The sequence below is a fragment of the Acinetobacter equi genome, assembly GCF_001307195.1.
In the GTDB taxonomy this organism is placed as follows: Bacteria; Pseudomonadota; Gammaproteobacteria; order Pseudomonadales; family Moraxellaceae; genus Acinetobacter; species Acinetobacter equi.
The window spans coordinates 1,557,129-2,479,874 of sequence record NZ_CP012808.1; the positions used below are offsets into that span (position 1 = coordinate 1,557,129).

The window sequence follows — 922,746 nt, forward strand, 5'->3', positions numbered from 1 at the left end:
TTAAAGATGAAAAAGATTAATTTTTTATGTTTAAATGGTGATATTCGTGCAGATGTAATATTGGGTTAGGGTATAAATGTTTGATGTATCTATATTAAGAGAGTTATTGGTTTCTTGTGTTCAATTTCTCCAGCTCTCTTTAGAAGCCATATCCGTTATCTGTGTCGTAATTGGTTTAATCAAAACACTCATTGTTTTAATACAATTTAAATCTGGGCGAACCGCACGTTATTGTTTTGGGGATTGGTTAGCAACAGCATTAGAGTTTCAATTGGCTGCTGATATTTTAGCGACAACTGTCGACCCAGACTTAGATAGTCTCATTAAATTAGCCATTATTGCTTTGATTCGAACATTCCTAAATTATTTCTTAGCAAAAGAATTGGAACATAAACCAGAATTAGAACAGAAGAAAAGCTAAAATTAATCATGATAGTGAAAAATAAAAAACCCTTTAAAAAGGGTTTTTTATTGAGGAATTATTTTCAATGGCTATGAGCAATACCTTCTTCATGTGCAACCATATGAGCATGTTCTTCTTCTGTCATCCCATGAGTATTAGCTGAATTTTTTGCAATTTCTTCACGTTTTAGCTTATCTTCTTGTGCTTTTTGAATCGCGTCAGCAGACATTGTTGGTGCTTCTTTAAATGCATGTTGCTGTGTGTCATGCTTACGTTGCTGGCTTGGCATGTAATCTGCTTCAGAATTCACAGCTAAGTAAATGAAACCTAAGAAAATAGCACCAATAACACATGCAATAATAAGTGCTTTCCAGCCCCAAGGTGTGCTTTCAGGTGTAGGAAGATCAGCCATAATTGATATACCAATAACAGACGATAAAATAAAGTTGGAAGATGTTATATCACAAAAAAAGAGCAACGAATAAAAAACCCATGAAAAAATCATGGGTTTTTTAATAACTTAAATTATTAATGATAGCCATGTAATTGGCGATAAAGCCCTGGAGTTACACCAGTCCACTTTTTAAATGCACGATGAAATGTGCTTGTTTCACTAAAACCAACTTGTTGTGCAACATCTTCTAAGGTGAGTTGTGGATTTAATAATAAATGGATTGCAGCATCTCGACGTAATGCATCTTTCACACCTTGGTAGCTTTTGCCCTCAGCAGCTAAACGACGACGTAGCGTTTGTGGAGATAAGTAAAGCATAGATGCCACATCGTTAAGTGTAGGCATTTCCTCACCAATTTGGCTTTTTAATACTTCACGAATGCGAGAAGTTAAAGAATTTGTATTTTTAAATTTAACTAACAACTGAGCTGGCGCAACTTTTAAGAATTCTTCTAATGTTTCTTCTGTTTGGCGAATAGGTAAATCTAAATAATCTGCTGCAAATGTAATTTCGGTACGTGGTGTATCGAATTGCATAACAGGTGCAAAAAATAATGCATCATATTCATCGGCGTGATTCGGGCGTTCATAGCCAAAATGAACACGTTCTAAAGGAAGTCTGCGATCAATAAGCCATGATGCTAGACCGTGCCAAATCATTAGCATACTTTCGGTAATGTAATGATCTGGATCCATTGATTGTGGAATAAGTGGAACTAGACGAGCTTCGTGTTTATCTCGCTCCAAAGTAACACACCATTCGTCACCGAAGAGTTTATAAAATTGAGTAGAGAGCTCTAGAGCATCACCCAAGGTTTTTGCATGTATGATCAATTGACACATGATAGCAAATGTACCTAAGCGACGTGGCTGAGCATCAAAACCAATATGCTCATCTTGGGTCACCATCCATAACATTTTTACGAAACGGGTATATTGTTCTGGTGAAATACGAGCTTTGGGTTGACGCAATAATTCAGCTTCAATTCCGACATGAGACAAAAGTGTTTCGACATCCATGCCTAGGCGTTTAACACCTGTAAGAGCAGCATTGACGAAATGGATACTAATCGTATCTCTACTCATAATTAATCCTTCTGTCTCTTTAAAGTTTGCGTTCACGTATTTTGACCCAAATGACCTAAAAATTTTAATTTGACAACTTATCTAGAATAACTTTTGCCAATGTATAACATGGTAAATTGCCGAAACTATCAAGGTAAATGGCTTAAGATGACATTGTTTTTATCATTTCATGTCTATTTTTTATTTCAATAAATATATAAATAGAGTAAAAACTCGAAATGTAAGTTTTAAAAAGATATTGAAAAAACTCATTTTTTATTTATATATGTGTTTTTTATATACAGTTTAAATGTCTATACAGTGAGTGGCGAAGTAGTGTCTATTGAACTAGCTAAACATAATTATTTAATGATAAAAAATAGAAAATTCTGTTTATAAAAAAATAAGATAAAGATCTTACAAATTATATAAATGCTATAAATAAGTACAAAAATAGCAGGTAAGCCTTTCTACTCAAGTCTTTGAGTAATGCTTATCAATAAAATCGCTATGAAATATGTAAAAAACGCATTTTCTTGATAGTTGAAATCTCGTTATCCTTAGATGGTTATAATAGAAACTACTAGCTGTACGCCATGTATTTATATACTGATTTCGATCAGCAACTGATTAATGAACGTGTTGCACAGTTCCGTGATCAAACGGAACGTTATTTAGCGGGCAAATTGACTGAAGATGAGTATCGTCCGCTTCGTCTCCAAAATGGTCTTTACGTACAACGTTATGCGCCAATGTTACGTATTGCAGTCCCTTATGGCTTGATGAACTCTAAGCAATTGCGCAAAGTTGCTGAATTGGCGAAAGAGTATGATCGTGGTTATGCCCATGTTTCAACTCGTCAGAATATTCAGTTTAACTGGCCAGCTTTAGAAAATGTTCCAGAAATGCTTGCAGAATTGGCAACAGTTCAAATGCATGCAATTCAAACCTCTGGTAACTGTATTCGTAATACAACGACTGACCAATATGCAGGTGTGGTTGCAGGTGAAATTGCAGATCCGCGACCAACATGTGAATTGATTCGTCAATGGTCAACATTCCATCCAGAATTTGCATTCTTACCACGTAAGTTCAAAATTGCAGTATCTGCACTTGAAGAAATTGACCGTGCTGCAACTTCATTCCACGATATTGGTGTATATATTGTGAAAAATGAAGCAGGTGAGGTTGGTTATAAAATTAAAGTGGGTGGTGGTTTAGGTCGTACACCTGTCATTGGTAGCTTTATTCGTGAGTTTTTACCACGTGAAGATTTAATTGCTTATTTAGAAGCAGTTCTTCGTGTATATAACTTGCATGGTCGTCGTGACAATAAATATAAAGCACGTATCAAAATTTTGGTGAAAGCATTAACACCAGAAGTATTTGCAGAGAAGGTTGAAGCCGAATTTGCACATACAATTCAGACCTTAAAAATTCAGCCTGAAATTTTGAAAAAATTAGACGAAGAATTTACACCGTTTGACTATCAAGATTATGCAGATGAAGATTTCACTGCACAATTTGCTGAATATCCAAAATTCAAACAATGGTTCAATATCAATACTAATGCGCATAAAGTAAAAGGTTATCGCATTGTGACGATTTCACTGAAACGTGCGGGTATTGCACCGGGTGATATGACCACTGAAGAAATGAATTTAATTGCTGATTTAGCAGATAAATATACATTTGGTGAATTACGTACAACACATGAGCAAAATATTGCGCTTGTTGATGTGCCGCAAAAAGATTTATTTGAGCTTTGGACAATTCTTGAAAAGAATAATCTTGCACGTGCTCATATTGGTTTCTTAACCGATATTATCTGTTGTCCTGGTGGTGATTTCTGTTCATTAGCGAATGCGAAATCTATTCCAATTTCAGAGGCAATTTCACGTCGTTTTGATGATCTAGATACCATTTATAATTTAGGTAAATTGGATCTAAATATCTCGGGTTGTATGAATGCTTGTGGTCATCACCATGTTGGTAATATTGGTATTTTAGGTGTTGATAAAAAAGGCGCTGAATTCTACCAAATTACATTAGGTGGTAATGCCGATCATGATGCGTCAATTGGTGATATTTTAGGACCATCATTTGCTGCTGATAAAGTACCTGATGTAGTTGAAGAAATTCTAAATACCTATCTTGATCTTCGTGAAGAAGGTGAAGAGTTTGTAGAAACATATCGTCGTGTAGGTATTAAACCATTTAAGGAGCGTGCATATGCTTAATACAGCACTACAAGTACTCTTTAAAGATGGCTCAATTGCAGACAATAGCTATCAATTGATTGGTGAAGATGGAATTTTACCGCAAGGTGATGTGGTTTTAACTGTTGAGCAGTTAGATCAACTTGCCAATGTAACTGGTAAAAAAGCGCTTTATTTAACAGTAGATGCTTCACCTGAAACTCATGAATTTCCTTTAGATCAGTTAGATGCAATTTTTATTGAATTTGCAGGTTTTAATGATGGTCGTGGTTATTCATTTGCAGCATTGCTTCGTCGTCAAGGTTTTGAAGGTGAACTTCGTGCAACAGGTGATGTATTTAAAGATGTTTTAAACTATATGAAGCGTTCAGGTTTTGATAGTTTTGTCATTAAAGAAGGTAAGGATATTACCGAAGCGGCAGCAGGTTTGGGTGACTTTACTCATCCATATCAAGCTTCTACAGCAGTTAAAGAAGCACATTATCAAACAGGTGCATAATCTGTTTTAATTGGTGTTATTAATTTAAAAAGCTGGATATTCATATCCAGCTTTTTTATATGATCTAAAAAATAGGGTAAAGGAATGCTGACATAGAGTTTTGAACGCTCTCTTGTTTAGCAATTTCGACAATTTTTTAGCACAAGTATTTTTAGAGAAAAATATTGACTTGGCAGGATGGGCTGGTAGTGGATTTATTGTAGTTGGTTTAGCTATTATTGCTCAGTTTTCTAATATAGATATCTAAAAATATTAATATTTTTGAGAAATTTTATTATTTTGAATTGCACAAAAATCTATAAAGTATAAAAAGATTTTTGTGCAAAATAAATCATGATTATAGCAACTCAATCGCCATAGCAGTTGCTTCACCACCACCAATACAAAGGCTGGCAATCCCTTTTTTACCGCCAGTACGTTTGAGTGCATGAATAAGCGTTAAGATAATACGAGAACCAGTTGAACCTACAGGATGTCCTAAAGCACAAGCACCGCCATGAATATTTACTTTTTCTGGGTCAAGTTTAAACTCATCAATAGGACACATTGTTACCATAGCGAAAGCTTCATTAATTTCCCATAGATCAACTTCGGAAGCCTGCCAATCAGCTTTATCTAAAACTTTTTGAATTGCTCCAACAGGCGCAATTGTAAATTCTGAAGGATGTTGTGAATTTGAGGCATAAGCAATAATTTTCGCTAATGGTTTTAAACCTTTATTACTTGCAACATCGCTAGATGTGATGACAAGTGCTGAAGCACCATCCGAAATTGAGCTTGCATTAGCAGCTGTAATCGTACCATCTTTAGAAAATGCGGGACGTAAAGTTGGAATTTTATCTATATTGGCATTAAAAGGTTGTTCATCTTTATCGACAATGACATCACCTTTACGAGTAGAAACTGTTACAGGCACAATTTCATCAGCAAAATAACCTTCAGTAATTGCTGTTTGGGCACGTTTTAAAGAACGAATTGCAAAATCATCCATTTGTTCACGTGTATAGCCTTTTATATTTGCCATATCTTGAGCAAATGATCCCATAAGTCGACCTGTTTCAGCATCCTCAAGGCCATCAAAGAACATATGGTCTTTTAGTTCACCATGCCCCATACGATAACCACTACGTGCTTTAGGTAGGATATAAGGAGCATTTGTCATTGACTCCATACCACCTGCAATAATGATTTGAGCAGAACCCGCCTTAATACTATCAGCTGCTTGCATCACAGCTTTCATGCCTGAACCACATAACTTATTAATGGTGATAGCACCTGTTGAATCAGGTAATCCTGCTTTACGCATGGCTTGACGTGCTGGACCTTGTTTTAAACCCGCAGGTAAAACACAGCCCATAATGACTTCTTCTATATCGTTGGGGTGTAAATTAGATCGAGCAATTGCCTCTTTAATTGTGATTGCACCTAACTCGGGAGCAGTTACATTTGTTAAGCTTCCTTGAAAACCACCCATTGCAGTACGTGCACCATTCACAATGACGATATCGGCCATTTATATTTCTCCAATTTATTGTCTGTAATTTTTCCACCTTTTAGCAGTATATTGGAAATTGACAATCAATAAATAGAAAAAGATCTAATGCTTTAGACTGATAAGTCTAACAATTGTCTAGTGTTTCTGTTCGTACATGTCCCATCTTACTTAGAATAATTTTATGATAGATTGCATGAGTATGATTGCAGTAATAAAAACTGCCATTATATCCAATGGGTAAACCTAACTCTTGATTAAATATAATATTTGGTGAGTTGAGAGCTGCTTTCCATGAAAGTTGACCATATTTTAATTGAAGTGATTCTGTTTTTAGAACAACATCATGATGATCAATTTTGCGATTAGCATTTGAGTCGAGAAATGCTATAATCTTGTTATTCCAATTATTATTTTCACACTGTTCATAATTAGATGATGAGCAAATTACGATACGAGCATGACGAACAGAAGCTTCATTTTTAGCACTCTTGAGAAAGCCATTAAGGGTTCTTATTGTCTGAATTGCTTCTTGTTTAGCAAAAAAAATATGGAAATAGGGCACTGAAATGCTAGCTATTATTGCTAATATGGTTATTATGGCTAATGTTTCGACTAAACTAAAGCCTGAGTTTTTGTTATAAGGCATCATGAAAATATAGAAATAGCTTATCAGGAAAAATTTAAAAAATATTTTTTGCTTACAGGCTAATAAAAAATGTTAGTATTATTTCAATGTGAAGGATAAGCTATTTACTGTTAAAAAATTAGTTTTATTTACTCAATTACAACGGAAATTGTAAGTAATTTTGTCAATAATTTGCGTGATTAAAATTATCAAGCACTTGGAAAACTTTAAAAGTGTTTGTATGATTCACAGTAACTAGCTTAAAAGAACTGGGGTAAAGCCTATCTCAGGATAGAATTAATTTAGGCTTGGACTTGAACAATAATGTTATCTCTGGAGGATAAATCCATGAAAATGAGTCGTATTGCTTTAGCAATGCTCGTAGCTGCTCCATTAGCTGCTGCAAACGCTGGTGTAACTGTAACTCCGTTACTACTAGGTTATACTTTTCAAGACTCTTTAAAAGATTATAACAACAAGCACGCTGGCCAAACTGGTCAAGAATTAAAGCTTAAAGACGACGTATTTGTTGGTGCAGCACTTGGTGTTGAATTGACTCCATGGTTAGGTTTTGAAGCTGAATATAGCCAAGTTAAAGGTGATTTAGAAACTCGTGCTGCTGGTACTGGTGCTGATTTCCAAAAAAATGGTAAATACAAGCAAAGTAACATCGCAGGTAACTTCTATGTTACTTCTGATTTAATCACTAAAAACTACGATAGCAAAATCAAGCCTTATGTATTGTTAGGTGCTGGTCATGTTAAAGTTAAAGGTGAAGACGGCGCAGCTTTCAATAAAGAAGAAGGTACTTTAGCGAATGCTGGTCTTGGTGCTTTCTGGCGCTTAAACGACGCTTTATCTTTACGTACTGAAGCGCGTGCTACTTATAACGAAGCAGTTAAAAACTGGGATTACACAGCTTTAGCTGGTCTTAATGTAGTTCTTGGTGGTCACTTGAAACCTGCTGCTCCAGTAGTAGTAGTTGAGCCAGTTATTGTTGAAGAGCCAGTTATTGTTGAAGAGCCAGTTGTAGTAGCTCCAGTTGAAGTTGAAGATCTTCAAATGGAACTTCGTGTGTTCTTTGATACTAACAAATCAAACATCAAACCACAGTACCAACCAGAAATCGCTAAAGTTGCTGAGAAGTTAGTTGAATTCCCTAACGCAACTGCACGTATTGATGGTCACACAGATAACACTGGTCCATTAGCATTGAACGAACGTTTATCTTTAGCTCGTGCTAACTCTGTTAAGTCTGCTCTTGTTAATGAATACAACATCGATCCTGCTCGTTTAACTACGAAAGGTTTTGCTTGGTTCCAACCAATTGCTGACAACAACACTAAAGAAGGCCGTGCTATGAACCGTCGTGTATTCGCGACTATTTCTGGTAGCCGTGTTGTAGCTGAATAATTAAATAATTTTAATTATTTGCAAAAAAACGACCTTCTATAAGGTCGTTTTTTTTATTTATAAAATTGTGATACAATCGACAAAAATTATTATAGAGAAGATGTTCATATGATTAAAATAATAGGTCTAACAAGTATATTGGCATTGTCATTGGCAATGGTGGGTTGTACATCAGCAGTAAAAACTACCAATGTGGTTGATCAGAAAACTGCAAGTGTTATGTCCGCTTTACAAAATGGCGTATCTTTATATTTTGATACAGGTTCTAGCTATGTAGAGCCTAAATATGATTTTTACTTAAAGACAGCAGCACATATGTTAGCAGCGCAACCAAATTTAGTTATTGGATTAGAAGGTCATGCTGATAATGTTGGTCAAACTGGTGTGAATCATCGAATTTCAAATGAGCGTGCAGAAGCTGTGAAAAATAAGCTGGTGACGGAATATAATGTAAATTCAGATCAAATTATGACTATTGGTTTTGGTTCAGCAGAACCAATTAAAGATAATAGTACTGCTGAAGGGCGAGCTCAAAATCGTCGTGTAACCATTAAAATTTATTCAAAATAATAAAAAATATGTAAAAAAAAACAGCCGATTGGCTGTTTTTTTGTCTCACAATTTAAATTAATCTTGATCAATATTCATTGGTTTCACATCCATTTCTTGATATGAAATTAGTTTGGTTTTGTATTTAAACTTATAAACTAGCCAAATAACTAAGAATAAAAGAATACCGATATATGTAGAAACCACATCAAGCCAATTACCATCCAAAACAGCTTGATAATTTTGACCTAAAACAACGATCGCACAAAGCGTAAAAGCAAACCAAGGTGCAAATGGGAAAAACTTTGCTCGGTAGGCTAAATCACTAACTTGATAACCTTGAGCTAAATATCCTTTACGGAAACGGTAGTGAGAAATAGCAATGCCAAGCCAAACAATAAATCCACACATACCAGACATATTGAGAAGCCAGTTAAATACTTCTTTTTCACCAAAGAATGTAGTTAAGAAGCAAAGTGCAGCAATTGCAGTAGTTGCATATAGCGCATTCATTGGTACGCCACGAGGATCTAAGTGACCAAAGACTTTAGGAGCACTTCCTTTACGTGCCATATCAAATAGCATACGTGTCGAAGAGTACATTCCTGAATTACCAGCAGAAAGAATAGCAGTTAAAATGACAGCATTCATGATACTTGCTGCGAATGCAAAACCTGCTTTTTCATAAAGTAATGTAAATGGCGATAAGGCAATATTTTCAGTTTCTGCCGCTTGTAATAACAATGGATCATTATAAGCAATGAGTGTACCAATGATGAAAATACACACAATATAGAATAATAAGATACGCCAGAAAATTTGTTTAATTGCAACAGGAATTGTTTTCTTCGGATCTTTTGATTCGCCAGCCGCAACCCCAACCATTTCTGTACCTTGGAAAGAGAATCCGGCAATCATTGCAACACCAATTAATGCCGATAAACCACCTACGAAGGGGGCTTCACCAATGGTCCAATTACCAAATGTTGCAATGCCAGGTGTCATCATTGTTTTTACAATCATGGCAATACCAATAATAATAAAGACAATAATGGCGAGTACTTTAACTAAAGAGAAGAAGAATTCACTTTCACCAAAGCCTTTGACTGTAAGTGCATTTATGCCAAAAATAATGGCAAGGAATATAGCACTCCAATAGAAACCTGGAATATCTGGAAACCAAAATTTCATAATAAATTGAACTGCAACGAGTTCAAATGCAACGGTAATTGCCCAGTTGTACCAATAGTTCCAACCAAGTGCAAATCCAAAGCCTTTTTCTACATATTTGCTTCCATACGTGAAGAAAGCTCCCGACGTGGGATTATGCGTTGCCAATTCACCTAAGCTTGTCATTAAGAAATAAATCATTATTCCAATAAGACAGTAGGCAAGTAGCGCACCACCAGGTCCCGCATTTGCAATCGTGGCACCAGACGCAAGAAAAAGACCAGTACCGATTGAACCACCAATGGCGATCATATTCAAATGACGAGCACCAAGCTTACGCTTTAGGTGAGCTTGTTGAGTTTCGCTCATGGTGTTTCCTTATTTATATGATTAAACAGAGGCATAAAGCACCTTAAAACCATTTTGATCTGTTACAACCTTGCACTGACCAAAATTTTGTTCAATTAAAATTGGGTAGTTGAGGAAGCGATTTGCCACAATCCATAATTCACCTTTCGATTTCAGATGGCGCTTTGCTAATTTACAAAGACCTTCGCTCGCATCGTAATTTGTATGAATGCCTTGATGGAAAGGAGGATTACTCACAATAGCATCAAGCTCGGTTGGAGCATCACTAAAGTTTGCAACAGGGAGAATGTTAAACTGAGCAGGATCAATTCCATTATGTTCAAATGTAAGCCTTGTTGAATGTAATGCAAAAGCATCTACATCTAAAGCATAAACACAATTTTCGGGATTAAGTTTTGCTAAGTAGCAAGCAATAACACCAGCACCGCAACCAAAGTCCGCAATTTTACCTGATTTTACCTGTTGTAGGTATGGTAAAAGTACAGCAGTTCCAATATCAAGTTTTGCTTGGCTAAAAACTCCCGGTAATGCATAAATTTTAACTATTTGATCATTTATTTGTATTTCATAATTTTTAGTCCATTTCTCTAGCGAAGTTGCTTTTTTTATTATCCCTAAGCTCATTTGCCAAAATTGGCAATGACGAGCACTATCGAGTTTAATACACTTTCCAAACTCTTGTAATTGTTTCGCAGCACGTTCAACCCCACTTTTTTTCTCGCCAACGAGGAAAATTTGAGTATTTAATTGAAACTTACTTACAATACAATCAAGGATATAATTGAGAAGTTCTTTGGATTTTGGAACAAAGACAACAACTTGGTCAAAACTTTCTGTTGGTAATTCTGTACCAAAGTGAACTTTATAATTATTTTTTTCAAATGAAATAAAATCGGCATAATTCCAAGTCCAGATGTAACTATCTATGTCAGAACTTAAATTACTTATTAATTGGTCATTTGGGGCATTAATAAATAGCACTCGACCTTGAAGATGATCTTCTTGTCGTATGACGACTTCACTTCTGGGATCCATATTAAACTCACATGAAAAAACACTACTCAAGAAAATTGAGTAGTGTCTTAGTATAAATCAAATTACTTATTTGTTTCAGGCAGAACAATATTTAGAATTAATGCGGCAATACCACCTGTCGCTACACCAGAACTGAAAATATTACGGAATAATTCAGGAAGATGTTCTAAAATTTGAGGAACTTGTGCTACACCAAGACCTAATGCTAAAGAAATCGCAATAATTAGAAGTGCACGACGATCAAGATGAATACCAGATAAGATATTAATTCCTGACGCGGCTACAGCACCAAACATCACCATTACAGCACCACCAAGTACAGCTTGAGGAACAGCTTGAATTACACCAGCAACAGCAGGAAGTAGTCCTAGTATTACCAATAGAGCAGCAATCCAAATACCAACATAACGGCTAGCAACGCCTGTAAGTTGGATCACACCATTATTTTGTGCAAATACTGAACTTGGGAAAGTATTAAAAATACCTGCTAGGAATGAGTTTGCACCATTAACAAGTACACCACCTTTAATGCGTTGCATCCACGATGCACCATCTACAGGTTGGTTGGAAAGTTTAGATGTTGCAGTGATATCACCAATGGCTTCTAGTGAAGTTACTAAATAAATAAACGCCATTGGAATAAATAGACTCCAAGAAAAGTCTAAACCAAAATGCATAGGTGTTGGAATTTGTACAAGAGGAGTCTCTTGAAGACCTGAGAAATCTAAATGTCCCATAAAACCAGCAAGAATATAGCCAGCTACGAGCGCAATTAAAATTGCAGAACTTTTTACCCAAGTAATACGAACACGGTTAAGTAAAATAATTAAAGCTAAAACTGTACAAGACATAATAAGGTTATCGGCATTAGCAAAGGTTTTATCTCCCATTGCTTGATAACCACCGCCCATACTAATCAGACCTTCTTTAATTAAGGTCAAACCAATGAGTAAAACCACAATACCTGTAACTAATGGCGTAATTAATTTTTTTACCCAAGGTAGAATGCGAGAAACACCCATTTCAATAAATGAGCCAGCAATTACAACCCCAAAAATTGCTGCCATAACAGATTCAACAGGAGTTCCTGCTGCAACCATAGCAGAACCAATACCAATAATTGGACCAATAAAGTTAAAACTTGTTCCTTGAACAATGAGAAGCCCGGCACCAAAAGGTCCTACTTTTTTACATTGTAAAAAGGTTGCGATACCTGAAATGACCAATGACATGGACAAAATCATATTGGTATCTTCTTTAGATACACCTAATGCCAAACAAATGAGCAAGCCAGGCGTTACGATTGGAACGATAATGGCAAGAAGATGTTGAAAGGCGGCTAAAAAGGCGATAAAAGGAGAAGGGCGATCGTTAAGTCCATAGACAAGATCAAGTTGATCTTTCTGATTTGGAGATTGATTTAAATCTGACATGAATGACGCAAATTGTGGCTAGGTGGTGGTATTCTAATCTGATTAAATGATTTATAAAATGAAAAGCGTACAACTCGAATAAAAAAATCGATATTGTCAATAAACAGTCACTACTAAAAGTTAAGTTTTTTCTGTATAATTTGCCCTCAAATTTAAAGCGTATCGAATTATACATGTCAGATATTAAAACTCTCCGTAACATTGCCATTATTGCGCACGTCGATCATGGTAAAACGACTCTTGTAGACAAACTTTTACAGCAATCAGGTGCTCTTGGCGATCGCGCGGGCGAGATCGAACGTGTCATGGATTCAGGCGCTATTGAAAGTGAACGTGGTATTACCATTCTTGCAAAAAACACTGCAATTAAATGGTTAGACAAACGTACTGATACTGAATACCGTATTAACATCGTGGACACCCCGGGACACGCCGACTTCGGTGGTGAAGTTGAACGTGTAATGTCTATGGTTGACTGTGTACTGCTTCTTGTTGACTCTCAAGAAGGTCCAATGCCGCAAACTCGTTTCGTAACGCAAAAAGCGTTCGCACGTGGTTTGAAGCCAATCGTAATTATCAATAAAGTAGACAAGCCAAGTGCTCGTCCTGATTGGGTAATCGACCAAGTATTCGATTTATTTGATAATCTTGGTGGTACTGACGAACAGTTAGACTTCCCTGTGGTATATGCATCTGGTCTTCGTGGTGTAGCTGGTCCTTCTCCAGAAGAACTTGCTGAAGATATGACTCCATTGTTCCAAACAATCGTAGATATCGTTGAGCCACCAGCAGTTGACGTTGATGGTCCATTCCAAATGCAAGTGTCTTCACTTGACTATAACAGCTTCGTTGGTGTTATCGGTGTAGGCCGTATTCAACGTGGTTCTGTGAAGTTAAACACACCTGTAACTGTGATTGATAAAGACGGTAAAACACGTAACGGTCGTATCTTGAAAATCATGGGTTACCATGGCTTAGATCGCGTTGATGTTGAAAGTGCATCAGCTGGTGATATCGTTTGTGTAACTGGTATTGATGAACTTCATATTTCTGACACAATTTGTGATCCGAAAAATGTTGAAGCATTACCTGCACTTTCTGTAGACGAACCTACAGTATCTATGACATTCCAGGTAAACAACTCACCGTTTGCTGGTAAAGAAGGTAAATTTGTAACTTCACGTAACATCCGTGAACGTCTTGACCGCGAATTAATTCACAACGTAGCACTTCGTGTTGAAGACACTGATAGTCCAGACCGTTTCAAAGTATCTGGCCGTGGTGAACTTCATCTTTCAGTATTAATTGAAAACATGCGTCGTGAAGGCTTCGAGATGGGTGTATCTCGTCCGCAAGTAATCTTGAAAGAGATTGATGGCGTAATGCAAGAACCGTACGAAAACGTAACTTTTGACGTTGAAGAACAGCACCAAGGTTCTGTAATGGAGCAAATGGGGCATCGTAAAGGCGAAATGACTAATATGGAAGTTGACGGTAAAGGCCGTATCCGTATTGAAGCAACTGTTCCTTCACGTGGCTTAATCGGTTTCCGTTCAGAATTCCTTACAATGACTTCTGGTACTGGTATCATGACGTCTAGCTTCTCTCATTATGGTCCTATGAAACAAGGTACTGTTGCGAAGCGTCAAAACGGTGTGTTGATTTCTATGGTTCAAGGTACTTGCTTGGGCTATGCATTGTTCAGCTTACAAGACCGTGGTCGTCTATTTGCTAAACCACAGTTAGAAGTTTACGAAGGTATGATCGTAGGTATCAACTCTCGTTCAGACGATATGGTTGTTAACCCAACTAAAGCGAAACAATTAACAAACGTTCGTGCTTCTGGTACTGATGATGCATTAACATTAGTTCCACATCTTGAATACACGCTTGAACAAGCACTTGAATTCATTGAAGATGATGAATTGGTTGAAGTAACACCTAAATCAATCCGTATTCGTAAGCGTTGGTTGACTGAAAACGAACGTAAACGTAACAAATCTTAATTTTTAAATTAAGATGGGAAAAACCGTTAACTTAAAGTTAGCGGTTTTTTTGTATTATTTAGTTGAAAAGTATTTAGTAATAAAATTAAACCTAGTAAATTACTGGGTATTAATGTAGCACTTTTCTACGTTGGAATTTTCTACTATAAATACTGGAGAAAACATGAGTATTATTCAAGAATTTAAAGAGTTTGCTGTCAAAGGCAACGTCATGGATTTGGCCGTTGGTGTCATTATTGGTGGAGCATTTGGTAAAATTATTGATTCAGTCGTTGCTGATTTAATTATGCCTTTGGTTTCTTGGATACTTGGTGGAAAAGTTGATTATTCAAATTGGTTTGTTATTTTAGGCGATAATCCTGAAAATATAACAAATCTTGCAGCTGCAAAAGAAGCGGGTTTGAATGTCTTTGCTTATGGTAATTTTATTACGATTTTAATTAATTTTATTTTATTAGCTTGGGTTGTTTTTTGGTTAGTTAAAGTCATGAATAAATTACGTCGTGAAAAAGCAGTAGAGCCAGCTGCACCTGCTCCAACGCCTGAGGATATTACTTTATTGCGTGAAATTCGTGATGAGTTGAAAAAGAAATAGAAATATATTAAGTTTTATAACGGTATAATATATGCCGTTATAAAGCTTATAATCAGAATTATTTGAATGAAAAAAATATTAAAATTTATATTTTTTATTTCTACTATTTTAATTGTAGATGCTTGTAGTTGGATTAATACGAAACCACTTGTTGATCAGCAATTTGTAAATGCATTAACTTTAGATTATGCACAAAAATTAGATAAATTCTGTCAAAAATATGATGGGAATGATCTTGGTTAAAGTATTTATTATCATCGTGATTTTTTAGAAACGAATATATTTTTAGGTTTAAAAGATCATAATTTTGAAATTTTAACTTTTAGAGATTTTAAAGATCCTACTTTAAAATACATGAATAATATTTATGAACAAGAAGGTATTTATACAAAAGAGGCGAATAAATTTATTTTTAAAGTCGAAAATCAAAAAAGAAAAACAGATGATAGAAGTAATATCTTTAATATACATGATGCAACTTTAATAAATATTAGAAACAATAAATACTTAATTACTAATTTAGATGCAGTAGCTCATTCTTTATCTTGGTCAAATCAACTTGGTGGTTTACCGGTCTATTTTGAAAAAATTTCATGTACATATAATGAACTGAAAAACTTAATAAATATTGAAGATATGAGCACATTGTCTTTCCAAGATTTACCTAGTATTTTAAAAGAGAAAGTTTTAGAAAGACCATTACATTTAAAAATTAATCATGTAGAAGATATCACTCAACAAATTAAAGGACATGATGATCCTGAAACGCCTATAGTACAAAATGTTAAACTGAATACCGATATATCTAAATTGTTTAAAGATCAGTCAATATGTTTTTTTCAACAATCTGGCGCACGATGGGATGGAGCAATTATAGAACCAAATGTTCCCAATACTATTGCTGAAGTTTATATTTATCAATTAGATGAAGGAGTTGAATATATTGCGATGAAAGAAGGCGATATGGCAACAACATCAGAGCTAGAATGTGAGGATGAACAAATAAAATTATTTGATAATTAGGTGTATTCTTCCTCTTTTTTGGGAGGAAGAATTTGCAGTGTTAGAAATCCATACGGAATTTAATTTCTAATAAATGCCATCCAAACTGACTTTTAATTGGGCCATGAAGTTCACGTTCTGCTAAAGTGAAAACTGCTTTATCAATAGGGGCAACAAGTTGTCCTTTTTTAATATCACCAAGTTCACCCCCTTTTTTAGCAGATGGACAAGTTGAATGCTGCTTTGCAATTTTAGCGAAATCAGCACCATCTTTAATTTTCTTTTTCAATTGTTCACAAAGATCTTTATCTTTAACTAAAATATGGCGGACGATAGCAGACTTCATACAGATGTTCCTTTTACAACTTTCTTGGACGTTGTTTTGACCTTTTTAAGGGGTTGGCATTCAGGGCAGAAGACAGATGCACGTTGTCCTAATTTTATATTTTCTAAAATTGTTTCGCAGTTCACACACATTTCGCCTACACGTCCATAAGCCAATAGTGTCTGTTGAAAATAACCATTTTCACCCATTGCATTACTAAAATCACGTAATGTCGATCCACCTAAATCAATCGCTTGCTTTAATATTCGTTTAATTTCGACCACTAATTTTTCAATTTGAATTGGATTTAAATCTTTTGCTGGTTGTGCAGGATGAATACCTAAATTGAATAAGCTTTCAGTAGCATAAATATTTCCAACACCAACAACGATATGATTATCCATAATTGCAACTTTAATAGCAGTATTTTTATTTTTTAATTTCTGCGCTAAATAGTCAGCATTAAAGTCATCACTTAATGGTTCAGGACCTAATGTGTCAATCAATTTATTGTGAGACAGTTCATCTAACCATAAAATACAACCAAAACGACGTGGATCATGGTAACGCAATTGTTGATCTTCAAATTGAATAATTAAATGATCATGTTTACGTAATTCTTCCGAGTTTGTACAAATACGAAAGCTTCCAGACATGCCTAGATGCCAAAGCATCGTATCATTTTCAAATTTAGCCAAAATATATTTTGAACGTCTAGAGAGACCAATAAGTTTTTGCCCGACTAATTTTTGAATGTCATTAGGAATGGGCCAACGTAAGCTGGCTTGTTTTACTTGAACATCAAGAACAGTTTCATTTAAAAGAGGGAGTAAACTCGTTTTTGTTGTTTCAACTTCAGGTAATTCTGGCATGAGGATAATCAATATGAAAGCAAGAATAGACACAATATCGGGTTGTTTATAAAGAATTACAAGATTTTTTGGTGAATATTTGACTATTTCACATATTTGGATAAATAATAGATTTTTATATTAATTAATAAATTATGGTTCAGTATTTTTTATTTTTAAGTGTGTGTTTTTAAGTTATTGATTTAAAGTAAAAAGTATTTAAAATTCTTTTGGGTCTATTTAAGTGTTAAATTTTTTTATAAATAAAAGTTTAGTATTTAATAAAGAAAAGAAAGATAAAAGTTATAAGAAATACTGTATTTTTTAGCAGGTAAATGTGAATAGTGTATCTAATTCACATCGCTCTCTATATTTTAGGTTCATGTGTTATGAATAAGTTTGCTTTAGCCTTTTTTCCAATATCATTTTTATTTTCTTCTGGCATGTTGTTTGCTCAAGATATTTTTGATCCTAAAGGGCAGTATATGCTTGGCGATTGGGATGGAAAAAGAAATGAATTAGCTCAGAAAGGAATTAAGTTTGAGGCAAATCTATTGGCAGATGCAGCATATTTAGCAGATGGTGGAAGAAATCCACATGCTGACCCAACTGTAGCAAGTCAATTATGGCTTGGCTCAGCATTTGACATGGAAAAGTTAGCAGGTTGGAACGGAGTAAATATTCGTTTTGTTATGACTGCTCGACAAGGACAAAGTACATCAATTCGAGATATTCAGGATGCAAACGCACCAGAATTAGCAAATGTTCAAGGTGCATATGGTCGAGGGAATCAAGATAGCCGTTTGACAGAGTTATCAATTGAAAAGAACTTTAAAGAACAAGGGATTAGTGTAAAAGTTGGTCGTTTAGGGCTTGGCATGGACTTTAATGTTATGGCCTGTGATTTTGTGAGTACTGCATTTTGTGCAGCACAAATGGGAAAATGGCAGGGTAATATTTGGATGAACACGCCTGTAGCACAATGGGCAGGACGCATAAAATATCAGATTAATCCTGAAATTTTTACACAAATAGGTGTGTATGAATTCAATCCAGACAATGGTAATGGTCAAGCAGAAGGTCAAGGCTGGAGCTTGGATATGGATAATGCTGATGGTGTGACAATTCCAGTAGAGGTCGTGTGGCAACCTAAGTCGTTTGTTAATGGTCTAGCAGGAAGCTATCGTTTAGGTGGTATGTACAATACTGCCGATGATCAAATTAACCAAAAAGATGTTGTGACAGGTAAAGTTAAAAATCGTACATTTGCAGGCTGGTTAGCCATAGAGCAGCAGCTATTATCAACAGGTGAAGGTAAGCGTGGTCTGCACAGTTTTGCAAACTTTACTTGGCATGATCGAGTAACGAATAAAATTGATAATTCACAACAGCTTGGGATCAAATATATTGGATTATTAGATCAACATCCAAATGATATTTTAGGTCTAGGCGTAAACCGCATTCATGTGAACAATAGACTTAATAATCCTAACTTAGATGCAAGCGCAGAATATAATATTGAATTAAATTATGCTTATAATGCAACACCATGGTTAATGTTACGTCCAAACATTCAATATGTGATTAATCCAGGTTCTTCAAATAATGTAGATAATGCATTTGTATTAGGGTTAAGCTCACGAATCATTTTCTAAGAATATTTGCAAATTTAGGAAGGTGGTAGGTTATGTCTATCACCTTTTTTTATGGATAAAAATTGATTAGATTCTAAAAATGATCAAATTATAAGAATATATAAATCATATTTTATATGAATATTATTAGTTATTTTGTGATACATATTAGGTCATAATAAATGTTAAATATCATTTTATGAGAACATTTATATTAATTGACTATTATTAAAGTGATATCTGAAGAGGACAAAATGGCATTATTATTTCAGCCAATTCAATTCGGAGAATTGAAGTTATCAAATAAGATTGTAATTGCACCAATGTGTCAATATTCTGCAAATGAAAAAGGCGAGCCTACATTTTGGCATGAACAACAATGGGCACAGTATGCTTTATCTGGAGCGGGATTGTGTATTGTTGAAGCAACAGCAGTTCAGCCAGAGGGGCGTATTAGTTATGCCGATTTAGGATTATGGAATAATCAGCAGGCTGAAAAAATAAAAGATATTTTATTAAAAGTTAAAAAAATATCACCGATGCCGATTGCAGTTCAACTTGCACATGCAGGACGAAAGGCATCTAGTAATTTACCATGGAAAGGTGGTCGCCAAATTTCAGCAAATGATGATTTAGGTTGGCAGACTGTATCGGCAAGCCATTTACCTTTTCATCCTGAAGATATGGTGCCAACAGCTTTAGATGAGAATGGGATTAGTCTGCTTATTCAAGATTTTACTCAAGCCGCGAAACGGGCGGTAAATGCTGGATTTGATCTTATTGAAATTCATGCTGCACATGGCTATTTACTGCATCAATTTTTATCCCCATTATCCAATCAAAGGACGGATGAGTATGGTGGAAATCTTGAAAATAGAATGCGTTTAACTCTAGACGTTTTTAAAGCAATAAAAGAAAGTGTACCTAAAAAGTATCCAATTGGTATTCGAATTTCTGCAACAGATTGGGTGGAAAATGGCTGGGATATTGAATCATCTAAAATTCTTGCTCAAAAATTAGAAGACTTAGGTGCTGCTTATATTCATGTTTCTACAGCAGGTTTACATATTGATCAATCTATTCAAATAAAAGAAAACTACCAAGTTCCATTTGCTGAAGAAATCAAAAAAACTGTTAAAATTCCTGTGATTGCTGTTGGAATGATTTCAGATGCAGATCAAGCTGAAGAAATTTTACAAAATCATCAGGCCGATGCAATTGGTATTGCTAGAGCGATCCTTTATAATCCTCATTGGCCTTGGCATGCTGCAGCAAAGCTAGGTGAAAAGATTCAAGTATCTCCCCAATATTTACGAAGTCAGCCTCATGGGCTAAAAGACTTGTTCATTTCTTTTTAAATTCTCTTAAGTGAAGGCATTGGGTTGTGGTGCAGCTTAATGCTTTTTAAAAGGACATAATCATTATGGTTTTGGCCGTTATTGTTCCAATATTTTTATTACTTATATTGGGATATTTATCTGTAAAATTATCTTTATTAAGTAATATTCAAATCGCTGCACTTGGTGCATTTGTGATTAAAATTGCACTACCCGCATTATTTTTACAATCATTGGCATCTAAAAACTTGTCGGAAATATGGTTTCCTGAGTATTTTGGGGTCTATACAACAATCACATTTAGTTTATATGCTTTAGCTTTTGCGGTGATGTATAACGTATTTAAAAATAATGCAGCAGAAACCTCTGTATTGGCCTTAGGAGCCTCAATGTCTAATACAGGACTGATAGGAACAGCCGTATTAACTTTGATTATGGGACAAAAAGCAATGATGTATACATCATTGATTATAATTATAGAAAGTGTTCTTCTTGTTCCATTTGTTTTAATTTTGGCTGAAATAAGTAATCAGAAGAATACGAATATTCTTAAAATTTTAAAAAATACATTTTTTACATTATTAAAAAATCCTCTATTTATGGGAGTGATTTTAGGAATTATCTTTGCTGTTTTTAAAGTCAATATTCCTGAATATTTAGATGATATATTGTTTTTATTAGGACAGACTGCTTCACCTTTGGCTTTATTTGCAATAGGTGGGGGGATTGTGGGTATGACTTTAAAATACTTAAATATTCAAACTTGTTATTTGGTATTTTCAAGCAATATTCTCATGCCAATTCTAGTGTTTTTAGGGCTGAATTATTTAACAGATGTCAGTAAAGAAATGGTGTATGCAGGAACGATTGTTGCTGCATTACCAATGCCAACGATATTTGTGATGCTCGGGCAGGTGTATGGGTTGAATCAAAAAACCCTAACACCTTTACTTCTGAGTACTATTATTGGATTTGTTGTTGTCAGTGGGCTCATAACACTGTGGTGGGCATAGTTTTTTAATTTTACCAAGACCCCGATCACCTCTACCATCTGATCGATCACCAGAGTCTCTTTGATTTAAAGGTGCGCTTGATGGTGAGTTGGAGCTAGAAGAAGAAGTATAATTTGAAGAACTATTTATGGATGATGATGTTGATTTTCTATTTTGTGCAAGAACATGACCATTGATTGATATTTCAATATATTTTAGATTTATCATTTTTAGAATTGGATTGAATCGAGAGGGAATAAACTCATTAAACCAAATTTTCATTTTAGGTAGATATAATTCATAAAATTGAGAAGCTAAGAAAAAAAGAGAAAAATCAATAATAATGAAAAATATTGGAGCAAATAAGAAATAGAGTGAAAATATGATAAGTGTATAACTATCCGAAATTACTCCACTTAATGATTTTTATATTTGGCTACATTTTTATACTGAAATTTTTAGAATGGTTTCTGCTATGTGTTCTATAAATTTTATTCTTTTTACAATCTAAAAGCCTCCAATAAGGAGGCTCTATTTTTGTTAAGATTGATCAGGAATTGCTACTTTAACTTTCACATTTGCTTCACGTGCAAGGAAGTAGTAAAAGCTTAAGCCAAGAGTAGCACCGATAAACCAGTTAAATGGTGCTAAATGTTGCAAAGAAGGTATAAGCGTTAAAACTAGTCCTACGATTACAGCTGGAATAAGTGCTGCAATAGCTTTAGGGTTGTAACCATTTTTATACCAATAAGCACCTGTATTTTTGTCATTAAATAAATCATCTATTTCAACTTTTTGTTTTTTAATTAAATAAAAGTCAGCAATTAGAATTCCAAATAATGGACCAATAAATGCAGCTAAAACATCTAAAGTATAGTGAATTAATTCTGGGGAGTTAAATAAATTCCAAGGTGTAATTAATACTGAGCCAATTGCTGCAATCATACCACCTGAGCGAAAGCTAAGTTTTTGTGGGAAGATGTTTGAAAAATCGAAACCAGCCGAAACGAAATTAGCAACAATGTTAATACCAATAGTTGCTGTAAGCACAGTTAATAGTCCTAAAACTACAGCAAATGTATTGTCAATCATGGCAACTGTTTCTAGTGGATCAGTCACTATTTTTCCGAATAAGCTATATGTACCAGAGACTGTGATAACCGTAATTAAAGAGAAGAATACAAAGTTAAATGGAAGTCCCCAAAAGTTCCCTTTTTTAACTTGTTTCATTGATTTTCCATAACGAGAAAAATCACCAAAATTTAACAGAGGTCCTGAAAAATATGAAACAACTAAAGCAATAGCAACGAGTGTTTGTGCAAATTGTTCTGATGCTGTTAAGGTTTTACCGCCTAAATTAAATGAAATATTTGACCAACCTACTTGAGAAATAAGCCAAGCAGCTAGCGCAAACATAACGACATAAACTAGAGGTCCAGCCCAGTCAATAAAAACCTTAATGGCATTCATTCCTTTCCAAAAGACCAATGCCTGTAAAATCCACATAATACCAAAGCAGATCCAACCTATTGCTGAAAGCCCTGCGAAACTAGATTCAGTAAGTGGGCTTAAACTAGGATAAAATTTTAATACAATGAGCATTAATGCATTTGATGCAAGCCATGTTTGAATGCCATACCAAGATACTGCAATTAAGCCACGAATAAGTGCAGGAATATTGGCACCATATACACCAAATGATTGTCGAGCAATAACAGCATAAGGAACACCTGATACTTGACTTGGCTTAGCAACTAAATTTGCGGCAATTTGAACAATCACGATACCCACAATGAGAGCAACAAACACCTGCCAGCTTGCAAGACCTAATGCAAATAAGCTAGCTGCTACAATATAGCCACCCATACTGTGTACATCTGACATCCAAAATGAAAAAATGTTATACCAAGACCAATCTTTCTTAGCTGGTGCTAAATCTTCATTAGTCAGCTTAGGGCTATAATTTTCTTTGTGCATGTTCATCCACTTTTATTTAATTTTGTGTGGAATGAGCAGAAAGTATGCCAACCTAAAAGAATATTTTAATAAGCATATGAAATATAAAATAAAAAATATTTATATTATGGTGCGAATTTTGCATGTAAATGCATTAAATGTGATCAAAAAATCACTTTTATCTAAAAAATCTTAAATAAAGAATAGCGTGAGTACAATGAGTGTAAGAATTCAGGTCATAAATCCAAATACATGTATCGAAATGACGCAAGCGATTGGCAAAGCTGCGGAAAAAGTAGCTTCACCAAATACTCAAATTACTGCAGTATCACCTCAGAACGGGGTTTCATCTATTGAAGGGCACTATGATGAAGCAATTTCAGCTATTGGTATTTTAGAATTAGTGAAGCAAGGAAAAGATAATCAGGTTGATGGTCATATTATTGCTTGTTTTGGAGATCCAGCTTTACATGCGGCTAGGGAAGTCGCAAGTGCACCAGTCATTGGAATTGCAGAAGCAGCCTTTCATATGGCGACATTAGTAGCAACAAAATTTTCAATTGTAACGACATTGTCTAGAACAAAAATTATTGCAGAACATTTGTTACAACAATATGGTTTTTCAGCACATTGTGCTCAAATTAGATGTATTGATTTGCCTGTACTTGCACTCGAAAATGATAAAGAAGTTGCATATATTAAACTACTGGAATGTTGCCGAATGGCAAAAGAACAAGATGGAATTGGTGTCATTGTTCTTGGTTGTGGTGGTATGGCAGAGATGGCAGAACAGGTTAGTGATGAATTAGGAATTCCTGTTATTGATGGAGTGAGAGCAGCTGTAAAACTTATAGAAGGTTTACACGGAATGGGGTTAAAAACGAGTAAATGGGGGGATTATAATTACCCTATTGAAAAATAAATAATTGAGATAGGATAATGAATTTCATTCAATGATAGTTATAAATTCTATTTGTTTTAAATAGAGAATAGGGCTTTTTATTTAAAACCCTATTCAAGTTTATATTACGATTGCGGTCTAGCAACATCACCATTTAAATGTTCAGGTAAATTTAGGACTACTAGTTGTAATTCAGTAATAGCTTCTGGTTTAGCGACTACAAGTGCTTTATATCCACCATGAATAGAAATACTGTTTACAACTTCTACATCTTTACTTAATCGGGTAGCAGAATTTGGTGCATCTCCACTTCCTTGAACTAGATGTAACCAATGTTTTGGCTTTGCTTTAAACCAAAGACGAGCCACAATTTCTTGCCCTAAATAGCAGCCTTTGTCGTAATGAACACCTTCACGCTGGTGTAATCGTAATTCTTGTGGTTGAAATTCTTGTGAAGTTGCTGTTTCAATCCAAGCTTGACCTTGTTCAATTGCTTGTAATTTCCAAGATTGAATATCAGTTTCACTAGTAGAGAAGGTTGTATAAAGACCTTCAATTGTTGGATAAACTACACCTGCATCCTCAAGTTTCATTTTTGAGAAAGCGCCAAATTTTTTAATATGTTTTGCTAGTTCTTCTGCTTGGTCTGATGTTGTAATTAGCTCAAAATTTTCAGCATTGATTTTTTTAATCCATAAACCAAATTGTAAGCGACCTTTTAAATTACAAATACCTGTATAACGAGTTTCGCCTTCCGCCAATTTTTCTACATTTAATGTCACTTGACCCTGTAGAAATTTTTGTGCGTCTACACCGTTTAATGTAAATGAAGAGAATGCTAGATTATTCATATTAAGAACCCAAGATATATAGAGCCATTGTAAAACTCTTCTTAGAAATGAACAATCGAGCAAATTATAAAATCGTATATTAGAAGCGTAATTTTAAAATGGATAAATCTCTAGATTATTGAATGACTGATGATAAAGTATAGTTTGCTTGAGCTATAGGATTTAATTGATCATCCATTTCATAAAAAGTGACTAAATATTGACTATTTTGCCAACCCTCAGCAGGAACAGCACTTACCCAATTTTGCTGTGAATTTTCTTGTATATATTTAGGCGTAAATAGGACAACATCTTGAGTATCTAGATTTATCCATTTAACAAAAATTTGAGTGTTGGGTGGGGAACTTCCAAAAGTATTTAAATGAGCATATATAAATTGTTGTGCATGAATATTATTAAGAGGTTGATGATCCATTTGTAACGATGCTGATGTTGAAAACACGATTTCTCCTGAAAGCTTTTTGGAGGAGGTTTTATTCTGATTTAATTCTTCAATTAATCGTTTAGAAAATTGTTTTTTATCTTTTATATATTGTAAATCTTGTTCTGGAAATGCACGTTTTAAATAGTTTTCGAGCTGATCAGAGGGAACATCTTGAAGTAATGTTAAGAGTTTTTCTTGATTTATTTTACTTAACGAAATATTAGGAGTTTCGGAGTTCACTAATGGAATATTAAAGTTTTCAGAAATTTGATTCGTTTGTTTTTCTGAAGTTTGTTGTTCTAAGTGAGATGAATATGTCTGATTTTCATAAGTCGATTTAAGATTTGAAATAACATATCCAACAATAAACGCAATTAAAGCAATAAAAATAGGAAATATTTTTGACATAGGCTGAATAAATATAATCAAAAAATAAAATTATTCATCCTTTATTATGAGTTGAAATAAAGGATGAATCATAATAATGAGAGCGGTTTAATTATTTTAAACACAGTTTAGTTTTTTATTATTTATTGTAAGTGAATTACCTGTAAAGGTACTTCCTTTAGAGCTTACATCAGTCGCTGTATGATCAGTTCCTGAAAGTATTTTAATTGTATTACCTTGGCAAATTGCTGTTTGATTTGATGTGCCTGATGTATAGATACAACCTGCTGTACTGATAGAAACATTATTGTCAACATCAGTGCATTGAGCTGTAATTTTTGTTGCTTGAACTGGAGTAGGAGTGTTTGTTTCAGTATTTCCTGTTCCGTTATTGCTTGAGTTAGATGAACCTGATGAGTTAGATGAACCACCACAAGCAGTAAGCATAATAGTGAGTACCATTAGACCAAGTAATTGAGTTTTTTTAGTCATTGTTTTTCTCTTATTGAACCGAAGTTATTATTTTGGGATATATATTTTGGTTTTAGATTAACCGATTATTTTTGTAAATAAAATATCTTTTTTTAAAAAATATGAAAAACAAATCATTATTTTTTTCTTTCAAATTAAAATAATACAGAAAAAAATACATATTTCACCTTTCATGAGGCTGTATTTAATACTTAAGTCTGAAGTGAAAACAATCTATTTGGGAAATGGTATTTTTGCAGTGTAGTATCGAAACCGTAAATAAGGTATGCATGAAATAAGTTAAATAAAAAGTATCGATCACAGGCAGGAAAGCTATGAATAACAACTATCGTAAACCGCTGCAAAATACCCAGCTAGAGTATTATGATGCTCGAAATGCAATCAATGATATTCAGCAAGATGCTTATGAAAAACTTCCTTTTACTTCTAAAGTATTGGCAGAACAATTGGTACGTCGTTGTGATCCAAAAATCTTAGAACAATCACTTAAAGAGCTAATTTATAGAAAACAGGATCATGATTTTCCATGGTACCCAGCTAGGGTTATTTGTCATGATATTTTGGGGCAGACAGCATTAGTTGATTTAGCTGGTTTACGAGATGCAATTGCAGATCAAGGTGGAGATCCTGCAAAAGTTAATCCTGTTGTTCCGACGCAGCTTATTGTTGACCATTCATTGGCAGTTGAATATGGTGGTTTCGATCCTGAAGCTTTTGAAAAAAATCGTGCAGTAGAAGATCGCCGTAATGAAGACCGCTTTCATTTTATTGAATGGACTAAAACAGCTTTTGAAAATGTTGATGTTATTCCTGCGGGGAATGGCATTATGCATCAAATTAATTTAGAAAAAATGTCACCTGTGGTGCAAAACAGAGATGGTATTGCATTTCCTGATACTTGTGTTGGAACCGATTCACATACTCCACATACTGATGCTTTAGGTGTGATTTCTATTGGTGTTGGTGGTCTTGAAGCTGAAAATGTCATGCTTGGTCGTGCATCGTGGATGAGATTACCTGACATTATTGGTGTAGAACTTATTGGGCAACGTCAAGCAGGCATTACTGCAACAGATATTGTTTTAGCATTAACTGAATTTTTACGTAAGGAGCGTGTTGTTGGTGCATATCTTGAGTTTTTTGGTGAAGGTGCAGACAGTATGTCTATTGGGGACCGTGCCACAATTTCTAATATGACACCAGAGTATGGTGCAACGGCTGCAATGTTCTATATTGATCAAAATACAATTGATTATTTAACTTTAACAGGTCGTGAACCTGAGCAAGTCAGACTTGTAGAAACTTATGCAAAAACCATTGGGCTATGGGCTTCAGATATGAAGCAAGCAGAATATCCAAGAGTGTTATGTTTTGATTTATCAACTGTAACACGTAATATTGCAGGTCCATCGAATCCACATGCACGTGTCTCTACATCTGATTTAAAAGAAAAAGGTATCGCAGGTATTGTAGATAATCGTGATGATGGTTTAATGCCTGATGGTGCAATCATTATTGCAGCAATTACATCATGTACAAATACATCTAATCCAAGAAATACGGTTGCAGCAGGATTACTTGCACGTAAAGCCAATGAGTTAGGGTTAACACGTAAGCCTTGGGTAAAATCTTCATTTGCACCTGGTTCCAAAGCAGCAGCTTTATATCTAGAAGAAGCGGGTGTGTTAAAAGATTTAGAACAACTTGGTTTTGGTATTGTGGCTTATGCATGTACAACATGTAATGGAATGTCTGGGGCATTAGATCCAAAAATTCAGCAAGAGATTATTGACCGTGATTTATATGCAACAGCAGTACTTTCGGGTAATCGCAACTTTGATGGACGAATTCATCCTTATGCGAAACAAGCATTTTTAGCTTCGCCTCCATTGGTTGTCGCATATGCACTTGCGGGTACAATTCGAGTCGATATTGAAAAAGATGTACTTGGTCATGACAAAAATGGACATCCAATTTACTTAAAAGATATTTGGCCATCTGATGCCGAAATTGATGCTTTGGTAAAAACATCGGTTAAACCTGAGCAATTCCGACAAGTGTATATTCCAATGTTTGATTTGGGACAAACTGAAAAATCTGAAAGCCCTTTATATGATTGGCGCCCAAAAAGTACATATATTCGTCGTCCTCCATATTGGGAGGGTGCTTTAGCAGCACCAAGAACTTTGGCGAATATGCGTCCGCTCGCAATTTTGGGCGATAACATTACAACCGATCATTTATCTCCATCAAATGCGATTGTGTTGGATTCGGCAGCAGGTGAGTATTTGGCGAAAATGGGCTTGCCTGAAGAAGATTTCAACTCGTATGCAACACACCGAGGTGACCATTTAACGGCACAACGTGCGACTTTGGCGAACCCAAAATTGTTTAATGAAATGGTGGTTCGTTCTGATGGCACAATTAAGCAAGGTTCAAAAGCGCGTGTTGAGCCTGAGGGTGAAGTGATGCGCATGTGGGAAGCCATTGAAACCTACATGAATCGTAAACAGCCATTAATTGTGATTGCTGGGAAAGATTACGGTCAGGGTTCAAGTCGTGATTGGGCTGCTAAAGGTGTACGTTTAGCAGGTGTGGAAGCGATTGTTGCTGAAGGATTTGAGCGTATTCATCGAACGAACTTAGTTGGAATGGGCGTGTTACCACTTGAGTTTAAGGTCGGAGTTGACCGCAAAACATTAAAACTTGATGGTACAGAGTTATATAGTGTGATTGGAAATATTGCACCACGTTCGACTTTAACTTTGGTGATTGAACGTTCTACTGATGATGGAAAAAATCAAGTTATTGAAGTTCCTGTGACCTGTCGTTTGGATACCGAAGAAGAAGTTTCTGTGTATGAAGCGGGTGGGGTGTTGCAACGCTTTGCGCAGGATTTTTTAGAAGGGGATATGGCTTAGAGTTTAAGTTAAAATAGTATTGATAATGTGTGAAAAATACCCTACTTTTGAGTGGGGTTCTTTACAAAAATATAGGGGAAGCTATGTCTTGTGATTTAGCATTAACAAAAAATATGCAGTTTTACAAAATAAAGAGTTCACTGGACGATAATCTCCTTTCCGAAGTATTGGATCAAGCAGTGTCAAATAAAGAACTGGGGGCAGATTTTATACTGGATATTTATCGAGATATTAGATCTATTAATAATTTAGAGTATAAAGTTACTATAAAAGTTTTTCCTACTGAAAGGCGAGTGTACTTTCTTAAAGATATTGATTTAAAAGACAGAATATTTGCTTATGTTGTGTTAATTGAGCTAAAAAATTACTTAATTGTAATGAGCAAAAGCTGTGCAAATTTTTCACAAATATTAAATAAAAATTTTGATCTAGTTTTAACTCAAGAACTGAGTAAGCTATTTGGTAAAAATGTTGAATTTCAAAAGTTATCCCTTAGAAATATGACAATATCTGATAAAGCTATCCGTAACCGATCTTATGAAGCAGTTAATTTAAAAGGGACATTGTCGACTCACGCAGCTGGTCGTTCAATCCCTTCACATATAAAAGTAAGAGATGGGAGTCATTTAAAATCTATATCCAGCACAGGTAGAGTAGTAGAGTCTTCATCAAGACAGTCTCTCGAGGAAATGGTTACATGGATGCATGAACAAATTAAACTTTTAGAAACAGCTAGTTCAAATGAATTTTTAAATCTATTTGCTAGAAAAGTTTAATTATCAGATGTACTGAAAGTTACAAAGCCTGCTGCACTACTTATTGATGTTCCCTTTATTGAAGATGAATTATTGAGTGAAAATATTAAAATAAAATGGCAAACTTCTAAAAGAATCAAAGGTAATAGAAAGAACAAAATAATTGAGAAATATATAAAAGAGAATACAAAAAACCTTTTGCTAGATGAACTTAGAAAAGTATATGAAATTGATGAAAAGCATATTATTCGGGGAGCAAAAAAAATATCAAAGATAAAAATTAACTCTAAAAGTTTGTCAATTTCAACTAAAGCTTTTGCAAAATTTAAAATTGAAGAAAATAATAAAACAATAAGTTTAATGAAATATATAAATAATAAGGGCTTATACAGCATTACCTTTGATAATCCTAAGTATATGTATTTTATGAATAATTGTTTTGAGGATAGGTCTGGGATTTCAGAGATCGAGAGTATTCTTGAAATGTTTGAACCACAAAGTGGAATTGAAACAGTTATATCGGAAAAAGGATCGTTTATTAATACACAAACAACTTTTAATTCTAATTCTATGTTTGGTTTTGTTGAAAGTATTTGTGTTAATGAGGACTACATTTTTTGTGATGATTTAGGTGATGAATGGGCGGATCATATAACATTAAATTTAAAGGATTCTAGTATTAGTTTTATTCACTCTAAACATGGAGAGGAATCAACATCCGCTAGTAACTTACATGATGTAGTCGGTCAAGGTATAAAAAATTTAGGAAATATGTTCTTTTCAAAAGATCAAATTGATCAAAAAGTTAAAACATCTTTATGTAAACAATATAAGAGTGGGAATGGGGTTCAAACTCAAATAGAGCGAATTAGGAAAACCACACCGAATTTAAGTTCGGATATAGATTCTTTATTAAGAAATCATAGGTTATATAGGAAATGTATTTTAAGTTGCAGCTTTATTTCTAAGTCTAAAATAGAGGCTGAATTTAATGATATTAAGCAAGAAAAAAAGGTTAGAGGTCATATAATTCAATTATTGTGGATACTATCGTCTTTCGCTCACGCAGCTAAAGAAGCCAATGTTATTCCGATAATATATTGCGCAGCATAAGGTGTTAGCATTAGAAGTAGTTTGAAATAGCGACTACTGAACTAGGGCAGTTTTATATCCTTCGCTTTTCTGCCATCATCATTAGACTAAATGGCTAATTGAAAATCATACAAATCAGATTATACTATTTTTACCATTTCTAAAACACAAGGAGAACAAAAATGGTAACTGCTGGCGAACAACCCGGAACAGGCTTCTATTTTTGTGTTAAATGCGGACACCGCACCTACTTAGAAATTGGTACAGACCGTTTACCACCGTGTACCAAATGTCTTGGCACCCAATATAACGATAAGGTTGCTTAAGCTACACGAAAAAAACAGAAGATCTCTGTTTTAAACAAAAACCCCATTACCCAATGGGGTTTTTAGTATAAAAATGATGAAAAAAAATTAATATCATGCTTTTTAGAAATGTTTAATTTGTTATCAGTAATAAAATAAAATCTAAGTATAGGAATATAAAGCTAAATGAAATTGTGTTTAATAATTTTTTCTATAATAGTGCTTAGTTTTAGTTCTATCACATTGGCTCATGGGCTTAGCCCTCAAGAAATTCAATTACAGCAAGATAAAAAGAAATACAAAGCTTATATTCCTAAAAACTATGTGCTTTTTGAAGCAATTCAAGGTGATTTAAATAAAGATGGTTTGGATGATCTCGTACTCATTATTAAAGCAACAGATCCTCAAGCATGGGTATATGATGAATATAAAGGAAAATTAGATCGTAATCGTAGAGGCATTATTATTTTGTTACGTGAAAATAGTGGTTATAAAAAAATAGTGCAAAATTTATCTGCTTTTAGTTCTGAAAATGAAGATGGCGGTGTTTATTTTGCACCTGAGTTCACTATAGAGATTAAAAATAATCGATTAAATATATTTTATGGGCATGGGCGTTATGGTTGGTGGGAATATCGCTTTAGATTGGAAAAGAATGATTTTCGCTTAATTGGATATGAAAGTTCAGATAATCATGGACCTTATATAGATAAACAGGTCAGTATTAATTTTTTAACGAATAAAAAGTTAATACGTAACAATATAAATTTAGATGATAGAGATAAACCAGAATACTTTAAAGAACGTTGGGTGGATGTTAATTTCCCTTCAATTTTTCTTTCAGAAATTAAACAGTTTGATGAATTGTATTTTGATGAGTAGCTGTAAGATTTTGAAAAAAATAATTTAAATATTTACTTATGAGATTTTTATCATAATTTATTAAACTTAAATAAAATGAATCGGTTGCTTTTTTAAATTGGATTCAGTTTATTTATTTGGCTTAAAAATTGCTTATTTCTTATTATAAAATATTTAAATAAGGCAATTATTATGGAATTATCTGGAAAGGTTGTAGCTGAAAAAGAGCATCAAGAAACTCTAGCTAAGAGTGTACATTTAATGGCCGCTTGGCCATTTTTGCTTATTTTTATTGGTGGTGTAATAGGTGGAATATTAGCCTTAATTGCTTATTTGATTAATTTGCAAATTTATAAATCACACTTGTCCAAACTTAATAAAATTTTAGCTAATTTATTGTGTGGAATGTCTGCTATAAGTTTATGGTGGTTTATTGGGACATGGGTGCAAAACTACCTATAGATATGTATCTATACAAAGATAATAATTCTTATTTTATAGTCTATTTTTGATGAAAAGTTATAGATAAAAACAAAATATGAAATAATTTTTCATTAAATTAGATTTATTTGATAATTTTTTTTATAAAAATAAAAAAAATAGAGATCTTAGGAAATTAATTTCAACACTATTTTTCTATTATATATCTCAAGGGTGTGACGGGAATCGGAAAGAGTAGCATGCTGTGAGTGGCGCAAAATGCGAGTGCAGTACTTACCCAAAAGGTCTCGATTCGGCTTAGGACGCTATAGATCAAAAGTTTATAGGCTATAAGATCATGACTTACAAAGCATGATAGTTGAAGTAAACAACATTGAAGTTTTTCCCAACATCCTAAAAAATTCTTCAACTTCAATAAAAAAGATAAAATAAGAATTAAATTTTAATTCAATTTGACACAACATCACCCAATTGATATTTTCCCATTTTTCCTACCAATGCTGTAAGTTTCATGCCTTTAGATGACAATTTTGTTTATATGCCACCTCAAGAACCATTAGTTATTGTTTATGAGGATGATGATTTAGTTGTCATTGAAAAACCAGCAGGATTATTGTCTGTTCCAGGGCGTTTACCAGAACACCATGATAGTGCTTATTTACGTGTTTTAGAAAAATATCCATCTGCAAAAATTACCCACCGTTTAGATATGGCAACGTCAGGCATTTTAATGTTTGCTAAGCATCGTAATGCAGAAGTTGCAGTAAGTAAAATGTTTCAGGCACGTACGGTCACTAAAAATTACATTGCGTTGGTACAAGGAAAGTTAGAAGGTGTGGGTGAAGTTGATGTGCCTTTAATCACAGATTGGGAAAATCGACCAAGACAAATGGTTCATTATGAGTTAGGGAAACCAGCAAGAACACTATATCGAGCTTTAGATTATGATACTGCTTTAGATATTACACGTGTCTTACTTACACCAATTACAGGACGATCGCATCAATTACGTGTACATATGATGCATATTGGTCATCCAATTACGGGTGATAAAATTTATCATCCAGAACCTAAAAAAAGTTTACTGAATAGAATGGCATTACATGCAAGTTATTTAGCATTTCAGCATCCTTTAAGTGGTATAAATGTTGAAATCAAAGGAAATGTTCCATTTTGATGAAAGAATGTTGATAGGTCATTTTTATTTTTATATAAAGCTTATATGCGATGTCATATTTTATTGCATTTTAGCTTTGTGCTTTTTAGTAATTTTTACCAAAATGATAACGTTTTAGGCTAATCTAAGATAAGTAAAATGGAATCTAAAATAAGGAAAACCAATGGCTCGTGATTATCAACAATTTCCAGATGATGACAATGGTAATGTACTTTGGCAAATGTATGAAGATGGAGATGATTTAACAGAAGCACATGAAATTGAATTTTCCCTTGCTTTTCAAAGTCAAGAAAATGCGGAAGCTTGTGCATTATCCTTATTGAAAGAAGAGCAAAAAATCACCCTTTTTCAAGATGAGGACACCAATGAATGGTTTATTACCATTTATGTTTATATGGAACCTGATTATTCCGATATTGTCGATTTAGAAGATTGGTTTACTAAAATTGCAACACAATATCATGGTGAATATGATGGATGGGGGTGTATGGCATATGTATATGATGATGATTTAGATGAGGATACTCAGCCCATTTAATCTCATATTTAAGTTGAATCATGATTTAACTTATTCTGATTACAAAAGACCTATCATTTATAGGTCTTTTCTTTAAATTTACAATTAATGTTATAGTTCAATCTTTAATTTTCTATTTTGCCTTTTTTGAGGTTTTTTATGTCTTTACCAAATTGTCCAAAATGCCAATCAGAATATACATACGAAGATGGTGAATTATTGATTTGTCCAGAATGCTCTTATGAATGGAAAGAGGGAGAAGTTTCAGAACAAGATGTTGAAACGATTATTAAAGATACAAATGGTAATGTTTTAGTTGATGGTGATACTGTTACAGTAATCAAAGACTTAAAAGTGAAAGGTTCTTCATCTGTAGTAAAAGTGGGGACAAAAGTTAAAAATATTCGTTTATTAACAGATTCTGCTGATGGACATGATATCGATTGTAAAATTGATGGCTTTGGTGCAATGAAATTAAAGTCTGAATATGTCAAAAAAGTATAAAAATTTAACATGATTTTTAAATTTAAGCTTTGAATAAGGGGGCAGGTTATAGTTATTTAAAGTTATAGCCTGTTTGCCTACATTTTAATAAGATCGAGCTATTTAAGCTTACTGCAAAACCTGTCATATGGTATAACAAAGAAAAATTAAGGAATTTGTTATGCCTCATATCCATGTTGAATATTCAGATAATATTGAAAATTTTGAAGCAAAACCTTTACTCACTGCACTTAATCAATGTTTAGTTGTCGGAGAATATGCAACTGCTGTTGATATAAAAAGTAGAGCAATGTGCCAAAAGGATTATGTTATTGGTATTAATGAACAAAGCCAAGGCTATGTTCATGTTAAAATTTCTTTATTAACTGGACGCTCACTAGAAATTCGACAAGCAATTTCGGAAAAAGCTTTAGGTGTTTTAATTGAATATTTACCTAAGCAATCGAAAGTTGAAATTCAAGCATGTATTGAAATTATAGAAATGCCAAAAGAAACATATAGTAAAAAAATTATACAAGTGTATTAATTTTATCTTGATAAAGGAGTATATATCTTTATATTTCTTTATCAATTTAATTAATATTTATATTATAATGTTAAATATTCGATGTATTTATTTAGTAAAAAATAATTTAACATATCTAAATATTAGCAAAAATTAATTTTGGTTTGATACAAGATTTAACCGAACGCATAATTTTTTCCCATAAAATAAAGTTCGAGCATGCGAAGACATGTCTTTATTTTTAATTATTTTAGATGTTAATTTATGAAAAAGTTTATAACGGTCATTATTTTATTATTTAGTATTGTTTTAATATCTTGGATTGGTTCTGCTTACTGGTCTTTATATCAAATTATGCAGGCAGTTGAGAATAATCAGCCTGAAAAATTGCATAAATATATTAATTTTCCTCGAGTTCAACAAAGTTTAACTTTACAAATTGAAGAAAAATTTGTTGAAGCAATGGGGTTTGATAATGTAAGCAATCGTTATACAGTGTTAGGTAAAAAAATTAATTCTCTAATTTCTCATCAGCTTGTAGAAAATTTAGTCACACCTGAATCCATTTGCTCTTTAATGCAAGGGAATTTGTTACACGATAGTTACCTAAAGGAGCTAAATTATCTCATAGAATCTCATAATTCGATAAATCTACTAAATGGTAAAAAAAATACTAACTTAGATAAGCAGATTGTCACAAATACGGATAAAAAAATATTAAAGATTAGTATCTTAGCATGGAATAAGTTTATTGTTTATTTTGACTTAAAAAATAAATATACAACAAAAGTGACTTTACAGCCATTTGATTGGACCTGGAAAGTTGTTGATATATCAATACCTATCATCAAATATTAGCTTACAAAACAAAGTGTGAATTGATTCACACAAATATGTTATTGTAATGTATATTTATTGTTTCAGTTGGGTGATTGATCAATGTTGACTAGTTCCCGCTGAAAGTTACAAATTTTATGAATTAAATCTGGGAATGACTATGTCAGTCGTATTTGTTGGTGATGAGCATTTAGCACAGGAAGTACTGTTTAAAATCAAGCAATGGGATGATGCTATTGCAAAGTTAGATTTACATGCGATTACCGATATATGTGAGCAAGATATGAAAGTATTTGATGTTAGCTCACAAATTGAGGGTGTAGTGGAGTTTAAGTGTTTGTGGGAGCGCTATAACCCATTTTTTGTAGAAAATATCAAAGTATATAGAAAAGAAGTACAAATATTTGCTCAATCTAATTTAGCATTTATGCATTGTTATTCTAAAATTGACCATAAAGAGCCTGATAAAATTTTAAACTTACCATGGTGCAGGACAACATTATGTTTCCAAAAAAATAAAGGACAGTGGAAAATAGCACATCAACATATTTCAATGCCGAAAAGTATAGAATAATATTAAAAATAATTTAAATGATATAATAAATACAGTATAACTTGAGTAAGCAATATGACTTTTCATGATTTATATAGATTAAGTTCGCATGCTGTAATTTTGAATGAAAATAATCAGGTATTATTATTAAAAGCAACTTATTCAGATTTGGCTTGGGGTTTACCTGGAGGCGCTTTGGATTTAGGTGAAACTATACATCAGGCATTAATAAGAGAATGTTTAGAAGAATTGGGTTCTAATATTAAAATAGAATATTTATCTGGTGTGTATTTTCATTCTTCTGTTAATTCACATGCTTTTATTTTTAAATGTTATCTTGAGAGTTCGATCATTCAGTTGAGTGACGAACATTCTGAATTTAAATGGTTCAATTTAAGTGAGCTGAGTGAAATTCAAAAAATTAGGGTTCAAGATTGTCTTTACTATAATGGTGAAGTTAAAAGTCGAAGTTTTTAATTAAATAATGGATAAAAAGCTCACTTGTAGTGAGCTTTAATGTTCAAAATTTTAAGCTACTTGAACAGGGATACAGTTTGCTGTGTGGTTTACAGTGTTATCCGGATTTGCATATACTAAGCGAGGTTTATGTACATCAGCTTCAGCTTCTGTGAAATCACCAAATGTTGCAATAATCATTAAATCGCCAACATCTGCTTGAAGAGCTGCACCACCATTAACAGAGATAATGCCAGAGTTTTCTTCACCGCGAATAGCATAGGTTGTGAAACGTTTACCGTTAGTCACATTCCACATATGTATTTCTTCGTATTCACGAATACCAGCTAAATCTAATAAAACGCCATCAATTGCACATGAGCCTTCATAGTGAAGTTCTGCTTGTGTTACAACACAACGGTGAATTTTTGCTTTGAGTAAACGAGATAGCATGGTTTTGCGTCTCCTTAGTTGACCTAAGATATTTTATCTTGTGTTAAATCAATTGCTTCTTTTAATTTGAATTTAGAAGAATTGCATTTTGATCTGTAAGTTAGAGGATAGCAAGTATAAATATTGACTATTCAAACTACATGATCAGTTTGGTTTATATGCATTAATTTGATTCATGGCTTGTTGAATATCACCATTTACCAAAAGTTTAATGCGAGATAATGCATGATGAATTGCCTCATCCATTAAATTTTGTTCATTACTTGGTGCTTTACTAAGTACATGACCAGATACGCGTTCTTTAGAGCCTGGATGACCAATACCTATACGTAAACGATGGAAATTAGGTCCAGTATGTGGAACGATATCTCGTAAACCGTTATGCCCACCATGACCACCACCTGTTTTTAGGCGAATGATACCAGGGTTCATATCAAGTTCATCATGAGCAATGAGTATTGCTTCAGGAGGGATATTATAGAATTTTGCGAAAGGGACAACACTTTTTCCGACTAGGTTCATAAATGTTGTTGGCAATAGTAGACGAATGTCTTGACCTTCAATATTACCACGACCACTAATTCCATTGAATTTAGGGTCAGCTTTGAGGGATATGCCATATTGTTCTGCAAGGCGTTCTACAAACCAAAAGCCTGCATTATGGCGAGTTTGGGCATACTCTTTACCAGGGTTGCCCAAACCTACAATCAGTGAAATATTTGACACTAATTTACACCAATAAACACTTATGCGCGTTTGAAGTCAGCGTGCATAGGTGTGTTTTTAGATGGGTGACGTTGTAAAGCTTGGATTTTAACGCTTTCAACTTTACCATCGATGTTGATATCAATAACTTCTTCAAAGAAAGTATTGCTTTCTAAAGCTTTAACAAGCTCACGAAGTTCAAGAGTGATTGCAACAGGAGCAGCTTCACCACCATAGATGATTGCTGGAACTTTAGCTTGAAGACGAAGGCGGCGGCTCGCACCTTTCCCTTGTACTGCTTCTTCACGTGCTACGGCATTTAATACGAAGTTTGCCATGATAGACATCCTTAAATTTAAGTTTTAATTAAACTAGACTTGCGACCAGTCTAGTGAGACAAAGCCCCACCATAGGGCAGGGCTTTAAAATTCAGCGCTCTATTATAGATAAGAATCGAACATTGCGCTAATAGATTCTTCGTTATTAATACGACGAATTGTTTCAGCAACCATACTTGCCACTGAAACTTGGCGAATCTTGCCAATTTCTTGAGCTTCTTCTGAAAGAGGAATGGTGTCACAGACAACCAATTCATCAATTACAGAATTCTTTAAGTTTTCAAGTGCCTTACCTGATAATACTGGGTGAGTTGCATATGCAACTACACGACGAGCACCAAATGTTTTAAGCGCATCAGCAGCTTTACATAAGGTACCAGCAGTATCTACCATGTCATCAACAATTACACAGTCACGACCTTTAACATCACCAATCAAATGCATCACTTGTGATTCATTCGCTTTTTGACGACGTTTATCGATGATTGCAAGATCGATATCACCCATTTGTTTAGCAACAGCACGAGCACGTACTACGCCACCAACGTCAGGAGAAACAACCATTAAGTTGTCATGAGACTGTTGGCGTAAATCAGCAAGTAATGCTGGAGTACCGTAAATGTTGTCTACAGGGATATCAAAGAAACCTTGAATCTGGTCTGCATGAAGGTCAATCATCACCACACGGTCAATACCTACGGTAGTAAGCATATCTGCTACAACTTTAGCAGTAATTGGTACACGTGTAGAACGAGGACGACGATCTTGACGAGCATAACCGAAGTAAGGAATAACGGCAGTAATACGACCAGCACTTGCGCGACGCAAAGCATCGGCCATTACTAAGATTTCCATTAGGTTATCATTAGTAGGGGCACAAGTAGGTTGTACGATAAATACGTCTTTACCACGAACATTTTCAGTGATCTCTACTGCAATTTCACCATCAGAGAAGGTAGAAACAGAAGCAGCACCTAAAGGAATGTGCAAATGGCTAACGACTTTTTGAGCGAATTGTGGATGCGCGGTTCCACTAAAAACGACAAGATTGGGCATGAAGCACCCTTGGCGGTTGGTAATGTATGGAAAAATATGGCAGGGGTAGCTGGATTCGAACCAACGGATGCCGAGATCAAAACCCGGTGCCTTACCACTTGGCGATACCCCTAATGCGGCAGAACTTTAATATTTTTACAGCGTTTTGTCAAGTTGAATTAAACTTGTAAAGCGTAAAAGGTGTATTCTGTCTTGTACTAAGAAATGGCAGGGGCGGCTGGATTCGAACCAACGGATGCCGAGATCAAAACCCGGTGCCTTACCACTTGGCGACGCCCCTAATTCGATGTTGTAAGATGGCAGGGGTAGCTGGATTCGAACCAACGGATGCCGAGATCAAAACCCGGTGCCTTACCACTTGGCGATACCCCTAATACAAACATCTACAGGTGAAAATGGCAGGGGTAGCTGGATTCGAACCAACGGATGCCGAGATCAAAACCCGGTGCCTTACCACTTGGCGATACCCCTATTAAACTTCTAAATGAATGAGTGGTGATTCACTTAAACTATTTACCAAGTATGATTTACATGGTGAATATTTTAAAATTTCATCAATATTCATTTGTTCATTTATTTCAATAAAAACACAAGCACCTGTACCTGTAAGCTTTGCAGTACCGAACTGATCTAAGTACTTCATTGCTTCATCTACTTCAGGATATAAACTTCTCGCTAGATGCTCGAAATTATTTCCAAAATCAGATGGCTTTAACTGATAGGCGCAAAATTTAGTAGGCTTCGTGTCTCTTGTCAATGTTTTTTGTGAAAAAAGTAATTGAGTGCTGATAAAACAATCAGGTTTAAGGATAATGAATTTTTTTTGATCTAATTTAATGAAGCTAAGTATTTCTCCAACACCTTCTGCCCATGCATTTTTACCGTGAACAAATATCGGAACATCTGCACCAAGTTGTAGTCCTAATTGAGCAAGTTGTTCTGTTTTTAATCCACATTGCCATATTTGATTGAGAACAATAAGCGTAGTTGCAGCATTCGATGAACCGCCTCCTAAGCCTGCACCCATCGGAATATTTTTCTCAATGTTGATTTTTAAACCGGTTTGCTTTTGAGCAAACGGTTTAAGTATCTGTGCGGCTTTGTAAATTAAATTATTTTGTAGATCTACGCTGGCTAATCCATCAATCAAAACTTTTTTAGATGTAGTAGGATAAAACTCCATCCAATCGCATAAATCAATCAATTGAAAAATGCTTTGTAATTCGTGGTAGCCATTTTCACGACGACCTGTAATATGTAAGAACAGATTAAGTTTGGCAGGTGATGGTACACGAATCATAAATATCGATCATCTTCTGAGTTAACGATTTTGGATAATCATTGTAATACGGTTTTCTTGATTTGAATCAAGTGCTTGTTTTAAAACAAGGCGATTAGGGAGTACAGCTTCGTCTTTGTAGCTAAGATCAACCGTCCAACCATCTTCAATAAACTGAATTGGACGTTGCATGTTATCTTTTAATATTTCTGTTTCTAAGGTTGCTGGACGTGCTTGCACCCAATCAATGATATGAGTAATAGGTGCGTTCCATCCAGTTGCTAGTAATAGCAGTTCTTCAGGGCTTTCTGCACTAATGAGACCTGTTCTTGAACTATTGAGTTCAACTTTTCCAGGCTCTCCTGTAATTTGTGTTTTTCCAATGCCTAGAATGCCACTGAGTTCAATATCAAATTGTTCTTCTTGTTGAATCCATGTGAAAAAGGCACTACCAGATTGTTGAGGGGTTTTTACCCCGATTTTTCCTTGTAAGCTAAATTGATTATAAGACACTGTTTGAGAATCATTATTACCAATGTTGGGCGAAGATGTTTTTGATGCAAGAGAAGGTGTTTGACAGCCAGTTAGCATTAACATACTTGTGATGAATATGGCTAAGCATGATCTAGAATGAAATGGCATGTGAATTTAGCTCTCATTTGTTTGTTTATTGAGTAGAAGTGAATTGAGTGTGTCTAGTTCTGGGTTGTTTGGAAAACTTGATTTTAGTTGTCCAAGTATTTGATTAAATTTATCAATCTCACCTAGCATGTATAAAGATTGTGCATAACGAATACCAATTTTAATACTATTGCTTTGAGCATATGCTTTTTCTAAGGCCTGACTAGATGCTTCAAAGTCATTTTGTAAAAATGCAATGAGCCCTAATGTATCTAAAATAGAAGCCTGTTCAGGTGCAAGCTCTAAAGCTAATTCAACAGACTTTCTTGCTTCTTTTAGATTTCTATTTTGTAAGGCTAGTGTATAGGCATAAGCATTTAGATATGCAGGATTATTGGGTTCGATTTCAAGAAGTGTTTCTAATCGATCATTGAGTTTTTCTCGATCTGCATGAGCATCTAAGAGTAATACTTCGGTATAAACCAATTCAGGATCATCGGGTAAGTTTTGAATGGCTTCATCTAATAAGCGAATTGCTGCCTTTTTATTATTCATTTGAATTAAGATGTTGGCTTGCATTTGATATAAAAAACTTGAATATTGAGGGTAGTTTACACGTTCTTGGGTAAGAAATCGTAAGGCTTCATTAAGTTGATTTTGTTGATTAAAAATCGTAATCATATTTTTACGTGAAACAGGGTAGAGGCTACCATCTACTAAGCGATAATATGCTTTTGCTGTTTCGAAATGCTCTTTTCGTTCAGCATTAACTGCTAAATAATAATAAGCTTCATTTTGATATTGTGCTGAAGTTCTTAATTCAACAAGATGTGTCTCTGCATCTTCATATTTTTTTAAATCAATACTAGTTAAACCTGCAATAAAGAGTGCTTCTTCATTATTTGGCCATTGTTTTAAAATATTTTCTAATTTTTCTAGAGCATCTTCAGCAAGATTGTTTTTAATTAAAAATTTTGCTTCTGCGAGTTGAATATCAATATTGTTTTTATTTTTTTTACTAGACTTTTTATACCACTTTATTGTCTCTTTTATGTCCCCTAAAGCATTGAGTATACTTGCTTTCATAAGAATATAGCTTGCTGTTTTAGGTCGAATTTTTAGGGCTTGATTGATTGTTGAAAGTGCTTTTTCTAATTGACCATTTTGTGCTTCAAGTGCTGCAATAAGTACTAAAATAGAAGGATTATTTTGCTCTTTACTTGCTTGTAATGCATTAATTAAGTAATCCCGATCTTCAGCAGTTTCAGGTGAAATCCCTGCTAAAATTTTTTCTAAATCGGCATTTGGATCGAGATTTAGAATTTTATCTAACGTTTCTGCAGCTAATTCGTACTCATGTGCTTTTAATGCAATATGTGATAAATAGAATAAAGCAGGGACATCTTTGGGTTCTTGTTTTACCCAATTAGTGACAATATTGAGTGCTGATGGAATATTTTCTAAGTCAATTGCAATATTTAATGCACGTTGCTTAACCATGGTTGAATTAGTTTGGGTTGCAAGTGTTGTGTAGTTGTTGAGTGCTGTATTTGGATCACGATAAGCGAGAGCAAATTCTGCAATCATGCTCAACTCTATTGATTTATTTTTCACATTATTATATGTATAAGAATCTGATCCAGCTGCTGTAATTTGAGCGCTAGATGATATGCTACCAACCAGTAAGAATGTGGTAGAATAATGTTTAATTGTCGAACTAATTGTTAGTCGGCTAATCGTTTGACGCAATTTTTCTTAATCCAAGTAATGCTTTTTATGACACCGATGTTGCACAATAGCATAAATTTAGCTAAATGATGATCTGATATGTCTTTCTTTGCATTGGGTGTCAACCATCAAACAGCCTCAGTAGAGTTGCGAGAGCAAATTGCGTTTAACCCTGAAAAGTTAACGGAACTGCTTCAACAACAAAGTCATCATCAAATTTTAAATGATTTGGTGGTGGTGTCTACTTGTAATCGTACTGAAGTTTACGCGATGTCTGAAAATGTAGATATCGTGTTGCATTGGCTCGCCCATGTAAATGGTATTGATGTAAAACAATTGTCAAATCATGTGTATCGTTATGAGAATGCTCAAGCGGTAGCACATTTGATGCGTGTAGCAAGTGGTCTAGATTCTTTAATGCTGGGCGAACCTCAAATTTTGGGTCAAGTCAAAACAGCATTATCTTTAGCAAAAGATGCAGATACGGTTTCTTCCGAGCTGAATAAAATTTTTGAATATGCATTTTATGCAGCAAAGCGTGTTCGTTCGGAGACAGCGGTTGGAAGTCATGCAGTTTCCATGGGATATGCTGTTGCACAGTTGGCATTACAAGTATTTAGTAAGCCAGAGACATTAACCATTATGGTGGTTGCAGCGGGCGAAATGAATAGCTTAGTTGCAAAGCATTTGGCTGAAATGGGTGTTGGTAAAGTTTTAATCTGTAACAGAACACGTGCGCGTTCAGAAAATTTAGCGCAAGAAATTGCACATAGAGTTGATGTTGAGATTATTGAGTTTGATCAACTTGCTGAAAATTTACACCGTGCTGACGTTATTTCAAGTTGTACGGGAAGCTTACACCAGGTTATTCATTATCAAGATGTAAAAGCAGCGCTAAAAAAACGACGTTATCAACAAATGTTGTTAGTTGATTTGGCTGTACCTCGTGATATTGACTCTAAAGTTGAATCATTAGATGGTGTTTATTTATACGGGGTCGATGACTTACAAACAGTTATTGAAGAAAATCTTGCTCAACGACGACAGGCTGCTGTTGAAGCAGAAGTAATGGTAAATCAGCTTGCAACTGAGTTAATGACGCATCAACGTGTGAAAGGTGCAGGGCAAACCATTCATGCTTATCGTGCAGAGGGTGAGGTTTTAGCACAAGAAGAATTGTCTTTAGCTTTGTCTCAACTCGATAGCGGTGAAAATGCAGAAGATATTATTCGCTCTTTAACACATCGATTAACACAAAAATTATTACATCCTACTTCAATTTTATTAAGAGAGGCAGCGAAGGTTGAAGATCCCGCATATTTAGAAATGATGCAGCAAAGCCTTAAAGATATTGCTGAGAATAGAAGAAAAGTAAAGAAATAGAAAAATAATAAAAGAGCGTTGATTTGAAAACGCTTTTTTTTATGGATAAAAATCTAAAATAACTAACTATCTAACAAGGTTAAAGAACGCTTTTTATCTATTTCATAGAGTTGATGTTTTAGATTTTTCATTTCAGCAATGCTAGAAAATTTATTTGAACGCATTTTTAACTTTAAAAAATCATATTGCAATTTGATTGAAAAATCTTGTGCAAGTTTGTCAACTTTTTCAGGTGATGTTGTGTAATCGCTTACATTTGCTTGTTGTAAAATACGTTGTAATTCAAAATGAAAAGGTGCGCATGCGCCTAAAACATAATATTTAGCTTGTTCAGGATCATCGGGTAAATTTTCAAAAATATCATTAAAAATATTAAGAATTTTATGTAAAAGCTGCTCCGGTGGAATTAACGCACGTAAAGGTTCAAAATGAATATATAAATATGGATGATGAATAAGAATTGCAATGACATATTCTTCAGCATCAATTTTTGTACTAAAGCTTAGGGATGCATCATTATTAGTATAAGGCTGCCATTTACGGTTGAAGCCGAGTTTTTCTTTAAAAAACTGCTGTAATAAATATCGATATGATCCAACTTTAGGGAGTAATTCTGTTAATTGGCGTAGTTCTGCCATCACCTGGCTTTTACCCTCAGGTGTCGCAATATTATGATTTTGTGTAATATGAGCGAAAATAAAATCTGAAAGTAAAGGAGAATCTTTTAGTAGCTTTTGAAAGTTTTCAATGCCTTCACGACGAATTAATGAATCTGGATCATGATTATTTGGTAGAACAAAGAACTTGAGTTCACGACCATCATTTAACAAGGGGAGTGCAATTTCTAAAGTGCGTCGAGCGGCTTTTTGCCCTGCTAAGTCACCATCAAATGCAATAGTAATACGATGATTTTGTTTAAATAAGATATTAAGGTGTTCAGTGTTACTTGCTGTTCCTAAGGTTGCGACAGCACCATAGATACCATATTGCTGTAAAGCAATGACATCCATATAGCCTTCGACCATAAGCCAATCTTGGGCTTTTTGTTTGCGTCCTTCATATAAACCGTACAGCAGTTGATTTTTATGAAAAATTTCGGAATCTGGTGAGTTGATGTATTTGGGTTTAATTTCATCGTTGAGTGCACGTCCACCGAATCCAACGACACGACCTTTACTATCTCGGATGGGGAAAATAACGCGATCACGTAGTAAATCAAAATCTCGACCACTATCACTGGTTCGAATCAAACCAAGAAGTTTTAAACCTTCAATATCTTGAGGGAATGCTTTTTCTAAATGTTGCCAATCTTCTGGTGCGTAACCTAAACGCCAAAATTGAATCGTTTGCGCTGTTAAGCCACGTTGCTTAAAGTATTGCTGTGCAGACTGACTTTGTGGAAGCTGTTTTTCATAAAACTGAGCTACATTTTCCAATAAATCAAATAAGTTACCTTCTTGTATGGCATCTTCTTGAAAAGTTGGAGCATGATCAAACTCTAAAAAAGGATCATCTGCATTTTGAAATTCTTCAAATGGATCAAAATGTTGAGCTGATTCATTTGTTTTAGATGGCTTAGATGTCGTAACAGGTACTTCTGCTGGGATAGGTTTTTTAGTTTCTCGTTTATAAACGAGTTTTTTAGATTCCTGATTATCTTTAGGAAGCTCAATGCCTGTTTGGCTGGAAAGATCCTTCATAACCTCGACAAAATTACGATGATCTATATCCATTAAAAAACGAATGGCATTACCGTTCGCTTGGCATCCAAAACAATGATAGTACTGCTTATCTCTATAGACATGAAAAGAAGGAGATTTCTCCTGATGAAATGGGCAACAGCCAGAATAGGTACGACCAGACTTTTTTAACTTCACACGTTGACCAATCAGATCGACAATATCTGTGCGATCTAAAATTTGATCTATCGTATGTTGAGGAATAGCCATAATTCAGTCAATTCTAGTTTAATTTAACAGGGGTCTATAAAAATATAACAATCTTATTTGTGTATTATTTCAACACAATTTAGCGATTGATTTGAAATTTGTCTACTTTTTCAACTGACTTTCATCAATAAGATAACAAAGGGCAAGTATGATAACTTGCCCTTTAAGAAATTGCGAATACAAAACTATTTTAAGTTGAGTATATGGTGGTTCTATAATTAATTTTCAGACTTTTCTGCATCTTCGGGTTTGTCGAGTAAGCCTAAGCTTAAACGATTTGACCAGCTACGCTTTTGTGTATTTTCAGGTGCAGGTACTGAAGCAGAAGCCTTATTTGAATCACCAAATAAACCTAGTGTTGCTTTATTGAGCCAGCTTGCTTCTTTTTGAGCAGCTTTTAAATTTACAGAACCATTCGCTTTCACTAAATTAGGATAGTTTAGTTTTAGTACGTCAATATATTGCTGAGCTGTTGTTTGATCGCCTAATTTATCATAACTATAAGCAATAATTGCCAATGCTTCAGGAACTTGTGCTGTGTTTGGGTGATGTTCCATTACCCATTGAGCACGTTCAATAGCAGCAACCCAAGCTTTACGTTTCACATTAAAACGTGCAATATTAATTTCAGATTCAGCAAGTTCAGTATTGATATACTGCATACGTTGAGCAGCATCTACAGCATAAGGGCTTGATGGATAACGACGAATAAAATCTACGAAGTTTTGATAAGCAACTTTTAGATAACTTACATCACGATGAGATTGCTTTAATGATGTATAGCGCATTAAACCATCATAGTTCTGTTCCATATTCGCCACACCACGAATATAGTACGCATAATCTACATTTGGAGCTTGTGGATTAAGACGAATAAAGCGATCAGCAAGTGTTACTGTACTTTCATATTCTTTCTGCTGAAATTTAGCATACATCAATTCTAGCTGAGCTTGTTGAGCATATTCTCCAGTAGGGAAATATGTTTCAATTGCTTCTAAGTGTTTTGTTGCATCTATATAATGTCCACTCGCTAGCGCTTTTTCTGCTTTTTCGATATAAACTTCTTCACTAGACTGCGGACCCTTATCGACCACTTCTTTTTTTGGATTACTGCTACATCCAGCGATAATCGTTGTTAAACCAACCGCTAGAGCAAGCATTGTAATTTTATAACGTGGTAGCGACATAAAAATTCCTCTGTTATTACGGGCAATGAGCTACAATTGCGCTATTAAACCACTTTTTTTTGAATGATCAAATGACCCAAGCACAATCTTCTAATTCAAACATCCCTGAAACTGATATCCATTTATTTGAAGATTCTGAGGATGCAGATAATCATACTTCAGACTCTACTGCAACACGTTTATCGTTGCAATTTCAGTTGGATGATACATATTTAGGACAACGTATTGACCAAGTCGCAGCATTAATCTGGAATGATTATTCGCGCGAAAAGTTAAAACAATGGCTTAAAGATGGTCATCTACTGGTAAATGGTAATAGTGTAAAGCCTAAATATAAGTGTGAAGGCACTGAGCTTCTGACATTAAATGTCGAGTTAGAAGCACAAACAACCAGTCAACCCGAAAACATTCCATTAAATATTGTTTACGAAGATGACGATATTATCATCATTAATAAGCCTGTTGGAATGGTTGTACACCCTGGAGCAGGAAATTCTTCAGGAACTTTGGTAAATGCGCTGTTATATCATTATCCAAAATCTTCAGAATTAGCAAGAGCAGGCTTAGTTCATCGTATTGATAAAGATACGAGTGGCTTATTGGTTGTTGCTAAAAACCTAGAAGCTCAGTTTTCTTTAAGTAAGCAATTGGCTAAAAAATCTGTTTATCGTGTTTATGATTTAATTGTTTACGGCAATATTATTGCTGGTGGTACAATTGATGAGCCAATTAAGCGTCATCCTGTAGATCGTGTGAAAATGACAGTTTTACCAGGTGGGAAAGATGCGGTAACACATTACAATGTTAAAGAGCGGTTTCAACATTTTACGCGCGTACAAGCACGTTTAGAAACAGGACGTACTCATCAGATTCGTGTGCATTTTAGTTATATTGGTCATGGTTTGGTTGGTGATCAAGTTTATATGCCACGTGTTCGCGTACCTGCTGGTGCAAGTGAAACATTAAACGATGTATTGCGTGGATTTAAACGCCAAGCATTACATGCTGTTCAGTTGGGATTACAGCATCCTAGAACAGGTGAGGAAATGATGTTTGATGCGCCGTGGCCAGCTGATTTTTCAGCTTTGGTTGATATGTTACGTGCTGAAAATGCAGCTTATTAATTTATAGAGGATAGGGAAATTAACATGCAATTCGTAGAAGGGTTACCAGCAGGAATTTATGTTGGTCAAACCACAATTCATCACGAAAAAATGGAACCTTCGCAAAAAGCGGAATTAGCTGGTTTTAATTTGGCATTGCATGTTAATGATGATCCTGCACGTGTTCAGCAACACCGAATGAATCTTTTGGAAGATTTTAGATCATTTGGTGTGAATAAAATGACATGGATGACACAAACGCATAGCACAATTTGCCATACCATCAATGAAGAGCTTCCATTCCTTGCTTTAGAGGGAGATGGTTTAGTGACTCAAAAAGCAGGTCATGCACTTATGATGATGACTGCAGATTGTTTGCCTATAGTTCTAGGAAATGAGGATGGAACTGAAGTTGCTAATTTGCATGCAGGGTGGCGTGGTTTGGCAAATGGTATTGTTGAAAATACTATTTCTGAAATGAAAACTCAGCCAACTTGGGCATGGATGGGTGCTGCAATTAGCCAGTCTTGTTTTGAGATTGGTGAAGAAGTAAAAGATACGTTTTGCCATAAATATGCTGAATTAGAGATTGCTTTTAAAGCAGGGGAAAAAGCTGGAAAGTTTTATGCCGACTTATATGAAATTGCACGTTATATTTTAAATCTTCAAGGTGTAACGTTGGTTTTGGGTGGAGATCAATGCTCATATACGCAGGCAGATCAATATTTTTCTTACCGCCGTGAAGCAAAAACAGGAAGAATGGCAACATTCGTTTTTATACGTTCAAGATGTTAAACTTGAGTAAATCTCTTGGTTTTTAGTTGTTATGTCAGTGTCTGCTTCATCTCTTGCGATTGTTTATCATAGTCCTTATGGACACACTCAAAAAGTTGCCGAATGGATTGCTCAAGGTGCTTTAACGTCTTTACAGCGCGTTGTTGTGATGAATGTTGAAAGCGTTGATTGGGATTATTTAGATGTGGCTGATGCGATAGTATTTGGTTGCCCAACTTATATGGGGAGCTTGAGTGCAGCGATGAAGCTCTTTATGGAACAATCTTCTAAGCGTTGGTTAGCAAGAACTTGGCAAGGGAAGTTGGCAGCTGGATTTACCAATGGTGGTGGATTAAGCGGAGATAAATTAGCCGTATTACAACAAATTAATTTATTTGCGATGCAACATGGCATGCTTTGGACGGGTTTGCCTATTATGCCAACTGGGCGTAGTGTGACTGATTTAAACCGTATGTCTAGCTTCTTGGGGTTAATGACTCAATCTGATAATGCTCCTGTGGACGTAACGCCACCAAAAGGTGATTTAGAAACGGCTTTTTACTTTGGTGAGCATATCGCACAAACTATTGTACGAATTAAATAATATTTATCTCTCCCTTTTTAGTAATTTGAAAGATGTTTACTAAAAGGGGATTTTTATAATAAAAATATTTTATTAACTGAACTGATGTTTTTGTTGGGTTAAATATAAAATTGAAAAAATATTGATCTATAAAAATAAGTGAATAAACAAAAAATGATTAGAGATGATGATGACTCAAATTTATTATTTTTTACTTTGAAATCGCATGTCATCGATTAGGTAAATTTATTTAACATTCTAGACTAGGTTATCTTTTCAAAAGGATTTACAATCCATTTTTTATTTATGGAGAGGATGTGTTTTGCACAACGAGGCTCCCAAACTTCAGCGAGTTTTAAAAAACCGCCATATCCAATTGATTGCCATGGGTGGTGCAATTGGTACGGGACTGTTTTTAGGTTCTGCGCATATTATTCAATCAGCTGGTCCTTCTATTTTGTTGGGATACGCAATCGGTGGTTTAATTGCTTTTTTGATTATGCGTCAACTTGGTGAAATGATTGTTCATGAACCAGTGACAGGTTCATTTAGTTATTTCGCTTTTAAATACTGGGGTAAATTCTCTGGTTTTTTAACAGGTTGGAATTACTGGATTTTGTATATTCTAGTAGCAATGACTGAGTTGACAGCCATAGGTAAATATATAAATTGGTGGTGGCCACATATTCCTGCATGGAGCTCGGTACTATTTTTCTTCGTCATTGTTACGATTTTAAATTTGGCTAATGTTCGAATTTATGGTGAGTCAGAGTTTTGGTTATCTATGATCAAGGTTTTGGCTATTGTTGCTATGATTGTCTTTGGTCTTTATTTAATTGTTACCGCTGGTGCAGATTCAACAATATCAATCAGTAATTTGTGGTCACATGGTGGCTTTTTCCCGAATGGCTTTTCAGGTTTATTCTACATGCTTGCATTTATGATGTTTGCATTTGGTGGTATTGAACTGATTAGTATGGCTGCTGCTGAAACGGAAAATCCTGAAAAAAATATTCCAAAAGCTGTTAATCAAACAGTGATTCGAATTTTCCTTTTCTATATTTGTTCTTTAGCGATTTTATTATCTCTTGTACCTTGGAATCAGTTAGATTTAGGTGATTTAGAACATAGTCCATTTGTTATGATCTTTAATAAGATTGGCATTGAGTGGGCTGCACATTTGCTTAATTTCATTATTTTGACAGCATCATTGTCTGTTTGTAATAGTGGGATGTATGCCAATAGTCGTATGTTACTTGGTTTGGCAGAACAAGGTAATGCGCCAAAAGTATTTAAGAAAGTCAATAAACAAGGCGTTCCAGTTAATGCAGCTTTGTTCTCAGCATTTTTAATTTTTGGTTGTGTATTGTTAAATTATTTTGTGCCTGAAAAAGCATTAAGTTATTTAATTTATATTGTTGTTGGTGCTGCTGTTTTAAATTGGATGATGATTAGCTTAATTCATCTTAAATTTAAACGTGCAATGAAACATGAAGGCACACAAACTAAGTTCCCTGCATTATTTTCACCGATAAGTAATTATCTTGTACTCGCATTTATGTGTGTGATTTTATACATTATGTGGTATCAAGGTTTTATGATTTCTGTGTTAATTCTACCTGTGTGGATTCTTCTATTGTTTATCTTATATATAGTGCTTGGTATTCAAAAAGAAAAATAAGAACATGTGCTTAAGTAAAAACCCCGATTTTATATCGGGGTTTTTGTATTTGATTTAGGACTAAGTTTAAGAGCACTTAAATAATAAAATTACTTATGGAATATACGTGCTTTATCGCGTTGCCAATCGCGATCTTTTTCTGTGGCACGTTTATCGTGAAGTTGTTTTCCTTTAACTAAAGCAATTTCAAGTTTTGCCAAACGTCCTTTCCAATAACAAGCTAAAGGAACACATGCATAACCTTTTTGGTTAACTGCACCTAATAGTTTTTCAATTTGGCGACGGTTTAAAAGTAATTTACGCGTTCTACGTGCTTCTGGAACAACGTGAGTTGATGCGCTGAGTAAAGGTTGAATTTGAGCACCAAATAAATATGCCTCACCATTTTTAAAAGTAATATAACTTTCCGTGAGCGTCATACGACCTGCACGTAAAGATTTAACTTCCCAACCTTCTAAAGAAAGACCTGCTTCAAATTTTTCTTCAATAAAAAAATCATGACGTGCGCGTTTATTTTGCGCAATCGTGCTGCTGGTATTTTTTTTAACTACTATTGCCTTTGCCATAATGAAATACTTCCAAAGTTAGGCATATTGTGCCCCAAATTGTACTTTAAAGACAATTACTAAATGGAATGAAGATAATAATTAAGAAAATTGCATTATTTATAGATAAATTTGTGAGTATTATTCACTAAAAAAACAACTTTTTGTTAAAATGCACGTCTACAAAATAAACTAGAGTAAAACGGATGTCTAAAACTCGCGTGATTTACCCAGGTACTTTTGATCCAATTACCAATGGTCATGTTGATTTAGTTACACGTGCAGCAAAAATGTTTGATGAGGTTGTTGTTGCAATTGCGATTGGGCATCATAAAAATCCAGTTTTTACTTTAGATGAACGTGTAGCACTAGCTAAATCATCTTTAAAACATTTGCCAAATGTTGAATTTGTTGGTTTTGATGGTTTGTTAGTTAATTTGTTTCAAGAACAAAAAGCAACAGCAGTGTTGCGTGGATTGCGTGCAGTCTCTGATTTTGAGTATGAATTTCAGTTGGCAAATATGAATCGTCAGTTAGATTCACAGTTTGAAGCTGTATTCCTTACACCTTCAGAACAGTATTCATTCATTTCGTCGACTTTGGTACGTGAAATTGCACGTCTAAAAGGCGATGTCACAAAATTTGTTCCATCTGCAGTTGTTGCTGCATTTGAGACTAAACATCAACAAGGTTGGTAGAGTGTCATTATATATTACAGATGAATGTATCAATTGTGATGTTTGTGAACCAGTGTGTCCAAACGAAGCAATTTATATGGGTGAGTTGATTTATGAAATTCATCCAGATTTATGCACAGAGTGTGTAGGTCATTATGATAAACCACAGTGTCAAATTTTTTGTCCAGTGGACTGTATTCCGTTAGATCCTAACCATGTAGAAACTCAGGATCAGTTAATGGAAAAGTATAAAAATCTAATTGCTCAAAAAAGCACAAGCAATTAGTTTCATTTTTTGTTAATATGCGCGACGGAGTGAGCTAGACGATCGCTGCTGTGGAGGTCTCCGTGACTAAAGCAGGGGAGGAAAGTCCGGGCTTCATAGGGCAAGGTGCCAGGTAACGCCTGGGCGGTGTAAACCGACGGCAAGTGCAGCAGAGAGAAGACCGCCTTCATTATGTGTCTAAGTAATTAGACTCGAAGGTAAGGGTGAAAGGGTGCGGTAAGAGCGCACCGCATGGCTGGTAACAGTTCATGGCGAGGTAAACCCCACCGGAAGCAAGACCAAATAGGAATCCATTAGGCATGGCCCATGCTGGATTCGGGTAGGTCGCTTGAGCGTATGAGTGATTGTGCGCCTAGAGGAATGATCGTTCTCGACAGAACCCGGCTTATCGGCTCACTTCATCAAATTTTGTACAAACAGTGCATGAAGGGTCTTGACGTTAGTTTAAATACGGAAGATAATGCGCGCACAGTTTACGGCTATGTAGCTCAGTTGGTTAGAGCACCGCACTCATAATGCGGGGGTCACAAGTTCAAGTCTCGTCATAGCCACCATTTTTATAGACCACATTCCTAAATGTGGTCTTTTTTTTCTAGATTTTTAGTGGTTAAGTTATTTTTGAATTACATCTAAATTAAATAAACTTACATAAGAAGAACTTGGATTGAATAATAGTTGATGGAGGTTTGGACGTATCTATAAATCATAATTTTTTGATTCATTTAGATGCGCGAGACCAAAATGATGAGTAGTTATAAATTGGACTTGATTGATTTTGAATGATTGAATAATGTCTGGATATTGTTGAATCTCTTTTAACTAATACTTGTTTATCTTCTGTTGTTTTAATTGTGTTTGAGTTATCTGCATGAATAATCAGGATGTTAGATTGATATAACTGATCATTAAAAAATGCTGATTTTGCTGAATTTGTAAATTTTTAACATTTGGAATTATTATGTTTTCTACGGTATCTTGGCTTTGGTAAAAGTTATAAGTATTTCAGATAAAGACTAAAGTTGCTATTCTTCCAAAAATATAAAAATGATATTTCAAATGGGGCGCTGCATTCCTTGAATTTTTTTTAATACTTGTGTCTGTAATGGTAAATCGTGAAATGATTGTTGCGTATGTTGATTAAAAATAATGAAATATATATTAATTAATACAATGTTAATGAAAAGGGAGTATAAAAAACAGTAAAAAATGGAACTATAAAAAGAAGTTTTTAATAAGGGATGTAAGCATAATGATAATACATGCACGTAGAAATGATGTAGTGAGCTTGATTGATTGTGCTTGTAAAGATGCTACTCTGATTCTACAAAGTAATTTTCCAATTGTTTTACCTTGATTTAATTGACTATTAAATATTGCAAAATAAAAAAGGCAAAATAGTATGCCGAATAAATTGAATATTAGTGTGTTAGAAATATATTCATGTAAATTTTTAGTTATAAATGCACAAATGGTGATTAAAACGATATTTTCAATAATAAAAGAAAATATTCTTTGAAAACAAAGAATAATATATTGTTTTTTTGCATAGTTGAATCATCTTTATCTGATTTTAATGTTTAAAAGTATTACTAAGTGAAATTGTTGTTGGTTAAGTATGTGACTATTGATTTTAATTTAAATCACATTATTTTTAAATATTGTGACTTGTTTTAATTTTAACTTGATAGTTAGTTTAAATTTTCATTTTATCGATTAAAGTGTGAACATTTGAATTGTAAAGTTCTTGACGTCCGGTCTTGAAATCTAGATAATGCGAACACAGTTTATGGCTATGTAGCTCAGTTGGTTAGAGCACCGCACTCATAATGCGGGGGTCACAAGTTCAAGTCTCGTCATAGCCACCATTTTTATAGACCACATTCCTAAATGTGGTCTTTTTTTATCTGTGCTTTTTTATTTACAGATTTTCTTCTTACTTAACTTATTAGAGCACTCCGAATAATATAAGAAACCTTTATCTAAAATGAGTAAAATGACATGGCATTTTTATAGGGATGAATGTTGTGAAAATTTTATTGATTACAGGTTGGGGTGGTGGTACTCAGCTATTATCGGCACTAAAACAAAATTTAGAACAACAAGCAGATCAAGTTGAATTAATCAATATTTTTAATATTCTTGATCCTGAAGTATTGCAAAAACATGTTCAGCAAGCACAAGCCTTTGATGTCATTATGGGTTGGTCTTTGGGTGGGCAATTGGCAACAATTCTGGTGAATCAAATACAACAACAATATCAACAACATAAGATTTTGATTACATTGGGCTCAAATCCATGTTTTGTTCAAAATAGTGATTGGCAATATGCAATGTCTGAATCGACATTCGAACAATTCAAAATGTCCTTTTATGCAGATGCGATTACAACACTTAAAAAATTTGGTTTTATGGTATGCCAAGGTGTACAAACTGCTAAAGAAGATTTTAAAAAATTACAAAGTTTAATACGAGCTCAAAATATTGAACTTTTAAAACAAGGTTTGGATGAACTAGAACAGTTGAATAATGTAAATATCTTAAAACAATATACTGGAAATCAATATCATATTTTTTCGAAGCAAGATTATTTAGTTAGTTACAAAATTGCTGAAAAACTACAGAATTTAGATGCAAAGTTTTTAGAAGTGGATTTAATTCATGGCTCACATGGTTTCCCATTATTTTTTGCTGAAGAAGTAAGTTGTAAAATATTCCAATATTTAAAAAAAATCCAACAAAGAAGTGAATAAGTGGTTTTTATCGCAATTACTTTTTTTTTTAAGCAAGGTTAAGCTCTTTATATATTGTTTAATCTAGCTTGGAGTGCAGGATGATCAATTTATCAGATCAGCAATTTGATCAAGAACATCTTTGGCATCCTTATACATCAATGATTGATCCTTTACCGACATTTAAGGTAAAGCGAGCATTTGGTGTAACAATAGAGTTAGATGATGGTCAGCAACTAATTGATGGAATGTCATCTTGGTGGTGTGTGATTCATGGTTATAACCACCCTGAATTAAATCATGCAATCACATCTCAATTAGAACAAATGTCTCATGTGATGTTTGGTGGTTTAACACATCAACCAGCAATTGATTTGGGGCGACTTCTTTTAGAAATTACACCAAAGAATTTAACTAAAATTTTCTATGCAGATTCAGGTTCAGTTGCTGTGGAAGTTGCGCTGAAAATGGCTGTGCAATATTGGTCTGCATTAGGAAAAACAAAAAAAACTAATTTTATTACAACACATTCAGGTTATCACGGTGATACGTGGAATGCGATGTCTATATGCGATCCTGTTACAGGCATGCACCAAGTTTTTGGAAAAAGTTTACCAAATCGAATTTTTGTTGAAGCACCGAAAACAAAATTTAATGAGGATTGGAATCCTGAAGATATTTTATCTTTGGAAAAAGAATTAGAAGCATCATATGAGAATATTGCTGCACTGATTATTGAGCCTATTGTTCAAGGTGCTGGAGGCATGCGGTTTTATCATCCTGAGTATTTGCGACAAGCAAAAAAACTTTGTGAAAAATATAATGTTTTATGTATTTTTGATGAAATTGCTACAGGATTTGGTCGCACAGGAAAATTATTTGCTTGGGAATATGCACAAGTTGAACCAGATATTATGTGCATAGGTAAGGCGCTAACAGGTGGGTATATGACTTTGTCAGCGACATTGACGACTTCACATATTGCTGAAACTATAAGCCAAGGTGAGGCTAGTGTATTTATGCATGGACCTACTTTTATGGCAAATCCACTTGCATGTGCGGTTGCTTTAAAAAGTACACAAATGCTTTTAGCACAAAATTGGCAAGAAAAAGTTTTATTCATAGAACAACAATTACAGCAATATTTAAGCCCATTACAGAAATTATCATCAGTTTCTGATGTTCGTGTTTTGGGTGCTATTGGTGTTGTTGAATTAACATTTGCTGTTGATTTAAGAAGTTTACAATCACAATTTGTGCAGCATGGAATTTGGCTTAGACCTTTTGGAAAATTAATTTATGTAATGCCACCTTATGTAATTTCAGAAATAGAATTAACTAAATTGTTAACTGAAATGGTTAATGTAATTCAATCATTACAGGAGCCTGAAGCATGAGTTTATTGGAGAGTTTTGAGCGAGAGCTCCATGTTTTAAAAGCAAGTGGAAATTTGCGTCAATTTCAATCTAATCAACAAGAAGATAAGTGGATTCAAATTGATCAGCATAAAATGCTAAATTGTTCTTCAAATGATTATTTGGGTTTAGCAGCAGATCTTGATTTAAGAGCAGGATTTTTTGATCAATTACCGAATAAATTAAAAATAATGGGGAGTTCTTCTTCGCGGTTATTAACTGGAAATTTTCCTGAATATGAAGCCTTAGAATTTCAATTAAGTCAGGCATTTTTAGGGCGATCTGCTTTGGTTTTTAATAGCGGTTATCACATGAATATTGGTATTTTACCTGCATTAAGTGATAGTAAAACCCTGATTCTTGCAGATAAACTCATACATGCAAGTATGATTGATGGTATTCGTTTATCTACTGCAAAATATATAAGATACCGACATAATGATTTAGAGCATTTAACACAGTTATTAGAAAAATATCATGATGATCAGCAGTTTGAAAAAATTATTGTTGTAACTGAATCTATATTTAGTATGGATGGTGATGAAGCTGATTTAAAGCAGTTAGTTCAGATTAAATATCAATTTTCAAAGCTTATGTTGTATGTAGATGAAGCACACGCGGTCGGTGTTCGTGGACAAAAAGGATTGGGCTGCGCTGAACAGTATAATATTATTCAAGACATTGATTTCTTGGTTGGAACATTTGGTAAAGCACTTGCTTCAGTTGGTGGATATTTGATTTGTCATCCAATTATTCGTGAATATTTAATTAATAAAATGCGTCCACTTATTTTTAGTACAGCTCAACCTCCATTGAATATGGCATGGACAACATATATTTTTAAGCATATGCAGAATTTACATATTGTAAGAGATGAATTTTCCTTAAGATGCCATAAATTTAGAAATGAAGTGATGAATAAGCAATTTGATTGTCCATCAAGTTCTCATCTTGTTCCTATTATTATTGGTGATTCTGCAAAAACAATAATGTACGCACAAAAATTACAGCATGAAGGTTTTTATATTATGCCTGTACGACCGCCAACAGTTCCAAAGCATTCTTCACGATTACGAATTTCTTTAAATGCAATGCTAGGTGAGGCGGAATTGAGTAGATTGGTTTCAGTATTATGAATATTTCTATTAATAAGCAAAAGGTTGCTCAAAGGTTTGCTCAGGCTCAGCAAAATTATGATCAACATGCTTGGGTACAGCAAAAAGTTTGTCAGCAGTTATCTAAGCTTATTCATTGCTATTTGCCACACCAATCTTTTGATTCTGTATTGGATATTGGTTGTGGAACAGGGCAGTTAACTCAGTTATTAATGCAAAAATTAGAGATGGATCAAATTTATTTGAATGACTTGTATCCTGAAATTCAATCAAATTTTGAGGAAAATGAAAATACTCATTTTTTGATAGGTGATATTGAAACTGTTGCGCTAAATAACGTATTTGATTTAGTTGTTTCTAGTTCTGCATTACAGTGGGTTCGAGATTTAGAGCAGGTTATTCAAAAAATAAAACATCATTTAAAGATGGATCATTTATTTTGTTTTTCTACTTTTGGTACGCAAAATTTAGAAGAAATGAAGCAATTAACAGGTTGTGGTCTAGATTATTTCAATATTATTGAATTGCGCCAAATATTGGAAAAGCATGGTTTTGAAATTTTATATTTAGCTGAAGATTTAGAAAAAATCTATTTTAGGCATCCGAAACAAGTATTAGAGCATTTAAAAGCAACAGGTGTAACTGCAACGGAAGAAAGATTTAGGTGGACGAAAACGACATTAAATCAGTTCTATGAAGGATATGAGGCATTTGCAATGGAGAGACAGGTGTATATGAGATATCCATTAACTTATCATCCAATTTATTGTATTGCACGGAAGGTACTGTGATGGCTAAAGTGTATTTTATTAGTGGGATTGATACAGGTATTGGCAAAACCTATACAACTGGCTATTTAGCAAGGCAATGGAATGAACAGGGTATTTCCACAATCACACAAAAATTAGTTCAAACTGGAAATATCGAAATATCGGAAGATATTGAAATACATCGTCAAATTATGGGTACAGATTTACTTGAAGTTGATTTAGAAAAGTTAACGATGCCTGAAATTTTTAGTTATCCTGCATCACCTCATTTAGCAACTGAAATTGATGGACGTGAAATTGATTTTTCTAAAATCAATCAAGCGACTGAACAATTAAAAGAAAAATATCAAGTTGTATTGTTGGAAGGCGCAGGCGGTTTAATGGTTCCTTTAACACGTAATTTATTAACTCTTGATTATATAGAGCAACAAAAATTTCCTGTTATTTTAGTGAGTTCAGGAAGGTTGGGAAGTATTAATCATACTTTACTTAGCTTGGAAGCTTTAAAGCATAGATGTATTGAGCTTTATGCATTGGCTTATAATTTAAATGATGAATCACAGGATGAAATCATTTCTAAAGATACCGCAATGTATTTGAAAAATTATTTGAGTTGTCATTTTCCTCAAGCACAGTGGATTGATATTCCATGTCTTTCTGATCATTAAAAAAAACCGCTCATTAGAGCGGTTTTTTTTAAGCTTTAATTTTAGAACTTTTTAAAGCCTTTATTCATGCCGTATGGTTTGCGAGGAGTATGTTCATTGCGACGCTCACGATTACCAAAATTATCATCACGACGTTCGCGATTACCTATATTGTCATCACGACGTTCACGATTACTGAAATTTTCATCTGCTTGAGAGAACTGAGGAGCGCCTTCGGTGTCACGACGTTGTTGACGTAAGTATCCACCACGACGAGCTGCCATAGGTTTTTCTTGCATACGTTCGTTGCGACGTTTTGCCATGCCAAATAAGCCAGTACCTTGACGTGGTTTAAGTTCAACACTTTTTGCTAAATTATCAATATCTTGCTTATCTAATTCCATCCAACGACCTGTGCGTAATTCACGTGGTAAAATAACAGTACCATAGCGTGTACGTAGTAAGCGACTTACTTTTAAGCCTTGAGATTCAAATATACGACGAACTTCACGATTACGCCCTTCTTTTACAACGACTTGGTACCAACGGTTAATACCATCTCCACCAATTTCAGAGAAAGATTCAAATTTTGCTGGACCATCATCTAAAACAACACCCTTAAGCATATTGTTTTTAAGCTGAGGTGTAACCTCACCCATAACACGTACAGCATATTCACGTTCAATTTCATTTGACGGATGCATTAAGCGGTTAGCAAGTTCACCATCATTTGTGAAAAGTAATAATCCTGTAGAGTTAATATCTAGGCGTCCTACCATTACCCAGCGGTCATTTGCGATAGGAGGGAGGTTGTCAAAAACAGTTGGGCGGCTTTCAGGGTCGTTACGAGAACAGATTTCGCCTTCGGGTTTGTAATAAATTAAAACACGGCGACGAATTTCATCTTCAATTTGGAACTGTACTTTGCGACCATCGATGCGAAGCTCATCACCTGGCTCGATACGTTCACCCACTTGGGCTACTTGACCGTTGACGCTTACACGACCAGCAGCAATGACTTCTTCCATATAACGGCGAGAACCCAAACCAACGCGTGCAAGCACCTTTTGCAATTTTTCACTCATGACAGTATAACCTTAGAAATTATCATAACAGTCCACCTATTTATGACTTTGGTGCATTTGCATCGAGAGTCATAAAAGCTTCCTTGGCATTCTGTAGGGGAGGCAATTGACCTAATGAAGTTAGGCCAAAAGCATTCAAAAACTGAGGCGTTGTAACTAACAACGCAGGTCTTCCTGGGAGTTCACGGAAACCAGATTCTTTAATCCAATTCCATTCAAACAATGTACGTAGTATTTGACTATTGTTTGTTACTCCACGAATTTGTTCAATATCAGACCGCGTCACGGGTTGGTGGTAAGCAATCACCGATAGGGTCTCAAGAAGAGATGGCGATAAACGAGTTGGTCGTTCAGGCCATGTTTCAGCAATAATATTACGATATTTTGCACGTACTTGAAACCGAAAACCTTGTGCAGTTTCAATTAGTTCTATTGATCGACCATGTTGTAACATGGAAAGTTGTTGTACAAATTGCCGTAATTGTTGTTTGCTGTATGTGTCTTTAAAAGCTTCTTTTAAACGAGCTAATGAAACAGGAGCATCACTTACGTAGATAATCGCTTCAATTTGCATGAGTATTTCATGTAAATTTTCTTGAGTATTTTCTAAAGTTTGAACATCTTCAAACATCATACTTTCGCTCCTTGAATTGCAAGCGGTGCTTCAATACCTGTTGAAATGATTTCAATTTTTTGTTGGCGAGTGAGTTCAAGTACAGCCATGAAGGTGACCACCATTCCCATGCGACCTTGGCTAGGTTTGAGTAGTTCTTCAAATTTTAAGACTTCGCCTGATTCAATTTTGCTTTCAATATATGCAATACGTTCTTCTAGAAGAACAGGTTCTTGTAGAATTTGATGTGTAATTGGTTCAGGTCTATTAAAAATACAGAATAAAGCATCACGTAGCAAATTAACGTCATGTCCAGTATTTTCAATATGAATTTGCCCAAGAGATACATGAGTTGTAAATGTATCACGTTCAAGCACAGGCATTTTTCCTAAGCGCTCGGCAGCTTGTTTAATGCGTAAATAAGTTTCTAAACGATCTATCAGTTCTTGTTTTGGATCTTTTTCAGTGGTAGAAATTGATGTAGGTTTTGGAAGTAATAATCGAGATTTTAAATCTGCTAATAATGCAGCCATTACCATATAATCAGCAGTAAGTTCAAAATTTAAGGTTTTCATAGCATCCATATATGAAAGATATTGAGATGCAATGGGAGCAATATCTAATTGCAATAAATCGAAACCATTTTTTTGAATAAGGTAAATTAAAAAGTCAAGTGGACCTTCGAAATGCTCTAAGAGAATTTCAAATGCAGCGGGAGGAATGTATAAATCCTCTGGGAGTGTATCCTGCCATTCATCCAATACACGAATGGTTTGAGGATTGTCCATTGCATCATGGATAATTTGATTCATTGCAATTATAAGCCACGCGAATTTTCAAAGGCATGAATGCTATTTGGTTGACTTGAGAAGAAAAACCCGATCAATAGCAAAAGAATTAAAAGCTAGTCTAGTCTAATGGAAATTTGAAGTTAAATAAATCAAATTGGTAAGAAGATTGAATAAAAAATTTAAAATAAATACATGATATTTATTTACGTGATAGTTTAAGTGAGAAGATAATTAACTTTTAGTCTTTTTATACGAAATATGCGGAACATATTATTGACTATTCAAATTGATATTTAATAGTTGTTACATAGAAACTGATATAAGTTATTCTAATTATTGCTCATGGATTAGAAAAATGGAAAAAGTATATAAGAAAATTGAATATAATCAGTTTAATCAGCCAGTTGGCTCCTTTGTGGATGAACGTGTAGAGTTTAGTTTTGACACAAAAACATTATATGGAAGTTCGGTTACCTTATATGTATTGAATGAACAAGAAAAACGACCTGCATTATGGAAGTCAAAAATTTGGAAAACAGTTTCTACTGAACAAGATTTAAGCTGTTGGACGTATTTGCCTTATTTAGGTTTCACATCAGAAAAAGAATTAGTTGAAAATATAGAACGAAATTTTAATTTTCAAGGCACGACACATTATCTAATAGAGATGAGTGGAGATATTGTTGGATGGATTGCTTTGATGAATCAACGTACAGATCATCGAGTTGTAGAAATAGGAAATGTATATTTTTCCCATTTAATGAAGCGTTCTAAAGCTGCTACAGAGGTTATTTATTTGTTATTGAAAACTTGTTTTGAGCAAGGTTTTCGACGTGTGGAATGGAAATGCGATGATTTGAATGTGCCTTCAAAGAAAGCAGCTTTGCGCTTTGGGTTCTGTTTTGAGGGAATATTTCGTCAAGATCGTATAAGTAAAGGAAGAAATAGAAATACCGCTTGGTTTTCAATTTTAGATGAAGAATGGATAGCGTTGAAAAAAGCCTATGAAGCTTGGTTATCTGCTGATAATTTTGATGAAAAGAATGCACAAAAAGTACGTTTAGAAGAATTTAAACGACAGTATACTTAAATGTTTTTTGAAAATATAAAAATATAGATGTAGTCCATTATTCAAATGGACTAACATCACCAACACCACGACGAATAATTTCAGGATTATTTCCTGATAAATCAACAATACTTGTGGTAGAAAGAGTACCTAATCCACCATCAACTAAAACATCAATACGATTACCTATTTGTAGTTCAATTTCATATGGATCATCTAAAGGTTCAGTTTGATTTGGTAAAATGAGTGTACTTGTTAATAAAGGTTCCCCTAATTCTTTTAATAGCATTCTACAGATTGGATTGCTTGGAATACGCAAACCGATCGTTTTCTTTTTAGGATGCATTAAACGACGAGGAACTTCACTTGTTGCAGGTAAAATAAATGTTGTAACAGCAGGAGTATTGTTTTTAAGTAAACGGTACATTGCATTATCTACTTTTGCATATGTTGCAATGTCAGATAAATCTGCGCAGATAATTGCATATTGATGCTTTGGTCCTAAACCTCGAATTTGTGAAATACGTTCCATTGCACTTTTATTACCAATTTGGCAACCAATAGCGTAAGCAGCATCTGTTGGATAAACGATAACATCGCCTGCACGAATTCGTTCAACAGCCTGACTAATTAAACGTGATTGTGGATTTTCAGGATGTATTCGTAAATGCAGCATTTTTTTATCCTTTTCTGTATTGCATTGCTTATTATGTGTTCGTCTGACTATAAGATGCAATCTTTTAACATATTTAAAACTGTAATTTAGCCGAGCATTTCTCGATTAAATTCATCGGAATGTAACATTTTGCCATCTCTAGTACAGAAGCAAATACAAGAAATAAAGTGCTGTGCATCTCGAGGAAGGTGATCTTCGCCACTAAAATATCGTTGTACTTGGGCGTATACATTATCTTTAAATGTACAGCCATCACCACCATCACCAGTCAGATTATCTAAAGAAACACGAAATTTTCGTCCAAATGCTTGAGCAAATAACCATTCAATAGCCTGAGGTTTGATTTCAACTTGCTCAAATAGAGCTTGCTGTTCAGCTGTACGACCATCTGGTGCATACCAATAGCCTAAGTCTGGTAATAAACGTCTTTTATCGCCTGCAATCGTCCAATGGCTAATTTCATGTAATGCACTATTGAAAAAACCATGTGCAAATTGAATACGTGCAGGAAGATTATTTTCAGCAGGAAAATATTCTGGTTCAAACTCCCCACGAATTAAAGTTACATTTAAATGAGCAAACCAATGATTAAAGTGTAAAATTAACCAATCTACTTGATCTGGTTCTCTTTGTAAATTTGTCCAAGTCGATAGTTGCACTTCTAATGGTGAGCTGTCAGAATTAGAACAAGGAAGTGTGCTAGCAAGTGATGAAATATTCACTTCTGTTTGCGGCTGCAACAGATGCATATTTTAATTTACCCAATTGGTCTGTCTTAATAAGTACAAAATTGTATCTTAATCTTTGACAGAGTACTTATGAATTTGTAGAATTGCCGCCTTAATTATGTCAGCAAATACCTTTCCGGCACAGATTGAGCCGTTTAAATGGGCTGAGCAAGGCTTTACATGGTCAGGAACACTACCATTGTCAAGCTTTCCTCGTATTGCCCGTGAAGCTGTTGGGTCAATTGATAATCAATTGGTCAATATAGACTGTAAACTATCAATGGATGCATATCATCGCGTTGTTTGGTTAGATGGTCACGTTGAAACACAAGTTCCAATGGAATGTCAACGTTGTTTAAATGTTGTTGAAATTGAACTAGTTTCAGATTTTCATCTAGCTCTTGTGGATGATGAGTCACTGATAGAGCGCTTGGATGAGGATGCTGATTTCATCGTCTTAGGTGAGAGTGAAGCGACCACGAAAGGTGATTATGATGCACCTGCAATGGCCAATTTACTTGCACTAATAGAAGATGAAGTGTTACTGCTGTTGCCTTTGTCTCCTAAGCATGAGTCTTGTGAGCATAAGCATCAACCAGTCATTGAAGAGATTGCTGAAGAAAAACGGGATAATCCGTTTGATGTTTTGGCATCTTTAAAGGGTAAACTTAACTAATTTTTGTGTTATACTCATAGGTATAAGACAATCAAATTTGTTCTGATCCATTTTTTCGATATTTGTAAGGAGCCATCATGGCCGTTCAGCAAAACCGTAAAAGTCGCTCTCGCCGTGACATGCGCCGTTCACATGACGCTTTAACCGAGAATGCATTAACAGTAGATCAAACTACTGGTGAAACTCACCGTCGCCACCATGTATCTAAAGATGGTATCTATCGTGGTCGTCAATTATTCGCTAAAGCAGCTGATGCTGAATAATTTGCGGTGATGCATTAGGCTTAAAGCTTAGTGGAAAAAATGGGAGCGAAAGCTCCCTTTTTTTGTTGTATTTGGCAATTACTAAAAACAAAATTAAATGATAAATTGCGCTCCAAGAAATAAGCTTGTACGAAAGCTAGTTGATATTCGGTCTTTATAAAACGAAATCGACATATCTTAATTAAAGGATTTATTTATGTCTGCTAAACAACTAGAGCAAGCAACTCAGGCAACAAAAACAGCTTTTGTATTCCCAGGTCAAGGCTCACAAAAAGCTGGTATGTTGGCTGAACTTGCGGAACATTTTGTTGGTATTCGTGAAACTTTTACAGAAGCTTCAGAGGCTGTAGGTTTTGATTTGTGGAATATTGCGCAAATTGGCGAAGAGCTGAATCAGACTGAATTTACTCAGCCAGTGCTATTAACTGCAAGTATCGCATTATGGCGTGTTTGGTTGGAGCTTGGTGGTGTTGTACCGAAATATTTAGCAGGACATTCTTTAGGTGAATACAGTGCCTTGGTTGCAGCTGGGGCAATGAGTTTAGCTGATGCTGTTAAGCTGGTTAATTTACGCGGTAAATTAATGCAAACTGCTGTACCTCAAGGTCAAGGCGCAATGGCAGCCATCTTAGGTCTAGATGATGCCAAAGTTGTTGAACTTTGTGCAGATGTAACTGCGAACAGTGATGGTTCTGTAGATGCTGCTAACTATAATGCCAATGGACAAGTTGTTATTGCAGGTGATAAAGCGCTTGTAGAATTGGTGATGACAGCTGCAAAAGAAAATGGTGGTAAGGCAATAGGTCTTCCTGTATCAGTACCATCTCATTGTGCATTAATGAAGCCTGCAGCAGAACAGTTTGCTGAAGCTTTGGAACAAACTGCCATTGAGCTACCACGTATTCCTGTAATACAAAATGTAAACGCTGGAATTGCGTCTGATGTGGTTGGATTACGCACGGCATTGACCGAACAGTTGTATCAATCTGTTCAGTGGACAAAAACAATGGATTTCCTTCAAAACGAAGGAATCGAATACATTGTTGAATGTGGTCCAGGCAATGTTCTTGCAAATTTAGCAAAACGTCTACCAAAAATTGAAAAAGCGTTACCACTCGATTCAAAAAATCGTTTGGATGATGCACTAAATGCCATTCTAGTGGCTGAAGGAAAGATTGCATGACACAAGAACGCAAAGTTGCATTAGTAACAGGTGCGAGTAGAGGAATTGGCGCAGCCATTGCTCAACAACTCATACAAGATGGTTTTTTTGTTGTAGGGACAGCAACTTCAGAAGCAGGTGCTGAAAAACTTTCTACTTCATTTGCTCAAAATGGTGTGGGTAAAGTTTTAGATGTACGTGACGGTACTGCTATTGATGCGTTAATTACAGATATTGAACAAAACTACGGTTTTGTATTGGTATTGGTAAATAATGCCGGTATTACAAAAGATAATTTATTATTACGCATGTCTGAAGATGATTGGGACGATATTTTAAATATTCATTTAAAAGCGGTATATCGTTTATCTAAGCGTGTGTTAAAAGGTATGACGAAAGCTCGCTTTGGTCGCATCATTAATATTAGTTCAGTGGTTGCACATTTTGCCAACCCTGGACAAGCGAACTATTCTGCTGCAAAAGCAGGGATTGAGGCATTTAGCCGCAGTCTTGCAAAAGAAATGGGTAGTCGCCAGATTACGGTGAACTCTGTAGCACCTGGTTTTATTGCAACAGAAATGACGGAACAGCTTAGCGAAGAAATTCGTAAAAAAATGAGCGATCAAGTGGCATTAAATCGTTTAGGCGATCCACAAGATATTGCAAATGCTGTAAGTTTCTTAGCATCAGATAAAGCAAGTTACATTACGGGTACAGTGTTACATGTAAATGGTGGTTTATACATGAGCTAATAAGCTTAAGTATAAACTTTCAAAAAGTTAAAGATTCAATTAAACTAACGGCATTAAAAACGCCACAAGCAATGAGGAGAATTCCTGTGAGCGATATCGAACAACGCGTTAAACAAGCGGTTGCAGAACAACTTGGTCTTAAAGCAGAAGAGATTAAAAACGAAGCATCTTTCATGGATGACTTAGGTGCAGACTCTCTTGATCTAGTAGAATTAGTAATGTCTTTCGAAAACGATTTCGACATCACTATTCCTGATGAAGATTCTAACGAAATCACAACTGTTCAATCTGCTATTGACTACGTTTCTAAGAAACTTGGTTAATTGTTGATTTTCAGCTTTGCTGAATAAAAAAGACCACCTTTATGGTGGTTTTTTTATGCTATTGGCTTCTAAATGGAGATTTTATAGTGAACACTTCATATCAATCTGCAATGTATATCGATTTTTTTCAAGTGATTGCACTTATACCCTGTGGAAAAGTAGCGACTTATGGACAGATTGCAAAAATGGCTGGTTGGCCAAAACATGCAAGACATGTGGGCTTTGCATTAAAAAATCTAGATGGGCAATCCAATTTGCCTTGGTATAGAGTCATTAACTCTCAAGGAAAAATTCGCTTAATGAAAGAAAATGAACAAGGAGAAAATATTCAAATAATAAAATTACAAGAAGAAGGTATTGTTGTTTTGAATGGAAAAATAAATTTGAAACAATATTTGTGGGATGTAAATAAATGAAATCTCCTATTATTAAAATAAGAGATTTCTGGGCTTGGACAAGAACAATAAGGTTAATTTTTACGAACAATAAGAACAGGTGTTGTGCCTTCAGTTAATACGCTTTGAGCAACACTGCCTAAAAGAAGTTTTTTGAGCCCTGTACGACCATGAGAACCCATAATAATAAGGTCGGCTTTAATGTCTTCAGCAGCTTGTGAAATTTCTCTATGTACCAATTGACCTTCTAACAGACGCGTTTCAATTTCAATGCCATTTTCAGCAAATTTAGCTTTGGCATCTTCGAGTGATTTTTGAATATAGCCTTTAGCACGTTCAATTAATTCATTTGTTTGAGAAGCAGTAATATATTCTGCAGCAATATAAGGATCTAATGTAAGTACTTGAACAACAGTAATTTTACTTCCACATGTTTTTGCAAAATCTGCTGCTTTTTGTACCGCAGCATATGAAGTTTCTGAGCCATCAATAGGCACTAGAATATTTTGAAATGACATGTTGTTGCTCCTTATCTTATTAAAATCAATTTTAAAAATATTATATTTAAATTTTATCTTCACTTTCATTCTAACTGAAAAAGTAAAGGAAGCAAGTAGATGAAGAAGATATTTCACTAAAAAGATTGTGAGATAAAACAGACATTTATTTTGTGATAAATATGGCGTATTTCATAGGTTTTAAGCTGAAATCTATGTGCGTCATGACATAGATTTCATTTATAAATAATTGATTTTATTTAATCAGTGAAATGAATTGGCATCCACTGATAGCTTTTACCATCTTGTGAATAAATGTGACCTATACCAGGAAAAGGTAAATGTGGCGCAGCAATGGTTTGTCCATTTTGAGCATAATCTGCAAATTGTTTTAGGCGTGTTTGTACCGCTTGTTCAGGATCAATATCATATTCAATTGCCGTTTCAGGGCGATCAAATTGAATAGTATGAGAGTGAACAATATCACCAATAAAAATAACATCTTTTTGAGGTGTTTTAAGCTTGTAGCTAAAGTGTCCAGGTGTATGACCAGCGGTACTGATTACTTCAAAGCCGTTGATTTGATCACCTAATTTAAATGTTTTAAATTGCTGTTTTGCTTGATAAGGCGCAAGTGCAGTTTTAATTTTATCGGTAGTTGCTAAATAACCAGATTGTTTTTCTTTTGGAATAGATTTAAGCGATTTGGGGTTTAACCAATAGTTGGCTTCATCTTCAGCAACGTAAATTGTAGCGTTTGGAAAGTTGGCTACGCCATTTTTACTGACACCACATGAATGGTCGGGGTGTAAGTGGGTAAGTAAAATGGTATCTACTTGTTCAGGTTGATAACCTGCTGCTTTTAAGTTCGTACTTACAGAGCCTAAATGAGCACCAAAACAGTCGGCTGTACCGCTGTCGACTAATGTTAGCGTATTGCTATTCTTCACTAAGAATGCATTTACAGAAGTTTGAATGCCTTTAGCTTGATCTGCATAATATTTTTTTAAGATGTTTTGAATTTCTTCATTTGATAAATTTTTAAATAGTGATGGAGAAATAAAATTTGTACCATCAAGTAAAGCAGTAATTTGTACACCATCCATTTGATAATGATAGTAACCAGCGACTTGTTTTTGTTGTGGTTGGATACTTTGGTAGTTAGTTGCTTGAGCCGTAGTTATGGTCATAGTGCTAAGGCTAAGCGCAAGGAAGAGGGGTTTTAGGTTTTTCATGATTGGCGCCATTGAATATAAAATGATTAGTTTTTAGCATAAAAAACTTAAATCATGTTACTTTCTTAAAAGTTAAAAACTTTTATTATTAGAGTTTTAATCTATAAGAATTTGTATTTTTTATTTTAAAAAGAGAAAAATAATGTTGTTGAAAAAAGTATTAATGATTGGTTGTTTATTATTTATGTCAACAACTTACGCTAAAGATATGATATTGGTTAAAGCTGGTGATGTTCAGATTATTCAACAAAATTGTAATGAAAACACCTATGAATGTGATTATGTTAAAAAATACAAAGGTAAATCAGAGCTATTGATTGAAAAATGGAGTAAGACAGTAATTCCATATCAATTTAGCCCTAATTTAATTGGTTTGCGTTTGGGAGCAACTGGATCTAATCATATATTAGAAATTTATGATTCAAATGACAAAAAATCTATTTTTTATAATGTAATTATGGTTGATGAACAAAATAAATGTTTTTTAAATCAAGAGAATGATGGTAAAAAACATCAGAAAATTGCTTTTTATAGACTTCCTAGCCTTCAAGTGTTTTTTGAAATAAGTTCGAAAAATAAAGATTTTAGAAATTTTAAAGATATTTCTTCAAAATATATTGATGAAGAGGATAACTCATTTAATTTTGATTACTCAAGAATGATGGATAATGAGGTATATTTCCAACAAGTAAAAATTTTAGATGTATGTGGTCGCATGCCAAAAATAATTCAAGAAGATATAGATGATAGCAGTGAGTAATAAATTTTATATTTAATTTTTAAATAATATTAGAGTATAGAATTAATTTACTGAGAGCGTATTAATTTTCGCCATTCTAATAATGTACAAATAATTGTAGTAGGTAATATTAGGAAAAGTTGTATGTACAATATTTTGATATATCCTAAATTGGTAAACCATAGAAATAAAAATAAAAGAATAGGCAACCACATAAAACCTAAGAGGTAGCCATAAATAAATACTTTTAGAAAATTAGCTTTATAGATTTTCTTTTTGAAGAAAATATGAAAAATTCTATCTGTAATAAATGCTGGTAATATCCCGATTAAGAAACTAAAAGGTGTTAATAATAAAAGATATGCTAACATTGGAAAAATAATAGATGGTGTTACAAGACCTTTAATAAATCTTAACGGTTCATAAAAGAAAATATGACTGTGAAAGACAATGGTAATACAAAGTAAACCGATAAATGGCCCTAAGAGAATAAATAAAGAAGATCTGATGGGTTTTATTTTATTATTCATTTTTATTAATTTATAAAGTTTTGAAAAATTAGTATATATACAAGCCAGTTTATAAAATCTGAATATATATCTAAACGATGACTTATTTTATAGCAAAATTTTATATGAAGTTAAAAATTATGCCAAATAATATTTAAAAATATATTCAGTATATAAATAATTTTTTATTTTTCATGCTTTAGTATTTCATCAAAGTCTACTAATTCAAACTCTTGAAGGTCACAATTAGCAAGTTCACAACGAGTTTGTTGATATTCCTCAGCGCCCATAGAAGCTTTTGCTTTATTTTCCCAGAACTCAGCTTTTTGAATATCTTGTTTTTCATTTGGTAGTCTAAAACTATATTCATCGACTAAAACTCGTTGTGCAAGAGGTGACCCTTGGTGACCAGCTTTTTCAAGCATTGCTATGTATTTTTCAGTATTTGAACTTGATTCATAAAATTGTGCTAATAGATATGAGGCATATGCATTATTCTCATTTGAAAGCTTTTCGATAGGTGTTAAATCTATCTGATCTAATAAATCATATTCTCGAAAAAAGAAAGAATATTCTAAAAGTGCCATTGATGCAGAAGTATCACCTTTTTTAGAAAATTCTATTAATTTTGCTATGAAATTTTCTTTTTTTTGATCAATATAATGAGTAATTTTATATTCATCGTTTTCATCTAAAAGAGTTTTCAGTTGAATATCTATATTGGAATTAGTTTCATCATCTAGTGAAAAGGTATTAAGCAAGTTTTGAAATTGAGATTTTTGATTTTGCACCTGAGGGCTAAATGTATAAGTGACTTCATTGATACTTGCATGAGAAAGCATAGGAGTTAAGAAATAAGTGAATAGAATTATTAAATATTTATACATTTTTTATCCTGATAATTAATTTTTATAAGAAAAAGGCTTCTTTCGAAGCCTTTTTTTTGTCAGTTAAGACACTTTATCACCCGGTTTAGCGCCAGATTCAGGTGAAATTACCCAAACACCATCGCCATTACCCGCAGCTAAAACCATACCGTTTGAAATACCAAAACGCATCTTACGTGGTGCAAGATTCGCAACCATTACCACCAATTTGCCTTTTAAGTCTTCAGGTTGGTAAAACTCACGAATACCACTAAATACATTACGTGGTTCAGCTTCACCTACATTTAAAGTCAATTGAAGAAGTTTGTCAGAACCTTCAACTGTAGCAGCTTCTAAAACTTCTGCCACACGTAGGTCAACTTTCATAAAGTCTTCAATACCAATGATTTCAGCTTCACCTACTTTTGGTTCAGCTTTTTTCTCTTTGGCTTTTTCTTTTTTCTTTTCAGCTTTTGGTGCTTCAGCAGGAGCAGCTAAAGAATCTTTAGAAGCATCCACCATTGCAGCTACAGCTTTAGGGTCAACACGTTGCATAAGTGGTTGGAACAATGCAATTTCATGACCAACTAAAACTTCAGTACGTGAAGCAAAGTCGAAAGAAGCAAGTTTTAAGAAGTCTTGAACTTGAGCAGCCAAAGTTGGAAGAACAGGTGCTAGGTAAATTGCCAATTGACGGAATAAGTTAATACCCACAGAACACACGTCATGAACTTGTTGTTCTTCACCTTCAATTTTTGCAAGTGCCCAAGGCTTTTTCTCATCAATATACTGATTCGCTTTGTCTGCAAGCGCCATAATCTCACGAATTGCTGTAGAGAATTCACGTGCTTCGTATGCTTTAGCAATAGAATCACCCGCATCAATAAAGCTTTGAACCAATTCAGGCTCTGCACATGTTGCAGACAATTTATTGTCAAATTTCGTGTTAATGAATTTTGCACAACGACTTGCAATATTTACGACTTTACCCACCAAGTCAGAATTCACTTTTTGAACGAAATCATCAAGGTTTAAGTCAGAATCTTCAACTTTGTCAGAAAGTTTAGATGCAAAGTAGTAACGTAAATATTCAGGATTTAAGTGGTCTAAATAAGTTTCAGCTTTAATGAATGTACCACGTGATTTAGACATTTTTTGACCATTGACAGTCAAGAAACCATTTACGAATAAACCACTTGGAGTACGGTAGTTTGCACCTTCAAGCATTGCAGGCCAAAATAATGCATGGAAATACACGATGTCTTTACCAATGAAGTGATAAACCTCATTTTTAGAATCTTTTTTCCAATAATCATCAAAGTTTAAATCTGGACGTTTAGTTTTAATGTAGTTTTCAAAACTAGACATATAACCAATAGGCGCATCTACCCAAACATAGAAATATTTGTTTGGTGCATCTGGAATTTCAAAACCAAAATATGGTGCATCACGTGAAATATCCCAATCTGCTAAGCCAGCATCAAACCATTCATCAAGTTTGTTGGCAATTGAAACAGGCAGGCGACCTTCGTCACGTGTCCATTTTTGTAAGTATTCTGCAAAATTTGGCAGTTTAAAGAAGTAGTGATCTGAAGACTTTTCTACAGGTGCAGCACCACTTAAAGTAGATTTTGGATTTAAAAGTTCAGTTGCATTATAAGTTGTACCGCAAACTTCACATGAATCGCCATACTGATCTTCAGCTTTACATTTTGGGCATGTGCCTTTAATGAAACGATCAGACAAGAACATGCCTTTTTCAGGGTCAAATAATTGTGTTACTGGACGAACAGCAATATTGCCTGCTTCACGGTTTTTAATATAAATTTCTTGTGAACGTGCTTTATTCGCATCGCTATTGGTTGAATCATAATGATCGAAATGAACACCAAAGCCATCAAAATCACGCATATGCTCTTTCTGAACATTGGCAATTTGTGCTTCTGGTGAAATGCCATTTGCTTCAGCACGAAGCATAATCGCTGTACCATGAGCATCATCTGCACATACATAAGTCACTTGATGACCCATTGCACGCATGGCACGAACCCAAATATCAGCTTGGATATAACCAAGTAAATGACCCATATGGATCGGGCCATTGGCGTAAGGAAGGGCATTGGTGACTAAAATATTACGCACGGATATAACTCTCTCATTCGTATTTTATGTAAGGCTAACGATTTTACATGAGATAGCACAGACTTGCACAATGGAAAGTGCGAAATCTTTTTAAATATGATTTTATTCTGAAAAAAGTCAAAGAAATTTAAATAAAATTGAAGTGAGGTATTGCAAAAATATCTCATCTTTTTTGTTAAAAGATGAGATATTGATTGGAAAAAAATTACTTTAATAGAATCCAAGCATCTTCCCAGTTTGAACCTGTTCCAGGAACATAATGGTGAGAAGAAATAGTACACCATCCACTAAATGGATGAGGTTTACACTGATAAACTTGTTTATCTGATGCTAATACCTTAGTTCCTGCTTTATATTGGCTAATATTATTTGGATAAACATAATCATATGAACCCGGTTGTGCTGGAATTTTATCTATAGCAACTTCTACTTGTAAAATATTACTGTCTTTATGTCCATAAATAATGTTTATACCTGGAGCTGGAATAATTTGGTTTGATGAGTTTTTTACACCTGCTTTTAAGGATGTATGTTCATTATTAATTTTTTGAGCTAATAATTTTGGCCATTCATTACGCTGACCTTGTTCTTTTGTTTTAATTACGAGTACAGTTTCTAAATTTTTGTTTTCTCCATTTTTGTCAAATACACGCGTTCTAGCTCGCTCATTAGGTTTTAAGTCCTCAACAGGATTAATTGTTCCAACTTGATTCCATGTTGCTGTTATAACTGGTGGTTTTTCAGGATCGACAGGTTGTGTTGGTGTGCCTGATCCAATTTGAGCATCAATGACTTGATAGAATGAGTTAGATGTATCGCCAATATCCCAAATAGCAAGAATCACATGATAACCACTTCTATTTTTAGGGATAGAACATTGATGTGAAACTTGTTTTGGTGGTGTTTGAAATTTTCCATCTACAGTACAAAAAGGTGAGAGTTCAAAAGAAGTTCTAGCTAGTGGTAAAGAAGGATTCCATCCTTGTTTAGTGATGAAGTATCGATAGCCTTTTGTAACATGTGGAGCTGTATGATACCAAGTAAAGTTATTTACTCCTGTTGGCATGATGTTTTTCATCCAACGTGTTGGAGACTGCTGATTTAATTGAGAAAAGCGAGAGATACCTGCGCTTGGAATTGTTCCATCTACTGGACCAAATTGAGGAAAGCCATTTGGCCCTTCAATACTTTGAGGTTCATATTGAACATCACCACATTTACTATTTTTATATACTTGACAAGCATATGCTCGCGATTCTGGCTTTTGGACATATCCATGTGCAGATGCAAATGTGGGAAAATAGGCAGCAATAATACCTAGTATTAAAAAATAATTTCTATTCATTTAAATATTACCTTTATTTTTACATATTTTTTGAATTAAAAGGAGTGCATAAATTAATGAGGAAGGTAGTTGAAATCAATCAATGAATGTATTTTGTGTGTAATTATCTGTCATTTTTTTTATTAATAATTGGTTAATTAGTATTCTTTTATTTTGAAATAAATGGTAGATATATAAAATTAATAATTTATTTATTTTTTATTATATAAGAAAATTAACTTAACTGAACAAAAGTAATATTGAAATTTATTTAATTTTTTATTTTAATTTATTTTAAATGTATAATTATCACATATTTAATTTTACTAATATTTCATTATAATAAGAATATGGAAACTATTTTACAGGTGAATTATGTAATTTAAGTATTTTTTTTAGAATAAGTTTATAATTTTTTTAATTTCTGATTTGTTGATGAGTTGTTTATAAACAAGGAATAGAGATTTTTTGGTGGTTTATATTTTTGTTGAATTAAAATATTTATTTATATCTATGTGTTTATAAAAATATATCAAAGTTTTGGTATTAGTAAATATTTTTTAAATAAATAGCTTATGTGTTTTTGTAATGATCTAAAAAAAATTGAAATTTGTAGATAGTAAATTCTTTAATCAGGGCTAGAGTTTGTAAATTTGGTGATTTAATTTTACTAATGACTCTAGTCCTTCTATTTTAAAGTGAGTTTTTATCCTTAATTTATCCGATTCCAAGCATCTCGCCAGTTTGATCCTGTCCCTGGAACATAATGATGAGAAGAAATACCACACCATCCACTATATGGATAAGGTTTGCATTGGTATAACTGTCCATCACTTCCTAAAACTTTTGTACCTGCTTTATAGCGTTGAATATTTTGAGGATAAACATATTGATAAGCAGATGATGATACAGAAGAATTTTCTCTTGTAGCAGAATTAGCCCGTTCAATGGTCACTTCTGTACGAACAATCGTACTGTGGGGGGTAATATAAACATTATTTTTCCCTAGAGCTGGCTGGATATTACCATGATGATTTTTCGTTCTAGCACGAAGTGCATTGTGCTCTTGATTGATTTTCTGAGCCAAAGCATGTGTCCAATATTGTTTTTGCCTTTGATGTGCAGATTGAATCGTTAATTGGGTCTGTAAATTAAGATTCTCGCCATTTTTCTCAAATACGCGCAATTTGACACGATCATTTGGTTGTAAGTCATCTACTGGATTAATTTCTCCAATATTTTTCCAATGAGATTCATGTTGTGTTGAAACAGGTGGTTTTGGAGGTGTTGGTAAAGCAGGGAAGCCTTCACCAAGATGAACATCAATCACGTTATAGAATGAATTGGTTGTATCGCCAATATCCCAAACTGCTAAAATAACATGATAGCCTTTATGGTCTGATGGAATTGAACAACGATGGGTGACACGGCTTTGCGGTCGTTGATATAAGCCATCAACAGTACAAAATGGACGTAATTCAAAAGATTGACGAGTTAAAGGAGCATTTGGGTTCCAATTGGGTTTAGTAATAAAATAGCGCCAACCTTTAGTGACGTGAGGGGCTGTAAATTGCCATGTGAAATTATTTTCACCTGTCGGCATACGTCTTTTAACCCAACGTGTTTGTGATTGGCTATTGAGTTCTGAAAACTGAGCAAGTCCTGCACTGGCAATTTTTCCATTGGCAGGTCCTGACTGTGGAAAGTTATTTGTTCCTTCTAAACTTTGTGGCTCCCAAATAATGCTACCACATTGGTAGTTGGTTTGGAGTTTACATGCATAAGCTCTAGATTCAGGTTGCAACATATAACCATGTGCAAATAGCTGAGTAGAGGAAAACATTGATGTAAGCATGCCAAGAGTCATGATATAGGGTTTTAAAGTGCTATTATTTTTCATTTTATGTAGCCTTATTTAAGATATTTTCTGAGTTGAATATACATATTCAAAACAACAGCTGAAAAATAACCGAGAGCTTAGTAAGGGTCTGTAATGAACTGTGGTGATGTTGATACGATTGTTACAGCCATTTGTATAGAAAAAGAATGACAAAAACTTTAAAGATTTGTTTCAAATATAAATAATGAAAATGAGTTATCTTTTGCTTGAATACAATAGATAATAGTCTTTTGATTCGACGAAAGTGAAAGACTATGATTGATGATGGTTTTGATGATCAACCAATTACCCGTATTCCACAGAATGAACAGGGTATGCTATTTGGTAAACGTATTTTGCTTGAAGCGAATGATTATTTAGAAGCGATTTCGGAAAAAGAGCATCATTTTCTAATTTCAACTTTACGTGATTTAGCAGCAGAAGAAGATTATTTTAAAGTTTTGGCAGATGAGTTAGATCAACCTGTTGGTCATAAGATTGCAAATGATGCTTTAAATCTTATTCATTTTTGGCAATTAATTCATCAATATGAAAATATTTCAGAGTTTAATTTACTTGAAATTATTCATTCTGAAAAATTTCAAAAAGACTTATTAACGGCATTGGATGCATTGATGATTGGCGAGCATCAGGAACAACGCCGTAAAGTGATATTAGAAGCTTTAAAATTATATAAATTAAAATGTTATGCAGGTTGTATTGCTATTTTATATGCACAAATTGAAGGTTTATTAACAGACGTCTTGGTTGAGCATGGTTATTTAAAACAAAATCAAACCAAATATTTAGATGTTTATAAAATTGTTCCTGGTCTAAAAGGAAATGAAATTAAGAGCTTATGGCATAAGTCAAAAATTGCATGTGAGCTAAATCCATATTTTGCAGAGCTTGCTGCATATAAGATGGATAGTAGCTCAACAGTGACTATGACACGTCATAATATTTTACATGGCACTGATTTAAATCATTTTAATCAAGGTCGTACCTTTGTTTTATTCTTATGGCTATTTTCTGTGGTGAGTTTTATGAGCACCTTAAAGAAATAAGTTTATTTATTATCAAGAATCAGTTGTCGAATTTTAATGGCTTTTTCAAAGTGATCGAGTTGGTGGGTTTTAATCCACCACTTTGCCATTTGCATCAGTAAATCTGGATCAGTATTTTTATTGGAAAAAAAGGCATAAAAGGAAAGTCCTACATTTTCGCCTTTCTTTTCAATTTTTTCATTGCAAATTCTAATTATTTTTTCTCTAAAGATGGGATTCATTCTTAAACTAGTCAAATTAAAAAAAGTAGCTTAAATTAAATTTTAACCAATGTCAGTTATAAATATATTAAGTCGAGATTCTTAATATTTATAAAACCAACTTATTTACTAAGATTTTTTTAAAACTCTCGTTGAACTTGCTTAACCTTGGTGGAAATTATCGTTAAACTATAGCATCAGTATTTTGCTGTATTCCCGTTTGGAGTAAATATATGTCGTGGCTTTCTTCTCTTAAATCCGTCTTTTCACCCTCTAAAGAAGTCAATGAAGAAGAAATCCAAAAAGTATTGCAGGCATATATTTTGCCAAATTCTGCCAATGCTTTAAAAGATCGTATTACTCAGATTAATGTGCAGGGGCAAATTTTACAAATCACAATTAATACTTTTCCATCTGAAGCTGATGATTTGCAAAAAATTCATGATGATTTAGCAGATGCCTTAGAAAAATGTGGTATTACTGAATTGAATATGCATGTGATTCAGCAAAAAACAGCACATAAAAAAGAAGGTGGCTGTGGTCATCATCATAAAGAAGGTGAAAGTTGTTCAAGCCAAGAAAAAGAAGAAAAATCAAAATTACCACCAGTTGTGGATGCTTCGGCAGAAGTAACACAAAAAGCTGTGGAAGAAGTCGATCCAAATAATCCTCCTATAGCAAAAGCAGCACCTCAACAGCGTGATGTGCCAAAGCATCCACGTATTCAAAATGTTATTTTGGTTTCTTCAGGGAAAGGCGGTGTAGGTAAATCGACCACAACTGTAAATTTAGCTTTGGCTTTACAAGCTTTAGGTTTAAAAGTTGGTGTGTTAGATGCAGATATTTACGGACCAAGTATTCCAACAATGTTGGGAAATGCAGGTCGTACACCCATGATTGAATCGGAAAATTTTGTTCCTCTTGAAGCATATGGAATGGCAGTTTTATCTATTGGACATTTAACGGGTGATAATAATACGCCAGTTGCTTGGCGTGGTCCAAAAGCAACGGGTGCATTGATGCAACTGTTTAATCAAACACTTTGGCCTGATTTAGATGTACTAATGATTGATATGCCACCAGGTACAGGTGATATTCAATTGACTTTGGCACAGCGTATTCCTGTGACAGGCGCAGTTATTGTGACAACTCCTCAAAATGTAGCATTGCTTGATGCAACGAAAGGCATTGAGTTGTTTAATCGTGTGCAAATTCCAGTAATGGGTGTTGTTGAAAATATGTCGACTCATATTTGTTCAAACTGTGGATTTGAGGAACAAATTTTTGGTACAGGTGGTGGTGATAAACTTGCTGAACAATACGATATTCCACTTTTAGGGCGTTTGCCTCTAAATGTGAAAATTCGTGAAAATGCAGATGCTGGTAAACCATCTGTAATTGCAGGTGATGATGCGGCTGAAAGTTATATGGTAATTGCACAAAAAATTGCGAATAGACTGCCAAAAGAAGAAAAAGATAAGTCTCGTATTTTTTAAATAGAAAGTTAATAAATATGAATTAAAAAGCCCAAAATATTTTGGGCTTTTTTTACGTATAATTGAATCCTATTAAATGGTAAGTTCTATTTTGGGATTTTGCTTTTTAGCATTTATGATATTAATAGATATAGCAATAATAACCATAAAAATACCAATAATATCTGTAATCGTTTCAGGAATAATCATACATAGTGCACCCGCACCTAAAAATAGTCTCCAGAACCAAGGTAAGGCTGTTTTAAAGTAACCTTCAACAGCTGCACCTAATGCGAGAATACCAATAATAGATGTTACACAAATACTGATAATTGTTGTCCATGCAGGGAATGCAAATTCACGTGCATTAACGGCAACATTTGCAGTATCAATCATTAACATTGCGGGGTTGTAGACAAATAAGAATGGAACGATAAAGCCTGCAAGTGAAAGTTTGAGTGCCTGAAAGCCTGTACGCATTGGATCTCCACCTGCAATACCAGCACCAGCAAAGGCGGCTAAGGCGACAGGAGGGGTGATGTTGGCAAATAATCCAAAATAAAATACAAACATATGTGCAACAAGTGTTGGAATGTCAAAGTTTGCTAATGCTGGAGCAGCCATTGTTGCTGTGATGATATATGCCGGAATTGAAGGTAAGCCCATGCCTAAAATCATTGAGGCAATCATGGTAAAAAAGAGTGTTAAAAATAAGCTGCCTGCGCCAATACTCATAATAGAAGAGGTCATGACTGAACCAAAACTTGTTAAGCTCACAACACCAATAATAATACCCACTAAAGCACAGGCTGCCATGACGGATAATGATTGCTTAGCACCATCTTCTAAGGCTTCTAAAATTTCTTTTAAGCCCATACGAGTCGTTTTCTTAAACGCTGCAACAACAATTGTTAATAAAATGGTATAAACCGCTGCGTAACTGACAGGAATAGACTGAAATAAGAAAAATACCAGTGCAATAATGGGAATGAGTAAGTGTCCACGTTCCTTTAAAACTTCTTTAACTTTTGGTAGGTCTGATTTTGGGACACCTTTTAGGTTGTCTCGACCTGCACGAAAGTGAACTTGTGCCATTACACCTAAGTAATATAGTAATGCAGGTAATGTTGCAGCAAGTGCAATTGTACCGTAGCTTACACCAGTTGTTTCAGCCATGATAAAAGCACTTGCACCCATAACAGGAGGTAGAATTTGTCCGCCAACAGATGCGCTTGCTTCAACTGCACCAGCAAAATTTTTGTGATAACCAATTTTTTTCATAAGGGGAATGGTAAATGAACCGGTACCAACGACATTGGCGACAGCTGTGCCATTGATACTACCCATAAAACCACTTGAAATTACAGCAACTTTTGCAGGACCACCTTGCTTATGTCCAGCTAATGCCATTGCTAAATCATTAAAGAGTTTCCCCATACCAGATTTTGCTAAGAAGGCACCAAATAAAATAAATAAGAAAATAAAAGTAACAGAGGCACCTATTGCTGAAGAATATAACCCTTCAGTTTTTAAATACATTTGACCAAAAATATCGCTGACTGTAAATGGGCGTGTTAATAAGCGATCAGGCATCCAATCAAAATGACTAATAAATGGATAGGCTAAAAAGATCATTCCTAAAATTGGGAGCATCCACCCCATAACACGTCGTGCACCTTCAATCACTAAAATGACCGTCATAATAGAAAAGGCAATATCAAGCGTATTGGGGATACCGCCACGAGTCGTGACAATATCTTGATATTCAATCCAAAGATATAAAAATGAAGACAATGATGCGGAAGCTAAGATCCAATCTGACCAAGAAATGGTTTGTCTTGAAGTCGAACTTCTTGCTGGATAAAGTAGAAAAACTAATGCCAAGCCAATTGCAACATGGGCAGAACGTTGAATCAATTCTGGCAAGGGATTAAACGTAATAAATAAATGAAATAAAGAGTAAAAAATAGCAATTGTAGCAATAAACCATTTAACTGATTTATTTACTGGCTGTCGTGTCACAGATTCACGATCAAACTTTTCTAAAATTGCTTGCTGTTCTTTTTCATCTAATTGTTCAATGACAACTTTTTGATCTGTGGTGGTCATAAGCATTCTCCCAACCACAATACCGTCCAAAATGGTTGTTGCTGAATAGAAATATTGATGAGGCTATAGTTAGGATAATCTTCATAAATACGCCATTCTTGGTGATTAAATTTAATTACACCTTGCATATTTTTAGAAATTGTCCAATTAATCTCTTTTAACATTTGATTCACTTCCATACGAATCCAACCATCTTTTTGAAAAATTATAAGATTACTTATTGGTGTACCTGCACCAAAAGAAATAAAGTCCGTGTACTGAAGTACAAAATTATTATTTTTTATTTGATAATGTTCTAGCCAATTTGTTTTTTCAACAGAATGTTTCCATTGTAAATCAAAAGATTGAGATGGAATCTTGCAAATATTCTGATTGACTTGTACCTGCGTGTAAGATACAGGAAGAAGAAAAGTAAGACCAAAACATAGACCAAATAAAAGTGTAGTGATAACTACACTTTTATGTTTTATCATTATTTTTTCGCTACTTCATCGTAATAGCGTTTAGCACCAGGATGTAGCGGTGCAACTAAACCATTCTGAGCGTTTTCTAAAGTAATTTCAGTCGCTGCTTGATGTGAATTGGCTAATGTTTTTAGGCTGTCGAAGAATGTTTTAGTTAGTTTGTAAACATCATCATCAGAGAGGTCGGACTTAACAACTAAAGCATTCATAATGGCAGCTGTTGGGATATCTTCTGTATTTCCATAGGTTCCTTTAGGAATAGTCAGGGCTAGAAAATAAGATTGATCTTTAGCAATATCTTTAATTTTTTCCGAATTGATAGCAACGAGTTGTAAATCAAAACCTTGTTGTAGTTCCATTAAAGATGAGTTTGGAATACCGCTGGTTAAAAATGCTGCATCAATTTTTCCACCTTTTAATGCATCTGCTGCTTCTGCATATCCTAGATAATCAACTTTTACGTCATCATATGTAATGCCAAATCCATTTAATAATGTGCGGGCATTTACTTCTACGCCTGAATTTTGAGCACCAACAGCAATACGTTTTCCTTTCAAATCTTCAATATTTTTAATACCCGATTTTTTTGATGCGACAATTTGTACATAGTTTGGATAAAGTGCAGCAATTTGCTGAACATTTTCGACTTTACCATTATTAAAAACGCCAGTACCTTTTAATGCATCGGTCAGACTGTCACTCATGACAAAAGCCATTTCAACTTTATTTTGCTTAAGTAAGTTTAGATTTTCTACAGAAGCACCTGTTGTTTGGGTTTTAGAATTAACCCCATAAGTTTTATTATAAATTTCAGCCAAGCTTGTTCCAATTACATTGTATGGGCCTGAGGCACCACCTGTTGCAATACTAACAAATTTGCTTGAAAGCTTATCTGGAGCTGATGTGGATGTTGCTGGTTCTTTATTTTGTACCGTTTTATTGTCATTTGAGCATGCATACATACCTGATATTGATAAGCATAAAATTGATAAGGTTAAAAATTTTGTCATAAACTACTCCATAGTTTTTTTATTTTCTCAAGTCATTTGAGTTTGTTCTTTAGCTTTGCTATAAGCTGTTTAAAAAATAACTTATTTAAATACGCTTGAATATAGTTTTGATATAAAACTTAACAATATAAGTTAGTTAGTTGTTTTTTAATAATAATTTAATTCTAGCTTATTTCTTTTAGTTTTTTTGTTAAAAGGATTTTTAATTTTAAAGTGACTAATTGGTTTTTTAATGTATTTAATTTGTTAAATATATGAAAATATTGTTAATTTTTATTATTTTTTTTGAAATTATATTTCCTCTTACAATTTTTACTTTGCTAAATCATAGAGTGCTCAATTATCCTTCAGTTATTCATAGTTGAGGTCGAATAAATGATTTCATTATTATTTATTGGCTTGGTTATTTCTATTTTATTAACACCTGGTCCAACAAATACATTATTAGCCTCTTCAGGGATTCAGGTTGGGATTCGAAAATCATTTCGTTTAATCCCTTCTGAAGCATTTGGTTACATGATTGCAATCTCTATTTGGGGATTTTTGATTGGCAAAGTATCTGCACAATTTCCACTATTACCCACAATTTTAAAATTATTTAGTGCCAGTTATATTGTTTTTTTAGCGATTAAACTTTGGCGTACTGCAGATGTTGACGTGAGTTTTAATCAACCTACAATTCGTGCTCGTGAATTATTCATTGCAACATTATTGAATCCAAAAGCATTGTTATTTGCTTCTGCTATTTTTCCAGCAATTGTATGGAAAAATATGAATTATTATGTCAGTCATATGTTGATATTCTTATTTTTACTTATTCCAATTGCTTTTTTATGGACGTGTATTGGTTCATATTTAGCTTCAAATAAGATTCGTTGGTTAAATCAGTCTAATTTGCAAAAAACAGCTTCCATTATTTTATTAAGCTTTTCAGTACCTTTAAGCTACTCTGCTTTATTAAGTTTTTAATTATCTCACTATTTTATAGGTAGTGAAATGTAGCGGAAGCAGAGACGCTTATTTTCATTATGTGCGATTTAAGTTAAAGTACGTCGCAGTAAATTATTTAGCACTATTTGGATAATACAATGGCAATTAAGTCTGATCGTTGGATTCGTGAAATGAGCGAAAAGCACGGTATGATTGAACCGTATGCAGAGAACCAAGTTCGTTTAGATGAAAATGGTCAAAAACTCATTTCTTATGGCGTATCAAGTTACGGTTATGATGTGCGTTGTGCACGTGAGTTTAAAGTATTTACAAATGTTCATTCAGCAATTGTAGATCCGAAAAACTTTGATGAAAAATGTTTTGTCGATATTGAAGCTGACGTTTGTATTATTCCACCAAACTCATTTGCTTTAGCTCGTACAGTTGAATATTTCCGTATTCCACGTAATGTATTGACAGTATGCTTAGGTAAATCAACTTATGCACGTTGCGGTATTATTGTAAACGTTACTCCGCTTGAGCCAGAGTGGGAAGGTCACGTGACTTTAGAATTTTCAAATACAACAAATTTACCAGCATATATTTATGCAGGTGAGGGTGTTGCTCAGATGTTATTCTTCGAATCTGATGAAGTATGTGAAACATCTTATAAAGATCGTGGTGGTAAATACCAAGGTCAACAAGGTGTTACACTTCCGAAAGCTTAATTTTGTAAGCAATAAAAAATCCCGCATTACGCGGGATTTTTTTATATAGTCAAATTATTTAACAATTTTTGCTAGTAATTCTTCTTTACTTAAGTTTACAGACTCAGCATCACGACGGCCTTTATATTCAAAAGTACCCGCATCTAAACCTTTTTCACCAATAACAATACGGTGAGGAATACCCGTAAGTTCTAAGTCAGAGAATTTAACACCTGGACGTTCATTACGATCATCAAGTAATACATCATAACCCGCTGCTTGGAGTTCTTCATAAAGCGCTTCAGCCGCTTCTAAAGTACGAGGTGATTTATGTGCATTCATTGGAACAATCGCAATTTCAAAAGGTGCAATTGCTGAAGGCCAGATAATACCTTTTTCATCGTAGTTTTGTTCAATAGCAGAAGCAACTACACGAGTTACGCCAATACCATAACAACCCATAGTTACAACAAGTGGTTTGCCATCTTCGCCAAGAACTTTACAGCCTAAAGCTTCTGAGTATTTTTGACCTAATTGGAAAATATGACCGACTTCAATACCACGTTTAATTTGAAGTGTACCTTTGCCATCTGGAGAAGGATCACCTTCAACAACATTACGTAAGTCATAAACTTCTGTGAAGTTAGCATCACGTTCCCAGTTTACGCCTGTAGCATGTTTATCTGCTTCATTTGCACCTGCAACAAAGTCAGAAAGAACAGAAGCTGCACGATCAATAATAACGGTTAAACCTTTTTCAGTTAAACCTTGTGGACCAATGAAACCAGCAGTTAAACCTAGTTCAGTAATTTGTTCTTCTGTTGCAAATGTAAGTGGAGATGCAATTAAAGGATGTTTTTCAGCTTTAATTTCATTGAGTTCGTGATCGCCACGTAAGAATAGCGCAACAACAGGTGTTTTACCTTCTTCAGTTACAACACCTTGTACCAATAATGCTTTTACAGATTGAGCAGGATCTGACTTTAAGAATGCTGAAACATCTGCGATTGTTTTTTGATTTGGAGTATCAACAATTGTTAATGCTTGAGTTGGTGTAGCACGTTTGCCAACTAAAACAGCTTCAGCCATTTCAATATTTGCTGCATAATCAGATTCTGTAGAGAATGCGATATCATCTTCACCACTTGATGCCAATACATGGAATTCATGTGAACCTGAACCACCAATAGAACCAGTATCTGCTTGTACTGGACGGAAATTCAAACCTAAACGTGTGAAAATTTTGCAGTATGCATCGTACATAATGTCATACGTTTCTTGTAAAGATTCTTGATTCACATGGAATGAATAAGCATCTTTCATAATGAATTCACGTGAACGCATTACACCAAAACGTGGACGAATTTCATCACGGAATTTAGTTTGAACTTGATAGAAGTTCGCAGGAAGTTGTTTATAACTTTTGAGTTCCGTACGTGCTAAATCTGTAATCACTTCTTCATGCGTTGGTCCAAGCACGAAATCATTCATATGACGATCTTTAAATCGAAGTAATTCAGGGCCGTATTGAACATAACGACCAGACTCTTCCCATAATGAAGCAGGTTGAGTAACAGGCATAAGTACTTCAAGTGAGCCTGCGCGGTTCATTTCTTCACGCACAATCGCTTCAACTTTATTTAATACGCGAACGCCCATTGGTAACCAAGTATATAAACCTGAAGCCAATTTACGAATCATCCCCGCACGTAACATGAGCTGGTGTGAGATTACTTCAGCATCATTTGGGGTTTCTCTTAACGTTGCAAATAAAAAGCGACTCGCGCGCATGGAAACTGTCCTAATATGAATTTCGTTAAAGTGAGTGATTATACAATAAAATTAAGCGTAGCATTGAACATCAATTTGAAGACATGAATTAATCTAATATAAAATGCAGAATAAAATTTTTATTGAAAGCTGTATGAATTAAACAAGTGCTACTGAAAGTACCTTATTCATTTTTTTGTAAACGAAAAATAAGTTGATTGTATTCAAGATTTGTATTGTGATAAGTGTCTTTAAGATGAATGATATTCTGTTTGACTTGAGTAATGTTATATGAGTTTTGCTGAAGTTTTACTTTGATATTATTTAATATTTTGTGATCAGCACGAATTAATTTCATTTCTTCATTTAATAAAATTTTTCGTTCATTTTGTAAGGTCTCTAGCTGTTTCTTTTGAAAGCTCACTTGCTTTTTTAGTGTTGCTAAAGCTGTTTCTTTTTTTGAATTGCATTTTGACTTGTCATATATGCTTGTTTTAACCGAGCATCATCTTTCTTTTGCTTAATAGCATTTTGAAGACTTTTTTCATCTAGCAGGCTTTTTTCTACATTAAATGCAGAATGTTTCTGTATTACCTGCATGTTTTGATTGAGTGCTTCATAGCCATAATAAATATGGTTAGCTGTAATATTTGTACTTATATTTGCAACTCCATTTTTATCATAATAACGATATATGATTTCTGAAGATGTTTTTTGAGAAGTTTTAGCCAAGACTAAATTTGAGTGGACTGATAGTATAAAAAAGAAAAATATCTTTATTTTTTTGATACTGTAAAAGTTCATATTTAAGCCCCTAAGTAATTCTAAAATATAGTTTTATATTGTTGTTTTAGTTTATGTTATAGTAAATAAATCCTGTAAGAAAAAAAATGTATTTTAATTTATATTTAATTTTCTAAATCTTTGAAATAAAAAATATTTTTTTTGTAATTATTGTAGGTTTTTGCTGAACTCTATATCCATATAATATTTATGGGATTTGATGTATGATATAGATACTGCTTAAAAATGTTTAAAAAACTCATTTGTTTAAGTGAAATGAGAAAGGTAAAAATAAATGAGCGAAGTTTTAAAAAATTTAAAAGTTCTAGTAGTTGATCATTCACATATTATTAGACGTACAACAGAGACATTTTTGCAAAGAGAGGGGTGCGTTATTCAAACAATGGAAGATGGCTTTGAATCTTTAGCTCATTTATCTACATTTAATCCAGATATCATATTAATTGACGTGATGCTTGAAAGATTAAATGGTTACCAAGTTTGCGCATTAATTAAAAATACAAAAGATTTTCAAAATACGCCTATTATTATGTTGTCTACACAAGATAGTTTGTTTGATCAAGCGAAAGGACAAGTGGTTGGTGCGAATGCGAGCTTGATGAAACCATTTAGTAAAGATGAACTATTAAATGCAATTCGTCAACATATAAAGGTATAATTGAAGTGTAGCTTTGGGGAAAATAATGGCTAGAATTTTAATTGTAGATGATTCACCAACTGAAACATTTCGGTTTAAAGAAATTTTAAATCAGCATGGTTTTGATGTTATTGAAGCGACGAATGGTGCTGATGGTGTCACAATGGCACAAGCAGAATTACCAGATTTAGTTCTTATGGATGTTGTGATGCCAGGTGTAAATGGTTTTCAGGCAACACGCCAACTTTCTCGTGATGATGTAACTAAGCATATTCCGATTGTTATTGTGAGTACCAAAGATCAAGAAACTGATCGTGCATGGGGAAAACTTCAAGGTGCTTGCGATTATTTAACAAAACCAATTGATGAAAACTTATTAATTCAAACTGTAAAACATTATTTAAATGAGAAATAAGTTCATTTCATTTTATATAAAAAAGGAACTCTATTGAGTTCCTTTTTTTACTTATGCTAAAAGATTTTCTAGAATTTGCTCATAAATTTCAGCAAGTGGCTCTAAATCTGAAACATCAACATGTTCATTAATTTGATGGATTGTTGCATTTAATACACCAAGTTCAAGAACCTGTGCACCTGTTGGCGCAATAAAACGACCATCTGATGTGCCACCACTTGTTGAAAGTTCGGCTTTAATGCCAGTGACATTGTGAATAGCATTTTTAGCCGCATTCACTAGTTCACCAACAGGTGTCAAGAATGGTAAACCTGAAAGAGTCCATTGAATATCATAATCAACTTGATGACGATCTAAAATTTCTATAGCACGAACTTTAAGTTCTTCAGCTGTAACTTCCGTAGAATAACGCCAATTAATTAGCAAGTTCATAGAACCTGGAACAACATTTGTTGCACCTGTACCAGCATTAATATTTGAAATTTGGAAAGATGTGGCAGGGAAGTATTCATTTCCTTCATCCCATACTGTTTCACATAATTCAGCAATTGCTTTTGAGGCTGTATGAATTGGATTAATCGCTAAATGAGGATAAGCAACATGACCTTGCTTACCTTTAATTGTTAGATTTGCGTTTAAAGAACCACGACGACCATTTTTAATAATATCACCAAGTTTATTTGTACTTGATGGCTCACCTACTAAGCACCAGTCCATTTTTTCATTGCGTGCTTCCAATGTCTCAATGACTTTAACTGTTCCATTAATAGATGGACCTTCTTCATCAGATGTGATGAGAAAAGCAATTGAACCTTTGTGGTTGGGATGCTTTGCCACGAAACGTTCAGAAGCAATCACCATTGCTGCAAGTGCTGTTTTCATATCAGCACTACCACGACCATAAAGTTTTCCATCACGAATTTCAGGAACAAATGGATCAGAATTCCAAGCATCTAAATGACCTGTTGGAACAACATCTGTATGACCAGCAAAACAAAAAACAGGAGATTCTGTGCCTTTACGAGCCCATAAATTATCAACATCGTCGAAACGCATGTTTTCAATATTAAAACCAATTTTTTCTAGGCGCTTGGCCATGATTTCTTGGCAAGTATGATCAATAGGAGTTACAGAGGGTTGGCGTAATAATTGTAAGCTAAGCTCAAGAGTTTCTGACGAAATCATACCAATAAGTCATGTCTAAAAAGTCACCCTATAATAGGCGAAACTCTAAAATAAGGGGAGTTCCAAATGAAAAAAACCTTATCTAAGATAAGGTTTTTAAGAGGGGGCTTTTAGATATTATTTATTTTTAATTTCATTGGACGTTTTTTCAGCAGTATCTGTGACAACGCTTCCAACTTTAGAAACATCTTGTCCAACGCCTTTAACAGTATTACATCCAACTAATACAAAACTTAGTGCCAAAGCAGAAAATAGAACTTTTTTCATTAATATCACCCTTTTGATTTACTAAAATAAATATCCTTCAATTTCAGACTAAAAGAAAATAACCGTGATAAGTGTATAAAGTTTGTTCTATTCAGTAAGAGAATGTATTTATACAAGAAGATAGTTTAGATTAAATAGGGTAATGACGGTGATCTATACATATAATAATGAGAGGAGTCTGAATTAAAATATAATCCATCTGTCCACCATTTATTATGAGAAGAACTTGCATTATTGTGAGGGCATAACCATTCATGTCGGCTTAGGCGATGATGTTTTTTTGCATGTTTAGGAAAACATGTTCCCCAATTTCCTAAACGACGATCTAGATTGATCCATGTAGGTATTTCTAATGAGTTCTGATACAAAGGTAAATAAAGTTGACCTTTGATTACGGCAAATTTCTCATTAATTTCTAAATCTAATACATGAGAAAATTGGAATTGTTTTTGAGAGAAATGATACATCTTTTTAAATAATGTATCACTACGATTAAGTCCATACCAATTTTTTAGTGTTAAATCACTTTCCCCTAAATAATATTTTAAAGCGACTTCCCAATGTTCAATTTGATTGTTCTCAGTATTCTTAACAACAAAGTCTAATTCACCAACAGTTTTAGGTCCCTGAATGATCTGTAAACCATGTGCCAATACTTCATAAGGGTGATAATTTGAATCGAGTAACCAAAACCAAATGAGCATTTCAAAGCGTAGCCCTAAACGTGTACTTTTAAGCTTGTTTAAAAAGTTTTGTAATTCATTAGGATTTTGATCTAAAAACTCTAAACGAGGCTTGTATTGTGTGTAAAAATTTTGCCATTTTTGACTGTCATGTAATTGAAATGGGTAAAAGACTTCAAGTTCTTGTGGAATTTTCTGAATAATATTTGGACTGAGTAAGGCAAAAGCAAGTTGCCTAACAACTGGCGTTTTATAAAATAACCAATATTCATTTTGTATGTTGTTTAACAGAGAAGACATGGCTTAAGCACATTTAATAGATAAATTGATGAGATTGGCGACTAAAACAATTTATACTACAAAATAACTATTTATAGGAAAATTATATGAAAACGTTGTTTTGGCGGGCTTTAGTTGTGATATTTGTCACATTAGGCTTTATTGGTGCATTGCTTCCAGGTATGCCAACAACTGTATTCTTAATTTTAGCTGCATGGGCTGCTTCAAAAGGATGGCCACAAGTAGATGAGTGGTTAATGCAACATCCAAAATATGGACCGACACTTAAAGCTTGGCGAGAGCATGGAACTGTTCCTAGAAAAGCGAAATGGGTTGCTAGTATTATGATGCTCATTAGTGGAATAATAATGGTATTTACAAATGCACCATTGGCCGTCAAAATTTTTACGGATGTAACAATGTTGATTGTCGCAATTTGGCTTTGGTTGCGTCCAGAGCCTAAACATAATTAAAAAGGTATGCTATGAAATACACATTAAATCAAGCCGATATTTTAGTAGATCTAGCAGAGCAAACTTTATTTTTACCAAAACATAACAAGCTCTATATTATTTCTACAGGGAAAAATGGCATTGGAGAGTTTGAAAATAGTGGTAAAACTCCAAGGGGATGGCATAAAGTTGCATTAAAATTTGGTCATAATGCACCTAAAAATACAGTATTTATAGCAAGACAAGAAACGGGTGAAATTTATTCACAAGATTTAGCTGAAGAATTTCCAGAACGTGATTGGATTTTATCTAGAATATTATGGTTAAGTGGGTTGGAGCCTAATTTTAATTCAGGTACAGGTTGCGATACATTTAATAGATATATTTATATACATGGCACTCCTGATACTGAGCCTATGGGTATTCCTATGTCACATGGATGTATTCGAATGAAAAATACCGATATTATTGAATTATTTGATCTGATTCCTGAAGAATCTCTAGTTTATATTTCTGAAAAAAGTCTTGTAAAAGTATTCGAGTAAAATTTTAAATGTATAAAATGAATAATTAAAATATAAAATTATAGAAATACAGTGTTTTTTGTACAATGTAATATGTCTTTTAGAGCATTAAAAAAATTGTAGACTACAGAATTTTTTAATTTTTTTATGGAAATGGAACTTTAAAAATACAAAATATAAAATATATTGGTCACTAACATGTGAAATTTGCATATTTTTATAGCAAATAACCTATTTTTTAATCATTCGATAAGGAAAAGTTAAAAACAAGTAGAAAAGCGTTTGACAGGTTCACAGGATTCTCTATAATGCACCTCACAAACGATGAAGACGTTGAGGGCGCTTAGCTCAGTTGGTAGAGCGTCTGCCTTACAAGCAGAATGTCGGCGGTTCGATCCCGTCAGCGCCCACCAAGCCTTTACGTTAAGATTTATAGTGCAGCGGTAGTTCAGTTGGTTAGAATATCGGCCTGTCACGCCGAGGGTCGCGGGTTCGAGTCCCGTCCGCTGCGCCACTTAAATTCTTAACATTGTTTGTGCCACAATCGTGAAATTGTGTAATTGCAGCGGTAGTTCAGTTGGTTAGAATATCGGCCTGTCACGCCGAGGGTCGCGGGTTCGAGTCCCGTCCGCTGCGCCATTTACATAATAGAGCTTTTGAGGGCGCTTAGCTCAGTTGGTAGAGCGTCTGCCTTACAAGCAGAATGTCGGCGGTTCGATCCCGTCAGCGCCCACCAGATTTTTTTACGATGCAGCGGTAGTTCAGTTGGTTAGAATATCGGCCTGTCACGCCGAGGGTCGCGGGTTCGAGTCCCGTCCGCTGCGCCATTTAAAAATCAAAAAAGTTTGACCCTATAAGGGCGCTTAGCTCAGTTGGTAGAGCGTCTGCCTTACAAGCAGAATGTCGGCGGTTCGATCCCGTCAGCGCCCACCATATCTTCGGATATAGCAGTAAGCATGCAGCGGTAGTTCAGTTGGTTAGAATATCGGCCTGTCACGCCGAGGGTCGCGGGTTCGAGTCCCGTCCGCTGCGCCATTTACTCGAAAGTTTGACCCTATAAGGGCGCTTAGCTCAGTTGGTAGAGCGTCTGCCTTACAAGCAGAATGTCGGCGGTTCGATCCCGTCAGCGCCCACCATATCTTCGGATATAGCAGTAAGCATGCAGCGGTAGTTCAGTTGGTTAGAATATCGGCCTGTCACGCCGAGGGTCGCGGGTTCGAGTCCCGTCCGCTGCGCCATTTACTCGAAAGTTTGACCCTATAAGGGCGCTTAGCTCAGTTGGTAGAGCGTCTGCCTTACAAGCAGAATGTCGGCGGTTCGATCCCGTCAGCGCCCACCAAATTTTTTAAAATAAAATGCACTCTATATGAGTGATTTTTTGTTTTTGAAAGATAAAAATATAATTAAAAATGATCTACTTATCTCAAATCTCAAATCTCAAATCTCAAATCTCAAATCTCAAATCTCAAATCTTAATATTCGCTTAATATAAAACCTGATAAGTAAGCAAAATATTCACGTAACCATGAGTTGTAGCGTAAATAGAGAGGAGTGGGTGCACTGAGGTTAATAATATTTTGATAACCTTGATGTTCTGCAATTGCTTTGGCACGCATACTATGAAAGTCACTGGTGATAATTGTGATTGGATCAGTTAATTGTATATTTGATGCTTGAAGGATAGGGTGTGAATTGGCGAGATTAAGCTCTGTACTTGTGCTTTTATCTTCAAGTTTTATAAGATTATGTAATTCTGGATATTGTTCTTTAACGTATTGTGCCATGACTTCTGCTTCAGTACGCTGTGCTTTAAAACCTAAACCTCCTGTCATGATGATGATTGCTTGAGGATGATCTTTTGCATATTGTGCAGCAGTATCTAAACGATTTTTTAAAGTAGGCGATGGTTTTCCATTTTCTATGCCACTTCCTAGTACTAATATTGCTTTACTTGGTTTGTTGGAGTCATTGCTATTAATTGAATGCTGGATAAATACAAAAAAGGTAGCAACAGAAAATAGCCAAAGAAAAAATCCAGTCCATAAGAATTTATAAACTCGTATTTTATAATTTGTTTGTTGGAACCATTGATAAATCGTATTAAAAAAGAATGCATAGCAAAGTAAAATTAGTCCAATAATTAAAGGTAAAATAGTACCTAAATGCATTTTTTTAAGTAACGTCAGCCAAATACCATCTATAGTTAAGATTAAGCCAAATATAAAACTGAGTATGCGCTTTAGTTTATGATGCATTATATATCTCAAAATATTTATGTATTTTTGATTGTAAATTTAGTGGCTATGAAATGAATTATATAAAAAACCGAGCACGATGGCTCGGTTTAGTTATTTTACACACTATTTAGTAGACATCGCGTTTATAACGACCTTCTTGACGTAATTGGTCTACTGTCGATGTACCTAGAATATCATTTAAGGCTTGATCTACATCGCTAGCCATCCCTTGGATGCTACCGCAAACATAAATCACAGCACCATTTGCAATCCATGCTTTGAGTTCATCTGCATTGTGAGTCAATTTATGATGAACATAAATTTTCTCAGCTTGGTCTCGAGAGAAAGCAAGATCAAGTTTCTTTAACATTCCCATACGTTGCCAAACTTCAATGGTTTCTTGAAAGAAGAAATCATGTGCTTGTTGACGCTCACCAAAAATGAGCCAGTTTTGTTCATAATTATGGCGAACACGGGTTTGTAATAAACTGAGTAGACCTGCTATGCCTGTACCGTTACCAATACAGATAATTGGACGATTATCATTGATTAAATGGAATGATTCATTTTTACGAATACGTAATGCAATGTGTGCATTTAGTGGGGCATATTGCGTGAGCCAACCTGATCCTAAACCAAGTTCACCATTGGCATCAGATTGCTGACGCACAACTAAACGAAGAACTTGTTGGCTAGGAATACTTGCAATTGAGTATTCACGAGATGGCAAGTCGGAAAGTTGCTCAAATAGATGTTCCATATTGGCGAATGGTTCAATTTCTGTGCTGAGGTTTTTATCCCAAAGCGCTGTTTGAATGTTTACACCTAAATGTTCAACAAATGTATTTTCAGCAATTTGATACTGTTTTAAGAAGTTTTTAATGCGTTCAGCGCTATTACCTGGCTGAATTTCTGCAATATCACCAGCTTCCCATACAATATCGAGTGGAGTGGTTAGCTCAATATTAAAGGCAGGTGCGCCTAAACTATTTGGGTTAAGCAGGGTACGTTTTGATAATATCCATGTATCAAAAGTTTTATCTAGCTTTTTAGCTTGTAAATCTAAGTGTGTTGCTTTTGCTAAGGCATCATTCCAAGCTTGAATATCTTTAGGATTTGCATTATCTACCTCAATTAAGTTGAACAAAGATTTTGCATGATTTGCTTGTAACCATTGATCAATTTGATGACCAAAACTACAGTAACTCTCAGGATATTCTTGAGAACCTAATGCCAAAACTGCATATTCAAGATGAGATAAATCAACTTGTGTACTGAGTATTTTCTTAGCAAAAACATTGGCTAAGTCTGGTGCTTCACCAGTACCATAGGTACTTGCAATGAATAAAATTTGCTCAGCTTGTTGAATATCATCTAAAGTTAAATCTTGTACTGGTTTAACAGTCGTAGGTTGATGAGCTTCTTGAAGGCTAGTTGCTGTATTCCATGCGAGTTGTTCAGAAACACCTGTTTGTGTCGCATAAGCAATTAACCAAGGTTTTGCATTTGGGTCAATGCTTATATTAGATACTGAGTTCTTGGCAGCTAAAGTAAGTTTTTTTTGCTTACGACGTTTTAAATAAAGCATCCATCCTGTGACAAAAAATAGAGGCATAGCTAAAGAAGCAAGCATTGCAAAGAACTGATAGACAGGACCAAAAAAACTTCCTCTATGAACAGGTAACATACTGCTCATAATTTTTTCATTCAGTTTTTTATCTTCATATAATTCTAAAGTAGTGACTTCAGAGGTTTGATAATTATAAATTGCTTTATTTCGTGCACGTTCATGCTGAGGCGTGGCATCAACAAAACTTAACTCAATTTCATTATTATTCTTTTTAGGGATATTGAATGTGAGTGATGAGTAATCACGGCCAATTTTTTCATTAAAATTAGACCAAGATTGATTTAGAGCAATATGAATGGTTTCTACAGATAGTTCTTTATTTTCTCGTTTCTTATCGTGATTTTCAGGTGCTGAGTGTTCAGAATTTACTTTTTGAGTACGTTCAGTATTTCCTTGGTGTTCAGGCTTATGCTCATTTTGCCCACCTTTAGGTATCGATCCAGTTATTTGCATTTGTGCTTGAGGACGTTCTACTCCAAGTACTTTGAACATTCCACTACGCCACCAATCATATGACCAATAGAGACCTGTACATGCAAGAATCAGATAGAAAATAATAACCCAAGTTCCTACAACGGCATGTAAGTCCCAAAGGAAATTGCGACCTTTTAATTGAGGTTTAATAGCCAGCCATTGTTTGATTGTATGTTTTTTAGGCCAGCGTAAATATAGACCACTTAATACAAAGAAAATTAGAATTAATGCACAAGCGCCTGTAATCTGCTTACCAACTGGTCCAATCGTTAAGTTACGGTGTAATTGTTGAATGAATTGGAAAAATTCTTGGCCCTTTATTTCAGGCAAAATTTCTGCTGAATATGGGTTAATCATGATATTTTTACCACGACGAGCACCTTCTTTTACAATATTGACTGAAGATGAGGCGCTGGCATCATGTGCAATTGTAATGCTATTGATTTTATATTCAGGTGTATTTTCTTGAAAATGCTGAAAAATTTGAGCAGGTGTGAGTTTTGGTTTATTTTCGATGTGAACAACATAGCTGTCTTGATTCATCCATTTGAGGATTTGTTGTTCATAAGAGTAAATTGCACCAGTAACTCCCATTAAAGCAAGTATTAAACCTGCTGAAATGCCAAGAAACCAATGTAGTTGGAAAAATATTTTTTTGACCATGGTTATAGACTAGTTGGATTATGCTGGCGCTATTATAAAAGAATATTTTAGAAATAATATGTAGATTATAAATAATATTAATTCTTATTACGATTTAGGCGTTATTAATAGTATAAAAAAACCTCCTATTAGAAGGAGGTTTTTTAAAACTCTAAATTAGACTAATTTAGCCGAACCTACGGTTTCATTTAAATGTGTACGAATCGTTTTAAATGAGAAATTTTTAGTATCTAAACGCTTCGGTAGGATATAAGCACCTTGCTGACCTTTTACTTTGAAGTTAACTAACATGAATTCAGGTGTGTCATACCATTCATAAATGTCTTTCCAAGAAATTGCACCCACACCTTCTTGTTGTCCCATTTGTTGACGCATAACAAGACCATGAGGTTGCACACCTAGGCGAATACCTTTAATTTCTTGAACAGGATATTCATTCATTTTACGTTTTACATACCATTCAAGACCGAATTTACGGATAAGGTAGTAAAGGACAACACATGAAATGGCAACCCAACAAAATGCAGTTGAATAACCTTTTAATAAGATAATACCTAAAATTGAAAGTGCTATGACAGCACCCATAATTAACCAAGCCTTAGTGCCAATTTTATTGGTACTGCGCCAAATGACAAGTTGAGCATGGCGTTGTTCAGCCTCAGAAATTTCATAATTTATAGGCTGTAAAGTGTAAGCGTAAACGTTTTTAGCGGTCATAATGAAAATAACAAATTGAAACTAGAAAAAGTGTAGCATTATTTAAACCATTACAGGAGTACATTGTCGTAAATTCATCCTATTTATAATGAGGCAAGTTCAGTTGAGTTTCGATCTTGCTCATGGCTTAAGCTCTGCTTTAGGTGGCTAATTTGATTTAACATGCTAAGCATTAATGAGATTTGTTGTAAAATAATAAGAGACTTTTGATCGTCATCACTATTTAAACTTAATCTCTGACGAATGGTGTGTAGCATATTTTGAGAGCTAAGATCAGGAACCTCATCTCTTAATAAGGCGCCTTGAATATCATCAAAAGCTTTATCTAACACAATTAATATTTCAGCATCTTCAATTTTTTCTCTATGAGCACCTAATGCAGCAATATAACTGAGTAATGTATGATTTAAGCATAAAAACTCAAAGGCTTGTGCTTTTTGAGATGGCTCAAAGTCTGGCTCTGTAGCAAGTGTTGAAATAAGAGAAGCCACGTCTGCATCTGTATTGTGAGCAGCACGACGTACAATGCGATAATTTAAGCCATTATTGCGTCCCGTTTTATACTGTTGAATAACTTCTGCTAAATAATTGCATTGAGCATTGAGTGAGCGTGAAATGGTTCTTGGTAAACGTCTGAATTTCCAATCTGGAAAAATATACGTTACACCTAACCATGCAAGCCCACAACCGATGAGCGTATCAATCATTCGAGGAATGGCGGCCTCAAACCCTAATCCATCTAAATTAAAATTTATAAGTGCTAAGATAGTAATAAAGGCAGTGGCTTGAGCATATTGCTTACTGCGTAAATCAAAAAATAGTACGCCACTGATAATAAGTAAGAGTAATTGCCCTTCAATAGATGGAATAAAAAATAGAATGGCATAACCAATAATAATACCGATCAGGGTTCCTACTACACGTAATCTCAGGCGTCGCTTTGTCGCATTAAAGTTAGGTTGAATCACAAATAATGCGGTGAGTAAAATCCAGTAACCATATTGAATGTCTGTTAACTGGACGAAAATATAAGCTACAAGTAAAACTAAAGATAAGCGAATTGCGTGACGAAATAATACAGATTCTGGTGTTAAATTTTGCTTAATACGAATGACAATATCATCCCAACCTTTTAAGTCATCATCCTTTAATTGATTTTCCATGTGCTTGGCTTTATCAAACTTGATATTTCGCTCTGTTTCTAGGTTACGTAATTGAGCATCAATTGATTTTAAGTTTTGATATAGCGCTGCAAGTGCATTGACCCAAACAATATCGTATTTATTTTCAGAGCGAAGTTTTTCAATTGATGTTTTTAAATTCTGAAAAGCATGTTTAAAGCGTGTGTTATGTTTATAGGTTTCACGTTTTAAAATGCTATCTGCTAAATCTTTACAGGCCTTTCCTTGCAATGACAATATCCGCTGAAAGCGAAATAAGATGTCACTATGTTCAAAAATTTTAGCAAGTTTAGGATAGTCAATATGTGCGGAGTCTGCTCGTTCATGTATATCTTGAGCAACAAAATAATATTGTAAGCTACGTCGTGTATCTTTTTGCCCACGATCACCTTTTAAGCGAGTGAGCAATGCTGTTTTCATATTATTAAAAATGGTAATAAGTTTTCCATTTTCTAAAGATAAATCGATCATACTTTGTTGATAGCTTTTTTGTGTCATATCAACATCAAAAAAATTTGACTTAGAAAATAGAAAATTACCTAAAGATGAATAGCATAATGACAGACGATCTTGAACCTCTCTGACAGGAAAAAGTAAGAAACTAATCGTAGAAATTAAGCCATACCAAGCAGCGCCAATGACAAGTAATGATGGTTGGATATACCATTCTTCAAATAAGTTTACACCTAACATGGAATAAACAGAGACGACTAAGCATCCATATGAAATTGTAGTATATCGTCGACCTAAAGAACCTAATAAGATTAAACCAATACAAGAAATAATGAGCCCACATGCAAATAAAATAGGATGAGGGAATAAAAGTTGTATGGATGTTGCTGTAATAAAAAAACCAATATAAGTATAAAGTTGATTTAAAATTCGGACAGAAAAACGATCATCAATATCACTAATTCCTGCTGCAACAACACCTAATGTTAAAGGAATCGTTGCAAGTTGATTGCCAAGAAAATAAGGAACAAAAGCTGTACCAGCAAATGCAATAATCATTCGACAGTTGTACATAAATGTCGTGTTATATGTAACTTGCTGTAGACGTTTAAGCCAAGATTTCAAAATCAATCCTTAATTGTTATAGCTGTAATTAAGTTATCTGTGCGAATCATACTATGACATCAAATTCTTGTCTTTAAGCGATCGTTACATTATTTAGATTTTCAAGCAATTTTTTGTGTTTGACTACTTTTGATCTAAAAAGGATTATATACATAATTGAATAAAATGTATGATGTAGAGTGAGCACTAAATCTTTTAATATATAGAGAATTGTTGCATGATGGCTTTGTGTATTAGAAAGAAAAGTTTAAAGTTTTTTTGATATTAATTAACCTTTTTGATACAAAGAACAAAAAATATACACTTGAATGTTATTTTATTATTTTTATAAAAAATAATGATATAAAAATAAAGATAAGTAAAATTGATATTTTATTATAAATAATTCAAGAAAAATGATTTTCATATTGAAAGGAACTTGATAGATTAAGCAGGTATTCAGATATTTTATTACAAAATAATATCGAGTATATGTGAATATCACATGTGTGATAACAATCTGTGTTTTAAAGCAATGTGTAGCTGTAAGTTACTTTGAACTTGGAATAAGAGCTAGCTTAAGGGACTAAATACACGGATGCATTTTAAAAATTGGAGAATTTAATGAGTCAATTTCTTACTGGGAAATTTTTAGCAAAAAGCTTGGCGGTTACCATTTCAGCATTAATGTTTAGTGTGACTGCAAGTGCAGCAACATCTGAACAGCAACAAATTCAAGAGTTACGTAAAGAAATTGAAGCGCTTAAAGCGCTTGTATTACAACAACAGCAAGTACAAAAAACTCAAGCAGTGCAAATTGAGCAAGTAAAAGCTAAACCTGCTGCGACATCATCTTCTATTCCTACTGCGCTTACTTCAAAAGGTGGTGCTGAAGTTAAAGTTTACGGTTTCGTTCGTGGTGATGCAAACTACATTATTGATGGTGCAGATGATGACTTCAATAATGTTGCACGTACAACTGATGCAAATACTGTTAAAGATAAATTACGTGCTACTGCAAAAACAACACGTTTAGGCTTAGATTTTAAAACTAAGGTTGAAGGTGCTGATGTAGGTGGTAAAGTTGAAATGGACTTTGCAGGTTCTAATGATACTGTACGTTTACGTCATGCCTATTTAACTTATAATAATTGGTTGGTAGGCCAAACAACATCAAACTTCTTATCTAACCATGCACCATTTATGATTGACTTTGGTACAAACGTAGGTGGTGGTACAGCTCGTATTCCTCAAGTTCGTTATGGTGTAAATCTTGCACCTACCACTAAACTTTTCTTTGCTGCTGAAGAAGGTGATAGCTCAGGTGAATATGGTACAAAATATCGTGTGCCTGTTGTAACAGCAAAATTGGTACAAGAGTTTGCTGAAGGTAAAGGTAATGCATCTGCACGTGCTTTAGTTGAATATTATAAATCAGATACAATTGATAAGAGTAAAGCAGGTTGGGGCTTAGCGGGTGGTGTAACTTATCAGGTTATCGATCCGTTAAAATTAACTGCTGATGTATCTTATGTAAAAGGTGATAATAAATATTTATATGGTACAAATGCTTCAAATGCATATGTTGTAGATGGAGATAGTATTGAGCAAAATGAAATTTGGGCAGTACAAACAGGCTTAACTTATAGCATTTTACCTAATTTAAAATCAACCATCGGTTATGGTGCATTATTTGCTGATGATGACAGTAAATATGCAGAGTTAAATCGTAATAATGATTTAGCGAATAAAAAAGTGCAACAAGCTTGGGTTAATGTAGTTTATTCTCCAGTTAAACCACTTGAATTTGGTATTGAATATGTTAATGGTGAACGTAAAAACTTTGCCGGTAAAAAATATGATGATGACCGTATTGGTTTAATGGCTAAATACAGCTTCTAATATTTAGTTGAGTTCATAAACTAAAAAGCAGAGTGTAAACTCTGCTTTTTTATATATGTGATGTTTGTTTTTATATATGTGATGTTTGTTTTGATATGGGTTATGGAGTTTTTATATTGTGTAATGTTAAATAAGAATTAAAAAGAATATTCTAACAATATAATTTTAATCATATTAATTGGCTTTTAATAAGTAAATACAAATGTTTTTTTGTGATTTTGTTTGTGTTTTTTGTAAAAAATATATATCTCGTGAATCTTCATAAATTACACTACAAGATTGGATACAGAGTGTTCTTGTAATACAAAAATTAGCTTTTAGTCTCTATAAGGACAAATTCTATGGAATTTACTTTTAACGCCTATTACACATTAATCGCGGCGGTTATTGTTTTATTATTAGGACGCTTTTTGGTCAATAAAATTGATTTTTTAAAGCGATATAATATTCCTGAGCCAGTTGCGGGTGGTTTAGTAGCAGCAATTTTGTCACTCGTGGTGCATCAGTTTTGGGGATATAGCATTACAACGAGTAGTGAATTGCAAACAAGTTTCATGCTTATTTTCTTTGCATCAATTGGTTTAAGTGCAAATTTTGCAAAATTAAAAGAAGGTGGAATAGCTTTAGTTATTTTCTTAATAGCTGTTTCTGCATTCATTATGGTGCAAAACTTTGTTGGTATGAGTCTTGCGACTGTGTTGGGGCTTGATCCTCTTATAGGTTTAATTGCTGGTTCGATTACGTTGACTGGTGGTCACGGTACTGCTGGTGCTTGGGGGGAAATATTTGAGGTTAATTATGGTATTCAAGGGGCAGTTGCTTTAGGTATGGCAAGTGCAACATTTGGTTTAATCATTGGTGGTATTATAGGTGGTCCATTAGCAAAATTATTGATTAATCGCTATTCATTATCAACACCAAGAACGAATGATCAAATAGAAAAACAAGATAATACACCTGAAGATATTAGCTCGACTGAATATGTACCATTCGAATATCCACATCGTGTGCGTTTAATTACAGCGGATAATGCAATTACAACGTTAGGCTTATTTGCAATTTGTTTAGCATTTGCAGACGTCATGACTGTCCAAATGAAAGGCTCAATGTTGGAGCTTCCAACATTTGTTTGGGCATTGGCTGGTGGTGTTATTATTCGTAATGTTTTAGAAGGTGTATTTAAAATCCAAATTTTTGATCGTGCGATTGATGTATTTGGTAATGCTTCGCTCTCTTTATATCTAGCTATGGCACTGTTATCTTTAAAACTATGGCAATTAGCAGATTTGGCAGGTCCGTTGGTTGTTATTTTGGGTGCTCAAACTATTACAATGGCATTGTATGCAGCATTTGTGACTTTCCGAGTAATGGGCAAAGATTATGATGCAGCTGTATTAACTGCTGGTCATTGTGGTTTCGGTATGGGTGCAACACCAACAGCAGTAGCTAACATGCAAGCAATTACAAACATGTATGGTCCTTCGCATAAAGCATTCTTGATTGTACCTTTATGTGGAGCATTCTTCGTAGATTTAATTAATGCGACTGTAATTCAAGTTATTCTTAAATTCTTTGCCTAGATTCATCTTTTGAAAAATAAAAAAGCCCAATATGCCTATTGGGCTTTTTTATGATCTGATTTAAGTGTTTAAAATTATGTAATATTTCTGTTTGAATAATGTATTTTAAAAAAAATTAGGTATCCATTAAATATTAAACACAGTAATATTTAAGTAGAGTAGATGATCTTTATTTGATAATTTTTATATGAATCGTTAAGGTAAAGTTAATTTTAACTAAACTTTTTTCATTAAAATGTAGTGTAAATTTATAGGTTTTGGTGTAGAGAAATTATGAGAAGTTTTAAATATTTAATTTTATCTTCTTTATGTATTTCCTTTGGGGTAGCTGGGTGCCAAAGTTTACTACCTATTGAAAATGCATCATTATCTCAGGTACAGAATATACACTTAGCTCTACCAGAAGAAAAATTAAATCAGATTGATTTTAGAAAATTAAAATTTAAACATCAAAGACCGATTGTTGCTTTAGTTTTGGGTAGTGGTGGTGCTAGAGGATATGCACATATTGGCGTGATTGATGTTTTAGAAAAGAATGGCATAAAGCCTGATTTTATTGTAGGAACGAGTGCAGGTAGTATAGTTGGTTCTATTTATGCAAGTGGGAAATCAGCAGAAGAGTTGAAAGATATTGCATTAAATTTACAACCCAATGATGTACGTGATTTAACGATAAGATTAAAAGGTTTTTTTGTTGGTGAAAAAGTAGAAAGTTATATCAATAAGCAGGTTGAGTATAAGCAGCTTCAAGAATTAAAAATTCCTATGTATGTTGTTGCAACAGAATTAAAAGAAGGCAGAAAGGCAATATTTAATTATGGGAATACAGGGCAAGCTGTACGAGCATCTATTTCAATACCTAGTATGTTTATACCAGCTAAAATAGGTGAAGAAGAATTTGTAGATGGTGGATTGGTTAGTCCTGTCCCTGTTGAAATTGCACGTGATTTGGGTGCAGATATTGTAATAGCAGTAGATATCTTAGCTCAGCCTGTATATACAGAGACCTCTAATGTGTGGGGGTTATTTAATCAAAATATTAATATCATGCAACAAAATATTGCGCTTTCAGAATTAAAGGATGCAGATATTATTATTCGTCCTGACTTAAGAGAAAAGAATCATATTTTTGATGTAAAGGGTAGAGAAAAAACGATTCAAGAAGGTGTGGATGCTGCGACTAAACAATTATCTTCAATTTTTGAAGTGTTTGAGGTTAAAAAACAGCATTTTAAGAAAACTTTAGATGAAAATCATTACGCCTATTATTAATTCACGTGAATATTAAAATAATAAATTGAGTTGGATTTCCATATAAGCCAATAGTTATAAACTCTGAGTAAACTCATTGGCTTGTATTTATCGATTGTTCAATTTTAATTATACTTAAAAATGATAAAGAAAACTCACTTTGTCGGGACACATAATAAATTGGGTAGAGTATGAAAAAAATTGAATTAGGTGATCATGTTGTTTTGGCAACAATTGAAAATATTACTTTTAAAATTGTTGCAGAAAATACTGATGGTAGTTATGAAATAGAAGCCAAAATTAGTGATGATCAAATTTTAAGATATGGAAATATTTCTAAAGAAATGTTAAGAATTTTAGATTAATTGATTGATTAATTATAAAAGAATTAATGCTAAGACCTTTATAAGTAACTTACTAATGGTTTTAGCATTATTATGTAATTCTTTTTTTAATAATTTATTTTATAATAAAAATATAGTCCTTTGAACTGGACAAGTGATGCAAAATAAAGTGAATTTTTTTAATATTTAATTTCAAATGTTATTTAAAGTACTCTTTTTTTCAAAAACTCAAATTAAAAGCAATTTTATAGAATAATATGCATTTAATAAAATGATAGTGGAATAATTATAAAAAATAATGATGTATTTTTTTTGATTTTAAACAGCTATATCTTAAAAAAAAAGATATAATTTTAACCTTATATCTTATCGTCTTTAAAAGAGTCTAGAGAACATAATGTCCCCATTAGATCAAATTTTACCAATTATGGAAGATCAGTCTGAATTAAACATGTCTGTATTAATGACACCAGATATGGCGAATTTTTCAGGTAATGTCCACGGTGGTACAATTCTGAAGTTATTAGACCAAGCTGCATATGCTTGTGCCAGTCGTTACTCAGGTAGTTATGTCGTTACTCTTTCTGTCGATAAAGTAACATTTAAAGAACCTATTCATGTTGGTGAATTAGTGACATTTCTTGCGAGTGTAAACCATGTTGGTCGTACTTCAATGGAAATAGGTATTCGTGTTGAAGCACAAAATATTCAAAAAAGAACAGTTCGTCATACAAATAGTTGCTATTTCACTATGGTTGCTGTGGATGAAAACGGGAAACCAAAACAAATTCCACCACTTAATTTAGATAATGATTGGAAACGTTGTCGATTTGAGGCTGCTGAACAGCGTAAAGTTGCACGTTTACAAGAAAATCATCATCCATCTTGTAGCATCTATAAAAAGTCATCTACATAAAGAAAAGACCTCATATGAGGTCTTTTTTTTATTGGCGGTGGAGCACTTTGTTATCAACAATCATGCTCCATGTACCATCTGAATTTTGTGTAGGGGCTTGTGATACAACAAATTCGGTAGTAAATGGACCAATACCTGCACTAAAGTTTGCTCCCGAAAATTCACTAATAGGTGCATCAAGTGATGTAGAACGATTGGGTTCTTTATTCTTATAGTCTAGACGACCATCTTGTGAAATAATTAAAGTTGTATTGAAATCTTCAGACTGCCAAGTGCCAATAAAGTTTAATTTATCTTGTGGGATAGGTTTACTACAAGCGACAAGAAACGTTGCAATGAAAAGTATGAAACTAAATTTCTTTAACATGATAGAATCTCTTTTATTTGTCATAGTATTTAGAAAATAAACTCATTATTTTGTTAATTATTGATAGGTAATTTGAACATTTTAAAAGCCAATCTAAGAAAAATAAAAAACTATATATTTTTGAGTTAAATGATTTAAAGATCATAGATAAATTTTATAAAAGAAAAAGTGGATTTTTGTATTTTTATTGATATGTACTTATTTTTTTAAATTATGTGTAGATCTGAATATAAGACCTATGTCTAAGATAATTAAATAAAAAACTTTTGATATTTACTTTAAAATGAAACGATACGTATCGTTTTGTTTGTTGGTGGGGAAATGGAAGATAAATGTTCTAGACGACAGGAAGTGATACTTAAAACGGTTATAGAAATTTTAGAAACAACAGAATATCGTAAATTAACGATTGAAGAAGTCGCTTCAAAAGCAGGGGTAGGGAAATCTACAATTTATCGTTGGTGGGGGCATAAATCTGATTTAGTTTTTGAAGCGTTTAAACAGCAGACAACTTCTGTTTTTAATTTGGATTTCGAAGAAAGTTTAGAGCAAAACTTAATTCAGCAATTATTAAAATTAAATGATGTTCTGCGTCAAGGGGTAGGACGGGCATTACTCGTTGCTATGGCAGAACGTCGTGAAGCAGCTGGTTTGTTTTTTCAGCAATATTTATTGCCACGACGAGAACAAACTAGAAAATTAATTCAAATAGCGATCCAACGAAAAGAAATTAAGGCGGAATATCCCTTTGAGTTAATGCTCGATACGCTTTATGCCCCAATTCATTATCACATTATATTTTTTAATCAAACTCCAAGTGAGCGTTATATCCATGACCTTGTTCAAATGGTCTTAGCTTCTGTGCGCTTTTCTGAATGAAAACCTATTTAAGATGCCAAAATTATGTCAATAATCACTGTAGAATCAAATCGTTTGTGGAATAGAACATTTATTTTATGTGTTTTTAATAATTTGTTTTTATTCACTTATTATTTTGCATTGCTTGCAGTTTTACCTATTTATATCATGAAAGATTTAGGTGGAACTGTCGAACAAGCTGGCTGGGCACTCACGCTATTCTTAATTTCATCAATTGCGATAAGACCATTTTCTGGCTTAATTATCCAAAAAATTGGAAAAAGATTAAGTTTTAGAGGTTCTGAATTTTTCTTTGTACTTTTTGCTTTAAGCTATCTATGGATTGATAGCATGTGGTCTTTATTACTCATTCGGTTTTTACATGGCATATGGTTTAGTGTTTTAACAACAGTTGCCGTTCCAATAGCAAATGACTTTATTCCTGAGCATCGTAAGGGTGAGGGAATGGGCTATTATGTGATGTCTACTAATTTAGGGGTGGTATTTGGTCCATTATTGGCTTTAACTGTTATTCAGTTTGCAAGTTTTAGTACACTATTTGTTGTATTGTCTGGATTAATGGCAATTGGATTAATTTTTTGTTTATGTATTAATGTTAAAGACAGTCCTAAAAATGTTGAACAAGTACAAAGTAAAAAAATAAATTTACACGATATTATTGAAACTAAAGCAATTCCTGTTGGTTTTGTAGCTTTACTGACAGCTTTTGCATATTCAAGTGTAATGAGTTTTATTACGGCTTATAGTGAAGTTAAGCACTTGCTTGCATACACAGGTATTTTCTTCATTGTTTTTGCAGTTTCTATGATTCTTGTGCGTCCTTTGGTTGGGCGTATGTATGATCGAAAAGGTCCTAGCTCTGTTATTTATCCATCATTTATTTTTTTCGCAATTGGTCTTGTCATTGTGAGTTTCTTAAGTAATCAGTGGGTAATGTGGGGATCTGCAATATTTATTGGCATTGGATATGGTTCATTATTTCCGTGCTTACAAACAATAGCGATTCAGTCTGTTTCAAAAGAAAGAATGGGACATTCTATTTCGACCTTTTTTACTTTGTTTGATTTAGGTCTTGCTGTTGGTTCTATTATTATGGGGCTATTTATAGCATGGATGGGCTTTCAAATGACTTATATGATTTGTGCCTTAATTGTTTTATTCACCTTATTATTTTATAAAGTGATGGTTGCTCCAGCATTGGTTAAAAACTAAGTGGTTGAGAAAAAAGCATGGAATTACGACATTTACGCTACTTTATTGCTGTTGCTGAAGAGCTAAATTTTACAAAAGCTGCTCAACGTATGTTTACGGTACAACCTTCATTAAGTCAACAAATTAAAGATTTAGAAACAGAAGTCGGTGTTCAGTTATTAATTCGTTCAAATCGTAAAGTTGAATTAACTCCAGAAGGACATGCTTTCTTAAAACAAGCAAGATTGTCTTTGGAATATGCAGATAAAGCAGTGAGTGATGCAAGATTAGTCGCACAGTCAAATCGTAGTCATTTGAATATTGGTTTTGTACCAGTTGCTGAAATGAAAGTATTTCCTTATATCATGCCTAAAATTCGTGCTCAGTTTCCAGAAATAAAGATTAGTTTTCATAGTTTGACAGATTCAGAGCAGTTCAAAGCATTGAAAAAAGGCGAGGTTGATATTGCTTTTACTCGTTATGTTGATCAGTCTAAAGATATTGAAACAATACAAGTTTTTGATGAGCCATTAACTTTGATTGTACCTAAAGATTCTTTAGAAGCTGATTTGCCTCATATTAGTATTAAAATGTTTAACCAACAAAAATTTGTGATTAGTGATGAATTAGCTTCTCCTCAATTAAATAAGTTAATTCAAGATTATTTTAAGCAATATAAGCTGAACCTCAATATTGTTCAATATTCGACAAATATTTTATTGAATGTGAATTTAGTGGGTATGGGGGTGGGATGGAGTATTGTTCCTGCTTATGTTATTCCACTTTTAGGCGATAAAATCGTGGCAAAAAATACAGTGGAACCTTTGCCAATGATTGGCTTATATGCAAGCTATCGTAAAGACCAAAAAACTGAAGCTATTGATCTTATTTTAAAGGTCTTAAAAGAACAGTTTTATATGGGATTCTTTAACTCTTAATACATATTTTATTTAGTAAAAAATAAGGAAGCCACGATAAATCGTGGCTTCCTTATTAGTAAACTATTAAAGTTTAATTTGCATGTAATTTAGCAAATAATTGATTGCTTACCGTATCCAATGTTTGTGGAATAGCAAGGGCAGCAACAAAGCGGTCTGGACGAAGAATAACAACAGATTCTGAGGTTTTACCGAACCAGCTACGAATGTCTGTGCCTATATCACCAATTGTAATCACATGTTCATGTTGAATGCGGTTCTCATTGTTGAGCTGAACAGCAGGGATTACATTGATAAATTTAACACCTAAATTTTTCCATTTTGCGATATTTTCTTGGCTTAAACCCCATTTAGGATCTACACCCCAAGCAATAATTGCAAAGTCATTACCAATCACTTCATCGAGTAATACTGTTTCACCAGATTCTAATTTTACTTCTGGTTGAATAAACATTTTACCAACAGGTGATTCTTTGTCGCTAGTTAAAACTAATGCACCATCATGATATTTAGGCATTGGCTTAAAGCGCATTTCAAGAAGGTACTGTTTGATTGGTTTTATGTAGTTCAAAACATAGGCAATGCTGTCACGAACAAAACCTTGCCATTTTTTAGGTGGTGCAAGTACATGACCTGCCATAACAGATAAGTCAATCATGGCTTTTGCATGATCTTTACGTTCAATTTGATATGTATCTAACAATGCAGGAGACGCTTTACTTTGAACAACTAAAGCAACTTTCCATGCTAAGTTGAATGCATCTCGCATACCACTGTTATAACCTTGACCTTGCCATACAGGCATGATGTGTGCAGCATCACCAGCAAGTAAAATACGGTCTACACGGAATTTGTCTGCAATACGTGCATTATGTGTATACACACGCTCACGAATGACTTCAATTCCATCAGTTGTAGGTAAAACTTTTGAAAGCAATTTTGCAATATTTTCTGGTTTGCTTAGTTCTTCTTGAGTTTCGCCAGGCATCACCATGAATTCGAAACGACGTATACCGTGAGGAAGTGCTGCTGAAACATAAGGGCGAACAGGATCACAACATAAGTAAATATGAGGTGTTGCCAAAGGATCATTTTCAATATCCACTACAATCCATTGGTTCGGTGCAGTCTTACCATCAAAGCCAATATTCAATGTACGACGTACAATTGAGTTGCCGCCATCACAAGCAATTAAATATTGCGCACGAATAGTTTCTTTGTTTTTATCTTTTGTTTCGATATGCAATGTTACGCCATTTGAATCTTGGTTAAATTCTGTCAACTGGCGAGAAAATAATACTTGAGTATTTTTATATTGTTTTAATCCTTCAAGTAAAACGTTATCTACTTGAGGTTGAATAAATGCATTACGACGTGGGAAACCAAATTCACGAGTCATTGGTTGAATATCTGCAAAACAACGACCTTTTGGCGTTAAAAAACGCATCGCATGGTTAGGTGTTGTATGCGGCAGAACTTTTTCAATTAACCCTAATGATTGAATAGTTCTTAATGATTCATCATCAATACCGATAGCTCTAGGATAATCAATGAGTGTATCAAGCTGTTCAATAATAGTGACTTGAATTCCTTGTTTACTTAAATAATTCGCAATTGTTAAGCCAACTGGTCCGGCACCTAAAATAGCAACTTCAGTTGTGAAATTTGTGGTATTAGTCATAGCGAATGTCCATTTATCAATTCACGTTTAATCGTATTAACGTTGAGAATTGATATTTAGACAAGCTAGTCTATAGTTTAAAGTAATACTAATAATAACTTTTAAAAGTGATTTTAATAATATAAGGTATTGAAATATATTGTTATATGTTTTTTTGTGCTATTTCTATTAGTAATGCAATGATCATTAATTTCTATGATGAATAATTGCTTCGAAAGAAAACTGAATTACCTTGGTAATTCAGTTTTAGGCTTTGGACTTAAGGGGGGGAGATTTATCAATAAATTTATAGATTAATTATTTTTTCTTGGTCTCTTCCTCATATTTATATTTAATTGCATCTGGTTTCAAAAGAACAGTCTCTGTAGTCCCTTCTTTTGTTGTATGAGATTTATGTGTGGTTTCAGTTTGAGGTTTTATTGCTGGCTTTTCAGTAGTTGTTGTAGTTTTTACTTCTGTTGTGACTGATGGTAAAACTTTTGGAGTTTCTTCTGCTGCAAATAATGTATTCGCAGAAACCGTAAGTAAAGCTGTTGTTAAAATTTGAGATAATTTCATTATTGTGCATCCTAATATTTATAAAGTTAATTTCATACTGTTCATCACATCAGCATGAAGATATTTATCGTACGTAGCGAAAATATATAGGGCAATATGGTTCACAAAGAGAAACAGTTTTGATTACTTTCAAAATACAAAAAGCAGAATAATGTCAATTTTTGTTAGGCAAAATATAATATTTTAAAGAAAAGATAATATAAAAAATGAGAATATCTGGTTTGAAAGAAATTTTGATATACAAAGAAATAACATTTGAATTAATTCGGATATATATTATGAGGTTTTATATAAAATAAAATGTAATTAAATATTTCATATATTGCAAATATAAATAGATAATAAAAATTTGGAAATTATATTTAATTTTCCTGTTATTTATTATTGGCATGATTTAAAAAATCAAATTCTATTCATATTCTATAGTTTTAAAATGAGAAGATTAAGCTGAATTGCTGATGCAATTCAGCCTTTATTTAAATGAATATTGATATATAAAATAATTATTTTGTATGTGGTGTAGTTTCTACAGTTGCTTCAGAAGCAGGCATTTCAGTTGCTGCTGAGCTTGCAGTAGATTCTTCATTAATTGTCACAACAGTTTCTGGTGTCGCAGAAATAATTACTTCTTCTTCAGAAAGCACAGGAACTTGAGCAGTTGTTTTTTCAGTGTTTGCAAATGTTGTAGCAGCGGCAGTTGCGATTGTTGAAGCAAGTAAAATTTGTGCAAATTTCATAGTAGCATCCTTCATTAATAATAAAAGTTCATATTTATCATCACTTAAACATGAACGGACTCATCCTAGATAATTTTTAGTTTAATATGCAATTAAAATCACAAAGTAAAACGATTTAGTTACATAGAGCTTACATAATTGTTTTTAATGTAATAATTTTGTGATATTTGATGTAATATTCATCATTATTTGTATCAAAATATATATTATATTTTCTTTGTATCGTTTAATTTTTATTCTAAATTAAAAGTATAGTATCAAATATATACTCTAAATATTTTAAAACACGGTCAAAATAGCTAATTTTAGAATTAATTCTTCTCGTTATTTTATTTCAAATTAGATTGAATATCATAAAAATATTGATAGCATAGAAATAAGATTTAAGTAAAGATGAAAAGTTGTTGTGAAAATATCGCCAATACAACGTATTCCCACTCATATTATTTCAGGGTTTCTTGGAGCAGGGAAAACAACCCTTCTTAAATCTTTATTAACTCAAAAGCCTGAAAATGAAGTTTGGGCAGTAGTCATGAATGAGTTTGGTCAAATAGGCGTAGATCAGCTTCTATTGGTAAATGAAGATGGTTATGCCATTCGAGAATTGCTTGGTGGTTGTTTATGTTGTAGTAGTCAACTCAGTATGCAAGTGACATTATCTCGTTTATTGAGTGATACAAAACCACATCGTATCTTTATAGAGCCTACTGGGTTAGGACATCCTGCACAAATTATTGAACAGTTGACTGAGCCACATTGGCAGACTCGTTTAGATGTTAGAAGTCCAGTAACAGTGGTTGATGGTTCTCGTTTGCATGAGAGTGAATGGGTACAGCAAAATTTGTATCAAGATCAATTAAAAGCAGCACAAATTATTGTGGTATCTCATCAAGATTTAATGAATGAGCAAGATATTAATTCACTTGAGTTACTAAAAGTAGAATATCAAGCCTATGCTCAAGAATGGCTTATGGCTTCTCAAGGGAATATTCAATTACAGGATATTGATTTTTCTTTTAAAGGTACTCAACGCAAAATTCAACCATTATTGAGTATTCAAAAAACATTCGCTTCAGATCAAATTGTTCCTGAAATAAAGCAATTGCCTTATCACTATATTGAAACAGCACAAGGTTATAGTGTGGCAGGGTGGAAATTTTCAAAACGACTTCAGTTTCATTTTTATGATGTTTTAGATTTATTATGTGAGCAGCAAGATTGGTTAAGAATTAAAGCAATTTTCTATACAGATCAGGGATGGAAAGCATTTAATTTTAATCCAGAGCAATTTAATTATCAGACCACAGATGAAAGTATTGATAATCGGGTTGAAATTATTTATCGCGGTGAACGAGATTGGAGTGAATTTGAAGCACAGCTTTTGTCTTATCAAATATCTAAGTCTTAAAAGTGTGATTAGAATTTAGAAAAAATAGCGATAAAATCAGGTATGCTAGGCGCCAAGTTTGAGGAACATTTTATGGCGTTAAAAGCGACAATTTATAAGGCAGATTTGAATATAGCCAATATGGATAGTCATCAATATGGTGATTATCAATTTACAATGGCATTACATCCATCAGAAACGATTGAACGCTTAATGGTGCGTGTTTTAGCTTATGCAAAATATGCCGATGAAGCATTAGAATTCACGAAAGATTTATTTGAAACTGATGAACCTGCGCTTTGGGAAAAAGATTTAACTGGTCAATTGGTAAAATGGATTGAAGTAGGTTGTCCAGATGAAGATAAAGTGAAAAAAGCGGCTGCACGTTGTAAGCAAGTAGCCGTGATTACTTATGGTTCATCTGTAAATGAATGGTATAAACGCAGCAGCAAGTTAAAAACATTGAAAAATGTTGAAGTTTGGCAATTATCTGAAGCGACAACAAATGCAATTCAGGCATTGTGTGAGCGTACAATGCAGTTGCAATTGAATGTGATGGATGGTGAGTGGACACTCATTGGCGATCAAGCACAAGCAACAATTGAGTGGACTCAATTACAGTAATTTTGAAAGATAGTGAAGAGTTTTTATTATGACTACTGAATTAGAAATTATCGACTTAAAAATAGGTGAAGGTAAAGAAGCAGTAAAAGGTGCTTTAATTACGACACATTATACAGGTTGGTTAGAAGATGGTACGAAGTTCGACTCTTCAATTGATCGTGGTAATTATTTTGAATGTGTAATTGGTACTGGCCGAGTAATTAAAGGTTGGGATCAAGGTATTATGGGAATGAAAGTTGGCGGTAAGCGTAAACTGATTGTTCCTGCACATTTGGCTTATGGTAGCCGTAAGATGGGGAATATTATTCCTGCCAATTCAAATTTAATTTTTGAAATTGAATTATTTGATGTAAAAACAAGAGATTAATCATTGTAAATAAGATTAATCAAGTGTTTAAAGAGCTTCTTCTAAATGTTTAGATGAAGCTCTTTTTTAATGAAAAATAGTGAAATAAGTCCCTATAAAACAAACTGTATTGTTTTAATTTTGAACAAATTTTAATTTAAGCTATACTGATGAAATCGGCCGTGAATACTCATATGTGAGGGCTTATGGTTAAAGTTTTATTGGTTGTTATTTTAATTATCGCGATATATGTTTGTTATAAAATTTATCAAAAATATAAAATAAGTCATCAATTTTTTAGAGATCGAGTAAAAAGAAATCATAAAAAAAATGTGGCTGTTTCTTTCGCACAGCATGAAGAACAAGAGATCTTAGCTTATGATATTGATCTAGATGAACAGCGTCTGTTTGATGATGTTGCAACTTTATTTATGTCTGAAAAAATATACCTGATTGAAAAAATTCAAGCCTGTAAAATTCAAGCAAATGTATTAAAAAAAATGCCATTAGCAACAAGAGCAGTGATTCAAAATCATGATTTAGAAGATTGGTCGATTTATTGGGCATTACAAAATCAATCTTTAGAATATTTTGTGAGTCGCTATGGTGTGTTTATTACTCATGTTGATCGTGATGGAAATGAAAATAAAGACAGTCACTTACATGAACAAAATAAAATGAGATTTAGTTCAGGAAGACATCAATCATCTTATTTTGAATTGTAATGATATTGGATAGAAACAAAGCCTTTCGATTTTATTACAAATCTGAGTTGTGATTTATTAAAAAGTTTCCATAATCAGCTTTTTATATTTTACTGCCCTTCATGAGTATATTAGAGATTATTTCGGTCATTATTAGCGTTATTGCTGTTGTACTGACCATTAAACGTCATATTTGGTGCTGGTTTTTTAATTTTATTGCATGTGTGTTATATGCGATTTTATTTTTCCAATTTAAGTTATATGGCGAAACAATTCTACAAGTCTTTTTTATGGTGATGGCTGTATATGGTTATATACAGTGGAAAAAAGGTGCGGTAGAACACCATATTTTAGGTATTTCAAATCTTTCATTGATCAAAACCATACAGCAGTTAATAGGCGGATGTATTGTTGGTATTGGTTTTGGTGCAGTATTAGCAAATTTTACTGAAGCATCAGTTCCTTGGTTGGATGCTCAATTAGCTGCTTTTAGTTTGTTGGCAACTTATTGGAGTAGCCAAAAGTATTTAAATACTTGGCGCCTTTGGGTTGTTGTTGACATCATCTATATTGCTATGTTTATTTATAAATCGTTATATCTGACAGCAGGGCTTTACGCTGTATTTGTAATACTTGCAGCGATGGGATGGATGCAATGGCAGAAGATTTATACACAACAAAAATAGTAGGATGCTAGTTATATATTATGGATGAAGCTACACCTATATGATTATCAATTTTACTGCGTATCAACTTAAAAAATTTGAAGATATTGCTAAAAAAATAAAACAATTTCCTGAGCAATATTTGAATTTTGATTCGGTATCCGATTTTTATAAAGCAGCTTGGTTGGAGGAATTTCCTCAAGGAACAACATGGATTGCCACTGGTTTAGATAATGGAGCAGAAGACTTTTATGCCTTGATTGAATATAAATATTATTTTATTAAAATTCAGAAAAATCATTTGGTGCGAGTAGAATATGGAATGAGATGACGGTCTCAAATAAAATCAAAAGGAATGATGATGGGAACAATTTTAGCGGTTGCGCAAAAAGGTGAATAAATACTGAAATTAAAAGCCTCCGATGTTTCATCAAATGAATTTGGTTCGGCATGGTTATACGGTTTAGCAGAAGCAATGCAGTCCACGATGTTGGCACGAAATGGTGTGGGTATTGCAGCGCCTCAAGTGTATGTATCAAAACGAGTGATTATTGTTGCATCAAAGGCAAATTTACGTTATCCAGATGCGCCTGAAATGACACCAATTGTGATGGTTAATCCTCAAATTTTGGCAAGGTCTGAGCAAAATAATTTAGGGGAAGAAGGGTGCTTAAGCGTACCAAATGAACGAGGTCAAGTTCCTAGAACAAATGAAATTTTCATTCGATATTTTGATTTAGAAGGTCAGCAAATAGAATTAATGTTGGCTGGATTTCCTGCACGTATTGTGCAACATGAAATTGATCATCTAAATGGTATTTTATTTGTTGAAAGATTATGAATGAAGCATGACTGAACAAATTAAAAGTTAAAAAAGCCACAATAAATGTGGCTTTTTCTTTTTTATATTATTGTCTTATTTGTTCAAATTTAGATTTAAAAATAAATGCGGTAATCAGTGTAACTAAGCAAATCAGCCAAATATAATAAATTGCGCCAATTGGACTAAATAAGCTTAGCCACTGTACAAATGGAAAAGTTAATCCACCTGCAATGGCATAAGCAACATTATAAGAAAATGAAATGCCAGTAAATCGGATTTGTGCAGGGAACATTTTCACCATCATATAAGACACGATACCAACTGTACCTGAGAATAATCCCACTGCCATATATAGGAAAAATATGGTTTGATTTGATTGTTGACCAAGACTATAGAAGAAAATAGAAGAGATGAGTGCAACTAAAGTGACGCCAATAGCCATGATTTTTCCGCCACCAAATTTATCAGCCAAAAGTCCCACACTAATACAGCCAATCATTTGCATCACAATCGCAGAACTTTGCATTTTAAATGCTTCAGCTCGTTCAAAGCCAAATGTTGTTGTTAAAAGTGTTGGCATAGATAATATTAAGACAAGGATGCATCCAGTAAGAAACCAAGTAAAAACCATGCCAAGAATAGTTGCTACTTTATGTTCTGCTAATACTTGTTTAACGGGTAATTCTTTAGCAAGTTCTTTACGTTTTTGCATTGCTTTAAAAACAGGAGTTTCTTTTAAATAGCTTCTTAAATAAAGTGTAATAAACCCAAAAATACCACCTAAAATGAAAGGAATACGCCATGCCCAATCTTGAATTTCTTGTGATGTAAACTTCAAAGAAATAAATAGAGACATCAATGAACCAAGTAAAATTCCTAAAGATAAGCCAGCAGTGAGTAGTCCATTAGCAAAGCCAACACGTTGCTCTTGAACATGTTCAGAAACAAATGTCCATGCAGCAGGAATTTCTCCACCAATTGCAATACCTTGTAAAATACGCATAAATAATAAGAGTAAAGGTGCAGCATAGCCAATATTTTCAAAAGTTGGCATGATACCAATACATAAAGTGGGTAATGCCATTAATAAAATGGATAGAGTAAATAACCTTTTTCGTCCGACTAAATCCCCAAAGTGAGCCATGATAATGCCACCTAAAGGTCGGAAAAAATATCCTGCTGCAAAAATTCCATAAGTATTTAACATTGCCCAAAATGGGCTTAGAGTACTTGGGAAAAATAATTCAGAAATGAGCTTTGCATAAAAGACAAAGATAACAAAATCATAAAATTCTAAAGCTCCCCTAAAGAGGATAGTCCTAATGTTCTTTTATCTTCGCGTGTGAGTGTAGCATTGTTATTCCGATTCACTGTTAGATCCGTGTACGTGATGCATAAAATGCCATATTTTAATCATAAATGAGATAAATTAGATTATTATTCAGGATAAAGTGCTACTTTTTTTAAGATAATAGGATGTAGTCATATAAAAAAAGCCACTATGAATAGCGGCTTTTGGTATTTTTAAATTACTGTACTGGTAGGTCAAACCAAATAAATTGACTATTTTTTAATGCTTTTAATGGACCGTTATCGGTACTAATTAATGCATCACCTGCACGACCAATTTGACCATTGAACTCAACTTCACCTTCTATAATATGAATATAATTCACACCATATTTTGATTGAACATCAAGTTGTTTATCTTCATTTAAAACAGCAGTTTTAACTTCAGTTTGCTGGCGAATATGCATTGGTGCATCTGCTTCAGGTCCCGCAATTAAGTGCCATTCATTTGGTTGATCTTGAGGATTACGCTGGATTTGTTGATAGGTCGGTTCAGCATTTCTAATATTTGGAATAATCCAAATTTGTAATAGGTGAACAGTTTCATCCCCCTCATTGATTTCACTGTGTTGTACACCTGTGCCAGCACTCATTAGCTGCCATTCACCAGCAGAAATTTTTCCAGCATTTCCCATGCTATCTTTATGTGAAATAGCACCCTTCAAAACGCAGGTTAAAATTTCCATATTGTCATGTGGATGTGTGCCAAATCCATTATGACCATTAATTAAGTCATCATTAATAACACGCAATGCACTTACACCCATATATTTAGGGTTATACCAGTTGCCAAATGAAAAACTGTGCTTGGACTCTAGCCATCCTATTTTAACGTGACCACGGTTTTCACTATGATGAATTAATGTATTCATGTGCGTATGCCTATGATTATTTTTAAGTTAAGAGCATTGTATTTGATTTATTTATTAGAATATATTGTGAATAACTAAAGCTGTGTTCTATTTGTAGAACGATTGTATTTTTAAGTAAATTGCCTGCTTATAATTTTTCTATTTATGGTGAAGTATTCGGTTTTAAAATAAAAAGGTGCCAAATATGGCACCTTTTTATATGCTATAAAATTATTCTAAAAATTTAACAGTAACACCAGATTTTACTTTTTTACCTAAGTCATTTGCATCCCAGTTGGTCAAGCGAATGCAACCATGTGAAGCAGTTTTTGAAATAGATGATGGATTTGGTGTTCCATGAATACCGAAAGATTTCTTACTTAAACCAATCCAAATATTACCTACAGGACCATTAGGACCAGGTGGTAATGAAAGTGGTTTTAAGTTTTTACCTTGAACAAAGTTACTTGGAGAATAGCTATACCAAGGATTTGGTGCTACGCCTGTAATTTTGTATGTACCTGTTGGTGATGGTGTTGCTGAACTACCAATCGTCGCAGGAAATGAACCTATCATTTGATTTTTGCTGTTAAACAAATAAAGTTGTTTAGCACCTTTATGAGCAACAATTAAATGAATATCTTCAGGTAATTCATTGCGAATGTTCGTCACAATAATTTTTTGCCCGACTTTATTGAAGTTGGCATTTGGATTTAATTTCTTTAAGAAATCTTCATCCATATGGAATTTTTCACCTAGCATCTCAGACACGCGAGTGTAGTATAAGCCAGGCATTTTTGCTTGTTCTGCGTAATCATGTGGAATTGATTTTGCATATGGACCCTTTAAGTCCGCTGCTGTAATCGTGTATTCAATAAATGCAGGTTTATTTCCTTGTTTTGCTACAAGTGCATCCCAAGTTTCTTTGGTTAAAACACCTGTTGGCTCAAGACCATTCATTTGTTGGAATGATGAAATCGCTTTAAGTGTATTTTTACCACTTGTACCATCAATTGCACCAGGTGAAGCATGAGCATTGTTTAGCATAACGTGTGCACGTGCATAAACAGGGAACTGACCTTTGCCTATATTTTCATACCAAGTGACTTTATTTAAGCCATCAAGGGTCCATGTTCCTTTAGATGCAGGTGTCTCAACTTGAACAGTTGGAGCGCTTCCGATATCTGCAGTCTTATCTTCTTTAGTTTGAAGATTATTCAAGGTTGCAGACGCTTGGTTAAGATCTTGTTGTTCTTGTTCTGTAATCTGAGCTTCAGATGCAGCTTTGGCTGGCACTTGTACTTCAGATGCAGCTTTTTGTGTACTAACCGCTAAAGGATTAATAGGATCTTCTACAGCAATATCTGTAATTGTTTGTCCTGAATGAGTGGTAGCAAATGCAGTACCAGCAAAAATGCAACTTAAACTCATTGCGAGCAATGTGCGAACGAACATGTAATTCAACCTTAAGAATTATTCATTAACATTGTGATAAATCGCTATAAGTATTACAGAAAAGAAAATCTGTTGCAGTAATTCTTTTGTTTAAATATCAGTTTTATCATTTATCTGTATCGAATTTTAACATGATGCTGAGTTATTCAAATCAGAACCTTTTTGTTATGATGTGGCCAAGATTAAAATTTAGATAGGAAAGTAAATGACAGCTTTAAAGAATGATCGTTTTCTACGTGCTTTATTGCGAGAACCTGTAGATACAACACCAGTATGGATGATGAGACAAGCAGGACGTTATTTACCTGAATATAGAGAAACTCGTGCTAAAGCAGGTGATTTTTTATCACTCTGCAAAAATACAGAATTTGCTTGTGAAGTTACATTACAGCCTTTGCGCCGTTATGATTTAGATGCTGCAATTTTATTTTCAGATATTTTAACTGTACCTGATGCTTTAGGTTTAGGTTTGTATTTTGAAGTTGGTGAAGGCCCTAAATTCCATAAAACAGTTCGTACTGAACAAGATGTTGCGAATTTACCAAAATTTAATGCTAAGTCAGATTTAGACTATGTAATGAATGCTGTTTCTACCATTCGTTCTGCATTGGGTGGACAAGTTCCTCTTATTGGTTTCTCTGGTAGCCCTTGGACTTTAGCAACATATATGGTTGAAGGTGGATCGAGTAAAGATTTCCGTTTTACTAAACAAATGATGTATGCACAGCCAGAAGTATTACATGCACTTTTAGACCGTCTAGCTGATGCAGTGATTGATTATTTAAATGCTCAAATTGATGCTGGTGCACAAGCTGTACAAATTTTTGATAGTTGGGGTGGGGCATTAGCACACCGTGAATATCTTGAGTTTTCATTAAAATACATGCAAAAAATTGTTGCAGGTTTACAGCGTGAAAAAGATGGACGTAAAGTTCCAGTCATTTTATTTACCAAAGGTGGTGGTCAATGGTTAGAGCCAATGATTGCAACAGGTGCTGATGCTTTTGGTTTAGATTGGACAACGCCATTAAATGTTGCTCGTCAAACTGTTAATGGACGTGCTGCACTTCAAGGTAATTTAGATCCTGCAACTTTATATGCTTCACCTGAAAATATTGCCAAAGCAACGAAAGCAATGTTAGATGATGCTTATGCAAATGGTGAAAAAACGGGTTATGTAGCGAATTTAGGACATGGCATTACGCAATGGGTCGATCCTGCCAATCCGAAGGCATTTATTGATACTGTACATGAATACAGTGCGAAATATTTATAGGATAGTTCAGTGATATTTTTCCTAAAATCTTTAGGTGAATTCTCTTTTAAGGCAGCTTCGGCTGCCTTATTTGGGATATTGCTATTGATTGCTTTTGTTGTCACATCAGATATGGGGGAACATCGTTATTACGGTTTTTTCCGATATGATTATTTATTGTTTTATGCATTAATTATTCAAGCATGTTTGCTCTATAGCAAAATGGAGTCTTGGGCAGAAGCGAAAGTCATTGCTTTATTTCATATCATGGCAATGGTGATGGAAATATTCCTTACACATCCTGCTATTGCTTCATGGCAATATCCACAACCTGCCGTATTTAAAATTTGTACTGTTCCATTATTTGCAGGGTTTATGTACTCGGCAGTAGGTAGTTTTTTTGCACGATCTTTACGTTTATATCATGTGCATTTTCAATATTTACCTAGCTTTAGCAATATGATGGCTTTGGCAATTTTGTCTTATGCCAATTTTATGACGAAATTTTTTATTCCAGATATTCGCAACTTTTTATTTATATGGAGTGTTGTGATTTTTTGGAAAACAAAAGTAGGTTTTGTGATTCAACAACGCCAATTTAAAGTACCAATGTTACCTGTACTTTTTATTCTCGCTTGTATTATTTGGATTGCAGAAAATATTAGTACTTTCTATAAAATTTGGTTATACCCAAGTCAGGTGGATGCATGGCATATGGTAGGCTGGGGTAAGCTAGGTTCTTGGTATTTATTGCTTTTACTTAGTTTGGTTTTAGTTCTTAGAATTTTAGGACAGCGTAAACCGAATGGTTTGTGGAAGCTGAATTAACTTTATATATTTTTCTTCATTTATAAAAGAGATGATATAAACCCCCGAATGTTTCGGGGGGGTATTTTTCTAACTTTCAACAATGACATAGTATTTTTTAACGTGTTCAATTACTTCAAAAGTACCTTTAAATGATGGTGGAATAACACCAGCATCACCTGCACGGACTTCAATAAATTGCCCAGTCATATCGTGTAAACGAACAATTCCTTCAATGATTTGAAAAAATTCTTGTTTATTTGATGCAAACTCAATATTCCAAGCACCTACTTCACATTCCCAAATTCCACAGTTCATATGAGGATGTTCGTACAGTTCGGTCGTTAATCTTTTCGGATTTCCTTGAACAAGGCGATCTGGGCGAGGAAAATCAACAGAGATATTATTTTCAGTTAAACCGTGCCCAGCTAAAAAAATTGATGGCATTATGTTTAATCCTCATGATCAATAGAAGTTGAGAAATGAAATTAAAATGATTGGCTTAAAAATTGAGTTAAAAAAAAGCCTCAATATTTATTGAGGCTTTTCAAATATTAGTAACTTTCTGGTACGGCACTTAAAAATTCACGACGTTCTTCTTTATTGGTTTTGAAATCACCAATGAAAGAGACTGTACGTGTCGTGGATTCTTGTTTTCCTACACCGCGCATCATCATACACATATGTGCTGAATCAATGACAACGGCAACGCCACGAGCACCTGTAACTTCAGCAACAGCTTCAGCAATTTGCTGTGTCAAATTTTCTTGAATTTGCAAACGACGTGCAAACATTTCTGTAATACGAGCAAATTTAGATAAGCCTAAAACATTGCCTTCTGGTAGATATGCAATATGAACACGACCATAAAATGGCAATAAATGATGTTCGCATAAAGAGTAGAATTCAATATTTTTAACTAAAACCATTTCACGGTTGTCAGAAGGGAAAACCGCATTGTTGGTGACTTCTGCTAATGACTGGTTATATCCTGAAGTCAAATATGAAAAAGCTTTAGCAGCACGCATAGGCGTATCTTTAAGACCAGGACGATTCAGATCTTCGCCAACGGCAGTTAGGATATTTGCGTAGGATTGCTGCATAGACATAAGACGTGTTCACTTACACTTGAGAGATTGAACAAGGACGGCATTGTAGCAGAAAACTACCATAATGCCTCCTTTTGAATAAAATTTGGATTACTGTTTAAATTTTGGATTTTTTTCAGCGCGTTTCAAAAGAACGAGAACAGCTCCAGTACCGCCTTGTTTTTCAGGAGCACTGACAAATGCTAAAACATCGCGATGTTGACGTAACCAGCTATTCACATAAGTTTTTAAAATTGCTTCAGGGCCTTTGCCATGTACAATTTTAATCACATTTTGGTTTTCATCTTTGGCAATTTGAATGATTTGTAAAACGGCAGTACGAGCATCTTCAATGGTACAACCATGTAAATCTACTGCTTCGAACCAGCGTAAATTACCCGCTTTTAAATCTTCAAAGACTTTATGCTGTAAAGTTGCAATACGATAACTTAATGCAACTTGGCTTTCAACAGGGTTTAGCATGGCATGTGTATCTGATAACTCAGCATGATCTGCTTCCATAGGACCCATTGCAGCAGCACGTTTTGCTAAAGTTTGAGCATCGGGTTTTTTCTTGATAGATTTTTCTAATTTCGCAGTATTGCCATGCGCCATTTTTTGCACACCTTGCATTTGTTTGCGAAATAAATCGAAATCATCTTCTTCTTTAGGTGCATCGACAGCTTGAGTATTGACTTCAGTCTGTTTTGCAATTGCAGAAGAATGAGGATGAGTGATTTGCTTTTTAAAGGCTTTCAATAAATTGAATTGATCTTTAGAAAGAGAAGAATCATGCTTACTCATAAGTTAAAGGAACATCGAGCTCAAAGAATTTGTGAGTAATTATAGTCTGAAATGCAAATGATTTGAAATGAATTGAATTCACAGAGTTTTGAAATTATTTTCAAATTAAATTTTTAATACTTAAAACATTAAAAAATAGATTTAAAGTCATTTTTATGAGATTTTTATCTTTAAAATAGTGCCAATTATTAATTTTATTCAAAATATATTTAAGTATATACAGGGGAAAGGATGTGCTTACACAGTCCGATTTAATTTTTAATCAGGAATTAGCAGCTTGGGTTCAGGCAATTGGATCTGTTTTTGCAATTTTTGTTGCAATTAGTATTCCTTTATATCTTAATTATTTACAAAGAAAGAATATGCAACAAGCAATGGAAATACAAAAACAAAAATATTTTGTGATTTTATTTCCTAGTTTGTATCGTATTCGACGTTATAGTTTTGATTTTTTAAATCACATAGAAAATCATGAAAATAATATTGAAAATATAATGCATACCTTAGACAGTTTATATTTAGATTTAATTCCAGTATTTTCTAAAGAATTGCATATTTTTGTACATAGTCAGATTTATGATGAAGATTTAAATCAACTTGCATTTGAGTTTTTCTTTTGTGAGGAAGTTTTACATCAACATTTAAATCAGCCTATGGATCAAAAAAAGAAATATCATCAAGATTTAATTGTGCAGCATACGCAAAAAGCATATGCACTTTGTGAAAAAATTATTAAGAAAAATGAAAAAAATTATTTGGATGTTGAAATTGATCAAAGCAAAATTTAATAGCTTTTATGAATCTTGATAAAAAAAGCCCAATTCTTTGAATTGGGCTTTTTTTATTAGCGTTAATTAAATAGCTTTTGGCATGCCAAATAATTCATTAAAAGCATGATCAGGGCGAGGTTGTTTCATAAAACTTTCTCCCACTAAGAATGCATGAATATCATGTTCTTGCATCATTGCTACATCGGCAGGCGTTGCAATACCACTTTCAGTTACTAATAGACGAGAAGGATCTAATAATTTTTTCAAACGAAGTGATGTATGTAGATTAACATCAAATGTTTTTAAATTACGGTTATTTACACCTAATAAGCAACGATCTGAAAGTTGAAGTGCACGTTCTAGTTCATCTTCATCATGAACTTCGACTAAAACATCTAAATTTTGCTCAAATGCAGTTTTAGACATTTCTTCGAGTTGTTGATCGGATAAACACGCAACAATGAGAAGAATACAATCTGCATGTAAAGCACGTGCTTCAATAACGCCATAAGGATCGATTAAAAAATCTTTACGTAATGCAGGCAATGAACAGTGGGAGCGAGCAATTGCAATGTTTTCATCATTACCTTGGAAAAAATCGATATCAGTTAAGACCGATAAACATGCAGCACCCGCAGATTCATATTGTTCTGCAATTTCAGCAGGATTAAAGTTTTCACGAATAATACCTTTAGAAGGAGATGCTTTTTTAATTTCAGCAATAACACCAGGACGTTTGCTTAATAATGCTTGGGCAAAACCACGAACAGGAGTAGCTGCTTGGGCAAGCTCTTCAACATCTTTATAGCTATGCTGTTTTAGACGTGCGGTAAATTCTTCTTTTTTGCGATCAACAATTTTACCTAAGATCGTATTTGCAATATCAACCATGACAATGTTCCTTAAATCTTAAGCTTCGTATTGTTTAAGCGTTTTAGTGAATTCTGATAGCACATCCATTTTTTCAAGTGCTTGCCCACCATAAATAATGTCATGTGCGAGAGCAACACCCTGTTTATAGCTATTGGTTAGACCTGAAACATAAATACCTGCACCTGCATTAAGCGCAATGATATTGGCAGCTTTATCACCTATTTCAGATTTTTTCTTCGCCAATGCAGCTTTAATTAAAGCAAGACTTTCTGCGGGGCTATCAATGGTTAATCCTGTTAATGTTTGTGATTCAATATCAACATCTTCAGGTGTAATCATCCATTCAGTGACTTCACCATCTTTTAATTCAGCCACATAAGTTGGAGACGCTAAGCTGATTTCATCTAAACCATCTTTAGAGTGAACAACCATTACATGTTCTGCGCCCAATTGTTTTAAAACTTCAGCCATTGGACGACATAATTCATTTGAAAATACGCCTATCACAAAACGTTTTACTCCAGCCGGATTCGTAAGCGGACCGAGTAAATTAAATATTGAACGGAAACCAAGCTCTTTACGTGGTCCAGCAGCATATTTCATTGCTTTATGATGGTTTGGTGCAAATAAGAAACCTACACCAATATCACGGATGCAACGTTCGGTTTGTTTCATATTAAGTTCAAGACTAATACCTGCTTGTTCAAGTAAATCTGAAGAGCCTGATTTACCTGAAACACCACGACCACCATGTTTTGCAATATTTGCACCTGCTGCTGCAATGACAAAGGCAGAAGCTGTTGAAACGTTAAATAGGTTTTGACCATCGCCACCAGTACCCACAATATCAACGAGGTATGGAAGGTCACTGACGTCAATTTTTGTTGCGAACTCACGCATGACACGTGCAGCAGCAGTCATTTCATCAATACTTTCACCTTTTAAACGAAGTCCCATCATCAGTGCACCAATTTGCGCATCTGTTGCTTCGCCAGACATAATGCCACGCATTACATCTTCCATTTGTGTTTGAGTAAGGTGAATATTTTTTGTGATATGACTTAAAGCTTGTTGAATATTCATATTGTCCACTTATGCATAAATTTCTAAGAAGTTTTTAAAGATTTGATGACCATGTTCGCTCAGAATTGATTCAGGATGGAACTGCACACCTTCAATAGGTAATGTCTTATGTTTAACACCCATGATTTCTTCCATTGAGCCATCATTTTCATTGGTCCAGCAGGTAACCTCTAAACATTCTGGCAAGGTTGCTTGATCAATCACTAAGGAATGATAGCGTGTTGCAGAAAAAGGAGAGGGTAAATTACTGAAAATGCCCTTGTCGCTGTGGTACATGTCAGATAAACGACCATGCATCACTTTTTTGGCACGAACAATATTTCCGCCAAAAGCTTGTCCAATACTTTGATGCCCTAAGCAAACACCTAGTAGTGGAATTTTTCCTCCAAAATGCTGAATTGCAGGAATAGAAATACCTGCTTCAGATGGAGAACAAGGACCAGGACCAATCACTAAATACTTCGGTTGCCATCGCTCAATATCGTCCAATGTTACGGCATCATTACGAATCACTTTTACTTCTTGATTTAACTCGCCAAAATATTGAACGATGTTGTAGGTAAAAGAGTCATAGTTGTCGATCATTAAAAGCATTTTGAGCTTAACCTTTTGATTTAATTTACATATAAGTGAGATTTTTTCGCTGATAATTTACAGTGTTACTCACGAATTAAAAGTGCAACTTTTTTTATTTCCATTTAAAAGTAGCTCATTTAAGTGGTTACTTTAGCAGATTTTTTAGTGTTTGTTATAGCTTCATTGATATTGTTGTTTAAGCAAAAGTTAAGTTTTCTATTTTTTGTAAGGGTTTTATAGACGTAGTAATTAAAACTTTTATATTTTCTTCAATTTTATTGAAATAAGAAAGTTTTATGAATGAAAATATTATAGCTTTTGATCCTAGATGATATTTAAATGATTTTTATAATAAAAATTTGATTCAATTATGAAATATTCTAAAAGATCTATTATTTAGACAAACTTAATGCTAATTTATTTGCAAATATGTAATTAAGTGTGATGTAAAACACATATGCAACTTTCAAAAACATTAAGTCAATTGACTGCGGTATTAAAACAAGAAAATCGCGTATTGAGTTTGTCTTTTCCAAATTCGGATGTTCCATGTGCATTTAATATGGTGGTAAATCATATTGATGCTCAAGAAAAATTCAACCAAGATTTTGAATTTAAACTAGAAATAATTTCTGATTTACCCGATTTACCACTTGATGATGCTATTGGGAAAATGGCAAGTGTTGCATGTAAACGTCATGATGGTTCTTTGCGTTATTTTAATGGGTTTATTTTTAGTTTTAGGCTAATTCGTAATGATGGAAGCTTTAGTACATATGAAATGATACTCAAGCCTTGGTTAGCTTTTCTAAAATATAAAGAGAATTGTAAGATTTTTCAGAATATTAATATGAAAGATCGTACTCAAGAAATTTTGAGTGAACTATTTTATAAACCTACAAATTGGATGATTCGTGGAGAAGATCCAGAGGAAACTTTTTCAGTTCAATACAATGAATCTGATTATAACTATTTGCACAGAATGTTAGAGCGTAGAGGTTGGATCTATTGGTATGAGCATACCGAAGTAGATCATACCCTATGTATTGCTGATCAAAGCTTAGATACTCAACCTATTTTCAGTCCTGGGCAAGCATTGATTTGGCGGGGGCAAAATCCACATAATAATTTAGTGGGTATTTTAGGGTATCAGCAAGCATCTAAAATAGGGTTTACTAAATTTGCTTCAGCCTCTTTTGACTTTAAAAGTCCAATAGCCATTCAAACTGATGTTAAAGCTAAAAATACACCAGAACAAAAAGTTGATTTAGAGCGTTTTAATTATGCTGGTACTTACGGTTTTAAAGATGAAGATATTGGTCGGAATCAGTTAGATCAGAAAAGATTAGCTCAAGAGTCTGCCGCAGATTACAATAAAATGATTTGTAATAATGCCTATGCTGAAGTAGGTAAATGGTTCAAGTTAACTGAATTTGAAGCAAATAATAGTGGTGAGCAAGAATTTCTTATTGTTGGTATGCACCATAAAGCAGGCAATAACTATTTGCAAAATAAAAATCGTATGGCGTCTTATGAGGCTGAACTTTTAAGCATTATGCGAGAAACACCTTGGAAGCCAGAGCTATATTTAAATAGTTTAGATACACGTATTTATGGTATGCAAACAGCGCTTGTTGTAGGGCCTCCAGACGAGGAAATTTATACCGATAAATATGGACGTATTAAAGTACAGTTCCATTGGGATAGGTATGGTAAACAAGATGATCTTTCATCTGCATGGGTTCGTGTTGCGAGTGCTTGGGCAGGATCTAATTTTGGGATGGTGAGTATTCCTCGAATTGGGCAAGAAGTGATTGTTCAGTTCTTAGAGGGGAATCCTGATCGTCCATTGGTAACAGGAAGCGTTTATAACGAAGATAATTTACCTCCTTGGGATTTACCTGATAATGCTACGCAATCAGGTATTTTAAGTCGTTCGAGTAAAGGGGCAACTCCTGATAATGCCAATGCGATTCGCTTTGAAGATAAAAAAGGCGAAGAAGAAGTTTGGATTCATGCAGAAAAAGACCAAAGAATAGAAGTAGAAAATAATGAATCACATTCAGTTGGTGTAGATCGTTCTAAAACTGTGGGTAGTAATGAAACTGTCAGTATTGGCGTAGATCGGACAGAAACAGTAGGTAAAAATGAAACGATTAATATTGGTGTAGATCGAACAGAGACTGTTGGTAATAACGAAATAATTAATATTGGTGTAAATAGAACAGAAACTGTGGGGAATAATGAAACCATAACCATTCAGCAAAATAGAACAAAAACAGTTGTTGCGAATGAAAAAGTGACGGTACAGCAAAACCAAGTCGTTTCTGTTGGTTTAAATAAAATGGAAACCGTATCTATTGCAAAAGCGTTAAATGTAGGAGCAGGTTATGCCGTCACTGTAGGTGCAGGACATGCTTTAACCGTTGTTGGAGCTATGAATACAGCAGTAGGTTTAGCGCAGTTTGAACAAGTGGGATTAAATAAAAGTATTTATGTTGGAAAAAGCTTCAATATTGATGTGGCAGATAGTTTTGAAGTTCGAGTAGGAAGTTCTAGTTTTCAAATGAAGTCAGATGGAACAATTGTTTTATCTGGTGTGAAAATTCGTATTGAAGCTGACAGCTTAGTACAGATTGACGGCAAAGACGTCGAAATTAACTAAGAGGAGATTAGTGAACAATGGAACTTATCAATAAAACTCCATTTCCAGCTTTGATGTATTCAGCAGCCGATGCACATCGTGATGAACATCGTATTGTTGTAATGAAAGTCAGTTATAAAATTATTCGTAAAGCTCAAGATGAGTGGGGACTAGAACTGATACAAGATGGTTCAATACCATTATGTTTAGCCGATGAATTCTGGGGAGAGGTAGGACAAAGTAGTGTCAAAATTGAAAGTGATTTAGCACCCTATAAGCCAAAGTGTGATGTGATTGTAAATGGTTCTGCTCATAGTCCAAATGGCAAAGAAATGGAAGCAATTGCAGTTCGCTTAAAGCTAAGTGTGCCAGAAAAAAAAGAGCAATTAAAAGAGCCACAGGCACCTCAAGCACTTAATCCTAATATGCCTTTAACACAAACACAAATGCAGCAATGGAAAAAAGAACAAGAACATTATCAGGCTGCATTAAAAGCTCAGAAGCCACCAAGCTATCAGGTTCAATTAGAAAAAACGCTAAGTGTTCTTGGCGAATCAGTATTTAAACCTAACGTTATGATGCCAGGTTGGAAAAGAAGTTCTATAACTGTCTTTAAACAGCAACCAATTCGTTGGGAATATGCATTTGGTGGTCATCATTTCTTAAAGTTAAATGAACAAGACAGTGACGCATTTTATAGCAATATGTGTTACAGCAATCCTCTTGGTATGGGATGGGTGGCACAAGATTATTTTGAACAATGTGAAAAGCTGAATGCTCGGAAAAAACAGCAAGTTTGTAGTCATTATAAAACGATTCATGCACCACAAATTGAATATCATTTACAGCGTCAGCCTAAGCCAGCAATTGTCAAACAAGCTCAAATTAAAACTGAAGTGACGGCTAAAGATTTAGCAAAACTTGCACAAAAATATCCTTATAAACCTGCAGGATTTGGTTTTGTTGGGCGTTCATGGGTACCACGAATTGCTTATGCAGGGACTTATGATCAGAAATGGCTAGATGAACAGCATCCTTATCCACCTTTAGATATGAATTATGCCTATTGGAATGGTGCGCCTGAAGATCAGCAAATTGATTTTTTTTATCCACGTTCACGTTTAGAACTATGGAATTTAACAGCGCCTGAACATGCCAAAAATGGTTATTTGAAAGTAGATTTTTTAGGGCATCGTCCTTTTATTGTGATGCATTTTCAAGAAGGTGGAGCCGTACCATTTCCAATGATTACGGAAACGCTACTCATTGATACTGATGCTATGACTATTAGCTTAACGCATAAGGCATGGATTCGTTCAGATACAGCACCACTGGCATATGTAGAAGCACATTTTAGTGATCAAGCAGAAGGTGAGTTGTTCAAATTTGAACATACTCTAACTGAATAGATTTTTAGAAGTACAAGATTAAGAAGAATAAGCAGGAACGAAGATGGCAGATAATTTAATGTTACGCAAAGAATCGGGTTGGATGGTCGTTTGTACCATGCCTGATGTGTGTAAAACACCGCCGTGTATTCCTGTTCCTTATCCTGTTGTTGCTTTTCTTAATGATTCTGAAAAAACACAAACGAATGTTAAAGCCAATAACCATCCTTTTGTTTTACATGATAAGTCTTATGTGTCACCGACATGGGGTGATCAACTTGGAATATTAAAAGGCATAAAAAGTCAGACAGTTGGAGCAAAATGTTTTCCAATTGATAAAAGTGCTTCATTTAAAGTTAATGGTAAATGGACTGTTCGTGTAGATGATGCCTTTTGGATGAATGGACAGGGAAATTCAGGTAATACTCGCGGTCGTGTCGTAAAGATGCCTCCATTGAGCGAAATGATTGATAGCGCTTTAGATGGTTTACAAGTTGCATTAGATATTGCTGGTTTAATTCCCGGAATTGGTGAAATTGCCGATGGTATAAACTGTGTTATATGTTTAGCACGTGGCGACTATGAAGGTGCAGCTTTATCTGCTGCTGCAATGATTCCATTTGCAGGCTCAGCTGCAACAGCAACAAAATTAGGTAAAAAAGTCACCAAAGCGGTGAGTGCAGCAACCAATGCTGCGACTAAAGCCATTAAAAAAACAGCTAAAAAGCATTTGGGTAAAGTTGGGGCTAGATTTAAAGGTTCAGGCAAAAAATGTAAATCGGGTAAGTGCCAACCTAAAGTAGGTAAGCCAGTAAATCCTTTATATGGTTGTAAGATTTTAACTGGAGATCAAGATACTGACTTTAGTTTAAATTCAGCGTTACCATTTACATGGCAACGTAGTTATGCAAGTGACAGTCTCATCGGTACAGCGGAGTATCCTATTTCTTGGTATGGGCAAGGTTGGGACAATCCTTATGGCATGCAAATTAAAGTTTTTCCTGCGCATCAAAAAATTAAATTATTACTACCTTTAGGTGATGAAATTGAGTTGCCTTATTTAGAGCCTGAAGATGCTTTTTATCATTTAGGAAAAGATTTAACTTTAATTCGTGAAGCAGTTGCTGAAGGGCAAGAAAGTAAAGACTTTAAATTTTGTATAGCAATTGGTACAGAACAAGCAGCTAGCGTATTTTATGAATTTCATCATCAAGTTAATCATGCTAATACTAAGCCTGAATATTTAGTACTTTGCACAGGATTAGAAGATCTATATAGCAATCGTATTAGCTTAGAATATTTATATACAGATGAAATTTTAAAGCATTATCCAAGCCATATTGTAGATAGTATTCAACGTGTCATGAGTCTAGAGTTTATTGAAATTCAGGGACAGGTTCGTTTAAAGCAAATACAATATTTACAAGGTTTAAATCCTGTTGACCCTCTTAGTGTCACGAAAGAACACTTATATGATTCTTTGCCTGATCGTTTATTCACCGCTCAGCAAAATGCCAATATACATTTACTAGATTTACACGATTATTTAAAAGCAAAAACTTTAGTGAGCTATGCCTATTCAGATCAGGCTGATTTAATTCATGTGTATATAGATGATAGTTCTGTTACTGCAAAAGAAGCACACGAATATAAATTACGTTTAAGCCGTAAATTTGAGTGGAATAATCACATCATGACAGCACATCATGAAGTGGGTGGCATCAGCAGTTATTATGAATATGATCGCTATGATCCAAGTGGCAAAGTTATACGTCATTGGATGAATACGGGTGAAGAATTCTTATTTGAATATCATATGGGAATGACTCATGTTGTATTCGCACCAAAAACAACATTAGAAAAACGTGAAACTTATTATTTTGATAAGTATAAATTCTTAACAGCCTATGTGAATGCAATGGGTGAAAAAGAAACGTATCATTATAATGATAAGCAACAACTCATTGAAAAAAAGGATGCCGATGGAGGTATCACACAATATCAATATAGCGGTTCGGAATTAACAAAAATTCAAAGTCTAATTCGCTATGATGAAACATCTAAATTACCTGTTTGGCGAGAAATATGCCTAAATTGGAAAAATGGACGTTTAACGCAAGTTACAGATCCATTGGGTCATAGTGAAACCACAGCTTATGATTTTGCAGGACAACCACTTAGCATTAGTAATGCTTTAGGGCAACAAACCCAAATCAAATACAGCCCAGTTGGTATGGCATATCAAGTGACCGATGCCCAAGGTGGGCATAAGCGTATGCTGTGGGATATGTATGGCAATCTAAAAAACTATCAAGATTGTAGCGGTAAACAAACTCATTATGCCTATGATGCATATGGACGCGTGATTGAAGTTAAAGATGCAATGGGGCAAATTACTCATTTAAAATACCACGCCCATCAGCAACAACCATGTGAAATTACTTATCCAGATCAAAGCCAAGAATATTTCAAATATGATGCTTTAGAGCGTTTAGTTGAATATCGAGATGCCTTAGGTCGTGCCACAAGCTATGAATACAGTGCAGATGATTTGCCGATACAACGAAAAGACAGTGCCAATGGTGTAGTGCATTATCAATATGATGCATTGCGTCGCTTTGTTGGTTTAATCAATGAAAATGGGCAAACATGGCAAATAGAATATGATGTGAATGATCAGGTGATTGCGGAAACCACTTTTGATGGTATTCGTACAGAATATGAATACAGCTCTGCGGGTCATTTAGTACAGCATCGTCAACTCACTGAACAACAAAAAATTCGCTATAGCACTTATTTTAAACGTGATTTATTGGGTCAATTACTTGAACAATATATTATTGATCATCAAGATTTAACAGAGAAAAAACGTACCCGATATGCCTATGATTTGGCAGGTCAATTGCTTGAAGCCCGTAATGCCGATAGCCATGTATCTTTAAGTTATGATGCCATTGGACAATTAACGCAAGAACAATTAGTTGCCCATTGGTTTAATGAACATACACAACAACATAGTCAGCGCAGCCATTGTTTAACTCATCGTTATGATGCGTTGGGAAATCGTATTGAAACTACGTTACCTGATGGTCGTAAGTTAAAAACCATGTACTATGGATCGGGGCATGCTTGGCACTATGCTTTGGAAGATCAAAGTGGTGTTCATGAAATTAGTCAGCTACAGCGGGATGATCTACATCAGGAGATACAACGTAGTCAGGGCGATTTAAATAGTCAGTTTAAGCTTGATAGCATGGGGCGTTTAGTTGAACAACAGGTATGTTGGCAAGGACAAAGCTCATACAAACGCTTAGAACGAGAATATCGTTATGATCAGGCAGGGCAATTACAAGAGATTTTAGACAAGCGTTATCATGATCCTTTTCATCATAATAAAAGTCATGTATTGCATGGTGGTGAAGCAAGAGTTTGGCATAAACGACAAAGTTATCAATATGATGTTTTGTCACGTTTAACAGGCAGTGAACTTAGTTCACAAGGTCAAAACGATAATTATATTCAAATACGAGAACAATTTGCTTTTGACCCTGCTAGTAATATTTTACCGATAGCATTCGCTGAAAAGAGCAAAGAAAAATTACAAGATAATCGGGTCAAATATTTAGAACAAGACCATCAAAGCGTACATTATGCTTATGATGATTTGGGGCGTGTAATTCAGAAGCGAATATATATTAAAGATCAGCATGCTTTTGGGCATATTCGACAAAATAACTTATCGCAGCATACATTGCCAAACACCGCTATATTGCAACAATTTAGCCAACGTCAGATTGACTTAGAGTGGGATGAGCAAAGCCAATTAAAAGCATCAACCTCGACCAAACCCGATGGACGTGGTGGGCAAGAAATTATAAAAACCCAATATTATTATGATCCTTTTGGGCGACGAATTGCCAAGCAAAGTCAGATTTATCATAAGTCGATTGTTCAGCAACAGTTGAAGAAAAAGTTGGCGTCTTATTCTGTACCTTCTGCATCAAGTACAAGCTCATCGAATCAATTAGGTTCATCAATGAATCTGAGTTTAGGAGGCACAGAATCATCACCAAATCGTATTCCAAAACATACACTATCACCACAGAAAGTAAAACGAGAACAAACTCAATTTATTTCTAAACATGCCGTGTGGAATGTATGGGATGGTAATCGTATTTTACAGGATTATAACGGACGACATGTTTTTACCACGGTATATGAAGCTGATAGTTTTGTGCCTTTGGCACGTGTGGTTTGGCTAGACGAACAGTTAAGTTGTGCAGCTAATGATGCACCAAATGCTGAACAGCTGGAGACACTTAATAATTTACAACAATTGACTTTAAGCAATTTAGAAGGCTTTGAAAGTTTGGATGCCGATGCATTTAAACTTCCTCATGCACAAAATGATGAAGCACACGAACACAGTTCACACCAAATTTACTGGTATCAAAATGACCATTTAGGTACGCCTCGTGAATTAACAGAACAAGGTGGTGAGATTGCATGGGAAGCGGTGTATCAAGCATGGGGCAATACGGTTACGGTGGAATGGGAAGAAAGGGCTCAGCCGAACCCAATTCAACTGAATACTTTAGAACAAATGTATTTATTACAACCACATCGTTTTCAGGGACAGATTTATGATGTAGAAACAGGTTTACATTATAACCGCTTCCGTTATTATGACCCTGATTGTGGGCGTTTTATAAGTCATGATCCAATTGGATTATTAGGTGGAGATAATCACTTTCAGTATGCGCCGAATCCTGTGGAGTGGGTGGATCCGCTTGGTCTTAATGCTGTAGCAAATATAGGGAGACTAGGCGGAAAAAGTGTGTCTAATATTATTAAAATAATTACCAGTAAGGGATTTGTTCGATCTAATCCTGTGACTAATCTATCAAATTTACACTATTCACATCCAGATGGCTCAAGAATATGGATTCATCAACATGGTGACCAAAGAACAGGAGATTTTAAAACAGGAAATAATGCTCATGTTCATAAATATGATCCTTGTGGTAACAAATTAGATGATAATGGGTTACTATCCAATAATCCAAACGAATACCATATTGGAATTAAAAACCCTAAAGATTTACCTATAGTAAGAAATCGACCACACGGAGCTGGCAATAGATGAGTTGTGAATATATATTAAAATTTCATAATACAGATGATATATTTATTTTTAAATCTAGACTTGAAAGGCTAGATAGTTATGTAATTGAAAGTGATACAATTAGTGTAAAACTTAAATCACTTTTATCAAACCATAATTGGGATCATGATGCTATTTTCTTCTTTGATAAAACAGCTCTAAATAGTGTTGATCTTCAACTAAGTAATGATAATACATATATATATAATGATGTTAAATCTTGTCTATTAGGTATTATTTTTAATATAAAAGATGAAGATGGTATTTGCTATTCATTAGAAGATATTTTTAATATAAAGTGAATATAGCCAATTCAAAGCATCAAACCCGATGGACGTGGTGGGCAAGAAATTATAAAAACCCAATATTATTATGATCCTTTTGGGCGACGAATTGCCAAGCAAAGTCAGATTTATCATAAGTCGATTGTTCAGCAACAGTTGAAGAAAAAGTTGGCGTCTTATTCTGTACCTTCTGCATCAAGTACAAGCTCATCGAATCAATTAGGTTCATCAATGAATCTGAGTTTAGGAGGCACAGAATCATCACCAAATCGTATTCCAAAACATACACTATCACCACAGAAAGTAAAACGAGAACAAACTCAATTTATTTCTAAACATGCCGTGTGGAATGTATGGGATGGTAATCGTATTTTACAGGATTATAACGGACGACATGTTTTTACCACGGTATATGAAGCTGATAGTTTTGTGCCTTTGGCACGTGTGGTTTGGCTAGACGAACAGTTAAGTTGTGCAGCTAATGATGCACCAAATGCTGAACAGCTGGAGACACTTAATAATTTACAACAATTGACTTTAAGCAATTTAGAAGGCTTTGAAAGTTTGGATGCCGATGCATTTAAACTTCCTCATGCACAAAATGATGAAGCACACGAACACAGTTCACACCAAATTTACTGGTATCAAAATGACCATTTAGGTACGCCTCGTGAATTAACAGAACAAGGTGGTGAGATTGCATGGGAAGCGGTGTATCAAGCATGGGGCAATACGGTTACGGTGGAATGGGAAGAAAGGGCTCAGCCGAACCCAATTCAACTGAATACTTTAGAACAAATGTATTTATTACAACCACATCGTTTTCAGGGACAGATTTATGATGTAGAAACAGGTTTACATTATAACCGCTTCCGTTATTATGACCCTGATTGTGGGCGTTTTATAAGTCATGATCCAATTGGATTATTAGGTGGAGATAATCACTTTCAGTATGCGCCGAATCCTGTGGAGTGGGTGGATCCTTGGGGGTTGAGCTGTTGTAGTAGTTTACAGATGTTGATTGGACTAATCATGGGAATAAACATGTTCCAGCAAATCTAAAATGGGATAAAATTGTGGAGTCAACAAAAAGAGGGCCAGCTAAATATTTACCAGGTACAAATATTCAAGCATTAGAAAGAAATATTTGGGCAAAGGGTATCGAAATAGCAACACCTAGGGGGAAAAATACGAAATGGAAAATTCAAGATTTAGGTGAAATAATTGGTGCTAGTGAAGGTAAAGAAACGAAATATATGAGGGTAGAGTGTTCTCAAGGAGTTATTCATGGGCATCCTATTTCCAAAGCTGAATTTACAAAATTAATGAAGAGAGTATTATAAGGTGAGTTTAGAGAAAAAAATTGAATTAAAGGATGGGATTATTTCATTCGATAATTTAACTTGGTTAAAAGATAATAATCAAGTAAAAATGAATGTTGATTTTTTAACGGAAGATTTACTACAAATCAATTTTTTTTGTGATCGGTTTATAATTGATGTAGGGTGGTATCCTTCTACTTCAAAAAAAGGCTGTTTTACTATCATGCTTATAAAAAATCAAGATTGGACTAAACCACTTTTTATAAGTAACACAAGGAATTTATTTGATGTTTATAAGTATATAAATATATGTATTAAAATAATATATAAAAAAAATCACTTATAAGGTGGTGTTGTTGTAAATAGCCTAGAATATATAAGTGTTTAGACTCATTAGGAAAATTTAAGAGACTAGTTTGAAAAATTTAGAAAAAATATATATAGTTGATAAAAATATGGTGGTGTTTCAAAAAGTATGCTGAAGAAAAACAGATTGGATTTTGATAAAATAGAGAAATGCAAATAACTCTAGCAATCAAATGTCCAACCTGCCTCAGTGACAGTATAAAGAAAAATGGTATCAAAGTAGATGGGAAACAAAACTATCAGTGCAAAGACTGTAAACGTCAGTTTATTGGTGATCATGCACTGAGCTATCTAGGATGTAAGTCAGGTATTACTCGTAAAATATTACAGTTGATGGTCAGAGGCAGTGGTATACGAGATATTGCTGAAGTTGAGCGCATCAGTATCGGTAAAGTTTTACGGACTTTAACTGAATCAACCTATAAAATTTAGCCTCAGCAAAGTCATTATGAATCTCTTGAGGTGGATGAGTTCTGGACGTTTGTTAGAAATAAAAAGAATAAACAATGGCTTATTTACGCCTATCATCGAGAAACAGGTGAAATTGTTGCTTATGTTTGGGGTAAACGAGATTTAGCAACAGTCCAGCAATTGAAGATAAAGCTGAAACAATTAGGTATTCACTACACTCGAATTGCAAGTGATCATTGGGACAGCTTCATCAGTGCTTTTAAAAATTGTAAGCAAAGTATTGGTAAATTTTTTATTGTAGGTATTGAAGGCAATAATTGCAAAATAAGACATAGAATGAGTCGTAGCTTCAGAAGAAGCTGTAATTTTTCGAAAAAGCTTGAAAACCATTTTAAAGCTTTCGATTTAGCCTTCTTTTACATCAATAATGGCTTTATTTAATGTCAGCATACTTTTTGAAACACAACCTTGGTTTAAAATAATAAGGTTATTGGTTTTTGTCCTTTTATTGAACAATTGAAGTGTTGGCAAGGACAAGCCAACATAAATGTTTAGAACGAGAATATCGTTATGATCAGGCAGGGCAATTACAAGAGATTTCAGACAAGCGTTATCATCATAGACTTCATCATAATAAAAATCACGTACTGTATGGTGGTGAAATAAAAGTTTGGCATAGTTGATCAAACAATTTATTGCACATTCCATGAATTGAATAAAAGTAAATTTTTAGAACTATTAGATAAGAAATGTGCAAGAAACATGATATTGATTTTATCAAAATTCATATTTGAATTGAAAATGTCTAATTATTGTAGTGCAAATATCTTTTATATGATGAAAGCAAAGGATTGTGAAATACACTTTAGTTTATGAGAAATATTTTTGATATTTATATATTTTTATTATAAATTAATGTTTTGCATTTAATTTTTATCAAATCTATTGAAATCATATTTTTGTTTTAAAAAGAGAGTTACATCAAATTTTTTTATGAATATTCCTAGATAAATATAATCTAAAAATTCTATTTGCACTAAAATGGTGCTCCTGTAAAATCTTTTTTAATTATTATGTTTAAGAATGAGTGAATGTGGTGCATTTCTTGGCATAGACAGTATAATAGCAAAAATGTAAAAGCTATATTGCGTGTTTTCTGATAAGGAATTCAGTATTTTAACTTAGCTTTGACATAGTTGGTATGGTATTTGCTTGATATCAGTCAACTACTAACACGCACTCTGTGAGTGCAACAAAAAAACATCGGAGCAAAATGAGCATGGCGAACAAGGTCCTTCAACTCATCCAAGAAAGTGGCGCAAAATGGGTCGATTTTCGCTTTACTGATACTAAGGGTAAAGAGCAGCATGTAACTTACCCTGCAGATACGATCGACGAAGATACATTTGAAGACGGCAAAATGTTTGACGGCTCTTCAATTGCAGGTTGGAAAGGTATTGAAGCTTCTGACATGATCTTACGTCCAGATGCTGAAACAGGTTTCATCGACCCGTTCTTTGCTGAGCCAACTGTAGTTGTGACTTGTGACGTAATTGAGCCATCTACTGGTCAAGGTTACGAACGTGATCCACGCTCTATTGCTCGTCGTGCTGAAGAATACCTAAAATCTACAGGTATTGGTGATACTGCATTCTTTGGTCCAGAACCAGAATTCTTCGTTTTTGACGAAGTAAAATGGGATATCGATATGTCTGGCGCACGCCATACATTAATCGCTGAAGAAGCTGCATGGTCTACAGGTAAAGATTACGAAGCTGGTAACTCAGGTCACCGTCCACGTGTAAAAGGTGGTTACTTCCCAGTTCCTCCTGTTGATTCTTCACAAGATATGCGTGCAGATATGTGTGCAAAAATTGAAGACATCATGGGTCCAGGTCGTGTAGAAGTACATCACCACGAAGTTGCATCTTGCCAATTAGAAATTGGTGTAAGCTTCAACACAATGGTACGTAAAGCAGACGAAGTACAACAGTTTAAATATGCTGTTTGGAACGTTGCACATCAATATGCAAAAACAGCAACATTTATGCCTAAACCAATGGTAGGCGATAATGGTTCTGGTATGCATGTTCATATGTCTATCTCTAAAGATGGTAAGAACTTATTTGCTGGTGATGAATATGCAGGCCTTTCAGAAATGGCATTGTATTTCATTGGCGGTATTATTAAGCATGCTCGTTCATTAAATGCGTTAACAAACCCTTCTACAAACTCGTATAAGCGTTTGGTTCCACATTTTGAAGCGCCAATTATGCTTGCTTATTCAGCACGTAACCGTTCTGCATCTATTCGTATTCCTTATGTTTCAAGCCCTAAAGGCAAACGTATTGAAGCACGTTTCCCAGATCCAATGATGAACCCGTACTTAGGTTTTGCTGCATTGTTAATGGCTGGTCTTGATGGTATTCAAAATAAAATCCATCCAGGCGAAGCTGCTGATAAGAACTTATATGATCTTCCTCCTGAAGAAGAAGCAAAAATTCCTACAGTTGCGCACAGCTTAGATATGGCTTTAGAAGCATTAGCTGCTGATCACGACTACCTATTAAAAGGTGGCGTATTCACTAAAGAAATGATCGATGCTTATATTGAACTTAAAACTGAAGATGTACGTCGTTTAAATACAACAACTCACCCAGTTGAGTTTGATATGTACTACAGCTTGTAATTCTATACAGAATTTAGCTTAGAAAAACCCGCGTTCATCGCGGGTTTTTTGTATGATAGGCAAAGATAAATTAAAAAATTTTGAGTAAGTATTTATGGCAAAGCCACGTAAAAAACATACAGGTTTTTTTCCTTGGAATGATCCTAAAGATCAAGCAAAGGGATTTAAACTTAATTTTTCTGAAGTAACATATATGGAAGTAGGGCGTACTTTAGAAGGATATAAACAGGCTCAATTTGTTGAGCTTAGAAATCCTGAATTGGCTTTAGATTTTGATTATCCTGAAATTTTTTATATTAGTGCTGAAGGCTTTATTCTTATTCAGCACAATAATGGAAAATATGAAGTGATTGCAAAATCAGATAATACCTAATATTTAACTTAGTCATTTAGCTGATATTTTTTTAAATTTTCAGTTGCATAAGGTGCATCTTCTGCTGGATAACGTAAATTGGGAATTTTTTTAGATTTGGCAATAGACCAAATAATACTTTCTCCAGCAGGAATGTTTTGACTAAATTCATTATAAATAGGATCGTTGAAAGCTTCACTTGCACTTACAAAGTTCCATTTATTATTTTTAAATGCTGTAATCACATCATTTAAAAAAGCAGCATTGATGTCATTTGTATGTAAGAGTAGAACGTGTTTAGGTGACCGACCAATTGTTTGAATCGCTAAATGGCTTTGTTGCATAAACCTAGCCTAGAAGGTCTATTTAATCCTATAATTTCAAAATGAATAAACCTGCCCCTAAAACCTATCGTACAACCAATTGGTCATCCTATAACCGAGCTTTAATTAACCGAGGTAATATTTCCATTTGGTTTGATCCAAAGACTCAGTGGTATGCACAATCACAAGGTAAGCAAGGTCGAAATCAAATCTACTCCGATACAGCGATTCAATGCTGCTTAATGATCAAGTCACTATTTCGACTCTCTTTACGTATGGTGATGGTGACAGGTTTTGTCCAAAGTCTGATTAAGCTTTGTAGATTAGATTGGACAGCTCCAGATTACACTACGCTTTGTAGAAGACAAAAGCATATTGATATTGCGATTAGCTATCAAAAAAGTAGTGATGGTCTCCATCTACTCATGGACTCTACTGGTTTGAAGTTTCTAGGTGAAGGTGAATGGAAGTGTAAGAAACATGGGGCTGAATATCGTCGCCAATGGCGTAAGCTGCATATTGCTATAGATGCTGAAACTCTTCAAATACGTGCAGTTCAGCTTACAACGAATAATGTCAGTGATTCGCAAGTGCTCGAAGATTTACTTGCTCAAATTCCCTTGGATGAACAAATTGATTCTGTTTATACAGATGGTGCTTATGACACAAAGCATTGCCGACAAGTCATTTTAGATCGAGATGCACATGCTGTGATTCCTCCAAGGAAGAATGCAAAGCCTTGGAAAGATCAGCAAGCGAGGTCTATGGAACGGAACGAGTTATTGAAAACAGTCAAACGGCTGGGAAGGTCACTTTGGAAAAAGTGGTCTGGTTATCATCGTCGTAGTTTGGTGGAAACCAAGATACATTGCATCAAATTATTAGGCGATAAATTAACAGCAAGGAGCTTTCCGAGTCAGGTGAATGAGATTCATGCACGCGTAGCAGTATTGAATAAACTCACAGAATTAGGTCGCCCGCATACCCAAGTTGTCTCTTAAATTTGGAATACTAGGGATAGTTCTATCTCTCAAATCTCTATGCAACAAAGCCGTTTTAAATACATTGTAGAGGTTAAGCCTTTTATTTTGCATTGATCATACGGTGTATGAAAAATAAAGTTTATAAAAATTGGTAACTATAATAAATACTGATGATAAATATTTATAACCGTGTATTTAATGAAATCATTTATTGAGTTAGGTACACTAAAGCCGATTTTTAAAGGCATTGGAATTATGAATTGCAAACATATCCGAATTAAGCAGGAGAAACAAATGCATCCTGAGTTAAAGAAATGGTTGTTTGCTTCAGGTTCATTGACTCGCCAACTTACAGATTTAGCGGGTGGGATATTTAAGGTTCAGCCGATAAATGAAAGTTTTAAACGACTTACATTTATTGATGCGAAGTGGATGAAAATGCCTCATCATCATACCTCTTGGGTAAGAGAGGCATACTTATATGGTTGTGAGAATCAACCATGGGTGAAGGCAAAAAGTATTTTTCCTATATTGAGTGTGCAAAAAAAAGCACGAATTTTTCAACATATTGGTAAAAAACCGATAGGTTTTTATTTATTCCAACGTACAAACCCTATTTGTGAGCGTCGTGTTCTTTTACTAGAAGATGGTTGGACTAGACAGAGCTGTTATACTTGGCATGGTTGTAAATTTATTGTTCAGGAAACATTTCTTCCTGAATTTGAAAAATTTATTCAAAACCACCATTCAGTGTAATTCAGTAAAGGACAGGCATGGCAACTGTGCAGCAAATTACTTGGCGTGAACGTTTAGAAGCGTATTATTATTTATGCCGATTTGATAAACCTATTGGTACGGAACTTGTATTTTGGCCAACCATGTGGGCATTGTGGTTAGCAAATCAGGGAATGCCAGCACTTTCTATCTTAATTCCAATGATTTTGGGCACGATTTTTATGCGTGCAGCAGGATGTGCAATTAATGACTTTGCAGACCGAAAAGTAGATGCACATGTAGAAAGAACAAAAACACGTCCATTGGCAACAGGCATTATTCAAGCTAAAGAAGCTATTTATGTATTTTTAGTATTGGTGCTGGCAAGTGCATGCATGTTGTTTTTTCTGCCTATAGAAACATTTTATTGTTCATTTGGTGCTTTGATTCTTGCTTTTATTTATCCATTTATGAAGCGTTATACTTATTTACCCCAGGTATTTTTGGGCGCTGCATTTTCATGGTCAATTCCTATGGCATATACAGCGGTAGGGCATCCTTTAGATTTAAGTTGTTGGTTACTTTATTTTGGTAATCTTGCTTGGACCGTAGCATACGATACTCAATATGCGATTACAGACCGCGAATATGATTTAAAAATTGGTGTGAAATCTACAGCAATTTTATTTGGACGTTATGACATCGAAATTATTTCTTTGCTTCAAGCTGTAAGTGTTATTTTGATTGGATTGGCTTTATATATACAAAATGCTCTTATTCCATTTGTATTTTGTGCTTTAGTTCTAGTAATTGCAGACTTTATATATCAATGGACAAAAACAAAGAATCGAGATCCACAACTTTGCTTTTGGGCATTTAGACATAATAGATGGATAGGATTATTGATATTTGCAGGAATTTTTTTACAATTCTAAGAATCTATAATCAATGATATAAAAGGCTCTATTGTATAGAGTCTTTTTTGTCATGAAGATGTCATCTTTATATTTTATCTTATAGAATATTATTTCTTTACTGTTATTGTTGTTGTGTAGCGTATTATGGGGCAGTCATCTTCTTCTAAAATAAGTACGAAAAAAGTTTTATTTTTCGCAACATTAGGTCTGTGTGTACCTATTTTTTTAGTTTCTATGGGAATGCTTGCTGTTCGAAGTGATGCAAAGAATCAAGAGCTTTATAAACAACAACAAGCTGAAATGATTAAACGTATTAAAGAGCGTGAAGCAGCAGAAGAGCAATTTAAACAAAACTCAACTAATGATGTGACAACAAATTAAGAGTTATCCTGTGAGGGTATTCAAAAAGGATTTTGATTTGTTGGGCATAATATCCTTTCTAAGTACTTGAACAGAAGGGATTTCTGTATAACGATAAACAATATATCCTGCTTCAAAAAGCATAGCATCGCGCTCTGCATCTTCTTTTTCTTTTCCAATATGACTCGGATCATCTAATTCAACAATTGCAATCACATTAGTATGCCGATCGATAATAACAAAGTCTGTTACTTTACGATTGAACTTCGCTCTAACTTTATAGTTTTTATTAGTAATTAATGCACTAAAAGCAACTTGAGCAAGCACATCATATTCTGGAAAGCTTTGTTTTAAGCGAGTAAACATTTTTGCTTCATATGCAGTAATGATACGTTTGGGATAAAATTGTTGTCTAGAAGAAAAGTATTGTCTAAAAATAAGAAAAAGAAGGGCTAGGCTTGCAATGCAGCCAACACTAAAAAACAATGTAGAAATGAAGTTTGGCACAGGCGGACTAAATCTGAATAAATAAAAAACCCACTCAATTAGAGTGGGTCTTTTGAATCTTGGCTCTCCCACCTGGGCTCGAACCAGGGACCTGCGGATTAACAGTCCGTCGCTCTACCGACTGAGCTATGGGAGAATCTGAGTGGCATTGTATGTGGCAAAGAACAATTGGTCAAGCATGAATATGAGGAAATATGCTTGATATTATATTAAATGGAAAAAAAATGAGCACTTTTAGTATTTTGAATTAAAAAATAAACAAAAATAATAATATACAAACATTTTAATAGCCTTAATTTTTTATAGATAGAAGATTTTAAAATAAATAGTAAGTAATAAAATCGATTAATTAATAGTTTATTTTTATAATTGCTTAAATCTATTATTGATATTTGAATAATAAATAGTCATTAAAAGTCAGTATGTTACTAAATATAATGTAAATTAATTTTTAGATTCCTTACTAGTCAGTTATATAAAATAGAAGTAAAATTGCACTATTCTTTCTTAATTAAATATTTCTCCCATGAGCAATCTGTCTACTACATTGTGGTCACACATTCGTACTGTCCAAGATTTTCCAAAACCTGGTATTTGCTTTTTTGATTTGACTCCTTTGTTCATGAAGAATATCGGTTTATTAACAGATGCATTAATTGAGAGTATCCCTGCTGATAAATTAGCTGAAGTAGATAGTTTTATTGCTGTTGAAGCTCGTGGTTTTGTGTTGGCAAGTTTGTTGGCTCAGCGTTTAGGTAAAGGTTTAATCCTTGTTCGTAAAGCAGGAAAATTACCACCACCAGTTGTAGGTGTTGGCTATAGTTTAGAATATGGTTTAGATCGTTTAGAAATGTCAGCTGAAGTAGAAGCACAAAAAGTCATTATTGTTGATGATGTACTTGCAACAGGTGGAACATTAAAAGCAGTTCAAAAACTTGCTGAAAAATGTAATCATAATGTGCTTGGTGCAAGTATTTTCTTAGACTTGCCTGATTTACATCAAAATTTAGGTTTAGAAGTTTGGACGGTATTAGATGATAAATCTAAACCAGAAGAAAGCGCTGCTTAAAATTTGCATGATTTTAAAAGAAAAGCCGTAAGTTTATTTACGGCTTTTTTATTTAAGCAAATAGGCTTGTTCAATTTGTTGAATAAGTAAATTAATATTCTCAGGAAATTGTAATTGGTGGTGACCACTATTAATAGTTGAAAGTGGCATATAATTTTCTAGTTGTTCTTTAATTTCATACATATTTAATAGTTCATCTCCCAATTCTAAATAGCCAAATTGCGGAATATCGTGATTCAGATCTTGATCTGATATAGCAGGGTAGTCGGAACGAAAGTCTGGACAAAGATTTGGATTTGCAATGACACAGGGCATTTGATGAATCTGTGACATCTTTAAAGCCCAGTAGCCACCAATACAGTGACCGACAATTATATCTGGTATAAACGTTTGAATAATATTGTCGTAAAAGTCAGCAACACTTTGAAAAGATAGATGTCGATAGTCAACATTTATACATATTTTTTGATCTGCTTTAATTGAATGAAATTTTGTAGACTCTCGTGAAGAATCTAGACCGTGAAAATATAATACTTTCATAATGATAGAATTCAGTGTTGGTTTATTTTAGTTGGTGATCAATAAATGTTGAATATTATTGTAGTTTGAATAAGCGTTATGAAAAGTTATCATTTGGTCTAATTCTTTTGTAAAATAAAGACTTTAGTCGTAATCTGAGTTTGTTTTGAGAGTATTTATAAAATTAAAATAAAAAGATTTTATATTGGTGTTTAATTTTTTCAATGCGTTTTGTTCTGTAAATCTGCTATGCTATGCAACTTCCGTTTTTTATTACTATCGAGGCAGAGATGACGCAACATAACGCTCAATCGACTTCTGAACAGCACATTTCCGAAAACGATTTAATTGCACAGCGTCATGCCAAGTTAAAGCAAATTCAAGACCATGCTCAAGAAACTGGTGTTAGCCCTTGGCCAAACACATTTAAACGTGAGCATTATGCACAAGATTTACAAGACCAGTTTGCAGAAGTATCTAAAGAAGAAATCGAAGCTGGTGAAAAGGTTTATGTAAAAGTTGCAGGTCGTGTGATGTTGAACCGTGGTTCATTCATCGTAATTCAAGACATGACAGGTCGTATTCAGCTTTATGTTGCACGTAAAGAATTATCTCCTGAAGTTTTAGAAACGATTAAAAGTCTAGACTTAGGCGATATTATTGCAATTGAAGGTTATATTGGTCGTTCGGGTAAAGGCGATTTGTACGTTCATATTGAACAATTTGAACTATTAACAAAATCACTTCGTCCACTTCCAGATAAATTTCATGGTTTAACTGATACTGAAGTCAAGTATCGTAAACGTTACTTAGATTTAATTGTGAATGAAGAAACACGTAAAACTTTTGAGATTCGTGCAAAAGTAGTGTCAGGCATTCGTAACTATTTAACTAATGAACGTTTCATGGAAGTTGAAACACCAATGATGCATGTGATTCCAGGTGGTGCTTCGGCACGTCCTTTTGAAACACATCATAATGCGTTGGATATGCCATTATTCTTACGTATTGCACCAGAGCTTTACTTAAAGCGTTTAGTTGTTGGTGGTTTTGAACGTGTGTTTGAAATTAATCGTAACTTCCGTAATGAAGGTGTTTCTACACGTCATAACCCAGAATTTACAATGATCGAATTCTACCAAGCATATGCAGACTATAAAGACCTTATGGCTTTAACTGAAAACATGCTTGAGAAATTAGCAATCGACATTTTAGGTTCTACAGATGTTCCTTATGGTGAAGAAGTATATAGCTTCAAAGGTCCATTCAAAAAAATCTCAATGTTTGATGCGATTCTTGAACACAATCCGCAATTTACGCCTGAAAATGTAAGCGATCGTGATTTCTTAGCGGATTTCGTTAAAAATGAATTGAAAGAGCAAGTGAAACCTGGATTTGGTTTGGGCAAGCTTCAAACAATAGTATTTGAAGAAACAGTTGAAACAAAACTTCGTCAACCTACATTTATTACTGAATATCCAGCGGAAACTTCTCCATTGGCGCGTCGTAATGATGATAACCCGCATATTACTGATCGTTTTGAGTTTTTTATTGGTGGTCGTGAGTTAGCAAATGGTTTCTCAGAGTTAAATGATCCAATTGACCAAGCGGAACGTTTCCAAGCACAAGTAGCTGAAAAAGACGCTGGTGATGATGAAGCAATGCATTTTGATGCAGACTTTATTGAAGCACTTGAATACGGTTTACCTCCAACAGCAGGTGAAGGTATCGGTATTGATCGTTTAGTAATGTTATTTGCCAATGCGCCAAGTATCCGTGATGTAATTTTATTCCCGCATATGCGCCATAAAAATGCATAAATGTGATATTTAAGCAAAAAGCCCGCATATGCGGGCTTTTTTTTATCTTGGTGATGAAGCGTATTAATGAGAAAAAATACTTGAAGTTATAAAACACCTTATATTTGTTATTTTATTTAAAACTACTCTGTATTTTATTTTAAATATAATATGAAGTATAAGAATAATATTAAGAAATTATTTTAGAATTTTATGAAAATACAGAAATATTCAATGAAAGATTATTTAATATGCAAAAAATAACTATTAAAAATAGGCTTTCTTATTTAAAAAGAAGCTTGATTTGATTGTTTATTGATCAATTAAATGAAAAAAGAAAAATAATTTTGTTTTTTACAAAACTTTACATACGGGTGTTTTTAAATGTGAGGTAAACAATGAGAATTATTATGCATTTTTTTAATTAATTGTGATGTGTGTCACATTAGTGCAGGGTGGTAAGATAATGCTTTTTTCAAACATACTTAATAATATACTTTATGTGAAAAATATCAACATTTTAATTGAATATTGTCTATTTTATACAAAAAAACTAAAAAATTATTGTCACTTAAATTTATTACAATTTCTGAATTTAAATAAATCGAATGGAATAGTTATAAATCACCATAAATGTGAAATTTATTAAACGGAACTTAATAATTGAAACTTACATCAATATTTATTCAAAAAAGTGTGACTTGATTAATATTTTTAATTTGATATTCTGCACACACCAAATGCGAAACAGCGTACAACACACAGTTTTCTGGGTGACAAAGTTTTGTGAATAGTTTTTTAAGTAGTTTTATTTATTTAGTTTTAATAAGAGAGAAAATCATGAAAAAGTCAATCATTGCAATGGCACTTTTGGGTACAATTTCAGCTTCTGCTATGGCTAACCAAGGAAGTGGTCGTATCAACTTTACTGGCGAAATTATCGCTGCTCCATGTTCAATCACTGCAGAAACTATGGATCAAACTGTAAGCCTTGGTCAAATTTCTAACGTAGCTCTTACTCAAGGTGGCGCGTCTCCAGTTCATAACTTCAACATCACTTTATCTGAATGTAACTTCACTACTGAAGAGTATGATCGTACAGCTCAAATTACTTTTAATGGTACTACAGTTGGTCAAGCTACAGCTGACGCAGATGAGCTTCTTGGTGAATACTTAGCAATGACTGGTTTTAATGACTCTGAAGCTGCTAACTTCTACAACGTAGCTATCGAAATCCGTCAAGCTGGTACAGACGCTCTTGTTGACTTAAGCGGATCTACTCCAGTTGATGTTACTGATCTTCAAAATGGTAACAACGATCTTCCATTCAGCGCTAACGTACGTGGTGCTTCTACAGCAACTGCAGATGATATCCCATTAGGTAACTTCAGCGCTCTTGCTAACTTCGCTATCTCTTATAACTAAGTTATTAGATAGTTGAGGAGGGATTCATAAATATAGTGTATATGAGCCCAAGAATAAAATAATGTCTTTATGACATTATTTTATTCCCTCCTCTTAGTTGATGATGGAGGGAGTGAAAGTGAAAAAATCGCAAATTATTGTATTTAATCTACTTCTAACTTCAAGCATGTTTTCTTTGGTATCTGCTCAAGACAATATCCAAAGAGGTTTAGTAAATATGCGAGGAGAAATTCTAGAAAGTGCTTGCACTATAGATATTAACTCCGTAGATCAAACCATTGATATGGGAAATATTCCGGTAAGTTCAGTCCGGGATAATAATGAAAATAATATAAAAGAATTTGAACTAAAACTCATAGATTGCCGATGGGGTGAAGAAACCCGAAATAATTTAACCAGTGTTGATATCAGTTTTTCTGGTCAATCTGAAGCAGATTACTTTTTACTAGAAGGTGATGCTCGCGGAATTAAATTAGGTTTAGAGTCTATTTCTGGAGAAAAAATAATCCCAAGTGAAACCATTGTTTTTGAACATGATTTTACTCGAGAGATTGCTTCAAGATATCGTTTTAGATTGGTTCCTGATGGGAATCCTGTTGAGTCTGGTTCCTTCAACACAATTGTCCATTTCAATATTAGTTATAAATAAATAGCAGCATTTTGCTGTAGACGAGATAGGTTATGCACGTAAATCATCCAATAAGTAAATTATGCTTAATGATATTGTCGAGTATGTCAGCTTACTCTGCGTCTGCGCATGCTGATGATTTGCAATTCAATACTGACCTTTTAGATGTATCTGATAAAAAGAATATTGAACTTGGTTTATTCTCAAAACCAGGTTACATCATGCCTGGTGATTACTTATTCAAAGTTAATTTAAATAACCAGTATTTAACAGAAAAAAGAATTACATTCTCAACATCAAAAGAAAATGAAAAAGATACAGTTGCATGTATTACTGAAGATTTAGTCCAAAAATTTGGTTTAACTAAAGAAATTCAGAAAAAATTACAGTGGGATCCTGAAACGGATTGTTTAATTCCTGAAAGTCTAGAAGGAATGACTGTTAAGGGTGATTTACCACGTGCAATTGCAAATATTAATATTCCACAAGCATATTTAGAATATCGCAGTGAAAACTGGGATCCTGCTGCCATGTGGGATGATGGTATTAGTGGTGCTGTACTTGATTATAACATTGCTGCAAATACAACTTTTAGTCATTTAGAAGGCGAAGGGAATAGCACATTTATTGGTGCAAATGGTGTTGCAGGATTAAACTTTGGTGCGTGGAGATTACGTGCAGATTGGCAATCGTCATATCAAAAAGTTGATAATAACCCACAAGGTGACCAAATAGATTTTAATTGGAATAGGTTTTATGCATATACAGCATTACCATCTATTAAGTCACAACTTGTTTTAGGGGAAAATTACCTTAGCTCGGATTTATTTGATAGCTTCCGGTTTACTGGTGCTAGCTTAGCATCTGATACTAATATGTTACCACCAAACTTACGTGGTTATGCACCACAAGTTACAGGTGTTGCGCAAACTAACGCTCGTGTGGTAATTAGTCAGTTAGGACGTGTTATCTATCAAACACAAGTTCCTGCAGGTCCTTTTAAAATTCAGGATTTGAATGACAGTGTGAGCGGTACTTTAAACGTACGCGTTGAAGAAGAAGATGGTACAGTCCGTGAATTTGATGTAGATACTGCATCGATTCCATTCTTAACTCGTCCTGGTTCATTACGTTATAGAACAGCAGTTGGTCGCCCATCAACATTTGATCATAAATTTCAAGGAGATTACTTCTTTAGTGGAGAGTTTTCATGGGGTGTATCAAATGGTTGGTCATTATTTGGTGGTACTTTAAATAGTAAAGACTATAACTCTTTATCTGTTGGTGTGGGTCGTGACTTATTAGCACTTGGTGCAATCTCATTCGATATCACACAATCATTTGCTAATTTAGAAAATGAACAAAATTTAGAAGGTCGTTCTTATCGTATTAACTATGCGAAACGATTTGAAGAAATGAATAGTTCGATTCAGTTCGCTGGCTACCGTTTCTCTGAACGTGACTTCTTAAGTATGAATGACTTTTTGGCGTTGAATGGTGAAGTGCCAACACGTCGCGGTCGTAGTAAAGAAATGTATAACGTTTCTTTAAGCCAAAATATTCCTTCATGGAAAACATCAATAAGTTTGAACTTAAACCATCAAACTTATTGGGATGCTGATGCTCGTGATTATTATAATGTTTCGATCAATAAAACATTAAGTATGGGTTCAATTAAAAATGCGAACTTATCATTAACGGGTTATCAAAACAAAGCAGATACTCGTGATACAGGTGCATTCTTATCATTGAGTTTGCCATTAGATACAGGTGCTCGTGTAAGTTATTCTGTTGCACACGATGACAATGATACACGTCATCAAGTGAGTTATTTTGATCGCCTTAATAATACAACAAGCTATCAAGTTAACTCAAACTTCTCTAATGCGGCTAATTCAGCTGGCGCATTTGTATCTCATACTGGTGGTCGCGTTCAAGTCACTGCTAACGTAAGCCATGTTCAAAGCAGATATACGTCAATTGGTGGTAGTTCTCAAGGGGGAATTACATTGACGGCTCGCGGTGTTGATTTCCATCGTACGAATAGTATGGGTGGCACACGTGTAATGCTAGATACCGATAAAATTTCAGGTATTCCTATTAGTGGTAATGGTGTTGCAACCAAGTCAAACTATTTTGGTAAAGCTGTTGTTACAGATGTTGCAAACTATACGCGTAATAAGATCAACGTTGATGTTAATAAACTGCCAAAAAATGCAGAAGTTGTAGATTCAGTTTTACAAACAAGCTTAACGCAAGGTGCAATTGGTTATCACCAGCTCAATATTATTGCTGGTGAGAAAAAGATGGTGACTTTAGCTCTAAGTGATGGTGGCTATGTTCCATTTGGTACACCAGTTATGGATAGTCGTGGTCGTAGTGTTGGTATGGTTGATGATAGTGGTATGGCATATCTAGGTGGTATTAACTTAGGTACGAAAATGACTGCTCAATTGGGCAATGGTCAAGATTGTACGATCACATTTACTGAAAGTAACTTGGCAAAAGATGAAAATGATGCGTTATTATGTGAAATTAATAGTAATTAAGGGGTAATTTAATGAAACAGATGAATGGTAAAGGTCAAGTGAAAAGTTTATTGGCAAAAGTAACTATGCTGGGGTTAGCATGTGTAACTACATTTGCACATAGTGCTGTTGCATTAGATCGAACACGTATTATTTTTAATGGCTCGAATAATTCAGTGTCATTATCGGTCAGTAATAAAAATGCAAATCTACCGTATTTGGCACAAGCATGGTTGGAAAATGAAAATTTAGAAAAAGCAACTACTCCATTTGCTGTGTTACCGCCATTACAACGTTTAGAGCCATCTCAAACAAGTCAGATTCGTGTTGAAGCAGTAGAAAGTCGAATTGCATCTTTGCCACAAGATCGTGAAAGTTTGTTCTATTTTAATTTACGTGAAGTACCACCAAAAAGCGATAAACCAAACGTTTTACAAATTGCTTTACAAAGTAAAATTAAATTATTTTATCGTCCAAAAGGTATTGAGTTAACACCAACTGAAATTAGCAATACGCCTTGGCAAGAAAAACTTATATTGCTTAAGCGTGGTGAGCAAGTTATTGCACAAAACCCAACGCCTTACTATACAACGATTATTTCAGTGAAAAAATCAAGAGATGCAAAACCAATTGATGATACTGATGCCATTATGATTGCACCATTTTCTGAAGCAAAATTTCCGATAACAGCAAAAGAAATGGGTAATTCTCCAGTATTAACTTATATCAATGATTACGGTGGTACACCAAAATTGCAATATCAATGCCAAGCAGATAGCTGCCAACTGGTTAAAAAAGCGAAAGAGTGATTAAAAAAATGAATAATGAACATGTGTTTAAAAAGTGTGCAGGAATGCTGCTTGCACTAAGTCTGTGTAGTTCTGTTTATGCAAGTCAATCTAGCAGTGTAGTGAACGGTATTGCCGGTAATGTGGGTAAACTGCATGTTCATGGTTCATTGACTGAAAGTACCTGTAGTATTGAAATGGAATCTTTAGATCAATCTATTAATGTAGGTAATGTTGAAACAGCGGAATTTCAAAATATTGGTGACCGTGCAACACCTACAGCATTTCAAATTCGATTAAAAGATTGTATGTCTGATAGCACTGAAATGATTGATTTTAAAACAGGTCTTCTGACTTGGAGTACAACTCAACCAGGTGTTAAAGTCCGCTTTTTAGCTGAAAGTGATGTGCTTAATCCAAATATTGTTCGTGTAAATGGTGCAAAAGGTTTGGGTTTAGAAATTACTGATTTAAATGGTGAATCTGTTGATTTAGGTCAATTGAGTCGGCCAATTTTAATACCTACACAACAAAGTGTTTTAACGTATTATGTGACGCCAGTCAAAACTGCTTCATTAGAACCAAATGCGTTTGATGCCCTTATTTCTTTTGAATTGGTTTATGAGTAATTTGTAAAGTTGAGAATAATCATGAAGAAATTACAGCGGATGAAGTCTATATCTTTATTGAGTTGTGGGATTAGTCTTGCTTTAGGCTTATGTTTATCCTCAACTACTCAAGCAAATGATCGTGTTATTAATGTTGTTGGTTTGCTCGTTGCAAAACCTTGTGAAATTATTAACACAGAAATTGACGTTAATTTTGATGCGGTGAATACACCTCAGTTAATGAGTGATTCAGCACCAACAAAAGACTTCCAAATTCGTTTAAATAACTGCCCAAGTTCAAATATTCGTACTAAGTTTGTAGGTGAGGGTGTCGATAACAATCAACTTTTAGGTTTGAGTACTGGTAGTACCGCTCAAGGTGTTGGAATTCGCTTATATGATGAACAAAATCGAGTGATTCCAATTGGTCAAGACACCGTTGGTGTAAGTGGTGTACCAGGTGTTGTGCATGTACTAAATTTTCATGCGCAAGTTGCTAAATTATCTGATGCAACAACGGCAGATTTAGTCAGTGGGGCTTTTACAGCAACAGCGACCTATGAAGTTAGTTATGATTAAAAAATTGGGGTAAGTGATGAAATTATTTTTAAAGTTATGTTTTTGTATACTTGCAGTAGTTCAATTTACGAAAGCATATGCAATAGATCCAGGTATTTACTGTCTTGATAATGCAACAGGGGAGTGGAATCGATTAACTAATAGTACACCACAAATGACACGATTTGTGAACGTTGGTGGACAAATATTTCCTTCTGCTGGTATTGATAATAATAATAGGAATGACAGATTTTATAGCCTGACTCCAGCATTTGTACAATGTCGTAATTCCATGGAAGATAATGCCGATTATCAACTACAATTAACGCAAGTTGCTAGATTAAATAATGCTCAAGATTATAGCCCAGCATTTTTATCTGCTACGAATGCTGTCGCATATGTATATAGAAATAATCGTAATTCTGATACATTCGATCCGAGATCTAACGGTGCTGGTGCTGGCGGTCCAATTGTATTTCAGATGCAATTACCACCTCGAAATAGTTTAGGTACAGTTCTTATTACTCCAGCACTTGCAATTTATCAAGTGGTAAATTCTCAAGTTGTTCCTGCTGGTACATATCTTGGAAATATCACATTTAGTGTGTTAAGAAATGGCGTGGTTCAAGCTAATCAACAATTAGTAGTACGATTAGTTACGACGAATGACTTAATTTTTCAACCAGAAACTTGTGTTGTGAATAATGGTCAGCCATTAGAAGTGGACTTAGGTACAATTGCTGAAGTGGAAATTCCTGTGGGAAGTGGCTTAAACAGTAATTTGACACGAACAATTGATTTAAATTACCAGTGTGATACTAATATCACCTCAGCTATGCGTGTTCAATTGGTTGGTGAGCCATCAGATTTTTCGACTACTGCAGTTGAAACACGAACAGGAAATGTCTACGGAACAGGTGAAACTATTCAGCATTTAGGTATTGAATTTTATAAAGATACAATAGTACTAGCACCAAACTCGGCAAATGGTTTTATGACTCAAATTACCAATGGTGTAGGTAGTGATACTTTAACAATTGCACCAGTTAAAAGTGCTCAAGCAAACTCAGTAAATTTACCATCAGGATATTTTAATGCGACAGCAACGCTAGTATTTACTACACCATAAAAATCGTAGTTTATTAAAAGTGGATTAAGAATTGATTCTTAATCCACTTTTTTATATTTAATGTGAAATGATTGATTATACAAAAGATATATTTTGAGTATGTGTTTATAAGATATTAGTGGAATTTATGACCGAACTGTTTGAATATAAAAGAGATAATAGAAGTATATTTATAAAAATAAGTAGACATAAAAAATGATACATAAATTTTAAGTTTTATTTAGAAGAATTGAATTAAATCAGTAGCTAAAACAAACATTTTTTGGGATATATATAAGCAATTTTTAAATAATGCTTTGTGTGGAAATACGTCCCATTAAGATATTGATTGAATAGTTACCCATGATTCACACAATAAAAAAATATTTAATTAACCTGAATCGCGGATAAGAAAAAGACTCGGCTTTAAAAGTCCGTCAGGTATTATGGCAACAACATGGTGTTGCACTTCAAATGCTAATTTAAGAACAAAAAATGAGCTTTATTTAACTCGCAATGATAAAGATTCCTCAAGATCAAGGATTATATTTCCTTGAGCAGGATTAGGGTTAAATAATATAAAATAGTATTTTAATGCTAAAAAAAACAGCCAAATATATTGGCTGTTTTAATAAAAATTATTTTAACTTATGCATCATGTTTTGGTTTTAGGCTTTGAGTTAAACCATTAATATCGCCACCTTGAATACCCAGCTCATTCATTAAACTATCAATAAGCGGTGCTTGAGAGCGGTAGCGTAGAGCACTATTTACAACTTGATCAGATAAAGCAACTTGACCTTGTTCAGAAGAAGCTTCTGAATTTCCTGATGAAACACCACCTAAGCCATTAACCTGTAATATTTTAATATCATCAATGTTTTCCATTGGTTTAACACTTTCACGAATAATTTCAGGTAAGTATTTCAGCATTGCCAAACGAATTTGCATTTCAACTTGTTCAGATGATAGAACGTTATTTGCTTCATTGACAGCACGTGTACCTTCAGCATCAACTTGGTATTGTTTTTCCATTGCTTCAGCCAGTAATAATTTAGCATCTGCTTCACCTTTTGCCTTTAAGCGAACTTGTTCAGCTTCGGCTTGTGCTGCAATACGAATTGCTTCTGCCTCATCTGCTGCTGCTTGTTTGCCAGCTTCAGCAGCAACAGTAATTGCAATAGCATCTTTTTCAGCTTTTTCTTTTGCAGAAACAAGTTCAACTGCTTTTTGACGTTCAGCTTGTTGAATTTGTCTAACAGTTACAACTTCTTCTTCTGCTTTAACTGCTTGTGCACGAGCTAAATCTGCTTGAGCTTTTGCCTCAGATTCGGCACGTGATTTTTCAGCAATAGCAATTGCACGATCTTGTTCAGCAAGTTCAATAGTTTTCTTTTGTTCAACTTGTGCTTTTTGAATAAGCTGTGATTTTTGAATATTTTCATTCTCAACATCACGTGCAGCTGCAATGCGCTTTAAGTCAACTTCACGATCTGCAGCAATTCTTGCTTCTTCAGCTTCACGTTTTTTAGCGGCTTCTTGTGCTGCAATTTCAGCTAATTGTTCTGCACGACGAATAGAAATTTCACGTTCTTGTTGAAGCTTTGCATATTCTTCTTCACGAATAATTTGTAATTTTGCTTGTTCTGCTTCTAAATTTTTAGTCTTAATCGCTAAATCAGCATCTTGTTCAATATGATTACGTTTACGACGACGGTCTTCAATGGTTTCAGTAAGCTTTGTTAAACCTTCAGCATCGAAAGCATTTTGTGGGTTAAAGTATTTAAAACCAGTTTGATCAAGACCTGTTAATGAAACAGTTTCTAATTCAAGACCATTTTTATGTAAGTCTTCAGAAACGACTTGCTGTACCTTTTGAACGAAATCAACACGTTTTTCATGTAATTCTTCCATTGCCATTTCCGCAGCTACAGCGCGCAATGAGTCAACAAACTTACCTTCCACTAAGTTTTTTAGCTCATTAGGAGACATTGTTTTTTGTCCTAATGTTTGTGCTGCAGTTGCAATGGAGTCCGCTGTTGGTTTTACACGAACATAGAATTCAGCCATTACATCTACACGCATACGATCACGTGTAATCAATGCTTGATCATCTGCACGACGAACTTCTAAACGAAGTGTGTTCATGTTTACAGGAATAGTTTCGTGAAGGATAGGAAGTACAATTGCACCGCCACCTAAAATGACTTTTTCCCCACCAAAACCTGTACGAACAAAAGAAATTTCTTTACTTGAACGTCGGTAAAGACGTGCTAAAATAAAGCCTATAATAAGTAATGCAATAAAAATTGCAACAGCACTGACTAAAATGCTGTTAGATAAAAAATTAATCATTGGACTTGTCTCTGTTTTTTGTATTAATAAAACTGTATAAAAGTAGTTTAGTAACCAGGTGCTTTCGCTTGATAACCAACGCTGGTTCTTTGGGTTAAAATGACTGCTTGTCCTTCAATAAATACTTCATCTATTTCAGGTTCTACAAGTACATAATGTGTTAGACCATGTATATCTTTTACTTTTGCTTGTGCAGGATAAGATTGGCGTGCTTCACCTAAAATAATAATGCCTGTTAAGCCTATTAAATCGTCGCTGTGAATTGCGGTTGTTTCATCTTGGGGGAGAATTTTAGTGATTATTTTTGCACTTTGCCTCACAAGCGGCATACATAAAAAAAAGCAAATAGGAGAAATTATCCAGCCGCTTAACATTGTATGTGTCAGATTAAAAATAATGCCTTGAATAAAAAATCCACTAAGACTATAAACAGTTAAAAAAATGATGAGCCATACAAATAGGGGAACTTTACCTAAATAAAGCCAATCAAATACTTTAGCAATATAGCTATAATCTGAATCTAAATTAATTTCGGCTTGATGACCTACATTATCAGGAAGGAACTGATCTAAAAAACCTTGAGAGCCACCACCAAGAAGGGTCATACAAATTTCAAATATACCAAATAGCAACATTAGACACAGACTGATGCTAAAAATGATATTCGAAGGGTGTAAAAATAACTCCCACATGTTTGTTTGTCTCTATAATTTTGTTTTATATGGATATATATAATCTTTGATTATTTTGAATATCATACAAAGATAATATTTATTTGTGCAGATATTATAATCAATAACATACTAAAAATGTAAAGATTATATTAATAATTATGCATGTTTTTAACGATTTTTTAGGTTTAGTGTGAGTGTGATAAATAAAATAACTCTTATTTTAGAATTATTTTAAAGAATATATTAATAATTAAATTGAATTTTATGTTTAAAGTAAACTTGTTTGTATGCGTACTTTCATCTCTAATGATTGTTGAATAATAAATGATTTCATCCAAAAGATTTGTTCACCCATTGGATTAATTTTAATCGCGGTATTTAAAAACTCCATTGAAGGAAGATTAAATAATTGTTTTTCAATCGCAAGTTGTAATTGATCTGTTGTTGCTGCTAGAGGCATCTCAATTGTGTGAAATGCTTTTGGAAAATTATAAAATGCATAAAGTAAGTTAAACGCACGTTGATCGCCTTTTAAATTTCCAGCACCAATTTCATAGCTACGATCTTGATTGCTATGTGTAACTCCAATCATAAACTGCCATTGATTATCCGAAAGTCGTAGACCAAATTGAAGACCTAATTGATCTGAGCTGTAATCATGTTGAATAAAATTATTTAGTGCTGAGCCAGCATCATTGAATGCTTCTTGTAATACCAGCATGTGTTGCTGATGTTGATAGATAAAACCTGCCAAGCCTGATTGTTCAAGAAGCTTTTTTAGGGTTTCAATATCAAAATGGCTATATGGCATAACGAGCTAACTTAATAGATGATTTATATTATGACTTTAAACACGAAATTTGGTTTTTAATAGAGTTTTTTCATATAAATTTACGATGAACTTATCTATTTTATTTATGTCTATAATAGAAGAATATTCGCAATATAAAACAATATTATGATTATAAAAATATGAGTCAATTTAGCTCATAAGGAATATCAAAAAACCTTTATATGATGAAATTGCATATCAATATAATAAAACAAGCAATAGTGTGGATAACTAAATCACTATAATGAATATTAATTTTCAAAAGTGTCATAAGTACACGTAATTTCTAAGCTGGTGTTGTCCATGTCGTTAAATGAGGAAAGACTTACTCATCTTAAACAGCTAGAAGCTGAGAGTATTCATATTATTCGCGAAGTTGCTGCTGAATTTGAAAATCCAGTCATGCTATATTCAATTGGTAAAGATTCGGCAGTGATGCTACATCTTGCGTTGAAAGCTTTCTATCCTGCAAAACTTCCATTTCCATTGCTGCATGTAGATACGGGCTGGAAATTTAAGGACATGATCAAGTTTCGCGATAACATGGCGAAAGAACACGGTTTTGATTTGATTGTGCATCAAAATAAAGAAGGCAAGGATGCAGGTGTAAATCCATTTGATTATGGTAGCTCTAAATATACTGACATCATGAAAACTCAAGGCTTAAAGCAAGCCTTAGATAAATATCAGTTCGATGCTGCTTTTGGTGGCGCACGTCGTGATGAAGAAAAATCTCGTGCAAAAGAACGTGTTTATTCTTTCCGTGATTCAAAACATCGTTGGGATCCAAAAAACCAACGCCCAGAACTTTGGAATCTTTATAACGGTAAAGTGAACAAAGGTGAAAGTATTCGTGTGTTCCCACTATCAAACTGGACTGAGCTTGATATTTGGCAATACATTTACTTAGAAAATATTAAACTTGTTCCTTTGTATTTAGCTGCTGAACGTCCAGTAGTTGAACGTAACGGTACACTGATCATGGTTGATGATGAGCGTATGCGTTTAAATGAAGGTGAAGTACCACAAATGAAATCGGTACGTTTCCGTACTTTAGGCTGTTATCCATTGACAGGTGCTGTTGAATCTACAGCGAACACCTTGCCAGAAATCATCCAAGAAATGTTGCTTGCAACAACTTCTGAACGTCAAGGTCGTATGATTGACCATGATGAAGCTGGGTCGATGGAAAAGAAAAAGCAGGAAGGTTACTTCTAAATTTATTTTTAATCTCTCCCTTGCGCAGCAGTGCTACTCATCTTTGATAAAGAGAGGAGAAATCCCTGAAATAAAAAGGGTGTGAAGTCCCTCTTAGTAAAAGAGGGATTTAGGGAGATTAGAACAGACCGATTTCAAAAGAATATGTGGAGCTTTGAGCAATGTCTCATCAATCAGATTTAATTAGCCAAGATATCTTGGCGTATTTAAAACAACATGAAAATAAAGACTTATTGCGTTTCCTTACTTGCGGTAACGTAGATGATGGTAAGTCAACTTTAATTGGTCGTTTACTTTACGATTCAAAGTTGATTTATGAAGATCAACTACAAGCAGTGACACGTGACTCGAAAAAAGTAGGTACAACAGGTGATGCACCTGATTTGGCTTTACTTGTAGATGGCTTACAAGCTGAACGTGAACAAGGTATTACGATTGATGTAGCTTACCGTTATTTCTCTACTGAAAAACGTAAGTTCATTATTGCCGATACTCCGGGACATGAACAATATACACGTAACATGGCAACAGGTGCTTCAACAGCAGACTTAGCTATTATCTTAATTGATGCTCGTTACGGTGTTCAAACTCAAACACGTCGTCACTCATTTATTGCAAGCCTTTTAGGTATTCGTAATATTGTTGTTGCTGTAAATAAAATGGATTTGGTTGAATTCTCTGAACCTCGTTTCAATGAAATTCAAGCTGAATACAATGAGTTCGTAAACCAACTTGGTGATCGTAAACCTGCCAACATCATTTTTACGCCAATTTCTGCGTTAAATGGTGACAACGTTGTAAATAAATCTCCAAATACACCTTGGTACAAAGGTGAGACTTTAATGGAGACGTTAGAAAGCGTTGAGATTACTCGCAATTCAAATAAAGATGAATTACGTTTCCCAGTTCAATATGTTAACCGTCCTAACTTAGATTTCCGTGGTTTCTGCGGTACGATTGCGCTTGGTGAAGTGAAAGTTGGTGATGAAATTGTTGCTTTACCATCAGGTAAGAAATCAACAATTAAAGAAATCGTAACTTTTGATGGCAACTTAGAACATGCTGTTGCAGGTCAAGCGGTTACTTTAACCTTAAACGATGAAATTGATATTTCACGTGGTAACGTATTGGTTAAAGCAGGTGAGCAACCGCTAATTTCACGTTCTGCACGTGCATCTGTGGTTTGGATGAATGATCAACCATTAGTGATTGGCAAACTTTATAACGTGAAGTTTGGTACACAAACCATTCCTGCAAAAGTAGCGAAAATTAACTACCGTACCAATGTGAATACATTGGAAAAACTGGAAGTTGAACAGCTTGAGCTTAATGCGATTGCAGATGTATTAATTGAGTTTGATGCTCCTGTTGTATTTGATCGTTATCAAGACAGTCGTTATACGGGTTCATTCATCTTTATTGATCGTTTGAGTAACGTGACTGTTGGTGCAGGTATGGTTGAAGCTGCAGTTGAATGGACTGCACATAATGAACCTGTTACTGCTGAAACACGTGCTGCACGTTTAGGTCAAAAACCTGCTGCGGTAACTGTCACTGCTAAAGCTCTTGAAAATGCGCAAGCACTTGAGAGTCTACTCATTCAACAAGGTGTAGTGGCAATTGCTAAAGCTGGTTTAGATGCGACTCAAGTTGCACTTGTTCGTGAAACTGGTGTGGTTGTTATTACTGACCTTACAGCAGGTACAGATGTGACATTTACCGTTGAAACAGCGGAAGAAGTTGCTGAGAAAATTATTGAGTTAGTTCGTCTGTAATAGATTGAGCTGATTTAAATAAACCCGCTGAAAGGCGGGTTTTTTATTATTAATTTTAGGTATTTCGTTTTAGTTTATTTTTTAGTTTATTTATATATTTTTTAAATGGCCATGTGAATTGTTTTATAAAACTATTAGGAATTTTATAGCCGACAGTGCCGTATATACTAGCAAGATGATTTGGCATATAGAGGGTTTTAAAAATGACATCATAGAGTGGAATGAAAGCAGCATAGTTTTTATCTATGGCAGGTTTTTCAGATGAATGATGCCAGTGATGGAACTCAGGTGTTGCAATTATCCAACGCAGATACGGAAATCTAAATCGAACATTTGAGTGAATGAAAATTGCATGGAATGAAATAAAAATGAGATAAGCAAAAACGGCAGATGTATGAAAGCCTAATAGAAATATTGGTAAGGTTGCAATGAGGCGAGTAATGAGTACTTCAACAATATGTAAACGAGATGATGCTAACCAATCCATTTGTTCTGTTGAGTGATGTATTGCATGAAATCTCCATAAAAAATTAATTTCGTGTAATGCACGATGAATCCAATAAGTTGTGAAATCAACAACAACTAGTAGTTCAATAAATTGAAGCCATATAGGTTGCATTTGAATATATGGCACTACTGGATTATTTGGAATATGCGTAATCCAATATTGAATTGGCATCACCGTTAAAAATGAAAAAAGTTGTATACCAATATGGCTAAACATGAAATATTTCATGTCAGTTACCCATCCTGTACGCAACAGTTTTTGTTCATTGTTTTTGGCGAAAAAACCTTCAAGTGGGATAAATACAAGTGCAAGAATAATGAGGGTAATGACGAAATAATCAAAACCAGCATAAAATGGTAGAGTAGGGAGAGTAGGTGTTTTAATTAGACCACAACCGAGAACAACAGCAATTATGCTAAAGCAAAGCCCATAAAATCCATATTTATTTTGTTTGAGAATTGCACTATAAGCACCAAAACATGCACTAATAAAAATGCCTATAAGGAGAGCATAATAAAAAATATCATAATATTTAGAATAGAAGGGTCTAAGTTCAGGTGTTGTGAGTAAGCTTGGAAATAAAAAACAAAGTGCTGAAAATATGGCTAATAAACCTAATGAAACGGATAAAAATGCACTAATTTTACCTTTGCCTGCATTCAATTCAATATTTTCAAATTTTTTACGAAGTTGATCTGTCATAGTTGATTAATATTTATTTATTTTAAATATATTTAAACATTACTTCATAGATAAATCGAGAACAGAATATTTATAAATTAAAGGAAAAGTGGGTAGCATTATATAAATTTATTATATTATTGATTATTTTGGTTTTTATATTATTTATACATTGAGAAATTTTATTATGAGTGCATAGTTATAAAAAATATCACAAATAAATTAAAAAATACTATTCAAAAGCTAAAATCTTCACTAAGATATATCTTAGTTATGCAAAATTCCGAAATTATTGCAGAAATTGAAGGTACAAATAAGCCTAGAAAGCGCTTGTTTGAAGCAGGAGAAATGAAGCTTTTAGTCCTGTATTTCATTTCGCAAAATCCAAAATATAGCTATGACATTATTAAAGATGTATCTGCACTTGTAGGTGGAAACTATAAACCAAGTACAGGCACAATCTGTCCAACTATTAACTATTTAGAAGAACAGCAATATAGCGAAGTCCATTTTGTTGAAGATGAACGTAAGCAATACCATATTACGCAAAAAGGTATAATGCATCTTCAAGAGCAGCAACAGATTTTAGATAAAGTTTTAAACCGTTTTAATACACGTAACCAAATACAAAACAATGTTGACTATCTTGCAATAAAAACTGCAATGGAAAATTTAAAAGCAGCATTACGTCAAAATATTCAAAATGAACAATTAAGTTCTGAATCTATAACAGAAATTGCCCAAAAGATTGATCAAGCAGCGGTTGAAATTATGCAATTAGCTCAGCAAAAGGTGAATAAATGAATACATTAAAATTTCATCCTAAACATTTGTCATGGTTAATGCCGTTATTTTTATCTGGCATTATGAGTGCATCTATTTCATGTTTTAATTTATTTATTAATCGTGGATTTGTTGATGGCTTTTTTTATATTTGGCTAAAAGCATGGTCATTGTCATGGCTGATTGCTTTTCCACTAATTTTGATTGTTTTACCTGTGGTTAGACGCTTTTTAATGAAGTTTGTGCATACGCAAAATAATTTATAGAACTAATGTATATTCAAAGTAAAAGTGCTTCATGAGAGAAGCACTTAAATTTTTTATTCAGCTTGTTTAGTTCTCATATATTCAATCGCAACATCTAAAGCATAATCTTGTACGGCTTTTCCTGTATTAGAATCATACTTTCCATTATTGGTAATATTGTTTGATAAAACACGAATTCCAAGAAATGGAACATTAAATTGGCTAGCAATTTGAGCAACTGATGCGCCTTCCATTTCTTCAGCAGAAACACCATAATTTTTATGGAAAAAGGCAATTCGGTCTAACTCATTATTCCAAACATCGGCAGAACCTAAAGTTCCTTCTACAACTTTACCTTTTGTATAAAGATGCTTAACACGATGTGCCGCAGCTAATAAATCTTGATCTGCTGCAAATTTACGAATGGCAATAGGTTCAGGGTCAGATTCATCTTCAGGTAAGACATCAAAGGCTTCTGTCCATGCTAAGGAGTTAGAACCTGCACCTTCGGGTAAAACAGGAGTTTTAAATGCATTAATATTGGTGGTGTATTTACCAAGAACCACATCAAAAACTTTTAAGTTTGGATCATGCCCACCCGATGTTCCTTGATTAATAATAGCAATTGGCTTGTATCGTTCAATTGCGAGTGCTGTAGCAGCAGCCGAGTTGGACATGCCCATACGTGTTTTTGAAATAATGACAGGAAAACCCTGATATGTACCTTTCCAAAAAGTCCATCCTCCCAAAGTTTCTATACTTGGATTAGTTAATTTTTTAGCCAATCGATCTGTCTCAATAGGTAAAGCACCTTGAATAACAATAGGCTGTAATTTTTTTATAAGATGTGATGGATCAGATTTTTCTGTTGGTGTGGTACAAGCAGTTAAAAAAACGAGGCCTAAAAGGGCTGTGGAATATATTATTTTTTTAAGATTCATTGAAATACCATATCACAAAATTTTAAGACTTGAATAAATGGTATCTTGAGTGAATATGGCGTGAAATCATTTCATTTTATATATTTGTATATGAATCGTCTCAAGAATTTATATTTAAAATAGAATTTTACGTAATAGATGAGAAATAAATTCGGCATAAGCTATGTTTTTTATATTGAAAATATTATGCTCAAAGATAGATTGAAATAGTGAAATTTAACGTAACAGGGAAATATTCAATGTCGCAAGAAATGCAACAAATCATTATTACTGAACCAGGTGGAATTGAAAAATTAGCTTATGAAGCTGTTTCTATTCCTGTAGCGAAGGCAGATGAAGTTTTAGTTAAGGTTCATGCTTTTGGTATTAATCGTCCAGATATTTTACAACGCCAAGGTTTATACCCAATGCCAAAAGGTGTTACACCTGTACCAGGTTTAGAGGTTGCAGGTGAGGTGGTTGCTGTAGGTAATGATGTTACAGGCTTTAAAATAGGTGATAAAGTTTGTGGCTTAACCAATGGTGGTGGCTATGCTGAGTATTGTGTTGTGCCTGAAAGCCAAACAATACATATTCCAGCAGGTGTAAGTTTTGTGCAAGCAGCAGCAATTCCTGAAACATTTTTTACAGTTTGGGCAAATGTGTTTCAAATGGCACATGCTAAAGTAGGTGAAACAGTTTTAGTTCATGGTGGTGCAAGTGGTATTGGTACAACTGCACTTATGCTATGTAAGTCATTAGGTTTAAAAAGTTTTGCCACTGTTGGTTCTGATGAGAAAGTACAAGCTATTTCACATTTAACACATGCAATTAATTACAAAACTCAAGACTTTGAACAAGTGATTAATGAAGTTACTGAAAATGCTGGTGTAGATGTTGTTTTAGATATGGTGGGTGCACCATATTTAGATAAAAATTTAAGCTTATTACGCCGTGATGGTCGTTTGGTTTACATTGCATTTTTAGGTGGCGCAAAAGCAAAAGAAGTTAAACTTGGTCAAATTATGATGAAACGTTTGACGATTACTGGTTCAACAATGCGAGCACGAAATACCGAAGAAAAAGCTGAAATTTCAAAAGGTTTACAGCAGCATGTTGCTCCTTTATGGGCAAAAGGTGAATGTTTACCTATGATTTATAAAACATTTAAGTTTGACCAAATTCAAGATGCACATGCATGTATGGATACTGGTGAGCATATTGGTAAAGTCGTTGTAGAAGTTATTTAAGATGTTTATTTCCATCTTTCTTATGAGAAGAAAGATGGAAAATTAAAATATAGATTTCATATAAAAAGATAAAATAATGATATTGTGATGGCTAATTTATTTCATCATGAAGTTGTACATATATTTCCATTCTAAATTATGCGAAAATAGTTCTTTGTAATTGTACCTCCGAGCTATAGGCTTTTTATGACTGAACAATCTCCTGCAATGTTAAGCGATATTGAAATTCTAGATATTTTAAACTCTATGAAAAATGATGAGCTTAATCGTGAAGCCAAAGACATTATTCGTAATGGTGGAAAAGCAGGTCGTCAAGAAGCGCATAGAGATGCATTGGTTTCGTTAAATCAAACATTTGAGAATAATTTTGTAGAAGCTGTGACTTTAGCTTTAGGTCTTAATGAAGGTCAGGCGAAAAAAATTCGTTATAAAAAAGACCGTATCCGTATTTTGAAAGCACGCGGTATTGATTATTTAGCAATTGATGGTGCAGAAACAGCACAAGTTCTTTCACAGATTGCACAAGCGATTACACGTGAAGATGCGATTGTGACACGTGATTTACACAATATTTTCCCATTTTGGAAAGAAGGCTGGCCAATGGTTCAGTTTGATAATGCCTACAAAATTTTAGAAGATGATATTAGTATTCACTATCAAGCTGTTTTAGATGAGTTACTAAAAAAGCATAACTAAAATATAGCTAAAAAAAGCACCAATATTTTGGTGCTTTTTTTATGTGAAAATCTTTATAAAGATTTTTATTCATATCTACTCAGAGACAGAATAAAGTGGAAACATGCCAAAAGTAAGTGATGCTATAAGCATAACTATGCACGTAATTATAGCCCATTTAATGGTAAATTTCTGATGCTGACCAAACTCAATCCCTGCAAGCCCACATAATAAATAAGTTGAGGGTACTAGCGGAGAAAGAAGATGAACCGGTTGACCAACAATTGAAGCTCGTGCAATTTCAATTGGTTCAATGCCGTAATGTACCGCTGCTTCGGATAGAACAGGCAATACACCAAAATAAAAAGCATCATTAGACATAAAGAATGTTAGAGGCATACTCATAATTGCAGTAATAGGTGCAAGATAAGGCCCTAAGCTTTCAGGAATAATAGCGACAAGTTCTTTTGACATAGACTCAACCATGCCAGTTCCTGTCAATATTCCTGTAAAAATGCCAGCAGCAAAAATAATACCAACAACATTAAGTACGCTACTTGCATGATTTGCAATTAATTTCTTTTGTAATTCAATATCTTTATAATTCACAACTAATGCAACACACAGCGCAATCATAAAAAGAATAGGCATAGGAAGAAGACTTAGAATAAGACTAACCATTAGCCCCAGTGTTAATAAGCCATTAAACCAACGTAAATGTGCACGATTAGCTTCAGGATTATTTGAAATTTGGATTTGATCACCATGGCTAATATCAAGTTCAATAATGCCTAAACGCTTGCGTTCCATTCGACCATACATAAATCCAAGGAAATATAACCAAAGAATAGCGAAGAGCATTGGCAATATCATTGGAATAAATAAGTCACTTGGATCGACATGTAATGCACTGGCTGCTCGTGCTGTAGGTCCACCCCAAGGTGTTAGGTTCATAATGCCACTCGAAAGAAGCATCAGACATGCCATAATAAGAGGGCTCATACCTAAGCGTTTATAGAGTGGAAGCATAGCAGCAACACAGATCATGTAGGTCGTTGAACCATCTCCATCTAATGAAACAATTAAAGTTAATGTAATTGTGCCTAAAACAACTTTAAGTGGATCACCTTTAACGAGGCGAAGAATCCATTTAACAGAAGGATCAAATAATCCTGTATCAATCATGATTGCAAAGTAGAGAATAGCAAATAGAAGCATGATGCCTGTTGGTGCAAGTTTTTTTACACCATTGAGCATCATTTCACCTAAACTATTTAATTCTATATGTGATAGTCCTTCAATAAAGTAGCCAAGCCCCCATGCAATAAGAGCAAATAGAACTGGAATAATAGTTAGTGCAACAAGTGGTACTAGTCGTTTGGACATAATTAAATACATAAAGCATAAAATCATGCTCAAACCTAAAGTTGTTAACATAAAATCAGTCCTTGATTTAAAAATATAATTGAATTTTTTTATAAAATTTAGAAATGGAATATTAATTAAAAAAATACTAATGTTTTTATGCAAATTGTAATGTTATGTTGGTTTAGTGAATTTATTAATATAATAAAATTCATTTACTTATGGTTATTTTTTGTGGATTTTTCTTGTTTAAAAAATAGGAATTTATATATTCTGGTAAAATATAAACTCCTAATTTGTATATGAATTTAAAAAATAACACTCGTACTCATGAGATAATGAATAATGTTATTCTTCTTCTTTATAAGTGGGTTGTTCTGAAGATAAACGTGTAACAAGTAGCTGATCAATTTTGAAATGATCTACATCTACAACTTCAAATTTATAATCACCAAAGACAACAGTATCAGCAGGGCGTGGAATTTTTCTTAGACGATACATCATAAAACCAGCTAAAGTTTCATAGCTTTCTTCGTCCGGCATTTCATCAATTTCAAGTGCATGTTTCATATCTTCAATTGGTGTACTGCCTTCAATGAGCCAAGAATTATTATCACGTTTAATGATTTGTTGATCTTCTTCTATTGGAGTAACCCAATCACCCATCACCGTAATCATAATGTCAGAAAGCGTAATGACACCAACAACTAATGCATATTCATTAATGACAACAGCAAATTTTTCTTTGCTTGAACGAAAGCGATCAAGTAATTCAGATAATGTAAGTGTATCTGGAATAATTAAAACATTGCGAATAGTTGATTCATTTAATTGTAATAATGATTGATTATTTAAAATACGAACTAAAATGTCTTTGGCATCTACATAACCAATGACATCATCAATATTTTTGCTACAAACTAAAAATTTTGAATATGGATATTCTGCAAGTTTTTGACGAATACTGGCTTCTGATTCATTTAATGTAAAATAAACGACATTTTCACGCGTAGTCATACTTGAAGGAACATTTCGCTCCTCTAATTCAAATACATTTTCAATAAAATGATGTTCTTGCTTTTGTAAAACACCCGCTTGTGCACCTGCATCCATTACTGCTGAAATATCATCAAAAGTAATGTTGTCATCACGTTTTGTATTAACTTTAAATAGTTTAAAAATTAAGTTGGCAATTGCGTTAATAAAAAGTGCAAGTGGACGACAAAATATAATAAATATTTGAATAGGATTAATAACTGCAATTGCAATTTTTTCTGGTGCAATCATTGCCAAACGCTTTGGCATTAAATCTGCGAAAAGAATAAAAAGTGATGTCACCAAAGTAAAGGAAAGTGCGAAACCAATAGACTGAGTCCAAGGGCCATCATAAAAACGATCGACTAAAGTTACAAAATAGGGGCGAAAGGCCGCTTCACCTAAAATCCCGCCTAAAATGGCAATAGCATTCATGCCAATTTGAGATGCTGCAAAAAAGTCAGCAGAATTAACTTGAAGGTCTAATACTTTTTGTGCTCGCTCTTCTCCAGACTCGGCAAGTATTTTGAGTTTGACTTTACGAGCACCAGCGAGAGCAATTTCAGTTAAAGATAAAAAACCGCCGCCAATAATTAATAATATAATAATGACGATATTTTGAAAAAGGCTCACGAATCCACCTGTGGATTTATCATTTTATTAAATACTTTTAAAACAAATAACTTGAGGAAGCAAATGGTTTCCACAAGTTATTGTATTGGAATAAATTATAAAAATTAAGTAAATTTGGAATTAGAAATGTGAAATTTGAGAGTTGTTGAGTAAGAACTCTCGATTTTCTTCTTCAATCATTTGACGTGCAACATATAAAATAAGTTGACGTAACCAACGATGCGCTGGATGATGATGTAATAAAGGGCACCATGCCATTTTTAATTCAAATTCAGGAATATAAAATGGCGGATCTTTAATGAGTAAGTTTTGACTCTGTGCTTGCAAGCGTGCAATTCGGCTTGGCAGTGTTGCGATTAAATCAACATTGGATGCCAATAAAGCAGGCATTTGGTAGTGACGAGTAAAAACAGAAATTTTACGTTTTTGACCAATACGTTCGAGTGCTTGATCAATCCAACCAAGACCTGCTTGTTTTTCAGGATTAACACCAAAACCAACACCCATACCTGTTTTAGAAACCCAAATATGTTGTGCATCTAAATAACTTTTTAAATTTAGGTTTGGAGCAGCAGGGTGTTTACTATTAAGTAAACAAGAAAAACTATCTCGCCATACTAAAACTTGATGAAAACTCTGAGGAATTTCATTAAAACGATTAATTGCTAAATCGACTTTCCCTTGTTCCATATCTCGGTAAGAAACATCACTAGGCGTTAAAAAGTCGAGTACAACATTTGGTGCTTCTGAGCGCAATGCTTTAACTAAGCGTGGCACTAATGTAGCTTCAGCATAATCAGAAGTCATGATGCGGAAAACGCGATTTGAGGTATATGGACGAAACTCAGTACGTGGCTCTAAAATCATAGATAGATCAGCAAGAGCATCGCGAATACGTGGTTGAAGTTCCAAAGCACGTTCTGTTGGCGTCATACCTTCTGATGAGCGAATCAGGAGAGGGTCGTTAAATAGATTTCGTAATCTACGCAGGATATTACTCATAGCAGGTTGAGTGACACCTAATTGTTCTGCTGCACGAGTTACATTTTTTTCACGTAACAGAACATCTAAATATATCAGTAGATTAAGATCGACACGCTCCAGATTCATAAAATAAATACCGAGAATAAAATTAGTGAATTATTTCAATTATGCCATAAGCAGTTTTGCTTGTGTAGAAAATACGATGAAAAAAAATGCCTATTTGTAGCATAAAAGTTAATGATATAATGAACTTATGAGATTTTTTGCATATTAAAGTTGATCATATATATAAATCAAAAATGGAATAAATCTAGATAAGTCTTAATACTTAAAATGAAAATGTAATCATCAATGTAAATGAAAATATGATCATTAAAATAATATAGAGCTTAATTTTATTTTTCCTAAATTTCATAAATGATGGGATGTAAATTTTCTATTTTATGCTTGCTTGTATTTTCGTCAAAAAATGCTTTTTTTATTTATGAAAAGTATGTTTCGACTTTAGTATAGTACTTATAAAATATACAAATTGTACTTAATTTGATCGCTTGTTGGTTTTTTAAAATCGATATAAATCAAATATTTGCAAATTATTATATAAAAAACATTACGACTTTAATCTACGTATTTTTTAAATAAATGATGAAGATTCTTTGGGGATATTGGATTTATTTTTCTACACGCTCTAATCTGTATTCATCAAAACGAAATGATCGAAATCTGAACAATTATTTGAGGGTTATGATTCGAATCATTCGTAGGGAAAATCCTAATATTATTACAGGAAAATATCATGACTACATACCAAACAGCGATTGATGCAATCCGTGAATTAAAAGCAAAATTCGGTAACACTTGGGCAGACATCTCTCCTGAAGATGCTGCGCGTATGCAACTTCAAAACCGTTTTAAAACAGGTTTGGATATCGCAAAATATACAGCTGCGATTATGCGTCGTGATATGGCTGCTTATGATGCTGATTCTAGCAAATATACTCAATCATTAGGTTGCTGGCACGGTTTCATAGCACAACAAAAAATGATTGCAAATAAAAAATATTTCGGTACAACTGAACGTCGATATATTTATCTTTCTGGTTGGATGGTTGCTGCTCTTCGTTCAGAATTCGGTCCACTTCCTGACCAATCTATGCATGAAAAAACTTCAGTTCCTGCATTGATTGAAGAAATCTATACATTCTTACGTCAAGCTGATGCAAAAGAATTAAACGATCTTTTCCGTGCACTTAAAAAAGCACAAGAAGCGGGTGATACTGTTAAAGCAGCTGAAATCACTTCACAAATTGACAATTTCCAAACACATGTTGTGCCAATAATTGCGGATATCGATGCTGGTTTTGGTAATGAAGAAGCAACTTACCTTTTAGCGAAGAAAATGATCGAAGCAGGTGCATGTGCACTTCAAATCGAAAACCAAGTATCTGATGCTAAACAATGTGGTCATCAAGCAGGTAAAGTAACAGTTCCACACGAAGACTTTATTGCGAAAATCCATGCTCTTCGCTATGCATTCTTAGAAATGGGTCTTGATGATGGTATTATTGTTGCACGTACTGACTCTGAAGGTGCAGATTTAACGCAAAAAATTCCAGTGGTTAAAGAGCCAGGTGACATCGCTTCACAATACATTAGCTACTTAGACACTCAAGAGATTGATATTTCAGAAGCGCAAGAAGATGAAATCCTAATCAAGCGTGATGGTAAACTTCACCGTCCTAAGCGTTTAGCTTCTGGCTTGTATCAATTCCGTGAAGGTACTCAAATCGATCGAGTTGTACTTGACTGTGTAACAAGTCTTCAAAACGGTGCTGATCTTCTTTGGATCGAAACTGCGACTCCAAACGTAGCTGAAATCGCTCACATGGTTAACCGCGTACGTGAAGTTGTGCCAAATGCGAAACTTGTTTACAACAACTCACCTTCGTTCAACTGGACTTTAAACTTCCGTCAACAGGCGTACGATCGTTGGGTTGCTGAAGGTAAAGATGTTTCTGCTTATGATCGCGCTAAATTAATGAGCGCTGAGTATGATGCGACTGAATTAGCTGCCGAAGCTGACGAAAAAGTCCGTACATTCCAAGCAGATGCTGCTCGTGAAGCAGGTGTGTTCCATCACTTGATTACACTTCCAACTTACCACACAGCTGCACTTTCTACGCATGAGCTTGCTCAAGGTTACTTCGGTTCTGAAGGTATGTTGGCTTATGTTGCTGGTGTACAACGTAAAGAAATCCGCGGTGGTATCGCTTGTGTGAAACATCAAGCAATGGCGGGATCAGATATCGGTGATGATCACAAAGAAATCTTCGCTGGTGACAATGCACTTAAAGCTGGTGATGATGCGAAAAATACAATGAACCAATTCTCTGCATAAAAACGGTGAGTTGATTAGAAAAAACCCTGCAATTGCAGGGTTTTTTCTGTGAGTAATGTAAATAAGGAAAATTAGTTTTCTTTAGTTAATTTATATTGATCTGCAAGTGGACCAGTAATTGCATCACCAGTTTCAGCGGCACGGAATTCAACATAATTTTCGCCTACAAATAATTTACGATTATCTGCTATAGAATCTAAAGTAATGATAGATGGATTTTTAGGATCAAATGTAAAAGTTCCCTTAATATCTAATTTTGTATCTACATCTTTAGCACCAATATATTCTTGAGTAAGCTCATAAGTCTTATTACTTTTGAGTTCAAGTTCTGTTTTAATGCCATCACAGTTAGCACAAGGAATTGTACCTTTGTAATCACCAGCCCAATCTAATGAAGTTTCAGCAGTATCACCAGTCGGTGCAATTTCAGATGCTACTGTAGCTGTCATTGGTGCAGATGCTTCCGATGCCACTGGTTGATCTTCTGTTTTTGGTTTACTACATGCTGCTAAAGAAATAGCTAAGATGCTTAAAATAAGTGCACTTTTTTTCATAATTTCACCAAAATTTAAAATATTAGAAAAGTCGAATTGCTTTGACTAATTTATCATATAAATATTCGCTGAATATAAATAGAAAATTCATGTAATAAAATCGTGCAACTTTATACACTTTTTAGTAAATATATAGAGCTATAATATGTGAATATATTCAAACAATTATAACATTAAGTTGATTGTGTTGTATTTATTTTTCACCATTATGTAAACCACCTAAATTTTGGCAAGCTTCTTTGTAAATTGTAAATTGCTGTTCTATGACTTCTGATAATGGAATATCAAATATTTCATCTCCATTTTTATAATTTTCTATATACTCTTGTGCTTTTTGTTTTGATCCATACAGTGATCTTTCGTGATAAGACGTAATAGATGTATGCACCATTGCAGAACTTTCAATATTGGCACAACTAAACTGCTCTAATATTTTTTCTGCTTTTTTTATCTCATTGGAGTTTGAAAACATACAGCCACTAAAAAGGGTTGTACTGAGTAAAACTACATAAAATTTCATGAGATGTGGAGTAATTTCTAGAGGTGATGCATCTATTGTATAAATATTTATGCATCACATTTCATCTCATATCAGTTAATTGATTAAAAAATAAGTAAATAGAAAGAATTACTTATTTTAAAAATTAACCTTTAACAAGTCCACCATCGACAATTAGATTTTGTCCCGTAATTGCATGAGAATATGGGGATAAAAAGATCATCATTGCTGAAGAAAATTCTTCAGGTGTTATCACTCTTTTTAAGGGTGTTGAAGATGCAATAAGATCAAAAACAAAATCTGGAGTTGCTTTACTGGCATCTGTTGTTTGTAGCAATCCACCTGAGAGCATATTGACGTTAATTCCATATTGCCCTAAATCCTGAGATGCAGTCCGTGTAAATGCCAATAATGCTGCTTTTGCTGCGGTATAGTCGTGATATGGTACAACAGGATTTTGTACAAGATTGGTTCCAACATTAATAATACGACCAAATTGTGCTTTTTTCATATCTTCTAAACCAGCTTGCGTCGTATTTAGAGCAGCTAAAACTGAACCATTAAATTGTGATGTCATTGTTTGTGTGGTGAGATCTTCAATTTTTGGTCGAGCATCACCATTAAATTCAAAGTGAATTAATGCATTGTTAATAATTGAAGTAATTGCAGAGCCAAAATATTCCTTAGCGGCATTAAACATAACTTTGACTTGATCTTTATTGGTGACATCAGCTTGATAGGTGAAGACCTGCTTAGGATACTGTTTTGCTAGCTTTTTTGCTTGAGTCTCACTGGAAAAGTAATTTACAACAACACGAGCACCTTCAGAAATTAAAGTTTGTGTAATTGCTAAGCCTAATCCACGTGCACCACCAGTCACGAGAACAATTTGATCACGAATTTGCATGTAATAGATCTTAAAACTGAAATAATGAAAACATAGCAAGCTTTCGTAAAATGCCAAAGTAAAATTTATGTAAAAAAGTGGTGCAGTTTTTGCTTTATTCACCAAGAGATAGAAAATGATCAGTGAATGATGAAATTGAACCAAGCCTTTAATGACTATGATCGCATTCATCCTAAATATTGGTTTGCAAAATTAGAAATGGGCTTTATTGGTGAAAAAAATCGCACCATTTTAGCGCACAGGAAACACTTTGGTCCTGTTCGGGTGCAGAAGATGCTTTGGCCTGAAAAGACAGGGGTATGCCACGCAATTATTGTTCATCCACCTGCGGGGATCGCAGGAGGTGATCATCTTACATTTATTATGTGTGCAGAGCAGCAGGCACATGCTTTAGTGACAACACCTGGGGCAGGGAAGTGGTACAAAACAAATCAAAAGCAAGCCTTTCAACATATTGATATTACAGTGAAAGATACTTCAGTGTTTGAATGGCTTCCACAAGAAACAATGCTCTTTAATGGTGCGAATGCAAATTCAGAAATGACTATATCACTAGACCAGCAAGCAAGTTTTATTGGTTGGGATATGTTTGTGATTGGTCGGCAAGCCCGAGAAGAGTATTTTTCTGAAGGAAAGTATCAGAATAAGTTTCAGTTATTTCAGAATAATAAATTGTTAGTGACTGATTTTTTAAGGTTTGAAGGAAATGATCGCTGGTTAACATCTTGTTTGGGAATGAATGGCTGTGCTGTCATGGCAAGTTTTTGGGCAGTACCACCTGAAAAATTTAGATCTAAATTTTTTTTAGATCAACATGTTGATCAAATTCGTGAACTCATTATGCGAATGAATATTAATGTGACATTGACCTTGCTAGATACAGTCGTTTCAGCACGTTATTTAGGTAATGATGTCAGAGAATGTCATGATGCATTTGCCGCAATTCGAGCGAAATTACGTCATTATTGGTTTAATTTAGAAGAAGAATTTCCAAGAATTTGGAGGACATAATGATGCTTCCTATCTAGGTCTTCTCTCTAAAATAGGAGAGGGAAATACCTGTTGATTAGAGAAGATTTTCTGGGGATCTCTACAGTCCTTTATTTCTTTAGTTTTGTTTTAAAGTATTGCTTTAAAACTCACTTAGAGATGATTTGAGTAAATATTTTGCATTTAAAAGATTGAATAACTTTAGGAAAGGAATATGGAACTTAATCCAACTGAAAAAGATAAATTACTTATTTTTACAGCAGGTTTAGTGGCTGAGCGTCGCAAAGCACGGGGTCTTAAGCTGAACTATCCTGAAGCAATTGCATTTATTTCGGCTGCACTACTAGAAGGTGCTCGTGATGGGATGACGGTGAGTGAACTGATGCATTATGGAACGACATTATTAAAACGAGAAGATGTGATGGATGGTATACCTGAAATGATTGCTGAAGTTCAAGTGGAAGCGACTTTTCCTGATGGTTCAAAACTTGTCACTGTTCATCAACCGATTGTGTAGGAGTAGCATATGATTCCTGGAGAGGTACTTACCCCGAATTTAGATATTGAAATGAATGTTGGTCGTAAAACTTTAAAAATGATGGTAAGTAATCTTGGTGATCGACCGATTCAAGTGGGATCTCATTTTCATTTTTATGAGGCAAATGATGCTTTGCAATTTGATCGGGAGGCAGCAAAAGGATTCCGTTTAAATATTGCCGCAGGGACAGCTGTTCGTTTTGAACCTGGTCAAAGTCGTAATATTGAATTGGTTGAATTGGTTGGGAAACGTGAAGTATATGGGTTTGCTGGTCGCATAATGGGTAAGTTGGACTAAGGAAGAAATAAAATGAAAATGTCACGCCGTGCATATGCAGAAATGTTTGGTCCAACAGTTGGTGACCGAGTTAGATTAGCAGATACAGAACTTTTTATTGAGGTTGAACAGGATTTAACAACGTATGGTGAAGAAGTTAAATTTGGTGGTGGTAAGGTCATTCGTGATGGAATGGGACAGTCACAATTACTTGCAGATGAAGTAGCAGATACAGTAATTACCAATGCGTTAATTGTTGATTGGTGGGGAATTATTAAAGCCGATGTTGGGGTGAAAAATGGGAGAATTTGGAAAATTGGTAAAGCTGGAAATCCTGATATTCAACCCAATATCACAATTCCATTGGGTGCTGCAACTGAAGTAATTGCTGGAGAAGGGCAAATTTTAACGGCAGGTGGTGTTGATACACATATTCACTGGATTTGTCCACAGCAGGTTGACACTGCACTTATGTCTGGTATTACAACTATGATTGGCGGGGGTACAGGACCTGCAGCAGGAACATCAGCAACTACAGTTACCCCAGGTCCATGGCATATTTCAACGATGTTGCAGGCAATTGATGATTTACCTATGAATATTGGTTTATTGGGTAAAGGAAATTTGAGCCAACCTGAACCAATTGCGGAACAAATTAAAGCTGGTGTAGTAGGATTAAAGTTACATGAAGATTGGGGATCTACGCCTGCTGCAATTGATAATTGCTTAAGTGTTGCAGATCAGTTCGATGTACAAGTTGCAATTCATACAGATACTTTAAATGAAAGTGGATTTTTAGAAGAAACATTAGCAGCTTTTAAAAATAGAACAATTCATACGTATCATACTGAAGGTGCAGGTGGTGGGCATGCACCAGATATTTTAAAAGCAATTGGTCAGCCAAATGTATTGCCATCTTCAACAAATCCAACAAGACCATATACGATTAATACGATTGATGAACACTTGGATATGTTGATGGTTTGTCATCATTTAGATCCTGCAATTTCAGAAGATGTTGCATTTGCAGAAAGTCGTATACGACGTGAAACCATTGCGGCAGAAGATATTTTGCAGGATTTGGGTGCAATTGCCATGATGTCCTCGGATTCCCAAGCAATGGGACGTGTGGGTGAAGTTGTAATTCGAACATGGCAAACTGCACATAAAATGAAAGTACAGCGAGGATATTTAGAAGGTGATAATGCCACACATGATAATAATCGAGTAAAGCGTTATATTGCAAAATATACGATTAATCCTGCTATTACGCATGGTCTAAGTCATGAAATTGGCTCAGTCGAAGAAGGGAAATTAGCTGATTTAGTATTGTGGAAACCAGCTTTTTTTGGCGTGAAACCTTCTATGATTATTAAAGGTGGAATGATTGCAGCAGCACCGATGGGTGATATTAATGCATCAATTCCAACTCCTCAACCTGTGCATTATCGTCCGATGTTTGGAGCAAATGCACGTGGTGTACATAACACCTGTATTACATTTTTATCTCAAATCGCAATTGATGAAGGTGTACATCAAAAGCTTGAACTTAAAAAGCTGATCAGTCCGTGTAAAAGCACACGGAATATTCAGAAGAAAGATATGAAGTTGAATACTTACTGTCCTGTGATGGAAGTTGATCCTGAAATTTATGAAGTACGGGCAGATGGAAAATTACTGACTTGTGAGCCAGCGGAAGTTCTACCAATGGCGCAACGTTACTTTTTATTTTAAATGATCGATGATTAAAAAAACCTTCTTTCATAGAAGGTTTTTTAATTTGTAAAGTAAATTTAATATCATTATAGATATTTGATGATGCAAAACTATGGATTATGTTTAATCGATAAGAAAGATAGATTTCTATCTATTATGGGGCATTAAATTTTTAAAGCTAAGCTGATGTGATTATATTATTTGGCTTGCGTTATCAAATATAGGTATATTTATTTCAATGTTGATATTGAAAGTCGTCTAATTTAGAAGTGATTTTCTGTCTGATTAAATATCATTTGGTAATAAAAGAATAAAACTTGCTTAGGTATTGCCTAGCTAGGCTATTAGTATAACATTATTTATCATAAAAAATTAAGCCAATGATTAAATATATTAAACATTGGCTTAAGAGTTTATGCAATTTTAAACTTTAACTAATTAAAGCATTTTCAAAATATTCTTGCTTTAAATTTTCTCTAAAAGTTGGTTGGTAGTCTTCATCTACATGGAGTTTTTTAAATTGATTGTATTTGTCATAATAAACATCAAATACAATTTCTTCATCATCAATAACTGCACCAAATTCAAACATAATGCCTTCTGATAACTCAACAACACCATTTATTTTAAGATTATATTCAGACATCAGATTAGAAATTGATGGTGAGATTAAATTAATTTTTTGACTGCGAGTGTGAAAAACCATTTCCTGATTCTCCCTAAGTGCTAGTATTTAATACCATTAACACTACATTAATATTATGAAAGTTTTTTGACAATCATTTTATCTTTAAAAATAATTATTGATTTGTATAGTTTATATGAAAAAGTCTTGTTATTTGTGAGATATGCCCCAATTTAGATCGATAAGGTGTTATATATTGGATCATAATAAATACAATATATGTTTTATAAATATGTTAATCTCTTTATTAAATGATAAAAAATAATATTGACTATTAACTTTTGGGTATCTGATTACATTTTATTTTTAATTAGTCATTTGCTTTTTCAAGTTTTAAAATCAAGCGACTAATATTGTATTAGCAGATAAATATATGGTAATCAGTTGGATTTTTTTTACTCTCATGGCTGCATTTATGCAGGCATGGCGTAATGCATTTCAAAAACAATTAAGTACAACAGTAGATATTTGGGGAGTAACACTTGCTCGTTTTATTTTTGGCTTACCTTTAGCAATTATTTATCTTCAATGTTTATATATTTACTTGCCTATCGGAAATGATGTTCATTTTAGCACCTCATATTGGATTTATATTATTATTGCAGCAATAGCTCAGATATTAGCAACAGCATTAATGGTGCAATTATTTAAACAAAAAAATTATGCAATTGGTGTGGGGCTTGCAAAAAGTGAAGCTATTTTAGCAGCAATTATTGGTGTTGTTTTTTTATCAGATCAATTGTCTTTATTTGCATGGTTTGGGGTTCTATTGGGAGGTATTGCAGTATTTTTACTTAGCCGAGGATATCAATTTTCGGGATTTTCTCCAAAGACTTTAATTATCGGTGTTGGAAGTGGGCTATGTTTTGCGATTACTTCAATTTTAGTACGTGAAGCGAGTTTAGAACTATCTATGTTACCTACAATTCATCGAGCTTCATGGGTGTTGTTGTCAGTTATTAGTGTGCAATGTTTATTTATGATGTTTTATTTAGGATTATTTAGTCGTCAAACACTTGTTGCGCTTTGGAATAGATTAGGGCTCACGTTCAAGGTGAGTTTATGTAGCTTTATGGCATCATTAGGATGGTTTACTGCTATGAGTATGATTAGTGTGCCGATTGTGAAAACATTAGGACAAATTGAAATTATTTTTAGCTTATTAATTTCAGCGTATTTCTTTAAAGAAAAATTAGTAAAATCAGAATATTGGGGATTGGGCTTAGTAGTTTTAGCTGCAATATTAGTTATTTGGGCATAAATATAAAGTGATAGATTTACTTTAAATCTTATTAGAAAGCAATATGCACCAATAAAACTCATTTATTGGCATGAAAAATGCTTACTTTTGATGCGTTAATTTATAGATGTTTTTAACTTCTACGAAGCGAGAAAAGAAACATCTTCGTGACAAAAGGAAAAGCATGAAAATCTACACTCAAAGAATAGAAAACATTTCAGAGGGAAGTAATTTTGAAACTGTTGAACTGAGTTTCGACACCCGTCAAAAGAGCCGATTTCGTGCAACATTAAGTAATGGAGCAGATATTGGTGCAGATTTACCACGCACTGGTATTTTGCGCAGTGGTTCATTTATTGCAACAGAACAAGGTGATTTACTTCGAGTTGATGCAAAGCCTGAAAGTTTAATGCAGGTCACTGCTCAAACAGAATTTGATTTACTCAAAGCTGCATATCATTTAGGCAATCGTCATGTGCCACTTATGTTGACACCAACTGTATTATATTTTGAACCTGATCATGTTTTAGCGGAAATGGTTATTGGGCTGGGTCTTGCAGTCAATGAAATTGAGCATCCATTTGAGCCAGAAAGTGGTGCATATGCGCAACATAGCCATGATCATCGCTTAAGCCCAATTAAAGCGATTCATTCCCATGCGCATCACTAATGCTGCACATCTGCTTAAGTTATTAATGCTATCTTCAACAGCGTTGCCAGTAGGTGCATACTGTTATTCGCAAGGCGTAGAAAGTGCAATTGATCAAGGCATAATTCATGATGAAGATACAAGTATTGCATATTTCGAAGAAGTATTAGAAATGCTTTTAGTACGTTTTGAATTGCCTATTTTAAAACGTCTTATGCATTATTATGATCAAGATGAAATGTTTGATTATTGGGCTAATATTTATCGTGCTAGTCGTGAAAGTCGGGAGTTGTTGGCAGAATCACAACAACTTGCTTTTTCACTGAATGCATGGATAAAAGATGTTTTGAAACTTCCTGTTCCGATCAAAAAACAATTTGGTTTTGTACCTGTTTATGCACAACTTTGCGGAAGATTAGTGTTAAATGAAGCTGATGTTTTAACTGCATATACGTTTACAGTACTCGAAAATCAAGTTTTAGGTGCTGTAAAAACAGTTCCGTTGGGGCAAATGAGCGGACAACGTATTTTATGGCATTTATATGAACTTGTACCTGCAGCGGTTGAAAAAGCGCTAATGCTTGAAGATCTTCAGATGAGTAGTGCATTACCACGTTATGCCATGTTGAGTATGGCACATGAAACACAATATTCGAGATTATTTAGATCTTAATAATGCCTTCCAGTCCTGCTTTTTTAATGAGGATTGTATGGGGGCTTAAAAAATTGAAATTATGGGGGCTTAGTTTCTCCCCAATTCTCTCTTGAAAAAAGAGAGAGCTAATGAAGGAAATATAAAATGACAGAACGTTCCCCATTACGGGTTGGAATTGGTGGACCAGTCGGGTCTGGTAAAACTGCTTTAACATTGAATTTGTGCCATGAGTTGCGTGAAAAATATAACATGGCAGTTGTAACAAATGATATTTATACTAAAGAAGATTCAAACTTTTTAACACGGCATGAAGCAATGAATCCTGAACGTATTGTTGGTGTTGAAACTGGGGGGTGTCCACATACAGCAATTCGTGAAGATGCTTCAATTAATTTAGCAGCGATTGATGATTTATGTGAAAAATTCGAAGGTCTAGAGCTAATTATTATTGAAAGTGGTGGTGATAATCTTGCTGCAACTTTTAGCCCTGAGCTATCCGATTTAACGTTATATGTAATTGATGTTGCGGGTGGAGAGAAAATTCCGCGTAAAGGTGGGCCTGGAATTACTAAGTCTGATTTATTGATCATTAATAAAACTGATCTTGCACCCATGGTTGGCGCAAATTTAGATGTAATGGATCAAGATGCAAAACGTATGCGAGGTGACAAACCATTTTTATTTTCAAATATGAAAACGAAAGATGGGTTAAATGAAATCATCGAATTTATTGAGAAACAGGGTTTGTTTAAGGCGTAATGGAAATGAAAAATTTAATTCAACGATTAACTTCAATTAGTTTACTTTTTGTTCCAATATTTGCCTATGCTCATCCAGGGCATTATCATGAACATGAAGCGGGTTTTTGGACAGGGTTCATACATCCATTTACAGGTCTAGATCATTTAATGATGGCTTTAGCATTTGGTGTATTGATGTGGACAGCGAGTAAACAATGGAAGCTAACAGGTGCACTAAGCTTAATTGTAGCATTGGTTGTTGGTTTTGTTTTAGGTGCTAAGACAACTGTGTTTACAGACTTTGCGGAATATGGAATCGTTGCTTCACTGATCATTCTTACTGTCGCTTTATGGATGAAATCTAGAGTGATATTTCCTATTGCAGTAGCATTTTTAGCGACATTTCATGGTGTTGCACATGGTACAGAACTTGCGAACCAAGGACATTGGCTGTTACAAATTTTAGGAATGTTGTGTGCAATGAGTGCACTTTATATTTTGGGTCTAATTTTGGGCAAGTTTATCATCAGTTATATTCCTTATGGGAAAAAAATTGTAGGAACATTGGCAGCAATTGTTGCAATTATTGGTTTAGCTTAAAAATAAATACATGAATAATAAATAAATTCAAGGTAGCATATATGTGCTACCTTTTTTCGTCGTTAGGCAATGAAAAAATATATTTTTTTAATCATATTAGGTTTCTTTAATTCTCTTGCATTGGCAGATGAGTATGTCGATGAAGAAAATTTTGCTAAGCCGACTATTTTTGACATTCAAGCAAAAGAAGAAAAGGAACAGTTTGATGCACTAGTTGAGGAAACTCAAGATTACAGTGTTATGAATAATAAGCTATATGAAAATGATAGAATTAAAATTTATAACAATACTTTATATGAGTTTAGTCCTCTAGACCAAAAGATGGATACCACTCAAATTGTGCCTAATATTGCAAATGATTTAAAATTTTCCATTGGTTATGGCATGGAATATAAGATAGATAAATATCGTAAAGTTGGTTATGAGTATGTATCAAATTTTCCATATGATCGTGGACAAATGATTCGTTTTTTTTGGTCTAAGGATTTTTAAATATAATATTATTAGCTGATTATGAACGTACTAACAGTGAGAAATATACCAGAAGCAAATAATAAACTAAGCACAATTTTATTAAATTGTTGAGCTGAAATTTTATAAAATAATTTAGCACCCCAGATAGCAGGCAGACTAACAGCAATTATGAGTACTGCAAAATAAGGTAGAAGATGGCTTTGCAAATTACCCTGTATGGTATAGCTGAGGATTGCACAGATTTGAATAGCAAAATTAAAGTGGCGCATAATATAACGTTGTTTATCTTTAGGCATGTTTTTAAGCATGACCCATGCAGATGGAATAGCCCCACTAAAACCACCTAATCCACCTAAAATTCCACCAACAAATCCAATAAAAATATCTGCGATTCCTCCAGCATTTTCTATGATTTTAATTTGGGGTCTGAACAACATTAATGGGCTCCAAACCATTAGAAATGTCCCTAGAATAAATTTAAATGTTGAAGCATTAACGTGTTCAAGCAACCAAGTTCCTAAAGGAACTCCGATTAAACCTGCAAAAATATAGGGTAGAATAAGTGATTTATGGAACTGGAATAAGTTTTTTTCGCTACTCAGAGAAATAATATGCCCCCATAGGGAAGCAAATACGACTAAAGGTGCTGCAAGTTGAGGAGCTAAAATCCATACCCAAAATGACATGGCAACAAGTCCAAATGCGAAACCTGTTAAACCTTGAATAAAACCAGCAACAATTGCACCAAAAATAAAAATGAGCCAGGCCATAAAAAGATCGCAAGTGTTTTGAAAGAGTATTATCTATGTAAGTTATTAAAATATAAATGGTTTATTTATATGAATATCAGCTGGTATATTGAAGATAAAAGATAAGAAATATTATTTTAAATTAACTATGAATAAATAATGAATGGGACTCTACAAGATGAAACGTAAGATTCTTTAGGAATGCGTATTTAGATTAAATAATGTGCACAATAAAATGAGGATGGAAATAGAATGAAAACACTATTTTTGCTTTCTAGTTGTGTATTATTTTTGACTGGATGTATGATTACACCGAGCGATGATTATTATAGTAGTATGGGCTATTATTCAAGCCCTGTTTATTATAACTATTCATCATCTTATCGAAACTATCATACGGTAAAACCTGTAAGACAGGATATACATGCGGTACGGCATTCTAGTTCGCCTAAATATAATCAAAATTTAAATAAACCGAATAAACCATCATTGGGTAAGGAGCAATATCGTCCTATTCGACCTGAAAATAGTCAACAACGACCTACTAGACCACAACAGCAAAGTCGCCCTCAAAGTTCAAAACCCAAAGATCAGCATCAAAATAAACGGCCAATAAAAAATGATACAAGCGCTACTAGACCGAATGAAGAGCGAAAAGTTAAACAGTCAAGACAATAAAAAAAGGATGCCTAAGCATCCTTTTTTTAAATTGTTTTTTTAAATAAGCCAGCTCTTACACTACCAGCCTTTGTTTCTTTAATTTGTTGCCATGATGAAGGTAATTGTAGTTGTCCAATATCTTGATCGGCTTCAACATAAATAAGTCCACCTATTTTAATTAATGGATCTGCCAAAGTAGCTAATTCTGTCCATAAATTTAAGCTGTAAGGTGGGTCTAGAAAAACTAAATCAAATTGTTCTTTCAAGCTTGGTAATGTTTGTTGTGCTGTGCCAATTTTAAGTTTTGCACGCTGATTTGTTACTTTTAGAAGTTCAAGATTATCTTTTAAAAATTTGGTTTGAGATGTATTTGGCTCAATCATAACCACTTGGCTTGCACCTCGTGATAAAGACTCAAATGCTAGTGCTCCAGAACCTGCACAAATATCTAATACATTTGTATTTTGAATATCCCACATGAGCCAGTTGAAAAGCGTTTCACGAACACGATCAGGCGTTGGGCGTAAACCGTCAATACTCGCAAAAGGAAGTTGACGTCTTTTCCAATCACCACCAATGATGCGGAGTTGATTTTTCATATATTAATCTCGTTCTACTATTGCTTGGCTTGCTGGTGTAGCGGCAGATGCTTCTCTTTGAGGGGGATTCGTTGCATTTGGATCAGCGGATAAGATTTGATTACCACTTGGTAATTCACTTGGTTTGATACCAGCAGTCATTAAGCCACCACTAATATGTGTTCCTTTTGGAATAATTGGATTTTTCTTACGGGTTAATAGCCAATAGTCAAACATTGGTTTGGCAAGTTGGGCAGCAGAACCACCGTGGCGACCATTTTCCCAAACGACAGCAATTGCAATCTCTGGATTTTCTGCTGGAGCAAAACCAACAAATAAACCATGGTCAAGTTGACGCTCTGTAAGTAAAGATTCATTATATTTTTTACCCTGAGCAATACTTTTTACCTGCGCAGTACCTGTTTTACCTGCGATTGAATACATTGGCGTACGAATACCACGTCCTGTACCAGAGTTAACAACATCGACCATTGCCTCACGCATTTTTATCCAATCTTCAGGTTGTCCATTAAATTGGATTTGACCATCTGAAGCATTATGTACTTTATATGGTTTAGCACCTTTACTCTCACGTAAAACATGAGGTGTGATGTGAGCACCTTGGTTTGCTGTAATAGCAGTTGCCATAGCAAGTTGTAATGGTGTTGAAGTAAATGCACCCTGACCAATACTGACCGAAATAGTTTCACCTTTTAACCATTTTGCATTACGAGTACGTAATTTCCATTCAGGACTAGGGTATAAGCCCGTACTTTCACTAGGTAGATCAATGCCAGTTTTTGCACCAAAACCGAATTGGCGCATCCAAGCATTCATCTTTTCAATTCCCATTCTATAAGAAAGAATATAGAAGTAGGTATCACATGAAACAACTTGAGCTTTATGTAAATCTACAGCACCGTGTCCTGTTTTTTTATGGTCACGGAAACGATGGCTATCACCAGGTAATGTAAAATAACCATGGTCGGAAATTTGGGTTTTCCAATCAATATATCCGTAATGAATTCCACCTAAGCCGAACATAGGCTTAATGGTTGAACCTGGAGGATAAGCTCCCTGAACAGCACGGTTGTAAAGTGGTTGGTCTAAATTATCACGTAATTGCGAATAATCAGTATTGCTAATTCCTGTCACAAATAGATTAGGATTAAAACTAGGACTTGAAACTAAGGCTAGAATTTCACCTGTACGAGGATCCAAAGCAACAATAGCACCACGACGACCAGCTAATTGTTCGCTTGCAATCACTTGTAGACCATAATCGAGAGATAGATATAAATCATTTCCACGAATTGGATCTTTTTTACCTAAATGGCGTAGAACATTACCATGCGCATCGGCTTCAATAGATTCATTTCCAGGTACGCCATGTAGGAGTTGTTCATATGATTTTTCAACACCAATTTTTCCAATTAGGTTTGTTCCTGCATAGGCATCTTTATCAATTTCTTTGAGTTCTTTATCATTAATTCTTCCAACGTATCCAATCACATGAGCAAATAGTTCCCCATGTGGATAATAGCGTGTCATTTGGAGTTCAATATTTACGCCAGGAAATAAAAATTTCACTTCACTAAAACGAGCAATATCTGTTTCATTTAGATTGAGTTTAATAGAAACACGTTCAGTTTTTCGAGCTGTTTTTATACGGCTTTTAAAGCGCTCAATATCTTCTTCTGTAAGTGATAATACAGGACTAAGGCGACGAATAGTATCATCTATATCATCTACATCAGCACGGCTAATTGTGGCATTAAAAACAGGTAGATTATCTGCCAATAAAATACCATTACGATCATAAATGTAACCACGTGCTGGTGCTAAGGGTTGTAGACGAATACGGTTTTTATCTGATGCTGTACTAAATTCATCAAAACTAGTGATTTGTAAATATGCATAACGAACCACAAGAATTAGCAAGAAAAAAGTAATAATACCAATAGATATGAAGACACGATTGCGAAATATGCGCTTTTCTTGCTGCACATTTTTAAGTGGAAAATTCGGTTTCATATGTTCTTGGCTGTATCTGCTGAAAAAATAGAGAATTCTGCCTATTCTAACGTAATTTTAGAAATGATTGTGTAGATGAGATTGGCAAAATGTTTGCCTACTACAATTTTTTGACTTTCTAGACATGAAAAAAGAAAATTTATGTATATAAGCCTATAAAATTATCTGATAGAGTCATGAGGCTAAAATTTACAGTAACTTAAAAAGGTATAGCTCAATTCATTAGCATATGACATTAAAAGAAAATTTAAAAATAATATGATGATTTATAACAAGGATTTAAATATTATTTTGGAAGCTTAAATAAATGGAATATGAATAAAAACTCTTTTAAAATTAAAGTAATTTACCATTGAGAAGCTTTCGTATAATTCATCAAAAAAGGTTATTATATTGAAGACTTGTAATTCATGGTCTTTTTACGAAAAAAGTAGATTGTTATGATTCAGTTTGTTTTATAAATTTTCAAATGAATCTGATTCATTTTATTGTTTATATTAATTGAGCTATTGATTTGCCATTTTCATTTGCTACAAATGAAAATATGAAATCATATTGTTTTTTCATTTTTGAAGACACTCTTGAAAAGAGTGAACTTGAAATTCAACCGCAGTAATTAGAAAGAAATACGGAAAAATTCATGCTTGAGTACCTTCATCAGTTGTTGCTAGCATTTCTGAATCGCCCAGACTTATGGGCTGTGCTCAGTATCGTTCCAGTGACAACTTTTGTGACATGGGCACATGTATGGATGGCACTGAAAATGGTATTTTTCCCTATTCATTTTTGGGGATTTCATATTGGTTCTATTCCAATAGGTTGGCAGGGTATTGTTCCTAGGAAAGCTGGACGAATCTCAGGAATTATTACAGACAATACGTTATCGAAATTAGGTTCGTTGAGTGAATTTCTCGAGGCTATGGATCCCGATGATATGGCACGTATTATTGGTGAACAAGTGACACATGAACTTGATAATTTAATTGATGAAGTGATGTTGGAGCGTAATGCTATTCTTTGGGAAAATCTGCCATATTCAATTAAAAGACGTATTTATGCGCAATCACATAAACAATTGCCTGCAGTTTTAAAAGATTTAGTAACAGATTTAATTTTGAATGTTGAATCTTTGGTAAATATGCGTGAAATGGTGGTCAGCCAAATGGAAGGTGATCGTCGTTTAATGGTTCGTATGTTCCTCAAAGTAGGACAAAAAGAAATTAATTTTATTTGGCACATGAGTGCACTTATTGGAATGTGTTTTGGTTTTGTCCAAATGATTATTTGGTTAATTGTACCATGGCATTGGACCGTTCCTTTTTGGGCAGCAATTTGGGGATTTTTAACAAACTGGATTGCAATTTGGATGGTGTTTAATCCACTTTATCCACATCCAGTGAAATATCCTAAATTCTTTACACGTGTAAAAGGTCACAAATTTCCTTGGATTAAACCTGTGTTACCACATATGAGTACCTATAATATTCAAGGGGCATTTATGAAACGACAAGAAGAAGTTTCAGATGTCTTTGCAAGTGTTGTAACAGAAGATTTAATTACGTTAAAGACCATTATGACTGAGATGATGTATGGTCATAAAAAGGATAAAACGCGCCGTATAGTCAAAAAACATATTAATAAAATCATGGAAACACCTTTAGTTCGTACAACATTACAGCTATCTTTAGGTCCAACAGAGTATGCAAAACTCAAGTCGGACTTGATCGATCGCTCAATTGAAATTACGATGGTGCCTGTAAGCGATCCAGCGTTTAACGCAAGCCGTGCACAAAAGATCTATCAAATGTTCCGTGATCGTATTCGAGATTTAACTCCTAAAGAGTTCCAAAACCTATTACGTCCTGCATTTCAGGAAGACGAATGGATTTTGATTTTACTGGGGGGCGTAACTGGGTTTTTAGCCGGGTTAATACATTTATTTGTCGCTTTCTTATAATTCGATATTTAATGATGAGTGAATTAAACGGTTCATCATATTAAATATTATATACATTGTTAAAATGAGGATGTTTCATTATGCGCATTATCTTACTAGGACCACCTGGAGCAGGTAAAGGTACACAAGCTCAGTTGATCTGTAAGCGCTACAATGTCCCACAAATTTCAACCGGTGATATGCTCCGTGCTGCAATTCGTGAAGGTACTGAATTAGGTCTTAAAGCTAAGAGTGTGATGGAAAGCGGTGGTCTGGTATCTGATGAGTTAATCATTGGTCTTGTGAAAGAGCGCATTGCTCAACCAGATTGTGTGAATGGATGTATTTTTGACGGTTTCCCTCGCACAATTCCACAAGCAGAAGCTTTGGAAAAAGAAGGTATTAATATTGATCACGTGATCGAAATTGATGTGCCTGATGAAGAAATTGTTCAACGTTTATCTGGTCGTCGTCAACACCCAGCTTCAGGTCGTGTTTATCACATTGTGTATAACCCACCAAAAGTTGAAGGTAAAGATGATGAAACAGGTGAAGATTTAGTTCAGCGTCCTGATGATCAAGAAGAAACTATTCGTAAACGTTTAGGTTCATATCATACTGAAACTGAACAACTCGTTGGTTTCTACCAAGGTCGTGCAACAGCTGGTGAAAATGCACCAACCTACAACAAATTGAACGGTTTACGTCCAATTGAAGAAGTTCAAACAGATTTGTTTGCAATTTTAGATCAATCTAAATAATAGAATTTGATTTTAAAATTTTGACAAGAAAAGAGTCCTAAGTCATATTAGGGCTCTTTTTTATATCTTTAATTTGAGGATATTCCTTTGCAGAATATTGCTGTTATTGTTTTACTAATAATTTGTTTCGTTGTTTTAGTCGCATTATTTGTGATTAGTTATAAAATGTTGATTAAAGTACGCACAGAAGAAAGAGCAGAAAATGTAGGTAAAGCACCCCAGCGTCGGTTGCATCCGAAATTAAAAGAATTAGAGCGTGAAAAACAGGCTCAAGAACAGCAAGAAAAATAATTCAGAAATTTAAATGATTATGAAAGCTGAACATTAATGTTCAGCTGTTGAAATATTTGTTGTTGGAATACGAGCTGCACCAAACTCAAATCGATCAGGCCAATTACATACATCTGATACAATACATTCATTGCATTTTGGTTTACGTGCAATGCAGCAATAGCGTCCATGTAAAATAAGCCAATGATGAGAATCTATAATAAATTCCTTTGGAATAACCTTAACTAATCGGTGTTCAACTTCAAGTACATTTTTACCGATTGCTAAACCAGTACGATTACCTAAACGAAATATATGGGTATCTACAGCCATAGTTGGCTGACCAAATGCAGTATTTAAAACAACATTTGCTGTTTTACGTCCAACACCAGGTAATGCTTCTAAATCGGCACGGTTATTTGGCACAATACTATTATGCTTTTCTATTAGTATTTTGCATGCTTTAATCACGTTTTCTGCTTTTGAATTATATAAACCAATGGTTTTTATATATTCTTTTAGACCATCTACACCTAATGCATAAATGGCTTCAGGTGTATTGGCTATAGGAAATAATTTATCAGTCGCTTTATTTACACTGACATCGGTAGCTTGGGCAGAGAGCGTCACCGCTACTAATAATTCAAAAGGGCTTGAATAGTTGAGTTCAGTCTTTGGATTAGGACGTTGTTCACGTAAGCGTTCAAAAAAGGTTTGAATCTGCTTTTTTGTCATGTTTTTTACTGCCATGAACTTATGCTCCTAAGTCAGCCATTTTTTGTATCAACTCTTCAAGTTGATTACGTTTAGTTTGATCTTCACGGACACTTAATTGTTTTTCTAATTTCTTAATTTGAGTACGAATTTTTGCGAGCTCAATTGTTGTTTTAGCATCCTGTTGCACAGCCATTGGTTTTGGCTTTTCGAGTACTTTAATTGCTGGAACTGCATCAGATTGTGCTGAAAATTGTGCGAATAACTCGGTATCAATTTCTGCACGGACTACAGGTCCTTTACGATTTAATCGACGTTTTTCTTCACGTTGAATATGTGCATAGTACCGCTGGCGTAAATCATTTTGTTCTTGAATCCGAGTGTCACTATTTAATATAGGTTGTAAATCTTCGACTAAATCAATGCAATCTACAGGACAGGGAGGAATACATAATTCACAGCCAGTACATAGATCTGTTAGGACGGTATGCATAAGTTTTCCAGAACCAATAATGGCATCTACAGGACAAGCACTAATACATTTTGTACAGCCAATACATTCATCTTCTCGAATAATTGCTTTCATACGCTGAGGACGACCATCTGCTTGGATAGGCCATACGCTTTCTTCTGCAACTAATTGTTGTCGATCTAATAAATTTGCAAGTGCATCTGCTACGGGTTGCCCGCCTGGAACGCACTTATTGGCTTCTTCACCTTCAACTATAGATTTTGCATAGGGCAAACAACCATCACGATGACCACATAAACCACATTGAGTTTGGGGAAGTAAAGCATCAATTTTTTGGATGAGTGCGATTTGCGAATTCATTGGAAATACCACAACTACAAAAAATGCAGTAGAAATAAGGAGATTTAGATTAGGGTGCTGATTTTAGCATGAAATATCCGAATTATCTTGTGATCTATATTGGTTCACTATATGCTTTATAATTGTGCGTTAATTGTGGTTTTATTTGTTATTTTGATTTATAAATAACCAATAGTTATTTGTATATAATAAATATAAATAATTGTTATTTATAATTTAATTAAAATTCATTTAAAAAACCATTGTAGATTTTTTACAAAAGGTATTAAATGTTTTGCGCCAAAATATATCATTGATTGAAATTTTGACCAATTTTGATCCATTTCTGCTGAGGATTAAGCGTTGAAATATAACACCCTTAACGACTTCCTAGACTACGTTAAAACACGTGATTCACATCAACCAGAATTTCTTCAAGCTGTTGAAGAAGTAATGACAAGCCTTTGGCCTTTCATTGCAAAAAATCCACAATATGCTGACCATGGTTTACTTGAGCGTTTAGTTGAACCTGAACGTGCAATTCAATTCCGTGTCTCTTGGGTAGATGATCAAGGTCAAACACATGTTAACCGTGCTTTCCGTGTTCAATACAACTCAGCAATCGGTCCATTTAAAGGTGGTATGCGTTTCCATCCATCGGTGAACCTTTCAATTCTTAAATTTTTAGGTTTTGAACAAACTTTTAAAAATGCTTTAACTACACTTCCTATGGGTGGTGGTAAAGGCGGTTCAGACTTTGATCCTAAAGGAAAGTCTGAAGGTGAAATCATGCGTTTCTGCCAAGCATTAATGATTGAGTTATATCGTCATTTAGGTTCAAACACAGATATTCCTGCTGGTGATATCGGTGTAGGCGGTCGTGAAGTTGGTTACATGGCTGGTATGATGAAAAAACTCAGCAATGACACTTCATGTGTATTCACTGGTAAAGGTTTAACTTTTGGTGGCTCTTTAGCTCGTCCAGAAGCAACTGGTTTCGGGACTGTGTATTTCGCTGAGGAAATGCTTAAGACTCGTGGTGAAAACTTTAAAGATAAAGTTGTGGCAATTTCTGGTTCTGGTAACGTTGCGCAATATGCTGCTGAAAAAGCAATGTTCCTTGGTGCTAAAGTTGTTTCATTGTCAGATTCAAATGGTACAGTTTACGTTAAAGATGGTTTCACCGATGAACTTCTTCTTGAAGTGATGGAGCTTAAAAATGTAAAACGTGGACGTATTTCTGAATTTGCAGCAAAACATGGTTTTGAATATTTAGAAGGTCAACGTCCTTGGTCAATTAAATGTGATATCGCATTGCCATGTGCAACTCAAAATGAGTTAGATGGCAATGATGCAGCAACACTTCTTGCAAATGGTGTTATTTGTGTTGCTGAGGGTGCAAACATGCCTTCAACTTTAGACGCTGTTGAGAAATTTGTTGAAGCAAATATTCTTTATGCACCAGGTAAAGCATCAAATGCTGGTGGTGTAGCAACTTCTGGTCTTGAAATGTCTCAAAATGCTTTACGTTTAGGATGGACTTTTGAAGAAGTTGATGAGCGTTTACATGCAATCATGAAAGAAATTCATCGTAACTGTGTTAAATACGGTACGAAAGAAGATGGTACTGTTAACTATGTTGATGGTGCGAATATTGCAGGTTTTGTAAAAGTTGCTGATGCAATGCTTGCTCAAGGTGTTTACTAATTAACTAGTAAATTACTGCATAAAAAACCGATGAATTTTCATCGGTTTTTTTATTTCAAAAAGCTTTTATTACGGAAGTGTTTTTTTTGTTTCTTTACTTTCGACCGTCATATCATAAATATAAGCATATTTAGATTGATCTGCGGCAGGATTTTTTATTTCATAGCGCTTTAAGCGAATAATTTGCTGTAAATCATTACGGTGTGCGAAGTTTTCAATTGGGCTATAAAATAAAGACCAATCTTTATCTATGTGTGTTCTTAAGCCTTTTTCATCATATTTAATTTCTCGTACAAGTAAGCATTTTTGTGGAGTAACACCTGCACAGTCTTTCATTTCAGGAGAAATCTCTAAAAAAATAGTTTCAGCTTGTATTTGATACTTCGCTTCAGGGGTCATTTTGCCTGTAAAAGTAATAGCTGATCCTTGTGCTGAGGTCAATGTTAATGTTGGTGCATCAATATTCTTTAAATCAATAGAAAAAGGAATTTTTTGATTGGTTAATAGTTGTGCTGCAAATTGCTCTTGTTTTGTTGCTTCAGTGTCACAGGCCATGAGTGTGCCCATACCACTTCCTAGTTCTAGTTGGTTTTTATTTACTTTCCATGAACTACCTAAAGTATTACAGCTTGTAGAAATACTTAAACGATTTGATGGATTAAAATTTAAAATAATAGGTTTAAGGTTAGGGCTTGTGATTGTTTCCCATTGATAATTGGTTAAAACTTTGTCAAGCTTTTGAGTTGATGTTGTATAGTTTGTTGAAATTACACCAGTCGATTGACAAGCGGCTAATGCCAAAGGCAAAAAAGCTAAAGTCATTAATTTAAATTTCATTTTTAACCAATTCAATCATTAAATGGATGTTGAATAGAATAAATGAATAGGGTTGTAAAATGATGGATACATTTGAAACTTTTGAGTATCAAAATGTATCCAAAAGAAGCAATTGTGAATGATCTTACAACTTTAATCGAAGCGATAAATATCCATTCCTAATGCACCCATCGTAAAGCTACTATGCACAACATTGAAGAGTTGACCTGTACCCATTGAAAAAAATAAAGGTTCTAAATGTTCAATAGTCGGATGATTACGTTGAACAAAAGGAAGATTTTCCCAATGTAAAACGGCGTCAAAATCACGATGGTTAAGCTTATTTACGACATAATTGCGGAAAGTAGAAGCCCACTCAGGAATGGCATTTGAGCCCCCATCCCATGATAATTCACGTAAATTATGGGTAATACTTCCAGAACCAATAATCAGAATTTGTTGCTCTCTAAAGATTGCTAAACTTTGACCTATTTTATATATATCTTGTGCGGACATTGTAGTTGGAAGTGATATTTCAATGACTGGAATATCTGCTTTTGGATACATGTGTAGCAGGGGCATCCACACACCATGATCACGAGGACGAGAGCTATTTGCATGCGCTGCAAATCCGGCATCGGCTAAGATATTTAAAATTTTTTCAGCCAGTTCTGGATGACCAGGAGCAGGATAGCGTAGTTCATATAGTTCTTGAGGGAAGCCTCTAAAATCATGCCAAGTCTCAGGTCTAGTTCCAGTATTTACTTCTAAAGACTCACTTTCCCAATGAGCAGACATGACGATTATCGCTTGAGGTTTAGGTAAATTTAAGCTGAGGCGTTCTAATGCAGGACCAACTTGTTCTGGATTCAGTGCAAGCATAGGCGATCCATGAGAGATGAATAACCCAGGAAGCGTTTGTAAATTCATGATGATACGCCAAAGTTTAAAGATGAAATGATTTTGCCTTAAAAATGGTTTAAAAAGAACTTGATACAAATAACAGATCGTTCTAAAAATAAGACAATTATAATTTATCCTGCACGATGATAAGGATGATTGTGATTAATGCTCATAGCACGGTATAGTTGCTCAATTAACATGACTCGAACAAGAGGATGAGGAAGTGTTAATTTTGATAAAGACCAATGCCATGCCGCAGCTTTACGAACAGCTTCAGAGTGACCATCTGGACCACCAATAGCAAGCGCAACATCATGACCTTCTAGCATCCATGATTTCATAGTGTCGGCAAGTTTTTCAGTACTAAATTCACGACCACCTACTTCTAAGGCAATCAAAATTTCATTTTGCTTTAATGCATTTAGAATACTATCACCTTCAATTTGACGGTATTTTAAAATATCAGCTTCTGAGTCATTTTTACCTCGTTTTGCCATAGGTAATTCAATAATTTGTGTTTGAACAAAAGGTTGAATGCGTTTGAAATAATCTTCAAAACCAGTGAGAACCCATGCAGGCATTTTTTGACCAATTGTCAAGATGCGTATTTTCATAAAAAAGCATATAGAAATAAAAGAATATTATACCCTTGAAAACTTATTTTGTTTATTAGATCACAAAATGAACTTGCTTTTAATTGAGTTCAATTGTTCTAATAGTGATAAAAATGACCATAAAATTGGAATACAATAAATGAGTTTTCATATTTTTAAAAAAATTCTATCTTCTACTATTTTTGTATTGATTATTTTATTAACTTCAAATAATTATGCTGAAACTGTTACAAAAGCCAATCCAGCTTATTTAAAAATGTATATGAATAATATTGTTGGTGGGAAAGATGCTTATCGAAATTATAGAAATATTGCTGAATTAAACCGAGTTGCTGCATGGATTAAAGGGCAAATGAAGCAATTTGGAATTGAATGTTCATATCAAAATTACTCAGTCGATCGACAGACTTACCGAAATGTTGTTTGTCCTTTGAATTTAAATCAAACAAAAAAAATAATTGTAGGTGCTCATTATGATGTTTTTGGTGAGCAAGATGGTGCAGATGATAATGCTTCAGGAGTTGCTGGTGTTCTAGAAACTGCACGACTAATGGCACAAAATAAAAATCAGCTAAAGTATAATATTGAGTTTGTTTTTTATACATTGGAAGAGCCACCATATTTTAGAACTGAGCATATGGGAAGTTATATTCATGCTAAATCTGTAGAAAAAAGTAAGCATGAAATATTTGGTGTCTATATTCTTGAGATGATTGGCTATTACAGTGAAAGGGATATTCAAACTTATCCAACAGGACTAGGTTTGTTTTATCCAAGTCATGGAGATTTCATTGCAGCAATTAGCAATTATAGTTCACGGAGTCTAAGTGCTAATTTTTGTCATCAAATGTCATCTTTAGATAAGCTTCAATGTGAAAGATTAATAGCACCTTCATTTATTGAGGGGGTAGATTTTTCAGACCATGGAAATTATTGGAAATATGATATTCCTGCAATTATGATTACTGATACAGCATTTTTTAGGAATCCACATTATCATTTAAAAACAGACCAAATGAGTCAATTAAATTTTATCAAAATGGCAGACGTTGTTGATGGCTTAGTGCGCAGTATGGTAAATCAAAAATAAAAAAACGTAGCTCTCAAAAGGTATGTGAGCTACGATAAAAAGTGGTCATTTATCTGGAGAGTTCAATGACCATTTGTGATAAAAGGAACATACAGCGTAATGTATCTCTTACTATATTACATAAGGGCAATAAAAATAAATTCAAGTTTAAAATGAAAAAAAGAGAGAATAATCTCTCTTTTTTTATGTGTTTTGATTAGTGTCGTGCAGCTTTGTTTTCATTTACAGCTTTAACGATTGGTGTTTTTACCAATGGTTTAGGTTCAGAAACTAGCGCTAAAGGTAAAATCTCATCAATAGATTTAACCGCTTTAATTTCTAAGCCTTCTTTAACATTTTCTGGGATTTCAGCTAAGTCACGTACGTTATCTTGTGGAATAAATACAAGTTTTACACCACCACGATGAGCAGCTAAAAGTTTTTCTTTTAGACCACCAATACGCATTGCACGACCACTTAAACTTGTTTCACCTGTCATTGCAATATCAGGACGAATCGCAATTTTAGTGAAAGCAGAAACCAGTGCTAAAGTTAAAGCTAAACCAGCAGATGGACCATCTTTTGGTGTTGCACCTTCAGGTAAATGAACATGAACGTCAGTTTCTTCAAAACGAGAAGCTTCGATTCCTAATTCATCTGCACGTGTACGAACAACTGTCATTGCTGCTGTAATTGATTCTTTCATTACATCGCCTAATGAGCCTGTTGTAATAAATTTACCTTTACCAGGAACAGCCGCAACTTCAATAGTGAGCAATTCACCACCAACAGATGTCCAAGCAAGACCATTTACACGACCCACTTGAGCTTCTTCTTCAGCCATACCGAAGTCGAATTTATGTGGTCCTAAATAATCAGGTAGGTTCTCTGAAGTTACATCAATTTGAAGATTTTTCGCTTTTTTGCTGACAGCTTCTTTTACTACTTTACGTGCAATTTTAGAAACTTCACGTTCTAAGCTACGAACACCAGCTTCACGCGTATAACGTTGAACGATGTCGCGAATAGCTTCTTCATGAACTGTTAATTCTTTAGCACGTAAACCATTATTCTTAATTGCTTTAGGAACAAGATAGCGTTCTGCAATATTTACTTTTTCATCTTCTGTATAACCCGGTAGACGAATGACTTCCATACGGTCAAGTAATGCTTCAGGAATATTCATGCTATTTGCTGTACAGATGAACATGACTTCAGATAAATCAAGATCAAGGTCTAAATAATGATCGTTGAATTTACTATTTTGTGATGGATCAAGCACTTCAAGCAATGCAGAAGCTGGATCGCCACGATAATCTTGCGCCATTTTGTCAATTTCATCGAGTAAGAAAAGTGGGTTTTTAACACCAACTTTCGATAAAGATTGAACAATTTTACCAGGCATAGCACCAATATATGTACGACGATGACCACGAATTTCAGCTTCATCACGGACACCACCAAGTGCCATGCGAACAAATTCACGCCCTGTTGCTTTTGCTACAGATTCACCAAGTGAGGTTTTACCAACACCAGGAGGACCAACCAAACATAAAATAGGGCCACGTAATTTTTTCACACGTGATTGAACTGCTAGATACTCAACAATACGATCTTTTACATCATCTAAACCATAATGATCTGCATCAAGAATATCTTGTGCTTTCGCTAGGTTAATGCTGACTTTGCTTGCTTTGTTCCACGGTGTATCTAGAATAACTTCTAAATAGTTACGAACGACAGCAGCTTCACTTGAAGCAGGTTGCATTGATTTAAGTTTGCGGAATTCAGCTTCAGCTTTTTTGCGAACGTGTTCTGGTAAATCTGCTTCTGCTAAACGTCTTTCAATTTCTGCAACGTCATCTTCAGCACCGCCATTCATATCGGAAAGTTCACGCTGAATAACTTTCATTTTTTCATTTAAGAAGTATTCGCGTTGATTCTTTTCCATTTGACGTTTTACAGAGTCATGAAGCGTTTGCTCAATCTGTTGTTCTTCAGATTGTTGCAATAAATAGCTCATGAGTTCTTGTAAATGTGCTTCAAACTCATCGTGCTCTAAGAATTTTTGTTTAATATCAATATTCAGAGGTGCACGTGTTGCAACAAAGAACATTAATTGAAGTAAATCATCAATTTTATTTGAGGCAGCAATGAGTTCACGTGCATTACGCAATTTTGCTTCAGCATATTGAGCAAATAATGCGCGTAGTTCTTCTACACGTTTTACTTGTGTCTCAGCATCAATACTCACTGTCATTGCACTTAACGAATGTTCAGCCGAAAGGTATTCGTCATTATTATCAAAAATATTGACGAGTTTTGAGCGGTATAAACCTTCAATCAAAACCTTAATGCAGTTTTCATCATTTTCATGATTCACAACTTGCACAATCTTCGCGACAGTACCATATTGATATAAGTTGTCGTGATCAATTTCTTCTGTTAGCGAATCTTTTTGTGCAACTACAAATACGAGATTGTCACTGTTACGAGCCACATCAACTGCATTGATCGATTTTTCACGACCTACAAAAAGCGCAATTTGCATGTGTGGATACACCACAACATCACGTAGCGCTAAAAGCGGTAATACACTTGGAACCTGAGGCTCTAAGATTTCTTCATTCATATTAATTTCAGACATGGGCACTCCTAATGAGTGACAACAATGTTGCCATGCTTTTATAGTGCTTACGATTTTTAAAATTACAAGGGTAATTGCAAATAAATTGTATAAAAATGCCTTAAAATTTAGTGTTTTTCAGTAAACTGATACGTCATTTTTAATAAATTATCTTTTAAATCTTAGTGATTTAGTTGGTGTTGTGAGCTCATCTAAAGGTTGATCCCATTTTTTTCTTAAAATAGGTATATTGGTAAGTTGAAATGTATGTGCCAATCCAAGTCGATATGGTTTAAATTTCGCAGATGCTAATGTACGATCATAAAAACCACCTCCCATACCGAGACGAGTACCGGAATAATCACAGGCTAATAATGGCATAAGTAGTAGATCTAATTTTGATACATGTAAACCACGTGATTGCATGGGTTCTTGCATGCCTAATCGATGCATGGAAAAACGTTTATTTTGATATTGATTGCGAGATATACGAACCCAAACTAAGTGTTGATTCATATTGCAAATCATAGGTAAATATATTTTTTTATGTTTCGATAGTGCGTAATCAATAATTAATTTAGTTTGAATTTCACCAAAGGCATGTAAGTACATACCAATATGTTGGGCAGACTGAAATTTAGGGGAGCGAATTAGGCGATGAAAAACTTGCTTTTCACTTTGCTGCTGCTGAAAATGATTTAATTGTCTACGTTGTTTTCTGAGTTGACGTCTTAAATCTTGCATAAAATTTTCATTATATGGTCAAAAGTATCGAGATAAATTGTACGTGATTTAACTTTAAAATAAAGGTTTGGATAGATAATCGAGTGCAATTTTATTTTGGCTGAGTTTAATCATGTTTTACAGAAAAAACTTGCTTGTTGTATTGTGATTTTTGTCTTAATTGGAAGTTCTTAAGTCAAGATAGTCGACTATGCAATATATGTTGTTTATTTAATAAACTTGATGGAAAAATGGTAATCTGCTAACTTACAAAAAGTAAGCTTATTAGCATTTAGAGAGAAATAATGAATACTTATGCAACAAGTAAATTGCTTGGTCAGGTTTTAGCAAAAGACTGTCCATCTCGTGAAATTTTGGAACATTTAACCAATAAATGGTCGGTGCTTGTACTTCGTTGCTTAAGAGATGGTGTACATCGTTTTAGTGAGCTTAAGCAACGTATAGAGGGTGTGAGTGAAAAAATGTTAGCTCAGACTTTAAAAATGTTGGAAAAAGATGGTTTTATTTTACGTACCGTTTATCCAGTTGTTCCTCCAAAAGTGGAATATCAACTCACGATTTTAGGCTCACAAGCAGCAGCACAATTAAGTTACTTAATAGACTGGATTGAAAAGAGCCTGCCTGAGATTGTTGAAAATAAGGCCAAAACTAAATAGACAGTTGAAAAACTTTAATTGCATTTCCTCTTGTAATTAATGCATGTTGTTCATGCTGTTTCTGTTTTTGATGTACTGAGTTTTTTTCTACTATTTGCTGTAATTTTAAAGCGATTAATTCTTTTGCTAAACGTTTATTTGCATGTTGGCTGCGTTCAGACATAACCTTTACACTAATTCCGCTAGCAATATGAGTTGCATGGACGGCAGAATCTGTTGTATTGATATGTTGACCACCTGAGCCAGATGCACGGCAAGCTTTGAAAATAATCGTATCATCGTTCGGTAAGTTGGTGTTAGATGGAAATAATTGAATACCAATAAACCAATTTTTTCGTTTATGATTAGGTCTAAATGGGCTTTTAAAGACCCATTGAATTGTACCAAGCCAAGACCGAATCCATCTGTTAGCATCATCTGCAATACGAAGTAATATGGATGAAAAACCATATTGGGTTTTATTTTCTTCAATGATTTGAATATTAATTTGATGCTTTTTTGCATCTTTTAACAGTGCTTCAAAAGTATGTTTTACAGCAAGTTCACACTCTGCTGGTCCAAGTGCAGCACTAATTTGAACAATAGACAATAATAAATTTCCTTTTAGGATAAAAAAATAAAGAGTTATTACTTAAAAAAGATAAGAAGAGCCAATGTCGTGAGTTGTTTTAATTTTTCTTCTTATATCTTTATTTAAAAAAGAGCCGTAATTTTAAGCAGAATGGTAGATAAATACAAAGTATTATTTTTGACTAAAAAAGACCAAACCCTCGTCAATATTGACTTTAAAGACAATTTTTGAATGTGAAATATCGTGATAAAAAATAATATTGAAAATTAATCTATAAATTTAACGAAAAGCTGAATAAATCTATTCGAGAAATTCTTTAAAATATGGCAGAATATGCGGTTTTAAAGTTTTTAGAGGATTGGCATTATGCGCTTTGTTGATGAAGCAGTCATTACCGTAGAGGCTGGCGACGGTGGCAATGGCGTAGCCAGTTTTCGCCGTGAAAAATTCGTACCATTTGGTGGCCCAGATGGTGGTGATGGTGGTCGTGGTGGCAGCGTTTATATTCAAGCTGATGACGACACTAGTACACTCGTAGATTATCGTTATACCCGTAAGTTTCGTGCAGAACGAGCAAAAAATGGGCGTGGTGCGAACTGTGCAGGTCGAGGCGGTGAAGATACGATATTGTTAGTTCCAGTAGGAACAACAATTGTTGATACAGATTCTGGCGATATTATTGGCGATTTGATTGAAGATGGTCAAAGAATACTTGTTGCTAAAGGTGGTGATGGTGGTTTGGGTAATACCCATTTTAAGTCATCAACAAATCGTTCACCTCGTAAATGTACACATGGTTTTAAAGGTGAATTTCGTGAAATTCGTTTAGAGTTAAAAGTACTTGCAGATGTTGGCTTACTTGGTATGCCAAATGCTGGGAAATCGACTTTTATTCGTGCAGTTTCAGCAGCAAAACCAAAAGTTGCAGATTATCCATTTACCACAATGGTTCCAAACCTAGGTGTGGTTGATGCTGATCGTTATCGTTCATTTGTGATGGCTGATATTCCAGGACTGATTGAAGGTGCAGCTGAAGGTGCAGGTTTAGGTATTCGTTTCCTTAAACATTTAGCACGTACACGTATTTTATTGCACATTGTGGATGTTCAGCCTATTGATGGTTCAGATCCTGTATACAATGCGAAAGCAATACTTAATGAATTACATAAATTCTCACCAACACTTTCTAAGTTGCCTGTTGTTTTAGTGTTGAATAAAGTAGATCAACTATCTGCTGAAACACGTGAAGAGTGGTGTAACCATATTCTTGAAGAATTGAAGTGGGATGGTCCAGTATTTAAAACTTCTGGTCTTACTGCTGAAGGCACAAAAGATGTTGTGTATTATTTGATGGATCAAATTGAGCAGCAACGTGAACGCGAAGTTGAAGATCCTGATTATGCAGCAGAAATGAAAGTATTCCGTGATCAGTTAGAAGCTGAAACACGTGAACAAACGATCGCAGCGAAAGAAGCATATCGTGAAATGCGTCGTCAGCAACGTCTTGCAGGAATTATGCTAGAAGAAGACGATGATTTTGATGATGAAGATGACGACAGCGAAGTTGAAACTTATTACGTACGTTAAGCTCTTAGGATAAGAGTACTGAGGACAAGATGATTGAAGTGGTAGATGGGCAACGTCAACTTAAGGGTTGCAAACGAATCGTTGTTAAGATCGGATCATCTTTACTCACAGCAAATGGGCAAGGTTTAGATTTAAATGCAATTTCGCATTGGGCGAAACAAATTGCAGATCTACATAATGCAGGGCATGAGATTATTCTTGTGTCATCAGGTGCTGTGGCTGAAGGTATGGTTCGAATGAAACTCGACAACCGACCCACAGATCTACCCAGTCTTCAGGCGTGCGCTGCCATTGGTCAAATGGGATTAATTCAGACTTGGTCAAGCGTACTTGAGAAATTAGGTATTCAAACGGCTCAGGTTTTATTAACCCATGATGACTTAGCGGATCGTCGACGTTATTTAAACTCATGTGATGCTTTGCAACATTTAATTGATTGGCGAGTAATTCCTGTCATCAATGAAAATGATACGGTATCAACTGATGAAATTCGCTTTGGTGATAACGATACTTTAGCTGCTATGGTGGCAGGTCAGGTACATGGCGATTTGCTCATTATCTTGACTGACCAACAAGGCATGTTCGATTCAGACCCACGCTCTAATCCAAATGCAAAACTGTTCCATACTGTTCGTGCTTTAGATGAAAGTCTATTTGATATGGCAGGTGGTGGTGGTAAGTTTGGTCGTGGCGGTATGTTAACGAAAGTTCGTGCGGCACGTTTAGCAGCTAAATCTGGTTGTCCAACTTTAATTGCAAGTGGCGATAGTGATCATGTTTTATCTCGTTTAATGGCGGGAGAAATGTTAGGTACATTATTTGTGACTGATAGTGATCGAATCACAGCGCATCAGCAGTGGTTAGCAGCACATTTACAAACAGCAGGGCGTTTGGTGATTGATGATGGTGCAGTAAAAGCCATTAAAGAAAATCATCGTAGCTTGTTGCCAGTTGGTGTTAAAGCTGTTGAAGGTCATTTTGAACGTGGTGATGTGGTGGAATGTGTCGATCGACAAGGACATCGTATTGCTGTAGGGCGTGTGAACTTTAGTTCTCGTTCGGCTGAAATTGTGAAAGGTTTAGCTTCAGATAAAGTTCATCAGGTTTTAGGCGAAGCGCGTTCATTGGAAATGATTCATCGAAATCACATGGCAATATATTAGCAGTTGCCTATCATAAGAAGCATAACGTTAAGGCTTGATTCTAAAAGGGATTGAGCCTTTTTCTTGTGTGGTTTAATAATATACAATAGGAAGCGAAATAAGTAAGAACTTAGAAAAAGTTTTTGTTTGATATATAAAGCGATTAATCAAGTGATGTGTGCTGAAAAAAACGGAGACTTTAACTTGGTAAACTACACATACTCATCAGGAGTTTACCATGAGCAAAAAACAAAAGATTTATACAGCAGAATTCAAAGCTGAAGCAATCAAAGCTATTGATTCAAACAATGGCAATGTTTCAGAAACAGCACGACTGCTTGGCATTTCAATGCAAACCCTTTCAAATTGGTACAACAAAGCAAAAGCTGGAAAATTAGTAGGCACACAACAATATTCACCTGATCTCGTTGCTCTTCTCGAGGAAAATAAAAAACTGAAGCAGCAACTTAAAACCGCTGAAATGGAAAGAGAATTTCTAAAAAAAGCAGCAGCGTACTTTGCCAAAGAAAGTCAGTAAAGTACGCACATATGAAACAGCAAAAACATGCATACTCAGTCACTATGATGGCTCGGTTACTCCACGTTTCAGTTTCTGGATTTTATGAATGGTTAAAATATGGCTTAAGTAAGCGGGTTATTCAGAGAAATCATCAAACAATATTGGTTAAAATTGCTCACCAAGAAACCAATGAAAGCTATGGTTATATTCGTTTAACCAAGTACTTACAGGCACAAGGAATAGAAATTAGCGAGTATGCAGTTCGTTGTATTAAAAAACTTAATCAGCTGTATTGTAAGCGGCATAGGCGTTTCAAAAAAACAACTCATAGCGACCATCAACGTACGGTTTACAATAATTTGTTAGAGCAAAATTTTACAGTGACTGCTCCAAACATTGCATGGGTAAGTGACATTACATACGTGTGGACAGCTGAAGGATGGCTGTATTTAGCGGCTTTAAAAGATCTTTGCAGCAAACAAGTAGTTGGGTATAGCTTGAGTGAACGGATGACGTCACAGCTCGTTTGCAATGCACTGAGCATGGCGATTCGAAATCATAAACCCTCTCAAGACTTGATTATTCACTCTGACAGGGGCAGCCAATACTGTAGTCATGAATATCGAAAGATACTTGAAAAATATGGATTTCAGGGATCAATGAGTAAACGCGGTGATTGCTTCGATAATGCTCCTATTGAGAGCTTCTGGAGAATATTAAAAAATGAATTGGTTCATCATCGCAATTATAAAACAAGGGAAGAAGCTAAAGCAGATATTACAAAATACATAGAGCTATTTTATAATCAGCAGAGAATTCAGAAAGGATTGGACTTTAAGACACCAAATCAAATGGCAGAAGACTTTTACAGGATGGCTGCCTAGAATTTCCCAAGTAGAAGTGTCCTGTTATTTCAGCACACATCAAATAGCACCAAGTACAATTTTGGCTTGATCATCATTAAATGAATTTTGATGATGTTTAAATATTTTCCTGCAAATGCAGAACAGGCTAATAGAATAAATATGCCCCAGAATGTAATTACTGAACTTGATAAATATCCATTTAAAAGTTGCTGTATCCACGCCATATTCTAGCCTTTGATAGAATTTGAATTACGTATTTTAATAGAGCAACATTATGTTTTTTATGGCTAAAGTTCAAGCGTAAGAATGAATAAATTAAAAATGAACTTCATCAATATGACTATTTACGATATTAAGCCAAGCACGTGTAGCAGGATTCATCACTACAGTTGTATTCCACGCCATATTTAAAGTCCAATTCAAATTTGGATGAGTCAATAAAGAAACATTATATTTAGAGGAATCTAATCGGTCGCAATAAATTTGCGGTAATAGTGCAATACCTACATTAGACTCGACCATTTTGGCAATAAAGTCCCATTGGCTACTCTTACACACAACTTGTGGCTCAAAACCAACATAATGGCAGGCTTGTATAATGATATTATTTAAGGTGAAGGTATCATTATATAGTAAAAAAGCCTCATGTCTGAGTTCATTTAGTGAGATTTGTTGACGTTTATGCCATTGCGAGTGTTTTGGAGAAAGCACACATAATGGTGAGTCCATGACTTGAATTCCGCTGAGTTGCGGTTTTAAATGACCTAAGATAATACCAACATCAATTCGCTTTTCTAAAATAGCAGCTTCAATACCAGAAGCTCCAACCTCTAAGAAACTAAGTTCAACATCAGGGTATTTTTTATGAAATTTTGCAATTAATGTACTGAGTAAAACAGATGCTAAAGGGGGAAGCCCTAAAATTAATTTACCTTGTTTTAACGTTTTAACTTGTAGAATAGTCTCAGCCATGCGCTGTTGTTCACTGAGAATAACAAGAGCATGTTGATATATTTTTTCACCTATAAAAGTAAGTGTAGCATCACGTTTACGGCCAGCAAAACCTTTGTGAAAAAGAGCGACTTCGATTTCTTCTTCTAATTGTCGAATGATTTTACTCAGTGTAGGTTGCGTTACACAAAGTTCTTCAGCAGCTAAACTAAAGCTTTTTTTCTGCACAATTTTCACAAAAGCATTAAGTGCTTTAATATCCATTTAGATTATTCCAAATTGGCATAATTATTATTTTATTATTCATAATTTATAGATGAGTTCAATCTTAAAATAGCATTAATCCAATTAAATTAGTCAGCTATGTCTATTCAGATTAAATCGAATAAATTTTTCAATACAGTAAAAGTATTTGCTCAGATTGGTTTACTTATGCTGATTTGGTGGGTCAGTGCATTTATTCAACACACTTTTTCTTTGCCAGTTTCGGCAGGTGTGATTGGTTTATTGATTTTATTATTCGCTTTAATGACAGGGCTTTTTAAACTGAAATGGATTAAACAAGGTTCCGATTTAATTTTGGCTGAATTGGTTTTATTTTTTGTACCTTGTGTGATTGGTATTGTGAAATATCAAGAGTTATTACTTGCTCAAGGTTTACAGTTGGTTGCTTCAGTTGTGATAGGAACATTTTGTGTCATGATTGTGACCGCATATATGGTTCATTTAGGATTTAAGTTTGAATCGTATTTAAAAAATAAAAATAAGTTCAAGCAAAATGTTGGAGATATAAAATGAATAATATCGCCATTATCTGCTTTGTGTTGACTTTAATTGCCTATGTGCTGGTTAAAAAACTTTATAAAAAATATCCATATATGCTGCTATCTCCAGCGCTATTTGTACCTTTTTTAATGATTGTTTTTATGATGAGTTTTCAAGTGTCATATGAAACATATATGGAAAAAAGTCAGTGGATTATGTGGATGTTGGGACCTGCAACAGTTGCATTTGCGATTCCTATTTATGAGTATCGACAGGTTATTCGTAGCCATCTTATTTCAATGAGTTTGGGTATTATTTTAGGAATGGTAAGTGGTGTGGTGAGTGCTTTTTATTTAGCGCAATTTTTTAGTTTTAATCAAGAAACAACATATAGTTTAATGGCACGTTCAATTTCTACCCCATTTGCTATGGAGTTAACGCAAAATATTGGTGGTTCTGTAGAACTGGTAATTTTATTTACCATGATTACGGGTATTGCAGGTGTTGCAATTGGTGATGTCGTTTTGGCAGGTTTGAAACTTCATTCTAAATTTGCACAGGGCGCTGCATTAGGAAACTCTGCACATGGATTTGGTACAAGTAAAGCTTTTATACGACACAAAGAAGAGGGTGTTGTTGCTTGTTTAAGTATGGTTTTAGCAGGTGTATTTATGGTGTTATTTGGGCCACAAATTATTCATTTGGTTATTTGGTTTTTATAGTCAGTATGTAGTGCATAAAAAAACCGCTTCGATAGCGGTTTTAAAATAAGCAAAATTAATTTATTTAATGAAGCCTTTTTGAATAAGCTTGTTAAATATTTGATGATAAATGCTCAAAATAAAATGCATAATTTTATCCTGATATTTATTCCAAAGTCCTAATCCAAAATAATTGACGATGAATGCTAACAAGAAGCCACCTAAAATATCCATTGGAAAATGGACACCAACAAATATACGAGACCAACCCACAAGCCACGCAACAAAAATTAAAGCGATACCTAATTTTTTAAAAGGTGAAAATAAATAGGAAAAGGCAATACTGCTAAAAATAAACATATGATTACTTGGAAAAGCACCATTAGCAGTATGTTCAATTAAAGGGAAACCTAAGTTAAGTACAAAGGGGCGTGGTAAATCAAAAATATAAGAAATGAGTTGACTAATACAGCCACCAATTAGGGTAAAAAGAAATGCCTTCATTAAATAGCGTTTAACAACCTCATTTCCCCACAACCAAAATATAATAAATATAATCGTTGTAATATAGAGCAGGTCTTTTGCAATAAATATACCAAATTGATTTAAGGTATTTGAAAGTTGATTGCCTGAGTTAATATATAAAAAAAGATTTTGGTTAAGATCTGACAAGGTCATAAGAAAATTCAAAAATAATAATGGTCATATAATGTTTATAATTATACGAAGTTAAAATAGGAAAAAGACAACAGATTTGTTGTCTTTTTAATGCTTTTAAAGTTTGATATTTAACGTATAAATCAAAAATGATGCTGTACTTTAAAAGAACTATTTAAATTGAATAGTTCCATTAGCATTGACCACAATTTTAGTTTCACCACTTGCCACATTTTGTTCTGGAATGCTATCCGTAGCAAACTTAGCACTTGCAGCACGCATAACAATTGGTGCTTGATATTGTGTATTGGTATTTAAATTAATATTCACAAGATGATAGCCATTTTTATTCCAAGCTTCTGCAAGTGATTGAGCACGTTGTTGGAAGTTTTTAGATGCTTCAACAAGTAATTCATTTTCTACTTTTTTACGCTGATTTTCTGATACAGAAAAATTAATTGATTGCGTTTGAAAGTTTTTTTGTAACTCGCTAATTAATTGACTAGTGGCTTGAAAGTCTGTGCTTTTAATTTGAATTTCAGCACGACTACGCCATTCTTTTAACTTTTTATTGTCATTGTCGTAAACTGGGTAAGAGCTTTGTGAGCCTGTATTTGTTTTAACCGAAGGATATTTTTGAGCTGTGGTTAGTGCTTTATTCATTAATGAATTAATTTGACTAGCCAATTGAGCAGGTTGCTTATTAGATTGCTCAATATATAACACAGCATACATTTCATCATTTGAAACATCACGTGATGATTCTGATTGAATATTAGCAATATTATAATTAATAGTATCTGAAGCATGGGTGAATATAGTAGTACCCATAAATATACTAAATATAATAGGCAGTTTTGTAATATTATACATAATGAAGTCCCCGAGATGATTTTTGTATACTAGGAATAGCATATTTTTTATTTGTGGTGCTTTTAGGTAGAAATTGTGGCATGAATGTAAAAAACACGCAAAACAATAAATAACGAATTAATATGTAAAAAATATTATAAATTAGTGATTTGTGCTGATTTTTTTATGAAAAAAAGATATGGAAAATATTGATGAAAAAAAATTAAAAAATAGTGTTTTCTTATGCTTGTCACATAGTAAGATGATAATTCAATCTAATGATGGGCTTGATGTATATTTTCGATAAAATTTAAATACTTTTAGTGATTAAAGGTGTTTATTTTCTATAAAAATTAGGTATCATCGCGCTCCTAGTTATTTAATACATCAAAATCTAACTAGATTCTATAAAGCACCGAGTCAAAGGACCGCAAGTCACCCGACTTATTTCTATCAACCCATATCAGAGATGGTAATTCGATATGAGCGTTACTTCTGTAAACCCTGCCACCAATTCCACAAACGAATACTACTTGACTCGCCAAAGTCAGATGGAATCGAATGTTCGTAGTTATCCACGTAAATTACCGTTAGCGATAGCGAAAGCACAAGGTTGCTGGGTTACCGATGTTGAAGGTACAACGTACCTCGATTGTTTAGCTGGGGCAGGAACATTGGCTTTGGGCCATAACCATCCTGCGGTAATTCAAAGTATTCAAGACACTATTGCAAGTGGTCTACCTTTACATACTTTGGATTTAACAACTCCTTTAAAAGATGCATTTACTGAAGCACTTCTTTCTTACCTGCCAGGTGGAAAAGAAGAATATTGCTTACAGTTCTGTGGTCCTTCTGGTGCTGATGCAACAGAAGCGGCTATTAAACTTGCAAAGACGTATACAGGTCGTAGCTCTGTGATTAGTTTCTCAGGTGGCTATCACGGTATGACTCACGGCTCTTTAGCTATGACAGGTAACTTGTCTGCTAAAAATGCCGTAAATGGTTTAATGCCAGGCGTTCAATTTATGCCTTATCCGCATGAATACCGTTGCCCACTTGGTTTAGGTGGTGAAGCGGGTGTTGACGCATTAACGTATTTCTTTGAAAACTTTATTGAAGACGTTGAAAGTGGTGTAACTAAGCCTGCTGCTGTGATTCTTGAAGCAATTCAAGGTGAAGGTGGTGTAGTTACAGCACCAACCAAATGGTTGAAAAAAATTCGTGAAGTAACTGAAAAACACAATATCGTGTTAATTCTTGATGAAGTTCAAGCAGGCTTTGCGCGTTCAGGTAAAATGTTTGCATTTGAACATGCAGGTATTGAACCAGATGTTGTTGTAATGTCTAAAGCTGTAGGTGGTAGCTTACCACTTGCTGTATTAGGTATTAAACGTAAGTTTGATGCTTGGCAACCAGCAGGTCACACGGGTACTTTCCGTGGTAACCAATTGGCAATGGGTACAGGTCTTGCAACTTTGAATACAATCAAAGAGCAAAACTTAGCTCAAAATGCACAAGATCGTGGTGATTTCTTACAAGCTGAAATTAAAAAATTAGCTGCTGAATTCCCATGTATTGGTAACGTGCGTGGCCGTGGTTTAATGATTGGTGTTGAAATCGTTGATGAGCGTCAAAAAGCTGATCATATGGGTTCTTTGCCAGGTGATTCTCAACTTGCAGCAGCAATTCAAGCAGCTTGTTTCGACAATAAATTATTGCTCGAAAAAGGTGGTCGTAACGGTACAGTAATTCGTTTACTTTGCCCGTTGATCATCAGTCAAGATGAATGTGTAGAAGTAATTGCTCGCTTTAAGAAAGCAGTTGCTGAAGCTCTTGTTGCAGTTCGAGGCGCGTAATAATGGTTGATTTTGCAGAACATCGTAAAGCGTTATTCTGCAATGATGCACAATCCATTGCTGACTATCAGTCAGCAATGGGCGAAGCGGTTAAAGCCGTTTCTGCATGGTTGCAAAATGACAAAATGTACACCGGCGGCAGCATTAAAGATCTTCGCAGTGCAATTGCTTTCAATCCATCTAAAGATGGTATTGGTGTGCAAAAATCATTAGACCGTATGGTTGAGCTTTTCTTAAATAAAAGCTTAAAAGTACATCATCCACATTCTCTAGCGCATTTGCATTGCCCAACAATGGTGACAAGTCAAATCGCAGAAGTATTAATCAATGCAACAAACCAATCTATGGATTCATGGGATCAAAGCCCAGCGGGTTCATTGATGGAAGTTCAGTTAATTGATTGGTTACGTCAAAAAGTAGGTTATGGTGCAGGTCAAGCAGGTGTATTTACCTCTGGCGGTACACAGTCTAATTTGATGGGTGTACTTCTTGCGCGTGATGCTTGTATCGCGAAAAACTGGAAAGACGAAAACGGCAATCCGTGGTCTGTTCAGCGTGATGGCGTGCCTAACGAAGCAATGCGTAATGTTAAAGTTATCTGTTCTGAAAATGCACACTTCTCTGTGCAAAAGAACATGGCAATGATGGGCATGGGCTTCCAGTCTGTTGTGACTGTTCCTGTGAACGACAATGCTCAGATGGATGTTGATGCACTTGAAAAAACCATGGCTCACCTTCAAGCTGAAGGTAAGATTGTGGCATGTGTTGTTGCAACTGCAGGTACAACTGATGCTGGTGCGATTGATCCATTAAAAGAAATTCGTGAAATCACCAATAAATATGGCACGTGGATGCATATTGACGCAGCTTGGGGTGGTGCACTGATTCTTTCTAATGATTATCGTTCTATGTTGGACGGTATTGAGCTTTCTGATTCAGTAACGCTTGATTTCCATAAGCATTATTTCCAAACGATTTCATGTGGTGCGTTCTTACTTAAAGATGAAGCGAATTATCGTTTCATGCATTATGAAGCTGAGTATTTAAACTCTGCTTATGATGAAGAACATGGCGTACCAAACCTAGTATCTAAATCACTACAAACAACTCGTCGTTTTGATGCGTTGAAATTGTGGATGACAGTAGAAGCACTAGGTGAAGAGCTTTACGGTTCTATGATTGATCATGGTGTTGGTTTAACACGTGATGTTGCAGCTTATATTGATGCAACTGACGGTTTAGAAATGTTGGTTGATCCACAATTTGCTTCTGTATTGTTCCGTGTAATTCCTGAAGGTTATCCAACAGAATTACTTGATACATTAAACCAAAATGTAGCAGATGAATTGTTTGCACGTGGTGAAGCGAATATTGGTGTGACTAAAGTTGGTCAAGTTCAATCATTGAAAATGACAACTTTAAGCCCTGTTGCAACTTTAGATAACGTGAAGAACTTACTTGCACTTGTGCTTGCAGAAGCTGATCGTATTAAAGATTCGATTGCAAATGGTACATATACACCACCAATTGATTAATTAATTGTTTGTGTAAAGGAAGGAGCTCTAATGAGCTCCTTTTTATATACCTTTAATATAAGAGAACCGAGGTTTTTCTTTTTAGATTGGTTTTGATATGTAACAAAGCATTAGATAAGCGCCAAAAAATATTTTCATAAATATAAGACGTATCACTTTTTTATTATTAAAGTGAGGTGAATTACAAAAAAAGTTATAGTGAGGCTGAGTATAATAAATAATTCCAAGATAGATAACTAATTGAATTTTATGAGCATTATTTATTTTAAAGTAACTCTATCGAATATCATAAAACCGTCATTAGTCTGTAACTTCCTTGTCATATTCTGAACTCAAAATGAAAGCATCTAAAAAGTACAGCACAACAGGTTAGTGGCGTACTTTTGAGTTTAAGCTTCATAAAAGAGAGAAGAAAATGCGCCTAAAAACGATTGCGTTGATGTTTACAGCTTCTGGAGTGCTTGTAAGTACAGCCGCAAATGCAGCACGTGATACTATTCAAATTGCTGGCTCATCAACAGTTTTACCTTATGCAAGTATTGTTGCTGAAGAGTTTGGTAATACATTTCCTCAGTTTAAATCACCTGTTGTTGGTTCTGGTGGTTCATCTGGTGGCTTAAAACAGTTTTGTAATGGTGTTGGTGATAACACAATAGATATCGCCAATTCATCTCGTAAAATTAAAGATACAGAATTAGCTGCTTGTAAAAAGGCTGGTGTAAATCAAGTTTTAGAAGTAAAAATTGGCTATGACGGCATTGTATTTGCCTCAAATGCAAAAAAATCTGCTTATAAATTACGCCCACAACATGTTTATGCAGCATTAGCAGCAGAATTACCATCAAATGGCAAAATGGTTCCGAACCCATATACACATTGGAATCAGATTGATAAAGCATTACCAAATGAACCAATTACCTTAGTCATTCCAGCATCAAACCATGGAACACGTGAAGTTTTCCAAGAAAAAATGGTTGATGCAGGATGTGAAACTTATGCTGCGATTAAAGCATTAGATAAAGATGCTCAAAAGAAAGCATGCTCAACATTTCGTAAAGATGGACGTGTTATTGAAATCTCAGGTGATTACACTGAAACTTTGGCACGTTTAAAAACATCACCAAGTGCTGTGGGTGTATTTGGTTTAGGTTTCTATAATCAAAATAAAGATAAATTACGTGTCGCAACAGTAAATAATGTTGCACCTTCAGAACAGACTATTTTAAATGGGTCATATCCTGTATCACGTCCATTGTACTTTTATGTCAAAGGTGAGCACTTAAAATCAATTAAAGGTTTACCACAATTTACTGAATACTTTTTAAGTAAAAAAGTTTCAGGTAAAGGTTCGAAATTAGATAAAGCAGGTTTAATTTCTTTATCAGATAAAGAACGTGCACAAATTTTAGCAAACTTTAAAGCTGGCAAAGCAGTAAAGTAAAAAGATGAACTCGCCAATGATGAATTGATTTGATCATTGGTGAGTTTTCAATATGAGTTTTTTTAAACAATATCATTGTTGAAAAACAGTGGAGAATGCATGAATCTGCTACTCATAGGTGTTCTACTGGCATTGATTGCCATTGCCTATCAAATTGGTTTAGCAACAAGCCGTAAATTAGCAGGCAAGGGAAATAATTCTGCAATGTTGCATTCACGCCCAGGTTATTATGGTGCGTTGGTTGCCTTGTGGTGTGGTCTTCCTGCTATTTTGATTTTATTGGTTTGGAATATTGTTGAACCAATGATTTTACAACAGGTCATACTTAATCATGTGCCTGAAGCTATTATGGCAAGCTTAGATCAAGCAGATAAAGAAGTTTTAATTGATCGAGTTGAAGCTATTGCTTCAGGTTTTGGTGTGACTGATACACCTGCTGTTTATGAAATATCTGCGGCAAATCAACTTTCTCAATTGGCAATGATTACCTCATTTGCCAAATTTGCTATTGTGATTTGCGCTTCATTATTAGGTTTAGTTTGGGCAAAGAAAAAAGTAGAAAAACAATATCGTGCCCGTAATCAAGTTGAAAAAATAATTAATGTGGCTTTAGCACTATGTTCAGGAGTGGCAATTTTGACCACGATTGGCATTGTGATGTCTATGTTTAGTGAAGCCTTAAGATTTTTTAGTTTTGTTAGCCCTTTAGATTTCTTCTTTGGTACAGAGTGGAATCCTGGTTTTAGTACCTCAGGAAATGCAGAAGGGAGTTATGGGTTACTTCCGTTACTTTGGGGAACACTCATGGTCAGTGGAATAGCACTTTTAGTGGCTGTTCCAGTTGGACTTATGATTGCCATTTATTTAGCAGAATACGCATCACCTAAATTTCGTTCTTGGGCAAAACCTGCTATTGAAGTATTAGCGGGTATTCCAACAATTGTATATGGCGTATTTGCTTTAATGATTATTGGCCCATTTCTAAAAATGTTGGGTGCTCTTGTTGGAATTGATATTAATGCGACAAGTGCTTTAACTGCGGGTTTAGTCATGGGAATTATGATTATTCCATTTGTATCTTCATTATCTGATGACATTATTACCCAAGTTCCTCGTGCATTAAGAGATGGCTCTTTGGGCTTGGGTGCAACAAAATCTGAAACAATTCGACAAGTCGTATTACCAGCGGCTTTACCAGGAATTATTGGTGCATTTTTATTGGCAGCATCACGTGCAATTGGTGAAACCATGATTGTGGTGTTAGCGGCAGGAAATAGCCCATTACTTCATGTAAATCCATTAGAAGCGGTTTCAACAGTAACGATTACGATTGTGAATCAATTAACTGGAGATACAGATTTTGCAAGCCCGCAAGCATTGGTGGCATTTGCTTTAGGATTGACCTTATTTGTAATTACCTTGGGTCTAAACATTGTGGCACTTTATATTGTGCGTAAATACCGTGAGCAATATGACTAATGAGTACGAGTAATACAAATTCATTGGATCAGATTGATCCAGAGATTGCAGCTAGATTAAGAGATGAGCGTAAGCGAAAAATTGAAAGCTCATTAGCAAAGCGCCATAGAAAAGAAAAAACATTTAAATGGTTTGGTTTTTCTGCGGTAATTGCAGGGCTACTTTTTGTAGTATTACTTTTCGGTAGTATTTTAGCGAAAGGTTTACCCGCATTTTGGCAATATAGTGTCACGGTGCCAGTTTATTTTGATCCAAATGTTATTCAAATCAGTGGAAAACCACAGCAAAAAGAAGGTGAATCACCTGTACATTTTGAAGAGCGAATGATTGCTTGGCAAACTGAGCTTGGAATGGTGGATTGGGATTTATTATTAAGTCAGGCTATTGTTAAACAAGACCCGAAAATTGCCAATCAACAAGATGAATTATCGTCACTTTATACCAGTTCAGAAACTTATAAATTGCGTGACATGGTAATGGCAGATCCATCTCTGATTGGTCAAGTCAAAGAAGTGACAGCATTGGTTGATGCAAATGTTGATGTTTGGTTGTCGGGAAATATTGATCGTACATTAGCAGATGAGCAACAACAATTAAGCCCTGAAATTCGTCAATTAGCAGATGAATTAAAGGCACAAGGTATTATTGAAAAAACATTTAATACTAATTTATTTGTGAATCCAGATTCACGTAGTTCACCAGCAACATCAGGTTTAGCAGGTGCATTTATGGGGTCTTTATTTATGATGCTAATTGTCATCATAATTTCGATTCCAATTGGTGTTGCATCGGCAATTTATTTAGAAGAGTTTGCACCTAAAAATATTCTGACCGATATTATTGAAGTGAACATCAATAATCTTGCAGCAGTTCCCTCAATTGTATTTGGTTTATTAGGGGCAGCTATTTTTATCGGTTGGATGCATATGCCTCTATCTGCTCCATTGGTTGGTGGTTTAGTTTTGAGTTTAATGACATTACCTACAGTGATTATTACCACTCGAGCATCGTTAAAAGCAGTTCCACCATCAATTCGTCAAGCTGCATTGGGCTTAGGTGCATCACGTTTACAAACAGTTTTTCATCATGTTTTACCTTTGGCTTTGCCCGGTATTCTTACTGGTGCAATTATTGGTGTTGCACAGGCTTTGGGTGAAACAGCTCCTTTATTATTGATTGGTATGAGTGCATTTGTTGCAAATGTACCTGCTACACCACTTGATCAGTCTACGGCATTACCTGTGCAAATTTTCTTATGGCAGGGAAATGAATTACGTAACTTCTTTGAAGGTCGTACCGCAGCTGCAATTATTGTCTTACTGGCATTAATGATTAGTTTAAATAGTTTTGCAATTTGGTTGCGTAAAAAATTTGAAGTTCGTTGGTAGGGCATAAGAAATGAATATGGTAACTGCAACAGAAACAAATTCCTTAAAACAGGATAAATCAGTGAATTCAGAAAAAATACAGTCAAGCTCTGCTGAATCTGAGAAAATGGCATCAACATCATTTATTTCTCAATTTGATACACAGCCAGCAATGAAAAAAGATATACCTACTTCAAATATCAAATTAAGTACTTCAGATGTGCATGTTTATTATGGGGAGTCTGAAGCGATTAAAGGCATAGATTTAAATATCTATGAAAATGAAGTGATTGCTTTTATTGGTCCATCAGGCTGTGGTAAATCAACATTTTTAAGAACATTGAATCGCATGAATGATACGATCGATTCATGTCGTGTGACTGGGAAAGTTTTGTTAGATCAACAAGATATATATGATCCTAATTTAGATGTAGTCTTGTTACGTGCTCAAGTAGGCATGGTTTTCCAAAAGCCAAATCCTTTTCCTAAGTCTATTTTTGATAATGTAGCTTATGGTCCAAAATTACATGGATTGGCACGTGATAAATATGATTTAGAAGAAATTGTTGAAAATAGTCTTCGTAAAGCGGGGCTATGGGATGAAGTAAAATATCGTTTAAATCAGCCAGGAACAGGACTTTCAGGTGGGCAGCAACAACGACTATGTATTGCACGTACAATTGCAGTGAGCCCTGAAGTAATTTTAATGGATGAGCCGTGCTCGGCATTAGATCCTATTGCAACAGCTAAAGTTGAAGAGCTAATTTCTGAACTTTCTACGCAATATACAATCGCAATTGTAACTCACTCAATGCAACAAGCAGCACGTGTTTCTGATCGAACTGCATATTTTCATTTAGGGGATTTAATTGAAGTAAATGCAACAGAAAAAGTATTTACTCAGCCAGATCATCAGCTTACGGAAGCCTATATTACGGGGCGCTTTGGTTAATTTTATTTAAATGTAAAAAAGAGTCATTTGACTCTTTTTTTATGTAGTTAATATTTGTTGTTTTGTGAATATTATTGTATTTATCTCATAAATATATAAAAATTTAAGAAATACATATTTGTAAAAAATGGTTAGTTTTATCTCATTATATTTATATAATGATAATTGGATTATAAAAATTAGATCCATAAATCCGTTTTTATTTTATTTTGGATGATTATTTTGGATTGGCTCTATATTTGGAGTGTTTGGCCGCAATTTTATGCTGCGACTATAACAACCCTACAAATTTCTCTTATCAGTATTTTTCTATCCACTTTATTGGGGCTGATTTTTAGTATTATTTTGACTTATAAGGTTTTTATTTTAGATAAATTGGTTGGTTGTTATATTGAGTTATCAAGAAATACCCCGTTATTGATACAACTTTTATTTTTGTATTATGGATTACCTAAAATTGGTATTACTTTAGATGGTTTTACTTGTGGGGTTATTGGTCTTACATTTTTAGGCGCAAGCTATATGGCAGAAGTATTTAGAGCTGGTTTGCAATCGGTTTCTAAAGGGCAAATAGATTCTGCAAAAAGTATTGGCTTAAATTCATTACAAATTTTCCGTTACGTTACTTTTCCTCAAGCAATGGCAATTTCAATTCCTGCAATTGGGGCAAATTGTCTATTCTTAATTAAAGAAAGTTCAGTATTGAGTGCAATTGCGATTGCAGAGCTTTTGTTTGTGACAAAAGATTTGATTGGTTTGGATTATAAAACAACAGAAGCACTCTTTTTATTAATTTGTGCATATCTGATTATTCTTCTTCCTGTATCCGCTTTAACGAGCTATTTAGAATATAAAAGTCGGAAGGTGAGTCATGGAATTTGAATTTTTATTTCAGCCTAGTCACCTTGAACGATTAATGCTCGGGCTTTGGGTTACGATTAAAATCGCCTTATTTTCGGTAGTACTTTCCGCAATTTTAGGTACGATTTTTGGTGTCATCATGACATCTAAAAATACAGTAATTAAAGTCCTATCTCGTCTTTATTTAGAGATTATTCGCGTTACACCTATTTTGGTTTTACTGTTTGTTTTCTATTTTGGGTTTGCTACATGGTTTAACTGGCAGTTCTCTGCCTTTTGGGTATGTATCTTTGTTTTTGTACTCTGGGGTACAGCTGAAATGGGGGACTTGGTTCGTGCAGGCATTAGTTCTATAGATAAACATCAGCGCGATACAGCACTTGCTTTGGGTCTAAATCAAACTCAAGTTCTTACTTTTGTTGTTTTTCCACAAAGCTTAAAACGAATTACACCCGGTGCAATTAACTTATTTACCCGAATGGTAAAAACAAGTTCATTGGCTGTATTGATTGGTGTTGTCGAGGTTTTAAAAGTTGGACAACAAATCATAGAAAATTCGTTGCTTATTGAACCGAATGCATCTTTATGGATTTATGGATTGATCTTTATTTTATATTTCATTATTTGTTATCCATTGTCTTTGATATCACGCTATTTAGAAAAAGTTTGGGAATAAATCATGTCTTTACTTGAGATTAAAAATTTAAAAAAGTCATTTGGTGATACCCAAATTTTAAAAAATATTAATTTGGATGTGACTGAAGGTGAAGTTGTTGTAATTTTAGGACCTTCAGGTTGTGGCAAAAGTACATTATTACGTTGTATTAATGGGCTAGAACCGATTCAGTCTGGTGAGATCAAACTCAACGGTTTAGGCATTTTAGGTCAAGACACGCAATGGACTGAGGTTCGTCAAGAAATTGGTATGGTATTCCAAAATTATGAATTATTTGGACATATGAATATTATTGATAATATTTTATTAGGACCACTTAAGGCACAAAAAAGAACTCGAGCAGAAGCTGAAAAAGTTGCTGATGAGTTACTGAAACGAGTAGGTTTGTTTGATAGAAAGCTAGATTATCCACGTAATTTATCGGGTGGGCAAAAACAACGAATAGCTATTGTTCGTTCACTTGTTATGCAACCTAAAGTAATGTTGATGGATGAAATTACCGCAGCTTTAGATCCTGAAATGGTGAGAGAAGTATTGGATGTTGTACTTAGCTTAGCAAATGAAGGGATGACGATGTTAATTGTAACTCATGAAATGGGATTTGCTCAGAAAGTTGCTGATCGAATTATTTTTATGGATCAGGGCAATATTATTGAGGAAGCTGCGCCAGATCAATTTTTTAATCAACCGAAAACTGAACGTGCAAAAGCATTTTTAAATATTTTAAGTTATTAATTTAAAGTTAATTAAGGAAAATAAAATGGAATTAAAAAAATCTCTCCTATTGGCAGTTGGTATTGGTATTTCTGCGTTAGGTTTAACAGCTTGTAATAAAAACTCAGATGCTCAACAACAAACATCTTCAATTGAACAAATTAAAAAGAATGATGTACTTCGTGTAGCAGTATTTGCAGATAATCCTCCTTTTGGTTATGTCAACAGTAAAGGTGAGCATCAAGGATTTGATGTTGAAATTGCTAAAAAAGTCGCAAAAGATTTATTGGGTGATGAAAAGAAAATTGAATACGTGGTGACTGAGGCTGCAAACCGTGTGGAGTTCCTTAAGTCAGGTAAGGTTGATGTTGTTTTAGCAAGTTTTTCTGTAACACCAGAACGTAAAACCGTTGTCGACTTTGCAGAACCTTATTTAAAAGCATCTTTAGGTATTGTGTCTCCTAAAAGTAAACCAATTAACTCAGTTACAGATTTAGAAAATAAAACGTTAATTGTGAATAGAGGTTCTAGTTCAGATAGTTTCTTTACGAAAAATTATCCAAAAGTAAAATTACTTAAATTTGAACAAAATACAGATGCATTTAATGCATTAAAAGATGGTCGTGGTGATGCAATTTCACAAGATTCGACTTATGCTTTAGCCTGGGCTGCTGAGAATCCAAACTATACCGTTGGTATTCCTCAAATTGGTAATGAAGACTTTATCGCACCTGCGGTAAAAAAAGGAAATGTTGAATTGCTTAATTGGTTGAATACAGAAATGAAGCAATTGAGAGAAACAGGTGAAATCCAAAAAATTTATAATCAAACATTACGACCAATTTATGGTGATGCTGTAGATGCTCAAATATTTTTAGATGTGAATGGTAAATAAGCACTAAAATATTTATATATCATAGGTTTCTTTTTTCAGTATTTTGATTTTTGGGTTTAATCTTTTTGTATATAAAGAGATGAATATCAAAAGTGCATACTGTGAAAAGAAGCCTATTGTTTTGAAGTGAATTTTGTAAATTATTCAGCAAATTATAAAAATACTATTGAAAAAAATACAGATTGACCTAATGATAGTGATATGCACAGAATAATCTGAGAATTCACATCTTATGCTATTTCATACTACTAAATTTCCTGCAGAAATTCGTATTCATCATTTAAATACTCGAATTAATGATCAACGAAAAAAAATAGCACAATCAACCGCAAGCAAATTTGAACTTTTACAATTGACACAACAATTATCAAAAGAATCACGTCTACGTAAAAAATTAAATCAAAAAATTTATGTACTCGATTTTAAGGGTGATACAGCAGCATCTGCTGTGGCACAATTAAGAGAAGAAATTACACTTATTTTGGCAACCGCAAAAGCAGGTAAAGATAAAGTCGTAGTACGTTTAGAAAGTCCTGGTGGCATGGTACATGGCTATGGTCTAGCGGCAGCTCAACTTGTGCGTTTACGTGAAGCGGGTTTTCATCTCACCATTTGTGTAGATAAAGTTGCTGCAAGTGGCGGTTATATGATGGCATGCATCGGTTCTGAAATTTTAGCTGCACCGTTTGCAATTGTTGGCTCTATTGGTGTAGTTGCTCAGGTTCCAAATTTTAATCGTTTATTAAAACAAAATAATATTGATTTTGAGTTATATACTGCAGGTCAATATAAACGTACCGTTACTATGTTTGGTGAAAATACCGAAGAAGGTAAGGAAAAGTTTGAAGAAGAACTTCAACAAACTCATCATTTGTTTAAAAGTTTTGTAGAAAAATATCGTCCACAATTAAATGTTGAAAAAGTAGCGACTGGTGAACACTGGTATGGACACGATGCACAAGAGTTAAACTTAGTAGATCGTATTCAAACATCTGATGAATATATTTTAGGTTTATTAGCACAGCATGATGTTTATGTGATTGAAACACGTAAAAAGCCAACTTTAGGTGAGAAACTAGGTATACAAGCCGCTCAAATTGCAGATCATATTATACCTGTTGTAATGAATAAGTTGGTGGAAACTGTATTGAAAACCAATTCAGATGTTGTGCAATTAAGAGATCCAAAACTATAACTTCTAAGTTAAAAAAGCACTCATTTGAGTGCTTTTTTCTTGTCTTGATAAAGCATAAAAGCTCCTGTAATCATAGAGCCGATTGTTGCTACTAGAATATCTTTATGTGCATCCCAAATATCACCTTGTTGACCATTATAATTTTCAGCTTCTTCAGGAGATAAACCTATTGCAATTAACCATTCAATCCATTCATAAATCAAACTTGTTGCCATAACAAATTGCACAACCAGCCAAAAGCGTTGAGTGGATGAAATTTGCGGAAACCAAACTTGAAATAAGCGATAAAAGAAAGGATAAAGAAATAAACCATAAGAAATATGGACTAAACGGTCATACATATTACGTGTCCAGCCCATACTTTGATCTAAGTTAAAACCAAATAAATGCATGGACCAATCACTATAAGGAACATAGGAATATAAATAATGTGCACCTAAAATATGGATTAAAAGAAATAAGATATACAAACAGAATGCATTAAAACTTAGTCCAACTTTTTTAAAACACATGATTAAAACCATAAGCATGAGTACGGTGCCAATTTGATGTAATCCATATGATGTATATTCAAGTGGGTTAATACTGGCAATTAATGCAACAAATAGGAGTACGCCAAAAACAATAAAATGTTTAGAAGTAAATTGAGATTCATTCATAAAAATTATTTTAAAATTTAGTCATTTTTAATTAAGTTAATATTGGATGTAATGTACTTGAATCATTTTAATAAAGCTAGAACAGCTATATTTTATACATCATTATAGATAAATTGAGTGCATAAAAAAACGAAGCCGAAGCTTCGTTTTTTGTGAAAAATTTGATTAGATTTTAGAAATTAAATCTTTAATTTGTTTTGCTTGAGTTGCTGCATTACCAGTATAAGTTGCTGGTGTCATTTCTGCTAAACGTGCACGATCTTCAGCAGGAACAGCTGCAAGTTCATCACCATTTACGAAGTTCACCATCATTTCACGTGTCATTGCTTGACCACGAGTAAGTGCTTTTAATTTTTCGTATGGTTTTTCAACGGCATAACGACGCATAACAGTTTGAATTGGTTCAGCTAAAACTTCTTGAGCGTGGTCTAAATCTTCAAGAATACGTTGAGCATTCAATTCAAGTTTACCAATACCTTTAGAACAAGCTTCAAATGCGATTAAGCTTTGTGCAAAACCAACACCCATGTTACGAAGCACAGTAGAGTCAGTTAAATCACGCTGCCAGCGAGATACAGGAAGTTTTTCACCAAGGTGTGCAAGTACTGCATTTGCAATACCTAAGTTACCTTCAGAGTTTTCAAAGTCAATTGGGTTAACTTTGTGAGGCATTGTTGAAGAACCAACTTCACCTTCTTTCAAGCGTTGTTTGAAGAAACCTAAAGAGATATAACCCCATACATCACGGTTAAAGTCGATTAAAATTGTATTAAAACGACGAAGTGCATCAAAAAGTTCCGCCATGTAGTCATGTGGTTCAATTTGAGTTGTATATGGGTTGAATTGTAAACCTAAAGATTCAACAAATGCTTGTGAGTGAGCAGGCCAATTAATTTCTGGATACGCAGAATAGTGTGCATTGTAGTTACCTACAGCACCATTAATTTTACCTAAAAGTTCTACTTGCTTGAATTGTTTGATTTGACGTGCAAGGCGGTAAGCCACGTTCGCCATTTCTTTACCTAAAGTTGTTGGGCTTGCAGTTTGACCATGTGTACGAGATAACATTGGTTGTTCTGCATGCTGTTCAGATAATGCAACAATTGAGTCAATGATTTGTTGCATAGCAGCAACTAAAACTTCACGACCATTTTTTAACATTAAAGCATGAGACAAGTTGTTAATATCTTCAGAAGTACAAGCAAAGTGAATAAATTCACCTGCATTTTTAAGCTCATCAATATGTGCAATTTGTTCTTTAAGGAAGTATTCAACAGCCTTAACGTCATGGTTTGTTGTACGTTCAATTTCTTTAATGCGGTTGGCATTTTCTTCAGAGAAATTCGCAACAATTGCATCTAAAGCAGCATTTGTTTCACTTGAAAAAGCAGGCACTTCTGTAATTTCTGGACGGTTTGCAAGCGCTTGTAACCAACGCACTTCAACTGTCACACGAGCATGGATTAAACCAAACTCAGAGAGGAAAGGGCGTAAAGCATCACATTTGCTAGCGTAACGTCCATCTAATGGAGAAAGTGCGGTTAAAGCGTTCATATCGATTCCCTAAACTTTGGAATTAAACGTAAAACTGAGAAGCTCAATTGCATGGATTAAACCAATTGATACTGCAATCGAGCAAGATTTTGAATATCTTGAAGCAATTTGCGTTTGCTAAAAATAAGTCCCCACGAGCTACCACCTATCTGGCGCCACAAGTGAGCAAGCTGTAAACCTGTAAAAAGAGATGCACGGATTCGATTGGTATGCGATGGGTCTTTAAATGCCTCTGCATTTCCTCTTACTAAAATACGTGGATTTATTTGTCCTGCTGTTTCAATATAGGTTTGAGCTAAATTGGCAATAATGCTTGGGTGTAAATAATTATTATCAAAAAAAGAAAGTTGTCTAAGTATTTTTTGTTGCGATTGTTCAATGATTTCTACAAATTTAGGATTGCTATACACTTTTTTTTCTAATTGTAAAAGTGCCATAGCATACGACATTGGTAGTTTAGTATTACTAAATTTTGGAAGTTTTGATTTTGGTGTTGTACTAAACGGTTGAGTAATACAATTTTCTAATGTCTTTAAACCTAATGAAATATCAGTTAATTGATTAAAAAAATCTAAAGTTTGGCAGTTATTATTAATACTTGGTCGAATATTTAGGCTGGCTTTAATGAGTTGTTCGAAATAAAAGTTACCGTTATCACCAATACTCTGTCGCCCAGTCAATGCTGTCATATGAGTAAGCTGAGTGGCTTGAAATACTCCCGCCAAAGCCAAAGCTCGGTTTTGACGATCATTCAGAGCTTGAGATTGTTGAAACGGTAACTCTGTCATGCTGAATTTATCCCTAAATAAAGTCAGGTTTTGGGGCATTCGTATGATGAATTACTCCACCACCTAAACAAATTTCCCCAGTGTAAAATACGACACTTTGTCCTGGAGTGACTGCGCGTTGTGGTTCATCAAATTCTACACGAACGCCATTTGGTGCATCTGAGTCTTTAAATAATATGCATGCTTGGTCAGATTGGCGATAACGCGTTTTCGCTGTACAGCGGAAACCAGTTTCAGGAATTTCTTGTTCTCCTGCTACCCAGTCAATTGCTTCACTCCAAAGTATTGTACTTTGCATGAGTGGATGTTCATGACCTTGACCCACAACAAGACGATTACCTTCGATATCTTTATGAAGTACAAACCAAGCACCTTCTTCGGCACCTTTCATACCACCAATACCAATACCACCACGTTGACCGAGCGTATAGTACATTAAGCCGTGATGATCACCAATCTCTTTTCCATCTTCTAAAACAATTTTTCCAGGTTGTGCTGGTAAATATTGTTTTAAGAAATCATTAAAACGACGCTCACCAATAAAACAAATACCAGTTGAATCTTTCTTTTTTGCTGTAATTAAACCTAATTCTTCCGCAATTTTTCGTACTTGAGGTTTTTCAATTTCACCTACTGGGAAGAGTGTTTTATTAATTTCACGACCATGAACGGCATGTAAGAAGTAAGTTTGATCTTTGTTTTGATCTAGACCACGTAATAATGGTGCATATTGTTCACCTTTAGAATTGGTTAGTGTTTCGCCACGACGACAATAATGTCCAGTTGCAATAAAGTCGGCGCCTAAATGAATTGCATGATCTAGGAAAGCACGAAATTTAATTTCTTTATTACATAAAATATCTGGGTTTGGTGTACGACCAGCTTTATATTCTGCAAGAAAGTGTTCAAATACACGATCCCAATATTCCATTGCAAAGTTGGCAGTATGAAGTTTAATACCAATTTTGTCACAAACGGCTTGAGCATCAGCAAGATCATCCATTGCTGTACAATATTCCGTACCGTCATCTTCTTCCCAGTTTTTCATGAAAAGTCCTTCAACTTGATAACCTTGTTGAAGAAGTAATGCGGCAGAAACAGAAGAATCTACACCACCAGACATACCGACGATGACACGTTGTTGCATAGGATTAGGCATCCAAATTTGAAAATAAAGGAGAGTTTTGGTGCTCAAATATGAGCGATAAAGGGAATTTTTGACCTTTTAAAGCATCTTCTATCGCTTTAATTACCAATGGGCTACGTGCTCGAGCAGAAATTTGAAGCTCATCTAGAGTCATCCAAACAGCACCAACAATACCTGTATCAAGTTTTGCTTCAGGATGATATTGGGTTTCTTTTGCAAGGAAGCAAAAGCGATAGTAGGTTCGATCTGGAAACATTGGTGGGGTATATGTATAAATACCGAGTAAATCCTGTATTTCAACTTCATAACCTGTTTCTTCCAATGTCTCACGAACTGCTGCTTCAATGAGTGTTTCATTGCATTCGACATGACCTGCTGGCTGATTAAATACAGTATGTGTTACGCCTTCTGTATATTCTTCAACAAACAGAAATTTACCATCTTTTTCAACGATGGTTGCAACAGTAACATGAGCAGTCCAAGCGGTCATAAAGCAGCACCAGAGGAAGGGAACTACTATTCTACAAAATTTAAGGCGTGGTGGCTATGGTAGAAAGTAATTTCTTTATTATTGCTGTTTTTATCTATATGAATTTGTATGCTTTCTTTAATTTTTATTAGGAGTGAATAAGTTGGTTTGTAAATTCTCTAAATTAACAAGATAAAGAGAATTTACAATAGGAAACTAAGTTTATTATTTAAATGGTGTCTAAATAATTATTCGCAACTTTTACATAATGTTTTGCTGAATAAGGTAGGAATTCTATTTCTTTCTTGGTGAGTGGGCGAATTTTTTGTACAGGGCTACCCACATAAAGATAGCCACTTTCAAGTGTTTTTCGAGGTGGTACTAATGAGCCTGCACCAATCATGACATCATCCTCTACAATCACATCATCTAAAATAATAGTACCAATACCAACAAGAACACGATTTCCAATTTGACAGCCATGAAGTTTGACATGGTGACCAATCGTAACATCTTCCCCAATAATTAATGGTGAGCCTTCAGGTTTGTCAGCTTTTTTATGGCTGACATGTAACATTGCATGGTCTTGTACATTACTGTTTTTGCCAATATGGATATGATTTACATCTCCACGAATGACAGCGAAAGGCCATACAGAAACATTTTCAGCAAGTGATACTTCACCAATTACGACTGACATTTCATCAATATAACAAGTCACGTCAATTTTTGGATGCTGACCTAAATAAGGGCGAATATTTTTTTTCATTTGGTTTTTTAACGTATTGAGTGAGAGACAGTATAAATAAAAAAGCATTCATATCGAAATATGAATGCTTTAAAAGGATTAAAATCCTATTTTATGAAAAAAGATTCATAAAGAATTGTTTAATATGATCAATCATACGAGAGAAGAAACCAGCTTCTTCGACAGCTTCTAATGCAACAAGTGGTTTTTCTGCAATTACTTTACCATCAAGTGTTGCAACAAATTTACCAACAACCTGTCCTTTTTGAAGAGGTGCAGTTAATTTTGGTTGTACGACAAGCTGAGTTTTAATCTCATTTGCTTTGCCTTTAGGCATAGTGACATTAAAGTTTTCCGCTAAACCAATTTTTACGCTATTTTCTTGCCCAAAAAGTACTTTTGATGTTGCAAGTACTTGGTTTGCGCGCTGAACATTTTTAGTTTCAAAATTAGCAAAACCCCATGCTAATAATTCACGTGTTTGAGATGCGCGTTCATTCATATTCGGCGCACCAAATATGACTGAAATAAGGCGCATTGGACCACGCTTTGCAGAAGTTGTTAAGCAATATCCAGCTTCATTAGTATGACCTGTTTTTAAACCATCAACACTTGGGTCTGTATACAGAAGTGCATTTCGGTTTCCTTGTTTAATACCATTAAAGGTAAAGTCTTTTTCAGAATAGATTGGATAGTATTTTGAACTATCATGGATAATATGTTCAGCAAGAATAGCCATATCTTTTGCTGTTGAGTAATGACCTTCAGCAGGCATACCTGTTGCATTCATGAACTGAGTATTTGCCATGCCAATACGTTTAGCTTCTTCATTCATCATATGAACGAAAGTGCCTTCATTGCCAGCAATATGTTCAGCCATTGCTTTTGAAGCATCATTCCCAGATTGAACAATAATACCGCGAAGCATTTCAAGTACAGTTGCAGTACCATTTAATGGAACATACATACATGATTCAGCACTTGAGCCACGACACCAAGCTGACTCGTTCATACGAACTTTTTCACCTTCGGTTAGTTCGCCATTGAGAAGCTTTTGTTCAATAATATAACTAGTCATCATTTTCGTCATTGAAGCTGGTGCTAGTTTTTCATTTTCATTTTTAGCAGCAAGAATTTGCCCTGTTTCATAATCCATCAAAACATAAGCTTTATTATTGAGTTCAGGTGGAGTTGATAAAACAGTCGCTGCATAGCTAAAGCTTGGTACTAATAATAATGCAGCTAGGGCGCTTTTATGGGTCATTCTAGGTGGTTCCAATGGTTTTATAGGCACAACGAGTTTTGCATTTTAGGACAAACACTGATGGACTTCTATGGGAAAAATCAGCTAATTTGAAAAAAGTATTGTAACTAAATTCAATTACTTGGTATAAACCACCAATTCTTCACAAATTGCTTTATTTTTTTCTTCGCCTGCTTGTTGTGCATCAGATCTTGCTTCTTCTAAAATTAATTTAAAATCATCTGTTTGAGTAATTTTATTTAAAGCTTCCATTGGTTTTTGTTCATTTGGTAAATATTCTTTGGTGAGTTTTTCTAAACCAGAAGAAAATTTTTCTTTATCACTTACTATTGCTGGACACACTTCTGAAATAACATAAATAGCTGCAAGTTCTTGCTTGGTTACTTGTTGGTCTGGTGTAACTTCAATATTTCCATCATTTGCTTGAGTTACTTGAGCCATTGTTAGACCAATAAATAAAGAAGAGGCTAAACTTAAATTACGCATATTCATAATAACCTTAAGACCTTGCTTATATAATAATATGATTATCATACTACGAAGAGTGATGATATTTAATATTGTAAAGTGCTGCTATGTATGAAAGATGTAGATAATAAGGATTAAAAGTAAAGAAAAATTATATTAGATAAGTTTTATTTTTCTACGTGTTGAAGGTTTTTGAAATTTAGAGAAGAATAAGCCTTAATTTAAAATATATTGTCCTATATTTAGTATTGGTAGCCAAATTACTAATTGATCAAACTATTTAAATGGATGATGGAAAAGAAATAGTAAATATATATAATATCTTAAGTTATTTTAGTACTTCTGTACTAACAATTTATCTAAAAGAGCATGCAGTGAATATTTTAATTTCGAATGATGATGGTGTATTGGCACCTGGCATTCAAGCTTTAGTACAGGCATTAAAACCTCTGGGTAGAATTATTGTTGTTGCGCCAGATAGTGAACGTAGTGGATTCTCAAGTGCATTAACATTAGACCGCCCATTAAAACCAACAGAAATAGAAAAAGATATTTGGGCTGTAAATGGAACACCAGCTGATTGTGTATTTATTGCTACAAATGGATTATTTGATTTTGAATTCGATTTGGTTGTTAGCGGTATTAATAGCGGTGCTAATTTAGGAGATGACATTTTATATTCAGGCACTGTAGGAGCAGCATTTGAGGGCAGGTTAATGCATAAACCTGCCTTAGCTATCTCATTGGCTGGTGAACATGTCAAATCTTATAATAGTCCTGAACAATATAAGATTGCAGCACAATGGGTGCATGATTTTATTTTAAAAGGATTACCTAGTTTACCAGAGCAACATATTTTAAATATTAATATTCCCGATATAGTTCAATTAAAAGGGATACAAGTAACTTACCAAGGCTGTAAAAAGCTTAAGCAGCCTTTAACTCACTTTACTGATCCTAGAGGACGAAAAGTCTGTTGGATTGGTTTAAAAGGAGAAGAAGAGTCTATCAATGGGTCTAATACAAAACGTAAATCTGATTTTTTAGCAATTTCTGAGGGCTATGTTAGTATCACACCTATTCAGATGGATCGAACAAATCATACTGTCCTAAGTTCATTAGATGAACAATTGAGAGTATAATTGTTATAAAATTGTGAAAAAAAAGATGTTCTGAAAGAAAATGATCTACTTGTTGACCAAATCTAGTTAAAGTATTTGGATTCATTATTTGAGTGAGGATAATAAATGCACTTGGTGTCAAATTTGCGAGGTAATACAATGCCTTTGAAACTTATAAAAACAATATTAATTTCTTCAGCTATTGTTTCTCTTGCTGCAATCACAGGATGTGCATCAAAACCTCAGGTAGGCTCAAGTGCAAATCGTTATGCAACTGCTCCTACATATTACACCGTACGTTCTGGTGATACCTTAAGTGGAATTGCAAGTCGTTATGGTATGAATTATATAAAAATTGCAGAGTTTAATGATATTGCACCACCATATCGTATTTATGTCGGTCAATCTTTGAAATTAAAAGGTGTAAGTAGTAGTTCAGTACAAACAGTACAAACAAAGCCAGTGAGTCAGCCAGCACAAATTCAGCGTCAGAAAATAGCCACTCCAACACAGACTCCAGTGCAAACCAATAAGAGTACTACTATTGTAACGCCTATTGTGACTGAAAACCCAAATGCTATAAAATGGGTGAGACCAACAAATGCATCACTATTAGAGCGTTTTAATTTGGCATCTAATGTTAAAGGTGTTCGTTTTGCTGGTAATGTTGGTGATCCAATTTATGCCGCAGCAGATGGTCAAGTTGTTTATGCTGCAGATGGTTTAAAAGAGTACGGTAATTTAGTTTTAATTAAGCATTCGGGTGGTTATATCACTGCATATGCGCACAATAGTAAATTATTAGTAAACAGTGGGCAAAATGTGAACGCGGGTCAAAAGATTGCAGAAATGGGATCTACAGGCGCAAACCGCACTATGCTTGAGTTTCAGGTAAGATTGGATGGTAAACCTATTAACCCTGAAAATATTTTATTAATTAATTAAATTTGACGAATACAAACGATAAATTTCACCGTATAATACAATGAGTTGCTTTTTTGATAGAAAAGCACTCATAAGTTCAGAGGGAAATTTATGTTAGATCAACTCCGTGCAATGGGCGTATTTGCCTGCGTAGTTGAAAAAAGCTCGTTTAGTGGCGCTGCGCGTGAACTAGGTATCACAACAAGTGCAGTCAGTCAGCAAATTCGTTCTTTAGAAAATGAAATGGAAGTAACGCTTCTACATCGTTCGACAAGAAAGTTGAGTTTAACTGAAGCAGGACAAGCCTTTTTTCATAGTTGTCAAGAAATGTTAGCAGCCGCAGAACGTGGCAAAATACGTATTAATGAACTACGTGATGATCTAGTTGGCGATTTACGTATAGCAACTACTCCAGAATTGGCTTCAAGTCAGGTTATACCTGCATTATCTCATTGGATGTCAGCTCATAAGGGCTTAGCTGTACATATTGAAGCAGATAATCAATATGTCGATTTAATCGAAGGACGTATTGATATTGCGGTTAGAATGGGACAGAAGGTTGAAGATCAAAACTTTTTGGTTACGCCGTTAGCTTGTGTTGAAAGAGTATTGGTTGCAGCACCAAGTTACTTAAATCAATCTATGCCAATTACGCGCCCTGAAGATTTGAAAAATCACGATTTAATTCCTATTAGTCGAGTAAAAAATTCGACTAACTTCTCATTTAAAAATATGGGAAGTCGTGAAGTGATTGATATTGAACTCACATCTCGTTTTTCAACCAATAATGTGGTTGTTGCAAAAGCGTTTTGTAAAATGGGACATGGCATTGCTCATCTCTCATATTTAGATGTTCAAAAAGAATTAATGACGGGTGCTTTAGTTGAAGTAATGCCAGAATGGAAGTTATCTCCATTCCATTTATACGCATTGATTTCAAAACGTGAACAGCAGCCAATGAAGATTAATCGTTGTTTAGATGCTTTAAAACAATATTTTGCTCAGCTCCCAGCAGGTAGAATTTATCAAGAAGCTTCTTAATTTATCGTCATATAAAATAAAAGCCGCAAATTGCGGCTTTTATTTTATTTATATTTTCTTATGCAAGAAAGTTTTTAACTAAACTTACAATACGAGAAATAAGTTCGTCTGCTTGTTCTTTTGTAATATTTAAGGTTGGTAATAGACGAATGACTGAACCCGCAGTAACATTAAGAATCAAATGATGTTCATCACGTGCAACGTTTACAAGTTCACCACAGGCTTTTGGTAATTCGATACCAATCATTAAGCCAAAACCACGAATAATTACATTTTGATCAGCAAGTTGTTGTTTAAATTGGTCAACAATATATGCACCCATTGTTGCAGCATTTTCAACTAAATTTTCTTTTTGAATCGTATCAATAACAGTATAAACAACACGTGAACCTAAAGCTGTACCACTATAAGTAGAACCATGGTTTCCTGCTGTTAATACGCCTACACCACGACCTTGAGTCATTACAGCACCAATAGGGAAGCCATTACCTAGACCTTTTGCTGTAGTAATAACATCTGGAATGATACTGGTGTGTTGGTAAGCAAAATATTTACCTGTACGACCATTACCCGTTTGAACTTCATCTAACATCATTAACCAATTATGTTGGTTACAAATTTGACGAATTTCTTCTAAATAGCTAAATCCTTGAGGTGCAGTATTTACACCACCTTCACCTTGGATAGGTTCAACAAGAATAGCTACAATATCAGGATGATTGATAGCAGCTTCTTCAATAGCTTCAATATCACCAAATGGAACGCGAATGAAGCCTTCAACTAATGGTGCAAAGCCATCTTGAACTTTTTTATTACCTGTTGCGGATAGTGTTGCTAGTGTACGACCGTGGAAAGAGTGAGCGGCAACAATAATTTTTGGATTTGCAACACCTTGTAAATGTCCAAATTTACGTGCAATTTTAATTGCACCTTCATTTGATTCAGCACCACTATTTGAAAAGAAAACTTCTTCCATACCTGCAACTTCAGCAAGCTTTTGTGCAGCAGCAGTTTGCCAAGGCACTTCAAATAAATTACTGGTATGAATAAGTGTTGCAGCTTGTTCTGCAATTGCCTCAGTTACAGCAGGATGAGAGTGTCCAAGACCACATACAGCAATTCCTGTAAGTGCATCTAAATATTCAGTTCCATCTTCTGTGTAAAGATAAGCACCTCGACCTCGAACAAAGCTGATCGGCTGACGACCAAAAACAGGCATCAAATGAGATGGTTGATCAGTTTGCACGGGAGCAAGGGTAATATTATTCATGACTAACTCTTATTTGTTAGGGGATTGAAAATGAGTATTTTGATGTTTAATAAAAACATCAAGTATTCTATATAAGCAAAATCTCATTAAAATTTAAAGCCCGAATGCAAATAAAACTAGAAAAATTACTTTTGACATACTGTTTTGTTGAGATTTGGGTATAATGCGAATCAGATTAGTTGAGGATTGATCAATGACTGAACAAGCACGCGATACTGAAGCGTTAATTCGTGACCAAATTGCAAAACATGCAGTTCTTCTTTACATGAAAGGCACTCCACAATTTCCACAATGTGGTTTTTCTGCACGTGCAGTAGAGGCGCTTAGTCAAATTGGTCGCCCATTTGCATATGTAAATATTTTGGAAAACCCTGATATTCGCGCTACTTTGCCACAAATTGCAAATTGGCCAACATTCCCACAATTGTGGATCAATGGCGAATTGATCGGTGGTAGTGACATTATGTTAGATATGTTCCAAAAAGGTGAATTAAAATCTTTAGTTGAGCAATATAGCCCAGCTCCTGAAGCATAATTCAGAGTTGAAAAAAAGCGCCAATCATGGCGCTTTTTTTATTTCACATTAAAAATTTAACTTTCAGATGAAGTTTCTTCCGAATTTGAAGATTCTTCAGTTGTCACTGTTTCTGTCACTTTTGCTTTTTTCTTATCTTTTTTCTTCTTCTTTTTTTTCTTTTTCTTCGGTTCTTCCTCTTCTAAGATTTCACCATCTTCAATCGCTTGCCAATATTCAAGTTGTTCCATAACTGCGGCATAAATTGAATTTTTGCTATAACGACCTTTTTTATCTAATGTTCCCACAGGGCGAGCCATTAAAATTTCAAGGGCTTGATCAATGGTATCAATGGCATGAATATGGAATTGACCTTGAGTAACAGCTTCAATGACATCTTTACGTAACATTAAATGTTGCATATTTTGGCGTGGAATAATAACGCCTTGTTTGCCTGTTAGTCCTTGTAATTTACAAGCATCAAAGAAGCCTTCAATTTTTGCATTTACACCACCAATAGGCTGAACTTGTCCAAGTTGGTTCATAGAGCCTGTAATTGCCCAAGACTGGTCAATTGGAAGTTGGCTAATAGCGGAGATTAGGGCAGATAATTCGGCAACAGTTGCACTATCACCATCAACTTGACCATAGCTTTGTTCAAAGGCAAGAGCAGCTGAGAAGTGAAGAGTTTGTTCACGACCAAAATGTGCTTTTAAGAAACTCGACATTAACAGCACACCTTTGGCATGTAATGAGCCACCGAGTTCCACACTGCGTTCAATATCGAGAATATCTCCACCACCTTGATAAACAGAAGCGGTTAAGCGAGATGGTAAACCAAATTCAACATCTGCATATTGAATAACAGAAAGAGCATTCACTTGTCCGAGGCGATGTCCACGAGTTTCGATAAGCTGTGTACCACGAGAGAGATCTTGCCAATAGAGTTCTCTTAAATAGCCTAAGCGATATTTGCGATGATCTAGTGCCATGCTGATATGAGCGTCAGTCACTGTTTTTGCATCGGCTTTTATTGCATGGTGATGCGCTTCACGAATTAAATCACCTAAAGTAAGCGCATGTAATGAAAGAGAGCTTTGGTCTTCTGCTTGGCGACTTGAATCCGTTAAAAGAGATGCTAGGGCACTACGATCAAAAGGAAGTAATTTGTCAGATTGAACATAGTCTGCAATTAATTGCATGTAAGCTTGTTCATTGGCTTCATTACGTTGGAGTGTATCGGTAAAATCTGCACGGATTTTAAAAATGCTGCCTAGCTCTGGTTCAAGCTCTAAAATATCGTAGTAAATATCAGGTTCAGCCAATAAAACGACTTTAATATTTAAAGGAATAGATGCAGGTTCAATTGAAATACTGCCAGTTAAGGTAAGCATATGTTCTAAAGACGATAGCTTTAACTGCCCAGATTTAAGAGCACGTTTTAAACCTTGCCATGCATATGGTTGTTCAAGTAACTGTTCTGCTTCTAAAATTAAGAAACCACCATTTGCACGGTGTAAGGTGCCTGAGCGAATAAGCGTGAAATCTGTGGTGATGGTGCCATTTTGAGTTAACTGTTCAACATGACCTAATAAATTATAGTGTGTTGGGAAATCTTCAAAAATGACAGGTGCACCACTATTTGGCTTATGTGTTACAACAATATTGGCTTGATAGCGTGCAGGAACACGACTAAATAAACCAGGAGTGAAATCATCTTCTTCTTGTTCTAATACAATTTCAACATTATGAATAATATCTTCAGCGTATGCTTTTAAATATTCTTCAAAGCCTTGAACTTCAGAAAATTTATTAAATAATAGTTCAACTCGCGGTAAAACGACTTGTTTTGCAATTTCTCTGTTAAGGAGTTGAACTTGATCACGAGCATCATCTTCTAAATCGCCAAGATGTAGTCCAAGACGCTCAAGTTTTTTATCCATATAACGCATATTAGATGAAATTTCAGAGCGCTCTTTAGCATTGAGTGCATGAATATCATCTTGCGTCATTTCTTGAATTTTATTGTCTTTAATGTGAACAGGAACAAAGCAATGTTCATCATTTTTGGTTACTAATTTTAAATCTAAATCTTCGCCTTCTTTAGTCAGTTCAATAAGGGCTTGATGTTGTTCATCACCTGTTTGCTGACGAATGAGTTCTATACGATTGTGATAGGTTTCAGCGGTAAACTTTCGTTCTAATTGTTTAAGAATAGTTTGCCATGTCTGATGCAGTAATGTTTGGAATTTTCCAGCTTGACCACTTGGTAGTTTTAAAGCAATAGGTTGGCGTGATTGTTGGAAGTTGTTGACATATACCCAGTCATTTGGAGTTTGCATGGTTTTAGCATGTTGTTGGAGTAAACGTCGAATCATTGTACGTTTACCAAGTCCAGCTGTGCCCACTGCAAAAATATTATAGCCAGAATATGGCAGAGAAATTCCTGCTTCAACGGATGCACGTGCACGATCTTGCCCTAAAAAATCATTCAGTGCTTTAATTTTACGTGTAGACGCTGGTATTTTTTTTAAATCTGGAATATGCGTCAGTTGTTCAGATTTAAGCTGTGTATTCATTAATGTATTTTGTATGCCTAATTGCTCAAATGCTGAAATTAAGTTGCTATTTTGGTTTGGCTGGTTTTGATTTGTAGTGTTTGCTGATAAAGAGGAATTAACTTGATCGAGTTTTTGCGTCACTGTGAAATCCAAAACAAAAATATTAATGATAGGTTTTTAAGGTATACAGGTTTACATAGAAAATTCAAGCCAGAATAAAGATTTTATCTAGAATTTTTTATATAGTTTTGGCAATTATTGTTGAAAGAATTCTCATTAAGGGGTTGAATAGCAGACATTCATATTGCCGAAAACAACTAGAGTAATGACAACGTCTTCACAAGGCTGGAAAGCCGCCTTTACTGCATTTTTAGATCGCCGTGCGCTGATCATGTTATTTCTGGGTTTTTCAGCCGGAATTCCTATTTTACTTATTTTCTCAAGCTTGTCTCTGTGGTTAGGAGAAGCAGGTATTGAAAAGAGTGCAGTGACATTTTTTAGTTGGGCAGCTTTAGGTTATTCCTTTAAATTTGTTTGGGCACCATTGATTGATGAATTACCTGTTCCATTTTTAACAAAAACTTTAGGGCGTCGACGCGCATGGTTGCTTATTGCACAAATTTTAATTATTGGTGCAATATCAATTATGGCATTTTCTGATCCATCATTGGGGCAGGCTCATCTGTATCAAATGGCGGTTGGAGCAGTATTATTAGGTTTTTCTGCGGCGACTCAAGATATTGTGATTGATGCTTATCGTATTGAATTAGCTGAAACACAAATGCAGACTATTTTGGCATCTACATATAATGCTGGTTATAGAATCGGGATGATTGTTGCAGGCGCAGGCGCATTATTTTTAGCAGCGTATCTTGGTACAGCAAAAGGAAATTATATTTATGATGCTTGGAAATATACTTATTTAGCAATGGCCGGGGTGATGGTTATTGGTGTTATTACAACACTAATTGTGCGTGAGCCTCAGGTCGATAGAGTTAAAAAATCATATAAAAAATCAGATTATTATCGATTAGTTATTGTATTTTTCTTTGCAGTATTAGGTTTCGTTTGTTCTTATATTTATGGTGATAATCTTGTTTCTATAATAAAAACATCCTTAGGTATTAAAGATTCTTTTGCATTATTTGGTTTAGAAGCTTTACGTTTTATTGGTTCAGGTGCAATCGCATTGTTACTTGGCTCTGTGCTTGTAAAAATGGGTGCCGTTAATAAGCAGATGGCTTATGAAACGTGGGTCAATCCAATTGCAGATTTCTTTAGACGTTATGGGGTTAAATTAGCACTTGTTCTATTGCTACTGATTGGTTTTTATCGTATTTCAGACATTATTTCAGGTGTTATTTCAAATGTCTTTTATCAAGATTTAAACTTTACTAAAGAGCAAATTGCTGAAGCTGTAAAAGTATATGGTGTTATCTTTAGCTTGATTGGCGGTTTCTTAGGTGGATTGCTTGCACAACGTATGAACATTATGAAATTAATGTTTGTCGGGGCAGTGCTAGCAAGCGCAACAAATTTAGTGTTTATTGGTTTAGTGAAATCGGGGCATTCATTAGGTGATGTTGTTGTTCAGGTTGGTTCTGAACAATATGTCGCACAGCCAGATGAAGTGGGACAGTGGACAGTACAAGTTCCATCTCAAGTGTTAGCACAAGATCATCAAATTAATGTTCATACTTATTATGCCGATGATAAATCAACTCAAAGAGATATTCAGTTACCGTATTTGATAGAGCAAAATCAGCCACAAATTCATTTATTGCCAATTACTTCAGATGATCATATTTCTGCAAAAGAAGCTAAGCAAAGTATTGTTGTTAAAGGTCAGCTAACAGGTATTACTGTTGATCAGTTAGAGGCTGACAAGCCAGTGATTTTAAAGTTAGATGGTCAAGAATTTACGGCTAAAGTTGATTCAAATAATATTTTTAGTGGAGCAATAGATGGTAAGGTTTTACAAGCATCATCAACCAAGAAAATTACAGCAATTGCTCAGTTAAAAGAAAATACCCAAGTATTACAAGCTCAACGACCGTATCAATTGGTGAGTGAAAAACAAAGTTTAGATGTTGATATTCAGCCAATTATGCCGATAAAAGCAGATCAAGGTGATGTTGAAATTAAAGGTAAGGTCATTAAAGAATATAGTTCTTTATGGCTTTATTTTGCGATTGTGGTTGATAATTTAGCTGCTGGTTTAGCAGGAGCAGCATTTATTGCATTTTTATCAAGTTTAACGAGTGTTTCTTTTACTGCTGTGCAATATGCTATTTTTAGTTCACTTATGACATTAACACCTAAAATTTTAGGTGGTTATTCAGGTACTATAGTAACTAAAATTGGTTATCCAGATTTCTTTTTAATGACAACCTTAATTGGTATTCCAATTTTATTCTTAGTTGTATGGGTTGGAAAGTTATTGAAAGAACATCAAAAATTGTAAATGAAATAGAAAAGGATGATAGACAATGCGTATGCTCCATACCATGTTACGTGTAGGCAATTTAGAACAATCTTTAAAGTTCTATACTGAAGTGCTCGGTATGCAATTGTTACGTAAACGCGACTATGAAGAAGGGCGTTTTACCTTAGCATTTGTAGGTTACGGTGATGAAGACTCGACAACTGTTCTTGAATTAACGCATAACTGGGATACAGAAAAATATGACTTAGGTAATGCTTATGGTCATATTGCGATTGCTGTTGATGATGCTTATAAGGCATGTGAAGAAATTAAAGCTCGCGGTGGTAATGTTGTTCGTGAAGCAGGTCCTATGAAAGGTGGTGTAACTGTTATTGCCTTTGTTGAAGATCCAGATGGTTATAAAATTGAATTGATTCAGCAAGACGTAAATGCAAAAAATAATTAAGTTGCATACACATATAAAATAGTGAACATTTCTTGAAAATGGTCGCTTTTTTTAGAAAGCCCAGTAAGATGTTTATCAAATGATAAATTAACCTTATTGGGTTTTTTATCGGATTGAGAAAAGGATGATAGGGATATGTTGAAGTTTTTAGCACTGGATCGATTTACAATTTTAATTTTTGTAATGGTATTGTTGGCGACGTTTTTACCAGTGTCAGGACAAGCGGCAGATATTTTTGGTATTTTAACTATTATTGCAATTGCAATATTATTCTTTTTACATGGGGCTAAACTTTCTCGAGAAGCAGTGATTCAAGGTATAAAACATTGGAAATTACATGTCCTTGTTTTTACATTTACTTTCGCCTTATTTCCAATTTTAGGTTTACTTGCTAAACCTGTATTAGTACCAATGCTAAGACAAGAGCTTTATTGGGGCTTTTTGTTTATGTGCTGCTTACCATCAACGGTACAGTCATCTATTGCGTTTACTTCAGTTGCAAAAGGGAATGTCGCGAGTGCGGTATGTAGTGCATCATTTTCAAATATTATAGGGATGTTTATTACGCCAATTTTGGTGAGTTTATTTATTTTTGGACAAGCACAAAATGATTATGATGCAACATCTTCCATTTTAAATATTCTTTTGTTGCTACTTGTGCCTTTTATTTTAGGGCAAATTTTAAGACCTTATGTTTTTCCGAAAATGCAAAAAATTCCAAGCATTGTGAAAGCATTTGATCAGGGTAGTATTTTAATGGTGGTTTACGGTGCTTTCAGTAGTGCAGTTGTTGCAGGTCTATGGCATGAAGTAGATGGTAATACATTATTTTTATTGATTTTGGTATGTTCAATTTTATTAACAATTGTCATGCTACTTGCACATTATGTTCCTAAATGGTTAGGTTTTAATGTTCCAGACCAAAAAGCAATTTTCTTTTGTGCATCTAAAAAAACACTTGCAAGTGGTGTACCTATGGCGCAAGTTTTATTTATTGGTCAGCCTTTAGGAATGATTGTATTACCTATTATGATTTTTCATCAAATTCAACTAATGGTCTGTGGCATTATTGCTAATTATTGGGCAAATCGCACCTCATCGGAACCTTTAGAATAATTAGCAAATCTTTAAAGATTCACGTATAATATTGCCCAACTTGTTGTGCTTAGCCCTGACGGTATCCGTTTCGGTGGGCCAAAAGAATGGTCTGTTATGGTGTTGATCTGCTATGTAATTTATTACATGCCTTTTCCTCATTACGAGAGTGGTCAATTGCGATGACAGCGGAACCTTCTTTAATTTAATGGAGTAATCGACGATGCGCGCCGATATTCACCCAAAATATGAAACATTAGTTGCTACTTGCTCTTGCGGTAACGTAATTGAAACTCGTTCAGCTCTTGGTAAAGAAACTATTTACCTTGACGTATGTTCAGCTTGCCACCCATTTTACACTGGTAAGCAAAAGAACGTTGATACTGGCGGTCGTATTGACAAGTTCAAACAACGTTTTGCTGGTATGTCACGCTCTGTTAAGCGTTAATACCCAAAGTAAAAAAACGAGCGAAAGCTCGTTTTTTTATGTCTAAAAAATACTAAAAATGATTTATTTTAATGAGTCCCATAAATCTTGATTTTTAACTTCATTGAGTTGCTTTTGAATAAAACTATTTAAAATAGGTTTCTGTTGTTCATTTAATAATTCAAAATCAAAACAAGTAAAGCTTTGTGTTATCAGTTTTGGTTTTGCCAAGTAAACTTTAAGCTCTTGATTTTTTAGGTGTAATAAAATTGTTTGCTTTTCATTAATTATATTCATGCCAGACACAACAAGGTGCGTAGAAACTTCGCCTAATTGTGTGGTTTGCATGAGCAAGGCAGGATGATAGATACTTTGTTCATTTGCTTGTAGGTGAATAGCACATGGTGCAATATCTTGAGCTAGAATTTCCAAGCCCATTTCAATACTTTTTTCACTTGATTGTTTAATCCAACGAATAACTCCACCACGCCATGGGCTTTGAGAATTTTCTTGAACAAGAATAAATTCACCTGTTTTGAGTGTTTTTGGTGTTTCACCTGTCCATTTTATACGATAGCCATTTACACTAATATCGAGTACATCAACTTGATAGATTTTTTTAGTTTCACGATCTAGAGATCTTAATTTCTTATTTGCAATAGGGCTCTCGAGTGTAACAAAAGATGGTTCATAATCACTATCATCATAGTGATTTAAATCAAGTGTTTCGTTAAAGTCTTTGTTTTTAGATAAATAGAAGTGAGCGACGTTTAAACCAAAACAAATTTTAATTTTTGCAGAGTATTCATAACGTTCATGACGACGTTCTGCATTTGTTGTTAATAAATTATGAATATGGAAATGTAATGCCGGTGTTAAAAATTTCTTTTCATTTTCTGAAAGATTATTTTTATTTCTACCTTCATTTGCACTGAGATATTCAAGTAAATTTTGAGTTGCAATAAAGATGTTAGGAATAAATTTTAGATCTTGGTGTGTATTATAGATAGGTGCTAAATCTTTTTTAGAATCAACAATGTAACGGGTAAATAAATTTTCTTTTTGCGTAATTTGAACAAGTGAAGCCCAATCGAAAGTACATAAATACAAACCTTGAATTTCAGATGGTCGAATCTGATTATTATTGAAAATATCTAATAATAAGAGTTGAGCATATGCTTGAGTGATGGTTTGAATTTGATATTGTGTGCCCTGTAGAAAATTAATATTAGCAGTATGATAATTATTCATCATTGCAAAATTCATTAACTGATGGGCAATTAACCACTGATTAGGAAAAGGGGTGCTATATAAAACTTGTTGCTGATACAGTAATAAACTTAACTGTTGTAAAGCATAGTAACTAGCAACGATACGTGCTGTTTGAAAGTTTTTCTTAATTTTATATGAAAAAATTGAAAATGATTGTTTGAATAGAATTTCATGACTATGTAAAGCAATACTAATATAAATATTTGTGAATTGGGTTCTTAATAAAAGAGCCAATTCAATAATTTGTTCATGACGATCACTCGTAATGAGTGACTGATTAAAATAGTTTTTTTCTAAACTATTTAATGTACTTTCAATGGCAGGATGAATTGCCTGAATCAAATCGAAACGTAGTGTTTCCTGACATTTTAATTTTGAAATTTCAATGATCGCATTGAACAACGCTTTTGAGAGGCTTCCTAGTGGAAGCGTATTCAAACTATTTGCCCACTCTTGAATACTTTTGACTGAGCTTTTACAAAAACTAAGCTGATCTAGTGTTAATTCATTAGGTGTGAGTAAAATTTTTGATGTTTTCATCGCTGTTATGTCACCACATGGTCAATACGTTGTAACTCCAAAAAGCGGTGTTTTATTTTGCTCACCTGCAATTTCTCTTACTAATTTAGGTACTAAATACCCTGGTAAATTGGCTAAAACGTCTTTATAAATTTGATCAATCACTTTGGGGTTAAGATCGAAATGATGCGCACCTTTTACTTTATCTAATACATGTAAATAGTAAGGCATAATACCCGCATCAAATAAGCGGTAACTTAAGTTACACAATGCTTGTACCGAATCATTAACACCTTTGAGTAAAACTGCTTGATTCAGAACAGTGATATTTTCCTTTACAAGTGAATTAATTTTAGCGCATGTAAAATCATCTAATTCATTTGCATGATTGGAGTGTACCACCAGAATAATACGTAGCCTACTATTTTTAAAGATAGAAATAAGCTCGTCATCAATTCGATTTGGAATCACAATTGGAACACGTGAATGAACGCGGAGATATTTTAGTTGGTTGACTGTTTCTAAACGATCAATCCATAATTTAAGTTTGCGATTGGATAAAGTTAACGGATCACCACCACTAAGAATTACCTCATTAATATTTGATTGAGTTTCTATATAGTTTTTAATGTTTATCCAATCATCATTTTTAGGTAAATTTTCTTGATAAGGAAAGTGGCGACGAAAACAATATCGACAATGAACAGCACAAGCACCAGTTAATGTCAGTAAAAATCGTGATTTATATTTATGTAAAACACCAGGTTGTTGGTTTGCTTGTTCCTCACCCAATGGATCTGTGACAAAATCTGCATGATCTTCTAATTCTAAATGATGTGGTAATACTTGTAATAATAATGGATCAAAAATATTTGATTTTTCTATTTTATTTGCAAATGCACGGGGCACACGTAATTTGAATTGTTCAGATGCTAAAATAGCACCAGATAATAATTGATCAGGAGCAAGTTTTAATATTTCTAAAAGCTCTAAAGGATCTGTAATAAGGTCACTTAGTTGAGTTTGCCAGTTTTGCTCTTGGTACAAATAGTTTATCATGTTGGTTGTTTGAACATAATGCGAAGTGCGCGAGTTATAGCGAGCTAAACTCGGAGACTTATATTGTGGAAGATAGAATAAGCTGTGCAAACTAGAGAATGGTCTATCCATTGTCAAGTCAGCGTGATGATATTTCAAAATTTTACAACGAAAATATGCCAAATAAGCGGTATGTTGGGTTATCCGGGTAATAGATAAACAGTAAAACTACTGACTATCTAAATTTTACATTGATTCGCTATGTATTGCTCATTTAAAATGCTGATCATGAAAATGCATATATTGCATACAATTGATTAAAATTGTTGTAATACTCAATCTTAATGTCCAGTATTCTGCGCATTATATAATTTAAGTTAGTAAGTTTGGAGTGTGCCAGTCATGGCCTATTATTCTACGAATGATTTCAAGTCAGGCCTAAAGGTTATGCTTGATGGTAACCCATGTTCAATCATGGAAAACGAATATGTTAAGCCGGGTAAAGGGCAAGCTTTTAACCGTGTAAAACTACGTAACTTACGTTCTGGTAAAGTTTTAGAAAAAACATTTAAATCAGGTGATTCATTAGAAGCCGCTGACATTGTTGAAGTAGAAATGGACTACTTATATAACGATGGTGAAATGTGGAACTTCATGGATCCTGTAACATTTGAGCAAATCGCTGCAGATAAAGTTGCAATGGGCGATGCTGCAAAATGGTTAAAAGATGATTCAAATGAAAAATGTACAATTATGTTATTTAATGGTGTTCCATTAAACGTAAGTGCGCCTAATTTCGTTGTATTGAAAATTGTTGAAACTGATCCAGGTGTTCGTGGTGATACATCTGGCGGTGGTGGTAAACCAGCTAAACTTGAAACAGGTGCAGTTGTACGTGTTCCATTATTTGTTCAACAAGAAGAAAGCGTTCGTGTAGATACTCGAACTGGTGAATATTTAGAACGTGCATAATGGTTGAATAATAGACTATTATGATAAGGGATGATGTAAATCATCCCTTTTTTAATGCCAAAGTATTAGAGTAAATGATAATAATAGGAGTAAAGTCGCATAAATAGAAATCACAGTGCCTCATATCAATAAAATTGTGCTGATTAATTTAAATATGTAAGTTAGAGGGATTGACATGGACTCAGTTCAACAGAAGTCATCAATGGCTTCAAAAATAATATGGCTACTTGTCGCTATATTAGGTGCCGTATCATTTGGAATACTAGCGATTAGCCGAGGAGAGCATGTAAATGCCGTTTGGTTAATTTTAGCTGCAGCTTGTGTTTATAGTATTGCTTATCGGTTCTATAGTTTATTTATTGCCAATAAAGTTTTTGAATTAAATGAACGTCGTTTAACACCAGCCCATCGTATGAATGATGGTTTAGATTATGTTCCAACAAATAAAAGTGTTTTATTTGGGCACCACTTTGCCGCTATTGCAGGTGCTGGTCCCTTGGTTGGTCCAATTTTAGCTGCACAAATGGGTTATTTGCCTGGAACAATCTGGCTGTTGGTTGGTGTTGTTTTAGCAGGTGCAGTTCAAGACTTTTTAGTTCTTTTTATTTCGACTCGTCGAGATGGTCGTTCATTAGGTGAAATGGCAAAACAAGAGCTAGGTTCTTTTGCTGGAATTATCGTTATGCTTGGTGCACTAGGCGTGATGATTATCATTTTAGCGGTACTTGCACTTGTGGTTGTAAAGGCATTAACAAATAGCCCGTGGGGTGTATTTAGTATTGCAGCAACAGTACCAATTGCAATTTTTATGGGCATTTATATGCGATATATTCGCCCAGGTCGAATTGCAGAAGTTTCTATCATTGGTTTCGTTCTGATGATGGCAGGTATTATTTACGGTGGAGATGTAGCACAACATCCTTACTGGGGACCATTCTTTACATTATCAGGTACAGAGTTAACTTGGTGGTTAATTGGATATGGTTTCGTTGCATCAGTATTACCCGTTTGGTTGTTATTGGCTCCGCGTGATTACTTATCTACATTCTTAAAAATTGGTGTCATTGCGGGTCTTGCAATTGGTATTTTATTTGCAATGCCAGAAATGAAAATGCCAGCCATTACTCAATTTGTGGATGGTACAGGTCCTGTTTTTGCTGGTTCATTATTCCCATTCTTATTTATTACAATTGCCTGTGGTGCTATTTCAGGTTTCCACGCCTTGGTTTCTTCTGGAACAACGCCAAAACTTGTGAATAACGAAAAAGATATTCGCATGATTGGTTATGGCGGTATGTTAATGGAATCTTTTGTTGCAATTATGGCTTTAGTCTGTGCAACAATTTTAGATCCAGGTGTATATTTTGCGATTAACTCCCCAGCAGCATTATTAGGTACAACCGTTGAGTCTGCAGCAGAAGCGGTAAGAAATTTAGGTTTTGTAGTAACACCTGAAGCATTAACTTTACTTGCCCAAGAGGTTGGTGAAAACTCAATTTTATCTCGTACTGGTGGTGCACCGACCTTTGCAATTGGTATGGCGCATATCATTACTGAGATATTTAACAGCCGTGAAATGATGGCATTTTGGTACCACTTTGCCATTTTATTTGAAGCATTATTTATTTTAACAGCTGTAGATGCTGGTACTCGTGCATGCCGTTTTATGGTGCAAGATACTGTTGGTATTGTGATTCCTGCTGTAAAAAATTCACATAACCTTTTTGGTAATATGTTGGGTACAGCTGTAGCAGTTGCTGGATGGGGCTTCTTTGTTTATCAAGGTGTGGTTGATCCATTAGGCGGTATTAATAGCTTATGGCCACTCTTTGGTATTGGTAACCAAATTCTTGCAGCAATGGCATTGATTTTGGGTACAGTAATTCTATTCAAAATGAAAAAGCAGAAATATGTTTGGGTTACTATTATTCCGACAGTATTCTTATTTATTACTTCAATGACAGCGGGTTGGCAGAAAATTTTCCACGAAAATCCAAAAATTGGTTTCTTAGCACAAGCAGATCGTTTCTCTGATGCTATTGCTCGTGGTGAAATTTTGAAACCAGCAACTTCAATGGCCGAAATGCAAAATATTGTATTATCAAATCAAATTAATGCAGCATTATGTGCATTCTTTATGATTGTAGCTGTAGTTATGCTAATTGCTGCAATTGGAGTTATTCGCCGTGCACTTGCAAATCCTGAACCATCAGTAAATGAAGCAGAAGCTATTTATGTTGATCCTGCTGAATTAGAGCCACCAAAAGCAGCTCATTAAAAGGGGATATGAAATGAACCTTAAGTTTGCAAAAAATGGAAAGGCTGTAATTTATAAAATCATTAAGATGACCATTATGTCGCAAAAAGACCTAATTCTAAATCCAAAGAATTGGTCTAGAATTGCAACATTGTGGCAACGACTACAGCAAAGTTTTCGTTTAATGGTTGGTGTTCCTGATTATCAAAATTATTTGGAACATATGAAAAAACATCATCCTGACTTAGAAGCAATGGATGCAAAAACATTCTATCGTTATTGCGTGGATAGTCGTTATCCAAGTGCAGGCAGTAGTATGAAAAAATGTCCATGCTAAGTGTGAAAATATAAGTTTTTAATTCAAAAAGCCAGATGAAATATCTGGCTTTTTTATTCAATGATCTTGAATTAATTTAAAAAGAATATGCAATCCCAGCTTTAGCAACGGGATGCCATTTAAAAAAGAAATTATCATTTAATTCATAATGTGTGAATTTTGGATCTGCTTTTACTTCATTGTTATTAATATGAGTTAAGCGAACAGTAGGTGAGCCTGTATAATATATGCCAATTTCAAAGAAGCCACTCCAATTCAAATTAAATTTTGGTGACAGTCCTACACCTAAATAAGGTGCAATGGGGTTTCCATAATCCAATAATCCTTTTGCATCAATCTCAAAGTTTTTAGGAATAAATTTATTTAATTGACTAGGGCGTGCTTCTCCAACTTTAAAATTTTGATGAATATCATAATTATCACCAATGTACCCAATTCCTATAGTGGTATGAAAAGCCTGTAACCAGTTATTGGGACTATATGTCCATGGTCGAAAAGTTGTGTTGATATATGTTCTATTATTATTCATTTCAATGTTATAGCGAATTCCATTAATTTTTATATTATTTTTCCAGTTTACCTGACCACCATTATAACCTAGAGCAAGACTTATATAAGGATTAACATTATAGATAATGGCTCCACCATAACCAGATAAACCACCTTCAGTTCGAATAGAAAAATCTGTTGTAGCATAAGCTAATGTCGATGAAACAGTTAGTAAGTTTGTTACGCAAATGAGTAGGATGCTTTTCATTATTGAGCCTTATCAATGTTTATATGTTATAAAGTTTGAGTTTTAAATTTTTATTATTAATTTTGATAATTTAAGACACTAATATATTAGTAACATTAATAATTGTTAAGATTGTAAGATATTGTTTTTAAAATTATTTTTAAATGTAAAAGATTAAGGGTACTCGCATGATATTTAAATATAAATTACATAAAAAATCACATAAATATAACAGATATTAAATTTTGTTCTAAAAAGTAAAAAAGAAAATAATAGAGTCTTTCATAAGTTACTTTTTAATCTAATAAGAATCATAGAACTTGAATCAAAAGACAAGAAGTATAAGACTTAGAGCCCTTTACTGATTAATAAGAATACAATTATGAAAGAGGGGCAGTATATTATTTACTTTATGGAGTGAATTTCTTTAAATGTGTTTAAAATAAGATCAATGACAAGGATGCTAAAAAATCTAGGAAAAAGCACTTGTTTTACATCTTAAAATTGAATATGATTCTGCACACTTTAGGTGTATAGCTCAGTTGGTTAGAGCGCTACGTTGACATCGTAGAGGTCTCCAGTTCGAATCTGGATATACCTACCAAGATTCAAAGCCAGAAATGGTAAGGGTTTTAAGCGAAATCAGTAGCTTAAAGCCCTTTTTTTATGTCTATAATAATATATGTTAATATCTGCCTATTCGGCTTAAAGGGCGAATTAAGCCGATTCTGCCGAATAATTTACGTCAAATTTACGTCAAGAATTTTGAGTTTTACGTCATGAAAATACCAAAACCTAGAAAGCGTGGTGAAGCTTATTACATCGAGATCATGATTGATGGAAAACGCTCATCTGCAACTCGTGACACAGCCAAAGAATGTGAACAATGGGCAGCACAAAAAATACTTGAAGCTAAAGCAAATAAATTGGCAGAAGACCAAGGTGTAAAACAGCATTACCCATTTAAAACACTTTTTTATAAATACTACGATGAAGTGGGTAAAAAGCTTCGCGGTTCAATTTATGTAAAAGAACAATTAAAACCATTTGAAGAAAAGTTTGGTGCACTGGCAGAAATGTCGATTCATGAAATTACACCAAAGCATTTAACTGCCTGGAGAAACAAACGAGCAAAAGAAGTGGGAGCGAATACCTTACTTCGTGAAATGGCTTTATATAGTTCTGTTTTTAGTTATGCAGTAAAGGAGCTATTTTTGCTTGATGTGAATCCGTGGACCAATGTCAAAAAACCAGTAAAGCCTAAAGCTCGTCATCGTCGTATTCGAGATAATGAAATACAGTTAATTCTTGAATCATTAAATTACAGTGAAGGGCAGACACCAACTGAACCAGATCATTATGTTGCATGGGCATTTTTATTTGCACTTGAAACAGCAATGCGTCGTGGTGAAATTCTTGGTATTCAAATGACAGATATTTTTGATCGTCATGTACATTTACCAAAAACAAAAAATGGTGATGCTCGTAATGTGCCATTAACTAAAAAGGCATTAGCTCTTTTAGATCTGATTGAACATGATGGACCTAAACTTATTCCACAGTCAGAAAATGCATTTAGATTAATGTGGGAAAGAAGAAAGGCGAAAGTAGGATTAGAAGATATTCATTTTCATGATGCACGACATGAAGCGATTACAAGATTTGTGAATAATCAAAAATTGCCTGTTGAGGTATTAGCGAAAGTGACAGGGCATAAGAACATTAAAGTGTTAGTGAATACTTATTACAATCCTGATGTGAATGATATTGCAGATATGTTGGATGCGTAAAATAAGGGGTATACATAAAATGTACCCCCTTTGATTTAATTCTTTCTTGGTCGTCTATTTTTTGATGTCTTCTGCCCTAAAATTAAATGAGCTTCATCAGGTTTGTATTTACATTTTCGCCCAACACCACGATTAATAGATACAAGTCTATCTCGAACAGTATCTTCACTAATTCCATACTTAACAGCTAATTCCTGTGGCGATACAAATTCAGGACTTACATCTTTAATGGCCACAACTTTTGCACCACCAGCAACTTCAGCACCAATAAAAAGTTGAGGTACATCACCAGTGACAGTAATTTGATACACTCCCATCAACAAACCTCCTTCAAACGTTCCACCTTTATAAATGTCATCCAATGTGTATTGGCACGTTTTCCACTAATGTGGCCAAACAAAGGTTTTTGATCTGTTAGCTTTAAAATTTCAGAAACCTTAATTTGAGTTTCATTCCATTTAAAAATCAAAACACCATCAGTGGCCAACACACGGAAACATTCTGAAAAGCCTTTTCTTAAATCTTCACGCCAATCATTTTCAAGCTTTCCATATTTCAGGGCCAACCAAGATTGCTTGCCTGCACGTACTAAGTGTGGCGGATCAAAAACGACTAATTTAAATTGGCCATCATCAAAAGGCATATTACGAAAGTCCATTTCAACATCTGGACTAACTTCTAATGAGCGACCATCACAAAGAATATGGTTTTCAGTTCTAATATCGCCAAAAACAACATTTTCATTTTGAGAGTTTAAAACCCAGGTTGATGCTGTAAAAGCGATTGCCGAAGAATACAAAGGCAAAATGGCTCACAACGACAAAATTACAGCTGAAGCAAAAGCCCAAGCTGATGATGCCTTAACAAAACTGAATGAAACTAAAAGCCAGTTGCAAGATTTGGCTCAAAAAATGTCACGTCGACAAAATGATGGTGATCCTGAAGTTAAATCAGGTGGTCGTGAATTTGTTGAAAGTGCTGAATATAAAGCTGCAGCTGAATCGGAATTTAAAGGTATTACTCGTCGTGAGCTTAAAAATACGATTGGTACCACTGAAGTGGCAGGGAATATTCAACCAACTAATCTTGGTTTGATTTTACCAAATCAACAGCGTTTAACAATTCGTGATCTGCTTGCTGGTGGGAAAATGTCTGGCAACTCTCTTGAATATGTTCAGGAAGCTGGCTTTACCAATAATGCAGCAGTGGTAGCTGAAAAAGGCAATAAACCTGAATCTGCAATCACTTTTGAAGACAAAGACGCAAAAGCTGTTGTAATTGCTCATTGGTTAAAGGTCACTACTCAGATGCTGAGTGACGCTCCTGCGCTTGAGTCATACATTAACAACCGTTTACGTCATGGACTTGATATTAAACTTGAAAATCAAATCCTTAAAGGTGATGGGACATCAGGGAATATCGCAGGTCTTCTAACACAAGCCACTGAATACGCTCCTCCTGCTGGTGTCACTGGTGCCAATATGTTTGATGTGTTGCGCTACGCGATGCTTCAAGTTGTTTTAGCGGATGATTATGCAAATGGTCATGTTCTTAACCCTATCGATTGGGCAATCATGGAGACCACTAAAGATGAAAATGGACGCTATTTGATTGGTGATCCTCAATCTAAAGCAGTTCCTACGCTTTGGGGCTTGCCAGTGGTCCAAACTCAAGCGATGGATGCTGGTAGTTTCTTGACAGGAGCATTTAATACTGCTGCTCAATACTTTGAGCGTTGGGGAGCGTCTGTGCAGCTAGGATTGACTGGTGATGATTTCACATCAAACAAACGTACAATCCTTGCTGAAACTCGTGGTGCATTAGCTGTGTATCGTCCTGAATCATTAATCTATGGTTCTTATGTTCCTAGTCCTTAATTGCTGATTGAAAGAGCAGGCATATGTCTGCTCTTTCGGAGTACTAATCATGAAATACATAGTGAAGCGTCCGCATTTTGGTGATAAAGACTTCAAAGTGGGTGATATTCGCGAAGCCAAACCTAATGAAGTTGCACACCTGGTAAAAAATGGAATTTTAAAAGAATTACCAGAAGAAGTAACAGAAACAAAGCAGATAAAACCCCGTTCAACAAAGGCGAAATCAGAATGATTGACCTCGATCGAGCTAAATTGCATTGTCGTGTAGATCATGATGATGAAGATGAAATATTTCGAGACTTAATTGCTGAAGCGGATGAAGTTATTGAAAATGATTTAGATCGTAAAATCATCATAAATGAAGCCGATCGAAGCAATGATTGTGATTTATTGGATAATAAATGGTTGGATTCAGCTCGGCTTATATATATTCAATATCGCTATAGTCGTAGCCTAGAAGATAAGCCTCAAGCGTATTTAAGTTTGTTGCAAAAATTTCGCATCATGGGAGTTTAGATGGTGGATTTATCAGAAAAACTACCTCACCGCATCCGAATAGAATCATTCGTTGAAACCCAAGACCAAAAAACAGGTCACATCACTGAAGAATGGTCAGAATTTACAACTGTTTGGGGAAAACATGAAGGTTTATCCACAAAAGATATTCTTCAAGCTCAAGCTATTAATTCAACTATGTCGGCACGTTGCAAGATTCGCTATAGCAAGAAAGCAATTCAGATTGATTCGACTATGCGAGTGTTGTTCCGTGGCAAATATTGGAAAATTGATGGTGATCCAATGCCCGATAATGAAAGCGGTCTTGAGTGGATTACTTTGAACCTTGCTGAAGGTGAAGCATCATGGCAACCTCAGACTTAAAAATTGATGGTCTTGATGAATTCAACAAAAAAATTGCAGAACTCACCGATATTAAAAAAGTAAGATCAAGAGCTAATTCATCTGCTCGTAAAGCAATGCAACTTGTTCAAATGGTTGCAATGATTGGTGCATCTCGAATTGATGACCCTGCAACAAGAGAAGCGATTCAAGAAAATATTGTAGTTCGTGCAGGAAAAACACGAAGTATTAATGAAATTCGTATGCGAGTTGGTGTGTTGGGTGGTGCTGCGGTAAATGGTAGATCAGATAGAGCTAAACTTTCAGCTTTACCAGGTGGTGAAACGGTTTACTGGCGTTATTTAGAGTTTGGCACATCCAAGATGCCAGCAGTACCATTTATGCGACCAGCTTTGTCTGAAAACATTCAAAAAGTTACAGATGAATTTGCAAAGACATTTATGAAGTCCATCGAGACTGCAATAGCGAAAGGCAAAATATCATGACAGCACCAATCTTTGAATTGCTTAATGCAGATGATGAAGTTAAGTCATTTTTGAAGTCAGGCAATATTTTAAGAGCTTATGAATTTGGCTTAGCACCTGATAAACCTAAAACACCATATTTGGTGTGGCAAGATATTTCAGGTAACCCACAAAATAATCTTGATTGTCCTGCATTAACTGATCATATCTCTATTCAAATTGATATTTACACACATGATGTTCGTGATTTAGCAATGATAAAAAACGCTGCACGACGAGCATTAGAACAAGATAATTCATGCACGATTACAGGTTTACGTGGCAATAGTCGTGAACATGATACAAAGCTTTATCGAACTGGTTTTGATAGCAACTGGTTTGTTGATCGTTAATTAAATAATTTTCATATAGCACCCAATCGGGTGCTTTTTTTATGCCTATTTATTATTCCAAATGCATTCAATAAATAGGTTAACCACAACTCAAGGAGTTAAACATGAATGCAAAAATTGAAGTTTTAAAAATTGTTGATGTTGAGAATGGTGTTCCAAAAACCACAACTATGCAAATAGCATTAGGGTTGGGAATTCAGCATAAATCTGTCATTCAGTTGGTACGAAGTTACAAATCTGATTTTTCAGAGTTTGGCCCATTGGCATTTGAAATGCGGATGGGTGCTCCATTGCCCCAAGGTGGTTATGGGCATTCTTTGCAATATGCAGTTCTAAATGAACAGCAAGCAACTTTACTTCTAATCTATATGCGTAATAGTCCAAGAGTTCGTGAGTTTAAAAAAGCATTAGTAAAAGCATTCTTTGAAGCACGTACATTATTACAAACAGATTATTTTGCACTTATTCAACAACGAGAAGCACTAAACGCAAAACTTGAATGTGAAAAAGATATTGCTAGTGCATGTGGTCGTGGCTTGGCAGGATGGAAAAAACAACGTGATTGTTTAACAACAGCAATAGCCAATGTAGATCGACAAATTCAACCATGCTTATTTGAATAAATAAATTTTATTAAACCCATACCTCCTTAACGGAGGTTTTTTTATGCCTAAAAAGAGGAGTAGCTACTCATGGCACGTATTAAAGCGCAAGGTACACAGGTATTTGCGGTAGTTGATGGCGCAGTGGTGCGTTTCTCATGTCCTAAAGCATTTTCATTTGGTGAGGATGCATTCACAAAAATTGATGCTACTTGTCTAGATGCTGATACCAAAGATTATGAACGTGGTTTACGTGATCCGGGTGAAGGTTCAATTCAAATTGATTTGGATGATGAAAATGCAAGTCATCTACAGTTAATTGAATTAGCGGATTCAGGTGAAAAAATTGAATGGTATGTTGGCTCAAGTCACTCAAAAGCACCTCCAACTTATGAAGCTGTTTCGGGTATTGAGTTACCAGAAGATCGTATTTGGTGGTCATTCAAAGGTTATTTAAATCCATCTGCACCAACAACAGAACAGGATACTTTAGTAAGTTATACATTCACTTTAGTTCGCACATCTAAAGTTGTGACAACTCCACGTACGGTGACTTCATAATGGCTAAAAAGAAAGAAATTAAACAGGTTGAAGCGCCTATTAAGCTTGCTATCAATGACTTTTTAAAGTTATCAAATGATGCTGTATCTGAGCTTGTGGAAAAGGAGGTTTTCTTTTTCCATGAAGATAAAGAATATAGTGTGGATGTAGGTATTAAGATTTTGTCATATGATGAAGTTGTTAACTTGATGCGTGGAAAAGATGCTCAAAAAACACTTATGTCTGATTTAATTAAATCTCGTATCGCAGCATCAATTTTTAATAAAGAAACTAAAAAGCCTCTTTTCTCCAATAATGATGTTGGAAAAATTCTCCCTAGTCTTATGGATGCTTTACACAAAGCATCTGATGAGGTGAATGATTTTTCGGGAAAGTATCTGATGGAAAAATTGATGAAGAAGAATTCTGGTGTGAACTCGTCATCAACGGAATCGGTGGAAGAACAATCACAGAAGCCAAGCGAAGAATAAGTAATACGGAATTTCAAATTTGGAGAGCTTATCGTGAAAAACGAGGCTCTCTTTTTACTGCAAGACGTATTGAACAATCGATTGGTGGATTATCGGCACTTTATGTATCTTTAAAAGGTGTAAAAGATGTTGATCCATATAGCTTCATGCCACATGAGCAAAAACCACAACAGGTTGAAATGTCGCTTGAGGAATATATGATGCAGCAGTTTGGGGAAGGGAATTAACTTAGGTTAGTTTCTTTTTCAACTAATATTTAGTATTTTAAGGTCATTCTTAAAGGATGATTTTATGAAAAAAATATTAGGGTTGTGTTTTGTGGTTGGTTTAGTTGGGTGTACATCAATTCAAGTGAATAATGCTACTGGGTTTAATCCAAATAGTATAAGACAAGTTTGTATTGTTAATAATCCAAAAGTAATTATTAAAGATTTTGATAGTTTGGTTGAGAAAAGTTTCGCTCGTTATGACATAGGTACAAAAGTTATTAAAGATTCTGATGATATGAGCCTATGCCAAACAATCCTAAACTATACAGCTTTAAGATCATGGGATATGGCACCTTACATGGTTTCTGCTCAGTTCAATTTAATTCAAAATGGAAAACAAGTTTCTGAAGCATCGTTTAGATTAAAAGGTAATGGTGGGTTAGCACCAAATAAATGGCGTAGCACTGAAACCAAGATCAATGAATTGGTAGATCAGTTACTTGAAAAAACTCCTAAGAAGTGAGTAGTGGGATAGTCATGAAAAAAATTATTATTGGATTGTGTTTTGCTTTAAGTTTTCAGCTAACAAATGCTAGTACCATGCCTATAGAAGAACAAGAGGAAAAGTTGGGTTTTTGCAAAGAAGTCTTAGGTGCAGCTATATTTAATAGTGTGTTGGAAACGGTGTGTGATTTTGATGGGGGTGTCAAAGATAAGTTGAAAAATATCTATGATTCAGCTGATTGTAGAGAGATTGTTCCACAGGAAACGGTTGAAAATTTATCAAGAGATGTATTGCAAGACTCAAGAGATAGATACAAGGTTTTTGGGGAAAAGAAATTTTGCGAGGATAATTTAAGAGGTTATTCTGATTTAATGGATTAAAGAGAATCAATTAATTATTACCGCCCTTTAGGCGGTTTTTTTACGCCTAGAGGTTTATATGAGTACAAAACTCGGAACATTAACGCTTGATTTAGTTGCAAAAATCAGCAACTTTTCAGAACCAATGAAAAAAGCAGGTGATACTGCTCAAAAAGAATCTAAACGTATTGAATCAAGTATTAACTCTGCAACAAAAGCTATTACTGCTTTGGGTGCTACAGCATTAGCTGGCTTAACTGTGGGTGCTGTAATTGAAAGTGCAGATGCTTACGGTCAAATGGCTGCACGAATTAGAAATGCAACAAAAGATACAGAAGAGTATGATTTAGTACAAAAAAGACTGCTAAATACAGCGAATGGAACATATCGCGCCTTAGGTGAGGCTCAAGAAGTTTATTTGGGTCTTTCAGGGGGGTTAAAAGAATTAGGATATAACACTCAACAGGTTTTGGATATTTCTGATTCTTTATCTTATTCATTTGTACACAATGCTACTTCTGCTGATAAAGCACAATCTGCAATGAGTGCGTACGGTAAGGTTTTAGATAAGGGTAAGGTTGAGGCTGATTCTTGGTTCTCAATCATGGCAGCAGTACCAAATATTCTAGATGATGTTGCCAAGGCAACTAATAAACTGCCTTCCGAAATTCGTAAACTAGGAGCTGAAGGAAAATTAGCTGCTGAAGACTTAAATAAAGGTTTTCTACTATCAAGAGATGCAAACCAAGCATTAGCTGATGCAATGGAAAACTCGCTTGCTGATGGTATGTTTGCTTTAAAGAATGGATTTAGTGTTCTTGTTGGTGAGGCAAATATGGCTACAGGTGCCACAAGCACATTAGCCGCAGGATTGGCAACAGTTGGTGATGTTTTAGTATTAGCCTCTGATAATTTAGATGTTCTTGCTGTTGCTGGCGGTACTGCTGCGGCTGTTTTAGCACTAAAAATGACACCTGCAATTTGGTTGAGTGGAAAGGCTTTTGTGTCATCTTCTATTGATGCCTTAAAATACCAAGTAGCTGTTACTCGCTTGTCTGCACAAATATCGATAACATCTACAACCATGACAATCATGGGTGGTGCTGCTCGTGGTGCGTTGGCTGTTTTGGGTGGTCCAGTAGGATTAGTCTTAACTGTTGCAACCGTTGCTGCAAGTTATGCTTTATTTCGTGATAAAACAAAAGATTCAACAGTTTCTTTGCGTGAAAACAATGAAACCGTGGAAGAAGCAATTAAGAAATATACTGAGTTAGATAAGATTAAACGAGCAGGGCAATTAGTTGAAGAACGTGAAAAGTTAGAAGAATTAACTGATGCATATGGAAATGCAAATAATGCATTAATCTCATATGCATGGAGAATGACACGCAGCACTGATATGACCACAACACAAGCTAGGGAATTTAATAGCTTGGTTGGTAAGTATAAGTCTGGTGAGATTACACTTGAACAATTATCTGATGCAGTGGGTAAAAATACCAATTTTACTCAAAAGCAAAAAGATGAGTTCATTAAACATGCTTCTAGTCTTCGCAGTTCTTCTGATGCGATGAATACCCAAAAAGGATTTGTTGAAAAGCTAATTGATTTAAATCCAAAATTAGCAAAGTCTCATGATGGAATTACAAGTGCAATTGATCGCCAAAAAAATGCATATGCATCTTTATCTGAACAGCAAAAGAAAGTGTATGACAGCATAGATAAGCAGTTACAGCGTGAGAAATATATTCAACTAAATGTTTCAAATGGAACAATGAGTCGTGAACAAGCGGAATATTTTGCAGATAAACGCATTGAGGCTGGCATACCTTTTAATGAAAAATTATCTAAAGTTATGTACACGCAAATTGAAGCAGGGCGTACTTTAGAAAAGCAAAATGAAGCAAGATTAGAGTCTGAGAAAAAGTCTTTAGAAGCCCAAAAGAAAAAGGCTGAGTTTGCTGAAAAGAATTATTCTTACAGCAAGTCAGATTTACAAATTCTTGAAAGAGTTTCTAAATTAAATGCAGAGCATAGCTTAAATAAAATCAGTGCAAAGCAAGGTGTACCTGATAATTTGGTTGCTGCAATAATAGCGCAAGAGTCTGGTGGGTTAATTAATGCTAAAAGCCCAACAGGTGCTATTGGACCAGGACAAACGACTAGTATCTTTAGAAAGCAATATGGCTTGTCTGTAGCTGATTCTTATGATGTTAAAAAGGTTGCCGAAGCTATAACAACGGATTTAGCAAAGTCCTTTGAGGTTTTTGGAAATTGGAAAGACGCAGTTACAGCCTATAACGCTGGTGTGGCTGGTACAAAAAGCTTAAATGCAAAAGGTTTTACAGGTTCTGCCGCAAAAACAAAAGAAGCAAGAAATTATGCGCCATCGGTTGATAAGTTTTTTGCTGGTTTAAATGGCTCATCTTCAAAAAGTTTAGGGTTTTCTTCTCAGGAAGCGGTTTTAAGCATTAAAGAGCTTGGTGAATACTGGGAAAATGTTGAAGCAGAAAAAGCAAAATCTCTAGCTCGACAAAAAACGGTAATGCAGGCTTATTATTCTGAAGAGGAGGCAATGGCTGAAGCTCATGAACAGGCTAAAGTTGAAATTGAAAAGGCTTTTGCTGGTAATAAAGAGTTAATAGCTGAATATTTAGCAAAGCAAGAAAAAGCCTATCAAAAAGATGTGAATGCTTTTAAAGAAGCTCAACATCAAAAAGCTATTTCAGCTTATGAGGCAGTTTATAACCCTTTAGCTAATATGCAAAGCATTGGCATGAATGCAACTGCTATGGCTACTTTAAGTCCTGCAGAGTATCAAAAATGGGAGTTAAATAACCAACATCAAGCAGGGTATTCGCAGTTAGCTGATAGTTTTTCTCTTACTCAGCAAGCAATTAATGACAGTGAATATATTTCTGAGACAGAGAAATATGCACAGCTTGAAGCAATTTATGAGCAGTATCTTCAAAATAAAGCTTCACTTGCTGAGCAGTATGCAGTTGAAGAGCAAAAGCTTATTCAAAGTCAACATGATGCTCAAATGGGTATTTGGCAAGATTTGCTTACCAGAACAGGTACCGTATTTAGCCAAATGGCTGAAATGGTAAAAAACACCTCTGGCGAATCAAGCGCAGCATATAAGGCAATGTTTTTAACCAATCAAGCTATTTCAATGGCTCAAGCTTTGATTAATACCGAGGTTGCAGCAACAAAAGCCATGGCGGAAGGTGGGATGATTGCAGGTATTCCAATGGCAACAGCAATTCGAGCTTTAGGTTATGCTTCTGTTGGAATGATTGGTGCACAAACTATTGCAGGTATGGCTCACGATGGTATCGACAACGTACCAAAAGAAGGCACATGGCTGTTAGATAAAGGTGAGCGAGTTGTTGATAGCCGAACCAACTCTGATTTGAAAAACTATCTTTCTAATCAGAAACAACAAGCTCCACAAATCACAATCAATAATAATGCTAACGCTGATGTTCAGACTCGTCAGAACTCAGATGGCAGTATTGATATTGATTTAGTTGAAAGACAGCTCGCTAACAGATTAAGTAATGCAAACAGTGTTATTTCCAAATCACTTAAACAGAATACAACAGCGTCACGGAGACGATAATGCACAAATTATTGTACTGCTCGACTCAATCAGGCTATTCAGCCCAAATTGGTGATGGTGTTATTTCTCAAGATTTGGAAGGTGGTGCACCACGATTTAGACGAGCCTTAAAAGGCACATATCACACAGCATCGGTGCAATGGGTTGTTAAAGAAAAAGGCTATCAATATTTGATGGCTTTTTATCGTGTGTGGGCAAGAAACCCAAATCAACGATTTTTAGCAAAACTTTGTATTGATAATGCGACTGTTGAAGACTACCAGTGTTATTTTTCAGGAACTCCAAAGCTAAATAATAAAGATGGTGGTGTTTATACGGTTTCGGCTGAACTTCGAGTTAAACCACTCAATATCAATCCTGATATGGATGATTTAATCGTCAGTGCTGGTGATGAAGGTGTGGATCTAAATGAACTTTGGAATCCGCTTGAAAAACTAGTCAATGAAAGCCTACCTGATGCATTGGAGAAACTATGACGGATTACACAGCATTTTTTCTTAATAATTCAGGTGGGGTTGTTCAACTTGAATGCCTTGAAATATCACACCCAAGTTTTTCTAAAACCTTTCGTTATATTCGGAATGATGAAGATGGGATGATTATTGGTGGTCTTTCCTATAAGTACCAACCTATGTCAATCAAACGATCTAATGTGACGAATGATTTAGAGCAACGGTTATCTATTACGCTTGCTGATATGGAAGATGAATTTATGAATGCGATTGAAAACATTCGTACTTCATCTAGTCCAAGAGTAAAACCAAAGATTGTTTTTAAAATCTATCGTGATGATGATTTATCAGCACCAATGATTGAAATGCAAACTTTGGAAGTTCCAACAATATCTAAAGACAGCACAGGGCTTGTGACATTTGATGCTCAAGCACCTGAATTGAACGCAGTTAGAACAGGTCGCCTTTATACCTTTGAAGATTATCCGTTATTACGTGGAATTTAAGGCAAAAAAAACCCACTGTATGCTCTCATATACAATGGGTCGTGTAAGAATCTTAACTATTCTTGGGGGTGTTAAGATTGAATTAAATCTTAGCAATAACCATGGAAGAATTTATGTAGGTAATATTGCTGAATTGTTTATTCATGTAATTTTCAAGTGAAAAATATTATGTCTATCGACAACTTATTAGATCGTACATGGTCCAAAGGCTACACATGTAATGAATTTGCTTGTGAAGCGTGGAAGCAAATTACAGGTAAAGACTTAAGCAAACGGATTTATAAAGTATTAAACGGTAAAGGTCGATTTAAAAGACTGGAAGAACCTATTTCGCCTTGTTTGGTTTTATTTAAAAACGATGATCGAAGCCCTACTCATGTAGGGCTTTTTTATTGCGACAAACTTTTGCATTTAACGCCTCGTGGTGTGCAATTCATACCACTTGAAGTGGTAGCTATGCACTTTAAAGAAGTGAGATATTACACATGAAAAAAGTCATCATCATACGTGATCAGTTTGCTAAAGATAAAATCGAAGCTTATGTTGATGATGTGTGTAAGTATTTGGCTGAACAGTTTGATGTATTCCCTGAAAATGCACAGATTTATCATAATCAGATTTCTGAACAAACAAATATCACACCTAAAACAGAAGCAGATATTGAGCGTTTAAAACAATTAGATGGTGTATTTTGGGTTGTGATTCACCCTGCTTGGTGGATGGTTGTCTTTTGGGTGGTTACCGCTGTTATGGCGGCATATAGCGTATATATGATCGCTACAATGCCCAAACAAAATGGACAAGGTTCTGTCGGCTCATCAAATAACGAACTGGCAAATCGATCTAATAAAGCGCGAGTTAAAAGTCGGATCCCTGATATTTTTGGTACTGTTCTTTCATTCCCTGATCTGATTGCGGAAATCTATACCTATTATGAAAATGGCATTGAAATTGAAGAATGTCTAATGGTTATTGGCCGTGGATATTATGATGTTCATGAATGTAAAGATGGCGATACTGCAATTGAGGGAATTGAAGGTGCTTCAATCAGTGTTTATGATCCGAATGTATCAATCACTAGCAACACAACAATTTATCGTACAGGCACAGCATTCACTACGGCACCAAGAGCTGTAAGAAAATCAGATGCCATCAATGGTCAATCTTTAGTACAGCCAAATGATTTAAGCCTTGAGTCCAGTTCATTATATTTTATGACTGGTGGTGTGATTAGAAGCACAGCAAATATCGATTTCACTACTTATTTTAAAGTAGGTGATGGCATTGCAATTACTGGTGCTGCTTTCGGGATTAATGATGCTTCACTTTCAGGTACGGCTGTATTAACGCCTGATTTTAAAGTTATTGTGCAAAGTAGTGTTGATATTGAGGCTTATGATGCCTACAAGGGATTATTACTCAATGGTGCCTTATTTGAATATATTGTTGAAGAAACTACTATTGATCCTGAAACAGAAGAATCTACAACTGTTGTGGTAGAGCGAGCAACTCGTGATGCATCTGGTCAGTATGAAGTGAGTAGTGTGACTCGAATTCAAAGTGGTTCGATTTATACCTACACAATTCAATTATCTAATCCAAAACAAGTAAATTACAGTTGGAATGATATTTCTGAAAATCAAACGATTAGTGCAGGTATTACACTTAATCTAAATGCTAATTCCATGACACTTGATGATATTTACTCTATCAGTGCGATTAGCTCAACTCAAATTACTCTTGCAAATGCTGCTACCGTAAATGCCGAATGGTTGAAACTTCCAACAATGTTTAATGGTAGTACACAAGGCAGACAAGCCAATGTTGATTTAGAAATTGTGGCCAATAAATGGGTTGGTTGGTTTAACTTAGATTTTGATCAAGCTACACAAGCTGTATTTAATGTGTATGCACCGCAAGGGATGTATGCAACAACAGATTCAGGTGGTGAGCGAGAAGCTGGTTGTACAATCACGGTGCAATATCAAATGCTTGATGAAAATAAAAATCCAGTGGGTGAAATTGTCACAAGGGAATGGGAGATTTGGAATAAAACCAAATCAAGTTTTGGGCGTACAGCTCGTTATGATTTACCAAGTAAAGGTAGCTTTCGTTTTCGACTTGCTAAGACTTATGCAAAGCAAAATAACCGACCTGTTACCGAAGTAAAAATTAAAAGTGTTTATGCAACTTATGCTTCTTCAAAACGTAATTATCCTGATGTGACTGTTTTACGTTTAAAAACGGTTGCAACTGATGGGGCATTATCAGTTAAAGAACGTAAATTAAATTGTCTTGTTACTCGTAAACTTAAAACAGATGGTACTGGTGCTTTAGTTGCTACGCGTGATGCAGGGCAAGCACTGATTAATATGGCTTTGGATCAATATGTTGGGAGACGTTCTAGCTCTGAATTAGATATTGCTCAAATTAAGTCTGAAATTCAAAAGGTGAAGAATTACTTTGGTTCTGATGTTGCAACTGAATTCAACTATACCTTTGATGATGACAACTTAAGTTTTGAAGAAATGGCAGGAATGGTTGCTTCAGCATGTTTTTGTGAGACTTATCGCTATGGCAATAAGTTACGAATGAAGTTTGAAGGACCACAAGATAATTCAGTTCTTTTATTCAATCATCGTAATAAAGTACCCGGTAGTGAAAAGCGTACTTTTAGTATCGGTATTGATAAAGATTATGATGGTGTTGAGCTTGAATACACATCACCAGATGATGATCTTAAAACAACTTATTCAATCCCTGAAGATGGTTCAGCACGTAATCCTTTAAAGATTACAACTTCGGGCATTCGCAATCATGCAGTTGCTAAAACAAGGGCGTGGAGAGAATGGAATAAGCTTTTATATCAGAATTTGAGTTGTGAGTTTGATGCGCTTGACGAATCTAATTTATTGGTTAGAAATGATCGTATTTTAGTTGCTGATAATACAGAGCTTAAAACTCGTGATGGTCAGGTGGAGTATGTTGATGGATTAACATTGAAGTTATCTCAATTTATTGAAGATCCTTATTCAAAACAATTTGGCAATGTTGAGATAATGGAAGGCAAGACCTATTACATCTACTTGCAAATGCAAAATGCAACAATAGATATGATTAGTTGTGTTGCTGGTAATGAGCCAGATGAAGTTATTTTGAGTCGTGCACCTCTTCAATCTCTTGTTATTGATGAGGATCGCTATATCAAGACAACCTATTTACTAGTCGAAGCTCAAGAAGCAGATAAACAAGCATTCTTACTCACCGAAGCTAGTCCTAATGATGAGATGACGAATAAGCTGACATGCATTAACTACGATTCTCGTTATTACGAAAAAGATAAAGCATTTATTTAAAATTTAAACCTTATAAGGCACTCGAAAGAGTGCTTTTTTTATGCCTGGAGAAAAGCAATGGGGATTGTTACGGTCGATAAACTAGAGAATGCTGATAAAGATGCAGATGCTCTTGATACGTTTATCAATGGTGCAGACACAGCGACAGTCACAACACGTAAAAGTAAGAAATATCCAACACTTGCCAACGCTGTAAAACAAGTAATTGAAACTGGTGGATTTGAACCATTTGCTACTGAAACAGCTTTGCTTGCAAGCAGACCAACTATTACCAAGAAAGCAGCCAAGGCTTTAGATACTAAAAAAGTTTGGTTGTGGGATGGCACTCAATGGAATGATACTGGGTTGAGTGAATATGATTTGGCTAAGAGAGATATAAACAAAGTATCTCAAAAAGTGGATACCAAGCTAACCATCAAGTACGACTTTCATTCGATAGAAAACACACCATCATTTGTTGTTATCAATGAGGATTTAAAAGTAATTAATACATTAGCACCTAATATTGTTATGGATTTTCATTCAGATGCTAGCGAATCCGATCTTTTTTTTGCGGATGAAAATTTAAAAGAACTTAAGCCCCAACAAGAAGGTTCAGGGTTGGATGTTGAAAACATTCCAAACAACGAACAAGGACTTGGAGAACCTTATGTTGATAATCATTATTTAAAAGTATCTCGTAAAGATTATCCAAACTATTACTTCAACACATCGCAATCAGTAATCACGCATGCTGATGATGTGTACGCTTTTTATGACAACTTAATGTCACAGAATCCTGATTACATCACAAAGACCACACTAGGTGCAGACACAGAAGGATACCCGATTTACGGATACACTTTCACGCCACCACCAAAACTGTATTGGGGTGGTCATACTGCTGAAAGTGTTCAACCACCTGAAATTGTAATAACTTCTGGTGTGCATGGTGCTGAAAAAATGGGAATCATTGCAGGAATGTCTTTCTTTGATAATCTGGTGAATTACTGGAATACGGAAGAGTATTACGACAAGTTGCGCTTCTCTTGTAAATTTACAATTTACCCAGCTTGTAACCCTTACGGTATTCGCTCAAATACTCGTGGTAATGTAAACGGTGTTGATTTAAATCGTAACTTTGATGTGAATTGGGATGGCGCTGGAAGTACAGATCCATCTGATGTGAACTATAAAGGTTCGGCACCTTTTTCTGAAATAGAGACGCAATTATTAGCAACAATTCCCGACTTACACCCAAATGCAAATCTATTTATGGACTTACATCAGCAAGGTGAAGTGTATTTATTTTGGTTTGGGACAATCTTAGATCAAACAATTACAACAGTTGTTGAGTCTTTGAATGATATGACAACGTATCTCTACAAGCATATAAAACCTGAATCAGACTTACAACAAACGCTATGTCGTCTTGCATACAATGGTGAAGGCACACTTGCTCGATATTTTCAGCTTGTAAAAAACAAAGCAACTATCTTGATTGAAATGTCGTCATCAAACCACCCAATGCTGACAGGGAAATGGGTTGATGCTCGAAAAGTTGCAGAAAAATCTATCGTAACAGTCGTTAAAAACTTCATAAAAAATGTTTAGGAATTAAAAAATGATTACATATCAAATTATTGAAGGCGCAAAGGCAAGTAAGAATGCTAAGAAATTCACACCAAGTCCAGAAGGTGTTGCAATGGCGAATATTCCTGGTTGGGAATTGCTGATCGATCCTGATCATGTAACCAGTAGCACAGTTCAAAATCGCTGTATCCGTAATACTTTTTGTGAGTTGGTATCAGGGAGTATCAACCTTGGAACATTTGCAAATGGTCAAAAAGCTTTTAATCCAACCGATGCTCTACCAATTCGTATTAACCCGAATTTAGAATTTCCAATTGATGCATGGTCACTTATTTTTGTAGCTAAGCCTGATGTAAAAACTGGTGTTGATTTAAACACCATTATCACAGCTAATACTTATACAGCAGATAAGATCACACCAAGTGTGGCTTTTTCAGCATCAACCACAACCTTCCGCATCATGAAAGGTGGTGCATTGTCTGATTTAGAGAGACGATTAACATACACACCAAGTGTTCCATTATCGGAAAAAGTGAGTGTTTATATTGTTACAGGTTCAATTGCAAATGGTTTAGCAATCTATCAAGATGGGGTGCTTGTAGCAAGCAACTCAAATAAGGACTTGATAAATGATCAATGGCAAGCTGGTGAATGGAATATATTGCGTGGAGCGCGTGGTTTATTCGGCATGATTGGTTTACTTTCTATTGATCTGAATGACCCTTTAAATGCTGAATACAGGAATCAGATGAATGATTTTTTAATGCAAAAATACGCCATCGTATAAATCAGCAAGCTTTAGATACCCCTAGCTTAAAGCTAGGGTATATAAAGTAATAATTATTATTTTGAATAATAATAAGTGTTTTTATATTGGAAGTTAAATATAAAAAAATGATAGGCTATTGATATTATTATTTATATTAGATGGCTTTATGTACACGGAAATTATTCGAGATATTCAAAAAGATAAACTATCCCCTTTATCAATGAAAGACTCCACAGCTTCGCATCTATATGGTTTTTATCAGGCTTGTAAGGAATTGGGGTTAGAATATGAGAAACATAAAAATCATTTTTTAATTAAAAGCCCATATAACGATTCATATATTGGTGGCGTTTCAGGCATGGTGAGTAGTTTTGTATCTAGTTTTGCATTGCGTGTCTGTGGGGATAAAGAATTAACTCATAAAATTTTGGCTGCAAATGACATTCAAGTACCTAAACAATATTCTTTTTCTAAAAATGATTTAGATGGTGCTATTGAGTGCTTTAAAAAATATAATTTAACAGTTGTAAAGCCTTCGGATGGCTCTGGCGGTAAAGGTATTACAATTGGAGTAAATGGTATTGATGAGTTTAAAAAAGCATTTCAATATGCGGTTGAAAATACAGGTCAAAACGGACGAGTATTAGTTGAGGAAAAAATTGATGGCTTTGATATAAGGGTTATTGTTGTTAATGGAAAATTTGATTGTGCTATTTGTCGAATTCCAGCACATGTAATTGGTGATGGGGTTAAAACAGTGGCTCAACTTGTGAGTGAAAAAAATGAGGCAAGAAGCAAGCATCCTCATCATAAGGCTTTTCCAATAATAATTAAGCCCTCTCTAGATGAGAGAATTGTCCCTCACGAAGGTGAGATATTATTTTTAAGTAGTGCGGCTAATATTCATCAAGGTGGAGAAGCATTGGATGTTACTGAATATGTAGGTAATGATATTCGAAATTTATCTATAAAGGTTGCTAAGTCTGTACGTGGTTTAAATGTTGTAGGAATTGATTTCTATCTGAAGGATTTCAAAGATCCTACAGCCGCTTATGTTTTAGAACTAAATACAGCAGCTAATTTTTCTATACATTATTTCCCTTATTATGGGAAAAAAAGAAATCCTGCTTTAGCTATTGTTAAAGATATGTTGGCTATGTAAAAAATTAACCCAACAAATCCAAACACACCCCGACTTTTAATAAAGATCGGGGTTTTTTATTACCAAAATTTTAGGAAAAACGATGTCTGAAAAAGTTCATTTATTCGCGGAAACTTCTGCAGCAGCAATTGGCTCTAAAGCTTCATTTGGTGGAGGTGCTGCAAGTTTTGTTGCCTTCTTTGCTGGTATTAATTGGATTGGTTGGTTATCGCTTGGAATTGCAATTTTAGGTTTGATTATTAATGCCTATTTTTCTTGTCAGCGCAATCACCGTGAAAAAGAAATCCATCGCTTAAAAGTAAAACAATTAAAGGATCAGTGTGATGCAAAACAAGACTAAATATTTAGCAGTAGTTTTAACCGCTTCACTTGGTTTCTTTGTCGGCTTAGAAAAATACGAAGGCTTTTCTGCTAAACCATATAAAGATACTGGTGGAGTGGTCACACAAGGTATTGGCTCAACAGTCAAGCCTGATGGCTCAAAAATCAAAATGACCGACAAGCCGATTGACCGTAAAACTGCACAGGAATGGGCGAAAGCTCATGTATCGAAAGATGAGACAGCATTTAAAAAGTCATTACAAGGCGTGAAACTATCCCAGACTGAATATGACGTTTATCTCGATTTTACATACAACTTTGGGCAAGCAAATTGGAATAAGTCTGCAATGCTTACTAATTTAAAATTAGGGCGATATGAGCAGGCTTGTAAGTCTCTTTTACTCTATAGATATGTTAAGAAAAAAGATTGTTCAATCCGATCCAATAACTGTTGGGGTGTTTGGGTGCGTCAGAAAGAACGCTACGACAATTGTATGGGGGCGCAATGAAAATAATCATTCAAGAATTTATAGCGAAGTTCTACCAGGTAATCATTTTAATTTTATTAGCCATAATTTTAGTTCTATCCATTTTTGGAGGTGTTCAGACTTGGCGAGCATCTTCATTAAAAACCGATTACCAATTGCTGAATGCTAAATACAAAACCGAAGTTGCCGAAGCAAAAGCATTAACCGAACAAGCTAAAGCCGAAGCTAGAACTAAAGAAAAAGAATGGTCCGATAAACTTTTAGAAGTAGAGAAAGCTCACAATGCAAAAATGCAAGAAATCATTATTGATGTTAATAATGCTAAGTCCGCTGTTGATGGCATGTCAAAGCAACTCGATACAGCCACAAAGCGTATGTCCACAGCTTCCAAAGAAACCATTATTGAGTACGCCAATACCAACAGTGACGTACTCAAAGAATGCATTGGACAATATCAATACGTGGCAGAACAAGCAGATAAACACGCAGCTGATGCAAAACGATTAAGTGATGCTTGGCCTAAGTAGAAATAAAAGGATAACAGAAATGTTAATTTGTATTTTTATTTGAAGCTTTAAACCACCTATAGAAACCAAAGGCTGAAAGAGCAGATAGTATAATTACACATACAATTGTCAAAGTTAACCAAAAGTTTCTTAATTTAAGCTGAAGATTAGTTAATTTTTCTGATTCTTCAGCTTGGATTTTTAATAGATCTATTTCTTTATGTATAGAATCTAGATTTTCAATATTATCAAAATAATGTTTGATTTCTGACATTTGAAGTTGAGGATCTCTATTATTTGTTCTTACAAGAGTGTCAAACCTATCGTTTCTTAAGCTATTTACTTCAGAATATCTTTTAACTGCTGTACCAAATATAGCAATATCTTTATCTAATTTGATTAGCATGATTTCAGCTTTTTCATAGTTTTTAAGACAAATATCAGCCACATACACCATGGCGACAATACCACCAATCGCTAAAAATTTATTTAAGGAGTCTGTTGGTATTGTTAGAGACACTTTTCTCAATCCATAATATTATTCAAATTCTGAAACATTCTACCAAAAACTCAAGGGATACAGATTCTAAGTTTCAATGATATAATAGCTTTACACGGCTAATTGCAGACTGTGGATAAACTTGCATTTACGTCAAACTTACGTCATATTAATATAACTAACTGATTTTATTTAAAAGATACTACGTTGACATCGTAGAGGTCAGCAGTTCGAGTCTGCTTATACCTACCAAAATTCAAAGCTATATATAGTAAGGGTTTTAAGCAAAAACAGAGGCTTAAAGCCCTTTTTTTATGCCTATAATAAGATATGTTAATATCAGCCTATTCGGCTTAAATGGTCGAATAAGTCATTAATGAATAGTGGTTATGCATGTAATTTACTGCTACAAAATATATATTTATAGCTTTGTAATAATTAAATTCGATTCAAATAATAATCTTAGTTATAGATTATAATAGGTAAAATTTTCAGAAGCTTAGAATAAATGACATCATTTAGCACTTTTGGCAGTCTTATATTGTTAAGCTTGTCACTTTCTTTGTCTGCTGCACCGCTAAATCAACAATACTTATCTTAGCCATTAACTGGGAATGGTGGTGAACCTGTTACTTTAATTCGTAAAGGAGTGGGTAAAGATAGAGTTGTACAAGGGCTTGCTATTGACCCTACACATAAATTTATCTATAGCAGTAATGTGACCGGTAATCCAGAAAAAGGGGTAATTAATCGGTTTCATATGAAAAGTTCACATGTTCTATATGCTTATAGATGCACAGCTTCCATTTGCATATATTGGACATCAAGGGATTACTGTTGATGCGGATTCAGGGACTTTATATACATCCACTGGTTCTGCAGTAAAAAATCATGGATGGTACATAACAAAATTTACCTATAATAAAAATGAGATACCAACTGATTTTAAAGTAATACGAATATTTGATAATTCTTATAGCAAAAAAATTAGTGCTATGCCTTCAATATCACCAGACAATAAAATATTAGCGATTCGAGCTAGAAAAAATCAAAAAAACTATGTCCGAATTTATGACTTTAATGAATTCAAGAAAAATGAAGATCAAGCAGATAAGCTTCCCTATAATGAATGGATTGTTGATGATGGATTGACTAAAGATAATTATCCATTTCAAGCAATTACTACAGATGGAAAATATATTTATTTAATGAGTGGTAAATCAGATAAACTTCCTAAAAGACTGTATATTTATGACCTGAAAGGGAAAATTGTTCAAAAAATAGATAATCTCAGAATAGGTTATGATGATGCATTTGATTTTAGTCAATCTGGTGCTTGGGAACCCGAAGGTCTAGCTATAGACAATAAAAGTAAGGAGTTACTACTTTTCTTTGCATTAGGAGATGCAGGTAGTCGCATTGGTCGTATCTTTAGAATGAAAATACAGGATTAAATTAAAATTTATATTAGATTTCTTCCATCAATTATGTTGAATGAAAGAAATCTAATAATTTATAGTTTAAGCGATTTTTGATGAAAGTACTCGATTGTTATCGCTAGAAATTTTTCGATAACTTGCGGCTCTATGATGGTCGGACAAAAGAGGACCGTGACCGAATAGTTTTTCACGTAAAGTTCCATCTTTATAATCAGTTTGGTAAACACCTCTACGTTGTAATTCAGGAACAATAAACTCAACAATATCTTCAAATGATTGATGCGCTAAAATATATGCTAGATTGAAACCATCAATGCCCGTTTCTTCAACCCACTCTTGTAAACGGTCTGCTACCGTAGCTGGTGAGCCAACTATAACAGGTCCATTTCCACCAACACTTGTCCAATTTGCTACCTCTTCAATAGTCCAAATTTTCTCTGGATCTGCATCTACATAAGATTGAAGCATAGATTGAATTGCGTTAGTTTGAATGTATTCAACTTGATCTGTTGGCTTAAATTGAGAGAAATCTACACCAGACCAACCAGATGCTAAGGTTAAGCCACCATCATAACTTCCATATTGTTGATATTCTTTAAATTTAGCTTGAGCTTTTTCATCAGTTTCATCAACAACAATAGCTAACATGGTATAAATAAGTACAGAGTTTGAATCTTTTCCTTCTTGAATTAAATTTTGTCTTATACCCTGAGCCAGTTTTTTAACTGCAATTTTTGTTGGTGCGGAAATAAAAACACATTCAGCATTTTGGCTTGCAAACTTTTGACCGCGAGAAGATGCTCCAGCTTGATATAGAACAGGAGTACGCTGTGGAGAAGGTTCACAAATATGAATACCAGGTACTGAAAAATATCTACCTTCATGGTGAATTGGGTGAATTTTTGTATGATCTGCAAAAATCCCTTTCTCCTTATCACGTAGGACAGCATCAGATTCCCAAGACCCTTCCCAAAGTTTATAGAGAACTTCTAAGTATTCATCAGCAATGTCATAACGCTCATCATGACTGACTTGAGTTTTTAAGCCTAAATTTTTAGAGCCACTTTCAAGATAAGATGTCACAATATTCCAACCGACACGTCCTTTGGTTAAATGGTCTAAAGTACTCATACGACGTGCAAAAGGGTAAGGGTGCTCAAAAGAAATAGAGGTTGTTACACCAAATCCAAGATGTTTTGTCACGGCAGCCATTGCGGGCACAATTTGTAATGGGTCATTGACAGGAACTTGTACAGCACCAGTTAATGCATGCTCAGCAGAGCCATGATAAATATCATAAATACCTAAAACATCAGCAATAAAGATACCATCGAATTTTCCACGTTCTAAAATTTTCGCTAAATCTGTCCAATATTCTAAATCTTTATATTCTGTAGAACGATCTGAAGGGTGGCGCCATAATCCTGGAGATTGATGTGCAACGCAATTCATTTCAAAAGCATTAAATCTAATTTGTTTAGTCATAAGATTCTTTAAAATATGAGAAATAGTTTTTGATTATCTTACCGATCAAAATCAATAATTTTTAATAATAAAAAAAACAATATTTAGCAGATATGATATTTATGAAAATAAATTATTAACTTATAAAAAACATAACTTAGCATTCATTTAATATTTAAGATCTTATTTTGTAAGCGATAAATAGAACGTTATTGTGATTTTTTATTTGATAAATTCTTAGCTATAAAAGAAAAAGCAAAATATTATTCTATTCAAAGAGTAGTCCTAGATATTACTTTTTCTTTTATGTCAAAGCTTTGTAATGGAGCTTTGATTTATTAGTTTAATTTACCAATACTGGTGAATTTATCTGGAACAATCACCATTGTATTGAGTGTTCCTTGTTCAGCAGCTTTAAGCAGTGCTTCAGCCTTTGTTTTCTCAGCTTCAGCACGAAGAAGATCAACATATTTATCTGATGCATTTTCTGCTAAAACTCTTTTAATTTCAGTTTCAACTCGAGCTGTTTCAAGCTCATTTTGTTTGGTCTTCAACGCATTTTGTGAATTTACAATTGCTAAAGATGAATCTAGGATAGATTTTGGTGGAGACACTTTTAAAATGTTAATTTCATTAACTTTAACAAAGCGGTCTTTACCTTGGACTTTTAATTTTAGGTTAATACTATTTTTGATTTCTGTTTCAATTGTTGCACGATTATCATTAACTGCAAGTGCTTTATATTTACTTACTACATCGTTAATAGCTGAATTTGCGACATATTGAACATATTGTCCAAGTAGATAAACATCACCATCCTCCGTGACAATGTGTTGTGCTTTTTCAGTTTTATATGCAATAGCTGCATTTTCAGGAACAATACCGTAATTCACTTTGAGTTGAAAATCTTGCATAGGAATTTTCTCTACGACAATCGGTTGAGAATCAACGTTTAATACAAGATTTCTTTTAGAAACTTTAATGACGTCACCAATCAATGTTTGGTGTAAGCCTTGTCCCAAAACAGTATCTTCAATTTCACCACTAAATGTTTGACGAATGCCTGTGTCTGCATCAGTGATACGAATAAAGCTACGAGATAGTATTATTAAAAAAATAATAAGTAATAAAACTGAAATGGTCAAAAATATAGTAGTTTGGCTTATTTTGATTTGTTGCATATAGGAAAAACCTTGATAAAAATAAAGTTTTGTTTGTATTTAAATGTGATCAATTTGTTCTTAATGAGTAATTAAGCCAATTTTCTTTATATTATAGCTTTGATTTTTATTAGAAGGCTAATTTTATAAGATCGATATAGTTAAATAATCGGTTTTTACTTTGATAGTAATTATAAAGCGATTCATCAAGTTTCGAGTACATCAATAAGAAAGGCTATAACGCACTTTCTTATTGAGTTGTATATTAATGAAAATTAAGGTGCAGGATTCGGTTGTTGTTTGTGAATTTTTGCAATCTCATCTAAAATTTCCTGATTTAGATTAATTTCAAAAGCATCAATATTTTCTTTAAGTTGATCTAAATTTGTGGCACCAATAATTGTTGATGTCACGAAAAATTGTTGCTTAATAAATGCTAGTGCTAATTGTGTAAGACTTAAATTATATTTTTCAGCGAGTAGCGCGTATTGCTCAGTGGCCCATTCACTTTCAGGATTAGAATAACGACTAAATCGTGAAAATAGAGTGACTCGAGCATTTGCAGGACGAGCCCCATTTCTGAATTTTCCTGTTAAATAACCAAATGCTAAAGGTGAATATGCTAATAAGCCAACACCTTCATATTTTGCAATTTCCGCCATTCCAATTTCGTAAGTGCGATTTAATAGGCTATATGGATTTTGCACACTTACGAATTTTTCTAAACCAAGTTTTTCAGCAAGGTGTAAAAATTTCATTGTGCCCCAAGGTGTTTCATTTGATAAACCAATGTAACGAATACGACCATTTTTAATTTCATTTGAAAGAGCAGCCAATGTTTCTTCTAATGCTGTAATTTCATGATCATTCTTAGCGTCATTATTGCTATAACCTAATTTCCCAAAGAAATTTGTTGGGCGTTGAGGCCAGTGTAATTGGTATAAATCGATATAATCTGTTTGTAAGCGTTGAAGTGATTGATCAATTGCAGATTCAATCTCACTTGCAATAAATTTTGTTTTTCCATCTCGAATATGTGCACCGCCTTGTGATGGACCTGCAATTTTAGATGCTAGAAATAATTTGTCTCGACCGCCATGTTTTGCAATCCAATTACCAATAATAGTTTCTGTTGAACCTTGTGTTTCAGGCTTAGGTGGAACAGGATACATTTCTGCAGTATCCCAAAAAAATAATCCACGTTCTAAAGCATAATCAAGCTGTTGAAATGCCTCATTTTGTGTGTTTTGTTCGCCAAAAGTCATTGTGCCTAAACAAATTTCAGGAACCAAAATTCCTGTATTAGATAGGGGCTTAAATTGCATGCTAATGTCCTATAAAAACAATGGAGTTTATTTACTATGGAATAAGCTAAATGATTAGAGAATATAATTGAAATCACAAATTATGAGATCGTTCTAATTTTTATAAAAATACAAACATAAAAAAAGCAAATCCTAAGATTTGCTTTTTATCACTCATTTATGCAATTTTATTCAACATCATTTGTGAATTCAGGCTCTTCATGAGATTCTAAAGATGCATCAAAAATTAAAATTGCTTTACCATCAGTTTCAATCATACCTTGTTCTTCAAGCGCTTTAAGAACACGGCCAACCATTTCACGTGAGCAGCCTACAATTCGACCAATTTCTTGGCGTGTAATACGAATTTGACGGCCATTTGGTAAAATCATTGCTTCAGGTTGAGTCGATAAGTCGATTAAACAACGTGCGATACGACCAGAAACATCGATGAATGCTAAGTCTGTTACTTTACGAGTTGTATTTTTAAGACGACGTACAAGCTGAGCGAATACAGCGTAGCTTAAGTCAGGATATTGCTTGCTTAAATCATGGAAGTTTTCATAAGTAATTTCAGCAATCTCACATACTTCACGAGTACGTACTTCAGCAGTACGTTGTGGATTTGCTTCAAAAAGACCCATTTCCCCAAAGAAATCACCAGGATTCAAATAAGCTACAACGATCTCACGGTCATCATCTTCACGAAGAATGATAGATACAGAACCTTTTAAGATTAAGTATAAAGACTTAGAGTCTGAACCTGGATCGATAATTGTTGTACGTTTTGGATAACGATTAATATAAGCGCGTTTTAATAATGCTTTTACTGACTCTGGTAATTGACCCGGAGATAGTGCATCAGTGCTAAGTTGTGAAAAGTTTGAAGTCATGCTAACGGTTCCGAATTGGATAAATAATAGATCGCACAAGACCTAGTATGAACTTGTCACACAGAAGAGATGAAAATTCTTTTCAACTCAATCGATGAAATTCCTTATCAGCTCAAATTATGTTAGTGTACAGGTACCATGTAAATTTATAGCTTTTTTTAGGGACTTGCAATGCAAACGAGTGTTCATTGGCTAGAGAATGTTGCTTTTGAGGCAAAATCAGAGAGCGGGCATAGCATAATTATGGATGGATCTCCTGAATATGGCGGTGAAAACCGTGGTCCACGTCCTATGGAAATGATATTAATGGGACTTGGTGGTTGTGCTTCGTTTGATATTGTGACGATATTAAAGAAATCTAGACAAGACGTGACAAGTGTTGAGTGTTTTATTAAAGCTGATCGTGCTGATACAATTCCTGCAGTATTTACTAAAATTCATCTCCATTTTGTCGTGAAAGGCAACTCTGTCAAAGAAAAGCAAGTTTCTAAAGCTGTTGAACTTTCAGCCGAAAAGTACTGTTCAGCGAGCAAAATGTTAGCGGATGGTGGGGTTAATATTTCACATGATTTTGAGATTGTGGAATTAAGTTAAAATAATTGTAATAAAATGTAAAAATCACCAAGGTCGGATTGAATCCGACCTGTTTTTTTAGAATTAAAAGATAATTTTGAATACTCATTCGTTGTTTATTGTAATGATAAGTGGAATTTTTGAATGTTTGAGTAACAGAAGAGGTGAATAAAATATAGAAGATTAGACTTGACTTGAAAAAAATAAATTAGCACGCATATTACAACCAAAATCCAACGATTTTAATTAGAATAACTATATGAAAAATATATGAATAATTTCTTGAAAAAAATAAATAGCTCCCATATATTGATTAAGTTAAAAAATTGGTTGTGAGGAATAAGAAGAATGCGTTTTGAAAAATTTACAAATCGCCTGCAACAAACTCTCTCCGATGCTCAGTCTTTAGCAATGAGTAAAGACCATACAGCAATTGAAGGGATTCATATTTTAAGTACGTTGTTAGATGAAGCATCAAACATTAGCTTGTTACAACAAGCTGGAGCAAATTTAAGAGATTTACAAGTAAAGTTGAATCAAGCTTTACAAGATGCTCCAACAATCGCAAATCCGACAGGTGATATTCATTTAAGTCCAGATGCAGTAAAAGCATTAAATCTTGCAGATAGTTTTGCGCAAAAGGCAGGGGACGAGTTTTTATCTACAGACTGGGTCATGCTCGGATTGGCAGAAGTTGGTGCAACGAAAGCAATTTTAAGTAGTATCGGTTTAACATCAGAGCAATTAAAAACAGCGATTAATAAAGTTCGAGGTGATGAAAAAGTGATGAGCAATAATCATGAAGATCAACGTGATTCACTCAATAAATACACGATTGATTTAACAGAACGTGCTGCTGCAGGAAAACTTGATCCTGTTATTGGCCGTGATGATGAAATTCGTCGTACGATTCAAGTTTTATCACGTCGTACTAAAAATAATCCTGTGTTAATTGGTGAGCCAGGTGTTGGTAAAACCGCAATTGTTGAAGGTTTAGCACAGCGTATTATTAATCGTGAAGTACCTGAAAGTTTACAGGGTAAACGTGTTTTATCTTTAGATTTAGGTTCATTGCTTGCTGGTGCTAAATATCGTGGTGAATTTGAAGAGCGTCTAAAAGCGGTCTTAAATGATTTAGCAAAACAAGATGGTCAAGTGATTCTCTTTATTGATGAGCTTCATACATTGGTTGGCGCAGGTAAGGGCGATGGCGCAATGGATGCTGGTAATATGCTTAAACCAGCGCTTGCACGTGGTGAATTACGCTGTGTTGGTGCAACGACTTTAGATGAGTATCGTCAATATATTGAAAAAGATGCTGCTTTAGAACGTCGTTTCCAAAAAGTACAGGTTGATGAACCAAGTGTTGAAGATACCATTGCAATTTTACGTGGTTTGAAAGAACGTTATGAAGTACATCATGGTGTGAAAATTTTAGACTCTGCGATTATTGCAGCAGCAAAAATGTCACATCGTTATATCACTGATCGTCAATTACCAGATAAAGCAATTGATTTGATTGATGAGGCAGCTTCACGTATCAAAATGGAACTGGATTCTAAACCAGAGCCATTAGATAAACTTGAACGTCGTTTAATTCAATTGAAACTTCAATTGGAAGCAGTGAAAAAAGATGAAGATGCAGGCAGTAAAGCTGAAGTCGATCATCTTGAGAGTCAAATTTCTGAAGTTGAAAGAGAATATAGTGATTTAGAAGAGATCTGGATTGCTGAAAAACGTTTAGTACAAGGTGATCAACAAACTCAGGCTGAATTAGATCAAGCACGTATAGCAATGCAAAAAGCGCAACGTGAAAATGATTTAGCTGAAATGGCACGTTTGCAATATGGGATTATTCCAGAACTAGAAAAACGTTTAAGTGAAGAAGAGGTTGCTGAAGAAAAAGCAGAACCAAAACTTTTACGTAATAAAGTAACGGATAATGAAATTGCAGAAGTAGTGAGTGCCGCAACAGGTATTCCTGTAGCGAAAATGATGCAAGGTGAGCGTGAGAAACTACTTCATATGGAAGATTTCTTACATAACCGTGTTGTTGGTCAAGATGAGGCAGTTGTTGCAGTATCGAATGCTGTGCGTCGTTCACGTGCAGGTTTATCAGATCCAAATCGTCCGAGTGGTTCATTCTTGTTCCTAGGACCAACTGGGGTAGGTAAAACTGAATTAACGAAAGCATTAGCGAATTTCTTATTTGACAGTGATGATGCGATGATTCGTATTGATATGTCAGAGTTTATGGAAAAGCATTCGGTGAGTCGTTTAGTTGGTGCACCTCCAGGCTATGTAGGCTATGAAGAAGGTGGTTTATTAACTGAAGCTGTACGTCGTAAACCTTATAGCGTTGTGTTATTTGATGAAGTTGAAAAAGCACATCCTGATGTTTTCAATATCTTATTACAAGTGTTGGATGATGGGCGTTTAACAGACTCGCAAGGTCGTGTAGTTGACTTTAAGAATACTGTAATTGTGATGACATCTAACTTAGGTTCACAAGATGTACGTGAATTAGGTGAAGGTGCAACAGAAGATGAAGTTCGTACAGTTGTGATGAATGCTGTAGGACAACACTTCCGTCCTGAATTTGTGAACCGTATTGATGAATTGGTCATCTTCCATTCACTTCAAAAAGCACAAATTCGCGGTATTGCAGATATTCAATTAGATCGTTTACGTTCACGTTTAAGCGAAAAAGATATGCGCTTAACGATTGATGATACGGCATTTGATCAATTGATTGATGCAGGTTTTGATCCAGTTTACGGTGCTCGTCCATTAAAACGTGCAATTCAACAACAAGTTGAAAATACGTTAGCTCAGAAAATATTAGCGGGTGATTTTATACCTGGTGATAATATTCTGATTAAATCAGAGAATGGTCATTTGGTCTTTGATAAAGTGAAATTAAGCTAAATCAAACGGCACAATAAAAAAACCTAGCTTCGGCTAGGTTTTTTTATTGCTTAAATGATTGAAATAATCAACCAATATTAAACAGGGTGGTGGGTGATTTTCCAAGCACGGTGAATTTTTTGATTACGTTTGAAATCAGGACCAATGGTTTCATTACTGATTTCTTTAACATCAAACATCGCTTCAATTTCTTCATCCATCTCAAAACCACGGTAGTTATTTGAGAAATACAAAGTACCTTCAGTTGTTAAGCGGTTCATTGCACGTTTAAGTAATGAAACATGATCACGTTGTACGTCAAAAGTACCGTAGAACTTTTTAGAGTTAGAGAATGTTGGTGGATCAATAAAGATTAAGTCATATTGTTCATGACCTTCTTTCAACCATTCAAAGCAATCACTCGCAAAGAATTGATGCTGTTCATCGGCATGATCTACAGTTAAACCATTGAGCACAAAGTTTTCTTTTGACCAGTTTAAGTAGGTATTTGATAAATCGACACTTGTTGTACTTGCTGCACCACCTAAAGCTGCATGTAAGCTCGCTGTAGAGGTATAACTATATAGATTAAGGAAATGCTTACCTTTTGCTTCTGCTGCAATGCGTAGACGCATTTGGCGGTGATCTAGGAATAGACCTGTATCTAAATAGTCAGTTAAGTTAACTAAAATTTTAGCTTTGCCTTCTTGAACGATAAAACGTTTAGATGCAGTACTTTGTTTTGCGTACTGTGTTTTACCTTCTTGACGAGCACGTGTTTTAATAAAAATTGCATCACGTCCTAAACCTGTTACAGCACGAATACTTGCAAGTGCTAAATTAAAGCGTTTTTTTGCTTTTTCAGGATCAATCGTTTTAGGTGGTGCATATTCTTGAACATGTAAACGATCACCATACAAATCTACTGCAACATTGAAGTCGGGTAAATCTGCATCGTATAAACGTAAACAATAAACACCATCTTTTACAGCCCACTTTTTCAATGTTTGCATATTTTTTTGCAGACGATTGGTAAAGTCTTCAGCACCTTCAATTGCTTCGAACTGCTGTGGTTGCCAATTTTCTAAGAATGGGCGAACAACAGAGGCAGGTTTTATTTTACCAACACGTGTATAGATTGGTAATTTACCATTCATTAAACGTAAGGTTTGTGTTTCATTGAATGCAAGGACATCAGCTTGTTCAATTTGAGCAGCAATAACCGCAGCAGTTTGATTTGGGAAATGCTTTTGCAATAAAGCTGATAAACCTAAGTAAAAAGCACGATTTGATGCTTTATCACCTAAACGTTCACCATATGGAGGGTTTGTTACGATAAATGATTTTTTGCCTTCAGCTTGGAAGTTTGGCCAATCTGCTAAAGTACGTTCTTCAATTTGAATTTGGTCAAGTATAGATTCAAAACCAGCGGCAATAATATTTTGCTTAGTGGCTTTAATTGCTTCCCAATCTGCATCAAAAGCATAAAATTTAGGAAGTGGTTGAGTAAGTGCTGTTTGATGTCGCTCTGCTGCTTCAGCTTTAATATTCATCCATAATTCATTGTCATGACCATTCCAACCATTAAAACCGAAACGTCGTACGAGACCTGGTGCACGATCCGTTAAAATCATTAAAGATTCGATAATAAACGTACCAGAACCACACATTGGATCTAAAATAATATCTGGCTGAATATCATTGATTTTAGCTTTTTGTAAAATTGCAGCAGCTAAGTTTTCTTTAATCGGTGCATCTGTCATAAAGCGACGGTAGCCACGTTTATGTAATGAATCACCTGATAAATCCAAGCAATAAGTATGTTCTTTTTTACCAGCAAGAATGAACATGGTAATTTCAGGTTGTTTGGTATCAATACTTGGACGCTTACCAACAGCTTCCATGAATGAGTCAACAACACCATCCTTAGCACGAAGCGTCGCGAATTGTGTATTTACTTTAATATCACGTTCTACGTGTAAACGAATTGCAAAAGTACTTTGTGGTGCAAATATAAGTGACCAATCAAAGCTAATTGCACCTTCATAAAGCTCTTCAGCGACATCACGAGCATCATGAGAAAACTCAATTTCATGAACATGAATTGGCATGAGTACACGAGAAGCCAAACGTGACCACATACAGATGCGGTACGCATCTTCGAGTTGACCTTTGAAAACCAAACGACCAGGCAAAACTTCAATGTCTTGGATGCCTAAACCTTGTAATTCTTCTTGAAGTAGGGTTTCAAGTCCAACTGCACAGGTTACCCAATACGTAGAAAGACGTGGTTTTGATGTCATGTAGATTTTCCAAAAGCGATAATGCAATCGGGTATTTTAACGTATTTTGAGTGATTTGGGCGTAAGAAGTTTTATACAGATGCATTAAGTTGCAAATTGATTTGTCTTTTAAATCCTATAAATGGATAAATTGGCAAATATCAATATAAATAACTTTAAAATCAAGAGAAAAATTGTCTGTATAAAAAGAGTGGTATGTAATTTGCTTAATAAAATATGCCTTCAAATAAAAAATTAAGATAGATGACAGATCTTGGCGATGTGAAAACCACGAATAAAGATAGAAATAAAATGGCAAATAAAAATGTATCTGATTAAGAAGAATAAATGGATACATGGAAAAGAATTAGGCTTTGAATTATGGGGGATTCAAAGCCTAACTTTTTCATCATTTTACGCAGGGTAGTTCACAGTTGAACTGCCTTTTTTTTAAGAATGGATAGGATAAGTCTTTGCTGTAGGTTGAGTAGTTGCACCAAACGAAAATAAGTTTGAAAACCACATAATAATACGTTCAAAAAAGCTAGCTTCAGCAATATTGACATTTTGCTCAATAGGAATTGCTTTGAGCAATTGATTGTTTTGGTAAACATTAACAGTAACAAGATTCATCATTTGAGCGAGTGGAGCTACAAGTTCTTTTTGATTAAATTGGATATCAATATTTGTTTGAGTATTTTTGAGAGGCTCTATGGTGGCGATTTGATGATTAAGATTCGTCATAATACGCTGTGATGCCACATTGTAGTCGAGTAAATTAATTGGTGTAGATGTCCCATAAAGAGAAGTAGTTACAATTTTAGGTTGATTACTTTCTACTTTAAACATTTTTAATGTTGATTGAATTACTGGAAGTTCAGCAATAATTTGATGATTTTTAATTACAACTTCATCACGTGTGTATACATATGCTAAATCTAGGAGTTTATGCGCGACCTCTGCACGTTTTTGAGCATTTTTAGAACCCATAACTACTACAATTAAACGGCGTTCAGGAAGTTCTGCATTACCTGTCGGACGATGTGCTGTAAGTGCTAAGTTATAACCAGCTGCTTTGGTAAATCCAGTTTTTAAACCATCAACACTAGGATCAAATTTTAATGCTAAATTTGTCGCTCTATGAAAGCGTTGATTATAGCTAAAACTTGGCATAACAGAATAATGTAAATATTCAGGTGTTTCTATAGTGACAGCTTGACCAAGCAAAGCCATATCGTGTGCTGAAGAGAAATGGTCATCCATTGTGACACCCGCTGGATTAGAAAAATGTGAATTTTTCATTCCAAGCGCTTTTGCTTCTTGATTCATTCTTTTTAAAAATGCTGGAACACTACCTGAAATACGCTCTGCTAATGTAACAGCTGCATCATTTGCAGACATAACAATTAAGCCTGCGAGCAGCTGGTCTACTGAAATTTTTTCTCCAGGTTTTAGATACATTTGAGATTCATCCCATTGCACTGTATTAACCACAGGAGTTGCAGTGATAATTTCATCCTTAGATAAACGACCCGCTTCAATTTCTTTTAAAGCGATATACGCGACCATCATTTTCGTCATTGATGCAGGAGCACGTTGAACATGACTATTATGTTCAGCAATGATCTGACCAGACTGCGGATCTAGAATAGTCCAAGCTTCAGCTTCAACGGATTCAGGGACGATATTAAATAGGGCAGCATGGCTAAGATGACTTAGAAATAAACAGAATGCTGCAATAACGTAGATGAAGGCTTTCAAAGGGGTTCCTTGGTGTTGTCAAGTCATGACAATGTAATGCGATAATGCTGCGAATCGTATGCCTTTTTTTATTTAATGACTAGTCAAAGTTGATGACTTTTAAAGCAGTTCGGCAAAGCAAGTAAAAAAAATGATAAGCTATCTCTTAAGTTCTATTTTTATATTTTTGTATTGCCTATTATGTTGCATTATCAAATCGAATTCGACGATTATCGTCAGCATCTTATTCACGTGACTTTACGCTTTTTAGCAGATCCAACACAGGTACTTTCATTGCCGACTTGGATTCCTGGAAGTTATTTAATTCGTGAATTTTCTAAGCATATCGAAAGTGTAAAAGCATATGATGAAGCTGGTCGTGTTTTAAAGATTCATAAATTTGAAAAGAATAAATGGCGCTTATTCAATACAGATCATGAACTGATTACGGTTGAATATGACGTTTATGCGTATGATCTTTCAGTTCGTGGTGCATACGTAGATCAAAATCGTTTATATGTAAATCCTGCATGTGCGTGTTTAGGTTTAGAAGGTCAAGAATCTAAAGCAATTGAAGTTGAAGTTTTCTTACCTGATGAATTAAAGCACTTCCAAATTGCGACAGGACTTAAAACGAAAAGTTTGGTGAAAGGTCGTTATACGTTATATGCAGATAATTATGCTGAATTAATTGATGCACCATTTGAGTTAGCTGAACAGACACGCTTTAGTTTTGAAGCAAATGGTATTGCACATGAGTTTGTTGTATCTGGTCAGCATGCGATGAATGAACAGCGTATGAAACAAGATATTGAAAGAATCTGTGCAACAGAAATTTCAATGTTTGGTTCAGCACCATTTAATGACTATACCTTTATGACAATGGCAACTGGTAATAGTTATGGTGGTTTGGAACATCCAAATAGTACAAGTTTAATTACACCACGTAGTGATTTGCCAAAAGCTAATGAACCTGAAGAACCTTCTGAAGATTATCAACGCTTTTTAGGTTTATGTAGTCATGAATATTTTCATTCATGGTTAGTGAAATTTATTCGTCCAGAAAACTTTGTGAATTATGATTTAAATAAAGAAGGCTATACGTCTTTACTTTGGATTTTTGAAGGATTCACATCTTATTATGATGATTTAATTTTGTTAAGAAGTGGTGTGATTGATCAAGCTTCTTATTTGAAATTATTAAAAGCACAAATTGATCGCTATTTACAAAATCCAGGTCGTTTCGTTCAAACTGTTGCCGAATCAAGTTTTGATGCTTGGGTAAAGTTTTATCGTCAAGATGAAAACTCAAATAATGCTGGTACAAGCTATTACAACAAAGGCTGTTTAGTGGCTTTATGTTTAGATTTAGGCTTACGTTTACGTGGTTCTAGCTTAGATGAATTAATGCGTAAATTGTATGAAAATGCACAGAAAGGTATTCAAGTACATGAGCGTACAATTTATGAATTATGCCAAGAGTTAACAGGTGATAATTGGATTGAGCAAGTTAATCATTTGATTAATACAACAGATGAATTGCCACTTGATCAATTACTACCAGAATTTGGTATTCAGTATCAAATTAAGGATGAAAAATCACTTCCTTTTGGTTTAAAAGTTATTGAAAAACCAGAAGGTGTTTTAGTACAACAAGCACGCCGTGATGGTTCAGCAACACTTGCAGGTTTGTCTGCGAATGATGTGATTATTGCAATTGATGGCGTTAAGGCAACAAGCAAATTATTAGAGACATATGCACAAACTGAAGGCACGTATACAATTTTTGCTTTCCGTCGTGATGAATTAATGCAGTTTGAAGTGAATGCTGGAAAAGTTGGCTTAGCTTCAGTGGTATTAAATGTTGAAGATCAAGCGAAAGCTGAGCGTTGGCTAAATGCATAAATAATATTTTAGATGCCTTTCATTGAGATGGAAGGCATCTTTTTAATCAAAAATAAAAAATTAATTTTCTGAAATTAATTGAATAGATACATCATATTTATTAAATTCTTTAAGTATCTCTAAAATCAATTGCTGAGTTTTTTCTTCTTGTAAATTAAGTATAACTTCTTGATTTAATATGCCATTAAAGGCTTCGATATTTAAAATTTCCCAGCAATTTTCCGTATTTGTTGCTTGAATAACTAAACGTCGAATTTGGATTTCTTGATCGGCTTGTCGTGGAATAACATGAGTAATGGCGAGAATATGAGTTAAATCATCTTTAGTGCTGACAAATGTAATGACCCAGTTTCCGACTTTACTCAGTTGTGTTGGCTGGTCGAATGGTTCAAATTTTAAGTAAAGCATGATCTGGACATAGATAATAAAAAGACATTTATTTATATACGTAAATAGAGAATAAAGAAAATGAGCTAAAGTCGGATAAAATTGGTAAATATTTCTGTAAATATTAAACCTTTATAAATAAATTATAAAAATCAATATTATGTAATTATTTTAAATGTCAATAATAAAAAAATGATCTAAAAAATGACTAAATTAAACGTTTATTTATATAAAAGATTTCTTTCACTTATTTTTCTAGTATGAAAATAAGTGAAAGAAATTATGAGAGTAGACTATAACGTTGAAATAGCAGTATTTTCTAATGCTTTACGTAAATATGGGTCAAGCTCATCTTGGCGTAGTAACCATTGAACATAATCTTGTGGTAAATCTACAATTAATGTTCCTTTGTGTTTTCCAAAATTTACAGTACGTGGAATACGTGCATCTTCTGATGCTTCATATAATGCTTCAATATTATTAATTTTTAAGTGATGCACGATATGCATCAAAATATTTGCCGTTAAAATAATGTCCATATCTGCACGGTGTGCTTTACGAATCATTTCACGTGCTTTTTCACTTCCTTTACTGATCATATAAATTAAAGCAGAAATATTATGTGCTTCAGCATCAGGCCAAACTTTACGAGCTAGGGCAAGGGTACAAATCGCTTTAATTGAAGATGTATCTACACCACATTTTTGAATAGCACGAATATCGTAATCAATGTTATGACCAATAATATATTGTGTTTCTGCTGGGAGTTTAAATGTTGTGTAATGAGGCTGGTCTGCTAAGTCTGTTTCTAGAATATGATGAACAGCCATTGCAGCATAAGAAATAGGCTCATCTGCTTGATACAACTGATCAAAAAGTTGAGATTTATCTAATGTAATTTTAGCGTCATTAATTTCAATAGGGGCGTAAGCAATTTCGATAGGTTGACCATTTAATGTATGGGTTTCTGTATCTAAAATGATTGCGTGCATAACCTATGCCAATAAGCGAAAGAAATTTAATTTACCATTATCAAATCTATAGAACAAATATTTTCAGAAATAAGTATTTTATATTGATTTTTTTAGACCATTTAGATGAAATTAGAAAAAATGAATCATTATATTATCCTATGGTATTTAAAATTAAAATAAATATTAAAAATGAGAATGTTAGAAACCATATTGAATCACAGCAGACGTTTTGAATAAAGGTCTGCTGTTATTTATAATCATATTTCAGCGTAGTTTTGGTTGGCTAAATTGAATAGGTATACTTACATTGTCTTCTGGAAAAATTTTTAGTAACTGATTATATGCATTTAATGTTTGAGAAAAGTTCTTGAATTTTATGTGAACTATTTTCATATGATCATAATATTCGATAGAATCAGATAAAGAAAGAATATGCGATGCTTGTGTTTTAAATTTATTTTGAGAAACCTCAGTAATAATAACAACTGTCTCACCGATGCCAACAGCGCCTTGATCATTAATTAAATAAATTTGATCAGGTATGTTTGAGGGAATTATGTCATAAATTTCTTGATTCAATTTGATTTTTGAACTTTTAAGTTGTGCATGTTCCTTTTTAGTTAATAGTTGTCCTATAGATAGTTGTGTTTGTGCATAGCTATATGCAGGCATTAAAAAAAGAATCGATATTAAATTGATTTTAGCTAAATTTATAATTTTCATATCCATTTCCTTAAGATGATGTTTTTGGAATCACTCGATATTCGACTTTAAGTGGATCTTGTGCACTAACCTCTGATGTACAAGTACCTTTATCACCACTTATAGCAAAAATCTCCCATTGCCCATTTGCTTTTTCATCGTGGAATGCATAGCTACCCAAACTATAATTCTGAACTTTTGATATGCCTGATTTATAATAAATATTGTAGGGGATAGAGAGCGTTGAAATAATACCAGATGGTGATTTCACAAATATTCCTACACTTCCAGCACAAATTGGCCCCGATAACCTTAACTGAAATTGATCAATTGTATTTCCTTGATTCATTGAAATAATACCTAAGCGGGTGACTTGACCATAATTCAAATGATGTATGTTAGGAAAAGCATTTGAAAATTGTGGAATTTGTAATCTAGATGGCAAAGTGCCAGCTTTATATGTTTTTGCGAGTTCTACAGCAGCAGTAGCATCAACTAAACCAAAGCCATACCAGTTAGAATATTGAGAGCCAGCATTATTTGTTTGCCAACCAAATTCTAAAGATACTTGAGTAGCACCATCTTTGATGTCATTTTTAGTACCCGTTGAATTTAAAAGTAGCCCTGTTTTTAAGTCGACTAAGCGATTTGCCTGACTTCTTGAAACATAATTAAGATCAATTTTGCGTGAGGTTCTTTTTAATATTTCACGAACATCGCGCCAAGTTAAATTAGGATTTACTTGTAAGATTAATGCCGTGACTGCGCTTACTGAAGGGGTTGCAGCAGATGTACCATTCATTTGTGAGTAATCACATTTGGCATTATTGAGTATTCTATTAAGTTTAGATAATCCTCGAGAAAAGAGATTATCAGTTGAATCACTGCGACTATAGCCATATACACAACCTTGTAAATCTGTTGAAAATATTGATGGACCTTGAGTCTTATGGTTCTGTAAAAGGAAGTGTCGGAGTCTAGCTACACCCTCACCATATTCACCACCTAAACCTGATTCACCTGCTAAGCCTGTCACCCAATTCACAGCCCCTGCATTTGAATAACTTGCTTTTATTCCTTTCGTATTTGCAGCTGCAATAATTATTGTTGTTGGTTCTAGTGTTTGAATTTCATGAGCAGGATTTTCACAACTTAATATATTTTGAAACTGCGGAAGACAATCGCGGATAGCAGATGTAGATTGAGTGTCAGCAATGAACTCATTACCTGCTGCTTTTAAAAGGATAGCTCCTTTATTTTGTCGCAGATATTGTAAGTTCCTTAGAACTAATAACTCTATGTTTCTATCATTATAAGAAGGAGGAGTTATTGGATTTCGACCAAAAGAAGCATTGAAAATATCAACATTTTGAGAAAATGGAGCCCCTCCATAAGCAGCGATAGTGTCTTTTAATGTATTTGTTGAAATATAATTGGCACCCCCTAAATTGGCCCTAGATGCTATCCCCATTATTCCTTTTCCATTTTGAGCAGCAGCAATAATTCCAGCAACATTAGTTCCATGAGCATCATTTTTATTTTCATCTAGTAATGGTGGTGTTGGATCATTGCTTCGATTTTGGAAATTATAAGTCATATCAAGCTTAATATTTGAGCTTAAATCTTCATGCTTAATATCAATACCGTCATCTAAAATAATAATATTAATTCCTTGTCCTTTAATTCCTTGTCTGTGCAGATTTTCTACATTTAAATCGTAATTTTGAGGATCTGCATCATTCTTCCAAATACTTTTAAATTTTTTAAAGAAGCTTTCTTGATAATTTAGAGCCCATTGGAAAGTATAAAGAGGCTCTGTTCGACCTGTTTTACAAGCATATGCTCCAGTTTCGATACAGTTTATATTAGTGACTTCTCTATTCGAATTGTTAGATGATTGACTTGCATTTGTAACGGGATTGTTTTTTGCCTGATCTTGTGATGAACCGCCACATGCAGATAACATAATACTTGCAATTGTATAAGTGAGTAATTTTATTTTCATAATAATATCCTTGTAAAAATAATTACAATTTTTATTAAAAATATTATTGTTTTTATTTTTATTTAATTCATTGGTAATTATTTATTGTTATTTGGTGGGTTTTGTTAAATAGGGGAAGTTGATAAAGTATTTTTGAAGTTTTAAATAAATAATTTTTTATTAAGGTGTTTTATGTAAGTGTATGATTGTATATTTGTTTAATTTTTTTTCAAAAATACTTTTATTGAATTATAGAGTTTTAAAAAAAAATAAAATTGTGATGATTTTTACATTATCCTTTTTTTTGAAAACAAATATAAAACTATTTTTTTAAATAAACTATTTAGTATTTATTTCTCTCATTAATAAATAGTAGAGGTGCTATTATGAAAAATATAATAGCCATGACTATGTGTTCATTAGTTCTATTAATAGGATGTAAATCTGAAAATAGAAATAACCAATTAAATGGGCGTCAGCCTGCTAATGTTTTACAAAATAGCCCCCCAACACAAGTAATTAGTAACCAGCAAAGAGATGCTTTAGTAAATAATGAACAGATTACCTACAAGATTGAGAATCCTGTAGTTTCTGTCTCATCTTATGCAAATATTAGTGATGATCTTGTACTTGCTCCTGTTAGCTCGGAAAGAACATTACTCACCTATAAAATGTCAGGTGTAAATGGAAAAGAAACAACAGCAACTACATTAGTATTTGTACCAAAGGGTACTGTTCCAAAAGAAGGTTGGTCTACAGTTGTTTGGGCTCACGGAACTACAGGAGTTGCTGATAAATGTGCTCCTAGTAAACAGGGTTTAAAAGGGACTGAGGTTTTTATTGCAATGCTCTTGGCAGCTGGATACGTTGTTGTTGCTCCAGATTATGAAGGATTAGGTAGTCCTGGGAATCATCCTTACTTAAATTTAAAAAGCGAAGCATATTCGATTACAGATGCAGTTGTAGCAACACATACCTATTTAACTAGGAATGGAGGAAAGCTTTCTAAAAAATGGTTGAGTATTGGGCATTCGCAGGGAGGTCATGCAGTTCTTGGTGCGGCTCAGTATGCATCACGAGCTAATCTAGATTATAAAGGTACAATTGCGATTGCACCCGCATCTAATTTAGAGAAAATATTGATTGATAAGACAAAACTTGCTCAAGGTCAGCTGCCAGTAATGCAAATTCCTATTTATGCAAGTTTAGATTCCTTCACTTCATTAATTGCAGCTGGAACACAGGGGCATCACAATACAATTTCATATGGTGAAATATTTAAATCACATCTAGCTGATGTTGCACCTATAGCAGAGCGAGAATGTGTGGCAGAAATAATGGCTGAGATGAGCTCTAAAATGACGCAACATGCTACACTTAATCTAAATTCTTTAGCTGGGTATGGGCGTTTACAAGATAACTTTTTCAAAAATTTAAAAATTAGGCAATTTATAGATAAAGATTTACAGCCTTTAACTGTGAAAGTGGATACGCCTATTATTTTGTATCATGGTGGGGTAGACACAATTATTCCTATTGCAGCAACGGATTTACTTTATGCCAATGCTACAAAATTAGGAACAAGAGTAAGTTATAAAAAATCCATGATTTGGGATCATTTTACTGTATATACCAATAATCACTTAGTTTTCTTACAAGATGTAAAAACATTAATGCCAATTCAATAAGTTGATTTTACTCAGGATGCTCATTTTTTTATAAACATGAGCATTTTTTATCGCAAACTGTGTAAAGTTTACGCTCAAAATAAGATAACTTCATGTTACAATACGCGCCAATCTTAGCACGGCTTAAAAGCCCTAAATTTATAGGACCTCGCTAATGTTTGCCAACATCTCTATTGCTGAATTTGACCCAGAATTAGCTCAAGCAATTTCAAATGAAGATGCTCGTCAAGAAGCTCATATTGAGTTAATTGCTTCAGAAAACTACTGTTCTCCAGCAGTTATGGAAGCTCAAGGATCAAAACTCACTAACAAATATGCGGAAGGCTATCCAGGCAAACGCTACTATGGCGGTTGTGAATATGTTGATATTATTGAACAAGTCGCAATTGACCGTGCTAAAGAACTCTTTGGCGCAGATTATGCAAACGTTCAGCCACACGCTGGTTCACAAGCAAACTCAGCAGTTTACTTAGCTTTACTTAATCCAGGCGATACTGTTCTTGGAATGAGCTTAGCACATGGTGGTCATTTGACTCATGGTGCTAAAGTAAGTTTCTCTGGTAAAACATATAATGCGATTCAATACGGTTTAAATCCTGAAACAGGTGAAATCGATTATGAAGAAGTTGAGCGTTTAGCGATTGAACATAAGCCACGTATGATTGTTGCTGGTTTTTCTGCTTATAGTCAAATTGTTGATTGGCAACGTTTCCGTGAAATTGCGGATAAAGTTGGCGCTTACTTATTTGTAGATATGGCTCACGTTGCTGGTCTTGTTGCTGCTGGTGTTTACCCAAGTCCAGTTCAAATTGCTGACGTAACAACAACGACTACTCATAAAACACTTCGTGGACCACGTTCTGGTTTAATCCTTGCAAAAGCAAACGAAGAAATTGAGAAAAAATTACAGTCAGCTGTATTCCCTGGTAACCAAGGTGGTCCTTTAGTTCACGCTGTTGCTGCTAAAGCAATTTGCTTTAAAGAAGCAATGGCTCCAGAATATAAAGAATATCAGCAACAAGTTGTTAAGAACGCTCAAGCAATGGCTGAAGTTCTTATTGCTCGTGGTTATGATATTGTTTCTGGCGGTACAAAAAACCATTTATTCTTATTATCTTTAATTAAACAAGATATTACGGGTAAAGAAGCTGATGCATGGTTAGGTGCTGCTCACATTACTGTAAACAAAAATTCTGTTCCAAATGATCCACGCTCTCCATTTGTAACTTCTGGTATCCGTATTGGTACACCAGCAGTAACAACACGTGGTTTTGGTGAAGCAGAAGTTCGTGAACTTGCAGGCTGGATCGCAGATATTCTAGATGCAAAAGGTGATGAAGCTGTTATTAATACTGTTAAGGCAAAAGTTGAAGCGGTATGTGCTAAATTCCCAGTTTATGCAAAATAAATAAACTCTGATTGAGAAAGCCTCCTCTCAAGGAGGCTTTTTTTATACTGTGAAATGTTTAAATATTCATGTACATTTACAAGATAATTTAATTTAAAACACGAAGTTAAAAGTTGAATAATAATTCAATGAGCATACTCATAAATTAAGGATTTTCTGTATGACTAAACCAAATATTATTGTTTCAGAACAAGACTTGAATCGTTTAGAGACAATGCTTGAACATCAAAAGGTATTAACAGATACCATGAAGCACCTAGAAGATGAGTTGGCACGTGCGGATGTTGTTGGAGCAAAAGATGTTCCATCGAATGTTGTGACGATGAATGCAAAAGTTGAAATTACCATTGCACCATCAACTGAATCTACTGAGGTGACATTGGTTTATCCTCATGATTTTACAGGTGATAAAGGACAGGTCAATATTTTAGCTCCAGTTGGTGCTGCAATTCTAGGGTTGGCAGAGGGTCAAGATATTGAATGGCCACAACCAGATGGTCATATCATGAAGGTTCGCATTGAAAAAGTAATTTATCAGCCAGAGCGTGAGGGAAATTACTTATAAAAGTCTTATTTATATAGGTATTTTTAGAGTATGTAATATAAAGGAAGTCCTGACGAGGGCTTCTTTTTATAAAAATAAAATTGATAATATTGGGTATAAGATTACATCAGTTCTAAAGTTATTATTCAAAATAATGATATCGTTTCAAAAAGCTACTCGAACATGATGATAAAATACGTAATATAAGAATGATTCTATTGGATTATTTAAGATATGCCACAAATGATTGTTTTGATACCAATTAAAGATATTATGCTTGATCGCGAAAAAATATTAGTGATTCAGCGTGATGATTTATTGTTAGTATTAAATGATCAATATCATTTGAATCATTATGCAGATCATATTGTTCAGGCTCAAGCACAGCGTTTGAGTGGAGTAGATCCTTATCTAACTAATCAACTTAGTCAAACAATTGAGCAATTAATACAAGTTTTATCTGATTCAAAAAAATATCTAAAAGTTAGGAAGTTTAATGCACTTCAAAAATGGTTGGGTATTGATATTGAATATGGAGCAGGTCAAATTGAGTATTATAAAAAGCTAGAATTTTTATTGGCAAAAGCGAATCAACTGAGTCAAAAATTACAAATAGAAATAGAGAAATCAAGAAAAAGAATTGAGGAAATACATTTATATCGTGATGAAATGGCTCATTATATTAGTGCTGCTGAAAGTTTTTTAAATGAATATCCAAAATTTGTTAAAGATATTCATCCATTAGATAATTTTAGTGAGCGACTATCTAAAAAAATAATGAGTTTGATGACTTTACAGGCAAATAATGATATTGCTATTACTCAAATGCAACTGTCAGAACAAATAGCATTTACTTTATTAGACCGTTTTAATGAAGCACAGCAAATTCTTATTCCAGCATGGCAATACTATGTAAAGCAAAGTCATCAGAGTGTATCAAAAACTGATTTAGAAAAATTAGATCATACTCGTCAAGATTTAATTTCGACTTTGAAAAAGTCTTTAGAAAAAATAACATAATTCATCATAAAGGTAGCATATGGTTAATACTGAAAAGTACGATATTGTGGCAACTGAATTTTCAGTTGAACAAAGTAAAGAAAAATTTAATCAACTCAATTTAAAAGAAATTGGGCTAAATGAACATGATTTTGAAAAAGTTATGGCTGCTCGTAAAGATTTACAGGATTTAAATTATCATGCAATTGCAGAGTATGGAAAAAACATTGCTCAACAAACGGCAACATATACTGATGAATTGTTAGGGCTTGTTCAAAATAAAGATTTAGAAGAAACAGGACAAAAACTGAATGAAGTGGTACAAGTTGCGCAACAGTTAAATACGTCAAGTATTTTAAATCAGAAAAAAAATTCGAGCTTTTTAGGTAAAATAATGAATAAAATCAAAGGTGCTAAAAACAACTTTGATATGGCATTTAATACAACAAAAGAACAATTAGATGTTCTAGTGAAAGAAATTGAAACCTCTCAGTCGGGATTAAAAGCTCGAGTAGAAACATTAGATAAAATGTTTATTGGGGTGGAAAATGAATATAAAGAGCTTGGTATTTATATTGCAGCAGGGAAAATTAAGCAGCAAGAGATTCAAGCTGAAATTAGTCAACTGACAGCACTAGAACAAGACCAAACAATTGTTCAAAAAATTTATGATTTAAATCATTTGGCAAATAATTTGGAAAAAAGAGTAAGTGATTTTCAAATTTTACAGCATTCAGCAATGCAATCATTACCAATGATTCGTATTATTCAATCAAATAATTTAATGCTGGTAGATAAGTTTTATGCCATTAAAAATATTACTATTCCAGCATGGAAAAACCAAATTAGTTTAGCTATCTCGTTAAATGAGCAGAAAAATAGCGTGCAACTTGCGAATAATATCGATGATGCAACCAATGAAATTTTACGTCGAAATGCAGATTTACTACACCAAAACTCTGTAGATACAGCACGTGCGAATCAGCGTTCAGTGATTGATATTGAAACTTTAGAGCATGTACAAAATACGTTAATCAATACAGTAAATGATGTGATTCAAATTCAAAAAGAAGGTATGCAAAAGCGTTTTGAGGCAACAGAACGTCTAAAAACTTTACAGAATAATTTGAATCAATTAATCATTGAGTCAAATGTTAAAAAATCTTAAGTGAAATTAAGGAGCTATCATTGTCGCTAGAAAAATATGCAATTGATCCAATCAAAATTGAAAGTGGTATTGTTCAAATAAAAAAACGGACTCAACGACTCGATATTTATATGATTTGTACGGGTACTATTTTTTTAGCTTCAATGGTTGCTTTATTTTTACAGCAAGATTTTGTTTATGGATTCTTTGGTTTAACAATAGAGCTAAAACAACTTCATATTCCTGTTAGTGCAGATGGTAATTTAGCAAATTTACATGCACAACCAGACTATTTTATGAATTTATTATCTTGGTTTGGTTGGTTTATTCTTAAGTTATTTGTTTCATTTATTGGCTCTTTTTTTATTATACGTTTTATAAAAAGATTCCAGTTTTTTGCACGTCGTTTTAAATCTTTTATCTTAAAATTTGTTGCATGGTTAATTGCATTTATTTTGCTGTGGTCAGTGCTTACTTATATTCAATATGAGCGTAAAGATAAAGACCTTCAAGCATATGCAAAAGTAATCGCTTATGACCAAGATTTACAACAAAGTGAATTAGCACAATATTTAAAAACAACAACTTTGGATTCTACTGTTCAGGCTTACTTACTCGCTCAAGTAGCTTTATTACATCAACCTGTAGATAAAGATGCTGCTATTCCATATATTTTAGATTTGATTAATTCAGAAAAAAATAATTCTGAATTTTTTCAGTATGGATTTAAACCAGAACAATTGTGGACTATGCAATATCAGACCTATGGTAAAGCCTTAACTCCAATGGCAGAAACTGTGGAAAAACAAGTGTTACAAGCCAATCGCATAAGTAAATTGGTACAGTATTTTATCATTGTTATTGGCATTTTTTCTGTGGGATTAACCATTTTAATATTTTTATTATCATGGAATTTAAAGAAACGGATAGGTAGAATAGAGAAAAATTTATTTTAAATGAGAAGTTTTATTTAAAAAACCGATTGTAAGTATAAAAACAAACTGTTTTACCTGTGTTTATAAATTGCTTAACATAGCATCATTCAATAAATACTTACTCCTTTGGAGATGTTAGCAATGTTAGATCAAAATACTTCAGCTCAATTAAAAGCTCTTTTAGAACGCCTTGAAGGTCCTATCGAATTAGTTGCAACTTTAGATGCATCAGACAAATCTACAAAAATTAAAGAACTTGTAGAAGAAATTGCTGCACTTTCAAATTTAGTAACTGCTCGTTTTGATGGTAAAAATAAACGTGCACCAAGCTTTGGTGTTGCAAAAGCAGGTGAAGAACCACGTGTATTCTTTGCAGGCTTACCAATGGGGCATGAATTTACATCTTTGATCTTAGCATTGTTACAAACTTCTGGTTATGCACCTAAAGTATCTGATGAAGTATTAGCTTCTATCAAAGGCTTAGGCATTAAATCTGATTTTGATGTATTTGTATCTTTAAGCTGCCATAACTGTCCAGATGTTGTACAAGCATTAAACTTAATTGCAATTTATAACCCTGGTACAACTGCAACTATGATTGATGGTGCATTCTTCCAAGATGAAGTTGAAGAACGCAAAATCATGGCTGTACCAATGGTATTCCAAGACAATGAACACATTGGTCAAGGTCGTATGACTTTGGAAGAGATTGTTGCAAAATTAGATACTAATTCTGCTGCTAAAGATGCTGAAAAGTTAAATGCAAAAGAAGCATTTGATGTACTTGTGATTGGTGGTGGACCTGCAGGGAATACTTCTGCAATCTATGCTGCACGTAAAGGTATCCGTACAGGTATCGTTGCTGAGCGCATGGGTGGTCAAGTTATGGATACTATGGATATCGAAAACTTCACATCGGTGCAGAAGACTCAAGGTCCTAAATTTGCTGCTGAAATGGAAGCACACGTACGTGAATACGGCGTAGATATCATGAACTTACAACGTGTATCTGATATTAAGGGTGCAGATCAAACAGCAAATGGTTTGGTAGAAGTAACTTTAGAAAATGGTGCGAAACTAGAATCTAAGACAGTTATTCTTTCAACTGGTGCTCGTTGGAGAGAAATGAATGTTCCTGGTGAGCAAGAATACCGTACACGTGGTGTTGCATACTGCCCACACTGTGATGGTCCATTGTTCAAAGGTAAACGTGTTGCTGTAATTGGTGGTGGTAACTCTGGTGTTGAAGCTGCAATTGACCTTGCTGGTATTGTTGAGCATGTAACATTGGTTGAGTTTGATACTAAATTACGTGCTGACCAAGTTCTTCAAGATAAATTGAATAGCTTACCAAACACAACTGTAATCAAAAATGCATTATCTACAGAAGTGGTTGGTGATGGTTCACAAGTAACAGCACTTAAATATAAAGATCGTGCAACTGATGAAATTAAATCAATTGAACTTGCTGGTATCTTTGTCCAAATTGGTTTGTTACCAAACACTGATTTCTTAAAAGAAACAGCAGTTGAGCTTTCAAACCGTGGTGAGATTGTAATCAATGAACGTAATGAAACAAATGTAAAAGGTGTATTTGCAGCAGGTGACTGTACAACAGTTCCTTATAAACAAATCATCATTGCAACAGGTGAAGGCGCTAAAGCATCACTTTCAGCATTTGATTACATTATCCGTTCAGGTCAATAATCTATAGGGGCTACAGATTATGTAGTCCTTGGTATTTTTAAAAATTTACGTTTTATAGGAGTTTGGGTGCTAACCCCAAGCTCCTTTTTTGTTTTTGCATAATTTTAAATGTCTTATGGAGATATTCTTTTTCTCTTGGCTATGTTGTTTGATCTATCCTAAATTATAAAATTTTCAAATTGATGTTTAGAAGTAATAAAAAGCCCTCTATTTAGAGGGCTTTTTATTTTAAATATTCAAATTAAGCTTCAATCGTTTGAACCGCAATTTTTTTAGCCGGATCAGTTTTACGGCGTACTGCTGGTACAGGTTCACCATAGTATTGACGATCAGCAAAGTAACTTGAACGTACCATTGGTGCAGCCCAAATGTTACGGAAACCAAGCTTTTGACCATGTGCTGTATAACGCTCAAATTCTTCAGGAGATACAAAGCGGTCAATTGGTGCATGTTCTTTAGAAGGTTGTAAGTATTGACCAATCGTTACATAGTCAACACCATGTGCATGCAGATCATCAAGTAATGAAATCACTTCTTCTTCAGTTTCACCAATACCAACCATTAAGCCACATTTTGTTGGCACATCTGGGCAGTATTCTTTAAACATTTTTAACAAGTTTAAAGAGTGTTGGTAATCAGAACCTGGACGCATTGCTTTGTATAAACGTGGCACTGTTTCAATATTATGGTTGAATACATCTGGAGGGCATTCAGTCATAATACGAAGTGCGATATCCATACGACCACGGAAGTCAGGCACTAAAATTTCTAATAATGTTTTAGGGCTGAGTTCACGTGCTTCTTTAATGCAGTCAACAAAATGCTGTGCACCACCATCTGCTAAATCATCACGGTCAACAGAAGTGATTACTGCATACTTTAAGTTTAGATTTGCAATGGTTTCAGCCATATGGCGAGGTTCATCTGGATCTAATGCATTTGGACGACCATGTGCAACATCACAGAAAGGACAACGGCGTGTACAGATATCACCCATAATCATGAAGGTTGCTGTACCACCACCAAAGCATTCTGGGAGGTTAGGACAAGCTGCTTCTTCACAAACAGTATGAAGTTTTTGTGCACGTAGGGTTGTTTTAATACGTTGCACTTCTTCCGGTGCAGACATTTTCACGCGAATCCAATCTGGCTTGCGTGGTGTTTCAACCGTAGGAACAACTTTTACAGGAATACGAGCGACTTTTTCTGCGCCACGAAGTTTAACGCCCTGTTCAGGTTTACGGTTTTCTGACATATTTAACTTTTCCACTGTTTTGACGGGGGAGTACATAGATATATTCTAATAGATATTATAACTGAGAACGCGAAAAATTGGGAAAATAAGAGTATTCATATAAAAAATGTGGATATCACCTAATATATACTAGGTAAATACAGCAAATTAGTATGATTTGAGTCATAATATAACTAAGGCAGATGATTGAAATAAAATTGAGGAGCGTTGAATGCCACGTAAAAAAGAGGTCGTTGGTGGAGCGTTCGTAAAATACGATGCGGTAGTTCTTGGTTCTGGTCCTGCGGGTGAAGGTGCAGCAATGAAACTTGCCAAATCAGGTAAGCGAGTTGCAATTGTTGATATGCGAGAGCAGTTGGGTGGTAACTGTACACATGTAGGTACAATTCCAAGTAAAGCTTTACGTCAAACTGTTTCAAGTATTATTCGCTATCAACGTGATCCAATGTTCCAGAAAGTGGGAGAATGGAAGCACTTTACAATGAAACAAGTGTTGCGTAATGCGCACAAAGTGATTCAGCAACAAGTCGATACGCATTCACGATTCTATGATCGTAATAAGATTGATATCTATCATGGTCGTGCATACATTCAAGACAAAAATACAGTTCTCGTTTTTAGTCCAGATGGAATTAAAGAAACTTTAATCTTTAAGCAACTTGTTATTGCAACAGGTTCACGTCCTTATCGTCCTGAAATTTTAGATTTTAATCATCCACGCGTATTTGATTCAGATAAAATTTTAGATCTAGATTTCACAATCCGTAAAATTATTATTTACGGTGCAGGTGTAATTGGATGTGAATATGCATCTATCTTTATTGGTCTAGATCATAAAGTTGATTTAATTAATACTCAGCCTAAATTACTGAGCTATTTAGATGATGAAATTTCTGATGCATTGTCTTATCACTTACGTGAACAGGGTGTATTAATTCGCCATAATGAACAAATTGATCATTTAGAGACTTTTGATGATCATGTTGTTCTACATTTGCAAAGTGGTAAGAAAATTAAAGCAGATGCGATTCTTTGGTGTAATGGCCGTTCAGGCAACACAGATGGTCTAGGTCTTGAAAATGTAGGCTTAAAACCAAATAGTCGTGGGCAATTGGCTGTAAATGATCAATATCAAACAGAAATAGACAATATCTATGCTGCTGGTGATGTAATTGGTTGGCCATCGCTTGCTTCTGCTGCATATGACCAAGGCCGTTGTGCAGGTGCAAATATGAGTGGTGAAGTAGATGTTGCACCAGTAACAGATATTCCTACTGGTATTTATACCATTCCAGAAATTTCTTCAATTGGTAAAACTGAACAGCAATTAACGGAAGAAAAAATTCCGTATGAAGTTGGTCAGTCATCTTTCCGTTATTTAGCGCGTGCGCAAATTACGGGTGATACAGTGGGTGAATTAAAAATTTTATTCCATCGTGAAACCTTAGAAATTTTAGGCGTTCATTGTTTTGGTAATAATGCTTCAGAAATTATCCATATTGGTCAGGCTGTTATGAATAGCCCGAACAATACAATTAAGTATTTTGTTGAAACAACATTTAACTATCCAACGATGGCGGAAGCTTATCGTGTAGCGACTTTAAATGGCATGAACCGTTTATTCTAAGTTTAAATATATATTGAAAAAGCCCGTAATAGTACGGGCTTTTTTATGATCAAAATAATTGTTAATTCGCTGATTGTATTTATGTTAGATACACTATAGTATGTATAAAAAATAACTAAACAAAAGATAAAAGGGTTCTAAAATGTTTTTATACAATAGTCATGGATTTCATGTTGCTAATTTTTTAAATCAATCTTTATATACACCTGTAGGCGAGTGCTTAGGAAGTTATGTTTCACAGCTCAATATATTTGTTGATCTTAATGGAAATTATTTAGGTGAAGTTGTTGAAGATCATTATTTAATTAGCAAAATGGATTCGCCTTATTTAAATATGAAAATTGGCGTGACAGATCACAAAGTATCTATCAACGCATATGCAGCTCCAATTTTAGCAAATAAACTCCCAAGTTTAGGCTTTGACAGAGATGTAGTTTTTTCTTCTTAATATTATAAGAATAGAGCATAAATGAGTCCTGTATATTTATATACAGGACTTTTAAATTGGATCATGGAAATGATTAAAATGGTATTCCACCGGCCAAACTAATTCTTTTTAATAGGCATTTTTGTTTGGAAGGAAATGGATGACGAGAATGTAGTGTAATTTTATTACCCCAAAATACAATATCTACTTTTTCCCGTTTATATTTATATTGAAATTTTAGTTGATGTTTAAAAATTAAAATAAGATATTCAGCAAGTATTTATTTAAGTTGTAAATAGTTTATTCTGATTGAGCTTTCTTTGTATCTAATCTGGTTGACATTGCACCTAAAGCTTCATTTTGAAAGGAATCATCTGAATTTCATGTGCATTCTGAAATTGTTTAAGTTGATGCCAAAGATTAGCATTATGAATCGCTTGAGAAAGTTGAATGAGATTCATCATTATTTTGATTGAATTATTGTTTCGAAATTAATTTATGAAAAGATAAATATCATTATGAAGTTGTTAAATTAAAAACGCTTATTTAAATATGATATTTTTATGACAAAAAGAATAGTTTAGTGTGCACAGAAAGCTTGATTAAAATATTCAAACAAGTCAGGCGTTTGAAACCATAGAAAAGTGGAAAAGACTAAAAGTATAAAAATACTTAGATATAAACATACTTTAAATAATGATATTGAATTAGTCATGAACCACTGCCTTTTCATTGACAAAGAAGTGAACAAGAACACCTAATAGGCTAAGAGCAATGGAAATCATCCAAACTGCATCATAATTACCTGTTATATCATGGTTGAGACCACCAAGCCATCCACCTAGGAATGAACCGATTTGGTGTGTAAAGAAAACAATACCACTGAGCATTGTGAGATATTTAACCCCGAACATATTGGCGACAATGCCATTTGTTAATGGTACGGTAGATAACCAAAGTAATCCCATTACAATGCCAAAAGCATAAACACTGAAAGTGGTCAGTGGAAATAATAAAAAGGCAATAATAGCGATACCACGTAAGCCATATAAGCCCATGAGTAAATGAGGCTTGGAGTATTTTCCACCTAACCATCCTGCACCATATGTGCCAATAATATTAAATAAACCAACGAGTGCTAAAAAGATTGTACCTGTCGTTGCATTAAAGCCATGATCAATTAAATAGCCTGGTAAATGTATACCGATAAATACAACTTGGAAACCACAAACAAAAAAGCCCAATGATAAAAACCAAAAAGGTTTATGCTTTTTGGCAATCATTAAAATTTGTCTAAACGTGAGATTTTGTTTTTGCTGTGTGGATGCTTGAGATTCAACATACATAGGTGCTTTAAGTGTCCAGGCGAGTGGAACGAGTAAAGCAATTAAAATAGCACTGACAATAAGTGCACCTTTCCAACCTACATTTTGTAAAAGTAGAAGAGTAGTTGGCAGCATAATAAACTGACCAAATGATCCTGCTGCACTCGCAATTCCCATTGCCATGCTTCGTTTGGATGGGTGAGCAGCACGACCAACAGCAGATAGTAATACGGGAAATGATGTGGCAGATAAGGCAAGACCTAAAATTAAACCTGCACTTAAATTAAGAAGTAATCCTGTGGAGCTCATTGCCATTAGTATTAAACCTAAGCAATATAAAACTCCACCTGTTGCAACGACAATTTTACTGCCATATTTATCAGCAAATGCACCTGTAATTGGCTGAACAGTACCCCAAATTAAATTTTGCATTGCAATGGCTAGGCTAAAAACATTATGTCCCCAGCCAAATTCGTGACTCATAGGTACTAAATAAAGACCAAATGCATGACGAACACCTAAAGAAAGTGCCAATATCACTGCACTTCCAATAAGCATATAAATAAGCGGTTTAGAGAATTTTTCTTCGGACATTATTCATTTAGCCATGGTCAATGGAGCTATATAGTAAGCGAAGCGTATGATTTTTATCATTCATTTAAATTTTTTTATCAATAAAAATTAGTTATAAAAAGGCAAATTCTATTGAATTTGCCTTTTGACTTTATTAAAAGATTAGAAACGATAACCTACGCCAACATAAGTCATAAATGGGTCCATTTTAATTTTGGTTTTGGCTGTTCCTAGTACTTTAAAGGTTTTTTCATCGCGAATAGTAATTTCAGCTGTATTATTAAATTTTGCATAAGATACAGATGCAACAGCAAACCAATTCTGATCAAAATCATATGTTGCACCTAGTGTTAGCATAGGAGCAAGTTTACTATTGGTATCCATACTTACTCTTGGATCTGCTGATGATGTTGCACCTTCTAATGCAGCACCTGCTTTTTGATCCATTAAATTTTTTACAACATGACCAACTTTAATAAAATCTTTCTCGACACCTTTATCTAGTTTTACACCACTAAAGTGTGAGAGCATAATGCCAGCACCAACATAGGGTCTAAATTTATTAACACCTGCTTTACCAAACTGATATTGCATTTCAATTGCAGGTAACCAAGCTCGCATATTGGCAGCTGTTTGGTGTTTTTCTAAATTAGAAACAGGTATACGACCATTTAAAGGCATACTACGTACAGCATTTATGTCACTGTTTACAAAAAATGCATTTCTAGGATTTTTTGATTTTCCCTGAAGTAAGGAAAAGCCTTCTATTGGCATGTTTATTTGCCCAACACCTTCAAGTTTTACTTGAGATGGCGAGTTAAGTCGTAAGGCAACCGAAATATTTTCTGTTAAATGATAATTTAACATTACGCCTAAAGCATCAAAATCTTTTGCCTTAAAACCAGAATTAGGATTCGTCCAATTTTCTAAACTATTGATTTGTGTAATGCCACTAATATCAGATGTTAGGACATTATTCGGAAAAGTATAAAAAGCATTAGGTTGCTTTGTTTCATCTATTAATTTTTTATAACGCTGACGTGCTACGTCTCCTTCTTTTGTTTTGGCAATATAATTTGGAATCGTATTGGTTTTAATATTATTATTTTTATAATTAGTTCCTGTTGCAGCTGTAGACATTTGGACAGGATTTGGTTTGCCATGAGGACTTCCATGTAACCAACCTGCTGAGATAGAAAAGCGTTTAAAGTTGTCATCTTCTACTGAAAAATAATTTGAATCTGCATAACTTAAAGTAGGTAGTCCTAACATTAAACTAGTGATGGGTACGATCAATTTTTTCATTGAGAATTGCTCCGAATTCTTATTTTAATTTAGGTGAATTTCTTCAAATGGTTATAGTCTTTATTTTTAGAAACGATAACCAATACCCATGTAAGTGATTAAAGGATCAATATTAATTTTGGTGGTAGATTTTTGTAATTCTTTGCCTGTTTTTCTATCTGTAAGAGTAATGATGGATTTATTACTCATTTTTGAATAAGAAACAGAAGCAACAGCGTACCACTTATCATTAAAATCATAAGTTGCACCAAGTGTAATTACAGGTGCGAATGCATCAGTCGCTTTGACTTTTACAACAGGATCTGCAGATGATTTTTGCTTTTCCATAGCTGCACCTGCACGATTATTCAATGTGTTGCTAATATTGTGCCCAGCAGCAATAAGGTCTCTTTCAATCCCTTTGTTAAGTTTGACATGTGTAAAATGTGCATAAACGATACCAACACCAATATAAGGTCTAAATTTATTCACACCAGATTTTCCAAATTGATATTGAATTTCAGTAGCGGGTAACCATGCTCGTGCAGTAGCTGCAATTTTACTTTGTTGTAAGTTGGTAATAGGTATAGTGGTATCTATAGGAAGAGGTCCAGCGCTATTAATTTCTTCATTTGCAATAGATCTGCTTGTTCTCCCTTCTGGTAGAGCTAGACCTTTAATTGGAGCATTAATTTGTCCTATCCCCGCAATATCTACTTTTGGTGGGATACCCCCTTTGAATTGAATAGACCAATTATCTGTAATATGGTAATTCATGAGTAAGCCAACAGTATTAACACTTTGAGCTTTTAATCCTGTATTGGGATTAGACCATGCCTCTAAACTATCAATTTGCGTATAACCACTTACAGTTTGTGGAATGATATTATCAGCGAATGCACCTTGACGTTTCCCTTGAGAAATTAGTGCTTCGAAACCTTTTCTAGCAGTTTCACCTTCAGGGGTTTTTGCAATACTATTTCTTACAGTATCAATTTTGATGGGACCTATTTCATATTTACCCTTCTTAACAGCTGTATTTACTTGAACTGGATTGGCTTTGCCTGTTGGATTTGAATAAAGCCATCCAGCAGAAACAGAAAAGCGTTTAAATCCATCACCTTCGCTAAATAAATCATTAAAGAATGATGATTCTGCGTGGCAAATAATAGGGAAACAAAAAAAAGCGACAGATAAGTATAATGGTGATTTTTTCATTTTACGACTCCATGTCGTGTACAGTTTTTATTTTATTACCGATTTTTATTGCAAATCATGCAGGGATCATTATGGAAATAAAAAAAAGCACATTCGTTATTGTTATTTTATGGAATAGTGTTTTTACGTAAGGCTTTTATAGAAATGTAATGTTAAAAGTTTTATCTGTTTTTATTCTGTAATTTCTATAAGAATTTCGAATCAAATGTTTAAGAAATGAAATTTTATTTTTTTGTAACTGTCTAACAATAAAGAAGAAATTTTAAAATTTTAAATGCTAAGCAAGAGATTTTTTAGTGTTAAGGAATATTTATCAAGAAAAGAATACCATTTCAAAATTTTAGAATCTGAGCTGTAGTATTTCAGTACGGGGTAGAGTTGTATAAAAAATATGATAATTTTTAAATTATTATGACTGTTAAAATTTGTATTGGACCTACAAAATTTTGTTGTATTGCATGCAGTGATAATTTCAATATTATTTTTATTTTCACTTCTTGAGTGAGGTATCATATGCAAATGCAATTTGCACTCCTATTTTAAGCCAATTGCTATGTAATTCGGCTTATTTCGTAAATTTAGTTTAATCATCTTATATGTTCATGGTGACATATAAATATATTTAGGTGCCAGCATGGAAATTAAGGTTAATTATCTTGACAATCTTCGACTTGAAGCAAAGTTCGATGATTTTACGGTAATCGCTGACCAACCTATCCGTTATAAAGGCGATGGCTCTGCACCAGGACCATTTGATTATTTTCTTGCATCATCAGCAATGTGTGCTGCATATTTTGTTAAGGTCTATTGTTTAGCTCGCGATATTCCTACAGATAACATTCGTTTATCACAAAATAATATTGTAGATCCTGAAGATCGTTATAAACAAATTTTTAAAATTCAAGTTGAACTCCCAGCTGATATTTCAGAAAAAGATCGCCAAGGTATTTTGCGTTCTATCGACCGTTGTACTGTTAAAAAAGTAGTACAAACGGGTCCAGAATTTGTGATTGAAGAAGTTGAAAGCATTGATGCAGATTCACAAGCACTGTTAATGCCGAATTTAGCTTCTGAAAATTTAACGCATATTGCTGGAAAAGATTTACCGTTAGAGCAAACAATTGCCAATATGTCTAAATTACTTTCAGATTTGGGCATGAAAATTGAAATTGCATCATGGCGTAATATTGTTCCAAATGTTTGGTCATTACATATTCGTGATGCTCATTCACCAATGTGTTTTACCAATGGTAAAGGTGCAACAAAAGAAAGTGCATTAGCATCTGCATTAGGCGAATTTATTGAACGTTTAAACTGTAACTTTTTCTATAATGATCAATTTTGGGGTGAGGAAATTGCGAATGCAGACTTTGTTCACTATCCAGAAGAGAAATGGTTCCAGCCAGGTCCAAATGGTGAATTACCACCTGAAATTTTAGATGAATATTGTTTAGAAATTTATAATCCAGATGATGAGTTATTAGGTACACATCTATATGATACCAACTCAGGAAATACGGCACGTGGCATTTGTTCATTGCCATATGTACGTCAATCTGATGGTGAAACAGTGTATTTCCCAACAAACCTCATTGAAAACTTGTATTTAAGTAATGGGATGAGTGCAGGAAATACATTAGCTGAAGCACAAGTACAATGTTTATCTGAAATTTTTGAACGTGCAGTAAAACGTGAAATTATTGAAGGTGAAATTGCTTTACCAGATGTTCCTGAAGAGATTCTTGCGAAATATCCAGGTATTGTTGAAGGCATTAAAGGTTTAGAAGAGCAAGGATTCCCTATTCTTGTTAAAGATGCATCTCTTGGTGGTCAATTCCCAGTGATGTGTGTGACGCTCATGAATCCTCGTACTGGTGGAGTATTTGCTTCTTTTGGTGCACATCCCAATATGCAAGTTGCAATTGAGCGAAGCTTAACGGAGCTGATGCAAGGTCGAAGCTTTGAAGGTTTAAATGATCTTCCAAAACCAACCTTTAGTACCAATGCTGTAACAGAACCGAATAATTTTGTTGAGCACTTTATTGATTCAAGTGGTGTGGTGTCTTGGCGCTTCTTTAGTGCTAAATCTGATTATGATTTTGTTGAATGGGATTTCACTCATAAAGGTGAAAATGCCAACGAAAAAGATGCTGAAAAGCTCTTTTCAATTCTGGCAGATATGGATAAAGAAGTTTATATGGCGGTGTATCAGCATTTAGGTGCAACAGCATGCCGTATTTTGGTTCCAGACTATTCTGAAGTTTATGAAATAGAAGATCTTGTTTGGGACAATACAAATAAAGCGTTATTGTTCCGTGAAGATATCTTGAACTTACATCGCTTAGATGATGAACAGCTTGAAGCATTAGTTGAACGTTTGGAGGAAAGTGAGCTTGATGATTACACTGATATTCAAACACTCATTGGTATAGATTTTGATGACAATACTGTATGGGGACAACTGACCATTCTAGAGCTTAAGCTACTTGTTTATATCGTATTAAAGCAGTTTGAAGAAGCTAAAGATCTAGTAGAAGCATTCTTGCAATACAATACAAATACCGTTGAACGTGGATTATTCTATCAATGTATGAATGTCGTACTTGCCGTGATATTAGACGATGAAATGGAATTAGACGATTATGTCGGAAATTTCCGCCGTATGTTTGGTGATGAGCGTCTAGATGCTGTACTGGGTTCTATTGAAGGCAATGTTCGTTTTTACGGTCTGACTCCAACAAGTTTGAAGCTTGAAGGCTTAGATCGTCATCAGCGTTTACTAGATAGTTATCATAAATTGCATGCTGCAAGAGCAAAATCTGTGAGTTAAATGGATTAATAGGCAACATATAAAAGGGTCTTAGGTTAAATCTAAGGCCTTTTTTATGGCTATATGAATAAAAAAACTAGTATTTAAACCCAATTATATATTCTTTGATCTTGATAAATCTTCATCAGTTTGAGCGAAAGAAATCTAATATTTGTTTTTAAAGTCTAAAAAATATGCAGAAAATTGCTCTTATTGTATGCTTTTAAAGCAAAATTCTTACCCATGATTCATGGTTATTTAAATTATTATATATGGTATTTATAAAAGAACATTGAAATATTTTTATATCGTAAAAATTAATAAATATAATCGGTATTATTTGTTAATAAATAATTTAATGAAAATTTTAGTAAATGTGACTTAAATCACAATTTTTAATAATAATGATATGTATTATTTTTTAATTAATTTGTGACTTTTTTCATATTATTTGTAAGTAACAAATAAATTAATCGCATTCTTATTTTTTTCTGTTGCAATTAATTTAAGATCTACGAGTGTTGTTTCATAGTTTGAAATAAAGTTATTTAACTTTTCTATGGAAAGATTTTGATCATCTAAAATACTTGTATCTATAAGTTTTTCTTCATTAACTATAGCTCTACATGTATTAATGTTTTGCGCAAAAATAAGACAAGCTGGTTCGATAATTGATCCTGTAAATGATAAATCAATCGGTTGGCTATGAACTAGAGTGCTAATAAAAATATATAAAAAAATAAGGCTAGTTTTTATCATAATTATTCTCCTTAAAATAATTTATATAGAAATTTATAAATTATTTGTTAATAAGTAATATATTTATTTATATCTTTTATATTTGAAATTACAAGTGTATTGTTATTCTTTTGTATACTTTTTAATATTTTTTTGTTTATAAATTGTTTTAGGGTTAAATGTTAATCAAAATGAATTTTTATATGTTGAAATACTAAGCAATATTTATTTAAAAGAAATATAAATTATAAATACATAGAATTAAAAATCATAACCATATGAAATATAAAGATAAAGATTATTTTTTGCTCTTTGTGTGTTTATATTTAACTTTTTTTTAAAAAATATAGACTATATTTAATTTTTTTTTAAAAATAATTTTTTTCTTAATTAAACATATATTATTTAATTTTTATTGTTTATTTACCTATTTATTTATCTGTTTATTTATCTGTTTATTTATTTATCTATTTATCTATTTATCTATTTATCTATTTATCTATTTATCTATTTATCTATCTATTTATTTATCTATTTATTTATTTATTTATTTATTTATTTATCTATTTATTTATCTATTTATTTATCTATTTATTTATCTATTTATTTATCTATTTATTTATTGCTAATAATTTTCATTTGTATTTTAATTTTGATTAAATTGGAGTATTTGTTCTAAAATTTATTTTTAAATTTAATTAAATATTTAAATATGCATAAGTTTATGAATTTTATATTTATTTTATTTTTTTATTGTTTGTTTATAGTTCTTTATTGATTAAAGATATTATAAAAATAGAGTATTTGTTTTAAAAAATATTTTGTTTTTTTTAGGTTGATTTTTATAAAAGTAAGTGTATTATTCGCAGAATCTTAACCAAGGTGATATTAATTAATTTATTTAATGGTTAGTTATGGTAACTATATTATATTGATTAATATGGTTAACTGTTTTTGATTAATTAATGTGATTTTTAATATAAAATGGTTAATAAGGGTAATTATATATTTATTTAACATTAGAGGATCTAATGAAGAGCACTATCAAATTTCTAGCAACAAGCGTATTTATTTTTACGATGAATCAATCAGCAATAGCTGCTGATACTGGCTCTGGTAGTGTGACATTCAAAGGTAAAATTTTGAATGCAGCTTGTAATATTTCAATTGACGGTAAAGCTGATGGTGAAGTGAAATTAGGTGAATGGCCTACATCAACATTTAAAGCCGTAGGTGATAAGTCAATTCCACAACCATTTGATATTGCAGTGAGTGATTGTTTACCAGGAAGCTTTAGCTTTAACTTCACCGGAACCAGCGATGTAACAAACACAAACTTATTACAAGTAAATGGTGCAAAAGGTGTAGGTATTGCAATTGCGAACATTGATGCCTTAAACAATATTGTAAAAATCAATACAAACTCAGGCACGCAATCAAATGCATTGTTGACAATTGCAGAAAGTGAAACGACTGGAAAATTGCCATTACAAGCTTATTACCAATCAACTTTAGAGACAGTAGTAGCTGGCGAAGCAAATGCAACTGTACGTGTAACATTGCAACAAAAATAATTGACAGAGAATTGCCATGCGCTTGAAATCATTAATAATCAGTACAATGCTCGTTACTTATTGTGTGACGAGTACTGCTCATAGTGCTATTCAGGCAATGGCTAGTCGAGTGATTTATAACAGTGGAAATAAAGCATCGACTTTAGCTTTAAAAAATAATGCTTCAAAAGCATATATGGTTCAAGCTTGGTTAGAGAATGGTGAAAATAACAAAGGAGAGGCAATTCCTTTTGTTGTGACACCTCCACTTATTAAAATTGAGTCACAAAAAGAAGCTGCTTTACGATTTATCTATGCTGGTCAAGGGCTTCCGACTGATAGAGAAAGTCAATTCTGGATCAATATTCAGGAAATCCCACCAAAGTCAGATAATGAGAACGTACTTCAACTCGCAATTCGTTCGAAAATTAAATTATTTTATCGACCTTCTCAAATTGATATGAGACTCGAGGATGTAGTTAAACGTTTGCATTGGTATATCAAGGACCAAACTTTATATTTAGAAAATGATAGTCCACTTTATGTAACTATTGGTGATTTAAAGCTTAATGATCAAAGTGCATTCGTAAAGAATATGAATCAAGATATGGTTGCACCTTATAGTACGATCCAAGTTTTAAAAGATCTCACCTATCCTGTGAAAACGTTAGAGTTTACATACATTAATGATTATGGTGGCAATGAGAAAATGCCAATTGTTAAACTAAAATGATTCACTAATCTATCTTTAAGTTTTTAATTTTAAATATTATTTTGTAAGGGTATTCAATTGCCTAGGATCTTTTCATCCTTATATTTCATTCTGTTTAGTTCTGCATGCACAGTTTCTCGTGCAGACACAGAAGAGTTTAATACAGATTTTTTATTAGATTTAACAGACCAAATTTCAGTTGAAGCTGTAAAAAAGGGCTATGCTATTTCACCTGGAATTTATAAATTTACAGTTAATTTGAATAACTCAACATCAAATATTAATACGATTCGATTATATAAAAATGATGATCAAGATATTGTGCCATGTTTAGATCAAGAATTTATTGATCAGTATAAAATTAGAATTAATGATGAATATAAAATAGTGGATATAGACGGATGCTATGATCTTACAGCAATTCCACAAGCATCAATTTATTTAGACGCAGCACAACAAAAGCTTAATCTTTCTATTCCTCAAGTCAATTTAGATAAAGTGCCAAAAGATTATATTTCTCCAAAATTGTTTGATGAAGGAATTAATGCTTTTTTATTTAATTATCAAATAAATAGTTATTATAACCATCGCAAAGATCATCAACATGAATACAATACAACTTTTCTTTTGAATAGTGGTTTTAATTACGGCGCATGGCGTTATCGTAACCAAAGTATGTATGCAAAATATACAGGTGGTCAACAATGGCAAACAACATCAAATAAGTTAGAACGTAATATTTTACAGTATCAAGCACGTTTGGAACTCGGAGATACATCAACTGGAAGTGAGGTCTTTGATAGCTATAACTTTCGAGGTATTCAATTAAGTAGTGATGAGGCCCAAATTGCCAATACTTTACAACGATACGCACCAGTTATTCGAGGAATTGCACAAAGCAATGCAGTCGTAGAGATTAGACAAAATGGCTATTTAATTTATAGCACGAACGTTTCAGCTGGGGAATTTGTCATTGATGATTTGTATGCTGCTAATGAAAGTGGTGATTTAGAAATTACAGTGAATGAAAGTAATGGGCGTGTCGAAAAATTTACACAAGCTTATTCTACTGTACCGAATATGATTCGTCCAAATCAGCATAAATACCAATTTGCTATGGGGCAATATAGAAGTGGAAATGGTAATTCATATAATCCATATATAGGGCAATTTACATATGCTTATGGTTTCAGTAATTGGATTTCACCTTATGGTGGAATATTAGTTGCTGATGATTACTATGCCATTTCTACAGGAACAGCATGGTCATTAGGAGTATTAGGAGCATTTTCATTAGATGCAACTTTTGCACGAAATCAACTGTCTAATGGTATTAAAAAAGAGGGAGCTAGCTTTAGATTCTTATATGCTAAATCTTTAAATCAAGTTGGTACAAGTTTACGTTTGATTGGTTATCGTTATTCAACATCGGGCTATTATAGCTTGGCAGATGCTGTTGAGGAAAAATCCATACAAACTAAAGATGGTTATAAATATATAGTGAATACAGGTAATTCTGATAGTGTGGTGGAGGTTAATGGCGGACAAGAATCAAATCAAACTTACTTTTCCTCTACTTACTATAATAAAAAGAATCAATCTCAAGTTTCGTTAAACCAAAATTTAGATCGATTTGGACAATTATATTTTAATTTTAATAAAATTGATTATTGGCAAAAAAAATTAAATAGCCAAAGTTGGCAAATGGGTTACAACAATAATTACAAAAATCTAAGTTATAGTGTCTATTACCAAAGAGAAAAGAGTCTTTTTCAAGCTTCTCAATATATTGTAGGTATGTCTTTAAGTCTACTATTGGATCAGCCTAGAGTATTCCAAAAGCATGCTGCCTTAGCGAGCACAAGTTATCAATATACACCAAGTATTGGAAATACTGTACAAACAAGCTTATCAGCTGGTTTTTTAGATGAACAAAAACTTGGTGTGCAATTACAACTTGCTCAATCTCAAGCAGGGCAACAAAACATTGCGGTTAGTTCGAATTATGTAGGATCAAAACAAAACTCAAATTTTAGTTATATTTATAATAAGAATAGTCAAAGAATTATGGCAGGTATGAGTGGTGGACTTTTAATTCATTCAGATGGTGTGGTCATGGGTAAATCAATTAATACACCTGTATTAATTGAGGCTAAAGGTGCTGAGGGTGTACGTATAGAAAATCAACCAGGTCTTGTAATTGATGACTCGGGTTACGCAATTATTAGTAATAGCAGTGCATATTCAAAAAATAGAGTGGCATTAAAAGGTGAAGATCTAGGACAAAATGTCATTGTTGATCATTCCGTAATTAACGACATTATTCCAACTAAAATGGCCATCATTAAAGTGAAATTTGATATTAAAAGCGGTCACAGCATTTTAGTTACGTTGAAAGATCACAATGGACCTTTAATTACAGGTGCAATGATTCTTGATGCTGAAACTAACGATTATGTGGGGATGGTTGGATTAAATGGTCAAGCTTATTTAGCTGCAGTTCAATCTGGACATAAATTACTTGCTAAATGGGGGGAAGAAAAACATCAGCAGTGTAAATTTGAATTACCGACTTTGGCAGATCGTGAATTTGGTTATGAAGAAATAAGCTTAAATTGTAATAAAAGTGAGAAAGACTAAGTGAAAAATATTATGACAAGAATTCTTCAAATAATCATATTTATATTGATCTGTTTTACAACAATAAAAAGTAGTTGGGCATTACGTTGTTTAGAAGGTAATAAACCTTCGAGTTCATTTGATATTTCTAGAGCAACAAATACAAGCCATATCATATCTATTGGAACTATTCGTGTTACAAGTTCTAGCCAAGCAGCTGGTACACTATTGTGGGAGTCAGAGCAAATGAGCACGACATTCACTTGTTATGATGACTATAAAACAAACCAATCTGAAAATGCATATCTATATTTAGATGATGAAAGTGATACTTTGGAAATGCTTTTTAGAAATTCAAATTTGACGATCGGTGTTCGTTACAATGGTCGTGAATATCCTATTGGTTCAACGGATCGAATCAATTTAGGAAAATTGGCTTTAAGTACTCAGTCAAATAGAACTAGAGCTTTAAGCAATTGTAGTTTTATTAAGAAGGGAGTGGATTATTGTGCTGATCCAGAAACAATAACTGTAAATTATTCAATCTATATTAAAGCGAAAGGTTCGGGTAGTAATCTATCAAGTTTAAGTGGGAAAACGTTTCAAGTATTTCAACTTGATGGGCAAGGTGGTCGTAATATCAATGGAAATTTTCAGGAAAAAGTAAGTAATATGACAGTAAATTATGTTGAATGTACACCTATTGTTTCAGCTCAAGATGTTGATTTAGGGACATATTCATCATTAGAAACTTTAAATAAAATAATTAAAAAAACAGCATTTACAATTAATATTAAAACAGAAGGAAAAAGTTGTGCCCAATATCCTTTTGTTGGTAAATTTACTTCAAATCAAAAATATAATGAAACTACTTTAACTGCTTCTGAAGTAAATATGAAAGATGTTGTTGGAATTAAAATTTTTAATGAAAATTCAAATACACCTTTGAATTTGGATACAAATATTGACTTTGGTTATAGTAATGGAAAAAATTTAATTAAAACATTTGAAGCAGGATTTTTATTGTTAAAAAAACCGACTGTAGGAGGTGTTTTTACTTCCACGTTAAATTATGAGGTTTATTATAAGTGAACAATATTTAATAAATTAAAATGTATTTTTATTTGATTTAAATATTTTGTTAATATGTTTTTTAATGTAATTAATGTAAGTTTTATTTTTTGTTTTCTATTTTTTAAGCTTTTAAATTAAATAAATATTTAAGAAAAAATGTTCAAAATAAAAAAATAAATTGTAAAATTATCTCTTTATATTTTCTTTGTTTGAGTTGAATTTGAATTATTAATCTGTATTATGCACTCCTCTATTTTTGGAGAGCACTATTTTATATGAAATGTTAATTAAAATAGTGAGTGTATCTAAGTAGCTATTTTATTTTCTTAGATATCATTTTTAATTGATTTATATTTGAGATTTAAATGAAAAAATTAATGAATTTTTTTGTATCAAGTGGCATTATTTTTTTAATTTCACATTCTTCAAATGCTGCAAATTCAAGCATAGGAAATATTGTATTCAAAGGAAAAATTTTAAATGCGGCCTGTAATATTTCGATTGATGGTAAAGTCGATAGTGAGGTGAAATTGGGGCAGTGGCCTACATCAACATTTAAAATGGTTGGTGATACATCAATTCCTCAGCCATTTAATATTGTAGTTACAGACTGTTTACCTGGTAGTTTCAGCTTTAATTTTACAGGCCTAAGTGATTCAATTAACTCTAACTTATTGCAAGTTAGTGGTGCTAAAGGTGTAGGTATAGCAATTGCTAATGCTGACTCACTAACGAATGTTGTAAAAATTAATACAAATACAGGAATGCAATCAAATGCATTATTGACTATAGCAGATAATGCAACAGGTGGAACACTACCTTTACAAGCTTATTATCAATCAACTTTAGAACAAGTAGAGGCTGGAGAGGCTAATGCAACTGTTCGTGTAACCGTCCAGCAAAAATAATTGGAAGGGAGTTGCTATGCGCTTGAAAGCATCGGTTGTTAGCACTATTTTTATGATTGGCTTGAGTTTTACGAATATTGCACAATGCGCTATTCAAGCGATGGCAAGTCGAGTAATTTATGATGGGGCAAATAAGGCAGCCACTTTAGGTTTAAAAAATAATTCTCAATATACTTATATGATTCAGGCTTGGTTAGAGCCAGGAACATTAAATAAAGATGAGGAGGTTCCATTTGTTGTTACGCCTCCTTTGATTAAAATTGAATCTCAAAAAGAGGCGACATTAAGATTCATTTATGCTGGTCAAGGGCTTCCTACAGATCGTGAAAGCCAATTTTGGATTAGTATTCAAGAAATCCCACCAAAACCAAATCAGGACAACATATTGCAATTGGCGATTCGTTCAAAGATAAAATTATTTTACAGACCAACACAAATTGATATTTCGTTAGAAGATGCTGTAAAAGAATTGAAATGGTATGTAAAAGATCAAAGTTTGTATTTGGAGAACAATAGCCCACTTCATGTGACTATTGGCGATTTAAAACTCAATGATCAGGCTGCTTTTATTGAGAATATTAATCAGGATATGGTTGCTCCTTATAGCAGTATTCAAGTTTTAAAAGATATTTCTTTTCCTCTCAAAAATATAGAATTTACTTATATAAATGAATTCGGTAGTAATAAGAAAATGCCTATTATTCATTTTAAGTAATATTACTATTTAAATCTTAATTTATTTTAAATCTTTCTAATAGGGTATTAAATTGCCTAGGATTAAATCATCCCTTTATTTTTTACTATTAAACATGGTGTGTACATTTTTATATGCAGCATCAGAAGAGTTTAATACAGATTTTTTGTTAGATTTAACAGATAAGATTACTGTTGAAGTGGTACGAAAAGGTTATGTGATTTCACCGGGAGTTTATAGTTTTACCGTGAATTTAAATAATGTAATATCAAATAGTCATGTGATTCGATTTTATCAAAATATAGATAATGCAGTTGAACCATGTTTTGATCAAAATTTTATTGATCACTATCAGATTGTATTTGATAAAGAGGAATATATAAAAGTAGATAATGAGGGGTGTTATGATCTTAAGGTAATTCCCAAATTATCTATGGATGTTGATGCTGCTCAGCAAAAAATAAACTTATCTATTCCTCAGGTTAATTTAGTAAAAAATCCTAAAGATTATATTCCGCCTGAGCTTTTTGATGAGGGAATTAATGCATTTATATTAAATTATAATATCAATAGTTATTATATTTTGCGTCAAAATAAACAGCATGAAAATAATATTATGCTATTTTTGAATGGTGGATTCAATTATGGTGCATGGCGTTATAGAAATCAAAGTGTATTAAATCAATATACACATGGCCATCAGTATCAAACCATATCAAATAAATTCGAAAGAAATATTATTGCTTATCAAGCTCGTTTAGAACTTGGCGATACAGCAACGAATAGTGATGTATTTGATAGTTTTAATTTTCGAGGTGTGCAATTTAGTACTGATGAAGCACAAATAAATAGTCGCTCACAGCGTTATGCACCAGTTATTCGTGGAATAGCATTAAGTAATGCTGTCGTTGAAGTCAGACAGAATGGTTACTTAATTTATAGTACGCAAGTTTCAGCGGGTAAGTTTACCATTGATGATTTATATGCTGCCAATGAAAGTGGTGATTTAGAAATTACGATTAATGAAAGTGATGGTCGTGTCGAAAAGTTTACGCAAGCTTATTCATCTGTACCTAATATGATTCGCCCAAGTCAGTATAAATATCAAATGACCATTGGGCAGTATAGAAGTGGTAATACTCAACGTTATAACCCATATTTAGCGCAAATGACCTATTCATATGGTTTAAATAATTGGATTTCACCCTATGGTGGTATTTTGATGTTGCATAAATATTCTGCATTATTATCTGGGGTAGCTTGGTCATTAGGTAAATTAGGTGCTGTTTCATTAGATATGACATTTGCCCAAAATAAGTTAATAAAGGGAATGAAAAAGAATGGAACGAGTTTTAAGTTTTTATATTCAAAATCTTTAAACGAATTAGGAACTAATTTACGTTTAATAGGATATCGCTATTCAACTTCAAATTATTCGAATTTGGCGGATGCTATAGAAGAGAAATTAATGTATGGAGATCATTTTGTTGATACAAATATCATAAAAGTTGAGGATAATAATTATTCTTCTATTTATTCTCAAAAAAAGAACCAAGCGCAAATTTCACTCAATCAAAATTTAGATCGGTTTGGTCAGTGTTTTTTTAATTTCTCACAAGTACGCTATTGGCAAAAACATTTTAATAGTCAAAATTGGCAGATGGGCTATAGCAACAATTTTAAGAATTTAAGTTATAGCTTGTATTATCAAAAAGAGAAAAGCAAATTCTCCTCTTCAAATTATATTGCGGGTTTTTCTTTTAGTTTTCTATTTGATACACCAAAAATATTACAGCAGCATTCGACATCTATGAGTGAAAATTATCAGTATTCTCCAAATGTTGGAAATAGTATACAAACATCATTATCAGGAAGTTTTTTAACTGATCAGAGATTAGGTGTGCAGTTACAAGTTGCTCAATTTCAAAATGGTCAAAATGATTTCTCCATAAGTTCTAATTACATGGGGTCCAAACAAAATTTAAATTTTAGTTATACCTATAATTCTAATTATCAAAAAATTATGGGTGGAATAAGTGGTGGTGTATTAGTTTATAAAAATAGAATTGTATTTGGTAAATCTATGTATAACAGTCCAATCTTAATTGAAGCAAAAGGGGCTGAAGATGTTCGTATAGAAAATCAGCAAGGACTGAAAATAGATAAATCAGGGTATGCAATCATTAGCAATGTGAGTCCTTATATAAAGAATCGAATTGCGTTAAATGGAGAAGATTTAGGGCAAGATGTTATTGTCGCGCAATCGGTCATTAATGATGTTATTCCAACTAAAATGGCAATTATAAAAGTAAAGTTTGACATTCAACGAGGAAAAAGCATTTTAGCGCATTTGAATTATCAAAATTATCCATTGGTTACAGGAGCATTCATTATTGATGATTCTAAGCGCTACGTTGGAACTGTTGGATTAAATGGTCAAGCTTATTTGGCAGCCGTGCAGGATGGGCAACACTTTATTGCAAAATGGGGAGAGAGTGAGCATCAACAATGTACGTTTGTACTACCTAAATTACAAGATCGTATATTTGGCTATGAAGAAATAAATTTGGAATGTATTAAGTTGGAGAAAAACTAAGATGGAGCGTTTATCTCTAGGTTTAATACAAACAGTATTACTGTTCATATTGAGTATGATTACACTGCAAAATTGTTGGGCATTGGCGTGTTTAGAAGGAACGAAAGAGAGGAGAGGTTTTGATATTACTAGGATACAGTCTGGATTACATACAACATCAATTGGTGTTATTCGTATATCTAGTTCTAGTCAAGCTCAAGAGACATTACTTTGGGAATCAAATCAAATTACGACTACATTTACTTGTTATGATGATTCAAGACTTAACAAATCAGAGAATGTATTTTTATATTTAGATGATAAAAAATCGACAATCAAGAACCGCTTTCAGTCGAGTAATCTGGTGATTGGTATTCGGTATAATGGACGAGAATATCCTATTGATTCAACATATCGTATTGATACTGGAAAGTTAGCCATAAAAACTCAGCCAAATAGGGCTCAAGCTATACAAAATTGTCATTTCATTCGAAAAGGAAATAGTCTTTGTGCCGATCCTCAAACGATTACTTTAACTTATTCTATATATATAAAATCCAATCCAAGAATGAAAAAAAAAGTAAATTTAACAAAAGGTATCTTTGAGATTTTTCAGGTTAGTGGACGTGGAGGACGAAGAACTGCAACTAATTTTTATGGAAAAATAAGCCACTTAACGACGAACTATATTGAATGTACATTAAAACTTGCTACTGAAAATGTTGATTTAGGTAGTTATTCATCATTTGAAGAAACTCAGCAGGTAATAAGAAAAACGCCTTTTGCTATACATGTGCAGATAGAAGGTAATAATTGTGCCAAATATCCATTTTCTGGTAAATTTACATCAAATCAAAAATATGATGATCATACAATAACAGCAATAGAGCCGAGTATGAAGAATCTTGTCGGTATTCAAATTTTTCCTAAAAACTCAAAAAAAGCACTTAATTTAGATCAAAAAATTGATTTTGGATTAAGTCATGGAGGAAATTTAATTAAAGAGTTTGATGCAGGTGTAATTTTTCTTAGAAAACCAACTGTTGGTGGTGTATTTACATCTACTTTAAAATATGAAGTTTATTTTAAGTAATTTTTTGATGATTGATATTTATTTTCCATAGATTGAATGGTGAGATTAGTTAACATCTTATTAATCAAACTTATAAAAAAGTATTAATGTTATAGTAAATTTATCACTAAGTGACTCTTGAGGAGAATATTTGTGCAACTAAATAATCCCAGTTTACTAAAACAGCAATCATATATTGACGGTTTTTGGGTAGATGCAAATGATCATTCAACATTTGCTGTCATTAATCCTGCAACGGGTCAAACAATAGCAAAAGTCCCAAATCTGTCTGTTGAACAGGTTGAACAAGCGGTTGTATCTGCTCATCAAGCATTCACTACATGGAAAACTAAAACAGCCAAAGAACGTTCTATTTTATTGCGTAAATGGTTTGATCTCATTGTTGAAAATCAAGATGATTTGGCAGTCATTTTAAGCACAGAACAAGGAAAACCATTTACTGAAAGTCGCGGTGAAATTATCTATGGTGCAAGCTTTATAGAATGGTTTGCTGAAGAAGCAAAGCGTATCTATGGTGATATTATTCCGCATGATAAACAAGGACGACGTTTAGCTGTGATTAAGCAGCCTATAGGTGTTGTTGCTGCGATTACACCGTGGAATTTCCCGAATGCAATGATTACTCGTAAAGTTGGGCCTGCACTGGCAGCAGGTTGTACTGTGGTTATTAAGCCTGCATCAGAAACCCCATTATCGGCATTGGCTTTAGTGGCATTAGCTGAACAAGCAGGGATTCCTAAAGGTGTGATTAATGTTGTCACTGGAAGTGCTCGTGAAATCGGTGAAGTACTTACGACTCATCCAATTGTTAAAAAAGTTTCTTTTACAGGTTCAACGCAAGTTGGAAAGCTGTTAATGGCACAATGTTCATCAACTATGAAAAAAGTAAGCATGGAGCTTGGCGGAAATGCCCCATTTATTGTGTTTGATGATGCTGATTTAGATCGAGCTGTTGAAGGGGCAGTTGCATCTAAGTTTAGAAATAGTGGTCAAACCTGTGTATGCACAAATCGCTTTTTAGTGCATGAGCGTATTCATGATGTATTTGTTGAAAAGTTTGCAGCTGTCGTTAAAAAAATGAAAGTTGCTTCTGCGTTTGAAGATGGTGCAGAGCAAGGTCCTTTGATTAATGAAAAATCAGTGGCAAAAGTTGAAAAGCATATTTCCGATGCAGTTGCTAAAGGTGCTCAAATTGTTGTAGGTGGAAAACGCCATGAATTAGGGCATACATTTTTTGAACCCACAATTTTAATTAATGCAACACAAGAGATGTTGGTTGCTAAGGAGGAAACTTTTGCACCACTTGCTCCAATTTTTAAATTTAGCTCAAATGAGCAGGCTGTGGAGATGGCAAATGCCACAGAATTTGGTTTAGCTTCTTATATTTATACTGAAAGTTTGAGTCGTGCTTGGAAAATAAGTGAAGCACTTGAATACGGTATGGTTGGCGTGAATGAAGGTTTAATTTCAACAGAAGTTGCACCTTTTGGTGGTATCAAGGAATCAGGCACAGGACGAGAAGGATCTAAATATGGAATTGAAGACTATTTAGAAATTAAATACATGTGTATGGGAATATAAAAATTTCAAAGTATTGTTCATGAACAATACTAAATAGATGGCTATTATTTTTAATAGCCATCTATTTTGATGATCTTTCTTATAGAATTGGGAAGATCATAATTGATTCAAAATAAAAATTATTTTTGGAAGCGAGATAAATCTTCTTCAGGACGAGCAGTGAGTACTTCTAAACCATTTTTCGTTACTAAAATAGTGTGTTCATACTGTGCAGAAAGGCTATGGTCTTTTGTTACTACAGTCCATTTATCACCTAAGGTTTTTGTACGCCAATCGCCTGCATTCACCATAGGTTCAATTGTAAATGTCATGCCTTCTTCTAGAATCATACCGCTATTTGCTTGTCCATAATGTAGAACTTGTGGTTCATCATGGAAAACTGTACCAATACCATGACCGCAATATTCACGAACAACACCAAAACGTTCAGATTCGACATATTGTTGAATGGCATGACCAATATCACCAATAGTTGCACCAGGTTTAACTACTTCCATACCGCGATACATGGCTTCTTGTGCAACTTTACATAAACGGTTAGCCAGAATTGATGTTTCATCACCTACGATGTACATCATGTTTGTATCTCCGTGGAAACCATCTTTAATAACAGTCACGTCAATATTTAAAATATCGCCTTTTTTCAGTTTTTTCGCATCAGAAGGAATACCGTGACAAACCACATGGTTTACAGAAGTACAAATAACGTGTTGGAAAGCTGGACGTCCTGGGGCTGCACCGTAACCTAAACATGCAGGAATAGCATCTTGTTTATTTACGATATAGTCATGACAAATCGTATCAAGCTCAAGCGTTGTAACACCTGGTTTGATATGCGGTTTGATCATATCCAAGACTTCAGCCGCGAGTCGTCCTGCGATTCGCATCTTCTCGATATCGTCAGCAGATTTGATTAAACGACGGGGAGCTTCGTAAGTACTGTTCATGATCTTTAAAAACTTTTGGAAATTTGTATGTGACTATGGTATAAATAGCCGCCCATTTTATCAAATGCTTTTTCGTGATTCTTTTTCACGGGCTTTGTGCGATGGGGCAATAAAATCCGCACATATATCGACACATCTCTCTGGGTGCCCAATAGGGTGGAGGATGCGGGTATATGGAGGCCTAACCCAAACTTTAAGGTAAAGAAAATGGCAGATTACAACGTAAGCATGCGCGACCTTCTTCAAGCTGGCGCTCACTTCGGTCACCAAACACGTTTTTGGAATCCAAAAATGCGCGAGTACATCTTCGGTGCGCGCAACAAAATTCACATCATTAACCTTGAGCACACTGTTCCAGCGTTAAATGATGCTTTGAACTTTGCTAACCAATTAGCTAGCAAAAAGAACAAAGTTTTGTTTGTTGGTACTAAACGTGCTGCTTCTGCAATCATCCGTGAACAAGCTCAACGCGCTGGTCAACCATATGTAGACCACCGTTGGTTAGGCGGTATGTTGACAAACTGGAAAACTCTTCGCCAGTCTATCAATCGTTTAAAAGATCTTCAAACTCAATCTCAAGACGGTACTTTTGCTAAGCTTACTAAACGTGAAGCTTTAGAACGTACTCGTGAGATGGAAAAACTTGAACGCGCTCTTGGCGGTGTGAAAAACATGGGCGGTTTACCAGACGCTTTATTTGTAATTGACGTAGATCACGAAGCAATTGCAATTAAAGAAGCTAAAAACCTTGGTATTCCTGTAATCGGTATCGTTGATACAAACTCTAACCCAGACAACGTAGATTACGTTATTCCTGGTAACGATGATGCGATCCGTGCAGTTACACTTTATGCTTCTGCTATGGCTGATGCGATTATTGCTGGTAAAGAATACGCTCAAACTCAAGCAAATGCACAAGCTAAAGGTGAAGAAGCTCCTGCTTCTGAGGCTTAATGCGTTAGACGCTAGCTTGTCATTTTTGCGACATGTGATCGTGGCAAAGTAAGCGTCATGTATGCAGGCGGCCCATGAGTATCCTCTGGGCCGTTTCTGTTCTATAAAGAATTCATTTTCTACCGAATTTAGGAGACAAACATGACTGCTGTTACTGCAAGCATGGTTAAAGAGTTGCGCGATCGTACTGGTCTAGCAATGATGGAATGTAAAAAAGCTTTGACAGAAGCTGGTGGTGATATCGAATTAGCGATTGACAACCTACGTAAATCTGGTCAAGCAAAAGCAGCTAAAAAAGCTGGTAACATTGCTGCTGATGGTGCAATCACTATCGCTCAAGAAGGCAACAAAGCTATTCTTTTAGAAGTAAACTGTCAAACTGACTTCGTTGCTAAAGACGAAAACTTTGCTGGTTTTTCTGCTAAAGTTGCTGCTGCTGCTCTTGCTGCAAATGAAATTGATGCTGCTAAAATTGCTGAATTAAAACTTGAAGATGGCGTTACTGTTGAAGAAGCGCGTATTGCTCTTGTTCAAAAAATCGGTGAAAACATCCAAGTTCGTCGTGCGCAAATTGTTGAAGGTGAAAACCTTGCAGTTTACAAACACGGTTTAAAAATTGGTGTTGTAGTTGCATATGCTGGTGATGCTGAAACTGGTAAAGGTTTAGCAATGCACATTGCTGCGTTCAACCCGATTGCTGTTACTGCTGAACAAGTTCCTGCTGATCTTATTGCTAAAGAAAAAGAAATTGCTGAAGCTAAAGCAATTGAATCTGGCAAACCAGCAAACATCGTTGAGAAAATGGTAACTGGTTCAGTTGAAAAATACTTGAACGAAGTTGTTCTTGAGCGTCAACAATACGTAATTGACAACGAGAAAAAAGTTGCTGATGTATTGAAAGCTGCTGGTACAACTGTTGCTCAATTCGTTCGTTTCGAAGTGGGTGAAGGTATTGAGAAAAAAGCTGAACTTTCTTTCGCTGAAGAAGTTGCTGCTGCTCAAGCTGCTGCAAAATAATTGAATAAATTATTTTGAGTTAAAAAAGCCTCTAGTTTACGCTAGGGGCTTTTTTGTAGAATAAGAAAAAATTTAGGATGAATTTTTTATGTCTAAAAAAATAAATTATAGAATTGGAATTGCTGTACTTATTTTGGTTGCAATATATTTTGCTTTAGATGGTATAGAAAAAAATAAAAATCTTGAATCTACACAGAATAATCAAATTCAACAAGATGTACGTGGATTAGCGATTATTGAGCATGCTTATAAAAATAAATTAGAAAGTATTCAAGTTCAATCAGTTGGTACCGTAAAGGTATTATTACCTGATGATAATAAGGGAAGTCGACACCAAAAATTTATTTTAGAGCTAGATAATGGACAAACAGTTTTGGTTGCACATAATATTGATTTAGCTCCGAGAATACCGAATTTAAGTAGAGGTGATCGTGTTGATTTTTATGGTGAATATGAATATAGCTCAAAAGGTGGTGTAATTCATTGGACTCATCATGATTCGAAAGGAAGTCATATTGACGGTTGGTTGAAACATAATAATTTAATTTATAAATAGCAATTTTATTCTATCATTTTGCAAAATAAAAATTCATTTTGGTAGATAAATAGATTGAAAAATTATGGATAATCAAATTTATGGAGATAGTTGAGTATAGACATTTACATGAGTTAAAAGGCTTAGAATTTCTGAGTGCTTCATTTCATAATACGCAATTTTCTAAGCATACACATGAAGGATATTGTATTGGTATTATTGAAGATGGTGCTCAATCATTTTTAAGAACACATGATCAATTTATTGCACCTAAAGGTGATATCATTATTATTAATGCAGATGAGGTGCATACAGGTTCATCTGCTGTTGAAACAGGCTGGTGTTATCGATCCATTTATCCAACACCTGAAATGTTTCAAGAAATTAGTGTTGATTTTTTTAATGAGCAAGGTGTTATTCCGTGGTTTTCCAAAGCAGTCATTCATGATGAAGGCTTAGCAGCTCAATTAAAGATATTATTTGATATTTTATTATCTAAAAATAATGGTTTATTTAAAGAAAGTCTTTTTATTTCAACGATGGCATTGTTATTACAACGGCATAGCAAAGTTCAAAAAGAATTAAAAATGTTATCACGATCGGATTCAAAAATTTTAAAAGTAAAAGATATACTTTATTTTGAGCCTGAAAAAGATCATCAACTATCTGATTTAGCTAAAATGGTTGGTCTAAGTCCATGGCATTTGTTAAGGCAGTTTAAGTATGCTACTGGATTTCCGCCTCATGCGTGGTTGATACAAGCAAGATTGAGAAAATCATTAGCCTTACTTAAAAAAGGTGTTGGTATTGCCTTGACGGCACAGCTTTGTGGTTTTTCTGATCAAAGCCACTTCAACCGTCATTTTAAGCGTAGTTTGGGATGCACACCAGTACAATATATTGCTAATCATCGATATTAAATTCAGCAAATTTATACAATTAAATATGTACTTGGATGAGTAAGTTTATATTTTTATAGCTGATATTCTTATTATGTTAAAGCATCCAATTAAAATTATGAACTTCCGAAAAGGCATCAAAGATATGTTGCCTTTATCTGTTGCGGTTATTCCTTGGGCAATTATGGTGGGTTCACTCGCAATTAGTGCTGGCTTAAATATAACAGAGGCAATTGCAATGTCTGTTTTGGTTTTTGCTGGAGCAGCGCAGATTATGAGCTTAACGATGTTAATGGCTGACACGTCATCCTTTGTTATTTTAGTGATGATATTTTTCATGACTACACAGCATTATATTTATGGATTAAGTCTTCGGGTAGATATTTCAAAGATGAGTTTACTACAGCGTATAAGTTTGGGTTTTTTATTGACTGATGAATTGTATGCTGTATCAAAATTACATCCCGAACGTTCATATTCATACTTATTAGGTGCAGGATTTAGTTTTTATATATTTTGGGTGATTTTTAGTGTTGTTGGTATCTTTTCTACATTTATGATTAAGGATATTACGGCAATATATTTAGATTATTCAATTGTAGCAATTTTTTTGGTAATGAGTATATTGATCATCAAAAATATGATTGGCATTATCGCTGTTTTAGTCTCTTTTACTACGATGTTTATATTGACATGGGTTGAGTTTCAATTTGCATTAATTTTTTCAAGCTTAGTTGGAATGATGATAGCAGCCTTATTAGATAAGGAGAAATCATGATTTGGTTGCTGATTTTAGGGTTAAGCTCAATTGTTTTTTTTAATCGCTATGTATTTTTGGAACCAACTATTAGATTTCATCTTCCAAAATTTTTAACAAAAATGCTGAATTATGCTGCGCCTTGTTTAATGGTCTCATTATGTATCCCAATTATTTTTTATCAATCTTCTCAGTTTCGAGGAGTGATTGATAATATTTATTTATACAGTGCGATATTTACGATTTTATTTGTTCTTATTACACGGCATTTATTGATGAGCGTAGTATTTAGTTTGATGTTTTTTTATTTTCTTTTATACATTTTATAAGAGGATATTATTAAATTAGATATATTTTATTGATTGTATCTATATCGCGCTCAGTGCGTGTCAGTAGATTTTTAGATTTTAAAGGGTAGGGTAGCTTGATAAAGCATTTAAATTTTGATTTGTGAGCAAATAAGGCGTATTAAAAAAGCCACTTTGTAGTGGCTTCTTTATATTTTCTTAATTTTAGTTAAATATTTGATTAAGAATTTGGACCAGCAACACGTTCAATACTTACTTTTGCTGTTCCTTGATTCGTAATACCAAGCTGTTTAGCTGCACCATAAGATAAGTCAACTACTCGATTTCCATGGAATGGACCACGATCATTCACTTTTACAACAACACTTTTGCCATTTGTATTATTTGTTACACGAATATAGCAGTTAAGCGGTAGTGTGCGATGAGCAGCTGTTAAGCCGTTCATATCGAAAGTTTCTCCACTTGCAGTAGGGCGACCATGAAATTGACGACCATACCAAGAAGCAACACCAGTTTGGCTGAATTTACGAACAGTATTTGACGCAACAGTGTTTAACTTTTCAATCACAGAAGGCTCTTCTGCTGGAATTTCGATTTTCGCTGCAATTGTTTGACGACGAATTTTATCGCCAGAACGTTCAGTGATTGAAAGGCTATTGAGGTTGGATAAGTGTGAATTAAAGCTTTGAGCTTCTTTGTTTAAAACACGGGCAGCAAGGCTAGAGTTCTCTGCATCATTCGTTAATGATGAAGATTGAACCATTTCTGCTTGCGACTGGTTGAGTGTAAACAAGACCGTCGAGACAGTAAGCAAGGCTTTTATCGAGGGGTGCATTATTGATTTAACTCCAAGGCTTTCATAAATATTAGTGTAAACAGCTGATATTTATAAATAAACACCTATATATTTTCACTTTTGCAACTGGATTTAATGTTTTTCAACACTCAGGATAATATTCATCCTACTATAATTGTGTCTATAGGTGTTCTTAAAATAGTCACAAAAAAGTAGAATAACGCATTTCTTTTGATTAAAATATAATCAATATTGTAACAAATAATATAATTTGATTATATTTTAATCTTTTATCTATAAAAAAATCTTGCTTTTTTTATAGATTTGTAAAAATTGACTATCGACTGGTGACTTCAGTGCCTAAAAGCCAAAGAGCAGTAGCATACATACGACTTCTGTTATATGTTGTAATTACTTGAAAATTTGGATACGTAATATAGTAAATAGGTCCAGATTTTTCTTGTAGCTGAATAACATTCACCATATCTAAATCATCAATTTTTACTAATGGGTTTACTGGTGTAATGCCTTTTGTTTTAAGTATTCCATAAGGAATGGGCTGTGTTAAATCTTTGGCAATGACATCGTCAGGATTATTACCACTATAAGTCGCAGCAAATGCAATAGGCTGATTACGTTGCCAGCCATGTTCTGCAAGATAATTTGCAATTGAACCAATTGCATCTATTGCAGAATTTCTTAAATCGACATGACCATTACCATCATAATCTACGCCATATTTAGGAATATTACTTGGCATAAATTGAGGAAAGCCTACAGCACCAGCATATGAACCAACAATTGAGTTTGTGGGAACACCATCTTTATATGACCATGCAATCAGTGCAGCAAGCTCATCTTGGAAATATTCAGCACGACGTTCATATCCAAAACCTAACGTGGCTAAGGCATCTCGAGTAACAAAAGAGCCTTTATTTGCACCATATCCAGTTTCAACACCAAGTATTCCTAAAATAACAGATTGAGGAACACCATATTGTTGCTCAGCACGATTTAAAGTATCAGCATATTGATCACGGAAGCGTAGACCACGTTGGATGGTACCTTCTGCCAAGAAGTTCGTTTTATATTCATACCAAGGCTTACTTTCACCTGGTCGATTCATAATGTTGATAATATTCGGTAGATTTTTTGAACCATCCATTGCCCAATCAATTTGTGCTTCTGTTAAACCATAAGTCTGCATCATTTTTTGTTTAAATTGGCTATAAGCTGGATGATTTTTAAAATCGTTAGCATGACAGAAACTTGTCATTGAAATAGCTGCTAAAATAAGTGGTAAACGTTTAATATTGTTATAAAGATTTTGCATAGACATAAAATTTAATTTCCAAAAGCATTTATTTGTGCGTGTGAATTGACATCACAATGCCAAAAGAAGCCATTAAGGTAATAATTGCTGTTCCACCATAACTCATAAAAGGAAGTGGAATACCTGTAACGGGTAATATACCGCTAACCATGCCAGCATTGACAAAAACATAGACGAAAAAGGCTAATCCTAAGCCGCCTGAGAGTAATTTGCCATAATTATGAAAGCATTGCATACTAATTTGTAAAGTTCTGATGATAATTGCAAAATATAAGAACATTAAGATTGCAACACCAATAAAACCGAATTCCTCAGAATACGCTGCAATAATGAAGTCAGTATGTCCTTCCGGTAAAAAATGTAAATGTGATTGTGTACCAGAGAGAAACCCTTTTCCTGATGTTCCACCAGAGCCAATTGCAATTTTAGATTGAATAATATTCCAACCTGAACCTAGTGCATCTGCTTCTGGGTCAAATAATGTAAGTACACGTTGCTTTTGATAATCTTTTAATAAAAACTCCCAAAGTAAAGGAATTAAAACTGCAGCTGCTGTCATTGCACCACCAATGAGCCACCAAGGTAATCCACTTAAAAATAAAACAAAAATTCCACTTGCTAAAACGAGTGCAGATGTACCTAAATCAGGTTGTTTTGCAATCATTAAAAATGGAATGAGAATTAAAAATAATGACGAAATAATATGTAATAGTGTGGGAGGGAGTCGTTGTAAAGATAAATACCATGCGACCATCATGGGCATGGCAATTTTCATAAACTCACTGGGTTGAACACTCCCTACACCAGGTAAACTAATCCAACGTTGAGCCCCTAATCGGATTTCACCAATAAAAAATACTGCAATAAGCCCAAGTAAACCAAAAGCATAAAAAAATGGTGATAATGATTGATAAAATTTAGGAGGTATTTGAGCTAATATGAACATGATGATTAACCCAATTCCAAAACTCATTAATTGTTTTGAAACCATCAGCAAATCTTGCCCAGAAGCACTATATAAAGTGATAAGACCTAAAAATGAAGTAATTGAAATAAAAAGTAAAAGCCAAGGATCTAAATGGAGACGTTGGAATAAATAAAACTTATTATTTATCGTTCGTCCATCACGTGGAGAATAACGTAAAAATTTACTTTGGATGTCTAGAGACATAGTATTTTAAATATAAAAAATCAAATAATTACTATGCTAACACGCGCTTTGTTTAAGTTTGATAAATGACAAAATTTTAATACAAAAAAAACCTAAGAAACTTAGGTTTTTTTTAATAAATCATTAAATGAATAATATTATTTATGAAAAAGTGTATCGTGATATTCAGCTAAGATGAATAATTCTTCACGACTTAAATTTGGAATAATATGATCAATCGCAACATGTGTTGCTTTAATGACTGCCATTGAACCTAAATCTGCAGCTTTACGTTTAATCATTCCTAAGTCCAAGGTGCGATTAAAATCATTCATGAAATGATGTACAGTGGCATCAGCAAACTGTTTATAAAGTTCACAAAAGAAGGTTTTATTAATGTCATTGCCAGATTGAATTTCTGAATAATATTGCTTTAATTGAGAGACCAAGTGAGAATCTAGTTCTACGCCCACACGTTGTTGGTTATTTTCATCTAAGAAAATACTTTTTCTAGAAAACTCAATTGATTGCTTCACAACATCATTTGAAGACTTACTAAATAACTGTTTTAGTAAAATGGCAACAGTAGATTTAATATAACCAGCAAGTTTTTCAGCAGTTTCTCGTTTATCACTGTGAGGAAAACGATGAACTAACTCAGTTAAAATCGCATCAATAATTTCATCATTGATGAGCAGTGCAGTTTTATCTCTTAGTGGATAAAGTGTCTCATTGGAGTCTTCTTTTTCCACAGCAATGTGAATTGTTGTGAGCAATTCTTCAGATGGAATAAATCCAAAAAATGACATTAATATAAACCTCCATATTATTTTATTGACGCGCCAAACGAATAGGTTGAGGCATCCATGCTAAATCAGATACGCGACAAGGGTTAATGTCTAAACCACCACGACGTGTATAAGTTGCGTATACCATCAATTTTTCAGGTTGAAGAATTTGCCAAATATCCGCATAGATTTGTTCAACACATTGCTCATGAAAACCATTATGTTGGCGGTAAGAAATAATATAAGCCAAAATACTTTGATAACAAGGTTTTTTACCTTGGTAGCGTATAAAAACTGTACCCCAGTCAGGTTGTCCTGTTACAGGGCAGTTACTTCTCAAAAGATGAGAATAAAGTTCGACTTCAACCTGATTTTCATCATTCAAAGTGCTGTCATCTAGCTTTAATAAACTACTGTCTGGATGGTTCTCTAAGCGTTCAGGCTGTAAATTATCTATACATAGACCTTTAGGTTGAGAAATAGCTAAATCATCTACTTGATACAAATCTAAGCTTACAGGTGCTTTTGCTGCAGCTGAAAGATCTTTTTCTACTGTTGCAATAAAAGCATCTTTAGAATCAAACTGGGTAAAGTTCATACTATTAAAGTAGAGCTTTAGTGATTTAGATTCGATGAGATTTTCTGATGTAGCAGGTAAGGTGATACGTCCAATAGCAACTTGGGGAATGCCTTGTGCATTTAACCAAGAAATTTCAAACACATGCCACCAATCTTTACCTTGGCGGATGCCTTCAACATGGCTGTATTTTTCACGTGCTTGTTCACGAGAAATAGGAAATAGAATATCGGGCTGATATTCTGTTGGATAGTTGGTATCTTTACCTAAAAGAGAATGTTCAACACTCATTATTCACGCATTCCTGAACCACGAGAAAGTAAATGGTAAGCTATACCGTAAAATACAGCACAGCACAAAGTTATAACGACTAAAGATATTGTAACGTTTACATCACTTTGACCAAGAATTCCGTAACGGAATGCATTGACCATATATACAATAGGGTTAATTAACGATAAATTTTGCCAAAATGGGCTTAATGCAGAAATTGCATAAAACACACCGCCTAAATAAGTCAGTGGTGTTAATACAAATGTAGGAATGATGGAAATATCATCGAAAGATTTAGCGTACACTGCATTAATGAATCCGCCAAGTGCAAATAAAAAAGAAGTAATAAGTACAGTATAAATGGTCACAAACCAATTGGTAATATATAAGTCAGTAAAAAATAGGCTCATTGTTGTGACAATAATACCGACTAAAACACCACGGCAAACACCACCGAGTACATATCCACATAAAATTGCATGAAGAGGCACAGGGCTCATAATAAGTTCTTCAATACTTTTTTGAAATTTAGCACTAAAAAAACTTGAAGACACATTGGCATAGCTATTTGTAATTACGGCCATCATAATTAAACCAGGTACAATAAATTGCATATAACTAAAGCCACCCATTTCACCAATGCGTGAACCAACTAAATTGCCAAAAATCACAAAATATAAGCTCATTGTGATTGCTGGTGGTAATAATGTTTGTGGCCAAATTCGCATAAAGCGACGAATTTCTTTACGGACTAAAGTGGAAAGCGCAATATAAAGTTGATTAAAATTCATTGTGCTTCTCCATTTAGATTTTTTTCGACCATTTTGACAAATAACTCTTCTAAACGATTTGATTTATTACGCATGCTTTTAACTTGAATGCCTTGTGCTTCTAAAAGTTGGAAAAGTTCATTCAGTGTATGTACTTTATCCATTGTGACTTCTAAAGTGACAGGATCAATCAAATTAAACTCAACGCCTAAAATATCAATATTGAATGGCTGTATTGGGTTTGCTAAATCAAAAATGAAAGACTCCTCGTTCAGCTGATTGAGGAAAGATTTCATCGATGTATCTTCTTTGATGACACCTCGGTCGATGATTGCAATACGTCGACAAAGCATTTCTGCTTCTTCTAGATAGTGAGTCGTTAAAATAATAGATGTACCTTTATTGTTCATTTCAATAAGGAAATCCCACATTGAACGACGAAGCTCAATATCGACGCCGGCAGTCGGTTCATCTAAAATTAAAAGTTTAGGTTCATGCATCATGGCACGAGCAATCATTAAGCGACGTTTCATACCACCAGATAGCATTCGAGCTTGTACACCGCGTTTTTCCCATAAGCCTAATTTTTCAAGGTATTCTTCAGCACGTTGTTCAGCTTCTTTTTTTGCAATACCATAGTAACCTGCTTGAGTTACTAAAATATCAAATGTTTTTTCAAAATGACCAAAATTAAACTCTTGGGGGACGATACCAAGACATTGCTTGGCTTGAGATGGGTGAGTATCGAGATTGTGACCAAAAATTTCGACTGAGCCAGATGTTTTTTTAGTTAATGAACTGATAATGCTAATCGTTGTAGATTTACCGGCACCATTAGGACCTAAAAGCGCATAGAATTCACCTTCAGGAACATTTAGATTAATGCCTTTTAAGGCTTGAAAACCATTTTTATATGTTTTGGATAAATCCCTTAACACCAATGCATCAGTCATGAAATTCTCACAGACAAAATATTTAGGCTGTATTGTGGGTGAACTTTTGCTTTAAACCAAGTCATTTAGTAGATAAACTGCGTTGCAAATATAGGATGTTGATTAAAGCGTAAGCAGTAATTTCTGAGTTATGTAGATAGTTGCTTTACCTTGTGGTTTTTTTTGTTATGATGTGCATCGCGCGCTCATAGCTCAACTGGATAGAGTACAGGTCTCCGAAGCCTGTGGCGTGGGTTCGAGTCCCGCTGAGCGCACCAACTCTATAAACAAATATAACAAAATATAGTTCAAAACCCTTGATATATAAGCATTTCACTTAAACAACATGCCAAAATATACAATAATAAATAAGGATACAGTTGCAAATAATAAGGATATATATGAGGATATATTGGATTCGATAAACTTTTGTATCCTTATTCGCTATGGCAAAACATATTACCCCTCTAACAGATTCTAAGTGCTCAAGTGCAAAACCACTTGATAAAGACTATTCTTTATACGATGGGAACGGTTTAATTTTGTTTGTTCGTAAATCGAGCAAAAAGGTATGGCGATATAAATATAAAAAAGCCAATGGTAAAGATGGCTTGATGACTTTGGGTAACTTTCCCTCACTTACTCTAAAACAGGCAAGGGATAAACGCCGTGAATATGAGAAGTTAATTGCACAGAATATTGACCCTATCGAATACGAAGCCATCCAAAAGGTTAAAAAAAGTAATGCGTTTAGCTTTGAATCAGTTGCTAGAGATTGGCACGGCGAATATACAAAGACAGGTCAATGGGTAGAGCATACTTCTATTAAAGCACTTAGAGTTTTAGAAACTTATGTTTTCCCTTTAATCGGACAGATTGCTATTGATGAAGTGAAGTCAAAAGACTTAGTAACTGTTTTGCGTTCTATAGAGGAAAAAGGACTATCAGAAGTATTAAAGAAAACTAGACAGCGATTTAATGCAATTTTTGCTTATGCAATCTCAAGAGGTTTAATAGAAGAAAACCCAGCATATTTTTTAAAAGATGTATTTGTACTCACTAAGAAAGTTAAACACTATCCACAATTGCCACTGGAGCGACTGCCTGAGCTATTACAAAAGTTAAAAGGTGATAATGGTTATCCACTAACAAGATTATGCACGGCATTTACTTTGCATGTATTCGCTCGATCTAGCGAGATTCGTTTTGCACGTTGGACTGAGTTTGATTTTAAAAGTTGTATATGGACCATACCACCAGTACGAGAGTTAATTGAGGGGCAAAGATTTTCTGATAGAGGTGCAAAGATGAAAACTGAGCACTTGATACCTTTATCACCTCAAGTCATTTCAATTCTAAAAGAGATACAGGCATACAGTGGCATGACTAAAAATGTATTCCCTAAGAATGGTGACCCTCAAGGCTTTATATGCGACAAAGTTGTGAATGATACCTTGCGCCGTATTGGTTACGATACTGAAAAGGATGTATGTGGGCATGGTTTTAGGGGTATGGCTTGTTCTGCATTGGTACAAAGCACATTGTTTCAAAAGGAAGCAGTAGAAAAACAAATGAGCCATCAAGAGCGAGACCAGGTTCGTTTGGCATATACACATCGTGCAGAATATCTAGAAGAACGAAAGGCTATGCTTAATTGGTGGAGTGATTACCTAGAAGCGAACCAAGAAGGCTATATAAGTCCGTATGACTTCACACAGCAACTATTACAAAATGATGTTATTAATTTTAAATATGCTAAGTTGGGAAAGTGACATAACTTGTCGTATTACTAAGCAAAATATGCACGGATTTAAGCATATATAAGGTATATTGGTTTTGCTAAGTCTAGGCTGATCCCCGAAAGTCGAATACCCAATTCGATTGGCTTAGCTCCTATTCTATTGGGCCTGCCGTGGGAGGCAAAATGAAACAAATCCATCTCGATTCCTTGGAAGAAGAGCTTAATTTCTGGTCACCTATTATGGAATTACAGTCTCTTATGGTTGAAGCACGTGACTTCTACTTAAAGGAGTTATTCCCTTATGAAAAAACTGAAAAAAATATACCGGAAGATGAATATATAAAAGATATGAATATTCTATTCACTAAACACTTTACTGGTAGGCACAGCGACCCAAATCGCCCGACGGGAATACAGGCTGAAGAGGAGTTTTTTAGCTCAATACTTGATAATGAAACTGACGAAGAATTAAAGAAAGAGAACCTGAATTCAGCTTTGTACCAACTTTTGAATATTGTTTGCATGTATATATGTGATGCTGCAGAAGTCTTAAAGAATATAAAAAAAGAATTTAATGACGGAGAGGCAATAATAGTAGAAAACTCATTAATTACAGATAATAAAATTTTTTATTATCTGTGTAAGGCTAATTATTTTATCGGTCTTTGCAAAGCAACCCATGCTGGTAATCTGGGCTCAAAAGTACAACTCAGAGAGAAAATGATCAAATTAGCCGAAAAAAGGAATAAACCATTACGCAAAAAATTGGATGATGACTTATTAGTAACAAAGAAAATATGGGAAGGAAACAATTGGGCCACTTATACTCAATGTGCTGAGCATATTTTTGAAAAAAAACTTGTAGATAGGCCATATCGAAAAATTTATGAATTAGTTTCATTAGCTGCAAAAAATAAATAATTACATAGTGCGACGTAATATGTACATCTTTCGACTAAGAGTGTACATCAACGTCGCACTAGGTTTTAAATCATAAAAACAATAATTTAATTTACAACCATGTTTTACAAATACATGGTTGTAACTATGCTTCAAATAACACCAATTCGAATTCAATTCAGCACTGTATGCCAGTTGCTAGATGTTACACGTGAGTCTCTGCGTCACACTATTCGTAAAGATCCTACGTTTCCAAAGCCTATGAAAATGGGCACCACAAAACAAGCTCCTGTTTTCTTCGACTATCAAGAGCTTGTTGAGTGGCATAACAGCAAAAAAAATATTGCTGAAATGGGGGCATGATCATGAATACTTTTAATCTTTTATTAAAAACATATCAGATGCTTAGTTCGGAAATAGCAGAACTTGTTCAGTCAGAACAACGTGCAGTAAATTTGTCTATTGAACGGCTTGCTAAACGTGGAGTTATTCAACTTCCACCATTGATGAAAGTTGAAAATAAACAGTCAGTTAGTCCTAATAGATTTTCAAATGTATATGTATTTTCAGGAGAACAGGGAAAACTTGATTCAATTACTGTTGTTGCTCAACTTTGTCCTGAATTCACTGCAGCAATAGTAAAACGCTGGTATGAGCTTGAGCAAAAAATGCCGGTATTTGATATCAGTAATCCTCAGCACCTTTTACAAGCAATTGAAGTCCAAGCAAAACAGAATCTACAGCTGAGTGCAGAAAACAAAGCTTTGTCCGTAGCTATCGAAACTATTACTCAAACAGAACATGGCGTTAAGTTCCAACAGGCCTGTAAAATTTTAAATGCTAAACAGCGTGATTTAGCAAAATGGTTACGTGAACATAGTTGGGATCGCTATCTAAATGATGCTAGGGCTTCAACTTATTACAGTGAAAGCAAAGGCTATTGTGAAACTAAGTATTCTCATAAAGAAGGTGTTAAAGCTTCCGGTCAACCTTATAGCTACACACAAACTGAATTCTTTATTTTACCAAAAGGTATGGCTCTTTTAGCTAAACACTTTGGAGAGGCTGTATGAAATTTAAAAATATTTTCTTCAGAGATCTTCTCAAACTTAAATGTTTCAGTTATATTATTATTGTTCGATGCAAAATCATTGAATTAGCTTTGACAGGCTATAACGTAAAAGGCGCATACAGTCCGCTTCGGGCTTTTTTTATGCGTAATTTCTCTATGCATCTGCATCGTTATGTGGAGCTTGGGAGGGACACTTTCGAGTGTGCTGGTTACCTTTTACGCCAGTCTGTCAACCCTTTCAGGCTTCACACCAATCATTTGACAGTGATTAGTGAAGCTCCTCAACTTGTAAAAGGAGCGCATTCATCATGAACGCTAAAGTAAATTTTCAAATTCCAGAACAATCTATTTCTTTATATAATACAGCTCATTTACGTGATATTTATACACTCGCTGTAAATATTTCAGCTCATACTCAAACTCTTTTGAGTCGCATAAATAAAGCTACTTTGCAATTAAAGCAACATGCAAAAAATTTAAATACTAATTCTTATCACTTTGATGAAGTTGAAGACTTAATCTCTATCACATCTCTTTTAGTTGAAGATAGACTTAATTCATTTGATGTAGAACGTGAAAAATACGAGAATGAATTACAGTCAATAAGTCTACCATATACTCCTGAGGACCTTTTTGATACAAGTTCTTTGATTTATGAAGCTATTGGCTGGATTCAAACGATGCTGTATCAAATCAAAGAAGAAGCTTCATTAGCTAAAAATCAAATAGAAAAAAGCATTCACTGTCTAGTATTTTCTGATCTTGAAAATTTGATATATATCGCTATCCACCTAATAAAAGCACATGGTTATACATTTTATATTGACGGCGAAAAATATAAAGCTGAAATGGAGGAGTAACTATGTGCAAACCTCCTTTGGCTTCATCTCAAAATATAAATCATCTTAATAAATCTCAATCAGCTCAAGAAAGTAAATCTTCGGTATACGTTGAATCTGTCCGTATCACTCCAGAACGCTTAATAAAAATTTTGGAAGATGCGTACAGAAAAGGAGGGGCTGATGAGCATTGACGCAACCCGTCGAGCTTGGAGTGCTCTGGTTAAGAACTCCTCACAACGACTTATTCTACTTTCAATTGCAGATCGAGCAGGCGAAAATCATACAGCCTGGCCAAGTATTGAAAGATTGGCAGCAGATACAGTTTTAGATAAAAAAACTGTTCAAAAAGTCATTCTAGAGCTTATTGAATTAGGTTTAATTTCTGATACGGGCGAGCGTGTTGGAGCCACAAAACGAGTTCGTGTGCTTAAAATTAACGGAGTCAAAGGACGTGAAGAATATACCCATAATTGGGATGATTTAGGTTTAAAAAATGATGCTAAATCCAAAGTAAATACACCCAAAAATGGGAATATTAAACAACCCCAAAAACGGAATGATTCCAATAGTGGAAATAATCCCGAAAAAGGTACTTTGAATGATCCCAAAACAGGGGTGCAGAACTTATCAGGGAATTTGCCATTGAATCTCTCTCAAGAGCATGAGTGGATTCCTGACTTTGATCAGCTGAGAACAAAAATAAAAATGGCAGGTCATGGTAACAACATAGATCTGATACTTGGTCTACCTAGTTTTGAATTTGAACTGAGTGCATTCAACTCTTATTTTGATAATGGAGGATTATCTGATAGTAAAAAACTTCATAAGTTCACGGCTTGGATTGTAGACAAGTTTGATCGTTATAAAAAGCAGAATCCTGAATATGGCATCCAAACTTCATCTGAACAACAAGTTAATACTGATCGACCATGCTTCAATTTGCCGAATAAGCCTAAAAGCTTATTAGGAGATCTACGATGAATACACCTATTCACAATCTACAAATTGAACAAGCTGTTCTCGCTGCACTAATGACGGTAGCAGGCTCTTATGCTCAAGTTGAAAGCTTGTTGACTGAACAAGATTTTCATGCAACACGCCATAAACTGATTTTTAACGCAATTGTAGACCTTGGTAGCAAGAACTTCCCATACGATGCTGTACTCGTCAATCAATGGCTGGAAATGCGTAATTACGGCGAAGCGTCAGGCGGAGAGAAATATCTCATGCAGTTAATGAGTGATGCTCCTTCCAGCTTCTACAATCTGCAATCGTATGCAGAAAAATTGAAAGATTTTACAGCATGCCGTCAGGTTGAAGCTGAAGCACTGAAAATCATTCAACAAGCCCGAAATCTTACTGTGAGCCGTGGTGAGCTTGCGCAATATGCACAAGCTGCTTTTGCAGATCTAAATACTGAATCAGGAAGTGAATCTCTATTCCATATTCATGATGCTGCATCAAATACGTTTCTTGAAATCAGCCGTAAGATGGAAGCAATGATTGCTGGTGAAACGATGATTAAAGGGATCCAAACTGGTATCTATGACCTAGACAAGAAACTAGGTGATATTGAGCCAGGCTGTCTTATGGTAGTTGCTGCACGACCAGCGATGGGTAAGACAACTATGCTTCAGCTTATTGCAAACAATGTGGCAGTAATACAGAAAAAACCAACCCTTATAATGTCAGGAGAAATGCCTAAAGAGCAGATCGCAATGCGTTTATGCTGTGCTATCGCTCCAGCTGATATTGGGGGAGTGCGTAATTCCCCACACTTACTCCCAAAAGATGAATTTACAGCTTATACAAACGCCGTGGTGATGCTTCAAAACGTACCGATGATGATCAATGATACCTCTCGACCATCAATCGCGAATGTACGCGAATCTATGCGGAAAATTAAGCACAAATATGGAAGTGTTGGCGCTGTATTTGTTGATTATCTACAGATCATGAAAACTACAAAGCAATTTGCACGTGAAGATTTAAAGATTGCTTATTTCACTGGTGAACTTAAAGCATTAGCTAAAGAGTTCGATTGTGTCGTTGTTTTACTGTCACAGCTTAATCGTGAACTTGAGAAAAGACCAAATAAAAGACCAATGATGTCTGATCTACGTGAGTCGGGAGCAATTGAACAAGATGCTGACCAAATTATTTTCCTGTATCGAGATGAAGTTTATAACAAAGAATCTCAATATCGGGGTATTGCTGAAGCCATTATTGGTAAAAATAGACACGGTGAACAAGGTACTGCTTATATGCATTCACAGCTGAAGTACTGTCAATTTACTAATCTAGATAACGATGCATTAAGTCAAATTCAAGGGAATATATAATAATGTCTACAATATATACAGACTCTTTAAGTAACTCAAAGCCTGTTCAAGAACGTTTTATTAATTTAAGACAGCAAAAAAAAATTAAAGAATTTCTTTTAAGGCAGCGTGGTTATAAACGACCAGATTTTAATAGAATACTTTTAGATTTGGGTCGGTTGGGTTGGACTCACGAAAAGATTGCTTTTCTTCTTCCAGTTGCAGGAGCATCTACTGTAAGCGAGTGGGCGCGAGGAGGTACTCCAAATTTTGAAAATGGAGAAGCACTTATTGAATTGTGGAAAGCTGAAACAGGTGTAGAAAGATTTCCTCGGGATGGTGAATGGAGTACATACAAATATGAAATTGGGCAGTTAAAACTACTCTAAAATAGTTTTGATAATTAGCATTTTATTCCATTTATGACGTAACAAAGGTCATTCAATAACCGTATTATGACGTAACAAGGATTACTAAGTAAGCGGATTATGACGTAACAATGATTGAATTAAATACAGATTATGACGTAACAAAAATATCCGATGAAAAAGCTACGGTGAGTAACGGTAGTCTTGTATTTTATTTAATCAATAAAGTTAAGAGAGCATAAATTTTAAATATGCTCTTTTGACGGAATACTTATTGGCTTTTTTTATCATTTTTAAATTAGGCTATGCATAGCCTTTGCTGAAATTTATTTGTGATATTGGGTGGTCTTGTATCACTTGGAGTGGTTGCCAGTAGGGCATAAAAGTTAAAAGGATTTAGATTTTTTAGACAAAAAAACAATCATATGCATGAAATTTTTATATATCATCAGCTTAATAATATTTAGAATTTAGCTAAGTCAAGCTTCATATATTAAAAAATCATTAAAATGATTTTTATATGCTTTGATAAAAAAGAATTCCTGTATAAATCGCTAAAAATATGCAAACAATAATTGAAATACCAATATTTGACATGATTTTATTATATCGTTTATCTACATCATTTTTTACACGTTGGATATTAGTCTTTTCTTCTTCAAATTTTGCTTCTAATGCTGTAAAAACTGTCGTGTATTCATTATTCATTTGAGTAATGGTACTTCGTTGCCCCCAAATATTTAAAATCATAATTAATACCATACAAAGCACAGTCATTAATACAAAAAAATTTTTAGTAAAAAGATAATGAATCGGCTCACCTATTACTTTCATTTGGGCTGTTGCAAACCAGATACCTGCTGGAATAGCAAACATTTTGGTTGCTACAGAATCAAAGGTATCATTAAGTTTTTTAATGTATTCTGTTTTCTTTTCATTATATTCTTTTCTAACTTTATCAAAGGTATAATCCTCCACATAGCTTTGATAACTATGATTGATATTTGTAATCAAAGGATTAATATTGCGAATCAAGTAACTAAATCGAATTTCTTCAATTTCATTCTTAACAAAAGCCGTTACTTCTTTACACATGAGATGAATAATAGCCTCTCGGTGCATGTCTTTATCTTTAAATTTTTCTAGGCTTTTAATATCAATGGAATAATTTAAATCATTTTCATCAGCTTTAATTTTAAACTTATAACTTCGATTATAAAAAATACAATCTTTATCAGCGTTAGATGCGTCAGATAAAAATTTTATAAATGAATATAGTTTCCCTATAGCTAGATAATTTTTATATTTGTTATCAGTTGAATCAATGTCGAAATAGCTTTCTAGATCTGTGAGAAAAATATTTTTGATAGAATTTTTAATATGAAGGTCATATTTAAGAACAGTATTCCAGTTATCACAAACAATGAAATCATGTCCAAAATTAATATTGGTTTTATTTAATCGTACTTCAAAAATATATTGATCATTAAAATGTTTATCTTTAATTTTCTCTAGAACTACACCAGATGTTGATAGTTTACCATTAACTTTGACATTTAGACTTCCAACAGCTAATGAATGTGAATTCAATATTTGTAAGGCTGAAAGTTTAATTGCATCTAGCTCCATCCAGCTTACAAATTGGTCGCGATCTACCTCTCTGTCTGGCATAGACAGAAATATATCACGATATATTTGTGCTGGATTCATGGTAATACCTATTTGTCTTAATCATTTTTAGCTGATGCAGCCTTAAGCTCTGCAACTAAATTATCCGATAATAGAGAGCTATCTATTTTAAGTATATCATCTTCAAAATTAATTTGATTGTGTAGAAGCTCTCTTGAAAAGGTAATTGAAAGGCCTTTTCGCTTACTACTTAGCTTCATGAAACCTTTTAATTCTGTAGTGTTGATTTTAATGATGCCTGATAAGTTATGCCCTACACTGGCAAACTCAAAAAACACATCACTAACTTCAGGGAAAATGCTTTTAGATATATTTTCTAAAATGACATCATCACCTTTTCTTATACACTCATTAATATACCCATAAGCTTTTGATAAATGCTGATCTACCTCTTCTTGAGGAAGCATTAGCTGCTCACTAGCAAATTTTTCAATTGCTTCCCTTAGTTTTTTTGTTTCTTCAACTGCAGCTTCCGTATCTATCTCACAACCAATAAATTTTTGGAAGTAATCAGTAACATGTTCTGACTGGCCATTTTTGAAACGAATGTATCTCTCAGCAAATTCATCACGCCATCCTGTAATATTAATTGTTGCGCCTAAATGCAATTTGTCTAAATCCAAAATCTCTCTAGCAATAAAATCAAGATCAGGATTAATATCTGTTGCATTAGATTTATTAATGACAGCAATAGCTAATTTAGTATGTTCATCTCCTTTAAACTCAAAAATAACAAGGAAACCACCTGAAATACTCTTATTTACATCAAGAAAATTTTGAAAGAAGGTTGCTAATTCTCGTGTCATTTCAACAAAATCTAAGCAGCTATCTTCATTGTAAAATTTATCTAATACTTGCTCAAATACAGGTTGCTTATCTGTATCATTTCCAATAGAAAACTGTCCAACCATTAAACCAGTACTAGAAAAAAGTTTTAATAATTGCACTTTTAACTCAGTGCTTAATGAGCTTAAGTCATTTTCTTTATCTTTAATGTTGATGATTAAATTTTCTGTACTCTTTTTATCTTCTTTAATCCGTCTTATTTCATGGACAATGATGTGTTGGATCGACATAAATACAGCTCTAGAAAAATGATTAAATTTGGTGAAAGGTCTTTTAATCAATAGCAGGAATAAATTGCATACTCAGATGTTTAATTTAAAGTAACTATTATAAGATTTTTCAGAAATATTTAACTTCCCTTAAAACCTTATAAATTCCTTATATCAGCATTAGATATTGATGATATTTTCACACAGAAAACATATTCTATTCACTTGCGAATAAATTTCAATTAGTTAATACAAAAATATGAACTCATGTTGATAATTTTGTGTATTCTCCCACTAGAGCAAATACAACATATTATTTTTTAGTAAAATATCAGTCTTTTATGCTGTAAATTCTCAATATCTAGGTAGGAGATATTGGTGGCGATTTTTTTGATATGAGGTCTGACATAAACATTCCCAATTTCGGTATCATTCCGTTTTTGGAAATATTCCCAATTTCGGTGTTTTGAACATACCCAATTTTGGGATTTTGAATGATCCCAATTTTGGGATGCAGAACCTATCAATGAAACAATCATAGAAACAATCATTCTCTTCTGAAAAAAATTAATTCATTTCATGTTTTAAATTACATTGTTAAAAAGTTAGATAAAAATATAAGAATTGGAATTAAACATCATGGGTTGGATTTAGGAATAGCTCTAAATCATCACAGAATCGTTTTATTAAGTGTTTATTTAAAAAAAGAACAAAAGGGTGCTATTGATTCAAATCAGAGCTTAAAACGTAAATTAGACGTTTATATGTGATTTGTACTTGATTGCTAAAGAACAGATGATTTTATTAAATTGATTAAAAAAATTATAGAAAAATAAGTGTTTTGCACTCTCCCGCGCGCGCGCGCGCGTTTTGTTAAAAAATTACCCATTTTTTTCTTGTCTAAGCTGCTACTTAATAAATAAAAAATATGGGGGTAGTTATGAGCGAATATGCCGAATTAAATTGTTTAAGTATTAGTTCTAATATTCTTTTGTCTAAAAATCTTATTGAGTATAACTCTCCAGATTATGGTGAAATTTTACTAATACTTAGAGCAGAGTTTGGTTTAACTCATGAACAAATCGCTTTTCTTCTTCCTGTCTCCGGCTCCTCCACTATATCGGAATGGACGCGTGGTAGTGCCCCCAATTTTGAAAATGGTTTCCATTTGATAGAGCTTTGGAAGTTATTAACAGATAAAACCGAAGCAGAAGTACCAAGAAAAAATCGTTATTTGTTTATTTAGGAAGGTATGTTGATGGGTAGTAAGAAGAAAATATACGAACCTTTGGTTGGTCCACATATGGAACAAGCATTAGTTTTGTGTGATGAAATTATGACAGGGATGAAAAAGTTTAAAAAAGATATTCATTTTTTGGATTCTAACCAACTGTTTGAGAATAAATATTCTAAGGCTTTACTGCTGATTGCTAACAAAATAGATGAATTAAATTTTCATATTAGACAGCTTATGGACCCTAAAAGTATTTACTTTAATATACTTCGATTAGCTCTCTTATCTATTGGTAACCTTCCTAATATTTTTATTATTACGGCGCATTATATTGATCCTAAACAAAAGCATAAAAGACTCTTAAATCAAAATGCTTTTGCGTATGAATATGCTGTTGCTAAACAAAATATTCAATATACGAGTGAAATCTTAAATAACGTTACAAATGGCGATCCAAGTTGTAGATGTTTGATAAAACCAACTCTTGGTCGAAAGCTGCGTTAATTATTTTTTAGGGGACATAATGTCCCTTTTTTTGATCGAGAAAATACCCATTTTTTTTGTGTTGCTTAAAACCTAAATTATAAAAATTAGATAATTTATGGGTAATTAAAATGGCTAGAATTCCTATGGGTAATTTTGGTAATGCTATGCCACAGGTACAGCGTATTCAAATGCCACAACAACATGATTTATCGGGTGCATTGAATAGTGTTGCTGAAACTGTTGGGCAATTTGCATTAGATAAACAAAGAAAAGAACAACAAGAACAAGAGCAAAAAGATAAAGCTGATTTTGCTTTGCAATCATCAAAAGTTGGTGCAGATATTAGTATTATTGATGATGAATTATTACTAAAAATGCAGGCTGGGGAGATTGATTATACAACTGCCGTAACTGCAAGACAAAAGAGCTTAGAAACAATTAAGGGACAGTACAAAGGTGCGGTTCCTAAACAGTATGAGCAAAACTTTAATAATTATTTTGAACAGCATTCTTATCAAAGTGCTGCCAAGTATTTGCCTATTGCTCAAAAAGCAGATCAACAACAGGCAATTGTTCAACTCAAAGACATGACAGAAAATTATTTAAAAAGTACTAATGCTACAGAGGAAGAAGTACAAAAAGGTTTACAAACTTTTGCTCAATCCAAAGGGCTGCCACAAGCATTTGTTGATGAAAAAATTATTGAATATAAGAATAAACGATCATCTAATGATGTAAATGAATTTTTTACAGGCTATAAAGCAGATAACGAAAAGCTTGCAGAGCTGTCAACGCCTGAAGCTGTAATTAAAAGTCACCCAAACTTAACTCAAGAGCAAGCAATTTATTGGAGTGGACGCATTGCCACTCAAATGGATCAAAATCAGAAAGTATATGAACGTGAACAAAAAGAATTAGAAGCTGCAGCAAAAGAAGCAGTAAGTGATATGCGTTCAGATATTGAAACAGGTTTTGTTCCAACTGAATCAGCAATTAAATCTCGCTTAGAGCTTGTTAAAGGGACGCCGTACGAAAAAGAATTTATTCAATATTCTGGTGCTTTGGTTGAAGTACAGAAATTTATGCGTTTAGGTCCAGATCAGCGAGAAGCATATTTAAGTAAAGAGAGAGCTAAAGCTCAAAATCATGTACAAGATAATCCACAAGATATGAGCTGGAGATTAAATCTTTTAGCGAAAACACATGACAATATGCTTGGTTATGAAAAGAATAATTCAACTTTAGCTTATTCAATTAAGACAGGACAAGAATTAACACCAATTCCAACCACATCGATTATTACTGGAGACCCAAAAGCAATTGCAGCCCTTACTAAAAATATTAAGGCAGTACATGCTAATAACATAATTGATGGGGTTAATGGATCACTAAACCCTTTATCTAAGCAACAACAAGCTGAATTGAAAGACTATTGGGGAAAGTCTAAGCCAGGTGACAAACTTGCACTTTTAACTAATTTATTTACTGCTAGTGCAGGAAATGCAAATGCTTCAAGGGACATCATTAGCAGTATTGCAGGAAATAGCGGTGCTTATCGATTAGCAGCTTCCCTTGGTAAGAGAGGTTTAAATAATGTTGCTGGTCAAATTGTTACTGGTCAGGATTTACTAGAGAAGCATTTGGTTAAAGTTGATGATGATGCATTAAGAGCAAGTACGGCTAGTTATTTAACAGGCATAACTACACCAGGAAAACCTGATTTTGAAATTTATTTAGCATCGGTTAAGGCTAACTACGCATATTTATTGCAAAAGTCGGAAAGAGTAGCCGATACAAAGGGGAGTATTTTAAATAAATCGATTGATGATGATTTATTTAACCAAGCTGTTAGAAATGTTACAGGTGGGAAATATAAGTCAGGAGGATTTTTTGGCTCAAAATCAGTTGTATTAAGACCGCATACAGTTGGTGAACAATCATTTGAAGATCAATTAAAAAGTTTTAACTCTAGAAATTCCAGAGATTATGGAGGTTCGGATCAAGATTTTTTTCTAGATTTACCTTTAGAGCAAGATCCAAATAATCCATATAAATATTATTTTAAAAATGGAACGAAATACATTATGGATAGAAACGATAAAACAAGAAAAACACGTTTAACTTTTACTGTTCGATGAGGTGAACTATGGATTTTTTAACAGATGATGAATTGATATTAAACCAAGATGACCCTCGTTTTAAACCTAAAAGTCAGCGTGGAAATTTTGCAGATGGGTTGCTAGGTACTGCTTCTGGTATTGCCATGGGGACGATTGAAGCAGCAACGGCCCCAGACTCACTACTCCGAGGTGATAAGAAAGCTGCCGCATTAAGAGCTCAGAATTTGGCAATATTTAAGCCTGATGATTTAGGTACTGCAGGTGAGTTTACTTATGGTCTGACTAAGGATTTTACACGTATTGGATGGAATGCTGTAACAACCCTTGGTACTGGTGGTGTACCAGGTTTAGCACTGAATTCTGGATTGTTTGGGTACCAAACCTTTGAAGCGGAGAAGTCAGACTTACTTAATAAAGGGGCAGATATAAAAACTGCCCGAACAGGTGGAGCTATTAAAGGCGTAACAGATACTTTGGGTTTTGCTATTCCTACCCATGGTGTTGCTAAATCAGTAGTAGCTGATGCTGTTGCCACTACTGCATTGGCTACTGGAGCTGGTGTAGCTGGTGATTATATAGAGGGGTCATTTCTTGAAAACAATGAAAATAAGAAGATCGCTCAATACGGTGAAGTATTAAAAGAAAATGCATTAAGTCCGTCTACTTTGGCAACGAATGGTGGAATGGCTTTATTGCTAAATTTATGGGCGAACAAAGGGCGATTAAGACCAGAGCAAAGTAAAGAACATAAAAATATTGATACGCTTAATGATGCTTCTCATGTACAAGCAAATGTCGAATTTACTGAGGGTTTAAACCCATTTAATCCAACCTCACCTAAAGAAGCGAATGCTCATTTTGATGCATTAGATAGTGCAATGGAGAGTGCATTAAATGATGAGTTGGTCAGCTTAAAAGCACCAGTGGGTGGAGCACCTAAAATAGCAGTAACAAGAACACCAAAAGCTATTGCTATCAATACTGATGAGCATAAAACACCAGTAATAGCGAGGGCTTTGACTAACCCTATATTTGATAAAAAACCTTGGACAAAAACGATTGTTCAAGAAGCCTCTAAACGAGGTATTAATCCAGTGGATGCCTTGATCATATCTCACTTGGAAACAGGCGGTACTTTCAGCACTTCAGTTCAGCCAAAAGATAGAAATGGCAAGATACTTTCATCTGCTACTGGGTTGTTTCAAACTTTGGATAGTACCTTTGCACGGATGGGAGGTAAGAATAAGTTTGATGGTAATGATCAAATTAAAGCAGGCCTGAATTACTACGAGCATAACTCCAAAATTTTCCGTAGTCACTTTAATCGAGACCCTAATGGTTTAGAACTTTATTACCTACATTTCTTTGGTGATGGCGGAGGACCAGTATTTTTAAAGGCTAAAGATAATGAACTTTTCGTTGATGTTGCTACACGCTGGAGCAAGGGCAATAAGAAACAGACTGCAAGACAGATTGCTGAAGGTATTACATCTTCTCATAAATTTAATGGCATGACCGTTGGACAGGTTAAAGCTAAGTATCAAAAAAGATGGGATGAAGTCGCCAGACAATATGAAGGTATTGGAACACTGTCAGATGACAGTAGATCTATAGCTGTTAGAGGAAGTGAATCAGAGTTCCCGCAGTTTGAATCGGATATAGCAGCACCACCTGTTTATAAATCTCAATCTGATGTTGAAATTGAGGCTATGCCTTTTGTATTGAAATCAGATGAACATAGCATTAAGTCATTACAAGAGGAGTTTGAGGCTTTATCTTCGCCATTAACAAAAGAGGATTTAGAGTATTTAAAGGCCACGGCGCATTACCAATATTCTGAGGGTATTCCTCATCGTGCACCATATGTCGAACCACAGGTTGATTTAATAGGTCCAAGTAATAGTGCTAACCGTAATCTAGATAACCTTGATGCAGATCTATATCAACTCGAAACCCAACGAGTAATTGATTCAACTGCAGTTAATCCTCTGAGCATGAACTCTAAAGGATTGGATCAAAATCTTGAGCAAAACTCAATTATTGCAGGGGTTGATAATTGGGTTCCTACGAGATCTGATAACTATCTTAAACGTGAAAGAGCTATTGATGGTGGTGTGGTTCAAGAACTTCATAACAAAACATCAAATACAACTTTCCAACGCCAAATTAATCAGGATGGAACAATCAGTCCTGTAAAGGCTTCTCGTAATGGAGAGGACTTATTTGCTCACCCAAATAATAAAAATGCTGATAGTCCTGACTTAATAGCTGTACAAAATAAGGCTAGTCAAGCTTTAGAGCGTGAATTTTGGAAGCCAAGCAATAAATCGAGTATTGATGGTACACCTGATTTCAACAAGCCTAATAAGAGTACATATGGCTCATTTACCGAGACGGCAGATGGAAGAGAAGCTGTATCAATTTTAGAGGCTGATCTTGATATGGAAGTTACCTTTACCCGTGTTGATGGAAATGGAGGGGAGGAGGTTGTAACAATGTCATCTCGTGATTTGTTGGACTATGTAAAAGAGCAAGAAGAAATTGCAAAAGATGAAATTCAGGCAGTAAAGGCTTTAGCAAGTTGTGCATTAAAATTTGGGAGTGAAGCAGCATGAGAGCTGAATGTAGAGAACAAGTAGCCAAGGCATTAGGCAAAAGAAAGTTAAGCGCGGCAGATAGTAATCGTATTTCATCCCTTTACATGCGTGCACAAAACACATTGGCTAGAATTGATCCTGATTGGATTTTTAAGAGCCCAGCAGAACGTGCAGAAGCAATTGCTCAAAAGACAGCTTCCGATCTCGCCGTGCAGATTGCCAAGAACAATCAAAACATTGCACGAGATGCAATTTTGAAAGCTCAAATACAAAATGAAATTTACAATCACTCGAAATTAAACCCTTTGCAATCATTGATGAGAAAGATTGCATATTTTTCTGATCAAAGTGGTATCCAGTCTATCGAGAAGCAAGCACAGTCTTTACATAGTCGGTGGATGTCTTTAGTTGCTGATGTATTTACCAAAACACAAGAGCGCTTCGGTATGTCAGTCAATAAAGAAATGACCGATGACATTATCCGGGTCATGTTTGGCGGTAAGTCAGATAATCCTGAAATTACAGCAATGGCCAAAGATGTAAGTGATGTGCTCGAGGAGATGCGTTTAGCTTTTAATCGTGCTGGAGGCAATATCAAGAAGCTAGATAATCATGGCTTTATGACTTCACATGATCAAAAGAAAGTGGCTCTTACAGATCAAGCTGAATGGGTAAATGATGTTTTAGTAGGTTTAGACCGTAAGCAATATGTCAAAGAGACTGGTGAGCTCATGGATGAGTTAGAGCTGAAGTCTGTACTTGAGGATATATATAAGACCATTTCTACAAATGGTGCTAATAAAGACTTATTAGTTTTGAGTAAACAAGGTACATCTCCTGTAGGTGGTCGCTCTAAGATGGCCAATCGTCACCAGGAAGCAAGAGCATTACATTTTAAAGATGGTGATGCATGGCTTGAATATCAGAAAAAGTATGGCACTTACAATGAATCAGGCTTTCATGAAATATTAAAAAATCATACTCAACGGATGAGTACTGAAGTGGCAATGATGCAAAACCTTGGGTCTAATCCTCGTCATACATTTGAATCATTGTTAGAAGAAGCAAAGACTAAATTAAAAGCTGACCCACAAAATGGAGTGAAGCACGGCGAAATCGATAAACAAGCTCATAGAGCGATGTCGCTATATAACACTTTAGATGCAAATACGAGAGCGATTGACTCAACTTTAGGTAATGTCATGGGTGGGTTACGTGCATTGATGGTAGCATCTAAGCTAGGTGGTACTACATTAACCACCTTTGGCGACCATGCTAGTATGAAAAAGGTGGCCAATATGCTCGGTCTGTCTTATACCAAATCAATTTTACCCGAATATATCAAGCAACTAAAACAAGGCACATCAAGAGATGAAGCATTACGTTTTGGGCTTGGGATTACTGAGATGGTTGGTGGTATGTCTCGCTTTGGAGATGCTGATGTGGTGAGTAGTGCGACTAGATCAGGTCGATTTAATGCACGTATGCAAGCCTTTGCCTCTACAACTATGAAACTATCAGGCTTGAATGCCGTCACTGCAGGAGCGAAAAGGGCACTTAATCTGGTGCATATGAATAAGCTTGCTGAAATGACCCGTAAAACGGAGTGGAAAGATCTTGGTGCTGATGATCTAAAAATTTTAGAAGGTAATGGAGTCAATGAGCGTGACTGGCAGTTATGGCAACAGCTAGAACCAAGTAAGCGTGAAGATGGAACAATAGTACTTACTCAGAATGATTTCTTTGATGCACCAGATGATGTATTTGTTAATTTTGCATCACCTGAGTTAAAAGCTCTTAAAGATGAAATTGAGGATCAAATATCTGAATTGAACCGCCGTAATTCTGAGGATGATTTACGCATAGAAAAAAGGGAAAAGAAACTTGAAGATATTAAACGCAGTCTCTCTTTAAGACTTGCTGATTATGCCAATAAGAAAGATGCTAAAGCCCAACTAGAAAAGCAAGCCTTGCAAGATCGCATTGATTTAATTGATGCTCAAAAAGAAGCAGCTGCTATTCAAAGTGATATTAATAGATATCTCCAAGTAGAGAAGCAATCAAGTCGAATTCAAGACTTTTTACAACAGGTAGAAGATGGGCGACACTCTGATCAGGCTTCAGTTTTAGCGAGAGGTAATATTGAGCGTAATGCACGTCAATATGGGAATGGAGCAGAATCATTAGGCTATAGATTAGGTAATGCTGAGCGTAGAATGACTGAGCTACGCGCAAAAATCCGTGCAGCAGATAGTAATGCAAATAAAGCAATTCAAGCAAAGTTTAACGATTTAGATAAGCGTGTAAATGCATTAGATGCTGAGTTTGTTGAATATCAAGCCAAAGTATCTGAGCGCCAAGAGAAACGTTTAAAAGTAATGGATAAATTAGATCAGTCTATTACTCCAAGGCAGAGAGAATTATTGGCTGATGCTCGTTATAAGGCTGCCATGAAGTATCAGACTCATATCTTCAATGAAGAATCAGTTGCTATTATTGAGGCTGGTGTACGTGAGCGTAGCATTATTAATTTAGGGGAAGCTGGTACCATCCAAGGTGAGCTAGGTAGGACTTTATTTCAATTTAAAGGCTTTCCATTAGCTTATATGATGCGTATAGGACATCGAGCTTTTGCTCAGGGTGATATAAAGAGTAGAGTGACATTCTTAGCTTCTCTATTAGCATATCAAACATTAGCAGGAGCACTTATAGTCCAAACCCAAAATTTAGCAAATGGGAAGAATCCTGAGCCTGTATTCACTATAGATTTCTTTGGTAAGTCAATTCTTAAAGGTGGAGGGCTTTCTTTCTTGGGCGACATTATGTCTGCACTTTCAGATCCAACAGGTCGAAGTGCATCAGATTTTGTCAGTGGTCCATTATTAGGTCAAAGCATGAAGTTGGGTATGTTACTAACTGGAATGGGTAATAACATTATTGAGGGTAAGGAATCTACTCGAATGATGGAAATAGCGAATACACTTAAGAGTAATATACCTTTGCAAAACCTTTGGTACAGCAAGTTGGTTGTTGATCGTATGCTTTATTCAAAGCTTCAAAATATGATTGATCCTGATTACTTACCAAGGACTCAGCAACGGCTTGAAAATCTAGGTAATAGCTATTGGTGGGATTTATCAGAATAAAATTAGGAGCTTCGGCTCCTTTTTTTGTATTATCAGTAGCACTTTAGGAAATTTATATTGTAAAAATGAAAAAATATATTTTAGGGTTTATATTGCTTATTGTGGGGTTGTCTGCAAATGCAGGGCAAAATAAGAATGAGATTAAATTACCTCACGGATATCAAAAAGAATATGTTAATTCAATTAAGAAACAAGCCTATTTCATTGATCAAGAAGAAGTAAGGGGCAACCCCAGTGTTATATTTACCTTTGTTTCTGATACAACTAAAAACGATATGTGGTTTACGACCTGCCAACATAGTTTGGATAAAGGACTTCCAGTATTCACATGCTTTACTCAACAAGGTCAGTTTGGCATTGATATTACATCAAGTGGATATAATGTTATCTTTAGGTTTGAGAAACCGAAAGAGATTCTGAGTACTCAAATTAATTATAAAATTGATAACAATAAAATTATGACCTTGCCTGTAAGTGCGATAACCTCTGGTATTGCTGCAGAGACTTTTATTAGACAGCTAAAGGAAGCTTCTGTATTAAATTTTTCTTGGAAAGAAGGTTCACAGTACAAGGCAGAAAAAATTAATTTGAATGGTTTGGCTGAATCATTATTTTTTGCTCAAAAAATGATTGAAGTAAATAATTAGGAAGTAATCAAATGAAAAAACTACTTTCAGGAATGCTTGTTTCCCTATTTAGCTCTCTTGCTATAGCAACACCTATTACCCTACAACACGCTAGTACTACCTATGCAAATGCAGGTATTTGCTCAGCAGCGATCGATATAACTATTCATGATTTCCTTGAGGCAAAAGACAAGCTATATCTTGATTTGATTGTTACAAATAACACCGGAGTAGTACAAGGTTCTTCTAAGGATGTAATAACTTCTAACGATGTAGATAACTTACAAGGTAAAGCTTTTGGTAGGGTTTTTATTGAATCTGAAAATATGTGTGCTGCCGATCAAACATGGACTGTAAAAGTTAAACGCGCCGTATTGGTTTTGAATGGAAAACAACAAGATTTATTGAAGACAAATGAAGTGTATGTTGATGATTTTCAACCGATGAGGTTTAAAGTGAATTAAGAAAAATCAGAGAAACCCTTTAATCTAAAAGTATAACGGTTTTTAATTTATTTTGTGATACCAGGTAATTTGGTATCACAAATAACTTTAAACAAAGATCGTATTTTTTCATGTCTGATAAACTGAACAAAAAATAATGATTATTTTCTATTCATATCTACCGTTACTCAGACTGATAACTGATGTTACATGTAAAATATCACTGTTTTTTAAGTGCATTACATAACAAAAAAATGACTGTTTCATACATTAAAACTGACCGTTTCATCCATAAAAGAAAAGCATTACTCAGCCTGAATGAATGTTGTTACATGCTAATCATTCTCAATGGTTTGGAGTGTACAAAATACTGTTTGGCTTCCATCAAATGGTGGAGCGCAAATTTTCGTTCATACCTCCCCAACTTTGGGGGAAGCTCTCTATCTATCAACCATCATGGAAATCATGATAGTTGTAAATGATGGTGAAAAATATCTTGCATCGTTACTACACTTAAAAGGTAGTCAAATAAAACGAGCTTTAAGCATTCATTTTGAATGGTCATTATCACCATGCAGATGAATAGCCATTACCTAAATAGAATAACTTAATTAGCATTTTTTCATTTTTATATTTCGAGAGCCATTAACACTAAAAACTCTATAGTGGTCAAAATGAGTTGAATTAAACATATCTAAGTAATTAAGAGAAACAATAAAATCTATATGGGATGGCTCTGGTGTTTTATCGGTTTGATAAGTATTCTGAATGTTAATCTGTATTGTATGTGTTTCACCTTTTTTAAATGAAGGTTTCATATCACCAAAGATTCCAATGTTAATATCATTACTTCCTAAGTTTTCTTTAAGGGTCATGCTAAAACTTGTAGCCTCATGACCATAATTAGTAATACTTAGATAGAGGAAAGAAAAAGAATCTCTTTCTGTTGAATTTTGACTATCTTTTAATAACAAGTCGTCAGCTATAAAAAATACAGGTTGTTGAGACTCCCTTTGCGAATTGTATAGCCAAATTGCAAATGCAATTGAAGCAATGGTCCCAACAGAGCCAATAAATGAAAATGTAAGAGTCAAAGCTTTTTCAAAATATAACTCTACATCTAAGCTTTTGTAGATACATATTGATATGGCCAAAAATAGCAGACTTATTACACTAGAAATTCCAAAAAAATATTTAATTTTCATCCTTGACCATCCACACCATTAAAGCATATCCAAAATTGAATATCTCCTCAGTATGATGGAAATCATAACAAGCTCCAATAGGGCATTATCTATATTCAAACCTGAATAACCTTATCGTCAAAAAAGACGATAACCTCAAATTGAGGATAACTCTCACTGGGGGCGATGCTCAGATATGAGCAATGTTGCTCATATTAAAAGATATGCTCAAACTTGAGTAGATTTAAAAACTCACCAAGTTTAAAAGTGAGGTTCTGAATAACAGGTTTTAACTTTCAGATACTAAGTTTTAAGGGATTTGCTTTAAACGTACGCCTTGTACTTGCTCACTTTTAAAATGCAACCAAGTACCCGACAGCATTTAAAATGCTATTCCGTTAAAAATACAGTAAACCGCGACACTAGTGATGATCTGATTTAAGAACAAAAGGCGTGAGCGTGCGAGGGATTAGGGGTTTTCTATTGTTTGCATAAAGCCTAGTCCAGTTTTTGTATCTTGAATGTATAGGTCGAATGTAGACGTAATTGATTCATCAAAAGATTGTTGTCTTTTATAAAATGCTTTGATTAGATCAACGTGATAATTAAAGAAATCTATAAAATTTTTAAAAGTATTAACTTTCTTTAAGGCATCTACAAATTGTTGATAAATGGGGTCGTCAGGTGTGCCAGCAAATAATGAAAAATGTGCATGCATAGGTAAAACGGTTTCATACTCAATTACTGTTTTTCTTATTGATAGATGAATTAATTCGACTTTATCCAAATTAAATAATGAAAAAAAAGCACAACCTGTTGCATGATCTATAGGTTTATCATCTTGAAGATATAAAACTCTAGCAAGCCTAGCAGTATTTAAAAAATCCCATTTTGGAGTTTTATGTCGAGCATGAGCTTCAAGTTCCTCATGAAAGTACTGCATGAGCAATACATCCCCTGAAACTGTAATACCTCCATGAGTCCATTGTTTAATTTTTTTATAATTATCTATAATTGTTTTTGCTGGTAAATTGGTAAAAGGCTCACACTCAATGGTAAGCCTTTGATCTCCTGTAAGAATGACATAGTCATCTAAATTAATAGCAATAGTTAGTGTCATTTTGTGTTTGATTTTGCATATTTAGCTATATATATTAACCAAAATACGTAAATTAAAAAATGAGAATTATTATATGGGTGGTAAGTTTGAAGTAAAAGCTGGACAGCATCAGTTTAAAACAGGTGAAAAAGTTGTTTCTCACTTTCCAATTTTGCCAGAAATAAACAATGGCATCTTTAATTTAAGCATTCAGCTTACTAATAATGAAAATATGCCTTATTGCAATAAAGCATATTTTGCGGTTACAGAGTCAGGGAAAAGATTTGAAGGTGTTACTGATGATAACGGATACACACAAAGAATTTATACAGAAAGAGAAGAGTTAGTATATTTTCATCTTCTTGAAAACCATGATTATCCCGATCAAATTCAAAGTGAAGATGAATAATTATGACTACTTGTTACGCACAATTAAGATTAAAAGGCTTATCTGATTTTTCAAACTTTTCTTTTACTGCTTTATTTATTTCACAAGATACTGGAAGAAAATTTGAAACAAATAAATTAAAAATACATTCAACTGGAATATCTGTGGAAGCACAATTTCCATTAAAAAAAAATGAAAATGCAAAAAACTGTAGTGTACGATTTAATGTATTCCTACCTACTGGCAGATTACTTGAACCTAAACCATTTATGGGGATAACTTATACAAAAGAAAATGGTAGTAGAGTAAAGCATACTGAACATGAGGTAAAGTTAGTAGCTCACACTACAAGTTCAAGCCAAAACCATAATGTTAATCAAGTTCAAATAGCTCACACGGTTCCAGCACCAGATGGATTAATCATGGTTGCTTATTATAATTATGCTATTAACGAATCTGGACGAAAGTATGGAGTGGATCCTCAGGCAATTGGATCGATAGTATTTCAAGAGAAGTTCTTTTCAGTTGCCGCTGTTGGCAAAAATGTCTTAGCTTACGTTGTATTTGATAGATTTGGTGTTAAAGAAACACGTAGTTATGGATTAGGAGAAATGCAGTTGGGGTTAGCTGCAGATCTTCTTGATTATCCAAAAAATGATAAAGATAGACTTAGAAAAGCATTTGATTTAATTACTAATAATCCTCAAATTGCAACAGATTTAGTGGCTAAAAATATATCTCTCAAGCAGAAAAAGATAGGAAGGAAGTTGTCACCAAGAGAAGCAACTATTTTACATAATGCAGGAGAAAAATTTTTAGATTCTTATTTGTCGCCCAATTCAAATAAAGCAGAATTTGATAGTAATAAATTTGTTTATAACCGTTCTAGAAATTGGCAAGGATCAATTAAAGAAGCTTTAAAAGGAATAATTTATTCTAAACCAGATAATTGTAAAACATGTGAAGCATCTCCTCGTACATTGAGTAAGTATTGGAAACCAGGTGAGGGGTATACGGGGATATGAAAATTAAGCTATTAATGATTGTTTTCTTAATGTTCTCAGGCTTCATGGCCTATATTTTCGAAGCTTATTCAAAAGGTTTTGTGATATATGCCCCTTATGGAGAGTATGTCTATATGAAGGATATACAAGGTTCTATCAGCGATGGGGGAATGGCAATTGGTTCTTTTGGAATAATTTGTCTTATAATTAGTAGTATTTTAATTTTTATTAAAAATACTAAATATATATTACGAATAGGCTTTTCTGTTTTCTTATTTTTTCTTTTGGCTTTAATGATGATAGAAGGAGATTCCATTGATCAACTAATCATAAATACGATTAAATATGATCATAATATTTACTTAATTTTATGGTGTATTTCTCTTACATTATATACATTTCTTCTAACAATTTTTTATATAAAAAATAAATAACCCTATTAAAAACAAAGAGCCTGTAAATTATTGATGAGATTACGATTCACACACTGTATCGATACGTTTTCAAACCTCTAAATGGGGTGGTTATTTTGACCATCCCCCTATACCTATATCTAAATGATTGAGCTACTGGGGAGTAATTTCTATTTAGAATCCCTCAGCGTGCATCGAACCAACGACACAAGATTCGGAAAGTAAGAGTTAAAAGGGCAATTTAAGGATATAACAGGGGTGGATTTGAAAATGAGGATACAAATGAGGATACGTTTTAATGTGTTTGTTTGTAAAGTTTATATAAAACAGTAATTTATATATTGGATTCGCTCTCCGCTGAGCGCACCACTTATATGTTTTAATATGTTTCGAAATAACCGCAAACCCTTATAAATAAAGTATTATAGCCTTTCTTGAAATTCCTTTTGTTTCTTAATGTACCGCACTGAACCGCTGTTTTAGCAGTACTTTTAGCAGTACATTAAAATTTAACTATAAAATGTACTGCTAAAATGGCTAGAACTGTAGTAAGTCTTAATGACTCAAAAATAAAATCAGCAATTGCTAAACATAAAAAATCACCTGAAACAGCTGTTCGTCTTTCTGATGGCGGTGGATTATTTTTATTACTAGATAAAAAAGGTGGTACATACTGGCGTTTTGATTATTTCAAACCAATAACAAAAAAACGTACAACAATTGGTCTTGGTGTCTATCCAGAATTATCTTTAGCAGAGGCGAGAAGACTTAGAGATGAATATCGTGAACTTCTTGTTCAGGGCATTGATCCAGCCACACATAAGAATCATTTAGAAGAGCAAGCACGTTTTGCACTTAAAAATACATTTGAAGCTGTTGCAAAAGAATTTATGCAAACAGAAGTTGTTGCTGAATCTACTCGGCATAGAAATGAATTTATCTACCAGTATTTATTTGATGCAATCGGTAAAAAACCAATTCATGAAATTACAGCTCGACAATTACTAGATGTTTGTCAGATTTACGAGAAGCAAGGTAAATCAGAAACTGCTCGCCGTATGAGATCGAAAGCAGGGCAGGTATTTAAATATGGTCTAGTTCTTGGTTTGTGTGACCGAAATGTCGCTTTAGATATTAAAGGCTTATTAAAACCACATAAAAAGTCACATCATGCTGCAGTAACTAATCCTAAATTACTCGGTGAACTATTAGCTGCTATAGACAACTATACAAAACGCGGTTCAGTGGTTATGTGTTATGCATTAAGAATATTGCCTCATGTATTTGTTCGACCAGGTGAGCTTAGACATGCGAAATGGTCTGATGTTAATTTAGAAAATAGAACATGGGCTTATACACCATCTAAAACTGAAAATGCCTTAGGCACTGAATTAATTGTTCCATTATCAACTCAAGTTGTTGAGCTATTTAAAGAGCTTCGTGTTATTACTGGCCACAATGATTATTGTTTTGCAAACTATTGGGGTAAAACTAAATTGCTTTCTGATAGTTCTATAAATAAAGCATTAAAAAATTTAGGTTGGGAAAATGGTGAAACGACTGGTCATGGCTTTCGAGCAACTGCACGTACTTTGCTAGATGAAGTACTTAAATTCCCAATTGAGCGTATTGAACAGCAATTAGGACATCAGGTTCGAGATATGCATGGTCGTGCATACAATAGAACAAAATATTTAGAAGAACGTATGGTAATGATGCAAGCATGGTCTGATTACTTGGACTCATTAAAAGAAAAAGCCCTTAATTCATAAGGGCTTTAATTTGTTCAGCGTATGCTTTGGCTAGATGATCGGGCAGTTTAACTCTTGCTGAGCGACCTACCTCAATTTTTTCCAATTCTCCACGGTTAAACATTCGATAAACCGTAGTTCTACCAATGTTTAGTAACTTACAAGTTTGAGCAATTGTTAGTACCATATCAACAAACCTCCTTTAAACGTTCCACCACACTTTTATCTAAAGTCACTTGTTCAACGACCTCACCACAATCAGGGCATTTCATATTTTTAGAATCATTAGTCCAAGAGCTACAAGAACAAATATATTTAAAACTTTCTGTATTTTGATTTTTAGAATTATTCATATTGTTAATCGCCTTTATATCTTGCACTTGAGTAAATTGGACTATGTTGAATTGGTTGGGTAGGAGCCGTATCAGCTCTATATTCAGGATCATCAATCGGAAGTCCCTTTGTGATTCTCCATGTTTTATATATCGCCTTCATGAAAGTATCTCGATACATGAGACGCTCATTTTTAGAGAAATCACCACTGAGGGTGTAAGATTTCAGAAGGGACTCAAATTCATATTGGTCATGTGTAATATGGTTAAAACTTACGAGTGATATAGGGGTAATGATTTCACCAGTATCAAGGGCTGTATAAATACCATTTGTTCTAATGACTTCAATTTTGGAACCATCGTTTAATTTAGCTAGATATGTCGTCATGATTATCACCATCCCATCTGATCACGTTTGGCTTTAATGCTTGCCTGTATTTGTTGCTCGTAAGGCGTACCTTTAAAAGTATTCCAAATCGTGATGAGTACATTTTTGTTGTTCGCATTTTGAATATCTCTAAATGCTTGCTGGGTGTTTAGTGGAGGGGCATTTGTTTTTTGATTATTGGTCGGTTGGTTGTTCGCTTTAGTTTGATTATGAAATTCATCTGAATCAGGGTCTTTAGAATCATCAATCAGGAATAAGCCATTTAGTGCATATTTACGAGCGTAAGAGCTGGATGCACCAAATGTTTGAGCAATATCCATTCCTTTCTTATTTACTTCAACACCAGCTTCTGCTTGAACAATCGTCTCATTTCCTTTGCTGTCGGTAAATTTAGCAATGGCTGTAATTACAGGAATACCGCAAAGTTCTTTTGATTCATCTAATAAAACTAATGAGCAGTTATATTTTTTGAGTAGGGGTTTTACTGCTTCTAAAATAGATTCACATGAACGGTAATGGTATTTACCAAAAGAATTAAACTTATCTTTAGGTGCTTTAAGTTCTTGCTGAATACTGACTAAATCATGAGTCATCGTGATTTGAGTTGTATGGACTTGAGCATTCATGATGATCTCCTTTAGGCAGCAATTTGAGCTGAGAGTTTTATTGTTTTTTGACGTTCTGTTTCAATAATTCGAGTTGTCCAAGTTCTATATTCAGAGTCGGAAAGGTCACCACGTTGGTAAGCGTATTCAACAGCAACTTCGATTGATTCAGGGAATAATGATTGGAGTCTTATTAGTAATTCTTGAGTATTCATTGAGATACCTCACTTACTACTGATTCTTGAGGTAGTTCACTTGTAAACGTTTCAAAATACATAAGTGAAAGGAAAGAGAAGATCGCAATGATGGCTAAATATCCGAGAATGTCTCGAGTAAGCTTTAGAAATTGATTATGATTTTGGCGTATAACTTTGAGTTCTTGACCGTTTAGGTTGTTTTGATTCATACTTATCTCGCTATGTAGCAAAAGTACACTGAGAGTTAAGGGGTTCAGTGTGCTTTTTTATTGGGTGTGAGATAAATATAGTAATTCCGATATTGTATGTCAATAGTTATTCCGCTATTTTATTGGAAAACCGATATTTTTGTTTTTTCTGCTTTATAATAGACAAAAGAAAACCCACACTGGTGGGTCAGATAAAGTTTTTTAAAGTGAAGAAAATATATTGTATAGCCTTCTTATTTCAAATAATTGCTCTCATTACCTATATTTTTCTGCTTGATACTCTAATGTATATATCTGTATTTTCGCTTTGGCTTAGTAGTGTTTTATTGGGTATGGGACTAAAAAAAGTCAGTTTACTCAAAACAAGTAGTTTTTAATTATTTTATAAGTTGAATAGTACCTGTTATAGCTGCAATTAATGCCAAGACAATAGTGGTGTAATCAACCCAACTGTGTATTGATGGTTTTTCAATTTGCCTAACTATTAGCTCACTATTAATTAATTGAATAGTTGCATCTGTTAACTGATCTCCAAATAACTCACCAGTTAACAACCTTGATAATTCTAAATCTGAAAGTTTTTTAATTTCAGAAACTTTGAAACTTAAGGGCCTTGCACTAATTTCATTTAACCTCGATTGTAAATCATAGGTAGGTGTCGGACTTCTGTATTGAGAATCTTTCTGATACGATTGAATGTCTTTAAGTAATTTTTGTAGAATTTCCACCTCCTCTTCATTAGGGGGGTATTTTTCATTTATATCAACTTTCATGCCTCTTCCTATCTAAACCAAAAAACCACAAAGTGGGGTGGTGTTATTCAATCAAGACTTAGAATATTTTTCTAAAAACTCATCAATCCATCCTTGTGCTGTATCAAGATTAGTTATGTCTGATAGCTTTAGATTGATGCCTTCTGCCTCATTAAAACCCTCAATAATAGCTTCAAAGATGTTTAGCTCGTTTATGGTTTCATTTGCCATTTCCGCAGCGTCATAGCTCTGTTTTGCCTTCTTGAGTGAAGTAATTTGCTTATCAATTCCTGCGCTAATTTTTCTAGTGCTAATTTAAATTCTTGACGATTAATCGTTAGCGCAGTTTTAGATTTATTAAGTGTTGCGATCATTTAGGGTTCCTTTTTTAAATGTTGTGCTTGATTGTTTTTGATCTGCGTTTTGATTTATATATGTACCGAATACAATCAACTACCTCGCCAACAAAATTACAGTCTTCATCCAGTGGAATAATATTTGGTTTCAATTCAGGGTTTAAAGCTTGAAGGTATTTAGTTCCATCTGTTTCTATTACTAATTTTTTGAAAGTAGCATCGTCAAACTTTCTAACTACAACCATATCTCCAGATCGCATATCATCAAACTGAACACACGGGTCAACTAAAATATAATCATTCTCTTGAAATGTAGGGAAATTACTTAGACCTTGAACTTTTAAGTAAAAACATTCCTCACATTCATCTGGTAATGGTAGCCACTCTTCAACTTGAGACATATCAACAGCCTCAACATTAGTGAATACACCAGCCTGAACCCATGAAAGAACAGGAGCCATTCTAGGTTTTACAATCTCAATATTAGATAATTTACTTTCATCGATAATGCCTTTTTTTAACTCCTCAGCAGAAACACCAAGGGCGGCAGCTAATTCCAAAATCGAACCAGTAGTTTTGGCATTACCAGTTTCTAAATCTGAAATAACAGACTGTTTGACACCTGATTTTTGAGCTAAATTTTTTTGAGTCATTTTTTTAGCTTTACGAATTTTTTTTAGATTTTCACCTAAAGTTGCCATAACTGTGTCCTTAAATACCGCTATCGGAATTGTGATACAAATCTTTATCGGTTTGGCTATTGTAGTGATATCGGAAAACCTATATATTTATAGGGGATATAGAAGATATAGGAGTCCTCTATGAATAGATGGCAGAAAATGATTGTTGATCTCAAGGAAAAAGGATTAACACAAACTCAAATTGCCAATGCAATGGGTTGTTCACAAAACTACGTTAGCAATCTTGAAAATGGCTTATGTGGTAAGCGCCTTGGGTATGAAAAAGGTGAAAGCCTTACAAAATTATGGATTGAGAATTGCTCAACTTTACAAGTTGCATAGGAAAATCCCCCATGACCAGACGTAAAACCAAAAAGGACGCATCCGTAACAATACATATGCCGCAGTTTAGAAAAGACCAATTAACTGGTTTAGCAGAACAGCAAAGAGCTGGGCAGGGTGCTAGTGAATTTATTTTCGAGACGATTGTCATGCCTTATCTCCAAAAAGTTGAACATGAGACAAAGGTTAGACAAAAGATATTCGGATTAACAGAGAACTATAAAAACGATGAGCACCGTACAGATTTATCCGACCGCTAGAAATTTAGGCATTAAAAAACCACTTTCAGCGGGAACTGAAAGTGGTTCGGGGAATTCAAATACTTGGAGCAAATGAATGAAATCAAATTTAGCACAAGAACAACAAAGCTATCAAGGCGAAGTTGTTCAATTTCCAAAGCAAGAGCGACAAGCTATGTCGGAGAAATTCTTACAAGGCTATGTTCAATCAAGCCAGTTATACAGAAAAGAGGTTTACCCTTTTTTAAGCGATGCAGCTCGTCATGTTTATTTTGAATTAGAAAGTAGAATTCATGGATTTCAAAAAGAATCTGATTTTGTTAGTTACAGTCAATTACAAGGTGGAAGCTTGCTAGGCTCAAAAAAGGTAAGCACAGCGACAATTAGAAAAGGGCTTAAAGAACTAATTGATCTTAAAGTTATCTCTATAATTAGTGAAAACAGTCGAAAAGGAAATGAATATCGAATTAATGAGGTTTCATTGGTCGAGCACTTTAAAAATCAAAGTACCACTTTAGAAACTAAAGCGCCAGCACTTTAGTAATGAAAGCGCTAGCACTTTAGAATCTAAAGATACAAAAGATAATTTCAAAGAAAATATTAAAGAAATACACACACAAGAAAACGCGCCTGAAAAAAATGATTTTGACGAGCAGTGGAATCCTAATTTTGGTTTCTTAAAAACAATTCTCGCTCAAACAAAATTTAGTCAACGGGTAGATGAAATTTTATCAATGGCGGATTTCCAATTTCACTTAGGAAATTTTAATTCTCACTGGGAAAACAAACCACCACTCACTGAAAACCAAAAGCATCGCAGATTTGCAATGTGGTTGCTTCAGGAGTTCGAGAAAGCAGAGCGTAGCGTGAAAGCTCGTACTTTTGGAAAACAAAATAATTTCCAAGACAAACCAAAATCTGCTCTCCAAGCAACAAAAGACCTGTGGGCACAAGAGCGTTTTGAACGTCAACAGCAAGCACAAGCATCACAAATTATTGATGTGAACAGCCAAGTGTTAATCAGAGGTGGTTATGAACATTTTTGAACAACGTGCAAATATTTTAGTGACAACTTTGCAAGCACTGTACGGCAATTTATTTCTTGACTCGATGAAAGGCTTAACGCTTGGTCAAGTTGAAATGGTTGCTACTGGTGTGATGACAACACTCTCTGATGATCAATTTAATCGCGGTATGGCAATGCTGAATACGAAAGCTGGTCAAGGTGGTTATTGCCCAACAATCGCAGAATTTAAAACATGGTGCATGGCTGGTAGTTGGTGGACAGCTGAAGAAGCATGGGCGCGAGTTTGTGATTATACAGTTAAGAAATCAGTAAAACTCACAACTCTCACTAAATACGCTTTTGATCAAGTGGCATATCAGATTACGAGTGGAAATATGAAAGGCGCACAACGTCAATTTAAAGCAGTCTATGTTGATCTTTTATCCAAGGCTCAACTCAAAGGTGAATCACAGCAGTGGTATGAAGCGCCAAAACAGATTGCAATAAAACTTCAAGAGCAAGGTAAGTCGATTGCCGAAGAAAAGACAACAGCTCAAAAAGTTGGTCTTAATTCAGAACAGCAACAGATTATGGATTTAACAAAGCGTTTTGTTGAACAAGGTAAGACTTGGAAAGATGCGTTTGATTTAGCTCAAATCGAAGTTCGTGGGATTATTAAAAAGCCTTGGGGAGCAGTGGCATGAAGGATGAAAACGATAATAAAACTATTGATTGTGTTGCTGAACCAAAACCCAAACTAATCGAAACGGAACTAGGTATTGAAAAACTTTGTTTGTGTTGTGATGATTATTACCCGATGGATGATGAGTTCTTTTATCCAAAACGGAGAAAAACAGCATCAGGTGTTAAATATGAATACGAAGCTGTATGTAAGGCGTGTTATCCGATCCACTACAACAAGCAAACGAGTAGGCGGTACAAAGCGAAGTCTAAGCATGAAATGGCTGCATGATTGGAGGTATGTATGGGAATGGTGATTAATTCAGATGCATTGATAAAAGAATCTCAAATACGGTTTATCCAGCAAAGAAGTAAAAAGACGGTTAAAGAGTTTTTATTAAAGTTGAGAGGGTATAAACGACCTGATTTTAATAGAATGATTTTGGATCTACATAAACTCGGTTGGACACATGAAAAGATTGCAGATGTGTTGCCAGTGTCGGGAGCTTCGACTGTTTCAGAATGGGCGAGAGGTGGTATTCCTAATTATGAGAATGGTGATGCGTTTATTTTATTGTGGCAGATGGAGACAGGTGTAAAGCGTTACCCACGAGAGGGTGAGTGGGCAACGTATCAATATAATGTGGGGCAGTTGGATATGTTTAACTAATTATCTGTTTTTATTAATGATAATGGTTCTTGTTGTTTGTAACTAAATTATACAATTCATTCAAATTTAATTAGTATTTTTAACTTAAGATAAAGCTACACCAATATTTTTGAAAGAATTTTTATGAAAAAACAATTTAAAGTAGCTTTGTTATTTGGATTTTTTACATTAGTGTTTACTGGTTGTACTAGTTTAAGTAAGCCTACAGTTACTGCTGGTGGAGCTGGGACCGGTGCTGCAATTGGACATAAAACTAATGGAACTACAGGGGCTGCTGTGGGTGGTGCTATTGGTGGGGCAACAGCAAGTAAATTAAATGATGGTTCTAATGCAAATGCCGCAGCAAGTGCTGTAGGTGGTGCAGTAGGCGGAGCTCTTGGTAGTAAAATTGGTGGAACAAGCGGTGCTGCAATTGGTGGTGCTGTTGGAGCTGGAGCTGCATCAAGTTTAGAAAGCAATCGCTAAAAATTATTAGTTAAAGTTCAATAAGCCTTATCCCTGAGATAGGGCTTTTTTTATTGTCATTGACGCCAAATCTCACAAAAAAATGAGCATAGCGTTGTATTGAGTCTTTAGTATTTTGCTTTTGTATAACTCTATTATGTTAAATAGTAGACAAATTCTATTGAAAATAAGATGAATTTTATCTAAAATAAAAGTGAACAATGTTCATTTTTATTTTGTTATATTACAAACATAATCAATTCACATTATTTAAGGTATTATAGGTATGAAATTAGTTAAATTAGCTTTTGCAGGAACAGCACTTGTAGCATCATTAAATGTCTTTGCTGTTGAGGCTCCAGCAAGTGAGGTTGTTGCTGAAGTTGTAGCGAGTGAAGCTATTGTTACTGAGACTCCAGCAAGTGAAGTTGTTGTTAATGACAATAGTGAGAAATAATTAACTAATTTGTATAGTTAAGTAGCCTCTTAATGAGGCTATTTTTTATTAATTTGATTTTCTTTGGTTTCTATGGATATTGCTAAACGTACACGAAGCTTAAGTCGTGAGAAAACAGATGCTACAAAAAAATCAATACTAGATGCTGCTTTAACGTTATTTCTTGAAAATGGTTTTTCAAAAACAACTATTAGAGATATTTCAAGTTCTTCTAATTGTAGTGTTGGAACCATTTACCGTTATTTTTCAAGAAAAGAAGATATTTTTGAAGAAATAGCCCATATGATGATTAATGAAAGTCATATGGTTTTTCATGCTGGTATGTTAGCTAATAATCAAAATGTTTATGATTTTTTATTGAATCATTTTGATAAAGTCATTGATTCTTTTTCCACTTCTAGACGTGAAGGTATAGCTCAATTAATTTTAAGAGAAAGTCAACATAATCCAGAATTAAGAAAAATTTATTTTAATGTGATGTTTTTGCCTTATACAACAGAATTAGAAAAATTAATTTCAATAGCCAGTGAAAGAAAAGAAATTAACTTAATGTGCACTACTTTTGAGTTTACTTTACTGATCTTATCTCCAATATGGATGGCTATGATTTATAACAGTAATTTAAGTGAGGGAAATATTGTTCCTATTAAGAATCTTTTCAACTTAAATTTATATGTCCTATTTAATACAAAAAAATGAAAATTACCATCAAATTAACATAATACACCTTATACAAAATTTCAATTATCTCATTTTTAAATTAAGGTAAGCTGAGTATGCAACTTATCTTTATAAAGTCATGCAGTTGGATGGCTTTAAGTAATCAAACCTTTACTACATGAGTAACGTTAGCTTTAGTATATGTAAAAGGATAAAGTAATTGTCGGTGATGTGTTGGTTTTGGTTGATGACTAAATGCTTTCATTTTAAACTAATTGAAAGAAGTGATGTACTCTATTTCTTTAAAACCATAAGTTAGAACAAATAAATATTAATTAAGTAAAGGAAAAGCAATGTCAAAATCAGCTCTATTAGTTATTGATTTACAAAATGAATATCTACCTACGGGAAAATTACCATTGGTAAATATTGAACAAGTATCAGCTAATGCAGTGAAAGTAATTGCGAAGGCTCGTCAGGATGGTATTCAAATACTTCATGTTCAACATATTGCTAATGCTGAATCACCTATATTTGAACCTAATTCAAATGGTATTGAATTTCAGGATGCAGTTAAGCCACAAGAAGATGAAACTATTATTATCAAAAATAATATTAATGCATTCTTAAATACTTCTCTTAAAAAAGTTTTAGATACTAATAACATAATGGAAATTGTTGTAATTGGTGCCATGAGCCATATGTGTATTGATGCTGTTGTTCGTGCTGCATCTGATTTTGGTTATAAAGTGACGGTAATCCATGATGCTTGTGCAACACTTGACCTAGAGTTTAATGGTGTTAAAGTGCCTGCTGAACATGTACATGCAACATTAATGGCGGCTTTTGAATTTGCATATGCTCAGGTTATTTCAACTAAAGATTATATTAATTAAAATCCTTCAATATTAGTCCTATTTTAGAGATAGGACTTCTTGTGATTCGGTGATGGTTTTATATATTAAGGCTCAAAAAAAGATCAGAGATCTTAAAAGAATTTAGAAGAAGACTAAACCTTGACACTAAACCTCACAAATACAGCAGAGTGTCCAATTTGGATACCTCAAGGTTCGAATATTATGATTTTGTATAAGACTCATGGTATTAAATGGGGCGGATTTATTTAATCCGCTTACCATTATTATTGATGATGATTTCACCATCCTCTTTGCTAAAAGCTTTTAGTTGAGATGCAGATAAAATATCTAAAACGAGTTCAGATGGTCTACAGAGTCTTATACCGATCTCAGTGACTACAAATGGACGATTAATTAAAGTTGGATACTCAACCATAAAATTAATGAGTTGTTCATCGGTCCAATGAGGTTGATCTAATTTAAGCGTTTCGAAAGGCTCTACATTTTTACGAATGGCTTCACGTACGGAAAGACCTGCTTTTTCAATTAAATGAATCAGTTCAATTTTGCTTGGAGGATTAATAAGGTACTCAATAATTTCAGGTTCTTCTCCTGTATTTTGAATTAGAGCTAGTGTATTTCTTGATGTTCCGCAAGCTGGGTTGTGATAGATCTTAACTTTTGATGACATTGGATAGACCTAGAGTTGAGTGTAGTGTTGCACTTATATATGGATATGCGTATATTTGCAATACCATATATATGAATGCAGGTAGATCATGGACCAAGCAGATTTCTTTAAATGCCTATCTGACTCGACTCGTTTGGATATATTAAAAATAATTTTAGAAAGACATAACGTATGTGTTTGTGAAATCACAGAGATATTACAGCTGAGCCAACCTAAGATTTCTCGCCACTTAGCTTTACTTCGTAACCTTTTAATTGTGCTAGATGAACGTAAAGGGCAATGGGTATATTACCGTTTAAATCCCGATTTACCAGAGTGGGCAACTTCTATACTTAATGTTTTAAAGGATGAGGTACTGAGCACACCTTCGAACAACTTATCTATCTCTATACAGTGCGAGTAGTCGAATGTCTGTATCAAAGCTTTCATTTTTAGATCGAAACTTAACCCTATGGATTTTTATTGCCATGGCATTAGGGGTAAGCATCGGTATATTTTTTCCTAAAGTATCGATCGCTTTAGATCAACTGAGTATAAATTCAGTAAATATTCCTATTGCGATAGGACTTATTTTGATGATGTATCCACCACTAGCTAAAGTAGACTATGCAACTTTGCCAAAAGTATTTGAGGATAAGCGTACTTTAACATTATCTCTTGTCCAAAACTGGCTTATAGCACCAAGTTTGATGTTTATTCTAGCCATCGTTTTTTTACATTCCTATCCGGAATATATGACAGGGTTAATTTTAATTGGATTAGCCCGATGTATTGCTATGGTTTTGGTGTGGAATGAACTAGCTTGTGGTGATAATCAATATGTAGCAGCATTGGTTGCTTTTAATAGTGTTTTTCAAATTTTATTTTTTAGTAGTTATGCTTGGCTTTTTTTGACTTATTTGCCACCTTATTTTGGTGTAGAAGCACAAGTTATTGATGTGGGATTTTGGACTATTACCCATGCTGTGCTTATTTATCTAGGAATTCCATTTTTACTTGGTTTTTTGACTCGATTAATTTTAGTTAGACAAAAAGGTTTAGATTGGTACCAAACTAACTTTATTCCTAAAGTTAGTCCGATTAGCCTAGTTGCTCTTTTATTTACTATTGTTGCAATGTTTAGCCTCAAAGGTGGTGAAGTAGTTAGCCTTCCTTTGGATGTAATTAGAATCGCTATACCTTTAATAATCTATTTTGTTGTGATGTTCTTTATTAGCTTCTTTATGAGTAAGTGGATAGGAAATGATTATCCTAAGACAACAGCTATTTCTTTTACTGCAGCTGGAAATAATTTTGAACTAGCGCTTGCTGTTGCTATTGCTACTTTTGGATTGGCTTCACCAGTAGCATTTACTACGATTATTGGTCCTCTTGTTGAAGTACCTGTACTTATTGCTTTAGTGACAGTGTCATTATGGCTTAGAAAAAAAATTTATAAAGAGGAGTGAACTTTAAATGCAATTACCTAATATTGATTTAAATCTTCTTGAACAACCTACGTTAGACAAAGTTCAAGCCAAAGAACTAGAACATCCACCAAGAATATTACTTTTGTATGGTTCAAATCGTGAAAGGTCGTATAGCCGTTTAGCGATTCAGGAAGCGGGCAGAATTTTAGAATATTTGGGTGCAGAAGTTAAAATTTTCCATCCTAAAGGATTACCTCTTCCCGAGGATAGTGATATGGAACATCCTAAGGTAAAAGAGTTACATGAACTTTTAGCATGGTCTGAGGGGATGGTATGGTGTTCGCCTGAACGTCATGGTGCAATGAGCTCTATTCTTAAAGCTCAAATTGATTGGATTCCATTGGCAGCAGGTGCAATACGTGCAACACAAGGTAAAACTTTGGCTGTAATGCAAGTTTGTGGTGGATCACAATCTTTTAATGTTGTGAATCAGTTAAGAATACTAGGACGATGGATGCGTATGATTACGATCCCAAATCAGTCATCCGTCCCTAAAGCATTCTTAGAGTTTGAGGAGGATGGACGTATGAAGTCTTCTTCTTATTACAATAGGATTGTTGATGTTATGGAGGAGCTTTACAAGTTTACTCTTCTCACAAGAGGGCAGTCAGGATATTTAACTAATCGTTACTCTGAACGTGTAGAAAGTGCTGAAGAACTTTCAAAGCGTGTAAACCAAAAGAGTCTTTAGATAATCTTCTATGTGAAACCACCCAACAAACCTCAACACCATTTGATCCACAATAGCCTTATCTCTGTGATAGGGCTTTTTTTATATGACAAAACATGACTTAAGTAGTTTACGCGACGCAATTAATGATTGTCGTGATGCACAAGAAAAAGAATTACTTCAACAGCAATGGCTGGAGATACACCAGAAATTAGAAGAGAGACAGTTCTGGGATGATGAAAATTGAGAATTGTGGTGGGCTCATTAAACTTAATAAGTGTGAGGGGATTAGATGAATATTGCAGTACAAGAAAGAACGACAAATTTGGAATGGTTAGGGCAGCAAATGAGAGCAAAAACTACAAACTATGAAACCACTCAAAAAGGTACCAACTTAAACCCTATAACATGGGAGGACCGTTGCGGAGCCATTGCATCAATTGAAGATAAGGCTACTAAGGCTTATTGTGAAATCCTAGTTTGGGGTGACTATCGAGATACAACAATGGCATATAATACGTTGCATTGTTATTTAGCTACGGCACTGTATGAAGCTTTAGTAAAGGATGTTCAACGAGTAAGATTTGATCTGAAATCATTCGCGCTCAAAGTTGCTAAGATGGCTTTGTTTTTTAAATTAAGGGGATTACAAGGCTTCACCGTACAGGACAAGCTTAAATTCTCAGGAATCATCGAAATGAAAGCTGATACTTATCGCAGACATTATATTTATCTTGAAAATATGGTCGAAATTATGTTGTCAGATATGCAAGATGAGATTGATTACTATGTTGATATTTACCGTAAAAATCTAAAAAAAGCTTAATTGACAAAATAACGGCATATAAGGTAATATTTTTATATTGTAGTCGTATTACAGTTTATCTGGGACGAATATATTGTTTTGATGATTAAATATATAATCAATAAAAACACCTTCTCTACAAAAAGGCTCACCATTTGGTGGGCTTTTTTGTTTTTGTGCTAAAGTGTTTGCATTAATAAATTACTAGGTAAATAAATTGAATATATGCATTGGCGGTGATTTGGATGGTCAAGTTTTTGACTTTGATAAAAAACGATTCAGTGCTAAGGAGATTGATGAAAGCCATTCATCAACGTATTACAAGCAAAAATATATTATTGATAGTGATTTATTTTGTTTTTGGGTATTAGATAGTTTGGATTTGGGTGACGCGACTAAAAAGGTTGAGTTGTTGCTTAGAAAACCAAAATGTTGAATAAAAGATTCACTTATTAGTTGGCTTTTTTGTTGCTGAGTTAGATTAATATTTAATTAATTTAAATAAAGTTTGCTTTACTGAGCTTTACTACGTATAACGTATCTTCATTGATGCGGGATGGAGCAGTCTGGTAGCTCGTCGGGCTCATAACCCGAAGGTCGTTGGTTCAAATCCAGCTCCCGCTACCAATGAAAAAATTTAAATTTTACATATCTAAAATGGCACAACCTTTTAGGTATTTATAATTAAAAAAATAATATATATTTTGTGGTCGAAATTTATAAATAATTAATGTGCGCTAACCTCACTGCCAACTTTAAGGTTGGTGGTTTTACACTGCATAGGTGTGTACCCATTTAATGAAAATTTAAATGGGTTTTTTTATGTTTTTATTTTATTGAAAAGTACTGTTAAATTTTATCTGAAAGTCTTTAAGAATAAACTTTTTGATGAAAATAAGTGGCTAATATTAAAGTAAAATTAAACTAATGTTTTTATTTGTTTTTTAAATGTATTGTTTTTGTTTTGTTTTAGAGATATAAGGTAATTATAAAAATAAACATTAGGGGAAATATGGGGAAAATTAATTATGCCTTTTGTTGTGGGTGTATTACTTTAGTAATATGTATATTTACGTTATTAGTGATCACTAATATTCATCGAAATGAAAGTAAAAGTTACGATCAGAGAATAATATTTGAATTAAAGACTACAAAAAAATAGTTTTATAGGGGTTAAATTTTACATAGCTATCTATTTATTAGAATGGCTCAACTAAGCAAAAACCCCACCGATAAGATAATTATTTGGTGGGTTTATATTTAGATGGACTGTACTAATTGGTTTTTTAATAAATATTTAAAATGTATTTTTTAACTATTTACAGTAGTATGCTTTTAATACTTTCTGGTAAATTAATTATGCCCACAACATATAAATATTTATATACTTATTTTGGGATATTTGGATCATTGCCAACACATAAAATATTTTTAAATTTAAAAGATAGTAATAAGTCAAAATTTATCTTTGCAGATAATACATTTATTTATGGTATTGTTTCTGATTGGGTTATTAGAAACTCAGATTTCGATACGAGAGCATCAACATGGGATGAAGAAAAAAAATATTTTATAGATAATGAAACAAGATTATTGAATAAGTATAGGAAATCACATCCTTTATTTAAAACTGAAGCAGTTAATAATATTTAAATTAGGTTTAGATTGAAAAGGGTGCTATAGTGGCTTTGATCGAATCCGTAGGCGAAACGGAAGTGTTTGAGTTGTTCTTGGAATTGCGTATTCCCTTTAGTAAATTTATTTTATGAATTCAAGCAGTTAACGCAGAGCATGATATCGCTACATGCCGATCTTAAAAAGTCCACGGCTTTGTGGACTTTTTAACTATTAAAGCACAGTGCTTTTTAAATACATTGCTAATGTAAAATGTAAATTTTAATTGTAGGCAAAGCCTCTTCTATCAGATTTTAAATCCTCTCTATCTAATCTTTGTAGTTAATATTACGTGGTTTTACAAAAGCTCAATGAAATGAGTTAAAATGAATATATCAAATGGCTGGATGAATGCCTCTGCTGTAAATGGCGATCAAATACGTGTAAAAGTGATTCCTTTTATGCGTCAACAAAATAATATGCTTGGAATAACTTGGGTTGAAGTAAGTAAGCAAATAGAGTTTGAAACTGGGGAAATTTTTTCATTAAATTTAGATGGAAAATCTTTTTATACAGGTCTAAATAAATTATATAAATTAGTTTGAGAAAAAAACGTTTAATGCTTGATCATCATCAGAATAAATCTGGAAAATTTCAATGGGCTTTTTTACTCCCTAAATATTGGACTACTTGGTTTTTATTACCTTTTATTTTTATATTGGCAGTTTTACCATGGTTCATTCAGTGGCGTATAGCTAAATTATTAGTTAATCCTGCATGGAAATATTTAAAGCGTAGAAAAAACATTACCATTCGAAATATAGAAGTTTGTTTTTCTGATAAAAGTCCTGAAGAAATAGAAAAAGCAGGTAAAGATGTATTTTTTAATATGTTAATAGGCTTTTTTGAAGCGTTAAATGCGTGGTATAGCCCGAATTGGTTTAATAATAGGGTTAGTATTAAGGGGCTAGAACATATTGAAGCAGTAAAAGATAAAGGAATTTTATTACTGAGTACTCATACAACTTTATTAGATGCTGGCGGTTATATTTCTAGTCTCTTTTTTGAATTGGATGTGGTATATAGACCACAAAATAACGCTTTTTTAGATTGGTTAATTTATTGTAGTAGAAAGAGAGTTTATAAAAATCAGATTTCTAAGAATGATATGAGGCAATTGGTTAGAAGTCTAAAAGATGGTCGAGCTGTTTGGTATAGTCCTGATCAAGACTTTGGTTTAAAGCAAGGTGTCATGGCTCCATTTTTTGGTATTTATGCGGCTACGTTAACGGCACATAGACGTATTATGCAGATGTCTAATGCAGTTGCTATCCCTTTATATTTTTACAGAAAAGGGGATATTAGAAACCCTCATTATCATATTTTGATAGAGCCAATACTGAATCAATTTCCGAGTAATGATGAAGTTTCTGATGCTATAAGAGTTAACAATATTCTTGAAAACCAGATCCGTATAGAACCTATGCAGTATATGTGGGTTCATCGTAGATTTAAAACGAGACCTGAAGGTTTTACATCAATTTATTTAAAATAAATAGCATTCTTTTTTAGGCTGATTCACGTAAATATAAATTTAATAATTAACTATTTCGTTACTGCTTTTAGTTATTATTAATTTATTGAATCTAAGCAGAGCTCTATCAGTATATCGATAGGGCTTTTTTATTACTTAGGATTTGAAGGAGAAAATATATGGCGAACCTCACAAAACTTAATATTGCAGAAGCTATTCAATATGAATAGAAAAATAAAGCTTCATATCCACTATATGAAACTTTATTTTTCTCCTAAATTAAATCAGTTATATCCTACTTTTTATTGGGTACATTGTGATCAGGTTGAACCCCCTTATCTTTTTGATCAACCTTAGGGGGTGATGGGGTATTTGGTTGAGGTGTATGTTCTTTCACTTGTTCGTTAGTTTGAGTGTTTGATTTTTGAAGACTGGCTTTATTTGAAAAATCTTTAAAATCTGACATTTTAATCTTCTTTACTTTGTGAAGGAGTATTCACCTTACAGATTTGATGACACTTACACTAAGGTAGTTTAGAGAGGGGGGAGTAGATATTTGTTATTCAGTAAGTGTTTATATCGACATGATATTTCACTAAGAAAATTAACTATATATTAATTGTTGATTTAGATTGCTTTAACTAGGTTCATAGAGTCCTATGAATTCAAGTAAAGCTACATAATTAAGACAAATGTGTGAATATATAATTTTGATGTAAGAGTAAAGCTGAAACAGGGCAGACCATTAGCAATAATGAATTGGCTTTTATCCAATTAACACTATTGATGAACCATAGTTTATTTGATGAGTTACATAATACGGTGGCTTGATATGGTCAACAAAATAGAAGCAACAAAGAATCTTAAAAACAAATAACGAAACTAAAAAATGAAGGAATAATATGAATAATTCAATTTCCCCTCCTATAAAAAAGATCAATACAAGTGATTTAATTCCATACGTGAATAATTCACGTATTCATAGTGAAGAGCAGGTTTTACAAATTGCTGCATCCATTAAAGAGTTTGGCTTTTTAAATCCAATTATTATTGATGGTCACAATGGCATTATTGCTGGTCATGGTCGTGTCATGGCTGCAAAAAAACTCAAAATTAAAGAATTACCCTGTATTGATGCGTCACATTTAAGTGAGGCTCAAAATGGATCTCCATTTATTCCACCTATAGATAAACCTTGGTGCCGAATTTCAATTGATTATCACAGTACTCAGTTTTCAGGCTTTGGTAACCGGGCGAAGTTTAGAGATTTTGGCATGATTTCAATTCAATGCTTTGTACCTAAAAATACAGGGACCTTAGTTTTAATGAGGGTATGTCAGGAGTGGCGTGATTTACTAGAAGGAAAAAGCATTGAACACTTGGAGGTTTATATAGTCCATGCGCCACAAAATATTGATGATGATAATTTCTATGGAAAAATCATGAGAGCTGAGTTTCGAGTGAACTAGCGATATTACCCAACAAACCGTTACAAGCCCTGATCTTTAATTGGATTGGGGTTTTTTTATGCCTGAAATATGGCAACCACTGGCTAGGGTAGCTCCCGAAACAAAGATGGTCTTATGACTACTCATCATCTTTCGCCAGTGTTTTCTTTTTTATAAATATCTGTTTTTAAAGGTTAACGCAAAGTTGCGTCAATAAGTTTTGCCATACAGATGTGTTTCGTTACCACATGTCTGTGTGGCTTTTTTATTTGGTAACGAGGTAAACGAAATGAATGCATTAGTAAATATTGAAAATCAAACTCCATTTATTGAGGTTGAATTAAACGGAAAAATTCAATTAGGTGTGAATGCTCGTGATTTGCACAAAATGCTAGAAGTTAAAGCTGATTTTTCACATTGGATTAAACGACGAATCACCCAATGTAAATTTGAAGAAAATTATGACTTTATTAAGCTCGTCAAAAAAAACGAGCTTTCCAAGACTGGTCAATGGGTGACTGATTACATCATTTCAGTAGATATGACCAAGCACCTTGGAATGATGGAGCGTAATGAAAAAGGGCACGAAATTCGCAAGTATTACATTGAACAAGAAGAAGTAGCTCGTCAGCTTAAAGATGGTTTGCAAATTAAAATCGGCAATATTTCAGCACAATTTGAAATGATTACAAATTCCCTTTCTGATGCCGCAAGATTTCTTGTAGTACATGGTAAGCAAACGAAGCCACTAGTGGGAAGTCTTGTTTCTTTTTTAGCAAAAAAGGGAGTGATTGATATTAATGAATATATTGAGTTTACGGAACAAACCAAAAAATCAATTACAACTGACAGTGAAGCACTAAATGAGAGAATTGAAATTTATTTTAATTCACACATTAATGATTTAAGAAAGCCTGCATAAGTGATCTAAATAAATGAGCAACCAAAAATTTACATGGTGCCAAGATTTAGAATCAAACTCACAAACCTCATCATTTAATGTTTTAAGCAGTAAATTTGGTGATGGTTATGAGCAAAATACTTCAGTTGGCATCAACAACAAGTCAAGCACTTGGAGCTATACAAAAACAGCAGAAAAGGCTTTGATCTTAGAGATTAAAGCCTTTTTTGATGCCCATAAGGGGGCAGATTCTTTTCTTTGGGATTCACCAATGGATGGCGAAGTCCGTGTCAAAACAGGTGAATATAACCCAGTGTGTTTAGGTGGTGATATTTGGCGAATTTCAACTACATTCACTCAGGTTTTTTATCCATGAGGTTTTAAATGGCTTTAAATAGCGACTTTCAGAAGCTTTATGTTGATGGCTTAATTCAACTGTTTGAACTGGATGCCAGTGCCTTAGGTGCTGGCATTCTTCGTTTTCATGGTCATATTGCTTATCGAGATTGGGAGAAAATTTATCTCACTGTTGATAATACCAATATCTCCATTGATAGTGAGCAAATTACCGCTGATCAAACTGCATTGATGAGCAGAACATTTGGACCACTAACGATTGATAATACGTGGATTTCAATTGATAAAAATAATTACTCCATTGACCAAGATCAGCATTTTACTCAACAAGAGAATGTCACCACAGGTGAGCTTGCTTGGTATCGAGATATTGTTTGGCAAGGTGAAACATTTGAACCAATCGCATTGCAATGTGATGGCTTAGAAATGCGTTCTGATGGTAAAGCATCAGCACCAACCTTGACGCTAGCGAATAACTTTCGGGGAGTTCAAGGTGCCATATCTGCCTATTGTTTGCAGTTTAAAGATTTTGTTGGGATGAAATTAAAAGTCATTACCACATTGGCCAAATATCTTGATGCTGAGAATTTCACTACAGGTAATTCTTCTGCCCAAAATGAAGCCAAGGAACAACTTTGGTATATCGAACAAAAGACTTCAGAGAATGCTCAAGCTGTGACTTTTGAACTTTCAAATCCGATTGATTTTGAGGGCTTAAAAATACCGGTTCGACAGATTTCAAATTACTGTCAATGGGAGTATCGCTCTGAAGAATGTGGTTATACCGGTGCAGAATTATTTACCCACAAAGATGAACCGACAGATCGACTTTTATTAGACCAATGCTCAAAACGCTTATCAGGATGTGAGTGCCGATTTAAAAAAGGCAATGTTCTACGTTTTGGTGGTTTCCCAGCGAGTTCGTTATTATGAAATTAACAACTAAAATGAAGAAAGCGATTTTACAGGATGCCGCACAATGTTTTCCTCAAGAATGCTGTGGCGTGATTGTTGATGGTACTTATATTGCTTGCCGTAATCTTTCAGAACATCACGATCAATTTGAAATTCATCCTGAAGATTTGGCCAAAGTTGAGGATTTAGGTGAAATACAAGCTTATGTACATTCGCATCCGAATGCCACAGCAAGAGCTTCGGAATTAGATCGACATCAAATCGAACTGCATCAAAAGCCTTGGGTAATTTGTGCGTATCCAGATGTTGAGTTTCAAGTTCATCAACCTTTTGGATATAAAGCACCTTTGGTCGGGCGTGATTATTATCATGGCTGGCAAGATTGTTATTCGATTGTTCGAGATTTTTATCAGCGTGAATTCGGTCTTCAATTGATTGATTTTGAACGTCAAGATCGTTGGTGGGAATCGAAAGATCATGAATCTTTATATTTAAATGGATTTAAACAGGCAGGTTTTGTTGAGGTGGATCATGTGCAATATGGCGATGTTTTATTGTGTAAAGTTGGTCGAACAGAGCATGTAAATCATGCGGTGATTTATTTAGACCATCAGCCCAATTTAAAATCAGAAGTAACCAGTTCCTTAGTCGGTGGTCCTTTTATTTTGCATCATCCCTATCAACGAAAGTCAGTCCGTGAAATCTACGGTTCACAGTGGCAAGAACGTGTTGCTAAGGTCGTACGTCATGTTAAAAACAATTAAGTTATATGGTGTGTTAGCCAAGAAATTTGGCAAAGAATTTAAATTAGATGTCGCAAACACAAGAGAAGCGGTCAAAGCTTTATCGATTCAGTTACCCGGTTTTGAACAGTTTATGCTAAATGCACATGAGCGCGGTTTAACATTTGCAATTTGGCAAGATGCTCACAATATTGCTGAAGATCAAATAGATTTTGATACCAGTGCCAAAGTCATCAAGATTGTACCGAAAGTGATTGGGGCAGGTGGAGATGGGGTTTTAAGTACCATTCTCGGTGCTGTTTTAATTGTCGTGGGTGTTGTGGTAACAGGTTTATCTTTTGGTAGTGCTGCTCCTATTGGTGGAGCATTAATTGGTGCTGGTATTGGAATGATGGTCGGTGGTATTGCTCAAATGCTGATGCCAAAAACAGAGACCAATGATGAGAATCAAGATGGCAATAAAGCCAATAAAGGTTTTGGTGGTGCAGTCACTACCATTGCTCAAGGTAATCCGGTTCCTGTGCTGTATGGTCAGCGAGAAGTGGGAGGCTTTATTGTCAGTGCTGCTCAATATCCTGAAGATTTACTTTAATTTATTTCAAAACTTGGACGCTTGAAGCGTCTTTTTTTATGTCTGAGAAAATGATGAATACAGCAAAAATTAAAGGCGCAAAAGGGGGGTCAAGTAGTACCAAAAGAGCCACGATTGCACCGGATTCAGCCCAATCAAAAACTTACATTAAAATTTTATATGGTTTATCGGAAGGTGAAGTTGAAGGATTAGCGAATGGTTTGCAATCAGTCTATTTGGAAAATACCCCCTTACAAAATCCAAGCCTTGAAGATAATTTTGAAAATGTGATTTGTGACTTCCGATACGGAACGCTTGATCAAGATTATATTGAAGGTTATCCAGATATTTCATCAGAAGTGGCAGTGAATGTTGAACTTAAATCAGATACACCTTGGGTAAGGGCACTTTCAAATCAAGATCTTGATGCCATTAATATTCGCTTAAAGTGGGGACCTATTCGCCAGACCAATCCGGATAATGGTGATGTATATGGTTATACCATCAAATACGCCATAGATTTACAAACGGATGGTGGGACATGGGTTGAGGTTTTAAATGCACAATTATCGGCTCAACAATAGCCGCTGCCTTAACAGGTGGCGGTTTTTTAATATCTGGCGTAAGTGAACAACAGCTTCAAGCCACGATGGCCAAAGAGGGATTTAGCTCAAAACCAATCATACCAGTGAAAGGTGATGTGCCGACGATTGGTCCCGGTATTACGGTTTATCCAGATGGTACTCGAGTCAAAATGACGGATCCACCGATTACAAGAAAGCAGGGTCTTGAATACCTAAAAGCGCATATGGATCAGGAGGCTCAGCGATTTAATAAAACGCTTTTAAATATTCCAATTTCGCAACAGGAATATGACCTCTATATGGATTTCACCTATCAATATGGCATAGGTACTTGGTCTAATTCATCAATGCTTCGCCATTTAAAGCAGGGTAATTATCAACAAGCCTGCGAATCACTTCTTAAATATAAATATGTGGCTAAGCGTGATTGCTCTATCCGATCTAACAACTGCTATGGCGTATGGACCCGACAAAAAGAACGTTATGACAATTGTATGGGGGCGCAATAAATGTATCGAATTTATACCATCATTGCTTTAGTTGTTTTATCTCTTATTCAATTTGGCTGTTATTCAAATATGAAGAAAGACCGGGATGCAATTGAAGCCAAGACTGTTCAAAAGTATGAAGAAAAACAAGTAAAAGAAGCCAAAGCTTATCAAGAAGCCTTAGCTAAACAGCAAACTACAATTAATAAGTTGAGCGCAGACTATGAAACCGAAAAAGCCAAATATAAAGTCAAAGTTGAAACAGTCACAAAGTACGTCGATAAAATTGTTGAGCGTGATGTTTATCGGAATGTCTGCATTGATGACGACGGCATGCACTCCATCAACTCGCTTATTCAAAGTCGAGGTACCAGCTAATTTAATGCAACCTTGCCCACAACTTCAAGAATTGTCAGGTACCACTGGTAAAGATTGGATGAAATGGGGAGTGGATACGGTTGATAAGTACAATCAATGTGCAATGCAAGTTGATGCTTGGATAGAGGTGGGGAAGCTTTTAAAACAGAAATAATATTAATACGATTTATATAGGTTATCTCTATATGCGAGACTAACATCAAATGAGTGTAATGGCATATGTTTGGTTTTTCGACCACTCATACGTTTACGCCAAAGTTTAAAGTTAGTAGATTTTAAATTATTACGCATTAGAGTAATTACTGCTGATTCATTTAGATTATATTGTTGTTGTATAGCATCAAAAGGGGTTTTATTTTCCCAAGCCATTTCAATAATACGCGATAAATCGGCTGTTGATAAAAGATTGGTGATTTTCATAATTAGCAACTATATATTTATGAGAGAATGAATTTTTTAATGAATTTATTCTGTCGAATTAATAATGTTATATTGAGTTTTATATTACTCTGTAAATTTTACCTGAAAACTTGCTTTTAAAAAGTAAATCAAAGCTTGGTTTTATATCTTCATTTTTTATTGTTAAAAAACAGATGTTAGTTGGTGTTTTTGTGTTGATTGATATATTATCTTCATATGTGGCGATAACATAATATATTTTATTAAATTGATCCTTGACTATTATTTCAAAAAATTTCATAATAAACCCTTTTTAAATAATTTTTTTAAAGAAAATATAAAATTCATATACTAAATGTTTCTTTTAATTTTAATTCGAATCAAGATAAAAGAATAAAAATTGTATTTTTCTATATTGGTTGTCATTATTATTTTTAAACCTTTAGTTGAATTTATTAATATGTTTTTCATAATTATGGCCTGAAGTTGAATTTGTGTATATGATCCATTATTAACCATATGTGATTGTTTATATTTACTTTATTTCCTCTTAAAATATGAATGTCTTTTCCGAAAAAATCCGTAATATTTATAAGACAGTCATCTTTATCATAGTTTGCCCAAAGACATCTATAATTTTGTGTTTGATTATTATATAAAGTAATTATTTTTCTAGATTTCACTAGATTTGTATTCATTTTTATACTCCTTAATTTAAATTAAAGGGATTATATCCCTTTAATTTTAAAAATTAATATTTTAAATTAATATGATTATTTTGGAATTTCAGTATGTTCTTTAAGAATTTCCGCACTAGAATCTTTAATTTCAACATCCTCATTTTTATTTTCTTTAACAGTGTGATTTGTGTTTTTGATATCCTCCTTTTTAATTTCTTTGTTAGTTGTTTTAGGGGTGCAGCAATTAAGATTTTTTCTAAAATTAAACATAATTTTTACTCTGTTTGTCATTATTATTGATGACAACCTTAGAATGTTCCTTTTTTTGATTAATAGATATAATGTATATGTATCAATATATATGTATCAGAGATTGTTATTGATTTTTTGAAGTATTTTTATTATTATTATTTTTTATTTTGTAAGTTAAGATTTTGTGATTTTTGTTTATAAGTTGATTTTAGTTTATATTGGATTTAATAATGACTTAAAATAGATATCTACCTGATATAATATCTTAAATAACCCGAATCCTGCTTAAGCCAATGATTCCATAATGTGAATTATTGGCTTATTTGAATGCGTAATTTGATATGCACATAACGATGTGTAAATCCCGCTTAGAAATCCATGAATACTACGTGCTTTACTCGTGACCAAATTGTATTTCCCTTTTAATAAGCTGAATAACGTTTCTATCTTGTTACGTTGTCTTAAGTGATATTCATCTGATGCAGTAAGCTGAATTGTCTGCATGTTTTTCCGATGATAGGTAATCAAATCAACACTTTTCTTTTTTAATCTGATTTTTAAATCTTGGCTAATGTAGCCACGATCCGCATAAATCTTCGCTTCTAAACCGTAAACCAATTGCTCAACCATTTTAATGTCAGCAACATGGCCATTTGATAAAGCTGAACATGCTATTTCACCCAATTGATTCATCGCAATATGTAATTTACAGCCATAAAACCAGCCCATCGAACTTTTACCACGAGTTGCTATTTTAGCTAGAGATTTATGGCGCTGAATCCGTTGATTTTACAGACTGGTAGTGTTGTTGAATCAATCCATAAATATTGTTTATCTTGAGCTTTCATCAGTGATACATGCAAAGCATGTAGGGCGAGTTGGTGCATATTGATCAGATAAATCATACGTTGATAGCAAGGTAAGTACTTAAATAAATGACTTTTGTCTTCTTTTAACCATGCGAAAAAGGCTTTGAAATTATTGAAATAAGAACACTTGTACCAAATAGCAATAAAGCAGATCTCTGAAATTGTGAGTTGAGCAGTTCTGATTCTTAAGGAATCACGATTTTGTTTGAGAAACTGCCAATAAATTGCTTCAAATTTAAGAAAGAAATCATCAATTATGCAGAATAATTCGGTACTATTGAACATTAGGACTAGAGCTTTAAGTTAGGTGTGGTAACTCAACTGATGGTTCTAGTCCTTTTATTTTTCAAGTCAATTTCTTATCCGCGATTCGGGTTAAATATGCAATTTCGTGGCAGAACAAGAAGACAAACACACAACTGATGCAAAACGATTTAGTGATGCTTAGGTTTAATGAAATTGATGGTACCTTTATTAATGAGGGTACCAAAAACTCAAGGGATACAGATTCTAAGTTTCAATGATATAATTACACAAAAGAAGGACTCGAACCCGAGACCAAAAATAGAAAAACAGCAGGGACTTTTTATTTTAGCAGTACATTTAGAAGTACATTGAAAACCGTGTTCAAATAAATTCAGTATAAACAATAGTTTAAGTTGTTATTCTTATGCACGCTGAGCGCACCAATTACTATAAATTACTTTTATTGTATGCTTTTAAAACAAAATCCTTATCCGTGATTTAGGTTAAATTAGGGGATATATTAATTTAAATTTATTAAAAAAGTTTGTATTATTTACATTTAACCTGTATAACGTATTTTCATTGATGCGGGATGGAGCAGTCTGGTAGCTCGTCGGGCTCATAACCCGAAGGTCGTTGGTTCAAATCCAGCTCCCGCTACCAATGAAAAAACATATAGTTTTCATAGCTTAATCTATATATTAGATTAAGCTTTTTTTTATAATTTTATTTTCATCGAAATAAATAAAATTAGGTTAAATATTCCGATGAGTGTTATAGTGAATTGAATTAATTCCGTAAGTTGAAATGGGAAAGTATTTAGATCTATACAGAGATTATATTCACTTGTTAATTTTTTATTTGATAAGTGTTAAATTATTATTGTTATCTCACATTACTTTATTCGCGTTGAAGTTTTATAGTGTTGTGAGTTTTTAAGAATATAAAATGCATAATGCTTTTATATTTATTATATTGCTAATGTAAAATGTAAATTTTAATTGTAGGCGTGAGCCTCTTGCTATCAGATTTAAATTCTCTCCATAATCTTTTTAGTTTTAATATTACTGTGTTTTACAAAAGCTCAAATAAATGAGTGAAAATGAATATATCTAATGGTTGGATGAATGCATCCGCAGTAAATGGTGATCAAATTCGTGTAAAAGTTATTCCTTTTATGCGACAACAAAATAATCAAATTGGAAAAACGTGGGTTGAAGTAAGTAAGCAAATCGAATTTGAGTCTGGGGAGGTTTTCTCTTTAAATCTTGATGGTAAATCATTTTATGCGGGTTTAAATAAGCTCTATAAATTAATTTTTTAATACTATCTTTCATATTATAAACAGGTTATAGTGTTTTCTTAGAAAAATATTTTTATTATGTTTACTAATTTTACCTTGTTGTTTTATAGCATCATTTTATTAAAAGTTTATATTTAAAGATTATTGACTATAATATTAATTATTCAGGAATATAAAATATGTCAAATTTAACGACTGGTACAGTAAAATGGTTTAATGATGCAAAAGGATTCGGTTTTATCTCTTCAGATAATGGTGATGATGTATTTGCACATTTTAGTGAAATTCAATCTGGTGGTTTTAAAACTCTAGTGGAAGGACAACGTGTCCAATTTACTACTTCAAATGGGAAAAAGGGTATTCAAGCAAGTAGTATTACTATAATTTAATCTCTTATTTGGTTTGAATAAAGAACTAACTAAATAATAGTTAGTTGTTCAATAAAATAAGGAATTTTATGAATACTTGCTTAATAGATGTGAAAGACCAGTTTGGTACACAATATTCAATTATTGCTACATTATTAACATCCAAGTTGAATTTAGGCATATTAAATGAAAATATCCAATTTATTACTGTGAATGCTGAAGAAATTAGACCAAGTATAGATATGTATTTTCAAAGTTTAGATTCAAATAAAATCTTTAAAATAGTTTAATATCAGTTTATAACCTAATTTAATTAATTTAAATTAGGTTTTTTTAATTTTTAATTTTTAATTTTTAATTTTTAATTTTTAATTTTTAATTTTTAATTTTTAATTTTTAATGTTGAATCTATGATGATTCATAATAATGTGGGATAAATCTTTTTAATGAGTAATGATGATTCTCGTGTAACGATTACTAAAAATAATCATCACCTGACAGTAAAACTAATCGATGCTGATTTAACTATTGAAAAGCCTTATGTAAGTATAGTGAATAGACGTAAACAAAAAGTACAAAACAGTGAGCCAATTAATATTGGTGCATGGCTTATTACAGTTTTTATTTTTTTAATTATATTATTTTTTACATTTGGCTGATTTATATTAAGTAAGGAAAAATCCCGATTAATATCGAGATTTTTATATATTTAATTATTTGATAAATATTTCTTATTGCAATCACTAAAATTGCACATGTAATTAGTGTATTTCGGTTAGATCGATATAAAAAACTTAAAATAAACATTATTTTTGATGAGAATATTCATCATGATCCAGTGCATGTTCAACAGCAAATACTGCTGCTTGTACACGACTATTTAATTCTAATTTTCTGAGAATATTTTGCACATGTACTTTAACAGTAGATTCTGCAACATTCATTTCTCTTGCAATGACTTTATTGCTTGCACCTTTGGCTAACCAGTGTAAGGTTTCTTTTTCGCGTAAAGTAAGAATTGATAATAAATCTTCTTTTTTTTCTGCGGCAGGATTTCTTAATTGAGAAATAAGTTTAGTTGTCATTTCAGGTGAAAGAATACTATCTCCTTCCATTGCTTTACGAATACTTTCAAGTAAGAAATTTGTTTCAATATTTTTGAGTAAATATCCTCTAGCGCCCAAACGCATACATTCAGTTAAATCTTCTGCATCTTCTGATACAGTTAAGATAATGACCACTAAATTAGGATAGCTATTTAATAATTGTGGAAGTGCTTCACGGCCACTCATAATAGGCATATCTAGATCAAGTAGGACCAAATCTGGGCGTAATTGTTCTGCTAGTTTAATACCGGTTAAGCCATCAGTTGCTTCGCCGATAACATTAAAGTTTTCTTCTTGCTCTAGCAAAAAGCGTATACCTGTTCTAAAAAGCATATGGTCATCAATTAACAAAATATTTGTAATTGTCATGAATTTCCCCTAACGTGACGAGCGCTGAATTGAAACTTCAATACGTGTGCCTTGATTTATTGTTGATTCTATTTGAAATAGCCCATTCACTTGTTGAATACGTTCTTGCATGATGGCTAGACCAATATGATGTCCTTGATCTGCTTTTTTACTTTTATAATCAAAGCCGATTCCATTATCTTGAATGCATAAATATATTTTTTCAACATTATTTTTAAAGTGAATAGTAACGTAAGTGGCTTGTGCATGTTTTCGAATATTTGATAATGCTTCTTGTAGAATAAAAATAAATTGAATGTGTTGTTGAGGCGTTAGATCAACACCTGTAGATTGGTAATTTAATTTTACTTCGATTTGAGTTTGATTTTTAAAACGATCGATAATAGAGAGTAAGACATCTTCGAATGATTGCTGTGAGAGTTTTAATCTAAAATTATTTAGTAGTTCTCGAACATCATCATAGCATTGCTTAATTCCTGTATTTAAAAAATCAAGGTGCTGCGTTATTTTTCGATGATCTTGTTTTTGAATAGCTTGGTTGAGCATTTGTAGTTGTAAATTCATAAAGGATAAGGATTGGGCAATGCTGTCATGTAGACCTTGAGAAATCATATTACGTTCTTCTAGAACTGCGAGTTGTTTTTCTTTTAAAATTAATCGATGGTTTTCAATTGTTGTGGCAAGTTGACCACATAATAGCTGTATAAGAGATTGATTTGAAATAGCCTCAGATGATTTTTGTTCAAAGTAAAGAGTTAATAATCCCAATGTTTGGTCTCTGAGGCGAATTTTATAAATCATTAAATGATTTAGACCAAATTTTCTGCATAAAAATTCATGATTTTCTTTAAGTTGAATATTAATCTCTGTATTGCTCTGGCAAAGTGTTTTACCACATAGGCAAGCTTCAGTTTGGTTACAAGCTTCGTTGTTTAATAACTCTTCCGGCAAATTAATATGATGAGCTGTCCACATTTGTAGACCTTGCTGATTAAGCAAGCGAATACTACCGGCTTTTGCAAATGATATGGCCATCATTTTTTGTAAAAACATATCTAATGTTTGGTCATTGAGGGGCATTTTATGCAAATTATCGGTAATTGCATAAAGGGTTGCTAGTTCATGATTTGTCCGTTCAAGATCATGCGTTTTTTGTTGTACTTTATCTTCTAAATGCTGATATAAATTTTCAAGACTATTTGCCATTTGATTGAAGCCATCAGAAACCTGATGAAATTCATCATTTGTTTTTAAATTTAGTCGAACATTAAGTTCACCTTGTGTAATTTGTTGTAATCCTTGATTAATAAGTGATAGCGGACGAATGACTAAGCGATTTAATAAATAGAGTGAGAGTAATGCGGATATAAAAGCCATAAACATAAGGAGAATCTGTGCAAGACGCATGATATAAATATTATGGGTATTTTGCGATTCAATGCTTTTGACTAATTGGTTTATTATTTCAATGAATACTGGTGTTTCACGAATCAGTTTACGATGTATTTCAGAATTATATTGTGCTTCAATAAATTGTGGTTTTAGTTTTTCAAACTCTTGTTGAATATGTTTAAGTTGTTCAATATTTTCGGTTTTATTTAAGAGAGAAAGATATTTAATTTTTTCTTCAAAAACTTTAATTTCATGCTTAAGCAATGTTTCTTGATGTGATTGGGTTAAAATAACAAGATAAAATACCTGCTTACGTAAACTGCCTGCTTCATTAATTGCTACACCTCGATCCTCTAATTTCCATGTGATATTTAAAGTTAATCCAACAAAAAATAATGCACCAATAAGCCATAAAACAATGGCTAAGAAAAGTTTATGAGATAGGGTATTTAGTTTAAAAATATTCATTTTAAAATTTGGCAACTTAATTTTTTCTCCACTGACCCGAGCGGCCACCAGATTTATGAATAAGTTGAATATCAGAAATTCTCATATTTTTATCAATTGCTTTTAGCATGTCATAGATTGTGAGAAGCCCTATATTTACAGCACATAGTGCTTCCATTTCAACACCAGTTTGGCCTACATTTTCAGTACTCACCTCAATAGAAATTCGATGTTCATTTTCATGTAATTTAAATTCGACAGAAACATGAGTCAGTGAAATTGGATGACATAGTGGAATTAGAAAAGCTGTTTGCTTACTCGCTTGAATAGCTGCAATACGCGCAATTGCAAGAACATCTCCTTTTTTATTATTTCCAGACTGAACACATATAAAAGCCTCTTCTGAAACAAAAATACTTCCTTCAGCAGTAGCCTTTCGTTTAGTCGATTCTTTTTGACCAACATCGACCATATGGGCTTGACCATCTTGATTAAAATGCGTCAGATTTTGATGAGAAGTCATATATATTCCTTTTATTTTTTTCAATTTTACTCCACGAAAGGGGGAGTTGAATATCGGTCAAAGTGATTATTGTTGAATCATTTTTAGAAGTCTAAGCTATAAAAAAATGCTTAGTATGAGTTTGAATTTATGATTTATATACAATATTTTGGGCCATTGGCGACAGAATTAGGAACTCGAGCAGAAACTTTACCATGGAATAATGGGGGAACAACAGAAACATTATTAACAGTACTTCGTTCACGTAATGAGCGCTGGAAAAAGGCTTTAGCTGAAGAGAAAATTTTTAAATTAGTTGTAGAAAAAAGAATTTGTCACGATCTTGTGAATATTCCTGATGGTGCGGAAGTTGCCATTTTACCTCCCGTTACTGGAGGTTGAGCATGAATATTCTCATTCAAATTGAAAATGAAGCATTAAATTTCAATAAATATTACACGTTTGTAGATTCATTGAATGAGGATTTTGGAGCACAAGTCATTTTTACAGGATTTGTGCGCAAAAATGATTATGCAGAACCTATTACACACTTATATATCGAGCATTATCCACAAGTTACAGAAGATGAAATTAGAAAAATTGTAGAAAAAGCGGCAGAAAAATGGCAACTAGAAACGGCTGTTGTTGCTCATCGTGTCGGAAAAATTGCAGTTGGAGAAGCTATTGTTTGGGTGATGACGCAAAGTAAACATCGATTAGATGCATATGCGGCAAATGAATTTATTATGGACTATTTAAAAATATCAGCGCCATTTTGGAAAAAAGAACATTTTCAAAATGGTCAAGAAAACTGGGTTGCGGCTAAGCAAAGTGATCAAGAGAAATCTCAAATATGGCTATAGTTCAGTATTCTCAATTGGGGGCATTAATTTTAGCAGGTGGCTTAGGTAGCCGTATGGGATATCAAAATAAAGGTTTAATTAAATTTGGTAGATATCATTTAATTGATCCAGTTCTGAATATCTTAAAACAGCATTGTGCTTATGTTGCGATTAGTGCGAATCAAGATATTGAACAATACAGTAATAAAAATGTAGATGTTTGGGCAGATCAAACTCCTTGGAAAGGTTTAGGACCATTGGCAGGTGTAAATAGCAGTGTTCCTTATTTTCCTGAAAATATTCAATATATCCAGGTTGTACCTTGTGATTCACCATTTATAAATTCAAATGTTATTCAAAAATTATTTGAAAAGTTAAAAACTAGTGATGCTTTGGCTGTATATGCACAAACATCATCGCAAATTTATCCTGTAATTTTTCAATTTAAACGTGCCGCATTAATACAACTTTCAGAATATTTAATGGCATCGAACAAACATAGTATTCGCCGTTGGTTAAGTGAAATTGGAGCTATTGCTGTCAATTTTGAAGATGATGACATCTTTATCAATATGAATGATATGCAGACACTAAATCAATATTTACCCATGAGGGAAAAGCTATGTCACTAATTCCTTATGCACAAGCATTTGATAAATTAATACAGCAACTTAATGCTCAAAATAAAACTGAATTGGTTGCAATTGAAGAAGTACAAGGAAGAGTTTTAGCTGCATCCATTGAAGCACAGTTCGATTCACCTATTTTTGATAATAGTGCTATGGATGGCTATGCCATATGTGGTATTGAACAAGAGAGTTGGACATTAATTGATTATGTTGCGGCAGGTGATTCAACACAGCATATTCATTTAAAATCAGGGCAAGCTGTCAGAATTTTTACAGGTTCAGCAGTCCCTTTGGGTACAGATGCTGTAATACCTCAGGAAAATATAAGTATTCAAAATCATATTATTATGAGTTTGGAACCAATTAAAGAAAAACAGCATATTCGATTTAAAGCTGAAGAATTTACTGAAAATGATATTTTAGTTGGAAAAAATCAAATAATTACAGCAACACATATTGGTGTTTTTGCAAGTCAAGGTTTAACAGAAGTATTGTGTTATGCACCGCTAAAGGTCACAGTTTTTTCGAGTGGAAATGAACTTCAGTCGTTAGGAAAGGAACTACTTGAAAACCAAATTTATGATAGCAATCGTTTAATGTTGCTTAGTTTATTAAAAAATTATTCGTTTATTCAATATTTTGATGGCGGTGTATTACCAGATGATGAGCTCATTATCGAGGAACAATTGAGTCGTGCGGAAAAGCAAAGTGATGTCATTTTGATTTCGGGAGGTGCTTCAGTTGGTGATAAAGATTATACCAAACAAGTTCTTGAAAAAATTGGTGAAGTTCAACATTGGAAACTCGCAATTAAACCAGGAAAGCCTTTTGCTTGGGGTAAAATTAATAATACTAAAGTGTTTGTGCTACCGGGTAATCCCGTTGCATGTTGGGTGACATATTTAATTTTAGTTTTACCCGCATTAAAAGTTTTGTCGGGCATACAGCCAAACTTAGTTTTGCCTAAAAAAATACAAGCTAAAGCACAATTTAATACACATAAGGCACAAAGTAGATTGCAATTTTTACGGGGCAATATAGCAATTGTTGAAGGTCAAGTTCAGGCATTTATACATGCATTACAAAGTAGTGCAATGCTTGCCAATTGTGCAAATAGCAATGCCTTAGTCATGATTCCTGAAAATGAAACTGTCCAACATGGGCAAATGATCGAATTAATATATTTAGATGAAATATAAGAGGTTGAAATGGAAACAATAAAAATTGGTTTAGTGTCTGTAAGTGATCGTGCATTTAATGGGGTTTACCAAGATCAGGGAATTCCTGCACTAAAAGATTGGTTAACAATGGCATTGAAAAATCCATTTATTTGTATAGAAAAACTTATTCCAGATGAACAAGATTTAATTGAAAAAGTTTTAATGGATTTAGTTGATATTCAAAAATGTGATTTGATTTTAACGACAGGTGGAACAGGGCCTTATCCACGAGATGTTACACCTGATGCAACTTTGAATATTGCTGATCGTATTATTCCTGGGTTTGGGGAACAAATGCGTCAAGTGAGTTTACATTTTGTTCCTACAGCTATTCTTTCTCGTCAAGTTGGAGTAATTCGAGGAAATTGTCTTATTTTAAATTTACCAGGACGTCCTAAAGCCATTGCTGAAACATTATCTGGTGTAAAAACGGTAGATGGTCAAATTAAAGTTCATGGAATTTTTGCTGCTGTACCTTTGTGTATTGATGCAATTGGTGGACCTTATATTGAAACGCATCATCAAATTTCTGAAACATTTAGACCGAAAAATTTTGATTAGTTTTAGGAGTATGAGGATGCATAAAAATATTGTATTAGGATTGGTATTATTGCTGTGGCAAACATCAATTTGTGCGGCTGAAATTACAGTTGCTGCTGCTTCAAGTTTAACCGATGCTTTTAAAGTAATTGCGCAAGATTTTGAAAAAAAATATCCAAAGACGAAAGTAAATTTAACGTTTGCATCATCAGGTATTTTATTACAACAATTACGACATGGTGCTCCGATTGATGTATTTGCAACAGCAGATCAACAAACCATGAATGAAGCACAAGCATTGTCATTGATTCAAAATCAAACACGTGTAAATTTTACATCTAATCAATTGGTTTTAATTGCACCTAAAAATAGTACGCTTAAAATTCAAAATTTAATTGATTTAAATCAGGCATCCATTAAACGGATTGCAATTGGTAATCCTGCTTATACGCCAGCAGGACGATATGCACAAGCCGTATTAGAAAAGCAAAATTTGTGGAATCCTGTTCAATCTAAATTAATTAAAACTCAAAATGTACGTCATGCACTTGATTATGTAGCGCGTAGTGAAACACAACTTGGATTTGTTTTTTCTTCGGATGTTTTGAATCAAGCCAATAAAGTCAAAGTTGTTATGAATGTACCGACTTTAGAACCCATTCAATATCCGATTGCAATTACAAAGAACACTACAAATAAATTAGAAGCAGATCAATTTCTAAAATATGTACAAAGTGGAGCAGGGAAGCAAGTTTTACAACGTTATGGTTTTAAACCCTAATGCAAATGATATTGATGGAACAAATAGAGCCAATTGTAATTGCACTTTGGCTCTCGTTGAAAGTTGCATTTTTTGCCACACTCATTAATTTTGTTTGTGGCATTTTATGTGCAGCATTTCTATTTAAATATAAAAATCGTTGGACCAGCTTACTTGAAAGTTTTTTAACATTACCAATGGTATTACCACCTACAGTACTTGGCTATTATCTATTAGTTTGCTTTGGTAGTCAGAGTTTCATTGGAGAATGGTTAGCATCTTATGGTATTCAGCTTATTTTTACTTTAAAAGGCGCCATTATTGCAGCCGCAGTTGTTACTTTTCCCTTGGTCTTAAAACCGATACAAGCTTCATTTGAACAAATTCCTCAAGCAATTTTAGATGCTTCTAAAATCATAGGTTTAAATGAATGGCAGCGATTGATTATTATTATTTTACCTATGGCATGGGAATCTGTATTAGCAGGATTATTACTTGGTTTTGCACGAAGTTTAGGAGAGTTTGGTGCAACATTAATGATTGCTGGAAGTATTCCAGGTAAAACTCAAACAATTTCTATTAGTATATGGGAAGCAGTTCAGGCAGGAAATGATCAACTTGCTTTTGCCTTGGTGGTGATTATTTCTATGGTATGTATTTTGATTTTATGGCTAGTAAAAGTGCTCAATTTACGGCATTGGAAACAATAAAATGAATATGTTCAAAGAAAAATACTGTAGATCGAATAATACAGATTGCCTTTATGATATCGCATTAAAAAAATATGCTCAGAAAGGTATTGAGTTATTGAATTGTGAAATGAAATCAAATGCACAATCAATTGTCATTATGGGAGCTTCTGGGGCTGGGAAAACTTTATTTTTAAAAAGTTTAGCAGGATTATTACCTATAGATTTAGGTTATATTTATTTTCAAGATCATATTTTTTTAGACACAAATAATAAAATAAATATGCCAATAAAAAGTAGACGAGTTTCATATTTATTTCAGGAGTTTGCTTTATTTCCACATTTAACGGTGGCACAAAATATTGCTTTGGCTCAGACCAAGTCAATTTTTAGTTTAAGAGAAAATCAGGCGAAAAAAATTGCTGAAAAATGGTTAGATATTGTCGATTTATCTAGCTTTTCATCAAGCTATCCTCAGCAATTATCTGGTGGTCAGAAGCAGCGTGTTGCATTGGCTAGAGCATTAGCTGTAGAGCCGCAGCTATTATTGTTAGATGAACCTTTTTCTGCATTAGATCAGCATTTACGTGCTGAGATGCGTGAATGGGTAAAAGATATAGTTCAACAGCAAAACATCCCAATGATTTTGGTCACACATGATATTGATGATGCTGATTATTTTGCAGATGAATTATGGATAATGGAACAAGGGTGTTTAAAAAAGAAATGAATTTTAAAATTTAATAATAAATTGCAACAAAACAAAAGTGTGATTCAATTTTATAAAAAATGTAAATGTGTTAAAATTAACCAAATTAATCATCTCATTATAAAATAACAAATGCTGAATAATATTTTAATGGTCTTAGACAAGATTGGTTTAGGTACACAAAAACGTGCCTTGCATATTCAATTTTCTAATGCAGCACTGAATCAACAAGTCATGCTACAACGCATTGATGGAGAACATGCCATTAATGAAGGCTTGTCTGCGGAACTGATTTGCCTATCGACCAATCCCTATCTCGCGTTAAAAGAATTTATTGGCAGCCAAGTAGCAGTGGATCAGGTGACTGATGCCAGTCAATTGATTAGAACAACGGGGATCATTACAGAAGCCTCATTGGGTCAATCAGACGGTGCTTTAACGCTGTATCGTCTAAAAATGCAAGATGCAACAGCACTGTGGCATCAACGACGTAACAGTCGTGTGTTTATGAATAAAACCGTGGTTGAAATTGTCGAAACCATTTTTAAAGAATGGCAGAGTAAAAGCCCACTTTTTGCAGCCAGTCTACAATTCGATTTAATTGGTCTGAAGAATACTTATGACACTCGACCATTTTCCATGCAATCAAATGAGAGCGATGCGGCATATGTAAAACGGTTGTTAGCTTCTGAAAACATTACATATTTTATTGATGAAGCCAACTATATTGTTGCTAGTCAAAACCAAGGGATCGAAGCACAAAAACTTCGCTTGATTGATGACAATGCCCAATTCCAAGCCCTAAGTCGTCGTAGTATTCGTTATCATCGTTCCAATGCCACTGAAAAAACCGACAGTATTACCAGTCTGATTGCTCAACGTCAGCTACAACCAACGGCAATTCATGTGCAACGTTGGCAAGCGGATGCACTTTCACAAGAAGAAGGTGCTGGCTCAGTTTTAAGTTCACACAAACATAGTCAAGTCCAAGACAATGCGAGTTTAAGCCTCGAACAGGCATGGACCATTTCACCGGCATGGATCAGTGATTTAAAAGGTGAAGACCAAGCCACCAAATCTAGCAATGCACAAATTGAAAAACTCAATACCCAGTTAAACCAATACCAAGCCTTACAATCGAAATATTTCACAGCACACAGCAGTGTTCGTGATACTCAAGTCGGTTATTGGTTCCAACTGAATGACCATCCAGAATTAGATCAAAACCACAGTGGCAGTGATAAAGAACTTTTAATTCTCCGCAAACGTTTTTATAACCAAAACAATTTACCGAAAGATTTAAAAGACCAACTCGAACGTCTACTCCAACAAAGCCATTGGTCAAGCAGTAAAGACAGTGATCAAGAACGCCAAGCCAATGAACTGACTTTAATCCGTCGTAGTATTGCGGTTGTTCCTGAATATGATCCTCTACAGCATAGACCAACCGCCCATGTGCAACGTGCCAAAGTGGTGGGTGTGGAAGGTGAAGAAATTCATGTCGATGAATGGGGACGCATTAAAGTCCGTTTCTTATTTACCCGTGCAGAAGATCATAGCCATGATAGTGGTGCAGGAGCAAATGACAATGACACCGACTCTGCTTGGGTGGATGTCTTAACCCCTTGGGCAGGTGAAGGCTATGGTGCACGCTTCCTGCCACGTGTGGGTGAGATTGTGGTGATTGATTTCTTTGATGGTGATGTGGATCGCCCTTTTGTGGCAGGACGTATTCATGAAGCACAGAGAAGTCCGACCAAGTTTGATGTTAAAGGACAATTGCCTGATACCAAGAAACTCAGTGGTATTCGCTCTAAAGAAGTCGGTGGAGAAGGCTTTAACCAACTACGCTTTGATGATACGACAGGACAAATTAGTGCCCAACTGCATAGTAGTCATGGGGCTACCCAGCTTAACCTTGGAAATCTCAGTCATCCGAAAGAACAAGCGGAGAGTGATGGACGAGGAGAAGGTTTTGAGCTGAGAACGGATCAGTGGGGAGCGTTACGTGCTGGACAAGGCTTGTTGATTTCAACACGTGGACAAAATTTAGCTGAAAAATGCATATTAAATTTTAGCCAAGTGATTAAAGATCTTACAAAGAGCCTTGAAGCATTGCAGACAATTTCAGAGAGTGCTAAATATCATCATGCAGAAGGAATGAAAGCAATAGAAGATATTGAGCAATGGCTGGATAATTTTAATCAAGATGAAAAAAATAAAAAATCTCCAATAAGTAAATATGGTCAACCATTTATATTTTTAGAATCAGTAGATCATATCGGAGTTTCATCTCAGAAAAGTATTATTATGCAGGCAAAAAACAATATTAGCCTTAATAGTATAAAAAATACTGAAATTTGCGCAAATGAAGAAGTTAATATTTCTGCGGCTGAAAAAATTAGCATTTTTGCGCATAAATTAGGTATGAAACTAATTTCAGTTATGGAAAAAATTGAAATTCAATCTCAAGCAAATAATATTGAAATTTCAGCAGATAAGTTGGTAAATATAAGCTCAGTGAGTTCAGATATTAATATACAGGCCAAAGGAAATATTACTATACAAACGGGTAATTCATTAATCAAGCTCACACCTTCAAATATTACTTTAGAAACGAGCGGAAAAATTGAATATAAAGCTGGACAGCATGTATTTATGAATGGGAATCCAGTTCAGAAAGGATTACCTGTATTTTCAACAAAAGACTTAGAACTGGATAATAACGGTAATTTTTGGTTTTCAGGATAAAAAATGAAGTTTATATACCCACCTATAAAAAATTTAAACCCATCACCAAATACAAAAAGTTTAACTTTTGATAATCTTTTAACAAATTCTAATTATTCTAGTGATCTAGGATCTTTTATTATAGGAAAAAATAAAGTATTCCATGGGGGGATTAATTTAGTTATACCAAATGAGCATGGATTACAAGCAGTAGCAGATGGACATATTATTGCATATAGAGTATCAAAAGAATGTCAAAGCATTGAACATGTAGATAAGAAGCAAAATACAAAATTAGAATTTTCTAATAACTTTATTTTAGTTGAACATGATTTTGATCAATTTCAATATATAAAATGTTTAGATGACAGTTTGATAGCAAACCCATATGCAGGTTATAAATTTTATACACTTTATATGCACATCATGCCTCTAGAAGAATGTATTAATCAGAAAATATTACCTGATTGGTTGGTTTTAGATAAAAAAAGTAATCCCGCGCTTATACGCGGTGAAAAGTTAAAACCAAAAGTCTTAAGTTTTACAAAAGGATTTACAGTAGCAAGGACTGAACTAAGTGATAAGATCATTAAAATATCTGAAAAAGATATAGTAAATATTAATGGTGAAAATTATTTGAATAAAATGCTTGATATGTATGATACATCGGACACACCAGTTATAGTGTTAGATAAGTTTTTTTCAACGAATGATGTTGTTGTACTGGATGATCAGACAAAAATTTCCGTTAAAACGGGAGAGTTATTAGGCTATGCTGGAAAAAGTCAAGCGAGTAGTATTGATCAAAGTCAAGTAAATTTTATGCATTTTGAAATATGGTTAGACAGTATAGATTTTTTAACAAACAATATAATTAATCAATATGCAAGCTATATTAGTAATAATCTGAATTCTACTATGCCAAGAAATATAGTATTTAATAATTTAGATATAAGGTCACTAGGATATAGCTATATAAAAAGTAATAATAGGTATCTAACATTTGAATCGCTTTGCTTTGTTGAGGAACCTACTACTACTGACATTTGCGCTAGAATAAAAGGGAGTTTAGATGCTCAAAAAGGTTCAATAAATCAGTTTTTAACCAGTGTATTAAATAATCAAAAGGAGACTTTGTATACAGATGCAGATTGGTTAACTAATCCTGCCAATAAATGGAAAATATATAGGCAATCTGATTTTTTTAATATAGATGGTTCTATAAAAGAAAGTGATTTTAAAAATAAATATTCAAATTTTAAAGATTGGAAAAAGTTACAAGATAGGGCAATTATTAAATTAGAATATTCTGAATGGGATAAAAAGTATTTTGATCAAAAATATAATTTTTTATTAACAAAAAAGAGCAAGTTTTTTTCAAAAATTGATGAGAATACATTTCAAACTTTAAAAAAATATCAAGAGTCCGTTAGTTTTTTAGATAAAACAGCAGGTTCTGGAATAGTACCAGAAATACATAGCTTATATGCTGTAAATCCTGTTGAGTTTTTGGTGCAAATGAAAAGATGTATGTTTCCGGGACCTCCCACAGCAAATACACATCTAGTCAAAAGGTTAATACAGTATGCTTTGGACGAAAATGTTTATTTAGTCAAAAAATTATTAAAAAAGCTGGATAAATGGATTGCTGGTGGAAAAGATCGTGATTTAGATGGAAAATTCACAATATGGTTTGGATATAGGCGAGGTGTTGTTACAACAACGGCAGCAACTTCAATTGTTTATGAAAATGGGATAATACCACCAAATGTCACAGATTTTAAAATTGCTCAAAAAGTTGTGCGTGAATATTACAAGCATGCTTTAGAAGTTTTAGAGAATTTAAATTGTGAAAGATTGTGCTTTGCATGGGGGCAAGAAACAGGGGCTTTTGTATATCCATTTGATTTAAATAAAAATATTCATTTAGGGCTTCAAATTTTTTATCTTACATCTGTAAATGTTACTAATCAAGTTAATATGCATGAAGACTTTAATATACCTACCTTTAGACGAGATCTTAATGGTGAAGTTGGATTTGTAAATTTATTTTTACATGAGGTTTTACATTTTGTGATAAAAAATAGTGATGTCACAGATCAATCATTGCTATCTAGTATGCTTGAATATGAAGATGATTCTGATTATAAGTATTTAAATGATATTCATGTTGAATATTATAATATGTATAATACTTTTGTTCGTTTTTCAGCTTATGGCATAAGTGAGTGTTTGCAATTAGCTAAAGATATACCTTCTGCAACTTTATGTAATTCTGATAGTTATGCTGAGTTTTTTGCAGATGTAATGGAACTAATTAGACCTACTATGCAATATAGAGGTATTTAATATTGAAATATCTTTTATTAATTCTAATATGGAGTCTTATGATGATTGAATCATATGCAAATGAATATATTTATTCTAAGGATAAACAGTTTTTACCAGAAAAAATTGAAATAAGTGATCAAAAGTTTCAAAATGATATTTTTTCATATTTTAATAAAAATAATATTTTAAATGTAAATGATAGTTATCATAATTTTAAACCAGTAATAGCCTCTAAAATTTCTGTTAATCAAATAGATCCATTTAATTTAAAAGTAAATGTAACTTTAATAAACAATAATAGAGATTGGTATATACCTAGATTTGAAGAAAAATCAATTTATAGTGAGAAAAAAATAATTATAATTGAAAAAAATGATAAATTTAGATTAATTTACCCAGAATGGTGGCCAAGAAGAGAGAGAAGTAAAAACTCTCCGATAGTATATATACTAAAGAAAGATAATATTAGTTTACTGGCCAAATTTAATAAAGGTGATACTTATAAAATAGAATATATAATAAAGATTCCTACTATTGATGAGTCACAGTCTGAATTTAGTATACACTTTCTAGATGGGAAAATCCCTATAGAAATTTTTAATCGATATAGAAAAATAAATAATAATATTCTGCCAAACTTGGTCACTAAATCAAATATTGTGCAGGTTATTTGCAAAAGATTAAGTGATCATAAAGAAGATGGTTATACTTGTGAATTTAGGGAATAATAAAATTTGAAAAATATTATTTTAATTATATTTCTAAGTTTATTTAGCTATAATGTTGTTGCAAAAAAATATATATATTCTAGTACAATTCAAGTTGTTCCTAATAAAATTGAATTAAATGACGAAAATTTTCAAAATGATATTTTTTCATATTTTAATCAAAATAATATTTTAAATGTAAGTGATGATTATTATAATTTTAAATCAGTATTAGTCTCTAAGATTTCTGTTAATCAAATAGATCCATCTAATTTAAAAGTAAATGTAACTTTAATAAATAATAATAGAGATTGGTATATACCTAGATTTGAAGAAAAGTCTGTTTATAGTGAAAAAAAATCTATTTAATAAGTGATAAGAAGGAAATTATGAATGTATATCCAGAGTGGTGGCCTCGAAGAAAGAATGGAGCTAATTCACCGAGTACATATATTCTTCGACCTGAGCATGTAGGATTATTTGCCAAATTAAAGAAAGGAGACAGTTATAATCTAGAATATATAATAGAAATTCCAAATAGCAATGAGAATTACTTTTATTTTAATCTATTTTATCAAGATTATTCTATGCCTTATGTTGAAGTCCATAAAAAATATCGAAAATTAAATGAAAGTTTTTTTCCATTATTAATAACGAAATCAAATATAATAAAAGTTAGTTGCAGAAGAATAAGTGATTATAAAGAAGATGGTTATACTTGTGAATTTAGGGAATAGAAAAATGAAAAATATTATTTTAATTATATTTCTAAGTTTGTCTAGCTACACTATTGTTGCAAAAGTGATGTGTGCTGAAATAACAGGACACTTCTACTTGGGAAATTCTAGGCAGCCATCCTGTAAAAGTCTTCTGCCATTTGATTTGGTGTCTTAAAGTCCAATCCTTTCTGAATTCTCTGCTGATTATAAAATAGCTCTATGTATTTTGTAATATCTGCTTTAGCTTCTTCCCTTGTTTTATAATTGCGATGATGAACCAATTCATTTTTTAATATTCTCCAGAAGCTCTCAATAGGAGCATTATCGAAGCAATCACCGCGTTTACTCATTGATCCCTGAAATCCATATTTTTCAAGTATCTTTCGATATTCATGACTACAGTATTGGCTGCCCCTGTCAGAGTGAATAATCAAGTCTTGAGAGGGTTTATGATTTCGAATCGCCATGCTCAGTGCATTGCAAACGAGCTGTGACGTCATCCGTTCACTCAAGCTATACCCAACTACTTGTTTGCTGCAAAGATCTTTTAAAGCCGCTAAATACAGCCATCCTTCAGCTGTCCACACGTATGTAATGTCACTTACCCATGCAATGTTTGGAGCAGTCACTGTAAAATTTTGCTCTAACAAATTATTGTAAACCGTACGTTGATGGTCGCTATGAGTTGTTTTTTTGAAACGCCTATGCCGCTTACAATACAGCTGATTAAGTTTTTTAATACAACGAACTGCATACTCGCTAATTTCTATTCCTTGTGCCTGTAAGTACTTGGTTAAACGAATATAACCATAGCTTTCATTGGTTTCTTGGTGAGCAATTTTAACCAATATTGTTTGATGATTTCTCTGAATAACCCGCTTACTTAAGCCATATTTTAACCATTCATAAAATCCAGAAACTGAAACGTGGAGTAACCGAGCCATCATAGTGACTGAGTATGCATGTTTTTGCTGTTTCATATGTGCGTACTTTACTGACTTTCTTTGGCAAAGTACGCTGCTGCTTTTTTTAGAAATTCTCTTTCCATTTCAGCGGTTTTAAGTTGCTGCTTCAGTTTTTTATTTTCCTCGAGAAGAGCAACGAGATCAGGTGAATATTGTTGTGTGCCTACTAATTTTCCAGCTTTTGCTTTGTTGTACCAATTTGAAAGGGTTTGCATTGAAATGCCAAGCAGTCGTGCTGTTTCTGAAACATTGCCATTGTTTGAATCAATAGCTTTGATTGCTTCAGCTTTGAATTCTGCTGTATAAATCTTTTGTTTTTTGCTCATGGTAAACTCCTGATAAGTATGTGTAGTTTACCAAGTTAAAGTCTCCGTTTTTTTCAGCACACATCAATCAAATGTTGTGCAGGTTATTTGCAAAAGATTAAGTGATCATAAAGAAGATGGTTATACTTGTGAATTTAGGGAATAATAATTTATATAAAAGCTGTCATTACTAAATTGAAATTTTACTTAATTAATTTAAAAATATATTATCCACCAGTCATAGACATGACCCGAATGAGTTTTTTAGGTTTTTCAATAAACTCATGCTTAAGTGGTTTAAGTTGAATAGCATGTTTAATTGCTTGTTGTAAGTCTTGGTCGGTTACTTGTGCTTTAAGTAGTGGTGTAAGCGCATATTGATATTCATGACCCAAGCACATATATAAAGTACCATCTACCGATAGTCGAACACGATTACAGGTTTGGCAAAAATGTTGTGATAATGGTGTGATATATCCCATTAAAAAGGTTTCTTCTTTATTTTGCCAATAACGTGCTGGACCACCGCCATACGTTTGTTCTGTGGGGTGTAATTGAAAGGTTTTACTTAGTTTTTCAATAATAGGTTGTAGATTTAAGTATTGATGACGTTGTGCAGTAGAACCCATTGGCATAAGTTCAATTAAGCGTAAGATAAATGAATTTTCTATACAAAAAGCGACCATTCTTTCTATTTCGTGTTCATTAATACCAGCTAATGCGACCATGTTGATTTTAGTTTTTTTAAAGCCTGCATTTTTAGCAGCTTTTAAACCTCTCATGATTTTAGCTTGAGCATCTGAACCAGTTATTTTATGTAAATTATCTTGTGAAAGAGAGTCTAAACTGATGTTTAGGCGGTCTAATCCTGCTTGTTTCAAATCATATGCATAGTGTTCTAATTGTGTGGCATTGGTACTGAGAGATAAATCTTCAACGCCATCTATAGCTTTTAAACGCTGAACTAGATTTACTATATTTTTACGTAAAAGAGGTTCACCCCCAGTAAGGCGAAAACGTTTTGTGCCTAATGCAGCGAATTGTGTTACGACACGTTCTATTTCATCAAAATTTAGCCAGTGTGATGGTTTTTCAAATTCGGTAAATCCTTTAGGAATACAATAGGTGCAACGTAAGTCACAACGATCCGTAATGGAAATTCGTAGATAATCTACTGTACGACCATAAGTATCTTGTAGCATGACTTATCTCTTTTTAGTAATTCTAGAGTCATTATAATATTGATGATGGTAGATAGCTTTTCATCAAAAGGTGAAAATGATCTAGTTATAAAGACGTATTTGAAACTAAAAAAGAAGTATAACTGTCAAAGATTAAAGAGATATTGTTCATCAATTAGTAAGAAAAATTTACTTTATTTTTGAACTTAAATTTATTTTTTAATGATCTGAATGTTTATCTAAATATTTAGGGTAAATACTGAGATTAATTAAGTTAATAATAGGTACTTCTTTCATGATGTTATTACATTGTTCTTTAAGGATGATCAATAAAGAAATTAGTCATAAATCATGAAAGAAGCAGGAGATTATTCTCTTTGAATAAAAGATCATAAATAATTAACGAGTTTTACAGGTATTAATACCTATTAAGGTATACAGTGGGCAGAAGGAGAATAATGCTGAAAGTAAAGGAACGATACCAATCCATCCCCAAGCTCCGATTGTGCCAGACAATGTGAGGGCAATAAGTAAAATACCAATAATCGCTCGAAGTAGACGGTCAATATTTCCAACGTTTTTTTTCATGAGATATTTCTCTTATTTAAGTAAAATTTATGTATTTAATAAAAATATAATTACGAATAATTTAATGAAATTTAGGCTTAAATTTCATTTGAATTAAGTAATTTAGATGTAAATGTTTAAACTCTAATAATGTGAATCTTCTAACAAATCCTATCTCTGATAAGACTTTGCGTCAATTCCTATTTTTGCAAATAAATGAGTATTTTTTATCATTTTTATTTATATACCAATATTCATTAAATATATGGCAATGTATTTTAAAATTTCTTATAGAATTTGATCTTTTAATTATTTAGAAAAATAAGAATGGAGGCTGTTGCTAGAAGAGCAGACTGGGCAATGTGGATTTTTTTCTAGTGCAAGATGATAAGTTGAAAAATCTATTCCTTCAAATTGCACCATTTTTCCAGCAGAAGACGTGCCAAAACCAATAATAAGTTTCATTACTTCAGCTGCTTGAGCAGCACCAATTTGATGGACAAGAGGTGAAAATACACCATTTTGAGAACAGCTTTTATCTTCAGTATTTAATTCAGGAAATAAACAAGCATAGCAAGGTGAATTTGCAAGACGTGAATCAAACACGGCTAGTTGACCGCTAAATTGAATAACGGATGCACTGACTAAAGGAATATTATATTTTACAGCAGCTTGATTGATTAAATGACGGGTTTTTGAATTGTCTGTACAGTCAACGATTACATCGCACTTGGGAACATATTTTTCAAGTAATTCTGTATTAATATAAGCATTAATAGGGGTAATATTTAGATCGGAATTTCGCTGATGTAAGTAATGAGCAATGACATCCACTTTAGTATGGTGAATATCTTTAGGGGTAAAGGCAAATTGTCGCTGTAGATTGCTGTATTCAATTACATCATGATCACACAGAATTAAATGACCAATTCCAGCGCCAGCCAAAATAGGAATACAGGCATTACCTAGACCACCACAACCAATAATCATGACCGTTGCTTGTTGTAATTTTTCTTGTCCGTCTAAGTCAATTTCATTTAAGAAAATATGGCGGCTATAACGAAGTAATTCATTGTCATTCATAACTTAATTCACACTATTTGTATTATTCATTATAGATAGGCTTCTTCTGTATCAACGCTAATGGACGTGATGATAAGAAGAAGCCTACAAGTCTTTAAGATTTTAACGACGACGTACTAATTGTGGTGTACGACGTAAATAACTCAAGATACCAAATCCACTCCAAATATGAACCAAGCGAGTAAATGGGAAAATCACGAAGAGTGTCATACCCATAAATAAATGTGCTTTAAAGACCCAGTTGGCATGTACAATATAGCTTGCTGCATCTGCTTTAAATGTCACAATATGCTGTGCCCAAGTCATAAGAGCAACCATTTCTTCGCCATCTGCATGGTGTGCAGAAACGCCAATGGTAGATAAGCCAAGTAATAGGGTAATTAGAATCCACACTAATACTAGTTTATCTCGCCAAGTCGTATTGGTACTTAAACGATCTGAACTAAAGCGGCGAATAATTAAAATAAGTAAGCCTAATAGACAGATGAGCCCCATAATACCACCTGCCGCCATAGCAAACATTTGCTTTTGACCGTGTGTGATACCAATATAATCCCAGAATGCGACAGGGGTTAGAAGCCCAACTAAATGCCCAAAGAACAGCCCTAAAATACCAATGTGAAATAAGATATTTCCTAAGCGAAGTTGTCCTCTGTAAAGCAACTGACTTGATTCAGTTTTCCAGCTATATTGTTCTCGATCAAAGCGAAGCAAACTCCCAAAAAAGAATATAGATAAAGCAATATATGGATAAATTCCAAAAATAAATTGATGTAAGTAGCTCATAATATTGCTCCTATACGCTCAGTGGTTTTGAACGAGGCTGAATTTGGACAATTTGTACATCGCTTGGTTTTTTATTTAATAATGGTTCTGTTCCATCCATGAGTGGACCGAAAGTTTCTAAAGCTTCGTCCATATCATGAATAGGCGCGACTTTTAATTCTTCTGGTTCTACTGGAGATAAGTGAATTAATAAATCAATGACATTGGCATATAGGGAATCATTTTTACTTAAATTTTTTCCGATATAAGCAATGACATGAATCGCTTCAGCAAGAAGATGACTTGCATGCTGTTCGGTTTGTAATGATAAAAACTCTAAAAATAATGGTAAATAATCGGGTAATTCATAACCTTGAGGTTCAAAACCTTGGGCTTGATATTCTTGAAGCAAATTAACCATTGCATCACCGCGATCACGGTTTTCGCCATGTAAATGTTCAAATAAATGTAATGAATGATTTGGATTACGATCAAAAGTTGCAACGTAGTCTTCTTGTAATGTAATTAAATCAGTTTCACTTAAGTGTTGAAGTAATGGAGATAAAAGATCAAACCACTTAGGAAATTTTTTTAAATCCGAGCAGATATCTGCTATCACAGCTTCTTGTAAATCTATGCTCGGATAGCTCAGTAAAGCAGAAGAAAGTTTGAATGGATTCATTATTTTTTCCCTCCGCGATTGCTAAAGAAAATGTTTGGTGAAGCTTTGCGTTGTCCAAACAAGCTTGCAGATGACGTACCATCTGAACAGCCGTTGCCAAAGCTAAAGCCACAAGCGCCTTTATCTTTAAACGTGTCTTCAGCATATTCTTTATGTGAGCTTGGAATGACGAAACGATCTTCATAGTTGGCAATTGCCATAATTTGATACATTTCTTCAATTTGTTTCGCAGATAGATGTGTTTTTTCTAAAACTTCAGTCATGCTGATATCTGCTTGCGGCACATGTTTTTGGCGCATATAGCGACGCATTGTGAGCATGGTTTCAAGAGCATCTAAAACAGGCTCTTCTTTTCCTGCAGTCAGTAAGTTTGCAAGATACTGTAATGGGATTCGTAAATCTTTAACTTCAGGAATTAAGCCATGTTTTCCAATCATGCCACTTTCAATGGCAGATTGAATTGGAGATAGCGGTGGAATGTACCAAACCATTGGTAAAGTACGATATTCAGGATGCAGAGGGAAGGCAACCTTCCACTCAATAGCCATACGATAAATAGGTGATGTTTTGGCTGCATCCACCCATGCTTGTGGAATACCTTGTTTGAGTGCTTCTGCTTGAACAGCTGGATCATTCGGATCTAAGAATAGATCGAGTTGTGATTGATATAAATCTTGTTCATCGCTTGTAGATGCGGCTTGTTCAATTTTATCGGCATCATATAAAAGCACACCTAAATAACGAATACGCCCAACGCAGCTTTCTGAACATACGGTTGGTTGACCTGCTTCAATACGTGGATAGCAGAAAATACATTTTTCAGCTTTACCACTTGTCCAGTTATAGTAGATTTTTTTGTATGGACAACCAGAGACGCACATCCGCCAACCACGACATTTATCTTGATCTACCAGAACAACGCCGTCTTCTTCACGTTTATAAATCGAACCAGAAGGGCAAGATGCTACGCATGCTGGATTTAAACAATGCTCACATAAACGTGGTAAGTACATCATGAAGGTATTTTCAAAAGTAGAATACATTTCCTTTTGAATACCTTCAAACAACTGATCTTTTGAACGTTGGTGGAATTCACCTCCTAGGTCATCCTCCCAGTTTGGTCCCCAATTAATTTTATCCATTTTCTTACCTGTTAAGACTGAAACAGGTCGAGCTGTAGGAGGGGTTTTCATTTCAGGTGCATTTTGTAAATGCTCATAATCATAAGTAAAGGGTTCGTAGTATTCATCAATACTTGGCAAGTTTGGGTTTGCAAAAATATTTGAAATAATTTTAAGTTTGCTACCTTGTTTTAATTCTAACTTGCCATTGTTTTTACGAACCCATCCACCTTTATGAATCTCTTGGTTTTCCCACTGTTTTGGATAACCAATACCAGGTTTAGTTTCAACGTTATTGAACCATGCGTATTCAACACCATCGCGACTGGTCCAGACATTTTTACAAGTAATTGAACAAGTATGGCAACCGATACATTTGTCGAGGTTTAGCACCATACCAATTTGTGCTCTAATTTTCATTTTATTTTCCTTATACCTTCGCCATTTATTTCGCTTGTTCAGCAGGAGTATCTAACCAATCGACATTTTTCATTTTACGAACAATGACAAACTCATCGCGGTTCGTTCCAACAGTGCCGTAGTAGTTAAAGCCCCATGAAAGCTGTGCATAGCCACCAATCATATGTGTTGGTTTTAAGACAGTTTTGGTTACAGAGTTATGAATACCACCGCGCATTTTGGAAACTTCAGCACCTGGAACATTGACAATTTTTTCTTGAGCGTGATACATCAAAATCATGGTTTCAGGAACACGTTGACTGACGACAACACGGGCGGCAATGGTGCCGTTAATGTTAAAGACCTCAACCCAATCGTTATCGACAATACCTGCTTTTTGCGCATCGACTTCAGAGATCCAAACATGTGGACCACCACGAGATAAGCTCAACATTCTTAAATTGTCTGAATAGGTACTGTGAATACCCCATTTTTGATGTGGTGTAATAAAGTTCAGAACAATTTCAGTTTCGCCATTTGAATGTTGACCTAACATTTTGGCTGTTGTTTTTAAATCGACTGCAGGTTTATAGACACAGAATCCTTCACCAAATGCACGCATCCATTGATGGTCTTGATAAAACTGTTGACGACCAGTCAATGTACGCCAAGGAATTAACTCATGAACGTTGGTATAACCTGCGTTATAGCTCACTTCTTCACTTTCTAAACCTGACCATGTTGGTGATGAAATAATTTTACGTGGCTGTGCTTGTACATCACGGAAACGAATAGAATCATGCTCACGTGGTGTTGCTAAATAAGTATGATCAATACCTGTATTTTTAGATAATGCACCCCATGCTTTCACTGCAACATGACCATTGGTTTCTGGTGCTAAAGTTAAAATCATTTCTGCAGCATCAATTGCTGTATTGAGTTTTGGCTGACCTTGAGCAATACCTTCTTTTTGGGTCTGGTTAATGCCTCTTAAAATTTCAACTTCATGTTTAGTATCCCAACTAATGCCTTTACCGCCATTACCTAGTTTTTCAAGAAGTGGTCCAACAGAGGTAAATTTGTCATAAATAGCACCATAATTACGTTCTACAACGGTCATGGCTGGCATTGTTTTTCCAGGAATTGGATCACATTCACCTTTTTTCCAATCTTTGGCATCAAAGGGTTGCCCAAGTTCTTGAGGGCTATCGTGCATGAGTGGTGTGAGGACTAAGTCTTGTTGTGTACCTAAGTAGTGCTTACTCATCTCTGAGAATTTTTTAGCTAAGCCTTTATAAATTTCCCAGTCTGTTTTACTTTCCCAAAGTGGTTGAACTGCTTCACTCAGTGGATGAATAAACGGATGCATATCTGAGGTATTTAAGTCATCTTTTTCATACCAAGTTGCTGTTGGTAATACGATATCTGCATATAAACAAGTGGTTGACATACGGAAATCAAGTACAGTCAGTAAATCTAATTTACCTTCAACAGCAGGACGTACTTTAATTTCTTTTGGTTTAATACAGTCATCTTCATTACTCATCACGGCATTTTGTGTACCGAGTAAGTATTTTAAGAAATACTCATGTCCTTTGCCTGATGAACCAAGAATATTTGAACGCCATACAAATAAATTACGTGGGAAGTTTGCAGGATTGTCTGGATCATTACATGCCATATCAATCGTGCCATTTTTTAGCCCGTTAACTGTATATTCAATTGGATCTTGTTCAAGTGTTTTTGCATCTTGCGTCACTTTCAGCGGGTTAATGGAGAGTTGTGGAGCTGATGGTAACCAACCCATACGTTCTGCTTTGGCGTTATAGTCAATCATCGACATATTTGTAAGTTCATGACCTTGAGTTGGTGCTAGAACCTCATCCATGCCTAATTTTTCATGACGCCATTGACTTGTATGTGCATAGAAGAATGATGTGCCATTCATTTGACGTGCAGGACGTTGCCAATCAAGTGCAAAGGCAAGTGGTGCCCAGCCTGTTTGTGGTCGTAATTTTTCTTGTCCTACATAGTGACACCAACCACCACCAGATTGACCAATACAGCCACACATCATGAGCATATTAATAATGCCGCGATATGACATGTCCATGTGATACCAATGGTTAATCGCTGCACCAATAATCACCATAGATTTACCATGTGAATCGTGGGCATTTTGTGCAAATTCACGTGCAACTTGAATGACTTTTTCAGCAGGTACGCCTGTGTGCTTTTCTTGCCATGTTGGTGTATATGGAATGTCATCTTCATAACTTGATGCGACATTTTCACCACCTAAACCACGATCAATACCATAGTTGGCAATGGATAAATCGAAGACCGTTGCGATGTAGCAAGTTGAGCCATCTGCTAATTGAAGTTTTTTAACAGGGACTTTGCGTAACATGACGTCAGTTGCATCTTTTCCACCAAAATAGTCAAATGCGACATCAATCAATTCATCATGATTTTCAATAAGGCTAAGTTGTGCTTTGATTTCTTGGCTAGCACTATTTTCTGCTTTTAAGTTCCATTTACCTTGTTCACCCCAACGGAAACCAACAGATCCTTTCGGTGCGGCTAAGTCACCTGTATTTTCATCAATAACTAAAGTTTTCCATTCAGGATTATTTTGTTCATTGAATTGATCATTGAGTTGGCTAGCACGTAAATAATAGCTTGGAGTGAATTGACCATTTTCTTCTTTTAATGTGACTAATACAGGCATGTCGGTTAAACGACGACAATAGTCTTGGAAGTAGTCAGATGGATTGTCTAGATGAAACTCTTTTAAAATAACGTGACCCATTGCCATAGCAAGCGCAGCATCTGTTCCTTGCTTTGGCGCAAGCCACATATCAGAGAATTTCACCATTTCGCCGTAATCGGAAGATACCGCAACGGTTTTTGTACCTTTATAACGAACTTCGGTATAGAAATGGGCATCTGGCGTACGCGTCATTGGTACGTTTGAACCCCAAACCATTAAGAATGTTGAGTTATACCAATCTGCTGATTCTGCAACATCTGTTTGTTCACCCCAAATTTGTGGGCTAGATGGAGGTAAATCACAGTACCAATCGTAGAAAGATAACGATGCACCACCAATGAGGCTCAAATATCGTGAACCTGCGGCATAGCTGACCATAGACATTGCAGGAATAGGGGAGAAACCTAAAATACGGTCTGGACCATAATTTTTAATGGTATAGGCATTGGCTGCTGCAATAATTTCATAAGCTTCATCCCAATTACTACGAACAAAACCACCTAATCCACGTTTAGACTTATATGATTTAGCAATTTCAGGGGTAGTTGTAATGTATTGCCAAGCTTCAATAGGATCTTTTGTTTTACGAATGTCACGCCAGAGTTTAGCTAAATGTCCACGTAACATTGGATATTTAACACGTTGAGCAGAATAAACATACCAACTATAAGATGCACCACGTGGGCAACCACGAGGTTCATGATTCGGTAAATCTGGACGAGTACGAGGATAATCTGTTTGTTGTAATTCCCACGTGATCAATCCATTTTTAACAAAAACTTTCCAGCTACAAGAACCTGTACAGTTAACACCATGGGTTGAGCGAACAACTTTATCGTGGCTCCATCGGCTTCGATAAGCATTCTCCCAATCACGGTTTTCGTTTGTCACACTTCCATGCTGATTTGAATATGTTTCTGTGGTTCGATTTAAAAAATTTAAACGATCTAAAAAATGACTCATAGAGTTCTCCGTCTAACACGGCTATGTAATAGTACTGATCTTGATTCTACAGAGCAGATAAAAGGGTCACTATTGGTCAGAGGTACTGAAAAAATGAGATAAAACTAGTCACTTTGGGGGAGGGAGAATTAAGTCGTTTAGATGTTAAAAAAGTGAGTGTACTTAGTATAAAAAATCCCCTTATCATTTTAGATAAAGGGATTGGTTGAGATATAAAAATGGGAACTTTATTATATTAGCTATAAAGCCTTTAACATTTTACCTCTGCTTGATCACGTGAATAGAACCACCAGTTAATTAAAATACAAGTTAAATAAAAGATAATAAATCCAATGAGTGCAGGAACTGTACTTCCAGTCAGATCTAGAGATGTACCAAAGCTTTTTGGAATAAAGAAACCGCCATAAGCACCAATTGCCCCCATAAAGCCAACTACAGCCGCAGATTCTTTGGCAGCTTCCGCATCGGCTTGTTGGTCGTTTAATGAAAGACGTGCTGCATTGCGACGATATAATGTAGAGAAAATTCTAGGTGCTTGAGCAAAAGTTGATGCATTACCAATACCTGTTGCTGCAAATAGAATCATAAAACTAATAAAGAAACCTAAAAATGAGCCATGTGATGTTTCATTTGGCAAACTTAAAATAACACCCACAACAGCAAGTACCATAAGGATAAAACTTACTTGAGTTACTTTTGATGCTGCAAATTTATCGGATAGCCATCCACCTACCACACGCATTAAAGCACCAACCAATGGCCCTAAAAATGCATATTTAATAGGATCGACCGTTGGAAATACATGTTTAGTGAGTAAGGCAAAACCTGCTGAAAAGCCAATAAATGAACCAAATGTTCCAATATATAGCCAGCACATTAACCAATTATGTTTACGTTTAAAAATAACAGCTTGTTCTTTAAATGACGCTTTTGCAGAGTCAATGTCATTCATTCCAAACCAAGCAAAAATGGTTGAAAGGAGAATAAATGGAACCCAGACAAATCCAGCATTTTGTAACCAAATTTGGTGACTAGAGCCATCTGCTTGCGTAATTATTTGAGGATCACCACCTAAAAAACCAAATAGTGCAAAGGTAATGACAATAGGGACAACAAATTGAACAGTTGAAACCCCAAGATTACCTAAACCAGCATTAATTCCCATAGCACTTCCTTTTTCTGACTTAGGAAAAAAGAAGCTAATATTTGACATAGATGAACTAAAGTTTGCACCACCAAATCCGCACAGTAGCGCAAGAATGACCATGGTGATGTAACTAGTTTCAGGATTCTGCACTGCAAATCCTAAACCTAGTGCAGGAATGAGTAAGCTTGCTGTAGAGATTGCAGTCCAACGACGCCCACCAAAAATAGGTACAACAAAGGAGTAAAAGATACGTAATGTTGCACCTGAAAGCGCAGGTAATGCTGCTAACCAAAATAATTGGTTTTTTGTGTAGTTAAATCCAATAGAGGGTAATTGTACGACTGCAACGCTCCAAACTTGCCAAATAGCAAATGCTAGAAGTAGTGCAGGGACAGATATCCATAAATTTCTTTTGGCAATTTTTCGACCAGTATCTTTCCAAAAATTGGGATCTTCTGGTTGCCAGACCGATAAGTTCTTAGCCATACGAATACCTTTAATTTTCTTTTAAAATTTCTTTCTTTTGTAATGGTTTAAATGAGAAATGCATCCAAATTAAACTGATACATACGCAACCATAGAGCAACATAAATGAGCTAGATCGAATACCTGTAAAGTCAACGAGCATTCCAAACATGATGGGTAATAAGAAACCGCCTAATCCACCCGCTAAGCCAACAACTCCAGATACTGTTCCCATATCATTAGGAAAATCATCTGCAATAAATTTAAAAACAGATGCTTTACCAATTGCCATCGCAATACCTACGATGAAAAGTAAAATTGTAAAGATTGTGGCATTGATACCAATGTGAAATTGAGCAGATCCATTGACAGTTTGAATACTCATATCTGTAGATGGATACGATAAAATGAAGAAGGCAACCCAGCAGACCCACATAACAGCCCATGTGACTTTATAAGCACCATATTTGTCAGATAGCCATCCACCTAGTGCACGAAGTACACCACCAGGTAAGGAGAAGCAGGCAGCTAAAAATGCCGCTTGAGTGAGGCTAAAATGATATTCTTGAACGTAATAACTCACCATCCAAAGTGCTAAACCAACATATCCGCCAAATACGACAGAGTAATATTGGCTATATCGTAAAACTGCTGGATTTTTCATCAGTTTTAGTTGGTCAGATAATTTGACGGATGATGCAACTTGATGTTTAGGATCACTATATGTGGTAAACCAGAAAATAAGTGCGCAAACCAATAAAATGACAGAATAAACAGTTGGAACAAATGTCCAGCCAAATAAAATAATAAGTGTTGGGGCGATAAGTTTATTTAAGGCACTACCAGCATTTCCTGCACCAAAAACCCCCATTGCAAAGCCTTGATGTTTACGATCAAACCATTTTGCAACATAAGGTGTTCCTACAGAAAAAGAGCCTCCAATTAATCCCATCCATAAGCCAAGTGCTAAGAATTGCCAATATTGACTTGCATATTGCAAAAGAAATACGGGTGGAATGCAAAAAAGCATAAGAACAAAAAATACAATTCGACCGCCGTAGCGATCTGTCCATATGCCAAGTGGAACACGAATAAGAGAGCCTGAAAGAACAGGCATTGCAGCCAATATGCCAAATTGAGTTTCGGTTAATCCGAGTTGTTCTTTTATAGGAATGCCGAGAACAGCAAAGACCATCCAGATCATAAAGCAGATGGTGAATGATAGTGTACTTGAAATTAATATACTGTTTGCTTTGTAGCGATGAGATTTCATAAGTAATTCCCTGACCATATGCCAGATTTATATGATTAGAGTAGAACTTTATGAAAAGTGGCTGTATTCATCTAAGGGGCAAGAGCCCTAAAGCATTTGGCTAATAAGGAACTAGTTATTTTGGGGAATAAAATGGAAATACAAAGTGAAACTTTATTTTTAGATGGCTTTGTTGCGCAAACCTAGCCTAGCATGTTTATCCAACCATATAATTTCAAAATGAATAAATTTGTCCCTGAAACCTATCGCACAATCAATTGGTCTTCCTACAATAGAGCCTTAATTAACCGAGGTAATATTTCCATTTGGTTTGATTAGAAGACTCAGTAGGATGTACAAGCACAAGACAGATAAGCTCGAAATCAAACCTACTCCGATACAGCGATTCAATATTGCTTAATGATCAAATCTTTATTTCGACTCTCTTTATGCATGGTCACAGGTTTTATTCAAATACATGTAGAACTCACAAAAAATAATGTCAGTGACGCACAACTACTCGAAGATTTACTTGTTTAAATTCTCTTAGCTAAGCAAATTAATTCTATTTATACAGTTGGTACTAAGTGTTGCAGACAAGTTATTTTAGATTGAGATGCATATGCGATCATTCTATTCAGAAAGAATGTAATGCCTTAGAAAGATCAGCAAGTCAGGTCTATAGAGCGAAATGAGTTATTAAAATTAGTTAAATGACTAGGAAGGTCACTTTGGAAAAAGTGGTCTGGTTATCATCGTCGAAGTTTGGTGGAAACCAAGATGTATTGTATCAAATTATTAGGCGATAAATTAAAAGCAAGGAGTTTTTCTAGTCAGGTGAATAATATTTACGTACGTGTAGCAGTTTTAAATAAATTCACAGAATTAGGTTGATCTCATACCTAAGTTGTATCTTAAATTTGGATCACTTAAGGGAGTGCAGCCTTTAAACCTTTGTACAATAAAGATGTGCGTTACTTAAAAAATATAACAAGTAACATAATAAAAAATAAAGAAACAAATTAGTTACATTAATTTGTTGGAAATTTCAATAATAATCAGCGGGGAAATGTCAGTTAAACCATTGATGTTTAATAAGAGGGAATATTGTCATTATTTACGTTTAATGTTCACTCTTTATTTAGAGATTTATTTTTATTAATAAATACTAGTAATTTTGTGTGTAAATAATTTTGATAAAAATGAAGTTTGATGTGGGAAATTGGGGTTCGGTACAACAAATGGTTTTAAAAAATTATCAGGAAAGTAGAATTAATTTTTTAACAAATAGTCATGTTGGAGAGCCTAAGAAAATTGGATTGATATTTTTTTCCATTTTGTTATTGAGTCAGCAAAGCTATGCACAAGTTGATGATATAGGTGGAATGTCAAATAAAGTAAAAACATTTGCAGGTCAATTATTTGTTACAAAGCCTAAAGTAGATTTCACCCAAATTAATATTCAGCAGTTAAGTACATTTCCTATTGATGTTTCAGCAAGTACAGAAAATACACTAGAAAGTATTGATGATCAAAATAAGATGTTTAATGATGGAATAATAACTAAAGAAAATACGATGGAGGTAAATCGTGCTGTTTATATTGCATTACAAAGAAGACCCGAAATCACACAAAGTGTAGCATTGGTTGCTGAAAAAAATTCCAATATAGATGTTGCAGAAGCTGCATATTTCCCACAAATTTCAGGCGGTTTTTCACTTGGGGATTTGACTAAAAGTGGAAATAGAGGAACTCAAATTTATAGTATTAATGCGACACAAATGCTCTATGATTTTGGCCAAATTAAAGCAAATGTAACAAGTGAAAAAGTAAATCTATTTATTTCACAAATTCAAACTTTAGATAAAATTGATAGTATCGCCTATGATGTTGTTGATGCAATTTTAAATATTAATCGTTATAAAAATATGATGAGAATTGCACAAAAACAATCAGATGGTATTGCTAAAATTGAGGAGATTGCAAAATTAAGGGCAAGAGCTGGAATTAGTAGCCAAGCAGATTCGATTCAAGCAGAGTCTAATTTTGAAGCTGCACAAGCAGGTCTTATTGAGCAAGAAAACTTTTTACAACAATATCAACAAAAATTAAGAACTTATTTAGGTTTTAGCGTAAAAAATATAGAGTTTAAAATACCTGAAGATTTAGTTGTTGAGTCGAATTTATATGAAAATATAAATTATGAAACTATTCCAAGCATGATGGAAGCAGCTGCAAAAGTTGAACTGTCAATATTACTAAAAGAACGAGTAAAGCTATCTAACTACCCAACAGTAAATTTGAAAGGAACGCTTAGTCAGGCTGTAAATGGAATTAATCCAAGTAACAATCAGAACAATGGTACTGAAAGTGCTTTAACTGTTGAAGTATCCATGCCTATTTATGAGGGCGGAGCTCGATCCGCTAAAGCAAAATCTGCGAATTTTGCAGAAGATGCATCTAAAGCACAAGTGAATGCTGTGTATTTGAATTTAGTCGAACAAATTCGAATTTTACGTGAACAAGTTGATAACACTCAAAAGCAAATTCGAATTTTAGTGAAAAGAAAAGAAACTGCAATGAAAACAAGAGAGCTTTATCAAGAGCAATATAAATTGGGGACACGTTCTATTGTCGATTTGTTGAGTGCTGAGCAAGCAATTCATAGTGCAGCACAAGAAATTGAAACAGCTAAATATAGAATTTATTCAGCCATTGTTCAGTATATACGGCATACAGGACAAACTCGTAATGTGTATGACTTAAATAATATTTCAATTCAAGGGTTTAAGATTCAACCATGAGTATAGATACAGTTAATTATAAGCCTTGGTTAAAGTCAATTTTAGAAATTGCAAAGCATTATGGGATAGAGCCATCAGAAGAGCAGATTAGTCTTCAGTTAGATTGGAGTGAAAACAAGAATTCAGATCAAATATTATCTATTATTTCAAGACAGATCGGTTTAAAAATTCAAAAAGCAGATTTTAGTACAGAATGGTTGAATACTTGGCGCTTGCCACTCTTATTGGAGTTTAAAGATGGTCAAGTAGGTGTGTTACATAAGATTGATCGCCTAGGGAATATCAGTATTTCATTTAGTGGGGAAAATGGACTATCTCAAACTATAAAGATAGAAGATATCGTTGAAAGTGCATTAAATATATACATTATTCGCCCTGATCGTACTGTACCTGATGCACGTGTAGATGATTATATCCGTCCTTATACAAAAGGGTGGTTTTGGTCTTTAGTATTAAAAGATTGGAAACGTCATACTGATGTTTTTGTCGCATCATTATTGGCAAATGTGTTGGCACTTGCATCTATTGTTTTTTCAATGAATGTATATGACCGAGTAATTCCAGCGCAAGCCATTCCAACACTTTGGGTGTTGGCTATAGGTGTGCTGATTGCTGCTATTTTTGAGTTTGTATTTAGAATTTCACGTATTTATATTTCAGACTTAATTGGAAAACGAGCAGATTTACGGATTTCAGATCAAGTTTTTGGTCATGCATTACGAATTAAAAACAAGATGCGATCCAAATCTACAGGTTCTTTCATTTCTCAAATTCGAGAACTGGAGGGTGTTCGGGAATTAGTGACATCTACCACAATTACCGTTTTAGCAGATTTACCATTTTTCTTACTTTTCCTCTTTATCTTTTGGTTTATTGGTGGAAATTTAGTTTGGATTATTCTTGCTGTTGTTCCAATTATGTTAATTCCTGGAATTTTTGTACAAAAAAAATTAGCCAAATTGGCACAAGAAGGTATGCGAGAAAGTGCCATTCGAAATGCATTATTGATTGAATCTGTTCAAGGTATTGAAGAAATTAAGTTATTGCGTGCGGAAGCAAGATTTCAAAATCAATGGAATCACATGAATGAAGTTTCTGCTGATATTAGTATGCAACAACGAAAAATTGTGGGTTGGTTGACGACATGGACACAAAAAGTCCAAGGTCTTACTTTTGTTGCAGTTGTATTGGTTGGTGCATTTGCTGTTATGGATGGTGAGCTGACAACAGGAGCATTAGTTGCTTGTTCTATTTTATCTTCCAGAATGCTAATGCCAATTTCTCAAGTTTCTGGAATTTTTGGTCGTATTCAACAAGCGATTGTGGCAAAAGAAGGTTTGGATTCATTAATGGATAAACCTGTCGATCAGCCATTAAATGCTAATTTTATTAAACAACCTGTACTTTATGGTGCATATGAATTAAATGGCATTCAATTTAAATATGATAAGGCTGATCCTCAATTAAATATTGATATTCAAAGTTTAAATATTAAAGCTGGTGAGAAGATTGCAATTTTGGGACGCAATGGTGCAGGTAAGTCGAGTTTGTTGCAAATTTTATCAGGTATGCAAGAGCCTTTAGCGGGGCAAATGTTACTCGATGGCTTTGATTTCAAAATGTTAGATCCATCTGATGTACGTCGAGAAGTAGGGCTATTGAATCAAAATGCACCATTATTTTTTGGAACAATTCGTGAAAATTTAAAGCTAGGTGCACCATTAGCAACTGATGATGATTTGATTCGGGTTTTAAAAATGACCGGTGCATTGAAATTTATTCAGGAGAAAAAAGAAGGATTAGATTCAACTATTATGGAAGGTGGGGTTGGTTTTTCTGGGGGGCAAAAGCAGACTTTATTGCTTTCAAGGCTGTTATTAAAAAATCCTAATATCTTATTGCTCGATGAACCAACAGCCGCTTTAGATGATGTAAGTGAACGTCATTTAATTTCTGAGTTAAAAAGTTGGATGGGAAATCGGACATTAATCGTCGCAACACATCGTTTGGGTGTTTTAGATTTGGTTGACAGAATTATTGTTATAAATAATGGCAAGATTGTTATGGATGGTTCAAAGGAGCAAGTTTTATCACAAAAACAAACACGGTAAAGCATTTTTTAAAGTAAGAAGCGTGATTGAATATGTGATGAAATGAGAAATATATCATGAGAAAAAAAGTTAAAGATTTGAGCCAGATTAATGATCTTGAACCAGTATTACCGAAATCTACAATTTTAATTTGGACTGTATTTTTGTGTTTCTTGGCTTTTTTTATTTGGGCATATGTATTTAAGTTAGAAGAGGTTTCTACAGGTACGGGAAAGGTTGTTTCTTCATCTAAAGAGCAAGTTATTCAGTCTTTAGAAGGGGGAATTCTTACAAAATTATATGTTAAAGAAGGTCAGATTGTAGAAAAAGGTCAAATTCTGGCTCAGCTAGATCCAACACGTCAAGAATCTACAGTGAAAGAGAGCCAATCCTTACTTTTGGCATCTAAAGCTACAGTTGCACGTTTAAATGCTGAAGTGAATGGAAAATCTCTTTCTTTTCCAGATGATGTGCGTAAATTTCCAGAATTGGTTAAGGAAGAAAGTGCTCTTTATTATTCGCGTAGAGCTAATCTAGAAGAATCAATCTCAGGTTTAAAGGATGCATTAAGTTTAGTTGAACAAGAGCTTCGTATGACTGAACCATTAGTTGCCAAAGGGGCGGCTAGTGATGTAGAAATTTTAAGATTGAGACGTGAGGCAAATGATTTACGTAATCAAATGAATGACATTAGAAATAAATATAGTGTCCAAGCTCGCGAAGAGCTCGCAAAAGCGAATACTGATGTTCAAACTCAATCTCAAGTGGTTGCTGGTAAGTCAGACACATTAAAACGAACTATTTTTAAGTCACCTGTTAAAGGGATTGTAAAAGAAATTGATGTTATGACTATTGGTGGTGTTATTGGTCAAAATGGTAAATTGATGACTATTGTACCTCTAAATGAAAAATTACTAATTGAAGCAAGAATTTCACCAAGAGATATTGCATTTGTACATCCAGATCAAAAGGCTTTGGTAAAAGTTACAGCTTATGATTATTCAATATATGGTGGTTTAGATGGGGTGGTTACAGTTATATCGCCAGATACAATTCGAGATGAGGTGAAGCAAGATCAGTTTTATTATCGTGTATATATTAGAACAAATAATGATAAATTAGAAAATAAAAAAGGACAGAGTTTTTATATTACTCCAGGAATGGTTGCAACTGTTGATATTAAAACAGGAGAAAAAAGTGTTTTGGATTATCTTCTAAAACCATTTAATAAGGCTGGTGAAGCTTTACGTGAAAGATAATAAACAGTTAAAACGATCTGTGATTTTGTTAATTAATATATTTTTTATTAATTAATTTGTCACGGATTATTTTTTTTCCTTATATTGTTTAATTGGGTTTTAATATATTGAATATTGAGTCACACTTTTTATTATGAGAATAAAAATCATAAATATATCAATTTTTAAATAGTATTTCTATTTATTTTTAATGATTTATTTGTTTATTGTAATAACTTTAAGTAACAAAAATATCGTATTTTATGTGATTTTTCATCTGATACCATCTTACTGACTTATCTATAAATATTATTTCAATATTTAATATATGAATGATTTGATAAGAAAATTATTTAAAAAAATATATTAAATATTGATTTTCAGGGTGGTGGTGTAAAATGAATGTAGAATTAATATCGAAAAAAACGCATGAGATATTAAATAATGGTGATGCGAAAAATATATCATTAACTGAAGCTACAGTTGTTATTGTTTATGTTGCTAAAAATAATGTTAAGGCAATAGAGAAAGTAAATAAAAATGTAGTTATTATATTAATGTCTGGTGAGAAGATAATAATAGAAAACTTCTTTAAAGATGATAGTAATAAGTCAGATAATACTCTTGTGCTAGAAAATGATGATACTCGAGAATTATTATGGGTAAAAATAGTTGGGGAAAATGGCGAACTTTTAAATCCTATTTCATATAACCCTATTCAAAGTATTGAACCATTTTTATATGAACAAACAGATTATTTAAACTTTGTTGTGCCTTTACTTGCAGGTGGTGCTGCAATAGCAGCTTTTGATCATCAAAATAAAGATGACGCTCAGACAGATACTTATATACCACCAGTTGTTGTTCCTGAAAAACCAGATGTTCCAAAAGGTTATGAAGATAATGTAGGGGATTTACAAGGCACCTTCCCAGGTGGGACAACGACTGATGACAATACACCAGGCATTGTGGTGGTTGTTCCGGAAGGAGATACACCGAATCTGATTGTGAATGGAGAAGAAGTTCCCTCGATTTATGACAAAGATAAAGGCACACTAACGCCAGTTGATCCATTACCTGAGGGTGATAACGAAATCAGCTATACGGTGACGAATCCAGCAGGTAATACCAGTGAGCCAAGTGACAGTATTACGATCACAGTAGATACAAGTCCAGTTGAAAAACCAGATGCACCATCAGGTTATGAAGATAACGTGGGTGATGTTCAAGGTACCTTCCCAGGTGGGACAACGACTGATGATAACCGTCCTGGTATTCTTGTGAATGTCCCTGAAGGAGATACACCACAATTAATCGTAGATGGAGAAGAAGTTCCCTCGATTTATGACAAAGATAAAGGCACACTAACGCCAATCAATCCATTACCAGACGGTGATCATGAAATCAGCTATACGGTGACAAATCCAGCAGGTAATACCAGTGAGCCAAGTGACAGTATTACGATCACAGTAGATACAAGTCCAGTTGAAAAACCAGATGCACCATCAGGTTATGAAGATAACGTGGGTGATGTTCAAGGTACCTTCCCAGGTGGGACAACGACTGATGATAACCGTCCTGGTATTCTTGTGAATGTCCCTGAAGGAGATACACCACAATTAATCGTAGATGGAGAAGAAGTTCCCTCAATTTATGACAAAGATAAAGGCACACTAACGCCAGTTGATCCATTGCCAGATGGTGATCATGAAATCAGCTATACGGTGACAAATCCAGCAGGTAATACCAGTGAGCCAAGTGATAGTATTATAATTACAGTCGATGCTTCAGGTATCGTACGTCCAGATGCCCCTGAAGGTTATTACGATAATGTGGGGGATCTACAAGGAAAATTTGAGTCAGGTACAACAACGGATGACAGTACACCAAGTTTGATTATCCCAACACCACCTGAAGGTAGTACACCAACACTATTGGTTGACGGTGAAGTTGTAGAATCGACGTATGATGCCGAAAATGGCTATTTAACGCCACTTGTTGCATTGCCGGATGGTTCTCATAAGTTAAGTTACACCTTAACCAATGCTGCTGGTAATGTTAGTGAGCCAAGTGACAGTATTACGATCACAGTAGATACACGTCCAGTTGAAAAACCAGATGCACCATCAGGTTATGAAGATAACGTGGGTGATGTCCAAGGCACCTTCCCAGGTGGGACAACGACTGATGACAATACACCAGGCATTGTGGTGGTTGTTCCGGAAGGAGATACACCGAATCTGATTGTGAATGGAGAAGAAGTTCCCTCGATTTATGACAAAGATAAAGGCACACTAACGCCAGTTGATCCATTACCTGAGGGTGATAACGAAATCAGCTATACGGTGACGAATCCAGCAGGTAATACCAGTGAGCCAAGTGACAGTATTACGATCACAGTAGATACACGTCCAGTTGAAAAACCAGATGCACCATCAGGTTATGAAGATAACGTGGGTGATGTCCAAGGCACCTTCCCAGGAGGGACAACGACTGATGACAATACACCAGGCATTGTGGTGGTTGTTCCGGAAGGAGATACACCGAATCTGATTGTGAATGGAGAAGAAGTTCCCTCGATTTATGACAAAGATAAAGGCACACTAACGCCAGTTGATCCATTACCTGAGGGTGATAACGAAATCAGCTATACGGTGACGAATCCAGCAGGTAATACCAGTGAGCCAAGTGACAGTATTACGATCACAGTAGATACAAGTCCAGTTGAAAAACCAGATGCACCATCAGGTTATGAAGATAACGTGGGTGATGTTCAAGGTACCTTCCCAGGTGGGACAACGACTGATGATAACCGTCCTGGTATTCTTGTGAATGTCCCTGAAGGAGATACACCACAATTAATCGTAGATGGAGAAGAAGTTCCCTCAATTTATGACAAAGATAAAGGCACACTAACGCCAGTTGATCCATTGCCAGATGGTGATCATGAAATCAGCTATACGGTGACAAATCCAGCAGGTAATACCAGTGAGCCAAGTGATAGTATTATAATTACAGTCGATGCTTCAGGTATCGTACGTCCAGATGCCCCTGAAGGTTATTACGATAATGTGGGGGATCTACAAGGAAAATTTGAGTCAGGTACAACAACGGATGACAGTACACCAAGTTTGATTATCCCAACACCACCTGAAGGTAGTACACCAACACTATTGGTCGACGGTGAAGTTGTAGAATCGACGTATGATGCCGAAAATGGCTATTTAACGCCACTTGTTGCATTGCCGGATGGTTCTTATAAGTTAAGTTACACCTTAACCAATGCTGCTGGTAATGTTAGTGAGCCAAGTGACAGTATTACGATCACAGTAGATACAAGTCCAGTTGAAAAACCAGATGCACCATCAGGTTATGAAGATAACGTGGGTGATGTTCAAGGTACCTTCCCAGGTGGGACAACGACTGATGATAACCGTCCTGGTATTCTTGTGAATGTCCCTGAAGGAGATACACCACAATTAATCGTAGATGGAGAAGAAGTTCCCTCAATTTATGACAAAGATAAAGGCACACTAACGCCAGTTGATCCATTGCCAGATGGTGATCATGAAATCAGCTATACGGTGACAAATCCAGCAGGTAATACCAGTGAGCCAAGTGATAGTATTATAATTACAGTCGATGCTTCAGGTATCGTACGTCCAGATGCCCCTGAAGGTTATTACGATAATGTGGGGGATCTACAAGGAAAATTTGAGTCAGGTACAACAACGGATGACAGTACACCAAGTTTGATTATCCCAACACCACCTGAAGGTAGTACACCAACACTATTGGTTGACGGTGAAGTTGTAGAATCGACGTATGATGCCGAAAATGGCTATTTAACGCCACTTGTTGCATTGCCGGATGGTTCTCATAAGTTAAGTTACACCTTAACCAATGCTGCTGGTAATGTTAGTGAGCCAAGTGACAGTATTACGATCACAGTAGATACACGTCCAGTTGAAAAACCAGATGCACCATCAGGTTATGAAGATAACGTGGGTGATGTCCAAGGCACCTTCCCAGGTGGGACAACGACTGATGACAATACACCAGGCATTGTGGTGGTTGTTCCGGAAGGAGATACACCGAATCTGATTGTGAATGGAGAAGAAGTTCCCTCGATTTATGACAAAGATAAAGGCACACTAACGCCAGTTGATCCATTACCTGAGGGTGATAACGAAATCAGCTATACGGTGACGAATCCAGCAGGTAATACCAGTGAGCCAAGTGACAGTATTACGATCACAGTAGATACACGTCCAGTTGAAAAACCAGATGCACCATCAGGTTATGAAGATAACGTGGGTGATGTCCAAGGCACCTTCCCAGGAGGGACAACGACTGATGACAATACACCAGGCATTGTGGTGGTTGTTCCGGAAGGAGATACACCGAATCTGATTGTGAATGGAGAAGAAGTTCCCTCGATTTATGACAAAGATAAAGGCACACTAACGCCAGTTGATCCATTACCTGAGGGTGATAACGAAATCAGCTATACGGTGACGAATCCAGCAGGTAATACCAGTGAGCCAAGTGACAGTATTACGATCACAGTAGATACACGTCCAGTTGAAAAACCAGATGCACCATCAGGTTATGAAGATAACGTGGGTGATGTTCAAGGTACCTTCCCAGGTGGGACAACGACTGATGATAACCGTCCTGGTATTCTTGTGAATGTCCCTGAAGGAGATACACCACAATTAATCGTAGATGGAGAAGAAGTTCCCTCAATTTATGACAAAGATAAAGGCACACTAACGCCAGTTGATCCATTGCCAGATGGTGATCATGAAATCAGCTATACGGTGACAAATCCAGCAGGTAATACCAGTGAGCCAAGTGATAGTATTATAATTACAGTCGATGCTTCAGGTATCGTACGTCCAGATGCCCCTGAAGGTTATTACGATAATGTGGGGGATCTACAAGGAAAATTTGAGTCAGGTACAACAACGGATGACAGTACACCAAGTTTGATTATCCCAACACCACCTGAAGGTAGTACACCAACACTATTGGTCGACGGTGAAGTTGTAGAATCGACGTATGATGCCGAAAATGGCTATTTAACGCCACTTGTTGCATTGCCGGATGGTTCTTATAAGTTAAGTTACACCTTAACCAATGCTGCTGGTAATGTTAGTGAGCCAAGTGACAGTATTACGATCACAGTAGATACACGTCCAGTTGAAAAACCAGATGCACCATCAGGTTATGAAGATAACGTGGGTGATGTCCAAGGCACCTTCCCAGGTGGGACAACGACTGATGACAATACACCAGGCATTGTGGTGGTTGTTCCGGAAGGAGATACACCGAATCTGATTGTGAATGGAGAAGAAGTTCCCTCGATTTATGACAAAGATAAAGGCACACTAACGCCAGTTGATCCATTACCTGAGGGTGATAACGAAATCAGCTATACGGTGACGAATCCAGCAGGTAATACCAGTGAGCCAAGTGACAGTATTACGATCACAGTAGATACAAGTCCAGTTGAAAAACCAGATGCACCATCAGGTTATGAAGATAACGTGGGTGATGTCCAAGGCACCTTCCCAGGTGGGACAACGACTGATGACAATACACCAGGCATTGTGGTGGTTGTTCCGGAAGGAGATACACCGAATCTGATTGTGAATGGAGAAGAAGTTCCCTCGATTTATGACAAAGATAAAGGCACACTAACGCCAGTTGATCCATTACCTGAGGGTGATAACGAAATCAGCTATACGGTGACGAATCCAGCAGGTAATACCAGTGAGCCAAGTGACAGTATTACGATCACAGTAGATACACGTCCAGTTGAAAAACCAGATGCACCATCAGGTTATGAAGATAACGTGGGTGATGTCCAAGGCACCTTCCCAGGAGGGACAACGACTGATGACAATACACCAGGCATTGTGGTGGTTGTTCCGGAAGGAGATACACCGAATCTGATTGTGAATGGAGAAGAAGTTCCCTCGATTTATGACAAAGATAAAGGCACACTAACGCCAGTTGATCCATTACCTGAGGGTGATAACGAAATCAGCTATACGGTGACGAATCCAGCAGGTAATACCAGTGAGCCAAGTGACAGTATTACGATCACAGTAGATACACGTCCAGTTGAAAAACCAGATGCACCATCAGGTTATGAAGATAACGTGGGTGATGTCCAAGGCACCTTCCCAGGTGGGACAACGACTGATGACAATACACCAGGCATTGTGGTGGTTGTTCCGGAAGGAGATACACCGAATCTGATTGTGAATGGAGAAGAAGTTCCCTCGATTTATGACAAAGATAAAGGCACACTAACGCCAGTTGATCCATTACCTGAGGGTGATAACGAAATCAGCTATACGGTGACGAATCCAGCAGGTAATACCAGTGAGCCAAGTGACAGTATTACGATCACAGTAGATACACGTCCAGTTGAAAAACCAGATGCACCATCAGGTTATGAAGATAACGTGGGTGATGTCCAAGGCACCTTCCCAGGAGGGACAACGACTGATGACAATACACCAGGCATTGTGGTGGTTGTTCCGGAAGGAGATACACCGAATCTGATTGTGAATGGAGAAGAAGTTCCCTCGATTTATGACAAAGATAAAGGCACACTAACGCCAGTTGATCCATTACCTGAGGGTGATAACGAAATCAGCTATACGGTGACGAATCCAGCAGGTAATACCAGTGAGCCAAGTGACAGTATTACGATCACAGTAGATACAAGTCCAGTTGAAAAACCAGATGCACCATCAGGTTATGAAGATAACGTGGGTGATGTTCAAGGTACCTTCCCAGGTGGGACAACGACTGATGATAACCGTCCTGGTATTCTTGTGAATGTCCCTGAAGGAGATACACCACAATTAATCGTAGATGGAGAAGAAGTTCCCTCAATTTATGACAAAGATAAAGGCACACTAACGCCAGTTGATCCATTGCCAGATGGTGATCATGAAATCAGCTATACGGTGACAAATCCATCAGGTAATACCAGTGAGCCAAGTGATAGTATTATAATTACAGTCGATGCTTCAGGTATCGTACGTCCAGATGCCCCTGAAGGTTATTACGATAATGTGGGGGATCTACAAGGAAAATTTGAGTCAGGTACAACAACGGATGACAGTACACCAAGTTTGATTATCCCAACACCACCTGAAGGTAGTACACCAACACTATTGGTTGACGGTGAAGTTGTAGAATCGACGTATGATGCCGAAAATGGCTATTTAACGCCACTTGTTGCATTGCCGGATGGTTCTCATAAGTTAAGTTACACCTTAACCAATGCTGCTGGTAATGTTAGTGAGCCAAGTGACAGTATTACGATCACAGTAGATACACGTCCAGTTGAAAAACCAGATGCACCATCAGGTTATGAAGATAACGTGGGTGATGTCCAAGGCACCTTCCCAGGTGGGACAACGACTGATGACAATACACCAGGCATTGTGGTGGTTGTTCCGGAAGGAGATACACCGAATCTGATTGTGAATGGAGAAGAAGTTCCCTCGATTTATGACAAAGATAAAGGCACACTAACGCCAGTTGATCCATTACCTGAGGGTGATAACGAAATCAGCTATACGGTGACGAATCCAGCAGGTAATACCAGTGAGCCAAGTGACAGTATTACGATCACAGTAGATACAAGCCCCGTTGAAAAACCAGATGTACCATCAGGTTATGAAGATAACGTGGGTGATGTCCAAGGCACCTTCCCAGGTGGGACAACGACTGATGACAATACACCAGGCATTGTGGTGGTTGTTCCAGAAGGAGATACACCGAATCTGATTGTAAATGGAGAAGAAGTTCCTTCGATTTATGACAAAGATAAAGGCACACTAACGCCAGTTGATCCATTACCTGAGGGTGATAACGAAATCAGCTATACGGTGACAAATCCAGCAGGTAATACCAGTGAGCCAAGTGACAGTATTACGATCACAGTAGATACAAGCCCCGTTGAAAAACCAGATGTACCATCAGGTTATGAAGATAACGTGGGTGATGTCCAAGGCACCTTCCCAGGTGGGACAACGACTGATGACAATACACCAGGCATTGTGGTGGTTGTTCCGGAAGGAGATACACCGAATCTGATTGTGAATGGAGAAGAAGTTCCCTCGATTTATGACAAAGATAAAGGCACACTAACGCCAGTTGATCCATTACCTGAGGGTGATAACGAAATCAGCTATACGGTGACGAATCCAGCAGGTAATACCAGTGAGCCAAGTGACAGTATTACGATCACAGTAGATACAAGTCCAGTTGAAAAACCAGATGCACCATCAGGTTATGAAGATAACGTGGGTGATGTCCAAGGCACCTTCCCAGGTGGGACAACGACTGATGACAATACACCAGGCATTGTGGTGGTTGTTCCGGAAGGAGATACACCGAATCTGATTGTGAATGGAGAAGAAGTTCCCTCGATTTATGACAAAGATAAAGGCACACTAACGCCAGTTGATCCATTACCTGAGGGTGATAACGAAATCAGCTATACGGTGACGAATCCAGCAGGTAATACCAGTGAGCCAAGTGACAGTATTACGATCACAGTAGATACAAGTCCAGTTGAAAAACCAGATGCACCATCAGGTTATGAAGATAACGTGGGTGATGTCCAAGGCACCTTCCCAGGTGGGACAACGACTGATGACAATACACCAGGCATTGTGGTGGTTGTTCCGGAAGGAGATACACCGAATCTGATTGTAAATGGAGAAGAAGTTCCCTCGATTTATGACAAAGATAAAGGCACACTAACGCCAGTTGATCCATTACCTGAGGGTGATAACGAAATCAGCTATACGGTGACAAATCCAGCAGGTAATACCAGTGAGCCAAGTGATAGTATTATCATTACAGTTGATACGATTCCTCCATCTGTAGAAGGTATTACAAATGAAGTTCATATTGATATCGATACAGCAAATGGGGTTCCTGAATCTGGATTTACTGATACGATTACAGCAAGAAATGATGACTTAATCACACGTGATTCTAATCCAAGCCTCATATCTGGGTCTTTAAATATAGCGCTAAAAGCTGGTGAAACAATTCAATTATCTTTTGATGGTGGTGAGACGTGGAACACTGTTACGACTTTCGAAAATCAAAAAGATTGGACATATCAGTTTGATAAAACATATGAAAATGATACTGAAATAAATATCAATTTTAGAGTTGTAAATAGTATTGGTAACTCATCAAGACTCGAGGGGCAAGATGCCAAAATTATTATTGATTTAACATCACCAACAGGTATTGCTTTTGCTCCAGAGGTAAGCAGTTTAACTGATGTGACTGAAATTTTCACATTTGATAGTGAAAAATATGGTCTTCTAGAGGCAGGTGCAACAATTGCTTTAGTTAATGATGTGAATAACAACACTATGTGGCAAGAAGGCATTGATACTGTAATTGCATCAGCTGTAGTAAATGCCGATGGAGCATGGTCAATTGAAACAACTTTACCAGCTGGTGCTTTAAATCTTGCATTCTTGGTATGGGATAAAGCAGGAAATATTTCTGAAATGAGTACAATTACTCATACAGGTGTTTCATCAAGTGATACGGGTAGTGAGTCTGTTGAGGCAACATGGGGTGGAACAACAGATGCAGGTGGCCGAGGAATTAATGCCGCGGCTGCAACGATTAGTAAAGATGGTACATGGTCATTCTTCCAAAGTGTACGTGCCGCAACGGGAACAGGAGCTGCTAACGCAGGTCGTGTATATACACAAGAAGGTGATCTTGAAGACTATACTTCTGCATATTTAGCACAGCCAAGTACGACTAATGGCGCAGGCTATAATTTAAATGGTGGTGGTTATGGACATTTTGTTAATGCTGCCGTTTTTGCGGATATCAATCGTGATGGCTTAGTCGATGTGATGTCACAAGTAAGTGACTATGGTAATAGTGGTCGTACCGCATATTGGATGCAACAGGAAGATGGATCGTGGTTACCACAAGTTGTTAACCAAGGTACATTGAACCATCTTGGTGGTGTAATTGCCTATGACCGTACGGGTGATGGGTATCTTGATTTTGTTTTAGCAGATTCAGCTCCAGATTCAATTTCATTCTTGAAAAATGAGGAAGGTGTTTTAAGCCCTGAAAATAATGGTAACGAAGTCGGTCGTCCACCATCTTCTGCAACAACTGTTATGAATGGTTTAGGTACTGCAGGTGTTACTGGTGTTAGTCTAGATGGACTTGCAGGTGGTAACCTTAGCGTGATGCATGAAATTGGAGCTGTAGATATTGATAATAATGGTACTGTAGATATTACAGCTCATATCGACCGTAGCGGTACAGGTACAGGTGGTCGAAATAATGGCCAAAATATGGGTATGCTTTATAATACGGGTACTGAAGAAGGTTTTACCTTCATTCAGAAAGAGTATATTTTTGCGCCAGATGCGGGTGATGATTATGGTAACTTATCACAATCTATGACTTGGGCTGATTTTAATGGCGATGGTTGGTTAGATTTATACTTAAACCGTGGTGCTGATAAAACAACTCAAACACGTGCGAGTAGTGAAAGTCGAATTTATTTAAATGATGGCACAGGACAACTTAAGACTGATATTGCTGATACAATCTGGTTCGGTGATGAGTATAAAGGTGCAACATCATTTGCGGTTGACTGGAACTTTGATGGTTTGGTTGATGTGATTGAAGTGCCTGCACAAGTTAATAACTCAAACTTCTCACCATTCTCACCAATGTTGTATACGAATAATGGAACGAATGAATGGGGAGCAAATGCAATATCCTTAACAGGGGATGTAACATATTCAAATGTTACAGGTGCAGTCGTTGTAGACTATGACTGGGATGGTTCACTAGATTTATTGTTATATCATTCAGGTACAAATGCTGCTGTTGTTTCAACGGATAATAGCGCACCAACAACAATTGTACGTAACACTAATATCGCAGCTGATGGTACAAGTCTAAATATTCGTATTGTTGATGGTCATGGTATTAATACCTACTATAGTAATACCGTTAAACTCTATAACTCAGCAGGTGAACTAGTTTCTACACAATTGATTAATCCTCAATCGTCAGGTTCTAGTAACAGCATGGGCTTAGTGAGTTTCTATGGCTTAAGTGCAACAGAAAGCTATTCAATTCAGTTATTACGTGTAACGAATGGTGTGACTGATCATGTAGGTGGTGTCGCGAATTTAGGTGGTTATAATAATGCAACAATTAATAGTAGCTGGACTGGTTTAACGACAAGTAAAGCAAACGAAGCATATGTGCTAACTGCAGAAGCAGATACAGCAATTAATGATAGTAATAATAATTCTGTTGGTATTGTCGGTACGGGGTATAACGATCATTTCTACGGTACTCTAGGTAATGATCACTACAATGGTGGTGGTGGTTGGATCATTAATGAAAATGGTAATCAATGGGTGGCTCAAGGTGGTCAAGATATTCTTGATTACAGTTTATTGAATGCCAAAATTTCTATTAATGTAAGTACGAAAACTGTAATTAAAAATGTGGATGGCACTGTTTATACAGATACTTTTGAAAATATTGAAAAATTCATTACAGGAAGTGGAGATACAGTTTTCACAGGTGGTGATGAAGGTGATCATTATTTTGTAGGTGGACAAGGTGACGATACGTATAATTTAGGTGAAAACCATACAGGAAATGATACTTTATACTTCACTCTTCTAGATGCAGATGATGCAACTGGTGGTAATGGAACAGATATTGTAAATGGGTTTAAAATAGGTCAGGATATTATTGATATTCATGAACTATTAACAGATTACACTGAAACAGTTGGTCTGTATGAGGATTTAAACGGTGATTATAAGCTCGATGTGTCTTCAGAAAAACTTTTACAATATGTGAAAGTATCAAATGAAGATGGAAATACTTTCGTTGCTATTGACCGTGATGGTGAAGGCACAAACTATAACTTTACAACAGTATTAACAATTACTAATCTTGAAACAGATCTGATAACATTATTGCAAAATAATCAATTAGTTGTGTAATGGGATTAGCGGAATTATAATTTTTTAGCAACAGACGCTGTTATGATTTAGATCATAACAGCGTTTTTATTTAAGTTTTAAATTTAAATATATAAAAATTCACAATAAAAGATGCTGATTTTAAAAATAAAAAAGTACAATAGATTTCTTTCATAAATCAAAAAATAATCTATCTTTTTCTGTTTATTTGTGCCCAAGAAATTAAAATATTCAGGCATATTCTTTGAATGAAATACATCTATTTAAAGAAGCTTTCTGAAACATAGTTTAAGTGATATGCCGGCATCTCATGGTCAACATTTTATTTTAATAGTTGAGCAATTGCAGAAGCATATTCCAGCGAAAGGCATGAATATAGAGGATCAGATTCTTTTATGTTTAAGCTATTGATGTGAATATCGGACATTGATTGGCATGCTGTGATCGTGGATGTCGCAGAAATTCCAATACAAAGACCTAAAAAACAGAAGAAAATTTACAGTGGTAAGAAGAAGACTCATACTTTCAAAGTTCAGGCTATAGTTCACTATCAAACACAAAAAAATTTGAGTTATGTACCGGTCGAGGAGCTATACATGATTTTGAACTCTTTAAAAGTAACTTTAATCAGATTTCTGAGGGTGCCTTTATACTTACAGATAAAGGTTATCGATGGATTTACAAAGTGTATTCGAATAGCCTATTACCCTTAAAAGCGAAAAAGCATTGTAAATTAGATCCTGAGCTAAAACTTTATAATCAATAAATCAATAAATCAATAAATCAATAAATCAATAAATCAATAAATCAATAAATCAATAAATCAATAAATCAATAAATCAATAAAAGAAGAATAGGTATTGAGCATATATTTTGTCGCTTAAAAACCTTCAAAATTCTTGCGGAGCGTTATAGGCATAGAGGAAAAAGGCTTGGCTTGAGATTCTGTTTAAGTGCTGGAATTTATAACTTGGAGCTGAGTGAAAAATGATTTATGAAAGAAGTCTATTGAAAGATCAATATAATTTGATGACAAGTAGAGCTAGAAGTATTGCAATTTTTTTAAGTGGGATTTATGTATCGCTATGTACATACCAATTAACTCAGCAGAATAAGCTAATAATTCAAATTATGAAGTCATTGGTTTAAATAGGATTCGGGTTATAATATGATGAGTTTAGTATAAAATTACATGGAATGATATGTTTGTAGACTATTTTAGGGGAATATTAAATGTCAGTATTTTTTTTATTTCTTGTGATATCTTTATTCTAAATACGTATGCAAATCAAACCAATTATTCTTTCAATGATTCTAATTATATAAACTTAGCTGATACAAAAAATGCTAAAAATTTAATTTATGTACAAGATAAAAATATTTTAAAAGAGAATACAAGATTATCTGATTCATTTTATCAAAGAAAAGTACTGGTAAATAATAATAAAATAATTTCTACCAGAAACCTAGGTGCAATAAAGTTTTTAAAAAAAGATACAGATATATTTGAGTGGGTAAGACAAGAGGCGGAAAAAGGTAATAGTGACGCACAAAATCAATTAGGTTGGTTATATAGCCAAGGACAAGGAACTTCTCAAAATTACCAACTTGCTTATCAATGGTTTTATTTGGCTGCTAAAAAAAATAATCCTGAAGCTCAAAATAATTTGGGTTGGTTATATCAGCAAGGCATAGGTGTACAAAAAAATAATCAAAATGCTTTAAACTGGTATTTAAAAGCAGCTCAACAAAATCATTTAGAAGCTCAAAATAACTTAGGTCTTTTATTTATAGAAGGACAAAATATACCGAATCATTATCAAAAAGCATTTGAATGGTTAAGTAAAGCAGCTCATCAGAACAATGCTAAAGCGCAGTTTAATTTAGCTTTAATTTATGATTTAGGTTTAGGGGTTCCTATTGATTTAGAACAAGCCTTTAAATGGTATTTAAAAGCGGCTGAAAATGGACATGTTGAAGCACAATTTAATGTAGGTTGGATGTATAACCAAGGGAAAGGTACTAAGAAAAATTACCAAAATGCTTTCATTTGGTATAGTAGAGCTGCGCATAATGGTAGTCCAGAAGCCCAAAATACATTGGGGTGGATGTATAAAAATGGGCAAGGAATTTTTAAGAGTGATGAAAAAGCCATTGAATGGTATGAGCGAGCAGCACAGCAAAATTATGCTCGAGCACAATTTAATTTAGCTGTTATTTACGATTTAGGTCTAGGGGTCGAAAAGAATAAACAACGAGCATTTGAGTGGTATAGCAAAGCTGCAAATTTAGGGAATGAATCGGCACAAAATAATTTAGCTTGGATTTACTTACATGGTGAAGGTATCGCAAAAGATGAGCAGCTAGGAATAGATTGGTATAAAAAAGCTGCAAATTTAGGCAATGCACAGGCACAATTTAACTTAGGTTTAATTTATGATCTAGGTCTTTTATTATCAGGAGATAAGCAAAAAGCATTTTATTGGTATAGCAAAGCTGCAGCACAAAATTATAAAGATGCTGAAAATAATTTAGGAATACTTTACAAAGAAGGTAAAGGTATAGAGAAGAATGATAAAAAAGCATTTGAGTTATTTTATAAATCGGCACATTCGGGAAATGCACAAGCACAATTTAACTTGGCTTTGATGTATGAACAAGGTGAAACTATTCCACAAAGCAAGGAATTAACTTTATTTTGGATTCAAAAATCGGCTCAACAAGGATATCCAGAGGCGCAAAATAATCTTGGATGGATTTATAGTCAGCAAGAGAATATAGGAAAAAATGATGAAATTGCATTTCAATGGTTTCAAAAAGCAGCTGAGCAAGGAAATGTCCAATCACAATTTAATTTAGGATTAATGTATGAGCAAGGAATTGGCATCAAGAAAGATAAAGAAAAAGCATTAGAATGGTATGAAAAAGCAGCTTTACAAGAAGATATTGAAGCACAAAATATCTTAGGAATCATGTTTATGAATGGTATTGGTGCGCGTAAAAATGCCAAAAAAGCTTTTGAATGGTGGTTTAAAGCAGCTGAAAAAGGGCATCATCAAGCACAATTAAATATAGGATTAATGTATAGTATGGGGCAAGGTGTAGCTAAAAATAATACTGAGGCATTGAAATGGTTGTTTTTATCTAAAAATAACGGTAATGTGAATGCACAAAAAATTTTACAAGAAATACGACCATGATATGTATTTAAATCATTTTAAAAATTATAGCTTTAATAAATTTTTTATTAAAAATAGTCTTGAATGATATTAGATCTATTTCATAAGTCAAAAAACGATCTATATTTTACTGTTTATTTGTACCAAAGAAATTAAAATATTTAAGCATAATCTTTGGATGAAATACATCGATTCAAAAAAGCGTTATGAAACACAATTTAAGTGATATACAGGTATTTAATGGTTGAGTAATTGAAGAAGAATATTTTTGTGAAAGGCAGACCATCCAAATTGGGTACTGTTACAAATAGCGGCAAATATTAAACTAAGTTGTCTTTTAACTAAAGGTTCAGTAGATGAACTCCTTCCATGGTCGTCATTTTTAGGGTGAAAGCATTCTTCGGGCTGTCTTTCAATGGTTATTACCTCAATTAAAAGCCAAATATGATGAAAAGCAGATTTTTTTATATCAATGAGTCAGGCATCAACAGTAATGAAACTGCAGAATATGATTGGGTTAAGAAGGGAAAATGTTACTATGCTTTAAAGCTAGGTGGGCATGGCGTTTGATTGAGCCTCATCACATCAGTGCAGTTCGATCAAGTTCACCTTTTAAATTTGTGATGCCTTTTGTTTTTCAAGGCTTATGTAATCGTCGTATTTTTACTGGATAGCTTGAATATTTACTTGGTGATTTAGCTCAAAATGAATCTGAATCCAAGAAAAAGTATCTATTCATTTTAGATTTAGATATTGCTTCAATTCACAAGGGTTAGGAAATTGAAAAATTAGCAACTCGATATAACACAAGAGCTCTTTATGTAATGGTCATGCCTTATGAGAAATGTATCTAGTGAATCAAATTTTCGGAATTTAAGCATCATTCAAACAAAAATTACAGCTCATTTTCCTATTTGCAACAGTGCCCTTTAAAATGCATAATTTTGATAAAAAGGTCTCAATTTTTTTTTAAAATGTTATATTTTTCAGAAGATAAAAAAAATATTGTATGCTTTTTATTTATCTTTAATAAAAATAATATTTTTTAGTTAATATTAGATAGTTAAGTAAACTTTTAGCTATCTGAAATAGAATATGAATCATAAATTAAAGTGCAAATTATATATTTATTTATCAATTATTATTGTTCTTTTGATAATTGTATACATTTTTGTTCATACCGTTTTGATGAAAAGCATTGTGAGTGTTCAGAATTTAGGACATAAATTATCTGTAGATAATATTTTAAATAAAAATAATACGAGGTCTGAGCATTTAGAAGAAAAAAATAATGAGATAAAAAAAGTAGAAAATGAAGATAAAAATCTCGAACTTATTAAATTAAAAGACTTTTCTATTACGCTTGATTCATTAACACGTAAAAAACATGATGCTAAGAATGATCACGAAGTATTGGTAAATGGTGCTGAAGTTGAAGTACATAGTGGAACAGGGCTAAATATTTATTCTAATCATGCGGAAGATATAGATATTGCATTGGTAGAAGAGTCATTGGAGGTTGAACAGAAAAGTACGGTGGTGGTATCTGAAAAAAATGATACAGAAAAAACTCAAAAAGAATATCCATCATTAGAAATAGTTCATGAAAGTCAATATATTGTTGCAAATGAGTTATTTGATAATGAAAATCAAAAAGCAATTGAACACATCAAAGAAGAAATAGTGAATGAAAATTCTGCATTAAATCCTACAAAGGATATTATTATGAAATTAAATACAGCTGATAGTATAGATACGATTATTGATAAAGTGGCTAATCCAAGTATAGGCTTAATCTCTACTGAGAGCATACTAGTACCTGAAATTGTTTTAACGAATAATAACAATGATATTACAGAAATAAATCCGCTCTCAAACTTAATTGCTACTGAAACGAATGATTTTTTATCAATAGTATTTCCTTCATGTGAAAGAAAAGAAGAACAAATAGATTTACAGTCCGAACTTATTTCAAGAAAAATTGAAGCTCTAGAAAAAACATTGGCTTTTGATAATCATCTGAATGAAAATGTATTGAAGCATGCAGATTTAGCAGAGATTGAAATTATTTCACCTTCAAGCGCTAAAAAGCTATATGCAATGCAAGCGACAGATAAAAGTGCAAACTTTAAAAAGGTTGTTGCGACTTATCAAAAAGTATCTGATTTATATAAATAAATTTATTCTACTTTTTAATTTAAACGTGGATAAAAAATTGAATTCTAAGAATAAATATATGCCATAAATTTTTAAAAGTGATTTTATGTATGTGAATAGGTGTAGATATAAAGAAAGTTGTTATTAAGGATAAAAATAAGTACTCCGAAGATGCCGCTGCATGTCGTTACCCTGAACCCGAAGAAGTTCAAGGTGGACGCGACGCATACTTGCTGGGTTTCCTACTCGAAGGTAGGCATACACTCTAAATATGCAGAACACAATCCGTAGATTTAAGTATCGGCAGGGATATAGACCCGCTGGCGAACACCTCAGAGATAGCCACAGTATAACGAATAAATGAAACATGTAAAATCCTTACAAGTAAAACTCTGTAAGGATAAGTATCATTTGAATATTCTTTAAACGCTAAATTTTTAAATTAATTAAATTCTTGTACGTCTTCTAAAATTGTTTCTAACAAACGTTCGCAATGCTCATATTCTTGAATTGATCTATTCATGGACAGTACTTCTTGCATTAAATCTAGAGCAACCATAATAATGAGTTTACTGGGTTCCATACGTGGTGCTTTTCTACGTAATTCATCATAGCGTTGGTTAACTAATTCTGCTGCTCGTTCAAGATCAGGCGAAGCCTCTTTTGTTGTCGCTAAACGGAAGCTATGTCCAAGAACTTTTAATTCAATAGGAATTTGTTCGCTCATTTATGCATCCTCATTATTTTCAGCAGGGTGAGCTAATTGTTGAATTTCTTGTGTATAAGAATCTTGTGTAGTTCCTAAAATACTTAGGCGCTGAATAATAGCTTCAACTTTTGCTTTTGCATGATCATTTTTTTGTAGTAAACGATCTCGCTCATTTTGTAGATTTTGAATCTCATGTTGAGCATGACGCTGATCATTATGGAATTTTTCTTTTAAAATTCGTAATTCATTTCGTTCTGCCAATATTTCTTGGAAACGATTCTTTAAATCAGTACAACTTTTCTCTAAACGATTGTAGCGATCTGCAAGTGCTGTTGCATCTTCATTCAATTGTTTTAATTTAGAGTTCGCATTTTCAAGTTTTTCAACCAATTGCTCACATTCTTTTTCTTTTTGGTTGATGATACTTGTTTTTAAGTCAATCTGAACCTTATGCTGTTGATTAGAATGAGCTTTTTCATTTTCTAAGGCTTTGTTGTTAGACTCGTATTGAGCCAAACGAGATTTTAGCGCAGTAATATGCGCTTGCAGACGCTGTAATTCTTCTAACATATCGTAGTCGCACAGTATCGTAAACAAGGGTAATATATAAGAAGTATAGAGATTGGATAGACGAATGCAAGACGATATTTCAGGTTGGTCAGATTGGGACCTAAATTTTTCAGCAATTGAAGAAATTTCAAGCCCTAGCGAACTTCATGGATTGCTTACAGGTATTATTTGTGTCACACAGGCACCCACACGTGAAGAGTGGTTAAAAATTCTTGAAACTTTAGATGTAACAGAAATTAATGAAGAGGCAATTGCGATCTTAGCTGATGAAGGTGAAGACATAGCACATGCTTTAACTGAAGATGATCTAGATTATTTACCTATATTACCTGATGATGAGCACTCATTATCAGAACGTGTTCAAGCGTTAGCAGATTGGTGTGCTGGCGTTGTATTAGGATTTGGTTTGGCATCTGGGCATTTACGTGCCGATGAGAAAGAATTGATTGAACATTTACAAGATGTTGCATCTGTAGAGTTTGATGACTCTGACAACGATGAAGAAGGCGAAGAAAGCTATCAGGAATTATATGAATTCGTTCGCTTAATTCCAGTAAGTTTATCTATGGGACGTAAAAAAGTACCATTAGAAGAAACACCATTATTGAAAATTGTACCTGTGAAAAAAGCAGATACTTCAATGAATGTTGTTGAGATGTTTACACCCCATAGACCTAGCTAAGATTTAATCTACCATTGAATGGAAATTCTAGGGTCTGTTGAATATTCACAGACCCTTAATTTATATCAGAAGTGAAGAAGTAATATTTATATGAAGAAATTAACTCAAGCTTATTTTGCAGAACGTCGTGACCATCTTGCGGCAGAAATTGGATTACGTAGCATTGCAATTATTGCAACGAGTCCTGAAGTTATGCGTAATAACGATGCAGATTATAAATATAGAGCAGACAGTAGTTTCTTTTACTTAACAGGTTTTGCAGAACCTGAAGCAGTTGCTGTTATTGAAACTTTTGATTCCGAAGAAGAAGGTTATTGTTATACCTTATTTTGTCGTGAACGTGACCGGGGTATGGAAATTTGGAATGGTTATCGTGCAGGACTAGATGGCGCTTTAAATGATTATGAAGCAGATGAAGCATATGCCATTGATACATTAGATGAAGAAATTATTGCTAAATTGGTAAATAAAGATAAAGTTTTTTATCGGATTGGGCATCAAGAAGAATTTGATACTCGTGTAACTCAGTGGCTCAAGCAAGCTGAAAAAAATTATCGTAATGCACATATTCCAGCACAGATTATTCAGCTTAATCGTATTGTAAATGAAATGCGTTTATATAAATCCTCTGAAGAAATTGAATTAATGCAGATCGCATCTGACATTAGTGCTCAAGCACATACACGGGCAATGCAAACTGTTGAACCCGGAATGATGGAATATGCTTTAGAAGCAGAGCTAAACTATATTTTTGGAAAAAATGGCTGTGTACCATCATATAACAGCATTGTTGGCGGTGGTGAAAATGCATGTATCCTACATTATGTTGAAAATAATAAAGAACTCAAAGATGGTGATTTAGTTTTAATTGATGCTGCTTGTGAATATGAGTTTTATGCATCAGATATTACAAGAACCTTTCCAGTAAATGGGAAGTTTAGTGAAGAACAGAAAGCTTTATATAATGTAGTATTAAAAGCTCAGATTGCCGCGATTGATCAAGTCCGTATTGGTCATTCATATCAAGCACCACATCATGCTGCAGTTAAAATTCTTGTAGAAGGATTACTTGATTTAGGAATCATGAAAGGGAAAGCAGAAGACATTATTAAAGATGAAAGTTATCGTCAATTTTATATGCATGGTACAGGTCACTGGTTAGGAATGGATGTACATGATGTTGGTGCATATACCATAGATGGAAAATGGCGTAATTATGAAGATGGAATGGTGGTTACAGTCGAACCAGGATTATATATTGCACCAGATGATGAAAGTGTAGATTTAAAATGGCGTGGTATTGGTATAAGAATTGAAGATGATGTTGTTGTTACGAAAAAAGGTCCTTTGATTTTGACTAAAAATGTAGTGAAAACGATTGAAGATATTGAAAAGTTAATGGCTCAAAGCTAAATAGCTTACGGTCAATAGATAAGTATAAATAGCGCTTACTCTCTTAGATAAGGGCTATTTTTTATTTAAAATATTGATATTTAAGTATTTTAAAAATATTTCGTTTTAATAATATAACTTTATATATTCATTTCTTATTAAAGTCAGACGAAATAAAGAATATTAAGAATTACTATAAAGAATGAAATGTTTAACAGTTAAGATATTATTTATAATGAAAAAGATGTATTAGTTTTGTTTAAAAAAATAGTGTCAGTATTAAGTTAATATTACTATATTGCTAAAGTGTTATTTAAACTGTCTTATAAGATAAATAAAAGAAATTTATTATATATCAAGCATTTAAAAATTTACTAATAGTTCGTTTATTAGGAAAAAATCCAATAAAGTTTTGATTATATTTAACTTTGTAAATTTATTAAAAATTTCAAATCAAAGCAGTTTAAATAAATTTTTTAAAATTAAATATTGAGTGATTAAACACATGAAGGTTAATAAGTTTTATTTTATTGTTGGAGCATTAGTAATGGGTGCTCTATTTGGATATATTTTTTTGAAAATTTCGAATCCATCTACAGCGCAAAGTATTATTAGTGGCAATGGAAGAATAGAAGCAACAGAAATTAATATATCGAGTAAAACGGCAGGTCAATTAGAAGATGTACTTGTGAAAGAGGGGCAATTTGTTGAATCTGGGCAAGTTCTTGCAAAAATAAAAGTATTAACTCTTGAGGCAAAGTTGAGAGAAGCGAATGCTCAATTACGACAAGCTGAGGATGCAGTTATCAATGCAGAAGCTCAAGTAATGATGAGAATGAGTGAGCGTGACGTAGCGAAAGCTATGGTAGAACAGCGACAAACAGAATTATCAGTGATTCAAAAACGCTTAACACGTTCAGAAATGTTAGCTCAAGATGGCGCTGTTTCAAAACAACAATTAGATGATGAAAGAGCAGGTTTGCAAAGTGCAATTGCGGTATTAACTTCAGCGCAATCACAAGTGAGAAGTGCAGAAAGTGCGATTATTGCTGCTCATAGTCAGGTTTCTAGTGCAAAATCACAAGTTGAAGCGGTTAAAGCAACTATTGATAGTTTAAGTTATGACATTGAGGATGCTCAATTAAAGGCACCGTTGAATGCAAGAGTCCAATTTCAAACAGCACAAATTGGAGAGATGATTAATACTGGTGGTCGAGTTATGAATCTTATTGATCTCTCAGATGTTTATATGACTTTCTTTTTACCAGAAACAATGGCTGGTCGAATTTCAATTGGTTCAGAAGTCAGAATTGTTTTAGATGCAAAGAAAAATAGAGTTATTCCTGCAAAAGTATCATTTATTGCAGATCGTGCGCAGTTTACACCTAAATCAGTAGAAACAGAAAATGAACGTCAAAAATTGATGTTTAGAATTAGAGCGAATATAGATCCCAAATTATTAGAAAAATATATTCATAAGGTTAAAACAGGTTTACCGGGAATGGCATATATCAAAATTGATGATGATGCAGAGTGGCCAGAATTTTTAAGCAATCAGGTTCAATTATGATACAACAATCTGCTTCAAGACCGATTGTTGCTGAAGTTAAGCATGTCAGCCTTAACTATGGAAAAACTAAAGCTTTAAAGGATATATCAATTGATTTTCCTGCGGGAGTCATGATCGGTTTAATTGGTCCTGATGGTGTTGGTAAATCTAGCTTACTTGGTTTGTTATCTGGAGCAAAAGTAATCCAGTCAGGTAGTGTCAAAGTGCTGGGTGGAGATCTTGCAGATAAAAAGCACAGAAAGAAGATCTGTTTACATATTGCTTATATGCCGCAAGGGCTAGGTTCAAACTTATATAAAACGCTTTCAATTGAAGAAAATTTACAGTTTATTGCTCGCTTATATGGTCATAATGCGGCAGAACGTCGCAAGCGAATTGATGAATTAACGCAAAGTACAGGATTATATGAATTTTTAGATCGTCCTGCTGGTAAGCTTTCTGGAGGAATGAAACAAAAACTGAGTTTATGTTGTGCTTTAATTCATGATCCAGATTTTCTGATTTTAGATGAACCAACAACAGGTGTGGCACCATTAGCACGAGCCCAATTTTGGGAGCTGATTAATCAAATACGTTTAGCGCGTCCAAATATGAGTGTGATTGTTGCCACTGCATATATGGATGAAGCTCAAAAATTTGATTGGCTTGCCATGATGAATGATGGTGAAATTTTAAAGACAGGAACTCCTACAGAATTATTAGCACTTACCAACAGTCGAACTTTAGAAGAATCTTTTATCAAATTACTTCCTGAAGAAAAGAAGCAGGGATATAAACCAATTGTTATTCCACCATTGCCAGAAAATTATTTAAATGATTATGTGATTGAAGCACAGAATCTTACGGTTAATTTTGGTGATTTTAAGGCGGTAGATAATGTTAATTTCAGAATCAGGCGTGGTGAAATTTTTGGATTTTTAGGCTCAAATGGTTGTGGTAAATCAACAACCATGAAAGTTCTAACGGGATTGTTAGAGGCTAGTGAAGGGAAAGCATGGTTATTTGGTAATTTAGTGGATGGAGAAAATATTCAAACACGACGACGTATTGGGTATATGTCACAAGCATTTTCACTTTATACAGAGTTAAGTATTCTTCAAAATTTAGTCTTACATGCTCAGCTGTTTCACGTATCTCCTGATCAAATTAATCCGCGTGTTCAAGACATGTTGAAGCGCTTTGATTTAGTAGATGTACAAAATAAGTTACCTAATGATTTACCGATAGGATTAAGACAGCGTTTATCACTCGCTGTTGCTTTGGTTCATAATCCTGAAATTTTAATTTTAGATGAACCAACGTCTGGTGTAGATCCTATTGCACGAGATAGTTTTTGGCACTATCTAATTCAGTTATCACGTGAAGATGGCGTAACGATTTTCATATCAACGCACTTTATGAATGAAGCTGAACGTTGTGATCGTGTTTCATTGATGCATTCAGGCTGTGTTTTAGATAGTGACTTACCATCTGAACTTATGAGAAAAAAGCAAAAAGAAACATTAGAAGATGCTTTTATTGAATATTTATTGGAAGCTGGTGCTGGAACGATTATTTCTTACAATTCGAGTTCTGGGCAAAATATTGGAAAACTGGAGTCTATAGCGAAAAAAGATGAGACAAAAATTTTTAGTTTCCTAAGATTATTTAGTTATGCATGGCGAGAATTTTTAGAGTTAGCACGAGATCCTATTCGTGCAACCATGGCATTATTAGGTTCAATCTTATTACTTTTTGTAATGAGTTACGGCATTAATTTAGATGTTGAAAATCTTAATTTTGCAGTACTTGATCGTGATCAAACACAGCTTAGTGAGAATTATGCAATGGGAATAGCCAATTCCCATTACTTTGTCGAAAAAAAACCATTGCAAAATTATGATGATATTGACCAACGGATGAAAAGTGGTGATATTGCCTTAGCCATAGAAATTCCTCCGAATTTTGCTAGAGATATTGCACGCGGAGAAAATGTACAAATTGCTGCATGGATTGATGGTGCAATGCCATCAAGAGCTGAAACGATACAAGGGTATGTTAGAGGCATACATGCACATTGGTTGCTAGAAAGAACTTTAGCACAAACAGGTATATCAACAAGTAATAATGTTGATATAGAAACACGCTTTCGTTATAACCCTGATATTAAAAGCCTTCCTGCAATAGCGACGGGTATTTTACCATTATTGTTGTTACTTATTCCTGCGACCTTAACAGCCTTGTCTGTGGTACGTGAAAAAGAGTTAGGTTCGATAGTTAATTTATACGTAACGCCTGTTACTCGCAGTGAATTTTTAATTGGAAAACAAATTCCTTATGTCATGTTAGCCATGCTGAATTATTTCTTCATGTGCATCATTATTGTTTTCATATTTGATGTCCCAATGAAGGGTGAATTTCTAACCTTAACAATTGCTGCCTTTTTATTTTCTATATTTGCAACAGGTACAGGAATGTTGGCATCAACAATTACAAATAGTCAGGCAGCAGCTTTATTTTTGGTACTTATAGGAACATTGATTCCTGTGACTCAATTTGCTGGCTTGATTAATCCTGTTTCATCACTTGAAGGTTTGGGCAGATGGTTTGGTGAAATTTATCCTGCAACATATATGATTAATATAAGCCGAGGAATCTTTAACAAAGGTTTAGGTTTTGATGAGTTAGAGTTGTATTTAAGCATTTTGCTTATTTCGGGCCCCATTATTTTGTTGACAGCAATTACATTATTAAAAAAACAGGAGCCCTAAGATGTTTAAAACTACGATTCAAAATATTTTTCAATTAGGGCTTAAGGAATTATGGAGTCTATGGCGAGACCCTATGATGCTCATTTTAATTGTATATACCTTTACAGCTTCTGTTTATATTGCTGCAACTTCTATTTCAGATACTTTGCATCAAGTACCTGTTGCAATTGTAGATGAAGATAAAACAATGTTATCTGAACGTATTTCATCTGCGTTATATCTTCCATATTTTTTAACTCAAAAGGTTGATATTCAACAGATGGATGATGGAATGGATCAAGGTGAATTTGCTTTTGCGATCAATATTCCTCCTAATTTTCATAAAGATGTTATGGGAGGAAACGATACAAGAATTCAGGTGAATGTTGATGCTACTCGTATGAGCCAAGCTTTATCTGGCGCTGGATATTTACAAGAAATTATTCAATCTGAAGTTAGTGAATATGTGCAGCGAAATAAAGTAGAAGCTAAAACATTAGCTGAATTGGAATTAAGAACAAGGTATAACCCAACTTTAGATTATTCATGGTTTGGTAGTGTGCGACAAGTAATTGATAATGTAGCAATGTTATCCATTATTTTGACAGGGGCTGCATTAATTCGTGAACGTGAACATGGCACGATTGAACATCTCATGGTTATGCCAATTACCGTTTTTGAAATTATGATGGCTAAAGTCTGGTCAATGAGTTTAGTGGTTTTATTGGCTGCTTTTATTGGAATAAAAGTCATTGTACAAATAGTATTAAAGGTACCAATAGAGGGCAATTTATGGATTTTCTTTTTTGGTGCTTTATTGACATTGCTTGCAACGACATCTTTAGGAATTTATTTAGCTACATTGTCTAAGTCTATGCCTCAATTTGGATTATTAACAATGCTTATTATTATTCCATTATTGATGTTATCTGGAGGTTCAACTCCTACCGAAAGCATGCCTGAAATTGTACAAAATATTATGAAAATTGCACCAACGACTCATTTTGTTTCTTTAGCGAAAGCAATTTTATATCGTAATGCAGGATTTGATGTTGTATGGTCATCTTTTTTATGGTTAATCGCAATTGCATGTACATTTTTTTATATTTCTTTAAAGCGCTTTAAAAATACCATTCATACAATGGCGTAATAAAATGAGAAAGGTAAATGGTTTGTAGGAGCATGGAGCTTTATATAAACCATTTATATTTTAAGAGTTTCAATAAATTCAAAATCAAATTGTATTTAAATCATAATGTTAAATTAGCTTTATTTTAGATGGTTTTTTTAATAAATAATGCTGTAAAAGAAAAAAGAATTTTATAAATAGTCGTTATGATTTAAACAAAATTAATGAAAAATATTCAATGCGTAAAAGGTCATTATTATGGAAATCAACAAACTAATATCCATCATCATCTTATGCATTGTATTTCCTGCGTGTAGTAATGAAGTCCAAACGAGGGCTTTAGAAGAGCATCGTATGATGTCTATAGAAAATTTTAAGGATAGCGATTCTTATCTTTTTGCAATTTATAATATGATTAAAAAACATGGTATTAAAAGTGAAATTGAAAAAGAAGAGTTCTTAAAAGAACAAAATCATTGGTTAAGAGAAAGAAATTTTTTTTGTAAATTGACAGAGCTTGAAAATATAAGTTCATTAAGTGAACAGTGTTTGATTCAAAAAAACATTGGAAGAATTGATTATTTGCAAAATAATTATTTTAATTTTGAGCGCCTAGAAAAACACATTATCAATCCATTTTTATATCAGAATAATAAAAAAATTATTGATGTGGGTGGATGTTTTTGTAGTGAAAATTCGATCAAAATTTTAAACAATAAAATGTATATTTTTCAAACGTGTGATCAGATGATAGAGAATCCAATTTCTTTAAATATTATTTCTAAAAAAATCAATATGATTGATGCTGAATATGATTTAGATATTGATCAAGATAACATTGCTGATATTAATGTGAAATTCACAGCAATTGGAAAAAATGCATGGAAAATTTCGCTATATTATGATGATGAAAATAGCATAATTAATATTAATACTAAGCATGCGTATACTACAGATTCAAATTTAGAGATGTATGAAGGTGATTGTGGTGATTTCGATGGATAAGAGCTATTTTAATGAAACAATTTTTTTTAATAAAATTTTATGAATTTCATTATATTTTAGTTAAATTGTGGAAGTCCACTGTTCTGAAAAATTAAACTTAGTGACAAAATTTGTATTTATTCACAGCAAGTAAACAGAAGAGTAAGAGTTTAAATGTCAAAACGATGAACCTTCATGTAATATAAAACTATTCAATATTATAAGGATCTGTCGTGATACAGATATCACAATAGAGAGGATACAAGCATGCAGCAAGACATCATTATTGTTGGCGGTGGTATGGTTGGGCTAAGCCTAGCTTTAATGTTGGCAAAAGCAAAGATTGGGGTAAAGCTTCTAGAAGCCATAAAATACCCAAATTATGATGATGCAAATCTTGCGCCGTATCATTCCAGTTTTGATGCTAGAAATAGTGCACTATCACGTCGTAGTGTACAAATTTATCAAGAATTAGGCTTATGGGATGCCTTACAAGAACATGCTACACCTATTTTACAGGTAGATATCACGGAACAAGGTAGTTTTGGTAAAGCACGTTTAAGAGCAGAACAAGAAAAAGTCGAAAGCTTTGGTCAGGTCATTGAAAATGCATGGTTAGGTCGAGTGCTTTTAACACAAGTGCGTCAACAACCTTTAATTGACTTGATAGATGGTGTTCAAGTTACAGCTTTAACTCAAAATGAAGATTTTGCATCTATTGAAGCTATTCGTGGTGAAGAGACACTTACTTTAAATGCCAAATTAGTGATTGCCGCAGATGGTCGTGATTCATTCTGTCGCAAAGCTTTAGGCATTGGTGCTTCTGTCCATGATTATGATCAAGTCGCAATAGTGACTACGGTGCAAACATCTAAACCACATGGTCATGTTGGTTTTGAGCGATTTAGTCATTTAGGACCTTTAGCACTATTACCATTACCGGGTGAATATCGTCGTTCAGTGGTATGGCCTGTGAAGAAAGGTACCGAGGATGAATGGTTAGGTGAAGAAAATGATCAACATTTCTTGGATGCATTACAAGAAACTTATGGTGATCGTGCAGGAAAATTCCAAAAAACAGGTAAAAGATTCTGTTTTCCACTATCTCAAGTATTAGCAGAAAAGCAAGCTATTGGACGTGTGGTTCTTATGGGGAATGCTGCGCATACCATTCATCCTGTTGCTGGACAAGGCTTTAATTTATGCATGCGAGATGCATATGTATTGTTGCGTTACTTAACAGAGCAACAGGCAAAAAATGCAGATTTGGGCGATGCTGAAATGTTATTAGAATACGAAAAGTCACGTTTGAAAGATCAACAACGTGTCATTAAATTCTGCGATTCAGTTGTACGTGGTTTTAGTAATCAGAATCCATTTTTGAAGATCATTCGTAATACTGGATTACTTGCTTTTGAAACTATTCCTGGTATTAAACCACTCGTTGCAAATTATGCTATGGGGTTAAAGGCATGACAGACAATAATGATCAAGTTTTAGATGCTGTCATTATTGGTGGTGGCTTAGTTGGTGGTTTAACAGCATTGTTACTTGCACAAGGTGGTGTTCAAGCAACTGTTTTAGATGCAGCTCCAATTTTAGATCAAGAAAAAACATTAGCAATTGCCAATCCGCGTGTTTTGGCATTGAGCCAAGCAACAATACATTTATTAAAAACGATAGATGTTTGGGATTCTATTGCACGTCAAATGCCATATAGTGGTATGCAAGTATGGAATAAAAATGGTTATGGCGAAATTAATTTTGGTGAGCCATCTGAAAAAGCACCATCTGTTGGACATGCTTTAGGTTCAATGGTTGAACCAAGCTTGTTGAATTTAGCTATTCAGCAAAAAATGCTGAAAGAGTTAAATGATTATAGAACACAAGTTAAAGTTGTCCGAGTTGAGGAAGGAGTCAATGTTTGGCACATCCATCTTGCGGATGGTACACGTTTAACAACGAAACTGTTGATTGGTGCTGATGGTGCTAATTCATTTGTACGTGATCAAGCATTTATCAGTTTTGATATTTTGGATTATAAACAAGCAGGTGTGAGTTGTGCCATTCGTACGGCAAAACCACATCAACATGTCGCTAGACAAATTTTCTTAGAAACAGGACCATTGGCATTTTTGCCTATGGCAAGTTTAATTGCAGGGCAAGATGGGCATTGGCAATCAATCGTGTGGACGTTGCCAGATGATTATGCAGATGAATATGTTGCATTATCTGATCATGAATTTACACAACTTTTGACACGTGAAAGTCATCATATGTTAGGCGAGGTTTTAGAAGCAACGCCTAGAGCAAAGTTTCCCTTAAAGGCTCGAGCTGCAAATCAATATGTAAAAGCAGGGCTTGCATTAATTGGTGATGCTGCACATGTTATTCATCCACTTGCAGGTCAAGGTGTAAATATTGGGTGTCTTGATGCAGCAATTTTATGTGATGCTTTATTACATGATAAGCAGCGTGGAGTTTGGGCTCATGAACAAACGTTGCGTCGTTATGAGCATTGCCGAAAAGGGCAAAATGATACGATGATGCACAGTATGTCTGCAATTGGTTGGTTAGAAACAACAACATTGTATCCTGTCATCTGGGTACGTAATTTTGGACTTAAACAAGTTGAAAAGCAGAATATGTTGAAAGATGCTTTTATGGCTCAAGCAAATGGTCTCAATATTTTAAAAGATACCTTATATTCTGTTTAAATTTGGTCTAGATTATTTTTTGATCTGTTGTTAAGATTTTTTATGAAATTGGTTAGAAAGTAATCATTTTTTAGGTATTGACTACTATGCTAAATTCATAGAGATTGCTAAATTTCTTCATAATTCAAAACCAAATATTTAGATCAGTTAATGAACACCATTTGTAGGGAGCTTTAATATGACAGATATGAATGATTACGATGAAGTTGATGATTCAGTTGTCGATGAAGATGAAGCTAAAGCAGCAGAAAAAGGGGCATCTGATGGTGAGGAATCATCAAATGATGGTGATGTTGCTGAAGCAGAAACTTTGACTGTCACAGCAAAATTAAAACAACGCCAAGCACTTGAAGATGAGATTGCTGCCTTTCTTGCACGTGGTGGTCGAATCACAGAAGTTCCTCCCGACGAAGCCGCAAAGTAACTTGCAAAGAAAAACACCACATTATTGTGGTGTTTTTTTATTAAAAATTAAAAGAAAAGGAAAAATACAAAAATGGAAAATAAGGAGCAGGAATGTATTTTTTATAAAAGCAATAATATCAGGTGGTGCATGTAAAAAAATAGAAAAGGCAATAAATGCTTGAAAAATTAAAATGCCACTAATAATGTAATAACTTAAAACAGGATATTTTTCATTAATATTTAAAATTTCTAAGACGGAATAACCGAAAAAATAAAGCGAAAATAATGAGCAAGGAAAGAGTACATAATATTGTTGTTCCATATAAAGAATATGACAACAACCAATGAGCCAAAGAGAGAAGAATATCGTATTATTTTTTTTCATTTTAATAAAATAGAATTAGAAAGTAGTTCAAAGTTATATTCACTTTAGCTTTTAGAAAAGCTAAAGTGAAATGAATAAGGTTAATCTTGCTGTGTGAGTTCTAGCGCACGTTGGTAAGCTATTTTCTTTTTAATTCCCGTTAAATCTGCTGCGAGTTGTGATGCAGCTTTAACAGATAAATCCTGTAAAAGACGAGTAAGTAATTGATCTAATTTTTCTTGCTCCATATCTTTTTCTTGGATTGAACCACCAACGACTAAAACAATTTCACCTTTTTGCTGGTTATGATCATTTTCGATAAAATCTACCAGCTCACCGAGCGTCATTTTTTTAATTGTTTCGAAAGTTTTTGTGATTTCGCGTGCAAAACCGACAGGACGATCTGCTCCAAAAACGTGTGTCATATCTTTTACAGAATCTAAAATACGATGTGGAGCTTCATAAAAGATCATGGTTTGTGTTTCATCTTTTAGCTTTTCTAAGCCAATAATTCGTTGTGAAGACTTAGAAGGTAAAAAGCCTTCAAAACTAAAACGGTCACTAGGTAAACCAACGGCACTTAATGCAGCAATTGCTGCGCATGCACCAGGAACTGGAATAACACGAATATTTTTTTCTTGCGCTGCACGTACAAGTTTAAAGCCAGGATCACTAATCAGTGGTGTACCAGCATCACTAATTAATGCCATATCTTCGCCATTGAGCAAGCGTTCAATCAACTGATCTATTTTATTGCTTTCATTGTGCTCATGACAGGCTGTTAATGGTGTTGAAATATTAAAGTGTTTTAATAATTGTGCTGATGTACGGGTATCTTCAGCAGCAATAATTTTCACTGATTTTAAAACATCAATTGCACGATAGCTGATATCGTCTAAATGCCCGATTGGCGTAGCAACAACAAATAATTGGGCACCCATAACATTCTCCACGCGTGCTGATTAAGGCAAAAGAACTATTTTACCTGAATTCATCGGTTGAATGTGATCTTGGTCTGATTTAATCTTGATGATGTATGATTGATGAACAATCTCTTTAGACAATAAAAAGAAGATAAAAATGAAAGTAGATCAAAAAATGGGAGCTTGGGCAGAGCAGCATGCTTTAATATATTTGCAAAATTTAGGATATATACTGGTTGCAAGAAATTATTATTGTAGATATGGTGAAATTGATCTTATTGTAAAAAATGATTCTGACTTAGTATTTATTGAAGTTAAAGCACGGTCAAAAACAAAATATGGGCAAGCGATTGAGGTTATTTCATTTTCAAAGCAGAAAAAGATTATGAGGACAGCCTTACATTTCTTGAATAAAAATTTACAATTTTCTCATTATTTCTGCAGATTTGATGTTATTTGTTTTGATTTTAAGCATAATTTTTCAAAAAATGTACAGCAAAGATTTGATGACTATGTCTATGATTTAAATTGGATTGAAAATGCTTTTACTTTTGAGGCAGAGTTTATTAATCTTTAATTAAATGCAAAGTAAATTTGATTTTAGTTATTGGTAAATTAAAAAATTAAATAATGTAATGAAGGAGTTCACCTGAGTGTTTAATCGTATCGCTGTGACTTTGCTTTGTGTGGCAAGTTTATCTGGTTGTGCTAGTTTTATTGCTGGTGGGACGGGAACTGCACCTGTCGGTACTGAAAGTGGTTCGCGCACTTTAGGTCAAGTTTTTATAGACAATTCAATTGAACGTACAGCAAAAATTAATATGTATAAATTGGATTCTCGCTTCAAGCAATCTCGTGTAAATATAGAAAGTTTTCATAGTAATGTGTTGTTGACTGGTCAAGTTCCAGATCAGCATTTAAAACAATTGGCTGAAGATAATATTCGTGCAATGAGTGATGTTAAATCAGTTCATAACTACATTACAGTTGGAGACAAAATCGGTTATGGTACGATTATGCAAGATACGACCGTAACGGCAAATACAAAAGGTTTAATTGCAAGAGCACCTGTTATTTCTGGTAGTAAAATTCACATACATACTGAAGATGGTGTTTTGTATGTAATGGGGAGGTTAAATACAGCTGAAATAGCAGATTTAAATCAAGTGCTTGGTCAGGTCGGTAATGTAACTAAAATTGTAATGTTGGTTGATAATTTAGATAATCAAAATGCAGCAATTCAGGCAACTCAATCGAGTGTAGTAACACCTACTGCGATTGAAGTAGATCAAATTGAGCCAACGAATGTTCAATAATTTAAATAAGATAGTTGGGTTAGCAAATCAAAAGTTTACAGTTTTAAAAGAATATAGTGAAAATTTTAGACTATATAATGTTGGAAGTTTTGCTGTAAATCGGTTGGTTTCTAATAAAGGATTTAAAAAGATTATTGATATTCCTTATGGCGAAAATGAGCGCCATAAGTTTGATTTATATCGTACAGAGGTTCCAAAACCTGAGCGACCTTTGATCGTTTTTGTTCATGGCGGTGCGTGGAATGCTGGTGATAAAAAGGACTATCACTTCCTTGGACATGCATTTGTAACAGAAGGCTATGACGTTGCAATTATTAATTATCGATTAGCACCTGAAAATATTTTTCCTGCTTATGTTGATGATTTAGTACTTGCTTTAGAATATTTAACAGATCAGCAGACTGAGTTCGGAATTGAATGTAAGAATATCATTTTACTTGGACATTCAGCAGGTGCATTTAATATTATGTCTGCGATCTATTATCCTCATCATATGGGAGGATATAAGCAACAAGAAAATATTAAAGCCATTATTGGATTGGCCGGACCATATCATTTTGATTATAAAGATGATCCTTTATGTGCAAATGCTTTTGACCAAAGTGTTTCTTATAAGCAGGTTATGCCATATTATTTTGTTGAAAAGAATCATATCCACCACTATTTATTGATGGCTGATCGTGATCAGATTGTGGCTGACTGGAATGCTGTAGATCTAAATGAAAAGCTAAATGAACAGCAAAACCACTCGAAAATTATTGTAGTTCCTAAGACAGGGCACATCACTATCATGGGTTCAGTGTCTAGTTTATTCAGTCCATTTTTTCAAACTAAGGCTGAAATATTAAGTGCAATCGATGAGGCTTTAAATAAAGTTTAAAGCCACTTTTTTGTATCATCTGCCACTGGTGTACCTGCTACAATATGCATAATCATGGCATGAGCAATACTGCCTTTAAATGGGATTTGTGGGAGTTGATCAAATGTAAAAAAATCAGCATCGCTGATTTCATCTTCTTGTAATTGAAGTTCACCGAATTCATATTCAGCCTTAAATGCGATCATTAAATTACTTGGAAATGGCCAAGGTTGACTGGCTAAATATTGAATATTTTTAACTTTAATTCCAACTTCTTCTAATGTTTCTCTACGTACAGCTTCTTCTAATGTTTCTCCAACTTCAACAAAACCTGCAATTAAACCATACATATTATTTTTATTACGGGCATTTTTTGCAAGAAGGATTTGATTTTGGCCTTTAGTAATTACAGTAATAACGCAAGGTTGGATGCGAGGATATTGATGATAGCGACAAGAAGGACAAGTCATCGCATATTCTGAAGTATGAATTTCGGTTTTATGACCACAATGGCTGCAAAATTTATGATTTCTACGCCATTCTAAAAGTTGTATTGCCTTACTGGCTTGTTCAAATTGTGAAGTAGTCCAATACTGTAATAATTGACGAATAGGAACAAGTTTTAATCCATCAGGAATGGGTTCATTTTCAAGTAGATCACGAGCAATTATTTGTTGATCTGAAATACATAAATCACTTGCTAAGCGTTCTACTTTTGGAAGTTGAAATTGATCATCTACAAGTAATTGTTGTTGATGAAAAATATAAGCAATAGAAATATTTGAGGTCATTATGCTGCCGATCTAAGTGTTTTACTACTCTCTAATGCTACCGTAAAGATTGTGAGAGGAATAGCTTGATTTTGCATTAAATGTTCAAGATAAAGTTCTGCACTTGCTAAACTATGTAAGAGTAGTTTTATTTGCTCTTTTTCTAGTAAATCTTGTTGCTTCAACTGTTGTTCAATAAATTGTTTATTTAAATTAAGTATTTGATAAGCAATAGGTTGTTCTAAATATAAAAATGTATAAGCAACCTTTTTGAAGTAGTATGGAAGTTTTTCAAGGGATTTAACATTTTGCGCATTAAGATGAAAATAAATTTCATTAACTGCTGTAGATATTAATTTTTGTGTTTCAACTAATAAATCTGAAAAAGCATCATCTAAAAACTGTATAGATAAGTATGGATTATGGACTTGGAATTGTATTTGAGAAGAAAAATGCTGGCGCTTTTTTATTTCTATATCATTTTTGATTTTAAAAATCAAAGTGTTTAGTTGCGTAAATGAATCATGAGATAGTGAATCTACAGAACTTAAAAAACTCATTTCATTTTGTAATTCAATAAATTCTGATTCCATATTTAATTTTTTAAAAGAACCCTCTAATTGATGTAAATTAGATTTGAATAGATTTAAAATTTCCAAACTATTTTCTTTTGAATCAATTTGATATAGGTTTTTAAATATCAAATTAGAGTATGAATTGAGTTCATCTACAGTAGGTTGATGAATTAAAGAATGGATGTGTTCTAATTCATTATCATTTAAAAAATTGTCGCTTAGATTTAACTTTTTACAAAGTTTAAGTGAAAGTTCATCATTTAGTGAAATACAAAGATAAACAATATCAGCAAAAAGCTTATCAGGAATAAGATATGAGTTTGGGGAATTTAAAAAATGATAAATACTAGATTCAATTTCAATAAGAGTTTGTAATACAGCGCTAGAAATGTTTATTTTATTAAAATTAAAAAAAATGTGATTGAGTAGTTGCCAGAAATTTTGACTTGGTTTTTTCCAAGACAAATATGCCATATGTATAGAAACATCTTTAAATTGATCAAAGTTTAATTTTTTATCTTTACTATTAAATAAGTTATTAAGGCCTAATTTATACAAAAAATGAATGTAATGAGATGGTTCAACATGTTTTGTTGAAGTAATGATTGGGATAAGTTCATTGGCTTTATTAGAAAGATTTAAATATTCTGCAAATGTTGTTATTGGTTTTTTTAGTACAATTTCTATTTGATTTAAATCAGGTAGCAATAATTCTGGCATTCTTTTTTTTAATAAATTCGTAATTTCAATATGCTTTTTAAGAGATGTTAAGCTTATATGTAATTGTTTAATTGCTTGATTTTTTGTTGCTAGATTAGAGTCGTTATCTACAATTTTTATTATTAATTCCTGAATGCGTTGAGTAAATTTTGCTAAATATGAGTAATCTAATAAACTAAAAATATTCGAAATATCATTAATTTTTTTAAAAATTTGCTTACTCTCATTTTCTGATATTGTTCGTGAAGAAAAATGGCGACCTAAATTTTGAATGTGATTGATAAGTGTGGTTATTTCTTTGGAGATGATAAGTAATGAATTAGAAGAATAATCAGTCATATGTTGAACATTCACTTGTCAGGTTTAGTCAGATAAACACATAGTTATTATTTGTCGATTAATTTTAAATAAAAATTAATAATTGTGGTCAATACTTAAATAAAAATATACATGATTATTTCTTCTTTTGAAAGCAATATGATGGTGATATGCAGTATTAACGCAATAAGTCTTAGAAAAAATATTTTATAATGGGTGCTAATATTAAATTAGAGCGCGTAATTTTTGATATTTAATAAATCATAAAAATGTTCAAAATATATGATGAAATTTTTATAAAAGCACTTAAAAAGTTAAAATTTAATCTCATTTTGTGTGTTTATTGAACACTTGATATGTCGATTAGTTTAAAGTTTGTAGTAAAAATAAACAATTGAGCTTAAAGAAAAATAGTCAAAAGTGTGATTATTTAACATATTAATTTATTTGAAAATTCATCTAACAATTAACAAATAGAAATAAATTTTCACAAATAGAAACATATTCTGCAAAATTATAATCTAAAATGCATAAAAATCACGAGAAGTGTGCACTATTTCACATTATTTTTATTATTGAAGTTTGATTTTGAATTGTACTTTTAAGTATTTAATTAAATGGAGCTAGTGGAATTTTGTTTTAGTAATGCATTGCTTTTCACATTAATAAAAAAGATTAAAAAAATAATTTCTGAGTACATGTTTTGTTGTTTGTACTTCAGGTGTCTTATTGAGTGTTTGTAGCATTCAATCTGCCATTTTTCATTTTTTAGAATTAGCGGTTTGAAGTGAGATATTTTTATTTTTAATCGCTATGTTTGTGGTAAATGTCATACTAACTAAAAAGTAGGTAATAATGAAAGATAAACAAAACTTAATGAAATTGAATCCGTTAGCAGTATCGGTTCTTATGGCTCTTCCTGTTGTTGCAAGTGCAGCAGATATTAGCATTTCTAATGGTAGTATCAGCACAGCAAATGGCGTGCCTGTTATTAATATTAATCAAGCTAACGGTAACGGTATTTCTCACAATATTTATGATCGTTTAAATGTTGGTCGAGAAGGTGTAGTTTTTAATAACAGCCAAAATGGTGCAAACTCTGTTTTAGCTGGTCAAATTGCAGGTAATAGCAATTTAGCATCTGGTACTGCAAATGTTATTTTGAATGAAGTAACTTCACGTAATGCAAGTACTTTAAACGGTATGATGGAAGTAGCTGGCGATAAAGCTCAGCTCATCATTGCTAACCCAAATGGTATTACTTGTAATGATTGTGGTTTTATCAATAGTGATAAAGTAACGCTTACAACTGGTTCACCAAGCATGGTAAATGGTGAGTTACAAGGATTCTCTGTTAGTGGTGGAACAATTACGACTAATGGTTTAACAAGTGACTCTCCAACTGCAATTTTAGCGCGTTCAATTGTTGTAAATGGTGAAATTCGTACAACAAATAACAGCGACTTAACTTTAATTGCTGGTAATAATGTTATTGATAATGATAATAATATTACTGGCACAGTGCGTGCAACTGGTAGCCGTAATACTTATGCAATTGATGTTGCTCGTTTAGGCGGTATGTATGCGAATAAAATCAATTTAGTCAGCACGGAAAATGGTGTTGGTGTACGTAACTTAGGTGTAATTGCTGCAGGTCAAGAAGGCTTACAAATTACATCTAATGGGCGCTTATTAAACAGTAATGCTCAAATGTTATCTGCAGGTGCAATTGGTATTAAAACTAATGGTGCTCTAGAGAATACAACTGGTCAAATTGCTGGTATTGGTGATATTTCAATAGATACGACTAAAGGTGCTATTACAAATACACGTGCTGGTAATATTTCATCAGCTTCAAATGTATTTGTTAATAGTGGTCGTGTAGACAATACAAACGGTAAAATTGCAGCAACAGGTATGGTTGCAATTAATACGAATAATACTGAGTTAACAAACTCAGGTAAGGGTAATACAGTTGGTATTGAGGCTGGTATTGTTGCATTAGAAACGGGTACTTTGAATAACCGTAATGGTCAAATTCAAGGTGGTTATATTGGTGCACAATCAACGAATGTAAACAATAATGGCGGTATGATTCAATCTGCTGGTGATATTGATATCTCAAGCACAAATAATATTGATAATACAAGCGGTTTAATTCGTAGTGGTAATGGTCAAATTCGTTTAGCAGCAGCAAATCGAATCACAAACCGTAATACTCGTACTGCTGATACTACAGGTAATGATGCACTTGGTATCATTTCTACTAAGCAAGGTGTTCAATTGTCTGCTGCGACTGTTGATAACTCAAATGGTCAAGTATCAACAACTGGTACGGTTGGAATTCAAGCGACTACTGTAAATAATAGTAGTGGTCAAATCCAAACTGAATCAAATGTGGCAATTAAAGCTGGTACAGTAAATAACAGTCAATCTAGTATTACTGGTAAAACAGGCGTTGATATTGAATTAACAGGTGATTTAACAAATTCACTTGCATTTATTTCGGCTGAAGAAGGAACAATTAATGTTCAAGCACGTAATATTGCCAATACTGGTGGTGTTATGGTTGCTGAAAATATTAGCCTAAATGCAACAAATAATGTAAATAACGCTCCTGGTCTTATTGCGGCAACTGAGAAATTAACAGTAAATGCTGGTAATACAGTAACAAATACAAATTCTGATAACTTTGGAAGTCGTTACGGTGCTTATCTAGGTATGGGACAGCAACCTGGTGGCATGATTGGTAATGCTGGTGTTGAAATTAATGCTCGTACGTTAAATAACAATAGCAGTCGTATTGTTGCTGAAAATGGTACTTTAAATTTAACTGCGACAGGTACATTCAGTAATGATCGTAGCTTATTAGTTGCGGGTGTTGGTGAGTCAACTATTACTGCGAATTCATTAAGTAGTAACTACTCTACAATCTATTCAGCAGGTGATTTAGCTATTAACGCTGGTAGCATGTCGTTATATTCTAGTGGTTCATTAATTGATAATAATGCTACAGGTATTGTTGCAGCTGATGGCTCATTAGCAATTAATGTTGCTGGTAACTTCACAAACTATGGTTGGATTACTGGGCAAGAAAGCGTAACAGTTAACTCAACTCGTGCTTTACAAAACCGCGGTACTATTTATTCTCAAAATGAAACAACTGTATCAGGAACTACAAGTGTAACGAATAATGGCGACATTGTTGGTGACGCAAAAGTAACTGTAACTTCAAATGGTACTATTGCTAACGCTGGAAACATGTTCAGCGAAGGTCAAGCAGATATCAACGGTAACCGAGTACAAAATACAAATCGTAATGCTGTATTAGGTGGTCGTCAAGGTCTTGAACTTCACGGTAATACTGTAACTGGTAACGGTTCAGTAATTGGACTGTAATTAACGATGTTTGAGGGCAGTAGCAGCAATGCTACTGCTCTTATTCAGAGCTAAATGTTATGAAAAGCACAATTAAACCATTGTTGATACTTTTGTCATTAGGTGCAGCAAAGCAAACACTTGCTGACTTTGATCCAAATAGACTTGCGAAAGCTCAACAAGAATTAGATAAGAATATTCGACAAGAAAGTAAACTCGATAAAAAAGATGTTTATTCGGAGGTTGAGGCATTCAAAATCAATAATATTGAATTTCCTGTTGAGGAAGAATGTTTTGATTTTGAAGAATTAATTCTTAATGATGATTTTTTAAATGATCGTAATATTAAAAAGATTAAAGCAGATGTAGCAGGTCGTTGTTTAGGGTCTCAAGGTATATCTAAGCTTGCAAGTACTTTGCAGGATTATTATATCAATTCTGGATATGTCACAACTCGAATTGAGATTCCAGAACAAGACCTATTGACAAAAAAAATAACATTGGTTGTTCTTCCAGGTCGAATCGAAGAAATTATTATAGAAGATAATGATGTACGCGATTGGATTTTGCCATTTAAAGTCGGTCAAATTTTAAATGTAAGAGATCTTGAACAAGGTTTGGAAACCTTGCAGAAAGTTCCAGGTCTGAATGTGAAAATTAATATTGCACCAGGTCAAAACAATGGTTTTAGCAATGTTGTGATTAATACAGGTCGAACTAAAAATTGGAACGTACGGACATGGGCAAATAACTGGGGTGATGAAGGTACTGGTAAAAATCTAATCGGTGCTGCTGCTTATGCATATAACTTAACTAAAATGAATGATGTGTTATATGTGTCAGGCACAACAAATGCTGAGCGAGAAGATGGTGGATATGACAGTGTTAGTGCCTATTACTCATTGCCATATGGTTATTGGGATTTGGAAGCATTTTATAGCAAAAGTAAAACAAAGCAGCCAATTAATCTTGGAACATTAAACTTTAATTATTTTGGTGATACAGAATATTCGAGCTTAAAGGCATCTCGCACTATTTATCGAGATGTAGATAAAAAAATCACACTTAGTAGTGAAATCACACGTAGAAAAGTTACGAATAGTCTTGAAGATATTGAATTAGTTTTACAAAAACGAGATATGACTAATCTGCGTTTTGGAGTCAATTTAAAGAAAAATCTGACGGGTGCATTTTTAGATACAACCTTGTCATATCAGCGCTTTGTTCCATGGTTAGGAGCGGTGGAAACACCTGATATGCAATCTGGTGATGTAAGTAAACAAAGTCATGTTTTTAACTTTGATGCTGATTATACGAAAGCAATGAAAGTTGCTAAATATGATGGTTATTACAATCTACGTGTAGGTGCACAATATGCACCAAGCCCACTGACTTTACAGGATCGACTGACTGTTGGTGATCGTTGGAGTGTTCGTGGATTTGAAAACAGTGCTGGCTTAGATGGCGACAAAGGTTTTTATGCACAAAATACGATCAATGTAATGACGGGTGTGCGGAATCTCGAGTGGTTCTTTGGTACGGACTACGGTGTAATTTTCAAAGATGATGAATTACATAAAAGAGATAAACATTTATTGGGTGCAACAACAGGGTTTAGAGGAAGCTTTAAGTCATTAGGTTATGGTTTTTCTGTATCAAAACCGTTGAGGTATCCGCAAGCAATGACTCCAGATGAGTTTAGCTTTAATTTCAATTTTTATTATCAACTATAAAAACTGGGTAATAGTTATGTTTGTTGGGACAGATATAGTTGAAATTGAACGTATTAAAACAGCAATTTTACGTTCAGGAGAAACATTCTTAAAGAGAATGTTGACCGATACTGAAATATTAAAAGTTGGTGACGAAGAACTAGACTTCGAAAGAATCTCTGGTTTTTGGGCGGCAAAAGAATCAATTGTAAAAGCAATTGGTTTAGGTTTTAGAGATGGAATTTTATTTCACGATGCTGAAATTATTCATAATGAATATGGCGCTCCATCATTTTTATTACATGGGCGCTTAAAAGAGATTCTTGATCAAAAAGGAATTTCAAAAATTTCATTAAGTATTTCGCACTGTCGGACGCATGCAGTTGCGGTCACAATAATGGCTTAATTATTAATTAATTGAAGAATATTTATGTATAAATACAATGATTTGGTAAATAAAAATGTTTTGGTCACTGGTGCAAGTGGCGACATTGGTTTGGGAATTTGTGCGGCATATTTAGAGCAAGAATGTCATGTTTATGCACTCTATAAGTCAAACTCATCAGATTTACAGCAACTAAAAGAGACACATCTTAATGGTAAAAATTTGGACATCATTCAATGTGATATTTCTGATAAAGAATCATTAGCACAACTTGCTAAATATTTAGAAGAAAAAGCACAAAAGCTTGATGTTCTTGTAAATAATGCTGGAATTGTACGTGATAGTTTATTTTCGGCAATGAGTTGTGAAGATTTTAATGCTGTTATTGATACAAATTTATTGAGCACATTTGCAATTACCAAAGAAGTTTTACTTTTATTAAGAGCAGCTGAAAGTGCTGCGATTGTAAATGTTGCTTCTATTGCAGCAATTGTTCCAAGTGTTGGACAAACAAATTATAGCGCGTCAAAAGGTGCATTACTTGCATTTACAAGAACGCTTGCTGCTGAACTAGCACCAAGAGGTGTACGTGTAAACGCAGTAGCTCCTGGAATGATCGAATCAAAAATGGTGAAAAAGGTGTCACGCACAGTTGTACGTGACGTACTTTCTTCTATTCCATTAAAACGCTTAGGTAAATGTGAAGAAGTTGCAAATACGATTGTGTATTTAAGCTCATCAGCTTCTAGCTATATCGTTGGTCAAACCATCGTAATTGATGGTGGCATGGTGATGAGGTAAGTATGTCTAAATATTCTATTCCTTCAAGAGTCTTTTTAGAGATGGGGGGTTGGAGACAACCACTCGTAATGGTAGACCGCATTGACGATTATAAATATGGCGAAAATGGTTATATCAAAGTCGTTAAGCATGTGACTTATAACGAACCATATATGGTTGGTCATTTCCCTGAAGATCCAATTATGCCAGGTGCATTGATCTCAGAAATCTTTGGTCAAGCCAGTGAATATTTATCTTTCTTAACTGATGTATGTGATATCTACCAAGAAGCCCATCAGCATGAAATGCGTTCTTTACGTGATATTCATGAAAAAATTACAACAGAAGAAATGCGTTCAATTATCCGCACTAGACGTTCTCAAGTACGCGGTGTGTTAGCTTCACAAAATTTAAAATTTAAAGAAATTGCTTGGCCAGGCGATACGATTGAAGTCGTAAGTAAACTTTCATTTTCAGATAGTCATGGCTTTAAACATTATGCAGTAACAGCACATGTTGGCAAAAAACTCATTAGCCAAGGTGTAATTATTAACTTTCGCGATGTAAAACAATCTTAAGTACGGAGAAAAATAATGAGTACGATGCAAGAAAATATTGATGAACGTAAAGACGTTTTATTTACGATTAAAACAGAAATTATTCAGCGTTTACATATTCAAAAAAATGAAGCGCAAATTGATGATGATACTGCATTATTTGGTAATGGTTTAAAACTAGATTCGGTTGATGCAACTGAAATTATGGTGCTTTTAGATAAAGTTTTTGGCATCAAAGTAAGTGAAAGTGATGATCCTTCATATATGCGAAGCATCAATAACTTGGCATCTTTTGTAATTAATAAACGTAAAAAATCTTAATTTTAAACAATAACTTAAATAGGGCTATAAAAATGAGCGCTCTCAATAATATTCATATTAAAAATAATGCAAAAATGGGTGTTTTTAATGGTAAAGAAGTGCCTGCTTCTTATCATGATTCAAATGTAGTTTATAAAGCAGTACGTGAAAATGCAGTACTTGTTGACTACTCTCATATGTCAATTGTCAGTGTTGTTGGTGAAGATGCTTGGTCATTAATGAACTATATGGCATCTGCTGATATTTCTATCATTCGTGATGAACAAGGCATTTATACACTTATTTTGAATGAGGATGGTTCAATTTGGGGCGATGCCTACATTTTATGTACCGAAGATGGTTACTATATTCTTTCAGAAACACTTTCAGCTGAAGCAATTATTGAACGTTTAAATCAAATTTTAGCTGATCACAGTGATGACTTAGATATCCAAGAAAATCCTGAAATTAGTTCAATGGAAAGCGCTGATTGGGGTGCAATTCTTTTAGAAGGTCCTTATTCATGGGAACTGTTATCTGAAATTTATGGTTTCGATATAATTGGATTACCATACCATGAATATATGAATACGGATGATGGTTTATTAACATTCCGCTGTGGTAAACATGGTGAATTTGCTTATTTAGTCGTTGGTGAAAAAGAACAACTGGCACAAGTATGGGAACAATTACTTGAAAAAGGTGATAAATATCAATTAAAGACTGGCGGTCTAGATTATCAAGATGTGATTCGTGTTGAAAATCCATGTTGGGATGAATCTGTTTATCAAAATTATTCACGTAATCCTGTTGAATTACAGTTACAGTGGGCTATTCAATACGATAAAGAAGGCTTTACTGGTAAAGATGAAATTGAAGCAATTTCTGAAGCAGGCGCAGCTCGAAAATTATTGGGTATTAAACCAGTAGCTGAATGTGCTGGTATTGCACCAGATGATAAAGTCTTAGTTGATGGTGCTGAAGTTGGTACTATTGTGAAAAGTGTTTATTCACCTGCAAGCCAATCGTATATCGCACTTGCATTAATTAATAGTGATTATGCATGGTCAGATATTGAAGGCTTCCATATAAAAACAAGTCAAGGCGAAGTTGCAGCAAAAACGCATAACCTTCCATTCCTTTATAACTTCAGTATGTTGGTAAATCCAACAGAGCATAGTTATGTCGATGCTTCGAAGCCAAAAAGCGCTTTGTAATTAAAAATTGAAGATTTAAAGCAGAGAAAAGGGTAAGCATTTAACAATAGCGTTAAGAAAAAAAATTACTGGAAAAGCAATGAAAACTAACAGAAAAAGAGTAGTAATTACCGGGATGGGAATATTGTCATCACTCGCTGACAATATTGTAGATTTTAAGCAGGCATTGCTGAATAAAACATGTGGTGTTAAAGATAGCGCACGCTTTTCAGAATGGTTTGAAAATGCACGTGCAGCAGAAATCTTACATGAGATTGATTATTCTGATATCCCAGAAGATATTTTGAAGTCTCAAGATAATGCAGCTTTATGGGCTTATAAGGTAAGTAAAGATGCATTAACTCAAGCGGGTCTTATTAATGATCAAGCCAGCTTAGATGATACTGGTTTAGTTGTTGGTGTTTCATCTGCAGGAACTGAAGCTTTTTTACCATTATTTGAGCAGCGAATTAAAGATTTTTCGTTGAAAAAAGCAATGTACTCGGGTGGTTTTTCTTCTTGTTGTTCTAGCGTTTCAACGCTATTAGGACTTAAAGGCGGTACAGAGCTTGTTGCAACTGCATGTACTGCAAGTCCTAATGCAATTGGTATTGCTTATGACTTTATCCAAAATGGTAAGGGCACAACAATGTTGGCAGTTGGTACTGAGCCAATTTATTTACCAACATTTGCTGGTTTCTATGCTTTAAATGTAATGCATGAGGAATCATGTACGCCATTTTCGGGCACATCAGGTATGTCTATTGGTGAAGGGGCCGGTGCAATTGTCCTGGAAGAATATGAACATGCGATTGCCCGTGGTGCGACAATTTATGGTGAAATTCTTTCATATGCTACGTCATGTGATGCTTATCATGAAACTGGTCCAGATCCACGTGCAAATGGTGCTGTTCAAGTGATGAATAAAGCAATGGAGAATGCAGGTATTACTCCAGAGCAAATTGATTATGTCAACGTACATGGTACGGGTACAGAAGCAAATGACCGTATTGAAACTATGGCAATGAAAAAAGTATTTGAAAATACTGATAAGTTGCAAGTAAGTTCAACAAAATCATTCTTCGGACATAATATTGGTGCAGCGGGTATTGTTGAGTTAATTAGCTGTTTAGTGACTTTACCTGAAAAGCATTTATTGCCTACTTTAAACTTTACAGTTCCTCGTCCAAATTGTGATTTGGATTATGTGCCGAATGAGTTTAAAGAGAAAGAAGTTAATATTTTCATGAAAAACAATTATGCATTTGGTGGTAATAACTGCTGCATTATTGTGAGTACAAAGCCAGGTACAACACCAGTAAGCTCATATAATCCTAAGCGTGTTGCAATTTCAGGATTAGGTGCTGTTTCTGCTATTGGTCATACTGTAAATGAAATTTTAGACCATATTTGGAACAATAATTCTGCACCTGATTTGGGTTCCGTTGAGTTTTATGAAGACACATTGGAAGAAGCGAAAGAATTATTAGAAGTTCTTGATACTACAGGTCAGTTTAAAGAATTGTTGGGTGATGACTACACTGTTGCAAATGTCTTACCTCAAAATGAACCGAACTTTAAAACATTCCAAGTCCAAAACTTGGAGCCGCGTAAACATTTACGTCGTTTTGATGCACGTAAAGCAACACGTGGTGGTACTTTTGCACTTATTTCTTTAGCTGAAACATTAAATTTAGCTCAACGTAAAATTAAGCGTGATGGTCATGAGTTAGGTCTTGTGATGGGTATGTCTCGTGGTCCGCAAGAAACGACTTATAAGTATTTACAAAGCTTAAAACCAGATCCAAGAAAAGTTCGCACTTCAGAGTTTCCAGGTTCGTTGATGAACTCAATTGCAACATTTTGTGGAATTTCAGAGGGCATTAAAGGTTATACGACAACGCTTGCAACTGGGCAAAATGCAGCATTAGGTGCATTAGCTTATGGTTATGAAATTGTTCGTCAACAATTGCAATCACAAGTATTGGTTGGTGGTGCAGATGAGTACTTCCCATCAATGGCACTGTATATGGATGCTGTAACACAGAAAATCCAAATGAGTCCAAAAGCTGAAGACTATCAAATCTATAGTGATAAGGCTCAGGGCTATATGTCTGGTGAAGGTGCATGCATGTTGTTACTAGAAGATCTAGAATCAACACAGGCGCGTAATGTTGAAATTCAGGCTGAAATTGTCGGGTACGGTAAGTCAAACAGTACGACTTATTTCGATGCTTCCCAAATTGATGAAAAATCTGAAGCAATGTCTTTAGCAATACAACGTGCATTAAAAGATGCAGGCTTGACCACAAAAGATATTGGTTTGGTATGTGGTACATCAAATGGTGCAGTTGATTCTGTGAAAATTGAATTAGGTGCAATTCACCGTATATTTAAAGATGAAAATGCTCAAGTTCCAGTTGTGAATTACAATGGTTATTTTGGTTTTGTTGAATCATGTGCAGGTTTGTTGAATTTAGCAATGATTATTGATTGTCTGAAAAAGCAAGCAATTCCAGCGATCCCTTATACAGAAAATTTCTGTGATGGTCGAATTAATTTTGTACGTACACCATTGAAAGCAGAAATTAAGCATGCGCTTTTAGTAGGTGCTAACGAAGGTGGTAACTACTACGCATTTATTATAAAAGGATAATATTTTGGACCATTCCGCTATTATCTCAGGCTACAGTTCATATCTCGCATTTGCTGAGAGTACTGAAGATTTAATCCAATCTTTAAAGCAAGCTAAGCAAGTTGCTCAAGAAAACTGGTTTAAATCTGAAAGTATTGCAGAAAAATGTGGAATCACTGGCAATAAACGTGTTGCCAAATTGAAGCCAAATAATAAAAGTATGTTTGAGCACATCTGCGATCAGGTTCAATTTTCTCTTAATCAAGCAATGCTCGATGAGCATTGCTTGGCTGAGGAAAATGTTCGTGTATATTTGACTGGACTGGGTCCTCGAGTTGATGTTATTGATTATTCAGCTTTTTATGATCATAACGATATTGAAGATGTGACATTAACGAAGCCTGTTCAAAACTTACATATGGCTAAAAAATCTCAGGATGATTTAGCATATAAAATCGCAAAAAAATTTAAATTAAAATATAACCCGCCAAATTTTCAATGTACGAGTAATTCTTCATTATCAGCGGTACATCTTGCAATTAAGGCAATAGAAAGTGGTGATATAGACTTAGTTCTGATCATCAATTGTTCTTTAATGACAACGCAAGATATTAAGTTTTTAGCAAATCAATCAATGTTAGATAGTGCGATTGTGCAACCCTTTGGTGAAGAGAGTAAGAGTGTACTATTTGCTGAAGGTTATTGTTCAATAATTTTGGAAAGTGAAAAGCATCGTATAAATCGAGGTTTAAATTCTGGTGTTTGTTTAACTTCAAATTATGCACAAATTAGTTCAGGTCGAGGAAATGATGCTGCTCAATTAAGTGCAAGTTTAGTAAAAGTCATGACCAAGGCACTCGAGCAAGCGAATGTCGAACTAGACCAACTGTGCGCCATTATTCCCCATGGAAATGGATCAGAGGTTACAGATAAAGCCGAGGCTCAGGCAATTATGACATTATTACCAGAACAACCATTACCTGTTTTGGCATATAAAGGTCAAATTGGTTATACCACAACGGGTTCAGGCATTATTGATTTAATTATTGGACATTATTCTTTATGTCATGGTGAGCTTGTATCTCCAACAGGTACTGCAGAAATACGTGAGAAATTTAATCAATACGTATTGCTGAATAAAGGGACGGTTAAACACGATAAACATCATTTGTTAAAAATGGGTTTAGGTGTTGATGGTTCTATTATTGCTATTGTGATGTCAAATCGCGATAAATTTGTCGGTGAAGGGGATGAAAAATGATGTATTTATCTTCATTTGCAATGACTGAACCACAAGATAAAATTCATTTATATTATCCGTGCTGGCTAAACGTGTGGGAATCTCATATGTATAACTTAGCGCTTAAATCCACTAAATCACATGCTTGGGGATTTAAACGTTTCGGTACCAGTATTGATGGTTATACGCGTGAAATGATCCGAACACCGCGTTATAAAGATTATATTGATGCGATGGAACAAGCTTCAGATTTAGCTTTACAACAACTTTCTGCGAAACAACGTATGCAGTTATTTAAATCGCGTACAGCATTTATTTATGTAGATAGTTGGGGGGAGTCTGGTCCTTTTGAAAATATTTCGAGTGCATTACATACAGCAATTATTGATACTTTACCGAAAAATCTAGTAAAAAAATTCTCAGTGAAAGATTTCACTTGTAAAATTCGTGGTGAAAAACAATCTTTAGTTCAAGCAATGAAAGTTGCTGAAGATTATTTAAATTGGGATCTTTTTGACTATGTTGTGATTTGTGCAGCATATAGAGCAATACCTGTGCTGGTATTTTCTGAGGAAGATATTGGTGTAAATAAGAAAGAAAAAAAACGTTCAGATGATTTTAAAATGAATTTATCTGTTGAGCGTGTAGGGTGTTTTATTTTTAGTCGACAAGAAAGCCCAATAAAAGTTAAGTGTGGGCACTATGTAATACCTGAAGATGATCAACAGTTATTGACCGACATTATAGAAAAAGAATCAGATATTAATGTATTTGCTTTTTCTGGAATGAGAAAAATGGCTTCTGAGCAAACATTGCTAAAAAATGAAAATAACTCGCCATTTAAAGCAATTAATCTTACAGATAAATATGGCAATAGTGGATGCCTTTCACCTGCATTGAGCTGGATTTATCTAGAACAGCAAGCAAGCGATTATGGAAAAATGAGAACAATTGTTCCAGATAACTTTGGTGGTTATAGCTGGTTTGATACTTGGTATTCATAAATAAGTGCAGGAATAGAAAATGGCAAATCTAATTAAAGAACTACCAGCCATCCTATTGATTGATATTTTCAAAAGTTATGGTGCAGGAGAAAACAGAGTTGATGCGCTTAAAAATATCAATTTAGAAATTAAAAAAGGTGAGTTTCTTGCTTTATGTGGTCCATCAGGTAGTGGGAAAAGTACTTTATTAAATATTTTATCGGGTATTGATCGACCAACATTTGGTACAACACTATTTTTAGATAAAGCATTGAATAATTTAGATGAAAATCAGCTTTCTTTGATTCGTAGTAAACATCTTGGTTTTATCTTTCAGTTTTTTAATTTAATTCCAGTTTTAAGTGCTTTTGATAATGTTTATTATCCATTGATTTTAAATGAAAATTATTCAAAAAAAGCAGCAAGTGAATTGGCTCTACATTATTTAGAGCGTGTCGGATTATATGAATTACGTGATCGAAAACCAGGTCAATTGTCTGGTGGACAACAACAACGTGTCGCAATTGCAAGAGCTTTGGCAAATAACCCAGAAATTGTTGTCGCAGACGAACCAACAGGAAATCTTGATTTAGCAACGGGTGAAGCAATTTTAGATCTGTTAATGCAAATTAATCAGGATATTGGAACGACATTTATTATTTCAACGCATTCAACTCAATTAAAGGATAGAGCGAATCGTGTTATAGAAATCAAAGATGGAGAGTTAGTCAGTGACTCCGCTATATAAAAATATATTATTTTGGGGAATGGGTTTATTTATTTCTATCCAAAGTAATGCAACTCCAGTACAAGTTGAAAATATTGTTAAACAAGGTTTTTCAAATAATACAGATAAGTTACTTATAACAAGTCAGGCATTATTTAAAGAATATGAACGCGAAAATAACATTACATCATTAATTTTTTATTCATATGCCATGTTACGTTTGGCGAATAACTATAAAGCTGTCAATGATTATGTAAATGCATCTGAATATGCAAAATTAGGTTTTTTTTATTTAGATGAAGCTGCTGATTTAAATGAAGATAATTGGCGGGTTCGTTATTTGCGAGCAAGAATTGATGCATATGTAGCTGCAGATCTAGGTCGTTGTGTTGTTGCTTTAAATGATACCAATGCTTTATTAAATGAGCGTCAAAAATTTGATATAGACATCCTTGCTAGAGTGAACCATATGCGTTATCGCGCTTTGGAAAGTTGTAACGATCCGCGAACAAAAGCATTTTTACAGCAAATAAAAAAAGGGCATCCTACGCAAATTAAACTTTTGGCTTTAGATAAAAATAGTGCGCCTGAGTGGGATGTAAATGAGGTTTCTCAGATTTTAATGCCTTTGATGAAAGGTGAATAAATGAATATTGGAATCATACTCACGAGTATTGCGTTACTGGCGATTTTAGGCTTTTTAACCTATAGCATTATCTTTTCTGGAACAGATGCAAAGTTTGCATTCTTAAATTTATTCAGACATAAGCGCCGTTCATTTTCGACAATTTTTGCCATTATTTTAGGTGGTGTTGCTATTTTTCTTTATGGTGGCTTCATTAATTATTCATTTTGGATTTTGAAGCAACAAACAGTACGTACGAATATTGGTCATGTGCAAATTTACGATAAGACTTACTTTGAAACGTCCAATAAAAGTAAAAGTATTATTCAAGATTATCAAAATTTAAAAGAGAGTATTCTGCAAGATAAAGAATTATCACCTTATATTTCTACAATTTCAGGTCAATTAGAATTTACTGGTGTAATTTCACAGTATGAAAATGAAACCTCAAGTTACTTTGCTGCACTTGGTGTCGAGCCATTGGCGGCTTTAAAGTTGGGCTCATTTGATCGACTTATTTCAGGTAGTGATTTATCTCGTGTAAAAACAGATGAAATTACAGTGGGTAGTGGTTTAGCAAAAACATTAAATGCTAAATATTCAGACTGGGTCGATTTACTTTTGGTGAATAGCCAAGGTGGTCAAGGTGCTTTATCGCTTAAAGTGCGTGGTATTTTTTCTTCAGGAATTAAAGATTACGACGATACCGCAATCAAAATGCCTTTAGGAACAGCGCAACAATTAATGGATACCAGTGGTGTTAGTAAAATCGTAATTTTATTAAAAGATGACCATGATCTGGATGTTTTTACCACAAAATTAGAAAAATTTATTTCAACACAAAAGCAACCATTAATGATTAAAGACTGGAAAACATTATCAATCTTTTATCAACAAGTAGAAGGTATGTTATCTGGAATTTACTTCTTCATTAAGGTGATTGTGGCATTAATTGTTATTTTCATGATTAGCAATTCTATGCGTATGAATGTCATGGAAAGAACACGTGAAATTACCACATTAAGAGCAATTGGATTACGACCTACTCATGTAACAAGACTGTTTTTGTTGGAAGGGATCTTTATTGGTGTTATTGGTGCAGTGGGCAGTTTAGTTATCGGTTTTGCTTTAGCTGGAATTATTAATCTGCAAGGCATTACGATGCCACCATCACCAGGTCAAACAGAAGGCTATACCGCATTTATTCAAACACATAGTTTTGATTTGATTTGGATTACATTGGTTTTACCAATTTTGACAGCATCTCTTGCTTCAATTTTACCTGCAATAAGTGCATCTAAATTGAATATTGCTGATGCTTTTAAATCAGTTTAGGAAAAATCATATGAAAGTTTATGCTTCATTATCATTGCTCTCAGTTTTGTTAATTCCAACACTGAGTTGGTCAAATGCATCGCAACCAAATGCAACTGAAATTATTCGTAAGGCAGATGATATTCGATCTCCGAATAAACCATTTCGTTATACAGTGACAATTTCAGAATTTAAATCTGGTTCAACGAAAGCTGTAAATAAACAAATTCTTGATGTTTCAATGCGTTTTTTAAAACCGGAGGGTAATAATCAAGCTGATGCAAAATCTTTGGTTAGATTTGTATATCCTGCTAAGGATAAGGGCAAAATCATGTTGTCCGATTGGTATGATTTATGGTTTTACACACCTGAGTTAAGACGCCCGATCCCAATTTCACGTCAACAGCGTTTATTAGGACAAATTTCAAATGGTGATGTGATTGTAACCAATTTTGAATATTCTTATAACGCTAAAGTTGTGGATGAGCAAACATGTGGCAATAAAACATGTTATCGCTTGGCATTACAACGTAAGTCACCCGAAGTAACTTGGCCAAAAGTAACTTATTTAGTTGAAAAGGGAACTTATAGACCTTTTAAAGCTTCATATTTGTCCCAAGATGATAAAATCATGAAAGAAGTGACTTACCATGAATATAAGCAATTACTTGGTCGTGAGCGTCCTTCAAAAATTATTGTGAAAGATACGAGACAAGGCAATGGCTATTCAGTCATGGAATACAGTGATTTAAAATTTGAATCGCTTCCTGTTTCTAATTTTACAAAAGAATATATACAGAGAAGGGCAAAGTAATGTTGCCCTATCGCTGGCTTGCACTTTCTACTATTCTGTTTCCTACAGAAAAAGCCATTTCGTGTGTATTTGATGCTGACATAGAATTATATGGACAAGTATCTTATGTACATAAAAAAGCATCATCTTGGGAAATAGGTGGGGAAGATCCTTATAGCTCAGATAATAGTTACAATGATGTTGCACTTAAATATCAGAACCGCTGTGAATTAATAGAAAATAAACTGAATTTAAATATTAATGCTTATGGTTTAGCTTATTCATCTTACAAAGATACGGGTAATTTTGAACAAGATAATCAACATGTTAAATTATTATTGAATCAGTTTAGTCTTTCTTATCAACTCTCTGATACTTTAAGTCTAGATACAGGAAAACTCAAAAATAATGATGGTTTATTCTATTTAAAGTCTCCTACAGCGTTATTAAATAACTATTATGCAGGCTTTAAGCCAACTCGTATTCATGATTCGGCAATGGATCAAATTTATTCAGAGTCATTTTGGGGAATCTCACTTACCCAAGATACTGAAGATTATTCTTTGGCAATAACTGTTGCACCTAAATTAACAGAGATCGATGAAAGATATGTCTCTTCTAGTAATTGGTCTTCTCTGGAGCGGTCGAATAGTCGTGAGCGATATTTATTTAGATATACCGATTACCATTTTAAAGATCATACACCTACGGTAAGTTTAGGTTTAGGTGATGCAGTATCTATTGCATTTTCAAATAGTTATAATATCACTCAGCAATTAACTATGAATGCTGAAATTGCTTGGCATAATAAACAGCAATGGCACCATTTAAATCGAGAGAATGCTCAGTTAGTTCAGAATTATTTATTTCCAAATGATTTATATCAAATTAAGAAAAAAGATGGTTTTGAAATTGCTTTAGGTATGCAATACACCTCAGATCGATTCAGCCAATTTGGTTTTGAATATTATTATCAAAGTGAGGGTTACTCTAAACAGCAATGGAATGAGCAAAAGAATTTAATTCAGTTTTTAAATCGAACAACAAATTTTGAACCATTAGATAGTGCATTTGATTCATATAAATATTTAATGGCTTCCGAAATCTATAACACATCAAGTCAAGGTAATTTGACAGGAAAACATTACATCAACAGTTATGCCAGCATTTTAATGGCAGATCAATCAACAATTAAACCCTATGTTGTCATGAATTTAGTAGATAAAAGTACTGTTTCAGGAATTACTTATACAAAACCATTCAATATAAGAACACAACAAGTAGATATTTATACAGGTATTTATGCCGCATTGGGTCGCAATGATTCTGAATTTGGTCTGTTTGGTGAAACTGTAGGAACTTACGTCGGTTTTAACTATCATTTTTAAGGTTATTGTTATGAAAATTAATCAATTACAACCCACTGCATTTTTATTTGCAGGTCAAGGTAATCCTGTCATTGGAATGGGATCAGATTTATGGGATCTCAATGAGACGACACGTAAAATTTGGGATTGTGCGAGTGATATTTCGCAAACAGATATTAGACGCTTATGTTTAAAAGGACCAATGACAAAATTGGTTCAAACGACAAATCAGCAAATTGCAGTGACGGCAATTAATACCACACTTTATGAATTATGTTTGGAAAAACAAAATTTTGAAAACGTGGTGGGTTTTTGTGGTCATAGTGTTGGTGAATATGCAGCTTTATATGCAGCGAAAGCAATCACGCTTGAAAATTTATTCAAAATGATTCAATTCCGTGCACAACTCATGAACGATTTAAGCAAGGTGAATAAAGGCTTAATGTATGCAGTAAAAGGCATTGATTATTCAACATTAGTTCGTTTAATTGAGCAAAGTGGCATAGAAATCGATGTGAGTTGTGATAATAGCCATCAACAACAAGTCATTGGTGGAACTTCATCTGCATTATCAGAGTTTTCACGGTTACTTTTAAGTGAAGGATATGAATCTACAAAGCTGGGTGTAAGTGGTGCTTGGCATACGCGTTTAATGCAAGATGGCGTTCGACAAATGCGAGATTTTTTAGCAACAATAGAAATAAAAAGTCCAGAACATGATGTTTTTATGAATGTGACTGGTAAGCCTGAAGCAGATCCAAATATGATTAAAGAAAACCTATCTTTACATTTAACTCATACCGTTAAATGGACGAGTTCAATGGAATCTTTAATTCAACATCCAACACAACCAGTTTTATTAGAAGTGAGTAATAAAGCTTATTTAGGGCATATGCTAAATGATTTTAAAGGTTTTACACCTGAAAAAACCGTGCATTGTAGAAATCTTATTGGTGCGATATGAATCCGAATTATTTAGATTTTATTCGATTCCAAGATAAAAGAATTATTCCTTTCATCTACGGTATTTTATTTATTGTTCTTGGATTTTATTGGAAAAATAATAACTATAGTCTGACTCAACAAGATGTATGGATTGTGGGTGGAATACTCGCAATTATGCTTTTTAATTTTATCTATGAGTTAAAAGCATATTGGGCTTATAGCTATTTGCTTGGGCGTGTTGATTTTCATGACTTGAAAGAAAGATCATCTTTTTTTGTAGATAAATCAATATTATTTAGACCTACAACAGTCAGTGTGTTTTCAGTTTTACTATTCGCACTCATTGTTTATTGTAGCACCATAATAATGCCCCCAATATACAGTACAATCCTTTTATATCTGATTGCACCCTTTATTATTTATCTTATTTTAAGATGTTTAAGACCGATTTATATTCAACAATTATTGAATTCTGTTTCTTCAGGAATTCGCTATAAAAATCTTTATCATCATGTAATTTATTCTGTTTTATTGATTTTTTTATTGAATATCTTATCCATTAGTCCTTTGGCTAAAAATGCAGATTTTTCTTTAGCTGATGGATTTTTTTCAGCTCGACTAATTATTGCGATGACTATTTTATGTAGCATAGTTTTGGTGATTAATCTCATATTTTTAAAAGCATCGAAAAGATATATTTTTTTAGGAAGAATTTTTTTAAAAGAATTTGATTTTAATTTTCCTGAGCAAATTCCATTTATAAATTTTCATGCAAAACCAATTGTGATTCGGTTATTACTTTTATTATTGGTATTATTTGTATGGATTATGTGCGTAAGTACAGTACTTAGTTTTTTACAGTGGTCTGTGATATTTGAAGTTTATTTTATTCTTTGTTTTTTGCCTTGCCTTGTTTATTATTTTTTACAGACTTATTGGCACTGGCATACTGAGCTAATGATGGCGTGTGATATGTATTTCCGCTATGAGGAAATTAAAAAGCGTAAAGAAGCAAATTAAAATAATACTAAAAAAAGAGCCTGTTTTCAGGCTCTTTTTTAGCATTATGTATTTTCTTGTTCAAATAAGCATGGACTACCATGTTTATCTGCATAAAGTTTCATCCACTTTTCATGTTCTTCTAGTTCTTCACTAGATGGTAAAATAATAGGTAGATCTACATTAATTTCACGTTTTCCGGAAGAATTTTGCTGGTCTAATGATTGGGAGAGAGCATCAATATCAAATGATACTTGCCCACCTGTCATTGCTAAATAAACATCTGCTAAGATTTCAGCGTCGAGTAATGCACCATGGAACGTACGATCACGTGCTGGAATTTCATAACGTCTTACTAAGGCATCTAATGAATTTTTTTGTCCTGGATGTTTATTTTTTGCCATGACCAATGTATCGGTCACGTCACAAACATTTGAAAGTTTTCCTAAGCCAACGCGTTCGAACTCCATATCTAAGAAGTTCATATCGAAGGTTGCATTATGGGCAATAATTTCAGCGCCTTTTAAATATTCAAATAAAATATCTGAAATTTCTGCATATTTAGGTTTATCTTTTAAAAATTCATCACTAATACCATGGACATTTTCTGAGTCACCTACAGGTTTTTCAGGGTTGATATAAATATGAATTGAGCTACCTGTCAACTTTCGGTTAATCATTTCAATAGCACCGACTTCAATAATTCGGTCGCCATCGTTAAAGTAAAAACCAGTTGTTTCCGTATCTAGAATAAGCTGGCGTGGACCAATTGCATCAACAGTAGCAGGAGTAATAACAATTTGAGGGTGATCTGTTGTCGTTACATTAATGTTAGAGCCATGAGTTGTAGTATTTAAACTTTCATCTTGTGCTGTATCATCACGTTGAGCAGATAAAGCGGTCTCTTGTTCAAATTCATCTTGATTTTCTTCTGAATCTTCATCAAATTCTAAACCAAAAGGATCATTTAGCAACCAGTCAGATTCAGCTTTTTTTTTAGGGTCAGTTGAATTTTCTTGAGCAGCTATTTGGTCTGCCCCTTGATTTGCGAGTTGGTCTGCCATTTCATTACCTTCATGACCTGCGTGACCTTTAATCCAATTCCATTCTATTTCACGATCTTGGCAAGTCGCATCTAGCTTTTTCCATAAATCAGGATTTTTAACATCTTTCCAGCTTTTCTTTTTCCAACCTTCAATCCATTCAGTAATTCCACGTTTTACGTAATTCGAATCCGTCCAAATAATTAATTTCGCATCTTTAGGGCAAAACAGAATTCCTTCAATGGCCGCAGTAAGTTCCATTCGGTTATTTGTTGTATGTAATTCACCACCACAAATTTTATGTTCTTCTTGTTCCGTAATAATATATGCACCCCAACCGCCTAAACCAGGATTACCACGGCAAGCACCGTCTACGTAAAGCGTGATTGTTTGAGACATAGGTGAAAATTCCAAAAAAAATTACTGAAAACTTGCCTATTGTATAACGCAATTTGATTAAATGAGTTGTTTATATCTTATTTTTTTAATTTCTTGTAACATTTATATGGTATTGGTATTCGATTATTGCCTTGTTTCCCCACGGTGCTACTCTACAATAGCGATATTAAAAATAAATTGTATACGAGTTGTTTGGACTTCTTATGTATAAATCAACCACACACATGTGGCAGCCGACATTACCATCATTATTTAAAATTACAGTATTAGGAACAGCATTAATTGCATTAGGTGCTACGACGGGTTGTACTTCTACACCAACAAGTTCAACTGTCACAAAAACACAAAGTCCAAAGGGCGTGAAAAGCTCTCTGAGTGGATATTTAGATACTGATAGTCTTGATTCTCTAGAAGGTCTTCTTTCTGCAACAGATATGCGCGCAGTCGAGGGTGATCGTTTATTAATTTTAAAACACGGTGATGTTTGGAAGCGTATGCGTGTAGGCTTCAAAATGGATACCGAAGTTTGGAATCCACGAATAGATGCTCAGCGTAGTTGGTTTGTATCTCGTCAGCCTTATATTGATCGACTAAGTGCACGAGCTTCGCGTTATTTATACCATACAGTGAAAGAGGCTGAACGTCGTGGAATACCAACGGAATTAGCACTATTACCTGTAATTGAAAGTTCATATGATCCAGCAGCAACAAGTAGTGCAGCAGCAGCAGGTTTGTGGCAATTTATTCCAAGTACAGGGAAAATTTATGGTTTGCGCCAAAACTCATTGTATGATGGGCGACGTGACGTTGTTGAATCAACGCGCGCAGCTTATGAGTTTTTAGGTAGTTTATATAATCAGTTTGGATCTTGGGAGCTCGCTTTAGCTGCATATAATGCAGGTCCAGGGCGAATTCAACAAGCGATTAACCGTAATAAAGCAGCTGGTTTACCTACAGATTATTGGTCATTAAAATTACCACAAGAAACAATGAACTATGTGCCACGCTTCATTGCAGTTGCACAAATCATTAAAAATCCAGATGAATATGGTGTTTCATTACCACCAATTGCGAATAGACCTCACTTTAGAGAAGTTTCAGTTGGGACTGCAAATTTAAATGATATTGCTGCTGTTACAGGCTTAAGCCGTGCAGAAATTTATGCATTAAATCCTGGTCATCGTGGGGATTTTATTGGTGCAGATAGTCCAATGAAGATTTTAATTCCTGCAGATTTGAGCCCTACGATTGATGCTAAGTTAAAAAAACTTTCGACTACCAGTTCTTCTACACTTTTAGCAAGCTCACAAACTCAAATGCCTGAGCTAGCTTCCTCAACTACATTAAGTCGTACATCAACGACAAATCAACCATCGACAACAGTAGTAAGTCCTCCAAAACCTGTTGTGAATTTAGGTGTTACAGCAAAAAATCCAACAATTAAGGATACTCGTGTAAATACGCCAAATGGATCATCCGCATTAGCAAGTTTTGCAGCTAACTCAGATATTCCAAGTGCTCCACGTATTCCAGTTGCTGTTGTTCAAGCGAATAATGTAAAGCCTATTTCTATTGAACCCCCAATTTCTGATGCAGAAAAAACACAAATTTTACGTGCTGTAGAAGCAGATGGTAGCAAAGCGACTGTAAAAGAAGTTTTACAACCTATTGCATCTAAAGCTGAACAAGAGCAAGTTGTTGCCGAAATTCAAAAAATTGCTCCGCAAGGAACAGAAATTGTTGATCCTTATGACGGTAAAATTAAGTTAACTGCAATTCAAACAAGTTTATCTGTAGCAGAACAACAGGGTAAAGAATTGAAAAAAGAATTCGCTTACCCACGATCTGTGGCAAATAATACGAGTGAAAGTTCAGATGAGGCTCGTCGCAATCAGGGCAAAAATGTTATTCAAACAGATTCTGATGTTATCGTAACTGTACCAAAAGGGAAACGTACACTTTATACCGTTGTTCCTGGTGATACATTAGCAATTATTGCTGCGAAAAATGGAGTGAATTGGAGAGATGTTGCCCAGTGGAACCAGATTAATCCAACAGGGACTTTATATGCAGGTGCAACACTGTATTTGTATGATGCAAAGCCCCAAGTTGAAGCTGAAAAGTCAAAAGCTAAACTAGAAACATATATTGTTCAACCGAACGACTCCTTAACCAATGTAGCTGCTCAGTTTGGTTTATCAGTTAAACAACTGGCAGATTATAATGGTTTAAATTCAACGAGTAATTTAATTGTTGGACAAAAAATTTCATTAATTGATAAGACAAACGGAAAATCTCAATTAGCGATTGAAAAGAAAAATGATCGTGCAACTAAAAAAATTGCAACCAAAACGTATATGGTTAAGCGTGGCGAATATTTAAAACTTATTGCTGATCGTTATGCTTTATCTGTTCAAGAACTAGTTGACTTAACGCCAAATTTAAATGCGGATAGTAGTTTGATTGTAGGGCAAAAAATTAATGTGCCTGCAATAGATGTTGCTGAGTCATCGACGACTAACAAAAAAGAATCTAAAACTGAGCCTTCAACTCCTGTAGAAGATTATACTGTTCAGCGAGGTGATACTTTATATAACATTGCAACTGGTGCTAAAATTACTGTAGCAGAACTTGCTACTTTAAATAATTTTACAACAAACTCTACGTTGCAAGCAGGTCAAAAAATTAAGGTTCCTATGAGTGCTGTAACTAAAGCACCTATAAATTATACAGTTCAATCTGGTGATACGTTGTCAGGAATTGCTGTTAAATATAATATCGATATGGATGATCTTGCGAGTTTAAATGGCATTGGTAAAAATGCGAATTTAAATGTTGGGCAAAAGTTAAAGCTTGTTGGTGAGTCAAAATCTGCTACTAAAAATGTGTCACAGACTGAGAAAAAACCAGATATGCATGTGGTGCGTTCTGGAGAAACTTTGGCAAGTATTGCACGTAAATATGAGCTTAAAATTGAAGACTTGACAGGATTAAATAACTTATCTTCTGCATCAAATATTAAAGTGGGTCAAAAGCTAAAGCTTGAAGGTGAAGTGAAAAAGCAAGCAGATAAAACATCAACGAAAAAGGCGACTAACAGTAAAAAAACTGAGAACTATACTGTGAAGTCTGGTGAATCTTTACATATTATTGCGAATCGAGTTGGAATATCAGTTGCTGAACTTGCTTCATTAAATGATCTAAATCAAAAAGCAGGATTAAAAGTAGGACAAACGATTTTAATTCCTAAAGTAATTACGACTTATAAAGTAAAGCGTGGCGATACTTTAATTGGTTTAGCTGGTCGTTATGGTATAGATGTTTCAGAATTAGCTGAACTCAATGGCATAAAAACAAGTGCACAGTTGAAAATTGGTGAAGAGATTAAAGTTCCAAATCTTTAATTTGAAAACTGTACATAAGGATATGTCTAAATATGCCTAAAACTTTTGCAAAAACTTTATGTATTGCCTTAAGTTTTTCTTGTTTATCATCAATGACGTGGTCTGCATTGCAGACCACGCCATATATTTCCTTATATGGCATACCTAAATATATAGGTTTAAAGGCAATGCCTTATGCCAATCCCCAAGCACCTAAAGGTGGATATTTCAGTACATCTGAATCAGGAACATTTGATAATTTAAATACCATGAATGGTAAGGGCACACCAACGTCTGGAAATAAATATCTATATGATACGTTAATGACGAAATCTCTAGATGAGCCTGCGGTGATGTATCCCTTATTGGCTGAGAAAGTCACGTATGATCCGAAACAGCCTAAATTTGTTATTTTTCATTTAAATCCAAAAGCAAAATTTAGTGATGGAACATCACTTACGGCAGAAGATGTAAAATTTAGTTTCGATACTTTTAAAACCAAATCTAACCCTGGATTACAAACTTATTTATCTGACTTAGATCAAACTGTTGTTTTATCTAAGCATCAGGTTAAGATGATATTTAAATCAAATAATAATATTGAGTTGCCAATGATCTTGGCTGAAATGCCAATTTATTCAAAAAAAGATTGGCAGAATAAAGATTTCACACGTATTACCATGAAGCCAATTTTGGGGTCTGGTCCATATGTGATTGATCATATTGATTCTGGACGAAGCATTCGTTATAAACGAAATCCAAATTATTGGGGTAAAGACTTAGCAATTAATAAAGGCAAATATAATTTCGATACAATTAAATATGTATATTATCGGAGTATAGATGTTGCTTTTGAAGGTTTTAAGTCAGGTCAATATACTTTTCGTGAGGAAAATACAGCCCGAAAATGGGTAAATGAATACAACTTTCCTGCTGTAAAACAAGGTTTAATTAAACAAATTGAGTTTAAACATCAGAATCCTGCACCTACTCAAAGTTTTGTGTTTAATACGCGACGTGCGCCATTGAACGATATTCGATTTAGACAAGCGGTTAGTTATGCGTATGATTTTGAATGGCAAAACAGAGCCTTGTTTTATGGGAAATATCAAAGATTACAAAGTTATTTTAGTAATAGTGAGTTAGAAGCGAAAGGTTTGCCTAGTGCAGCAGAAATGGCAATTTTAAAGCCATATTTAGCAAAGCTTGATCCTATTCAGCGAGCAGGTGTACTGTCAAATTGGAAAAGTCCAGTGTCTGATGGTGGTGGATTTAATCGGGCAGGATTATTAAAAGCTCGTGAACTATTGATCAAGGCAGGCTATCGCTATAAAAATGGGCAGTTGATAGATCAAAAAGGTCAACCTATTAAAATTGAGTTTTTAATTCATCAAGACGGATTACAACGGACATTAATGCCTTTTATTCGTAATATGAAAAAATTAGGTATAACAGTCACAATTCGCCATGTTGATGTACCACAATATATCGAGCGTAAATATAGTTATGATTTTGATATGACTACAGATGTTATGCCGCAATCCCTAACACCTGGTAATGAGCAGGCACAGTTCTGGGGAAGTGCCGCAGCAGATGAAGTCCGAAATTATAATTATGCAGGTATTAAAAACCCAGTGATTGATGATGCCATTCAGGGGGTAATTCGTGCTCCCACTAGACAAGAATTAGTTTTAAGAACACATGTGTTAGATCGACTATTAAAATCTGGTTATTATCAGATACTCACTTATGGTAAAAGTGAAAATTGGTATGCGTATTGGAATATGTATAAGCAACCAGCTGTGAAACCAAAATTAGATATTGGTATTGATTATTGGTGGTTTGATGCTACCGAAGCTAAAAAAGTCGCTCAATATTTACGTAAGTAATAGCTCAATGTGGAAGGATTGTCTCATGGGCACATATATTTTAAAAAGACTTTTACTGATTATTCCAACGCTATTTTTTATTTTGCTTATTAATTTTGTTGTGGTTCAAATTGCTCCTGGTGGTCCAGTAGAGCAAGCGATTCAGCAAATTGAACAAGCGAGAGGAATGGGTGTTTCTGGTGGAGAGACTGCATCTATGAATGCAGTACAATATCAGGGAGCACAGGGCTTAAGTGAGGAAATGGTTAAAAAAATTGAAGCACAATATGGCTTTGATAAACCTGCAACAGAACGTTTTTGGTTAATGTTAAAAGGTTATTTAACTTTAGATTTTGGCACCAGTTTTTTTAAAGATAAACCTGTTACACAGCTTTTGGTTGAGCGATTACCTGTCTCTATTTCCTTAGGGTTATGGAGCACTTTGCTAATTTATTTAATTTCAATTCCATTAGGTATTAAAAAAGCACGAGCACATGGTTTAACTTTTGATAAAGCGACGTCTTTAGTTTTAGCAATTGGCTATGCAATACCCGCTTTTGCTTTGGCAATTGTGCTTATTGTATTTTTTGCTGGTGGTTCATATTGGCAGTGGTTTCCATTGCAAGGCTTAGTATCTGAAAATTTTGCACAATTAAGTTTATTTGGAAAAATTAAAGATTATTTTTGGCATATGGCTTTACCACTTTTTGCCATGGTGATTGGTGGGTTTGCGGGTTTAACGTATTTAACAAAATATTCTTTTATGGAAGAGCTAAATAAGCAATACGTACTTGCCGCTCGTTCCAAAGGGCTTTCTGAAAATAGAGTGTTGTATGGGCATGTTTTTCGTAATGCGATGCTCATTGTAATTGCGGGGTTACCTGAAGCGTTAATAGGAATTTTCTTTGTTGGTAACTTATTTATTGAAGTTATTTTTAATTTAGATGGTTTAGGCTTACTCGGTTTTGAAGCCATCACGCAACGAGATTATCCTGTTATTTTTGGTACATTATTTATTTTCACTTTAATTGGTTTGGTTTTAAGGCTTATTAGTGATGTGATGTATCAGTTGATTGATCCTCGAATTAATTTTGATTCTAGAGGGGCAAAATAATGTCTCCTATTTTAAAAGCACGCCTGCAACGATTTAAACAAAATAAATTAGGTTATGTCTGTTTTATTATTTTTAGCGTTATTTTTGCATTGTCATTGGCGGCTGAATTTATTGCCAATGATAAACCTTTGATAGTGAAATATGATCAATCATATTATTTTCCTGTTTTAAGAACATATCCTGAAACGGCTTTTGGTGGTGTTTTTGAAACAGAAGCAGATTATAAAGATCCAGCTGTACAAACTTTAATTCATGATAAAGGTTGGGCAGTTTGGCCTATTATTCCATTTTCCTATCAAACACCAAATTTAGATTTAGCCGTACCTGTTCCATCACCACCAACAGCACAAAATTGGTTAGGAACAGATGATCAAGGACGAGATGTTCTAGCCCGAATTTTATATGGTTTACGTATTTCACTCTTATTTGGCTTTGCTTTAACATTTGCCTCGGCATTTTTGGGCATTATTGTTGGAGCGATACAAGGTTACTATGGTGGTTGGATCGATCTGATTGGTCAACGTGTGTTGGAAGTATGGGGGGATTACCTATGCTTTTCATGGTGATGATATTGGTCAGTATGTTTACGCCTAGCGTGTATTGGCTGTTTGTTATTATGCTCCTTTTTGGTTGGACGACATTGGTAGGGCTTGTTCGGGCTGAATTTTTACGTGCACGTAATTTTGATTATGTTCGTGCGGCACGTGGTTTAGGTGTTTCTGATCGTAAGATTATGTTTAGGCATATTTTACCTAATGCAATGAGCTCAAGCCTATCTCAATTACCATTTATATTAACTGCCAATATTACAGCACTAACTGCTTTGGACTTTTTAGGATATGGCTTACCACCTGATGCTGCATCATTAGGTGAATTGTTGGCACAAGGTCGAGAAAACTTAACAGCGCCTTGGCTTGCGATTTCTGGATTTGTGACTTTAGCAGTGGTTTTATCTTTATTGATTTATATTGGGGAGGCGACACGTGATGCATTCGATCCAAGACGTCAATAAAGCATTACTGCTAAATGTAGAGCATTTACATATTCAAAGTCAGCAACAGACTTTGGTTGATGATTTAAGTTTTAAACTACATGCTTCGGAAACTTTGGCCATTGTTGGTGAAAGTGGTTCTGGAAAATCGATTAGTAGTTTGGCGCTTCTGGGATTATTACCAAGTGAATTAAAAATTTTAGGTTTAGCAACATTTGAAGGTCAGGATTTACTTCATCTGAATACTATTCAGCAGCATCAAATACGTGGTGCTAAAATTGCTATGATTTTTCAAGAACCGATGACTGCATTAAATCCATTGCATTGTGTTGAAAAAATTATTGGAGAAAGTTTGTGGCTGAATGGTTGGTCAAAAGCAAAGGCACGTGAAAGAATTATTCAACTTTTAAAAGATGTCGGTATTCCTGAACCTGAAGAAAAATTAAAGCGTTATCCGCATGAGTTATCGGGTGGGCAACGACAGCGTGTCATGATTGCAATGGCATTGGCTTTAGACCCTGATATTTTAATTGCAGATGAACCAACCACAGCATTAGATGTGACCTTACAAGAGCAAATTTTAAATCTTCTACAATCTTTGCAACAACAAAGAAATATGGCGATGATTTTGATTAGCCATGATTTAAACCTAGTTAAAAAATATGCAAATCACGTTATTGTGATGCAAAAAGGACAGGTCGTTGAGCAGGGAAATGTTGAAATGATTTTTAACTCACCGCAAAATAATTACACTAAAAATTTATTAGACCATGATTTTGGTACAGCACTGAAACCAATAGATGGTACTGAATTATTGGTGTTAAATAATTTAGACGTTAAATTTCCAATTAAACAAGGCTTATTTAATCGAATTAAAGACTACTTTGTGGCGATTGAGCCGTTAGATTTATCTTTAAAACAAGGTGAATCAATTGGTATTGTGGGGGAAAGTGGCTCAGGTAAAACCTCTTTAGCATTAGCTGTTGCTCGACTAATTGAAAGTCATGGCAAAATTATTTTAAATGATGTTGATCTTAATCAGCTTTCAGAGAAAAAACTTAGACCTTTTAGATCTGATTTTCAAATTGTTTTTCAAGATCCATTTAGTAGCTTAAACCCTCGTTTAAATGTAGAGCAAACCATTGCTGAAGGGTTACATTTACAGAATTTATCTAAAACTGAAATACAATTGCGTGTAGAGCAAGTTTTAGAAAAAGTTGAACTGCCGATTTATTTTAAACATAGGTATCCACATGAGTTATCGGGTGGGCAACGTCAGCGAGTTGCTTTGGCACGGGCATTTATTTTACAACCTAAATTATTAATATTAGATGAACCCACTTCAGCATTAGATCGGACAACACAACGGGCAATAGTAAAATTATTAAGACGTTTACAAGAAGAGTATTTAATTAGTTATTTGTTTATTAGCCATGATTTACAAGTTGTAAAAGCATTATGTCAAAAGGTATTGGTGCTTAGACATGCAAAAGTAATTGAATTTCAGGAAACATCATTATTATTTAGTCAGCCTCAAACAGAATATACACGTAAATTAATTGCTGCGAGTCAATATTAATGATGATATATAAATTCATTTCATGTCATAAAAACTATATATTTTTTAAAGTAAAAATAAAATTTTATAGTAAGAAGTGAATTTAATTATCTAATTTTATTATTAATGTGATATTTATCATATTCTATTGTTTTAAAAGTATTAAAAGAAATAAATAGTTGTTGTGTTGGTTTTTAGATGAAATATAAAATTATATCTGTCATCAGACATACATAAAATTTGATCATTTAAATTCGAATTTTATTATTATAAATGAGGAGAATAATTGTGAAGTTGATTCCTGCATCAATTGCATTAGCATTGGTAATGACAATGAGTGGTTGTGCATTAGCACCAACTCAGCCATTAACATTTAACCAATTAGGTGAATTTTCTGCTTATCCATTGAGCAAAGAATCTTTCCGTATTGCTTATAAAGCACGTGATAGTATTAGTTATTCTCAAGCTCAAAATATTACTTTGGTTAAAGCTGCTCAAACAGCTGTACTAAATGGTTATCAATATTTTACGATTTTAAATGGTCCAACAACTGTAAATAGAAAACCACAGACTGAAGTTGTTTATCCAAATGCTGGATGGGCTCCAGGACCTTGGGGACCAATGGGTGGAATGGGGCCAGGATGGAGTGATCCGTTTTATGGTATGCCACAAACTGTGACAACAGGTCCTGCGGAAATCGCTTACAACATTGAATGTTATAAAAATGAGCAAGATGCACCAACAAAAGCATATGATGCTAGATTGATCTTGCAATCTATTGGTTCTCAATATGGTGTAACACCAACAGGGCAAGTTTTAACTCCACAAGCTCCAGTGTCAAAATAAAAGAGACTTATTATGTAAAAAACGTCACAAATGTGGCGTTTTTTATTTGTATACCGTATTGTATATAAGTAAATAAAATTAAAATATTAACTAAGTTTATATAAATAATAGGGCTTTAAAAGAATGGTAAAGAAGTTAAGACAATTGGTATTCATTCTAGTTGGTCTCTTTTATCTATTTATTCAGTTGAGTTGGGCTGGAGAAAATTTATAAACAGGCGACATTATTTTTCATGTATCGAAATCACAACAGAGTTTAGCAATTCAAAAAGCAACGGAGTCTCCTTATAGTTATATGGGGCTTATTGTAAATAAAAATGGCTCAGTGATGGTATTAGAAGCAGTTCAACCTGTGAAATATACACCTTTAATACAGTGGATTAATCGTGGCGAAAAGCAACACTATGTCGTTAAGCGTTATAAAGATAACCTAACAAAAGAGCAGAAAGAGAAATTGGTTAAAAGTGCTGAACAATATTTAGGGAAGCCATATGACCTTTATTTTAATTGGAATGATCAAGCTATTTATTGTTCAGAATTGGTGTGGAAAGCTTATGAGCAAGCTTTAGGAATAAAATTGTCACCATTAGAAACATTAAAGCAGTTTAATTTGAATGAACCTAGAGTAAAACAATTAATGAAACAACGTTATGGTGAAAGTACTCCATGGAATGAAATAGTCATTTCTCCAAAATCAATTTATGATTCAGAGTTGTTAAAAGAAGTGGTAAAAAATTAGGTTCTGTTGATATTTGCTATTCAAAAAATAGTAAGAAAATAAAACTCAATTGCCACACTAATTAAGAATCAATATAAGTCTATAGCCTTTCTAGACATTAAAAAGCCCAAGTCATAATGCTTGGGCTTTTTAATGAAATTTTAAGATTTCGAATATGGCGTCCCTACGGGGATTCGAACCCCGGTTACCGCCGTGAAAGGGCGATGTCCTAGGCCTCTAGACGATAGGGACAAATAAGTAAGTTTTAACCCACATATTTTCTTCAAAATATATGGCGTCCCTACGGGGATTCGAACCCCGGTTACCGCCGTGAAAGGGCGATGTCCTAGGCCTCTAGACGATAGGGACGTAAGAAGTAAAAGAATTTAAAACCATATAATCTACTAGAAATTTAATGGCGTCCCTACGGGGATTCGAACCCCGGTTACCGCCGTGAAAGGGCGATGTCCTAGGCCTCTAGACGATAGGGACTTAATAAATTTTTACTTCTGAAATTGGCGTCCCTACGGGGATTCGAACCCCGGTTACCGCCGTGAAAGGGCGATGTCCTAGGCCTCTAGACGATAGGGACGTTTCAGAGGTGGGCGTATATTAGGGTGAAAATAGGAGGGTGTCAAACGATTTTATATAGAAGATATAAATGTTTTGTTTTGTTTGAATAAAAATAAAACAAAATAATGAAAATTGGATAATAAACTAACAAAATGATCACTATATAATTTTAATTTTTGCATATTTATATAAATTTTAAGTTGTGCGAAATGATGAAAAATGGAAATTAATTCTAAAGATTTATTGCATAAAAAGTCAAAAATAAATGGATCGTATAATTTAAAAATTAAGAAAGTTAACACTTCATTGCATTTTTGTACTTTATTCAATGCTATATTGAGTCTTTTATCCCTCAACAATTATATAGAGAAAAGAATTGAAAGGTTGGATACTTGCTTGTAGCTTAAGTTTAATGGCTTCATCTTCCTTTGCAGATACAAATCCATTTTCTTATGTACCTAAATTTGAGGTGCCAGAAATTGCAAGTGGTGTTGGATTTTTAGATAAACAACGCGAAGCACAAATTGGTACAAAGGTGTATCGCGAAGTTTATCGTGTAATGCCTGTAATTCAAGATCCTTGGTTGGAAGATCAACTATTTTCAACTTTTTCTCAGCTACTTACTCAAACTCAGTTAGGTAAGCCAGTTGGGCTCTTACTCATTAATGATCGACAAATTAATGCTTTTGCTGTGCCAGGTGGATTATTTGCTTTAAATGCAGGGCTTATTACGCATGCTCGTAATTTAGATGAAGTTGTAGGGGTTATGGCACATGAGGTTGCACATGTCTCACAGCGTCATTATAGTCGCTCGCAGGAAGCATTTAAGGGTCAAGGACTTCTCGCTTTGGCTGGTATTCTTGTTGGAGCACTTGTAGCCACCCAAGGCAGTGGTGATGCGGGAACAGCATTAATGTTGGGTTCACAAGCTGCAATTATGGATAAACAGCTAAACTATAGCCGTAACCAAGAGCGAGAAGCTGATCGTATTGGTATGCAATATATGTATGCACTTGGATATAACCCTCAAAGTATGGCAGATTTTTTTGAAGTGATGCACAGAGAAACAAGCCGTGTGAGTTTTTTACCTGATTTTTGGCTAACACATCCTTTGACAAGTCAACGTATGAGTGAAGCTAGATTACGTGCTAATCAGTTACCTAAAATTCATAAGCCTAGAAATCAAGAAGATTTTGACATACTTAAATTATATACTGCTGTTATTTCTCAACAGGCAAGTGAGCAAAAATTATTGTCTTTAGCAAAACAAAATAATTTTGCAGGACAACTGGCACTTGCGGCATATTATCAAAAGTCTGGTGATTATTCGAAAGCGCAAGATACATTGAATACAGTGAAATTGCATAATAAACAACATAATCTTATTTCAATAATACAAACAGATATTTATTTAGGACAAAATCATCCTGATTTGGCTTTAAATACAATTCAGTCGATAGCTAAAATTACGCCAGAAAATCGTGCTTTAAATTACAAATTAGCAGAAACATATATTCGCTTAAATCAACCAAATGAAGCTCAAAAAATTGTGCAAAAATTTGTGCAGAAAAACCCTCAAGATGTTTTAGGGTGGGAACTTATGTATTATGCTGCAAATGAAGATAAAGCTAATCCATTACAGGCAGTTGATGTTTTGCGTTATCGTGCTGAAGCTCAATTTTGGTCTGGATTGGAGCAAGAAGCAGTTAAATCACTTTTACAAGCAGAAAGATTAAGTAAAGATAATCAATCAATGTCAGCTAAATTAAAAAAACGTATTCGTGAAATGCAGCAAGAAATTACAGCTAAAATTTAATTGATGAATGCAATAAGGATGTTGTTATGATCAAAGGACAATGTTTATGTGGAACTGTTCGGTATGAGTATAATGATGTGATTGAAAAATCAATTGTTTGTTTTTGCCGAGACTGTCAGCAAGCACAAGGTGCATTTGGAGGATGGAATAGTCCAATTGATCAAAAAAAATTTAGAATTTTGTCTGGTGAACAAAGTTTAACTGAATATTTTCACACAAAACTAAAGGCTCGGGTTTTTTGTAATAAATGTGGTAGCCCAATTTATTCATATCGGAAAGATTTGCTGAATATTATACGATTGCGTTTAGGCACGATTACAAAAGGAGATGTTCCTAAACCAAGAGATCTCGCATATCTACAAGATAAGCCTGATTTTTTATGTATTGAATAAAAATTAAATAGATTGAACTGTTTTTAAAAAAGACAGTTCAACGTAATTTTGATTTAGATGAAATTAAGCAAGCTTTGCTTTAATTTTTGCAGAAACTTGAGCAGGATCGGCGCGCCCGGCTATGAGCGGACGCAGAGAGTTCATCACCTTACCCATATCTTTCATGCTAGTAGCTTCTTGCGCAGCAATAGTTTGCGCAATGATGGAATCAAGCTCTTCCTCAGTCATAGCTTCTGGTAGAAATTGAGATAAAACATCAACTTCAGCTTGTTCCTTACTAGCTAAATCTTCACGACCAGCACCTTCAAAGGCTTTGATCGATTCTTTACGTTGTTTTATTTGCTTTTCAATGACCGCAAGAACTTGTTGATCATTAAGTTCAATACGATCATCGACTTCAATTTGCTTAATTGCCGCTTGCAGACTACGTATGACCGTCAACTTATCCATTTCTTTAGCACGCATTGTTGCTTTTAAAACTTCAGTTATTTGGTTTTTTAAAGTAGTCATTATTTATTCCAAGCAGTCAATCACAAATTAATCTTAGTAAAGGCGTGTAGTACGAATTGATTCGCGAGCCAATTTCTTTTGGTAACGTTTAACAGCAGCAGCTTTTTTACGTTTACGCTCTTGAGTTGGTTTTTCGTAGAATTCACGTTTACGAACGTCAGCTAAAACACCTGCTTTTTCGCAAGAACGTTTAAAACGACGGATAGCTACGTCTACTGGTTCGCCTTCTTTCAATTTAACTTGTGGCATGAAGAATCCTCATTAAGTTATGGATAAGATCTCAGGCGAAATTGCCTTCGATCACAAGTGAAGGTCAGTATTTTACTCATTTACATCTCATACCACAAGTCTATAATAGTAAGTGCATAAAATTGATATAGGTTATAGGCAGTTTAATGATCGTTTTGGGCTTAGAAACTTCGTGTGATGAGACTGGACTTGCATTGTATGACAGTGAGCAAGGGTTGCGCGGACAAGTACTGTACAGCCAGATTAAACTGCATGCAGAATATGGTGGTGTAGTTCCTGAATTAGCATCACGAGATCATGTTCGTAAGTTAATTCCATTAATTAATCAACTACTTGAGCAAAGTGGTGTGAAGAAATCTGAAATTGATGCAGTGGCGTATACACGCGGACCAGGCTTAATGGGTGCATTAATGACAGGTGCTTTATTTGGGCGCACTTTAGCTTTTGCGTTAAATAAGCCAGCGATTGGGGTACATCATATGGAAGGACATATGCTGGCACCACTTTTATCAAAAACTCCTCCAAAATTTCCATTTGTTGCTCTTTTAGTCTCAGGTGGACACTCTCAACTCATGGCAGCTTATGGAATTGGTCAATATGAGTTATTGGGTGAGTCGATTGATGATGCGGCAGGAGAAGCATTTGATAAAGTAGCAAAAATGATGGGACTTCCATATCCAGGTGGTCCAAATATTTCTAAACTTGCAGAAAATGGCGATCCTAATGCATTTGCATTTCCCCGTCCAATGCTACATCAAGATTTAACTTTTTCATTTAGTGGATTGAAAACAGCAGTTTCTGTACAAATGAAAAAACTAAATGGTGAGAATCGTGATGCAGATATTGCGGCTAGTTTCCAAGAAGCAATTGTAGATACTTTAGTTAAAAAATCTGTAAAAGCACTGAAACAAACTGGTTTAAAACGCTTAGTTATTGCTGGTGGTGTGAGTGCAAATAAACGTTTACGTGAACGTTTAGAAGCAGATTTAGCTAAAATTAAAGCAACTGTTTATTATGCAGAGCCTGCGCTTTGTACAGATAATGGAGCGATGATTGCTTTTGCTGGTTATCAGCGTTTAAAAGCAGGTCAACATGATGGTTTAGCTGTTACAACGACACCACGGTGGCCAATGACAGAATTGAAAAATCCAAATGAAATTGAATCAGCTTAGTTTTTGAATGATTTAGTTTGATTAAAAAAGAGGCTTAATGCCTCTTTTTTTTATGTAAATTTTAATCAATAGATATTCATTAAAAAGATATCTAAAAAAGTTAATAACTAAGCATTTTTGTTTTCTTTTGATTTTATAAAATTAAAAATAATCTGTTTGCTATTCATATGTATATTTTTAAATATTGAGGGCATACGATGACTGTATTTATTGATCCAAGTCAAAATAAAATTAATCGAAAGTATGATTATATTCAAAGCCAAGAGTTTATAGATTTTCTTAATTTTTTGGAAGAAGATGCTGCTGAAAGGCAAAGAGGTGGTGGTGCTGCACCGTATAAGGCAGTTGAATATATAAAAAAAATCAAATTAGGTGCATTACGTTTGCCAGTGGAATTAGGTGGTAAGGGACTAAGTATTGAAGAGTTATTTAAAGTTTTTATTGAAATAGCACAATTTGATAATGACATTCCACAAATTTTACGTTCACATTTTCAGTTTGTAGAAGATCTTTTACGTTCAAATCATGAAGAATTTCAGAGCTATTGGATTGAAAAAATTTTGCAAGGTCAAATTATTGGCAATGCTTTCACTGAGCCTGTGAGTGCAGCTGTTGTTGGCAATGGTGAATATCACACTAAGTTGGTTCAAGTAAATGGCAACTATGAAGTTTCTGGAACTAAAATATTTTCAACAGGCACATTGTATGCAGATTATGTCTCGATTCGTGTTAATGATGAGCAAGGTCAATCTTTATCGGTAATTGTTCCTACAGACCGTGAAGGTGTAACACGATTAGATGATTGGGATGGAATTGGACAAAAATTTACAGCCAGTGGAACAACAACCTTTGAACATGTAAAAGTATATAAGCATGAAATTTATAGTGTTTTAGCAGAACAAGTAAAATTTAAACCATTCACACAATTGCTATTACATTCAATTGTTGCGGGAATTGTAAAAGCAATTTCGCGAGAAGCCATAGAGTTGGTACAAAAAAGACAACGAACATTTGTTTATGCTGTGAGTCAAGCACCGCAGAAAGATCCTTTATTATTGGAAACAGTAGGGGAAATTGCAGCATCTGCTTATATTATTGAGAATGCTGTATTAAATGCAGCACATGCACAAGATTGCGCATTTAAAAGTACAGTCAATGGTGTGACAGATTATGCCTTAAGTCATCAGGCAGCATTAGAAGCTTCTCTGGTCAAAATTGCGATTGAGCCTTTAGCATTAAAAGCAGCAGGTCAGTTGTTTGATGTTACAGGTGCTTCATCTACACGATTAAAATATGATTTAGACCGTCATTGGCGCAATATTCGTACATTGGCCTCTCATAATCCTGCTCAATTTAAAGCATATGCTGTTGGGAATTTATTAGTAAATCAAGTCGATTTACCAAATAATGTATATTTTTGATGATAAATAGCGTATTTAAAAAATTATGATCGATTTCCTCTCTAATTGTAGCGAGGAAATTGAGAAAATTTGATATTCTAAAGTTTGATTGTTGATAACGTTACAATGTGAAAATATTTAAAGAGAAAATTATTTATCCACAAATAAAAAACCACCCGAAGGTGGTTGGATTAAACATATTTTTATTTTTTTAGTAAACGCATAAGGGTGAGATTAATCAAAATTCCAAATTGCAGTAATAAAAAACTAGCACCTAAAAACTTCCAAAGCTGTTGAGGAATTTGCTTAAAAACATCTAAAAACAAAGCAATAAAAGCAACAATAATCAATGCTAAAATAGTTGAGTGAATATATTTATTAGGTGCTGCTTTATGTGCAAGAAAATAACCTATCACGACAAATCCAGTAAAAAATGTAGGATTAATAATCGCTTCAAGCTGTTGTTTATCTAAAAATTGATAACCAATCATGGTCATAGCAAAGACCACAAGAATCATTGCAAAAAGTAAGCTGATGCCAAAGGCAAAATATTTAAAATTCATAAGTCATACAAGCTACGTAATTAAAGAGACTGTAAGGGAAAGGTGCATATTTGCAAAGTATTTTTAGCCTAGCCACTAAAATTTAGGCTAGGCAAACTGATTTAAGCTTTTAATTGCTCTTTTAAAGCATAGAGCTGTTCTAGAGCTTGTCTTGGCGTTAAGTTGTCAACATCAATTGATTTTAATAACTCTAATGCAGCTGAAGGTTTTTCAACTTCAATAATGTGTTCTATAACATCAGGTTCCTGATTTGAAAACAAATCATTTTGAACAGCAGTATTTACATTTTTGTGCTGTTGTTTTTCTAAAATTTTTAAACGATTTTGTGCATCTTTAATGACGTTGGCTGGAATGCCTGCAAGTTTAGCAACTTGTAAACCATGACTCTGACTTGCAGGTCCAGCTTGAACTTTATGCAACAAAATTAGATTGCCATTGAGTTCTTTTGCCGTCACATGATAATTATCAATTCCTACTTCCTTACCTAACTCTGTAAGTTCAAAGTAGTGTGTTGCAAATAAGCATAAGCATTTAATGCGTTTTGCTAAATCAAGTACACATGCCCAAGCTAAAGATAAGCCATCATAAGTACTTGTACCTCGTCCAACTTCATCCATTAATACGAGAGATTGATTGGTTGCATGATGAAGAATTTGTGATGTTTCAGTCATTTCAACCATGAAGGTTGATTTACCTGTAGATAAATCATCGGCAGAACCAATACGGGTAAAGATACGATCAATTGGTCCAATGGTTGCTGTTTGAGCTGGCACAAAACTGCCGCAATATGCCAATAATGTGATGAGCGCTGTTTGTCTCATGAACGTTGATTTACCTCCCATGTTTGGCCCAGTCACAATGGCTAAACGATGGTTAAAGTCGAGGGTCGTATCATTGGGTGTAAATGCAGACTTACTTAACGATTCTACAACGGGATGACGACCTGCTTGAATTTTTACACCAATTTCAGGGCTAAATTCAGGACGTGCCCAATTTTTAAGGCGAGCTTGATGGGCAAAGTTAGCAATTAAGTCAATTTGTGCAATCGCGCTACTCATCATTTGTAAGTTTGCGATATCGGTGCGTAGCTCATCAAGAAGCATTTCAAAGAGCATTTTTTCACGTGCTAAAGCACGAGATTCACTTGATAATACTTTATCTTCAAAAGATTTTAATTCAGGTGTGATATAGCGTTCAGCATTTTTAAGCGTCTGTCTACGAATGTAATGATCAGGTGCCTGAGCAGCTTGTCCACGTGTAAGCTCAATATAGTAGCCACTCACACGGTTATAGCCAATTTTTAAGGTATTAATACCTGTTGCTTCACGCTCTTGAATTTCTAAATCAATTAAAAATTGTCCAGCATGATCACGAATTTTACGTAGTTCATCAAGTTCTGTATCGAAACCTTCTGCAATTACATTACCATCACGTAAAAGCACAGGTGGATTTTCAACAATCGCTGACATTAAGCGTTGATGCAGACCGTTAAAATCGCCTAATTCTTCATTCAGTTGCTGAATTAAATCAACGGATTCATTTTGAAGAATAGGTTGAAGTGCATGACGTAAATATGGAATTTGAGCACAAGCTTGACGAAGCTGGACTAAATCACGCGGACGAGCACTGCCTAATGCTACACGGCTCAACACACGTTCAATATCGCCAATTTCTTTAAGGACTAAGCGAATAGGTGATTCATGGTAACCTTTGACCATGCTCTGAATAGCATCTAAACGGGCATCTAAAATTTTAGTATCACGTAATGGTTGCATGAGCGTACGACTCAGTAAACGACTACCCATTGCAGTTTGGCAATCATTAATCAGCTGAAATAAAGATGTGCCATGCTCAAATAGAGGATCAATAAGTTCAAGATTACGACGAGTAACAGGATCTAATGCAATAAAGTCTGTGCTTTGTTCTAATTGTATTGAGCGAATATGGGGAAGGGCTGTTTTTTGGGTTTCTTTTGCATAATGAATAAGTGATGCAGCAGCAGCTTTGGCTAAAGGAAGGTGGTCTATACCAAAACCAGAAAGAGTAGAAACTGAAAGCTGATCACATAAAGTTTTTTGTGCGTTATTTAAGTTAAAGTCAACGTTTGGGCGTTTCGTGACAGGACATTCAATTTGTCTTTTGATTTGCTCAATAATATTTTGATCAACAATATCTTCATCAATTAAAATTTCGCTTGGCATAAGTCGTGCCAATTCAATCATTAATTGTTCAGGTTGATAATCTTGTTGTTGGACCTTGAAAATACTCGCACTTAAATCGAGTAGTGCAATACCGATTTGATTTTGTTGAATGCATAAAGCAACTAAATTTGAAGTTTGGTGTGCATTGAGTAAGGCATCATCGGTTAATGTACCTGGTGTAATAATACGAACAACACCACGTTCAACAGGTCCTTTTCCTGTTACTTCCCCTAGTTGCTCACAGATAACAACAGTTTCCCCTTTTTTCACAAGGCGTGCTAAATAACCTTCTGCTGCATGAAAAGGTACACCTGCCATTGGAATAGGTTCACCATTGGCTTTACCACGATGTGTTAAGGTAATACCTAAAAGTTTTGCTGCTTTATGAGCATCTTCAAAAAATAGTTCATAGAAATCTCCCATACGATAAAACATCAAAGAATGAGGATGTTGTACTTTTACGGACATGTACTGTTGCATCATTGGCGTAAGTGTTGAGAAGTCAGTCATGTTTGCCGCAAGGTTCATGTATGGGGAGTCCTGTATATTCGTCAATTATAAAAATCAAAGTTGAATTATAAGTAAATGTAAATTAGGCGTGCAATTCATCTTCGTGTGTAATTTTAGCAAAAAACCAAAACAGAAAGATAAGTTATTCTTTAAATTCTTATTTGCTTAATTACTAGAAGTTATCAGTATGCATTGAATAATATTACTTAAAGGTAAATTATGAGTAATTAGTTTAGACGGTTCTAAAGGATGATACATTTTTTTAAATTTACATATTTTTTTGTGATTTATTTTTTAAAAAAATAAAATATATTAAAAAAAATTACAATAAATATTAAATATTAAATTAAATTTACTAAAATTAACATTTATGTGATAAATGTATTGTTTTTGTGTTGAAATTTATATTTAATGGTCGCGTGGATAATTTTCACGCCAAACAATTAGGAAAATATGAATATGAAAAAATTAGTACTTTTAGCGACTGTTTTTGGTGCTTTTTCAGCGGCTCATGCTGATCAATATATTTCAGCAAAATTAGGTGCTTCAATTGTTAAGTCTGATTTAAGTGTTTATTCTGAGGAATATGATCTTGAAGCTCCTGCATTGCTGGGTAATGCATATGCATCTGATAAAGAAAAAGATACTGTAATCAATGCTTCAATTGCTTATGGTTGGGCACTTGAGTCACTACCGGTACGTGCAGAATTAGAATATACATTCCGTGGCAAAGCTGATGCTAATGGCACAACAAATCGTGCGTATTTTAATGGTTTGGGTGATGTGTATACATACGGTACTGCAGATGCTACAGTTAAATCGCAAAGCTTAATGGCAAATGTATATTACGATTTTAAAAATACATCTGATTTTACACCATACGTATCAGCAGGGGTTGGTGCGGCTTTCAATAAATTAGATGTAACTGAATATCAAACTGGCTTAGATGGCTCTGCATCTGCTAATGATAAAAAAACTGATTTCGCTTGGTCGATTGGTGCAGGCGTAAGTTATGCTCTAGATAAAGATTTGGCTCTTGATCTTGGATACCGTTATGTAGACTTAGGTAAAGTGAATGCTTTAACGGTAGCGCCTTGGTATAGTTCTTATGATGGTGGTGTTACAAGTTTTGTTGGTGCAACAGCATCTGATTACGAAGCAAAATTAAAAAGCCATGACTTTTCTATCGGTCTTCGTTACAAATTCTAATTTTGATATTTAAAGAAAAATTAAAAAAGCCAAGTTATCTTGGCTTTTTTATATATTAAGGTTTGAAATTTTTATTTGGACTTTAATTTTAATTCATCTAAATGCAAATGAAGAATACGTCTTAACTCAAGAACAGCTTCAGGTGTTTCTTGAATAGAATGACCACCATGAATAATTTTTTCAGACAAAGCATTATCTAAATGAGCGCTTGTGTAGGGAACAATACCATCTGTTATCACGGATGGATCTGAACTTTTTGTGATATTTCCCATAATGCTATGAAATTTTAGTTCTTTGTAAGGCTGAATATCTTTTGTTATTTTTGTGAAGTCTGAGTTTTTACTTAAATCACTTGGACCATTTTGAATGAGACCATGATTAATATCTTTACTTAGATCTTTAATGTTAATTTCACCTTGTAAAGTATCTGCAAATGCACTTAAAAAAGCACCTGGTAATCGAATGATTTTTCGTAGTGCAAGCGTAAACCATCTGTCTGCATAAGATGTACCACGATGAGGTGCTGAAAGAAAGATCGCACGGCTAAAATTTGGAATGGGCTCCATATTTAAGCGTGCCTGAAATAAAGGATCTGTCTCAATTTGTGCTTCATATTTTTTATTATTCACCACTTCAATCGCTTTATTTTTAATATCGGCTTTACTCACAAGTAAACGAGCAATAATACCCCCCATACTATGACCTACCAATACAGCATCTTTGTAAGCTGAATCTTGGGGATCTACTAATTCAAATCCTTGTTGAATGATGGCATTGATTTGATAACGACTTTCCAAAATAGGCATATTAGTTGAATAAAAAACTTGCCATATTTGATAATGATCACGCAAAATGCTATCCCCCATAATATCATTCGTAAGGCGAATCCAAGCTTCAGGGCTACTTGCTAAACCATGAACTAAAACAACAACTTTTTTATTTGGGTTGTATGGTTCTAGCATATATAAATGAGGCATGGTGAGATTTTGATCTCGATCAATGAGTGATAAATATGCTGCTTTATTAAGGTTATTTGCAGCTAACCATGAACCATAAGGTGCGGAAAAGTTAGCAGCAAGTGGGTAGGTTTTATTTTCAATCTCTGTTTGATCGTATAAATATGGATTAAAAATTTTTAATTGAAATTCAGTTTGATTTAAAACATCTTCTTTTGTTGCGGGTTTTGAAGGTTCAGCAGTAATGGTTGTTGCTAAATATCGTGCTGTATGTAAGTTTGGATTTATGCCTTCAGGATATTGGTAATTTAAAGGATCGACAATATACTTTGTTTTTTCACCTAAATCATTTTTTTTATCATCTGAAAGCTCAAATAAAAATTCAGAACCAAAACCATCACGGCGTGTAATTGAGCGTAAACCTGAAAAATTAAGATTATAGCTTGGGGCTAGTTGTTCAATTGATTCTCCAGTTTTGGATTTCAGCATATGTGAATTTTCATAATTCACTTTATAGACACTGTCACCCATTTTAAGCTCGTGAATTGTCTCTTTAGGGCTATGGCGCTCAGTATAAGATTGTACAAGTTTAGCAATCGCTTGATTGTAAAAATCACGAATTTGTACTTGTCTGTTATCAAAAATTCGATCTTCAGGTTTTCGTTCAGTTTTAAATAAGTAGGCATAACTATAGCGAATACTTTTGTCTAGCATAGAAAGTTGTTCATCTAAGCATTTTTGATAGTTTTCTAATTCTAATGCTTGTTTTTCTTGTGATCTATGGCTGATTAATAAACTTTTCTTGCAGCTTGAAGTGTCAGCCAATGCTTGTGCTTTTGCAAGATATAGTTCACTTGCTGTAGATAAAAGTATTTCATCTTGAATTTCAGGTATTTGATGAAGATCTGTTACGCATTCATTGGGATTATCTGTGCAAAATTTAGGATCTTTTCCAGCCATTGATAGCACATTTAGACTTGCTTCACTGAGTTTATTCCGTGAAATAATGCTTTCACGCTCATTTGCGATACTGACATTTAAAGCTTGTTGTTTAACACTAACGACTTGGCATCCAGTATTAAATAATGCAGTACTTAACATACTAAATATTGCTAGATTCTTTAATGGATTAGTCATGGTAATGTCTGAAAGAGATGCTTGAATTCATAATACGGTGATTCTTTGATATTTCAATTGTAGAAATGAAAAAAAGATCATGTAATGATCTTTTTTTCATATAACAATAAAAATTTATCGTTATTTTTGTGGCAATATTTGCCAAACATTCCAACGATTTTTTGTTTGAATTTCTTTGGTTAAACGATCAACGACTTGTGCTTCTTGTGGATATTTTACTTTGTAATTGTTGAGCATTTGAATAGCACTTTTCTTTTGCTCTAAAGCTAAATAATTATTTACAGATACAAGATAAGCTTCCTGAACTCCACCTTTCATTGCTTTCTCTAAATAAGGAATAGCTTCTTTTTGTCCACCGCCTTCAGATAAGCCAAAACCAAACCAAAAGTTTGTTTCTGGGTCATTTTTATCCATTTTTAGTAAGCGCTGAGCATAAGTCATCGATTTTGTTGTATATGCTGATCCTAAATCTAGATTTCGACCAAGTACACTTGCTTTAAATGCGCGAATTAACACATCAAAAGAGGCGTTATCATTTGCAGCTAAGCCATCAAGTTGTGTGCTGACTTGTCTAAGTTTACGTTCTAATCCACGGCGTTCTTGGCGATTTGTATAACGAGGTGGGTAGTGTCGAGCTTGCCCTTCAATTGTTTGCAATAATGCATCAATTTCAGTGACATCTAATTCATTATTACCAGCAGATGTTGCATATTTTAATGAACGAGATTTGCTATTCACTGTTGGAATAATTAAAAGATTTTTTGCAGAAGAGTTCTTTGCTTGAGATGCTGCTTGGATTAAATCAACTTCAAAAACTGGTGGAGCAGTATAGTCAAATGGATTATATGAATAGAACGGTGCTGATAAAGCAGGTTCAGTAAATATAATAGGATCCTTTTTAGAAACTGTTGTTGATGGCTTTTTTATTTCCTGAGTAACGCAGGCAGATAAAATTGAAGCGCTAAGTATGGCCATTGCCCAAGGCTTAAACATGATGTTGGTCTTCCATTAATTTTTTTTCAATACAATGTCGTGCATGTTAGTCAGTCTAGGAAATGTCTGACTAACATGCAAGTGAAAGGATGTTAAATCAAGTGAAATATAGCTTATGCTTTTGATTGTTGGCTTTGAGCTTCACATTCACGTCTTACATCTTCGATGATCTTTAGTTCTTCTTGGCTAAAAGGTTGTTCTTTAAGCTGTTGTTTCTTAAATGTAGGGTCAAGCAACGATAAGCGTTGGCAAAGCGTATTCATACGTTTTTCATTGTGCTGAATACGATCTAGTAGCACACGCATGCCATCTAACACTGGATCTGATTGATCTTGTGTTGCAGCATAAGGTTGGAAGCCAATACTTTCAGCATAATCACGAAGACGTTCTTCCTCATCTTTAGGTTTATCTTTTGTGATAAAGCGTGCAGCACTGCCTACTGCAGTTGTATTTGGGGGAACTTCTTTAGTTACAACTGCATTTGAACCAATTTTAGAATTTTTACCAACGGTAAATGGACCTAAAATTTTAGCACCAGCTCCGACAATAACACCATCTTCAAGTGTTGGATGGCGTTTACCTTTATTCCATGTGGTGCCACCAAGCGTTACGCCATGATAAAGCGTAACATCATCACCGATTTCAGCAGTTTCCCCAATAACAACGCCCATGCCATGATCGATAAAGAAGCGTTTGCCGATTTTTGCACCAGGATGAATTTCAATGCCTGTTGCAAAACGACTGAAAGAGGATAATAAGCGAGCAGATCCTTTACAGTCCTTTTTCCATAATTCATGAGCAAAACGATGCATAATTAGTGCATGAATGCCAGGATAAGTTGTTAGGACTTCAAGAGTGTTTCGTGCAGCGGGATCGCGCGCGAAGACAGCTTGGATATCTTCTTTGAGCTGTTTAAGCATTACTGAGGATCCTTTTCCTGATCAATTTTTTCAGTTTTTTTCCATGAGCCGTTATTCAGTGCCTGTACACGACTAAAAATACCACGAAGTAGATGATATTCCATACGATCTAATTGTATACGTCCAAATAGACGACGCAAGCGTAATGGTAATAATCTTGGGTTTTGGGGATCTAAAAATTCAATATCAGCTAACATTTTTTCAATATGAGGATAAAACTGTTCCATTTGTTCGTGCGTGACAAGAGGCTCATCCCATTGCATGTCTTCAGTTTCAGTCACGTGCATTGTTGCATTAGGATCAACTTCTTTGCCAACAAGATCCATTGCTGCCATACGCATTTCGTAACAAATCACTTGAATCGCTTGAGCAACATTAAGTACGCCATAATCACTATTTACAGGAATAGTGACATGATAGTTTGCTAGAGCAAGCTCTTCATTGGTTAATCCACGATCTTCACGGCCAAAGACAATGGCAATTTCTTGTTGATGATTCACAACAGCATCTAAAGATTTTTCAGCTGCAGGGCGAGCATCAAGCAAAGGCCAAGGAATTGTACGACTACGCGCACTTGTTCCAAAAACAAGATGACAATCTTTAATGGCTTCTTCAAGTGTTTCAACGATTTGGATTTTTTCGATTAAATCCGTTGCACCAGCTGCTAGGGCATCAATATCTGGGTGAGGGTAGGTTTTAGGCGCAACCAAAACTAACTGAGATAATCCCATCGTTTTCATTGCACGTAATGCACTACCAATATTTGCTGGTAAAGTGGTATTCACCATGACAATACGCACATGGGAGAGATGTGCCGATACCGTAGCATTGTCAACTTGACTCATAATTTGTCCAAAGTTTAATTTTAAATTAAGAATATTGATTAATATTCGTCTGATATAAGTCCATGGCATCATCCATAGACACACCTTCAGGAGGTGGTGGGATGTAAGCAGGTTTTGCTTCGTTGTAACTTACGGCTTTTGCTGCTTTAGATTTTACATGGTATTCGATGTAAATCGCTTCTTTACCAAAGTAATCGCGTAATTTTATGAGTACTTCATCGAGTGGAGCAACTTTCCAAGCTAGACCTAAATGAATTTCTGTTGTTGCATAAGGGAAATCAGCATGTAAATGAACAGGGATATGTGTACTCATATCAACATTGGTATAAGGCTGTAATATTGTAGCTAAATCTTTAGCCAATGTTTTATTCATGTGTTCATTTGATAGCTTAATTTGAATGCTATTTGCTCTTTTTTGGCGAATTTCATTAATACTAAAAGCTTTGGTTAAGCGACCTAGAGGGCGGTCAAAACCTTCACGTTCATAAATTTCACCTTCAATAACAATAACTTCTTCATTTTTAATAATGTCTTTAAAACGTTGGAATCGCTCATGATTAGACGAAACTTCAATACGCGCAGTACCATCATCTAAAGTGATCATCATTCGGTTAGGGAAGTTTGCGACATCAACCACCAAGCCTGCAAATACAGTTGTGACACCACGACGTGTAGGTGTTAACTCATTAATACGATGGGGAATAAATGATTTTAATTCAGGACGATAAACATCAATAGGATGTCCTGTTAAATATAAACCTAAAGTATCTTTTTCACCTTTTAAACGAACTTCATCTGCCCAAGGCTTTACAGGTTTAGCAGGTTTGCGTTGAAGCTCTTCAACTTCACCAAATAAATCCATAATTCCTGTTTCACGGTTTTGACGTGCTTGATCAGCCGCTTGTACGGCTTCAGGTAATTGAGCCATTAAGTCAGCACGTTCAATACCTAAACAATCGAGAGCGCCTGCACGAATAAGTGCTTCTAAAGTTCGCTTATTAATTTTCTTTAAATCGATTCTATGACAGAAATCAAATAAATCACGGTATGGACCATCTTTTTGACGTGACTCAATGACAGACTGCATTGCGGCTTCACCCACACCTTTAATGGCACCCAGACCATACACAATCGTTTTTGGATCACTTGCATGGAATTGATACAAAGACATGTTGACTGAAGGAGGTAATACTTCAATGTTATTATTACGACAGTCATCAATTAAAAATACTACGTTATCGGTATTTTGCATTTCCGATGACATAACTGCTGACAAAAATTCAGCAGGATAATGCGCTTTAAGCCAAGCTGTTTGGTAAGCAACTAAAGCATAGGCAGCAGCATGTGATTTGTTAAAACCATAGCCTGCAAACTTTTCCATATAGTCAAAAATATGGTTAGCTGTAGCTTCATCAATATCTTTTTTAGCAGCACCTTCAATGAAAATTTGACGCTGCTTGACCATTTCTTCTGGTTTTTTCTTACCCATTGCACGACGGAGTAAGTCTGCGCCACCGAGCGTGTATCCAGCACAGAATTGTGCAGATTGCATTACCTGTTCTTGGTAAACCATAATTCCGTAAGTAGGTTCTAATACTTTTTCAAGTAATGGATGTAAATATTCGAACGCGCCACCGTGCATACGATGAATAAAGTCAGGAATAAGATCCATTGGACCTGGACGATATAATGATACAAAGGCAATAATTTCTTCGAATTTACTTGGGCGTGCTTCTTTCAGCATTTTTTTCATGCCCACGGATTCAAACTGGAAGACCGCCGTGGTATTTGCTGATGCGAAAATATCGTATGCAGCAGGATCATCTAGTGGAATATATGAAATATTAACGGGTTCTGAAACATCTTGACGTGCATTAATATGTTTAATGGCATCTTCAATTACCGTTAAGTTACGCAAGCCTAAGAAGTCGAATTTAACCAGACCTGCTGATTCGACATCATCTTTGTCAAATTGCGCAACACGTGCTGTACCATCGGCATCACACATGACTGCTGAATAGTCTGTAAGTTTTGTTGGTGCAATAACAACACCACCAGCATGTTTACCTGTGTTTCGTGTAATCCCTTCAAGTTTAAGTGCCATTTCCCAAATTTCAGCGGCATCATCATTATCAGGGTTAGATGGGTTGGTAACGATATCTTTAAGTTGTGGTTCAGCTTCAATGGATTCTTCCAAACTTAAACCCAATGGTTTTGTTGGAATCATTTTAGAAATACGATCAGCTAAACCATAAGATTTACCTAGAACACGTGCAACATCTCGAATTGCACCTTTTGCAGCCATGGTTCCAAATGTTGCAATTTGCGATACTGCATCACGACCATATGTTCGTGCTACGTAATCAATAACACGGTCACGACCTGCGATACAGAAATCGACGTCGAAATCGGGCATTGATACACGTTCAGGGTTTAAGAAACGTTCGAAGAGTAAGTCGTAACGTAATGGATCAAGATCGGTGATTTTTAAACTGTATGCAACTAAAGAACCTGCACCAGAACCACGACCAGGTCCAACAGGGACACCGTTACCTTTTGACCACTGAATGAAGTCCATGACAATTAAGAAATAGCCGGGGAATCCCATGTCAAGAATAATTTTAATCTCAAATGCGAGACGTTCATCATAAGGTTTACGAATGTCTGCCCAATCATCGCCACGTTTGGCAACTGGATATAAAAAGTTTAGACGTTCTTCTAAGCCTTCTTCACATAAATGAGCGAAGTAGGTGTCAATGGTATGACCTTCAGGAATTGGATAATCGGGAAGATCATGGAAACCTAAACGAAGTGTGACATTACAACGTTTGGCAATATGGTAAGTGTTTTCAATAGCAGTAGGAATGTCTTTGAAAAGCTCAGACATTTCTTCGCCTGTCTTGAAATATTGTTCAGGACTATAGTGTTTTGGACGACGGCTATCACCTAAAACATAACCATCTGCAATACATACACGTGCTTCGTGAGCTTCATAATCATCACGTTTAATAAAGTGCACATCGTTATGTGCAACAACACCAATATTATATTTTTTAGCTAATAAAACAGCTTCATGGATAAAGTCTTCTTCACCAGGACGATCAGTTCGTGTAAGGGCTAAATAAACACGATTACCAAATTTTTCGATCCATTCTTCAAGTAGAGGTTCGGCTTTTTGTGGATTTGACGAGCAAAGCATTTTCCCGACATCGCTATGCATACCAAGAAGAATAATAAGATCCTGATTTCTTTCTAAAACCCATTTCTTTTTAACACAAGGAATATCTAATTGTTGACCACTGATATAACCTTCAGATACTAACTCTGTCAGGTTTCTCCAGCCTTTATTCGTCATAGATAATAAAGTTGCTCGATGCTCAGCGTCATTAAGACGAATTGTTGCACCTAGAATAGGTTTAATTCCTTTATCTAATGCTTTTTTATAAAACTTTACGGCAGCATGGAGGTTAGACAAGTCTGTTAAGGCCAGAGCGGGCATTGCTTCATTTGCAGCAGCTTTAATTAAATCAGGTATCCTTACGATAGATTCCGTAATTGAAAATTCTGTTTGAATACCAAGATGAACAAAGTGCATAAATGAGTCCCTGCAAAAACCATTGGCTAGTTTAACATGGCAAATGTCAAAGGGGATGTAATTGATATCATTTGATGAATATTTATCAATGAATATTGAATTCTATTTTATCTATGTTTGAATAAAAAAGAAAAAATGTGAATTTTATTGAAGGTAAACTTTGAGGAGAACGTATTTTATTTGAGTCTTTAAGTAAACTGTAAATTTATTTCAAACTATAAATTGTGTTTTAGTTAGACAGTGGATACATGAAAAATGTATCCACTGTTTAGTCATGTCATGAAAGTAAAAAGCTACTCTGAATGTGGTATTTGAGGAACTTTTTGTTGAATTAAACCTAAAAGATATTGAGCTTCTGCTGTATCTAAATTACTTCCGAAAGAATAAGTTTTAAAGCCAACCTCAATGAGAATTGAGCTAGAAATACCATTTTCATTATTGTTCAATGAAAGTTTATTAATTTGATTCAATCCAAAGCGTATTTTTTTTCCAATACCTAAAGTTGAGTCTTGTAAAGTCATTTCATAGTTGGAGATGGAAAATTTTTCTTGCCCAAACAAAGACCAGAGAACAATTTTTATTGCATATAATCCACCAATAGTCCAACCCACCAACCAAGCAATGAGGAAAAAATTATCAAAACTTTCTAATTTTTTCACTTCATTAATGGCAGACACTTCTCCGAAGTACCATCCGCCTAACCATGTACATAAAAATAAGATGGAGAAAAAGTTTTTATTAGATGGAATAGAAATTTTTAGACCATTGAAGTCTTGTTTGATTTTAGCTTTGCCGTTGTTATACATTTTATAATGTTTTCTTTTAAGATAATTTACAATTATAGAAATAACGAATAAAAAATTAAGCCCAATGATGGGCTTAATGATTATAATTGGTAGACCAACTTATCGCATTCTTGATAACCATTCACCAAGCATTTGTACAATCTGTACCAATACCAATAAAACAATAACAGTTAAAATAACGACACTTGTATCAAAACGCTGATAACCATAAGAAATTGCAAGGTCACCAATACCACCCGCACCTACAGCACCTGCCATAGCAGTTGCACCAATGAGGCTAATTGTTGCTGTTGTTAAATTCAGAATTAAAGAGCTACGTGCTTCAGGAATAATAAATTTAAAAATAATCTGAAGTGGAGTTGCACCCATTGCTTGAGCAGATTCAATAATCCCTTCATTGACTTCTAAAAGTGATGTTTCAACTAAACGACCAATGTATGGTCCAACATAAATTGTTAAAGGAACAATAGCAGCCCATGTGCCAATTGATGTGCCTACAATGAATTTAGTTAAAGGAATTACAGCAATTAATAAAATAATGAAGGGTAGAGAACGTAACGCATTCACAATTGGATTTAAGCCATAATAAATCACTTTATTTGGTAAAATACCTTGTGGACGTGTAACCACTAAAATGATGCCCTGAACAATTCCCCAAATACAGCCGAATAGCATTGCAAAGAAAACCATATTGAAGGTTTCTTGTAATGCAGTGACGAATTGTTCTATAGATAGAGAACTTGTCCAATACGGTGCTGTAAGTTGAGTCAGCCACTGAACAATTAAATCTTTCATTATTGTGCAACTCCAGATTGTTCAACAGAAACACCATTTTCTTGTAAGAAGTGAATGGCTTGTTCAATTATTGAAGAATCACCTAATAATTGAATAAACATTTGACCTATTACTGTGCCATTAATTTCAGTCATATTTGCAAATAAAATATTTAAGCTGATATCAAATTTCTTAATTACAGCTTGTATGACAGTTTCTTGTGCAGAATTTCCTAAGAATTTTAAGCAATAAATACTATTATGATTTTGATTCTCTAAATTGCTTAAAATATTAATTGGTAATTGCTGTTGTAATACAGTTTGAATAAATGTTTTCGTCGTTGGGTGTTGAGGCTGACTGAAAATTTCAAGTGTTGAGCCTGATTCAATAACTTTGCCTTGTTCCATGACAGCAACATAATCGCAAACTGATTCAATAACATCCATTTCATGAGTCACCATGACAATGGTAATGCCTTGCTCTTTATTAATTTTCTTTAATAAAGCTAAAACAGATTTTGTTGTTTGTGGATCAAGCGCAGAGGTAGCTTCATCACATAGTAAAATTTTTGGATGATTTGCAAGTGCACGAGCAATACCAACACGTTGCTTTTGACCACCTGAAAGCTCATCAGGGTAGGCGTTACGCTTATGCTTTAAGTCAATAAATTCAAGTAATTCTTCTAGGCGTTTTTCTCTTTCAGCTTTACTAAAACCTAAAAGTTTAAGCGGCATTTCAATATTTGCAGCAACTGTTTTTGTTGCTAATAAATTGAAGTGCTGAAAAATCATACCAATATTGGCACGCTCTTTACGCAATTGACTTGCACTTAGTGAAGTGAAATCCGTTTGATTAATAATTACTTGACCTTGATTAGGACGTTCTAATAAATTAATCAAACGAATTAAAGTACTTTTACCTGCACCGCTATAACCAATAATTCCAAAAATGCTGCCATCTGGAATTTCAAGGTTAATATTATCAAGAGCACGGATCGTCTGACCGTTCAATTGGTAATGTTTAGAAATGTTTTTAAATTCAATCATAACGTCAAAACTAACCAAAATTAAAAAAACAGGTAAATGCCTTCACCTGTTTTAAAGATAATGACAATTCTATCTTACTCTTTAGATGGTGTTAAAGAGTTAAATTTTTTATTTATTACAACTTTAGCTATTGGGAAATTTTATTATAAACAGTATTTGTGATTTTAGCTTGCGGTAGGGTTTTAAATTGTTTTCAATATGAGTAGGTTATCAGTTGATTTTGTGTTGAAATATTTATTTTCTAATTTTTTCAATATCGCTTGTGATAAAAAAGCCCACTAGAGAGCAGGCTTTTTAATTGGCTAGAAAATCATGAAAGATTATTTAGCGTTAGTAAATTCACTTACAGGTTTATTAACGGCAACTTTAGTTCCATCAAATTTTTCAGTAATAAATTGCTGAACTTTAGGTAAATGATAAAGTTCACCTAATTTAGCTAAAGTAGGGTCATTTTTATTTGCTTCACTTACACCAAGTAAGTTCACATAAAGCGCTGTACTTTGGTCAATAGGCTCACGGAAAACAGAATCTTTTAATACATTTAAGCCGCCTTCAAGCGCTAATGTATTACCAAGAACAATAGCATCTACGTCATCTTTAACACGAACAGCAGTTGTCATTTGAACTGGCTTAAGCTTTAAGTTTTTAGGATTTTCAACGATATCGTTCGTTGTACCGCTACCTAAATTGAAATCTGGTTTTAGTTTAATTAAACCAGCAGATTGTAATAATGAAAGTGCACGTGCTTCATTTGCAGTGTCATTTGGAATTGCAATTGTTGCGCCATTAGGGAATTGGTCAACCGATTTAATTTTATCGTTTGCGTAAATACCCATTGGTTCTAAGTATGTTGTCGCAATTGCATGAATTTGATCTTTATTTGATTCATTGTATGCAGCTAAATAGTTAAATGATTGGAATGCATTTACATCCATTTCACCACTTGCGACAGATGTGTTAAGCACCACATAGTCATTTAAAGTTTTTACATCTAAATCAATACCTGCTTCTTTTGTTTCAGGTAAAGATGCAATGTATTTCCAAATATCAACGTCAGGACCAGTAGATGCTAAGCGGACTTTACGTAATTCTGATGATGAAGCGGTATCTTGTGTGGCTTCTTGAGCTGGTTGTTTTGAACAGGCACTAAGAAGAACAACAAAAAACGCTAAGCCTAAACCAAGTAGTTTTTTCATGAAACATCCTATGTAAATTTGCAATAATTTACAGTCACGGGTTATTTGAGAGAATAGGGCTAAACGGTATTCATTAAAACGTGAATACACGAATTATATGGGCAGTGAGTCAAAACAAAATTTTGTTTTTAGTCACTATTTGTTGTATGCATCATAACAATAAATAGTTATTCGATATAGTGAATAAAATATGATTTCTTTTCACAATTATACATAAGTAATATTTTATGTATTTTATAATACATTGATAAATAATATATTATTAAATTGTGCGATTTAAAAAGAGAGGAACTTTTATGAGGATATATGCTTATAAGAATTTTTCTTATTTAAATATAAAAAATAGATATAAATGAAAATAGCCAATTTGACTATGATAAAAAACCCGCATTAAGCGGGTTTTTTATGAATACATTTATAACGACTTAAGCATTTTCACGAGCAATTGCGCGGTAACCAATATCTTTGCGATATTGAACACCATCGAAAGTTACTTTTTCACATAACTCTAATGCTTTTGCTTGAGCCTCACCAATTGTATTGCCAAGTGCTGTTACGCAAAGTACACGACCACCAGCAGTCACAATGTCACCATTTTCACGAGCTTTGGTTCCTGCATGGAAAACTTTAGCATCGGTCATTTGTGTATCTAAACCAGAAATGATATCACCATTACTTGAAGTCTCAGGGTAGCCACGAGATGCAAGTACAATACCTACAGTTTTACGCCCATCCCACTCAGCTTCAGTTGGTAATTTACCTTCTAAGCCAGCTTGAACTAAATCAACTAAAGATGATTTTAAGCGCATCATAATCGGCTGCGTTTCTGGATCACCAAAACGACAGTTAAATTCGATTACTTTTGGTTGACCTTGTTCATCAATCATCAAGCCTGCATATAAGAAACCGGTATATACATGACCGTCTTTTTTCATACCTTCAACGGTAGGACGCATCACTTCATTCATTGTTTTTTCAAAAACATCTGAAGTTACAACAGGAGCAGGAGAGTATGCGCCCATACCACCCGTGTTTGGACCTTGATCACCTTCAAAAATACGTTTATGGTCTTGTGACGTTGCCATTGGTAAAATGTTGTCGCCATCAATCATACAAATAAATGATGCTTCTTCACCTGCAAGGAACTCTTCGATCACAACACGAGAACCAGCATTACCAAATTTATTGCCTGCAAGCATATCGTCAATTGCATCAAATGCTTCTTGATTCGTCATTGCAACAATAACGCCTTTACCTGCTGCAAGACCATCTGCCTTAATAACGATAGGTGCACCATTTTTTTCAACAAATGCTTTGGCTGCATTTACTTCTGTAAATACATCATAGAAAGCAGTTGGAATATTGTGGCGTTTTAAGAAATGTTTAGCGAAAGCTTTTGAGCCTTCTAATTGTGCAGCAAATTGAGTTGGTCCCCAAACTTTGACACCTGCTTCACGACATGCATCTACAACACCATTTACAAGAGGTGCTTCTGGACCAACAATAATTAAATCAACCGCATTGTTTTTTGCAAAATTAATAATGGCAGGGTTATCTAAAATATTTAAAGCGACATTTTCACATTTATCTTCGGTTGCAGTGCCTGCATTACCTGGGGCGACAAATACTTTTGCGACTTGATCGTCTTGTGCGATTTTCCATGCAAATGCATGTTCACGGCCGCCATTACCTAAAACTAAAATGTTCATCTTTAGAAAATCCCTCGAAAATGAAATTCCACAAACCCAATGAGGCTTAAATTTTTACATCAAAATAAATGATGCTAAGACGTTTTGAACGTAACATACCCTCCTTTGAAAGGAGGGCATGTTTATATTTTATAAATTAGTGGCGGAAGTGACGCATGCCAGTGAAGACCATTGCGATACCAGCTTCATCAGCAGCAGCAATTGTTTCTTCATCACGCATAGAACCACCTGGTTGGATAATACATTTAATACCTGCTTTAGCAGCATTATCAATACCATCACGGAATGGGAAGAATGCGTCAGATGCCATTACTGCACCTTCCACAACAAGACCTGCATGTTCTGCTTTAATTGCTGCAATACGAGCAGAGTTTACGCGGCTCATTTGACCTGCGCCTACACCAATTGTTTGACGGTTTTTCGCATAAACAATCGCGTTAGACTTCACGTATTTTGCAACTTTCCAAGCAAAAATCATGTCGTCAATTTCTTGTTCAGTTGGAGCACGTTTAGTCACAACTTTAAGGTCGTCTTTAGTGATCATGCCTAAGTCTTGATCTTGAACAAGTAAACCACCGTTTACGCGTTTGTAATCAAGTTGAGCTGCACGTGCATCAATTGCTGGAAGTTCACCACATACAAGTACGCGGACATTTTTCTTCGCGCCAGTCACTTCAAGTACACCTTCAGCAATACTTGGTGCAATGATGACTTCTACAAATTGACGATCTACAATTGCTTGAGCAGTTTCGACATCTAATTCACGGTTAAATGCAATGATGCCACCAAATGCAGATTCAGGATCTGTTGCATAAGCAAGATCATAAGCAGCTTTAATGCCGTCTAGAGAAACAGCAACACCACATGGATTTGCATGTTTAACAATTACACAGGCAGGTTTTGCAAAAGATTTTACACATTCAAGTGCTGCATCTGTATCTGCAATATTGTTGTAAGATAATTCCTTACCTTGTAATTGTTTTGCAGTTGAAACAGATGCTTCAGTTGCAGTTGATTCTACATAGAATGCAGCAGATTGATGCGGGTTTTCACCGTAACGTAAATCTTGAACTTTATTTAATTGTGTATTGAATGTACGTGCAAATTTGTCAGCTTGACCTTCTTCTTTACCTACACGAGCGCCTAAGTAAGATGCGATCATACCGTCATATTGAGCAGTGTGTTCAAATGCTTTAACAGCTAGGTCAAAACGTGTTTCGTAAGACAATGCACCATTTGCTTTTAATTCATCAATAACTGTTGCATAGTCAGATGCATTTACCACAATCCCTACAGATGCATGGTTTTTTGCAGCAGCGCGAACCATTGTCGGACCACCGATGTCGATATTTTCAATCGCATCAGCAAGTGAACAGTTTGGTTTAGCAACTGTTGCAGCAAAAGGGTATAAGTTAACAATAACTAAATCGATTGCATCAATATTGTGCTCAGCCATTACTTGTTCGTCTAGACCACGACGAGCAAGGATTCCTCCATGAATTTTTGGATGAAGCGTTTTTACACGGCCGTCCATCATCTCTGGAAAACCTGTATGCTCAGAAACTTCAACTACAGCAACATTATTGTCTTTCAACAATTTGTATGTGCCGCCAGTAGATAAGATTTCTACCCCAAGAGCAACAAGGTTTTGGGCGAATTCGACAATACCAGTTTTGTCTGATACAGAGATTAAAGCGCGTTTAATAGTCATGATCTTTGTCACAGTCACAGTTATTAACAGATAAAAACAATTTTGGCAAAAATTGCAGGTTAAAAAAAATGCCTGCGGAAGCCGCAAGCATTTTATCATTTATTCACTCATTAAACCGTGAGCTTTTAACTTTTTACGTAAAGTTCCACGGTTCAGTCCGAGAATCTCGGCAGCGCGTGTTTGATTACCACGCGTATATTCTAGAACGACAGATAAAAGAGGTTTCTCCATTTCTGCTAGCACCATATCGTACACTTGTGATGGTTGCTCGCCTTGCAATTGTGCAAAGTAATGGCGAACTGCGCGATCTACGTGAATACGAAGAGCAACATCAGATTGTGCAGTAAAAATAGGAGATTTGCTATTCATGCGAATTAATCCGAAATCAGATATCACTAGGGTAAAGTGATATATCAATGTGGTCTATGAAATAAATGAACACCGCGTTTTAGATCCTAAAACTGGCGCTCTAAAACTGGTATATAGCTTGCCACATATCTTAGCATTGATCAAAAAATAAGCGTAACAATAGTTAAATATTTGTTACAGACCTATTTCAAACAAAAAAATCTACTTGATACGCTTTAATAATAAAGCGCATTGAGCGGATAAATTTTATTGTGAAATTAGCGAAGAGTTTGCAGCGTGAAGCTTTCGTGGCGCGTATGATACCATTCTTCAAGAAAAAGTGAGCAAGAAAAGTTCATTTTTTTTAATTTTTTTTAATTTTTTTAATAGGTTTTTCCAATCTTTATGGACGAATAATTTGTAAATCATAATGATCGAAGTTTTTTTCAGGCAAAGGAAGTGAAATGTCAAACATAAAAGGAGTATTAATGGGGATTCGTTTAATATTTTGTAAGCTAGGAATAAGGTATTCATCGGAAGTATAAATACGACTAAATACAATTTCTTTATTTTTAGTGAGGGTGAGTAATAATAATGGCATTGGCAAGCTACGATCATTTTGATTAATCAGTTCACCTATCAAATTTATGTTTGTATCCTCTTCGGAGTGTGTTTTTAGGCTACGGATGTTGATATAACTATATTGTTGTTCTAAGTCGGAGCAATTAATTAATCCGCAGAATTTAGTGAAAATTTGGTGAACAGAAGGGTTATCACTTAAAAATTTAGGGTTAAACATTAAGAGTTGAAAAAATAAGATTGAAATAAGAACTGAAGTTGTAAGTCCCCAAGTAATATAATAAGTCCTCTTAGCGGTCTGTTGACTTAGATTTAATTTTTCTTCTGCTAAATTTAGTGTGGGGATACTAGGAATTGCCTCTGTACTAAAATAGCTTAAATTATTTAAATAAGTTTCTAAGTCAATATTGGAGTGTTCTACTTTTTCATTAAAAATTTTTAAAAAATCTGAAGATGTTGTAATAATTTCTTGATTTGTATGTTTTATATGAATGTGTTGAGTATCGGGTAAATCAGTTTTTTGAGGTGTTGATAATTGAATTAAATGTAATAGCGCATTAAATTCACATAAGCATTTGGGACAACAAACCATGCCCTGGGCTACTGTAAGTTGAGCTACAGAAACTTTATAGATGCTTGAGCATTTAGGGCATTGGGTTGGTCTGTCTATCATATTTTAAATGAACTATTAATATTGTTGGCGCTTACCAGAAACTCGGCACCAATATTCATCGTGTTTAGTAATATCTAATATATCAAAAAACTCAGAATATACTTGAGAAACTTCATCAACTTGTTCGTTAATGATACCAGCAAGTGCAAATTCACCTTCAGGTTTGATGAGTGTGGCAAATTGTGGAGCAAGCATCATAAGAGGTCCTGCTAGGATGTTTGCAACAAATACATCTGCCTTTTGGTTTTGTAATGTTTCATAAAATTCATCAGGTAAACCAACATATAAATTTTCTGCAACGCCATTTAATGCTGCATTTTGTTCAGTGGCCAATACGGCTTGAGGATCAATATCTGTTGCGTATACTTTTTTAGCACCAAGTAATAATGCTGCAACAGCTAAAATTCCCGAACCACAGCCATAGTCAATGACGATTTTATCTTTCACATCAGTTTGACCAAGCCATTGTAGGCAAAGGAAAGTAGAAGCATGGTTACCTGTACCAAATGCAAGACCTGGATCAAGTTTTAAATTAACAGCATCAGCTTCTGGTGCTTCCATCCATTCAGGAACAATCCAAAATTTTTCGCTAATTTTAATGGGTTCATATGCATCCATCCAAGTGCGTTCCCATTCTTGGTCTTCAATGAACTCAAATTTTAATGGTACTTCAGGCATTTGAAGTTGAATAAATGTGATGATTGCATCGACATCAATTTCTTCATCGTCTTCTTGAGCATAAATACCAGTAACAATAACTTTGTTCCACAGCGGTGTTTCACCTGGAAGCGGTTCTAATAAATCCTGATTTTCAGCATCATCTAAAGTTACACTTACTGCACCTAAAGAGTTAAGTAGTGTTTCAGTAAAATCGACTTGAGCCTGATCAACAGTAATATGTATTTGTAACCACTTCACGAAAATAACCTAATCATTTTTTATTAAACGAGTATTGTAGCTGATCTATGCTCAAACATGGCAATTTTATTGGCAAATATCATGAATGATTTTTGAAAGTTATAAATTAATTTTATTTATTAAAATGATATTTATTTCATGAAATATAAGCATAAGCCATTAAAGTTATAGAAATTATAGGTGATGATTCATTTCATCACCTATAATTCAGTACTATTTAGGTGCAGGAGCCATGTAACCAAGACCACACTTACCTTTAAAATCAATACCTTTTAGATTAATAGCTTTACTTGCAGGATTGATTTTACAAACGCTATTTAATTCTTTTGCAAAACGTTCAAAAATTTCTGTTTTTTGTGTCGGGAAGAATTGAGTTTCACATGTACCATTCCAAAGAACGCCTTTGTAGCGAAAATTTGTTTCTGCACCTACAGATTTACCCTGGCAAGCTTTTTGATATAAATCTGGTGTATAGAAATTATCAACAGCATTATTTGCTTGAAGATTAAGTGGAGCTAAAAATACACAAGCTAAAGCAATAGAAGATAAAATATGCTTTTTCATTAAGCTTTCCTTTTATAAGTTTGATATGAATCATGTTTTTTAAAAATTATGCAATTAAAGTATATTTAAGTTGAAAAATAATTCAAGTTTAATTTAATAATTCAATATAAATAATGTAGAAAAACTTAATTTTGTTGGGGTTGTAGTGAGGTTCTTTGCTAGTTATATAAGGATATTTATATACAATGAGTAAAATCTTCATTGTATATGGATGTAATTTTAATAATTTAAAAATATCAAATTGTATTTATAAATGAAAAGATAGATCAGTTGATTTTTTGAAGAAAAAGTTGTGAGCTTGAATTGTTGTGAAGATGAAAGAAGGGGGAGGATATTCCCCCGTGAATAAAATATTAAAAATGGAGTCTTAAGGTGCTGGAGCAGTAAAGGCTAAGGCACATTTACCTACATATTCTTTACCTTCGATATTCATTGCTTTTGATTTCATATCTGATTTACAAATACTTGTTAATTCAGTTTCATTACCTTTAATGTTTTTATAATTACCAGACGGGATAAACTGAGCTTGGCAAGTGCCATTCCAAATGATGCCATGAGCAGCATAACTTACAGCATCTCCTAGCGACTTACCTTTACAAACTTGTTGGTATTTTTGAGGATTATATGTGTTTGAAACTTTATCATTTGCTTGTACATAAAGTGGAGCTAAAATTAAACATGATAAAACAGCAGACAACATAAACTTAGTTTTCATGAAGATATTCCTTTGCTTGTTAATGTAATGTTCAATTTAAAATGTAATAAATAATTGTATAATAAACACTCAAATGTTTGTGGTAAAAACGTAGTGATACATACTGTATATATAACGAAATGAAACAAAAATATATAAAGTAGACAGTGGATTTTAAAATTTGCATAGAAAAATATAAAATTGACTTAATCTGTCAACTTATTGCTGAATTTTTGCTACAATATAGAGTCATTTCTTTAATCTCTCTTTTACCATTATGCATTATCCTAAAGTTTACGATGTCATTGTTATCGGCGGCGGTCACGCGGGTACTGAAGCAGCATTAGCTGCAGCACGTATGGGTCGACAGACTTTACTCCTCACTCATAATATTGAAACTTTAGGGCAGATGAGTTGTAACCCAGCCATCGGTGGTATTGGTAAGTCGCATCTTGTACGTGAAATTGATGCTCTTGGCGGTGCAATGGCACTTGCTGCGGATAAAGGCGGTATTCAATTCCGTATTTTAAACTCACGTAAAGGAGCAGCAGTTCGTGCGACACGTGCGCAGGCTGATCGTGTTCGTTATAAAGCAGCAATTCGCCATACTTTAGAAAATCAAGCAAATTTAGATATTTTTCAACAAGCAGCTGATGACTTAATTGTTGAAGGCGATACCGTTAAAGGTGTTGTAACGCAAATGGGTATTCGCTTTGATGCGAAAACTGTTGTACTTACAGCGGGTACATTCCTGGGCGGTGTGATTCACATTGGTTTAAATAATGCTTCTGGCGGTCGTGCAGGTGATCCACCATCAATTTCATTGGCACATCGTTTACGCGAATTACAACTTCCTGTAGGTCGTTTAAAAACTGGCACACCACCACGTATTGATGCGCGTTCAGTTGATTTTTCTGTAATGACACCACAGCCGGGTGATTTCCCATCTCCGACAATGTCATTTATGGGTGATGCTTCAATGCATCCTGAACAAGTAAATTGCTACATTACACATACCAATGAACGTACACACGATATTATTCGTGGTGGTTTAGATCGTTCACCAATGTACACAGGTGTCATTGAAGGTGTAGGTCCACGTTACTGCCCATCAATTGAAGATAAAATTCATAAATTTGCTGATAAAGACTCACATCAAGTATTCTTAGAGCCTGAAGGCTTAGATACACATGAGCTTTATCCAAATGGTATTTCAACATCTTTACCATTTGATGTTCAGTTTGAATTAGTACGTTCAATTCGTGGTATGGAGAATGCGCACATTCTTCGTCCGGGTTATGCAATTGAATACGATTATTTTAATCCACAAGCATTGAAGTTTACTTTAGAAACTAAAGCGATTAATAACTTGTATTTTGCTGGTCAAATTAACGGTACTACAGGTTATGAAGAAGCTGGTGCACAAGGTTTACTTGCAGGCTTGAACGCTGCGCGCCGTGCGTGGGATCAAGAACAATGGACACCGAAACGTGATGAAGCGTATATGGGTGTACTTGTAGATGACTTAATTACTTTAGGTACTAAAGAACCGTACCGTATGTTTACATCACGTGCGGAATATCGTTTGATGCTTCGTGAAGATAATGCAGATCAACGTTTGACACCAATTGGTCGTGAAATGGGTCTTGTAGATGATGAACGTTGGGCTACTTACTGTGAAAAAATGGAAGCAGTAGAAAAAGAAACAGGTCGTTTACAACATTTATGGGCTGCGCCAAACAATCCAATGGGTAAAAAATTCGTTGAAATGACAGGTGCAGATCTTTCTAAAGAATGTTCTGCTGTTGATTTATTAAAACGTCCTAACATTACATTTGCTCAAATTGCAGAACTTACGGGTTCTGAAGTTTCTCCGCAAGTGGGTGATCAAATTGAAATTGCAGTGAAATACGAAGGTTATATTAACCGTCAGCATCAAGATGTTGCGCAAATGAAACGTCTTGAAGAAACGAAGATTCCTGCCGATTTTGATTATGATGTTGTATCTGGTTTGTCACGTGAAATTACGCTTAAATTGAAAGATGTGCGTCCTGAAACATTAGCTCAAGCAAGTCGTATTCCGGGTGTTACACCTGCGGCAGTACAATTGGTGATGATTACAATTCGTAAAAATGCCCAAGCAAAAAAATCTGCTTAAGATTTTGATGTAACAAAAAGCCCGCTTAATGCGGGCTTTTTATTTGGGTGGTGAAATTGAACCATGTAGAATTGGCTTAAAACAAAGAAGGTTAAGAATAAAATGATAGATAGAAATCAAAGAATACGTGGAGCAATATATGGGTTGCTCATTGGAGATGCTGTTGGTGTGCCTTACGAATTTAACTCACCAGATGAATTACTGTCTATTGATCTGATTGATATGGTTCCGCCACAGAATTTTTCACGAACTTATCCACATGTGCCAATAGGAACATGGTCTGACGATGGTGCTCAAGCTCTGTGTTTATTAGCCTCTCTAATTCATTGTAATGAATTCGATGATCATGATTTTATGAATCGAATTTGTAATTGGTATAAATATGGCTATATGGCTGTTGATTCAAAAATCTTTGATGTGGGTATACAAACTTCAGATGCAATACAAGGTTATTTAACAGGTGTACCTCTTTCTGATGTAGCAAAAGATGATGAACGTAGTAACGGTAATGGTGCATTGATGCGAGTATTACCCTTAGCATTATGGCATCAAGGAAGTAATGAAGAACTAATTAAAGATGCCTATGCTCAGTCTCATATTACTCATGCACATATACGTTCGAAATTATGCTGTGCCATTTATTTCTATGGGCTAGAAATATTTTGCAGGGTGAAGGGATTAACCAAGCATGGGAGCATGCAAAGCAATATATGTTTAATTATTGTCAGGGAAAATCTAAAGAGCTTATTGAGTTAGAAAAAAATATTTATGTAGAACATTTAGAAAAATCGAAAGGTACAGGCTATGTTGTTGATTGTTTAAATTCTGCATATTACGTACTACAAGCTGATGGATATAAAGACATCATTAAAAAGGCAATTTCATTAGGACATGATACAGATACTACGGCTTGTGTAGCGGGTGGTATAGCAGGTTTGTATTATGGTTTTGATGGTATTCCAAATGATTGGATACAACAGTTACGAGAGCAGGAAAAAGTAGAAGATATATTTAGAAAATGGTTAAAAACTTCATAAATTATGTTTTTAGTTTGATGATAGTTAAATATTATCAAACAATAGCTTTTGGTTATTTATTAAATAAGCCTTTGAATAGCATGTGATATATTTAGGCTATGTTTCTTTTTATATGAAAATAATCATTGAAATACTCAGTTTTCTTCTCGATTCAGCTATTTCAGAAAATTAATCCCGACTATTGTAGTGGTATATTTTCTTAGAATTAAATCTGAAAATGGTTTTACAAATTAGATCTCGTAATTTGTTTACTATGGATGGAGTTCAACAATGGCACAAATACAGTCAGGAAAAATACAAAAGTTTTTAATCGTATTTTTATGTTTCTGGGTCGCATTCTTTGAAGGTTTTGATTTGCAAGCCCCTGGTATTGCAGCAAAAGGCATTGCAGAAACATTTTCACTGGATCAAGTACAGATGGGCTATGTCTTTAGCTTAGGTGTATTTGGTATGCTATTTGGTGCATTTTTTGGTGGACGAGTTGCTGATTATTTAGGGCAAAAGAAAGTATTAATGTTGTCCATTGCAGTTTTTGGCGTATTTTTTAGCTTAACAGCAATTACAACCCAATTAGAAATTTTATATGTTGCTCGCTTTTTAACAGGTCTAGGTTTAGGGGCAGCTATGCCAACCATGATTTCTGTTGTTGGTGATGAGGCGACTGAGAAAAACCGCGGTAAATTAAACAGTTTAATGTATTGTGGTTTACCTGTAGGTGCGATCTTTGTTGCTGGTTTAGCTATCTTTTTTCAAGATATTGCATGGCAAACGCTATTTTTAATTGGTGGTATTACGCCATTAATTCTTATTCCATTTATGGCATTTATTTTAAAAGATAAACCAAAAGTGGCTGTGGTAGAAAATACTGCACAAGTACCATCAATGGGTAATATTTTATTTGCTGAACAGCGTTATAAAAATACGATTCCATTATGGGTAAGTTTCTTTTTTACTTTAATGATTAACTATATTTTAATTAGTTGGTTACCTAATCTATTAATGGAACAAGGTTTAGAAAAACAACAAGCATTTATGATTATGTTGGTATTCCAAGTGGGTGCTGTTGTTGGAACATTAGGTCTTGGTTACTTATTAGATCGTTTAAAATTATGGCAAATGTCTGTCATTATTTATACGGGATTATTGGTTTCAGTCGTAATTTTATTCACTACAACATCTATTCCAATGCTTATTTTAGCAGGGGTGATGGGTGGGATTTTTTCTACAGGTGGACAATCAATTTTATACGGTATTTCACCAATATTTTATAATGGTGTAGGTAAAGTAACAGGTGTTGGAAGTGCTATTTCATTAGGCCGTTTAGGTGCAATGACAGGGCCATTGTTGACAGGGAAAATTTTAGCGCTAGGTTTAGGCACGACAGGTATTTTAATTGCGAGTGCACCGGGCATTATTTTATCTGCTATTGCAGTAACAGCATTGTCAAAATATAAGTCAGAAAAAAGTAAATCATAATATTGATAAAATAAATGAAAAGGCGATCAATAGATCGCCTTTTTTTATGAGAATATATCGTATTAATGTATTTACAGCATTTTTTTAATTGCCATTAAACGTTCGAAGTTATTAATACGTTTTTCAGTATCATAAATATCACAAGTGAAAATAAACTCATCTACATCATATTGTTTAAGTAGATTTTCTAAGCCTACTTTAACCGTATGCTGACTACCAATCTGAGCCATTGCATAAAAATTATCGACAGACATTTTTTCAGCAGGTGACCATAAATGATCCATAGATTCTACAGGTGCTTTAAGTTTTAAGCTTTGTCCACGCATTAAACCAAGTACACGTTGATAAGCACTCGTTGCTAAAAGCTGAGCTTCCTGATCTGTTTCAGCAACTACCGTTGGAACCCCCATAGACACATAAGGTCGATCTAAATATTCTGAAGCTTGAAAGTTATCACGATAAAGCTGAATGGCGTGACTAAGCATACGTGGAGCAAAATGAGATGCAAAAGAATAAGGCAAACCTAAGCGAGCTGCGAGTTGCGCACTAAACAGGCTTGAACCTAATAACCATACAGGTACATGAGTGCTTTGACCTGGTGTGGCAATAATTTTTTGTGCAGGCTGTGGGTCATCAAAATAACTTAATATTTCTAAGACATCTTGTGGAAATTGATCTTCAGTTTCTTGGCGACCACGGCGTAGTGCACGCATGGTAACTTGGTCTGTACCGGGAGCACGACCTAAACCAAGTTCAACACGTTGAGGATAAAGCGTTGCCAAAGTACCAAATTGCTCAGCAACAACCAAAGGTGCATGGTTAGGAAGCATAATACCGCCAGAGCCTACTTTTAATGTAGAGGTATTTGCTAATACATAACCTAATAATACTGCGGTTGCAGAACTGGCAATGCCATCCATATTGTGATGTTCTGCAAGCCAAAAACGTGAATAGCCTAAGCGTTCAGCAGATTGAGCAAGTTCTAAGACATGTTTGAGTGAAAATTCAATAGATTTATCATCTCGAACAGGAGCGAGTTCTAAAATCGAAAACTGAGTATCTTGTAAAGATCGCATTACGACTCTCATTAAATAAGTATTGATAACAGAATACGACGATAATAAATGTTTGTATATCGAAAAAAAACGATATTAAAAATTAGATGTTCTATATCAATTAAATGTTAATAAAAATAACTTTAAATATAGACTATAACAATCTGAATTAAATATAAAAAAGCATCCGAAGATGCTTTGAATTTAAAAAAAATACAATGATTTTATATTTGATTAACGGTGTCTACGTTTGTATTTTTTAGGTTTAGATGATACCGCTTTATCTTTTGAAATTTTATTACCAAGTGCTGCACCACCAGCAGCACCTAATGCAGAACCAATGTATCCGCCATTTTTACCGCCCATACTATTACCTACAGCTTGACCAGCACCACCACCAATAGCACCACCAATAGCAGATTCTGTACGATTACGTTTATCACTTGCGATTGCCGCACCACCAGCACCACCTAAAGCAGCACCAATTGTTGCACCAGTATTACCGCCCATATTTCGTCCAATTGCTGTGCCTGCGACACTGCCTAAAGCACTTGCGGCAGCAACACGAGTTGTACTATCTGCATAAGCATTTACAGCCAGTAAAGAGGAAAGAAGTGTTGTACTCAACAAAAATGCTTTAAGTTTCATTTTAGCTCCATGCCGTGAATTGACAATGTGTGTTAAAGAATAAATCCGACTGTATCAGTTTGATTTAAAGAAACTATGAAGAGCAGCTGGACGCTTATGAAACGAAATATTATTCATATGTAACAGTATGTAATTTATGTAATGTTTATAATTCTAAAACAGGAAAATATGCCGAATTGTGAAGAAAAAAATAAAATGAATATTTATGAATTAAGTAATTCATTTAAAAAGCTTAAAGAATAAATATGTCATTTAATCACTATAATCGGTAAACTATGTGCAATTTTTTGATGTTTGCTTTACAAGCTAAAGCGTTTGAATAGAGATATTTTATAAAATGAAAGAATCGTTGCGTTTACGATTAGATCAGCTTTCTGACCGTCACGAAGAACTTACTGCGTTGCTTGCAGATGTTGAAGTCATTTCAGATAACAAGCGTTTCCGTCAGCTTTCACGTGAACATAATGATTTGACAGAAATCACTGAAGTTTGGTCAAAGTATAAGCAAGCTGAAGAAGACATTGAAACAGCAGAAGCAATGTTGTCTGACCCTGACTTTAAAGAAATGGCTCAGGAAGAAATCAAAGAAAATAAATCTATTATTGAGCAATTAGAATCCGATCTCAATATTCTTATGATTCCTAAAGATCCAAATGATGCAAACTCGGCATATTTGGAAATTCGTGCAGGAACTGGTGGTGATGAAGCTGCAATTTTCTCAGGCGATTTATATCGTATGTATAGTAAATATGCAGAATCACAAGGCTGGCGCTTAGAAATCCTTTCTGAAAATGAAGGGGAACATGGTGGATATAAAGAGGTCATCTGTTTAATTAACGGTGAAGGCGTTTATGGTCGCTTGAAGTTTGAGAGTGGTGCACATCGGGTTCAGCGTGTTCCTGCAACCGAATCTCAAGGTCGCGTACATACATCTGCATGTACCGTTGCTATTTTACCTGAAGTAGATGTAGATACTTCGGTAGAAATTAATGCATCAGACTTACGTATTGATACTTATCGTGCATCAGGTGCAGGTGGTCAGCATATTAACAAAACAGATTCTGCTGTACGTATTACCCATATTCCAACAGGAACAGTTGTTGAATGTCAGGATGAACGTTCACAGCATAAAAACAAAGCCAAAGCGATGGCATTGTTAGCATCTCGTTTAGAAAATGCAAAACGTGCAGCAGCAGATGCAGCAACTTCTGAAATGCGTCGTGATTTAGTTGGTTCGGGTGACCGTTCAGAGCGGATTCGTACTTATAACTATCCGCAAGGTCGTATGACCGATCATCGTATTAACTTAACGCTATATAAGTTAGATGCAGTTATGGAAGGTGATTTAACCGAGTTACTTGATAGTTTACATCGTGAATATCAAGCTGATCAGTTAGCACTTCTAGCACAGCAAAATGGTGGTTAATGAATATTGCACAAGCCTTGGCGTTTCGTGGTGATATTGATAGTTACGAACGTCAAGAAAGTGTGTGGTTATTAGAGCATTTCTTAAAGCTAACTTCTTTGGAGTTAAAATATAAGAGTGAGCAAGAATTAACTGCACAGCAAGAACAAGATTTTTTAGATGCTATTCAGCGCATTGAAGCAGGAGAGCCTTTAGCTTATATTACTGGCTCTCAACCTTTTTGGACATTAGATTTAAAAGTGACAAAAGACACTTTAGTTCCACGTCCAGATACTGAAATTTTAGTAGAAACTGTACTGCATTTGTCATTACAAAGTCATGCCAAAGTGTTGGATATGGGAACTGGAACGGGTGCAATCGCATTATCTTTAGCATCTGAACGTCCAAATTGGGATGTAACAGCAACAGATATTTATTTGCCAACTTTAGAGGTTGCCAAAGAAAATGCATCTGTACATGGTTTAACACAAGTGAAATTTCAGCTAGGTTCATGGTTTGATGCTTTAGAAATGAATGCAGAACCGATCTTTGACCTTATTGTGTCTAATCCACCTTATATTGATGCTGTAGATGATCATATGCAGCATTTAGCAACTGAACCTGAGCGAGCATTGGTTGCAGATCATCATGGATTAGCAGATTTAGAAACTATTATTTCTCAAGCAATAGATTGGTTAAAACCAAATGGATGGGTGGTTTTAGAGCATGGTTATGATCAAGCTAAAGCTGTTCAAGACATTTTTGCTGCGTATCATTTTATAGAAATACGTACTGTGAAAGATTATGGTGGAAATGATCGAGTTACATTGGCTCGAATTTCAGCTTAATTTTGAAAAGAAAAGCGACTGATTAATCAGTCGCTTTTTTATTTAAATAGGGTAGTCTTCTAAATTAGAAAAGACGTTGAGTTCATATAAAATATCGACTTTATCTACAAGATAATGTGCAACTTCTTTGGCTATTGTTTTAATTTGAGTTGAAGATGCTGTTGAAATGTCATCAATATTAATATTTAAATGTTTTGCAATTTCAGTTGCATCTGTATGTGAAAAAAAGTCTTCAATAAATTGTTGTGGTTCAATTTGTGATGACTGAAAAATACAAGAAATTAAGACATGATCAGTATTTTCAAATTGTGGTAAAAATAAATTTTGGATATGGTCTAAAAATTGCCTTTCAATAGTATAGATAGATTTAGACATAGGGAGAACCTCAATAATACACTCTAATAATAATTCTTTATTGATTAAAAAATAGACCTTATTGAGATACTATTCAATGAATATATATGAATGCCTAGTCAGTTATTCTGCTATGTATTTTGAGTATTTTAAGGATTAATTAGGTATAGTGAGGGGTGTATGTTTTACAGGGACTAATTAAGTCCTAAACATTACAATATTATTTTGAACATCAATAAAGCTTCTTAATGAAGTAGGCAAAAGAGAAAAAATATATCAAAATCTACAAAAGAAATAATGATCTGTTTGATGTTTAGCTTATTGTAATTCATTATAAAAATGTGATTTATTTGAGCTTTTAATTTATTTAAAAATCTGCATCAATTAAATAGATAAATCAGGAGAATAGGGATTTATTTATAAAATTAAAGAGATTCATATGATAAAAAGTGACTTCAAAAGGTCACTTTTTATCGTGTTGGATGATGTATTTAGTGATAGTTCGTTAATGTTTTTGGAAATAGGAATAAACACATTAAGGCAGAAATAAATGCACATATCAGCATAATACTAATTAAGCCAATACTTCCTGAAGAAGCATAAATACCTGTTACGGTTGTAATGATTGCACCAAAACCAAACTGTAAAGAACCTAATAAGGCAGATGCTGTACCTGCCAATTTATGTTGGAACATTAATGAGAGTTGACTGCCTGTTGGCATAATGAAACCAAGCAAGGTGACACTGAAGAACATCCCTAAACATAAAATGAATAATTTGTTTAGTCCAAGAATAAAGCAAATAAAAAGTAAGCCAATAACTAAAAGAAAGCCAGTATTGAAAATTTTATAAGCATTAAGTGGTCCAAACTTTTCATGGATTTTAGGATTAAAAATTGCAGCAGCAATAAGTCCAAATGCATTTACAGCAAATAGAAGACTAAATTGTGTTGAACTTAAATGATATTCGGAAATAAAAACGCTTGCTGAACCTGCGATATAAGCAAAGAATCCTGCTTGAGCAATACATAATGTGAGTGCAAAAATAATAAATTTTTTATCTGTAATGATATTTAAATAGTGATAAAAGGTTTGCGAAAGTTTAAAGTCTTTACGAAGTTCAGTTTGACGTGTTTCAGGTAAAAAAATAGCTGCTGTTATTAGAACAATTGCACTATATACTGCAAGAAAAACAAAGATATTTCTCCAAGATCCCAATGCTTGTAAACCATCGCCAATTAATGGAGCTATCACAGGAGAAAGCCCTAAAATAGCTAAAACCATTGACATCATTTTACCCATAGCAGGACCATGGAACTTATCTTTAATAATGGCAAATGCCATAGCCATACCAATAGAACCACCTAAACCTTGTATAAAGCGAATCCATTGTAATTGCTCGACTGTTTGTGCCAATGCACAACCGATAGAACCTAAAACAAAAATTGATAAACCTAAGTAAATAAGAGGCTTACGTCCAAATTTGTCAGACAATGGACCATATATCAGTTGTCCTAGCATTAATCCGACAAAAAATGTCATCAAACTCAGTTGTATGGCACCTTCAGAACTTCCTAATGAAATTGCCATTGCAGGAATACTTGGAAGGTACATATCAATACCTATGGGGCCAATTGTTGCAAGTGATGCAATTAGTATTGGCATTGCACGAGAGGTTGAAGATGTCATAATAATCTATTGAATAATTGAGAAGCGGTGCATTATGAAACTTGTAGGTTTCCTAAGTCAAGGATTTAAAAAATGGCAAAATTAGGTCGACCATTGGCAATGTCTGTAGATGAACGCCGTAAAGAAATTTTTATCATTGCTGAAAAATTATTTGGTGATCAAGGTTATGACAGTGTCACGATGGCAGATATTGCAACATCGGTAGGAATGTCAAAAAAAACCTTATATGTTTATTTTAAAGATAAAAAAGAATTGTTTAGAGAGTTAGTATCATCATCATATATTTGGTCTGATGATGCATTTCATGAGCAAAATTTAACAGCAATTCAGCAACTAAAAAACAGATTAAAAGTCTGTGCAGAGCATGTATTATCTGAGCGTCATATAAAATTATGTCGACTGATTGTTTCTGAGCATCGAAGTGAACCAGAAATTACGGCGACATTTTATGAAATGGGCATATCTACAAGTCGAAATCATTTGATTGATGCAGTTAAAAAGATCGAGCAACAACATTATGTTTTAAAGCTAGATCCAGAGGTTTTGGCAGATATGCTTTTTGGTGCGTCAATTGCTAAACCATTTGTAGATGTATTAATGGCAAATCAGCAAATTAATTTTTCTGAAATTTTTGATACGATTGCCAAAACAGTAGATGCTTTATTTGTTGAACATCTAAAATCTTGTGAATAAAACTGAGGATTATGTTTGACAATGGAATTTGAATTAAGTGATGCAGAAATGCAGCTATATGCTCGACAAATTTTATTAGATGGTTGGGATATTGACGCACAAGAAAAGTTAAAACTTGCAAATGTTTTAATTGTTGGCTGTGGGGGAATTAGTTGTACTACAGTGGAATTATTAGCACGGGCAGGTGTTGGACAAATTAGTTTAATAGATCCAGATACTGTTGAGATAAGTAATCTACAACGACAAATTGCTTTTACATCGCAAGATTTAGGTTTTTATAAAGCAGAAGTCTTAAAGAAGCGATTACAGCAAATTAATCCTTATATTCAGGTGAATAGCTATACGCAATGTTTAGATGAACAAAATGCCGATGCATTAATTTCTACACAAGATTTGGTGCTAGATGGTTGTGATAACTTTAGTACACGTTATTTGGTGAATAAGCTTTGTGTAAAATATTCTGTACCTCTAATTAGTGCCTCAGCAATTGGTTTTGTAGGTCAACTTTTTATGGTTGAAGGTGATTCTGCATGCTATGAATGTCTTTTTCCTAAAGAACAATTGGAAAATGAAAGTTTAAGATGTGCAGATTCTGGCGTACTTGCAACCACACCAAATGTAATGGCAAGTTTGCAGGCTCATCATGCATTGTTATATTTGGGTTTGGCAAAAATGCCATTAAAGCAAAAATTATTAGTATGGAATGGGATGACGATGAGTCAAAAAATTTTAAACTTTGATAAAGATCTCGAATGTCCTGTTTGTCAGGCAAGATAAAAGCTACAACTTAATCAAATTTTGTTAAACTCTGAATAAATGAATTGATTCAAATCTATGATGAAAAATAATATCTGGTTAGATGGATTACGCTCCGTACGTCGTATGGGGGAAACTGCGGTCGTTGCTGCAAAAGCGGGCATTAAATATGCGATTGAAAAGCCAAGTAATGCGCGACTTATGCGAGAAACTTTTGAAGATTTAGGATCGACTTATATTAAATTAGGTCAATTTATTGCTAGTACACCTTCATTATTTCCAAGAGAATTTGTTGAAGAGTTTCAAGGATGTTTAGATCAAACACCAAAACTTCCATTTAGTTATATCCAAGAAGTTTTAGAGTCAGAATTTGCTGGACGTGATCTTGGTGATATTTTTGCATCAATTGATGAAATTCCTTTAGCTTCTGCTTCTATTGCACAGGTCCATGCAGCTACTTTAGTGACTGGTGAAGATGTTGTGATTAAAGTCCAAAAGCCTGGTGTGGAAACTATTTTATATACAGATTTAAATGTCTTACATTGGTCTACAAAATTATTAGAAAAAGCAGTTCCAAAAGTAAAATTTGCATCATTAGCCGATATTGTTGAAGAAATTAAAACACGTATGGTACGTGAAGTAGACTTTATTGAAGAAGCAAAAAATATTGATGATTTTGTGAATTATTTAAATATTACTCACAATAAAGCTGCAACTGCGCCAAAAGTGTATCATCAGTATTCAACACGCCGTATATTGACCATGCAGCGTTTACATGGTGTATCACTGACAGACTTTGAAGTCGTTAAAAAATTTACCAAAGATCCATCACAAGTATTAATCACAGCAATGAATACGTGGTTTGGTAGTTTAATGATGTGCGAAAGTTTCCATGCAGATTTACATGCAGGTAACCTCATGTTGTTAGATGATGGGCGTGTTGGATTTATTGATTTTGGTATAGTCGGGCAGTTAAATCCTGAAGTTTGGACTGCATCTATTGCATTTATGGATGCATTACAAAAAACAGATTTTCCATTAATGGCTGAAAACATGCTGAAAATGGGAATGACAGATCAAAAAATTGATACCAAAATTTTGGCACAAGATTTAGAGCGATTATTTACTGGTGTTTTGTCGGCAGATCCGCAACAAATCTTATCGTCAAACCCTGCTGATTTAAATGACATTATGATGGATATGGTGGGTGTTGGCGAAAGACACGGTATTCGTTTCCCCCGTGATTTTGCATTGCTATTTAAACAAATGCTTTATTTCGATCGCTTTATGCGCATACTTGCACCATATACGGATATTTATGCAGACCAGCGTCTGCAAATGATTCAAACTATGGATCCAAATATATTGCTAAAACATTAATATATGATTTTGATTCATGATTTTTATAATTTACTTTATAAGAATCATGATCTATCAAATTACAGTTTGAATATTTGTTTAGGATGAAACTATGGATTCAATCATCATTGAAGGTTTAAAAGTTGATACGGTTGTTGGCTGTTTTAATTGGGAACGACAGATTATTCAACCTTTAATGTTAGATTTAACATTAATGACCAACCTTGAACAGGCATCTTTTTCGGATGAACTAAGTGATACGATGAATTATGCTGAAATTTGTGAAATTTCAGCGCAAGTGATTCAAAAAGCACAACCTAAATTAATTGAACATGCAGCAAAATTAGTAATCAATGCATTATTTACTACATATCCTGCTATTGATTCGATTATAATTACAGTCCGTAAGCCTGCTATTATTCCGCAAGCCAATTCTGTAGGAATTCGTCTTGAACGTCACCGAAAAGATTTTCGCCCTAGCACTAGCGAGTAATTTCGAACCCCAATTAAATTTTGATACTGCTTATCGACAAATTCAGTCTTTAGGAGAAACTCATTTTTCTAATATTTATCTAATTCCATGCCGAGATGGTGTAGGAGAAGATTATTGGAATTCAGCTTGTTTGTTAAAAAGTCATTTAAATGAGCATGAAATGCTGAATTTATTAAAAAAAATTGAGGAAGAGTCGGGAAGAGTTCGACCTTCACATAAAATTTCATTAGATATAGATTTAATTGCTTGGGGAGAGCAATTAAGCAATATGCAGTTTAATACCAAGAAATTACCTCTTGCATTAGATGTTAAAATTCCATTATGCGAAATTTGGCAACATTCTATGTTTGAGGGAATATCTTTGAATCAGTATCCAGTAATTTAAAAAGCTAAAAATAATCCAAAAATATAGATATTTACCCTTTATGTTCAGTAAGACTAAAAGGGTAAATATCATTAAAATATTAATATTAATAGCGCTTAACTATTACCAGTTTCCGTTTCTGAAGTTAATTGCTCAGCCATTTCTTTGGTTTTTCTCAGACCTGGCATACGGTATTCAGTATGACCATAATCTTGGATTGATTTCCAACGTCCGCCCCATGTTAAACCAACAGATTCAGCTACTTCACCATAAAGTTGGTAACCACGCATTGCCCAAGGATCGCGCTCTGAAATTACAACTTTACCATCGCGTTTAAATGCGACATCGGCTGCTAAACCAAATTGGTGATAACTTTGATAGGCTTTAGCCAAAGTTGTATTTTTATTGCCTGATAAGCGATTTTGACGCTCTGGACTACGATAACCTTCAAGTAATACAAGTTCATAGCCATGGCGTTCTTTCATGATTTTGAAGACCATCAATAAACGTTGTTTATAGCGAGGATTCATCTTATTCCACTTACGGTCAATTACAGCATGATCACGTTGTTGCAATAATTCCAAGTTATGTTCAGCAGAATGCGCTGCATTTGTGCTATCTGGATTTTGGCTATTTAAGATCATCGCCGCCGTAATAGCCTCTTCAACAAGCTTTTCATCCACCTCAGGGGGTGGTGTAAGCATTTCACCATTAAGTAAAGCATAAATTTGAGGGTCAGATTTCCTTAAATAATCAGCTTCAATTTCAGTAGGGCTAATGGGACGTGTAAATGCAAAAATGATAATACTTGCAAAAAGTAATAATCCCGCAACGAGAATCCACCATTGCTGTAAATGCCAATGTGATTGTGTCTGATTGAGTGATGAAGATGAGTTTAATTCATGTGCGAATTTTTTTGCTTGAAACAGTTTCTCTTTATTAAAAATAGATTGAAATTTTTCGGCAACAAAGTCCCTAAGCTCGTATGAGCTTAGAAAAATTAAAAAACCAATAAATACAACGAAGAATAGTACAATAAAGATAATCATAATCTTATAACATCATTTATGTAATGTTGCATTTGAAGTTGTATCTGATGAAACTGGTACATCTAATTCAAGTAAAATAATGGCATCCATCGAATCAATCTTAAATGGTTGATCTAAGCGTTTTTGAGCTGCAGGAGATGCATCACTTTTTGCTTTAGTGCTCGGCACATTTTTGATTGTTGTTGGTACTTGTTCAGATTGTATTGGTAATTTTTTAGGTATTTCTACAGCTAATGCTTTCTTATTAGTAGGTTCAGTTTTATCTTTTTCTACAATTTTTTGTTTGTTTAGTAAAACGGAATTGTCTTCTTTTGAAGATAATTTATCCTGAGCTATTTTGAACAGCTGGTCAATACTATTTTCAGACTGATCACTTTTTGAGTCTAAGTGAACACCTTGGAAATCTTGAATATCATCTTTAATTGAATGTGATTTTATAACGTCATTTTCAGAATGTACAGAAACAGAATCATCTTTCATTAAATAGAAGAGAGAGAAGCTAAAAGTAAGTAAAATGGCGATTACAAGTAAGCTTAATATTAAAAATCGTTTTCGTTTTTGCCATTTAGACTGATTTTTAAGTATTTTAATTGAATTTTGGCTCATAGACATCTTACTTTATGGGAGATGAATTGTAATATTTGCTTGTTCTGTTGGTGCACTAATAATGTTTGAATAATTTGCTAAAGATGATTTAGCTTCATGCTTCAAAGCAAGATTAAGCCCCGTAAATGTTAAAAGTGCAAAGATAATGAGACATAAAAAAATCCACACAAATGGTAAGTCTGTGTGTAATACATTTTTAATTTTATCTGGAATAGCCCAAAATGGAGAAAAAGCAGTTTTTTTACCTTTGAGATAATCAATTTCATCACCAACACGTGCGACCAAATGATTCAGTGATTCAACTGATTCAAGACGATATTTACCTTGATAGCCTAAAAGTAGGCAATAATGAAATACTTCTAATGATGCAAGATTCACTTTTCCTTTTGCACGTAAATCTTCTAATTTATCAAAAAAGTGATTACCAGCTAGTTGAGAACCAAATAAACTCAATTGAAGCGGATTTAGTAACCATGTGTTTTGTAAGTTGAAAAATTTCTCATTGCTTTGAATTGCGATGGTTTCATCAAGTAAAGCACAGTATGCATATTTTGAATTTTTAATATCTTCAGGTGTAAAGTGAAGTTTTTGTGCTTGATGTTCAAAGCGACTCAGTAAATCTAAGATTTTTTCTCTAAAATTGATTGGGTTTTGAGGCACGTATTGGTTTTTTAATAAGAAAACAATATAAAAACCATCGTAAAGCAAATCAATCAAATTGCTAGAGTTTACAATTTTAGGCTGATTAATTGTGTTATTACTACCAATTTGACCATCATCAAATAGAGAAGGAGCTTTATTTTGTTGATTCATTTTTTAATTCCTATCCATTTACAATTGCTATAAGTTCTAAGCGAATATCTTTAAAGCCAGATGGTATATAAATACAGATTGATTCTGATTCAAGCATTGCATGATAAAGTTCATGCTGTGCTTCAATTTCGAAATAGCTAACACCTGAGCGAACAGGAATAGCAGAAGGAACTTGAGCAAGATGATGAATAGGGACTGCAGGTAATGCAGCAACCACGCGTTTTTCAACATCAACTGTGCTACCAACTTTAAAGCGTAATGGAACAATTGGAATAAGCTCATGAGTTGGCATTGCATCGCTAGAAACAGCAAGATATAAACGTGATTCACGATTAATTTTATCTGTTTCAAGACCACCAACCCAATATGATGGACGAATTTCTTTCAGTGGAATTGTGATGTATCGATTTGAAATAATTGTATCTAATAAATCACGAAGTATTTGGTCTAAAGACTCAAATGATTTCTGTAAATCATGATGATCATAAGTCGGTAATTGATCAATTTCATATGCTGTTGAAAATGTCAGTAAAGATCCTGTTACGCGCAATAATTCAGAGAATAAACGTTCAGGATGTATTTGAGGGTGTTTTGCAATATGATGTAACATTGCATGTGCAGTATTTAGAGAGTTCACTAGCCAAAAAGAAACGATATCGCCTGAACGGAATTCAATTAAATTTTGTTCACTTTCACGGCTATTTTTTTGAATTGTTTTAATTTTTGCTTTAATGATATTGAGTGTACGTTTAAGATTATTTGTTAAAGTTTCAGACGACTCAATATGTAAAAGTGGTGGAATAAATTTATGGTCAATTTCAAAATTACCAGAACTTTGACGTTTAATTTTCCCTACTGGTAAATATAAAAAACCATCCAATTCATGATTTGGTTGCTCATGAATTTCTAAAAGTTTAAATTCAGCACGTCTTCTTAGTAATGTAATGTCTGCTGAGGAAGCATCTGTAAATAAATCATGTGTTTCAATTAAATATGAGTGATAGCGACTTGGTTGGGTATTCTCATCATGAGACACATTACGTTTATTGGGTTGTAAAATTGGTAATGCTAGATAAATCAGCATTTCATTACGCAAATTTAAGTTATCAAGCTGAATCGGTTCTGGTAATAAATCTTGTGCTGGTGCCGAAAAAATTTCTCCATCTTGCCATAATACAGTACCTTGTTCGAGAGCAAGCACATGTAATGAAAGCTGAGATTCATCAAAACGAATATTTTGAACCCCATATGCAAAAGGAATCGTTGCACGAATTGTTTGATTTAAACGTTGCTCATGATACATATCTTGCACTTGAAAGTGTTGAGGGCGTAAAAATAAGCCTTCACCCCATAAAATTTTCTCAGCTTTAAACATTTTTATTACCAGTTATTTGATTCATTAGATTCTTGTTTCACACCAAGCAGTTCTTGGACATTCTCAAGTGGATTATCATTTTTAATGACTTGTGATAACCACTCATGAAGCGGCATTTGGCTCCATTTAATTGTTTTTTCCAACATGTAACTGACAGGGCTATGTGGTTCATTTTCTTTAAAATATTGAGCTATTTGCTCTAAAACAACTAAAGCTTGCTCACGATTTTGAATGTGACTTTGAGGAGACACATTAAAAGAATATTGGCTTTGATTTATCATATTAGGTGCCATATCTTGTGAGGATGTATTTGTAACTGAAGGTTCTTGTGAGGAACTTACCTCTTGGTTTAGATTTTGTTGAGGTAAAATCGTATCAATTTTATAGATTTTTTTTAATGAAGTGCGAATATCGGTTAATTGAGAATCAATACTCGCGAAACTTGGGGCTTCAAGTCCCATTAACATGTCTAAAACTTGTTTAATACTTTCCCAATGTGTAAAAATTTTTTCAAAATCTTGATAGTTGTTAAGTTGAAAATTTTTACTTGTTGCAGAAATTGCTTGATCAAATTCATCCATTATATTTGATTTTTCATGAAAATCAGAGTCTTCACTAGACTTACGTAATGTATTTTGTTGATAAAGTCGTCTTTCGTATTCTGAAAGAGAATAGAATGGTTGTGCTGTAGTTAATGGAACTTTTTTAATAAGGGCGGGGAGTTGAGTAATCAATCCTTGAAGTAGTCCAAGACGTTGATCAAGATCATCATCCTCAATGATAGGATGAATAGTTAACCAATATTGTTCTAGAATTCTATGTGAAAGTTCTAGGCCCTTTTCAATGCCTTGAAAACCATAAAGATTTGCCCATGCTTCGGTAGCCCAAGTTAATAAGCGAATATCTTTAGTTTTAGTTCGTAGTAGTTCAGAAGACTTTTTAGCGACAAAAGACCAATCAGCTTGTTTGGGTTCAGTGACCCAATCACCCTGATCTAATAAAGGATCATCTTGGGTTTTAGCCTGCTTTATTTCATGAAATTCATTAGAAAAAGATAAATCTTCTCCACATTGTTGAATATCGGAAATAGGTTGTAAAAAATCTTCGACTACAATATTCACATTAAACCTCAAATTATTCTGTTACCGGTACATCTTTTTTCGGTTTTTTCTTAGGTGTTTTTTTTACAGGATCTAATTGGTAAATGATCTCATCATCTTGAGTATCAATCACAATAAGTTTTGGTAATTTTTGGTTACTTAATGCGACTAAAATTTCAGTTGCAAGCGCAGGTAAAACAGATGAACTTAAAATATTGTCGACATTACGTGCACCACTATCAACTTCAGTACAACGACTGAGTAATAATTCAACTAAGTTATCACTATACTCTACTTTTGTATTGTATTGTTTTTCTAGACGCATCGTAATTTTGTTTAATTTATGCTTGATGATACGCACAAGTAAGTCATCATGTAAAGGAAAGTAAGGGACAACGCGCATACGACCTAAAAAAGCAGGTTTAAATTGTTTATATAAACTTGGTTTTAATACATCGATAAGATCTTCCGCTGAAGGCCATTCTTCTACTGGTTGGTTTAAACAAGCTTGCATAATTGCACTTGAACCAGCATTTGATGTAAGTAAGATCGTGGTGTTTTTGAAGTCAATCATACGACCTTCACCATCTTCTAACATGCCTTTATCAAAAACTTGGTAGAATAATTCTTGAACATCGCTATGTGCTTTTTCAATTTCATCTAAAAGTACTACACTGTATGGATTACGTCTAACAGCTTCAGTTAAAACACCACCTTGTCCGTAACCCACATAACCAGGAGGAGCTCCTTTAAGTGAGGATACGGTATGTGCTTCTTGATATTCAGACATGTTGATTGTGATGAGATGTGATTCTCCACCATAAAGCTCATTTGCAAGTGCATAAGCAGTTTCAGTTTTACCTACACCACTCGGACCAACAAGCATAAATACACCTTGTGGTTTATTTGGGTCTTCAAGTTTAGCTTTGGATGTTTTAATACCTTGTACAAGTTGATGAAGTGCATAGTCTTGACCCATTACACGTTCTTCAAGTTTAGTTTCTAAGTTAAGTATTTGCTTAATCTCATCCGTCATCATTTTTCCAACAGGAATGCCTGTCCAGTCAGAAATAATTTCATTGATGATTTGAGAATTTACACGTTCAAAAACAAGAGGGGTATGACCTTGTATTGCAGATAATTCCTGACGCAATTTATTTACTTTTGAATTAATATCATCATTTTGATCTTGTGATAATAATTCAGAAATTTGTGTGACAAGGGCTAATTCTTTTTGCCATTGTTCTTTTGTTTTCTCGATTTCTTGCTCTAGATCACTGATAGTCGTTTTTAAAATTTCAAGACGTTCATGATGTATCTGACTTTGACGATGTTCATCCTCTAAAATCTGAAGTTCAAGATTAAGATTGTGTAATTGTGCAATTAATTGATCAAGCTTTACAGGTTGTGCATTTTGAGTCAGTGCAACACGTGCAGCAGCAGTGTCTAAGACACTGACAGCTTTGTCTGGAAGTTGGCGACCACTAATATAACGATGTGATGAATGGACAGCTGTCACAATTGCCTCATCATCGATTTGTAAATTAAAATGATTTGCCATAACTGGAATCATAGCGCGAAGCATATCAATAGCAACTTCTTCAGTTGGTTCTTCAACTTTAACAACTTGAAAGCGACGGCTTAAAGCAGCATCTTTTTCAAAATATTGTTTATATTCAGCCCACGTTGTGGCTGCAATTGTTCTTAATTCACCACGTGCTAGTGCAGGTTTTAGTAAGTTTGCCGCATCATTCTGTCCTGCTTGTCCGCCTGCACCAATCATAGTATGTGCTTCATCTATGAATAAAATAATTGGGTGAGGTGAGCTTTGGACTTCTTTAATTACTTGTTTTAAACGGTTTTCAAATTCACCTTTTACACTTGCCCCTGCTTGAAGAAGTCCCATATCAAGTGAGTGTAATTGTACATTTTTTAAGGCATCTGGTACTAAATTATCTGCAATTTTAAGTGCTAAGCCTTCAACAACAGCAGTTTTACCAACACCGGGTTCACCAGTTAAAATAGGGTTGTTTTGGCGACGACGCATTAAAATATCAAGCATTAAGCGAATTTCATGTTCACGTCCAATAACGGGATCAATTTTTCCAGCTAAAGCTTTTTCAGTTAAGTTAATTGTATATTGATCTAAAGCAGGTGTTTTAATTTGAGAAGATGACTCTTGCTCGATAACTTCTTCATTAGAATGTTTTTCTGTTACTTCTAAGGTTTCAGCTTCTTCACTATTTTCACAAATTTCAAGAAACTTATGCTTCATCGTATCAATTGGAAATAACTCAAATAAACTAGAAGCTCGAACGGCAATTTGGTAAAGATCAGGAGCAGTTAATAATGCAACAAGTAAATGACCACTCCGTATAACTGGATTTTTGTCGGCAGATGCAAGTAACCAAGCTTGTTCTAATAAACGAACAATCGATTTAGAAAAAATAGGAGTACGAGCATTTCCTTTTTGCAATTGGGAAATTGTTTCACTTAAGTCATCAATAAGTGCATCTTTTGAAATTTTATATTTCCCCAATAGAATAGTGAAATCATTTTTAGTATTTTTGTTTAAAATTTCTAAAAAAAAGTGTTCAATTTCAATTTCATAGTTTTGATTTGAGATACATGAATTTGCCGATTTTTCAAGCGCTGTACGAGTGGTATTGGACAGCTTTTTAACTAAAACTTTTAAATTGTTCATTATTTTTCTCAGACGATGTATTGATCATTTTTTAAATAAAATTTTTAAAATGATCAAGTTTATAGCATAAAATTAATGTTATTTATTGCTACATGTTGGATTTTTCAAAAAATATAGGAATTATTCTACAAAAAAAAACTAAAATTTGGAACTAGAAAAACAAGTAAAAACTAATATTTTTGAAATATTTTGATAGAAAATAATTATTAAATTTTAGTACAACAAAATTAAAATTGTGTTTAAATATTGAGAAGTAGTTGCCATACTGTGTATTTTTATTGTTTAATTATACTCAAATGTATTTAAAAAGTTTTTTGTGATTGAATTTGTTCAATAAAAAGTAAAGAGAACATAATTCATCATAATAATGAGAAAAATGAGGTTGCTTTGAAAAAAATATTTATTGTTTTTGCTATTTTGGGAGGGGTACTTTCTACTCAGTCAATTTTGGCTAGTGATAAGACTCTTTCAAGAAGTTGTTTGAAAAGTAATCCGTTGGCTGTGGGTGAGACGGATGCAAACTTAATTGAAATTTATGATGCTTACTGTGATAAGAAAAATAAAGATGTGAAATATTCTTATTTGGCTAAAGCAGCTCAAAGATTTCAACAATTAGGTAAAAACTGGAAAGCACTTCAACTGGTGAATGAGCTTGAGTCTTTAAATTTAAGAGGGAATACGATTACTGATGTCAAATTTCTTGCTTCTGCAAATTTAGCAAATGAAGCATTAAATCAAATGCGTACAACTGAAAATCGTTATTTAACTACAGATATTACATATCCAACTGCAAAAGTTTTATCTGAGAATATAAATTCAGCAAAATCAACCATTATTTTGCAGTTAGAAAAGCCTGTTAAAAAGCCAAATTCTGGAAGTACGACTGGGCGAACTACAGGTGGTGGTAAAGGGACTGGGAAAGGAAAGGTTGGGACTAGCAATAAAGGTAATACTGGTTCTGTAACTCAAGGGACTTCAAATAGTGGGAAGATAAATCCATCACCTGCTCCTACGAGTGGCAATCCTTTTGATTTTACAAATAGATAGAATAACAGGGTAATATAATGGCTAAAAGAGAAAGCGTTCAAAAGAAATTACAAAGAATTCGTCCACCTCGTGTGCAATTGACATATGACGTTGAAGTCGGTGATGCGAAAGAGGTCAAGGAGCTTCCTTTTGTTGTAGGTGTTTTAGGTGATTTTTCTGCGGGTTCTAAATTAGAAAAAGCAAAATTAAAAGATAAAAAATTCGTTAATGTTGATTTGGAAAATATTGATGAAGTGATGGAGTCTTTAGCACCAGGAGCATCTTTTCAAGTGCAGAATACCTTAACTGAAGAGGGTGGTCGAATGGGGGTGGATTTAACATTTAACTCAATGGAAGATTTTAGACCAGAGAATGTTGTCCAGCAAGTTGAGCCACTTAAAAAATTGGTTGAAGCACGTGAGCGTTTAACTGATCTTAGAAATAAAATTTCAAACAGTGAACGTTTAGAAGATCTATTGGATGATGTTTTAAAAAGCACAGAACAAATTCGTCAATTAAGTAAAGAGGCGGGTGTTGATAATGAGTAATTTACAAGCATCAGAAGCATCATCGAATGCAACAACACAAGAAGAATATAACTTACTAGATTCTATTGTTGAACAAAGCCGTATTGCTCGAAATGATGAAGAACATGTACGAGCGAAAAGTTTAATAGGTGAATTAGCTAAAGAAGTTATGGCTGGAACAATTACTGTTTCAGACAATATGACACTTTCTTTAGATAAACGTATTGCTGAAATTGATGAACTAATTTCAACTCAGTTAAGTAAAATTATGCACCATGAAGAATTTCAAAAAGTTGAGTCTACGTGGCGTGGTTTATATTATTTTTGTCAAGAAACACCATCGAATCCTTTAATTAAGATTCGTATGTTTAATACAACCAAAAAAGAATTAATTAAAGATTTTCAAAGTGCTACTGATTTCGATCAAAGTACTTTATTTAAAAAGATTTATGAAGAAGAATACGGCTCATTTGGTGGTGCACCATATGCAACATTAATTGGTGATTTTGAGTTTGATCGTACTCCTTCTGATATGTACTTACTTGAACAAATTTCACATGTCGCAGCAGCTTCTCATGCTCCATTTATCTCAGCAGCTGATCCAAATATCTTAGGTTTAGAATCATTTACAGATATTGATCGTCCACGTGATGTTGCTAAGATTTTCGAAACAGCAGAATACGTACAGTGGCGTTCATTCCGTGAAAGTGAAGATTCACGTTATGTTGGTTTAACAATGCCTCGAGTATTGGGGCGTCTACCGTATCATCCTAAAGAAGGCACTCAAACTGAAGGTTTTAACTTCGTTGAGGAAGTTTCAGGTGAAAACCATAATGAATATTTATGGATGAATGCTGCATATGCATTTGGCACACGTATGACGAATGCATTTGATATGCATGGTTGGTGTGCAGCAATTCGCGGTGTTGAGGGTGGTGGTATGGTTGAAGGTTTGCCTGTTCACACATTTAAGACAAGTGATGGTGAAGTAGCATTTAAATGTCCAACTGAAATTGCTATTACAGATCGACGTGAGAAAGAGCTTAGCGATTTAGGTTTTATTCCACTCGTCCATTGTAAAAATACAGATTATGCTGCATTTTTTGGTGCACAATCGACACAAAAGCCTAAAAAATATAATACAGATTCAGCGAATGCTAATGCAGCTCTATCAAGTCAAATTCAATACATTATGGCGGTTTCAAGAATTGCACATTATTTGAAAGCAATGATGCGTGATAAGGTTGGTAGTTTTGCCTCAGCTGGAAATGTAGAAGCATTTTTAAACGAATGGTTAGCTCAATATGTCTTATTAGATGATGGAGCTTCTCAAGAGGCTAAAGCGCAGTTCCCACTGCGTGAAGCTTCGGTAAAAGTTGTAGAAAACCCAGCTGCGCCTGGACACTACAAATCTGTGGTCTTTTTAAGACCGCATTTCCAGCTGGATGAGTTGTCTGTTTCTTTACGACTTGTCACTGAGTTACCTCAATCTTCGAATTAACTTAGAACAGCTAAATAATAAACTTAATAATATTAGGATAAGACAATGAAAGACATTTATGTCGAATTTCGTGGTAAATATAAAGTTGATGGTGAGTCTCGTGATACCGAGCATAAAGGTTGGATCGAAGTAAATTCTTGGGCGCATAACATCCGCCAACCAAAATCAGCAACTTCTTCAAGTGTTGGTGGTCACACAGCAGAACGTGTTGAACACTCTGACATGGTTTTTGTTAAAGACTTAGATGCAACTAGCCCTAAACTTTGGGAGGCTTGTTCAGCTGGTTATACTTTTGATGAAGTTCAAATCGATTACTATCGTGCGAATGGTGACAAACGTATTAAGTATCTACAAATTAAATTGAAACATGTTTTAGTTTCAAGCGTAACTCCAACAGTTAATGCTGAAGGTGTTCCAACTGAATCATTCGGTCTTAAATATGCTGCTGTAGAGTGGACATATAATCAACAAGACATCGATGGTACAGCAAAAGGCGCTGTTACTAAGAAATGGTCACTTTCAAATAATACAGCTTCATACGCTGCATAATTTTGAAGTGAATTTCAGAATAGAGGGTGATTTTATCATCCTCTATTTTTAGTCATTAAAAAGATATAAAAATGAATTTAGATCACTTATATCCATATGGATTTAGATCTACGCTATTTGATCGTTTAGTACCAGAAAATGAGCAAATTAATGGATTAACTGTTCAGGAGTTAAGGAACTCTGTTGCTCGAGATTTGGAGGAACTTCTAAATAGCAGAATGATTAATTTGAATCATATTATTGATGATTATCCATTAGCTAAACGCTCTATCGTACAGTTTGGTATTATTGATTTTGTTGGATTATCGACTGCTAATCCATTAGATCGTGCGAAAATTTGTCATTCGATTGAACAATCAATATCAGCGCACGAACCTAGATTGAAACAAGTAAAAGTAGAAATGTTATTAGATGGTCATAATATGGGGGCATTGTGTCTATCTATTCAAGCGTATTTAAATTTACATCCTCTATATGAACCTGTCGTTTTTGATGCATTACTAAAACCAGCAACTCAACAATATGTTATCTCTGCTAGATCATAGGGTTGGAGAAAAAGAATGATTGAAGAGCTTTTGCCATTTTATGAGAAACAGTTACAAGAGTTTGGGGTACAATCTCGTGAATTTGCGCAAAAATATCCTAAAATTGCACAAAGATTATCGTTAAACCAAGAGCAGATTGATGATCCTCATATTGAGCGCTTAATTCAATCATTTTCTTTAATTGCAGCGAAAATAGATAAAAAATTAGCTGATAGTTATGATGTTTTTACACGTGCACTATTTGAGGTTATGTTTCCTCAATATTTGAAACATTTCCCATCGTGTACGATTGTTAGTTTTGAAGATATTAATAAGCAAAAGCAGCTTTTAAATAAGCACATTATTCCGAAAGAAACGTATTTAAAATCTAGAAGTTTTAAAGGCATTCAATGTATTTTTAAGACAAGTTCAGAAGTTGCACTATTACCAATTCAATTAAATGATGTATCTTTTAAAACTAATCCTAGTTCATTGATGCATTTAAATAAAAATGCAACGTTGAGCTTTAAATTTGAAATTTTTAATCATGCTCAAAAATGGTTAAAGGTTGAAAAGTTACCTATATATTTGGATGCGATCGCAAATTTTCCATTACAAGTTCTAGATAGTATTTTTAAAGAAGAGAGTAGTTTTAGTCTTGTTGTAAATCATCAAAAAATTAATATTAAAAATCCATTCTATGTGAAGGGTTTTGATGAGTCTGAGTCTTTGTTACCGCGTGATAATCATACTCATCATGCTTATAGATTGCTGATTGAGTATTTTTGTTTTCCTGAAAAGTTTAATTATCTAGATTTGGATTTAGGTTTTTTAAAACACTTGAAAGATCAACAAACTGAATTTGAATTGCAGATTCACTTGAAATTGAATTTGAATGATCAATCTGTTATTCGTAACTATTCCGAATTAAATACTGCGAACTTTAAGCTTTTTACATCACCGGCTGTTAATTTATTTGAAAAGAAAGCTGAACCACAAAAAATTAATCATAAGCAATTAGAATATCCACTTGTGACAGATGCACATCATCCTGAGTTTTTTCAAGTCTATTCAATTTTAGAAATGAATATGATTCGTGAAAAAAATGAAGAAAATCAAGTTTCTTATCCAGTAGTTCCTTTTTTTGCCATGAGCCATTATTATGGTGAAGATGTTAAATTTTTCTATGCTTTAAATCCGATATTGTATAAAAGTAAATATATTGATACAGGCTATACAATCATTTCTAAGAATTTAGAGCCTCATCAGTTAAAATCAGATTTTATTAGCACTAATTTGCTTTGTTCTAATGGGGATTTACCTCATGAAGCATTAAGTATTACAAATAATGTTTTAAGTTTAAATGATACAACTATTGCTCGTCGTGCACTTGTCTTAAAAAGACCAACGGTACCAGCATTTTTTGAACAAAATAAAAAAGAGCAGTGGCGGATTATTTCTCATTTATCTTTAAATGCTCTAGCATTGATGAATGACGATGCAATTAGTCATATCAAAGAGTTATTAGAACTTTATAATTTAACAAAAGTTAAAGAAAATCATTTAGTCATAGACTCAATTAAAGATATTAAATTTGATTTAACGCATAAAATGGTTGATGCAAAACCATTTCCAATGTTTATAAGAGGACTTAAAGTCTATATTAAAATTAATCCTCAAGTATTTAGAGGACATAGTTTATACACTTTTAGTACATTACTTAGCCGTGTTTTTAACTTAAAAGTTCAGATGAATAGCTTTGTTGATGTGTCTATTATTGATTCACAAACTGATGAGGAGGTTTACCAATGCGTGCAGAACGTTGGTGGAAAGAAGCTTCTGTAATAGATGATCTAGCTCAGCATCCTCAAAGTTATGAGTTTATTCAGTCTGTACGATTGTTAAGACATGCACCATCAGCAGTTGCTAAAATGAAGTGGCATGAGGACTTTCTATTTGAAAGTTCTTTCAATTTAAACTTTCCAATTTCAGAAATTGAGTCACTTGAGATTGGAGAAAAAAAGAATTCCATTACTAATTTAATTACTGGATTAACTGGAATACAAGGTGTCTTACCCTACGTTTATACAAATAAGGTACGATTACTTTCAAGACAACAAAAGCAAGAAATTAAAGATTTTATAAATTTATTTAATCACAAATTAGTTGCTCAGTATGTAGAGTCCAGTCTTTCATATAATTTGCCAGTTTTATATGAAATTAGTTCTGAAAATTATTATTTAAAGTTTTTACATTCCTTAAATGGTTATGTTTCTGAACATCATAATGATCATGATTTAGATGATTATTTTGCTGAGTTTGCTGGTTTGATGCAAGGGCAAAATAATAATGCTCATGCGGTTAGAACAATTCTTAATTCAATTTTTTCACAAAAAATTGAAATAGAAGAGTTTGTTGAAGAAAAATTTCATTTAGATAATTCACAACGTACAAGCTTAGGAAGTGGAAGTTCTTTACTTGGTGTAAATACATTTTGTGGAACAACGATTAAGCAAATTAATGGGAAAATAAACTTAAAAATTGGACCATTAAAAACGAAAGATTATTTAAATTTTTTACCACATCAAAAAGAAAGCATAAAACTAAAACGAATTTTACAAAAGTGGTGTGATCCAACTTTAGTGATTGATGTATGTTTAATTTTAGATAAAAGTGAAATTAATGCTTGTCAGTTAAGTTCAAATGCAAAAGTTGGTTTGGCACAAGGAGCATTTCTTTTGCCTAAAAAGAAAAAGCATAACGAAGAAACACGTTATACATTGATGGGATAGATGACGATGCTAAAAGTAACACTCGGAACACTAACAACTATCTTTTGCATTGTCGCTTTAATTGTTGTGTTTTATTGGCGCGATATTGGCTTTGAACCATCTTCAAAAGATTTAGCCATATTTTTTATTGCACTGCCCATTTTATTGACTGTTTGTATTTTATCGCCATTATATATTATGAAATGGCTTGAGCATCGTAAAATTAAAGCAGAAGAAGCTCAAGAGCAAGCAATTCAAGAGGAAAGTGGTGTAACACCTATTCCAGAAATAGATCCTACATGTATTGAACTTCAAATATACTCAAGTCATTGTATTCATACATTTGGGGAAGATGCAGAAATCAAACAGGCTATTCAAGAATTTTCTGGTCCTGAATTAGATCAAAATTTAACGAATCAATATGGATTGCCTATTGTCTCATACAGAATTCAGGATTTAGAATTAATTGATGTAGATGAAGATATTTATGCTTCAGAATTACAGCAAAGATTATTATCTTTGATTAAAGGGCAGTTTGATTACTATTATTCAGAAATTATTTCAATTATAGAGCATATTAAGAAGTCGACACTTTTCTATGATCGTCAACTTGCGTATGAGTATAAAATACATCCAGCTTGGATTAATCCGAATAATCAATCTATGGTTGAGGATGTTGAAGAAGAAGTATTAGAAGAGGTAACCAAACTTTCTTATTTTAACATTCATATCATTTTGTCTGAATCACATGTACATAGCTTTGATGAGGTGATGACAAAGGAATTACTTGAAGAAGAGTTATTTAATTTAGGTATTCTTCGTCAGCAAGTACGAGTTTATTTTCACTATTGGGATCAAAAATTAGCTTATCAAAATTGGCTGGAACAATTAAAAGCTTCAGCTAAAATTGAGGATGAAATTTGTTGTTTTATTGTTGTGGATTCTGATATTAACCAAGAAATATTGGATGAAAAATCATATATTAGAGAAAACTATATTCCTTCAGAGTTTGCATGTAGTTGTTTGGTTGGATCATCTAAATTAATAGTAGAAGATCTTGTGCCTGATAAATTAGTTTATATTATTGAAAATGAAAAAAGTTTAAAAAATAGCTTAAGCTTATTAAAACTTGAAGAATCATCTCAATTTGAATCAGAACAACCATTTGTAATGATATTGGATTCAATTGAAGGTGCAAAAGTTTCAAAACAACTTAATCAATTTTTTAGTGAAACCTTAATTGAGACACAGCATTTTTTATTAATTAAACAGAGTTTAGGGCATACACAAACATTATCTGATGTTTGGGGAAGTATTTTAGGTATGCAAACTTCTGAAGATAAATTTAGCTTAGTATTTGGTCTTAAATATCCGCAAATACAATTATTTATTTTGCCAAAAGAGTTGGAAAACTCTTTGGCACCAAATTAAGAATTTAAAGAAAATGGGAAAATAATGTACACGATTTTAAGTTATATTTGGCAGTATGTAACGAATCCTAAAGCAATTATTGCTTTATCTTTATTCGTTGCATTAATTTCGACGTACAACGTCATACCTAGAAATATTTTTTGGGCATTACTTGCTACGTATATTCTGGGTTTAATTTGCTACAGTATCTTTGCTTTAATTCAACGTAAAAAGCACCTTAAAAATGCTGAGGCGCTTGAAGAGGGAATTGAAAGTACTATTTCTACATCAGACAAAAAAGAAGAAAAAAATAAAGAAGAATTACAGCTGATTAATCAGCAAATGAAAGAATCTATTCAGTTAATTAAAAAGTCAAAACTGGGGAATAAGAAGGGAAATGCTGCGTTATATGAATTACCTTGGTATATGGTGATTGGTAATCCAGCGGCGGGTAAAAGCTCAGCCATTTATAATTCAGGTTTAAACTTTCCTTTTGAAGATACGCATCAAAAAATGGTATCAGCAGGTTTAAGTGGTACACGAAACTGTGATTGGTTTTTTTCAACTGAAGGTGTTTTATTAGATACGGCTGGTCGTTATTCAGTTTATGAACATGATCATTCTGAATGGTTAAGTTTTTTAGGTTTGTTAAAAAAGAATCGTTCAAAAGCACCTATTAATGGTGTTATTCTAGTTGTTAATATTGCTGAGTTAATTAGTCAAAGTCCAGAAAGTTCATTAAAGCTTGCAAAAAATTTACGTGCACGAATTCAGGATTTAACAGAACAATTAGAAATTTTTGCACCTGTCTATTTAATTTTTACAAAAATGGATTTAGTCGCAGGATTTACAGAGTTCTTTGATTATTATGAGCAGGATGAATTTGACCAAGTCTGGGGAGCAACACTTCCTTATAATCCTGAATCATCTCAAAAAGCGATTGAATTATTCGAAGATCATTACAATATTTTATATGATGGTTTAAAAAGCGTAAGTACAACTCATTTAAGCCGTAGACATGCGCAAAATATCTCACCTAGTGTAATGACATTCCCATTAGAGTTTAAAACTTTAAAACCAATTTTAAAGTCGTTTATTGGTGCTTTGTTTGAGGAAAATCCATATCAATTTAAACCTGTATTCCGTGGATTCTATTTTACGAGTGCTTTACAAGAAGGAACAATTGAAAGTCCAATGACTGAGCTTTTAGCTCAAGAGTTTGAACTTGCGAAGAATGGTACTAATGAAGATATACATAAAAAGAGTGGACAGAATCACGGTTACTTCTTAAAAGGATTATTTTCAGATGTCATTTTAAAAGATAAAAATTTAGTTAAACAGCATATTAATCCTGCAAATAAACGGAAACGTTTTCTTGCCTTTATTGCATCATTACTTGCCGTTTCAATTATTTTAGGTGGTTGGTTATGGTCTTATCGTAATAATCAACAATTAATTGCTGATGTTCAGGCAGATTTAAACAAAGTTGTGCAAATGGAAGGTCAATCGCAGAGTTTGACTACACAGCTTGATGCGTTACTCATTTTACAGAATCGTTTAAAACAGTTAGAAGATTTAGATAATAAGCATTTTTTTAAATTTGGATTAGGCTTATATCAAGGCGATGAGCTTTATGAAAAATTAAAAGCTGAATATTTGAATGGTGTTAAACAAATTATTTTATTACCAGCTCAAAATGAAATGTCGAGTTATTTACAGGCTGTACAGCAAAATGCCGAAAAGCTAAGAGAAAACCATACAAATGTTGAAATTAAACAAGTTTCAGCAACGCAACAATATTCAGCACCATCTGATACAAATCCTCAAGATGCTTATAATGCATTGAAAGCATATTTGATGTTGAGTAATCCACAATATCGTGAGTCTAGTCATTTAGCTGATCAAATTACACGTTTCTGGCGTTCAAATTTGGATAGTTCTCAGCCTGAAAATATTCAAAAAGCAGAGCAAATTCTTTCTTATTCGATGGGCTTTGCAAATGACCAAGTTTTTCCATTGTTAGAATCTGACTCGCAACTTGTTGATAAAACACGTCAAGTTTTATTAACAGTTGTAAGAGGAATGGCTGCACGTGATCGTGTCTATAATGAAATAAAAATGCGTGCTGCTGTCAGATTTCCAGCTTTAACAGTTGCGCAAATTGTAGGTGAACGAGATCGTAATATTGTTCTTGGCTCACATGCAGTTCCTGGTATGTTTACACAGCAAGCATGGGATGAATACGTAAAACAGGCGATTGAAGAAGCAGCTGATAATCGTACTGAAACTACAGATTGGGTGTTGAATAGCCGTCAGACTGATGATTTAACGTTTAGTGGCAGTCCTGATCAAATTCGCAAACAATTAATTCAATTGTATAAGCAAGATTATATTAAAGAATGGAAACAGTTCCTTAATGGTGTGCATTATGCGAAAGGTGCTGATTTCAATAATCAAGTGAAAATTATTGATGTATTAGGAGATGCTCAAAACTCCCCAATTCGTACACTAGTTGAACGAGTAGCAAAAGAAACCAATTGGGATAATCCAGTTGTACAAGCAGAATTAGCTGCTCCTCAAAAGGGTTTTATTGCTTGGTTTAAACGTAAAGTTCTTAGACAAGGTTCTGATACAACAGTTCGAAATGCAGCAACACAAGCACAAGGTGAATTGTCAAAACAGTTCCAAATTTTCTATCAATTAGTTCGTAAACGTGATGATTTACAAGATAAATCATTACTTGATGAATACTTAACTCAAATGGCAGCTGTAAGAAGTAAATTAGGTGAACTTAAGAATTCAGGTGATATTGGCCCAAGTGCGGTAGCTCTTGTTAAATTAACAATTAATGAGCAAACCTCGGTATTTAACCAAACAGATAAAGTTGTGAATGAAAAGTTGGTTTCTGGTTCTACAGATACTGATCGCCAGTTAATTCAAAAACTATTGATTAGTCCTGTATTAACTACATTCAATAGCTTAATTGGTCCTGCACAAGATGAGTTGAATAAATTATGGGTAACTCAGGCATATCAGCCATTTAATCAAACTTTAGCAAATAAATATCCATTTACTTCTTCTGCTTCTATTCAAGCTACAACAACTGATATTGGGCAGATATTTGGTGAAAGTGGAAGTATTGCAAATTATGTTAAGGAAACTTTAGATCCATTTATTATTCGTCGTGGATATTTATTAACGTCTAAAACATGGAAAGATTTAGGGATTAGTTTAAATCCACAGTTTGCCTTGAATTTCCAAACTTATGTTGCGCCTTTAAATGGTGTTGCTACAGGGACTTTAAATCAGCCTAGTCAGTCAGCAAGTCAGTCGAACTTCCAATTTTATCCACATGAGAACCCTAATTTAGTTGCTTATACAATCGATATTGATGGGCAACGATTAAATTACGAAAATGGTGTCCAACAGTGGGTGAACTTTATTTGGCCGAATCCACAAGCGATTCCAGGTGCTAGAATTACAGTTGTAGATCGTAATGGTGAAACTCATACGATTTTTGATGCGCCAGGTGAATATGGTATTAATCGTTTAACTGGCTCTGCAACACGTACAGATCTAGGAAATGGAATTTTTGAAATGAAATGGACCAGTCAGCAAGATCCAAATTTATTTGTAAAAGTAAAATTCCGTTTAATTAGTGGTGGGGCTGCAGGTTCTAGGGGGGATGGGTTTAATAACTTGAAACTAGTTGAGCAAGTGGCTACAAGTAATGCGGGTGTGCGCATTGTAGCGGCAGAATCAACAGGCAATGCAGCAAAACCTAATGTTGCCAATGGTGTTCAGCAATGATAATCCTACAAATGATGAGGAGATTGTCATGGATATTTTGAAATCATCCTCCTTTTATTATGGGAAAACGCCATGTCATGGCGATTTCCTTAAATCAAAAGGTCAATCAGCATTAATTCAGTTATTTGATCAATGGATTTCTGAAGCACTAGAGCAAGCGATGAAATCGCCTGATTTTCAGGATAGATATTCAACAAGTTCGGCATTTGATTTTTTTATTACCAATCCACAAGAATCAATGTTTGTGATCGCAAATTTAATTCCAAGTCAGGATTATTCTAATCGCCATTTCCCAATGCTTTTAGGATATATATTGGATATTGATAAGCCTCTAGAGAATTTATTATTTGCCCCATCACGTTACAAATCAGTTTTAATTAATTTGTTATTGAAAAATAAAGCAATTTATCAGCTTTCTTCTACAGATAAATTGCTTGAAAAATTAGATGAATTACAAACTGAAATTACAGTGCCTTCATTAATCGAAAGTAAATCTATTTTTGATAATCATACAATGTATTCTTTTGCAAAACTGATGGATATTTCAGTTTTTGAATTAGCACAAAGTATGATTGGATTAGGTTTATTATTACAGCCAATATCAGAAAAAGGTGTGCAACAATTAAATAAAGTGCTCACGATTCCAATGAATGAGCGTTATCGTACTGAAATAGCGACATTTTGGGTAAATTTAATTGGAAGTTTTTTATCTAAGCATCATGTTGAAGTTCTGATGGGAATTATTCATAGTCCTAAACCAAAATTAATTTTTGGTTTCCAAGGTGCAGCAATTACGACGCTTAGAGATATTTTTCTTCAAGATTATGAGAATGATCATTGGGTTCAGATGACTCAGTCACAATGGGTAGATGAGTATTTACAGGAAAATGCTAGTCTCGCTTGGTTAGAGCAAACATTGTGTGAACGACAATTAAGTTTAAATCAAGGAATTCGTTTATTTAGACAATATTTTATAGATGGCTCATTATGAAAAATAATATTAAAAAAGATGTACATATAGTAAAAAAGCTGAGTATTTTATTTGGAATGTTGATAACTACACAAAGTTTCGCAAATCCAATAGTGATAGAAGGTGTAGTTCCTGATCAGGCATCAAAGACACAGATTATCAATAAATTGAAAGAAACATATGGTGATACTCAAATTGTAGATAAGATTTTAGTCAGACCTGTTGTTATGCCTAAAGGATGGATAGAAACAGTTACTCAATCAATTAATCCTGATTTGAAAAAGGTTTCACAGGGTAAATTAGTGGTTCAAGGCACGCAGGTTAAGCTATCTGGCAAAGTTAGTAATGAAATAGATAAAACGAGTACTGAAGCTACTATAAAAAATGGAATTCAACCGACTTATCGTTTTTCATCGACGTTATCACTTAATTTAGCTGAGCAGAAAATTTTAGATGATGCATTAAAAAATCGGATTATTGAATTCGAATCTGGTAGTGCAGTATTAACAGCAGCGGGTCAACAAATTTTGAATGAAATGGCTGCTGCATTGAATAAAGTAAAGGGTAAAAATATTAAAATTATTGGTCATACAGATAGCTCTGGTGATCCAAAGAAAAATATTATTTTAAGTCAGCAACGCGCTGATGCAGTGAAGCAGTATTTAATTGAAAAACAAATACCATCCGATAAATTGGCAACGGAAGGTTTAGGTGCGCAAAAGCCAGTAGCTGATAACACGACTGCTGAAGGGCGTAAAAAGAATAGACGAATAGAATTCGAAGTGTTGTGATAAGGAGAATACAATGGCAACACCTTATATCACGGTTGGTTGTCCAACCACTGGTGGTGGTCAAGTAATATCAGGTAATAGTTCTTTTTTGGTTGATGGGATCGCTGTTGCTTGTGTTGGAGATAAAGCCACATGTCCTTTACATAAAACGACGGCTACAATTGTTGCAGGTGATCCTAATGCTCAGGTTATGGGTAAATCTATGGCACGTGTAAATGATCCCTTATCTTGTGGTTGTAAGTTGCTGCCGAAACAAACACGTGTAGTTAGAGGTTAAAATATAATTATTTAAACTAAACGTTATTGATAATAAAAATTGCATTGATCTATGTTATATCTATTAAAATAGCATGGGTCAATTTTATAAAGTTTTTAAAAATAAGAATGCTTTTTATTGTATATGATTTATAAAAAGGAATAAAAATGAGAAAAATATTGTTATATCTTAGTTTTGTATGTCTTTCGTTCCACACTTTCTCTAAAGATGTAAAAGATAATTTCAATAAAAATATAATCGGGACATGGTCTTGTTCTACGAGTTATAAGGATGAGGCAGGTTTTGAATTTATTGATCAGTTTAAAGAAACTTTTTTTCAAGATGGTTCGGTGAAAGTTTCAGGAGATGTTCAATATTTCGATAGCTTGGAGAAAGCCAAGGTAAAATATAAATATAATGCGAAATGGAAAAATGAAAATAATGAATTAATATTTACAGATTTTACGACCCAGCATTATGAAGTGGATAATAAAAAATTTGAAGTCGAGCACGAACTTAAACCTTTGTTTGAATTTTCAGCACAAGATATAGAAATAGCTTCAATTAAACGGTTAACATCAAAAAATTTAGATTATCAGCTACAAACTGAAGATGAAGAATATTACAAAATACAATGCAATAGGTAGTTTAGTGGTGAGAAAAGCCTAGAGATCTTTCTTATCAATACATTATGAAATTGATAAATAAATTCACAATAAATATAAATAATTTATGGAGATATACAAAATGAAATTATTATTAATGGTACTCGGAATATGTTTTTCTATGTCTAGTTTTGCTCAATTTGGGGAAGTTAATAAACAAAATTTAATAGGGAATTGGTCTTGTAGTGCTTCATTTAAAGCTGGTGATTTAGATATCATTGAAGTATCAAAGCTTTCTTTTCAAGAAGATGGAAGTTCTTTACAGGTAGGTATTGGATACTATAAAAATATGAATGATGAGGCTAAATTACAATATGACATTGCTTCATCTTGGAGTTTAAATGACAAAGTTTTAAAGTTTTATAAATCAAGAATTAATAATCATTCTTTTGATAATGCTGCATTTAATAAGACATATCAAATTACCGAAAATTTGTTGAAAAGCCTTGATAAAGACCATGATTTTATAGTTCATGATTTAACTGAAAATTTATTGGTTATTATTCCTAAAGGATATAATTTTGCAGAGGTATGCCATAGGTTATAATTATAAAGTCATTTTCTATAAAAAAAACCGAGATAAAAATCTCGGTCTTTTCTATTTTAGAAATTTATTTTTCTACAAATGCACGCTCAATAACATAATCGCCAAGAACACCCATACGAGGAGATTCTTTTAAACCATGTTGGTCAAGAAGCGCTGCAACATCATCTAAGAATGCAGGGCTACCGCAAAGCATTGCACGGTCTGTTTCAGGGTTAAAACGTGGTAAACCGATTTTTTCAAATAAAGCACCAGTTTCAATAGCTGTAGTTACACGACCTTGAGTATGAAAGTCTTCACGAGTCACTGTTGGGTAATAAACTAATTTTTCTTTCGCACCTAATTCGCCAAAGAATTCATGATTTGGAATTTCATTTTCAATTAAGTCTTGATAAGCCAATTCAGAAATATAACGAGTACCATGAACAACAATGATTTTCTCAAAGCGTTCATAAGTTTCAGGATCACGAATAACTGAAAGGAAAGGAGCAAGTCCTGTACCAGAAGAAAGGAGATATAAGTTTTTACCAGGATTTAAATCATCAAGCACTAAAGTTCCTGTTGGTTTTTTTGAAACAAGAATTTCATCACCCACTTTTACTTTTTGTAGAATTGAAGTTAAAGGACCATCTGGTACTTTAATTGAGAAGAATTCTAATTCTTCTTCATAGTTTGCACTAGCAATAGAATAGGCGCGCATTAAAGGCTTACCATTCACTTCAAGACCAATCATCACAAATTGACCATTTTTAAAACGTAATGCAACATCACGAGTCGTTTTAAAAGAGAATAAAGTGTCATTCCAGTGGTGAACGTGAGTAATCTTTTCGACGTTGAAAGCAGCCATTAAAGGTCTCAATATAAATTATCAAATTAGAACAGTTTACTATTCTAATCTAAAATCATTCTCGATAAACTGAATATATTTAATTGAACTTATCAGAAAAAGTGATTATGACTGTTGTAAATCTACCAATTATTGGTTATATGCATTCTCCTTACCGTGAAAAATTTGGAATTCCTCGTCAGCCAAATTTAGTTCAGGTCGAATCTTATATTGAAATGGTAGAACCTTATAATGATTTACTTGCATTTGAAGGTATTGAGCAATTTAGTCATTTATGGTTAATTTGGCAGTTTCATGATAATAAAAATCAAGATCAATCTAATAAATTTAGACCACAAGTTCGACCACCACGTTTAGGTGGAAATAAAAAAATAGGTGTTTTTGCAACACGAAGTATGTATAGACCATCGCCTATTGGATTATCTGTGGTAAAGCTTAAAGAAGTTAAAAAAGAAGGAAAAAATATTCGTGTATATGTCACAGGAAGTGATTTATTAGATGGCACGCCAATTTTAGATATAAAACCTTATATTGAATATTCAGATGCTGTTTTGAATGCACAAAGTAGCTATGCACAAGATGAGCCGATAAAAAAAGCGGTGATTTGGCATGAGAATGCTGAAATTTTATTAAAAAAATTAGTTCAAAATAATGAAATTAATACACGTATGATTGATGAATTAGAACAAGTTCTTTCATTTGATCCAAAACCAGCCTATCAAAATGATGATACGCGTATATATGGATTCAGATTTGCAGATTTTAATATTCAATTTAAATCATTAGCTGATCATATATTAATTTTAAATATCTCTCGCTATGTTTGAAATTTATTAAATTTGTCACTATTTTAATAGATTGATTGATTTTTTTAGCATAAAAATCAGTTGCATATGTTTTCTCTATGTTTATAATTTTAAATGTGTAAAAAACACATAATTAAATAAAAGATAGAGAAAATAATTATGAAAAAAATAAATAAAAAGGTTTTGGGGCTTACTATTCAGATGTCCATACTTACCTGTATGGTTGCTCAAGCTCATATGGCTTATGCAGGTTCTGTTATGGTTTGTGATGGAACACAAACTGGATCAGGATATTCAAGCAATAATATATATCCTTCAGAATTTTGTCCAAATGCAACTGGTGCAGGTATTTTTGCATTAAATGGCAGTCCATTTAGTTCAACTTCTGCTTCAATTGGTGTTGGGATAGATGCTAATGGGATAAATGTTAGTACAATTTCACTTTATGGAACAAATGTCGCTGTAAAAGCACAAATGGATATGGAAAGTCACCAAATTAAAAATTTAGCGAATGGTGTAGCTACTACCGATGCGGTCAATTTAGGGCAATTAAATACAGCAAAAGCTGATGCAATTGCTACAAGCAATACCTATACCGATACAGCAAAAGCTGATGCAATAGCACAAAGTAAGACATATACCGATACAGCAAAAGCTGATGCAATAGCACAAAGTAAGACATATACTGATACAGCAAAAGCTGATGCAATTGCTACAAGTAATACCTATACGGATGCAGCAAAAGCAGAAGCAATTGCTACAAGTAATGCTTATACCGATACAGCAAAAGCAGAAGCGATTACTACAAGTAATACCTATACGGATGCAGCAAAAGCTGATGCAATTGCTACAAGTAATGCGTATACGGATGTAGCAAAAGCAGAAGCAATTGCTACAAGTAATGCGTATACGGATGTAGCAAAAGCAGAAGCAATTAGTACAAGTAATGCATATATGGATGTAGCAAAAGCAGAAGCAATAGCGACGAGTAATACTTACACGGATGCAGCGAAGGCAGAAAGTAAAACGTATACGGATACAGCAAAAGCAGAAGCAATTGCTACAAGTAATGCGTATACGGATGTAGCAAAAGCAGAAGCGATTACTACAAGTAATGCCTATACGGATGTGGCAAAAGCAGAAGCAATTAGTACAAGTAATGCATATACGGATGTAGCAAAAGCAGAAGCAATAGCGACGAGCAATACTTATACGGATGCAGCGAAGGTAGAAAGTAAAACGTATACGGATGTAGCAAAAGCAGATGCAATTTCAACAAGTAATGCTTATACAGATAGTGCGACAGCGAATACGATAGGGATGTTAAATTCAACTAATCAAAGTTTAACTGAGTTTTTAGGTGCTGGAGCATCTTATGATACAACCACGCAAAATTTTAGTGGTCCACAATTTCAGGTGGGAGGGGCTACATATTATAATGTTGGTGATGCGGTAGAAGCACTTGATTCAAGAATTGATGGTGTATCAGATCAAGTCAATCATTTAGAAGAAAAATTGGAGGAAGGCTTGGCTATGTCAGCTGCTATGGCAGGTTTGTTCCAGCCTTATAATGTAGGTAAATTTAATGTTTCTGTTGCAGGAGGTGGTTATGGTAGTCAGGGCGCAATTGCAGTGGGTTCAGGATTCCGTTTTAATGAGAATGTCGCTGTAAAAGCTGGGCTTGCGAGCATTCCTGGTAAAGGTAAAGCAAGTTATAATGTTGGTATGAATTTTGAGTGGTAATTTAATAAAAATAATTTAAAAAATTATAATTATTTTTCACTATCTTATAAAAGCCAAAAGTATTTTATGACTTTTGGCTTTTTATATTTTTAATCGATAAATTTTTTAAATTGATATAAAGAAAACATACTTTTCGTAATCTTGCATGATGACACAAATGTATAACTTAAAGGTTATTTTGTTACAGCAATGAGTGGTTAACAGTATGAGAGTTTAGAGATCGTACAAGGAATATTTATGAAACAAATAAATAAAAAAACTTGGGATCTTGATTTGAAAATTTTATTTTTTATATTATTGATAACATGGAGTAATTATGTATTTTCTGGTTCTGTGATGATATGTGATAATCCAAATTCGGTAATGCCTAATTTGTCAAGCAATACGATATATCCCAATCCAAGTTTTTATTGTCCCACAGCATTTAGCATAGGTATTTTTGAATCAAATTCTGAACCATTTAATTCAAATGGTGCTTCAATTGGTTTAGGAATGGATGCAAAAGGGAGAAATGCAGGTACTCTATCATTTTATGGCAGTAACATTGCTGTAAAAGCGCAAATAGATATGGAAAATCATCAAATTAAAAATTTAGCAAATGGTGTTGCTATCAGAGATGCGGTGAATTTAGGACAGTTAAATACGGCAAAAGCGGATGCAATTTCAACAAGTAATACATATACAGATGTAGCGAAAGCGGATGCAATTTCAACAAGTAATGCATATACAGATGTAGCAAAAGCGGATGCAATTTCAACAAGTAATGCATATACAAATGCAGCGAAAGCAGAAGCAATTACTACAAGTAATGCCTATACAGATGTAGCAAAAGCAGATGCGATTACACAAGGTAGAGCTTATACAGATGTAGCGAAAGCAGAAGCAATTACTACAAGTAATGCCCATACCGATGTAGCAAAAGCAGACGCGATTACACAAGGTAGAGCTTATACAGATGTAGCGAAAGCAGAAGCAATTACTACAAGTAATGCCTATACAGATGTAGCGAAAGCGGATGCAATTTCAACAAGTAATGCATATACAGATGTAGCAAAAGCAGAAGCAATTACTACAAGTAATGCCTATACAGATGTAGCGAAAGCAGAAGCAATTACTACAAGTAATGCCCATACCGATGTAGCAAAAGCAGACGCGATTACACAAGGTAGAGCTTATACAGATGTAGCAAAAGAGGATGCAATTTCAACAAGTAAAGCATATACAGATGTAGCGAAAGCAGATGCGATTACACAAGGTAGAGCTTATACAGATGTAGCGAAAGCGGATGCAATTTCAACAAGTAATACATATACAGATACTGTCAAAACCGATGTAATTCAAACTTCGGTGGAAGCAAGTAATGCTTATACAAATCAAGTCAAGGCAGAAATGATTTCAACAATTAATAACGTAAGAGATAGGAGTATAAATGCAAATTCTACAGATATGATAAATAGTGCTCAATTGAATTTGATTAATCAGAATTTAGCAGATTTTTTTGGTGCAGGAGCTATTTATAATACAACGACACAAAACTTTAGAGGTCCAATATTCCAAGTTAATGGTGAAAATTATTATAATGTGAGTGATGCCTTAAAAGCACTTGATTCAAGAATTGATGGAGTATCTAAGCAAGTTACTCATTTGCAGGATCAATTAGAAGAAGGCTTGGCAATGTCTGCTGCTATGGCAGGTTTGTTCCAGCCTTATCATGTGGGAAAATTTAATGTTTCTGTTGCTGGTGGTGGTTATGGTCGACAAGGTGCAGTTGCTGTAGGTTCTGGATTTCGCTTTAGCCAAAATATTGCAATTAAAGCTGGACTAGCTAGCATTCTAGGTAGGGGAAAAGCAAGCTATAACGTTGGTATGAATTTTGAGTGGTAATCTAAGGGTTTAAAAAATATAATTATTTTTACTATCTTAGAAAAGCCAAAAGTACTTGTGGGTTTTGGCTTTTGTATATATGTTTCATGAAAGTTATTAATATTTTATTCATTTCAGTTATTGTTAGATTTTTATGTGAATATAAAAATAAATTAAAGAGAATAAATTTTTAAATCTTAAGATTCACTTCATCTTTGTTTGTTTTAATATCTATATCGAAAAGAAGCATGATATTAAAGAGGTATAAGATGAAGAATATTTCTAAAGCAATTTTAATGGCTACCGTATTAGGTTCATCGACTGTAGCAACAGTTGCAATTGCAAAAGAACCAATTGTAAATCAAGGTGCATTCCATCGTACAGTAACAGTTAAAGAAGCATTAACATTACGTGATGACACAAATGTACAACTTAAAGGTTATATCGTAAAAGCAATTGGTGATGAAAAGTATGAGTTTAAAGATCGTACTGGTAGTATTACTGTAGATATTGATGATGATTTATGGTACGGAAGAACAATTTCAGCAAAAACACCAGTAACTATTATCGGTGAAGTGGATGTTGATTATAAGCCAATGAAACGCGTTGAAATTGATGTGGATGCGGTAATAATTGATGAATAGTTCGTGTTTAGCTTTCTAAATTAAATAAAAGGCTGCATCATGTATATGCGGTCTTTTTTTATAAGTGAAATTTAAATTTAGAGACGATGTTATAAATATGAGAATACTAATTGTAGAAGATGATGCATCACAAGCAGAAAGTATTAAAAGTTGGTTAGAGTTAGACGGCTACAATGTAGATTGGGTTGATCAAGGTGATCATGCTTTGCTTGCTATTGAACAGCATAAATATGATTGTATTTTATTAGATCGTGGATTACCGAAGTTATCTGGTGATGAAGTCATTCAGATTTTACGATTGAAGAAAAATGATACAGCTGTCATATTTATTACTGCAAAAGATAGCGTATATGATCGTGTTGAAGGATTAGATTTAGGCGCGAATGATTATTTAGTTAAGCCTTTTAATTTAGAAGAATTATCTGCAAGAATTCGTGCACAACTCAGACAAAAACAAGAACAACATTCTGATCAAATTCAATTTTCAAATATTATGTTGAATATTCAGGCAAAACAGGTATTTGTAGATGAAAAATCAATTAATTTGACGGCTAAAGAATTTCAAATATTATATAAATTAATGCAAAAACCAGAGCATATAGTCACTCGAGAACAATTAGAAGAATCTTTATATGCATGGGGGGAAGAAATAGAAAGCAATGCGATAGAGGTTTATATTTATCAACTAAGAAAAAAAATTGGATCAAAGTCAATCAAGACGATACGCGGTTTAGGTTATAAAATGAGTCGTGAAATATGAGTGCTAAACAAACGATTTCATTGCGAAAAAAATTAGTTAAAAGCTCGGTTTTGAGTTCTGTTCTTGCAGGTTGTGCTGCGTTCATTTTATTGATGGTTATTAGTTCATATCAGACGATGTCAATTAATGATGAAATCATGGATGAAATTACAGATATGTTGCTTACCTCTGATATTACAATGAACACAGGCTTACATATTGATGAATTAAGTGATGAGTTTGATGTGGAATATCAATTGATTTTTAATAATGAAGTTATGACATCATCTGAAAAATTCCCAGCTCAGGTCGATTTGAGAAAATATACCGATAAAGGATATTCCTATATTTTATATGATCACCAATTATGGCGAACATATATAAATTATGAAGATGATCCTAACTTTTATGTTATCTCACTACAACCGATAAAGATTCGTTTTGAAGAGATTGTTCAGACACTTGCTGTCTATTTATTCGTGGTGATTGTACTTTGGTTTTTACAATGGGGCTTTATTCATTTTGCAATTAAAAAACAATTTAAAAATATTTCACTTTTGTCAGATAAAATTTCGAGACGTAATGCTACAAATTTAGAACCAATTGTTCAAAAGCCAATAGAAATCGTTGAATTTAGACCTATAGTTTCGCAGTTAAATCATTTATTAGAACGTTTAAAAGCATCAATGCTTGCTGAACAACGTTTTACAGCGGATGCATCTCATGAACTAAGATCTCCATTATCTGCAATTCAAATGCGTTTGCAATTATTACAACGGAAATACAAAGAGTATCCTGACTTTCAAAGTGACATTCAGCAAATTCAAATTGATGTAAATAGAAATCAACATGTATTAGAAAATTTATTGCTATTAGCTCGATTAGATCCTGCTGAAGCAAATAAATTGCCTAAATCGAGCTTCGATATTGATTTAACTATTATGGAGGTTTTGGGAAGCCTACAGCCATTTATTGAAGAGAAGCATATTCAATGTAACGTTAAAGAAGAAAATCATTATTTATTAGCAAATCCGGAGTTGATTTATACATGTATTCGCAATTTAGTTGATAATGCAATTCGTTATGAAAAGTATGAAGGTAATATTAATATATCTAGTCGAAAATCAGAGCATATGTTAGAAATTATTATAGAAGATTCTGGTGATAAATTAGATGATGGAACTTTACAACATTTAGGAGAGCGATTCTATAGAGCTTTAGGCACAAAAACGAAAGGATCTGGCTTAGGGTTATCAATTTGTAAAAAAATTATTGAATTACATGGTGGTTTAATTCAATTTTCAAGATCAAGTTATGGTGGTTTGAAAGCAGTTATTCAATTACCACAAGAATAAAAATATGATTACAAAATTGAATAAATAAAGAACCCAATAGACTTTTGAATTTACTCTGTTAGGTTCTTTAAAAGTAGTATTTAGACTACTTGTGCCCACGATTATTGTTTTTTGCGCTGATTATTATTTTGTTAGAATCAAACGATTATTACGGGTAAGTCTTAAACGATATTCTTCTCCAGCATGCATAATGCGGATTTCTCTGCCTAATGCGAATAAATTATTTGAATGTAACATTGGTAATGAATGTGTTGTGTCGTTTCGTGTAAATAAGCTAAATGGTGCGTTCATTCCTTCGACTCCGTGGTGTATTTGAGTGTTTTAAATGATAATCATTATCGAATAGACCTGTCAATGATTTATTAATAGATTTTATAAAAAATGTATTTGGCTTACACTTAGGATATTCGTGAGCTTATGGAAGAATTATGGCTAAACCAGATATACATGTTTCAATTGCAATTTTATTCCATCAAAATAAAGTATTGGTTGGATGGAGAGAAGCAAACCAACATCAAGGAAATAAACATGAATTTCCAGGTGGAAAAGTTGAAACAGGTGAATCTCCTTTAAATGCTTGCCACAGAGAAGTATTGGAAGAAGTTGGTTTGGAAATTGATCATTATTTTAATTTTGATTTTATTCGACATACTTATGAAGATGTTATTGTGAATTTACATTTCTTTTTTGCGAATGTGAGCGATGCTGAAGCACAGAAAATAAAAGAGCCATGGTCTTGGTATCGCCGTGATGAATTGCAAGATTTAAATTTTCCTAAAGCAAATAAAAATATTATTAAGCGACTAAATTTGCTTAGAAAAATAAAAATATCAGATGATTTAGCAAACTTAAATACATTGTCGGATGATCAATATTTTTATTGGCGCCCTGAACAAAATATAAAATATAGTGAAGCTTTAGCACAGATCAATCCAAATTTTTTACCGCGTCTCATTGTTAATATTAGCATTTGGAATGCACTCTCTGAATTACAACAGAAAATGATTAATATTGTTCAACTTAAGCATGATCAATTAATGAAAGTGAAAAGGGGTGAACTACAATCTGGTTTAACTTATATCGCTTCATGCCATGAAGATGAAAGTTTGATGCACGCACAAGCTATTGGTTGTGAAGCTGCATTTTTAAGTCCTGTTCATCAGACTGATTCTCACCCTGATATAGAAGGTATGGGGTGGAAAGCATTTTCAGATTTAGCAAAACAATCTAATTTAGCAATTTATGCATTAGGTGGAGTAAAATCTATAGATTTATCTTTGGCACTCCAACATTTTGCTTACGGTGTTGCTGGCATTAGAGATATGTAAAGATTTGGGTAGAAAATTAATTAGAAATATAATGAATAAATTTAAAATCTACATCTGTAAACATGCTGAAAATTTACAGATGTAGCTACATTTTATTTACTTTGCTGAATGATTTGATTTAATTGATTTTTTACACTGTCACTTTGAGCATAACTTAAACCACGTTGTGCTAAAGCTTGTGCATTTGCTTTATCATTTTTTGCTAATGCAATTTTGGATAGCATGACATAAGTTTGAGCAGATTGTGGAGCAAGTCGCTGAGCTTGTAACATGAGACTTTCTGATTGAGAAATTTGATTTTGCTTAAGTGCAGTTTCCGCTTTTTGAACTAAATTTTTATACGCAGGTAATTCACTACCATCATTGAATGTTTTGTTATTTTGTTGCTGTTGGGGAACAATGACTGTTGGTGCAGGGAGTGGTTTGCGTTGAATTTCTTCACGGTCATAGGGTTTTATGACAACACCAGTAGGCGTGTGAATTTCTTTGGGAGGGATAGTTTCTGCTTTTTGAGTCACCACCTTTGTTGGTTTTTCAGGTGTTGGCTGAGATTGATTTTGACAGCCAATTAAAGCAAGTATGGTAAAAGAAGTTATTGTCAGTCTTAGCATAATATCCCTTACATCATGTAGTTATATGGTAAATATTGATTAATTCTAAGAATAAACTAAAGACGTTTAATTAAGCAAACTGATATGATATTTCACATCAGTTTGCTATTAAAAATGAAAAAGAGTTAAAGAACTTAATTATTCTTCATTTTCATTAAGATACATTTCAATTGAATCTGGCTGATTGTATTCATCAGGTGATAATGCTTCCGATGCTGCCTCAACTTGATAATGTGGTAAACCGCACTCTGTTGCGTGACGAGGAACCTGATTTTGTCGTAATGGAATACGAATAGCACCTTCACAGCCTTGGCCTGATAGATAACCTGAATAGGTATCAATCCAGTGCCATTGAACATTGTCTGGTTGACGTAATGCTACAGGTTTCTGTCTTAATTGCTTCATGATATTGCTCCAAACAGGTAGTGCACCTGATGAGCCTGTAAGCCCTGTTACAGCATTATTATCTAAACCTAACCAAACAACGGAAACATAGTTACCAGAATAACCAGCAAACCATGAATCTCGAGTATCATTTGTTGTTCCAGATTTACCTGCTAGATTAAGACTTGCTGGTAATGTGTTATATGCAGAGCGTCCAGTACCTGCAGACATTACTTGTTGTAAGCCATAGTTTAAAATATATGCAGATGAAGGGTCGATTGTTTGTTGAACTGTTAATCCATAATGATCTAAAACACGACCATTAGAATCTACAACTGAACGAATAGCTTTAATTGGATATTTGAAACCACCTGTCGCAAAGTTACCATAAATACCTGCCATTTCAATCGGTGTTAAATCAACAGCACCTAAGAAAATAGATGGATAATTAGGGATATTGTCACTATTGGCTCCAAGTTTAATGAGTTGATTTTTAAAAGCTAATAAACCAAATTCTTGACCTAAGCGAACAGCAGATAAGTTATATGAATTTGCTAAGGCTTGAACCATTGGAACCATGCCATATTCACGACCACTATAATTTTTTGGTGTCCAGTTTCTACCGCCAGAAGGAATAGAGATGGTTGTATCAGAAATTAGTGATGCCCAAGTATATCGATCTGATTCAATCGCATTTAGATAAATGACAGGTTTTAATAAAGAGCCTACTTGACGACGAGCATCTAAGGCACGGTTAAATCCTGTAAAGTCTTGAGAAGAACCAACAACAGAAATTAATTCACCATTTTCAGGGTGAATAATCACAACAGCACCTTGTAAATCTTTTAATCGTTTAGGATTTGCTTTTGCTAATCGTTCAACTGAAGATTTAAATGAATTTTGCACTTTAATTTGAGATACAGGATCTAGGGTTGTAAAAATTCGTAGACCTTGATTCGTTAAATCACTTTCTTGATATTCACTTTTTAATTGACGACGTACAACATCTAAAAAATCTGGGAAACGTGCAGCACCAATTGAAGGTTTTGCCACAACACCAAGAGGGCGTGCTGATTCAGTTTCATATTGTTCAGGCGTTAAAAAGCCCATTACGACCATATTATTTAAAACAATATTACGACGTTTAAGAGCACTTTCAGGATTTCTCCATGGATTATATAGGGAAGGTCCTTGAACTAAACCAACTAAATAAGCCTGTTGAGCAATATTAAGTTCTTGCAGAGGTAAGCCAAAATAGAATTGTGCTGCTAATCCATAACCATTAATAGAATAACTACCGCTTTGACCTAAATTCACTTCATTGAGATAAGCTTCTAAAATTTCATTTTTAGAATAATGGAAATCAACTAAAACTGACATCAAAGCTTCATTGACTTTACGTTTGAATGTTCTTTCTGGGGTCAAATAAAAGTTTTTTACTAATTGTTGAGTGAGTGTTGAACCACCTTGGCGTTTTCCACCTGTAACATTACTTACAATTGCACGAGCGGTACCTCGAATAGAAATACCGTGATGTTTATAGAAATTTCTATCTTCTGTTGCAATTAATGCTTCAATCAGTGGTTTAGGAACTTTGTTTAATTTAATCAGAACACGGTCTTCATTATGCTGAGGATAAATTCCACCTACAAGCAGAGGTTCTAAACGGGCAATTCCAGTAGATGAGGGTTTTGTTGCGCTGACATCTGCAATACGATCTTGTGCAAATATCACTTTTAAAATTTGTTCAGGTTCAACACTATCGCCAAAGTCAAAACCGCGTGTATGAACATAAACTGTTTCACCATTAACTAAATAATGACCTGTTTTTGTATAATTGTCAGAGTTTTTATAACCGAGTAATTTTAATTCTTCTAGGAAATCTGCTTTGCTCACAGGGGCATTATTAAAAATTTCTAATGGGCGAGCAAAAACTTTGGCAGGAATATCCCAACGTTTACCTTCAAATTTTTCACGTACGACGTTATCCATCCGAATAAGATAGACACTAAAAGCAATAAATGCACCGATGATAATGACGCAAAAAAGAAGTGCGAAAAGACCTATACCACGTTCATACTTCATATAAATTATTTAATTCCTAACTATATTTGTTAATCATGCGAAGCTTTTCAGCTTTTTGCAATATTTAATCTGTGAAAATTTAAAGTATAAAATTTAAAAATATTCACTTTGTCATATTTTAAAAATTATTAAAAAGTTCTTGGTTAATGTTATTATATGTGTCGAATCGTATGGGAGCGATATCGCTGGTGCAAATTTCACATAAGAATTTTCGAAACATTGGACTTATTGGTCGTCCTGGCAAATCTTCTGTCGTTGAAACGCTAAACCTTATTCATGATCATATCCTAAGTATAGGTTTACATCCAATTTTTGATTCGGAAACGGCAGAATTAGTTCCCTATAAGAATACGCAAACAGTTAGTAGATCACTACTTGGTGAAGTTGTTGATTTAGTGATAGTGGTTGGTGGTGATGGCTCATTGCTTCATGCTGCGCGTGCATTGGTTAAATATAATACGCCTGTGATAGGAATAAACCGTGGTCGTCTAGGTTTTTTAACAGATATTAAGCCGACCGAAGTTTTATTTAAGCTTGATCAAGTTTTACAGGGACAATTTCAGTTGGATCGCCGTTTTTTATTGGAAATGGAAATTCGTTCTAAAGGTGAATCGATCTATGAAGCCATTGCACTGAACGATGTTGTCTTACATTCAGGTAAATCAGTTCATATGATTGATTTTGATTTACATATTGATGGCCAATATGTTTATAGACAACATAGTGATGGATTAATAGTATCTACCCCGACGGGCTCAACAGCTTATGCGCTATCGGGCGGGGGTCCAATTTTACATCCAAGTATGGATGCGATTGCTTTAGTCCCAATGCACCCACATACTTTGTCATCTCGTCCAATTGTAGTTGGTGGGCAAAGTGAAATTAAAATTGAAATTAAAGAAAATCGTGTGTTACCTATGGTTAGTGCAGATGGTCAACATAGTGTTTCATTAAGTATTGGCGATAGTTTGCATATCCGCAAGCACCCTTATAAACTGAACTTACTTCATCCACCTGGCTATGATTTTTATATGGCATGCCGTACAAAGTTAGGCTGGAATCAAGATTTTGAATCTTTACAACTACAGGATTAATCATGAATATTGAACAAATGCTAGCAGTGCTCGATCCTGAAATTGTTAGCCGTTTAAAAACTGCAATTGAAATTGGTAAATGGCCTAATGGTGTAGTATTAACCCAAGAACAGCGTCATACATGTATGCAAGCGGTTTATGCTTGGGAAGCTAAACATTTGCCTGAAACAGAGCGTAGTGGTTATATTGATCGTGGAACAAAAGAAGAAGATGAACATTGTGATTCACATGTAGAAGAACCAGAATTTAAACCAATTCGTTTTGTTTAAGTTTTGTTGTAATAAAAAGCCGACTATAATTTAGTCGGTTTTTTGTTTGAAAAATTAACAAATAAGGCGAGTTTCCCACAGTTGTTTTGCTTTTGTGATGGCCTCTTGATAGGTTGTGCAAACATTCATTGTGTATAAAGCAATACCTATTGTTTCAATGGTTGCAAGCTCACCATAGGAATGAGTTTGTTTGCCCTCCCAAACAGCTTTAAATATATCTAAATCTAACTCTTCTTCAATTGGACTACGATTATCTGTGAGTTTCGGTAATTCAAGCTCATAGAGCTCACCATGTTTGATGCCACAAATCAGGGTTTTTGCATCTGGATTACGTTCAAATTCACCACCTTCACCCTTAATTACAGCGCTGTTTTGATAGCCTAATTGGAACGCAGCTTGTTGATGTGAAGAACGATAAGCGGGATGGAAAATTGCTTGTAATGTCGCTTTTGCATTAAATGGGTTAATGAGTCGTGCTAGTGTATGAACAGGGGAGCGTAAACCCATAATATTACGTAGTGAGATAAGTTCATCTAATATCGGTGAAATCACTGTTAAAGGTAAATATGCAAAGTTATTCTGTTTAAGTTGGTCAATAACGTCTTGTTCATTTTGACAAATAGAATGGCCTAAAAACTCTAAAACTTGTTCAGTATAAATTCGGTTAATAGTATGTCCAGAAGCACCATGCATGACGATTTTAAAGCCATGTTTTGCTAATGTGAGAGCAGATAAAATGAACCAAGGAAAATGTTTTCTTTTTCCAGCATAAGAAGACCAATCTAAATCGATGGTTAAATTCTGGAAAGATAATTGATCTTTTGTTGCTTGGACAAAACCTGTTAGCTCATCTACTGATTCTTCTTTCACACGTAATAGCATTAAAAAAGCACCCAACTGAACATCTAAAACTTCATTATTTAAAATCATGGAAAAAGCTTGATAAGCTTCATCGTAAGTTAAAGAGCGAGCCCCATTTTTACCTTTACCAATAATCCGTACAAATTGAGCAAAAGGATGTTCAAAGTCTTTATAAAGATTACGTTGCTGAGTAGTCATTTCTTCATCATGTATTCATGTTAACCTAGATAATATGCCATAAAATATAAATAAGAAAAGGAAGCATATCGCTTCCTTTTATATAAGGTATATCTATTCACTGACAATTTTGGGTATTTGTGTCTGATTTTTCATAGTTTGATCAAATGTGTCCTTATTTAATGCTTTATCCCATTTAGCAACAACAACAACAGCACATGCGTTACCGACTAAATTGGTCAAAGCACGACATTCAGACATAAAACGATCAATACCTAAAATAAGTGCCATACCTGCGACAGGTACAGTAGGAACAACGGATAAGGTTGCAGCAAGAGTAATAAAGCCCGCACCTGTTACACCAGCGGCACCTTTGGAGCTAATCATAGCGACAAGTAAAAGGGTAATCTGTTGACCGATCGTTAAATCAATATTACAGGCTTGAGCAATAAATAATGCGGCCATTGTCATGTAAATATTAGTTCCATCAAGGTTAAATGAATAACCAGTAGGAATCACCATCCCAACGACAGATTTTTCACAACCTGCTTGTTCCATTTTTCGCATTAAACTTGGTAATGCGGCTTCAGAAGAGCTCGTTCCAAGTACAAGCCATAGTTCATCTTTAATATAACGAATAAGATCAAGAATGGAGAAGCCGTTATAACGAGCAACTAAACCTAAAACGACCAATACAAAAAGTAAAGATGTAATGTAAAAGGTTGCAATCAGGAACATAAGATTCCCGATACTTGAAATACCATATTTACCAATGGTGAAAGCCATTGCACCGAAAGCTCCAATTGGAGCAAACTTCATTAACATGCCCACTAATTTAAAGACAGGTGTAGTTAAATTATTAAGTAATTCAACAATTGGTTGACCTTTGTCACCAGTTGCAGCAAGTGCTAGACCAAATATGACGGAAATGAATAAAACTTGAAGAATTTCGCCTGAGACAAAAGGACTCATAAGAGTTGTTGGAAGAATGTTAAGTAAAAAATCAACAATCGACATGTCTTGCGCTTTTTGAGAATATTCTGCAACTTTCCCAGCTTTGTCTTGTAAGCTATTCACATCAATATTAAGTCCTGCGCCAGGCTTAATAACATTTCCTACAATCATGCCAATGATGAGTGCAATGGTTGAGAATGTAATAAAATAGAGCATGGCTTTGCCAGCAACACGACCAACTTCAGCCATATGCTTCATGCCAGAAATACCAGTAACCACTGTTAAAAAGATAACAGGAGCAATAATCATTTTCACAAGTTTGATAAATGCATCGCCTAATGGCTTTAGGCTTGCACCATAATCAGGATAAAAATGACCAAGTAGAATACCAAGCGAAATTGCGAAGATCACTTGTACATAGAGAATCTGATAAATTTTTTGTTTTTGAGGCGGTGGAGCATTTGATTCGACCTGAATATCCATATAATTCCTTGTATTATTTACACAGCAGCATAATTTTTATTAAATTTGTTCGGTTCACTACATTTATTGTTTAAAAAAACTTAAATATTTAATCTGATTACTTTAAATATATTTCTAATAAAAACAAATATTGATTTTGAATTAATGATTATAGAAGTTTACTTTTATTATTCTCTTAAAATAATAGGTATTATTTTGATCATATAGTTAATTATGCCATGGTATCTGTTTAGTATTTATATATTTGTTTGAATTAGTGGTTTTTGATATTCTAATTTTTTATTTCAATTATTATTAAAAAAAATTAATTATATTATTGGTGAAAAATATCAATCATTCAAAAATGACGAAAGATATGAAATAAAAAAATAGGTTTAACTTTTAGCTACAGTTATTAATAATTTTCTAAGGTGCGAGGAAATATTAAATTTATTATATTTTAACCTGAATCGCGGATAAGAAATTGACTTGAAAAATAAAAGGACTAGAGCCATCAGTTGAGTTACCACACAAAACCTACAACTTTAGTATTTATGTGAAATTTAAATAATAGATCTCTTTCATGATTGTATTTTTATTAATCAGTAAAAGGCTCTAAGCCTTATACCTCTTGTCTTTTGATTCAAGTTCTATGATTCTAAATTGATTTATAAAGAACTCTAATAAACTTTTATGTACTTTGTTTTTAAGAGATAAAATAGCGATATGATTAACCGAATATTTCATCCAGTAGATTTGTACTGTTGATGCAGATTCTATCAATTAAATTTTAAGGATTCATAAATGCTTTTCAATATACAAAACCTTATATTTAACTGAAGATAGCACCATAAATAACGTTAATGCAGAATTGCTGAATAATTCAACTGCGTAATTTTCAATCTTTAAAAGACAAAGTTGTATTGCGTAACAATTCAAAGCTAACTATTGTTATACTGTTGAAAACATGTTTATAAGGGCAACATAACAATGATCAACGACGATCAAAAGACAACTTCTCTTGACCTCACTCAAATTCGTGAGGATATAGACTCTGTAGATCAGCAAATTCAGCAATTAATTAATCGTCGTGCAAAATTGGCGGAAGCTGTTGCTAAAGCAAAATTTGCAGCAGAAGAGAATCCATTGTTTTACCGTCCTGAGCGTGAAGCACAAGTTTTACGTAATGTTATGGAGCGTAATGACGGACCATTATCTGATGCAACAATGGCACGTTTATTCCGTGAAATTATGTCAGCTTGCCTAGCTTTAGAAGCACCGCAAAGTATTGCATTTTTAGGACCTGTGGGAACTTATACACATTCAGCTGTATTAAAACAATTTGGACAAGATGCAGTTATTCGTCCTCTTCCAACAATTGATGAAGTTTTCCGTGAAGTTGAAGCGGGAAGTGCTCATTATGGTTTAGTGCCTGTAGAAAACTCATCTGAAGGCGTGGTTAACCATACTTTAGATTGCTTTAAAACGTCTCATTTAAATGTGATTGGTGAAGTTGAATTACGTATTCATCATCAATTCCTCATTTCTGAAAATACGCGTAAAGACAGTATTAAACAGATTTATGCACATCAACAAACATTGGCGCAATGTCGTGGTTGGTTAGATGCGCATTATCCTGGTGTTGAACGTGTTGCAATGAGCTCAAATGCAGAAGCTGCACGTCGTATTCGTAATGAATGGCATTCTGCGGCTATTGCTTCAGAAGTAGCGGCAAATATCTATAATTTAGAAACTTTACATAGCAATATTGAAGATAATCCTGAAAACACAACACGTTTCTTGGTGATTGGTCGTGAAAAAGTGCCACAAAGCGGTAATGATAAAACATCATTATTAATTTCTGCACATGATCGTGCAGGTGCATTATTAGAAATTTTAGCACCATTTGCGAAACATCAAATTAGTTTAACCAGTATTGAAACTCGTCCTGCGCTTCCTGAAAAATGGGCTTATGTTTTCTTTATTGATCTTGAAGGTCATATTGAACAAGAAAATGTAAAAGCAGCGATTGAAGAAATTCGTCCATTGGTAAAAGAAGTTCGAGTATTAGGTTCTTACCCAATTGCTGTTCTTTAAATTAATCAAAATAGTGGTTCATTTCAGATGAGCCACTTTCATCACTTGAAATAACTGGAAGTGTAAAATGACGTTTGTCCCAGCCAATGAAGGCATCGCACAATTAAAACCGTATCAACCAGGTAAACCGATTAGTGAGCTTGAGCGTGAGTTAGGCATTACAGATATTGTAAAACTTGCATCAAATGAAAATCCACTTGGTTGTTCAGATAAAGTGAAAGAGGCAGTTGCTGCTGAACTTGCTGAAATTGGGCGATATCCAGACGGTGGTGGTTTTATTTTAAAAGATCAAATTCATTCGCAATTTGGTTTTGAGCATAACCAAATTACTTTAGGTAATGGTTCAAACGATTTATTAGAAATTTTTGCACGTGCATTTGTTTCAGAACATGATTCTGTTGTTTATAGTCAGCATGCTTTTGCTGTTTATGGACTGGTGACTCAAGCTATTGGCGCTCAAGCAATTGAAGTACCTGCAAAAGGTTTTTCGCATGATTTACCTGCAATGGCAGCTGCAATTCAAGAACATACGAAATTAGTATTTATTGCAAATCCAAATAACCCAACAGGGACTTGGTTTGAAGAAGCAGAATTTGAAGCATTTATGCAAAAAGTTCCTGCTCATGTGGTTGTTGTGCTTGATGAAGCATATGTGGAATATTTCCCTGAAAACTTCAATAGCTTAAAATTCTTAAAACAATATCCAAATTTAATTGTTAGCCGTACCATGTCTAAGTGTTATGGTTTAGCTGCATTACGTGTTGGCTTTGCATTAGCTTCAGTTGAAGTGACTGATTTCCTTAACCGTATTCGTCAGCCATTTAACGTTAATCATTTAGCAATGGTTGCTGCTGTTGCTGCGTTAAAAGATGAAGCGTTTATTGAGGAATCTCGTTTAGTAAATAAAGCAGGTATGGCACAACTTGAAGCAGGTTTTAATGCTCTAGGTTTAAGTTATGTACCATCACGCGCAAACTTTATTTTAGTTGATGTACAAGCAGACCCTGCTCAAACATTTAATGCATTACTTAAAGAAGGCGTTATCGTGCGTCCTGTAGGTATTGCAAATCATCTTCGTGTATCTATTGGTACTGAAGCAGAAAATGCAAAATTCTTGGCAGCACTTGCTAAGGTTTTAGGTTTAGAGGCTAAAGCTTAAGACATGTCTCCAGCAAAGTTTGAAAAAGTTGCTTTTATTGGGCTTGGGCTAATTGGCTCAAGTCTTGCTCGTGTGATTGTTGCTGAAAATTTGGCAAAAGAAATAGTCGCATCAACACGTTCTGAAAAAACACTTGAAGATGCTAAAACTTTAGGTCTAATTAAAGAAGGGTATACTAACCCGATTGATGCCGTTCAAGGTGCAGATTTGGTTGTTTTAGCGTTGCCTGTTCGTGCAACACAGAAAGTGTTAGAAACCATTCGTCCTTATTTGTCTGAACGTGCAATTATCACTGATGTGGGAAGCACTAAAGCAAATGTGGTTGACGCTGCAAAAGCAGTTTATGGTGATGAATTACCTGTAGGTTTTGTACCAGGACATCCAATTGCAGGATCTGAGCATACTGGTGTCCATGCAGGTAAAGTCGACTTATTTGCCAATCATAAAGTGATTTTAACACCGTTACCAACGAGTGCGGATTGGGCAATAGAAAAACTGATTCAACTTTGGCAAGCTGCAAAAGCGGAAGTGATTTGTATGGATGTAGATAAGCATGATGAAGTGCTTGCACATACAAGTCATCTTCCACATTTAATGGCTTTTAACTTGGTTGAGCAATTAGCAAACCGAGAAGATAATTTAGACATTTTTCGTTATGCTGCAGGCGGTTTTCGTGATTTCTCACGTATTGCAGCAAGCGATCCACAAATGTGGCATGACATATTTTTTGCAAATAAAAAAGCAATTTTAAATGCAGTTGATGGTTTTGAAAATCAACTGGCAATTATTCGTAAATTAATTGAAGATGAAGACTCGCAAGCCTTAATGGGCTTGTTAGGACATGCGCAAGCTGCGCGTCAGCATTTTAATCATATGTTGGCAAAAAGACCGTTAATGGAGAACAATAAAGTGACCACTCAGCAATTTACAATTTCACCAGGTAAGAAAAAATTCCAAGGTAAATTTAGTGTACCAGGTGATAAATCTGTGTCACATCGTTCAATTATGTTTGGTGCTATTGCTGAGGGAACTACACATGTTACAGGTTTTCTTGAAGGTGAAGATGCTTTAGCAACACTGCAAGCTTTCCGTGATATGGGTGTAAGTATTGAAGGTCCTAAGAATGGTGAAGTGACTATTCATGGTGTGGGCGTAAATGGTTTGAAAGCACCAAAATCTGAGTTGTATATGGGGAACTCAGGTACATCTATGCGCTTGCTTTCAGGCATGCTTGCAGCACAGAAATTTGATTCTGTAATGACAGGTGACGCATCTTTAACAAAACGCCCGATGGAACGTATTGCAAAGCCATTACGTGAAATGGGTGCGCATATTCAAACGACAGGTGAACGTGGTACGCCACCTATTTCAATTACGGGGAATCAACCACTTCAAGGTATTCATTACGACTTACCAATGGCATCTGCGCAAGTAAAATCAGGTATCTTACTTGCAGGTCTTTGGGCGAAAGGAGAAACTTCTGTTGTTGAGCCAGAGCCAACACGTGATCATACTGAGCGTATGCTTCGTGCTTTTGGATATGATGTAAAAACTGAAGGTAATCGAATTTCACTACAAGGTGGTGGAAAATTAGTTGCTACAGAAATTCAAGTCCCATCTGATATTTCTTCAGCTGCATTCTTTATGGTTGGTGCGGCAATTACTGAAGGTTCTGACGTTACTTTAGAAGCTGTAGGCATTAATCCAACACGTACAGGTGTGATTGAAATTTTAAAACAGATGGGTGCTGATCTAACTGTTGAAAATGAACGTATTGCAGGTGGTGAGCCAATTGCTGATATTCGTATCAAAGGATCACGCACTTTAAAAGGCATTCATATGCCTGAAGACCAAGTGCCATTAGCGATTGATGAATTCCCTGCATTATTTATTGCTGCGGCATGTGCTGAAGGTCGTACTGTATTAACAGGTGCAGCTGAACTTCGAGTTAAAGAATCTGACCGTATTCAAGTGATGGCAGATGGCTTGAAGATCATGGGTATTGATTGTACACCAACAGATGATGGCATCATTATTGAAGGTAAAGGTCAACCGGGTGAATGGGGCGCAATTTTTGCAGGTGGTGAAATTGAGTCACATCATGATCATCGTATTGCAATGAGTTTCTCAATGGCGGGTTTACGTTCATCAGGTGAAATTAAAATTGTAGGGACAGAAACAGTGGCAACGAGTTTCCCAACATTTACAGAATTGGCAAATCAAGCAGGATTAGATATTCAAGTGAGTGAATAATTTGATCTAAATAAAAGATAGCTTGCTTTGGCAGGCTATTTTTTTAAGTATTTATTGGAAATAAAATAACTGATTAAAAATAGATAAATTTACTTGGCTGATTGCTGTTTATTGCTTATGCTAAAACCATACAAAAATAATGTCTATAGGTCATATTATGCGTACACTGAAATTTGTAGCCAATAGTGAAATACAGAGTGAAAAGAAAAATAATCAAGAAGTTCAAGGCTATGTAGCTCAGTTATTAACAGAAAAGCTCTCTGCACATGGTTTTGAGACGCTAGCTCAGAGTGGTGCTCAGGTTGCAGTAAGTGTGGATGATCATGCTTTGCCTTTAGCAGTTCGTTGTGAAACACCAAATGAAGATGGTTATTTAGTATGTGAAATTTCATCATATCCAGATGAAGAACAAGACTGGTTAGAGCGCATTACAGAACAAAGCCTACTAAATCAGTTAGCTCAAGCGGTTGAAAATACATTAAAAGAAGATGAAAGATTAAGTCAGTTTAAGTGGGAAGAACATTAATTTTACCAAAATAAAAAGCAAAGGAATGCAATGTATTTACCTCATGATTTTAAGGAAACAAGATCGGATATTTTGTTAAAAATTATTCAAGACAATGCTTTAGGTAGTTTAATTACTTATTCAGATCAAGGTTTAGACGCCAATCATTTACCTTTTGAATATGATGAGAAAACTCATTCACTTTGGGCACATATTGCAAAAGAGAATGATCTTGTACAACTTTTACAGCAAGAACAAGATGTTTTAGTGATCTTTAAAGTCAATGACGCTTATGTGTCACCCAATTGGTATTTAGGAAAATTGGAGCATCATCGCGCAGTTCCAACATGGAATTATGCGGTGGTACATGTGAATGGTATCGCTTCTTTAGTAGAAGATGACAAAGTATTAAGAGGTGTATTGGCTAGATTAACAAGACGTCATGAAGCCAAGCAAATAAAGCCTTGGAGAATGTCTGATGCACCTACTACAGATTACATTCAAGAGCAACTGAATAAAATTGTTGCAGTTCAGATCAAAATTACAAATTTAGTTGGAAAATTGAAATTAAGTCAAAATAAATCTGAAGTAGATCAAAAAGCAGTTGCAGATGCTTTTAAGGAAGGAGGAGTATCTGATTTATCTACAATGATGTATCAAGAATTAAATAACAAATAAAATAGTATTTATAGTTTTCTGATGAATAATTTTTCATTTTATAAATAGAAAATCCCTACAATAATATGTAGGGATGAATTAATAAAAATTAACCAACAGCTAAAAAACGAGACATTGCAATACGCAATTGTTTTAAGTATCCCGTAAAGAAATGATTCGCGCCTGGTAAGGTCGTAATCAGATGACGTTGAGGTCTTGCCCAATGAATCATATCAGATAACAATGTAATATCATCTGCTTCACCATGAATAAATAAAATATCACCCTTAACTTCAGGGGTAACATAATGGCGAATACCTGCTACCGTGGCAGTAGGTAAACCACATAAAATCATTTGTTTAGCTTGAAGTTCTTCTGGTAAACTCGCATAGCTTTTTGCCATAACATGAGCGCCAAAACTGAAGCCACCCGCATAAAATGGTAAGCCAAGATGTTGAGCGCGAGCAAATTGAATGACTTTTAAAATATCATCAGTTTCACCATGACCTTCATCATGAACACCAGCACTTTGACCAGAACCACGGAAACTTGGACGATAAACAACACAACCACGCTCTAAGTACATTTGTGCCAAAAGTACAGGAATTTTGTGGTGTGGGGTGCCTCCTTGCAATGGATGAGGATGACAAACAACAGCGAATCCTTTCACTTCACCCTGTGGATAATCAACGAAAACTTCAATTTTACCAACTGAACCTTCAATGAAAATTTGCTCAGACATAGCTTAAAAAATGAATAGCAGGAGGAGGCGCGTATTCTACCGATAATGCTTAGTAAAAACATGAATTGGCGTTAAAATAAGTCTACTGTTATAGTTTGATTAATCACTTTTTAACCAGGTTCGTTATGCTTGCTCTTATCTCACCCGCAAAAACATTAGATTATGAAACAAATTTGCCAACAGACCTCTTCACTCAAGCTCGTCTTTTAGAGCAATCGGCATTATTAATTCAAGATTGTCAAAAATTATCTGCAACGGATATTGCAGGTCTTATGAGTGTAAGTGAAAAAATTGCAAAATTAAATGTAGAACGCTTCCGTGACTGGCAACCAGAATTTAATTTTTCGAATGCACGCCAAGCTATTTTTGCATTTAAAGGCGATGTTTATACAGGATTAGATGCATATAATTTAAGTGAAGAATCAATTCAATTTGCACAAGATCATTTAAGAATGTTATCGGGTTTATATGGCTTGCTTCGTCCACTTGATTTAATGATGCCATATCGCTTAGAAATGGGCACAAAATTGGCAAATATTCGTGGTCATAATTTATATGAGTTCTGGGGAAGTATGATTACAGATTTAATCAATACAGATTTAGAGCAAAATAATGCTGAATTTTTAGTGAATCTAGCTTCTGATGAATATTATAAATCGGTAAAAGAAAGCAAAATTAAAGCTGAAATTGTTAAGCCTGTGTTCTTAGATCAAAAAAATGGTAAATATAAAGTCATTAGTTTTTATGCTAAAAAAGCACGTGGTTTAATGGCTCGTTATATGATTGAAAATAAATTAGATCATGCTGAAGATCTAAAATCTTTTAATGTAGATGGTTATTATTTTGATGCAGAAAGTTCATTAAAAGGTGAATTAGTCTTTAAGCGTGATGAGCAAGCGCATAGTTAAATTTATATTTCCATAAGTGATTAAAAAATCTTAGAAGTTTGTTATAACAGACTTCTAAGATTGAAAGAAAATTAAAATAATGATGAATAATTTAGATATTTGGATAGAGGCTTTACAGCGACATTGGTTTAGATTTTCAGAATGTTTAGCAATTTCCGCTGAACAAAAAGATAACTTATTCCAAATTTTACTCAAAGCCTATAGCGAACCGCAGCGGTTTTATCATACTGCACAGCATATTGTTGAATGTTTAGATTTATATCTTCAAATTCAATACTTACTGAAAGAACCTCACTTGGTGGAGCTTGCAATTTGGTTTCATGATGTTATTTATGATCCAAAATCGAATCAAAATGAGCAGAATAGTGCTGATTTAATGCAGGATTTATGTCATACATTTTTAGATAAATTTGCATTAAAAAAAGTTTATCTTTGGATTCTTGCAACCAAAGAGCATGTAGCATCATTAGATCATGATTTAAATTATTTGATTGATATTGATTTGGCTATTTTAGGTGCTGATGCATCACGATTTTTACAGTACGAACAACAAATACAACAGGAATATTCATGGGTAAGTGCTGAAATATATAAAGTGAAGCGTGCAGAAGTACTGCAAAACTTTTTGAATCAACCTTCAATTTATATCACACTTACTTTTCAACAAAGCTTAGAACAACAAGCTAAATTAAATTTAGAAAAGCTACTGGCGTAAAACAAAGATAAATATTATAAGAGTCTGTATAGCGATAATGATGTATACAGACTCAAAAATTAAATGAACAAGAACGTTTATATATGACTACGATATAGCTTTAAATGCTTCTAAAGCTCGAACTCGACTTTGCTTTAAATCTACAATAGGTTTTGGATAATTTAATACCATATTAGGATTCTTTGCATAAGGTTCATGAATGGTTTTTGCATCTAAATGTGCTAATTCAGGAACCCATTTTCGAATATAGTTTCCTTCAGTATCAAATTTTTGAGACTGGCTGATTGGATTAAAAATTCTAAAATAAGGCACGGCATCTGTACCTGTGGATGCACACCACTGCCAACCGCCATTATTTGCTGCTAAATCGCCATCAATTAAATTTTGCATAAACCACTGTTCACCTAAACGCCAATCAATGAGTAGATTTTTGGTGAGGAACATTGCAACAATCATACGCACACGATTATGCATCCAACCTGTATGAATCAGTTGACGCATACCTGCATCTACAATAGGAATACCTGTTTGACCATATTTCCATGCTTCTAAATCTTCAGGAGCTTTACGCCATACTATTTTTTGCGTATTGAGTTTAAAGGGCTCATGTTTAGATAAACGTGGGAAATCGAATAAAATATGTTGATAAAATTCACGCCAGATGAGTTCATTGAGCCAAGTTTGCTGCCCATCATTTTCAATTTGAAAATACCCATTTGAAGATTGGAAAATAGCGGCCAAACATTGGCGAACAGATAAAATACCACAATTCAAATAAGTTGAAAGTTTGCTTGTTGAGTCTATATTTGGAAAGTCTCTTTCTAAAAGATAGTTAGAAATGTCATCTTTAATAAATTCTTCAAGTTTATTTTGAGCGATATCTTCTCCAACAGGCCATAAATGAATATCTGCTTTTGAAATAGGAATATTTAATTCAGCACAAGATGGTATAGAGGAATTAAACTTTTCCAACAGCGGAATAGAGGATTGTACCTCTGGAATAGGAAACGGCTGAGGAATGGAGATCACCAATTGTTCAATACATTTTTTCTTGAAGGCACTAAAAACTTGATAAGGTTGATTTGAATTATTTCGTATAGAACCAACAGGAAAGATAGTACGGTCGTGATACAAAATTAAATCTTTTTGAATTAAATTAAGTTTTTTTTGAACCTGTGCATCACGTTTAAGTTCATTCCACCCTAAATCAATATTGGCATAAACATGCTCAATCTGATGTTTTTGGCTAAATTCTGTAATAAAGATGGGAATATCTTTCCACAAGGGAATAATTTCAATGTGCAGAGGAATATTTAAGAGATCTAATTGCTTTTTTAATTCCGACAACTGTCTTAAGTAAAAGGCAATTTTGATTGGTGCATCATCATGTTTTTTCCACTGTTCTGGAGAGAGTATAACAAGTGCAATGGTGGAATTGGCTTGAGTGGCGTACCATAAAGCGGTGTTATCTGAAATTCGTAAGTCTTGTCTAAACCAGAGCAAAGATTTGATATGCATAATTTACTTAATAATTCACAAAACTATTAATATATATTTTATAAAGAATTGAAGAGTAAGTCTGTTGATTTTTAATGAACTTATATTGAATTTTATAAAATATAGTTTTTAGATATAAAAAAGGCTAAGTATTTACTTAGCCTCTCTGATCTCGTGAGATCTTAGTGGTGATGACCACCTGCACCGTGAACGTGACCGTGCTCTAACTCTTCAGCAGAAGCATCACGAATTTCTACGATTTCAACTTCAAAAGTTAAATCTTGACCAGCAAGTGGGAAGTTAGCATCAACAACTACGTTGTCGCCTTCAACAGCTTTAACTGTAACTACTTGAACGCCGTCATCAGTTTGAGCTTGGAATTGCATACCAGGTTGAATGTTTTCAACACCTTGGAACATTTGAGCTGGAACTTCTTGAACAAGTTCAGGGTTATATTCGCCATAAGCTTCAGCAGCTGGAACTGTAATCGTGAATTTTTCACCAACAGTTTTACCAGCTAACGCATTTTCAAGACCAGGAATGATGTTACTAGCACCATGCAAATATGCAAGTGGTTCACCTTGAGATTGGTCGAGAGTTTGACCCTCTGCGTTAGTCAATGTGTAGTGGAATGAAACCACGTGGTTATTTGCAATAGCAGTCATGTTTTGATCCATTTCAATTCTAAGTTGACATCATAAAGCTAAAAGCTAGATTTGTAGAGTTCATTTAAAAAAAACTTGCTACAAATTTCTGATGTTTTACCATTTATGGGGATGGTATACATTAATTCAATATCTTCCAAACTTTTTTGATTATTTTTTAGTAAACTTTTTTCTATTGTTCATTTTATATCAATTGAAAGCTTAAGTGATCAGTATTTTTAGATAGAATCGTTATAGTGTGTTGTTGAGAAGTAAAGGAAATATTTTTATGAAGATGTATCAGGTAGATGCGTTTACTAAAGAGTTATTTAAAGGAAATCCTGCGGCTGTTTTAGTGCTTGATGATTGGTTAGATGTTGAAGTAATGCAAAATATTGCGGCTGAAAATAATTTATCAGAAACAGCATTTGTTAAAAAAATAGACGATCAAAACTTTGAAATTCGCTGGTTTACACCTACAACAGAAGTTGATTTTTGCGGTCATGCAACTTTAGCGAGTAGTTTTGTATTATTTAAAGATTATACTCAGGTTAAAAAGATACAGTTTCATGTTAAAAAATTAGGAATATTTATTGTTATTCAAGCGGAAGATGGAAAAATTACAATGAATTTTCCTGTTCGCTCTGCAAAGTTAGTAGAAGAGTGTCCTGCAATTTTAAGACAAGCTTTAAGTAAGCCTTTTAAAAATGTTTATTTAAATGAGCAGGCTTATATTATTGAATATGAAACAGTTCAAGATGTATTAGATGAAGTTCCTAATCTAGAGTTACTTCAAAAACTAGGGAAAATTAGAACAGCAATTACTGCAAATGCAACAAGTTTGGATTTAGCAATTACAGCGACATCTGAAAATTATGACTGCGTTTCGCGTTATTTTGCTCCAGCAAATGGAATTAATGAAGATCCTGTTACTGGATCGATTCATACAGGAATTGTTCCATTATGGGCAGAAAAATTGGCTAAAAATACGATATTGGCTTATCAAGCATCTTCACGAGGAGGTGAGCTGTATTGTCAGATTTTGGATCAAAATCGTATTGAAATATCAGGTTATGGAAAATTATATTTAGAAGGCGAAATTTATATTTAGGCAAGTTTTAAAATCCTTTAATGATTAGAAATTAAAGGATTTTTATATGATTTATAAGTCAATAATTTGTAAATTAATGTAGTTGAAAATATAAATACGACAATTGATTTGGTATTTTAATTCATATTGATGTCTTGTATTTTAGGTAATTAACACGGAACATTTTATTTACCTAAAATAAAATTTTTTTCTAAAAAATAATAAAAGATTAATTAATTATTTATACTTTCTTCATTTTTATGGGGCATGTTGTTATAGATAAAAATTAATCTTTTGGAGTTCTTATGATATTAAGATTTAATCGGTTTACTGTTTCACTATTTATTTTAGGTATGAGTGCAACAGCATTTGCTCAACCTCTTTTGGTTAAATCTGAACATAAGATTGAAGAATATAAGTTAGATAATGGTTTTCGTGTCATTCTTGCACCCAATGACAAAGAAAATAAGGTTTATATGAACACCGTGTATTTTACGGGTTCTTTAAATGATCCACAGGGGAAAAGTGGTTTAGCTCATTTACTTGAACATTTAGCTTTTAAAGGTACGAAGAATATACCGGGTGAAGAATTCCAAAGACGTTTAGATCAATATACGCTTTCAAATAATGCAAGTACGGATTATCACGCAACTAAATATATTAATACGATTCGTCCAGAACCAAATGCTATTAATCAATTGATTCATTTAGAAGCAGAACGTATGGATAAATTGGTTTTGCAAGAAAAATTTGTACCATCAGAAATTGATATTGTAAAACGTGAACGTGAAGTCCGTATGGATCAGCCTTTTGCAGTTTTAATGAATCAAGTTTGGCAATCTGCATATGGTAATCAATACTTTGGTCGCTTGCCAATTGGTGAGTTGGATGAATTGCAATCGATTAATATGCAAGAGTTAAATCATTTTTATAAAACTTGGTATGCCCCAAATAATGCAGTTATGATTATTGCAGGTAAGTTTAATAAAGATGAAGTATTAAAAGAAGTTGAGCAGCAATTTGGTCAAATTCAAGCTAGACCCGTTCCTAAACAAGTCCAAGTTCCAGCTATAGATATGTCTAAAGTACAGGAGCGAGAGTTTAGTGTACAAAAGGGAAGTGATTTAGCAAAATTTAATATTTATTTAAATGCTCCAAATCCAGCAGTAAAAACAACACTTGCAGTAGCACCATCACTTTATACTTTACAGCCAAGTGGTCATTTATATCAAAATATTGTTGAAACAGGCATTGCGACAAATGTATTTGCTTCGACATATTTAGATCAAAATTTTGATATGTTATTCGTTGGTGCTGTATATGGACCAAATGATAATGAAAAAAATGTTTCAAACGCTTTAATTTCCAAAGTGGAGCAATCGAAGAACTTTGATAAAACTGAATTAACACGTGTTCAGAACTTAATTAAAAACTCGCAAGAGAGCATGTTTGTAAATTCATCGGCAGTAGGTTCTATGCTCAGTGATTATGTTGTCAGTGAAAATGGGAATTGGGCGAAATATTTTGAACATCAAAAAGACTTACAAAGCTTAACACCAGACCAAGTAAATCAACGATTAAAGACGTTTGTGCAACCTCAAAATCGTATGAGTGGTCATATTCTTCCAACACCGGAAGATCAGAAACAAGCATTATCTTTAGAGCCTAAAGCTCCAGCTAAAACACTGGATCAAGTGAATGAAGTTGTTGAACCTTTAAAAGATATTAGTACATATCAATCAGAAATTACGAAAAATGTAAAAGTATCTAAAGCATATTTAGAAAATACGGAACAAAAAATTCAACGTGGGCAATTAAAGAATGGAATGCAATATGCGCTATTTCCAACGAGAACACGTGATGACAAAGTTTATGCAACGATTCATATTAATTTTGGTACAGCAGAATCGTTAATGAATAAATCGGAGATTATAGATTTAACATCTTATTTACTATTAAGGGCATCAAATCAATATAGTTTACAAGATATTGCTGATAAAATGATCGAAGCTAATGGTGGTGCATCAGCTTCTGCAAGTGGTAATGGAATGGATATTGAAATTGTTGCGAAACAAGATAAATTTGATGATTTCTTTAAGTTCATTGTAGATGTGATGAAAAATCCTAAATTTGAACAATCTCAATTTGATCTTATTCAATCTCAAGCATTATCAAGTTTAGATCGTCCATATACAGAGCCAGAGGTGGTTGCAGGTTTAACCATGTCTAGACTTGTTGAAACACATCAACCAGGTGATATTCGTTACCACTTTGAACCAGAATTGGCAATTAAGCAATTACAAGCAGTAGACAATACACAAGTTAAACAACTTTATAAGCAGTTTTTTGCAATGAATCATGCACAAGTTTCTATTACAGGTGATTTTGATGCGAAAAAAATGAAAAAGCTGTTAAATAAAGAATTTGGTTCATGGTCAAATAATGAAAAGTATGAGCAATTAGATACGCCATATTATGATTATAAAGCCCAAAAAGTTCATGCTTTAGCAGAGCAACGTGAATTTGGTAGTTATGCGAGTATTCTAGCTTTTCCTTTAGGTTCAGAACATCCAGATGCTCCAGCCATGATAGTCTTGACAAATATTTTGGGTGATTCACAATTATCTTCTAGATTAGCGAAGGAATTACGAGAAAAAAATGCACTCGTTTATGGTTTCAGTAGTTCAATGAAATTGAGTGATTACCAAGAGTCTGGTGCATTGGGCATTAATGCTCAATATACGGCAGGAAAAGCTGATGAGGTTTCTCAAGCAGTTCATAAAGTGCTTAAAGAATTAATTGAAAATGGCGTCACTGAGCAAGAAGTCGCAGCTGCAAAAGCAGATATTATGAAAAAGCGTGTGACAGCATTAGAGGATGAACGCCGTATCCATCGTATGCTGAATTCTCAATTAAAACGCGATAAGACCATGCTTTCACGTAAGCAACGCGATCAAGATTTTGAAAAATTAACAAAAGCTGATATTGATGCTGTCATCAAAAAATATATTAAATTGGATGGTCTTGTTGAGGTAATGGCAGACCAATACGGAAAGCCTCAATCTTAATTTAGATGCTTATTTATTTTAATTAATCAAAAAAATCCCTCAAGTGAGGGATTTTTTATATTCAAGAGAAAGTAAGATTTTACTTATTTCTTAATGACCGTGGTCATGATCATGTTTATTGGCGTGAAACTCTTCATTGTGACGGAAACGAAGATAGTTTTCGAATTGTTCACAATATTCGTCATAGTTATCTTCAAGCATCATTTGGAATTGCTGAAGAATATAAGACATTACTTGGTCTTTCGCATCACGCATTTCATTGCCATCTTTAAAGTTGTTGGCAGCAACCCATGTATTGAAGCGTGCAGTCGCAAATAGCATTGCGGCACTTACTTGACCGCGTTTTTCAGATGGCTTTTCTTGCGTACCTTTTTCTACGCGACAAAACTCATTTGCTTGTTTGATAAATTCATCCGCACGTTCAAAAAAAGCAGCATTCAAAGCTTCTTCTTCGGTAACATCAGTAGCTTCAATCTTTTGAACCATGAACTTTTCCTAACATAAAAATCTAGTCCGTATTATAGGCAAAGCCTTGCCGAAACTAAACCTTTGCTTTAATCTAAAATAGCCTAAGCATAAATTTGGATTCACTCATGCAAGATGCAATTGCTATTCAAAGTCTAAAAAGTGATATTGCACTTCTACGTCAAAATATTTGGCCGCCTGCAAATTTAGCCAATGTAGAAGGGTTGCCAATTTATTATGGTGTGAAATCTGAGGTAGATGAATATTATAAGCAATGGTTGGGATTGATTGAACGTGCACAAGACTTATTTCAGCCTTTTATGGAGGATGAGGTATTAGATGCGATTCATTTGCCGAGTCATTTAAATTTACCATTATTTTATTTTCATGTAGATCGCATACGTATTAATAAAACGCGTGCTAAAGAATCAAAATCTTTTAGAGGTATTGCCAGTTTAATTGAAAAATGTGGTCAATTTGAAGCAGATGAAATTGCAAAAATGAGTCAATGGTTAAATCATGATGATACAGCGGCACTTGTGGCACATCGTGAGTTTATTGATTTAAGAACGTATGTGTTTCAACATGGGCAAAGTGATTACACAAGAACGCGATTTTATGTGAATGGAATTATTTTAAGTGTAGAAGATGATTTTAAACTGATAGATGCACGCGATAAACCACGTAAACAACGAAATGATAGTTATAGTGATCCATTAGCAGATAATCAGACTTGGAAAGTATTTGGTAAATATCGTTAGTTTTAAATGTTTGTATAAAATAAAAAGGCACTATCATGATGAAAGATAGTGCCTAATTTTCATATTATTTTATGAATTTACGACTTACCATAAATTGTTCAGTCGCTTCCAATAATTTCTCTGCATAAACTTCTTGTTTTGCAGTTAACCAACCTAAAACAAACCAGTCACTTGCTTCTAATTCTGTTTGTTGAATATAAACAGCAGAACTAGAAAGAATTTGATATTCCTTTGCAGCAAGTTGGGCATCATTTAAAGCCTTACTATATTTCTGTAAATTTTTTACATCATAAATAGAAGTCAGAATTGGGAAGGAAAATTTTAGTTCTTTAATTAAATTAGATAAATTATCTAAACTTTCAAAGTCATGACTATTCGTTTGGCTTAAACAGTCTTGCAATTGTTTATATTGCTTTTGTAATGTTGCTTGAGCATAGCCTTTTAAATCTACACTTTGTTGTGCTTGAGATGAGTTTAAGCTAAACATTAACAATTCTAAAAAATGATGGACATTTAATGTCGATTTAACTAAGTTATTTAGTTTTTCTTTAGCATATAAAATATCTTTTTCTAAAGCCAATTGAGTATTTGGATTTTGTAAAAAAGCACCTAAAGTATCTTTCATATGTTGAAAGTGTTTTAAATTTTCAAATTGCTGCTTAAATGCCTGCAGTTGATATCCCCATTTATCTGAAATATCTAAACTCCAATCTTGGAATAAATGGGTGGTTAAATATAAATGTTCCAAAGCAAGTTCAGCTTGATCAATATGATTTTGTTCAGCGACACCTGCAGATATTGCAGCAATATTTGGTAGTAAATGCTGTAATTGTTGAGCGATGAGTAGACGAATATTTTTATCAGCAGAGTCTTTTTTAATAAGTTGAAATTCTTTAGCTAATGTCGCAGGGCTAACAGTTAAATTTGATGCCATTAAATTGCCAATTTCAGCTTTGCTACGGACATCTAACCATAATTGATACTTCTTCACCCATTCAAAGCAAAATGCTAATAAGTTTTGAATATTACCTTGCTTGAGTTCAAATTCAACTTCATGAACTTCTGTTTCTTGTGTGGATGTACGAATAAATCCGATATCTAAACTAATTTCAATTTCTGTATCATCAATTATAAAGACCCGTAAGGTTCTTTGAATATCAGTTTCAAATTGCAAATGAAGTTGTGAAAAATCAGCATTTAATGCATTGCTAAGAATTTGTTTTGCTTCAGGTTCAGTGTCATAGATAGATAAATCTAAATGAGGTGCTTGTTCCAGCTCACCTAAATCATAATTGTGCTCAAAACGCTCAATATGACTTTTTCCAGCAGCTTTTAAAGTTTGTATCCAACGAGTGCCTTCAAGGCGTTGACGAAGTGCAATACCATGATTGCCCAATAGGCGATCAGGAGTATCAAAATATTGAGCCTTAAGTTGAATTTTTTCTGATTTTTTCGGATCTAATGCTTTAAGTAAGGCATTGCGTCGCGCTTCAGGAATTTGAAATTTTAATTCAACTTCAACCATGGGTGTTGTCCTAATTTAAATGAATAAGAAAATCAAAATAATCAATGTTTGGCCTTGATAGTGAATTGGTCTTCATTTGATTTTTCTTGGAAAGAAGGTCTAAAACAAAAATATTTTATGACATGCATGATTGTAGCGAAAATCAAGATTGATGTAAGACTTGACGTGATGAGTTTTTTATAAAAATGCTTTTTATTTGGACACAGTTGTGAGTAGATTGTTGATTTTATATTAAGATAGGCTGTAGTGATAATAATGTTTATATATATTTTATGTTTAAATATAATATAGTTACATAAAGATGTTTAAAAAAATAAATATGTTTAAATATGCATTTTAAATGCGAAATCAGTCAGCTTTAGAATATTAACTTTAAGTGATTGCTATAATTTTAAACGAACTATCTGATATTTTTGTTTTGTTGAGTAAAAATTTAAGAATAAAAAGATTTTATAACTAAAATCATGTAGAGTAATAGATCTTCAATTTTAAATTGAACCTCATTTATTCGTTTTCCAAGCCTAGAGTGACCTTTCTCTGGGCTTTTTTTATGGGAAAAATATTTCATTTTTTAGCTTTTCAAACTTTAAAAACAGATTTCTAATGCTGTCCTATGAGATAATTTATTTAAGAAAGAATTTGAGCGGTTGTTATGCGCGGTTTATATTTAATTACCAACGATGATCCAATTGAGCTTTTGTTGGCAAAACTTGAAGGTGCGATGGCAACTTATGAAGTCGCTGTTTTACAGTACCGTCGTAAAAAAGTGGTCGATAAGGAAGCCAGAGCTTACGAAATTGGTTACATGAAGCATTTGTGCGAACAATATAAAGTACCCTTCGTAATTAATGATGATTTAGATGCAGCTGTAGAATATGGTGTGGGTGTACATTTAGGTCAGGATGATGGCTCTATTGTTGAAGCAGTTGAACGTTTACCTAAAAATGTGTTGATTGGTCGTAGCTGTAACAATTCTCTTGAATTAGCTGAGCAGGCAATTGCAGATGGTGCAAATTACGTTGCATTTGGTGCTATTTATGCGACTGATACAAAACCTGAAGCGGGTAATATTGGTCTTGAAACCTTAAAACAAGCGAAAGCAAAATTGAATGTCCCAATTTGTGCAATTGGTGGGTTAACCGTTGAAAATAGTAAAGAAGTGATTGAGGCAGGTGCTGATCTTTGTGCTGTAATTAGTGATGTCTTAGGTCGTTCAATGTCTACGGTTGGTCAACGTGTGTATGATTGGTCAGAATTATTTGCTGAACAAGCTTAATTTTTTATTTATTTTTTGAGTTGAGTGATTTTCATGAGTTTATCTCCAAAGCAAGAGCAATTATTTAAACAAGCGAGCAAACATATCCCAGGTGGTGTGAATTCACCTGTTCGTGCATTTAATGGTGTCGGTGGAACGCCAGTTTTTATTGAAAAAGCACAAGGTGCTTATTTGTACGATGTTGATGGTAAACGCTATGTTGATTATGTAGGTTCTTGGGGACCAATGATTTTGGGTCACGCACATCCTGCCATTATTAAAGCAGTACAAGAAGCGGCTATAGATGGTTTAAGTTTTGGTGCACCAACTGTTCATGAAACAACTTTAGCTGATGTGATTTGTGAAATCATGCCATCAATTGAACTTGTTCGTATGACAAACTCTGGTACAGAAGCGACGATGACAGCAATTCGTTTAGCTCGTGGTTACACAGGTCGTGACAAAATTGTTAAGTTTGAAGGTTGTTATCATGGTCATTCAGATTCACTTTTAGTGAAGGCTGGTTCTGGCTTGTTAACGAGCGGTGAAGGTGAAGCAACTTCAGCAGGTGTGCCAGCAGATTTTGCTAAACATACATTAACATTGCCATATAACGATATTGCGACATTAAAAGAATGTTTTGCTAAATTTGGTAAAGATATTGCTGGGGTAATTGTTGAACCTGTTGCAGGTAACATGAATTTAGTAAAACCAGTTGATGGTTTCTTACAAGCAATTCGTGATGTGTGTGATGAGCACGGTTCGGTATTTATTATTGATGAAGTAATGACAGGTTTCCGTGTTGGTTTAGGTGGTGCACAAGCGCATTATGGCGTAACACCAGATTTAACGACTCTCGGTAAAATCATTGGCGCAGGCTTACCTGTAGGTGCATTTGGTGGTAAACGTGAAGTGATGGAATGCATCGCACCATTAGGTAAAGTTTACCAAGCAGGGACATTATCAGGTAACCCACTTGCAATGCGTGCAGGTATAGAAATGTTTAAACATTTACGCCAAGATGGTTTCTATGAAAAATTAACAGCACAGCTTGAAAAACTACTTCAAGGTTTACAAGCAGCAGCTGATGAAGCAGGTATTCCATTTAAAACACAACAAGTTGGTGGAATGTTTGGTTTGTATTTTACAGACCAAGAAGATATTACAAGTTTTGACTCTATGCTGAAGTGTGATGTTGCAGCATTCCGTCAATTCTTCCATGGTATGTTAGATCGTGGTGTAAATTTAGCACCATCTGCATTTGAAGCAGGCTTTATTTCTGCGGCACATTCAGATGAAGATATTGCATTTACAATTCAAGCAGCTAAAGAAACCTTTGCTGAAATGAAAAAAACTGCATAATTTGTAAAATAAATTAAAAGCCTGTAGTTTATCTACGGGCTTTTTTATGTATTAAATCTAAGGAAAGAGTAATGAAAACCAAACATTATTTGACACTTCAAGATGCAGAATTAATTTTAGATTATGCTTATCAATATGCGTTGGAGCATCAGTTTAATGTCAGCATTGCGATTGTTGATGAAACTGGATGTTTGTTGGCGATGAAGCGCATGGATGGAGCATCTCCAATGACAGCAAATTTATGTTTGGAAAAAGCCAAATGTTCTGCAATTAGCCGAAAACCATCGAAGCTCTTTGAAGATATTATCCGTGGCGGTCAAATGGGTTTTTTAACCTTAGATTCTCTTCATGGCATGCTGGAGGGTGGAGAACCTATTGTATATGAAGGGCAATTGGTTGGTGCGGTTGGTGTCTCAGGTGTAAAATCATTTCAAGATGCTGAAATTGCTCAATATGCAATAAATCAATTTATGATGCTTGTGAATACACCATAGATTGTTACAGATATACTTAATTTGAGAACTTAGATTAACCCATAAATAAAGAGTGATGATGCTTTATCCTTTACCTAAAAAAATTCAGCTTCTTTCTAGTCAAGCAAAATGGTCATTAAATGCAACTGAATGTGTTTTAGCTTTGGTTGGTTTAGATGCATTACACTCATTAGATGAATGGGGCGAGTCGGAATTATATTTAAATGTACGTCAAATTATAAATAAAGCGAAGTCACTTGAAATATCTATTATTCATATTAATCAGAATGATGTGATTCAAGGCATGATGTTATTGGGAGAGCAACTCAGTCAGAAAAAACAATTAATTGTTGCAGGATCGGTTTCTGCTCAAACTAAACAATTATTAGAATATTTAACTTCGGTGACCGAGCAAATTTGCATTGTGAATGATGCTATTTATTTAAATAGCCAAGATGAACATGTGCAATGGATAAACTCTATTTCACAGCAAAAATGGCATCATATGAATAGCTATTCATTAATGCGGTTATGGTCTTTAAGTGCACCTAAAGATTTTATTTTATCTGCGAAAGGTATTTTATTTGCGGTTGCAGAGCATCTTGATCTAGAGCCATTAGAGATAGATCCAACCATTGATTTACGACTTTTGGGGCTAGATTCTGTTGCAATGGTTGAGTTGGTATCTTTGTGGCATGTAAATGGTGCGAAAATTACATATGATTTATTTGATAAAAATTGCTCAATTAAGCAACTGATGCAATGTTTAGCATCAGAAATGAATTAATCAAAAATTTGTTGTACTGCTTGAAATGGTAGTGTTACGACATCAAATGCGACAGCGAATGGAAATAAAACAAGTTTTCCAAAGGTTTTGTTTCCAGTATTTGAATAATCTTTCACTTGAAAAGTCGTATAAATACTCACTTCATAAGGTTTACTTAGCGATTTTAATGAACCAATGTTATTCGCCATAGGATAAACGACTCCAGCAAGTTTTAAATCGAAACAGAAGCGTTGAGCATTAAGTTTTTGGTCACTAGAAGTTGTACATTCTTGAGCATTATTTTTAATAAAAAATAATCGATCTTCTTTTGTGACATCTTCGGCTAATTTGACATATGAAAGTGGTAATGAACCCGTAAATTGTCCATCATTTTTTTCTGAAAAAAAGGTAAGTTCACGTTTAATTTGAATGAATTTTGGATCTAAAGATGAAATAACAGAGAGAAAATGAGCTCCACCTTGAGTTAGAATATAATTATGTTTTTGTCCAACAATAACAATACTATCTGTAGGTAAATTTGCAATCGGTTGAGCAGGTTTGCCAAAAGAAACAACTTGATCATTCACGAGAGTTGTTTTGATGTTTTTAGTCCTAACACCGCTATCTTTTTCGAGTAATGTTGCTGTCGCACAACCTGTCATTAGGGGGACTATACACAATGGGAGCAGATAAATTGATGCTTTAATATTATTAAACATTATGTTTCCTATTTATATTATTAACTTATTAGTCGTAAAAATTGAAAATTAAGAATCATTAATCTAAGTTAAAATATAATTTTAAGCAAATAGGTGTGTAAATATGCAGAAATTGATAATTTTATTTAATTAAATCGGAAAATTCATCAGATATTCTGTATTTAAAGATTGTAATTCTAGGCTAAGGTTTTTATCATTGCCGCCTTGTTTTCGCGATCTGCCTGGAAGTGAACTGTGAGTAATTTTCTAACTGAACATCTCATACATCGTGATGATGATTTTATTGTCATTCATAAACCAGCAGGAATATTAACTGTTCCAGGGAAGACAGAAGACTTACAAGATTGTGTAATTAATCGATTATTAAAAATTGAACCGAAAACTCTACTTATTCATCGATTAGATCGAGATACTTCAGGTATTTTAGTTTTTGCATTATCTAAATTTGGACAAAACCGAATTTCACGTCAATTCCAAGAAAGACAAACAGATAAAACCTATCAGGCAATTGTTGTTGGAACTCTAGAGGGCGAAGGCACTGTTGATGTTCCTGTGGTTTATGATCCAACACGTCCCCCTTTACATATTGCAAATCCAACATTTAATAAGCCAGCTTTAACACACTGGCAAGCGATCGAACATTTTCAAATACAAGGACAAGCTGTTACTCGTGTGAAACTTACACCAATAACAGGGCGTTCTCATCAACTTCGTGTGCATATGCAATATTTAGGTCATCCTATTGTGGGCGATACATTGTATGCTTCTGAAACCGAGCAAACTTTAATGCCACGCTTATGCTTACATGCTGAAAATTTGAGTTTTTATCATCCTAAAACAGAACAATCTGTGCAATTTCATTGTCCAGTACCGTTTTAAGTGAAAAAGTTCAATTAGTTTTAAAAATGCTCACTTTTTGGTGAGCTTTATGTCAAAATATCTTGCTTAAAGATGTGATTTTTTGTTCAAATATGAATAGATGTATTTAGCAAGAAATCGATCATAACTTCGAAATAAAGGTGGAAAAATTGCAGCAGTACGCTATTGGTCAACGTTGGCTATCAGATACAGAAACAGAGCTAGGTTTAGGAGTTCTAATTGATGTAAATGAGCGATCAGTCAGCATTCTATTCCCCAAAAGTGATGAAACGCGTGTATACGCACGTAGCAATGCACCTTTATCCCGTATTGTTTTCAATGTTTCTGATGAACTACAAGACCAAGAAGGTAAAACTTGGACCGTAGAATCGTTTGAAGACCGCAATGGCGTTATTCGTTATAACGTTATTCGTACTTTAGAAGATGGGACTGAAGAACGTAAATCTTTAAATGAAACACGTATTGGTGCAACAATTCAGTTGTCCAAACCATTAGATCGTTTACTTGCAAGCCAAATTGATTATAAAGAATGGTATGACTTGCGTATTGAAGCAATGCAAATGCAAGCCAATATGCAAACTAGCCCATTACGTGGTTTGATTGGCTCACGTGTCGGTCTAATTCCACATCAGCTTTATATTGCACACGAAGTTGGTAAGCGTTTTGCTCCACGTGTTTTACTTGCAGATGAAGTGGGTCTAGGTAAAACAATTGAAGCTGGATTAATTATTCATCAACAATTAAAAACAGGTCGTTCAGAACGTATTTTAATTTTGGTGCCAGATTCATTGCAATATCAATGGATGATTGAAATGCGCCGTCGTTTCAATCTTGAATTTTCTTTATTTGATTTAACACGTACTGCATCAATTAAAGAACATGATCCTGATCTAAATCCATTCTTAACAGAACAACGTATTATTGCATCGGTTGATTTAATGATTGACCATGATGATTTACGTGAACAAGCACTTGAAGCAGGTTTTGATTTACTGGTTGTCGATGAAGCACATCACTTAATGTGGAGTGAAGAAGAAGGCGGTAATGATCGTTATGATTTAGTAGAAGAATTGGCTGAACAAACAGCTGGTGTTTTATTACTTACTGCAACGCCTGAACAATTAGGCGTGGAAAGTCATTTTGCACGGTTACGTTTGCTTGATCCACAGCGTTTTAGTTTGCTGGACCGTTTCTTGGAAGAAGAAGAGCAATACCAACAAACAGCGAAAATTGCTGAAGTATTAATGTCTGATATTCCTTTAGAAGAAGGGCATATTACTGCACTTGAAGGTTTATTAGGGCATCGTATTGAAGATGAGCCAGAACAACGTTTCCGTGCCATTCATGAATTATTAGATCGTCATGGTACAGGGCGTATTTTATTCCGTAATACACGTGAAGCAATTCAAGGTTTTCCAGGACGTGATTGCCAACCAGCACCTTTAATTGCACCAGAAAACTGGCCAAAAGAAGGTAAATTACGTGAACAAATGTGGCCAGAAGAAGCACAACTTGACGGTGCTTGGATGGAAACAGATCCACGTGTAATGTGGTTGATGGAACGTTTACGTACAGATTTAAAACATAAAAAAGTGTTATTGATTGCACGTAGTGGACCTGTTGTTGAAGCATTAGAAAATGTTTTACGTTTGCATGCTGGTATTCGTACGGCAATGTTCCATGAAGGAATGAGCTTGCTTGAGCGTGACCAAGCTGCTGCTTACTTTGCTGAAGACTCTTATGGTGCACAAATTTTATTGTGTTCTGAAATTGGTTCAGAAGGTCGTAACTTCCAATTTGCATCAGACTTAGTATTGTTTGATTTACCTGCAAACCCAGATGTATTGGAACAGCGTATTGGTCGTTTGGATCGTATTGGTCAAGAAAACCGTATTCAAATTCATGTACCATATTTACAAGGAACAGCTCAAGAGCGCATGTTCCGTTGGTATAACGAAGCACTGAATATTTTCACTAATATTTCTCCAACAGCACAAACTTTACAAGAAAACTTTATTGTTGATTTGAAAGATTGTTTACTTGCTGACTTAGGTCAAAAGTTTGAAGAATTACTTGAAGAAGTAAGTGTTCAACGAGAAGCATTAGAAGCTGAATTGCAAGAAGGTCGTGATCGTTTACTTGAATATAATTCTTGTCGTCCAATTGTGGCTCAAGAAATTGTTCAAGCTTTAGAAGATTATGATGACAATACTTTGTTGCCAATGTTTATGAAGCGTTTCATGGCATCGACAAATATTGATTTTGATGAACAAAGTAATGGCACAGTTATTATTAAACCTACAGACCAAATGCAGGTTCAAGGTTTAACTTTAGATGAAGAGGGTATGACAGCAACCTTCTATCGTGACCAAGCGCAAATTCGTGAAGATGCACAATACTTAACTTTGGAACATCCATTTACTGAAAGTATAATGGAAATGATTAATACCCAAGGTTTTGGTAGTACCAATGTTGCTTTACTTAAATCTGCTGCATTACCACAAGGTTCTGTATTGGTTGAAGTATGGTTTAAGGTAGATGTTGTAGCACCAAAAGCATTGAATTTACCAGCAAGTTTGCCACAACAACTTGTTCGTGTAATTTTAAGTGAAAAGGGTCAAGACTTATCAACTAAAATTGCACCAGAAATTTTAAAACCGTATTTACATCATTTAGACAGCAATAGTTGTCGTCAAGTGGTTAAAGCACGTCGTGACATTATTGAGCAACGTTATTCTCAAGCATTAGAAATTGCAAAATCATCATTGCCAGGTTTTAAACAGCAAGCCAAAGAAATTTATGCAGGCAAATGGCAATATGAAATTGATCGCTTAACTTACTTAAAGCAATTTAATCCAAGTATTCGTGAAGATGAAATTACACGCTTACAAAAATTGCAAAAAGAAGGGGTGCATTTACTTGATGACTTATCAGTAACGCCTGAAGCAATTCAAGTTATGGTGGTTGTTAAACCTTAAATAGATGAAAAAATAAAAAAGCACCTTAGGGTGCTTTTTTATTTTTGAGCATATAAAATAGTTACTTTTATAAAATACATAATAATCATGATTTATAAACTAATGTGTGTGGGCTTGTTTTTTTGTATGCTTAGTGCCTGTAGTAAAGCTAGTGACAATAAAGAGATTCAATCTCAAAATAATGAAGTTATCGAAAATCAGTCATTAGAAAATAAGCAATTATCTGAAAATGATTTAAAAATAATTGATAAGTATAATCAGGTATTTACTTTGATGTCGGAAGGAGAATATGATCAATTTAAACAAGAATTAGAAAGGTTGTTACCTGAAATTGTGCAAATAAAAAATAAGAAAGAACGAGAAAAAAATTTGATGACAAGTTATTTGCAGTTAGAAATGTTTGAGGAAGCATATGAATTAAATCAGCAACGTATTATAGAAAATCCATCATTAGAATCATTTCAATGTTTACTCATGAAACAATTGAAACGTTCAAAAAGAGATATAGAGAAATGTAATCAAAATGTGGCGAACCATATATTAATGGAATTAAGCAACTCTTCAGATTTAAATGAGGAGGAAAGAGCGACAATGAAAGGAATATATTATTTATATATGGTTGAAGCAGGTCATGAAAATTATTTAGTAAAATTTAAGGCATATATCAAAATAATTTCTAATGAAAGTGTACAAACTCAACTAGAGAATATGAGTGAAATGATGTCTTTAGATCAGCCGTTTACACCATGATTTTAATTATATGATAAGTGAAATTTAGATTTATTTCTCAATGTATTTATTTGAATACATTGAGTTTTTGTATGAAACACAACATATGAATGATTGTTTAAGAAATAAACTCTTCAAATGCTTGCCAAATTTTATCGGCAACAGATACTGCTCGTTTTTCATTTGGCTTAAGAGACAATGTATCTTCTATATAAAGGAGTAGTTCTACAATCTGTGTTTGAGAAGCATTTTCTTCCGCAAAAATATCTAAAAGATCTTCAATATATGAGTCATATTCATCTTCAAATTCAGGTTTTTTCTGAATATTTTTGGGATCCCAATCTTTGAGTAAAATTTCATGCAGTTGGTGGATAAAAAAATCACTTTTATCTTCAGTATTCATGAGATAGATCCTGCATTATAAAAAGGGAGAGTATTGAATAAGTTTAATGAATTCTTGCTTTATCTAAGTGACGAGCACCTTCTAAAATCATACGAATCATAATCATGGTTTGTTCAGCCATTTCTTTACGTTCATTCATATTCAAATCTATGACATTTGCACCCATATTAAATACGAGTTGCGTAATGGCTTTTGAAACTAAATCTGGGCGAGCTAACTTACTATTGTTTAGTTTTTCTAAACGAATTAAGTCTTCTTTCAATTCTTGTTGGAAGAAATTAAGCTGATTTTCTACCGCTTTTTTATAAGATTTTGAACCAGTGTAGCCTTCACGTAATAATAAACTTAAATTACCTTCATCTGCATTTAACTGTTCAATAAATACTTCAACAGAAGTACGAATAATACTACTTTGTTTCGATGCTTTAATACGTGCTTCGTGCAAAATTTGACGTAATACAAGACCTGAACGATCAATCAGTTCAATAGCAAGTTCATCAATATCTTTAAAATGTCGGTAAAAACTATTTGGAGCAATACCAGCTTCACGTGCAACTTCACGTAGGCTTAGCGATGCGATACTTTTTTCAGGACCAATTAAGTTAAGAGCAGCTTGGAAAAGTTCTTCTTTTGTAATTGTTGCTTTTCGACCAACTGTCCGTGCTGGGGTTATTTCATGAACTTCTGATGTTTCACTGAAATTAGCATCATTGCTTGTTTGCATCGATATAGGGTTCATATGGGATATTGTGTATTAGCTTAACAGTATTATAGCGACAAGAGCTCATTATTGAAATGTTTAGAAACAATACAAGTGTATATACAAATATATATACATGTGTATAATAATTAAAACTTCTACTACGTGGTATTCAATAATGCACGTCATCGAAAAGTCTAAATCTCCTATTTCATCTTTAGTTGATGCGGTTATTGATGAAAACTCAGTAAACTTTTGGCTACAAAAAGTTAATCCTTTATGGTCTGTAAATCAGGCATTAGGAAAAATTATTCATAAAGAAACTGTTGCAAAAGATACAGTAAGCTTAACGATTCAATTTAACCGTAAATTTAATGTAGGAAAGGCAGGTCAGCATCATCCTGTATTTGTTGTAATTGATGGAATTCGTTACGAGAGAACTTATAGTTTGACGCAATTAAGTGATCAAAAAGCATTATTGACGGCTAAAAAAGTAGAACAAGGTAAAGTAAGTTCTTGGTTGGTAGATCAATCTAAGGTAGGCGATATTCTTGAATTTGGTCAGCCTTATGGCGATATGTTAATTCCTGAACAAAAATCGGTTATTTTATTGGCGGCTGGTAGTGGAATTACGCCAATGTATAGCTTAATTTCAGCGATGGTTAAATCTGGTGAAATTCAGCATACGCAAGTTCAACTTTTATATTGGATGAAAACACAAGAAGATTTTGCTTTTAAGAAACAATTTGATGATTGGGTTTCTCAATTTGAAAATTTTACATTTGACGTTTTCTTTACTCAAGAAGAACAGGCAGATTTGAGACTAAATCAAACACATGTGCATGATTTAGAACATCTTGAAAATAGTGCTGTTTATGCATGTGGACCATCTGGTTTTGCAGCTGAAGTAGGGAAGCTGTTTGCAAATGCTCAAGTTTTAAAAACTGAAGCATTCAGTATGAGTCCTTTGCTAAATGATGAAGTAGGTTTTGTCAACATTACATTAGCACAATCAAATAAAGTAATTGCAATTCCTAAGGGACAATCAATTTTAGAAGGTTTAGAGCAACAGAATATTAAACCTACTTATGGTTGCCGTATGGGTATTTGTAATAAATGTGTTTGTAATAAAGCAGAAGGTTCAACTAAGAATTTAGTCAATGGTGCACAAAATAGTGAGCCAGGAAATCTGTTAAAAATTTGTGTAAATTCAGCTCAAACTGATCTGATTATTGATTTATAAGCGAGTCAAAATAATGAATATGCCAGTAAACATTCAATTTTATAAAAATCCTAAAAACCGTGAATTAAGTCAAACAGAATTAGATGAGCTTGCACGTGAATTAGATGAAATTAAGCAAGAAGTTTTAGATGACTTAGGTGAAAAAGACGCGAAATATATTCGTCGTGTTTATTCTACAATTCGTTATTCATCTATTGCTGGTCGTGCACTGTTATTTGCAGGATGGTTTCCACCAGCATGGTTATTAGGCACAGGTCTGCTTGGTTTTGCCAAAATCATGGAAAACATGGAACTGGGTCATAATGTCATGCATGGTCAATATGATTGGATGAATGATCCGAAATTTGATGGGCCATCATATGAGTGGGATATTGTTGGTACAGCAGATAATTGGAGACAGACACATAATTATAAACATCATACTTATACTAATATTCGTGGTATGGATGATGATATTGGTTATGGCCTAGTTCGTTTATTTCCAGAGCAACGTTGGAAACCTTTCTATTTATTCCAACCAATTTATAGCATTCCATTCTGTCTACTTTTCCAATGGGGCGTTGCAATTCAAAATCTTGAGTTGGGGAAAGTGTGGAAAGGACGTAAATCTAAAGAGCAAGCTAAAGAAGAATGGCGTCCAATGCAGAAAAAAATTGGCAAGCAATTGTTTAAGGATTATGTATTCTTTCCATTAATTGCTGGACCAGCTGCTTTGCCTGTACTTACAGGTAATATGGTTGCAAATGGTATTCGTAATATTTGGACATTTAGTATTATTTTCTGTGGTCATTTTACGAAAGATGTAGAAGTTTTTCCAAAATCTGTACTTGAGAATGAAAGCCGTGGTCATTGGTATATGCGCCAAATTCGTGGTTCTTCAAACTTAACAGGTTCTGAAGCGTTTCATATTTTGACAGGGCACTTGAGCCATCAAATTGAACATCATTTATATCCAGATATTCCTGCACGTCGCTATCGCCAAATGGCACCAAAAGTTGAAGCTGTATGTAAGAAATATGGTTTAAATTACAATAATGCGAGTTTGTTTAAGCAATATGGTAGCGTGATTAAACGTATTGCAAAATATGCATTTCCATTTAAAAAATAAGTTTAGATAACAGATGCCACTCAATAGAGTGGTATTTTTTTATGACGAAAATGTTTTAGCTATTTAAAAGGGGGGTAATGGTTTTTGCTCTGTTGTTAAATAAGGAAAATCTGCCAAAGAAAGTAGGTAGAAATCTTCTTCACTATTACCATAAGCATAAATTGCCTGATAGTGATCTAATTGGTATTGTTCTAATACTCTAATTTTCTTTTGTTCATTGCTACAATCAGGACTACTATATTGACCTGTATAATGATTTGACTGAATTTCAGTGGTTGTACAAATTAGATGAATGCCTAACTCTTTACAAATATGCTTTAGATAAATATCAATGGAGGCTGAAACTAAAACAATCTCATCACCTTGTTTTTGGTGTTGCTTAAGTTGGTTGTAAAGCTCAGGATTTAGATATTTTTCTAGTAAAAGTTTTGCATATTTTTTAGCAAAGACCTCAATTTTATCTTGAGATTGAGCTTTAAATAAAGTTGAAAAAAGTTTTGGTCGCATTAAATGTGCAGGATAGATTTTTAAATAATATGCACTAATCCAAGGTGAAATTATAATACCTTTCTTATAAATTTCAAATTTAGGCAATGCAAAAAAGATAAACTTTGTGAAGCTATCAATACGACACAAAGTTCCATCAAAATCAAAAAGTGCTAAATTTTTATGCGTCTTGCTTTTTGCATGCATGTTTCATATCGACCGTTAACACGTGTAGCAAACCAATTTGTGTTGTAGTCACGACTGAGTTTTGGTCCAGTAATAACAACTTCAGGCATAATTGCATATATTGGATCTTTACCAGTTTTTTTTGTATAAAGTTTTGTCACAGCACGATAAGTCGCTGTATCTTCAAAATCTTCCTCTTTTTCTTGTTTGAGATCTGAACGAATTTGTCGCGGAGTAACTAAAATATTATTTCGCGCAAAGACTGCAATAAGCTCTCGTTCAGATTGACTTTGAGTTGATTTTGGAGAGCCATCTTTACTATATAAAAGTAAGTCACCATCTAAAGATAACTTATTATCTGTGAGTTCGTTGATCATGCTTTGGAATGCAGCATTACGACTTGAATACATACCAGAGTTATAATCTGCAAAACGATAAATAGGCTTATCGTAAGTTGCAGGGTACATCATTAAACGATGGATACCATAATAAAGACCACCAAATTGGCTATATAAATCTGTTCTTAAATCAGCAATGCTTCCACTTTGGCGTTTATGATCTTTTGCATATGAAATATGAACTTGCATAGAGCCTAAAGTGGTAATGGGATTTAATTTTTCTCCAAAATCTTGCCCAACTAATTTGGCTGCACCCGTCAATGCACTAACATGATAGTGCTTAGACATATAATCAAAAATTTCTCGGTATAATTCATCTAGTTGTCGTTCAGTTTTTACACGACGCATTTGGCTTAAATAGTTATCTTCAGGGCTTGGTTGAGTTTTTAGAACTTCTTGGAAATAGTCAGCTAAAGATCTACCGATTGTATCTCCTAATTTATCAGTGAATTTTTCATTTAAGCGTTCTTCAACTTCTTTTACTGCTTTTGCACCTAAGCCGGCAACTTCAGGATCAGCATGAAAATTAGATTCTTGATCTACAACAGCAATAATACTGCACATATTTTGCTTAGTTTGGGGAATACCTAATTGTTTTGCAATGTCGTAAATATCATCTGACCAGGATTGTTTATTATTCACACGAGAAGGTAGTAGACGCTTAATTTGTTTTGCATCTAGTTGAGGTTCGTCGTTATTAGACCACCATGATCCGTTACCACATGCAACTAAGCTGAGTGATAATGTAAGTAATGTAAAAGGTTTAAGCATGGAAGATACAAAAGCTTGTTTCATAAACAAAAAAACCTGAACCGAAGAGAAAAATCCCTGAATGGATTAGATATTATACAACGGCTATCATGAAAAATTGGAATATATATGTATATTATGCTTCATATAAAACTTAAATTTATTTGATTTTTAACTTAAATGAAAGTGTTTTTACATAAATGAGCAGATCAGAATAGCAATCATTGATATATTGAAACCAACAGAATGTAGTAATGAAAAAAATTGTTGTTAAAGTTGTTTTATTTTATTGATAAATATAGGGATATATAAATGATTGATGTTGGAATACTTTTGTTTGATGAAGTAGAAGTTTTAGATTTTGCTGGTCCATTTGAAGTTTTCTCCATTACAACAAATGAAAAAGAGCAGAAATTATTTAATGTTTTTACAATCGCAGAAAAAAGACAAATTTATGCAAGAAATGGCTTAGAAGTTAATGCAAAGTATTTGTTAGATAATATTCCCAATATAGATATTTTGGTTATCCCTGGTGGGCATGGGGCTGAAATGATAGAGCTATATAATACAAAATTACTTCAATGGGTGAAAGAGCAGTATAAAACCACAAAAATTATATTTTCTGTGTGCACAGGTGCTTTTATTTTGGCTGAGGCTGGGTTGTTAGATCGTTTAAATGCGACAACACATTGGATGGATATGGAGCGATTAGCAAAGGATTATCCTAAAGTACATGTAATTAAAAATGTTAGATATGTAGATGAAAATAAAATTATTACATCTGCAGGTATTTCTTCAGGTATTCATACTTCTTTGTATTTAGTTGCAAAAATGTTTGGGCGTGGTATAGCACTGAAAACAGCTAAACGAATGGAATTTGATACAGTGTTATAAGAGCATTTTAAGTCATTTTATAAAAGTTACTAGCCTATATTATTTGATATTTTTTATTGATAAGAGAATAAAAAAATAATGATAAAAATCATTTAAAAAGATTCATGCTTTTTGAGTGTTTGTAAAATATGTTGAAATATTTCATTAGATAGCCAATGTGTATTTGTGATTGTAAAACACCGTGAAGCAAAGTCTTGAGCATTCGGTGTTTTATAATTAAGATGTGTTAAATTTGGATATTCTGGAATTGCTCGGACAAAAAGTTTTGTAATACCTAGACCACTTTGCCACAAGTCATCTAAAATTTTTTGGCAGCGCATAGGATGATCAACTAAAATTATTAAAAAAGGGAATGTTGCGTGAGTATTTTCTTGAGCTTCAAATACATATAAATATGAAATTAATTGTAGTTGTTTGATACGAGTTTCAGCTTGTTCTCTTAAAAAATTCCAATAGTCTGTTAGTCGAATGCTAGCTTTTGCAGCAACTTTACTACGCCATTTTCCTAAAGAATGTATTGGAATATCATCTAGACTAAAATTATCTCCAACAGCTGAAATTTCATCATTTTTTTGTAAATTTTTTCTTAATTGTTGACCGTAGAAATAAGATAGAAATTGTGGTCGATAGAAAAAATAATAACCCCATAATTCAATACAGCGCTGAATTTCCCATTTATTTATTGTAGGAAGTTGTGATGCTTTTTGATGTATACGCAGATGAATTTCAGGATGCTTACTAAAAGCTAAACCACCTTCTGCACTTGTTAAACCTTTACCAAAAGCGAGGCTGAAAAAACCAATGTCTCCACGTAAGCCGACACTTTGATTTTTATTGAATGCGCCCATTGCCTGAGCAGAATCTTCTATAAGAAAACAGTCATATTCACGAGCTAAAATTTCACAATTTTGGAATGAGTTAACTAATCCTCCATAATGCGTAATGACAATAGCTAGAGTTGAATCATTGATTAGTTGTTGTAAAGATAATGGATCTAACGTGAGCGCATTAATATTTAAATCACATATTTTAGGAATTAAGCCAATTTTTTCGATTGCAAGTATAACTAAGGGACAAGTCCAAGCAGGAACTATAATTTGATTTTTATTAGGTTTTAACTCATATAAAACTTCTAAGCTTAAAATAAATGCAACTGTTCCAGAGCAAGTTTCAGCAGGTGTTGGAATTTGAAGAAGTTTTGCAATTTCGTCACCTAAACGCAAATTTTTATGATGAATAAAGTCTTGCCAAATTAAAGCTAAACCTGCTGTAGGAGGAATTTCAGTTTGCATTAATTCTGTTTTCATATTTAAGCAGTTGATTTAATTTTTTCATCATCATCCTCTTGTTTTGCTAAAAAGAGAACACCCGCAATAATCAGTGTAGCTCCAATGACTTTGGGAATGGTAAGTGGTTCATTAAATAGCCAAATTGAAAATAAAGTCACACTAATTAATTCTAAATGCGATGCTGCGAAAGAGGGGCCAACAGGTGCATATTTAAGCAATGTCATCCATGTAAAAAAAGCACCAATATAGCCAACAAAGGCACCATAAATCCAAGGTTGACTAAAAATACGTGTTAACCATGCAATATCAAATGTAACTGGTAATGCATAAATTGAGGCATATTTAAAACTGATTTGAGCCAATGTATCAAAGCTTAATAAGGCTAAGAATCCAATAATATAAAATGATCTCATGTACCAACTCCCACAACCATGACACCTAAAGTAATGAGAACAACGCCAATAAGTCTATTTTTAGAAAGTTTTTCTTTAAAAAATAAGCGACCAGCAATCATAATGACCACAATATTAATACTACCAAGCATTACGCCTTCAGAAAGTGGCACAAAAGATAAGAATGCAAGCCAAACAATAAATTCAAATATATAGCTTAAAATACCTAACCATAGCCAAGGTCTTTTAAGCATAAATTTCCAATGTTTGAAGCCATCTAAATTTTTATTTTCAGTTGCAGCAGCTTTAAATGCAAGTTGTCCGACTGTATCTACAACAATTGTGATGATCCACACTAGAATAACAATAGGGCTCATTGATTTGTAACTTGTATTGGTTGAGTATATTCATTTATAAATTGTATTGACTCTTGAATAACTTGCTTTCTGTCATTATCAATTGTGATCATATGATAACTATTATATAACCAGATTAGTTTTTTATCGCCAGAAACTCTAGTGTATATAAGCTCGCTATTACGACGGTGAGCAATGTCATCATCATAAGCATGTAGGCATAAACATGGTGCAGTAATTTTATTTAAATTTTGTCGCACATTGTAAGAAAGTTTACGTAACTCATTGAGAGAAAACCATGGGTTTCCTGGTAAACCAGCTTCGCTACTATTGCCACTATTCATTGCGTGAATAATACGATGTCTTAATTGTTCATTGTGAATGCCATAGGGTTCAGCTTCATCAAAAGTATGATGTTTGAAATAACTAGTTTTTGAAACGATCGGTAAGGCAATCGGTGCAATGAGTTTAGACCATAACGGAATGCTCCAACCATCATATTTAAATGTTGGAGCATAACTAATAATACCATTTGTCTGATGTTCAGAAGCATATTTAAGTGCCAAAAGTGCACCCATAGATAATCCTGCAATAAAAAAATAATCGGTTGATGCCTTTAATTTTTTTGCAGCATGGCAAACACTTTCATACCAGTCTTCCCACTTTGTTTGAATCAAATCGTCAATATTGCCACAATGTCCTGCTAGTTGAACACCGTAAACACTGAAGCCAGATTGATTAAAAGTACGAGCAATTCCTCGAACTTCATTTGGGGTACCTGTTAGACCATGAATGAGCAAAATACCAATTCGGTTGCCTTCTAAATAAAAGGTATTATCTTGAATCATGCTTTGACCATATTTAAGTGGATGAGTTTCTGTAATTGTGGAATTGAATCTGAAATTTGATGAATAGGTTTGAATGGTAGGTTTTGTTCTTCGCAATAATTAATTAATGAAGATTTAGCAAAAATAAATTGCACTTGGTGAGCTAAACAAAAATCTGAACGACCATCACCAATTAAAATGATAGTAGGTTTATTGGATTGGTCAGCAATTTTACATTTACATGTTCCATTTTCTTTGATGCAAAATGGACTGGCATTTGGGAATTCAAGCGACCATGTTTTTTCAGAACGTTGGATGAGTTTATTCGCAACAATTGTAACGTTATAAATATTGTATTTATTTAATAGATAGTGAATGGCTAAATCTAAACCATCGCTGACAATTGTAATAGGAATAGAAAAATCAGAACAAAACGATAATAGTTCTATAAAACTGAGATCAAGTTCCATCTGATCTAAACAATTATAAAACTCACTTTTTGACATATCTAAAAGTTCAATCTGATTTTGCATACAATGCTGAGAACCAATAAGACCATTTTCCCATTGATTCTCTATTTCTTCCCAGCCTTCTTTTGCATAATGATTAAGTAATAAATCCGTAGTATCATTTAAACTTATTGTGCCATCAAAATCACATAAAATATGAATAGAGTGTGATAAAAATATATTTTGGTCATAATTAAGCATAAATACTCACGAAAATTTAATATTGAACTTACATAAATGAACGTGTGCATTCTATAAAGAAAATATAATAATAGTGTAAAGTTATTTTAATTTTTACAAAAATATCACATTGTATAGCTTTGTTAATTTATATATCTTTTTATTAAAATATAAATTTATAATTACAGTAAAATAAGCATCAATTTTTTAATATAAGAAATTGTTTGTTTATATTTTTAAATTATTTTTTTTGGTTTATTATTTTTAATAAAATATATGCCATTGAAGTGTTAACTGGATTTAAATGGATTTTCTGTGAAAGATATAATAAAAGATAAAATAGTATATTTGAAAATTAATATATTTTCTTTTGTCTTGGTATCATTAATTTATTCAATATCGTATGCAAAGGATAATCCAAGTTTATCAGTTGGAGGAATGCTTGATTTAAATATTTCTCCATATCAATTTGTTGAAAAAAAATATAATTTTGGTTTCAAGCCTGTTGTTTTTTATGATGATGATACATTTTATTCTGAAGGTGATGAGGTTGGTGTTTATTTGTACCAAGATGATCAAAATGAGTTCAGAATTAATGCATATTATGATGGATTAGAGTTTGTACCTACTGATGAATATCAAAATTTAAATAAAAGAAAGTGGTCAATTCTAGCAGGTGCAAGCTATATGAGAATTACATCTTATGGTGGATTTAAGCTTCAGATCGCAAAGGATATATTATCTAGACATAATGGAATGGTTTTAACAACATCATATTTAGCAGAAATTAAAAGTAATTTATGGACTTTTTATCCTGAGTTTGGCTTAAAGAGAAATGATCAAAAATATAATGAATACTATTATGGTATTTATGGGGGAGGTGAAAATAATGTTGGAAATTATAATCCAGAGTCTTCTGTTAATCCATATATGTCATTAAATGGTATTTATTTTGTTAATAATAAGTGGAATATTATTTTTGGTTTTGAGTTTAATTATTTAACAAATCAGTTGTTTGAAAGTCCTATTGTGAATAAAAGGTTGGAGTATGACTTTTCTTTAGGGGCTTTATATAGTTTTTAAACAATATTATATTTAATTTAATAAAGTGGGTTATTTATAAGTTTAAATAAATGTTTTTAGATATTTGTTTAAATATATTTGGATAGCTTTAATTTAATTTAGGATGTGATTTTATGTCGATTAATGAAAAACAGCTTTTAGAAGATGAGGCTAGATATTGTTCATATGGTGATACAGTTCATTATGTGAATCCACCAAAAATATTTACAAATTGTCAGGGTAGCTATGTTTATGATGATGCTGGAATAGAATATTTAGATTTACAGATGTGGTATTCCGCTGTCAATTTTGGATATAAAAATCCTCGTTTAGATCAAGCATTGATTGAGCAAATTCATACACTCCCTCAAATTGCTAGTCAGTATTTGCACCCAACTAAAATTCAATTAAGTAAAGTCATTGCAGAAGACTTATTGAAAAAAACAGGTGTAAAAGGACGTATTCATTATAACGTTGGTGGTTCGCAGGCAATTGAAGATTCATTAAAAATTGTTCGTAATTTTTGCAAAGGTAAAAGTCGGATGTTTGCCTTTGAGGGGGGATATCATGGACGAACATTAGGTGCTTCTTCAATTACCTCTAGTTATCGCTATCGTCGTCGTTATGGTCATTTTGGTGATCGTGCACAATTCATTCCTTTTCCATATCCATTTCGTCGTCCTAAAGGTATGACTGCTGAAGAATATGCAGATAAATTAATTGTTGAATTTGCACGTTTATTTGAAAATGAGTATCACGGTGTTTGGGATCCTAAAGTACGTGAAAGCGAATTTTCTGCATTTTATATTGAAACCATTCAGGGAACTGGTGGTTATGTTATTCCACCGAAAAATTTCTATACTGGATTAAAGAAAGTTCTAGATGATCACGGTATTTTATTAGTTATTGATGAAATTCAGATGGGATTTTACCGTACAGGCAAATTATGGTCATTTGAACATTTTAATATTACTCCTGATGTTCTTGTGTTCGGAAAAGCATTAACAAATGGTCTTAATCCACTTGCAGGTTTATGGGCTAAAGAGGAAATGATCAATCCTGAAGTTTTTCCAGTAGGTTCAACACACTCAACATTTGCTTCAAATCCTTTAGGTACGGCTGTGGGCTTAGAAGTTATGAACATGTTGGCTGAAAAAGATTATGAAAAGCAAATCATGGAAAGCGGAGCATATTTTCTTGAAGGCTTAAAAGATTTACAAAAGCGTCATCCTGAAATTGGAGATGTGGATGGTCTCGGTTTGGCTCTTCGTGCAGAGGTCTGTCAGGCGGATGGATTTACACCGAATAAAGAATTATTAGATAAAATGGTCGATATTGGTCTTTCTGGTACACTGGAATACAAAGGTCAAAAATGTGGTTTAGTATTAGATGTTGGTGGTTATTATAAAAATGTAATTACATTTGCACCTTCATTAGAAATTTCACGTGCTGAAATTGATCAAGCAATGGTTCTACTTGATCAGTTGTTTATACGTGCAAAAAAGGAAATTTAGTTTTCTAATGACTAGATTTTTAAATCAATTAGAGCCTCAATCTTTGGTGGATGCATTTTTAAAGCATCCACCACAAGATTTTGAATTATATTTAGAAAAAGAAATTCCTGCATTTACAATGCAATTTAATTTATTAACAACGCTAGATAGTAAATTAAAGAAAAAAATTGAAAACATATATGGTTATAAAAGGTGGAAAAATTTTATCACCTTTCAAACATGTTTTATGGGGACGACTGTTACGGAATACAGTCCATTATGTGCACAAAAAGATATAAATGAAGCAATTCGACTCTTTAAAGAAATAGGTAAGGAGCAGTCATTAACAATTATTAAAGATTTACCCTTAAACTCACCATTGTTGTCTGATCTAGAAAATAAATATAGTCAGAATTTAATTGAGTATGCAAAAAAACAAGGTTTTTTTGTGGTTGAGGGGCAAGCATTAGCTTATGTACCTATTAATTTTATAAATAGAGAAGATTATTTATCTAAATTATCAAAAAGTCGAAGAAAAAATTTAAAACGAAAACTCAAGTGCTTAGATTATTTACGTATTGAGTGGGTGAAAACTGGCACAACAAAATTTCAAAGTGTTGAATTTTGTAAATACTTATATTCACTATATTTTTCTGTTTATCAACAAAGTGAAATTCATTTTGATTTATTAACAATTAATTTCTTTAATGAAATATTGCTAGATGCAGAAAGTGGTGGTTGTGTTGCATTATATTGGTTTGGTGAAGAGCTAGTAGGCTATAACATATGCTATGAATATCAAGATAATTTAATTGATAAATATATTGGTTTTAATTATGAGTTGGCTTTGAAGTTTAATTTATATTTTGTCAGCTGGTTTGTTAATTTAGATTACGCTTTAGAACGAAATTTAAAATACTACATTGCAGGTTGGACAGATCCTGAAGTAAAGGCTCAATTGGGGGCTAAATTTACATTTACAACACATCTAGTATGGGTTAGACAGCCTATTTTGAGGCAAGTACTAAAGCCGATCAAACATATATTTGAAGCAGATAAAAAGTGGTTTCAGTTGAATACTTAAATCATGAGGATGTAGTTAAGATGAATGATCGAAACACAGTCGTATTAAATTTTGATAATTCTACAATGCCTTTTGATGCTTCACTTGTCATTGATTTAGTTGGATGGCAAGAGCGTATTCGCTTTGGATGTTCGTGGAAAAATTTTAAAGCATTATCACAAGAATTGAGTAATAAATTACCAGTATTCCATGAATTAGGTTGTGTGCTTATGGGAAGTGGTGATTATCATCATATTACGCAATTATTGTTGAGCCGAATAAGTGCCCCTATACATTTAATTGTTTGTGATAACCATCCAGATAATATGCGCTATCCATTTGGTATACATTGTGGTTCTTGGGTGTATTGGGCGAGCAGGTTACCTCAAATACAGCGTATTGATGTTATTGGTATTTGTTCATCAGATATTAGTTTAAAGCATGCATGGGAAAACCATTGGTCACCACTAATGAATGGAAAACTTCACTATTGGAGTATTCAGCAAGATGCAACATGGATGAAATGGTTAGGTGCAAAGCATAATTTTCATTATTGTGAATCTGCAGATTCATTGATGCATAGTTTTATAAATGAATTAAATTCTATTGATATTCCATGTTATTTATCCATAGATAAAGATGTATTATCTGAAACTGAGGTTAAAACAAATTGGGATCAAGGACAGTTTTTATTTAAACATTTAAAACAGTTAATTCAAACTTCTCATTTAAAGCTAATTGGTGCCGATATTACAGGGGATGTTTCCGCGTATCAGTACCAAAGTAGGTTTAAACAGTTTTTAAGTGAGTCTGATGGGCAAAATGAGTTAGCGAGTGAACAAATTTACTTATGGCAATTAGATCAGAAAAAAATGAATCATGATCTTGTTAATTTACTGCAAAAATCATTTATTTAAGTGGATCGTATGTCGCATCAATCTGATGCATTAGGGGGAAATCTATATAGTTAAATTAGAACAAATTTATTTAAAAATTTTCAAAAAATTGTAATGCTAGAGTAATAAAAAAAGCAATTGTTTTATCTACATTTTATTGTATATTTTATATAAAAATAACCATAAATTTCATCTTATTCAAGAAATGCAAGTTAATATAATTATTCATCTTAATGATTAATATTTAAGTCATTTCTGGGTAATCAATGACTTTATATGAAAAGGGTACAAAAATGGCGGAGCTAAAAAAAGTATCAGATATTCTTGTTGATGTTTTAGAACAAGCTGGTGTAAAACACTGTTATGGTGTAGTTGGGGATACACTAAATTTTGTAACGGAATCCATTTATCAAAGTTCTATTGAATGGGTTCATATGAGACATGAAGAAGCAGGGGCATTTGCAGCAGGTGCAGAAGCTTTTGTTGCAGATCGTTTAACTGCATGTGCAGGTTCTTGTGGTCCAGGTAGTTTACATTTTATTAATGGAATATTTGAAGCACATCGAAATAATGCACCTGTCATTTTAATTGCGAGTCAATTAGCAAGTGAAAACTTGGGAACAGGATTTCCCCAAGAGGTTGATGTTGTATCTATTTATAAAGAATGTTCTGTATTTTGTCAGCAAGTCACAGATCCTAAACAAGCTCGTCGTGTGTTTACGCAAGCTGCACAAGCAGCAATAAATAAAAAAGGTGTTGCAGTTATTGTTCTACCTGTAGATGTGAGTAAAGCAGTTGTTCCTGATAGTGGCGCAATTAAAGTTTGGCAAGCTAAACCAATATTAAGACCAAATGATGATGAATTAAAACATATTGCAGCACTTATTGAACAAGGTAAAAAAATTGGTATTTATGCAGGTATTGGCTGCCAGTATGCACATGATGAGCTGGTACAGTTAGGTGAATTATTGAAGGCACCTATTGCTCATACATCTAGAGCAAAAGATTTTGTTGAATATCAAAATCCCTATAATGTTGGGATGACAGGTATGTTTGGAAATAAAGGTGCTTTTGAAATGATTAAGCACTGTGACACATTGTTATTGCTAGGATGTGGTTTCGCATGGTCACAGTTTTATCCTGAGCAAGCTAAAATTATTCAAATTGATCATGATGCAACACAATTAGGTTTGCGTCATCCAATTGAATATGGTGCAGTTGGAGAAATTAAAGAAACAATTAAAGCACTATTACCGTTACTTAAACCAAGAACTGATCGTGAATTTTTAGAACATCATGTTCGATTATATTGTCACTCTATTCGAAAATTAGACGAACGTGCGGATATTGAAAATACTGGGCCAATTCATCCACAGTATTTGATTGAATTAATTGATAATTATGCAAAAAATGATGCTATATTTACAGCTGATGTCGGTTCGGCAATGGTTTGGATGAGTCGTCATATTCATGTAAATGGTGAGCGTAGAACATTAACAAGCTTAAAACATGGAACCATGGCAAATGCAATGCCGCAAGCTTTAGGCTTACAAAAAGCTTTTCCTGAAAGACAAGTGGTTTCTATTTCAGGCGATGGTGGTCTTACCATGCTTTTAGGTGATTTATTAACGGCTTATCAAGAGAAATTGCCAGTTAAAATATTTGTTCTAAATAATGGCGCACTAGATTTTGTTGAGTTAGAACAAAAAGGGGAAGGTCTAATTAACCGTTATACAGATTTACATAATGGTGATTTAGCAATGATTGCAAAAGGTATGGGGTTTTATGCAGAAACAATTGAGCATGGAAAAGATCTAGATGCCGCTGTAAAAGCATGTTTAGCACACGATGGTCCTGCTTTATTAAGTGTAAAAACAAGCCCTAATGAGTTAATTGTTCCACCAATAATTGAAAGGGAAAATGTGACAAGTATGGCTCTGTATAGTGCAAAAGCAATCCTAGAAGGTCGTTATTCGGATGTTATACACTTGGTTAAAGATAATATTAAGTCATAATTTTGATGAGTGAGTTTGAAACATTAGAATTATTTATTATTAACACATTTTTTTAATATCAAAACAAAGGCAAACAGAGTTTGCCTTTGTTAAATTAGCGATACTTTACATTACCATTCAAAGTTCATACCAACGTTATAACTTGCTTTACCATTATTTGCGATTGTTGCTACCCCAGCTTTGACAGCTACATTTTCTGTAAATCTGTAACCTGAGCCAACTGCAACGGCACCTTTACTGCCGTAGCCTCCCATTGCAACTGTTGCATTAAATTTACCCACACTATATGGTTGAAATAGACCTGCCATAGCAGCAGACATAGCTAGGCCTTCCTGCATTTCCGATTTAAGCTCTCTTAAGTCACGATCTAGACGGTTTAAACTGTTACTTAATTGATCATATCCAGCACCTGAATTACTGCTTTGGAATAGGACATCTGCATAAGCATATGCATTATCAAGTGTTTCTTGTGCTTTCGTATCTGTATATGCATTAGCATTGCTTTCTGCAATTTCTACTTGAGAATTAGTATAATTATTTGCAGTTTCTACAGCAGCATCTGCTTTTTCTTGAGATACAGTATTTAATTGACCTACATTGACAGCATCTGTGTCAGCAACACCAGTTGCAACATTATTGATATTTGAATTAGACATATTAAGTGATGAACTAATTGTTGTACCATTTGGTGCATAAATTAAAATTTTACCGGGATCATCTCCAGTACCATTTAAACCAACACCTAAAGCAGCTCTATTTTCACCAGTAAAAACTGATGTAAAGTCTTCATATAATCCAACTCCTAATTCTCCTCGGCAGTTTGAACTAGTTTGTGTTCCGCCTGAAGTTTCCCCGATCGCTGTATTATTACCAGTACATACACTTACAGAGCCTGCTATTGAAATTGTTGAGTAGCCTAATAAAAATGATAGTGCTGAAAGTTGAAAAATCGTATTTAAACCTCTTGCTTTTTTCATTTTTTACATCCTGTTAAGTTATTGAGTTAGTAATTAACATGATGAATAATATTGAAAAATAGATTGTAAGTTTATTTATATTTTTGGTGAATAATCTGTTAAAAATCATAAGTTTGAAAGGTAATTTTATACATTATATTTTAATAAGGTGAAGTTGCATACAATGTTATTTAAAAGGTGAAAAATAAATAATAAAAATAATGTGAGGAATAATTTTCAGAAGATTTTACAACAAGATAATATTCAAATTTAAAATTTATTAATCTTAAAGCGCAATTGAATTTGAGTATATTGTTAGTTAGAACAATAAATATTTTTCTAATATTATAATTTAATTAAACAAACATAATAAATTTATATCTTTATGTACGATTCACATTTAAGCACTTAAGTTTGTGTAACACCGTTATTGCTGTGTTTGTATGGTTGAATAAGTAATAGTCTATTAAGTTAAATTAAAAATTACACTTTATATACTATAAAAATATATTGTTTTGAGATAATAGAAAGACTTCATTTGTACTAATGATTTGATTATTTCTACAAATTTGTATTTTGGTAAAAAATTAAAAATGATAAGGTGATTTCATGTTGGTATGATTTACTGTCAAACATTCCGTATAATTATATAAAAATCATGTGACTTTTGATCTTGAGATTAATAAGTTAGTGATTGAAGACAAAAAATTAAATTTTATTAATGATGATTGAGCTATGTTTAATTTGATATCGGATTGGGTAACTCTAATCGCAGGAGTACTTGTTGTAATTGCTGGTTTTGCAACAATATTTGGAGTATGGATTGTTTTTAAGACATGGAAAACATGGAAAAAGCATCAAACTTTTATTTATGAAATGGATTTATTACTTGAAGCAGAGGTTGCAATCTCAGATATTTATGCCAATGCATTTCATCGTTTTTCAAGAATCTATACTATACAAAAAAATGTTTTAAGTTCAACGGGAACAAGTACTGATAATCAACTACTTCATAAGTTGACAGAAAAAAATCAAGAACAACTTGATTTATATGAAAAATACGAAAATGATTTTTTTGAACTGAATAGAAAATATCAAACAGTGAAACAAAAACTTGAGTTTATGGGAATTGATTATATTGATGAATTTGATCCTTATGAACATGAAATGTTTGTTCAAAAGATTAAAGATGAAGTATTAATTTATGATGATTTAGTCAGTTTAGAAAATTATGCGAAAGGTGCGATGTATAAAATTGGTGAAAGAAAAAAAGAGTGTTTACAAAAAATGAAGCAATTTAGAGAGGATCTATGTTCATAATTTTTATTTAAAATCTTGGTAAAAATATATTAAAAATTGACTCTATTTGCTAGGAGTGAGTAGATGAAATTCTTAGCAAATATTTAAGAGCTGATAGATCATTTTTGAAAAAATTAATTTTTATAAAATCAATGATTTATATTTTATTTATAATTTTAAATTATTGAATAATACAATAAAAGTCTAAAAAATATTATTTAACGTGATATATTATTCTTTATGAGAATACTTTTGTGTAATATGTCAAGTGTATGAGGCAAAATGTATGTTATTAAAAAAAATTGCTATAACTTTATTCTATGCAGTCATATGTATGACATGGATTATGGCTGTTGATAGTAAAAAACTAGAAGAACACTCAATGAATGCTCAAACCATTGACGTACCATCATGTAAGTTTAATGATTCGAGATTTACTGATAATGTTACTGAAGACAATGCATAAAAGGGTAAAGATTATTTAATAAATTAAGCCTTTTCAACTCTTACAGTATTTTTGTATTTGTTCGCTAGGTTGGTGTAGAAATAATAAACTAAATATTTGAAGCTTAAAATTCACATTTTGATTTGTTATATTGAATTTATACATTTTAGTTGGTTTTTAAAACTATGTTTATTGTTAAACCACGACCAAGCACAAGTCAACTGCTTGAAGATATTTTGTTGATTATAGGACAAGCAAGTGAAATTTTGCGTTTAGAGTATCAAAATTACTGTGCTGGAAAAGGGTTTATAGTTGAACATAAATCAGATAAGTCACCTGTGACACAAGCTGATTATCGTGTTAATGAATATATCATTGAGCAATTACGTCAAATTTCAGAATTGCCTATTTTATCTGAAGAAATACAACAAACACAGGAAAAGAAATGGAATAAATTTTGGTTACTCGATCCTTTAGATGGGACTAAAGAATTTTTGCATCAACGGCCTGAGTTTACAATTAATTTAAGTATTGTTGAGAATGGTCAAACAATATTTGCTGTTTTAGCAATTCCATGTGAATTTACAGTGTATATTGCACCTGAATCTGGGGCACCTCTAAAATATAATTATCAAAATAAAGAATGGGCAAGTTTTATTGATATTTCAGAACGAAATTCTTCTCAAGTTACTGTTGGATTGAGTCAGAGTAGTCAACAAAAGCCACAATATGAAGAATTTTTAAATAAATTAGAACAGGTTGCAAAATTTAAAACATATAAAGCAGGAAGTGCATATAAATTTTGTATGATGCTTGAAGATAAAATTGATCTTTATCCAAGATTTCATCCAACATGTGAATGGGATACAAGCGCAGGACAATGTTTATTAGAGCGAGTTAATGGTGGATTAGTCAGTCTTAAAGGTGAGCCATTTTATTATAACCAAAGAAATACCTTTTTAAATCATGGGTTCATTGCGTATAGAAATATAGAAATGAAGCATTTAGCATTTAATGTATTAGAACTTATGTCGTAGAAAACTAAGTGAAATACAGAGTTCATGCTATAGTGAATTAAATTCATAAATTATTCTAATTATGGCACTTAATCTGCTTCCTGATAGCATGTTAAAGGCAATGGACTTATTGCCAGATTCACGTACACCAGTGACTTTGTTTACGAGACATTCCATTCGTGAAGTTGTTGAGGGGCAAGGTTTAGCTGGTTATGACTTACACTTGACTAGTGATGGACGTGATTTAGCATATGAATGGGGAGCTTTTTTAATACAAAATACAGATCGTGTCATTGAACATTGTATTTCAAGCCCGATTCAGCGTTGTGTAGATACTGCTGCTTTAATGATTGAAGGAGCAGACCGATATGGTACTGAAAAACATACTCATTATATTGAAATTGTTGAGCAGGGGTTGCTTGTAGAGCCGGGAAGTTTTGTCCTAGATATTCAACAAGCAGGACCATATTTCCAAAAACAGGGTGCTTTAGGTTTTATTAATAGTTTTGTAAAGAATGCATTACCAGGGATGAAACACCCAATACATGGCGTTGTTGATGTGCTAGAGCTTATTTATAATACACACCCAACACAGATGAATGGTCTTAGCTTGGCAGTGAGTCATGATACGATTATCGTTGCAATTTTAGCAATTATCTCAGGACAAAATACTGTAAATAAAGAAGACTGGCCACAGATGATGGAAGGACTCTTTGTATGGTTTGAAGGAGATGTATTTTCTGAATCAAAATTAAAATGGATTTGGAGAGGAAAAAAGAATGAACTTTCCATACGAGATTTTCAAAAAAGAGAATATCTATAAAAAGTTCATTATTATAGTCTAAAATTAAATTTTTGCTTTAGTTCGATTTTTAAAATCTAATAAATTTATACTAAGACCATCATCATTTAAAGGCCAAATACTTGTATTAACTGGTACACTTTGTTGGTGAATTCTACTGTACTTATCTGCAGCAATTAGCGTTGCAATTTCATGTTCAGGTATGGTGTATGCTTCAACAATTTCTTTAGGGTATCCTGTTCGAGAGTAGAATACTTCCTCGTTTTCGCCATGATGTAGTGCCATAATTTTTTCTACAGCAGGTAAATAAACACCATAAGCTAACCAAGCATCTACACCTTGAGAAGCTTGAATTTCAGCAGTGCCTTTCATATTTGAAATAATGCGACCTAAAATATCTTTTTCACCTTTGGATGAAAAATATTCTATATATTGATTTTCGGCATCTTGAAATTTATCTAGGCTTGGTAAAAATTTATTGATCATCTTTTTATTCCAAATTATAGAAATGAATTAAATGTAAAATACCATAAAAATAATAGGGAATTGACTAAAAAAGATTAAATAAAATTATTCTATTTGTTAAATGAATAGGTATAAAAAAAGCCCATAAAGGGCTTTTTTTATTGCAACAAATTAGTTAGCTAATGCTTTAACTTGTGCGTTTAAACGGCTCTTATGACGAGCAGCTTTGTTTTTATGGATGATGCCTTTATCAGCCATACGATCGATTACAGGTACAGCAGTTTTGTACGCTTCAGATGCAACAGCATAGTCGCCTGCAGCGATAGCAGCGATAGTACGTTTGATATAAGTACGAACCATAGAACGTAAGCTTGCGTTGTGTTTACGTGCTTTAACGTTTTGACGAGCACGTTTTTTAGCTTGAGCAGAGTTTGCCACTCGTGCACTCCTTGAATTAGATTGGTCTGGGCGGGCTGCAATTACATCTGAAAACCAACATCAGAAGAACTTATAAACCAGCCCGTAAACAAGTGGCATATTGTGATTAATCTAAGCCATGAAGTCAAGTCTTGACATGCTTTGACAACATTTTAGATGCAGAAAAATTCTAAAGAAAACGTTAGATTAGTATATAACGTACGAGAATGGTTAAAAAATGACTAAATCAATTAAAAATGTCATCGTCATTGGTGCAACAGGTTTGGTGGGATTAGAACTACTTAAACAGTTAAATGAATTGGAAAGTTGTGAAAAAATTACGGCTATAGTGAGACATGAAAATTTAGCATTACAATATTTAAATAAAGTGCAACAATATGTGCTGGATGATTTTTTACTTTTAAATGATCAAGATGTCGCTGGTTTTGATCATGCATTTAGTTGTTTGGGAACAACTTTAAAGAAAGCAGGATCTAAAGAAAAATTCTATCATACAGATTTTGAAATCAATGCTCATTTTGCTGATTTATTAGAACTAAAGGATACTCACTTTATTTTGGTAAGTAGTATAGGTGCTGATCCGCAATCAAAATTTTTTTACAATCGTGTAAAAGGTGAGTTAGAACAGCATATTTTACAATTGTGCTTATACAAAACGTCAATTATTAGACCATCTTTACTTTTAGGTCAGCGTGCTGAAAAAAGATTGTTAGAAGATGCTACGCAGAAAATTTATGAACTCTTTTCAAGCTATATTCCAAGAACATTTAAATATAAACCAGTAACAGCACAGCAAGTTGCAAGTATGCTACTTCATGTAGCTCAGAAGCAATCAGAAACTATACGATTTTATGAAAGCACAGAAATAGTTAATAGGGTGGAGTGAATTGATTTTCGTCATAAATTGTTGATATATAATCTTTAATTTAGTTAATACAATAGTCGAAGTCTAGTCGGAATTTTATTAGAAATATCTTAGATTATGCTAGTTTATGAGCACTCAAAAGTTAAATAGGGAAATAAGATGTCATCGATATTTGTGACATGTGATTTGCTTGATAATTATCCTGATTTGGATATACAAGTTCTGATTCCATCATTAGATGGTAAATTTTTTCAGAGTTATGGTGGTCGAAAAAGCTTTTATGGACAAATTGTAACTGTAAAATGTTTTGAAGATAACTCTAGAGTAAAAGAACTATTGGCAACAGACGGTACGGGTAAAGTATTGGTCGTTGATGGTGGTGCTTCAATGCGTTGTGCGTTGATGGGAGATATGATTGCCGAATCTGCTGTAAAAAATCATTGGAATGGTGTGATTATTTATGGTTGTGTACGTGATGTTGATGCAATCGCACAACTGGATTTAGGTGTACATGCTTTAGCTGCTATTCCTCAAAAAAGTAATCGTAAAGATATGGGCGAAGTCGATATTCCGCTTTATTTTGGCTCTGTTACATTTAAAGCAAATGATTATGTATACGCTGACAATAATGGAATTATTGTGTCACAACAGAAATTGATTGATTGACTGTTTAAATATAAAAAGGAGCCGAAGCTCCTTTTTTCTAGTTTAAAGTGCTGCTTTAATTTTTTCAGCCAACGCTTTAATTTTTTCTTGATCACCCATTTGTACTGCATGCTTGCCTAAATCATGAACTGAACTAGGAATTAAATGGAAATGTACATGTGGAACAGTTTGACCTGCAGCTGCACCAGAGAGTTGCATTAAAACGATACCTTTCGCATCTAAAGCTTTTTCAATAGCTTTTGCAACTTTTTGTACAATTTGAATTGTATATGTAGCCGCTTTAGGATCTAAATCCATTAACGTTTCAGCAGGTGATTTAGGAATAACTAAAGTATGGCCATCTGCTTGAGGCATAATATCCATAAAAGCAAGCACTTGATCATCTTCATAAACTTTAATTGCTGGTAACTCTCCACGAAGAATTTTTGCAAAAATGTTTTGATCATCGTAAGCCATGATTACTCCTTTTCGTTGTGTAACAGAATCTCTGTTATTTACATTGCAGTTCTTTTTGACGAGCTTTGATTTGCTCTAAACGAGCTTGTTCAGCATCAGAAAATTTGGGCTTAGTGGTATAGCAATCTGAATTATTATTGAAACGCGCTTTTGTATCAGGATCTTTAAAACAGAAACCTTTGGCCGCATAAATAACATCTGAATCTTGTTTAAGCTTTTTACATTCTGCTTCCGAGGCAAATGCACTATTCAATCCAATTATTGTTAAGCAACAAGTCAGCATAATGCTTGTAAGTTTATTCATCAATTTACCCTCGATGTTTATTTGTTTAGACATGCCCATCAGTGGGGTATACATTCTGCAGGTTATTCTGAGATATGCCTAATTAAGTGTAATCTTACTCCAAGACTCATACAATTTAATAGCACTAGAAAAATCATTTTCACCTTCTGATGCTAAATTGGCTGCTTGAATTAAGTTTTGCGCTAAGGATAATACAGGCGAGGGTAGTTTTGCTTCACGAGCCAAATCAATTGCTATACCTGCATCTTTAGCAAGTAGGGGTAGAGCAAAAGTAAGAGGAAAAGAACGATTTAAAACGCGTTGGGCAAAAACATTTTCTGTTACGCCACTTTTACCGCTAGATGCATTAATACATTCTAAGGCTTCATTTAAATCGACACCATGAGCTTTTAGTGTGGTAAAACCTTCTGCAACAGTCCATAGGTTAACTGCAAGTAACATATTATTAATCGCTTTAACTGCAAACCCTGCACCAGATTCACCGACATGTTTAACAAGAGAACCAAAAGTTTGTAGTGCAGGTAATGCACGTTCAAATGCAAATTTATCACCACCAATCATAACGGTTAAGGTACCATTTTCTGCACCAATTGTTTGTCCGCTAACAGGAGCATCTAAAAAATCTACACCAATATCTTTAAGTTGTTGAGTAAGTTTTTTTGCTGACTCTGGTACGCCGCTAGTGCAATCTACCCAAATGCTACCTTCTTTTAATTGCTGTGAGTTAATAATAGTTTCAACTTCATGGCTTGTGGGTAAACAAGAAAAAATAATATCGGCTTGTACTGCAATACTTAAATCAACTGCTTTTGTACCAAAAGATTGTTCATGTTTCTTAGCTTTTTCAAAGTTTCTATTCCATACATAAACTGTCTCAAACTTTTTTGTTAAGTGAGCAGCCATTCGATAACCCATAGCCCCTAATCCAATAAAAGCAACTGTTTGAGTCATTGTCTTGTCCTATTTTTGATGTTTCTTTATTTCCAATTTAACTTTTCTAAAATACATACTCAAATTGATTAGATCAAAATAATGGTTTTAAAGAAATAGTTAAAATATATTTGGTGATTTAGCTTAAAGATTGTGATGGTGTCATAGAATCATAATCTCTATATCAACAGAATGTTATATACAATTTGAAAAAGGAAATAAAGGTCTATAAATAGTTTTAAAAATTATATGTCTATGACTAGATTAGATAAAAAAAATAACATTTCAAATAATATTTTAGGCTATGATGGCTAAACATAAAATGTGTTAAAAATTATGCAATTTTTTACTAAAAGGAAGTGGTTTAAAAGAATATTACTTTATCGTTTCATTAATGAAACATTCTGTTTTATGGGTAATCTTTTTTTTAAAAGTACGTCCATTATACTCGCTAAACAATTGAATACAGGGCATTATAATATGAATTTTAAAACTTTATCTTTAGGTTTGCTAGTAACAACATTGACTACAGTTTCTATTGCAAAACCAGTTGCTTATCAAATTGACCCAACACATACAGCAACAGTTTTTTCATGGAATCATTTTGGTTTTTCTACACCATCAGCGAACTTTAGTGACATTCAAGGTGTAATTAATGTCGATGAAGAAGTTCCAGCAAACTCTTCTGTTAATGTAACTATTCCTCTTTCTAGCTTAAATACAAACGTACAAGCTCTAGATGAGCATTTACAAACAGCAGACTTTTTCGATGCTGCTAAATATCCAACAATTACGTTTAAAAGCACGAAAGTAGAAACAAAAGATAAAAAGAAATTCAAAATTACTGGTGATCTTACTGTAAAAGGCGTGACTAAACCTGTGGTTCTAGATGCTGTGTTAAATAAACAAGCAGTACATCCAATGTCAAAAGCTGAAACAATTGGTTTTAATGCAACAACTTCATTCGATCGTTCTGCATTTGGTGTAGGTGCATATGTTCCAAATGTTGGCGATAAGATTACTGTAAATATTACAACTGAAGCTTCTGTTAAGAAATAATTATTTATTTAACAGTAAGTTGTATTGATAAAGCCACCTTATATGGTGGCTTTTTTATGTCTAAAATTACAATAAATACTTTTTATTTTGACTGTTTTTACAGCTTTTTTCGTAAAATGAAAAGAAATTTACGCCAAATATGAAGATTCCAAAACCTAGAAAACGTGGCAATTCTTTCCGTATAGAACTAATATTTAATGGGCAAAGAATTGGCGCCACTAGAGATACTGAAAAAGAATGTGAGCAATGGGTAGTGAGCCTACTGGGTTTGTTGGAGACTTTATAGTGTAGAGGTATCAGGAATATCTTTCTGTTCGCTATCAATCATTTAGAAATAGCAAATTTACGGACATCAGTCGGTATGACAGGTGATTCATACGATAATGTTTTGGCCGAAACGGTAAATGGTTTATACAAAACCGAGGTGATTGAATATTTAAAAGCAGACTAGAAAGGCTTAGCGGATGTACAACTTGCGACCCTAAATTGGGCGGATTAGTTCAATAAAAAGCGTATACGTAGTGCTCTCGGTTATGTGTCACCTTTTGAGTTTGAATCAATGTTAGATGATAAGATTAAGCTGTTAGGTTGGGTGAGCGAATTTAAATAAAAAGGTGCAGTTCACTGCCCATTGTTGGGCGTACTATTTATAGGCTTAATACCCAATAAAAAATTAGTATAAATGTAGTTGTATTTTTGCGTATTGAATTATTTGAATTATTAATTATTTAAAAAGTAAAAATTTGAATTTAAATAAAAAAATCTGTTCTGATTTGTATAATTCATTCTTTGTTTTTTTAAAATATGATAACGTTAACAAAAGATTTGAATTGTCTAAGTTAGATATGAAAAAAAAATTTATAATGCCATTTATTGTGTGTTTAAGTCTTTCTGCTTATGTTTATGGTGAAAAGGCAGATTCGGAACAGACGGTTAACCAATTTCAACCTTCAGTGAATACTGTACGAATTTCCTTAAAACCTGAGATCGTTGGGTTATGGGGAATGAGTATAGATAATCAAAAGAAGTGTACTGAGTACTATAATTTTAAAAGTAATAATGAATTTGTAGTGAAAAGTGATAAAGAATGGACAACAGGTTTTTATGAATATGAGCCAATGGTTAATTTTGATGATAAAAGAAATATTTTAACTTTGCATGTAAATTACGATAATAATGAAATGGATTGTTCAGGAAATCAAGTTGATCAGTCTGATGAATTATCACAGTATAGTGTGAAATGGAAAAATCCAAAATCAATAGAGCTTTGTAATCCTGAAAGACCTGACGAATGTTTTGCGACCTTAAATCGCGTATTGCCGTAAATGAATATAGCTTAGGATGCTCTGTTTTATATCTGATTTATTTTTTAACTTAAAAAGCCGCGATTAACGCGGCTTTTTATACTTTATACTTTATCAGAATGACCTTCTACTTGTTTAAGTAGGTGTTTTTCAAGGTAGTGAATATCCATTGCTTCTTTACAGAAATTTGGATCTTGTAAGATTAAATCTTTATGTAAAGGAATATTAGTTTTAATACCTGTTAAGATCATTTCATCTAGCGCTTGGCGCATACGTGCAATAGCAGTTTCACGATCTTTACCATGAGCAATGAGTTTTGCAATCATTGAATCATAATAAGGTGGAATACTATATTCAGGGTAAATGTGTGAATCTAAACGAATACCTGCGCCGCCTGGAGCATAGAAGCTTTCAATTTTACCTGGTGATGGTAAGAAAGTAGTTGGATCTTCCGCATTGATACGGCACTCAATAGCATGTCCTTGAACTTTAATATCATCTTGAGTAATGCTTAGACCAAGCCCAGCAGCTACACGTAATTGTTGTTCAATAATATCGATCCCTGTCACCATTTCTGTTACAGGATGCTCAACTTGAACACGAGTATTCATTTCAATAAAGAAGAATTCACCATCTTCAAATAAGAACTCAAATGTACCAGCGCCACGGTATTGCATCAATTCACAGGCATGAACACAAGCTTTTAGAATATCAGCACGTGCTTGTTCTGGTAAGCCGGGAGCAGGTGCTTCTTCAAGTACTTTTTGATGGCGACGCTGTAAAGAGCAGTCACGATCATAAAGATGAACGGCATGACCATTACCATCTGCCAAAATTTGAACTTCTACATGACGAGGAGTTTGTAGGAAACGTTCCATATAGACCGTATCATCTCCAAACCACATTTCAGCATCACGTTGTGCTGCTTGAACAGACTCAAGTAGTGTATCTACACGTTCAACAATACGCATACCACGACCACCACCACCAGAAGCTGCTTTCACAATAAGTGGAAAGCCAATCTCTTTAGCTTCTGCAAGAGCATTTTGTGGTGTAACAGCATGTGCTGAACCTGGAACAGTTGGAACACCAGCTTTACGCATTGCAGTAATGGCAGAAACTTTGTTTCCCATTAGACGAATATGTTCAGGACGAGGACCGATGAAAATGAAGCCAGAATTTTCAACAATTTCTGCAAATTCTGCATTTTCAGATAAAAATCCATAACCAGGATGAATAGCATCTGCACCAGTCACTTCAGCAGCTGTAATAATTGCTGGAATATTTAGGTAGCTTTCACTACTTGCTCCAGGACCAATACATACGGCTTCATCACAGAAACGCAGATGCATTAAATCTTTATCGGCATCGGAATAAATACCAACGGTTTTAATTCCTAAAGTTTTGCAAGCACGGGTGATGCGAAGAGCAATTTCACCACGGTTTGCAATTAAAACTTTTTGCAACATTGTGAGTCCCCGTGGTATTAGGCGCGATAACGGAATAATGGTTGACCAAACTGAATTACATCGCCATTTTTAACTAAAATTTCTTCAATAACACCACTTTGAGTTGCCTCAATTGGGTTCATGATTTTCATTGCTTCGATGATACCCAAGGTTTCACCAGCAGAAATAGTTTGACCTACTTTAACAAATGGTGCTTCGCCAGGACTTGGTGCAGCATAAAAGACACCAACCATTGGTGATGTTTCAACAGCACCACGTGGAGTTTTTGCAGCAGCAGGAGCTTCTGCAACAGGCGTTGGCATTGTTGGAACAGCTGCTGCTACAACAGGATTGCGACGTGTAAGAGCAATCGACTGATCGCCTTCTTTTACTTCAATCGCTTGTAAGTCAGACTCAATCATTAAATCGATGAGTTTCTTGATTTTACGAATATCCATGAGACAGTATTCCTAATTTAAGATTTTATAGAAGAGTTAATTTTTTCAATAGCGAAATCGAGAGCGGCTGCATATCCTTTTGCACCAAGGCCACAAATTACACCAATTGCTTTATCTGAGAGATATGAATGATGTCTAAATGCTTCACGTGCATGTACATTAGACAAATGAACTTCAATAAATGGTATTGCGACACCGAGCAACGCATCACGTACTGCAACAGATGTATGAGTTAATGCAGCAGGATTGATGATAATAAATTGAATACCTTCTTCTTGTGCTTGGTGAATGCGATCTACAATCGCACCTTCCCAATTACTTTGAAATGTATCTAATTCAATTGATAAATTCGCTGCTTGTTGAATGAGTTGCTGATTTATATCTTTTAAGGTTAGGGAACCATATACTTCAGGTTCACGCATGCCTAGCAAGTTTAAATTAGGTCCATGAATGACCAAAATGGTTGCACTCATTCGGTTCGCTCCAGTTTGAAAGTTGCAATATTATTTGCAAGATGTCTGCAAAATTTGCTTATTATGGCATAAAATCCCATTCTTTTATTTATAAATTCTTTAAAATGACATGGAACATAGGGGCCAAAATGTTGGTATATAATGAGAACTTTGCAAGGAAGTGGCAATGTTAAAAGATACCAAATGTAAAATTTATTATTCATTTTTACATTTTAAAATAATTGGCTAAATCTATACATTTACTTTATGTAAACTTTGTTTAATATGTGTTTAAAAGTGTGATTTGTTTATCATTATTTTTGTTTTTTACTTTTTTTGATTTTAGTACCTAATTTTAAAAACAATATAAAACAATAGGGTATCTACATTGTCGTGTTTTATTTAAATAATTAATGTGCTGATCTAAAAGTAATTTGAATTCTATCTGTGGTTTTTTTTGGGGTCTAAAAATATATAAATATCATATATATGGGGCTTACATTAGTTGTTCTAGTTTAACTGTATATATAAATTTCTAATGTCTTTATGTTGTTTATATTTATATAGCTGATGAAATATAAACTAGTATTCTGTTAGAAAACATCTAAAAATGAGCTTGATTGTGATTTTGGAGATAAAAACAACTTTGGGTTGATGTCTTATTTATTAATGAGAAATTCCCCCTTTTTTATGTTTTGAACCGTATAAATTGGCGAGATTGCTCATTTTTGTTGAAATATTGAACTTATTTAGAAAGGATTTAGAGACTAACTGATTAAAAAAAATTGGCAAAAGTGTTGATGAGTAGTTTTTTAAGATTAATCATAAAGTCGGTAAATGCCGTTGAAAGACTCACATCCTTTCCTAACTGATTTCATTATAATATATGCTTTTGTATATTTAACTGCATATTTACAATCATTATTATTGTTAATGATTTCTACTTTTTCTTCAGGAGTTGAATAAGCGAGTAATGAATAAGTTTGTTTTTCAGGTTTATTATTCGGATTTAAATATGCGGTACCTTCAATTTTAATATTATTTTTACTTAATTGATGAACTTGTATGTGAATTGGATTTTTTGTTACTAAATAACCATTTTCAACTTTTAAGTAGTGCTGGGTTAGACTTTGATTCAGTGAAGAAAAAAAATTAAGTTGATCTATACGACTATCTAATTGTTGTCGATAACATGAAATACTTTTACAGCGCTGTAAACGATTTAACCAAATAATTTGAGTATCTTGTAAGAGGTGAAGTGGCGCATCTGTCACAATATATGCTGTGGTTGCTTGGGTTTCTAATTTTTTCTTTTGCTCTTGAAAATCAGTTGAGCAAACTATTTTTAGTGATGAGCAATCTAATTCTTGGGCAGTTACCGATGATAGGAACATATATCCTAAGCCAAAGATAGAACAAATCGTTTTAATCAGATTAATTTCTTTTTTTAACTGCATGATCGCTTATACTTTCACTCTATTTCGCTGCTTTAACTATATCTAAATAGAAAGCATGAATACAACATTTGAATGACTATTTTCTCAAGGAATTGCGCATGATTCAACAAATTCGTATTGGACAAGGTATAGATGTTCATGCATTTGAAGAAGGTGAGTTTGTCACTTTAGCTGGTATTCAAATTCCACATACACATGGCTTAAAAGCACATTCAGATGGCGATGTTATTTTACATGCACTCTGTGATGCATTATTGGGCGCTTTGGCACTAGGTGATATTGGTCAACATTTTCCTGATACTGATCCTAACTTTAAAGGAGCAGATAGCCGTGTATTGCTGAAACATGTATATTGTCTTATTTTAGATCGCGGATATGTATTGAATAATGCCGATATTACGGTTGCTTGTGAGCGTCCTAAGTTAGCACCATATAATTTAGATATGCGTCAAAGCATTGCAAATGTTTTAGAAGTTGATGTGACTCAAATTAGTATTAAAGCCACAACAACTGAAAAGTTAGGCTTTACTGGTCGTAAAGAAGGAATTCTAGCAACTGCAACAGTACTAATTTCTCATTCCAAATGATCATCTATTTGATGAAGATCATTTTGTAACTCTTGGGTAGCTTTTCGACCTTGGAGTTGTAAAGCTACAGCATGAATAAGACCTGTCCAAGTCTCATCAGGCTCCCAAATTTGATGCATTAATTCTTGTGCAGTCGGCATATCTATATTCATATAATATTGGCGATATAAATACATTAAGCTACTGACACGATAGTTTTTTGCGCAATGCACCCAGACCATTTTTTCTTGAATAAGGTGATGAATTAAGTCGAGAACTAAAAGGCATTGCTCATCAGATGGTTGATCCCAAAGAATAGGAATTTGAATATATTCCAAACCCAGTTCTAAGCAAATACGATCTTCATTTTCTAAATGAGGATTTGCATCGTTTAATGCGAGGTTAATGATGGTATTAACACCATATTCTTTGATATATTGCAACTGTTCTGCAAAAGGTTGTCCAGAAGTAAATAGATGTTCGTGAATAAACTGGAAATTTTGAATTTGGCTTAGATGATGTTCGATATCATTCATAATGTAGACACTTTCCATATATTACCTAGAGACTATAAAATAAAAACGCCATCTTGACGATGGCGTTTTTGCTTTAATTAACGCTGAGGTAAAACATCTTTTAATGCTTCATGCATTTCTAAAAGTACTTTTTCTGTTGTGTCCCAATCAATACAGCCATCTGTTACAGATTTACCATATTCTAAATCACATAGATTAGTTGGAATATCTTGGCGACCGCCTTTAAGATGACTTTCAACCATAATACTTACAATTGATTTATTACCATCTAAAATTTGTTCAGTGATATTTTTTAAAACTAATGGTTGTAGGAATGGATCTTTATTTGAATTTGCATGGCTAGTATCAATCATAATTTTATTACTAACTTTAGCTTTAGCGAGAGCAGCTTCAGCTTCAGCCACTGAGCCTGCATCATAGTTTGGCTTACCATTACCACCACGTAAAACAACATGTGCATAAGGGTTACCATTGGTGCGGATCACGGATACTTGACCATTTTCATTTAAACCAAGGAAGCTATGACTGTGTTGTACTGACTGCATTGCATTTGTGGCAACAGTTAATCCACCATCTGTACCATTTTTAAAACCTACAGGCGATGATAAGCCCGAAGACATTTCACGGTGAGTTTGACTTTCTGTTGTACGTGCACCGATTGCAGACCAAGATATTAAGTCTTGATAATATTGTGGTGAGTTTGGATCAAGTGCTTCAGTTGCACATGGCAAACCTTTTTCATTAAGTTCTAATAAAAGTTTGCGACCTAAACGAAGACCCTTTTCAATATTAAAAGAATCATTCATATCAGGATCGTTAATTAAACCTTTCCAACCAACCGTAGTGCGTGGTTTTTCAAAGTAAACACGCATAACGACGTAAATAGAATCTTTAATTTTTTCACTTAGTATTTTTAAGCGATCTGCATATTCATGCGCTGCGTTTACATCATGAATTGAACATGGCCCAATAACAACAAATAGACGTTTATCATTACCATCTAAGATGTTACGTATGGTTTCACGACCTTTGAGTACAGTTTGATAAGCAGCTTCAGTCAGTGGTAACTCTGTTTTTAATTGTGCTGGAGTTACCAAGGGTTGAATGCTTTGTACATTCACATCATCGATATCATTTTGGGTAATAGAATTTGACTGTAAAGTATTCATTGCCGTCACTGGTTTGATTATACAAGATTATTTCATAGACCGACTATAACATGAATATATTGCTTATTTGTTATAAAAAAGAGCAATACGTCAATCAAAAAAAAGTCATGAATCGGAATTTTAAAGTAAAAATAAATTGATTTAATGATGTATTTTTCATATAGCAAGATAATGGCTTGAATTATAAGTAGTCCAAGCCATTCATTAATTTATGCTTGTTTTACTTCAGTGATATGTTTGATTTGAGCTGTCTCATTCGTTATTGGTTTAGATTTAACAGGATTAATAATAAAATTTATACCCAAAGCAAAGAGTGTTGCGCCTAAAATTTTTCGAATATATCTTTCTGGTAAGCGGGAACTAATTAAAGTACCTACAATAATAGCTGGGATTGAGCCACAAAGTAACCATCCTAAAAGTGAAAAATCAACATTACCTGAAGACATATGTCCTAAGCCGGCAACTAATGTTAATAAAACAGCATGAACAACATCTGAACCAATAATACGAATCATTGGTAAGTTGGGGAACATTAAAATTAATGCCATAATTCCAAATGCACCTGCACCTACAGAAGACAATGTGACGAAGATACCTAAAATAATTCCCATAAAAATGATGTATACACGTTTATTTTTAGCTTGTTCGCGAATTGTATTTTCATCTTGTAAAATTTCACTGTTTTTTGTTTTACGAAATCTTTCAAATAATTTTTCGATATATCCACGAAACATAATAGAAATACCAGTTAGTGTCAGCATAAAACCGAGAACTACAGTCAGTACCATTTTGTAATGTGTTGATTGGCTAAGATAGTTATCTAATACCCAATGTGTAGCAAAAGAAGCAGGAATACTACCGATGGCAAGCCAAATAACAATAGGCCAAACAATATTCATTTTTTTAGCATGAACAATTGATCCACAAAATTTTGAAATAGCTGCGTATAAAAGATCTGTACCAATTGCAATATGTGGTTCTATTCGGAATAAGGTAATTAATATTGGGGTCATCAGTGAACCGCCACCAACACCTGTAACTCCTACACAAAAACCAACTAAAACGCCTGCTAAAATAAACTCAATTGGACCAAACATCGATATATGTCAAATATGAAAAAACACGCATATGTTATGACTTTTAAATATAAAGAGTTGTCTTGATTAATGATTTACTTATTCCAAAAAAAGATATAGAAAATAGGGGGAATGTTAAAATTACATTCTTTTTATATACACATTTGAATTTTGAAAAAGTGAAACAGGTTATTTTTTTGAATTTTTAATATTATTTGATTTTTTACTCCAAAGACGAAGAAACTACGGTTTTTAAGTGCGAATATGCTAATCTTTTATGGATATACATTTTGAGGATTTGGACTTGCAAAATCGGAAGTTGAGAATAGGAATCGTTGTTGGAGAGGTTTCAGGTGATACACTTGGAGCGAAATTGATTCGTAGTTTTCGTGAGCAAGGAATTGATGCCGAATTTGAGGGAATAGGTGGTCCTCAGATGATAGAAGAAGGATTTAATAGTTACTATCCGATGGATATTTTATCTGTCATGGGGATTGTTGAAGTTTTAAAAGATATCAAAAGTTTATTTGCTGTACGAGATGGATTGGTTGATGCATGGAGTAAAAAACCTGTAGATGTTTTTATTGGTATTGATGCGCCAGATTTTAATTTACGTTTATCAAAAGCAATAAAACAAAAACAATTACCAATTAAAACTGTACAATATGTAAGTCCTTCTGTATGGGCTTGGCGTCAAGGACGAGTACATGGGATTAAAGCATCAATTGATCTTGTACTTTGCTTATTCCCATTTGAAAAGTCATTTTTTAAACAATGGAATGTACCAGCTGCTTTTGTAGGGCATCCATTAGCAAGTCAATTACCATTAGATAATTCACTCACTAATGCAAAACTAGAATTAAACCTAGATCCAAAACAAAAATATATTGCGTTATTACCTGGTAGTCGCCGTGGTGAAATTGAAAAACTTGGTCCTTTGGTATTGGATGCTGCAAAATTGGTTGCGGAAAAATTTCCAAATTATCAGTTTTTAATTCCTGCCATTAATGATGCGAGGAAACAACAAATCGAAGCATTAATTGCAGAGTACCCAGATGCTTTAAAAAGTAAGATTCATTTGATGGATAATACATCAACAGAGTCAAAAATTGGCCGACAAGTGATGAATGCTGCAGATATTATTGCTTTAGCTTCAGGTACGGCAACTTTAGAGGCAATGCTATTGCATAGACCAATGGTGACTTTCTATAAACTTAATTGGCTAACTTATAGAATTGTAAAGTTATTAGTAAAAATTCAATACTATTCCTTACCAAATATTATTGCGGGTAAAAAGGTTATTACTGAACTCATTCAAAAGGATGCAACTCCTGAAAAATTAGCCTATGAAATTGAATTGTTGATGAATGGTGAAACCAGCCAAATACAAGTCATGCAACATATGACGATGCATAAAAAACTATTGTCGGGTAATAGCGAAGATCCTGTTCAAGCCATTCTTCAGTTATTGAAGTAATGATAATCGTAAAAAAGCCACGTAAAAACGTGGCTTTTGTTTTATTGAGCTAATCATTTTTCAACAATTGCAGTCACACCTTGTCCACCTGCAGCACAAATTGAAATAAGGACACGACCAGAACCTTTTTTATTTACGAGTTTTGCTGCTGTTGCAAGAATACGACCACCAGTTGCTGCAAATGGATGTCCAGCAGCTAAGGATGAACCTTTAACATTTAACTTATCACGATCAATTGATCCCAGTGGTGCATCTAATCCTAAACGTTCTTTACAGAATTTTGGATCTTCCCACGCTTTTAGTGTTGAAAGCACTTGAGATGCAAATGCCTCATGAATTTCGTAATAATCAAAATCTTGTAGTTTAAGATTTGCACGCTCAAGCATACGGGGAACGGCATAAGCTGGCGCCATTAATAAACCTTCTTTTTTACCCACAAAGTCAACAGCAGCCGTTTCACTAAAGCTTAAATATGCCAAAATTTCATGACCATTTGCTTTAGCCCATTCCTCAGATGCTAATAAAACACAAGATGCACCATCGGTTAATGGTGTTGAGTTACCTGCAGTCATGGTACGTGCATCACCTTTACCAAAAGCAGGCTTAAGTTTTGCAAGTTTTTCTACGGTAGAATCTGGACGTAAGTTATTATCACGTTCTAAGCCTAAGAAAGGGGTGATAAGGTCATTAAAGAAACCTTCTTCATAAGCAGCTGCCATTTTTTGATGTGAAGCAGCTGCGAGCTCATCTTGAGATTCACGAGAAATTCCCCATTCAAGTGCTGTAATTGCTTGATGATCACCCATAGAAAGACCTGTACGTGGCTCACCATTTCTTGGTGCTTCCATGAGTTTTTTGAAATTAATTTTAGATAATGCTTTTAAACGATCTTTAGCAGATTTTGCAACATTAAGTTTAAGTAGTGCTTTACGTAAACTATCACCCAGTGCAATGGGTGCATCTGAGGTTGTATCTACACCACCTGCAATTCCGACATCAATTTGACCTAAAGCAATTTTATTCGCAACTAGAAAAGCTGCCTGTAAACCTGTACCACATGCTTGTTGAAGATCATAAGCAGGAGTTTCTGGAGCCAGTTCGGTATTGAGTACGCATTCACGAGTCATATTGAAATCACGACTGTGCTTTAAAACAGCACCAGCGACAACTTCCCCAAGACATTGACCTTGTAAATTATAACGCTCAATTAAACCATTTAATGCAGCAGTTAACATGTCTGAATTCGACGCTGAAAAATATGCACCATTAGAACGCGCAAATGGAATGCGATTACCACCAATAATCGCAACGCGACGGATTGTATTTTGACTCATGTTATGACCCTGTTGATCGGAAGTTTTAGAAGTTGAAGGTATTTTGCTTGATGATGTTCTTTTTCGAACGGTTGTCGATGCAGCTTTAGTTTGCGTCTTTGTATGAGATGCAGTATTTGCATTTTTAGTTATACGAGGCTTTGCTTTAGTCATGTTTGACGAAGATGGAGACTCAGTTTTATCTACAGTTGAGTTTTCTTGGTTATTTGTGCTCATAAATGATATCCAAGCGTATTAGGCATCTTTTAATTATGTACATTATCATACTATTATCTATGCTCAATTGACTACAATGACAGTGTTGTATGCATTCAGGTCAAGACATATCGACTATAACTCAAGTATGATTTATTCGAAACGAATGGTGCTATTGAATTAAAACATTTAAACATCATATTGAAGTTTAACAATAACTTTAGACCATTCAAAAAATTAACTTATCTAAGAGAGTATGATTATGACTGACCAATATCAAGCATTTGCAAAATCACCTATTGGTAAATTTGTCATTAAAAACTTGGGTTTGCCATCACCAACATTTTTAGAGCGTTTTGAGTCTGCAACACCTGTGGTGAAGGGAAGTGTTTTAATTGGAGCAGCATCTTCAAGTACTTTATCTGCTTCAATTGCGCAAGTTTTAGCTAATATTCATGCGAATAGCTATGTTGGTAATAATATAGAACTTCAACAAATTGCAGCCAAAGTTGGTTTAACTCTAAATGTTATTAATGAGCATACTTCTAAGTATAAGGTTGTTATTTTTGATGCATCAGGAATAGAAACCTCAGAACAGTTAAATGAGCTTTATGCTTTTTTTAATCCAATTGCACGACAAATTCAAAATTCTGGTCGTATTGTTGTATTGGGAATAACACCAGAAACAGCAAAAACCGTGAAAAAAGCAATTGCTCAACGTGCTTTGGTTGGTTTTGTCAAATCAATTGCAAAAGAATTTAAAAAAGGAATTGCTGCTAATGTAATTTATGTAGATGAAGGTGCAGAACAAAACTTGGAATCTACCCTAAGATTTTCAATTTCAGCGCGTTCAGCTTATGTGTCTGGTCAAATTATTCAAGTTTCTAAGGCTGCAGTTGTTGATGTTGATTGGGCAAAGCCATTGGCCGGTAAAACAGCAGTAGTTACAGGTGCAAGCCGTGGAATCGGTGAGGCAATTGCGCATGTATTGGCAAGAGATGGTGCTCATGTTATTTGTTTAGATGTTCCACAACAACAAGCCGATTTAGATCGTGTGGCAAATGAAATAGGTGGTTCAACACTGGCAATTGATATTACAGCGGAAGATGCTGGTGAAAAAATAAAACAAGCTGCGGCTGTATATGGTGGTTTAGATATTATTGTACAAAATGCAGGTATCACGCGTGATAAAACTTTAGCAAATATGAAACCAGAACTTTGGGACTTAGTTATTAATATTAACTTATCTGCGATTGAACGAGTAAATGATTATTTACTTTCTCATGATGGTTTAAATGAAAATGGTCGTATCGTATGTGTTTCATCTATTTCGGGTATTGCAGGTAATTTAGGACAAACAAATTATGCAACCTCTAAAGCAGGTGTAATTGGGTTGGTGAAATTCACGGCACCAATTTTGCATAATGGTATTACGATCAATGCTGTAGCACCTGGATTTATTGAAACACAAATGACGGCTGCAATTCCATTTGCAATTCGCGAAGCGGGACGCCGTATGAATTCAATGAGTCAAGGTGGTTTACCTGTAGATGTTGCTGAAACAATTGCATTATTTGCAACGGCTGCATCATCTGGATTAAATGGTAATGTTGTACGTGTATGTGGTCAAAGCTTGCTAGGTGCTTAAAATTTCTAGATTTGATTTCAATATTCGGTATTGAATCATTATTTTATAGAGCAGGATGGATGATGATTCATCTATCCGTTAATTTTAAATAAACAGGTTTTAGTATGAATATTCGCCATTTTGCTCAATTTCCAAAACCATATTTAGCTTATCCTAAAATTATTAAAGGTTTGGTCTTTAAAAAACAGACAGCTAAAAAGGTTTTACCTAAGGCTGAATATATTGTGGATTCATTTCAGGTTAATCAAGATCATTTAAAGGCATATAATGACGTTTGTGGTTTTGAAAATAATGGTTATATTCCCGCAATTTATTTAGCGGTACAATCACAAAGCTTACAAATGCATATGATGGCAAAGGAAGCTTTTCCTTTTGCAATTTTAGGTTTAGTACATATTCGTAATCAAGTTACGCAATATCGGAATATTGGTACAAATGAAACTTTAACTTTGTCTTGTAAATTTGGTGATTTAGAACCACACGATAAAGGTTTGCAATTTGATTTTATTACAGTTGCGAAAGTAGGTAATGAAGTTGTGATGGAAGGTTTGACAACATATTTATCACGCCAAAAAATGACAGAAAGCTCAGTGAATAAAAAATCAGAAGTTTTAGAGTCAGATTTTAAAAATGTTGCAGATTGGTATGTTTCAGAAAATACCGGTAGACGTTATGCGTTAGTTTCTGGAGATTTTAATTTAATCCATATTCATGCTGTAACAGCAAAAGCTTTTGGTTTTAAGCAAGCCATTGCTCATGGAATGTGGAGTAATGCAAAAGCATTATCTAGCTTAGCATTGCCTGAAAAATATAAAGCGGATGTTTTTTTTAGATTACCTATATTTTTACCTTCGGATATTCAGTTTTTAAAAGCTGAAGAAGCAGATGTTACGCATATTTTGATTCAAAGTCTGAAAAATAAAAAGCCACACATGGTAGGGGAAATTATAAAATTATAGCCATGTTTCTATGAGCAATACCTTAAATTTAGTGTTGCTCATTATTATAGAATAATTAGGCTTTAAGTAGGATTAGCTGGATTTTACTGAAGAAAGAGACTGAGTTGCATATTCTTGTATAAACCTGCTACTTATTCCTATTTTTCAATTAACTCTATTAAAAAAACCATAGTGTAATTCTGGGTAATAAAATGTAATCAGTGAATAAATTAAAAATCTAAAAAAAGAAAATTCTAAAACTTATCCTTTATAAGTAATAGATGAATAGTCAATAGCTCTTATAAGTGAGTTAATTACTAGTTTATAGTAATGATTATTTTTTGAATTATTTAAAAGAGTACTTTTTAATAGTTTGTATAAATAAGTTGATAAATATTTTGTATTTATAAAATTCTGTGTAATTAATTATAATTTTCACTCAATTTTTAATAGAATTTTGTGATGTTAAAAAATATAGCACTTAGTTTATTTGCTGTAGTTATGGGAATGTCATGGATTATTTTAGTAAAAGATAAGGAAATTGAATACAGTACTACAGCAAAAATATATATAGAGAATTCTAATTTTTTTGAAGAAAATGATGATGATCATTTCTTGGAATATGATTACCTTTTAGATCAAGAATATGCTGATGAGCAGGAGTCTATTAGTTTATAACTATGTTAATAATTTTTATAGTATAGCTAAGTCTCATCTAGAATAGTAAATTACTTGCTTAGTGTATTTCTATTTATTCTAGTCATGTAAGTATTTTTTTTAAAGTTAGTTTTTTATTGATTGATATAGTATAAATATAGCAAAAGATTGCTTAGAAAAACTATTTTTATGAATGAGTTATATGAATATCGATATACAAAAATTGGCACAACGGGTTGTTTGCCAACGCATAAAATTTATATAAATATTCAAGATAAGAAACAGGCAAAATTAATTTTTGCTGATAACACTTTTATATATGGAATTATTTCTGATTGGTTTTTAAAAAACTCTGATTTTGATACAAGGAAACCAACATGGGGAGAGGAAAATAAAGCTTTTACAGAAAATGAACAAAAAATACTCAGAATGTATAAAGCATCTCACCCATTATTTAAAACTGAGCATTAAAACTTCAGTATATATTTGTCTGTATATGAAACTTATAACGTGATTGATGAGGAAAATTACATTGGCGATACATAAAATACTCATTATATTCAGAAATAATGAATAGTATTTTTCAAGTAGTTTGGTAAATCAAACTCAGTCTATAATCCCACCCCAAAGGTTATAGATTTTTACTAATAGTTAGTGAATTCCTATCAATGAATGTTGATAGGAATTTTTTTATTTAAATTTTTATGAGAAAGATAGTAATTTAAATAAAAAAATCCCATTGTTACGAGAACAATGGGAGGGAAATTTTTATTGTGTGATTAGCATCTAAATATTAGATTTTAATTCTTTGTGTGATAAATTATACATTATTTTTATAAAATGTAAACATTGTTTTGTGAAAATATTAATTAACTCGAATCACGGATAAGAATTGTATTTCCTTAAGTAGGATTCGGGTTAATTATATTTAAATAATCTTGATGAATTAATTGACTTTTAATTCCATTTCCTAGTGTTTTTGATAGTGCTAATCATATTAATACAGGGGGTAAGACATTAGACCTCTTTTGTGATTGTGTTTTTATTAATCAGTAAAAGGTCCTAAGCCTTATACTTCTTGTCTTTTTATTCAAGTTCTATGCTTCTTGTTTGATTAAAAAGTGACTTATGAAAGAACTCTTTTAGTTAGTTTTTTATTTAATAAAAGCTTGTTAAGCTTTAATCATAACCAATCACTTGGAGCTTAAAGTAATGAAAATAAAACTGTATTGAAATACGATGAAAAATCCTTGAAAAAAGATTACTCATATTAATTATATTCATAAATATTATAAATAAAATTCTAAAATGAATTGGATGGTTTGAACAAAGACCGAACAATATGCTGATTTTAAACCTTGACCTTAAACAGGCTAGGCGCTCAAAATGTTGGCAATTATTTACAAAAGGCAACCTGTGGGTTGATACAGAGAAATGAGCCAACAAGACGATATTGAATACCAAGTAGATACATTAGCAATTCGCACAGGTCATACACGTAGTTTTGAAGGTGAACACGGAGAACCAATTTTCCTGACATCCTCATTTGTATATGAAAATGCGGCAGAAGCAGCAGCTAAATTTTCTGGTCAAGAGCCTGGTAATATTTATTCACGTTTTACCAATCCAACTGTAGCAATGTTTGAAAAACGTTTAGCTGCTATGGAAGGAGCAGAACGTGCAGTTGCGACAAGTTCTGGTATGGCAGCAATTATGGCTGTGGCAATGTCATTCTTAAAAGCTGGTGATCATGTTGTGTGTTCACGTGCAGTATTTGGTTCAACGGTTTCTCTGTTTGAAAAATATGTTGTTAAATTTGGTGTCGCAGTAGATTTTGTTGATTTAACGGATTTGAATGCGTGGAAAAATGCAATAAAACCAGAAACAAAACTTTTATTTGTTGAATCTCCATCAAATCCATTAGCAGAAGTTGCAGATATTCAAGCATTAGCAGATTTAGCACATGAAAATGATGCTTTACTTGCAATTGATAATACCTTCTGTACACCTGTTTTACAGCAACCAATTAAGTTTGGTGCAGACTTAGTTGTTTATTCAGCAACAAAATATATTGATGGACAGGGTCGCGCTTTAGGCGGTGCTGTTGTTGGTAATCATAAATTACTCGAAGAAGTATTTGGTTATGTGCGTACAACAGGTCCTTCAATGAGTCCGTTTAATGCATGGACATTCTTAAAAGGATTGGAAACTTTAAGACTGCGTATGAATGCACATTCAGATGGTGCTCAAAAACTTGCAGAGTTTTTAAACTCTCATGCGAAAGTTGAAAAAGTTTACTATGCAGGTCTGCCTGAACATGTTGGTCATGAACTTGCTGTAAAACAGCAAAAAGGTTTTGGTGGAATTGTTTCCTTTGAAGTGAAAGGTGGGCGTGAAGCTGCTTGGAAAGTGATCGACAATACACGATTTATTTCAATTACAGGTAATTTGGGTGATGCGAAATCAACAATTACACATCCAGCAACCACAACTCATGGTAAATTATCGCCTGAAGCAAAAGAAGCTGCAGGAATTCGTGAAGGATTGATTCGTTTATCTGTTGGTTTAGAAGATATTGATGATATTATTGCTGATATTTCTCGTGGTTTAGATCTTATTTAAGGATTGTTCGGAGTTATTTATGAACATCAATATGTTAATGCAGCAAGCACAGCGCATGCAGAAAGAAGTAGAAAGCAACATCAAAAAGGCGAAAGAAGAGCTTGCACAAACTGAAGTTCATGCCGAAGCTGGTGGTGGCTTAGTTAAAGTAACAATGACTTGCCGTAACGTTGTTAAACGCATTGAAATTAATCCTGAACTTCTTCAAGACGAAGCAGACATGATTGAAGATTTAATTGCTGCAGCAATGAATGATGCAGCACGTCAAGCAGAAGCGATTTCTGAAGAACGTATGAAAACTGCAAACTCTGGTATGGGCTTACCACCAGGTTTATCTGGTTTATTCTAAGGAATCGTATTTGTGTTTAGTGATCGTTTTGATCAACTTGTAAATGCACTGCGAATTCTACCAAGCGTTGGGCCGAAATCGGCTCAACGCATGGCTTTGCATTTGATTATGAAAAATAAGCAGGGTGCAATTGGGCTTGCAGAAGCATTAAATGAAGCAACAACACATATTCATGAATGTGTGATTTGTCATTCATTAACTGAAGATGAAGTATGTCAAATTTGTTTGTCTTTAGAGCGAGATGATGAACTACTCTGTGTGGTTGAATCTCCAGCAGACGTGATGGCAATTGAACAAAGTGGTAGTTTTAGAGGGAAGTATCATGTGTTGGGTGGGCATCTATCACCTTTGGATGGTATTGGTCCTGATGAAATTGGTATCCCGTACTTAGTACAACGGTTATCAGACGGTAAAATTAAAGAGGTAATTTTAGCAACGAATGCGACAGTTGAAGGGCAGGCAACAGCTCATTATTTGGTTGAAGCAACAAAGCATTTGCCTGTACATGTGACACGTATTGCACAAGGGGTTCCACAAGGCGGTGAACTTGAATATGTTGACAGTCATACATTAAGCCAAGCCGTACATAATAGAATGCGTATGAAATAAAACTTTAAATTAATAAATCATATTTTTATACTTTTTAGGTCTAAAAGCAGGATAATAAATCGCATTAATCATGATAAAATAGCTCAATAAAGTAGCAAATAGCTTTTAAATTGATAGCTAAATTGTATTTATTGATTACAATACATTTAAAGAAAATGAGAAAACAAACCTCGTCGTTATGTTCCAGTTTATTCAGCAGCAAAATGAGTTTGAAAATGTCCTTACATTAATGGCTCAGTCCAATATTTATGGCCTTGATACTGAATTTATTAAGGTAGATACACTTTGGCCTAAATTAGGTATCTTTCAGATCAATGTTGAAGGAAATGTATTTTTACTAGATGGAACAACACTTGATTTGTCACAATTTTGGTCGCGTATATTTCAAGCTAAACAAAATATTTTTCATGCATGTGGTGAAGATTTAGATCTTATTTATCATTATGCTCATCAACATAATTTAAACAATGTTTTTGATACTCAAGTAGCTCTTTCATTTTTAGGACATGGTTTACAAGTCAGTTATCAAAATGCATTAAAATTAATGTTGGATATTGAAATTGAAAAAGATCAAACTCGATCAGATTGGTTAGCGCGTCCATTAAGTAATGAGCAGATGGAATATGCGGCGAATGATGTTCGTTATATTGTTCAGTTAGCTGATCAAATTAAAATGAGGCTTAAAGCTAAATCTTTGCTTTCATATGTTGAAGAAGATTGTCAGCATTTGGCACATGAAATTGGTAAAGAAACACCTGTAGAGCTTCTGTATAAGGAAATTGGTAATTATCGTCATTCACGTCGCCAGTTGATGCAATTACAGCAATTAGCAGTATGGCGAGATCAAATGGCAAAGAGCTTAAATCAGCCTCGCAGTTTTATTTTGAAAAATGTAACGATGATTGATTTAGTTGAAAAAAATCCGAAAAATAATTTTCAACTTTCTACAATTAAGCAAATTAGACCAAATGTTATTCGTGATTATGGTAAAACGATTTTAAACTTATTGAAACCTGTCGCAAATCAAGATGAGTGGCCAGTTCGTTTATCTCGTCCAGTACGTCATTTATCTCAAAATGTGCTTCATAATGTTGATTCAATTATTCAGTCAGCAGTTGATGAAACTTCAATTTCTAAAGAAGTATTGCTTCGTAAAAAATGGATTAATGCACTTTATAAGCATGTTGTTGATAAGAAAAAAGAGCAAGATTTACCTGAATATTTATTAGGGTGGCGTTATGAGATATTAACAAAACCATTAATTGCTACATTGAGTTCTGATAAAGCAGATTTGTTAAAACAAATGCAGAATTTTGAGTAAAAAAGGTACAATTGTACTTTCATTTAGAAAATTAGTCTAAAACTGGACTGATGCGTTAATTATGATTAATGTATCAGTCTTTTTTTTGTTGTATGCTTTGTCATGCATTAAATGAGTGTTGTTAAAAAATATGTTTTGTTCAATTTATAAGTCTAGCAAGAAAGATGAGATGTATTTATACATCGAACGTCGTGAAGTTAATGAAAATGAAACAGTTGATCCTTTAGAAGCGATGCCTGAAGCATTACGTAGTGCTTTTGGGCGAGCAACTTTTGTGATGGACTTAGAGTTAACAGAATCTCGTAAACTTGCACGTGTTAATGTTTTACATGTGTTAGATTCTATTGCAACAAATGGCTATTTTATTCAAATGCCTCCAGAAGGCTTAATTAATCCTAATGCCGTTGCTCCAGAAGGTCTTCGTGGTGCGTAATAACGAATAAAAATTAGGAGAAATCAGTGGACAATCTTTTAGTATTTTTAGATTCAATTTCAGAAGAAGCAATTGCAGTAACAGTTTATGTCTTTTGCGCCATGATTATTTTACTTTGCTGGCATGGTATTACAAAAAGATTACCTCGGTTTTTAGGTGGTATGTCAACTATTTTGTTGTTTGCACTTATTTTAACACCTACAGTATCTGATGGGCATAATGCAGCAATTGCTCCAGCAATTTTTGGATTGGCATTTGGAATTTTTACAAAAGACTCTCCACTGATTTGGTTTAATTTAGCTCTAATTTTATTTGTGATTGGGATTTGTTCAATTGCGTTATTTAGTTGGAATAAATTTTTAGATAAAAAACAACAAAACAATGAAGTAAATGAAAAATCTCCACCACTTTAAAGCATAAGGAAAGGTTTACGATGTCTCAAGAATCTCAACAGTTTTCTGGTACACAGCAATATATTGCAACAGATAGTTTGAAACTTGCTGTAAAGGCTGCTCGTCAATTACAAAAACCATTATTGGTAAAAGGTGAGCCAGGGACAGGTAAAACACTACTTGCTGAACAAGTGGCAGAAAGCTTGGGTTTAAAATTAATTACATGGCACATTAAGTCAACAACTAAAGCTCAACAAGGTCTTTATGAGTATGATGCAGTTTCTCGTCTGAGAGATAGCCAATTGGGTGATGACCGGGTTTATGATATTAAAAACTATATTAAACCTGGGAAGTTGTGGGAAGCATTTACCAGTGAAGAGCGCTGTGTATTATTAATTGACGAGATTGATAAGGCAGATATTGAATTTCCAAATGATTTATTACATGAACTCGATAAAATGTCGTTTTATGTGTATGAAACAGGCGAAACAATTACAGCTGAACAACGTCCAATTGTGATTATTACTTCAAATAATGAAAAAGAGCTGCCAGATGCATTTTTAAGACGCTGTTTTTTTCACTATATTGAGTTTCCAGACGAAGAAACAATGCGTGAAATTATTGATGTACATTTCCCAAATATTTCATCAAATTTGGTGGCAGAGGCATTACAGGTTTTTTTCAAATTAAGAAAAATTCCAGGGTTAAAAAAACCACCGTCTACATCTGAATTAATTGACTGGTTAAGTTTATTAATGGCAGACGATATGCCTGAAGATATCTTAAGCCATTCAGATAAAAGTAAAGCAATACCGCCATTATATGGTGCTTTAATTAAAAATGAGCAAGATGTGCAGCTATTAGAACGCCTTGCCTTTATGGCACGTCGTTAAAGAAGGGATACGCCAATGTTTATTCGGTTATTCTATACCTTAAGGAAATATGGCGTTCCTGTTTCTACACGAGAATTAATAGATCTGAATCAGGCAATTGCAGTAGGATTGGTTTTCGCAAATCAAGAAGAATTTTATCAACTTACAAAAACAATTATGGTAAAAGACGAGCGTTATTTTGATAAGTTCGATCGTGCTATGAAGGATTATTTTGATGGTATATCTACTTTCGATTTAGATAGTTTGCTTCATCAAGTACATCAATTGCCTAAAGATTGGTTTGATTTAGAATTATTAGAAAAGCATTTAACACCAGAGCAACGTGAAGAATTAAAAAAAGCAGGTTCGCTTGAAGAATTGATGAAAATGCTAGAAGAGCGTTTACGTGAACAGCATAAAAAGCATCAAGGTGGTAATCGCATGATTGGTACGGGGGGGACTTCGCCTTTTGGTGCATATGGTGATCATCCTGAAGGTGTACGTATTGGTGGTCCTGGTCGTAAACGTTCTGCTGTAAAAGTATGGGAGCAACGACAATATCGTAACTTAGATGACGAACAAGTTTTAGGAACACGTCAAATGCAAATGGCATTAAGACGACTGCGTAAATTTGCTCGTCAAGGTGCAGCCGAAGAGTTGGATATTGATGGCACGATCAGGGAAACAGCAAAACAAGGCATTTTAGATGTTCAACTTGTTCCTGAACGCCGTAATCGTGTCAAAGTTTTAATGTTATTTGATGTTGGCGGTTCAATGGATTCTTATATTTCACAATGTGAGAAATTATTTAGCGCTGCAAAAACAGAATTTAAAACTTTAGAATATTTTTATTTTCATAATTGTTTATATGATTATGTTTGGAAAGATAATATTCGTCGTTCAACATCAAAAATAAATACCATAGATTTATTCAATACTTATGGTCGAGATTATCGTGTCATTGTTGTGGGTGATGCGAGTATGGCACCTTACGAGCTTAATTCGATTGGTGGTTCGGTTGAATATATGAATGATGAGTCTGGTGAGGTATGGTTAAAGCGCTTAAGACAGCATTTTGAAAAAACAGCATGGCTCAATCCAGAAGAACAAGACTATTGGCACTATGCGCAAACGATTGGTCAGATTAAGAAAATTTTTGAAGATCATATGTATGCAATGACCTTAAAAGGCGTGGAAGATATGATTAAGTATCTCGCAAGATAATTATTACAGTTTATATTTTATATTTAGTTCAAAGCTGGGGTTTCCATGGATCATCAAATTAATGGTATTGCATTGCCAAATGAAGACGGCTTTTTTGGTACATATGGCGGTCAATTTATTCCACCTGATTTAAAACAGGCAATGAATGAAATTAATGTAGCATATGAGCAAATTCGTCATACAGAAGAGTTTCAAAATGAATTGGCAGAATTATTTGCACATTATGTAGGACGTCCTAGCCCATTATTTCATGCGAAGCGCTTATCTAATCAACTTGGTGGTGCACAAATTTACTTAAAGCGTGAAGATTTAAACCATACTGGTGCGCATAAAATTAATCACTGTTTAGGTGAGGCTTTATTAGCAAAGTATATGGGTAAAACTAAAGTCATTGCAGAAACAGGTGCAGGTCAACATGGTGTTGCATTGGCAACAGCTTGTGCTTTAGTGGGTATTCCTTGTGAAATTCACATGGGGCAAGTAGATATTGAAAAAGAACATCCAAATGTCGTGAAAATGAAAATTTTGGGTGCAAATTTAATTTCTGTTACTCGTGGTACTGCGACATTAAAAGATGCAGTAGATAGCGCATTTGAAGAATACTTAAAAAATCCAAAAGATTTTATTTATGCTATTGGTTCTGTTGTTGGGCCACATCCATTTCCAATGATGGTACGTGATTTCCAAGCGATTATTGGCGATGAAATTAAGATTCAATCGAATGAGCGCTTTGGAAAAAATCCAGATTATATCGTTGCTTGTGTTGGTGGTGGTTCAAATGCAGTAGGTGCATTCTCTGCATTTTTAAATGAGCCAGAAGTGAAATTGGTTGGTGTAGAGCCAGCAGGTCATGGTCTAGATACCAATATGCACTCAGCAACTTTGACATTAGGTAAACCAAGTCAAATTCATGGTATGGCTTGCTATGTGTTAGAGGATGAGCGAGGTGAACCTTTACCTGTGCATTCAATTGCATCAGGTTTAGATTATCCGGGTGTTGGACCTCAGCATAGTTTGTTAAAGGATCTAGGACGAGTTGAATATACAACAGCAACAGACCAAGAGTGTTTAGATGCATTTATGACTTTATCCCGTGTAGAAGGAATTGTTCCTGCATTAGAAAGCTCTCATGCAGTCGCATGGGCTATACGTGAAGCACCTAAATTAGCTAATGATGTCAAAATTGTAGTAAACGTTTCAGGTCGTGGAGATAAAGATTCCGATTATGTGGCTGAAAAATTAGGTTTGAATTAATTCAGATGGAAATGGAAAAACCTCGCTTTTGCGAGGTTTTTTTAATATAGAACTTAAAATAAATTTAGCCAGAAATGTATTGTTGTAATTGATCTATTAGTTTTTTCTGGTCATCCATAGCAGCCTTGACTAAATCACCAATAGAAACTAAACCAAGTAATTGCTCATCCTCAACAACAGGTAAATGTCGCAGATGCTTCTCTGTCATTAGATTTAAGCAATTTTCAACGCTCATACTTGTAGTAACGGTAATGACATTTGAAGTCATAATTTCATTAACTTGTGTTTCTCTTGATGTTCTTTCCATAAGAACGACTTTACGGGTATAGTCTCGTTCGGAAAAAATACCAACAACTTTATTGTTTTCTGTCACAATGACAGCCCCAATTCCTTTTTCCGCCATGAGTTTAATTGCAGAAAAGACAGTGTCTGTAGGACGAATTGTAAAAATAGCAGAGTTAGATTTGTCGCTTAAAACATTTTTTACTGTAGTCATAATAATTAAGTTCCTCTATCCTTGAATTTATATCTATAAAGTAAAACGAGTTGAATACAAACTGAAAATGAAGACCCCTTAGTTCAAAATAAAAAGAGCATATATAGATTAATAAATCATTTAATTTGAAAATTTATACTGTTTGTGGTTGGTTGAAAAATAAATATGCCATTTGATGACAGCTGAGCTTAAATCTCTGACCAGTGTGATAAAGCGTAGGTAATGCATTTAGGCGATTTAATGTAGGTAATAGCGCTTGTTGAAAGTTTTCTGGGGTGATTTTTCGTGGTGAATAATTGGGCCAATATTTCTTTGAGTATTTTTTTGCCTGTAAGCTTGTTAGCCAAAAAGGAAAAATATGATCATCCTGATCTGAAGTCATCGCCCATCCATTGTAGTACAAACCCCAAAGTGAACCTGTATACATTAGAAACTTCAAAATGGAGATTTTTAAAAAATGCTCTTTGGGTAGGGGGCGTAGATATTGAATCTTATGCATAATCCTAGTCTTATGAAGTTAATCACGAACTAAGTCTAGTTGATCTATATGACAATAAGTGTAGAAGCTTTGCTTAAAATCGTAAATATTTATATCAAAGTAGGAGATTTTATGGAGAAAGAAATAAAAAAACGCCACCCTAGGTGACGTTTATTTATGCTTGCATAGTGGCTAAATTTTGCCAATACTGTGCTTTCATCGAGTCTTTTTCTACTCGAAATCCTTGAAAATAAAGCTCTGCAAGAAACATTGCTGCTTTACCATGTCCCGCTAGTGCTGCATGCTCAAGCTCTCTAACTGCATCTTGGAAATTCATTTCAGTTTGAATTGTATTGATAGCAGTTGCATAAACATGTTCTAAATCATGGTGCGAAAATTGATTAATCATATATAACTCCTTATTGTAATTATGATTCAACGACTATTTCTAAAGTCCACTTTTTTGACTTTAGATCATTTTACCAATCTATTGTTTAAGTAATATTACAATTTACTTGATTTGTCAAATCAGAAATAGTTGATTTTTTCATAAATTCAAGTATAAATGAATTAGTAATAATGAAAATCAGTTTTTTGTATAACTATAGATAAAGCGGAGTAAAAAAAAGATGACAAAGACTATCGACGGGTTTGTATTGGATATGCCACCAATTGATACACAAGTTGCTGCTCTTGCTCAGTACCACCATAAAAGAATAGATGAAGCACTGTTTAAAGACACAACTCATTTAGGAAAATATGGCTTAAAATTACGTTTTAAAGTAGAAGAGTTTACAAAGACTTTGTCTGAAGCAGATCGTGAAAATTTTTATGCAATTTATAGTGCAGAATTAGAGCGTTTAGCAAAAGAAGATGATCATCATGCACATGATGAGCCTGAAACTGGTAATTTAGGGGTTATTTTTGTTGTTCTTGTTATTATTGCGGTGGTGATTTACTATCTATTCGCACGTCCATTAATGGGCTAAGTAGCTTAATTGATGATGTAAATTGCTCAAATTTGTAGCTGAATAGGTGTGTTTTGAGCAATTTACTTGTATATCTTTATATTGCATCCTAAACTACCCATCTCGAGGTAGACATGCAAAAAATGATTCAAAAAATCCAGCTAAAATTTGCTGAATTGAAATTAGAACAGATTTATAATATTTTTATTATTTTAATTATTGTCATTATTTTGGGGCTTGCATGTATTGCAACCTACAGACCAATTCAACCTCAACAACTCAATACCGTGTATAAAATATCGCAACAAGCGAGTTATGTGCATACACAAGAAATGGCTTTAGCGCTATTGGCTCAAGATCAGATTTATATAGGGCAATATTTGAAATTGCTGATGGCTTTGCAAATGGAACGTAAAAAAGCAAAACATCTACCCGCAATGTCTGTCGATCAGTATTGATGATTATAAGTGTGTTATATCTGAAAAATTATAGAAATTCTATAGAATAAAAGTCGAAGATAAATTCTACAATTAGAATTTAATCTTCACATTATGAAATTTTAAAGGTTTCATTTTCGTTATAAACAAACAGGGATAAGTAAGAAAAAATAGTAATCTTTGTGTTAGAATTTGCTTTTTTAACGCGATGCTTTTCAAGGATTCGGCATGCAACAGCAATCTAATGGGCAAAACAAATTTTTGATTGATGCTGATATCGGAGACGATGATGTTACTTTACCGAATTTACCTTCGATAAATGTTCCAATTGTTGAAACACCTAAAGCTGAAGAAAGTGTATCTGTAGAAGATACTCAAGAAGAAAAGTCAAAAGGTGGTTTCTTTAGTCGAATGAAAGATGGTTTGACTAAAACTCGTAAAAGCTTTACTGATGGTATGGTCAATATTCTGATCGGTGGTAAAGAAATTGATGATGAATTGTTAGAAGAAGTTGAAGAGCAGTTGTTGGTTGCTGATATTGGTGTAGAAGCAACAAAAACAATTATTGCAAATTTAACTGAACGTACAGAACGTGGTGATTTAATCTATTCACATTCGCTATATAAAGCTTTACAAGAAGAATTGGTTGCTTTGTTGGCGCCACGAGTTAAACCACTACATATTGATTCAAATAAAGCACCATTTGTAATTTTGGTAGTAGGTGTAAACGGTGTAGGTAAGACGACAACGATTGGTAAACTCGCAAAACGTTTACAGGGTGAAGGAAAGAAAGTCATGCTTGCTGCGGGTGATACATTCCGTGCGGCAGCAACAGAGCAACTTCAAATTTGGGGTGAACGAAATAATATTTCTGTCGTTGCTCAAGGTCATGGCGCAGATTCTGCTTCTGTAATTTTTGATGCTTTTGAAAGTGCACGTGCCAAAGGTGTAGATGTACTTATTGCAGATACCGCAGGACGTTTACATAACAAAGGTCATTTAATGCAAGAATTGACTAAAGTTAAACGTGTTATGCAAAAAATTGATGCAACTGCACCGCATGAAGTTATGTTAGTTGTAGATGCTGGAACAGGTCAGAATGCAATTAATCAAGTAGAGATGTTTGATGAAGCAGTCGGCTTAACAGGTATTACAATTACAAAATTAGATGGTACGGCTAAAGGCGGTGTATTGTTTAATATTGCAAGTCGTACGCATGTTCCAATTCGTTTTATTGGTGTTGGTGAGAAAATTGATGATTTACGTCCATTTTCAGCAAAATCATTTGTTGCAGCATTATTTGAAACAGAAAAATAATCTGTTTTGATTTTTCTTATATTTCGCCGTAATAAAAAACTCCGTTTGATACGGAGTTTTTTGTTTAATAGATCAGAATTTAGAGAATTGTTTCATAAATGGAACACAATGTCATAAATTAGGTATTTATATTAGAAATCATACAAGTAATAATAAATTCAATGAAATAAATACGATCATGAGATCAAAGAGGAATATAAATGGGATTTTTAAATCAAATTGAAAAACGTCGCTCAATTTATGCAATTGGTAAAAATGTAGATTTGCAACAAGAACAAATCGAACAATTAATTAAAAATACGATTAAGCTTAGTCCTTCGTCGTTTAACTCACAAAGTTCACGTGCTGTACAACTTTTTGGCGCGTCTCATGAAAAATTTTGGACTATTGTTCTAGAGACATTACGTAAAATTGTACCCGCTGATGCTTTTGCTGCAACTGAAGCAAAAATTCAAAGTTTTGCTGCTGGCTACGGTACAGTTCTATTTTATGAAGATCAAAACGTTGTGAAATCATTGCAAGATGCGTTTCCATCTTATGCCGATAATTTCCCTGTTTGGTCAGAACATTCAACTGCAATCGCACAGTTTGCTGTTTGGACTGCATTATCTGAACAAAATATTGGTGCATCTTTACAGCATTATAATCCAATTATTGATGCTGAAGTAGCAGAAACATTTGGTATTCCTGAAAATTGGAAATTACGTGCACAGCTTGTATTTGGTTCAATCGAAGCTGAAGCAGGTGATAAAGAGTATATGGATGATGCGTTGCGTTTTAAAACATTCAAATAAATATGTTTTGATTTAAAAAAAAGAGCATTTCGGTGCTCTTTTTTTATTTCATTAAATTGTCATTAAATGAATAGATATTGGTTGCTGAATAATTTGTACTTGAGAAATATAAATGATTAAGCAATTAAATCTATTTGTTTTAGCATTAATGATGAGCAGTTTTGTTAATGCTGATACTTTATTAAAAATTCAGAATGGAATTATTGTTCAGGAAATTAATGGTGCAGAAGTTAAAAAGGATTTATTTAATTCTTATAAAAGTGAATATAGTTTGGAATCGGGACAAAATGATTTAATAGTTTACTATTATCAGTATTTTGATGCTGAAAATGGAATTGGAGCACATGATATTGTTAAGTCATCACCTGTATACATAAAAACACCAGTATTACGAAATAATGAAACTTATAGATTGGCAATGATTAATCCGCCTAAAAATAATGATGATGCTAAAAAATATGCAAAACAGCCTGAATTTGCTTTATACAATAGCTACAATGAGTTGTTAATGACGCAGATGGGTGAAAATACTAAAAAGGGAATAATTCATTCTATATTTAATGAACAAAAAATAGATCAACGACAACATCAAGTTGTGTATACATCAATTGAACCGAATATTGCTCACGGAGATACACTGAATCATCTTTTAATAGCTTGGAAAAATGCAACGAAAGAAGATAAACAGAAATTTATGCTCTGGATAGCTGAACAGGTAAATTAAAAATGCTGAAAATTTGAGTCTTTTACATAAAAAACCGCATTTTTGAGCATAAAACATCCGACTGATTAATATTTTTTAAAAAAATAAAGAAAAGGGGTTGCGTCTGGGGAGGAATGCTGTAGAATGCACATCCATCGGCGGTGATGAAGATTAAAACTTCTGATAAAACAGCAACTTAGCACAAAGTGTTGGGGTTGTGTTTTAGAAAGAAAGTTTAAAATAATTTGAATTACTAGTTGACTTTCTGGAAATAGAGAGTAATATAGCCGACCTAGCTTGCTACTGACGAAGTAGTAAGAAGATCATTAAGAGATTATGAAGAACAACTTGTGTGGATTTTTACTAGTTGATCAATCGAATATATTTTCATTGATTGAATGGTAGAAATTACTCGAAGTTTATTTGAGAAATATTTGTCAGAAAATTGATGAGCCAAGATTGGTAGCCATAAGCTACTACTGATTTTAAACTGAAGAGTTTGATCATGGCTCAGATTGAACGCTGGCGGCAGGCTTAACACATGCAAGTCGAGCGGGGGAAGGTAGCTTGCTACTGGACCTAGCGGCGGACGGGTGAGTAATGCTTAGGAATCTGCCTATTAGTGGGGGACAACGTTTCGAAAGGGACGCTAATACCGCATACGCCCTACGGGGGAAAGCAGGGGATCTTCGGACCTTGCGCTAATAGATGAGCCTAAGTCGGATTAGCTAGTTGGTGGGGTAAAGGCCTACCAAGGCGACGATCTGTAGCGGGTCTGAGAGGATGATCCGCCACACTGGGACTGAGACACGGCCCAGACTCCTACGGGAGGCAGCAGTGGGGAATATTGGACAATGGGCGCAAGCCTGATCCAGCCATGCCGCGTGTGTGAAGAAGGCCTTTTGGTTGTAAAGCACTTTAAGCGAGGAGGAGGCTACTTGGATTAATACTCTGAGATAGTGGACGTTACTCGCAGAATAAGCACCGGCTAACTCTGTGCCAGCAGCCGCGGTAATACAGAGGGTGCAAGCGTTAATCGGATTTACTGGGCGTAAAGCGTGCGTAGGTGGCCAATTAAGTCAAATGTGAAATCCCTGAGCTTAACTTAGGAATTGCATTCGATACTGGTTGGCTAGAGTATGGGAGAGGATGGTAGAATTCCAGGTGTAGCGGTGAAATGCGTAGAGATCTGGAGGAATACCGATGGCGAAGGCAGCCATCTGGCCTAATACTGACACTGAGGTACGAAAGCATGGGGAGCAAACAGGATTAGATACCCTGGTAGTCCATGCCGTAAACGATGTCTACTAGCCGTTGGGGCCTTTGAGGCTTTAGTGGCGCAGCTAACGCGATAAGTAGACCGCCTGGGGAGTACGGTCGCAAGACTAAAACTCAAATGAATTGACGGGGGCCCGCACAAGCGGTGGAGCATGTGGTTTAATTCGATGCAACGCGAAGAACCTTACCTGGTCTTGACATACAGAGAACTTTCCAGAGATGGATTGGTGCCTTCGGGAACTCTGATACAGGTGCTGCATGGCTGTCGTCAGCTCGTGTCGTGAGATGTTGGGTTAAGTCCCGCAACGAGCGCAACCCTTTTCCTTATTTGCCAGCGGGTTATGCCGGGAACTTTAAGGATACTGCCAGTGACAAACTGGAGGAAGGCGGGGACGACGTCAAGTCATCATGGCCCTTACGACCAGGGCTACACACGTGCTACAATGGTCGGTACAAAGGGTTGCTACCTCGCGAGAGGATGCTAATCTCAAAAAGCCGATCGTAGTCCGGATTGGAGTCTGCAACTCGACTCCATGAAGTCGGAATCGCTAGTAATCGCGGATCAGAATGCCGCGGTGAATACGTTCCCGGGCCTTGTACACACCGCCCGTCACACCATGGGAGTTTGTTGCACCAGAAGTAGGTAGTCTAACCGCAAGGAGGACGCTTACCACGGTGTGGCCGATGACTGGGGTGAAGTCGTAACAAGGTAGCCGTAGGGGAACCTGCGGCTGGATCACCTCCTTAACGAAAGATTGACGATTGGTAAGAATCCACAACAAGTTGTTCTTCATTATGATGTATCTGAGGGTCTGTAGCTCAGTTGGTTAGAGCACACGCTTGATAAGCGTGGGGTCACAAGTTCAAGTCTTGTCAGACCCACCATGACTTAGAAAGGTACATTGAATCTAAATGATAAGCTGGGGACTTAGCTTAGTTGGTAGAGCGCCTGCTTTGCACGCAGGAGGTCAGGAGTTCGACTCTCCTAGTCTCCACCATGTATTTGAATGAATACATAGTAAGCAAACAGTTGGATAGCTTATAGAGCTTAGTGATAAGGTGGCGTATAATGCGCGGCATTGTTATTAATCTCTGTGATTTATCACAGTTGACTGCGATCTGACGAAGACGTAGTGAATCATTAACAGAATATATTTGAGTTGAAATAATTTGTTCATACTCGTTAAAAGGAAGACTAAAGAAGTAATTCTGAAGTTGACTGATTAAATGAGTTACTAGCGAAATTAACTGAATCAAGCGTTTTGGTATATGAATCTAATTGAAGCTGTACTGTAGTTAAATCTACAAAACTCTAACTGTGGCGATTAAGTTCGCAACGCAACATTTTCACTTGTAGGAAATGGGCGACTGTTTGGGGTTGTATAGTCAAGTAATTAAGTGCATGTGGTGGATGCCTTGGCAGTCAGAGGCGATGAAAGACGTAATAGCCTGCGATAAGCTCCGGGGAGGCGGCAAATATCCTTTGATCCGGAGATTTCTGAATGGGGAAACCCACCTAGTATAAGCTAGGTATCGTAACATGAATACATAGTGTTACGAGGCGAACGAGGGGAAGTGAAACATCTCAGTACCCTTAGGAAAAGAAATCAATTGAGATTCCCTCAGTAGCGGCGAGCGAACGGGGAACAGCCCATTAAGTTATGTGTGTTTTAGTGGAATGCTCTGGGAAGTGCAACCATAGTAGGTGATAGTCCTGTACACGAAAGGGCACACATAATGATGTCGAGTAGGGCGAGGCACGTGAAACCTTGTCTGAATATGGGGGGACCATCCTCCAAGGCTAAATACTCCTGACTGACCGATAGTGAACCAGTACCGTGAGGGAAAGGCGAAAAGAACCCCTGTGAGGGGAGTGAAATAGATCCTGAAACCGCATGCATACAAGCAGTGGGAGCCGACTTGTTCGGTGACTGCGTACCTTTTGTATAATGGGTCAGCGACTTATATTCAGTAGCAAGGTTAACCGCATAGGGGAGCCGTAGGGAAACCGAGTCTTAATAGGGCGTTTAGTTGCTGGGTATAGACCCGAAACCAGGTGATCTATCCATGAGCAGGTTGAAGGTTGGGTAACACTAACTGGAGGACCGAACCCACTGTCGTTGAAAAGCCAGGGGATGACTTGTGGATAGGGGTGAAAGGCTAATCAAACTTGGTGATAGCTGGTTCTCCCCGAAAGCTATTTAGGTAGCGCCTCGGACGAATACCATTGGGGGTAGAGCACTGTTTCGGCTAGGGGGTCATCCCGACTTACCAAACCGATGCAAACTCCGAATACCAATGAGTACTATCCGGGAGACAGACTGCGGGTGCTAACGTCCGTAGTCAAGAGGAAAACAATCCAGACCGCCAGCTAAGGCCCCAAAATTATAGTTAAGTGGGAAACGATGTGGGAAGGCATAGACAGCTAGGAGGTTGGCTTAGAAGCAGCCACCCTTTAAAGAAAGCGTAATAGCTCACTAGTCGAGTCGGCCTGCGCGGAAGATGTAACGGGGCTAAAACTATATGCCGAAGCTGCGGATTTGCAATTTATTGCAAGTGGTAGGGGAGCGTTCTGTAAGCCGATGAAGGTGGATTGAGAAGTCTGCTGGAGGTATCAGAAGTGCGAATGCTGACGTGAGTAACGACAAAACGGGTGAAAAACCCGTTCGCTGAAAGACCAAGGGTTCCAGTCCAACGTTAATCGGGGCTGGGTGAGTCGACCCCTAAGGCGAGGCCGAGAGGCGTAGTCGATGGGAAATTGGTTAATATTCCAATACTTCAGTATAATGCGATGAGAGGACGGAGAAGGTTAAGTCAGCCTGGCGTTGGTTGTCCAGGTGGAAGGTTGTAGGCATGTATCTTAGGCAAATCCGGGGTACTCTATGCTGAGAACTGATAGCAAGCTAGTTTACTAGCGAAGTGGCTGATACCATGCTTCCAGGAAAAGTCTCTAAGCTTCAGTTATACTGGAATCGTACCCTAAACCGACACAGGTGGTCAGGTCGAGTAGACCAAAGCGCTTGAGAGAACTCTGCTGAAGGAACTAGGCAAAATGGTACCGTAACTTCGGGAGAAGGTACGCTGTTGTTGGTGATAGGACTTGCTCCTTGAGCTGATGACAGCCTCAGAAACCAGGCCGCTGCAACTGTTTATTAAAAACATAGCACTCTGCAAACACGAAAGTGGACGTATAGGGTGTGATGCCTGCCCGGTGCTGGAAGGTTAATTGATGGGGTTAGCGTAAGCGAAGCTCTTGATCGAAGCCCCAGTAAACGGCGGCCGTAACTATAACGGTCCTAAGGTAGCGAAATTCCTTGTCGGGTAAGTTCCGACCTGCACGAATGGCATAATGATGGCGGCGCTGTCTCCAGCAGAGGCTCAGTGAAATCGAATTCGCCGTGAAGATGCGGTGTACCCGCGGCTAGACGGAAAGACCCCGTGAACCTTTACTGCAGCTTGACATTGAACTTTGATCTTACTTGTGTAGGATAGGTGGGAGGCTTTGAAACCGAGACGCTAGTTTCGGTGGAGCCAATCTTGAAATACCACCCTGGTAATATTGAGGTTCTAACTCTGCTCCATTATCTGGAGCGAGGACCATGTCTGGTGGGTAGTTTGACTGGGGCGGTCTCCTCCTAAAGAGTAACGGAGGAGTACGAAGGTGCGCTCAGCGTGGTCGGAAATCACGCGTAGAGTATAAAGGCAAAAGCGCGCTTAACTGCGAGACCCACAAGTCGAGCAGGTACGAAAGTAGGTCTTAGTGATCCGGTGGTTCTGTATGGAAGGGCCATCGCTCAACGGATAAAAGGTACTCTGGGGATAACAGGCTGATACCGCCCAAGAGTTCATATCGACGGCGGTGTTTGGCACCTCGATGTCGGCTCATCTCATCCTGGGGCTGAAGCAGGTCCCAAGGGTATGGCTGTTCGCCATTTAAAGAGGTACGCGAGCTGGGTTTAGAACGTCGTGAGACAGTTCGGTCCCTATCTACCGTGGGCGCTGGAAATTTGAGAGGATCTGCTCCTAGTACGAGAGGACCAGAGTGGACGAACCTCTGGTGTACCGGTTGTGACGCCAGTCGCATCGCCGGGTAGCTATGTTCGGAAGGGATAACCGCTGAAAGCATCTAAGCGGGAAGCCTACCTCAAGATAAGATTTCCCTAGGACTATATGTCCTCTAAAGAGCCGTTGAAGACTACGACGTTGATAGGTTGGATGTGGAAGCATAGCGATATGTGAAGCTGACCAATACTAATTGCTCGTGAGGCTTGACTATACAACACCCAAACAGTTGTTGTATCAAGCATCAATTGATTCACAAATAATCAAAGAAACTTGATTTAGTTCTAAAGCTAGATACAATGAACACCTTAAATTAACTCAGATATACCTGTTAATAACTCATTTGAAGAAAGCTAGGCATCTAAGTAAGACCATAGCAAGTAATCATAAACAGTTGTGCTGGCGACAATAGCAAGAGTGAACCACCTGATCCCTTCCCGAACTCAGAAGTGAAACCTCTTAGCGCTGATGGTAGTGTGGGGTTACCCATGTGAGAGTAAGTCATCGCCAGCTCATTAATTCTAAAACACCCCCTTCAGATGAAGGGGGTGTTTTTTTATGTGAAAAAATAAATGAAAGAAATTTAAGGAATAAGTAGATCAATAAGAATTTGATAAAAATATTATTTATTTAATAAAAGAATTTCTTAAATTTTGTCGTATTGCTTCAATTGTCCAAATCCAAAATGCTGTACCTATAAATTCTGAAATTATTGCTTCTGCACCTGCAGTCCATAACCATCCAGATAGCCCAAGCAATGGTACGACTAAGCCATGTGCAAAAATTGAAACACCTATTCCAAATAGAATACCGTGTAAAAGATTAGCTTTTGTAAAATACTCATTAAGTACGCAATAAATAATGGCAATTATAATAGAGAATAATATATGAACGCCATTTCCACCCCAATTAATTGTATAGTCCATCCATTGATAAGTCATAGTATTAATATGAAAGCCTAATTTTTCTAATAGAACGATAGGTGGAGGTGTTGTTTCAATTGTTCGTGGGGGAATGAGATCTTCGAATCCAGATTTTACTAATGCTGAAATTATTCCAGCAATAATACCGATATAAATTGCAAGTAGTATATGTCTTGAATTTTTATTGGTCATTTCAAGTAAAGAAATCATATAAATAGCTCATTATTTAAAAATGTAGACTTAAAGATTTAACATAAAGTTGAAATTTAAAGTATTAATTAAATGTTTTTAAAGTGAGTGATATGTTTATTTTGATGTAATTTTTACGTAAAAATATAATTTAAATATAGAAAATGATGGAGACAGACTTGAATAATAAAATTATTGGTTTATTAAGTATTTGCTTAATTACAGTTTTATCGCATACAAAAGTATATGCATTAACATCGATAGAGTTGGGGGAACTTATTGAGTGTAAAGCCAGTTATCAGGACTTTATTGGTTTGGGATTGGAATATGAAGAGCAATTAAAAAGTTTAGGTTGGATGAAAGATACCTTAGATAATCTAGATATTTATCGTAATCAGAAAATGTTGATGTAAAAGCATTAGCCCAAGAATTTGATATTCCCAAAATTGAAGAATTTGCTGAGTTATCAGTTTTTCGTGGTGCAAAAAATATCTATAGACGAGATAAAAACGAAGATAATTTTGGTTATTCTATTAATTTAAATTTATCTGAAATGGTAGGTAGGGGACAATACTTTAGTTCTTTTAGGATGTAGTTATGAAATAGATCAGACAGATATTAATTTCTTTTTTGAAAGTCGTGATGATTAGATATAACTCCTATTTAAATGATATGGTCATTTTAATAGGAGTTGTTATATAAAAAACCACCAAATATGGTGGTTTTTTATTAAAGCAAATTTATGCTTTTTTTAAGTTTTCATTCAGTAGGAACTCAACTAATGCCTTTTGTGCGTGTAAGCGATTTTCAGCTTCATCCCATACAACAGCATTTTTATGGTCAAGCATATTTTCTGAAATTTCTTCACCACGATGTGCAGGTAAACAGTGCATGAATAAGCAATCAGGATGAGCAAGATCCATGAGTTTTTCATTTACTTGATATTCTGCAAATGCTTTTTCACGGATTTTTTGTTCTTCTTCTTGTCCCATACTTGCCCATACATCGGTAACAATAAGATCGGCATTTACTGCTGCATCTTCCGCTGTATTTACAAGTTCAACACAATGTGCAAATTCTGATAAGAATTTTTCTTGCGGTTCATAACCTTTTGGTGAAGCAATTTTTAATTTAAAGCCCCACATATGTGCAGCTTCAATGTATGAGTTACACATATTGTTGCCATCACCAATCCAAGCGACAGTTTTACCTTTGATTGAACCGCGGTGTTCTACGTAGGTTTGAACATCTGCAAGAAGTTGACATGGATGATGGTCATCGGTTAATGCATTAATTACTGGAACTTTTGAATATGATGCGAAACGTTCAACGATATCATGTCCAAAAGTACGGATCATCACAATATCGAGCATGCTTGATATTACACGAGCTGAATCTTCAATTGGTTCACCACGACCTAATTGCGTATCGCGTGAAGATAAGAAAATAGCACTACCACCGAATTGACTCATACCTGCTTCAAACGATACGCGTGTACGTGTACTCGATTTTTCAAAAATCATTCCCATTACTTTTCCAACAAAGGGTTGGAATACTTCATTGTTATGTTGCTTTCGTTTGAGTTCAATCCCGCGGTGGATGATTTGATTTAATTCAGAAGTAGAGAAGTCGCGTAAAGTAAGAAAGTGACGCAGAGCCATGGTTACTCCACAATAATTGCTGAGGTTAAAACAACAATTAGTTGTTGGTTGGTTAAAAGAAGAATAGATAACTATACTATACAGTGAAAAAAATGCAAAAAAACTAGACTTTTTGATGAGCGTATAAGAATAAATCTACAGCATATTCGATGTAATTGGTTATTTGTTGATCTGTGTTATCTAGAGGGATTCCCATGACAACTTGCCATTCAATATTTCTCAATATCCCAAAATACATTTGAGCTGAAAATTGAGGATTTTTACACATTAGAATATTTTGTTTATGTGCTAAATTTAAGATATTAGAAATTGATTTTTGAATTTGTTTAGGTCCATTTTCATGAATATATAATGCAATTTTAGAATCTCTTTGGCATTGCTCTAAAATCATTCTTACGAAAGCTGCATTTTCTGGACGTTTAATGTGATTATAAAAATTATGAAGTGTATCAATAAAATATGACTTTAAATCGTGTGGTAAATCTGTTAAATCGGTATTTAAATCGCGAAGAAATTGTTGTCTACGATAATCACAAATGGCTTTAAATAATCCATCTTTATTGCCAAAATATTTATAAATAGATGCTTTTGAACCACCTGCATGATTGACGATATCATCAAGTGACACAGCATCATACCCATATCTTAAGAAGAGCAAAGTTGCACTATCTAAAAGAGCAATACAGCGCTCATGACCACGCTTTGTCTGTGGAATCTCATGAGCATAAGGCTGTAATTGAGAGGTTTGATGCATGGGTACATAGACAAATGAGATAAGTTAGAATGATTATAGCAAAGATTAAATATTTATTTATTTTAAAATTATTTTTAACTTAAATATCACATGAACTAGATAATAATATGTGACTAAAGTTTTAGAGTAATTGTTCTATAGTCGTATAGAGAAGAGCTTAATTGTCGTTATACTCGAGGTTCAATAATAAAGTAAAAACTGTGGAAAAGGACGATGACAGAACAAATATCAGCAGGTTTAAGATTTAGACAGGCGTTAGAAGAAGAACATCCCTTGCAAATTATAGGCACTGTAAATGCATATGCCGCAATGATGGCAAAGCAAGTGGGTTATAAAGCGATTTATGTTTCTGGTGCTGGTGTTGCCAATTATTCTTATGGTTTACCCGATTTAGGTATGACGAGTTTAGACAATGTTCTTGAAGATGTTAGACGCATTACTGAACGAGTTGATACCCCACTTTTAGTTGATATAGATACTGGTTGGGGTGGTGCTTTTAATATTGCGCGGACCATTAAACAAATGATTTCTGCAGGTGCTGCTGCAGTACATATTGAAGATCAAGTTGTACAAAAGCGTTGTGGACATAGACCGAATAAAGAAATTGTGTCACAGCAAGAAATGGTTGATCGAATTAAAGCTGCAGTAGATGCTAAAACAGATTCTAATTTTATTGTTATGGCAAGAACAGATGCTTTACAAAAGGAAGGATTACGAGCAGTAATTGATCGAGCATGTGCTTGTGTAGAAGCTGGTGCAGATGCAATTTTTGCTGAGGCAATGACAGATATTACAATGTATCGAACAGTTTGCGATGCAGTGGGTGTTCCAGTATTAGCAAATATTACAGAATTTGGAGATACACCTTATTTTACTGTTGATGAGCTTGCAGAGCAGGGCATTAGTATGGTTTTGTATCCTTTATCTGCAACGCGCGCAATGCAAAAAGCTGCTTTAGAGGTGATGCATTCTATCCGTAAAAATGGCACGCAAGTACATGTTTTAGATCAAATGCAGCAACGCAAAGAATTATATGAATTTTTGGATTATCACACATATGAAAATACTTTAGATAAGTTATTTAAAAAGGAGAATTAGAAAAATGGCTGAAGGAAAAGTATTGACAGGCGCAGGTTTGCGTGGACAAGTTGCAGGAAAAACTGCACTATCGACCGTCGGAAAAAGTGGAGCTGGATTAACCTATCGTGGGTATGATGTACAAGATCTAGCAGAACATTGTGAATTTGAAGAAGTCGCTTATTTAATTTTCTTTGGTGAACTACCAACACAAGAACAACTCAAAACGTATAAAGCGAAGCTTCAATCTCTAAGAATATTGCCACAGGCTTTGAAAGAGGTTCTAGAACGAATACCTGCTAATGCACATCCTATGGATGTTTTGCGTACTGGTGTCTCGATGCTGGGTAATTTAGAAACAGAAAAATCCTTTGATGAGCAGCAAAATGTTGCTGATAGAATATTAGCGACATTACCTGCGATTATTTGTTATTGGTATCGATATACACATGATGGTGTGCGTATTGATGAGAATACGAATGATGATTCAATCGGTGCACAATTTTTACATTTATTACATGGGCATAAACCAAATAAATTGCATGAGAAAGTAATGAATGTTTCATTAATTCTTTACGCTGAACATGAGTTTAATGCTTCGACTTTTACAGCTCGCGTGTGTGCTTCAACTTTATCTGATATGCATTCTTGTATTACAGGTGCTATAGGCTCTTTAAGAGGACCACTACATGGTGGTGCAAATGAAGCAGCTATGGAGATGATTGAAAATTGGATATCTCCGGATGAAGCTGAGCGTGAAATGTTAGGAAAATTAGCACGTAAAGATAAAATTATGGGCTTTGGTCATGCTATTTATAAAGATTCCGATCCACGAAATGCCATTATTAAAGTTTGGTCTGAACGATTAGCAAAAGATGTGGGCGATACAGTTTTGTACCCAGTTTCAGTTCGTTGTGAAGAAGTGATGTGGCGCGAGAAAAAGCTATTTTGTAATGCGGATTTTTTCCATGCTTCTGCTTATCACTTTATGGGAATTGCAACGAAATTATTTACCCCTATTTTTGTTATGTCACGGGTTACAGGATGGGCAGCACACGTAATGGAACAGCGTGCAGATAATAGAATTATTCGACCAAGTGCCGATTATATTGGTTATGAGTTAAGAAAGGTTATTCCAATTGAGAGTCGGTTATAGCGTTAAATTAAATTGTAAAAAAGCCTCTCAATAGGGGCTTTTTATTTAGGAAAATACACTAAATTTTTATGCAGGAAGAGGAAGTTCATCTTGAATTAAAAATTGTGAAAGTTCAAAACAATAAATTTGCGCAGTATCAAGATTCTTAAACGTTACTTGAGTTTCTTCCAAGTTACAAAACCATTCCTGTTTATATTCTGGAGCTTTTGAACAAAATGGTTTTGCATTGAATAAGCCAACACAAAGTAGGTTTTGGTGATCTCTAGCAGATGCATATTCAAATAATTCTACTCCAGCTTCTCTCATTGCTGTGCCTAATTGTTGTGTTGCATGATAATTTTTAGGATGTTGTAAAACAGATTTATATTGATGAAATGCTTTACTTTGAAGTCGAATGCCATATTTTGTTTGATATTTAACTGAAAACATTGTGTGATTTGTTTTAATTAATGATTTTGGTGCTGTGGACTGCATGGAATACCAAAAGACAAATCGATAATAAGCTGACTCAGCTAAAGTCGCTTCAGGGCTACATCCTCCATAAAAAATACTTGGTTCATGAGTGCGACCAAAGCGAGATCCCCATTTTAAAGGGGGGTAACGGAAGGGTGTTTTTAATAAATAATGTAAATTTTCTATACCTAATGGATACGTTGGCTTTATTTCTTCAAGCATTTCTTCAAGTAATGATTGCTCTTCTAAGGAGTCAACTAAATTGCGTGTAGCAATTTGTTCTTGACTTTCAATCATCCGATAAAGTGTACCTTTAATGGGTTCAATAAGTTTTTCTGCATTACAGGATTGCCAAATATTACTATCTTGTACCGTCATATTTTTCCTCGTAAAGCATCTACTGTCTGTAGAACAGTAACTAAACCCGTAATGGTTTTCATTTGATTTTTAGGAATGTCACCTGTTATTTTATTTTGTGTATTAATAAAATGACGCATCCAAACTTGGTCACCACCAGTTAATGCGTATAAAGCACGATAAAAACGGATAAGAAGCAAAGCAAGTTCACCACTTTTTGAATGAGGATCAATATTGGGATGGGCATTTAATTTACTTATAGCTGTACGATGCATACCAATAATTGCACCTAATTCACTTTGAGTAAGATGAAGTTGTTCTGCAATATTGAGAACAGCTTTAGCTAATACCATATTTTTATTTGGAGCAGGTTTTAGAATAGCTGTCATCATAAAACTCCAATGTTGTTTATTCACTTATAATATATCTAATGATGTAAATTCACAATATTGATTGTTTTTTAACTTACTTATTGGTGTGAAAAAATTGAAAAGCTATACTTTTTTAGCTTAACGAATAAGAGAAAAATTCAAAATTAGCTTAAAAAAGATGTATGTGTTTATAGAGTGAGCAAAAATGGAATTTAGTAGTTTCTTATTAGATGAAACAGTGGTAAAAATAAAAATAAAGTGCGTAGTGAAAGTGGGTGCAAAAATGAAAACCATTGTAAAATATGTTGTATTGAAGAGTTTAGATTATCAATTAGGTACACCATTGTTTCAGGAAGAAATTGAAGCAGATAGTCAGTATTTTGACCAAATTCCATCGTTGATTTCATTCCAAAATCTTCAATTTAAAGTAAAAAGTAAAGAGTTAAAACGAATTTACTTAGCTGAGGAACAAGAAGATAGTCAAACGATTATTGTAAAAGTTATTGCTCAATCATAATTGGATACTAATAAGGCTTTGCTTTAATAATGACTTAAATTTTAAGGTGTGGTCTACTTTAAGATAAAAAAAGCCACAAGACAGTTAGACTGTGCTTGTGGTTGTTGATAAATGGAATATTTCCCATATTTTTATACTTTTTTATTTTTATGAAATAAGCATACATTATTTTTTTTATTATTCAATAAAGTTCTTTATTTTCAATAAGATAATCCAACTGAAATGATGGGGTTTTAACATAATGATTTATATAAATAATTATTTTTATATTTAATATATTCTATTAAAATGGTTTTTATAATCGAATATTTCATTAAAAAGTTGGTTGTTGTGATATAGATCACACTAAATATCACTATAAAAGTAAAGTTTTTGTAGAAGAAAAATAGATTTAGTTTGAAATATAAAGGGTGTGTATATAATTGTGTAAATTAGCAAAAAATAACTATAAATCATAGATGTTGCAGTGTATGCTAAGTCCATAGTTGGGATGTTTAGTGAGCAATAAAATGCCTAAAAATTTTGTAATTAGATTCGCAAGTGTTCTCTTCACTATTTTAATAATAGCCGCATTGGTAATTCATTTTACGCTTGCAGATACAAGTAGATTAATCGTCTTACTCTGGATTTATACAGTACCATTGAGCCTTGGTATTACTGCTTTTATTTCTATTATTTTTGCAAAAGATAGTGAGTTGGGAATTCCAACAAGCAATCAATAAAGTATTCAAAATAAAAATAGCGCTTCATTTTTTATGAAGCGCTATTTTTTTTGTGAGTCCAATGTATTTTGAACTTATGGTATAAAATCTCATTTTATGATTTCAAGTGAATTCATTCATTTTTTGCGGTATTTCTTTGATAATATTTTAAACGAAAAATAAATCACATTTTTTTTAATAAAGTGGTAAAAATAGTATTACTAGTATAATAATTTGGACAATACTATGAACGGTTCACTAAAAAAATATTTGCAGTCAGTGGTTTTTTATTGATCGGTTATTCTCTGGCCGCATGTCATAATGAAGATAAAGATAGTACTTTTATAGATTCTAAAATGGAGCTCATAACAGCACTACAGACACTCCAACAATCCTTAATATGGCAAGAGAATCAATGTGAAATAGTTTATCAAAATATTATTGATAAAGCTGCTAAGACTCAATTGCAAATTGATTATCTCAAGAACCTACTTATTAAAGATAAAGATTTAGCTCAATTTATTCATATGCAATTGGAACCTAAATTACAAAGTTTAAAAGAAGAATCAAATATCTTGAAAGATCGTTGTACAGCACTTGATTATGATGCAGTAGGTGTGAGTATGGAACGTCCTTCAATGCTTAGAGAAATGATAAGTGAGTGGCAAGGCACAATAAGCCTGCTTAAAGATCAGGTGAATAATCCACCAAATATGAATCCTAAAATTTCACTTGCAACATTAACGAATATTCAAGTAAATGAAACAACATTTGCAGGATATAAATTTAAAGACTGTAGTGATGACTATTGTCCAGAGTTGACAGTTATTCCTGCTGGAAATTTTTTGATGGGAGGAAGTTTAGAAGAACAAGAACGTGAAAATGTTCCAGCCCAGCCTCGTGTATGGGAATTGCCACAGCATTCTGTATCTATAAGTAAGCCATTTGCTATGGCTAGTTTTGAAACTACTGTTGGACAGTTTCAAAAATTTCAGGAAGAAACTGGATGGCAAGTTAAGGGCTGTCGAAATTGGGAAACACGTGAAGGACAGTTTGATATGTGGTATAGAGATGACCTTAATCCAATGAATCCAGGATTTAATCAAACATCTGAAGAACCTGTAGTATGTGTTCGTCGTGAAGATAGTCGAGAGTTTGCGAAATGGTTATCTAAAAAAACAGGAAAATTATATCGATTACCTACAGAAGTCGAGTGGGAATATGCTGCAAGAGCAGATTCATCTACATCATATTATTGGGGGAATGATCCACAGCGTAATCAAGCTTGTCAATATGCGAATGTTTTAGATATAAATACAATACTTGCTTTACCCAATACAAAAAATTGGGAATCATTTAAGTGTGATGATGGGTATGCATTTACAGCACCCGTGGGACAATTCTTACCAAATGCATTTGGTTTATATGATATGAGCGCAAATGCCAGAGAATGGATCGATGATTGTTGGCATAATGATTATCGAGGTGCACCAAATACTAATCAACGTTGGGAATCTGACGGAGATGGATTATGTCATTTTCCAGTATTACGTGGTGGTTCATGGATTTATAATACATACAATGTAAGAATTGCCTATAGAAATGCTTATTTCTCATCTCAAGCACGGAGTAATATGTGGGGATTCCGACTTGTACGCGAAATTGAATAATTAAAAATATAAGTATGAGTTGTATTGAGAGTAAATATTTTTAATGCAACTCATAAAATAATGTAAAAAAAATGTAATAGTGAAAAAGTTTTAAATTTAAAATTATATATATATGTTTTATATATTTTTCTTTTGTTTATATTAAGTTTTTTATTTTTATTTAAGTTTTTTATAAATAATATTGGTTTAAGTTTGTTATTTATTTTCTTTTGATTGAATTATTTTTTCAATTAATGTTTTTGAATGTAAGTTAATCGCATTTTATGTGTTTTTAATAAATTTATGAAAATGATATTTTTAGATCAATAAAGATGAATTGAAAATTTTTATAAGTCAAAAGGAATATATAAAATGGATAAAATATTTAAAATAATTGGAATTTCTACATTTCTCATAAGTACTTGTATAAAAGCAGAAGTTTTTAATCTAGGTGATAAAAATACTAATGGTGGTGCATTAGCTTTATATGGGTCGGTGAGTGGGAAATATGTTTATAAAGATTTCTTTGATAAAAAAATGGAAGGTGATAAAAATGGGAGTATAAATTTTAACAATTTAAAATTTAAACTTAATTATGAAAATCCTTATATTCATGGATTTTTAGATACAAGGTGTTACCAAAATAAAAAATTATGCGATACAATTTTGTTAAAAGAAGCATGGCTTGCTTATAAAGTTACAAAAGAGCAAAGGCTCATTTTAGGACAACAAAATGTAGAGTTTGGTTTTGGCCCTGCTTGGGGAGAATCTTTTTATGGCACATTGTTTTATGAGGCTGGATTAGAAAATTCACAAAAATTAGGTTTAAAGTATAAAATTGATCAAGATACGAATCATTTAACACTAGGTTTTTATACTGGTGTTGGTGGAAACAATAAAGGTGCTTCAAAAAATGCACGTTATTATTCAGCTAATTTTGTTGAAGCTGAAGATTTAAAAAATGGAACATATATAAAAGAAAAAAATATGATTGTTGCACGAATATCAAAAGATATTCATTTCGATATTGAACAAAATTTTAATACAGAAATTGGTGCATCATATTGGCATTCTAAATTACAAAATATTAAAACAAGAAAAAATGGGAAAAGAGATGCATGGAATATTTTTACCAAAGTAAATTATCAAAATATACAATGGCTTGCTCTTTTGGGACAACAAAAAATTAATAATGCAGATGTTATCACTCCAGATTATTCTACTTTTGGTGCATTTAATGATAATTGGCAGCTTGCGAATAATGGAAAAATGGTAATGACTGAAATTAATTATACAATTAAAGAGCCATTCAAGAATATTAATGAAATTAAACCATATATTACATTTAGTAAGTTTATTAAAGATAAATCGAATTATTTAGATTCTCAACGTATTAATATTGGACTTACATTCCCAGTAAAAGATGTTGTCATTACAGGTGAATATATTATTTCAAAAAATGACTATGGAATAGGTGGTACTATGGATGCAATGGCAAAGGGTGATAATAATAAATTGAATAAACTAGTTTTTATTTCTGCAGAGTATAATTTTTAATATATTTTTTATTATTCGGAATTCAGTATAAAGAAGATGTAAAGCCCCATTAGTTATATATAGTAATTTAAACTATAAACAAACTAAGGGGCTTTTTTTTAAATAATAATTTTCTTCATAAAATTTTCTATTATCTGTTTGGTTGGAGATGTTAATGCTGGCGCGTAAATTTGATTGTCTTGACGTAGCTTTTGAATATCTATTTGAGCTTGACGTAATTCGGTAGTATGGCCAATGAGCCATTTTTCCAAAGCATCTGCTTCAACTTCTATATGGAATTGTAAAGCCAATATATTTGTGCCTAATTGGAATGCTTGATTTGGATAATGCTCAGTACTAGCAAGTAAAATGGTGTGATCGGGTAAATCAAAGGTATCTCCATGCCAGTGTAGGACAGGGATATTAGATAATGGAGATAACAGGTTATTTTCAGTTGATTCAAGTTGAAGTTTAGACCATCCAATTTCTTTCGTGTGCCCAGCGAATACTTTGGAACCTAGTGCAGATGCAATTAATTGAGCACCTAAGCAAATACCTAAAGTGGGTAAGTGTTTCTCTAAACGTACTTTAAGTAAGTCTATTTCACTTTGTAGGAAAGGGTAATCTTGTATTTCATTAACACCAACAGGTCCACCTAAAATTATTGTTAAGCCTTTATATTCAAATGCTTTTTTTAGATCATCTACACCTGCTTCAAAATATCGAACTCGAAACCCAAGTTGATAGAAAGTATCTTCTAATGATCCTAAATCTTCAAAGGAGACATGTTGGATTGCATAAACTATATCGGGTAAGTGATCTAAATTGAGCATTAGGCAGTTCTACATTTATGATTTATTCAGATTGTAGTCAATTTTTATATTTTAGCTATTATTCTTTTATCATAGATTTCACGTTCGATAGGTTTCTTGAGCGGAAATCTATTGTGCTTTGAATGTTTCAGCAGTATAACCCTTGCGCAGTATGCTACTCAGGAGCAATCGTTGAAATTGCTGCTTAATTTCATGGATAATCTTTTTCGGATTTAATTACAAGTTGAACCGTTCATTACGCAAAGGACAAACTCTAATATTTTACAAATATATTGTGAATAGAATTTTAGGAATTTAAGCTAGATCAGCGGAAAAAATCACGATTCAATTTTCTATTTGCAACAGAACAGTGCAGGAAAAATACTGGGCTTAAGTTCCAATTTAATTGCTAGAATTTATAATATGGGTTTGAGTAAAAATACTCTATGAAAAAAGTCTAATAAATAAAATCTTTTAAACCACCCTGTGATTCAGTTTAAAAAGCTGATTCAGTGATGTATAAAACGTACGCCCATCTAAATTTAAATCGACCTCAACTCCAGATTCAAGCAGTATTCGTTTTCCCACTTCAACAGTTTTAAATCCTTGACGTGTACTTTGTATTTTATTTAATGGAATTAAAGAAACTAAAATTTCAGTACCATTGGTAGATTTTGCAATTAAATCATTAATTTTTAACATTTTATATCCTATTTTTTTTAGTTATAAAAAAAAGCACATGAACGTGCTTTTTTATCACTTAATTAAAGTCGCTTAGATAGCAACAATATTTACAGCGTTTGGTCCTTTTTGACCTTGAGTTACACTAAACTCAACCTGCTGACCTTCTACTAATGTTTTAAAGCCAGAACTAGCAATTTCGCTAAAATGAGCAAAAACATCTGGTCCAGATTCTTGTTGAATAAAACCAAAACCTTTAGTTTCATTGAACCACTTAACAGTGCCTTTAACAACGTTTGAATTTGACATAATATATCCTACGATTTTGTATAATTTTAAGTCTTTTTACTGACTACTATAACTTTGAAATGATAAAGAATGAGACTTAAAATCTGAAAAAACGAAGGATTATAACTAACACTGCGATACTTAAAGAAGATTTACCGAAACAAGACTTTTTTCTAGTTAATTTCATTATATAGATAAAATAAAAATAATCAAGTTTTTTTATATGTATATTTATATAGTTTATAAAATAATAGCTTAAATTTGCCCTTCCGTGCATATAGTCAGATCAAAATACACTATCTATTACTTATTAATACTAAATAGATAAAAGCCCTATTTTTGATAAATAAGGCTTTTAAATGTAGGATATAAAAGACTTAACTTAAATTAGAAGGCTTATCCACTTTAAATAGTTTTTTTAAATCACTACTTGAAGGAGCCATGTATAGTTCTAAACCAAACTCTGGTAAAATTGCAATTAAATGATCAAATATATCGGACTGAATACTTTCATATTCTTTCCATACAGTTGTATTTGTAAAAGTATAAATTTCCAAAGGTAAACCTTCACTTGTCAATTCTAATTGACGAACAATTAAGGTCTGAGTTTTACTGATACCAGGATGCTGTTTTAAATAAAATTCAACATATGCACGAAAAGTCCCTAAGTTAGTTAATCTTCTTTGATTGTATTTTGATTGATTAATTAACTGATGGTTAAATTTCTCTAGTTCCTCGGTCTTTAAATCTAGATATTGATCTAATAAAAGAAATTCTTTAAGTTTTGTTTGCTCTTCTTTCGTCATAAAATGCACTGTGCTTTGATCTATCAGTAAACAACGCTTGATGCGACGTGCACCTGTATTTTGCATACCTCGCCAATTTTTAAATGTATCAGTAATTAGCTTATTGGTTGGAATTGTAGTAAGTGTTTTATCCCAATTCTGAACGGTAACAGTATGCAAAGAAATATCTACCACATCACCATCAGCATTTAAAGACGGCATTTCAATCCAATCACCTATTTTGACCATGTTGTAAGATGAAATTTGGATAGATGCAACAAGCGATAATATCGTATTTTGAAAAACTAACATTAATACTGCTGCCATCGCTCCAAAGCCAGCAAGCAGGGTAAATACATCCTTTTTCAAGAATGTTCCAATAATCATTAACCCACATACAACAAAAATGATTAATTTAATGAGCTGTAAATAACCTTTAATCGGTTTATCACGTGAGTGTGGATTTTTTTGATAAATAACATTAAAAATATTTAAAAATTCTGCAATTGCTAATGCAATAGTTAGGAAAATAAAAGCCTGTGCACCCATCTGAATAAAAGTTTCAGTTTTATCAGATAAATGTGGAACCGTTGTGATTCCATTCATAACAATGATAGCAGGAACAATATTTGAAATACGTCTAATAACACTATATTGTGATATAACATCACTATTGCCACCAGATAGCTTAGCTACAAGTTTACGAATTCCTTTAACTACAAACTGTTTTGCAATAAAAGTTGCTATGCCAGCAACAACAATAAGAATACTTAATGATGTCAACATTTCTAACCAAGGATATTGATCAGACCATTCTTGAAGGCTTTGAATAAAATTTAGATGTTGCAAAACACACTCTCTCTGCTACTCAAATATAATTTTTGCATTTCGATCTATACTTAAAAATGGCTTAAGTATGAATTTAGATAGAAGGGTATAGTGTATAGGATAGTATTTAATTATTTAAATTCATTACTTTTTTTATACATTTTATATAAAATTAAAAACCTAGTTATCATAATTCTTTTTATTTCATTAGTCTGTTCATAAGAAACTGTCATTTTGAACGAGTCACAATACGAGATTTTTGTAAACCAATTATGGCTTTTTCAAATTCGATTAAGATAGTTTCTAAAGGTTCACCCCATACAAATTCATCATTATGAATAATAAAAGCTTTAATATGATTAAGATCCTTAAGTAACCCGAATCCTGCTTATTATTGATGGGTTGATTTTTATGATTTTGAGCTAAAGAAAGCTCATATTTGCTTTAAAAATTCCACAAAATTATTTCTATTGCATGCTTTGAAAACAGAATCCTTGTCTTCGATTCAGGTTAAGTACCGTTGCAGATGCAATTAATTAGATCGCCTTTACGACGTATGATGGTGTAATCTGAAAAATCTTGTCTCGTTAAAGAATAGATATTTTTTTTAGAAATATCTAAACTATGCACTAACTATATAGTGTCTATGTTTTTATTTAGTCAAATTCTTCATTTTTCTCAGGATTGAAAATATTTATTTTCAATTTATTTATATTTCAAAAGTCACTAGTATTTGATTGAACTTTGAATAGAGAGATGTTTCATTATTTCTAAATAAATGATGTTTTTTTCAATTAGAGATGATTTTTTATTTAATCATTAAATTTTTATTGATAAATGAGACTTTATATTCAACTTTTTGTCTTTTAATAGTGAAAAGACAAGTTGGAGCGACTAAACGAAGTTAAACGAGGTTAAAGATTTTGAGTAAAAACAATGTAATTAAAGAATTGTTTGAAAGATCAATAGATAAAAAACTTTGGGTCGCTCCCATGGCAGGTGTAACAGATCGTCCTTTTCGAACCCTATGTAAATATTTTGGCGCTGGTCATGCTGTCAGTGAGATGATGACATCTGATAAAACCCTAAGAATGAGCAAAAAAAGTTTATACCGTGCAAATTTTGATGGTGAAATAGCACCGATATCAGCACAAATTGCAGGTTCAGATCCTGTTGATTTGGCAGAAGCTGCCCGATATCAAGTCGCCAATGGTGCTCAGATTGTTGATATTAATATGGGTTGTCCAGCTAAAAAGGTGTGCAATAAATTAGCTGGTTCTGCATTATTGCAAGATGAGGATTTAGTCGCACGAATTTTAGATGCTGTTGTTGCAGCAGTTGATGTTCCTGTTACCTTAAAAACCCGACTAGGGTATTTAAATGGGCAGGAAAATATTATACGTGTTGCAAAGCGAGCTGAAGAAGCGGGTATTGCAGCTTTAGCATTGCATGGGCGTACACGTGAAGATATGTACTTAAACACTGCTCGTTATTCTTTAATTAAAGATGTCAAAGCAATGTTAAATATTCCTGTTATTGCAAATGGTGATATTGATAGTCCTGAAAAAGCAAAATATGTTTTAGATTATACCGGTGTTGATGCTGTAATGATTGGTCGTGCAGCACAAGGTCGCCCTTGGATTTTTCGTGAAATTGGACATTATTTAAAAACAGGTGAGCACTTGGCTGCACCAAGTATTCAAGAGGTTAAAGATGTATTGCTTGGTCACTTAAGTGAACTATATGCATTTTATGGAGAATATTCAGGATGTCGAATTTCACGTAAACATATTGCTTGGTATACAAGAGGTTTACGCTCAAGTAATGAGTTTCGACAGAATATGTATCAAGTTGAATCTACAGCAGAGCAATATAAAGTTGTGGAAAGTTATTTTGATAATTTATTGATACATGGAGAAATTATGAGTGATGTACAAGTAGAACAAATCAATTTATTAGAAACTAAATAAGTGTAAATCTAAACATATTTAAATGCTGATCTATATACTAAATCAGCATTTTTTATATTAAACTTCTATCGAATTCATTTCTAAAACAATTTGATTAATTAAATCAGCCGCTTCTAACTTTCGGATTTGAGCGACATTTGAACCTGCCCAAAATGCACCATATCCCAAATTACCATGTTCGCTTGCCACGCTATGAAGTTGCTTAGCTAAATCATACGTATATGGATATACAGGGACTGTTAATCGATGTGGTGTATCTATATTAATATGCCAATGATTAATCAGACCACGTGCTGGACGACCTGAAATACTTGAGGTTATTTGCGTGATTGATTGATTGAATAGTGCTTGGCGATAAGTTTCATGTGCATTTGATGTTTTACATTGAACAAAGGCAGTTCCAAGTTGTACCGCATTTGCACCTAATTTAAGCATATGTTTGGCTTGTTGACCATTCATAATACCTCCCGCCGCAACAACGGGAATATAACAGTGTGATTGAATAAGTTGAACTAAATCTGTTGTTTTTATTGCAGCATCAAATTGCTCATTGAAAATTCCTCGGTGTCCACCTGCTTCAATACCTTGAGCAATGATAATATCAATACCTGCTGCTTCAATTGCTTTAGCTTCAGCTAAATTAGTCGCTGAAACCATGGTTAAAATTCCTGCATTTTTAAGTGCTTGAATTTGATGAGTATGTGGAATCCCAAAATGAAAGCTAACAGCTTTTGGGCGAGTTTCTAAGACTAGATTTAAGAAGTCATCATTATCTTTGAAACTTGGATAAATACAATTAAGTTTTTTAGGCGGAGTTTTCCCGAATTTTTGAAATACCTTTGAAAATTGCTCAACCCATGCAGTTGCAATTGTTTCGTCTATATTTTGGCTTTGATGACAAAAGAAATTAACTTGAAATGAGTTTTGAGTTAATGCTTTTGTTTGCAATATTTGTTTTCGTGCTGCATTAACAGAACTGGCTCCTAAACCCAAAGCACCTAATCCTCCTTGATTTGAAACTTCAGCTGCAAGTTCAGGAGTCGAAACGCCTGCCATAGGCGCAAGGAAAATTGGGTGTTGAATTTCTAGTTCTGTTAATAGACTCATTTTGATACTCCCTTCATGATATGAACACTTTGCCTAAGGCTGTCAAATATGGCAAATAATATTCATTATTTTTATTTTAAATATAGAAAGAAAAGTCTTTATTCATAAAATTATAAACGCTGACAGTTTTTGATTATTTCGGGCATAATAATCCATATTGCTTAATATTTGAGAGTTAGATTAGATGATGAAGCCGTTAATTTGGACGACTTTAATGCTCAGTATGCTATTGGTAGGTTGTACAAAAGATGAGAAGCCAAGAGCTCAAATTGATGTTACAGCCTATCAGGTAAAAGATATTGATCAATTACAACAACGTTTCGATCAATTAAATGAAAAATTAGCTGTAGATTTTAAGCAATTTAAGCAGATGGAAAGTATTGCATTTGCACATCAATATCCATTGGATACAACCGATTTAAAAACTTTAAACATGCATTTGGTTGCAAGTACATCACTGAAGCCTACAAAGATTGCATATTGTGATCTGATGAATGGTTATTTCATCGAAATGTATCGTTTAGGGCATGCGAATTTGAATTTAGTTAAAGGATTAAAATTACCAAATGCTGAAAATGAAAATTTAGAACAGAATTTTGTATCTGTTGATCAGTTTTATGATTTTATTTTAAATAGATACACAACATATCGCCAAGTTCAGCAAGTAATGGGTTATGGATGTAATTTAAAAGGTGCTTTAAATCAATAATGATTTTAATTTTACAAAAAAGCCCAGATGAACTGGGCTTTTTTTATTAACAACCAGTTAGTTTTTCAGGTTGTGGTTTTTCATTTGGAAAGAAAATAGGACGAAGTTTTACGCCAACACCATTACCAATAAATGCAAAAATGAGCCATAACCAACCGTGTAAGCTACCAGATGCAATACCACTAAAATAAGCGCCAATATTGCAACCATAAGCTAAACGAGCACCATAACCGAGTAATAACCCACCTAGAATTGCTGCAAGTAATGAGCGTTTAGGTATATTTAGGTTTGGTGCAAATTTTCCAGCTAAGCTTGCAGCAAGTAATGCACCAATCATAATACCAAAATTCATTATTGAGGTAATATCAAACCATAATGATTCACTTAAAGCTTTTGCATTACCAGGTTGTTGCCAATATGCCCACGAAGCAACATCTACACCAACAAAACTTGCAGACTTCGCAGCCCAAACAGCAAGTGCGGAAGTCACACCCCAAGGACGACCAGCAAGTGCTAAAGTTGCAAAGTTCAGTAAAGTCAAAATAATACCACCCCAAACTAAAGGCCATGGACCTTGAAGAAAGCGTTTCCAACCTTGAACTTGGTTTTGGGGTTCTTGTTCTAAACTACCATGACGTTTCTTTTCAAACATAATGGTTATAAAGGCAATCACAGCAAATAAAATGAAGTTAACAATTAGAGCAGGTAATACTCCTAATTCATTGACTAATGAAATGGGTGCTAAATGAGGAAGATTAAACCACCAGTCAATATGAGAAGTTGCTATTAAAGAACCTAAACAAAAGAAAATTAATGTAAAGATCATACGTGAGCTACCACCGCCCACCGTATAAAGTGTTCCAGAGGCACAACCACCGCCTAATTGCATACCAATACCAAAAATAAAGGAACCAATCATGACAGACATAGAAACAGGGCTAATATTTCCTTTTACAGGATTACCAAAAAGTTCGCCTGAACCAAGCGCAGGGAAGAAGAGTAGTACTGCTAATGCAAGCATAATCATTTGGGCACGTAAACCACGACCACGACGTTCTTTAATAAAAACACGCCAGCTAGAGGTAAAGCCAAATGAAGCATGATATAGCGTCATACCTAAAGCACCACCAATAACAAAAAGTAGTGCTTGATTTAAACCCACGTAGTAATAAGCACCAATAGTGCCAAGTACTAACAATATAAAAGCAACACCAATCGATCCATTAGAACGATGGTGAGAAGGAGATATAACGGTCATAAGTATAAAAAAGAGGAAATTTATATAAATTTTATAGCATTTGTAAGAATAAGTTAATTTTTTGATCAGTTTGAAAAGTGATCAAAAATGCTCAAAAATACAACTTTTTGTGTAAAAAAATAAAAAATAAAAGTATTAGAAAAAAATCTAATATATTTTAAGAATAACTATATACTTAATAAGTATTAAATGGTATTTTTTATATGAATTATTTAATAATTTATTCAGCTAAGTATTTGAAATACAATAATTAGACTTTAGTTTGTTATTTTGTATTTGGTTTGTTTATTAGCTATATTTGTATTATTCATATAAAAAACTATATGTATATATATTAGACTTTTTTGAAATTGAGTGTTTATTTTTTAGCCTTTTCGTGCAGGGTGATGTAATTCATATACGACTAATTGATAATATAAAAGCTTGCCATATCATTTTTATTTTCATTAAAATTGGCGCCTTTGAAATTGCATCATTATTTTGCACCATTTATTTTTGTGATGATTGGCTTATAAATTTGAATGCTTATTCCCTTTTTACTTGACTGCAGAGGCCTCTTGCATGGATATTCATGTTGATGAGCATGCTCAACCTCCCAAAAAACAAAAGTTTTATCAAATTTTATATATTCAAGTAATTTTTGCCATTATTTTAGGTATTTTACTTGGCCATTTTTATCCTGCGTATGGTGAAAGTTTAAAACCACTTGGTGTCGCTTTCATTAACCTTGTGAAAATGATTATTGCGCCTGTTATTTTCCTCACAGTATCTACGGGTATTGCGGGTATGACTAACATGGGGTCTGTAGGTCGTGTAACTGGTAAAGCAATGCTTTACTTTATTACCTTCTCTACGCTTGCACTAATTATAGGTATGGTTGTTGCCAATATTATTCAACCTGGTAAAGGTTTAAATATTGATCCAGCAACACTGCATGGTGATAAGGTTGCAACATATGTAGAAAAAGCACATGAAGCTTCATTGGTTGATTTCTTCATGAATATTATCCCTAAGACTTTGGTTAGTCCATTGGTTGGTGGTGAAATTCTACAAGTGCTTTTCGTTGCAGTATTATTTGGTTTGGCACTTGCAAGTGTAGGTGAAAAAGGTAAGCCAATTACTGAATTACTTAACAATTTAACAACTCCAGTATTTAAACTTGTGGGTATGTTAATGAAATTTGCTCCATTGGGTGCTTTCGGTGCGATGGCATTTACAATTGGTGCTTACGGTATTTCAAGTATCGGTAACTTGATGTTGCTTATTGCGACCTTCTACATCACGTCATTGCTCTTTGTTTTGATTATTTTAGGTGCAGTAGCAAGATACAATGGTTTCTCTATTATTGACTTAATTCGCTATATTAAAGATGAATTATGGTTGGTATTAGGTACAAGCTCTTCTGAAGCGGCTTTACCAGGTCTTATGGACAAAATGGAAAAAGCTGGCTGTGAAAAATCAGTAGTTGGTCTTGTTATTCCAACAGGTTATTCATTTAACTTAGATGGTACGAACATTTACATGACAATGGCTGCATTATTTATTGCACAAGCATGTAATATTGATCTTTCTATTGGCGAACAGATTTCATTGTTATTAGTTGCAATGATTAGTTCTAAAGGTGCTGCTGGTGTAACTGGCGCAGGCTTTATTACACTTGCTGCAACATTGTCTGTTGTTCCTGCAGTTCCTGTTGCAGGTATGGCGCTTATCTTAGGTATTGACCGTTTTATGTCAGAATGCCGTGCATTAACTAACTTGGTTGGTAATGCATGTGCAACAATTGTTGTTGCGCGTTGGGATAAAGCTTTAGACAAAGAACAACTTGATGCAACATTGAAAAAGCATTAATTTGTAAAATGTAAAACAGCTCCTTTATGGGGCTGTTTTTTTTATGTGTGAAATATTTAAATCAAAGGAATTTTAAAAATACTGGTTTAAGCTGTCTTTTAATAGGGATTTTATATACAGGTAGCTCTAGATATAAGAATAGAAAAAAGCATATGATTGATGTATAGCTTAATTTGAGTGTATGGTTAATGAGTTTAAAGAAAGGTATTTATCAGCATTATAAAGGCAATTTATATCAAGTTTTTCATGTGGCTACGCATAGTGAAACTCAAGAGAAACTTGTCGTTTATCAATGTTTATATGGTGATTATTCAATGTGGGTTAGACCACTAGAAATGTTCCAAGAAAAAATTATATTAGATGGTGTAAGTGTTGAGCGGTTTAAGTTGGTTCAAGAAACTGAATAAATAATGAAATAAAGAAAACAAGGATGTTATAAATGAATAAAGAATTAGAATTAAATTTTTTATCAAAAATTGAAAATTTATATCAACAATTTAAACAGCATGATGCTGAGAAAACAGATCGTTTAGAGCGATATAGAAATATTGAGCCTGAATCTGCACAATTACTTAATATTTTAATTTGTGCGCAACAAGCAAAAAATATTTTAGAGATAGGAACATCTACAGGGTATTCGACTTTATGGCTTGCAAATGCCGCTAAATCGACACAGGGGCGTGTTACGACATTAGAGATAGATTCAGCAAGGGTATGCCTTGCGCAACAGCATGCGCGTGATTTCTTATTGGATGATGTTATTGATTTTAACGTTACAGACGCACTAGAATACTTAAAGAATACGACAGCACAATTTGACTTTATCTTATTAGATGCAGAGCGTGATGCTTATTGTGAATATTGGAATTATTTACCCAATCTATTAAAAGAAAAAGGAAGTTTGTTGGTGGTGGATAATGTCATTTCACATCAACATGAAGTGAAAGATTTTATAGAGATAGTCGGTGCAGATCGTAGATTTATAACGACTACTTTGCCAGTCGGTGCAGGGCTATTTTTAGTTACACCATTTTAAGTTGAAGACTAGTTGATATTAAAATGCCATCTTTAATCTAAGATGGCGTGATGATTATTGAATTGAGATACGTGTAAATTGAAGATTGTATTCTAAGTATTTTTCAATAAAAGTTCGCTTGTCTAAAGCACGCGATAAGCTATTGAAAATAAATTCTGGAACAGGGTGAAATAAGTCGGCAGTACCGTCAGTGTAGAAAATTTTTAAATGTTTAGATGTTGCACTGTATTTCCAAGATTTCACAACAATAGTTTTTAGCATATATTGATCACCTCTCTCATTGTATTTGTGCATTGTTATACAGTTAAATTAAGTTATTCATTGAGTTGAAATATAGTGTTTATTTGTAAATATATTAAAGTATCGAAAGCGAAATATTTTTAGATTATTTTTTCTTTAGAAATAAAAAACCACGCAAAAGCGTGGTTTTTTTAGTTTGATCTAATTAAAAATTAGATTTTACCAACTAAGTCGATTGAAGGAGCAAGAGTTGCGTCGCCTTCTTTCCATTTAGCAGGGCAAACTTCGCCTGGGTGAGCGTGAACGTATTGAGCTGCTTTAACTTTACGAAGAAGTTCTTGAGCATCACGACCAATACCACCAGCGTTGATTTCAACGATTTGGATTTTGCCTTCAGGATCGATAACGAAAGTACCACGATCAGCAAGACCAGCAGCTTCGATTAATACTTCGAAGTTTTTAGAAAGAGTCCAAGTTGGATCGCCAATTAATGGGTATTGGATTTTACCAATTACGTCAGAAGTGTCGTGCCAAGCTTTATGAGTGAAGTGAGTGTCAGTAGAAACACCATAGATTTCAACGCCTAATTTTTGGAATTCAGCGTAGTTGTCAGCAAGGTCACCAAGTTCAGTTGGGCAAACGAAAGTGAAGTCAGCTGGGTAGAAGAATACTACTGACCATTTACCTTTAAAGTTAGCTTCAGAAACTTCAACGAATTGACCGTTGTGATATGCAGTTGCTTGGAATGGTTTAACTTCAGTATTAATTAAGCTCATCATTGTCTCCATGATTGAGGTTGTATTTAATTTCTATCCTAATAGATTAACGAATTCTATGATGTTGCTAAAATGGTATTTTTACATTAGTAAAATCGGAAAAACCGAACTAAACACCATTTAGGAACAATTTACTTCTTTCACAATACAAAATTTCATTAGTATTGAGCTAAAAGTTGAATATTTAACGTTTACCCTACGAACAAGATGAAGTCGTATGATATAAAATTCAAGGGAAAATTTTAAAAAAGCAGTAAATTAACAAAAATTGGCTTCTTTCTCTTCTGTGGAGAACAGCGTAAAATACGCTTTTGTTGTTTTTAGGGATTTTATTCTGTGCTGAGTCATTTAAATGTAGATCAACTCGTTTTGGCGCGTGACCGTCATCGTTTAAATCGACTACGTAAAGGAAAAGAGGCAAATGAACAGCAGTATCAGGAGCTTTTTGAAAAGTCGAATGAAAAAGTAAAAGCGCGGTTTTCTCGTATCCCTAATATTAAGCTGAATCAAGATTTACCTGTTACTCAATATGCAGATAAACTAATTGAGGCGATTGAAAAGCATCAAGTCATTATTGTTGCGGGTGAAACAGGTTCTGGTAAAACAACGCAGTTACCTCAAATTGCTATGTTGGCAGGTCGTGGTTTAACTGGCTTAATTGGTCATACTCAGCCTCGTCGTTTAGCTGCACGAAGTGTGTCGCAGCGTATTGCAGAAGAAGTTGGTGAAAAACTTGGGGAATCAATTTCTTTTAAAGTTCGTTTTAATGAACAAGGTTCACAAGATTCAATTGTCCGTTTAATGACGGATGGTATTTTATTAGCAGAATTAGTGAATGATCGCTTTTTAACAAAATACGATACGATAATTATTGATGAGGCACATGAGCGATCATTAAATATTGATTTCATCATGGGCTATTTAAAACAGCTATTGCCTCGTCGTAAAGATTTAAAAGTCATCATTACTTCAGCAACCTTAGACGTAAACCGTTTTTCAAATTATTTTAATGGTGCGCCTATTTTTGAAGTTGAAGGGCGTAGTTATCCTGTGGAGTTACGTTATCGTCCAATTTCAGAAATGAATATTGGTGGTAGTGATGATGATGAATTTGATGATTTTGAAGAAAATCTTCCACGAGCAGTTGTATCTGCTGTAGAGGAATGTTTACAAGATGCGCAGGAAAAAGGGCATCCTGAACATGCGGATATTCTTATTTTTGCGAGTACAGAACAAGAAATTAGAGAATTACAAGAAACATTAATTAAACATGGTCCTAAACATACAGAAGTTTTACCACTGTATGCACGTTTAGCTTTAGCAGAACAGCAGAAAATTTTTAATCCATCTGGTAGTGGGCGACGCATTATTATTGCGACAAACGTTGCAGAAACGGCATTGACTGTGCCGAATATTCGTTATGTGATTGATAGTGGTTTTGCACGTATTTCACGTTATAACTATCGTTCTCGTGTACAGCGTTTACCTATTGAAGCGGTATCGCAAGCAGCGGCAAATCAGCGTAAAGGTCGTTGTGGTCGTATTGCACCAGGTGTATGTATTCGTTTGTATTCGGAGGAGGATTTTTTAAGTCGTCCTGAGTTTACAGAACCTGAGATTAAAAGAACGAATTTAGCTTCTGTCATTCTACAAATGCAAAGTTTAGGTTTAGGTACATTAGAAGATTTTGATTTTATTGAACCACCTGACCATCGCTTAGTAAATGATGGTCGTAAGCTTCTTATTGAGCTTGGGGCAATGGTTGAGAAGAGAAATCAACCTACGCCTGTTGATGAAATGAATAATCCACCTAAATCTTCCTTGGTTAAAGGAGGATTTCAAGGCAAGGCAGATTCCCTCACCAAAATTGGTCAACAAATGGCAAAAATGCCAATTGACCCACGTCTTGCACGTATGATTTTAGGTGGAGCACATTTTGGTGTTTTGAATGAAATTTTGGTGATAGTCGCTGCACTTGCTGTACAAGATCCTCGTGAACGTCCTGCTGATAAGCAAATGCAAGCGGATCAAAAGCATGCATTATTCCGAGAAGCAGATTCAGACTTTTTATTTTATTTGAAATTATGGGAAACCTTACACGAAAATCGTGAAGGTGGAATGAGTGAAAATAAACGTCGTACTTTTGCACGCCAGCATTTTTTAAGTTGGTTACGTTTGCGTGAATGGAAAAAAACACATGAACAATTGGTTGATTTAGCACAGGGATTAAAGCTGTCTTTTAATACCAAGAAAGCGAGCTATGAAAATCTACATCGTGCTTTATTGACGGGTCTTTTATCTTTTATTGCCAATAAGACCGATGAACGTAATGTTTTTATGGCAGTACGTCAGCAAAAGGCACGTGTGTTTCCAGCATCGACTTTACATAAGACCAATACACCTTGGGTGATGGCTTTTGAAATGGTGGAAACATCTCAGGTTTATTTACGTACACTTGCGAAAATTGAACCGGAATGGATTTTATTGGCAGCAGGAAATTTACTAAAACATCATTATTTTGAACCACATTGGTCGAAAAAAGCGGGTGTGGTAAATGCTTATGATCAAATTTCATTGTTTGGTCTAATTGTTGAGCCTAAGCGTCAAATTAATTATGAAAAAGTAGATCAGCTTGCAGCACATGAAATTTTCTTAAGAGATGCTTTAACTACGGGTAATTTAGGTATTACACCACCATTTTTAAAGCATAATTTACTTAAATTAGAAGAAGTAGAACGTGTTGAGGATAAATTACGTCGTCGTGATTTAGTGGTTGATGAAGAAACGATTTATCAGTTTTATGCTTCTAAAGTTCCTGAAGATGTTGCAAGTCGCCGTAGTTTTGAAGATTGGCGCGCAACGGTAGAACCAAAAGACCCAAGATGTTTATTCATTGAGGATGATGCTTTATGGTTAGATGATCGTCCGACGACTCAGTTATTCCCTGATTATTTACGTAACGGTGAGTTGCGATTAGCAGCATCTTATCGATTTGATCCAAGTCATGATGAAGATGGTGCAACAGTTAAAATTCCTGTGCAGGCATTAGCTCAGGTTGATGAAAATATTTGGTCTTGGGGAATTCCTGGATGGCGTCAAGAATTAATTGAGGCATTACTCAAAAGCTTACCAAAAGATAAACGTCGTCATTTTGTTCCAATTCCTGATACAGCAAAGAAACTTGTGAAAAATATTGATGCTCAACATTTACAAGCACATATTTTAAGTTATTTGGCTTATCAATTACGTGGTGATCAAATTACAGAAAAAGATTTTTCTTTTGATCGAATTGAACAATATTTGATTCCACTGATTAAAGTGAGTGATGAAAAAGGTCGAATTATTGAGCAAGGTCGAAATTTATCTGAGTTAAAAGCACGTTGTCGTACAGAAACACATAGTCCTGTAAAACAATTGAAGGGTGAGTTTAAAACATTCCCTGATAACTTTGTGTTTGAAGCATCACAAAAGGTGACTGGTGTTATTGTTAAGCAATATCAGGCATTAGTTCCTTCTAAGAAATTTGTAGATTTAGAGCAAAAAGATGAATCTGGTGTTGTAATTCAAACCTTTAATGATCAGGTTGAAGCAGTTAAGCAGCATCGTGAAGGCATTATTCGTTTGGTGCATATGCAGCTTGGAGATTTGGTTCGTCAGTTGAAAAAACAGATTTCTAAACCATTGGCTTTGGCTTATTCACCACTTGGAGATAAAGCAAAGCTAGAGCAAATGTTAGTTTATGCCACATTACAAATGGCAATTACTGAACTTCCTGTGAATGCTGAAGAGTTTCAAGTACTTGTGGAAAATGTAAGAAAATCTTTCTTAACTCATGGTCAGAAAGCATTACAAAATTTAAGTGAAATTTTTATTCAATGGCAAGAAATACGTCGAAAGTTATTGGTTTTAGACGATTCTATCTTTGGCGTAAGTATGGATGATATTGAAGATCAGCTTGATTTAATGAGCTTATCTGACTTTGTTTATGTGAAACCAATTGATGTTTGGTTAGAGTTTTCACGTTATTTAAAGGCATTAATTTTACGTTTAGACCGACTTCCAAATAATTTACAAAGGGATACTTCTGCCATTGATCAAGTAGACCCATGGATGGAAAAATTATTTAAGTTCAAAAATGATGATCGCCTTAAAGAATTATATTTCATGGTTGAGGAGTTACGGATCTCTTTATTTTCACAACCAATGAAAACAAAGATGCCAATTTCACCAACCCGTTTGCAAAAACTATGGGAAAAACTTGGAATAAGTTAATATATGGCTAATCGAAATAGGAGTTTTACATGAGCATCCGTATTACTGGTACTGGTTTGTACCATCCAGAAGACGTTATTAGCAATGAAGAGTTAGTCGAAAGTTTAAATGCTTATGTGGAACGTTTTAATCTCGAAAATGCGGAAAAAATCGCTGCTGGCGAATTAGAAGCACTTCGTGGTTCAAGCGCAGAATTTATTGAAAAAGCGTCTGGCGTGAAGCGTCGCTATGTTGCAGAAAAAACAGGGATCTTAGATATTGATCGTTTACGTCCAAAATTACGTGAGCGTTCAAACGATGAATTGTCGATTCAAGCAGAATGGGGTGTAATTGCAGCAAAACAAGCGATGGAAAATGCGGGTGTTACTGCTGAAGATATCGATGTTGTAATTTTATCTTGTTCAAACTTACAACGTGCATATCCAGCTGTTGCAATTGAAATTCAAACAGCTTTGGGTATTCAAGGCTATGCATATGACATGAATGTAGCTTGTTCAGCAGCAACATTTGGTATTAAGCAAGCGTATGATGCAATTAAAGCTGGTGCACGCCGTGTATTGCTTGTGAATGTTGAAGTTACTTCTGGTCACACAGATTTCCGTTCACGTGATTGTCACTTTATTTTTGGTGATGTTGCAACAGCATCAATTATTGAAGATACGACAACGAAAACAGGTTTTGAAGTTTTAGATATTAATTTATTTACACAATTTTCAAATAATATTCGTAACAACTTTGGCTTCCTAAATATGAGCGAAGTTGATGCAGATATTGATAATAATCGTTTCCGTCAGGATGGGCGTAAAGTATTTAAAGAAGTTTGCCCACTTGTTGCAAAAATGATTACGAAACAATTGCAAAAGAATGAAATTGACCCTGCAAATGTGAAGCGCTACTGGTTACACCAAGCAAATGCAAGCATGAATGAATTGATTCTAAAATTGGTTGTAGGTAAAGAAAATGCTCAACCTGATTTAGTGCCAATTATTTTAGATGAATTTGCAAATACATCATCTGCAGGTGTAATGATTGCATTGCATCGTACTGCACATGAAGTGAATGATGGTGAGTATGGCGTACTATGCTCATTTGGTGCAGGTTATTCAGTAGGTTCAATTTTGGTTCAGAAGAAAGTTGTTTAAGCTGAATTAAAATAATTGAAGCCTCATAAAAGTGATTGAATTTATTCAGTCACTTTTTTTGTTTTAGGATTAAATTTTATTAAAATTTAGCCAAAAACGTGCAGTTTATTTCGGTCACACAAATTTTTTATATTTAAATTAGAAAAACAATGCTTAAAACTTTATGAATAATAAGCCATAGGTTAAGATTAGGCATCTTTTTATAAAATTAATATGAAGCACTATGCAACCATTTGTTCTATATAATTCAGAGCAACGTAAAAAAGTTGAATTTGTTCCACGTAAAGAAGGGCATATTGATATGTATGTCTGTGGTATGACGGTTTATGATTATTGTCATATTGGGCATGCACGTGTAATGGTTGCATTTGACTATATTATTCGTTTTTTACGTAGCCAAGGTTGGAATGTTAAATACGTTCGAAATATTACAGATATTGACGACAAAATTATTAAACGTGCCAATGAAAATGGTGAAAGCATTACAGCATTGACTGATCGCTTTATTCAAGCAATGAATGAAGATGCTGAAAATTTAGGGTGTTTAGCACCTGATGAAGCACCTCGTGCAACAGAATATATTGATCAAATGCAAAGTATGATTGGTACTTTAGTGAATAACGGTACTGCATATCCAGCAAATAATGGTGATGTTTACTTCCAAGTTGATAAATTTGCAAAATATGGTCGTTTATCTGGTCGTAAATTGGAAGATATGCAAGCAGGTGCATCTGAGCGTGTAGATGTAGAAGTTGAAAAGAAACATCCATTTGACTTTGTGCTTTGGAAGCATGCTAAAGAAAATGAACCTTCTTGGGCTTCACCTTGGGGCAATGGTCGTCCGGGTTGGCATATTGAATGTTCTGCAATGTCAACGTGCTGCTTAGGTAATCATTTTGATATTCACGGTGGTGGCTCGGATTTAACATTCCCGCACCATGAAAATGAAATTGCACAATCTGAAGCATCAACAGGCGAACAATATGTAAATTATTGGATGCATGTGGGCTTTATTAATGTCGATGGTGAGAAAATGTCTAAGTCATTAGGCAACTTCTTTACTATTCGTGATGTGATGGATAAATTCCATCCTGAAGTGATTCGCTATTTCATTGTGTCATCACATTATCGTAGCCCAGTGAATTTCTCTGATGTTGCATTGAAAGAAGCTAAATCGGCTTTATCTCGTTTCTATCACTCATTTAAGGCATATCAAGCCATTTATGGTGAAAAGCTTGTTGAAACTTTAGATGATGCATTTGTAGAACGTTTTAATGCTGCAATGCGTGATGATTTCAATACATCTGAAGCAATTGCTGTATTGTTTGAAGTGAATAAAGCATTAAATAGTGCAGTAAAAGAAGAGAAAGCAGAGCAAGCTGAAGTTTATTATGCAACGCTTCGTCATCTAACAAACATTCTAGGCTTAGTTCAATACAATGTAGATGAATTCTTAAAGTCTGATATTGGTCAAGAAGCTTTAGGTTTAACACCTGAACAAATTGAAGATTTAATTCAACAGCGTAAAGATGCAAAGAAAGCGAAAGAATTTGGACGTGCCGATGAAATTCGCCAATCTTTATTAGATCAAGGTGTAGTTTTAGAAGATACACGTCAAGGTACTGTTTGGCGTCGTGCTGATTAATTCGCCATTTGGAAGTGAATCATATTGACAGTTAAAATAAAGTCTCTATAATTCACTTCCATATTGCGGGAATAGCTCAGTTGGTAGAGCACAACCTTGCCAAGGTTGGGGTCGCGAGTTCGAGTCTCGTTTCCCGCTCCAAAATTCAAAAAAGCCTAAATCATTTGATTTAGGCTTTTTTATTGTTTGAAGTTAATGAATTGTATTTAAGATCGGTTGGTGATCTTTATTATGCGTTGTACGTGAAGTGTAATCTAAACCAAGTGTTGAGCTTGTGTATGTCCGAATATGGTCGAGTAGAATAGGGTCTTTACTGAGTTCTTGCTGATATGATGGTACGATTTTTTTAATTTTATGATTCCAAGTAGAAGAAACTTGTTTTGGGAAAACTTGCTCTAACAGCGTTAACATAATATAGGATGATGTTGATGCACCAGGGGATGCACCTAATAATGCAGTAAGTGTGCCATCAGGTGAGGCAAAAATTTCAGTACCAAATTTAAGTACAGCAGGTTGGTCGGAATCTTTTTTTATAATTTGAACGCGTTGACCACCTTGGCTTAAGTTCCAGTCTTTTGATTTTGCTTCTGGATAATATTTTCGGAGTTCTTTTAATTGTTCTTGTTTAGACATCATCACTTGATCTATTAAATATTGAACAAGATCTAAATTTTTAAAGCCAACACTTAACATTGGAATAATATTGTTTTGATGAGTTGCCATAAGTAAGTCAGATTGTGAGCCATGTTTAAGAAACTTATTTGAATAGGTTGCAAATGGACCAAAAAGTACATATTTTTTGCCATCAATATAGCGCGTATCAATATGAGGAACGGACATAGGGGGAGCCCCTAGCTCTGCTCGACCATAAACTTTAGCTGTGTGTTGTGCTGTAATGGTTGGGTTATCTGTGATCAGAAATGTTCCACCAATAGGAAATCCAGCATATTGTTTTGCTTCTTTTAGTCCAGTGTATTGGAGTAGTTTGATGGTTGCTCCACCTGCACCAATGAAGACATATTTTGTTCGAATATATCCCTTTTGATTATTTTTTAAATTGAGATAAGAAATTGTCCATGTTTTATCATTGTTTTGGCTAATACCTGTCACTTCTGTGGAGGTGTTTAGGTGGAAGTTTGGATTAGTAGTAAGATGCTGAATCAATTGTTTGGTGATTTCTCCATAATTAATGTCGGAACCAACATCCATATGCGTTGCAGCAACTTTTTCTTTTAAATTGCGACCATGCATAATAAGTGGAGCCCATTTTTCAATTTCTATTGGATTTTCTGTATATTTCATTCCATAAAATAAAGGGTTTTGAGTCATGGATGCATAGCGTTTTTTTAGAAAATCAACATTTTGCTTACCCCAAACAAAAGCAACATGGGGAACAGGATGAATAAAAGATTTGGGATTGTGAAGAATATGGTGTTTTACTTGGTAAGCCCAGAACTGTTTTGACACTTCAAATTGTTCGGCTGTAGTTACGGCTTTCTGAATATTAATTTGATTATTTTTTTCGGGGGTGTAATTCATTTCCATAAAGCCAGAATGTCCAGTTCCAGCATTATTGAGTCCTTTGGAGCTTTCCTCAGCCACTTGATCTAGACGTTCAAACATTTGAACTTTCCAATTTGGTTCAAGCTCATAGAGGTAAGTACCTAATGTTGCGCTCATAATACCTCCACCAATGAGTACAACATCAATTGTGGGAGTATTCTTTTGTTGTGTGATATTAATTGAGGAAGCAATTGGGCGAAATAGAAAAATGTATCCCAAAAGAATGCTTATACATAGAGAGATTAGTACCCATTTAAAGACTTTTTTCATTTTAATTATGTCTCAGTGTGGTGGTGTATTTGATTATTATGTTTAAAAAACACCCAGACAATAATATCTATGTAAGCTTCTGTTGATCTACTGTTGAAAATAAGAGAGCTATTTTTGTTTTATTTTTTAGAGCAAAAATGTGGTGAGTATTTTAAATTTATGTTTTTTAACGACCTGTACCAATCAGTAGTGATAAAATACCAGCAGCAATCAATGGACCTACAGGTACACCTCGTAACACAGCAACTCCAGCAACTGTGCCTATGAGTAAGCCTGCAACAATGTTAGGTTGATTTGACATCAGCTGTACGCCACGTCCACCAAGCCAAGCCACAAATAAGCCAATCGCAATCGCACACAAAGATTTCCAATGTAGAAAAGATTTTAAAATTTCATCGCCATGAAGCTTTCCGCTGGCAATGGGTGTTAATACTCCTATAGTAAGAATAATAATACCGATATTTAGACCATGTTGCTGTAGCAGTGGGAAGAACATGCTAAGTGGTGTGATTTTAAAAACAATAAGTACACCAGCAGCAATGGTGACAGCTGAATTGTGACTGAATATACCGCAAGCAAGAAGTACTAAAAGAACAAAAAGATTGAGATCAAGTTGAGACATGTAAACTTTCAAATTGTGAAAAAGGAAATATTGTAACCTTTTCAAGCTGTGAATGTGCGAGTTGAAATGGTTTATATATATAAGATCTTAGATTTTGTATAAAATGATGTGCTAACTTATTAAGAAGAGCGATCCATGATGTTTTTGGAAAAAATGTTACAGTCACAAGGTTTTGGTGCTCGAAAACATTGTCAGCAGTTAATTAAAAATGGTGCTGTCCAAATTCATGGAGAAACTAAAACTAATCCAAAAGAAAAGGTGAATCTTCAAGATCTTTCTTTTCATGTTTATGGCGAAGAGTTTCTATATCGTGAAAAAGTATATATCGCTTTAAATAAACCTAAAGGATATGAATGTTCGCATCAAGCGACGCATCATTTTAGTGTATTTGAATTATTTGATGATGTGCTATATCAGCGTGGAATTCAGTGTGTAGGGCGTTTAGATCAGGATACAACGGGGTTATTGCTTTTAACGGATGATGGGCAGTTCTTGCAGGCTTTAACACATCCTAAAAAGCATGTTGCTAAAGTCTATCAAATGTATACCGCAGACCCAGTTACAGATGCACAAATTTCTCAATTGGAACAGGGTGTAGAATTAAGAAATGAGACGGGTTCTTTTGCTGCTACAGATGTTCAGCGTTTAGCGGAAAATCACCTACAGATGACGATTCATCAAGGTGTTTATCATCAGGTTAAAAGAATGTTGGCTGCTGTAGGAAATAAGGTCGATCAGCTACATCGTTATCAAATAGGTGCACTCGCATTACCTGAGTTAGAAGAAGGTGAATGGATTTATCTTACAGCAGAGCAAATTGAACAAGCAAAATACCGTGATGTTTTTAAATAAAATTATTTTAAGAAACAATGATAGGTATAGTACTGCTCATCTTTAATGAAGCCCATTTTTTCGTATAGATGCTGTGATTGATAATTTGTGCGTTGAGTTTCTAGGCTGATTCTCAGCGCATTTTTATGTGTGGCAAATAAAATAGCAGTGTCTATTAGTTGTTTTGCAGAACCTTGCCGACGAAATTTAGGGGAAACATAAACATCATCTAAAATATAATAGGTTGAACATGCAACGGTAGAAAAGCCTAAATATAAGAGTATAAAGCCAGTAAATACATCATCTTTAACATGAATAAAAATGACGCTTTGTTGGTTTTCAAAACGTTGTTTTAGAAATTGATATGAAAGCGTTAAATTAGAAGAACTTCCATAAAATTGACGGTATTCATCAAACAATATGGCTAATTTTTCTAAGTCTTGAAATTCGGCACGTTTTACGATCATTGAAGACTCCATGTAAAAATAATCCTTTACATGAAGCATAAAGAAAAAATATCTTAAAAATTATTAAAATTGTTTATAAATAAGACAATGTTAATTTTTGTCTTTATCATTTAGTAATTCATCAAGCTCTTTAAATAGATCAATATGATCGTCATCAAGTATTATATCTTGTTCAGTAGAATATGCTGTTTGATCTGATGAATCATTATTTTTTTGCTCTTGCTTTAAGCGACGAAGCTTAAGGAGTTGTTCTAAATTAATATTTTGATTTTCAATCGAAAAAGGGATTGATTTTGTGAGAACCACTTGCTTGAAAAAAAGGCGAACTGCTTGGGCAGGGGTAATTCCCAATTGTTTAAATACTGCAAATGCCTGTTTTTTTTCTTGTGAATCAAGACGCACTTGATAGACTTCAGTTTTTCTCATGATTTTTTAAATCTTTAGGATATTGATCGCTTTGACTAGATATTCTAATCGAACTGATTGTAATTTCAATCAAATAACACAGTAAATTTACAAATTGTAATGACACTGATATTACAGTGTCAGTTCTTGTTTGGAAAACAAGTGATAAATTTGTTGATTTACAGGATCTTGAAACTCAATTGTCTTGGCTAAAAGCTGTAAAGGTGATGTAAAGTCATCTTCTTTTTTATGTTGAATACTTGGATAAAATGAATCATTTTTAATTGCTAAGCCTAAAGAGTTTAGATGAACACGTAATTGATGTTGTTTGCCTGTAAGCGGTTTTAATTCATATTTTGCCCAATATTGGTTATGTTCAAGTATAGAAATATCTGTTGAGCTGTTTGGCTCACCATCGCAAGTTTGCATAATATAAAAAGGTTCGCCTTTTTCCATACGTAATTCAATATGTTGTGGAAATGGAATGTGAGAATTAAATGGCGCTATGGCATGGTAAGTTTTTTGTACTTGGCGCTCTGCAAATAATTGCTGATATAGTCCGCGTGTTTCTGGATTTTTTGAAAATAATACAATGCCAGCCGTTTCACGATCTAAACGATGGATAGGCGTAAGGAATTCATTATTAGTTTGCTTTTTTAATCGGACTAATAATGTTTCTTGTACATATTGACCTGTAGGTGACATCGTTAAAAAATGTGGTTTATCTACAGCAATAAAATCATTATTTTCAAATAAGATTTGGTGTTCAAATGGAACATGCGTTTCGTGTGCTAAAAAACGATAATAAAAAACGTGACTATTAGGCGTATATGGCGAGTGGATTGTTAGAATATGCCCTTGCTGATTATAAATAAGTTGATCATTAAAGCGTTGTATCCATTCATTTTGTGAAATATGTGGAAATTCTTGACAGAGATAATCAAAAATACTGCCGACATGACTTTGTAAGGTGGGCAAATAAACTTTACTTGCACTAACACCGTTGATCATTGGGGGAACAAAATCAGACTTTAGATTCATTGCTTAGTTGCCAAAGGTTTAAAAAATGTAAATCTAAATAGCGAAAAAACAACTTTTATTGTTTGCTACGTAGGTTTTAAAGCGGTGCGATGCTATCATATTTGTTCTTTTTAATCTTGTTGTGAGAAGTCTTGTTGTGAGCATGCCGTATTCATTTAGTGTAACTTTAAGTAGTGAAAATGATACCCAAAATTTAGCACAGGTTTTGGCGCAGCATTTTACGACGGGTGTAATTTATCTGATTGGTGATTTGGGTGCTGGTAAAACAACATTCACAAGATATTTATTACAAACCTTGGGACATCAGGGTGCGGTAAAAAGCCCAACATATACACTTGTTGAACCGTATCAAATCGCTGGACAAGAAATTTTTCACTTCGATTTATATCGTTTAAATGATCCATATGAATTAGAGCTTATGGGTATTCGTGACTATTTAGAAACACCGAATGCATTATTTTTATTTGAGTGGCCATCTAAAGGTGGTGATGAAATTCCTGATGCTGATTTAATTATTAAAATTGAAAAATCAGAAGATGAATTGACACGTGTAGCAACACTTACATCGTCATCATTAGATTTGCAAAATGCGTTGGAGCTTAAATTCAGCCATGCTTGATGATTTCTCTGTACGCCGTATTCACACGCTTCATCCTGCATTAGCAAACCAAATTGCTGCGGGTGAAGTGATTGAAAGACCTTCTTCAGTTGTTAAAGAATTACTAGAAAATTCTATTGATGCTGGTGCAACGGAATTGATTATCCGTGTAGAGCAAGGTGGTAGTACATTAATTGAAATCATTGATAATGGTCGTGGTATTCATCCAGAAGATTTGCCATTGGCAGTGATGCGACATGCAACGAGTAAAATTCAAAGTGCTGAAGATTTACATGCGATTGTAAGCTTGGGGTTTCGTGGTGAAGCATTGGCATCTATTGCTGCTGTATCGCGTTTGACACTGAGCAGTAGTCAAAATGATGATGGGATTGGGTATCAAGTTGAAGTGAATGGTACTGCATTTGATCATCAAGAAATACAAGCGGTTGCTTCAAATAAAGGCACACATATTCGAGTGCAGGATTTATTCTTTAATGTTCCTGCGCGTCGTAAATTTCTGAAAAAACCAGGTACTGAATTTGGTCATATTGAAGAAATTGTGCGTCGCCTTGCACTGACACATTTTGATATTCGCTTTGTTTTAGAACATAACAATAGTATTAAAATAAATTTACCTGTTGCTGATAGTGGTGAATTGCGTTTTCAACGTGTTCAGCAATTATTAGGTCGTCAGTTTGTTGAAAATGCATATTGGATGGATGCAGATAGTATTAATATGCGTCTAAGCGGTTGGTTGGGGCATCCTTCTGATGCTCGTTCGCAGGCAGATTTACAGTATGTTTATGTGAATGGTCGAATTGTTAAAGATAAAACAATTTCTCATGCATTAAGAATGGCTTATGATGGTATTTTACATGGGCATCAACATGCAGCTTATTTGTTGTTTTTAGAAGTTGAACCTGAAAATATTGATGTAAATGTGCATCCAACAAAACATGAAATTCGTTTTTTAAATCAACGCGAAGTTCATGAGTTTGTTCGTCATTATGCCAAAGATACATTAGCACAATTCCAAACGGCTTCTGCTGATTTGGCATCTGCAATGAAAGAAGATGATATTGGTATTGTTCCTGCTAGTATTCATGTAGCACCACAACCACGTTACCAAGAGCAGTTTAGTCTTCACCGATCTGTTGATGATCAACAAAATATAAATGAAATACCACTAGTTTTAAGTGATTTTGAACATAAACAACCAGAAAGTGTTTCATATACAAATCATGTATCTTCTGCTCAATATTCAGGTGGTCAACAATTTAATAATGCATTAAAAAGTTATTTAGCACCTTTACGTGAGGCAGAACCTCATAAAAATACTGATGCTCAGATGGATGCAGAAACTTTTATTGCAAAAAAAGTCGATGAATATCCTCTTGGTATTGCAATAGCGCAGTTACACGGTATTTATATTTTGGCGCAAAATACAGAAGGTTTAATTATTGTTGATATGCATGCGGCACATGAGCGCATTGTTTTGCAGCAAATGAAAGCTGCTTGGGATAAACCTGAATTTTGGACATCTCAACAATTATTAATACCCAAGGTGATTAGTATTACTCGTATGCAAGCTATGCGTGTTGAAGAGCTTCAAGATCAACTTGCACGTTTAGGTCTTGAAATTAATCAATATGGTGAAGATCAAATTATTGTGCGTGGTGTGCCTGCAATTTTGCAAAAAGCAGATTTTAATGCGCTTATTCTAGAATTATTAAATGATCTTGATCCTAATGATGAAGCACAAGGTTTATTACAAAAGCGTGATCAAATTTTAGCGGGTATGGCATGTCATAGTGCAGTTCGAGCACATAGAATGCTTAGTCTATCTGAAATGAATGCCTTGCTTCGTCAAATGGAACAAACTGAATTTGCTAGTCAATGTAACCATGGACGTCCAACTTGGCGTTCATTTCCATTATCTCAATTAGATAAACTTTTTGCTCGAGGAGAGTAGTTTCACATGTCAAAACAATTACCAGTCATTAATTTGATGGGACCTACTGCAAGTGGGAAGACTGCTTTGGCATGTGAGTTGTATGAGCGAGGTGGCTTTGAGTTAATTTCGGTAGATTCCGCGTTGGTTTATCGTGATATGGATATTGGTACAGCAAAGCCAAGTAAGGAAGAACAGGAAAAATACCCGCATCATTTAATTGATATTATTACGCCTTTGGAAGTGTATTCAGCTGCAGAATTTGTAGAGGATGCTAGCCGTTTGATTGATGACATTCATGCGAAAGGTAAAACACCTATTTTGGTGGGCGGGACAATGCTTTATTTCAAAGCATTGCTTGAAGGGCTTTCAAGTAATTTGCCAAGTGCTGATTATAAAATTCGTGAAGAAATTGAATCTGAGGCATTAAAGAATGGTTGGGAAGCTGTTTATGATGAATTATGCCGTGTTGATCCATTCGCTGGTCAGAAGTTTAAGGTGAGTGATAAACAACGAATTATTCGTGCTTTAGAGGTTTTTCGTATTACAGGGCAACCCATTACAAAATTGCAAGCTGAACAGCCGAAAAATGTGCCATATCGATACCAATTTGAAAATTATGCCTTGATTCCTGATCGAGTAGAATTGCATCAAAGAATCGACAAAAGATTACAAAAAATGTGGGAAATCGGTTTTTTGAGTGAAGTACAATCTCTTATTGAAAAATATGATTTAAACGAAAATATTCCGTCAATGAGGGCTGTTGGCTACCGTCAGGCGTTGGAATTTTTAAATAAGTGTGATAATAATCACGTTAATTTGAGAGAAATGGAGGACAAAGCTTTATTTGCAACACGACAACTTGCAAAACGTCAATACACTTGGTTACGTTCTTTGAAAGAAATACATAAAATTCGAACATATTTAACGATTAAGAATGCTCAAGAAGACTTGCTAAACTATTACGTTTAAAGCAAAATTTACCTACCATCTTTTTTATAAATTTTAATTGAAAAATTAAAGATGGTTTTGCGCTGATATTTTTAATTTTTTTGGAGTTATATAACATGTCTAAAGGTCAAACTTTACAAGATCCATTTTTAAATTCACTTCGTAAAGAGCGTATTCCAGTTTCTATCTTCCTAGTAAATGGTATTAAATTACAAGGTCATATTGAATCTTTTGACCAATACGTTGTTTTATTGAAAAATACAGTAAGCCAAATGGTTTACAAGCACGCTATTTCTACTGTTGTACCTGCACGTAATCCACGTCCAGCTGGTGCTCAAGGTAGTACTCCTGCATTTGGTGCTCAAGGTGGCGCTGGTGCTGGTGCTGGCTTCGGTGGTCAAGGTGGCTTCGGTGGTCAAGGTGGCTTCGGTGGTCAAGGTGGCTTCGGTGGTCAAGGTGGCTTCGGTGGTCAAGGTGGCTTCGGTGGTCAAGGCTTTGGCGGTCAAGGTGGCTTCGGTGGTCAAGGCTTCGGTGGTCAAGGTTTTGAAGTAGAACCTAAATTTGATGATTCTCAAGAAGACGATAATAGCAATCGTTAATTGATTAAAAAAGCCTCTCGTTTGAGAGGCTTTTTTTTGTCATTTTTAAATGAAAAATTATATAAAAAAAAGAGCCATTTAGTATGGCTCTTTTTTATTTTTAGTTTAATTTTGAATTAAGATATGGATCTTTAATATCAACATAGGCATTGTTGCGAACTTCACGTAGCCAATTATCTAATTCCGAATCAAATTGACGCTCACCTAGAATTTGACGTGCAATATTCTTTTGATATTCCTTTGTCATGTCTTGTTGGCGAGTATCTGTAACTTCTAAAATATGCCAACCAAACTGTGTTTGGAATGGTTGTGTATATTTACCCACTGGAGTGGTTTTCATTTTCTCTTCGAACTCAGGAACCATAACGCCAAGGTTAACCCAGCCTAAACTACCACCATCTCGTGCAGAACCTGGGTCATTTGAGAATGTTGATGCAAGTGTTGCAAAATCTTCACCTGCTTGTAAACGATTATAAATACTATCAATCATCTGTTTAGCATTGTCAGGAGTTACGACTTCTGAAGGTTGGATTAAGATGTGTCGAGTTTGATATTGAGGTACAAGTGCTTTTTGGTCACCTGATTTCAGATCAATTAGTTTTAGAATATGGTAATCACCCTGAACTAGAATCGGGGTGCTAGATTGACCAACTTGTAGAGAGCTTACCTGAGCAGCTAACTCATTCGGAATATCTGTTAAATTACGATACCCTAAATCATTTACGCTAACTTTTGTAGTTGCATTGGTAAATTGATTTTTTACGTTATTAACATCATTTGACTTAAGTGCTTCAGAGATCTGCTGAGCAGATTTTTGAGCATTTTCACCTGACACTTTAATATGAATTAAATGTGCTTGAGTGCCTAATGCTGCTTGTCCTTGAGGTGTTTTTAAGAAGTTATTGATATCTTGGTCACTAATTTTAATGCGAGACATTACAATTTGCTGGCGTAGGTTATTAATCGCAATATCTTCAGCTACTTGGTATCGTAATGATTCATAAGAACCTGGTTCTTGAGCATCTAACTTTTTCTGAAAATCAGCAATAGACGCAAAACCATTTTGTTTAGCAATGTTTGATATTGCCTCATTTAAGGCTCTTTCATCTGTATTTACATTGTATTTTTTAACTTGTTCTAACTGTGCTTCACGAAGAATAAGCTGTTCAAGTGCTTGTTGAGCAATAAATTGTTCAGGCACATTTTGATTGTTATTTGCAAAGCGGTCCTTAAACTCTGAGATGCTGTGAGCTAAATCACTTCTTAGAATCACATTGTTATCAACAATTGCAACAATTTCATCTGCAGCTTGTGCTGATACAGAAGATGCTGCCGCAATGCTAAGAGCAGTTATCGTCGCTTTAAAAAACTGTTGTAGTTGTTTTGTCTTCATTAACGTTTTGTCCAAGATTGATTTACTGTATTGAATCCTAAAATACGGTTTTCCAATAAAGATGAAAGTTTATTATTAAAGCCACCAAGTCCTCTTAAGGTGATTTCGGCCATAATAACATTATTTGCTTTAACATCTGATGCTTTAACATTGTCTAAGTCATTGTAATATGAACGACCATATACGGAAACTCCCCAACAACATGATTCATAATTAATCCCTAAAAGATAATCACGTCCAACTTTATTTTCAATATCATATTGCGCATGACCTATTACACGCCAATTGTTTTGGATGGGTTGGACAAAAGAAGCGGTAACTTGTTTGTATGCGCGTTGTCTATTTGGAATTTCTCTTGCGTAGTAATATCCAACACTATAAAGCGCACCAGAAGCTGTGGTTTTGAGTGCATTGATGTTATGTAGTGCATCTTTACCATCTGCTAGCCATGCACTATTTGAGTTAAGCGTGAAGCTTTGAGTAACTTGGCTTGATAAACTAAGAACAGGACCTGTACGCTTTTCAGTATCAATGCGATCTGGGTCACCATTTAATGTTACACGACGATCTTCGAAGAAAAAGCTTTGACCAACACTTGCACGTAATCTTTCTAAACCATAAGGATCGAATAAACTATAGCTTAAGCCAAGAGAAGCAAAGTTGTTATCTTCTAGGCGGTCATGTCCATAGAATCGACGTGGACTGAAAAGTTGTTCATAACCAATAGTGGCAGCTACTGAGTCAAAGTTTGGATTGCCATTTTGATTTTTATAAGGTGAGTATGCATAAAATGCACGAGGGCTAAGAACCTGAAGGTATTTGCCATCTTTTTCAAAATTAAGACCAGCATCTAAAGTAAATTCTGGAACAGCAATAGAGATATCTTCAGAGTTTCTTGTTGTGCTATTCGCATCAAGTCTATTTCTTGTATCTAGATCATAATAAGTATTTAGATTTCGAATAGATGCGCTTGGGCGTAGGTATGACCATGGATTACTGAGGTTGTAGCGTACAGTAAAGTCATTGTAGATACGTGTACCACTTGGTTCAGCAGTATTTGTAAAATCTTGAATATCTTTCTTAAAATATGCTGAATCATTATTGAATTCGAACTGTAAACCTTCTGGATTACCTGTTGTATAGTTCAATAAAAGTTGAGGTAGACGAGCATATGGTCTGTCTTTGTCTGGCACATTTTTATCTAATGTTTGGAAGTCTTCAACTTTTAGTTGAGCTTTTAAGCCAGGCAATGTGCTACTGAGATAGTTGATTCCCCAAACTCGACGTAAATTTAAGTCTGTTCTTTCATTTGGGTTATTATTTAAGTCAGAAAAATAATCTTTATCTGAGGCATAATTGTATTCAGCATAAGTCGAGAATTGTGAATTAATTTGCCAAAAATGATCAAACTTTAAGCTTTTTCTGTCTTTTTTATTATATGCTTTATCGGATGGTAAAAAACCACCAAATAAACGACCGCTACCAAAATTTTCTGTTAAATATCTAAATTCACCTTCAAGCATACCGCCGCGTTTAGATAAATAACGTGGGGTGAGTGTAAGGTCATAATTTGGTGCTAAATTTAAATATACTGGTACACCTAATTCAAAACCACCATTATTACTTACACCAAATGTTGGTGTCAGAATTCCCGTTGTTCTACGGTCATCAATTGGAAAATTGAAATAAGGAACTGCTAAAACTGGGACATCTTTAATATAGAGTTTTGTATTTTTGGTTTCACCACGACCAGTTTCCTGATTGAGCACAATTTCTTTCGCTTTAATGTGCCAAGTAGGAGATTCTTCAGGTGGGCAGGTTGAATACGTTGCATCATTTAGAACAGTAATATTTTGTGATGAACGAATGATTTTTTCGGCTTGCCCATGTGCATGTTGGCTTTCTGAAATATATGAGCTTTTGATTAAGTCGCCATCTTGTGTTTTTAAGTTGTAATTCACTTGCTCACTTTGTGCAAGTAAACCACTTTGTGCCATTTGCACTCGACCTTCTGCATTAGCAAAGGTTTGAGTTTTATCAATAGTGACTTTGTCAGCAGTGACTTTACGACCAGGTTGTTCAATGACAACATTGCCTTCTAAAACAGAATCACCATTTGGATTGTAGTGACCATAATCTGCGGTGATGACAGATGTTGATTCTTCAGAGGCTTTTACATCTGCACTAATTGGTGTAATCCAAGTTCCTGGACAAAAGGCTGAGCTTAATGAGTTTTTACTTCTTAGTTGTGCTTCAGGTGTGGATTTATCAACATAGTATTGTTGAAAAAAGTTTTGCCCAGGATAGCTTTCTTTGATTATGTTGCTTAATTGTTCGCTTTTTATTGTCGAAGCCGTCTCTGTAGCAACAGCAGATTGAGTGATGGTGCTACCACAAAGGAGGGTTAAGATTGCAGTCGCCAAAGGGCTATATTTAAACTGTTGCTTCATTTGTCTCATTAACCAAGAGTGCTTAATCGCAATTAATTATTGTCGCATGATAGAGAAAAAGTTTATAAGTGGCTACACTTAATACTTTAAAAACTCAGCCTGTAATAGAATTTATCGCAAATGACTACACAACGTGAACAATCTATCCTAACTTGGATAACAACTGTACTTGGTTCTGATCAATTTGAAATTAGCTTTTTAGCAGGCGATGCAAGCTTCCGTCGTTATGCACGAATTAAACTGAATAATAAAACATTTATGCTCATGGATGCACCACCTGATAAAGAAGATTGTGTACCTTTTGTGACGATAGATGAATTTTTTGATCGAAATGGTGTACGAGTTCCAAAAATTATTGCTAAAGATTTAGAGCAAGGCTTTCTATTATTAGAAGATTTTGGAGATGTTCTGCTTTCTACGTTGCTAAATGATCAAACTGTAGATGCTTATTATGCGCAAAGCTTTAAGCAGTTGGTTCAATTACAAACAATAAATGGAAAAGGTAATTTTCCAGATTATAGTTATGAGAAATTAATTTCAGAAATGGAATTGTTAACAGATTGGATGCTTCCATCTTTAAAAATTCAATTAACAGCAGATCAAAGTGCTTTAATTAAACGTACTTTTGCAATTTTGGCAAATGCTGCAGTTGCTCAACCTCAAGTGATTGTTCATCGTGATTTTCATAGCCGTAATTTAATGAAAATTGAAGCTGAAACAGATCTAGGGGTGATTGACTTCCAAGATGCTGTGATTGGTGCAGATACTTATGATCTCATTTCAATTACTCGTGATGCTTATGTTCAGTGGAATGCTGGGCGAGTATATGAGTGGTTTAAAGTATTTTATGACTTGTTACCAGCAACTCAAAAGCAAGATCGTGATTTTGAGCAATTTAAAAAAGATGCAGATTTTATGGCGATTCAACGCCATATTAAAATTTTAGGTATTTTTGTCCGTTTATTTGAACGTGATGGTAAGTCGGGCTACTTAAAAGATTTACCACGTGTAATGTGGTATTTGCTGGAAGAAAGTCAACCGTACTCAGAACTTACGCCATTTATTGAATTCATGCGTACAGTGGTTATGCCAAAATTCGAAGAAAAATATGGTAAATACGAGGTTGTTGCCTAATGAAAGCAATGATTCTTGCTGCAGGTTTAGGAAATCGTATGCGACCATTGACGTTGCATACACCTAAACCTTTACTTGAAGTGGGTGGGAAACCACTTATAGTTTGGCATATTGAGAAATTACAAAAAATAGGCATCACTGAGATTATTGTTAATACAGCATGGCTTGGTGAAAAACTTGCAGCAGCTTTGGGCGATGGTTCACAGTTTGGTGTAAACATTTTGTGGTCACATGAAGGTGAAGGTTTGGAAACTGCTGGTGGCATTATTAATGCTTTACCATTGCTTGGTGATCAACCTTTTATTTTGGTAAATGGTGATGTTTGGACGACAATGGATTTTGCTCCATTATTAAATGTTCAACTTAAAGATGATCTAGCACATTTAATTTTGGTTGAGAATCCTGAGCAACATCCGCAAGGTGATTTTACGCTAGCAAATCAAAAAGCTTATACTTTTGAACAAAATATGCAGGGTGAAAATCTTACTTTTAGTGGGGTTTCAGTTATTCATCCCAAAATGTTTGAAAATTTAGAAAATGGTAAGCGACCACTTGCACCTTTGTTAAAAGAGGCAATGCAGAAAGAACAAGTTTCTGCATCAAAATTACAAGGTGCTTGGGTGGATGTGGGTACACCAGAGCGTTTAGCTGCATTGGATTTGGCAATTCATTCAGGTAAATACGCTTAACTGTGTATTCGCTAAACACTCAATAGTGTGATGCTTATGATAAATCGGTATACTTCCAGCTAACTAAATAGAGACGTTAATTGTTTATGCATACGTTTTTTCAAGAACTCAAAACAGGTAGCCAGGCTTTAGGTCTCGCACTTTCAGATGATAGTTTAAATTTACTTTTGAAATATCAAGATGCCTTAGTGCTTTGGAATAAAGCTTATAACTTAACGGCTATTCGTGATCCGAAAGAAATGTTGGTTAAACATTTATTGGATAGTTTGAGTATTTTGAAAGATCTTCCATCTGGACGATTGCTCGATATTGGAACGGGTGGTGGTATGCCGGGTATGATCATTGCATTATGCCAACCTGAACGCCAATGTGTCTTATTAGATTCAAATGGTAAAAAAATTCGTTTTTTAAAGCAGTTTATTGCAGATTTAAAACTAAAAAATGTAATCGCAGTACAAACACGCGTTGAAGATAAAGACAGTATTGATGAACTTGGTAAGTTTGATGTAATTACTAGTCGTGCCTTTGCATCATTAACCGATTTTGTAACTGCATCTGTACCATTTATGCATGATCAAAGTATCATTGCATCAATGAAAGGCTTAATACCAGAAGAAGAAGTACAAGCTTTAAATAATGAGTTTAGTTGTGACATTATCGAGTTAAAAGTACCTCGCTTAGATGAACAACGTCATTTACTTTTATTAAAACGAATTTAAGATTTTAAAGAGATTGGGGTCACCATGGCACAAATTATTGCAATTGCGAACCAAAAAGGTGGCGTAGGTAAAACTACAACCGCAGTCAATTTGGCTGCATCTTTGGCGGTATTGAAGAAGCGAGTTTTATTGGTTGATATGGATTCTCAAGGTAATGCTACCATGGGATCTGGCATTCAAAAGAACGATTTATTGTATTCAGTAACTGATGTGCTTTTGGGTGAAGTGCCTATTCAAACAGCCATCACGAAGTCAGAGGTTGGTTATAAAGTACTAGGTGCGAACCGTGATTTAGCTGGTGCTGAACTCGCAATTGCTGAGCAAGATGGGCGTGAGTTTATTTTACGTCAAGCTTTGCAAGAAATTGAAAAAGATTACGATTATATTATTGTAGATTGTGCACCTAGTTTAAGCCTTATCACAGTCAATGCGTTGTCGGCTGTACGTGGTGTTATTATTCCAATGCAATGTGAATATTATGCTTTGGAGGGTTTGGCTGATTTAACGCAAACGATCGATCGTATTCAACAAGCATTAAATCCTGAATTGGAAATCATTGGTGTCTTACGCACAATGTATGATCCGCGAAATGCATTAACACGTGATGTTTCGGCAGAATTAGAACAATACTTTGGTAAAAAGTTATACGATACGGTAATTCCGCGAAATATTCGTCTGGCAGAAGCGCCAGCGCATGGTTTGCCGATCATTTATTTTGAGAAAAGCTCAAAGGGTGCGGTTGCATATTTAAACCTAGCAGCTGAAATGTTAAAGAAAAGTAAAGTGAAAAAGGGATAGTTAGCATGACCATAAAAAAACGAGGTTTGGCTAAGGGGCGTGGTCTAGATGCCTTGCTTGGCTCAATCCAAAAAGAAAAGCTGCAACTCGAAGCGCAAGCAATGGATCATGGTCAGCTAAAACAAATTGATGTTAAGTTACTAAAGCGTGGCGAATATCAACCACGTCGTTTTATTCATGAAAAAGATTTAGAAGAGTTAGCAGCCTCTATAAAAAAACATGGGGTTATGCAGCCAATTGTGATTCGCTCTGTAGACGATGAACAGCATCCATATGAAATTATTGCGGGTGAGCGCCGCTGGCGTGCAGCACAAATTGCAGGTTTAAATGATATTCCTGCAATTGTGCGAGATTTACCAGATCAAGTCGCAATTGCTTTAGCACTGATTGAAAATATCCAACGTCAAGATTTGAACCCAATTGATCAAGCAATGGCATTACAGCGTTTTCATGAAGAGTTTGGTCTAAGTCATCAAGAAATTGCAGATACGGTTGGTAAGGCACGCACAACAGTAAGTAATTTATTACGCTTGCTTTCACTTGCAGATGAAGTGAAAGACTTAATGCAACAGGGTGAGCTTGATATGGGGCATGCCCGTGCTATTTTGACGTTAAAAGAAAAAGATCAGCTTAAAGTGGCTCAAATTGTTATTGCGAAGGGTTTATCTGTACGTCAAACTGAACAATTGGTTCGTGATTTAATTGCACCTAAAACAACAGAAACTGAGAAACCAAAAGTTTCTGTTGATATTCAATCCTTAACCCAAAAGCTTTCTGAGCGTTTTAGTGCTGAAGTGAAAATTGATCATAATAAGCAGGGTAAAGGGAAGTTGGTAATCCATTACCATTCACTAGATGAGCTTGATGGTATTTTGAATATATGTTTACCTGAGTAAGTTCTTTAGAAGTGTGAAATAGTATATTAAGCTGTTAAGTTGAGTGAGGTAGATCATCTTTGGTGATTTATTTTTGTTGTTTGTGAAATAAAGTCTTGAAAAGTAATTGGTTAAAGTGAATCAACTATTTTTTCGTTCACATATTTCAAATATTCACATAAACTTAACGGCTTTATTGTCTTTTGTTTATCTATGTAGTTGTTTCAATTAGATGAGGAATTGTTGTGTTGATTTTTATCTTCGAATACAACAATTAAACAAATGCCAAATGAATAGCATATTTTAATATTGATTATTGCAAATTTTGCAAAGTATAAATGGATATTAAATTGTGTAATAGATTTTGCGGGACAGCTTGAAGAATTAAGCTGGAGTCCCAGATCGAGGTTATCAGTGAAGAAAGATCTTCAGGTCTATCGTCGTTTACTAAAATATTTAGTACCTTTTTGGGGAACAATTCTTTTAGTATTTTTGGGTTTTACTCTTAGTGCATCAACCGAGGTTGCTGTTGCGAAATTGCTTCAAGGTATTATTGATGCGATTCAAACTAAGAATCGAGAATTTACAACGATTTTCCCATTACTAGTGGTTGGTTTAATCTTTTTCCGAGGATTGGGTTCTTATATTGGTAGTTATTACACGGCTGTAATTTCACGTCATTTGGTTTTCAATGTGCGTCAGCAAGTGTTTGCTAAAATTTTAAGATTACCGTCTCAGTATTTTTTAGATAATAATAGTGGTCATATTACAGCAAAAATTATTTATAACGTAGATCAATTAACAAGTGCTTCTACTGAGTCTTTAAGAACATTGATTCAGCAGGGCTTAATTACAATTGGTTTGTTGGGTTTCTTAATTTATACAAACTGGCGCTTAACCTTATGCATTTTAATATTTGCACCTCTTATTGGTGTTTTAATGCGTAAAGCTGGTAAGCGTATGCGCAAATTGTCTCTTCAAGTCCAAGATACGATGGGCGATGTTAATCATGTTGTTCAAGAAACAGTAAATGGCAATATGGTTGTAAAGGGCTTTGCAGGGCAAGAATATGAGCAATCACGTTTTAAAAAGCATTCTTTAGAAAACTTAAAGCGTGGGTTGAAAATGGTTGCTGTGTCACAATTGAATACGCCTGTAATTCAAGTGATTATGGCAATTGCAATGGCAATTATTATTTGGATTGCATTAAGACCTGAAATTTTACAAGATATTAGCGCTGGTGCATTTGTTGCTTATATTACTGCGGCGGGTATGCTCAGTAAACCAATTAAAGCATTGACTGAGATTAATGAAAAATTGCAACGTGGTTTGGCTGCAGCGCATTCAGTATTTGAGCTTTTGGATTTAGATGAAGAAAAAGATACAGGTACACAAACTCCGAAACTACATGGCAATATTGTTTTTGATCATGCCAATTTAACTTATCATGATGGGCATAAAGCGATTCAAGACTTTACTTTAAATGTTAAATCTGGTCAGACAATTGCACTTGTTGGGCGTTCAGGTGCAGGGAAAACATCTTTAGTTAATTTACTTGTTCGATTTCAAGAATTAACATCAGGGCAAATTTTACTTGATGGTATTGATATTAAAGATATCAAGCTAGATAGTTTAAGAACGCAAATTGCAATGGTAAATCAGCAAGTTGTATTATTTAATAGAACTGTTCGTGAAAATATTGCGTATGGCCAGTTAGAAAACATTTCCCAAAATGAAGTTGAAAAAGCAGCAAAAGCTGCATATGCCCATGATTTTATTATGGCTTTGCCACAAGGGTATGATACAGTTCTAGGTGCTCAAGGCTTAAATTTATCTGGTGGTCAGCGTCAGCGCATTGCAATTGCACGTGCTATTTTGAAAAATGCACCAATTTTAATTTTGGATGAAGCAACAAGTGCATTAGATAATGAATCTGAGTATTTCATTCAGCAAGCATTTGATACAGCTATGCAAGATCGGACAACAATTGTGATAGCGCATCGCTTATCTACAATTGAAAATGCAGATTGCATTGTAGTGATGGATAAAGGGCGTATTTTGGAGCAAGGTTCACATAGTGAGTTGATTGCGAAAGAAGGTGCATATTATCAATTGCATAAGCGTAATTTTGAGGAAAATTAACACATGTCAGTAGCTCAATTTATTCAAGATGCTTGGAATAAACAAGCTAAATGGTTAATTGTGTTACGACCGTTATCTTTATTGTATAAATCAGCATCTGTATTGAATAAGAAGTTATATGTTACGGGGATGAAACCTGTATATACAGCTCCAGTTCCTGTGATGGTGATTGGTAATATTACTGTAGGTGGAAGTGGCAAAACCCCTTTATTGATTCAATTAGTGGGTTATTTGCAAAAACGAAATATTCGGGTTGGTGTGATTAGTCGTGGTTATGGTGGAAGGGGGCCTTTCCCAGCATATGTTGATTTTGACTCACTTCCTGAAACAGTAGGTGATGAACCTTGTTTGATTGTACAATCAACAGGTGTTCCTATGGTTGTAGGTGCGAATCGTCAAAAAAATATTGAATTGCTGTTATCTAAGCATGAGTTAGATTTAATTATTAGTGATGATGGTTTGCAACATCATGCTTTAAATCGACAATTAGAGTGGATTGTCTTAGATCAAAATCGTGGTTTAGGAAATCAGAAACTGTTGCCAGAAGGCTATTTAAGAGAGTCAGTGGACCGCTTAAACACAGCAACAGTCATTGAGCATACTTCATCTCCTCAATCTGAATTGCATATGCATTTGGAGGTGACACAGCCTTATTTGTTAAATCCTATACAGGCTTTTGAGTTTAATCCAAAACAAAATTTTTATGCACTGGTGGGTATAGGTTTTCCGCAAAGATTTTACAAGACATTAGAGTCTATGGGGGTGATGCAATTCCAATGTCATGAATTTCCAGATCATCATGATTATGAAATTGAGGATCTAGACTTTGATGATGCAGGTCCCATCATTACGACTGAAAAAGATGCAGTTAAGCTTTTACCTTTGTTAAAAGAAAATCCAGATTATCGACGTGAAATATGGGTTGTTCCTGTAGAGGCTATCTTGTCTCCAGCTTGTTATTCTTTATTGGATGAACAACTTGAACAACTTGGTATTCAGGTAAATTAGGCAAATATATGAAACACATTGTTATTCCTGCTCGTTTTGCAAGTTCAAGATTACCAGGAAAACCTTTATTAGAAATACATGGTCGCCCAATGATTTTACGTGTCGTAGATCAAGCGAAAAAAGTTGAAGGTTTTGATGATTTATGTGTTGCAACAGATGATGAGCGTATTGCTGAGATTTGTCGTAAGGAGGGAGTAGATGTTGTGATTACATCAAAACACCATCCTTCAGGAACAGATCGTTTAAGTGAGGTTGCTCGAATTAAAGGATGGGTAAGCGAAGATATTATTGTAAATGTGCAAGGTGATGAGCCTTTATTACCAGCTTCACTTGTACAGCAAGTATCAAACCTTCTTGTTGATCAGCCTGAATGTTCAATGTCGACTTTATGTGAGCCAATTTATGAGCTATCAGAATTTCAGCGTGATAGCATTGTTAAAGTCGTTATGTCAAAGCAGAATCAAGCTTTGTATTTTAGCCGTGCAACTATTCCATATGATCGTGATGGTGCCAAAAATCAAAATCCATCATTACATAATCAGGCTTACCGCCATCTGGGGTTGTATGCGTATCGAGTGAAATTATTGCAAGAATATGTAACTTGGGATATGGGCGTGCTGGAAAAACTCGAAAGTTTGGAACAATTACGTGTTTTAGAAAATGGGCATCGTATAGCGATTGCTGTAGCTGAGGCAAATTTACCACCAGGCGTAGATACTCAAGAAGATTTAGATCGTTTAAACGCGATGGATATTTCTACATTTGAATAATTGGAAATCAGCATGCAAGAAATAGTAGCACAGGTTTATCCATGGCAAAAACAAGTTTGGGATACACTGACGGCTAGATTTCCTAAAATTGGTCATGGTTTGTTATTTTATGGTAAAAAAGGCTGTGGGAAAGAAGCTTTTACGCAGCAATTTCTTGCATGGGTTTTATGTTTAAATCGACATGAAAGCAATCAACCTTGTGGTGTTTGTGGTAGTTGTCAATGGTTGAAGTCTAGTACACATCCGAATTATGTGTATATCAGTACGGATGAAGATAATAAAAAGCAAAATGCTAAAATAAAAATTGAAAAAATACGTGATTTACAGCCTTTTGTGCAGCAAACGGTGGATGGTTGGCGTGTTATTGTGATATCACCTGCGGAAGCATTAAATATTGCATCATCAAATGCATTGCTTAAAACACTAGAAGAGCCAGGTGAGCGTGTGATTATTATTCTACTGGCTGAGCATTATTTAAAATTGCCTGCAACTATACGCAGTCGGTTACAGCATTTTGCTTTGGATCGTATTGAGCGAGATCAAGCACAAACATTTTTACAGCAAAATTTGCCTGATTTAAGCGAGGAGAGGCAACAGCTTTTACTGAGTTTGTCTAATCAAATGCCTTTACAAGCAATGGCTTTGGCTAACCAAGAGTGGATAGAAAAGCGTCAAGAGTTTTTGCAAGATTGGTTGAAGCTCGTAATGCAAAAAAATATGCCACTCGCGATTGCGACAAAATGGAATAAAGCTTTAGGATTTTCAGAATTTTTAAGTATGTTTGAATATTTGTTGTCTGATATTATTTGTGTAAAGATGGATCAACAAATTACGAATAATGATTTAGACTTTAAACAATTATCTGAACAATACTCATTTGATACTTTGTTTGAAATATATTCGGAACTACAGCAATCTAAGAGAATGATTGAGCAAAATGTACAAACGAATTTGGCATTAGATCAATTGTGTATTAGATTGATGAATGTTCAAAATTAGAGAAGCATCTTGCCTGTTGTATGATTAGATGTTCTTGAATGAGAAGATTAATAAAAGTTAAATATTATAGTTATAAATTGATTTATTTTTGATGGTTTTAAAATGGAAATAAAAATAAATAATTTTTTGAATTATTATGTAAATGGGGGTGTTTATGCATAACTATGAATTACGGATAGATCTGTCAGATAAAGAGGCACTCTATCATAGTGATATGCCTTATGTTTTGGGTGGAGGATTATTTATTCCATCAAAACTGAATGTAAGTATGGGGGAAGTGCTGTCTATTCGGTTGGTGTTGCCAGAAGAAGAACAAGAAATTTTATTAAAAGCTAAAGTTGTTTGGATGTCTCAAAAGCAAAATGGTATTAAACCTCAAGGTTTTGGTGTACAAATTTTGGGGGAAGATAGTATTTTTTACAAAGCAAAAGCAGAAAAATTGCTTGCAGGTATTAAAGCAAACGCCCGTAGTAGTTACACTATGTAATTAAATTCATGAGATAGGATGATTTTTGTGTTTGTAGATACTCATTGCCATTTAACAATGTTAGATTTGACACCTTACGATGGAAATTTAGATCGTGCATTGCAACAAGCACGTGATGTTGGTGTATCTAAATTTATGAGTATTTCTGTCAATTTAGATGATCATATTGAATTGTCGAAAATTGCATCACGCCATGAAGATGTGGGGTACACGATAGGTGTGCATCCTTGTGAGGATGCTTCGGTTATGGCACGAGCAACAACTGAGCGTTTGATTGAATTGGCGCAAGCTGAAAAAGTTTGGGCATTGGGGGAAACTGGGCTAGATTATTTTCATAGTACCGATTTTGTTCAAGAGCAAAAAGCATGTTTTGCACGCCATATTAATGCATCGCAAGCAGTCAAAAAACCAGTTGTTGTACATACTCGTTCAGCAAAACATGATACGGTTGATATTATTCGAGCAGAAAAATCGACACATGGAATTTTGCACTGCTTCACAGAAGATTGGGAAACAGCAAAAGCAGTTTTAGATTGTGGATATTATGTGTCATTTTCGGGGATTGTTTCTTTTAAGAATGCTCAGGATCTAAGAGATGTTGCGAAACAAGTTCCATTAGATCGCGTATTAATTGAGACGGATAGTCCTTATTTAGCACCAGTGCCATATAGAGGAAAGTCTAATGAACCTAAATATGTACCATATGTAGCCAAAGCTCTAAGTGAAGTATATGATAAGTCGCTAGAGGAAATAGCTTTGATTACAATGACTAATTTTGAAAACCTCTTGAATCAAAAGTAAAAATGTATATGGATAAGCGAGAAGAGAGTTTATAGGGTGAAGATGGATCGTCAAGCTCAGTTTAGAGCAAGAGAAGCTTTGATTTTTCAAGTTGCAGAACAGTTGTTACTTGAGAATGGTGAATCAGGTATGACCTTGGATGCCTTGGCTGCCGAATTGGATTTGGCAAAAGGTACGCTTTATAAACATTTTCAAAGCAAGGATGAGTTGTATATGCTGCTCATTATTCGTAATGAAAATATGCTATTGGAAATGGTTAGGGATTCTGAAAAAGGTTTTCCTGAGCATTTAGTATTTTTTATGCTTCACCATCTTCATCATCCTGAGAGAACAGTACTGTTTCATCAAATAGAAGAGAGGTTGTCGACAACTGGCGTTGGGATTAATTTACTATTTAGCGAATTATACCAAGTGAGAAAGGAGCGATTACGGATCATTATACGTATGACGGAGCAATATCTCGAATCTATTCGAAGTTCGATGAGTGTGCGTGATTATTTGGCTTCTATTTGGTCATTAACTTACGGAGCAGCGGCAATCTTGAATTCTAGTTTTTATCAGCGTTATTTGGGGTCAAGAGATACGTTGAGAGTCGCTTATATTGACCAAGCGCTGGCTTTACCTAAAAAAGTAAAAATAATGGATTTGGAACGCGCTGTTTAAGGTTGATTACATGAAACTATCATCACAAAAAGGTTTTACTTTGGTTGAGTTAATGGTGGTGATTGTGATTGTTTCGATAGTTGCATCACTTATTTTGGTTAATATGGATAGTATTGATCATCGTAAAGTGATGCAGGCAAGAGAAGTTTTGATTATGGATTTACAGCGAGTTGCACGTGAATCTCAGGATCAATCTAAAATTTTAGCATTATCTTTAAATCCATCAATAGAGAATAATAATTATCAATATAAGATTGTGGAGTACATTCCATTTGAAAAGTCTTCAAAAAAACCTCTGATTCAATTGGATCAACAATGGTTGTTTTATAAAGAATTTAAAGCTCGAGAATTGCCAAATGATGTTTATGTGCAAATTACACCAACACAATACATATTTGAAAATGCTGGGAATCAAGACTTATTAAATGATAGAGCACCGAAGTTGATTTGGTTGGGTAATGGTGAAGTTAAACCCGTTACAATTCAGTTTTATCATCGGCAAAAACCAATTGGCGCAGAAATTAAAATTGATTATTTAGGTAAAATTCATGCAAGTTAGAGGATTTACCTTGCTTGAGGTAATGGTTGCATTAGCAATTTTTGCAATCGCTGCTTTGGCTTTAACGCAAGTTGCAATGCAATACACACAAGCGACATACAATTCTGAATTAAAAACAAAAGCACACTTTGTTGTATCGAATGAACAAGCATTGATGGAAATTAATCAAATATGGTTAACAGGATTAGATTCTAAGCAGGTTACACAACAGGGGGTAACATGGCAAATAGATAAAAAAAGTGAGCCTACCATTAGTGAAAATGTGCAACGTATAGATATTCACGTTAGTTTGTTTAATAATGAAACAGCTAAAGTGGAAAATGGTATTACTGATTCAATTTTCTTTAATCGTCGTGTTGTGCAGGAAACGCCATGATACGAAAAAAATTGGGTTTTACGTTAATAGAATTATTGATTGCAATTGCTATTTTTGCTGTTTTATCCGCATTAGGCTGGAAGGTGTTTGATCATATTGCACATGTAAAAGATCGAAATATGGTTCGGGAGAAAATGTTAATAGATTTACAAACAGCCTATCAAGTTATATTAAAAGATAGTTTGCAAATAATCCCAATTGCAGCAAATATAAATAATCAAATGCAACCATCGTTGATACTCGAAAATAATAGATTAGTTTTTAATAAAGCAGGTGTTGTGGACCCTTTGCAGCAAGGAAAGTCACCCTTTGAGCGAATTGAGTATCTTTATAATGAAAATGAGAAGTCAGTTTTACGGTTGAAATATCAAAATTTAAATCATGCAGGCAATGATATACCGGAAAGTAGTGTATTTTTACGTAATGTTGATGAGTTTAGGGTTGAGGTTTTAAATCCTGATGCATTGGTTGTATGGCCAATGAGTCAAAATGTAGAAGCTCAAGATCAGATTGTCGGTGAATTACCCAAAGGGATAAAATTTGATATTACACAAAATGGTGTAAAGTATGAGTGGATATTTAGTTTGTTAAATACAGAGTATTTAAAGACTTTGAAAAATACTAATTCGACGCTAATAACCTCTGAGAATAGATCCTCATCAAACCAGAATTTAACGAATAGGTAGGATTGTGGATAATATCTGATGCAAAAAATTAGAATAATTAGAGTTTAGTTATGAAAAAACAACAAGGAATTGCGCTTATTACAATTTTAGTGATGGTTGCGTTGGCGACAATCCTTGCAGCAACAATTGTGAAATATCAAACAAATACAAGAGAAAACACGGATTACTTAAAGCGTCAAAGTCAGGCATTGTTATATGCAAAAAGTGCTGAATCTTTCTTTCAAGAAATATTAATAGATGATGCAAAAAATGCAGGAGAGGTTGATCATTTAAATGAAACTTGGGCAAAACCTATACCTACTTTCCCAATAGATGGTGGAACTATAACGGGTGTTTTAGAAGATGAGTCGGGGAAGTTTAATTTAAATCGATTGTTGAAAGAAGATGGTTCTGTGAATGAATCTGCAAAAGCATGGTTTGAAAAATTACTCATACGTGTTGGGCTGCAAGCACAGTTGGTTGAAGCTGTAATAGATTGGCAAGATGCTAATGATGAACCAGTAGGTTCCATGGGGGCAGAATCTTCATACTATGCTGGATTTAAAGGGCGTAATTTACCCTCCAATCAAAAGTTTTTTAATGTAGAGGAATTGCGGCAAGTGAGAGGTTTCGAAGGAGATGCATATGATCTTATAGAGCTATATATCACAGCGCAACCTAAAACGGAAACAGCCGTAAATGTGAATACAGCATCGGGTTTTTTGATTGCGAGTATGCATCCTCAATTAGATGCTCTGGCAATTCAAAGTGAGTTGGATAGAAGAAAGCAAAATTTGCAATATTTTAAAAATGTTGATGATTTATGGTCTTTAGATTCGATGCGAGGCATAGATAATGAAACTAAAAAAGCAGTTACGCCTTTACTAGGAGTTAAGTCAAATTTCTTTAAAGCAAAAATTGAAGTATTTTTACATGAAAGAAAAAGGCAGTTTACGAGTTATTTTGTGCGTGATAATCAGAAGATATACATTCATCATCGTAGTTTAAGTCCCTTTTTACCCTTAGTAATATCCAAATCATTGGATTGAAAAAATATTTCAATTCATGATGTGTTTATTCAATCAATGTAAACAGTAAAATTAATGTGCGGAAATATACTTTTGCTTTATAATTGGAAATAATATTAAAGATTGTGGATTACATTACGGCCATATGATCATTCGTAAGTTATTTAAGTTTGAAAATGCACATATTGTGCGCAATTGCACGTCGGATCGTTGCAAGCGTTCAATTCATGGTCATAGCTATAAAGTTGAGTTGCTACTAAAAGCATCTAAGTTAGATCATGGTCAAATGGTTTATGACTTCGGATTGCTTAAGGGTGTAATTAAAGACTTATTTGATGCTTTTGATCATGCAATTTGTTTTTGGCAGAATGATAGCCAAGACTATATTGAAGCTTGTCAAAAGTTTAGTGCGCGTTGGGTATCTTTACCCGTTTCACCATCAGCAGAACAATTTTCCCGTATATTTTTTTATTTAGCTCAACAAGTTTTAGCATCTACAGAAACGCAAAATGGTGAAGGTGATGTTGAGGTATATTCAGTTATTGTGCATGAAACTGATACTGGATATGCACAAAGCTTTTTAGAAGATATACAAAATGAGCAAATGGGCATTTTAGCTTTAGATCAAATTGTATTTTCAGAGCAAATTCAGTCAGAATGGGCAGATCCTCAGCTTTACGAAAAGTTGAAAAATGGGATTAAATTTCAAAACCCGACTGTTACATTACAAGTAAATGTTTAAATTGATAATATAAGGAATTAGGAACACAAATATGTCTTTGACTGATCAGCAACTTGCTAAATTAGAAAAAGTCCAATTGGATGCAAGTTGGAAAGTGGGCTTGAGTGATTTTTTATTAAGCCAAAAAATGGATGAGTTAAAAGCATTTTTAGTTCAGGAAAAGCAGGCTGATAAAGTGATCTATCCGCCTAGTTCTCTTATATTTAATGCACTAAATATAACACCTTTGTCACAAGTGAAGGTGGTCATTATTGGACAAGACCCTTATCATGGACCCAATCAGGCACATGGTTTAAGCTTTTCAGTACAGCAGGGTGTTGCTGTACCGCCATCTTTACGTAATATTTTTCATGAATTACAAACAGATTTAGGTGTTCCTGTTTCTAAGCATGGTGATTTAACAAAATGGGCTGAACAAGGTGTATTATTATTAAATAGCGTGCTTACTGTCGAGGCAGGACAACCTACATCACATCAAAAACGTGGTTGGGAAGACTTTACAAATCATGTAATTGATGTTTTAAATGAGCAACGTGAAAATATTGTGTTTATTTTATGGGGTGCATATGCACAGCGTAAAGGGCAGCGTATAGATCCCAATAAACACTTGGTATTGAAGGCCGCACATCCATCACCATTAGCTGCAAATCGCGGTGGTTTTTTTGGATGTAAAGTTTTTTCAAAAACAAATAACTATCTTAAACAACATGGCATTGAGCCTATAAACTGGCAGCTGGACGCATGACTTATTCTCCCATTTCTAAAACTTATCATTCAGATTTAGTGATAGAAGAAGCTAAAAATGGATGGCGTATTGTTCGTTTGAATCGCCCAAAATCTTTGCATGCTTTAGATGAATCTATTGCTACAGCACTGTTGGAAGTTTTTCAAGATTTTTATGAAGACGACTCAGTAAAAGCAATTTGGTTGGATTCAACAACACCGAAAGCATTTTGTGCTGGTGGTGATGTTCGTAAGCTTCGTCAGCTTGTTATTAATGATGAGGTTGATGTTGCTAAAAAGTTCTTTGCTCAAGAATATGCACTAGATCTTCTATTACATAATTATGCTAAACCTATTGTTGTTTGGGGTGAAGGTTATGTAATGGGTGGTGGTTTAGGTTTGTTTATGGCGGCACCATTTAGATTGGTTACACCATATTCACGGTTAGCAATGCCTGAGATTAATATTGGTTTATATCCAGATGTTGGTGCGACTCGTTTCCTTGCAGATCGTGGTGCGATTGGCTTGTTTACAGGATTAACAGGGTCAATTATGACAGCTGCGGGGGCATATGGTATTGGTTGGGCAACACATATTTGTGATACAACACGTGATGCTGTATTGGATAAAGTAATCAATATTGATTGGAATCATTATCCAGCAGGTGATTTTAGAGCGATTGATGATACTTTAAATAGTTTGCATCGACCTGTTGGTCCTGGACCATTGCAAAACTCATTAGACACGATTCATAGTATTTGTCGTGGCGTGAAGTTTGAAAATGATTATGAGTCTATTATTGGCTTAAGTGATGCAAGAAGTGATTGGTTGCGCCAAGCAAGTGAAAACTTACAAAAAGGTTCACCAACAACAGCTGCTTTGACATGGTTACTTTGGCAGTGGGGCAAGCAAGTTCATTCATGGAATGAAGTATTTGAGCTCGAGGAGCAAATTTCTGATTGGAAAATACAGCATCCTGATTTTGTTGAAGGTGTGCGTGCTCGTTTGGTAGATAAAGATTTATCACCAGAATGGTATCAAGGTGATGATATTTCCTTGAAAGGAATATTAGGTAGAAATCCACCAGTTACTACTATTGAAAGTTGGAATATGCTTCTTAAACACCATGGTGTAATCGATTAAAGAATGGTTGATGATTACTCAGATGAATATTGGATGCAGTTTGCTTTTGAGCAAGCTGCATTAGCATCAAGTCGACAAGAAATTCCTGTTGGTGCAATTATTGTTAGTGATAATAAAATTATTGGATCTGGTTTTAATACGCCTATTTCTTTACATGATCCTACTGCGCATGCAGAAATTCAAGCTATACGAGATGCGTGTTTGAATATTAGGAATTATAGATTACCAGAAGATGCTATGATGTATGTTACTTTAGAGCCATGTACTATGTGCGTTGGGGCTTTGATTCATGCAAGAGTAAAAAGAATTGTTTTTGGCGCAACTGAATCAAAAGCAGGATCACTTGTGAGTGCACGACAATTATTAAATTCTGGTTATTATAATCATGTTTTTGAGTTTGTTGGAGGATGCATGGAGCAGCAATGTTCACATCAATTATCTACATTTTTTAAGCAACGACGTGCGCAAAAGAAGGTGGAAAAACAGCGCCAAGTGGCGAATAATCAAAGCTTGTAAAGATGTGAAGATATTTCATAAAATAAATCAACTCAGGCTTGTTTTTTTATGTGCTAGAGTTTGTTTGTAAAATTGAAAAATGAAGTAAATATTGGAAAATTAATGACAGTTAAAATTATTACAATTGATGGTCCTAGCGGTTCGGGTAAGGGGACGCTAGCAGCAAAACTTGCTGAACGCTATCAATTTCATCTTTTAGATTCTGGGGCTTTGTATCGTATATTGGGATTATCTTTAAGTAAGAAAAACTTAATTGAGAGTCTAGATTCTCAGCTTGAAAAGGCTGTTGATATCGCTATAAATCTTGATATTAAATTTGTAGTGGGTGAACAAGGGACTCAGATTCTTTTAGATAATGAAAATGTAACAAACACCATTCGAACAGAGGTAGTTGGTGAGCTAGCGTCTAAGGTTGCAGCTATTCCAGAGCTAAGACAGGCTTTAGTTGCTCGTCAAAATGCCTTTGCGCAAGAGCCAGGCTTAGTTGCAGATGGTCGAGATATGGCAACAGCAATATTCCCTCAAGCACAAGCAAAAATATATTTAACAGCTTCGGCTGAATCTAGAGCACAACGCCGTGTAAATCAGTTGCAGGCGATGGGTCTAGATGTTAAAATAAGCGATATTTTAGCTAATATAGAAGCTCGAGATAAGCGTGATATGGAGCGCGTGGTTGCTCCACTTAAGCCAGCTTCAGATGCTTATATAATAGATAGTTCAGAATTGTCTATTGATGAAGTATTTGAGCTGATGACGACTTATATCGATCAACAATTAGTAAATTAACAAATTCAGCGTGCGCATAGCTTGATCAGTTCTTATGGACTATGCAAACGCTTAACTAAACCGGCCTTGTCTGATCCAAGACCGCAGATTTTACTAGGTATATCATGACCGAATCTTTTGCAGCCCTCTTTGAAGAAAGCGAATTAAACCTCAACGTTGAAAAGGGTGCTGTCATCCAAGGCGTTGTAGTAAGCATCGACTCTGACTGGGTAACTGTTGACACTGGCCTTAAATCTGAAGGTGTTGTTGACCGTGCTGAATTCTTAAATGAACAACGTGAACTAGAAGTTCAAGTTGGTGACACTGTAGACGTTGTTGTTGAAGCTCTTGACAACGGTATGGGTCAAACAGTTTTATCACGTGAAAAAGCTAAACGTGCTGAAACTTGGACTAAACTTGAAAAAATCTTTGAAGATGGCGAAATCGTTACTGGTGTTATTTCTGGTAAAGTTAAAGGCGGTTTCACTGTTGACATCGGTCCAGTTCGTGCGTTCTTACCAGGTTCTTTGGTAGACACTCGTCCTATCCGTGATACTACTCACCTTGAAGGTAAAGAGTTAGAATTCAAAGTAATCAAACTTGATGCTAAACGTAATAACGTTGTTGTATCTCGTCGTGCTGTTATGGAAGCTGAATCTTCAGCTGACCGTGAAGCTCTTCTTGCTCAGCTTGAAGAAGGTCAAACAGTTACTGGTACTATCAAGAACCTTACTGATTACGGCGCGTTCGTTGATCTTGGTGGTATTGATGGTCTTCTTCACATCACTGATATGGCTTGGAAACGCATCAAGCACCCTTCAGAAGTTGTTGAAGTTGGTCAAGAAGTTACTGTTAAAGTACTTAAATTTGACAAAGAGCGTAACCGCGTATCTTTAGGCCTTAAACAATTAGGCGAAGATCCATGGTTAGCGATCATGAGCCGTTACCCTAAAGGTTCTATCGTTAAAGCTCGTGTTACTAACTTAACTGACTACGGTTGTTTCGCTGAAATCGCTGAAGGCGTTGAAGGCTTAGTACACGTTTCAGAAATGGACCACACTAACAAAAACATCCACCCATCTAAAGTAGTTCAGATCGGTGACGAAGTTGATGTTATGGTTCTTGAAGTAGACGAAGAGCGTCGTCGTATTTCTCTTGGTATCAAACAAACTCGTGCTAACCCATGGGAAGAGTTTGCTAAGAACCACGACAAAGGCGAAAAAGTATCTGGTACTATCAAGTCAATCACTGACTTCGGTATCTTCATCGGTTTACCAGGTGGTATCGATGGTCTAGTTCACTTGTCTGATATTTCTTGGAACGAACAAGGCGAAGAAGCTATCCGTCGTTACAAGAAAGGTGACACAGTTGAAGCGGTTATCCTTTCAGTTGACGCTGAAGGCAACCGTATCAGCCTTGGTATCAAGCAATTGAACAATGATCCGTTCAATGATTTCTTAGCTACTAATGAACGCGGTGCGCTTGTTAAAGGTACTGTAACTGCAGTTGATGCTAAAGGCGCTACTGTTAAGTTAGCTGATGAAGTTGAAGCAACTCTTAAAGCATCTGAAATCAATCGTGATCGCGTTGAAGATGCGACTAAATTCTTAGAAGTTGGTCAAGAAGTTGAAGCTAAGATCATCAATGTTGATCGTAAATCTCGCTCTATCAACTTGTCTATCAAAGCGAAAGACGAAGCTGAAGAGAAAGAAGCTGTTGCTAACTTGAAAACTACAGCTACTGGTCAAGACAATGGTCCAAAAACTATTGGTGACTTGATTAAAGCGCAAATGAATCACTAAAATAGTATGTGTGAAATGTATTGTTAATGTAATTTAATTAATACCTTTTACATAAATACTGTAAACGGTAGCGTAGTATTAACGTATTGCGCTACCGTTTTGTATTTAAACAGGTTATTATCAGTTATAATTTTAATTAAGCTTGATAATATAAAGAGGTCGTAGATGACTACTGAAGCACTTAATAAGTCTGACTTAATAGAGCGTATTTCTCTAAAAAATCCACATTTAGCTGAACCATTAGTGGAAGAAGCTGTTAAGATAATGATTGATCAAATGATTGCATCATTATCTGCTGATGACAGAATTGAAATTCGTGGATTTGGAAGTTTTGCACTCCATCATCGTGAACCAAGAGTAGGTCGTAATCCGAAAACTGGTAAATCTGTTGAAGTGGCTGCAAAGTCTGTTCCGCATTTTAAACCTGGAAAGGCACTGCGTGATGCTGTGAACGAATCAGCTCAAAAATAACAATTTAACGGGGTGTCTATGCGCTATGTTTTAGTCTTATTATTAATCGTTATATTTGGATATGCGTTGGCTTTAGTACTTCAAAATAGTACAGAAGTTTCAGTGGACCTTTTATTCTCCCAAGTGCCTGCAATGCGTTTAGGGTTGTTGCTATTATTAACTTTAGCACTAGGCATAATTGTTGGTTTGCTACTAGCTGTTCAAATTTTCCGAGTTTTCCAAACAAATTGGGAAATTAAAAGACTACGTAAAGACATTGATCATCTTCGTAAAGAACAAATTCATACTGCACAGCTCGCTGCTGCTGAAGCTGTTGCAAATGCAAATACAAAACATGAAAAGACGGTATTGGATGTTGTGGAAGAACCACGTAATTCTAATCATTTGTGATTGTGTTTGATTTTTATCTCCCATAAGATTTTTAAATAAATCAGAAACACCTTAAGAATAAGTTCTTAGGGTGTTTTCTTTTATATGGGTTTTATGTTGTTTAGGATGTGTTTCATCATATAATAGGTGTAATTTATCTGTCCGAAGGGAAATTCTTTTGAGTATCATTGTTGCACTGGATGCTAAAAGTCAATACGACGCGCTAACGATAGCTGAACAGCTTGATCCTGCTTTATGTCGAGTTAAGGTAGGTAAAGAACTATTTACACATGAAGGTCCAAATGTTGTAAAAGCCTTACATGATCAAGGCTTTGAAGTTTTTTTAGATTTAAAATTTCATGATATTCCGAATACAACAGCGCAGGCTGTATGTGCTGCTGCAGATATGGGTGTATGGATGGTTAATGTTCATGCTTCAGGCGGTCGAAAAATGATGGAAACTTGTGTGGAGCGTTTAAAAGCAGGGAGTTATAAAACACAGCTTATTGCAGTGACTGTTTTAACTTCTATGGAACGTGAAGACTTAGCTGATTTGGGGTTAGATGTTGAACCTTTTGAGCATGTACAGCGTTTGGCTAAGCTGACAAAAGATAGTGGTTTGGATGGCGTTGTTTGTTCAGCTCAAGAAGCTAAAATGTTAAGAGATACTCTGGGGCAGGATTTTGCTTTAGTTACACCGGGTATTCGTCCTGAGGGTTCTAATGCAGATGATCAAAAACGTATTGTGACACCAAAACAAGCAATGTTGGATGGATCTACACATTTAGTTATTGGTCGACCAATAACTAAATCTGACCATCCACGTCAAACATTAAAAGAGATTTTAGCAACTCTTTGATTATTAAAATTAATAACATGTTTGTATCGAGGGTTAATTTTTAATAATAATTTAACCTTCGATTTTAAGAATATTTATTATTGAGAGAAGATATAATTAGGTTATGGATAAATATTTAATTGTTCTTTTAGTCTTTATTTTTTGCGTTATTTTAGTGATATATACCCAAAAAGGTGAATCTAAATCTAAGGAGCCAAAATCGTTAAGAGATAAAGTCCTGCGTGCATTTCCTGCATTTAACGTTGTAGAAAAATTTAATACTATTGTGATTTATGGGTTAAATGAAAGGCAGGAGGAAGAAGAGTTTGTGACGATTCGTATAGATGAACATCAACAAAAAAATATTCGCTTATATGGGCGAATGATGATTGTGACTTATTCTAAAGAACCGTCAGAAAGAGAGCTGAAGAAAGATTTATCACAGCATTTGATGCAGACATAATTTATCTGCGACGGCTTCCTCGGCTACGACCACGAGCCATACCTCCAAGCGCATTTAGCAAGGCAAGTTTAGTTATACTGCCTGATGCATGTGCATGACAAATAGCAGCTGCTAGGGCATCAGCAGCATCTGCTTGAGGTTTAATACTTAAATCTAATAATCGCATGACCATCATTTGTACTTGTTCTTTATCTGCTGCACCGTAGCCTACAACAGACTGTTTAATTTGCCGTGCAGTGTATTCTGCTACTTGTAGATCTAAATTAACGAGTGCTGCAATTGCAGCACCACGAGCTTGACCGAGTTTTAATGCTGAGTCAGGGTTTTGAGCCATAAACACTTGTTCAACAGCTGCTTCAGTTGGCCCATGAAATTTAACAATACGATCTACACCTGCAAAGATTCGTTTAAGGCGCTCAGGCATTTCGGTTGTTTCGGTACGAATGGTGCCTGCATCAACAAAACGAAGTTTTGAACCATCTTTCTCGATAATTCCATAACCAGTTAAGCGAGAGCCGGGATCAATACCGATAATTAATGACATAATAGCCCTTTAAAAATAATATAATGCCCATATTGTTACATAAGCGTATCAGAAAAGCTTGATAGTGATTAAGCAATTGATGACGAATCCTTAGTTAATTTATTGAGATTAGATTAATTTTTATGAAATTATTTCTTATTTTGTTCGTAGGCTTAATCCTAGAAATTCTGGTCTGGATTGGTGTTGGTGATTTAGTTGGAAGCATGTGGTATGTGTTCTTCTGGTTTGTTGCGGCATTTTTTATCGGTCTAAATATGATTCGAAAATATTCAGCTGGCGTTATGCCACAGATGCAACAGATGCAGATGGGTGGTGATCCTGCTTTAACGAACAATTTACCTAAAATTATTGCAGGTTTCTTGTTGATGATTCCTGGATTAATTACCGATGTTTTAGCATTGCTTATTTTGATTCCTGGTATTCAAAACCTATTTAAAAATATGGCAATGAATATGATGATGAAACGTCAACAGGATATGATGAATAAGATGATGGGTGGCATGATGGGGGATATGAATGGCATGGGCGGAGCTCAAGGTCAAAATCCTTTTGAAGATATGATGCGCCAAATGCAGGATATGCAAAACCAGCAAAATGGACGAGGTGACTCAACTATTATTGATGGTGAAGCAAGGGAGATTACTCCCGAAGCTAAACAGATTGAGATGAAAGATATCAATCCTAAGTAAATGAGTGTTAAAAGCTGAACAATCGTTCAGCTTTTTTTATAAAAAAATTACACGAATTGAAACAAGGATTTATAATCCCTCTAATTTTTTAGACATGGTCTGATTGATGTCATTGCTTTTAACGATTTGTATGCTGCACTTTGTGGCTCAACTTAGCCCGGGACCAGATGTGCTACTTATTGCCAAAAGTGCGGCATCAATGACAAAACTAAATACCCTTAAAATTATTTTAGGGATTTCTGTTGGTATTGTTGTTTGGGTGATTTTAACATTATCTGGATTTACATTACTTATTGCTGAATTCCCTTGGATTCAGTACATACTGATGTTTGTTGGTGGATTTTTTCTAGCTAAAATGGGTTGGGGGATGCTGACTTATGGTATTAAAACAGTAAAAAAAGATGTTAATTGGGACTCTAGTGAACAAATTAAAAGTCAGAATTATTTTTTAATGGGTTTATTTACAAATTTATCTAATCCCAAAACGTTAATTTATTTTAGTAGTGTTTTTTCTTTGGCATTAGGGTCTTCTGCATCTGATCATCTTAAAACATATTTAGCAATTATTATTCCAATACAAACTTTTTTAGTTTTTGCATTATTTATGTTGGTTTTATCTTTACCTAAAATTAAACGAATTTATCGTCAATCTAGTAGTTATATTGATATTATTTCTGGTACATTATTTTTGATTTTTGCAATTTGGTTATGGTACGACGTTTTATTAATGATTTAGCTCATCATCTAATGGTCTACTAGGTTTAATATTATCTGAAACATCAGTTTTCATGTGTTCAATTTTTTGAGTGTTTTTATAACGGTTAGGTTTGAGGGTGGTTTCAGTATTTTCTGAACCACTATAAGTATGGCTGCGGTTCGCTCTTTCTCTTAAACCACCTTTTTTAATGAGTTGAACCATTTTAAACCTTTGAGTCAATATTTAATAATGATTATAAAATGAAATAAGAAAAAGAAGAAATGAATTTAATTTTATTATTTATTTTATCACTTAAAAAATAAAAGCCCATATGGGGCTTTTATTTGAGTCTTTATCATAATTAGATCTACCACATCAGATCATCTGGAATGACATATGCTGCATATGGGTCTTCTTCATCTGTAGTTGCTGTATCATTGGATTGTGAATTGTTTACGAGAATAAATCCTTCCATTTTTGAATTTATACGATCTGCAAGTGCTTTAGGTAGAATCGCATATCCATCATTTTCTTTAGCTATAACTAAGCTACCCGCAACAAGGGCATTGTAAATTTGTTGATTGATATAAATTTTCTTAATTTTATTTTCATCAATAAATTGGTATGAAATTTCGCCATCAGTATTTCTGATTTTATGCTGATTAATCATTTGGACGATAGTAGCATTCAGTTCTTTTTCTTGCAATTGTGCTTTTTTAGCTTGTTCAATTGCAAGATCTTTTGCTTGTTTTTCAAGTTTGTCTTGCTCAATCTTTGCTTTAATTTCAGCTTCTTTACTTTCACCAGTACGCTTTTCATGAACTGCCTGTTTTGAAAGCTTTTTGGCTTTTTTGTTATCGACGAGACCTGCCTTTAACAACTGAGCTTGTAATGCATTTTTAACCATGAGAAATGACAAACCTATGAATGGATTTTTTGATAACGAAGGTAAATAATCCAGTAAATTAAGCTTAAACTAATACTTAATATTGCTGGGATGAGAAACGCATTAAATTGTAATACAGGAGCTGCTATAGCCGCAATTATGCCACCTATGAAAAAACCTGCAAGAATGAGTAAATGAAGTAATACTCGTCGATTACTGACACTTAATCCTCTAAGTTTATAACCTAATGCTAATCCCAAATCTGTTAAAACACCTGATAAATGTGTTGTTCTTATAATGGTGCCTTTGTAGTGGCTGATCATGGCATTTTGCAAGCCCATTGCAGCACATGCCCATAAAAGTCCATAGCGAGGAAAATACGGAATAAATACCCAAGAAAGTAAAATAAATAAAGCCACTAAACTCATTGGTAGCCCATATAGGCGACCGAATTTAAAGTGGCTATTACCTAGAATGAGCCCACTATACATAGAGCCAAGAATATAACTTAATACAACAAGTGCTAGGTATAGGAGGACATCAGGTTTCCATTCGATGAGTGCCATTGCAAATATACTGACATTACCTGTCATATGCGAGACAGCTTGGTGTAGTACGGTAACTAAGCCAAGCACATTAATCATTCCAGCATTAATTGCAAGAAAGAAAACACCAAATTGTAACCAGTATGGCAAACTTTGAAATGGCATAACTCATTAAAAATAAATTAAAAATTGTAGTCTATATTACTTTAAACCACGATCTACTGCAGCAGTAAATAAGACATCAGTCGATGAGTTTAATGCAGTTTCTGTTGAATCTTGCAGAACACTAATCACCATACCAATTGCAACGACTTGCATAGCAACATCGGTTGAAATACCAAATAAACCACAAGCAACAGGAATTAGTAATAATGAACCACCTGCAACGCCTGAAGCACCACAAGCAGAAATTGTTGCAACGACTGATAGAATAAGCATTGTTGTGAAGTCAACAGGAATGCCTAAAGTATGTACAGCAGCTAATGATAAGACGGTGATAGTAACAGATGCGCCAGCCATATTAATTGCAGCACCTAAAGGAATTGCAACACTAGCGGTTGATTCAGGAATACCTAAGCGTTTTGCTAAGTCTAGGTTCACAGGAATATTTGCAGCAGAACTACGTGTGAAGAATGCGGTAATGCCACTTTCACGTAAACATTGGAAAACAAGTGGATATGGGTTACTGCGAGTGACAACAGCAACCATAACTGGATTAATCACAAGTGCAACAAAAGCCATAGAGCCGAGTAATACAGCAAGTAAGTGACCATAGCTTACAAGTGTTTGCATGCCAGAATCGGCAAAAGTTACTGCAACTAAACCAAAAATACCGAAAGGGGCAAAGCTAATTACTAAACGGATTACTTTATTTACAGCTTCTGCCGCATCAGTTAAGAATAGTTTTGTGGTTTCTGATGAATGACGGAAAGCTAAACCCAATGCAACTGACCACGCTAAAATACCAATAAAGTTTGCTTCACTAATTGCTGAAATTGGATTGGAAACAAAACTAAGCACTAAATTCTTTAAAATTTGCGCTAGGCTGTCTGGAGCTAAAAGAGTCGTATTTGCTGGTAGGTCTAGTAATAATGTACTTGGGAATATTTTACTTGCAATCACAGCACTGAGTGCAGCGAGAAACATACCTAAGCCATACATCACCATAATAGGTTTGACGTAAGCATTATTCCCACCAATTTTAAAGTTAGCAATTGAAGAAAGTACAAGTACAAATACTAAAATTGGTGCAACAGATTTTAAAGCTTTAATGAATAATTCACCAAGTAAGCTTAGGTATGGTGTTGCAGAAGGAAAAACAATTGCTACGAATATACCAAGAATAATTGCGATGATAATACGTTGTACTAAACTCAGTCGCATGAAAGCAGAAAACATAATGGGAGCCTTGTCAGAAACTACGAAGACAAATAAAAATTAGTCGCTATTTTATACTAAAAGCTGGATTGCCAAAAATACTTTTAATATTAAATTTAAGTGATTATTTTTACACGTAAAAAATCCATTTTTACGATATTTTTCTTTTAAAATGATCGTAAAAAAATAATACCAAATAACATTTGTATATGAATTAGTCAGATCATTTTTATTTTTCCTTTTTTGATAACTGTTGAATTGCTTGATAATGTGTCAAATAAATAAAGCCATTCATATGATTTATCCAATTGGATTGTTTAAGCTTGTCCATTACAGGACCTTTAACCTCAGATAAATGCAATTTAATATGGAGTTTGGTTAATTCTATATCAAATTCTTCCAACATTTCCAATGCACTTAAGTCAATAGAGCTAATACTTGAGCAGTTGATGATAACGTGTTGAAGTTCTTTCTTTTTACTTACTTCATTAATCAAGAAATCTTTTAATGTATGTGTATTTAAAAAAGTTAAACTTTCATCTATACGAATAGAAAGAATATGCGGATCAGTTTTTACTTGATGTCTTTCAATATTTCTAAAGTGTTGAGTACCTTCAACAAGACCAATTACCGCAATATGTGGGCGACTTATGTTCCATAGAAGTAAAATGAAAGTTGAAATAATACCAATAATTAAACCCGTAGAAATATCGATGCAAACTACACCTAAAAATGTAATCCACATGGCGATTCCATCTACTTTAGAATATTTCCATGTTTCAGAGAAAGATTTGAAATCAACTAGTTTCCAAATAGAAACCATAATAGTTGCAGCAAGTACTGCTAAAGGTAGATCTTTAAAAAAACCTGTAAAATATAGGCTAACAATGACAATAAAAAGTGAGGAAAGTACACCCGCCATTGGTGTTTTAGCGCCTGCATCAGCATTCACCACGGTGCGAGATAAACTTCCTGTGACAGGAAAAGCACTACTTAAACCTGCACTAATATTTGAAATTCCTAAAGCAATGAGTTCTTGATTACTATTTAAATGGCTACGTTGTTGCAATGCTGTAGCTTGTGCAATAGACAGTGATTCAACAAAGCTAATCATAGCAATCATTGTTGCACCAGGAAGAAGCTTAAAAACCAAATCTAAATTCCAAAAAGGCATACTTAATGATGGGAATCCTGAAGGAATTTCTCCTACTGTTTTAATTCCAATATTTTGTAGATGGAAGTAAAAAACAGTAATAATACTTAAAACAACTAAAATTAAAGGAACTGCGCGTGAGATAAATTGATGACCCTTAAATCTGAATTTGATTTTTGGGTGTTGCATAATTTTAGGTAAATAAATTAAAAATAAAATTGCAAATAAGCCGAGAGCTAAACTTGCGAAGTGAATATAGCTAAAATATTGAATAAAGCTTTCAAGGAACTCAATAGCATTATTAGATTGAAGGGGAATATTAAAAATAAATTTTAGTTGCCCGAGTGCAATAAGTAATGCGGAGGCGATGATAAAGCTTTTGATGACAGGATGACTGATGAGCTGAATGAGAAAGCCAAAACGAAATAACCCTAAAAGTAATGAAATAATTCCAACCATCAAAGCAAGTAAACAAGCCGCTTGTATATAAACAGGCGAGCCTAGTTCAAATAAAGGACTAAGTGTTGCAAAAGTCATCATAGAAATAATGGCAACAGGTCCTATAGATAAAGTTGGGCTTCCGCCAAAAATGGCGTAAAGAATCATGGGAATGACGCTAGCATATAGCCCCATAACTGGAGGTAATCCAGCCAACATTGCATATGCCATTGCTTGGGGTACAAGCATGGCAATAACAATCAAAGAGGAGAGTAAATCTGCTTTAAATATATGTTGATTATAATTTTTAAGCCAAATTAAAGCAGGAAACACCTGTTCAGCACGAGATAAGCGTTCTGACATATACTATTCTAAATCATAAATTCTTATATATTATGCATAAAAAAAGCTAAGAAATCTTCTCTATTTCTTAACCTTTTATTTTTAATTAAATAAACTTTTGGTTTAGTTGCGATATTTAATAGTTTATCTAGTTATTACAGTATAAATCATGCAATGTTTGCAGTATTTGAAGCACGCTTTTATCCTTAATACTGTAAAATATTTGTTTCCCATCACGACGAGTTGAAACAACATCACTTTTTCTTAACATCATTAATTGTTGCGATAAAGTTGGTTGATTTATTTTTGTAAGTTGTTCAATTTCAGCAACATTTAATTCTTGTTTTGAAAGAAAACACAGAATGATCAGTCTGTCGGTATTAGCTAGGGACTTTAAAATTCCAACAACTTTTTCAGCTGAATTTTGTACAGATGAAATTTTAAAATCTTCATTCATTTTTTTAACGCCTAGTAAAAAGTGTAAGTATTATAATAACCTATGCAAACTAGTAAAGGGAGAAAACCCATTAATTTTAATGGGTTTTCTTGAAAACAAATATTAGTAAAACTTATGTATTTTTATATATTTATATGATTTATTAGATTTTTTTATTTTCAGTGTGCTTTAATTGCAGTAATTCTCGATCAGTGAAGAAAGTAGAATTATCAATCAAGTTTTGAATTATTGTGTTGTACCAGTTGAAGGAGACATTGAAAATTTGATTAAAATTATTTGATTTAGTGATGATATTTTGTGTGATTTTTATCATACCAATAGCTTGGAGTGTTGTTGTGCAGCTTTTAATGGTTGCACTGTCAAAATAATAACCTGTATTTAGTGCTTGATGACCTGCTAGGCGCTTTAGTGTTGCTTTAGACATTTTTTCTAATGTTTTTGTATCAAGTTCAATTTTTTCAGAATAGAGATCTATGAGTTTTTGAATAAGAATAAAATTGTTCATACTTAAGGACGATAGAGATGCTAAAAGCTCGAATGTTACCTGATTTTGATTTGATTTAATTTGAATATCATCCATAGAAATCCAAGATTTAGACTTAAATTCATTTAGGATGAGATCTAGCTGTTCTGTTAATTCATGATCATGCCATTTCAGGAAAAACTCTTCTTTAATGAATGGATAAACTTTTTCAATAATATGAAGCAGATTTTGCTTAGAAATTTGTTGTACAGATTGAATGATTGATGCAATTGTTGATGCTAAGATAAAGCAATGTAAAATATTATTACTAAAATAGCTTAATAAGATTTTTTGACTTTCTGAGACACGAATATAATGGATAGAATTTTCTGTAATATTTTCTACTTGTTTTAATTTTTGAGCATATTCAATAATTTCAAGACTAGATAATGGTGAAATGATCATTCGCTCATCATATTTCAAATCGATAAGTAGTGCTCTAAAGGCATCAATTTGAGTAATTAAATCAGTTTGCTCAAGTTTAAAATCAGAAGAGTTAAGTAGAATTAACGAAATTAGTGAAATTGGATTAATCACCACTGCTTTATTAATATTTTTAAGAATGTCGTGTGCAATGGTATTAACTGAACTTAAAACGGCTTCCGGTAATGCTTGGTTTTGAGTGGTTGTAATGTTTTGAGCTTTATATTGATCAAGAACATCATCTAAAAATATAGGATCTCCAAAATTAACATGGACTTGACCGAAAACTTTTTCAATTTTACGGACTGAGTTTAGAACTCCCCATAAAGATTCCGCCTCTTTAGGTTTTCCATTAAGTTCGTTTAGATATGATGTACCCTCCATGAGCTTTTCATAACCAAAATAAGTTGGAATAAAAGCAATGGGCTTATTATTGGCTTGCAAATGACTTTCAATAGTCATTGCCAACATACCTTTTTTAGGTGGTAATAAGAGTCCTGTGCGAGAACGACCGCCTTCAATAAAATATTCTAAAGGTGTATTTCGTTGAATGAGACTATTTAAATATGATTTAAATACAGATGTATAAAGTTCATTACCATTAAAGCTTCGACGAATAAAATATGCACCACCACCACGCAGAATTTGACCAACAACAGGTAAATTGAGGTTAATTCCAGCTGCAATGTGTGGAACCATTAATCCACGATTAAAAATGACATAAGATAATAATAAATAATCGATATGACTGCGGTGACAAGGGGTATATACAATCTGATAATCTTTGGCTAATTCACGTACAGTATCAAAATTATGCACTTCAATACCATCGTAAAGTTGTGTCCAGAGTTTTGCTAGCGCAAGTTCTGCAAATCGAAGAGTAGAATAAGAAAAATCAGAAACAATTTCTAAAAAATAGTTTTTTGCACGTGATTCAGCTTCAAACATGCTAATTTTTTGGTCAATACTTTCCTTGCGAATTGCATTTTGTACAACTTCAGTTTTCATGAGCTGATTGATTAAATTTCTACGATCGGATAAGTCAGGTCCGAGAACAGCCTCTTTATAATTGTGAAAGTTTTGATCGAGCTTTTGTACAACAAAATGGGCAGGGGAAAAATTTGGATATTCGACTTTGGCTTGATTAAAAAGTTCTCTTAGTGACAGAGGCTTATGAAACTCAATATAGTTTTCACGACCGTATAAAGAAATATTTAAAGTCTGTTTAATTTTATTCGGTTTTGACCATGCGTCAGCGAAAAGTGCTTTTACCCATGAGTTTTCATATTGAGGAGAACGTCCCCAAAGTACGGTAACAGGTACAAGTTGAATATCATATTGTGGATTTTTTTCTAAAGTTTCAATGAGTCGAAGTAATTTTGCAGAATAATGATAGTCTTCTTGAGATGCATTATTTTCATTCAAAACTAACATACTGTCATCTTCATGAAGTGAATCAAATTCAATTTTTGAAAAAACAGAAGGAAGCCCACGTTGAATTGCTTCTTTGTCAATTAATACCGTATTACTTAAGGAAGCATCTTCAAGTACGTAACATACTTTAGTGTTTTTTTCATGCGAAATATTTTGCTCTAATTCAGCTGTATTTCCCAAAACTTGAGGCGAAACAATTTTATCTAAGATTGTTTTTGTGAGATTTCTATAAATTTTGCTATAACTCTTAGACATGTGTTTACCTAGATGTACCATTTGCATAAATTTTCAGTATTCGTCTGAAATTTTACAATATTCTTCAGATGGATAAAGTGATGATTAATCGTTAAAATATGAGAATGATTAACCATTTATAGAATAACTTTAATCTATTTTATCATGCTATTGAATAAATACTCTAAAGCTATATCGCATTTTGTTGATAGTTAATCATATTTTATTCGATGTAATTTGATGGGAAGTGAATTCTATTTTTTTCATAAGGTAGTATGATAAATGCAATATTATTCATAAGATCATTAGGAACAGATGATGACTACAGATACTGCCTTTGAAACACCAGAAAATTTGGGAATAGCCGTTTATAGTAATAATGCTGATGCGATTGGTAATACACCTCTAATTCGTGTGAATCGTTTAATTCAATCTGCTGCAACTGTTCTTGCTAAAATTGAGAGTCGTAATCCTGCATTTTCAGTAAAAGATCGTGTTGGTGCTGCACTAATTGCTGATGCAGAAAAACGAGGCGTACTTAAGCCTGGAATGCATATTGTTGAACCTACTAGTGGTAATACAGGAATTGCATTAGCGTATGTTGCTGCTGCTAAAGGTTATGAAATTACTTTAACAATGCCAGCAAGTATGAGTATTGAACGTCGTAAAGTATTAAAAGCACTTGGTGCTCATCTTGTCCTTACAGAGCCAGCTAAGGGAATGAAAGGAGCTGTTGAAGAGGCGATTCGTTTAGCAACAGAACAGCCTGAACTTTATTTTTTGCCACAGCAATTTGAAAATCCTGCCAATCCTGCCATTCATGAAGCAACAACAGGTCCAGAGATTTGGGCAGCTACTCAAGGAAAAGTTGATATTTTAGTGGCTGGTGTAGGCACTGGTGGAACGATTACGGGGATTTCTCGTTATTTTGAGAAAGTTAAAAATCAATCAATTTATTCAGTTGCAGTTGAACCTGCTGATTCTCCAATTATTGGTCAGGCAAAACGTGGTGAAGATTTAACACCAGGCCCACATAAAATCCAAGGAATTGGTGCAAATTTTATTCCAAAAAATTTAGATTTAGATTTAGTGGATGAAGTGATTGCAATTGAAAATCAAGAAGCAATTGAATGGGCACGAAATTCAGCAACGAAAGAAGGTATTTTTGTTGGTATTTCAAGTGGTGCAGCATTAGCAGCAGCTGCTAAAATTGCAACACGTCCTGAAAATATAGGTAAAAATATCGTTGTCATTTTACCTGATGCAGGTGAGCGTTATTTATCTTCTGTTTTATTTGAAGATATTAGTACTGATTGAAATATTGAATATAAAAAACCACCTATTTAGGTGGTTTTTCACTTAAAGATAAACTTTATTGCGCAGGCATTTTACTTTGAATAAATGTAAGTAGATCATTATTTTTGTCTACAATCGCTTGAGTATGAATTGCACCTTCAGCAGGCACAAATGTTACATCAACACCCATAGATCTATATTTTTGCTGTAATGCATCTGTTACTGCAAAAGGCACTTCAATATCTTCCGTACCTTGAATAATCATAATTGGAGTATTCATGGCAATATCACCAATTTTACTATTACGGATAGATTGAGCAACAACTTCGCTAGCCATAAAACGATCCATATTTAAGCTATTATAATCATTAATCGATTTATCTGGATTTTCAGTTAAATAGCTAGATATATCTCGTTTAAAACGGTTACGTAATCCATTTTCTGGGTTAAAACTATTTTCTAAACATAAGCCTTCTTCACCCGTTGCTCCTTCGGCTAAGGCAACCATATTTTTAAGACGATCACTTTCATACAAGCTTAATTGATCAAAACGAGGATCAATTGCTTTGAGACTTGTTGTAAAAAATGCACCATATGTCATTAATGTTGCTAAAGCATGAATACTGCCATTTTCACGTTCAGCAATACTTAAACCTGCTGCCTTTTCTTGAGCTTCAATTGCTGCAAGTGTCGCACCAATATTTTGAGCAATATTTTCTAAACCAGATGCAGGTGCCCCAGCTACTGCACCTTTATAACCAGCATCGGGATATTGTGTAATATATTCAGCTGTCCCTAATGATGCTTGTCCACCTTGAGATTGTCCAACAGTCATCCATTCTTTACTTAGAAGATGAGCATAATAAACTTGAGCTGCTTGAACTGCTGCAATAGATGATTTCGCTTGACTTTCTACATTTAAATAAGGGTGTATACCAACAGAACCTAACCCTTCATAATCGGGTGCAATGACTACATAACCAGCATCCAATAAGCTTTTTGCCAATGGGTTTTTAAAGCGAACATTCATTGGGTTTGCAGTTGGGGCACAATCATTTCCAACGCCTAGCGTACCATGTTGCCATACCACAACTTTATAACCACCTGTAGGCTTAGGTGTTTTTGGAAAAAATACAAATGCTGATGTTGTTATGGTATCACCATTGATATTTGGCATTGTATAGTCCATTACCTTCATAGATTGAGCGTTATCTAACGAATCTAGAGTGTATGGGCGTTCCGATACAAAAGTACCAATATAGTGATTTGTTTCCTCTGTAATTGGTGGATTTATATTTGTATTTTCATCATTAATTTCACACCCACTTAGAGCAATGATTGAGCTTAGACAGAGAATAAGAATTTTTTGTTTATACATTAATTTCATGTTGCGATATTTTCCATAATTGTTTATTAAAATCATGAGAATTTATATATAAATAGTTATAAATAAACATAATTTTAAGATAGATATCACATTAAATATAAAGTTGTTTGTTATTTATTAATGTTCTTTTTTTAATGCATTGTGAATATTTGAGAAACACATATTTAAAAATGTTAATGAGTTATCAAAGTGGAGGAGTTGTGTAAATAATTTAAAGGTATAAAAGTTGAAATAAATATATCTATTAATGCGAGGGAGTAAGTCTATTTTTCTTTATTAATATTAAATAACTATTTGGTGATATATATTAAGTATATTTAATCAATATTTTGTTTATTTAAACTAAATTAATTAATTTTTAATTAAGTTAAAGTTAACTATAGGATATTTATAATAAAAATGTGATTTTTATCACTAAAAATTCGTAAATAGTCAAAAAATCCATATAAATTGAAAACTATTATGCATTTTATTTAATTAATATGAACTTATTAGAGGGAAGGGTTAACATTATGTTTACTCTAGTTTTAATTAATAAATTTAATAGAGATTTATATTATGAAATTTAAAGCATTAGTTTTAGCAGCATCATGTTCAGTTGCATTTTCTGCAGTTAGCGCTGCACCAGTAGTTGAATTTAAAGGTGAAGTAATTGATCAAACTTGTAAATCATCAATTAACAGCCAAACTGACTCAACTGTAATGCTTGCTGAAGTTTCTGCAAGTGCACTTCAAACTCCAGGAGCAACTTCAACAATTACTCCATTTACTGTAAAAGTTGAAGATTGTGCGGTTGATACAGCAGATTTAGAAATCGGTACAACTTTCTTAGGTTATAACGTGACTGAAAACGGTAATCTAGGCAACCAAGAAACTGGTGATAATGCTGCGACTGGTGTTTCTATTCAAATCACACAAAATTCTGATGGTACAAACCCTGTTACTTTAAATGGTCCAACGACTGTTTCAGGTCTAGTTTTACCAGCGGGTCAAACTTCTGCTACTTATGAGTTTGGTGCTCAATACTATGCTGAAGCTCCTGCTACAGCAGGTACAGTAAAAGCTGTAGCTGAATACGCTTTGTCGTATAACTAATACAATTAGCCTGAATATTCAAAAGAGTATTCAGGCTTTATAAATTGCAAGTTTAATTCTATTTAATTGTAGATATTTCAAAGTTTTTATGGGGTGTTTTATGAAGTTATCTTTTAAACTGGGTTTAACAGCGATTAGTACGGCATTATTGTGTAATTCAATTTCTCATGCTGCAGTTGTAATGACTGGAACTAGAGTAATTTTTCCTGCAAATCAAACTGAAAAAACGATTCAACTACAAAACAAAGATAATAATCCAAATATTGTTCAAGTTTGGGTAGATCGTGGAAATAAAGCATCTACACCAGATACTGCCGATGGGCCATTTATTGCAAATCCGCAAATTTTTAAAATTTCTCCAAATGCAGGTCAAATGGTTCGCCTTACTTTTATTGGTGATAAATCAGAGTTACCTACAGACCGTGAAAGCGTATTCTATTTGAATTTTTCAGAAATTCCAGGTGTAAAAGATACAGGTGATGCACCAAACCAATTAATGATTGTCTTTAAAAATCGATTGAAGGTTTTTTATCGCCCAGATCGTCTTCCATATCCACCTGAAGAAATGTCAAAACATATTGTCTATAAATTTAGTGGCACTTCTACTCAGCCAAAAGTTACTATTTCAAATAATAGTGCCTATTATGCAAATATTTCAGAAGCGTACGTTGTACAGCAAGATGATAAAACAAAAATTCAAAAAAATACCATGATTGCACCTAAAACATCTGTTGAATGGGATGTGCCATTAAAAGACTTTGATATGTCAAAAGCAAAAATTAGTTTGGGCTTAATCAATGATTATGGGGTTACTGTAACCAAAGAATTGCACGAATAAACTCAGAGAAGAATATCAAATGAGCATGCGATCTATTCCTTTTGTACTATGGGATTCAAAAACAAATTTAAGCACTGTTATAGGCTTATTAACATTAATGCCTGCAATTTCGCATGCTGTCGAACTGACTGCACCAGAAATAACGGCAGAAGATGAATATGTTTTTAATGATGCTTTATTTAAGGGATCTATAGCGAATCAAAAGGCATTGATACGTTTAAGTGAGGGTGGAAATATTGTCCCTGGCACTTATCATGTAGATGTGTATGTGAATAAACAATTTATAGAAAAAGCATCAATTAGATTTGAAGAAACTGAAAATCATAAGGTCCAACCTTGTTTCAGTCTTGAGTTTATGGAACGTGCATCCGTTATTATAAAACCTCAAGATATTAATTTATCAAATGAGAAAGATCATTGTACAACTCTAGATCATTTTGTAGATCAAAGTACTGCTAATTTTGATATGGGACGCTTAAGACTTGATTTAAGTATTCCTCAAAGTTTTATTAAGCAAATTCCGCGTGGTTATGTACAGCCTGAGCTTCTTGATGAAGGTGAGTCTATTGGTTTTGTAAACTACATTGCCAATTACTATCATAGTCAGTTCAATGCAAATGATGACACATTTAAACAAGATTCTACTTATATTGGTTTAAATGGTGGAATTAACTTAGGCAAATGGCAGTTTCGCCAACAATCAAGTGTAACGATTAGTGATAATGGAACAGAGTGGAACAGTATTCGTTCTTATGTTAAACGTCCAATTGCAAGTTTACAAAGTGAATTAAGTGCTGGGCAATTGTTTACAAGTGGTCGTTTTTTTTCAGGCTTAAGCTATAACGGTTTTAATGTAAGTACAGATGACCGTATGTTACCTGAATCAATGCGTGGTTATGCCCCAGTTGTACAAGGTGTTGCTCAAACAACGGCTAAAGTATCTATTAGTCAGGGTGGTAATGAGATTTATCAAACAACCGTATCACCAGGACCTTTTACAATTAATGATTTGTATCCTACAAATTATAATGGTGATTTAGTTGTTACTGTAACTGAAGCGGATGGAGCTATTTCACAATTTAGAGTTCCATTTTCTGCTGTTCCTGATTCAGTACGTAAAGGTGCTTTTAAATATAATTTTGATATTGGTCGTACGCGTGATATTGGCGAAGATACAAATTTTGTCAATTTAATTTCACAATATGGTTTAAATAATGCCATTACATTGAATAGTGGTTTACGTTTCGCTGAAGATTATCAATCAGCAGTTGTTGGTTCTGCATATACAACAGCGATTGGTGCATTCTCTGGAGAAGCAACTTTTTCACGTGCTAAATTACCGGAAGAAGGCTATATTAAAGGTTGGATGTTTGGTGCGAACTACAGTAAAACATTTGAACCCACAAATACGACAGTTGCACTTGCAGGTTATCGCTTTTCTACTGAAGGTTACCGTGATTTAAGTGATGTGATATCGGTACGACAATCAGTAAAAGATGGATATATTTATCAATCGAATACTTATAAAGAAAAATCACGTGCCACAATTATTTTAAATCAGTCATTTAATAAATTGGGAACTTTATATTTATCAGGTTCTGCATCGAGCTATCGCGATCAAAAGCCAGATGATTATCAAATTCAGCTTGGATATGGAAAAACATTTAGCAATGGTTTGTCTTTAAATTTATCTATTGCACGTCAAATGGTTGCATCGCAGCAAGTGATAGATGGTCATATGCCTGATGATTTTACTCAAGATAAGCATGATACAACGTATGGTTTAGCTTTAACTTTTCCATTACATCAAAGAAAATATGCGAAGAATGTACGTGTAAATGTCACAAGTAATAAAGATTATAATTCATATCAAACAAGTGTTAATGGTGATGTGCCATATTTAGATAATGCTCAATATAATGCCGGTGTTAGCTATGATGATCAATCTAATATATCTGTATGGAATGCAGGTTTAACGAAAAAATTTAATAATCTTAATACTTCAATGAATGCATCAAAATCTAAAAATTATTGGCAGACGTCAATGAGCGGTCAAGGTTCGGTTGCGCTACATAGTGGTGGTGTTACTTTTGGTCCTTATCTTGGTGATACATTTGCATTGATTGAAGCGAAAGGTGCTGAGGGGGCACATGTTTTAAGCGGTGAAAATATTAAGATTAATAAGCAAGGTTATGCTTTAGTTCCATCTTTGAGTCCATATCGTTATAACACGGTGGCTTTGAATCCTGAAGGTATGTCAAGCCATACAGAATTAGAGTCTGGGGATGTGAAAATTGCGCCGTATTCTGGTTCTAGTGTGAAAGTAAAATTTAAAACACGTCAAGGTTATCCAATTTTAATTCGTAGTTCATTGTCATCTGGTCAATTTGTACCATTTGGTTCAGACGTACTTAATGAAAACTCTGAAAGTTTAGGTATTGCAGGACAAAATGGTCAAATTTATGTACGTGCTGATAAAGAAGAAGGCAGACTTAATGTCATTTGGGGTGATGAAAAAGAAGATTCTTGTTTCATTAATTATAAGATTCCTTCTGATCAGCTAAATCAGCCATTAGTTCGACTTGATGCAATATGCCAAATAGAGAAGTAATTACATATGAAACCGATTTATAAAGCGTTAATGTTGGTTGGAATTTCTTTAGCAGCTTCAACATCATTTGCACGGTGTGAGTTAGGTTCACCTCTTATAAATGATACAACTGATAGCGGTGCTACAGGCATTAACTATGGAACAATCAATGTAGCATCTCCATATTTACAACCTGCAGGTTCAGTAATTGCTCATACTGTTGTTCAAAGCCCAAATTTACCAAGAGCAACAAGTCCAGATCAAGCATTATGGACGTGCGATAAAGCTGATTTACCCGATATTTATTTTATGGTTGCAACGAATGGCGATGAACCATGGGGCGGACATATTGATATTGGTGGTCCAGATGGTTTATCCGATGTCTATGCCACTTGGTGGCAATATGTGGGCGTAAAACATCAAATGCGTGATGTTGTTTTTACACGTTATTGGAAGCGTTTAGATATTGAAACGTATGGTGAGCGGGCAGATGGAAAAATTGATATCCGTGTTCGAGATATTCCACCATTAGAAGTGACTTTGTATCGTGTAAGTTCGACAGTTCCTACATCTCCACGAGGGAGTTTTTGTGGCTATAATGGACAAATTGTTCGTGGAAATTATAAATCGGGTTATAGAGAGGGTTCAAATATTTCCTATCTGTGTAACCAACCGAGTGCTTATGTGCAACTTGGTGGAAACTCAAATGTAGCTTTTGCCTTTAGTCATGATGCATTAGGCTCTGATAGTAATGTCAACTATCTGTTTTGGGGTGCTTGGAATGGCTTTGGATACGGATTCTATAATTCAACGACAAACTTAACACAAGCTGAAACGTGTGTTGCACGGAATGCAACACCAGTGGTTAATTTTGGTTCGGTAGCTGCTCCTGACTTAAATCGTGGTGCTGCAGCTAGAGCAAACTTAAATGTAGAAATTGAATGTAGTAACTCTGCAGTTTCAGGCGTAAATTCAGATCAAGTTGCAATCGGCTTTCTTCCATCAACTGCTGCACTTTCAAATGCTCAGTCACTTGGTCTTTTAAATGGTAATGGTTCATCTGATTACCTAGTTTCTGATGATTATTTTAATGATAATTCTGCAAAAGGTGTGGGTATTCAATTAAGAAATCCAAGTACTGGTACTGAAATGAAATTTTTAGGTGCTTCGTCAGCTTCATCAACAGGTGGTGGTCAAGCAGCTGGATGGTATCCTGCATTAGAAGGTAATCCAACGATAATAGGCAGTATTACAGGATATACTAAGTATTCTCAACAGTATGAGGCTGCGTTGAGAAAATTACCTGATACAGATATTAAATCTGGTACAGTAAAAGCAACAGCAACAGTTATCGTTAAGGTGCAATAAACATGTTAAAAAAACTAGTAATTTTCAGTTTTTTGAGTGTTTCTAGTATTTTACATGCAGGTATTTTGGCTGGTTCAACACGTATTATTTTTGATGAAGGTTTAACTCAAAAGAGTTTAATGCTTGTGAATACAAATGATTATCCAGTATTTGCTCACGTTTGGACAGATGAAGGCGAGGGAAATCCTGAATTTAATGAAACGCCATTTGTTGTTGTTCCAGCTGCATTTAAATTAAAACCAGAAGAAATTAAGGGGATTAATATTGTTTATAATCAAATGGAGTTGCCAAAAGATAGAGAGTCTGTTTTTTGGCTAAATTTATATGAAATTCCTGCGGTATCGAAAGCATCTTTAAATAATGATTATTTAAATTTAGCGATGAATACACAAATGAAAGTTTTTTATCGTCCAAAAGCTTTAAATGGAATGGATTTAAATAAAATTCAAAAGTTATTAAAGTTTAATTTAGAGCATGATGGAAAGTTACTAAAACTAAAAGCAGAAAATTCAACGCCGTATTATGTCAGTATTATTAATATTGATATTTCAAATAGTGTGTCAAGTTCTTTAGCTAAGCATGATACTGAAAATATGATTTCTCCATTTTCAGACAAAGTTTATACATTAGAAAATCAAAAATTTATAAAAGAAACAAAAAATACGCTTAAGTATGTTTTGATTGATGGGGATGGGCAGAAGATGAGTTTTTCACAAGAGATAAATTAAAAAAAATTCTAATTTAAAGTTTTAAGAATTCATTTGGAGAGATGAATTCTTTTTTTATTTTTTAGTGTATGTTTCTCTCCAACGTAAAGGGCTTTCACCTGTCCAACTTTTGAAAATACGGTTGAAGGACGTTTGTTCTTTGTAGCCAAGTAAATCTGAGATGGTTGCAATAGATAATTCCGGATTATGTAAATATTGCTGGGCAAGTTGTAAGCGAACATTGCTTAACAAGTTTTGAAATTTTAAGCCTTCTGCTTTGAGAGAACTTTGAAATGTTCTTGGGGACATATTCAGGTAATTTGCAACAACTTCAATTCTAGGATCACGATTCTCAATTGATTTGATAATGTTTTTATTTACAAGCTCTATAAAAGAGGTATTGTTAGGTAATGTACTTAATTGCATATCTGCTTGACGTTTTAATAATTCTAATAATGTTTGATCTGAATTTGCTAATGGAATTTCAAGAATACTTTTTTTAATGAAAAGCGTGGTTTTGTCTACATTAAAAATAATGGGGCATTGAAAAAAATCCTCGTATAATTTTGTGTTTTTCGGTGCTGGAATAGCAAGTTCAAGGTGGTTATAAATTGGAATATCCGTATCGGTCATTTGTTTTGTTTTTATAAAATATAAAGCAACTTCTAGTTCTTCCGAAATTTCAGTTTCTCTACGATATAGACCTAAATTATAGTAGGAAGGTTTATTCCAAGACATAATAATTTCATTGGTTTGATGAATAATTTGTTTATCCATATAGTCATACCATAGTTTGTCATAATCTAATGATATATCTAAGTATTCTAATAAGTTGTGACAAGATCTAGCTAAATAATTACAAATTCCCATATGTTTTGCTTCCAATGATTTTGCAATTTCTAAACCTAGACCTTCCTTTTTATATTGTTGATCTATAAATTTGAGTTTTTTTAACCAATGTTCGAAGCAAATTCTTTCATCTAGTGTATAAGTGTGATCATTGGGTGAGTTTAAATGATTTTTTTCACAAAAATTATCCAATAATTGAGCCATTCCATTGCCCACACTTTTAACTTTTAAGAAAGATTTCATAGGCCTCCATATTTAGAGTGTTGTTGCAAGTTTTGAAGAAATAATAAACTTAAATGTTAGTTTATCTAATATGACAAATTGTTGATTATTAAAACTAATTTTTATTATATTATTTGAAAATTATACTATAAACAATGTGTTTTTTAACCATTTTTGGAAGAAAATACAGTAAATTGAGTAGGTTAAACACATATTTTAGTGTAAACCTACATAAAGTTTATATAAATTAAAAGCTTAATTTATCATTTTAATATCTGTATATTTTTGAATTTTATCTATATTTAAACTAAATATTTCATCAAGGAAAGCGCTATAAAACTGACCAATCATTTGTGTTTTTTGAGCTGCGAGTTTTCCAGCTATTGCAAAATGAACATGAGCTGCAATCGTTGCTATAGTTGGTGTTGCAACAGATGTATAGGCTGCAATTAAAGCACCTAAGGCACAACCTGTTGCAGTGATTTTAGGTTGTAAATATGATCCACCATTTACTTGTATTATTACATTCCATTCTTTTGAAAGAATAAAATCTGACTCACCTGAAATTGCGACACATGACGTAGATTCTAAGAGTATTTTGGCTTGAGCATATACTTCAGCACTGTTTAATGTGCTATCTACACCTTTAGAATCGACGATATTTCCAGCTAAGTTACTGATTTCAGATGCATTGCCTCGAATAATTGTAGGCTTATATTTGAGTAGCTGATCAACAGTAGCTGAACGCCAAGCTAAAATTGGACCATAACCAACAGGATCTAATACCCAAGGTTTTTCATGTAAGTTTGCTGTTTTTGCAGCAATTAACATTGCTTGAGTCTGTTCAGTTGTTGGTGTGCCCGTATTAATGCTGAGCGCACTAGAAATTTTAGTAAAATCTTCTACTTCAAAAGGATTATCAATCATAGCAGGAGATGCACCAGCCGCAAGTAAAATGTTGGCTACATAATTTGCCGCAACACTATTGGTGATACAGTGGGTTAAAGGTTGATTTTCTTTTAATTTTTCCCAAGCTTGACTAATATGTGCGTGTATATCTTCAATAGTAATGGTGAAATTTGACATGAGATTTACTAATTACCTGTAATATTACTGTGTAAAGTAATGATCTTGATGTTTACATTGTCTGCAAAATAATGACACATAATTTTCAGCATCATAATCGACAGTGAGTTCTTCTGAACCACAGTACATACAACGTTTGGTTGAATAAAACTTTAATCGAGGTTCTATTTTTCTCCATAAACGTGTAATCGGTTGTACAAAAATAGAATCATCATATCCTAAAAATTTGAAAAACAAGATTTGACTCATTTTACTTAACGGCAAGTTATAAGGTCTTGGTAATGTCGATGTTTCCCATTTTTCTTTAATTGCACGTTCACGATATTGTTGCAAAGTTTTTTTCAATAAATTGGTGTTAATAAAATTTTCATTACGAACTTGTAACGCTTTTTGTTTATACAAATATTCTAAAGCATTTTGAATTAAGTAATAAATTTGACCTACAGCAAGAACATCTAATAAACGATAACAGAAGCCTTGAAAACTTTTATTTCCCGAGATTTGAATTCCCCATGTGCGACAATAAAATTGCATGAATTGGATAATTTCTTGGTAAAGAAGTTGGTAGAGTGCATCTTTAACTTCTTCTGCACTTTTAAAAGGCACACCTAATGAGAGTTGTTCATAAAACCAGTTGCGTAATTGTTGGGTAATACTAAAAAGACTTGGTTCAGAATAACCATCTAAGCGAACATTAATAAAATATTGATGAGGTTGATCACTAAAATCTTTTGCGAGTAATACATTATCTCTGATTAAACTTTTTAGTAAATATGATTGATAAAGATAATTGGGGCTAATATATTGAAATTTATAATGTTCCCAGTCTATAAATTCATGATGTAAGGTATGTTCTTGAACATGATCATCAAGTAAACTTAATAAAAAAAGCTTATTGATAAAACTTAACTGATTCAGCTCTACCTCATTATAATCATATTTTTTTTGCTTACGTGTTTCTTGGAGCATTGTTTCACGAAGCATTTTTTTTCTTTTAGCTGTGCACTTTTCACAATGACAATTATGTTGGCTATTTTGAAAAACTTGATGTTGGCAATGGCTACATTCATGAAAATTAATAGCTGAATCATATTGTTCTGCTTCTACCCAATACATTGATGCATGACACAAAGGACAGTGTGTACTTTCATCAAGTTGCTTTTGTAGAATTTGACGCATAATGATCCAAATAAGAACTATTTCATTGCCAATTATACACTGAAGATAGATAGAATTTTGAGGCATTCCTTCAATAAGCCATAATTCTACCAATAATGAAGTAGTGGCATATTAGAAATAAAAGATAAACCTATATTTTAATATGCCAAGATGATGAGTATGTTAAACAGGGCATGGAAGAGTTTCGTCTTCTTCACTGATTTTTTTTGCTTGTATTAATGCTTGTATTTTTTTATGTGGAATTTTTTTTGCGCCTAAATGATCATAGCTATTCAGTAGGGCTGAAATTTCATGTGCTTGTAAATCTATTCCTTCACAGAGCATAAAAAGTGCAATGACTTTATGATCAATTTTTGCAGCATCTAAAGTTTGAATCGCTTTAAAGTTCTCAATACGAATCAGATGTTGTTTTATATTCATATTTCACCTCATTAATTTTTTTGGTTGGTAGTATAAAAAATATGCAAATATCGTGCAAAAAAGCCAATTTTTTAATTAATATTTAAATAGCCTAAGCAATTGAAGTTTGATTTATTCAGTTTTTTAAAAAGATAACTGAATTGAATTGAAAATTATGTAGATCAGTCCCATATTAGAAGACATTCAAATTGAACCTTAAAAATGCATGTTATTTAAATCAAATAAGGTGAAATGCATTTTTATGAGGTAAATATAAAATTATCAGGATTGAGTATGAATATTGCAGCAAACCCAGTGATAGAAGCAGATCAAACGATTTACTTAAAAGATTATCAAAAACCATCTTATTTAGTGGATTCAATTCATTTAGATATTCAGGTCTTTGCTGAGTACACACAGGTCAATTCTAAATTAGTGATGCAACGTCAAACGGCAGGTGATTTAGTACTTTTAGGCCGTGATCTTGAACTAAAATCAATTCACGTTAATAGTCAGCCATTATTGGAAAATCAATATCATTTAGATACAGAACAATTGATTATTCCAAATGCACCTGACATTGCTGTAGTTGAAACGTCTGTCATTATTCATCCTGAATCAAATACACAGCTTGAAGGTTTATATCAAGCTGCGGGTGATTTATTTGTCACTCAAAATGAACCTGAAGGTTTCCGTAAAATTACATTCTATCCAGACCGTCCAGATGTATTGTCTGTATTTACGACACGCGTGGAAGCAGATAAAAAATTCCCAGTATTATTGGCAAATGGTAATTTAATCGAAAAAGGCGAAGTGGGTGAAAATCGTCATTATGCGATTTGGCAAGATCCAACTAAAAAACCAGCTTATTTATTTGCATGCGTAATTGGTGATTTAGCTGTATTAAAAGATCATTATGTGACGTCAGAAGGTCGTAATGTTGCTTTAGAAATTTATGCTGAAGAAAAAGATATTCCAAAATGCCATATTGCAATGGAAGCGCTTAAACATTCAATGCGTTGGGATGAAGAACATTACGGTCGTCCATATGATTTAGACAATTATATGATTGTGGCAACAAGTGCATTTAATATGGGTGCAATGGAGAATAAAGGTTTAAATATCTTTAATACGTCATGTGTACTTGCAGATGAAGAATATACAACAGATGCTGCTATTATGCGTGTGCAATCAGTAATTGCTCATGAATACTTCCATAACTGGACAGGGAACCGTATTACTTGTCGTGATTGGTTCCAATTGTGCTTAAAAGAAGGTTTAACGGTATTCCGTGATCAATCTTTCTCTGAAGATTTACAATCTGCGGCAGTGCAACGTATTGATGATGTTGCCGTACTTAAAGCACATCAATTTCCTGAAGATTCAGGTCCATTGTCACATCCACCACGCCCTGATCATTTTGTGGAAATTAATAACTTTTATACGGCAACAGTGTACGAAAAAGGTGCAGAAATCAACCGTATGATGGCAACTTTGCTTGGCAAAGAAAAATTCCGTAAAGGAACTGATGAATATTTCAAACGCCATGATGGTCAAGCAGTGACTGTTGAAGATTGGGTTGAAGCATTAACAGCAGGTTCGGGTGTTGATTTATCGGCTTTCTTAACTTGGTATAACCAACCAGGAACACCAAAATTAGAAGCAAAAGGTGTGTATGATGCTGCTCATCAGACTTATACATTAAGCTTTAAACAGAGTTTAAAAGCACATCCTAAATATCCAAATTTAAAAGCTGTTCCAATTCCTGTTGCATTGGCTTTATTTAATGCAGAAACAGGTGAACAACTTGTGCTTAATTCTGAAGCATTGTTTGAAAATGGCGTAAAAGATGGTGTGTATTTGTTTGATCAAGATCAAGCAACCATTCAATTTAAAGATGTAAAAGTACAGCCTATCGTTTCATTGTTACGTAATTTCTCAGCACCTGTTAATCTTGAGTTTAATTATTCAGATGCAGATTTAGCATTCTTACTTCAATTTGAAACCAATGGTTTTAACCAATGGCAAGCAGCTCAAACTTTACTTGAACGTATTTTATTAAATAATCATGATGCTGAAGTTTATGTTCAGGCTATGAAAGATACGTTGCCTGTATTAATTGAAAAAGATCCATTATTAGCCTCACGTTTATTTGATGTACCAAGTGAAGGTTATTTAGGTAGCCGTATTGATGCAGATTATAATCCAGCAGTAATTCAAGAAAAGCGTAATGCTTTATTGAGCACATTGGCAAATGAATTAGGCTCATTCTGTAAAGAAACTTATCTTGCTTTAGATCCAGATTCGCAAAAAGAGTTTTCTCAAGCGATGGGTGTACGTGCATTAAAAAATATTTTATTGGCAATGATTGCACGTCAAGGTGATCGTTCTGCATTTGAATTAGCAGAAGCACAATATAACCATACATGTAATATGTCTGAACGTTTAGGTGCATTACGAGTATTGGTTTGGAATGATGCACCACAAGCATCGGCTGTATTAAATGATTTTTATAATCGTTTTAAAGATGAAGCATTATCAATTGATCAATGGTTTATGGTGCAAGCAGCACATCCGAAAGCAACAGCAGAAACAATCAAAGCTTTAACTGAACATTCAGATTATGATTTGGGTACGCCAAACCGTATTCGTTCAGTGAGTGGTGGTTTAAATGCAAATCCTGTGAATACTTGGAGTTTTGGTGTTCAGCACTTCATTGAGCTTGCAAAATATTTAGATGAGAAGAATCCAATCGTTGGTTCTCGTTTATTACAAGTGCTTTCTCGCTGGTACACTTTAGCTGAACCGCAACGTAGCCAAGTAAAAGTAGAGCTTGAAGCGTTAAAACCATTGGTTAAGTCGAAGAATGTCAGTGAAACACTTTCAAGTATGTTAAATGTTTAAATTTAAAATGATTTAACTTATTTGATTAGAATAAAGCCCATCATTTGATGGGCTTTATTTTTTCTTAAAAAATAGAATTTAAGTTGTAAAAAATCCCACATGATGTGGGATTTTTAAAATTACATTTTTATAATCAGTACAGGAATAGGCGATTGAGTGAGTACAGTTTGGGCAACACTACCAAGCATCATTTTCTTAAAGCCAGTTCGACCATGAGAGCCCATAATAATTAAATCAGCAGAAACTTCATCGGCAATACTAATAATGCCATCGGCAGGTGAAACGCCGTGAATAATTTTAGTATTTACTGGAATATTGTCACGAATAAATAAATCTTCTATTTCCTTTAATCGTAGACGAGCTGCTTCTTCAGCTTTCATGAAATAATCTGTAACAGCGGGAGCAACTTTATAAAAATCGACCCCAATAAAAGGATCTACAGCAATGACACTCATAACTGTTACTGTAGCTTGAAGCTCATTTGCTAAAGCTAAGGCATTTTCAACCGCAGCATACGAAATTGGAGATTCATCTACAGGAACTAAGATATGCTTATAGGTTGGCATAAATTCACCTTATTCTAAATGTGAGTGAAATGTATTTACAGTAAAAATAAATTATTCTTTGATAATTAAAACAGGTAATTCTGTACTACTTAAAACATCTTGAGCAAAACTACCGAGTAAAAGTTTTTGGAAACCTTTACGACCATGAGAACCCATGACAATAAGATCAACATTTTTTTCTTCAGATGCTTTAACAATTGTTTTAGCACTGACAGGACCTTCAAAAACTTCAGCTTCAGCATCTGCACCAATTTCTAAAGCAAAGGTTTTAGCTTCTTTAAGTGCTTTTTTAGCATTTTCATGTGCTTGTACGAAATACTCTTTCATCACAGAAGATGAATAATAAAAGTCAGCATCAGTAAACGGATCTTCAGCAACAAGACTAATGAGTGTTAATTGACTGTTAAAAGCCTTTGCAATTTGAGCTGCTTTTTTTACAGCTGAAAATGAAATTTCAGAACCATCGACAGGCACTAGAATATGTTGGTATGACATGCTGTATTCTCCTTAAGTTTTATTTATGTTTTCATCTTATTGATAACATATTTTTAGGCTTTAGTTAATGGATAAACGCATTAATTTAATAAAAATATGACATTAAAATATTTTTAATATCAATTGATTAACAATTTAATTTTAATTGGCTATAAAAGTGTTAAAATAATTGGTCTAATAAAATATATATTTTAGAATACGTTAATCTATAATGATATAACGCTAGATTTTACTATGAGCATTAATAAAAATATTTCTATATATGTCTTTATTTTTTCTTTTATTTTAATGCTTTCTGGTTGTCAAACTATTGAACAAAATAGTCGAATTGTTGCAGGTGCATTTAATACAGCAACAACCGTTCAACAAGGATTTTTGGAAAGAAATTCACCAACAAATACGGTAATTAGTCGAAATATTCAATATTTACAAGATCCAGCATTACATTTTGATTTATACCAAGCAGCAGATTATGAAGCCTTAGGAGATAGACCAACCATTATTTGGATACATGGTGGCGGTTGGATTTCTGGTTCAAAAGAACATGCTAAAGGATATTTTAAGCGTCTTGCAGATTATGGTTACAATGTAGTGTCTGTTGAATATCAGTTTGCGCCTAAATATATTTATCCCACACAGTTAAATCAAATAAATCAATTACTTATATATTTAACAAAACATGCTGAACAATATCATATTAATCCCAATCAGCTATATTTAGCAGGAGATTCGGCAGGTGCAAACTTAGCGAGTCATTATGCTGCTTTGGCAACAAATCTAGAGTTTGCGAAAGCCTCTTATTTTGATATTCAAGTTCATAAAAATCAAATTAAAGGATTAATTCTTCATTGTGGGATTTATGATTTAGAAAATTTTATAACAAAAGCACCTGATGAAATAAAACTTTATGAATGGGGAATTAAAACGCTTGTACAAGCATATACAGGTGGTCGTAAAGATGATTTAGAATTTTTACGTAGTATTTCACCTATTCAGTATGTCACATCAGATTATCCCGCAGTATTTATTAGCAGTGGGAATCGGGACTTTTTAACTAAAACACAAGCATTGCCATTTATTGAACAATTAAAGAAAAATCAAATACCTGTAACTGAAGTTTTTTATCCAGATTCTAAAGAATTTTTGATGCATGAGTATCAGTTTATGATGAGTAAGAAAGCGAGTCAGGAAACCTTAAAAAAGACAATTCAATTTATTCAAAATACAAGTCAATAAATTTGAGAAAAATTAATAAAAAGATGATTCATATTAAATGTATGAATCATCTTTATTTTTAGATAAAACATGAAAATGATTTATTGAAATATTCGTTAAATATAAGTATCAAGTGCGCTGTTTTAAAATATGATAAACCACCAAACCAAAGACCAAGCCCCAAAAAGCTGAACTTATTCCAAAAAATTGTACTCCTGAAGCACTAAATAGGAATGTGAGTAAAGCGGCTTCTCGGTCGGCAATTGAATGAAAAGCAATGGCAATATTATGTCCAATAGTACCAAACAAGGCGATACCTGCTAAGGCTGTAATAAAAATAACAGGAAAAGAAAAGAGTAAACTTGTTAATGTTGCTGCAAATATCCCCATAAGAATATAAAAGAAACCACAACTCATGCCAGCAATATAACGTTTTTTAGGATCAGGATGTGCTTGATCATCTAAACTAATTGCAGCGCTAATTGCAGCGATATTGACCGTAAAGCATCCAAATGGTGAAAGTATTGCTTGAGCTGTTCCTGTCCATCCAATTAAATGTTTTACATTTGGTTCATAGCCATAACTTTTAATCATTGCTAAACCAGGTAAATATTGGGATGCCATATTAATAACAAATAAAGGTAGAGCAATGCCAAACAGAGCTGACCAAGAAAATTCTGGTGTCATCCATACAGGTGTAGCAGGTGTAAATTGAATATTACCAAGCTGAAATTGAACAAAGAACGGAAGAAGCACAATTCCTGCTAAAACCGTAATCACAATACTATAACGTGGGGAAAATCGTTTAGATAAAATATAAGCGCTTAGCAGCGATAAAATAAAACCCCAATGAGTTTGCATAGATGCAAAAATGGCAATGCCAAATTTTAATAAAACACCTGCAAGCATTGCACTTGTTAGGCTTTGTGGTATGAATCGTAAAATTTTGGTAAAAACACCTAGAAAACCTAAAATTGCAGTCAATAAACCACAAATAAAAAATGCGCCAATGGCTTCATACAAACTATAACCACTTGCGGAAGCAATAATTAATGCTAGACCTGCTGTTGACCAAGATGTTGCAACTGGATATTTAAATTTCCAAGAGAGTAATAAACCACAGAGCCCAATACCAATTCCAAGTGCCCAGAACCATGAGGTAATTTGAGCTTGATTTGCACCAAGGAGTTGAGCAGCTTGAATCACTAAGACAGATGAAACACTAATACCGACTAAAAATGTAATAAAACCTGCAAATACTGCAGGAATAGAAAAATCTTGCAAAAATTTGTGCATCATTCCTTTGCATTCTTTATATTGCTTAAAACCTCAGCATCATACGCCTTTCTGAATTTTGTTCAAAGACGAGTTTTTTTCGATTTACCAATAAAAGCAGAATAACATTTAGAGTGTGGATGTTGCGAGTTTAAGACCAAATCCACAAAATAAAATCCCCACACTAGCAACGCAAATAGATGTTAATTTGAAACGATCATTAAAAAAGGAAGCCAATTTTGCTCCAGAAAATATAAGAATCGTTAAATAACTCATACTAATGATCTGTAAAATAATGGCTAATGCTGTAAATGTAATTGCAGGATAATGATATTGAGGGTTAACAAATTGAACAAAAAAAGACAGATAAAATAAAATCGCTTTAGGATTTAGAATACTAATCGTTAATGCTGTACTAAATGGTTTTACCTCAGCGAGAGATTGTTTAACTTGAACTTTTCCTGGTGAATGTACAGCCTTCCATGTATGACGAGCTGCGATTAATAATTTAATACCTAAATAACTTAAATAAGTTGCACCGACTATTTTTAATAGTGTAAATAACCAAGGAAATGCATGCAGAAGTGATGCTGCACCAAAAGCAGTAAGTAAGATTAGAATCAGATCTCCAGTGTAAACGCCTAGAGCACCTTTATAACCTGCCTTGATTCCATAACGAGAGGCAATAGACATGACAAATAATGAATTTGGACCAGGAAGTATCACAATTAAAATTGTTCCAATAATGAAGGTGGTTAAATCTGTGATACCAAACACGGTGATTTGTCCAATAAAAAAGCCGATGGCATTATAGCAACATCGGCTTAAAGAAAAGCGTAATATTGTGTATTAAGCTTTAATTTCCATATCTACACCAAAGGATTGGCGTAATAATAAGCTAAGTTGTTCACGTGCTTTAATGAAGCCATCAATACCACTTTGTAGTAATTGTGTCGCCATTAAATCATGTTGAATTAATGCTTTAAAAGAAACTTCTGTTAATGGGTCTGCATGATATTGGTGATGTAATGCTGCATGATCTGATGATAATGCAGATTCAACTTTGCGAGTATCAAGCTCAAGTTTAACTAAAAGATCGGGTGAGATTGTGAGTAAATCACAACCTGCAAGTGCCAGTACTTGATCAACGCTACGGAAACTTGCACCCATAATTTCAGTCTTAATATTATGTTGTTTATAAAAATGAAAAATCTGTTTAACAGAGAGTACACCTGGATCTTTATCAATAGGGTACGTATCAACATTTTCAGCTTTTTTATACCAATCTAAGATACGTCCAACAAATGGTGAAATTAGTGTCACATTTGCTTCAGCACAAGCTTGGGCTTGGTGTAAATTAAAAAGTAAGGTGAGATTGCAATGAATACCTTCAGCTTCAAGTGCTTTAGCAGCTTGAATACCTTCCCATGTAGATGCAATTTTAATTAATATCCGATCTTGATCAATACCATAGCTATGATATAAATCAAGTAACTCTTTGGCTTTGGTGATTGTTGCTTCAGTATCATAAGAAAGAGCAGCATCAACTTCTGTAGATACACGACCTTTAATTAACTTTAAAATTTCAACACCAAATTTAACCGTTAAAATATCAATTGCTCTTTCAATTAATTTCTCTTGCAAATAACCTTCATTTTTTGCTTGTTTAAATGCTGCTTCAATCATTGACATATTCTCAGGTTGAGAAGCTGCTGCTGTAATCAAAGATGGATTAGTTGTTGCATCCAAAGGTCTAAATTGTTGAATTGCATTTAAATCACTACTGTCTGCCACTATAGTGGTAAATGCTTTTAATTGCTCTAATGCAGAAATGGTCATTTTATCTAGTTCTTTAACGTTATTGCCCTTATTTATTTATAGCATAAACTTGTTTTTGTAAAAGGGTTTTAATACAAGATGATAATATTATTTTAATTTTCTTTCATTTTTTATGTGGTTAATTAAAAAATTTGCAGCCAAACCAAGTTCATTTTCACGACTCCAAACTAAATCAACAAAATACTCAAATGCAGGTGTAAAATCGAGGATGTCTAATATTTTGAGTTGTTTCTTAAGTAAGGGATTCTCATTGAGCATTTCTTGAGGTAATACCCCCCAACCTAAACCTTGAACAATTAGACTACATGCTGAATGATGATTATCAGTACGCCATGAATATTTTGAAAATAATAATTCTGGCTTTATGTTCCGATCACGACTAGCAACAACGATTTGTCTACTTTGCATAATTTGTTCAAAAGAGACTTGTTGATGCTGTGATAGTTCATGATGAATAGATGCTACAGGAATTAAAGTTTCTCGCTTGAGTTCAACAAATTGTTCACTACGATTCAAATCTTCACGTTCAAACATCAGTGCAAGTTGAGCTGAATTATTAAATAACATTTTTATTGCATCTTCTTGAGGTGCAGAAAAAATATTAATTTGTAGTTCGGGAAATTTTGATTCTAATAAAACAATGTATTCTGTCCATTCGGTATGGAGTAACTCAGAAACGATTACAATATTTAATTCAGCTTCTAAACCTTGGCTTAAAGACTTTGCATGTTGTTTCCATTGATTCATTTCAACAAGTAAATTCTCTGTTTTTTGATAGAGAACCTTTGCTTCATTTGTTGGTGTTGGTTCACGTCCAATACGTTGAAATAACTGTAAATTTAAATCAATTTCTAAATTTGAAATGGACATGCTAATAGCAGATGGAACTTTCGATAATTTTCTAGCAGCAGCAGAAAATGATCCAGTTTCTATGACTGTTTTAAAAATCACAAGTTGTTCTTGATTAATATTCATTATTTAACCTATCAATTATATTGAAAGATACTAACTTAACTTATCATATTTATCAAAATATCATGCTCATAATTTAATAAACATTGAGGATTTTATGTTGATTTCCAAAAGACGGATAATTCATGCTTTAAGTTATGAAGTTATCTTGTTGGTAATCATTGCTATTGCACTTAGTTATATATTTGATGTATCTATGGATGTGACAGGTATTTTAGGTATTGCAATGGCAGTAACTTCAGTAATTTGGAATATGATATTCAATCATTTCTTTGAAAAATTTGAAGCTAAGAGAAAATTAAAAAGAACAATAGGTGTCCGTATTTTACATGCAATTGGTTTTGAGGGGGGATTGATGCTTGCCACTATTCCAATGATTGCATATGCCTTGAAACTAGGGATAGTAGAAGCCATTTTATTAGATTTTAGCTTAACGATGTGTATTTTGTTTTATACATTTGTCTTTCAGTGGTGCTATGACACTATAGAAGCTAAATTGGGATATGAGCCTGAATATCGGCATAGTTAATTTGTTATTGTAATCTGAATCGTGGATAAGAAATTGACTTGAAAAACAGGGAAACTAGAGCCATCAGTTGAGTTACCAGACAAAACTCACAACTCTAGTCCCGATGTTTAAAAGTACCGGATTATTCTGCGGAATTAATGATTTCTTTCTTAAATTTGAAGCAATGTATTGGCAATTCCTTAAGCAAAGCCGTCATTTTTCAAGAGTCCGAGCAGCTCACTTGAGTACTCCATAAATCAATTCTATGCGGATCGTGGCTATATTAGCCAAGATTTAAAAAGTAGATTGAAAGATCAAGATATTGATTTAATTACTTATCATTGAAAGAGTATGTTGTCTGTTCAACTCTGTGTATCAGATGCATACCAATTAACTCGGCAGAATAAGCCAACAATTCAAATTATGAAGTCATTGGCTTAAACAGGATTTGGGTTAGTTTATAAAATTTATATTATTAAAAGTATTTATTTGATTTGATTGTAAATAAAACTAGAAATTGGAACTATTTTTGCTTAATGTAAAACTTCATGGAGTGAAATTGATTTTGGTCATTTTCATATCATGTTCATATGGTTAAATTATATTAGTAAAGGATGAATTTATGTCAAATCAGTTTATCGATTTAATTACTCAACGTCGTACAATTTACTCAATCGGTAAAAATGTTGAACAAAGCTCAGAATATTTAACTGATTTGATTCAAAATGCAATTAAACAAAGTCCATCTTCATTTAATTCACAATCATCACGTGCTGTTATTTTATTAAATGCAGAAAGTGAAAAATTTTGGAATATTGTCAAAGAAAAACTAAAATCATATGCTAAAGATGAAGAATCTGCTGCAAAAACTTCTGCAAAAATGGATAGTTTTGCCGCAGGTGTTGGAACTGTTTTATTTTTTGAAGATTTAGATGTCGTTAAAGGATTACAGGAACAATTTCCATCATATGCTGAAAACTTCCCAATTTGGGCAGAACATTCAACTGCAATTGCTCAATTTGCGACATGGACAGCGCTACATACAGAGGGATTGGGAGCATCTTTGCAGCACTATAATCCAATTGTTGATGAAGAAGTTCATGCGCAATGGAATATTCCTATGAACTGGAAATTACGTGCTCAACTTGTTTTCGGTTCAGTAGAAGGAGAAGCAAGAGCAAAAGATTATATAAATGATGAAGATCGTTTTAAGATTTTTAAGTAAAGATTAAAATCGTAAAGTAAAAAAGATCCCTTGTTGGGGATCTTTTTATTTGTATCAATATTATTTACTTCATGATGTTGCCTGCACTTTTAGACTAGACTTTTTCCCATGAAGAAAAAAGTAAATAATCAAACAAATAAATGCTGCAAAGCCGCTATATAAATACAGTTGATCATAATGAATAAAGTCTAAAGCTTTACCAATAAAATAAGGTCCAAAGCCTAGACCAGCATCTAAAAATATAAAGAATGTTGATGTTGCAAAGCCCATGCGTTCCAAAGAGGCACTTTTTACAGCAATAGTTTGGCAAACAGATTGGATATTGCCATAACCGAAACCAAGTAGACTTGCACAAATTAAAAGCATTGTTGATGTTTGTGCAAAACTTAATAAAATTAAAGCAACTCCCATGATAATAAAAGCAGGATAAATAATGATATTTTCTCCTTTACGATCCATGAGAGGACCAGTAAAAGGGCGAGAAATCAAAATTGCGATCGCATACATTAAGAAAAAGAAAGAAGCTGCTTGTACTAAATTAAGTTCTTTTGCATAAAAGTTAATAAAAGATAAAACACCTGAATAGCAGATTGCTGCTAAAAGCATAATAATGGATATCGGTAAGGCATTTATTTCAATGAAACGTGAAATAAATTTTGGCTTTGGTGTATTTAATTTATCTGAAATTTGGACTTTTGACGCATGAGGTAACTGGGGAATTTGTATAAAACAAGCAACGATTAAACAACTAACAGAAATTAATGTTGAAAGTAAAAAGATAGCGTTATAACTTAAGTTAAACATCATCCATATAGCTAAAAAAGGGCCAATGGCTGTACCAAGTGTACTACTCATACTGTAATAGCCAATTCCTTCACCTCTTCGTGTGGGAGGAAGAATTTGAGCAATAATTGTACCAAGGACTGAAGATGCTACGCCCATCATAAAGCCATGTGTAAAGCGCACGAAGAGTAGCATACCCAAATCTAGTGGTAAAAAGTAAAGTGCTGAGAAAAGAAGAAAGCCAGACAGACCAAGAATTAATGTAGTTTTACGACCGAATTTTTCTAAAAATTGACCGACTAATAGTCGACCAATTAATGTTCCAACGATAAATAAGCCAGAGACTAAACCCGCATGTGCAGTTGTTGCATTTAATTCAGCAACAGCATAACCCACAATAACAACAACTAATAAATAGAAAATAAGAACTAATTGAAAATTAATGGCACTGACAAGAATAAAGTTTCTTGTCCATAAGGGGGCTTGATCAGTCATGAATACTACCTGATTTCGAGGTTTCTAATTTACATGTTAATTCCAATAAAAAATTATTAGTTTGATCGATTAATATGGGATCAAATTCTTTTATGAGTTGTTCTTCTAATTGATCTACAAGTTTATAACACTTTTCAAATAACTCTTCACCGTATGGGCTAAGTGTTAATTTTTTCTGACGTTTATCTTCAGTTTCAATTTGTTGTAGTACATTAAGTTGCATTAATACTTGTATACGTTTTGCAATAGAAGGTTTAGAAACATTTAAATATTCAGCGATTTGAATAGAAGTACAACCCCCATGTATATTGATTGTGTATAGCACTTGCCATAAAGAATAATTAAGCTGATGAGGAAGTAATAGTACATTAATCTCATCACTCATCATTCTTGCACAACGAAGCAATAATGAGCGGAATTTGATGGGGGTGTTCACTATAGTTAACCTGGCTAACTAATAAATATTGGAACTTTACTCCAATCTTTTATCTGAAACAAGGCTTTGGATATAAAATATTTATTAGAATAGCCTAAGCAATATTGTATTTTATTCAAAGAAGTCCAACATTTTTATTCAATTTAAAATAAAAAATAAGTTAAGATATTTATGCATCTAATATTTTAATTGAGCATTATTTATGTCACAAAAAGGTCAAAAATTATCACCGTTACAAGAACTTATTGCAGAGCAAAAATTATTATGTGAAGAAGTTGGATCTGCTTACATAGAAGTTAAAGGTGATGATGTTGTTGCAGTTGCTGTGCATACATTAAATCAAGATCCAATTGTAGGTATTAGAAAACCAGTTGAAACAGAAGAAAACGTAAGTTGGTATATTTATGGTGGAGAATTACAAGAGGGTGAAGACTTTTTTGAAACAATGACTGTAAAAAAACTTCAAGATATTATTCCAGAAGTTCTTCCATATTTAGCTTTAGATATTGGTTATCGCTTTATGATTGATGGTGATGATTATGAAGATGTTTGGAAAGAAGGTGAAGAATAAATTGAATTAAAAAGATGATCATCTACTTTATTATTTTGGTTTAAATCGCTGTCGATTTTTTCAAAATGAAAAAGTAGATCGATTATTTATTTTCTTTAGGGTTTTGAAAGTGGATGTATAAAAAAAGATAAGTGATATATAAAATTTTAATTACTTAAAATAGATATTTAAACTTCAAACATATGTTATATATCCAATAATAATAACTATTCATGATACGACAAATAAATTCATAAGAAAAAATTGCTTTAATCGCATAAATCCCTACGAAATATTCAACAAAACAAGGTATCATAAGGCGTTTTAAAATTTGACCTTGGAGAGCCTTAAGTGGATCGACCGACTATTAGTCCTGAACATTTGCAGGAAGCTGCTGAAAATTTAACAACCATTCGTGATTTTATTCGTTTTGGTGTTTCGGCATTACGTCAATACGATGCGCATTTAGGTCAAGGTACTGAAGATTATTTTGCTGAAAGTTCAGCATTAGTTTTACAGACTTTATCTTTAGATTGGAATGCTGATTCTGAAATTTTAGATGCCAAATTATTACCAAGTGAAGTAGCTGAATTTTTAAGCTTGTTAGAACGTCGCATTAATGAAAAAGTACCAACTTCATATTTGCTAAATTTAGCATATTTCTTTGGTAAACCTTTTTATGTTGATGAACGTGTTCTTATTCCGCGCTCACCAATTGCTGAATTAATTGAAAATCGTTTTGCGCCATATTGCTTAGGTGAAAATGGTGAAAAGGGCGCGGCAGTTAATAATTTACCTGAAAATCCCGCACCTAAAACACCACAGCGTATTTTAGATATGTGCACAGGTTCTGGCTGTATTGCTATTGCTTTAGCTTATGCATTTCCAGATGCTGAAGTTGATGCAACTGATTTATCTAAAGAAGCATTAGAAGTTGCGCAAATTAATTGTGAACATCATAACAAGCAATATCAAATTGCATTGCTTGAATCTGATCTATTTGAAAAAATTCCTGCAGAAAATCAATATGATTTAATCGTATCGAACCCACCTTATGTGGATGCAGAAGATATGGCAGATTTACCTGAAGAATTCCATCACGAACCAGAAATGGCATTGGCTGCTGGGCAAGATGGTTTAGATTTAGTACGTAAAATGCTCGCACAAGCTGCCGATTATTTAACTGAAGATGGCTTAATTGTTATTGAAGTTGGAAACTCAGAGTGGGCAATGCGTCAAAACTTTCATACGGTAGATTTCTACTGGTTACAATTCCAAAAAGGTGGAACAGGCATTTTTGCATTAACAGCAGAACAATGCCGTAAATTCCGCGATTTATTCATTCAATCTGTTCAAGCATAAAGGAGTCGTTGGACATGGCAGGCAATAGTATAGGGCAACTCTTCCGTGTAACGACTTGTGGTGAATCTCATGGTGTTGGTTTAATGGCCATTATTGATGGGGTTCCACCAGGAATTGAATTGTCTGAAGCAGATTTACAAAAAGATTTAGATCGCCGTAAACCAGGCACATCTAAATTTGCAACTCAGCGTAAAGAACCTGATGAAGTTGAAATTATTTCTGGTGTTTTTGAGGGTAAAACAACAGGAACTTCAATTGGTTTATTGATTCGTAATACAGACCAAAAATCGAAAGATTATGGAAATATTGCGCAAACTTTTAGACCTGGTCATGCTGACTATACTTATACTCAAAAGTATGGTTTCCGTGATTATCGTGGTGGTGGTCGCTCAAGTGCTCGTGAAACTGCAATGCGTGTAGCTGCGGGTGCAATTGCGAAAAAATATCTGTTTGAAAAATTTGGCATAGTTATTCGTGGTCATGTGACTCAAATTGGTACAGAAAAAGCAGAGAAATTGGATTGGAATGAAGTTCCAAACAATCCATTTTTCTGTGGTGATGTTGATGCAGTTCCGCGTTTTGAAGCTTTAGTTACCTCTTTACGTGAGCAAGGAACAAGCTGTGGTGCGAAACTTGAAATTATTGCTGAAAAAGTACCTGTAGGATGGGGTGAACCAGTATTTGATCGTTTAGATGCTGATATTGCTCATGCGATGATGTCGATCAATGCCGTCAAAGGCGTTGAAATTGGTGATGGTTTTGCTGTCGCAGAGCAATTTGGACATGAAACACGTGATGAATTAACAACAGATGGTTTTTTAGCGAATCATGCAGGTGGTATTTTAGGAGGTATTTCAAGTGGTCAAGACATTCGTGTTGCGATTGCGTTGAAACCAACAGCTTCTATTACAACGCCTGGTAAAACGATTAATCTTCAACGTGAAGATACAGATGTATTAACCAAAGGTCGTCATGATCCTTGTGTTGGAGTGAGAGCAACACCAATTGCTGAAGCTATGCTTGCAATTGTGTTAATGGATCATTTTATGCGTCAACGTGCACAAAATGCTGATGTAGTCGCTCCATTTTCACCTATTTAATTTTATTGAGCTTAATAAAAAACCAGACAAGTGTCTGGTTTTTTATGTACTATAAATACTTAATCATAAGATTTAGAATTTATAACCAACTCCAACTACAAAGGAATTTAATTTTTGTTTTTTATTGCCATATTCAATATTTGTTCCTTCATATCCAACATCAATTAAAAAGCTAGGAGTTACATTTATTTGTGCTCCAGCACCATAAGCTAATGCATTAGTCCTTTTTGTTTTTGTAGCAGTTGATGATGCTCTATTATATTGGTTTAAGGTAGAGACTGTAGCTTTAGCTTTAGCATTATGAATACCTAATCCAAGTGTACCGTATAAATTAATATACTCATTAACTCTATAAGTTGGACCAATCAATAGAGAAGAATATTGATGTTTATATTCAGAATTGACTTTTAAACTACCTAAAACAGTGCCATGAGTAGTAAACTGAGCATTTTGTGTTTCTGCTTTCATATAGGTTGCAGAAGTTATGAGCCCCCATTGATTATCAAATTCATGAGAATATTTAAGATTAAATCCTTTTAACGTATCTGCTTTAGCAAATTTGCCTTGTGAATATCCTAAAGAAACTGAATTACTTGCAAATACTGTTGATGAAATACAAGAAGCAAGGGCGATAATAATTAAATTTTTCATAATATTCTTTCATTAATTGAGTTGTGGTGTTTTAAATTTATTTAAACTATAAATTTTGTGGGATTCTATATTTATAAATTTTATTGGTATGTTGAATTTATTTTAATAGGTTTGTTTTAGTGTTTATTATTAATGAATTGTGAGTATTATTAATTTGTGTAATAATAATATTTTATCTTTTATGATTTTTATTAAGTGATTTTTTTGGGATAAATATAAAATAGATTTAATTATTAATGTTTTTATTTTGAATATACTGATGATGTATTATATTTCTTTTATAAATCAAAAAACAATCTATCTTTGACTATTTTGTTTAGATTAATGAATAGTGGTTGTTATTATAAATTATTGATATTTATTTGATTATTTTATTTTTTTGCAATATTTTGTGCTCCATATAACCTAATTAATTTATTAACTTTTTCTGTAAGATTAATAGATCAAGATACCTAATTTATTTTAGTTTGATCAAGAAAATATTGTATTGTGGTTGATTTGTTTGTATAAGATTAATGGTTTTTTATGATTTTATTTTTATTTTTATTTTAATGAAATGGTATTTATGTTTTAAGTTTTGATTAATGTGATTGTTGCTTTTTGTAGTGGGTTTTTAGGTTTAAATTGGTTTTTTAAGTGAATTAAAATAATTTATCATATTTTAAATATTTTGTATCTTATTTTGCATTTTTTTATTTTTATAAAAAAAGAGCACTTTAATAAAGTGCTCTTTTTTATTTATTAAGTTAAGCAATAAACCAAGTATAGTATCCCCAGATCATTAAAGGCCATGCAATCCACGGACTAAATAGCCATTTCCAGAGCCAAAATCTTGGTTGAAAGCCGACACCATGAATAAATCCACCAGAGATACCAATCATGATAAGCATCATGGCACTATGACTATATTCTCCATTTGAATTTAACATTGCAGATGGATGAACCAGTAAAACAGCTGCTAAAGGAAAGGCAAGTAAACATGAAATAAACATTCCATATTTATTTGGCTTTTTTTCTTCTGAATTTGAATTTATTGTGATGTCAGTCATTTCCTTATTCCTCATCAAGATCTTGATGATTTTCAATGTATAGTGCGCTTAGAACACCAGCAAAGCACGCCATTAATACACCGAGAATCCATGTAAAATACCACATAATTTATTCTCCCCAACAATACCTTAGTAAAGGCTATGTGAATTTTCTTCAATATGTTTATTGGTAATAACACCCCACATTTTGTAGTAACACCAAAATGTGTATGCCAATATGATTGGAACAAAAATACACGCAGCAACTGTCATTACTGTCAAAGTATTCTGGCTAGAAACAGCATCCCACATTGTTAAGCTCGATACAGGATCAATACTTGAAGGCATAAGGAATGGGAATAATGAGAATCCAGCCGTTAAAATTGTACCTACAATTGCTAAAGATGAACCTAAGAATGTAAGTCCTGCTTTTACTTTACTAGCTGAAGCAATCACAATAAGTGAACCTAATATTGCAACAACAGGAGCAGCGATTGTAATTGGGTAAAGGGTATAGTTATTCATCCAACCTGGATTGGCATTTGTAATCACTTCTTTTGCCAGTGGATTTGCGATACCGTTAATATCGAATGGCTGTTGCAAGGTATAACCTTGAATTCCACCAAAGTATAACCATGCACCAGCAGCTAAGAAGCAAATTAAATATACAACACCCATCAGTTGAGCAGCTTTCGATGCCCGTTTTTTTAATTCACCATCAGTTCTTAACATTAACCATGCACCACCATGAGCACATAGCATAGATAAACTGACAATACCGCAAATTAAGGCAAATGGATTAAGTAGCGCAAAGAAACTACCTTCATAGAAAGAACGCAATGTTGAGTCTAGGTGAAATGGAACACCTAAGAACATATTGCCGAAAGCAACGCCAAATACTAATGCTGGTACTGCACCACCAATAGCAAGACCACAATCCCATGAATTACGCCATTTTGTATTTTCAAGTTTAGATCGGTAATCAAATCCAACAGGTCGTAAAAACAAGGCGAATAGGACTAATAATAAGGCCCAATACATTCCAGAGAATGCTGTTGCATAAACTAAAGGCCATGCAGCAAATAGGGCACCACCAGCTGTGATAAACCAAACTTGGTTACCATCCCAGTGAGGTGCAATGGTATTGATTGCCGCACGGCGCTCTTCATCTGTTTTACCAACAAAAGGCATAAGTGCCATAGAGCCCATGTCGAAACCATCAGTTAATGCAAAACCTATAAGGAGAACACCAACCAATACCCACCAAATTATTTTGAGAATTTCATATTCGATCATGATTGAGACTCCTCATTTACCTTTTTAGCAGCTTCAAGTTTCTCGAAGTGGTATTTCCCAGTATGAAGAGAACTTGGTCCAAGGCGTGAGAATTTGATCATTAAATACAATTCAATGACAAGTAAAACGGTATAGAACAATGCTAATGCAGTGATAGAACCAATAACATCAGCTTCACTTAAACTAGAAGCAGAAAGATATGTTGGTAATACTTCACCAATAGTCCAAGGTTGACGACCTACTTCAGCAACATACCAACCTGTTTGAGCAGCAAGCCATGGAAGTGGCAAAGAGAATAGAGCAAACTTTAATAACCACGGTTTATTTTCTGCATTACGTTTAGCAACAGCATAAGCAGCTAAAACGAATAGAAGAAGCATTAAAAAGCCAGAGAACACCATGATACGGAATGCGTAGAATAATGTTGGAACATCAGGAATACTGTCTTTTGCAGCAGCCTTAATTTGCTCTTCATTTGCATCTACAACATTTGTTGTGTATTTCTTCAGAAGCAAGCCATAACCTAAATCTTTTTGAGACTCAGAAAATGCTGCTTTAAGTTCAGGAGACTGATCGCCTGCACGTAGTTTTTCTAAGTGATCATAAGCAATCATACCATTACGGATACGTTGTTCATGAAGTGTGATCAGATCTTTTACACCTAAAATTGGGGTATCTGTTGATCGAGTAGCAATAATACCTAATACATAAGGAATTTTAATTGCATAATTGGTTGTCATGGTATCGCTATCAGGGAAACCAATGAGCGTAATAGATGCAGGAGGTGGTTGAGTATCCCACTCAGCTTCAATTGCAGCAAGTTTGGATTTTTGTACATCACCTACTTCATACCCAGATTCATCACCCAAAAGAATTACAGAGCATGTAGAAGCTAGACCAAAAATAGCAGCAATTGCGAAAGAGCGGCGAGCAAATGGTAAATCACGTTTTTTCAATAAATAGAAACTTGAAATAGCGAGAACAAAAATTGCACCTGTTACATAACCTGCCGAAACAGTATGTACAAATTTAACTTGAGCAACGGGGTTGAAAAGTAATTGACCAAAGTCAACCAACTCCATACGCATAGTTTCATAGTTAAATACAGAACCGACAGGGTTATTCATCCAGCCATTTGCAATCAAGATCCATAGAGCTGACATATTCGAGCCAATAGCTACGAGCCATGTCACACATAAATGTTGAACTTTAGATAAGCGATCCCAACCAAAGAAGAATAAACCAATAAAAGTTGATTCTAAGAAAAAGGCCATCAGACCTTCAATGGCTAAAGGTGCTCCAAAAATATCACCTACATAATGTGAATAATATGCCCAGTTAGTACCAAACTGAAACTCCATGGTTAAACCTGTAGTTACCCCTAGAGCAAAGTTAATACCAAATAGTTTTCCCCAGAATTTGGTCATGTCTTTATAAATTTCTTTACCAGAAATCACATATGTGGTTTCCATAATGGCAAGTATAAAAGCAAGACCTAAAGTGAGTGGAACAAAAATAAAGTGATACATCGCAGTCATTGCAAACTGGAACCGCGATAAATCGACCACGCTTTCAGAAATCATCAACGTGTCTCCTTGTTTATGGAATTGTCACCAGCAATACGCTCGGCAACTTGATTATCAAAATTTTTAGGAATCGTTGGTTCGGTAAACCAAATATTTTTTATGACAAGTAAAATAATAACTTTGATAATTAAAATAGCTATTATTTCACGGGTAATTCGCTTGTTAAAATCCGTTCGTTTTGAGCTCATACGCTTAAGCCATATTTTAAAAATATGATTTATATTATTGATAATTTAGAAAAAAAAAGAAATAGATGCTATGGTTTAAATGGTAAAATAAATTTTAAATTATATATATCAGTGGGTTATGGTTAAAATTGATAATAAAGTAATCAAATTTCAAATGTTGACTAAAATGCTTGGTGGTGAATTTTTATAATGTGTACTAAAATAATTTCCCTTTTTATATTTAAGTTGAAATTAACTATTAATAATAATTAAAAGAATATTAAATAATATTTAAGGTTCACATTTTTTTATATAGTATTATTTTGATATTGAGTCTCATTTAGTTTTTATTAATTCAATTTAATAAAAACTTAATAGGAGGTTTTTGTAAATAAAAATGACTAATTTGTAGCTAAATAAAAAATTTAAATTACGTAATATTACACAACAAAGTGGTGAGGAAAAATCTATAAAATGATAGTTTTATTTTCTTTAGATTTTCTTTAAAATATTTTTTTTAAAAAATATGAATAAAAAATAAAAGATAAAAAATTAGGAGTATTAATTTTTTTTATAGATATAAAAATCATACAAAAATATATTTTTAAATAAATTTAACATAAAGTATTGAATTGTAATGTTAATTTTATTTTTCTGTTTAAAATAAATATATTATATAAGAATCGTTCTTATTATATGTTTTTATTAATTTTTAATCTTGGAAAAGATGATTCGATTTTGAAATTCTTTTCGCAATATAATGTGATTTTTGCTGTTTGATTAAAATAATCTGTGAGTGTAGTTCTAGCTCACCAAATTCTGGCTCAACTTGTATATAATGCAACTGACCAAATTCATCTCTTACTCGAGCTTGGGCGGAAGAACCAGGGCGAGCATTACCACTAGAAATTGTCGCTAAGCGACCAATAAGAACAAAATTTTTCCGCTTAACTTTAGGTTTAATAACTTGATCAAGGCAGTGAATCATAAAAACTGTAAAAAATACAGCAATGATAAGAACCGGAATGAAAATGTAATATGCAGGAACAAATGTATGAAATTTTGCAAAAATTATAAATTCAATGACATAACCAGCGACGCTAAAATTTAATAATAAAAAGATAATAATGAGTAGTTTTGAAAATTTGACATTAATCAGCGGAGAGCTTGTCAAATAATGTGGAAAAAATGATTTAAAAAAGGAGCTAGGTTTAATATTGAAATAGTAGCCAATGGTTTCCACTACGCTAAGCAAAATAAGAATGATTAAACTTACGTGAAAAGGAATTAAGTTCGAATCAAGAAGGAATTGCTGCATAGGGGAAACCTTTGAATTTAAAATTTAATCTATAAGGTAAATACCGCCATCAGAATGCACTTCTATATCCACTTTTTCAAGTGATTGCCCCTGACAAGGTCCAGAAAAACATTCGCCTGTTTCAACAAAGAATAAAGCACCATGAGTAGAACATTCGATATATTCTTGATCTCGATCTAAGAATTGATTTTCTAGAAATTCAAGTTCAACTTGTAAGTGTGGACATAAATTTTGGTATGCAAAAAAACGTCCATCACGTTGAGTGATGAAAATGGTATCTCCATCTGGTGTTTCAAATGAGCGTGCTTCACGCTCAGGAACATCAGTGGTATCACAAATCTTAAACATTAAATTGATTCCTGCTGATAGCGTTGAAATAATTCTACATATTCAGGTATATCTAGACGAGCACCAAATTTAGAAACGACTTCACTTGAAATGAGAACAGCTAGTTCAGCGGCTTGTGTAAAACTCATTCCTGAGTTTAAGGCATATAAAAATGCACCTGCAAATGCATCTCCAGCACCATTTGTATCAACTGCATTTACTTGACGACCTGGAACAGTAAAAGTGTTATTTTTAGTTGCAATTAAAGCACCTTTTTCACTCAATGTAATGACAATGTATTTACTTAGTAATTTCAACTTAGTTAAAGCATCATCTAAATGATCAGTTTCTGTATACATTAATGCTTCTTGCTGATTACAAAATAATAGATCAACACCATCATCAATTAGCTCATTTAAGCCTTCACGTGCATATTGAACCATTGCAGGATCTGACAAAGTTAAAGCAATTTTAACTTGATTTTCTTTAGCAATTTCACGAGCTTGTTTTACAGCAATACGAGCTGTTTCACTTGTTGATAAATAACCTTCAATATATAACCACTGAGCTGTTTTTAAAGGTTCAAAGTTAATTTCTTGATCACTTAATTCAGCAGTAATCCCCAAATAGGTATGCATTGTACGTTCAGAGTCATCGCTCACAAGAACCATACATGTACCTGTTACACCTTCACTAATAGATTGTTGAGAAGTTTCAATACCTGCATCATTTAGACCTTTAAGATAAATTTCTCCAAGATCATCATTTCCTACACGACAGCCATAAAATGCAGATCCACCTAAAGCACTAAATGCAACTGTTGTATTTGCAGCTGAACCACCAGAGGTCTGACCTTTATAATTTTGAGTTTTGAGTAAGTTGTTGTATAAATTTGCTTGTGTTTCACCATCTGAAAGCTGCATAGTGCCTTTTTGCAGGTTTTGTTGAGTTAAGAAGTCATCTGAAACTTTGAATTCTTGGTCAATTAATGCATTACCAATTGCAAAAAGATCAACTGTAGCCATGTTTTTTGAATCACATTAAAAATAAGATGTTAAGTTTACACGAATGCTCAGCTTAGCAGTAGTTTCATGAATATAATTCAACATTTTTGAATCGCTTATTCAGAAATACTAAGGATAAATGGCGGATGTGGATTAGGAACTGTCAATGAATATAGAAATTAAAGAAGTAATCACATTACCTGAGTCAATTGTAGAGCTTGAAAATGAAGCAAATAAAGAAGGCTTTGTACTTGTTTCACGGATGATAGAAGAATTTAAAAGTGGGAAGAATCGATTTGATCGCCCTGGGGAATTTTTACTTACCGCTCATGATGGAGATAAGTTAATTGCATGCGGTGGCTTAAACCAGCAGTGGAATGAAAATGATGTAGAGCCTAGAATTGGTCGTGTAAGACGCTTTTATGTATTGCCAGAATATAGTAAGCATGGTGTAGGTAAACAGTTATTACAATATTTGGAAAAAAAGGCAATTCAGGACTTCTCAGCTTTATGTTTGCATACAGATACACATCCAGCGGCGAATTTTTATCAGAAAATGAATTATGTTTTTGTTGGGAATCATCCAAATTATAACTATTTCAAATATCTAATTTAAAATTTTCATTTATATAAATGAGGATTTTATTGATTTACTCGGGATTAACACGTGAATTCTGATAAGAACTAAAGCTATAATGGCTTTAGTTTTTTATTTGTATATTTGGAGATAGCATGACTGTAGATGTCACTGAAAGCATTACTCAAACTGTTCATCCTGCGTTTCAGTTGGTACGTCAACACCATGTAGAAGCCTTAGATATTTTAGTCTCGGAATATCAACATAAAGTGACAGGCGCAGTACATTATCATTTGGCTACAAATCATGATGAAAATGTATTTTTAGTCGCTTTTCGTACACAACCGATGGATTCAAAAGGTGAAGCTCATATTTTAGAGCATACTGCATTGTGTGGTTCTGAAAAATTTCCTGTACGTGATCCATTTTTCTTGATGATTCGTCGTTCATTAAATACTTTTATGAATGCGTTCACTTCAGCAGATTGGACAGCTTATCCATTTGCAACTCAAAACAAAAAAGATTTTCAAAACTTATTGTCTGTTTATTTAGATGCGGCATTTGCAGCAAATTTAAATCCACTTGATTTTTATCAAGAAGGAATTCGAATTGAATTAGAAAATGGAGAGCCTGTATATAAAGGTGTGGTATTTAATGAAATGAAAGGTGCAATGAGTTCACCTTCAGATCAACTTTATCATCAGTTGGCGCGTCATTTATTCCCAGAAACAACCTATCATTATAATTCGGGTGGCGATCCTAAAGATATTCCTGACTTAACTTACGAAGAGTTAGTTAATTTCTATAAGTCGCATTATCATCCAAGTAATGCAGTATTTATGACTTTTGGTAATGAACCTGCATATGATTTACAAGAGCAATTTGAAACGTTAGCTCTAAATAAATTCCAAAAAGGTGAAACACTTTATTCAAAACCAGAGCGTCGTTTAACTGCTCCTGTAGAAGTGACCGAAACCTATGCGGTAGATGCTGAAGATTTAAAAGATAAGACGTATCATATTATTTCTTGGCTATTGCCTGAAGCAAGCAATATTAAATTACGTTTAGGTTTGCGTTTGGTTGAAGGTATTTTACTAGAAGATTCAGCATCACCATTACGCCATTATTTAGAAACATGCGGTTATGCACAATCTACAGGTCCAATTATGGGCTTGGATGATTCTAATTTTGAAATGACATTCTATTGTGGCGTACAAGGTTCTAATCCTGAGCATGCCCAAGCATTTAAAGAAGGTGTATTTAACGTTCTAACAGATGTTGCATCTCAGCCTGTAGATTCTGCAATGGTCGATGCAATTTTACATCAAATAGAATTACATCAACGTGAAATTAATGGTGATGGTACACCATATGGTTTAAGTTTGATTTTAAATGGCTTAAGCAGTGCAATTCATCATTCAGATCCTGTTCATGTGTGGGATGTTGATACTGCAATTGAACAAGTTAAAGAAGAATTAAAGGATCCAATGTGGTTATCTAATTTAATAAAAACTTATTTATTAGATAATCCACATCGTGTGCAAATGACTTTAGTTCCTGATGCAACAAAATCTGCTAAAGAAGCTGAAGCTGAAAAAGCACGTTTAGCTGAAATTGGTAAAAATCTGACTGAAGAAGATAAAGCTGAAATTATTGCTCAAACAGAAGCATTAAAAGTTCGTCAAGATACACCAGATGACTTAGATTTATTGCCAAAAGTGGGTTTACAAGACGTACCACCAGCAATGCAAATTGTGCAAGGTCAATTACGTGAGATCATTTCTAATCGAATTGATACGCCATTAAATTTATATCATGCAGGTACTAATGGTATTTATTATCAACAAGTGTTGATTAAAATTCCAAATGAAATCGTACAATCACCATATTTCAATTTACTTTCTATTTTGATGGGTGAAGTTGGTGCAGGTGAATATAACTACTTAGAACTTCAACAGTTGCAAACAGCTGTTAGTGGTGGTTTAGGTATGGGAGCATCTTTACGTTCAAAAGTTGATGATAAAAATCAAATTAGTGCTTGGTTAACATTAACAACCAAATCTTTAGTCAATAACTTTGAAGCAATTCGTTTATTAAAAATTGCTTTTGAGCAATTAAGATTTGATGAAAAAGATCGTATTGTTGAATTATTACAACAACGTAAAACACGTTGGGCTTCACGTATTTCTGGCTCTGGTCATAGCTATGCAATGCAAATTGCTGGACGTAATCATAGTGCATTAGCATTACGTGACTATCATAATACAGGTTTAGGTGCTTTAAACTGGTTAAGCGATTTAGTTACTCAAATTGAAAAAGATGATGCTGCATATGATGCGTTAATTAATGAGTTAAAAACGATTCATGCATTATTGTTGCAAGCACCAAAACAATTCTTATTAGTTTGTGAAGAACAGCAATCTGATCGTTTAGTTGAAGAAGTTCAAGAAGTTTGGGACAAACTTGCTATTCCTGAGGTGACTCAAGAATTAACTAAGGTTGAAGTTGCTGATACAGATTTAGATGAAGCATGGCTAATTCAAGCCAATGTTCAATTCTGTTCATCTGCATATCAAGCTGTGGAAGTTTCTCATCCTGATGCTGCACCGTTAATGGTTTTAGCCGCATACTTAAGAAATGGTTTCTTACATAGTGCCATTCGTGAAAAAGGTGGAGCTTATGGTGGTGGTGCAAGTTACGATGGTAATGCATGTTCATTCCGCTTCTATAGTTACCGTGATCCACGATTAGCTGAAACATTTAATGATTTTGAAGCGAGTGTTGAATGGTTGTTTAATGTTGAACAACAACCACACCAACTTGAAGAAGCTATTTTAGGTCTGATTGCAAGTATGGATAAGCCAGGTTCTCCAGCAGGTGAAGCAATTACAGCATGTTATGCATATTTACATGCACGTACACCAGCTTTTAGAAACTTGTTGCGTGAACGTTTATTGGCTGTTAATTTAGGTGACTTGAAACGTGTGGCAGATCAATATTTACGCACACAAGTGCCTGTAAAAGCAGTCGTTGCACCTATAGCTAAACGTGAAGAGTTATTGAATTTAGGCTTTGATATTAAGCAAGTCAAGTAATTCAGTTTTCCTGGAAATAATTTTGATGTTCAAATCTTATAAGCACACAATACCTTTGTTGTGTGCCACGGTTCTGTATTGTTCAATTGCACAGGCACAAGAAAATGTCGCTGTGCAAAATGCTGAGGCTTGTGCTGAAGTTGTGTCAAATGCTGAACGTTTGGTGTGTTATGACAAAGTATTTAAATCGAATAACACAGCTGTTGAAAGTTTAGAGGTTTTTGCTCAATCACAGTCAAATACTCAGCAAGAGCCTGCTATGCAAGTTAAATCGGACGTTATGGTGCCAAAACCATCAACAACCTCTTTACTTGATCAACGTTGGGAATTAACAGAAGAGACAAAAAAAGGAGTATGGCATATTAGTCCATATCAACCTGTTTATGTTTTACCTGTATTTTGGACAACGAAGAAAAATGAATTGCCTTCAAGTCCAAATCCTAGAAACACAGTTTCAATTGATGAGAAAAATGATTTAAATTCAATGGAATCTAAGTTTCAGATTTCTATGAAAACTAAAGCATTGGAAAATATTTTTGGCGATAATGGTGACTTGTGGTTGGGATATACACAGTCATCCCATTGGCAAGTTTATAATTCTGAGGATTCTAGACCATTCAGAGCAACTAATTATGAACCTGAAGCAAGTTTAATGTTTAGAACAAATTATAATATTCTAGGCTTAAATGGTCGTTTGCTTGGGGTTGGTTTTAATCATCAGTCTAATGGTAGTGCAGATCCGTATTCTCGTAGTTGGAATCGTGTGATCTTCAATTTAGGATTTGAACAAGATAATTTTGTTTTAATGGTTCGTCCATGGTTCAGAATTCCTGAAAAAAATAGAGATGATGATAATCCAGATATTATCGATTATATGGGACGTGGTGATATCACTGCATTTTATAAATGGCGAGATCAAGAATTTTCATTAATGTTGCGTCATAATCTAAAAACGGGTAGTGATGCGCATGGTGCAGCACAATTCGACTGGGCATTTCCAATTTCAGGCCGCCTAAGAGGTCATGTGCAAATTTTTGACGGTTATGGCGAGAGCCTTATAGATTATAACCATCGTGCAACTTACTTTGGTTTAGGCGTATCATTAATTAATTGGTATTAATGCCTATTGATGTTGATTTCAAATAAAAAGCCATTCAAATGAATGGCTTTTTATTTATTAAGCACTTAACCCACTTGAATTTCTGTTTGTGGATGTTGGATACGAGATTTTTTAGGTGTTGCAATTAAATAAGCCAATGTGAGGGGACCTAATCGACCTGCAAACATGAGTAGCATTAGTATACATAAACTTGAGTCACTTAAACTTTCGGTAATTCCTCGTGATAGACCAACCGTACATGCTGCTGAAACAACTTCAAAAAGTAGATCTAAGAAACTTTGCTTTGGTTCTAAAATAAGTAAACTTAATAGACCTAAGAAAATCAGACTGACCGTAATAAAAATCACAGCTAGGGCTTTAAAGGTTGTGTGGCGTGGGACTGCATGATTAAAGATTCTTAATTCAGGGCTACGTCGTAAAAAGGTAATCACACTTAATACAACAATAATAAATGTTCCGACTTTAATACCACCTGCAGTACTTAAAGATCCGCCACCAATAAACATAAGTAGCATAGTCACTAAAGAGGAAGCTTCTGTCATATCAGATAAATTAAGGCTATTAAACCCAGATGAGCGAGGAACAGTTGCTTGGAACCAAGCATTGAGTGCTTGATCACCTATTGACATTGGTGCAAGTGTATATGGGTTAGATGCTTCAAGTGCCCAAATAATGATAAATGAGATTAAATTAATCCCTGCAATCGTTGTTAAAATCAATTTACTGTTTGGTGTTAAAGTCGACCATCGTTTTGCTCGTTTAATATCCATAAGGATAATAAAACCAATCCCTCCAATGATATAAAGCATACTAATAGTGAAGGTAATAAAATACTGACCTGAAAAGCTCATCAAACTATTAGGAAATAGTGAAAATCCACCATTATTAAAAGCTGAAACACTATAAAAAGCAGCATAAAAGAAAGCTTGAAGAAAGTTATAATCTTCCATCCATGCGATTGTTAAAATTGTTGTTCCAATTGCTTCAAAAAATAAAGAATAAAGTAATACACCTTTAATGGTAAAAGATACACGATTTAAGCTTGTTTGACCAATGACTTCTTGTGCCATTACTTGCTGTTTTAGTCCCATTTTATTAGACAAACTCAGTGCGGCTAAAATGGCAAATGTCATGAAGCCTAAACCACCACATTGCAATAAAAGCATAATGATGACTTTACCAAAAACAGTATATGTTTCACCAACATGGACAACCGATAGTCCTGTGATTGTCACTGCTGAAGTGGAAGTGAAAAGAGCATGCATCCAGCTTAAATCACCGCGATGAGCAAAAGGAAGTTTAAGTAATAGGGTGCCAATAACAATAAAGCATAAAAAACCAAGTGCTAATAAGCTAGGTGGGCTTAAATTAACAATCCGAGATTCATTATTCTGATAAAAATTATGCTTAGCTTTCATTTATATTACCTTACGGTAAAAAATATTTAGATAATCTGCGAAGATTTTCCAATAAGCCTTCTACCACAAGAATATCTCCTTGGAGTAAAGCTAAGTTTGGATCGGGATTAAATACAAGATCATGTTCTCTTTTGTGTAAAATTGTTTTTACTTCAGGGACATGATCCATGACTGTATGTAAGCGAATGCCTTGTAAATTTTCTTTTATTTCAACTTTTACGATGTAGTGGTTATCGTCTAAAGACATATAACGGCTAACCATGGGATAACTTAGAGACTGTGCAATTCGGACTCCCATATCTTCTTCAGGATGTATGATTTTATCTACACCTAGATGAGTCAAAATCATATGATGAGCTTTAGACTTTGCTTTTGCCCAAATTTTTTGTATGCCTAAATTTTTTAAATGTAATACGCAAAGAATACTAGCTTCAATATCTTCACCTATTGCCACAACAACAGCATCACAATTTTGGATATTTAACTCATCAAGAACATGTTCATCTGTTGCATCTGCAATTGCAGCATGAGTAATGAGCTCAGATATGTTCTCTACATTTTTTTTCTCTGAATCAATACCAATGACATCATGGCGAAGATTTACTAATTCTGTTGCAATGGTTGCACCAAAGCTTCCTAAGCCAATTACTGCGAACTGTGCCATTCAATATCCTTTAAAGAATGATGGAAGAATTTTGTTGTTGGTTATTATCGTATATTCATATTGAATATTAAATGAATATTAAAAACAATCTTATTTATTTTATAGACGGTTACACCATAAATTGATTTGAATAAAAAGTACGACTTCTTTATTATATGCTTAATGATAAATATTAGGCATTTTAAATATTTTAATGTGACTTAATTTACAGTTTTTCTTAATTTAAAAGTATGAAATAGATCCCCAATCTCATGAAAATTAAATCTAAAGTTTTAGTGCTCTGTTTGAGTAGTTTTTTATTAATATCTTGTTCAAAAAAAGAAGTAGCAAATGAACTAGATTATAATGAACCATCGGTTGATACATCTCAAATTGTAGCAGAAGAACCAACTGTACAACAAAGCTCCAATGAACCAACGAAGCCAGATTATATTTTAAGTACTGATGTTAGTTTGGAAGAAAAAGCTCGCCGTATGGTACGTGAGGCTTCTGTTCAATTTATAGCAAATGATGTTGTAAAGACAGCTTTAGCGATTGATAAAATGACATTCGAGGCTGGTGGATTTGTCGAAAAGAAAAATATTGATTTCCATGTTTTAGATGTTAAATCTCAAAGCATTGCTGATGGTAAAATTAAAATCTTTGAAAAAGTGAATCCAGTTGCGATGATTACAGTTCGCATTCCAAGTGAAAAAGCAGCTGTATTTGTGAATCAGTTATTACCACTCATGACATTTTTAAATCAACAACAATACAAAGCAAAACGTTATGAATTACAGCTATTAGAAGAAAAAATTTCACAGTCACAGACTATTCCAAGCAATACTAAAAATCTACAATTATCTGAAATTGCACGTTTAACTCAAATGGAAGTGCAAGACCGTGTAAGATTTAGTACGATTAATATTTATATCTCACAGCCTGCAATGATTCGTGAACGTATTGATGTAGATGTGGATGCTGTAGCACGTTTAAATGGTGATCAATTCTTTACGAGAGCTTGGAGCGGTATTCAATCGGGATGGCAATTTATACTTGATCTATTGGTCATTCTATTAACCATTTGGCCACTTTATATTGCGATGTTTATTGCATATTTCGCATTTAAATTTTTAAATAAATTATTTAAGAAACTAAATTAAGCCTTATCAAATAAAAACCACATAGCTTAAATATTCATGTTTATGCTATGTGGTTCAAAATTTAAATATAAGGCTGAATCATAGCGCGAACATTGGTTTTAGCCTCAATTACAGTCATAAATGTATATGCACCAATGAATTTACGGCTAATAAACATAAATTCCTTTGGTGGAATTGTGAAATAACGTGAAGCCATTGATTTTGAAGCTCTTTGCATAACTCGACTATGTAATTGGCTTTTTTTCCAGTCATAACGATTATACTCATCCATAACACCTTCAGGTAGATCTAGATTATTTTCCTTACAACTAAATGCTTCTGTCGCCAATAAAAAGACTTTAGCCATATCTGGTTTAATACTTTCAGGAATAGAGTCAAAAAACTCATAACCCGTCATCGCTTTCACCATCATATCAATATCATGTGCATATCCCGCTTCAATAAGATGACGAGCAACCAGTAATAATTGTTGATCAAATTGACGAATTGCACCGAAATCTAGAAGAATAATTTGATCTTCTATCTCTGCACCATTCCCTAAACGAACTAAGTAGTTCCCAAAGTTTGGATCTGTCTGCATTTCACCCCATTCGAAAATTTCCCGAACAGCAATTTCTAAAGATGCTTCACCGAGTTTATTTCGACGCTCTTGAGGTAAAGAGAGCATAACAGGGCTATTAATTGGTACACCACGCTCAAATGTCATGCATAAAACTTGATTCGTAGAATAATGATCGATAATTGTTGGAACAATATAGCGAGAATCATTTGCTAAGCGCTCTTTGAAGCGTCGGGTTGTATTTGCCTCAATATGATAATTTACTTCTCGGTGCATCATTTCACGAACTTCATCGAACCATTGATCAAATTCCCGAGTTTGAGGCACCATTCGTGTAAGTTTCAGCATATTTTTAAATAGATTCATATCGGAATCTATAGCATCTGCAACACCAGGATATTGAACTTTTAAAACAAGCTCTAATCCATCTGATTTACGTGTAGCTCTATGAACTTGAGCAAGAGAAGCTGTTCCTAAAGGTTCTTGATCAATAGTTAAATCATCCAATTTTGAACCTAATTGGGATTGTAATTGCTCATAAATAGCAGGCCACTCAAGAGCTACCGTTTGATTATTCAGTGTGTTTAATGCTTGAGTAATTTCTTCTGGTAAAAAATGTTCGCCATATAGCGCCATCATTTGTCCAATTTTAACAATTGACCCTTTAAGTTTACCAATTTCAGCAACAAGATAATCTGCTTGATCCTTCATTGCCTTTTTACGAATTTTTTCTTTTTCATCTTCACTAGAAAATAGGGAAGTTGCACTAGAGGCTGCCCAACGTGTACCTGCGAGGAAAGACGCTTTAGCAATTGATAAACGTCGATCCATAGCGGATGTTTTGAGTTGTTTGAGCTTATCGTGCTGATCTGACATGAAGACAACGTCCTTAAAAAAGCAGTGTGCTGAAAACATTAATTGTAATGGATATTACAGGGTCTGAGCGTATTAAAAAAGTTTAAGTTGCTGAAATAAAAGTTGACTTTAACTAATTTTGATCAAATAGCCTAAGTAAATCAAAAAATTACATACGATATTGCACTTTTGAAATCGATTTACTTTTCAATGATGATTTATTATTTTCAATAAATTCGACAATCATTGCTTTAACAGGAGTTGATTGAAATCCCGCAGAGTAGCCTTTGACAATAATAATGCTAGGTAAGTTAAAGAATAGATATTTGGCATCTTCTAAAGAAGCATTTTGAAATACCTCTTGTTCAACTAAAAGATTTTTAAAAAATATCTTCTCAAGAATGACATGCTTTGAAAGGGTATCATCCCAATAGTTTTGGCGAATTGCCATCAAATTATTGTGTTTATAGCTCATCACTAAAATTACAAAATCAAAGGAGCTATATAATATGAGGATAAATTAAAAGATTGCAAATGAGAAAATGAAAGGTTCATTTTAAATTTATTACAAAAATGAACCTTTAAATATATTAAGGTATCACTTGAAATGAAACGTTATTAATATCAATTTTTTTAGGAATCAATTTTTCCTGTGCAAATCGATCTGCAATTTTTTGTTGAGATTTTAAAACTTCCTCATTAATAGGGTGAATAAGTGAAGGTTGAAAACGTTTATTAATCACTTGTTTTGTAATTTTTTTATCTAATCCAATTGTATTTGCGTAATTTGTTAAGGCTTTTTCAGGGTTCTTGACAATCCAATATGCAGCATCATTTATAGCTTGAATAAATTGATTGATTGCAAGAGGATTTTTTTGAACAAAAGTAGGGTTTGCAATAATAAAACTATAAGAATTGCCAAAAGGTGTAGAATCTGTAAGAACTTTTGCATGACCTGTATCTAAAGCAACAGATAAATAAGGTTCCCATGTTACCCATGCATCAATCGTTTTTTTATCAAATGCTGCACGTGCATCTGCTGGAGGTAACCAAATAGGGATGATGTCTGTCCATTTTAAATTGGCATTTTGAAGAATTTTATCTAATAAATCATGTGCACTAGAGCCTCTTTGTAAGGCGATACGTTTGCCTTTTAAATCACTTAAATTCTGAATTTGATCATTATTATTTGCTGTAATAATAGCTTGTGTTTTAGGATGACTTTGTTCATATGCAACGTAACGTAACTCTTTATCTCCAGATTGTGCAAATATTGGAGGAGTATTTCCTACACTTCCAATGTCAACAGAGCCTGCTGATAATGCTTCTAACATTTGAGGACCTGCAGGAAATTCTTTCCATTCTATTTTTGTATTTGGAAAGTATTCTTTTAACAAATTATCCTCAGATTTTAATGTAATAAGATTAAGATTACCTTTTTGAAAACCAATGACAATTTTTTCTGTAGGATGATTGATGTGTGCTGAAAAAAACGGAGACTTTAACTTGGTAAACTACACATACTCATCAGGAGTTTACCATGAGCAAAAAACAAAAGATTTATACAGCAGAATTCAAAGCTGAAGCAATCAAAGCTATTGATTCAAACAATGGCAATGTTTCAGAAACAGCACGACTGCTTGGCATTTCAATGCAAACCCTTTCAAATTGGTACAACAAAGCAAAAGCTGGAAAATTAGTAGGCACACAACAATATTCACCTGATCTCGTTGCTCTTCTCGAGGAAAATAAAAAACTGAAGCAGCAACTTAAAACCGCTGAAATGGAAAGAGAATTTCTAAAAAAAGCAGCAGCGTACTTTGCCAAAGAAAGTCAGTAAAGTACGCACATATGAAACAGCAAAAACATGCATACTCAGTCACTATGATGGCTCGGTTACTCCACGTTTCAGTTTCTGGATTTTATGAATGGTTAAAATATGGCTTAAGTAAGCGGGTTATTCAGAGAAATCATCAAACAATATTGGTTAAAATTGCTCACCAAGAAACCAATGAAAGCTATGGTTATATTCGTTTAACCAAGTACTTACAGGCACAAGGAATAGAAATTAGCGAGTATGCAGTTCGTTGTATTAAAAAACTTAATCAGCTGTATTGTAAGCGGCATAGGCGTTTCAAAAAAACAACTCATAGCGACCATCAACGTACGGTTTACAATAATTTGTTAGAGCAAAATTTTACAGTGACTGCTCCAAACATTGCATGGGTAAGTGACATTACATACGTGTGGACAGCTGAAGGATGGCTGTATTTAGCGGCTTTAAAAGATCTTTGCAGCAAACAAGTAGTTGGGTATAGCTTGAGTGAACGGATGACGTCACAGCTCGTTTGCAATGCACTGAGCATGGCGATTCGAAATCATAAACCCTCTCAAGACTTGATTATTCACTCTGACAGGGGCAGCCAATACTGTAGTCATGAATATCGAAAGATACTTGAAAAATATGGATTTCAGGGATCAATGAGTAAACGCGGTGATTGCTTCGATAATGCTCCTATTGAGAGCTTCTGGAGAATATTAAAAAATGAATTGGTTCATCATCGCAATTATAAAACAAGGGAAGAAGCTAAAGCAGATATTACAAAATACATAGAGCTATTTTATAATCAGCAGAGAATTCAGAAAGGATTGGACTTTAAGACACCAAATCAAATGGCAGAAGACTTTTACAGGATGGCTGCCTAGAATTTCCCAAGTAGAAGTGTCCTGTTATTTCAGCACACATCAGATTATCTTCTTTCTGAGTGACTGTACGACCTGTACTATTATTACAACCAGTAATCATGACTGAACTCAAAAATATACTGCTAAATACTTTTAAATAACGTTTATAACTCATCTGTTCATTCTCATTTATCTGTTTTTATCTTATAAAAGTAAGAAGGAATACTGTTCTAAAAATATCTATAAATTTAAATAATAAATATCATTAAAATTTGATATTCCTTACACTTTAAAAATGATCATAAGTAGAGACTTTAAACTTTAGAATGATTAAATATATATAATATTATTCATTAATATCATATATATAGTTAAGTTTTTGTTTTCATGATTTTTAATAAATGAAGAAAAATATATATTTTTTAGCGATAAAAATTAGTAGTTCAGCAGATCAATATCTTTTTTATAAATACAGAAATAGCCTAAGTAAAATTAAAAAATTAGTAAAAAAATCAACATCAAATTTAAATACATTTATTCATATAAAATACTTCACAACCTTCATTTTTCATCAAAAATATACATATAATACTCATATCTAGTCAAAATAATGCTCATATAAGTATGATGAATAAACTATAACCATATAAAAATAAAGAAATAAAAGTTATAACATAGCGATGAAATTGGCATCATGTTATAAACATATTATGATTCTTTATAAAAATAGTGATTTAGGAAATAATTATGTCCATTATTGATATTGGTCATGCAGTTCGAGAGGGTGAAGAATTGTATGTAAATGCAATAGAAAATTGGTTGATTGAACAAGATATTGAATTAGTAGGGCCTGTTGAAGTTACACAATATTCTGGTGGAGTATCAAATTGGACATATCGTTTAAAATATCAAAATATAGATTTAATTCTAAGACGTCCTCCTGCTGGAACAAAAACAAAATTAGCATATGATATGTCTCGTGAATATCATATTCAAAAAGCACTAAAAGAGTTTTATCCAACCGTACCTGAAATGGTTGCTTTATGTGAAGATGAATCCGTTCTTGGGTGTCATTTTTATGTTATGAAGCGTATAGAGGGAATTATTCCACGTGCAGACTTACCTAAAGAACTTAATTTTAATGAAATACAAGTCAATAAATTATGTATTAATATGGTTGATAAGTTAATTGAATTACACACTGTTCCATTTCATAGAACTGAGTTGGAAGAATTTGGCAAAGGTGATGGCTATTGTTATAGACAGGTCGATAGTTGGGATCATCGATATGAAAAAGCAAAAACAATTAATGTTCCATCATTTAAATACGTACGTAAATGGTTAAAAGAAAATACGCCTGTTGATTCTAAGATTAGTTTAATTCATAACGATTGGAGATTTGATAATTTAATTTTAGATCCAAGTCATCCAACTAATATTATTGGTGTACTTGATTGGGAAATGGCAACTTTGGGTGATCCATTAATGGATTTAGGTACAGCTTTAGCATATTGGGTTGAAGAAAATGACAGCCCTATATTTAAAGCCACACGTCGTCAACCTACACATCTAAAAGGTATGCTTACACGAGAAGAGGTTGTAAATTACTATTTAGAAAAAACAGGAATGACAACTGAAAATTGGACATTTTATGAAGTTTTTGGAATTTTTAGACTCGCTGTCATTGCACAACAGATTTATTATCGCTTCTACCATAAACAAACAAATAATCCAGCTTTTAAAGATTTTTGGATTATTGTTCATGCTTTACATATACGTGCATTAAAACTTATTGGTGTAAATAAGTTTGAAGCAAATGAAATAGCGCAAAAATATATCGTGAAATTTAAAGAATTAATGCATAAAAGTTAAGAGAGAAATGATGACAACAATTTATTTTATTAGACACGGACAAGCATCTTTTGGTGCTGAAAGTTATGACAAACTCTCTCCTAAAGGTGAAATACAAGCAAAAATACTTGGAGAATATTTACATAAAATTTTAAAAGAAGAGCCATATATTGTTGCTGGCTCAATGCATCGTCATCAACAAACAGCGACCATTTCATTAAATGAATGTTTTCCTCATGCTAAAATTCATACAAATAGCGCATGGAATGAGTTTAATCATCAGCAAGTATTCGCAAAATATGATGAACTCTTCGCTCAGCCACAGGTTTTAAAAAAATTAGTGTCTCAACAAGATGATCCTTATCAATATTTAAGTGATACGTTTGCTCATGCCATTGAACGATGGACATCAAATGAATATTCAGATGAATATGATGAATCGTGGCCTCAATTTAAATTACGTGTAGAAAATGCGTTACAAAATCTGTGCGATGAGTTGACAAAAATAAAACCTCGTTATGCTGTTGTTTATACATCTGGTGGTGTAATTTCTGTTTTAGCTGGAAAAGTATTGGAATTAGACATTCCAAAAACATTCTCACTTACATGGGCAATTGCAAATGCAAGTTTAACGACATGTAGACTTATTCATGATGAACCACAAATCTTAAGCTTAAATGAACATCATTATTTAAAGGTAGAAGATCCTGAATTGCTGACATGGATCTAGATCATTAATAATTTATGAGAACAAGGATGTTGTAATGAATAAAATGATAATAAAAGAACATGAATATAAAGAAAATTTTACTCTATATTTAGAGGTTGTTTAGTCAGCTATTCTATTATTAATGGATTGGCATATCATAAATGATCAATAAACAAGTCCACAAAATAAATTAAATTTGGAACATAATTAGGAATTCTAATGCAACCACTTCCAATGATCGCTCCCGTTACCCATGATCAGGTCATTTCTTATGAGGATTTCATTAAATCTACGGTTACTGATTTAGAGTATGTTGAAATATTTCCTCTGTTGAAATCGAAATTTCATGATTTATTAAATGAAGATATCATTTCATTTAAAATAAATAAAATGCAAAATGTTAAAGTTTTTTATTTACATGCTGATAATGAAATATTAATAAAAAGTTTTAATTTAAATATAATGGATGATATAGAGATATATGAGAAATTTGATGATAAAAATAAACATTTGAATCTATTTTCTGAAATATTTATTCAAGAATCTTATCCATTAAACTGGCAGAATGAAATGTATCCTTACGATATATTTGATGCATTTGATGACAAACAGCAATTTCAGATTAATGTAAGTGATATTGATAGTATTAAGTATTTTGTTGAAACATTTGAAGCAAATATTCCTTATTGGGTGATAGATCAGCTAAATTTATTTAAAAATACTACAATTATGAGTGATCTTATTCAATTTTCTCAAAAAATACATAATGACTTTCTTGAATTAAAGGATAATTATTGTAGTCTAACAACAATAGAGATACTGAAGAGTGAAACAGAAAAATTTGCTGAGCATATTGCTAAGACTGCTGAAAAAAAATTAGTTAAAAATATATTAGATGAAATTTATTGTGAAAACAGTCAGAAATCAGGCTTAAAAAATATTTTATCAGGCTCTGATTTATTCGATTCAGACATGGGCAGTAATCAATATGTCAAAGACTACATTTTTAATAAGGTAAAAACTCATTTTGAAAACATAGAAACTGTAGAGCGCAAGGCTATATTATATATGGACCTTGGAAGTGAATGGTTAGATGAATTAGATTATGAGTGTCCTATAGGGTCGATCTCTGATTTTATTGATGAAGATGATACTCTTAATAAAATTTCAAGAAATATCCTAAAACATCTAATGATAAACAGGTAATGTAAGAGCAGGAATTCAAGTATATTTGAGAATGCCTGTCTAAATTAATACGAATACACAATAAAGTCATATTATAAGTATAGTATTGTAAAAATAATGAATATGTGTATATTTTAATCATATTCTAATATGATTTGAAATTCTAAAATTTTGATGGAATAAAAATGACAAAACAATTTGATGAAATTTCTATAGCAAAAAAATCTCTTGTTTACTTTGAAGGGAAATCAATTAGTCGTGTCATTGAGTTTACAGATGGAAGTAAAAAAACAATAGGGGTGATCTTAGCAACAGATTATCCACTTAAGTTTAAAACACATGTTGTAGAATTAATTGAAATTATATCAGGTAGATGTGAAATTTGGATTGGCGATGATGAGCAAGGGAAAGTTTTAGGAATAGGCGATTGCTTAGAAGTTCCTGCAAATAGCTACTTTAAAATTAAAACTGATGGAATATTGGATTATATTTGTCATCTCATGAAAGAATAACTCGGTTTTACATACTTATTTTTAGTATTCTTACTATTTTCTTCATAATTTAAAATTATCATATGAAAACGATAATCAATATCATAATTGTGGGGATATATGAATAAAGCAATTTTATTTTTAACAACAGTTTTTTTAGCATTCACAACAGTACATGCAGCACCATCTGATAAAAGCGGTCGTCCTGATTTTTCACAGATATGTAAAGGAAAAACTGAAAATACAAAAATTTCAGTGAAAAATAATGATCGAGTGATGACTGGAAGTTGCCAACTTAGATTTATAGCAAATAATCCAGAAAAATTAGAACGTGGTGCTCAACGTCATTCCACAATACAAAATGCATGTAAAGGTAAAGCTAAGGGAGCTTCTGTTTCTGTAAAATATAATGGGCAAAGTATTCCAGGCAAATGTAATGTTACTTTTAAACCTGATATGAAAAAGTAGATACATTATGAACAAAAGCTAAATGTCATTTTAAGATGTTTAGCTTTATAGGCTTTAAAAACTGCTGAATTTGATTCATAAAATTAGAACAAAATGTGATCAATCAATCTAAATATTACGTAATAACCATTCCTTTTTATTTAAAATCCTTTAATGTACAAATGTTCATAAATTCAAGGTTTGTAGCATGTCCATTTCTTCAGAAATGACAGATCAGCAGAAAGTTTCGAAGGTTCGATCTGTAGTGATGAAAGCAGGAGACGATCTACGTGAACGTTATCCTATTCTAAAGCATCAGAACTTTATTGGTGCAAGTATTTTAACACTTGCGCTTTCTGGTATGTTTTTATCTGCATTTGGATATGCGTATGATTATATCCCAGCTTGGGCATGTATCATTTTAGTTGCTTTTTTTGCATCAATTACGCATGAATTAGAACATGATTTAATTCATTATATGTATTTTAAGAAAAAGCCTTGGGCACACCATTTAATGTTGGCTTTAGTTTGGCTTGCTCGTCCTAATACTGTAAATCCATGGGCACGTCGTCGTATGCATTTACATCATCACAAATTTTCTGGATCTGAATCAGATTTAGAAGAGCGTGGTATTAGTAATGGTATGCCTTGGGGTATTCGTCGGGTTCTAGTGATCAGCGATCAATTAATGACGATCTATTTACGTCCATTTCAAATGTACAAAATGATTCGTTTATTTATTGAAAAACAGCCTGAAAAAGATCGTACTAAAGTCGTTTTATCTCAATTATTTGGTTTTATTCCATTAAGCGTTATATATTACGGTTTATGGTATATCTTTGTGATTTATCATGTAGCGAATGGTATTGCACCAATTTTAGGTCAAACCATTAATTGGTCTGCTGGTCTAGTGAAAGCTATTCCTACCATTAATTTTTTAGCAGTAGTTTGGATTATTCCTAACTTTATTCGCTCATTTAGCTTACAGTTTATTAGCTCAAATATGCATTACTATGGCGATATTGATTCACGTGATGTTATTAAGCAAACTCAAGTACTTACACCATGGTGGTTAACACCATTCCAATTGTTTTGTTGTAACTTTGGTTCAACACATGCAATTCATCATTTTGTGGTAAAAGAACCTTTCTATGTACGTCAAATGACAGCAAAAACTGCACATAAGGTCATGAAAGAAGTTGGTGTAAGATTTAATGATGTTGGAACATTTAAACGTGTGAATCGGTGGAATTAAAAAATAAAAAAGCCTGCAAATTTGCAGGCTTTTTTTATGTGATCTTGATTTTTAGCATATAAAAAATTTATTTAAAAAATAATATTCAATTTAGTATTTCTTTAAAATTGAGCGTAGAATCGAGAATTTATAACTCGAACTTCACATGATGTTTTCTTGGGTCTTATTTACACTCATGGCTGCGTTTACTCAAGCATGGCGTAATGCATTTCAAAAACAATTGAGTAGTACTGTAGATTCTTTTGGTGTCACTTTATCACGGTTTATTTTTGCATTTCCATTAGCTCTTATTTATTTGTGGTGGCTATATACAGCAAAACCAATCTCAGAAATTGTTTTTTTTACATCAACATATTGGATCTATATTGTACTTGCAGCATGTGCCCAAATTTTTGCAACTATGCTTATGATTCGTTTATTTCATCAAAAAAATTATGCGATTGGTGTTGGTTTAGCAAAAAGTGAAGCGATTTTAGCTGCAATTTTAGGTGTCACATTTTTTGGAGAATATTTAAGCCCAATTGCTTGGTGTGGTGTGATGCTTGGAGCATTTGCAATCTATCTACTCAGTAAAGGTGGAATTCAAAATAGTAAATTTTCGTGGAATACATTTATTATTGGAATTCTAAGCGGATTATTCTTTGCCATTACTTTGTTATTTGTTCGTGAAGCAACATTACAGCTTGATAATTTACCAACAATCTATCGTGCTGCATGGGTCTTAGTTTGTGTAATTGGACTGCAAAGTATATTGTTATTATTGTATTTAATGAGCTTTAAGCGAAATACAATCGTCAAAATGTGTGAGCGTAAAGGGCTAGTTTTAGCAATTAGTTTCACCAGTTGTCTTGCATCTTTGGGATGGTTTACAGCAATGAGTATGCAAACAGCAGCAATTGTCACGACATTAGGACAAATTGAAATGATTTTTAGTTTATTCATTTCAGCCTTTTTCTTTAAAGAAAAATTGGTAAGAACGGATCATTGGGGATTATTTTGGATAGTAATTGCTGCAATCATTGTAATTTGGGCTTAAATTAAAAAGATAAAAGATGGTAGAAATACCATCTTTTTTATTGTCCTCTATGTCATGCTGAATTTAGTCATGAAAGTAAATTCTCTATAAATCATACTTAAAGCTAAAATAAACATGATTAAAGATAAGCTTTTTAACAAAATACTTTGAATCTTTAAATTCTTCAGTAATTTTTTAAGGCTTACAGATAAAAAGATATATAAACTACCAATTATAAATAAAGTAAATATTGTGATGATAATTAATGAAATAGTCATTTGTTTGACATCAGATGTTCCAAATATTGCAGGAACAATAGCTAAATAAAATGAAATTGTTTTGGGATTGCTTAGTGTGATAAGTAACCCATCTTTATAAGAAAAAATATTTTCACTGATGGTACTGTTATTTTTTATTTGTAGTAAATCTTCTTTAAAAATCCAAAATTGATATGCCAAATATAATAAATAGAAACTTGATAATATGATCAAGTAAAATGAAAAGTGAGGTATAACATCTGTTAATGATGAAATTAAAAAAATAGATAAGGTTAAAAAAAGAAGATCACCTGTAATTAGACCTATTAGCATCATCAGACCATGTTTATAACCTTGTGTAAGTGTTTTAAACATGAGTCCTGTCATTCCTGGACCGGGAAGAATTGCTGCTAAAATTAAAGTTAAAATATATGTAGTGAATTGTGCTAAATTTTCCATATTAAATAATTTAAAATAAATGTTAGATATATTTTTTTATAAATATGAAGGTGAATTTGGTCTATTTTTTCTACATAATGCATAGAAAAGGGTATAAAATTTCTTTTTAAATTATTTTTTAGAATATTTATGCCTATAAATAAAAGAATAGATAAAACAGATGTAAAAATTTTAGAGTTACTACAAAAAGATTCGCGTATTACAACAGCTGAATTATCTGAACAATTAAGCTTGTCAACATCTCCTTGTTGGCGAAGAGTTAAACAGCTTGAAGATACAAATATAATTCAAGGCTATGGTGTAAGGATTGATCGGAAAAAGATTAATTTAGGTGTAATGGTATTTGTTCGAGTATCTATAGATAGTCATAGTGAAAAAGAAGCAAAAAAGTTTGAAGAAGAAGTTACTGCATTAGATTATGTTATCGCGTGTTATAGCATAGGAGGAGATGCCGATTTTTTACTACAAATTGTTTCGCCAGATCTTGATACTTATGCCGAATTTTCAATGTCTATTATTAGAAGATTACCTGGTATAAAAGAAATGCAAAGTATGTTTGTACTAAAAGAAATAAAGCCATTTATGGGCTTTCCAATAAAAAACTTATAATTATTTTTTTATTTCAGATCTAAGTTTAGAAGAATAAAGCTATATTTTGCTAAAAAAGCCCAATAATAAATTGGGCTTTTTAAAAACTTAGGTTCTCAAATGAAGTGCAACAAAGATTAGTTTATTGGAAGGAGGCAAGATAAACTTCCGACTGACTAAAGTTATACTCATCTTATCCAAGAAAAAAGATATCAGATTTATACATTGTTACGTGAAGATTTTTCTAAACGTTATATCGCTTGGAGACTGAATCGTACACCGTTAATCATTTCTAGAGAAATCAAACGTAATCGAGCAAAAATCGGCTGTCAAGTCCGAGTCAGGTATTATGGCAACAACATGGTGTCGTTCTTCAAATGTAATCTAAGTTTTATTTCATGCTGAATTTAGTCATAAAAAGAAATGTTTTGTATAGTTATTAAAACAGTAATTATGTGAATAATTCACATGAGTATTTATGTAAATATATAATAATTTATTGTTCAATCATTTCTAAACTTGGAAATTGAATATAATTTATATTATTGCTTATTTTTACTTTAAGTGATTGTAAAAAAATGTTTTATATTGAGTGTAAATCATATTTTATATGTTATTTTTTATAAAATATAACAATATAATTTAAGAAAATTTTAAATATTATTCATTTATTTATTTTGTTATGATTTAAAAAAATTTATTCACTCAGTAAGAAGAAACACATGTTAAATAAAAAAATTAGTTGCCTTTTAGTACTTGCATCTACTTTAGGTTTTTCAGCAAATATTTTTGCCCAAGAACAAACCATTTCTTTAGGTTATGCTCAATCTAAAGTTCAAGATTTAGGTACTATTCGTGGTGTAAATGCCCAATATCGTTATGAATGGAATGAGCCTGTAAGTGTAATTACATCAATATCATATATGCAAAATAATGTAGATGAAAAATTTACAGATTATGCAGGTGATTATTATGAGCGTAATGCAAAATTAAAAAATTATTCTCTTTTAGCTGGTCCAGCTTATCATTTTAATGAAATGGTTAGTGTATATGGCTTGATTGGTTTAAATCACATTAAAGCAACAGGTGATTATTTGTGGATAAATAATGATGCTCAAAATACAGCTCGTCGCGGATCTATTAGTGAAAGTTCAACAGATTTTGCGTATGGTTTAGGTATGATTGTAAATCCAACAGCTAATATTTCTTTAAATGCTGGATATGAAGGAACTAAGGTGAAATTAGATTCGGAAAAATTTTCGATGAATGGTTTTAATCTTGGTGTTGGATATCGTTTTTAATTAAACTGTATTTTGCTGAAAAAAGCCCAATAAAGAATTGGGCTTTTTTATATTCAAAAAATTAATGAATAAATTTTTGAACAGCTTCATTAAAAATATCGGCTTGTTCGATATTTGAAATATGCGAAGCATTAATTTCAAAAAGTTGTGCATTTTGAATTTTAGATTGAATAAATTTTCCATCTTCAACCGTTGTTACGGGGTCTTGTATCCCAGCTATAACAAGAATAGGAAGATTAATTTTAAAAAGATCTTCTCGAAGATCAGCTTTAGCTAAAGCTAGACAGCAATTTGCATAACCTTCGGCACTGCCAGCTGCTAAGTCATTACTTAAAGATTTCACAATTGCTGTATGCATTTGAATAAAACTTTCGGTAAACCATCGTGTTGCCGCTGTATCTGCAATTGATTGTAAACCCTGATTTTTCACTAAATTTGCACGATCTATCCATGCTTGTTCTCGTCCAATTTTCGCTGCTGTATTACAAACAACTATGTGGGTAAATCTACTTGAATGATGAATCGCAAGCCATTGACCTGTTAAGCCACCCATTGAAATCCCACAAAATGCAGCTTTTTGAATATGTAAATGGTCAAGTAAATGAATAACATCAGCCCCTAATTGTTCAATGCTATAAGGACCTTGAGGTGTAGAAGATTGACCATGTCCACGCGTGTCATAACAAATCACAAAAAAATCTTTTTGAAAAAATTCAATTTGTGACTTCCACATACTGAAATTTGTACCTAAAGAATTTGAAAAGACGATAGCAGGCTTTGCTGCATCACCAAAAGTTTGGTAATTAATTTGTGCATCAAGTGATGTAAATTTTGGCATTGAATCCCTCCAAGCCTCCCAAAAGGGAGGGGAAATATTGAAATAAATAAAGTATTAAACTCGTTCAATAATCAAAGCAATGCCTTGGCCTACACCAATACACATTGAACATAACGCATATTTCCCACCACTTTTTTCAAGTTGATTCAGTGCAGTTGTTACCAATCGTGCTCCCGATGCACCTAGTGGATGACCTAATGCAATTGCTCCACCATTTGGATTTATGCGGACATCATCATCAGCCAAACCTAAATCACGTGTTACCGCTAAAGCTTGTGCTGCAAATGCTTCATTTAGCTCAATGACATCTATTTGTTCTAAGGTTAAACTTGTTTGTGTAAGTAGTTTTTTAATAGCAGGGGCTGGGCCAAATCCCATAATACGAGGTTCAACACCAACAACTGTAGCACCTATAATTTTTGCACGTGGTTTTAAGCCATATTGTGAAATGGCTTTATCTGATGCTATTAATAGTGCGGCTGCACCGTCATTAATTCCTGATGCATTACCAGCTGTTACAGACCCTTCGGCTTTTACAACAGGTTTTAATTTATTTAAACCTTCAAGTGTGGTTGATGCACGTGGATGTTCATCCGTATTGATAACAATCGGTTCACCTTTACGCTGTGGAATGATGACAGGAATAATTTCTTTACTAAAAAAACCATTACTTTGAGCTGTAGCTGTTTTTTGCTGACTATTAAAAGCAAATAAATCTTGATCTGCACGAGAAATATTAAATTGTTCAGCAACGTTTTCTGCTGTTTGTGGCATTGTTTCAACACCATATAGAGCCTTAAGCTCTGGATTGATAAAGCGCCATCCCATTGTGGTATCTTCAAGCTTTTGATTGCGGCCATACACTGTTTCTGATTTTCCCATTACAAATGGTGCACGAGACATGCTTTCTACACCACCAACAATCATTAAATCAGCTTCATCTGCTTTAATCGTACGTGCTGCCATTGCAATTGCATCTAAAGATGAGCCACATAAGCGATTTACAGTTGTTGCAGGAACTTGGTATGGCAAACCTGCAAGTAGAGCAGACATTCTTCCTACGTTGCGATTGTCTTCACCTGCTTGATTAGCACAGCCATAGATTACATCATCAACTTTTTTCCAATCGATATTAGGATGACGTTCCATTAATGCTTTAATAGGCAATGCACCTAAGTCATCGGTACGAATAGAGGCTAATCCACCTGCATAACGACCAAATGGGGTGCGAATAGCATCAATAATATAGGCATTTTTCATTTTAAATCCTTGTTCATAAATTCCTTCCTTTTTTAGGGAGGCTTGGAGGGATTTAAAGGAAGTTAATTTTTAACATTAATCCTCCCTAAATCCCTCCTTTAATAAAGGAGAGATTTTCTGCTTTAAGTGATCGCATTAATCAGTGTTGCACCTGTCATCGACTGCAACTCTTCAAATGATAAACCTTCAACTTTTTCAATTAATTTCAACCCTTCAGGGGTCACATCAATAACGCATAAATCGGTATAGATTCGATCTACACATTTCAACCCTGTAGCAGGATAGCTTAGTTCTTTGACAATTTTAGGTTCACCTTTTTTAGTGACATGATCTGTGGTGATAAAGACTTTTTTAGCACCAACAGCTAAATCCATTGCACCGCCTACAGCAGGAATAGCATCAGGTGCACCCGTATGCCAATTCGCTAAGTCACCATTTTCTGCAATTTGAAAAGCACCTAAAACAGCGATATCTAAATGACCGCCTCGCATCATGGCAAATGAGTCTCCATGATGGAAAAATGAACCACCTGTGAGCATGGTGACAAATTCTTTTCCTGCATTAATCAGTTCAGGATCACGATCTTCTTCGGCAGGTGGTGGACCAAATGCCAATAAGCCATTTTCAGAATGTAAAAATACATCTTTGTCTGATGGTAAATAACTCGAAATTTTAGTTGGTAAACCAATGCCTAAATTAACATAAGCACCATCTGGAATATCTTGTGCAACACGTTGGGCAATTTGGTCACGGCTTAATTTGCTATAGCTCATTTTATTTCTCCGATTCCTTATTGTGCTGGTTGTACTTGAACAACATGTTGAACAAAAATCCCAGGAGTAATGATATGTTCAGGATCAAGTGCACCTAATTCGACAACTTCACTCACTTGGGCAATTGTGACATCTGCTGCCATTGCCATAATTGGACCAAAATTACGTGCAGATTTTCGGTAGATAAGATTCCCCCAACGATCTCCCTGATAAGCTTTAATAAGTGCAAAGTCAGCTTTAATTGGGTTTTCTAAGACAAAGTCTTTGCCTTCGTAATGAAGCGTTGGTTTGCCTTCTGCGAGTAAAGTTCCAAAACCTGTTGGAGTATAAATAGGTCCAAGTCCCATACCTGCGGCTTGAATGCGACAAGCTAAATTCCCTTGAGGAACAAGTTCTAATTCAATTTTTCCATCACGATAAAGTTCATCAAAAATATAAGAATCAGATTGACGAGGAAATGAACAAATAATTTTACGGACAGCACCTGTTTTTAGCAGTGTAGCAAGCCCATAATCACCATTTCCAGCATTGTTATTGACGATGATAAGATCTTTTACACCAAGTTCAATTAAACCATCAATGAGTTCAGCAGGCTGGCCTGCCGTACCAAAACCACCAATCATAATGGTTGAACCATCTTTAATTTTTGAGAGGACTTCCATCATTGAAGATGAACTTTTATTAATCATAATTTAACCTACGAGATGCTGTTGAATATAAAAATAGGGTAGATAACTAGGTTGTTTTTGCACTTGGATCTGCTTTTTTGCTTAAGATGATGTGTGCAATAATTCCAATACAAATTCCCCAGAAAACAGAACTTAGTCCTAAAAAATGCATGCCTGAAGCAGTGGCTAAGAAAGTAATAAGTGCAGATTCACGATGAGCTTCATTTTTCATTGCAACGGAAATATTGGTTGCAATCGCACCTAATAAGGCTAAACCAGCTAAAGCAGCGACTAACTCTTTAGGAAGCAAACTAAATAGCATGACAATACTGCCTGCAAACAAACCACCTAAAATATAGAAAATGCCATTTGCAATACCTGCGATATAACGCTTTTCTTTAAGCTCATGGGCATCTTTTCCCATGCATAAAGCCGCAGTAATTGAAGCAAGTACAATGGTGATTCCACCAACACATGCGACACAAAGTGACGCAATGCTCGTTGTTGCAATAATTGGTTTAGCTGGGGTGTTATAGCCACTTAATTTCATAATTGCCATGCCCGGTAAAAACTGTCCTGTTAGGCTGACTAAAATTAAGGGAATGGCTAAATTTAGAGTTGAATTCCATGTCCAATCAGGTGCGATAAATGTCGGCACTGCAAAATGAAAATTAAACTCAACAGGATTTATTTTTCCTAGAATAAGACTGAGTAATACGCCTGAAAGTAATACACATACCATGGCATAACGGGGGCTGTATCTTTTTGCTAATAAAAAAACCAATAACATGCCAAAAACAATCATTGGCATACTGTCCGTTGCTACAAAAAGACCTAAACCGAATTGGAATAGAATGCCTGCCATCATACCTGCGGCAATATCTTGAGGAATCCATTGCAGTAATTTGTCAAAATAACCTGTAATTCCAATTAAAAAGATAACAATTGCAGATGTAATATAGGCTGCAACAGCTTCATTTAAAGAAATGTCAGGAAATAATGTGACCAATAAAGCCGTTCCTGGTGCAGACCAAGCTGTAATTACAGGTGTTTTATATTTGATAGATAAATAAATACCTGCGGCAGCAGCACCAAGTGAAATTCCCCAAATCCAAGAAATCATCATTTCCGTTGAAACTTGTGCTTTTTGAGCAGCTTGGAAAAAGATAATTAAAGGTCCAGAATAGGAAATAAGTACGGCTAAAAAACCTGCAACAGTTGCAGATATTGACCAATCATCTTTTAGGGTTTTGAACAGGTGTGCCATTGGTGAGCCTCCATGCAATTGCAATGATCCTGTTTATTTTTAGATGATCAAGTTAACCTTGATCACCACCACCAACTGGAATTACCGTACCCGTCATATAAGAAGATTCATCTGAAGCAAGGAATAAAATGGCATTCACTTGTTCTTGAATAGTGCCGTAACGTCCAAGGAATGTACGATCAATTGTTTGATCGACAACTTCTTGCATCCATGTTTCTTCATGTTCAGATAATGGATTGGCATTACGAGGAATCATTCTTGGTGGGGCTTCAGTTCCGCCTGTTGCAACAGCATTTACACGTATTCCATCTTGCGCATGTTCAAAAGCCAAAGATGCTGTTAAAGCATTTACACCGCCTTTTGAAGCAGAATAAGGAATGCGGTTAATACCACGTGTTGCAATTGAAGATACGTTTACAATCGTTCCTTTTTGCTGCTGAATCATTTGTGGTAAAACTGCACGACAGCACCAAAGTGTTGGAAATAGAGAGCGATTTACTTCCTTAAGAATTTCTGTTTCTGAAAACTCTTGGAAGGGTTTCATCCAAATTGCACCGCCCACGTTATTAATTAAAACGTCAACTTTTCCATAATGTTTAATTGTTGCTGTAACTACAGATTCTGCACCAGTAAATGTTTCTAAATTTGCTTTAACAACAATTGCATTACCTTGATGCTCTTTAATTTCTGCACATGTTTCTTGTACATAATCTGAAATATCAGCAAGGACAACTTGAGCACCTTCTTTAGCAATTTGTAATGCAACGCCTTTGCCAATTCCTTGTGCTGCACCTGTCACAATAACAACTTTATTTAAAAATCTTTGTGGATTTGTCATGATTTTCTCCACTTAATTCGCAGAGAATTTTTCAAATAAGAAATTAGCAGGTTTAATTCCTTCTTGATCTAGCCATGAACGTACGGCATCAACCATGGGTACAGGACCACATAGATAAATATCGACATTACCGTTATTAAGCCATTCATTTTCAATATGAGCGGTCACATAACCTTTACGTTCATGTGTTGAATCTGGGTGAGCAACAACAGTTCTATAATCAAACCAATCTAGTTTATTTTTTAATTCTTCAAGTTTTTCAATTGCAACTAAATCAAAATCATTGGTTACACCAAAAACGAGATGAACAGGGTGTTCAGAACCTTTTTCTTCCAAAACTTGAAGCATAGAAAGGAATGGAGCAATACCTGTACCACCTGCAAGCATTAATACTGGGCGTACAACATTACGTAAATAAAAACTACCAAATGGACCTGTAAATGTCATTTTGTCGCCAGCATTGGCTTGAACACTTAAAAATTCACTCATTTTTCCATTAGGTACATTACGCACAACAAAACCTGTTAAGCGATTTCCTGGTTTAGAGCTAAAAGAATATGAACGTGTTTCATTGCTATTTGGCAAAGCGACATTGACATATTGACCTGCTAAGAAATGAATTTCAGGCTGATCATCATCTAATTGAATTTCAAAAGTAATAGTAGAGTCAGATAAGTTTTCTACACGAGATAATGAACCTTGAAATTGATGAATTTCTGTTTTACATACATCAGATGAAGCTTGGATTTGAAATACTGCATCTGAAGTCGGCTTACATTGGCATGCTAAAATATAGCCTTGTTCAGCTTCTTCTGGTGTTAATGCATCTTCAATATATGTTTCTTCAGGCATATCAAAACTACCAGATTCACAAAATGCACGGCATGTACCACAAGCACCATCACGGCAATCTAGTGGAATATTGATTTTTTGGCGATATGCAGCATCAGATAAGGTTTCACCCTGATTCACATGAATAAAACGTGTAACACCATCTTCAAATTGAAGCGCAATATTGTGACTCGACATAGCCTAAATCCTTTTAAAATCTTTTATCTTTGCCTTTTCGATTTCAAAAAAATCGAAAAGGGCTTTGAGTATTTGTATTAAACTTATAAGTAGTTTTTATAAGTGATAAATATCAATCACTTGGTTGATGTAGTCATTTTTTAGAACTACATATTTACTTAAAATTTGTGGCTGTTCTTCTGAAAAATCAATTTCATAACGAGACATACCAAAGTAGCTATAATTGGTTTTGTAGCGAAAACTCAAGGTATTCCAATTAAAACGTAAGGTAACGATATTGCCTTTACGTTCTAATACTTCAATATTGCTAATATTGTGGCTAGTGCGTGTATCAGGCATTGTTGCAGATGAACGCTCCGTTTTAATACGGAATACACGGTCTTCTAAACCTTGACGATCTGGATAATAAATTAATGAAATTTCAGATTGAGGATCTTCCGTTAAGCGATCATCATCATCCCAAGCGGGCATCCAAAAAGAAGCAGTAGGGGCATAACAAGTTAGCCATTCATCCCACTGTTCATCATCAAGTAGACGTGCTTCTTTATATAGAAATTGACTAATATTCTCGATGGATGTTTTATCAATTAAATTTGCTGTCGCATTCATGCTACTTCTCCTTGCTTTTTCGCCACATTTTCTGCAAGTTCTTTTTCAGCTGCGATGGCAAGTTTCATCACTTCAAGCCAATGTTGATGCTGTGCTAAATACAAACCTTCATCTTCAGTTTTAATTCCTGAAAGTTTTGGTTTTAAATCAATTTCATTGGCAGCATCGTCTGGACCTTGAATCCAATGTTTTGCACCACGGCACATATCGTTCCATTCAAGCTCAATTCCTGCATAACCCGCTTGGCATGCACGGAATTCTTCAAGATCGTCAGGTGTTGCCATGCCAGAAGCATTGAAGAAATCTTCATATTGGCGAATACGGCGAGTACGTACTTCTGGTTCTTCTCCAACTGGAGCAATGCAGTAAATCGTAACTTCAGTTCTATCGACTGAAATAGGACGTAATACACGAATTTGTGAACCAAATTGATCCATTAAATACACGTTAGGATATAAGCATAAATTACGTGAACGTTCGATCATCCATTTAGACATAGCTGCACCGAATTTTTCGGTATATTCGTCTGCTTTAGGGAAGTTTGGACGATCTTCAGGGTTTGCCCATTGTGTCCACAACAACATGTGACCATTGTCAAAACCGTATGAACCACCACCTTGTTTACCCCAAGATCCTGCACTCATGGCACGGATATTATCGGCAGCTTGTTTTTCTTTACGTTGTTGGGTGGTTGCTGCATAGTTCCAATGCACAGCAGAAACGTGATAACCATCTGCACCATTTTCAGCAGTAAGTTTCCAGTTACCTTCATAGGTATAGGTAGATGAACCACGTAAAACTTCTAAACCTTGTTCAGATTGACCCACAATCATGTCAATAATTTTGGTGGTTTCACCTAAATATTCTTCAAGCGGTAATACATTTGGATTTAAACTTCCAAAAAGGAAACCTTTATAATTTTCAAAACGTGCTACTTTCTTTAGATCATGTGAACCATCTTGGTTAAAGCAGTCTGAATATCCTGCATCACTTGGATCTTTAACTTTAAGTAATTTTCCAGAGTTATTAAATGTCCAACCATGGAAAGGACAGGTATATGTTGCTTTATTGCCGCGTTTGTAACGACAAAGTTGTGCTCCACGATGTGAACACGCATTAATCATGGCATTGAGTTCGCCTTGACGGTTGCGTGCAATAATAATCGGCTGACGACCAATATGTATTGTGTAGTAATCGTTATTATTTGGAATTTGGCTTTCATGTGCCAAGTACACCCAATTACCTTCGAAGATATATTTCATTTCTAGGTCAAAAAGGGCTTGATCTGTAAATACTGAACGATGAAGCTTAAATTCACCTGTCTCAAAATTATCTACAAGTAGTTCATCAATACGATCGAGGTGGCTGGTGTTAATTACAGGAATACGTGGCATGTCCGTTCTCCGACTTTCCAAATTGAGGTAAGTCCCCGAGATATCAAATATTTGACATCTCGGTTCCATCATTATCATTTAACGATTAAGCGCTTGCGCGACGACGTTCAACTTCTGTTGAAGGAGCACCAGTTTGATCTTTCACCAATTCAATATTGAATTGAATATGCTTGAATGGACCACTTAAACCATGGCGAGCAATTTCAGCTTCATCTGTTACATCTACAGCGGTAGCAACTAAGCCATCGCGTGTTGCAAATGCGAAGTCATCCCATAAATATTGATCACCCTCAATATTGAATTGAGTTGTTAATTTGCGATATCCAGGTGCAGTCACAAAGTAATGTACGTGTGATGGACGGTTGCCATGACGACCTAATTTATCAAGTACAAACTGTGTTGTACCTTCGGGTGGACAACCGTAACCAACAGGCATTGTAGTTAATGCAACATATTGACCATTTGGATCACTGAAAATTGAGCGACGTAAATTAAAATCAGATTGAGATTTATCAAAGAAAGAATAGTTACCTAGGCTGTTTGCATGCCAAATTTCAACTTTTGCATTTTCAACCACTTTGCCATCTGTATCTGTTACCGTACCTTCAATAATTAAAGTCGGAATTTTGTCTGATTCAGAACCATCATCCATACGTGCAAAACCAACAGATTCAGGTGCACCCGCAACATAAAGTGGACCTTCAATAGTACGTGGTGTGCCGCCTGTAATACCTGCTTTGGCATCAGCTTCATCTGCACGTAAATCTAGATAGTGTTCTAAACCTAGTCCAGCAGCCAATAAACCAAGTTCATTGGCTTGACCAGCATCTGTTACATACTCTAAGCCTTTCCATAATTCAGACTGAGAAATATCTAAATCTTCAATGGCTTCAAATAAGTCACCTAAAAGGCGAACAATAATTTCTTGTACGCGTACATCAACTGGACCAGTGGCAGTATCCACGTTCATTTTTTTTACTAAAGCATCAATTTCCTGACGGTTCATACTTTTACTCCTTAAGTATGTATTCTTATGCAGCATGACCATTTAGCTATTATTGGCTGGCTAAAACGCTGGCTGGCCACATTCCTTGTTTATTTATAAAGAGAGAGATTCGGTTAAATTAACGATCATCATCACGAATAGACGAGGGATGTCTATTCAACGCAGTAACAGTAATATTCATGTATGGATATAACGGAAGCCCTTGCAAAATATTGTGTAGTTCTTCATTACTTTCCACATCAAAAATACTAATGTTGGAATATTGGCCTGTAATACGCCAAATATGACGCCATTTACCTTGGCGCTGTAAATCTTGTGAATAAGCCTTTTCAACAGCTTTAATTTCATTTGCCTTTTCAACAGGCATATCTAAAGGAATATGAACATCCATTTTGACTTGAAATAACATAGGTGTTTCCTTACTTATCGAATACGAAATTGATCTAATTTGTTTTCATCTAGTTGAATGCCTAAACCTGCTGAATGAGGGATAACCAATTCAAAATTTTCATATTGCAATGGTGTTTTTAGGATTTCTTCGGTGAGTAACAATGGACCAAATAATTCTGTGCCATAGGCAAGTGTTTCAAAGGTGGAAAAGGTATGTGCTGAAGCAATTGTGCCCACAGGACCTTCAAGCATGGTTCCACCATACAGATCAATTCCTGCTAATTTTGCGACTGTATTAACTTCAGTTGCTTCAATAAGCCCACCAGATTGAGCCACTTTTACAGCAAATACTGAAGCTGCATTTCTTTTTGCTAAGTGATACGCCGTATTTGGACCCATTAAAGATTCATCTGCCATAATGGCAATATCAAATTTACGGGTTAAGCGTTCCATTGCATCAATATTGTCAATTGCACAAGGCTGTTCAATTAAATCAATACCGCCATCTTGTAATGCTTGAATACCTTTAATCGCATCTAACTCTGACCAAGCACGGTTAACATCTACACGTATAGAAATGTCTTTACCCAGTGCTTTTTTAATTGCAAGAACATGCTCAACATCTTCTTCAATTTTGCGTGAGCCAATTTTAAGTTTAAAAATATTGTGACGTTTACGAGCAATCATTTCTTTTGCTTCAGCAATATCTTTTTCAGTATTACCTGATGCTAAAACCCAAAGTACAGGAATAGAATCTCTTAAACGACCACCTAATACTTCACTTAAAGGAAGGTTTAAACGTTGCGCTTCAATATCAAGTAAAGCTGTTTGTATGGCGCATTTAGCAAAACGATTTCCGTTAATATTCTTTTTTAAGGTATTTGAAATAGACGATACATTGCCTTTGGTTTGTTGCAGTAAAGGTGCAAAATAAGTTTCAATATTGGTTTTAATGCTTTCAGGGCTTTCTTCGCCATATCCTAAGCCACCAATTGTGGTTGCTTCACCCCAGCCAACAAAACCATCTTGAGTTGTAATTTTCACAAGAACTAAGGTTTGTGTTTGCATAGTTGCCACAGCCATCTTATGTGGGCGAATTGTCGGTATTTCGACAAGTAATGTCTCAATCTTACTGTACATTTTAAACCTTCTGTTCTTGCCATAACCTCACTGTTTGATATACCTTAAAAGAATAATATTTGGCTGTCGAAGACCAAATTTGCATTTTAATATATCTTAAAGGTATGGAAGACCGATGGAATTAAGACATTTACGTTATTATGTAGCGGTGGTTGAAGAGCAAAGTTTCACAAAAGCCGCTGAAAGATTATTCATTGCTCAACCACCTTTAAGCCGACAAATACAAAACCTTGAAGCAGAACTCAATGTTCAATTATTTGAACGAGGAAGTCGCCCTTTAAAGACCACAGAAGCAGGTCAATTTTTCTACCAACATGCCTTAAAACTTTTGTCTAATGCAGAAGAAATAAAGTCTATGACCAAACGTGTAGGAATGGCAGATCGAACGATTACGATTGGGTTTGTAGGTTCACTTTTATTTGGTTTACTGTCCAATATTGTCTATTTATTTAAACAACAGCAGCCAAATTTAAAAATTGAAATGATTGAAATGGCGACAGCCGAACAAATAGAAGCATTAAAAGAAGGAAAAATTGATGTTGGATTTGGTCGGCTACGTATTTCAGATCCTGCTATTAAACGTGTACTCCTTCGAGAAGAACGATTAATGGTTGCTGTTCATTCTAGTCATCCTTTGGTTTTAAAAAAAGAAGGAGTTTATTTATCTGAATTGGTTGATCACACTATATTTTTATATCCCAACAATAATAAGCCAAACTTTTCTACACAAGTTAGAGCAATGTTTTCCGAACATGGCTTAGAACCACAGAATTTAAGAGAAGTTCGTGAACTTGCTTTAGCTTGTGGTTTTGTTGCTGCAGGTGAAGGAATTTGTATTGTGCCTGAAAGTGCACAAAGTATTCAGTTAACACATTTACACTTTATCCCATTATTAGATCAATCAGCTATTAGCCCAGTTTTTATGACCATTCGTAATTTAGATGAAAGTGATGATATTTTGTCTTTATTTGATTGTATCTATCAAGTTTATGATTTAGAAGATATTAAGTATGATCGATCAATTTTTTAAGTGATAGTAAAATTGCTTTAATGATTATATCTATTAAGTTGCTTTTCACGTTACAAAATAATGACAAGCAACTTTAAAGGTATAAATATAGAGTTAATCGGTTTTGGACAAAAAATCATCTTTGCCTCATTGTTGAATTGGAAACTTCACAAGCAGGAGGCTTTAAGGTGAAAGAAGATCAAATAAATATTAATAATTTAGTAGATGAAGCAACATTTACGCCTTTCCATTGGGGCGTTTTACTTTGGTGCTTAATCATTATTATTTTTGATGGCTATGATTTAGTTATTTACGGCGTAGTTTTACCATTACTCATGCAGGAGTGGGGGTTAAGTACAGTTCAAGCAGGAATGCTTGCGAGCACAGCACTTTTTGGCATGATGTTTGGTGCAATGTCTTTTGGAACACTCTCTGACAAATTAGGTCGTAAAAAAACCATTATGATTTGTGTTGCCATTTTTAGTGGTTTTACATTTTTGGGTGCATTTGCATCATCACCAACAGAATTTGGAATATTACGCTTTCTTGCTGGTTTAGGCATAGGCGGTGTGATGCCGAATGTCGTTGCTTTAATGACTGAATATGCACCTAAAAAAATTCGAAGCACATTAGTTGCAATTATGTTTAGTGGTTATGCGATTGGTGGAATGGCATCTGCATTATTGGGAGCTTGGCTAGTCGTTGATTATGGCTGGAAAATTATGTTCTATATAGCGGGCATTCCACTTTTATTTTTACCATTGATTTGGAAATATTTACCAGAATCTCTGATGTTTTTAACCCAAAATGGTGAAAATATAAAAGTTCAAGAAGTTGTTTCTAAAATTACGCCTAATCAGGTGATTACAACAAAAACAACTTTTGTTTTAAATGAAGTTATTGCAGGTGATGAAGCACCATTAAAAGCACTTTTCCAACAAGGTCGTTCAGCTAGTACTTTTATGTTCTGGATTGCATTCTTTATGTGCTTATTGATGGTATATGCATTAGGTAGTTGGCTACCAAAACTCATGATTCAAGCGGGATATTCATTAGGTGCAAGTATGATTTTCTTATTTGCATTAAATATTGGCGGAATGATTGGTGCAATTGGTGGTGGTGCTTTAGCAGATAAATTCCACTTAAAGCCTGTACTGACAAGTATGTTTTTACTAGGTTCAATGTCACTTATTTTATTAGGATTTAATAGTCCTACATTTGTTTTATATACATTAATTGCAGTTGCAGGAGCGGCAACAATTGGTTCACAAATTTTACTTTATACTTTTGTTGCTCAGTATTATCCAACAACGTTACGCTCGACAGGAATGGGATGGGCTTCAGGAATTGGACGAATTGGTGCAATTGTAGGTCCTGTATTGACTGGCGCGTTACTTGGCTTTGAATTGCCACATCAGATGAATTTTTTAGCGATTGCAATACCAGGTGTTATTGCAGCACTTGCTATATTCCTAGTCAATCTAAAATCTTCGGTTGAAGGAGCTACTCATCAAAGTACCGTAAATACAGAAGTGAGAGCATTTAAGTCATCAACACATTAAGTTTACAAAAATCACCTTATATTTCGCTAGATGTGATTTTTAAAAAAAATATGACATTGTCATTACAATGAAATTTCAAAATGAGGTCAGGATGAATACTCATAAACAATTTAGAATTAAAGCAATTGTATTATTATGCACAGGAATTTGTATAAGCTCATTATCTCAAGCAAATACTCAAACTGAAATTGACGAATTAAAACATGAATTGCATATGTTAAAACAGCTTGTTCAGCATATGAATAGTCAGCAACAGACTCAATCTGAACAATTGGTGAAAGCACAAAAGTTTCAAAAAAGTTCTCAAAATCAAAACTTGAAAAATACTGTGGGCTTAACAAAAGGTGGAGCTGAATTTAACCTTTATGGAAATATTCGTTTAGATGCTTTATATCAAATAGAAGGTGGTACACAATCACGGTTATATAATCAAATTAATACCGTACCGCTTACCAGAGATTCAGCATCTTCAGACATACTAAAATCTACTTTGGCAGCAACGCGTTTAGGTTTAGATTTTAAAGCATCGATACTAAATGAAAATTTAGGTGGAAAAATAGAAGTTGATTTTTTAGGAGCAAATGATGCACTGAGAATTCGACATGCATATTTAACTTATAACCAATGGTTAATTGGTCAAACTTGGTCAAACTTTGCAATTCCAGATTATATGCCTGAAAGTATTGATGCATTGGGCTATGTTGGCGGAGCAGTTAAACGTGATCCACAAATTCGGTATACACAAAAATTTAATCCAAATTCAAGTTTAGTTATTGCACTGGAAGATACTAAAGATTCATCTTCGCATATGAAATTACCAGCATTAACAATGCATTTTAATCAAAAAATTACAGAAAATTTAAATATTAGCGCACGAACAATGCTTGATGAAAAACGTTCAGATAATGACCAAGCTATGGCTTGGGGTGTTGGTTTTGGATTAAAATATGATGTCTTTGAAAATACAACATTTAAAGCCGACTATTATCATGTGAAAGGTGATAGCAGTTTAGTATCTTGGACGAATGCTGGATTTGTTGTGGATCAAGAAGATCACACCTTAGCTATGAATAAGTTTAATTCGATTACTTTTGGTGTTACTCAGCAAATCAATGAAAAAATGAGAACAACATTAGGCTATGGTTATATGAAAGCAGATCCTAATCAGCATTATTTAGATGCATCATTAGACTTAACCAAAATAAACAAGGAATTATGGCAAGCATGGGCAAATGTATTTTATAGTCCAGTAAAACCTATTAGCTTAGGTCTGGAATATGTTTATGGTGAAAGAAAAGCATATGCCGATGATGTACAAGGCAGTAATAAAGGTATAGATAATCGTTTCAATGCTGTCGCAATTTATACATTTTAAATTATTGACTTATAAAGCTCGCATCTAATTTCGGGCTTTATATATTTAAAAATGCAGTTGCAATTTTATTTGTTCCATAATTTCTGTGATGTGCTTAATCATCTGTAAGGATGCTTTTGATAGTTGTCGTTTTGGTGCAACGCATAAACCTAAGGTTAAAGGATGTAATCCTTGGTCTAATATAGGGCGAAAATAAAGATTTTTTTCATCAATTAAGGGCATTACATCTAAGTAGCTTAAAATACTGATCCCTAAATTTTCTTTTAACATTGTATGAATAAATTGAATGCTGTTACTTTCAGTTTTTCGAATAGGGTTAAACTGATGTTTTTTATATAATGCTGTTACATAATCATGAATAATTAGCGGTTCCGAAGGAATGAGATGCCGTTCTTCTAAAGTATCTGACAAATATATTTTTTCTTTCTTGGCTAAGTCATGTTGTTTATGCATTACAAAACCAATAGGAAATTCAATAAAATCTAATATTTCAAGCTGATGATGCATTGTAGGGTTTAAAATTAATCCAAAATCTAGTTCTGTTGCAATGATTTTTTCTGAAATTCGATCACTATCCATAATTTGAATATTAAAATTAATCCATGGATAATCGTTATACATACTTTGAATTGAACGAGTGACAAAACTCTCATTTAGTGCTGAAATCAGTCCAAATTCAATATTTCCCCGTTTTAAACCTTGTATTTCATCAAATCGAATACATGTATGTTGAAATTCTTTTTGCCATTTTAAAAGATCTGCGTATAGCATTTCACCAGCTAAAGTTAGTTTTAATCCATGTGAAAACCTTTCAAATAAAGGTAAGCCAAATTCTTCTTCAGCTAAACTTATTTGTCTATGAATAGCAGAGACCGAAATAAAAAGATGATCTGCTGCTTTTCTTAAACTTCCAAATTTGGCAACAGCAATAAAGTATTCAGTAAAACGTGAAAATGGCATATTCATCATATAACTGTTTTAAAGCTCAAAACGAGAATGTTTTGTGTATGCGAGTTTTATGCCAAAACTCGACTAAACTCAGCATTGTTCTATTTATAAGAACAATATGTACGAAACATTCAAATAGACAGAATTTTTAAAAATAAATATTTTAAAGAAATAGAAAAGCTTAAGCCGAAATTGAAATCTTTGATAAAAATTTTTGTAGGGGAATCATCATGAATGCAATACCTGTATTAAATCTATTTTCTCAACCTGAATGTAGTCAATTTGATCCCACAGATTGGAATATTTTAGCGCACCATTGGTATCCTGTTGCTCGTATTCAAGATGTGAGTAGTACACCACAGCAAGTGACATTGTTAGATGTAAAAATGGCATTATATAAAACACAAAGTGGTCGAATTCATTTAGTCAGAGATATATGTCCACATCGTGGTGTGCCATTATCTAAAGGTTGGGTTGAAGGTGATCAAATTATCTGCCCATATCATGGTTTACATTATAACGAGCAAGGGAAATGTACAAAAATTCCTGCACAGCCTGATTTATCTAAAATTTCGGATAGATTTAGTCTAACTTGTTTCCCTGTTGTAGAAAAATATGGATTAATTTGGACCAGTTTATTTAATCGAGATGAACATTCAGCAAACTTTCCAATTTTAGATACATGGGAAAATGATTTACACCAAGCCATTTTACCACCTTATGTTGATATTGCAGGTTCAAGTGGGCGTCAATTAGAAGGATTTATTGATGTTGCTCATTTTGCTTGGGTGCATCATCAAGCTTTTGCTAATCGTGAAAATCAAGTTGTATCTAAATATCATACAGAACGTACGGATTATGGGTTCAAAAGCATTTATATTTCAGATGTAAGCAACTATCCACATGGTTTACAACATTTAGCACCAGACGACTTTTTATGGACAAGAGAATTTGATATATATCCACCATTTAGTGCAACTTTGACGGTTTATTTCCCCAATAATGGTATCTTAAAAATATTAAATGCCTGTTGTCCTGTTTCCTATAATAAAACACGTTTATTTGTACCATTAACTCGAAATTTTGATACGACAGGAGATTTACAGGCTGTTTATGATTTTAATGCACAAATTTTTGCAGAAGATCAAGACATGGTAGAAAGTCAAAAACCAGAAGAACTTCCTCTAGATATATCCATGGAAGCTCATTTTGAAGCTGATCGTTCATCAACAATGTATCGTCGTATTTTGGCAGAATGGGGCTTAAGCAAGCGCTATATTGTTTAAAGATAAATCAGTGACCGACATATTTTGATGAAGTTATAAACATTTAAATTATTCTTTTTCAGAAATATGACTATTTTATGTTGGTTTATCAATAAGATCATGAAATTTTAGGCTTAAATATGATATTTCTATAAGTGAATGAGAATTTAGGAATTCATAATTATGCCAATTAAAGTACTCGGTTATGCTGCTCAAAGTTCAACAAGTGCATTAGCACCATATACGTTTGAACGCCGTGATCCACGTGAAGACGATGTTGTTATTGAAATTGATTATTGTGGTGTATGCCATTCGGACTTGCATCAAGCTAAAAATGATTGGGGATTTAGTCAATATCCAATTGTGCCGGGTCATGAAATTGTAGGTCATGTAATTGCTAAAGGTGAAAATGCAACTAAATTTCAGATAGGTGACGTTGTTGGTATTGGCTGTATGGTTGATTCGTGTCAAACATGTTCAGCGTGCCACTCAGATTTAGAACAGTACTGTGAGGAAGGAAATACTGCAACTTATGGTAGCTTAGATCGTCATGATGGTCGAATGACTTATGGAGGTTATTCTAAGACTATAGTTTGTCGTGAAAAATTTGTTTTAAAAGTCCCTGAAAATTTAGACTTAAAAGCTGTACCACCATTATTGTGTGCAGGTATTACAACATGGTCACCTTTAAGACATTGGAATGTTGGATCAGGCTCTAAAGTTGCTGTTGTCGGTTTAGGTGGCTTAGGACATATGGCAATTAAACTGGCTCATGCTTTAGGTGCAGAGGTTACTTTACTTACGCGTTCAATGGATAAAGAAAAGGATGCAAGATTATTAGGTGCTCATCATGTTGTGTTATCAACAAATGAAGCTCAGATGAAACAAGTGACAAATCAATTTGATTTAATTATTGATACTGTCCCATATGATCATGACTTAAAACCATATATTCCAACATTAGCGTTAAATGGTACTTTAGTTCTAGTTGGATATCTTGGTGAAATTAGTGCTCATTCAGTTCCAATGATTTTAGGAAGAAAATCGATCGCTGGCTCATTAATTGGTGGTATTAAAGAAACTCAAGAATTGCTTGATTTCTGTGGTAAACATAACATTGTTTCTGAAATTGAGCTCATAAATATGAGTAACATTAATGAAGCATATGAACGTATGTTAAAGAGTGATGTGAAATATCGATTTGTTATTGATAATAATACATTTTAATTTTAATACCTTAAGGAAAAGCCTATTTATAGGCTTTTCTTATTTTAAATAGATCTCTTTTATAAATTAAAAGTCATAGGCTGAAATGTAGTGATCGTAGGTTTAAAACAAAAGAAGAGTCTGGGTAGAGCATGTATTGGGTCACATGAAAACCTTAAAAATCCTTGCTGAGCGATATCGTAAACGAGGAAAAGATTGGGCTTAAGATTCAATTTAATTGCTATAATTTATAATATGGAATTGAGTTTTAAATAAAAATAGCCCTTTTATAAAAGGGCTATTCAATATATTCAAAGCAATAATTAAGTAATTTTTTCAATAATACCAATAAAGAATTTAATAAAAATACTGTTTGAAATATCAATAATAAAGCCACCAACCATTGGAACAATTAAAAAAGCTTTATGAGATGGTCCAAAAGTTTTGGTCACTGTCTGCATATTTGCAATTGCTGTAGGTGTCGCTCCCATACCAAAACCACAATGCCCAGCACTAATGACAACAGCATCATAATCTTTACCCATTAATTTAAAGGTGATAAAGCATGCGAATAATATCATTACGACAGTCTGTACCATAATAATCAATAAAACTGGTCCAGCCATATTTGCTAATTGGCTAAATTTTAATGACATTAGTGCTATCGCTAAATATATAGAAAGAGAAGTACTACCCAATACATCAATCGTTGGTTCAACAACATCTTTTTTGAATAAATGATTAAGTGCATTTCTCAAGAAAATACCTACAAATAAGCACCATACGAAAGTAGGTAAATAAAATGCACTATCTTTTAATAAATCACCAATATAGCTACCAACAACAATACAGGTAATTAACATAAAAATAGTTTCAATCACATTTTTAGTATTAATTTCTCTTGAAACTTTAGGTGCTTCAAATGCATTTTCAACAGTATTTTTTTCTTCATCTGTTGTTTTTGGAATATTTACTTTTTTAATCAGGTGGCGTGCAATTGGCCCACCCATTAAACCACCAATAATAAGCCCTAATGTCGCACATGCCATGGAAAGCTCTAAAGCACCTGTTACACCATATTTTTGTTCTAAAATTGGTCCCCAAGCACCTGCATTACCATGCCCACCTGAAAGCGTAATTGAACCAGCAATTAAGCCCATAAATGGATCTTCATTCATTAACATTGCCATAGTAATGCCGACAATATTTTGGGTAATAATCAATAATGTCACAATAGCAACAAGAATTAATAAAGGTTTTCCTCCTTTAATTAATTTTGAAAAATCAGAACTTAAGCCTATAGATGAGAAGAATGTAATCATCAATAGACTTTGTAATGATGTATCAAATTTAAAAGTATAATTTGTTATTTTATTAATCAGAAATAATATGACAGCAACAATAAATCCTCCTACAACAGCCTCAGGAATATGATTCTTTCGTAGAAATTTAGTGTGTTTTACTGCGAACATACCTAGTGCTAATGCGACACAAGCTATTAATAATGTGTAGTTTGTACTTACAATCATTTCTGTCCCTTTTAACATCATAGATACCTACATGTCTTAAAGTCTTTTAAGACTAAGTATAGAATCTATTTGTTGATCCATTATTTATATACTAATGAACTAATATTTAATTAATTATTCATTAGTTTGAAGTTTCATTAATAACTTTCTTCACAAGCTAGCTATAGAAATTAGTCACAATTTACAAGGAATTATTGACATTAAGTAATGAATTCTAATAGATTACATATAACCATAAGTTATGTGAACTATAATGAATCTTAGACACTTGGAAATGTTCTATGCAGTGATGCTTTTTGGGTCACTGACTGAAGCTGCATCATCGTTATGTATTTCACAGCCTGCGGCCAGTAAATTACTTAAACATGCCGAACAACGTCTTGGTTTTGCACTATTTAAACGCATCAAAGGAAAATTACAGCCCACTAAAGAAGCATATATTTTGTATGAAGAAATTAAGCCAATTTATGAAAAAATTAATGAATTAAATAAGCTGACGCATAATTTAGCAAAGAATACACAAGGTAAAATTACACTTGGATGTTTACCAAGTTTAGGCTTAAGTCTAATACCAAAGTTGACTGCTCAATTTTTTAAAAAATATCCAAATGTATTTGTTAGTATTGGTACAGATCACACACAGGCATTAGAACAGAAATTATTACAACGAGAAATTGATATTGCAGTGACATTTCAGCCGTATACCCAACATGGCATTATTGCAACGCCAATTTTAGAGATTCCGTTAGTTTATATTGATTCACAATCGGTTGTTTCAGCTCAAGATATTCATTCTATTGATGAAAATAGATGGATACAGCCAGATGCAGATTCTTTAATGAGAATTGTCAAACAATATAGGACATTTAATAGCAGTATGATGAGTGTTCAAACGTATTACATGGCAAGTGAGCTTGTCCGACAAGGGCTTGGTTGTAGTATTACAGATGTTTATACAGCCGCTTATTCACTACCTAAAGAGATGATTCATGAACTAAAACCTCGTATGTATGCCACAATTTATATTTTAAGAAATGCAAATGTGAGTACAACAAAGGCAACTGAGGATTTTATTGAATTAATCAAATCAGAAATTGGTTTAATTACACCATCAATTAACTAAAAGTTATGACTACTATGTAAAAACTCATTTGTGAAAATAACATCTATCTTCTTTAATGAGAAAAGTTTTAGGATGTTATTTGGCACGGAATAATGAAAAAGCATGTAGCCGTAATCGGTGGTGGGGTGATTGGATTAAGTACAGCTTATGCACTTATTAAAGACGGTCATCAAGTTACAATTATTGAAGCAAAAGACAAAGTTGGTTCCCAAACAAGTTTTGCAAATGGCGGACAGTTAAGTTATCGCTATGTCGCACCTTTAGCAGATGCAGGTGTTCCAATCCAAGCTTTACAATGGTTGGGAAAATCACATTCGCCATTAAATTTTAAGTTGAATATTTCGCCATTTCAGTGGTCTTGGTTGTTAAAATTTTTATTTGTCTGTAACCGAAAAGATAATATTAAAAATGGTCATCATATTTTAAGATTATCGTTATATAGCCAAAGTATTATGTCTAAATGGCGTGATGAAATAGATGACTTTTGCTGGGTAAAGTCAGGAAAATTGGTAATTCATCGTGATCAATATGCATTTAAAAAAGCAGCTTCAGGCATAGACCCCCAAGTACAAAAAGCATTGAATCGCGAAGAAACTATTGCTCTTGAACCTTCATTAAATAGTATTTCTTCAACTTTAGTTGGTTCTATTTATACACCTGATGATGAAACAGCTGATTGTTATAAATTTTGTTTGGCATTATATAAAAAATTAGAACAAAGTTCTAATTTTAAGTGCTTGTACAAGACTGAAGTCAAAAACTTTATAAAACAAAATAATAAAATTACAGCAGTTGAGACAAATATGGGGTGTATCGAAGCTGATGATTTTATCATTGCCGCAGGAAATGGTAGTAGTGCTCTATTTGAGATGGTTAATATTTCTGTACCAGTTTATCCATTAAAGGGATATAGCTTAACGTTACCATTTCCAAAAAGTAATAATGTTGTACCAGCAATGAGCGTAACAGATTATGCCAATAAAATTGTGTATGCAAAACTAGGGAATCAGCTTCGTATTGCTGCAATGGTTGATATTGGTTATCAAGATGTAGATATCCGTCCAGAGCGAATCAAAGCATTAAAAGATATTGTGAGTAAAACATTTCCTGATTTACTTGGTATAGATACAGCAGAAGAATGGAGTGGACTGCGCCCATCTACACCAAAAGGAACACCAATTTTAGGTCCTACACAATACTCAAACTTATGGTCAAATATTGGTCATGGTAGTTTAGGTTTCACACTAGCTGCAGGAAGTGCAATGGTGATTAGTAAATTAATTAGTCAAGAAAACTCACCCATCGCTTTAGATGGTTTATCTTTGGAGAAATAAAATGAGCGATATTCAACGTATTGGTGTAAATACACGTTTAGCAGGATGTGTAGTTCATAACGGACTAGTTTATGTATCAGGTCAAGTTCCAACATCGTTAGATGCCGATGCAAAACAGCAGACACTAGAAGTTCTAGAAAAAATAGATATTTTATTAGCACAAGCGGGCAGTGATAAAAGTCGTATTTTGACAGCTCAAATTTGGATAAAAAATATAGCTGAAGATTTCAATGCATTTAATGAATGTTGGGAAGCTTGGTTACCAGAAGGTACTGCACCTGCTCGAGCTGCTTTACAGGCTGATTTAGCTCGTCCTCAAGTCCTGGTGGAAGTAATGTTAACAGCCGCTGTTAAGTAAATTAAAAACTTATATATTTAATGACTACATCAATATTTAGTGTAGTCATTTAGGTTAAAGTTATAAAAGCTTCTAGAAGATAAAGTCAAAAGCTCTAATACATGACAAGTTATTCTAAAAATATTGGTTTGTCCTAATTAAAATTATTTAATTTATCTGGCTTCATTACTCCAAACATTCATAGCATGTTGCAAATGACCAGATTTAATATAAATTGTTGCGCCCAAAGCTGTTGCACATAATTGTAAATTACTTTTCTGTGGTATGCGTAACCATGAACCAGTAGGATAAAAATTTGAATCCGAACACAACTCACCTTCAATAATAAAAATTTCTACATCTTGTTCTAGAGTTTCGGAAAAATTCTGATTAGCATCTAACTTTTCTAAAAATGTTTTTTCAATTTTTGATTCATATAAAGGGCAAATATATCGATCTAGAGTTGACACCCAGTTTGTGGAATCTAGCGTATTTATACGTGTTGGTTCTAATTCATCTTCTGTCATCTGCATAAGTTTGACAAAAATTCTACAACCTCTTTCGCTAGAAACCTGATGTACTGACTGATGCTGATTACGCATATACCAACCTGTAGGATAATGCTGTTCTTTATCTTCAGTAAATACGCCTGACAATACCAACACTTCTTCACCAAGTGGATGCTTATGCTCAGGAAATTGAGAGTTTGGTGCAAATTCCACTAAACTTGTTGCACGTGCTTGTTCCTCACCAATTCGATCAAGCATCATGCGATTAACCTCTCCACCAGGCGATTTAATCCATTCATAATCATCGGGAGTGATAATGATTAGTTTTGTAAAGTCAGCATGGATACGCATACAGAAAATTTCTTAAATTAATAAAGATAATTATATAGCCATTTAATATGGATTCTATCAAATTGATGATTAAAGTAGTCTACTAAAGTTAAGTTCATATGTTTGAGGATAAATACTTACGAACAAATTAAATTTGTTAAATAGTGAAAACATGAATTTTCATGTTACTAAGATAATAAACCTACTATGTGAAGGATCTATTTTAGGATTGATAAGATCAAAATAATAAAATACAGAGAGACAGCTAATTTAGCTTAAAAGGTTGTAATAGATACAACTATTTTACTCAAATTCTCAAAATATGAGGGGGTATTTCAAAAATATAGTGTATTTTATGCAAAATCGCCAATATAAAAAGCTATTATTATCATAATGAGATATTATTGTTGACATACTTGTATTCATTTGAAAAAATAAATGATCAAAATATCTAATGATGAATAAATGATCATCTTATTTTTTCTATCAATCAATTTCAGTTAAGACTGAATGTTCTAATTTTATGGTCTTTTATGTGTAAAAATTTTATTACTTAATTCATTTGAATTAGTGACTAAGAAATTTACTTATAGAAAATAAAATCCCCCTCTGAGAGAATCAATGCTGCTTATTAAACCGTTACTTGCATTTCGTCCAAATAAAATGGATTGGATTTTTGCGATTAAAACGTTTATGGCTGGCATTTTGGCACTATATATTGCTTTTAGTTTAAATCTTGCTTATCCAATTTGGGCAATTGGTACGGTCTTCGTTATTGCCAATCCTTATGCGGGGATGACTACTTCAAAAAGTATCTATCGTGTATTTGGTACATTATTGGGGGCAATAGTTGCTGTTGCAGTAACGCCTTGGCTAATTAATACACCCTGGTTATTTACTTTATTCTTATCTTGTTGGGTAGGTCTATGCTTATATTTCTCACTGCTTGATCGTACACCACGTAGCTATGTATTAATGTTGGCTGGATATACTACTGTCATTATTAGCTTTAATATTGTTTATTTTATTGATACTGCTTCATTATTTGAGATGGCTGTAGGACGATTTTTAGAAATTACTATCGGAGTAGTTTGTAGTGCAATTGTCACTACGACGATTTTTCCAATACATATTGGACCAGCAGTAAAAGAGCGTGTCAGTAAAACCTTGACAGATACTCAGCAAATTTTTAATAAAATTTTATTAGAACCTCATCAAGACTATAATTACACAAAAGCTTTAAGCCAATTAGCTCGAGATATTGCAGATATTCATGTAATGGCAGTACATTTAAGCTATGAAAAGTCTACTTTACAAGGAATGACCAAACCACTTCAGGAAATGCTCAACCAAATTACGATGTTAATTAGTAATTTGGTTGCAATGTCTGAACGTATACAACAGTTAGATTTAATAGATACGGAATATCGCAGATTATTAATAGATTTACATTCTAAAATTAATACATATTTAGCAGATGAGCACAGACTGAAAGAGTCCGAATTAAATTTACTCCCCGAAGATTTTGATTCAGATTTTTCAAAACTCATTCAAAGCACAAAAGAAAATCAAATTATTATATTAAAAAGTTTGAAAATGGATATCCGTCATTTTATTCAAAATATCCATGCAATAAAATTGATCTGGCAGAGAATTCAAAGCGGGGATACAACATTACCTGAAGTCATTGTTCCAATTAGTACTAATTATCCCACTCTACATCGTGATCATGGTGTAGCAATTAGAGGTGGAATTTCTGCATGTCTAATCGTTTTTATTGCGACAGCTTTTTGGATTCTCAGTGGTTGGAAAGCTGGTTTTATGCTAGCTGAGATGGCAGCTATAAGTGCTTGTATTCTGACAGCAATGGATAATCCAGTTCCTGCATTAAAAATGTTTATTAGAGGTAATTTTTACGCTGCTATTGTGGTTTTTATTTACGCTTATGGGGTTTTTCCATATGTGACAGAATTTTGGCAATTAGCACTTGTGCTTGCACCATTTTGCATATATTGCTTAATGCTTTTTTTACACCCACCATTAATTGGAATAGGCTTACCTTTATTGATGGGAACAACTATGGGGCTGAATTTTCAGAACCGTTATACTTTGGATCAAGTTTTTTTCTTTGATGCGACAATTGGCACATTAATCGGACCAATTATAGCTGTTTTTATAATTAATGCAGTACGTGCAATGTCTCCAGATATAACAGTGCAGCGGATTTTAGCAATCCACTATCGAGCAATTCGTCAGGCACTTTATATTCCTTATGGTGTTCAGTTTCGTCTTCATTTACGTACTATGCTTGATCGTATTGGAGTACTAAATACTAAAGCAGTTCAATCTGAACGCTTACAAAATATGATGAATAAAGCACTCATTGAGTCAAGTGCTGTAATTGATTTAGCACGATTACAAGAAATAGTACTTAAATTACCTGAAAATGATCCTCTAATAGAGCAGTTAGAAAAATTTAAAGTCCAGCTTGATGAGTACTTTAAAGCTAAAGAATTTGAACAAAATTATGAAATTATCTGTATCCAATTAATAAACCAAATAAAGATTTTGGAAGAGCAGCTTTTAATACAAGAGGATACAGATATTCTACAACGTTTACATATTTCACTGAACAATATTCGTAGCAGCTTATGTCATGCCAAGACGCCATAAAATATGTAGGGATAAGGGGATTAACATATGGGTGAATTAAATATATATGGTGTCTATGTGCCAATTTTATTAATTCAAGCTGTGATTGCCTATGGAATTCTTAAAGTACTCATGAAATGGTTAGATCGTTTAGTTGCTAATGATTGGATCATCATGCCCAACCTATTCTACTTATGCATTTACCTACTCTTACTTGGTGTAGTGCATTGGGTATGCCTGTTTTTATGAAATCTGATATTAAAATGATTGAGGTAAACAAAATATGACATCTGTCAATTTACGCAAATATTTGCGACCTATACTGTTGACTGTAGTGATTATTCTCACCATTTTAGTGATATGGCATATCTGGAATTATTACAATTCTGAGCCATGGACGAGAGATGGGCGTGTGCGCGGTGATGTGATTCAAGTGTCATCAGATGTATCTGGTTTAGTAACAGAAGTACTAGTGCATGATAATCAGACCATTAAAAAAGGACAGCCTTTATTTAAAATTGATATCGAGCGTCAAAAATTAGATGTTGAACAAGCACAAGTAGATATCACAAAAGCTAAGGCAGGTCTAGCTCAAGCTGAGGCTGAATTGGCACAAGCCAAAGCCAATTTAATAAAGTCAAAAGCAAGTATTAATTTGGCTGATAAAAATGTCAATAGATATTCAAGTCTAATGGAAGGGGCAATTTCAAAGCAGGAGCAAGAACAGATTTTGACTACACGTGATGAATTACATGCTGTCCATGAACAGCTTATGGCAGCAATTCAACAATCAAAAGCAAATATTGAACAACAAAAAGCTTTAATACAAGCCGCTGAAAACAAACTTGATTTGGCAAAACTCAATTTATCTCGTTCAGAAGTCCTTGCTCCATCAGATGGAACATTATCAAATTTTGAGTTACAAAAAGGTAACTATATAAAAGCTGGGCAAGCTGTTGCAGCATTATTAGATAGAAAACAGTTATATGTTGTGGGGTATTTTGAAGAAACTAAACTAGATAAAATTTATATTGGTGCACCTGCAACCATTCAGCTAATGGGTGATTCACAAAAAATTAAAGGTCATGTACAAGGTATTGCTTCAGGAATTGAAGATCGTGAACGGACGACCAGTTCTGGCCTTTTAGCAAATGTTAATCCAACCTTTAGTTGGGTTCGTTTAGCACAACGTGTACCTGTTAAAATTGTACTTGATGAATCACCAAACAATGAACTATCTTTCGTTGCAGGGCGTACAGCAACAGTACATATAGAAAAAAATAAAAAAACTGATATTTAGCTCGAAAACACAAGATTCTCATTAGAAATGAGAGTCTTGTGTTTGGAAAAATAATACAGATTACTGATTTTGATCTTCTTTTTTAATTTTAATGGTTTTTAACCCATCATTTACTTTGTTTAAAAGATGAATCAAAGTAGCGACATCATCAAAGCTTAGTTTATCTAATGCTTGCCCATAGAAATCAAAAAAATCGGCTTGTAAGTTATCCCATGTTTTTAAGCCTAAGCCAGTTAAAGCAACATTTTTAGCTCTACGATCTTGTTCACTAATAATTCTTTCTACGAGACCATCACGTTCTAGGCGCTTTAAAACAGCATCTAAATTTTGGCGACTTACACCTAAATATTCGGTTAGGTCTGAAAAAGACATTCCTTCTTTAACTTGAGGTCGTGATAAAGCACCCAATACAGACCAATGTACTGGAGAAATTCCTAATTCATTTGAACATTTTCGATCTAAACTATTTCCAACTTGAAACAAGCGGAAAAAAAGCCTGTTATGAGAAGAATATAAGGATTGATCATATTTTTTTGAAAAAGTATCGCTCACTGTATGGAATATCCTTAGAACAGAAGTGTAATTACACCATAAATTATAACTGACTACTTTCGATCGTATCGTAGTTTTATTTAACGCTTATCCCAAATCATGGTATTTCGTAAGCAATATATGAATATAAATATGCTTATTCAGCTTTAATTTTTTGTTTAAACAGCAATAAAACCATTAAAACAAAATGATAATAATCTGCAATTTTAGTTTTTATTTCGTCATATTTAAAATATATGACTAACCCAAATCTAAATACAAAAATATTTTGTGTCAATGCATTTGAGATATAAAAAATATATTATATTGATTTACATTAATTTAATATTAAATTAATTTTATTTTATGTAAATATATTGACATAATTGAATTCTCTTTCTATTTTAGTTAGAACATATTGAATTAGAACAAAAGTTAATTGGGTTTGATAAAAAATCAGACAAGGAGCAAGTATGAAAGGACTAGAAAATAAAGTCATTATTGTGACAGGTGGAGCGGGTGGAATTGGTTCTGCAACTTGCCGAAGATTGGCACAAGAAGGGGCAAAAGTTGCAATTTTTGATATGAATTTAGCTGCAGCTAAAAAACTTGAAAATGAAATTAATCAATACGGTAAGGCATTCGCCATTCAATGTGATATTACTCAACATAGTATTGTTGAAGAAGCAGTACAAAAAACCGAAGCTGAGTTAGGTCCAATAGATGGATTAGTGAATAATGCAGGTTGGGATGTGTTCAAACCATTTATTAAAAGTACGCCAGAAGAATGGGACAAACTGATTCAAATTAATTTGATGGGTATGCTCAATATGCACTATGCAGTACTCAAAGGCATGGTCGCTCGTAACTCTGGAAGCATTGTAAATATTGCATCAGATGCTGCACGAGTTGGTTCTTCAGGTGAAGCTGTTTATGCCGCATGTAAAGGTGGTTTAGTTTCCTTTTCCAAAACATTAGCACGTGAACATTCACGACATAATATTAAAGTGAATGTCATTTGTCCTGGTCCTACAGATACAGCATTACTAGCGGGTGTAACGGAAGGCGCTTCAAATCCGGAGAAATTGCGTGATGCATTTATTCGTGCTATTCCACTTGGTCGTTTAGGTCAACCAGAAGATCTGGCATCTTCAATTGCATTTTTCTTAAGTGATGATGCCAGCTTTATTACAGGGCAGGTATTAAGTGTATCAGGTGGTTTAACCATGAATGGTTAAGAAAATAATCACCTGATTTAAACCTAAATGATTTAGGCACATAAATAAAAGAGTACAGGAAGTAAATAAAATGAATTTTGAAGATATTTTATATGAAATTAAAAATGGCGTTGCTTGGATTACGATTAATCGACCAGAAAAAATGAATGCTTTTCGTGGGCAAACTTGTGATGAAATTATTCGTGCATTAAATAAAGCAGGTTATGACCGTGATGTAGGTGCAATTGTATTAACTGGTGCAGGTGAAAAAGCATTTTGTACAGGTGGTGATCAATCTGCACACAACGGTAATTATGATGGACGTGGCACGATTGGTCTTCCAATGGAAGAGTTACATACAGCAATTCGTGACGTACCTAAACCTGTTATTGCCCGTGTGCAAGGATATGCAATTGGTGGCGGGAATGTTTTAGCAACAATTTGTGATTTAACCATTTGTTCTGAAAATGCAATTTTTGGTCAAGTTGGACCAAAAATGGGCTCTGTAGATCCCGGTTATGGTACTGCTTTTTTAGCTCGCGTTGTTGGTGAAAAGAAAGCACGTGAAATTTGGTATATGTGCCGACGTTATTCGGGGCAAGAAGCAGTTGATATCGGGTTAGCAAATAAATGCGTACCAGCAGATCAATTAGATGCAGAAGTACAAGCATGGGGTGAAGAACTCTGTGAGCGAAGCCCAACTGCCTTAGCCATTGCAAAACGTAGCTTTAATATGGATACAGCTCATCAGGCAGGTATAGCAGGTATGGGAATGTATGCATTAAAACTTTACTACGATACAGAAGAGTCTCGCGAAGGCGTCAATGCGCTGAAGGAAAAACGTAAACCTGAATTTCGTAAGTATTATAAATAAGGAGTCACTACCATGAGTAAAAATCCTTATATCACAGAAGAATTAGAATTTTTAGCAGAAACTGCTGAAAAGTTTGCCCAAAAATATATTGCACCAGGCTTTCTAGAGCGTGATCAAAGTAGAAATTTTGATCGTGATCTTATGAAAAAAATGGGAGAAATGGGTTTTATTGCACCAGAACTTCCTGAACAATATGGTGGTCAAGGAATGGGACGTCTAGCCGCAGGTGTTATTCATGAAGCAGTTGCCAAAGCTGATCTTAGTTTTTCTTATATCAACTTACTTGCTTCATTAAATGGTCAAATTTTAGCAGAACACGGACAGTTTGAAGTCGTAGAACCGTGGTTAAAAAAACTAACAGCAGGCGAAGTCATATTTTCAATTGCATTAACAGAGCCAAGAGGAGGCTCAGATGCTGCAAACCTACGTTTAAAAATTGAACGTGATGGTGATGAATATGTGATTAATGGAGAAAAAACATCTATTTCTGCTGCTGATCAGGCTGATGCTTCTGTTGTTTTTGGTCGTACAGGTTCTATTGAAAGCGGTGCACACGGCGTTACCGCACTTTTAGTTCCAATGAATTTACCAGGAATAACAACAACACGTTTTGATTGTCATGGACAACGTGCCATTGGGCGCGGTTCAATTTTCTTTGATAATGTACGTGTTCCAGTTAACCATCGTTTAGGTGATGAAAATAAAGGCTTTGTCCAAGTTATGCAAGGTTTTGATTTTTCACGTGCATTAATTGGTCTACAAGTTTTAGCTGTTGCACGTATTAGCCTTGATGAAGCTTGGGAATATGCAGCACAGCGCGAAGCTTTTGGTAAACCATTAAGTGCTTTTCAAGGTGTTTCTCATCCTCTAGCAGAGTATGAAACACAAGTTGAAGCTGCACGATTACTTTGCCTACAAACTTTATGGCTTAAAGATAATCATCTACCTCACACATCAGAAGCTGGTATGTGTAAATGGTGGGGACCAAAATTATCTTACGATGTTATTCATCAATGTTTATTAACTTTTGGTCATGCAGGTTATGATCGTGGTGTTATGGAGCAGCGCTTACGTGATGTATTAGGTTTTCAAATTGGTGATGGGACAGCACAAATCATGAAAACAATCATTGCAAGACATAAAGCAGGTCGTAAAGCAGTTCCTGCATAAAAGAAACACCGTTATTTTATTCATCTTTTAGATTATTCGAATAATTATTTGAATAATCTATAGAATATATAATCTGCAATGTGATGATGGATCTCTATTGTGTGGTTTAAAAATAGAGTAATTGAATAATTATAAAATTGGAGTTAGGAAATGGATTTTGATGCGATTCTATTACCCCCACGCCGTGAACAAATGTTGGATCAAGGATATTGGTTAAATAAAACAATCCTTCAATCGTTAAATGAAGCGGTACATCAGTATCCTGATAAAGTTGCATTGATCAGTTATAAAACTGAAGACAAGTCAGAAAAAAGCTTCACCTATAGGGAAATGTTACATACAGCAAATAAAATTGCTTTAGGATTAAAAAGTTTAGGTATTCAAAAAACAGATATCGTCTCTTGCCAATTGCCTAATTGGTGGGAATTTACTTTATTGTATATCGCATGTCGTCGTATTGGCGCGGTTCTTAATCCACTAATGCCAATTTTTAGGGAGCGAGAGCTTTCATTCATGCTAAAACATACGGAAAGTAAGATTTTTATCGTACCGAAAACTTTTCGTAAATTTGAACATGAAAAATTAGCTTATCAGCTACAAAATAATATTGAGAGCCTAGAACATATTGTCGTGATTGGTGGAGATGGTGATAATAGTTTTGAGAAATTATTGCTTAATCATGGTTTAGATCATGATCTACAAATTTTAAATACGCTAAACGATGTCACTATTACTGCGGATGATATTGCTCAGCTGGTATTTACATCAGGAACAACAGGTGAACCTAAAGGGGTTATGCATACTGCAAACACCTTATTTTCCAATATTATCCCTTATGCAAAACGTTTACATTTAAGTAAGGAAGATGTGATTTTGATGGGTTCTCCGATGGCACATCAGACAGGTTTTATGTACGGTTTAATTATGCCTGTATTACTCAAAGCCAAAGCAGTATTACAAGATGTCTGGGATGTAAATATTGCTATTGATTTAATTAATAAACATCAAGTGACTTTTACAATGGCATCAACCCCATTTTTAAATGATTTATCAGAAGCCGTTGTAGATACCCATCAATCCTTAGATAGTTTAAAGTTATTCTTATGTGCAGGTGCGCCAATTCCGAGTACATTGGTACAAAAAGCACGTCAAAATATAGGTGTAAAAGTAATTTCTGCTTGGGGAATGACGGAATGTGGTGCAGTTACAACCACTTGCCCAGAAGATGATGATGAACGTGCATTTAATACAGATGGACTTCCACTTCCTGGTGTTGAAGTAAAAATTGTTGATGATCGTGGTGAAATATTACCAGCATATCAATCTGGCACACTGATGATTCGTAGTTGTTCAAATTTTGGTGGATATTTAAAACGTCCACATTTAAATGAAACAGATAAAGATGATTGGTTTGATACAGGTGATATTGCCTACATAAATGAGCTAGGTTATATCCGTATTGCAGGTCGTAAAAAGGATGTCATTATTCGAGGTGGTGAAAATATACCTGTGAGTGAAGTTGAATCTTTAATTTATTTACATCCAAATGTTGCTACTGTTGCATTGGTTCCTTATCCAGATGAGAGAATGGGAGAAAAAGCCTGTGCTGTCATAAAGCTAAAAGAAGGCACTTCTGAAATAGAACTGAAAGATTTAATTGATTTCTTAAAAGTACATAATCTAGCGAATCAATATTTACCTGAACGTTTAGAAATATGGGATGAAATTCCAATGACACCATCAGGGAAAATTCAAAAATTTAAAATTCGTGATTTATTGCAGCAAAGTGAAACCGTATAAATGTTAAATGAAAAGCTTTTCTATATTATTGTGTCGAATAAAATTTAACATTATTTTCATCAGCTCTTATCATGTGAATGTTAGAGCTGATATGGATTTTTAGAAATTTACGTATTATTCACAGAACACAGTAAATTCTTCTAATGGAATACGTGGTGTATAGAAATTATTAATCACTTGAGTATCATCAGCATAGCCTAAAGCTACAGTACAAATAAGTTCTTCATCATTTGGAATATTTAAAACTTCAGAAACAACTGAAGAAAATGGATTCCATGCTGCTTGTGGGCAAGTATCTAAACCTCGTGCTTTTGCTGCAATCATCACGTTTTGAATCATCATTGATAGATCCATTTTTGAACCTGTAGCAAGTGATTTATGTAAAGTAAAAAATAGTCCTACAGGCGCATCAAATAATTGATAATTGCGTAAATGCTGAGCTTGCATTTTTTCTGTTTCACCTTTTTTAATATCAAGCAAACCGTATAATCCCCAACCATTTTCCCTACGGCGTTCAATAAAAGGGGAAGCCCACTGTTCAGGATAATATTTAAATGTCTCCTGATATTGATATGTTTTTTCAGGATTATTAAATAATTCAGTTTGTGCCTGACAGACTTGTTGTATTAATTCTTCACGTTTTTTTCCTGTAACAACATACACTTTCCAAGGTTGAATATTATTTCCAGATGGTGCTCTGCTTGAAATCGTCAAAATATCTTTAATAATTTGTGTTTCAACAGGCTGATGAGTAAAAGCACGAACAGAGTGCCTAGAGCGAATAACATGATCAACAGCAGTTTGTAATTCTTGATGCATTTGAATTCCTTTTTATATAAATTTCACATCTCTCTGAGTGTGAATAATATCCTTTAAAATCTCAGTACTATGTAGATAAAAGAATGATATCTCAGTTATCTGAAGATGATTTCAAATCTTGATTCATATAAGGCTCCTTAAAAAATATATTTAACAGCATAAATTTTATTTGTTTTATGTCAATATACATATATTTAAAATTAAATAACTGTAAATAAATATATGAATTATTTTTATTTAATTAAAATATATATGTAAATATATTGACATAAATTTATAGCTAAACTAATCTGCTTATATAGTTAAAAATATTTAAGATGCTTATTTTAGACATAATTTAGGCATTCAATTTAGATGAAAGTTATTGCAGATAAAAACATTCGTACAGATTATTTTTATCTCGTTGTAAATTTAAGTCTAATTTTCAAAATTTTCTTCAAAAATGAATTAAGACCTTGTATTAAAATGGTTATTTAAAATTAAAGAGAAAGGAATTTACAGCAATATCGTAATTAAATGGAGATTAATATGATTCGTGATCAAGAAATGTTAGATCAGCTTTTATCTACAATTCGAGACTTTGTACAAAATGAACTTGTACCATTAGAACATGAAGTTGAAGAAAGCAATGCGATTCCTGATCACATTGTGAGTCAAATGAAAGAACTTGGCTTATTTGGTCTTACCATTCCTGAAGAATATGGTGGTCTCGGTATTACCATGGAAGAAGAGATTTTTGTCGCAATGGAGCTTGGAAAAACTTCAGCTGCTTTTCGTTCTCTTATTGGAACCAATAATGGTATTGGTTCGAGTGGTATTTTAATTGATGGAACAGATGCCCAAAAACAGAAATATTTACCGCGCTATGCAACAGGTGAATATATTGGCTCATTTTGTTTAACAGAGCCAGATTCTGGTTCCGATGCAGCATCTTTAAAAACAAGCGCAACCAAAGATGGTGATTATTATATCTTAAATGGTACTAAACGCTTTATTACTAATGCGCCTCGTGCAACCACGTTTACCGTTATGGCACGTACAAACCCTGACATTAAAGGGGCGAGTGGTATTTCGGCATTTTTGGTAGAAGCGGGTACTGTTGGTCTAAGTTTAGGTAAGATTGATAAAAAAATGGGACAACATGGTTCCTATACTTGTGATGTTATCTTTGATAATTGTAAAGTACATAAAGATCAATTAATTGGTGGTATTGAAGGTATTGGTTTTAAAACAGCAATGCGTGTATTAGATAAAGGTCGTTTGCATATTGCAGGTTATAGCGTTGGTATGGCAGAACGTATGCTAAAAGATGCTTTAAATTATGCAGTAGAACGTAAGCAATTTAATCAACCAATTGCCAATTTTCAATTAATACAAGGAATGCTTGCAGACTCTAAAGCTGAAATTTATGCCGCAAAATGCATGGTGCTAGATGCAGCTCGTTTACGTGATTTAGGTCAGAATGTAACAATAGAATCCTCTTGTGCAAAAATGTTTGCTACAGAAATGTGTGGTCGTGTTGCAGATCGTTGCTTACAAATACATGGTGGTGCAGGTTATATCAGTGAATATTCTATTGAACGTTTTTATCGTGATGTACGGTTATTCCGCCTTTATGAAGGAACAACTCAAATTCAGCAAGTCATTATCGCTCGTGAAATGATTAAACAAGCTATAACTTAAGTAGATAATTTTTTTTAAATAGGGAAGTATTGAAATGACAACTAAAGTTAAATTTGATTGGCAAGATCCGTTTCTACTTGAGCAGCAGTTGACTGAAGAAGAACGAATGATTAGAAACACAGCACAGGCTTATTCACAGAATAAGTTAATGCCTCGTGTATTAGAACAATTTCGCTATGAAAAAACCGATCCGAATATTTTTCGTGAAATGGGTGAGTTAGGATTACTTGGTCCAACAATCCCAGAACAATATGGTGGTTCAGGCTTAAATTATGTGAGTTATGGTCTAATTGCTCGTGAAATTGAACGTGTCGATTCAGGTTATCGCTCTATGGCAAGCGTACAAAGCTCATTGGTTATGGTTCCAATTAATGAGTTTGGTTCTGAAGAACAAAAGCAAAAATATTTACCAAAATTAGCAACGGGTGAATATATTGGTTGTTTTGGTTTAACGGAACCTGATCATGGATCAGATCCTGGCAGTATGATTACTCGTGCTAAAAAAGTAGATGGTGGTTATAGATTAACCGGTAATAAAATGTGGATTACCAACAGCCCAATTGCAGATGTATTTGTTGTGTGGGCTAAAGAAGTTTCCACTGAAGGAAATGTCGGCGATATTCGTGGCTTTATTTTAGAAAAAGATTGGCAAGGTTTATCAGCACCTGCTATTCATGGAAAAGTAGGTTTACGAGCATCCATTACAGGTGAAATCGTGATGGATAATGTCTTTGTTCCTGAAGAAAATGTATTCCCTGAAATACGAGGTCTTAAAGGCCCATTTACTTGTTTAAATAGCGCACGTTATGGTATTGCTTGGGGTGCAATGGGTGCGGCAGAATTTTGTTGGCACACTGCACATCAATATACAATGGATCGTAAACAATTTGGTCGTCCATTAGCTGCAAATCAGTTAATACAGAAAAAATTGGCAGATATGCAAACTGAAATTGCATTAGGTTTACAGATAGCATTACGTTTTGGACGTATGAAAGATGAGGGAATTGCATCAATAGAAGGAACTTCGCTCATAAAACGTAATAATTGTGGTAAAGCATTAGATATTGCTCGATTAGCACGTGACATGATGGGTGGAAACGGAATTAGTGATGAATTTGGTGTAGCTCGTCATTTAGTCAATTTAGAAGTTGTTAATACTTATGAAGGTACTCATGATGTACATGCTTTAATTTTAGGTCGTGCTCAAACAGGAATAGCTGCTTTTTGTAATTGATATTAATCAATTTCTAAGACATTGATCATAAATAAATTATTAATAACGTGAATTACAAGAATTCACGTTATTAAACTGTCGTGATTAAACTTTGAAATCGGGAATTAATAAATTTAATTTAAAATATTTGCTAAGGTTGGGTTTTAATAACCACTACAATTTTTGTTTGGCTTTTTGGCGTAAAACATATAAATATAAACTTTCTACTTTTTCACGTGCCCATGGTGTAGTGCGCAAGAATCGTAATGATGATTTAACACTTGGATCTATACAAAAACATCTAATTTCAATTTTACGACTTAAACCCTCAAAGCCACCGTAATAATCCAATAATTCATCCAAAATATCAGCAAGTTTTTTGCCATGTAAAGGGTCATTGGAGGCATTCATAAAATAGGTCAACCATATTTGAGGAGGTCATCATTATAACCCGAGATTGTTGAACGTTGAGAGGATTCGAACTTAAACGTAATTAACATAGAAAATTAATCAGACTCTAATAATTAGGAAGTCATTGTAGTACATGGCAAACCGTATATCAGAAGGTAACTTACATAATATCTTATTTAACTTATGTCTACCTAAAGTGTAGTTCATAAATGAATTTATGATTATTTGGTAATTAATTTAATGACTTATGGTAATAAAGTTTCAATTTTTGGAATGATTGGTTCATGAACTTAGCTGAGAATATGATTTTTCACTAAAAATATTTTAAAAGTAGAATAATGAAGGTAGCTATCTTTGTTCCTTTAAGTTCTGCTTAGATGAGTTTTCCGAAATTTAGTTGATGACAGTCTATCTATACTTTTACATATGAATTGTGATGGGTTGTAGGTAGATACGGATGTTCCCAGAATCGGAAATTGATCGAGAGTCAATGGAGTTTGACGTAGTCATCGTAGGTGCAGGCCCTGCCGGTCTTTCCGCCGCGATTAAAATCCGTCAACTTGCAATTGAAAATAACCTAAACGATTTGTCCGTGTGTGTCGTCGAAAAAGGCTCTGAAGTGGGTGCGCATATCCTATCGGGTGCTGTACTTGAACCTCGTGCCATGAATGAGCTTTTCCCAAATTGGAAAGAAGAAGGTGCACCTTTAAATGTACCTGTGACTGAAGACAAAACTTTCTTCTTACTTTCTGATACAAAATCTCAAGAAGCACCGCATTGGATGGTACCTAAAACCATGCACAATGATGGCAACTATGTCATCTCTCTTGGCAATGTCGTGCGTTGGTTAGGTCAAAAAGCTGAAGAGCTTGAAGTATCTATCTTCCCTGGCTTTGCAGCAACAGAAATTCTTTATAATGAAGATGGTACTGTAAAAGGTATTCAGACGGGTCATATGGGTATTGGTAAAGATGGTGAACCAACACATAACTTCACACCTGGTTATGAACTACATGCAAAATACACATTATTTGCTGAAGGTTGCCGCGGCCACTTAGGTAAGCGCTTAATTTCTAAATTCAACTTAGATAAAGATGCGGATCCTCAACATTACGGTATTGGGATTAAAGAGCTATGGGAAATCGATCCTGCTAAACATAAAGCAGGGACGGTGATGCATGGTGCTGGTTGGCCTTTAAGTGAAACAGGTTCTTCAGGCGGTTGGTGGCTCTACCATGCTGAAAACAATCAAGTGACTTTAGGGATGATTGTGGACTTGTCTTACACCAACCCACACATGTACCCATTCATGGAAATGCAACGTTGGAAAACACACCCTCTGATCAAGCAATTCCTTGAGGGTGGTAAGCGTATTTCTTATGGTGCGCGTGCCGTTGTTAAAGGTGGTTTTAACTCACTTCCTAAGCTCACGTTCCCAGGTGGATGTTTAATCGGTGATGATGCAGGTTTCTTAAACTTCGCAAAAATCAAAGGTTCTCACACGGCTATGAAATCAGGCATGTTGTGTGGTGAAGCGGTGTTTGAAGCGATTGCAGCCGGTGTAGAAAAAGGCGGTGATATCGCTGTTGCACGTGCAGTTGAAGGTGAAGACTTATTTGTTAAAGAATTGACTTCATATACAGACAAATTTAACAACAGCTGGCTCAAAGAAGAGTTATATAACTCTCGTAACTTTGGCCCTGCAATGCATAAATTTGGTCAATGGATGGGTGGTGCATTTAACTTCATCGATCAAAACGTGTTTAAAGTACCATTTACACTGCATGATTTAACGCCAGACTTTAGTTCGCTTAAAACGCAAGATGCTGGAACGTTTAAACCGAACTATCCTAAACCAGATGGTAAATTAACATTTGACCGTTTATCTTCAGTGTTTGTATCGAATACGGTGCATGAGGAAAATCAACCAGCGCATTTAAAACTGACTGATCCATCGATTCCTGTAAACGTGAACTTACCGAAATGGGATGAGCCTGCTCAGCGTTATTGTCCTGCAGGTGTGTATGAAATCATGGAAAATGATGATCGTTCAAAGCGTTTCCAAATCAATGCGGCAAACTGTGTGCACTGCAAAACATGTGACATTAAAGATCCTTCTCAGAATATCACCTGGGTAGTACCGGAAGGTGCTGGTGGTCCGAATTATCCGAATATGTAACTCCTTAACGATTTAAAATTGAAGCGCTGTAAAGAGATATTCATGGAAGAACATAGCAAGTTACAGCCTGAATTTAGAGGATTGGTTTTATTAGCATCTGTTGGTTTTTTCATGCAGGCTCTGGATACGACCATTATCTTTACTGCTTTACCTGCTATTGCACATAGTTTAAATGAAAATCCATTAGATATTCACGGTGTCGTTATTGGCTATATATTGGCAGTTGCGGCAGGAATACCTATCAGTGGATGGCTTGCAGATAAATATGGATTAAAGAAGGTTTATTTTCTTTCTATTCTTATTTTCACCCTAGCTTCATTGGGATGTGGTTTGTCACAAACACTTGATCAATTAATTTTTTTTCGAATTCTTCAAGGATTAGGTGGGGCTTTGTTAATGCCTGTTGCAAGACTGGCTTTATTAAAGGTTATACCTAAAGGGCAGTTTATTTCTGCTATAAGCACCATGAATATATCAGGATTAATAGGACCATTAATTGGACCTGCATTAGGTGGGTGGTTGTTAAAAGCAGCAACTTGGCATTGGATTTTTTGGGTAAATATACCTATTGGTTTAATTGGAATGATATTTACTTTAAAAGTCATGCCAAATGTTATTGAAAAAAATGTAAATAGATTTGATTTAAGTGGTTTTCTTCTGATTGCATGCGCAATGATTGGCATTGTTCTAGGCATTGAGCAAATTACGAACGTAAGTCATTCGATAAATATGATTGTCTTTTGTTTAGGTGTAGCGTGTATTGCAATAGCTTTATATATATTTCATGCAAACGCTAACCCAGATGCATTATTCAGAGCACACCTTTTCAGGAACCGAACTTTTACCATAGGCATTTTAGGAAATTTGTTTGCACGATTGGGAGGGAATTCACTTCCATTTCTTTTGCCCTTAATGTTGCAAGTTGCATTTAAAATTGAACCTTATATAGCAGGTTTAATGATGACTCCGCTCGTATTGGGCTCCTTATTTTCAAAGTCAATTATTCGACCAATTATGCAGAGATTAGGCTATCGGCGTTTTCTCATTATCAACTCATTATTGGTAGGTTTATGCATTGTAAGCTTCACATTTACTCATTTAGATACGCCAATATGGTTTAAAGCGATTCATTTTTTTGTATTTGGCGTTTTAAACTCTTTACAGTTCGTAGCTATGAATGCTTTGACATTAAGTGAGTTAAGTGTAGAAGAGTCGAGTCCTGGTAATAGCTTTTTGTCCATGATTATGATGCTTTCTATGAGTATTGGTATTGCAATGTCAGGCACTATTTTGAATCTCTTTACTGACCATTATGGCGTAGGTAATACGGTTCATGCCTTCCATTCAACATTAGTTTGTATGGGGGTAATCAATATTATTACGGCATTAATCTTCTCTAAGCTTAAGAAAAAAGTTTAGCTATTGAATAAATTATTTAAAGAAATTGAATGTGAATTACAGAGGGGAAAGGTTAATTAACAAGTTCCCCTTTAAAGAACATCACAAGGGTAACGCTCAATGCGGTGATGTAATTTTTACCCTATATGCAGTAGTTATTTATAACTCTTCATTTTTATTTTTTAGGTAAAACAGTCTCCTAGGAGGCTGTTTTTATAACTCATAGGCATATGAGTTTTTAGTAATTAATCCTAAATACAAAAATGTATGCTGTAATACATATAGTCATGAAGCAAATACTGATTCTACGACTTATTGATGAGCCAGTTCTTCCGGATGAAGAATATTTATTGCATATACTGTGCTTTTACAACAGGAGGTTGATATGCGCGATATTCCACCATTAAATGCCCTACGTACATTCGAATGTGTTGCTAGACACAAAAGTTTTACAAAGGCTGCTGATGAGTTATACGTCAGTCAATCTGCTGTGAGTCGTCAAATTACACTAATTGAAGAATATCTAGGAATTGAATTCTTTAAGCGAGAACGATCAGGAATAAGTCTGACAGAAGCAGGTGTGAAATATTATGCAGAGATCGGTCCAGCTTTTAATAAAATCGCTATTGCCACTCGTGGTATGAGTTCATACCGTAAAAATAATGACATTGCATTACGTGTTTACTCTACTTTTGCCGCTAAGTGGCTGGTTAGACGTTTACAAAAGCTTCATGCTGATAATCCTAAACTAAGAGTCAATATTAAGACCAAAGTGGCTCCAGTCGATTTTGCAATTGAAAATGTGGATGCTGCAATACAATTTGGGGATGGCAATTGGGCTGATGTTGATAGCTTTTTTTTATGTAGTGATGAAATCAGACCTGTATGTAGCCCCTCACTGATTAGTCATTTAACCCGACCACCAGCTCCACAGGACGTTAATAAGTATAAGCTTATACATTCTAACTATAGAAAATTAGATTGGACAGAGTGGCTAGCCGTACAAAATATAGAAAGTGCTGAAACCGACCAATTTATCTTGCCAAACTCGCTTTTGGCTTATCAGGCTGCCATTGATGGAATAGGTATTGCAATGGCACAGACCAAACTTGTAGAACAGGAAATTGAAAACGGTAGTTTGATTTATTTCTCAGATTATGTGCTTAAACGGGATTTAGGGTATTACCTTGTTGTTCCGCAAAACTCACCAAAATTAGAAAAAATTATTGAAATAAGGGATTGGTTAATCAAGGAACTTAATTAAAAGGATGTTAAGAATTTATGACAACAATCATAGAAAAATATGCTGAATATGCAGCATTGGAAGCCAAACGAGATCTTTCCGCTGAGACAATTCATCATTCGAAAAGGGCTGTACTTGACTGGTTCTCAGCTTTATATCCAGGGATGCTAAGTGATGTTGGCACAAGAATTATTGCCACTTTTGAAGAGGAATTAGGTGTTGGCAAAAGTCGACTTCCAAGCTTAAACAAAACTGCTTTTTCTTCTTCAGCTGCATGGATATTAGGTACAACATCACATGCAATCGAATTCGATGATATTTTTAGAGACGCAGTTTATCATCCAGGGGTACCTGTGATTAGCGCAGCACTTGCGATTGCTGATGAATATAATCGCAGCGGTTTAGATTTCTTAAAAGCTGTAATTGTAGGTTATGAAGTATCAACGCGTTTAGGTGCAGCGGTACAGCCTTCGCATTATTCATATTTCCATACCACAGGGACAGTAGGTGCTATTGGCAGTGCAGCAGCTTCAGCGTTTTTAATTAATCCACATGATCCAGATATGTTTGCTCATGCTGTAGCAACAGCAACCACTTTTGCTTCAGGCTTGCAACAAGCTTTCCGATCTGATGCTATGACAAAAGCTTTACATGGTGGTCACGCTGCTTCAATTGGAGTTACAGCAGCTAAGTCCGCTGCTAAAGGTATTACTGGCGCTTTAGATATTCTTGAAGGTGACGTAGGATTTGGTGCTGCATTATCTAAAAATCCCAATTGGGATAAAGCTTTAGCTGGACTAGGTGTTCATTATAATATTTGTAATATGACACAGAAAAATCATGGTTGTTGTGGGCACACTTTTGCGGCTATTGATGGTGTAATTGCTATTCGTCAAACTCTTTTGACAAAAGGTATATCACTTTCAGAGATTGAAAAAATTACTATTCAAACCTATCAAACAGCATTAGATGTAACAGGTAATTTTAATCCTGAATCTGCATTCCAATGCCGTTTCAGCTTACCTTATGTGGTATCTCATGGTTTTCTGCATGGCAGCGTTCGTTTAAATGCTTTTGTAGATGAGCAAATGGCATCATTAGAAACACGTGAGTTAATGAAAAGGCTTACTTTGGAAAGTGATGAAGAATTAACGTCTAAATTCCCCAATCAACGTACTGCTAGAATAAAAATTATATTGAAAGATGGACAATCCTTTGAGCATTTCTCACCATGTCGTAAAGGTGATCCAGAAGCACCACTTACGGATACAGACTTGGATCATAAGTTCTTTGAGTTGGTTAATGGTGTGCTCACAGCAAAGCAGGCGAAAGAACTCAGAGATCAAATTTGGCTATTAGATCAAATCAATATTAATTCATTAAAAATTTAACTAACTTAAATAATTTAAAGGTATTTGAAATTTCAAATACCTCTTAACAAAAATCTATGCTGCTAAAGTGCCACTAAAATGCTTTTGAACAATAGAAATAATGAATTTACATTAGGATTAGTAGGATTATCTATCGCTATTTTTATATCTAACTTAGATATAGCAATAATTAATCTTGCTCTACCTCATATTAGTCATGAATTAAATATATCTTTTGCTGTATCTATTTGGGCCATTACGAGCTATCAACTAGTCATGGCTGCATTAATTTTACCTTTAGCTGTTTTTGCAGATAAATTAGGTTACAGACTTATTTTTCAAATAGGCTTAATCATATTTACAATAGCTTCATTCTTTTGTGGTTTTTCTCAAACGATAGAACAGCTTATTTGGGCACGTGCTTTACAAGGTTTAGGTGCGACGGCAATTCTCGCCACTAATATTGCTTTAATTCGTCAACTTTATCCTGCAGAAAAATTAGGATTAGGCTTTGGATTTAATACATTTGTATTGGCACTTGGCTTCGTTACTGGGCCTATTATAGCTTCCTTAATCTTGTCGCACTTCCATTGGTCATGGATATTTTTGTTAAATATTCCTCTAGGTATAATAAGTTATTTTTTATGTCGCTACATTCCTAAGAGTAAAGAAAATAAATTTTCAAAAATCAATCTCATATCAATGTTTTTAAGTGTGTTAATGTTTTCAAGTATTATTTTAGCTTTAGCAAATTTCTCTATTTCAAATTCTTTAAAAAATACAGGGATATTTTTAAGCATAGGAATTATCTCTAGTATTTTATTATATAGGAGAGATAAAAATCATAAATATCCAATTTTTCCGATTGATCTATTCAAGAATTCAATATTTAACCTTTCACTAATTGCATCTTTTTTTGGATTTGTAACTCAAGGGCTAGCGTTAGTTGCATTACCTTATATATTTTTATCATTAAATTACTCTAAGCAGGAGATTCCTTTATTAATTCTGGCTTGGCCACTTATGGGAGCAATTACTGGACCACTAGCAGGAATACTTTCTAACAAAATTTCACCAGCTTATTTAGGCGCTATTGGGTTTATGTTTGTAGTAGTTGGGTTAGGGAGTATGGCTTATTTTACAGATGAATTGCCTCAATATATTACTTTCATAATAATGCTTTTTTGTGGAATTGGTTTTGGACTATTTTATACGCCTAATCAACGTATGTTTATATCAAACCTAGCTATGAATAGAAGTGGGGTTGCTGGGGGGATGCTCAATATATCAAGGATTATGGGGCAAACTGTAGGTACATCCCTAGTTGCGATCAGTATAAACTTTTCTTCTAATAGTCTAGTTGCAATGCTTGTAATAGGTGCATTAGCAGCATTTTGTGGAAGTTTAGTGAGCCTTTATAGAATTAAATATTCTTAAAAAAATTATAGCTATACAAACTAAATAAAATATAAATTAAAAAATATTCAGCTGATTGAATTCCATCGGCTGAATATTTTTACAATTAAAGTTATTTAGAAATATTTTTAAGAAGCAATTCTAACTGTTTTAATTTTCAAGAACTCATGAATACCTTCGACACCGCCTTCAGTACCTAAACCACTGTCCTTTACACCACCAAAAGGTGTTTCTGGTAAAGATGCTTGCCAATCATTAATGCTGATTACACCACTTTCAATTTCATTCGAAATACGTTGAATGTATTGGAAGTTTTGAGTAAAAGCATATGAGGCTAAACCAAAAGGCAAACGATTTGCTTCTTGTAATGCTTCATCAAGAGACGTGAAGGATTTTAGAATAGCAATTGGGCCAAATGGCTCAATATGATTTACATCAACATCTAAGTTAGGTTGAATGATAACAGTCGGAGCATAAAAATTACCTGGCAATTTTTCTAATCTTTCACCGCCAGCCGAGATTTCTGCACCAAGTTCACGAGCATTCTTTACGAGTTGTTCAATAGCAGCTAAGCGTCGTGAATTTTTTAAAGGCCCCATTTGGGTTTGTCCATCTAGTGGGCTTCCCACTTTAATTTGCTTCGCATGTGCTGTAAATTTCTCACAAAAATCAGCAAAAATAGATTCGTGAATTAAAAAACGGGTAGGGGAAGTACAGACTTGCCCCGCATTCCTATATTTTGAAACTACAGCGGCTCTCGCGACTTTATCAACATCGACATCTTCACAGATAATAACAGGTGCATGGCCACCTAACTCTAGGGTTAGTTTTTTTAGATGTTTAGACGCTTTTTCAGCCAAGGATTTACCAATTGAAGTGGCACCAGTAAATGTAATCATCGCAACATCTGTAGATTCGCATAAGATATTCGAAATTTCTTCAGGATTGCCAAAAACCATATTGACTAAGCCTTTAGGAAAGTCTAGTTCATGAATAATTTCTGCAATCTTGAGTGCTACACCTGCAGTTTCTTCAGATGGTTTCATGACTATCGAACAACCGGCAGCAAGAGCTGCACTGATTTTACGAGCAGGCGTAATCGCAGGAGCATTCCAACCTGAAAATGCAGCCACTACGCCTACAGGCTCGTAGACAACAGTCTGTTTCATGTTTGGATTACGCGGAGCGATGGTTTTACCATAAATACGTCGAGCTTCTTCACTTGCCCACTCGAACATTTCAGCAGCAGTCTGAACTTCCTTTTTCGCTTCAGCTAAAGGTTTACCGAGTTCTAAAGAAATTTTTTCTGCAATCACATCGACACGCGTATACATCAAATTTGCGATTTGACGGATTTTGACTGAGCGATCATAGGCTGAAGTTTTCGCCCAAACTTTATACGCTTGAAGAGCGGATTGAATCGCCTCTTGTATGTCTTGCGCAGAAGTAAATTGAAGCGTTCCCAAAATCTCTGAAGTTGATGGATTAATCACTTCATAATTTATTTCAGACGAACCTTGACGGAATTTCCCTGAAATATACTGACTATATTGCATAATTTATGGCTCTATAAAATGAGTATTTCGAAGGATTAAAGACGAATTTTCTCGATATTATTTGCTTCAGCCCAGAAGTCAGTCATCGATGAAGTATCTTGACCATCCTTACCAGCATGACGTGCAAGTTGGAACATATTTCTTACTAGATTTCCTACAGGAAGGGAAATGCCAGTTGATTGGGCTGCTTGACACGCTAGGGTAAGATCTTTAAATCCAAGTGCAATATCAAAGCCTGGGCTTAAGTCACCATTAAGGACTTTGACAGGCCATTTTTCCTTGAGTTGACCATTTGATGCAGTCGTTCCTGTCAATACATCAAAGGTTTTTTGCGCATCTAATCCCAAACCTTGTGCAAGGACTAACGCTTCTGAATTCAGCTGACAATAGCAAAGTACCATTAAATTATTAATCAACTTCATACGTGTACCAGCACCAGGCTCGCCACAATGTAAAACGGTTGTACCCATTTTGAGGAGTAGTTTTTCTAGTTCGACTAAATCGTTTTCTTTAGCACCTAACATAAAGAGTGATTGACCAAGATCAGCGTGGGCTGCAAGACGACCAACTGGTGCATCAGCAAATTTAATATTCTTCTGTTGAGCGTGATGATAAAGTAAATCAACGGTATCAGTATCAATCGTACTGAGTTCAATTAAATATTTACCTTCAGCTATATTGGCCAATACCCCGTCATCTCCTAGAATCACTTCTTTAGATTGTTTAGGACCTGGCAACATTGTGATGACTACATCCGAATTTTTAGCAATTTCTTGGATGCTCAGCGCATTTTTACCACCCAATTCAATAAATTTTTCAATTTGATTTGGATTTAAATCAAATGCAGTTACCTCTAAACCATTTTTAACTAAATGAGAGGCTAACGGAAAGCCCATTCGTCCTAGGCCAATGAAACCAATTTTCATAACTCTTCCCTTTGATTTAAAAATACTATTTTCCACCAACCATAATTTCTCATATTTAGCACTCAATAGGTATTAACCATTTGGAATACCACGATGAGTTTATGTAAAACCTTTTAGCTTCGAGTTATATAAAAATGAGAATCGGGTTCTATAAAATCAAATAATTGATCGAAAAATATATTAAAAAAAACAATGATTTCTCAGCATGAGGTTTATTCAATCAAATATGTGGGTGTGACTAAAAAAGAATCTGATAATTCTATCTATAAGGATAAAAACGATCCAAAATAGGAGTCCCTGCTACTATTTGTTCATTTGAGTCTTACCTTATATACAACCTAATTTTAGCGCCCACGATGATTTAATCACGACGAATAATTAAGTTAAGTATTGAATATACTCAACTTATTAATATTGATTCTTCAATAATATTTTTATTTACCTTATTTGTGAAATTTGCATGACTTGATGATTTATTTGAAAACTTGGTCATGAAATGATCCTTATTATTTCTTATGTCAGAACATAAGGAATCTCACTGAATGGATTTTAATTTAACGGAAGAACAAGTTGCATTTGCAGATTCAGTACGCAAATTTGCACAGAAAGAATTGGCAGATGGGGCATTAGAACGTGCACATTCACACGACTATCCTTGGGAAATTGCAGCTAAATTAGCTGAGATGGGCTTAATCGGTATTACGGTCAAAGAAGAAGATGGTGGCATTGGCGGCTCTTTAGTGGATGCCGTGATTGCCATTCAAGAATTGGCACTGGTTTGCCCGAAAAGCGCTGATGTGGTTCAAGCAGGTAATTTCGGTGCAATTCGTACATTTGCAGAATATGCTTCACCATATCTGAAAGAAAAATATCTTCCTGACTTGCTGGCAGGGAAAAAACTACTTGCACTAGGTATGAGTGAGCCGGGTGCTGGTTCTTCAGTGACTGAACTGAAAACCTCAGCAGTAGAAGATGGTGATCACTACATTATCAATGGTTCTAAAGTCTTCTCAACTCACAGCCCACATGCTGATAGCTTCCTAATCTATGTACGTTTTGGTGAAGGCCTAGATGGTATAGGTTCAGTCATGGTTGATCGTGGTACACCTGGTTTTGAAGTAGGTCAGCCTTCAGCATTTATGAGTGGTGAAGAGTGGTGCCAACTGTACTTTGATAACTGTCGTATTCCAAAAGAAAACGTACTACTTGGACCAGGTGGATTTAAAAAACAGATTTCAGGTTTCAACGTTGAACGTATTGGCAATGCTTCACGTGCATTAGCTTTAGGTCGTCATGCGTTTAATGTTGCACGTCAACACTGCCTAGATCGTGAGCAATTTGGCAAAGCATTATGTGAATTCCAAGGTTTGCAATGGAAGTTCTCAGAAATGGCTTTGAAACTAGAAAGTTCACAGCTACTACTTTACCGTGCTGCAATTAATGCCGATGGCGGTCTGCCATCAGCTTATGAGACAAGTATTGCGAAGCTGTCATGTAACTTAACAGGTTGGGAAGTATCTAACGAAGCGTTACAAGCGATGGGTGGTTATGGTTATTCGACTGAATCACTAGTTGAGTACTGCGTGAAACGTACACGTGGTTGGATGATTGCGGGCGGTTCAATTGAAGTATTGAAAAATCGTATTGCAGAAGATGTATTTGGTCGCCGCTTTAATCAGCGCGCGAAGTAAAGCTTGGTGATTATTAAATAAAAACTTAAATTATGCATTGCAAAGGATATGAATTATGCATATGGAAAATACTGCAGGAAGTGCAGAAGGTAATAAAAAGTGGAAACTTGCATTTATATTATGTTTCTTAGCTTTAGTTGTAGATGGCGCGGACGTAATGATGCTGTCACTCAGTTTAAAAAGTATCAAAGATGATTTTGGTCTGACTGGGGTTGAAGCTGGTATGCTCGGAAGTGTTACTATCCTTGGTATGGGATTAGGTGGTATTTTCGGGGGCTGGTGTAGTGATAAATTTGGTCGTGTAAAAGCTATTGCTGCGAGTGTTCTTCTCTTTTCGGTACTTACAGCATTACTAAGTTTTACTCAAAACGTTTGGCAGTTTGGTATTTTACGTTTTATTTCAGGTGTTGGTCTAGGTACTGTGTATATCGTATCTGCAGGATTAATTTCTGAATATGTACCAACTAAGCATAGAACGACTATTATTGCGACCTTACAAACTGGTTGGACTTTTGGTTACATTGTTGCATCTCTAATGGCTGGAGCAATTATTCCAGATCATGGATGGCGCTTAATGTTTTTATTAAGTGGTTCAGCTATTATTCTTTCATTCCTTTTATATTATTTCGTACCAGAATCTGAATCATGGCAGGCGGAAAGAGATCGTAAACTTTTAGCTAAAAAAGATAATCCACAAGATTCATCATTTGGTTTTAAGCTTATTTTTAAAGATAAAGCGGTCTTGAAAGTTCTCCTAATGTGGATTTCTGCAAGTATGCTATTACATTTAGGTTATAACGGTGTGAATCATTGGATGCCAACCTATATTGAAACCGAAATGGGTCTTAACTATAAATCAATGACTTACTATATGATTGCTAGTTATAGTGCAATGGTATTCGGTAAGATCAGTGCAGGAATTATTTCAGATAAATTTGGTCGTCGATTTGCATTCATGTTTGGCTGTATTGCTACTGCAGCGTGTTTAGTTTCTATCGTGATGTTTGCAAATCCTACTAATATTATTTATTTCTTGGCACTTTTCGGATTCTTATATGGCATCCCATTTGGAGTGTATGCAACATTTATGAGTGAAAGCTTCCCAACTGCAGCACGTGGTACAGCTATGGGTACTGCACATAATATGGGTCGTATTGGTTCGGCAACTGCACCTATCTTGGTCGGAGCAATTGCAGCAAGTGAATCTATTGGATATGGTTTCTTAATTCTAGGATTCTTCTATCTGATTAGTATTCTGCCAATTCTATTTATTCGTGAAAAAATGTTTGATCCATCAGCGAAAGCAGGTGTAGAACCTGAACCAGCCAAATAAACAGCAAATAAAAAAAGCGCTCTGAAGAGCGCTTTTTTTATTTTACATTTTCTCAAATAAGTCATAGCGTGATGATTTATTTGAAAACACAGAATTAATAAAACGAATATTCTTTAACTATAGAATATGTTGAATATAGAGTTAAAAATATGGATTTTAATTTAACGGAAGAACAAGTTGCATTTGCAGATTCAGTACGCAAATTTGCACAGAAAGAATTGGCAGATGGGGCATTAGAACGTGCACATTCACACGACTATCCTTGGGAAATTGCAGCTAAATTAGCTGAGATGGGCTTAATCGGTATTACGGTCAAAGAAGAAGATGGTGGCATTGGCGGCTCTTTAGTGGATGCCGTGATTGCCATTCAAGAATTGGCACTGGTTTGCCCGAAAAGCGCTGATGTGGTTCAAGCAGGTAATTTCGGTGCAATTCGTACATTTGCAGAATATGCTTCACCATATCTGAAAGAAAAATATCTTCCTGACTTGCTGGCAGGGAAAAAACTACTTGCACTAGGTATGAGTGAGCCGGGTGCTGGTTCTTCAGTGACTGAACTGAAAACCTCAGCAGTAGAAGATGGTGATCACTACATTATCAATGGTTCTAAAGTCTTCTCAACTCACAGCCCACATGCTGATAGCTTCCTAATCTATGTACGTTTTGGTGAAGGCCTAGATGGTATAGGTTCAGTCATGGTTGATCGTGGTACACCTGGTTTTGAAGTAGGTCAGCCTTCAGCATTTATGAGTGGTGAAGAGTGGTGCCAACTGTACTTTGATAACTGTCGTATTCCAAAAGAAAACGTACTACTTGGACCAGGTGGATTTAAAAAACAGATTTCAGGTTTCAACGTTGAACGTATTGGCAATGCTTCACGTGCATTAGCTTTAGGTCGTCATGCGTTTAATGTTGCACGTCAACACTGCCTAGATCGTGAGCAATTTGGCAAAGCATTATGTGAATTCCAAGGTTTGCAATGGAAGTTCTCAGAAATGGCTTTGAAACTAGAAAGTTCACAGCTACTACTTTACCGTGCTGCAATTAATGCCGATGGCGGTCTGCCATCAGCTTATGAGACAAGTATTGCGAAGCTGTCATGTAACTTAACAGGTTGGGAAGTATCTAACGAAGCATTACAAGCGATGGGTGGTTATGGTTATTCGACTGAATCACTAGTTGAGTACTGCGTGAAACGTACACGTGGTTGGATGATTGCGGGCGGTTCAATTGAAGTATTGAAAAACCGTATTGCAGAAGATGTATTTGGTCGCCGCTTTAATCAGCGCGCGAAGTAAAAATTTAAAAGGATTTAGAGAAATGAATTCCATGGTTAAAGAAAATAAAACGCTATCTAACGCACTATTGAAGCCTAAAACTGTAGCTTTAGTGGGTATCTCTGATGATCAAAGCAAAACTGCAGGGCGACCTTTACATTTTTTAAGAAATGCAGGTTATAAAGGTACAATTTATTGTATTAACCCGCGCAGAGAAACTGTACAGGGTGAAAAAGCGTATACCTCACTTACAGATTTGCCTGAAGTTCCAGATCATGTCTACGTTTTGACAGGTGCAGAACTAGCCTTAGAAGCTGTAGAGGAATGCGGAAAATTAGGTGTTCCTGTTGTGACACTCATAGCGAGTGGTTTTAGTGAAGCCGGTGCTGAAGGTGTCGAACGTGAAAATAAACTACGTGAACTCAAAGCAAAATATCAAACACGTATTTTAGGTCCATCAAGCTTAGGCCTAGTAAACCTGTATGAAGATCTATTTTTGACTGCAAACGCTGCATTTGCAGAACCTGGCTTACCAAAAGGCAATATTTTCTGTGCTTCTCATAGTGGCAGTATGATTGGTTCTTTGACATCACGTGGACGTAATCATCACACGGGATTTTACGGTTTAGTATCTGTAGGTGGTGAGGTTGATTTAAGTGTTGGTGAAATTTGCTTAGCTACTTTAGACAACCCCGATATTCATGGTTATATGTTGTTTTTAGAGTCCATGCGCCATGCGGAAAAACTACGTGAGTTTGCTTTAAAAGCGGCTGAATTGAATCGTCCTGTGGTGGTATTCAAACTAGGGCGTTCACAAGTTGCTGCAGATCTGGCTGTTTCTCACACAGGGTCCATGGCTGGTGAAGATGCTGTAGCTGAAGCATTCTTTAAAGATTGCGGTATTGCACGTGTAGAAACTTTAGATGGTTTCCTGAATGCAATTCCTCTGTTAAGTAAAGTTCCACCACAATTAGCGAATAAGAAACAAATCAATGTGGGTGTTTTGACGACGACTGGTGGCGGCGCTGCAATGGTCGTTGATCAGCTCGGTATCCGTAATGTTTCAGTTGTATCACCTACTGACGAGACGATTGCCAAACTCAATGTACGTGGGGTAGAGGTTCATGCAGGCGGTATCATCGATTTAACACTAGCGGGCACCAAGTATGAAGTCATGAAAGCAGCCCTTGAAGTGCTTGAGGAAGCACCTGAGTTTGACTTAGTACTCGTTGCTTCAGGTTCATCAGCTCGCTATCACCCAGATCTTGCAGTCAAACCTATTGTGGACAGCATTACGACTTACAAGAAGCCATTGGTAAGTTTCTTGGTTCCTGATGCACCAGAAGCGTTAAAGCAATTAAAACAGGCGGGTGTGCCGGCATTCCAATCACCAGAAGCGTGTGCAGATGTAATTAATGCAGCATTTTCTCGTCGTCAACCAACGCCAATCCATGCGCAAGTTTCTCAGCCTATAAAATCGACTACGGTCACTTTAGATGAAGATTCTGCTTATCAATTGCTAAGACCATTAGGCATTCAAAATGCCCCATATCAAGTGTTGAATGTTTTACAACCTAAAGCGTTGGACATCTCGTATCCAGTTGTTGTGAAAGTTTTGCATGATCAAATCAGTCATAAAACTGAAGTTGGGGGAGTTATTTTGCACGTACAAAATGACTCAGAGCTTAAAGCAGCGATTAATCAAATTAAGACCAACGTTGAGAAACACTGCCCAAATCTGACTGTTGAAAAAGTTTTAGTCCAGTCGATGGTGAAAGGTCTTGGTGAAGTCTTAGTTGGTTTTAAACGTGACAAAGACGTGGGGCCGATTGTGATGCTGGCTGCAGGTGGTGTGCTAACTGAACTTTATAAAGACAGTTCAATGCGTTTAGCGCCTGTAACGCTTGATTCAGCTTATGAAATGATTGCTGAAGTAAAAGGCTTAAAAGCTCTCGATGGTTTCCGTGGTAAGCAGAAAGGTGATTTAAAAGCGATTGCCGAAACTGTTGTCGCTTTCTCTCAGCTAGCAGTATCTAAGGAATACTTCATTGAAGAAGCTGAAATGAATCCACTTATCGTAAACCCACAAGGACAAGGCGTTACAGCTGTGGATGCACTCGTACATATTGCCAAGGAAGGTTAAGTCATGACAGAAACGATTCATTATGAAATAGACGGTTCAATTGCGGTTATTGTGATCGATAATCCGCCTGTAAATACAGGATCTTGGTCAGTACGTAAAGGCTTGCTGGATGCCGTTGAAAAATTTACTCAAGATGACACGCTAATAGCCGCTGTCATAATTGGTAAAGACAAAAACTTTATTTCTGGTTCTGACCTTAAGGAGTTTGGCAAACCAATTACTCCGCCAGAGTTGCCTCAAGTTATTGAGGCTATCGAAAAATGCCCCAAACCAGTGATTGCAGCCATTAGCGGTGCAACCTTGGGCGGTGGATATGAACTGGCTTTGGGCTGTGATGCACGCTTAGCGTCAGAAAATACAATTGTTGGCTTGCCTGAAGTGACTTTAGGTATGCTGCCTGGAGCAGGTGGAACACAGCGCTTACCCCGCTTAATTGGAATGGGTAAAAGCATACAAGTCATTTGTTCAGGGAAGCGCTATAAATCACAAGAAGCTTTAAAGCTCGGAATGATAGATGCTATTGCAGAAGGTGAATTACGCCAATTTGCAGTAGAGTTTGCGAAAACAGCGCAAAAAAATCCATTATCAAATAAAACTGTTGAAAAAGATGAATCCGCTGAATTTGATGCCATTGTAAAAAAAGCATTGAGGGCTGGAAAACATCGACCGCCTGTTCAAGAATCAATCCGTTTGATTAAGGCAACTGCTGATGTTGGGTTCTATGAAAGTTTGGCTGAAGAAAGACGGGTCTTCCAGCAATTGCGTATAGATGAAGAGGCTTTTGCGCGCAGACATTTATTTTTTGCTGAAACAAATGCTAAAAAAGTGATTAATTTGAAAGAAGCACCGATTAAACCAGTGAAAAATATTGTTGTGGTGGGTGCAGGCACTATGGGAACTGGCATAGCTGTATCAGCTTTAAAAGCAGGGTTTCATGTCACTGTATATGACCAATCAAAATCAATATTAGTACAATGCAAATCGCGGATAGATTCCATTTATGAAGCCGATATAACATCCGGACTTATTAAAACTGAACAAAGAGATGTTCAGCTTGCACAGCTTGAGCTGAGCGACTATAAATCTGCATTTGAAAATGCGGACTTGGTAATTGAAGCCATTTATGAAAATTTAGCGGTAAAACAAGATTTAATTCGAAAGATTGAAAGTATTGCATCTGCAAACACCATTATTGCCAGCAATACTTCATATATTGATTTGGACGAAATTGCAGAAGTAAGCCTAAGACCAGAAAATATTGTGGGTATTCATTTCTTTAACCCAGCGCATATCATGCGTTTAGTTGAAGTGATCCACGGAAACAATACGTCTCAAAAAGTCATTGCTACAGCATTTGCATTGATTCAAAAACTTGGAAAACTCCCGATTATTTGTAAAAATTCCTTTGGATTTATTGGAAATCGTATATATGCGGCTTATCGATATCAATGTGAATTAATGCTGGAAGAGGGTGCTTTACCACACCAAATTGATGAAGCAATTGAGCGTTATGGCTTTAATATGGGACCGTTTGCGGTGGGTGATTTATCTGGCTTGGATATCGCATGGAATATGCGAAAAGCCAATGCGCATAAACGTAATCCTGAGGCTCGTTATATTTCAATTCCAGATCAAATATGTGAATTAGGCCGTTTTGGTGTAAAAACTCAAGCAGGTTATTACAGCTATGCTGATGGAAAAAAGCAGATAGATCCCGTTATAACAAAGCTAATTATGTATGCCTCAGAACAGAAAAAAATTGTACGTAAAGAATTTAGTTCTGAGCAGATTATAGAACGTGTATTACTCACTATGGCCAATGAAGCGGCCTTGCTTTTGGCGGAGGGTGTTACAGCAAGAATGAATGATATTGATCTAGTGATGATCAATGGCTTTGGATTTCCTAAATGGGAAGGTGGACCTGCATATTGGGCGTCAAGACAGAATCTAGATGAACTCTATGAAAAACAAAAAGCTTTGGCTGAAGTTTCAGGCTCTGGTTTTATTGCTGGAGATATTTCAATTTTTCAAAAACTTGCTAAAACAGCTTAATCGGTTCTGTTTAAGTAAGAGTTGCCTATTCGCCTGACTTCGCTCAGGCTTTTTTTACTTGAAAGAAAGACATGAGGTCGTGATTTTTTGGAAATTTTTATTAATTTCAATTCAATATAATCCAAATCAACAAATACTGACTTACATACTGAACATGAGTGATCAAAGCAGTTTAACGATGAGTGTATTGATGACACCGGATATGGCTAATTTTTCTGGCAATGTTCATGGGGGAACAATACTGAAGTTACTTGATCAGGTTGCTTATGCATGTGCCAGTCGTTATTCAGGAACCTACGTCGTTACTTTATCGGTCGATCAGGTTTTATTTAAGGAACCTATTAAAGTAGGAGAAATGGTTTCATTTCTGGCAAATGTAAATTATGTCGGGCGAAGTTCTATGGAAATAGGAATTCGTGTTGAAGCTCAAAATATCCAAAGTCGCCAAATACGGCATACAAACAGTTGCTATTTCACAATGGTGGCAGTTGATAATAATGGTAAACCGTCTGTGATCGCTCCCTTAAATGTTGATTCAGAACTTAAGAAATGCCGTTATGAAGCAGCTTTAAGACGTAAAAAAATACGCCTCCAAAATAATTGAATTTAATCAACGACACATATCTATAAAAAGGATTTATGATGAAAAACGCATACATCATCGATGCCATCCGTACACCTTTCGGCCGCTATGCAGGTGGACTTGCACCTATACGTGCAGACGACTTAGGCGCATTACCAATTAAAGCACTGATGGAACGTAATCCATCTGTAAATTGGGAACAGGTTGATGACGTAATTTACGGCTGCGCCAATCAAGCCGGCGAAGACAACCGTAATGTGGGTCGTATGTCAGCACTACTTGCAGGCTTGCCTTACCAAGTCCCTGCAACGACAGTGAACCGCTTGTGCGGATCATCCCTTGATGCGATTGCTATGGCTGCTCGAGCAATTAAAGCTAATGAAGCTGATTTGATCATTGCTGGTGGTGTAGAAAGCATGTCACGTGCGCCTTTTGTAATGGGCAAATCAGACAGTGCATATGGCCGCAGTCAAAAGATTGAAGATACCACCATGGGATGGCGCTTTATTAATCCAAAACTGAAAGAACTGTATGGCGTAGAAACCATGCCGCAAACCGCTGAAAATGTTGCTGAACAGTTCAATATTAACCGTGTAGATCAAGATAAGTTTGCTTTAGAAAGTCAACAGCGTACGGCAGCCGCACAAGCCAAAGACTTCTTTAAAAACGAAATTATCCCTGTCAGTATCCCACAGCGTAAAGGTGAAACGATTGTGTTGGATACCGATGAACATCCACGTTCGTCAACCACAGCAGAAGGCTTAGCCAAGCTTAAACCTGTAGTAAAAGCCGATGGGACTGTGACAGCAGGCAATGCATCAGGAATCAATGACGGTGCAGCAGCAGTTCTGATTGCATCAGATGAAGCTGTAGAAAAATATGGCTTAATACCACGTGCCAAAATTATTTCTTCAACTGTCGTAGGTGTAGAGCCACGCATCATGGGCTTTGGTCCAGCTCCAGCAATCAAAAAGCTTCTTGATCAAACAGGTCTAACTCTAGATCAGATGGATGTCATTGAACTGAATGAAGCCTTTGCAGCTCAAGCATTGGCATGTACTCGAGATTTAGGCTTGGCGGATGATGAAGCTCGAGTTAATCCAAATGGCGGGGCCATCGCGATAGGTCATCCACTGGGTGCTTCCGGTGCACGTCTAGTAGCGACAGCCCTAAACCAGCTTGAAGCATTAGATGGAAATTATGCACTTTGCTCAATGTGTATTGGTGTGGGTCAGGGTATCGCTTTGATTATTAAACGTGATTAAATGAAAATTAAAGATGTAAAATAAAACTAAAATTAATTAGAAGTGGGTTAGATAAAAACTCACTTCAATAATCAACAAAGAGATTTATTGACACTTAGTATGGATAAAACTTATTCTATATCAATCTTAATGAACTAAATGACAGGTGTTATTTATTTAACATAATATACATTATACGAAGTATTTAATAAAAAAACTCATACCTTAATATTAGTTTTTTTATTTATCTGATTACAATAAAACTTTTCCTATGCCTGTAAATCAACTATCAAAGAAAATAAATGAATTATTCCATGAGTTCATAGAACTTATTTTTTGGCTTAGCAGATGCAGATATAAATAAAGATATTTTCATTCATAATTACGAGCCTCTAAATTTCATTTATTTAAGCTAGCGACTTTATAAACACATAAAATTTTTCCCAACCTAGCAACAACTCACTGTTGATTTTTCAAAGAAAGTTCATTTCACCATTTTCACAAATTAATCTAAATTACAATGATATAAAAACCACCGTATTTTTACGGCCCTATTATTTTATTTATACATCAGTATAATTTTTACAAAGAACTACACTTATTTGAAATTATAAAAGCATTTCTTCATGTTGACCAACTGAGTGATAGTTGCGATTAAAATAAACAAGACCTTGATGCTGCTGATTTTTATTAATTGCAATAATAGGACAAATAAAAACAGTATGTGTCCCAATCTCCTGAATTTTATCAATATAACAATCAAAACTCACTAAAGCATCATTTAAAATAGGTGCGCCAGTTTCTAATTTAGTCCATTTTCCATATTTAAAACGTTCTATTGAATCTAGTTTTGATGCAAATACATTCGAGATTTTCTCATGTTGGATAGCTAAAACATTGACTGCTAAAATTTTACTTTCCAAAAAATGCACATGAGAACGAGAAGATTTATTCATACACACAAGCAATGTTGGCGGTGTATCTGTCACACTGCATACAGCAGATGCAGTAAAACCATGATAACCAGATGCACTTGATGTTGTTACAATATTTACAGCACTCGTTAAATAAGACATTGCATCTCTATATGCATTTGCTTGTATCATTTAAATTTCACCTTTTAGATCAGTTCATTATTAAAAACCAAGAATAAAACCTAGTTTCATCAACTAAGTTTTATTCATTTGGAGTATTAAGCTGACAGCTCTTTCCGAATAATTTCAGCACCTTGAGTCAAGGCATTTAATTTTGCTTGAGCAACTTGGCGTGATAATGGTGCCATACCACAATTAGTTGAAGGATAAAGCTTATCTGCTTCTACATATTGAAGTGCTTTTCTTAAAATATGAGCAACTTCATCTGGTGTTTCTATAGTATTTGTTGCAACATCTATAGCACCAACCATGACTTTTTTGCCACGAATCAGTTCAATTAAATCCATAGGCACACGTGAATTTTGACATTCTAGTGAAATAATATCGATCTTTGACTGTTGAAGTTTAGGAAAGGTTTCTTCATATTGTCGCCATTCAGAACCTAATGTTTTTTTCCAATCTGTATTGGCTTTAATACCGTAACCATAGCAAATATGTACAGCTGTTTCACATTTAAGCCCTTCAAGAGCGCGCTCTAGAGTTGCAATTCCCCAATCATTGACTTCATCAAAAAATACATTAAATGCAGGCTCATCAAACTGGATGATATTTACCCCTGCTGCTTCGAGTTCTAATGCTTCTTGATTTAGAATTTTCGCAAATTCCCATGCTAATTTTTCTCGACTTTTATAATGATCATCAAATAATGTATCAATCATTGTCATTGGACCTGGTAGTGCCCATTTAATTGGTTGTTTTGTTTGGCTTCTTAGAAATTTAGCATCCTCAACAAAAACAGGTTTCTTTCGTGCTACAGCTCCAACAACAGAAGGAACACTTGCATCATAACGATTGCGGATACGAACAGTTTCCCTTTTTTGGAAGTCTACACCTTCAAGATGTTCAATAAATGTCGTGACAAAATGCTGACGAGTTTGTTCACCATCACTCACAATATCAATCCCGGATTGTAATTGTTCATGTAATGACAAACAAAGTGCATCTTTCTTTGCTTCTAATAATTGTTCACCCTCAAGTTTCCAAGGCGACCATAATTTTTCTGGTTCAGCCAGCCAAGAAGGTTTAGGTAGACTACCTGCTGTAGATGTTGGAAGTAAAATAGCCATATTGAATCGTATCTCTAATCTAATTTATATAAATTAATGTGTTAAGCTGCATGTTCTGAATGAACTGAGTGCATTTCAGTAAAATTTTTAGCCCATTGTTCGAGAATATCTTGATATGGCTTAATAAAATTTTCTTCTGTCCATTTGCCCTGCTTAACTGCTAATTGACTACGTTCAATTCGATCATAGACAATTTGTGTCAATGAAAAATCTTGATAGTCTAAACTTGGTTGATAGACAACACCGGCAGGTGAATTTGTATTGTAAATTTCTGGGCGATATATTTTTTGAAAACTCTCCATGGTACTAATTGCACTGATTAGCTCAAAATCAGTGTAATCACGTAATAAATCACCCGCACAATAAAATGCTAATGGAGCATTACCATTTTCAGGTTTAAAATAACGGACACTAAGCCCCATTTTTTTAAAATATTCATCTGTACGTGAATATTCATTATTCTTATATTCCACTCCTAATATTGGATGAATATTTGCTGTTCGGTAATATGTTTTAGTTGTTGAAACACTTAAACAAATAACAGGTTGCTTTTTAAATTCTGTTTTAAAAACGTCTGAGTACACAAGATGTTGATATAACTTGCCATGTAAATCACCGAAGTTTTCAGGTTTCTCTCCTGTTTTAAAACTTTTTTCGGTTAGTAAAACACTAAAGTCATAATCACGTACATATGATGAAAAACTATTCCCAATCATACCGTCAATACGTTCATTAGTTTTATGATCAGTAATAGTACTTTTCAACATTTCAATAAATGGAAATGCTTGACCATTCCCTTCTATATCTATTTCTGCAGAAATAATATCAATTTCAAGTGAATATCGATCGCCCTTCGGATTATCAACATGAGCTAAGCTGTTAAATCGATTATTAATCATGGCAAGAGTTTTACGTAAATTTTCTTGACGATATTCACCACGTGCTAGATTTGCAAAATTTGTTGTCAAACGAGTGCTATTTCCTGGCTCATAGTTTTCATCAAATCGAATACGTTTAATTGAACATTGAAATGCTGTATTCATTGTCATATTCCACCCTAAAGTTTAAATCATCATATTTTTGGATTAAGTTATTTATACAGCAGGATAAAGATGAATAAAAATGATTTAATCTATACGTAAAGTGAATTTTATTCATCTTTAGTTTTTAATAGTTTTAGAGTGAAATAAATACAATAATTTAATGTCTAATATTTAATCAAAATCAAACTTGAAATAAAGGTAAATACTTATAATTAATTTATTTTTTTAATGCACTGATTCTAAATTATTATTTTGATCAGGAATAAACGAATATTTAAGATGAATAAAATTCACAATAATATTAAAAAATATCAACTATCTCATCGTTAGATTTACTTGGTTTTTATATCAGAATTTCTAATTCCATTTATAAATTTGAAATTAAAAAATAAAGAGCAAAGGTACTCATGGCACTTTTGCTTCTTTTTTAAATTAAATAATTAGAATCTCTTTTCTATACTGAGTCCCATACTCCAATTACGACCATCTGCAGGTTCAAAATATCGAGCATTACTTTCATTAACAATTACTGAACCAATGTAATTTTGATTAAATAAATTATCTACTCTAGCAAAAGTATTAACTGTCCAATCTTTTAGAATCCAGTTATAACCTAAATTTGCTGAAGTAACGACATAACTTGGCGCAGTGTCTGTATTTAAGTCGTTAACATAAATTTTATCTGAATAACGAACATCTATTCCTGCATGCACACCTTGTTCAGGTTGCCATGCCAATCCCAAAAAAGCATGATTTTTTGCTATCCCAGGAATGTAATTTCCATTTGGTATTGCAGGTACGAGTATGGCTTTCTCTGCATAATTCATTTTATTCGGTTGTAATGTATCATAAAAAATTGCAGGAATATTTGAATTAAATTTCGCATGAATATAACTATAACTTGCTTGTGCGATTAAATCTTGCCAAATATTTTTATTCCATGAAAACTCAAATCCTTGTCTTAATGTTTTATCAGCATTTCGAAATGTTGCTCGCCCTTCGTTATTTCCAGCTGAGACAATATCATTTTTAGTTTGTGTTGAAAAAAGAGCAAGTGTAAATAATCCTAAATCATTTTTAGACTTTAAACCTGTTTCAAAAGTTTCACTTTTTGCAGCTTTTAAATTAAATTTATATGAATCATCTTCATTGGCTGGATAAGACATTTCAGTAAATGTTGGTGTTTCAAAGCCTTGTGTATAGCTTACATAGGTCATTAATTCGGGTTGAATTTCCCATTGTAATGCAAGAGATGGTAATAAACGCTTATACTCTGTTGTTCCCGAGTTATCACCATTATCTAAATAATAATCTTTTGATTTAAAATGTACATTGCTATAGCGCAATCCAGCATCTAGAGTCCAGTTTGGTAAAAAATTATATGAAATTTGCATATATGGATCTAAGTTCCATAAAGTATTATGCTCCTCACGTCTAAGCTGACCTTTAACGCCTAATATATCTCCTGAAAAGTTTTGAAATCCTTTTCTATCTTCTTTCATCGCATCAAAAGCTAACCCAAAAATAAACCTTGTTTTTTCAATAGCTTCTTGATTTATCCAACGTAGATCTAGACCAAAGTAGTGACGTTCAAAATCAATAACACCACCTGAATGATTACTTGCCAATTGACTCATTTTAGGAATAGATTGATATTGAGTAACTGAGCGCTGTCCCAAATACAACATACTATAGAGTTCATTTTGATCATCTAATGGTTTATTCCAGGTAACTCCAGTTTGGGTTTGTTCTATTTTTTTACGTGCATTATAGAGCTGAACATTATTCGCGACTTGTTTAGAGTTTTCTTTCCAAGCTGCACGTGTTAATCCACCTGGATCATCAGCTTGAATATCTACATGATTGATTATCCAATTAACTTCACTACCATTCTCTAAATTCCATGTAAGTTTACTATTGTTGAGTTTTTTTTGTGCTGTACTATGATCTCTAAAGCCATGAGTATCAAAATAAGAACTGCTAATAATATAACTTGGCTCACTTGAATTTGTGGTTCCCCCTTGTAAAATTAAATTAGCTTGTCCTTTTTGATGGCTACCACCTGCATAATCTAATCGAATAGAGTCCTGACCTTCACCTTTTCTTGTTGTTGTTAAAATAGTACCACCTGATGAATTACCATATAAGGAAGAGAATGCTCCTCCTAAAATTTCAATATGGCTTAAACTATTTAAATCAATATTTGATGTTTGACCTTGACCATCTGGCATAGTTGCTGGAATTCCATCTACATATAAACGAATTCCGCGTATGCCAAATGTTGATCGAGCACCAAAACCACGCATGGACATTTGTAAATCTTGTGCATAATTTTCTCTGTTATTTACCTGAAGACCTGGTACACCTTTTAAAGTTTCAGATAAATTTACATTCATATTATTTTGTACGAAAGGTTGCTCTACATAAAAAATAGAAGCTGGTGTACTTAAAATATCTTTGTCAAGATGAAAAGCTTGTAGAACAATCGTATCTAATTGATGGACTTCTTGTGAAGAAGATTCAGCATGACTACTTTGAAATATAAATAGACCTAAACAAATCACGGATAGTCTTACTGGAATGTTTTTATGCATTATTTATACTCCTATTTAATATTTTTGATATAAAAAATGATGTATTAATGATGAGAGTTCCTCTAAATTTATTTTCAAATATAAATTGAACTCGAAATTAATATTCAAATTGAAGAGCGAATAAGCATACTTACTCGCTCTGCACGTTTAATGTTCTAATGTGTAGGCAATAATATAATCACCCGGTTTTGTTTGAAGCATTGTGTGTCCACCTGCTGCAATCACCACAAATTGTTTATTTGACTTTGGTGATACATATGTCATTGGTGTTGCATTTGGTGCAGCGAGTAAACGATCTTTCCAAATCACTTTGCCTGTTTTAGCATCAAAAGCACGGAATGCTTCTTCAGAGGCTGCACCCATAAAGACTAATCCGCTGCGTGTTACTAAACTACCACCTGCAATTTGAGTTCCTAAAGGAATATCTAAATGACTCTTAATGCCTAATGGTCCAGTATCATGTGATGTGCCTATGCGTGCATTCCAAATGATTTTATTGGTTTGTAAATCAACCGCTGCTAATTGACCATAAGGTGGTGCTGTACATGGTGCATTTAATGGAGATAAGAATGGCGCAATAGATGCAGCATAATCTAAACCTGCTTGAGCTACAGCTCCACCAACATCTTCACCACGACCTGTATCAGGATGAATACCCATTTTATTTGCTTGTTGACGTGGAATTAAATAGTTATACATCGCTAAACGAGCATAAGGAATGTAAGCAATTTGACGTTCAGGATCGACCGTTAATCCTCCCCAGTTTTGCCCACCTAATGAACCAGGTAATTGAATATAAGGCGTCACATCTGGTGGTGTCATTGAGCCATCAAAACGTGCTTGCTTAAATTTAATACGGCAATACATTTCATCAAGTGGTGTAACACCCCACATATTGCTTTCACCAAATACTCCCCAACGATTATTTTCAGGATTTACAGCACTACGTAAACCATCAAATTGAGGCATTTCTGTTGAATATGGCTGTGTTTTGGCAAGTTTTGGATCAAGCCCACCTTGAGGTACAGCAACTTCTTCTACTTTTTTAACTGGTTTTCCTGTTATGCGATCAAGTACATAAATTTGACCACGTTTAGAACCTAGCACCATACTTGGTACATTTTGACCATTTAAAGTGAGGTCAACTAGAGTCGGCTGAGAACCATTATCATAATCCCAAAGATCATGATGCGTTGTTTGGAAATGCCAATCTAACTTACCAGTTTCGGCATTAATAGCAAAAACACCACTTGAATATTTTTCATCAGCTTCTGTACGATGCGTACCGAAGTAATCAGGTGTTGCATTACCAATTGGCAAATAAACAAGTCCAAGCTTTTCATCTGCAGAAATCGGTCCCCATGAGTTTGCTGTACCACGTGTGTAGTGATTATCACCAGTTGGCTCGCTTTGATCATCAGGATTTGCATAATCAAATGCCCACGCAAACTTACCAGTTACAGCATTAAAACCACGAATTACACCCGCAGGTTCTTGAACAGATTGTCCATCACTCACCCATCCACCAAGAACAACATTACCCCTCACTACCTGTGGTGCTGAACTTACGTAATAATAACCAGGAATAACTTTCCCCATACCACGTTTAAGATCAACTACACCATTTTGACCAAAATCAGAACAAGCTTTTCCTGTTTTTGCATCAATAGCAATTAAACGAGCATCAACAGTTGCCGTAAAGATACGCTCTGAACACTCTGCATTGGCTGCAAGTTCAGGTGCTTTATAGTAAGCAACACCACGACAAGCTGCAGAACCTGTCACCCCTTTTAAGTTCGGTTTTGAGTAGTAACGCCATTTTTCCTGACCTGTTTCAGCATCTAAAGCAATAATGTCATTACGTGCAGAACATAAATAGAGAGAATCATCTACTTTTAAAGGTGTAACTTCTAAACGTCTCGTTTTTTGACCTTTTGGAACTGGGTAATCTCCAGTTCTATACATCCACGCAACTTTTAATTTATTAACATTTTCGGGTGTAATTTGAGTTAGTTTAGAATATTTAGTTCCTGCTTTATCATTACCATAATCAACCCAATCTTGATCTTCTTTTTCATCAGGTAATTTATTTTTTACATCTGGAAACTGATCCTTACTTACATATTTTGCTGGATCGCCGTTAATAAAACCAATAATGGCAATAACAATTAGGGATAAGCTAAAACCAGCAGTGGCAACACGACCAATTTTTTTTGCATTTGGTCCATTATTGTAATGTTGACGCACCATGGGCAATAAAAGCAATACACCAAGACCAAATGGTAGAGCTAGACGACCTAAATAAATCCAAAAATCGATTTCAGTTTGTAAAAGTGTCCAAACCAAAGTGAGTAATAAATAGATTGAATAAGTCCAAATAACTAATGTACTTCTCCGCCATAAGAAGAAACCACTTAAGGTAATTAAAAAACCTGCTATTACAAAATATGGTGAACCAGATAGCATAACCAACTGTATGCCACCAATTAACATGGCTAAGCCAAATACCACGTAAATGACTGCAACTAAATAGGCTATTTTTGAGGGAGATCGTAGATTATCATTCATATTGTACCTTTTATTTAATAAATATTTTTAATTTAAAAATAAGATTAGATGTATTTAAAAATAAACAAATAATACATTTTTTATTATATTAGTATAATAGTTCACAAAATTATATTGTTTGAGAGAAATCTATTTTTATTACTTTATTTATTGAAAGATCAGGAACTTTTTTTATATTATTAGTTTACATTTCAACTAATAATATGATTCTCTTATCAGCGATAAAAAACAGTAAGCTTATTAAAAATAATATTATTACAAACACTTGTTTTACAAAGGTTTTATTTGGAATAAATAAACTAAAAAAATCAGATAAATACATATTAAACTATTAATATTTTTTAAAAGACAATATTTTTTATGCCTTTAAAACACATATTTTATTGAAATATCAAGAAACAAATATTTTTTATTTTGATGAAAAAATATCGCTAATAAGTAAAAACCGTATTAGCGATATTTTTAAGTTAATTTAAATTATGAGCACAATATACCTTGAATTGTAGGCTTTTTATTTGCATCCATAGCAATAGTTGTGCCAGCAATCGCATCAATCACCTTGTTCAGTGATTCTTGATAAGTACTCACAATATTTAGATAGCGATCAGCTTGACCTTTGACTTGATTTTTAAAAGCCATACGACAATTCAATTGATGATAATAATTTTTTTCAGTCTCTGTTGTCGTCTGTACTCCATGGCGTTTAACCACCCATGATGCCATCACTTCAATGTCTGTTACCGATTGATCTGCTTTTTCTACAATATCAAATCGTGAAAATTCAGTTGCTATCGTATAAGTTGTTTCCCCACCAGTTAGACCCGTATTATAAACATCGATTGCACCTAATTTTTGTTGTAAACCTGCCGACAACCCACTTTGTAATTCATTACTTAAACTTGAACTCCAGCGTTGATTATCTAACATATAAGTTTGACCATTTGAGTTTTGTATAACCAATAATGGTGTATCTAATCTTGCTGGTATTCCTACAGGAACTACTTCAATAAGTTTAATATTCGAACTCACTAAAGGTGTAATCTGTGGCGTTAATGTATAGAAATTTGGAGAAACAGATCGATAACAACCTGTTAATCCAATACTCACACCGACAACAGCAATAAAGCACTGAAGCTTACATTGCTTTAATGATCGAAGACTTTTAGCAAAAGTATGCATATGAAGACTTTTTAATTTAGTTTTGTTTTGCATTTTTTGCCTCCGGTTTTTTCCCACGAATTAATGATTCAGGATGTTGTTCAATATAATCTGCCATTAATTGTACCGAAGAGGCAGCACGTGTCATTTGTTGTACAGCACGACGTATATCTTGCTGCATTGGTGAATCACTCAATAAAATTGACTCTGCTGAACGTAGGGTTTTACGAGCTTCATCTAAAGTTAACTGCATTTCTGGTGCGACTTTCCCATCAAACTGTTTAATTAACTGATCAGTTGAATTTACAGCTTTATTAATACTATTTAATGTCTTACGAACATCACCACCAATTTCTTCTAATGGAAACTTACTTAATTTATCTGCAATGGCTGAAACTTGAGATTGTAAGTTGCTTAACTCTGGAGGCATAGTTGGTATTTCAACAGCACCTGTTGATAACACTTTTAATGAACCATTTGTTGCTTTTTGGAATTTATCAAAAGCAATATAATTTTGACCTGTTAATAGACTTCCTGTACGCATTTGTGCACGTAAACCATGCTCAATAAATGATTTAAAAATACGTCCAGTTGGTTTTAATTCGGAACCATCTGCAATACGAGATGGATAAATGATCGCCTCTACTCTCATACGCATTTGTGTATGATTATGACTAAACTCTGCATTAATTGAAGTTACTTCACCAATATCAATACCCATAAAGTCAATTGGTGCACCAATAGATAATCCTCTTAAAGATTGATCAAAATACATCACAATTGGATAAGCCTGACCATCTGGATTTTTAAGTGCTTCAGCTTGTGAGTCCCAAAGTGTAAAGTTACTTCTATTTCTTGCCGCAGGAGCTTGCTTAGAATGTTCTGGATAACCAAATGCAATCCCACCAGCTACAATACTTGCCAATGATTCTGTTTGTAAATTAAATCCTGATGCATTTAAGCTGACATCTATACCACTTGCTTGCCAGAACCGTGCATTTGTTGTAACAAACTTATCATATGGTGATTGAATAAATACTTGTAATTCTACATTTTGACCATCATTAGATAGCTTATAAGAAGTCACTTGACCAACATTAATTCGACGATAATAAATAGGTGAACCAATATCAAGTGAACCTAAATCATGTGCTTTTAAGAAAAATTCTTTTCCTGGTATATCTGATGCAACAACTGGTGGAAACTCCAACCCAGTAAACGTTGTTTGTTTTTCAGCAGATTTCCCACCTTCAACTTCAATATATGAGCCTGAAAGCAACGTATCAATTCCAGAAACTCCACTCGTTCCAATACGAGGGCGAACTACCCAAAACTTAGAATCATTTGATGCAAAATTACTAGCATCTCTAGTTAATTCAATTTCAACAATAACATGAGATAAGTCATCAGAAAGTTTAATTTTTCTGACTAAACCAATATTAACTTGCCTAAATTGAACTGTTGTTTTTCCTGCTACTAAGCCTTCGGCAGATCTGAATGAGACATTAATCGTTGGTCCAACATTTAAAAAAGCCTTAATGGCAAGTGATACAGCAATTAGCAATGCAACAATAGGAATTAACCAAATAAGAGATGGTTTCCATTTTTCCTTTTTGATTTTTACATCATGTAAATTTTGATTGCTAACCTGCTTCATGTCATGATCAGGCTTATTCAAATCTGAATTTTCATTCGATGTTGTATTTTCAGACATATCCATCATTCTTATTGGTGAGTATTTAATGAGTGTGGAACTAAAGGATGATCCAATGATCCGCTCTGTTTTTTACTATTTTCTAATGCTACGAAATAGTTGTCCCAAATAATTTTTGGGTCAAAACTTAGCGAAGCAAAAAGAGTAAGTACAACAACAGCAGCAAAAGCGACTGCTCCTGGTCCTGCAAATATGGTTGCTAAAGATTGAATTTGGATTAATGCTGTCAATAATGACACAACAAACACATCAATCATTGACCATCTTCCAACCATTTCAACAATACGATATAGCTTTGTACAAATTGCTGGAGAAAATTGTATACGCTGTGTGGTTTGGAAATGAACAACCATTAGTAAGAAAAATAAAATAATGAGCTTTAACAATGGAATAAAAATACTAGCACAAAAGATTACTGTTGCAACAAGATAGTCTCCGCTTTGCCAGAAATAAATCACACCTGTCAAGATCGTATCTTCCTGATCCCCAAATAAAGATTCAGTTATCGTCATAGGTAATATATTTGCAGGGATATACAAAATACTTGCTGCAAGCACTAAAGCTAAAGTCTTTGACAGACTATTTGGTTTTCTTCGATGTAATAATGTATGACATCTTTCACAGCGAATAGTTATATCTATATTTGATTGGGCAGTTTTAGGAAGATGATTTAACACTCCACAACATGAGCAAATTCTGAGTGATAAATCCTGTGCTCTTACAAATATTTGGTTTTGACCGATTGGTATGCCTTTTTGCTTTTTCATATTAAACACCGATCAATTTCATCCCAAATACTTTGTAATTTTACAGAAGTAATCATGATCATTAAAATACTTAAAACTGCAAAAGCCCATAAAGCAATTCCAGGAATGACAACAACCATTCCCACAAGTTTTACGAGCGTCACTAAAACACCTATTAAAAAAACTTCAATCATTGCCCAAATTCGGAATGATGACAATAAACGCATTGCCTGAACTAAAAATTTTGGACGTTTTTTTCGAAGGGAGACTGGATACAAAATGTAAAACAACAATAATATATTAATTAAAGGCATAATAAATGTTGTAATAAAAATTAGAGTTCCTACAAAAAATCGATCAATTTGAAACATGGCGATAACAGCGCCAATTAATGAAGTTTCTGAATGATTACCTTGCAATTCAACACTTACAATCGGGTAGCAATTTGCAATAATAAATACAATAAAGGCAGTACAAACTAAAGCTAATAGTTTTTTTAATGATTTAGTTTGTTGATAAAGTTCTCCACCACAGCATGGGCATAAAGCTTTTTCGCCTTTTTGAAGTGGTGTTTTTTTAGAAATGGTATCACACTCATCACATCCAATTAAATTTGAAGTGGAAATCAAATCTCTTTTTTTTATGAGTGACATACTTACATCTGACCTATCATGCATTTAGCTAAACCTTTATTTTGTAATTAATAATATACCAAAACATATGATGGTTTATTAGAGAATATAATAAGCTAATATTGAGGATATAAGTTAGAAAAATAAGAATAAGTCATGCATGAATAGGGCTGTTCCTCATTGAATCTATATATTCAATATACATAATATTACATCAATAATAGCAGTTTAATATTTGAATGAATATTAACAAAAAACAATCAATTTCAAGTAAAAATAATCAATAATTTCAAAAATATTTTGATAAAATTCACTTTGTTTAGATTAAAAATAATTCAATGAAAAGAATAGTTATCTCCTTATCTTTATTGATGAGTGTTCCAGCTCAAGCAATGTATTTTTCTTCTTATATTTATGAAATGAGTTCAAAAGAAGATTTTATTTCAAAATATATTACAAATGATACAGAGACTAGAAATCTCTATAATATCCATGCATATGCAATTGAAAAGCCAAGTAATACAAATGAGGTTAAATTAAACATCTCCGATAAAGAAATTCTTTATGCTCCTTTGCGTAAAATCATTGATGCACAAGCAACTGATATTTTTAAAATTTTTTATAGGGGTCCAAAAGATAGTAAAGAAAGATACTACAGAGTCGTTTTTACAGAAACACCATTAACTACATTTGGAAAAAATGAACAACAGCGTTCATCAACTTATTTACCTTCTATTTCTCTAAGTACTATTTTAATTGTTCGCCCTAAAAACCAGAAATTTGAATATAAAATTGATGAAAAATTAGGCATTATCAAAAATACTGGGAATACTTTTTTTAGAGCAATCATACATAATGACTGCCATACTCGTGACGAAGATGCAGATCATGTTTATATTTTACCAAATGAAGAATATCAAAATGATTTGATTAAACAACCAAATAAAAATAATATTTTTTTGATTATAGATAAAAAATATATTCCTATTGTAAATCGATGTGAAATAGAAAAGAGTAATTAAGAGTAAAAAATGATTTTTAATTAATTTTTATATTATAAAAAATAAAGCAATATATTCTTTAGATAGAATATATTGCTCTTTTAAGTTTTAATTATCGGTCAACACCAATCCATAGAGCTTCAACACGTACATCACCTTCTGCACGAACACTACCTAGCCAATCCATTCCTTCAACTGAAAATAATGAAGCTGGATCATCCATTGGGAAACTTAAACTCAGATTGGTTGAATAAAAATAACCCGATTGTTGTTGATCCCATGGTACGAGACTTGTTTTATTTCTTCCATAACTTTTCTCTCATTAATATTTAAGGTTTTCCATTACCAATATTTTTTATTTAAAATACTTAACCACCTCATTGACTTTTAATATATTTTTTAAAATATTAGATTTTCTATTGCTATACATTATTTCAATTTATATTTACATTTGTTTTAGCTATAGATCTTTTTATTACAAAATATAAATAACAACTTATATTTTTATAAAAATAAATATTAAAAATAAATATTTTAAAAAAAATAAAATATTGATTAAAAAAAAGAAGGAAACAAAATAAGATGGAATTTATTTCATTTTTTAATATAAAAATAGATAGTTAAAATTTACAAAAAAACATTTAATTAAACAAAGAAACTATAAATATAATTATATTAAATATTATTTTTTCTTATTCTTATAATCATAAAAGTAATTTTTTAAATATTTAAAGACAAATACATTATTCTCAATATATGGAAATTAAAATGGATAAAAAAAATCATGTATTTTTACGTAGTCAAGAATGGTTTGATGACCCAAATCATGCAGATATGACGGCAATTTATGTAGAACGGTTCATGAATTATGGATTAACCCGTAAAGAGTTACAGTCTGGACGTCCAATTATTGGTATAGCTCAGACTGGAAGTGATTTAACGCCGTGTAATAGGCATCATAAAGAACTTGCAGAACGTGTAAAAGCAGGTATTCGTGATGCTGGTGGTATACCAATGGAGTTTCCAGTTCATCCTATTGCAGAACAATCACGTAGACCAACAGCAGCATTAGATCGCAACTTAGCTTATTTAGGACTAGTGGAAATTTTACATGGATATCCGCTTGATGGTGTTGTTCTTACTACTGGCTGTGATAAGACAACTCCAGCCTGCCTAATGGCTGCTGCAACAACAAATCTTCCTGCTATAGTTTTATCTGGTGGTCCAATGTTAGATGGTCATTTCAAAGGAGAACTGATAGGTTCTGGTACAGTCATATGGCATGCACGTAATTTATTAGCCAAAGATGAAATAGATTATGACGATTTTATGGAAATGGCAGCATCCGCATCTCCTTCAATTGGACATTGTAATACAATGGGAACAGCTCTTTCCATGAATGCTTTAGCTGAAGCACTTGGTATGTCGTTACCGACATGTGCAAGCATTCCTGCTGCATACCGTGAACGTGGTCAAATGGCTTATTTAACGGGGAAACGAATTTGTGAAATGGTACTTGAAGATTTACGTCCTTCAAAAATTATGAATAAAAAATCTTTTGAAAATGCAATTGCCGTTGCATCTGCATTAGGAGCTTCAAGTAATTGCCCGCCTCATTTAATTGCAATTGCAAGACATATGGGAATTGATTTAACCTTAGAAGATTGGCAACGTGTTGGAGAAAACATTCCTTTAATCGTCAATTGTATGCCTGCTGGTAAATATTTAGGTGAAGGTTTCCATCGTGCAGGTGGCGTTCCTGCTGTCATGCATGAATTACAAAAAGCTGGTGTTTTACATAATGACTGTGCATCGGTGAGTGGAAAAACAATTGGTGAAATTGTAAAACATGCCAAAACTTCAAATACTGATGTCATTTATTCTTATGATAAACCTCTTATGCACAAAGCTGGGTTTATTGTATTAAGTGGTAATTTTTTGAAAGTGCTATCATGAAAATGTCTGTCGTAGGTGAAGCATTTAGAAAAACCTATTTATCAAACCCAAATAATGAAAATAGTTTCGAAGCTCGTGCAATTGTATTTGATGGTCCTGAAGATTATCACGAACGAATTAATGATCCGATATTACAAATTGATGAACACTGTATTTTGGTGATTCGAGGAGCAGGAACAGTTGGCTATCCAGGAAGTGCAGAAGTTGTAAATATGGCACCACCAACAGAATTAATTAAAAAAGGAATTGAATCCTTGCCTTGTTTAGGAGATGGTCGTCAAAGTGGTACCTCTGCAAGTCCATCTATTTTAAATATGTCGCCTGAAGCTGCTATTGGTGGTGGAATTGCCTTATTACAAACAAATGATCGGTTACTTATTGATTTGAATCAACGAACAGTAAATGTTTTGATTTCAGATGAGGAATTAGAAAAACGTAGTTTAAATTATAAACCTCACTATCCTGTGTCACAAACGCCGTGGCAAGAAATTTATAGAAGTATGGTTGGACAACTCTCTACAGGTGGATGTTTAGAACCCGCGACACTTTATATGAATGTGGTTCATCCGAAAAACTTACCGAGACACTCTCATTAAAATAGAATATTCATATTAAAAATTACTAGGCAGTAATCACTTTTTGTTGTTGTTCACCTAGACCCTCAATTCCAAGTTTCATTACCTGTCCTTCTCGCAAAAAAACTGGTGGTTTTTGTCCCAATCCAACACCAGGCGGTGTTCCAGTAGAAATAATATCACCTGCTTTTAAACTCATATATTGGCTGACATAACTCACTAAAGTTGATATGTCAAAAATCATTGTGTTGGTATTACCATCTTGATAACGATGTCCATCTACTTCTAACCAAAGGTGTAAATTATGAGGATTTTCAATTTCATCTTTTGTAACTAACCATGGTCCAATTGGTCCAAAAGTGTCACATCCTTTGCCTTTATCCCAAGTTCCTGTTCCTTCTAGTTGAAATGTTCTTTCTGAAATATCATTAATAACACAATAACCAGCAACATAATCTAAAGCATTTTCTTTTGATAAATAACGCCCACTTTTACCAATAACAATTCCAAGTTCCACTTCCCAATCTGTTTTTTTTGAATTTTTGGGGATTTCAACATCATCATTTGGACCAATAATTGCACTAGTCCATTTGTTGAAAATAATAGGTTCAGATGGTATTGGAGATCCAGTTTCTGCAGCATGATCGGAATAGTTAAGACCAATACAAATAAACTTACCAATATTTCCAACGCAGGCGCCAATCCGCACATCATCGCTAACTATAGGTAATGTACTAATATCTAAACCTTGTAAGTCTTCTAACTTTGTTTCTAATGTTTTTCCATCAATATCATCAATAATTGAAGATAAATCATGAATATGACCTTCAACATCTAAAATACCTGGTTTTTCATATCCTTTTAAACCGAATCTTAATAATTTCATAATATTGTCCCTTTTATTTTTTAGTTAAATTGCAAAACCGCCATCAATAATATATGAAGCTCCTGTCGTAAATGCAGATTCATCACTTGCTAAATATAATGCTAAAGCGGCTATTTCTTCTGCTGTTCCTAAGCGTCCCATAGGTTGCCTATTCACAAAATGTTGATATACCTCATCCACATTTTTATTTTGCTGCTCTGCTTGTTCTTTTATTCTTTGCTGTAATGATGGAGATTCTACTGTACCTGGGCAAATAGCATTGCAACGTATTCCCTGTGTAATAAAATCTGCAGCAACTGCTTTCGTTATACCTAATACTGCTGCTTTACTCGCACAATATGAAAAGCGATTTGGCACACCTTTTATACTTGATGCAACTGATGACATATTAATAATTGAACCAGATTTATTTGAGAGCATTGAAGGTAAAAAAGCTCGAATTAGCCTATACATTGAATCAACATTAAGTTGAAATACATTTTTCCATTGTTCCTCATCACATTCTAAAATATTTCCCGATGGCACCCATCCTGCACAATTAAATAACACATCAATGTTTGAATATTTATTAGATAAATATTGAATTTGATCAGTAGAGGTGACATCTAATTGTTCAATGATAATATTGGGATACTCATTTTGTAATTTTTTCAAAAGTTCTAAATTTATATCTGTAGCTATAACTGTTGCACCTTCTTGAGAGAATTTAATAGTAGATGCTTTTCCAATTCCTTGACCTGCAGCAGTGATAATACAATTTTTTTTGGTTAATCTCATTTTAAATCCTTTTTATTTGTTTCTTAAAATATAAAAACCTATTTATAACAAGATAAAACTATAACAATAAAAACTTATGTTTAATTTTGTTTTATTGTTTAACTCTTATAAAATAAAAAATCATCCACAAAAAATAAAAAACAACTATAATGTTAAAAACATATTTATTTTTTTAATAAATAAAAAATTATATTAGTTAAATATTTAAAAATTTAATTTTTACAAAAATACCAATTAAAATTAATATAAATAATGAATAGAATTTGAAAATAGAATCTAAAAATTTAGTTTATACTCTAAGCAATTATTTTATTTTTAAAGAAATCATTTGTGTATGTACAAGTCTGAAAAATTAGCAAATAGCTTAAAACTACTTATTCAGAGCGGTACTTGGAAACCACATGAAAAACTTCCTTCACTAAGATCTCAGTGTAAAAATTCTGGTTTTAGTTTAATTACCGTAATGAATGCATACCATGAGTTAGAAGCTCAAGGATTAATTTACTCAAAAGAAAAATCGGGATACTTTGTTGCAGATAGGAAAACCTTCTCTACCACACATTCATTTGATACTAATCAAAAAATAGAAATAAACTCAATAGTTTTCCATTATTTAAAATCCATTCAAGGTGATCATATCATTCCGTTAGGATCAGCTTTTCCAAATAGCCAATTACTCTACTCTCCAAAATTAATTCAAATATTAGCCCAATTAGCTAAACGCCATTTTAGTTATGAACAAACTCCAAGCTTACCACCCGGTAATATAGAACTCAGAAAGTTAATCGCTCAGCGTTACTGTATGCAAGGAATTCAAGCAGATCATGATGATATTGTTATAACCTCTGGGGGACTAGATGCGCTTAATTTAGCATTACAAGCAGTCACTCAAATTGGAGATTATATTATTCTTCAACAAACTGTATTTTATGGTGCCTGGCAAGCAGCAGAAAGATTAGGGCTAAAAGTAATTACAATTCCAGATCACCCTGAAGATGGTATTGATTTACAAGCTCTTGAACATGCAATAGAAAAGTATCCAATTAAAGCATGCTGGTTTATGTTAAATTGTCATAATCCAATTGGTTATACTGTTAAAGATAAAATAAAAGAAAAATTAGCAAAAATATTATATCAACATAATATTTATTTAATTGAGGATGATGTTTATGGAGAACTATATTTTGAGAATAAAAAACCATTATCTATGAAATATTTTGACGAAAATAATTTAGTTTTACATTGTTCATCATTTTCTAAGATTTTAGGTGCTGATTTTCGGATAGGTTGGGTTTATGCAGGACCATATTCTGAGAAAATTCAACATATTCAGCTCATGAGTACACTTTCTGTTAATTCATTTATTCAAAATGCTTTGGTCGAATACTTATCTCATAGAGACTATGACAAACATTTAAAAAAAATAAGAGCATCTTTAGAAAAAAATAAAATCGATTTTTATCATTTTTTACAAAGAATATTAGATCAAAATTGTAAAGTTCATTATTTTCCATCAGGCTATTTTTTATGGATTGAATTACCCAAAGAACTTGATAGTATAGATATTTATCAATCTTTATTATCAAAAAACATTAGCATTGCACCTAGTCATTTATTTAATGCTCATGATACCAAAGCAAAAAACTACTTACGAATTAACTGTTCATTCGACTTAACAGCTTCTTATCAAGAGGCTTTACTTGAACTAAGTAAATGCATTAATCATGCTATTCAACTCTATCGAGCAAGTAAATGAATTAATTTAAAACTATAACAGATCATAAAATTCACTTTATCTGTTATAGTTTTTTCATATGTTTTTGTATCTATATCTTTAATTTGTCATTGCCATAATGACAAAGAGTTAGATCTTTACATTTTAAGGAAGCATGATGGATTTTTTTAAAAAGCATAATAAAGCAAGTTTCACTTTCTTCATTATTACCTTATATTCATTTATTGGCTTTGGTTTGGGTTATGTTATTTGGGAACATATGTTGTAAAGATTGTTGGCTTTTTTCATATAAATTTAAAAAAGCCAACTTATAATTTTCATTTAATAAAGTTTTTAATACTTTCAATAACTTCTATTGTTTTTTCAGCATGTAACCAGTGACCTGTATTTTCAACAGTTAGAATATTGGCGTTTTTAAACTGGTGATGAATTGCACTTATATGCTCCTCTTTCGCAATATAAGGTGAATTTCCACCACGAAGAAATAGTGTTGGTACATCAACCGAAATATTATCCCATGCAAGAATTTTCATATAATTTTCATAAATAGCATCAACATTAAATAGCCATTCACCTTTACTAAACGATTTTAATAAAAATTGAATGACCATATCTTCATCAATATCATTTTTCATAATTGAAATTGCTTCGTGACGAGAATTAATATTTGCATTTTTTACAGCAAAAAGAGCTTTAAAAATATGAGTATGATGACTTTCCAAATATGTAAATGGTGATATATCTAAGACTATTAATTTTTGAATACGCTGATTTTCTAGATCAGCAAGCTTCATTGCAATTTTACCTCCCATTGAATGGCCAACTAAAATGAACTGATCAATATTTAAATGCTTTAAGGTATCTAAAACATCTTGAGCCATTTCGGTATAATTCATTTCAGATAAATGCCCTGATTTACCATGATTTCTTACATCGACTTGTAATGTATTATGCGTTTTAGAAAATTCTCGAGCTAGCATTCCTAGATTACTTAAACTACCAAATAATCCATGAATAAAAATTAAAGTCGGTTTTTCGTTTATTTGATGATATTCATAATTTAGTAGCATTTGATTTTTCCCAAGAATTTGATAAATCTATAATAAAAAATTTACTTAGGCTATTTTAACATATGATTATTTATTGCGCTTGATGAATTTTACTTAGGCTATTTATTGAGATACTCCATGTATAAAAATTATTATGTAATTAAATTAATCAATTTAAGGTAATCTTAATGTGTTTTCTCGGGAAAATTTCATACTGATTGATATTATTGTTAAGATTAAATTAATTTGTCTATTATTTCACCATTGTAGAGCTTCTATTGTTTTCCTATATTTTGTGCTTAATATTTGAATAAGATTCAACAAAAGATGCACATTATAAATGCATCTTTTTATTTAAAGTTTTATACAGATAATATGAATTTAATTATCAACAATATCAGCGAAATTAGCACTTAAAACTGAAGCTAGATCATTTGGATTTAAACCTATATCCAGCCCTCTTTTCCCACCGCTTACATACATTTTATTTAGTATTTTTGCACTACAGCAAATTACTGTTTTTAATCTTTTTTTCTGCCCTACTGGACTAATACCACCCACTAAATATCCAGTTAAACGCTCTGCATCTTTAGGGTCTGCCATATGGAGTTTTTTACAACCAAATGCTTGTGCAACTTTCTTTAAATTTAACTGATGATTCACAGGTAATACCGCAACATAATAGTTTTTATCGTCAGTCACCATTAAGGTTTTAAACACTTCATCTACAGATAAACCTAATTTTTCAGCTGCTTCAAGCCCAAAACTTTTGGCATTTACATCATGTTTATATTCATGCATTGAAAAATCAATTTTATTTGATTTTAAAACTTTACAAGCAGGTGTCATAATTCCATCTAAATTTATTTATATGATGCTCGTTATTATAGAATAATTTATAAATTGCTTCTTATTTTATTTTAAATTTTAGCCCTAAAATCTTAGGGCTAAATTAAACTCAATACCAATCAACTAATGAAACCCCTAAACCAACATATGTTGCTTTGTGGTTATAATCAATTAAATTTTCACCATAGCCATGGAATATCTGTAAATAACCATCTAAATTATTTCTAATAGGAAAATCCCAAGCAAATTGTGCAGCCCCGTGACCTGTGCTTACATTTTGTCGTGCCATTAATGAAAAGCTTTGACGCCCCCATTTGTAATATGCAGTAACATCACCATGTCCCATATAATCAACAATATCAGGATTATCATCACTATCTTTCTTAAAGACTCTAACCCAAGGACGTATTGTTAAAACAAAATTATCACGCTCAAATCCAAAATTCATCATGACACGATCCCAGCCACGTGAATATGGAATTGCAGCGCCATTTGATTGATGATTTAATCCGATTCCAAATAGTCGCCAATTTAATCCTAAAACATTATAATTTGTTCTAAAAATCAAATTAACTTCTGGCTCATAGTTTGTCGCACGAAATGGTCTCGAATCTTGATCATTATACACCTGCCAATATGAACGTTGAGTATACCCAATCCACAAATCTCCATTGTTTCCAAATAAATCATCTCTCACTTTAGTTTTCATTGAAAGCTGAAATTTAGCTTCAGTAGAATCTAATTGATGCTGATTATTAACAATATTTCGAGCATTTGCGCTAATTGGGTTTTGATTAACCTCACTTGTCCAAAATGCGGGTAAAATATATACTGGTTGATATGGACGTAATTTCCATAGTCCAACATGATGTTCATCAGTTAATTCCCAACGCTTATCGAGTAAAGGAGTTTTTGATGGCTGATGTTCTATAACTTTAATTGGTTCCTTTGTTTTTGCTAACACTGATGTATTTATTTGCTCTGTATTAGATGCATAATTAAATGCATTATCAAAGCATTCTAAACGCTGTTCATTTGAGGTAAAACTTAAACATATTTCAGGATTAGAATTTGCTAGATCTGTACTTTTTTGTGCAAATGCTTCGGAAACAAATAAATAAGATGCTCCTAAACATAGAACATTTCTTGCTTGCTGAAATTTAATCATTTTATTCTTCCAAGAATAATTTGGACAACTCGCCCATCCCCCCATTACAATTGATATCTAATATTCAATTTTCACACTTAAAAACAACTTAAACTATTAATTTTGAATATAAAAAATAACAATTGCGTTTCAACATGATTAAATTATCAGCCTTAATAGAATCTTCTTGTTTACTCGTGTGGAATCTACGTAACCTGTTGTAATCATTTTATCTATTAAGTGAATTTTCAACAATAATAAGTAAACAAAATTTAACCTATTTTAACGATTTGAAATTATTTTAAATTAAAATTTATAAATAAATTTATTAATAATAAAAAATTGACTCTATGAGCTCATCTACTTAATATCCTTAAATATAAAGTAGGAAAATGGTGTTATTTTGTTGGGTTTAAAGAAAATTTCAAAGTTTAAATTATTTCAACGATGTTCTTCTATAAAGCTTATGGCTGTAGCAACCACAGTCCTTATATTTACTGGATGTTCCTCTTTAGGTGGTGGTTCACCGTCTAAAAGGTCAGCAAAACTCTCTGCAGGCATTCAAAAAGCATATTCTGTAAATGCAACAACCGCCAATCGAGTCGCACCTATCATTGTACAAAGTTCAGATAAATACAATCTTGATCCTTTGTTACTTGCAGCTCTAATTCGACAAGAATCCTCGTATAGACCAACTGTTGTTTCTCCTGCTGGTGCTGTAGGTTTAACACAAGTTATGCCTAGATTTTGGCAGAAAGAATGCCCTGGTGATTTATATAATGAGTATATTAATATTAATTGTGGTGCATATATTTTAAAAAAATATGAGAATAACGCAGGTAGTATTCCAAAAGCATTAGCTCATTATAATGTTGGACCAACTGCTTACAATACAAACAGAAAAATGAAAAAACAAGGCAAAAAATATGCTAAACAAGTTAAAGGACATAAATCTGAGCTAAAAAAAGCCTTATAAATACTGCTTATTAACGCTCATTGATATCAATAACTCAATGAGCGCTATTTAACGAATTAAACCTTGGGGCTGTAAAATAATAAGTAAAGCACCTAGAATAACAATAGCACCACCCATTAAATCCCATTTAGACAAAGCAATTTGATCTACATATTTCAGCCATAAAAGTGCCGTAAATATATAAATACCACCATAAGCTGCATAAATTCGTCCAGAAGCGGCTGGATGCAATGTTAAAAGCCATACAAATGCCATTAAACTTAATGCTGTTGGCACCCAAAACCAATGACTTTTTCCCTGATTTAAAATCAGATATGGAAAATAACAACCTAATATTTCTGTAATTGCTGTAATAAAAAACAGAAAAAAAGTTCCAATAACTTTGGTAATTTGTAGATCCATTTATATCTCAAAATTATCTAACTAAAATAAAATGACCCATGCTTAACATGGGTCATTTTATTACATTCATAAATTATGCAGGTTCAATGGTTTCATCTTCATATACCTCAAGATGCAAACCAATTACTTTTCCATGCTCTTTTTTAACAGATACAGTAACATTACCACCATGATCTGCTAATTCACCAAACAAAATCATTTCAGCCAATGGCTTTTTCAATTGTTCCTGAATAAGTCGTTGCATAGGACGAGCACCCATTAAGCGATCATATCCTTTTTCAGCAAGCCAAGTACGTGCACTTTGATCTACATCAAGTAGTACTTTTTTCTCATCTAACTGTGCTTGTAGTTCTGTTAAGAATTTATCTACAACATTTTCAATCACAGTCGTTGGTAATGCTTGGAACTGAATCACACCATCTAGACGATTACGGAATTCAGGAGAAAATGCTTTTTTCATCGCCTCTTGATTGTCTCGACTATTATCTTGCTCGGTAAATCCAATACTTACACGTGAAATACTTTCGGCACCCACATTAGTAGTTAATACCAAAATTACATTTCTAAAATCAGATTTACGTCCATTATTATCAGTTAAAGAGCCATGATCCATAATTTGTAATAACAAATTAAAAACATCTGGATGTGCTTTTTCAATTTCATCTAACAATAACACTGCATGAGGATTTTTATGAATTGCATCTGTGAGCAACCCACCTTGATCAAACCCAACATAACCAGGAGGTGCACCAATTAAGCGAGAAACTGCATGACGTTCCATATATTCAGACATATCGAAACGAATAAGTTCCACACCCAAAACTTTTGCTAATTGTTTTGTTACTTCAGTTTTACCCACACCTGTTGGACCAGCAAAAACAAAACTACCTACTGGTTTATCTGGTGTTTTTAAACCTGCACGAGACAATTTAATTGAAGATGATAAAGCTTCAATCGCCTCATCTTGTCCAAAAACAACACGTTTTAAATCACGTTCTAAATTTGCTAAAACAGTTTTATCATCTTTAGAAACAGTTTTTGGTGGAATACGTGCAATTTTTGCCACAATATCTTCAATATTTTCAATTGTGATTTGCGTATCATCTTGCTCTGCTTTTAGGCGGCGCTGTGCACCGGCTTCATCAATAACATCAATCGCTTTATCTGGAAGAAAGCGATCATTAATATATTTAGCAGATAATTCAACCGCAGATACTAAAGCTTTATCATCATATTTAACATGATGAAATTCTTCAAATTTAGATTTTAAACCACGTAAAATATCAATAGTTTCTGAAATTGATGGTTCATTGACATCAATTTTTTGGAAACGGCGTGATAATGCATGATCTTTTTCAAAAACTTGGCGATATTCTTGGAATGTCGTTGAACCAATACAACGCAAACTTCCATTTGCCAAAGCAGGTTTGATTAAGTTTGATGCATCCATCGTACTGCCCATACTAGAGCCAGCACCAATAATCATGTGAATTTCATCGATAAATAAAACAGCTTCTGGCTTTTTCTTTAAAACATTTAATAATTGTTTTAAACGTTTTTCAAAATCACCACGATATTTAGTACCTGCAACTAATGCACCAATATCTAGACTATAAACTACAGCATCTGCAAGTGGTTTTGGTGCTTTTCCATTTACGATTAACCATGCTAAACCTTCAGCAATTGAAGTTTTACCAACACCAGGATCACCTACAAGCAATGGATTATTTTTACGGCGACGACATAAAATTTGCGCTGCTCGTTCAATTTCTTTTTCACGACCAATTAAAGGATCTGTTTTACCTTTTGATGCTTCAACATTTAAATTCGTTGTATAGAGCTCTAAAGGTCCAGCATTAGCAGATGATGCTTGCTCACCATCCAACTCTTCCACTTCTTCCTCAACATGTTCTTCTTCCTTACGTGTTCCATGAGAAAGATATTGAGTTAAAGTTAAACGATTAATTTGGTGACGTTTTAATAAATAAACGGCAAATGAATCTCTTTCTGAATACATTGCAACCAAAATATCAGCACCTTCTACCGTACGGTCACTGCCGCTTGATTGAACATGGAAAATTGCGCGTTGCAAAATTCGATCAAAACTCTCCGTTGGATGAGGTGATTGATCACTATTTTCAGGAAGTTTTGGCGTATGTTGTTCTACATATTCCTCAAGTTCTTTACGTAACGTAATAATATCTGCTCCACATGCTTTTAAAGCATTAACCGCAGAATCATTATCTAATAAAGCCAATAACAAATGTTCAACCGTCAAAAACTCATGTCTCTTTTGACGAGCCATGCTCACTGCTAAGCGTAATGATACTTCTAATTGTCTACTCAGCATATGCAATTCCCCTTAACTTTTAGGCTCGATCTGACATAATAAAGGATGTCCTTGAGAACGAGCGTAATTATTGACTTGATTGGCTTTCGTCTCAGCAATATCTCGAGGATACTCGCCAGCAATACCTTTCCCTTCATAATGTACAGTTAGCATTACTTGAGTCGCTTGGTCAAGATTCATTGAGAAATATTGTTGTAAAATTTCAATAACAAAGTCCATTGGTGTATAGTCATCATTCATTAAAACAACAACATATAACGGTGGACGTTTTAATTGTGGTGGTGCCGTTTGAACTGCAATATCACCATCTTCATGTAATGAGTCATCATTTTGACTTAAACGAACATCGAGGTGCCAATCAACTAATCCTGATTGAGCAAATGTTTGTTTTGCTTCATTTAAGCAAATTGGATGTTTATATGTACGCATAAATTCTTTATTACTCAAAGTTTATTGAGCATTGGGTTGAACTTGAGGAATTTCCGAGATAAAAGCAGATGGAGCTTCCACAGCTTCACCACGTGCCCAATTAAATCGCTTCGCAACTGGAACAGAACCAGAAATACGAACTTCAATATATTGTGGTGTAAATCCTTTAGGCATTGTCCAACGCCCAGTCAAACGTTCAAAATTTTCAAAATTAAACTGGCTTTTTTCCATAGGTACAGCTAAGACCTCAGAGCCTCGAATTAATCTTATTTCCACATTACCAGTAGCATAACGATTATTTGGTGAAACTTGTATTAAATCAACTTGATATTCATATGCATTATCTGGTAAAGGTTTAATTCCCAAATTTTGAACAGTTAAACTTAAACCACCACGTTGTTTAAGCACAGAACGATAAATACTAGCCATTCCATCTGCTTGTATCTGATCAACCTTTGCTTGTTGTACGGCAGCAAATAAATCATCTGCATTTGCTACAGCAACATCCCGCTCTTGAACAGCTGCATTTAAAATTTTACTTTGAACATCTAACCGTTCTTTCTGAACTTTTACAACTTCGGCTAATTGAGCTGCATCTGCACCATAACCTGTTACAGATAAACCTTGTCGATGACCAACGGTATAACCAATTAAACCACCACCCACAATAAGCACCAATGCACCTAATGCAATCGATGTATTTTCTTTCCAAAATACTTTTTTAACTCTTTCAGGTGCAGGTGTATTGTCTAATTCAGTGTTATCCATCTTTGTTCCATATGTATTGAAATTTTAGACAAGCATCCAAATTTCACTAGATGCTTGCATAATATGAACTATGGTAATAAACCTATGCCATCTAATCCTTGGTTTTCTACAAATCCAAACATAATATTCATATTCTGAACGGCTTGACCTGCAGCACCTTTAACTAAATTATCTTGTGCAACTAAAATAACAAGTTTTTTGGGTTGAGGTTTATATAAAGCAATTCTCAGTTGATTCGCACCACGAACAGAACGTGTTTCAGGTGTACTGCCTGCTGGCATAACATCTACAAACTGCTCATTTTTATAAAACTCTTCATATAATCCTTGTAAATCAGCTTGTACACCTTCTTCTGTTAAATCTACATAAATGGTGCTTAACATACCGCGAATCATTGGAACTAAATGTGGCACAAATAAAATATGATTAAACACATTTTTTTGACCTGAAATATTTTCTAAAGCTTCTACAATTTCTGGATGATGGCGATGTCCTGCAACACCATATGCTTTAAAATTATCTGCATTTTCAGTGTAAATCATACCTAGACTTGCTTTACGTCCAGCACCAGATACACCCGATTTAGCATCAATAATAATACTACTTGGATCAACTAATGCTGTTGAAGCTTTTAATACAGGAGCTAATCCCAACTGTACTGTTGTTGGATAACATCCTGGATTACCAATAACTGAAGCAGTTTTAATTTGATCACGATTTAATTCAGATAAACCATAAGCCGATTGTTTTAATATTTCAGGACAAGCATGCTCTAAGCCATACCATTTTTCAAATTGCTTAAGGTCTTGTAATCTAAAATCTGCTGCTAAATCAATAATTTTTGTATTTGCAGCAACTAAAGCTTCAGCATGTTTCATTGCAACACCATGAGGCGTCGCAAAAAATACAACATCACATTGTTTTAATAGTTCAATATCCAAATCTGAATATTGTAAATCGGTATGCCCACGTAAACTTGGAAACATATCATCTACACGGCGACCAGCTTCTGTTCGTGAAGTTAACACTGTAACTTTTACACTTGAGTGACGTAATAAAAGACGTAAAAGTTCAACGCCTGTATAACCTGTACCACCCACAATTCCAACAGAAATCACGCTAGCCACCTCAACAAAATCTAAAATTAAATAATATGATCTATAGTATGACAAGATATAAAAGCTTTATAAACATTTTTACAGATTTTTATGATTTTTTAACATTCAGTTAATTTTTGTCACTTTTTTATTAATTGTTTAAATATATTACACATTCAACTTGTCAAACCAATTCACACAAATTAAAATAAATGCAAACAAATTAACTTTTATTAATCAAGTTAATTCAAATAAGTTAACTAGTATAATTAGAATGAAATTAATTTTTCACGCTTAAGGTGGATTTATAAGGTTTTATAATGGTAAAAAACCACATGGTCTCTGAAAACCCTAATAGAGATACACAAACTCTTTACTTGAGTCATATAGACTCATCTACAGATCAAATTACATCTGAGACACAATATTTACTGGATCTTTTACCTCATCATGCTTTTTTCATTCAAAAAAATGTAATTTATGCAAACTCACATTTAAGATCTTTAATTGGGCTAAACCACCGATATACTTTTACCGATATTATCAATTCATTTCATCCTGAAGATGCAAAAACACTAAAAAATCTATGGTTAAAAAATATAAGTCAAAACCAAGAAAACATAAAAAAAGAATTCAGAATTAAAAACATTCAATCACAACAGTATGAATGGTTCTTACTTTTAAGTACATCACAACAAGATCATCACTTAAATGGTTGCCTCACAACACTTACAAATATTCAGAGGCAAATGACCATTACACAAAAAACGAAAATACAACTTAATACACAAACTGAAATGTTAGATGCTAGCGTTGATTTTATTTATGTCGTTCATCCGAATGGCTACATACAACACATGAATAAATCTAGCCGTCTAGCAATGCATAAAGATCATCAAATTAATATTCATAGAATTAAATGGATAGATTTACTTCCCGAAAATATACATAAAAAAGCAATTTCAGCATTTAATAAAGCACTACAAGGACAAGTTGCCCATTTTACGGGTGTAACTAATATTCATGGAGCTACTGAATATTGGGATAATACACTTACCCCAATTCACCAAAAAAATAATATTGAATCTAGCATCCTATGTGTATCGAGAAATGTTACCGCCCAAAAAAATGCTGAAACCTTACTTCGAACAAGTAGTGAGCATGATGAACTTACAGGACTACTCAATAGACGTGGTTTAAAAAAATCCATCAAACCAGTTTTTAAAAAGGCCTTAAAAAATAAAGAAAAAGTTGGATTAATTTTACTTGATTTAGATCATTTTAAACATGTCAATGATACTCTAGGTCATTCAGCTGGTGACTATTTTCTCAAAGCTTTAGCAAAAAGAATGACGAATATTCTAGAGGATGACACCATCATTGCCCGCTTGGGGGGTGATGAATTTGCGATTATTTTAAATAAAATAGAGAATCAAGAACATTTAATTCGTGTTGGCAAAAATATCATCAAACAACTTGATACATCTATCTCCTATAAAGGTAAAATTTTAACAGGAGGTATGAGTTTAGGCTGTGCAATTTATCCAAATGATGCAACAGGATTCTCAACATTATTACAATGTGCAGATACAGCGCTAAGCGATATCAAATCTCGTGGTCGTGGAGGAATCCGCTATTTTGGTAAAGATCTCCTCTATATTGCTAAAAATAAAGCAAAACAAATTGAAACCGCACGTTTTATACTCAGAAATCATCTCATTAGCCCTTTCTATCAACCTAAGATTAATTTAGATTCTAATGAACTAGTTGGTGTCGAAGCATTACTTCGTTGGCATGACAGAGATGGAAATATTCATACACCAGATACAGTTCAAGAAGCTTTTCATGATTTTGAACTTTCTAGCCAAATCAGTGCAGCAATGCAATTTAAAATTTTTAATGACATTAAACGTTGGGAAAATGAAGGGAAAAAAGTCGTCCCTGTTGCAATCAATGTTTCACCTGTTGAATTCTTAAGAGATAACTATGCAGAAACACTATTAAAACGTTTACATAGCGCCAAAATTTCTCCTGAACATATTGAAGTTGAAATTACAGAACATTTATTTGCAGATAGAGGTGTGGAGTTTGTAGTTCGAGCTCTCAAAAAACTCAGAGAAGCAGGTATAAAAATTGCCTTAGATGATTTCGGAACTGGGCATTCTTCCCTTTCTCATCTCAGAGATTTACCAGTCGATATTATTAAAATCGATTATAGCTTTGTAAAAAGAATGACAACAGAAAATTCAATACAAGCCATAGTTGGAGGACTAATTAAACTCGCACCACTTCTCTCTATGAAAGTCATTGCAGAAGGTATTGAAAATCAAGAACAGCTTACGCTTCTTAAAGAAATGGGATGCCATGAAGGTCAAGGTTATTTCTTTAATGAAGCAATGAGCCAATTAGACGTGAACAAAATGCTTAAAAAATAAAACTTACAATGCTATCTCATCTCCACCAAAATGGCATTTGTATCGCTTTTAATTCTTTTCTATTATTTTTAAAATTTGAATCATGCTTTTCAACCTCAGTCCAAAATTGAATACTATGATCAAAGTATTTCGTATGTGCTAACTCATGTATACATACATATTCTACAAGTTTTTTTTCACATAATACCAATGCGCTATTCAGCATAATATCTTTACGTACTGAGCAACTTCCCCACCGCGTTTTGGGTTGACGAATCGTACACTTTTCAAAAGATAAACCAATTTTTCTGCTTATTTCAGTTAAACAGATAGGCAAATAGGTTTTCGCATATGCAATAATAAATATTCTTAAATACTGTTCAGGATCACGATCGCTAACAGACAAAGTAAGGCTTTTTTCATCCCATATAAATGATGATTTTTGTTTTTGATAAACAATCTTTATTTCGTTATTTAAATTAAATAATTTCAGAGAATCAGGTAATGTTTTCTCTTGATTATTCACTTGATTTTGTTGTTTTTGCCAAGTTTCAATCAACCAATCTGTAGATTGATCAAGAAAATTTTGTATTTGCTTCTGCGTACAGAATACTGGAACAGTTAGTCGAATTTGATTTGGCTCTACTCGTAGCTTTAAACTTGTAGCGCGCATATGACGCTTGATTTGAATTTCAGGAAGATCTGCTAGAGTCATATATCATTCATCTTTTTTAAAAGTATCTGTGATTTTTATATTATAAATAAAAGCGTATACGCAAAATATTAATAAATAAAAAGCTTACAAATTCGTAAGCTTTTTATTTGCAAAACAAAGTTGCTTAAACAGCTGTACGTTCTTCAATACCATTGTCTGTTGCAACTACGGCGATATCTGCTTTATTTAAAGCAAAAATACCATTACAAACCACACCTGGAATATCATTAATTGTCTTTTCAAGCTCAAGTGCATTTAAGATATTTAAGTTATAAACATCTAAAATAACATTACCATTGTCTGTCACTACACCTTCACGATAAACAGGATCGCCACCTAAAGATACCAGTTTACGAGCAACCGCTGAACGAGCCATTGGAATTACTTCAACAGGAAGTGGAAATTCACGTCCTAATTGCTCAACCCATTTAGAATCATCAACAATACAAACAAACTTTTTAGCAATTGATGCAACAATTTTTTCACGAGTAAGTGCAGCACCACCACCTTTAATCATATGCATATGACGATCAATTTCATCAGCACCATCCACGTAGGCATCTAAACCACCTACCTGGTTCATATCTAAAACTTCTATCCCTAGCTTTTTAAGGCGTTGTGCTGTTGCCTCTGAACTTGCAACCGCAGCTTCCAATTGAAGCTCTGGTAAAAGCTCAATCAAAAAGTTTACTGTACTTCCTGTACCCACGCCTAAAATGCCACCTTTTGGTAAGTGCTTTAACGCAGCTTTGGCCGCAGCTTGCTTTTTCTCATCTTGGGTTGCATATAGACTCATGACATCACTCAACTATTTTTTACATTTGCATGAATTTTAAAGTGCAAATGTAATGGGGTTTGTTACAATAAAAACCTATTTTAAACTGTTAGATGGAAAATTAACATGCTGTCTCGTTTGGTTCGACAAATTTTACAAGCAACCGTATATGATGTTGCAATCGAAACCCCACTTGAAGCAGCGCCACGAATTAGTGAAAAACTAAATAATAACATTCGCTTTAAGCGAGAAGATTTACAACCTGTCTTTTCTTTCAAGCTACGCGGTGCCTACAACCGTATTAGTCAATTACCGAAATCTCAGTTGGAACGTGGCGTTATTACTGCTTCAGCAGGCAACCATGCGCAAGGTGTAGCGTTGTCAGGTCAAAAGTTAGGTATTCGTGCCATTATTGTCATGCCAAAAACCACACCAGACATTAAAGTACAAGCAGTGAAGCGTTTAGGTGGTGAAGTTGTATTACATGGTGACTCATTTGATGTTGCAAATAAATATGCAATTCAACGTGCCTCTGAAGATGGAATGACTTTTATTCCTCCATACGATGATGAACTCGTGATGGCTGGACAAGGAACAATCGGAAATGAAATTTTACGTCAATGGCGTGATGTAGATTATGTATTTGTTGCTGTTGGCGGTGGTGGTTTAATCGCTGGTGTTGCAGCTTATCTTGGTGATGTTGCTCCACACGTTAAAATTATTCCAGTTGAATATGATGAATCTGCATGCTTAAAAGCTGCTTTAGAAGCCAATGAACGCGTTATTCTTCCAACTGTTGGATTATTTGCTGATGGTACAGCTGTTGCACAAATTGGTGAAAAACCATTTGATGTTATTCGCTTACAAAAATCAAATAATTCAGGTCCAATCGTTGAACCAAATGTTGTTCTAGTCAACACTGATGAAATTTGTGCTGCAATTAAAGATACTTTCGATGAATGTCGTAGCATTGTTGAACCATCTGGTGCAATGGCGTTAGCAGGTATTAAGAAATATGTTGAAGAACATGATCTAGAAGGCAAAAATATTGTTTCAATTGTTTGCGGTGCAAACATGAACTTTGACCGTTTACGCTATATTGCAGAACGTACAGAATTAGGTGAACGTCGTGAAGCTATTTTTGCTGTAACAATTCCAGAAGAAAAAGGTTCTTTCTTAACTTTCTGTCGTGCTCTTCAAGGTCGTAATATTACAGAATTCAACTATCGTGCAAGTAATGCTTCTGCCGCTCAAGTCTTTGTTGGTATTAGCTTAAAAGGTGGTGAAAAAGAACGTCACGACATTTTTGAAGCACTTAAAACTCAATTTGATGTTGATGATTTATCTGATGATGAAGTTGCAAAACTTCATATCCGCTATCTTATTGGTGGGCATGCAGATATTGAAAACGAACGCTTATTCCGTGTTGAATTCCCTGAACGTCCAGGTGCATTATTAACATTCCTTGAACGTCTTGGCCCTACACATAATATTACGCTTTTCCATTATCGTAACCACGGTGCAGCTGAAGGTCGTGTATTGGTTGGTTTAGAAGCCGAAGATGCTCAACAAAACCCAGATGGACTCATTGAAACACTGGAAAGCATTAGCTATCCATATGAAGAAATTACGAATAACTTAGGCTATCAACGTTTCTTAAAATAATATTCTTCATTCAAAAAAAGCCTATCTTTTGATAGGCTTTTTTATTTGTAATCTTTCATCAATCTGCAACACCATGATAATATTGATAATCATTATTATTAATAAGAATGTCTATTTTATGAAAGATTGGCTCAAATTTATTTTCCTGCCTTTATTTCTATTTATAATTTTGAGTAGCCTCATTTATCTTATTAGTTTAATTTCTATTGAAAATAAAGTTCTACAAATATTAATTCAATTAATTTCAAGCCTAAGTATTATTCTTATTCCTTACTCTATGCTCAGATTAGCACTCACACATGCTTATACATTAACACTTATATACATGCTAGGTATTGCTACAACCATTATGCTCCTACAAGCAGATTTTTCGTTTGCTCAGCTTGATTATAAATTTATATATATCTCATTATTTTGGATTGTATGTGCAATAGCTATCCATTTTTTCTATACAGATAAAAAAATTAAACTTCGCAATAATGAATAATACCAATAATAATTATTTAATAGATATCTAACTTATTACGTGCTTATTTAAAAATAAGCACAACAAAATATAATTTATTCAACATTTATAGCAGCAGACTTGCACCAATTCGTATCAACAGCGACAATAGTTCAAATTTACCAATAGTCTCTCATTATGTCTCAGAAACTCGATATTTTAGGCGGTATTAGCGCTGAACAATTCCTTGCTGAATATTGGCAAAAAAAACCATTACTTGTTCGTAATGCTCTTCCTGAAATTGCTAATATTTTAGAACCGAATGATGTCATGGAACTTGCACTTGAAGACAATGTAAGTGCACGTTTAATTCGCCAAAAAGACCGTGATCCAAACCAATGGCATGTAAAATCATCTCCGCTTATTAAAGGTGATTTTCAAAAACCACCTAAGTTATGGACTCTATTAGTTCAAGCTGTAGACCATTATTCTTTTGATGTAGCTGAATTATGGAAGAAATTTTCATTTATTCCACAATGGCGTCGAGATGACATTATGGTGTCTTATGCGCCTAAAGGTGGTTCTGTTGGTAAACACTTCGATTTTTATGATGTATTTTTGGTGCAAGGTTATGGACATCGCCGTTGGCAGTTAGGTCAAATGTGTGATGCTGAAACTGAATTTGTCGCAGGTCAGCCATTAAAACTGTTACCAGAAATGGATATTAATTTTGACGAAGTTCTAGCCCCTGGTGATCTACTTTATGTACCACCTGGATTAGCACATTATGGCGTTGCAGAAGATGATTGCTTAACCTTCTCTTTTGGTTTCCGCATGCCAAATGTTGCGGACATGATGGATCGTGTAAGTGATAAATTTGCAGACAACGAACTACTCAGAAATCCATTACAAGACATTATCCGTGATAAGGTTTCAAACATTGGTGAAATTACTGAGCAAGAATTAATTTTCTTAAAATCTAAATTACTAGATCAATTACAAAACTCAATGGTTCTTGATGATGCCATTATGAGCTTAATGTCTGAACCCAAATATATTGACAATATTCCAGAAGTTGAAGAAATAGGTGTTGGCGATTTAGAAGAAGCAATTGAAGAAGGTTATAAGCTGATGCTTGAACCAGCCTCTCGCCTTCTTTATACAGATCAAGATGATGAGTTATTATTCTGGGCAAATGGCGAAGGTGTTTGTATTTCAGATGCATTCGTACCCTTCCTAAAACAACTTGCAGATGGTCAGATCATTAACTTTGATCAAGAACTTTATGATCAAGATATTCTCGAAGACTTAGCAATGTTATTAAATGACTCTATTGTAATGCTAGTTCCAGCTGAATAATATTTACGATATATTTCAATCTAAGTTCGCTTAGATTGAAATTCGAATATTTAAAATATATTTCAATCACATATCTTAATTATTGACATTTTTTTACTTGAATTTTCTAATTAAAAGCCTCAAAGTTTCCGCATAATATTTATTTTATGGAAATCATCCGTGCCAGGTTTAGCTCAGAGCATACGACATAAATTTCTAAACACATTTTTTTCAAGACATTCCGTTTGGTTCTTAAGTATTTTTATTGCTGTTGCCATTACATGGTTAAAATTCTCATATGAACCACACTACATTTATTATTTTATATCAGATAAAGTCCTAAATTCCCTTTGGGTCATTACATGGCTCTTAAGCTTATTAGGATTATATGATGTTTTGCAAAACAAACATTCAATCTTAAAAAACTATCCAATTATGGGACATTTTAGGTTTTTATTTGAAGATTTCAGACCTGAAATTCGCCAATACTTCATCGAAGCAGATCAAGATGCTCTACCATTTTCACGTGTACAACGTAGCTTAGTCTACCAACGTGCTAAAAATGAAAGTGCTGATAAACCTTTCGGCTCTATTACGGATGTTTATCAAGATAATTACCGCTTTTTAATGCACTCATTAACTCCAAGTAAATTAGCAAATCCAGAAACCTTCCGAATTCAAATTGGTAATGAGCAATGTAGTCAACCTTATAATGCTTCGATTATGAATATTTCTGCAATGAGCTTTGGTAGTTTAAGTGCAAATGCTATTCGAGCTTTAAATAAAGGTGCTCATTTAGGTAACTTTTATCATGATACGGGTGAAGGAAGTATTAGCCCTTATCATTTAGAAAATGGTGGTGATATTGTTTGGGAAGTTGCAAGTGGTTATTTTGGATGTCGTACTTTAGATGGCAAGTTTGACCCAGAAAAATTTGCTAAACAAGCTCAACTTCCACAAATTAAAATGATTGAAATTAAACTATCTCAAGGCGCAAAACCTGGTCATGGTGGCATTTTACCTAAAGATAAAATTTCAGAAGAAATTGCACAAATTCGTGGTGTCAGTCGTGATGAAGATTGTATTTCTCCTTCAAGTCACTCAGCTTTCAGCACACCAATTGAAATGATGCACTTTATTCAGCAATTACGTGATTTATCAAATGGAAAACCTGTTGGTTTTAAACTATGTATTGGACAACCTTGGCAATTTATGGGCATTGTCAAAGCCATGCTAGAAACAAAAATCTATCCAGATTTTATTGTTGTGGATGGCTCTGAAGGTGGTACAGGTGCTGCGCCAATTGAATTAATTGATAATGTTGGAACACCATTACGTGAAGGTTTATTATTTGTTCATAATACGCTGGTAGGTGCAGGTATTCGAGACAAAATTAAAGTTGGTGCAAGTGGGAAAATTGTCAGCGCTTTTGATATTGCAAGTACAATGGCATTAGGTGCAGATTGGGTAAATTCAGCTCGTGGCTTTATGTTTGCTATTGGCTGTATTCAAGCTCAGAGCTGTCATACCAACCAATGTCCAGTTGGTGTTGCAACACAAGATAAAGAAAGACAAAAAGCATTACATGTTCCAACCAAAGCAGAACGTGTATTTAATTTCCATACAAACACAATGCAAGCTCTTGCTGAATTACTTGCCTCAGCTGGTCTAAATCATCCTCAAGACATTAAAGCTCATCACCTTGCACAACGTGTCAATGATCGTGAAATTAAAAATTATGGACAATTACATTTTTGGTTAAAAGATGGTGAACTATTAACAACACCTGAATTTGAAAATACTGAAAATAATTTTTATTTCCGTATGTGGAACATAGCTTCTGCAGATCATTTCTAAATTTGAATTGACCAATAAAAAGAGGCAAATTTGCCTCTTTTTATTTAAGTTATTTATTCATAATAGCTACGACTAGATTGTGCATGCAGAAATGCTGGTATCAATCCTGTCAATGCAGCACGAATATCTTTACGTTCATTAATGAGTTGATGAGAACCCTCTTCCAAAATGAGTAACGTTTGTAAGCGAAACTTTTCCCTCACAAACTCAACATTATATTGCCAATCAACAGTTTGATCTAAAGCACCCTGAGCAAGCCATACAGGAATTCGACAAGGTGGTCGTGCTTCCATTTCTTGCATCCATTTTGACATCGCTAAAATCCAATCCATTCCCATCATTTTTGGTTGTAAAGGATCTCTAAGTCGAATAAACCGTAAAAATTCTGGATTATGATTATTCCTTCTAAAATGACGAGGAACTTCACGCTTAATTCGACGAATAATGCCTAAACCAATTGAATTATGCCACCATGCTGTTTTTGCAGGTCGAATTAATGGTGATAACAACAATATTCGATCAATGAATGGATTTTCACGGCGTTCCGCATATTCAAGAACATGGTGCATCCAAATTGCGCCACCAGTACTTTGTCCAATACCTATCCAAGGCTTTGGAAGCTGTTCAGCTGTACGGACATATTGATATACCGCTTGAAGTACATATTGATAATCATCAAAATTTTTAATATTGGCAGATGATCCATCACTTAAACCATGACCTGGCAAATCAAAAGTTAGTACGCTAAAACCCTGATCTAAAAGCTCTTTGACGATAGGTTGATAAATTCCGCTATGTTCTAAGTATCCATGTAATAAAGCTACAGTTCCTTGAATTTTATTAAAATTCGTTTTTTCTAATTGTGGTGTAAATACTTGAACATGAATTTTAAATAGTGGCGTTTCAATATACCCTTGCCAATGTTGGCAATCAAGCAAATGAAAACCATATAATTTCCGATAAGCAACAATATCTAGGGTTGGTACATAAGGCTTATTTAAATTCAGTTTTTCTAATTTTTCAGGCGTTAATTCACGACTTGGTATTGGTAAATCTTGTAGCTTCAAATCCTTCGGATTAAGAAATGGAAGATCTGACATCATGGAATCTCCCTGCAATCACTTGAACCAAAAAAAACATCACGAATGCTTGCTAAAGCTTCATAATTTGCACGGCGACTGTGATCATAATTTTGTGAACTTGGACGCCAAGTGGTTAATATCGTTGGCATTGGCGCTTCAACAGGAATTGTTTCTATTCCATTTAAAGCAAATAAACGACGCGTTCTTGGCATATGATATTGATCTGTAACTAAAATAACCGTTGGTGCACCACCTTTTTTCTGTAAAAGCAATGAACTAAATCTTGAGTTTTCACATGTATTCATGCTTCTATCTTCAAGAAGTTTTGCATCCACATTATGATTTTTTAACCATTTTTGCATATAAGGTGCTTCAACTCCACTGAGTACAATAGGTAATTTATATTGCTTTTCAATTTCTAATGTTTTTTCTAAACGTAATTTTGTATAGCTATTAACAACTATATCTTTTCCATTTTTATCTAAAGTTAAACCACCACCAAGCACAACAATAGCATAAGGTTTTGATTTAGCAACAGCTTGCGAAGTATCATTTTTGGTGACTAATTCATTTAACTCTTGTAAGTCTTCTAAATTAATAATTTCAGATGCACTATTTACAATTTCACTATCATCTTCAGTATTATTTTGAATAAGAAAATCTTTATATTGCTCCATTAAAGCATTATTTTCAGAGTGATTTAAAGTCAACAACTCTTTGAGAATCTTTGCTGAATCTACTTGAACTTCTGATGCAGTTTTTTCCGTATTCATAGGAATGATAACATCTTCTTGTCCTTTAGTTTTCTTCAAATTTTCATCTTTAATCATGTTAATTAAATCTTTATATCGCATTTGAATATATGCGATATTTTTAGAATTATTGTTCTGAATATCATCTTCTAATGTCTTTAAATAAGCCTGACGTGCAATCCATAAATTAGAACCTGGTTCCAATGTTTCGTTATCATTAAAGGAACCGAGTCTCTGACTTTTTGCGGCAACTTCATTCACTTCGACAGGAATAAACTTATTCAGCAAATAAATAACCGTTTTAGAATAAAATGGAGAATAAATAAAAAGCGTGAGTAAGCCTATCAATACAAAAATTGTTGTCGCTATTTGTACTGCTCGAACCATCTTATGCTTTTTCTCCATATATCGGTTATTCCGAAATTAAAGGATGTTGAATAATAAAACCTTGCTGATTAAATAAAACAGGTTCAGGCTCTAATGAAATACCAAATTTCTCATAAATGTCCTGTTGCACAGTCTTATACGTTTGCTGTACTTCTGTTAAATTTGCATCAGCATAATTAACAAGAACCAAAGCCTGCTTATGGAACATACCCACATCCCCTAACTGCTTTCCTTTCCATCCTGCTTGTTCAATCAACCAGCCTGCTGCTACTTTTATTTGATCATTTGGTTGCGGATAATGAGGTACTTGAGGATATTTTGAGAATAATTTATCAAAATCAGACTGCAAAATAACAGGATTTTTAAAAAAACTCCCAACATTTGGATATTCTTTGGGATCTGGCAATTTGCTTTGACGAATCTTAATCACTTGATTTTGTAAGTTTAAACCCGTTAAATCATCGCCTACAGCATTTTTTAAGTCACCATAGTTTAATTTTAAATCTGCTTGCTTACGTAATTTAAAGTTAACATGTGTAATCACATAACGATCCGGATCATCTTTAAAAATACTGTGTCTATAAGAAAAATGACAATCTTCCCTAGTTATATGTTTTATTTTATTTTCTTTCCGATCATATACTTCAACAGACTCAATAAAATCACCTGCTTCAACTCCATATGCTCCAATATTCTGAACAGGTGATGCACCAACAAGACCAGGTATCAATGCTAAATTCTGTAAACCATATAATTCTTGTGATGTTGTCCAAAGTACAAAATCATGCCAAATCTCACCAGCACCGACCTGCAATGTTGCTGTTTGATCATCTTCAGACAATTTTGTAATTCCTTTAATGTTCATGTGAATTACAAGTGCATGAATATGTTCTGGTAATAACATATTGCTACCACCAGATAGAATTAAAATATTTAACTGATGTTCATTAGCATAGGTCAAAGCAGAAACCAAATCATCAATCGACGAAATTTTGACATAATCAGAGGCAATGCTATTTAAACTTAAAGTATTAAAAGCTTTCAGTTGAACTTGTTTTTCAATTTTCATCATAGAACTTCAATCTAAATATTCATTACTTTAAAAACATTAACCCAAGCTCGACTACTTGACTCACACTGATCAAGAACTCGCTCAAATCCAGCATCACCGCCATAATATGGATCTGGTACTTCTTGCTTATAAAAGAACTCATCATGCTCACTCATAAGCATAACTTTAGCCTTTAATCTAGATTGACCAAATACGTCACACGCTGTCTGCTGTAATTGTTTAATATTTTCTAAATTTTCTAAATCCATCGCAAGAATTAAATCAAATTCAACAAAGTCATCGACCTTTAATTGTCTTGCGCGTAAAGTCGATAAATTATATCCACGTTTTTTAGCATGTGCTTGGCTACGTAAATCTGGTGCCTTACCGGGATGATAATTACTAGTTCCCGCAGAATCTACTTCAATATTCAATTGCTGTTGATCACAAAAATGTTTAAGTACCACTTCCGCTGTCGGTGAACGGCAAATATTACCTAAACATACACATAACACCTTGTATGGCGTTTTGGATGACATAACAGACCTCAGAATGATTTACATTTTCAAGTAATGAGTATGTTAATTTATTTACGAAATGAATCATACATTCATCTTCATGAATAATAGATAATCTCGTATAAAATTAAGTCTTTCTCAATGATTTACTTAGCCTATAGTAGAATAAATAGAATGCTTACAGCCTATTTCAACTGAACATTTTGCAACTCACCATCAAAAGTACTCATTAAATCTTTAATGATCGGCTCATCATTTAAAAGTTCATGTGTACGATGAAATGCTTTTTGCTTACGCGCGTTAAGCAAATGATATGGTGTTTCAGAGCTTAAGTTTTCGTACTGGACTTTAAACAATGTTTTTGGCCATTGAGCTTTTAATGCTTGCTCTAAATGCTCTTGAAGCTGTGCTAGCAATTGTTGATATTTTTCAGGAATATTAAAAGTAGATTCACCATTAATTTGTCCAGTCATCACTCCATGTTGAGCAAGCTCTTGCACAGCTGGAGATAACTCACTATTTCTAAACCAATATTCCCACTTATGAATATCCCAATCACCTTCTAGCTCTTGCTGAGTCAGTGCAAGAATATCTTGTGGCATTAATGATGATTTTTCATCAATATCATGTGATTCTTGAGACGTTATCGCATTACTTGTTGGTACATCTGCCCACAAATCAGAAATAGGTTCGTCAATAGACTGATCAGATATAACTTTTTCAACTGGCGGTTCAGTTGCCATACTTTCTACTGATGATTCTACAATAGGATTAAAATCATCATATAAAAAATCATCACTACTTGGTTCTATTGGAGTAGTCGAATCTGTACGATGATCTACTGCATCTAAACCAAATAAATCATTTTCAGCAGTTACATCAAATATAATTTGATTATGATTTTCATCTTTTGGCGCATTTTCTGTTTCAGATATTTCTTCCAAGAAATCATCTGATGATTTTACTATATGTTCTGGTAAAGAAATTCGCTCTAAAGGTTGAGATTCAACATCTGACAACCTTACTTCTTGGATTATATTATCTTCAGTAATCGTTATATTTTGCTCAACTAAACTCTCACCAACAGATTCTTCAATTTGTGATACTTGTGTTTGCTGTATCGATACAACCATTTCATTCGGTTGCATTGGGCGAAATGCCAATAACCGAAGCACACACATTTCAAAACCCTGCTCTTGAGTCACTGCCAATTGCAAATCAGCGCGACCTTTACACGCAATTTGATAATACAACTGTAAGTCTTGTGCCGTAATGAGTTTTGATAACTGCATAATTTTATGGTTTATTTCGGCGCTATATTTCAAACTTAAATCTGGCAAATATTGTAATAATGCCAACTCATGTAAAGTTGAAATTAATTGATCTAAGACCAATGACACATCTAAAGCTTGTTGTCTAAATTGTAATAACAATTCACTCACACGCACTTTTTGATTTTGATGGATTGCCAAGATCAAATCATAAATAATTGTACGGTCAATTAAACCCAACATGTCTTTTACATCTTGATGATGTATTTCTCCCTGACCATATGCAATTGCCTGATCAGTTAAAGATAATGCATCACGTAAAGAACCTTGTGCAGATTCAGCAATTTGCCAAACAGCATCTTGATCAGCGTGAATAGATTCTTTATGTAATATATCTGTTAAGTGTGTCGTAATCTCATCAACAGCTAAAGGTCTTAAAGTAAACTGTAAACATCTCGAAATAACCGTAATTGGTAATTTTTGCGGATCAGTTGTTGCAAAGAGAAACTTTACATGTTCTGGTGGTTCTTCTAATGTCTTTAATAACGCATTAAATGAATGCGTTGAAAGCATATGTACTTCATCAATCAAATAAACTTTGAAACGACCTTGCGTTGGCGCATATGGAACATTATCTAAAAGTTCACGTGTATCTTCTACTTTTGTCCGTGATGCTGCATCAATTTCAATTAAATCAATAAAGCGACCTTCATTTACCGCCTTACAAGTTGTACAAACTTCACACGGCGTAGATGTAACACCAGTTTCACAGTTTAAGCACTTGGCCAAAATTCTGGCAATCGTTGTTTTACCAACGCCACGAGTTCCAGTAAACAAATAAGCATGGTGTAAACGCCCACGATCCAACGCACTTGTTAAAGCCCGTGAAACATGGTTTTGACCAACCAACTCATTAAAATTACGAGGACGATACTTTCGTGCAAGTACTTGATACATGTATGCTCCTTATGATCTGTGTAAGCATACTGTTTTTTTAATAAAGAGTGAATGCGAAAAACGAAAAGATCGTGGTCAATTACACTATTTACAAATATTTTCAGTATTAGATTTGTCCATTCATTTTAGATTAATGATGGTAAATAGACTTACAAAGCAAATAAATTAAAAATGAATTACGCAATCGAACGAGCTTTTATTAATAAAAAATCTTCTGAAAAAGCATATGGTGTTGCGCTTTCATCTTGATAAATTTCTAATTGTCGTTTTTTTAAATCTACAAACAATTGATGCCGTGTTTTCACATTAAGTAACTCAATTTTGTCTTGCTGTTTATTTTTAAAAATAAATGTTCCTTGCAAATGTTCAATACCATTGTGTTGGCTTAAACTTTCTCTTTTAAGCACATAAGTTAAATCTTCTTTTAATTCAAGACTAACAGCCATTCCAGGACATTCATCGCAACGAGAAGAACATCCTAAGCAAGGTGTTGTTCCCTCATAATGACCAACCCATTGTACTAATTTTTTATTTTCGGAAATTGCATCTTTTTGTGTAAGCTCTTGCACTGACTTAGACGTATTACTCTCCTGACAGCCAAATAATACTGTGGATGCAAATAAAGGAATTAATATCTGTTTCTTCATTTTCAATCAAATAGTGCAAAAATTTTGTAGCGGGAAAATATCATATTTTATAAAAAGACTAAATGATCTCGTTACACCGACTAAGTAGGATTTTAGTTAACTACATATATATTTATTAGTGAATTTATAAAGTTATATTTCCATAAAATTAAGAAATATTATAAAGTCCATATACTCATGTAAATATTCATCACTTTCTTTTTCTTTGACAATTAAGAATACTCACTCTTCTTTAGCTTTATTTATTTTTTATATTTTGGAGGAAAGGTTTGAAACTATCAGATCGCGTAGATGAAATTAAACTATGGATAGATCAATATCCTTGGTTAGATATGCTCACGTCATTATCAATTGTCATTCTTGCAGCTATAGTCGCAAACTTTATTGCAAAACATATTGTTGTGAAAGGACTTCACAAAATAATTTCTAAATTATCATTTTCTGATAAACCAATGTTTCTTAGCAATAAACTCATTAGTCGTATTGCTAACATTGTCCCTGCACTCATTATTATGCATGGTATTGTAACTGTTCCATTTTTATCACCAAACGTAGAAAGTTTTGTGCAGATGTGTACGCAGGCTTTTATTTTCTTAAGCTTGGCTTTAGCAATTTTTGAGCTACTTAACCTATTTAATAGCGCGTATCAACATAATCCAGTTTCGAAAAACAAACCAATTAAAGGTTATCTACAGCTCATTAAGTTAATTATATCAATTGTATGTGTGCTCATGATTGTTGGCACATTCTTACAGCGAGATGTATTTACCTTATTAGCTAGTTTTGGTGCAATGACGGCTATTTTGATGCTTGTTTTCCAAAATACACTTTTATCTATTGTGGCATCTATTCAAATTTCTTCTTACGATATGGTTCGTATAGGAGATTGGGTAACACTACCATCTCTCAATGCAGATGGTGATGTAATTGACATGTCCCTACATACGATTACCATTCAAAATTTTGATAAAACTTACACCACCGTTCCAACAAATAAATTAGTTACTGATGCTTTTATTAATTGGCGAGGAATGTCACTTGCAGGTGTTCGCCGTATTAAACGCTCAATTCATATTGATCAATTTTCTATTGGATTCATGAGCCCAGAAATGAGTGAGCGTTTGCAAAATTTCTTGTTACTTAATAAATATTTAGAACAAAAAGGTGCTGAATTAGAAAAATTTAATGAAAGCTTATCTAATCATGATGAGTTAAATCAAAGACGTTTAACAAATTTAGGAACTTATCGTGCTTATGTTGAAATGTACTTAAAACAACATCCTAACATTTCTAAAGAAGCAACCTGTATGGTGCGACAACTTCAACCAACTAGCGAAGGTTTACCTTTAGAAATTTACGCATTTACCAACACAACGGTATGGAAAGATTATGAAAATATTCAATCCGATATTTTTGATCATTTAATCGCAATATTACCTGAATTTGGACTTAAAATTTATCAAGAACCTTAATAGATTCTTATAAACTCTAAAGACCTGATCAATTCTGTATGAAGTGAAATACTCTATAAATTACACATGCCAAATTATTTGGTAATGTTACAATAGAAATCAAAATTACAGCTTTGATCAGGTTAATCATGTTGAAGTGGCTAGAAAAACGTTTAGATCCTTATCCAAATGAAAACTTACACCAACCACTTCCCAAACGTTTTTTTCCTTTTGTTTGGCAAGCAACGCGTGGTGTTCGCCCTTATTTACTGCTTTTGGTCATTTGTACTGCTGGTGCTGCAAGTTTCGAAGCACTTCTTTATACACAAATTGGTAATTTAGTCACTTGGATTAGTAAAAGCCAACCCGATACTTTTTTGCAAGAACATAAAAACAACCTGATTATCTTAACGTGTATTTTATTTGCGAATATTTTCTTTACTAATCTTCAATCTATTATTAAACACCAATTTTTATTTAGTACATTCCCAATGCGCTTACGTTGGCGCTTTCACAATCTACTTTTACAACAAAGCTTAGATTTTTTTCATAATGATTTTGCTGGTCGCTTATCTTCTAAAGTCATGCAAACAGCCCTTGCTGTCCGTGAATTTTGTATGATTTTGGGCGATATGATTGCTTATGTCGTTATTTATTTTATTACTATTAGTGTTGTATTTAGTGCAATTTCACCCCTGTTATTGGTTCCACTCTTTATCTGGCTTTTTCTTTATATTTGTTTTGGTCTTTATTTTGTACCGCGCTTTAGTAAAGTTTCAAATGAACAAGCAGATGCTCGTGCTGTCATGACAGGTCGCATTACCGATGCATATACCAATATTCAAACCGTAAAACTATTTGCTCACGCTGGTCGTGAAAGCCAATATGCCAAAGCATCTATGAAAGAGTTTATGGTTACGGTATATAAACAAATGCGTTTAGGCACGTATTACGAAGTGAGTGTGAATCTCTTAAGCATTGTTTTATATATAGGTGTTCTCGGTACAGCAATCTGGCTTTGGACTCAAGGACGTGCTGAACTCGGTATTATTGCCGCAGCAACTGCCATGATTCTAAAACTAAATAGCATTGCCGAATTTATGATGTGGCAAACCTCTGCTCTATTTGAAAATGTAGGTACCATTCAAGATGGTATGAAAACATTAGGTCATCCTATTAATATTCAAGATAAACCTTATGCAACAGAACTCAAAGTTGCACGTGGCGAAATTGAATTTGATCATGTTTCTTTCGCCTATAACAATAAAAATGTGATTAGTGAATTAAATTTAAAAATTGGATCTGGAGAAAAAATTGGGATTGTTGGTCGTTCTGGTGCAGGTAAATCAACACTTATTCAACTCCTACTTAATTTTTATCAAATTAAACATGGCTCAATTAAAATTGATGGACAAAATATTTCTGATGTAAAGCAAGATAGTTTACGTAAAAATATTGCACTCGTCACACAAGACACCTCTTTATTACATCGATCTGTTTCTGAAAATATTAAATATGGTCGTCCAGAAGCGACAGATGAAGAAATGTTTGCAGCAGTTAAAAAGGCTCAAGCTGAAGATTTTATTCCTCATCTTTCAGATTTAAGAGGAAAAACTGGTTATGAAGCTTATGTTGGTGAGCGTGGTGTAAAACTTTCAGGTGGACAGCGCCAACGTATTGCTATTGCACGAGTTTTCTTAAAAGATGCGCCTATTCTTATTTTAGATGAAGCCACTAGTGCCCTAGACTCTGAAGTCGAAAGTGCAATTCAATCTAGCTTAGATGAGTTAATGCAAGGTAAAACTGTTATTGCAATTGCACATCGCCTATCAACAATTGCGCAAATGGATCGCCTAATTGTTTTAGATCAAGGTCAAATTGCAGAACAAGGTACACATGATGAATTAGTGGCTAAAAATGGAATTTATGCTCAACTATGGAAAAGACAAACGGGTGGCTTTATTATTGAATAAATGAATGAAAAATCAAGGATGTAAAATAAATGTTATATTTGGAAGATATTCAGGTTGGTGATCAATTTAAAAGTCGTGAATATGAAATCACTCTAGATGAAATTTTAAATTTTGCACAAAAATTTGACCCACAGCCATTTCATTTAAATGAAGAGCAAGCATTAGAACACCCTATATTTCAAGGTTTAGCTGCGAGTGGTTGGCATACCTCAGCCATTGTTATGCGCTTATGGACTGAATGTATGCCCATTGCATATGGCTTAGTCGGTTCAGGGTCAAATATTCAATGGCCACGTCCTACTCGACCAAATGATAAAATTCGTATTGAATCGGTCATTCAAGACATTAAGCCTTCTCGCTCTAAAAATGACCGTGCAATCGTGACATATCAAACACATGCATTTAATCAAAATGATGAAATTATTCTAATTTCAGAAACTAAAATCGTGGTTTTCAAACGTGAAAGGCTTATCTAATACCTGATAAATCAATCATTAACCCCACTTATATTAAAAATGCTTTTTATTCATTCAATATTAGCTGTATTTAGCATGATATAACTTTTGTTTTGAATAAAAAGCATGTATAAATCATGACAAAATTATTTGGCACTTTTTAGGAGTTAGTACCATGAATCATCCTGCAGATTTAAAATATGCACGTACTCATGAATGGGTTCGTATTGAAGGTGATCTTGTTGTAACTGGAATATCTGACCATGCACAAGATGCATTAGGTGATTTAGTCTATGTCGAAGCTCCTGAAGTTGGTCAACAAATTACTGCTGGTGAACAAGCAGGTGTCGTTGAATCTGTTAAAACAGCATCAGATATTCATGCACCTATTTCAGGTGAAGTCGTTGAAGTTAATATGGCTTTAGAAGATGATCCAGATTTTGTAAATGATGCGCCGTATGGCAAAGGTTGGATTTATAAAATCAAACCAAATAATATTGCTGATGTTGAACAATTACTTTCAAGTGCAGATTATGAAGCAGGTTTATAAAATCTAATTCTTAATGTGTTCATAAAACCGATCAAACTAAGTCTGGTCGGTTTTTTTAATCTATAAATAAAACCCCATATGGAATGAGGCTTTTATTTAAAATTTATAACTTATTTTAAGCTGTAAGCTTTAATTCTTGATTCACTAGCGTTTGATACACATCTAAAAATAATTGCTCCGTTTTTTCCCAACCTAAACAACCATCTGTTACAGATTGACCATACATCATTTCCGCTGCAATTTTTTGATTACCATCCACTAAAAAACTTTCCAACATTACGCCACGTACATGAGTGAATGGTCTCTCATGGATAATCGTATGTAATACTTCAGGTTGTAATAGTGGATTTTTAAAACTATTTCCATGACTACAATCAATAATTAAAGCAGGAAGTTCAGTTTTAGCTTTTTCTCGAATCTTATTGATATCAGCCAAAGTATAATTAGGACCTGAATTTGAACCACGTAAAATTAAATGTGCATTCGGATTTCCTTCAGATTCAATTAAGGCAGGTAATCCTGATTGACTTAAACCCATAAATTGATGTGGTCTAGAAGCTGAAGAAATTGCATCTAATGCAATTTGGATTGAACCATCTGTCCCATTTTTAAAACCAATGCTATATGGCATATGACTTGAAATTTCACGATGAATCTGAGACTCGCTCGTACGAGCACCAATTGCCCCCCAAGCCAATAAATCATCGAAATATGCAGTTGCCATTGGACTTAAAATTTCAGATGCAATTGGCAAGCCCATTTCTATAATCTTAAAATATAAGTCACGTGACTGTTCTAAACCTTTTTGCATATCTGATGATCCATCTAAATGAGGATCATATAAAAAACCTTTCCAACCCACTGTCGTACGTGGTTTTTCAATATATGCTCGCATTACAAAAAAGATTTTATCTGAAACTTTTTGCTGTAATTCTAATAATTTTTCAGCATATTCTAATGTTGCTATTGGATCATGTACTGAACATGGCCCGGTAATAATCATTAAACGCTTATCTTGACCATTTAAAATATGTTCAATCGTTTGTCGTTGATTTTTTATTTGTTCTGCTAAATATACTGGTAACTGAATTTGCTGTTTCAATTGAAAAGGCAAACTCAAAATAAATTCTTTAACTGTCGATTTTTCTAATGTATTTACTGTAGCATTCATTGGTATTTCCTTAGGATTGCAATCTTCGCAATCCGATCTTTTATTTGAGCAAATTGGGTCTATGGGCTTGTAACATCATGTGGTTATAAAAGTTGAACCAATAAAAGTTGCTAAAGTATGTAAAGTTATAAGTTTTCATTTGTATTCCTCAAAATATTAATATCTAAACGCTAAATGTAAAAAAACCTGACCGGGTTGCCGATCAGGTTTTTTATCTCTGGTGGGCAACCTTTTTGCCCAAACGCACTCGGGCAATTACATAAACTGCCAAAAATAAAAATAAGCGCATAAGTGAACAGGTTGCTTTAACATTTTAGTGTTCTAAAAAATTCAGTGTTAGGAATAAAATACGCACTATTTTCTTCTTTGACAAGTAAATTTTTATATTTTTTTCAAAAAACAAGGTAATCATTTTAATTTTATTAATTTCAACAAATTATTTTAAATAACCTAATATTCTAAAATACTTTTAAATAAAAAAGAGTACACAATGTACTCTTTTTTATTTTCTCAACACATTTTAAAAATATTATTCAAAACCATTCACTTTTAAACGTTCACGAGTCGATTCAATATTCTCTTTTAATTCATCGACCAATACTTGTGGTACTTTTGAGTTTGTTAAATAGTTAAAAATATCTATCCCCATTTCATAAGCTTGTACAGTGACTGCATACTCACCATTTGCTTTCGCTGCTGACAATTTTATATCTTGAGGAAAATCAGGGAAAAATTCAGTGAAATCTTCCGGTTTTTCTGTACCTAAATAAGTAAATACTCGCCACTCATTATTATCTAAATTACGAACAAAAATAAGGTCTGTTTGGCTTTCATATTTTTTACCGAAAATAGTATCTTTTGATATCCAAGGAACAATACACACTTCACCTAAAGGCAAAACAAAATTTGCTTTAGGATTTTGCAATTCTAAACCCTCATTTTTATATTGCTCACTTTTTGTTAAGCTTTGTTGGAATTGAATTGCCAGCTGATATTCCTGATCATTCATCCAGTCACCAGTGTAGTAAGTACTTTCAGGATGCTTATCTTTAAATAATCGGCTATATTCATTTTTTTCTAAAAATTGATGTAATTGTTCAGCATTACCTGTTTTAGAAATAGAATTTAATTCTGTTACATACTGATTAAACTGAGAATAGCTTTTTTCACATTGCAAATCTTCTGCTTGTGACACACCATGAATTGAAAGACCAACTAAAAGAGCAATTAATTTTTTCATTATATTAAACCACGTATTAAATCCCATAAGAAAGATACAGCATTCTTCTGTTTTAGCAAATATTTCAACTGATCCTAAACAGCTTCATCTAAAACATCAAAGATATTTTAGAAACAAAAAAGGCATCCTTGAAATAAATGATGCCTTCTGATTCAAAGAAAAATTAATTTCCTAAAAATCTATTATTCAAAATGAATCACTGTACGAATCGACTTGCCTTCGTGCATTAAATCAAAAGCTTCATTAATTTGATCTAAGCCCATAGTATGTGTAACAAATGGTTCTAAACGAATATCGCCTTTCATTGCTTCTTCAACCATTTCTGGTAATTGAGAACGACCTTTTACACCACCAAAAGCTGTACCTTTCCAAGTACGACCTGTCACCAACTGGAATGGACGAGTTGAAATTTCTTGACCAGCTCCAGCAACACCAATAATAACTGATTGTCCCCATCCACGATGAGCACATTCTAGTGCTGAACGCATAACATTCACGTTACCAATACATTCAAAGGAATGGTCAACTCCCCAACCTGTCATCTCAACAATTACTTCTTGAACAGGCTTGTCATAATCTTTCGGATTAACAAAATCTGTTGCACCAAATTCTTCTGCAAGTTTGAATTTTTCAGGGTTTGTATCTACTGCAATGATACGGCCTGCTTTTGCTTTTTTAGCACCCTGTACAACAGCAAGACCAATACCACCTAAACCAAATACTGCAACTGTATCACCTTCTTGAACTTTAGCAGTATTTTTTACAGCACCTAAACCTGTTGTCACACCACAGCCTAATAAACATACGTGCTCTGGATTTGCTGCAGGATTAATTTTAGCCAAAGAAACTTCCGCAACAACTGTATATTCAGAGAATGTTGAGCACCCCATATAATGATAAATTGGCTCACCATTATATGAAAAACGTGTTGTGCCATCTGGCATTAAACCTTTCCCTTGAGTGGCACGTACAGCAACGCATAAATTGGTTTTACCAGACTTACAGAATACACATTCCCCACATTCTGCTGTATAAAGTGGAATAACATGATCACCTGGTTTTACACTTGTAACACCTTCACCCACTTCAACAACAATACCTGCACCTTCATGACCTAAGACAGCTGGAAATACGCCTTCTGGGTCTTCACCAGATAAAGTAAATGCATCAGTATGACATACACCAGTATGCGTAATTTTAACTAATACTTCACCCGCTTTTGGCGGTGCAACATCTATCTCTACAATTTGTAATGGTTGTCCTGGACCAAATGCGACGGCTGCACGTGATTTCATCGAAGGCATTTCCTTTTTCATATAAAAAATCATTTCAAAGTTGGATTACAGCACAAAATTGTCTTTTAATGAATTACACAATTTGGTTTGTAAAACTCTGCCCTCACAGTATCGCAATTTTATTCTGAGTTTCAACCATTAATTGATTTACTCTTTTAAATAGAAGTTTAATGATTTATAAAATTGATGTAATGTTAAATAAAATGTAGTTTTATATGACGTATTTAAATAATAACTTTTATAATAGGATATCCCTTCACAAATGAATCCTCAGACCAATAATTCATCTTTTGAACATACACATTGGTTTCATGAAATAGATTTCCAAACCAAAGTTACACAAGGCTTAACAGCTTACTTAGCCTTAAATGAAGCCTTTTTAAGTATTGCATCTAGAAGACATATTATTACCACAGCTAAACACCGTATAGACTTACAATATTACATTTGGGAAAATGATGCCATTGGGCAATTATTACTTGCAGATTTATTACATGCAGCAGATCGTGGTGTCAAAGTTCGCTTATTAATTGATGATCAAAACGGAACTCAATTAGATCAATCTTTACGTCAACTTAGTTTGCACCCTAATTTTCAAATAAAACTCTTTAATCCATATAGATTTAGAAAACTTCGGATTATTGACTATATTTTCCGCTTTAAGCATATTAACCATCGTATGCACAATAAACTTATTATTGGTGATGGGCAACTTGCCGTCACAGGTGGGCGTAATATTAGTCGAGAATATTTTGATGCAAGTGAAAACTTTCAATTTACCGATTTAGATATCCTGTTTTTTGGTGCAGCAGCTCAACAAGCAAATGCGCTATTTTATAATTTTTGGGAAGATGAGCTGAGTGTTTCAGTCTCTAAAATACTATCTAAAGGTAGTTCGGAAGAATTACAAGAATTAAGAAATCAATATGAATTAAGTGAATTACGTAGAACGCAACATCAAAGACAAATTGATGAAGCTGAAAACTATATACACATGCTGCTAAAAACAAAGCCTGTGCAATGGGTAAATGCAGAATTTATAGGTGATTCCCCAAACAAAATCCGAGGTCAAGCAAGCAAAGATGAGTTAATCGCTGAACAATTTTTTAAAATCATGGGGCCTCCAGAAAGCCAATTAGAACTAGTTTCCGCTTATTTTGTTCCTAAAAAAAGAGGGCTAAACTTTTTTAAGGAATTGATTCAAAATAATATTAAAATTCGTGTTTTAACAAATTCATATTTAGCTAATGATGTCCCAGTAGTTCATGCATTTTATCAAAAATATCGAAAAGAACTATTAGCTTCAGGCGTTAAACTTTATGAATTTAAGCCATATATTCAACGAAAAAAACGAACGTGGTATGAAATTATTACAGGTAATGTAATTCCTGCAAAAGGAAAAAATGCCTCTCGTTTACATGCTAAGTTTTTTGATTTAGATGGTGTGGTATTTATAGGTTCCTTTAATTTTGATCCTAGATCTGCACATTTAAATACTGAGGTTGGTCTAATCATTAAGTCACAACAATTACAGCAAGAACTTTCTCAAACATTAGATCAACATCTACCAACTGTTGCATATGAATTACAACTAAATACTGAAGGTAGAATTATTTGGCTTGAATATAAAGAAGATGGTTCAACCACTACACACAACCAAGAACCGCATACAACAAAATTTCAACGATTTGTAATTAAATTAGTATCTTTTCTACCTATTGAATGGATGGTGTAATTACAATGAAATTTCAAAACCCATGCACTCCATATTTAAATTGAATTTTCTTTATATCATCACCATTTTTTAATTAGTTTATTTTTTATAAATATTTTACAGCTTTTTATAATTGCATTAAAATTCAACATATCACGCTATTTCTCCTATTTTGTGTATCCTCCCCCATGCAATTCTTTGATTTAAGTCGCCAATTTAAATTTAGTGATATTCTCACACCATATCAAACACTTTCCGATCTTGAAAAACAAGATTGGATTTTAGCAAAAGTTCGTGTTGAATATGACTGCTTAAATGACTCTGACACAATTGAAGGTCAAGTTGTTTTAAGATCAAATCATAATATTCAAATAGAACTCGAATGGCTTATTCAAGATACTGGACACGAGCTACAAGTCTTATTTAAAGGGATTGAAATTCCAGCCAATGAAGAGACTTTGGTTACTATTAAGGGTGCTCAGTTAATCAATGAAAATCAAGAAATGTTATCATCTCAAGTTTTAGGCTTATGGATTGATGGAACGCTCTTGCCAATGTTACCCAATATTCGTAAAGAAATTAAAGCTCGCCTAAACCTTTGGGACTATGTCGAATATGATGGTTAAATATCTCCTCTAAATTAATATCATTACCCAAATTGCAGATAAGAAATTAACTTAAAAAAAGGACTAGAGCCATCAGTTGAGTTGCCACACCAAACTTAAAGCTCTAGACCTAATACTTGTTTAATAGTCCCTAACTATTCTGAGTAATTGATGGTTTATTGCTTAAATTTAAAGCAAATTATTGGAAATTCCTTAAACAAAGCCACCGTTTTTAAAGAATTCGAGCAACTTACTTTAGTATTTTGAAATCTTCTTTATTGCTCTTTGGTATAAATTCTCTCACTTCACTAATGTCAAAACATTTTTCAAATGGCTAAAGCAAGATCAAAGTTCTATAGCTGTAAATTACTTGTTGTGATGAATCAACTTGGCGAAAAATCGTTTGTTCAGCATTATCCAATCGACATGTAGCTGACATAAAAATAATGGCACATTTGAGGTCTAGAGACAAAACTTTATGCAGATCGTGGTTATATCAGCCAAAGTTTAAAAGTATATTAAAAAGATCAAGATATTGGTTCATTACTTATCATCAAAAAATCTGTAGTCTATTTAAAGGTCAATACAAATTTAGTGACGAGCAAAGTACTTAGTCTGTATGGTTTTAGATGTGATTTACGCATCGTTATGTGAATATCAACTCACTCATCGAAATAAGCCAAAAATTCAAATTATGAAATCATTGACTTAAACAAAATTCGGGTTACTTAATATCACTAAAGGCAAACTAAGTTTGCCTTTAATCTTCAATCGGTGAAATTACTTCACATTAGGTGAAACCATATTTTCAGGTCGTACAACTTCATCAAATTGTTCGGCAGTCACCAGACCATGTTCAACGGCAACTTGCTTTAATGTCTTTCCTTCTTTATAGGCTGTCTTCGCTACTTTCGCAGCATTTTCATAGCCAATCACAGGATTTAGTGCTGTTACAAGCATTAATGAGTCATGTAAAAAGTGATCTATTTTTTCACGATTTGGCTCAATACCAACAGCACAATGCTCATTAAAGCTATTACAAGAATCACCCAATAATTGAATTGATTGTAATAAATTATACGCAATTACAGGCATAAACACATTTAGCTCAAAGTTACCTGAAGCCCCTGCTACATTAATCGTTGTATCATTCCCTAAAACCTGTGCAACTACCATCGTCATTGCCTCACTTTGAGTTGGATTCACTTTACCAGGCATAATACTTGAACCAGGCTCATTTTCAGGAATTCTTAGCTCACCAAAACCACAACGTGGTCCACTTGCTAACCACCGAATATCGTTTGCAATTTTATTTAAACTGACTGCTAAGGTTTTAAGTGCGCCCGATGCAAATACTGCCGCATCACGTCCAGCCAATGCTTCAAACTTATTAGGTGCTGTAATAAATGGAAGCCCTGTTAATCTTGCTAATTCACTTGCAGCTTGAACTGCATAATCTGGATGTGCATTAAGTCCAGTACCCACAGCTGTACCACCGAGTGGTAGTTCATACAACCCCTCTAATGCCTGATTAAGACGTTTTAATCCATGATCTAATTGAGATACATATCCACTAAATTCTTGTCCTAAAGTTAAAGGGGTAGCATCTTGTAAATGCGTACGACCAATTTTAACAATATCAGAAAATTCTTTTGATTTTTTATCTAATATATTACGTAAAGAGGTTACAGCAGGAATTAACAATTCATTGATTTGCAAACTTGCAGCAATATGAATTGCTGTTGGAAATGAATCATTAGTAGATTGTGCACGATTCACATGATCATTCGGATGAACTGGTTTTTGCGAACCTAAAGCATTCCCTAATTTTTGATTTGCAATATTAGCAATCACTTCATTACAGTTCATATTACTTTGCGTACCAGAACCTGTTTGCCATACAACGAGTGGAAACTGTGCATCCCATTGACCTGAAATAACTTCATCAGCTGCACCCACAATATAATCTGACAATTCTTTTGGAATTTGCTTTAGCTCTGCATTTGTAATTGCTGCAGCTTTTTTTACCAGTCCCATAGCACGAATCATTGGTCGAGGAAGTCTCTCTCCACCGATCTTAAAATTTTGTAAACTACGTTGTGTTTGTGCACCCCACAATGCATCACTTGGTACAGCGACTTCGCCCATTGTGTCATGTTCAATACGTGTTTGCATGGTTAACCTCTAAGTCCTTATTCATTGTGTGGCTCTAGCTAAAACAACATGCTATGGCTATTTCTTCATGTTATGAAATTTAATTCATTTTGTAAATGATAATTATTTCCATTAATTATAGAAAGTTTTAATTATCTTTATTGATATTGTCACATCTTTTGGTAAAACACTCATTCATATAAAATAATTGAATAGATTATCATCTAAAATAAAATCTAAGTCTTCAAATACTCAGTTAAAACAACCTAAGACCTAAAATGCTTCATCCACCTATTATTAAAATCATTGTATACTAGCGGCTATTCTGAAGTCCGTATGTTTCCTATATGAAACATCTTTTTAGTGAATATTCATGAACACCTTATTACTAATTACCTCTGCACCTACATCAATTCATGCTTGGCATGCTTTTAGGCTAGCTCAAGCATTGAAAGCAAAAAATGAAAGCTTTCGAGTATTCTTCTATCAAGATGGGGTCTATGTTGCGAATGATTTACAATGGGTGCCTGATGATCAGAGAAATTTAAAAGAACAATGGCAACAACTAGATATTCGCTTGCCAGTTTGTGTGAGTGCCGCCTTATCTCGAGGAATCACTGATAGCGAAAATGCAAAGCGACATAAAATCAGCCAACACAATCTAGCAAATGGTTTTGAACTTGTTGGACTAGGTGAACTTGCTGATGCTGTACAAACTGCTAATCGCTTAATTCAATTTTAATTTTTTCTAAATCTGTTGTATTTCAAAGGTAATTTAAGTGAAATCTGTACTGGTTATATTAACAAAATCTAATTTAAATAGTTTACAGGTACATGAAAGCTTATCTGCAACTATGGTGTTGGCGACATTTGGTTGTGAAGTTAAAGTTCTACTACAAGATGCGGCATTATCATTATTAAAATCAGATATTCAATTTAATACACTTAAACATGCCTTTAAACTGGCATCTAATATGGTTGATAGCTTTGAGTTCTATGATTTAAGCCCAATTTATATAGAAGAGAAATACCAGAATTCCCCTTATATCGTAGATGCCCAACAAGAAATTGAATTTATAAATTTAAGTTCAAATTTCATTGAACAATTTGATCATATTTTATATTGGTAAGCTTTGAGAATTATAGTATGTCTACACTTTTTTTAATTCAATCAGATTTTACCGCAACACCTCAGGCGATTGAAAAATTAAAAATGATGTATTGTCCTGAAGACGTCATTATTCTTATGGGCGATGCAGTTCAATTTTATGCAAATACATTTTTACAGGCATTGCCTAAAATTTATCTGCTTGAAGCGGATGCTGAAAGTTTAAATTCCTTAAACATCCCCAATATTGAAATTATTCAATACCATGATTTTGCAGAAATTTGTTTACAGCATACGCGCTGTATTAGTTTAAAGTAAGTTTGAGATCAATATGAATTTAGAACTCGATCAAGATGGTCATTTGGTTGATTACACCATTTGGAATGAACAAGTTGCTCAAGCATTAGCACAATCTCTATCTTTAGAATTAACACCTTGGCATTTCGAAATATTAAATGCTGTTCGCCAATTTTATCAACAATTTGGACATTCTCCTGCAACACGACCACTGATTAAATTCCTAACAAAAACAATTGGTTCTGAAATTAATAATGCAGTATTACAAGAGAGATTTAATACTGGATTAGTTGCTCGTCATTTAAGTCGCTTAGCTGGTATTCCTAAACCACCCAATTGTTTATGATTCACATTCAATAGAATTTTGATCTATATCTAAAATAGTCTTAATTTCCTCAGGTTGAAATACTTTACTTAACTCAGAAGTCAGATTAAGTATTAGTGTTGCACCCTGAGTTATTTCAAAAAGTTTTCTTGTATTTATAGTGATATATTCTATATTTTCACCAATATCTTGCAAAATTGTATCTAATTTCAAAAAAAATGGAATAGCTTGATCACCTTCAGGAGTTTCAAATATTCTAAATTGAATTTTATTTTCATCATTTTTGATACCCAAACAATATATTTCAGTCTCCAAAAGCTGATCAATAAAATCTGGAATTACATTATAGTCATTTTGTGTTTGTTGGAATAAAGATTCTAGATCTTGCATTGTATAAGTCACTCTTTTTAGTATTTCAATTTCAGTGTGAATTATTTCACAAAATTTCTTTTTTTTCTTACTTATATTAGTGTTTGTAGTAAAACACCATATTATTACCATAATACCTGACTCGGACTTTTAAAACCCAGTCTTTTCCTCGGTTACGATATTACCCAGCAAGGATTTTGAAGATTTTCAGGCGACTAATCAGAAAGCTTCTTTGAATCGATGTATTTCATTCAAAGATTATTCACGAATATTTAGGATTTTCCGATCTAAATAATCAAGAAAACAATAAATTTAGGCAGCCCTCATCACCAAGTTATCACTTAAATTTAAGTCAATTAGAAAAAATAGTCTTTTCAATTATTTATGCTACAAAGCCATTTTATATAACATCAATTGACACAATAATTTACTGATAATTTACTTCTATTGTCGCTGTTGCATTAGCTGTTCCAGGTGTAGATTGAGAACTTGGCAATATTCTATAGTAACGAGCATCAAAATTAATAAAATCACTTGATACCTCTCCCACAGCATTTGCCACACCATTCGTCATAACACCAAATTGTACAGGTTCATAATTCCCATTCGATTGTTGAAATGGTAAAGATCTAAGTTGTAATGCGTATCCTTTGGCAGCATCACTTCCTGTCAATTGAATAAGCCCCTGTGAAGAATTTGATGTTTCAGGGGTATTCGTATCAATTTTATATGTTACAGCAGCACCAGTTTGACATCTTAAGCCAATTTTAAAATTAACAGAATTAGTTACGCCCCCTACAGCAGAACTTGTAAAATCAAAACCTGACTTTTCACCTAAATCAATAGTTTTATAACGGTCAGCTGACTCTACGGCACATGTTTTGACAGAAAATGCTATTTCATAAATAAATAAGCGAACATTAACATCGAGAGAATTTGATTGCGGCGAATCTCTATCAACAAAATTAAAATAAATATCATTTAATGTGCCGCCAGTTCCCCAAACAGTACTTGCTCTTGTTGCAGGACCAGTTTGATATCCTTGTAAAGATACAGAGTTTACATTTAGAGTACTTAAGTTAATTTCTACTGGATTAGTTGGTGAAGCATTTTCAGCCAAAATAAATGGTGTTCCAGATACAGATTGACCATGGCCAACTTGTCCAAAATGAAGCACCTCACCTGTTGGAGTTGTATATGCCATTTCTATAGAATAGAAAGATGTATTATTCGTATCTTGTAAATAAGGATATCCTGGAAATCTTTTATCAGGATTTCTAACCATTTGTAATCGTGGAGTTACCTTGATTGGCGCAGTGCAAATCAACCCCCATTGTGGAGCTGCTCCACCATATGGTGCTGTTGTAATATTAGCTAAAGAAAAGTTTACAGGTGCAGGGTATTGATCATTATTCACCCCCACTAAATTTGTTGCCGTACCAATTTCAACAGAGGGATTATGTTCACTACCCGATTTCCACGTACATGAAAAAGCTTCAGCAGTATCTATAGATAGTACAGTTGTTCCTACTAGACCCCAAAATATTAAACTCGTCTTATTTCTTTTCATTAGCTTTATTTCACACAAGTTAGTGGTAATTTATAAATTCCATTTTTTTTCTCATATAATGTCCCTTCACCAACATGATAGGGAATTAAACAAGAATCCTCTGACAAATTACTCCATTCAACTTTTAATTTTCCTTGATCATTTAGTCCACTTACATATATAACGCCATTCTGACCAACAATTCCTATTTCTTTACCATCTTCATTTTTAACAATTGCCCCCACTGGAAGATGTTGACCATCAATCTTTTCACTATAAATAAATGCCTTATGCCCAACAACCGTATCAAATTTTACTTTTACAATTGCCCCACTATAAGGAATGACTTTTTTACTATGAACCTTAAGTTCAGTGCTATCAGACATTCCTTGTGGATTGATTGTGACATCATTAATACGATATGGATTTGCATAAGGAATCACGCCATAACCAAATCTATCAATAGATACACCACTCACATTTGCAAGTTTTGCACCTTTGGCTTTATCTGCTTCCACCAAAATTAGAGAATCAGTTGAATATTGTCCTAAGGTAATCCCTTTAGAATGGGCGACAACAGAACCTGAAACTCCTAATGAATATTGATGATAGTCTTTAGCTTTACTTGCCAATAATACAGCTTGGCCTTGTGAATATTTATTCGTTAAACTTCCAGAAATTATATTTCCTTGATGCTCAATATATGAATCTGCAAGGCTATAAGTCAGTGATCCATCATTCACAGCACCAGTCATACCAGTAATAATTTGTGAACGATTATGTGAATGGCTATAATTAGCACTCAAATTATTAATACTTCGGTTTCTTTTACCTTGAATCGCAATATTCATAACAAATGAATAAACATTCTCACTTTCAAATGAGTCTCTCTCTACACGTGATACATTGATACCAAAATTAATATCTTTATATCCAAAATTATATCCACCTTGATAATATGTTTCAGATTCTCGACCATTCCAATAGTTCACTTTAGAACCTGATAAATACAAACTACTTTTTGCCCAAATAGGCTGATTAAGTGAAACTTCGAATCTATCCTTTCTATTAGCAAAACCTAAATTTAAACCGCTATTAAGATAAGAAGCTTCACTAAAATTATAATAATCTTCACTCGAAAATCGATAAGCAGATAATGCAAAATATGTATTTGTTGTTTGAATCAATTTACTATGTGCAATTTTTGCACTCCATCCTGTTTTTTTATCCTGATTTTCATTAATTTTAGCAATGGAATTTGTCACATCTAAACTAATAGCACCTAAAGCCGTATTAAAAGCAACACCAGTTACAGATGATTGAAAGTGTTCTGCCAATTGAACACCAATATAACCAGTCAGAGAATTAGATAAGCCTTTTGAATACCATGCTTGTACAAATTTAGGTTTAGAATTAATCGTGTCATTTCTTAACTCCCCTACAGTAACCGAATAACGAGAAAGTCCCGGTCGTAATAATTGTGAAATCGATGAATATGGAACCTGATATGTTTGTGTTTGTCCATCTGCACCAATAACACTAACATCGAGTTCACCACCATAACCTGTTGGATATAAATCATTAATCACAAAAGGTCCTTGAGGAACGTTTGTCTTATAAAGTAAATTTCCTTGTTGTCTAATCTCAACAATTGAATTCGACTGCGCAATTCCTCTTACTGTAGGAGCAAAGCCTTGAAGTGAATGAGGTAACATTCTGTCATCTGAAGACAGTTGTACCCCTAAAAAATTTACGGAATCAAAATACTGCCCTAAAGTATTAGATTCACCTAAAATTAAATTACTTCTAATTGAAGAAATTGGTCGTTGTACATAACTATTTAATGTATTCCAAGTACCACCTTTACCATTAAGGTAGTTAAAATTGGAATTATTTCTAAATTGCCATAAACCAACATTAAAACCAAAATTAAACATAGAAAAAAAATTAGAATTTTTCCCATACCCATCATTTTTATTTTCATTATAATTTAAATTATAGTTTATAAATCCTGCATTAATACCATCTTCCCATAAGTTAGAGTCTGTCGCACCTTGAGCACTTAAATTCAAATATACTTGTGGAATATTTACATTTAAAGTCAGCTCTGGAAGATTAATATTATAATTAAGATAAGGAATCTCTTTTTTTAAATCGATACATATTTCTTTTTTATTATTTAAAGTATCAATTTCATTATTTTCTATTATATCAATTTCTGCATTTTTCTCATTTATTTCATTCGATGCTCGAATACCTAACATTAAAATTAAAGTTGGATTTGCACATACAACAGATTGTCCATTTATATGATTATTTTCTTCAATTTTTAATAATGAATTACCTATATATTTTCCATTTAAATTAATAGACATTTCATAATCACCTGGCTCTACCGCTCCAGGCTTTTGAAATCTATCTAGTGAAACATTACTTCCTACAAAAAAATTTGAATCAAACTCATTTAAAGGACTTTCCGCAAAACTAGTTTGACATAGAAAGATAAATGGAATAGTACTAATATGATAAGTATATTTATTCATAACGTACCTTTATTCTTCTTTCACCAACACCCCCTTGATCATTTATAATTGTGGCGACAAGCTCATTATCATTTTTATGTAAAATCACATTTGTCTGAACATACCCAAATGGTTCAATCATACCAAAGCTATCAAGTGGTAATGGGGTATCAGACAAACTCACTTTAGAAAATGAAATATAATATGCAGAATTGTTTTTACATGACAAAATTTTTGATGTTTTAGAAGATTCTTTCTCAATATTACAGTCTATTTGATTTACTAAATCATCTATTGTTGGAGATTTAAAACCTTCAGGCCTAAAAAATAATTTTATTCTCGTTCTAAATGCAATTTGAAGTGTATTTTGATTTTTCAACATTGCGTCTTTAGGAGGGACTTCAAATACATTTACCCAATATACTGATTCTCTATCTTTCGGTAATGTATTCCCATCATAAACTATACGAAGTAAATGTCCTTGCTGATTTTCCATTCTAAATATAGGAGGTAATACAGTAAATGGTGTTTTTGGAGGATTAGCAATATGTTGTTGGTGACCATCATCAACCCATGTTTGAACGAGTACTGGATGAGCATTATCATTATGAACTTTTAATATTGTTTCTTTTTGATTCTCATTAAAAATAACTCTTGTATTATTTAAAATTACATTCGCACAAACTGGATTAATCAATAAGGGAATTGTCAACCATAATAATTTTTTCATAAATCACCCCAAATAAATCCCACTATTCGTGGGATTTATCTTATTATTTATATTTTATTAATTATTGATAACTTAAAGTATAAGAAACTTGAGAGTTTGCACTACCAGCAACTGGTGTACCAGTTGAATTATACGCAGCTACATAATTTAAAGTCGCGTCCCCATTTTCCCCCAAAGTTACATAGCTTGATGTTGGCACAATACCATTAACTGGTTGTATCGTACCTGATGTATCATAAATCCCAATTCTCACATTTTCTGCTGTACTAGTGCCATCTAATGCAAGATAACCATCTGTTGTACCTAAAGTAAGTGATTCAAAACGAGCAGCAACAGAAGCATTTGAACCAACTGAACAGTCCGTCAACACCAGAGAAAATGCTTGATTTCCTGCAACTTGTCCTTCAGTTGCTAACGCACTTGCAGGAACATCACCCAAATTTACAGATTTATTTGCGACACCCACACTCTCAGCACCATCAATTTTACAAGTATTAGTTGTAATAGTTCCTGTAAAAGTGATTGTTCCATCAGCAGCAAAAGCAGCTGGTGAAAGTACAAGTAAACTCAACATTGTTATATGTCTTAATTTCATAACTTTCCCTCATAATCTTTTTAATATATTTATAAATAACTTATAAATATTCCTAATTACATTTTTATACCAATTTTCGTTTTGGCATTTTTAAATTATCACATTATTTTTATTTTACTTATCATGTAATTGTTATACTTTTATTGTAGTTTTAAATGTATTTATTTAATAAAATAATTTAAATTCATATTTTTTTTAGTTTTATAAACTAATATTACTCATACTCTCCAAATAGAGATAAAATTGGCAAATCGATTAATTAACATTACTTTTAACTAATATTTAATAGCAATTGTAATTTTATATAAATGTTTGTATTATTTTTAATATTTATTTTTTTGAAAATCATTTTTTCAAAACAAAAGAACACAAAAATAATATACCAGTTTAAATATATTTAATTATAGAAAATATTTATATTATGATTTATATAAACACATAATGAATACTATTAGACTAATAAAAAAGTGAATTTTTTTTAAATATTAGACCTCTTTCATAAATCAAAAAACGATCTATATTTTGCTGATTATTTGTACCGAAGAATTTTAAATATTCATGCATAATTTGCAGATGAAATGCATCGACTCAAAGAAGCTTTCTGAAACACAGTTTAAACGATATACAGGTATCTCATGTTTAATGTTTAACCTTTAATTTAATGGTTGAACAACTAAAAATGCATGTCCCTGCGAAAGGTAGACCATCTAAGTTAAGTACAGAAGATCAGGTTTTATTCTGTCTGAGCTATTGGCGTGAATACCGAACTTTATTTCATGTCGCAACAAGTTATGGCGTGTCAGAGCCTACTACTTCAAGAATTGTCCGCCATGTAGAGGATTGTCTGATCAAGTCCAATCTATTTAAAACCTTCAAAATTCTTGCCGAGCGATATCGTAATCGAGGCAAAAGGCTAGGCTTAAGATTTAATTTAATTTAATTTAATTGCTGGAATCTATAACATGGAACTGAGTAAAAAATGACTTATGAAAGAACTCTATTATAAATTTACCTTGTTAATCCTAATTATTTATTAAAATACAACCCCACTTACAACTACACTCCATAATGATGATTTAATTCAGGAGATTTATTTATTCCATTATGAATTTTATAAGCAATTTCTTGTGCCCATATTTTATAAACTTCTTTACTAGGATGAAATCCATCTTCTGCCATTGTTAAGTTTAAGCTTCTATATTTTTCTAAATCATATTTAATCCATTCCATATTCTGCTGTTTTAACACAAAACCTTCTAATTGATGATTCATTTGTTGTGCATATAATCCAAATAACCATGCTAATGGGTTTGGTAATGCTGGAAATTTTTGCATTGGTGGAACACCTGTTGCAATCATCAAATTTGGACTAAATTTTTCTTTAATTTTTTCATAAAGTTTAACTTGCTTATTCATCCAAATATCAGCAGACATGAACTTAGTTACATCATTAACACCAATAGAAGTGACTACAACATCATAATGATTATCATTCAAATCATCTAAACTATACATAACCTGAGATGTTGTATTTCCTGTTTTAGCATGTAGCTTCCATTCAATTTTGAATTCAGTTGAAAGTTCTTTTAATAAACAACCTAACAATGCATCATTTTGTTGAAGGACCCCAACACCTGCTGCTGCTGAATCTCCTACAATTAAAATAGAAAGTGGTTTACCTCGCCCTGTTATTCCTTCTCGTAGCCCTTCAGGCTCTGGAAGCCTTAATGTATTTTTTTTAACTTTACGCCCTTGAATAAGTAATATAGGAATCAATAAAATTGTGAGTGCTTTTAAGAACATAAATACGGCGAATATTATTTTAACTAATGCATTATAAAGATAATTTCATGATTAAAGTACTTTAATTCTATATATGCACATTTCAATCAATGATAAAAAATATTTAAAAAAGCAGCCGATATCGGCTGCTTTTTTAAAATACAGATTATTCAACAATAGGAGTAACTTCAGATACTAAGTTCTCTAG

861 protein-coding genes, 28 tRNA genes, 3 rRNA genes, 2 other RNA genes and 24 pseudogenes (1 of these 918 cut by a window edge) are annotated in these 922,746 nt (G+C 34.2%); 560 read left to right on the forward strand and 358 right to left on the reverse strand.

Annotation, left to right across the window (positions count from 1 at the left end; translation table 11 throughout):
* The first annotated feature begins 76 nt into the window (after positions 1-76).
* On the forward strand, positions 77-421 hold the full coding sequence (locus AOY20_RS07300) for a DUF1622 domain-containing protein (RefSeq protein ID WP_054581248.1): 345 nt from the start codon (positions 77-79) through the stop codon (positions 419-421).
* A gap of 64 nt (positions 422-485) precedes the next feature.
* Here the strand turns inward: AOY20_RS07300 and AOY20_RS07305 are convergent, their stop codons facing one another.
* Together AOY20_RS07305 and AOY20_RS07310 are read right to left on the reverse strand one after the other, a co-directional pair.
* Positions 486-815 (reverse strand): hypothetical protein, encoded by a 330-nt coding sequence (locus AOY20_RS07305; RefSeq protein ID WP_054581249.1) that lies wholly within the window; start codon positions 813-815, stop codon positions 486-488.
* 116 nt (positions 816-931) lie between these two features.
* Complete coding sequence (locus AOY20_RS07310) at positions 932-1,942, reverse strand: AraC family transcriptional regulator (RefSeq protein ID WP_054581250.1); 1,011 nt, start codon at positions 1,940-1,942, stop codon at positions 932-934.
* Positions 1,943-2,517: 575 nt separating this feature from the next.
* Here AOY20_RS07310 and AOY20_RS07315 point away from each other — a divergent pair.
* From AOY20_RS07315 to AOY20_RS14620, 3 genes and pseudogenes are all read left to right on the forward strand, one after another.
* Positions 2,518-4,161 carry a nitrite/sulfite reductase gene (locus AOY20_RS07315; protein WP_054581251.1) on the forward strand — a complete coding sequence of 548 codons (1,644 nt, stop codon included), beginning with the start codon at positions 2,518-2,520 and terminating at the stop codon, positions 4,159-4,161.
* Positions 4,154-4,639 (forward strand): DUF934 domain-containing protein, encoded by a 486-nt coding sequence (locus AOY20_RS07320; RefSeq protein WP_054581252.1) that lies wholly within the window; start codon positions 4,154-4,156, stop codon positions 4,637-4,639. Before AOY20_RS07315 ends, AOY20_RS07320 begins: the two co-directional genes overlap by 8 nt.
* Before the next feature lie 136 nt (positions 4,640-4,775).
* A pseudogene (locus AOY20_RS14620) lies at positions 4,776-4,886 on the forward strand (DMT family transporter); the annotation flags it as partial.
* Between the two features lie 90 nt (positions 4,887-4,976).
* Here AOY20_RS14620 and AOY20_RS07325 read toward each other — a convergent pair.
* The gene (locus AOY20_RS07325; protein WP_054581253.1) at positions 4,977-6,152 is read right to left on the reverse strand and encodes a thiolase family protein; all 1,176 of its coding nucleotides are present in this window, start codon (positions 6,150-6,152) and stop codon (positions 4,977-4,979) included.
* A 106-nt stretch (positions 6,153-6,258) separates the two neighbouring features.
* Entirely contained in the window at positions 6,259-6,783 is a 525-nt protein-coding gene (locus tag AOY20_RS07330) for a GspH/FimT family protein (RefSeq protein WP_054581254.1), read from the reverse strand.
* Between the two features lie 324 nt (positions 6,784-7,107).
* Between AOY20_RS07330 and omp38 the strand changes: the two genes are divergently transcribed.
* Positions 7,108-8,172 (forward strand): outer membrane protein Omp38, encoded by a 1,065-nt coding sequence (gene omp38 / locus AOY20_RS07335; RefSeq protein ID WP_054581255.1) that lies wholly within the window; start codon positions 7,108-7,110, stop codon positions 8,170-8,172.
* Between the two features lie 108 nt (positions 8,173-8,280).
* Positions 8,281-8,742, forward strand: a complete 462-nt coding sequence (locus AOY20_RS07340) for an OmpA family protein (protein WP_054581256.1) — start codon at positions 8,281-8,283, stop codon at positions 8,740-8,742.
* Positions 8,743-8,799: 57 nt separating this feature from the next.
* On the opposite strand, the gene AOY20_RS07345 is transcribed toward AOY20_RS07340, so the two are convergent.
* The 3 genes from AOY20_RS07345 to AOY20_RS07355 all read right to left on the reverse strand — a co-directional run bounded on the left by AOY20_RS07345 (position 8,800) and on the right by AOY20_RS07355 (position 12,728).
* Complete coding sequence (locus tag AOY20_RS07345; protein ID WP_054581257.1) at positions 8,800-10,260, reverse strand: amino acid permease; 1,461 nt, start codon at positions 10,258-10,260, stop codon at positions 8,800-8,802.
* Positions 10,261-10,281: 21 nt separating this feature from the next.
* Positions 10,282-11,295 carry a class I SAM-dependent methyltransferase gene (locus AOY20_RS07350; protein ID WP_054581258.1) on the reverse strand — a complete coding sequence of 338 codons (1,014 nt, stop codon included), beginning with the start codon at positions 11,293-11,295 and terminating at the stop codon, positions 10,282-10,284.
* Between the two features lie 62 nt (positions 11,296-11,357).
* Complete coding sequence (locus tag AOY20_RS07355) at positions 11,358-12,728, reverse strand: uracil-xanthine permease family protein (RefSeq protein WP_054581259.1); 1,371 nt, start codon at positions 12,726-12,728, stop codon at positions 11,358-11,360.
* Positions 12,729-12,901: 173 nt separating this feature from the next.
* On the opposite strand from AOY20_RS07355, the gene typA reads away from it, so the two are divergent.
* The 4 genes from typA (at position 12,902) to AOY20_RS07370 (ending at position 16,352) form a co-directional block, all read left to right on the forward strand.
* The gene (typA, locus tag AOY20_RS07360; RefSeq protein ID WP_054581260.1) at positions 12,902-14,734 is read left to right on the forward strand and encodes a translational GTPase TypA; all 1,833 of its coding nucleotides are present in this window, start codon (positions 12,902-12,904) and stop codon (positions 14,732-14,734) included.
* 163 nt (positions 14,735-14,897) lie between these two features.
* Positions 14,898-15,329 (forward strand): large conductance mechanosensitive channel protein MscL, encoded by a 432-nt coding sequence (gene mscL, locus AOY20_RS07365; RefSeq protein ID WP_054581261.1) that lies wholly within the window; start codon positions 14,898-14,900, stop codon positions 15,327-15,329.
* A gap of 66 nt (positions 15,330-15,395) precedes the next feature.
* A complete protein-coding gene (locus AOY20_RS14730) occupies positions 15,396-15,572 on the forward strand; it encodes a hypothetical protein (protein ID WP_158319991.1) in 177 nt (58 codons plus the stop codon).
* Positions 15,573-15,683: 111 nt separating this feature from the next.
* Complete coding sequence (locus AOY20_RS07370) at positions 15,684-16,352, forward strand: hypothetical protein (protein ID WP_054581262.1); 669 nt, start codon at positions 15,684-15,686, stop codon at positions 16,350-16,352.
* Between the two features lie 40 nt (positions 16,353-16,392).
* Here AOY20_RS07370 and AOY20_RS07375 read toward each other — a convergent pair whose 3' ends face one another.
* On the reverse strand, positions 16,393-16,677 hold the full coding sequence (locus AOY20_RS07375) for a peptidylprolyl isomerase (protein ID WP_054581263.1): 285 nt from the start codon (positions 16,675-16,677) through the stop codon (positions 16,393-16,395).
* Positions 16,674-17,528 (reverse strand): bifunctional DNA-formamidopyrimidine glycosylase/DNA-(apurinic or apyrimidinic site) lyase, encoded by an 855-nt coding sequence (mutM, locus tag AOY20_RS07380; protein ID WP_054581264.1) that lies wholly within the window; start codon positions 17,526-17,528, stop codon positions 16,674-16,676. Before mutM ends, AOY20_RS07375 begins: the two co-directional genes overlap by 4 nt.
* Positions 17,529-17,950: 422 nt before the next feature.
* On the opposite strand from mutM, the gene AOY20_RS07385 reads away from it, so the two are divergent.
* The 3 genes from AOY20_RS07385 to AOY20_RS07395 all read left to right on the forward strand — a co-directional run bounded on the left by AOY20_RS07385 (position 17,951) and on the right by AOY20_RS07395 (position 21,491).
* The gene (locus AOY20_RS07385) at positions 17,951-19,162 is read left to right on the forward strand and encodes a carbohydrate porin (RefSeq protein WP_227510387.1); all 1,212 of its coding nucleotides are present in this window, start codon (positions 17,951-17,953) and stop codon (positions 19,160-19,162) included.
* Between the two features lie 233 nt (positions 19,163-19,395).
* Positions 19,396-20,499, forward strand: coding sequence for an NADH:flavin oxidoreductase/NADH oxidase (locus tag AOY20_RS07390; protein WP_054581266.1), 1,104 nt, complete (start codon positions 19,396-19,398; stop codon positions 20,497-20,499).
* Positions 20,500-20,564: 65 nt separating this feature from the next.
* Entirely contained in the window at positions 20,565-21,491 is a 927-nt protein-coding gene (locus tag AOY20_RS07395) for an AEC family transporter (protein WP_054581267.1), read from the forward strand.
* A gap of 519 nt (positions 21,492-22,010) precedes the next feature.
* On the opposite strand, the gene AOY20_RS07400 is transcribed toward AOY20_RS07395, so the two are convergent.
* Positions 22,011-23,447: an NCS1 family nucleobase:cation symporter-1 gene (locus AOY20_RS07400; RefSeq protein ID WP_417855184.1), complete on the reverse strand. Its 1,437-nt coding sequence runs from the start codon at positions 23,445-23,447 to the stop codon at positions 22,011-22,013.
* A gap of 196 nt (positions 23,448-23,643) precedes the next feature.
* Between AOY20_RS07400 and AOY20_RS07405 the strand changes: the two genes are divergently transcribed.
* On the forward strand, positions 23,644-24,348 hold the full coding sequence (locus tag AOY20_RS07405) for an aspartate/glutamate racemase family protein (RefSeq protein WP_054581269.1): 705 nt from the start codon (positions 23,644-23,646) through the stop codon (positions 24,346-24,348).
* Between the two features lie 104 nt (positions 24,349-24,452).
* On the opposite strand, the gene ygfZ is transcribed toward AOY20_RS07405, so the two are convergent.
* The 3 genes from ygfZ to AOY20_RS07420 all read right to left on the reverse strand — a co-directional run bounded on the left by ygfZ (position 24,453) and on the right by AOY20_RS07420 (position 26,481).
* A complete protein-coding gene (gene ygfZ, locus AOY20_RS07410) occupies positions 24,453-25,178 on the reverse strand; it encodes a CAF17-like 4Fe-4S cluster assembly/insertion protein YgfZ (RefSeq protein WP_054581270.1) in 726 nt (241 codons plus the stop codon).
* A 115-nt stretch (positions 25,179-25,293) separates the two neighbouring features.
* Positions 25,294-26,010 carry a hypothetical protein gene (locus tag AOY20_RS07415; protein ID WP_054581271.1) on the reverse strand — a complete coding sequence of 239 codons (717 nt, stop codon included), beginning with the start codon at positions 26,008-26,010 and terminating at the stop codon, positions 25,294-25,296.
* A 96-nt stretch (positions 26,011-26,106) separates the two neighbouring features.
* Complete coding sequence (locus AOY20_RS07420) at positions 26,107-26,481, reverse strand: hypothetical protein (protein ID WP_054581272.1); 375 nt, start codon at positions 26,479-26,481, stop codon at positions 26,107-26,109.
* Between the two features lie 314 nt (positions 26,482-26,795).
* Here AOY20_RS07420 and acnD point away from each other — a divergent pair, with 314 nt between their 5' ends.
* The 13 genes from acnD (at position 26,796) to AOY20_RS07475 (ending at position 37,426) form a co-directional block, all read left to right on the forward strand.
* On the forward strand, positions 26,796-29,402 hold the full coding sequence (gene acnD / locus AOY20_RS07425; protein ID WP_054581273.1) for a Fe/S-dependent 2-methylisocitrate dehydratase AcnD: 2,607 nt from the start codon (positions 26,796-26,798) through the stop codon (positions 29,400-29,402).
* A gap of 83 nt (positions 29,403-29,485) precedes the next feature.
* Entirely contained in the window at positions 29,486-30,178 is a 693-nt protein-coding gene (locus tag AOY20_RS14925) for a hypothetical protein (RefSeq protein WP_227510320.1), read from the forward strand.
* A gap of 72 nt (positions 30,179-30,250) precedes the next feature.
* The gene (locus AOY20_RS14930; RefSeq protein WP_227510321.1) at positions 30,251-31,270 is read left to right on the forward strand and encodes a hypothetical protein; all 1,020 of its coding nucleotides are present in this window, start codon (positions 30,251-30,253) and stop codon (positions 31,268-31,270) included.
* A gap of 161 nt (positions 31,271-31,431) precedes the next feature.
* Entirely contained in the window at positions 31,432-31,575 is a 144-nt protein-coding gene (locus AOY20_RS14490; RefSeq protein WP_081403369.1) for a zinc ribbon-containing protein, read from the forward strand.
* Between the two features lie 165 nt (positions 31,576-31,740).
* A complete protein-coding gene (locus AOY20_RS07435) occupies positions 31,741-32,436 on the forward strand; it encodes a hypothetical protein (RefSeq protein WP_054581274.1) in 696 nt (231 codons plus the stop codon).
* A 171-nt stretch (positions 32,437-32,607) separates the two neighbouring features.
* Complete coding sequence (locus AOY20_RS07440) at positions 32,608-32,877, forward strand: hypothetical protein (protein ID WP_227510322.1); 270 nt, start codon at positions 32,608-32,610, stop codon at positions 32,875-32,877.
* Positions 32,878-33,367: 490 nt separating this feature from the next.
* On the forward strand, positions 33,368-34,033 hold the full coding sequence (locus AOY20_RS07445; protein ID WP_054581275.1) for a pseudouridine synthase: 666 nt from the start codon (positions 33,368-33,370) through the stop codon (positions 34,031-34,033).
* A 163-nt stretch (positions 34,034-34,196) separates the two neighbouring features.
* Complete coding sequence (locus AOY20_RS07450; RefSeq protein WP_054581276.1) at positions 34,197-34,571, forward strand: ribonuclease E inhibitor RraB; 375 nt, start codon at positions 34,197-34,199, stop codon at positions 34,569-34,571.
* A 138-nt stretch (positions 34,572-34,709) separates the two neighbouring features.
* Complete coding sequence (locus AOY20_RS07455) at positions 34,710-35,054, forward strand: zinc ribbon domain-containing protein YjdM (protein WP_054581277.1); 345 nt, start codon at positions 34,710-34,712, stop codon at positions 35,052-35,054.
* 160 nt (positions 35,055-35,214) lie between these two features.
* Positions 35,215-35,580 carry a 5-carboxymethyl-2-hydroxymuconate Delta-isomerase gene (locus AOY20_RS07460; RefSeq protein WP_054581278.1) on the forward strand — a complete coding sequence of 122 codons (366 nt, stop codon included), beginning with the start codon at positions 35,215-35,217 and terminating at the stop codon, positions 35,578-35,580.
* A gap of 243 nt (positions 35,581-35,823) precedes the next feature.
* Positions 35,824-36,417 (forward strand): DUF2939 domain-containing protein, encoded by a 594-nt coding sequence (locus tag AOY20_RS07465; RefSeq protein WP_054581279.1) that lies wholly within the window; start codon positions 35,824-35,826, stop codon positions 36,415-36,417.
* A 139-nt stretch (positions 36,418-36,556) separates the two neighbouring features.
* Positions 36,557-36,970 carry a YybH family protein gene (locus tag AOY20_RS07470; protein ID WP_054581280.1) on the forward strand — a complete coding sequence of 138 codons (414 nt, stop codon included), beginning with the start codon at positions 36,557-36,559 and terminating at the stop codon, positions 36,968-36,970.
* 54 nt (positions 36,971-37,024) lie between these two features.
* Entirely contained in the window at positions 37,025-37,426 is a 402-nt protein-coding gene (locus AOY20_RS07475) for an NUDIX hydrolase (RefSeq protein WP_054581281.1), read from the forward strand.
* Between the two features lie 51 nt (positions 37,427-37,477).
* On the opposite strand, the gene panD is transcribed toward AOY20_RS07475, so the two are convergent.
* The 11 genes from panD to AOY20_RS07530 form a co-directional block, all read right to left on the reverse strand.
* Positions 37,478-37,858 (reverse strand): aspartate 1-decarboxylase, encoded by a 381-nt coding sequence (gene panD, locus AOY20_RS07480; RefSeq protein WP_054581282.1) that lies wholly within the window; start codon positions 37,856-37,858, stop codon positions 37,478-37,480.
* A gap of 144 nt (positions 37,859-38,002) precedes the next feature.
* Entirely contained in the window at positions 38,003-38,584 is a 582-nt protein-coding gene (gene pth / locus AOY20_RS07485) for an aminoacyl-tRNA hydrolase (protein WP_054581283.1), read from the reverse strand.
* A gap of 20 nt (positions 38,585-38,604) precedes the next feature.
* Entirely contained in the window at positions 38,605-38,901 is a 297-nt protein-coding gene (gene rplY / locus AOY20_RS07490; protein ID WP_054581284.1) for a 50S ribosomal protein L25, read from the reverse strand.
* Positions 38,902-39,003: 102 nt separating this feature from the next.
* The gene (locus AOY20_RS07495; protein ID WP_054581285.1) at positions 39,004-39,957 is read right to left on the reverse strand and encodes a ribose-phosphate pyrophosphokinase; all 954 of its coding nucleotides are present in this window, start codon (positions 39,955-39,957) and stop codon (positions 39,004-39,006) included.
* 37 nt (positions 39,958-39,994) lie between these two features.
* A tRNA-Gln gene (locus AOY20_RS07500) sits at positions 39,995-40,069 on the reverse strand.
* Between the two features lie 93 nt (positions 40,070-40,162).
* Positions 40,163-40,237: transfer RNA gene (locus AOY20_RS07505), tRNA-Gln, on the reverse strand.
* A 17-nt stretch (positions 40,238-40,254) separates the two neighbouring features.
* Positions 40,255-40,329, reverse strand: a tRNA-Gln gene (locus AOY20_RS07510).
* A 24-nt stretch (positions 40,330-40,353) separates the two neighbouring features.
* Positions 40,354-40,428: transfer RNA gene (locus AOY20_RS07515), tRNA-Gln, on the reverse strand.
* Between the two features lies 1 nt (position 40,429).
* Positions 40,430-41,257 carry a 4-(cytidine 5'-diphospho)-2-C-methyl-D-erythritol kinase gene (gene ispE / locus AOY20_RS07520; protein WP_054581286.1) on the reverse strand — a complete coding sequence of 276 codons (828 nt, stop codon included), beginning with the start codon at positions 41,255-41,257 and terminating at the stop codon, positions 40,430-40,432.
* Between the two features lie 21 nt (positions 41,258-41,278).
* The gene (gene lolB / locus AOY20_RS07525) at positions 41,279-41,878 is read right to left on the reverse strand and encodes a lipoprotein insertase outer membrane protein LolB (protein WP_054581287.1); all 600 of its coding nucleotides are present in this window, start codon (positions 41,876-41,878) and stop codon (positions 41,279-41,281) included.
* Positions 41,879-41,884: 6 nt separating this feature from the next.
* Positions 41,885-43,606 carry a tetratricopeptide repeat protein gene (locus AOY20_RS07530; protein ID WP_054581288.1) on the reverse strand — a complete coding sequence of 574 codons (1,722 nt, stop codon included), beginning with the start codon at positions 43,604-43,606 and terminating at the stop codon, positions 41,885-41,887.
* A 78-nt stretch (positions 43,607-43,684) separates the two neighbouring features.
* On the opposite strand from AOY20_RS07530, the gene hemA reads away from it, so the two are divergent.
* Complete coding sequence (gene hemA / locus AOY20_RS07535; protein WP_054581289.1) at positions 43,685-44,968, forward strand: glutamyl-tRNA reductase; 1,284 nt, start codon at positions 43,685-43,687, stop codon at positions 44,966-44,968.
* Positions 44,969-45,030: 62 nt separating this feature from the next.
* On the opposite strand, the gene AOY20_RS07540 is transcribed toward hemA, so the two are convergent.
* Together AOY20_RS07540 and AOY20_RS07545 are read right to left on the reverse strand one after the other, a co-directional pair.
* Complete coding sequence (locus AOY20_RS07540; protein ID WP_054581290.1) at positions 45,031-46,917, reverse strand: DNA primase; 1,887 nt, start codon at positions 46,915-46,917, stop codon at positions 45,031-45,033.
* Positions 46,918-47,135: 218 nt separating this feature from the next.
* Positions 47,136-48,104: an outer membrane protein assembly factor BamD gene (locus AOY20_RS07545; RefSeq protein WP_054581291.1), complete on the reverse strand. Its 969-nt coding sequence runs from the start codon at positions 48,102-48,104 to the stop codon at positions 47,136-47,138.
* A 71-nt stretch (positions 48,105-48,175) separates the two neighbouring features.
* On the opposite strand from AOY20_RS07545, the gene rluD reads away from it, so the two are divergent.
* From rluD to AOY20_RS07565, 4 genes are all read left to right on the forward strand, one after another.
* Entirely contained in the window at positions 48,176-49,228 is a 1,053-nt protein-coding gene (gene rluD / locus AOY20_RS07550; protein WP_054581292.1) for a 23S rRNA pseudouridine(1911/1915/1917) synthase RluD, read from the forward strand.
* 24 nt (positions 49,229-49,252) lie between these two features.
* A complete protein-coding gene (gene pgeF, locus AOY20_RS07555; RefSeq protein ID WP_054581293.1) occupies positions 49,253-50,002 on the forward strand; it encodes a peptidoglycan editing factor PgeF in 750 nt (249 codons plus the stop codon).
* A 31-nt stretch (positions 50,003-50,033) separates the two neighbouring features.
* Entirely contained in the window at positions 50,034-50,585 is a 552-nt protein-coding gene (locus AOY20_RS07560) for a flavodoxin family protein (RefSeq protein WP_054581294.1), read from the forward strand.
* Positions 50,586-50,886: 301 nt separating this feature from the next.
* Entirely contained in the window at positions 50,887-52,245 is a 1,359-nt protein-coding gene (locus AOY20_RS07565; RefSeq protein ID WP_054581295.1) for an amino acid permease, read from the forward strand.
* Between the two features lie 89 nt (positions 52,246-52,334).
* Here the strand turns inward: AOY20_RS07565 and smpB are convergent, their stop codons facing one another.
* The gene (smpB, locus tag AOY20_RS07570) at positions 52,335-52,811 is read right to left on the reverse strand and encodes an SsrA-binding protein SmpB (RefSeq protein ID WP_054581296.1); all 477 of its coding nucleotides are present in this window, start codon (positions 52,809-52,811) and stop codon (positions 52,335-52,337) included.
* Positions 52,812-52,996: 185 nt separating this feature from the next.
* Between smpB and coaD the strand changes: the two genes are divergently transcribed.
* From coaD to AOY20_RS07585, 4 genes are all read left to right on the forward strand, one after another.
* Complete coding sequence (gene coaD, locus AOY20_RS07575) at positions 52,997-53,488, forward strand: pantetheine-phosphate adenylyltransferase (protein ID WP_054581297.1); 492 nt, start codon at positions 52,997-52,999, stop codon at positions 53,486-53,488.
* Position 53,489: 1 nt separating this feature from the next.
* Entirely contained in the window at positions 53,490-53,753 is a 264-nt protein-coding gene (locus AOY20_RS07580; RefSeq protein ID WP_054581298.1) for a YfhL family 4Fe-4S dicluster ferredoxin, read from the forward strand.
* 26 nt (positions 53,754-53,779) lie between these two features.
* Positions 53,780-54,157: RNase P RNA component class A (rnpB, locus tag AOY20_RS14380), an RNA gene on the forward strand.
* Positions 54,158-54,230: 73 nt separating this feature from the next.
* Positions 54,231-54,307 (forward strand) — tRNA-Met (locus AOY20_RS07585).
* A gap of 658 nt (positions 54,308-54,965) precedes the next feature.
* Here the strand turns inward: AOY20_RS07585 and AOY20_RS15140 are convergent.
* Complete coding sequence (locus AOY20_RS15140; protein ID WP_081403421.1) at positions 54,966-55,283, reverse strand: RDD family protein; 318 nt, start codon at positions 55,281-55,283, stop codon at positions 54,966-54,968.
* 258 nt (positions 55,284-55,541) lie between these two features.
* Between AOY20_RS15140 and AOY20_RS07590 the strand changes: the two genes are divergently transcribed.
* The 6 genes from AOY20_RS07590 to bioD all read left to right on the forward strand — a co-directional run bounded on the left by AOY20_RS07590 (position 55,542) and on the right by bioD (position 60,450).
* Positions 55,542-55,618 (forward strand) — tRNA-Met (locus AOY20_RS07590).
* Between the two features lie 159 nt (positions 55,619-55,777).
* On the forward strand, positions 55,778-56,503 hold the full coding sequence (locus AOY20_RS07595) for an alpha/beta hydrolase family protein (protein ID WP_417855195.1): 726 nt from the start codon (positions 55,778-55,780) through the stop codon (positions 56,501-56,503).
* 80 nt (positions 56,504-56,583) lie between these two features.
* The gene (bioA, locus tag AOY20_RS07600; RefSeq protein ID WP_054581300.1) at positions 56,584-57,879 is read left to right on the forward strand and encodes an adenosylmethionine--8-amino-7-oxononanoate transaminase; all 1,296 of its coding nucleotides are present in this window, start codon (positions 56,584-56,586) and stop codon (positions 57,877-57,879) included.
* Entirely contained in the window at positions 57,876-59,033 is a 1,158-nt protein-coding gene (locus tag AOY20_RS07605; protein ID WP_054581301.1) for an 8-amino-7-oxononanoate synthase, read from the forward strand. The genes bioA and AOY20_RS07605 overlap by 4 nt, the downstream gene beginning before the upstream one ends.
* A complete protein-coding gene (gene bioC / locus AOY20_RS07610) occupies positions 59,030-59,803 on the forward strand; it encodes a malonyl-ACP O-methyltransferase BioC (RefSeq protein WP_054581302.1) in 774 nt (257 codons plus the stop codon). The genes AOY20_RS07605 and bioC overlap by 4 nt, the downstream gene beginning before the upstream one ends.
* Positions 59,800-60,450, forward strand: coding sequence for a dethiobiotin synthase (gene bioD, locus AOY20_RS07615; RefSeq protein WP_144424760.1), 651 nt, complete (start codon positions 59,800-59,802; stop codon positions 60,448-60,450). The genes bioC and bioD overlap by 4 nt, the downstream gene beginning before the upstream one ends.
* 41 nt (positions 60,451-60,491) lie before the next feature.
* Here the strand turns inward: bioD and rluB are convergent, their stop codons facing one another.
* The 3 genes from rluB to AOY20_RS07630 are packed head-to-tail and all read right to left on the reverse strand — an operon-like array spanning position 60,492 to position 62,939.
* The gene (gene rluB, locus AOY20_RS07620) at positions 60,492-61,514 is read right to left on the reverse strand and encodes a 23S rRNA pseudouridine(2605) synthase RluB (protein ID WP_081403370.1); all 1,023 of its coding nucleotides are present in this window, start codon (positions 61,512-61,514) and stop codon (positions 60,492-60,494) included.
* Between the two features lie 40 nt (positions 61,515-61,554).
* The gene (gene scpB / locus AOY20_RS07625) at positions 61,555-62,145 is read right to left on the reverse strand and encodes an SMC-Scp complex subunit ScpB (protein ID WP_054582561.1); all 591 of its coding nucleotides are present in this window, start codon (positions 62,143-62,145) and stop codon (positions 61,555-61,557) included.
* The gene (locus AOY20_RS07630) at positions 62,145-62,939 is read right to left on the reverse strand and encodes a segregation and condensation protein A (RefSeq protein WP_054581304.1); all 795 of its coding nucleotides are present in this window, start codon (positions 62,937-62,939) and stop codon (positions 62,145-62,147) included. Before AOY20_RS07630 ends, scpB begins: the two co-directional genes overlap by 1 nt.
* A gap of 334 nt (positions 62,940-63,273) precedes the next feature.
* Between AOY20_RS07630 and AOY20_RS07635 the strand changes: the two genes are divergently transcribed.
* Complete coding sequence (locus AOY20_RS07635; RefSeq protein WP_054581305.1) at positions 63,274-64,008, forward strand: GNAT family N-acetyltransferase; 735 nt, start codon at positions 63,274-63,276, stop codon at positions 64,006-64,008.
* A gap of 37 nt (positions 64,009-64,045) precedes the next feature.
* Here the strand turns inward: AOY20_RS07635 and AOY20_RS07640 are convergent, their stop codons facing one another.
* Together AOY20_RS07640 and AOY20_RS07645 are read right to left on the reverse strand one after the other, a co-directional pair.
* A complete protein-coding gene (locus tag AOY20_RS07640) occupies positions 64,046-64,663 on the reverse strand; it encodes an L-threonylcarbamoyladenylate synthase (RefSeq protein ID WP_054581306.1) in 618 nt (205 codons plus the stop codon).
* A gap of 86 nt (positions 64,664-64,749) precedes the next feature.
* A complete protein-coding gene (locus AOY20_RS07645) occupies positions 64,750-65,412 on the reverse strand; it encodes an elongation factor P hydroxylase (RefSeq protein ID WP_054581307.1) in 663 nt (220 codons plus the stop codon).
* A gap of 97 nt (positions 65,413-65,509) precedes the next feature.
* Between AOY20_RS07645 and AOY20_RS07650 the strand changes: the two genes are divergently transcribed.
* The 6 genes from AOY20_RS07650 to AOY20_RS07675 all read left to right on the forward strand — a co-directional run bounded on the left by AOY20_RS07650 (position 65,510) and on the right by AOY20_RS07675 (position 68,983).
* Positions 65,510-66,067, forward strand: coding sequence for a YceD family protein (locus AOY20_RS07650; protein WP_054581308.1), 558 nt, complete (start codon positions 65,510-65,512; stop codon positions 66,065-66,067).
* Positions 66,068-66,144: 77 nt separating this feature from the next.
* The gene (rpmF, locus tag AOY20_RS07655; RefSeq protein ID WP_054581309.1) at positions 66,145-66,330 is read left to right on the forward strand and encodes a 50S ribosomal protein L32; all 186 of its coding nucleotides are present in this window, start codon (positions 66,145-66,147) and stop codon (positions 66,328-66,330) included.
* A gap of 196 nt (positions 66,331-66,526) precedes the next feature.
* Entirely contained in the window at positions 66,527-67,513 is a 987-nt protein-coding gene (gene fabD, locus AOY20_RS07660; protein WP_054581310.1) for an ACP S-malonyltransferase, read from the forward strand.
* A complete protein-coding gene (gene fabG, locus AOY20_RS07665) occupies positions 67,510-68,244 on the forward strand; it encodes a 3-oxoacyl-ACP reductase FabG (RefSeq protein ID WP_054581311.1) in 735 nt (244 codons plus the stop codon). The genes fabD and fabG overlap by 4 nt, the downstream gene beginning before the upstream one ends.
* Positions 68,245-68,330: 86 nt before the next feature.
* Positions 68,331-68,567 carry an acyl carrier protein gene (acpP, locus tag AOY20_RS07670; protein ID WP_054581312.1) on the forward strand — a complete coding sequence of 79 codons (237 nt, stop codon included), beginning with the start codon at positions 68,331-68,333 and terminating at the stop codon, positions 68,565-68,567.
* 41 nt (positions 68,568-68,608) lie between these two features.
* A complete protein-coding gene (locus tag AOY20_RS07675) occupies positions 68,609-68,983 on the forward strand; it encodes an MGMT family protein (protein WP_054581313.1) in 375 nt (124 codons plus the stop codon).
* Between the two features lie 53 nt (positions 68,984-69,036).
* Here AOY20_RS07675 and AOY20_RS07680 read toward each other — a convergent pair whose 3' ends face one another.
* Positions 69,037-69,480, reverse strand: a complete 444-nt coding sequence (locus AOY20_RS07680) for a universal stress protein (protein ID WP_054581314.1) — start codon at positions 69,478-69,480, stop codon at positions 69,037-69,039.
* Positions 69,481-69,719: 239 nt separating this feature from the next.
* Positions 69,720-70,694 (reverse strand): MBL fold metallo-hydrolase, encoded by a 975-nt coding sequence (locus AOY20_RS07685; RefSeq protein ID WP_054581315.1) that lies wholly within the window; start codon positions 70,692-70,694, stop codon positions 69,720-69,722.
* A 142-nt stretch (positions 70,695-70,836) separates the two neighbouring features.
* Between AOY20_RS07685 and AOY20_RS07690 the strand changes: the two genes are divergently transcribed.
* Positions 70,837-71,454, forward strand: a complete 618-nt coding sequence (locus tag AOY20_RS07690; protein WP_054581316.1) for a hypothetical protein — start codon at positions 70,837-70,839, stop codon at positions 71,452-71,454.
* Positions 71,455-72,127: 673 nt separating this feature from the next.
* Here the strand turns inward: AOY20_RS07690 and AOY20_RS07695 are convergent.
* The 4 genes from AOY20_RS07695 to AOY20_RS07710 all read right to left on the reverse strand — a co-directional run bounded on the left by AOY20_RS07695 (position 72,128) and on the right by AOY20_RS07710 (position 78,174).
* Positions 72,128-72,829, reverse strand: a complete 702-nt coding sequence (locus AOY20_RS07695) for an SEL1-like repeat protein (protein WP_054581317.1) — start codon at positions 72,827-72,829, stop codon at positions 72,128-72,130.
* 63 nt (positions 72,830-72,892) lie between these two features.
* A complete protein-coding gene (metG, locus tag AOY20_RS07700; protein WP_054581318.1) occupies positions 72,893-74,950 on the reverse strand; it encodes a methionine--tRNA ligase in 2,058 nt (685 codons plus the stop codon).
* Positions 74,951-75,155: 205 nt separating this feature from the next.
* Complete coding sequence (locus tag AOY20_RS07705; protein ID WP_054581319.1) at positions 75,156-76,295, reverse strand: lytic polysaccharide monooxygenase; 1,140 nt, start codon at positions 76,293-76,295, stop codon at positions 75,156-75,158.
* Between the two features lie 691 nt (positions 76,296-76,986).
* Positions 76,987-78,174 (reverse strand): lytic polysaccharide monooxygenase, encoded by a 1,188-nt coding sequence (locus AOY20_RS07710; RefSeq protein WP_054581320.1) that lies wholly within the window; start codon positions 78,172-78,174, stop codon positions 76,987-76,989.
* Between the two features lie 254 nt (positions 78,175-78,428).
* Here AOY20_RS07710 and AOY20_RS07715 point away from each other — a divergent pair, with 254 nt between their 5' ends.
* Entirely contained in the window at positions 78,429-79,220 is a 792-nt protein-coding gene (locus AOY20_RS07715) for a hypothetical protein (RefSeq protein ID WP_054581321.1), read from the forward strand.
* 2 nt (positions 79,221-79,222) lie between these two features.
* Here the strand turns inward: AOY20_RS07715 and AOY20_RS07720 are convergent, their stop codons facing one another.
* The gene (locus AOY20_RS07720; RefSeq protein WP_054581322.1) at positions 79,223-79,441 is read right to left on the reverse strand and encodes a DUF6500 family protein; all 219 of its coding nucleotides are present in this window, start codon (positions 79,439-79,441) and stop codon (positions 79,223-79,225) included.
* Between the two features lie 212 nt (positions 79,442-79,653).
* Here AOY20_RS07720 and apbC point away from each other — a divergent pair, with 212 nt between their 5' ends.
* Positions 79,654-80,916 carry an iron-sulfur cluster carrier protein ApbC gene (apbC, locus tag AOY20_RS07725; protein WP_054581323.1) on the forward strand — a complete coding sequence of 421 codons (1,263 nt, stop codon included), beginning with the start codon at positions 79,654-79,656 and terminating at the stop codon, positions 80,914-80,916.
* A gap of 72 nt (positions 80,917-80,988) precedes the next feature.
* Here apbC and AOY20_RS07730 read toward each other — a convergent pair whose 3' ends face one another.
* Genes AOY20_RS07730 through AOY20_RS07740 form a run of 3 tightly spaced genes read right to left on the reverse strand, consistent with a single transcriptional unit; the run spans position 80,989 to position 84,478 of the window.
* On the reverse strand, positions 80,989-83,004 hold the full coding sequence (locus AOY20_RS07730) for a TRAP transporter permease (protein ID WP_054581324.1): 2,016 nt from the start codon (positions 83,002-83,004) through the stop codon (positions 80,989-80,991).
* On the reverse strand, positions 83,001-83,477 hold the full coding sequence (locus tag AOY20_RS07735) for a DUF1850 domain-containing protein (protein ID WP_054581325.1): 477 nt from the start codon (positions 83,475-83,477) through the stop codon (positions 83,001-83,003). Before AOY20_RS07735 ends, AOY20_RS07730 begins: the two co-directional genes overlap by 4 nt.
* The gene (locus tag AOY20_RS07740) at positions 83,477-84,478 is read right to left on the reverse strand and encodes a TAXI family TRAP transporter solute-binding subunit (protein WP_054581326.1); all 1,002 of its coding nucleotides are present in this window, start codon (positions 84,476-84,478) and stop codon (positions 83,477-83,479) included. Before AOY20_RS07740 ends, AOY20_RS07735 begins: the two co-directional genes overlap by 1 nt.
* Before the next feature lie 375 nt (positions 84,479-84,853).
* On the opposite strand from AOY20_RS07740, the gene AOY20_RS07745 reads away from it, so the two are divergent.
* Both AOY20_RS07745 and dcd read left to right on the forward strand, forming a co-directional pair.
* Positions 84,854-85,447 carry a LysE family translocator gene (locus AOY20_RS07745; protein ID WP_054581327.1) on the forward strand — a complete coding sequence of 198 codons (594 nt, stop codon included), beginning with the start codon at positions 84,854-84,856 and terminating at the stop codon, positions 85,445-85,447.
* Between the two features lie 119 nt (positions 85,448-85,566).
* Positions 85,567-86,136, forward strand: coding sequence for a dCTP deaminase (dcd, locus tag AOY20_RS07750; protein WP_054581328.1), 570 nt, complete (start codon positions 85,567-85,569; stop codon positions 86,134-86,136).
* 54 nt (positions 86,137-86,190) lie between these two features.
* On the opposite strand, the gene AOY20_RS07755 is transcribed toward dcd, so the two are convergent.
* From AOY20_RS07755 to AOY20_RS07765, 3 genes are all read right to left on the reverse strand, one after another.
* On the reverse strand, positions 86,191-87,906 hold the full coding sequence (locus tag AOY20_RS07755; RefSeq protein ID WP_054581329.1) for a proline--tRNA ligase: 1,716 nt from the start codon (positions 87,904-87,906) through the stop codon (positions 86,191-86,193).
* A gap of 163 nt (positions 87,907-88,069) precedes the next feature.
* Positions 88,070-88,309, reverse strand: a complete 240-nt coding sequence (locus tag AOY20_RS07760; RefSeq protein WP_054581330.1) for a hypothetical protein — start codon at positions 88,307-88,309, stop codon at positions 88,070-88,072.
* Positions 88,310-88,326: 17 nt separating this feature from the next.
* Positions 88,327-88,689, reverse strand: coding sequence for a hypothetical protein (locus AOY20_RS07765; protein ID WP_054581331.1), 363 nt, complete (start codon positions 88,687-88,689; stop codon positions 88,327-88,329).
* Between the two features lie 274 nt (positions 88,690-88,963).
* Here AOY20_RS07765 and AOY20_RS07770 point away from each other — a divergent pair, with 274 nt between their 5' ends.
* Both AOY20_RS07770 and AOY20_RS07775 read left to right on the forward strand, forming a co-directional pair.
* Positions 88,964-89,347 carry a response regulator gene (locus tag AOY20_RS07770; RefSeq protein ID WP_054581332.1) on the forward strand — a complete coding sequence of 128 codons (384 nt, stop codon included), beginning with the start codon at positions 88,964-88,966 and terminating at the stop codon, positions 89,345-89,347.
* Positions 89,348-89,372: 25 nt separating this feature from the next.
* Positions 89,373-89,741: a response regulator gene (locus AOY20_RS07775; protein ID WP_054581333.1), complete on the forward strand. Its 369-nt coding sequence runs from the start codon at positions 89,373-89,375 to the stop codon at positions 89,739-89,741.
* A gap of 51 nt (positions 89,742-89,792) precedes the next feature.
* Here the strand turns inward: AOY20_RS07775 and dapE are convergent, their stop codons facing one another.
* From dapE to AOY20_RS07790, 3 genes are all read right to left on the reverse strand, one after another.
* Positions 89,793-90,926, reverse strand: a complete 1,134-nt coding sequence (dapE, locus tag AOY20_RS07780) for a succinyl-diaminopimelate desuccinylase (protein ID WP_054581334.1) — start codon at positions 90,924-90,926, stop codon at positions 89,793-89,795.
* Positions 90,927-91,043: 117 nt separating this feature from the next.
* Positions 91,044-91,193, reverse strand: a complete 150-nt coding sequence (locus tag AOY20_RS07785) for an entericidin A/B family lipoprotein (RefSeq protein WP_054581335.1) — start codon at positions 91,191-91,193, stop codon at positions 91,044-91,046.
* A 125-nt stretch (positions 91,194-91,318) separates the two neighbouring features.
* Positions 91,319-92,176 (reverse strand): DUF1853 family protein, encoded by an 858-nt coding sequence (locus AOY20_RS07790; protein WP_054581336.1) that lies wholly within the window; start codon positions 92,174-92,176, stop codon positions 91,319-91,321.
* An 86-nt stretch (positions 92,177-92,262) separates the two neighbouring features.
* Between AOY20_RS07790 and AOY20_RS07795 the strand changes: the two genes are divergently transcribed.
* The 12 genes from AOY20_RS07795 (at position 92,263) to AOY20_RS07850 (ending at position 94,470) form a co-directional block, all read left to right on the forward strand.
* On the forward strand, positions 92,263-92,628 hold the full coding sequence (locus tag AOY20_RS07795; protein WP_054581337.1) for a YbaN family protein: 366 nt from the start codon (positions 92,263-92,265) through the stop codon (positions 92,626-92,628).
* A gap of 11 nt (positions 92,629-92,639) precedes the next feature.
* Entirely contained in the window at positions 92,640-93,152 is a 513-nt protein-coding gene (elsL, locus tag AOY20_RS07800) for a cell wall-recycling L,D-carboxypeptidase ElsL (RefSeq protein ID WP_054581338.1), read from the forward strand.
* A gap of 316 nt (positions 93,153-93,468) precedes the next feature.
* Positions 93,469-93,544: transfer RNA gene (locus tag AOY20_RS07805), tRNA-Val, on the forward strand.
* 24 nt (positions 93,545-93,568) lie between these two features.
* Positions 93,569-93,645 (forward strand) — tRNA-Asp (locus AOY20_RS07810).
* 48 nt (positions 93,646-93,693) lie between these two features.
* Positions 93,694-93,770: transfer RNA gene (locus tag AOY20_RS07815), tRNA-Asp, on the forward strand.
* Positions 93,771-93,791: 21 nt separating this feature from the next.
* A tRNA-Val gene (locus AOY20_RS07820) sits at positions 93,792-93,867 on the forward strand.
* A gap of 14 nt (positions 93,868-93,881) precedes the next feature.
* Positions 93,882-93,958: transfer RNA gene (locus tag AOY20_RS07825), tRNA-Asp, on the forward strand.
* 30 nt (positions 93,959-93,988) lie between these two features.
* A tRNA-Val gene (locus AOY20_RS07830) sits at positions 93,989-94,064 on the forward strand.
* Between the two features lie 25 nt (positions 94,065-94,089).
* Positions 94,090-94,166, forward strand: a tRNA-Asp gene (locus tag AOY20_RS07835).
* Between the two features lie 25 nt (positions 94,167-94,191).
* Positions 94,192-94,267 (forward strand) — tRNA-Val (locus AOY20_RS07840).
* 25 nt (positions 94,268-94,292) lie between these two features.
* Positions 94,293-94,369: transfer RNA gene (locus AOY20_RS07845), tRNA-Asp, on the forward strand.
* A 25-nt stretch (positions 94,370-94,394) separates the two neighbouring features.
* Positions 94,395-94,470 (forward strand) — tRNA-Val (locus AOY20_RS07850).
* 133 nt (positions 94,471-94,603) lie between these two features.
* On the opposite strand, the gene AOY20_RS07855 is transcribed toward AOY20_RS07850, so the two are convergent.
* The 4 genes from AOY20_RS07855 to yccS form a co-directional block, all read right to left on the reverse strand.
* Positions 94,604-95,386 carry a YdcF family protein gene (locus AOY20_RS07855; RefSeq protein ID WP_054581339.1) on the reverse strand — a complete coding sequence of 261 codons (783 nt, stop codon included), beginning with the start codon at positions 95,384-95,386 and terminating at the stop codon, positions 94,604-94,606.
* A gap of 109 nt (positions 95,387-95,495) precedes the next feature.
* Positions 95,496-98,135: a PepSY domain-containing protein gene (locus tag AOY20_RS07860; RefSeq protein WP_054581340.1), complete on the reverse strand. Its 2,640-nt coding sequence runs from the start codon at positions 98,133-98,135 to the stop codon at positions 95,496-95,498.
* A gap of 156 nt (positions 98,136-98,291) precedes the next feature.
* Positions 98,292-98,852 (reverse strand): YcxB family protein, encoded by a 561-nt coding sequence (locus tag AOY20_RS07865; RefSeq protein WP_054581341.1) that lies wholly within the window; start codon positions 98,850-98,852, stop codon positions 98,292-98,294.
* An 83-nt stretch (positions 98,853-98,935) separates the two neighbouring features.
* Positions 98,936-101,110: a YccS family putative transporter gene (yccS, locus tag AOY20_RS07870; protein WP_054581342.1), complete on the reverse strand. Its 2,175-nt coding sequence runs from the start codon at positions 101,108-101,110 to the stop codon at positions 98,936-98,938.
* A 603-nt stretch (positions 101,111-101,713) separates the two neighbouring features.
* Here yccS and AOY20_RS07875 point away from each other — a divergent pair.
* The 5 genes from AOY20_RS07875 to AOY20_RS07890 all read left to right on the forward strand — a co-directional run bounded on the left by AOY20_RS07875 (position 101,714) and on the right by AOY20_RS07890 (position 107,082).
* Positions 101,714-102,991, forward strand: coding sequence for a DcaP family trimeric outer membrane transporter (locus AOY20_RS07875; RefSeq protein ID WP_054581343.1), 1,278 nt, complete (start codon positions 101,714-101,716; stop codon positions 102,989-102,991).
* 341 nt (positions 102,992-103,332) lie between these two features.
* Positions 103,333-104,571: a sodium/glutamate symporter gene (gene gltS, locus AOY20_RS07880; RefSeq protein ID WP_054581344.1), complete on the forward strand. Its 1,239-nt coding sequence runs from the start codon at positions 103,333-103,335 to the stop codon at positions 104,569-104,571.
* A gap of 273 nt (positions 104,572-104,844) precedes the next feature.
* Positions 104,845-105,843 carry a patatin-like phospholipase family protein gene (locus tag AOY20_RS07885; protein WP_054581345.1) on the forward strand — a complete coding sequence of 333 codons (999 nt, stop codon included), beginning with the start codon at positions 104,845-104,847 and terminating at the stop codon, positions 105,841-105,843.
* A 170-nt stretch (positions 105,844-106,013) separates the two neighbouring features.
* A complete protein-coding gene (locus AOY20_RS14735) occupies positions 106,014-106,187 on the forward strand; it encodes a hypothetical protein (RefSeq protein WP_158319992.1) in 174 nt (57 codons plus the stop codon).
* 376 nt (positions 106,188-106,563) lie between these two features.
* Entirely contained in the window at positions 106,564-107,082 is a 519-nt protein-coding gene (locus AOY20_RS07890; protein WP_054581346.1) for an acyl-CoA thioesterase, read from the forward strand.
* A 28-nt stretch (positions 107,083-107,110) separates the two neighbouring features.
* On the opposite strand, the gene AOY20_RS07895 is transcribed toward AOY20_RS07890, so the two are convergent.
* Positions 107,111-107,449 (reverse strand): hypothetical protein, encoded by a 339-nt coding sequence (locus tag AOY20_RS07895; protein ID WP_054581347.1) that lies wholly within the window; start codon positions 107,447-107,449, stop codon positions 107,111-107,113.
* A 321-nt stretch (positions 107,450-107,770) separates the two neighbouring features.
* On the opposite strand from AOY20_RS07895, the gene AOY20_RS07900 reads away from it, so the two are divergent.
* From AOY20_RS07900 to AOY20_RS07910, 3 genes are read left to right on the forward strand one after another with little or no spacing between them, the layout of a single operon-like run.
* Positions 107,771-108,328: a TetR/AcrR family transcriptional regulator gene (locus AOY20_RS07900; RefSeq protein WP_054581348.1), complete on the forward strand. Its 558-nt coding sequence runs from the start codon at positions 107,771-107,773 to the stop codon at positions 108,326-108,328.
* 33 nt (positions 108,329-108,361) lie between these two features.
* Positions 108,362-109,540 (forward strand): MFS transporter, encoded by a 1,179-nt coding sequence (locus tag AOY20_RS07905; protein WP_081403422.1) that lies wholly within the window; start codon positions 108,362-108,364, stop codon positions 109,538-109,540.
* Between the two features lie 17 nt (positions 109,541-109,557).
* Positions 109,558-110,457 carry a LysR substrate-binding domain-containing protein gene (locus AOY20_RS07910; protein ID WP_054581350.1) on the forward strand — a complete coding sequence of 300 codons (900 nt, stop codon included), beginning with the start codon at positions 109,558-109,560 and terminating at the stop codon, positions 110,455-110,457.
* A 73-nt stretch (positions 110,458-110,530) separates the two neighbouring features.
* Here AOY20_RS07910 and AOY20_RS07915 read toward each other — a convergent pair whose 3' ends face one another.
* From AOY20_RS07915 to AOY20_RS07925, 3 genes are all read right to left on the reverse strand, one after another.
* The gene (locus AOY20_RS07915) at positions 110,531-112,138 is read right to left on the reverse strand and encodes a bifunctional 3-(3-hydroxy-phenyl)propionate/3-hydroxycinnamic acid hydroxylase (RefSeq protein WP_054581351.1); all 1,608 of its coding nucleotides are present in this window, start codon (positions 112,136-112,138) and stop codon (positions 110,531-110,533) included.
* Positions 112,139-112,435: 297 nt separating this feature from the next.
* A complete protein-coding gene (locus tag AOY20_RS07920) occupies positions 112,436-112,696 on the reverse strand; it encodes a hypothetical protein (protein WP_054581352.1) in 261 nt (86 codons plus the stop codon).
* A 503-nt stretch (positions 112,697-113,199) separates the two neighbouring features.
* On the reverse strand, positions 113,200-113,433 hold the full coding sequence (locus tag AOY20_RS07925; RefSeq protein WP_054581353.1) for a hypothetical protein: 234 nt from the start codon (positions 113,431-113,433) through the stop codon (positions 113,200-113,202).
* A gap of 406 nt (positions 113,434-113,839) precedes the next feature.
* On the opposite strand from AOY20_RS07925, the gene AOY20_RS07930 reads away from it, so the two are divergent.
* From AOY20_RS07930 to def, 7 genes are all read left to right on the forward strand, one after another.
* A complete protein-coding gene (locus tag AOY20_RS07930) occupies positions 113,840-114,841 on the forward strand; it encodes a CobW family GTP-binding protein (RefSeq protein WP_054581354.1) in 1,002 nt (333 codons plus the stop codon).
* Between the two features lie 72 nt (positions 114,842-114,913).
* Positions 114,914-115,444 carry a YaeQ family protein gene (locus AOY20_RS07935; protein ID WP_054581355.1) on the forward strand — a complete coding sequence of 177 codons (531 nt, stop codon included), beginning with the start codon at positions 114,914-114,916 and terminating at the stop codon, positions 115,442-115,444.
* Between the two features lie 28 nt (positions 115,445-115,472).
* Positions 115,473-115,811 (forward strand): FKBP-type peptidyl-prolyl cis-trans isomerase, encoded by a 339-nt coding sequence (locus AOY20_RS07940; RefSeq protein ID WP_054581356.1) that lies wholly within the window; start codon positions 115,473-115,475, stop codon positions 115,809-115,811.
* Positions 115,812-115,996: 185 nt separating this feature from the next.
* Positions 115,997-116,515: a hypothetical protein gene (locus AOY20_RS07945; RefSeq protein ID WP_054581357.1), complete on the forward strand. Its 519-nt coding sequence runs from the start codon at positions 115,997-115,999 to the stop codon at positions 116,513-116,515.
* 101 nt (positions 116,516-116,616) lie between these two features.
* On the forward strand, positions 116,617-117,180 hold the full coding sequence (pnuC, locus tag AOY20_RS07950; RefSeq protein ID WP_054581358.1) for a nicotinamide riboside transporter PnuC: 564 nt from the start codon (positions 116,617-116,619) through the stop codon (positions 117,178-117,180).
* Between the two features lie 40 nt (positions 117,181-117,220).
* Positions 117,221-117,490 carry a hypothetical protein gene (locus AOY20_RS07955; protein WP_054581359.1) on the forward strand — a complete coding sequence of 90 codons (270 nt, stop codon included), beginning with the start codon at positions 117,221-117,223 and terminating at the stop codon, positions 117,488-117,490.
* 69 nt (positions 117,491-117,559) lie between these two features.
* Complete coding sequence (def, locus tag AOY20_RS07960) at positions 117,560-118,000, forward strand: peptide deformylase (protein ID WP_227510391.1); 441 nt, start codon at positions 117,560-117,562, stop codon at positions 117,998-118,000.
* A 67-nt stretch (positions 118,001-118,067) separates the two neighbouring features.
* Here the strand turns inward: def and AOY20_RS07965 are convergent.
* The 3 genes and pseudogenes from AOY20_RS07965 to AOY20_RS07975 all read right to left on the reverse strand — a co-directional run bounded on the left by AOY20_RS07965 (position 118,068) and on the right by AOY20_RS07975 (position 121,638).
* Positions 118,068-119,353, reverse strand: a pseudogene (locus AOY20_RS07965) (MFS transporter).
* Positions 119,354-119,511: 158 nt separating this feature from the next.
* Complete coding sequence (locus AOY20_RS07970) at positions 119,512-120,204, reverse strand: pirin family protein (protein WP_054581360.1); 693 nt, start codon at positions 120,202-120,204, stop codon at positions 119,512-119,514.
* Between the two features lie 210 nt (positions 120,205-120,414).
* The gene (locus tag AOY20_RS07975; RefSeq protein WP_054581361.1) at positions 120,415-121,638 is read right to left on the reverse strand and encodes a L,D-transpeptidase family protein; all 1,224 of its coding nucleotides are present in this window, start codon (positions 121,636-121,638) and stop codon (positions 120,415-120,417) included.
* A gap of 205 nt (positions 121,639-121,843) precedes the next feature.
* Here AOY20_RS07975 and hemE point away from each other — a divergent pair, with 205 nt between their 5' ends.
* Positions 121,844-122,914: a uroporphyrinogen decarboxylase gene (gene hemE, locus AOY20_RS07980; protein ID WP_054581362.1), complete on the forward strand. Its 1,071-nt coding sequence runs from the start codon at positions 121,844-121,846 to the stop codon at positions 122,912-122,914.
* Positions 122,915-122,926: 12 nt separating this feature from the next.
* Positions 122,927-123,721, forward strand: coding sequence for a DUF817 family protein (locus AOY20_RS07985; RefSeq protein ID WP_171250443.1), 795 nt, complete (start codon positions 122,927-122,929; stop codon positions 123,719-123,721).
* Positions 123,722-123,790: 69 nt separating this feature from the next.
* Here the strand turns inward: AOY20_RS07985 and AOY20_RS07990 are convergent, their stop codons facing one another.
* The 3 genes from AOY20_RS07990 to AOY20_RS08000 form a co-directional block, all read right to left on the reverse strand.
* Positions 123,791-124,147 carry a cupin domain-containing protein gene (locus tag AOY20_RS07990; protein ID WP_054581364.1) on the reverse strand — a complete coding sequence of 119 codons (357 nt, stop codon included), beginning with the start codon at positions 124,145-124,147 and terminating at the stop codon, positions 123,791-123,793.
* A 107-nt stretch (positions 124,148-124,254) separates the two neighbouring features.
* The gene (folE, locus tag AOY20_RS07995) at positions 124,255-124,803 is read right to left on the reverse strand and encodes a GTP cyclohydrolase I FolE (RefSeq protein WP_171250444.1); all 549 of its coding nucleotides are present in this window, start codon (positions 124,801-124,803) and stop codon (positions 124,255-124,257) included.
* Between the two features lie 96 nt (positions 124,804-124,899).
* On the reverse strand, positions 124,900-125,592 hold the full coding sequence (locus AOY20_RS08000) for a Smr/MutS family protein (RefSeq protein WP_054581366.1): 693 nt from the start codon (positions 125,590-125,592) through the stop codon (positions 124,900-124,902).
* Positions 125,593-125,825: 233 nt separating this feature from the next.
* Here AOY20_RS08000 and AOY20_RS08005 point away from each other — a divergent pair, with 233 nt between their 5' ends.
* A complete protein-coding gene (locus tag AOY20_RS08005) occupies positions 125,826-126,380 on the forward strand; it encodes a hypothetical protein (protein WP_054581367.1) in 555 nt (184 codons plus the stop codon).
* A 66-nt stretch (positions 126,381-126,446) separates the two neighbouring features.
* Here the strand turns inward: AOY20_RS08005 and trpC are convergent, their stop codons facing one another.
* Genes trpC through AOY20_RS08020 form a run of 3 tightly spaced genes read right to left on the reverse strand, consistent with a single transcriptional unit; the run spans position 126,447 to position 128,912 of the window.
* Positions 126,447-127,253 carry an indole-3-glycerol phosphate synthase TrpC gene (trpC, locus tag AOY20_RS08010; RefSeq protein ID WP_054581368.1) on the reverse strand — a complete coding sequence of 269 codons (807 nt, stop codon included), beginning with the start codon at positions 127,251-127,253 and terminating at the stop codon, positions 126,447-126,449.
* A gap of 18 nt (positions 127,254-127,271) precedes the next feature.
* Positions 127,272-128,318 carry an anthranilate phosphoribosyltransferase gene (gene trpD, locus AOY20_RS08015; RefSeq protein ID WP_054581369.1) on the reverse strand — a complete coding sequence of 349 codons (1,047 nt, stop codon included), beginning with the start codon at positions 128,316-128,318 and terminating at the stop codon, positions 127,272-127,274.
* Positions 128,319-128,327: 9 nt separating this feature from the next.
* The gene (locus tag AOY20_RS08020; RefSeq protein ID WP_054581370.1) at positions 128,328-128,912 is read right to left on the reverse strand and encodes an anthranilate synthase component II; all 585 of its coding nucleotides are present in this window, start codon (positions 128,910-128,912) and stop codon (positions 128,328-128,330) included.
* A gap of 439 nt (positions 128,913-129,351) precedes the next feature.
* Between AOY20_RS08020 and AOY20_RS08025 the strand changes: the two genes are divergently transcribed.
* The 11 genes and pseudogenes from AOY20_RS08025 to AOY20_RS08070 all read left to right on the forward strand — a co-directional run bounded on the left by AOY20_RS08025 (position 129,352) and on the right by AOY20_RS08070 (position 143,535).
* The gene (locus AOY20_RS08025) at positions 129,352-131,559 is read left to right on the forward strand and encodes a type VI secretion system Vgr family protein (protein ID WP_054581371.1); all 2,208 of its coding nucleotides are present in this window, start codon (positions 129,352-129,354) and stop codon (positions 131,557-131,559) included.
* Positions 131,560-131,576: 17 nt separating this feature from the next.
* Positions 131,577-132,947, forward strand: coding sequence for a DUF2169 family type VI secretion system accessory protein (locus AOY20_RS08030; protein ID WP_054581372.1), 1,371 nt, complete (start codon positions 131,577-131,579; stop codon positions 132,945-132,947).
* Between the two features lie 43 nt (positions 132,948-132,990).
* Positions 132,991-138,072, forward strand: coding sequence for an RHS repeat-associated core domain-containing protein (locus AOY20_RS08035; RefSeq protein ID WP_054581373.1), 5,082 nt, complete (start codon positions 132,991-132,993; stop codon positions 138,070-138,072).
* Positions 138,069-138,392, forward strand: coding sequence for a hypothetical protein (locus AOY20_RS08040; protein ID WP_054581374.1), 324 nt, complete (start codon positions 138,069-138,071; stop codon positions 138,390-138,392). The genes AOY20_RS08035 and AOY20_RS08040 overlap by 4 nt, the downstream gene beginning before the upstream one ends.
* A 15-nt stretch (positions 138,393-138,407) precedes the next feature.
* Positions 138,408-139,379: pseudogene (locus AOY20_RS15045) on the forward strand (RHS repeat domain-containing protein); the annotation flags it as partial.
* Positions 139,380-139,450: 71 nt separating this feature from the next.
* The gene (locus AOY20_RS08050; protein WP_054581376.1) at positions 139,451-139,717 is read left to right on the forward strand and encodes a hypothetical protein; all 267 of its coding nucleotides are present in this window, start codon (positions 139,451-139,453) and stop codon (positions 139,715-139,717) included.
* 1 nt (position 139,718) lies between these two features.
* Entirely contained in the window at positions 139,719-140,042 is a 324-nt protein-coding gene (locus tag AOY20_RS08055) for a hypothetical protein (protein WP_054581377.1), read from the forward strand.
* Between the two features lie 170 nt (positions 140,043-140,212).
* A pseudogene (locus AOY20_RS08060) lies at positions 140,213-140,914 on the forward strand (IS1 family transposase).
* Positions 140,915-140,994: 80 nt separating this feature from the next.
* On the forward strand, positions 140,995-141,156 hold the full coding sequence (locus tag AOY20_RS14740; RefSeq protein ID WP_158319993.1) for a hypothetical protein: 162 nt from the start codon (positions 140,995-140,997) through the stop codon (positions 141,154-141,156).
* 590 nt (positions 141,157-141,746) lie between these two features.
* Positions 141,747-143,162 carry a type I glutamate--ammonia ligase gene (gene glnA / locus AOY20_RS08065; RefSeq protein ID WP_171250413.1) on the forward strand — a complete coding sequence of 472 codons (1,416 nt, stop codon included), beginning with the start codon at positions 141,747-141,749 and terminating at the stop codon, positions 143,160-143,162.
* A gap of 94 nt (positions 143,163-143,256) precedes the next feature.
* A complete protein-coding gene (locus AOY20_RS08070; RefSeq protein ID WP_054581379.1) occupies positions 143,257-143,535 on the forward strand; it encodes a hypothetical protein in 279 nt (92 codons plus the stop codon).
* Positions 143,536-143,543: 8 nt separating this feature from the next.
* Here AOY20_RS08070 and AOY20_RS08075 read toward each other — a convergent pair.
* Positions 143,544-143,843: pseudogene (locus AOY20_RS08075) on the reverse strand (polysaccharide deacetylase family protein); the annotation flags it as partial.
* Positions 143,844-143,899: 56 nt separating this feature from the next.
* Here AOY20_RS08075 and AOY20_RS08080 point away from each other — a divergent pair.
* From AOY20_RS08080 to AOY20_RS08095, 4 genes are all read left to right on the forward strand, one after another.
* Positions 143,900-144,838 carry an IS5 family transposase gene (locus tag AOY20_RS08080; protein WP_054581381.1) on the forward strand — a complete coding sequence of 313 codons (939 nt, stop codon included), beginning with the start codon at positions 143,900-143,902 and terminating at the stop codon, positions 144,836-144,838.
* Between the two features lie 237 nt (positions 144,839-145,075).
* Positions 145,076-145,576 (forward strand): chorismate--pyruvate lyase family protein, encoded by a 501-nt coding sequence (locus AOY20_RS08085; protein ID WP_054582562.1) that lies wholly within the window; start codon positions 145,076-145,078, stop codon positions 145,574-145,576.
* 17 nt (positions 145,577-145,593) lie between these two features.
* Positions 145,594-146,469 carry a 4-hydroxybenzoate octaprenyltransferase gene (ubiA, locus tag AOY20_RS08090; protein ID WP_054581382.1) on the forward strand — a complete coding sequence of 292 codons (876 nt, stop codon included), beginning with the start codon at positions 145,594-145,596 and terminating at the stop codon, positions 146,467-146,469.
* Between the two features lie 126 nt (positions 146,470-146,595).
* Positions 146,596-146,832, forward strand: a complete 237-nt coding sequence (locus AOY20_RS08095) for a hypothetical protein (RefSeq protein WP_054581383.1) — start codon at positions 146,596-146,598, stop codon at positions 146,830-146,832.
* Between the two features lie 3 nt (positions 146,833-146,835).
* Here AOY20_RS08095 and AOY20_RS08100 read toward each other — a convergent pair whose 3' ends face one another.
* Together AOY20_RS08100 and AOY20_RS08105 are read right to left on the reverse strand one after the other, a co-directional pair.
* A complete protein-coding gene (locus tag AOY20_RS08100) occupies positions 146,836-147,318 on the reverse strand; it encodes a DUF2726 domain-containing protein (protein ID WP_054582563.1) in 483 nt (160 codons plus the stop codon).
* A 60-nt stretch (positions 147,319-147,378) separates the two neighbouring features.
* Positions 147,379-147,454: transfer RNA gene (locus tag AOY20_RS08105), tRNA-Asn, on the reverse strand.
* A gap of 390 nt (positions 147,455-147,844) precedes the next feature.
* On the opposite strand from AOY20_RS08105, the gene AOY20_RS08110 reads away from it, so the two are divergent.
* Positions 147,845-148,387, forward strand: coding sequence for an adenine phosphoribosyltransferase (locus AOY20_RS08110; RefSeq protein ID WP_054581384.1), 543 nt, complete (start codon positions 147,845-147,847; stop codon positions 148,385-148,387).
* A 48-nt stretch (positions 148,388-148,435) separates the two neighbouring features.
* Here the strand turns inward: AOY20_RS08110 and AOY20_RS08115 are convergent, their stop codons facing one another.
* On the reverse strand, positions 148,436-148,927 hold the full coding sequence (locus AOY20_RS08115) for a YqiA/YcfP family alpha/beta fold hydrolase (RefSeq protein ID WP_054581385.1): 492 nt from the start codon (positions 148,925-148,927) through the stop codon (positions 148,436-148,438).
* A gap of 269 nt (positions 148,928-149,196) precedes the next feature.
* Here AOY20_RS08115 and lysS point away from each other — a divergent pair, with 269 nt between their 5' ends.
* The 8 genes from lysS to AOY20_RS08155 all read left to right on the forward strand — a co-directional run bounded on the left by lysS (position 149,197) and on the right by AOY20_RS08155 (position 158,369).
* Positions 149,197-150,726 (forward strand): lysine--tRNA ligase, encoded by a 1,530-nt coding sequence (gene lysS / locus AOY20_RS08120; protein ID WP_054582564.1) that lies wholly within the window; start codon positions 149,197-149,199, stop codon positions 150,724-150,726.
* 819 nt (positions 150,727-151,545) lie between these two features.
* Entirely contained in the window at positions 151,546-152,130 is a 585-nt protein-coding gene (locus AOY20_RS08125) for a fimbrial protein (protein WP_054581386.1), read from the forward strand.
* A gap of 118 nt (positions 152,131-152,248) precedes the next feature.
* Positions 152,249-152,779, forward strand: a complete 531-nt coding sequence (locus AOY20_RS08130) for a fimbrial protein (protein WP_054581387.1) — start codon at positions 152,249-152,251, stop codon at positions 152,777-152,779.
* 83 nt (positions 152,780-152,862) lie between these two features.
* On the forward strand, positions 152,863-155,307 hold the full coding sequence (locus tag AOY20_RS08135) for a fimbria/pilus outer membrane usher protein (RefSeq protein WP_054581388.1): 2,445 nt from the start codon (positions 152,863-152,865) through the stop codon (positions 155,305-155,307).
* 11 nt (positions 155,308-155,318) lie between these two features.
* Positions 155,319-156,095 carry a fimbria/pilus periplasmic chaperone gene (locus AOY20_RS08140; protein WP_227510323.1) on the forward strand — a complete coding sequence of 259 codons (777 nt, stop codon included), beginning with the start codon at positions 155,319-155,321 and terminating at the stop codon, positions 156,093-156,095.
* 8 nt (positions 156,096-156,103) lie between these two features.
* Complete coding sequence (locus AOY20_RS08145; protein ID WP_054581389.1) at positions 156,104-156,703, forward strand: fimbrial protein; 600 nt, start codon at positions 156,104-156,106, stop codon at positions 156,701-156,703.
* Positions 156,704-156,724: 21 nt separating this feature from the next.
* Positions 156,725-157,261 (forward strand): fimbrial protein, encoded by a 537-nt coding sequence (locus AOY20_RS08150; protein ID WP_054581390.1) that lies wholly within the window; start codon positions 156,725-156,727, stop codon positions 157,259-157,261.
* 16 nt (positions 157,262-157,277) lie between these two features.
* Complete coding sequence (locus AOY20_RS08155) at positions 157,278-158,369, forward strand: fimbrial protein (RefSeq protein ID WP_054581391.1); 1,092 nt, start codon at positions 157,278-157,280, stop codon at positions 158,367-158,369.
* Positions 158,370-158,996: 627 nt separating this feature from the next.
* Here AOY20_RS08155 and AOY20_RS08160 read toward each other — a convergent pair.
* The 3 genes from AOY20_RS08160 to AOY20_RS08170 all read right to left on the reverse strand — a co-directional run bounded on the left by AOY20_RS08160 (position 158,997) and on the right by AOY20_RS08170 (position 162,188).
* A complete protein-coding gene (locus AOY20_RS08160; protein ID WP_054581392.1) occupies positions 158,997-160,703 on the reverse strand; it encodes a flotillin family protein in 1,707 nt (568 codons plus the stop codon).
* A gap of 47 nt (positions 160,704-160,750) precedes the next feature.
* Positions 160,751-161,395 carry a YqiJ family protein gene (locus AOY20_RS08165; protein WP_081403374.1) on the reverse strand — a complete coding sequence of 215 codons (645 nt, stop codon included), beginning with the start codon at positions 161,393-161,395 and terminating at the stop codon, positions 160,751-160,753.
* 250 nt (positions 161,396-161,645) lie between these two features.
* Positions 161,646-162,188, reverse strand: a complete 543-nt coding sequence (locus AOY20_RS08170; RefSeq protein WP_054581394.1) for a hypothetical protein — start codon at positions 162,186-162,188, stop codon at positions 161,646-161,648.
* A gap of 324 nt (positions 162,189-162,512) precedes the next feature.
* Here AOY20_RS08170 and cysD point away from each other — a divergent pair, with 324 nt between their 5' ends.
* Positions 162,513-163,427 (forward strand): sulfate adenylyltransferase subunit CysD, encoded by a 915-nt coding sequence (cysD, locus tag AOY20_RS08175; protein WP_054581395.1) that lies wholly within the window; start codon positions 162,513-162,515, stop codon positions 163,425-163,427.
* 161 nt (positions 163,428-163,588) lie between these two features.
* Positions 163,589-165,202 carry a sulfate adenylyltransferase subunit CysN gene (cysN, locus tag AOY20_RS08180; RefSeq protein WP_054581396.1) on the forward strand — a complete coding sequence of 538 codons (1,614 nt, stop codon included), beginning with the start codon at positions 163,589-163,591 and terminating at the stop codon, positions 165,200-165,202.
* 55 nt (positions 165,203-165,257) lie between these two features.
* On the opposite strand, the gene AOY20_RS08185 is transcribed toward cysN, so the two are convergent.
* A complete protein-coding gene (locus AOY20_RS08185) occupies positions 165,258-166,412 on the reverse strand; it encodes a sterol desaturase family protein (protein WP_054581397.1) in 1,155 nt (384 codons plus the stop codon).
* A gap of 252 nt (positions 166,413-166,664) precedes the next feature.
* On the opposite strand from AOY20_RS08185, the gene AOY20_RS08190 reads away from it, so the two are divergent.
* Both AOY20_RS08190 and AOY20_RS08195 read left to right on the forward strand, forming a co-directional pair.
* Positions 166,665-167,195 (forward strand): PadR family transcriptional regulator, encoded by a 531-nt coding sequence (locus AOY20_RS08190; protein WP_054581398.1) that lies wholly within the window; start codon positions 166,665-166,667, stop codon positions 167,193-167,195.
* Positions 167,192-167,440, forward strand: a complete 249-nt coding sequence (locus AOY20_RS08195; RefSeq protein WP_054581399.1) for a DUF2798 domain-containing protein — start codon at positions 167,192-167,194, stop codon at positions 167,438-167,440. Before AOY20_RS08190 ends, AOY20_RS08195 begins: the two co-directional genes overlap by 4 nt.
* A gap of 53 nt (positions 167,441-167,493) precedes the next feature.
* Here the strand turns inward: AOY20_RS08195 and AOY20_RS08200 are convergent, their stop codons facing one another.
* Positions 167,494-168,360 (reverse strand): 5'-methylthioadenosine/S-adenosylhomocysteine nucleosidase, encoded by an 867-nt coding sequence (locus AOY20_RS08200; protein ID WP_054581400.1) that lies wholly within the window; start codon positions 168,358-168,360, stop codon positions 167,494-167,496.
* 239 nt (positions 168,361-168,599) lie between these two features.
* On the opposite strand from AOY20_RS08200, the gene AOY20_RS08205 reads away from it, so the two are divergent.
* Positions 168,600-169,589, forward strand: coding sequence for an NAD(P)H-quinone oxidoreductase (locus tag AOY20_RS08205; protein ID WP_054581401.1), 990 nt, complete (start codon positions 168,600-168,602; stop codon positions 169,587-169,589).
* 186 nt (positions 169,590-169,775) lie between these two features.
* Positions 169,776-170,285: a hypothetical protein gene (locus tag AOY20_RS08210; protein WP_054581402.1), complete on the forward strand. Its 510-nt coding sequence runs from the start codon at positions 169,776-169,778 to the stop codon at positions 170,283-170,285.
* Between the two features lie 75 nt (positions 170,286-170,360).
* Here AOY20_RS08210 and AOY20_RS08215 read toward each other — a convergent pair whose 3' ends face one another.
* From AOY20_RS08215 to AOY20_RS08225, 3 genes are all read right to left on the reverse strand, one after another.
* The gene (locus AOY20_RS08215) at positions 170,361-171,701 is read right to left on the reverse strand and encodes a CitMHS family transporter (protein WP_054581403.1); all 1,341 of its coding nucleotides are present in this window, start codon (positions 171,699-171,701) and stop codon (positions 170,361-170,363) included.
* Between the two features lie 276 nt (positions 171,702-171,977).
* Positions 171,978-173,297 (reverse strand): polyamine export protein PaeA, encoded by a 1,320-nt coding sequence (paeA, locus tag AOY20_RS08220; protein ID WP_054581404.1) that lies wholly within the window; start codon positions 173,295-173,297, stop codon positions 171,978-171,980.
* 120 nt (positions 173,298-173,417) lie between these two features.
* Positions 173,418-174,407, reverse strand: coding sequence for a LysR family transcriptional regulator (locus tag AOY20_RS08225; protein WP_054581405.1), 990 nt, complete (start codon positions 174,405-174,407; stop codon positions 173,418-173,420).
* Between the two features lie 670 nt (positions 174,408-175,077).
* On the opposite strand from AOY20_RS08225, the gene AOY20_RS08230 reads away from it, so the two are divergent.
* Positions 175,078-176,679, forward strand: a complete 1,602-nt coding sequence (locus tag AOY20_RS08230) for an isocitrate lyase (RefSeq protein WP_054581406.1) — start codon at positions 175,078-175,080, stop codon at positions 176,677-176,679.
* Positions 176,680-176,750: 71 nt separating this feature from the next.
* Here the strand turns inward: AOY20_RS08230 and AOY20_RS08235 are convergent, their stop codons facing one another.
* The 3 genes from AOY20_RS08235 to AOY20_RS08245 all read right to left on the reverse strand — a co-directional run bounded on the left by AOY20_RS08235 (position 176,751) and on the right by AOY20_RS08245 (position 178,639).
* Positions 176,751-177,233, reverse strand: a complete 483-nt coding sequence (locus AOY20_RS08235; RefSeq protein ID WP_054581407.1) for a copper resistance protein NlpE — start codon at positions 177,231-177,233, stop codon at positions 176,751-176,753.
* Between the two features lie 193 nt (positions 177,234-177,426).
* A complete protein-coding gene (locus AOY20_RS08240) occupies positions 177,427-177,753 on the reverse strand; it encodes a hypothetical protein (RefSeq protein WP_054581408.1) in 327 nt (108 codons plus the stop codon).
* Between the two features lie 124 nt (positions 177,754-177,877).
* Positions 177,878-178,639, reverse strand: a complete 762-nt coding sequence (locus AOY20_RS08245) for a 3-oxoacyl-ACP reductase (RefSeq protein ID WP_054581409.1) — start codon at positions 178,637-178,639, stop codon at positions 177,878-177,880.
* Positions 178,640-178,768: 129 nt separating this feature from the next.
* Between AOY20_RS08245 and AOY20_RS08250 the strand changes: the two genes are divergently transcribed.
* The 4 genes from AOY20_RS08250 (at position 178,769) to ureC (ending at position 182,177) form a co-directional block, all read left to right on the forward strand.
* Positions 178,769-179,650: an urease accessory protein UreD gene (locus AOY20_RS08250; RefSeq protein WP_054582566.1), complete on the forward strand. Its 882-nt coding sequence runs from the start codon at positions 178,769-178,771 to the stop codon at positions 179,648-179,650.
* Positions 179,651-179,843: 193 nt separating this feature from the next.
* Complete coding sequence (gene ureA, locus AOY20_RS08255) at positions 179,844-180,146, forward strand: urease subunit gamma (protein WP_054581410.1); 303 nt, start codon at positions 179,844-179,846, stop codon at positions 180,144-180,146.
* Positions 180,147-180,155: 9 nt separating this feature from the next.
* Positions 180,156-180,464: an urease subunit beta gene (locus tag AOY20_RS08260; RefSeq protein WP_054581411.1), complete on the forward strand. Its 309-nt coding sequence runs from the start codon at positions 180,156-180,158 to the stop codon at positions 180,462-180,464.
* Between the two features lie 12 nt (positions 180,465-180,476).
* Positions 180,477-182,177 (forward strand): urease subunit alpha, encoded by a 1,701-nt coding sequence (gene ureC / locus AOY20_RS08265; RefSeq protein WP_054581412.1) that lies wholly within the window; start codon positions 180,477-180,479, stop codon positions 182,175-182,177.
* Between the two features lie 412 nt (positions 182,178-182,589).
* Here ureC and AOY20_RS08270 read toward each other — a convergent pair whose 3' ends face one another.
* Positions 182,590-182,865, reverse strand: a complete 276-nt coding sequence (locus AOY20_RS08270) for a hypothetical protein (protein ID WP_054581413.1) — start codon at positions 182,863-182,865, stop codon at positions 182,590-182,592.
* Positions 182,866-183,217: 352 nt separating this feature from the next.
* On the opposite strand from AOY20_RS08270, the gene AOY20_RS08275 reads away from it, so the two are divergent.
* The 6 genes from AOY20_RS08275 (at position 183,218) to AOY20_RS08300 (ending at position 187,220) form a co-directional block, all read left to right on the forward strand.
* Positions 183,218-184,105, forward strand: coding sequence for a DMT family transporter (locus AOY20_RS08275; protein WP_054581414.1), 888 nt, complete (start codon positions 183,218-183,220; stop codon positions 184,103-184,105).
* Positions 184,106-184,268: 163 nt separating this feature from the next.
* The gene (gene ureE / locus AOY20_RS08280) at positions 184,269-184,754 is read left to right on the forward strand and encodes an urease accessory protein UreE (protein ID WP_054581415.1); all 486 of its coding nucleotides are present in this window, start codon (positions 184,269-184,271) and stop codon (positions 184,752-184,754) included.
* On the forward strand, positions 184,741-185,406 hold the full coding sequence (locus AOY20_RS08285) for an urease accessory protein UreF (protein WP_054581416.1): 666 nt from the start codon (positions 184,741-184,743) through the stop codon (positions 185,404-185,406). Before ureE ends, AOY20_RS08285 begins: the two co-directional genes overlap by 14 nt.
* A 126-nt stretch (positions 185,407-185,532) precedes the next feature.
* On the forward strand, positions 185,533-186,147 hold the full coding sequence (ureG, locus tag AOY20_RS08290) for an urease accessory protein UreG (RefSeq protein ID WP_054581417.1): 615 nt from the start codon (positions 185,533-185,535) through the stop codon (positions 186,145-186,147).
* 5 nt (positions 186,148-186,152) lie between these two features.
* Entirely contained in the window at positions 186,153-186,728 is a 576-nt protein-coding gene (locus tag AOY20_RS08295; protein WP_054582567.1) for a HupE/UreJ family protein, read from the forward strand.
* Positions 186,729-186,797: 69 nt separating this feature from the next.
* On the forward strand, positions 186,798-187,220 hold the full coding sequence (locus tag AOY20_RS08300) for a hypothetical protein (protein WP_054581418.1): 423 nt from the start codon (positions 186,798-186,800) through the stop codon (positions 187,218-187,220).
* 11 nt (positions 187,221-187,231) lie between these two features.
* On the opposite strand, the gene AOY20_RS08305 is transcribed toward AOY20_RS08300, so the two are convergent.
* Entirely contained in the window at positions 187,232-187,972 is a 741-nt protein-coding gene (locus tag AOY20_RS08305; protein WP_054581419.1) for a sulfite exporter TauE/SafE family protein, read from the reverse strand.
* 231 nt (positions 187,973-188,203) lie between these two features.
* On the opposite strand from AOY20_RS08305, the gene AOY20_RS08310 reads away from it, so the two are divergent.
* The gene (locus AOY20_RS08310) at positions 188,204-188,629 is read left to right on the forward strand and encodes a hypothetical protein (protein ID WP_054581420.1); all 426 of its coding nucleotides are present in this window, start codon (positions 188,204-188,206) and stop codon (positions 188,627-188,629) included.
* Positions 188,630-188,655: 26 nt separating this feature from the next.
* On the opposite strand, the gene rsmD is transcribed toward AOY20_RS08310, so the two are convergent.
* Entirely contained in the window at positions 188,656-189,210 is a 555-nt protein-coding gene (gene rsmD, locus AOY20_RS08315) for a 16S rRNA (guanine(966)-N(2))-methyltransferase RsmD (RefSeq protein ID WP_054581421.1), read from the reverse strand.
* 3 nt (positions 189,211-189,213) lie between these two features.
* A complete protein-coding gene (gene mrdA, locus AOY20_RS08320) occupies positions 189,214-191,223 on the reverse strand; it encodes a penicillin-binding protein 2 (protein ID WP_054581422.1) in 2,010 nt (669 codons plus the stop codon).
* A 640-nt stretch (positions 191,224-191,863) separates the two neighbouring features.
* Here mrdA and AOY20_RS08325 point away from each other — a divergent pair.
* The 3 genes from AOY20_RS08325 to AOY20_RS08335 all read left to right on the forward strand — a co-directional run bounded on the left by AOY20_RS08325 (position 191,864) and on the right by AOY20_RS08335 (position 194,211).
* Complete coding sequence (locus tag AOY20_RS08325) at positions 191,864-193,180, forward strand: DUF445 domain-containing protein (protein WP_054581423.1); 1,317 nt, start codon at positions 191,864-191,866, stop codon at positions 193,178-193,180.
* 80 nt (positions 193,181-193,260) lie between these two features.
* A complete protein-coding gene (adk, locus tag AOY20_RS08330) occupies positions 193,261-193,920 on the forward strand; it encodes an adenylate kinase (RefSeq protein WP_054581424.1) in 660 nt (219 codons plus the stop codon).
* Between the two features lie 87 nt (positions 193,921-194,007).
* The gene (locus AOY20_RS08335; RefSeq protein WP_227510324.1) at positions 194,008-194,211 is read left to right on the forward strand and encodes a hypothetical protein; all 204 of its coding nucleotides are present in this window, start codon (positions 194,008-194,010) and stop codon (positions 194,209-194,211) included.
* A 33-nt stretch (positions 194,212-194,244) separates the two neighbouring features.
* On the opposite strand, the gene nth is transcribed toward AOY20_RS08335, so the two are convergent.
* Together nth and AOY20_RS08345 are read right to left on the reverse strand one after the other, a co-directional pair.
* Positions 194,245-194,940 (reverse strand): endonuclease III, encoded by a 696-nt coding sequence (gene nth / locus AOY20_RS08340; protein ID WP_054581425.1) that lies wholly within the window; start codon positions 194,938-194,940, stop codon positions 194,245-194,247.
* Between the two features lie 4 nt (positions 194,941-194,944).
* Positions 194,945-195,736 (reverse strand): RnfABCDGE type electron transport complex subunit B, encoded by a 792-nt coding sequence (locus tag AOY20_RS08345; protein ID WP_054581426.1) that lies wholly within the window; start codon positions 195,734-195,736, stop codon positions 194,945-194,947.
* Between the two features lie 342 nt (positions 195,737-196,078).
* Here AOY20_RS08345 and gdhA point away from each other — a divergent pair, with 342 nt between their 5' ends.
* The gene (gdhA, locus tag AOY20_RS08350; protein WP_054581427.1) at positions 196,079-197,422 is read left to right on the forward strand and encodes an NADP-specific glutamate dehydrogenase; all 1,344 of its coding nucleotides are present in this window, start codon (positions 196,079-196,081) and stop codon (positions 197,420-197,422) included.
* A 69-nt stretch (positions 197,423-197,491) separates the two neighbouring features.
* Here gdhA and AOY20_RS08355 read toward each other — a convergent pair whose 3' ends face one another.
* The 3 genes from AOY20_RS08355 to rlmH all read right to left on the reverse strand — a co-directional run bounded on the left by AOY20_RS08355 (position 197,492) and on the right by rlmH (position 199,755).
* The gene (locus tag AOY20_RS08355; protein ID WP_054581428.1) at positions 197,492-198,259 is read right to left on the reverse strand and encodes an META and DUF4377 domain-containing protein; all 768 of its coding nucleotides are present in this window, start codon (positions 198,257-198,259) and stop codon (positions 197,492-197,494) included.
* Between the two features lie 132 nt (positions 198,260-198,391).
* The gene (locus tag AOY20_RS08360; RefSeq protein WP_054581429.1) at positions 198,392-199,168 is read right to left on the reverse strand and encodes a dioxygenase family protein; all 777 of its coding nucleotides are present in this window, start codon (positions 199,166-199,168) and stop codon (positions 198,392-198,394) included.
* A 104-nt stretch (positions 199,169-199,272) separates the two neighbouring features.
* Positions 199,273-199,755, reverse strand: coding sequence for a 23S rRNA (pseudouridine(1915)-N(3))-methyltransferase RlmH (rlmH, locus tag AOY20_RS08365; RefSeq protein ID WP_054581430.1), 483 nt, complete (start codon positions 199,753-199,755; stop codon positions 199,273-199,275).
* Positions 199,756-199,894: 139 nt separating this feature from the next.
* Between rlmH and AOY20_RS08370 the strand changes: the two genes are divergently transcribed.
* Positions 199,895-200,845, forward strand: a complete 951-nt coding sequence (locus AOY20_RS08370) for a M28 family peptidase (protein ID WP_144424761.1) — start codon at positions 199,895-199,897, stop codon at positions 200,843-200,845.
* A gap of 196 nt (positions 200,846-201,041) precedes the next feature.
* Here AOY20_RS08370 and lon read toward each other — a convergent pair whose 3' ends face one another.
* Together lon and AOY20_RS08380 are read right to left on the reverse strand one after the other, a co-directional pair.
* Entirely contained in the window at positions 201,042-203,471 is a 2,430-nt protein-coding gene (lon, locus tag AOY20_RS08375; protein WP_054581431.1) for an endopeptidase La, read from the reverse strand.
* Positions 203,472-203,618: 147 nt separating this feature from the next.
* Positions 203,619-204,194, reverse strand: coding sequence for a 5-formyltetrahydrofolate cyclo-ligase (locus tag AOY20_RS08380; RefSeq protein ID WP_054581432.1), 576 nt, complete (start codon positions 204,192-204,194; stop codon positions 203,619-203,621).
* A gap of 284 nt (positions 204,195-204,478) precedes the next feature.
* Between AOY20_RS08380 and AOY20_RS08385 the strand changes: the two genes are divergently transcribed.
* Entirely contained in the window at positions 204,479-204,850 is a 372-nt protein-coding gene (locus AOY20_RS08385; RefSeq protein WP_054581433.1) for a winged helix-turn-helix transcriptional regulator, read from the forward strand.
* Here AOY20_RS08385 and prfH read toward each other — a convergent pair.
* Positions 204,843-205,439: a peptide chain release factor H gene (prfH, locus tag AOY20_RS08390; RefSeq protein ID WP_054581434.1), complete on the reverse strand. Its 597-nt coding sequence runs from the start codon at positions 205,437-205,439 to the stop codon at positions 204,843-204,845. The genes AOY20_RS08385 and prfH overlap by 8 nt on opposite strands.
* A 348-nt stretch (positions 205,440-205,787) precedes the next feature.
* On the opposite strand from prfH, the gene cgtA reads away from it, so the two are divergent.
* The 3 genes from cgtA to AOY20_RS08410 all read left to right on the forward strand — a co-directional run bounded on the left by cgtA (position 205,788) and on the right by AOY20_RS08410 (position 209,554).
* Positions 205,788-207,008, forward strand: a complete 1,221-nt coding sequence (cgtA, locus tag AOY20_RS08395; protein WP_054581435.1) for an Obg family GTPase CgtA — start codon at positions 205,788-205,790, stop codon at positions 207,006-207,008.
* A gap of 29 nt (positions 207,009-207,037) precedes the next feature.
* Positions 207,038-208,171: a glutamate 5-kinase gene (gene proB, locus AOY20_RS08400; RefSeq protein ID WP_054581436.1), complete on the forward strand. Its 1,134-nt coding sequence runs from the start codon at positions 207,038-207,040 to the stop codon at positions 208,169-208,171.
* A 217-nt stretch (positions 208,172-208,388) separates the two neighbouring features.
* Positions 208,389-209,554 (forward strand): IS3 family transposase gene (locus tag AOY20_RS08410; protein ID WP_144424762.1). Its coding sequence is split into 2 segments (ribosomal slippage): positions 208,389-208,656 and positions 208,656-209,554, totalling 1,167 coding nucleotides; the frame shifts between segments, so codons are not numbered across the junction.
* 297 nt (positions 209,555-209,851) lie between these two features.
* On the opposite strand, the gene AOY20_RS08415 is transcribed toward AOY20_RS08410, so the two are convergent.
* Positions 209,852-210,751, reverse strand: a complete 900-nt coding sequence (locus AOY20_RS08415; RefSeq protein WP_054581438.1) for a LysR family transcriptional regulator — start codon at positions 210,749-210,751, stop codon at positions 209,852-209,854.
* Between the two features lie 99 nt (positions 210,752-210,850).
* Between AOY20_RS08415 and AOY20_RS08420 the strand changes: the two genes are divergently transcribed.
* Entirely contained in the window at positions 210,851-211,285 is a 435-nt protein-coding gene (locus AOY20_RS08420) for a CidA/LrgA family protein (protein WP_054581439.1), read from the forward strand.
* Positions 211,282-211,974: an LrgB family protein gene (locus AOY20_RS08425; RefSeq protein ID WP_054581440.1), complete on the forward strand. Its 693-nt coding sequence runs from the start codon at positions 211,282-211,284 to the stop codon at positions 211,972-211,974. Before AOY20_RS08420 ends, AOY20_RS08425 begins: the two co-directional genes overlap by 4 nt.
* A 60-nt stretch (positions 211,975-212,034) precedes the next feature.
* On the opposite strand, the gene AOY20_RS08430 is transcribed toward AOY20_RS08425, so the two are convergent.
* The gene (locus AOY20_RS08430) at positions 212,035-212,631 is read right to left on the reverse strand and encodes a phosphatase PAP2 family protein (RefSeq protein WP_054581441.1); all 597 of its coding nucleotides are present in this window, start codon (positions 212,629-212,631) and stop codon (positions 212,035-212,037) included.
* A 150-nt stretch (positions 212,632-212,781) separates the two neighbouring features.
* Positions 212,782-213,441 carry an SIMPL domain-containing protein gene (locus tag AOY20_RS08435; RefSeq protein ID WP_227510325.1) on the reverse strand — a complete coding sequence of 220 codons (660 nt, stop codon included), beginning with the start codon at positions 213,439-213,441 and terminating at the stop codon, positions 212,782-212,784.
* Between the two features lie 503 nt (positions 213,442-213,944).
* On the opposite strand from AOY20_RS08435, the gene AOY20_RS08440 reads away from it, so the two are divergent.
* From AOY20_RS08440 to sohB, 11 genes are all read left to right on the forward strand, one after another.
* Positions 213,945-215,318, forward strand: a complete 1,374-nt coding sequence (locus tag AOY20_RS08440; RefSeq protein ID WP_054581443.1) for a diaminobutyrate--2-oxoglutarate transaminase — start codon at positions 213,945-213,947, stop codon at positions 215,316-215,318.
* A gap of 2 nt (positions 215,319-215,320) precedes the next feature.
* Positions 215,321-216,853 (forward strand): pyridoxal phosphate-dependent decarboxylase family protein, encoded by a 1,533-nt coding sequence (locus AOY20_RS08445; protein ID WP_054581444.1) that lies wholly within the window; start codon positions 215,321-215,323, stop codon positions 216,851-216,853.
* Between the two features lie 415 nt (positions 216,854-217,268).
* On the forward strand, positions 217,269-218,294 hold the full coding sequence (locus AOY20_RS08450; RefSeq protein ID WP_054581445.1) for a PstS family phosphate ABC transporter substrate-binding protein: 1,026 nt from the start codon (positions 217,269-217,271) through the stop codon (positions 218,292-218,294).
* Positions 218,295-218,393: 99 nt separating this feature from the next.
* Complete coding sequence (pstC, locus tag AOY20_RS08455) at positions 218,394-219,773, forward strand: phosphate ABC transporter permease subunit PstC (protein WP_054581446.1); 1,380 nt, start codon at positions 218,394-218,396, stop codon at positions 219,771-219,773.
* Positions 219,773-221,161 carry a phosphate ABC transporter permease PstA gene (gene pstA / locus AOY20_RS08460; RefSeq protein ID WP_054581447.1) on the forward strand — a complete coding sequence of 463 codons (1,389 nt, stop codon included), beginning with the start codon at positions 219,773-219,775 and terminating at the stop codon, positions 221,159-221,161. The genes pstC and pstA overlap by 1 nt, the downstream gene beginning before the upstream one ends.
* A gap of 10 nt (positions 221,162-221,171) precedes the next feature.
* A complete protein-coding gene (pstB, locus tag AOY20_RS08465; RefSeq protein ID WP_054581448.1) occupies positions 221,172-222,092 on the forward strand; it encodes a phosphate ABC transporter ATP-binding protein PstB in 921 nt (306 codons plus the stop codon).
* A gap of 222 nt (positions 222,093-222,314) precedes the next feature.
* On the forward strand, positions 222,315-222,974 hold the full coding sequence (locus tag AOY20_RS08470) for an amino acid ABC transporter permease (RefSeq protein ID WP_054582570.1): 660 nt from the start codon (positions 222,315-222,317) through the stop codon (positions 222,972-222,974).
* A complete protein-coding gene (locus AOY20_RS08475) occupies positions 222,964-223,629 on the forward strand; it encodes an amino acid ABC transporter permease (protein WP_054581449.1) in 666 nt (221 codons plus the stop codon). The genes AOY20_RS08470 and AOY20_RS08475 overlap by 11 nt, the downstream gene beginning before the upstream one ends.
* A 3-nt stretch (positions 223,630-223,632) precedes the next feature.
* Positions 223,633-224,364 carry an amino acid ABC transporter ATP-binding protein gene (locus AOY20_RS08480; protein WP_054581450.1) on the forward strand — a complete coding sequence of 244 codons (732 nt, stop codon included), beginning with the start codon at positions 223,633-223,635 and terminating at the stop codon, positions 224,362-224,364.
* Between the two features lie 25 nt (positions 224,365-224,389).
* Positions 224,390-225,238 carry a transporter substrate-binding domain-containing protein gene (locus AOY20_RS08485; RefSeq protein ID WP_054581451.1) on the forward strand — a complete coding sequence of 283 codons (849 nt, stop codon included), beginning with the start codon at positions 224,390-224,392 and terminating at the stop codon, positions 225,236-225,238.
* Positions 225,239-225,470: 232 nt separating this feature from the next.
* Positions 225,471-226,433: a protease SohB gene (sohB, locus tag AOY20_RS08490; RefSeq protein ID WP_054581452.1), complete on the forward strand. Its 963-nt coding sequence runs from the start codon at positions 225,471-225,473 to the stop codon at positions 226,431-226,433.
* 20 nt (positions 226,434-226,453) lie between these two features.
* Here the strand turns inward: sohB and AOY20_RS08495 are convergent, their stop codons facing one another.
* From AOY20_RS08495 to AOY20_RS08530, 8 genes are all read right to left on the reverse strand, one after another.
* A complete protein-coding gene (locus AOY20_RS08495) occupies positions 226,454-227,092 on the reverse strand; it encodes a DUF2238 domain-containing protein (protein WP_054581453.1) in 639 nt (212 codons plus the stop codon).
* A gap of 165 nt (positions 227,093-227,257) precedes the next feature.
* Positions 227,258-228,646 (reverse strand): adenylosuccinate lyase, encoded by a 1,389-nt coding sequence (purB, locus tag AOY20_RS08500; RefSeq protein WP_054581454.1) that lies wholly within the window; start codon positions 228,644-228,646, stop codon positions 227,258-227,260.
* A 56-nt stretch (positions 228,647-228,702) separates the two neighbouring features.
* Entirely contained in the window at positions 228,703-229,434 is a 732-nt protein-coding gene (hflD, locus tag AOY20_RS08505; RefSeq protein ID WP_054581455.1) for a high frequency lysogenization protein HflD, read from the reverse strand.
* A 13-nt stretch (positions 229,435-229,447) separates the two neighbouring features.
* The gene (gene mnmA, locus AOY20_RS08510; protein WP_054582571.1) at positions 229,448-230,581 is read right to left on the reverse strand and encodes a tRNA 2-thiouridine(34) synthase MnmA; all 1,134 of its coding nucleotides are present in this window, start codon (positions 230,579-230,581) and stop codon (positions 229,448-229,450) included.
* A gap of 4 nt (positions 230,582-230,585) precedes the next feature.
* The gene (locus AOY20_RS08515; RefSeq protein ID WP_054581456.1) at positions 230,586-231,071 is read right to left on the reverse strand and encodes an NUDIX hydrolase; all 486 of its coding nucleotides are present in this window, start codon (positions 231,069-231,071) and stop codon (positions 230,586-230,588) included.
* A 208-nt stretch (positions 231,072-231,279) separates the two neighbouring features.
* Entirely contained in the window at positions 231,280-231,819 is a 540-nt protein-coding gene (locus tag AOY20_RS08520) for a gamma carbonic anhydrase family protein (RefSeq protein ID WP_054582572.1), read from the reverse strand.
* A 91-nt stretch (positions 231,820-231,910) separates the two neighbouring features.
* The gene (gene dacC / locus AOY20_RS08525; RefSeq protein WP_054581457.1) at positions 231,911-233,062 is read right to left on the reverse strand and encodes a D-alanyl-D-alanine carboxypeptidase PBP5/6; all 1,152 of its coding nucleotides are present in this window, start codon (positions 233,060-233,062) and stop codon (positions 231,911-231,913) included.
* A 117-nt stretch (positions 233,063-233,179) separates the two neighbouring features.
* Positions 233,180-233,554: an MCR_0457 family protein gene (locus AOY20_RS08530; protein ID WP_227510326.1), complete on the reverse strand. Its 375-nt coding sequence runs from the start codon at positions 233,552-233,554 to the stop codon at positions 233,180-233,182.
* 350 nt (positions 233,555-233,904) lie between these two features.
* On the opposite strand from AOY20_RS08530, the gene surE reads away from it, so the two are divergent.
* From surE to AOY20_RS08545, 3 genes are all read left to right on the forward strand, one after another.
* Positions 233,905-234,672, forward strand: a complete 768-nt coding sequence (gene surE, locus AOY20_RS08535) for a 5'/3'-nucleotidase SurE (protein WP_054582573.1) — start codon at positions 233,905-233,907, stop codon at positions 234,670-234,672.
* Positions 234,673-234,777: 105 nt separating this feature from the next.
* Positions 234,778-235,596 carry a peptidoglycan DD-metalloendopeptidase family protein gene (locus AOY20_RS08540; protein WP_054581459.1) on the forward strand — a complete coding sequence of 273 codons (819 nt, stop codon included), beginning with the start codon at positions 234,778-234,780 and terminating at the stop codon, positions 235,594-235,596.
* Positions 235,597-235,686: 90 nt separating this feature from the next.
* The gene (locus tag AOY20_RS08545; protein WP_054581460.1) at positions 235,687-236,616 is read left to right on the forward strand and encodes a LysR family transcriptional regulator; all 930 of its coding nucleotides are present in this window, start codon (positions 235,687-235,689) and stop codon (positions 236,614-236,616) included.
* Between the two features lie 58 nt (positions 236,617-236,674).
* Here the strand turns inward: AOY20_RS08545 and AOY20_RS08550 are convergent, their stop codons facing one another.
* Positions 236,675-237,886 carry an aspartate aminotransferase family protein gene (locus tag AOY20_RS08550; protein ID WP_054581461.1) on the reverse strand — a complete coding sequence of 404 codons (1,212 nt, stop codon included), beginning with the start codon at positions 237,884-237,886 and terminating at the stop codon, positions 236,675-236,677.
* Positions 237,887-238,079: 193 nt separating this feature from the next.
* Between AOY20_RS08550 and grxD the strand changes: the two genes are divergently transcribed.
* Complete coding sequence (grxD, locus tag AOY20_RS08555) at positions 238,080-238,421, forward strand: Grx4 family monothiol glutaredoxin (protein WP_054581462.1); 342 nt, start codon at positions 238,080-238,082, stop codon at positions 238,419-238,421.
* 56 nt (positions 238,422-238,477) lie between these two features.
* Here the strand turns inward: grxD and AOY20_RS08560 are convergent, their stop codons facing one another.
* Positions 238,478-241,102, reverse strand: a complete 2,625-nt coding sequence (locus AOY20_RS08560; RefSeq protein WP_054581463.1) for a Lon protease family protein — start codon at positions 241,100-241,102, stop codon at positions 238,478-238,480.
* 184 nt (positions 241,103-241,286) lie between these two features.
* On the opposite strand from AOY20_RS08560, the gene AOY20_RS08565 reads away from it, so the two are divergent.
* From AOY20_RS08565 to rpmE, 4 genes are all read left to right on the forward strand, one after another.
* Positions 241,287-243,425, forward strand: a complete 2,139-nt coding sequence (locus AOY20_RS08565) for an AmpG family muropeptide MFS transporter (RefSeq protein WP_054581464.1) — start codon at positions 241,287-241,289, stop codon at positions 243,423-243,425.
* Positions 243,426-243,450: 25 nt separating this feature from the next.
* A complete protein-coding gene (gloA, locus tag AOY20_RS08570; RefSeq protein ID WP_054581465.1) occupies positions 243,451-243,852 on the forward strand; it encodes a lactoylglutathione lyase in 402 nt (133 codons plus the stop codon).
* A 135-nt stretch (positions 243,853-243,987) separates the two neighbouring features.
* Entirely contained in the window at positions 243,988-244,968 is a 981-nt protein-coding gene (locus tag AOY20_RS08575; protein ID WP_054581466.1) for a bile acid:sodium symporter family protein, read from the forward strand.
* A 202-nt stretch (positions 244,969-245,170) separates the two neighbouring features.
* On the forward strand, positions 245,171-245,395 hold the full coding sequence (rpmE, locus tag AOY20_RS08580; RefSeq protein WP_054581467.1) for a 50S ribosomal protein L31: 225 nt from the start codon (positions 245,171-245,173) through the stop codon (positions 245,393-245,395).
* Between the two features lie 63 nt (positions 245,396-245,458).
* Here the strand turns inward: rpmE and AOY20_RS08585 are convergent, their stop codons facing one another.
* Positions 245,459-247,186, reverse strand: a complete 1,728-nt coding sequence (locus tag AOY20_RS08585; protein ID WP_054581468.1) for a hypothetical protein — start codon at positions 247,184-247,186, stop codon at positions 245,459-245,461.
* A 21-nt stretch (positions 247,187-247,207) separates the two neighbouring features.
* On the reverse strand, positions 247,208-248,224 hold the full coding sequence (gene epmB / locus AOY20_RS08590; protein WP_054581469.1) for an EF-P beta-lysylation protein EpmB: 1,017 nt from the start codon (positions 248,222-248,224) through the stop codon (positions 247,208-247,210).
* Between the two features lie 381 nt (positions 248,225-248,605).
* Between epmB and efp the strand changes: the two genes are divergently transcribed.
* The 3 genes from efp (at position 248,606) to AOY20_RS08605 (ending at position 251,769) form a co-directional block, all read left to right on the forward strand.
* Positions 248,606-249,175 (forward strand): elongation factor P, encoded by a 570-nt coding sequence (efp, locus tag AOY20_RS08595; RefSeq protein WP_054581470.1) that lies wholly within the window; start codon positions 248,606-248,608, stop codon positions 249,173-249,175.
* A gap of 175 nt (positions 249,176-249,350) precedes the next feature.
* Positions 249,351-251,453, forward strand: a complete 2,103-nt coding sequence (locus tag AOY20_RS08600; RefSeq protein ID WP_054581471.1) for a carbon starvation CstA family protein — start codon at positions 249,351-249,353, stop codon at positions 251,451-251,453.
* Positions 251,454-251,466: 13 nt separating this feature from the next.
* Positions 251,467-251,769, forward strand: coding sequence for a YbdD/YjiX family protein (locus AOY20_RS08605; protein ID WP_054581472.1), 303 nt, complete (start codon positions 251,467-251,469; stop codon positions 251,767-251,769).
* A 76-nt stretch (positions 251,770-251,845) separates the two neighbouring features.
* Here AOY20_RS08605 and AOY20_RS08610 read toward each other — a convergent pair whose 3' ends face one another.
* A complete protein-coding gene (locus tag AOY20_RS08610) occupies positions 251,846-252,526 on the reverse strand; it encodes a hypothetical protein (protein ID WP_054581473.1) in 681 nt (226 codons plus the stop codon).
* Positions 252,527-253,032: 506 nt separating this feature from the next.
* Between AOY20_RS08610 and AOY20_RS08615 the strand changes: the two genes are divergently transcribed.
* Positions 253,033-253,109, forward strand: a tRNA-Val gene (locus AOY20_RS08615).
* A gap of 175 nt (positions 253,110-253,284) precedes the next feature.
* Positions 253,285-254,295 carry a tyrosine-type recombinase/integrase gene (locus tag AOY20_RS08620; RefSeq protein ID WP_054581474.1) on the forward strand — a complete coding sequence of 337 codons (1,011 nt, stop codon included), beginning with the start codon at positions 253,285-253,287 and terminating at the stop codon, positions 254,293-254,295.
* Between the two features lie 35 nt (positions 254,296-254,330).
* Here AOY20_RS08620 and AOY20_RS08625 read toward each other — a convergent pair whose 3' ends face one another.
* Both AOY20_RS08625 and AOY20_RS08630 read right to left on the reverse strand, forming a co-directional pair.
* A complete protein-coding gene (locus tag AOY20_RS08625) occupies positions 254,331-254,612 on the reverse strand; it encodes a hypothetical protein (protein WP_054581475.1) in 282 nt (93 codons plus the stop codon).
* Complete coding sequence (locus AOY20_RS08630; protein WP_054581476.1) at positions 254,612-255,100, reverse strand: class I SAM-dependent methyltransferase; 489 nt, start codon at positions 255,098-255,100, stop codon at positions 254,612-254,614. Before AOY20_RS08630 ends, AOY20_RS08625 begins: the two co-directional genes overlap by 1 nt.
* A gap of 1 nt (position 255,101) precedes the next feature.
* Here AOY20_RS08630 and AOY20_RS08635 point away from each other — a divergent pair, with 1 nt between their 5' ends.
* The 23 genes from AOY20_RS08635 to AOY20_RS08740 all read left to right on the forward strand — a co-directional run bounded on the left by AOY20_RS08635 (position 255,102) and on the right by AOY20_RS08740 (position 273,370).
* Positions 255,102-256,172, forward strand: coding sequence for a phage major capsid protein (locus AOY20_RS08635; protein ID WP_081403375.1), 1,071 nt, complete (start codon positions 255,102-255,104; stop codon positions 256,170-256,172).
* A 49-nt stretch (positions 256,173-256,221) separates the two neighbouring features.
* A complete protein-coding gene (locus AOY20_RS08640; protein WP_144424763.1) occupies positions 256,222-256,404 on the forward strand; it encodes a hypothetical protein in 183 nt (60 codons plus the stop codon).
* Complete coding sequence (locus tag AOY20_RS08645; protein ID WP_054581477.1) at positions 256,401-256,688, forward strand: head-tail connector protein; 288 nt, start codon at positions 256,401-256,403, stop codon at positions 256,686-256,688. Before AOY20_RS08640 ends, AOY20_RS08645 begins: the two co-directional genes overlap by 4 nt.
* Positions 256,689-257,051: a phage head closure protein gene (locus AOY20_RS08650; RefSeq protein ID WP_054581478.1), complete on the forward strand. Its 363-nt coding sequence runs from the start codon at positions 256,689-256,691 to the stop codon at positions 257,049-257,051. It begins immediately after the preceding gene.
* Positions 257,033-257,515 carry an HK97-gp10 family putative phage morphogenesis protein gene (locus AOY20_RS08655; RefSeq protein ID WP_054581479.1) on the forward strand — a complete coding sequence of 161 codons (483 nt, stop codon included), beginning with the start codon at positions 257,033-257,035 and terminating at the stop codon, positions 257,513-257,515. The genes AOY20_RS08650 and AOY20_RS08655 overlap by 19 nt, the downstream gene beginning before the upstream one ends.
* A complete protein-coding gene (gp17, locus tag AOY20_RS08660) occupies positions 257,512-257,886 on the forward strand; it encodes a tail completion protein gp17 (RefSeq protein ID WP_081403376.1) in 375 nt (124 codons plus the stop codon). Before AOY20_RS08655 ends, gp17 begins: the two co-directional genes overlap by 4 nt.
* Before the next feature lie 104 nt (positions 257,887-257,990).
* Complete coding sequence (locus AOY20_RS08665; protein ID WP_054581480.1) at positions 257,991-258,509, forward strand: Rha family transcriptional regulator; 519 nt, start codon at positions 257,991-257,993, stop codon at positions 258,507-258,509.
* A gap of 69 nt (positions 258,510-258,578) precedes the next feature.
* On the forward strand, positions 258,579-259,049 hold the full coding sequence (locus AOY20_RS08670) for a phage tail tube protein (protein WP_054581481.1): 471 nt from the start codon (positions 258,579-258,581) through the stop codon (positions 259,047-259,049).
* Positions 259,049-259,519 carry a phage tail assembly chaperone family protein, TAC gene (locus tag AOY20_RS08675; protein WP_054581482.1) on the forward strand — a complete coding sequence of 157 codons (471 nt, stop codon included), beginning with the start codon at positions 259,049-259,051 and terminating at the stop codon, positions 259,517-259,519. Before AOY20_RS08670 ends, AOY20_RS08675 begins: the two co-directional genes overlap by 1 nt.
* The gene (locus tag AOY20_RS15240; protein ID WP_081403377.1) at positions 259,516-259,746 is read left to right on the forward strand and encodes a phage tail assembly protein T; all 231 of its coding nucleotides are present in this window, start codon (positions 259,516-259,518) and stop codon (positions 259,744-259,746) included. The genes AOY20_RS08675 and AOY20_RS15240 overlap by 4 nt, the downstream gene beginning before the upstream one ends.
* Before the next feature lie 64 nt (positions 259,747-259,810).
* The gene (locus AOY20_RS08680) at positions 259,811-260,251 is read left to right on the forward strand and encodes an Sbal_3080 family lipoprotein (RefSeq protein WP_054581483.1); all 441 of its coding nucleotides are present in this window, start codon (positions 259,811-259,813) and stop codon (positions 260,249-260,251) included.
* Between the two features lie 14 nt (positions 260,252-260,265).
* Complete coding sequence (locus AOY20_RS08685) at positions 260,266-260,613, forward strand: hypothetical protein (protein WP_054581484.1); 348 nt, start codon at positions 260,266-260,268, stop codon at positions 260,611-260,613.
* 58 nt (positions 260,614-260,671) lie between these two features.
* The gene (locus AOY20_RS08690; RefSeq protein WP_054581485.1) at positions 260,672-264,217 is read left to right on the forward strand and encodes a tape measure protein; all 3,546 of its coding nucleotides are present in this window, start codon (positions 260,672-260,674) and stop codon (positions 264,215-264,217) included.
* Positions 264,217-264,693 carry a hypothetical protein gene (locus AOY20_RS08695; RefSeq protein WP_054581486.1) on the forward strand — a complete coding sequence of 159 codons (477 nt, stop codon included), beginning with the start codon at positions 264,217-264,219 and terminating at the stop codon, positions 264,691-264,693. The genes AOY20_RS08690 and AOY20_RS08695 overlap by 1 nt, the downstream gene beginning before the upstream one ends.
* Positions 264,690-265,175 (forward strand): DUF1833 family protein, encoded by a 486-nt coding sequence (locus AOY20_RS08700; protein ID WP_054581487.1) that lies wholly within the window; start codon positions 264,690-264,692, stop codon positions 265,173-265,175. The genes AOY20_RS08695 and AOY20_RS08700 overlap by 4 nt, the downstream gene beginning before the upstream one ends.
* A 168-nt stretch (positions 265,176-265,343) precedes the next feature.
* Entirely contained in the window at positions 265,344-265,664 is a 321-nt protein-coding gene (locus AOY20_RS08705) for a hypothetical protein (protein ID WP_054581488.1), read from the forward strand.
* Positions 265,661-268,531 (forward strand): host specificity factor TipJ family phage tail protein, encoded by a 2,871-nt coding sequence (locus AOY20_RS08710; RefSeq protein WP_054581489.1) that lies wholly within the window; start codon positions 265,661-265,663, stop codon positions 268,529-268,531. Before AOY20_RS08705 ends, AOY20_RS08710 begins: the two co-directional genes overlap by 4 nt.
* Positions 268,532-268,588: 57 nt before the next feature.
* On the forward strand, positions 268,589-270,124 hold the full coding sequence (locus AOY20_RS08715) for a DUF2817 domain-containing protein (RefSeq protein WP_054581490.1): 1,536 nt from the start codon (positions 268,589-268,591) through the stop codon (positions 270,122-270,124).
* A 10-nt stretch (positions 270,125-270,134) separates the two neighbouring features.
* Positions 270,135-270,890, forward strand: coding sequence for a hypothetical protein (locus AOY20_RS08720; protein WP_054581491.1), 756 nt, complete (start codon positions 270,135-270,137; stop codon positions 270,888-270,890).
* Positions 270,891-271,038: 148 nt separating this feature from the next.
* Positions 271,039-272,034, forward strand: a complete 996-nt coding sequence (locus AOY20_RS08725) for an ATP-grasp domain-containing protein (RefSeq protein WP_054581492.1) — start codon at positions 271,039-271,041, stop codon at positions 272,032-272,034.
* Between the two features lie 82 nt (positions 272,035-272,116).
* Positions 272,117-272,374 (forward strand): holin, encoded by a 258-nt coding sequence (locus tag AOY20_RS08730; RefSeq protein WP_054581493.1) that lies wholly within the window; start codon positions 272,117-272,119, stop codon positions 272,372-272,374.
* Positions 272,358-272,864, forward strand: a complete 507-nt coding sequence (locus tag AOY20_RS08735) for a glycoside hydrolase family protein (protein WP_054581494.1) — start codon at positions 272,358-272,360, stop codon at positions 272,862-272,864. The genes AOY20_RS08730 and AOY20_RS08735 overlap by 17 nt, the downstream gene beginning before the upstream one ends.
* On the forward strand, positions 272,861-273,370 hold the full coding sequence (locus AOY20_RS08740) for a hypothetical protein (RefSeq protein WP_054581495.1): 510 nt from the start codon (positions 272,861-272,863) through the stop codon (positions 273,368-273,370). Before AOY20_RS08735 ends, AOY20_RS08740 begins: the two co-directional genes overlap by 4 nt.
* Positions 273,371-273,392: 22 nt before the next feature.
* Here AOY20_RS08740 and AOY20_RS08745 read toward each other — a convergent pair whose 3' ends face one another.
* Positions 273,393-273,869 carry a hypothetical protein gene (locus tag AOY20_RS08745; RefSeq protein ID WP_054581496.1) on the reverse strand — a complete coding sequence of 159 codons (477 nt, stop codon included), beginning with the start codon at positions 273,867-273,869 and terminating at the stop codon, positions 273,393-273,395.
* A gap of 752 nt (positions 273,870-274,621) precedes the next feature.
* Between AOY20_RS08745 and AOY20_RS08750 the strand changes: the two genes are divergently transcribed.
* Positions 274,622-275,302 (forward strand): phage baseplate protein, encoded by a 681-nt coding sequence (locus AOY20_RS08750; protein WP_054581497.1) that lies wholly within the window; start codon positions 274,622-274,624, stop codon positions 275,300-275,302.
* A gap of 66 nt (positions 275,303-275,368) precedes the next feature.
* Here the strand turns inward: AOY20_RS08750 and AOY20_RS08755 are convergent, their stop codons facing one another.
* The 4 genes from AOY20_RS08755 to crp form a co-directional block, all read right to left on the reverse strand.
* Entirely contained in the window at positions 275,369-276,772 is a 1,404-nt protein-coding gene (locus tag AOY20_RS08755; RefSeq protein ID WP_054581498.1) for an LLM class flavin-dependent oxidoreductase, read from the reverse strand.
* Positions 276,773-277,089: 317 nt separating this feature from the next.
* Positions 277,090-277,932 (reverse strand): SPFH domain-containing protein, encoded by an 843-nt coding sequence (locus tag AOY20_RS08760; RefSeq protein WP_054581499.1) that lies wholly within the window; start codon positions 277,930-277,932, stop codon positions 277,090-277,092.
* Between the two features lie 254 nt (positions 277,933-278,186).
* A complete protein-coding gene (locus AOY20_RS08765; RefSeq protein ID WP_054581500.1) occupies positions 278,187-279,236 on the reverse strand; it encodes an NADP(H)-dependent aldo-keto reductase in 1,050 nt (349 codons plus the stop codon).
* A 167-nt stretch (positions 279,237-279,403) separates the two neighbouring features.
* Entirely contained in the window at positions 279,404-280,108 is a 705-nt protein-coding gene (gene crp, locus AOY20_RS08770) for a cAMP-activated global transcriptional regulator CRP (RefSeq protein ID WP_054581501.1), read from the reverse strand.
* A 171-nt stretch (positions 280,109-280,279) separates the two neighbouring features.
* Between crp and AOY20_RS08775 the strand changes: the two genes are divergently transcribed.
* Both AOY20_RS08775 and clpB read left to right on the forward strand, forming a co-directional pair.
* A complete protein-coding gene (locus AOY20_RS08775; RefSeq protein WP_054581502.1) occupies positions 280,280-280,702 on the forward strand; it encodes an OsmC family protein in 423 nt (140 codons plus the stop codon).
* Positions 280,703-281,029: 327 nt separating this feature from the next.
* Positions 281,030-283,609 carry an ATP-dependent chaperone ClpB gene (gene clpB / locus AOY20_RS08780; RefSeq protein ID WP_054581503.1) on the forward strand — a complete coding sequence of 860 codons (2,580 nt, stop codon included), beginning with the start codon at positions 281,030-281,032 and terminating at the stop codon, positions 283,607-283,609.
* Between the two features lie 77 nt (positions 283,610-283,686).
* Here the strand turns inward: clpB and rlmKL are convergent, their stop codons facing one another.
* Positions 283,687-285,891 (reverse strand): bifunctional 23S rRNA (guanine(2069)-N(7))-methyltransferase RlmK/23S rRNA (guanine(2445)-N(2))-methyltransferase RlmL, encoded by a 2,205-nt coding sequence (rlmKL, locus tag AOY20_RS08785; RefSeq protein WP_054581504.1) that lies wholly within the window; start codon positions 285,889-285,891, stop codon positions 283,687-283,689.
* Positions 285,892-286,320: 429 nt separating this feature from the next.
* The gene (locus AOY20_RS08790; RefSeq protein ID WP_054581505.1) at positions 286,321-287,631 is read right to left on the reverse strand and encodes a D-alanyl-D-alanine carboxypeptidase PBP6B; all 1,311 of its coding nucleotides are present in this window, start codon (positions 287,629-287,631) and stop codon (positions 286,321-286,323) included.
* Between the two features lie 180 nt (positions 287,632-287,811).
* Here AOY20_RS08790 and AOY20_RS08795 point away from each other — a divergent pair, with 180 nt between their 5' ends.
* Positions 287,812-289,515, forward strand: coding sequence for a M61 family metallopeptidase (locus AOY20_RS08795; protein WP_054581506.1), 1,704 nt, complete (start codon positions 287,812-287,814; stop codon positions 289,513-289,515).
* 60 nt (positions 289,516-289,575) lie between these two features.
* On the opposite strand, the gene AOY20_RS08800 is transcribed toward AOY20_RS08795, so the two are convergent.
* From AOY20_RS08800 to AOY20_RS08815, 4 genes are all read right to left on the reverse strand, one after another.
* The gene (locus AOY20_RS08800; protein WP_054581507.1) at positions 289,576-289,923 is read right to left on the reverse strand and encodes a hypothetical protein; all 348 of its coding nucleotides are present in this window, start codon (positions 289,921-289,923) and stop codon (positions 289,576-289,578) included.
* 272 nt (positions 289,924-290,195) lie between these two features.
* Entirely contained in the window at positions 290,196-290,894 is a 699-nt protein-coding gene (locus AOY20_RS08805) for a putative quorum-sensing-regulated virulence factor (protein WP_054581508.1), read from the reverse strand.
* Positions 290,895-291,140: 246 nt separating this feature from the next.
* Positions 291,141-291,599 (reverse strand): hypothetical protein, encoded by a 459-nt coding sequence (locus AOY20_RS08810; RefSeq protein ID WP_054581509.1) that lies wholly within the window; start codon positions 291,597-291,599, stop codon positions 291,141-291,143.
* 10 nt (positions 291,600-291,609) lie between these two features.
* Positions 291,610-293,583, reverse strand: coding sequence for a S8 family serine peptidase (locus AOY20_RS08815; protein ID WP_054581510.1), 1,974 nt, complete (start codon positions 293,581-293,583; stop codon positions 291,610-291,612).
* Positions 293,584-293,948: 365 nt separating this feature from the next.
* Between AOY20_RS08815 and AOY20_RS08820 the strand changes: the two genes are divergently transcribed.
* From AOY20_RS08820 to ahpF, 7 genes are all read left to right on the forward strand, one after another.
* Positions 293,949-295,250 carry a lipase family protein gene (locus AOY20_RS08820; protein WP_081403378.1) on the forward strand — a complete coding sequence of 434 codons (1,302 nt, stop codon included), beginning with the start codon at positions 293,949-293,951 and terminating at the stop codon, positions 295,248-295,250.
* 154 nt (positions 295,251-295,404) lie between these two features.
* Positions 295,405-296,658 (forward strand): serine hydroxymethyltransferase, encoded by a 1,254-nt coding sequence (gene glyA / locus AOY20_RS08825; protein WP_054581512.1) that lies wholly within the window; start codon positions 295,405-295,407, stop codon positions 296,656-296,658.
* A 160-nt stretch (positions 296,659-296,818) separates the two neighbouring features.
* The gene (rnk, locus tag AOY20_RS08830; protein ID WP_054581513.1) at positions 296,819-297,223 is read left to right on the forward strand and encodes a nucleoside diphosphate kinase regulator; all 405 of its coding nucleotides are present in this window, start codon (positions 296,819-296,821) and stop codon (positions 297,221-297,223) included.
* Positions 297,224-297,436: 213 nt separating this feature from the next.
* Positions 297,437-298,222, forward strand: a complete 786-nt coding sequence (locus AOY20_RS08835; protein ID WP_054581514.1) for a hypothetical protein — start codon at positions 297,437-297,439, stop codon at positions 298,220-298,222.
* A 19-nt stretch (positions 298,223-298,241) separates the two neighbouring features.
* Positions 298,242-299,369, forward strand: coding sequence for a toxic anion resistance protein (locus tag AOY20_RS08840; RefSeq protein WP_054581515.1), 1,128 nt, complete (start codon positions 298,242-298,244; stop codon positions 299,367-299,369).
* A 20-nt stretch (positions 299,370-299,389) separates the two neighbouring features.
* Positions 299,390-300,304 carry a hypothetical protein gene (locus AOY20_RS08845; RefSeq protein WP_054581516.1) on the forward strand — a complete coding sequence of 305 codons (915 nt, stop codon included), beginning with the start codon at positions 299,390-299,392 and terminating at the stop codon, positions 300,302-300,304.
* A gap of 120 nt (positions 300,305-300,424) precedes the next feature.
* Positions 300,425-301,990 (forward strand): alkyl hydroperoxide reductase subunit F, encoded by a 1,566-nt coding sequence (gene ahpF / locus AOY20_RS08850; protein WP_054581517.1) that lies wholly within the window; start codon positions 300,425-300,427, stop codon positions 301,988-301,990.
* Positions 301,991-302,231: 241 nt separating this feature from the next.
* Here the strand turns inward: ahpF and lipA are convergent, their stop codons facing one another.
* Positions 302,232-303,245, reverse strand: a complete 1,014-nt coding sequence (gene lipA / locus AOY20_RS08855; protein ID WP_054581518.1) for a lipoyl synthase — start codon at positions 303,243-303,245, stop codon at positions 302,232-302,234.
* A 211-nt stretch (positions 303,246-303,456) separates the two neighbouring features.
* On the opposite strand from lipA, the gene sthA reads away from it, so the two are divergent.
* Both sthA and AOY20_RS08865 read left to right on the forward strand, forming a co-directional pair.
* Entirely contained in the window at positions 303,457-304,872 is a 1,416-nt protein-coding gene (sthA, locus tag AOY20_RS08860; RefSeq protein ID WP_054581519.1) for a Si-specific NAD(P)(+) transhydrogenase, read from the forward strand.
* Positions 304,873-305,014: 142 nt separating this feature from the next.
* On the forward strand, positions 305,015-305,320 hold the full coding sequence (locus AOY20_RS08865; protein ID WP_054581520.1) for a hypothetical protein: 306 nt from the start codon (positions 305,015-305,017) through the stop codon (positions 305,318-305,320).
* A gap of 686 nt (positions 305,321-306,006) precedes the next feature.
* Here AOY20_RS08865 and AOY20_RS08870 read toward each other — a convergent pair.
* The 3 genes from AOY20_RS08870 to AOY20_RS08880 form a co-directional block, all read right to left on the reverse strand.
* Entirely contained in the window at positions 306,007-307,218 is a 1,212-nt protein-coding gene (locus tag AOY20_RS08870; protein ID WP_054581521.1) for an MFS transporter, read from the reverse strand.
* A gap of 141 nt (positions 307,219-307,359) precedes the next feature.
* Entirely contained in the window at positions 307,360-308,502 is a 1,143-nt protein-coding gene (locus AOY20_RS08875; protein ID WP_054581522.1) for an OmpW/AlkL family protein, read from the reverse strand.
* 66 nt (positions 308,503-308,568) lie between these two features.
* Positions 308,569-309,699 carry an OmpW/AlkL family protein gene (locus tag AOY20_RS08880; RefSeq protein WP_054581523.1) on the reverse strand — a complete coding sequence of 377 codons (1,131 nt, stop codon included), beginning with the start codon at positions 309,697-309,699 and terminating at the stop codon, positions 308,569-308,571.
* A 634-nt stretch (positions 309,700-310,333) separates the two neighbouring features.
* Between AOY20_RS08880 and AOY20_RS08885 the strand changes: the two genes are divergently transcribed.
* Positions 310,334-312,529 carry an OsmC domain/YcaO domain-containing protein gene (locus tag AOY20_RS08885; RefSeq protein ID WP_054581524.1) on the forward strand — a complete coding sequence of 732 codons (2,196 nt, stop codon included), beginning with the start codon at positions 310,334-310,336 and terminating at the stop codon, positions 312,527-312,529.
* A gap of 426 nt (positions 312,530-312,955) precedes the next feature.
* On the opposite strand, the gene AOY20_RS08890 is transcribed toward AOY20_RS08885, so the two are convergent.
* Positions 312,956-313,267, reverse strand: coding sequence for a hypothetical protein (locus AOY20_RS08890; protein ID WP_054581525.1), 312 nt, complete (start codon positions 313,265-313,267; stop codon positions 312,956-312,958).
* A 1,010-nt stretch (positions 313,268-314,277) separates the two neighbouring features.
* Between AOY20_RS08890 and AOY20_RS08895 the strand changes: the two genes are divergently transcribed.
* The 9 genes from AOY20_RS08895 to AOY20_RS08935 all read left to right on the forward strand — a co-directional run bounded on the left by AOY20_RS08895 (position 314,278) and on the right by AOY20_RS08935 (position 326,055).
* Entirely contained in the window at positions 314,278-314,820 is a 543-nt protein-coding gene (locus AOY20_RS08895) for a fimbrial protein (protein WP_054581526.1), read from the forward strand.
* 16 nt (positions 314,821-314,836) lie between these two features.
* Positions 314,837-315,532, forward strand: coding sequence for a fimbrial biogenesis chaperone (locus tag AOY20_RS08900; protein WP_054581527.1), 696 nt, complete (start codon positions 314,837-314,839; stop codon positions 315,530-315,532).
* A gap of 57 nt (positions 315,533-315,589) precedes the next feature.
* Positions 315,590-318,151, forward strand: coding sequence for a fimbria/pilus outer membrane usher protein (locus AOY20_RS08905; protein WP_054581528.1), 2,562 nt, complete (start codon positions 315,590-315,592; stop codon positions 318,149-318,151).
* A gap of 12 nt (positions 318,152-318,163) precedes the next feature.
* The gene (locus tag AOY20_RS08910) at positions 318,164-319,222 is read left to right on the forward strand and encodes a fimbrial protein (protein ID WP_054582576.1); all 1,059 of its coding nucleotides are present in this window, start codon (positions 318,164-318,166) and stop codon (positions 319,220-319,222) included.
* Between the two features lie 347 nt (positions 319,223-319,569).
* On the forward strand, positions 319,570-320,112 hold the full coding sequence (locus AOY20_RS08915; protein WP_054581529.1) for a fimbrial protein: 543 nt from the start codon (positions 319,570-319,572) through the stop codon (positions 320,110-320,112).
* Between the two features lie 16 nt (positions 320,113-320,128).
* Positions 320,129-320,827: a fimbrial biogenesis chaperone gene (locus AOY20_RS08920; RefSeq protein ID WP_054581530.1), complete on the forward strand. Its 699-nt coding sequence runs from the start codon at positions 320,129-320,131 to the stop codon at positions 320,825-320,827.
* A gap of 52 nt (positions 320,828-320,879) precedes the next feature.
* Entirely contained in the window at positions 320,880-323,402 is a 2,523-nt protein-coding gene (locus AOY20_RS08925; protein ID WP_144424765.1) for a fimbria/pilus outer membrane usher protein, read from the forward strand.
* Position 323,403: 1 nt separating this feature from the next.
* Positions 323,404-324,474 (forward strand): fimbrial protein, encoded by a 1,071-nt coding sequence (locus AOY20_RS08930; protein WP_054581532.1) that lies wholly within the window; start codon positions 323,404-323,406, stop codon positions 324,472-324,474.
* 132 nt (positions 324,475-324,606) lie between these two features.
* On the forward strand, positions 324,607-326,055 hold the full coding sequence (locus tag AOY20_RS08935; RefSeq protein ID WP_054581533.1) for an NAD-dependent succinate-semialdehyde dehydrogenase: 1,449 nt from the start codon (positions 324,607-324,609) through the stop codon (positions 326,053-326,055).
* Positions 326,056-326,174: 119 nt separating this feature from the next.
* On the opposite strand, the gene map is transcribed toward AOY20_RS08935, so the two are convergent.
* Positions 326,175-327,002, reverse strand: coding sequence for a type I methionyl aminopeptidase (map, locus tag AOY20_RS08940; protein WP_054581534.1), 828 nt, complete (start codon positions 327,000-327,002; stop codon positions 326,175-326,177).
* Between the two features lie 207 nt (positions 327,003-327,209).
* Here map and rpsB point away from each other — a divergent pair, with 207 nt between their 5' ends.
* The 6 genes from rpsB (at position 327,210) to AOY20_RS08970 (ending at position 331,493) form a co-directional block, all read left to right on the forward strand.
* Positions 327,210-327,956, forward strand: a complete 747-nt coding sequence (rpsB, locus tag AOY20_RS08945; protein WP_054581535.1) for a 30S ribosomal protein S2 — start codon at positions 327,210-327,212, stop codon at positions 327,954-327,956.
* A 141-nt stretch (positions 327,957-328,097) separates the two neighbouring features.
* Positions 328,098-328,973 (forward strand): translation elongation factor Ts, encoded by an 876-nt coding sequence (gene tsf / locus AOY20_RS08950; protein ID WP_054581536.1) that lies wholly within the window; start codon positions 328,098-328,100, stop codon positions 328,971-328,973.
* Positions 328,974-329,061: 88 nt separating this feature from the next.
* The gene (locus tag AOY20_RS08955) at positions 329,062-329,529 is read left to right on the forward strand and encodes a DUF3465 domain-containing protein (protein WP_054581537.1); all 468 of its coding nucleotides are present in this window, start codon (positions 329,062-329,064) and stop codon (positions 329,527-329,529) included.
* A gap of 80 nt (positions 329,530-329,609) precedes the next feature.
* Positions 329,610-330,428: an AraC family transcriptional regulator gene (locus AOY20_RS08960; RefSeq protein ID WP_054581538.1), complete on the forward strand. Its 819-nt coding sequence runs from the start codon at positions 329,610-329,612 to the stop codon at positions 330,426-330,428.
* Positions 330,429-330,501: 73 nt separating this feature from the next.
* On the forward strand, positions 330,502-331,185 hold the full coding sequence (locus AOY20_RS08965; RefSeq protein ID WP_054581539.1) for an AzlC family ABC transporter permease: 684 nt from the start codon (positions 330,502-330,504) through the stop codon (positions 331,183-331,185).
* Positions 331,182-331,493, forward strand: coding sequence for an AzlD domain-containing protein (locus AOY20_RS08970; RefSeq protein WP_054581540.1), 312 nt, complete (start codon positions 331,182-331,184; stop codon positions 331,491-331,493). Before AOY20_RS08965 ends, AOY20_RS08970 begins: the two co-directional genes overlap by 4 nt.
* Before the next feature lie 199 nt (positions 331,494-331,692).
* Here AOY20_RS08970 and AOY20_RS08975 read toward each other — a convergent pair whose 3' ends face one another.
* From AOY20_RS08975 to AOY20_RS09005, 7 genes are all read right to left on the reverse strand, one after another.
* Positions 331,693-332,307: a septal ring lytic transglycosylase RlpA family protein gene (locus tag AOY20_RS08975; protein ID WP_054581541.1), complete on the reverse strand. Its 615-nt coding sequence runs from the start codon at positions 332,305-332,307 to the stop codon at positions 331,693-331,695.
* Between the two features lie 298 nt (positions 332,308-332,605).
* Entirely contained in the window at positions 332,606-333,607 is a 1,002-nt protein-coding gene (gene mltB, locus AOY20_RS08980) for a lytic murein transglycosylase B (RefSeq protein ID WP_054581542.1), read from the reverse strand.
* A 22-nt stretch (positions 333,608-333,629) separates the two neighbouring features.
* Positions 333,630-334,772 carry a rod shape-determining protein RodA gene (gene rodA / locus AOY20_RS08985; protein WP_054581543.1) on the reverse strand — a complete coding sequence of 381 codons (1,143 nt, stop codon included), beginning with the start codon at positions 334,770-334,772 and terminating at the stop codon, positions 333,630-333,632.
* A 137-nt stretch (positions 334,773-334,909) separates the two neighbouring features.
* Positions 334,910-335,560 (reverse strand): hypothetical protein, encoded by a 651-nt coding sequence (locus AOY20_RS08990; protein WP_054581544.1) that lies wholly within the window; start codon positions 335,558-335,560, stop codon positions 334,910-334,912.
* Between the two features lie 22 nt (positions 335,561-335,582).
* Complete coding sequence (gene queF, locus AOY20_RS08995) at positions 335,583-336,407, reverse strand: NADPH-dependent 7-cyano-7-deazaguanine reductase QueF (RefSeq protein ID WP_054581545.1); 825 nt, start codon at positions 336,405-336,407, stop codon at positions 335,583-335,585.
* Entirely contained in the window at positions 336,407-337,180 is a 774-nt protein-coding gene (locus tag AOY20_RS09000) for an ABC transporter permease (RefSeq protein ID WP_054581546.1), read from the reverse strand. The genes queF and AOY20_RS09000 overlap by 1 nt, the downstream gene beginning before the upstream one ends.
* On the reverse strand, positions 337,177-338,112 hold the full coding sequence (locus AOY20_RS09005; RefSeq protein WP_054581547.1) for an ABC transporter ATP-binding protein: 936 nt from the start codon (positions 338,110-338,112) through the stop codon (positions 337,177-337,179). Before AOY20_RS09005 ends, AOY20_RS09000 begins: the two co-directional genes overlap by 4 nt.
* Before the next feature lie 181 nt (positions 338,113-338,293).
* On the opposite strand from AOY20_RS09005, the gene AOY20_RS09010 reads away from it, so the two are divergent.
* The 10 genes from AOY20_RS09010 (at position 338,294) to AOY20_RS09055 (ending at position 345,356) form a co-directional block, all read left to right on the forward strand.
* Positions 338,294-338,369 (forward strand) — tRNA-Arg (locus AOY20_RS09010).
* A gap of 168 nt (positions 338,370-338,537) precedes the next feature.
* Positions 338,538-339,863 (forward strand): tyrosine-type recombinase/integrase, encoded by a 1,326-nt coding sequence (locus tag AOY20_RS09015; RefSeq protein WP_054581548.1) that lies wholly within the window; start codon positions 338,538-338,540, stop codon positions 339,861-339,863.
* A 152-nt stretch (positions 339,864-340,015) separates the two neighbouring features.
* Positions 340,016-340,753 (forward strand): hypothetical protein, encoded by a 738-nt coding sequence (locus tag AOY20_RS09020; protein ID WP_054581549.1) that lies wholly within the window; start codon positions 340,016-340,018, stop codon positions 340,751-340,753.
* A gap of 126 nt (positions 340,754-340,879) precedes the next feature.
* A complete protein-coding gene (locus tag AOY20_RS09025) occupies positions 340,880-341,095 on the forward strand; it encodes a hypothetical protein (protein WP_054581550.1) in 216 nt (71 codons plus the stop codon).
* Positions 341,096-341,097: 2 nt separating this feature from the next.
* Positions 341,098-341,805 (forward strand): phage antirepressor KilAC domain-containing protein, encoded by a 708-nt coding sequence (locus AOY20_RS09030; RefSeq protein WP_054581551.1) that lies wholly within the window; start codon positions 341,098-341,100, stop codon positions 341,803-341,805.
* Between the two features lie 307 nt (positions 341,806-342,112).
* Positions 342,113-342,664 carry a hypothetical protein gene (locus tag AOY20_RS09040; protein WP_054581553.1) on the forward strand — a complete coding sequence of 184 codons (552 nt, stop codon included), beginning with the start codon at positions 342,113-342,115 and terminating at the stop codon, positions 342,662-342,664.
* Positions 342,665-342,666: 2 nt separating this feature from the next.
* Positions 342,667-342,837 carry a hypothetical protein gene (locus AOY20_RS14745; protein WP_158319994.1) on the forward strand — a complete coding sequence of 57 codons (171 nt, stop codon included), beginning with the start codon at positions 342,667-342,669 and terminating at the stop codon, positions 342,835-342,837.
* A complete protein-coding gene (locus AOY20_RS09045; RefSeq protein WP_054581554.1) occupies positions 342,827-343,627 on the forward strand; it encodes a helix-turn-helix domain-containing protein in 801 nt (266 codons plus the stop codon). Before AOY20_RS14745 ends, AOY20_RS09045 begins: the two co-directional genes overlap by 11 nt.
* Positions 343,624-344,988 (forward strand): replicative DNA helicase, encoded by a 1,365-nt coding sequence (locus tag AOY20_RS09050; protein WP_054581555.1) that lies wholly within the window; start codon positions 343,624-343,626, stop codon positions 344,986-344,988. The genes AOY20_RS09045 and AOY20_RS09050 overlap by 4 nt, the downstream gene beginning before the upstream one ends.
* Before the next feature lie 2 nt (positions 344,989-344,990).
* Positions 344,991-345,356 (forward strand): hypothetical protein, encoded by a 366-nt coding sequence (locus tag AOY20_RS09055; RefSeq protein ID WP_054581556.1) that lies wholly within the window; start codon positions 344,991-344,993, stop codon positions 345,354-345,356.
* A 495-nt stretch (positions 345,357-345,851) separates the two neighbouring features.
* On the opposite strand, the gene AOY20_RS09060 is transcribed toward AOY20_RS09055, so the two are convergent.
* Entirely contained in the window at positions 345,852-347,051 is a 1,200-nt protein-coding gene (locus tag AOY20_RS09060; RefSeq protein ID WP_054581557.1) for a hypothetical protein, read from the reverse strand.
* Positions 347,052-347,062: 11 nt separating this feature from the next.
* Positions 347,063-348,100 (reverse strand): nucleoid-associated protein, encoded by a 1,038-nt coding sequence (locus AOY20_RS09065; protein WP_054581558.1) that lies wholly within the window; start codon positions 348,098-348,100, stop codon positions 347,063-347,065.
* Positions 348,101-349,019: 919 nt separating this feature from the next.
* Between AOY20_RS09065 and AOY20_RS09070 the strand changes: the two genes are divergently transcribed.
* The 8 genes from AOY20_RS09070 (at position 349,020) to AOY20_RS09105 (ending at position 359,313) form a co-directional block, all read left to right on the forward strand.
* Positions 349,020-349,325 carry a hypothetical protein gene (locus AOY20_RS09070; RefSeq protein ID WP_054581559.1) on the forward strand — a complete coding sequence of 102 codons (306 nt, stop codon included), beginning with the start codon at positions 349,020-349,022 and terminating at the stop codon, positions 349,323-349,325.
* 12 nt (positions 349,326-349,337) lie between these two features.
* Entirely contained in the window at positions 349,338-349,817 is a 480-nt protein-coding gene (locus AOY20_RS09075) for a hypothetical protein (protein WP_054581560.1), read from the forward strand.
* Between the two features lie 110 nt (positions 349,818-349,927).
* Complete coding sequence (locus AOY20_RS09080; protein ID WP_054581561.1) at positions 349,928-351,937, forward strand: hypothetical protein; 2,010 nt, start codon at positions 349,928-349,930, stop codon at positions 351,935-351,937.
* A gap of 8 nt (positions 351,938-351,945) precedes the next feature.
* Positions 351,946-354,534 carry a lysozyme family protein gene (locus tag AOY20_RS09085; protein WP_054581562.1) on the forward strand — a complete coding sequence of 863 codons (2,589 nt, stop codon included), beginning with the start codon at positions 351,946-351,948 and terminating at the stop codon, positions 354,532-354,534.
* On the forward strand, positions 354,531-357,662 hold the full coding sequence (locus AOY20_RS09090; protein ID WP_054581563.1) for a hypothetical protein: 3,132 nt from the start codon (positions 354,531-354,533) through the stop codon (positions 357,660-357,662). Before AOY20_RS09085 ends, AOY20_RS09090 begins: the two co-directional genes overlap by 4 nt.
* A gap of 65 nt (positions 357,663-357,727) precedes the next feature.
* On the forward strand, positions 357,728-358,309 hold the full coding sequence (locus AOY20_RS09095; RefSeq protein WP_054581564.1) for a hypothetical protein: 582 nt from the start codon (positions 357,728-357,730) through the stop codon (positions 358,307-358,309).
* Between the two features lie 11 nt (positions 358,310-358,320).
* On the forward strand, positions 358,321-358,752 hold the full coding sequence (locus tag AOY20_RS09100; protein ID WP_054581565.1) for an IrmA family protein: 432 nt from the start codon (positions 358,321-358,323) through the stop codon (positions 358,750-358,752).
* A gap of 327 nt (positions 358,753-359,079) precedes the next feature.
* Positions 359,080-359,313, forward strand: a complete 234-nt coding sequence (locus AOY20_RS09105) for a hypothetical protein (RefSeq protein ID WP_054581566.1) — start codon at positions 359,080-359,082, stop codon at positions 359,311-359,313.
* Between the two features lie 29 nt (positions 359,314-359,342).
* Here AOY20_RS09105 and AOY20_RS09110 read toward each other — a convergent pair whose 3' ends face one another.
* Together AOY20_RS09110 and AOY20_RS09115 are read right to left on the reverse strand one after the other, a co-directional pair.
* On the reverse strand, positions 359,343-359,936 hold the full coding sequence (locus AOY20_RS09110) for a hypothetical protein (protein ID WP_054581567.1): 594 nt from the start codon (positions 359,934-359,936) through the stop codon (positions 359,343-359,345).
* Positions 359,937-360,384: 448 nt separating this feature from the next.
* The gene (locus AOY20_RS09115) at positions 360,385-361,035 is read right to left on the reverse strand and encodes a hypothetical protein (RefSeq protein WP_054581568.1); all 651 of its coding nucleotides are present in this window, start codon (positions 361,033-361,035) and stop codon (positions 360,385-360,387) included.
* Positions 361,036-361,108: 73 nt separating this feature from the next.
* On the opposite strand from AOY20_RS09115, the gene AOY20_RS09120 reads away from it, so the two are divergent.
* The 4 genes from AOY20_RS09120 (at position 361,109) to AOY20_RS09135 (ending at position 364,591) form a co-directional block, all read left to right on the forward strand.
* Complete coding sequence (locus tag AOY20_RS09120; protein WP_054581569.1) at positions 361,109-361,423, forward strand: hypothetical protein; 315 nt, start codon at positions 361,109-361,111, stop codon at positions 361,421-361,423.
* A 2-nt stretch (positions 361,424-361,425) separates the two neighbouring features.
* Positions 361,426-362,427: a hypothetical protein gene (locus tag AOY20_RS09125; RefSeq protein ID WP_054581570.1), complete on the forward strand. Its 1,002-nt coding sequence runs from the start codon at positions 361,426-361,428 to the stop codon at positions 362,425-362,427.
* A complete protein-coding gene (locus tag AOY20_RS09130; protein WP_054581571.1) occupies positions 362,424-362,840 on the forward strand; it encodes a hypothetical protein in 417 nt (138 codons plus the stop codon). Before AOY20_RS09125 ends, AOY20_RS09130 begins: the two co-directional genes overlap by 4 nt.
* 512 nt (positions 362,841-363,352) lie before the next feature.
* Complete coding sequence (locus tag AOY20_RS09135; protein WP_054581572.1) at positions 363,353-364,591, forward strand: tyrosine-type recombinase/integrase; 1,239 nt, start codon at positions 363,353-363,355, stop codon at positions 364,589-364,591.
* Here the strand turns inward: AOY20_RS09135 and AOY20_RS09140 are convergent.
* The 8 genes and pseudogenes from AOY20_RS09140 to AOY20_RS09175 form a co-directional block, all read right to left on the reverse strand.
* On the reverse strand, positions 364,581-364,757 hold the full coding sequence (locus AOY20_RS09140) for a helix-turn-helix domain-containing protein (RefSeq protein WP_054581573.1): 177 nt from the start codon (positions 364,755-364,757) through the stop codon (positions 364,581-364,583). The genes AOY20_RS09135 and AOY20_RS09140 overlap by 11 nt on opposite strands.
* 1 nt (position 364,758) lies before the next feature.
* Entirely contained in the window at positions 364,759-364,923 is a 165-nt protein-coding gene (locus AOY20_RS14750; protein ID WP_158319995.1) for a hypothetical protein, read from the reverse strand.
* Between the two features lie 4 nt (positions 364,924-364,927).
* Positions 364,928-365,290: a hypothetical protein gene (locus tag AOY20_RS09145; RefSeq protein ID WP_054581574.1), complete on the reverse strand. Its 363-nt coding sequence runs from the start codon at positions 365,288-365,290 to the stop codon at positions 364,928-364,930.
* Between the two features lie 5 nt (positions 365,291-365,295).
* Complete coding sequence (locus AOY20_RS09150) at positions 365,296-365,916, reverse strand: ERF family protein (RefSeq protein ID WP_054581575.1); 621 nt, start codon at positions 365,914-365,916, stop codon at positions 365,296-365,298.
* A gap of 11 nt (positions 365,917-365,927) precedes the next feature.
* Positions 365,928-366,110, reverse strand: a complete 183-nt coding sequence (locus AOY20_RS09155) for a hypothetical protein (RefSeq protein WP_054581576.1) — start codon at positions 366,108-366,110, stop codon at positions 365,928-365,930.
* Positions 366,111-366,678: 568 nt separating this feature from the next.
* Positions 366,679-367,074 (reverse strand): hypothetical protein, encoded by a 396-nt coding sequence (locus AOY20_RS09165; RefSeq protein ID WP_054581578.1) that lies wholly within the window; start codon positions 367,072-367,074, stop codon positions 366,679-366,681.
* Between the two features lie 51 nt (positions 367,075-367,125).
* Positions 367,126-367,427 (reverse strand): annotated as a pseudogene (locus tag AOY20_RS09170) (hypothetical protein).
* Positions 367,428-367,441: 14 nt separating this feature from the next.
* Positions 367,442-368,110 carry a helix-turn-helix domain-containing protein gene (locus AOY20_RS09175; RefSeq protein ID WP_054581579.1) on the reverse strand — a complete coding sequence of 223 codons (669 nt, stop codon included), beginning with the start codon at positions 368,108-368,110 and terminating at the stop codon, positions 367,442-367,444.
* 120 nt (positions 368,111-368,230) lie between these two features.
* Here AOY20_RS09175 and AOY20_RS09180 point away from each other — a divergent pair, with 120 nt between their 5' ends.
* The 10 genes and pseudogenes from AOY20_RS09180 (at position 368,231) to AOY20_RS09225 (ending at position 373,484) form a co-directional block, all read left to right on the forward strand.
* Positions 368,231-368,431, forward strand: a complete 201-nt coding sequence (locus AOY20_RS09180) for a helix-turn-helix domain-containing protein (protein WP_054581580.1) — start codon at positions 368,231-368,233, stop codon at positions 368,429-368,431.
* An 11-nt stretch (positions 368,432-368,442) separates the two neighbouring features.
* Positions 368,443-368,691, forward strand: coding sequence for a hypothetical protein (locus AOY20_RS09185; RefSeq protein ID WP_054581581.1), 249 nt, complete (start codon positions 368,443-368,445; stop codon positions 368,689-368,691).
* 76 nt (positions 368,692-368,767) lie between these two features.
* Positions 368,768-369,716, forward strand: a pseudogene (locus tag AOY20_RS15145) (hypothetical protein).
* On the forward strand, positions 369,703-370,380 hold the full coding sequence (locus AOY20_RS09200) for a hypothetical protein (protein WP_054581584.1): 678 nt from the start codon (positions 369,703-369,705) through the stop codon (positions 370,378-370,380). Before AOY20_RS15145 ends, AOY20_RS09200 begins: the two are co-directional and overlap by 14 nt.
* Entirely contained in the window at positions 370,377-370,649 is a 273-nt protein-coding gene (locus AOY20_RS09205) for a hypothetical protein (RefSeq protein WP_054581585.1), read from the forward strand. The genes AOY20_RS09200 and AOY20_RS09205 overlap by 4 nt, the downstream gene beginning before the upstream one ends.
* A gap of 12 nt (positions 370,650-370,661) precedes the next feature.
* Complete coding sequence (locus tag AOY20_RS09210; protein WP_054581586.1) at positions 370,662-371,027, forward strand: hypothetical protein; 366 nt, start codon at positions 370,662-370,664, stop codon at positions 371,025-371,027.
* A gap of 123 nt (positions 371,028-371,150) precedes the next feature.
* Positions 371,151-371,492: a hypothetical protein gene (locus AOY20_RS09215; protein ID WP_054581587.1), complete on the forward strand. Its 342-nt coding sequence runs from the start codon at positions 371,151-371,153 to the stop codon at positions 371,490-371,492.
* A 265-nt stretch (positions 371,493-371,757) separates the two neighbouring features.
* Positions 371,758-371,928 carry a hypothetical protein gene (locus AOY20_RS14755; protein WP_158319996.1) on the forward strand — a complete coding sequence of 57 codons (171 nt, stop codon included), beginning with the start codon at positions 371,758-371,760 and terminating at the stop codon, positions 371,926-371,928.
* Positions 371,929-372,000: 72 nt separating this feature from the next.
* Positions 372,001-372,627 carry a TetR/AcrR family transcriptional regulator gene (locus AOY20_RS09220; RefSeq protein WP_054581588.1) on the forward strand — a complete coding sequence of 209 codons (627 nt, stop codon included), beginning with the start codon at positions 372,001-372,003 and terminating at the stop codon, positions 372,625-372,627.
* A gap of 314 nt (positions 372,628-372,941) precedes the next feature.
* Entirely contained in the window at positions 372,942-373,484 is a 543-nt protein-coding gene (locus tag AOY20_RS09225; protein ID WP_054581589.1) for a cysteine hydrolase family protein, read from the forward strand.
* Between the two features lie 223 nt (positions 373,485-373,707).
* On the opposite strand, the gene arsC is transcribed toward AOY20_RS09225, so the two are convergent.
* Positions 373,708-374,136 (reverse strand): arsenate reductase (glutaredoxin), encoded by a 429-nt coding sequence (gene arsC / locus AOY20_RS09230; RefSeq protein ID WP_054581590.1) that lies wholly within the window; start codon positions 374,134-374,136, stop codon positions 373,708-373,710.
* A gap of 88 nt (positions 374,137-374,224) precedes the next feature.
* On the opposite strand from arsC, the gene AOY20_RS09235 reads away from it, so the two are divergent.
* From AOY20_RS09235 to AOY20_RS09275, 10 genes are all read left to right on the forward strand, one after another.
* On the forward strand, positions 374,225-374,539 hold the full coding sequence (locus AOY20_RS09235) for an ArsR/SmtB family transcription factor (protein WP_054581591.1): 315 nt from the start codon (positions 374,225-374,227) through the stop codon (positions 374,537-374,539).
* Positions 374,540-374,543: 4 nt separating this feature from the next.
* A complete protein-coding gene (arsB, locus tag AOY20_RS09240) occupies positions 374,544-375,584 on the forward strand; it encodes an ACR3 family arsenite efflux transporter (protein ID WP_054581592.1) in 1,041 nt (346 codons plus the stop codon).
* Positions 375,585-375,591: 7 nt separating this feature from the next.
* Positions 375,592-376,296, forward strand: a complete 705-nt coding sequence (arsH, locus tag AOY20_RS09245) for an arsenical resistance protein ArsH (RefSeq protein WP_054581593.1) — start codon at positions 375,592-375,594, stop codon at positions 376,294-376,296.
* 85 nt (positions 376,297-376,381) lie between these two features.
* Positions 376,382-376,522, forward strand: coding sequence for a hypothetical protein (locus AOY20_RS14825; RefSeq protein ID WP_169780614.1), 141 nt, complete (start codon positions 376,382-376,384; stop codon positions 376,520-376,522).
* A gap of 45 nt (positions 376,523-376,567) precedes the next feature.
* The gene (locus AOY20_RS09250) at positions 376,568-377,101 is read left to right on the forward strand and encodes a hypothetical protein (protein WP_054581594.1); all 534 of its coding nucleotides are present in this window, start codon (positions 376,568-376,570) and stop codon (positions 377,099-377,101) included.
* A 196-nt stretch (positions 377,102-377,297) separates the two neighbouring features.
* On the forward strand, positions 377,298-377,516 hold the full coding sequence (locus AOY20_RS09255; protein WP_054581595.1) for a hypothetical protein: 219 nt from the start codon (positions 377,298-377,300) through the stop codon (positions 377,514-377,516).
* A gap of 114 nt (positions 377,517-377,630) precedes the next feature.
* Positions 377,631-377,707: transfer RNA gene (locus AOY20_RS09260), tRNA-Met, on the forward strand.
* Positions 377,708-378,439: 732 nt separating this feature from the next.
* A complete protein-coding gene (locus AOY20_RS09265; RefSeq protein WP_054582577.1) occupies positions 378,440-378,733 on the forward strand; it encodes a hypothetical protein in 294 nt (97 codons plus the stop codon).
* Positions 378,734-379,080: 347 nt separating this feature from the next.
* On the forward strand, positions 379,081-379,299 hold the full coding sequence (locus AOY20_RS09270; protein ID WP_054581596.1) for a hypothetical protein: 219 nt from the start codon (positions 379,081-379,083) through the stop codon (positions 379,297-379,299).
* 14 nt (positions 379,300-379,313) lie between these two features.
* A complete protein-coding gene (locus tag AOY20_RS09275) occupies positions 379,314-380,249 on the forward strand; it encodes an LpxL/LpxP family acyltransferase (RefSeq protein WP_054581597.1) in 936 nt (311 codons plus the stop codon).
* A gap of 274 nt (positions 380,250-380,523) precedes the next feature.
* Here AOY20_RS09275 and AOY20_RS14830 read toward each other — a convergent pair whose 3' ends face one another.
* Positions 380,524-380,694, reverse strand: a complete 171-nt coding sequence (locus AOY20_RS14830; protein ID WP_169780615.1) for a hypothetical protein — start codon at positions 380,692-380,694, stop codon at positions 380,524-380,526.
* Positions 380,695-381,130: 436 nt separating this feature from the next.
* On the opposite strand from AOY20_RS14830, the gene AOY20_RS09280 reads away from it, so the two are divergent.
* From AOY20_RS09280 to AOY20_RS14835, 10 genes and pseudogenes are all read left to right on the forward strand, one after another.
* A complete protein-coding gene (locus AOY20_RS09280; RefSeq protein WP_054581598.1) occupies positions 381,131-381,697 on the forward strand; it encodes a ParB/Srx family N-terminal domain-containing protein in 567 nt (188 codons plus the stop codon).
* A gap of 268 nt (positions 381,698-381,965) precedes the next feature.
* Positions 381,966-382,424: pseudogene (locus tag AOY20_RS09285) on the forward strand (antA/AntB antirepressor family protein); the annotation flags it as partial.
* A 187-nt stretch (positions 382,425-382,611) separates the two neighbouring features.
* Positions 382,612-382,953 carry a phage tail protein gene (locus AOY20_RS09290; protein WP_054581599.1) on the forward strand — a complete coding sequence of 114 codons (342 nt, stop codon included), beginning with the start codon at positions 382,612-382,614 and terminating at the stop codon, positions 382,951-382,953.
* 8 nt (positions 382,954-382,961) lie between these two features.
* A complete protein-coding gene (locus AOY20_RS09295; RefSeq protein WP_054581600.1) occupies positions 382,962-383,867 on the forward strand; it encodes a phage minor tail protein L in 906 nt (301 codons plus the stop codon).
* Positions 383,864-384,613, forward strand: a complete 750-nt coding sequence (locus AOY20_RS09300; protein WP_054581601.1) for a C40 family peptidase — start codon at positions 383,864-383,866, stop codon at positions 384,611-384,613. Before AOY20_RS09295 ends, AOY20_RS09300 begins: the two co-directional genes overlap by 4 nt.
* Positions 384,597-385,184, forward strand: coding sequence for a tail assembly protein (locus AOY20_RS09305; RefSeq protein ID WP_054581602.1), 588 nt, complete (start codon positions 384,597-384,599; stop codon positions 385,182-385,184). The genes AOY20_RS09300 and AOY20_RS09305 overlap by 17 nt, the downstream gene beginning before the upstream one ends.
* A gap of 53 nt (positions 385,185-385,237) precedes the next feature.
* A pseudogene (gene gpJ, locus AOY20_RS09310) lies at positions 385,238-385,735 on the forward strand (TipJ family phage tail tip protein); the annotation flags it as partial.
* Positions 385,729-386,256: a glycoside hydrolase family protein gene (locus AOY20_RS09315; RefSeq protein WP_470170026.1), complete on the forward strand. Its 528-nt coding sequence runs from the start codon at positions 385,729-385,731 to the stop codon at positions 386,254-386,256. The pseudogene gpJ and the gene AOY20_RS09315, both read left to right, overlap by 7 nt.
* Entirely contained in the window at positions 386,257-386,613 is a 357-nt protein-coding gene (locus AOY20_RS09320) for a hypothetical protein (RefSeq protein ID WP_054581604.1), read from the forward strand.
* A gap of 4 nt (positions 386,614-386,617) precedes the next feature.
* Positions 386,618-386,767, forward strand: a complete 150-nt coding sequence (locus tag AOY20_RS14835) for a hypothetical protein (protein WP_169780616.1) — start codon at positions 386,618-386,620, stop codon at positions 386,765-386,767.
* 2 nt (positions 386,768-386,769) lie between these two features.
* On the opposite strand, the gene AOY20_RS09325 is transcribed toward AOY20_RS14835, so the two are convergent.
* The 3 genes and pseudogenes from AOY20_RS09325 to AOY20_RS09345 all read right to left on the reverse strand — a co-directional run bounded on the left by AOY20_RS09325 (position 386,770) and on the right by AOY20_RS09345 (position 389,098).
* Positions 386,770-387,033 carry a TIGR03643 family protein gene (locus tag AOY20_RS09325; RefSeq protein ID WP_054581605.1) on the reverse strand — a complete coding sequence of 88 codons (264 nt, stop codon included), beginning with the start codon at positions 387,031-387,033 and terminating at the stop codon, positions 386,770-386,772.
* A gap of 752 nt (positions 387,034-387,785) precedes the next feature.
* Positions 387,786-387,962 (reverse strand): hypothetical protein, encoded by a 177-nt coding sequence (locus AOY20_RS14760; protein ID WP_158319997.1) that lies wholly within the window; start codon positions 387,960-387,962, stop codon positions 387,786-387,788.
* A 267-nt stretch (positions 387,963-388,229) separates the two neighbouring features.
* Positions 388,230-389,098, reverse strand: a pseudogene (locus tag AOY20_RS09345) (IS982 family transposase).
* Positions 389,099-389,645: 547 nt separating this feature from the next.
* On the opposite strand from AOY20_RS09345, the gene AOY20_RS09350 reads away from it, so the two are divergent.
* The 5 genes from AOY20_RS09350 (at position 389,646) to AOY20_RS09370 (ending at position 391,389) form a co-directional block, all read left to right on the forward strand.
* A tRNA-Met gene (locus tag AOY20_RS09350) sits at positions 389,646-389,722 on the forward strand.
* A 439-nt stretch (positions 389,723-390,161) separates the two neighbouring features.
* A complete protein-coding gene (locus AOY20_RS09355) occupies positions 390,162-390,383 on the forward strand; it encodes a hypothetical protein (RefSeq protein ID WP_054581609.1) in 222 nt (73 codons plus the stop codon).
* Positions 390,384-390,541: 158 nt separating this feature from the next.
* The gene (locus AOY20_RS09360; RefSeq protein ID WP_054581610.1) at positions 390,542-390,751 is read left to right on the forward strand and encodes a cold-shock protein; all 210 of its coding nucleotides are present in this window, start codon (positions 390,542-390,544) and stop codon (positions 390,749-390,751) included.
* Positions 390,752-390,819: 68 nt separating this feature from the next.
* The gene (locus AOY20_RS09365) at positions 390,820-391,020 is read left to right on the forward strand and encodes a hypothetical protein (protein WP_054581611.1); all 201 of its coding nucleotides are present in this window, start codon (positions 390,820-390,822) and stop codon (positions 391,018-391,020) included.
* 156 nt (positions 391,021-391,176) lie between these two features.
* Positions 391,177-391,389, forward strand: coding sequence for a hypothetical protein (locus AOY20_RS09370; protein WP_054581612.1), 213 nt, complete (start codon positions 391,177-391,179; stop codon positions 391,387-391,389).
* Between the two features lie 147 nt (positions 391,390-391,536).
* Here the strand turns inward: AOY20_RS09370 and AOY20_RS09375 are convergent, their stop codons facing one another.
* The 3 genes from AOY20_RS09375 to moaC are packed head-to-tail and all read right to left on the reverse strand — an operon-like array spanning position 391,537 to position 394,567.
* On the reverse strand, positions 391,537-392,205 hold the full coding sequence (locus tag AOY20_RS09375; protein ID WP_054581613.1) for a response regulator: 669 nt from the start codon (positions 392,203-392,205) through the stop codon (positions 391,537-391,539).
* Between the two features lie 9 nt (positions 392,206-392,214).
* The gene (locus tag AOY20_RS09380) at positions 392,215-394,080 is read right to left on the reverse strand and encodes a histidine kinase (protein WP_144424767.1); all 1,866 of its coding nucleotides are present in this window, start codon (positions 394,078-394,080) and stop codon (positions 392,215-392,217) included.
* A gap of 1 nt (position 394,081) precedes the next feature.
* Positions 394,082-394,567, reverse strand: a complete 486-nt coding sequence (gene moaC, locus AOY20_RS09385) for a cyclic pyranopterin monophosphate synthase MoaC (protein WP_054581615.1) — start codon at positions 394,565-394,567, stop codon at positions 394,082-394,084.
* 129 nt (positions 394,568-394,696) lie between these two features.
* On the opposite strand from moaC, the gene AOY20_RS09390 reads away from it, so the two are divergent.
* From AOY20_RS09390 to AOY20_RS09450, 14 genes and pseudogenes are all read left to right on the forward strand, one after another.
* Positions 394,697-394,948 (forward strand): MoaD/ThiS family protein, encoded by a 252-nt coding sequence (locus AOY20_RS09390; RefSeq protein WP_054581616.1) that lies wholly within the window; start codon positions 394,697-394,699, stop codon positions 394,946-394,948.
* Positions 394,949-394,950: 2 nt separating this feature from the next.
* Positions 394,951-395,409, forward strand: coding sequence for a molybdenum cofactor biosynthesis protein MoaE (locus AOY20_RS09395; RefSeq protein ID WP_054581617.1), 459 nt, complete (start codon positions 394,951-394,953; stop codon positions 395,407-395,409).
* Entirely contained in the window at positions 395,400-396,020 is a 621-nt protein-coding gene (gene mobA, locus AOY20_RS09400) for a molybdenum cofactor guanylyltransferase (protein ID WP_054581618.1), read from the forward strand. The genes AOY20_RS09395 and mobA overlap by 10 nt, the downstream gene beginning before the upstream one ends.
* A complete protein-coding gene (locus AOY20_RS09405; protein ID WP_054581619.1) occupies positions 396,011-397,216 on the forward strand; it encodes a molybdopterin molybdotransferase MoeA in 1,206 nt (401 codons plus the stop codon). The genes mobA and AOY20_RS09405 overlap by 10 nt, the downstream gene beginning before the upstream one ends.
* Positions 397,217-397,225: 9 nt before the next feature.
* Positions 397,226-397,798, forward strand: a complete 573-nt coding sequence (gene mog / locus AOY20_RS09410) for a molybdopterin adenylyltransferase (protein ID WP_054581620.1) — start codon at positions 397,226-397,228, stop codon at positions 397,796-397,798.
* A gap of 16 nt (positions 397,799-397,814) precedes the next feature.
* The gene (gene modA, locus AOY20_RS09415; RefSeq protein ID WP_144424768.1) at positions 397,815-398,558 is read left to right on the forward strand and encodes a molybdate ABC transporter substrate-binding protein; all 744 of its coding nucleotides are present in this window, start codon (positions 397,815-397,817) and stop codon (positions 398,556-398,558) included.
* Positions 398,558-399,247 (forward strand): molybdate ABC transporter permease subunit, encoded by a 690-nt coding sequence (modB, locus tag AOY20_RS09420; protein ID WP_227510328.1) that lies wholly within the window; start codon positions 398,558-398,560, stop codon positions 399,245-399,247. The genes modA and modB overlap by 1 nt, the downstream gene beginning before the upstream one ends.
* 139 nt (positions 399,248-399,386) lie before the next feature.
* Positions 399,387-399,956 (forward strand): sulfate/molybdate ABC transporter ATP-binding protein, encoded by a 570-nt coding sequence (locus tag AOY20_RS09425; protein ID WP_417855902.1) that lies wholly within the window; start codon positions 399,387-399,389, stop codon positions 399,954-399,956.
* A 111-nt stretch (positions 399,957-400,067) separates the two neighbouring features.
* Positions 400,068-402,023: pseudogene (locus AOY20_RS09430) on the forward strand (type VI secretion system Vgr family protein); the annotation flags it as partial.
* Entirely contained in the window at positions 402,018-402,686 is a 669-nt protein-coding gene (locus AOY20_RS15150; RefSeq protein ID WP_417855904.1) for a DUF2345 domain-containing protein, read from the forward strand. The pseudogene AOY20_RS09430 and the gene AOY20_RS15150, both read left to right, overlap by 6 nt.
* Before the next feature lie 3 nt (positions 402,687-402,689).
* A complete protein-coding gene (locus tag AOY20_RS09435; RefSeq protein WP_054581623.1) occupies positions 402,690-405,014 on the forward strand; it encodes a hypothetical protein in 2,325 nt (774 codons plus the stop codon).
* 38 nt (positions 405,015-405,052) lie between these two features.
* Positions 405,053-405,724, forward strand: a complete 672-nt coding sequence (locus AOY20_RS09440) for a hypothetical protein (RefSeq protein WP_144424769.1) — start codon at positions 405,053-405,055, stop codon at positions 405,722-405,724.
* Between the two features lie 6 nt (positions 405,725-405,730).
* A complete protein-coding gene (locus AOY20_RS09445; protein WP_054581625.1) occupies positions 405,731-406,072 on the forward strand; it encodes a hypothetical protein in 342 nt (113 codons plus the stop codon).
* Between the two features lie 20 nt (positions 406,073-406,092).
* Positions 406,093-406,440, forward strand: a complete 348-nt coding sequence (locus AOY20_RS09450; protein WP_054581626.1) for a hypothetical protein — start codon at positions 406,093-406,095, stop codon at positions 406,438-406,440.
* 107 nt (positions 406,441-406,547) lie between these two features.
* Here AOY20_RS09450 and AOY20_RS09455 read toward each other — a convergent pair.
* The 10 genes from AOY20_RS09455 to AOY20_RS09505 all read right to left on the reverse strand — a co-directional run bounded on the left by AOY20_RS09455 (position 406,548) and on the right by AOY20_RS09505 (position 420,111).
* Positions 406,548-407,713 (reverse strand): IS3 family transposase gene (locus AOY20_RS09455; RefSeq protein WP_144424762.1). Its coding sequence is split into 2 segments (ribosomal slippage): positions 406,548-407,446 and positions 407,446-407,713, totalling 1,167 coding nucleotides; the frame shifts between segments, so codons are not numbered across the junction.
* A 206-nt stretch (positions 407,714-407,919) separates the two neighbouring features.
* Positions 407,920-408,894, reverse strand: a complete 975-nt coding sequence (gene moaA, locus AOY20_RS09465) for a GTP 3',8-cyclase MoaA (protein ID WP_054581627.1) — start codon at positions 408,892-408,894, stop codon at positions 407,920-407,922.
* Between the two features lie 378 nt (positions 408,895-409,272).
* Positions 409,273-409,461 carry a YgaP family membrane protein gene (locus AOY20_RS09470; RefSeq protein ID WP_054581628.1) on the reverse strand — a complete coding sequence of 63 codons (189 nt, stop codon included), beginning with the start codon at positions 409,459-409,461 and terminating at the stop codon, positions 409,273-409,275.
* 288 nt (positions 409,462-409,749) lie between these two features.
* A complete protein-coding gene (locus AOY20_RS09475; RefSeq protein ID WP_054581629.1) occupies positions 409,750-410,523 on the reverse strand; it encodes a HesA/MoeB/ThiF family protein in 774 nt (257 codons plus the stop codon).
* Positions 410,524-410,625: 102 nt separating this feature from the next.
* A complete protein-coding gene (narI, locus tag AOY20_RS09480; RefSeq protein WP_054581630.1) occupies positions 410,626-411,309 on the reverse strand; it encodes a respiratory nitrate reductase subunit gamma in 684 nt (227 codons plus the stop codon).
* A gap of 10 nt (positions 411,310-411,319) precedes the next feature.
* Positions 411,320-411,970, reverse strand: a complete 651-nt coding sequence (gene narJ, locus AOY20_RS09485; protein WP_054581631.1) for a nitrate reductase molybdenum cofactor assembly chaperone — start codon at positions 411,968-411,970, stop codon at positions 411,320-411,322.
* A complete protein-coding gene (narH, locus tag AOY20_RS09490) occupies positions 411,970-413,511 on the reverse strand; it encodes a nitrate reductase subunit beta (protein ID WP_054581632.1) in 1,542 nt (513 codons plus the stop codon). Before narH ends, narJ begins: the two co-directional genes overlap by 1 nt.
* A gap of 25 nt (positions 413,512-413,536) precedes the next feature.
* The gene (locus tag AOY20_RS09495; RefSeq protein ID WP_054581633.1) at positions 413,537-417,226 is read right to left on the reverse strand and encodes a nitrate reductase subunit alpha; all 3,690 of its coding nucleotides are present in this window, start codon (positions 417,224-417,226) and stop codon (positions 413,537-413,539) included.
* 250 nt (positions 417,227-417,476) lie between these two features.
* A complete protein-coding gene (locus AOY20_RS09500) occupies positions 417,477-418,859 on the reverse strand; it encodes a NarK family nitrate/nitrite MFS transporter (RefSeq protein ID WP_054581634.1) in 1,383 nt (460 codons plus the stop codon).
* 10 nt (positions 418,860-418,869) lie between these two features.
* Positions 418,870-420,111 carry an MFS transporter gene (locus AOY20_RS09505; protein ID WP_054581635.1) on the reverse strand — a complete coding sequence of 414 codons (1,242 nt, stop codon included), beginning with the start codon at positions 420,109-420,111 and terminating at the stop codon, positions 418,870-418,872.
* Between the two features lie 219 nt (positions 420,112-420,330).
* Here AOY20_RS09505 and AOY20_RS14525 point away from each other — a divergent pair.
* From AOY20_RS14525 to AOY20_RS09540, 9 genes and pseudogenes are all read left to right on the forward strand, one after another.
* Positions 420,331-420,984: pseudogene (locus AOY20_RS14525) on the forward strand (transposase).
* 308 nt (positions 420,985-421,292) lie between these two features.
* On the forward strand, positions 421,293-422,894 hold the full coding sequence (locus AOY20_RS09510) for a TolC family protein (protein ID WP_054581636.1): 1,602 nt from the start codon (positions 421,293-421,295) through the stop codon (positions 422,892-422,894).
* Entirely contained in the window at positions 422,891-425,005 is a 2,115-nt protein-coding gene (locus tag AOY20_RS09515; RefSeq protein WP_054581637.1) for a type I secretion system permease/ATPase, read from the forward strand. The genes AOY20_RS09510 and AOY20_RS09515 overlap by 4 nt, the downstream gene beginning before the upstream one ends.
* A gap of 56 nt (positions 425,006-425,061) precedes the next feature.
* Positions 425,062-426,243: a beta-barrel domain-containing protein gene (locus tag AOY20_RS09520; RefSeq protein ID WP_054581638.1), complete on the forward strand. Its 1,182-nt coding sequence runs from the start codon at positions 425,062-425,064 to the stop codon at positions 426,241-426,243.
* A gap of 377 nt (positions 426,244-426,620) precedes the next feature.
* Positions 426,621-438,293, forward strand: coding sequence for an Ig-like domain repeat protein (locus AOY20_RS09525; RefSeq protein ID WP_054581639.1), 11,673 nt, complete (start codon positions 426,621-426,623; stop codon positions 438,291-438,293).
* 425 nt (positions 438,294-438,718) lie between these two features.
* The gene (locus AOY20_RS15155) at positions 438,719-438,985 is read left to right on the forward strand and encodes a transposase family protein (RefSeq protein ID WP_158319998.1); all 267 of its coding nucleotides are present in this window, start codon (positions 438,719-438,721) and stop codon (positions 438,983-438,985) included.
* Positions 438,986-439,274: 289 nt separating this feature from the next.
* Positions 439,275-439,421 (forward strand): annotated as a pseudogene (locus AOY20_RS15245) (IS982 family transposase); the annotation flags it as partial.
* Positions 439,422-439,474: 53 nt separating this feature from the next.
* Complete coding sequence (locus tag AOY20_RS09535) at positions 439,475-441,472, forward strand: SEL1-like repeat protein (RefSeq protein ID WP_054581640.1); 1,998 nt, start codon at positions 439,475-439,477, stop codon at positions 441,470-441,472.
* 1,179 nt (positions 441,473-442,651) lie between these two features.
* A complete protein-coding gene (locus AOY20_RS09540; RefSeq protein WP_144424770.1) occupies positions 442,652-443,629 on the forward strand; it encodes a hypothetical protein in 978 nt (325 codons plus the stop codon).
* Positions 443,630-443,766: 137 nt separating this feature from the next.
* Here AOY20_RS09540 and ssrS read toward each other — a convergent pair.
* From ssrS to AOY20_RS09550, 3 genes are all read right to left on the reverse strand, one after another.
* Positions 443,767-443,950, reverse strand: a non-coding RNA gene (gene ssrS, locus AOY20_RS14530) — 6S RNA.
* Between the two features lie 100 nt (positions 443,951-444,050).
* Positions 444,051-444,335: a cell division protein ZapA gene (locus tag AOY20_RS09545; RefSeq protein WP_054581642.1), complete on the reverse strand. Its 285-nt coding sequence runs from the start codon at positions 444,333-444,335 to the stop codon at positions 444,051-444,053.
* Positions 444,336-444,887 carry a hypothetical protein gene (locus AOY20_RS09550; RefSeq protein WP_054581643.1) on the reverse strand — a complete coding sequence of 184 codons (552 nt, stop codon included), beginning with the start codon at positions 444,885-444,887 and terminating at the stop codon, positions 444,336-444,338. It abuts the gene before it with no gap.
* 64 nt (positions 444,888-444,951) lie between these two features.
* Between AOY20_RS09550 and AOY20_RS09555 the strand changes: the two genes are divergently transcribed.
* The 9 genes from AOY20_RS09555 (at position 444,952) to AOY20_RS09595 (ending at position 456,514) form a co-directional block, all read left to right on the forward strand.
* A complete protein-coding gene (locus AOY20_RS09555) occupies positions 444,952-445,569 on the forward strand; it encodes a UPF0149 family protein (protein ID WP_054581644.1) in 618 nt (205 codons plus the stop codon).
* A 90-nt stretch (positions 445,570-445,659) separates the two neighbouring features.
* Positions 445,660-446,982: a Xaa-Pro aminopeptidase gene (pepP, locus tag AOY20_RS09560; RefSeq protein ID WP_054581645.1), complete on the forward strand. Its 1,323-nt coding sequence runs from the start codon at positions 445,660-445,662 to the stop codon at positions 446,980-446,982.
* A 526-nt stretch (positions 446,983-447,508) separates the two neighbouring features.
* Entirely contained in the window at positions 447,509-448,531 is a 1,023-nt protein-coding gene (locus AOY20_RS09565; RefSeq protein ID WP_171250415.1) for an HlyD family secretion protein, read from the forward strand.
* Positions 448,525-451,281: a ribosome-associated ATPase/putative transporter RbbA gene (rbbA, locus tag AOY20_RS09570; RefSeq protein ID WP_417855906.1), complete on the forward strand. Its 2,757-nt coding sequence runs from the start codon at positions 448,525-448,527 to the stop codon at positions 451,279-451,281. The genes AOY20_RS09565 and rbbA overlap by 7 nt, the downstream gene beginning before the upstream one ends.
* Before the next feature lies 1 nt (position 451,282).
* Positions 451,283-452,410 carry an ABC transporter permease gene (locus tag AOY20_RS09575; RefSeq protein ID WP_054581648.1) on the forward strand — a complete coding sequence of 376 codons (1,128 nt, stop codon included), beginning with the start codon at positions 451,283-451,285 and terminating at the stop codon, positions 452,408-452,410.
* Positions 452,411-452,647: 237 nt separating this feature from the next.
* Positions 452,648-453,394 carry a hypothetical protein gene (locus tag AOY20_RS09580; RefSeq protein WP_144424771.1) on the forward strand — a complete coding sequence of 249 codons (747 nt, stop codon included), beginning with the start codon at positions 452,648-452,650 and terminating at the stop codon, positions 453,392-453,394.
* A 246-nt stretch (positions 453,395-453,640) separates the two neighbouring features.
* The gene (ubiH, locus tag AOY20_RS09585) at positions 453,641-454,849 is read left to right on the forward strand and encodes a 2-octaprenyl-6-methoxyphenyl hydroxylase (RefSeq protein ID WP_054581650.1); all 1,209 of its coding nucleotides are present in this window, start codon (positions 453,641-453,643) and stop codon (positions 454,847-454,849) included.
* Positions 454,846-456,090 carry an FAD-dependent monooxygenase gene (locus AOY20_RS09590; protein WP_054581651.1) on the forward strand — a complete coding sequence of 415 codons (1,245 nt, stop codon included), beginning with the start codon at positions 454,846-454,848 and terminating at the stop codon, positions 456,088-456,090. Before ubiH ends, AOY20_RS09590 begins: the two co-directional genes overlap by 4 nt.
* A 178-nt stretch (positions 456,091-456,268) precedes the next feature.
* The gene (locus tag AOY20_RS09595; protein ID WP_054581652.1) at positions 456,269-456,514 is read left to right on the forward strand and encodes a hypothetical protein; all 246 of its coding nucleotides are present in this window, start codon (positions 456,269-456,271) and stop codon (positions 456,512-456,514) included.
* A gap of 446 nt (positions 456,515-456,960) precedes the next feature.
* Here the strand turns inward: AOY20_RS09595 and rsmI are convergent, their stop codons facing one another.
* Positions 456,961-457,800 (reverse strand): 16S rRNA (cytidine(1402)-2'-O)-methyltransferase, encoded by an 840-nt coding sequence (rsmI, locus tag AOY20_RS09605; protein ID WP_054581654.1) that lies wholly within the window; start codon positions 457,798-457,800, stop codon positions 456,961-456,963.
* A 139-nt stretch (positions 457,801-457,939) separates the two neighbouring features.
* Here rsmI and AOY20_RS09610 point away from each other — a divergent pair, with 139 nt between their 5' ends.
* The 3 genes from AOY20_RS09610 to AOY20_RS09620 all read left to right on the forward strand — a co-directional run bounded on the left by AOY20_RS09610 (position 457,940) and on the right by AOY20_RS09620 (position 459,978).
* Positions 457,940-458,359 carry a YraN family protein gene (locus AOY20_RS09610; protein WP_054581655.1) on the forward strand — a complete coding sequence of 140 codons (420 nt, stop codon included), beginning with the start codon at positions 457,940-457,942 and terminating at the stop codon, positions 458,357-458,359.
* A gap of 76 nt (positions 458,360-458,435) precedes the next feature.
* Positions 458,436-459,098, forward strand: a complete 663-nt coding sequence (locus AOY20_RS09615) for a BON domain-containing protein (protein WP_054581656.1) — start codon at positions 458,436-458,438, stop codon at positions 459,096-459,098.
* On the forward strand, positions 459,088-459,978 hold the full coding sequence (locus AOY20_RS09620; protein WP_054581657.1) for an alpha/beta hydrolase: 891 nt from the start codon (positions 459,088-459,090) through the stop codon (positions 459,976-459,978). Before AOY20_RS09615 ends, AOY20_RS09620 begins: the two co-directional genes overlap by 11 nt.
* On the opposite strand, the gene nudC is transcribed toward AOY20_RS09620, so the two are convergent.
* Together nudC and AOY20_RS09630 are read right to left on the reverse strand one after the other, a co-directional pair.
* Positions 459,975-460,748 carry an NAD(+) diphosphatase gene (gene nudC, locus AOY20_RS09625; RefSeq protein WP_054581658.1) on the reverse strand — a complete coding sequence of 258 codons (774 nt, stop codon included), beginning with the start codon at positions 460,746-460,748 and terminating at the stop codon, positions 459,975-459,977. The two genes, AOY20_RS09620 and nudC, sit on opposite strands and share 4 nt — an antisense overlap.
* Entirely contained in the window at positions 460,748-462,361 is a 1,614-nt protein-coding gene (locus tag AOY20_RS09630; RefSeq protein ID WP_054581659.1) for a hypothetical protein, read from the reverse strand. The genes nudC and AOY20_RS09630 overlap by 1 nt, the downstream gene beginning before the upstream one ends.
* Positions 462,362-463,195: 834 nt before the next feature.
* On the opposite strand from AOY20_RS09630, the gene AOY20_RS09635 reads away from it, so the two are divergent.
* The 17 genes from AOY20_RS09635 to AOY20_RS09715 all read left to right on the forward strand — a co-directional run bounded on the left by AOY20_RS09635 (position 463,196) and on the right by AOY20_RS09715 (position 482,297).
* Positions 463,196-465,739, forward strand: a complete 2,544-nt coding sequence (locus AOY20_RS09635; RefSeq protein ID WP_054581660.1) for a two-partner secretion domain-containing protein — start codon at positions 463,196-463,198, stop codon at positions 465,737-465,739.
* 59 nt (positions 465,740-465,798) lie between these two features.
* Positions 465,799-467,451, forward strand: coding sequence for a ShlB/FhaC/HecB family hemolysin secretion/activation protein (locus tag AOY20_RS09640; RefSeq protein ID WP_054581661.1), 1,653 nt, complete (start codon positions 465,799-465,801; stop codon positions 467,449-467,451).
* A 16-nt stretch (positions 467,452-467,467) separates the two neighbouring features.
* Complete coding sequence (gene acpS, locus AOY20_RS09645) at positions 467,468-467,836, forward strand: holo-ACP synthase (protein ID WP_054582579.1); 369 nt, start codon at positions 467,468-467,470, stop codon at positions 467,834-467,836.
* A gap of 24 nt (positions 467,837-467,860) precedes the next feature.
* Entirely contained in the window at positions 467,861-468,616 is a 756-nt protein-coding gene (locus AOY20_RS09650; protein ID WP_054581662.1) for an SDR family oxidoreductase, read from the forward strand.
* A gap of 2 nt (positions 468,617-468,618) precedes the next feature.
* The gene (locus AOY20_RS09655) at positions 468,619-469,173 is read left to right on the forward strand and encodes a hotdog family protein (protein WP_054581663.1); all 555 of its coding nucleotides are present in this window, start codon (positions 468,619-468,621) and stop codon (positions 469,171-469,173) included.
* 15 nt (positions 469,174-469,188) lie between these two features.
* Positions 469,189-469,473, forward strand: coding sequence for an acyl carrier protein (locus tag AOY20_RS09660; RefSeq protein WP_054581664.1), 285 nt, complete (start codon positions 469,189-469,191; stop codon positions 469,471-469,473).
* Positions 469,474-469,505: 32 nt separating this feature from the next.
* Positions 469,506-470,669 carry an aminomethyl transferase family protein gene (locus AOY20_RS09665; RefSeq protein WP_054581665.1) on the forward strand — a complete coding sequence of 388 codons (1,164 nt, stop codon included), beginning with the start codon at positions 469,506-469,508 and terminating at the stop codon, positions 470,667-470,669.
* 79 nt (positions 470,670-470,748) lie between these two features.
* Complete coding sequence (locus AOY20_RS09670) at positions 470,749-473,304, forward strand: beta-ketoacyl-[acyl-carrier-protein] synthase family protein (RefSeq protein ID WP_081403381.1); 2,556 nt, start codon at positions 470,749-470,751, stop codon at positions 473,302-473,304.
* Between the two features lie 4 nt (positions 473,305-473,308).
* Positions 473,309-474,544 carry a beta-ketoacyl synthase N-terminal-like domain-containing protein gene (locus tag AOY20_RS09675; RefSeq protein WP_054581667.1) on the forward strand — a complete coding sequence of 412 codons (1,236 nt, stop codon included), beginning with the start codon at positions 473,309-473,311 and terminating at the stop codon, positions 474,542-474,544.
* Positions 474,541-475,527, forward strand: coding sequence for a hypothetical protein (locus AOY20_RS09680; RefSeq protein WP_054581668.1), 987 nt, complete (start codon positions 474,541-474,543; stop codon positions 475,525-475,527). The genes AOY20_RS09675 and AOY20_RS09680 overlap by 4 nt, the downstream gene beginning before the upstream one ends.
* A gap of 19 nt (positions 475,528-475,546) precedes the next feature.
* Positions 475,547-476,254 carry an ABC transporter ATP-binding protein gene (locus AOY20_RS09685; protein ID WP_054581669.1) on the forward strand — a complete coding sequence of 236 codons (708 nt, stop codon included), beginning with the start codon at positions 475,547-475,549 and terminating at the stop codon, positions 476,252-476,254.
* Positions 476,238-476,879 carry a hypothetical protein gene (locus AOY20_RS09690; RefSeq protein ID WP_144424772.1) on the forward strand — a complete coding sequence of 214 codons (642 nt, stop codon included), beginning with the start codon at positions 476,238-476,240 and terminating at the stop codon, positions 476,877-476,879. Before AOY20_RS09685 ends, AOY20_RS09690 begins: the two co-directional genes overlap by 17 nt.
* Positions 476,880-478,193 (forward strand): ABC transporter permease, encoded by a 1,314-nt coding sequence (locus tag AOY20_RS09695; protein WP_054581670.1) that lies wholly within the window; start codon positions 476,880-476,882, stop codon positions 478,191-478,193.
* 10 nt (positions 478,194-478,203) lie between these two features.
* Positions 478,204-478,986, forward strand: a complete 783-nt coding sequence (locus AOY20_RS09700) for an outer membrane lipoprotein-sorting protein (protein WP_054582581.1) — start codon at positions 478,204-478,206, stop codon at positions 478,984-478,986.
* Complete coding sequence (locus tag AOY20_RS09705) at positions 478,986-480,353, forward strand: hypothetical protein (protein ID WP_054581671.1); 1,368 nt, start codon at positions 478,986-478,988, stop codon at positions 480,351-480,353. The genes AOY20_RS09700 and AOY20_RS09705 overlap by 1 nt, the downstream gene beginning before the upstream one ends.
* 10 nt (positions 480,354-480,363) lie before the next feature.
* The gene (locus tag AOY20_RS09710; protein ID WP_054581672.1) at positions 480,364-481,296 is read left to right on the forward strand and encodes an ACP S-malonyltransferase; all 933 of its coding nucleotides are present in this window, start codon (positions 480,364-480,366) and stop codon (positions 481,294-481,296) included.
* A gap of 155 nt (positions 481,297-481,451) precedes the next feature.
* On the forward strand, positions 481,452-482,297 hold the full coding sequence (locus tag AOY20_RS09715; RefSeq protein WP_227510329.1) for a hypothetical protein: 846 nt from the start codon (positions 481,452-481,454) through the stop codon (positions 482,295-482,297).
* A gap of 44 nt (positions 482,298-482,341) precedes the next feature.
* Here the strand turns inward: AOY20_RS09715 and dnaQ are convergent, their stop codons facing one another.
* Positions 482,342-483,718, reverse strand: coding sequence for a DNA polymerase III subunit epsilon (gene dnaQ / locus AOY20_RS09720; protein WP_054581674.1), 1,377 nt, complete (start codon positions 483,716-483,718; stop codon positions 482,342-482,344).
* 203 nt (positions 483,719-483,921) lie between these two features.
* Here dnaQ and AOY20_RS09725 point away from each other — a divergent pair, with 203 nt between their 5' ends.
* The 7 genes and pseudogenes from AOY20_RS09725 to AOY20_RS09755 all read left to right on the forward strand — a co-directional run bounded on the left by AOY20_RS09725 (position 483,922) and on the right by AOY20_RS09755 (position 494,216).
* Positions 483,922-487,122, forward strand: a complete 3,201-nt coding sequence (locus tag AOY20_RS09725) for a LysM peptidoglycan-binding domain-containing protein (RefSeq protein ID WP_054581675.1) — start codon at positions 483,922-483,924, stop codon at positions 487,120-487,122.
* 32 nt (positions 487,123-487,154) lie between these two features.
* Positions 487,155-488,990, forward strand: a complete 1,836-nt coding sequence (locus AOY20_RS09730) for an extracellular solute-binding protein (RefSeq protein ID WP_054581676.1) — start codon at positions 487,155-487,157, stop codon at positions 488,988-488,990.
* 25 nt (positions 488,991-489,015) lie between these two features.
* Entirely contained in the window at positions 489,016-490,083 is a 1,068-nt protein-coding gene (locus AOY20_RS09735; RefSeq protein ID WP_054581677.1) for a microcin C ABC transporter permease YejB, read from the forward strand.
* Positions 490,083-491,095: pseudogene (locus AOY20_RS09740) on the forward strand (ABC transporter permease). Before AOY20_RS09735 ends, AOY20_RS09740 begins: the two are co-directional and overlap by 1 nt.
* A complete protein-coding gene (locus tag AOY20_RS09745; RefSeq protein ID WP_054581678.1) occupies positions 491,070-492,653 on the forward strand; it encodes an ABC transporter ATP-binding protein in 1,584 nt (527 codons plus the stop codon). Before AOY20_RS09740 ends, AOY20_RS09745 begins: the two are co-directional and overlap by 26 nt.
* Before the next feature lie 267 nt (positions 492,654-492,920).
* Positions 492,921-493,478, forward strand: a complete 558-nt coding sequence (locus AOY20_RS09750; protein WP_335334178.1) for a CC0125/CC1285 family lipoprotein — start codon at positions 492,921-492,923, stop codon at positions 493,476-493,478.
* A 225-nt stretch (positions 493,479-493,703) separates the two neighbouring features.
* Positions 493,704-494,216: a YiiX family permuted papain-like enzyme gene (locus AOY20_RS09755; protein WP_227510397.1), complete on the forward strand. Its 513-nt coding sequence runs from the start codon at positions 493,704-493,706 to the stop codon at positions 494,214-494,216.
* 155 nt (positions 494,217-494,371) lie between these two features.
* Here AOY20_RS09755 and AOY20_RS09760 read toward each other — a convergent pair.
* The 4 genes from AOY20_RS09760 to AOY20_RS09775 form a co-directional block, all read right to left on the reverse strand.
* Positions 494,372-494,447 (reverse strand) — tRNA-Glu (locus AOY20_RS09760).
* Between the two features lie 41 nt (positions 494,448-494,488).
* Positions 494,489-494,564: transfer RNA gene (locus AOY20_RS09765), tRNA-Glu, on the reverse strand.
* Positions 494,565-494,611: 47 nt separating this feature from the next.
* Positions 494,612-494,687 (reverse strand) — tRNA-Glu (locus AOY20_RS09770).
* A gap of 24 nt (positions 494,688-494,711) precedes the next feature.
* Positions 494,712-494,787, reverse strand: a tRNA-Glu gene (locus tag AOY20_RS09775).
* A 357-nt stretch (positions 494,788-495,144) separates the two neighbouring features.
* On the opposite strand from AOY20_RS09775, the gene AOY20_RS09780 reads away from it, so the two are divergent.
* Both AOY20_RS09780 and AOY20_RS09785 read left to right on the forward strand, forming a co-directional pair.
* Positions 495,145-496,584: a M48 family metalloprotease gene (locus tag AOY20_RS09780; protein ID WP_054581680.1), complete on the forward strand. Its 1,440-nt coding sequence runs from the start codon at positions 495,145-495,147 to the stop codon at positions 496,582-496,584.
* Between the two features lie 26 nt (positions 496,585-496,610).
* A complete protein-coding gene (locus AOY20_RS09785) occupies positions 496,611-496,976 on the forward strand; it encodes a GFA family protein (RefSeq protein ID WP_054581681.1) in 366 nt (121 codons plus the stop codon).
* A gap of 63 nt (positions 496,977-497,039) precedes the next feature.
* On the opposite strand, the gene AOY20_RS09790 is transcribed toward AOY20_RS09785, so the two are convergent.
* A complete protein-coding gene (locus AOY20_RS09790) occupies positions 497,040-497,486 on the reverse strand; it encodes a GatB/YqeY domain-containing protein (RefSeq protein WP_054581682.1) in 447 nt (148 codons plus the stop codon).
* A gap of 33 nt (positions 497,487-497,519) precedes the next feature.
* Positions 497,520-497,735 carry a 30S ribosomal protein S21 gene (rpsU, locus tag AOY20_RS09795; protein ID WP_054581683.1) on the reverse strand — a complete coding sequence of 72 codons (216 nt, stop codon included), beginning with the start codon at positions 497,733-497,735 and terminating at the stop codon, positions 497,520-497,522.
* A gap of 146 nt (positions 497,736-497,881) precedes the next feature.
* Here rpsU and tsaD point away from each other — a divergent pair, with 146 nt between their 5' ends.
* Positions 497,882-498,907 (forward strand): tRNA (adenosine(37)-N6)-threonylcarbamoyltransferase complex transferase subunit TsaD, encoded by a 1,026-nt coding sequence (tsaD, locus tag AOY20_RS09800; protein WP_054581684.1) that lies wholly within the window; start codon positions 497,882-497,884, stop codon positions 498,905-498,907.
* Between the two features lie 197 nt (positions 498,908-499,104).
* A complete protein-coding gene (locus AOY20_RS09805; protein WP_054581685.1) occupies positions 499,105-500,328 on the forward strand; it encodes an acyl-CoA dehydrogenase family protein in 1,224 nt (407 codons plus the stop codon).
* Positions 500,329-500,510: 182 nt separating this feature from the next.
* Here the strand turns inward: AOY20_RS09805 and AOY20_RS09810 are convergent, their stop codons facing one another.
* Positions 500,511-500,870 carry a hypothetical protein gene (locus AOY20_RS09810; RefSeq protein ID WP_054581686.1) on the reverse strand — a complete coding sequence of 120 codons (360 nt, stop codon included), beginning with the start codon at positions 500,868-500,870 and terminating at the stop codon, positions 500,511-500,513.
* Positions 500,871-500,971: 101 nt separating this feature from the next.
* A complete protein-coding gene (gene mutS / locus AOY20_RS09815) occupies positions 500,972-503,599 on the reverse strand; it encodes a DNA mismatch repair protein MutS (protein WP_054581687.1) in 2,628 nt (875 codons plus the stop codon).
* Positions 503,600-504,040: 441 nt separating this feature from the next.
* Here mutS and AOY20_RS09820 point away from each other — a divergent pair, with 441 nt between their 5' ends.
* Complete coding sequence (locus tag AOY20_RS09820) at positions 504,041-504,790, forward strand: outer membrane protein (RefSeq protein WP_054581688.1); 750 nt, start codon at positions 504,041-504,043, stop codon at positions 504,788-504,790.
* Positions 504,791-504,861: 71 nt separating this feature from the next.
* Here the strand turns inward: AOY20_RS09820 and AOY20_RS09825 are convergent, their stop codons facing one another.
* From AOY20_RS09825 to AOY20_RS09900, 16 genes are all read right to left on the reverse strand, one after another.
* Positions 504,862-506,883 (reverse strand): esterase/lipase family protein, encoded by a 2,022-nt coding sequence (locus AOY20_RS09825; protein WP_054581689.1) that lies wholly within the window; start codon positions 506,881-506,883, stop codon positions 504,862-504,864.
* Between the two features lie 120 nt (positions 506,884-507,003).
* Positions 507,004-507,879 (reverse strand): ABUW_2363 family tetratricopeptide repeat lipoprotein, encoded by an 876-nt coding sequence (locus AOY20_RS09830; protein WP_054581690.1) that lies wholly within the window; start codon positions 507,877-507,879, stop codon positions 507,004-507,006.
* Between the two features lie 110 nt (positions 507,880-507,989).
* On the reverse strand, positions 507,990-508,796 hold the full coding sequence (cysE, locus tag AOY20_RS09835; protein WP_054581691.1) for a serine O-acetyltransferase: 807 nt from the start codon (positions 508,794-508,796) through the stop codon (positions 507,990-507,992).
* A complete protein-coding gene (locus AOY20_RS09840) occupies positions 508,796-509,641 on the reverse strand; it encodes an RNA methyltransferase (protein WP_054582582.1) in 846 nt (281 codons plus the stop codon). Before AOY20_RS09840 ends, cysE begins: the two co-directional genes overlap by 1 nt.
* 25 nt (positions 509,642-509,666) lie before the next feature.
* Complete coding sequence (dnaE, locus tag AOY20_RS09845; protein ID WP_054581692.1) at positions 509,667-513,236, reverse strand: DNA polymerase III subunit alpha; 3,570 nt, start codon at positions 513,234-513,236, stop codon at positions 509,667-509,669.
* Between the two features lie 293 nt (positions 513,237-513,529).
* Positions 513,530-514,042: a hypothetical protein gene (locus AOY20_RS09850; protein ID WP_054581693.1), complete on the reverse strand. Its 513-nt coding sequence runs from the start codon at positions 514,040-514,042 to the stop codon at positions 513,530-513,532.
* A 99-nt stretch (positions 514,043-514,141) separates the two neighbouring features.
* Entirely contained in the window at positions 514,142-514,837 is a 696-nt protein-coding gene (locus AOY20_RS09855; RefSeq protein WP_054581694.1) for a methionine ABC transporter permease, read from the reverse strand.
* Positions 514,837-515,862: a methionine ABC transporter ATP-binding protein gene (locus AOY20_RS09860; protein WP_054581695.1), complete on the reverse strand. Its 1,026-nt coding sequence runs from the start codon at positions 515,860-515,862 to the stop codon at positions 514,837-514,839. The genes AOY20_RS09855 and AOY20_RS09860 overlap by 1 nt, the downstream gene beginning before the upstream one ends.
* Before the next feature lie 320 nt (positions 515,863-516,182).
* Positions 516,183-517,058 carry a MetQ/NlpA family ABC transporter substrate-binding protein gene (locus AOY20_RS09865; protein ID WP_054581696.1) on the reverse strand — a complete coding sequence of 292 codons (876 nt, stop codon included), beginning with the start codon at positions 517,056-517,058 and terminating at the stop codon, positions 516,183-516,185.
* A gap of 425 nt (positions 517,059-517,483) precedes the next feature.
* Complete coding sequence (gene purD / locus AOY20_RS09870) at positions 517,484-518,767, reverse strand: phosphoribosylamine--glycine ligase (RefSeq protein WP_054581697.1); 1,284 nt, start codon at positions 518,765-518,767, stop codon at positions 517,484-517,486.
* Between the two features lie 136 nt (positions 518,768-518,903).
* Positions 518,904-520,478 carry a bifunctional phosphoribosylaminoimidazolecarboxamide formyltransferase/IMP cyclohydrolase gene (purH, locus tag AOY20_RS09875; protein ID WP_054581698.1) on the reverse strand — a complete coding sequence of 525 codons (1,575 nt, stop codon included), beginning with the start codon at positions 520,476-520,478 and terminating at the stop codon, positions 518,904-518,906.
* A 99-nt stretch (positions 520,479-520,577) separates the two neighbouring features.
* A complete protein-coding gene (gene fis, locus AOY20_RS09880) occupies positions 520,578-520,847 on the reverse strand; it encodes a DNA-binding transcriptional regulator Fis (protein ID WP_001086304.1) in 270 nt (89 codons plus the stop codon).
* A 382-nt stretch (positions 520,848-521,229) separates the two neighbouring features.
* On the reverse strand, positions 521,230-522,078 hold the full coding sequence (locus AOY20_RS09885; protein ID WP_081403383.1) for a DUF3426 domain-containing protein: 849 nt from the start codon (positions 522,076-522,078) through the stop codon (positions 521,230-521,232).
* Between the two features lie 15 nt (positions 522,079-522,093).
* Complete coding sequence (gene prmA / locus AOY20_RS09890) at positions 522,094-522,996, reverse strand: 50S ribosomal protein L11 methyltransferase (protein WP_054581700.1); 903 nt, start codon at positions 522,994-522,996, stop codon at positions 522,094-522,096.
* A 213-nt stretch (positions 522,997-523,209) separates the two neighbouring features.
* Positions 523,210-523,560: a hypothetical protein gene (locus AOY20_RS09895; protein WP_054581701.1), complete on the reverse strand. Its 351-nt coding sequence runs from the start codon at positions 523,558-523,560 to the stop codon at positions 523,210-523,212.
* 367 nt (positions 523,561-523,927) lie between these two features.
* A complete protein-coding gene (locus AOY20_RS09900; RefSeq protein WP_054581702.1) occupies positions 523,928-524,275 on the reverse strand; it encodes a hypothetical protein in 348 nt (115 codons plus the stop codon).
* 256 nt (positions 524,276-524,531) lie between these two features.
* On the opposite strand from AOY20_RS09900, the gene mnmG reads away from it, so the two are divergent.
* From mnmG to mhpT, 3 genes and pseudogenes are all read left to right on the forward strand, one after another.
* Positions 524,532-526,412 (forward strand): tRNA uridine-5-carboxymethylaminomethyl(34) synthesis enzyme MnmG, encoded by a 1,881-nt coding sequence (gene mnmG / locus AOY20_RS09905; protein ID WP_054581703.1) that lies wholly within the window; start codon positions 524,532-524,534, stop codon positions 526,410-526,412.
* Positions 526,413-526,514: 102 nt separating this feature from the next.
* Positions 526,515-527,449, forward strand: a pseudogene (locus AOY20_RS09910) (ADP-ribosylglycohydrolase family protein).
* Positions 527,450-527,719: 270 nt separating this feature from the next.
* Entirely contained in the window at positions 527,720-528,925 is a 1,206-nt protein-coding gene (mhpT, locus tag AOY20_RS09915) for a 3-(3-hydroxy-phenyl)propionate transporter MhpT (protein WP_054581704.1), read from the forward strand.
* Positions 528,926-528,996: 71 nt separating this feature from the next.
* Here the strand turns inward: mhpT and AOY20_RS09920 are convergent, their stop codons facing one another.
* Both AOY20_RS09920 and AOY20_RS09925 read right to left on the reverse strand, forming a co-directional pair.
* Positions 528,997-530,001: an LLM class flavin-dependent oxidoreductase gene (locus tag AOY20_RS09920; protein ID WP_054581705.1), complete on the reverse strand. Its 1,005-nt coding sequence runs from the start codon at positions 529,999-530,001 to the stop codon at positions 528,997-528,999.
* Between the two features lie 213 nt (positions 530,002-530,214).
* Positions 530,215-530,628, reverse strand: coding sequence for a glycine zipper domain-containing protein (locus AOY20_RS09925; protein WP_054581706.1), 414 nt, complete (start codon positions 530,626-530,628; stop codon positions 530,215-530,217).
* Between the two features lie 337 nt (positions 530,629-530,965).
* Between AOY20_RS09925 and prfA the strand changes: the two genes are divergently transcribed.
* Complete coding sequence (gene prfA / locus AOY20_RS09930; RefSeq protein ID WP_054581707.1) at positions 530,966-532,054, forward strand: peptide chain release factor 1; 1,089 nt, start codon at positions 530,966-530,968, stop codon at positions 532,052-532,054.
* Positions 532,054-532,881, forward strand: coding sequence for a peptide chain release factor N(5)-glutamine methyltransferase (gene prmC / locus AOY20_RS09935; RefSeq protein WP_054581708.1), 828 nt, complete (start codon positions 532,054-532,056; stop codon positions 532,879-532,881). The genes prfA and prmC overlap by 1 nt, the downstream gene beginning before the upstream one ends.
* A 42-nt stretch (positions 532,882-532,923) precedes the next feature.
* Here the strand turns inward: prmC and AOY20_RS09940 are convergent, their stop codons facing one another.
* Positions 532,924-533,256, reverse strand: coding sequence for a hypothetical protein (locus AOY20_RS09940; RefSeq protein ID WP_054581709.1), 333 nt, complete (start codon positions 533,254-533,256; stop codon positions 532,924-532,926).
* A 470-nt stretch (positions 533,257-533,726) separates the two neighbouring features.
* Positions 533,727-534,923 (reverse strand): multidrug effflux MFS transporter, encoded by a 1,197-nt coding sequence (locus AOY20_RS09945; protein ID WP_227510330.1) that lies wholly within the window; start codon positions 534,921-534,923, stop codon positions 533,727-533,729.
* 72 nt (positions 534,924-534,995) lie between these two features.
* Here AOY20_RS09945 and AOY20_RS09950 point away from each other — a divergent pair, with 72 nt between their 5' ends.
* From AOY20_RS09950 to AOY20_RS09970, 5 genes are all read left to right on the forward strand, one after another.
* Positions 534,996-535,616, forward strand: a complete 621-nt coding sequence (locus tag AOY20_RS09950; protein WP_054581710.1) for a TetR/AcrR family transcriptional regulator — start codon at positions 534,996-534,998, stop codon at positions 535,614-535,616.
* A 21-nt stretch (positions 535,617-535,637) separates the two neighbouring features.
* A complete protein-coding gene (locus tag AOY20_RS09955; protein ID WP_054581711.1) occupies positions 535,638-536,393 on the forward strand; it encodes a HesA/MoeB/ThiF family protein in 756 nt (251 codons plus the stop codon).
* Positions 536,394-536,453: 60 nt separating this feature from the next.
* Positions 536,454-537,752: an ABC1 kinase family protein gene (locus AOY20_RS09960; RefSeq protein WP_054582584.1), complete on the forward strand. Its 1,299-nt coding sequence runs from the start codon at positions 536,454-536,456 to the stop codon at positions 537,750-537,752.
* A gap of 91 nt (positions 537,753-537,843) precedes the next feature.
* Positions 537,844-538,224: a dihydroneopterin aldolase gene (gene folB / locus AOY20_RS09965; protein ID WP_054581712.1), complete on the forward strand. Its 381-nt coding sequence runs from the start codon at positions 537,844-537,846 to the stop codon at positions 538,222-538,224.
* Positions 538,181-538,609, forward strand: a complete 429-nt coding sequence (locus AOY20_RS09970; RefSeq protein WP_054581713.1) for a 2-amino-4-hydroxy-6-hydroxymethyldihydropteridine diphosphokinase — start codon at positions 538,181-538,183, stop codon at positions 538,607-538,609. The genes folB and AOY20_RS09970 overlap by 44 nt, the downstream gene beginning before the upstream one ends.
* 95 nt (positions 538,610-538,704) lie before the next feature.
* Here AOY20_RS09970 and AOY20_RS09975 read toward each other — a convergent pair whose 3' ends face one another.
* The 6 genes from AOY20_RS09975 to tssH are packed head-to-tail and all read right to left on the reverse strand — an operon-like array spanning position 538,705 to position 546,238.
* Positions 538,705-539,637, reverse strand: a complete 933-nt coding sequence (locus AOY20_RS09975; protein ID WP_054581714.1) for a M15 family metallopeptidase — start codon at positions 539,635-539,637, stop codon at positions 538,705-538,707.
* 12 nt (positions 539,638-539,649) lie between these two features.
* A complete protein-coding gene (locus AOY20_RS09980) occupies positions 539,650-540,243 on the reverse strand; it encodes a hypothetical protein (protein ID WP_054581715.1) in 594 nt (197 codons plus the stop codon).
* A 12-nt stretch (positions 540,244-540,255) separates the two neighbouring features.
* A complete protein-coding gene (locus AOY20_RS09985) occupies positions 540,256-541,056 on the reverse strand; it encodes a DotU family type IV/VI secretion system protein (protein ID WP_054581716.1) in 801 nt (266 codons plus the stop codon).
* A 10-nt stretch (positions 541,057-541,066) separates the two neighbouring features.
* Complete coding sequence (gene tssK / locus AOY20_RS09990) at positions 541,067-542,431, reverse strand: type VI secretion system baseplate subunit TssK (protein ID WP_054581717.1); 1,365 nt, start codon at positions 542,429-542,431, stop codon at positions 541,067-541,069.
* A gap of 5 nt (positions 542,432-542,436) precedes the next feature.
* Positions 542,437-543,552 (reverse strand): type VI secretion system protein TssA, encoded by a 1,116-nt coding sequence (tssA, locus tag AOY20_RS09995; protein ID WP_054581718.1) that lies wholly within the window; start codon positions 543,550-543,552, stop codon positions 542,437-542,439.
* Positions 543,553-543,565: 13 nt separating this feature from the next.
* On the reverse strand, positions 543,566-546,238 hold the full coding sequence (tssH, locus tag AOY20_RS10000) for a type VI secretion system ATPase TssH (RefSeq protein WP_144424774.1): 2,673 nt from the start codon (positions 546,236-546,238) through the stop codon (positions 543,566-543,568).
* Between the two features lie 384 nt (positions 546,239-546,622).
* Between tssH and AOY20_RS10005 the strand changes: the two genes are divergently transcribed.
* From AOY20_RS10005 to AOY20_RS10070, 14 genes are all read left to right on the forward strand, one after another.
* Positions 546,623-547,282, forward strand: coding sequence for a hypothetical protein (locus tag AOY20_RS10005; protein WP_054581720.1), 660 nt, complete (start codon positions 546,623-546,625; stop codon positions 547,280-547,282).
* 17 nt (positions 547,283-547,299) lie between these two features.
* Positions 547,300-547,809: a type VI secretion system contractile sheath small subunit gene (gene tssB, locus AOY20_RS10010; RefSeq protein WP_054581721.1), complete on the forward strand. Its 510-nt coding sequence runs from the start codon at positions 547,300-547,302 to the stop codon at positions 547,807-547,809.
* Positions 547,802-549,289, forward strand: coding sequence for a type VI secretion system contractile sheath large subunit (gene tssC / locus AOY20_RS10015; RefSeq protein WP_054581722.1), 1,488 nt, complete (start codon positions 547,802-547,804; stop codon positions 549,287-549,289). The genes tssB and tssC overlap by 8 nt, the downstream gene beginning before the upstream one ends.
* Positions 549,290-549,334: 45 nt before the next feature.
* Positions 549,335-549,838: an Hcp family type VI secretion system effector gene (locus AOY20_RS10020; RefSeq protein ID WP_054581723.1), complete on the forward strand. Its 504-nt coding sequence runs from the start codon at positions 549,335-549,337 to the stop codon at positions 549,836-549,838.
* 71 nt (positions 549,839-549,909) lie between these two features.
* Positions 549,910-550,383: a type VI secretion system baseplate subunit TssE gene (tssE, locus tag AOY20_RS10025; RefSeq protein WP_054581724.1), complete on the forward strand. Its 474-nt coding sequence runs from the start codon at positions 549,910-549,912 to the stop codon at positions 550,381-550,383.
* 15 nt (positions 550,384-550,398) lie between these two features.
* The gene (tssF, locus tag AOY20_RS10030; protein WP_054581725.1) at positions 550,399-552,207 is read left to right on the forward strand and encodes a type VI secretion system baseplate subunit TssF; all 1,809 of its coding nucleotides are present in this window, start codon (positions 550,399-550,401) and stop codon (positions 552,205-552,207) included.
* A complete protein-coding gene (tssG, locus tag AOY20_RS10035; protein ID WP_054581726.1) occupies positions 552,171-553,154 on the forward strand; it encodes a type VI secretion system baseplate subunit TssG in 984 nt (327 codons plus the stop codon). The genes tssF and tssG overlap by 37 nt, the downstream gene beginning before the upstream one ends.
* Positions 553,155-553,160: 6 nt before the next feature.
* Positions 553,161-554,564 carry a hypothetical protein gene (locus AOY20_RS10040; RefSeq protein ID WP_144424775.1) on the forward strand — a complete coding sequence of 468 codons (1,404 nt, stop codon included), beginning with the start codon at positions 553,161-553,163 and terminating at the stop codon, positions 554,562-554,564.
* 24 nt (positions 554,565-554,588) lie between these two features.
* A complete protein-coding gene (gene tssM, locus AOY20_RS10045; RefSeq protein WP_054581728.1) occupies positions 554,589-558,353 on the forward strand; it encodes a type VI secretion system membrane subunit TssM in 3,765 nt (1,254 codons plus the stop codon).
* Positions 558,354-558,381: 28 nt separating this feature from the next.
* Positions 558,382-559,344 (forward strand): type VI secretion system-associated protein TagF, encoded by a 963-nt coding sequence (gene tagF / locus AOY20_RS10050; protein WP_054581729.1) that lies wholly within the window; start codon positions 558,382-558,384, stop codon positions 559,342-559,344.
* Entirely contained in the window at positions 559,341-560,114 is a 774-nt protein-coding gene (locus AOY20_RS10055) for an OmpA family protein (protein ID WP_054581730.1), read from the forward strand. The genes tagF and AOY20_RS10055 overlap by 4 nt, the downstream gene beginning before the upstream one ends.
* A gap of 13 nt (positions 560,115-560,127) precedes the next feature.
* Positions 560,128-560,391 (forward strand): PAAR domain-containing protein, encoded by a 264-nt coding sequence (locus AOY20_RS10060; protein ID WP_054581731.1) that lies wholly within the window; start codon positions 560,128-560,130, stop codon positions 560,389-560,391.
* Between the two features lie 146 nt (positions 560,392-560,537).
* The gene (locus tag AOY20_RS10065; protein WP_054581732.1) at positions 560,538-561,017 is read left to right on the forward strand and encodes a hypothetical protein; all 480 of its coding nucleotides are present in this window, start codon (positions 560,538-560,540) and stop codon (positions 561,015-561,017) included.
* Positions 561,018-561,117: 100 nt separating this feature from the next.
* The gene (locus AOY20_RS10070) at positions 561,118-561,582 is read left to right on the forward strand and encodes a hypothetical protein (protein WP_054581733.1); all 465 of its coding nucleotides are present in this window, start codon (positions 561,118-561,120) and stop codon (positions 561,580-561,582) included.
* 64 nt (positions 561,583-561,646) lie between these two features.
* Here AOY20_RS10070 and AOY20_RS10075 read toward each other — a convergent pair whose 3' ends face one another.
* Complete coding sequence (locus AOY20_RS10075; protein ID WP_054581734.1) at positions 561,647-562,426, reverse strand: ferredoxin--NADP reductase; 780 nt, start codon at positions 562,424-562,426, stop codon at positions 561,647-561,649.
* A 107-nt stretch (positions 562,427-562,533) separates the two neighbouring features.
* Here AOY20_RS10075 and tsaA point away from each other — a divergent pair, with 107 nt between their 5' ends.
* The 6 genes from tsaA (at position 562,534) to AOY20_RS10105 (ending at position 569,576) form a co-directional block, all read left to right on the forward strand.
* Positions 562,534-563,253 carry a tRNA (N6-threonylcarbamoyladenosine(37)-N6)-methyltransferase TrmO gene (tsaA, locus tag AOY20_RS10080; protein WP_054581735.1) on the forward strand — a complete coding sequence of 240 codons (720 nt, stop codon included), beginning with the start codon at positions 562,534-562,536 and terminating at the stop codon, positions 563,251-563,253.
* A gap of 180 nt (positions 563,254-563,433) precedes the next feature.
* Positions 563,434-564,975, forward strand: a complete 1,542-nt coding sequence (locus tag AOY20_RS10085) for a YadA-like family protein (RefSeq protein ID WP_158319999.1) — start codon at positions 563,434-563,436, stop codon at positions 564,973-564,975.
* Between the two features lie 237 nt (positions 564,976-565,212).
* A complete protein-coding gene (locus AOY20_RS10090) occupies positions 565,213-566,859 on the forward strand; it encodes a YadA-like family protein (RefSeq protein WP_054581737.1) in 1,647 nt (548 codons plus the stop codon).
* Between the two features lie 248 nt (positions 566,860-567,107).
* The gene (locus AOY20_RS10095) at positions 567,108-567,482 is read left to right on the forward strand and encodes a NirD/YgiW/YdeI family stress tolerance protein (RefSeq protein ID WP_054581738.1); all 375 of its coding nucleotides are present in this window, start codon (positions 567,108-567,110) and stop codon (positions 567,480-567,482) included.
* A 97-nt stretch (positions 567,483-567,579) separates the two neighbouring features.
* On the forward strand, positions 567,580-568,242 hold the full coding sequence (locus tag AOY20_RS10100; RefSeq protein ID WP_054581739.1) for a response regulator transcription factor: 663 nt from the start codon (positions 567,580-567,582) through the stop codon (positions 568,240-568,242).
* Positions 568,239-569,576 (forward strand): sensor histidine kinase, encoded by a 1,338-nt coding sequence (locus AOY20_RS10105; RefSeq protein WP_054581740.1) that lies wholly within the window; start codon positions 568,239-568,241, stop codon positions 569,574-569,576. Before AOY20_RS10100 ends, AOY20_RS10105 begins: the two co-directional genes overlap by 4 nt.
* 123 nt (positions 569,577-569,699) lie before the next feature.
* Here AOY20_RS10105 and hemP read toward each other — a convergent pair whose 3' ends face one another.
* Complete coding sequence (gene hemP / locus AOY20_RS10110) at positions 569,700-569,867, reverse strand: hemin uptake protein HemP (protein WP_054581741.1); 168 nt, start codon at positions 569,865-569,867, stop codon at positions 569,700-569,702.
* A 137-nt stretch (positions 569,868-570,004) separates the two neighbouring features.
* Between hemP and AOY20_RS10115 the strand changes: the two genes are divergently transcribed.
* A complete protein-coding gene (locus AOY20_RS10115) occupies positions 570,005-570,904 on the forward strand; it encodes an NUDIX domain-containing protein (RefSeq protein ID WP_054581742.1) in 900 nt (299 codons plus the stop codon).
* 92 nt (positions 570,905-570,996) lie between these two features.
* Here AOY20_RS10115 and AOY20_RS10120 read toward each other — a convergent pair whose 3' ends face one another.
* Together AOY20_RS10120 and mrcB are read right to left on the reverse strand one after the other, a co-directional pair.
* Complete coding sequence (locus AOY20_RS10120; RefSeq protein WP_054581743.1) at positions 570,997-571,515, reverse strand: hypothetical protein; 519 nt, start codon at positions 571,513-571,515, stop codon at positions 570,997-570,999.
* A gap of 138 nt (positions 571,516-571,653) precedes the next feature.
* A complete protein-coding gene (gene mrcB / locus AOY20_RS10125; RefSeq protein WP_054581744.1) occupies positions 571,654-573,984 on the reverse strand; it encodes a penicillin-binding protein 1B in 2,331 nt (776 codons plus the stop codon).
* 146 nt (positions 573,985-574,130) lie between these two features.
* On the opposite strand from mrcB, the gene AOY20_RS10130 reads away from it, so the two are divergent.
* Together AOY20_RS10130 and AOY20_RS10135 are read left to right on the forward strand one after the other, a co-directional pair.
* Positions 574,131-575,078: an NAD(+) kinase gene (locus AOY20_RS10130; protein WP_081403385.1), complete on the forward strand. Its 948-nt coding sequence runs from the start codon at positions 574,131-574,133 to the stop codon at positions 575,076-575,078.
* A gap of 2 nt (positions 575,079-575,080) precedes the next feature.
* Positions 575,081-575,347, forward strand: a complete 267-nt coding sequence (locus AOY20_RS10135; RefSeq protein WP_054581746.1) for a YeaC family protein — start codon at positions 575,081-575,083, stop codon at positions 575,345-575,347.
* Positions 575,348-575,401: 54 nt separating this feature from the next.
* Here the strand turns inward: AOY20_RS10135 and AOY20_RS10140 are convergent, their stop codons facing one another.
* On the reverse strand, positions 575,402-576,406 hold the full coding sequence (locus tag AOY20_RS10140) for a glycosyl transferase family protein (RefSeq protein WP_054581747.1): 1,005 nt from the start codon (positions 576,404-576,406) through the stop codon (positions 575,402-575,404).
* Positions 576,407-576,499: 93 nt separating this feature from the next.
* Complete coding sequence (locus tag AOY20_RS10145) at positions 576,500-577,822, reverse strand: dicarboxylate/amino acid:cation symporter (RefSeq protein ID WP_054581748.1); 1,323 nt, start codon at positions 577,820-577,822, stop codon at positions 576,500-576,502.
* A gap of 969 nt (positions 577,823-578,791) precedes the next feature.
* Here AOY20_RS10145 and pheA point away from each other — a divergent pair.
* The 5 genes from pheA (at position 578,792) to AOY20_RS10170 (ending at position 584,493) form a co-directional block, all read left to right on the forward strand.
* Positions 578,792-579,898 carry a prephenate dehydratase gene (gene pheA, locus AOY20_RS10150; RefSeq protein WP_054581749.1) on the forward strand — a complete coding sequence of 369 codons (1,107 nt, stop codon included), beginning with the start codon at positions 578,792-578,794 and terminating at the stop codon, positions 579,896-579,898.
* A gap of 67 nt (positions 579,899-579,965) precedes the next feature.
* The gene (gene hisC, locus AOY20_RS10155; protein WP_054581750.1) at positions 579,966-581,057 is read left to right on the forward strand and encodes a histidinol-phosphate transaminase; all 1,092 of its coding nucleotides are present in this window, start codon (positions 579,966-579,968) and stop codon (positions 581,055-581,057) included.
* Between the two features lie 3 nt (positions 581,058-581,060).
* On the forward strand, positions 581,061-583,310 hold the full coding sequence (locus AOY20_RS10160; RefSeq protein ID WP_054581751.1) for a bifunctional prephenate dehydrogenase/3-phosphoshikimate 1-carboxyvinyltransferase: 2,250 nt from the start codon (positions 581,061-581,063) through the stop codon (positions 583,308-583,310).
* A gap of 157 nt (positions 583,311-583,467) precedes the next feature.
* Entirely contained in the window at positions 583,468-583,836 is a 369-nt protein-coding gene (locus tag AOY20_RS10165; RefSeq protein ID WP_054581752.1) for a hypothetical protein, read from the forward strand.
* 30 nt (positions 583,837-583,866) lie between these two features.
* On the forward strand, positions 583,867-584,493 hold the full coding sequence (locus AOY20_RS10170; RefSeq protein WP_054581753.1) for an FMN-binding negative transcriptional regulator: 627 nt from the start codon (positions 583,867-583,869) through the stop codon (positions 584,491-584,493).
* An 88-nt stretch (positions 584,494-584,581) separates the two neighbouring features.
* Here AOY20_RS10170 and AOY20_RS10175 read toward each other — a convergent pair whose 3' ends face one another.
* Positions 584,582-585,214 (reverse strand): alpha/beta hydrolase, encoded by a 633-nt coding sequence (locus tag AOY20_RS10175; protein ID WP_054581754.1) that lies wholly within the window; start codon positions 585,212-585,214, stop codon positions 584,582-584,584.
* A 125-nt stretch (positions 585,215-585,339) separates the two neighbouring features.
* Between AOY20_RS10175 and yaaA the strand changes: the two genes are divergently transcribed.
* Together yaaA and AOY20_RS10185 are read left to right on the forward strand one after the other, a co-directional pair.
* Positions 585,340-586,122: a peroxide stress protein YaaA gene (gene yaaA / locus AOY20_RS10180; protein ID WP_054581755.1), complete on the forward strand. Its 783-nt coding sequence runs from the start codon at positions 585,340-585,342 to the stop codon at positions 586,120-586,122.
* Positions 586,123-586,201: 79 nt separating this feature from the next.
* Positions 586,202-586,837 carry an HD domain-containing protein gene (locus AOY20_RS10185; RefSeq protein WP_227510331.1) on the forward strand — a complete coding sequence of 212 codons (636 nt, stop codon included), beginning with the start codon at positions 586,202-586,204 and terminating at the stop codon, positions 586,835-586,837.
* A gap of 87 nt (positions 586,838-586,924) precedes the next feature.
* Here the strand turns inward: AOY20_RS10185 and phrB are convergent, their stop codons facing one another.
* A complete protein-coding gene (gene phrB, locus AOY20_RS10190) occupies positions 586,925-588,358 on the reverse strand; it encodes a deoxyribodipyrimidine photo-lyase (RefSeq protein WP_417855909.1) in 1,434 nt (477 codons plus the stop codon).
* Positions 588,359-588,516: 158 nt separating this feature from the next.
* Complete coding sequence (locus tag AOY20_RS10195; RefSeq protein WP_054581757.1) at positions 588,517-588,999, reverse strand: FKBP-type peptidyl-prolyl cis-trans isomerase; 483 nt, start codon at positions 588,997-588,999, stop codon at positions 588,517-588,519.
* 268 nt (positions 589,000-589,267) lie between these two features.
* Here AOY20_RS10195 and AOY20_RS10200 point away from each other — a divergent pair, with 268 nt between their 5' ends.
* Together AOY20_RS10200 and AOY20_RS10205 are read left to right on the forward strand one after the other, a co-directional pair.
* Positions 589,268-590,089 carry a PhzF family phenazine biosynthesis protein gene (locus AOY20_RS10200; protein WP_054581758.1) on the forward strand — a complete coding sequence of 274 codons (822 nt, stop codon included), beginning with the start codon at positions 589,268-589,270 and terminating at the stop codon, positions 590,087-590,089.
* A 284-nt stretch (positions 590,090-590,373) separates the two neighbouring features.
* Positions 590,374-593,136, forward strand: a complete 2,763-nt coding sequence (locus tag AOY20_RS10205; protein WP_054581759.1) for a M16 family metallopeptidase — start codon at positions 590,374-590,376, stop codon at positions 593,134-593,136.
* A 90-nt stretch (positions 593,137-593,226) separates the two neighbouring features.
* On the opposite strand, the gene AOY20_RS10210 is transcribed toward AOY20_RS10205, so the two are convergent.
* A complete protein-coding gene (locus tag AOY20_RS10210) occupies positions 593,227-593,622 on the reverse strand; it encodes a DUF3144 domain-containing protein (protein ID WP_054581760.1) in 396 nt (131 codons plus the stop codon).
* A gap of 107 nt (positions 593,623-593,729) precedes the next feature.
* Between AOY20_RS10210 and AOY20_RS10215 the strand changes: the two genes are divergently transcribed.
* Entirely contained in the window at positions 593,730-594,362 is a 633-nt protein-coding gene (locus AOY20_RS10215; protein WP_054581761.1) for a hypothetical protein, read from the forward strand.
* A gap of 64 nt (positions 594,363-594,426) precedes the next feature.
* On the opposite strand, the gene AOY20_RS10220 is transcribed toward AOY20_RS10215, so the two are convergent.
* Positions 594,427-595,887: a CYTH domain-containing protein gene (locus AOY20_RS10220; RefSeq protein WP_054581762.1), complete on the reverse strand. Its 1,461-nt coding sequence runs from the start codon at positions 595,885-595,887 to the stop codon at positions 594,427-594,429.
* Positions 595,888-596,539: 652 nt separating this feature from the next.
* On the opposite strand from AOY20_RS10220, the gene thiE reads away from it, so the two are divergent.
* From thiE to AOY20_RS10240, 4 genes are all read left to right on the forward strand, one after another.
* The gene (thiE, locus tag AOY20_RS10225; protein WP_054581763.1) at positions 596,540-597,163 is read left to right on the forward strand and encodes a thiamine phosphate synthase; all 624 of its coding nucleotides are present in this window, start codon (positions 596,540-596,542) and stop codon (positions 597,161-597,163) included.
* A gap of 33 nt (positions 597,164-597,196) precedes the next feature.
* Positions 597,197-598,504: a glutamate-1-semialdehyde 2,1-aminomutase gene (gene hemL, locus AOY20_RS10230; RefSeq protein ID WP_054581764.1), complete on the forward strand. Its 1,308-nt coding sequence runs from the start codon at positions 597,197-597,199 to the stop codon at positions 598,502-598,504.
* A 71-nt stretch (positions 598,505-598,575) separates the two neighbouring features.
* The gene (locus AOY20_RS10235) at positions 598,576-598,998 is read left to right on the forward strand and encodes a GlcG/HbpS family heme-binding protein (RefSeq protein WP_054581765.1); all 423 of its coding nucleotides are present in this window, start codon (positions 598,576-598,578) and stop codon (positions 598,996-598,998) included.
* Positions 598,999-599,056: 58 nt separating this feature from the next.
* Positions 599,057-599,764, forward strand: a complete 708-nt coding sequence (locus AOY20_RS10240; protein ID WP_054581766.1) for a phosphopantetheine-binding protein — start codon at positions 599,057-599,059, stop codon at positions 599,762-599,764.
* On the opposite strand, the gene AOY20_RS10245 is transcribed toward AOY20_RS10240, so the two are convergent.
* A complete protein-coding gene (locus AOY20_RS10245; protein ID WP_054581767.1) occupies positions 599,761-600,462 on the reverse strand; it encodes a YidX family protein in 702 nt (233 codons plus the stop codon). The two genes, AOY20_RS10240 and AOY20_RS10245, sit on opposite strands and share 4 nt — an antisense overlap.
* 234 nt (positions 600,463-600,696) lie before the next feature.
* Here AOY20_RS10245 and AOY20_RS10250 point away from each other — a divergent pair, with 234 nt between their 5' ends.
* From AOY20_RS10250 to AOY20_RS10260, 3 genes are all read left to right on the forward strand, one after another.
* Entirely contained in the window at positions 600,697-601,341 is a 645-nt protein-coding gene (locus AOY20_RS10250; RefSeq protein WP_054581768.1) for an RluA family pseudouridine synthase, read from the forward strand.
* Between the two features lie 140 nt (positions 601,342-601,481).
* The gene (rapA, locus tag AOY20_RS10255; protein WP_054581769.1) at positions 601,482-604,319 is read left to right on the forward strand and encodes an RNA polymerase-associated protein RapA; all 2,838 of its coding nucleotides are present in this window, start codon (positions 601,482-601,484) and stop codon (positions 604,317-604,319) included.
* Between the two features lie 126 nt (positions 604,320-604,445).
* Complete coding sequence (locus AOY20_RS10260) at positions 604,446-605,069, forward strand: hypothetical protein (RefSeq protein WP_054581770.1); 624 nt, start codon at positions 604,446-604,448, stop codon at positions 605,067-605,069.
* A gap of 97 nt (positions 605,070-605,166) precedes the next feature.
* Here AOY20_RS10260 and AOY20_RS10265 read toward each other — a convergent pair whose 3' ends face one another.
* On the reverse strand, positions 605,167-605,451 hold the full coding sequence (locus AOY20_RS10265; RefSeq protein WP_054581771.1) for a hypothetical protein: 285 nt from the start codon (positions 605,449-605,451) through the stop codon (positions 605,167-605,169).
* Positions 605,452-605,494: 43 nt separating this feature from the next.
* The gene (gene fabR / locus AOY20_RS10270) at positions 605,495-606,175 is read right to left on the reverse strand and encodes an HTH-type transcriptional repressor FabR (RefSeq protein ID WP_227510332.1); all 681 of its coding nucleotides are present in this window, start codon (positions 606,173-606,175) and stop codon (positions 605,495-605,497) included.
* A gap of 154 nt (positions 606,176-606,329) precedes the next feature.
* On the opposite strand from fabR, the gene AOY20_RS10275 reads away from it, so the two are divergent.
* Both AOY20_RS10275 and AOY20_RS10280 read left to right on the forward strand, forming a co-directional pair.
* On the forward strand, positions 606,330-607,394 hold the full coding sequence (locus AOY20_RS10275; RefSeq protein WP_054581773.1) for a flavin reductase family protein: 1,065 nt from the start codon (positions 606,330-606,332) through the stop codon (positions 607,392-607,394).
* Positions 607,395-607,407: 13 nt separating this feature from the next.
* Positions 607,408-608,502: a fatty acid desaturase family protein gene (locus tag AOY20_RS10280; RefSeq protein ID WP_054581774.1), complete on the forward strand. Its 1,095-nt coding sequence runs from the start codon at positions 607,408-607,410 to the stop codon at positions 608,500-608,502.
* A 63-nt stretch (positions 608,503-608,565) separates the two neighbouring features.
* Here the strand turns inward: AOY20_RS10280 and AOY20_RS10285 are convergent, their stop codons facing one another.
* Positions 608,566-609,195, reverse strand: coding sequence for an HAD family hydrolase (locus AOY20_RS10285; RefSeq protein WP_054581775.1), 630 nt, complete (start codon positions 609,193-609,195; stop codon positions 608,566-608,568).
* Positions 609,162-610,367, reverse strand: a complete 1,206-nt coding sequence (locus AOY20_RS10290; protein ID WP_054581776.1) for a DUF1615 domain-containing protein — start codon at positions 610,365-610,367, stop codon at positions 609,162-609,164. Before AOY20_RS10290 ends, AOY20_RS10285 begins: the two co-directional genes overlap by 34 nt.
* Positions 610,368-610,634: 267 nt before the next feature.
* Between AOY20_RS10290 and AOY20_RS10295 the strand changes: the two genes are divergently transcribed.
* Positions 610,635-611,216 (forward strand): DJ-1/PfpI family protein, encoded by a 582-nt coding sequence (locus AOY20_RS10295; protein WP_054581777.1) that lies wholly within the window; start codon positions 610,635-610,637, stop codon positions 611,214-611,216.
* Positions 611,217-611,308: 92 nt separating this feature from the next.
* On the opposite strand, the gene AOY20_RS10300 is transcribed toward AOY20_RS10295, so the two are convergent.
* Genes AOY20_RS10300 through AOY20_RS10320 form a run of 5 tightly spaced genes read right to left on the reverse strand, consistent with a single transcriptional unit; the run spans position 611,309 to position 614,790 of the window.
* Complete coding sequence (locus AOY20_RS10300; RefSeq protein WP_227510333.1) at positions 611,309-612,523, reverse strand: DegT/DnrJ/EryC1/StrS family aminotransferase; 1,215 nt, start codon at positions 612,521-612,523, stop codon at positions 611,309-611,311.
* 2 nt (positions 612,524-612,525) lie between these two features.
* Positions 612,526-612,918 carry a DMT family transporter gene (locus AOY20_RS10305; RefSeq protein WP_054581778.1) on the reverse strand — a complete coding sequence of 131 codons (393 nt, stop codon included), beginning with the start codon at positions 612,916-612,918 and terminating at the stop codon, positions 612,526-612,528.
* On the reverse strand, positions 612,915-613,274 hold the full coding sequence (locus tag AOY20_RS10310; protein WP_054581779.1) for an EamA family transporter: 360 nt from the start codon (positions 613,272-613,274) through the stop codon (positions 612,915-612,917). Before AOY20_RS10310 ends, AOY20_RS10305 begins: the two co-directional genes overlap by 4 nt.
* Positions 613,271-614,101, reverse strand: a complete 831-nt coding sequence (locus AOY20_RS10315; RefSeq protein ID WP_054581780.1) for an alpha/beta hydrolase — start codon at positions 614,099-614,101, stop codon at positions 613,271-613,273. The genes AOY20_RS10310 and AOY20_RS10315 overlap by 4 nt, the downstream gene beginning before the upstream one ends.
* Positions 614,098-614,790, reverse strand: coding sequence for an MtnX-like HAD-IB family phosphatase (locus AOY20_RS10320; protein WP_054581781.1), 693 nt, complete (start codon positions 614,788-614,790; stop codon positions 614,098-614,100). The genes AOY20_RS10315 and AOY20_RS10320 overlap by 4 nt, the downstream gene beginning before the upstream one ends.
* Positions 614,791-615,084: 294 nt before the next feature.
* Here AOY20_RS10320 and AOY20_RS10325 point away from each other — a divergent pair, with 294 nt between their 5' ends.
* From AOY20_RS10325 to AOY20_RS10345, 5 genes are all read left to right on the forward strand, one after another.
* Positions 615,085-615,852: a MipA/OmpV family protein gene (locus tag AOY20_RS10325; RefSeq protein ID WP_144424776.1), complete on the forward strand. Its 768-nt coding sequence runs from the start codon at positions 615,085-615,087 to the stop codon at positions 615,850-615,852.
* A 113-nt stretch (positions 615,853-615,965) separates the two neighbouring features.
* Entirely contained in the window at positions 615,966-617,345 is a 1,380-nt protein-coding gene (locus AOY20_RS10330) for an aspartate aminotransferase family protein (protein WP_054581783.1), read from the forward strand.
* 7 nt (positions 617,346-617,352) lie between these two features.
* Entirely contained in the window at positions 617,353-618,408 is a 1,056-nt protein-coding gene (locus AOY20_RS10335; RefSeq protein ID WP_054581784.1) for a peptidogalycan biosysnthesis protein, read from the forward strand.
* Between the two features lie 20 nt (positions 618,409-618,428).
* Positions 618,429-619,304 (forward strand): hypothetical protein, encoded by an 876-nt coding sequence (locus AOY20_RS10340; RefSeq protein WP_054581785.1) that lies wholly within the window; start codon positions 618,429-618,431, stop codon positions 619,302-619,304.
* A 272-nt stretch (positions 619,305-619,576) separates the two neighbouring features.
* Complete coding sequence (locus AOY20_RS10345; protein WP_054582587.1) at positions 619,577-621,298, forward strand: thiamine pyrophosphate-dependent enzyme; 1,722 nt, start codon at positions 619,577-619,579, stop codon at positions 621,296-621,298.
* A gap of 110 nt (positions 621,299-621,408) precedes the next feature.
* On the opposite strand, the gene AOY20_RS14765 is transcribed toward AOY20_RS10345, so the two are convergent.
* Complete coding sequence (locus AOY20_RS14765; RefSeq protein ID WP_054581786.1) at positions 621,409-622,275, reverse strand: YadA-like family protein; 867 nt, start codon at positions 622,273-622,275, stop codon at positions 621,409-621,411.
* Between the two features lie 714 nt (positions 622,276-622,989).
* Here AOY20_RS14765 and AOY20_RS10355 point away from each other — a divergent pair.
* From AOY20_RS10355 to AOY20_RS10370, 4 genes are all read left to right on the forward strand, one after another.
* On the forward strand, positions 622,990-623,574 hold the full coding sequence (locus AOY20_RS10355) for a hypothetical protein (RefSeq protein ID WP_054581787.1): 585 nt from the start codon (positions 622,990-622,992) through the stop codon (positions 623,572-623,574).
* Positions 623,575-623,887: 313 nt separating this feature from the next.
* A complete protein-coding gene (locus AOY20_RS15085; RefSeq protein WP_257720058.1) occupies positions 623,888-624,019 on the forward strand; it encodes a hypothetical protein in 132 nt (43 codons plus the stop codon).
* Between the two features lie 164 nt (positions 624,020-624,183).
* On the forward strand, positions 624,184-625,035 hold the full coding sequence (locus AOY20_RS10365) for a 3'(2'),5'-bisphosphate nucleotidase CysQ family protein (protein WP_054581789.1): 852 nt from the start codon (positions 624,184-624,186) through the stop codon (positions 625,033-625,035).
* A gap of 61 nt (positions 625,036-625,096) precedes the next feature.
* Entirely contained in the window at positions 625,097-625,837 is a 741-nt protein-coding gene (locus AOY20_RS10370) for a histidine phosphatase family protein (protein ID WP_054581790.1), read from the forward strand.
* 24 nt (positions 625,838-625,861) lie between these two features.
* Here AOY20_RS10370 and AOY20_RS10375 read toward each other — a convergent pair whose 3' ends face one another.
* Positions 625,862-626,302 (reverse strand): hypothetical protein, encoded by a 441-nt coding sequence (locus tag AOY20_RS10375; protein WP_054581791.1) that lies wholly within the window; start codon positions 626,300-626,302, stop codon positions 625,862-625,864.
* A 150-nt stretch (positions 626,303-626,452) separates the two neighbouring features.
* On the reverse strand, positions 626,453-626,719 hold the full coding sequence (rpsT, locus tag AOY20_RS10380; RefSeq protein ID WP_054581792.1) for a 30S ribosomal protein S20: 267 nt from the start codon (positions 626,717-626,719) through the stop codon (positions 626,453-626,455).
* Positions 626,720-626,936: 217 nt separating this feature from the next.
* Here rpsT and AOY20_RS10385 point away from each other — a divergent pair, with 217 nt between their 5' ends.
* Entirely contained in the window at positions 626,937-627,605 is a 669-nt protein-coding gene (locus AOY20_RS10385; protein WP_054581793.1) for a Rossmann-fold NAD(P)-binding domain-containing protein, read from the forward strand.
* Between the two features lie 138 nt (positions 627,606-627,743).
* The gene (gene rraA / locus AOY20_RS10390) at positions 627,744-628,250 is read left to right on the forward strand and encodes a ribonuclease E activity regulator RraA (RefSeq protein WP_054581794.1); all 507 of its coding nucleotides are present in this window, start codon (positions 627,744-627,746) and stop codon (positions 628,248-628,250) included.
* Between the two features lie 42 nt (positions 628,251-628,292).
* On the opposite strand, the gene AOY20_RS10395 is transcribed toward rraA, so the two are convergent.
* The 3 genes from AOY20_RS10395 to AOY20_RS10405 all read right to left on the reverse strand — a co-directional run bounded on the left by AOY20_RS10395 (position 628,293) and on the right by AOY20_RS10405 (position 629,961).
* Positions 628,293-628,706, reverse strand: a complete 414-nt coding sequence (locus tag AOY20_RS10395; RefSeq protein ID WP_054581795.1) for an HIT family protein — start codon at positions 628,704-628,706, stop codon at positions 628,293-628,295.
* Between the two features lie 34 nt (positions 628,707-628,740).
* Positions 628,741-629,010: a YARHG domain-containing protein gene (locus tag AOY20_RS10400; protein WP_054581796.1), complete on the reverse strand. Its 270-nt coding sequence runs from the start codon at positions 629,008-629,010 to the stop codon at positions 628,741-628,743.
* 78 nt (positions 629,011-629,088) lie between these two features.
* The gene (locus AOY20_RS10405) at positions 629,089-629,961 is read right to left on the reverse strand and encodes an NAD(P)-dependent oxidoreductase (RefSeq protein WP_054581797.1); all 873 of its coding nucleotides are present in this window, start codon (positions 629,959-629,961) and stop codon (positions 629,089-629,091) included.
* A 459-nt stretch (positions 629,962-630,420) separates the two neighbouring features.
* Between AOY20_RS10405 and AOY20_RS10410 the strand changes: the two genes are divergently transcribed.
* The 4 genes and pseudogenes from AOY20_RS10410 (at position 630,421) to AOY20_RS10415 (ending at position 632,324) form a co-directional block, all read left to right on the forward strand.
* The gene (locus AOY20_RS10410; protein WP_054581798.1) at positions 630,421-630,999 is read left to right on the forward strand and encodes a YceI family protein; all 579 of its coding nucleotides are present in this window, start codon (positions 630,421-630,423) and stop codon (positions 630,997-630,999) included.
* A 139-nt stretch (positions 631,000-631,138) separates the two neighbouring features.
* Positions 631,139-631,276: pseudogene (locus tag AOY20_RS14940) on the forward strand (site-specific integrase); the annotation flags it as partial.
* A gap of 23 nt (positions 631,277-631,299) precedes the next feature.
* Positions 631,300-631,609: pseudogene (locus AOY20_RS14535) on the forward strand (integrase core domain-containing protein); the annotation flags it as partial.
* Between the two features lie 253 nt (positions 631,610-631,862).
* Entirely contained in the window at positions 631,863-632,324 is a 462-nt protein-coding gene (locus tag AOY20_RS10415; protein ID WP_227510334.1) for a hypothetical protein, read from the forward strand.
* A gap of 83 nt (positions 632,325-632,407) precedes the next feature.
* On the opposite strand, the gene accC is transcribed toward AOY20_RS10415, so the two are convergent.
* The 4 genes from accC to AOY20_RS10435 form a co-directional block, all read right to left on the reverse strand.
* Complete coding sequence (accC, locus tag AOY20_RS10420; RefSeq protein WP_054581800.1) at positions 632,408-633,772, reverse strand: acetyl-CoA carboxylase biotin carboxylase subunit; 1,365 nt, start codon at positions 633,770-633,772, stop codon at positions 632,408-632,410.
* 17 nt (positions 633,773-633,789) lie between these two features.
* A complete protein-coding gene (gene accB, locus AOY20_RS10425) occupies positions 633,790-634,209 on the reverse strand; it encodes an acetyl-CoA carboxylase biotin carboxyl carrier protein (RefSeq protein ID WP_054581801.1) in 420 nt (139 codons plus the stop codon).
* Between the two features lie 17 nt (positions 634,210-634,226).
* On the reverse strand, positions 634,227-634,682 hold the full coding sequence (aroQ, locus tag AOY20_RS10430) for a type II 3-dehydroquinate dehydratase (protein WP_054581802.1): 456 nt from the start codon (positions 634,680-634,682) through the stop codon (positions 634,227-634,229).
* 797 nt (positions 634,683-635,479) lie between these two features.
* On the reverse strand, positions 635,480-636,118 hold the full coding sequence (locus AOY20_RS10435) for an A1S_1983 family putative colistin resistance protein (RefSeq protein WP_054581803.1): 639 nt from the start codon (positions 636,116-636,118) through the stop codon (positions 635,480-635,482).
* A 98-nt stretch (positions 636,119-636,216) separates the two neighbouring features.
* Between AOY20_RS10435 and ispF the strand changes: the two genes are divergently transcribed.
* The gene (gene ispF, locus AOY20_RS10440) at positions 636,217-636,705 is read left to right on the forward strand and encodes a 2-C-methyl-D-erythritol 2,4-cyclodiphosphate synthase (RefSeq protein WP_054581804.1); all 489 of its coding nucleotides are present in this window, start codon (positions 636,217-636,219) and stop codon (positions 636,703-636,705) included.
* On the opposite strand, the gene AOY20_RS10445 is transcribed toward ispF, so the two are convergent.
* From AOY20_RS10445 to AOY20_RS10455, 3 genes are all read right to left on the reverse strand, one after another.
* Positions 636,693-637,220 carry a protein tyrosine phosphatase family protein gene (locus tag AOY20_RS10445; protein WP_054581805.1) on the reverse strand — a complete coding sequence of 176 codons (528 nt, stop codon included), beginning with the start codon at positions 637,218-637,220 and terminating at the stop codon, positions 636,693-636,695. The two genes, ispF and AOY20_RS10445, sit on opposite strands and share 13 nt — an antisense overlap.
* Before the next feature lie 77 nt (positions 637,221-637,297).
* On the reverse strand, positions 637,298-638,389 hold the full coding sequence (locus tag AOY20_RS10450; protein WP_054581806.1) for a 3-deoxy-7-phosphoheptulonate synthase: 1,092 nt from the start codon (positions 638,387-638,389) through the stop codon (positions 637,298-637,300).
* A 209-nt stretch (positions 638,390-638,598) separates the two neighbouring features.
* Positions 638,599-639,486: a sulfite exporter TauE/SafE family protein gene (locus AOY20_RS10455; protein ID WP_054581807.1), complete on the reverse strand. Its 888-nt coding sequence runs from the start codon at positions 639,484-639,486 to the stop codon at positions 638,599-638,601.
* 283 nt (positions 639,487-639,769) lie between these two features.
* On the opposite strand from AOY20_RS10455, the gene lpxB reads away from it, so the two are divergent.
* Positions 639,770-640,942: a lipid-A-disaccharide synthase gene (gene lpxB, locus AOY20_RS10460; protein ID WP_054582588.1), complete on the forward strand. Its 1,173-nt coding sequence runs from the start codon at positions 639,770-639,772 to the stop codon at positions 640,940-640,942.
* A gap of 53 nt (positions 640,943-640,995) precedes the next feature.
* On the opposite strand, the gene AOY20_RS10465 is transcribed toward lpxB, so the two are convergent.
* Complete coding sequence (locus tag AOY20_RS10465) at positions 640,996-642,492, reverse strand: acetyl-CoA C-acetyltransferase (RefSeq protein WP_054581808.1); 1,497 nt, start codon at positions 642,490-642,492, stop codon at positions 640,996-640,998.
* A 241-nt stretch (positions 642,493-642,733) separates the two neighbouring features.
* Between AOY20_RS10465 and AOY20_RS10470 the strand changes: the two genes are divergently transcribed.
* From AOY20_RS10470 to trpB, 13 genes are all read left to right on the forward strand, one after another.
* Positions 642,734-644,119 carry a 3-oxoacyl-ACP reductase gene (locus tag AOY20_RS10470; RefSeq protein WP_054581809.1) on the forward strand — a complete coding sequence of 462 codons (1,386 nt, stop codon included), beginning with the start codon at positions 642,734-642,736 and terminating at the stop codon, positions 644,117-644,119.
* 104 nt (positions 644,120-644,223) lie between these two features.
* Positions 644,224-645,078, forward strand: a complete 855-nt coding sequence (locus AOY20_RS10475; protein ID WP_054581810.1) for a MaoC family dehydratase — start codon at positions 644,224-644,226, stop codon at positions 645,076-645,078.
* A gap of 441 nt (positions 645,079-645,519) precedes the next feature.
* Entirely contained in the window at positions 645,520-645,735 is a 216-nt protein-coding gene (locus tag AOY20_RS10480; protein WP_054581811.1) for a hypothetical protein, read from the forward strand.
* A 168-nt stretch (positions 645,736-645,903) separates the two neighbouring features.
* A complete protein-coding gene (locus tag AOY20_RS10485; RefSeq protein ID WP_054581812.1) occupies positions 645,904-646,185 on the forward strand; it encodes a hypothetical protein in 282 nt (93 codons plus the stop codon).
* Positions 646,186-647,148: 963 nt separating this feature from the next.
* Positions 647,149-648,336: an O-succinylhomoserine sulfhydrylase gene (locus AOY20_RS10490; RefSeq protein WP_054581813.1), complete on the forward strand. Its 1,188-nt coding sequence runs from the start codon at positions 647,149-647,151 to the stop codon at positions 648,334-648,336.
* A gap of 19 nt (positions 648,337-648,355) precedes the next feature.
* Positions 648,356-648,685 carry a YbaB/EbfC family nucleoid-associated protein gene (locus AOY20_RS10495; RefSeq protein WP_054581814.1) on the forward strand — a complete coding sequence of 110 codons (330 nt, stop codon included), beginning with the start codon at positions 648,356-648,358 and terminating at the stop codon, positions 648,683-648,685.
* A 12-nt stretch (positions 648,686-648,697) separates the two neighbouring features.
* Entirely contained in the window at positions 648,698-649,294 is a 597-nt protein-coding gene (gene recR / locus AOY20_RS10500) for a recombination mediator RecR (protein WP_054581815.1), read from the forward strand.
* 178 nt (positions 649,295-649,472) lie between these two features.
* The gene (locus tag AOY20_RS10505) at positions 649,473-650,615 is read left to right on the forward strand and encodes a ribonuclease D (RefSeq protein WP_054581816.1); all 1,143 of its coding nucleotides are present in this window, start codon (positions 649,473-649,475) and stop codon (positions 650,613-650,615) included.
* A gap of 130 nt (positions 650,616-650,745) precedes the next feature.
* Positions 650,746-651,048, forward strand: coding sequence for a YcgL domain-containing protein (locus AOY20_RS10510; RefSeq protein WP_054581817.1), 303 nt, complete (start codon positions 650,746-650,748; stop codon positions 651,046-651,048).
* Between the two features lie 26 nt (positions 651,049-651,074).
* A complete protein-coding gene (locus AOY20_RS10515) occupies positions 651,075-651,461 on the forward strand; it encodes a hypothetical protein (RefSeq protein ID WP_054581818.1) in 387 nt (128 codons plus the stop codon).
* A 20-nt stretch (positions 651,462-651,481) separates the two neighbouring features.
* Complete coding sequence (locus AOY20_RS10520; RefSeq protein ID WP_054581819.1) at positions 651,482-652,333, forward strand: AAA family ATPase; 852 nt, start codon at positions 651,482-651,484, stop codon at positions 652,331-652,333.
* Positions 652,334-652,348: 15 nt separating this feature from the next.
* Positions 652,349-653,536 (forward strand): vWA domain-containing protein, encoded by a 1,188-nt coding sequence (locus AOY20_RS10525; RefSeq protein WP_054581820.1) that lies wholly within the window; start codon positions 652,349-652,351, stop codon positions 653,534-653,536.
* Positions 653,537-653,581: 45 nt separating this feature from the next.
* The gene (gene trpB / locus AOY20_RS10530) at positions 653,582-654,790 is read left to right on the forward strand and encodes a tryptophan synthase subunit beta (RefSeq protein WP_054581821.1); all 1,209 of its coding nucleotides are present in this window, start codon (positions 653,582-653,584) and stop codon (positions 654,788-654,790) included.
* A gap of 64 nt (positions 654,791-654,854) precedes the next feature.
* Here trpB and AOY20_RS10535 read toward each other — a convergent pair whose 3' ends face one another.
* The 3 genes from AOY20_RS10535 to AOY20_RS10545 form a co-directional block, all read right to left on the reverse strand.
* Complete coding sequence (locus AOY20_RS10535) at positions 654,855-655,286, reverse strand: CBS domain-containing protein (protein WP_054581822.1); 432 nt, start codon at positions 655,284-655,286, stop codon at positions 654,855-654,857.
* Between the two features lie 133 nt (positions 655,287-655,419).
* Positions 655,420-655,785, reverse strand: coding sequence for a DUF2750 domain-containing protein (locus AOY20_RS10540; RefSeq protein ID WP_054581823.1), 366 nt, complete (start codon positions 655,783-655,785; stop codon positions 655,420-655,422).
* 154 nt (positions 655,786-655,939) lie between these two features.
* A complete protein-coding gene (locus AOY20_RS10545) occupies positions 655,940-656,173 on the reverse strand; it encodes an SEL1-like repeat protein (RefSeq protein ID WP_054581824.1) in 234 nt (77 codons plus the stop codon).
* A 220-nt stretch (positions 656,174-656,393) separates the two neighbouring features.
* On the opposite strand from AOY20_RS10545, the gene AOY20_RS10550 reads away from it, so the two are divergent.
* The 10 genes from AOY20_RS10550 (at position 656,394) to rrf (ending at position 665,836) form a co-directional block, all read left to right on the forward strand.
* Positions 656,394-656,753: a hypothetical protein gene (locus AOY20_RS10550; protein WP_144424777.1), complete on the forward strand. Its 360-nt coding sequence runs from the start codon at positions 656,394-656,396 to the stop codon at positions 656,751-656,753.
* A gap of 113 nt (positions 656,754-656,866) precedes the next feature.
* On the forward strand, positions 656,867-657,190 hold the full coding sequence (locus AOY20_RS10555; protein ID WP_054581826.1) for a hypothetical protein: 324 nt from the start codon (positions 656,867-656,869) through the stop codon (positions 657,188-657,190).
* Positions 657,191-657,397: 207 nt separating this feature from the next.
* Positions 657,398-658,486, forward strand: a complete 1,089-nt coding sequence (ftsY, locus tag AOY20_RS10560; RefSeq protein ID WP_054581827.1) for a signal recognition particle-docking protein FtsY — start codon at positions 657,398-657,400, stop codon at positions 658,484-658,486.
* 200 nt (positions 658,487-658,686) lie between these two features.
* Positions 658,687-659,280, forward strand: a complete 594-nt coding sequence (locus AOY20_RS10565; RefSeq protein WP_054581828.1) for a nitroreductase family protein — start codon at positions 658,687-658,689, stop codon at positions 659,278-659,280.
* A 112-nt stretch (positions 659,281-659,392) separates the two neighbouring features.
* Positions 659,393-660,004 carry a DUF2057 family protein gene (locus tag AOY20_RS10570; protein ID WP_054581829.1) on the forward strand — a complete coding sequence of 204 codons (612 nt, stop codon included), beginning with the start codon at positions 659,393-659,395 and terminating at the stop codon, positions 660,002-660,004.
* A 466-nt stretch (positions 660,005-660,470) separates the two neighbouring features.
* A 16S ribosomal RNA gene (locus tag AOY20_RS10575) occupies positions 660,471-662,008 on the forward strand.
* 61 nt (positions 662,009-662,069) lie between these two features.
* Positions 662,070-662,146, forward strand: a tRNA-Ile gene (locus AOY20_RS10580).
* A gap of 37 nt (positions 662,147-662,183) precedes the next feature.
* A tRNA-Ala gene (locus AOY20_RS10585) sits at positions 662,184-662,259 on the forward strand.
* A gap of 386 nt (positions 662,260-662,645) precedes the next feature.
* Positions 662,646-665,537 (forward strand): 23S ribosomal RNA (locus AOY20_RS10590).
* A gap of 184 nt (positions 665,538-665,721) precedes the next feature.
* Positions 665,722-665,836 (forward strand): 5S ribosomal RNA (gene rrf, locus AOY20_RS10595).
* Together the 16S, 23S and 5S rRNA genes with 2 tRNA genes alongside form the textbook arrangement of a ribosomal RNA operon.
* A 113-nt stretch (positions 665,837-665,949) precedes the next feature.
* Here rrf and AOY20_RS10600 read toward each other — a convergent pair.
* Positions 665,950-666,456 carry a DUF1440 domain-containing protein gene (locus AOY20_RS10600; protein WP_054581830.1) on the reverse strand — a complete coding sequence of 169 codons (507 nt, stop codon included), beginning with the start codon at positions 666,454-666,456 and terminating at the stop codon, positions 665,950-665,952.
* A 158-nt stretch (positions 666,457-666,614) separates the two neighbouring features.
* On the opposite strand from AOY20_RS10600, the gene AOY20_RS10605 reads away from it, so the two are divergent.
* Positions 666,615-666,848, forward strand: coding sequence for a hypothetical protein (locus AOY20_RS10605; RefSeq protein ID WP_144424778.1), 234 nt, complete (start codon positions 666,615-666,617; stop codon positions 666,846-666,848).
* 327 nt (positions 666,849-667,175) lie between these two features.
* Here AOY20_RS10605 and argF read toward each other — a convergent pair whose 3' ends face one another.
* Together argF and AOY20_RS10615 are read right to left on the reverse strand one after the other, a co-directional pair.
* Positions 667,176-668,096, reverse strand: coding sequence for an ornithine carbamoyltransferase (argF, locus tag AOY20_RS10610; RefSeq protein ID WP_054581832.1), 921 nt, complete (start codon positions 668,094-668,096; stop codon positions 667,176-667,178).
* A 103-nt stretch (positions 668,097-668,199) separates the two neighbouring features.
* A complete protein-coding gene (locus AOY20_RS10615; protein ID WP_054581833.1) occupies positions 668,200-668,850 on the reverse strand; it encodes a TetR/AcrR family transcriptional regulator in 651 nt (216 codons plus the stop codon).
* A gap of 213 nt (positions 668,851-669,063) precedes the next feature.
* Here AOY20_RS10615 and prpB point away from each other — a divergent pair, with 213 nt between their 5' ends.
* On the forward strand, positions 669,064-669,948 hold the full coding sequence (gene prpB, locus AOY20_RS10620) for a methylisocitrate lyase (RefSeq protein WP_054581834.1): 885 nt from the start codon (positions 669,064-669,066) through the stop codon (positions 669,946-669,948).
* Positions 669,949-669,952: 4 nt separating this feature from the next.
* Positions 669,953-671,083 (forward strand): bifunctional 2-methylcitrate synthase/citrate synthase, encoded by a 1,131-nt coding sequence (prpC, locus tag AOY20_RS10625; RefSeq protein ID WP_054581835.1) that lies wholly within the window; start codon positions 669,953-669,955, stop codon positions 671,081-671,083.
* A gap of 66 nt (positions 671,084-671,149) precedes the next feature.
* Here prpC and AOY20_RS10630 read toward each other — a convergent pair whose 3' ends face one another.
* A complete protein-coding gene (locus AOY20_RS10630; protein WP_054581836.1) occupies positions 671,150-671,914 on the reverse strand; it encodes an RES family NAD+ phosphorylase in 765 nt (254 codons plus the stop codon).
* Positions 671,911-672,282 (reverse strand): MbcA/ParS/Xre antitoxin family protein, encoded by a 372-nt coding sequence (locus tag AOY20_RS10635; protein ID WP_054581837.1) that lies wholly within the window; start codon positions 672,280-672,282, stop codon positions 671,911-671,913. Before AOY20_RS10635 ends, AOY20_RS10630 begins: the two co-directional genes overlap by 4 nt.
* A 265-nt stretch (positions 672,283-672,547) precedes the next feature.
* On the opposite strand from AOY20_RS10635, the gene AOY20_RS10640 reads away from it, so the two are divergent.
* The 4 genes from AOY20_RS10640 (at position 672,548) to AOY20_RS10655 (ending at position 676,688) form a co-directional block, all read left to right on the forward strand.
* Positions 672,548-672,781: a hypothetical protein gene (locus AOY20_RS10640; RefSeq protein ID WP_054582589.1), complete on the forward strand. Its 234-nt coding sequence runs from the start codon at positions 672,548-672,550 to the stop codon at positions 672,779-672,781.
* A 497-nt stretch (positions 672,782-673,278) separates the two neighbouring features.
* Positions 673,279-673,503, forward strand: a complete 225-nt coding sequence (locus AOY20_RS10645; protein ID WP_227510335.1) for a hypothetical protein — start codon at positions 673,279-673,281, stop codon at positions 673,501-673,503.
* Between the two features lie 335 nt (positions 673,504-673,838).
* Positions 673,839-675,152: a formylglycine-generating enzyme family protein gene (locus tag AOY20_RS10650; RefSeq protein WP_081403386.1), complete on the forward strand. Its 1,314-nt coding sequence runs from the start codon at positions 673,839-673,841 to the stop codon at positions 675,150-675,152.
* Positions 675,153-675,503: 351 nt separating this feature from the next.
* The gene (locus tag AOY20_RS10655) at positions 675,504-676,688 is read left to right on the forward strand and encodes a hypothetical protein (protein WP_054581840.1); all 1,185 of its coding nucleotides are present in this window, start codon (positions 675,504-675,506) and stop codon (positions 676,686-676,688) included.
* 98 nt (positions 676,689-676,786) lie between these two features.
* Here AOY20_RS10655 and AOY20_RS10660 read toward each other — a convergent pair whose 3' ends face one another.
* The 4 genes from AOY20_RS10660 to AOY20_RS10675 form a co-directional block, all read right to left on the reverse strand.
* Positions 676,787-677,500 carry a glutamine amidotransferase gene (locus tag AOY20_RS10660; RefSeq protein WP_054581841.1) on the reverse strand — a complete coding sequence of 238 codons (714 nt, stop codon included), beginning with the start codon at positions 677,498-677,500 and terminating at the stop codon, positions 676,787-676,789.
* Between the two features lie 453 nt (positions 677,501-677,953).
* On the reverse strand, positions 677,954-678,181 hold the full coding sequence (locus AOY20_RS10665) for a hypothetical protein (RefSeq protein WP_054581842.1): 228 nt from the start codon (positions 678,179-678,181) through the stop codon (positions 677,954-677,956).
* Positions 678,182-678,253: 72 nt separating this feature from the next.
* Positions 678,254-678,469 carry a cold-shock protein gene (locus tag AOY20_RS10670; protein WP_054581843.1) on the reverse strand — a complete coding sequence of 72 codons (216 nt, stop codon included), beginning with the start codon at positions 678,467-678,469 and terminating at the stop codon, positions 678,254-678,256.
* Between the two features lie 356 nt (positions 678,470-678,825).
* Positions 678,826-680,082 (reverse strand): mechanosensitive ion channel family protein, encoded by a 1,257-nt coding sequence (locus AOY20_RS10675; protein ID WP_054581844.1) that lies wholly within the window; start codon positions 680,080-680,082, stop codon positions 678,826-678,828.
* A gap of 929 nt (positions 680,083-681,011) precedes the next feature.
* On the opposite strand from AOY20_RS10675, the gene dusB reads away from it, so the two are divergent.
* Positions 681,012-682,031: a tRNA dihydrouridine synthase DusB gene (gene dusB, locus AOY20_RS10680; protein ID WP_257720068.1), complete on the forward strand. Its 1,020-nt coding sequence runs from the start codon at positions 681,012-681,014 to the stop codon at positions 682,029-682,031.
* Between the two features lie 57 nt (positions 682,032-682,088).
* Here dusB and AOY20_RS10685 read toward each other — a convergent pair whose 3' ends face one another.
* Positions 682,089-683,138, reverse strand: a complete 1,050-nt coding sequence (locus tag AOY20_RS10685) for an NAD(P)H-dependent flavin oxidoreductase (protein WP_054581846.1) — start codon at positions 683,136-683,138, stop codon at positions 682,089-682,091.
* A 223-nt stretch (positions 683,139-683,361) separates the two neighbouring features.
* On the opposite strand from AOY20_RS10685, the gene AOY20_RS10690 reads away from it, so the two are divergent.
* Positions 683,362-683,847 (forward strand): hypothetical protein, encoded by a 486-nt coding sequence (locus AOY20_RS10690; RefSeq protein WP_417855912.1) that lies wholly within the window; start codon positions 683,362-683,364, stop codon positions 683,845-683,847.
* 46 nt (positions 683,848-683,893) lie between these two features.
* On the opposite strand, the gene AOY20_RS10695 is transcribed toward AOY20_RS10690, so the two are convergent.
* Positions 683,894-685,105, reverse strand: a complete 1,212-nt coding sequence (locus AOY20_RS10695) for a YeeE/YedE family protein (protein ID WP_054581847.1) — start codon at positions 685,103-685,105, stop codon at positions 683,894-683,896.
* Positions 685,106-685,666: 561 nt separating this feature from the next.
* On the opposite strand from AOY20_RS10695, the gene AOY20_RS10700 reads away from it, so the two are divergent.
* From AOY20_RS10700 to AOY20_RS10710, 3 genes are all read left to right on the forward strand, one after another.
* Entirely contained in the window at positions 685,667-686,956 is a 1,290-nt protein-coding gene (locus AOY20_RS10700) for a dicarboxylate/amino acid:cation symporter (RefSeq protein WP_054581848.1), read from the forward strand.
* Between the two features lie 188 nt (positions 686,957-687,144).
* Positions 687,145-687,363 (forward strand): DUF1653 domain-containing protein, encoded by a 219-nt coding sequence (locus tag AOY20_RS10705; RefSeq protein WP_054581849.1) that lies wholly within the window; start codon positions 687,145-687,147, stop codon positions 687,361-687,363.
* 32 nt (positions 687,364-687,395) lie between these two features.
* Positions 687,396-687,992, forward strand: coding sequence for an O-methyltransferase (locus AOY20_RS10710; protein ID WP_054581850.1), 597 nt, complete (start codon positions 687,396-687,398; stop codon positions 687,990-687,992).
* Positions 687,993-688,046: 54 nt separating this feature from the next.
* Here AOY20_RS10710 and AOY20_RS10715 read toward each other — a convergent pair whose 3' ends face one another.
* Positions 688,047-688,253 (reverse strand): KTSC domain-containing protein, encoded by a 207-nt coding sequence (locus tag AOY20_RS10715; protein WP_054581851.1) that lies wholly within the window; start codon positions 688,251-688,253, stop codon positions 688,047-688,049.
* Between the two features lie 191 nt (positions 688,254-688,444).
* Positions 688,445-689,008 carry an alkyl hydroperoxide reductase subunit C gene (gene ahpC / locus AOY20_RS10720; RefSeq protein ID WP_054581852.1) on the reverse strand — a complete coding sequence of 188 codons (564 nt, stop codon included), beginning with the start codon at positions 689,006-689,008 and terminating at the stop codon, positions 688,445-688,447.
* 336 nt (positions 689,009-689,344) lie between these two features.
* Between ahpC and hrpA the strand changes: the two genes are divergently transcribed.
* The 4 genes from hrpA (at position 689,345) to AOY20_RS10740 (ending at position 696,208) form a co-directional block, all read left to right on the forward strand.
* On the forward strand, positions 689,345-693,280 hold the full coding sequence (gene hrpA, locus AOY20_RS10725; RefSeq protein ID WP_054581853.1) for an ATP-dependent RNA helicase HrpA: 3,936 nt from the start codon (positions 689,345-689,347) through the stop codon (positions 693,278-693,280).
* A gap of 29 nt (positions 693,281-693,309) precedes the next feature.
* Positions 693,310-694,422 carry a beta-ketoacyl-ACP synthase III gene (locus AOY20_RS10730; RefSeq protein ID WP_054581854.1) on the forward strand — a complete coding sequence of 371 codons (1,113 nt, stop codon included), beginning with the start codon at positions 693,310-693,312 and terminating at the stop codon, positions 694,420-694,422.
* Positions 694,423-694,645: 223 nt separating this feature from the next.
* Positions 694,646-696,067: a cysteine--tRNA ligase gene (gene cysS, locus AOY20_RS10735; RefSeq protein ID WP_054581855.1), complete on the forward strand. Its 1,422-nt coding sequence runs from the start codon at positions 694,646-694,648 to the stop codon at positions 696,065-696,067.
* Positions 696,068-696,132: 65 nt separating this feature from the next.
* Positions 696,133-696,208 (forward strand) — tRNA-Gly (locus tag AOY20_RS10740).
* A 51-nt stretch (positions 696,209-696,259) separates the two neighbouring features.
* Here AOY20_RS10740 and mqo read toward each other — a convergent pair.
* Together mqo and AOY20_RS10750 are read right to left on the reverse strand one after the other, a co-directional pair.
* Positions 696,260-697,900: a malate dehydrogenase (quinone) gene (gene mqo / locus AOY20_RS10745; protein WP_054581856.1), complete on the reverse strand. Its 1,641-nt coding sequence runs from the start codon at positions 697,898-697,900 to the stop codon at positions 696,260-696,262.
* A 166-nt stretch (positions 697,901-698,066) separates the two neighbouring features.
* Complete coding sequence (locus AOY20_RS10750; RefSeq protein WP_054581857.1) at positions 698,067-698,522, reverse strand: DUF441 domain-containing protein; 456 nt, start codon at positions 698,520-698,522, stop codon at positions 698,067-698,069.
* Positions 698,523-698,660: 138 nt separating this feature from the next.
* On the opposite strand from AOY20_RS10750, the gene AOY20_RS10755 reads away from it, so the two are divergent.
* The gene (locus tag AOY20_RS10755; protein WP_054582591.1) at positions 698,661-699,374 is read left to right on the forward strand and encodes a pseudouridine synthase; all 714 of its coding nucleotides are present in this window, start codon (positions 698,661-698,663) and stop codon (positions 699,372-699,374) included.
* Positions 699,375-699,376: 2 nt separating this feature from the next.
* On the opposite strand, the gene AOY20_RS10760 is transcribed toward AOY20_RS10755, so the two are convergent.
* The 3 genes from AOY20_RS10760 to AOY20_RS10770 all read right to left on the reverse strand — a co-directional run bounded on the left by AOY20_RS10760 (position 699,377) and on the right by AOY20_RS10770 (position 701,266).
* The gene (locus AOY20_RS10760) at positions 699,377-699,820 is read right to left on the reverse strand and encodes a GNAT family N-acetyltransferase (RefSeq protein WP_054581858.1); all 444 of its coding nucleotides are present in this window, start codon (positions 699,818-699,820) and stop codon (positions 699,377-699,379) included.
* A gap of 90 nt (positions 699,821-699,910) precedes the next feature.
* The gene (locus AOY20_RS10765) at positions 699,911-700,246 is read right to left on the reverse strand and encodes a type II toxin-antitoxin system RelB/DinJ family antitoxin (protein WP_054581859.1); all 336 of its coding nucleotides are present in this window, start codon (positions 700,244-700,246) and stop codon (positions 699,911-699,913) included.
* Positions 700,247-700,357: 111 nt separating this feature from the next.
* Complete coding sequence (locus tag AOY20_RS10770; RefSeq protein ID WP_054581860.1) at positions 700,358-701,266, reverse strand: pseudouridine synthase; 909 nt, start codon at positions 701,264-701,266, stop codon at positions 700,358-700,360.
* 142 nt (positions 701,267-701,408) lie between these two features.
* Between AOY20_RS10770 and tsaE the strand changes: the two genes are divergently transcribed.
* The 4 genes from tsaE (at position 701,409) to hfq (ending at position 705,365) form a co-directional block, all read left to right on the forward strand.
* Positions 701,409-701,885, forward strand: coding sequence for a tRNA (adenosine(37)-N6)-threonylcarbamoyltransferase complex ATPase subunit type 1 TsaE (gene tsaE / locus AOY20_RS10775; RefSeq protein ID WP_054581861.1), 477 nt, complete (start codon positions 701,409-701,411; stop codon positions 701,883-701,885).
* Positions 701,878-703,836, forward strand: coding sequence for a DNA mismatch repair endonuclease MutL (gene mutL, locus AOY20_RS10780; RefSeq protein ID WP_054581862.1), 1,959 nt, complete (start codon positions 701,878-701,880; stop codon positions 703,834-703,836). Before tsaE ends, mutL begins: the two co-directional genes overlap by 8 nt.
* Before the next feature lie 6 nt (positions 703,837-703,842).
* Positions 703,843-704,787 carry a tRNA (adenosine(37)-N6)-dimethylallyltransferase MiaA gene (gene miaA / locus AOY20_RS10785; protein WP_054581863.1) on the forward strand — a complete coding sequence of 315 codons (945 nt, stop codon included), beginning with the start codon at positions 703,843-703,845 and terminating at the stop codon, positions 704,785-704,787.
* A 95-nt stretch (positions 704,788-704,882) separates the two neighbouring features.
* Positions 704,883-705,365 carry an RNA chaperone Hfq gene (gene hfq / locus AOY20_RS10790; RefSeq protein WP_054581864.1) on the forward strand — a complete coding sequence of 161 codons (483 nt, stop codon included), beginning with the start codon at positions 704,883-704,885 and terminating at the stop codon, positions 705,363-705,365.
* A gap of 100 nt (positions 705,366-705,465) precedes the next feature.
* Here hfq and AOY20_RS10795 read toward each other — a convergent pair whose 3' ends face one another.
* Together AOY20_RS10795 and AOY20_RS10800 are read right to left on the reverse strand one after the other, a co-directional pair.
* On the reverse strand, positions 705,466-706,758 hold the full coding sequence (locus AOY20_RS10795; RefSeq protein WP_054581865.1) for a peptidylprolyl isomerase: 1,293 nt from the start codon (positions 706,756-706,758) through the stop codon (positions 705,466-705,468).
* The gene (locus tag AOY20_RS10800; RefSeq protein WP_054581866.1) at positions 706,758-709,208 is read right to left on the reverse strand and encodes an LPS-assembly protein LptD; all 2,451 of its coding nucleotides are present in this window, start codon (positions 709,206-709,208) and stop codon (positions 706,758-706,760) included. The genes AOY20_RS10795 and AOY20_RS10800 overlap by 1 nt, the downstream gene beginning before the upstream one ends.
* A gap of 120 nt (positions 709,209-709,328) precedes the next feature.
* On the opposite strand from AOY20_RS10800, the gene AOY20_RS10805 reads away from it, so the two are divergent.
* From AOY20_RS10805 to AOY20_RS10930, 26 genes are all read left to right on the forward strand, one after another.
* Positions 709,329-710,342, forward strand: coding sequence for an aminoglycoside phosphotransferase family protein (locus AOY20_RS10805; RefSeq protein WP_054581867.1), 1,014 nt, complete (start codon positions 709,329-709,331; stop codon positions 710,340-710,342).
* Positions 710,342-711,031, forward strand: coding sequence for an N-acetylmuramate alpha-1-phosphate uridylyltransferase MurU (murU, locus tag AOY20_RS10810; RefSeq protein ID WP_054581868.1), 690 nt, complete (start codon positions 710,342-710,344; stop codon positions 711,029-711,031). Before AOY20_RS10805 ends, murU begins: the two co-directional genes overlap by 1 nt.
* Before the next feature lie 86 nt (positions 711,032-711,117).
* The gene (gene rsmG / locus AOY20_RS10815) at positions 711,118-711,750 is read left to right on the forward strand and encodes a 16S rRNA (guanine(527)-N(7))-methyltransferase RsmG (protein WP_054581869.1); all 633 of its coding nucleotides are present in this window, start codon (positions 711,118-711,120) and stop codon (positions 711,748-711,750) included.
* Between the two features lie 24 nt (positions 711,751-711,774).
* Entirely contained in the window at positions 711,775-712,548 is a 774-nt protein-coding gene (locus tag AOY20_RS10820) for a ParA family protein (protein ID WP_054581870.1), read from the forward strand.
* A gap of 5 nt (positions 712,549-712,553) precedes the next feature.
* On the forward strand, positions 712,554-713,444 hold the full coding sequence (locus AOY20_RS10825) for a ParB/RepB/Spo0J family partition protein (protein ID WP_054581871.1): 891 nt from the start codon (positions 712,554-712,556) through the stop codon (positions 713,442-713,444).
* Between the two features lie 393 nt (positions 713,445-713,837).
* Positions 713,838-715,565, forward strand: coding sequence for a lipid A export permease/ATP-binding protein MsbA (gene msbA, locus AOY20_RS10830; protein WP_054581872.1), 1,728 nt, complete (start codon positions 713,838-713,840; stop codon positions 715,563-715,565).
* Positions 715,566-715,568: 3 nt separating this feature from the next.
* A complete protein-coding gene (gene lpxK, locus AOY20_RS10835) occupies positions 715,569-716,573 on the forward strand; it encodes a tetraacyldisaccharide 4'-kinase (RefSeq protein ID WP_054581873.1) in 1,005 nt (334 codons plus the stop codon).
* Between the two features lie 8 nt (positions 716,574-716,581).
* Entirely contained in the window at positions 716,582-717,343 is a 762-nt protein-coding gene (gene kdsB, locus AOY20_RS10840) for a 3-deoxy-manno-octulosonate cytidylyltransferase (protein ID WP_054581874.1), read from the forward strand.
* Between the two features lie 12 nt (positions 717,344-717,355).
* Positions 717,356-718,342 carry a DNA polymerase III subunit delta' C-terminal domain-containing protein gene (locus AOY20_RS10845; protein ID WP_054581875.1) on the forward strand — a complete coding sequence of 329 codons (987 nt, stop codon included), beginning with the start codon at positions 717,356-717,358 and terminating at the stop codon, positions 718,340-718,342.
* Between the two features lie 154 nt (positions 718,343-718,496).
* Entirely contained in the window at positions 718,497-718,829 is a 333-nt protein-coding gene (locus AOY20_RS10850) for a PilZ domain-containing protein (RefSeq protein ID WP_144424779.1), read from the forward strand.
* Positions 718,830-718,856: 27 nt separating this feature from the next.
* Positions 718,857-719,630 carry a TatD family hydrolase gene (locus AOY20_RS10855; protein WP_054582592.1) on the forward strand — a complete coding sequence of 258 codons (774 nt, stop codon included), beginning with the start codon at positions 718,857-718,859 and terminating at the stop codon, positions 719,628-719,630.
* 42 nt (positions 719,631-719,672) lie between these two features.
* Positions 719,673-720,293 carry a TetR/AcrR family transcriptional regulator gene (locus AOY20_RS10860; protein WP_054581877.1) on the forward strand — a complete coding sequence of 207 codons (621 nt, stop codon included), beginning with the start codon at positions 719,673-719,675 and terminating at the stop codon, positions 720,291-720,293.
* 10 nt (positions 720,294-720,303) lie between these two features.
* A complete protein-coding gene (locus AOY20_RS10865) occupies positions 720,304-720,852 on the forward strand; it encodes a prepilin-type N-terminal cleavage/methylation domain-containing protein (protein WP_054581878.1) in 549 nt (182 codons plus the stop codon).
* Positions 720,842-721,228 (forward strand): type II secretion system minor pseudopilin GspI, encoded by a 387-nt coding sequence (gspI, locus tag AOY20_RS10870; protein WP_054581879.1) that lies wholly within the window; start codon positions 720,842-720,844, stop codon positions 721,226-721,228. The genes AOY20_RS10865 and gspI overlap by 11 nt, the downstream gene beginning before the upstream one ends.
* The gene (locus AOY20_RS10875) at positions 721,225-721,914 is read left to right on the forward strand and encodes a type II secretion system protein GspJ (RefSeq protein WP_081403388.1); all 690 of its coding nucleotides are present in this window, start codon (positions 721,225-721,227) and stop codon (positions 721,912-721,914) included. Before gspI ends, AOY20_RS10875 begins: the two co-directional genes overlap by 4 nt.
* A 50-nt stretch (positions 721,915-721,964) precedes the next feature.
* On the forward strand, positions 721,965-722,942 hold the full coding sequence (gspK, locus tag AOY20_RS10880; RefSeq protein ID WP_054581880.1) for a type II secretion system minor pseudopilin GspK: 978 nt from the start codon (positions 721,965-721,967) through the stop codon (positions 722,940-722,942).
* Positions 722,943-723,066: 124 nt separating this feature from the next.
* Positions 723,067-723,663 carry a 6-pyruvoyl trahydropterin synthase family protein gene (locus tag AOY20_RS10885; RefSeq protein WP_054581881.1) on the forward strand — a complete coding sequence of 199 codons (597 nt, stop codon included), beginning with the start codon at positions 723,067-723,069 and terminating at the stop codon, positions 723,661-723,663.
* A 31-nt stretch (positions 723,664-723,694) separates the two neighbouring features.
* Positions 723,695-724,408: a uracil-DNA glycosylase gene (gene ung / locus AOY20_RS10890; protein ID WP_054581882.1), complete on the forward strand. Its 714-nt coding sequence runs from the start codon at positions 723,695-723,697 to the stop codon at positions 724,406-724,408.
* Positions 724,405-725,529: an enoyl-CoA hydratase/isomerase family protein gene (locus AOY20_RS10895; RefSeq protein ID WP_054581883.1), complete on the forward strand. Its 1,125-nt coding sequence runs from the start codon at positions 724,405-724,407 to the stop codon at positions 725,527-725,529. The genes ung and AOY20_RS10895 overlap by 4 nt, the downstream gene beginning before the upstream one ends.
* Positions 725,530-725,532: 3 nt before the next feature.
* On the forward strand, positions 725,533-726,045 hold the full coding sequence (gene tadA / locus AOY20_RS10900; RefSeq protein ID WP_054581884.1) for a tRNA adenosine(34) deaminase TadA: 513 nt from the start codon (positions 725,533-725,535) through the stop codon (positions 726,043-726,045).
* A 102-nt stretch (positions 726,046-726,147) separates the two neighbouring features.
* Positions 726,148-726,831, forward strand: coding sequence for a (d)CMP kinase (gene cmk / locus AOY20_RS10905; RefSeq protein WP_054582593.1), 684 nt, complete (start codon positions 726,148-726,150; stop codon positions 726,829-726,831).
* A 104-nt stretch (positions 726,832-726,935) separates the two neighbouring features.
* A complete protein-coding gene (gene rpsA / locus AOY20_RS10910; RefSeq protein ID WP_054581885.1) occupies positions 726,936-728,612 on the forward strand; it encodes a 30S ribosomal protein S1 in 1,677 nt (558 codons plus the stop codon).
* A gap of 165 nt (positions 728,613-728,777) precedes the next feature.
* On the forward strand, positions 728,778-729,083 hold the full coding sequence (locus AOY20_RS10915; protein WP_054581886.1) for an integration host factor subunit beta: 306 nt from the start codon (positions 728,778-728,780) through the stop codon (positions 729,081-729,083).
* Positions 729,084-729,101: 18 nt separating this feature from the next.
* Positions 729,102-729,473 (forward strand): lipopolysaccharide assembly protein LapA domain-containing protein, encoded by a 372-nt coding sequence (locus AOY20_RS10920; protein ID WP_054581887.1) that lies wholly within the window; start codon positions 729,102-729,104, stop codon positions 729,471-729,473.
* A 157-nt stretch (positions 729,474-729,630) separates the two neighbouring features.
* Complete coding sequence (gene pyrF, locus AOY20_RS10925) at positions 729,631-730,311, forward strand: orotidine-5'-phosphate decarboxylase (protein WP_054581888.1); 681 nt, start codon at positions 729,631-729,633, stop codon at positions 730,309-730,311.
* A gap of 103 nt (positions 730,312-730,414) precedes the next feature.
* Positions 730,415-730,753: a hypothetical protein gene (locus tag AOY20_RS10930; protein ID WP_054581889.1), complete on the forward strand. Its 339-nt coding sequence runs from the start codon at positions 730,415-730,417 to the stop codon at positions 730,751-730,753.
* A gap of 1 nt (position 730,754) precedes the next feature.
* Here AOY20_RS10930 and ruvC read toward each other — a convergent pair whose 3' ends face one another.
* On the reverse strand, positions 730,755-731,297 hold the full coding sequence (gene ruvC, locus AOY20_RS10935; RefSeq protein ID WP_054581890.1) for a crossover junction endodeoxyribonuclease RuvC: 543 nt from the start codon (positions 731,295-731,297) through the stop codon (positions 730,755-730,757).
* A gap of 122 nt (positions 731,298-731,419) precedes the next feature.
* Between ruvC and AOY20_RS10940 the strand changes: the two genes are divergently transcribed.
* Positions 731,420-731,986 (forward strand): FxsA family protein, encoded by a 567-nt coding sequence (locus AOY20_RS10940; protein WP_054581891.1) that lies wholly within the window; start codon positions 731,420-731,422, stop codon positions 731,984-731,986.
* A 106-nt stretch (positions 731,987-732,092) separates the two neighbouring features.
* Positions 732,093-732,722 (forward strand): LysE family transporter, encoded by a 630-nt coding sequence (locus AOY20_RS10945; protein WP_054581892.1) that lies wholly within the window; start codon positions 732,093-732,095, stop codon positions 732,720-732,722.
* On the opposite strand, the gene AOY20_RS10950 is transcribed toward AOY20_RS10945, so the two are convergent.
* From AOY20_RS10950 to plsB, 7 genes are all read right to left on the reverse strand, one after another.
* Positions 732,711-732,905, reverse strand: a complete 195-nt coding sequence (locus tag AOY20_RS10950) for a hypothetical protein (RefSeq protein WP_054581893.1) — start codon at positions 732,903-732,905, stop codon at positions 732,711-732,713. The genes AOY20_RS10945 and AOY20_RS10950 overlap by 12 nt on opposite strands.
* A gap of 145 nt (positions 732,906-733,050) precedes the next feature.
* Positions 733,051-733,590: a DUF2058 domain-containing protein gene (locus AOY20_RS10955; protein ID WP_054581894.1), complete on the reverse strand. Its 540-nt coding sequence runs from the start codon at positions 733,588-733,590 to the stop codon at positions 733,051-733,053.
* Between the two features lie 14 nt (positions 733,591-733,604).
* The gene (locus AOY20_RS10960; protein WP_054581895.1) at positions 733,605-734,279 is read right to left on the reverse strand and encodes a YoaK family protein; all 675 of its coding nucleotides are present in this window, start codon (positions 734,277-734,279) and stop codon (positions 733,605-733,607) included.
* A gap of 36 nt (positions 734,280-734,315) precedes the next feature.
* On the reverse strand, positions 734,316-735,512 hold the full coding sequence (gene sstT, locus AOY20_RS10965) for a serine/threonine transporter SstT (RefSeq protein ID WP_054581896.1): 1,197 nt from the start codon (positions 735,510-735,512) through the stop codon (positions 734,316-734,318).
* Positions 735,513-735,720: 208 nt separating this feature from the next.
* Positions 735,721-737,445, reverse strand: coding sequence for a SulP family inorganic anion transporter (locus AOY20_RS10970; protein ID WP_054581897.1), 1,725 nt, complete (start codon positions 737,443-737,445; stop codon positions 735,721-735,723).
* A gap of 127 nt (positions 737,446-737,572) precedes the next feature.
* Complete coding sequence (locus AOY20_RS10975) at positions 737,573-737,881, reverse strand: ArsR/SmtB family transcription factor (protein ID WP_054581898.1); 309 nt, start codon at positions 737,879-737,881, stop codon at positions 737,573-737,575.
* A gap of 142 nt (positions 737,882-738,023) precedes the next feature.
* Positions 738,024-740,516 (reverse strand): glycerol-3-phosphate 1-O-acyltransferase PlsB, encoded by a 2,493-nt coding sequence (gene plsB, locus AOY20_RS10980; RefSeq protein ID WP_054581899.1) that lies wholly within the window; start codon positions 740,514-740,516, stop codon positions 738,024-738,026.
* Positions 740,517-740,813: 297 nt separating this feature from the next.
* Here plsB and cysK point away from each other — a divergent pair, with 297 nt between their 5' ends.
* The gene (cysK, locus tag AOY20_RS10985; protein ID WP_054581900.1) at positions 740,814-741,812 is read left to right on the forward strand and encodes a cysteine synthase A; all 999 of its coding nucleotides are present in this window, start codon (positions 740,814-740,816) and stop codon (positions 741,810-741,812) included.
* A 55-nt stretch (positions 741,813-741,867) separates the two neighbouring features.
* On the opposite strand, the gene AOY20_RS10990 is transcribed toward cysK, so the two are convergent.
* A complete protein-coding gene (locus AOY20_RS10990; RefSeq protein ID WP_081403389.1) occupies positions 741,868-743,178 on the reverse strand; it encodes an alpha/beta hydrolase in 1,311 nt (436 codons plus the stop codon).
* 558 nt (positions 743,179-743,736) lie between these two features.
* On the opposite strand from AOY20_RS10990, the gene AOY20_RS10995 reads away from it, so the two are divergent.
* The 5 genes from AOY20_RS10995 to AOY20_RS11015 all read left to right on the forward strand — a co-directional run bounded on the left by AOY20_RS10995 (position 743,737) and on the right by AOY20_RS11015 (position 749,797).
* The gene (locus tag AOY20_RS10995; RefSeq protein WP_054581901.1) at positions 743,737-744,273 is read left to right on the forward strand and encodes a fimbrial protein; all 537 of its coding nucleotides are present in this window, start codon (positions 743,737-743,739) and stop codon (positions 744,271-744,273) included.
* A gap of 100 nt (positions 744,274-744,373) precedes the next feature.
* Positions 744,374-745,111 (forward strand): fimbrial biogenesis chaperone, encoded by a 738-nt coding sequence (locus AOY20_RS11000; RefSeq protein WP_158320000.1) that lies wholly within the window; start codon positions 744,374-744,376, stop codon positions 745,109-745,111.
* A gap of 19 nt (positions 745,112-745,130) precedes the next feature.
* Entirely contained in the window at positions 745,131-747,722 is a 2,592-nt protein-coding gene (locus AOY20_RS11005; RefSeq protein ID WP_081403390.1) for a fimbria/pilus outer membrane usher protein, read from the forward strand.
* Between the two features lie 6 nt (positions 747,723-747,728).
* Positions 747,729-749,069 carry a fimbrial protein gene (locus AOY20_RS11010; protein ID WP_054581904.1) on the forward strand — a complete coding sequence of 447 codons (1,341 nt, stop codon included), beginning with the start codon at positions 747,729-747,731 and terminating at the stop codon, positions 749,067-749,069.
* 2 nt (positions 749,070-749,071) lie between these two features.
* The gene (locus AOY20_RS11015; protein ID WP_054581905.1) at positions 749,072-749,797 is read left to right on the forward strand and encodes a fimbrial biogenesis chaperone; all 726 of its coding nucleotides are present in this window, start codon (positions 749,072-749,074) and stop codon (positions 749,795-749,797) included.
* Between the two features lie 54 nt (positions 749,798-749,851).
* Here the strand turns inward: AOY20_RS11015 and AOY20_RS11020 are convergent, their stop codons facing one another.
* The 4 genes from AOY20_RS11020 to AOY20_RS11035 all read right to left on the reverse strand — a co-directional run bounded on the left by AOY20_RS11020 (position 749,852) and on the right by AOY20_RS11035 (position 753,532).
* Complete coding sequence (locus tag AOY20_RS11020) at positions 749,852-750,868, reverse strand: AraC family transcriptional regulator (protein WP_054581906.1); 1,017 nt, start codon at positions 750,866-750,868, stop codon at positions 749,852-749,854.
* Between the two features lie 234 nt (positions 750,869-751,102).
* Positions 751,103-751,933 (reverse strand): hydroxyethylthiazole kinase, encoded by an 831-nt coding sequence (gene thiM, locus AOY20_RS11025; RefSeq protein ID WP_054581907.1) that lies wholly within the window; start codon positions 751,931-751,933, stop codon positions 751,103-751,105.
* 24 nt (positions 751,934-751,957) lie between these two features.
* Positions 751,958-753,112 (reverse strand): hypothetical protein, encoded by a 1,155-nt coding sequence (locus AOY20_RS11030; RefSeq protein WP_054581908.1) that lies wholly within the window; start codon positions 753,110-753,112, stop codon positions 751,958-751,960.
* Positions 753,113-753,274: 162 nt separating this feature from the next.
* Positions 753,275-753,532, reverse strand: coding sequence for a hypothetical protein (locus AOY20_RS11035; RefSeq protein WP_054581909.1), 258 nt, complete (start codon positions 753,530-753,532; stop codon positions 753,275-753,277).
* A gap of 273 nt (positions 753,533-753,805) precedes the next feature.
* Here AOY20_RS11035 and pepN point away from each other — a divergent pair, with 273 nt between their 5' ends.
* Positions 753,806-756,415: an aminopeptidase N gene (gene pepN / locus AOY20_RS11040; protein ID WP_054581910.1), complete on the forward strand. Its 2,610-nt coding sequence runs from the start codon at positions 753,806-753,808 to the stop codon at positions 756,413-756,415.
* Between the two features lie 119 nt (positions 756,416-756,534).
* Here pepN and AOY20_RS11045 read toward each other — a convergent pair whose 3' ends face one another.
* Positions 756,535-756,981 (reverse strand): universal stress protein, encoded by a 447-nt coding sequence (locus tag AOY20_RS11045; protein WP_054581911.1) that lies wholly within the window; start codon positions 756,979-756,981, stop codon positions 756,535-756,537.
* Between the two features lie 51 nt (positions 756,982-757,032).
* Positions 757,033-757,476: a universal stress protein gene (locus AOY20_RS11050; RefSeq protein ID WP_054581912.1), complete on the reverse strand. Its 444-nt coding sequence runs from the start codon at positions 757,474-757,476 to the stop codon at positions 757,033-757,035.
* Between the two features lie 234 nt (positions 757,477-757,710).
* Here AOY20_RS11050 and AOY20_RS11055 point away from each other — a divergent pair, with 234 nt between their 5' ends.
* Positions 757,711-758,712 carry an alpha/beta hydrolase gene (locus AOY20_RS11055; protein ID WP_054581913.1) on the forward strand — a complete coding sequence of 334 codons (1,002 nt, stop codon included), beginning with the start codon at positions 757,711-757,713 and terminating at the stop codon, positions 758,710-758,712.
* Between the two features lie 108 nt (positions 758,713-758,820).
* Here the strand turns inward: AOY20_RS11055 and AOY20_RS11060 are convergent, their stop codons facing one another.
* From AOY20_RS11060 to aceR, 4 genes are all read right to left on the reverse strand, one after another.
* Positions 758,821-759,987, reverse strand: coding sequence for a benzoate/H(+) symporter BenE family transporter (locus tag AOY20_RS11060; RefSeq protein WP_054582594.1), 1,167 nt, complete (start codon positions 759,985-759,987; stop codon positions 758,821-758,823).
* 108 nt (positions 759,988-760,095) lie between these two features.
* Complete coding sequence (gene leuE, locus AOY20_RS11065; protein WP_054581914.1) at positions 760,096-760,743, reverse strand: leucine efflux protein LeuE; 648 nt, start codon at positions 760,741-760,743, stop codon at positions 760,096-760,098.
* 72 nt (positions 760,744-760,815) lie between these two features.
* A complete protein-coding gene (gene tal, locus AOY20_RS11070) occupies positions 760,816-761,805 on the reverse strand; it encodes a transaldolase (RefSeq protein ID WP_054581915.1) in 990 nt (329 codons plus the stop codon).
* A gap of 87 nt (positions 761,806-761,892) precedes the next feature.
* Positions 761,893-762,780, reverse strand: coding sequence for an HTH-type transcriptional regulator AceR (gene aceR / locus AOY20_RS11075; RefSeq protein ID WP_054581916.1), 888 nt, complete (start codon positions 762,778-762,780; stop codon positions 761,893-761,895).
* Between the two features lie 94 nt (positions 762,781-762,874).
* On the opposite strand from aceR, the gene aceI reads away from it, so the two are divergent.
* The 4 genes and pseudogenes from aceI to AOY20_RS11085 all read left to right on the forward strand — a co-directional run bounded on the left by aceI (position 762,875) and on the right by AOY20_RS11085 (position 764,510).
* On the forward strand, positions 762,875-763,306 hold the full coding sequence (gene aceI / locus AOY20_RS11080) for a chlorhexidine efflux PACE transporter AceI (protein ID WP_054581917.1): 432 nt from the start codon (positions 762,875-762,877) through the stop codon (positions 763,304-763,306).
* Positions 763,307-763,409: 103 nt separating this feature from the next.
* Positions 763,410-763,532: pseudogene (locus AOY20_RS15160) on the forward strand (IS982 family transposase); the annotation flags it as partial.
* A 17-nt stretch (positions 763,533-763,549) separates the two neighbouring features.
* Positions 763,550-763,726, forward strand: a pseudogene (locus AOY20_RS15165) (transposase); the annotation flags it as partial.
* Positions 763,727-763,907: 181 nt separating this feature from the next.
* Positions 763,908-764,510 (forward strand): nitroreductase family protein, encoded by a 603-nt coding sequence (locus AOY20_RS11085; protein ID WP_054581918.1) that lies wholly within the window; start codon positions 763,908-763,910, stop codon positions 764,508-764,510.
* Between the two features lie 69 nt (positions 764,511-764,579).
* On the opposite strand, the gene AOY20_RS11090 is transcribed toward AOY20_RS11085, so the two are convergent.
* Both AOY20_RS11090 and AOY20_RS11095 read right to left on the reverse strand, forming a co-directional pair.
* Positions 764,580-765,788, reverse strand: a complete 1,209-nt coding sequence (locus AOY20_RS11090; protein WP_054581919.1) for an MFS transporter — start codon at positions 765,786-765,788, stop codon at positions 764,580-764,582.
* Entirely contained in the window at positions 765,781-766,173 is a 393-nt protein-coding gene (locus tag AOY20_RS11095) for a MarR family transcriptional regulator (protein ID WP_054582595.1), read from the reverse strand. Before AOY20_RS11095 ends, AOY20_RS11090 begins: the two co-directional genes overlap by 8 nt.
* A gap of 253 nt (positions 766,174-766,426) precedes the next feature.
* Here AOY20_RS11095 and AOY20_RS11100 point away from each other — a divergent pair, with 253 nt between their 5' ends.
* The 3 genes from AOY20_RS11100 (at position 766,427) to aroC (ending at position 769,236) form a co-directional block, all read left to right on the forward strand.
* Positions 766,427-766,795 carry an immunity protein Imm33 domain-containing protein gene (locus tag AOY20_RS11100; RefSeq protein WP_054581920.1) on the forward strand — a complete coding sequence of 123 codons (369 nt, stop codon included), beginning with the start codon at positions 766,427-766,429 and terminating at the stop codon, positions 766,793-766,795.
* Positions 766,796-767,125: 330 nt separating this feature from the next.
* Entirely contained in the window at positions 767,126-768,136 is a 1,011-nt protein-coding gene (gene prmB, locus AOY20_RS11105; protein WP_054581921.1) for a 50S ribosomal protein L3 N(5)-glutamine methyltransferase, read from the forward strand.
* Between the two features lie 14 nt (positions 768,137-768,150).
* Complete coding sequence (gene aroC / locus AOY20_RS11110) at positions 768,151-769,236, forward strand: chorismate synthase (protein WP_054581922.1); 1,086 nt, start codon at positions 768,151-768,153, stop codon at positions 769,234-769,236.
* 72 nt (positions 769,237-769,308) lie between these two features.
* Here aroC and AOY20_RS11115 read toward each other — a convergent pair whose 3' ends face one another.
* The 9 genes from AOY20_RS11115 to AOY20_RS11150 all read right to left on the reverse strand — a co-directional run bounded on the left by AOY20_RS11115 (position 769,309) and on the right by AOY20_RS11150 (position 776,634).
* Positions 769,309-769,887 carry an Ail/Lom family outer membrane beta-barrel protein gene (locus AOY20_RS11115; protein ID WP_054581923.1) on the reverse strand — a complete coding sequence of 193 codons (579 nt, stop codon included), beginning with the start codon at positions 769,885-769,887 and terminating at the stop codon, positions 769,309-769,311.
* Positions 769,888-770,633: 746 nt separating this feature from the next.
* Positions 770,634-770,936, reverse strand: coding sequence for a cyd operon YbgE family protein (locus tag AOY20_RS11120; protein ID WP_054581924.1), 303 nt, complete (start codon positions 770,934-770,936; stop codon positions 770,634-770,636).
* Between the two features lie 4 nt (positions 770,937-770,940).
* The gene (gene cydX, locus AOY20_RS14550; RefSeq protein ID WP_081403391.1) at positions 770,941-771,042 is read right to left on the reverse strand and encodes a cytochrome bd-I oxidase subunit CydX; all 102 of its coding nucleotides are present in this window, start codon (positions 771,040-771,042) and stop codon (positions 770,941-770,943) included.
* Positions 771,043-771,065: 23 nt separating this feature from the next.
* Complete coding sequence (cydB, locus tag AOY20_RS11125; protein WP_054581925.1) at positions 771,066-772,211, reverse strand: cytochrome d ubiquinol oxidase subunit II; 1,146 nt, start codon at positions 772,209-772,211, stop codon at positions 771,066-771,068.
* Positions 772,208-773,794, reverse strand: coding sequence for a cytochrome ubiquinol oxidase subunit I (locus AOY20_RS11130; protein ID WP_054581926.1), 1,587 nt, complete (start codon positions 773,792-773,794; stop codon positions 772,208-772,210). The genes cydB and AOY20_RS11130 overlap by 4 nt, the downstream gene beginning before the upstream one ends.
* On the reverse strand, positions 773,794-773,985 hold the full coding sequence (gene cydP, locus AOY20_RS11135) for a cytochrome oxidase putative small subunit CydP (RefSeq protein WP_054581927.1): 192 nt from the start codon (positions 773,983-773,985) through the stop codon (positions 773,794-773,796). The genes AOY20_RS11130 and cydP overlap by 1 nt, the downstream gene beginning before the upstream one ends.
* Before the next feature lie 691 nt (positions 773,986-774,676).
* Entirely contained in the window at positions 774,677-775,282 is a 606-nt protein-coding gene (locus AOY20_RS11140; protein WP_054581928.1) for an OB-fold-containig protein, read from the reverse strand.
* A gap of 24 nt (positions 775,283-775,306) precedes the next feature.
* Positions 775,307-775,630, reverse strand: a complete 324-nt coding sequence (locus AOY20_RS11145; protein ID WP_054581929.1) for a Rieske (2Fe-2S) protein — start codon at positions 775,628-775,630, stop codon at positions 775,307-775,309.
* A complete protein-coding gene (locus tag AOY20_RS11150) occupies positions 775,630-776,634 on the reverse strand; it encodes an adenosine kinase (RefSeq protein ID WP_054581930.1) in 1,005 nt (334 codons plus the stop codon). The genes AOY20_RS11145 and AOY20_RS11150 overlap by 1 nt, the downstream gene beginning before the upstream one ends.
* A 145-nt stretch (positions 776,635-776,779) precedes the next feature.
* Here AOY20_RS11150 and AOY20_RS11155 point away from each other — a divergent pair, with 145 nt between their 5' ends.
* From AOY20_RS11155 to AOY20_RS11165, 3 genes are all read left to right on the forward strand, one after another.
* Complete coding sequence (locus AOY20_RS11155; RefSeq protein WP_054581931.1) at positions 776,780-777,229, forward strand: GNAT family N-acetyltransferase; 450 nt, start codon at positions 776,780-776,782, stop codon at positions 777,227-777,229.
* A gap of 116 nt (positions 777,230-777,345) precedes the next feature.
* The gene (locus AOY20_RS11160) at positions 777,346-780,285 is read left to right on the forward strand and encodes an insulinase family protein (RefSeq protein WP_054581932.1); all 2,940 of its coding nucleotides are present in this window, start codon (positions 777,346-777,348) and stop codon (positions 780,283-780,285) included.
* A 22-nt stretch (positions 780,286-780,307) separates the two neighbouring features.
* Positions 780,308-781,405, forward strand: coding sequence for a phospholipase A (locus AOY20_RS11165; protein ID WP_054581933.1), 1,098 nt, complete (start codon positions 780,308-780,310; stop codon positions 781,403-781,405).
* 65 nt (positions 781,406-781,470) lie between these two features.
* Here the strand turns inward: AOY20_RS11165 and AOY20_RS11170 are convergent, their stop codons facing one another.
* On the reverse strand, positions 781,471-782,823 hold the full coding sequence (locus tag AOY20_RS11170) for a TrkH family potassium uptake protein (RefSeq protein WP_054581934.1): 1,353 nt from the start codon (positions 782,821-782,823) through the stop codon (positions 781,471-781,473).
* A gap of 10 nt (positions 782,824-782,833) precedes the next feature.
* Entirely contained in the window at positions 782,834-783,487 is a 654-nt protein-coding gene (locus AOY20_RS11175) for a potassium channel family protein (protein WP_054581935.1), read from the reverse strand.
* A gap of 251 nt (positions 783,488-783,738) precedes the next feature.
* Between AOY20_RS11175 and AOY20_RS11180 the strand changes: the two genes are divergently transcribed.
* Positions 783,739-784,629 carry a DUF4349 domain-containing protein gene (locus AOY20_RS11180; protein ID WP_054581936.1) on the forward strand — a complete coding sequence of 297 codons (891 nt, stop codon included), beginning with the start codon at positions 783,739-783,741 and terminating at the stop codon, positions 784,627-784,629.
* A 61-nt stretch (positions 784,630-784,690) separates the two neighbouring features.
* Here the strand turns inward: AOY20_RS11180 and AOY20_RS11185 are convergent, their stop codons facing one another.
* From AOY20_RS11185 to AOY20_RS11195, 3 genes are all read right to left on the reverse strand, one after another.
* Complete coding sequence (locus AOY20_RS11185) at positions 784,691-786,064, reverse strand: ABC1 kinase family protein (RefSeq protein ID WP_054581937.1); 1,374 nt, start codon at positions 786,062-786,064, stop codon at positions 784,691-784,693.
* 148 nt (positions 786,065-786,212) lie between these two features.
* Entirely contained in the window at positions 786,213-786,518 is a 306-nt protein-coding gene (locus AOY20_RS11190) for a hypothetical protein (RefSeq protein WP_054581938.1), read from the reverse strand.
* Between the two features lie 115 nt (positions 786,519-786,633).
* A complete protein-coding gene (locus tag AOY20_RS11195) occupies positions 786,634-787,521 on the reverse strand; it encodes an aliphatic sulfonate ABC transporter substrate-binding protein (RefSeq protein WP_081403393.1) in 888 nt (295 codons plus the stop codon).
* Between the two features lie 62 nt (positions 787,522-787,583).
* On the opposite strand from AOY20_RS11195, the gene AOY20_RS11205 reads away from it, so the two are divergent.
* The 8 genes from AOY20_RS11205 (at position 787,584) to AOY20_RS11240 (ending at position 795,702) form a co-directional block, all read left to right on the forward strand.
* Positions 787,584-788,749, forward strand: a protein-coding gene (locus AOY20_RS11205; RefSeq protein WP_144424762.1) for an IS3 family transposase whose coding sequence is annotated in 2 segments (ribosomal slippage) — positions 787,584-787,851 and positions 787,851-788,749 — 1,167 coding nt in all. Because the reading frame shifts where the segments join, the coding sequence is not laid out codon by codon here.
* A gap of 726 nt (positions 788,750-789,475) precedes the next feature.
* Complete coding sequence (locus tag AOY20_RS11210) at positions 789,476-790,600, forward strand: phosphotransferase family protein (RefSeq protein WP_054581940.1); 1,125 nt, start codon at positions 789,476-789,478, stop codon at positions 790,598-790,600.
* A gap of 10 nt (positions 790,601-790,610) precedes the next feature.
* Positions 790,611-791,309: a histidine phosphatase family protein gene (locus AOY20_RS11215; RefSeq protein WP_054581941.1), complete on the forward strand. Its 699-nt coding sequence runs from the start codon at positions 790,611-790,613 to the stop codon at positions 791,307-791,309.
* A gap of 198 nt (positions 791,310-791,507) precedes the next feature.
* Entirely contained in the window at positions 791,508-792,494 is a 987-nt protein-coding gene (locus tag AOY20_RS11220) for a hypothetical protein (RefSeq protein ID WP_054581942.1), read from the forward strand.
* A 164-nt stretch (positions 792,495-792,658) separates the two neighbouring features.
* Positions 792,659-792,985: a pyrimidine/purine nucleoside phosphorylase gene (locus AOY20_RS11225; protein ID WP_054581943.1), complete on the forward strand. Its 327-nt coding sequence runs from the start codon at positions 792,659-792,661 to the stop codon at positions 792,983-792,985.
* A gap of 99 nt (positions 792,986-793,084) precedes the next feature.
* Entirely contained in the window at positions 793,085-793,432 is a 348-nt protein-coding gene (locus tag AOY20_RS11230; RefSeq protein WP_054581944.1) for a hypothetical protein, read from the forward strand.
* A 187-nt stretch (positions 793,433-793,619) separates the two neighbouring features.
* On the forward strand, positions 793,620-794,666 hold the full coding sequence (locus tag AOY20_RS11235; RefSeq protein ID WP_054581945.1) for a fatty acid desaturase: 1,047 nt from the start codon (positions 793,620-793,622) through the stop codon (positions 794,664-794,666).
* A 145-nt stretch (positions 794,667-794,811) separates the two neighbouring features.
* Positions 794,812-795,702, forward strand: coding sequence for a DMT family transporter (locus AOY20_RS11240; protein ID WP_054581946.1), 891 nt, complete (start codon positions 794,812-794,814; stop codon positions 795,700-795,702).
* Positions 795,703-795,749: 47 nt separating this feature from the next.
* Here the strand turns inward: AOY20_RS11240 and AOY20_RS11245 are convergent, their stop codons facing one another.
* On the reverse strand, positions 795,750-796,397 hold the full coding sequence (locus AOY20_RS11245; RefSeq protein WP_054581947.1) for a LysE family translocator: 648 nt from the start codon (positions 796,395-796,397) through the stop codon (positions 795,750-795,752).
* A 129-nt stretch (positions 796,398-796,526) separates the two neighbouring features.
* Between AOY20_RS11245 and AOY20_RS11250 the strand changes: the two genes are divergently transcribed.
* From AOY20_RS11250 to AOY20_RS11255, 3 genes and pseudogenes are all read left to right on the forward strand, one after another.
* On the forward strand, positions 796,527-797,006 hold the full coding sequence (locus tag AOY20_RS11250; RefSeq protein ID WP_054581948.1) for an Lrp/AsnC family transcriptional regulator: 480 nt from the start codon (positions 796,527-796,529) through the stop codon (positions 797,004-797,006).
* Positions 797,007-797,177: 171 nt separating this feature from the next.
* A pseudogene (locus AOY20_RS15170) lies at positions 797,178-797,390 on the forward strand (helix-turn-helix domain-containing protein); the annotation flags it as partial.
* A gap of 317 nt (positions 797,391-797,707) precedes the next feature.
* Positions 797,708-798,286 (forward strand): Ail/Lom family outer membrane beta-barrel protein, encoded by a 579-nt coding sequence (locus AOY20_RS11255; protein WP_081403394.1) that lies wholly within the window; start codon positions 797,708-797,710, stop codon positions 798,284-798,286.
* 61 nt (positions 798,287-798,347) lie between these two features.
* Here AOY20_RS11255 and pcaD read toward each other — a convergent pair whose 3' ends face one another.
* The 12 genes from pcaD to AOY20_RS11315 all read right to left on the reverse strand — a co-directional run bounded on the left by pcaD (position 798,348) and on the right by AOY20_RS11315 (position 809,498).
* Positions 798,348-799,124 (reverse strand): 3-oxoadipate enol-lactonase, encoded by a 777-nt coding sequence (pcaD, locus tag AOY20_RS11260; RefSeq protein ID WP_054581949.1) that lies wholly within the window; start codon positions 799,122-799,124, stop codon positions 798,348-798,350.
* Positions 799,125-799,178: 54 nt separating this feature from the next.
* A complete protein-coding gene (pcaF, locus tag AOY20_RS11265; protein ID WP_054581228.1) occupies positions 799,179-800,384 on the reverse strand; it encodes a 3-oxoadipyl-CoA thiolase in 1,206 nt (401 codons plus the stop codon).
* A gap of 122 nt (positions 800,385-800,506) precedes the next feature.
* The gene (locus AOY20_RS11270) at positions 800,507-801,157 is read right to left on the reverse strand and encodes a 3-oxoacid CoA-transferase subunit B (protein WP_054581227.1); all 651 of its coding nucleotides are present in this window, start codon (positions 801,155-801,157) and stop codon (positions 800,507-800,509) included.
* 17 nt (positions 801,158-801,174) lie between these two features.
* On the reverse strand, positions 801,175-801,846 hold the full coding sequence (locus tag AOY20_RS11275; RefSeq protein ID WP_054581950.1) for a 3-oxoacid CoA-transferase subunit A: 672 nt from the start codon (positions 801,844-801,846) through the stop codon (positions 801,175-801,177).
* Positions 801,847-801,892: 46 nt separating this feature from the next.
* On the reverse strand, positions 801,893-803,092 hold the full coding sequence (gene benE, locus AOY20_RS11280; RefSeq protein WP_054581951.1) for a benzoate/H(+) symporter BenE: 1,200 nt from the start codon (positions 803,090-803,092) through the stop codon (positions 801,893-801,895).
* Positions 803,093-803,144: 52 nt separating this feature from the next.
* Positions 803,145-803,930 (reverse strand): benzoate diol dehydrogenase BenD, encoded by a 786-nt coding sequence (benD, locus tag AOY20_RS11285; protein ID WP_054581952.1) that lies wholly within the window; start codon positions 803,928-803,930, stop codon positions 803,145-803,147.
* 12 nt (positions 803,931-803,942) lie between these two features.
* Positions 803,943-804,959 carry a benzoate 1,2-dioxygenase electron transfer component BenC gene (benC, locus tag AOY20_RS11290; protein WP_054581953.1) on the reverse strand — a complete coding sequence of 339 codons (1,017 nt, stop codon included), beginning with the start codon at positions 804,957-804,959 and terminating at the stop codon, positions 803,943-803,945.
* Between the two features lie 96 nt (positions 804,960-805,055).
* A complete protein-coding gene (benB, locus tag AOY20_RS11295; protein ID WP_054581954.1) occupies positions 805,056-805,568 on the reverse strand; it encodes a benzoate 1,2-dioxygenase small subunit in 513 nt (170 codons plus the stop codon).
* Positions 805,565-806,962 (reverse strand): benzoate 1,2-dioxygenase large subunit, encoded by a 1,398-nt coding sequence (gene benA / locus AOY20_RS11300; protein WP_054581955.1) that lies wholly within the window; start codon positions 806,960-806,962, stop codon positions 805,565-805,567. The genes benB and benA overlap by 4 nt, the downstream gene beginning before the upstream one ends.
* Positions 806,963-807,047: 85 nt before the next feature.
* Positions 807,048-807,968 (reverse strand): catechol 1,2-dioxygenase, encoded by a 921-nt coding sequence (gene catA, locus AOY20_RS11305; protein ID WP_054581956.1) that lies wholly within the window; start codon positions 807,966-807,968, stop codon positions 807,048-807,050.
* 118 nt (positions 807,969-808,086) lie between these two features.
* Positions 808,087-808,377: a muconolactone Delta-isomerase gene (gene catC / locus AOY20_RS11310; RefSeq protein WP_054581957.1), complete on the reverse strand. Its 291-nt coding sequence runs from the start codon at positions 808,375-808,377 to the stop codon at positions 808,087-808,089.
* Between the two features lie 14 nt (positions 808,378-808,391).
* A complete protein-coding gene (locus AOY20_RS11315) occupies positions 808,392-809,498 on the reverse strand; it encodes a muconate/chloromuconate family cycloisomerase (RefSeq protein ID WP_054581958.1) in 1,107 nt (368 codons plus the stop codon).
* A 115-nt stretch (positions 809,499-809,613) separates the two neighbouring features.
* Between AOY20_RS11315 and AOY20_RS11320 the strand changes: the two genes are divergently transcribed.
* The 3 genes from AOY20_RS11320 to AOY20_RS11330 all read left to right on the forward strand — a co-directional run bounded on the left by AOY20_RS11320 (position 809,614) and on the right by AOY20_RS11330 (position 813,444).
* Positions 809,614-810,528 (forward strand): LysR family transcriptional regulator, encoded by a 915-nt coding sequence (locus tag AOY20_RS11320; protein WP_054581959.1) that lies wholly within the window; start codon positions 809,614-809,616, stop codon positions 810,526-810,528.
* 167 nt (positions 810,529-810,695) lie between these two features.
* Positions 810,696-812,069 carry an MFS transporter gene (locus AOY20_RS11325; protein WP_054581960.1) on the forward strand — a complete coding sequence of 458 codons (1,374 nt, stop codon included), beginning with the start codon at positions 810,696-810,698 and terminating at the stop codon, positions 812,067-812,069.
* 91 nt (positions 812,070-812,160) lie between these two features.
* Positions 812,161-813,444, forward strand: a complete 1,284-nt coding sequence (locus AOY20_RS11330; RefSeq protein WP_054581961.1) for a DcaP family trimeric outer membrane transporter — start codon at positions 812,161-812,163, stop codon at positions 813,442-813,444.
* 45 nt (positions 813,445-813,489) lie between these two features.
* Here AOY20_RS11330 and AOY20_RS11335 read toward each other — a convergent pair whose 3' ends face one another.
* On the reverse strand, positions 813,490-814,410 hold the full coding sequence (locus AOY20_RS11335) for a LysR family transcriptional regulator (protein ID WP_054582597.1): 921 nt from the start codon (positions 814,408-814,410) through the stop codon (positions 813,490-813,492).
* Positions 814,411-814,622: 212 nt separating this feature from the next.
* Here AOY20_RS11335 and AOY20_RS11340 point away from each other — a divergent pair, with 212 nt between their 5' ends.
* The 3 genes and pseudogenes from AOY20_RS11340 to AOY20_RS14950 form a co-directional block, all read left to right on the forward strand.
* Positions 814,623-815,678 (forward strand): aromatic ring-hydroxylating oxygenase subunit alpha, encoded by a 1,056-nt coding sequence (locus tag AOY20_RS11340; protein WP_054581962.1) that lies wholly within the window; start codon positions 814,623-814,625, stop codon positions 815,676-815,678.
* A gap of 162 nt (positions 815,679-815,840) precedes the next feature.
* Positions 815,841-816,884 (forward strand): NAD(P)-dependent alcohol dehydrogenase, encoded by a 1,044-nt coding sequence (locus AOY20_RS11345; protein WP_054581963.1) that lies wholly within the window; start codon positions 815,841-815,843, stop codon positions 816,882-816,884.
* A 106-nt stretch (positions 816,885-816,990) separates the two neighbouring features.
* A pseudogene (locus AOY20_RS14950) lies at positions 816,991-817,139 on the forward strand (IS5/IS1182 family transposase); the annotation flags it as partial.
* A gap of 47 nt (positions 817,140-817,186) precedes the next feature.
* Here AOY20_RS14950 and gltS (AOY20_RS11350) read toward each other — a convergent pair.
* Positions 817,187-818,410 carry a sodium/glutamate symporter gene (gene gltS, locus AOY20_RS11350; RefSeq protein WP_470169747.1) on the reverse strand — a complete coding sequence of 408 codons (1,224 nt, stop codon included), beginning with the start codon at positions 818,408-818,410 and terminating at the stop codon, positions 817,187-817,189.
* A gap of 235 nt (positions 818,411-818,645) precedes the next feature.
* On the opposite strand from gltS (AOY20_RS11350), the gene AOY20_RS11355 reads away from it, so the two are divergent.
* The 3 genes from AOY20_RS11355 to AOY20_RS11365 all read left to right on the forward strand — a co-directional run bounded on the left by AOY20_RS11355 (position 818,646) and on the right by AOY20_RS11365 (position 821,207).
* Entirely contained in the window at positions 818,646-819,515 is an 870-nt protein-coding gene (locus AOY20_RS11355; protein WP_054581964.1) for a LysR family transcriptional regulator, read from the forward strand.
* A gap of 92 nt (positions 819,516-819,607) precedes the next feature.
* Positions 819,608-820,849, forward strand: a complete 1,242-nt coding sequence (locus AOY20_RS11360; protein WP_054581965.1) for a D-amino acid dehydrogenase — start codon at positions 819,608-819,610, stop codon at positions 820,847-820,849.
* A 1-nt stretch (position 820,850) separates the two neighbouring features.
* Complete coding sequence (locus tag AOY20_RS11365) at positions 820,851-821,207, forward strand: RidA family protein (protein ID WP_054581966.1); 357 nt, start codon at positions 820,851-820,853, stop codon at positions 821,205-821,207.
* Positions 821,208-821,359: 152 nt separating this feature from the next.
* On the opposite strand, the gene AOY20_RS11370 is transcribed toward AOY20_RS11365, so the two are convergent.
* The gene (locus AOY20_RS11370; protein ID WP_054581967.1) at positions 821,360-822,046 is read right to left on the reverse strand and encodes a cupin domain-containing protein; all 687 of its coding nucleotides are present in this window, start codon (positions 822,044-822,046) and stop codon (positions 821,360-821,362) included.
* 600 nt (positions 822,047-822,646) lie between these two features.
* Here AOY20_RS11370 and AOY20_RS11375 point away from each other — a divergent pair.
* The 3 genes from AOY20_RS11375 to AOY20_RS11385 are packed head-to-tail and all read left to right on the forward strand — an operon-like array spanning position 822,647 to position 825,977.
* Positions 822,647-824,698, forward strand: a complete 2,052-nt coding sequence (locus tag AOY20_RS11375) for an FUSC family protein (RefSeq protein ID WP_054581968.1) — start codon at positions 822,647-822,649, stop codon at positions 824,696-824,698.
* A 27-nt stretch (positions 824,699-824,725) separates the two neighbouring features.
* A complete protein-coding gene (locus tag AOY20_RS11380) occupies positions 824,726-824,926 on the forward strand; it encodes a DUF1656 domain-containing protein (RefSeq protein ID WP_054581969.1) in 201 nt (66 codons plus the stop codon).
* A gap of 34 nt (positions 824,927-824,960) precedes the next feature.
* Positions 824,961-825,977, forward strand: a complete 1,017-nt coding sequence (locus tag AOY20_RS11385) for an HlyD family secretion protein (protein ID WP_054581970.1) — start codon at positions 824,961-824,963, stop codon at positions 825,975-825,977.
* A 60-nt stretch (positions 825,978-826,037) separates the two neighbouring features.
* Here the strand turns inward: AOY20_RS11385 and AOY20_RS11390 are convergent, their stop codons facing one another.
* The gene (locus tag AOY20_RS11390; protein WP_054581971.1) at positions 826,038-826,529 is read right to left on the reverse strand and encodes a MarR family winged helix-turn-helix transcriptional regulator; all 492 of its coding nucleotides are present in this window, start codon (positions 826,527-826,529) and stop codon (positions 826,038-826,040) included.
* A gap of 452 nt (positions 826,530-826,981) precedes the next feature.
* On the opposite strand from AOY20_RS11390, the gene AOY20_RS11395 reads away from it, so the two are divergent.
* The 4 genes from AOY20_RS11395 to aliA all read left to right on the forward strand — a co-directional run bounded on the left by AOY20_RS11395 (position 826,982) and on the right by aliA (position 831,569).
* Positions 826,982-827,746, forward strand: a complete 765-nt coding sequence (locus tag AOY20_RS11395; RefSeq protein ID WP_054581972.1) for a glucose 1-dehydrogenase — start codon at positions 826,982-826,984, stop codon at positions 827,744-827,746.
* A 70-nt stretch (positions 827,747-827,816) separates the two neighbouring features.
* A complete protein-coding gene (badI, locus tag AOY20_RS11400) occupies positions 827,817-828,599 on the forward strand; it encodes a 2-ketocyclohexanecarboxyl-CoA hydrolase (RefSeq protein WP_054581973.1) in 783 nt (260 codons plus the stop codon).
* A gap of 12 nt (positions 828,600-828,611) precedes the next feature.
* Complete coding sequence (gene aliB, locus AOY20_RS11405; RefSeq protein ID WP_054581974.1) at positions 828,612-829,769, forward strand: cyclohexanecarboxyl-CoA dehydrogenase; 1,158 nt, start codon at positions 828,612-828,614, stop codon at positions 829,767-829,769.
* A 150-nt stretch (positions 829,770-829,919) separates the two neighbouring features.
* The gene (gene aliA / locus AOY20_RS11410) at positions 829,920-831,569 is read left to right on the forward strand and encodes a cyclohexanecarboxylate-CoA ligase (protein WP_054581975.1); all 1,650 of its coding nucleotides are present in this window, start codon (positions 829,920-829,922) and stop codon (positions 831,567-831,569) included.
* Positions 831,570-831,683: 114 nt separating this feature from the next.
* Here the strand turns inward: aliA and AOY20_RS11415 are convergent, their stop codons facing one another.
* Complete coding sequence (locus tag AOY20_RS11415; protein WP_054581976.1) at positions 831,684-832,388, reverse strand: nitroreductase; 705 nt, start codon at positions 832,386-832,388, stop codon at positions 831,684-831,686.
* Between the two features lie 528 nt (positions 832,389-832,916).
* Here AOY20_RS11415 and AOY20_RS11420 point away from each other — a divergent pair.
* Together AOY20_RS11420 and AOY20_RS11425 are read left to right on the forward strand one after the other, a co-directional pair.
* Positions 832,917-834,071: an acyl-CoA dehydrogenase family protein gene (locus AOY20_RS11420; protein WP_054581977.1), complete on the forward strand. Its 1,155-nt coding sequence runs from the start codon at positions 832,917-832,919 to the stop codon at positions 834,069-834,071.
* Between the two features lie 34 nt (positions 834,072-834,105).
* Positions 834,106-835,305, forward strand: coding sequence for an acyl-CoA dehydrogenase (locus AOY20_RS11425; RefSeq protein WP_054581978.1), 1,200 nt, complete (start codon positions 834,106-834,108; stop codon positions 835,303-835,305).
* Between the two features lie 153 nt (positions 835,306-835,458).
* Here the strand turns inward: AOY20_RS11425 and AOY20_RS11430 are convergent, their stop codons facing one another.
* Positions 835,459-835,695 (reverse strand): VF530 family protein, encoded by a 237-nt coding sequence (locus tag AOY20_RS11430; protein WP_054581979.1) that lies wholly within the window; start codon positions 835,693-835,695, stop codon positions 835,459-835,461.
* A 457-nt stretch (positions 835,696-836,152) separates the two neighbouring features.
* Here AOY20_RS11430 and AOY20_RS11435 point away from each other — a divergent pair, with 457 nt between their 5' ends.
* The 5 genes from AOY20_RS11435 to AOY20_RS11455 all read left to right on the forward strand — a co-directional run bounded on the left by AOY20_RS11435 (position 836,153) and on the right by AOY20_RS11455 (position 843,322).
* Positions 836,153-837,874, forward strand: coding sequence for an electron transfer flavoprotein-ubiquinone oxidoreductase (locus AOY20_RS11435; RefSeq protein ID WP_054581980.1), 1,722 nt, complete (start codon positions 836,153-836,155; stop codon positions 837,872-837,874).
* A 42-nt stretch (positions 837,875-837,916) separates the two neighbouring features.
* On the forward strand, positions 837,917-839,293 hold the full coding sequence (gene mdtD / locus AOY20_RS11440) for a multidrug transporter subunit MdtD (RefSeq protein WP_054581981.1): 1,377 nt from the start codon (positions 837,917-837,919) through the stop codon (positions 839,291-839,293).
* A 364-nt stretch (positions 839,294-839,657) separates the two neighbouring features.
* Complete coding sequence (locus AOY20_RS11445; RefSeq protein ID WP_054581982.1) at positions 839,658-840,536, forward strand: LysR substrate-binding domain-containing protein; 879 nt, start codon at positions 839,658-839,660, stop codon at positions 840,534-840,536.
* 17 nt (positions 840,537-840,553) lie between these two features.
* Entirely contained in the window at positions 840,554-841,906 is a 1,353-nt protein-coding gene (locus tag AOY20_RS11450) for an MmgE/PrpD family protein (protein WP_054581983.1), read from the forward strand.
* 78 nt (positions 841,907-841,984) lie between these two features.
* Complete coding sequence (locus tag AOY20_RS11455; protein WP_054581984.1) at positions 841,985-843,322, forward strand: MFS transporter; 1,338 nt, start codon at positions 841,985-841,987, stop codon at positions 843,320-843,322.
* Positions 843,323-843,429: 107 nt separating this feature from the next.
* On the opposite strand, the gene AOY20_RS11460 is transcribed toward AOY20_RS11455, so the two are convergent.
* Both AOY20_RS11460 and AOY20_RS11465 read right to left on the reverse strand, forming a co-directional pair.
* Positions 843,430-844,857, reverse strand: a complete 1,428-nt coding sequence (locus tag AOY20_RS11460; RefSeq protein ID WP_054581985.1) for an NAD-dependent succinate-semialdehyde dehydrogenase — start codon at positions 844,855-844,857, stop codon at positions 843,430-843,432.
* A gap of 35 nt (positions 844,858-844,892) precedes the next feature.
* Positions 844,893-845,819: an NAD(P)-dependent oxidoreductase gene (locus AOY20_RS11465; protein WP_227510400.1), complete on the reverse strand. Its 927-nt coding sequence runs from the start codon at positions 845,817-845,819 to the stop codon at positions 844,893-844,895.
* Between the two features lie 506 nt (positions 845,820-846,325).
* Between AOY20_RS11465 and AOY20_RS11470 the strand changes: the two genes are divergently transcribed.
* The 7 genes from AOY20_RS11470 to pcaF (AOY20_RS11500) all read left to right on the forward strand — a co-directional run bounded on the left by AOY20_RS11470 (position 846,326) and on the right by pcaF (AOY20_RS11500) (position 856,127).
* Positions 846,326-847,474: an acyl-CoA dehydrogenase family protein gene (locus AOY20_RS11470; protein WP_054581987.1), complete on the forward strand. Its 1,149-nt coding sequence runs from the start codon at positions 846,326-846,328 to the stop codon at positions 847,472-847,474.
* A 55-nt stretch (positions 847,475-847,529) separates the two neighbouring features.
* Entirely contained in the window at positions 847,530-848,807 is a 1,278-nt protein-coding gene (locus AOY20_RS11475) for an MFS transporter (RefSeq protein ID WP_081403395.1), read from the forward strand.
* A gap of 149 nt (positions 848,808-848,956) precedes the next feature.
* Entirely contained in the window at positions 848,957-850,105 is a 1,149-nt protein-coding gene (locus AOY20_RS11480; protein ID WP_054581987.1) for an acyl-CoA dehydrogenase family protein, read from the forward strand.
* Between the two features lie 22 nt (positions 850,106-850,127).
* Entirely contained in the window at positions 850,128-852,227 is a 2,100-nt protein-coding gene (locus AOY20_RS11485; RefSeq protein ID WP_054581988.1) for an acetate--CoA ligase family protein, read from the forward strand.
* Positions 852,228-852,230: 3 nt separating this feature from the next.
* Positions 852,231-854,279 (forward strand): 3-hydroxyacyl-CoA dehydrogenase NAD-binding domain-containing protein, encoded by a 2,049-nt coding sequence (locus tag AOY20_RS11490; protein ID WP_054581989.1) that lies wholly within the window; start codon positions 852,231-852,233, stop codon positions 854,277-854,279.
* Positions 854,280-854,433: 154 nt separating this feature from the next.
* Positions 854,434-854,883, forward strand: a complete 450-nt coding sequence (locus AOY20_RS11495) for an acyl-CoA thioesterase (protein ID WP_054582600.1) — start codon at positions 854,434-854,436, stop codon at positions 854,881-854,883.
* A gap of 38 nt (positions 854,884-854,921) precedes the next feature.
* Positions 854,922-856,127, forward strand: a complete 1,206-nt coding sequence (gene pcaF / locus AOY20_RS11500) for a 3-oxoadipyl-CoA thiolase (RefSeq protein WP_054581990.1) — start codon at positions 854,922-854,924, stop codon at positions 856,125-856,127.
* A 587-nt stretch (positions 856,128-856,714) separates the two neighbouring features.
* Here pcaF (AOY20_RS11500) and AOY20_RS11505 read toward each other — a convergent pair.
* The 9 genes from AOY20_RS11505 to AOY20_RS11545 all read right to left on the reverse strand — a co-directional run bounded on the left by AOY20_RS11505 (position 856,715) and on the right by AOY20_RS11545 (position 868,776).
* Positions 856,715-857,212: a flavin reductase gene (locus AOY20_RS11505; protein ID WP_054581991.1), complete on the reverse strand. Its 498-nt coding sequence runs from the start codon at positions 857,210-857,212 to the stop codon at positions 856,715-856,717.
* 86 nt (positions 857,213-857,298) lie between these two features.
* Positions 857,299-858,327 carry a methionine synthase gene (locus AOY20_RS11510; protein WP_054581992.1) on the reverse strand — a complete coding sequence of 343 codons (1,029 nt, stop codon included), beginning with the start codon at positions 858,325-858,327 and terminating at the stop codon, positions 857,299-857,301.
* 41 nt (positions 858,328-858,368) lie between these two features.
* A complete protein-coding gene (locus AOY20_RS11515; protein ID WP_054582601.1) occupies positions 858,369-859,370 on the reverse strand; it encodes a putative oxygenase MesX in 1,002 nt (333 codons plus the stop codon).
* A gap of 440 nt (positions 859,371-859,810) precedes the next feature.
* Positions 859,811-861,964 carry a TonB-dependent receptor gene (locus tag AOY20_RS11520; protein ID WP_054581993.1) on the reverse strand — a complete coding sequence of 718 codons (2,154 nt, stop codon included), beginning with the start codon at positions 861,962-861,964 and terminating at the stop codon, positions 859,811-859,813.
* A gap of 147 nt (positions 861,965-862,111) precedes the next feature.
* Positions 862,112-864,532 (reverse strand): membrane-bound PQQ-dependent dehydrogenase, glucose/quinate/shikimate family, encoded by a 2,421-nt coding sequence (locus tag AOY20_RS11525; protein ID WP_054581994.1) that lies wholly within the window; start codon positions 864,530-864,532, stop codon positions 862,112-862,114.
* Between the two features lie 477 nt (positions 864,533-865,009).
* On the reverse strand, positions 865,010-865,744 hold the full coding sequence (locus AOY20_RS11530; RefSeq protein WP_054581995.1) for a PqiC family protein: 735 nt from the start codon (positions 865,742-865,744) through the stop codon (positions 865,010-865,012).
* A complete protein-coding gene (locus AOY20_RS11535) occupies positions 865,728-867,404 on the reverse strand; it encodes a PqiB family protein (protein ID WP_054581996.1) in 1,677 nt (558 codons plus the stop codon). Before AOY20_RS11535 ends, AOY20_RS11530 begins: the two co-directional genes overlap by 17 nt.
* Before the next feature lie 11 nt (positions 867,405-867,415).
* A complete protein-coding gene (locus tag AOY20_RS11540) occupies positions 867,416-868,171 on the reverse strand; it encodes a paraquat-inducible protein A (RefSeq protein ID WP_054581997.1) in 756 nt (251 codons plus the stop codon).
* Positions 868,168-868,776: a paraquat-inducible protein A gene (locus tag AOY20_RS11545; RefSeq protein ID WP_417855917.1), complete on the reverse strand. Its 609-nt coding sequence runs from the start codon at positions 868,774-868,776 to the stop codon at positions 868,168-868,170. Before AOY20_RS11545 ends, AOY20_RS11540 begins: the two co-directional genes overlap by 4 nt.
* A 344-nt stretch (positions 868,777-869,120) precedes the next feature.
* Here AOY20_RS11545 and AOY20_RS11550 point away from each other — a divergent pair, with 344 nt between their 5' ends.
* Positions 869,121-869,804 carry a hypothetical protein gene (locus tag AOY20_RS11550; protein WP_081403397.1) on the forward strand — a complete coding sequence of 228 codons (684 nt, stop codon included), beginning with the start codon at positions 869,121-869,123 and terminating at the stop codon, positions 869,802-869,804.
* Between the two features lie 747 nt (positions 869,805-870,551).
* A pseudogene (locus AOY20_RS11555) lies at positions 870,552-872,335 on the forward strand (IlvD/Edd family dehydratase).
* Between the two features lie 25 nt (positions 872,336-872,360).
* Here AOY20_RS11555 and AOY20_RS11560 read toward each other — a convergent pair.
* Together AOY20_RS11560 and AOY20_RS11565 are read right to left on the reverse strand one after the other, a co-directional pair.
* Entirely contained in the window at positions 872,361-873,200 is an 840-nt protein-coding gene (locus AOY20_RS11560) for a fumarylacetoacetate hydrolase family protein (RefSeq protein ID WP_054581998.1), read from the reverse strand.
* A 24-nt stretch (positions 873,201-873,224) separates the two neighbouring features.
* Positions 873,225-873,977: an SDR family oxidoreductase gene (locus tag AOY20_RS11565; RefSeq protein WP_054581999.1), complete on the reverse strand. Its 753-nt coding sequence runs from the start codon at positions 873,975-873,977 to the stop codon at positions 873,225-873,227.
* A 334-nt stretch (positions 873,978-874,311) separates the two neighbouring features.
* Between AOY20_RS11565 and AOY20_RS11570 the strand changes: the two genes are divergently transcribed.
* A complete protein-coding gene (locus tag AOY20_RS11570) occupies positions 874,312-875,733 on the forward strand; it encodes an aminotransferase-like domain-containing protein (protein ID WP_054582000.1) in 1,422 nt (473 codons plus the stop codon).
* Positions 875,734-875,869: 136 nt separating this feature from the next.
* Positions 875,870-875,980, forward strand: coding sequence for a hypothetical protein (locus AOY20_RS14670; RefSeq protein WP_144424780.1), 111 nt, complete (start codon positions 875,870-875,872; stop codon positions 875,978-875,980).
* Between the two features lie 49 nt (positions 875,981-876,029).
* Here the strand turns inward: AOY20_RS14670 and AOY20_RS11575 are convergent, their stop codons facing one another.
* The 3 genes from AOY20_RS11575 to AOY20_RS11585 form a co-directional block, all read right to left on the reverse strand.
* Positions 876,030-876,782, reverse strand: a complete 753-nt coding sequence (locus tag AOY20_RS11575) for an alpha/beta fold hydrolase (protein WP_054582001.1) — start codon at positions 876,780-876,782, stop codon at positions 876,030-876,032.
* Positions 876,783-877,142: 360 nt separating this feature from the next.
* Entirely contained in the window at positions 877,143-877,610 is a 468-nt protein-coding gene (gene ybaK, locus AOY20_RS11580) for a Cys-tRNA(Pro) deacylase (protein ID WP_054582002.1), read from the reverse strand.
* 109 nt (positions 877,611-877,719) lie between these two features.
* A complete protein-coding gene (locus AOY20_RS11585; RefSeq protein WP_054582003.1) occupies positions 877,720-878,778 on the reverse strand; it encodes a phospholipase A in 1,059 nt (352 codons plus the stop codon).
* Between the two features lie 445 nt (positions 878,779-879,223).
* Between AOY20_RS11585 and AOY20_RS11590 the strand changes: the two genes are divergently transcribed.
* Positions 879,224-879,733: a lytic transglycosylase domain-containing protein gene (locus tag AOY20_RS11590; RefSeq protein ID WP_054582604.1), complete on the forward strand. Its 510-nt coding sequence runs from the start codon at positions 879,224-879,226 to the stop codon at positions 879,731-879,733.
* Between the two features lie 48 nt (positions 879,734-879,781).
* On the opposite strand, the gene AOY20_RS11595 is transcribed toward AOY20_RS11590, so the two are convergent.
* The 5 genes from AOY20_RS11595 to argC all read right to left on the reverse strand — a co-directional run bounded on the left by AOY20_RS11595 (position 879,782) and on the right by argC (position 884,800).
* Positions 879,782-880,135, reverse strand: coding sequence for a YnfA family protein (locus AOY20_RS11595; protein ID WP_054582004.1), 354 nt, complete (start codon positions 880,133-880,135; stop codon positions 879,782-879,784).
* A 73-nt stretch (positions 880,136-880,208) separates the two neighbouring features.
* Entirely contained in the window at positions 880,209-882,485 is a 2,277-nt protein-coding gene (gene clpA, locus AOY20_RS11600; RefSeq protein ID WP_054582005.1) for an ATP-dependent Clp protease ATP-binding subunit ClpA, read from the reverse strand.
* 12 nt (positions 882,486-882,497) lie between these two features.
* Complete coding sequence (gene clpS, locus AOY20_RS11605) at positions 882,498-882,914, reverse strand: ATP-dependent Clp protease adapter ClpS (protein ID WP_054582006.1); 417 nt, start codon at positions 882,912-882,914, stop codon at positions 882,498-882,500.
* Positions 882,915-882,935: 21 nt separating this feature from the next.
* Positions 882,936-883,682, reverse strand: a complete 747-nt coding sequence (locus AOY20_RS11610) for a DUF6776 family protein (RefSeq protein WP_054582007.1) — start codon at positions 883,680-883,682, stop codon at positions 882,936-882,938.
* A gap of 68 nt (positions 883,683-883,750) precedes the next feature.
* Positions 883,751-884,800, reverse strand: coding sequence for an N-acetyl-gamma-glutamyl-phosphate reductase (gene argC, locus AOY20_RS11615; protein WP_054582008.1), 1,050 nt, complete (start codon positions 884,798-884,800; stop codon positions 883,751-883,753).
* 314 nt (positions 884,801-885,114) lie between these two features.
* Here argC and AOY20_RS11620 point away from each other — a divergent pair, with 314 nt between their 5' ends.
* Positions 885,115-887,214, forward strand: a complete 2,100-nt coding sequence (locus AOY20_RS11620) for an EAL domain-containing protein (protein ID WP_158320001.1) — start codon at positions 885,115-885,117, stop codon at positions 887,212-887,214.
* Between the two features lie 16 nt (positions 887,215-887,230).
* On the opposite strand, the gene AOY20_RS11625 is transcribed toward AOY20_RS11620, so the two are convergent.
* Complete coding sequence (locus AOY20_RS11625; protein WP_054582010.1) at positions 887,231-887,908, reverse strand: M48 family metallopeptidase; 678 nt, start codon at positions 887,906-887,908, stop codon at positions 887,231-887,233.
* 124 nt (positions 887,909-888,032) lie between these two features.
* The gene (rpiA, locus tag AOY20_RS11630) at positions 888,033-888,704 is read right to left on the reverse strand and encodes a ribose-5-phosphate isomerase RpiA (RefSeq protein ID WP_054582011.1); all 672 of its coding nucleotides are present in this window, start codon (positions 888,702-888,704) and stop codon (positions 888,033-888,035) included.
* A gap of 105 nt (positions 888,705-888,809) precedes the next feature.
* On the opposite strand from rpiA, the gene ilvA reads away from it, so the two are divergent.
* The 4 genes from ilvA to AOY20_RS11650 all read left to right on the forward strand — a co-directional run bounded on the left by ilvA (position 888,810) and on the right by AOY20_RS11650 (position 893,988).
* On the forward strand, positions 888,810-890,348 hold the full coding sequence (ilvA, locus tag AOY20_RS11635) for a threonine ammonia-lyase, biosynthetic (RefSeq protein WP_054582012.1): 1,539 nt from the start codon (positions 888,810-888,812) through the stop codon (positions 890,346-890,348).
* Positions 890,349-890,466: 118 nt separating this feature from the next.
* Positions 890,467-890,835, forward strand: a complete 369-nt coding sequence (locus tag AOY20_RS11640; protein ID WP_054582013.1) for a hypothetical protein — start codon at positions 890,467-890,469, stop codon at positions 890,833-890,835.
* A gap of 156 nt (positions 890,836-890,991) precedes the next feature.
* Positions 890,992-892,152, forward strand: coding sequence for a ribosomal protein uL16 3-hydroxylase (locus tag AOY20_RS11645; protein WP_054582014.1), 1,161 nt, complete (start codon positions 890,992-890,994; stop codon positions 892,150-892,152).
* A 159-nt stretch (positions 892,153-892,311) separates the two neighbouring features.
* Entirely contained in the window at positions 892,312-893,988 is a 1,677-nt protein-coding gene (locus AOY20_RS11650) for an FMN-binding glutamate synthase family protein (protein WP_054582015.1), read from the forward strand.
* Positions 893,989-894,041: 53 nt separating this feature from the next.
* Here AOY20_RS11650 and AOY20_RS11655 read toward each other — a convergent pair whose 3' ends face one another.
* The 6 genes from AOY20_RS11655 to AOY20_RS11680 all read right to left on the reverse strand — a co-directional run bounded on the left by AOY20_RS11655 (position 894,042) and on the right by AOY20_RS11680 (position 900,653).
* Positions 894,042-895,088, reverse strand: coding sequence for an alpha/beta fold hydrolase (locus AOY20_RS11655; RefSeq protein WP_054582016.1), 1,047 nt, complete (start codon positions 895,086-895,088; stop codon positions 894,042-894,044).
* Positions 895,088-896,227 (reverse strand): YdcF family protein, encoded by a 1,140-nt coding sequence (locus AOY20_RS11660; protein ID WP_054582017.1) that lies wholly within the window; start codon positions 896,225-896,227, stop codon positions 895,088-895,090. Before AOY20_RS11660 ends, AOY20_RS11655 begins: the two co-directional genes overlap by 1 nt.
* 7 nt (positions 896,228-896,234) lie before the next feature.
* Entirely contained in the window at positions 896,235-897,278 is a 1,044-nt protein-coding gene (murB, locus tag AOY20_RS11665) for a UDP-N-acetylmuramate dehydrogenase (protein WP_054582605.1), read from the reverse strand.
* Between the two features lie 14 nt (positions 897,279-897,292).
* Positions 897,293-897,799: a low molecular weight protein-tyrosine-phosphatase gene (locus tag AOY20_RS11670; protein ID WP_054582018.1), complete on the reverse strand. Its 507-nt coding sequence runs from the start codon at positions 897,797-897,799 to the stop codon at positions 897,293-897,295.
* Positions 897,800-897,963: 164 nt separating this feature from the next.
* Positions 897,964-900,006 carry a DNA polymerase III subunit gamma/tau gene (gene dnaX, locus AOY20_RS11675; protein WP_054582019.1) on the reverse strand — a complete coding sequence of 681 codons (2,043 nt, stop codon included), beginning with the start codon at positions 900,004-900,006 and terminating at the stop codon, positions 897,964-897,966.
* Between the two features lie 176 nt (positions 900,007-900,182).
* A complete protein-coding gene (locus AOY20_RS11680) occupies positions 900,183-900,653 on the reverse strand; it encodes a copper resistance protein NlpE N-terminal domain-containing protein (protein ID WP_054582020.1) in 471 nt (156 codons plus the stop codon).
* A gap of 269 nt (positions 900,654-900,922) precedes the next feature.
* Between AOY20_RS11680 and AOY20_RS11685 the strand changes: the two genes are divergently transcribed.
* The 4 genes from AOY20_RS11685 (at position 900,923) to gcvH (ending at position 905,082) form a co-directional block, all read left to right on the forward strand.
* Positions 900,923-902,125 (forward strand): mechanosensitive ion channel family protein, encoded by a 1,203-nt coding sequence (locus tag AOY20_RS11685; protein WP_054582021.1) that lies wholly within the window; start codon positions 900,923-900,925, stop codon positions 902,123-902,125.
* 128 nt (positions 902,126-902,253) lie between these two features.
* Entirely contained in the window at positions 902,254-904,077 is a 1,824-nt protein-coding gene (locus tag AOY20_RS11690) for an ABC transporter ATP-binding protein (protein WP_054582022.1), read from the forward strand.
* A gap of 29 nt (positions 904,078-904,106) precedes the next feature.
* Positions 904,107-904,553 carry a MaoC family dehydratase gene (locus AOY20_RS11695; protein ID WP_054582023.1) on the forward strand — a complete coding sequence of 149 codons (447 nt, stop codon included), beginning with the start codon at positions 904,107-904,109 and terminating at the stop codon, positions 904,551-904,553.
* Between the two features lie 154 nt (positions 904,554-904,707).
* Positions 904,708-905,082 carry a glycine cleavage system protein GcvH gene (gene gcvH / locus AOY20_RS11700; RefSeq protein WP_054582024.1) on the forward strand — a complete coding sequence of 125 codons (375 nt, stop codon included), beginning with the start codon at positions 904,708-904,710 and terminating at the stop codon, positions 905,080-905,082.
* Positions 905,083-905,197: 115 nt separating this feature from the next.
* On the opposite strand, the gene AOY20_RS11705 is transcribed toward gcvH, so the two are convergent.
* The 3 genes from AOY20_RS11705 to AOY20_RS11715 form a co-directional block, all read right to left on the reverse strand.
* A complete protein-coding gene (locus AOY20_RS11705) occupies positions 905,198-906,253 on the reverse strand; it encodes a 3-deoxy-7-phosphoheptulonate synthase (RefSeq protein WP_054582025.1) in 1,056 nt (351 codons plus the stop codon).
* Between the two features lie 529 nt (positions 906,254-906,782).
* Positions 906,783-907,493 (reverse strand): hypothetical protein, encoded by a 711-nt coding sequence (locus tag AOY20_RS11710; protein WP_054582026.1) that lies wholly within the window; start codon positions 907,491-907,493, stop codon positions 906,783-906,785.
* A gap of 182 nt (positions 907,494-907,675) precedes the next feature.
* Complete coding sequence (locus AOY20_RS11715; RefSeq protein ID WP_054582027.1) at positions 907,676-908,788, reverse strand: S-(hydroxymethyl)glutathione dehydrogenase/class III alcohol dehydrogenase; 1,113 nt, start codon at positions 908,786-908,788, stop codon at positions 907,676-907,678.
* A 262-nt stretch (positions 908,789-909,050) separates the two neighbouring features.
* Between AOY20_RS11715 and AOY20_RS11720 the strand changes: the two genes are divergently transcribed.
* The 3 genes and pseudogenes from AOY20_RS11720 (at position 909,051) to AOY20_RS14560 (ending at position 911,819) form a co-directional block, all read left to right on the forward strand.
* A complete protein-coding gene (locus AOY20_RS11720; protein ID WP_054582028.1) occupies positions 909,051-910,523 on the forward strand; it encodes a phospholipase D family protein in 1,473 nt (490 codons plus the stop codon).
* A 167-nt stretch (positions 910,524-910,690) separates the two neighbouring features.
* Positions 910,691-911,128 (forward strand): hypothetical protein, encoded by a 438-nt coding sequence (locus AOY20_RS11725; protein WP_054582029.1) that lies wholly within the window; start codon positions 910,691-910,693, stop codon positions 911,126-911,128.
* A 146-nt stretch (positions 911,129-911,274) separates the two neighbouring features.
* Positions 911,275-911,819 (forward strand): annotated as a pseudogene (locus AOY20_RS14560) (transposase).
* A 68-nt stretch (positions 911,820-911,887) separates the two neighbouring features.
* Here AOY20_RS14560 and fumC read toward each other — a convergent pair.
* The gene (fumC, locus tag AOY20_RS11730; RefSeq protein ID WP_054582030.1) at positions 911,888-913,282 is read right to left on the reverse strand and encodes a class II fumarate hydratase; all 1,395 of its coding nucleotides are present in this window, start codon (positions 913,280-913,282) and stop codon (positions 911,888-911,890) included.
* Positions 913,283-913,634: 352 nt separating this feature from the next.
* Here fumC and tusD point away from each other — a divergent pair, with 352 nt between their 5' ends.
* Genes tusD through AOY20_RS11750 form a run of 4 tightly spaced genes read left to right on the forward strand, consistent with a single transcriptional unit; the run spans position 913,635 to position 915,012 of the window.
* A complete protein-coding gene (tusD, locus tag AOY20_RS11735) occupies positions 913,635-914,003 on the forward strand; it encodes a sulfurtransferase complex subunit TusD (RefSeq protein ID WP_054582031.1) in 369 nt (122 codons plus the stop codon).
* A gap of 37 nt (positions 914,004-914,040) precedes the next feature.
* A complete protein-coding gene (locus tag AOY20_RS11740; protein ID WP_054582032.1) occupies positions 914,041-914,391 on the forward strand; it encodes a hypothetical protein in 351 nt (116 codons plus the stop codon).
* Positions 914,392-914,408: 17 nt separating this feature from the next.
* Positions 914,409-914,687, forward strand: coding sequence for a DsrH/TusB family sulfur metabolism protein (locus tag AOY20_RS11745; RefSeq protein ID WP_054582033.1), 279 nt, complete (start codon positions 914,409-914,411; stop codon positions 914,685-914,687).
* Positions 914,688-914,700: 13 nt separating this feature from the next.
* On the forward strand, positions 914,701-915,012 hold the full coding sequence (locus tag AOY20_RS11750) for a TusE/DsrC/DsvC family sulfur relay protein (protein ID WP_054582034.1): 312 nt from the start codon (positions 914,701-914,703) through the stop codon (positions 915,010-915,012).
* Here AOY20_RS11750 and AOY20_RS11755 read toward each other — a convergent pair.
* The 5 genes from AOY20_RS11755 to AOY20_RS11775 all read right to left on the reverse strand — a co-directional run bounded on the left by AOY20_RS11755 (position 915,007) and on the right by AOY20_RS11775 (position 920,756).
* Positions 915,007-915,381 carry an SseB family protein gene (locus AOY20_RS11755; protein ID WP_054582606.1) on the reverse strand — a complete coding sequence of 125 codons (375 nt, stop codon included), beginning with the start codon at positions 915,379-915,381 and terminating at the stop codon, positions 915,007-915,009. The genes AOY20_RS11750 and AOY20_RS11755 overlap by 6 nt on opposite strands.
* Before the next feature lie 406 nt (positions 915,382-915,787).
* Positions 915,788-916,930 carry a fimbrial protein gene (locus AOY20_RS11760; protein ID WP_054582035.1) on the reverse strand — a complete coding sequence of 381 codons (1,143 nt, stop codon included), beginning with the start codon at positions 916,928-916,930 and terminating at the stop codon, positions 915,788-915,790.
* A gap of 5 nt (positions 916,931-916,935) precedes the next feature.
* On the reverse strand, positions 916,936-919,452 hold the full coding sequence (locus AOY20_RS11765; RefSeq protein WP_054582036.1) for a fimbria/pilus outer membrane usher protein: 2,517 nt from the start codon (positions 919,450-919,452) through the stop codon (positions 916,936-916,938).
* Complete coding sequence (locus AOY20_RS11770; protein WP_054582037.1) at positions 919,445-920,161, reverse strand: fimbrial biogenesis chaperone; 717 nt, start codon at positions 920,159-920,161, stop codon at positions 919,445-919,447. Before AOY20_RS11770 ends, AOY20_RS11765 begins: the two co-directional genes overlap by 8 nt.
* 61 nt (positions 920,162-920,222) lie before the next feature.
* Positions 920,223-920,756: a fimbrial protein gene (locus AOY20_RS11775; protein WP_054582038.1), complete on the reverse strand. Its 534-nt coding sequence runs from the start codon at positions 920,754-920,756 to the stop codon at positions 920,223-920,225.
* 679 nt (positions 920,757-921,435) lie between these two features.
* Here AOY20_RS11775 and AOY20_RS15175 point away from each other — a divergent pair.
* Positions 921,436-921,597 (forward strand): annotated as a pseudogene (locus AOY20_RS15175) (helix-turn-helix domain-containing protein); the annotation flags it as partial.
* Between the two features lie 215 nt (positions 921,598-921,812).
* Here AOY20_RS15175 and AOY20_RS11780 read toward each other — a convergent pair.
* The gene (locus AOY20_RS11780; RefSeq protein ID WP_054582039.1) at positions 921,813-922,559 is read right to left on the reverse strand and encodes an SGNH/GDSL hydrolase family protein; all 747 of its coding nucleotides are present in this window, start codon (positions 922,557-922,559) and stop codon (positions 921,813-921,815) included.
* A 145-nt stretch (positions 922,560-922,704) separates the two neighbouring features.
* On the reverse strand, positions 922,705-922,746 hold the end of the coding sequence (gene aspA / locus AOY20_RS11785) for an aspartate ammonia-lyase (RefSeq protein WP_054582607.1). It continues 1,383 nt past the right edge of the window; 42 of the gene's 1,425 nt are visible here — the last part of the coding sequence; its start codon lies off the right edge, out of view; it ends in the stop codon at positions 922,705-922,707.

Bases quoted from the DNA above. Each gene is read 5' to 3' on its own strand.
- AOY20_RS08625 (WP_054581475.1), bottom strand. From the start codon at position 254,612: ATGGGAGTGTATCAAATTACTGTCACTGGTGATGTACCTCAACTTTTT.
- AOY20_RS08165 (WP_081403374.1), bottom strand. From the start codon at position 161,395: ATGTGGGAGTTATTTTTACACCCTTCGAATATCATTTTTAGCATCAGT.
- AOY20_RS11180 (WP_054581936.1), top strand. From the start codon at position 783,739: ATGAAAATTAAATCTAAAGTTTTAGTGCTCTGTTTGAGTAGTTTTTTA.
- aceI (WP_054581917.1), top strand. From the start codon at position 762,875: ATGTTGATTTCCAAAAGACGGATAATTCATGCTTTAAGTTATGAAGTT.
- AOY20_RS09030 (WP_054581551.1), top strand. From the start codon at position 341,098: ATGAATACTTTTAATCTTTTATTAAAAACATATCAGATGCTTAGTTCG.
- benA (WP_054581955.1), bottom strand. From the start codon at position 806,962: ATGCCACGTATTCCTGTAATTAACACCAGCCACCTCGATCGTATTGAT.
- AOY20_RS08355 (WP_054581428.1), bottom strand. From the start codon at position 198,259: ATGAAATTTAAATTAATGACTTTAGCTTTTTTGCCTTTGGCATTAGCC.
- AOY20_RS11130 (WP_054581926.1), bottom strand. From the start codon at position 773,794: ATGATTTCTGAAAGCGTGGTCGATTTATCGCGGTTCCAGTTTGCAATG.
- AOY20_RS10930 (WP_054581889.1), top strand. From the start codon at position 730,415: ATGGATAAATATTTAATTGTTCTTTTAGTCTTTATTTTTTGCGTTATT.
- cydP (WP_054581927.1), bottom strand. From the start codon at position 773,985: ATGAGCTCAAAACGAACGGATTTTAACAAGCGAATTACCCGTGAAATA.
- scpB (WP_054582561.1), bottom strand. From the start codon at position 62,145: ATGTTTGAAGATGTTCAAACTTTAGAAAATACTCAAGAAAATTTACAT.
- cysK (WP_054581900.1), top strand. From the start codon at position 740,814: ATGACTACAGATACTGCCTTTGAAACACCAGAAAATTTGGGAATAGCC.
- AOY20_RS07350 (WP_054581258.1), bottom strand. From the start codon at position 11,295: ATGGATCCCAGAAGTGAAGTCGTCATACGACAAGAAGATCATCTTCAA.
- AOY20_RS08760 (WP_054581499.1), bottom strand. From the start codon at position 277,932: ATGCAACAAATCAAAATAAGCCAAACTACTATATTTTTGACCATTTCA.
- AOY20_RS10550 (WP_144424777.1), top strand. From the start codon at position 656,394: ATGACAAAGACTATCGACGGGTTTGTATTGGATATGCCACCAATTGAT.
- AOY20_RS11250 (WP_054581948.1), top strand. From the start codon at position 796,527: ATGCCTATAAATAAAAGAATAGATAAAACAGATGTAAAAATTTTAGAG.
- AOY20_RS08820 (WP_081403378.1), top strand. From the start codon at position 293,949: ATGAAAAATATAATAGCCATGACTATGTGTTCATTAGTTCTATTAATA.
- bioC (WP_054581302.1), top strand. From the start codon at position 59,030: ATGAATATTTCTATTAATAAGCAAAAGGTTGCTCAAAGGTTTGCTCAG.
- ureC (WP_054581412.1), top strand. From the start codon at position 180,477: ATGAAAATGTCACGCCGTGCATATGCAGAAATGTTTGGTCCAACAGTT.
- AOY20_RS08740 (WP_054581495.1), top strand. From the start codon at position 272,861: ATGAAAATAATCATTCAAGAATTTATAGCGAAGTTCTACCAGGTAATC.
- AOY20_RS14835 (WP_169780616.1), top strand. From the start codon at position 386,618: ATGCAACCTTGCCCACAACTTCAAGAATTGTCAGGTACCACTGGTAAA.
- AOY20_RS10665 (WP_054581842.1), bottom strand. From the start codon at position 678,181: ATGTTAAAAATTAATGATTTAATTGCAAAATCTACCAATGGTACTGAA.
- AOY20_RS11550 (WP_081403397.1), top strand. From the start codon at position 869,121: ATGAAAAGAATAGTTATCTCCTTATCTTTATTGATGAGTGTTCCAGCT.
- AOY20_RS08085 (WP_054582562.1), top strand. From the start codon at position 145,076: ATGAATTGCAAACATATCCGAATTAAGCAGGAGAAACAAATGCATCCT.
- mnmG (WP_054581703.1), top strand. From the start codon at position 524,532: ATGCATTATCCTAAAGTTTACGATGTCATTGTTATCGGCGGCGGTCAC.
- AOY20_RS08000 (WP_054581366.1), bottom strand. From the start codon at position 125,592: ATGAGTAAGCATGATTCTTCTCTTTCTAAAGATCAATTCAATTTATTG.
- AOY20_RS11590 (WP_054582604.1), top strand. From the start codon at position 879,224: ATGGCTGTAGCAACCACAGTCCTTATATTTACTGGATGTTCCTCTTTA.
- narI (WP_054581630.1), bottom strand. From the start codon at position 411,309: ATGAGCTACTTACATCAATTTATTTTTGGAATTTATCCATATATTGCT.
- mscL (WP_054581261.1), top strand. From the start codon at position 14,898: ATGAGTATTATTCAAGAATTTAAAGAGTTTGCTGTCAAAGGCAACGTC.
- AOY20_RS08420 (WP_054581439.1), top strand. From the start codon at position 210,851: ATGTCTATTCAGATTAAATCGAATAAATTTTTCAATACAGTAAAAGTA.
- tsaE (WP_054581861.1), top strand. From the start codon at position 701,409: ATGCCGTATTCATTTAGTGTAACTTTAAGTAGTGAAAATGATACCCAA.
- tal (WP_054581915.1), bottom strand. From the start codon at position 761,805: ATGACCATTTCTGCATTAGAGCAATTAAAAGCATTTACCACTATAGTG.
- hfq (WP_054581864.1), top strand. From the start codon at position 704,883: ATGTCTAAAGGTCAAACTTTACAAGATCCATTTTTAAATTCACTTCGT.
- AOY20_RS09055 (WP_054581556.1), top strand. From the start codon at position 344,991: ATGTCTACAATATATACAGACTCTTTAAGTAACTCAAAGCCTGTTCAA.
- AOY20_RS08895 (WP_054581526.1), top strand. From the start codon at position 314,278: ATGAAGAGCACTATCAAATTTCTAGCAACAAGCGTATTTATTTTTACG.
- AOY20_RS07955 (WP_054581359.1), top strand. From the start codon at position 117,221: ATGATTATCAATTTTACTGCGTATCAACTTAAAAAATTTGAAGATATT.
- gspI (WP_054581879.1), top strand. From the start codon at position 720,842: ATGCAAGTTAGAGGATTTACCTTGCTTGAGGTAATGGTTGCATTAGCA.
- AOY20_RS07470 (WP_054581280.1), top strand. From the start codon at position 36,557: ATGTCAGTCGTATTTGTTGGTGATGAGCATTTAGCACAGGAAGTACTG.
- AOY20_RS09505 (WP_054581635.1), bottom strand. From the start codon at position 420,111: ATGAAATCTCATCGCTACAAAGCAAACAGTATATTAATTTCAAGTACA.
- AOY20_RS11445 (WP_054581982.1), top strand. From the start codon at position 839,658: ATGCGCGATATTCCACCATTAAATGCCCTACGTACATTCGAATGTGTT.
- AOY20_RS08665 (WP_054581480.1), top strand. From the start codon at position 257,991: ATGAATGCAAAAATTGAAGTTTTAAAAATTGTTGATGTTGAGAATGGT.
- acpS (WP_054582579.1), top strand. From the start codon at position 467,468: ATGTTTGTTGGGACAGATATAGTTGAAATTGAACGTATTAAAACAGCA.
- prmC (WP_054581708.1), top strand. From the start codon at position 532,054: ATGAATATTGCACAAGCCTTGGCGTTTCGTGGTGATATTGATAGTTAC.
- AOY20_RS10130 (WP_081403385.1), top strand. From the start codon at position 574,131: ATGTTATTATATGTGTCGAATCGTATGGGAGCGATATCGCTGGTGCAA.
- rpsA (WP_054581885.1), top strand. From the start codon at position 726,936: ATGACCGAATCTTTTGCAGCCCTCTTTGAAGAAAGCGAATTAAACCTC.
- AOY20_RS09810 (WP_054581686.1), bottom strand. From the start codon at position 500,870: ATGAATTTTAAATATTTTGCCTTTGGCATCAGCTTACTTTTTGCAATG.
- AOY20_RS08285 (WP_054581416.1), top strand. From the start codon at position 184,741: ATGCGCATCACTAATGCTGCACATCTGCTTAAGTTATTAATGCTATCT.
- rpsU (WP_054581683.1), bottom strand. From the start codon at position 497,735: ATGCCACAAGTTAAATTGAAAGAAGGCGAACCAGTAGACGTAGCTATC.
- AOY20_RS11425 (WP_054581978.1), top strand. From the start codon at position 834,106: ATGACAACTAAAGTTAAATTTGATTGGCAAGATCCGTTTCTACTTGAG.
- gltS (WP_470169747.1), bottom strand. From the start codon at position 818,410: ATGTTAAAAGGGACAGAAATGATTGTAAGTACAAACTACACATTATTA.
- AOY20_RS08080 (WP_054581381.1), top strand. From the start codon at position 143,900: ATGAATAAACCTGCCCCTAAAACCTATCGTACAACCAATTGGTCATCC.
- AOY20_RS11155 (WP_054581931.1), top strand. From the start codon at position 776,780: ATGAATATAGAAATTAAAGAAGTAATCACATTACCTGAGTCAATTGTA.
- lipA (WP_054581518.1), bottom strand. From the start codon at position 303,245: ATGTCAGAAAACCGTAAACCTGAACAGGGCGTTAAACTTCGTGGCGCA.
- AOY20_RS08800 (WP_054581507.1), bottom strand. From the start codon at position 289,923: ATGCTTTACTTAAAATTTGAACCATTCGACCAGCCAACACAACTGAGT.
- AOY20_RS07875 (WP_054581343.1), top strand. From the start codon at position 101,714: ATGAGTCAATTTCTTACTGGGAAATTTTTAGCAAAAAGCTTGGCGGTT.
- AOY20_RS11245 (WP_054581947.1), bottom strand. From the start codon at position 796,397: ATGGAAAATTTAGCACAATTCACTACATATATTTTAACTTTAATTTTA.
- AOY20_RS07740 (WP_054581326.1), bottom strand. From the start codon at position 84,478: ATGACAAAATTTTTAACCTTATCAATTTTATGCTTATCAATATCAGGT.
- mutS (WP_054581687.1), bottom strand. From the start codon at position 503,599: ATGAACCTTGCGGCAAACATGACTGACTTCTCAACACTTACGCCAATG.
- AOY20_RS07540 (WP_054581290.1), bottom strand. From the start codon at position 46,917: ATGGCTATTCCTCAACATACGATAGATCAAATTTTAGATCGCACAGAT.
- ureE (WP_054581415.1), top strand. From the start codon at position 184,269: ATGAAAATCTACACTCAAAGAATAGAAAACATTTCAGAGGGAAGTAAT.
- smpB (WP_054581296.1), bottom strand. From the start codon at position 52,811: ATGGCAAAGGCAATAGTAGTTAAAAAAAATACCAGCAGCACGATTGCG.
- AOY20_RS11375 (WP_054581968.1), top strand. From the start codon at position 822,647: ATGCTGCTTATTAAACCGTTACTTGCATTTCGTCCAAATAAAATGGAT.
- AOY20_RS09670 (WP_081403381.1), top strand. From the start codon at position 470,749: ATGAAAACTAACAGAAAAAGAGTAGTAATTACCGGGATGGGAATATTG.
- pcaF (WP_054581990.1), top strand. From the start codon at position 854,922: ATGAAAAACGCATACATCATCGATGCCATCCGTACACCTTTCGGCCGC.
- AOY20_RS10715 (WP_054581851.1), bottom strand. From the start codon at position 688,253: ATGCTAAAAACTATTGTTGTGAAATCTTGGAAATACAGTGCAACATCT.
- AOY20_RS11140 (WP_054581928.1), bottom strand. From the start codon at position 775,282: ATGCAGCAATTCCTTCTTGATTCGAACTTAATTCCTTTTCACGTAAGT.
- AOY20_RS08900 (WP_054581527.1), top strand. From the start codon at position 314,837: ATGCGCTTGAAATCATTAATAATCAGTACAATGCTCGTTACTTATTGT.
- AOY20_RS10695 (WP_054581847.1), bottom strand. From the start codon at position 685,105: ATGACCGTTATATCTCCTTCTCACCATCGTTCTAATGGATCGATTGGT.
- AOY20_RS10370 (WP_054581790.1), top strand. From the start codon at position 625,097: ATGGCACTTAATCTGCTTCCTGATAGCATGTTAAAGGCAATGGACTTA.
- AOY20_RS10540 (WP_054581823.1), bottom strand. From the start codon at position 655,785: ATGCATAAGATTCAATATCTACGCCCCCTACCCAAAGAGCATTTTTTA.
- AOY20_RS11455 (WP_054581984.1), top strand. From the start codon at position 841,985: ATGCTTTTGAACAATAGAAATAATGAATTTACATTAGGATTAGTAGGA.
- AOY20_RS10095 (WP_054581738.1), top strand. From the start codon at position 567,108: ATGAAGAATATTTCTAAAGCAATTTTAATGGCTACCGTATTAGGTTCA.
- AOY20_RS08430 (WP_054581441.1), bottom strand. From the start codon at position 212,631: ATGACCTTGTCAGATCTTAACCAAAATCTTTTTTTATATATTAACTCA.
- AOY20_RS09685 (WP_054581669.1), top strand. From the start codon at position 475,547: ATGGCAAATCTAATTAAAGAACTACCAGCCATCCTATTGATTGATATT.
- AOY20_RS09520 (WP_054581638.1), top strand. From the start codon at position 425,062: ATGAGAAAAAAAGTTAAAGATTTGAGCCAGATTAATGATCTTGAACCA.
- rluB (WP_081403370.1), bottom strand. From the start codon at position 61,514: ATGAGTGAAAAATTGCAAAAGGTGCTTGCACGCGTTGGTTTGGGTTCT.
- AOY20_RS07300 (WP_054581248.1), top strand. From the start codon at position 77: ATGTTTGATGTATCTATATTAAGAGAGTTATTGGTTTCTTGTGTTCAA.
- AOY20_RS10535 (WP_054581822.1), bottom strand. From the start codon at position 655,286: ATGACTACAGTAAAAAATGTTTTAAGCGACAAATCTAACTCTGCTATT.
- ygfZ (WP_054581270.1), bottom strand. From the start codon at position 25,178: ATGAATAATCTAGCATTCTCTTCATTTACATTAAACGGTGTAGACGCA.
- arsC (WP_054581590.1), bottom strand. From the start codon at position 374,136: ATGTCATCAAAAGTTAAGATCTATCACAACCCAGCTTGCGGAACATCA.
- AOY20_RS08345 (WP_054581426.1), bottom strand. From the start codon at position 195,736: ATGAATTCGCAAATCGCACTCATCCAAAAAATTGATGCTTTACTTCCC.
- AOY20_RS08070 (WP_054581379.1), top strand. From the start codon at position 143,257: ATGGCAAAGCCACGTAAAAAACATACAGGTTTTTTTCCTTGGAATGAT.
- AOY20_RS08230 (WP_054581406.1), top strand. From the start codon at position 175,078: ATGACTACATACCAAACAGCGATTGATGCAATCCGTGAATTAAAAGCA.
- AOY20_RS09610 (WP_054581655.1), top strand. From the start codon at position 457,940: ATGAAAGTAGATCAAAAAATGGGAGCTTGGGCAGAGCAGCATGCTTTA.
- catC (WP_054581957.1), bottom strand. From the start codon at position 808,377: ATGTTATTTCAAGTCAAAATGGATGTTCATATTCCTTTAGATATGCCT.
- ubiH (WP_054581650.1), top strand. From the start codon at position 453,641: ATGCAGCAAGACATCATTATTGTTGGCGGTGGTATGGTTGGGCTAAGC.
- AOY20_RS11715 (WP_054582027.1), bottom strand. From the start codon at position 908,788: ATGAAATCACGTGCAGCCGTCGCATTTGGTCCAGGACAACCATTACAA.
- AOY20_RS08185 (WP_054581397.1), bottom strand. From the start codon at position 166,412: ATGACAGATCAACTTCGTAAAAAATTTGAAAATATTGAATTGAATGCA.
- AOY20_RS09500 (WP_054581634.1), bottom strand. From the start codon at position 418,859: ATGGCTAAGAACTTATCGGTCTGGCAACCAGAAGATCCCAATTTTTGG.
- AOY20_RS08020 (WP_054581370.1), bottom strand. From the start codon at position 128,912: ATGCTTTTAATGATCGACAACTATGACTCTTTTACCTACAACATCGTT.
- AOY20_RS08635 (WP_081403375.1), top strand. From the start codon at position 255,102: ATGGCTCACAACGACAAAATTACAGCTGAAGCAAAAGCCCAAGCTGAT.
- cmk (WP_054582593.1), top strand. From the start codon at position 726,148: ATGACAGTTAAAATTATTACAATTGATGGTCCTAGCGGTTCGGGTAAG.
- AOY20_RS07770 (WP_054581332.1), top strand. From the start codon at position 88,964: ATGAGCGAAGTTTTAAAAAATTTAAAAGTTCTAGTAGTTGATCATTCA.
- tsf (WP_054581536.1), top strand. From the start codon at position 328,098: ATGACTGCTGTTACTGCAAGCATGGTTAAAGAGTTGCGCGATCGTACT.
- AOY20_RS11060 (WP_054582594.1), bottom strand. From the start codon at position 759,987: ATGCACAAATTTTTGCAAGATTTTTCTATTCCTGCAGTATTTGCAGGT.
- AOY20_RS11585 (WP_054582003.1), bottom strand. From the start codon at position 878,778: ATGATTAAATTTCAGCAAGCAAGAAATGTTCTATGTTTAGGAGCATCT.
- map (WP_054581534.1), bottom strand. From the start codon at position 327,002: ATGAACAGTACTTACGAAGCTCCCCGTCGTTTAATCAAATCTGCTGAC.
- folB (WP_054581712.1), top strand. From the start codon at position 537,844: ATGGATTCAATCATCATTGAAGGTTTAAAAGTTGATACGGTTGTTGGC.
- AOY20_RS07545 (WP_054581291.1), bottom strand. From the start codon at position 48,104: ATGTCGCTACCACGTTATAAAATTACAATGCTTGCTCTAGCGGTTGGT.
- AOY20_RS10490 (WP_054581813.1), top strand. From the start codon at position 647,149: ATGAGCCAACAAGACGATATTGAATACCAAGTAGATACATTAGCAATT.
- apbC (WP_054581323.1), top strand. From the start codon at position 79,654: ATGTCGTGGCTTTCTTCTCTTAAATCCGTCTTTTCACCCTCTAAAGAA.
- ruvC (WP_054581890.1), bottom strand. From the start codon at position 731,297: ATGTCATTAATTATCGGTATTGATCCCGGCTCTCGCTTAACTGGTTAT.
- tssF (WP_054581725.1), top strand. From the start codon at position 550,399: ATGATTGAAGAGCTTTTGCCATTTTATGAGAAACAGTTACAAGAGTTT.
- gloA (WP_054581465.1), top strand. From the start codon at position 243,451: ATGCGTATGCTCCATACCATGTTACGTGTAGGCAATTTAGAACAATCT.
- AOY20_RS08700 (WP_054581487.1), top strand. From the start codon at position 264,690: ATGACGGATTACACAGCATTTTTTCTTAATAATTCAGGTGGGGTTGTT.
- glnA (WP_171250413.1), top strand. From the start codon at position 141,747: ATGAGCATGGCGAACAAGGTCCTTCAACTCATCCAAGAAAGTGGCGCA.
- AOY20_RS09715 (WP_227510329.1), top strand. From the start codon at position 481,452: ATGCTTTTTAATTTTATCTATGAGTTAAAAGCATATTGGGCTTATAGC.
- AOY20_RS14670 (WP_144424780.1), top strand. From the start codon at position 875,870: ATGGATTTTTTTAAAAAGCATAATAAAGCAAGTTTCACTTTCTTCATT.
- AOY20_RS07325 (WP_054581253.1), bottom strand. From the start codon at position 6,152: ATGGCCGATATCGTCATTGTGAATGGTGCACGTACTGCAATGGGTGGT.
- AOY20_RS07560 (WP_054581294.1), top strand. From the start codon at position 50,034: ATGTCAGTGTCTGCTTCATCTCTTGCGATTGTTTATCATAGTCCTTAT.
- AOY20_RS11470 (WP_054581987.1), top strand. From the start codon at position 846,326: ATGGATTTTAATTTAACGGAAGAACAAGTTGCATTTGCAGATTCAGTA.
- ispE (WP_054581286.1), bottom strand. From the start codon at position 41,257: ATGATTCGTGTACCATCACCTGCCAAACTTAATCTGTTCTTACATATT.
- AOY20_RS07755 (WP_054581329.1), bottom strand. From the start codon at position 87,906: ATGCGCGCGAGTCGCTTTTTATTTGCAACGTTAAGAGAAACCCCAAAT.
- prpC (WP_054581835.1), top strand. From the start codon at position 669,953: ATGGCTGAAGGAAAAGTATTGACAGGCGCAGGTTTGCGTGGACAAGTT.
- pcaD (WP_054581949.1), bottom strand. From the start codon at position 799,124: ATGCCAAAATTTACATCACTTGATGCACAAATTAATTACCAAACTTTT.
- AOY20_RS07635 (WP_054581305.1), top strand. From the start codon at position 63,274: ATGGAAAAAGTATATAAGAAAATTGAATATAATCAGTTTAATCAGCCA.
- AOY20_RS07895 (WP_054581347.1), bottom strand. From the start codon at position 107,449: ATGTTAAAGAAATTTAGTTTCATACTTTTCATTGCAACGTTTCTTGTC.
- rsmG (WP_054581869.1), top strand. From the start codon at position 711,118: ATGCATACGTTTTTTCAAGAACTCAAAACAGGTAGCCAGGCTTTAGGT.
- AOY20_RS10555 (WP_054581826.1), top strand. From the start codon at position 656,867: ATGCAAAAAATGATTCAAAAAATCCAGCTAAAATTTGCTGAATTGAAA.
- AOY20_RS07795 (WP_054581337.1), top strand. From the start codon at position 92,263: ATGAAAACGTTGTTTTGGCGGGCTTTAGTTGTGATATTTGTCACATTA.
- omp38 (WP_054581255.1), top strand. From the start codon at position 7,108: ATGAAAATGAGTCGTATTGCTTTAGCAATGCTCGTAGCTGCTCCATTA.
- AOY20_RS10395 (WP_054581795.1), bottom strand. From the start codon at position 628,706: ATGGCTTACGATGATCAAAACATTTTTGCAAAAATTCTTCGTGGAGAG.
- AOY20_RS11680 (WP_054582020.1), bottom strand. From the start codon at position 900,653: ATGAAGAAACAGATATTAATTCCTTTATTTGCATCCACAGTATTATTT.
- AOY20_RS10710 (WP_054581850.1), top strand. From the start codon at position 687,396: ATGAATAAAGAATTAGAATTAAATTTTTTATCAAAAATTGAAAATTTA.
- pnuC (WP_054581358.1), top strand. From the start codon at position 116,617: ATGAGTATATTAGAGATTATTTCGGTCATTATTAGCGTTATTGCTGTT.
- AOY20_RS11670 (WP_054582018.1), bottom strand. From the start codon at position 897,799: ATGTCATCCAAAACGCCATACAAGGTGTTATGTGTATGTTTAGGTAAT.
- AOY20_RS07715 (WP_054581321.1), top strand. From the start codon at position 78,429: ATGATTGATGATGGTTTTGATGATCAACCAATTACCCGTATTCCACAG.
- AOY20_RS08835 (WP_054581514.1), top strand. From the start codon at position 297,437: ATGCCACAAATGATTGTTTTGATACCAATTAAAGATATTATGCTTGAT.
- AOY20_RS10385 (WP_054581793.1), top strand. From the start codon at position 626,937: ATGACTAAATCAATTAAAAATGTCATCGTCATTGGTGCAACAGGTTTG.
- AOY20_RS10505 (WP_054581816.1), top strand. From the start codon at position 649,473: ATGTTCCAGTTTATTCAGCAGCAAAATGAGTTTGAAAATGTCCTTACA.
- AOY20_RS07745 (WP_054581327.1), top strand. From the start codon at position 84,854: ATGATTTCATTATTATTTATTGGCTTGGTTATTTCTATTTTATTAACA.
- AOY20_RS11460 (WP_054581985.1), bottom strand. From the start codon at position 844,857: ATGCAATATAGTCAGTATATTTCAGGGAAATTCCGTCAAGGTTCGTCT.
- AOY20_RS10920 (WP_054581887.1), top strand. From the start codon at position 729,102: ATGCGCTATGTTTTAGTCTTATTATTAATCGTTATATTTGGATATGCG.
- modA (WP_144424768.1), top strand. From the start codon at position 397,815: ATGCATAAAAATATTGTATTAGGATTGGTATTATTGCTGTGGCAAACA.
- AOY20_RS15085 (WP_257720058.1), top strand. From the start codon at position 623,888: ATGACATGGATTATGGCTGTTGATAGTAAAAAACTAGAAGAACACTCA.
- dcd (WP_054581328.1), top strand. From the start codon at position 85,567: ATGGCAATTAAGTCTGATCGTTGGATTCGTGAAATGAGCGAAAAGCAC.
- benC (WP_054581953.1), bottom strand. From the start codon at position 804,959: ATGTCGAGTCACAATATTGCGCTTCAATTTGAAGATGGTGTTACACGT.
- AOY20_RS09565 (WP_171250415.1), top strand. From the start codon at position 447,509: ATGGGTGCTCTATTTGGATATATTTTTTTGAAAATTTCGAATCCATCT.
- AOY20_RS08155 (WP_054581391.1), top strand. From the start codon at position 157,278: ATGAAATTATTTTTAAAGTTATGTTTTTGTATACTTGCAGTAGTTCAA.
- AOY20_RS10120 (WP_054581743.1), bottom strand. From the start codon at position 571,515: ATGCTAAGACTGACAATAACTTCTTTTACCATACTTGCTTTAATTGGC.
- AOY20_RS08515 (WP_054581456.1), bottom strand. From the start codon at position 231,071: ATGACCGCTTGGACTGCTCATGTTACTGTTGCAACCATCGTTGAAAAA.
- AOY20_RS08480 (WP_054581450.1), top strand. From the start codon at position 223,633: ATGTCTTTACTTGAGATTAAAAATTTAAAAAAGTCATTTGGTGATACC.
- AOY20_RS10320 (WP_054581781.1), bottom strand. From the start codon at position 614,790: ATGCTTAATTATGACCAAAATATATTTTTATCACACTCTATTCATATT.
- AOY20_RS07695 (WP_054581317.1), bottom strand. From the start codon at position 72,829: ATGTATAAATATTTAATAATTCTATTCACTTATTTCTTAACTCCTATG.
- rlmKL (WP_054581504.1), bottom strand. From the start codon at position 285,891: ATGACATCAAAACCACGTCTTTCTACGTATTGGGTAACCTGTGCAGTT.
- tsaD (WP_054581684.1), top strand. From the start codon at position 497,882: ATGATCGTTTTGGGCTTAGAAACTTCGTGTGATGAGACTGGACTTGCA.
- AOY20_RS08475 (WP_054581449.1), top strand. From the start codon at position 222,964: ATGGAATTTGAATTTTTATTTCAGCCTAGTCACCTTGAACGATTAATG.
- AOY20_RS08110 (WP_054581384.1), top strand. From the start codon at position 147,845: ATGAGCAATCTGTCTACTACATTGTGGTCACACATTCGTACTGTCCAA.
- AOY20_RS09700 (WP_054582581.1), top strand. From the start codon at position 478,204: ATGAAAGTTTATGCTTCATTATCATTGCTCTCAGTTTTGTTAATTCCA.
- AOY20_RS10085 (WP_158319999.1), top strand. From the start codon at position 563,434: ATGTCCATACTTACCTGTATGGTTGCTCAAGCTCATATGGCTTATGCA.
- AOY20_RS11185 (WP_054581937.1), bottom strand. From the start codon at position 786,064: ATGTCAGATCAGCACGATAAGCTCAAACAACTCAAAACATCCGCTATG.
- AOY20_RS10730 (WP_054581854.1), top strand. From the start codon at position 693,310: ATGAGCATCCGTATTACTGGTACTGGTTTGTACCATCCAGAAGACGTT.
- AOY20_RS11475 (WP_081403395.1), top strand. From the start codon at position 847,530: ATGCATATGGAAAATACTGCAGGAAGTGCAGAAGGTAATAAAAAGTGG.
- AOY20_RS09435 (WP_054581623.1), top strand. From the start codon at position 402,690: ATGAAGTTTATATACCCACCTATAAAAAATTTAAACCCATCACCAAAT.
- pstB (WP_054581448.1), top strand. From the start codon at position 221,172: ATGAATATGGTAACTGCAACAGAAACAAATTCCTTAAAACAGGATAAA.
- AOY20_RS10795 (WP_054581865.1), bottom strand. From the start codon at position 706,758: ATGAAGACAAAACAACTACAACAGTTTTTTAAAGCGACGATAACTGCT.
- prfA (WP_054581707.1), top strand. From the start codon at position 530,966: ATGAAAGAATCGTTGCGTTTACGATTAGATCAGCTTTCTGACCGTCAC.
- AOY20_RS10415 (WP_227510334.1), top strand. From the start codon at position 631,863: ATGCCATTTATTGTGTGTTTAAGTCTTTCTGCTTATGTTTATGGTGAA.
- AOY20_RS11045 (WP_054581911.1), bottom strand. From the start codon at position 756,981: ATGCCAACCTATAAGCATATCTTAGTTCCTGTAGATGAATCTCCAATT.
- AOY20_RS08910 (WP_054582576.1), top strand. From the start codon at position 318,164: ATGACAAGAATTCTTCAAATAATCATATTTATATTGATCTGTTTTACA.
- AOY20_RS08205 (WP_054581401.1), top strand. From the start codon at position 168,600: ATGTCGCAAGAAATGCAACAAATCATTATTACTGAACCAGGTGGAATT.
- modB (WP_227510328.1), top strand. From the start codon at position 398,558: ATGCAAATGATATTGATGGAACAAATAGAGCCAATTGTAATTGCACTT.
- AOY20_RS08675 (WP_054581482.1), top strand. From the start codon at position 259,049: ATGGCTAAAAAGAAAGAAATTAAACAGGTTGAAGCGCCTATTAAGCTT.
- AOY20_RS11160 (WP_054581932.1), top strand. From the start codon at position 777,346: ATGACTGTAGATGTCACTGAAAGCATTACTCAAACTGTTCATCCTGCG.
- rplY (WP_054581284.1), bottom strand. From the start codon at position 38,901: ATGGCAAACTTCGTATTAAATGCCGTAGCACGTGAAGAAGCAGTACAA.
- AOY20_RS08750 (WP_054581497.1), top strand. From the start codon at position 274,622: ATGTTCTATATGCTTATAGATGCACAGCTTCCATTTGCATATATTGGA.
- AOY20_RS09575 (WP_054581648.1), top strand. From the start codon at position 451,283: ATGTTTAAAACTACGATTCAAAATATTTTTCAATTAGGGCTTAAGGAA.
- tagF (WP_054581729.1), top strand. From the start codon at position 558,382: ATGGATATTTTGAAATCATCCTCCTTTTATTATGGGAAAACGCCATGT.
- AOY20_RS11695 (WP_054582023.1), top strand. From the start codon at position 904,107: ATGTTATATTTGGAAGATATTCAGGTTGGTGATCAATTTAAAAGTCGT.
- trpD (WP_054581369.1), bottom strand. From the start codon at position 128,318: ATGAATATTCAACAAGCTTTAAGTCATATCACAAAAAATATTCACCTT.
- AOY20_RS08715 (WP_054581490.1), top strand. From the start codon at position 268,589: ATGGGGATTGTTACGGTCGATAAACTAGAGAATGCTGATAAAGATGCA.
- AOY20_RS08885 (WP_054581524.1), top strand. From the start codon at position 310,334: ATGGAAATTAAGGTTAATTATCTTGACAATCTTCGACTTGAAGCAAAG.
- narH (WP_054581632.1), bottom strand. From the start codon at position 413,511: ATGAAAATTAGAGCACAAATTGGTATGGTGCTAAACCTCGACAAATGT.
- AOY20_RS07340 (WP_054581256.1), top strand. From the start codon at position 8,281: ATGATTAAAATAATAGGTCTAACAAGTATATTGGCATTGTCATTGGCA.
- AOY20_RS09225 (WP_054581589.1), top strand. From the start codon at position 372,942: ATGTCAAAATCAGCTCTATTAGTTATTGATTTACAAAATGAATATCTA.
- sohB (WP_054581452.1), top strand. From the start codon at position 225,471: ATGCTATTTCATACTACTAAATTTCCTGCAGAAATTCGTATTCATCAT.
- AOY20_RS08540 (WP_054581459.1), top strand. From the start codon at position 234,778: ATGCACTTGGTGTCAAATTTGCGAGGTAATACAATGCCTTTGAAACTT.
- AOY20_RS10545 (WP_054581824.1), bottom strand. From the start codon at position 656,173: ATGATTAATCAATTTTCGCACCATGATTTAGAACATGTTTATGCAACT.
- AOY20_RS11415 (WP_054581976.1), bottom strand. From the start codon at position 832,388: ATGCATCAAGAATTACAAACTGCTGTTGATCATGTTATTCGCTCTAGG.
- AOY20_RS08115 (WP_054581385.1), bottom strand. From the start codon at position 148,927: ATGAAAGTATTATATTTTCACGGTCTAGATTCTTCACGAGAGTCTACA.
- AOY20_RS09950 (WP_054581710.1), top strand. From the start codon at position 534,996: ATGGCAAAATTAGGTCGACCATTGGCAATGTCTGTAGATGAACGCCGT.
- AOY20_RS07705 (WP_054581319.1), bottom strand. From the start codon at position 76,295: ATGAATAGAAATTATTTTTTAATACTAGGTATTATTGCTGCCTATTTT.
- gspK (WP_054581880.1), top strand. From the start codon at position 721,965: ATGAAAAAACAACAAGGAATTGCGCTTATTACAATTTTAGTGATGGTT.
- murB (WP_054582605.1), bottom strand. From the start codon at position 897,278: ATGAAAATTGAAAAACAAGTTCAACTGAAAGCTTTTAATACTTTAAGT.
- AOY20_RS11100 (WP_054581920.1), top strand. From the start codon at position 766,427: ATGTCACAAAAAGGTCAAAAATTATCACCGTTACAAGAACTTATTGCA.
- AOY20_RS09805 (WP_054581685.1), top strand. From the start codon at position 499,105: ATGACTGTATTTATTGATCCAAGTCAAAATAAAATTAATCGAAAGTAT.
- grxD (WP_054581462.1), top strand. From the start codon at position 238,080: ATGACTGAACAAGCACGCGATACTGAAGCGTTAATTCGTGACCAAATT.
- AOY20_RS10995 (WP_054581901.1), top strand. From the start codon at position 743,737: ATGAAATTTAAAGCATTAGTTTTAGCAGCATCATGTTCAGTTGCATTT.
- AOY20_RS11000 (WP_158320000.1), top strand. From the start codon at position 744,374: ATGAAGTTATCTTTTAAACTGGGTTTAACAGCGATTAGTACGGCATTA.
- AOY20_RS10765 (WP_054581859.1), bottom strand. From the start codon at position 700,246: ATGAGAAAAACTGAAGTCTATCAAGTGCGTCTTGATTCACAAGAAAAA.
- AOY20_RS07915 (WP_054581351.1), bottom strand. From the start codon at position 112,138: ATGACTAATACCACAAATTTCACAACTGAAGTTGCTATTTTAGGTGCC.
- AOY20_RS09885 (WP_081403383.1), bottom strand. From the start codon at position 522,078: ATGATAGACAGACCAACCCAATGCCCTAAATGCTCAAGCATCTATAAA.
- arsH (WP_054581593.1), top strand. From the start codon at position 375,592: ATGCAATTACCTAATATTGATTTAAATCTTCTTGAACAACCTACGTTA.
- AOY20_RS11705 (WP_054582025.1), bottom strand. From the start codon at position 906,253: ATGAATGCTACAGTAAATACATTAGAAAAATCGACAGTTAAAGAATTT.
- AOY20_RS10455 (WP_054581807.1), bottom strand. From the start codon at position 639,486: ATGTTTGGTCCAATTGAGTTTATTTTAGCAGGCGTTTTAGTTGGTTTT.
- AOY20_RS10170 (WP_054581753.1), top strand. From the start codon at position 583,867: ATGTATTTACCTCATGATTTTAAGGAAACAAGATCGGATATTTTGTTA.
- AOY20_RS11190 (WP_054581938.1), bottom strand. From the start codon at position 786,518: ATGAGCTATAAACACAATAATTTGATGGCAATTCGCCAAAACTATTGG.
- AOY20_RS10950 (WP_054581893.1), bottom strand. From the start codon at position 732,905: ATGGTTCAACTCATTAAAAAAGGTGGTTTAAGAGAAAGAGCGAACCGC.
- AOY20_RS09135 (WP_054581572.1), top strand. From the start codon at position 363,353: ATGGCTAGAACTGTAGTAAGTCTTAATGACTCAAAAATAAAATCAGCA.
- AOY20_RS11450 (WP_054581983.1), top strand. From the start codon at position 840,554: ATGACAACAATCATAGAAAAATATGCTGAATATGCAGCATTGGAAGCC.
- AOY20_RS08655 (WP_054581479.1), top strand. From the start codon at position 257,033: ATGGCAACCTCAGACTTAAAAATTGATGGTCTTGATGAATTCAACAAA.
- AOY20_RS08610 (WP_054581473.1), bottom strand. From the start codon at position 252,526: ATGAAAAGCATCCTACTCATTTGCGTAACAAACTTACTAACTGTTTCA.
- AOY20_RS10285 (WP_054581775.1), bottom strand. From the start codon at position 609,195: ATGCATGCAAAAAGCAAGACGCATAAAAATTTAGCACTTTTTGATTTT.
- pheA (WP_054581749.1), top strand. From the start codon at position 578,792: ATGATCAACGACGATCAAAAGACAACTTCTCTTGACCTCACTCAAATT.
- AOY20_RS14925 (WP_227510320.1), top strand. From the start codon at position 29,486: ATGTCTTGTGATTTAGCATTAACAAAAAATATGCAGTTTTACAAAATA.
- AOY20_RS10435 (WP_054581803.1), bottom strand. From the start codon at position 636,118: ATGCAGTTAAAAAAAGAAATTAATCTGATTAAAACGATTTGTTCTATC.
- AOY20_RS08810 (WP_054581509.1), bottom strand. From the start codon at position 291,599: ATGAAAATTATAAATTTAGCTAAAATCAATTTAATATCGATTCTTTTT.
- mqo (WP_054581856.1), bottom strand. From the start codon at position 697,900: ATGAAAAAAGTCTTTAAATGGGTACTAATCTCTCTATGTATAAGCATT.
- rodA (WP_054581543.1), bottom strand. From the start codon at position 334,772: ATGTCTCTAGACATCCAAAGTAAATTTTTACGTTATTCTCCACGTGAT.
- AOY20_RS09250 (WP_054581594.1), top strand. From the start codon at position 376,568: ATGAATATTGCAGTACAAGAAAGAACGACAAATTTGGAATGGTTAGGG.
- AOY20_RS08975 (WP_054581541.1), bottom strand. From the start codon at position 332,307: ATGCACCCCTCGATAAAAGCCTTGCTTACTGTCTCGACGGTCTTGTTT.
- AOY20_RS10210 (WP_054581760.1), bottom strand. From the start codon at position 593,622: ATGGTTCAAAAGATTGAAGCTACTGATGTTACCGAAGAAGAAGCTTTG.
- AOY20_RS08145 (WP_054581389.1), top strand. From the start codon at position 156,104: ATGAATAATGAACATGTGTTTAAAAAGTGTGCAGGAATGCTGCTTGCA.
- AOY20_RS10070 (WP_054581733.1), top strand. From the start codon at position 561,118: ATGAAATTATTATTAATGGTACTCGGAATATGTTTTTCTATGTCTAGT.
- ybaK (WP_054582002.1), bottom strand. From the start codon at position 877,610: ATGACACCTGCTTGTAAAGTTTTAAAATCAAATAAAATTGATTTTTCA.
- AOY20_RS10375 (WP_054581791.1), bottom strand. From the start codon at position 626,302: ATGATCAATAAATTTTTACCAAGCCTAGATAAATTTCAAGATGCCGAA.
- rlmH (WP_054581430.1), bottom strand. From the start codon at position 199,755: ATGAAAATACGCATCTTGACAATTGGTCAAAAAATGCCTGCATGGGTT.
- AOY20_RS08385 (WP_054581433.1), top strand. From the start codon at position 204,479: ATGAATACTTATGCAACAAGTAAATTGCTTGGTCAGGTTTTAGCAAAA.
- AOY20_RS09470 (WP_054581628.1), bottom strand. From the start codon at position 409,461: ATGAAAAAAAACGTTGGAAATATTGACCGTCTACTTCGAGCGATTATT.
- AOY20_RS08300 (WP_054581418.1), top strand. From the start codon at position 186,798: ATGAAAAAATATATTTTTTTAATCATATTAGGTTTCTTTAATTCTCTT.
- AOY20_RS08030 (WP_054581372.1), top strand. From the start codon at position 131,577: ATGGAACTTATCAATAAAACTCCATTTCCAGCTTTGATGTATTCAGCA.
- AOY20_RS11150 (WP_054581930.1), bottom strand. From the start codon at position 776,634: ATGGCTACAGTTGATCTTTTTGCAATTGGTAATGCATTAATTGACCAA.
- mnmA (WP_054582571.1), bottom strand. From the start codon at position 230,581: ATGCAACAACGTGTCATCGTCGGTATGTCTGGTGGTGTAGATTCTTCT.
- benB (WP_054581954.1), bottom strand. From the start codon at position 805,568: ATGAATGCGACAGCAAATTTAATTGATAAAACATCCATCGAGAATATT.
- epmB (WP_054581469.1), bottom strand. From the start codon at position 248,224: ATGATAAACTATTTGTACCAAGAGCAAAACTGGCAAACTCAACTAAGT.
- dnaE (WP_054581692.1), bottom strand. From the start codon at position 513,236: ATGCACTTTGTTCATCTTGGTATTCAAACAGAATTTTCAATTACGGAA.
- AOY20_RS10915 (WP_054581886.1), top strand. From the start codon at position 728,778: ATGACTACTGAAGCACTTAATAAGTCTGACTTAATAGAGCGTATTTCT.
- AOY20_RS08605 (WP_054581472.1), top strand. From the start codon at position 251,467: ATGAACCTTAAGTTTGCAAAAAATGGAAAGGCTGTAATTTATAAAATC.
- AOY20_RS11230 (WP_054581944.1), top strand. From the start codon at position 793,085: ATGAATAAAGCAATTTTATTTTTAACAACAGTTTTTTTAGCATTCACA.
- sthA (WP_054581519.1), top strand. From the start codon at position 303,457: ATGCCACGTAAAAAAGAGGTCGTTGGTGGAGCGTTCGTAAAATACGAT.
- AOY20_RS09185 (WP_054581581.1), top strand. From the start codon at position 368,443: ATGACCAGACGTAAAACCAAAAAGGACGCATCCGTAACAATACATATG.
- AOY20_RS10940 (WP_054581891.1), top strand. From the start codon at position 731,420: ATGAAATTATTTCTTATTTTGTTCGTAGGCTTAATCCTAGAAATTCTG.
- aroC (WP_054581922.1), top strand. From the start codon at position 768,151: ATGGCAGGCAATAGTATAGGGCAACTCTTCCGTGTAACGACTTGTGGT.
- AOY20_RS07465 (WP_054581279.1), top strand. From the start codon at position 35,824: ATGAAAAAGTTTATAACGGTCATTATTTTATTATTTAGTATTGTTTTA.
- AOY20_RS08245 (WP_054581409.1), bottom strand. From the start codon at position 178,639: ATGCAAATTCGTGATCAAATTGTTCTCGTGACTGGTGGTGCACGTGGA.
- AOY20_RS07400 (WP_417855184.1), bottom strand. From the start codon at position 23,447: ATGCACAAAGAAAATTATAGCCCTAAGCTGACTAATGAAGATTTAGCA.
- AOY20_RS07605 (WP_054581301.1), top strand. From the start codon at position 57,876: ATGAGTTTATTGGAGAGTTTTGAGCGAGAGCTCCATGTTTTAAAAGCA.
- AOY20_RS08190 (WP_054581398.1), top strand. From the start codon at position 166,665: ATGCAAAATTCCGAAATTATTGCAGAAATTGAAGGTACAAATAAGCCT.
- AOY20_RS09925 (WP_054581706.1), bottom strand. From the start codon at position 530,628: ATGAAACTTAAAGCATTTTTGTTGAGTACAACACTTCTTTCCTCTTTA.
- gltS (WP_054581344.1), top strand. From the start codon at position 103,333: ATGGAATTTACTTTTAACGCCTATTACACATTAATCGCGGCGGTTATT.
- AOY20_RS08235 (WP_054581407.1), bottom strand. From the start codon at position 177,233: ATGAAAAAAAGTGCACTTATTTTAAGCATCTTAGCTATTTCTTTAGCA.
- AOY20_RS07640 (WP_054581306.1), bottom strand. From the start codon at position 64,663: ATGCTGCATTTACGAATACATCCTGAAAATCCACAATCACGTTTAATT.
- prpB (WP_054581834.1), top strand. From the start codon at position 669,064: ATGACAGAACAAATATCAGCAGGTTTAAGATTTAGACAGGCGTTAGAA.
- mobA (WP_054581618.1), top strand. From the start codon at position 395,400: ATGGCTATAGTTCAGTATTCTCAATTGGGGGCATTAATTTTAGCAGGT.
- AOY20_RS09980 (WP_054581715.1), bottom strand. From the start codon at position 540,243: ATGAGCCAAAATTCAATTAAAATACTTAAAAATCAGTCTAAATGGCAA.
- AOY20_RS14750 (WP_158319995.1), bottom strand. From the start codon at position 364,923: ATGAATAATTCTAAAAATCAAAATACAGAAAGTTTTAAATATATTTGT.
- mutM (WP_054581264.1), bottom strand. From the start codon at position 17,528: ATGCCAGAATTACCTGAAGTTGAAACAACAAAAACGAGTTTACTCCCT.
- AOY20_RS09065 (WP_054581558.1), bottom strand. From the start codon at position 348,100: ATGTCGATCCAACACATCATTGTCCATGAAATAAGACGGATTAAAGAA.
- moaC (WP_054581615.1), bottom strand. From the start codon at position 394,567: ATGACTTCTCATCAAAATCTGACGCATTTTAATCAAGATGGTCAAGCC.
- cysD (WP_054581395.1), top strand. From the start codon at position 162,513: ATGTCGTTAAATGAGGAAAGACTTACTCATCTTAAACAGCTAGAAGCT.
- AOY20_RS11490 (WP_054581989.1), top strand. From the start codon at position 852,231: ATGACAGAAACGATTCATTATGAAATAGACGGTTCAATTGCGGTTATT.
- lon (WP_054581431.1), bottom strand. From the start codon at position 203,471: ATGTCTGAAATTAATATGAATGAAGAAATCTTAGAGCCTCAGGTTCCA.
- AOY20_RS14745 (WP_158319994.1), top strand. From the start codon at position 342,667: ATGTGCAAACCTCCTTTGGCTTCATCTCAAAATATAAATCATCTTAAT.
- AOY20_RS07765 (WP_054581331.1), bottom strand. From the start codon at position 88,689: ATGAACTTTTACAGTATCAAAAAAATAAAGATATTTTTCTTTTTTATA.
- AOY20_RS07320 (WP_054581252.1), top strand. From the start codon at position 4,154: ATGCTTAATACAGCACTACAAGTACTCTTTAAAGATGGCTCAATTGCA.
- AOY20_RS09280 (WP_054581598.1), top strand. From the start codon at position 381,131: ATGAATAATTCAATTTCCCCTCCTATAAAAAAGATCAATACAAGTGAT.
- aliA (WP_054581975.1), top strand. From the start codon at position 829,920: ATGGATTTTGATGCGATTCTATTACCCCCACGCCGTGAACAAATGTTG.
- AOY20_RS07450 (WP_054581276.1), top strand. From the start codon at position 34,197: ATGGCTCGTGATTATCAACAATTTCCAGATGATGACAATGGTAATGTA.
- AOY20_RS08730 (WP_054581493.1), top strand. From the start codon at position 272,117: ATGTCTGAAAAAGTTCATTTATTCGCGGAAACTTCTGCAGCAGCAATT.
- AOY20_RS10860 (WP_054581877.1), top strand. From the start codon at position 719,673: ATGGATCGTCAAGCTCAGTTTAGAGCAAGAGAAGCTTTGATTTTTCAA.
- trpC (WP_054581368.1), bottom strand. From the start codon at position 127,253: ATGGTTGATATTGCAAATACGATCTTAGGTAAAATTGTTGATCGCAAA.
- accC (WP_054581800.1), bottom strand. From the start codon at position 633,772: ATGTTGCAAAAAGTTTTAATTGCAAACCGTGGTGAAATTGCTCTTCGC.
- AOY20_RS11565 (WP_054581999.1), bottom strand. From the start codon at position 873,977: ATGAGATTAACCAAAAAAAATTGTATTATCACTGCTGCAGGTCAAGGA.
- thiM (WP_054581907.1), bottom strand. From the start codon at position 751,933: ATGTCAAATTTCACCATTACTATTGAAGATATACACGCACATATTAGT.
- AOY20_RS11430 (WP_054581979.1), bottom strand. From the start codon at position 835,695: ATGAATGCCTCCAATGACCCTTTACATGGCAAAAAACTTGCTGATATT.
- AOY20_RS09655 (WP_054581663.1), top strand. From the start codon at position 468,619: ATGTCTAAATATTCTATTCCTTCAAGAGTCTTTTTAGAGATGGGGGGT.
- AOY20_RS09960 (WP_054582584.1), top strand. From the start codon at position 536,454: ATGAAAAATAATATCTGGTTAGATGGATTACGCTCCGTACGTCGTATG.
- AOY20_RS10090 (WP_054581737.1), top strand. From the start codon at position 565,213: ATGAAACAAATAAATAAAAAAACTTGGGATCTTGATTTGAAAATTTTA.
- kdsB (WP_054581874.1), top strand. From the start codon at position 716,582: ATGAAACACATTGTTATTCCTGCTCGTTTTGCAAGTTCAAGATTACCA.
- AOY20_RS08875 (WP_054581522.1), bottom strand. From the start codon at position 308,502: ATGAAAAAATTGATCGTACCCATCACTAGTTTAATGTTAGGACTACCT.
- AOY20_RS11210 (WP_054581940.1), top strand. From the start codon at position 789,476: ATGTCCATTATTGATATTGGTCATGCAGTTCGAGAGGGTGAAGAATTG.
- AOY20_RS10875 (WP_081403388.1), top strand. From the start codon at position 721,225: ATGATACGAAAAAAATTGGGTTTTACGTTAATAGAATTATTGATTGCA.
- AOY20_RS08360 (WP_054581429.1), bottom strand. From the start codon at position 199,168: ATGAATTTACAAACGCTTCCTGGGTTATTCATCTCTCATGGATCGCCT.
- cysN (WP_054581396.1), top strand. From the start codon at position 163,589: ATGTCTCATCAATCAGATTTAATTAGCCAAGATATCTTGGCGTATTTA.
- AOY20_RS09175 (WP_054581579.1), bottom strand. From the start codon at position 368,110: ATGGCAACTTTAGGTGAAAATCTAAAAAAAATTCGTAAAGCTAAAAAA.
- AOY20_RS10640 (WP_054582589.1), top strand. From the start codon at position 672,548: ATGAAAACCATTGTAAAATATGTTGTATTGAAGAGTTTAGATTATCAA.
- AOY20_RS07970 (WP_054581360.1), bottom strand. From the start codon at position 120,204: ATGAATACATTAATTCATCATAGTGAAAACCGTGGTCACGTTAAAATA.
- AOY20_RS07720 (WP_054581322.1), bottom strand. From the start codon at position 79,441: ATGAATCCCATCTTTAGAGAAAAAATAATTAGAATTTGCAATGAAAAA.
- AOY20_RS07775 (WP_054581333.1), top strand. From the start codon at position 89,373: ATGGCTAGAATTTTAATTGTAGATGATTCACCAACTGAAACATTTCGG.
- typA (WP_054581260.1), top strand. From the start codon at position 12,902: ATGTCAGATATTAAAACTCTCCGTAACATTGCCATTATTGCGCACGTC.
- adk (WP_054581424.1), top strand. From the start codon at position 193,261: ATGCGCATTATCTTACTAGGACCACCTGGAGCAGGTAAAGGTACACAA.
- mutL (WP_054581862.1), top strand. From the start codon at position 701,878: ATGCTTGATGATTTCTCTGTACGCCGTATTCACACGCTTCATCCTGCA.
- AOY20_RS07675 (WP_054581313.1), top strand. From the start codon at position 68,609: ATGGTGGTTTTTTTATGCTATTGGCTTCTAAATGGAGATTTTATAGTG.
- AOY20_RS11175 (WP_054581935.1), bottom strand. From the start codon at position 783,487: ATGGCACAGTTCGCAGTAATTGGCTTAGGAAGCTTTGGTGCAACCATT.
- AOY20_RS11480 (WP_054581987.1), top strand. From the start codon at position 848,957: ATGGATTTTAATTTAACGGAAGAACAAGTTGCATTTGCAGATTCAGTA.
- AOY20_RS11560 (WP_054581998.1), bottom strand. From the start codon at position 873,200: ATGAAATTATTAAGATTCGGTTTAAAAGGATATGAAAAACCAGGTATT.
- AOY20_RS11495 (WP_054582600.1), top strand. From the start codon at position 854,434: ATGAGTGATCAAAGCAGTTTAACGATGAGTGTATTGATGACACCGGAT.
- AOY20_RS10195 (WP_054581757.1), bottom strand. From the start codon at position 588,999: ATGACTGCTATTGCAAATAACCACGTGGTTTCATTCCACTACACATTG.
- AOY20_RS09495 (WP_054581633.1), bottom strand. From the start codon at position 417,226: ATGAGTCATTTTTTAGATCGTTTAAATTTTTTAAATCGAACCACAGAA.
- AOY20_RS08840 (WP_054581515.1), top strand. From the start codon at position 298,242: ATGGTTAATACTGAAAAGTACGATATTGTGGCAACTGAATTTTCAGTT.
- AOY20_RS10495 (WP_054581814.1), top strand. From the start codon at position 648,356: ATGAACATCAATATGTTAATGCAGCAAGCACAGCGCATGCAGAAAGAA.
- AOY20_RS10800 (WP_054581866.1), bottom strand. From the start codon at position 709,208: ATGAAGCAACAGTTTAAATATAGCCCTTTGGCGACTGCAATCTTAACC.
- benD (WP_054581952.1), bottom strand. From the start codon at position 803,930: ATGACAAATCCACAAAGATTTTTAAATAAAGTTGTTATTGTGACAGGT.
- AOY20_RS07860 (WP_054581340.1), bottom strand. From the start codon at position 98,135: ATGGTCAAAAAAATATTTTTCCAACTACATTGGTTTCTTGGCATTTCA.
- AOY20_RS09300 (WP_054581601.1), top strand. From the start codon at position 383,864: ATGAAATTAACAACTAAAATGAAGAAAGCGATTTTACAGGATGCCGCA.
- AOY20_RS14735 (WP_158319992.1), top strand. From the start codon at position 106,014: ATGAAAAAAATTGAATTAGGTGATCATGTTGTTTTGGCAACAATTGAA.
- AOY20_RS09660 (WP_054581664.1), top strand. From the start codon at position 469,189: ATGAGTACGATGCAAGAAAATATTGATGAACGTAAAGACGTTTTATTT.
- fabD (WP_054581310.1), top strand. From the start codon at position 66,527: ATGTCTGCTAAACAACTAGAGCAAGCAACTCAGGCAACAAAAACAGCT.
- AOY20_RS10140 (WP_054581747.1), bottom strand. From the start codon at position 576,406: ATGACTACTCAGCAACGTAATCTTTATAAAGACTTTGAACATCCTTTT.
- AOY20_RS08870 (WP_054581521.1), bottom strand. From the start codon at position 307,218: ATGTCCGAAGAAAAATTCTCTAAACCGCTTATTTATATGCTTATTGGA.
- AOY20_RS08710 (WP_054581489.1), top strand. From the start codon at position 265,661: ATGAAAAAAGTCATCATCATACGTGATCAGTTTGCTAAAGATAAAATC.
- AOY20_RS08415 (WP_054581438.1), bottom strand. From the start codon at position 210,751: ATGGATATTAAAGCACTTAATGCTTTTGTGAAAATTGTGCAGAAAAAA.
- AOY20_RS10020 (WP_054581723.1), top strand. From the start codon at position 549,335: ATGAAAGACATTTATGTCGAATTTCGTGGTAAATATAAAGTTGATGGT.
- AOY20_RS10040 (WP_144424775.1), top strand. From the start codon at position 553,161: ATGCTAAAAGTAACACTCGGAACACTAACAACTATCTTTTGCATTGTC.
- AOY20_RS08380 (WP_054581432.1), bottom strand. From the start codon at position 204,194: ATGCAAGATTTAAGACGTCAACTCAGAAAACAACGTAGACAATTAAAT.
- AOY20_RS11755 (WP_054582606.1), bottom strand. From the start codon at position 915,381: ATGCAAGATCTAGAATCTTTATTCCAACAAACACAAAATGACTATAAT.
- AOY20_RS09025 (WP_054581550.1), top strand. From the start codon at position 340,880: ATGCTTCAAATAACACCAATTCGAATTCAATTCAGCACTGTATGCCAG.
- AOY20_RS09550 (WP_054581643.1), bottom strand. From the start codon at position 444,887: ATGTTAGAAGAATTACAGCGTCTGCAAGCGCATATTACTGCGCTAAAA.
- AOY20_RS09955 (WP_054581711.1), top strand. From the start codon at position 535,638: ATGGAATTTGAATTAAGTGATGCAGAAATGCAGCTATATGCTCGACAA.
- AOY20_RS11710 (WP_054582026.1), bottom strand. From the start codon at position 907,493: ATGAAAAAATTAATTGCTCTTTTAGTTGGTCTTTCAATTCATGGTGTG.
- glyA (WP_054581512.1), top strand. From the start codon at position 295,405: ATGTTTGCCAACATCTCTATTGCTGAATTTGACCCAGAATTAGCTCAA.
- AOY20_RS09085 (WP_054581562.1), top strand. From the start codon at position 351,946: ATGGATTTTTTAACAGATGATGAATTGATATTAAACCAAGATGACCCT.
- nth (WP_054581425.1), bottom strand. From the start codon at position 194,940: ATGGCAGTAAAAAACATGACAAAAAAGCAGATTCAAACCTTTTTTGAA.
- AOY20_RS09220 (WP_054581588.1), top strand. From the start codon at position 372,001: ATGGATATTGCTAAACGTACACGAAGCTTAAGTCGTGAGAAAACAGAT.
- fis (WP_001086304.1), bottom strand. From the start codon at position 520,847: ATGAATAGCAAATCTCCTATTTTTACTGCACAATCTGATGTTGCTCTT.
- AOY20_RS08440 (WP_054581443.1), top strand. From the start codon at position 213,945: ATGAGCGTTACTTCTGTAAACCCTGCCACCAATTCCACAAACGAATAC.
- AOY20_RS09940 (WP_054581709.1), bottom strand. From the start codon at position 533,256: ATGTCTAAATCTATCTATACTATTGAAAGGCAATTTTTAGACCATATC.
- AOY20_RS10770 (WP_054581860.1), bottom strand. From the start codon at position 701,266: ATGAATCTAAAGTCTGATTTTGTTCCCCCAATGATCAACGGTGTTAGT.
- AOY20_RS11355 (WP_054581964.1), top strand. From the start codon at position 818,646: ATGAATCTTAGACACTTGGAAATGTTCTATGCAGTGATGCTTTTTGGG.
- AOY20_RS07940 (WP_054581356.1), top strand. From the start codon at position 115,473: ATGACTACTGAATTAGAAATTATCGACTTAAAAATAGGTGAAGGTAAA.
- AOY20_RS08955 (WP_054581537.1), top strand. From the start codon at position 329,062: ATGTCTAAAAAAATAAATTATAGAATTGGAATTGCTGTACTTATTTTG.
- AOY20_RS07455 (WP_054581277.1), top strand. From the start codon at position 34,710: ATGTCTTTACCAAATTGTCCAAAATGCCAATCAGAATATACATACGAA.
- AOY20_RS10685 (WP_054581846.1), bottom strand. From the start codon at position 683,138: ATGAGTCTATTAACAGAACTAGAAATTCAACACCCAATTTTCCTTGCG.
- mdtD (WP_054581981.1), top strand. From the start codon at position 837,917: ATGGAAGAACATAGCAAGTTACAGCCTGAATTTAGAGGATTGGTTTTA.
- AOY20_RS09020 (WP_054581549.1), top strand. From the start codon at position 340,016: ATGAAACAAATCCATCTCGATTCCTTGGAAGAAGAGCTTAATTTCTGG.
- AOY20_RS09515 (WP_054581637.1), top strand. From the start codon at position 422,891: ATGAGTATAGATACAGTTAATTATAAGCCTTGGTTAAAGTCAATTTTA.
- AOY20_RS07460 (WP_054581278.1), top strand. From the start codon at position 35,215: ATGCCTCATATCCATGTTGAATATTCAGATAATATTGAAAATTTTGAA.
- AOY20_RS08170 (WP_054581394.1), bottom strand. From the start codon at position 162,188: ATGCCATATAGCCATTTTGATATTGAAACCCTAAAAAAGCTTCTTGAA.
- AOY20_RS09290 (WP_054581599.1), top strand. From the start codon at position 382,612: ATGAGCAACCAAAAATTTACATGGTGCCAAGATTTAGAATCAAACTCA.
- AOY20_RS10160 (WP_054581751.1), top strand. From the start codon at position 581,061: ATGTCTCCAGCAAAGTTTGAAAAAGTTGCTTTTATTGGGCTTGGGCTA.
- AOY20_RS10865 (WP_054581878.1), top strand. From the start codon at position 720,304: ATGAAACTATCATCACAAAAAGGTTTTACTTTGGTTGAGTTAATGGTG.
- yaaA (WP_054581755.1), top strand. From the start codon at position 585,340: ATGCTTGCTCTTATCTCACCCGCAAAAACATTAGATTATGAAACAAAT.
- AOY20_RS09075 (WP_054581560.1), top strand. From the start codon at position 349,338: ATGGGTAGTAAGAAGAAAATATACGAACCTTTGGTTGGTCCACATATG.
- tusD (WP_054582031.1), top strand. From the start codon at position 913,635: ATGAACACCTTATTACTAATTACCTCTGCACCTACATCAATTCATGCT.
- rsmI (WP_054581654.1), bottom strand. From the start codon at position 457,800: ATGGGTGCCCAATTATTTGTTGTTGCTACGCCAATCGGGCATTTAGAC.
- AOY20_RS10475 (WP_054581810.1), top strand. From the start codon at position 644,224: ATGAATATTCGCCATTTTGCTCAATTTCCAAAACCATATTTAGCTTAT.
- AOY20_RS07415 (WP_054581271.1), bottom strand. From the start codon at position 26,010: ATGTCAAAAATATTTCCTATTTTTATTGCTTTAATTGCGTTTATTGTT.
- AOY20_RS11010 (WP_054581904.1), top strand. From the start codon at position 747,729: ATGAAACCGATTTATAAAGCGTTAATGTTGGTTGGAATTTCTTTAGCA.
- hflD (WP_054581455.1), bottom strand. From the start codon at position 229,434: ATGACAGAGTTACCGTTTCAACAATCTCAAGCTCTGAATGATCGTCAA.
- ispF (WP_054581804.1), top strand. From the start codon at position 636,217: ATGATTCAACAAATTCGTATTGGACAAGGTATAGATGTTCATGCATTT.
- crp (WP_054581501.1), bottom strand. From the start codon at position 280,108: ATGACTTCAAACTTTTCACAACTTAGCACTGATGCACTATCTCCGGGT.
- AOY20_RS07330 (WP_054581254.1), bottom strand. From the start codon at position 6,783: ATGATGCCTTATAACAAAAACTCAGGCTTTAGTTTAGTCGAAACATTA.
- fabR (WP_227510332.1), bottom strand. From the start codon at position 606,175: ATGCAAACAAGCAATGATGCTAATTTCAGTGAAACATCAGAAGTTCAT.
- AOY20_RS09105 (WP_054581566.1), top strand. From the start codon at position 359,080: ATGGTTTGGAGTGTACAAAATACTGTTTGGCTTCCATCAAATGGTGGA.
- AOY20_RS10480 (WP_054581811.1), top strand. From the start codon at position 645,520: ATGTTAAAAAATATAGCACTTAGTTTATTTGCTGTAGTTATGGGAATG.
- AOY20_RS10670 (WP_054581843.1), bottom strand. From the start codon at position 678,469: ATGTCAAATTCAAACGTTGTTAAAGGCACTGTTAAGTGGTTCAATGAA.
- AOY20_RS09745 (WP_054581678.1), top strand. From the start codon at position 491,070: ATGCATTCGATCCAAGACGTCAATAAAGCATTACTGCTAAATGTAGAG.
- AOY20_RS14490 (WP_081403369.1), top strand. From the start codon at position 31,432: ATGGTAACTGCTGGCGAACAACCCGGAACAGGCTTCTATTTTTGTGTT.
- AOY20_RS10690 (WP_417855912.1), top strand. From the start codon at position 683,362: ATGCTATTGGTAGGTTGTACAAAAGATGAGAAGCCAAGAGCTCAAATT.
- purH (WP_054581698.1), bottom strand. From the start codon at position 520,478: ATGACTATTAAACGCGCTTTAATCTCTGTATCAGACAAAACTGGTATT.
- AOY20_RS09735 (WP_054581677.1), top strand. From the start codon at position 489,016: ATGGGCACATATATTTTAAAAAGACTTTTACTGATTATTCCAACGCTA.
- AOY20_RS09145 (WP_054581574.1), bottom strand. From the start codon at position 365,290: ATGACGACATATCTAGCTAAATTAAACGATGGTTCCAAAATTGAAGTC.
- AOY20_RS08915 (WP_054581529.1), top strand. From the start codon at position 319,570: ATGAAAAAATTAATGAATTTTTTTGTATCAAGTGGCATTATTTTTTTA.
- AOY20_RS07885 (WP_054581345.1), top strand. From the start codon at position 104,845: ATGAGAAGTTTTAAATATTTAATTTTATCTTCTTTATGTATTTCCTTT.
- AOY20_RS09820 (WP_054581688.1), top strand. From the start codon at position 504,041: ATGAAAAAATTAGTACTTTTAGCGACTGTTTTTGGTGCTTTTTCAGCG.
- tssK (WP_054581717.1), bottom strand. From the start codon at position 542,431: ATGTTTAAAGCTGAGAAAATTTTATGGGGTGAAGGCTTATTTTTACGC.
- AOY20_RS09155 (WP_054581576.1), bottom strand. From the start codon at position 366,110: ATGAATACTCAAGAATTACTAATAAGACTCCAATCATTATTCCCTGAA.
- purB (WP_054581454.1), bottom strand. From the start codon at position 228,646: ATGAACGCTTTAACCGCACTTTCTCCATTAGATGGACGTTACGCTAGC.
- ureA (WP_054581410.1), top strand. From the start codon at position 179,844: ATGGAACTTAATCCAACTGAAAAAGATAAATTACTTATTTTTACAGCA.
- AOY20_RS07395 (WP_054581267.1), top strand. From the start codon at position 20,565: ATGGTTTTGGCCGTTATTGTTCCAATATTTTTATTACTTATATTGGGA.
- efp (WP_054581470.1), top strand. From the start codon at position 248,606: ATGGCCTATTATTCTACGAATGATTTCAAGTCAGGCCTAAAGGTTATG.
- AOY20_RS11090 (WP_054581919.1), bottom strand. From the start codon at position 765,788: ATGACTGATCAAGCCCCCTTATGGACAAGAAACTTTATTCTTGTCAGT.
- AOY20_RS08275 (WP_054581414.1), top strand. From the start codon at position 183,218: ATGGTAATCAGTTGGATTTTTTTTACTCTCATGGCTGCATTTATGCAG.
- AOY20_RS10485 (WP_054581812.1), top strand. From the start codon at position 645,904: ATGAATGAGTTATATGAATATCGATATACAAAAATTGGCACAACGGGT.
- AOY20_RS08225 (WP_054581405.1), bottom strand. From the start codon at position 174,407: ATGAATCTGGAGCGTGTCGATCTTAATCTACTGATATATTTAGATGTT.
- AOY20_RS08025 (WP_054581371.1), top strand. From the start codon at position 129,352: ATGCAACTTTCAAAAACATTAAGTCAATTGACTGCGGTATTAAAACAA.
- AOY20_RS08125 (WP_054581386.1), top strand. From the start codon at position 151,546: ATGAAAAAGTCAATCATTGCAATGGCACTTTTGGGTACAATTTCAGCT.
- AOY20_RS10445 (WP_054581805.1), bottom strand. From the start codon at position 637,220: ATGAATGATATCGAACATCATCTAAGCCAAATTCAAAATTTCCAGTTT.
- AOY20_RS10825 (WP_054581871.1), top strand. From the start codon at position 712,554: ATGACCATAAAAAAACGAGGTTTGGCTAAGGGGCGTGGTCTAGATGCC.
- rpiA (WP_054582011.1), bottom strand. From the start codon at position 888,704: ATGAGTCTATATGCAACCCAAGATGAGAAAAAGCAAGCTGCGGCCAAA.
- AOY20_RS07785 (WP_054581335.1), bottom strand. From the start codon at position 91,193: ATGAAAAAAGTTCTATTTTCTGCTTTGGCACTAAGTTTTGTATTAGTT.
- AOY20_RS11640 (WP_054582013.1), top strand. From the start codon at position 890,467: ATGAAAGATTGGCTCAAATTTATTTTCCTGCCTTTATTTCTATTTATA.
- AOY20_RS09545 (WP_054581642.1), bottom strand. From the start codon at position 444,335: ATGAGCGAACAAATTCCTATTGAATTAAAAGTTCTTGGACATAGCTTC.
- cydB (WP_054581925.1), bottom strand. From the start codon at position 772,211: ATGATCGAATATGAAATTCTCAAAATAATTTGGTGGGTATTGGTTGGT.
- AOY20_RS08530 (WP_227510326.1), bottom strand. From the start codon at position 233,554: ATGAATATGCGTAATTTAAGTTTAGCCTCTTCTTTATTTATTGGTCTA.
- AOY20_RS09730 (WP_054581676.1), top strand. From the start codon at position 487,155: ATGCCTAAAACTTTTGCAAAAACTTTATGTATTGCCTTAAGTTTTTCT.
- AOY20_RS10960 (WP_054581895.1), bottom strand. From the start codon at position 734,279: ATGCCATTTCAAAGTTTGCCATACTGGTTACAATTTGGTGTTTTCTTT.
- gcvH (WP_054582024.1), top strand. From the start codon at position 904,708: ATGAATCATCCTGCAGATTTAAAATATGCACGTACTCATGAATGGGTT.
- AOY20_RS08765 (WP_054581500.1), bottom strand. From the start codon at position 279,236: ATGCAATTTAAGCCCCTATCTAATACAGGAATTTTGGTTCCTGAAATT.
- AOY20_RS11780 (WP_054582039.1), bottom strand. From the start codon at position 922,559: ATGTTCTTAAAAGCACTCACAATTTTATTGATTCCTATATTACTTATT.
- AOY20_RS10705 (WP_054581849.1), top strand. From the start codon at position 687,145: ATGAGTTTAAAGAAAGGTATTTATCAGCATTATAAAGGCAATTTATAT.
- thiE (WP_054581763.1), top strand. From the start codon at position 596,540: ATGCGCGGTTTATATTTAATTACCAACGATGATCCAATTGAGCTTTTG.
- bioA (WP_054581300.1), top strand. From the start codon at position 56,584: ATGATCAATTTATCAGATCAGCAATTTGATCAAGAACATCTTTGGCAT.
- AOY20_RS11540 (WP_054581997.1), bottom strand. From the start codon at position 868,171: ATGAAAAAGCAAAAAGGCATACCAATCGGTCAAAACCAAATATTTGTA.
- AOY20_RS11050 (WP_054581912.1), bottom strand. From the start codon at position 757,476: ATGTCATACCAACATATTCTAGTGCCTGTCGATGGTTCTGAAATTTCA.
- AOY20_RS08450 (WP_054581445.1), top strand. From the start codon at position 217,269: ATGCGCCTAAAAACGATTGCGTTGATGTTTACAGCTTCTGGAGTGCTT.
- AOY20_RS11030 (WP_054581908.1), bottom strand. From the start codon at position 753,112: ATGCGTCAAATTCTACAAAAGCAACTTGATGAAAGTACACACTGTCCT.
- AOY20_RS08250 (WP_054582566.1), top strand. From the start codon at position 178,769: ATGAAATTGAACCAAGCCTTTAATGACTATGATCGCATTCATCCTAAA.
- AOY20_RS08970 (WP_054581540.1), top strand. From the start codon at position 331,182: ATGATTTGGTTGCTGATTTTAGGGTTAAGCTCAATTGTTTTTTTTAAT.
- tssM (WP_054581728.1), top strand. From the start codon at position 554,589: ATGTACACGATTTTAAGTTATATTTGGCAGTATGTAACGAATCCTAAA.
- AOY20_RS08305 (WP_054581419.1), bottom strand. From the start codon at position 187,972: ATGGCCTGGCTCATTTTTATTTTTGGTGCAATTGTTGCTGGTTTTATT.
- AOY20_RS10205 (WP_054581759.1), top strand. From the start codon at position 590,374: ATGATATTAAGATTTAATCGGTTTACTGTTTCACTATTTATTTTAGGT.
- AOY20_RS11240 (WP_054581946.1), top strand. From the start codon at position 794,812: ATGATGTTTTCTTGGGTCTTATTTACACTCATGGCTGCGTTTACTCAA.
- AOY20_RS09865 (WP_054581696.1), bottom strand. From the start codon at position 517,058: ATGAAAAAACTACTTGGTTTAGGCTTAGCGTTTTTTGTTGTTCTTCTT.
- AOY20_RS11620 (WP_158320001.1), top strand. From the start codon at position 885,115: ATGGTCTCTGAAAACCCTAATAGAGATACACAAACTCTTTACTTGAGT.
- AOY20_RS10200 (WP_054581758.1), top strand. From the start codon at position 589,268: ATGAAGATGTATCAGGTAGATGCGTTTACTAAAGAGTTATTTAAAGGA.
- AOY20_RS08520 (WP_054582572.1), bottom strand. From the start codon at position 231,819: ATGAAAAAAAATATTCGCCCTTATTTAGGTCAGCATCCAAAAATTGAC.
- AOY20_RS09000 (WP_054581546.1), bottom strand. From the start codon at position 337,180: ATGAATTTTAATCAACTTTATATTGCGCTTTCCACTTTAGTCCGTAAA.
- AOY20_RS09265 (WP_054582577.1), top strand. From the start codon at position 378,440: ATGCCCACAACATATAAATATTTATATACTTATTTTGGGATATTTGGA.
- AOY20_RS11765 (WP_054582036.1), bottom strand. From the start codon at position 919,452: ATGAATAAATATACTTATCATATTAGTACTATTCCATTTATCTTTCTA.
- AOY20_RS10570 (WP_054581829.1), top strand. From the start codon at position 659,393: ATGATTAAGCAATTAAATCTATTTGTTTTAGCATTAATGATGAGCAGT.
- AOY20_RS11570 (WP_054582000.1), top strand. From the start codon at position 874,312: ATGTACAAGTCTGAAAAATTAGCAAATAGCTTAAAACTACTTATTCAG.
- AOY20_RS10345 (WP_054582587.1), top strand. From the start codon at position 619,577: ATGGCGGAGCTAAAAAAAGTATCAGATATTCTTGTTGATGTTTTAGAA.
- rluD (WP_054581292.1), top strand. From the start codon at position 48,176: ATGACCCAAGCACAATCTTCTAATTCAAACATCCCTGAAACTGATATC.
- AOY20_RS09125 (WP_054581570.1), top strand. From the start codon at position 361,426: ATGACTACTTGTTACGCACAATTAAGATTAAAAGGCTTATCTGATTTT.
- AOY20_RS09840 (WP_054582582.1), bottom strand. From the start codon at position 509,641: ATGAGTCAAGTTGACAATGCTACGGTATCGGCACATCTCTCCCATGTG.
- AOY20_RS09040 (WP_054581553.1), top strand. From the start codon at position 342,113: ATGAACGCTAAAGTAAATTTTCAAATTCCAGAACAATCTATTTCTTTA.
- AOY20_RS09305 (WP_054581602.1), top strand. From the start codon at position 384,597: ATGTTAAAAACAATTAAGTTATATGGTGTGTTAGCCAAGAAATTTGGC.
- AOY20_RS10850 (WP_144424779.1), top strand. From the start codon at position 718,497: ATGCATAACTATGAATTACGGATAGATCTGTCAGATAAAGAGGCACTC.
- AOY20_RS09510 (WP_054581636.1), top strand. From the start codon at position 421,293: ATGAAGTTTGATGTGGGAAATTGGGGTTCGGTACAACAAATGGTTTTA.
- AOY20_RS07385 (WP_227510387.1), top strand. From the start codon at position 17,951: ATGTTGTTTGCTCAAGATATTTTTGATCCTAAAGGGCAGTATATGCTT.
- queF (WP_054581545.1), bottom strand. From the start codon at position 336,407: ATGAGTGTTGAACATTCTCTTTTAGGTAAAGATACCAACTATCCAACA.
- AOY20_RS08495 (WP_054581453.1), bottom strand. From the start codon at position 227,092: ATGAATGAATCTCAATTTACTTCTAAACATTTTATTGTTTTTGGCGTA.
- AOY20_RS09680 (WP_054581668.1), top strand. From the start codon at position 474,541: ATGATGTATTTATCTTCATTTGCAATGACTGAACCACAAGATAAAATT.
- coaD (WP_054581297.1), top strand. From the start codon at position 52,997: ATGTCTAAAACTCGCGTGATTTACCCAGGTACTTTTGATCCAATTACC.
- AOY20_RS07920 (WP_054581352.1), bottom strand. From the start codon at position 112,696: ATGAAATTATCTCAAATTTTAACAACAGCTTTACTTACGGTTTCTGCG.
- AOY20_RS09110 (WP_054581567.1), bottom strand. From the start codon at position 359,936: ATGAAAATTAAATATTTTTTTGGAATTTCTAGTGTAATAAGTCTGCTA.
- aliB (WP_054581974.1), top strand. From the start codon at position 828,612: ATGAGTAAAAATCCTTATATCACAGAAGAATTAGAATTTTTAGCAGAA.
- AOY20_RS09295 (WP_054581600.1), top strand. From the start codon at position 382,962: ATGGCTTTAAATAGCGACTTTCAGAAGCTTTATGTTGATGGCTTAATT.
- AOY20_RS08160 (WP_054581392.1), bottom strand. From the start codon at position 160,703: ATGATTAATTTTTTATCTAACAGCATTTTAGTCAGTGCTGTTGCAATT.
- AOY20_RS10755 (WP_054582591.1), top strand. From the start codon at position 698,661: ATGTTTTTGGAAAAAATGTTACAGTCACAAGGTTTTGGTGCTCGAAAA.
- ilvA (WP_054582012.1), top strand. From the start codon at position 888,810: ATGCTGTCTCGTTTGGTTCGACAAATTTTACAAGCAACCGTATATGAT.
- mhpT (WP_054581704.1), top strand. From the start codon at position 527,720: ATGGCACAAATACAGTCAGGAAAAATACAAAAGTTTTTAATCGTATTT.
- AOY20_RS09375 (WP_054581613.1), bottom strand. From the start codon at position 392,205: ATGACAATTACAAATATTTTGTTAATTGATGACCATATGCTTTTTAGA.
- ureG (WP_054581417.1), top strand. From the start codon at position 185,533: ATGACAGAACGTTCCCCATTACGGGTTGGAATTGGTGGACCAGTCGGG.
- AOY20_RS11420 (WP_054581977.1), top strand. From the start codon at position 832,917: ATGATTCGTGATCAAGAAATGTTAGATCAGCTTTTATCTACAATTCGA.
- lpxK (WP_054581873.1), top strand. From the start codon at position 715,569: ATGTCAGTAGCTCAATTTATTCAAGATGCTTGGAATAAACAAGCTAAA.
- AOY20_RS08965 (WP_054581539.1), top strand. From the start codon at position 330,502: ATGTTAAAGCATCCAATTAAAATTATGAACTTCCGAAAAGGCATCAAA.
- rpmF (WP_054581309.1), top strand. From the start codon at position 66,145: ATGGCCGTTCAGCAAAACCGTAAAAGTCGCTCTCGCCGTGACATGCGC.
- AOY20_RS07345 (WP_054581257.1), bottom strand. From the start codon at position 10,260: ATGAGCGAAACTCAACAAGCTCACCTAAAGCGTAAGCTTGGTGCTCGT.
- AOY20_RS08735 (WP_054581494.1), top strand. From the start codon at position 272,358: ATGCAAAACAAGACTAAATATTTAGCAGTAGTTTTAACCGCTTCACTT.
- ung (WP_054581882.1), top strand. From the start codon at position 723,695: ATGTCTTTGACTGATCAGCAACTTGCTAAATTAGAAAAAGTCCAATTG.
- AOY20_RS10135 (WP_054581746.1), top strand. From the start codon at position 575,081: ATGAATATTGAACAAATGCTAGCAGTGCTCGATCCTGAAATTGTTAGC.
- AOY20_RS09120 (WP_054581569.1), top strand. From the start codon at position 361,109: ATGGGTGGTAAGTTTGAAGTAAAAGCTGGACAGCATCAGTTTAAAACA.
- AOY20_RS11035 (WP_054581909.1), bottom strand. From the start codon at position 753,532: ATGAATATAAAACAACATCTGATTCGTATTGAGAACTTTAAAGCGATT.
- AOY20_RS07630 (WP_054581304.1), bottom strand. From the start codon at position 62,939: ATGAATCAAATTATCCATGATGCAATGGACAATCCTCAAACCATTCGT.
- AOY20_RS11215 (WP_054581941.1), top strand. From the start codon at position 790,611: ATGACAACAATTTATTTTATTAGACACGGACAAGCATCTTTTGGTGCT.
- tadA (WP_054581884.1), top strand. From the start codon at position 725,533: ATGGTTGATGATTACTCAGATGAATATTGGATGCAGTTTGCTTTTGAG.
- AOY20_RS09900 (WP_054581702.1), bottom strand. From the start codon at position 524,275: ATGAAAACTAAGTTTATGTTGTCTGCTGTTTTATCATGTTTAATTTTA.
- AOY20_RS08695 (WP_054581486.1), top strand. From the start codon at position 264,217: ATGCACAAATTATTGTACTGCTCGACTCAATCAGGCTATTCAGCCCAA.
- AOY20_RS09360 (WP_054581610.1), top strand. From the start codon at position 390,542: ATGTCAAATTTAACGACTGGTACAGTAAAATGGTTTAATGATGCAAAA.
- AOY20_RS11360 (WP_054581965.1), top strand. From the start codon at position 819,608: ATGAAAAAGCATGTAGCCGTAATCGGTGGTGGGGTGATTGGATTAAGT.
- pepN (WP_054581910.1), top strand. From the start codon at position 753,806: ATGAATATTGCAGCAAACCCAGTGATAGAAGCAGATCAAACGATTTAC.
- AOY20_RS09895 (WP_054581701.1), bottom strand. From the start codon at position 523,560: ATGAAAAAGCATATTTTATCTTCTATTGCTTTAGCTTGTGTATTTTTA.
- AOY20_RS11255 (WP_081403394.1), top strand. From the start codon at position 797,708: ATGTTAAATAAAAAAATTAGTTGCCTTTTAGTACTTGCATCTACTTTA.
- AOY20_RS11525 (WP_054581994.1), bottom strand. From the start codon at position 864,532: ATGAATGATAATCTACGATCTCCCTCAAAAATAGCCTATTTAGTTGCA.
- AOY20_RS11345 (WP_054581963.1), top strand. From the start codon at position 815,841: ATGCCAATTAAAGTACTCGGTTATGCTGCTCAAAGTTCAACAAGTGCA.
- AOY20_RS09855 (WP_054581694.1), bottom strand. From the start codon at position 514,837: ATGAAAGATTTAATTGTTCAGTGGCTGACTCAACTTACAGCACCGTAT.
- AOY20_RS11055 (WP_054581913.1), top strand. From the start codon at position 757,711: ATGAGCATTAATAAAAATATTTCTATATATGTCTTTATTTTTTCTTTT.
- AOY20_RS07310 (WP_054581250.1), bottom strand. From the start codon at position 1,942: ATGAGTAGAGATACGATTAGTATCCATTTCGTCAATGCTGCTCTTACA.
- AOY20_RS09475 (WP_054581629.1), bottom strand. From the start codon at position 410,523: ATGAATGACAATGAATTACTTCGTTATAGCCGCCATATTTTCTTAAAT.
- AOY20_RS10895 (WP_054581883.1), top strand. From the start codon at position 724,405: ATGACTTATTCTCCCATTTCTAAAACTTATCATTCAGATTTAGTGATA.
- AOY20_RS11750 (WP_054582034.1), top strand. From the start codon at position 914,701: ATGAATTTAGAACTCGATCAAGATGGTCATTTGGTTGATTACACCATT.
- AOY20_RS11270 (WP_054581227.1), bottom strand. From the start codon at position 801,157: ATGAGCTATAGCAAATTAAGCCGTGACCAAATTGCCCAACGTGTTGCA.
- AOY20_RS08680 (WP_054581483.1), top strand. From the start codon at position 259,811: ATGAAAAAAATATTAGGGTTGTGTTTTGTGGTTGGTTTAGTTGGGTGT.
- AOY20_RS11485 (WP_054581988.1), top strand. From the start codon at position 850,128: ATGAATTCCATGGTTAAAGAAAATAAAACGCTATCTAACGCACTATTG.
- AOY20_RS08890 (WP_054581525.1), bottom strand. From the start codon at position 313,267: ATGATAAAAACTAGCCTTATTTTTTTATATATTTTTATTAGCACTCTA.
- AOY20_RS09580 (WP_144424771.1), top strand. From the start codon at position 452,648: ATGGAAATCAACAAACTAATATCCATCATCATCTTATGCATTGTATTT.
- AOY20_RS10820 (WP_054581870.1), top strand. From the start codon at position 711,775: ATGGCACAAATTATTGCAATTGCGAACCAAAAAGGTGGCGTAGGTAAA.
- AOY20_RS10165 (WP_054581752.1), top strand. From the start codon at position 583,468: ATGCGTACACTGAAATTTGTAGCCAATAGTGAAATACAGAGTGAAAAG.
- AOY20_RS11745 (WP_054582033.1), top strand. From the start codon at position 914,409: ATGTCTACACTTTTTTTAATTCAATCAGATTTTACCGCAACACCTCAG.
- AOY20_RS09945 (WP_227510330.1), bottom strand. From the start codon at position 534,923: ATGACATCTTCAACCTCTCGTGCAATGCCAATACTAATTGCATCACTT.
- aroQ (WP_054581802.1), bottom strand. From the start codon at position 634,682: ATGAGTGCAACCATTTTGGTCATTCATGGACCTAATTTAAACTTGCTA.
- AOY20_RS08270 (WP_054581413.1), bottom strand. From the start codon at position 182,865: ATGGTTTTTCACACTCGCAGTCAAAAAATTAATTTAATCTCACCATCA.
- AOY20_RS09005 (WP_054581547.1), bottom strand. From the start codon at position 338,112: ATGACTGATGCATTGGTGTTAAGGGATTTATCCAAAACATATAAAAAT.
- AOY20_RS11120 (WP_054581924.1), bottom strand. From the start codon at position 770,936: ATGACTGACATCACAATAAATTCAAATTCAGAAGAAAAAAAGCCAAAT.
- AOY20_RS09850 (WP_054581693.1), bottom strand. From the start codon at position 514,042: ATGTATAACAACGGCAAAGCTAAAATCAAACAAGACTTCAATGGTCTA.
- clpS (WP_054582006.1), bottom strand. From the start codon at position 882,914: ATGCGTACATATAAACATCCAATTTGCTTAAATGAAGCAAAACAAACA.
- AOY20_RS08795 (WP_054581506.1), top strand. From the start codon at position 287,812: ATGTTGCATTATCAAATCGAATTCGACGATTATCGTCAGCATCTTATT.
- AOY20_RS10410 (WP_054581798.1), top strand. From the start codon at position 630,421: ATGAATTTTAAAACTTTATCTTTAGGTTTGCTAGTAACAACATTGACT.
- AOY20_RS11725 (WP_054582029.1), top strand. From the start codon at position 910,691: ATGCAATTCTTTGATTTAAGTCGCCAATTTAAATTTAGTGATATTCTC.
- AOY20_RS11005 (WP_081403390.1), top strand. From the start codon at position 745,131: ATGAGCATGCGATCTATTCCTTTTGTACTATGGGATTCAAAAACAAAT.
- AOY20_RS11655 (WP_054582016.1), bottom strand. From the start codon at position 895,088: ATGTCAGATCTTCCATTTCTTAATCCGAAGGATTTGAAGCTACAAGAT.
- AOY20_RS09095 (WP_054581564.1), top strand. From the start codon at position 357,728: ATGAAAAAATATATTTTAGGGTTTATATTGCTTATTGTGGGGTTGTCT.
- AOY20_RS10265 (WP_054581771.1), bottom strand. From the start codon at position 605,451: ATGAATACTGAAGATAAAAGTGATTTTTTTATCCACCAACTGCATGAA.
- AOY20_RS11320 (WP_054581959.1), top strand. From the start codon at position 809,614: ATGGAATTAAGACATTTACGTTATTATGTAGCGGTGGTTGAAGAGCAA.
- AOY20_RS07445 (WP_054581275.1), top strand. From the start codon at position 33,368: ATGCCTTTAGATGACAATTTTGTTTATATGCCACCTCAAGAACCATTA.
- accB (WP_054581801.1), bottom strand. From the start codon at position 634,209: ATGGATATTCGTAAAATCAAGAAACTCATCGATTTAATGATTGAGTCT.
- pepP (WP_054581645.1), top strand. From the start codon at position 445,660: ATGAAGAAATTAACTCAAGCTTATTTTGCAGAACGTCGTGACCATCTT.
- AOY20_RS11510 (WP_054581992.1), bottom strand. From the start codon at position 858,327: ATGGCTATTTTACTTCCAACATCTACAGCAGGTAGTCTACCTAAACCT.
- dnaQ (WP_054581674.1), bottom strand. From the start codon at position 483,718: ATGTCTCAAACAATCACGCTTTACGTAGACGGTGCTTGCCGTGGTAAT.
- AOY20_RS11365 (WP_054581966.1), top strand. From the start codon at position 820,851: ATGAGCGATATTCAACGTATTGGTGTAAATACACGTTTAGCAGGATGT.
- AOY20_RS09665 (WP_054581665.1), top strand. From the start codon at position 469,506: ATGAGCGCTCTCAATAATATTCATATTAAAAATAATGCAAAAATGGGT.
- AOY20_RS10470 (WP_054581809.1), top strand. From the start codon at position 642,734: ATGACTGACCAATATCAAGCATTTGCAAAATCACCTATTGGTAAATTT.
- AOY20_RS08565 (WP_054581464.1), top strand. From the start codon at position 241,287: ATGACAACGTCTTCACAAGGCTGGAAAGCCGCCTTTACTGCATTTTTA.
- AOY20_RS09115 (WP_054581568.1), bottom strand. From the start codon at position 361,035: ATGACACTAACTATTGCTATTAATTTAGATGACTATGTCATTCTTACA.
- AOY20_RS10565 (WP_054581828.1), top strand. From the start codon at position 658,687: ATGGGATTTTTAAATCAAATTGAAAAACGTCGCTCAATTTATGCAATT.
- AOY20_RS14830 (WP_169780615.1), bottom strand. From the start codon at position 380,694: ATGTCAGATTTTAAAGATTTTTCAAATAAAGCCAGTCTTCAAAAATCA.
- trpB (WP_054581821.1), top strand. From the start codon at position 653,582: ATGGATCATCAAATTAATGGTATTGCATTGCCAAATGAAGACGGCTTT.
- AOY20_RS08620 (WP_054581474.1), top strand. From the start codon at position 253,285: ATGAAAATACCAAAACCTAGAAAGCGTGGTGAAGCTTATTACATCGAG.
- tssG (WP_054581726.1), top strand. From the start codon at position 552,171: ATGCGTGCAGAACGTTGGTGGAAAGAAGCTTCTGTAATAGATGATCTA.
- AOY20_RS09210 (WP_054581586.1), top strand. From the start codon at position 370,662: ATGGGAATGGTGATTAATTCAGATGCATTGATAAAAGAATCTCAAATA.
- AOY20_RS07645 (WP_054581307.1), bottom strand. From the start codon at position 65,412: ATGCATCTGTTGCAGCCGCAAACAGAAGTGAATATTTCATCACTTGCT.
- AOY20_RS08690 (WP_054581485.1), top strand. From the start codon at position 260,672: ATGAGTACAAAACTCGGAACATTAACGCTTGATTTAGTTGCAAAAATC.
- rraA (WP_054581794.1), top strand. From the start codon at position 627,744: ATGTCATCGATATTTGTGACATGTGATTTGCTTGATAATTATCCTGAT.
- AOY20_RS08150 (WP_054581390.1), top strand. From the start codon at position 156,725: ATGAAGAAATTACAGCGGATGAAGTCTATATCTTTATTGAGTTGTGGG.
- folE (WP_171250444.1), bottom strand. From the start codon at position 124,803: ATGCAGCAATCCTACGCAAATATCCTAACTGCCGTTGGCGAAGATCTG.
- AOY20_RS07735 (WP_054581325.1), bottom strand. From the start codon at position 83,477: ATGATAAAACATAAAAGTGTAGTTATCACTACACTTTTATTTGGTCTA.
- AOY20_RS08575 (WP_054581466.1), top strand. From the start codon at position 243,988: ATGTTGAAGTTTTTAGCACTGGATCGATTTACAATTTTAATTTTTGTA.
- AOY20_RS08720 (WP_054581491.1), top strand. From the start codon at position 270,135: ATGATTACATATCAAATTATTGAAGGCGCAAAGGCAAGTAAGAATGCT.
- badI (WP_054581973.1), top strand. From the start codon at position 827,817: ATGAATTTTGAAGATATTTTATATGAAATTAAAAATGGCGTTGCTTGG.
- elsL (WP_054581338.1), top strand. From the start codon at position 92,640: ATGAAATACACATTAAATCAAGCCGATATTTTAGTAGATCTAGCAGAG.
- AOY20_RS10275 (WP_054581773.1), top strand. From the start codon at position 606,330: ATGCACGTCATCGAAAAGTCTAAATCTCCTATTTCATCTTTAGTTGAT.
- AOY20_RS09620 (WP_054581657.1), top strand. From the start codon at position 459,088: ATGTTCAATAATTTAAATAAGATAGTTGGGTTAGCAAATCAAAAGTTT.
- AOY20_RS10660 (WP_054581841.1), bottom strand. From the start codon at position 677,500: ATGCTCAATTTAGATCACTTACCCGATATAGTTTATGCAATCCAACAT.
- AOY20_RS08920 (WP_054581530.1), top strand. From the start codon at position 320,129: ATGCGCTTGAAAGCATCGGTTGTTAGCACTATTTTTATGATTGGCTTG.
- AOY20_RS07315 (WP_054581251.1), top strand. From the start codon at position 2,518: ATGTATTTATATACTGATTTCGATCAGCAACTGATTAATGAACGTGTT.
- AOY20_RS08815 (WP_054581510.1), bottom strand. From the start codon at position 293,583: ATGAAAATAAAATTACTCACTTATACAATTGCAAGTATTATGTTATCT.
- AOY20_RS08260 (WP_054581411.1), top strand. From the start codon at position 180,156: ATGATTCCTGGAGAGGTACTTACCCCGAATTTAGATATTGAAATGAAT.
- AOY20_RS09725 (WP_054581675.1), top strand. From the start codon at position 483,922: ATGTATAAATCAACCACACACATGTGGCAGCCGACATTACCATCATTA.
- AOY20_RS11505 (WP_054581991.1), bottom strand. From the start codon at position 857,212: ATGATACAAGCAAATGCATATAGAGATGCAATGTCTTATTTAACGAGT.
- AOY20_RS07730 (WP_054581324.1), bottom strand. From the start codon at position 83,004: ATGACCACCACAGATCAAAAAGTTGTCATTGAACAATTAGATGAAAAA.
- AOY20_RS10700 (WP_054581848.1), top strand. From the start codon at position 685,667: ATGGATATTCATGTTGATGAGCATGCTCAACCTCCCAAAAAACAAAAG.
- mrdA (WP_054581422.1), bottom strand. From the start codon at position 191,223: ATGAAACCGAATTTTCCACTTAAAAATGTGCAGCAAGAAAAGCGCATA.
- AOY20_RS10235 (WP_054581765.1), top strand. From the start codon at position 598,576: ATGAAAACCAAACATTATTTGACACTTCAAGATGCAGAATTAATTTTA.
- AOY20_RS09130 (WP_054581571.1), top strand. From the start codon at position 362,424: ATGAAAATTAAGCTATTAATGATTGTTTTCTTAATGTTCTCAGGCTTC.
- AOY20_RS11225 (WP_054581943.1), top strand. From the start codon at position 792,659: ATGACAAAACAATTTGATGAAATTTCTATAGCAAAAAAATCTCTTGTT.
- AOY20_RS09165 (WP_054581578.1), bottom strand. From the start codon at position 367,074: ATGAAAGTTGATATAAATGAAAAATACCCCCCTAATGAAGAGGAGGTG.
- AOY20_RS09080 (WP_054581561.1), top strand. From the start codon at position 349,928: ATGGCTAGAATTCCTATGGGTAATTTTGGTAATGCTATGCCACAGGTA.
- AOY20_RS11380 (WP_054581969.1), top strand. From the start codon at position 824,726: ATGGGTGAATTAAATATATATGGTGTCTATGTGCCAATTTTATTAATT.
- AOY20_RS08445 (WP_054581444.1), top strand. From the start codon at position 215,321: ATGGTTGATTTTGCAGAACATCGTAAAGCGTTATTCTGCAATGATGCA.
- AOY20_RS07945 (WP_054581357.1), top strand. From the start codon at position 115,997: ATGGTTAAAGTTTTATTGGTTGTTATTTTAATTATCGCGATATATGTT.
- cysS (WP_054581855.1), top strand. From the start codon at position 694,646: ATGCAACCATTTGTTCTATATAATTCAGAGCAACGTAAAAAAGTTGAA.
- AOY20_RS10630 (WP_054581836.1), bottom strand. From the start codon at position 671,914: ATGACGGTACAAGATAGTAATATTTGGCAATCCTGTAATGCAGAAAAA.
- mog (WP_054581620.1), top strand. From the start codon at position 397,226: ATGGAAACAATAAAAATTGGTTTAGTGTCTGTAAGTGATCGTGCATTT.
- AOY20_RS11435 (WP_054581980.1), top strand. From the start codon at position 836,153: ATGTTCCCAGAATCGGAAATTGATCGAGAGTCAATGGAGTTTGACGTA.
- AOY20_RS10100 (WP_054581739.1), top strand. From the start codon at position 567,580: ATGAGAATACTAATTGTAGAAGATGATGCATCACAAGCAGAAAGTATT.
- AOY20_RS08705 (WP_054581488.1), top strand. From the start codon at position 265,344: ATGTCTATCGACAACTTATTAGATCGTACATGGTCCAAAGGCTACACA.
- AOY20_RS10280 (WP_054581774.1), top strand. From the start codon at position 607,408: ATGAATATGCCAGTAAACATTCAATTTTATAAAAATCCTAAAAACCGT.
- AOY20_RS10260 (WP_054581770.1), top strand. From the start codon at position 604,446: ATGCTTAGTGCCTGTAGTAAAGCTAGTGACAATAAAGAGATTCAATCT.
- AOY20_RS07925 (WP_054581353.1), bottom strand. From the start codon at position 113,433: ATGAAATTTGCACAAATTTTACTTGCTTCAACAATCGCAACTGCCGCT.
- AOY20_RS11015 (WP_054581905.1), top strand. From the start codon at position 749,072: ATGTTAAAAAAACTAGTAATTTTCAGTTTTTTGAGTGTTTCTAGTATT.
- AOY20_RS09450 (WP_054581626.1), top strand. From the start codon at position 406,093: ATGAATGTATATCCAGAGTGGTGGCCTCGAAGAAAGAATGGAGCTAAT.
- AOY20_RS09150 (WP_054581575.1), bottom strand. From the start codon at position 365,916: ATGAATGCTCAAGTCCATACAACTCAAATCACGATGACTCATGATTTA.
- AOY20_RS07975 (WP_054581361.1), bottom strand. From the start codon at position 121,638: ATGTTCGTTCGCACATTGCTCGCAATGAGTTTAAGTTGCATTTTTGCT.
- AOY20_RS11760 (WP_054582035.1), bottom strand. From the start codon at position 916,930: ATGAAAAGAAATAAGACGAGTTTAATATTTTGGGGTCTAGTAGGAACA.
- AOY20_RS10365 (WP_054581789.1), top strand. From the start codon at position 624,184: ATGTTTATTGTTAAACCACGACCAAGCACAAGTCAACTGCTTGAAGAT.
- nudC (WP_054581658.1), bottom strand. From the start codon at position 460,748: ATGACCTCAAATATTTCTATTGCTTATATTTTTCATCAACAACAATTA.
- AOY20_RS10105 (WP_054581740.1), top strand. From the start codon at position 568,239: ATGAGTGCTAAACAAACGATTTCATTGCGAAAAAAATTAGTTAAAAGC.
- AOY20_RS10975 (WP_054581898.1), bottom strand. From the start codon at position 737,881: ATGAATGAAGATTTTAAAATTTCATCTGTACAAAATTCAGCTGAAAAA.
- AOY20_RS09785 (WP_054581681.1), top strand. From the start codon at position 496,611: ATGATCAAAGGACAATGTTTATGTGGAACTGTTCGGTATGAGTATAAT.
- AOY20_RS11340 (WP_054581962.1), top strand. From the start codon at position 814,623: ATGAATGCAATACCTGTATTAAATCTATTTTCTCAACCTGAATGTAGT.
- fabG (WP_054581311.1), top strand. From the start codon at position 67,510: ATGACACAAGAACGCAAAGTTGCATTAGTAACAGGTGCGAGTAGAGGA.
- cgtA (WP_054581435.1), top strand. From the start codon at position 205,788: ATGCGCTTTGTTGATGAAGCAGTCATTACCGTAGAGGCTGGCGACGGT.
- AOY20_RS10315 (WP_054581780.1), bottom strand. From the start codon at position 614,101: ATGATTCAAGATAATACCTTTTATTTAGAAGGCAACCGAATTGGTATT.
- AOY20_RS10340 (WP_054581785.1), top strand. From the start codon at position 618,429: ATGAATGATCGAAACACAGTCGTATTAAATTTTGATAATTCTACAATG.
- AOY20_RS08310 (WP_054581420.1), top strand. From the start codon at position 188,204: ATGAAAACACTATTTTTGCTTTCTAGTTGTGTATTATTTTTGACTGGA.
- AOY20_RS07440 (WP_227510322.1), top strand. From the start codon at position 32,608: ATGGAATTATCTGGAAAGGTTGTAGCTGAAAAAGAGCATCAAGAAACT.
- AOY20_RS09070 (WP_054581559.1), top strand. From the start codon at position 349,020: ATGAGCGAATATGCCGAATTAAATTGTTTAAGTATTAGTTCTAATATT.
- AOY20_RS09365 (WP_054581611.1), top strand. From the start codon at position 390,820: ATGAATACTTGCTTAATAGATGTGAAAGACCAGTTTGGTACACAATAT.
- AOY20_RS09650 (WP_054581662.1), top strand. From the start codon at position 467,861: ATGTATAAATACAATGATTTGGTAAATAAAAATGTTTTGGTCACTGGT.
- AOY20_RS09695 (WP_054581670.1), top strand. From the start codon at position 476,880: ATGAATATTGGAATCATACTCACGAGTATTGCGTTACTGGCGATTTTA.
- AOY20_RS11085 (WP_054581918.1), top strand. From the start codon at position 763,908: ATGTCAAATCAGTTTATCGATTTAATTACTCAACGTCGTACAATTTAC.
- AOY20_RS09370 (WP_054581612.1), top strand. From the start codon at position 391,177: ATGAGTAATGATGATTCTCGTGTAACGATTACTAAAAATAATCATCAC.
- AOY20_RS10750 (WP_054581857.1), bottom strand. From the start codon at position 698,522: ATGTCTCAACTTGATCTCAATCTTTTTGTTCTTTTAGTACTTCTTGCT.
- pstC (WP_054581446.1), top strand. From the start codon at position 218,394: ATGAATCTGCTACTCATAGGTGTTCTACTGGCATTGATTGCCATTGCC.
- tssB (WP_054581721.1), top strand. From the start codon at position 547,300: ATGGCTAAAAGAGAAAGCGTTCAAAAGAAATTACAAAGAATTCGTCCA.
- AOY20_RS07475 (WP_054581281.1), top strand. From the start codon at position 37,025: ATGACTTTTCATGATTTATATAGATTAAGTTCGCATGCTGTAATTTTG.
- gp17 (WP_081403376.1), top strand. From the start codon at position 257,512: ATGACAGCACCAATCTTTGAATTGCTTAATGCAGATGATGAAGTTAAG.
- AOY20_RS07990 (WP_054581364.1), bottom strand. From the start codon at position 124,147: ATGCCATCAATTTTTTTAGCTGGGCACGGTTTAACTGAAAATAATATC.
- AOY20_RS11610 (WP_054582007.1), bottom strand. From the start codon at position 883,682: ATGGATAACACTGAATTAGACAATACACCTGCACCTGAAAGAGTTAAA.
- AOY20_RS08670 (WP_054581481.1), top strand. From the start codon at position 258,579: ATGGCACGTATTAAAGCGCAAGGTACACAGGTATTTGCGGTAGTTGAT.
- AOY20_RS09015 (WP_054581548.1), top strand. From the start codon at position 338,538: ATGGCAAAACATATTACCCCTCTAACAGATTCTAAGTGCTCAAGTGCA.
- AOY20_RS11335 (WP_054582597.1), bottom strand. From the start codon at position 814,410: ATGAATATGCCATTTTCACGTTTTACTGAATACTTTATTGCTGTTGCC.
- AOY20_RS09215 (WP_054581587.1), top strand. From the start codon at position 371,151: ATGAAAAAACAATTTAAAGTAGCTTTGTTATTTGGATTTTTTACATTA.
- AOY20_RS11020 (WP_054581906.1), bottom strand. From the start codon at position 750,868: ATGAAATCTTTCTTAAAAGTTAAAAGTGTGGGCAATGGAATGGCTCAA.
- AOY20_RS08485 (WP_054581451.1), top strand. From the start codon at position 224,390: ATGGAATTAAAAAAATCTCTCCTATTGGCAGTTGGTATTGGTATTTCT.
- AOY20_RS09525 (WP_054581639.1), top strand. From the start codon at position 426,621: ATGAATGTAGAATTAATATCGAAAAAAACGCATGAGATATTAAATAAT.
- AOY20_RS08295 (WP_054582567.1), top strand. From the start codon at position 186,153: ATGAAAAATTTAATTCAACGATTAACTTCAATTAGTTTACTTTTTGTT.
- hemP (WP_054581741.1), bottom strand. From the start codon at position 569,867: ATGAACGCACCATTTAGCTTATTTACACGAAACGACACAACACATTCA.
- sstT (WP_054581896.1), bottom strand. From the start codon at position 735,512: ATGTTTTCTGCTTTCATGCGACTGAGTTTAGTACAACGTATTATCATC.
- AOY20_RS10145 (WP_054581748.1), bottom strand. From the start codon at position 577,822: ATGGATATTCAGGTCGAATCAAATGCTCCACCGCCTCAAAAACAAAAA.
- murU (WP_054581868.1), top strand. From the start codon at position 710,342: ATGAAAGCAATGATTCTTGCTGCAGGTTTAGGAAATCGTATGCGACCA.
- AOY20_RS07435 (WP_054581274.1), top strand. From the start codon at position 31,741: ATGAAATTGTGTTTAATAATTTTTTCTATAATAGTGCTTAGTTTTAGT.
- AOY20_RS10335 (WP_054581784.1), top strand. From the start codon at position 617,353: ATGACTAGATTTTTAAATCAATTAGAGCCTCAATCTTTGGTGGATGCA.
- pgeF (WP_054581293.1), top strand. From the start codon at position 49,253: ATGCAATTCGTAGAAGGGTTACCAGCAGGAATTTATGTTGGTCAAACC.
- ahpF (WP_054581517.1), top strand. From the start codon at position 300,425: ATGTTAGATCAAAATACTTCAGCTCAATTAAAAGCTCTTTTAGAACGC.
- moaA (WP_054581627.1), bottom strand. From the start codon at position 408,894: ATGCTACAAGATACTTATGGTCGTACAGTAGATTATCTACGAATTTCC.
- AOY20_RS10185 (WP_227510331.1), top strand. From the start codon at position 586,202: ATGATGAATAATTTAGATATTTGGATAGAGGCTTTACAGCGACATTGG.
- AOY20_RS08195 (WP_054581399.1), top strand. From the start codon at position 167,192: ATGAATACATTAAAATTTCATCCTAAACATTTGTCATGGTTAATGCCG.
- AOY20_RS11625 (WP_054582010.1), bottom strand. From the start codon at position 887,908: ATGACTCTAGCAGATCTTCCTGAAATTCAAATCAAGCGTCATATGCGC.
- AOY20_RS11145 (WP_054581929.1), bottom strand. From the start codon at position 775,630: ATGTTTAAGATTTGTGATACCACTGATGTTCCTGAGCGTGAAGCACGC.
- AOY20_RS09535 (WP_054581640.1), top strand. From the start codon at position 439,475: ATGTTTGTAGACTATTTTAGGGGAATATTAAATGTCAGTATTTTTTTT.
- AOY20_RS07910 (WP_054581350.1), top strand. From the start codon at position 109,558: ATGGAATTACGACATTTACGCTACTTTATTGCTGTTGCTGAAGAGCTA.
- AOY20_RS09235 (WP_054581591.1), top strand. From the start codon at position 374,225: ATGGACCAAGCAGATTTCTTTAAATGCCTATCTGACTCGACTCGTTTG.
- AOY20_RS07900 (WP_054581348.1), top strand. From the start codon at position 107,771: ATGGAAGATAAATGTTCTAGACGACAGGAAGTGATACTTAAAACGGTT.
- AOY20_RS11535 (WP_054581996.1), bottom strand. From the start codon at position 867,404: ATGTCTGAAAATACAACATCGAATGAAAATTCAGATTTGAATAAGCCT.
- AOY20_RS10310 (WP_054581779.1), bottom strand. From the start codon at position 613,274: ATGAGCCCTATTGTTATTCTAGTGTGGATCATCACAATTGTTGTAGAT.
- rpsB (WP_054581535.1), top strand. From the start codon at position 327,210: ATGGCAGATTACAACGTAAGCATGCGCGACCTTCTTCAAGCTGGCGCT.
- AOY20_RS14755 (WP_158319996.1), top strand. From the start codon at position 371,758: ATGAAATTAGTTAAATTAGCTTTTGCAGGAACAGCACTTGTAGCATCA.
- AOY20_RS10945 (WP_054581892.1), top strand. From the start codon at position 732,093: ATGTCATTGCTTTTAACGATTTGTATGCTGCACTTTGTGGCTCAACTT.
- ahpC (WP_054581852.1), bottom strand. From the start codon at position 689,008: ATGAGCTTAATTAATACTGAAGTTAAACCATTCCAAGCAACTGCATAT.
- tsaA (WP_054581735.1), top strand. From the start codon at position 562,534: ATGACTGTTGTAAATCTACCAATTATTGGTTATATGCATTCTCCTTAC.
- AOY20_RS11530 (WP_054581995.1), bottom strand. From the start codon at position 865,744: ATGCAAAACAAAACTAAATTAAAAAGTCTTCATATGCATACTTTTGCT.
- AOY20_RS11275 (WP_054581950.1), bottom strand. From the start codon at position 801,846: ATGATTAATAAAAGTTCATCTTCAATGATGGAAGTCCTCTCAAAAATT.
- cydX (WP_081403391.1), bottom strand. From the start codon at position 771,042: ATGTGGTATTTTACATGGATTCTCGGTGTATTAATGGCGTGCTTTGCT.
- AOY20_RS09205 (WP_054581585.1), top strand. From the start codon at position 370,377: ATGAAGGATGAAAACGATAATAAAACTATTGATTGTGTTGCTGAACCA.
- AOY20_RS08210 (WP_054581402.1), top strand. From the start codon at position 169,776: ATGACTGAACAATCTCCTGCAATGTTAAGCGATATTGAAATTCTAGAT.
- AOY20_RS10215 (WP_054581761.1), top strand. From the start codon at position 593,730: ATGCAAGATGCAATTGCTATTCAAAGTCTAAAAAGTGATATTGCACTT.
- AOY20_RS11690 (WP_054582022.1), top strand. From the start codon at position 902,254: ATGTTGAAGTGGCTAGAAAAACGTTTAGATCCTTATCCAAATGAAAAC.
- acnD (WP_054581273.1), top strand. From the start codon at position 26,796: ATGAATAACAACTATCGTAAACCGCTGCAAAATACCCAGCTAGAGTAT.
- AOY20_RS09355 (WP_054581609.1), top strand. From the start codon at position 390,162: ATGAATATATCTAATGGTTGGATGAATGCATCCGCAGTAAATGGTGAT.
- AOY20_RS08640 (WP_144424763.1), top strand. From the start codon at position 256,222: ATGAAATACATAGTGAAGCGTCCGCATTTTGGTGATAAAGACTTCAAA.
- AOY20_RS09200 (WP_054581584.1), top strand. From the start codon at position 369,703: ATGAACATTTTTGAACAACGTGCAAATATTTTAGTGACAACTTTGCAA.
- AOY20_RS10245 (WP_054581767.1), bottom strand. From the start codon at position 600,462: ATGTTTAATAATATTAAAGCATCAATTTATCTGCTCCCATTGTGTATA.
- AOY20_RS07680 (WP_054581314.1), bottom strand. From the start codon at position 69,480: ATGTCATTTCAAAATATTCTAGTGCCTATTGATGGCTCAGAAACTTCA.
- ftsY (WP_054581827.1), top strand. From the start codon at position 657,398: ATGCAACAGCAATCTAATGGGCAAAACAAATTTTTGATTGATGCTGAT.
- AOY20_RS10615 (WP_054581833.1), bottom strand. From the start codon at position 668,850: ATGCATCAAACCTCTCAATTACAGCCTTATGCTCATGAGATTCCACAG.
- AOY20_RS09425 (WP_417855902.1), top strand. From the start codon at position 399,387: ATGGGAGCTTCTGGGGCTGGGAAAACTTTATTTTTAAAAAGTTTAGCA.
- AOY20_RS08435 (WP_227510325.1), bottom strand. From the start codon at position 213,441: ATGGGTACTACTATATTCACCCATGCTTCAGATACTATTAATTATAAT.
- AOY20_RS07495 (WP_054581285.1), bottom strand. From the start codon at position 39,957: ATGCCCAATCTTGTCGTTTTTAGTGGAACCGCGCATCCACAATTCGCT.
- AOY20_RS10520 (WP_054581819.1), top strand. From the start codon at position 651,482: ATGTCTCAAGAATCTCAACAGTTTTCTGGTACACAGCAATATATTGCA.
- AOY20_RS11775 (WP_054582038.1), bottom strand. From the start codon at position 920,756: ATGAAATTAAGACATATAACAATGTTGAGTTTACTTGTACTTTCACCA.
- AOY20_RS08960 (WP_054581538.1), top strand. From the start codon at position 329,610: ATGGAGATAGTTGAGTATAGACATTTACATGAGTTAAAAGGCTTAGAA.
- AOY20_RS08040 (WP_054581374.1), top strand. From the start codon at position 138,069: ATGAGTTGTGAATATATATTAAAATTTCATAATACAGATGATATATTT.
- dapE (WP_054581334.1), bottom strand. From the start codon at position 90,926: ATGATTTCGTCAGAAACTCTTGAGCTTAGCTTACAATTATTACGCCAA.
- AOY20_RS11520 (WP_054581993.1), bottom strand. From the start codon at position 861,964: ATGCATAAAAACATTCCAGTAAGACTATCCGTGATTTGTTTAGGTCTA.
- AOY20_RS09825 (WP_054581689.1), bottom strand. From the start codon at position 506,883: ATGACTAATCCATTAAAGAATCTAGCAATATTTAGTATGTTAAGTACT.
- hemA (WP_054581289.1), top strand. From the start codon at position 43,685: ATGTCTTTCTTTGCATTGGGTGTCAACCATCAAACAGCCTCAGTAGAG.
- AOY20_RS11170 (WP_054581934.1), bottom strand. From the start codon at position 782,823: ATGAAAGCTAAGCATAATTTTTATCAGAATAATGAATCTCGGATTGTT.
- panD (WP_054581282.1), bottom strand. From the start codon at position 37,858: ATGCTATCTCGTTTACTCAAAGCAAAAATTCACCGTTGTGTTGTAACA.
- AOY20_RS08585 (WP_054581468.1), bottom strand. From the start codon at position 247,186: ATGAAAACATCAAAAATTTTACTCACACCTAATGAATTAACACTAGAT.
- AOY20_RS08035 (WP_054581373.1), top strand. From the start codon at position 132,991: ATGGCAGATAATTTAATGTTACGCAAAGAATCGGGTTGGATGGTCGTT.
- AOY20_RS11660 (WP_054582017.1), bottom strand. From the start codon at position 896,227: ATGGAGAAAAAGCATAAGATGGTTCGAGCAGTACAAATAGCGACAACA.
- AOY20_RS10465 (WP_054581808.1), bottom strand. From the start codon at position 642,492: ATGAGCACAAATAACCAAGAAAACTCAACTGTAGATAAAACTGAGTCT.
- AOY20_RS09630 (WP_054581659.1), bottom strand. From the start codon at position 462,361: ATGACTGATTATTCTTCTAATTCATTACTTATCATCTCCAAAGAAATA.
- AOY20_RS08650 (WP_054581478.1), top strand. From the start codon at position 256,689: ATGGTGGATTTATCAGAAAAACTACCTCACCGCATCCGAATAGAATCA.
- AOY20_RS10525 (WP_054581820.1), top strand. From the start codon at position 652,349: ATGTTTATTCGGTTATTCTATACCTTAAGGAAATATGGCGTTCCTGTT.
- AOY20_RS10075 (WP_054581734.1), bottom strand. From the start codon at position 562,426: ATGGCTGCTTTCAACGTCGAAAAGATTACTCACGTTCACCACTGGAAT.
- AOY20_RS09985 (WP_054581716.1), bottom strand. From the start codon at position 541,056: ATGAATCAACAAAATAAAGCTCCTTCTCTATTTGATGATGGTCAAATT.
- proB (WP_054581436.1), top strand. From the start codon at position 207,038: ATGATTGAAGTGGTAGATGGGCAACGTCAACTTAAGGGTTGCAAACGA.
- AOY20_RS09045 (WP_054581554.1), top strand. From the start codon at position 342,827: ATGAGCATTGACGCAACCCGTCGAGCTTGGAGTGCTCTGGTTAAGAAC.
- clpB (WP_054581503.1), top strand. From the start codon at position 281,030: ATGCGTTTTGAAAAATTTACAAATCGCCTGCAACAAACTCTCTCCGAT.
- AOY20_RS10300 (WP_227510333.1), bottom strand. From the start codon at position 612,523: ATGAAAACAGAATTAATGCAAACTGAAATTCCTCCTACAGCAGGTTTA.
- AOY20_RS11115 (WP_054581923.1), bottom strand. From the start codon at position 769,887: ATGAAAAATTTAATTATTATCGCCCTTGCTTCTTGTATTTCATCAACA.
- AOY20_RS09590 (WP_054581651.1), top strand. From the start codon at position 454,846: ATGACAGACAATAATGATCAAGTTTTAGATGCTGTCATTATTGGTGGT.
- AOY20_RS07865 (WP_054581341.1), bottom strand. From the start codon at position 98,852: ATGACCGCTAAAAACGTTTACGCTTACACTTTACAGCCTATAAATTAT.
- AOY20_RS10055 (WP_054581730.1), top strand. From the start codon at position 559,341: ATGAAAAATAATATTAAAAAAGATGTACATATAGTAAAAAAGCTGAGT.
- dacC (WP_054581457.1), bottom strand. From the start codon at position 233,062: ATGACCCATAAAAGCGCCCTAGCTGCATTATTATTAGTACCAAGCTTT.
- ubiA (WP_054581382.1), top strand. From the start codon at position 145,594: ATGGCAACTGTGCAGCAAATTACTTGGCGTGAACGTTTAGAAGCGTAT.
- AOY20_RS14765 (WP_054581786.1), bottom strand. From the start codon at position 622,275: ATGAAAAAAGCAAGAGGTTTAAATACGATTTTTCAACTTTCAGCACTA.
- AOY20_RS11645 (WP_054582014.1), top strand. From the start codon at position 890,992: ATGTCTCAGAAACTCGATATTTTAGGCGGTATTAGCGCTGAACAATTC.
- arsB (WP_054581592.1), top strand. From the start codon at position 374,544: ATGTCTGTATCAAAGCTTTCATTTTTAGATCGAAACTTAACCCTATGG.
- plsB (WP_054581899.1), bottom strand. From the start codon at position 740,516: ATGTCTAAGAGTTATAGCAAAATTTATAGAAATCTCACAAAAACAATC.
- mltB (WP_054581542.1), bottom strand. From the start codon at position 333,607: ATGTCTATGCAAAATCTTTATAACAATATTAAACGTTTACCACTTATT.
- AOY20_RS09555 (WP_054581644.1), top strand. From the start codon at position 444,952: ATGCAAGACGATATTTCAGGTTGGTCAGATTGGGACCTAAATTTTTCA.
- AOY20_RS08990 (WP_054581544.1), bottom strand. From the start codon at position 335,560: ATGTCATTTTTTGGATTTATTCCATCTGAAGAATTGCTCACAACAATT.
- rpmE (WP_054581467.1), top strand. From the start codon at position 245,171: ATGCGCGCCGATATTCACCCAAAATATGAAACATTAGTTGCTACTTGC.
- AOY20_RS11235 (WP_054581945.1), top strand. From the start codon at position 793,620: ATGTCCATTTCTTCAGAAATGACAGATCAGCAGAAAGTTTCGAAGGTT.
- AOY20_RS10845 (WP_054581875.1), top strand. From the start codon at position 717,356: ATGCAAGAAATAGTAGCACAGGTTTATCCATGGCAAAAACAAGTTTGG.
- AOY20_RS09090 (WP_054581563.1), top strand. From the start codon at position 354,531: ATGAGAGCTGAATGTAGAGAACAAGTAGCCAAGGCATTAGGCAAAAGA.
- AOY20_RS07710 (WP_054581320.1), bottom strand. From the start codon at position 78,174: ATGAAAAATAATAGCACTTTAAAACCCTATATCATGACTCTTGGCATG.
- AOY20_RS09920 (WP_054581705.1), bottom strand. From the start codon at position 530,001: ATGCGATCTTTACAAGATACTCAGTTTTCGATTTTAGAACTCGCTCCT.
- AOY20_RS09975 (WP_054581714.1), bottom strand. From the start codon at position 539,637: ATGATTATCTTTATTGTACTATTCTTCGTTGTATTTATTGGTTTTTTA.
- rsmD (WP_054581421.1), bottom strand. From the start codon at position 189,210: ATGAAAAATCAACTCCGCATCATTGGTGGTGATTGGAAAAGACGTCAA.
- AOY20_RS08425 (WP_054581440.1), top strand. From the start codon at position 211,282: ATGAATAATATCGCCATTATCTGCTTTGTGTTGACTTTAATTGCCTAT.
- AOY20_RS09790 (WP_054581682.1), bottom strand. From the start codon at position 497,486: ATGACTACTTTAAAAAACCAAATAACTGAAGTTTTAAAAGCAACAATG.
- AOY20_RS09100 (WP_054581565.1), top strand. From the start codon at position 358,321: ATGAAAAAACTACTTTCAGGAATGCTTGTTTCCCTATTTAGCTCTCTT.
- AOY20_RS08370 (WP_144424761.1), top strand. From the start codon at position 199,895: ATGAGTTTTCATATTTTTAAAAAAATTCTATCTTCTACTATTTTTGTA.
- AOY20_RS07375 (WP_054581263.1), bottom strand. From the start codon at position 16,677: ATGAAGTCTGCTATCGTCCGCCATATTTTAGTTAAAGATAAAGATCTT.
- AOY20_RS09860 (WP_054581695.1), bottom strand. From the start codon at position 515,862: ATGATTGAATTTAAAAACATTTCTAAACATTACCAATTGAACGGTCAG.
- AOY20_RS09390 (WP_054581616.1), top strand. From the start codon at position 394,697: ATGATTTATATACAATATTTTGGGCCATTGGCGACAGAATTAGGAACT.
- AOY20_RS07935 (WP_054581355.1), top strand. From the start codon at position 114,914: ATGGCGTTAAAAGCGACAATTTATAAGGCAGATTTGAATATAGCCAAT.
- AOY20_RS10970 (WP_054581897.1), bottom strand. From the start codon at position 737,445: ATGTCAGAACGCTTATCTCGTGCTGAACAGGTGTTTCCTGCTTTAATT.
- AOY20_RS10885 (WP_054581881.1), top strand. From the start codon at position 723,067: ATGATCATTCGTAAGTTATTTAAGTTTGAAAATGCACATATTGTGCGC.
- AOY20_RS10060 (WP_054581731.1), top strand. From the start codon at position 560,128: ATGGCAACACCTTATATCACGGTTGGTTGTCCAACCACTGGTGGTGGT.
- AOY20_RS08755 (WP_054581498.1), bottom strand. From the start codon at position 276,772: ATGACTAAACAAATTAGATTTAATGCTTTTGAAATGAATTGCGTTGCA.
- AOY20_RS11720 (WP_054582028.1), top strand. From the start codon at position 909,051: ATGAATCCTCAGACCAATAATTCATCTTTTGAACATACACATTGGTTT.
- AOY20_RS10290 (WP_054581776.1), bottom strand. From the start codon at position 610,367: ATGAAACAAGCTTTTGTATCTTCCATGCTTAAACCTTTTACATTACTT.
- AOY20_RS10305 (WP_054581778.1), bottom strand. From the start codon at position 612,918: ATGAGATCATTTTATATTATTGGATTCTTAGCCTTATTAAGCTTTGAT.
- AOY20_RS08240 (WP_054581408.1), bottom strand. From the start codon at position 177,753: ATGAAATTTTATGTAGTTTTACTCAGTACAACCCTTTTTAGTGGCTGT.
- AOY20_RS07305 (WP_054581249.1), bottom strand. From the start codon at position 815: ATGGCTGATCTTCCTACACCTGAAAGCACACCTTGGGGCTGGAAAGCA.
- AOY20_RS08805 (WP_054581508.1), bottom strand. From the start codon at position 290,894: ATGCACGCAATCATTTTAGATACAGAAACCCATACATTAAATGGTCAA.
- AOY20_RS10220 (WP_054581762.1), bottom strand. From the start codon at position 595,887: ATGGTTGAAGTTGAATTAAAATTTCAAATTCCTGAAGCGCGACGCAAT.
- AOY20_RS10400 (WP_054581796.1), bottom strand. From the start codon at position 629,010: ATGAATAAACTTACAAGCATTATGCTGACTTGTTGCTTAACAATAATT.
- AOY20_RS11095 (WP_054582595.1), bottom strand. From the start codon at position 766,173: ATGAGTGATGAGATTAATGTACTATTACTTCCTCATCAGCTTAATTAT.
- lolB (WP_054581287.1), bottom strand. From the start codon at position 41,878: ATGCCATTTCATTCTAGATCATGCTTAGCCATATTCATCACAAGTATG.
- AOY20_RS08725 (WP_054581492.1), top strand. From the start codon at position 271,039: ATGTACACGGAAATTATTCGAGATATTCAAAAAGATAAACTATCCCCT.
- AOY20_RS14825 (WP_169780614.1), top strand. From the start codon at position 376,382: ATGACAAAACATGACTTAAGTAGTTTACGCGACGCAATTAATGATTGT.
- AOY20_RS11575 (WP_054582001.1), bottom strand. From the start codon at position 876,782: ATGCTACTAAATTATGAATATCATCAAATAAACGAAAAACCGACTTTA.
- lysS (WP_054582564.1), top strand. From the start codon at position 149,197: ATGACGCAACATAACGCTCAATCGACTTCTGAACAGCACATTTCCGAA.
- mrcB (WP_054581744.1), bottom strand. From the start codon at position 573,984: ATGAAGTATGAACGTGGTATAGGTCTTTTCGCACTTCTTTTTTGCGTC.
- AOY20_RS08645 (WP_054581477.1), top strand. From the start codon at position 256,401: ATGATTGACCTCGATCGAGCTAAATTGCATTGTCGTGTAGATCATGAT.
- cysE (WP_054581691.1), bottom strand. From the start codon at position 508,796: ATGCTTAAACAGCTCAAAGAAGATATCCAAGCTGTCTTCGCGCGCGAT.
- AOY20_RS10450 (WP_054581806.1), bottom strand. From the start codon at position 638,389: ATGAATACTTTACAGTCAAATTCTATTACCCAAAATGATATCGATGAT.
- AOY20_RS07370 (WP_054581262.1), top strand. From the start codon at position 15,684: ATGAATAATATTTATGAACAAGAAGGTATTTATACAAAAGAGGCGAAT.
- AOY20_RS10065 (WP_054581732.1), top strand. From the start codon at position 560,538: ATGAGAAAAATATTGTTATATCTTAGTTTTGTATGTCTTTCGTTCCAC.
- AOY20_RS09325 (WP_054581605.1), bottom strand. From the start codon at position 387,033: ATGAAAATCACCAATCTTTTATCAACAGCCGATTTATCGCGTATTATT.
- AOY20_RS09395 (WP_054581617.1), top strand. From the start codon at position 394,951: ATGAATATTCTCATTCAAATTGAAAATGAAGCATTAAATTTCAATAAA.
- AOY20_RS08685 (WP_054581484.1), top strand. From the start codon at position 260,266: ATGAAAAAAATTATTATTGGATTGTGTTTTGCTTTAAGTTTTCAGCTA.
- AOY20_RS14730 (WP_158319991.1), top strand. From the start codon at position 15,396: ATGAAAAAAATATTAAAATTTATATTTTTTATTTCTACTATTTTAATT.
- AOY20_RS10635 (WP_054581837.1), bottom strand. From the start codon at position 672,282: ATGACAGCTATTCTAAAACCTGCTCCAAATAAAAATATGGTATTAGCT.
- AOY20_RS08930 (WP_054581532.1), top strand. From the start codon at position 323,404: ATGGAGCGTTTATCTCTAGGTTTAATACAAACAGTATTACTGTTCATA.
- AOY20_RS08215 (WP_054581403.1), bottom strand. From the start codon at position 171,701: ATGTTAACAACTTTAGGTTTGAGCATGATTTTATGCTTTATGTATTTA.
- AOY20_RS09635 (WP_054581660.1), top strand. From the start codon at position 463,196: ATGAAAGATAAACAAAACTTAATGAAATTGAATCCGTTAGCAGTATCG.
- AOY20_RS11370 (WP_054581967.1), bottom strand. From the start codon at position 822,046: ATGCGTATCCATGCTGACTTTACAAAACTAATCATTATCACTCCCGAT.
- AOY20_RS11770 (WP_054582037.1), bottom strand. From the start codon at position 920,161: ATGAAAAAATTATTATGGTTGACAATTCCCTTATTGATTAATCCAGTT.
- AOY20_RS10955 (WP_054581894.1), bottom strand. From the start codon at position 733,590: ATGGTTAAAAATGCATTACAAGCTCAGTTGTTAAAGGCAGGTCTCGTC.
- AOY20_RS08880 (WP_054581523.1), bottom strand. From the start codon at position 309,699: ATGAAAAAATCACCATTATACTTATCTGTCGCTTTTTTTTGTTTCCCT.
- AOY20_RS07690 (WP_054581316.1), top strand. From the start codon at position 70,837: ATGTTGTTGAAAAAAGTATTAATGATTGGTTGTTTATTATTTATGTCA.
- pcaF (WP_054581228.1), bottom strand. From the start codon at position 800,384: ATGAAAAATGCCTATATTATTGATGCTATTCGCACCCCATTTGGTCGT.
- AOY20_RS07355 (WP_054581259.1), bottom strand. From the start codon at position 12,728: ATGTCAGATTTAAATCAATCTCCAAATCAGAAAGATCAACTTGATCTT.
- AOY20_RS10175 (WP_054581754.1), bottom strand. From the start codon at position 585,214: ATGTCTGAGCAAATTTTCATTGAAGGTTCAGTTGGTAAAATTGAAGTT.
- AOY20_RS08135 (WP_054581388.1), top strand. From the start codon at position 152,863: ATGTCAGCTTACTCTGCGTCTGCGCATGCTGATGATTTGCAATTCAAT.
- AOY20_RS10760 (WP_054581858.1), bottom strand. From the start codon at position 699,820: ATGATCGTAAAACGTGCCGAATTTCAAGACTTAGAAAAATTAGCCATA.
- AOY20_RS10115 (WP_054581742.1), top strand. From the start codon at position 570,005: ATGGCTAAACCAGATATACATGTTTCAATTGCAATTTTATTCCATCAA.
- clpA (WP_054582005.1), bottom strand. From the start codon at position 882,485: ATGCTGAGTAGACAATTAGAAGTATCATTACGCTTAGCAGTGAGCATG.
- AOY20_RS11385 (WP_054581970.1), top strand. From the start codon at position 824,961: ATGACATCTGTCAATTTACGCAAATATTTGCGACCTATACTGTTGACT.
- tssE (WP_054581724.1), top strand. From the start codon at position 549,910: ATGAATTTAGATCACTTATATCCATATGGATTTAGATCTACGCTATTT.
- AOY20_RS08095 (WP_054581383.1), top strand. From the start codon at position 146,596: ATGGGGCAGTCATCTTCTTCTAAAATAAGTACGAAAAAAGTTTTATTT.
- narJ (WP_054581631.1), bottom strand. From the start codon at position 411,970: ATGAATCCATTCAAACTTTCTTCTGCTTTACTGAGCTATCCGAGCATA.
- AOY20_RS10330 (WP_054581783.1), top strand. From the start codon at position 615,966: ATGTCGATTAATGAAAAACAGCTTTTAGAAGATGAGGCTAGATATTGT.
- AOY20_RS08775 (WP_054581502.1), top strand. From the start codon at position 280,280: ATGCAAACGAGTGTTCATTGGCTAGAGAATGTTGCTTTTGAGGCAAAA.
- AOY20_RS08550 (WP_054581461.1), bottom strand. From the start codon at position 237,886: ATGAATAATATTACCCTTGCTCCCGTGCAAACTGATCAACCATCTCAT.
- AOY20_RS09595 (WP_054581652.1), top strand. From the start codon at position 456,269: ATGACAGATATGAATGATTACGATGAAGTTGATGATTCAGTTGTCGAT.
- hemE (WP_054581362.1), top strand. From the start codon at position 121,844: ATGACAGCTTTAAAGAATGATCGTTTTCTACGTGCTTTATTGCGAGAA.
- AOY20_RS07890 (WP_054581346.1), top strand. From the start codon at position 106,564: ATGTCCCCATTAGATCAAATTTTACCAATTATGGAAGATCAGTCTGAA.
- tssC (WP_054581722.1), top strand. From the start codon at position 547,802: ATGAGTAATTTACAAGCATCAGAAGCATCATCGAATGCAACAACACAA.
- AOY20_RS07650 (WP_054581308.1), top strand. From the start codon at position 65,510: ATGTCAGCAAATACCTTTCCGGCACAGATTGAGCCGTTTAAATGGGCT.
- AOY20_RS11220 (WP_054581942.1), top strand. From the start codon at position 791,508: ATGCAACCACTTCCAATGATCGCTCCCGTTACCCATGATCAGGTCATT.
- AOY20_RS14760 (WP_158319997.1), bottom strand. From the start codon at position 387,962: ATGTTTAATTTTAGAAAAAATCTTAATTGCTGCACCCCTAAAACAACT.
- AOY20_RS10990 (WP_081403389.1), bottom strand. From the start codon at position 743,178: ATGAAATTAATGTATAAACAAAAAATTCTTATTCTCTGTCTAAGCTCA.
- AOY20_RS08200 (WP_054581400.1), bottom strand. From the start codon at position 168,360: ATGAATCTTAAAAAAATAATATATTCCACAGCCCTTTTAGGCCTCGTT.
- AOY20_RS07420 (WP_054581272.1), bottom strand. From the start codon at position 26,481: ATGACTAAAAAAACTCAATTACTTGGTCTAATGGTACTCACTATTATG.
- AOY20_RS09180 (WP_054581580.1), top strand. From the start codon at position 368,231: ATGAATAGATGGCAGAAAATGATTGTTGATCTCAAGGAAAAAGGATTA.
- pstA (WP_054581447.1), top strand. From the start codon at position 219,773: ATGAGTACGAGTAATACAAATTCATTGGATCAGATTGATCCAGAGATT.
- AOY20_RS10600 (WP_054581830.1), bottom strand. From the start codon at position 666,456: ATGATTTCTTTACTTGAAATGACCAATAAAAATTCAAGACATATACTA.
- AOY20_RS07855 (WP_054581339.1), bottom strand. From the start codon at position 95,386: ATGCATCATAAACTAAAGCGCATACTCAGTTTTATATTTGGCTTAATC.
- AOY20_RS11315 (WP_054581958.1), bottom strand. From the start codon at position 809,498: ATGTACAGTAAGATTGAGACATTACTTGTCGAAATACCGACAATTCGC.
- AOY20_RS09710 (WP_054581672.1), top strand. From the start codon at position 480,364: ATGAAAATTAATCAATTACAACCCACTGCATTTTTATTTGCAGGTCAA.
- AOY20_RS10240 (WP_054581766.1), top strand. From the start codon at position 599,057: ATGCTTTATCCTTTACCTAAAAAAATTCAGCTTCTTTCTAGTCAAGCA.
- AOY20_RS08600 (WP_054581471.1), top strand. From the start codon at position 249,351: ATGGACTCAGTTCAACAGAAGTCATCAATGGCTTCAAAAATAATATGG.
- AOY20_RS10655 (WP_054581840.1), top strand. From the start codon at position 675,504: ATGGATAAAATATTTAAAATAATTGGAATTTCTACATTTCTCATAAGT.
- AOY20_RS08325 (WP_054581423.1), top strand. From the start codon at position 191,864: ATGCTTGAGTACCTTCATCAGTTGTTGCTAGCATTTCTGAATCGCCCA.
- AOY20_RS10805 (WP_054581867.1), top strand. From the start codon at position 709,329: ATGACTACACAACGTGAACAATCTATCCTAACTTGGATAACAACTGTA.
- AOY20_RS10510 (WP_054581817.1), top strand. From the start codon at position 650,746: ATGTTTTGTTCAATTTATAAGTCTAGCAAGAAAGATGAGATGTATTTA.
- aceR (WP_054581916.1), bottom strand. From the start codon at position 762,780: ATGAATATTAATCAAGAACAACTTGTGATTTTTAAAACAGTCATAGAA.
- AOY20_RS09320 (WP_054581604.1), top strand. From the start codon at position 386,257: ATGTATCGAATTTATACCATCATTGCTTTAGTTGTTTTATCTCTTATT.
- AOY20_RS07790 (WP_054581336.1), bottom strand. From the start codon at position 92,176: ATGTCTTCTCTGTTAAACAACATACAAAATGAATATTGGTTATTTTAT.
- hemL (WP_054581764.1), top strand. From the start codon at position 597,197: ATGAGTTTATCTCCAAAGCAAGAGCAATTATTTAAACAAGCGAGCAAA.
- fumC (WP_054582030.1), bottom strand. From the start codon at position 913,282: ATGCAAACACGTATTGAACATGACACAATGGGCGAAGTCGCTGTACCA.
- AOY20_RS11395 (WP_054581972.1), top strand. From the start codon at position 826,982: ATGAAAGGACTAGAAAATAAAGTCATTATTGTGACAGGTGGAGCGGGT.
- catA (WP_054581956.1), bottom strand. From the start codon at position 807,968: ATGAACCGTCAGGAAATTGATGCTTTAGTAAAAAAAATGAACGTGGAT.
- AOY20_RS08140 (WP_227510323.1), top strand. From the start codon at position 155,319: ATGAAACAGATGAATGGTAAAGGTCAAGTGAAAAGTTTATTGGCAAAA.
- AOY20_RS09640 (WP_054581661.1), top strand. From the start codon at position 465,799: ATGAAAAGCACAATTAAACCATTGTTGATACTTTTGTCATTAGGTGCA.
- AOY20_RS09405 (WP_054581619.1), top strand. From the start codon at position 396,011: ATGTCACTAATTCCTTATGCACAAGCATTTGATAAATTAATACAGCAA.
- AOY20_RS09275 (WP_054581597.1), top strand. From the start codon at position 379,314: ATGCTTGATCATCATCAGAATAAATCTGGAAAATTTCAATGGGCTTTT.
- argF (WP_054581832.1), bottom strand. From the start codon at position 668,096: ATGGCTCTGCGTCACTTTCTTACTTTACGCGACTTCTCTACTTCTGAA.
- AOY20_RS11330 (WP_054581961.1), top strand. From the start codon at position 812,161: ATGAATACTCATAAACAATTTAGAATTAAAGCAATTGTATTATTATGC.
- AOY20_RS10405 (WP_054581797.1), bottom strand. From the start codon at position 629,961: ATGACTCAAACAGTTGCTTTTATTGGATTAGGGGCTATGGGTTATCGA.
- AOY20_RS09050 (WP_054581555.1), top strand. From the start codon at position 343,624: ATGAATACACCTATTCACAATCTACAAATTGAACAAGCTGTTCTCGCT.
- AOY20_RS07405 (WP_054581269.1), top strand. From the start codon at position 23,644: ATGAGTGTAAGAATTCAGGTCATAAATCCAAATACATGTATCGAAATG.
- AOY20_RS09440 (WP_144424769.1), top strand. From the start codon at position 405,053: ATGATGATTGAATCATATGCAAATGAATATATTTATTCTAAGGATAAA.
- hisC (WP_054581750.1), top strand. From the start codon at position 579,966: ATGACGTTTGTCCCAGCCAATGAAGGCATCGCACAATTAAAACCGTAT.
- miaA (WP_054581863.1), top strand. From the start codon at position 703,843: ATGTCAAAACAATTACCAGTCATTAATTTGATGGGACCTACTGCAAGT.
- AOY20_RS08545 (WP_054581460.1), top strand. From the start codon at position 235,687: ATGTTAGATCAACTCCGTGCAATGGGCGTATTTGCCTGCGTAGTTGAA.
- AOY20_RS10295 (WP_054581777.1), top strand. From the start codon at position 610,635: ATGATTGATGTTGGAATACTTTTGTTTGATGAAGTAGAAGTTTTAGAT.
- AOY20_RS07390 (WP_054581266.1), top strand. From the start codon at position 19,396: ATGGCATTATTATTTCAGCCAATTCAATTCGGAGAATTGAAGTTATCA.
- AOY20_RS09270 (WP_054581596.1), top strand. From the start codon at position 379,081: ATGAATATATCAAATGGCTGGATGAATGCCTCTGCTGTAAATGGCGAT.
- purD (WP_054581697.1), bottom strand. From the start codon at position 518,767: ATGAACATTTTAGTTTTAGGTAATGGCGGCCGTGAACATGCATTTGCA.
- AOY20_RS10650 (WP_081403386.1), top strand. From the start codon at position 673,839: ATGGAGCTCATAACAGCACTACAGACACTCCAACAATCCTTAATATGG.
- AOY20_RS11595 (WP_054582004.1), bottom strand. From the start codon at position 880,135: ATGGATCTACAAATTACCAAAGTTATTGGAACTTTTTTTCTGTTTTTT.
- AOY20_RS08865 (WP_054581520.1), top strand. From the start codon at position 305,015: ATGTTTTTATACAATAGTCATGGATTTCATGTTGCTAATTTTTTAAAT.
- AOY20_RS11515 (WP_054582601.1), bottom strand. From the start codon at position 859,370: ATGAATACAGCATTTCAATGTTCAATTAAACGTATTCGATTTGATGAA.
- dnaX (WP_054582019.1), bottom strand. From the start codon at position 900,006: ATGTATCAAGTACTTGCACGAAAGTATCGTCCTCGTAATTTTAATGAG.
- AOY20_RS10355 (WP_054581787.1), top strand. From the start codon at position 622,990: ATGTTTAATTTGATATCGGATTGGGTAACTCTAATCGCAGGAGTACTT.
- benE (WP_054581951.1), bottom strand. From the start codon at position 803,092: ATGGCACACCTGTTCAAAACCCTAAAAGATGATTGGTCAATATCTGCA.
- AOY20_RS09705 (WP_054581671.1), top strand. From the start codon at position 478,986: ATGTTGCCCTATCGCTGGCTTGCACTTTCTACTATTCTGTTTCCTACA.
- rnk (WP_054581513.1), top strand. From the start codon at position 296,819: ATGACTAAACCAAATATTATTGTTTCAGAACAAGACTTGAATCGTTTA.
- AOY20_RS09140 (WP_054581573.1), bottom strand. From the start codon at position 364,757: ATGGTACTAACAATTGCTCAAACTTGTAAGTTACTAAACATTGGTAGA.
- AOY20_RS07685 (WP_054581315.1), bottom strand. From the start codon at position 70,694: ATGAAAAACCTAAAACCCCTCTTCCTTGCGCTTAGCCTTAGCACTATG.